This is a genomic window from Campylobacter showae, assembly GCF_004803815.1.
GTDB classification, from domain to species: domain Bacteria; phylum Campylobacterota; class Campylobacteria; order Campylobacterales; family Campylobacteraceae; genus Campylobacter_A; species Campylobacter_A showae.
Genome location: NZ_CP012544.1, coordinates 974678 through 1897423, shown reverse-complemented (window position 1 = coordinate 1897423; position 922746 = coordinate 974678). Strand labels below are relative to the sequence as shown.

Here is a 922746-nt window from a genome sequence, read left to right as displayed (position 1 = left end):
TGTTGGCGAAGTCTAGCGATGCGTCTGAGTCGTACTTGGCGATAGAATTTGACTCCGCGGCAGCGCCTCCGGTGTATAGCTTGTCGCCTTTGCTAAAGTCCGTTATGGAGCTTAGCTTGTCCGTGCCAAAAGGCGAATTCGCCTCCGCTCCTAGCTTGCCGACCTTAAAGACGTCGTTGCCCGCTCCGCCCGTTATTTTAAGACCTGCCACCGAGCCGAAGCTTAGCGTATCATCACCGCTACCGCCTTTTACGACGCCGCCTCTTTCGACGTGATTTCCCGCGTCAAAGGTAAATTTGCCTGTTAGCGAGCTTGCGTCAACGCCTTTTATTTTTACGATATTCTCGCCTAGTTTTAGCTCGGTATTGCCGTCGCCGCTCACGTAGACGCCCGATAGCGCGCATTTAGTCGCGTCGCTAGCGTTTAGGTTTATTACGTTTTTGGCTGCGGCGGTTTTTGCCGTATCGGCGTTTGAGACTATGCGGACGTTTTCTATGCCGTCTATGACGAAATTTCCGGTGTTGTCCAGTCCTGTCGTATTTGCTTTAGGATTTATCTTTAAGATTAGCGTATCGTCTGCGCCGCTCGCCGCGTCTTTGATATTTACGGCTATATCGTTTGCGATCGCGACGTTTTCGACGACTATCGTAGAGTTATTCGCTAGATTATCTATCTTTGCTCCCGCTCCCGCTCCGCCGGCTAGCGTTATGGAGCTCAAATTTGCCCATTTAGTCATATCTACGGCCCCGCTTAAGGCGTCGGTTATCTTTAAATTTTCAAAATTTAAAAGAGAAAGCTTATTTGTCGTCGCGGTAGCTACGGCGGAGGTTACGACCATAGTGTCTTCGCCCGCGCCGCCATCGATCCTATGGACATTTGCCGCGCTATCTATCTCTACGAAATCGTCCCCGCCGCCTAGTTTTGCGGTAGCGTTTTGGACGTTTTTGAGTTTTAGGTTTGAGAAATTACCCTCGTAAGCGCTAGAGTCGAAATTCGTAAGATTTGTTTGAGCGGACAAGTCCATAGCAAATTCTCTCATGCCGCCGTCTACCGCAACCTTGGTTAGCGACGTGATATTGCCCAGGTCTAGCTGGCCTTTTTTACCCGCTTTAGCGTGTAAATTTAACGTTTTTACTTTATCGGCCGCACTTGAAGATAGTTTAGCTAGGCCTTCGTCCGCGTAAGACATCGTAAAATCCACGTCCCGTTCGTCGGTTCGGATGGAGTTGGCGCCAAAATCGACGTCCGTCACGCTGATCTTTTTGGCGCCGTATGCGATGAGTACGTTATTCCCCGACGTATCGTTTATCTTTAAATTTGCAAGCGTTAAATCGGCGGCTTGGGTCGTGAAGTTTTTAAGAGCGTTGGTTTTGCTTTTTAGATCGATATTTACGGTTTTTGCGCTCGTTGCGACTTCGGTTTCGCCGTTAGCTTTCAAATTTAACGTCTGAGCGGCGGTTGCGGCGATATTTGCCTTGCCTTCGCTGTTTACGTTTACGGTTTTAGCGTCTTGCGCGATCAAGGTTACGTCCGATTTTGCCGAGATATCGATGCTTTGCGCATTTTTTGCGTTTAGCGAAACTTTGCCGGTCGTATTTACGGAGACTTTGTTCGTCGCGTCGGTCTCGGATATGCTCACGTCGCCTATGGTAGAGATGTTTAAATTTTCCAGCCCGAAGTTAAATTTGACTCCGCCGGCGTCAAACTCAGTCTCCGAGATCAAATTTAGATTTTCGACGTTGCTTACGCCTTTAAAGATATTTTGAAGCTCGGTCGTAGTCAAATTTTGCGGAGCGTCGTTTTTAAACACGGTCAAATTTAACGTGTCTTTGCCGGCGCCGCCGTCGATTTTATCAAGCGGCGACAAAGTAGATTTTTGCGTGCCGTTGCCTGTGTAGTAAACGCCGTTAAATACGTCGTTGCCCGCGGTGCCCGTTATGTTGTCCAGACCGTCGGTTAGGCTCTTTTCGACGCCTTTGCTGGCTAGCTCGTCTATTTTGGCTTTTTGCGCTTCTAAATTTGACTCGTTCGTCGTCCTGATAATCTCCTGAAACGGCGCGTAGTCGAAATTTCCGCTGCCGTCTTTGCCGATATCGCCTATTTTTTCCGCCATATAGGCCGCGACTGCGGATTTATTTTCGAAAATTTTAGCAGCCCTAGGATCGGCCGCCTTAGCCTCCGCCGACGCCGCTACCTCGAAAAGCTTCGTTAGCGTCTCGCCTCTGGTATGGCCGGCTTGTAGATGCCTTACCCACGCATCTATGCCTGCCGGATCTTGCGAGTAGTCCTTGCCGAGGATGTTTTTATAGATATTTTCGATATAGCCTTTATCGGTATCTATACTGCCGTTAAAATACGACTGTACGGCCGGCGCCTTGAGCATATCGTCGGCTATTTGCGCTTGGGTTTTAGCGGCTCCGGCGCTTACCCACGCGTTTAATCCGGCTCCCTCTGGCGCTCTGTTAAACAATGCCACATAAAGCTGGGCGACTTGTGCTTGCGTTACTGCCATATTGGCTCCTTAGAAGTGAATTTTAGTACTACGTACTAATGATAGTAAATGACAAACATCGTATATTACGATATCTAGGCTAAAAAATCATAAAATACAACAAGCATTTACCGCTGAATTATAAGCAATAACTATTCCATAGAATTTGTAGCTTAAAAAATAAAATTAGTTACTCTGGCACTTTTTAATATTTATTTAAGCATAAAAGGATTACAATCACATTCTTGATGTTTTAGTTACTGGTTAAGGTAAATTTTGGGTAGAGCGGTTAGAGAAATAAAATCAGAAATGGTTTTGATAAAACAAAAGGGCAACTTTTTTGCCGATCAAAGCGAAAAAGACCTTTATGTTGAAATTTTAAGTTCTCTAACCCAAAAATACGATATGGAAATTTTAGGCTACATTTTGGAGCCTAATTCCATATCGCTATTTTTGAAATCCTTAAATATACCTAAGATCATGCAAGAGCTAAATAGCACCTTTATAAGAAATAGGAATAAAGCGCGGGGTTATATCCAAGAAAGCGATATCAAAAGATACGAAATCCGAGACGTTTTTATAAACGAATTTGAGGATGTTTTGGCATTTTTGCAGCAAAACGGCGGATATACCTTCAGAAGCATCGACAAAAACTTAAGTTTAGCAAAAAAAATAGAGATTCAAAATTTTAAAAAAAGGACTGAAATGAAAATAGTTGCTTTAAATTCAGAAGTACATAACGGAGTGTCTTATCACCAAGATGCGTTACCAAATTTCCCGTTTGCGGAGATAGTGGCGAGTGAGGCGTTTTTCTGCGAGAAAGATTTACCTATAGTTTTCACGAACGACGTAGTGCCTAAACTGCTAGTACTACTAGGTAGAAATGAAAATTTAATAATAGATAAAAACTACAAAGGCTACGTACCTGCGATCTTGCAAAACTATCCTTTTACTCTTGCTAAAGTCGAGGATAAAAATATCCTTTGTATAGACGAGGATGCGCCTCAGCTAAAAGGTAAAGGCGAAAAATTATTCAAGAAAAACGAAGAGCCGAGCGAATTTTTGCAAAACACCATAAATGCTATGCAAAACTACAATGCCCAGCTAGAAGCTACGCAAAAAGCGTTAGAAGAGATCAAAAAGGCTGGAATTTTGATAAACAAAGAGCTTACAGTATCCGATAATGACAAGAAAATCACTTTAATCAAAGGCTTTTCTGTCGTGAGCAGAAAAAAGCTAAACGAGCTTGACGACGCTACTTTGGCTGATTTTGTTAGAAAGGGCTATGTTAGCCTTATAGATGCGCACATTAGAAGCTTAACGAATTTGGAAAATTTGGCGGGTAGAATTTTAGAAAACGAAAGTAAAAAAGAAAATGAAAGTAAATGAACTAAAGGAGAGTATTAAAAAATCCAAACACGCTATGATATATGCTGGAATTTTCAGCATGTTCATAAACGTTTTGATGCTAACTTCTCCTCTATATATGTTACAACTTTACGGTAGGGTCGTAACGTCAAGAAGCCTTGATACGTTATTTTTCCTTACGCTGATAGTTATATTTTTATATCTATGTATGATGTTTTTCGAAATTTTACGTTCGAGAATTTTGGTAGTTTTTTCAAACCAGATAGACTTAAGGCTGTCCGAGAGAGTGTATGACGCGATCTTTAAACTCTCGGCCAGACAGCCCGGCAGGGTATCTTCTCAGCCGATGAGAGATCTAAATACCATAAAACAATATCTCAGCACCAACGGCGTGTTTGCATTTCTTGACGCGCCGTGGCTACCTTTTTATATATTGATACTGTTTTTCTTCCACCCGTATTTTGGATATTTTAGTATCGCGGCCGCGATCGTTTTGTTTATTTTGGCTCTTTTAAACGAAGGTGCGACTAAAGACGGACTAAAAAGATCAAATGACGCTTTTGGCGCCGAAACACGCTTTGTCGATCTAAATTTGAGAAATTCCGAAGTCATCCAAGCTATGGGCATGAACGGAAATTTAAAGAAAATTTGGCACAAAAAGCATAATGAATTTCTAGAAGCTCACTCCGAGTCTAGCGTAAAAGCCGGAATGTATGCAAATATCAGTAAGGTATTTCGCGTCGTTTCACAGTCGCTAATGCTTGGTCTTGGCGCGTATCTGGTCGTCTTGCAGGAGGTAAATCCGGGCATGATGATCGCGGGCTCTATTATCATGGGTCGCGCGTTAGCTCCGCTTGATATATTGATCTCAAGCTGGAAAAGCTATAAGAACACCAAAGAGAGCTATGCTAGACTTTCGCAGTTTTTGGAAGATTTCCCTGCCGACAACGAAAAGCTTAAGCTTCCGGATCCAAAAGGCGATATTTTCCTAGAAACCATAAGCCTAGTACCGCCTCATGGCAAAGCGCCTACTTTGATGGGCATAAATTTCGAGCTTAAAAGCGGAGATATGTGTGCCATAATCGGTCCGAGCGCTGCTGGTAAAAGCTCACTAGCTAGAGCGATGCTGGGAGTATGGCCGGTATTTCACGGCGTAGTGCGCGTGGACGGAGCCGATATTACTCAGTACAACAGCGACCATTTGGGTCAGTTTGTGGGGTATTTGCCGCAAGACGTCGAGCTTTTCGAAGGAAATATTGCGGAAAATATCGCGAGATTCGGCGAACTGGATAGCGAGGCGATCGTGCGGGCTGCAAAGCTAGCTAACGTTCATGATATGATATTAAATTTGCCGGACGGCTATGAAACTAAAATAGGCATAGGCGGAGCCAGCCTAAGCGGTGGTCAACGTCAAAGAGTCGCTCTTGCCAGAGCGCTTTATAAGGAGCCTAAAATAATCGTACTGGACGAACCTAACGCTAGTCTAGACGAAGAGGGCGAAAGAGCGCTATTTGCGGCGCTTGCATCGATGAAAGGTAAAGCGACTATAGTGTTAATAACGCACAAGCTAAATATCTTAAATTTAGTTGATAAAATCGCCGTTTTAAATGCGGGAAGATTGATGTACTTTGGCGCCAGAGATGCGGTATTGGCTGAGCTAGGCAAAGCAAATGCGCAACAACCGCAGGTCGCAGAACAACAAAAAAGGCGTAGCATAAGCCTAGAAGATGCGGAGGGCTAAGATGATACTTAAAAATGAAAAAGGCACCGTAAATTTTGGGTTGTTCGTTATATTTTTGCTAGTCGGAGTTTTTGGAATTTGGCTCGGCATGGCGCCTCTTAATAGCGCTGCCGTAGCCGTCGGTAAAATAGGCGTAGTTAGCAATAAAAAAATCATCCAGCACCTCGAGGGTGGCGTCGTAGATAAAATTTTCGTTAAAGACGGAGATATGGTCAAAGAGGGCGCTCCGCTCGTCGAGATCAAAAATGTTGCTTTGCAAAGCGAGATGAGCGTAGTTAGAGCAGAATTTTTAAGAACCAGCGTCATAGTTTCTAGATTGGAAGCCCAAAAAGACGATGCGACGGAAGTCAAATTTAGCGACGAAATAAAGCAAATCGAAGGTTATAAAGAGGCTATAGACGGGCAGTTGAGTATATTTAATGCGCAAAAAAAGCTTTTGGATGAAGAAAAATCTATCCTAAAGCAACGAATAAAACAGCTTGAAAATCAAATCAAAGGCGCAAATGCGATAGTAAGCGCCAAACAAGACCGCATAAAGTCTTTGAACGAAGAGATTAAGGAGTGGGAAAGGCTATTTAAGGAACAGTTGGCAGACAAAGTCAGGCTACGCGACCTAAATAGAGAAAAAACGGCGGTCGAGGGTGAAATAGCTGCGGGCAAGGCCGAGATAGCAAGACTAAACGTCCAAGTTACCGAGACGCAAGCTCAAATTATATTAAGAGATAGAACGTTTAAAGAGGATGTATTAAAAAAGCTTGAAGACGCTAAAACTCGTCTTGTGGATCTTCAACAACGCTATAATGCTTTAAAAGATCAATCCGAGCGTACTATCGTAAAATCTCCGGTTGAGGGTAGCGTAGTAGAACTAGCCTTCCATACTATCGGAGGCGTAATAAGGCCGGGCGAGAGAATAATGAGCATAGTGCCGGACGAGACCGACTATGTCGTAGAGGCTAGACTAAACGTAGTAGATATAGATACGGTGCATGTGGGACAGCTTGCCGATATTAGATTTAGCGCATTTCAGCACAGGCCGAGCTTCGTCATGGAAGGTAAAGTAACGTACGTATCGGCCGATAGTATTCAGGATAATGCAGGTCACTCGTTTTACGATATTAAAGCCGAGCTTACCGAAGAGGGCATGAAAGAGTTTAAAAGAAACGACTTTTTTATAGTTCCCGGAATGCCAGTCGAAGTAATGATCAAAACCGGCGATAGGACGATGCTTGAGTATGTCTTAAAGCCGTTTATAGATATGTTTAAAAGGGCGTTCAATGAAGACTAAAATTTTACTTTCGGCCTTGTTGGCTTCAAATTTAGCTTTTGCTCAAAGCGTTAGCCTTTCTCAGGCATACGAAATGGCGCTTGAAAACAATAATGAACTCAAAATGACCATGTATAATAGTATAGCCTCTCAAGAGAGGCTATCTCAAGCTACGGCCATGTTTTTGCCGACCATTAACGCCGAAGCTGCATATGTTGGCGAAAAATACGACAGAATGGACAGGCGAAGAGTATCAAAAATAAATGAAAGCTATAAAAAGGTAGGCGTTAGCCTTAGTCAGAGCGTATTTAGGCCGGCAATCTGGTATCAAAGAAATCAAGAAGAGATCAGGGTACGCGGCAACGAGCTGATGTATGAAAATACCAAACAAGAACTGGCAAAAAGGGTCGTGGAGGCATATTTTAACTATACTTTCGCATCAGAGACGCTAGCTCTTGCTCAGAGCTACGAGGAAGCCAACCGAGCCAAATACAACCAAATGCAGAAGTCTTTGGAATTCGGGCTGGTAAATAAAATGGATATGCTTGAATCTAAGGTTAGATTAGACGAGGCGTTGCTGGGCGTAAACAAAGCTAAGCTAAATATCGAAGTAGCAAAGCTAGAGCTAGTAAAGCTAGTCGGGCAAGAGATCGAGGTGAAGGATAGCTTTTCAAACATCGATACCGAATTTTTCAAAAAAGTAAATTTGTCGAATTTTAGCGACGTAGCAAGAAATTTTAAATTTCAAGACAGCGTTTTGGCCGTCGAAATCTCAGAACAAGAATACAAAAAGAGAAAAAGCGAGCATCTCCCTACGCTTGATTTTAGCATCAGCTATGCAAATTTGTATTACATAGACAATAATTATTCGGGCGACAGAAGAAGAAAGCTGGATACTATGTTGCGATTTACTCTGCCTTTATATACGGGCGGTGCGACCAGCTCAAGAGTAGAGGAGGGTAAACTACTAAGACTAGCTAGCATCGAACAACAAAAAGATATTCAAAAAGAGATAGAGATCAGCCAAAAAAGAGCGATAAATAACTATCTTAATTATATCGACGAATGCGAGTTAATGAAGCGCTCTTTGGAAAATGCGGAGCTTTATGTAAAATCAATAGAAAGAGGCTACGAAGAGGGCTTGAAAGATGCGGTAAATTTGTTTGATGCTCGCGCTAGAGTTTTTAAAACCAGAAACGAAGCACTAACGGCATCTTATAATTTGGTCCTCGCATATTTGGAAATCCAGTGGCTTAATTCCAATATATCGGTTGATATGATGCGGGACTTGCAAAGAGCGTTTAGGTAAAATTTATTTTTTAAATTTTTACGTTTTAAGTGATTTTTTATGCTATAATTAGCAACAGTATTCTGTAAAGATACCCAAAAACTCAAGAAACACACTAAAAAGGAGTCCTTAATGGCAGTAACACAAGCACAAGTTGCACAGCTTTACGTAGCGTTATTTAATCGTGCCCCTGAAGGCGCGGGCTTTAACGCATGGGTGGCGGCGGGAGCCAATAAAACCCAAGCTCAGCTAGCCCAGCTAATGCTAGAGTCCCCTGCGGCTTTGGCATACTATGGAAATACGATAGATAGCGATAGAGGCTACATCGAAACAATATATAAAAACATCCTGGGCAAAGACTATACTCAAGATCCAAACGGTATCGATTCGTGGGTTTTGCACCTTCAGCTAGGTCACAGTAGAGGTGAAACTCTAGTTAAATTATTTGAAGTTGCAACTTCCGACATCGCAAAAGCGGCAGATCCTGTGGCGGCTAAGATTTTTGAAAACAAGACTGCTATATCTGCTTACATGGCTGAAAAAATACCAAACATTCAAACCGATAGTTCAGGCAACTATGATTATGGAATATTCCAAGAAATTATTAGAACGACTACGGCTACAAATTTGGATGAACAGAAGGCCAAAATCGATGCCTTGGCAAATGCCACCGTGCATACGCTAAACAACACGACTGAAACACTAACCGGAAGTGCAGGCGTGGATATATATAGCGCGGTCGTTAGCTCATTTGCTGATAAAAATACCCTTGGCGTTGAAGACAAGATAGACGGCGGGGCCGGCAATGATATGTTGAATGTTAAAATCGACGATAGTTTCACTGGCTTTACAACCGGATATGCTAAAAATATTGAGGGACTAAATTTAGTCAATACTTCAAATAGCCAAAGAGTATTTAATGCAGATAAGGTAGAGGGCTTGCAGTCCGTGTCTACTCATGGTGCAAACGGCGTTAGAGTAACAAATCTATCTAATATAGTCGATCTAACGGTAATAGATCAAAAAGATTCAACCGAAGTTGGTATCGCCTATAACACTGATCTAGTAAAAGGCAATAATGACGCGCAAAATTTAATCCTAAACAATGTGGGCAGAGTTACTCCGGATACGGAAGCCGACAGCCACAAAAACTCTCTTAAGGTCAAATTTAACGGTATCGAGACCTTAAACATTACGACTAGAGAAAACGCTAGTTATATAAAAGAGGTGGAAAATAAATTTATCACGGTAAAAGGCGAGGCGGATTTAACTATATCCACCAAAGATAAAAACCCAGACGCTCCATTTAAAGACTTTGTGAATAGCCTTGATGCATCAGCGCTTATTGGAAATTTGACGGCTGATTTAACCGAGTCTGCTTACTACACTAGCATCAAAAGCGGCAACGGCAATGACACGATAAAAGTAGGAAAACTTGAGTCCAACTCTGTTTCTATAGACATGGGCGCTGGCAATGATACTCTTCAGATAGAAAAAGTGGACGCATTAAAGCAAATTAAATTAAAAGGCGTTGATAATATCGAAATCTTTGATAAAAATGATAACGTGAGCGCTCTAGACTTGACTGGACAAACTGATGTTAAGAGCCTAAAAGTGGGCCAGCTTGATCAAACGTTAGTTGTTACAAGTTCTAGTATAACGACTGTAAATTTAACAGACAAAGTGGATGCAAAAGCGGCCAGTGCAGGAAACGGCCACGGTATACTGCATATAAACGACAAATTTGTTGACACTATAAATTATGCGATAGATAACGTGACTACGCCTCAAGATTTAATCGGTAAAGTAAGAGTTTCTGAGTCCAAAAATCTTACTGTAAATTTAGATAAATCGGTTAAAACTGTAAATGGCGAACTTACTGACAACGCAGCTAGCGTTATCGAGGCGCCAAAGGCTACTACAATCAATGTGAATGTAAATATGGTTGAAAATTCAGGCCTTGCTCTAAGAAATATTCACGAGCTTAAGACTATAAATCTAACCAACAATAATCCTAAGAAATTTACTTTCGATATCCACGAGGATGCGAGAGTGAAAACGCTAAACATAGCTACCTTGGGTGCTCTTGACGTTTTAAATAATGGTCTCAAATATATATCTGAGATAAACGTAAAAGGCCTGGCTAATATGCCTGTAGCAAGCCTAGTCGAGCTTCACAATCTTGGCTCGATAGATTCTGAAAACGGCGTAAAACTAAACGTAAATGATCTTGTTACCGTTTATCAAGGCTCAAGCCACGTAACGGCTTTAAAGGTAGGAGACGTAACTACGAAAAAGACGACAAATGCCGGTGCAAATTTTAACTTTAAAAATGTCACAAACGATATCGAAGTAAATAAATTTGATGTAGGCGGCGAGATAACTTTCGTAGCTAATAAGATCGGTAACGTCAAAATAGCAGACGAAATCAAGTCTAAGAATAGTGGCGCTACATTTGATATTAGTGATTCTAGGTTTAATGTCGAAATAAGTAGTGGTAACGGCATAGACGTTAAAAATGACGTAAACTTTACAGCTAAAGACGTAACAGGCAAAGTATCTATCGCGAATATAAAAGCAGAGAACGTAAATATCAGCTTGACTAATATTAAGGGTCAAAACGAGACTAGCGCGGTCGGGGTAGGAGATATAAACGGCAACTACGTCAAAAACGTAAATATTACGCTAAAAGACGTATTAAAAGACGTTAAAGTCGGTACTCTAGATCTAAAAAGCGCTGCCGTTATAGATGGCAAGATAAAAGTAAAAGAAAGCACGAGTATAAACATCGACGCTGGAAACACAAAGGGCATCGTTGATCTTGGCAACACAGGACCTGTAAGTGCTGATAGTGTAACGGTAGACCTCAGTAAAACTATAGGTGCAAATAAGTTTGCCAGTATCGTGGCAGATACTGTAGTCTATAAGGGCTCTACTCAAACTCCACTTTCAACAGATGTTAACATCACCATGAAGCAAGATATCAATTCAAAAGATTTCGTTGCCAATATTACTACGTCTGCTCAGGCTGATAAGTTGGTTGTAACTGCTGCTACAAAATTCTCGCTTGTTAATGGTTCTGAAAGAGTTGACGGTAATGATCTAAAAACAGCTACTATCTCGGGCGATATGGGTACAGACGCTACCGACGAGTACACGTTTGACGATACCAATGCTGAAAAGCTAACAAAAATTGACTTTAGCGGATTAAAAAACGTAGAGAAAGGCACTATAACAAATACCGCAAGTAAAGTTATTGAGAACATTAAGGCTACCGACGGAGACGATACTATTACTCTAGCGGGCGATCAAAAAGCTGCAAAAATTTCAATCGATGCAGGTGAAGGCGAGAATACCATTAAGACAGGAACTTTCCTAACCCCAGGTCATGCCGACGCAGATCCAAAAGGTCAAAATATAACCATCAAAAGCGGTTCAGGCAACGATACATTCGATGTTAGTGCTTCGCTTATAGGCGCAGGCTTTGATAGCGCCAACGAGTCTCATACTAGACTTGTAACCATAGATAAGATAAATGTAGGCGATAAAATCAAATTTGCCGGCGGTACCACTGCTATAGAAAAAGTAACTCTAAATGCCAACGGAAACGCGCAAGATAACTTCGCTCTTGCGGCTAAACTTGGCGGATTCTTTGATGGCACCAATAACCAAGCCGGTAAGATATATGCTTATTCATATCTAAATGATACATACTTGGTATACAACGCTGCTGCAGGTGATACTGACTTTGGCGCAGGCGACACTATCGTCAAACTATCGGGCGTAAATATTGCCAACCTTAACACAACAGTTAATGCTGGTGAAGTTACTATTAACGCATTCTGATTTCTCCTTCTTTTCGGCAGGTTTTTTACCTGCCGAACTCCTTTTTTCGTAAAATTATTTTATATAAAAATCATTTTTAGCGATATATAAAGTTTGCGATTGCGTATTGCCTTATTTTGTGCTAAAAGCCTCAAATAAAGTCAGTAGAAAAAGTAGTCAAAATGGGTGCTCCGGCCGCCTATGCGTGAATTCTGGCCTTGGTGATTAAGATGTGGGCTTGCTTTAGCTATATAAAAATTTAGGCTCAAGATAAGCTAAGCATATTCTCTCTTATCATCTTTAGTAAAATATGATAGAAAGTTTTCGTATCTTTACTGTTATTAAATCTAAATTCACATTCCTTTAGGTGCAACAGAAAATTCTCTTTCTTAATGCCTTTAAATTTAGATAATCTATGTTTAGCATAACCCCTTCTGCTTGCAGTAGCAAGACGAAGTCGCAGCTAAAAGTTTTCTATGCCATTTATATGTTTTTTACCATTAGCGAATTTATTTTTTAGAGTGCTTCATTCTGTAGTGCGCTTTAGCTCCATAATCTACTAATCCATCATAAGCCTTCCAATAATCAGAATATATGACACTATCATCTAGATCGCTAAACTCCGATAATATGGGTATTTCTTTTTCCTCTTGCTCTCTTGGCTCCGAAGTAGCTTTCGTCTATTTCTTTTTCACCTGAAAACTTAGATATTTTTTCACACTCTTTAGACATCAAAACTCTAATGCTTTTTAGAATCTTATTAATAGAAATTCTAGAAATCCCGGTTAAATTTGCTATTTTAGTAGCCTCTATATCCTCTGCAAAATACTTGAGAATTTCTCTAAATTTCTTCTCTGAAATTCGGGAACGGATTATATACTTGTTTTTCATCGGCAGGATCATAGTTAAAAACTCCTTTGAAAGTTTTTAACTTATCTTGAGCCAAAATTTAATGTTATATTTTGGTAAAGGTATTGCAAGAAGTATAAGATCTAAAGCATAGAGCGGAGTAGCTTCTCGATCTCCGCGTTGCAAGGAACTATGCCATAGTTTTGTAGTTTCGTCGTATCGCAGACGAGTAGGGCGGGGTCGTTTGCTCTGATAAATCGGGGATCGCTTTGCACGGCTATATCATGTCCGCTTAGGCAGCGTAAAATTTGTAAAATTTGCTCAATACTATAGGCCTTACCAGAGCCAATGTTAAAAATTTCATCGTTAGCTTCGAGTTTTAGTAGTTGCTCGTATATTCTCACGACGTCGTTTATGTCGTTATATTCGCGTTTTGGCGTTAAATTCCCGAGCTTTATTACGGAAGCTTTGTTCTTAAAATGTCGCACGATTTTTGGAATGAGGAAATTTTCGCTTTGTCCAGTACCTGTGTAGTTAAATGGGCGCGCGATGATAAAAGGCAGTCCGCTTTTAGCTATTTGCTCCTCCATGAAAATTTTACTTTCGGCGTATATGCTTTGCGGATTTAGCGTAGAGTTTTCGCACATGGGCATATCTCCTCCGCCGTAGACGCTAGCTGAGCTTGCAAAGATCGCCTTTTCAAATTTAACGGAACCTAGAGCCTCTAGCAAATTTATGGTACCGATTTCGTTTGCATTTTTGATTTCGGTAGGATCGGCCATGGCAAAAGATACTGCTGCCAGGTGGATGATGTAGTCAAATTTTGCGCCAAAGGCGGCTTTTATGCTGTCTTTATCAAGCAGATCAAGGCGCGTATGATTAGGCGCGCTAGGTTTCAGAGCGCCGCCTGAGACCTCGTAGCCGAGCGCACAAAGGTATCGCTCCAGATAGCGACCCGTAAAGCCCTCAATCCCCGTGATAAAAACTCGCTTAGAACTCAAATCCCGCCTCGATGCGCCTTAGATCGGCTTTTATCATCATATCGCAAAGTCCCTTTAAATCAGTCTTTGCGCTCCAACCGAGCTTTTGCTTGGCTTTTGAGGCATCGCCTATTAGTAGATCGACCTCCGCCGGCCTAAAAAACGCCGGATTTATCTTTACGATCACGTCGCCTTTTTCGTTTAGCCCGACTTCGTTTATGCCTTCGCCCTCAAATTTTATCCCGATATCTAGCGCTTCAAAGCTAAGCTTTACAAAATCTCTAACCGTGGTCGTTACGCCGGTAGAGAGCACGAAGGTATCCGGAGTTGGCGCTTGTAGCATCGCGTGCATGCCTTCGACGTATTCTTTAGCGTAGCCCCAGTCACGCTTTGCGTCTAGGTTGCCTAGTTCCAAAGTTTTAGCCTTTTTTAGGGCGATTTTTGCGGCCGTATTCGTGATTTTTCTCGTGACGAACTCAAGTCCTCTTAGCGGACTTTCGTGGTTAAATAAAATGCCGCTTGAGGCGAAAATATCGTAGCTTTCTTGATAGTTTACCGTGATAAAGTGTGCATAAAGCTTTGCCACTCCGTAAGGCGAACGCGGATAAAACGGCGTCGTTTCGCTTTGCGGGACAGCTTGGACTTTGCCGAACATCTCTGATGTGCTAGCTTGGTAAAATTTGATACTTTTATCTACCGTTTTGATTGCTTCTAGTATATTTAGCGTGCCGATACCCGTAGCGTTTGCAGTGTGAAAAGGCTCTTTAAAACTAACGCCTACGAAGCTTTGGGCAGCTAGGTTGTAGATTTCCTCGGGTCTTATTTCATTGACGACGCTTAGGATATTAAACGGGTCGGTTAGCTCAAACTCGACTAGATGAAAATTTGGCTCGTTTAAAAGACTTAGCTCGTTTAATCTCCAAAAATTTGGGCTCACCGCTCGTCTGTAACCGCCGTAGATCTCATATCCCAGATCGATCAGATATCTAGCCAGATACGCGCCGTCTTGGCCTCCGACGCCTGTGATTATAGCTTTTTTCATTATTCTTCTCCGTTTTTTAAATGTCGCATAAAATTATGATCAGTATTTATGGCTTTAAAGATTCTTAAATAAAGACCGGCGATATTTTGCCAGCTGTTTTCTTCTAGCCATTTTATGCGCTTATCATAAATTTTACCATCTATTTCATTATTTTTTACTTTTTCTAGTTGTTCTAGGATATCCTCGTCACTAAAACCGTCCGCCGCTATCGTGATATTTTGCATCTCGCTAAAGATTCTTGACGGCGTAACTATAACGTTTTTACAAAGACTTAGAGAGACTCTGGCTGCTGCGCTACTACCCTCGTCGGTCTGTCCGTACGGCAATACTATCGCATCGCAACAACTTAGTTTTTCGTTTACAGTTTCTATCGGTAAAAAGCTCGTATGCCACTCTATTTTTTCGCTCAAATTTAGCTTGTCGCAAATCTTGCGGCATCTTTGTAGCTCCGCCTCGCCGTCCGCGCTTGCGACCGGACTGATTATGACTAGTTTTGCGTCTATATTTTGACTGAATTTCGCAAAAGCTTCTAGTAGCACAGGTAGGTTTTTATGCGCAAATAGCAGTCCTAAAAATCCTACCATAAATTTGCCGTCCGTTTCCTTATGTTTGTTTTGCTCGGGCGCTAAATTTTGCGTTCCGTGCGGTACTAGCGTGACATTATCGATAAGTCCAAGCAGCCTAAGCGTATTTAGATCGTCGATACTATGGACGAATACTCGGTCGAATTCGTAAAGCGTGTCGTGCCAGTTTTGCTGAGTTTGGCGTGGGTAGTTTAGGATTTGCTTCGTACTATGAAGCGTGATAAAGCAAATTTTCCCCTGAGATTTTAGCGCGGCGATGTCTGATTTTAGCTTTTCGTCTATCTCGAAAAATGTAAAATGGTGTTGTAGCCAGATGATATTCGCATCCGTTTTAAGCCCCGATAGTAGTTTTTCGCGCTCTATTTCATAGACTTTTATATTGTCGTTTTCTTGAGTTAAATTTGACCCATCGGCGCGCTTTTGCTCGCTCCAAGTGTAAATTTGCAAATCTGCGCCCGCCCGCACAAGCTCGTCCGTTAGGTATTTTGAGTATTCGGCTATGCCGCAAACGGCGTTATATGTCGAAAAGTAGGCTATTTTTAGCTCGCTCGGCTTGTTTTTAAAGGATTTTAGATGCGAGATGCTCGAGATGAAATTTAGCGCATTTTTCTCGCCGAACATCATTTCATCGACCTTGTGCTTTAGTGGTTTTATGTCCGGAGCACGGTTCTGTAAAATTTGCTCTGATGCTTTGATAATCTTTTCGCCTAGATCCTTTACGCTAGGCTCCGCCCAAAACGAATAATTTAGATTAAAATGCGTAACCGCGGGCGCGAATTTATACCCAATAAACTCGCAGCTGTCGTCCAAAAACTCGCACTGACCGCTATAGTCGGTGGAGATAACGGGCTTTTCGTAATGTACGCCTTCGATTGCCGGCATATTTAGTCCCTCGCCGCGCGTCGGTAGCACGACGATATCGCACTGCTCGTATAGATTTGCCACGTCAAGCGCGGTTAGATCTTCGTTTAGTATGACGCGGATTTTATCGCGGTACTTTTTATCGACTAAAAGCTCGATTTGCTCGGTTACGCTGTTGTGCGGATTAGGGAAGCTTTTTATCGTTAGGCTCAGCTCAAATTTAGCTTTTTTGCAAGCTTCGTTAAAGGCTCGCAGCAGCACGTCGGCACCCTTTCTAGGTAGGCACGACGAGATGTGAAAGAGCTTTATCTCGCTCTTTTGTTCGCTGTTTTCTTGCGAAACGCTTGGCGCAGGCGGCGTTTTTAGCGGTATATCGGCTACTTTTACGGGCGTATAGCAGCCGTTATCTATGAGGATTTTTTTGATAAAAAACGTCGAAACCAAAATGCCTTTATACTTGGCGTTTAAAATTTCTATCGTCCGCGGCGGGATACGCGACTCCTCCCAGAAAAATACCGCGATCTCAAAGCCGTAGCCCTCCCTAACGTCTTCTATCAGCGGGTAGTGGTGGTAGATCGCGACCTTGTCGTCGGTTCTGATTGCGGGTGCGTTTTTATCGGGCACTATGCTTCTTAGCGTTTCGTACTCGTCTTTGGTTATCGCGATGTCTTCGATTTTATCGAAATAGTTTGCGTGATAGCAGATAACAAAGACGTTTTTTACCTTGTTTAGTAGCCTAAATACTATGTTTCTATTTATCGCGGCCAAACTATAATGTCCGCTGATGTTGCCGATTACCGTTAGCTCGCTAAAGTTTTCGTTAAATTTGAGATTTTTCAGCTCTAAATTTTGCTCGTACTCTTTTGAGTGCTTTAATTCAAAAACGTTCGGCTCGAAAATGCCCTCTTGCGAGACGTAGATATCGTCTCTTATTTGCCCTTTGAGGCTAAAAATTTTTGCTCTGAGAGCCGGGAATTTATTTAAAAATATCTTGAGATTCTTTTTAAATTTAGGGTTGTTATTTGCCGTCTTTTCGGTTAAATTTATACCGAATTTGAGCGGTTTTTTGAGATTTTCTTTAGCTAAATTTTTGCAAAATCTCAAAAATTTATAGACCCAAATAAGCGGCTTTGCAACTTTTTTAAATTTGGCGACGAAAATTTTAAGATGTTCGATATCGTTTTTGATAACGGGAGCTTCGTTTTCTAGGACGTAGACTTTGTGGTTTAGCGCGAGATATTTGCCGAGTAGATTTTCTAGATCTTCGTGCAGGCGCGCATTTTCGTTTTGCAAATTTGTGATTTGATTTTTGCTTTCCAACAGCTCGAGCGAGCTTTTCCAAAGAGCCTCTTTTGTCTCCAAGGACTCCTTCCAAACGTCGTTTTTTAGCTCGAGCATCTGCGTTTTATTTTCAAACGCCCCTACGTCGAATCTATCGGCTAACTCTTCAAAACTATAACCGCTTTTAGCCGCGTTTAAAAACGCTTCGCGCGTTTTCTCGTCGCCGTTTTTAAGCCCCAAAACCGCGTAATCAAGCCCGACGCTGCTTAAAACGTCTCTTAGCGTGACGTTTTGGTTCTCTAAATCCTCGCTAAAGCTCAAATTTGAGTTCAGCCTCATCATAAACGTATTATTAAAGCCTTCAAATTCGCACAGATACTCAAGCAGCATCGGTGGGATAGGCTTTACGTGCGTAACGTCTAGATAGAAATTTAGCGTAGCGACGCGTAAATTTTCAGGATTTGGCGTTTCTAGTAGCAAGATACCGCCGTCTTTGAGAACTCGGCGCGCTTGCTTTATTAGCTCGCAAAGCTCGTTAAACTCCAAGTGCTCTGCAAGCTGAAAGGCGCTAACGAGCGATAGGCTCGAATCCTGCAACTGGCCTAAAAATTCTATCGCTCCTTGTTTTTTGGCTTCAAGATCGTTTTTCTCGCACTCTTTTATCATCTCGTCGCTAACGTCGCAACCGCGCGCGGCAAAGCCGTTTTGTTTTAGAATTTCAAGCCACTCGCCTCTGCCGCAGCCTAGATCGACCGCCGCCGGCTTTTCGTCTTGTTGCTTTAAAATTTGCAAAAACGGCTCGTAAGCAAGCAAGCGTTTTTTGATCTCGCTCCTCTGGCCTCTAAATTTATCTTCGAAACTTTTATAAAATTTATCCATTTATTCTCTTTATTTCCAAACTCGGTTCAAGATACGCAAGGCCGACGAAATCGGGCTTGCTAAAATTTACGACGTTAAAAATGATTGCGTTGTCGCGCCATTCGTAGTTATTTTGCAGATGGTTGTCGCTATCGTGCAGCGCTAATGTGACTGAAAACGATCCGACGCCCAAATTTGCGTCAAATTCAAAACTAAAGTCGTACTCCTCGCCTTTTTTGAGATTTTTTAAAGCTTGCTTTAGATGGTAAGTGTTGGTGCCGTAGACGACCTGCGAGAAGCGATTTTTGATTTGATAGCCCAGTACCAGCGAGAGTAAATTTTCGTTTGCTTGCACCGTTACTTTTAGCTTGATTTTTTTGCCGACTTCTAAATTTTGTATCTTTTTGCCTGCGGCGTCTAAAATTTCCACGTTTTTTATGCAGGCTTTTTTGTTGCCCGATATAGTTGCGATTTTGCCGTTTTCTAGGGCTACTTGTGAGATTTGTACGTCTTGTTTTTTTGAGATTAGGGCGTTGTAATAATCAAGTACGGCTTCAGGCTCGCCGTCTTTTAAAATTTGTCCTTTTTCTAGCAGGATTACTCGGTCGCAGATCGATTTTATCGCACCGCTATCGTGCGAAACGATGATGAGCGTCGTGCCTAGGCTTTTAAATTCTTTTATCTTGTCAAAGCTTTTGTGCTGAAAGTACACGTCGCCTACCGATAGCGCTTCGTCGATGATGAGTATATCGGGGCGGTTTGCCGTGACGACCGAAAAAGCAAGGCGCATCTGCATGCCGCTGCTGTAAATTCGCACGGGATAATCAAAATACTCGCCTATCTCGGCAAAGTCTTCGATGTAGGCTATTATTTCGTCGATCTGCTCTTTTGAGTAGCCCATGAGAGAGCAGGACTGATAGGCGTTTTGTCTACCCGTTAGGTCGCCGTGAAAGCCCATGCCTAGCTCTAAGATGGACGAAATTTTAGCCCCGCTCGTTACGCGGCCGCTTGAGGGCTTTAGCGTGTGCGATATGATTTTTAAAAGGGTGCTCTTGCCCGCTCCGTTTTGACCGATTAGCCCGACTACCTCGCCGGCTCCCACGTCAAAGCTTACGTCTTTTAGTACGGTTTTTACGTTTTTTTCTTCTTTATTTTTGCTAAACCACGAGGCAAATCGCTTAAAGTTACTCTCGTAATCCAAGTAAGTTTTACAGATATTTTGAACCGATAAAATCATAAAACGTCCGCCATCTCTTCTTCGGCTCGTTTGTAAACGAAAAATGCGGCCCCAAGGCTTGCCGCGCCGATAAAGGCCGGATAAATCAAAAGCGAAAAATCGGGCATCTTGTCGTAAATCAAAATATCGTGATAGCCGCTAACGACGCCCACAAGCGGATTTATGTAGATTAGCTCTTGCAAATTTGACGGCAAAATGCCCGTCATATAAACGATCGGCGTTAGCCAAAATAAAAACTGCAATACGATGGCGATGATCTGGCCTACGTCGCGCATAAAGACGTTTATCACGCCGAAAAACAGCCCAAATCCGACGGCTAGCATCACCGTAACGAGGGAAAAGATCGGCAAAAAGATCAAATTTACGCCCGCAAAATGCCCCAAAAACGCAAACACTACCGCAATAGAGACGAATAAAATGAGATTGTTTATCGCCGAGCTTAAAACTACGGTAGCCGGAAGGACGATTTTAGGGAATGACATTTTTTTGATTATGTTGGCATTGTCGGTAAAAATGCCGATACAGCGCGAAAAAATCTCGCTAAAAAGCATCCAGCAAAGCATCCCGCTCATTAGGTAGATCGCGTATGCGTATTTGCTATCGATGCCAGGCAGCTTGGCCGAGAGTACGGAGGAGAGTATGGTCGCGTAGATGAGTACCTGGGCTAGCGGGTGGAGTATAGCCCACGCTACGCCCAGCTTGCTTTTTGCAAATTTGGTTATAAACTCGTTTTTGACCGAATTTACGATAAAAAACCTATACGTATAAATATTTGAAAACAATCTTTCGTCCGATTTAGCTAAATTTGCGTGATTTTACCAAATAAAGGCTAAAAATAAAGAAAAATCGAAATTTAAATGCTTAGCTTAAATTCCTCTTTCACCTCTCCGATTTCGCTTGTTTCTATTAGTCCTCGCTTCTTTAGCTCTTTGACTAAATTTTCGGACGCTTTTTTGGTTACCTCCATATCTGCATTTATGCCGCCTGCAGCCGAAAACATCCAGTATTTGTGCATCTCGGCCCATTCGAGCAGCTTGTTTACTTTTTCCATTTTAGTATCGCTAGGCGCGACCGAAATTTTAGCTAGCTCTAGTTCTTGATGATATACGGCGATTTGCAAGACATTTTCTATATATTTTTTTAGATTTTGTCCGCTAATGTAATTTTTTAACTTATCTATTTTGTCGATAATTTTTACTAGCGGATCAAATAGGCTTTCGTCCACTTTTCCTTCATCTTTGATCTTCATTATCTTATCGATCTTGGGAACTAGCTCTAGGAATGTTTTTTCTATTCTTTGTTTTACTTTATTTTGAGTTTGTACTTTTTTTACGATAAATTTGTAGGCTTTGAGCAAGTCTTTGTTTGCCGTTTTTTCGCCGGTTTTTTCTATGTGCGGTAGCTTTTTGATCTTTTTATCTTTGCTAAGCTCTTCTGCGGTTTCCAAAAACGGTCTTTCGGTGCTTCCTTGTATTCTGGCGCCGCCTTCCGTGCAGTTATATGTCGTGATTTGCTCGTTTTTAGCCTGCTCTATATCTTTTTCAAACTGATTTTTAAATTTGTCCCATATATAGGTCGTTCTTACTTCGCCTTCTCCGCCGTAAGCTTCTACGTATAGATATTCATCAGCCTGAGCAAATGCATGCCCGCTGGCGTGAGATTTGCCGTCCGGAGCAAAGGCTAGATCTTGACCTATTAAAATAATATTTTTATGTCCGAGGGCGTAAGCTAACTGATAGGCCTGATTTGCCGTAGAGTGGCCGATACCGAGATAGCCGTATTTTGGCATATTAAACGCCATTTCGCTTTGTTGCGGCCTCATCGTAAGAGTTAGGCGGCGCGGTAAAATATTATCTACCGTTTGTTTATGCGTTAGCGACGCTACTATAAAATAAATATCTTCGTCTATTTTTTTGTTTTTGTTTTTAAAAAAGCTGGACGTAGCCTCTACGCGCTCGATTGAGGTTACGTAGTCCGGCTTTATACCGTGCTTTAATAAAATAGGATACGACGCGTCAAGGCTGATAACGGTAAAATACGGCGCGAATTTTTTAAGAGTTTCTAGTTGTTTATCTAGGCTCGGTCCGGTAGATACGATGATTGCCGTATCCATGAGTCCCTGTCTTTTTTTGATCAGATCCGTATAGCAATAGTTTGTAACCATCTCGGGGATGTGCTCTATGTGGTGTTTTATGCCTATTAGAGTATCGTCTATGCTATTGCCGTGAGCGACGACCATTTGAGATATAGCCTTGGTGAAGTCTTTGTTTATTCTCACGATATCTTCATGGAAATTTTCATAAAACGGCGTGTGAATGTGCAGGTTATAAGTTTTTGCGTATGAAGAGAAAAGTTGGCTAGAAACCGCAAAATAAAACTGCGAGTATGTCGCAAATTCTGAGAAAAATAAAACTAGCCTTTCGCTAATCAGTTCATCCGATAAGTCGATTAAATTTAATGCTATATAAATAATCTCTATCTCGGGCTCTACGACTATGACTTTTTGATGCGTTTCGTTTTTTAGCAAGGCTTTATAAAAAATACCGTTGCCAAGACCGTAAAAGTACATAATAGGATATCTTTTATACTCTTTTTCGGTCGACTCTAGGATGCGTAGAACATCTTTAGCCGGACTTTCGTAGACATATTTTAGGGTTTTATTGTCGATGATGTTTATATCTATCGGATCTTTTCCTATAAAAACATCGTATTTTTCGGTCTCTTTCATGCCCCAAAGGCGCGCGGCTAAAATTTCGTCCTGTTGAAAAAGCGCTTGAAGATTTTTTTTGAAAATAGGATTTGCAATATTTGTGACGGTTTCGTCGATATTTTTATCGTCTTTGTCGCTTGTTTGATTTTCGCGAGCGCCCTTTTTTTGCAAGCTATTTAGTTTTAGATACTCGTCCTCTTTTTTCTTAGCCATTATATATCCTCCTTTGTGATTCTCTCGCTAAATTTTATCTCTCTTTTTGATTTTTTACCCAGTAGCCCCGGTAAAAATTTAGGGTGCAAGCCGTATCCGGGGCGTACGCTTTTTACGTTTTTTTCGCTAAAGATTTCACCCTCTTTGATATCCGCGCAAGCGTAAAGCGAGCGGGAAAAGCGGCGATTTTGCACCGCCTTGTCGTCTAGCTCGTAGGTTACTTTGCCAAGTAGCGCTTCGGTATCTCGCACGGCTTTTACCATTTCGCTAAATTCCCGCTCGTCCAGGCTAAAGGCCTCATCGACGCTGCGAACGCTTTTATCTAGGATAAAGTGCTTTTCTACGATACGAGCGCCCAGACTCACGGCGACCACGGGCGCCACGATACCTAGTGTGTGGTCTGAAAAGCCGACCTCGACGCCAAATTTTCGTTTCATATCGGCGATCGTGCGTAGATTCATCCCGTCAAGCGGAGCAGGGTAGCTAGACGTGCATTTTAAAAGCGCGATTTGTTCATTTCCCGCATCTTTACAAATTTGCACAACGTCGGCGATCTCTTGCTCGGTCGCGATGCCCGTGGAGATTATGATCGGTTTGCCCTTAAGCGCGACATACCGCACGAAATCATAGTCTGTGACCTCAAAGCTTGCTATCTTGTAAGCGGGCGGGTTAAATTTATCTAAAAAGTCCGCGTCGTCTCTGCAAAATGGGCTTGAAAAGCAGACTAGCCCTTCGTCCCGAGCCGCCGCAAAAAGCTGCTCGTGCCACTCTCGCGGCGTCAGAGCTTGCTGGTAGAGCTCGTATAAATTTGCCCCGTCCCACAGCCCGCCTTTTATCATGAAGTCCTCGCCGCGCGAATCTAGCGTGAGGCTATCAGGCGTGTATGTTTGCAGTTTTATGGCGTCCGCGCCAGCGCGTTTAGCGGCTTTGATCGTGTCAAGCGCCGTTTGCAGGCTGCCCGAGTGATTTGCCGAGAGCTCGGCGATGATAAATACCTTTTCGTTCGTGTCGAAATTTGCTATTTTCATAAATTTTCCTAACTTTTAGCCATTATATCAAGTTTGCGTAAAGATAACGACATATAGCTCATTTGCTCGTCGCGCCCGTAAATTTCAAAGCCGAATTTGCGGTATAGCGCGATCGCTTTTTCGTTTTCGTTGTAGGCGCATGATTTTAGCTCGCCGACCTTAAGCGTTTTGGCGGCGTATTCTACGATTGTTTGCATTAGGACTTTGCCTTTGCCTTTTAGCTGGGGATTTGCGTAAATGCCAAATTCGCAAGAATTTGCCTCGATATCCACGAAATCGATAACGCCGATGTAGTCGCTATCCTCTTTTACCAAAAAATACCTTTTCGTTTCGTCATTTTTCAAATTTGCGATAAATTTTCTGTGTTCTTGCTCGCTCACGCTTTTGTTTTTCATATACTTCGCGACTCGCTCGTCGTTTCGCCAGCGCAAAATCATCAAAATTTGCTCGTCCGTTAGATCGGTGAAATTTATAAGCTCAAGCATATCTCATCCGCCTCGTAGATCTCGCGCCCATTTGCGGCTAGCCACTGCGCCATCTCGTTTTGATTGTCCGCGACGCGCACGGCTTTAAATTTAGCGCCCAAAACCAGCGCTTCGTTTACGAGCGAGCTAGCTGAAATCACTAAAATTTCGCTCTCGTTCATCAGTCGCGCCACCTCGTTTGGGTTTATAAAAAGGCTAAAATTTGGCTCGCTATCCGCTAAAATTTGCAAATTTGATAAATTTACGTTCGCGCTCGTCGTAATGACGGCCACTTTTTTGTTTTTAGCGAGCAAATTTGAGGCGATTTTAGCCGTTAAATTTAGCGCGTCAGTGCCACCTAGCACGATGAGGTAATTAAATTTTTTCTCGCGTTTGATTTTTGCTTCGCCATAAAACTCGCTCCTAACTAGCGGCGAAAATATTAGCTCGCAGCCTTTCGGCACTAGATTTGCGTATTTTTGGGGCTGGGCGTAGATATTTACGTTTAGCAAGTAGTCGCAAAAATGCTCTTTATAGTTGTCGTCAAAGCTTAAAATTTGGACGCTCGTTTGCTCTTTGATTAGCTTTTCGTCCGCCGCGCTAATGCCGTAATGATCGATCACCAGAAGCTCAAATTTATGCTCTTTTATCAAATTTACCAGCTCATTTACATCCGCGCTTTTTAGCGTAAAAACGGGGTAGGGTATCTCGCTCGCTAGGCTACCCGGCAGATCAATACAAGCAAAGCTAACGTCTTTAAAATTTTGCGCCAAGATAAGGTCGCGTCTAACGTGTCCGTGCCCGATTTTCGAGCCACTATCGGCGCGGATGAGGGTTTTTAGGTTTGAGATTTTGTCAAAATTCATCGAGTTTTTCCGCTAAATTTAAAATCCTAAGCGTCAAACATACGGCAGCGATGAGGTAAACGGCACCGGCCGCGGCGAAAAACAGGATCTGAACCTCGTTTAGCCCGCGATAGCTGGCCGCCAGATAAAAGATGTGCAAGATCCCCGCAACCGCAAAGATCTGCATGAGCGTTCTAGTTACCGATATTTTGGCTTTTATGTAATCTTTTTGCATTTTTCCTCAGCGGTAATTTATCTCGTAAAGCTTCTGCGCAAACTCGAAATCCTCGGGCGTGTCGATGTCGCAGACCAAATTTCGCGGCAGCAAAAACGCCCTAGAATGCGCCGCAAAGATCGGTTTTTTCTCTAGCCACGCCTCACGCGTGCCGAAATAAAACGCGCCTGCGTCGTGATAGGCTCGCTCTAAATCCTGCGAGCGAGTGAGCGCAAACTGCGGGTAAAACATATTTACGGCGCCGTCATCGCCAAGCCTAATCGCGCGCTGGATAGGGAAGCTAAACTCGGTCGAGGAAAATAAAAACTCGCACTCCGCTTCCTCAAATTTGCCGTATGCCTCGCGTAAAATTTCTCCCGTGATGAGGGGCGCGGTCGCGTAAAGGCAACAGACATGAGAGTATCCGCCGCCTAGCCTTCTCGCCGCGTCCGCTACGGCGTCGCTGCTCGTGGCGTAGTCGTCGCTCAGCGCAGCGTCCCTCATAAACGGAACTTGCGCGCCAAATTTGACGGCGACGTACGCTATCTCAGCATCGTCGGTGCTCACTATGACGCGCTCGAAAACGCCCGAATTTAGCGCCGCTTCAATGCTGTAGGCTATCAGCGGCTTGCCTAGAAAATCTTTAACGTTTTTGCGCGGTATGCGCTTGCTGCCGCCGCGAGCCGGGATGACGCAAAGGGCGCGGTTTTGATTATCTCTCATCAAATTTACCGCCCTAAACCCTACAGCCTTGCGGCGTATCAAAGCTCTTTAAAACCTCAAAAAGCGCGTCCGCGACGAAATTTGCGTCCTCTAAACTCATGCACTGATGGCACGGGATGCTAAGCTCTGCCGCGTAAAAATCCTCGGCGCTAGGCACCGAGATATCGCCGTAGCGCTCGCGGTAAAAGCTAAATTTATAAGTCGGCTTATAGTGCACCTGTACGCCGATACCGCGCTCGTGAAGGGCGGCAAATATGTCCTCTTTGGCGCACCAAAACTGGCGAAAGAGCAAGATAGGGTATAGGTGGCGCGAGCTAACGACGTCGCTAGGTAGCTTAACGGTGCTAAAATACGGGTTTTTCTCAAATTTTTCGTCGTAAAATTTGGCGATTTTCTCGCGCGCCGCGATGGTTTCGTCTAGCCTTTTTAGCTGATTTAGCCCTAGTGCGCAGGCGACGTCGGGTAGGCGGTAGTTGTAGCCAAGCAAGCTCTGGTCGCTATCCCAGAGGCGTTTTTTAGCTATGCCGTGCGAGCGGTAGAGGCGTGCTAGGCGTGCGATCTCGTCGTCGTTTGTCGCTAGCGCGCCGCCCTCAAAGGTCGTTAGTGGCTTAACGGGGTGAAAGCTAAAAATACTAACGTCCGCTTTTGCGCCGACTTTTACGCCGCCTTGCGAGCTGCCCAGCGCGTGCGATGCGTCGTCAAGTACCTTTATACCGCGCTCCTTGGCTAGTTTTAAGATAGCGTCTAAATTTACGGGATTGCCGCCGAAATCAACCGCCGTTACGACTTTGGTTTTAGGCGTGATTAGGCTTGCTAGCGCGTTTTCGTCGATGTTTCCGTCAAATTTAACGGGCGCAAATTTAACCTCCGCTCCAGCCATCAATGCCGCATTTGCCGTTGCTGCAAACGTGATGGGCGTCGTTACGACCTCGTCGCCCTCTCTCACGCCTAGCGCCAGATACGCGACGTGAAGTGCGCTCGTCGCCGAGTTCATCGCTACGACGTGCTTTACGCCGACGTATTTTGCGATCGCCTGCTCAAATTCGCCAACCTTGTCGCCGCCCGTTAGGATATCGTCTTTTAGGGCGCTCACGACGACGGCGATGTCGGAGTCGGTGATTTGTTGTCTGCTGTAAGGTATCATTTTTATCCTTTTTCGACTTGTCTTTTTGGCGGCTCGTCTTTTTCCGCTATACGTCGTTAAATTTAAAATTTTCTCGGTCACGTATTTTATATACGCTCCCTCGCAAATTTTAAATTTGCCTCGTCTAGCGAAAAAAATACTTCGCCTTGTTTTTCTAAATTTAAAGGCTTAGGCTCAAATTTTATAAATTTCGGCCAAACTATTTACTGGCCTCGATCATCTCCAAAAGCCCATCTTTATCTAGCCAAATTTTATTTTTATCTGAGCTATACTCGAAATTTTCTTCCACGAGATGCCCTTTTTCGCCCAGCGCGTTTGTGCTAAAGTCGTCGTCTTTGCTCGTAAATTTGATCGACGGGCTGATCACGTAGTGGTCGTCAAACTCGTACGTTAGGTGCGCGTCGTCCTTGCCGACCATTACTTCGTGCATCTTTTCGCCAGGGCGGATGCCGATTATTTTTACGCCAAGTTGCGGCGCCATGGAGCGAGCAAGCTCGATCATCGTCATCGACGGGATTTTTGGGATGAAAATTTCGCCGCCTTTCATGCGCTCGAAATTTTTAAGTACGAAATTTACGCCTTGCTCAAGCGTGATCCAAAACCGCGTCATATCCGCGTGCGTGATCGGCAGCTCCTTCGCGCCTTCTGCGATCAGCCTTTTAAACAGCGGCACTACTGAGCCGCGCGAGCCCACGACGTTGCCGTATCTAACGACGCTAAATCGCGTTTTTTTGCTACCCGCGATGTTGTTTGCCGCGACGAAAAGTTTATCGCTGGCAAGCTTGGTCGCGCCATATAAATTTACCGGGTTGCACGCCTTGTCTGTCGAGAGCGCGATAACCTTGCTCACGCCGCACTCAAGCGCCGCGTCTATGACGTTTTGCGCGCCGTTGATGTTGGTTTTTATGCACTCCATCGGGTTGTATTCTGCGATTGGTACGTGCTTCATGGCTGCTGCGTGGATGACGTAGTCTATGCCGTTCATCGCGGTCATCAGGCGCTTTTCGTCGCGCACGTCGCCGATGAAAAATCGCATCGCCGGGTCTTTAAAAACCTGCGCCATCTCGTACTGTTTTAGCTCGTCGCGAGAGTAGATGACTAGCCTTTTTGGCTTAAATTTGGAGAGTAAAATTTCGGTGTATTTCTTGCCGAATGACCCGGTGCCGCCGGTGATGAGGATGGATTTTCCGTTAAACATTTATTTTTGCCTTTCGCGGCTCGTTTTTGCCGTACGTCGCAAACTAAATTCGTTCGATCGCGCATTTCATATACGCTCCTTCGCAAATTTTTAGATTTGTCTCGTCTGACGAAAACGATTCGCCGTTTATTTAAATTTTATTCAGCCGGAGCAAAAACCGTGCCTTAAATTTGATTCAAAATTTAGCTCGTTAAATTTGTTTAGGTGTGGTATTTTTGCTTTTACTTCAAAATCCTAGGCAGGGTTATCCCCTCCTGCGCCTGATATTTGCCCTTTTTATCCGCATACGTCACTTCGCACGGCTCGTCGCCCTCGATAAATAGCACCTGCGCGATGCCTTCGTTCGCGTAAATTTTAGCCGGCAGCGGCGTCGTATTTGATATCTCGATCGTGATGTGTCCCTTAAATCCAGGCTCAAAAGGCGTGACGTTTACGATGATACCGCAACGAGCGTAGGTGCTTTTGCCCAGGCAGATGGCTAGCACGTTATCTGGCATGTTAAAATACTCGATTGTGCGCGCTAGAGCGAATGAATTTGGCGGGACGATGCACACGTCGCCTTTAAAATCTACCACGTTTTTCTCGTCGAAATTTTTTGGATCAACGACGGTGCCGCCGATATTCGTAAAGATTTTAAACTCGTCGCCCACGCGGATATCGTAGCCGTAGCTGGACACTCCGTAGCTAACCACGCCGCGTCCGACTTGCTCCTCGGCAAACGGCACTATCATCGCCTTTTCGTGCGACATTTTGCGTATCCAGGCGTCAGATTTTAGCCCCATTTTTTACCTTTATTTTAAATTTAAGCGATTATAACATAATTTAAATTTACGTAAAATTCGAGTGCCGTTTTACACCAAAATTTATCAAATTTGAATACGTTATCAGCAAATTTTCTTATTTTTTATAATTAATTTTTAAATTAAAGCAAAGTATAATAACATATTTTAAATTCTCTTAAATGAAAGGAAAATAATGCATTCAAACACGTCGCGTAAATTTGCAAATTTACGCAGTAACAAGGGCTCAAATTTGCCTCTTTCGGCGCTCGCCTGCCTGCTACTAGCCGCAAGCGGAGCTTATGCTTACACCGAGGCCGGCGTTTCCGGAAATACTTCTAGCTGGGAGAGTGCGGAGTATAAAAGCGACTGGGGCTTAGTCTCCATGAACGCCTCTACGGCTTACGCGCTAGGCTTTAACGGTAGCGGAACGAAGATCGGCGTCATGGACTCTGGCGTACTTTTGAGCCACCCGGAGTTTCAAGGCGGTAGGATTCATATCGTAAAAACAATCGGAAACTATGGAAAAAACGGCATGAGATATCCCGATGCCGCGTTAGGAAACGGTCCGATAGATAAAAATCAACCCGTAAAAGACGGCAAGCGAAACTATGATAAAAACGATAACGGCGTATTTAAAAAAGGCGAAGCCTTTAATACGGACGGTAGTTGGATAAGGGGCGTAAACGACGCTCACGGCACCCACGTGGGCGGTACGATGGCGGCTAGTAGAGACGGTAGCGGCATGCACGGCGTGGCGTTTGGCGCACAACTATACTCCGCAAATACCGGCGGCAACGATAATATGACGTACGGGCCAAACCAAGACTACAACTATTTCTTAAAAGGCTACACTGCCTTGGCTGACGCGGGCGCAAAGGTGATAAACAATAGCTGGGGTTCTAATAGGCGCGTAAATTCCTCTTTTGCGGGCGCGCTGGGATATAAGCCTACTTATGGCTGGCGAGCCGTACCCGAATACGATGTGGAATTTTACGACGTGACGGTAGCCAATCAAACTACCGCAGCAAAAGACCATATAAATTTAAAAGATATGAACGAGGCTAAAAAGGCTTATTATCAGTTCGTAACTAGCGGCGAAAAAAGCTTTTTAGATGCAGCTTACGAAGTAGCGGTAAAAAGAGGGGTTATCCAGGTATTTACGGCCGGAAACAGAAGCTTGATGGCCGAATCTTTCACTCGCGCGGCATTGCCTTATTTTAGGCCGGATGCTGAGGACTACTGGATCAATGTCACAGGTCAAACCGGCGCGGATGGCTATCCTAATGATTCTAACGAATACATAAGAGGACATAAGGCTTCCTCGGATATTCAGGAATTTAACCTCGCCGGACACTCGAAGTGGTGGACGATCGCCGGACCGGCCGAAGAGATTTATTCCGCATACGTCGAGCTTACCGACAATGCGACATACGGCAAGGCTATATATAAATCATCCGGCGGTACTTCTATGGCCGCTCCTCACGTTAGCGGAGCCTTGGGCGTCATAATGCAGCGCTATCCGTATATGAGTATGCCTCAGATTAGAGAAACGATGCTGACTACGGCCAGACAAAGGACGCTAAGAGCCGGTCACGGTGCAGGCGGCATGCTAGAGCGTTGGGGTAGCGACGGCGAGGGCGTACCTAGCAACGTCTGGGGTTGGGGCATACTCGATCTTGGCAAGGCGATGTTTGGTCCTGGGCAGTTCTTAGGAAACTTCGACGTTACTATGAATCAAAACGATATCTGGACAAATAACATCTCAGACGTCGCCATCAAATTTAGAAAAACCGAGGACGATAGCGACGCTGCGGCTTGGGCGGCTAGAAAAGCGGCTCTTAATGCCAAGTCAAATTTGAGCGCAGAAGAAAAAGCCGAGATGACCTTTGAAGCTGCAAGAGAGCAGGCTAGAGCTGCAAGAGCGGCGGAAGGCTATGAGGGCTCGCTAACTAAAAGAGGAGACGGCGCTTTGACTCTTGCCGGAGATAATAGCTTTACCGGAGCGGTAAATATATACGGCGGTAAAATTTCAGCCTTAAATCAATCAATCTCTTCTTCAAGAAGCATAAACGTCCACAAAGGCGGTGAGTTTGAAGTTTTAAACGCTCTTACTTACCAAACTCCAAGTGCGGGCGGTTTTGTAAGCACGACCAAGGCAAGCGACGCTACGCAAGTTAACGCCGTTATAAACGCGGGCGGCGCATTTGTAGTTAACGACGGCGCTCATAATCTAAATTTAACCTTTAAAGAGGGCTCTTTATTGAAAGCGGCTATGCTATCAAACGCCGAGCTTGCAAATTTGGCCGCAAATCCGACTCTAAAGAAAACCGTAAGCGCAAGCGGAAACTTCGCGGGAGTAAATTTAGCTAACGTCGAGGATAGCTATGCGTTCTTTAAAACCACTAAAGAAACTGTTAGCGGCTCAAATTTAGCTCTTTCTTTGCAAAAAGGCAAAAGCATGGAGGAGGTAGCCTCTACTAGCGCCGAGAAGTCGTTTGCTAGATTGGTCGAGGCAAATCCTAGCAGCGCTATTTATTCGTCTATGCTAGGAGCCACTCATAGCGTAGCGGCGGCATACTTTGGCGCGTTTTCAAACGATCTAGACTTTAAAGCGCAAAATAACTCCGCCGTAGACTCGTTTGTGTTAGCAAATTCGGTTAAAAACAAAAACGGCGCTAAAAGAGCCGATATCGACACGGGAGTCGAGCTTTGGTTACTTAGCAGCGCAAGCAGGGTAACTTCTGACAATAACGCCGGCGGCAGACTAGGCACGAACGCATTTACAAATCTAGTGGGCGTTGATTTTCTGGTAGGCGATAGCTCAAAAGCAGGCGTATTCGTAGGCCTTGGCAAAACAAACCACAAGCTAGGCGATAGCAAAGCTGTAAAAAGCAAAGACGCGCATGCGGGTATCTACGGCGATATAGGACTTGATCCTATCAAAATCAGCCTAGGCGCTATCTACTCGAAATTTGATCAAGAAAAAAGAGTCGTTAACTCATACACTCCTTTGGCTTACGAGTATAAAGACGCCGATGCGTCCGCTATCAGCGCATTTACCCAGGTCGCCTATACGGGGTTAAGCTATGAAAACGGCTTTAGCCTAGAACCTTATGCAGGGCTAACCTATATCCGCTTTAAAAACGACGATGTGGCAAATTCTTTGGTGCAGATTAGAAACGAGGATAGAGATTTACAAGTCGCAAGCGTGGGCGTAAAACCTAGTATCGCATTTACCATGGACGGCGTAGGCCTAGTGGCAAAAGCCGATGTAGCCTACAACCGCTTCCTAGGCGATAAAACCCCGAGCGCTCATATGAACGTTACAGGCCTTGGCGCAACTAAACTAGAGGGCGAAAAGCTAAAAGATCTAGCCACTACCGAGCTTGGTATAGAGGCTGCATTTACCAGAAATTTTAGAGTCGGCCTTAGCTATGTTGGAGCATACGGCAGCAACGTAAAATCAAACGGCGTAAACGCCAAATTTAGTTGGGCGTTTTAATCTTTTGGATTAAAAGCTTAAATTTGCCTAGAGCGAGCTAAATTTACTTAGCTCGCTACGGGTTTAAATTTGACTTTGTAAATTTGCCGCATTTTGGAGATAGAAATTTGTCTTGAAAATGCGGCTTAGAAAATTAAGCGGATAGATACGACCTGCGCCGCTGCTTGTAAGATCTCTTAACGTCTACTTCGATATTTTAGTAATTGCGCCTTAAAAAACTACAAATGCAGTTTGGTAAAGCAGCGGAAATCGTGATTAGCGTCCCCGTTAATCGGCAAGAAACCGACCGCGGATCTAACGCTAGTAGCCTTTTTCATTTAGCTCTCTATAATTATCACACCCTAGTTGAAGCCCTAGATCGCAGGCTTTGCCGTAGTACTCTTTTGCGGTAGGGAAATTTTGTCTTACACCTTGACCGTATTCGTATAAAACACCTAAACTGGCGCAACCCAAAGCCTCTCCCCCATCGCAAGCTTTTTGATATAGCTCAGCAGCTTTTTGGTAATTTTGTTTTACACCTTGACCGTTTTTGTATAAAATCCCTAAGTTAAAGCAACCCCTAAGCTCTCCCCCTTCACAAACTTTTTGATATAGCTGGGCAGCTTTTTGGTAATCTTGTTTTACACCTTGACCGTTTTTGTATAAAATCCCTAAGTTAAAGCAACCCCTAAGCTCTCCCCCTTCACAAACTTTTTGATATAGCTGGGCAGCTTTTTGGTAATCTTGTTTTACACCTTGACCGTTTTTGTATAAAATCCCTAAGTTAAAGCAACCCCTAAGCTCTCCCCCTTCACAAACTTTTTGATATAGCTGGGCAGCTTTTTGGTAATCTTGTTTTACACCTTGACCTTTTTGGTATAAAACCCCTAAGTTAAAGCAACCCCCAGCCTCTCCACTATCACAAACTTTTTGATATAGCTGGGCAGCTTTTTGGTAATTTTGTTTTACACCTTGACCGTCTTCGTATAAAATTCCTAAGTTAAAGCAACCCCCAGCCTCTCCACTATCACAAACTTTTTGATATAGCTCAGCAGCTTTTTGGTAGTCACCTTTATAGTAAGCTTCGTTTCCCAATTCAGTAAGATCTTTGGAAAATCCAACAGAAAACAAAATGACGAGTAAAACAAAAACTCTTTTCATCTATACTCCTTTATATATAAAATATTTAAATTGTATTTTGTCTTTTTTGGGCTTAGATTGTTATTAATTATTTTGGCTCGAGGTAAACTGAGCGGATTTTGTCTGCGACGTTATCACATCTAAATGCTTCTTTGCTATATTTTGCCTACAAGAACGCGATTTTCATCGAAACCTACCGGCGCTTATATCAGCATTAAATTCTGCCGAATAAATTTAAAAACCCTGTTTATTATTTTGTGCAGTTATAAATAATACCAAAATTTTTTTCTCATACTTTAAATATGATTTATCTAAAAAATTTAATAAATAATAAGCATTGCGGGGGTACAATTTCGTTTAACAAATACCTTCAAAAGGAGCAAAAATGAAAATCAAGTCTTTGGCGCTTATGCTTTTAGGCGTTAGCGCTTATGCGCATTTTGGTATGGTCGTACCGTCAAATTCGACCGTGGACGACGAAAAAGAGGCGAATTTGCAGATTACTTACAAATTTAGCCATCCTTTTGAGGGCGATATGATGAATCTAGCCCTTCCAAACGAGGCGGGCGTTTTCGTAAACGGCAAAAAAGAGGCGATAAAAGGCCTAAAAGAGCTAAAAGAGGATAAATTTAGCTACTTTACGGCTAGCTACGACGTAAAGGAGCCGGGCATTTATCAGTTTTATATGGATCCAAAGCCCTATTTCGAGCCTGCGGAGGATAAATTTATAAGGCATATAACAAAAACCGTCGTCGATGCCTACGGCTACGGAGAGGGCTGGGATAAACCGGTCGGGCTAAAAGCCGAGATAGTGCCGCTAACACGTCCGTATGGGCTTTATAAGGGAAATTTGTTTTCAGGCGTGGTTTATTATAAAGGAAAGCCCGCTAAAAACGTAACCGTCGAGGTAGAGTACTATAATACCAAAGGGCTAAAAGCACCGTCCGATGCGCACGTAACACAGGTCGTAAACACGAACGAGCAGGGCGAATTTAGCTTTGCGATGCCGCTTGAGGGCTGGTGGGGATTTGCAGCGCTGATAGACGACGACCAAAAGATAAAACACGAGGGCAAAGAGTATCCAGTGGAGCTTGGAGCCGTCATCTGGGTGCAAACTAAAGAGTATAAATAAATGCACATTAGCGAAGGCGTTTTAAAACCCGAAATCATCGTGCCTTGCTCGGCTCTTTGCGTTGTTTTGGCCTCAAGCTTGATTTACAAGCTAAAAACGAGCGAGATACCCAAGGTAGCGGCCGTCAGCGCGATGTTTTTTATGGCGTCTTTTATCCACGTGCCCATCGGCGTCACGTCGATACATCTCGTGCTAAGCGGCCTTGCGGGGGCGTTTTTGGGCGCAAACGCGGTCTTGGCTATTTTTATCGCGCTGTTTTTTCAGGCCTTGCTGTTTGGTTACGGCGGGCTAAGCGCGCTTGGCGTAAATTTGCTCATAATCGCCTCTCCCGCGCTTCTTAGCCCCTATCTTTTAAAGCTTTCTTTTAAGCGTTATAGGCCCTTTTTTTGGTTTTTGATCGGGTTTTTGCCTATACTTTGCTCCTCGGTTTTGCTATCATTGACGCTTGTTTTAAACGGCAAAGAGTTTGCGCCCGTAGCTGTGCTTGTTTTTACTTCAAATTTAGCCCTTATGGCGCTTGAGGGGATCATCTCGCTTTTTGCGCTTTCTTTTATTTATAGGGTCAAAAAGGATCTTTTGATTTGCTAAAAATATTTTTGATCGTGCTTTTAGCAAGCATCCTAAATGCGCACTCGCTAAAAGGCTTTGCAAAGCAAGATGGCGAATTTATCGAGATAAAAAGCTATTTTTACGGGAATTCCCCTTGTAAAAACTGCCCCGTAGCTTTTATAAAAGACGGCGCCAAGATCGGAAGCGCACAAACCGATGAAAAGGGCTTTGCCAGAGCTAAAATCCCCGCAGATGAATTTGAAATCCTGATCGACGGCGGACTAGCGCACGAAAAAAGGATAAAATTTACCGCAAACAAAGACGAGCTAAAAAGCGCCGAAAGTAACGCGTCAAGCGATGCTTCAAAGACCAAATTTGACGAAAGTGAGGAGGATTTTGGGGCTTACGCGCTTAAATTTATCCTTGCGTTTGCCGGAATCGGGCTGTTTTTTGGCGGAATTTATCTGGTAAAAAGAGGCAAATGAACCTATCCGTTTTACTTGTTTGCTTTACCTTTTTTAGTTTCAAAGTCTCGCTTTCAAGCGCTACGGACGCCGTTTTCATCGCGCCCGTGCTTTTTTTGGCGATTTTAAATTTTAAAAATCTTTTTGAAATTTTAAAATCCGTTTTAAAACTAAATATTTTTATAATCTTAGTCGTCTTAAGCCTCGTTCTTTACGGAGAATACGCGCTTGCAAAGCTGATATTTATAAGGTCAAATTTGATCATACTTTTTGGACGGCTGGCTTTTTACGGAAGCGATTATTTTAGTATCGCGCTTGCCGTTTCGTCGCTAAATTTGGGCGACAAGCTAACGGCGATTTTTTATTTTAGCGCCAAATTTACGGCTGATCTTAAAACGATATTTACAAGGCTAAAAAAGACTCTAAAAGTTCGAGGGTTTGAGCCTAAAGCCTCGCTTTTTACCTATAAAATTTACGCAAATTTAGTCGCTATGCTTTTTTTGGAGGCGTTTTATAAGGCGAGCGTTCTTGAAAAAACCTTTGTTTGCAGGGGATTTGACGGCAAACTTTACGGAGACAAAAGCCTTAAAATAGGCGTTAAAGACGCCGCTATAATCGCTTTAACGGCGTGCTGTTATATTTTTAGTTTAGGAGTCACGATATGAGCTGCACGATAAGCCTAAAAAACGTCTGCGCAAAAATAGGCGAAAGAACGCTATTTGAAAATCTAAATTTAAACGCGACGCACAAGGACAAAATCGCGCTCATAGGCCCAAACGGCTGCGGTAAAAGCACGTTGCTTGAGATAATGGCCGGGCTTAAAGCGCCCCCTTTGGGCTATATCGAGCTTTTTCACCATAAAATTTCAAATTTAGACGAGTACAAGCCGTTTCGCCGCGACGTAGGCTACCTTTTTCAAGAAAGCAATGATTGCTTCATCTGCCCTAGCGTACTTGATGACGTGATGTTTTCGCTACTTAGCCGCGGCGAGGACAAAGAGCCGGCCGGGGCAAAAGCCGAGAAAATTTTACGCGAGCTTGAAATTTGGCATCTAAAAGACGAGATAGTGTTTAACCTCTCCGGAGGCGAGAAAAAGCTCGTCGCACTAGCTGGGATACTGGTGGCCGAGCCTAAAATTTTGCTACTTGACGAGCCTACGACCGCGCTTGATGCGGATATGCAAAGAAGGATAGCCGCTATCTTAAAATCCCTCGACGTCACGCAGATAATCGTCTCTCACGACAAAGAATTTATAAGCGACGTAGCGAGCATAATGTACCGCCTAACAAAAAACGGACTAGAGTCGATATAAAATATCCTTATCTATATTTTTTTAAAAAACCTCCGAAAATAGCAAAATTTATCAATGTATAATGATATATTTCATAAAATTGATAAATTTTATTTCAAAGGAGAATTTTATGAAAAAATTATTACTTATTTCTATCGCGGCCGCGGTTGCCTTTGGCAGCGAAAATTTGCTCGTAGGAGCTGGCGGCGGATACAAAAAACCGGTCACTGAAGTGATAGAAAATCTCAAAAAAGACGGCGTGCAGATTGAGGGCGCGTTTGCAAATTTGGGCCAGATAACCATCCAGGCAAAAGAGGGCAAGATGGCCGCGATCGTGGGCGACGAGGCATTTTTGAAAAAAACCGACCTTGACATAAAGGCCTATGAGCGCATCGGCAAGGGCGCTTTGGTGCTGGTAACTCCAAAAGGCAAGCAGATAAAAGACGTCTCTGAGCTAAAAAATCTATCTAAAATCGCGATGCCAGACGCCAAAAAAGCGATCTATGGCGTTAGAACTACCGAGTTTTTGAAAAACTCGGGGCTTGAGGCCGATCTAGCGCCTAAGATGCTACCGGTCGCGGGCGTACCGCAAGTAGTCGCCTACGTCACGAACGGCGAAGTGGACGCTGGCTTTATCAACTCAACCGAGGCTGTGGCTAGAGAGGGCGAGTTTGGTAGCGTGATATATATCGACGAGGCGCTTTATAGCCCGGTTTTCATCTCGGCGGCCAAACTTCCGGCGTGCGAAGGTAGCGAGGCGTGCGCTAAATTTATAGACGAGATAAAAACTTCTCGCTCAAAGGAAATTTTCGCTAAATTTGGGCTAAAATAATTTAAATTGAGGACTTTTAGTTTGGTTAAATTTACCGTCAAATTTCTGCTTTACGGGAGCGAAATTTGGCGATTTTTACCGCTCAAATTTGATGTCAAATTTAATAAAAATGCTAAAATTTACTCGCTAAATTTAACTCAAACGAAAAGTAAAATTTAACGAAAAAAGGAAAAATTTGCACGAACTCGCCTGGCTCGTCCATCCGCTACTTTTAAGCGCCAAAACGCTTGCCGTTACTTTTGTACTGCTTCTATTTTTAGGGCTTGGCGCGGCTTATTTTTTGGCGTTTTACCGCGGCAGATTTAAGGCTGTTTTGGAAGCGGCCGTGATGTTTCCGCTCATTTTTCCGCCGATTGCTACGGGATTTTTGCTGCTTTACGTCTTGGGGCGAAACGGCGTGATCGGCAAGGCGTTAAATTTACAGATTGTTTTTAGCTTTTCGGCGCTTGTTATCGCTTCGTTTTTAGCGGGCTTGCCGCTGTTTGTAAAGCCCGTTCAAAGCGCGCTTGAAAGCCTACCCAAAAGCCTAATCGAAGCGGGTCAAAGCCTAGGCAAAAATCGCTTTGAGATAGCTGCTTTTATCCTTATCCCAAACGTCTTTAAAAGCGTCGTTTCGGCGCTCGTTTTGGCTCTAGCTCGCGGTCTTGGCGAGGTTGGCATCACGCTGATGCTAGGCGGCAACATCGTAGGCAAAACCGACACCGTTTCGCTAGCGATTTATAACGCAGTTTACGACGGCGAAAACGGTCGCGCGCTCGTTTTAAGCGTGATTTTGGTCGTGCTTAGCTTGGTGCTTTTTGGGTTTATAAATTTTCTCGAGCGTGCTAAAAAATAGACTAACATCGCAAATTCGCTATTTTAAACGCGTAAAGCCGAGAGCGCCCTAAATTTACCCCGAGTGTAAAACAAAATACGGCTTTGCGAGTATAAATTCATTATTTTTTTGCTACAATAAGAAGTTTTGAACTTTAACTATTTAGGAGAAATTTCTATGAAAAAAGAAGACATAAAAGAGCTGATCGAGTTTTTTAACGACATGGATATGAACCGCATAAAGATAAAAAGCGGGGATTTTGAGGTCGAGCTTGAAAAATTCGCCGACTGCTGCGAGCTGCCAAAGCCCGTCATCCAGGCTCCCGTCCCGACTCCGACTCCGGTAAACGTCGTGGTAAGCTCGGAGGTCAAAGCTCCTGCTAATTCTCCAAAAGACAGCATAAAATCGCCTATGGTCGGTACTTTCTACGCTGCTCCAAGCCCTGGCGCGGCGCCGTTTGTCAAAGTAGGTCAACGCGTGAGAAAAGGCGACGTCGTGGGCATCATAGAAGCTATGAAGATAATGAACGAGATCGAGGCCGAATTTGACTGTCAGATCACCGAGCTACTCGTTTCCGACGGCCAGCCGGTCGAGTTTGGCTTGCCGCTATTTGGCGTGGAGAAAATTTGATGGAAATAAAAAGAATTTTAATCGCAAATCGCGGCGAAATCGCGCTGCGAGCCTTGCGAACGATAAAGGAAATGGGCAAAGAAGCCGTCGTGGTCTACTCCACGGCCGATAAAGACGCGCTCTACGTCAAATACGCCGACGTGGCGATCTGCATCGGCAAGGAGCGCTCAAGCGACAGCTACCTAAATATCCCGGCCATAATCAGCGCGGCCGAGATCAGCGAAGCCGACGCGATATTTCCGGGCTACGGATTTTTAAGCGAAAATCAAAATTTCGTCGAAATTTGCTCGCACCACAAGCTAAAATTTATCGGTCCTAGCGTGGCCGCGATGGCGCTGATGAGCGATAAAAGCAAAGCAAAGCAAGTGATGCAGCGCGCGGGCGTTCCCGTGATCCCTGGCTCTGACGGCGCGGTAGCCGACACCAAAGCGGCCAAAGAGCTAGCTAAAAAAATCGGCTATCCGGTCATCCTAAAAGCAGCAGCCGGCGGCGGCGGACGCGGCATGCGCGTGGTCGAGCGCGAAGAGGATATCGAAAAGGCGTTTTGGTCGGCCGAGAGCGAGGCGATGAGCGCGTTTGGCGACGGAACGATGTACATGGAAAAATACATCCTAAACCCGCGCCACATCGAGGTTCAGATCATCGGCGACAGCCACGGCAACGTCCTGCATATCGGCGAGCGCGACTGCTCTATGCAGCGTCGCCACCAAAAACTGATCGAAGAAAGCCCTGCAATACTACTAGACGAAGCGACGCGAGAGAGGCTACACGAAACCGCGATAAAAGCGGCAAAAGCTATCGGTTACGAGGGTGCGGGAACGTTTGAGTTTTTAGTCGATAAAAATTTGGATTTTTACTTCATCGAGATGAACACGCGCCTGCAAGTCGAGCACTGCGTGAGCGAGATGGTGAGCGGCCTAGACATCATCGAGCTAATGATAAAAGTAGCCCAGGGCGAGGCGCTACCGCCGCAAGAGAGCATCACGCTAAAAGGCCACGCCATCGAGTGCCGCATCACGGCCGAGGATCCAAATACGTTTACGCCAAGTCCAGGCAAGATAACAAAATACGTCTGCCCCGGCGGCCGAAACGTGCGCATGGATAGCCACATCTATCAGGACTACTCGATCCCGCCGTACTACGACAGTATGATCGGCAAACTCATCGTCTGGGACACCGATAGAAATAGAGCCATCCACAAGATGAAGGTGACGCTCGAGCAGCTCATCATCGGCGGCATCAAGACCACGCGCGATTTTCACATCGCGATGATGGAGAATCAAGACTTTATCGACAACAACTACGATACTAACTACCTATCCCGCCGCTAAATTTGCGGCGCGGCGTTTTTGCCTTGCTTGCAGCTTTTAATCGGCCGTAAGCAAGGCGATCTAACTTTAAATTTATTACTATGGCGATAAAATTTTACTCAAAGCTTTTTGACAAGTGATTTTATTAGTAGCCGCGGTATTTGTCTTTTGTGTCATTTTAAAACTTGTCCGTAAGTTTTATTTGCCGCGCTTGCGGTAGTATCTTTTAAATTGGCGCACCTAAACCGCAAATCTTGCGTCTTTGCTTGCGATATTTAAATTTACATAAATGGTCGATTTTTGAAATGTATTTTGGATTTTAGGCGAGTAAGGAATTTGGCAAGAAAATAATGCGGATAAGTTTTTCGTGGTTGAAAATAATGTAAATTTAAAATCGAATTCGTCGGATATATATATTTTAAAATTCGCTACGCTATGATGTTATGCGGGCTTGGGTTACCAAGTGTAAATTTCGCTCCCAAAAAGCCCTTGCACTTTGCTTGTTGCTCGACGAAAACAGTGCCGGCTTTCTATTTTGGTCTATAAAAATTAGCGACTTTTTGTCTAAACCAAGGCGCATTTTTAAATTTAGCCTCGCGTTTTGATTTTCTCTGTACTTTGTCACGCTTTTTTGCATCATGGTCATTTGCGCGCCTGCTATGCCAATATAGTCAGCTGAAATACCGATTTCTTAACTGTTAAACCGTGTAGCGTCACGCGCTTGCCTAAAGAGCTTTCTGTATGCACGCAGTATTTCTGCGCACACAAGGTGCGACGAAGTTCGCGCTAGATGATTTTATCAGCATTAGGCGACGGTTTTCTCTCTTTGGCTATTTTTATCGCACCGCGTAACGGTTTGGTATTGGCTGCGGGTCGGCTCAGCAGAGCATCCGAGCATAAGATCCACGCAGCCCTTCGTGGCAAAATCTCCTCATCAAACGGATAAGGTAATGTGTGCGGTGGCGTTAGATATGGCTTTTAAAGTCGCGTTAGTTATCAAAAATTTAGCTCTAATTTTTGGGTTTGAAGCCGAATTTTAGACGATAAAATTCGGATTAATTTTTTGGTGATTTTACTTGAGGGACAAAAACGAGTTTAAAATCAAATTTTATCCACAGCTGCGGTATCACGAGCGGCAACCAAATCAAGACAAAATCTCAAATTGTACGCGCTCGTTTTCCTCCGCTAGATCGGTAAAAACGGCGATTAGATCGTCTGCATAGTCGCCAAGTGCGCTAAGAGCGGCGCGGTTTTTTAGATTTATCTGCGTTGGTTTGTTTATCTCGCCAAGAGCGTCGTAGAGCGCGTCGAGGTTTTTCACATCTAAGTCAAGGCCGAATTTTCGCACTAGATACTCAAAGGCCGCTGTTTTCTCGCGCATTTTAGTGCCGTTTAGAGTTATGGTTTTCACTGCTGTCTCCGATCAAAAAGTAGATAAAAGTTCTCATAATGATCGGGCGTGTAGTAGATCAGCCCGTCGCTAGAAAACACGATACGCTCGGCTCCACGTCGTCCTCCGCGGTATCCGATATCGCACTCAAACCACTTGCGCCCGCTAGCCTCGGGCAGTTTTTTTTCTCTGTTTGAAAAGCGGTCGCCGCCGATGCTTTTTTTGTCTGTGACCTGCCATAGATTGCCGCTTTTAGCGTCCCATCCGAGCGCGATCGCATCTTTTTTGGTGATGAAATTTCGCGGCAGCTCGCCGAATTTATAAATATACGCCGCAACCTCGTCTTTTGAGGTGTAGATGCCGTCTTTTACGACGTTTGCGGAAGGCGCGGTAGCTACGTTTTTACTTGCGTCGTTTCCTCTAAACTCGCTTTGCGGCTGATTTTGCTTTGGTGGGGTTGAGCTGCTATCTGGGATAATAAATTTAAACAACGCCGCGAGCAGCAAAACAGCTAGCGGTAAGATGACGTTTCTAAGTAGTTGTTTGTTCAAAAAAGACCTTTGGAATAAATTTGAAGCGCTTGCTTCGGCGTTAAATTTGCCGTCAAATTTTACGGACTAAATCCAAATTTGATAATGTCGCGCCGTAAAGACTAGAGTAAATTTACGCTAAATTTGACTAGACAAAAACCGAATTTAACCGCATAGATCGCAGTCAAATTCGGTCAAATTTACGGTAAAAAGCTAAATTTGCCGTCCTAGTTCGTCAAATTTAAAGCGTATTAAACACCCTATCGCCAGCGTCGCCAAGCCCCGGCACGATATAGTTTTTCTCGTTTAGTCGCTCGTCGATCGCAGCCGTATAGACCTCGACGTCCGGGTAAACCTCGCTAAAGCGCTTTAGCCCCTCGGGGGCGGCGATGATGGAGATAAATTTGATCTGCTTTATACCGTTTTCGCGTAAAAATTTAACCGCGTCGATAGCCGTACCGCCGGTAGCAAACATCGGATCGATGATGATGGCTAGGCGGTTTTTGGCGTCGCGAGGCAGTTTAGCGTAGAAAAACTCCGCCTCCGCAGTTTTTTCGTTTCGCTGAAAGCCCAAAAAGCCGACGCTTGCGTCTGGAATAATCGTAAATACGCTATCAAGCATACCCAGTGCCGCTCGCAAAATAGGGCAAATCATCACCTTTGTCGCGAGCTTTTTGGCCTGAGCCTGGGCGACCGGAGTCTGCACGCTCACGTCGCGCAGCGCCAGATCCCTAGTCGCCTCAAATATCATCAGGTGGCTGATCTCGTCCACGAGCATCCTAAACTGAAACGGCTCGGTGTTTTTATCCCTTAAAATCGCTAGTTTGTGCTCGATGAGCGGGTGTGAGATGAGCCTGACGTTTTTCATTTACAGACCTTTCGCTAGCTTTTCGGTATAGGCTTTTACGTCAAAATCCTTCACTCTAGCTACGCCGTCGTCGACCGCAGCCTGCGCTACGGCAGGAGCCACGGCTAAAAGCACGCGATTGTCAAACGGTTTTGGTATGATGTAGTCTTTGCCGAATTTTAGCTCTTTTACGCCAAACGCCGCGCAAACCTCCGCAGGCACGGGCTCTTTAGCTAAATTTGCAAGCGCGCGCGCCGCAGCCATTTTCATATTTTCGGTGATTTTTTTAGCTCTGACGTCAAGCGCTCCGCGGAATATAAACGGAAAGCCAAGAACGTTATTTACCTGGTTTGGATAGTCGCTGCGGCCGGTTCCCATCATCACGTCGTTTCGCACGCTAGCGACGTCTTCGGGGAAGATTTCCGGAGTCGGGTTAGCAAGAGCAAAGATGATCGGCTCGTCGTTCATAGACGCGACCATTTCCTTAGTCACGACGCCGGGTTTTGATAGGCCTAGGAACATATCCGCGCCCTTCATCGCGTCAGCTAGCGTTCTATCTGCGGTTTCTAGGGCAAATTCTAGCTTTTCCGGGGTTAGATCGGTGCGGCCTTTGTGGATCACGCCTTTACTGTCTACCATCACGATGTGTTTTGCGCCAAGCGCTTTATACATCTTCGCGCATGCGATGCCTGCCGCGCCCGCGCCGCTAACTACGATTTTGATTTTAGAGATATCTTTGCCTGAAATCTCCATCGCGTTTATTATGCCCGCGCTTGTTATCATCGCCGTGCCGTGCTGGTCGTCGTGCATGACCGGGATATCGACTGCTTCTTGTAGTTTGCGCTCGATCTCAAAACACTTTGGAGCGCGGATATCTTCTAAATTTATACCGCCGAAAGTTGGAGAGAGCGCTTTGCAGATCTCTACGATCTTATCAGGATCGTGCTCGTCTAGCTCGATGTCAAAGGCGTCTACGTTTGCAAATTTTTTAAACAAAACAGCCTTGCCCTCCATCACGGGTTTGCCCGCTACCGCACCGATGTCGCCTAGACCAAGCACGGCCGTACCGTCGGTGATGACGGCTACTAAATTTGCCTTGTTGGTGTATTTGTAGGCTAGCTCGTTGTCGGCCTCGATCTCTTTACAAGGTACCGCAACGCCCGGCGTGTAGGCCATAGATAGGTCTCTAGCCGTCGCGCATGGGGTTTTTACTTTTATCTCTATCTTGCCGCCCTCGTGATACGCGAGCGCCTCTTCGTTAGTTACGTGTGTCATTTGTTCTCCTTTAAAATATTTCTTATTCGTTTTTTCGTCTCGTCCGCGCCCAAAACTTCGAGCACCTCAAATATCCCCGGGCTTACGCTATTTCCAGTTAGCGCGACGCGAAGCGCCTGAGCTAGGTCTTTTAGCTTTAAGCCGTTTGCTTCTAAAAATTTACCCGTCATCTCCTCGTAGCCTTTGGCGTCTAAATTTTCGCCTAAAATTTCGGCAAATTTAGCCAAATTTTCCTTACTTTCGGGCGTGATAAATTTAGCGTAGGCTTTCTCGTCGTATGCGCTTGGAGCGTTTATTATCGTTCTTGCGCTCTGGCTCATTTCAACTAGCGTTTTTGAGCGCTCGCGCAATGAATTTAACAGCACCTCGCCCTTTGGCATCGCTTTAAAATCTATCTCAAATTCAAGCATCTCTTTTGCCAGCCTGTCGTACGGCAGAGTCTTGATATAGTGGGCATTTAGCCACTCTAGCTTGCTTGCGTTATAGGTGCTTGAGCTTTTGTTTATATCGTGCGGATCAAAGTACTTTAGCATATCGTCCATGCAGAAAATTTCGTCGTTTCCGTGGCTCCAGCCTAGGCGCACGAGGAAATTTAAAAGAGCCTCAGGCAGATAACCCATTCGTTTATACTCCATCACGTCGGTCGCGCCGTGGCGTTTGCTTAGTTTGCTACCGTCCTCGCCGTTTATCATCGCGACGTGATAAAATTTCGGCGCCTTAAAGCCCAGTGCATCGTAGAGTACGATTTGTTTTGGGGTATTTGATAGATGATCGTCGCCGCGGATGACGTCGGTTACGCCCATTAGCGCATCGTCTATCACGACTGTGAAGTTATACGTCGGAGTACCGTCGGAGCGCGCGATGATGAAATCATCCAGGATATCCTCGACTCTAAATTTGACCTCGCCTTTGATGCCGTCGTCGATCACGATCTCGCCGCTTAGAGGCGCTTTGATGCGGATGACGGGCTCGACTCCCGCAGGCGGAGTACCGGTAAATTCGCGGTAGCGATTATCGTATTTGGGCCTCTCTTTTCTCGCTTCTTGCTCGGCGCGCAAAGCGTCTAGCTCGTCTTTGCTCATGTAGCATTTATAGGCTTTGCCCTCGGCTAGCAGCTTTTGTACATACTCTTTATATACGTCGAATCTACGCGACTGATACGTCACCTCGCCGTCGTGATCTAGCCCGCACCAGGCAAAGGCTTCTTTTATCGCTTGCGTGGCTTCCTCGGAGTTGCGTTTTAGGTCGGTATCTTCGATGCGTAGCAGAAATTTGCCGCCGTTTGCTCTAGCATATAAGTAGTTATAAAGCGCCGTCCTAAGACCGCCGATGTGTAGATATCCGGTCGGAGAGGGGGCAAATCTAGTTACTATTTGTGAATTTTGCATTAAATTTTACCTTTATAGCTTGCGCTTAAATTTAAAATGTTATAATGCTCAAATTATATTTACTTTAGACTTAAACAAAGGTTTTATATGTTAAAAAAGATCTCATTCGCCGCGTTTTTTCTCAGTTTTTGTATGGCTAACGCGAGCCAGATCTCAAACGGCATAGCCGTCATCATCGAAAACGAACCCATCACCGTAAACGAAGTACGCAAAGCCGCCGCGCAGCTACAAACAAGCGAAGCAAACGCGCTAAATTTACTGATCCGCGATAGACTCGAAACCGCGCAGATCAAAAACCTAAAAATCGAAGCCAGCGACTACGAGCTAAATCAAAGGCTGCAAAAGATCGCAAGCGAGAGCGGTATGAGCGCCTCCGATCTGCGCTCGGCCGTACTATCAAAGGGCGGAGACTACGCGCAGTTTAAAGACGACGTCGCAAAAACCATAAAACAAGAAAAGCTATATCAAAGCATATTTGCCGAGGCTAAAATCAACATTTCAGAAAACGCCGCGAGAGCGTATTTCGAGCAAAATCGCGACCTTTTCGCGCACTTTACCGACGTGAGCGTGACTAGATACGTGGCGCCTTCGATGCAGCTTTTGGAGGCCGCCAGACACAGCTCCCCGATGAACACCAACCACAGCGTGCACATGGACGTGCTGGATCTAAAAAGCGAGCAGATCCCGCCTCAACTACGAACGATATTTCAGCAGACCGCGGACGGCACTTTCACGCAAATTTTCCAGACTCCCCAGGGCTTTGAGATGTTTTACGTAGCGTCTAAAAAGGGGCAAACGATGCCTGAATTTGACGAGGTCAGAGACGAGGCGATGAACGCGCTTTATAAACTCGAGCAAGACCGCGTCATCGGCGAATACTTCAACAAACTCCGCGCCAAAGCTAACGTCAAATATCTACGCTAAACTCAAATTTTAAGCCGATTTTACTCGGCTTAAATTCTTTTATTTTCGGTCAAATTTGACCGATTTTTTAAATTTAGTTGCTTACTCGCCAAGACCCGCACCTTTACGGCATAAATTTATCTCCAAACGATATCAAATTTAATCTCACGAAGTCATGGATACCATAAGCTACGATAGGCTTTCACTTTCTGAGTGATAGTTTTATGTGGGAAGCAATGAAATACACACAACCTTTTAGCGGCTCGGTCTTGGTCTGTGAGTTTTACAAGAAATTTAACGGTCAAACGATAGTGGCGAGCCGTACGCTAAATACTAAATTTTTAGGCGAAAAAGAGCAGATGGACGATACTCTTTTTAACGATGAATTTAGAGTTTTTACGGATGACAAAGTAGGGGCGAGATATCTTTTGACGCCTACGTTTATGAGACGTTTGTACGAGCTAAAGGAAAAATTTGCGGGAGATATGGGGGTGAGCGCGGCATTTATGGACGACAAATTTTACCTATTTTTAAACGGAGCGGAAAATAGATTTGAAACAACTCTCTTTTCGCTACCGCCTAGCCTTTATGAGGTAAAGCAGATAAAAAAGGAAATTTCAGAGCTTTTATCTATCATAGACGAATTAAATTTGAACCTTGATATTTTTAAGTGAGGGCAAATTTGACGGCTTAGATGATTGGGGATTTTGCAGATAAATTTGAGCGAGAATTTACGGCCGTACCATCTAGTGTCTTACTAGTTAAAATTTAGCCGCTCGCCTTAACCCGTTTTTAGGCTTTTGATGATATAATTTCTCAAAAATAAGACTTTTGCGGTTTGAGGAGAGTTTAAAAATCAGCAAATTTAATCAGCTTAAATTTAACGTCCCAAAAGCGCAAATGCTCTAAAATTTATCAAAAAAGGAGCCAAAATGAAAACGCTAGTAGTTTTATCTCACCCAAATTTCGCCGCCTCTCGCCTAAACAAGGCACTGGCAAACGCCGCAAAAAGCGCAGGTGCCGAGGTTCGCCACCTAGAGGGACTTTATGGCACCGACGCCCTAAAAATCGACGTCGCAGCCGAGCAGGAGGCGTTTTTGCGCGCGGATCGCATCGTGTTTTTATTCCCAATGATGGGCTTTAACGTGCCCTCCATGCTAAAGGCATACATCGACTACGTGCTTAGCCGCGGCTTTGCCTACGGCGAGGGCGCGAAGATCGCGGGCAAACAGCTGCAAATCGCCGTGAGCGCGGGCGGCGGGCTAGGCGAATACTCCAAGCACGGCGCGATCAAATTTAGCCTAAACGAGATTTTGCTGCCGCTTCAGTGCTGCGCGGACTTTTGCGAGCTCGTTTACGGACGGATTTTCGCTAGCTGCGGCGTGGAGCCGGGTGTGCCTGATAGCGCGATAGAGGCGCATGCGGCGAGATTTACGAAGCTCTTAAACGACGAGCTTGAAGAGCACGAATATCAAATTTAACGAAGCAAAATAGCTCGGCCCTGGGCTAAAATTTGCACTGCTAGCGGCGATTTCCCGTGCGGAGTCGCCGCTTTTTCAAATTTAACCGCACAAAATGTCAGCTTAGGCGCCCAAACAATGTGAGCGACTCGGCGTATCGCGGAGATTTTGCTGGTTTTGCGCCATAGTCCTTTGCGGGGCGAGCTAGTTTTTTGTTTTTCCTGACGGCCCAGACCCGCACCTTTATCGTACTTTGCTTTGGTGCGGGCGTATTTTACGGCGAGATTTGGTCAAATTTGCGTTATCGCAGCAAAGCTCACGACCGTATCTTTTGCCGTGGGCGACGATTTTGGTTTTATGAAATTTTTACGCATTAGGATTTGGCTTTAAATTTGGCTCGTTTTAAAACGGCGCAAATCCTTATAAATTCGGAGTTTTTATGATTTTTGGCAAGATTGATTATCTAAATTTGCTTCCTTTTCACGTATTTTTAAAGCGCTCGCGCCTAAGCTCGCAGGATAAAAAAATCATCGAATTTAAAAAGGGCGTGCCAAGCAAACTAAACCGCGATCTGTGCTGCCGCAGGATCGACGCCGCCGTGGTCTCAAGCATCGAAAGCCGCAAAAAACGCTATAAAAAAGTGAGCCTGGGCATCGTCGCAAAAGGTGACGTCAAAAGCGTGCTCGTGCGAAAGGGCACCTCCGCGCGTCCCGACCCCGCGTCTGCGAGCTCAAACGCGTTAGCCGAATTACTGGGGCTTGAGGGCGAGGTGCTCATCGGCGACCGCGCGCTAAAGGCGTATCTGCGGGATGGTGAGGAGGCGTTTTACGACCTTGGGCGGGCGTGGCGCGAGCGGACGGGCTTGCCGTTTGTTTTCGGGCGATTTTCCTGCGTGAAGGGGCGTGGCGCGTATGAGCGGCTGGCGCGCGAGTTTTTGCGAGCAAATGTCAAAATCCCAAACTATATCCTCGCCAAATACGCCCAAACTAGGGGCATCAGCGCAGACGATATCAAATGGTATCTCAAATTTATCAGCTACGAAATCGGCGCAAAGGAGCAAAAGGCGCTGCGGATATTTTTCAAAGAAGTGCGAAAAAACGGACGCACGGCAAAGCTTTTGGCACGAGGCGAGCGTTAGGCGCAAATTTACTCTAACGCGCCGTTTTAAATTTGCCTTTATCTCGGGCGGTTTTCGCGGTCGCTTTAAATGCGGTAGTTTAAAGCCTAACCGCCGCGCAACGCTAAATTTTAATCACTTTAAGCGACGCATTTTTTAGAAGCTAACAAGATTCAGTCAAATTTGAAATTTAGCGGGCAAATTTACGTCGGTTCTCATCAAATTTGCCCGCTTAAATTTACGCCGCCGCGAGCTCAAATTTCATTCGACCGAATTTATATTTTGGCTTCGTCTTTGCGGCTAGATTATTTTACTTCAAATTTGAGCTTGAGCTGGATTTACTTCGGTTACTATCTACGTAAATCACCTTGGTTGGGTCATTTTCGTATTTATCTATAAATGCTTCTATTTTATATTGCCTTCTCTCTTCATTTGCCCATTTTATAAAAGCTCTAGCGTCTTTAAACGTTGCATTTTCGTCGGGGCAGTGTTTAAAGTAAGAATTTATCGTCTTATCAAATGTTTCTATCATTTTTGTATCTATCGGCTTTGGTTTGTATTGCAAAAGACCGTCTTGATATATATGTTGATAGGGGGCGTATTTGTATTTTTTATTCGTTCTTTGTATCTTTTCCTCAGCCTCTTTGTCTCTACCTTGATTCATTCCATAGATGTATTTTTCTTTTGCTTCCGTAAAAGATTTTAAGTTATCATAGCACGCTTTATACGCCTCCTTTAGCTGATCCTTAGTAGGAGCATTAGGGAGGTCGTATTTTATAAATACCTCAAGCATAGGTTCGTAGTTTTCGTAGTTACCTAGATATGCCCAGCCGCTTAGTTTTAACGGTCTATTTTTCTCTTCATCTTTTATGCCTTGTAGTCCGCTTCCCATTTTAAACTCTCTAGGTTTATACCCCGTGCTTAGCATTAGTTCTGCCATCTGAGGCAGATTTCTATTTACTACGTAGAAAAACGGGTCTGATTTATATCTAGTGCTCGACTCTACGCATTGCGGATTATTTAGATCCGTCTCTGGACGCCCCTGATCGTATTTGTAGCGTATTGTTATGTTATTCTCGCCGTTTATGATTATGGATTCAAATCTGGAAGAATCATAGTATCTGTTTGTATAAATATGCGGCGATAAATACTCCACCTCTTCAAATTTAACCCCTTTTTCTAGTAGTATTTTGGCGGTATCAAGGGAGTTTAACATAATGGCGTAAGCCATAGGAGATAAGCCGAATCTATCCTTAGCCCTTATGTCAGCTCCTAAATTTATTAGAGCACTAGAGGTATTTACGTCGTTTCTAAAAGAGCTGTACATCAGCGGGGTTCTTTTATCTCTCATCTCTACGTCTACGCTTAGGTTGTTGTCTTTTATAAATTTAACTACGAAATCGGTATCTTTTCTATCAAGAGCGGCCCTTAAAGGCACGAGCGTAGCGTTTTTCTCTTTATCGCAAACTATATCGGACGAACCGAATCCAAACGCCTCTATCTCCTCTTGCGTTACGTATTTAGCTAGCTCGGAGTTTGGGTCTATTTTAGTATCGGGAGTGACGGTAAAACCTGTCGGCATAGAGCCTGATCCAAATTTATCAAATTTAACTCCCAAAAACGAAAGATAAAAGAGGATAGCGGCAAAGGCTGCGAGTGTGAATATAAATTTAAAAAAGCTTTGCAAATTTGATCCTTTTGCTCATGACTAAATTTGCGAAATCTTAGCCAAAGGGCGGTTAAATTTGAGTGAAATTGGAAGGGAAATTTGGAAAATGCGGGAGTAAATTTGGGCGGGTTAAAGATGCTAAAAAATCGCACCGAAAACGGACGGGTTTATCTCGTCAAATTTAAAGCGCAAATTTGACGAGAGACGGCCGCGCGGGCGACTCGGGCAAGTTAAATTTGCCTGCCGGCACGAGCCTAGCAAGCAAATTTAAGCGCGTAGTCCTCAGTCGTCAAACTCTTGCGAGATGACGGGCGAGAACTCCTCCCAGCGGAGTTTTGTTTTGGCCGTAGGCATCTTGCTTTGAAACGGCTCTTTTTTCATCGAGGCTACCGCCGCGCTGTCACCGATCGGCGCAGGAGGGGCTTCTACGCCTAGCACCGCGCGCTCAAGATCGATAAAATCGCGCAAGATAACCGCGTAAGAGGCGAAAAAGTCTGCATTTTTGTGAGCGGATAAAAATTTGATAAATTCATCTATAAATTTATTCGTAACGTCCGTAAATAGCTTGCTGCTGATATTTGCCGCGCCCGCTACTTCGTCGCGCAAAAAGGTCGCCGTGGCTAAAAATATAAATCCGACGTAGTCCTCGCTGTCCTTGCAGACGTCTTTGTCTCTGCGGTACGGGCTTAGCTTCAGGCACTCGATCACGCGTAGCCTAGCCGCGCCGTCGTCGCGTCCGTCCTCGTAAAACGAGGCGTTTAGCGGGATATTTGAGTAAGAAAAGTCAAAAAGTACGTCGTTTTGCTCCCTGGCGAATTTCTCAAAGTCAAATTTGGCCAAATTTGCAAACGCAGCCTCGCTCGCAGGCGTAACTGGACTAGTAGCCAGGTAGGCTAGCTGCTCGCGCCAGCGGTCAAATTTGCCGCCGTGCTCGTGAAAAAACAGCGGATAGGCCAAAAACTCGTAAAAATACGCGCGCGCCTTGGTTAAGTTATTGTCCATTTAAAACCTCTTCTTTCATTTGATCCATTTGCGCTTTTACCATCACTTTGGCTTTGCAGTCCGAGCAGCAATAAAGCGTCTTTAGTTTGGCTTTGTCGCCGTTAAATTTAGGCGCCATGATCGCGGCGATCTTTTCGACGGCCTTTTTGGTCGCAAACTCCTTGCCGCACTCGATACAGGCGAAAAGCTCGTCTCTGGCTAGCTCGCTAAAGGTAAAGAAACTAGGCTCCAGGTCAATCTTGCCGGGGCGTAAAAATATCGTGTCTTTTTCCGCGCAGCTAAGCTCGCAGTATCCGCACGCGGTGCAGACGCTCGGGTTAAAGACGATGGAGTTTGTTTCCTTGTCCGCGACTAGGGCGGCGACGTTACACGCTCCCACGCAGCTTAGGCACAGCGTGCAGGTGTCGCGGTTTATCTCGACGCGGCCGTATCTGATGAGCTCGGTAGTGCTAACGGAGCCTAAATTTTGATCTCCGACTAGCCACTCTAGGCGTCTGGCGAAAATTTCGCGCTTTGGCAGAGCGTACTCGGTGACGGAGTGCTGCGAGCCTTCGATAAATTTGGCCTGAGATAGGGCGCTTTTTAGCTTGTCTTCGTTTTCTGCTACGAGGACGGCTTTTTCATGAAATTTAAGCTCATAAATTTGGTTTAAAATATCCACCGCGTCTTTGGTGCCTTTGCCGATATTTTGCTCGTAGATCACGACCTGCGCGCCGCTTTCTTGAAGCAATGTAAGCAGATGCGTCTCGCTCAAAAATCTCTCACCGCTCACGGCAAAAGGCAACACGTTTGCGGGTAAATTTACGCTTAAGTTTTCTAAATTTGCCTTTGCGGGTACGACTAGAGCGATCCGGCCGCGGTAGAGTTTGGCTATCTCGGCAAAAGAGTTTCGCGGCATATCCGAGTAATCAAGCGCGCCGCTAGGGCAGACGCTCACGCAGCCGCCGCAGTTTACACAGTCGATGTGAGAGAAAACTAGGTGCTTGGTCTCGTCCTCTTTTAGGATCGCTACCGTAGGGCAGGCCTCGACGCATCTGCCGCAGATTTCGTGTCTGCGCTCGTGATACTGGCAGATCGTGGAGTCGTAGTGGACGTGGCTTTTAAATTTAAATTTCGGGCTTTGCGCCTCTAGCTGCGCGGCGATTTCCTCGTCGCTTTTGCCTGCGATCTCGTAGCAGCCGCTTTGTTTTAGCATGTATTCGCGCGCGTTTTCTACGAGGAAAAAGTCGCAGTCTACCTCAAACTCGCCGTCCGGGCGCAGCACTAGCACGCTTAGTTCGCCTGCGGCTCCGTAGATAAATTTGATCTCAAAATGCGTCAGCTCGATAGTTTTAAAGCCTTTTTCCTTAAGCAAATTTGCCAAATTTTCGCGGCCGCCGTTGCTAACGATCACGACGTTTTTGCCGACTGGTTTTTCGTAGTCGATGTCGCGCGCTAGGTCAAAGGCGCTGGCTCTAGCCTCATAAAGCAAAAGCGTGTTTTTAGCCTTATCCAGCACCGAGTCTGCGGTGTTTTTTAGATAAAAATTTATCTCCGGCGCTACGACGCTTGCCTTTAGTTTGGGCGAATTTGAGACGATGTAGTCGCCTTCGCCGTTTATCTCGATCTGCTCGTTTAGCATCAAATTTTCGTCAAAATCGTTGTAAAAACCGAATTCTTTCATGATTTTCTCCCCGCGCTACGCGTTATCAAAATTGAGCGCATTTTAATACTAAAGGCATTAATAGGCTCTGAAATTTTACATTTATTTTTTTTAATAAGATTAGATTTATCCAAATTTATGCTAAAATCGCGCTCGGTAACACAAATTTACTAGGAGCGAATTTGAACGAACTACGAAAACTCCCGCAGATAGATAAATTTATAAAAAACGAGCGATTTTTCGGGCTTGACACGAGCTTGCTGACTAAGGTCGCCAGGGCCGAGCTAGAGAGCCTGCGCGCTCAAATTTTAGGAGGCAAAAACTGCCCTGAGCCAGGCGAAATCGTCCAAAACACGCTCGCGCGCTACGAAAAGGCGTCAAATTTGAGCCTGCGCAGCCTAATAAACGCAACCGGCGTCATCATCCACACGAATCTCGGCCGCAGCGCGATCGATCCTGAAATTTTACGCCGAGCCGAGCCCGTGATCACGGGGTATTCAAATTTAGAGTACAGCGTCGAAAAGGGCGGCCGCTCAAACCGCTACGACTACGTGGGCGGGCTGCTGGCGGAGCTTTTTGGCTTTGAGGACGCCGTCATAGTAAATAACAACGCAAGCGCCGTATTTTTGGTGCTAAATACCTTCTCAAAAGGCGGCGAAGCTATCATCAGCAGAGGCGAGCTAGTCGAGATCGGCGGGAGCTTTCGCGTGCCCGAAGTCATGGCAAACTCGGGCGCGATCCTGCGCGAAGTGGGCACGACGAATAAAACCAACCTGCGCGACTATGAGGACGCGATAAACGAAAACTCGAAGCTGATCTTAAAGGTGCATAGGTCAAATTTCGATATCGTAGGCTTTAGCGAGGAAGCGGCGATGCCGGATCTTAGCGCGCTGGCAAGAGAGCGAAATCTCATTGATTATTTTGATCTTGGCGGCGGATTTTACGGCGAGCTGCCCTACGGTCTAGAGCGCAACGAGCCGAATCTAAAAAATCTAAAAGACGCCTCGCTCGTTAGCTTTAGCGGCGATAAGCTCTTTGGCTCCGTGCAGTGCGGCATAATCCTAGGCAAAAAGGGGCTCATCGCAAAGCTAAAGAAAAATCAGCTGCTAAGAATGCTGCGCGTGGATAAGGTGATCATCTCGCTACTGGCCGAGAGCGTCAAAGCCTACGCAAACCGAGAATTTGAGCTTATCACGACGGTAAAGCAGCTCTATAAAAGCGTAGAGGAGCTAGAAAACACGGCAAATTTCATAAACTCGCAGCTAAAAACTCCGCTTGAAGTCGTGCGCACGACGACATTCGTAGGCGGCGGCACTATGCCAAATAAACGCATACCTAGCCTCGCGCTAGCCGTCAAAGGAAACGCGAACGAAAACGAGGCTAAATTTAGGAAAAATCTCGTGATCGGCCGCATCGAGGATGGCAAATTTTTGCTCGATCTTCGCAGCGTGCTGGACGCGGACGTGCAAAATTTGATAGAAAAAATCAACGAAACGGATGAAAAATGAGCTTAATAATAGGAACGGCCGGGCACATCGACCACGGCAAAACGGCGCTGATAAAGGAGCTAAACGGCTTTGAGGGCGACAGGCTAGAGGAGGAGCAAAAGCGCGGGATCACGATCGATCTTAGCTTTTCAAATTTGAGCAAAAACGGCGAAAATATCGCATTTATCGACGTGCCTGGGCATGAAAATTTGATCAAGACTATGATCAGCGGTGCGTATGGATTTGACGCGTGCCTTTTCGTCGTGGCGGCAAACGACGGACTTATGCCACAGTCTTTGGAGCATTTGGAGGTTTTAAATATCCTTGGCGTTCGTTCGCTCGTAGTAGCTCTTACCAAGTGCGACCTGGCTAGCGCAGAGCTAATAGAGCAGCGAAAAGGCGAAATTTATGCCGCCGCACAAAACTACAAAAATCTGCAAATTTTAGAGATTTTCCCGGTTAGTATCAAGGATAGCGCGAGCATCGACGAGCTGCGAAATTATCTTTTCACGCTAAAGGCGGCTAAGCGCGAGCAAGAGGGCGTTTTTAGGTATTACATCGACCGCGTTTTTAGCCTAAAAGGTATCGGAAACGTAGTTACGGGCACCGTGATAGAAGGCAGCGTGACGAAAAACGAAAAGCTGTTTAACTATGACGCAGGCAAAGAAGTGCAGGTGCGAAGCGTGCAGAGCCATGACACTTTCGTTGACCGTGCCGGAGTTAGTAGCCGCGTGGCGCTAAATTTGACGGGGATTGAGCTAAACGATCTAAAAAAGGGCCAATTGCTTAGTAAAAAGGGCTTTTTTAGAGGATTTCGTGAGATAGACGCGATAGTTTTCGCTCGCGAGCTAACGCACGGGCAGAGCGTTACTTTTTGCGTCGGCGCAAAGGCTGCGCCCGCAAAAGCACTGGTTCTTAGCGAAAAAGAGGGCGGGATATTTGCGACGTTTAAATTTGAAAGGGATATGTTTTTAAAATTTGACGAGCCGTTCGTGCTCATCGCAAACGGTCGCGTCATAGGCGGTGGCAGGGTACTAAACGCCGTGAGCGAACCGATGAAAAAATCAAGCAAAATTTCGTTTTTAAACTCGCTTCTCAAAAAAGATTTCGTAAGCGCCTTTGCGATGCTAAAAGATACGCATAAAAACGGCTTTGGCATCATCTCGGCCTATCAGCGCTTCGGGCTAAATCACGAGGAGGCCGTCGCTATAGCAAAACAAACGCCAAATGTATTCGTCGATGAAAAGGCGCTAAATATCTACGATCTAAGCGCGGTCGATCGGATAAAAAGCGCGGTCAAATTTATGATAGAAAAGAACGAATTTGCGGTATTTTCGGCTACGAGCATCAGCCTAAAGCTCTCATGGGCTAGCGAAAATATCGCCCAAAAGGCGCTTGACGAGCTAGAAAGCGCGGGCGCGATCGCTAAAAACGACGGCGTCTATACTAAAACGGGCGTCGATATGAGCAAGCTAAAAATCAGGCTCGAGGAGAAAATTTACGAGATTTTGCAAAGCGGAAATTTAGCTCCCCTGGCGCCTTATAACATCTACGACGAGCTTGAGATCGACCGAGTTAGCGGCGATAACGCACTAAAAAAGCTAACGGGAATCGGGCGCGTGGTGAGGCTCGCGCATAATCTTTTCGTAACGTCAAAGGCCCTAAACGAGGCGCTTGCGAAGCTAAAAGCCGTCATCGCCGCGCAAGGATTCGTAAACGTAACAAACGCGAAAGAGGCGTTAAATTTGAGTAGAAAATACATAATCGCCTACCTCGAGCAGCTCGATCTAGATCCTAATATCGTAAAAAACGGCACAGATAGAGTTTTAAAAGCGTGATTTTTTATCTATTTATAAAAAGCTAATATAATCCGCGCAAATTTTTATAAAGGAATGAAATGAAAAAAATAGTTTTGTCGCTAATGGCGGCCTCTGCGATGTTTGCGGCGTCAAACGAGCAAGTAGTCGGTTTTTACTCGCAGATGGTCGGCGAGGGCGTGAAAGTAAATGTAACTGAGCGCAAACCGTTAACCGACGGAATCGAAGCGGTCGTGGTAAATTTGAGCAACGGTCAAGTCAGCCAAGACGAGGTTATCTTTACTAAAGGCGACCTACTTTTCCCGGACATCATCGACCTAAAGGCGCAAAAAGCCTACCTGCAAGAGATAAAAAAGGAAATAGCGGCGAAAAACATCTCAAAAGTCTATAAAAACGAGCAAAAAGAAAATATCATCACTCTAGGAAACGACTCTAAAAAGCCGACTATCGTGATGTTTTCGGATCCTGAGTGCCCATACTGCCGCCTAGAGCTTGAAAAGATCGAAGCGACGCTAAAAGAAAGCAACGTAAAGCTAATCTTAACTCCGGTTCACGACGTTTCGTCTTTGCAAAAAAGCTTTTTGATCTATAAAGACGCCGCAAGTGCGAAAACCGATAGCGATAAGATCAAAATTTTACGAAAATATTTCGCGGACGACTATAAGGTTGCAGACGGTGCCGTTAGCGATGCTGACGTAAAAGCGATGGATAACTTGAGACAAAAATACTCCGCCGCCGGCGTTCGCTCAGTGCCTTTCATAGTAAATTTAAGCGACCTTCAAAAATAACATCTAACGCGAATTTGAGCTAAATTTGATAAATTTAGCTCAAAACCCCCAGAGTTACATAAAATATACATTTTTAACTTGATATGTAGTATTGAAATTTAAGCTAAATTTTAGATTTCCTTAACTATTTATTAAGTTTCATAATTAATCTAATATTTTTACTTCATTTATTCTCAAAATATGCTAAATTTGCACAGTGATATTTTAAAATATGCAAGTGCCCTAAAATACGCGCCTGTAAGGCGCACTACGCCTAGGAAATATGCAAAATTTGAACAATATCTTTCTAAAAACGTCTCAAAAATTTCAAATTTGAGATTAATAAGGAGAAAACATGCAAGGATCAAGACGAGATTTTCTCAAAAAATCTCTGAAGGTCGGCGCGGTAGGCGGAACCGTATTGGCCGCTGCAGCTATCGCAAAACCGACTAGCGACGAGCTTGCTCCTGACGACAACGGCGTAGTTGTCGGCAAGTCGAGCAAAAAAGAGGTGCTTTACAAAAAAAGCAAAGAGTGGGAATACTACTATAAGATCGCTTACTAAGGGAGAAAACCATGAGTGATTCACGCATAGGAAGACGCTCGTTTTTGAAGCTTGCCGCTCTTGGTGCCGGTAGCACGATGGCATTTGGCGAAAACGAGACGTTTAGAAAGGCAACCAACGAGGAGATAAAAAATCCTTATGAAGGTTCAAAAAAGGTTAGAACGATTTGTTCTATTTGTTCTGCAGGCTGTGGTATCGAAGCCGAGGTAAAAGACGGAGTATGGGTACGCCAAGATATGGCTATGTATCACCCGATCTCTCAGGGGTCGCACTGCTCTAAGGGAATCGATCAGATCGACCTTACGAAATCAAAACAGCGTATCAAATTTCCGATGAAAAAAGTAAACGGAAAATGGGAGCGCATCAGCTGGGAACAGGCCGTAAACGAAATCGGCGATAAGATGCTACAAATCCGTAAAGAAGACGGTCCTGATAGCGTAGTTTTCTTGGGTTCGGCTAAATTTAACAACGAGCAAAGTTATTATTTTCGCAAATTTGCGGCGTTTTGGGGTACAAACAGCAACGATCACGTAGCACGCATTTGACATAGCGCAACAGTCGCCGGTGTGGCGAATACTTGGGGTTATGGCGCGATGACGAATCACTTCGGAGATATGACGGCAAATTCAAAAGCGATCTTTTGTATCGGTGCGAATTCGGCTGTAGCAAATCCCGTCGGCGGCATGAAGCATATGTTGCAAGCCAAAGATAGAAACAACGCAAAATTAATCGTAGCGGATCCGAATTTTACTAAAACGGCTGCGCACGCGGATCTTTATTTGCGTCAGCGTTCAGGAACGGACGTAGCTCTTATTTACGGACTTATTCACATTATCCTTAAAAACGGCTGGGAAGATAAAGAATTTTTAGAAAACAGAACCTATGGTATCGAAGAGGTTAGAAAAGAGGCCGAACACTGGACTCCTGAGCTTACTTCGGACGTTACCGGCGTACCGGTAGATAGACTCATAGAGGCTGCTAATATAATGGCGCATACGAAACCGGGAACGGTTATCTGGGCTCTAGGCATCACTCAGCACTCGGTAGGAACGTCAAATACCAGAATTTTACCTATCCTTCAACTAATCCTAGGCAATATGGGTAAACCTGGCGGCGGCTGTAATATCATCCGCGGTCACGATAACGTTCAGGGCTCTACCGATATGGGTAACCTTTCAGACACTCTTCCTATGTATTACGGGCTAGGAGACGCATCGTGGAAATACTACTGCAAAGGCTGGGGCGTTGATTATGACGAGTTTATCAAACGATTTGCGGTTTCGACAAAAGAGCCGAAACAGGGCGGCGCTCCGGTAAAAAATACCGTATTTGAAGAGTATTTTTATCACGATCCGCAAAATCCGGAAGATAGAAACTGGAGAAACGAAAAAGGCTGGTCGCTATCAAAATGGTGGCAAGGCGTTCTAAAAGAGGAAAAGACTTTTACTAGCGGCAAACTTCGCGTTCTTTGGGTGCAAGGAACCGGTATCACCTCTATGGCGCACCTGGCTAAAATTCAAGAAGCCGTAGATAAACTAGATATGTTAGTTGTTGCCGAGCCGTTCGTAAACGAGGTTGCTATCCTTTCAGATAGAAAAGACGGAATTTACGTATTGCCAGTAGCTACGGCATTTGAAAATGAAGGCCACATCAGCTCGACTAACCGCTCTGGTCAATGGAGAACGAAAGTCGTTGAGCCACTTTACGAGAGCAAGGCTGACCAAGACGTTATGTTCTTATTTGCTAAAAAATTCGGCTTTTACGACGAGTACGTAAAAGGCATGAAGATGGCGACCGTGAATCACGAGCCAAAACAAGTTAAAGACGACTTTGTATGGCCTGACGACGCTACAAACGAGATAGCTCGTATGGGCAAATCTATCGGCTACACCGGTAGAACGGCCGAGATGTTTAGAAGACATCAGGCTAACTGGCAAAATTTCGACCCTGATACGCTAATGGGTATCGGCGGCGACGTAAAAGGCGAATACTACGGTAAGCCTTGGCCGGCATGGGACGAAAAACACCCTGGTACACCGATACTTTATGATATGAGCAAGTCTTACGCAGAGGGCGGTTGCGGATTTAGAAATCGTTTCGGCTTAGAGCATAACGGCGTTAGTCAGCTAGCTAGCGAGGATACGACCCTGGTAGGATCGGACGTAAAAGGCGGCTATCCGCAAATTACCAAAGAAAATATCGAAAAAGTCCTAGGTATAACCTTAACCGAAGAAGAAAAAAGACTGATGGGAGCTACTTGGAGTACGGATCACAGCGGATTTATCTTAGAAAAATGCCGCGAAAAAGGCGTAGTGCCGTTTGGTAATGCAAGGGCAAGAATGATCGTTTGGGAATTCCTAGATCCGATCCCTAAACACCGCGAGCCTATCCACTCTCCGCGCTGGGATTTGGTACAAAAATACCCGACTTTCGACGATCAGGCTAGAAACTTCCGCGTTGAGACGAAATATAAATCCGAGCAGCAAGCAAAAGACTGGAGTAAGGAATTCCCTATCGTATTTAGCACATTGCGCCTAGTAAACCTAAGCGGTGCAGGTATGATAGAGCGAACGAGCAAGTATCTAGCGGCAATCACGCCTGAGATGTTTGCTAACGTCCACCCTGAGCTTGCGCTAAAATACGGTATCCAAGACCGCGATATGATGTGGATCCACTCTCCGCAAGGCACTAAGATTAAGGTTCGTTGCTATCATACTCAGATGGTTACGCCGGATAGAATTTGTATGCCGTATAACTTCGCGGGCGTTATGCAAGGCGTGAGCCTAGAAGACCGCTATCCTGAGGGCACTAAGCCTTATACGATCGGCGAGAGCTTTAATACCGTAACAAACTACGGCTTTGACCCTGTTACTCAAATTTCGGAATTTAACGCCGGACTTTGCAGGATAGAAAAAGCTGACGGAGAGGGCTTTAACACCTTCTTCCACGAATATGGCGAAAATAGAGTCTAAGGAGTAAGAGATGGCAAGAATGAAATTTTTCGTAGATACCAACAGATGTATCAGCTGCTTTGGATGCCAGGTCGCTTGCTCTTCGGCTCACGAGCTCCCGGTGGGGCTCTACCGCCGCAAGGTCATCACGCTAAACGACGGTATAGAGGGCAAGGAAGTATCGACCACTATAGCCTGCCAACACTGCACCGACGCTCCTTGCGAGCAGGTGTGTCCGGTTGATTGTTTTTACATCAGAGCCGACGGTATCGTGCTTCACGATAAAAACAAATGCATCGGTTGCGGTTACTGCCTATACGCATGTCCTTTCGGCGCGCCGCAGTTCCCTAGAGACGGGGCATTTGGCATAAAAGGCGCTATGGATAAATGCACTATGTGTGCCGGAGGCCCTGAGGAGACGAACTCTCACGAGGAGCTTCATATGTACGGCCAAAATCGCATCTCAGAGGGCAAAGTCCCTATGTGCGCCGCCGTTTGCGCCACCAACGCGCTACTAGTAGGCGATGCCGCAGACGTGTCAAACGTATACCGCAAACGCGTTATGCTAAGACAAGCGGGCACCACTATCTAACTCAAATTCGGGGGCGGCTCGCTCCCGAATTTTCTTTCAAATTTTACCCATTAAATTTACTCAAATTTCAAAGTCGGATAAATCTGATAATCAAAAAATATAGCTTGTTGATAAGACTTATACTTGATAGCCGTTTTTATTTTCGCTAAAGTTTTTTAATGATAGAATGCGCGCATAAAACATATTTTATTGGAGTTTTTATGAGTAAATTTTTGAAATTTATACTTGCTTTGTTTATCCCCTTTATGCTAAATGCGCAGGACGCCGACTACGGTCCTGAGATACAGAGCATAAAAGATTCATTCGTAAGTATCATGCAACAGTACAAGGACGGCAAGATCGACGAAGCCAAAACCACCACGCAAAATGCGTATTTCGGGCATTTCGAAAATATCGAAGCCGCGATTAGGGTAAATTTGGGACAGAAAAAAGCCTACTCGATGGAGTCTAAATTCGGTAAGATCCGTAAAGCCATCATCGCTAAAAAATCCGTAGAAGAGATACAAGCGATAATGGACGAGCTAAACAAAGAGATGGATGAGGTTTTGCCCGTCATCAACGCCGGTCATAAGCTAGTGGGCGAGTACTCAGACCCTAAAAACGCGGACGCCGCGCAGACAGCCAAGACTACCGAGGCTAGCCAAACTACGGCACAGCCCGCAAGTAGCGCCGCTATCGAGCCGCACTGGCAGGTGGTTTATAACGACATAAAAACAGCCCTTAGCGCTGCCGCAGCAGCCTACGAAAAGGGCGACAAAGACGCCGCAAAGCAGCAGATAAGCAATAAAGCCAAATTTGAGCTTTACCGCAACACGAAGCTGGAAGAGGCTATTCGTAGATTTATAACCGGCGGTCAGGGCATCGACGGCGATATCCAAAAACGAATGGGTTCGGCGATAATCGCGATAAACAACGATGTAGCCGCCGACGTACTAAAGTCAAATTTGGAGGAGCTTGACGCGCTGATATACGAAAACGTAGCCAAGCTGCCTATGGACTCGGGTTCGCTAGCTACTAACGTGGTTTTACCTGATAACGCCGAGGATGACGCGGCTACTGATTTTGCGCCCGTCGTTGCGAGCATAAAGGCAAAAATCGCCGACGCGATCAAACTTTACGCCGCAAAAGACGTAGCTAAAGCTATGAGCGATGCGCAGGATATTTACTTCGACGAGTTCGAAGGTAGCGGCATGGAAAACAAAGTAGGGGCGATAGACGTAGGCCTAAAAACCAAGATAGAAGGAAATTTCGGCGAGGTAGTCGCACTGATGAAGGCGGGCGTGAGCGTCGAGAGACTCCAGCAAGCAGCCGATAATCTGGGCGCAAATTTAGACGCTGCGCTAGAAAAAACAAGCGGCAGCAGCTCCCCTTGGGCGCTATTTGTTTACGCGCTTACTATCATACTTCGCGAGGGATTTGAGGCGCTCATCATCGTAGCGGCCGTCGTGGCGTATCTACTAAAAACCGGCAACGAAAAGCGCATGAGTATCGTTTACAGCTCGCTTGTCGTAGCGGTCGTGTTAAGCTTTGTTATGGCGTGGATTATGAATTTGATTTTTGCCGGCGCTGCAGGTCAAAAAAGAGAGGTGATGGAGGGCGCGGTGATGCTTATTGCCGTAGGACTGCTCTTTTACGTCGGTTTTTGGTTGCTCTCAAACGCAGGCGCAAAAAAATGGAGCAAATATATCCAAAGCCACGTCAGCGAGTCGATATCTGCAGGATCTGCTAAGGCGCTTTGGTGGACGGTGTTTTTAGCTGTTTTTAGAGAGGGTGCGGAGACCGTGCTTTTCTATCAGGCGCTGATTTTTGACGCTAAAGATAGCGCGGGCTACTCGATGATCGCGCTGGGATTTATAGTGGGGCTAGTCATCTTGCTCGTCACTTACTACGTGTTTAAAATTTTTGCTATAAAAATCCCGATCAAGCCGTTTTTCTTGTTCACTTCGGCGATCATTTTTTATATGTCGATCGTGTTTGTGGGCAAGGGGCTTATGGAGTTTGTCGAGGGTAAAATTTTCGTTCCGACCAAGATCGAAGGCTTCCCAACTATCGAGTGGCTGGGTATTTATCCGTATTACGAGAGCTTAGTACCGCAGACTATCATGGTAGCGGCGCTAATCATCGGCGTGATCATAATGAAAAAAAAGCAAGCCAAAGAGGCTTAAATTTGACGTTTCTAGCTTTCGCGGGTTGCCGCGAAGCTTAAAAATAAATTTACAAACCAATTTAAAGGAGAGAACATGAACAAATTTGTTAAAACAGCTTTGGCATTTAGCCTTGCTGCTTCAGTAGCCGTAGCAGGCGAGTTTCCTATCGGCGATCCGGTAGAGATCAACGGCATGGAGATAGCTGCCGTTTATCTAGAGCCGATCGACATGGAGCCAAAAGGCATCGACCTAGCTCCTAGTAAAGCAGACATCCACCTAGAGGCCGACATCCACGCTATCGAGGGAAATAAAAACGGCTTTGCAGCCGGTGAGTGGATCCCTTATCTAAAAGTTAATTACGAGCTAAAAAACCTAGATAACGGCAAAGTTAAAAAAGGCACATTTATGCCTATGGTTGCTCAAGACGGCCCTCACTACGGCGCTAACCTAAAAATGGATACGGGCGTTGGCAACTACGAGCTAAAATTTCATATAGAAAATCCTGAAAAACAAGGCTTCGGTCGTCACGCAGACAAAGAAACGGGCGTAGGTAAATGGTTCGAGCCGTTTACCACGACCTATAAATTCCAATATACCGGAGCGCCTGCTAAATAATTCGGGCTTAGAGCGGCTAAGTCCGCTCTAAATTTTATTCAAATTCTCAAATTACAGGGCTGATCATGTCTATATATTTCGTCCAAGTTATCTCATCGTTACTGGGATTTGTCCTTTTTGCAGCGTTAAACAACGACAAAAAGAGCCTAAAAGCGCTGTTTCTACCCTCGGTTTTGGGTATCGCAGTAGGCATAGTCGTTTTTAAGATCGCTAGACTCACGCTTCACGACGCGGGCGTTAAAATGGTATTTGACGCGGCTACTTTGGTATTTTTGCTAGTTAGCGCGCTTTGGATTTTTATCAAATTTAACCCTGCAAAGATGATAATGTTTTTCGCTCTCGGTGCGGGCTACGGCCTAACCTACGCTCACGCGGGCGCGAATTTTCCGGTATTTGCCGGCGAGCTACTCGATACGCAGTCTATCATCAGCCTATTTTTGATGATATTTGCGTTTTTGCTTTTGCTGATTTTGTTTTTCGTAGTTTCAAATTTAAAAGAGTGTCTCTGCAAGCACGTCTTATGGACGTTTTCGCTTCTTTCGCTTGCGGTTTTGATAGTGCAGGCTATTTCAAACACGGGGCTTGAGTTTATGCGAGCGGGCATGATACCTACGTATCCGTGGGCGCTCTCGCTCGTGGCTAAGGGCATTTATTATACGACGTTTGCGCAGTATTTTTTCATCTTTTTAGTTTTGGTTTTGGCGGTTATAAATTTCAAAAAACGCCCGGCTCCGCTGGTAAAATCAGTCGTGGGCTCAAATAAATTTAGATTTAACAACGCGGCTAGAAATTTCATGGCGGCAAACTCCAAAAGCAGCATAACTATTGTCGTCACGGCTCTGATTTTTGGGCTTTACTACGACCTGCACGCATCTAAACCGCCCGAGATCTCTGATCCTATCATCGTAGAACCAGTAAATAACGAGTTTAAATTTGACGTGGCAGAGCTAGCCGACAACGAACTTCACCGCTACGCCTATATAAACGACGAGGGCAGGGAGATAAGGTTTTTTCTTTTAAACCGCTTTTCAGACCGCGCTTCGCCGATCATCGTCTTTGACGCGTGCGCGATATGTGGCGATATGGGCTACGTCAAAAAGGGCGGCGATCTCATCTGCATCTCGTGCAATGTACGCATTTTCTTGCCATCAGTTGGCAAAGAGGGCGGCTGCAACCCGATACCTATGCCTTTTGAATTTGACGGCAAATTCGTAACCGTAACGCTTGATACCATCCAAAGCGGCGCGAACTATTTCTCAAAAGTCGTCGAAAAAATGGTGCTAGATCCGGTAAGCCGCAAAAAAGTAAGCAACATCGGCTCGAAATCTTATTTATACTACAACAGGACGTATTTCTTTGAAAACGAAAATACTCAGGCGGAATTTGAAGCCAACCCTGAAAAATACGTCGATATAAACGGGACTTTAAAATGAAAAATATGCAACTAAGGCTTATAAAAAGCTCGATCACCGGCTCTAAGGTGCAAAAAGGTATGGCTTTTATCACCATACTTTTGGCGACGGTTTTGATCGCTTGTATGCTAAATATCACGCTAAAAATCGGCGATCAGATCGCTAGCGAGCTGCGCGGATACGGCTCAAACATCGTCGTCTTGCCAAAGGGCGAAGCGCTAGCCATCGAGATCGAGGGTAAAAACTTCACTCCGCTAAAATCGCAAAACTACCTAAACGAAGAGGATTTGCATAAGATCAAGGAAATTTTCTGGCGAAACAACATCGTGGCGTTTGCGCCGTTTTTAAATGGCGAGGTAAAAGACGCTAGCGGCGAAAAATACCAAATTACGGGCACTTGGTTTGACAAATTTGCAAACGTTGCCGACGAGCCCGAGTTTAAAACGGGTGTAAAAACGCTGTTTGGCTTTTGGGCGGTTGAGGGTAAATGGATAGAAGACGACGATACGCAAAACGTGCTCGTGGGCGAAAATTTAGCCGCAAAGCGAAATTTGAGCGTCGGCGGCGAGCTAAATTTAAACGGACATAACGTAAAAATCGCGGGCATCCTAAAAGGAGCGGGCGAAGAGAGCTATAAGATCGTAACCTCGCTAAAGCTAGCTCAGGAGCTTCTAAATAAGCCCGGACAGTACTCAAAAGCCGAGGTTTCGGCGATGACAATCCCGGAAAACGACCTCTCCGTCAAGGCCAGGCGAAATTTAGACAACCTAGACAGCGCCGAATACGATATGTGGTACTGCTCGGCCTATGTTAGCTCCATAGCCTATCAGATCGAGGAGAATTACGCGGGCGTAGCGGCAAAAGCGATGATGCAGGTAAGCGACGCCGAGAGTAATATCGTAAAAAAAATCCAAAGCCTAATGGGTATCGTTAGTGTTATCGCGCTTGCGGTCTCCTCTATCGGCATTACATCGCTGATGACTAGCGAAATTTACAGGCGTAAAAAAGAGATCGGCCTGCTAAAAGCCATAGGTGCGAGCAACTTTGAAATTTACGCTCTTTTTGCGAGCGAAAGCCTAGTCGTGGCGTTTTTCGCGGGCATTTTGGGAGCGTTTTTGGGTTACGCGCTAAGCTACATAATCGCTTACAGTATCTTTGGTTACGGCATCGGCATAGCGTGGATCGTGCTTCCGCTTAGTATCGCTTTTGCGCTTCTTATCTCGATCGCGGGCTCGCTCGTGCCGATGAGAAGCGTAGTTAAACTCTTGCCTGCGGAGGTGCTATATGATCGCAAATAAGGGCTTTTTTTATAACGTTATCTTTAAAAGCCTGCGCTTTGGCGCGGCTAGAGTGGGCGTCATCATCGTCTCTATCCTGCTTGGCGCGTGCGTGACGGCGGCCTTTGTAAACGTATATCTTGATATCGACTCAAAAGTAACGAAGGAGCTAAAAAGCTACGGCGCAAACGTGGTTTTTGCTCCCGCAGACCCGGTTAGCGACGAGGTAAACGAGGCTAAATTTAACGAAAAGATCGCCAAAATCCCAAGCGACAAGCTAATCGGACAGAGCGGATATCTTTTCACGCAGGTAAACATAGGTCCAACGACCGCGATCGCTATGGGCGTCAAATTTAGCGATTTAACGCGGGTTAAGCCGTTTTTGGAGGTTAAAGAGGGGCAGGGCATAACGCTTGATTTTGACGAGAGAAACGCGCTAATCGGCACCGATCTAGCCAAACAAAGCGGCTTTAAGGTCGGCGACGTGATCGAAGTAAGACAAATCGGCGCGAACGCGGGCGAAAAAGTAAAGATCCGTGGCATCGTGCAAGACGGCGACAAAGAGGACTCGCTACTCATCATCTCGCTGCCTCTAGCGCAAAAGATAGCAAACGAGCCAAACACGCTAAACTACGCCGAAGCCGTAGTAACGGGCAAATTTGACTACATCAGCGAGCTTGGCAAGAGCCTTAGCGACGAGCAAATTTCGGTTAAACCCGTGGCTAAAATTTCAAAATCAGAGGGCCTAATTTTGGATAAGATTAAGCTTTTGATGGCGCTAGTTAGCTTTGTTATCTTGCTTATCACTTCAATGTGCGTAAACACGACGCTAAGCGCGATTTTGTTCTCGCGCTCAAAGGAGATTGCGTTGCTTAGGGCGCTGGGGGCCAGCAAGAAAAACGTGCTAAATTTGTTCGGCGTCGAGACCTTCGTCACTGCGTTTGCGGCGGCTTTGGCGGGTGCTATTTTAGGCTACGGTTTGGCGCAAATTTTAGGCTACGCGATTTTTGATTCGAGCATAGATTTTAGATTTATGAGCATACCGATAGCGATGGTTATCTCGCTCGTTTTTGCTGGCGTGGCCTCGATCTATCCGATCAAACGGGCGCTGGAAAACAAGATGGCCGATATTTTAAGAGGAGAATGATATGCAATACGCGATAAGATTAAACGGGATAGAAAAAAGATTTGGCGAAGTAAGGGCGCTGGAGGGCATTACCTTTGACGTAAACGCCGGCGAGTGGGTCAGCATAATGGGGCCAAGCGGTAGCGGTAAAAGTACGCTGGTAAATATCCTCTCGCTGATGGACGAGCCAACAGCTGGCACGTACACGCTAGGCGGAGACGACGCTAGCAGACTTAGCGACGAGGAGACGCTCAAATTTCGCCGCGAAAAGATCGGGCTGATATTTCAGCAGTTTCACCTCATCCCCTACCTAAACTGCGTCGAAAACGTGATGATAGCGCAGTACTATCACAGCAGCGTGGACGAAGAGGACGCTAAAAAGGCGCTCGAGCGAGTGGGGTTAGGGCACAGGCTAGATCACCGTCCGAGTCAGCTTAGCGGCGGCGAGCAGCAGCGTCTGTGCATCGCGCGCGCCCTCATCAACGATCCTGATATTTTGATAGCCGACGAGCCGACTGGTAACCTAGACGAAGCCAACGAACGCGTGGTTTTGGAGCTATTTCAAAAGCTGCGAAGCGAAGGCAAAACCATCCTGCTCATCACGCACAACCCCGATCTTGGGCAGTTTGGCGACAAGATCGTCTATCTAAGGCACGGCAAGATGGAAAATATCCACTACGTGAGCGACGGCGAGCGTGCGGAGGCATGCGAGAGGCTAGCAAGCGAACCAAAAGGTCAAACCGCCTTTGCTACGGTTTAAATTTGGGAGAGTTATGATAAAAAAATATATACTTTTAGTTTTTGCGGCGGCGATGATAGCTGGCTGCGGAAATAGCGGCTTTGATAAACACCACATTAGCCTAAACTCGCCAAAGGGCGTCGATACGCACTATTTTCCCGAGGGCAGACGACTCAAAACGGACGGCAAGCCATACATGCTATTTTTCTTCGGCACTTCTTGCGGCGCCTGCGTAGCGCAAGCTCCGATCGTAAATGAAATTTACTACGAATTTAAGGACAAATTCGGCGTTTACGGGATATTTGGACCCAGCCTCGGATTTGATAAAGATATCGACATGGTTAGGCAGCACCATATTGCCTACGACGTGATTAGCGATAAGGTTTCGGTTGATTATTTTAGCAAGGCCGTAGGCGGCGTGATGGGCGTGCCCGCGATATTCGTCTTTGACGGCGAGGGCAATCTCAAAAAGCGCTTCATTGGACTCACGCCAAAAGCAACCCTTGAAAACGAGATCAAGCTCGTGTTATAAATTTACTCAAACGTAAAGATTTAGTAGTAAAATACGCTTAAATTTGATCCTAAATTTGACCCGTCCGCGTTAAATTTGCGGCGGTCAAATTTGAATAAGGAGACGCGAAATGAAACCAAAAATTTTCTCTATTTTGCTATTTGCGATTTTTTTCGTAGGCTGCGGCGAGCCCCGCACGCCAGAGCTTTATGCTAGAAGCACGGTGCCGATTTTCATCACTAACGGCGACGTGAAAAAAGCCTCGCGCAGCGTCTACGTTTACTTTAAAAACTCCTGCGGCTACGCAAACACGCTAGAAAATACCGTGCGAAACAAGCTACTGCAAAACGGCTTTACGCAAAGCATGGACCAAAAGAGCGCCGATATAGTGATAATGGGCGATTTTGCGAGCTTGCAGCGCTTTGAGCGACGCGAACGCCCGCGCGCGTATATGAGCATGGGTTACGGCTGGGGCGGCTACGGATACAGGCGTAACATGGGCTTTGGCATGCTTTTTGGCGACCCGTTTGACGATGATTTTTACGACAGGACGGATTATTATCTTTATAGAGCCTTTATCAGCGTGATGATCCGCGCAAACGGCAGCGAACAAAGAACCAATCTCGAGATCGAAAGCGGCCAAAATCTTTATTCGCCAAGTTATATAATCCCATACATAGAAGAAAAAGCGGCGACGCAGATACTTAGTTTCTTTTATCCTTAGCGGCTTGTCTTTTTCCTTTATACTTCGCTTTGCTTCGTTGCACTCGCAACTGCAAGCAGAAGGAAATTTCGCCGAAGCTCGGTTACGTATTTTATATACGCGCCCTCGCTCGGCTCATTTCCGCCTCGTCTAAAGAAAAAATACTTCACCTTATCGTTTTACGCTCAAATTTAAAGTCAAATTTGTCAATTTCGGCTTCAAATTTTACCCACCGAGACCCGCACCTTGAAAATGTAAATTTGAGTTTTTAAATTTTACACATCGATTCAGACTATTCACTCTTTGCCTAAAATTTACGTTTATCAAATTTAACTTCTCTAGCGTCAAAAACGAAAATCAAGATTTTTTCAAATATTTTTCTATATAATTATGATACAAAAAATTAAAATTATCATAAAGGATACTAAATGAGATTAGCTATCAGTCTGGCTGCGGCTGCGACGGCGCTATTTGCAAACGGCGCAAATCCCGACGTCATAAAGCCGATAAAGGATTTTACGCCTCCGCCGCCTTATACGCCAAACATCGCCCAAAGCGCGTTTCCCGAAAACCAATTCGACCGCGCGCCTAGGGATGATTATTTTTTCGTGACGGATTTGCTTGATAATTCTATGAATAAATTTCACGTCGCGGGCGGATTTTACGGCAGGACGTTTTACGGTTCGGGACTTTTTAAATACCGCGGCGCAAATTTCTACACGATTTTAAACGCGAACTTTTCTAAAGCCAACCGCTACAAAGACGGCGGCGGCAGAGAGTGGAACTACGGCTACGCCAGGCAGGGGCAAAGCGCAGTCGTGGGTTTCGTGCCTAGCGAGCTAAGCGAGTTTAGATTTACGCTCGTACACGACAACATCGACGACGACAAGCAGCCTCACCATCTAATGGATGCCGTTAAAACCGAGCGATACGTCGGTAAATTTAACGCTCGTATCGGCGCGGAGGATCTATCAAATACGCTAAATTTCGAGCTGATGCTACGCGACGTGAGCAGAAACGCCGACAACTATCATCTAAGGAGCGCGGCGCAGACGGTCAAGGTCGAACTGGATAGAAAAATCGTGGACGCCGAGCTAAAATACGACGCGGATTTTGGCGATTTTCATAATCTTGCGGGCATCAGCTATCAGCACGATAATCACGAGGGCAAAAGATATCAGAGGCAACCGAGCGGATGGGTTTTTAACGGATATAGATTTGCCGACGTGACAAATAAACGAACGAGGATTTTTGATACGCTAAGCTATAAATTTAACGACGCTCACAAGCTTAGTTTAGCTCTAAACTACGACTGGATGAGATCAAATTTAAAGGGGCTAAACGAGCCCTATTTTGCGCCCGCCGCACCGCTTAGAACGGTAAAAGGGCTTATCCGCAGCGTTTATGGATATGATTTTGACAGTAGCGTCAAGCAAGATGGCCTAAGCGCTAGCCTAAAATACGATTTCACGCCAAACGAGCTGGATAGCTACTACGCGGCGCTTGAGAGCTTGCAGCGCATACCCGGCAACATGGAGCGATTTAACACGCTTTACGGTCCGATGAATAACGGCTGGGTGAGCAACCCGCTGCTAAAACCGGAGCGTCACAACCGCGTAAATTTGGGCTTTACTTACAAGAGCGAATTTTATAAAGATTACTTAAGTTCGCGCCAGGGCGAGGATAGCTTTAGCGTGGGCGGGCACTTTATCGCAGACGACGTGCAGGATCTGGTTATCTACGATCGCCGTCATGCCGCTTCATCCACGCCGCCAATAAACAGAAACGCCGTCATCACGCGTAACGTCGACGCTAGAATTTACAGCGTAAATTTGCGCGGCGAGTATAACTTCGCGCGAAATTTCGGGCTAAAAACTTCGTTATTTTACAACTACGGACAAAACAAAACTGACGGCAGACCGCTCTATCAGATCCGCCCGTTTGAGGCAAATTTGGCCTTTGATTACAAAGACTACGCGAGCTTTGGCAGCTACAATATCGGCACTGCGGTGCGCTACGTAGCAAAGCAAAATAGGGGAGATTTTGATAAAACCACCGGCTTTGGCATCGATAAGCGCGAAGCGGCTAGGAGCTTTACGACGATGGACGTTTACGGCGGATTTGAGTTTAAAAACAGCTGGGGCGTGAGGCTGGGCGTGACAAATATCTTTGATAAAGATTACGCCGAGTTTATCAGCGGCGAGCACGTAGGGGCGCTAGATCCTGCGGTGGTGCATGCGCCGGGGAGGGCGGTGTTTGTCAGCTTTCACTCTAGTTTTTAAAACTTAAGCGGCGGCTTGTCTTTTTGCCCTATACTTCGTTACTTTTAAATTTGGCTCGGTCATTACCTATATGGTAACTCCCGTCGCCAAATTTAAAAGCGCCTCGTCTAGAGCAAAAATACTTCGCCTTATTTTTTTGATTCAAATTTGAAGTCAAATTTGCAAATTTGGGTTGCCAAGACCCGCACCTTGAAAATGCAAATTTAAATTTGCGACGCTTTGCGTCAGCAAAGCAATGTCGCCACTTCTAACGTGCAGTGGGGCTGGAGAGGGTTTGGGAGAGGAAGGGGCGACGCTTCGTAAGTAGAACCCCTTCCTCTCCCAAAGTAAAGAGAAAGGTGAACACCAAAGGGAGCTATTTTGCTAGCTTCGCTCGCAACTGCTAGCAGGGCGTAATTCAAGCCCCTTCCCCCATAACAAGAAAGTAAAAGTTGAAAGTCGTTTTATTAAATTTTAAATTTACCGTCCAAATTTAATGAATCAAATCAACTAAAAACCAAGATTTAAATCAAGGTTTTATATTTAAATCTTGGATATAATTATCAAAAATAAGTTGAGGTAAGCTCAAATTTACCTCGAGTAAATTTAGTATTTTCGCGGTGCGGGTCTGGACGGGTCAAATTTAGCTATTAAATTTTACGATCAAATTTGATGCCCGGGGCGAGCCGCGAAGCGAAACGAAATAAAATTTAAAATCTTAATACAAGGAGAAAGTTATGAACAGACGAGGATTTTTAGGACTCGGAGCGGCGCTGGGCGCGACGACGATGGCTCCTAGCCTTTTTGCGAAGGAAAACTTTACGATGTGGGGCGCGCCGGCGATCCCTAGCGTGATAATGGCCGTGGCAAGCATGCAAGGCGAGCTAGCAAAGACGCACGACGTGAAGCTGCGCATCTGGAACACTCCGGACGTCCTGCGCGCGGGAGTGGCTAGCGGCGATATCAAGGTCACTATGTCGCCCTCAAACGTTGCTGCAAACCTGCGAAACCAGGGGTTAAATTTCGCGATGTTAAATTTACTCACGCTAGGCGTTATGAACGCGATGATAAAGGACGAAAGCATCAAGACGCTCGAGGACTTCGTCGGCAAAAAAATCATAATGCCGTTTAAAAACGATATGCCCGACCTCGTGCTACGCGCGCTTTGCAAGAAACGCGGCATAGACGCGAGCAAACTTGACATCACGTACACCCAGACTCCGCCTGAAGCGGTGGGGCTGTTTATCCAAAAGGACTACGACGTGCTTATCGTGCCGCAGCCTCTTAGCGAGGCGACGATTTTGCGCGGTAAAAAAGCGGGCGTAGCTGTGCATTACGGGCTTGATTTTCCTAAAATTTGGGGCGAGAGCTTTGGTGCTAAACCATACATCCCGATGGCGGGTATCATCGTAAACGTGGACTACTACGAGGCAAATCGCGCGCTTTTTGAGACGCTGCACTCTGATCTAACGAGCGCGCTAAAATGGATACTAGAGAACAAACAAAGCGCGGCTAAAATCGGCGCCGAGTATCTGCCGGCTCCAGAGCCTGCGCTAGCAGGGGCTTTTGATAAGGCAAATTTAACGGTAACAAAAGCGCATGAGTTGCAAGATGACGTGATGGCGTTTTTTGAGCAAATTTTCGAGTTTAATCCAAAGCTTCTCGGCGGCAAAATGCCTGATAAGAGCCTATTTTTATGATACTTATCGATAACGTCAAAAAAGACCGCGGCGCGTTTTTAAAGGTCGCGGACTACCTTTGGGGCGGATTTAGCGGGTTTGCCACGATAGCGCTTATCATCGCGCTTTGGCAGATCGGCAGCGAGCTGGGAGGAGAGTTTTTGCTCCCGGCTCCGCAGGCTGTTTTCGTGCGGGCTTACGAGCTTTTGGCGGATTATAAAAATAGCGAGATAAACATCACTCTCGTGCGCTCGCTAGTCGGAGTCGGTACGGCCTGTGCCATCGGTATCACGCTGGGGCTGGTTGCTGGAGCATATAAAAGCTTTGCCGCATTTTTAAAGCCCGTGATCACTACGCTGCTTTCTATGCCGCCTATTATTTGGATCGTTTTAGCTATATTTTGGTTCGGGTTTGGAAACGCGAGCACTATTTTTACGATCATTATCACGGTTTTGCCGCTAACATTTGCTAGCTCGATGGTCGGCATGATGAGCGTTAGCGAGGAGCTAAAGGAGATGTTTGACGCCTATAAACTAGGTGTTTGCAAAAAGATTCGCCACCTATACGTTCCGCATCTAACTAGCCACATCATCAGCTCTCTAAGCGTCGCCGTAGGTATGGGCGTAAAGATCGTCATCATGGGCGAGCTGCTAGGCGCGAACGACGGTATGGGCGCAAAGATCGCAAGTGCGCGCGTGATGCTAGATACCACCGAAGTGATGGCCTACGTCGTGCTCACTATCGCTATCATTATGCTTTTTGAGTATCTGGTTATCGAGCCGCTCAAGATCACGCTAATGCCGTGGAAAAGGTAGTTTGCTATGCTGGAACTTCAAAATTTAGAATACGAAATTTTACGCGACAAGGTCGTACGCGACTTTAGCTTAAAGGTCGGCGCGGGCGAAGTGGTGACGCTCTTTGGTGCGAGCGGCTGCGGTAAAACCACGATCCTACGCCTGATCTCGGGCCTCATAGATCCGCGCAAGGGAAAAATAATCAATAAATTTAATAAAACGACCTATCTGTTTCAAGAAAATCGCCTGCTCGAGTGGAAAAATGCGCTCGAAAACGTATTGCTCGTGATGGATGAGCCCGATGAAAAGACCGTGCTAGAGCTCTTTGCCAGGCTTGGGCTAACGGAAAAAGACGCGCTAAAGTACCCTGACGAGCTAAGCGGCGGTATGCGTCAAAGGGTTGCTTTCGTGCGGGCGATCGTGACAAGGCCTGATTTACTGCTGATGGACGAGCCGTTTTCGGGGCTTGATTACGATATGAAAGAAATCCTGATAGACATCGTCACGCGCCGCGTAGAGGATGGTATGAGCGTCGTGTTGGTGACTCACGATAGGATGGAGGCCGCGCGCATGTCTAGTAAAATTTGCTTTTTAGCGAGCAAGGGCGCAGTAATCGAGCGCGAGCTGGAGCTTCGCCGTGCCTTTTCGCAGCGAGATTTTGCCTACGCTAGCGGCGTGGTAGAGGAAAATTTTAAAGGAAAAATTTATTATGATTAACGACTTTTTCACTCATCCGATGAGAATTTTTTTCCTTACGAGCGCGGTTTGCGCGGTGCTAGGCGGAGCGATATTTTTTACGCCCGTGGATTTTGTTAGCTGGCACAAATTTATCTTTTTGCACCTTGTCGCGGCCCTTGCGTATGCGGGATTTTTGCTAACGGGGCTAACTGATTGGACGAATTTTAGCGGAGGGCTAAAAAAGCACGCCTGCGCGATGTTTGCGTTTTTTGCGGCGAGTTTTGTTAGCGCATTTTTTAGCCTATTTGCGGCGCACTTTTTTATGGCGCTTTTTTGGGTGTATCTGGCCGGGCTTTGCGTTTATATGATCTGGCTTGACCGCAACGACGATCAGCTGGGCGTTTTAGCATTTTTACTAGGCATTCTTGGCTTTGAGATTTACTATCTGCTTAGCGGCGAGGAGAGATTTCTAAATTTACAAATTCACCTACATGTTATCGCGATTTTGCTTATATCTTTTCGCGTTAGCGTGGTGCTTGGCAAAGAGGCGCTAAACCGCGAGCCGGGTATGCAAGACGCGGCTTTCGTGCCAAATTTCGTCTATAAAAACATCGCGATCGTTAGCGTTTGCGCGTTTTTGTTAGTTAGCGTGTTTTTTGAAGGCAGCAAGGCGGTAAATTTTGCCGCGATAGCCTGCGGTAGCGCGATTTTAGCCAAGCTAAAAGAGTGGCATTACAAGGAGCTTTTGCGCCATAGTTTCGTGATTTATTACTACTTGATGCAGCTTTTGCTAGCCGCGGGCTACATCGTTTACGGCGCGAGCGGGATTTTGGGACTGGGGCTGGAGACAAACATGCTGCACGTCATCGCGCTAAACGGCATTATTTTTAGCATTATGCTTATCTTTAACATCGCAGGCCTGCGTCACAGCGGGCAGGAGCTTGAGTTTTTACGCCTGAGCAAGATCGCCTTTGTGCTCGTTATTGTTGCCGGCATTTGCAGAGGCTTTTTGGCTTACGTTTGGAGCGGATTTTACATCCATCTGCCCGCAACCCTCATCGCCGTAGCCTTCGCGCTTTGGTTTATTGATTTTTATAAAATTTTCAGAGATAACGAGTTTAGCGACGATCCTGGGTAGGCTAATCTAGCGTCCTTTTATACCTAGCGAGCGATATGGCCGTGCTAACGCATAAAAACGCCAAAATCGCGGCTAGGTCGTAGTAAAAATCGCTAAGCTGGGCGCTTTTTAGCCATACGCCTCTAATGATACGCAAAAAATGCGTCAGCGGAAAGCACTCGCCGATAAACCGCGCCCACGCCGGCATCCCGTAGAAAGGAAACATAAATCCCGATAGCAGCATCGAAGGCAAAAAGAAAAAATAAGTCATCTGCATCGCCTGCAGCTGGTTGCGAGCTAGCGTGCTAAAGGTAAAACCCACGCCCAAATTTGCAAGCATCAGCAAGGTGCAAGCCGTAAAAAGCGCTACCCAGTCGCCGATAGCGGGTAGCCCGAAAAGAAGCCTGGCTATCAACAAAAGCGCGCCTACTTGCAGGTAGGCTATGAGCAAGTAGGGTAAAATTTTGCCTATCATCACTTCGGCCGGGCGCAGAGGAGCGGCGAGGAGATTTTCCATCGTGCCACGCTCAAACTCCCTCGTCACCGAGATGCTAGTTAGCAGGATCGTCGTTAGCGTGAGCAAGATACCCATAAGTCCCGGGATGATCTGATAGCGTGTGAGTAGCTCCGGGTTGTAGCGAGAGTGCGCGCGCAGCTCAAATTCCATTCTAGGCTGCGCGTAGCCGGGCTTATCTCTAGCTAGAGCTTGCTCGAATGCCGTTTGCAGCGCGCCCGCGGCACCCGAGTTTGCCGAGGGGTCGGTGGCGTCAGTAGCGATTAAAATTTTAGGCGTTTGGCCTCGCATAAGGTCGCGTTCTAAATTTGGCGGAAAATAGATAATAAACTGCGCCTCGCCGCTTTGCATCATGGCTTCGGCTCTATCCGCGTCCGTGCCGACGTGTTTGACGTCGAAAAACTCCGTATTTTTCATCGCGCTAACTAGCGAGCGGGTGAGCTTGCCGCCGCCCTCTGCTATCACTACGGCTGAGGGCAGGTGGCGCGGGTTGTTATTTATCGCGTAACCAAAAAGTAGCATCAGCATCAGCGGCATCGCGATGATCATCGCTAGCGTCGCGCGGTCTCTTAAAATTTGACGAAACTCTTTTACAATCATCGCCGCGGTTCTAGAAAACGAGATAAATTTCATCGTCACTCCTAAAACCGCTCGTCTTTATAAAGCTCTAGCAGATGGATGAAAACATCCTCCAGGCTCGCTTTTATCGGCATTAGGCTTAGCTCGCCTTGCGGTATCGCAAGGCCTCTAACTGCCTCTTGCAGCATGGCCTCGTCCTTTGCGGTTACGTGATAGCCGTTACCGAACGCAGAAACGCTAAGCGCGGCGTTTGAGGCTAGCAGCGACGCCGCTTCGCCCGCCTTATCTCCGCTTAGCTGCCAGACGTTTAGATTATAGCCGGCTATGATGTCTGATTGCGTGCCGCGGGCTAGGATCTTGCCGTAGGCGATGTATATGAGCTCGTGGCAACGCTCGGCCTCGTCCATGTAGTGCGTGGAGACTAGCACTGTGATGCCGTCCTGGGCTAGTTCGTGGATGATATCCCAAAACTCGCGTCTAGCCTTTGGATCTACGCCCGCCGTGGGCTCGTCGAGTAAAAGCAGCTCCGGGCCATGCACGAGGCACATCGCAAGCGCTAGCCGCTGTTTCCAGCCGCCCGATAAACTGCCCGCTAGGTGGTTTTGACGCGGGGCTAGGTCTAGGCGGTCTAGGATTTGATTTACGGCGGCTTTGTGGTTTTTGACTGCAAAAAGCCTAGCGATAAATTCCAAATTTTCCCTCACGCTAAGGTCGTCGTACCAGCCGAATTTCTGCGTCATATAGCCCGTTTTTAGGCGTATGGCTTCGCTTTGGCTGCGGAAATCATACCCCAGACAGTTGCCGCTACCGCCGTCTGGCTTTAAAAGGCCGCAAAGCATGCGTATCGCGGTCGTCTTGCCGCTACCGTTTGGTCCTAAAAATCCGCACACGCTGCCCTTTTTGACCCTGATATCTACGCCGTCCGTGATGATCTTTTTGCCGAATTTTTTGGTGAGACCTCTAACGTCGAGGGCGTAGTCGCCGCTCCGTGGTTTCGGGCTCAAATTTGACTCCAAATTTGAGCTTTGGTTTGCGGTTAAATTTGAGGCGTTTGTCAAATTTGAGGGCAAATTTGCGCTGCTAAAATTTACGCGAGAATTTTTATGAAGGCTAAATTTGGCCTTGATCTCGTTTGCTAAATTTAACCCGCTCAAATTTGAAATTTTCCCAGCCGATGGCGGGGCCTTGTCTGCGCCGTAAATTTTACCGCCGCGAGCGTTTAAATTTTGCCCCGGCGAAATTTTGTCTAAATTTAAACGCCGAATTTGAGCAGCGATATTTTTCGCGTTCACGGCTCTAGCCTCGCTTTTATCGGTAGTGACGGGTGCAGGGCGGTTGCGTTGTTTTCGGGCACGGCTTCTACTAGATAGACCAGCGTGCTTTGCGAGGTTTGGTTGTAGATGACGGGCGGGGCGTACTCGGGGGCGGACGCGATTTTTACGATACGAGCGGTAAAGTCCGTGCACCCTTCGCAGCTAATGCGCGCTTTTTGCCCCTCGCGCAGGCTAGGCAGCGCGCCTGCGGGCACGAAAAACCTGATCTTTACCTCGCTAGGCGGCAGCAGCGATAGCACGGGCTGCGAGCTTTGGACGAACTCGCCCGTCTTATAAAATATATCCTCGACGAGTCCGGATTTCGGTGCTAGGACGGCGGTTTGCTCTAGCCTCCACCGCGCGGCGCGCTCGTTAGCTTTGGCCGCTTGTATTTTTGCTTTTAGGCTTGTTATTTGTTCGCTTCTAGCTGGCAAATTTGCGATCTTTAGTGCAGCGTTTAGCTCGCTAGCCAGAGCGTTTGCGCGGTCAAATTCCGCCTTTGCGGCGTCAAATTCTTTTTGCGAAACGGCGTTTTTAGCTAGCAGAGACTTTGCGCGTTCATAGTTAGCCTCCGCGATCCAAAGCGCGGCCTTGGCTTGTTTTAGCTCGGCACCTATCCGCTCGATCTCCTCTGGACGCTTGCCCGTGCTAAGGTCGGCTAGCTCGGCTTCCAGAGCGCTCACGTTAGCCTTTGCGGCGTCTAAATTTGCTAGAGCTTCGGCGCTCTCAAGCGCAAAAAGTGGCTCACTCTCTTGAACGACGGCGCCCTCTTTGACGCTTAAATTTACGATCCGTCCGCTAACGCTAGGCGCGACGCAAAGATAATCTCCCTCGACGTAGCCGTTAAAAAACGCGCTCCCCTTCTCATCCGCGCAGCCTGCAAAAATCAGGATAAAAAAGGCAAAAAACGCGTAAAATTTGCTTAAATTTAAACCCATTTCGCCTCCTTAAAGCCGCTATTTCATTAGCATTATACTCCGCTTTGGTTAAATTTGGCTACATTTTAGGATGCTGCGCGGCACTCGAGAAGGAAATATTTTCGGCGTGTAGGCTTTGGATAGTGCGGTAGAAGAGGCGGTTTTTTATCTCTTTTTAGGAAAGAGCAATTTAAATTTGGAGCAAATTATTGCGGCGATTATAGTATTATTTGCGCTTTAAATTTCTTAGATGTGTTTTATAAGTACTGCAAAAACGGTATTACTAATAAAAAAGGATAAAAAAATATCCAATTTAAGCATTCTTTGAAGATAGAGGTTATATAATTCCCGTTCTAATGATATTAGTTATTAATATTAAATATTGAGGAGAGTGTATGAAAAAAATTATTTCAGGTGCGCTTGTCACATCTATTTTGGCTGCTTCGGCATTTGCTTTTAGTGTAGATGGCAACCCTAGCGTCAAATTCGTTGGTTATAAGTTAGCTAACAAAACAGCCGTCGAGGGTACGTTTAAAGATCTTGGCTTTAAAAGCGCGGAAAACGCAAATTTTGCTGATTTTCTAAAAACCTTTGAGTTTAACATCGATCCTAAAAATATCGATACAAAGTTGCCCGATCGCGACAAACGTATCGGTATGATCTTTGACGGCAACGCAATAACAGCTAAAATCGTATCCGTAAGCGGCGACGAGAAAGCGGGCGAAGCTGAAGTCGAAGTTAGCGTAAAAGGAAACTCAAAGTCTTACAAAACGCAGTATACGGTGGAAGATGGTAAACTAAAGGCTAAAATCGGCATTGATTTGTTGGCTGATTTGAAACTCAATGAGACATTTGAAAAATACGCAGCTTCAGCCAAGCCTTTTCATGGTGGCAAAAGCTATCCCGACGTAGAAATCTCTCTGGAAGCTAAAATAAAATAACTTTCAAATTCGGCGCGAACGAGTTAGCTTGCGCCGAATTTGCCTCTTTATCCTCGTTTTTTATTCTATAATGCCGAAAAATCGATAACTTAAGATATAATGAGCTTTAAAATTTAATTTAAGGCGAAAAATGACGACGAAAGAAAATAAAAAAGGGGCGGTAAGCGCGCTATTTTTGGCTATTGCGCTGTTTGCGGCGGGGTGCGCAGGGTATTTTTATTACGGCATAGGCGGGACTGGCATTTTTACCGTGGTCGTCGCCGTGATCTGCGCCGTTTTTTGCGTGAAAAAGATATTTCAAGTTAGCTTTCTAAGCATCGATGACGACGGATTTTTAGTGCAAAAGGGCGGCAAAAACGCTAAATTTTACTTTAAAGATATCGAAGATATCGGCGTTCGCATGGTCGACGCTAAACGCAAAATCGACGTTTTAAACGTTAGATTTAAAAGAGGCAAACTAGACCGCGACGCGGCTGATGGCCTTATGCAGCCTATCGGCGACGACGATGTCGTGATATACGACAAATACGAGCTCTCAAAGCACGAAGTTTTTAAAATTTTAAAGCAGAAATTTGAGGCGTTAGACACGCAAAAAAGTGAAAATAAGAAAAAGTAAAATTTGGCTTTGGCGACTGAATTTGAATCAAATTTTTAAACGGTAAGTTGTTTGTTAAAATATACTATGAATATTACTAAAGACAATATATTGTTACCGTATATTGTAGCGATCTAATTAGTACAGTGAGCTAATTATAAAGGTGTAGGTAGCTACATAGCAAAATATCGCACTAAGCATGTAACGCATAATTGGCATCTAATAATCTTAGATGGTTTTTAAACGACGATGCGATCGGCTTTGTGGAGTGCTTTTGCGACGGTGGGTCTTGGGTATAGAAAAAATCATCGCAAACACAATCGCGCTAAGACATTACATATGAAGACCAAAATTCTATTATTACAGAGCATCTGATAACAGTACTGCAACCAAGCTATTGCCGTGATAATAACTAGCGCATAGAGCATCTGTGCAGCCTGCAAACTACAGAAAAGATGGCTTCGCATTTTTACGACTTTGGTTTGGCTTAACATTGTTCCTACTCGCACGCCCATAACCTGACATGTATATCAAAACACTAGGCTAGCCATTGCCGGCATCATGCAGTCTGCTTAAACCGATTTCAAAGATCACTATGTTGATAAAAAACGAAATTTTATATCCTATCCCGCCTTCAATAGCCATCATGTTAGTTGTATGGTATCAAAGCGATGAAAATTAGGACAATGAGTTATCGTCTTTTAATATATAAAATTATAAAAATTCTATCTATATTACTCATAATGCGAGTTTTTCATTATGTAACAAATGATTACATTGTGTAAATATCATTTACATATTAAAATTTTATTGACTTAAATACTAATATTGTGTATAATTCACTTACAATTTTACTAAGGAGAAAGAATGAATTTAAATACGATAGCCAAAAATATAAAAGACGCAAGAGAGGGTATAAATATGTTACAACAAGAATTAGCAGACAAATTAAATATAACAAGACCTGTTATCTCAAACTGGGAAAACGCAAAGAGTGAGCCGTCATCTACCCAGCTGTTAAAATTAGCCGATATATTCGGTGTATCGGCGGATAGACTGCTTGGTAGAAATTTAGATAGTAAAAAAATTATTGTTGTAGATACTTCGGCACTTATAAAAAAGCCGTTTTTACCAAAAGAATTAGTTGGGAGATTTGACGAGGTCATTATTCCAGATGTTGTTATATCTGAGCTTAATAACATAAAAGATAAAAAAGATAAAAACAGCCAAGCTGCGTGGCTTATAATGACTACAATAAAAAATTTAGGCGAAAAAATCATCAGCTCAAAAAGCGATACGAGCATTAAAAATAACGATGAAAAAATAGCTAATGTCGCTAAAGTAAAAGCTAAGCAAAATCCTAGCGATAAGGTTTATATGCTAAGCGATGATATATATTTTCAGTTTTTGATTAAAGATATAAATAATATAAAAGCCATAACTCCAAACGAGTATTTTAAAGATTTTAGCAAGGATGATAAATTTGATAGAAATAAGTCTTTGGAATTTTTGTCACTTGTAAAAAACAATAAATTTACAAAGTTAGAAAGGCTTAATCTAGATGACATTAATGTAAATATACACGATCCTATGAATGGACTTACTCCACTGATGACGGCAATAAGAAATAAAAAATCACAAATAATAGATTATCTGTTAAATTTACCCAGCCTTGATATCAATGCTCTTGATGAGCATAAATATGGCTTTTCAGCGCTTCATCACGCAGCGCAATTAAAAAATATCGAACTGATGAAGCTTTTAGTGAGTAGGGGCGCTGATGTAGAGCTAGGTAGTAAAGGAGAAAATTTTGGAAATACGCCGCTTATGGTCTGTGCTTGGGGCGGATTTGAAAGCGGCGTTGATTTTTTATTACGGCAAGGAGCTTGCGTAAATCAACAAGACAACAACGGCTTTACTGCGCTCATAAAAGCATGTATAAAAGAGCATAAAAATATAATTTTTATGTTAGCAAAGATAACCGACATCAAAATAAGAGATAGGAAAAACAAAACAGCTTTTGAACATCTAAGGCTTGCTTTATTTAGTCAAAGTGAAGCAATGGAGTTAAAAAAGCTTTTAAAAGGAGAAAGAGATGATAGATAGAGCTTGTATATCGCTTGGCGAACGTTGTAATTTAAAATGCAAATATTGTCATTTTCACGGAGAATATACACAAAAGCTAAGCGGACAAAAACAGGAATTTAACGAAGACGAGCTAGGTGAAATAATAGACAATATAAATTTATACCACGATATAAAAAACGGAAAATTTAAACTTGGTATAGTTGGTTCAGGAGAGCCGTTAATGGAATTTGATAAAATAAAATACATTATCGACTATGCTAAGAAAGCATCCGCAAATATCGACTTTTACACAATCACAAATGCTATTTTATTAGATAACGAGAAACTTAAATTTTTCTATGATCATAGAGATATTATTAAACTTTGCGTTTCACTAGACGGATACGAGGAACTTCATAATATAGGGCGCGAAAAATTTCAAAAGGTTTATGAGGAGATAAAAAAGTATGAAAGTTTATTTGGTGTAAAGCCTGCCATAAACTGCACCGTGCATGCACTTAGTATAAAAAATAAAGAGAAGTTGGAAAAATTTTTAGTAGATGAGAAATTTAGCGATATTACGTTTTCTAGGTTATTTGACTGTCATGATCGAAAACTAGTTATAACGGCAGACGAATATAACGCTTTTTTGTCTTCATTTACAAATTCAAAGCTAAAAATAAGACAACTGGACCCACAAAAAGCCCAAAAATATGATTGCACTATGTATGGTACGCTTTGTGGAGTTGGCAGAACTAATATTTTTATAACGAGGCGAGGAATTTATCCGTGTGGTAGATTTTATGGTAAAGAAGAATATAACGAAGGTAGCTTTAATACTCCTTTGATTGAAATAGAAAGGCGCATAAAGCGATTAACTCCGCTTGATGCTAGAAAATGTTGTTACGATGAAATTTTAGGATAAGAAATGAAAATAGCAATTTACGGCATAACAGGAGCTGGTAAGGATTATTTGATAGATAAACTTGTAAACTCATTAAATTTAAAAGCTTTACATATTAAGGGTTCGACCGAACTTTATAGACTTGCAAAAGAGAAATTTGGTAAAAATTTTAAAGAGTTAAATGGCTGCCAAAAAGATGAGTTAAGGAAAAATGATTTTATAAAACTCGTAAAAGCTTGTGAGCTCGAAAATGATATAGTTTTTGTTGATGGACACTATGCATTTAAAAAAGATGATGGTTTTGAAGTCGTTTTTACAGATGCGGATAAAGAGTGCTACGATCACTTTTTTTATCTAAATACAAGCTCTAAAAATATCATAAAATGGTCGCACAAAAACATTCTGGACAAGCATGGCATAAATGCTGATGAAAATTTTATAAACAAATGGAAAAAATTTGAGATATCTCAAATGTCTAAAATTTGTAGCACTATGCAAAAAGAGCTTGTTATACTTGATGAGGATAGTGTTACGGCGATAGAATTTATGCGAGATTGGATATGGCAGTTTTATGATAAATTTGATTATCCAAATATTGCCGAAAGATTTGTAGAAAAGCTTTTATGCGAACAAAATATATCAAAAGTAATAATAAGCGACTGCGATAAAACCTTATCTGTGAATGACCCTACTTATGCTTATTGCGATTTTTTAGGCATAAAAAAAGAGGAACTTAAAAGATTATTTGAAGGTGATATATACACTAGCTATCAATTTTTCAAAGCTCGAAAAATGCTTTTAAATTTCAATACAAGCGATATCAAAAAAGCCAAAGCTTATGCATTGAGTAAGGTGCAAATAAGTAAGGAAGTGGACGAATTTATCAAAAGTAAATTTAAAGAAAGACATTTTATAGCAATTACTTGTGGGATATTTGACATCTGGAATGAGCTTTTAAAAGACAATACTATTCTGCTTGGCAACTATCAAAAAGAAGAAAATTTTTTTATAACTCCGTTGCTTAAAAAATATATAACAAAAGAGCTTAGAAAAAATAATATAAGTGTAGTTGCACTAGGCGACTCTATGACTGATATATTTATGCTAAACGAGGCAGATAATGCTTACGTAGTAGCGCACCAAAAGCCAAACGATTCTTTAGAAAAATACCTTGCCGAGCATCAAGACGGCAATATAGTTCAAATCTTTGCAGGAGAAAAGCAGTATAGAACTATGCAATATATTAAAAATGAGCAACTAAAAATTTATGATTTGCAAAGCAAGTCAAAAGACGACGAACTTGACTCTCTTATTGCAAAATGCAAAAGCAATTCTAGAGTTGGTGGAGCAAAACTAAGAAAGGCTCATCAAAGATTAGGTGAGTTAATGGCTAGAAGGCTTTGTGACGAGGATGATAGATTTGCTGTTTTGGCTCTTATGAGAGCTGGGATGCCGTATGCTATGGGTATAGCCGATGGACTAGAGGCTGCCGGTAAAAAAGTAGCTATCTTTTTTATAGAGAAAGATATTGATGAGATTTTGATCGAAAGTATTAAGGATAGACGAGTATTAATTGTGGATGCCGTAGTAAATAGTGGGGAGACATTATATAAAATTCTAAATAAACTACCGCTTGATAGCATAATAACTGCTACTGTTGTACCTGAAAATATACCACTTAAAGTGTTTGAAATTTTAAAACGCAATAGACTTTTTACGGTGCGAATCTCGCCCAATAGATATAAGGGCGAAAAGGTTATGCGCATAGAGAATGGAAAAGGCCCAGATACCGGAGATAGATTATTTGGCACCATGGAATTATAGTGTTGGATTGGGACGTATTGATATTTTACATACTTTTCGATAATTTTATTTAGGTTTAATGCAAACTTCAATTTAAAATTTGAATGCAAATTAAACTAAAATGATAAATTTAAGTTTTTATTCTATCGTGATAGGCAATAGAAACGATGTAATTTTTGCCGTACGGGCTAAATTTAATAAAATCAGGTATAGGATTTTTCGCTTAGGCGAGGCGAAATTTCTACTTCGCTTCGCTCATAGCTGCAAGCAGAAGATTTTTAAGCGGAGCTTGTATATTAAAACAAAAAATCAGGCAAAGTATCGTGAGATGATTTTAAATGTTTTCTACGTCGCTGCGCTCGTAGCTAAACAGAAGAAGTAAATTTCGTCCCAAGACTAGACATATAGTCTGTCGCAGGACGAAAATTTCAAATCTATTTAAATATACCCACCAAATAAGGCGTAATATTTTTGCCTTAATCAAGGCGGATTTAAATTTTACGACGGGAGCGCATATGAAATACGTGACCGAGTAAAATTTAAATATAACGCAGAGTAAGACAAAAAGACAAGCCTAAAAACTAAACTTCATACCTCTCGCCCGGTTTCATCTCGATCATCTCCCACGACAAGCCCTGCTTATTTAGCTCGTCCATGAAAGGCTTAGCGTCGAAATTTTCCATATTAAAGACGCCTTTTCCGCTCCAGATACCTTTTGCGACCATCATCGAGCCGATCATCGCAGGTACGCCCGTCGTGTAGCTCACTGCCTGCGCGCCCGTCTCGGCGTAGCAAGCCTCGTGGTCGCAGACGTTGTAGATATAGACCTGGCGCTCTTTGCCGTCTTTTAGACCGCGGATTACGCAGCCGATGTTTGTTTTACCTTTCGTACGAGGACCAAGGCTTGCAGGATCAGGCAAAAGCGTCTTTAAAAACTGGATCGGCACGATCTTTACGCCGTTATGCTCGACCTCGTCGATGCGTAGCATGCCGACATTTTCTAGGCATTTCATATGCGTGAGGTAGCTCTGCCCGAATGTCATAAAAAAGCGGATTCGCTTTAGTCCTTTGATGTTTTTTACTAAGCTTTCTAGCTCCTCGTGGTAGAGCAGGTAGCTATCTTTGACGCCTACTTTCGGGTAGTCCCATTTGAACATTATTTCCATCGGCTCGGTCTCTTTCCATTCGCCGCGCTCCCAGTAGCGGCCTTTTGCGCTCACTTCTCGCAGGTTGATTTCCGGGTTAAAATTCGTCGCAAACGGATATCCGTGATCGCCCGCGTTGCAGTCTAGGATGTCGATCTCGTGGATCTCGTCAAATAAATTTTGCTGCGCGTAGGCGCAAAATACGTTTGTCACGCCCGGATCAAAGCCGCTTCCCAGCAGTGCCATGGTGTTTGCGGCTTTAAACTCGCCGTCCTTCGCCCACTGTAGCTTATACTCAAATTTCGCGGTGTCGGGGTGTTCGTAGTTTGCGGTGTCGATGTATGGGATGCCGGCGCGAGAGCACGCGTCCATGAGGGTTAGGTCTTGATAAGGCAGCGCCACATTTAAAAGCAAATCGGCACCCGTTTTTTTAATGAGAGCGACTACGGCATCGGTATCGTCCGCGTCGATCTGGGCGGTGTCAATTTGCACACCTAGGCGGTCTTTGATAAATTTAGCGATCGCGTCGCACTTGCTTTTGGTGCGGCTAGCAAGGGTGATTTTTGTAAAAACGTCCGCGTTCATCGCGCATTTTACGGTCGCGACTTGGCTCACGCCGCCCGCGCCTATGATTAAGATATTTGACATTTTGGCTCCTTTAAATTTTAAATTTAGCCGCAATTTTAGCAAATTTAAGATGAATTTTAAGAGGTGAGTGCGATTAATCATAGAGTTTGGTTGTGGTGGGCGCGGAGCGCAAGCCCGCTCTAGCAAGAGCGCCTAAAGCGGCACGATGTTAAAATTTACGCAGATAGCGGCATGCCGATTGACGGCGGCACGAGATTAAATTTACCGCCTGGCATCGCGCGATAAATTTTATCTCAAATTCCATTTTTTAGTTTGAGGTAGATTGCATAAAAAATAAGCTTAAATTTTTAGGTTTAATTTTGTCGCTAAAATTTGAGCGCCTAAATTTATCCTAAAGCATATCAACGATGTATTATCAAGTTAGCTTGTTTTGGGTATAATCAGCATATTTAAATCTAAGAAGCTACCGCAACCGAGTTAAAAAACTTGGGTGGATTAGCGCCTGGCAAGAAAACGCAAAAAGAGCAACAATGATTGAAAATGGCAAGCAAATACCGAATGAAAAAGAGATAGAAGCCTTAACTCTTTTTTATAATAGATTTTATTTTTTATATGATGAAATTTCTAATGAAAATTTCAAAACTCAAGAACCATACTTTAGGTTTTATAGGCTCAGAGAAGCATTTTCGGTATTTAAAGAGATTTCTAATTATGAACCAATTAAAGAATATTTAAAGTGGATGAAAAGAGGAGGACGACCTTTTTTTGAAGGAGTGATTGCCGATGATCTATTTAGTTTTATTAGAAACCTCTTATTGCACTTTCCTATTTTTGACACATGGGATGAAGTCTATATAAACAAAAGTCTTGCCACTTGGGATAAGGCTGGGCAAATAAATAAATTTCTCACTAAGGCAAAAGAATATAAAATTGATGATAAATCAGAGGTCAAATATAGAATATGGGAGACAAAAAAGAAGAAAATGACTTATTTTTCTGTTAAATTTCCCAGTAAATATAATGAAATAACAAATATTTATCTAAAAGATATAATCACAGAAGAGATGGGTATGAAATTTTGCATGGCGCTAATGAGGCAGATAATTGATACTCAAATCGAGAATCCAGAAGAAGAAGACATAAAAATAATGTCACAAGTTTATTTGCCAAGAAATAATATTGATTTATGAGGAAATACGGGATAAAATTTGCTTTCAATCGTTACAATAGCGCGGAATTTCAAAGGAATTCTATGCGTAAAATTTTAATTTTTTTGCTTCCGATTTGGCTACTTGGGACCAGCTGCGAGGAGGCGATAGAGCTTAGTGCCGAAGAGTTTATTAAGCGCGAGCACAACGCCACGGCTACTGCGCTAGTGAGTGAAAAGGCGGTGTAAATTTGCCTGGCTGAATACGGCGAAGAGCATGAGAGCACGATCATAGCGTTAAACAACTCGGGCAGCTTTTTTATGTTTGCAGGCGAGCCGCAAAAGGCGCTCGCAGCCTACGAACGCTCGCTAAAAATTTTACAAAAAGGGCTCGGCAAAGAGCACAAGGCGCTTGCAAAGCCCTATCACGACGTAGCTATCGCACAGTCGGCATTAGGGAGATACGATGAAGCGATAGCGAATTTCGGCGCGGCGATTAGATGCTACGAGCTTGGCGGCGCGAAGATGCAAAAAGATCTGATGAGCTGCTACGCGGGGCTCGGCGATACGCTCTATAAAACGGGCGATTTTACCAGGGCATACGCAAGACACGCCGCCGCGCTTAAAATTTACGAAGAGGTTTTCGGCGCAGATAGCGTAAATTTGCTACGCGCGAAGTATTGTGCGCTGATGGCGGGCGATCTGGCGGGGCTTGGCAACAAGACTGAGGCGCTGCAAAACTACGAAAAAGCCCTTAAAGTCGCGAATAAAATTTTAGAAAAAAGCAACGATAAACACGCAAAAAGCCTAAAAGCAGAGGTGGAAGCAAAGATAAAAGAGTTGTAAATTTAGCGATTGGGTTTCAAGAGAAGCCAAATTTGCTGCTCAAATTTGACTAAGTCGTCGCTACTCGGCGTTTAACCGCTTTGCCAAATTTGCCGCGCACGCAAACGCAAAATGCAGGTTGTACCCGCCGAGCATCCCCGTCACGTTTAAAACCTCGCCGATAAAGTAAAGCCCGCGAGTGTCGCCACGGCCGCAGTTTGCGTCTAGCTCGTCCGTGTCTATGCCGCCTTTTGTTACTTCGGCTCGCTCGAAGCCAAACGTGCCCGCAGGCGCAAATTTATAATCAAATAGCTGCAAAATTTTCGCCATTTCATCCGCCTTGTACTCGCCGTAAGGTTTGTCGTTAAGCCCCGCTGCGCGTAAAAACTCGAGCGTAAATCGCCTAGGTAGCGGCAGGATAGTGCTGAGCTGCTTTTTGCTTTTTTGCGCGGTTTCGATGCTAAAATTCGGGCAAAAATTTATGGCCATCAAGCCCTTTTGCCAAAAAAGCGAAGCATTTAGCACGGCCGGGCCGCTTATGCCTTTGTGGGTGAAAAGTATGTCGCCCGCGAATTCTCGCGGCATTTTTGACTCGCGGTTTGCGGCGTCTTTGCCTGCGCAACCTACGCGGATGCGGGCTGGGAAGCAAACTCCGCTTAGATTTTTAAACCAAAACTCGTCTTTTTGTACGGTAAATCCCACGAGCGCGGGCGCGGGCGGGACGACTTTGACACCGAAGCTTTGCGCTATTTCGTAGCCGATACCGCTTGCGCCTAGGCTTTTGTAGCTCAGTCCGCCATTAGCTACGACGAGATTTTTAGCGTAAAATTTATCGCCGTTTTCGGCGAGCACTTCAAAAACTTCAGTCTGTTTGGATTTAAAATCTTGCAAATTTTTGCTATCAAATTTTGCCTCTTCAGCAAGAGAGGCGTCCAAAATTCCGCCGTTTTCATCGGTCGAAATTTTCCTCGCGCTTTTTACGCAAACGCCGCAAAATATTTGCGCTCCGCTTTGTCTAGCGCACTTTAAAAGCACGCCCAAAACGTCTTTTGCGCCGCTTTCGCAGAAAAATTGATTTTGCTTTTGCTCGTTAAATTTCAGCTCGCCAAAAAATTTTAAAACGTTTTTGAAGTCTAGATTTTTTAGGATATTTTTGACGAAATTTGCGTCGCCGAGGTAGTTTGACGCGTCGATACGGCGGTTTGTGACATTGCACCTGCCTCCGCCGCTAGCTAGGATTTTCTTGCCTGGAGTTGCGTTTTTTTCGAGTATGGCGACGCTTTTACCGCGTAAATTCGCCGCCAAAAATAGCCCTGCCGCGCCCGCTCCGATTATCAAAACGTCGTAAATTTTGGAAATTTTAGCCATCATAAAACCTCAAAATTTATGCGCGGCAAAGCCATCTAAAATCAAAAACTATTTTTTAGCGCTAGGAATTTTTGCTCTTGCGCTTCGTCTAGTTTCATTTTTTCGTTGCGATTTACAAAAAGCTTAAAGATCACGTTGTGATCCGCGTCGTAAAAGTGCAGGCTGTGCCCGAGAAATCCCATAAATTTAGTGCTCACAAAGCCGATGCTGGCGATTGATTCTTCTTTTAGGTGGCCGCCCAAAAAGCCGCTTTTATCGGTGAAATTTAAAAACCCTTTCGCTTTTTTAGGCATAGGCACGCTAACCTTGATCTCGATGATAAACTCAGGCGTATTTTTGATGAAAAGCATCTCGCCCCAAGTGCTGACTTCTTCAAAAATTTTCATCAAATTTTCTGCGCTGACTTCCTTAAATTCGTCATCGCCGCGGTATTGCAAGATATCGTATTCGCGTACGTTTAGCTGTTTGGCCGCATCGTAAACGGACATCTTTTTGTCCTCGAAAAGCTCGTCGATTTGTTTTTTTAGATCGCTCATTTTTATCCTTTTTTGAAATTAGATTTTGATAATAGTATTTAAAAATAGCTAAAAATCGGCTAAATTTACATGACAGGCGTCGTTGCGTTATCAAACGGCGTGCGAGCCGAAGTTTCGGCGTTTTAGAGGGACGGACTCGGTAAATTTGCCGTCCGTAAAAGTCCGCTAAACGCCTAAAATTTGCTTTATCTCCGCCTCGTTAGTGAGCTTGGAGTTGTATTTCACAACGAGATTTTGAGCGTTTTTGTAGCACTCCACGACGCCTTTTTGCTTTTCGATCTCGGCTAGATCGGCATCTGTATCTGACGGCAGATAGATATTTTTAAAGATATTTGGGTTATCTAGCCATTTTAGCGCGATCAGCCACACGACGCAAAGCACCGTCACGACGGCGGAAAGCGCGCTAAGACCGTAAAATTTAAGCAAAGTACCGCCGCCGATACCGCCGATAAAGCTTCCCATGTAGCCAAAGGCGTTAAAGATGCCTAAAACCGCGCCCTTTTGGCTTACTTTACTAAATTTGGACGCCATTGATTGCAAGATCGGTTCGTGCAGGTTAAAGCCTATAAAAAATATAATCACGCCGGCGTAAAACAGCGGCTTGTGTCCGAGCGAGAGCGCGAAAAGTCCGTAGCAAACGACGAAAAGCGAGACCCCGATGACTAAAATTTGCTTTGTTATGCGCTTTGTTTCGCCGATCGCGCCGCCGATACCCATCGCGATAAAGCCAAACACCGTCGCGACCGAGTAGATGCCGCTGAGGTCTTTTTTGTCCATGCCAAAATACTTCACGATAGCGATCGGGATCACGATAAAGGCCGCCGACATCAGCATTTTTTGCATGAAGTTGCTTATGTTCATGAGTAGTAAATTTCTGTTTGAGAGTAGCTTTACGGCTGGCGTTTTGGCCTGCGAATGCGTAAATTTAGGCTCCTCGCCCACGGCTGTGTATAAAAGCACGATACAAACGACCGTAACCGCGATCGAGAGGTAAAAGAGGCTTGAAAGGCCGTATTTGGCGCTAAGTATCGGCGAAAGTATCATAGAAAGCGTAAAGCTAATGCCGATAAACGCGCCCATCATCGCCATCGCGTGCCCGCGCACTTCCTCTTTAGTCATATCGCTCATCAGCGCGATCGCCACGGCTCCTATCGCGCCCGCTCCCTGGATAAATCTACCAAAAATCATCGTGTAGATATCAGTCGCCACGGCGCAGATCGCAGCTCCCGCGATGAAAACTAGCAGGCCTATTAGCATCGAGTTTTTGCGCCCGAAGCGATCCGAGACGTAGCCAAAAACCACCTGAAACGTGATCTGTGACATCGCATAAACGCCGATAAGAACGCCGACTAAAAACTCGGTCGCCCCCTCAAGCTCGAGTGCGTAGACGCTGATAACTGGCAAAATGATAAAGAGTCCAAAAAACCTGCTGCCGATGATAAAAGATAAAGGTAATGCGCTTTTTACTATCATAAATTTTCCTTTTTAAAGGAGTGATTTTACCCGAATTTTGATAATACGTAAATTAAAGCCGAATTTGATAAAATGTGAGCGGTAAATTTAAAAAATCGGCAAAGTTGTCTTGCTATGAATTTAAATGTTGCGACGAAATTTTCGACCGAAGATAGAACATATAGTTCATCGAGGGAGAAAATTTCTAGCCCATTTAAAGGCGCGCAAGAGAAGCCGAAAAAGGAAAAATTTTGAAAATAGTTTTAGCAACATCCAACTCCGACAAAGTACGCGAAATAAAAGATTTTTTAAAAGATTACGAAATTTACGCATTGCGCGAAATTTGCGAGCCCTTTGAGATCGTCGAGGACGGCGCGACATTTGCCACAAACGCGCTAATCAAAGCTCGCGCGGTGCATGCTAAACTGCGTGAGCTAAATTTGGCGGACGAGTTTATCGCGCTAAGCGACGATAGCGGCATCAGCGTGGAGGCTCTTGGCGGCAGGCCCGGGATTTACTCTGCGAGATTTAGCGATATGAACGAGCGCGGGCAGATAACGGGCAAAAGCGCGACCGATGCTAGCAACCGCGCAAAGCTGATAGCCGAGCTAAATGCGCTAAATTTAACCAGCTCGCCCGCGTTTTATACTGCCTGTATCGCGGTTGGCTCAAATTTGGGCGACTTTACGGCGCACGGCTTTATGCACGGCACTGCGATTTCCAAGGAACGCGGCAGCAACGGCTTTGGCTACGATAGCCTCTTTATCCCCAAAGGCTTTACGCGCACGCTTGGCGAGCTAGACGACGCCACAAAGCTAAAAATCTCGCACCGCTCAAAGGGGCTAGAGCTCATAAAGTACGTGTTAAAAAGCCTTGAGAGGAAATTTGAGCGGTAAATTTAAAGCGCAAATGAAAAGGCAAATCTGCGGGGTAAAAACTGAGTTAAATTTGCCGTCCCTTAACGCTAGCGCTGTATAATCGCGCAAATTTAAAATTTGAGACGAAGATGAATCTGGTTTTATTCGACTTTGACGGGACGATCACGCGCGACGACTCGCTGCTGGAGTTTATCGCCTACGTTGTGGGATTTAAGAAATTTTTTAGAGGGATTTTTTGGCTTTCGCCGGTTTTGATCGGCTATAAGCTAAAAATTTGCAGCAACAACTACGCTCGTAGGCGGTTGATGACGTACTTTTTTGCGGGTATGAGCGCGGATAAATTTGCTCAAATTTGCAAAAAATACTCAAATACGCACATCGAAGATATCGTGAAATTTTCTGCGATGGCAAAGATCGCCGAGTATAAGGCAAACGGCGACAAGGTCGTGATCGTGACGGCGTCGCTCGAGGACTGGCTAGCTCCGTGGTGCCAGGCGCAGGGCATTGAACTACTAGGCACTCGTATCAAGAAAAAAGGCGGCGTGATAACGGGCGAGATAGACGGCGCCAACTGCTACGGCGCGGAGAAGGTACGCCGCGTGCGCGAGGCGTATGACACGGACGCCTTTGAGCGTGTGATCGCATACGGCGACAGCAGGGGCGACAAGGAGATGCTGGAGTTTGCCGACGAGGCGCATTATAGGGTGTTTGAGTGAGCGGGGTCGCGACTGCGGAAACTGCAAACTAGCCGTAAATTTAAAAGCTTTAAATTTGAGCATTTTTACGGCAAAATTTATCTCTAGCGCCTTTTGCGGAGCGGCAAATCGGCGCGCACGGGCTGAAATTTGGCGCCGGAATGTTTGAGCCAAATTTGCTAGGTGCTTTTTTAGTTAAGCTTAAATTTGTTCGTCCTTGCCATAACGGCTCCAAATTTAATATGGCCCATATAAATTTGACCCGGCGCGCGTTTAAACCGGGTCAGCGTAAATAAAAATAGCAAACTCGGCGCTAATTGTTTTAGCTTAAATTTAAGCCGATTTACGGCCTTTTCTTTGTGTAAATGCGCCACTCTTGCGGCTCAAATTTAACCCCAAATTTAAACCATTTTCAGCACTTCGACTATCTCGCCCTTTGCGATAAATTCGGTTTCTTTTGGAATGATTAAAAGCGCGGCGTCATTTGTGAGATTGTTTACGATCGCCGAGCTGCCCAGCTTCTTGCCGTCTAAATTTACGTAAATTTTGCCGTCTCGATTGACCAAATTTACCGCCGTAAACTCCAAAAACGGTGAGCGCTTTTTGTAGTCCTCGTCCATGATCGCCGTGATTTTAGGCTCGCTAGCGCCAAACCACGCGTTTAGCAGCACGCGCACGTAGAGCACGCACATCACCATCGCCGAGTACGGAAAGCCCGGCAGCGCAAAAATGTATTTTTCGCCCGCTTTTGCGACCTTGATGTGGCGGCCCGGTTTGATCGCGGCGCCGTCTATTATGATGTCGAAATTTTCGCCCAGCGCGCCCTTGACGAAGTCGTAGTCGCCCATGCTGATGCCGCCCGTGGTGACGAGCACGTCGGCTGATTTTAGCGCGCGGACGATAGCGTCTTTTACGAGCTCGGCGCGGTCGCGCACTATCTCGCACAGTACGGGTTCGCCGCCCATTTTGCGCACCATGGCCGCGATGCCTACGTGATTTGAGCTGTGGATCTGCGCAGCGTTTTCTAGCGGCTCTCCGAGATCTTTTATCTCGCTTCCCGTCGCTAGAACCGCGACTCGCGGCCGCACGAATACGCTTACGTTAAAGATCCCAAGCTCTGCTAGCAGCGCGGTCTCGGCGTAGCCTATCGTCGCGCCTTTTTTGATTAGGATTTCGCCTTTTTTGTAGCTTTCGCCGACTTCGCGCACGGCAAAGCCCTTTGGCACAGGCTTTTTGATGAGGATCTTGCCGCCTGACACCTCGACGTTTTCGACCGGGATTAGCGTGTCGGTACCTTCGCTCATCAGCGAACCGGTGAAGGTTTTGACGCATTTTACGCCCTCTACCTTTAGCCCCTTATCGCTGCCTGCTGGTAGGTCGGTGACGAGCTCAAGCTCGCTTAGGCCCTCTTGCCACGCAAAAGCGTAGCCATCCATCGCCGAGACGGGCCGGGCGGGATAGTTATCCTGTGCCGCGATATCTACGGCGATACGGCGATCGAGTGCTTGCGTGAGAGTGACCTTTTCTACGCGGTCCCAGGGGGCCAGCGTAGAGCGCAAAATTTCAAGAGAGGCCTCGTAACTCATAAATTCTTTCATTTTTTATCCTTTTTTGATTCCCCATAAATGACGGATTTCAAGCTTTAAAATTTTAAACCCGTTTCGGTTACGGACGACGAGTCCGCGCCCTCACGGATTAAAATTTTAAAGTTAAACTACGCCTATTCTGTCTGGAATATTTCTGCCGATTTTACTAAATTTAATCGTAAATTATGCTAATAAAGCACAGAAGTTAAAAAAATGTGCCAAATTTAAATATGTAAGTACGAGCCAAGCTAAACGTCCTTCCGCGAGTAAATTTTAAAATTTGACCGAAATTTAAAGCTCGCGATTAATCTCCCGTCAAATTTTATTAATTTTTTATTTTAACATCAGTAAAATAACGCCTAAGAAATCGGGTCGATTTTACCTTTTTAAAGGACACTTCATGAATTTTTCAAACTCAAAATGGTTTATCGTTTCAGGTGCGGCGCTCGGCGCTTTAGGTGCGCTACTTGTGTATTTCGGCAACCCCGGCAACATGGGCGTTTGCGCAGCTTGCTTTTTACGCGATACGGCGGGAGCGCTCGGCTTTCACCGCGCAGGAGTCGTGCAGTACGTGCGCCCGGAGATCATCGGGCTTATTTTGGGCGGCTTCTTAGCTAGCGTGCTTTGGACGAAGGAGTTTAGCGCGACCACTGGCTCGTCGCCTTTCGTGCGCTTTTTTCTAGGATTTTTCGCGATGATCGGTTGCCTCGTGTTTTTAGGCTGCCCGTGGAGAGCGTTTTTGCGTCTTGGTGGCGGCGATATGACGGCGATTGCGGGAGTCATCGGTATTTTTGCGGGCGTGTGCGCGGGCGTGTTTTTCAAAAAGCTCGGCTACGGACTCACGCACGAGACCAAAACTCAGGCCGCGATAGGCGTTTTGCCGACGGTTATGGGTATTTTGCTGCTTGCTGCGCTTGCGTTTGGACTAAATCTCGGCGAAAACGGCGCTCTTTTTAGCTCCGCAAAAGGCCCGGGCTCCATGCACGCTCCTATCCTGATCTCGCTTGGTTTTAGCATCGTCGTGGGCGCGCTAATGCACAAAAGTAAATTTTGCAGCGTCGGGGCGTTTGGTAGACTTTTCAAAAAGGATTTCTCGATGTTTACGGGGATCATCAGCATCGTGGTCTTTGCTAGCATCGTAAATTTAGCGCTCGGGCAGTATAAATTCGGCTTTGAAGGCCAGCCTATCGCGCACAACGATGTGCTTTGGAACTTCCTTAGCATGACGCTAGCAGGGCTTTGCTTTAGCCTGAGCGAAGGCTGCCCGGGCAAACATCTCGTGCAAATGGGCACGGGAAATCTAAGCTCCGTTATATTTGTCATCGGTATGGCGGCGGGCGCGGCCGTAGCGCATAACTTCTTGCTCGCCAGCTCTCCGAGCGCCATAACGGCGGCGGCTCCGTGGGCGGTAGCGATAGGGTTTGTTTTTGCGGTTTATGTGGGATTTTTTCACAAAAAGGCCGCTTGATTCCTCATAAATGAACGGATTTTTAACTTCGCGCAAAGCGCTCGTTACGAGACTTTGCTACGAGGAGGCTTTAAAATTTTAAACCCGTTTCGGTTACGTATTTCATATACGCGCCCTCACGGGTTAAAATTTTAAAGTTAAACTACGCCTATTCTGTCTGGAATATTTGTCACATATCTTACTAAATTTATAAATTTGACATTTTCGTGGCGCGGGTCTCGGTGAGTAAGAGATGTAAATTTAACTTATATAAAAAGTGAGCTTGAATTTGACAAATTTGATGGCGGTTAAGAGTAAAAAGCAGGCTAAAACATAGCCTAGCCCGCAAGAAATAAATCTTTTATCTAAAAAGTAGTCAAATTTGCTCGGCTCGTATACCAAAGCCGAGTCAAGTAAATTTAGCCTAAAAGTCCGGCCCCTTTTATCGCCTGGCTACGCTCTTTTGCGTAGATGCGCTCGCCTCCCACGACGTCGTATTTCCAGATCGGCGCGTTAGCCTTGAAATCCTCGACGAACTCGTTTATCAGCCGCAAGGCGACTTTTCTTTGCGGACTCACGACGCCTGCGACGTAGGAGCTCTCGTGCACCGGTACGTCTCCGCGAGAATGCGCAAAAAGCACGTATGCGCCCAGATCCTTCGCCTTTTGCTCCCAGCCCGCTAGCCATTTGCGCAGGATCGGCTCGTAGATATCAAAGCTAAGCGCGCTTATGCCGCCTTCTTCGCGCACGATGCCCGTAAACGTGATGAGCGCGCCGCAGTTTTTGTCCTTAAACTCGTCGTACCAAGCGTTTGTGATCGCTTTGGCGTCGAGACTTCCATCAAATATCTGCATATTAACCTCCGCAAACCGGCGGTAAAATGGAAATTTTATCCCCGTCTTTTAGCGGCGCCTCAAGAGAGCTTGCGATCTCGTCGTTTACGGCGACGGCGCAGATTTTTAGCCACTCGCCGAGCTGCGCGTATTCGCCTAGTTTTTCTTTTACTTCGCTTAAATTTGCCGCTTCCAGCTTTAAATTATTCATCTTTATCGGGCCCAAAAACTCGATTTCTATCATAAATTTGCCTTTGAAATTAAATTTTTTTCTTGATTTTACTTAAAAAAATATTTAGATATACTTACGCCAAATTTTAAACGAAAGAGCCCTAATGAACGAAATCTTAAGCAAAATAAAAATGCCCGCCTACGTCTGCGAAGAGGCTAAGGTGCGCGCAAATCTCGAAATTTTAAAACGCGTCAAGGATGAAAGCGGCGCAAAGGTGCTAGTCGCCCTAAAAGGCTTTGCATTTAGCGGCGTGATGGGGCTTGTGGGCGAGTACTTAGACGGCGCGACATGCAGCGGCCTGCACGAGGCTAAATTTGCCCAAAAACACGTTCGCGGCGAGATCCATACGTATTCGCCTGCATTTAAAGACGAGGACATAGATGAGGTGCTAGCGCTCTCAAAGCACGTGGTTTTTAACTCCTTTGCGCAGTGGGCGAAATTTAAGCAAAAAGCCCTAGCTGCGGGCGTTACTTGTGGACTTCGCGTAAATCCAGAGCTATCCGTCGCACCGACTGACGCTTATAATCCGTGCGGTCGCTACAGCCGCCTAGGCATCACTCGCGCAAATTTTGACGCTGACGCGCTTGATGGCATTACGGGGCTGCATTTTCATGCACTTTGCGAAGAGAGCGCACAGAGCCTGGAGACCGTGCTGATGGCGTTTGAGGAGAAATTCGGCGAGTTTATCCCGCGTATGAAGTGGGTAAATTTTGGCGGCGGACATCACGTCACCAAAGAAGGCTACGACGTGGATCTGCTCATAAATTTGATCAAAAACTTCCGCGAAAAATACGGCGTCGAGGTCTACATAGAGCCTGGCGAAGCGGTGGGCTGGCAGACGGGATTTTTAGCCGCTTCAGTGCTTGATTTCGTGCAAAACGAAAAAACCATAGCGATCCTAGACGTCTCAGCTGAGGCGCATATGCCAGACACCGTGCTGATGCCGTACCGACCGGCCGTGCGAGGCGAGAGTAAGGGCGGTAAATTTAGCTACCGTTTCGGCGGAAACACCTGTCTAGCTGGCGATATCGTGGGGCTTGACGCGGGCGAGCCGGAGTATAAATTTGACGCGCCGCTAAGCGTGGGCGACAAAGTGATCTTTGAGGATCAGATCCACTATACGATCGTAAAAAACACGACCTTTAACGGTATAAAGCTGCCCGATTTACTCCTTTTAAAAGAAAACGGCGAGCTTGTAACCGTGCGAGAATTTGGCTTTGAAGAGTATGAGAGGCGCAACTAGATTTGCCTCCTGAAACTGTGCCCTTTAGGGTGTAAATTCGACGTTTGGGGGACGCCGTTTGTGGCTGTAAATTTAAATCAAATTTTACCTCAGGTTTCTGCCTGATATGCGCCTGCGCTAAACCCGTAGCTTTTCGGATTTAAATTTTGAAATTTGGTTTATCGCCCGCCAAATTTGCCGCAAATTTAATCTCAAACGAAGTTAAATTTAAGATAAATAAAATCTAGCTTATATAAATGAATTAATATAGCGGGTTATAAATTTGACCCCGATTTTGATAAAAAAGCGCCGTAACCGCCTAAAAATGCGTTGTTTTGACGCTAAGCTTGCATTACGTTATTTTTTGATATAATTTCATAAAAATCCGCAAAATTTAGCCTTTGGCTGGATGCCGACCACGACGAGCTTTTTAAGGCGGAAAACAAAACCAAAGGGAGATAGCATGACGAGAATTTTTAGTTTGCTTTCGGTTTTCGCCTGTTGGGCCTTCGCTATCGAGGCGAGTCCTAGCACGAACCAGTACCAGAGCAATATCTGGGCTGCGGGTAGAATCGAGAACATTAAGCCTTACGAAGACGGTTTGGGGCCGATTTTCACGTTCATTCAGGGCAACGACTACTTCGCGATAGCGGCCTTGTCGCTTATTTTGGCTGTTATCGGCGCGTTCGTTCTGCACTTTTTGATCATCGGACCGAAACACTTCAGCCACGACGGCAAAAAAGTCTATGCGTTTAATATGATAGAGCGCGTATCTCACGGCGCTGCGGCGATCGCATGGATAGTGCTTATACCGACGGGCGTCATTATGATGTGGGGCGCAGAGCTTGGCGGAGGCGCGTTTGTTAGATTTTGTAAGGACATCCACGGACTAGCGACGATTTTATTTGCCGTTTCAGTGCCTCCGATGCTGATAGCTTGGACCGTGAGGATGCTACCTGTGGTTTATGATATCAGATGGATGATGATCATCGGCGGATATCTATCAAAGGTTAAACGTCCAGTACCTGCGGGCAAATTTAACGCCGGCCAAAAGGCGTGGTACTGGGTAGCTATTCCTGGCGGTATCGTGATGATACTAACCGGCGCAGCGATGTTCTTCCTTGACTTTAGAACCCCGGACGTTGCAACCTGGCTAGGCGTATCTCAGATCGAAGTTTTAAGAGCTTCTGCGCTAGTTCATAATGTTCTTGGTATCGTTTGCGCGGTATTTTTCCTAGTACACATCTATATGGCGGCTATCGCGATACACGGCGCTATCTGGTCGATGATAACGGGCTATAAAGAAGAAGAAGAGGTTTACGTACTTCACCACTACTGGTACCAAGAGCTCATCTCTAAAAACAAAATCCCGGTATCTGAATACGAAAAAACTTATCCAAAATTAAAATAATAAAAAAGGAGAAATTTTTCTCCTTTTTGCCTCAGAGGTGAGCTTGCAAGCCGCCTTTTATACGAAATTTAAAATCTTTTAGATAAAATTCCCCTCAGACTTCAGGTTGAAGAGTAATAAATTTAAGGAAAAATCATGCAAATCGATTGTAGAAATTTAGCTTGTCCGGAACCCGTCATCAGGACGAAAAATACGCTTGAGAGCCTAAAAGTCGGCGAAAAGCTTGAGATTTTAGTAAATTCTATCGCTCCCAAAGAAAATATCAGCCGTTTTTTAAAAAATCAAAACGTCGAATTTAGCGTAGAACAAAACGGCGCCGAGACGAAAATCACTGCCGTTAAGGGCGAATCTAAGTTGGAGCTAGCTAATTTTGACGAATTCGTCTGCGAAATTACGCCAAAAGCCAAAAAAACGGTCGTTTATCTAAATGAAGAATACGCCGGAAGCGGCGATGTGGGCGTTAGCTTACTATCTAAATTTTTAGGCGCGCTTTTGCAGGTGGAAAAACCGGAGTACGTCATTTGCGTAAATAACGCCGTTAAAATGACTACGAACCGCGCGCATGCGGGCTTTAAACCGCTTAAGGATTTAGAGGCTGCGGGCGTTAAAATTTTAAGCTGCGGCAGCTGCTTGGAGGCGTATAAACTCGTCGGCGATTTAAGCGTCGGAGAGATATCAAATGCCTACGAAATCATGCAAATTTTAACTTCTCACGAGCAAATCAAACTATGATTTACAACGACAAACGTCTAACCAAATTCGTCAAAGCGGCGGGTTGAGCGGCCAAGCTTGACCCGTCGGGTCTACACAAAACTATCGGCGATTTAAATTTAGCTCACCCAAATTTGCTCTCAAACATCGGCACGAACGAAGACGCGAGCGTCTTTAAGATTACGGACGACATCGCGCTCGTTCAGACGCTGGACTTTATCACGCCGGTGGCGGACGATCCGTTTATATTCGGCCAGATCGCAGCCGCAAACAGCCTAAGCGACGTGTTTGCTATGGGCGGCAAGGTGCTAAACGCGCTAAATATCGTCGGTTTTGACAGTTGCAACCTAAGTGGCGAAATTTTGGGCGAAATTCTGCGCGGTGGACAGGACAAAGTCGCCGAGTGCGGCGGCGTGATCGTCGGCGGACACACGATAGAGACGCAGCAGATGTATTACGGACTTAGCGTCACGGGTGTTGTTTCGCCAGGCTCCTTTTGGTCTAATAACTCCGCGCGCGAGGGCGACGCGCTCATACTCACAAAGCCGCTGGGAACGGGCATTTTAAGCACGGCGATCAAGGCCGATCTGCTAAATTTGACTCAAATCGAGCAGGCCGTCGAGACGATGCGGCAGCTAAATTTCTATGCCGTGACCGCGCTAAAAGGCATCAGCGTAACGGCGGCGACCGACGTCACGGGATTTGGCCTTTTGGGGCATTTAAGCGAAATGCTAAACGACAAAATCAGCTTTGAAATTTACGCGAGTAACGTGCCAGTGATAGCTGCGGCACGCGAGTTTGCCGATATGGGCATCATCCCCGAGGGCAGCTATAAAAACCGCGAATTTGCGAGTAAATTCGTCCGTGGCGAGGCCGACATCTTGCTTTACGACGCGCAGACTTCAGGCGGATTACTGCTAGCAGTACCGCAAAGCGAGGCAAATTTGGCTCTGTCTCGTCTAAAAGAGGCTGGATACGAAAGTAGTGCGGTCGTGGGCATAGCTAAAAAGCGCGGCGAATACGGTATAAATTTAAGGTAACGGAGCTTTAAATTTAAACGGGCAAATTTAATCAAATTTGACGGGTTTAAATTCGGTCAAATTTGAAATATTAGTTTAAAACGGCAAGCTCGCCAAATTTATTTATAGAGACCAGCAAAGCTTCCTAGCTTATAAATTTAGTCAAATTTGTGCCGTCTAAAATGCGAAAAAAGCTAAAATACTTAAAAATAAAATTTAACTAAAATAAAAAATCATAGCAAAATAAAACAGCAAATTTGCGCGTAATCCCGTGTTCAAATATCCCTAAATTTAGCTATTTGTTCGCAAACCAAATCCGTCAAATTTCTAAAATATTTACCCAAATTTTAAAGTAATCTGCAATGTATTATCAAAAATATTCCGTGTTTTAAGCGAAAATATAAAAGAATTAAATTAAAATGACAAACTAATATTAATGACACAAAGGAGATAAAATGGAATTTTTGTCGTTTCTCTTTCTGGCTATAGCCGTTTTTATAGCTTGGAAAAAGCCTGAAAAAGAGGGTTTAGCGTTTGGCGCATTTGCCGTGGGGACGGCGATTTGCTTTATTATGTTTTTCATCGCCAGCTGGACGTCCCTGCTGCCTTACGCGGCGTATTAGGAGGCCTAGATGAGCTTTTTTAACGAGAAAAATTTCGACTTCGTCATGGCCACCGCGGTCTTGCTCGTGCTTGCTATCCCAGTCGGTATCGCGAACATTTATCTTGGCTACTTCATCGGCGAGGGGCCTTGCACGCTTTGCTGGTGGGAGCGTATCGGCATGGTCGTGGTCGGCGTCGCTGGCATCTTGATACTGCGCTACGGGCTAAAGGCGCGCTACATAGCCGCCGTTCTTTTTGGCGCTGCATACGGCATTTTTATGACGCTTAGGCAGGCTAGCTTTAGCTTGTATAGAGACGTGGGTATGGGCTTTGGCGGCGATATATTCGGCGCACACACCTATACATGGGGCATTTTGGTGTACTGGGTCGTGGTCGTAGCGATGGGGCTTATGATGCTCTTTGCCAAAGACAAGGTCGTCTCGGGCGATATCGCGCGCTCGGACACTAGGATCAAGCCTCTTAACGCATATTCAAAATTCGTGATCGCTTTGAGCCTATTTGTCATCCTATCAAACGCCGTTCAGGCGCTCATCTCGGCAGGCATCCCTCCGTATAGCGGCAAGGGCGATCCTGAGCGTATCAGCCTAAATAACACTTGGACCTCAGGCGTTTGGAAAAGGTTTGAACAGCCGTTTTCATTTGTCGGTGCAAACGTCGTCGAGGATCCGTTTATAGCGGGCGAGCCTAAAGACATAAGCGTCAAATTTAACTCCGATCCAAGCGCCGGCGCGTTTACGGACGTGAAGCCCGCGCTTAGCGTGAAAAACAGCTTCCCGCTTCCTTTTGAAACAAAAGGGATTTTTGGCAAAGGCGTAACGAGCGGTCTAGCGTATAACGCTAAAAACGATACTTTCGGCATCTCAAACACCGAAGGCGGAGTTTATTTTACGGATGCGAATTTTAAAGAGATAGCTCACGCCATCATCGACAAGCCAAACGGCCGAAATATCAAAAAAGCCGTCGCATCGACCTTTGTCGGCGATATGCTGGTAACTACGGGCTTTAACAAAACCACCTTCGCCGTTAAACCTGCCCAAAATGTGGACGCGTATCACGAGTGGAGATATTTTAGAGAGAGTACCGGCGGGCTCGAGTCTGCATGGAAGTTCGACCGCCCAGCGATTTTAACCATAAGGGCAAAAAAACAATACGTCCTAACGCTCGCAAAAGACCCGCAAAGCACCTACATGTACATGATCACGGTGCCAAACGAGCGCTCTAAGAACTTGATCCTCATCAAAGTCGATAGCAAAGACAAGATGCTAAGCGGCGAAACTATCGTGACATCGGGCCTCGCGCTAAAAGAAAAACGCGATCTAAAGGACTACTACGTCACGGCTGGCGACATCGTGGGCGGTAAATTTTTGGCCTACTCTAAAAACTACAACACCTTGCTCGTGATCGACCTTGCGGACGCGAAGGTGGTTGACGCATACGCTATGCCGCAAATTGGCGACATCTCAGGAATGGCGATAAAGGGCGGCAGCATCTACGCTCTAGCGCATAAGGACAGCAAAGTAAACGTCGTAGAGCTAAATAACCCTTTGGCTCAGTAAATTTAGCCCAAAATAATAAATTCGTCCGCTTTGCGCGGGCGAATTTTGATTGTTTGTATTTAAAGTCAGCCTTTTGTGCTGGCTACTAAATTTCTTTTAATTTACCTAACCGCTCTATAATTTCAAAAATTTAACAAAGGAGATATGATGAACTATCTTGAAATTTTAAAATTTCGTCACGCTTGCAAAATTTTTGACGAGAGCAAAAAGATAAGTGCGGGTGAATTTGACTTTATCCTAGAGGCTGGCAGACTAAGCCCAAGCTCGACTGGCCTTGAGCAGTGGGACTTTTTAGTCGTGCAAAACAAGGAGCTTAGAGAAAAAATCAAAGCCGTTTCGTGGAACCAAGTGCAGATCACATCTTGCTCGCATTTGGTGGTCGTTTTAGCAAAGGTCAAAGAGATAAAATTTGGCAGCAGCTATGTTGATAAAATGATCGCTAGACGCGCAGATAAAGAGCCTGAGATGATCGCTGCAAGGCAGAAATTTTATCACGACTTTTTGCTATCAAATTTCAAAAACGACGATGAGCTAACATTTCAGTGGTCGCACGAGCAGTGCATGATAGCTGCGACAAATATGATGAACGCAGCCGCGAGCCTTGGGATTGACAGCTGCCCGATCGAAGGCTTTGACAGGCATGCTTTAAATGAAATTTTAGAGCTCGATGAGAGCGAGCAAAGAGTGGCTATAGTAGTGCCATTTGGCTACCGCTTAAACCCACAGCCTGAAAAATACCGCCGCGAAATAAGCGACGTCGTGAAGTGGGTTTATTAAATTTAGTGGTTACGTAAATTTAAAATTTAACTCAGTCGGCGCGAGCTCAATGCGATTTTGACGCCGGCCGGTTTTTAAATTCGAGTTTTGCTACTCAAATTTGAGGCAAATTTAAATTTGCTGAGGCGACGAAAATAAAAAAACGAACCAATAAAATCTACATAGGTAGAGAAAGCGTGCGCACCGCAGACGACGTAAAGGCGCCAAGCGCAGTTTGTGTATACGTTCTAGCGATTTTGACGATTTTGTGGCAAAGCTTTACGGCAAACTGCCGTTTGGCAAGCGGTCGCGCCATCTAGACCGGCCGCAGCAAAATAGAGATGGCGCCAGGGGGGGGATATAGGGTAAAGACGGCCGCGCGCTTATTTCGCGCGATATTTTATTTTATACGAGCGAGCATTTGGCCGCGTTGCACGGCAAAAGTCGGTGTAAGCTAGTTGGGGCGCGCCCGTATTTATTTTGCGAACGGCTCGGCAGATCGGCGAGATTTCAAATTTGCCGATTCTATCAATTCCAAATTTTAAGAATTTCCGACCGAGCAAATTTAGCCAAACTCAAATTCGGCTAAAAATTATCGCTCTGCCCGTTTAGCAGCTTGTCCACGACGTAGACGGCAATCTTTTTAGCGCCGTTCATGCTGATATGCATGCCATCGTCCTTGCGTAGCGGTTTTTTGTCCGCGCCTTCTTTTAGATACTTGCCGTTATCGCAGATCGCACCGCTGATATCGATGTAGCGCGCACCGTATTTTTGCGCCGAGTCCTTGTAGATCAGGTTTAGCGCCTTCATTTTTTTGTCGAATTTCTCGCTCTTCATGCACGGCACCCCCAGCCACACGACCTGCGCGCCGTGCTGCCCTGCGATCTCGTAGATCTCGGCGATCCTGCCTTCATACGCCTCGCGCCATGCGTCGGTGCCAAAGTCCAGCGCCTGCTCGTCAAATGTGTAGCTATAAGCGTCGTTTGCGCCAAAAAGCGCGAATATTAGCAGATTTTGCGGGCGATTTTCTAAGCTTGCTAGCGCCGCTTTTAGCTCCTCGCTCCAGTCGTAAAATTTCTTATTTGTTAGCCCCGTGCTTGCTTTTGCCATATTTTTGATTGAGATTTTGCTCGTTTTTAGCGCGTTTTCAAAGCCCCAGCCAAAGCCTTGCATTATGGAGTCGCCTATCAAAATGATGCCTAAATTTTCATTTAGCTCGATATCAAAAGTCGCGGATTTATTTGTTTTGTTTGGAGCGCTCGGCGTTAAATTTGAGGCTAGTGAGCCGTTTTTATCTAAATTTGAAACGGTTTTAGCGGGAGAAATTTGAGCGGTTTGCGCCGTCAAATTTGCCTCTTTTACCGTGCCGATACTAGGCGTTAAATTTTGCGTATTTTGAGCGTTTAAAATTACCGGCTCGGTTTTGGTGGCAGTTAGATTTTGCTCCGTTTTAGCGCTAGTTGCGACCTGTTTTTTATCGCCTGAAAAAATACCCGTAAGTTTATCGATGGCCGATTTTGCGCTCTGCAAGCCATCCTCGGCCGCGCTTATAAATTTATCGCTCAGCGCCATCGCGCGCTCGTCCGTGATGAAAAAATCCTTTTGATATTTGGCTTCGTAGTAGTTTGACAGCGGTCGCAAAAATAGCGCAATCAGCGTAAAAAACGCGAGAAATACCCCAAAAAACGCTCTCATTAAAATCCTTGATATATAAAGTTAGGCATGCCTGACGGCATCAAAAAGTAAATAATTATCCCAAAAATCGCCAAAAAAACGGCTGAAAAAAGGGCGTTTATATTTTCAAAAAATTTAACCAAAAGCGGATAAACGTCAAGTGCGGCGTACAAAAATACGAACACGAAAACGCCAGCAAATAGCGCACAAATCGCAAGAAGCTCGCCGTCCGAGTTTCTAAAAATAGCTCCGATGTAGCGCACCGCCCCCTCAAAATCCATCGTGAAAAATACCCAAACCATGCTCACGAAAATAAACGTAAAGTATCGCCCCAGCATAGCCGAATTTAGCCATTTGTGCTCGCTTGTTAAATTTAAGAACACTACGCCAAGGCCGTGGATGAGCCCCCAGAGCAAAAAGCCAAGCCCAGCGCCGTGCCAGATGCCCGAAATCGCAAAGACTAGCATCACGTTTAGCTGCGTCTGTGCCGCCGTACCGCGACTGCCTCCGAGCGGAAAATAGACGCACTCTTTAAAAAAATTCATAAGGCTGATGTGCCAATCTTGCCAGAAAATTTTTAAATTTCGCGCCGTAAAAGGGCGGTTGAAGTTTTGCGGCAAAACAAAGCCGCACATGAGTCCTAGCGCCGTCACGAAGTCCACGTAGCCGCTAAAATCGGCGTAAAGCAGCACGCTGTAGCCAAAAAGCGCGCCTAAAAGCTGCGAGGCGGGTAGGGTGGGCGCGGCAAAAACGGGACTTACTATCTCGAAAAGATGGTTTGCGACGATGAGCTTTTTAAAAAGCGCGGAGCATAAAAGTGCAAATATGGCGGGGCTAGCGCGAAAAACTTTGGGAGAGTTTAATGACTCGAAAAAGGGCTTAGGCCGTAAAATCGGACCCGAAATAATCGCGGCAAAAAAGCTAAGAAAAATCAGCGTATCAAGATAGCTAGGCGCCTCTAGTTCGCCATCTCGCACGGATTTTAGCAGTAAAATGCTCATAAACGAATAAAACGAAATGCCAAGCGGAAGCGCGATGGTTTCGAGCCTCATGACGCCAAATTTGATCGTGAAATAGCCGCCGTATTTAAAAAACGCAAGAGCGCAAAGCACGAAAATAACGCCCGCGGCAAACGGGAGCGCTGAGTCCTTGTTCTCGCTCGCCCTGGCAAAAAGAAAAATCGCGGTGCTAAAGATAAAATTTATGATTAAAAACTTAAGCCCGAACGAGGCCAAAAACAGGTAAGAAAAGGCGAGTAAAACGATTTTTTGTAGGTGCGGGCGCATGTTTAAAAAATAATAAATCGGCCAAAAAATAAAAAAGCACAAGCCAAATTCTATGGAAAAAAGATTCATATCCCGCCTAAATTTTTGCGTAATTATATAAAAAAATTATTTTGGGTTAGGTTAAATTTGCGTTTGACGGGAATTTAAAATTTGACTTGCGCTTTTACTTGTGCGTGTTTTAAATTCGGCGTCAAATTTGGAGCCTAAATTTGAGTTCAAAACGGCTCAAATTCGCGTCCAAATTTGAGCCCTAAATCTCTCTCCCTCTTGCGAAATTGGCCAAAATTTAAAGCCTCTCTATCGCAGCCAGCACGTTTGCCGCGTCATTTGCTGGCTCTGCCACGTCGTTAAATCTTTTTACGACTTCGCCGTTTTTCATAATCAGCGTTTGGCGGTGGTAAAATTTCTTGCCGTCGTTTGTCGTAAAGGTTTGCAAATTTAGCGGGGATTCTAGCTCGAAGTTTTCGTCGCTTAAAAATATAAAATTTGCGCCTACGCTTTGTTTAAACTCGTTCATCTTTTCTACGCTTTGAGAGCCGACGGCAATTAGCGTAAAGCCAGCAGATTCTAGCTTTGCGAGGTTTTCTTGATAGGCTTTGCACTGAAGCGTGCAACCGGTTAGCCCCTTTAAATCCTTTAAATTTTCAGGCAAAAACTTCCCGCTCTCGCCCATTTTGGGATAGGTAAAAACGATGCAGTTTTTGCCACCTGTTAGCTCGTTAAATTTTACCGGATTTGCGTTTATATCTTTCATTGCGTCCTCTTTGCGTGTGAATTGTTGAAAAAATAAACTAAAAATAGCACCGCAAAGCTTATAAACAGCATAATCGCCGAATAAACGTGCGCCTTTGTATAGTCCATGAGCTCGACAGCCTCGTAGATGGCGATGCTGGCGACCTTGGTCTTGTCCGGGGCGCTGCCGCCTATCATCAGCACGACGCCAAATTCGCCCAAAGTGTGCGCGAAACTCACTATGAGAGCGGTTAGAAGCGATGGTTTGATATTTGGCAGAGCGACTCTAAAAAGCGTCTCCCATTTGCCCTTGCCTAGCGAGTAGCTCGCCTCAAAAAGGCTCTTTGGCAGACTTGCGAAGCCCGCCTGAAGCGGCTGAAACATAAACGGCAGAGAGTAAATACAGCTAGCGATGATGAGGCCTGAGAAGTTAAAAACCAAGCGGATATCAAAGGTTTCCTCAAAAAATTTACCCAAAAAATTATAGGGCGAGAGAAAAACCAGCAGGTAAAATCCAAGCACCGAAGGCGGCAGCACCAGAGGCAGCGAGATCACGGCCTCGAGTACGGGTTTAAATTTAAAACTCGCGCGGCTAAGCCAAAATGCGACGGGCAACACGAGAAAAAATAGGATTGCAGTCGAGATAAAAGCAAGCTTTAGCGAGAGGTAAAAGGGCGTAAAATCAATACTCATTTTGGCTCGCTTTGCGCGTAAATTTGATCGTTTCGCTCGTCAAATTTGCCTAATTTCGTACCGTAAAATTCGTCGTTTTCGCCACCGTTTTTTCGCAAATTTAGCCCAAACGCCTTGGCGCTTATCACCGCTTCGTCGCCGGCTTTTAAATTTGCCGCTTCCGCGGCGCTTAGAGCCACTTCGCAAAGCTGCTGACCGACGGAGACTACGGCTACGTAGATGGCGTCGCGCTTTGAGATCTCTAAAATTTTTGCCGGCAGGCTAAATTTCTGCGAGCCGCTGTGGCGCAAAAATATCTCGCCCGGGCTGCCTTCTTGCGCGATTTTACCGCCCTCTAGCACGAAAACTTTTGACGCGAGTTTGTAGATCTCCGCGACGTCGTGACTAACCAAAATCGTCGTCATACTAAACTCGGCGTGCACCTTAGCTAGGTAGTCTTGCAGCTTTTCTCGCATGGCGTTATCAAGGGCCGAGAGCGGCTCGTCGAGTAGTAAAATTTCAGGCTTTCGCATTAGGGCGCGGGCCAGGGCGGCGCGCTGCTTTTGACCGCCCGAGAGCTGCGAGATGGCGGCGTTTTCTAGCGAGCTCATCTCGACAAGACCCAGCAGCTTGCGGGCTAAATTTACGTCGTCGTTTGCAAAAAGCAGGTTTTTCATCACGTTCATATTTGGAAAAAGCGCGTAGTCTTGAAATAAAAACCCGATATTTCGGTTTTGGGGCGGAGTGAAGTTTTTACCGTCAAATAGCGTCCGTCCGCCTGCTTTTATCGTTCCGCTATCAGGCGTTTCAAAGCCTGCGATCAGTCGCAAAAGCGTCGTTTTGCCGCTGCCGCTTTTGCCGTATAGAGCGACGAATTCGCCCTTTTTTACGTTCAAATTTATGTCTAGATCAAATTTCCCGTTTGCGCCGTTTAGGCTTTTTATGCAGTTTAGTTCTATCATGCGATGTAGAGGGATGTTGCCTTGACGTAGGCGTAAATTTGATCGCCGAGCGCTAAATTTAGCCGCTTTAGCGATGCCGTAGAGATGATGCTTTCAAACTCAAATTCGCCCGCGTTTAGATGCAGCGAGCTTGTGATCTTGCCTTTTTGGATGTTTGAAATCTCGGCTTTTATCTCGTTTGAGACCGAGCAGTTTAAAAGCGGGGAAGTAGCGACGAATACGTCCGAGCTTTTAAAGCCTAGCCGAACTTCGTCGCCGATTCTTAAATTTTGCAGATTTTCCAAGGATAGCATTTTTAGGCTCAAATTTTCGGCGCTAAACTCAAAAACGCTAACGCCGTCGTTTTGCTCTATCGCCGAAATTTTAGCCTTTATCACGGGACGACGTATCCGAATTTTCTAAAGATTTCCTTCGCACGGTCGCTTCTGATGAAGTCGTAGAAAGCCTTGGCTTCAGGATTGTTTTCGCCGTGTTTTAGGATAACCATGCCTTGATCGATCGGAGTGTAGAGCGCAGGATCGATGAGGATAAAGTTTTTACCCTCTTTGTACTCGGCCATTTTTTTATCGTACATAGCAGAAGCCGCGATAAATCCGACGTCAGCAGCGCTTAGAGCTTGGCTTAGAGCCTCGCCGATAGATTTTGCTAGGATGACGTCTTTCTCGACTTTATCGTAGATGCCCGCTTTTTTTAGAGCTTCGATGCTAGCCTTGCCGTACGGAGCGGTCTCAGGATTTGCGATCGCGATGGCTTTTAGGCCTTCTACCGCGTTTATGCCCTTAGCTAGATCGATATCTCTGATCGTAAATAGCGCAAGCGCGCCCTGAGCATATACTACGGGCTGGGTTACGGCAAATTTAGTGTCGTATAGATCCTGGACGAATTTCATATTCGCCGCCATGAAAACGTCGGCAGGAGCGCCGTTTTTGACCTGAGTAGACAGAGCGCCGCTAGCTCCTAGAGTGACGGTTACATTGGTGTCGGGATTTAATTTAGCAAACTCAGCCTTTAGCTCGTCAAACGCGTAAGTGACGTTTGCTGCGGCAAATACGTTGATCTTGCCTGCGTTTAGGTTAAAAGCGGCGATGGCCGCGAAGACTAACGAAAAAAATGTTTTTTTCATTTTTTATACTCCTACTATGATTTGACTTGCTTTGATTATAGCTACCAGCTCGTCGCCCACGCCTATGCGCATTTGCATCGCGCTTTCTTTGGTGATGATAGAGGTTATCGTCTGATGATTGCTTATTTCTAGTACGATTTCGGCGTTTACCGAGCCGATTTTGGCCTCGATAACGCGTCCTTTTAATAAATTTGCCGCGCTTAGTTTTAGATTTTCCTCTTTTGCGAGCATTACGCTTGGAGCTTTAAAGATAAATACGACCTTTTTGCCGACCTTTAAATTTAGATTTTTTTCAGACTCGACCGTGACGTTGGCGCGTAAAATTTCGCCGTTTGAGAGCTTTGCGCTGATTTGCGAATTTACCGCGCCCGTTTTTACCTCGGTTATCTCGCAGCTTAGTTGGTTTCTGGCGCTTAGACTCATGCTCATGCGCTGTAAATTTAAAATTTCGTTCGTATCGACGTTTATATTTGAACAAACTTTTTCTAAAAATATCTTTTGGCTTTCCAGCATCGCATCGTATAGCGCGATCATCTTTTTGCCGTAGGGCGTGAGCTCCGAGCCGCTGTTTTTCTTGTTGCCCTCGGCTCTTGCGATTAGCGGTTCGTCCGAGCGGTTATTTAGCGCGTCTAGGCTATCCCATGCGTTTTTGTACGAGATGCCGACATACTCGGCCGCTTTTGTTATGCTTTTGGTGTGCTCTACGGCCTTTAAAAGCTCTATGTGCTTGGCTAACACCGATACCCCGCTATCTAAAAATAGCTCTAAACTAACGTCTGCTTTCATGAAAATCCCCCAAATTCTATCAATATAAAAAAATAATTTGCTAGGAAGTATATTTAAATATATATGAAAAATAACTTAAATAAACTTCGTAATACCGGGCATTTTGAAATTTATAAATTTAAAAGCTACATTGAGATAAAATCTCAGGTTACTGCCTTTGCAGACTTGAAATTCGGAGATTTGATGAGAAAATTTTTACTCTCTTTTTTGCTTTTTTTTAGTTGCGTTTTTGCCGAACAAACGCAGGAAAAGAGCGAATTTGACGACGAATTTACCCAGCCTAGCGAGATTTTCGATCCGCTTAGCGGTTATAATAGAATGATGACGGGATTTAATGATTTTATGTACGTAAACGCCATCCATCCCGCGATAAAAGGCTACAACTACGTAGTGCCAGAGGCTGCCAGAACTGCGGTGGGGAACTTTTTTGACAACCTTTTATATCCCGTTCGCTTCGTAAACAACCTCTTGCAGTTTAAATTTAGCGAGGCGGGCGAAGAGACGCTGAGATTTTTAGCAAACACGATTATCGGCTTTGGCGGGCTAACCGACGGAGCGAAATACTACAATCTGCAGCGCCATGACGAGGATTTTGGACAGACGCTTGGATACTGGGGCGTGGGTAGCGGATTTCACGTGGTTTTACCGTTTATCGGCCCGTCAAATTTACGCGATATCGCGGGCCTGGTCGGCGATTATTACCTCGATCCAATCAGTTACGTAAAGCCGGCGCTAGACTCCTTTGCGATAAAAACTTTCCGCCAGGGTAACCTTTTGTCTTTACATCCAGACGCTTACGACAATCTTAAAAAAGACGCGATCGACCTGTATCCGTTTCTACGCGACGCCTACGAACAGCGCCGCAACCACTTAATAAAGGAATAAAATGAAATTTTTAAAAATCATCCTGCTTGCGCTTTTTAGTGCGGTTAGCCTCTTTGCGATTAGCGAGGAGCAGATAAAACCTACTATGCAAAAAACGACGCAAGACGCCATCGAGGTGCTAAAAAACGCAAATTTGAGCAAAGACGAGAAAATAAATAAAATTTTTGCCGTTTTTGATCCATATTTCGACTACGAGCAGATGTCAAAGATCGCTCTAAGCAAGCGCTACAACAACCTAAATGCCGAGCAAAAGGCTAAATTTAATAAGGCTTTTGAAGAGAGATTAAAATCAAGTTACGTCGATAAGCTCTTAAGCTACAAAAACCAAACTATAAATTTTAAAGACGCGACCAAACCGAACGAAAATCGCTACTTTCTAAATGCCGATTTGGTTGGCGAGGACGGTAAAAACTATGGCTTTACATATAAATTTTACAACGCCAAAGAGCGCGGCTGGCTCATCTACGATGTCGAAATTTTAGGCGTTAGCATCATCCAGACCTACCGCAGCCAGTTTGATAGCCTGATGGAAAACGAGAGCTTTGAAAATTTGCTTAGCAAGCTAAACTCAGTCCAAGCTCCGCAATAAGGCGCTGATGAAGCGGATTTTTAAATTTATCGTCAACTTTCCAAAAAGCGTTATCGCTGGCGTACTAGCCGCGACGCTGATTTTTGGATACTTTAGCGGCAAGCTCGAGGTGGACGCGTCTACCGAGACGCTGCTACTTGAAAACGATAAAGATCTAGCCGTCTTTAGAGACGTTTCTAAACGCTACGTTAGCCCAAACTACCTAGTCATCGCCTACACGCCAAAAGACGATCTGCTCGCGCCTTCTACGCTTGAAAAGATAGAAAATTTAAGCCGCGAACTAGAAAAAAACGAGCTTGTTTCAAACGTCATTTCTATATTAAACATCCCGCTGCTTCAAAGCGGAACTAACGATCTTAGCGAGCTGGTTAAGCATGTACCTAGCCTTGCCGATACCGATATAAACAAAACCTTGGTGCGCCGCGAGTTTGCTGATAGTCCGCTATATACGAACAACCTCGTTAGCCGCGATCTAAAAACTACGGCGATCGTGCTAAATTTAAAGACCGATGAGAAATATCAAAGCATACTAAACGAGCGAAACGCTCTGCTAAACGTCAAGATTGATGGCAACATCACCAGCGAGCAAAAACAGCGTCTAAGCACCGTAAATGCGCAGTTTAAGACTCACCGCGACGAAGCGCGTATAAAAGAGCACGCCGCGATCGAGCAGATCCGCGATACGATAGCGAAATTTGGCGGCGGTGAGAGTTTGTTTCTAGGCGGGGCAAATATGATCGCCGATGATATGGTGAGCTTCGTGCGCTCGGATCTTGCGACCTACGGCATCAGCGTAACTCTACTTTTGGTCTTTTGCCTTTGGCTCTTTTTTAGGCAGATTCGCTACATCGTTATGCCGATTTTTATCTGCGTGATTAGCGTTATTTGGGCGAGCGGGCTGTTTGGGTTTTTTGGCTGGGAGATTACCGTCATCAGCTCAAACTACATCGCCCTTCAGCTCATCATCACGATCTCGGTCGTCATTCACCTGATCGTGAGCTACCGCGAGTTTTGCCTTACCAAGCCGCATCTTAGCAACCGTCAGCTAGTCTATCTCACGCTGCGCGATAAGGCCAGTCCGTCGTTTTTTGCGATATTTACGACCGTTATCGGCTTTTTGTCGCTTGCGCTTTCTGATATCAAACCGATCATAATGCTTGGCATCATGATGAGCGCGTCGATCTCTATCTCGCTGGCGCTTGCGTTTTTGCTATTTGGCTCCGCGATGGCGCTGATGCCAAAGCTCGCTCCCGTTAGGACGTTTGAGGATAAATTTAGCTTTACCAAGCACTGCGCCGCATTTGCGCTAAATCATAGCCGCGCCGTTTATGCTATTAGCCTTGCTGTGCTTATTTTCGGGCTTTATGGCATCTCAAAGCTAAAGGTCGAAAACAGCTTTATAAGCTATTTTAAAGATACGACCGAAATCCACAAAGGTATGCAGGTGATCGATACGAAGCTAGGCGGCACCGTGCCGGTTGATATATTGATCAAATTTAACAAGCCCAAATTTGACGAAAAAGCGGCCAAAAACGAGCCTAAAGACGAATTTGACGACGAATTTGCCGCTAGCGCGAATGAGGATAAATACTGGTTTAATCAGCATAAAATCGACGTCGCGAAAAAGGTACATAACTATCTAGAAAATAAGCGCTTTATCGGGCACGCTAGCAGCCTAAACACAGTCGTAAAGATCGTCGAGCGCATCACGCAAAAGCCCGCTGACGGCCTCATGCTCTCGATCCTATACGAACAGATTCCGCAAAAGTACAAAGACATCATCCTAAGCCCATACGTAAGCATAAAGGATAACGAGCTGCGCTTTACCGCGCGTACTCTTGATAGCGACGATGCGCTACGCAGAGACGAGTTTTTGCACGAGCTTAAAACCGATATCGCAAATTTGATCGCAAACGACAACGCAAGCGTGCAAGTTAGCGGTGCGATGGTGCTTTATAACAACCTCCTTCAAAGCCTCATCGCCTCGCAGGTGGATTCTTTTGGTTTCGTGATCTTGTCGCTTTTTATCGTTTTTTGCATTATTTTTAAAAGCATAAAGCTAGCCGCTATCGCTATCGCGTCAAATTTGATCCCGCTTTGCGCGGTGTTTGGCGTCATGGGCGTGATGGGCATTCCGCTTGATATCATGAGCATTACGATAGCGGCTATCAGCATAGGCATAGGCGTGGACGACATCATCCACTACATCCATCGCCTAAAAATCGAGCTTCGCAGCAAAAACGTCGCCGAGTCGATCAAGGCCTCGCACGCTAGCATCGGCTACGCGATGTACTACACCTCGTTTGCGATCATCCTTGGCTTTAGTATAATGGTAACTAGCAACTTTATCCCGACGATATATTTCGGACTTTTGACCGATCTTGTTATGATAATGATGTTGTTGGGGGCGTTGGTGTTGCTGCCAACACTAATCAAAACCTTTTACCGGGCTAGGATCCCCCGCTGATTCCCCATAAACGACGGATTTCAAAAGTAGTTTTTGATTAAGGCGCTCGGTCACATACTACATGTATGCTCCCGTCACGCCCAATCAAAAACTATTTAAACTACGCCTATTCTGTCTGGAATATTTGTCTAGCGTTTTGCTAAATTTGTAAATTTGACTGCATAAATTTAAAACGTACCGTATAGGCCTGGGTGATTCAAATTTGACTCAAATTTGGAGGAAAAACTACTCTTTCATAACCTTAAGGAAAGAGTAAATGTCCCGCACTCCGTCGATGTGTTTGGCATACCAGATCGCGTGTTTTTCCTGCTCGATATCGGTGATGATGCCGGTAAATACGACATTGCATTGCACTACGCTTACTCTCACGCTTGTGCCACTGATTATGCTGTCTTTAAAAAAATTATTTTTTAGTTTTAGCATTATGGCGAGGTTGCTTTCGCATTCGCCGCCGTCGCTAGGAAGGCGAATATAGGTGTAAATTTTACTCACGCCGTCGGTGTTTTTGGCTAGCTCTACTAGTTTGGTTTTGTGCTCGGAGTCAGGCACCACGCCGATGAGATACACGTCACCGTAAAAGCTCTCGACATCCACGTTTAGGTTGCTAAGCCCGCTTGAGGCTAAAATTTTAGTCTGGATTTTTGTTTTTATAAATTTATCTTTCGTTATCGCATATATGCCGCGTTCGTCTTTGCTGATCTGGTAGGCGTCGTAGACGTTTATGCCCGTTAGCGGCGTCACGGTCGTAAAGAGCTCAAGACAACCGCCGAGGAAAAAAATCGGCGAAAAAATGAGGATGTTTTTTAAAAAAAATCGCGCAAATAGCTTTTTCATCGCCGACCCATAAAATTTTCTCCAAATACTATAGAAATCAAACTAAAATTTATATAAATTTAGTTATAATCGCGCTCATCATCTAAAGACGCGGAGGATAAAGCGATCTGGTGGCGCTCGCGGACTTCAAATCCGATGGCGGGGCGGTTGACCGCTTCGCGGGGAGTTCGATTCTCTCATCCTCTCGCCAAACTTCTAAATTTATTATCTTAAAACAAGCAAAATTCAGCTACAATAAGCCGTTTATATTAAATTAATTTAAGGTTTTTCTTTTGGCTAGTTCATCCGCCTCCAAATTTCCTCTCGCACGCGCCGTTTTGGGCAGAATATATGCGGTGTTTTTGGCTACCGCCGTATTTCTGATATGCGCTGCTAGCTTTGGGTTAAATTTAAAATTTGAAGGCGTAAAAGAGGATATTTACGCTGCAAATTCTAACTTTAAAACTTTCATCAAAGAACGCGCCGTAAATATAGATAACGAACTTAAACTTATCGAAAGATATATTGAAGCACCCGATTTTGACCAAAAAGCGATCTTTGACTTTGCCGTAAAAAATAATAACGAATATATGGCCTTTTTTATCGTAAACGAACGCGGCGAGATAGAGTTTATCAGCGATGAAAAATTACGCGATACGTACTCTGAGTTTTTTCTCTCAAAGCCTTGGGAAAACGAGCCTGAGGATAAAATTTTAAGATCTGAGTTTATGTTTGATAAAAGCGACGTACCGACAAGACTCGCCGCAAAAAAGATGAAAAACGGCAAAATCTTAGCAACGCTCATACGCTTTACGGCGATTTACGAGGAGTTTGCGCGCGGATACGAGAGGATAGGCGTAAATTCGTTTGCGATAGATAAAAGCGGTAGGATCGTATTTCACCAAGACCCCGAGCTGGTTTTAGAGCGCAAAACCATCTTTGATCTTTACGACGTGAGTGCGGACTACCTAAACAGCGACGAAGTAAAATTTGCAAATTTAGGCTCTCTAAACAGCGAAATTTATTATATTCAAAGTATCCCAAGGATCGGTTTGGCCGTGGTTTCAAGCTATCCTGTGGATAAATTTATAAAAGAAAATTTACTATTTTTACTAATCTGCGTCGCATTTTTAGCCGCAGGCGGATTTTTTACCTTTTCTTACACCAAATTTGTCAAAAACTCGGTCATAAAGCCCGTTTTATCTATCAAAAATTTAGTCGCAAAAGCCGGCGACGGCGAGGAGATCAAAGCATACGCGAAATTTGGCTCGGTAGAAGAATTTGATCAAATCTCGGACGAGATCGTCAAATTTTACGGAGATTTCGGCGAGAAAAAGGCGAAATTTGAGGAGTATTCGCGTAAATTCGGATTTTTGTTTGAAAAAGGACCTTTTATCTTGCTGTTAATCGACGCAAAAAGCGGTAGGATCGTCGAGGCGAGCGCGAGAGCGTGCGAGTTTTACGGATTTAGCGAGGAAGCGATAAAAAGCAAAAATTTAGCCGAGCTAAACGCGTCAAATTTGACCGATATGAAAACGCAGCAAGAAGGCGAAGGAGAAATTTACGAAACGAACCATTTTGCCGCGGGCGGCGAGATAAGGCAGGTGCGCATCTACAAACAAAACTACGAGTTACCCGGCGGCGAAAAGATTGGCTTTTGCGTCGTAAAGGATGTTACGAAGAGCAACATTTTAAAGAAAAACGCGCAAAAGCAAAGCGAGATAGACGCGCACTCGCCGCTATTTAGCGTGGTTTGGAAGGACCGTTTTATAGGCGATATATCAAGCGTTTCTGACAATATCGAGCGCGCGCTGGGATACAAAAAAAGCGAAATACTATCAAACGAATTCGAGTTTAAAAACATCATCCATCCAGATGACCGAGATATGCTCGCGAACGAATTTAACATCAAATTTAGCCTATTTAACGCGGCTTCGCTCAAAAAAGAGAACGAGTCGCTGCAGTCTTGCAGACTGATAAGGAAAAATCTAGAGGTCATAAACTGCAGCGTATTTATCAAATTTATCTCAAAAGACGGCAGAATCGTGGACGAGGTGATCGGGTATTTTATCGAGAGCAAGCTGGCGGCAAATTTGACCGCAAAAACCGGCATGGAGATAGCGCGACTAAACGACGACAAAGAGGGCGCATATAAAAATACGATTTTAAGCCTATTTGCAAACGCGCAAGAAGCCGTCGCCGTAGTCGGGTTAGACGGCGTATTTTTAGACGCTAACGAAACCTTTTGCAAGATAAGCGGCTATTCCAAAGAAGAAGCCATCGGCAAGCCGTCGAATTTACTAAAATCAGGCGTGCATGATGATAATTTTTACGAACACATGTGGAAGAGGTTGTTGAAAAAAGGCTTTTATAGTGGCGAAATTTATAATAAGCGTAAAAGTGGCGAAATTTATCTCGAGCAGCTTAGTATCGCGACCGTTTATAGCGGCTCAAAGCCTAGCTACTTCGTAGCTGCGTTTCACGAGTTGCCGTGGGTAGAGCCTGAGATAAAACAGAATGAATCAAAAGCAAAGGAGCAAGAGTGAGCGAATTTGACGCGAGCGTTTACGAGCACGAAATACCAAGCGGCACGAGGCTGTATTTCGGACAAAGCGCGAAACTAAAAAGAAAGATCGAGCGCGCGGCGAGCGAAATTTTGGAGAAAAACGGATTTCACGAGATCGTGACGCCATTTTTCTCGTATCATCAGCACCTAAGCGTGCAGCCGACGGCTCTGGTGCGCTTTAGCGATCACGAAAACCACCAAATTAGCCTGCGCGCCGATAGCACCGTGGACGTCGTGCGTATCGTGCTTAGACGCCTAAAAGACACCGAGCCTAAACGCTGGTTTTATATCCAGCCCGTTTTTAAGTACCCGAGCGCCGAAATTTATCAAATCGGCGCCGAGTTAATCGGCGAAAGCGATCTGGCTACCAGCGTCAAGATCGCAAAGAAGCTTTTTGAGTCGTTTGATCTCGCGCCCGTGCTGCAAATCAGCCACATCGCTATCCCGCAGATCGTGTGCAGGCTATTAAATTTGCCTATTTCGATATTTGAGTACGGCGAGATCGAAAAAATCCTAAATCAAAACGAGGAGTGGCTAAAAAGGCTAGCCTTCGTAAATACTGTCACCGATATCGACGAGATTTTGTCGATAGTACCTGACGAGATAAAAACCGCGCTGCTTGAGATAAAAGAGCTGGCACAGGCGGTAAAATATGAAAATTTAAGAATTGTTCCGTTATATTATTCAAAGATGAGGTATTATGACAAGCTGTTTTTTAGATTTTTGGGCGGCAATGCCGTGCTAAGCGGCGGCGGCAACTACGAGATAGAAGGCATCAAAAGCAGCGGATTTGGCGTATATACCGACGCGTTAATCGAAAATTTAGATCAAAAGGAGAGAGTATGAGCAAGGCTGACGTGATAGTGGGCGTGCAGTGGGGAGACGAAGGCAAGGGCAAGATCGTAGATCTGCTAAGCGGCGGCTACGATATGGTGTGCAGGTGTCAAGGCGGGCACAACGCGGGCCACACGATCGTCGTAGAGGGCAAGAAAATCGCACTGCATCAGGTCCCCTCAGGCATACTTCATAAAAATATAATAAACATCATCGGCAACGGCGTCGTGCTCTGCCCGGCCGAGATAATCGAAGAACTAAAGCAGTTTGGAGATGTTTCGGGACGACTATTTATCAGCGACAAGGCGCATTTAAATTTGCCTTATCACGCGCAAATCGACCAAGCCAAAGAAAAGGCCAAAGGCGCACACGCTATCGGCACGACGGGCAAGGGCATAGGGCCTGCGTATAGCGATAAAATCAGCCGTAGCGGACACCGCGTAGGGGAGCTGAAAAATCCCGAAAAGCTTTGCGACGCGATTATGGCCGATTTTGAGGCAAATAAAGCGTTTTTAGACGTTTTGGGCGTCAAAGCGCCTGCTCGCGAGGAGCTTTTGGGCGAGCTAAAGAGCTACGAAGCGGCGCTGGGTAAATTTATAGTAGATACCACGCACATGGTTTGGGAAGCCATAGACGCAGATAAGAAAATTTTACTCGAAGGAGCGCAGGGCACGCTGCTAGACATCGATCACGGCACGTATCCTTTCGTAACTAGCTCAAACACCGTAACCGCAGGCAGCTGCAGCGGTATCGGACTAAGCCCTAAAAACGTCGGCGAGGTGATCGGTATCATCAAAGCCTATACCACGCGCGTTGGCAACGGCGCCTTCCCGACTGAGGACATGGGTGAGGACGGCGAAAAGATACGCGATATTGGACGCGAATACGGCGCTACGACGGGCAGGCCGCGCCGCACGGGCTGGTTTGACGCAGTAGGTGTGAGATATGCGGCGAGGCTTGACGGCGTGGATAAATTTGCGCTGATGAAGCTTGACGTTTTAGACGGTTTTAAAAAGGTAAAAATCTGCAAAGCCTACGAGAAAAACGGCAAGATAATCGAGTATTTCCCAAGCGATTTGGAGGGCGTAAAGCCGGTCTATGAGGAGCTTGAGGGCTGGGATAAGGTAGAAGGAGCGCGTAAATTTGAGGATTTACCCGCAAATGCAAAGGCCTTTATCAAGCGCATCGAGGAGATCACGGGCGTAAAAGTCGGCATAGTATCTACTAGCCCGGAGCGTGAAGACACGATAGTTCGCTAAGATGAAAAGCAAATTTACGCAAATCGTAAATATAAAAAAGCGAAATTTAGACAAAATCGAGCTAAATTTAGCAAGAACCAGAAACGAAGCGGCGATGATAGAGGGCTTCATAGCGCAGGCTGCCGAGCAAATTTCAAAATTTGAAATGCCCTCTAGCGGCTCTGCGGCCGATCTGCGCGGATCGCTGGAGCTTCTGGGCGCGATGCGGCGAGAAAAAAGTCTGCTAACCGAGCGGCTCGAGCTAATGAAAAAAAACATCGCGCACCTCGAGCGGCAGTACAAGGCGGCAAATTTGGAGTACGAAAAGATGAAATACCTGCAAACGCAGGACTTTAGCGCGCAAATAGAAAAGATAAAAAAGGCCGAAGCTACGGCTCTGGACGAGTTTGCGACGATGAATTTTACTAGGAAAAAAGAGGCGAAAGCTTGAAAAAAATTTTGATTTTACTAACTTTAAATTTATGCGTTTGGGGTGCAAACGACGTAAACGCTCAAAGCGCGAGCCAAAGCGGCTTTAAGATCCCGGTGGACTGCGTTTCGATATTTGAAACTAGAAAAGACGAGCTAAAAAGAGAGCTTGCCAAAATAGACGAAGCAAGGCAGAGTTTGGAGGCTTTTCGGGCGAGTTCGGCGGCGCTTTTTGAGGAGCGAAACGCCAAGCTAGCCGTCAAAGAGGCCGAGATAAACGCAACTCTAGCTCGCGCGCAAGAGGAAAAAAAGCAGACCGAGCAGCTGATAAAGAAAAACGAGGAAATCGTAAAAGAGCTAAGAACGATGACTAGCGACAAGGTCGGCGAGGCTTACGGCAAGATGAAGGATCAAGCTGCCGCCGACGTGCTAAGCGCGATGGATAGGACGGACGCGGCTAGCATTATGTACTCGTTAAGCCCTAAAAAAATCTCCGCGATAATGGCAAAAATGGAGCCTACCGCGGCGTCTGAAATCACGCTTTTAATCAAGCAAGGCCCGCCGTTTATAAAGGCTGAGAAAAACGTAACGCAAGAAATCTCTCCGACATCTCCGGACGGCCCGGCGGGAAATCTGCTAAATTTGTAAATTTGGCGCTATAACGCTTTAAATTTAGCTTGGCTCGCGTCTAAATTTGGGCTCAAATTTGCGCAGATAATGCGAAAGCCAAATTTGCCTTTGGCGGTCAAATTTGACTCCAAAGGTTAAATTTTACCGCCGTCAAATTTAAGGCTAAAGCCTAAATTTAACTAGCGCCCAGTCTCAAAAGTATTTTTATCCGCGCGTCAAATTTTGCTTCAAATTTTACTTAAAACAAACGCCCGTCAAAACAAAAACTCCGTGAGATTTTAGGTATTTCTTACCAAATTTTGGTTAAAATCAAGCCCAAAAAGAGAGGTAAAAATGCGTATAAAACTCCCACACACACCCTACATCGCGCACAAAATCGCTATTGATTTATTAAAGTCCGGATTCGTAAATTTAACGCGCGGAGTAGAGCCCGTAGCGGCATGCGCGAAAGAAATTTTAGATAACGATTTACAAAAAGAAAAAGCGCTTGAAGAGCGCGTAAATGAGGTGCTCGCCGAGAACGAAGACGACATGGAGAGCATGCAAGTCGATAGAAAAAATATGTTTTGGCTCGTAAAAAAGAAGCTCGCCAAAGAGTATGGCGTGATTCTCACGTACGAAGACCGCTTTAGCAACGTCGCCCACCTCGTGCTAGAAAGCGCTTGGAAAAAGGGGCTCATCGACTACACGGTCTCCGAAAACCGTATCAAAAACATCATCTACGGCTCGATCGAAGAGTATCTAAAAACGTATGAAATTTTACAAGACGTGGTCATCGACAAGATCGACGGCTACAAGCGCAAGCTAATCCCTGGTACCGAGGAGTACGACATCGTATTTGAGCGGCTCTACGAGGACGAACTAAGAAAACGAGGCATGCTGTGAGAGCTTATATCTACCTTGAAAACGGCGTTTTTTTGCAGGCTAAGGCTTTTGGCACGAGCGGTACGGCTAGCGGCGAAATGGTCTTTAATACAAGCCTAACTGGCTATCAAGAGATCATGAGTGATCCTAGCTACGCGGGTCAGTTTATCGTCTTTACGATGCCTGAGATCGGCATAGTGGGCGTAAACGAAGACGATATGGAGAGCGCGAAAATCCACGCTAGTGGCGTTTTGATGAGGGATTTTAATCCTACCGCGTCAAATTTCCGCTCACAAAAAAGCTTGGAAGAATTTTTCAAAGAGCAAGGTAAATTCGGCGTTTACGATATCGATACGAGATTTTTAACCAAGATGTTGCGCGATAACGGCGCGCTTCACGCTGTGATCTCGACTGAAATTTCAGACGAAAAAGAGCTAAAAAAACTGCTCGAAAACTCGCCTAGAATCTCGGAGATAAACTACGTCGCAAAGGTAAGCACCGAGCAAATTTACGCTCACGAAAACGGCGCTTGGGATCCCGCGAGCAAAGCCTACTCTGCGCTAAAATCAAACGGCAAAAAGATCGCCGTCATCGACTACGGCGTAAAGCGAAACATCCTAAACGAGCTTTGCGAAATGGGTCTTGAGACGCAAATTTATCCGCACGACGTGCAGGCGGATGAACTCATCGCTAAATTTAACAAAGGCGAGATAAACGGCGTGTTTCTCTCAAACGGTCCAGGCGAGCCAAAGGCCCTAAAAAACGAGATCGCGCAGATAAAAAAGCTGATCGAAGCGCGAGTGCCGATTTTTGGCATTTGCCTAGGCCATCAGCTACTTAGCAATGCATTCGGCTTTGAGACGTACAAGCTAAAATTCGGTCAGCACGGCGCAAATCACCCGGTTTTAAATTTGCAAACCAAAGCAGTCGAGATAACGGCGCAAAACCACAACTACAACGTTCCCGAGGAGATCTCACAGGTCGCCGAGATCACGCATAGAAATCTTTTCGACGGCACGATCGAAGGCGTGAAATACAAGGATTATCCGGTATTTTCGGTGCAGCATCACCCCGAGGCTAGCGGCGGGCCGAGCGAGAGCAAATATATCTTTAAACAATTTTTAGAAATTTTATAGTTGCTAGCCGCGGTCAAATTTGAGTTAAATTTAGGGTTAAATTTGCGGGCCGAATTTAAGGCGTGCGCGGCTAAAACTCGCAAATGAAATTTTACGGTCAAATTTGATGAGTGGCGCGGAGTTTTTTTCGATTTTGAGCGTCGCGGCGCTTAGCTCGGTTGGCCACTGCATAGGTATGTGCAGCGGTTTTGCTATCGTGCTGGCACGGTTTTTGAGCGGAAAAGGTAAAATTTTTAGCGCAGCGATGATAGCGGGGTACAACCTAGCTCGAATTTGCGCTTATATGCTACTTGGCTTTATTTTCGGGTCGCTTGGCGGCGTTTTTACGCTATCTCTTGTGGCGCGAGGCTACCTGTTTTTTGCTATCGGCGTTTTTATGGCGGTTTTGGGCGTCGCGCTCATCAGGCGCGGAGCTGTGTTAAATTTCATCGAGAAAAACGCATTTTTATCCAAAATTTTAAACGAAAAAATGAAAGCCGCAATCTCTAAAAATAGTGTGCTCGGGTTTTTGACGCTCGGGTTTTTAAACGGGCTACTGCCGTGCGGAGTGGTTTATTATTTTTTAGCTTTAGCAGTAGCTAGCGGCAGTGGGGCAAAGGGCGCGGCGATCGCGGCTACGTTTGGCGTAGTTAGCTTTTTTGCGATGAGTTTTTACGCGCTGGTTTTAAAGGCCGTGAGCGAAAAATTTAAAAAACACGCGCTAAATTTAAGCGGCGCGGCGATAATAATTTACGGAATTTATCTATCTTTTATAGGATTTACGGCGAGCAATGGATAACATCAAAGCAAGATTTAGGCAGTATCAAGAGGCTATCGAGACCAGCAATATAGTCTCAAAGACCGACACGAACGGCACTATCACCTTCGTAAACGACGAGTTTTGCAAGATGTCTGGCTTTACGCGCGAGGAGCTAATCGGCGCAAATCACAACATCGTGCGCCATCCCGAGGTGCCAAAGGAGGTTTTTTCGCGGCTTTGGGATACGATTTTAGCTAAAAAAGTGCACAAAGGCACGATAAGAAACCGCACCAAAGACGGCCGCGACGTCTATCTAAACACGACTATCATTCCGATTTTGGATTTAAGCGGGCAGATCGAGGAATTTCTTGCGATCAGATACGACGTGACGGACGTGATAAATTTAAACAACGAGCTTGAAAAGACGAAAAAAGAGCTGTTAAATTTAAACGAAAATCTCGAAAGCAGGGTCGCCGAGCAGACGGCGGAGCTCGTAAATTTAAACCAAAATCTAGAAAATTTGGTGAAAGCCGAGATCAAAAAAAACGAGGAAAAGACCAAAATGCTCTTTTTGCAGTCGCGTCTAGCCTCGATGGGTGAGATGATTGCAAACATCGCTCATCAGTGGCGCCAACCGCTAAACGAGCTTAGCATCACGCTTTTTAAACTAAAAGAGAGCGTGAAGTCAAACGAGAAATTTGAAGCCGGCTACGAGCACGCAAAACGCGTGATAAAGGGTATGTCGCAGACGATCGAGGATTTTAGAAACTTTTTTAGCGTCGAGCGCGAGAGGGAGCTTTTCTTGCCCTCGTCTGCGGTAGAAAACGCGCTAAAGATGGTACAAGGAACCTACGAAAAAGAGGGCATAGACGTAAATTTGGAGCTAAAAAGCGAAGGTCAAATTTACGGCTTTGAGTCGCAGCTTTGCCAGGCTGTGATTATCCTGCTTTCTAACGCCAAAGATGCGCTGGCAAATAAAAAAAGCGATAAAAAAGTAACGCTAAGCTTAGAAACAAAGGATAAATTTGTTATCATAAGAGTAACGGATAACGCAGGCGGCATAAAAGAGGAGATAATGGATAAGATTTTTGAGCCGTATTTCACCACGAAGCACCCGAGCGCGGGTACGGGTATCGGTCTATATATGCTAAAAAGCATAGCCAAAAATCACGGCGGAAGCGCCGGCGCTAAAAACGTAAAATTTGGAGCGGAATTTGAGATAAAGCTGCCGCTAAAGGATGAAAAATGAAAAATTTTAAAGAGCTAACGCTACTGCTAGTCGAGGACGAGGATGGCATAAGGGAGTCGATGCAAGAGGTTTTTGGCGGCGTATTTCAAAAGGTCATCTCGGCCTCAAACGGCGACGAAGGGCTTAAGAAATTTAAAAAATTTAGCCCCGACATCGTGATAGCCGACATCATGATGCCTATCATGGACGGGCTTGAGATGTCAAGGCAGATAAAAGAGTTCTCAAAAAACACTCCCGTGGTGATCCTAAGCGCGTATAGCGAAAAGGAAAAACTACTAAAAGCTATCGACGTAGGCATCGATAAATACGTCATCAAGCCTATCGATATGGACGAGCTTTTCGTCGTGCTGGAGCAGATCGTAAAAACCAAAATCATAGGCGCCGATATCATCGAGATTTCGGGCGGATATTCGTTTAATCAAACCAAAAAAGTGCTCGTAAAAAACGGCGTCGAGATCGCGCTAACCAAAAAAGAGCTGGCCTTTATCTCGCTTTTAGTTAAACGTATCGGTACGCTCGTTCTAACCGAAGAGATCAGAAACGTGGTGTGGTTTGGTGAAAAGGTAAACGATCCGGCCGTTAGGACATTTATCAAGCGAATACGCGATAAAGTGGGCGCCGGACTCATCAAAAACTCGCCCGGCCTAGGCTATAAAATAGAACTAAAAAAGTAAAATTTAAAGTAGCGTAAATTTAAAACGATTAAGCGATTTTGCGCTTAAATTTTAGTAAAATAACATTTTCGTAATAAAATAAACAAAGGAGGATATCGATGCGACTAGACAGGGCGCTAAGCTACGACTACACGGTCGCCAAGTATTTTATGTTCGCGACGATACTGTTTGGGATAGTCGGCATGGGCATAGGCGTGCTGATAGCCTTTCAGATGGCATATCCCGATCTAAACTATCTCGCGGGCGAATACGGCACCTTTAGCCGCCTAAGACCGCTGCACACGGCGGGCGTGATATTCGGATTTATGCTCTCGGGCGTATTTGCGACGTGGTACTACATCGGACAGAGGGTTTTAAAGGTCTCGATGAGCGAGTCGCCGTTTTTGATGGCGGTGGGCAAACTGCACTTTTGGATATATATGCTAGTTATGGCAGGCGGCGTGTTTAGTCTCTTTGCCGGCGTTAGTACGTCAAAAGAGTACGCAGAGCTAGAGTGGCCGCTAGATATCGGCGTGGTCGTGCTTTGGGTGCTTTGGGGCGTTAGTATATTCGGCCTTATTGGTATCCGCCGCGAGAGGACGCTTTATATCTCGGTTTGGTATTTTATCGCGACGTTTCTGGGTATCGCGATGCTTTATCTGTTTAATAACATGGCCGTGCCAACCAAGCTAGTTTCAGGATATGGCAACTGGTGGCACTCGGTCTCGATGTATGCGGGCGCAAACGACGCGCTAGTGCAGTGGTGGTACGGGCATAACGCCGTGGCGTTTGTGTTTACCGTGCCGATAATCGCTCAAATTTACTATTTCCTCCCTAAAGAGAGCGGTCAGCCGATATTTTCTTACAAGCTTTCGATTTTCTCATTTTGGAGCCTGATGTTTCTTTATCTTTGGGCGGGCGGACACCATCTGATCTACTCTGCGGTGCCTGACTGGATGCAGACGATGGGCTCGGTGTTCTCGGTGGTTTTGATACTGCCGTCTTGGGGTTCAGCTATAAATATGCTTCTAACGATGCGCGGCGAGTGGCAGCAGCTTAGAGAAAATCCTCTTATCAAATTTATGATTTTAGGCTCGACGTTTTATATGTTTTCGACTCTTGAAGGACCGATTTTGGCGATCAAATCAGTAAATGCTCTCGCGCACTTTACCGACTGGGTACCAGGCCACGTGCATGACGGTACGCTAGGCTGGGTTGGATTTATGACGATGGCAGCGCTTTATCACATGACGCCGCGCGTGTTTAAACGCGAAATTTACTCAAAATCCTTGATGGAAATTCAGTTTTGGATACAGACTATCGGCATAGTGCTTTACTTTTCATCGATGTGGATAGCTGGCATCACTCAGGGTATGATGTGGCGCGCGACCGACGAGTACGGAAATTTGGCCTATTCGTTTATCGATACGGTGATAAACATAGTGCCGTACTACTGGATCAGAGCCGTGGGCGGACTGCTATATCTGCTTGGATTTTTTATATTTGTTTACAATATTTACAAGAGTTTTGGCGCCAAATCGCTCGAAAAAGAGCCGCTAAGCGCGAGTCCTGCGGGCGTAAAGGAGGTTGCTAATGTTTAGTTGGTTAGAAAAAAATCCCTTCTTTTTCGCGGTTATGGTTTTTATATTTATCGCCTATGCGGGCGTGATCGAGATTTTGCCTGATTTTGCCAACAGAGCTAGGCCGCTTGAGGGAACCAAGCCGCCGACGGTTTTACAACTTGCGGGCAAACACGTGTATATGAAAGATAGCTGTAACGCCTGCCATACGCAGCAAATTCGCCCTTTTAAGGCTGAGACCGACAGATACGGCATGTATTCGCTTAGCGGCGAGTATGCGTTTGATCGTCCGCATCTTTGGGGATCAAAGAGAACCGGCCCCGACCTTTGGCGCGTGGGTAACTACCGCACTACCGACTGGCACGAAAATCACATGAAAGAGCCGACCTCTGTGGTGCCCGGTTCTATAATGCCTGCTTATAAGCATCACTTTAGCAACAACGCCGACATCGAGACGGCATACGGCGAAGCGGTAACGACGAAAAAGGTATTTGGCGTACCGTACGACGTAGAGGGCATGCCAAAACTCGGCACCTACGAGCAGGCACAAGCAGCCGCCAAAGAAGAAGCCGCCGTTATAGTTGAAGAGATGAAAGATGAAGAGGTCAAAAAGGCCTTTGAGCGCGGAGAGATCCGCGAGATAGTGGCGCTCATCGCCTATCTAAATAGCTTAAAATAGGCAAATTTATGGATGCGCAGACTCTAAGAGATATCCAAGGATACGGAGCTTTTATCTTTCTAGCCGTGTGCGCCGCGCTTCTTTACGGATACTATTTTCATCTGTATAGATCCGAAAAGAGCGGCAGGCGAAACTACGAAAGATACTCCGACCTCGCCCTAAAAGACGGTATCGACGAGGAAATTTTAGAGTCTGCGTCCATAGAGCAAAACGCTAAAAAGGAAAAATAATGCAATGGTTTAATTTAGAAGATAACGTAAATTTACTGGGGCTTATCGGAGCTATTGCTATCGTTTTAGCCACGGTTTTCGTCGTAAGTCGCTTGGTTGGGCAGATGAAGGTAGCAAAACCGGATGCCGAGCTAAGCGAGCATAGTTGGGACGGCATAGGCGAGTACAAAAATCCCGTACCGCTGGGCTGGGCGATAGTTTATGCGATATGCATCGTCTGGGCCTTGTGGTATATGATCGCCGGCTATCCGGTAAACTCCTACTCGCAAATCGGCGAATACAACGAAGAAGTCGCCGCCGCAAACGCTAAATTTGAAAAGAGTTTCGCAAATCCAGACGCCAAGACACTTCACGCGATGGGCGAGAGCGTGTTTTTGGTGCAGTGTTCCTCCTGCCACGGCATAACGGGCGACGGTATAAACGGCAAGGCCGCAGACCTTTCCAAATGGGGTAGCGAAGAGGGGATATTTGATACGATAATGAACGGCTCAAAAGGCCTTGAGTACCCGATGGGCGAGATGCCTGCCGGTATGGCGGACGAAGAGGGCGCAAAGGCGATCGCGGCCTACATCGCTAAGGAAATTTCCGGTATAAAAAAGACCAAAAACGAAAATTTGGTAGCTAGCGGCAAGGAGCTTTTTGCGACCTGCGCGGCGTGCCACGGCGAGGACGGCAAAGGCATGGAGGGCAACTCTCCTGATCTATCTAAATACGGCACGGCCGAGTTTGTCGAGGACGTGTTGCAGCGCGGTAAAAAGGGCGCTATCGGTACGATGCCTAAATTTAGCGACGGCAGATTAAACGCTTTACAGCAAAAAGCCGTCGGCGAGTACGTCATCTCGCTTTCTAAAGGAGAATAAATGGAAAACACGAATCGAAACGTCTTCGGTCTACACGGCGTGACCGGGCTACTCATTGCAACCGGGCTTCTGCTAGCGATCCTGGCGGCACTCACGTACTACGCGATCAAGCTCCAGCAAGAAGTCGCGCAAAAGCCATACACGCTAAACGCCTCCGAGCTAAAGATGAAAAGCGCGGATAACGCCAAGCAAGTGCGCGTAAAGGAGTAAATATGCAAGCGATTTTGGAGAAATTTATCGTCGCGGGACTTATTGCGGCGGCGGCATTTACGGCGTGGGCGGTGCTAACGCCAAATCACCTTTTTGTGGGATGAAATTTGATAAATCAAAGAGCGCAGACCTTGCCGCTCTTTTTCAAATTTTACGTTTAAATCCTAGCGGCTCGCTTTGCATTTTGTGAGAAAACGCTTGATTATACCGATGAAATTTATAAATTTTATTAGCTTAAATTTAACTATCCTTTTTCGCTTTCTCGCGCTCAAATTTGCAAATTTGACTCGCGCATTTTTTATCTTTTTGCTTTTTATTTTTTACGGCGCGGCGACTTTGCATGGTTCAAATTTGCCTCGCGAGATAGTTTTAGTAAATCAAAACATCCTAAGCCAGGCCGTGAGCGAGAAAATCGCGGTTTTAGGCGAGGAGCTAGCAAGTAAAAGCGGCGTATTTGCGGGGGTCGCGGTTTATGAGAGCTTAGAGGGCAAAACGCTAAAAGAAGCGGCCGCGCAGCTAAATTTGACCCCGCCTTACGCGCTTTTGATGCTTGCTAAAACAGAGCATAAGGTGGAAATCTTCGCCGACTCCGAGACGCTTAAGCTTTTTGATAAAGAGAAAATTTTAAGCCCGTATCCAAGCTCCGGCTCGATTTTGCCGATTTTAGCGTCCAAAAACGGCAAAGATATCTTTAACGCCGCCGTTTTAAACGGCTACGCGGATCTTGCCGAACAGATCGCCGCGAGCAAGGTCGTGAGCTTGCAAAACGCTATCGGCAGCCAAAACCGCCTGACGCTTGATACGTTTAGGATTTTTATCTACGGCTCCATCGCTCTGGTTATTTTCGCTGCTGCGTTTAGAAAATTTAGGAGGGAAAATGGCTAAAAACTACTGGCCTCACGCTATCGTCGGCTCGCTTATTTTGATAGTCGCCTCCTGCGTAGCGACCATTATTCTGGCCGTCAAAAACCCCGTGGAGATGGACGGCTTTTACTTTGAGCGATACCAAAACGTCGATGAAAACATAAACGAGATCGAGGCTAGTCTGCGTAGATTTGACGCCAAATACGCTCTTAAATTTGAGGCTAAATTTGACGGGCTAAGCGGGCATTTTGCGATCGCCGTTGCGCCTAAAAACGGCTCGGTAGCGCCAAATTTTACTCACGAGATTTTACTAACCAGGCCCGCAACGAACGAGCAAAATCAAAATTTAGACGCCAAATTTGAGGGGCAAATTTTAAAAACGCAGTCCGTGACGCTCCCAAAAAAAGGCAGATGGCAAATTTTGCTAAAAATATCCGACGCAAACGACACGGGCTTTTATAAATTTAACTTCGAGGCGCGCTAGTTTTCTTTGATTTTCAGCCGCTCTGGGCTATCATTTCGCCAAAAAACAAAGAGCTTTTATGCAAAATTTAGACAAACTTTACATCTTTACCAACTCGCGAAAGATTCGCGAATTTAACGCGGAATTTCAAAACGAACTCGTGCCAAAGGCCATGACGATAGCGCAGTTTGAGCAAAAGGCCGTGCTGGTGCCGGGGCGCTTTGAGGCGGACGAGGCGTACGCGCTGGTGCTGATGCAGCGAGCCTGCGCGAGCGTGAGAGAGGCCTCCGAGCGGCTGCGCATCCCGCCCGATTTTTTCGCGTTTTTGAAAAACAACGACTATCTTTTTAGCTTTTTTAAGGAGCTTGCTATCAGCAAAAAGAGCGTGGCGGATCTGAAATTTAGCGATATTTACGCCGATTACGAGGAGCATCTGGGTATCCTCGAGGCGGTGCTTGCGCGATATAAGGAGCTGCTCGCGGCCGAAAATCTATACGACGGTATCGTGCTGCCTGAAATTTACGAGCTAAACGGCGGGTTTGTGAGGGAATTCCGTGAGATAAATCTCGAAGTGGACGGCTTTTTGAGCGAATTTGAGTGGGAGCTGTTTGGCGAGATAGCCAAGCTAACGACGCTAAAAATCATCTTTCAAACCAGCAAATTTAACAAAAAACTGATCTCAAAACTGGCTGAAATCTCTGGGCTAGATGCAAGCGAGTTTGGTCTATACGGCGAATTTGAGCTAAATTTGAGCTCGCGCGAGCTAAAAAAAACGGGCTCCGTGCGCAAAAATCCGCTCATTTTAAAAAGGAGCTTTAGCGCTAGGAGCTTGCAGGCGGCCTACGCGATGGCAAAGGCTAGCGAGTTCGTGGCTGATGGCATCAAGCCCGAAAACATCGCCGTTATCTTGCCCGACGAGAGTTTTGCCGAGATCTTGCGCCTGCACGACCGTGGCAAGATGTTTAACTTCGCGATGGGCGAGAGCTTTACGCGCACGCGGTTTTTTCAAATTTTAAAGTGCATGGTAACCGCTATAAATGACAAAATCCGCGTAAATTTGAGCGAGGATAACTATAAAAATTTCAACGAATTCGAGTTTAATCTGCACGAATTTAGCGTTAGCGGCGAGCTGTTTGAGAAATTTAAAAACAGCTTTGAGGCGCCTTGCTCGTTTGAGGATTTTAGGGCGCTGATGGAGGAGATTTTGGCGCTTGAGAGCGACCACCCCGCCGCACAAAAAACGCGCGAGGAGCTATTTTACGCGCAGAGTTTGGCGCGGTATTTTAGCTTTACGCTGCGTCAAATTTGCGAGATATTTTTGATAAAGCTAGCCAGGCTTAGGCTTGATCACGTAGGCGGCGGTAAGATCGGCGTCATGGGCGTTTTGGAGAGTCGCGGGCTTAAATTTGAGGGCGTCATAGTGCTTGATTTTAATGATGATCTGGTGCCAAAACGCAGCGTAAACGAGATGTTTTTGAGCTCGCGCGTACGTCAAAAAGCGGGCCTCATCGGCTACGTGGACCGCGAAAATTTGCAGAGATTTTACTACGAGAGCCTAATCGGAGGCGCGAAAAAGGCGGCGATATGCTACGCGGCAAACGAGGAGAAAATCGCATCAAGATTTCTCGGCGAATTTAATGCTGTGGAGGACGCGAGATTTAGCGACGAGAGCTATGCGGCGCTGTTTAACGGCGAATTTGACGCAAAGGCCGATTTTGCGGATGAGCAAAATTTCGAGGGCGAGATTAACCCGAGTCTTGACGAAAAGAACGAGGCTAAGCCAGGTCAAATGAAAATCGCCAAAGAGCGAAGTTTGTTTGAATTTGGCGAAGCGGAGAGCGAGCTAAATTTAGCCGACAAATTTGACGAAAAAGCGGCGCAAAACAAAACGCTGAGCGAAAAACAGCAAGCCGTAAATTTGATAAATTTCACGCGAAAAATGCCCGCAAAGCCTAAAATTTTCGAGCAGGACATCATCGTCAAGCACGATTTTTTCGCTATCCCGCTCTCTTTTAGCAGGTTAAACACCTATTTGCAGTGCCCGCGGCGGTATTATTACAGATATATCCTAGGCGTAAAGCCGCCCGTGATGCCGCAAACGGCGTCTGCAGCGGACTTTGGCAACTCGCTACATAGGGCGCTTTTTGAGTATTATTCTAAATTCGATCGATTTGACCTCGCTAAATTTGAAACGGTGCTAAGAGAGTTAAACACGCCGCCGCTAGAGCGCGAGATAACGATGATAAAGATGGAAAAATTTAAGGCCGTAGAGGACGCGAGATATGAGTCGGGATGGCGCGTGAAGGGGCTCGAAAAAGAGCTTGATAGCGTGTTCGCGGGCGTGCGCATAACCGGCAAAATCGACCGCATAGACGTGTGCGGCGGCGAGCTAGCGGTGATTGATTATAAAAGCGGAAAATTTGATGCTAAATCCTTGCAACTACCATTTTACGAAGCGCTCGTGGGTAGGCCTTGCGAGGGGTATTTTTATGATCTAAAAGATAATATGAATTTGGTGGCGGGCGAGGCTAGCACGGATGCGCTTGCAGAGGCGATCGAGCAGCTAAAATCCATCAACGACACGCCGATAAATTTCGGGGAGGCGAAGGGCGCGATGAGCGAATACGAAGACTATAAAATTTTAGTGAAAGGCGAGCTATGAAGCCGTTTTTGGCCCTCGAGGCGAGTGCGGGCAGCGGCAAGACCTTTGCGCTTAGCGTGCGTTTTATCGCGATTTTGCTATCAGGCGCCGACGCGCGCGAGATCACGGCGCTGACCTTCACCAAAAAGGCCGCTAATGAGATGAAAGAGCGCATCGTGCAGACCTTTTTGCGGCTCGAGGAAAAGGGCGCGGAGCTAGCCGAGCTGGAGCAAATTTTGGGCGCGGGCAGGGATAAGATTTTAGCCATGCGCGATGCGCGGGCGACGCATTTTTTAGAAAGCGATCTAAAAATCGGCACGTTTGATTCGTTTTTCGTCGGTATCTTGCGCAGCTTTTGCTTAAATTTGGGGCTAAGCGCGGATTTTGAAGTGAGCGAAAATTTAAACGAGCTGCAGCGGGGCGAGTTCGTCGCGAGCGTGAGCAAGGATATGCGGCTGCTAAAAGCGCTTGCGAATTTGATAGCGACGGCCGAGCGCAGCCAAAGTAGCTTTTTTGAGAGCTTGGAGATGTTTTACGAAAATTTCGGCGAGCTTAAAAGTAGCGAAAATGCGGCGTTTCCAAACGAAAGCGGCGTAGAAGAAGCGCTAAGAAATATGCGCGAATACGTCCTAGCTAGAGGCGGGGGCAAAGACGCGCAAAGCGCCGTGAAAGAGGGGAGTCCCGGCGAAATCTTAGCTCGATCTTTTATGTCGCGCGCGAGCCTTGATTATCGTACGTTTTCTAAAATTTATACGCCGGAGCTCGACGAGATGTTTTTTACGCTAAAAGCGCGATTAAAACAGTATTTTGATGCGCTTGAGGAGTATAAAATCGCCGAGCTGGCTAGATTTTTAAAAATCTACAAAGAGTGCAAAATCTCGCTAAACAAAAGGCTAAATTCTCTCGCATTTAGCGATGTGACGCGCCTGGTTTACGAGCTTTTGCGAGGCGGCGAGACGGACGCGCAGATGCTTTATTTTAGGCTCGACGGGCGGATAAACCACCTTCTCATCGACGAGTTTCAAGACACCAACGTCGCGCAGTACGAGATCATGCGTCCGCTCATCGAGGAAATCGTCGCCGGATACGGACAAAACGGGCTTGGCAGCTTTTTTTACGTGGGCGACGTAAAGCAGAGCATTTACCGCTTTCGCGGCGGCAAAAAGGAGCTTTTCGGCAAGCTAATGCGAGATTTTCCGCAGATCAAAGCGCAAAATTTGGAGGTAAATTACCGCAGCAAAAAGGCGCTGGTTAGATTTACGAACGCCGTATTTGCGGGCAAGATCGAAAATTTTAAACCGCAAAGAACGCCACAAAAAGAGGGCGAGCGGGTAAATTTGGTAGGGCAGATGCCGTATTTTGAGGCGGAGGCGGACGATCTTGGATTCGTGCGGGTAAGCAGCGGCGATGACGTGGCGGCAGAGGCGGCGCAGCAGGTTAAATTTCTCCTGCAAAAAGGGGTCTGCGAGGACGATATCACCGTGCTTTGCTGGAAAAACGACGATATAAATAAAATCTCAAATTTGCTGAGCGAGGCGGGCGTAAAAAGCGTGAGCGAGGGCGTGATGCCTCTGCTAGCTAGCAAAAATGCGCGCGCAGTAGCGGAATATGCTAAATTTTGCCTATTTGACGAGCGAATTTACAAGCTAAATACCGAAGCGATCCTAGACGTAAACGCCGTAAAGTTAAGCGTAAATCCGCAAAAATCGGCGCTTGAGAGCCTGCACTATCTAGCGGGCAGGCTCGGCGTAGATATGAGCGACGCGGACGTTTTGCGACTACTTGAGCTAGCGCAGCCGTATTCAAATTTGACCGAGTTTGTCTATAATCTTGATAGATTTGAAGCCAAAGCGAGCGCAAAAAGCGGCGAGGGCGTGAAAATAATGACCGTGCACAAGTCAAAGGGGCTGGAGTTTGAAAACGTGATCGTATGCGATAAAATGGGCGTCGGACGGCACGACGGGTCAAATTTCATCGCTGAGTACGACGCGGGTACGGGCTCCTGGCAGGTGCGGCACAACGTCAAAAAACAGTGCATCGACGAGGATTTTGCAAGGCTAAAAGAAAAGGCGGCGCGGCTCGAGCGTGAAGAGGATATGAACAAGCTCTACGTCGCGCTAACGCGGGCGATTGGCGGACTAATCATCGTCAAAAAAACGGGTGCAAACGGCAGAAATCCGAGCTTTTTTGGAGCGTATGAGAGTAGCGGCGAGGTTATAGAGTATCTTGATTTGGTTGATTTTAGCTTCGGCGAACCGACTCCTAGCAAGGCGCGAAATTTGAGTGTAGTAGGCAAATTTGAGCCTATTAAACTAGCTCAAATTTCAAAGCAAATCGTAGACGAAACGCCCAAAACCGAGGGCAAAAATCAAAAGGCGATTTATTTTGGTTTGGCGCTACACTATCTGCTAGAAATGGCGGAAAAATTTGACGAGAGCTCGCTAAAAACGGCGCAAATTTCGATGCGAAACGCGTTTCATAAATTTTTAGACGAGGGCGAGCTGGATGAAATTTACGCTCGCGGGCTAAATTTGACAAACGAGCCTAAATTTAAGCAAATGACGCAGGCAAAGAGGGTGTTTAAAGAGCAGCCTTTGCGATATGAGAGTGCGTTAAAACAGCTTGATTTGCTCTGTATTGGCGAATCTGAAATCTGCGTGATCGACTATAAAACGAGCGATAAAAATATAGATGAAAACATCGCGCAAGTGGCGGAATACAAAAGAATATTGGCTCAAATTTACCCGAATTTGAGCGTGAGAGCGGCGATATTTTACGCTTTACGGGATGAAATTCGAAGCATTGATATTTAAATATAGCTTAAATTAAGCTATTTGTAAGATGCATTTGAATACAATCACGACTTAAAATTATCTAAAGGGTAAGAAAATGACGAAAATAACAAAACCAAACGAAGTGGAGCGCGAGTGGATCGTGCTTGACGCGGCAGGCAAGCGTTTTGGTAGATTGCTAACCGAGGTGGCTACGCTGCTTCGCGGTAAGCATAAGCCAAATTTCACTCCGAATGTCGATTGCGGCGATTACGTTATCATAATCAACGCTTCTAAAGCCGAATTTACGGGCAATAATAAAGCCGAGCAAAAGCTTTATCACCGCCATTCAGGATATTTCGGTAGCACAAAAAGCGAGAAATTCGGCGAGCTTTTGGCTGACAAACCTGAAAAACTGTTCAAGCTAGCCGTTCGCGGAATGCTTCCAAAAACAAAACTCGGCAGAGAGATGATAAAAAAACTAAAAGTTTACGCCGGCAGCGAGCATCCGCACACGGCTCAAATAGCTAAAAAAGAAGGAAAATAATCATGGCGAAAGTTTATGCAACCGGTAAAAGAAAAACTGCCGTAGCAAAAGTCTGGCTAAAACCGGGCAGCGGTAAAATTTTAGTAAACGGACTTGATCTAAACACTTGGCTCGGCGGACACGAGGCTATCAAGCTAAAAGTGGTTCAACCTCTACTTTTAACAAAACAAGAGGGTTCTATAGACGTAACCGCAACGACTCTAGGCGGCGGATACTCTGCTCAGGCTGAGGCGCTAAGACATGGCATTTCAAGAGCATTAGCTCTATTTGATACCGACTTTAGAGCGACTCTAAAACCAAAAGGCTTACTAACTCGTGACTCACGCGTCGTTGAGCGTAAGAAATTCGGTAGAAGAAAAGCTAGAAGAAGCCCGCAATTCTCTAAACGCTAATAGTTTGTTAAAGTCGTTTCGTCGGCTTTTAAATTTCGGAGATGAGGCATACGGTTTGATAAGACCGATATGTCTCAAATTGCGTGTTAAATTTAGATTTATAAATTAGTGATAAAATCAAAAAATAGTCTCGTGAAAAAACGGGGCAAAAGAAAGGATAACTTATGAAAAAGATTGCTCTTGCTTTAGTTGCTGCTACTGCGCTTTTTGCCGCTGATTCAGCTTACAATTACGAACTAACTCCGACAATAGGCGGTGTTCATCCTGAAGGAAATTTGGGAACAAATGAGCAGTCGGCTATCGGTTTAAGAATCGGAAGAAACCTTGAGAATTTCTTTATAGACCACGTAGAACTCGGTCTTAGCCACACTAACAAGATAAGAGAGTATGGCGTAGACGGAAAGGCTACTAGATATTTCGTTAATGCTATTAAAGATTTCGGCCTAACTGAAAAACTATCTCTTTATGGCTTGCTTGGTGCAGGTTATGAAGATGTCTCAAAAAAATTCGTCAAAAACGATGACGGCGGCTTTGGTCAATACGGCCTTGGTTTGAGATATCAAATTACCGATAACTTTGCTCTACGCGCTGAAGCGGTAGATGCTATTAAATTTGAGCATGCGGATCACAACCTATTCTATACGCTAGGTTTTGCAGTCGGCTTTGGTGCTAAAAATGCTCCTGTAGTAGCTGAAGTGGTTGAGGTTAAAGAGCAAGCCGTCGTAGTGCTTGACGACGATAACGACGGCGTTTTAAACGATGTTGATCAATGCCCAAATACACCGGCTGGGGTAGTAGTTGACGAGACTGGATGCGAGAAAGTTATCGTTCTCAGAGATATCGGCGTAAATTTTGCATTTGATAGCTACAAAATAACTCCAAAATATCTTGAGGAGATCAGAAAAGTAGCTAATTTTATGGGCGAAAACCCAGGCTACCGCGTAGTTCTAAGCGGACATACAGACAGCGTTGGTGCTGAGGCTTACAACCAAAAACTATCTGAAAAAAGAGCAAACGCAGTTGCTAAAGCTCTTGAAGAACTTGGCGTAAGCGCAGACAAGATCACTACTGTAGGATACGGCGAGCTTAAACCTGTCGCTTCAAATAAAACAAAAGAAGGACGTGCTGAGAATAGACGCGTTGAAGCTAGATTTAACAAATAATTAGCCTAGCTTAATAATGCATGGACGAGATTAAATTTGAACTTATTTGGTCGTTAATCTCGTCCTATTCTTTAAAAATCTTAGGCTCTATCGCTATCTTGCTTATCGGCAAATGGCTAGTAGCTAAAATCTCAAATCTTATATCAAAATTAATCATTTCCTCTAGACTTGACGAAACTCTTTCGAGTTTTTTACTAAATATCATCAAAACGCTTCTCATGGCTTTTGTAATTATAGCTGCGATCGCAAATTTGGGCGTAGAGACATCTATGTTTGTTGCTGCGCTAGGTGCCATCGGTCTTGCTATCGGTATGGCGTTTAAGGATACTTTTTCAAACATTGGCGCAGGATTTTTGATAATATTTTTTAGGCCGTTTAAGCTCAAGGACCATATCGAAGTCGCAGGCGTACAAGGCGCAGTCAAAGAGATCAATATGTTCAGTACTGTTTTACGCACGACCGATCATAAAACCATTATCATCCCAAACGGACGCATCATAAGTAGCAATATAATCAACTTCTCAAAAGAGGGCACTAGACGCGTCGAGCTCGTGTTTTGCATAGATTATAAAGACGATCTAAAGCTTGCAAAAGAGATTATTTTAAGTCTGGCTGCCGAAAATAAAAAGATCTTAAAAGAGCCAAAGCCGTTTGTCGGCGTCGGAAGCCTGGGCGAAAATAGCGTAAATTTGACCGCTAGATTTTGGTGTGCGAGCGATGATTTTTCCGACGTGCAGTTTGCTATGCTAGAGAGCGTTAAGCTTGCATTCGACGCCCAAGGCATCTCTATACCATCGCCGCAGCTTAGCATCCGCTATCAGGATAAAAAACAAGACAATCAAATTTGATTTGCCAGGCTGTGTAATTCTTTCTTCTATATTTTTGCTCTTTGTTGTGCGGCATGTTGTAGATTGAACTTATGCTTATGTCCTATTTGGTTCTGTGGGGTAAATAGATTAAATTTGGTCCAAAATAAATACCGCACAAGCCCTTTAAAAATGTACAAATTTTGACGTAGTCCTTATCTGCCGCATTGCAAAAATTAAATTTCACCGCTTTCGCTAAATTTAAAATCTAATTCATATTTTAAAGTCAAATTTGACAGCATAAACATTTTAAAAAATCTTTAATTTCAGCGTCTTAGAGTGCAGTCGTATAAAATTTAGTCCAAAGCCAAAAAGCATAAATTTAAAAATCAAAAATTTACAAAAGCTATCTTAAGACAAATTTTAAAATACAAAAAGTAAAATCAAAGTTTATTAAAACGTAAATTTTGGCTTGAAAATGCCGTCAAATTTGCAACATTAAAATAAAAAACGAAAGAAGTAAAATGAAAAAAACCATACTTTTTGACCTCGACGGTACACTCATCGACTCGACGCCTGCGATCCTTGACGGATTTGGTGCGGCGTTTCTCGCTCACGGCGAACCCACGCCAAACCCTGAAGCCGTCAAGGCTCTAGTCGGCCATCCGCTTGATTTTATGTTTGCCGGGCTTGGCGCTCCGTCGCATCTCGTGCCTGATTATATCGCCGTGTACAAGGCACGATACGAGCAGATTTTTTTAGAACAAACATCGCTACTTGGGGGCGCGGCGGGTGCGTTAGCGCTTGCTAGCGAGGTTGCGGACGTTGGCGTCGTGACGACGAAAACGTCGAAATTTTCAGTCATTTTACTTGAGCACTTGGGCGTTATGAAATTTATCAAAACAGTGATCGGCAGAGACGACGTAGTAAATCCAAAACCGGACCCCGAGCCCATAAATAGGGCTCTTGAGCGCCTAGGCAAAACGAGCTCGCAAGATAAGGCGAGCGCCTTTATGGTTGGCGATACGACGATGGATCTGGAATCGGCGAAGCGTTCTGGTATCGCGGGCGTCGGGCTAGTTTGCGGCTACGGCAAGGAGGCAGATTTGCGCGAGCATTCAAATTTGATCTTTCAAAATGCATTTGAAGCGGTTAAATTTATAGCCGGCAGATGAGCTTAGCCTGCTACCGTGCCAGTTAAATTTAGCAACCAAAGCCTATATCTGGCTTACTAAACTACTGTTTTGGCATTTCGCTACGGTTAAAATTTAGCCGCTCGTGGGATAAAAATTAAGTCAAATTTGCGGCAAGCTCGCAAGCAAAAAGGCAAATTTGACTTATGTGCGTGTGCTTTCTTTTTTAAAGTACTCGAATTTATCGATTATATCGAGATAAACACTGTCAAAATCAGCGTCTAAGATCTTTTTTGATGTAATTCGTTGTTTCCCATATTATTTTTTTGCCAATCCGCATCCCAATATTTGACGACGTAATTTCCTTTCCAGTGCGGGTTTTCCTCTGCTAGCCAGGCAGGCTTGTCCGTTTTCCAGGCACCATTCCAATAATACCGGTAATCCTCCGCCTCCCCTATGCTCATATAGCAGATCACGAGCCGCTTCCCGCCGTTGTGTTTTGTTTTAAGCTCCCGTATTTTGGACGCGGTGTAGGCTTTTTCGAAGTGAAATAGATCCGTTATCATGATATCGTAATCCATATTTTTGAGCGTATCGATAAGCTGGAGTTTTGTAGAAAATTTTTCGCTGTTAATCAGATACAAAAAGTTTTTGGCATCTGCAACCGTGTTTATATCTTTGGCGTTTGCGTTATACTGGGCGCTTGGATACTTTGGAACGGCGGCTAGGTTGCTTTTATCCTCCGCAAAAGAAAGAAAACCGTTTTTTTATTGCGCCAATACGAGGCGTTTACGTCGCTCGCGGCCAAACAATAATCGGTAACTAACACCGCAAGCCGTTTTGCGAGTAGAGGCGGCAGAGCTTAAGCTGTCGGCGGGAGCGGGTTTGTCGTCGCCTGAATATCCGTAAAACTGCGACTCGGCACCCACAGCTGAGATCGCGCCTAGGTAGTCCTGCTGCAGCTCGCCGCTAGCCGAGCCGTTATTGGTAGTGAGCTCAAGCCCGTTTTGCGGGATGACGATAAAGTTTTTATCAAATTTTTGCCGTATTGCGAGATGGTGATGACGAAGCGGCGCATATCCTCGCGGTAGTCTGTCGCGGGTTTTGCTTCGCCTGCATGATTTTTATTCGTGCTATTTTCAATCGCTGCAGCGCAAAGGCATAAGACGAAAAACGCGGCTAGCGGATAAAATTTACGCGTAGCTTCTTTGTTTTAAAATTTAGCGGCTAAATTTTAGCAAATTTATAAAAATCGGCCGTCAAATATTTTTTGATTGTAGCTCAAATTTGGGGCTTTGGATTATTAAATTTAATCATTTTTGAAAATGTAAAGCGGCGGATTAATGATAGATTTTGGAATTTAGCTCTATAATAAAAGATTTTTAAAAAACATAAGAAAATTTAAGGCGGAAAATGGCTAAAATAATGAAAACTATGGACGGAAACGAGGCTGCGGCGCATGCGGCTTACGCATTTACGGAGGTTGCGGGCATCTACCCGATCACTCCTAGCTCGCCGATGGCCGATTACACCGATATGTGGGCGGCTCAGGGCAAGAAAAATTTATTCGGTATGCCGGTTAAAGTCGTCGAAATGCAAAGCGAGGGCGGGGCTGCGGGTACCGTACACGGCTCGCTGCAAGTTGGCGCGCTAACTACGACATACACGGCTTCGCAAGGTCTTTTGCTAAAAATCCCAAACATGTACAAGATCGCCGGCCAGCTGCTACCCGGCGTCATCCACGTGAGCGCGCGCTCTATCGCGGCTCAGGCGCTTTCTATCTTTGGCGATCATCAGGACATCTACGCCTGTCGCCAAACGGGTTTTGCGATGCTGGCAAGCGGCTCGGTGCAAGAGGTCATGGATATCGCCGGCGTCGCGCACTTAGCGGCGATCAAGGGTCGCGTGCCGTTTTTGCACTTTTTCGACGGATTTCGCACGAGCCACGAGATACAAAAGATCGAGGTGCTTGACTACGCGCACTTTGATAGGCTTCTTGACCGCGAGGCGCTGCAAAAATTTAGGGACGAGGCGCTAAGTCCCGAGAGCCCTAAAACTCGCGGTACGGCTCAAAACGACGATATTTACTTTCAGACGCGCGAGCTAGCTAACCGCTACTACGATGCGGTGCCTGATATCGTGGCCGAGTATCTAAAAGAAATTTCAAAAATCACGGGACGCGACTATAAGCCGTTTAATTATTACGGCGATCCGCATGCTACGCGCGTCGTGGTCGCGATGGGCTCTGTCACGCAAACTCTAGAAGAAGTGGTCGATCACCTACGCGCAAAGGGCGAAAAAGTAGGCGTGCTAAAGGTGCATCTATACCGTCCGTTTAGCCTAAAATACCTCTTTGACGTGATGCCTGAGACGGTAGAAAAGATCGCCGTGCTAGACCGCACGAAAGAGCCAGGAAGCCTCGGCGAGCCGCTATATCTGGACGTCAAGGCGGCATTTTACGGACGTAAAAATCAGCCCGTGATCGTGGGCGGTCGCTACGGCCTAAGCTCAAAAGACGTCGATCCTGCTCAGATGCTAGCAGTCTTTGAAAACCTAAATTTAGAGGGGCCTAAAAACGGCTTTACCGTCGGCATCGAGGACGACGTGACCTTCACCTCGCTAAAAGTCGGCGAGAAAATTTCTCTAAGCGATGCAAGCGTGAAAGAGTGCCTATTCTACGGCCTTGGTGCGGACGGTACCGTGGGAGCGAATAAAAACTCAATCAAAATCATCGGCGATAAAACCGATCTTTACGCGCAGGCGTATTTTGCCTACGACAGCAAAAAATCGGGCGGCTACACGCGCTCGCACCTGCGTTTTGGTAAAAACCCGATCCGCTCGACCTATCTCGTCTCAAATCCGCACTTCGTAGCTTGCTCGGTCGCGGCGTATCTTGAAATTTACGACGTCATAGACGGCATCCGCGAGGGCGGGACGTTCCTGCTAAACTCGATCTGGGACGCCGAGCAGACGGTTGCCAAACTGCCGAATAAAGTAAAGAAAATTTTGGCCGCTAAGAAGGTAAATTTCTACATCATCAACGCCACGAAGCTAGCTCGCGAGATCGGGCTCAAAAATCGCACGAATACCATCATGCAGTCGGCTTTTTTTAAACTCGCAGACATCATCCCGTTTGCCGACGCGCAAAAATACATGAAAGAGTACGCGCACAAAGCCTATGCTAAAAAGGGAGAAGCGATCGTAGAGATGAACTACAAGGCCATCGATATGGGCGCGGACGGGCTAGTTAAGGTCGCGGTCGACCCTAACTGGGCAAATTTAACCGATGACGCCGCTAGCGAGGAAAAATACGTAGGCGATGAATTTATAGAAAAAATCGTTAAACCTATCAATGCCGCCAGGGGCGATAGCTTGCCTGTTTCGGCGTTTGTGGGCTATGAGGACGGACACTTTAAATCAGGCACCACAGCCTACGAAAAACGCGGCATCGGCGTGATGGTGCCTAAGTGGATCGAGGAAAACTGTATCCAGTGCAATCAGTGCGCCTTCGTCTGCCCGCACGCGGTCATCAGACCGTTTCTAATCGATGAAAACGAGCTCGCCGCTGCGCCGCAAACCGTGCAAGATCACGTCCTAGACGCCAAAGGCAAAGAGGTAAAAGGGCTAAAATACAAAATCCAGGTTAGCCCGCTTGACTGCACGGGCTGCGAGCTGTGCGCTCAAATTTGCCCGAGCAAGGAAAAATCGCTCGTAATGGTACCTCTAGCCGAGGAAATGGAGAAAAACGAGCAGGAAAACGCCGATTATTTATTTAAAAAAGTAACCTACAAAGACGACCTGATGAGCAAAGATAGCGTCAAGGGCGTGGGTTTTGCGCAGCCGTTGTTTGAGTTTCACGGCGCGTGCCCCGGATGCGGCGAGACGCCTTATATCGGGCTTGTGACGAGACTATTTGGCGACCGTATGATAGTGGCAAACGCGACCGGTTGTAGCTCGATCTACGGCGGTAGCGCGCCTTCGACGCCTTATACGACGAACAAAGACGGCAAGGGCGTAGCGTGGGCGAACTCGCTATTTGAGGATAATGCGGAGTTTGGCATGGGTATGAATGTCGCAGTAGAGACGCTTCGCCACCGTATCGAGGATGTGATGCTACGCACAAAAGACGCCGCACCAAACGCTCTAGCCGCGCTATACTCCGACTGGATCGCGCACAAAAACGACGGCGAGAAAACGACGCAAATCGCTAAAATTTTAACGCCGATTTTGGAGCAAAATTTAGACGTAGAGGGCGTGAAAGAAATTTTAGAGCTAAAAAGATACCTCGTCAAAAAATCCCAGTGGATCATCGGCGGCGACGGCTGGGCGTACGATATCGGCTTTGGCGGTCTTGATCACGTGCTAGCTAGCGGCGAGAACGTAAACGTACTCGTACTTGACACCGAGGTCTACTCAAACACCGGCGGCCAAAGTTCAAAATCAAGCCGCGCAGGCTCGATAGCGCAGTTTACCGCTAGCGGCAAGCCGATGCAGAAAAAAGATCTAGGCTACATCGCGATGACCTACGGAAATATCTTTGTCGCGCAGATCAACTCAAACGCGAGCCAAGCAAATACGATAAAAGCCATCGCCGCAGCCGAGGCCTACGACGGTCCGAGCCTCGTGATCGCGTATTCGCCGTGTATCGCGCACGGTATAAAAGGCGGCATGGCACTCTCGGGTGATCAAGGCGAGCTAGCGACTAAGTGCGGCTACTGGCCGACCTACGTCTACGATCCGCGCCTAATCAAAGAGGGCAAGAATCCGCTAAAAATGACTTCAAAAGAGCCTGATTGGTCGCTTTACGAGGAGTTTTTGCTAAACGAGGTTCGCTACAACTCGCTTAAGAAAACCAACCCTGAGCACGCAGACGAGCTGCTGGCTAAAAACAAGGCCGACGCGCAAAGACGCTACCGCCAGCTAAAACGCCTAAGTCTAGCCGACTTTAGCGATGAGGTCGAGTCTAGCGCGGAAGCTCAGGCTAACGAAAACGCCGAGTAAGGCGAAAATTTCTCTCGCCTAAATTTGACGGGCGAGGGAAAATATCTGTAAATTTAGCCGCTCGTTTGGGCGGTTAAATTTACTTTCAAATTTGAAAAATGCCGAAAGCATGGCAAATTTAAAAGGTGCAATATGAGCCAAACCCATCCTTTTAAACCGATTTTTGATGAAAATTCTAAAATTTTAATCCTCGGCTCGTTTCCTTCCGTCGTTTCTCGTAAATTTGGCTTTTACTATGCAAATCCGCAAAATCGCTTCTGGCAAGTATTGGCCGGGATTTTAAACGCACCGCTACCTGAAAGTATAGACGAAAAGATAAAATTCCTGCTCGCTTACCGCATCGCTATCTACGACGCTGCGATATCCTGCGAGATAAAGGGCTCGAGCGACGCCAAAATGACCGCTGTCGAGCCCGCAAATTTAGAGCCGATCTTTAGCGGAGCGCGCGTCGTGCAGGTATTCGCAAACGGCGGCAAGGCACACGAAATTTGTGAAAAATACTTAAAAAATCAAATTTTAAACGCAACCGGCAAAGAGCCAATCAAACTACCCTCGACTAGCCCGGCAAATGCAAATTTTAGCCTTGAAAGGCTCGTGCAAGAGTGGCTGAGTGTGGTGGATATGTTAAAAGATGGCGAATTGGTTTAGTAATTGGTATTTTGCACAAATAAGGTCATATGTTATTTGTATATATCATTTATAATAAATGAATTTATAATTTGAAAGTATGTATCTTGCATTTTAATAAAATCGTTTTCGTTATTGGAAGCAAACATAATTGAAATCTCATAATTTTTATAATATGTAATATATGCATTGTTGATAGATGCCAATTGCTTATTTAATCTTTTGCCAGTAGAAACATAAATCATATTGGTAGCTGGTAAATTTTCTATATATGTTAATTCACACTTAAAAAGTTTTGATGGCATATTGTTTGAATTTAAGTTATTTATCACTAAATCGCAGTAACTAAGTATATTGCTTTCATCTAATACAAATTCCTCAAACACGTCTCTAACTATTACCATTATAATGTCTGATGGGTTTTGGGGGTTAAGAAATTTCAATGCTACATTTGGGCGATAAGTTTCTTTTGAAACGTAATTATTTGGTATTTGAATACTTAAATCAAGCCCTTTTGCTTTTGGATTATTTTTGGTATTGTAGGTGGTAAAGCCTTCCATAGAAAACAATATATTGGTTAAGAAGAATAATAAAAAACAGCATCTAAACATGGATAACTCCCTAAATTTATTTTAGTATTACATAATAAAACTTATTTAAGAATTAAATTCTATAAATTTTATTTTGCAATAAATTTATACTTAAATACTATATTGTTATCTTAATTTTTATTTAGTAGATTTTTACGTTCATTAAAACTAAAAATACAAGGCTAATTTTTATGCAGGCTTCATCTTAAATTTAGTTTCAAATTTTAAAATTACCTAATTTAAACAAAATAGGAAAACCATGAGAATCCTAAAATTTCTATTTTTACTTCCGCTTCTAGCCATCGGTGCGCAAGCTCTAGAGCCAAAAGTCGTAATAAAGCCCGAAGCGATCCTAAAAAACGGGGTTTACTACGTAAACGGCAAGCTCTACGACGGCACGCTAAAGATGCTTCGCTACAGCGTCGAGGACCTATATGACGTAAATGCGATGGGCATGGTCTATCCGAGGCTAAAACCTCTGCCGCCCACGCTCATACGCGAGATAGACGTAGAGGGCGGCACGGCGGTGCGATATAGAGACTATTTTGACGGTAGAGACAAACCCTCAAACGAATACCCCCTAAAAAACGGCGTCCGCGAGGGTACGGCTAAGCACTACCACGCAGATAGCGGCGCTCTGATGGGCGAGAGCGAGTACAAAAATGACGTCCGCGACGGGCGCTACCGCCGCTACTATTTTGACGAGGGCGGCGCGTTAAAGCAGGAGGGCGTTTTCAAGGCGGACAGGCGAGAGGGCGTGTTTACCGACTATTACGCTAGCGGCGAGGTTAGCGCACGCAGCCCCTATGTGGGCGGGCTACGAAACGGCGAGGACATCGACTACTACAAAAGCGGTAAAATCCGCGGTGTGCGAACCTACAAAGAGGGCAAGCGAGAAGGCGCGGAGACGTGGTACTACGAAAGCGGCGCCGTGGAGGAGACGGGCGAATACAAAAACGACCACAAAAGCGGCGTTTGGAAGCGATTTTACAAAAACGGCAAAACGCGCGTGGTAGAAACCTATAAAGACGGCGAAAAGGACGGCGTCGCGCGCGAATACTACGGGGGCGGCAAGCTACGAGGCGAATACGAGTACAAAGACGGTCGCCAAACGGGCGCGGGGCTGGACTACTACGAGAGCGGGGCGCTGGCTGCAAAGGTAATGTTTAAAAACGGGCGCTATCACGGACTGTACGAGGAGTATCACGAAAACGGCAAGCTAAAAGCCAGGGTGATGTTTGAGGACGGGTTGGAGGTCGGCGAGGCGCGCCACTACTACGCAAACGGCAAACTAGAGGCCGAGGGGGAGTTTGAGCGCGGCAGGCTCATCCGCGCCAAAAAATACGACGAAGCAGGTAAGCTAATCAGCGATAAGTCAGATAAAAACGGACTGCTGAGGGAGTAAATTTAGCTAAATTCGCGTGGCTGATTCGCGTCGTTTAAATTTGGTTTTGAGGCCATGATTTTTGGCTTTGTGCCGCTTTGGCGGGAAATCTGGTGCGCAAAGCTCAAAAAAGCGGCGAAGCGATAAAAATCCGCGAAATCTTATAAATTTTGCCGTGCTTTCGGGTAAATTTCGCCCGCGCAACGTGCAAATTTCTAGGTAAGCAAGACGAGGCGCTTATGGGGCAAGTGAACAGTGATGTTTACAATAGTGGACGGCGCAATATGTATGAAATTTTACGGTAAAACGCAGTTTTAGGCACTTGCGGGCGTAAAACGGAGGTGGCTTAGGTGCCAAGCTCGCATAAAAAAACGCCGAAGCGGCTCTGGCAAAGCGCGCCAAAAACGTAGGCGCGAGACTTGCGGACGCGAACGGGTAAAATTTGCAAACGTTTTTTCTTGCAAAAGGATAAAGCTCTGCTAAACCGCAAAGGCCGTAAATTTAATCCGCCCGCGCGAAGTAATCAAAACGCCGCTTTGAGCCGATAAAATTTACGCGCCAAAGAGAAATTTTACTCGTAAATTCGGATCGCAAGCGCCGAATTTAAGCTCTCTTCATTTAAGCTATCTTCCTAGCCGAACGTTTAAATTTCCTTTGTAAATTCGGCCTCATCGGCTCGTTAAATTTAGCGCATTTATTTCGTTAAATTTGCCCTTTCGCGGCGGACTAAATTAAATTTAGAGCAAATTTAATTTAAAACCGTAAAATCGCCGAAATTTAAGGAGCAAATATGAAAAAAATCGGCCTAATCGGCGGGATGAGTTTTGAGTCTACGATAACGTATTACGAGCAAATAAATCGCAAAATAAACGAGCGTCTAGGCGGGCTAAGCAGCGCGGAGATACTGCTAAGCAGCGTAAATTTCGAGGAGATCGAGGTCTGCCAACGCGAAAACAGATGGGAGGACACGGGCGAAATTTTGGCGCGGCACGCGATGATTTTGCAAGGCGGCGGGGCTGATTTTATCTTCATCTGCACAAACACGATGCACAGGTGCTTTGACGCCGTACAAAGCGCCGTTGGCGTGCCTGTGGCGCACATCGCGGATGCTACGCTAAAAGCGCTAAAAAACGCAGGCGTCGCCAAAGCGGGGTTGCTCGGCACCGTCTATACGATGACGCAGGATTTTTATAAAAGTCGGTTGATAGAGGGCGGCGCGGAGGTGCTTTTGCCAAGCGCGGTGGATATGGCGGAAGTAAATCGCGTCATCTTTGAGGAGCTTTGCTACGGCAAAATCGCGCCTAGCTCAAAGGCGAATTTCTTGCGCATCATCGAAGATTTTAAGTCGCGCGGCGCGCAAGGAGCGATACTTGGCTGCACCGAGATAGGCATGCTGGTATCGCAGGCGGATACGGATGTGCGGCTTTTTGATACGACGCAGATACACATAGATGCGGCGGTAGAGGCGGCGCTGTCGTAGTTTTTAGACGCAAAGGGGTTAAATTTACTCCGCGTCTTTAGATAAATTTGCGTAAATTTACGGTTTGCGGGGCATTTTACTTTTGGCACTACGATTTTTAATCGTATTTTTAGACCCGCAAACGATAAATCTTATAAAAGGTAAAAGCAAGAATGGGTAAAATGTGGAGCAAACAGCGTTAAAAACGCTGTTTTAGCAGATAGAAACATAAGGAAAAATAAGAACTAAAAACGCAAAATTTGCAAAATTTAGGTTTTTTGCATTTTAAAAGCCAAAGCTTCAATTTGCCTCAAAAGCTTCAAAAACAGCTTCAAAATCCCTTTAAATCACGCCTTTTTTGACATGCGCCGTACCCTATGATAGCGCAATTTTCTAAATTTTCGCCGTCTATCAAGGTAGGCTCGTATTTTTCATTATCCTAAAATAGAGCTATAGCCTTCGTTATCAGGTTTTTCTAAACGCTTGACGAATGCGTTGCCGCCGTAGTTTATGACGTGTGCATTGCCGCTTTTGCCGTGCTTATAAAAAGAAGTTTGTCGTTAGAGATATCGCAACTCTTAAATTTGCGCGCCTTAATTTCGCCGATATTTAACGAGATTTGGGCGGTTTTATGCGCTGATTTCTTGGACCTGATCAAGTAAATTTAATAAACGTTACGAATTTCTACTTAAATGATAACAACTCTCATAACTAAGCTGTTTTTTAGCTAATCTATTTTATAATAATCACAATCAAATAAACAGGAGCCCAAAATGTCAGTTTTAGTTATCGGAGCCGACGAGATAACGCCTATAAAAGCAGTCCTCAAAGACCTCGGCGCAGAAGCGATCGAACACTGGGACGCGCGCAACGAAAACCGCGTAAATCGCAAACCGATCCCGCAAGATACCGAGTGCGTCGTGATGCTAACCAGTTTTCTAAACCACAACACGATGAAAACGATAAAAAACCAAGCCAAAAAGCGCAATATCCCGATCGTCTGCGCCAAAAGAAGCGTCAGCTGCGTCTTTAGCGAGTATTGTAAAGTCTTTGGGCTAGATAAGGAATTTGGATGTTGCAAGGTAAAAGACTAATAGATGAAATTTGGCTTTTTATCAGGTATTGGAGAAATAACTCCAAGTATTTTTTCAGGGCTTGACGCGGTAAATAAAGCCCGAATTTTTATAAATTTATACAACTGTTGTGCCGGACGCGAGCTAAAAATCCCTCTAGTTTATGCGTATTCGGGCTTAAATTTGGAGAAAATTTTTCTAAAACGCATCGATGATCTGTGCGCTTTTAAAAATCCTAGCCGAAGTAAAATTTCAAGCTTTTGTATCGCCTCAAACGCCGTTATCTGCGCCTATAAATCAGGCAAATTTGACGCCGTCCCGCCGCTAGCCGTCTCTCCCAAGCACCCGGCCGCCAAGCTAATCGTTATGCTAAAATCCCAAAACGGAATATGTTTTGACGCAGACATAATGTTTTCTCAGTTTGTTTATGATAAAATACGCGCCAAACATTTTGATAAAAACGTTTATTTTCAAGACGGGATTATCTTTGCGGAGCAGGGCGGGCGCAAGCTTTTCGGCGTTATGCCGTGCTTTAAAGAGATAACAAAAGAGCGGTTTCATCTGGCTAACTGCGAGATCGCTAGAGGCTTTGAGGCGCTTAGCGGCGGAGAGTTTGACAGGATGTTTATCGTAGCTCCGAGAAATGCGAATTTCTCGCGCTACATCGAGGTCAGACGGGAGTGCGGATGCGGCGGATCGCTGCGACTGGTGCCCTACACGATAAGTCATCATATTTTTTAAAGGAAATTTAAATGATAGGTATCATTTTTGGAAGCAGTATGGGAAATACTGAGGAGGCGGCGAGCTTTTTAGCCGAGAATTTGGGGCTAGAAAACGAGCTTTTAAACGTAGCAAACTGCGACGCGGCTAAGCTAAACGGCTTTGACAAGCTGATTTTGGGCGTTTCTACCTGGGGTACGGGCGACTTGCAAGACGACTGGGACGCGTTTGATTTTGGCGGACTAAAGCTTAGCGGCAAGACTGTTGCGATATTTGGCATGGGCGATGCCGAGAGCTATGCGGATAGCTTTTGCGGCGCGATGGGCAAGCTTTACGATGAGGTCGTAAAAGCCGGCGCAAACGTCGTGGGCGCAGTGTCCGTGGACGGATATAAATTTGACGAATCAGAAGCCGTAAGAGGCGGTAAATTTGTTGGTCTGCCGCTTGATGCCGATAACGAAAGCGAAAAAACCGAGCCTAGAATCAGCGCTTGGATAGAGCAGATCAAACCTCATTTTGCTTAAAATTTAATACTTCTAGTCGGGCTTTTTGCCCGATTTTTCAATCCTAACAAAAACCATTCCAGCTACTAAAATCCAATCTTTTAAATTTCAGTTTTCTTTAAAATCTTAAAGGTAGAATTAAATTTATTTTTTAAATTTAGGAGAAAGTATGGCGTATCAAGAGGAGTATTGGCAAAACTTTTATGAAAAAGCATGGGCGACAAGGGCTAAATTTATGGATGAGTGCCTAAAAAACGGACTCAATAGCTATCAAGCCGTAAAAATGCTAGAGAAAAAGGAGCGGCTACACGAGTTAAGTTTGGATAACGTTACAAACGAGATGGTTTGGGAGAAGCGAAAGCTTTTTAGTACGAATGTTTTAAGATTCGTCGAAATCCCGGTTGCTAGACTCACCACTAGACAAGGAGCTGAGCTAATCGTACCTTTTCACTCGTCGTTTAACTTCTATGATATGCTGATAGATATCATCGACGAGACGGGGCCATATGATAGTATCGTGGAGCTTGGCTGCGGATACGGTCGAAATTTGATTGAAATTTTTTATAGGGGCGGACCGACGGATGTGCGGTATTTTGGCGGAGAATTTACCCAAAGCGGCGTAGAAATCGCTAGCAAACTAGCCGCCGCAACGCCTAAAATGAATGCTAAGTTTTTCCATTTTAATCACCTAGAGCCTAGTCTTGAAGGGTTAGATTTAGGTAAAAAGGCCCTTGTTTTTACATGCCACTCTATCGAGCAGGTTAAGGAGATCCCGCCGCATTGGTTTGACGTAGTGGCAAACGCTGCGGATTTCGTGCGCTGCGCTCATCTAGAGCCGTTTGGATTCCAGATAGAAGGAGCAAACGACGCCGTTAGCGAAAGACAAAGAGGGTTTTTTAAAACTCAAGGTTGGAACGTAAATTTTGCCGAGACTTTCTTTAATGCTGCAAGACGAAACGTTATCGCTATAGACGATGCCATCGCCGATATCGGACTTTCTCAAGATCCTATGAATCCAGGCTCGCTAGCATTTTGGCATACAAATAAGTAGATGATCGGCTAAAAATTAACCAAAGCTGCCGCTCTTATGGTTGCGTTTCTTTGGCCATCGGCTTAGTAAATTTACGTAAATACAAATTTAGATCAAGCCGTGGCTAATAAAAATTTAGCTAAAATCACGCCGAATTTATGTTAAAAATAAGGAGAAAGTATGCCTCTACTAGATAGTTTTTGCGTCGATCACGTGAGGATGAACGCACCCGGCGTGCGTCTGGCAAAGACGATGAAAACGCCAAAAGGCGACGATATAAGCGTGTTTGATTTGCGTTTTTGCAAGCCAAACGAGGAAATCTTGCCAGAAAAAGGCACGCACACGCTAGAGCACCTGTTTGCGGGTTTTATGCGCGATCATCTAAACGGCGAAGGCACCGAGATCATAGACATCTCACCGATGGGCTGCAGGACGGGCTTTTATATGAGCGTGATCGGCGTGCCGAGCGAGGAGGCGGTCAAGGCCGCGTGGACGGCGTCTATGAAGGATATCCTAGGCGTTAAAAACCAAGAAGATATCCCCGAGCTAAACAAGTACCAGTGCGGTACGTACAAGATGCATTCGCTTGATGAGGCGCACGCGATCGCAAGTAAAATTTTAGAGCGCGGGCTAATTACGATAAATAACGAAGAGATCGCGCTAGACGTCGCTGCGATGGGGCTTAAAAACACTAATTGATCTTTAAATTTAGCCGCCGTTCGTGCGGCTTTTGCTCTAGCGGCAAATTTGAGCAAATTTCAAATTTGACCCAGTTTGCCGCACTCTTGCTTCAAATTTTACCATTTTTAATATACAAAATCCGCTTCGTAATAAAATATAGTGATGTAATTTTAAGCCACAAATTTATAAAATTACATTAATAATTTTTCTTAAGGAAGTGCGATGAAAAGTTTTAAATTCGTTTTGGTCGCGGCCTGTGCGGCGGCGATAAGCTTAAACGCCGAGATTTTAACAAAGACTACCGAGATATCGCTAGACGGTAAAAAAGTCGGCAAGATCGAGGTTTTAACGCCGGTTGAGGTCGTCTCTAAAGACGGTGCAAAGGCCAAAATAAAGGTAAAAGGCGCGGTTTCGGCAAACTACCTAGCTCAGATACAGCGAAGCGTCAAAAACGCCGAGATTTTCACGGTTTTTGATGCCGAGAGCGAGGCGAATTTTAAGAAAATAAAAGAGGTCGAGGACGACTACGGTGAGCTTTGGTATGAGGTCGAGGGCACGTACGAGGTCGCCGCAGACGCGCTATATAAACAAGCTCAGCAAAAGTACGAGGAGACCTGCTCTGCGTGTCACCGTTTGCACGAGCCAAACAGTTTTACGGCGGCTCAGTGGCCGGCAAATTTGCAGTCGATGATCGATACAAACTACGTCGCGCTGGAGGAGACGGAGCTAAATTTGATAGTAAAATACCTGCAGCATAACGCAAAAGCGGTAGAATAGGGCTTTGTGCGGTTAGCGCCGAGATCAAATTTGCTCGCCGCTTAAAATGTAAAATTTAGCGACGTTTGTTCTTTAAATTTAGATTTTTGGGATTTTATACTTTTACGGTGGCAAATTTAACGCTACTAGCTTAAATTTGCCTGCATTTTGCTTGCCGCGCAACCACGTTATTAAGAGATTGGCGAGCGTGACTAAACAAAATACGGTTTTAAAAAGCAAATAAGGGAAAAAGTTGCCCGACCATGCAGATGTCACAAACATAGGCGCGCTTTGGGCGAGTATAGGGAGTGTATACTTCCGCTCACGGCAGGGGTCTTGCTCCTGCGATCAGTAAATAAGGGAGAAACCGATGAAAAGACGAGATTTCATCAAATTTTCGGCCTTGGCGGCTACGGCTGCGCAGGCTAGTAGGATAGAGGGCGTCAAACAGACGATTTTTGATAACAAAAAGGTGTTCGGCGCAAACAGATTCGGCCCGTTTTGGGCAAATTTAAACTCATCGCAGATCGTTTCTGTTAGCGATTTTGAGGGCGATAAATTTCCAAATACGATGAACTACAGCCTGCCTGATTCCGTGCAGAACGAAAACCGCGTGCTCTATCCGATGGTGCGCAAAAGCTATCTAAAAGCAAAAGGCGCGGCAAAGAGCGAACTGCGCGGCAAAGAGGAGTTCGTGCGCGTTAGCTGGGATACGGCGCTTGATCTAGCCGCCAAAGCCTTAAAAGAAAACTTCGATAAATACGGCGCCGAGGCGATATACGGCGAGTGCTACTGGTGGGGCGGCAGCGGTAAGGTCAGCTGGGGTCGTACTGTCGCGCACAGGATGCTAAAAGTGCTAGGCGGTTACGTGGAAGAAAGCGGCGATTATTCGACCGGAGCGGGTCTAGTCATCATGCCTCACGTGCTAGGCGGTAGCGCGGTTTACGACGCGCCGACGAAGTGGAAAGCCATCGTCAAAAACGCTAAAAACGTAGTATTTTGGGGTACCGATCCTATCGTAACCAACCAAATCTCATCAGTCCCTCCGACTCACGACGGCTACTTAGGCATGCAGGAGCTCAAAAAATCGGACATCAAAACCTATAGCGTAAACGTCATGATAAACGACACCGCGCGCTACTACGGCAGCGAAAACATCATCGTACGCCCAAATACCGACACCGCGCTCATCATCGGCATGTGTCATTATCTGTTTACGAACAACCTATACGACGAGGAATTTATCAAAAAATACACGGTCGGATTTAATAAATTTAAAGACTACTTCCTCGGCACGCAGGACAAAGTCGTAAAAGACATCGAGTGGGCGAGCAAAATTTGCGGCGTACCTGCTGGCACGATAGCGCAGTTTGCTACGCGTCTAGCCAAAGAGCCTACGACCGTACTGATCGGTCGCGCGTTACAAAGAGCCGATCACGGCGAGCAGCCTTTCTGGGCGCTAGTGGTGCTAAACGCGATGCTAGGACACGTGGGTAAAGAGGGGCTTGGATTTGAGTTTAGCCTAGGATACGGCTCTGCAGGCGCTACGGACAAGATCGCTCCGGTGCTAAAAGGACTAAGCACGCGTATCGACGAGAAATACGAAAACATCGATGGCGCGCCGTGGAAAACGACTAAAAACATCACTATCCCGTCCTCTCGCAGCATCGAGGCGTTAGAGCATCCCGGCAAAGAGATCGACTACGACGGCACCAAGATCAAGCTACCTCACATGAGAGTGGCATATATGGCCTCAGGCTCGATGTTTACGCGCCATCAGGACGTAAACAACATCGTAAAACAGTGGCGTAAATTTGACACCGTTATCACCGCCGAGCCATACTGGACTAGCACCGCAAAATTTAGCGACATTGTGCTGCCGGTAGCTATCGAGGTCGAGAGAAACGACATCAACCAAACGGGCTCAACAGGCGAATACATCGTAGCCTATAAGCCTGCGATAGAGCCGATGGGCGAGAGCAAGAGCGACTTTTGGATCTGCGAGCAAATTTGCAAACGCTGGGGTAGAGGCGAGGTATTTAGCGAGGGCAAGGACGAGCTAGGCTGGATGAAGGAATTTTACGCCGACGCGGCCGAGCAGGCTAAGGGGTTAAATTTAACCATGCCTAGCTTTGAGGAATTTTACGAAAAAGGCTACGTGAGATTTGAAAAAGACAACACTGAAACCGAGCTATATACGCGCTTAGCGGCATTCCGCGAAAATCCGGCCAAAAACCGCCTAGGCACTCCGTCTGGCAAGATAGAGATCTACTCGCCGACGATAGCGAAGATGAACTACGCCGACTGCCCGCCGATGCCTACGTGGATCGAGCCAAAAGAGTGGCTAGGCAACGCGACGAAAAAATACCCGCTACACGTCGTTAGCCCGCACTCTCGCTACCGCTTGCACAGCCAGCTAAACAACTCTATCATTAGAAATTTCGCCGAAGTTAGCGGCAGAGAGCCGGTTTTAATAAATCCAAAAGACGCCAAAGAGCGCGGTCTAGCTACGGGCGACGTTGCTCGCGTATTTAACGACCGCGGCGAGATACTAGCTGGCGTACTAATCACCGATATCGTGCCTGAGCGCGTCGTAGCTATCTGCGAGGGCGCGTGGTACGACCCGGAAATTTGGGGCGAAAAGAGCCTCTGCCAACACGGCTGCGTAAACGTGCTAACCTTTGACAAAGGTACGTCCAAACTCGCGCAAAGCAACTCGGCTCACACCGTGCTTGCCCAAATCGAGAAATTTAAAGGGGAGATTAAACCTATAACAGCGTTTTCAAAACCTAAAATCTTACAAAGCATTTAATGCGTCGTCTCGCGAGTGCTTTTGAGAGAGATTTGAAATTTTAAGTCTGCGGCAGACTATTTGTCTAGCCTTGACTTAAAATTTCTGCACAACTCTCAAAATCATCTCGCGATACTTCCGCTTGTCTTTTTATGCTCAAATTTGCAGTTTGTTGAATTTGAGCGTAAATTTGCTTCTTTCGTATCCGTCAAATTTGAACTTAAATTTTGCACGGATTAAAAACTCTGCTAAAATTCGCTCAAATTTAACACAAAGGCCGCGCTGTGCAAATCCCGAATTTGATCCAAAATTTTATCCGCAAACGCATCGTTTCAGAGTCCGTTTTGCTGCCGTTTTTCTATCCTAATGAGGGCGAGTTTGAGAGCTTTCAGGAGGGATATAGGCTCGCTAGCCGCAAAACTGGCGAGGAGCTAGCAGACGATACGCCAGGACAGTGGCGCAAGAGCTGGCGGGTCATCGCGCGTAACGGCATGGACGATCCGTTTTTCGTGGATTTTGCCCTCGGGGGCGCCTCGCCCGTGTATTTTGCCTATCACGGCGTGGGTTCGTGGGAGCCGATAAAGGTCGCGGACGACATCGTTAAATTTGAAGAAATTTTAACCGCACTTGCCGCACTTGAGGCGCCTTGCTCGCTTGAAGCGATTGCGCCGCTTACTGATTTAAACAACGAATTTTACCGCGAGCTGGCGGACGATTACGGGCGGAAAGATGAAGCGCGCGCGGAGCCCGAATATAAATATTTCAGCGTTTTTATCGAGGATCTGGGTTCGGATAAGGTAAAAACGCTCGTGTTTTTAAAGAAATTTTTTGACGACGAGAGCTTTGCGGCGACCAAGGAGAGGGCGCAAAATTTGCCGCTTTGCGTATTTAGCGGCATAGAGGAGCTGGCGATATCGATACAAGATGAGCTCGCCTCGCTTGGGGTTAAATTTAACTCCCGCGAGATATCTTTTAGCGAACTTATCGCCCGTCATGGCTAATTTATCCAAATTTCGCTATCATACGCGGCATTTTTTAAAAAGGATAAATATGAAAAAATCACTGCTTTTCGTCGCGCTTTGCGCTTTTGCCGGACAACTTGCGGCTGCTGAGATGCCTGCTGCTTGCGAGGAGTACAAAAAGGTTTCTTACGACTTTATCGATTCGATGGCAAAACAAGCCCAGGCTCAGGGTAAAAAGGACTTTGACGTCGCTGCGACGAAAAAAGAGTTTGAGGCCGACTACGCGAGCATAAAAAAGATGAGCAAAGAGGAGCAAGAATCTACGTGCAACCAAGGCATAGCCGAGGTAAAAGAGCTTGAAAATATGCTAAAAATGATGGGAGCGATAAAGTAAATTTAAGCGGCTTCGGCTTATTTACGCCCCCAAAATCCGCGTTTAAATATCAAATTTGAGCGCGGATTTAAAAACTATCTAAATTTCACAAAACTATCACTCAGGCACGCAAATTTCGCCGCGCCGCATTGCCTTTACCGTATAAAAGCCCACGATACCTATAAAAATACACAAGATGGCAAAACCGGCCGCTCCCGCAAACAAGAAAAACTTAATCCCGTTAAACTCAAACGCTCGCAAAAACGCGATGCTAGCCGCAGCCGTCGGGAATGTAAACGCCCACCACGAGAGGAAAAATTTAAGCCGCAAAAAGCTTTTAAACATAAAAAGGATGAGAAGCGCGAAAAATAGCGTGATGTAGAGCATGATCTTTGCCGTCACGTCAAAGCCGCCGGTGAGCTTGACGTAGTCTAAAAACGCCATCGCAGGCGGCGCGATCACGATAAAAAGCGTCGGGATAAATTTCTGCGGCATCTGATCGTGAAAGATGATGCGGTAAAACAAAACCGCAAAAAGCACGGGCCAAAAAAATATCCCGATCGCAAAGTAATACCACGCAAGCTCGCTTGCGGCGGGCGCTGCTAGCGGGACGAAGAGGTTGCCTACGATCGGGATGAACCACGCGGGGTTTGAGTGCGCGATCTGGACGTTATTTTTGATCCAAAAGGAGACGACATGTAGCGTGATAAAGGTCTGAAACGTTACGCCCATGCAAAAAAGCGCGTCGTAAACGGGCGCGAAGTCCCGCCAGAGTGAGGCGACTAACAGCGTGCCGATCGAAAATGCGGCGAAAAAATTTACGCGCACCGGGTGGAAAAACTCCGCCTTGCAAGCCTGCGGGTATTTTATCAGCTTTGCCGCGTAACAAGCGCAGATGAGAGCGTAGGCTAGGCTCGCCGCGGCGCGCAAAATCTCAAAAACCGCGCCTGAAATATCAAAGATCAAATTTAGCCGCTCGTACGCGAGAGCTAGTCCGCCAAGCCCCATAACTACTGTGTAAAACATTATGGGGAAGTGCTGCAGCCAGCTTGGTTTTTCGTCCTGCGTTTTCATAATTTTTCCTTGTTTTTTCTAAATTTTACCCCAATTTTAGCGCAATTTCGGTGAGTTAGTCACAAAATAAATCAATGCTTAAAATATTTTGTAGCTAAATTTTATCACCGCGCTTTTACATAAAAGAAAATATAATTAAGAAAAGCCAAATTTAACCAAGGAGCGCGTATGTCGGGAGACGAGCTAAAAGATACGCTAAAGCAGCGGTTTACCTCTAAATTCACGCTTAGTGCGCAGGATGAGGCGGCTGTGCTAAAGAGTGCGATGCTAAAAAGCTTTAAAAAGGGTGAAAGGATATACCCAAAAGATGGCTGCCTTGGCTACGCGATCATCATAAGCGGGCGTGCGCGCGGGCTGGTTAGCACGAGTAATTTTAAAGAGATCACCGTCTTTAACCTTCAAGACGGCGATAGCTGTATGCTGTGCGGCTTTTGTTCGCTAGGAGCGCTACAAGCGGAGATAAATTTACAAATCGAAGAGGACGTGCGGATGATTTTGATACCAAGAGAGATATTTAAGAGGCTACGCGAAAACTATCCGCAGGTGGCAAATCACGCGCTAGAGCTTATGGCGACGAGGTTTAGCTCGGCGATAACGGCGATGGATCAGACGCTGTTTTTGCCTCTAGCTCGGAGAATAATAAATTTCCTCGAGCAAAACGGCGCGAAAAACGGGCTAAAGATCACGCACGAACAGATCGCAAACGACATCGCTAGCGCGAGAGAGGCGGTATCAAGAGCACTAAAAGAGATGCAGAAAAAGGGGCTCGTCGAGCTAAAACGCGGAGTCGTGACGTTAAGGTGACTTTGTTACATATTTAAATTTTAAAATGCGCTATGATTTGACAATAACTTCTAAAAGGAGCTTTTATGCAAAGCATCGACAGAAGAGGCGTCTTGAAAATTTTAGGCGCGGCGGGGCTAGCGGCGGCGGGAGTCGCAGGGGCTAGCAAGCTAAATGCGGGAGAAAATGCGGACATCCGCGCAAATATCCTAATAATCGGCGGCGGTCTAGGCGGCATCAGCCTAGCGGCGAAACTACGACGAGATATGCCAAACGCCGAACTAACGGTCCTTGATAAGGACGAGTACTTCTACTATCAGCCCGGCTTTACGCTCATCGCAGCCGGTCACTATCTGCCCGAAGACATAACCTACGAAAAATCAAATTTGATCCCAGACGGCGTAAAATGGATAAAGCAAAATGCCGCATCCATCGATCCAGGGGCAAATTCCGCCAAGCTAGAGGACGGGTCAAATTTGAACTACGACTACCTCGTGATAGCTAGCGGAGCGGAGTATGAGTTTGAGAGCGTAAAAGGACTTAGCGCCGACGATATCGGTAGCGACAACGTGACTTCTATCTACACGATCCCTGGCGCCGTTGCTATGTCCGGCATAATGAAAAAAGTCGGCAAAGAAGGTGGCAAGATAGTCTTTAGCGACAACAAAACACCGATGAAGTGTTCGGGCGCAAATAAAAAAGTAACGCTGCTAACCGAAGATATGGCGCGAAATTTGGGCAACAGAGACAAGCTTGATATCTCGATATACTCGGGCGCGCGGACGATATTTTCCGCTCCGGTTTATGCTAAAATGATAGAAGGGATGCTGGAGGAGCGAGACGTGAAGTATTTTACCTCGCATCAGCTGGTTGAGGTGGATAAAAGTGCCAATATAGCGGTATTTGAGCACGCTATGCCGTACCGCGAAAACGGCGAAAATAAACTCGCTAAAGAGCTAGTCGAAGTAAAATTTGACTACCTACACCTAGTGCCTCGCATGAAGGCTTCTAAAATCTACGCCGATGCAGGGCTAAGCGTAGAAAAGGGCGATGTGGCAGGCAACTGGATTAGCCTCACGCGCGAGACGCTGCAACACTCGAAATTTAAAAATATATTTGCTATCGGCGACGTTTGCGGATTTCCCGCCGGTAAAACAGGAGCTAGTATACGCAAGATGTATCCAGTGCTGGCGCAAAATCTCGCCGACGTTATAAAAGGACGCGAACCGAGTGCAAAATACGGCGGCTACACCGCGTGCCCGCTGCTAACGAAATTTGGCAAGGCAGTGATGGTGGAGTTTAACTGGACGGGCAAGCCCGAGCCTACGATAGCATGCATGGGCGCGACTCGCGAGAGCTACCTAAACTGGGCGATGAAGCTATATATGATGAAGCCGATGGTCATGCAAGGCATGATAAGAGGTCTAGCATAAAGGAGAGAAAATGCAAAACGTCGGGATTTTAGATAAAACTATCCGCCTAGTAATCGCTGCGGTTTGGATATACGCATTTGGGTTCGTCTGCGAGTGCTGGCTGTGGCTGGTCGGACTCGTGCCGCTACTGACGGCTGTTTACGGTTATTGTCCTCTTTATAAATTTTTTGGTATAAATACGTGTAAAAAATGCAAAAACAAAGAAAGGAAAACGCAATGCTAAGTAAAAAAACTAGGATAATAAGAGCGCTGATCGGGCTAGCGATAATGATCGCTGGAGCGGTGTTTGACAGCTGGTGGGGGCTGGTCGGGCTCGTGCCGTTTGTCGTGGGCGTTACGGGATTTTGCCCGGCTTGCTACTTTTTAAACCGCTGTTCGCTAAAGCGCTAAATTTAGCCGAATTTACTCGCGCGGGTTAAATTTGACCTCCAAATTTTACCCCGTGCCCCGTTTTTATATAAATGCAAATTTGAGCTTTATAAACCAATCTCTTTACGGCGCAAATTTAGCCGTCCGAACTTTCAAATTTAACTCCCGCTTACTCATTTTTAACGCGATATGCATCAAATTTAAGCTAAAATACGCCAAATTTTTAAAAGGATAAACGTGAACGATTTTAAAAGATTAAACGAGCTAGTAGCGGCCGGTAAAGATGAGCTAAACGCGATGTATAGGCAGCTGGATAATCCTAGCGATGTCGTGCAAAATATGCTAAAAATCGCGGGTTTTAAGGGGCAAAAGAGCGAAAAAGTCGCAGTTTTGCGCCGCATAGTCGATCTAAAGGTTGAGCCGCTAGAAAACGAGCTAAAAAAACAAAGGCGCGAGGAAGCCGAGATAGGGCGCATAAAAGATGAAGCTTTTGAGCTCGTGCGCGAGTTTTACGAGGCGCGCTTCGAAAAGCTGTTGGCGCGGGTAAAAGAGGAGAAAATTTTAGACGATTTCTACTCGGCGCTACTTAGCGGCATGCACGGCGCGGGACTAGCGATGAACGCGTGGCAAAGCGCGTGGGATAGGCAAATCCTGCAAACGACGAATAAAGAATTCGAAGCTAAATTTGCAAGCATGGCAGAGGCGATCAAATTTATCGACGAAAACCGCCTATATCAAACGGACGGCGGGCAAAAGGGCGAGCGAAGCTACGGCGCAGTTATGAAAAACGGTGAAAAATACTCCTTTGCGCCGTATGCAGCGGCTTTTGAAAAAGAAGTAAAACGCGTGGCAGACGCGCTAGAGGAGCTAATCAAAAATCTAAAATCGCTAGCCGCAAACGACGAGCAAAGAGCCTACGTAACGTACTTTGAAAAGCTAAAGGCGGCGTTTTGCGAGCGAGAAAATGACAAAGCGATCCCCGCGTGGCAGGACGCCGAGCGCGCATGGATGGAGGTAAAGGGCCCGCTGCAGCCCGGCCATCCGCTCGAGTACTACGAGGATGCCTACACGCATGCCGTCGCGCTCGAGTGGGACGTGAGGCTAGCGGGTGCGAGCGACTTTGACGAGGCGAAATTTAAAGCTAGCGTCATCCGCGCCTACGAGCAAATTTGCGAGCAGTGCGGTATCAAGGACGCCCAGCTCGCGCGCCAAGTCACGCAAAACGTCGCTAGAACGCAAACCTACATCAGCGTGCCGATGATCTACTACGGAGCCGAGCTAAACGGACTTTTCTCCGCGCAGGTCGTGCCAAACGACGAGACCGTGAGCAAGGAGCGGGGCAAAAAGATATTCGCCTTCGTCGAGCACGTTTACGAGAGCGCCAAGGCACGGCCGTTTATGAAGCTTAGCGGGGAGATTTTTTCGCGTGAGTTTTTGGATTACGGACGCGAAATTTTGTTTAAAAAGCCGCAAATTTGGAAGAAAACCTACGAAATCTCCACGATCGGCCACGAGTTTGGACATATACTTTTCGTCGGCACCGACACGGAAAAGACGATGAACGCGGACGGCGAGTTTAAATTTATCGAGGAGTACAAGGCGACTACGGGCGGGCTGATAAATTTCTTTATCGGCAGCGACGCGAGCTATGAGATGAGCGTGTTTCACGAGCTGATCGCCCGCGCGGTCGGACTCATCGCGTGGCGCGAGGTCGATGAGGTGCGCGCGTACTACTGCGAGGGGCTCATACACCTGAGCTTGCTGTTTGACTCTGGTGTGCTTAGCTTTGAGGACGGCGCTTTGGTCGTCAAATTTGACCGCGAGCATTACGCTAAATTTAAAGAAATCTGCCTCGCAAACTACAAAAATTTGGCGCTTCACTACGCAAGGCGCGCTCCTGCGGGCGAGTTTTTGGCGAGATTTTGCGACAAAGAGGGCAAAAGCTACCTGCCTAAACACGCGCAGGCAAGGGCCTTTGTAGAGCATTACTACGCCCGCTACAAGGCTATCGGAAACGAGCTTGACGAGAGCGGCGAATGGGAAAAGTGGCAAGCGGGAAAGAAATAGGGTCGCCCCCTTAGCGTCAAATTTGACATTAGCTCGCGGCTGATTGGGCTGTAAATTTGCCTTTTTGAGCGGCCGAGACCCGTACCTTTTGGGCGCTAAATTTGGGTTATAAAGACGCGGGTTTTTCGAGTCAAATTTAACCCCAGCTTGACGCAAAATAAGCCAAATGCGGCGGATTGTCGCTAAATTTGCAAAATTAAATAAAAATAGAAAGGATAAAAATGGAAAAAACTTTAGAAGGCATGGGCGAGCCGCGCATGAAGCAAGTCGCCTTGCCAAAAGACACCAACTCTGCGGGAAACATTTTTGGCGGCTGGATACTAAGCCAGATCGACCTTGCGGGCGCTCAGGCTGCGCGCGAAGTGGCTCCCGAGCGCGTCGTGACGATCTCAATGCAAGAGATTATATTTAAACAGCCCGTTTTCGTCGGCGACGTCGTGAGCTGCTACGCCAAGATAACGGAAGTGGGCAACACTTCGATCAAAACCAAGATCGAAGTTACGGCGCAGCGGCTAAATACGGCGGGCTTTCGCGAGTGCATACACGTGACATCCGCGATCGCGACCTACGTGAGCGTGACAAAAGACGGCGCGAAAAAACCGATCGATCTGGAGCTAAAAAAGGCGCACGGGTTTTGATCCGCTCGGCTTAAGGGCTTGGAGTAAGCTGGCTCGCTAGGCTCTTTAATGCGTCAAATTTGACTCGGTTTTGCGGACGGCTAGCAAACGAGTCAAATTTGACTAAATTTACGCGGCTTGCTCGCGAAATAAAATTTTGTTTTGCCGAGTCGGCGGTCAAATTTGGCTCGCCAAAACCCACACTAAATTTACCGCACTCCAAAATAATTCAAAATAAATTTAACGCCAAAACTCTCGCGCTATCAAATTTAAGCTTACAAATTTAACCGCACTATGCTCGTTTGACGCCTCACAAACGGATCAAATTTGATTAAGCATGGAAGTAGAATTTTAAGTTACATTAATACAATAACTAATTCTAATCTTAATAAAATCTCTCAATACGCCTTTATAAGTAACTAAAATGATACGCCAGAAGGTACGATTCTGCGGCTATTTCGGCTTTGTTTACAGATATAAAATATAAATTAAATCTTAAATTTAGAAACTGATTTACGACATTAAGAGAATTTATTATCTTTTAAGGACAAATATGCGAATATTTCATATCTAATAAATGTGCAAATTTTGCACATCGGAAAAGGAGAAAAAATGGCAAAGACCGGTAAAGTCATATGCCCGTATTGCGGCACGGGCTGTCAGGTCGAGCTTCACGTCGAAAACAACGTGATAAGAAGCGCGCTTGGAGTGCAGGATAACCCCGTAAATCAGGGCAATCTGTGCTTAAAGGGCTTTTACGGCTGGGACTACGTGGGGGCGCCCGACAGACTAACAAAACCGCTAATTCGCAAAAAAGACGGCGTATTTAGCAAGGACGGAGATTTTGAAGAGGCTAGCTGGGACGAAGCGCTCGATCTAGTCGTCTCAAAGATGAAAGAAGTAAAGGAAAAATACGGCCCCGACGCGCTAGTAGGCAACTACTCGGCTCGCTGTACGTTAGAGGACAACTACGTCGCGCAAAAGATAATGCGCGCCGTAATCGGTACGAATAACGTCGATCACTGCGCTAGAATTTGACACGCTCCGACTGTGGCAGGTCTTGCCAAAACAATCGGTAACGGAGCGGCGACAAACAGCTTCACGGAGATTGGACCTTATAGTAATTGTATCTTGATGATCGGCTCAAACCCCGAAAACGGCCACCCGATCGCGGCGATGCACATACAGCGCGCGCTAAACCGCGGCGCTAAGCTCATCGTGGTAGACCCGATAAAAACGGAATTTGCCAGCCGAGCGGATGTGCATTTACAGCTAGCGCCCGAGCATAACATTGCGGTTATAAACTCGCTGATTTACGTTATTTTTGAGGAAAATTTGGTTAACTGGGACTTCGTAAACGAATGCACCAAAGGCGTGGAATACGTACGCGAAGCGGTTAAGGACTATTCGCCTGAAGCTATCGCTAGCTACACCAACCTAAATCCCGAGGACGTGAGAAAAGCGGCCCGCATGTACGCGACTATCAGACCTGCCGTCATCACGCACGGTATGGGCGTTACGCACTTTAACCACGGCGTGGGCGCGGTTTGCGATATCTCAAATTTATTCCTTTTAACGGGAAATATCTGCGAGCTAGGAAGCGGCGACTTGCCGATACGCGGTCAAGAAAACGTCCAAGGCTGCTGCGATATGGGCGTGTTGCCGAATATTTTTCCAAATTTAGGCTCGGTAACTGATCCTAAACAGCGCGAGTGGTTTGAGCAGGTTTGGCATCTAGAGCCAGGCTTCCTAAACGGTAAAATCGGCATCCATAAAACCGAAGTGCCAAACGCCATCCTTGACGGTAGAGTGCACTTTTTCTGGACGATGGGCGAAAACCCGGTTATGACCGATCCAAACACCAACCACTTCCTAAAAGCGATCTCTAAAGTAGATATGTACGTGGTTCAGGATATATTTTTAACCGAAACGTCGCGTAAAGCCGACGTCGTGCTACCCGGCGTGGCAAGTAGCGAAAAAGAAGGCCTCTATGCCAACGCAGAGCGCCGCGTACAGCACAACGAGCACGTCATCACGCCTCCGGGAGACGCCAGACAAGATTGGTGGATCATCTGCGAGATCGCGCGAAGGCTCGGAGCGACGGAAGGGTTTAACTTTAACTCGCCCGAAGAAATTTGGGAAGAGGTCCGTAAGTGCGACCCTAGAAGATACGGCGGCATGAGCTACTACCGCATCAAAAAGTATCATGGATTACACTGGCCGTGCCCGGATGAAAATAGCATGGGCGGACAGAGCCTATATCTAGATAAAAAATTCTTTACGCCTGACGGCAAAGGTAAATTTATCCCTTGCTTGCACGTAAAGAGCGTAGCGGATATCGAGCCTGCTAAAGCCGAGTTTGCTAAACGCGTAAATTTACCGCCCGAATACGAAGTGATGGCCGGTAGCGTGGATGAGCCGACCGACGCCGAGTACCCGATACAGCTACTAACTACGCGTAAAGTCTATCAGTACGCCGGCGGAGTCATGACTAGACGCTCAAAAGCTATCGAAGAGGGCGGCGACAGCATCGGACCGATCGCAGAGATGAACCCTGCGCTGGCCCAGCGCTACGGTATAAAGCAAGGAGACTTCATCAAAGCGTGGAGTAGATACGGCTACATAGTCATCAAAGCAGACGTCACTGGTATCGTCCCGGACGGCGTCATCCAGATGACCTATCACTACTGGGAGAGCTGCTGCAACGAGCTAACGAGCAACGGCTGGGACTTCATCAGTAAGACCCCGACCTTTAAGGCTGCCATCCAGATCCAAAGGATAGAGGAGGAGGAGTTTTTGCGTATTCGCGAGCTAAAACGCATCAAATTCCAAACCAACAAGGTCATCTACGACGACTATCACCACGAGTGATTTTTGGCCCCGCTTGCTAAACCGCGGGCGGGGCTTTTTAAATTTGCCTTTCAAATTTAGCTCCTTTCTTAAAATTTAAAAATATATCTTATTTTAATATGCTTTTCTGTAATATTCCACAAATTTTAATATGCAATTTTGTAATATTATAAATTTACATTTCACAAGGAGCAAAAGATGAAAAAATTTCTCACGACGTTGCTTTTAAGCGCTATCGTCGCGCTAGGAGCCGAGGTCAAAACTATCACCGATATGACCGGCAACGAGGTCAAAATCCCGGCCAAAACGCAAAAGATAGCCGCGCTCTGGCACGCAAACAACCAAGTGATTTTGGTGCTGGGCGGCGCGGATAAGATCGTAACTACGACCGATCTCATCAAGAAAAATAAGTGGTTTGCCGCGATTTACCCTCGCATAGCAGAGGTGCCGGCCGCGCTAAACGGCAACGATATCCAGATCGAGGAGCTCGTTAAACTAGCCCCGGACGTAGTCGTCGTGTCAAATAAAAACTTCCAAGAAAATCTTACTAAAAACGGCTTTAGCGCGGCGAATTTGATATTTCGCGACTACGACGATATGAAAAAAAGCGTGCTGCTAACGGCCCAGATCATCGGCGGCGACGCGGCTAGCAAAGCAAAAGAGCTAAACGAAAATCTAGATGCCAATATCGCGCTAGTTACCGAGCGCACGAACAAGCTAAAGGACGCCGCGCGCCCTAAAGTGCTACACATCGTAGGCGGCGCGAATCTGCTAAAAATCGACGGCACTAAAACAATCATCGACACGTGGGTGAGATACGCAGGCGGTAAAAACGCGGTGCAAAAAGAGGGCAGCATGATAGAAATCACGGCCGAAGAGATCGTGGCGGCAGACCCTGATATCATCATCGTAGGCGGCGCGGACAATCAAAAAGCGGTTGAGAAAATTTACGCTGATCCCGTATTTGCAGGGCTAAAAGCGGTCAAAAACAAAAAAGTCTACGGCAACCCAAAAGGCGTGTTTAGCTGGGATAGATACGGCGCGGAGTCTGCGCTGCAAATTTTATGGGCGGCTAAGACCATCCAGCCAGAGCTCTTTAAAGACGTCGACGTAAAAGCCAAAACTAAGGCGTTTTATAAGAAATTTATGAACTATAACCTTAGCGACGCGGAGTTTGACTACATCCTAAAAGGACTAAATCCGGACGGTAGCAAATAATCAAATTTGAGCGATTTTGCCGGTAAACGGGCAAAATCAAAAGGAAGCAAAGATGAAAAAAAGGACGCTTACATTAAGTGCGGCGGCTTGCCTTTGCGCGGCGTTTAGCGCGCAGGCGGCGGATCTGAAATTTAACCCCGATAAATTTGAAACTCGCTCTATAAAAGCGGGCGAAAAAGAGGTCAAATTTAGAGCCTACGAGGGGATAGTTTACGTAGCAAATCCCGTGGATAGCGAGTATCAGAGGTTAAATTTTTACGTTCCGTCGCGGTATTTTGAAGGCAGCAAAAGCGAGACAGGAAAATTTGACGCGGCAAGCGCTCCGATCTTTTTGCCAAACTCTATCGGTGGGTATATGCCGGGCAAGCCTTTTACGCCGGCGCTTGATAAAAACGGTAAGCCAAACGCGGTGCTAGCGGCTCTTGAGCGCGGTTACGTAGTCGCAGCGCCTGGAGCTAGAGGCAGGACGCTCAAGGACGCAAACGGTAAATTTAGCGGCAAAGCGCCCGCCGCCATCGTCGATCTAAAGGCCGCCGTGCGGTATCTCAAATTTAACGACGCCGCGATGGCCGGCGACGCGAACAAAATCATATCAAACGGCACGAGCGCGGGCGGAGCGATGTCGGCGCTGCTTGGCGTCTCGGCGGACGCGAGCGAGTTTGAGCCGTATCTGGCAGCACTCGGAGCCGCAAAGGCTAGCGACGAGATCTACGCCGTCTCCGCCTACTGCCCGGTTACGAACCTAGAAAACGCCGACGCAGCCTACGAGTGGATGTTTGGCGCTCAGACGAAATACGAGAAAATGGACTTTAGCGCGTTTGATGCGGCTGGGTTTAACGACCGAAGCGGCAAGCCAAAAACCGTCTCAGGCGAACTAAACGCAGAGCAAAAAGAGCTCTCCGCAGCGCTAAAATCGGCCTTCCCCGCCTACGTAAATTCCCTAAATTTAAAGGACGCCAAAGGCCGCGCGCTCATGCTTGAGCCTAGCGGCGAGGGAAGCTTTAAAGAGTACGTCAAAAAGATGCTAGCAGACTCTTTCGCGGCTGCGAAAAGTCGGGAGAAAAGCCTGCTAAAGCCCGAGTTTTTCACGCTTGAAACGCAGGGCTGCACGCTCGGCTATGATTTTAAATTTGAAGACTTTGTTCTATCTATGCCGCGAGCTAAGGCTGCGCCCGCATTTGACGGACTAGAGCTACAAAATCCCGAAAACGACTTTTTCGGCGATGCGGACGCGGCGGCGAAGCACTTTACCGAATTTAGCGCAAAACGCGGCACGGGCGAGAGTGCAGACGCTAAAATCATAAAAATGGTAAACGCGATGAGCTATCTGGGTAATAAAAACGCGGCCAAATTTTACCGTATCAGACACGGCGCGGCCGACTCCGATACGGCTTTAGCGGTGCCGCTTATCTTGACGCTGGGGCTACAAAATGCGGGCAAAGCGGTTGATTTTGCGGTGCCTTGGGGGCAAGGTCACGGTGGCGACTACGATCTGGACGAGCTTTTTAGATGGGTAGATCGCGTCGTAAAATAGCCGAAATTTGGCGCAGCTGAAGCTTGCGCTCAAATTTGACATGAGTGGCTGAAATTTACAAAATTAAATTTGATAGCGCGGTAACGCGTTGCTTGGCTTAAATTTGACGCTAGCGACTAAATCGTAAAAGTAAAAGCAGCGGGTAAATTTGACCCAAACACCTTAAATTCGGCGCTTGGTGCGTATTATCTAGGCCGCAAACAAAACCGCCTTTTCGCTCGCTGCTTTGCGTGGCGATCGCAAACTAAGAAACAAAAACTTCGCTCGCCAAATTAGCAACAAGGAAAATTTAGCCCTTTTTCGAGCGATTTTTCACGCGGCGCTGCCGCGGACGTAGATTTTATTTTAGGAGAAAGATGAAAAATATTAGTTTTAAATTTACGCTGATTTTGCTAGCCGTGCTGACCGTAATTTGCGGCGTAGTCGCGCTTGGAGTCGGCAGGTTTTACGTGGCGCCGGGCGACGTGCTTAGCGTGATCGGCGGCTTTTTTGGAGTACCGACGGACGCCGCGGCAAATATCCAAAACGTCGTCGAAAACATCCGCATACCGCGCATCATCGCAGCTATCCTCGTCGGAGCCGCGCTTAGCATTAGCGGAGCGGCGTATCAGGGCGTCTTTCGCAACCAACTAGTTAGCCCCGATCTGCTGGGCGTTTCGGCGGGCGCTTGCGTGGGAGCCGCAGTTGCGATCATGTTTGATTTATCGCTTTTTTGGGTGCAGGCGTTAGCCTTTGTTAGCGGGCTCGCAGCCGTGGGCATGACGCTATCCATACCGCGTCTGATGGGGCGCTCTAGCACGCTGATGTTGGTGCTCTCGGGTATCATCGTTAGCGGTCTGATGGCTTCTGTTATCGGCTTTTTAAAATACGTCGCCGACCCCGAGACCAAGCTGCCCGACATCGTTTACTGGCAGCTAGGCAGTCTAGCCAAGATCGACGCCGGCAATCTTAAATTTATCGCCCCCGTGATGATAGCCTGCGCGGTGCTACTCGTGGCTATGAGCTGGAGGATAAACCTGCTATCTCTAGGCGACGAGAGTGCGGCTAGACTAGGCGTAAACGTAACGCTCGAGCGCGGCGTCATCATCGTTTGCGCGACGCTGCTAACGGCATGCAGCGTGTGCGTGAGCGGTATCGTGGCGTGGGTAGGGCTACTGATGCCCCACCTGGCGCGCATGCTAGTTGGCGCGAACAACGCCCGCAGCCTGCCTGCTAGTATATTTATGGGCGCTATATTTTTGCTATTTGTAGACACTCTAGCGCGCACGATCAGCGTGAGCGAGGTGCCTCTGGGCGTACTTACGGGCTTTATCGGCACGATATTTTTCGTCTGGGTACTCTGGCGAAACAAAAAGGTCGCGTGATGCTTGAGGTTAAAAATCTAAATTTCGCCTACCCAAACGGCGCGGGTAGGCTAGAAAACGTAAATTTACGCGTCGGCAAAGGCGAGATACTAACGATACTGGGTCGAAACGGCGCGGGCAAATCGACCATGCTAAGCCTAATCAGCGGCACGCAGGCGCCGCACTCGGGCGAAGTTTGGCTGGGCGGTAAAAATAGCGCCCAGCTTAGCAACAAAGAGCGCGCCAAAATCATGGCCTACGTCGCCCAGAGCGAGATCTGCGAGTACGACTACACGGGGCTTGAGTTTATCACGATGGGGCGAGCGGCGCATCTGGGTATCTTCGCGCGGCCTAGCGAGGAGGATACGGCGATAGCGAAGGAATTTACCGCAAAGCTTGAAATCACGCATCTTGAGGATAAATTTATCACTCAGATGAGTGGCGGGCAAAAGCAGATGTGTTCGATCGCGCGCGCGATGGCTGCAAAGCCCGAGATCATAGTGTTTGACGAGCCGACCTCGGCGCTGGACTTTGGCAATCAGTATAAATTCCTGCGCACCGTTAAGCAGCTAAAAGAGCAAGGCTACACCATCGTGCTAACGACTCACAATCCCGATTTTGCCGTGCTTTTGGGTGGCTACGTGGCGTTAGTTAAAGGCGGGGGCGAGGTGGCTTTCGGCACGGTGGACGAGATAATAGAAAGCGAGCATCTAAGCAAGCTTTACGGGCTAAATTTGAGCGTAGAGTATATCGAGCAAGTAGCTAGAAAGTGCTGCCTGACGCATCCGCTGTGAGTTGCGGCGCGCGAGAAGCGGCGTAAATTTGCGCTAGGCAAAATCAAAAAGAATGAGCAACGGGCGCACGCGGCGGGGCGGATAAATTTATGCGACTAAGGCGTAAGGCGTACTTATCTGGCTTAAATTTGACGGCTCCCGCTCGCCTCGTCGTTTGGCTATTTTGCCATCAAATTTGGCTTAAATTTGAGGCTTATAAAATTTGGCCGAGCCTTGGCTGGTTTTAGTCGGCTCGGCTCTGTAAATTCGACGGCTCCGGGTTTGCACCGCCTGTAAATTCGGCGTTAAATTTAAAGCTAGCGAATTTAGGTGGTTTTTATTTTTCTCCCGCATTTTGCACTCGGGACGGTAAAACAGACCTGCCGCAGCGAAGCAAAACCATGCAAAAAAGGCTCGCTCGCCACACTCTAAGCCCAACAAAAACGAGCCCCAAAGCCAAATTTACACATATCCCTGATCTATCATCGCATCGGCCACCTTGCGAAAGCCCGCGATATTTGAGCCAAGCACCAGATTTCCCTCGTCGCCAAACTCCTTGCTCGTCTCGTAACTAAGCTCAAAGATATGATTCATTATGCCGTGCAGTCTATGATCGACCTTTTCAAAGCTCCACGCGGTCATGCCGGCATTTTGCATCATCTCAAGGCCTGACGTGCCCACGCCGCCCGCGTTTGCCGCCTTTGCCGGAGCGAAGTAAAAATCCTTTTGCGCTAGCATAAAATTTATCGCATCAAGCGTGCTTGGCATATTTGCTCCCTCAGCCACGAAGCGACAGCCGTTAGCGTAGAGCGTCTTTATGTCGGCTAGGTGAAGCTCGTTTTGCGTCGCGCACGGAAACGCACCGTCGCACGGCACGTCCCAGACGCCGTTTCTGCCCTCTTTGTATTCGCTTACGCTTACGTATTTTGCATTTGGTCTAAATTTGACGTACTCGCTAAGGCGCGCGCGTTTGACTTCTTTTAGCTCTTTAAGCACCGCTAGATCGATGCCCCCTGCGTCGTAAACGTATCCGTTTGAATCAGAAACCGTGATAGGCAGCGCGCCTACTTGATAGAGCTTTTCTACTGTGTAGATGGCGACGTTTCCGCTACCGCTTATGCTGCACTTTTTGCCCTCTAGCCCAAGGCCCGCTTTTTGCAGCATATTTTGCGTAAAATAAACCAGTCCGTATCCGGTCGCCTCCGTGCGCGCTAGGCTGCCGCCCCAGTTTAGGCCTTTGCCCGTTAGTATGCCGTCAAACCTGCCCGTGAGCTTTTTATACTGCCCAAACATATAGCCGATCTCGCGCGCGCCCACGCCGATGTCGCCTGCGGGCACGTCTACGGTGTTGCCGATGTGGCGGTAAAGCTCGGTCATAAACGCTTGGCAAAAGCGCATTATCTCGCCCTCGCTCTTGCCTTTTGGATCAAAGGTGCTACCGCCTTTTGCGCCGCCAATATTTACGCCTGTTAGTGAGTTTTTAAAAATTTGCTCAAACCCTAAAAATTTTAGCACGCCAAGATCCACGCTAGGATGGAGTCTGATGCCGCCTTTATAGGGGCCCACGGCTGAGTTAAACTGCACGCGGTAGCCATTATTTACCTGCGGTCTGCCGTCGTCATCCGTGTAGGTAACGCGAAATATCACCGTGCGCTCAGGTATCACGATACGCTCTAAGATAGCGTGTTTTTGGTATTTGCTCTCTTTTTTTATAAGTGGCTCGAGGCTGTTTAGCACCTCGGTCGCAGCCTGCACGAACACGCCTTGGCCCGGATTGGTTCTTTTTATCCACTCCATCGTTTTTTCGATGTACTCGCTCATCTTCACTCCTATTCGTCAAATTTTTGTAGTTGAATATTAACTCTCCTAGAAAAAATTTTTATTTAAATTTATTTTTATATTTTTATTTTAGGCGATAAGTGTTACGTATCGAAACTAAATTTATCAAACGTAACTTTTTGATAAATTTGTTGTAGTTTTGTTTGGGCTTTTGACGGAAATTTTGGTCGGCTTTGGCGGGACTATGCTAAATTTAGGATATTTAAATTTGCGGCGGCGCGTTTTTGCCGTTTTAGTTTTTGCGTATTTGACGAGAATTCGTCAAATTTGAAATTTAGCGGGCAAATTTGCGGCTATTCTCGTAAAATTTATTTTTTGGCTAAATTTGAGCTTGTTGCAAATACGGATTAACTTTATAGGAGTATTTCAATCTACGTAAAGCGGTAAATTTGAAAATGCTGGAGTAAATTTGGGCGGGTTAAAATAGTAAAAAATCAAATTTTAGCCCAAAGCGGGCTAAAATCGGTTACATATCCTCTTTGATTTCGTCGTTGCTGCGAACGACTAGGCCAGAGCCATGGATGACGCTAGGGATGCATGCCGTGCAGATGTCGACCTCTTCGCCGTTTTTGTGGGCGCGGATAAATACGGCATTTTCGTTTTCCGTGCTTTTTTGTCCGCAGACGTTGCAAACTACGATATTTTCAGTTCTCATTTGTTTTCCTTTTTTAAAAATTTCGGCTTATTTTATTTAGTTTTTCACTGATTTAAAATGATTTACGTCAAGCGCGAAGTCTCGCGTAAAAAGAAAAAATGCGAAAAATAAATAACGAAAAAAACCTGCAAGAAAAGCCCGAAAATAGGCACCAAGCAAAGCAGGTAAAAGCACAGCGCGGCGGCTTTAAATTTATATCCGCCGTAATCAAGCAAATAAAGCTCAAATTTGTGCCGCGAGAGGGCGTTTGGCGCAACGTCGATGAAAAGTAGCGAATAATAAAGGTAAAAAAACGCGGGGTGCAGGGCAAGGAAATTTAGCGCGGGCACTGCTAAAATCGGCAAACAAATGAGCGCGATCAGAAAAAATTTGAGCAAAATTTGACCCATGAGAGCCGTTTGGCGAGCTAGGCTGACGTTTGCTAGCTGCGCCTCGTCCACGCGGTAGTGCCTGCGGTTTATCTCGCGGGCGACCACTGGAGTGAGAAAGCCTGCAACCGCTAGCGCGCAAAAAATCGAAAGCATAACGACTAGATATACGCCGACCGCGTAAAATATCGCGCCGATGAGCCATTTTGCGATGCCTAGGCTAAGGATTTTAGCCGCCATCGGATACTCGGCCAGTGCGCCGGCCTCACCAGATACGGCCGCGTTTAGCGCCTCGTACAGCTCACGTCCGCCAAACATCGCAATAGCCGCGATAATAAGCGCGGAAAAAACGAGCGGCAGGATAGAGAGCGCGATAAATTTGGGCGTGAAAAGGTCCTTTATCGAAAGGCGTAAAATATCAGCGAACAACGAATCTCCATTTGTTTAAATTTACAGCCGTCATGCGGCAAAAGGGCACCTAGGCTCAGCTTGGGTCAAATTTGACGATTTTAAATTTGTCGGCAAGCCTGGCTAAATTTACTCAAATTTGACCCATTTTTACTCGAAGCGGCTAACAATGCTAGAGCTTGCAAGCAGCGCAAATTTTACCGATTAAAGGGCGGCGCTTTAGTTAGCGGAGCCAAACCGCGCTCAAATTTAAAACACCCGTCCGCGTAAACCGCGTCAAGCCAAATCGCAAAAACTTTGCGGCTAAGCTTTTGGCTAAATTTGCCAAATTTAGCGAGCCGCGCCGCAAATTTTATTTTACCGCCTTGTACTCGGCCTCTAGCGCGGCGTAGATATCATCCACGCTTTTTAGCCCGCGAGCTAGAATCTCGTTCATCACGGCGTTATCTTCTTTGCCGTTCCAGACCTTTTTATACGCACCCTCTTTGTAGCCGTGATCTTGGCGGAAGCGATTTAGCACGTTTTTACCTACGTAGCACTCGTAAAGCGAGCTAAGATTTACGCCGCATTTTAGGCTCATCGAGAAGTAAATTTTAAGCAGGTCAAAGAGCGAATACTCAAAGCCGGAGCACTTGTTTATGAGCATTTCGACGTCGTTTATGATCTCGTAGATGTTTTCATCAGCGACGTTAAACGGCTCGCGGCAAAACGCATCAAAGCCGCTGCTAGCGCAGATGTCGCTTGAGAGCTTTGCGATATCGCCGAGGTTATTTAGCTTGTACTGCTCGAGCATCAAGCTCATCAAAAAGTGCCAGATATCCACGACCTCGACGCACAGATTTTCTTCATTTGTCGGTGCGTTTATGCTTTTCCAGTGCTTCCAGGCAAAGCTATCTATGAGCTCGGCGCACTCCATATATATGCAGCGTTTCCAGTTGATGAGTTTGCCGTTTTTGTTGACGCCGTTTTCCCAGCCGATGCCGTTAGTATCGTCGTTTAGGCTCTGCTGGAGATTTAGCATTTGGGTGATTTTTTCATTCGCGTTCATAAATTTTCCTATTTTTAAAATTTATGAATTATAGCGAAAATTTTAAACCGCGAACTAAACGTAAAATTTAAAGCTATCCAGCTGAGAAATGAGCTCGTCAAAGAGCTTTTTGGAGTTTTGAAGTAGTCTGTTATCCGCTTTGTTTTGCTCCATCAGCCTATCAAAAAGCTTTAGCATGCCGTCTGCGATAAAATTTTTATGATTTGCGTCTTTTATCTCGGGAAGCTCCTTGCGAAGGGAGTTTGCGAGATTTGTCACGCGTGAAAATATCGGATCCTCGCCATCTTTGACGTTTTTCATAAATTTATCTATGCTGGGCACTATTTTTTCTAGAGCGATTGCTAGTTCCTCTTTATCGCGCGCGTCCAGACCGTCGCCTTTATACGAAAAGCTATAGCCGTACTCGTGCGTGAGAGTGAGCGCAGATGCCGATGCGCCCGCTGTTTTAGCGCTAGCGTAGTCTACTGTTTTGTTATCGTACATTTTTAGATTTATTTCGTCGCCGCTACTGGTTTTAAAGCTAAAATCAAAGCTGTTTAGGCTCGCGCTTTGGTAGTTTTGTAGTTTCATAATTTGCCGTCCTTTTGGCTTTATATCGGCTAAATTTCTTTTTTCTTAATACCCCTTGCGCTAAAATCACTCAAAAAAAGGATGAAAATGTGCTGTTTTGCAACGCGCGTATTTTTGCTCATTAGCGCGACCGTTTTGAGCTTTGTTTTGCACGGATTTTTCCCGCAAATTCCCGTCGTCGCGTTTTATTTTTTACTGGCAAATTTGATCTCGCTTACGATATTTTCGCTATTTTTCGCGGGCAAACTCCCAAGCTTCGTTAAGCCCGCGGCAGTGCACTATTTTAGCTTTATCGGCGGCTTTGCGGCTGGGCTTGGGGTGGCTTTATTTAAACGCGAAAAAGCGGGAGCTAAATTTGTCAAAATCGAGCTTTTTATCTTTGTTTTTTGGCTGATTTTAGCTTGCTTTTTGGCGCTAAATTTTAGCTGGGTTTCGGCAAATTTGACTCAAATTTTTAGCGCTTAAGGCGGACGAAATGGATGAGAAAATTTTAAAATTTATCCGCAAAATGCACCTGCTTAGCCTTGCTGTTTTAGATGATGGCAGACCATACTGCGCGAGCTGCTTTTACGCTTTTGACGAGGAAAATTTGGCTTTTATCGTAGCTGGCGGAGAGCAGAGCGCTCACGTGAGGGCGTTTTTAGCAGAGCCTGGCGTAGCCGGCACGGTAGCGCTTGATACGAAGGTGGTGGGCAAGATAGAGGGCGTGCAGTTTCGCGCCCTAGCCGCCCCCGCAACCGCGCAGCAGATGAAAATCTACTTCGCGCGCTTTCCTTATGCTTTGGCGATGAACCCGAGCCTTTATGCTTTGAGCCTAGGCTGGGTTAAATTTACGCATAATGCGTTGGGGTTTGGGAGGAAAATGATCTGGCAAAGAGATTGATCTTTGCTATTTGCGGCTTGTCTCGCGAGCGCTTTTGAGAGAGATTTGAAATTTTAAGTCTGCGGCAGACTATTTGTCTAGCCTTGACTTAAAATTTCTGCACAACTCTCAAAATCATCTCGCGATACTTCGCCTTGACTTTTTCTATTCAAATTTGAGTTGCCCAGGCCCGCACCTTGAAAATGTTAAATTTAAATTTTGCGGCGCGATAGCGTTAAATTTAACCTGCACGTAGTGCAGCAACCTCTCACGTGCAGTGGGGTTAGAGAGGGCTTGGGAGAGGAAGGGGCGACGCTTCGTAAGTAGAACCCCCCTCCTCTCCCGAAAAAAAGAAAAAGGGAGCTCTTTTGCTTCGGCTTTGCCTCGCAACTGCTAGCAGAGCGTAATTCAAGCCCCTTCCCCTTTAACAAGAAAGATTGATTCGCTCAAAAATTCTAATTTATAACGCCAAATTTGATCAAAACCAAATTTAGCATCTTAAAGGCGCGGGTCTCGGTGAGTAAAATTTACATTCAAATTTGCAAATTTGACTCAAAATTTGAGTGTAAAGAATCAAGGCAAAGTGTCTTGCGATGAATTTAAATGTTGCGAAGAAATTTTCGACCGAAGATAGAACACGTGGTTCATCGAGGGAGGAAATTTCTAGCTCATTTAAAGGCGCGCAAGAGACGAGCCGCCAAAAAGCAAAATTTACTCGCCAAATACATCAAGTTTTTTATCATATTCCTTTGTCTCTACCCCAAAAAACCCCAGCAACGAGCTAAAAACATTATCATGCGAGACGGCGTCGTCTTTTTGTGCGCGCAGGCGAGCTAGCGTGGCTTCGTCGCTTGCGTACGCCATCATCGGGATGCGTTTTTGCGTCTCGGGCGCGATGGCGTAGGGCATGCCATGTAGATAGATGCCGTTTTCGCCCAGGCTCTCGCCGTGATCGGAGAAGTACCAAACCGCGCTTTTATCGCTGCCAGCAGCCTTGACCGCCTTTATCACCTCGTCAATGAAAAAATCGGTAAAAAGCAGCGTGTTGTCGTAGGTATTTACGATGCTTTCACTATCGCAGGAGCTAAGCTCGCTCGTGTCGCAAGTCGGGATAAATTTGCGAAATTCGCTCGGATAGCGGGCGTAGTAGGCTGGGCCGTGCGAGCCTTGCAAATGTAGGACGATGATCTCGTTTTGCGCGAGATTTTCGAGGCGTTTTTTGAGGGAGGGCAGCATATTCGTATCGTATCCGGCGTCAAAATACTCGACGTCGCCCGCGTCCAAGCGGTCGCAAACGCCCTTACATTTGCCCGAGTTGTTGCCCAGCCACACGACCTTGACGCCCACGCGTTTTAGGATATCAAGCGCGTTTTCGCTAAATTCTTTACTGCTGTATTCGCTCCTTGTCGATTTTGAAAACAAGCACGGCAGCGAGACGGCTGTCGCAGTTCCGCACGAGCGAGCGTCGCCGAAATAGACCAAATTGGGCTCCTTTTTCGTGTAAAAATTCGTGTCGTTTTTAGCGTATCCGCCGAGCGAATAGTTTTTCGCGCGCGCCGTTTCGCCGACAATCAGCACCATCAGCCGTCGCTCGCGGCTCGGCTTCATCGTAGCGTCCATGCCGATTTGTTTAAATTCGGGCTTGAAAAACTCCATTTTTATATACTTTTGCGTCGCGTAAATCGGATAAAACGGCAGGTTGTAGGCTCTGATGAAGCTATTTTCGCGAAAAAACGGGATAATAGACTTAGTCTGCGAAAAAAATAACCCCGCCGCTAGCGCAAAAAAGCCTATAAACGTTAAAAATTTGATCTTTATATGCCGCTTGGCGCCGCCGTACTCGATCCTCGCAAATGCGACCAGAAGGCAGGGCAAAACGCCCAAAAATAGCATATAGCAAACGAGTTTTGGATTTAAAAAGCTTAATACCTCGCCCGCGTCCGTTTGCGCGACGTTTCTTATCATTTCGCTATCGATTATGATACCGTAGCTTTGCATGAAGTAGCTGCTAGCGCACGTAATAGCGATCGCAGCGATACTAACGGGCTTAGCAAGATAGGGCAAAAAAACGAGTGAAAAGAGCGAGCAAAGCAGCGAAAAATAGATGATCGGCAGGCTTGCGGCCATTAGCGGATGAGCTTCAAAGCTAAGCCTTGAATAAATAAAATTAAACAGCCCGAAATTTAGCGCGGCGATAAAAACGGCGTTTAAAAGCGTAAATTTAAACCAAGAAATACGTAGCTTCATAGCTTTCCTAATATTGATAATAAGAGCGAAACTTTATCTAAAAAAAGCTTAAAGCTTTAATCATTCGGCGCGATTTTGGTGCCAGACGGGTTAAATTTTCGCAGCTTGCTCTCTTACCGGTTTTGCAAACGGCGGCGTTTGCGTGGTTTTGCGGTTAAATTTAGCCGTATTTTTATAAATTTTACGCGCCCGGCTAGCCAAACGACGGATTCTTGGGATTTGGCGGCGTAGCCTGCTTTTTAAAGTGGGCGGTTAAACTCGGCGTAAATTTAAGACCCGACTAGCGCAAAGTCACTACTGTTTTTGCCGTCAAATTTCACTCCGCTCTTAAAAAATTAGCGAAAAAATAGCCCACGCCCAAGTTATCGCAGCCGTGCAGATAGAGAGGCAAACGGCGGCGGAGGCGCAGTCTTTGGCGATTTTAGCTAGCGGATGAAAGTCTGGCGAAACGAGATCCACTACTGCTTCGATCGCGGTATTTAGGCACTCGCAGACTAAAACGAGGCCAAAAACGGCGATCAGTAGGGCGTGCTGTGCCGCAGAAACTGGTAAAAATAGCGAAACTAGCGCGAGTGGGAGGATAACGCAAAGCTCAAAGCGAAACGCCGCCTCGTTTTTTAGCATCGCGGCAAGCCCCTCGAATGCAAATTTGGAGTTTTTGAAAAAGTCGTATTTTGGTTTCATATTTTGCCTTTAAATTTGCGCAATGATAGCGTAAATTTGCTTTATAAGGCTCTTTTGCGGACGGCGCGGTTATTTAAGCGTAGCCAAATTTACCGCTCAAATTTGATAAAATCCGGCCTGCGTAAATTTACTCCTCGGAAATCCTTGAAGTCCTATAAAGCAGCGCAAACGCCGCCGCTCCGATAAGCGCAAAGCTCGCGACCATAGGCGTCAGCGTGCCACGAAACATCTGCCCGATCGCGACGCCGATAGGAAGCGAGATAAAGGTCGAAGCCGAGCCGATCAGCGCGGCCGCCATGCCAGCGATCTTGCCCATGGGCTCCATCGCCATCGCGTTTAGGTTGCCAAAAAGTATGCTCACGCAAAAAAAGCTACTCATGCAAAACGCCATAAAAGCCCACAGCGGCGGCACTCCGTCATACGCGATGACGACTGGCAAAAACGCGACCGCGATAACGCAAAACGCTCCCATGGCGCGCATGCTAAGGTAGCGCATGCCGTAGATCATCACGAGCTTTGCGTTTATCATCGATGCGGCGCCTAGAGCTAGGGCGTTTATAGCAAAATAGATAGGAAACTCGTCGCCCAGCTTGTAACTCACCTCGAAAATCTGCTGAGCGGTGCTGATATAGCTCAAAAACATCCCAAAAATCAGCCCCAAAACGATCGTATAGCCTGCGGTGCGCCTGTTTTTCACTACCTGCGCGGCGTCGCGTTTTATCAAATTTAGGCTAAATTTATTGCGATTTTGCGCAGGCAGAGTCTCGCTCTGACGCAGTCCAAACCACGCTAGGCACGCAAGTCCCATAAAAGTAAGCATCAAAAATATGCTGCGCCAATTATAAATTTTAAAGATAAAGCCGCCGATAATGGGAGCGAGTGCCGGCACGATGATGAAGACGGCCGCGATAAAACTCATCACGCGAGCCATCGCGCGCCCCCCGTAAAGATCGCGGATAAGCGCCATCGCGATGATCCTAGGGCCCGCAGCGCCTAATCCCTGGAAAAATCTGCTCGCTAAAAGCGCGGTAAAATCGCTCGTTACGACCGAAATAAAGGAGCTAGCCGTAAATATCGCAAGTGCTAGCAGCACGGCGTTTCGTCGCCCGATAAAGTCGCTAAGCGGCCCGTAAAATATCTGCCCGACGGCAAATCCCGCAAACATCGAGGATATGACGAGCTGGGTTTGGTTTATCTGCGTCACGCCAAGATCCAGGCCCATTTGCATGAGTGCCGGCAACATCGCGTCTGTACTCATAGCTCCAAGCGAGGTTAGAAGCGCCATGAGAGCGATAAATTCTACGAAAGGCAAGGTTTTGGGGATAAATTTCATATTAAATTTCCGCTTTTTGGATTTAGGGGCGATTGTATAAAAAATAAGCTTAAATTTTGAGCTCGGTTTGGGTAGAAATTGGCGCCAAATTAAATTTGATCTATCTAAAAAACTCGGGATCAAATTTGGAGATCAAATTTAAGTCCGCGCGAGTAAATTTCGCTAAATTTAACGCTTTAGTGAGCAGCAATTTAAGAAATTCGAGATTTGCTGCGAAGTATTTAAAAGTAAAAGATGATGAGCTGGTTGTTTTTGGATTTTATTGAAATGCTTTAGATTGCAAAAATAGAGGATGGTGGTTAGAGGTGACTTGCAGAAGTGTATTAAAGCACGTATACATCGCTGTTTGATAGGTAAATTTGGGATAAAAATGTCAAAATATGAACTCAATGTTCCTAAGTTTCACGAAATCTGAAAAATGGTTATGGAAATTCCAGTTTTCAAACTATTATTTCTGTAATGCCGTATTCTAGGGATTTTGTAAGCGATGAGGTTTATTTTTTAAGTTTAGAGGGCTTAAAGTATCTCAATATTAACTTTTTTGCTTAAGATTTTGTATTTTTGTGGCGGTTTTTGGCTCGAGGCTTAATTAAGCTTCGTTGTCTTAAAATTGGCTGATGTTTCATGCTTGCCACTCGTTGGCTTTGTAAATGCCTAAAAGTTCAATGGCGTCTTTGTCGATCAAGTAGGGTATTACATAACCTTTGGCGATTAGCTCTCTTTTGTCGTCCGCTATCGCTCGTCCTAGGCGTGGATTATCCTCCAAAAGCTCCACGGCGTCCAGTAGCTTACCGACAAAATCTCGCGCCCTGCTCGGGCTATCTTTTGCGATGAAGTCAAATACAGCCCTTAACTCGCGGTTAAAGCGAGCCGTGCGCTTAATTACCATTTGGCTATCTCGTCGCGTATTCCCTCTAGCGGATAGGTTTCAAGCTCTCCGCGCCTGATCGCTTCAATGTCGGCTTCATATTCGCTAAAGCGCGATTGATATTTAGCCTCATCGCTTAGGCTTAGCTTCACGCCGTCAAATTTGGCTAGCGTGATTAATATCTCTCTCGCCTTTTCTATGAAATCGGCGTTATCCGTTCGTATGGTTAGAGTTTGCATATCCTAGCCTTTGTTTTAAAATCCGGTCTTATTTTAACCGCTCGGGGCTTAGGGTTTGTTAAAGCGGTCATTATCGCGGTCATTTCCGTAGCCGTTAAACCGTTTTGTGCTGATGGTAGCGATATTTACTTATCGGCTAGGCGGTCATTTTTTGCGCTCAAAAACGCGCTCAATTTTTCCGCCTAGTTTGGGGCTACTTTGATGAAATCGGGCTTTACTTGTCCGCCCTGCGCTCATTTTTCGCCGTTAAATTTTAGGTTTCATTATCGCGGGTTAATCTCGCCCTTAACGACGATTAGGGTTTCACTTATCTTGTCGCTTGACTTACCGTTTATCACTAATCCGATCTATCGCTTAACATATCTTTTTTATCAAAAATATGGCGCGCAAAAAATGAAATGCACCCGACCGATGTTTCGCCGTCTCGGTCGTAGAGATTTGGCCTGCCCCTACGGCTTGACTACTTTACGGGCTACGGACAAATAGGGCGGGGGTGTCCTGCCCTAAGCTCCATAAAATTACTGTGCCTTAGCGTTCATTTTAGCGTTCATTTTGTTTCTGTCGTATCGTCTTGGGCTTGATATTGTCGCGCTTTGCTTTGCTTATGGCTGTTCGTTTTAGCGTTCATTTCATCGGCGCATTTTGAGCGGATAAAATAGACTTATTCAAGGGGGTTAAAAATAGCCCCCTTTGATAAACCTAAGCGCCTTTTAGATCGCTATGCCAAACGTATTGGCCTTTTGGCTCGTCTTTGGCTTGTAAGGCGTCTATTTGCCCGCAAAGATACTTTACGCGCTCCTCTAGCTTTTCGCACTCTTTGGCGTAATAATTAAAGAGGCGGTATGCTTGCAAGCCCGTTTCAAATAAAGCGTCTGACATTCCCTTTGCCTCTCTCTTTGCTACCTCTGCTTGAAACGCTTCGCGCGCCTTATCGCCTCTTGCTCTGCTTAGATTACTCATTGCTCGCCCTTTTCGTTTAGCTCGTCTTGGAGTTCGTCGTTAATCTCGATTAGCTCTTTTATCCTGCTATGTAGCCTTTCGTTCTCGCTTTTTAGTATCATCTTATCGGCTAGCAAATTTTGGATTTTATCCTGATAGCTTTTTAGCTGTCTTAGCGCGTAAATGTTACTGCAATAGACCAGATAACCCACGTTGTAGATTATTTGCTCGCTTACCTCATCGCTGCCGCCGTTATTTTGCCTAACAAGGGCGTTAAAGCCCTCTTTGGTCGTCGGTCTGTCTGAATTAGTTAAAATGGTCATTTCTTTACCTCCTCTTTTTGTTCGGATATTTTCTTGTCTGCGTAATCTCGCACGGCTTGGGCTACGTCGTCGATCGCCACGCTTAGGAAATAAGACGCGTTCGCCATTGCGGCGGCATTGGTTCCTACGCCTTTTTGCAGATACGGCAAAGCATAAACTAGTGTGCTAATAGCGTTTAGCGCGCTTGGTATCTCGTTTGTTAGGTCTAGCTCGTCGGCTATGTCGAATGTTAATTGCATTGGGTCTCCTTTGTGGTAAGTTACTTATTTAAGTATTAATAAGGCATATTATACAATTAAATAAATATCTTGTCAAGTCTTTAGATACTTATTTAAATAGTTTTTGGTATAATTGCATAATCAAATAAGTATGAAAGGCTACATTATGGATAAAAAAGAGTTTAATAACCTGCTTAAGCGCGCTAAGCTCTCTAAAAAAGAGTTTGCCGAATTGGTCGGAGTTTTGCCAAGCTCGGTTAATAATTGGGGCGGTTCTCAAAATGTACCGTATTGGGTCGAGAGCTGGCTTATTAACTACATTAAGGCTGGTAATTTCGACAAAATAGGCGAAATGTTTAAAAGTCTTGATACCGACACCTAAAAATCCCACCGCTTTAAATCTCTCTCCGATAGCTACCTATGTTAAATATACCTAGCTTTTAGGCTTGATTGTCTCTCGTCTAGCTCTATGAATTAAACTCACCCAGCTTTTAGGTTTTCCCTTTTTTTGTGGATAACCTCTCACGCCTAGCTTTAACGGGTCAAATATTCGGCCGGTTGGGTTTCCCCTTTTTTGCGGATAACCTTTTTTTTCAGGATTTTTTGAATAAGTCCGTTTTCATTTTTTCGTGAAATCCAAAAAGGGCGGGTTGAATACCACCCCCTTTAAACTCAGGGGGGTGTCGGTAACGCCCTTTTACTTTGCGCCTATGGGCTAAATTTGACTTAGGGCATAATGCGCCTATGACCTAGATTAAATCTACCTCATCGCTTTGGTTATGCGTTCCATTTTTTTGTGGAATGACGATTTTAGAGGCTCGGCTCGTTGCCTTATTTTTAAGGAGACGGACAAAGCTCGCATTTAAGGGCATTGTTACGTAAGCCGAAAATTAAGCGCACGCGCTAGGCTAAAAAGCTTTTGATCGTGCATGTTGCCGCCTTCGCCCTTCGAGGAGGGAGGCGTATGCTCTACTCAAAAATAACCTTACCCTATTTAAACGCAAAATAAAGCCCGCTGCTTGATTTTAACTCTTTTTGATGTTTTTGTATGTCTTTTTATTCAGTATTCAAAATCAAGCCGTTTGAGTTTGACTACGGAGCATTATTTGGACTGGGCTAAATTTTCTTTGTCCGACTGATTTATTTTGATTTATTCTCGCTTTGAAAATCGAGGCGTGTTTTTTGCCTTTAAAGGTAGGGATGAGGTCTTAATCTTGTTTTTTTCTTAAAGCTCAGTTTTTTTCAGTTTTTTAAAAAGGTTAAAAAACTCAGAGGCACGTATTTTAGGGGTTTAGAGCGTTATTTTTTTTAGTTTTTTAACGTATGCGAAACTCTGCCTAAAAAACTGAAATAAACCGATAAAAATGATAAAAATACAAAAAAGACTAAAATTTAAAAAACTGAAATAAAAAGCCTTGAAAAGCCCGTAATAGCAAGGGGTTTTAGTTTTTTAAGTTCGCTAAAAAACTAAAAAAAACTGAAAAAAACTAAAAAACTGAAATATGGAGATAAATACATATAAAAATATAAATAGATATAAATTTATTTATGTATTTATGTATTTATTTTTATGAGGGCAGGGCTTCACCTTTTTACAGGTCTAGCCCTTTATCGGTTATTCTTTGAATTCGTATGCTTTCACAGCATTGTAAGGTATGGGGTTTATCGTATTGTCGTTCTCGTCTATGAGCTTGTAGATATTTGAGTTTCTAGCTCCTTTGATGATGATGTATTCTTTTTCGTCATATCGTTTTAGAAACTCCCATAGGGCATTATTCGACAATACCTCTACGGCTTGCGCTTTGGCTAGGCTTTTTATCTCTCTAGCCAGATCGCTTTGGATTATTCCTATACGATTATCTTTGATGATTTGCAGAGTAAGCTCAAGCGTGTATCTCTCTTTATCGGTTAGAGCGTATTTGTAATAATCAGCCTGCACTAGTTTAAAATCAGCTCCGTTTATAATAAAGGCTTTATGTTCAGCCCCGTTTCTTGCTTTGGTGGGCTTTAGTGTTACTGCCAGCTTGCCCTCGCTTTTGTCCTGGTCGTTGGTTTTGTTGGATAGAAAATATGCAGTATCTACGCTATCGATAAAGGCTGTCGCCCCCTTGTAGGCTTCGTTGTTCTCGTCGGGATTTTTACTTTGTTTGGGTTGATGGTGCAAAAATATTACGGTAGCCCCATTGTCTCTAAACGCCTTTAGGCTGTTGAGGTATGGCATTACTACGCTGTCGCTTCCTAAGTCGCCTTTGATGAAGTCTCTTATGCTATCAATGATAACTAGCGTTCCTTTTAGTTCATTTGGTGCAAGGTTCTCGGCTAGGTCGCTTAATACGCTGTATCGGTCTATCGACTGCCCCTCGCTGTTTTGTTTAAAGAGCGGGTAGTATTCTATCTTTGAATAGGTTTTTAGTATTTCATCGACACGCCTGCGTTTTAGCGTGGTGTAGCCGTTGTCGCCGTCTAAATAGATAAGTCTGTTTATCTTTTGTGCGTCTAAGAGCCACACGCCTAAAATTAGAGCCAAAAAGCTCTTACCGCTTCCGCCGGTAGCGTATATCGTCGTTATACTTTGCTCCATCAAAAAATCGTCTATGAGCCAAACGGGGTTAAAGTTCGCTATCTCATCGGGATAAATCCTAAATTCCGATAAGGAATTAAAATTTAGATTTACTTTGCCTTTCTTTTTTACCTCATCGCTTTTTCTCATATCCGGCTTTGTCGGAGTATTCTCATATACCGGCAGCGCTTTGGGTGCGTTGATAAAATCGTCGTCTGAAAAATTTAATAATCCGCCGTTCATTTTTAAACCCTCTCTTGTCTTGCTTTGATTTCGGTTTGCAACGCTTTTAAAAGCTCTTTGTGGTTATACTTGCCTGAGAGCTCCGCGATTAAATCCCTTAGATCATACCCTTTTGGCTTGTCTTTAAACCTGACCTGGTAAAGATCGCCCCCTATGACCGGATAAAGAGCATTAAAGCCGTTTTGACTAGGCTCGTCATTATCTACGAAGCAAATCACGCGCTTGCCTTTCAACCCCTCTAATATTTCGTCTTTTAAAGGGTTATACTCGAATTTGGATATTTCGCCCGCATTCTGGAAACAAACGTAAGAGGCTTTTAGTATCTCAAATAGTCTGACCTCGCCTATACCCTCGGCTATGAATACCACGTCATCGGACTTATTAAAGCGATGAGGTATGAAGCCATTATTTGACCCTTTGGCTCTTATCCACTTTTTGCCCTCGATAATATTACCGGCTTCGTTTCTTAGTCGTCTTGTGGCTATGGCTTGCGTTTTATCGCCGCTTTTTAAAATGATCGCCAGGCTTTGGTGTTTCGTGTTGTAGCCTAGACATTCAATATCTCTTAGCTTCGCGCTACACGCTCTTAGAAAATTGCACGGATAAAGATCGTAAAGCTCGTCGGTTTGTTCCTGCGCGCATAAACTAACGCCCGTATATGCATTTAAATACGCCTCCCTTAGCTTCGTGGCATATTGACTAAGGTCTATGCTATCTATTGCACTGCTCGCTTCTTGGTATCCCTCACACGGCGCTAAATTTGGCTTACTCAAAGATACGTTTTTAAAATCCTCGATTGATTTCATTTCTCAGCCTTTAGTCTTTTGTAAAGCGGTTCGTAATGAGCTCCCAAAAAATTATTTAGCATTGTTTGCGCTAGCTTCAAATTTCCGGTTAATAGCTCTCTGTTGCTCTCTATGTTTTTTAGTTCATCTTGCGTTAATGGTTGGTAGCCGCTCACGCCTTTTAGCCGGCTATTTTCATCTATGGTCGCGTCGGTTACCATATCCACTAACTGCTTTTGAGTTTCTAGCTCTTGTAAAAACTCGATACTCTTAAAAATGAAATCTCTAAATATGCCCTCTTTGTCGTTCGTAAAAATAAATTTTGCCGTCTCTTTGGCTTTGGCCACGTCTATTTTCACAAGCTCGCTTAATCCGTATTTATTAGCTCCGGTATCTATTATCTTTTGTATATCTTTTGTCATCACTCTGCTCCTAAAGCATATTTGACTATTTGTAGGGCCTCTGCTTTCGAGTAGCCTACAATCTCGTTTAAAAAGGCGAATACATCGCCGCCGAATGTTCCGCCAAAGTCTTTAATGTAGCCGTCTTTATCTATCGACGCACTAGGCGTTCTCTCATCTCTAATCTTAAATTTGTAAGCCCTGTCTATGCTGTAACCGCAATTTATGATTATGCTTGCTACGGCGTCGCGGTTTAGATAAGGTTTTAGCTCCTCATATTTTGACATCTTGCACCTCATCGACATACTCGGCTATCGCTTCGGCTACTTTGTAGGCGTTTAAATACGCCTGCGCCTTTTTGCGATCTTTGATAAACCTCATCTTGCAGTTAGTGCCGTTTGCTCTTGTGTGCCATCTGCTGCCGCTTATGCCTAGCTTCTCGAGTTCTACGAAGTATTGATTAGAGTTGCTTATATGAGCTACGTCTGAGGCTGTTACCTCGCCCCGGTCCAGCATTATCCTTACCAGGATTTGTTTATTTGTGCGTGCCTGTCTCATTGTCTAGCTCCGCATTCTTGCCGTTAAAGAATTGATCGCACTCTAAAGCGTCAAATAGGGTTACTCTCTCACCCACCTTTACAGGCTTTAGGTATCCTTTTTTAGTGTAATTCCAGATTGTGCTTTGGCTTACCCCGTAAATCTTTGCCACCTCATAAGCTCTTAGCTTTTTTCTTTAGTGTGTAGTTTGTTGCATTGTATTGACCTTTATTTGTTTTTATTCAAGCTTGATGAGGGTATTGTTGCATAAATTGATCTTTTAATCTAGTGCGAAAATAGCGTTAAAATCGATGTTAAAAATAAATTTTTAGCAGTGAAACAAATTTAAAAAATAATAAATTTCACAGATTTTAATGTAGATTTTTAAAAACTTGCTTTAGTTGAGATGTAAAAAATAAATTTTTGCGTCGATTTTGATGTAAAAAATTTATTTTTTACCTGAGAATATGGCTATTTTAAAAAACAAAATTCTTTTTTATTGATATTCTAAAAGCTTGAATATCTTTTAGTAGTTGTGTTTTGCTTATTTTGTTTTTTGTATATTTTAAAATAAAATCAAAGACTTTGTCATCAAATTCCCTATTTATCTGTGATAGGGTTTCTTTTTCTGTTAGAGTTTTTAGGTCTCTTTCAAGAACTTTTAAAAGTTTGTTTATGTTGGCCAATGTTCCTTTTTTGCTAAAATCATTTTTCTCATCAACTAATAAAATTTTAACATCTGACATCGTCTCAATCTTAGACATAACGTCATTAAATGATGCTTCTGGTGGGTATTCAGATAAATCGATTACTGATTTTTGATAAAAATCCATCAAGAGCGTAGTTATTTCGAGCCCTTTTTTAAGGGAGTTGATGAGACGTAGTCAATGGGCTCTTTTAACTGTCTTAGCTTCCACAAATAAAGCTCGGTTGCTGACAAAATATTTGTTTTTAACTCTCTTTCGTTTATTGCTTTAATTCCTAAGGCGTCTAAAAAATACAGATTTAGTAAAACCTCATCGGGATTTTTTAATTTTCCTATCGCATTATCTCCACACATATTTTCTTGCAGTTCTAATAAAATCTCCTCTGATATTTTTTTAACCTTTGCCATTGCTATTGCCTTTCATCTCTCAAATTTAGTATAAATCCGCTCCACCACTCAAAAAGCCCCCTAAGCTAGTTTAAAAAGGTCGCTTTTTCGCTGTATGATAGCTCTACCCTATCGCCGTGCAGGTGGTCTAACGCCTTGTTGATTGCTTCCGTGCTGGTGTTGTGTTGCTCTAGGTAGTTGTAAACGGCTGTTTTAAATATGCCTCTAAAGCTATGAGCCGTTATTATCCGTCCGGTATCTCTATCGTAAAATTCAAACTCTTTAATGGTTTTTGTAGGAGTATCTTTGTGGATCGGGTTTTTGTAGCTCGTATTCATAAAAACATACGGGTAGGCTTTAAATTCTCGCTCCTGCTCCCTTAATATGCTAATAACCTCATCGCTTAGAGGCAAGATAAAAGCCCCTAGCGATTTATTCTTATTCTTTTGCAGCTCTCTTGGTATCGTTAAAAGCTTCTTGTCAAAATCCACGTATTCCCACTTTAAAAGCGTAAGCGGTGCGACCCTTAAAGGAATATGTAAGGCGAATTTTAAAATATTGCGCGTGCTAAGAAAAAACGGATAATCGTAAATTTTATTGACAAACGCCCTTAAGTCCTCTATCTCGGTAAGCTTGCCGTAATGCTCTGCCTCTTTATTTATGATGATCGCTTTTGCTTGGATATTTGAGATGATATTAAAAGGCGTGTAGCCTTTCGTAGTGGCATAATGAAATATGTTATTTAATAGCTGGTGCAGTATTTGCGCCGTTTGGGGTGTATCCTTGCCTATCTGTTCTAATATTTGTGCTATCTCGCCGTGATTTATGCTTTTGATAGCTCTATCCCCTATAAGAGGCGTAATATGATTATTTATGCGGTTTGCTTTGGTTTGTAGCGTTTTTGGCAGCACTCGCATTTTTTCAAGCTCCAGCCACTCGTTAAACACTTTGCTAAACGTCTGCTTATGGTCGCTTTGTCTTTGCTCTCTTGCCTGCTTTTTATGCTCTTTCGGGCTTATGCCTTGCGATATTAGACTTTTGTACTCGGCTCTTAGCTCCCTTGCTCTTGCTAGGGTAATGTCCGGATAAAGTCCAAAGCCTGCGCTACATTTTTTACCGCTTACCGGGTCTATGTAATAAAATACCCACCCTTTCACGCCTTTAGAGGTAATAAGTATCGCTAAGCCTCCACCATCTGTCAATGAGTAGTCTTTTTCTTTCTTGATTGCTTTGCGTATTTGCGTATCTTTTAAAATATCTATTGCCATTTTAGCCCCTAAAATACGATATTTAAAAGCGTTTTGGAACATTTAGGGTTTTTAAAAAACGGCACATTTTGGAACATTGGGATTTTTTAGCTCATAAAAATGCTCTCAATGTTCCGTGAGTGTTCCAAAAATCTTTGGATTGCATTATATTTCATTGTAGCTTATTGGATTATAAATAGCTTAGAAACGCCGTATTTTAGGGCTTTTTTCGGTGTTGTTTGGATTGTATTATAGGGGGTTAAATAATAGAATGGTGGTTAGGGGCAGAATCGAACTACTAAGCATTTCTTAAGATTTATTTTGATTTATAAATCCCTAGAATACGGTACTCTAAGTTTTATATAAGTTTATTATAATTGCTAAAAATGTCTAAATAGATGGCACCCAATATGGTACCCATTTAAAATTAAAGATCTGCGTGTTTTATTTCGACATGCAGATTTTAAATCTGTATGTTTATCTTTTTGGATTAATATATTTTAAGTTATATATTGTTTGTTTTTATAAATTTATGACAATTAAAATAAAGGTTGTATCTAGTAGCGTGGTAATAGTGTAAACTTTAAGGTGCCGACTTATGTCCTGCAATAACTTGATATTAATCATAAAGCAAAACAAAATCGGCTGGATAGCAAAAGTAGGAATTTGCGCAACGAATTTGATGCCGATATCTCAATGATCAAAAAGATAGTATAAGTCAAAAGGGTTTAGATTGCCATTGTGGATATAGTATTGGATGTAAATGTATATAGTCATTTACAATAATACACACTTTTATTTAAAAAATGACCTTGTATGTATTTTATTCCATGTATTTTTATGCTATAATTGTATTGTATTACATAATTTAGGAGTAAGCCATGTTAGATCAACTTTTTTTAAAAAGCAATGACCTTATAAGGTTAAACAACCATAAATTTAAAAGATATTTTATAGATTCCAAGGATTTATCTCATAGGCTTATTGTTATCCTTGGGCAAAGAGGTATAGGAAAGACTACTACTCTAGCCCAGCTAGCTAGCAAAAACAAAGATAGCCTTTATTTGAGCTTAGACGATATAGAGATATCAAACGATATAACTTCTATCATAAGAGAATTCGCACTAAACGGCGGTAAATACCTATATCTTGACGAAATTCATAAAAACAAGGATATATCGGCGATCTTAAAATTCGCTTACGATAACTTTAAGGAGCTAAACATAGTAGCTACGGGTTCATCCGCCCTCGAAGTACTAAAGAGCTCTCACGATCTAAGCAGAAGAGCCATCGTTTATAAGATGAACGGAATGAGTTTTAGAGAGTATATAGGATTAAGATACGGCGTAAATTTGGATGCGATAGAGCTAAAAAACCTGCCGCTAAATCACGAAGACGCAGCCATAAATATAATAACCGCATTAAAGCAAAAAGATCTAGCCGTCATCAAGTTTTTTAGAGAATATCTAAAAGTCGGCTACTATCCGTACTACAACGATATGTCAAATGATACTGCCTTTTATCAGACTCTAAGGCAAAGCATAGAAGCTACGATAGATAGTGATCTTTTAAGTATATATCCAAATTTAAACGGCAATACGGCAAGAAAGCTAAAGATCTTAACTCATGCTATAAGCACGAACGTCCCATATCAGCCAAACTACTCAAGCCTAAAATCGCTTGTTGATATAAGGGATGATAGGACGCTAAAAGAATACCTTGCTATGCTTGATAGTGCTGGACTTATAAGGCTTTTAATGAAAAACGAGCTTGCCATAAAAAATATGGATAAGGCAGACAAAATTTACCTTGAAAATACAAATTTAATGTATATAAACAGCCCTGATATAGGAAATGTGAGAGAGACATTTTTTGCCAATCAGCTTGGAAATATCACTGAAATTTACTCGGGCAAAGGTGGTGATTTTATGGTTGGTAATAAATTTACATTTGAAATAGGTGGAGCAAAAAAGAGCTTTGAGCAGATAAAAGATATGCCAAATTCTTTTATAGCGGCAGATGATATTGAAGTTGGGGTCGGTAATAAGATCCCATTATGGTTGTTTGGGTTTTTGTATTAATAATTTAAAACTAGGAGTATGTCGTGTTTGAATATAAAGTACCAAAAAAAGAAGATGGTGGGTTTGATCTAAAATCAACAGAAAGTAATAGTGTAATAATTATAGGTGCCAATGGTTCTGGCAAAAGCAGACTTGGAGCATGGATGGAGCAGCAGGATCTAGATAAAATTCACAGAATAGGCGGTCAAAGAAAATTAAATTTTCATGAGGAGATCCCTTTAAAAAGCGAAAAGGCTTCGGTTAATGGTTTCATGTATGCAAATGAAGATGCATCCAATAGCTACTCCTTGAATAAAAATTATCGTTGGTCGGATGGTAAAGAATATGTGACAAAGCTTATTGATGATTTTGATTATGTATTATCTGCTTTATTGGCTAATAAAAATACTACCAATTCAAAGTTTGTCGAAAACTGTAAAAAGGCTGAATGCGAAGGCAAAGAAAAACCAAATGTTCCACTTAATTCGCTAGATAAACTAAAGTCTATTTGGAGTGTCATTTTTCCGCATAGAGCCATTATAGAAGAGGATAGTAAATTTTATGCTATTTGCAACTGCAATGGCGAAAAATATTCTGCAACACAAATGAGTGACGGTGAGCGTTCAGTGCTTTATTTGGCAGCACAGGTTTTATGCATGCCAGAAAATAAAACTATAATAATAGATGAACCAGAGTTACACTTGCATGGTTCAATAATGAATAAGCTATGGAGTGGATTAGAAAAAATCAGAAGTGATTGTTTGTTTATTTATATAACTCACGATACAAAATTTGCTGCCAATCACTCAGGTTCAGATATTATCTGGGTAAAAGAATATAATAGTGGTATGTGGAAATATGAGTACATAAATGATGATATATTTCCCGAGGATATGCTTTTTGATATATTAGGAAGCAGAAAAAGAATAATTTTTGTAGAAGGGAATGGCGATAGTCTAGACGTGCGTTTGTATTCGTTGATCTACAATAACTATAAAATAGTACCTTGCGGAAGTTGCGAAAAGGTTATCGAATACACAAAAGCTTTTAATGGTATGAAAAATATACACGATAATGAGGCGTTTGGTTTGATAGATATGGATTTTAGATCAGAATATGAGATTAAAAAATACAAAGAAAATAATGTGTTTTCAATAGGGGTCGCAGAAGTAGAAAATTTATTTATAGTTAAGGAAGTTATAGAATTTATGTCAAACAAAATGGCATGCGATAAATTTGACCTTACAGATATAGAAAAACAAATTGAAGATAGATTTTTAAAACAAAAACAGCAACAGATCAATAATGCGGTGATTTCGGAATTAAAATATCAACTATCAACGCTAGAAATATGTGATTCGCAAACAATATACGAAGACATACAGATAAAAATTAAAATAGATGATATACAAAACGAAAAATTAATAATATATGATAGTGCTAAAGAATATGTAGAAATATTAAAAATTTTCAATGAAAAAGGAATTGTAGAAAGCGTAGGGCATTATTTCAACTTAAAAAATAAAGAATACTGTAATCAAGTGTTGCGCTTCCTGGAGAGGGAAGACAAAAATACGGTAGTTGAAATTTTTTCTAACTATTTACCCGAAGATATTGATTTAAGCTGATTTTTCATTACGGTCTTTTTAGCATCTCGCAAGCAAGATGGCTTTATTGTAGAAAAGTAAGACCAAATAAGATCTTACTTTTTATTAGCACCAATCAGCATATCAAATAAATTCACAAATATAAGATTATTCTATTATAATCCTAAATATTCAAGGATTATAATACAAGTATTTAAAATAAACTCGTAGATAATGACAGAGAAAGAAGTATATTTAAAGTTTCATAGTGACTTTAATAAGCTGACAGACAAAACAATTGTCGTTTAAACTCACGTTTACCAAGCTGCATAAATTTCGAAGATACTATATGCAAGCCTATTAAGAACGACTCAAGGAATTTTATAGAGTATTCAAAGACTTGTTGTTATAGAAAAATACGTATGCTTTATAGTGACCTGGCTAGCTGCAAAGACTGTTTAAATAAGCATGAGATACGCCACAAACGACCTTGGTAAAACAAAAATTACGAGGATGAAATTTAAATAAAATGCTACATGACAGTATAATCGTTCATAGACGTTGACAATTTAAAATTTTCATGCTATCATGTCTTAATATCGTCTACGTTTATAGACAATTACATAAAGGGATAAAAATGTTAAATTTAATAGAACAGTATCAAGAAAGATTTCTTAAAAACTTTTACACGACATACAAGCGTTATTTATACGATGAAATAAATTTTAGCGAGAAGCTTATCGGTATAGTAGGGGCCCGTGGTACCGGTAAGACCACAATGTTATTTCAAAAGCTGATTGAATTAAAAGTTCAAAACAAAAAGGCTCTATACATAAGTCTTGATTATCCGTTTTTGGGCTCTACTAGCCTTAGCGAACTTGCCTTTGAATTTGTAGATAACGGCGGCGAATATCTGTTGCTAGACGAAGTGCATAAATACGAAGATTTTGCCGCACACTTAAAAACTATATACGATATGAGTCCTTTAAATGTAATTTTTACCGGTTCATCGGCGGTAAGTATACTAAACGCAAAAAGCGATTTATCGCGTAGGGTTAGCGTATTTAGCCTAGAAGGGCTTAGTTTTAGAGAGTTTTTAGAGCTTGAAAACGGTATGACGATAGATAAATTTAGCCTAGAGACGATACTAAAAAACCATCAGGCAATAGCAAATGACTTAAAAATAAAGCTAAGTCAATTTAAAAAATACCTCAAATTTGGCTATTATCCGTTTTACTTTAATAAGCAAAGCTCATACTACGAAAGCTTGCTAAATACGATTAACCTAAGCATAGACGTAGATCTAACGTCTCTCGGGTTAGTTGAGCAAAAGTACACATATAAGCTTAAAAAACTGCTTGAAGTAGTTTGCCAAAGTGAGCCGTTTGAGGTGAATTATACTAAAATTGCAGTTCTTGCCGAGATAAGTAGAGCCAAACTATATGATTATATCGCCTATTTAAACGATGCAAGACTAGTAAACATGATAGATGAGCAAAGTAGGGGACTTAGCAAACTAGTAAAGCCGGCAAAAATATATATGAATAATACAAATTTAATTTACGCTTACGGCGATGATTGTAAGGCGGGCACAATAAGAGAGACTTTTTTTGCTAATCAACTAAAGGTAAAACATAGGCTAAATATCCCAAAACAAGGTGACTTTATAGTAGATGATAAATTTATATTTGAAGTGGGCGGTAAAAATAAGGGCTTTGAGCAGATAAAGGATATCTCAAACTCATATATAGCTGCTGATGAAATAGAGGTCGGAAGCGGCAATAAGATACCGCTTTGGCTGTTTGGATTGTTGTATTAGGCGTTAAAATGGCGATTAATAAACTCAATTATAAAAAGGTCGAAACTTGCTTATTTATGCATAAAGAAAAACCAAATGTTTTTTTGCTAAGAAAGGTTATCGGCAGCAAATACTTCACAAAAGTGCTTACGCTTGAAATTCGTAGCGGATGGAGCAAGAGAGAATATAAAAATGAAGCCAAAAAAAGAACTCGTCAAGTGGCTAGATGGCGTAACTAAGCAGGTAAAGGGGCTGAAGTTTAAAGATACCACTAAGGTTAATGATTTGTTTGAGATGTGGAAAGGCAAAAAAGATATCAACAAAAAGTCCGTCGCTAGCGACATCGCTTTTTATGAGACATATTTGCAAGACGGTATCGGCAAAGAGATCGTAGTAGACGTCATAGCTGCCCAAATAGACAATGTTATCCATAATCTAATGCACGATGGAAAATTTAATAAAACAATAGGAAAAGTGCAGGTATTATCAAAGCGCACAGCATATGATAATACAAGGCGAATTTTAGGCGAGATGTTTGACATAGCGCTTCGCAATCGGCTGATAGCGGTAAATCCTTGCACTCTGCTAACTAAAATAGCTAAAACGACTAGAAAAACGATAGTAAAAGATGCGGTCGGTAAATTTTATAAGCTAAAAACGGCTATTTTGGAGCTCTATAAGGACGATCCGTTTTGGAGAGGATTTTTCTTGTTTTGTTTGTATGGTAGACGAAAAGGAGAAGTAGCCAGCCTAAAATGGGAAAATGTCGATTTGGAAAACAACGTATATTACCTAATAGATACAAAAAACGGAAACGACTACAAAAAGCCGCTTCCTTTGTTCGTAAAAGAAGCCATAATGCAAATACCGGCCGATAGATACGGCTTAGTATTTGCAAGCCCAAAAACGGGCGAGTCTATTAAAAATACGGATAGACAAAAGATGAAACTCGATAAATTTGTAGGTTTTGATGATTTTAAACTGCATGGTACTAGGCATATAAGCGGTTCGGCACTCGAAGAGCTTGGCGCAAATAGTGATATTATTAAAGATCATTTAACTCACAAAAGAGATGGTGTTACATATAAAAATTACGTAACTTACGATACCTATATAAATAGCTGTAAGGCTCTTGAGATTTTGGAGGGTATAGATGGATAAAAAGATTATAATAGATGGAGCTGTTTTTACCAGTAATCGGCATAGGGCTATTGACCTTATAAGAATTAATATGACCATGGAAATTTGTGAAGCAAGTTTTGACGGAATGAAATTCTTAAATGCTGCTTTTTATACAAGAGAGGTAATAGAATGTTCTAGGCCTACGCTTATTAATTTCTTTGAGAATTACTACTTTATAGACGATAGTAACTATGTTGAAAATAAAGCATTGGTCGTGATGACGGAGTATTTTAAGGATTTTGATGGCGACATAATAGAATATAGCAAGAAACTAAAAAGAGAAAAGGAGCTTATGGGCAAAAAGGGATTCTTTGCCGACACGATACGCAATACTATTGCAATGAAAAATTATTATGAAGATGATTTGGAAGAACTATCTAAAAATCTATTCTTTTATATTTTAACAAAAACCAATGATATTTTATATGATACCAACAAAGACTATAAAAAATTTGTAGATTCTATATTAAATTTGCAGGAATACGGAATTTGTACAGAAATAGACAAAATGTATTTGAGTAGGACATATAATAAATACAAGAAACTCGTAAATAAAAATTTATCACAAATAAATAGCTTTCGAAACATGAAGCTGGACACAAAAATTTCTAGAAATACTTTTCTCGTAAGTATAGATGAGGGTATAAAGCATACATTGGATAGTTATGAAAAATTTAATCCTATAATAGCTTTTTAAAAAATTACAAATTTTCTATTTTTATTAATCGTTTTTGTAACTTTTCTACCGATATTTTTTATATTATCATCCCAAAAATATAAGGAGTATTTTATGAATGATAATATTATAAAACGTTGGTTGAGCCCAAAAGATGTTGCGGAAGAATATGGGATAGCCGTAAATACCCAGGCGCAATATCGTATGAGGGGGATAATCCCGCATGTGAAGATAAATAGAATAATAAGATATGATAGATACAAGCTGGATCAGTGGTTTGAAAAACATACCGTTGAAAGCAAGGAGGCGCTATTGTGAATCATAGAAAGTTTCCCCATAAAGTATCTGTTCGCCTTAGTGACAGCGAAAAAGAAAAACTTGAGCTTAATGCATCTTTGGCTGGCATTAAGGCATCTGCCTATATTAGACATGTTATATCAAACGCCAAGCCTCTTGTCCATAAATTCGATAAAACAATGGTGATTCAGGTAGCAAAAATAGGCAACAACCTAAATCAAATCGCGAAGCATGTAAATACGCATAAAACCATAGACGGCATCGTTTTAAAACAGATGCTCGACGTTAATAAAAAATTAGACGACCTAATATCGCAAAAGCTAATCCGAGAAGTTAAACATGTTAGTAAAATTCTTTAAAACTAAAAACGGTGGTAGTGTCGCTGGCATCAACTATCTTTTAAATCATAGGGTAAAAGATAAAACGGCGTTTGTTTTAAAAGGTAGCGAAGCGGTTACTAGGCGGATAGTATCCAATATGACTAAAAAACAAAAACTCTGTATAGGTTGCTTGAGTTTTGAGGAATCTGACATTGATTTAGATACCAAACGAAAGATCATAGACGAATTTGAAACGCTATTGCTTGGAGGATACAAAGAGAGATTCAATGTCCTTTGGGTGCAGCATGTAGACAAAGGAAGATTAGAATTAAATTTTGCTGTTCCTAAAATTGATTTAGAAAACAACATGGCTTTTAATCCTTACTACCATAAGGTAGATAGGCCGCTAATCGATACCTGGCAAAACTACGTAAATTTAAAATTCGGGTTTACCGATCCAAAAGACCCCGCCAAAGCTCATATGCTTCAAGGATCTAAAAAAGAATTAAAGCTAATTAAAGACTACATAGAGCTAGAAAAAATACTGACCGATAAATTTATAAATCAAGAATTTACTTGCAGAGACGACATCTTGAACGCTTTTAAAAGTAGCGGCATAGATATAACTAGAATCGGCAAAGACTATATATCGGTCAAATTACCAAATAGCAAAAAAGCAAAAAGATTCAAGGGGGATATATTTAGTGAGGAATTTAGAGGCTTTGAGAGCTTGGAGCAACTCCGAGGTAAAACTGAAACAAGAGCAACGGAATTTGGAAATAGAGCAGATGAGCAAACAAATATCGACGCTTCAGGACGAAGTTTTATATCTGCAGACTATCTTAAATCAAAAGAATCAAGAGAATTTAGAATTATCAAATTCAAACAAAGCTTATCAAAACGAGATCAAGAGCTTGCAAGACTCAAAAGAGAGCTTGACAAACAAATACAAAAACGCACTCAATGGCTTGAAACACAGGTTAGTAGAGTGCCGAAGCGAAGCAGATACATTCAAAATACTATCGGTGATCTTGACGATAGCAGCGATTTTGGTATCGATATACGCATGGAGGCTATATCTACAAAAGAACGATTTAATCCAAGAAAATCAGACTATGAAGATGTATATAAAGCAGAATATAGATGGCGAGCAATAAATCATAAACATAATATTTTTAACGAAAGGATATTTGACAATGACTTTACTAGAGCAAACATTGTTAGTGCAATTAGAAGAAAAAGAGAAGCAAGAGCAAGATCGGATGGCATTATTAAAGCAGCTATCGACGGAATACGACTTGTTAAACAACGAATTAGTCAAATTGCAAATGCAATTAACAAACAATACAAACTCTTTATCTCAAGAATTAGAGAATGTACAAATTTTGTTAACAAACTTGCAGAAGGAATCCGAAAACCGGACGTTTTTACAAGAGAAATACCTGACGCAGCTAGAGAATTTGAAGAAGTCGCTAGAAAGTATGTATTAAGCCGTATACCCGAAGATACGAAGATAGACGTAAATAAGATAAAAAGGAGAGAGATTAAAGATATCGGAGTTGGTGGAGATATGGGAATGGGTTAATTGCCTCAATAGCGCCTATACGACACAACCTGTCACTCCTCTATGCTAAATTTTCATCATAATTTAAATCAAAGGAGCAAAAATGCTAAAGTACATCATAGGAGGAGTGGCGTTGGCGGCTACTGGATACGGACTCAAAAAATATCTTGACAAATTTGAAATGCGCACATCGCCAAGCAGCAAAACGCAAAACAATATCAAAATGGACAACCTTGATACAAATGAAACAGACATAGCCAACTTGGTGTGCCTTGAGGGTGATGATTTTTTAGAAGCTAGAGTAGTGGAAAAAAGTCATAAATTTAACGAAATGATTCATCGTCTTTTTGTGTCATTGGGAAGTTTACAAGAAAAACTATCAAACGTAGAAAATTTGCCGGATCTAAAATCCGCTTACTCGTCTATCAGCGGCGAAAAGATCTTGAGATTTAAAGACTCCGATGCCAAAAATTTTAGCAAATTTTTCTATATATTTATAGACTCCAAAGAGGATCTGCAGATTTTGTGCGATCTAAATTTAATGATAGATTATGCATTGGAGCGCATGATAGAAAACAACATTTCCAAGCTTGATACTACAGAACAAAAGGTAAGAGATTACTGTAAATTTGATACAGAACAACAGGAGATAATCATCAAGCTAGTTGAACTAAACAATGTTTTAGTTAAGGCGTTAAGAGAGCTAAGGTCTGCCACGCGAATGAAAGAAATAGCAACTGTTTTTAAAGACGCGGCGGGAGTATATAAAAGATATTACGATAAAAAATTTTTTAAGGAGAAAATTTATGAATAAAATTATATTTGTAGCTGCTCTAGGGGCAGGAGTTTACGGCGCTAAAAAATACTTGCAAAGCTATACGAATAGGCAAAGATTTTTTGATATATTAGACGATACGGTAAGTTTTGTCAAAAAAAGCGTAAAAAGAGGCTTTGAACAAGATATCGGGGCTGATTTTTCGTGTGAGATTAGAGAGGTATTTTATACGTTTGAATCCATGAAAAGCAAAAGTTTTGAGATATTTTTTGAGTTTCAAAAAGCGCTTACCGAGACAAGAAATATAAAGCCTAATATATCTCTGCTTAGAATGACACCGATAAAAGATGATTACTCAAATTTTAATACAACCGATGAAAATTTGCAGCTTCTGAGGGAATTTGCTTGTCTTTTATCGCAGGCGAACGAGCTTGTAAATTTTACCGTTATTAACGAGATAGCGACGTTAAACGACGATTTTAGCTCGTTAAACGATACTCAAATGCAGTTTTTATCGGAGCTTATAAATTTAAATAATCTAGTAGTAAACGCCATCTCTTGCGCTTCTTTAACAAGTGATGGCAAAGAGGTAAATGAGCAAACAAAAAGAGCCTTTCAAAGACTCAAAATAAAGCTGGGTTAATTGAGTTAAAATATAGATGGTTTAGGTTTATTGCTTTATTAAAACACGTATAAAGCATTAAATTTCTAACATTAAATTTTTATTTGTCGCTATAAAAGAGGCCGCGAAACTAGCTCACAAAAAATTGGAAGGTTAAATTTAAATTAGTTTTTGTTTAAAATATACTAAAATAAAAAGTTTAAAAAAAGGGGCAGAAGTGGAACATCGAGAAAATAAAGAACAAGCAATAATCGAAGATAAAAAGATAATAGATACTGAAAATATATCTACTGTTCAAGTTAGACTTGATAAAAGCATAAGTGCTTTTTTGGAGAGACAAGGGTATGAAACTATAGTCTAGATAAATTTGAGACAGAAAATCCACAGCAGCTTGGCTTTGTAAAAATCTCAAATATTACGTATGATAGAAAAAAAGACGAGACTGACATTAATTTAATAGACTTTGAACAAATTTTAAGTGCAGTATCGTCAAAAACATCCAAATTTGCCTATATTATAGATGGGGACAAAAATGGAGTAAGCCTATATATAGGGACGGCCAAGGATTCAGTCGATTTTTTAAACGATACGTTTAATGGTATATACTCTGGTTCTCAAACGCAGATTTGTGAAAATTTTTTACTTGACGATATTAAAAATACGAAAGCGATGCTTGGAATTCCATCCTTAAAAAGAGATTCTAAAAAAAACTATAAACAAAATTTAGAAAAAATCATTTTCCCTATGCAGGGTAAAAAATTTAGGATTATACTTGTTGCCGATAGTTACAGTAATGAGGTGATAAGAGACATAATATCAAGCTATCAAAATTTGCGAGACGATGTACACAAAATAACAAAAATAAGCAAAAGCGTAAATCAGAGCTTGGCTCATGCTAAAGGGTTTACATTTACCAAAGGAAGTAGTCATGCTCAAGGCATAAACTTGACTGAAAATGAAAGCCATACCGAAGGATATAGTGATAAAAGCAAAATAGGCAAGGCGGTTAGCGTCGCAACTACAGTTTTGGCTGGAGTTATGACTTTTGGAGGAGCTATGGCAGGAGCTACAGGTATGGCTATCGGTGGCTTGCTTGGTGGTGGAATAAAAGGTGTGGTAGATGCTGTATTTGCAAGCAAAATAGTAAATGAAAATGATACTACTGGCATTTCATTGGGCGGATCAATAAATAATGCCACGAATAAAAGCGTATCGAATAACTCTAGCGATGCCATCACAAAGGGCGTATTTATAAGCTATGATGAGATAAACAAAAGCGCCATTTATGTCGAAGAAATGATAGATAAATTTATAGAGAGGTTTCAAAAAGGTCTAAGCTACGGCATGTGGAAAGTATCTTTATATATCCAAGCCAATGATGAAATCGTTTTAAGTGAGCTAGAACATACGTTAAAAAGCGTATATAGCGGAGATGATACACACTTTGAGGCTATAAGGTTTACAAGAAATTTAAATGACATAGATTTTAATCCTTTAAATTTTAATAGCCTATATTTTGATAAAACCATTATGCCGCACCCTATTCATCAAAGCTTTGCAGGGTTTAACAGCATAGTCAATACTCAAGAGCTAGCCATTTTATCCGCACTGCCAAAAAACGACATAGATGGTGTAAGCGTCAGTAGGATATCAGACTTTGGTCTTACGCAAGATAGCGAACTTGATAAATATAACTGTATTAAAATAGGAAATATAGCTAATAAGAAAAAATTGACTTCACAAAGATTTAAACTAAGTTTTGATGCTATTAACTCGCATGTTTTTGTTTCTGGAGCCACAGGTAGCGGAAAGTCTAATACTACTAAAGGTATATTAAAAAATATAAATGAGCAAAAAATACCGTTTTTAGTAATAGAGCCGGCAAAATCGGAATATAAAAATCTTTTAAACGATATAAAAGGCTTGCAAATTTTTAGACCCGGTGCTAAAAATGATATTTTTAGGTTTAATCCGTTTATTTTCGAATATTCAAAAGAAAATTTATCTACAACTCTAACTAAACACATAGATATGCTAAAGACAACATTTATCTCGGCTTTTGGCATGTATGGTCCGATGCCTTATATATTAGAGGAAGCCATTTACAAAATATACGAAGATAGAGGATGGAATTTGCAAAATGAAAGCAATCCGTACATTACCGATATGCTGGGGGCAGATGCCAACAGGAGAAGCTTGCTCTTTCCCACTATGGATGATTTAAAGCAAAAGGTTGTAGAGGTTGCGGAGTCGGCCGGGTATTATCAGGATATGGGTAGTAACATAAAGGCTGCTCTTAAGACCAGGATAAGCAACTTAACGCTTGGCGTTAAAGGTAAAATTTTTAATTCTAGACATTGTTTTGGTTCTAGCATACTATTTACCAAGCCTACGATAATAGAGCTTTCAAATATCGTTAATGATGACGAAAAAGCTTTCCTAATGGGACTTTTGCTTAGCAAGCTGTACCAATATCGAGAAGAAAACGGTAGTAGTGACACATTAAGACATATAACCGTCATAGAAGAAGCACATAGACTTCTGCCGAATATGTCGACAAACACAAATCAAGAAAATGCAAATCCAAGAGGCAAGGTAGTAGAAACTTTTACTAATATTTTAGCTGAAATTAGGTCTTATGGCGAGGGCATAATAGTAGCGGATCAAATAGCATCCAAGTTACATGCAGACGTAATAAAAAATACAAATGTTAAAATAATACATAGAACTATGGATTCAGAAGATAGAAATATAGTTGGAAAATCTGTCAACTTAAATGAAGATCAGATACTAGATATTGCTGAGCTTAAAAAAGGAGAAGCTATAGTCCATAATAGGGATGTTCATCAGGCTTTTTTAGTAAAAATAGACGAATTCAAAGAAAAGCCGACAACTTTAGAGCATATAAACAATTTTTATAAAAATTTTGAGGATGACAATAAGAAATTTAAATATGAGTTTTTGTTGGAAAAACACTATTATCTTGAAGATAAGCCAAATTTTAAAGATTTAAATTTAAATACTTTAAAGCCAAAACTTATGAAATTTATAAATTCTATTATATTTGACGAGAACAATGCTATAAAAACTTATGAAATTTTAAAATCGGAATTTCCGGCATACAGAACAGAAAATGAGTATATCTACTCTATTTTGTATGTTTTTTTAAATCTAAATTATATCTCAAATTACCAATACTACAGAAATATTGATGCTTATATGCAAGCTTATGAATACTTTGTCTATACTATTTTACATACTTCTAATAAAAGCGATAAAATCATAGAAAGTATTGATATTTTTAAAAAAGCATTCATGCATAAAAATATAAAAAGTATATTTGAGGATATGAAAAAATACCCGACCAATGAGATTGACTACACTTTGCTAGTACTTGACAATATAACCACAAGTAGTAGCTTGTATAAATTTTGGACCGATATAGCGACAGACGACGCTCTTGATAAGAATTTAGAAATTTTTTCATTAAAAGTTTTTGGAGTTGTAAATAACCAATTAAAATTTGCGCTAAAAAGTATTAAAATTATAAAGGAAACTATATAATGAATTTGGCTTTACAAGAAATCGCATTAAAACTAAACGAGTTAAAACAACTCAATTTTGAAGATATTAATAAAAAAATATCTCCTAATGATTTGCAAGAAAAACTAAAAAATTTTGGCATTTCAAATGTTGCCGAAACTAACCAACAAGAAGTTGCTAAAGATACGTTAAAAGAAAAAATAAAAGAGCAAGTGCCAGATGCCAATGATGCCAATATAAATAAAATAAAAGGAAATATCTCGGAAAAGTTAATGGACTGGTATTTTCAAAATACCGGATGGGAAAAGCTTGAAGGTGAAGTGGGTTGTAACGGTATAGACGGACTATATGTTAAACGTGACAAAGATGGCAATATTAAACAGGTTTTAATTTGCGAAAGCAAATATAACACTTCGCAGCTTGGCGAAACAAGCAACGGAACACAGATGTCAAAAGAGTGGATACAAGCTAAACTTGATGCTTTGCAAAAGGCTAATCCCGACAATAAAGACTATGCTACCATAAAAGAAATGGTAAATGAAGATAGATATCGTGCAAGAATTTTTAGGCTTAAAGAGATAGACGGCGAGCTAAAAATAGAGATTGCAAAAGTAGATTCAAATGGTAGCGAGGTAGCCGTAACCGAGTTAAGTGGTAAGGAAAATTACAAGATTAATAAGATTCCATCAATAGATCTACAAAATCCAGAGGGTAAATTTCAGTCTAAAGTAGCAGATGCTTACGAAAATATCGTAGATCAACAAATCCAAATAGCAAGGAGTAAATATGAAAATAAAACAAATGCTGCAGCATGATATTGAGCAACTGGAGGAATATTTTAAAGAATATCCAGATCAAGATAGTACGCAAAAGCTCGACAAGATCAAATCAGAACTAAAATCTCAACAGTATAAAATAGCGGTAGTTGCAAATATGAGTGCCGGTAAATCGACTTTTATAAACGCTCTTTTTGGGGTCGATATTTTGCCGACTTCAACCAAGGCAACGACTGATTGCGCTACATATATATTTTCTAAAGAAGGTATTCAAAAAAGAGCGGTTATATATTTTTCAGACGGTAAGGAAACAATAGAGATAAAAGAGAATTTAGCCGACGAAATAAAGCAATATGCCAAAAAAGATGAAGATTGCGAGGATGATAAGTATAAAAACGTCGAGAAGATAGAGCTTTACTATCCTTTCAAATGTATAAAAGCGGATGCGAACGATGAACTTGAGATTATCTTTATAGATACGCCTGGACCAAATTCAAATGGGACCGATTACTCACAAAAACACAAAGACCAAACCAGAAACGTTTTAAGAGAAGCAAATTTGGCTCTATTTTTATTTGATTATGGGCAAGCTCAAGCAAATTTAACTAGCGATGAGCAAGGGCTTTGGCACACCGTAAAGGCAAAGTGTGAAAATGACAAAAATTTTAAAGTACTATTCATTCTAAATAAAATAGATGAGGCATTTGACGATAATTTTATGGAGCTTAAAAAAGTAAAAGATGAAAGTGAGCTTCGTAGGTTAAAAAAAGAGGTATGGTTTAAAAATGAAGAGCAGAGGATGCAAGAAATTAAGAAAGCCGCAAGTAATCACGGTATAAACGATGCCGATGTATATCCTGTTTCATCAATATATGGGCTTTTGTATAGAGATGAAAGCAAAGGCTATGACGATAAAAAGAAATTACGGCGATTCAAAGAAGATTACTTTGAAGAGATATTTGATGAAAGCGAGTGGGAAAGTAGGCTTATAACTTATCTTGGTTTTAATAAGCTTGAAAAAGATATCAATGAACTCATAATGACAAAGTTTTTAAATAGCTTTTTGCAAGCCATAGATAATGAAGTACAAAGTATTTACTTTGAGCAAAGAGAAAAACTACAAAGAAACATAGCTGTTTTACAAAAGCCAAAGGAAGAAGCGGAGCAAAAAGTAAAGGAAGCGCAAAATTTTTTGGAGCATGATGCTAAAAAGTTACAAAGCGACTTAAATGAACATCTTAAAACAAATAAAGAGAATACTATTTTAAAGCTAGAAGAAGCAGTACATGGCCAAATGCAAAAAACAATGCTGGATAAAACCGATGAGATAGCGAGAAAGGCGATGGCTTTTGTAATGGAACTAATGCGTGGCTCGGATTTCGAATCTGCAAAAAAGATAGCTAAAGATCCGCTAATATATGGCAATGTTAATTTGGATGAAGAAGAGAGATACGAAAGCGACAAAAATGAAGACGATAAATTTTCAAAAGCTATACAAGATTATACAGGTGAGCTTTTAGAGGAATGCAAAGCCAACTATCTTGATATTAAATCCGAAGTAGAGGAAATATGTTTTGACTTTAGGCGATTTGCTGTAGATAAATTTGCACAAACGAAAGATATATTCAATCAACAACTCTCAAAAGCTCTTGATATTAAACTAGATACTGCAAACCTATCGAAGTTAAATTTAGCTTCTATTACTGAAACAAAAATGAGCGTTCCTCGGTCTGTTTTATCTAGTGAGTACATTCCAGAAAGAACAAAAACTATAGCAAAGACTAGATTTAAATTTATGCAAGATTGGGACATAGCAAAAAAGCTATTTGGTGAAAAAGAAAAAATAATAGAAAATGAAAAGCACGTTATAAAACTAAAAGGTAAAGAGCTTAAAAATATACTTGATAAAACTATCAATAATAGTATAGATAATTTTTTGGGGCAAGAAGTTTTACAATACGAATGTAGCATAAAAAAATACGCAGAAGATATAAACTCTTTTTTTATTAATTTTAGGCAAAACAAGATTTTAGAGATCGATGAGCTTAAACGAGACATAAAAGAAAGTGTTAAAAAGCTAGAAGAAAATCAAAGAAAGCTAACAAAACTACCAAATCTAGATAAGGAGACAAAATGACAGAGGTTGGGCTATCGCTTGGAGCTAAATTTTTACTTAGCGGAATAGTTTTGGTGATAATTGGTGGAGTCGTTTATTTTGCCGTAAAAAAAAGTAGAAGCAAGGCATCGCAATCCAGCCGCGGCTTTGTAGATAATAAGTATAGGCATAAAGCTTATGAAAAACTGATAGATGAAGCAATCGCAAAGTCCGATATAGCTGAGCTAGAACAATTTTTAAAAAATCCTGCTTTAAATTCTTTTCCTGATTTGATTAAAAAGATCAAAAATTTTCTAAAATAATGGAGCTAGAGTGTTTAACATCCTCATACTCTACAACCCATACTACCAAAGCGACGTCATCGAGCAGCATCTTAAGATCCTAATTTCCAAAGGCAAAGTAGCCTTTGGCAAGATAAAAAGCAAGCGGCGAGATATGATAAACTCTCACGAAACCGAACTTGAGCAAATTTACGAGAGCTTAAATTTAAGAAATCAAAGCCCTAAAGCACCAAATCTGGCTCCTTGGAGCCTTGAGGGCGACAAATATCTACAACTATTCTTGACCGATTATTCAAATTTGTTCGTAGCAAAAGTTGTTGCCGTAACCGATGAAGATATGAGTGAGATAGCGCCTGAGTATTATAAAGAAAAAAGACTCGATGTAGAAAAGTGGTTTATCATAAGCGATATTAGAGAGCTAGTTAGAAACGACTTTGAGTGCGTTAGAGACGATTACTTGGCAAATTTTACCGTAAGCGGTCATACCTACGCAGTCTACGGCAACGCTTACGTTTATCCGCTAATCATAAAGATAAAGCAAGAGACGCTCTATTTTGAAGATGAGGGCAAATTTTATCCCGACGTGTATAAAAGCGCCGAGTTTTTAGAGATAAAACGAAATTTGATCCGTTACTGCTTCGGGCGAAGTTTAATAAATCTAATGCACCCGGATAGCATAGAAAATATCATCTCCGCCGAGATAGAATACCTTGATAATATAGCCAATCCGCTCTATGACTTTAGCTCCGTCGTGGTCAAATACTCAAAAACTATGGAGCAAGAGATTTACGCCTTCGTTAAAGTTCTCATGGAGCGACTCGCAAAGATAAAGCCGTCTATATTAAATATCCCATACGAAGTGCAAGGCACGAGCTTTACCGTAAGCGATATATTTGAAAATAAACCAAATTTAGGAACCTATAAATTTCTTTTCAAAAACCGACTTATCCAAGATGCACTTGAGGGGAATTTACTGCAAAACTACGTAACCAGAACTCTACCAAAGGTCATAACCGAGCTTCAGGACTTGCGAAACGAAACCGTCCATGCCAAGGCTCCTAGCCATGCTGACGTAACCAAGCTAAGGGTAAAGATAATAGGCGTGGCTAGCGAGAGCATACTAGCCAAAGTAGTCAAGGCTAGGGCAGAAGCAGGGAGGGCTAGATACTCATCTTGAGATGTCGCTATGATGATAACCTTGGCTCCACTCATGGTTTCATCATATACGTATTCTATACTTACGGCTGTTTCATAACTAAAAGCCCTTGCCATGATGCCTAATATTTCTTGCATATCTTCTAAAGATATGCCGGGCGCAGCATCTGTTTTAACATACACTGACGCCTCTTTGGCATTAAAATAGCCATAAAGCGCTGCCGATTTTACGGCTTTTTTGGTAGCATTTAGCGCAGCTTTTTTACCTTTTGCTTGCGCTTGCGCTACTGCTACGGTGCCTCGGCGGGCAATAAACTGCTGGATCTCGTGCGTCAAATTTTCGCTTTGATTATTTCCTTTGAGCGACGCCGCTACCAACTCGCAAACTATCTTGCCTAGAGCGCGATTGAGCGTTTTTAAAACACGACGCAAGGAGCTAAAATCAAATGATTTTTTGGATTTTAGCCCTTCTATTCTTTTTTGCCTTTTTGCCAGCCATTCGTTTATTTTGCCGTATTTGTTAAATTTAATATCATCATCCGCGCCTAGCTCGGGATTATTTATCACGTTTTCAAAACTCTCAAACCTGTCTTTATAGTACCCCAGCACTTCATCGGCGTCCTTGCATGAAGCTTTATTATCGGCGATTTGTTTTAAAGTATCGCTTATTTTCGCAAAAGACCTACTCGTGTTCATTTTTCCTCCTTGACTTTATCGCAAAATTCCACTCCGCCTACCTCCCAATCATACTCCGCGGCAATACTCGCCAGGTTTTGCGCCATAGCCTGCAGCTGCCTTAGCGCATCTTTCATCGCACTTACCTTACTGCTTCCGTTCATGCCGGCTTGTAGGTTTTGAACGCTTATGGCCATTTGGAGCCGAGTTAGCGTCCAGTAAAATTTAATCAAAGCCGTATCCAGACCTATTTGGGCTAGGGGGTTTATGGCTAAATTTATAGCATTATTTTCCTGCTCGCCGTAGTCTTTGCCGATTTTTAAAAGTAGATCCGGCAAATAGTTTTCGTGAAATTTACTCTCCATCCTAGATAGTCCTTTTAGGATATTCTCGTCTATTTCATTATACTCATCTAAACCCATAGCCGTTTTAGCAGCGTATCCGATAGTTTTTGCTACGCCTCCAAAGGGACCAAAGGTATCTTTATAGTACATATCGTCTATTTCTTGTTCATCTTCGTCGATCGGTTTTTTAGTTAGCTTTATGCTTTGGGTTAAATTTAATAACTGATCCGCTAGCTCGCTCATCTTAAAGCCTTTTGCCTTGACTACCGCCTCATTAGCCTTTTGGATAAAATCTACGTTTAAACTCATTTGATCTCCTTTGATTTAAGTTACGACATAAATTTAACATTGCATAGCGACAGGTTGCGTCGCAAGGAAAAAATTAGCTAAAATACATCAAATTTAAATAGGAAGGATTAAAATGCGCTCTCACGATAAAATCGCCGTCAGGCTTGCTCAAATCATAGTAAAACTAAACAGCGGTGAAAGGCTAAGTATAGACGAGCTTGTAGAGGAGTTTAGCGTAAATAAAAGGACTATTTTAAGAGACTTTGAGCGGCTTAGTATCCTGCCTATCCAAAAAGAAAACGGCAAATATTTTTTAGAGGAGTATGCTCTTGGTAAACTAAGCTTTAAAGACATAAAAGCCTTTGCCTCGCTAATTGGCGCAAGATCGCTGTTTCCCGAGCTAGACGATAGACTTATCAGCGACGTTTTAAACGAGAAGCTAAACAAAGCCTATCTAATCAAAAACCAAGGGTTTGAAAGTATACAAATTTCAAGAGACGACTTTGAAGCCGTAAGCGCCGCAGTCATCAAAAACCGTATAGTAGATTGCGAATATAACGACAAAGAGCGCAAACTAAAGCCGTATAAACTAATAAATAATAGCGGCATATGGTATCTGCTAGCAGACGACGAGGGTAAACTAAAAAATTTCACACCCTCTAAAATAAAACGCATAAAGATAAAGGGCGATACCTTCTCCGCAAACGCCGAGTTTTTAAAACGTATCGAGAAAAACGACACGAACTGGTTTTCGGACGCTAAATTTAAGGTTACGCTTGAAATCAAAAACGAAGCTATGGAGTATTTTAAGAGAAAAGAGTTTTTGCCAAACTACGAAGTAGTGCAAGAAGAAGAGGATAAAATCATCATAAGCACGGAAGTAGCTTACGATGATGAGATATTGCGGGTCGTAAAATACTGGCTACCGTTTATAAAGATAGTCGAACCTTTAAATTTAAAGAAGAAATTTGAAAATTTGCTCAGGGGTTATTTGAAATGACATAACTTGTCGCAGATATTTTATAAAATCTCCTAAAATAGTTTTAATTTAGGAGATAAACTATGAAAGAAAATCTGACGAGTAAAAATTCGAAAAACGCTAGCGAACTCGAAAATACCGGCGAAGATCTAAATTTAAATCTGCCTATCACTAAATACGAAATGGCTAGAAGCGATCTTTTTAATCTAGTTTATTCCTTGGGACGTAAATTGAACGAAGCCGACGTTTCGGTAGTATCTCTGGATGCAAACGCCAAACAATACATGCAAGATATTTGTCTTTTGTTAGATAAGCAAGCGGAGGATTGGAGAAAGGTTTATTATGCCCAATGGATAGAAGATTTTACGGGCGTAATCAAAGATGCCAATAAAATTTTACGTATATACGTTAAATATTTTAACGAACGCGACCTTCAAGAGGCTGCCGCGGCGCACGACGTATGCAAAAGATTAGTATCGATAAATATGTTAAGCGATAATAAATTCGATAGAAATGCTAAACTAGATTTGATGATCTGTTTTAGGCGACTAAGCCATATTTTAAATTTGGATATCGTTTAGCGACTATATTTATAAGATTTTCACATTCTGCAATGGGCTTTAAAAGGGTTTTAGGGATAAATCCCTAACGAGATACTTTTTGTCGGACTTGTCAGACAAAAAGTATCCTCGCCCAGATAAGAAAATTTTTAATTGCTACCATTTTACTAGCCATATCCCTGGAATAAAAACTTAAGATTTATATAAGAATTACCCATTTGTCTAATTTGGATTAAGTGGCTGCCGTTAAAAATATTAAGGGTTTTAGGTTGTTCGATTTTTGTAAAAATATTTTTTATATATTCTAGACCATATCATCTACTTTGACTGTATGCCCATGGTTTTAAAAATAGAAAAATTACTAACACATGGCACCCAAGATGGTACCTAGATAAACCTTAAAGCTTTAGAACATCGATAAAATCGGGATTTATAAAGGAATGGTGGTTAGAGGCAGAATCGAACTGCCGACACGCAGATTTTCAGTCTGCTGCTCTACCGACTGAGCTATCCAACCACGCTGCTAAAAAGAAATGTGATTTTAGCCACTTGATACTTAAATTTTGGTTAAAGGTGCAAAATTCGGCGCATTTTTAAAACATGAAATTTATTTTTAAAGGCAGTCGCTCAAATTTAGCGGCTTTTACGGCGCATATATCGCGTCAAATTTGCAAATTTAAAATCGCTTTTTTAAATTCATCCCCGCGCTCTACGTAGCTGCTAAACTGATCTAGACTCGCTGCAGCGGGACTTAAGAGCGCTATCTCGTCCAAATTTTCACTGTTTGCGCCGACCTTTGCAATACCGTCAAATTTGAATTTTTTATCTATCTGGCCGACTGCGACGCTTAAAAACTCGCATTTTACTGCCGGGATTTTAAACTCGTTGGCAAGCTTCATCAGCTTGTCCGTATTTGAGCCGATAGCGTAAATTTGTGTCTTAGCGCCGCGCAAAGCTTCAAAAAGCGGCCGCATATCTACGCCCTTATCGTCGCCGCCTAAAATCAAATGCAAAAATTTGCCCTCATATCGCTTGACGGCTTGGATGCTCGCATCGATATTGGTCGCCTTCGTGTCGTTGACCCACGTCCTGCCGCGCGCATCGTGAAACTCCTCGAGCTTGTTGCCTTCGATGACAAAGCCGTTTAGTAGCCGTGCGTCGCATCTGTCGAGCAAAATTTTTTGGATAGCAAGCGCCAAAAGAGCGTCCGTTAAAAACGGCGTTTTAAAGGCGATATCGCTTAAATTTACCCCGCAAAACTCGGCCAAATCCGCCTCGTTTTCGTAGCTTATCACCTTTGCTTTAGTCGGCGTATTGGCGTAAATTTTAGGCAGGATCGCGACCGTGTTTTCGCCCATCATCGCTAGCGGTTTTAGCTTGGCGCACTCATACTCGGCAAAGTTGCCGTGCCAGCTGAGGTGATCGGGCGTGATAGGCAAAAGCGCGTAGATGCCGGGCGTCGCGGCGTTCGTGTAGTGCATCGTAAAGGAGCTGGTCTCTAGCACCCAAATTTTGGCGTTTGGGTCAAGGTCTGCGAGCGGAACTCCGACGTTGCCGCCCATTACCGAGCCGTAGCGCGCCAGCAGGTGCTGCGTCATCTTCGTCGTCGTGGTTTTGCCGTTCGTACCGCTGATCCAGACGGTAAAGGGCATTTTGGCGCCGTAAATTTTATAAAAATAGTCGTACTCGCTGATGAGATTTTGCGCGTTTTTAACCAGCTCGTGGCTCGGCGGGAAGCCGGGACTCGGGATCTCTAGACTGCTTTTTTCGGGCACGAAAAGGTTTGGCGGTAGCAGGGTGTTGCCCCATTCGTCGCTTGAGATATCGCTAAATTTATCGTCATAGATGTCCCAGCCGCCGTCTTTTGCGAAGTTTTTCGCGATCGCGCGCGTCGTGCCGCCGTAGCCAAATAGCGATTTTCTCATTTTCTCCCCTTTGCCCCTAAAATTTGTGTTTCTCATCTGTGCCCGGATCAGCTTTTCGCCGTTTTGCTCGCGCTAAATTTACCTGATTTTTAGGGCGGTCATGGCGATCAAATTTGCCAAAACGGCGATCAGCCAAAATCTCACGATGATCTTATTTTCTACCCAGCCTTTTATCTCAAAATGATGATGTATCGGCGCCATGAGAAAAATTCTCTTTTTAAAAATTTTAAAGCTTCCCACCTGCAAAATCACGCTCAAAGTCTCCATAACAAAGACGAAACCGATGATGATGAGCAGGATTTCGTTTTTCGTCATCACGCCCATGAGCCCGATATATGCGCCTACGCTCAGGCTTCCGCTATCGCCCATGAAAACCTCGGCCGGATGGCAGTTAAACCACAAAAATCCCATCAGCGAGCCGATCAGCGCAGCGGCCACTACGACCGTCTCGCCCACGCCCGCGATCTTTGGTAAAAGTAAATACGAACTAAAGACCGCGTGTCCGCAGATGTAGGCAAACACGCCAAGCGTCAGCAGCGAAAACACCGCAGGCACCGTAGCTAGACCGTCTAGGCCGTCGGTTAAATTTACCGCATTTGAGGCGGCGACGATAACGAGCGTCCAAAAAGCAACCGCAAAAACGCCTAGATCAAGCACTGGAAATTTGTAAAACGGTAGGTAAAATTTACTGCCCAGCTCGCCGTGTAAATACAGCATCGCCGAAACGGCAAAGGCTATCAAAATTTGCGCGGCAAGCTTGGCTCTGGGACTTAGTCCGTCGTGGTTTTTGCCGCCTGAAATTTTGCGGTAGTCGTCTTTAAATCCAAGCGCCGTAAAGCCTGCAAGACAGATAAGCGAGGCGAAGACGAAAACGTTATCTAACCTCGCGCAAATCACGCTCGCCGCAAGTGCCGCTCCGATAAAAACCAGCCCACCCATTGTCGGAGTTTTGGCTTTTTTTTGGTGCGTTTGCGGAGCTAGCTCGTAGATGGGCTGGGCGGCGTTTTTGGCCTTTGCCCACGCGATAAATTTAGGCAGCGCCCAAACGGTCAAGCAAAATGCGATGAAAAACGAAAAGCCTGCGCGAACGGTGATGTATTGAAAGATATTAAAATTTAACAGTTCATAAATATAGTAAAACATAAAAGCCTTTATTTTAAAAAAGGCTAATTTTAGTATAATGCCGTTAAAAAATATCTAAATTTAAGGCAAAAATTTAAAAATGGCGCAAAAAACTATTTTGGTGATCACAGACGGCATCGGATATAATGAAAGTAGCGAATTTAACGCATTTGCGGCGGCAAAAAAGCCCACATACGACTGGCTGTTTAAAAACGTCCCAAACGCGCTCATAAAAACCTCGGGCCTAGCAGTGGGCCTACCCGACGGACAGATGGGAAACAGCGAGGTCGGACACATGTGCATCGGCAGCGGGCGGGTTTTGTATCAAAATTTGGTAAAAATTTCGCTCGGTTTTGAAAACGGCTCGCTAGCTAAAAGCGAAAAGCTTTTAAATTTGTTTAAAGCTAGCAAACGCGTCCACGTCGTCGGGCTTTACAGCGATGGAGGCGTGCACTCGCACTTAAGCCACTTTGACGCAATGTGCTTTCTTGCGGTCGCAAACGGCTGCGAGGTGTTCGCTCATGCGATAACCGACGGTCGCGACGTAGGCCCGAAAAGCGGGCTGGCGTTCATAAAATCGCTTCAAGAAAAGGCGCAATATAAAGGCTTTAAGCTAGCTACCGTTAGTGGTAGGTTTTACGCGATGGACCGCGACAAGCGCTGGGAGCGCGTCAAAACGGCCTACGACGCGATGGCGTGCGGGGAAAACGGGCAAACTATATCGCCGCTAGAATACGTCATGCAAAGCTACGAGGCGGGCGTGACGGACGAGTTTATCGTGCCGGCTAGCTTTGGGGATTTCGGCGGTATCGGCGAAGACGACGGCGTGATATTTATAAACTTTAGAAACGACCGCGTGCGCGAGATTGCAGCGGCTTTGGGCGATGAAAATTTTAGCGAATTTGCGCGCCCTTTTGTCGTTAAAAATCTACTCACGATGACCGAATACGACGCAAATTTCGCTTTTCCAGTATTATTTGAAAACGAAAAGCTAAAAAATACCCTCGCCGAGGTCGTCGCAAACGCGGGCCTAACGCAGCTGCACACGGCCGAGACCGAGAAGTACGCGCATGTGACCTTTTTCTTTAACGGCGGCGTCGAGGAGCTCGCCCAAAACGAAACGAGGGTGCTGGTGCCAAGCCCTAAAGTCAAAACCTACGACGAAAAGCCTGAAATGAGCGCGCAGGCCGTGTGCGAAGCAGTGCTAAAAGGGATGGAAGACGGACAGGATCTGATTGTGGTAAATTTTGCAAACGGCGATATGGTCGGGCATACGGGCGAATTTGACGCGGCGGTAAAAGCCGTCGAGGCCGTGGATGCGGCGCTGGGACGCATCGTAGCAAAAGCAAAAGAGAAAAACTACGCGCTAATCATCACGAGCGACCACGGCAACTGCGAGCAGATGAAGGATGCGCAGGGTAATCTACTAACCAACCACACGACTTTTGACGTATTTTGCTTCGTGATGGGCGAGGGCGTAAAGGCGGTAAAAGCGGGCGGTCTAAATAATATCGCCGCGAGCGTTTTGGCGCTAATGGGTATCGAAAAACCGGCCGAGATGGACGAGGCACTATTTTAATACTATATAAATTTTAGGTAAAAGGCTTTTTAGCTTTCGTCTGATAAAATGCGAGTAAAATTTGAAATCAAGGAGAAAAAATGAAATTTAGCGGAAAAAACGTGCTAATCACCGGCGCAAGCCGCGGTATCGGCGCGCAGATAGCCAAAACCCTAGCGCAAATGGGGTTAAAAGTGTGGATAAACTACCGCTCAAAGCCCGAAATAGCCGATGCTCTGCAAGCTGAAATCATAGCAAACGGCGGACAGGCTGCGGTGGTAAAATTTGACGCGACGGACGAGGATGAGTTTGTAAAAGCGATAAATTTGATCACGGACGCCGACGGCGAGCTGGGCTACCTCGTAAATAATGCGGGCATCACAAACGACAAGCTCGCACTTCGCATGAAGACGGAGGATTTTACTAGCTTGATAGGCGCAAATTTGACCTCGGCCTTTATCGGATGCCGCGAGGCGTTAAAAGTGATGAGCAAAAAACGCTTCGGCGCCGTCGTAAACGTGGCTTCGATCGTGGGCGAGATGGGTAATGCGGGGCAAGCTAACTACGCTGCTAGCAAGGGCGGAATGATAGCGATGAACAAAAGCTTCGCCAAAGAGGGCGCGGCGAGAAATATTCGCTTTAACTGCGTAACGCCGGGCTTTATCGAGACTGATATGACGAGCGAGCTAAGCGACGAGATCAAAAAAACATACAGCGACAACATCCCGCTAAAGCGCTTCGGAAGCGCTAGCGAAGTGGCCGAAGCTGTGGCGTTTTTGCTAAGCGATCACGCCAGCTACGTGACGGGCGAGACGTTAAAGATCAACGGCGGACTATATATGTAAGCGCGTAAATTTACGTTTTTGCGAAAGTTTAAGCTAAAATATATTAAAATCACGAAATTTTTATTTTTAGGAGAAGAAAATGGCAATATTTGATGACGTAAGAGACGTAGTGGTCGAGCAACTAAGCGTGGCTCCAGATGCGGTAAAGCTTGAGTCTAAGATTATCGAGGATCTAGGTGCAGACTCGCTTGACGTAGTCGAGCTAGTTATGGCTCTTGAGGAGAAATTTGAAGTAGAGATACCTGATAGCGACGCCGAGAAACTAATCACTATAAACGACGTCGTAACCTACATCGAGAACCTAAATAAATAAGTTTTTGTAAGGAGAGATCTTGAAAAGAGTCGTAGTAACCGGGATTGGGATGATCAACGCTTTAGGGCTCGACAAGGATAGTTCATTTAAGGCTATCTGCGAAGGTAAAACCGGCGTAAAAAAGATAACCTCTTTTGACGCAAGCGATTTTCCAGTTCAGATTGCTGCCGAGATAACGGACTTTGACCCGCTTAGCGTGATGGACGCTAAAGAGGTTAAAAAGGTCGATAGATTTATTCAGCTTGGATTAAAAGCTGCTAAAGAGGCTATGGCTGATGCAAATTTCGGCGAATTTGATGCTGAAAATTTCGGCGTTAGCTCTGCTGCCGGCATAGGCGGTTTGCCTAATATCGAAAAAAACTCCAATATCTTGCTTGAAAAAGGCTCGAGACGTATTTCTCCGTTTTTTATACCTTCTGCGCTAGTAAATATGCTAGGCGGCATAGTTTCGATAGAGCACGGCCTAAAAGGGCCCAATATCTCTAGCGTAACTGCATGTGCTGCGTCTACTCACGCCATCATCGAAGCGGCTAAAACCATCATGATCGGCGAAGCGCAAAAAATGCTAGTCGTAGGCTCCGAGTCTACGGTTTGCGGCGTAGGTATCGGGGGATTTGCGGCTATGAAAGCGCTTTCTACTAGAAACGACGATCCGCAAACGGCATCAAGACCTTTTGATAAAGACAGAGATGGCTTTGTTATGGGCGAAGGTAGCGGTGCACTCGTGCTCGAAGAGTATGAAAGCGCTAAGGCTAGAGGGGCTAAAATTTATGCCGAGGTGGTCGGTTTTGGCGAGAGTGGCGACGCGTATCATATAACTTCGCCTTCACTCGAAGGGCCGCTTTCTGCGATGAAAAAGGCCTTAAAAATGGCTGGAAATTTGCAGATCGATTACATCAACGCGCACGGCACTTCGACGCCGACGAACGACAAAAACGAAACTGCGGCTCTAAAAGCTCTTTTTGGTAGTAATGTACCGCCGGTTAGCTCTACCAAGGGGCAAACTGGACACTGCCTTGGCGCGGCTGGCGCGATAGAGGCTGTCGTGTCTATAATGGCTATGCAAGAAGGCCTTATACCACCTACGATAAACTACGCAACCAAAGACGAGGAATGCGATCTAGACTATGTGCCAAACGTGGCTAGAAAAGCTGAGCTAAACGCCGTTATGAGTAACTCTTTTGGATTTGGTGGCACGAACGGCTCTATTATATTTAAGAAGATATAATGGCAAGTTATCTAGACTTTGAACAAGGTATCAAGCAAATAGATGATGACATAGCAAACGCGAGGATTCGCGGCGATGAACACGCGGTAGAAATTCTAAACAAAAATTTAGAAAAAGAGACCGCTAAAATTTACAAAAATCTCAACGAGTTTCAGCGCCTTGCTTTAGCTCGTCATCCGGATCGTCCTTATGCTATCGACTATATCAAAGGTATGATGAGGGATTACTATGAGCTTCACGGCGATAGAGCGTATCGCGACGATGGAGCGATAGTTTGCTTTATTGGCTATATAGGCTCTAAAAAAGTCGTCGTGATAGGCGAGCAAAAGGGCAGAGGAACTAAAAATAAACTAAAAAGAAATTTCGGCATGCCTCATCCAGAGGGTTACCGCAAAGCCTTGCGAATAGCCAAGATGGCTGAGAAATTTGAACTTCCTATACTATTTTTGATCGATACTCCAGGCGCATATCCGGGCGTTGCAGCTGAGGAGCGTGGTCAAAGCGAGGCGATCGCTAGAAATTTATTTGAATTCGCAAATTTAAAAACCCCGATGATAGCTGTCGTCATAGGCGAGGGCGGAAGCGGCGGAGCTCTAGCTATAGGCGTTGCCGACAAACTTGCTATGATGAGAAATTCGGTTTTTTCAGTCATCTCTCCAGAGGGCTGCGCAGCTATACTTTGGAACGACCCGTCAAAACAAGAGCAGGCTACGAAGGCGCTAAAAATAACCGCTGACGATCTAAAAAGCTTAAATTTAATAGACGACGTTATTGAAGAGCCGATAAACGGTGCTCATAGAGATAAAGAGACTGCCGTAAAAGCGCTTGCGAGCTATTTTATAACCGAGCTAGATAAACTTGAAAAGCTAAAAGTAGATGAGCTTTTAAATGCTAGAATAGCTAAAATCTTATCTGCAGGCGCATTTGAAGAGGGCAAATAGCGCTAAAAAATAGTACTCTTACAAAAAGTTGCTTGAACTTTTTGTAAGTTGCTTATTTATTTTTGAATTATTTAAATTTATACGAGTCTTACACAAAATATCCGTAAAACCAAAAATAATCTTACTAAATTTAGTTTAACGACTTCCTAGCGCCAAAATACCTGTTTTATGGTTTTATGTTGTGTAGAAAAGTTATAAAAATAGTATTTAGAAAATGCGTTTATGTCAAAAGACAGTTTGAAAAATAAATTTGACTACATAAATTATAAATTTGTAAATTTAAAATTTACCCGCCCACTGCTTTTTGGTTTATTCCGAAATATCCCTTATCAAAATACTTCATCGATATTTCTTTTAGTTTGCCTTCTACGCGTAGCTCCTATAGTGCCTTATTTGCGACGTTTAGCAGCTCGACGTTGCCTTTATGCACGACTGCGGCCGTGTACATCGGATATTCGACCGCTTTTATCAGCTTTATCGGGGCTTTTGAGTACTGTTTTTGTAGTCGTAGAACATCACAGCGTCGTCTATCATGTCGTCGGCACGCTTCGTGATTTGAGATTTATCTGGTCGCTTAGGTTATCGGCTGCGACGAGTTTTGCGCCGTACTTTTTGACGGTCGCTATCCACATGCTATTTACCGAGTGCGTGTAGCGCTTACCCTTTAGATCGTCAAAGCCCTTAATATCGTCGTTGTACTCGCGTACGATAATTGCCGAGTATGAGGTTCTGTGGGCATGAAGTAGTCATGCTTTTTCTTGCGCCCTTCGGTGATGCTTGCCTGGTTAAACACGGTGTCTGCTTTGCCTGCGTCAAACACTGCTAACATAGCATCCCGCGAGGCTTCGATAAATTTAGGCTTTAGTCCTAGTTTGTTTGCGACGGCTTTTACTATCTCGGCGTTGTAGCCCATTAGCTCGTCTTTTCATTATGAAACGAAAACGGCTAATACACACCCTCGGCCAGGGTAGTGATCACGTCGCCCCTTTTGATCTGCTCGAGCGATTCTGCGCTTGCTAAATTTAAACAAACGGCAATCGCCGACCTAGTTTTAAAATCTGTTTTAGCTCCATGCTAACTCCTTTTATAAAATTTGAAAATAAAATCGTAAAAATCGCGACCGCGATATAAATTTAAATTTGCCGCACCGATAAAAAGCCGACAAAACCCGCCCAACCCAAAGCCCTTAACCTTCGCAAAGCTTGCCGCATGCGTCGGCGCGACATCTGCTGCAGTGAGTCATCTGCGCCATTGAGCCGCCGATGAGCTTTCGCATGCTGCGAATTTCTTCGTTTAAGGGTGACTTGATATTTGCAAAAGGGGTGCCATGCACCGGGATCATCGCCATGCAGTTCATAATATCGGCCTGCCACTCTTTGGCCTTTTTCGCGATACGTGGGACGTGATCCATATTGACGCCGGGGATTACGACCGTATTGATCTTAACGATCATACGGGCTTCTTTTAGCTTGCGGATCCCTTCCTCTTGGCGCTCCCCAAGAATTCTAGCGCCATCTTCGCCGCGATAAATTTTGTTTTTGTGGCGCACCCACGCATAAATTTTGCCGCCCACGTCAGGCGTTACGGCATTAACGGTCACCGTCACGTGGCTTACGCCGATTCGCACGATATCATCCACGTGCTCGGGCAGGGATAGGCCGTTTGTGGATAGGCAAAGTAGGGCGTGAGGGAAGCGGGCTTTGCATTTTTCAAAGGTCGCTAGGGTCTTGTCGGCATCGCACATAGGATCCCCAGGTCCTGCGATACCGATGACAGAGATATCTTGTCTAAATTTAAATAGATTTTCCACGTATAGCGCGGCCTCATCCGGGCTTTGCACCCTCCCCGTTACGCCGGGGCGATTTTCGTTGGCGCAGTCGTAGATGCGGTTGCAAAAATTGCATTGGATATTGCAATTCGGCGCTACGGGAAGGTGCACACGCCCGTAGGCGGCGGACGCTTTTTTATTAAAACAAGGGTGATTATTTAAAAATGCCCGAGTATAAAAATTCATCAATCTTTTTTCCTTCCGAATTTGATGGCGTCCGCGTGGCAAACGTCCATACAATCGCCGCAGTTCGTGCAGTTCATCTCGTCCGGTCTAGTGCCCATTTCGCATTTGCGCAAACAGGCGTTGCAGTTGTCGCAGGCATCCGTTTTATAAACGCGAAATATTGAAATTTTACGCAGCAGCTCCATTATCCCGCCGCTAGGACAGGCGAAGCGGCACCATAAATTTGCGATGATCAAGGATGCGGCGATGAGGGCCACGACGACGGCAGTGCGAACCGCCCAGTACCAGTCGGAAAATTTAAAAGACATGATAACGGCGTTTAGGTACTCGTCGCTGGTGCGGATAGGGATCATAACGCGAGGGTTGCCGTAGATAAAATATACGCCCGCGCTAAGCAAAACGGCTAGAACCATGCCTATTTGCGCATATCGTAGCTTCCTATTATTTTTTAGCTTAAGCTTAAAGGCGGCAAATTTGCCCAGCATTTGATTTACGAATCCGCCTGGGCAAAGCCAGCCGCAAAACGCGCGCCCGAGGAAAATAACCAGCACGGGTATAAACAGCCAAAAGCCGAAAAACACGGTCGCGATCCGCCCCCAGCACGTAACGATCGGACAGGATTGGCAGTTTACGAAAGGCACGATAAATGGGCATCTAAAAATCCCGTAATACGCCCATTGCCCGATCGCGCCGATAAAAATCAGCTGCACCAAGCGACGAATTTTAGTTAGCCTAGAGACTTTTTTCATCTTTGCCATATTTACGATACTAAACATCTTTTACACCAAACCTTTCTATGAGTTCAAGCCCGCGCGCCGAATGGATAGAGGTAAAGCCGTGTCGCTCGAAAATTTCCTGCCCGTCCGAGCAGACGAAGTCCGCAAAGTCATCGGCAAGCTTCTCGTCTTTTACGTATTTCATGATATTTAGCGTAAAGGTAAGCGGCCCCGGCGGGATGAGTTTCTCATCGATAGGCATGTATTCGATCCTGTCTTTAAACCTATCGTGCGTCGTTAGACGCTTTTCGATGATGGACGCATCGCCCTTGCCATCTACGAGATCGCACATCATGGTAATTACGCACGCTCCGTTGGCGACCATATTTTTCATGACCGGCTCAGTAAGGCCGGAATTTTTCAAAATTCCCTTTACCGGTCCGCTACCAGGAGGCGAAGCCCTTAGCGGCAGCATCACCCGCACGCCGGGTTCCGCTAGATCCTTCAGATCGCGAATGCCCGCGGGATTTCCCTTCGGCACTACTAAAACGTAGTCGGTAAAACACAGCGGTCTAAAGCGAAGGCTAAGGCCAGCCTTGCGTAGTTTTTGAGAGAGCTCCAAAACGCGGGCGCCGAAAACCTCCGTCTTGCCCTGCAAGGCCAGTAGCGACTTCCCGAGCGCACCCGCAAAGGCGCCGGTGTACTGGATGTTATGCCCCGTTTTGGACTCGTACGCCTGATTTATCTGCGCAAAAGCCTCAGATAAACCTCCGCACGACCAAACTTGCAGCGAATCGGGCTTAAACGGCGTGAAGCCAGCGAGTATCGATTCGGGTCCGGCGATGGCTGCCGCTGCCAAAGCTCCTTTTAAAAAGCCGCGACGAGATTCGTCTATCTCTTTAAATTTCATGCAATCTCTCCTTTCTTTGGTTTGTTTTTAAATTTAGAAAATTCTTCATTTTAAAATTTCGAGCTACCCGCTTAAAGCAGTTCTATAAACGCCTCTAGGAGCGTTCGGATTTGCCCTACGTCCTGTTTGGAGTAGTCGGTCTCCAAGCTCATATAGTTCGCTCCGGCTTCGTGGCTTGCCTCTTTGATCCTGTTCGTCTCTATTGCGTAGGTGTGGCAGCCCACGACGTCGACGACGCCGTGGGCTTGATACTCGTGGATAAATTCCTTTATAATATCGCCTCTGGCGTCGTTTTGATACATCACCGAACATGGAATTTTAAGGTAACGCTCGGCGATATTTGCGACCGGATCGCCTTCATGTCTTGCCCGCCCATGCCCTCTACGGGCAATTAGGCTCAAACAAAAAGTGAACCCCAAGCCCGTGGCATAAAATTTCGCTCATACTAAGCCGCACGTATTCCACGCTAACGCATCCGTAGCCAGTAGCCGTCACGAAGCCCTCAGTGTAGCCTTTTTGCTCCAAATTTTGCTTGATCTGCCGTGCGACTTTGACCGCGCTAAAGCCGCTCGGTAGCAAAAACAGCTCGCAAAATTTGCCGCACTCGTCCATAACGGCGACCTTTGATGACGCCCCGCCGGTGTCGATACCGATGAAATGCATACTCTAATCCGTAGTAAATTTTCCGACACGCGGAACTTCGTCAAATTTGAGCGCAAATTTGAGCTCAGGTTTGTGTAAATTTGCAGAAACTGTAATGAAGATAAATTTATGCAAATGTAAATCGCGACCGCGATCTGCTTTGGTTGAAATTATAGCCAAAATCAGACGTAAAAAGCGAGGGAAATTTGAAAAAATATTATTTAGCGCATTAAATTTGAGATTTTCTATGCGGGAATGAGGGTAAATTTGACGACGGAATTTTAACGTACGGCGTCAAATTTAAGGTAGGTTTTGAGCTGAGCGACAAGCAAATTTGATGGTCGTGAGAGGCGAGAGCAGACTATCAAATTTGGCTGGCGCAGTATGTAAGTTTAGCCCGATCAAAAACGGGCTAAAATGCTAAATCCTACTAACCAAAAAGAGCCAGCCTACCGATAAACCTCGCCGTCGATGATCGCCATAGTTTTGTTATCTTTACTGCGCGGCAGAGTGTAGAAAAAGCTGTGGCGAACGACCATGCCGTCGTCGTATTTTAGCGTTAGCTCGCCTTGATCGAGCGTGTATGAGCCCTCGTCGCTACGTGATTTCGAGCTGCCCCCGTCTATGCTGCCGCCTGGGGTACCCGAGGTTGCCATAGCATACGACGATCCGCCCGAGCTAAAGCGCCCTTTGCCGTCAAAGCAGTAGTATCCGCTCACGCCTACGCTTACGGTATCGCTGCCGCCCGACCAGCCGTACAGGGACGACGAGCTGTCCTTGCGAAACGAGAAGCACTCTTTTGGCATTTGGCTTGGGATTTGTGCCTGAAACATATAGTACCCCGTGCCGATTGAGTTCCACAAAAAGGTGCAGTCGTCGTTCTCGCAGTAGTAGCTCGTATCGTAGCCGTCGTTGCTGGTTATCGTTAGGATGCCATCTTTGACCTTATACGTGCCGTCGATGCGCGTGCGCCAGTCGGGCTTTTCTAGGCGGCTCGCGTAGGTGCCGTCGTCGCGTAGGTAAAAGGAATAATCCTCGCTCGTGTTTAAAAGCATGTTAAATTTCGTACCGCCAAATACCCCCGAGCCTTTTTTGCTCGCCCCGGCGCTACTGTGTTTGACGCTAGAGTCCTTTACGGGTTTTGCGGACTCGACCGAATTTGAGCTTGATTTGCTTACTTTTGCTTGCGCGCTATTTGCGCTTTTTTTAAAGACGAACAAGACCTCTTGCCCGTCCGCGACTTGTTTGTATTCGAGCATGCCGTCCTTTAGCCAAAACTCGCCCAGCCCTTTAGCGCTAAGCGCGTATTTGCCGCCGCCTAGACTTTCGTAGCCGCTTTTGCCCGCACTATTGTTGCACGAGCCGTCCGGATTTACGCCCACGATGCCTACCGTCGCTTCATTGCCTCCGATCTCAAAAAACGAGTCGCCGAAGCACTTTTGCCCCGCGACTTTAAAGCTCTGCCCCTGCGCCTTTAGCGAGACTAGCTCCCATCTGCCCTCAATCTCGCTTAAATTTGACCCGCCGAGGCCGGCTTGATTTAGAGCGCCGTTTACGATGCTGGCTAAATTTACCTCGTCTTTTTTAAAGGTAAATACGATCTCGCCGCTGTCCGTACCTTGTTTGTATTCGAGCGAGCCGTTATTTAGCCGTAGCTCGCCGCCGCCAAGCGAGTATCTACCACCGCCTAGGTTTTTTAGAGCGAAGTTTTGTTCGGCTTTTTCGCAGGATTTACCGTCCGCGCTACTTAGGCTTAGGCGCGCGCTATCGCCGCTAGCCTCGATAAAAGAGTCTTCGAGGCACTTTTGTCCGGCCGTTTTAAACGTCTGTCCCTGCGCCGTAACCGAGACGATACTCCACCTGCCGTCCAGCTCGCTGGCGCTTAAATTTAACCCGAGGCAAAGCACCGCGAGGATTGCAAAAAATTTAAATTTAGCCATGTTTTTCCTTTCGTAAATTTTTAAGCCGTCTGCGGCGGTTTTGCCTTCGGCTTTTTGTTCTCAAATTTGCCCTGGTTTTACGCCGATGGGTTGCTATTCGTCCAAAAAATGTATCACGCCGTCGACGACCGCTCCGCCTGCCTTGCCTTCGCTAGTAGGCGGGATATAAAAAAAGCTATGTCGCTGCGTCCGTCCGTCGTCGTATCTGAGCGTGAGCTCGCCCGCGTCTAGCGTATATGAGCCCGCGCTACTGCTAGATCTTGTTCCGCCGCCGCCCACATTGCTCATGGCGGCGGAGGAGTAGGACAAACTGCCGTCCTTGAAGCGGCCTTTGCCGTCGAAGTCATAGTACCCGCTCACGCCTCCGCCAACGACGTCCAAATCGCCCGAGGCGTTGTAAAGGGACATGGAGCCAACGGAGGTGAATGAGTAGCTGCCCTTTGGCACCTCATTTAAGATTTGAGCGTTAAAGAGATGGTATCCGCCGTCGCTCAACAAAAACGTGCAATCCGCATTCTCGCAGCTATATGTGCTTTGCTCGCCGTCGTTGGCGGTTCGTACGATTTTTTTGCCGTCTTTTTTATACGTGCCGTCGATGCGCGTGCGCCAGTCGGGCTTTCCTAAACGGCTCGCGTAAGTGCCGTCGTCGCGCAGATAAAAGGATATGTCGGTATTGGTGTTTATGAAGAACCACTTGCCTGCAAACACGCCCGTGCCTTTTTTGCTCGCTCCCGCGTCGCTGTGTTTTACGCTAGGGTCTTTTTGGGGTTCTAAATTTGAGCTTGATTTGGCTTGCGCCTGATTTGAGCTAGCCTGCGCCGCGCGGCTTTTTTTAAAGGTAAACACGATGCCGCCCGCGCTTTGTTCGTATTCGAGCAAGCCGTTTTTTAGCCTAAATTCGCCAGCGTCGTTATCTAGCGCGTACCTACCTGCGCCAAGGCTCTTATAGCCGCTTTCTCCTGCGCCGGTTTTGCACGTGCCGTCCGGATTTGCCGCTACGATACTGACTATGGCTTTGCCGCCTGCTATCTGGAAAAACGAATCTTCAAAGCACTTTTGGCCAGCCGTTTTAAACGTCTGCCCCTGTGCTGAGACCGAGTCGATCTCCCATCTGCCCTCTAGCTCGTCTGTGTTCAAATTTGAGCCGGTTGCCGTTGTCACGGCTTTGTTTGCGGCCGCGTCTTTTTTGAAAGAAAAGACGATAAAATTGCCGCCGTCTAAGGACTGCTTTACTTTTAGCGCGTCTTTATCTAGCCAAAACTCGCCGATAGGACCCAGCGCGTATTTGCCAGCACCCATGCTTTTAAAGGCGTAGCTTGCCGCGCCGCTTTTGCACGCGCCGTCCTCGCCTACGGAGCTAAGGCCTAGCTTTGCCTCGCGGCCGCTAACCTCGAAAAACGAATCTTCAAAGCACTTTTGCCCCGCCGTTTGCACCTCCTGCCCGTCTATGTTTGCCGAGACGATGCTCCATCTGCCTTCGATCTGGCTAGCGCTTAAATTTAACCCGAGGCAAAGCGCCGCGATGGTCGCGAAAAACTTGACTGTAAATTTGAGACCGTTCATATTTACCCTTTTTTTGAAATTTGCAAATCAAAATTGATAGCCGATTTTAACATCGGGAAATAAATTTAAAGACGACCTAAATCAAGAAAAATTATGAAAAAACTAAAACAAGCTAAGCTCTAACTTAAAAATGCATCTATAAATCACGCTACTTAGCTCACCGCCGCCAAGAAAATCCAAATGATCTTACCGTATTACTTTGTTCATGGCGTAAAAAGTAGGATTAGTAACACGCTCTTAAAAATGCTGTAAAATGTATATTTATAGTTTCTATTGCGCTCAAAGCGTATCCAAATTTAAACTATAGGCACGTAAAGTTGGTATTTGTTTGCGGTCAAATTTGAGCCCAGACAAAGCATCGCGAGTGCTGAGTAAATTTTACGACGGCTTCTAAATCGGTAGATAAATTTTAGAAATTAAGGAGTAAATTTAAAGAGAAATTTGAGCCCAAGCGGGCTCAAATTTTAGTGTAGGTCAGACCAAACTTTGCGTTTCCAAAGCCATCCAAATATACCGAAAATCAAGAAGTAGATCATCACATTTATGCCTAGGCTTTCGCGCTCGGCTTTTTTAGCGTCGCCGGCTTTTTGCATATAGGCTACGATCTGATCCTCGCTAGCCTTGCTTAGCCCCACGCGAGGCATCGAGGTGCCTGGTAGCATTTTTTGCGTATCGTTTATAAATTTATGCAGATAATCATCGCCTTTTGAGCGGATCATCATCGATAAATCAGGCGGGTTTGAGCCCATATATGCGGCTAAATTTACGCGGTTGGTTAGCGCGTATTTGTTTTCGTACTTCATGTCGTGGCATCTTTGGCATGCGTCGCGAAATACCTGTTCGTCGCTAACTTCTTTAGGCGCGATAGACTTTAGATACGCGACTATATCAGCGATCTCGGCATTTGGATCCTCTCCGCCGGCTCCGAAAAACGGAGGCATCGGATAAGGCTTTTCGTCGTTAAATTTATGCGTTAGTTTTAGCGCCTTGGTCGGATCTTTGATAAGGGCTGCCAAGAAATGCTCGTCGTATATCGCTCCCGCGCTGCTAAGATCAGGCGGCACTACGCCGTACGCTTCGCTAAGTTCAGCAGCGCTCATAGCTGTAGGCATACCCGCAGCCTCGACTCCGTGACAGCCGGCACAGCCCGCGTTTGCAAAGGTTTCTGCGCCTTTAGTCGCGTCGCCTTTGGCTAAATTTATAGCCTTTATGTCGTTCCAAAACGCAGTGTAGTCTTCGAGAGTTTTTTGTGCCTCTTCGAGATCTTTTTGTGCTCCGGCGACTTTTTTCTCGTCATTCAGAGTTTTTGTCGCATCAAGGGCTTTTTGTCTAGCTTCTACTACGGATTTGGCTTGATTTATATCCTCGGCGCCAAAGTCGTAATCGGCCGCGCCGACGTGCGGATGCATGACATTATGCGCGTAAGGCTCGATACCCCAGTATGTTACGCCGGTTAAAATAACTACGATTATGAAAATTTTTAACTCTCTCATTTTACCGCTCCTTTTTTCTCAAGAGTCGTTATGATAGGTAAAACGACAAAAAGCAGAACGAAAAACGTAATGGTCGAGTAAAATCCTATCCATGAGTTTGAAATACCAAGCGTCACGCCGTCGGCAGGTAGCTTACCGAAGATCGTAAGCACGATCATATCGACCACTAGCAACCAGAACCATACGAAAAAGCCTTTTCTCTCGTGAGCCGGAGCCACGACGTCGCTTCTGTCGTAAAGCGGCATGAAAAATAGAGCTACGCCTGCGATCGCAAACGCGATAAGGCCGATGTTGTAAGCTTTAAATCCGAAAATATCGAAGAAAAATCCACGTAAAATCTCGTACTGCCACAAGAAGTACCACTCGGGATAGATGTGCGGAGGCGTTTTTAGTGGGTTGCCCGGCTCGAAATTTATCGGATCCATCGCGAAGTTGAAATGGAAACAGACTAAATAGAAAAAGAAAATCATAAAAAAGCCGATGTACATAAAGTCTTTTGCCAAAAATCCCGGCCAAAACGGAATTACTTTCGCGTTTTTCGTATCGCCGCTTAGGTATTTTTCGGCTTCTACTTCAAAGTCTATCTCCTCGCCCGTTTCATTGTTTACGTGTGGGACGCGAAGGGTATAAAAGTGTATCGCGACGACTGCGATCAGCACGATCGGTAGCAAGCATACGTGAAGCATGAAAAATCTCGTCAAAGTCGGATCGCTAACGGCATAGTCGCCTCTGATCCACTCGACTACCGCGTCCCCGATAACCGGGATGCCGCCGAATAAATTCGTGATAACCATCGCCGCCCAGTAGCTCATCTGACCCCAAGGTAGCATATATCCGCTAAAAGCCTCGGCTGAAAACAGGATGAAGAGCAACATGCCGCTCACCCAAATCATCTCGCGACCTTTTTTATAAGAGCCGTAGTAGATCGCCGTAAAGGTGTGTATGTAGATGATTAAAAACACGACCGAAGCCGCAACCGCATGTATGTGACGCCATAGCCAGCCGTACTCGACCTCTTTCATTATGGTCAAATTTACGCTGTCAAAGGCTAAATTTATATCCGGTTTATAGTACATAACTAGCATAAATCCGGTAAAAATAAGCAACGCAAAAAGCGTCGTGAGTATAACGCCCATCGCCCAGAGGAAATTTATATTTTTCGGTATCCAGTATTCGCTGACGAGGACTTTCATTAGTTTGTTTAGGGCGATCCTTTGATCCAGCCAGTCTAAAACGCCCGTTGATTTTCTGATGTGCATTTTCCCCTCCTTACGCTTGAGCCGTTAGTTTTTCGTATTCGGGGCTGGTCTCGCCCAAAACGAGTTTCGTACCGTCTATCTTAAACGGCGGTATGTCTAGCGGTCGCGGAGGAGGGCCGAAGGTATTTACGCCGTCTGCGTCAAATTCGCCTCCGTGACAGGCGCAAACGAAAAGTTGCTTGCCTGGTTTCCACTCCGGGATACAGCCAAGATGCGTACAAAGCCCGATCGCGACCATATATCTAGCGCCCTCTACTACGATATCGCGCTTGTCGTTAGGTGCCATCGAAGCGTCCTTTTTTAGAACGAATATCGGCTTTTTACGCCACTCGATCTGGCGCATCTCGCCGTCTTTCATTGGGCTAAGATCTACGGTCGTAAATCCAGCCGCCTTTACGCTAGGAAGCGGGTCCCAGGTCTTTTTAACGGCTACGAGGGTCGCTGCGCCGCCGACTGCGGCTACCGCGCCAAACGCTAGACCGATAAAATCTCGTCTTTCTTGTTTTACGGACATTACTTTCCTTTCAACGGTTTTTGAAGAATAATCGAGATTATACTCTTATGAAAATTAAACTTTTATTTTTCTAGCAAATAGTTTAAATGTTTAAATTATTTTTAAATCATCATTTACTATTTCGTTTTTTAAGGCTTTCGGGAGTAAAATTTGAGTGTAAATTTGGCCTAGTCAGTTAAATTTGACGGCCTATAAGCAGATGTAAATTTAAATTATATTTTAGTTTGCGCGTTTTACCCGCACCGCAAAATTTGACGCCGAGCGACTTTAAATTTACGCCGTCAAATTTGCCGTTTTTAGCGGGCAATGCTTGGTTAAATTTGATTAAAAGGAGAATATATGCGTATCGCTTCGATCGATCACATCGTTTTAACCGTCGCTGATTTGCAACGGACGCTTGATTTTTACGTGCGCGTGCTGGGTATGCGCGAGGTTGATTTCGCAAACGGACGCAAGGCTCTGGCCTTTGGCTCGCAAAAGATAAATTTGCACGTAAAAGGCGAGGAGATTTTGCCAAATGCCATGAATGCAAACGTGGGAACGGCAGATATTTGCTTGCTTGCCGATACGCCGCTTGAGCTAGTTTTAGAGGAGCTAGAGGTTGCCGGTATCACCGTAGAGCAGGGCATCGTGCCGCGAACCGGCGCACTTGGAGCGATAAGCTCAATCTACGTGCGCGACCCGGACGGAAATTTGATAGAGATTAGCAGATACGTTTAAATTTGACGGGTTCGTAAAATTAAAACGCAAAAAAGGCGGAGCGTTAAATTTGACCTCAAATTTAACGCCCGTCCTTTTAAATAGCCTTATTTTCGCTTACTGCGACTCCCTCGCATTCATCTTTATATAGATGTGCAAGATATCTATCGCAGCAGGCGTCACGCCGCTGATCTCGCTAGCCGCAAAGAGCGTCGGCGGGGCAAATCTCTCGAGCTTTTCGACCACCTCGTTGCTAAGCCCGCTGATACCACGGAAGCTAAAGCCTTCTGGGATTTTCACGCTCATCATATCTTTCATGCGGTCGATCTGCTTTTTTTGTTCGGCGATGTAGTGTTGGTATTTGGCTTCGGTTAAAATTTGCTCCAAGCTAGCTTCGTCGAGCGCCTCGAAAAACGGATCTAGCTTGCGCAGTTTTTCGCCCGTAAAGCTCTTTCTAGCGACGATTTTTTGCAGGGTCAAATTTTGGCTGATTATCTCCTCATCTAAGCTAGCTAAAAGCTCTAAATTTCGCTTTGTCGGCGTGATCTCGGTGCCGTTTAGCAGCTCTAGCCCGCGAGTCAAATTTGACCTTATGGCTTCTATTTTCTCAAACGTCGCTTCGTCTAGCAGTCCAAGCTCGCGGCCGTATCCTCCCAGGCGCAGCACGGCGTTATCCTCGCGCAGCAGCAGTCTATACTCGGCGCGGGAGGTAAACATGCGGTAGGGCTCCTTCGTACCTTTGGTCACTAGATCGTCGATGAGAACGCCGATGTAGGCCTCGTCGCGGCGCAGGACGAACGGCTCTTTGCCATCAAGCGCAAGCGCTGCGTTTATGCCCGCCATCAGCCCCTGAGCGCCAGCTTCCTCGTAGCCCGTGGTGCCGTTGATCTGGCCTGCGAGATAGAGTCCGCGCGCCTTTTTGGTCTCTAGCGTGTGTTTTAGCTCGGTCGGCTGGACGTAGTCGTACTCGATTGCGTAGCCGTGGCGCACGATACGAGCGTTTTCAAAGCCCTTGACCGAGCGTAGCATCGCGACCTGCACTTCATACGGCAAGCTCGTAGAAAAGCCGTTGATATAGTACTCCGTGGCCTCTAGCGTCTGCGGCTCGACGAAAAGATGATGCCTGTCGCGGTCGCCGAATCTATTTATCTTATCCTCGATACTCGGGCAGTAGCGCGGACCCACGCCCTCTATCTGGCCCGTAAATAGCGGCGCTTTGTCGAAATTTGAACGGATGATGTCGTGCGTGGTAACGTTGGTGTAGGCGATGTAGCAGGGCAGCTGCGTAGGCGCAAAGTCTCGCGTGCGGAAGCTAAACGGGCTTGGATCCTCGTCGCCGCCTTGGATCTCAAGCACGCTAAAGTCGATGCTTTTAGCATCCACTCGCGGGCAGGTGCCGGTCTTTAGCCGTCCGACTTCTAGGCCTAGTTCGCGCAGGCTATCGCTTAGATTTTTGGCGCTTAGCTCGCCCACGCGGCCGGCTTCTAGTTTGTTAAATCCGACGTGTATCAGCCCGTTTAAAAACGTGCCCGTCGTGATGATGAGCTTGCTGGTTTTATACTCGTTTCCTAGGTGGGTTTTAACGCCCGTGATTTCGCCGTTTTGGCTTAAAATTTGCGTCGCGATCTCTTGGCTGATTTCGAGATTTGGCGTATTTAGCAGTAAATTTCGCATATAGACGCGGTAGCGGTCCATGTCGATCTGAGCGCGGCTGCCTCGCACGGCCGGGCCCTTGCTCTCGTTTAGCACGCGAAACTGTATGCCCACGGCATCGGTCGTTAGCCCCATTTGCCCGCCTAGAGCGTCGATCTCTTTTACGAGGTGGCCTTTTGCCAGGCCTCCTATTGCGGGGTTGCAGCTGGCTGCACCGATTTGCTCGGCTAGGATGGTGATTAGTAGCGTTTTTTTGCCCATTCTTGCGGCGGCGAGGCTGGCTTCGATACCTGCGTGACCGCCTCCGACGACGATAATATCATAATTCATATTCAAATTTTCCTTGTCCTTAAAATTCGCGATTTTATCAAAAAACAGATAAAATATACAAAAATTTAAGGAAAGACGGCTGAGAAATTTACCTTAAATTTGACTCTCTATGAGCCGGTGTGCGCAGTTTGGCGATTTGGTTTAAATTTATTTATAGCAATCTTTACAGAGTATTTTTTGAGAGATCGGGCGGAAATTTAACCCCGCGTTAAAGTCAAATTTCCTTTGCGATTTTGTTCATTTTAGCAAAGATTTGCGCTCGTTCAGCGTCTTTTAGATTACCCATCTCTAGCTTCGTCATCATCTGCATAAAATCAAATTTCTTAAACATTTTCGCGACTTCTTTGGCTTCGCGTTCTAGTTTGGCATAGATTTGCGCTTCGTTTTCGTCGCGGGCTAAATTTCGTAAAAACGAGCTCGCCTCGCCGCCGCGAAATTTATCCGCATCAAATTTATCCGCCGCACTGCTTGAACTTGCTTTTTCGTTAAATTTATCTACCATATTTGCAAAATCCGTCAAATTTGCCGCCGCAAGCGTGGAGGCGTCTAAAAATTTATCGCCTTTTTGACCTTGAGCTACGCGGTTTGCCAAGGTCTTTAAAATCTCGTTTGAAGCGCCGTTTTTGATCTGCATTTTTATCCTTTTTATATTACTAACGGTGAGTTCTAGCAAAAAGCATTCCGTCAAATTTTAAAGGCTACGGTTAAATTTTGGCTTAAGCTTTTTGAAGTTTTATAGGACTAAAATACTCTTTTTAGTGCATTTGATAGCCTATGCGTAATATTTTTATATTCGCATAAGTTTAAAAGAGTGCCTATTTTACAGTAAATTTAAAAATAAACTTAAAAATAAATAATTCATAAAAATTAATCTAAAAAATACAAAATTCGTTAGGCAAATGACGGAAATAAATTTCTAAAAGTAATACAATTAGCTCAAGATTTAAGAGAAATCAAGAATCGTAAAACAAGTAGAAAGGAGAATTTATGAAACAACATAAATTTGTGATCGCCGATTACAAACGTTGTATCGGTTGCGCTACTTGCATGGCGGCCTGTTTTCGTAGCGCTTACGAGCGCGGTAAGCTTTCAAAAGCTAGACTAACAGTGCTCCGTCAAGCAAAAGGCGTCATGCCGACGCAGTGTCGCCAGTGCGATGACGGTCCTTGCGCGAACGTATGTCCTACCGGGGCACTCAGGTTTGACGATAACTGCATCGAGCTTCACGAAGAGATTTGTATAGGCTGCAAACTCTGCACGATCGCTTGCCCTTACGGCGCGATAAGCTCGAGCGCGGAGCTCATGCCGTCCGTTAACTACGCGGTAGAGCCGAAGTACTACCTCGAGATCGAGAGCCAGGCGGGCGCGAAAAATACCGCTATCAAATGCGATATGTGTTTCGGTCGCGAAAACGGCCCTGCATGCGTCGAGGTTTGTCCGACCAGCGCGATAATCATGGTCGATCCTTTGCACAGCCAGCACAAGCTTGGCAACAGGATCGAGCAGGAGGCGGCGCAGGATTTCGTAAATAAAATTTTACGCGGAAGCGGAAATTTAAAAGAGCCTCACGTTTTAGCCGATATCGGCGCTCAGGACGTGGACGGCGAGGCTGACGTTATCGTTATCAACGAGCTTGACAAAACTCCTAGCGAGCAAGCAAGAGAGCAAGCGGCGTCAAATTCGCGCGCTATGAACGACGAAAATAGCGGCGCACAAGGGGGTGCGAGATGGTAGGCGTGTATCTACTTTTCTTAGTTAGCGCCGCCGTTAGCATCCTGCTCTACGGCGCTCAAAAATCAGCCGTCAAAATCGGCTTTGGATTAAGCGCGATCAGCTGTTTTTACGCGCTTTACTACTTTGTGGCCAATATGGGCGTGACCCAAGGCTTCGCTCTAGGCGGAGACTTTTTATACGCGCCTAAATTTGAGCTAACTCCGCTTGGAAATTTCTTTAGCTTCGTAGTCGTCTTTATCGGCTTTGCCAGCAGCGTCTACGGTATGAGCTACGCGGAGGAATACATCAAAAAAGCAAACGTCGGCGTTTTCGCCTGTTTGTTTAACCTTTTCATCCTTTCGATGCTTCTAGTCATCAGCGCAAATAACGTATTTTGCTTCGTCGTTTTGTGGGAGCTTATGACGCTTATTTCGTCTTTCCTCATCCTTATAAACGACGGCAAAGGCACGCTAAAAGCGGTGATGGTATATCTAGGTATCGCTCAGGTTGGTGCGTTTTGTATCACGTGCGGACTGCTAATAATGGCTCACTACGCCGGCAGCGCCGAGTTTAGCAAATTTGCCCACCTAAATATGCCTGCTGCGGTTAGCGTCGTGGTGTTTATATTATTCCTAGTAGGATTTGGTAGTAAAGCCGGTATGTGGCCTTTCCACGTATGGCTACCGATGGCTCACCCTGCGGCTCCTTCAAATGTTTCCGCGCTAATGAGCGGCGTTATGATAAAGGTTGCGCTATTTACACTAGTTAAATTTACGCTTTTCTTGCCGCTAAGCATATATTTTGGTCTAGCGGTTTTGATCCTGGGTGCTGCTAGCTCACTGTTTGGTGTTCTTTACGCTCTTTGTCAGCACGACTACAAAGCGCTTCTTGCCTATCACTCAGTTGAAAATATCGGCATCATCTTGCTTGGTCTTGGTACCGGTCTATACGGCCTAGCTGCGGGGAATAACACTCTTGCTGCGATCGGATTTTTAGCAGGATGCTACCACGTAGTTAACCACGCGATATTTAAAGGCTTATTGTTCCTTTGCGCGGGTTCGGTCTTACACGCTACGCACACTCGCGATATGGACGTACTAGGCGGCCTAGCTAAAAAGATGCCTTGGACGTCTGTTGGTATGTTTATCGGTATCATGGGTATCGCAGCGCTTCCTCCTGTTAACGGCTTCGTATCAGAGTGGTTTACCTATCAAGGTATGCTTCAAGGCGCGCTAGAGCAGGGCATCTTTACTAGATACGCATTTACGCTTTCAGTCGTCGCGCTAGCGCTTACGGGCGTGTTAGTCGGCATGCACCTTAAGCTTTACGCAGTAATCTTTGCGGGAACTCCAAGAGATAAGAAAATTTGGGAAAACGCAAAAGAAAGCCCGATATTTATGGTGCTTGGCATGATCGTGCTAATGATCGGCTGTATAGGCTTTGGCGTCGGAGCGAACGTTGTCGTCGGCTACATCCAAACGGCCGTAAATTCCATAGGCGGCGCAGGCGGTTACGTAGCTAGCCAGGGCATAAATTTGACATCAAATTTAGGCAGTATCGTCTCAACTCCGCTTATAGCCATCATCTTATGTTCTACTATGGTTTTACCTTTTGCGATTTTAGCATTTATGAAAGCAAACCGCGAGAAACCTCGCGAGACCGATCCTTGGGCTTGCGGATTTAAATACAGCTCTCGCATGCAAATGACGGGCGGTCCTTTTACGGGCGATCTAAGACGCATAATGAACTGGCTGTTTAAAGGCGAGAGAAAAGTCGTGACTAAAGGCTATTTTAACCCGGTCGAGTATCACAACCATCCAAAAGATATCTGGTGGGGGCTATTTTACGAGCCGGTGATTAAATTTACCGAAAAGGTCGCCGATAAAATAGGCATAATGCAAAGCGGCTACACCAACGTTTACGCGCTATATATCCTCGTATATCTTTGCGCGATACTAGCGGTTAGCTACTTTTTGATATAGGGGGCGTGAGATGGAAATTTTACAGACTATACTTTTGATGATATTTCAAGTAGTCGTCATCGTCTTGGTTGCGCCCTTGTTTGACGGTATGGCTAGGAAACTAAGAGCCAAACTGCAATCAAAACAAGGTAGCGATTTCTTCCAGACGTATCGCGACATCATAAAGCTATTTAGACGCGGTAGAACCGTGCCTGCTTGCTCTCACTGGGTATTTAGGCAGGCTCCGTTTTTCTTGTTTGCTACTTCGGCGGCGATACTGGCGGCTATTCCTATTACTTATAGTAAAAGCACGATTTTCGGAGCATATTCGGATATCTTCGTTATCTTATATCTCGGCGCGCTTTTGAGATTCGTATTCGGCGCAGCCTCTTTAGATAGCGGTAACCCGTTTGCGGCTACCGGCGGCGGCAGAGAGCAAACCATAGCAGTTTACGTCGAGCCCGTCATGATAATGTGCCTAATCGTAGTTATGCTAGCGGCCGGAACGTCAAATTTGGTTGAAATTCAATCAATGGTAAAAAGCGGCCAAATCGGATATCAGATCCCAAGCTTTGCGGTTGCTTCGATCGCATTTTTGTGGTGCATATACGTTGAGACGGGCAGAAAGCCTTTTGACCTAGCAGAGGCGGAGCAAGAGTTGCAAGAAGGCCTACTAGGCGAATACGCAGGTAGCGATCTTGGCTTAGTTCAAGCGGCGCTTATCTTAAAACAATTTGCAATGATAGGACTTTTCCTCGCGATTTTTGAGCCGTGGAATTTTAGCAATCCTTTCCTAGCCGTTATAATTTTCGTTTTAAAGGCGGGAGTGTTTTACGTAGCGGCCGTGTTTATAGACAACTTTGGACCGAGGTTTAGGATGACTTCGTCTTTGCGTAAAAACGCGGTAGCCGCTCTAGCCATATCTTTCGTGGCTTTGACGCTTTACGTCGTGGGGGTGTGAGATGAATGCAGATATGACTATGTTAGACGCATTAGCTATCGGCATGATAGTAACGTCTTTGGCGGTATTTGGGTTACGTAACCTAAAGCTATCCGTCATCGTTTACGCGATCGAGACATTACTTTTAGTCGGTATATTTGCTATGTTGGCGTCTAAATTTAACGCGCATCAGCTATCCATGTGGGCGGTTGTGGCGTTTTTTACGAAGGTTTTATTCGTGCCGGCGATTTTGCTTTGGTTGATTAAAAAGCTTAACGTCGTTAGCGAGGATGAGCCGGTGGGCGGCTTTTTCGTGAGCCCGGTTATAGCGATGGGATTTTCTCTAGCTTTAGCGATGAGTATCAACCCGATATTCCTTAAATTTTCGCTAATCCAAGAGAAAATAATGCTACTAGCTGCAGTTTGCGTGTTTATGATGGGAGTTTTCGGCTTTATGCTTAGAAACTCTTTTATCAAGCAAATTTTAGCCTACTGCCTTTTTGAAAACGGCATACATCTAAGCCTAGCGCTCATGGCTTACAACTCAAACGAGCTTGTCGAGCTTGGCATCTTAACGGACGCGATTTTCGCCGTTATCATCATGAGCGTTCTAGCTATCAGATTTTATAAAGCATACGGCAGCCTTGACACGTCTAAGGCTACGAATTTAAGGGGATAGAGATGGATAGTTTAACTTTGATATTAATTTTACCGCTTCTTGGAGCGATATTGCTATTTTTCTCTCCGAAAAATTACGCGACTTTGAGTTTGCTTCACGTTGCGGTTAGCGCGGTTACGTCTTTGGCGTTGCTATTTAACGTAAGCAAGGTTTTAACCGGCGGTACGTTTTACGCGCACGATAAATTCTTGTTTCTAGACAGCCTTGGCTGCGTATTTTTGATACTTATAGCGGTTACCGGCCTACTCGTAAATTTATACGCGACCCACTATATGAGATGGGAGCTTGAAGAGGGACATATAAATTTAAGCGCGCTTAAGAAATACTACGCGCTTAGCCACGTGTTTATATTTACGATGAGCTTAAGCGTCATCTGTAACAACGTCGCGTTTATGTGGGCTGCGATTGAGGCTACTACGCTTTCATCAGTGTTTCTAGTAGCGATCCTAAAAGATCAAAAATCAACCGAGAGCGGCTATAAATACATAGTCCTTTGCTCTATCGGCCTAGCGTTTGCGCTTTATGCGACCGTGCTTCTTTACTCTGCGACCTTTGCAGAGATAAAAGACGGCGAGGCTGCGATGCTATGGACCGGCATAATGGCAAACGCTAAAAATTTAAACCCCGACGTTGCAAAGCTAATCTTTGTCTTTGCGCTTACCGGATTTGGCACCAAAGCCGGTCTTGCTCCTACGCATACATGGCTTCCGGACGTTCACGCCCAAGGTCCTGCGCCGATTTCGGCTCTACTTTCAGGCGTTTTGCTAAAGTGCGCGATGCTAGCTTTGTTTAGATATTACGCTATCGCGGCTCAAGCTACTGGCATGGAGTTCGTTCAAAGCGTGATGATAATTTCAGGCCTTATTACGTTGTTCGTCGGCGGTATATTCCTGATTAGACAACACGACGTAAAAAGAATGTTTGCCTACCACTCTATCGTGCATATGGGCGTTATCGCCTTTGCTCTTGGCGTGGGCGGACCTTTCGGGCTATTTGCGGCGATTTTTCACTGCCTAGCTCACAGCTTTACAAAAGCTCTTGCGTTTTGCTCAACGGGCAATATCGCTAGAATTTACGGTCACAAAGATATGACTAAAATGGGCGGTATGGTAAAGATTGCACCGATAACCACTATGATGTTCGGCGCTGCGGTTTGTTCGCTAGTAGGCGTCCCTGCGTTTGCGATATTCGTCAGCGAATATAACGTATTCGTCGGCGCTATAAACAGCGGTCAATATTTTAGCGTTGCGCTATTTGCGATAGCTCTTGCGATCATCTTTATCGCGGACTTCTCGCACTTTAACATGGCGAGTTTTGGCGAGCCTAAAGCTGCGGTCGTTCACAATAAAGAGATGAGCATAGTAGAAAATTTACCGCTTATCCTGCTTTGCGCGCTAATCATAATATTTGGCGTTTGGCACGTAGAAAACTTTTACGCTCTAGTCAATGAGGGCGTCAAAATAATGATGGGAGTTTGAAGATGAGAGGCGATAAATTTGTAGAAATTTTAAAAACGAAGGTAAAGGTTTTAGAAGTAACCCGCCAAGCCGACGACCAAATCACGGTTTTAGTCGATAGAAACGACCTTCCGCTTGCGGTTAAGACCCTTTACTACGATATCGGCGGCTTTTTAAGCACGATGATACCAAACGACGAGAGGGCGATAAACGGCTGTTTCGCGCTTTACTACGCGATATCTATGGAAGGCAGCAAGATGACCGAGGCGGATGATTTTGCCGCAGAGGATAAGTGCTTTATCACCGTTAAAACATTGATCCCGGGCGTCGATCCGACGTTTCCGTCTGTTACGCCGCTAGTGCCTGCTTGCGTGTGGTACGAAAGAGAAGCTTTTGATATGTTTGGCCTAGTCGCCGAGGGGTTACCTGATAAACGCCGCTTAGTTTTAGCGGACGATTGGCCAGACGGCCTTCATCCGCTTAGAAAAGACGCGATGGACTACCGCTATAGACCAGATCCGGTCGCTCATCAAGACGAGCCTGATGCTGAGTTTTTGTTTCCTAGCGGCGATAGCGTAGTCGACGTACCGCTCGGACCTTTACACGTTACATCTGACGAGCCTGGACACTTTAGGTTATTTTGCGACGGCGACGAGATCATAGACGCGGACTACCGTTTGTTCTATCAACACCGCGGTATGGAAAAGCTAGCCGAAAATCGTATGAACTACGATCAGATGGGTTACCTTGCAGAGCGCGTCTGCGGAATTTGCGGTTACGCTCACGCGATTGCGTGTATAGAAGCGGCGGAAAGGGCTATAAAGCTAGAAATCCCGCTAAGAGCGCAAGCTATCCGCGTGATTTGCCTTGAGATCGAGCGCCTTCACAGCCACCTTTTAAATATCGGTCTAGCCTGCGAGGTAACTGGTAACTATAACGCCTTCATGCATATCTTTAGGGTGCGCGAGTACTCCATGGAGCTAGCCCAACTCGTAACCGGCGGTCGCAAGACATACGGTAACGTCATCATGGGCGGACTTCGCCGAGATATGACCGACAACGAAATTAGGCAAGGCCTTGCGATCATAAACAAACTCGACGTTCAAATTACGGAAATTTGGGATGCCGTGATGGAGGATAAACGCCAACTAGGACGCTGGAAGGGCGTAGGCGTGCTTGATAAACAAGTTGCTCGCGACTTTAGCCCGGTCGGTCCAAATATGAGAGGTTCGGGCTTTAAGCGCGATAACCGCTACGACCACCCTTACGACTTCTTTAAACATATCGAATTTGAGGTCGCGGTCGAGCACGGCGGAGACGTATTTAGTCGCGAAGTCGTGAGATATAAGGAGTTAAAACAGTCTATTCATATCATCAGACAGTGCTTTGAGCTAATGCCTCAAACGCCGATTATGATAGATCCTGTGACTATGATCAAGCCTGAAAATTTCGCGCTCGGACACGACGAAGCTCCTCGCGGAGAAAACGTCCACTGGATCATGCAAGGCAGCGCGCAAAAGGTTTTCCGATGGAGATGCCGCGCGGCTACGTATAACAACTGGCCGAGCCTCCGCTATCAGTTCCGCGGAAATAACATATCAGACGCGGCACTTATCGTCTGCTCGCTTGACCCGTGCTATTCATGCACCGAGCGTGTTACGATTGTGGACGTAAATACTAAAAAGAGTAAAATTTTAACCGAGAAAGACCTTAAGAGATTTTGCCAAACAGGTAAGATTAGCAAAAAGGATTTAAGATGATGAAGTTATTTGACATAACCGAAAAATACGGAAAGGCTACCTACGCCTATCCGTTTGAGCCCTACAAAGTGCCCGAGAATTTCCGCGGGCAGCCGTTTTATACCTACGAGCTTTGCGTAGGTTGCGCGGCATGCGGCGTAGCGTGCCCTAGTAACGCCATAGAGCTAAAAATGAACGAAAAGCAAGATAAGCTCGTGTGGCAGTTTGATTGCGGACGCTGCATATTTTGCGGACGCTGCGACGAGGTTTGTCCGACCGGCGGCGTGCGCTTAAGCCAGGGTTTTGAACTTGCGGTTAAATTTGACAAAAGTGCGTTAATTCAACGCGGCGAGCTAGAGATGCAAAAGTGCAAATGCTGCGGCAAACCCTATACGCCGGTTCGCCTTATAAACTATACTTTTTCAAAGCTTAGTACGGCAAATTTACTCCCGGGCAGACTAGAGGAAGCTAAAAACTATCTCTATATTTGCCCTGAGTGCAAAAAAGCGCAATCCGTAGAGCGCTTAACTAAAGATGTAGAGGAGGGGATAAAATGAGCCTTTATCAAGTTCCCGAAAATATAAAAACGGCAAACGACCTAACCGCAAAGTTAGAACATCTAAAAAATATCAAACGAAGCTTTAGCGTCTACCGCATCGACTGCGGCAGCTGCAACGGCTGCGAGATAGAAATTTTCGCCGCTATTACGCCGATGTGGGACCCTGAGCGCTTCGGGTTTAAGCTAGTAGCCAACCCTCGCCACGCAGACATTCTGGTTTGCAGCGGCCCAGTTACGCGCCAGATGTACTATCCGCTACTTCGCGCTTACGAGGCCGCTCCTGATCCAAAGATCGTGGTTGCATTTGGCGCATGCGGAAGTACGGGCGGTATCTTTTACGACGCATATAGCGTTTGGGGCGGTATAGATAAGATCATCCCTGTAGACGTCTATATCCCGGGCTGTCCTCCGCATCCGGCTAGCGTCATCTACGGCCTTGGCATGGCTCTTGGTATCATAGATCAAAAGCTGCAAAAAAGAAGCTTCGAGCAGGACGACTGTAAAGTTCCGGCCGTTAAAGAGTCCATCATGGGCGACATACTTTTCGAGCGAGATTTGGAAGCCGAGTCAAAGAGACTGATGAGCTATATATTTGGTAGGACGCTGTTTGCTAAGTATATGGACGCTGCCAAAACATCGCCAGATATCCACGACGTAGCGGCTACTAAAAAAGTAATGCTAGAGGCTATCCATAAAGAAGAAGATCCTAGATATGCCGAGTGCATGGGGCTTTTATATAACGACGTCTATCTAAAATACGCCAAAGCAAAACGCGATACGCAAAACGCCATCGACGTCAAAAAAGAAATTTGGGATAAACGATGATAAGAGTCTATAAACTCGCCCGCCGCCACATGGACGAAAACGAAAAGATGCCAAAAGAGCTAAAAGATATCAAGCTATTTTCCGTCTGCGTCGGACACGGCGTGGGGACGGTGGACTTTAGCGAAAAATCGCTCGAAATACCGGACGAAGAGTTTGAGCGCATCGTCGCTAGCGGCGGCGAATACGTCAAATTTAAGCTGGGAAATTTAAGCAAGTATTTTGAAGTGGAGATATTTAGGGAGCATGCGGCAAGGCTCATCCCCGAGCTTTGCGAATGCGAGCTAAAAAAAGAGCTTGAAAATCTGCGCGAGGGATATCTGGTGCTTAGGAAGGATTTTTGATGAAAAAGGCTTTGCTTTGCATCGGTAATCCCATGCGCGGCGACGACGACGTAGGCAACGAAACGGGGCGGATCGTCGAGGCAAATTTGAAAGATTGGCGGGTATTTTATGGACAGGACGTGCCTGAAAACGAGTTTGGTGCGCTTAGAGAATTTGAGCCCGATATCATCGTCGTGGTAGACGCGATGAGCGGCTTTAAAGACGGCGCGATCGAGTTTTTCGATCTTAGCAACGAGCGCGACTATATCTACTCGACGCACAACCTACCCACGCCCGTACTTTTAAGCTACCTGCGTAAAATTTGCCCCAAAACGCTATTTTTAGGCATTAGCGTTTTGCTTGAAAACGTGCTTGATTTTAAAGAGGGCTTAAGCGAAAATGCGAAAAAAAGCGCGCAAAAAGCTTACGAGCGTATTTTGGAGATAGATAAAAATTTAAAATAGGAGAAGGACATGTTAAATCCTGCAGAAACCGCGCAAGCGGTGTCAAATTCGATGGAGCATAAGGCGCATACTCCGTTAGTAAGCATTATTTTTCTAGCCATCATGGCGGGCGCAGCGATCGCGATGGGCGATATTTTCTGGGCGCACTCGACCGTGGGCATGGCTGAAAAGCAGTCTATCGGTCTAGCAAATTTTATCGGCGGCATCACATTTAGTTGTGGTCTCATGATGGTCGTTTTCTACGGCGGGCATCTATTTACTAGCTCGGTTTTAAGCGGCGTTAGCGCGTATGAAGGCAAGCTAAATTTAGGCAAAACCATTAACTACTGGGCGATCGTTTGGTTTTTTAACTTCGTCGGCGGCGCGCTAATTGCCTATATGTACTACTACTCTGGCTTACCGCTAAAGTACGACGGCTACATCTTGCAGCACTTCGTACCGGCCGGTATCGGCAAGATCACGGCGCCGTTTCACGAGCTATTTATCCGCGGTATCTTTTGTAACGTGTTTGTTTGCATGTCTATCTGGACTGCGACCAGCGAGAGCAACTTAGCGGGCAAATTTTTTGCCATTATGTGGATGATCGGTGCGTTTGTCGCATGCTCGATGGAGCACTGCGTGGCAAATATGTTTATCATAACAGAAGCCATCATCGCTAAAGCTCACTATATCGCGGCAAACGGCGGAGATATCGCCGCTGCGGCTACGGCTCTAGGACACGGCATCACGGCTGAAAAGCTAGACGTGCTAAACTGGGGAAATTTCATCGTTAAAAACCTAGTTCCGGTTACGCTGGGTAATATCTGCGGCGGTCTTTTCTTTGTGGGACTAGTTGGATTTATGGCGAATAAATTTGATATGAAAAAGAAGTAATTCCCCATAAATGAACGGATTTCAAGCTTTAAAATTTTAAACCCGTTTTGGTTACGGACGACGAGTCCGCTCCCTCACGGGTTAAAATTTTAAAGTTAAACTACACCTATTCTGTCTGGAATATTTATTACATAGCTTACTAAATTTACAAATTTAACTACATTAGATTTAAAAACTCAAATTTAGCGTTTTTGCCGTGCGGTTTTTGGTGTGCAAATTTAAATTTTAGTTCGTATAGCTTTGCAGCTTTTCATAATCCACTATCAAAAACTCATGCGGCGTTATGCGCCTGATGATATCGTCTTTTATGAGTTCGTTAAACGCGGTGCTTGCGCTTTGGCGTTTGAGTCCGACGAAGCTTGAAAGCACCTTTAGCGAAAATGGTAAAAAGACGTAGTGATAGCCGTTTTGCGTCAAATTTTGCTCGGCGGCGAGCTCGACGAGAAAGTTTGCTATGCGCCCCTTCGCGCTTTCAAAAAGTATCGATTTTATGATCTGGCGCTGCAGTAGCGAGATATTTACGAGTGTGTCGGCGTATGCTTTGGCAAATCGCTCGTTTTTTAGCAGCTCGCCCATATCGCCCGCGTCGATCGAGTAGACCTCGCTGTCCTCTAGGATCTCTAGCACGCACACGTCGTCCACGATCGAGATGTTGTCTTTTTGGAGGTGATAGACGATAAACTCCTCGCCGTCCTCAAAAAACGAGAGCTTGCCCGAGCCGCTTTTAATTATCACGACTTTGATTGATTCTGCGTAGATTGTGGCGCCTTTGGCTAGGAGCTCGCGGTTAAATTTAGCAAGCTCGTTTTGGTTCAAAACGTCTAAAATATCGGTCTCAAGTAGGCCTAGTCGTGATTTTTTCAAGTTTATCGTTTCTTATGATTATTATTCGGCGATTATTTTATCTTAAATATTTTTAAAGTGTATTAAATTTATCGAGGCCGAGCGCGATTATTCCGCTAGTTTTATATATTCAAGCCGCGGCAAAAATCGGGCGGCTAAAATTTAGACGGCAAATTTAGCCCGTTCTGAGGCTAAATTTTATAAAATAGCTCAAAATTTAAGGACGAAAAATGTTTAACGGACTGATTAGAGAGATCGCGCAGGTTGCGAGCTATTCGCAAAATACCCTGCGACTAAAAGCCTCATACCGCCCAAATTTAGGCGATAGCGTCGCGGTAAACGGCGCTTGTCTTAGCGTGACGCAGCTGCACTCAGACGGCTTTAGCGTGGAGCTTAGCGCCGAGACTAGAGCGCACATCGCGACGGAAAATTTGCGCGGACGCGTGCATATCGAGCCTGCGATGCGCTTAGCCGACCGCGTAGACGGGCATCTGCTGCAAGGCCACGTAGACGCTATCGGCGAGGTTGCACGTATAGAGCGCCGCGAAAACGGGGTTGATTTTTATATAAATTTGCCCTCCGACGTCATGCCTTTGATGGCAAACAAAGGCAGCATCGCGGTCGAGGGCGTGAGTCTCACGATCAACGAAGTTTTGCCGACCGGCGTGCGCCTCACAATCATCCCGATCACCTTTCGCGAGAGCTTGTTTGGCGAGTTTGAGCCGGGACGCCGTGTAAACGTGGAGAGCGATCTGCTAGCGCGCTACGTGGCTAGGCAGCTGGAGTTTGGTTGCAGTGCCCAAAACGGCGACAAAAGCGAGATCAGCTGGGACGAGTCGCAGCATATCGCGAGTCTTTATTAGGCTTGAGGGGTTAAATTTGACGAAAACGAAGCGGGAAATTTTAGACGTAGTTTTTGAAAGCGAGCGCTTGAAGCTTGGCTTTACGACGCGTTTTGGTGGAGTAAGCGAGGGCGCGTACGAGGGGTTAAATTTAGCGGGTCACGTCGGCGACCAGCCTGCAAACGTCGCTAAAAATCGCGAAATCCTAGCCGAGCAAATCGGCGTCGCGCCCGACAATCTAAAATTTATGCGTCAAATTCACTCAAATCGCGTGGAAATTTTGCGAGATATTGATGATGAGCTACCGCCCTGCGACGGCGTGATAACCGCGCTTAGAGGCGTAGCGCTTTGCGTTTTGGTTGCCGACTGTTCGCCTGTTTTGATCGCGGACGAGAGACGCGGCGTGGTTGCTGCCGTGCATGCGGGCAGGGCGGGCGTAACGGGTAAAATTTGCACGAATGCGGTAAATTTGATGGCGAGCGAGTTTGGCTGCGAGGCGGGCGATTTGCGCGTGTTTGTCGGCGCAAATATCAAGGCGCGAAACTACGAGGTGGGCGAGCTTGATTTGGCCGAGTTTAACCGCTATAAAAATGGCGGCAAATTTGACATGGAGGCAGCCTTGCGGGACGAATTTACCGCGCTTGGCGTTGAGCGAGTGGAGTTTGATTCGCGCTGTACGTTTGAGACGAGGGAGCTATTTTCATATCGCAGAGATGGCGTCACGGGGCGATTTTGCGGTTTTGCGATGAATAAAATCTCGTCAAAATAGCTGTATATGGCCTAAATTGGGTGTAGGCGAACGCGCGGCCAGGCGAGTTTAGTTAAAATTTCATTTATGTTTATTAAAAAGGGCTAAAATTTAAACCGTAATCTCATAAAATAAGGAGCCAAAATGAGAAAAATTTTAGTTTGTTTGATTGTTGCCGCGAGCGCGCTTTTTGCGGCGCAAACGAGATCCTCAAACGAGATGACTAGCGTCCTTGCGAGCGTGCCTGCAAATTCGGCAAATAAGCAGTTTGAAGACGCGCTGGCGATGTACCGAGTGTCGGATTTTAGCGAGGCAGCGAGACTCTTTAATCTAGCGTGTGAGGGCGGACACGCACGGGCATGCTATGATATCGGCGCGATGATCGCTAGCGGAAAAGTCGCGGCTAGGCAGCCTGAGACGGCGGCTAAATTTTACGAGCGAGCTTGCAAAATGGGCGATAAGCTGGGCTGCTACGCATTAGCGTACGCCCACCAGACTGGCGTCGGCGCAGTAAAAGACGAAGCGCGAGCGTACGAGCTCTATAAAAACGCATGCGAGCTGGGCCTAGCTAAAGGCTGCAACGAGGCGGGCTTTATGAGCGAGCGCGGCATGGGCGTAAACTCGGACGTCAAAGCCGCGGTTAAATTTTACGAAAAAGCGTGCAAGATGGGGCTAGAGGTCGGCTGCGAAAACGCTAAAATCTTAAAGCGTTAAGCCAGGCTAGAGCCTTAAATTTAACTCGGTCGCGCGTTTTGCGCTTTGCAAGGTGCGCGCCAAGTTTAAATTTGAGCCAAAATTTTACTAAAAATCGAGAAAAATGCCATACGAAAATTTTAAATCAAAAAATCCTCTCGCGGCAAAAATCGCCGCAAACGCGAGAAAATTTGACGTCCAGACGCTGCAAAACGAGCAGCTCGTAAATTTGCTTTTAAACGAGAAAAAAATCGAGATCTCGGATGAGCAAAAAGAGGCCGCCAGGCGCGTATTTACGGGACTAATGAAGATAGAAGAAAGCGTGCAGCTAAGCGGATAGTCGGATAAATTTTACCTCTTGCTAAACCTACAAAAATAAACCTTAAGCATCGCCCAAGCTGTAGCCTCTCCGACCAAAGCCGAAATATCTGCTTTTTATCAAATTTGATGTAAAATGACGGCGTGACATCGCAGTTAAGAAAGCCAAAAAACGTAAAATTTACAATCAAAAATCTAAAGCAAAGGAGAAAATATGCTGTTGCTTAAAAATGCCGATCTATATGCGCCAGAGCACATCGGTAGGAGCGACGTTTTAGTGGGCGGAGGTAAAATTTTAGCCGTTTCTAAGGGGCTTGATTTTCGAGTCGAAGGGCTTGAAATTTACGATCTGGAGGGTAAAATTTTAGCGCCCGGACTCATCGATCAGCACGTGCACATCACGGGCGGCGGCGGCGAAGCGGGTTATCACTCGCGCACGCCCGAAATAACGCTATCGCAAATCATCCGCTACGGCACGACGACGGTCGTAGGCACGCTGGGCACCGACGGGTGCACGAGGAGTCTGGAAAACCTCTACTCAAAGGCTAAGGCGCTTGAATACGAGGGCATCTCGACCTTCATCCACACGGGCTCTTACGCTCTGCCTAGCGTCACATTTACGGGCTCCGTCACGCGCGACCTGGTGCTCATCGACAAGGTCATCGGCTGTAAGATCGCAATGAGCGACAACCGCGGCAGCTACCCGACCTCTCAGGAGCTCATCAAGACCCTGACGCAGATCCGCATCGGCGGCATGATCTCGAAAAAAGGCGGCGTGCTACACATGCATATGGGCGGGCTCGCGGATAAATTCGACCTCATTTTTAGCGTGATTAAGGACTATTCGTTCCCGGTTAATTACTTTTCGCCGACGCACTGCGCGCGGACGAAGGAGCTTTTTGACGAGGCGATCAAATTTCAAAAAATGGGCGGCTACATCGACATCACGAGCGGCGGAAGTAAATTTGCCCCGCTTCATGAAGCCATCGCGTACGGGCTTGCTAATGGGCTAAATTTAGAGCGCCTAACGATGAGCTCGGACGGCAATGGCAGCGTGCCTAGATTTGACGAAAACGGCGCGTTGGTGGGCTACGGCTGCGCTTCGTGCGAGACGAATTTAGAGGTCTTGCAGGCCTGCGTGAAAAATAAAATTTTAACCATCCCGCAAGCGCTAAGCATGATTGGCAAAAACGTCGCAAAATATTTAAATCTAGCCGGTAAAGGCGAGATAAGAGTAGGTTTTGACGCTGATTTTGCAGTATTTGACGAAGCTCTAAATTTAGATAGCGTGATCGCGAAAGGGGGGTTTTGCGTGAGAGAGGGTAAGCTCGTGAAAAAGGGATTTTTTGAGTGAAAATCATTAGTGCGTAAATTTCGCCGACACGCTGAAATATGCAGTAGGTTTTGTACCGCTGTGGCCTATTTGGCTTTTACATGTCGAAGCTTGTTGCGTTTATGTAAAATTTGATCCAAAAACGGCAACTATATCCGGAGCGGAAAAACTCCGCTCCACTTAAGATTACGCGTTAGTTATCTGGATATAGTTTACTCCGCCTTCGGTTACCGAGTTAGCGTTTAACAAGTCAAAATTTGAGATACCTGCTAGTTTAACTAAGTTATCGTTAGCGTCTAAGGCCTTATTGCTGTTAGCGTCTCTTACTAGATACGTATCGTTACCGTAGTATACCGCATAGATAGTATTTGCCGCTGTAGAGCTTAGACTACCTAGCGCATCGTTTATAGCCGTTTTTAGATCGGCTCTGCCGTCTACGTTTAGAGCTATTTTTTGTAACGTAGCTGCACCGGCGCTACCTAAGCTTATCTTATCGCCTCTGTTTGCATCGGTTATCGTTACGTATTTGCTAGCGCTAGCGTCTGTCGTAGAAGCTCCTAGGTTAAACGTATCGTTACCCGCTCCGCCGCTGATTTGGAATTTTTTATTAGCGGTTAATGCCGCAGTAGTGACAGTATCGTTTCCTTCGCCTAGGTTGACGGTTATATCGTGGGTTTGAGTAGTATTTCCGCCAAAGGTTACCTCGTCGTCGCCCGTACCGGTATCTACGGTCTTTAGTTTGGTGTTTGTAGCATAGGCTATACTCAAAACATCTTTAGTGGCTGAACCTTTTATGGACGCAATATCGATATTGGTAGCCGCAACAGTCGCAATAGTCTTACCGCTTGCGTTTACATAGTTGCTAAGATCCAAAGTTTGTAGTTTGCTTAGCCCGCCGGTCATTACGGTAAAATCTGTATTATTTCCTGCTGCTTCTATACTTGCCGGATTCGTTACCCCTCCTTTTAGGATTAATGTTTTGATGGTGCTATTTGCTGGATTGCCGTTTAAGTGTCCTTTTGCATTTATAATATTTGCGGTAAAATCAGTAGCTGTACTATTGAAGATAATCGAACGTAGCGTCGATACTTCATCGCCGGCATACCCTTTAAAGCTTAAGCTATCTTGCGCAGTAACGTTATAAAAGTAAATAGGCGCTATAACGTTAGAGAAATCTAAATCGACATTCTTGCCCGACAATCCTTCCGAGGTACTAAAGGTTATGCTCTGCAAGTAATTGTTTGTTCCTGATTTTATCGTTAAATTTTCGTTGGCGGTAATTCCATATGCAAACGATGCATTCGATAAATCGTTTAAATTTATATTGACATTTTTACCGATTATGCTTCCTCTAAATTCTGCCGTAGAATGCAAGCCGCTACCCTTAATATTAACATCTACGTCGCCTACGGCACCGATGTCTTTTATCTTAAATGTTTTTTGTCCCGTTGCGTTTAGCTTTACATTTTTTGCCATTTCATCAGGCGTAGTATCGATACGGTGACCTATACCGTAAGATAGACCGGTATCCCTTATACCTATACTGACGGTTGCGTCTGATATATTGGTGCTTAGATTTATATCTACATCCATCTTTTTACTATCGTCCGCAGAGTTAAATCCCCTTAGCCATCCGATATCCACGCTCTTTTGATTTACAGCCTTTATGGTAGCTTTACCGCTCGCTTTATATCCATAGAAGTTACCGTAGCTAACTTCGGAGTCAGTTATGCCGTTTGCTGCAGTAGCATTGATATTTAGATTTTTGGCTCTTAGCTGGACGCCCCCGCCAGTAGAGTGGTCTCCAAATTTCGCCGTTGAACCTGCTACTGTCGCATTGGTGTTTAAAACTATAGAGCCATTATCGCCATAGCTAGTTATAGACATACCTGACTCACTAAAGCCGTTTAAAGTTTTATAGCCGCTTGCATTTATAGTAAAGTCCCCTTGATTAGCCCAACCCCATCCTCTTAAATTTAACACTCCGTCATCTATACCGTCCGCTGCGGTATGGTTTATCGTTACGCTTTTGCCTGCTATATGCAGAGGTACTTTTTTGTTTAAGCTGGCCCAGTAAGAGCTAGGATGTGGGGCATTATGTATACCGGTACCGAAAGTAGTCGCAGACTCCGCCTGAGTAATGTGTGCAGTTAAATTTACGTCGCCTACGGCGTTTATTTTACCTACGTTTAGTATCTTTTGACCCGTCGCCGAGATAGTAACGTCGTTTGGCTGATATCGAGGTAAATAGTAGTTATTCCCTGGAGTAAGGGGCCACGTGTTGTACTCATTTTGAGGATCGTAGGCTCCTAATGCACCGTACGTTACTGTAGAGTCCTCTTTATCCGTAGTAGATATTAGGCTTACGTTTCTGGTAGTCATTATATATTCGCCGTTAGCTACGCTTAAATTCTTTAATCCTTCGGCTTTTAAAGAAATATCTTGAACGCCTTGAAGAGGAACCGGAAGATAGGTCTTATCGCCTACTGCTCTAAGAGTTACGCTAGTGTCGTCGCCTGTACCTTTTAGATTGATTTTACTGATGCCGCTTAGCTTATTGTTTATAGTATAGTCTCCCTTTGTCTCCACGTTTAGAGTCTTTAGGTTGTAGGCATTCGTATCGTGGCTTCCCGAAGCGTTTAACGCCGTAATACTAGCCGTTATATCTTTATCGGTCTTATTTACTACGTTTAGCGTTTCAAGAGCAAATACGCTGTTTATATCTTGATAAAAAGTACTACTGTTAGCCGTAGTATTTTCTAGGGTAAAGTCTAGCTCTTTTACGGTATTTGAGACTACGCTTGCACTAGTGGTGCCTTGGCTTGCAGGTACGTCGCTAGCGTTGGCTACTTTGACGTTTAGCTTTTCTGTTCCGTTTGCGGTTATGCTGCCGTTACCTTTTTCTATAACGAAATCTCTTATATCGGTACTATTGTTTATAGTTACGTTTGTAGAGTTGGTAGCTTTTGCGTTTACTTTTGCTATCTTAGAGTTAAGTATATTTACGGTGGCGCTAGTTCCGTTTATGCCAAGCTCGGTTATCTCTTGCGCTCTGGTAAAGTCTAGCACTGAAGCGTTGGTGTTGATATTTAGTACTTCCACTCCCGTCATCTCTACGTGTTGGTTTCCGTTTATAGCGTCTATGAAGTTTACCGTATCCTTGCCGGCTCCTCCGTCGATAGGTATGATTCTTCCGCTGGCTCCGGTTACGTTAAATACGTCGTCTTGTCCGCTGCCTTTTATGCTTTGAACGTATCCGTTGGCTTTTACGTTTGCGATTAGTTTGTTGCCTTTATATTCGGTAGCGTCAAAGCTATATAGCCCGCTCGTAGTATCTACCGTTAGATCAGCCGTTCCTTTTATATGCATAGTCTTTATGCTTGCAACTTGGTCTGGTTGTCTAATCGTATTTGATGTAAAATTAGTTAGCTTGCTAGCTCCTCCTACGGCGTTAATGGTTAGAGCTTCTATATGGTCTCCGTTAACGGTAGTTATGTTTATTCTAGCGTCTTTATCCATGTTTACATTATTTACGACGATTTCCTGGTTATCGTTGCTTCCGGCTAATACGTCGGTATTATAGATTAGATTTAATCTTCCCGTATCGCCGTTTCCGCTTAGTTTTAGATCGTTGACTAAAAGTTTTACTTTGTTCTCCGGGTTAATAACGTCTACCTTATTCTCGCCGTTTAAGGTGATGGTTTCTAGGTTATGGATATATTTAGTGTCAAATCTTAAATCGCCGTTGGTCTTGTTGGTCAAATTTAGATTCTCTATATTTTTAACCTCTCCGGTTCCGTTAGTCATTCCGTAGAAGTTAGTGTATAGGTCTAAATTTAAAGTATCGTTTCCGCCCTTGCCGTCTAGCTTATCGGTAGCTTTAAACGTAGTTTGTCCTACGGTAGCAGATACTGCTCCGTTAAATACGTCTGATTTGCCTGTTCCGCTTACGTCGTTAGCGTCTGCTGAAAGATTGTGGATAGTAGGAGCTATAAGAGCGTCTATTTTTGCTTTTTGCTCGTCTAGGTTGGTATTATTCGTAGTCGCTATTATCTCTTGGAATAAAGAGTAGTCGTAAGCTCCGGTTTGATCGGCCGGAATATCTGCTATCTTCTCGGCCATATACTGAGAGATGGCCGTTTTATTTTCAAATACCTTAGCGGCTACAGGGTCGGCTGCTTTTGCTATAGCAGAAGTAGCTACTTCAAATAGTTTAGCTACGGTATCTCCTCTTGAGTTACCTAGTTGAATGTGTTTTACCCATGCGTTAATACCGTCCGGGTCTTGAGAATAGTCTTTGCCTAAGATATTTTTATAGAGCATCTCTACGAAATCTCTATCGTGATCTATGCTGCCGTTAAAATAGGCTAGGGCCGCCGGAGAAGATAGCATATCGTTAGCCATCTTAGCTATCGTACTGTTTGCTCCCGCGTTTACCCATGCGTTAAAGCCTGCTCCTTCGGGTGCGCGGTTAAATAACGCTACGTAAAGCTGTGCTACTTGCGCTTGAGTTACTGCCATTGAGGACTCCTTTTGGTCTATATGTTTTATTTTGATTTATTTAATAAAATTTTGAATCAAGTGGTTTGGTTTGTAATCGACATTATATTAAACGTTCGTATTATAGCAAAAAATCGTTATATTTGATTAAAAATATATAAAAAAATTATTTTTTGATTTTTTATATTGAAGCTTTATTTGATCTTGATCAATATATTAAATTTAGCTTTAATTCAGTTATTTTTAAATATAATCCAAGCTTCAATTCACACACACCAGTCCTAAAATTTGGTTGCGTTTGTTAAAAACAAATGTTAATGGGTGTGGAGGAGAAACCTAAATTTCGGGGAAACCCACAAGGAGAAAACTCATGGTAACAATGAGAGATTTGCTAGAGTGCGGCGTTCATTTCGGACACCAAACACGCAGATGGAATCCGAAGATGAAAAAATTCATTTTCGGCGAGAGAAAAGGTATCTATATCATAGATCTACAAAAAACTATCCGCTACTTCCGCTACACTTATAACGTCGTTCGCGACGCGGCTGCAGAGGGCAAGACTATACTTTTCGTAGGCACTAAAAAGCAAGCCGGCGCAACTTTAAAAGAGTACGCTGAAAAATGCGGCATGCCGTACGTAAATCACCGCTGGCTAGGCGGCATGATGACGAACTTCGGCACTATCCGCCAATCTATCCGCAAACTCGAAGTAATCGAGGCTATGGAAGAAGACGGTTCTATAAATTTATTAACTAAAAAAGAAGCTCTAATGCTTCGCCGCAAAAAAGAGAAGCTTCTAGCGTCTCTAGGCGGTATTAGAAACCTAAAAACCGTGCCTGATATGATTTTCGTCATCGACACCGTAAAAGAAAAAATCGCCGTTCAAGAGGCTAACCGCCTAAAAATCCCTGTCGTAGCTCCGATCGATACAAACTGCGATCCTGACGTTATCGACTTCCCGATCCCTGGCAACGACGACGCGATTCGCTCTGTTCAGCTTTTCTGCCAAGAGATGGCCGAGGCTATCATCGAGGGACGCTCTCAGCTTGAAAAAGACGGCGGCGAGCAAGAAGAAGGCAAAGAGGCTGTAAGTCAAGCCGAAAAAGACGCAGTCGTAAACGAGGCTGTAAACGAAGACTTCTCTGAGGACTTCAGCGAGGACGAAGAGTAATGGAAATCAGCGCACAAATGGTAAAAGAGCTCCGTGAATCAACCGGAGCCGGAATGATGGACTGCAAAAAGGCGCTAGCCGAAGCTAACGGCGACATGGAAAAAGCCGTTGATATATTGCGCGAAAAAGGTCTAGGTCAGGCCGCTAAAAAGGCTGACCGCCTAGCTAGCGAGGGTCTTGTGAGCGTTGTTGTTTGCGATCACTGCAAAACCGCGACTATCAGCGAGATAAACTCTGAGACTGATTTCGTCGCTAAAAACGCTCAGTTTCAAAATTTGACAAAAGACACTACGGCGCACATCCAAACAAATTTGATAAAAGACGTCGAGAGCCTAAACGCAAGCGTTATCAACGGCGTTAAATTTGAGGATTATTTTAAAACCCAGATCGCTACTATCGGCGAAAATTTGGTCGTTCGCCGCTTTGAGACTATAAAAGCGGACGACAAAGGCGTAGTAAACGGCTATGTGCACTCAAACGGCCGCGTAGGCGTACTGATCGGCCTAGCTTGCGAAAGCGCTGAAATCGCAAACAAAGCGGCTGAATTTGCAAGAAATTTGTGCATGCACGCAGCTGCTATGAAACCAAGCGTAATCAGCTATAAAGACCTTGATAAAGATTTTGTCGAGAAGGAATTTATCGCACTTCGTGCTGAGCTCGAAAAAGACAATGAAGAGCTAAAACGCCTAGGCAAGCCGCTTCATCACATCCCAGAGTATGCTAGCCGCTGCCAAATAGGCGATGCAGAGCTTGCTAAAGCTACGAAAGCCATCGAAGAAGAGCTAAAAGCTGAAGGTAAACCCGAGAAAATTTGGGATAAAATCATCCCTGGCAAGATCGAGAGATTTTACGCCGACAACACCGTTTTAGATCAGCGCCTTACGCTGCTTGGACAGTTTTACGTAATGGACGATAAAAAAACTATTGAGCAAGTCATTGAAGAAAAAAGCAAAGAGCTAGGCGGCAAGATCGAGGTGGTAAAATACGTTCGCTTCGAACTTGGCGAAGGCCTAGAGAAGAAAAACGAGGACTTTGCGGCCGAGGTTGCGGCGCAAATAGGCTAAAATTTAATGGAAATCTTAAAGGGCGTAAATCTAGGCTTTGCGTATGATTATACGCTCTTTGAGGATGTAAATTTAAGTGTCAATGCCGGCGGTAGCTGCGCTATAACGGGCGTCAGCGGCTGCGGCAAATCAACTATACTCCACATACTTTCTACTCTTTTGCGACCAAAAAACGGCGAAGTTATCTACGGCGGTAAGTCGCTTTACGAACTACCTGCAAACGAGCTCTTGCGTATTCGCAGATTTGATTTCGGTATCATTTTTCAGGCGCACTATCTTTTTAAAGGCTTTAGCGCGCACGAAAATATCGAACTAGCCTCCGTTTTATCCGCACAAAAGATCGATGATGAAATTTTGTCAAATTTAAAAATAGACGGCGTAATGAATCAAAAAGTAGGCGAGCTAAGCGGCGGCCAGCAGCAGCGCGTCTCGATTGCTAGAGTACTTTGCAAAAAGCCGCGCGTGATATTTGCCGACGAGCCGACTGGAAATCTGGACAAACAGACCGCAAACGAAGTGATGCAAACGCTGTTTAACTACATCAAAGCAAACGATGCGGCGCTGGTTTTAGTCACGCACGACAATGAGCTCGCGCAAAGATGCGACGAGGTTTACCGCCTCGAGGATAAAAAATTCTCTTTAATTTACCCTGAAGTTATTTAAATATTTTTAAGGGCAACGAGTTTTAAATTTACTGCTTAAAATTTAAGCGTCAAATTTACGAGCTATTTTTTAAGTCAAATTTATCGTAAGATATTTTGAATCCGCAAGGCGTAGCAACTTGTTAAATTTGCTGTGGCAGGCCTAGTTTCAACTTCGTCAACCGACAAAACATAAAAACGAACGCCTACATCTCGCCGCCCCGCAAAACTAAAATTTAACCCAAAAACAAAAATTCAAAGCGGTCGATAAATTTAAACCGCCTGAATTTTAAAATGGGCAACTGCGTGCATAAATTTAGCGCTCAAAGCAGCATTTACCGCGCCTGATCACGCCTAAATTTCCGCACATTTTCATCTGTCTTTCAAATTTACCGAATTTTCAAGGATTTAACCCTAAAATAACGGCATTTAAATTTAAAACGAAAGTGTCAGGTGGAGTTAGTCGAGTTTTTTGCGCCCGAGCGCGTCATCACCTTTATGCTGCTGTTTGCGCGTATCGGCGGGCTGATGTTGTTTTTCCCGTTTTACGGGCACGAGCAGATACCTATGAGCGTCAAGACCGCGTTTTCGTTTCTGCTAACGCTATTTTTGTTTCCGCTTGCTAGCATTAAAAACGGCGAGATTTACTATCTAGCCGTCGAGATCGTGAGCGAGGCGGCGCTGGGAGTTTGCGCAGGACTGCTGCTTCACATCGTTTTTGCCAGTTTGCAGTTAGCTGGCGAGCAGATATCGATGATCATGGGCTTTTCGATGGCTTCGGTACTTGACCCGCAGACTGGCCTTAGCTCGCCCGTGATCTCAAATATAATAAATTTCCTCGCGCTCATGACCTTTTTGGCTTTTGATGGGCACCATTTGATCTTGCTTTTTATCTCAAATTCGCTTACGCACGTGCCGCTGGGCGGCTTTTACCCGAGCCCAGACATCGTGCAGTACGCCTCAAAATCTATGATAAATTTGTTTACTTTTGGATTTATCATTTCCTTCCCGATTTTGGCACTCTCGCTGCTTTCAGATCTGATTTTTGGTATGCTGATGAAGACGATGCCGCAGTTTAACCTACTGGTCGTTGGCTATCCGATCAAGATCACGATCGGCTTTGCTGTGCTGATCGCGATACTAGCGGGTATGATGGAGCTTTTTAGGCAGCTTGTGCTTCGCGTTATCAACGACCTTCCGTCGCTATTTTTCTAAAACTAAGCTTGAAGTAATGGAAAATGTTTTAAAATACGTTTTTTAGGTATAAAAAGGAGAATTCGTGAAAATCGTTCTTGTAAACGCCAACCCCGCGGTATCGCGCTTGGCGACGCTGGCTCTTAGCAAAATGGGTTACGAATACGTTGAGATCGGCGACGCCAGCGAGCTTAGCGGCGTTTTTGACGTGCTTATCATCGACAGCGATATCGACGCAAAAGAGATGAACCTAAAAGAATTTGCAAATAAAATTTTATACCTTTCCTCTAAAAATTCTCCGACCTTTGAAAATGCCGACAGGATACTGCCAAAGCCGTTTTTGCCGACGGAATTTATCACTATCGTAGAGGATCTGGCGAACAAGAGCAAAGAGGCCGCTAGCGAGGCTAAGACCGAGGCTCAAGACGATGAAGTATCGGTAAAGGGATTTGAGTTTATGGATGATTTGGGCGATGAAATATTTAAAGAAGAGCCTACTCCTATCGATGCCGAAGAGTTTGATTTAGAGGGTATTTTGGACGACGATCCGGTTTTATCCGGTGACGAAGCAGCCGGTTTTGAGGAGCCTAGCGATACGGTTAATAAATCTACGGACGATGCGAGCCAAGAGCCTGAGAGCAAGGCGGATGAGCCAAATTTCGACGAATCGGAGGCGGATAACGATAAATTTGAAGATATAAACGAGCAAGAAGCGCTAGGTGAACTCGATGATTTTGAAATAGCCGTAAAAGAAGAGGATTTTAGCGGGCTTGATTTGGATGACGAGTCTGGAGAAGAGATAGCCGAGCAAAACGAGTCTCAAGAGGCTAAATTTGAGGCATTTGGCGACAGCATAGAAGATATAAAGAACCAAATCGACGAGATAGACGCCATGGACGAAGAGGCATTTGAAGCTACTAGCGGCGAGCCGGAGGCTAAAGACGCCGAGGATGCGGACGAGAGATTTGTAGAACTAGACGCCAAGCCTAACGATACCGGTTTTAAAAACTCTCAGGAACCAAGCGTAGAGCTTGCGTCAGAGGACGATAAAGAGTCGCAAATGTCCATAAGCGACGAAGCGGCGCAAGAGTATCCAAAAGACACCGCTACGGACGATGAGATAAAATTTGAAGAAAACAAAGAGCAAGAGATAAAAGACGATATTTTAGACGATGCGGACTTTTTGGTCGATGATACGGACGGCGAAGCGCTTGACGTAAAAAACGAAGAGCCTAAAAATGATGAAAATTTAACCCAAGAAATTCTAGATGACGAGGTTACGGGCGAGGATTTTGCGGCGGACGAACAAGCGCAAGCGCTAACGTCTGGCGATCAAGCCGGACCAAATGAAGACAAAGAGGCTCAAAACGAGCCTGCCGGTACTGTCGAATTTGATGTAGAGAAATACAGCCAAATCGAACAGATTAGCGAAAAAGATATGGCTTTAGCGTTAAATGAGAATGGATTTGACGTAAGCGAAGTAGCGGAGCCGCAAGATAAAAGCGTAAAAATAGACGAAATAAAGGCTCAAATTTCAGATGCGGTGACTAAAAATTTGGAAGCTTCCTTACAAGACGGCGAGCTACGAGAAGCCCTAAAAAACCTCAATATTAAAATCAGTATTAGCTTTGAGGAAAAGTAGTTGAAGGGGCAAATTTTAATTATCTCCGGCCCCAGCGGTAGCGGTAAAAGCACGCTTTTAAACCGTCTTTTAAAAGAGGAAAACGATCTTTATTTTTCGATATCAAGCACAACAAGAGCGCCGAGGCAGGGCGAGACCGATGGCGTGAATTATTATTTTACAAGCGAAGACGAGTTTAAAAAAGGCATAGACACGGATGAGTTTTTGGAGTGGGCGTGCGTGCACGGCAACTACTACGGCACCTCGCTAAAGCCCGTTTTAAAGGCGCTTGAAGATGGTAAAATAGCGATTTTTGATATCGACGTGCAGGGTTTTAATATCGCAAAATCAAAATTTGCCCAAAATATCACCTCCGTTTTTATCACGACTGCTAGCAAAAATGAGCTAAAATCAAGGTTGCAAAATCGCGGCAGCGATAGTGCGGAAACTATCGAAAAGCGGCTGATAAATGCGGTCGGCGAGATGGAGCATATCTTAGAGTACGATTATTTTTTGATAAACGACGACTTGCAAAACTGCTATGAAAATTTGCGCGGGATTTTGCGCTCGATGCGCCTAAAAACGTCAAATTTAGACGCAAAAGAGATTATTAACAAATGGAATAATTGATAAAATTATGCTAATATAACGAAAATCAAAAGGAGAAAAAATGGGTCCAAGCGTCCAACAATTGCTTATTATTTTACTTATCGTGGTCTTGCTTTTTGGAGCGAAAAAGATCCCCGAGCTCGCAAAAGGCCTAGGTAAGGGCATAAAAAGCTTTAAATCAGAAATGGAAGATGATAAAAAAGCCGAGAACGTAGAAAAAGTAGAAGAGAAAAAAGAAGAAACCGTAACTACTGCAAAGACCGAAGATACGGCTAAAAACGCGTAAGGAAAGGCGTTGAAAAAAAGCGTAATAAACGAGATAAAAGGCGCCGTAGACTTTGACTTTGCGCTGGAAAAGCCAAAAGATAAGGGCTTGGCGCACTATGCGATGCCTGCTTTTAGCCTAGCAAAACAGCTCAAAAAATCCCCCGTAGCCATAGCCGCCGAGCTAGCGTCTAAATTTGAAAATAGCGAAGTTTTCGAGGCTACGGCGCTAAACGGATATATAAATTTTAAACTAAAGCCTGCATTTTTGGATAAATTCGCCTCGGCTAGCCTTGCAAATCCGAGCGAGTTCGCAAAAGGCGGCGCAACTAGCGGCGAGAAAATTTTGCTCGAATACGTCAGCGCAAACCCGACCGGTCCGCTTCACATCGGGCACGTTAGGGGCGCGGTTTTCGGCGATACGTTAGCTCGCGTCGGACTTCACATCGGCGAAAATATCGCGACTGAATACTACATCAACGACGCAGGCAATCAAATCGAGCTTCTAGGCACGTCTATTTCGCTTTGGGCGCGCGAAAATTTATTTGGGCAGAGCGTGGCGTATCCGGAGAAATTTTACCGCGGCGACTACATCGAGCCTATCGCAAAAGAGGCGCTTGAAAAATTCGGCAAAGAGATATTTTACGACGAGAGTCGAAATCTCGAGCTAGCCGAGTTTGGCAAGGATAGGGTGCTGGTTTTGATCAAGCAAAATTTGGCCGATGCGCAAATTTTCATCGAGAACTGGGCTAGCGAAAAGAGCTACTACGACAAGCTCCCCCTCACGCTAGAACGCCTAAAAAGCGAGAACGGCATCTACGAGAGCGAGGGTAAAATCTGGCTAAAATCAAGCGAGGTCGGCGACGAAAAAGACCGCGTTATCGTGCGCGAAGACGGCCGAGGTACATATCTAGCCGGCGACGTGGTGTATCACGACGATAAATTTAGGCGCGGGTTTGATCGCTGCATCAACATCTGGGGCGCCGATCACCACGGCTACATCGCACGCATGAAGGCGGCGCTACATCTGCTAGGATACGACGAAAACCGCCTTGAGATCATACTTTCACAGATGGTGAGCCTGCTAAAAGACGGCGAAGCCTACAAGATGAGCAAGCGCGCGGGCAACGTCGTGCTGATGAGCGACGTAGTCGAGGAGATCGGCTACGAGGCGCTTAGATTTATATTTCTTAGCAAGCGCTGCGACACGCACCTGGAGTTTGACGTGGACGAACTAAAGCGCGAGGATAGCTCAAACCCGATATTTTATATCAACTACGCGCACGCAAGGATCAATCAAATTTTCGCAAAAGCGGGCAAGAGCGTCGTCGATGTCGCGGGCGTGAAATTTGAAAATCTAAGCGAGGACGGCAAAAATCTGCTATTTGAGGCGCTTACGCTAAACGATATCCTGGTCGATAGTTTTAACACGCGCGCGGTAAATAAAATTTGCGACTACCTAAAGAGCTTGGCGGCGAATTTTCATAAATTTTACAACGAAAATCGCGTCGTAGGTAGCGAAAACGAAGACGAGCTTTTAAAGCTTTTCGCCGTCGTCGCGCTCTCGATAAAAACAGCTCTAGGGCTAATGGGTATCGCCGCAAAAGATAAGATGTAGAGTCGAATTTGAGTAAATTTAGAAGCGCTTAAAACGGCGCTTCTTGTTTAAAGCAACCACTTAAAATCCATGAATCTTTCTAAAATTTCAGCCGCATTTTTCTTTATATTTTTGATAGCGATAGAGTATCTCGCCCTCACGCCCGCGCAGATAAAACTCATCGAAAACAGCTGGGATAAAGCAAATCACTTCATTGCATTCGCCGCACTTTACGTTACTTTGCATTTTGGCTTTTCTAGGTTAAATTTGGGCGCAAAGGTTGCTATTTTGCTAGCTTACGGCATCCAGATAGAAGTAGCGCAGTCGTTTGTGCCGGGCCGCTATTTTAGTCTGCTAGATATCGTAGCAGACGGCATCGGCATAGTTTTTGGGATCTTGCTAGCGAGAATTTTAGGGCTAACTTTGGATCGGCTTAGAGCTAGATTTTAAATTTAAAACTTCAAATTTGACGGCTCGGCTGTGCGAGCTTATTTTGTGCCGCGCCGTTTTGCTTTGCTTAAACTCAACTTTTACCATCAAATTTACCGCGTCAAATTTGAGCGAAATGGCGGGCTAAAGCGATAAATTTATAAATAGTCGCTAAAATATGCCCTAAATTTAGCACCAAGTGACAAGAAAACAGCGCAACCCGCGGCTAAATTTAAAAGAAAAATCCAAAACGAAAGAGTAAAAAATGAGATGGCAAGACAGCAGACGAAGCGACAACGTCGAGGATAGACGGCAAAACAGCGTAAACAGCATGGGGTCGCTGGGCGCACTCATACCGATTATTAGATTTTTGCTGGGCTCAAACATTGGCCGCGTGGTGCTAGTTATCGGCGCGGTCGCGTATTTTATGGGCTTTAACCCTCTCGCGCTACTTGATGGCGGTGGCGCGGGCACTCAAAGGGCGGCGCTAGATAGCCCGCAGGAGAAAGAAAAGGTCGCCTTCGTTTCAGCCGTGCTGGCGCAGACCGAGGACGTGTGGAGTAAGGTGTTTAAGGCGGGCGGCGCGCAGTACAAGGAACCTAGCTTGGTGCTTTTTAGAGACGGCGTTTCTAGCGCGTGCGGCACGGCTAGCTCGCAGATGGGGCCTTTTTACTGCCCCGCGGATAAAAAAGTCTATCTGGATCTTAGCTTTTTTGATGAGCTGGAGGCTAAATACAAGGCCGCAGGCGACTTCGCGCAGGCGTACGTGATCGCCCACGAGGTCGGGCATCACGTGCAAAATTTACTAGGCACGCTCGGTAAAGTAAACGAGCTAAAATCGCGCACGAAAAGCCCGGTAGAGCAAAATGCGCTGCAAGTCAAGGTCGAGCTGCAGGCCGACTGCTATGCGGGCGTCTGGGCGCACTACATGGGGCGCTACAAGGTGCTAGAAGACGGCGACATCGAGGAGGCGCTAAACGCTGCGAGCGCGATAGGCGACGACGCGCTACAGAAAAAATACCAAGGCCGCGTGACGCCAGACTCGTTCACGCACGGCTCGTCAAAGCAGCGCATGACGTGGTTTAAAAAGGGATTTGAGGGCGGACAGCCAAGCTCGTGCGCGTTTGAGATCTAAATTTGACTTTTTAGCTCTGGACCCAGTTTGGCGAGCGTAAATTTCTACTCGGCCGCATTTAGATAAATTTAAATGCGGCTTTTTCAGACCTTGTTTTTGTGGAATCAAATTTAAATTTTCGTGATTTTAAGCAAATTTTGGCGCGACGGCGCCGTTTGGTTTGCAAATTTAATTTTAGCCAAGCAATCGATAAAATCAAAAATGGAGCGAAAATGCAAAGAAGGGACTTCATAAAGGGCGCGGCGACCTGCGCGGCAGGGCTTGCTACGGGGCTAAATTTATTTGCCCAGCAGACTTGCAAGACTAATGCGGCAAATTTGACGGACGGCGTAGATCTAAGCGGCGCGAAAAATCTCGGCGAGAAGCTTGCCGCGATGAATCCATATTCCACGCTAAATAATGGAATTTTGATACCGATTACCTGGCTTAGCGCAGATAAATTTGACGGCTCAAAAGATAAAAACGGTCTGGAGACGGCTCTAGGACTAGGTTACCGCCTGATCGATACTGACGGGGGGGCGAGGAGAGAGCGGCTGCTGCATTTGCGGCTAGCGGCCCAGAAGCGGGTAGCCGAGGCTTTAGCAAAAACTAGGCTAAATCCTGATTTGCGCTCTAAATTTAGCGAGTTTTAAGTCTTAGTGGATGAGCTTTGGCTGGGAGTGCACGTTTTGGCGGTATAAATTTAAGCTTTTTAAACTCGCTAAATTTTGCCGTCTTAATTTACCGCCTCATTGTGCAAATTCACGAGGCCTTTTTGCCGAGCTTTTTTAAATTTTCCGCTTTTAAATTGGCTTTGTCAAAAAGAGCGCTTTTGTGTAAATTTTATCCCCCCCCCCCCAAAAAAAAGCGTTTGAGGATAGTAAATTTAGCCTTAAATTTAAACCGACCTGATAAAATCTCCAAGCGACGCGCGGTAGCCGCGGCAAACAAAATCCAAAGGAAATCAATGCAAAATAAAGAACGCGAAGCTCTCAAAAAAGAGCAGCAAAAGGAGTGGCAAAAAGAGTGGAATGAAAAGGGCGAGAAATACGCCAAGGCCGTAAACGATATGGTGGCCTTTGCCGAGGCGCACGGCTGGGACGCGTATAAAGGCGAGGAGCCCGTAGATGAGCGCGCGCATCTGGGCGAGGCGGTTTTTGCGCTGTTAAAAGAAGCCAACGAGCGGGGCGAAACGGCTAAATTTAGAGCCGATTTTCCGCCATCAAACGTTATCTTTGAGGACGAAGCGGACGACGCTGACGATAAGGATAAAATAGGAGACAAGCTAGGCAATGTCGATCAAATTTGCCCTCTTGGCAGCGAGAACATACTTTTTATCGTCTCACAGAGCAAGCCTGAAGGCTGGCACAAAATGCTGTATCTGCTAGAAGGCGAGCGCGTGATTGGGGTGGCAAAGGGCGTCATCGCCGTGGGCAAGTCCAAGCGAAACGAAATTTACGCCCTGCTTAGGAGAGGCGAGATAGAGCTCGTAAAAGGCTACGACGGCAAGGGCGGCGGCGAGCCTATCGCGAAATTTAGCCACGACGTGGAGCTAACATACTACGAGGCTGAAATTTTACCTTTTAACGACGGTAGCAAGGTGCTTTTGAGCTGCCACGACGGGATATTTTTGATCTCGCAAAGCGGCGCGAAGCTTATCCATCCGATCTACGAGGATGAGGACGATGACGGCAATGCTGCACTCTATATCGATATGGCCAACGCGACCCTCTCAAACGACAACGCTCTCATCGTAGCCGGCGAGCAGTGCGACGACCACATCCTGATGGATAGCGAGGGCGAGCGACTGGGCGATATCGGCGCGCAGAGCTCCTATCCGCACTTTTGCCTCTTTAGCGCGGACGATACGCAGCTCATCACAAACTCCTGCCACTTCTACAACGGAGTTACGATCGGCGTGGATAGGACAGCTCTAAAGCACGGAGCGCAGATATATCGCGATAGGGATTTTACGCTAGTAGACGACGAGATGCGCGTGTATGCGGGCGTAGCGACGCGAGACCTTTACATCCTCGGCGATGCATACGGCTACATCAGAGCAGTCGGCAAGGACGGACGTAAAATTTGGCACCACTATCTGGGCGGCACGATAAAGTCTATTGCGATAAGCGAGGACGGGGGCGTGCTATTTGTGGGTACATACGGCGGCAGGCTGCATAAACTGCGTCTCGGCGCGGGCCAAGACAGCCACACGATCGGTAACGGCAACCACAAAGAGGAATTTAGGCTGATCGCTTACGAAGATAAAATTTATCGGTGGTAAATTTCGCGGCGCAAGGTATGACGGCTAAAATTCTATCGTTTTTAAAATGCCTGTCTCGACAAGTAAAATGCGGAGCTAAGATTTAACAAATTTATCAAAAGCGAAGTATTTTTGCCGCGAGACCACTAAAATTCGGCTCAAATTTACGAGTCGGTAAAAAGCGCGCGAACAAAAACTATGCAAACGTCAAAAATATAGGCGGCGAAATCAAACATAAAGGCGTAAAACGAGCCTCTAAAACAAAGACGTAGTACAAAAAAGTAGCGCGGCGACAAAATTTATGAATCTCATCGCCGCAAATTTATCGGTCGTTACTCGCCGACCGTATCGGCGTCAAACGTGCCTTCAAGTATGCTTTTGATAAAAGAAGCGGTCGCAAAGCGCGCGGCGGGCAAATTTATGAGCGTGTGCGGAGCATTAGGCAAGAGTAAAACTATCGCGTTTTTCTTGTCGCCGTATGTTGCGGCGCAGTTTCCGGCGGCGTTTTCGTTGCCTAGATAGCTATTTTTTTGAGAGAAATATTTATCCTGATCGCTTATTAAATTTAAAACCGGCGTATCGTTAAGCGCCGTTTTATGCTCTTTTACAAAGTAATTCTCCTCGCACGACCAAGAGTTTATAATCTTGCCCAAAAAGTACTTGCCATCGTATCTGGCTACAGCCACTGCGCCTTCGCTGGTGCCGGCTAAAAACAGCTTGCTCGTATCCGCCCACTCCGTGCTTCTTAGTGCATTCAGGGCGACTTTGATTTCGCTAGAGCGTAGCGAATGGACCTTTTCATAAATTTCCTTATCCGCCGGAGATTTATATGTTATCCTGTTTTCCAGAGCCATACTATCAAACATAAAGCTTGCTATACCCTCTTTTGCGAGCCACTCTTGCCATTTGTCAAGGCCTATTTTGTTGTTGATACCGGACGAGCCGTGTAGGAAAACTACGACCGGCGCTTTGGCCTGCGTCTTTGGGGCGTCTTTAAAAAGTCCGACGTAAATATCGCCGCCCGTGACATTTTTTGGAAGCGCGATTTGAGCCTGCTCTACGCCTTTTTGGGCTGACTCGCTCGTATGCAAGTACGCGTCGCCCGCAAACAAATGCGCCGCAAAGAGCGCAACAAATAAAACAAAAGTTTTTCTAAACATAAGCATCCTTTATCTTGACTTTGGTTGATTATATAAAAAATAGATTTAAGGTGGCCTTTTGATTTATAAAATAATCGCTAAAAAAGTAGGGAAAACTCGCGGTAGTCGGCTTTTAAATTTCGGCGCTAAAATCGCTTTGCCGCCAAATGCGTCTAATTCGTGTTTTGTATCCCGCTCACCATCGGCTCTGTGCTAAATCTTCGGGCGAAATTCAAGGTTGCAAAACCCCACGTTGCCGGCTTTAGAGCCAAATTTGACCGCAAACTTTCCTTTTTGCTCGTCCTCTTAAAAGTCAAATTTCGCAAGATAATTTTTAATTTTATTTAGCTTTTGGATTTTTGTCGCGGGAGATTTTGCGGCGAAGAAAAATTTAGTGTAAGTTTTTGGTTTCATTTTTGCTACGCCAGTTAAATTTGCGGTACGGGTTTGAGCAGTCGCTAAATTTGACGACGTCCGCTTTAAATTTGACTTTTTTAAATAAAAGCAAAAGCCTGTGATGTCGACTTTTGACTCAAATAATCAAGCACGCCGCTTGCAAGATCAGGCAAATCTCAGCAGTTTATAGTGGCGGCTTTAGTCAAATTTGCCGTCCGTTTCATGCTTTAGACAAATTTTGACGCTACAGGCAAAGCGAGCTAAATTTAGACTAGGCTTTTGCCTCTTTTAGCTTGCTTAAAAACTCTTCGATATTGTATTTGGCGCGGTACTGCGCGCTCATGAGGTGGATGAGGATGTCGCCTAGATCAATCACGACCCAGTCGCCGGAGCTTTCGATGCCTAAAAACTGCTCGCCCTCGTCCTTTAGCCCCTCTTTTAGGTCATCGGTTAGCGAGTAGGCGTGGCGCTCGCCCATCGTGGTGGCGATGATGACGTATTTTGCGATGTATTCGCGCCCGCCCATATCGATAGCTTCGATGGCTTCGGCCTTTTTGGCGTCTAGGATTTTGATGATTCGTTCGATTCTTTCTTGCATGTTTTTCCTTGATAAAATTTCGCCGCCTCGTCCGCTATACACGGTATCATCAGGCTTTTGTCCAAATTTTGCCTGATTTGCGAGGACGAAACGGGCGCATTTATGTTTAAAATTTTAAAATTTTCAGGCACGGCTACGTTACCGCGGCTAGCTACGACGAAGGTTGCTAGCTTAAAGAGCTCCTCTATCTCGTGCCATTTATCCAGGCTGGCTAGGTGATCGGCGCCGATGATGAGATAAAGCTCGCTCACGGCGTAAATTTGCCGCATGTGCCGCACGCTCTCTATCGTCGGTACGGGGCGGTTTTGCGCGATCTCGTAGTCGCTCACGCAGACTTTAGGCAGCGCGCCCCAAGCCTCGTTCGCCCACTTTAGCCGAAGCAGCGGTGGAGCGGAAAACTCGCTCTTAAACGGGCTGATAAAGGTCGGCATGATGATGAGCTTGTCCGCGTCTAGCTGCTCTAGCGCGGCTTTAACGACGGCGTCGTGCCCGAGATGAGGCGGATCGAAACTACCGCCAAAAAGCGCGATTTTCATAAATTTGCCTTTAAAATTTCGGTGCAGTTTAGCGAATTTGAAGTGAAAATTGGTTGAAAATCAAAAAATTCGCCGATAAAGCGCAAATTAAATGGAGATTTTGTAAAATTTGGGGATTTTTGGGCTCGCAAGGCTCGTTTTTCGGCGAGCAAGCGAGGGTCAAATTTGCAAAGGTGGGCTTTAGAGAGGCTTAAATTTACGCGCTTGGCATCGGTTGAGGCCGGTAAATTTAACGCACAAAAGCTAAAAGTATGAAAATAACCTTTCCGCGCGCTTGAAAGCGACCGGAAAATCTAGCACAAGGAGCTAAACATGGTAAAAATCGCGATCAACGGTTTTGGACGTATCGGTAGGTGCGCTGCTCGTATTATTTTAGAGCGAGACGACGTTGAGCTTGTCGCTATCAATGACACGGCGACGCGCGACATGACGCGCTATCTGCTCAAATACGACAGCGTGCACGGCGAATTTAAGCAAGACGTTAAGGTGATAAGCGACGATTTTATAGAAGTAAACGGCAAAAAGATAAGAGTTTTTTCAACAAGAGATCTAAACGAGCTTAGCTACGCAGACTACGGCGCGGACGTGGTTTTGGAGTGCACGGGTAAATTTTTAACCACCGAAAAATGCGAACCGTATCTAGCTCGCGGCGTCAAAAAAGTCGTCATGAGTGCTCCTGCAAAAGATGACACGGCGACCTTTGTAGTCGGCGTAAACGACGATAAATACGCAGGCGAAGCGATCGTCTCAAACGCTAGCTGCACCACAAACGGCCTAGCTCCCGTCGCAAAAGTACTAAACGATAAATTTGGCATCGTAAAAGGGCTCATGACTACCATCCACGCCTACACCAACGGACAGAGCCTAGTAGACGTAAAAGCTAAAGACTTCCGCCGTTCGCGCGCTGCAGCCCTAAATATCGGGCCTACGACCACCGGAGCTGCAAAAGCTATCGCAAAAGTACTTCCCGAGCTAAACGGCAAGATGCACGGCCAAGCCGTCCGCGTGCCGGTCGCTAACGTCTCGATGGTCGATCTAACGGCGGTTTTAAAAAGACCGGCTAGCAAAGAGGAGATAAACGAGGCGTTTAGAGCGGCTGCGGAGTCAAATTTAAAGGGAATTTTATTTGTCGATGACGATTATAGAGTTAGCAGCGACTTTTGCACGAGCGCATACAGCAGCATCGTAGCCAGCGACACTACGCAGGTCATCGCTGATGATATGGTAAAGGTATTTGCGTGGTACGACAACGAGTGGGGATACTCGACAAGGCTCGTCGATCTAGCTAAGATCGTCGCTACGAAGTAAATTTAAAGGGTGAAAAATGAGTGAAATTTTATCGATCAACGACCTTGAGCTTAGCGGCGCGAAGGTATTTGTCAGGTGCGATTTTAACGTGCCTATGGACGAGTTTTTAAATATCACCGACGACCGCAGGATCCGCTCGGCAATACCTACTATCCGCTACTGCCTAGATAACGGCTGCAGCGTGGTTTTGGCGAGCCACCTAGGGCGACCTAAAAACGGCTTTGAGGAGAAATTTTCGCTACGAGGCGTCGCAAAGAGGCTTTCAAGGCTGCTTGATAGAGACGTAATATTTGCCGAGGACGTCATCGGCGCGGATGCTAAAGCCAAAGTCGCCGCGCTAAAACCCGGCGAAATTTTACTTCTTGAAAATCTGCGCTTTGAAAAGGGCGAGACCAAAAACGACGAGGCGCTAGCCGGCGAGTTAGCAAAATACGGCGAATTTTATATAAACGACGCATTCGGCGTCTGCCACAGGGCGCACAGCTCGGTCGAGGCGATCACTAAATTTTACGACGAGAAGCACAAGGCGGCGGGATTTTTGCTGCAAAAGGAGATAAATTTCGCCCAAAATCTCATCAAGCACCCTGCGCGCCCGTTTGTGGCGGTCGTTGGCGGCAGCAAGGTAAGCGGTAAGCTGCAGGCTCTGCATAACCTGCTTCCGCGCGTGGATAAGCTGATAATCGGCGGCGGCATGGCATTTACGTTTCTAAAATCGCTCGGCGAAAATATCGGAAACTCGCTGCTCGAAGAAGATCTCATCGACGATGCGCGCGAAATTTTGCGTAAGGGCAGGGAACTTGGCGTTAAAATTTACCTGCCGGTGGACGTCGTCGCGGCTCAGACCTTTTCGGCTGAAAGCGCCGTAAAATTCGTCCCCGCTCAAGAGATCCCTAGCGGCTGGATGGGGCTAGATATCGGGCCGGCGTCCATTAGGCTCTTTAAAGAGGTTATCGCCGACGCGCAAACCATCTGGTGGAACGGGCCGATGGGCGTTTTTGAGATGGATAAATTTAGCAAAGGCAGCATCAAAATGAGCCACGCCATCATCGACACACACGCGACTACGGTCGTGGGCGGCGGCGATACGGCCGACGTCGTAGAGCGCGCGGGAGACGCCGACGAGATGACATTTATCTCAACTGGCGGCGGCGCGAGTTTAGAGCTTATCGAGGGCAAGGAGCTACCCGGCATAAAACCGCTTAGAAAGGCTGCGGAGTGAGGTTTTTAGCAAATTTAAAGTGCAATCACACGAGAGCGAGCTTTGCGTGCTACGCCGAAATTTTAGACGCAAATTTGAGCTCAAACGACGATGTGACGGTATTTCCTCCGTTTAGCGCGCTTGATCTTGCGGTTCATAAATTTAAACTCGGCGCTCAAAATTTCTACCCGTGCGAAAGCGGCGCTTATACAGGCGAGATCGGCAAGGCGATGCTGGACGAGTTTGGTATAAAAAGCGTGCTGATCGGGCACTCCGAACGGCGCGAGCTGGGCGAGGGCGAGGAGCTTTTGCGCGCTAAATTTGACTTCGCCGCAAAGGCGGGCTGGCAGATCGTTTATTGCATTGGCGAAAATTTGAGCGTGAATGAAGCTGGCGGCACGAAGGAATTTTTGGCTGAGCAGCTAAAAAATATCGAGCTTGGCTACGAGCGGCTGCTGATCGCCTATGAGCCAATCTGGGCGATAGGCACGGGCAGGAGCGCGAGTGCGGAGCAGATAGAGGAGATATTAAATTTCATCCGCGAGCAGACGAGTGCGCCGCTACTTTACGGAGGCAGCGTAAATGCCGCAAATATCGGCGCGATCGCGGGGATCAAAAACTGCGATGGGGTGTTGGTAGGGACGGCGAGCTGGGACGCTTCGAAGTTTTTGGAGCTTATACGCGTTGTCTCGCATCGCTATACTTCGTTGTCTTAAAATTTTGCTCGGTCATTACCTATATGGTAACTCCCATCGCAAAATTTTAAGTCGCCTAGTCTAGCTTTGCGATACTGCCGCTATCAAATTTGGTTTCAAATTTGGCGTTTCGCGAGATTTTGCAAATTTTAATTTATAGAATTTTAAGTCAAATCGCTCAAAAGCCAAGCAAAATTTTAAAGGAGAAATAATGATTTTAAAAGGCAAAAAAGGCCTCATCGTCGGCGTCGCTAACGCCAAATCTATCGCTTACGGCATCGCCGAAGCTTGTCACGCGCAGGGTGCGCAGATGGCGTTTACCTACCTAAATGACGCGCTAAAAAAACGCGTAGAGCCGATCGCAGAGGAGTTTGGCAGTAAATTCGTCTATGAGCTTGACGTAAACAACCAAGCTCATTTAGACGGCCTTGCGGATCGCATTAAAGCGGATCTTGGCGAGATAGATTTCGTCGTGCACGCAGTGGCCTATGCGCCAAAAGAAGCACTAGAGGGCGAGTTTGTAAACACGAGCAAAGAAGCCTTTGATATCGCGATGGGTACGAGCGTGTATTCGCTACTGAGCCTCACGCGCGCGGTGCTGCCGGTGCTAAAAGAGGGCGGCTCTGTGCTAACTCTTACATATCTTGGCGGACCAAAGTTCGTGCCTCACTACAACGTCATGGGCGTCGCAAAAGCAGCACTTGAGAGCTCAGTCCGCTACCTAGCACACGACCTTGGCGCCAGAAATATACGCGTAAATGCGATCAGCGCAGGCCCAATCAAAACGCTTGCGGCAAGCGGAATAGGCGACTTTAGGATGATTTTACGTTACAACGAAGTAAATAGCCCGCTAAAACGTAACGTCACGACGCATGACGTCGGTAATAGCGCTATGTATCTGCTTAGCGACCTAGCTAGCGGCGTGACCGGCGAGGTGCACTACGTCGACTGCGGCTACAACATCATGGGCATGGGCGACGTGGCCACCGACGCCGAGGGTAACACGATCCTAGCTTGGGACGCAAAATAATCTACTAATATAAATTTGGCGGGGCGACTCGCCAAATTCTTCTTTTAAATTTCATCAAATTTAAGCAAAAAGACGCACGATGAGAGCTTTAGGCGAGCTTATAAACACAAATGAGCCGGGCTGGGCACTAATAGAAGAGTGGCTAAAAGAGGCCAAAAATGGCTATGAGATTTTACCGCGTGACGAGGATAGGGCGCAAAGCGAGCTTTTGGGGCTTTAGGTCACTACACGCTCGCCGATGGGAGCGCTTGTTTATGACTGCAGCAGCATCGTGATTGAGGGCGGTTGACTGCACGTGCTTGGTTCTGGCTGCGAGCGGATGAATCGCGGGATTTACAGCTTTAGCCTTGGCAAAAGCTAGTGAGGCAGGCCAGATGCCTAGCTATTTGCTCGTGGCGGATGATGTTTTGGGTGGATTTTTCGCGATAAACGGCGGCACATTTTGTGGCAAAGCCGGCAACATTTTTTACTATGCGCCAGATAGCGGCGAATGAGAGGATACGCAGCTTGACTACTCGCAGTTTTTGTACTGGACGCTTTGCGGCGATGTATCTAAATTTTACGAGCTTTACCGCTGGGATGGCTGGCGCGAGGATGTGAGTAAATTTAGCCTTGATAAGGTGATGTTTGCCTTGCCGCCGATACTTTGGCAAGATGCTGACGTAAAACTAAGGCTAAAACAGATGAAAAAACGGCATGGACATAGACGAGTACTTTGCTTCTATTTTTAACGGCGGCAAGTAAATTCAAATTTGACGGGAACTAACATAATAGTTGATTTACGCTTTTGCTTTTACAATCTCATCCGCTTGCGGGTGGTCGCTAAAATTTGCCGCTCAACTAAATAAATTTAAACAAATATCCTAAAATAACCGCAAATAATCTTTAAAGGATTTCTCATGCAAAGCTTGCTTTTTACGCCGCTAAAAATCGGCGATCTGCAGATCAAAAACCGCGTCGTCATGCCGCCGATGTGTATGTATAAGGCCAAAAACGAAAACGGCCAACCTAGGTGCTTTCACCGCTTGCACTACGCCGCTCGCGCGCTGGGAGGCGTCGGGCTCATCATCGTCGAAGCTACGGCGGTCGAGCCTAGGGGCAGGATCACGAGCTGCGATCTGGGGCTGTGGAACGACGAGCAGCTAGAGGCGCACGCCAGGCTCGTCAAGGAGTGCGTCAAATACGGCGCCGCCATGGTCGTCCAGCTCGCGCATGCCGGCAGAAAAAGCGAGTGTGATGATCTGATCGCGCCTAGTGCGGTAAAATTTAGCGAGAGTTACAAAACGCCGAGGCAGATGAGCGCGGACGACATTGTTGCGGTCAAGCAAGCTTTCGTTCAGGCTGCGATCAGAGCCCAGAGCGCAGGATACGCCGCGATCGAGATCCACGCCGCGCACGGCTATCTCATCAGCGAATTTCTCTCGCCCGGGATTAACCTGCGAGACGACGAATACGGCGGAAGCTTTGAAAATCGCACGAGATTTTTAAAAGAAATTTTAAGCGAGATAAAAGCCGCGGTAAAAATCCCTGCCGGCGTGCGCATAAGCGCGGATAGCTGGGTGAAGGGCGACTGGAGTTTAGAAGATAGCGTGCGGCTGGCAAGGGAGCTCGAGGCTTTGGGCGCGGCGTTTATCCACGTCTCGGCGGGCGGACTTTTTGAGCGCACGGATAGCGCACCGGCGTTTACGCCTCTGTATCAAGCGAGCTACGCTAAGGCCGTAAAACAGGCGGTTAGCATACCCGTGATCGCGGTCGGGCTCATAACAAAGGCGTCCGAGGGCGAGGCGCTGCTGCTAAGCGGCGTTTGCGACGCGGTGGCCTACGGCAGAGAGCTGCTGCGAAATCCAAATTTCGCGCAGGCTGCGATGAGTGAGCTAGGGTGCGCTGAACTGATAGAAAACTCATACAAAAGGGCGTTTAAGTAAAATTTGGCGAGATCGCTCGGCGTAAATTTGAACTAGTTGCGTCGGCTAAATTTTGAGTAAATTTGATTGGTTGCTTGGGCAAACCGTTTGGCAAATTTAGCCTAGCTATTAGGACTGTAAATTTGGCAAATTTACGTCCCTGCTACGGCGTCAAATTTGATTTGATTGCGACCTATTTTAGTAAAGCTAATTATTTTTTGATTTACTCTGTCAAATTTGTAGAATAAAAGATAAAATTTAAGCCGCAAAAACGGCTTAAATTTAGGTGAGTTTGTAGCTAACCGGGATTTTGATGACGTAGTCGCGATCAAGCGTCGGAAAATCAGGCGCAGCACGGTTTATGAGCTCGACCGCGGCCTCGTCTAGCGTCTCAAAGCCTGAGCTTTTTATCACTTTTACGTCGCGGACGGTGCCATCTTTTTTGTATAAAAAGCTAACCTCTACGACGCCTTGATGTCGCATTTTTTGCGCGCGTTTAGGGTATTTGTGGTGCTTTTGTATTGCCTTTTGGATTTTAGAAAATCTCTCGTCGCCAGCTGATGTCGCGAAGTTAAATTCCCCGACCGTTTCAGCTCCGCTAGGCGGTAAATTTGATTTTACGTTCGAGCTTGGAGCGCTGCTAGGCTGCGCTGCCGGCGGCGTAGGAGTAGGCGGCGACGGCTGTGCGGGCGGCGTTGCTTGCGCGACTTGCGGTTCCGGCTCAGGCTTTTTAACCGGTTTTGGCGTAGGTTTAGGCTTTGGCTTTTCAACTGGCTTTTCTATCGGTTTTGGCTTTTCCACAGGTTTTGGTTTTTCTATCGGCTTAGGCGGCTCGACCGGTTTTGGCGGCTCCGGCGGCGTGACGACAGGTTCTGGCGGAGGAGGCGCAGGCGGGGCTGGAGGCGGCGGCGCTGGTGGGGTGGGTGCCGGCGGGAGCGGAGCTGCTGCTGGCGTAAAGGTATTTAGCGCTATCTTGACGCTTTTTTCTTCCGGCATCGGTTTTAGTTCTTCGTAAAATTTGATAAAAGATCCGATGAGGATAGAGTGCAACAGGATAGAAACGCCAAGCCCCGTAAAGCTGGCGCGTCTATTCAGTTGTTGTTGTGATAGCGAAATTTTCATGATTTTTTTCTTTTAGTATGTCGATAACCTTGATAAACGAGTCGAATTTACTCTCTTTATCGCTTTTGAGTTCTATTAATGTTTCGTTTTTTATCTCGTTTAGCTTTTCTTTTAAATTTTCCTCGGCGATTTTCTCTTCGCCTATAAAAAATTCATTATCTTTATTAATTAAAACGGCTATTTTATCGTTTTCGTCTTGCTTTTTTTCCGCGCTCTCGCTGTTTGGCAGGTCGATTTTGATATTGCCCTGAGCGATAAAGGTAGAGATGCTAAGCACGATAGCTAGCAAAACGAGCATAATATCTATGAGTGGGATTACGTTTAATCCCTCTTTTTTAGGCATTCTCACGTGAAGCCTTGTAGCGGTTTACGAGTACGTCCACTTTTCTCATAAACGCGTTGTAGATCATTAGCGTCGGTATCGCGACGATGAGGCCTAGCGCGGTTGCTTTTAGCGCGAGAGACAGGCCGACCATGATGCTTTTAGTATCGATGCCGCCGCTCATACCCATGTCGTAAAAGGTTACCATGATGCCCGCAACCGTACCCAAAAGCCCGATATACGGCGCATTTGAATAAACGATATAAAGCGTTGTTAAATTTCTAGTTACGCTCTCTTCAAAGTCGTCTTGGTTCTTGTAGTTTTCAAATTTAACGTTTGCGTAAAAGATCAAGCGCTCTATCGTAAGCCACACTACCGTAAAACTCATAAGCCCTAAGATACCGATGATAACGTAATCGACGTTGTGTTTGAGAAATTCCATTTAATGCCTTCTTGTAAAATTTGCGCGCCAATTATATCAGATTATGGTATTTATTGTCAATAACGAATAAGCAAGTAATATTTTAAATAATTTTATCTAAAATTTAGTCTTAGAATTGTAATATTCGTTTTCAAAATCTGAGCGGATTAAAGAAAACAGAATTTAAATATTTTTCTAAATCGGCGCAAAATTTAATAAATTTAAAGAGGAGAAAAAATGAGTTTTAACAATGTTGCGAAGATTTCTTTCGTCGCGGCTCTAGCTATCGGCGCAAATGCCGCCGAAAACGTAACGCTAAGCGGCGTAGAGGTAAGCAGCACTAGCGGCGGCTACGGCGTGGACGACGTAAAAATAAGCACGAGAAACGCAGGCATACTAAAAGACGTCATGCGCGATATCCCAGGCGTTTACGTAGGCGGCACAAACGGTATGAACCAAAAAATCTACATGAGAGGCGTGAGCGACCGCGGCCTAAATATCACGATCGACGGCGCGAAACAAAACGGAAATACCTTTCACCACAACGCAGACCTCCTGATCGACCCCGATCTAATCAAGGCCATCGACGTTGAGGTCGGTGCGCGCTCTGTGGTAAACGGCGCTGGGGCTCTGGGCGGTTCGGTAGCCTTTAGGACGGTGGACGCTAGAGATCTGCTAGAAGAGGGCGAAATCATCGGCGCGAAAATCAAAACGGGCTACGCCTCAAACAACGACGAATTTTCGCAAGGACTCATGGTTTTTACCGCGCCAGTCGAGGGGCTTGACTTTTTAGCCGCAATAAATCACAAAGGTTACGACTACGGTAAAAGCGGCAATGGCAAAAAAATCGGCGGCGATGGCAACGACCTTAGCTATCTTTTTAAGCTCGGATATAGCTTTTTAGACGCGCACAGGATATCGCTCTCTCACGAACACAACCACTACAAGGGACTTTATCCTTTAAGAGCAGAATTTGGTAGTTGGCATACAAATGATGACTACCGCAAATACGAGCGCGACACGACGACGTTAAAGTACGAATTTACGCCGAGCGAACTGCTAAATCTAGACGTAACGGCGTATCATACGAAGCATCAGAGGATCGACGGTAGCAAATGGGGCGTAAAAACTAGAGGCCTAAGCGCGAAAGCAAAAACCGCGATAGAGACGGGCGACGTGACGCAGACGCTAAGATACGGCGCGGAGTACTACCACAGCGAGAACTTTAACAAACCGCAAAACAACCGTCCCGAAAAAGTAAACAACTACTCGTTTTACTTAGAGGACGCGATCAAATTTGCAGGCCTAACTGTGACTCCTGGCATCAGATACGAGCGCCACGAGCTAAAGACATATAACGGCACGGGCACAAATATCGGCGGGTACAAATACAAATTTGACGAATTTACGCCAGCTCTCGCGCTTGATTACGAGTTTATGAAAGGGCTTGGAGTATTTGCTAGCTATGCTAAAGTCTTTAGAGGACCTGACGTTATGGAGTCTATGCTAGCTAGCGGCGCTAGTAGGGGTACGGCGCTAGGATACAGAGCAAACCCTGATCTAAAGGCCACTACGGGCGATAGCTACGAGATCGGCGGACGCTACAAGGGCGAGTTTAGCGAAACGGGACACGTTAGCTTTGTAGCTAAATACTTTAAAACCAAATACAAAAACCTAATCGTAGATAATAACGCAGCAGGCGGGCGTATAAATCCGGTGCTTTATAGGATCAACGCAGGCGGCGCGGATATCGACGGCGTCGAGCTTTTGGCGAGGTTAAACCTCGACGCGCTAAGCTTAGGCGCTAGCTATACTCATCAAAAAGTAAGATATAAAGACCGCGTAAGAAACGGCAGCGGCGGCTACTACACGTCAAATATTATCGGCTACCGCGACCAAGGCGACAAATACACCTTTAACGCCGAGTATTCGATAAACGCTATCGACACGCTTGTGGGTTATAATCTTATTTATTTTGCCTCGAAAGACACGACGAGTGCTGGCAACGACGCTGCTGTACATATCCCGAGCTATGCCGTGAGCGACGTCTATCTCACTTATGCGCCAAGCAGCGGTAAATTTAAGGGACTTGAGATAAACGCGGGCGTTTATAACGTATTTAACAAAGCCTACGTCTCGCAATCTCAAAGAATGGCTGAATACACCGGCGATGCGAACGCAATCGACTGGGAGCCGGGCAGAAACTTTAAGGTTAACGTCTCTTATAAATTTTAATTTTTATTCTAAACCTGCACTTCTGGGGGCTTAAATTTGAGCCCCTTTTTTTCTATCTTTTATAAAATTTACTCAAATTTAGCGTTGTTTATTTTTGCTATTTGCGAGTAAAATCGGCTCAAATTTAACCTGTTTTTTGGCGGAGCGAATAAAATTTTGCTACGGAACGCCAAGAATAAAACCTAAATTTGAGCAGTTAAATTTGCGAGCATTCGGCGTCAAATTTGACGGATGGTTTTTGGTTTTTATATTTTCAAAGATGTGGGTTTTGGGAGGTAAATTTTGGGGCAAATTTGAAGTTAAATTTGCTACGGTCAAATTTAAAAAGGCGAGCCGAATTTGACTCGCCGTAGTAAATTTAACGCCGAATTTAAATGCGTTAAATTTACTGTTTTTATTATCGCTTTCTGCCCATTCTTTTTAGATTGTCGCATGCGGACGTGTCGCCGCTAAAGCACGCCGAGCGGTAGATGCTTCTAGCTTTTGTTTCATCCTGCGCTACGCCTAGGCCGTGCTCGTAAAGTACGGCCGTGTTCGTGCAGCACGGTACGTCGCCTAGTTTGCAGCCTCTATCGTAGGCCGACATAGCGTTTGCGTAGTCTGGCTCTTTGCCGTCGGCGTTTGAGCGATAAAACTCGCCTAGGTAGTAGCAAGAGTACGCGCCGCCGTTCGTGCATGAGGCGCTATAGATTTCAAGTGCTTTGTTCGCGTCTTTGCTTACGCCAAGGCCGGTTTGGTACATGTTGGCGAGGTTTGTGCAGGCGGCTTGATAGTTGTTTTTGCATGCTCTTTCATAGTATTTTAGAGCGGTTTTGTGATCTTGTAAATTTTGATAGCTGATGGCAAGATCGTTGCACGCGGAGTAGTTGCCGCTTTCGCATTTTGGCTTTAGAACTTCGATGGCGCGTTTGTTAAAATCGTAGTCGGGGTTGTCGTTGGGTCCGCCGCTTGAAGCTGCGCATCCTACAAACAAAAGCCCGATAAAGGTAAGAAGTAAATTCCTCATTTTTTATCCTTTCCGTCGTTTTTAAAATTGTCCAAAGAGGTCATTTAGCGCTTCGCTGATGCTAGGATGGGTGAAAATCTGATTTTTAAAGAAATCAGCGCCCGCGCCTAGAGCCATTGCGATGGCGATTTCGTTGATAAGCTCGTTTGCGTAAACGCAGTGAAATGCCGCGCCTAAAATTTTGCCGCTTTTTGCGTCTACGATCGCTTTTAAAAAGCCGGTTTCGTTGCCGACTACCTTTGCGCCGGGGACTGCGGCTAGTGCTAGTTTTAGGACTTTAAAGTCCAAATTTTGCGCCGTCGCTCGTTTTTCGCTTAGTCCGATGCTAGCTAGTGGAGTCTCGGTAAAAAGCGTGCTAGCGTGAGGAGAGCGGTTTAGCGTGCTGCGTTTGCCTGCGCCAAAAAGCTTGTCAAAGACGATGCGAAAATCATCTAGGCTCGTATAGGTAAAAAGCTCGCCGCCGCGAACGTCGCCTACTGCATAGATATGCGGCTGGGCGGTTTGCAAAAACTCGTTTACCGACACGTTTCCTTTGGCGTCCGTTTGTACGCCGGCTGCGCTTAAATTTAGCTCCGCAGTCGCCGCTACGCGCCCCGTCGCTAGTAAAAATGCGTCCGCGTCAAGGCTTTTTGGCTCGCCGTTTTGGGTGAAATTTAGCGTGCCGTCTTTTAAATTTTTAACTTCGCAGCCTTCTAAAATCTCGACGCCTTGCGTTTGTAGTAGCGCTTTTACGCTCTGCTTTACGTCCTCGTCCTCGTTTTTTAGTACGCCCGAGCGAGCTACGATGGTAACTTTTGAGCCAAATTCGGCAAACATCGAGGCAAACTCAAGCCCGATATATCCGCCGCCTACGACTACTAGGTGCTTTGGAAGCGTTTTTAGATTTAAAACCCCCGTGCTATCAAAGGCTAAATTTGAACTAACCTCAAAGCTTGGTTTTTCATTAACCGAACCCGTATTTATAACGATAGTCGGCGCGGTAAGCGTGCTTTTTGAGCCGTCTGCGGCAGTTACTTCGACGCTATTTTTATCTATAAATTTAGCCGTGCCGTTTATTACATCGACATTTGCGTTGCCGTCAAGCATCGCGAAATTTTTGGCTCTCAGAGCAGAGATTAGCTTGTCTTTCTTTTCGACGCTAAGCGTGAAATACTCGCCTGCGACGTTATTATTGACGTATTTTGCCTCTTTGCTTAAATTTACTAGCTTTTTTGTCGGGATGCAGCCGACGTTTATGCACGTTCCGCCGTACATCTGCGCTGATTTTTCAATCACGGCGACTTTTTTGCCTAAATTTGCGGCTTTTACGGCGAGAGTTTTGCCGGCCTTGCCAAAGCCGATGACGATGATATCGTAGTTTGTCATATGGTTTTACCTAGTATGTAGTGAGTATTTTCATTTACTTTTTTTATGCTTATTTTGTTTTTTTCAGCCCAGTTTTCGATCACGTTTAGCGCGTCGCTTTGCGCGTCAGACGTTTTGCCCGCGTTTTTTATCTTAAACACATCCTCGCTACCGCTCATCGCGACGAAGCTACCAAGCGGCTTTAGGTGATCGTTTAGCGTGATTATGCTGCTTAAATTTAACCCGTCGCAGTTGTTTAGTATGCGCTTAACTTGCGCGGTGGTCGCGTCGTTTTCGTTGTAGCCTAGCTGGTTTAAAAGAGCTGAAATTTCCATATTTTTCCTTTCTAGTTTATGCTTTTTTGACTTACCAAAACGCCCTCGATGAGCTTTTTTATGTCGCCGTCTAGTATCGCGTCGGTTTGGCTATACGCCTCGCCGCTGCGGTTGTCTTTAACCTGCTGATACGGGAAAAGCACGTAGGAGCGGATTTGATGCCCCCAGCCGATCTCGCTTTTTTCGATACTGCCGGCGGCTTCTTGCTGTTTCATTAGCTCTAGTTCGTAAAGGCGCGATTTTAGCATTTTCATCGCTGTGGCTTTGTTTTTGTGCTGGCTGCGGTCGTTTTGACACTGCACGACGATGCCAGTAGGCGCGTGAGTGATGCGTACGGCAGACTCGGTTTTGTTTACGTGCTGACCGCCTGCTCCGCCCGCGCGGTAGGTGTCGATTTTTAGATCTTTTTCGTCGATTTCTATCTCGATGTCGTCGTCGATCTCGGGGCTTACCATCACGCTAGTAAAGCTCGTATGGCGGCGTCCGGCGCTATCAAACGGGCTGGTTCGCACGAGGCGGTGGATACCGTTTTCAGCCTTTAGATAGCCGTAAGCGTTTACGCCTTTAACGATAAAGCTCACGTCTTTTAACCCCGCTTCTTCGCCCTCTTGGAAGTCCAGAGTCTCGACCTTAAAGCCCTCGCGCTCGCAAAAGCGCAGATACATGCGGTATAGCATACTCGCCCAGTCGTTACTCTCAGTGCCGCCAGCGCCCGGATGGATGGTGACGATGGCGTTTTTGCCGTCGTCCTCGCCGCTAAGCAGCATAGAAATCTCTAAATTTACGATCTTGTCCTCTAGCTCGTCCGCCTCGGCAAAGAGCGAATTTATCGTCTCTTCGTCGTTTTCAGAGTTTGCCAGCTCATATAGCTCCTTTGCATCGTCTACGGCGCTTTTAGCGTTTAGGAAGTTATTTAAGATGTTTGAAATTTTAGTTTTTTCCTTGCCGATGGCGCCCGCTTTTGCGATATCTTGCCAGAAATTTTGATCGTTTTCCATCTCTTCGATCTCTTTTAGGCGAGCTTTGATACTCTCAGGCTTTACGACGCCAGCGATATTTTCTACTTTTGTGTTTAGGGTTTTTAGGAGTTCTGTGTATTCGTAATTATCCAAAATTTAAGACCTTTTTTGTGCTTTTTGGCGTGATTATAACATATTTGTAAGAGTAAAGATAAAATTTGATATAATCGCGCGTTAAAATTAAACATAAAGAAGAGAAAATGCAAATTTTAAGAACAGCAGAACAGCTGCGAGATTTCGTCGCGGCAAATCCCGAAGATATCGGCTTCGTACCCACAATGGGCGCACTTCACGACGGACACGCTAGCCTCATAGAAAAGTGCGTAGCGGAAAACAAAACCGCGATCGTTTCGACTTTTGTAAACCCGGTGCAGTTTTTAGCAGGCGAGGACTTTGAGAGCTATCCAAAAAACGAACAAAACGACGCTAAAATTTGCGAGGAGCTGGGCGTGCATGCGATGTTTGCGCCTGAGGCTAGGGAGCTATATTTTGATACCGAGCCACTAATCAGTGCGCCTGAAAATTTAGCAAGCGTACTCGAGGGCAAGACTCGCCCCGGACACTTTGACGGCGTACTTCGCGTGCTAAACAAGCTCTTTAATCTAACAAACGCAAAGCGCGTCTATATGGGCAAAAAGGACGCGCAGCAGCTACTCATCGTGCGTAATTTCGTCAAGACCTGTTTTTTAAATTTAGAGATCGTGCCTTGCGAGATCGTTCGCGCGCGCGACGGACTGGCGCTTAGCTCGCGAAACGCCTACCTAGACGAAGGGCAAAAGCTTGAAGCGCTTAAGCTTTCGCATTCGCTTAAAAAAGCCTCAAATTTGATCGCAGCCGGCGAACTAAACGCACAAACGATAAAAGGCGAGATGCTACAAACCCTAGAGCCGCTAAACGTCGACTACGTCGCGATCGCGGATAGAAATTTAAACGAAATCTCGCTAATAGAACCGGACAACACCATCATCCTAGTCGCCGCGTACGTTGGCAAAACGCGTCTGATCGACAATCTGTGGGTATAAGATGGGCAAGCTTCACTTAGTATCCTTAGGCTGTAACAAAAATCTGGTGGATTCTGAAATCATGCTCGGACGCCTCTCAAACTACGAGATCACGTCCGACGTCGCTAGCGCCGACGTCATCATCGTAAATACCTGCGGCTTTATAAACTCGGCCAAAGAGGAGAGTATCCGCGCGATCCTTGATATGCACGAAGCTCGTAAAAAAGGCTCTTTGCTCGTAGTCACCGGCTGTCTCATGCAGCGATACCGCGAGGAGCTGATGAAGGAGCTGCCCGAGGTTGATCTATTTACCGGCGTCGGAGACTACGACAAGATCGATGAAATCATCCTAAAAAAGCAAAATTTATTTAGCCCTGACACCTACCTACAAGCAAGCGAAGAGCGCGTGATAACGGGCTCAAACTACCACGCCTACATCAAAATTTCAGAAGGCTGTAATCAAAAATGCAGCTTCTGCGCGATCCCGACCTTTAAAGGTAAGCTAAAATCCCGCGCGCTCGAAAACATCGTAGACGAGGTGCAAAAGCTCGTAAAAAAGGGCTACTACGACTTTAGCTTCCTCTCGCAGGATAGCAGCTCGTATATGCGCGATCACGCGGTTAGCGACGGGCTCATCTCTCTCATCGACGCGGTCGAAAAGATCGAGGGCGTCAAAACCGCGCGCATACTCTATCTCTATCCGAGCACGACCTCAAACGCGCTAATTGAGCGCATCATCGCCTCGCGGGTATTTGTAAACTACTTTGATATGCCGATCCAGCACTCAAGCGAGAAAATGCTAAAAATCATGAGGCGCGGAAGCGGCGCGGTGCGAATCAAAGAGCTTTTAAATTTGATGAAAAAGGCACCAGGTGCGTTTTTACGAACTGGCGTCATCGTCGGACATCCGGGCGAGAGTGAAGCCGAATTTGACGAGCTTTGCGCGTTTTTGCAGGAGTTTAAATTTGACCGCGTTTCGGCGTTTGCTTATTCGAAAGAGGAGGACACGCTCTCGTACGAGATGGAGCAGTTGCCCGCCAAAATAATCTCAAAGCGCCTAAGCAAGATCGAAAAGATCACTCGCGCCGCGATCGAGGCGAGCTTCGCGCGGGAGCTGGGGCAAAAATTTATCGTCTCGCTTGAGGGCGAAAGCAGCGAGGGAGAGATGTTTTACGCCGCAAAAAAAGCGCTCTGGGACAAGGATATCGACGGCGAAATTTTAATCAACGAAAGCGACGTGGAGCAGCTAGAAACCGGCGGTCGCTACTGGTGCGAGATCACGCAGGTAGCGGGTGCTCAGGCACTGGGTAAGATCACGGCAAAGGCCTAAAATGCTAAGCGCGCCCGTTTTACATAAGCTAAAATCGGGGCGAAATCTGCTTGCCTTTTCGCACGGCGTCGATAGCACGGCGCTTTTTTACCTTTTAGACGAGGCGGGCGTGAAATTTGACCTTGCGATCGTGGATTATAATGTCCGAGCGCAGAGCAAGGACGAGGTCGCCTCGGCACGAGATCTGGCGGCTAAATTTAACAAACAAATCTACGTAAAAAGCGTGCGTCTTGGCGAGTCAAATTTCGAACACGAGGCGCGCGCGGCTAGATACGAGTTTTTTGGCCAAATTTGCCGCGAGCAGGGATATGAAAATTTGATCTTAGCGCATCAGTTTGACGATAAATTCGAGTGGTTTTTGATGCAACTTGGGCGCGGCGCAGGACTTAGCGAGCTGCTAGGCATGCAAGAGCTAGAAACTCGCGAGGACTACGTGATCGCTCGACCGCTTTTAGGCGTGCGAAAGTGCGAGCTGGAGCGGTTTTTGCGTGAGCGAAACCTAAAATACTTCACCGATGAGACAAATTTAACGGACCAGTTTAAACGCGGATTTGTTCGCGCGAAATTTAGCGAGCCATTTTTAAACGAGTACTTTGGCGGCGTGAAAAAAAGCTTTAAGTTTTTGGCGACCGATGCGTTAAATTTAACTCCCGAAATTTCTAATCCCGCACCTAAAATTTATCTCGTAAAACGCGGTGCAAACGAGCTTCGCGGCGTCGATCAGGCATGCAAGCGGCTAGGGTTTGTGCTAAGCGCCGCACAGCGAAACGAATGCGCTCGCTGCCTAGAAAGCGGCGCTGACTGCGTGCTAGGCGGCAAGGTAGCCGTGGGCGCGAGCGTAAATTTTATACTTGTAACGCCATATATCAAAGCGGCTATGGAAAAGAAATTTAAAGAAGCATGCAGACGGCTCGCCATCCCGCCGATAAACCGCGGATTTTTGTTTGCTTCGGGCGCGAATCTTGCGCTATTTGAGGAGCTTTTTTAGACGTCTACGTTTTGGGTGAGAGCCTGCGATAAAAGATAGTTAAAATTTAGAAATACGCTAACGCTTTCTTTGCGGTGGCTTTAGATTTAACGGCGCTAGACGAGCCGGCTAAGCATCCTACGAAATGAGATATCGCTGCTTTATATTAAAAAGGCGGCTTAAAACTCGGTTTGGTACTAAATATGTCGCGCTAATATCCTTAAATACTGCTTACGAAAATATCGCGTATCCGCAAACATAGCTTGAATTATCGTGCAAAAGGCGTAGGCGTAAATACACGAAAAGGCAAGCGCCCCAAATCTTCGATAAATTTACGCCCGAAATTAGAATTCGGCGATAATGGCCGAGCGGTATTAATCAAATTTTGCAAGCAGGTATCATCACTCCCCGTATTTTTTCTTTAGATCGTCCCACGTCACTAGCGTGCGTTTGCCCTCTAGGCTGCGGATGCGTGTGACGTCTTGCATCATCTCTAGCACCCCCTTAAATACGCCATTTTCATCGCGCACGGCCACGTAGTAGATGTAGATAAATTTGCCGTGAAGCTCCAGCCAAAAGTCGATCTTGTCGCGCTCGCCTTTGCGAAAGGCGTCGATGATCTCCAGCACGCTAGCTACGCTCTCGCGCGGATGGCAGTTCTTCACGTCGCGCCCGATGACGCCCGCACTTCGCGGAAATACGCGGTGCTTCGTGTCGGTGTAAAATTTCACGATCTCGTTTTCATCGACGAAGGAGAGGTCGACTGGCATGTGTCTATAAATGAGGTTGATTTGCTCTAGCGTGAGCTTGCCCGTGGCTACGTCAAAAACAGCGTTTTTATCGTGGTTTGCGTTTGGATTTAGTCCGTATTTACTCATCAAATTTGACAGCTCTTTTAGGAAATTCGGATTTAAAACCGCTTCGTTTAAGTTGCTGTTTTGTAAATTTGCCGCGCTTAAATTTGACTCGCTTTGCAAATTTTCGTCTTTTAAATTTGACTTCGAGCCGCCGCCGGAGTCTAAATTTAACGGATAAAATTCGCTCGGCCTTTCGATGAGAAAATATCCGATCTCATCATCGCCGTGTCTCATCGCGCGAAACTCCTCCTCGCTGATCATCTCCAGCGACGTCGGATAGAGCACCGCCTCCTCGCGTGCGAGCAGATCGAGTAGATTTTCGTAGATCTCGTGCTGAGCCGCGATAAACTCATCAGTCTTGCCGCCATCTAGCAGCTCGCGCGCTGCGGCGATACCGTCGCGGACCTTGTTATCAAAGCTCCACATGAAGCGCGACGGGCGGTCAAATCCCTTGTTTTCGAGCATCGAGTAGAGTTGGTGCTGCTTTCTGGCAAAGTGCGTCCTGTTAAAGCCGCCAAGTTTGTCGTAAATTTCAAGCCATTCATTTTTGATAAATTTCTTTTTTAGCAGCTCTTTTGCCTTTGCGATTAGTTCGCGTGCGGCATCGTTTTCGTCGATGTAGGTGGCGATGGGGTGGTCTTTTGGCAGCTTGGGGCGCTCGGCTGTTAGGATACCGCGCAGGATTTCTGATAGCTCGGCGGCGTTTTCGTCGATAAACTCGCTCTTAAAGCCTAGATTTAGCAAATTTGCGCGCACGTTTCTAAAATCGGCCGGCGTGAGTTTCGTTAGCTCCGATTTTGCAGCTTTTCTAGAGGCGAAAAAATTTGCCATTCCGTTAAGATAGTCCCTTAAAATCGCAGTCGCCAAGGCAACGGCGGCGTTGTTAAATTTTATCATTTTGTGTCCTTAACTTAAATTTTAAGGATTATACAAAAAGCGGAGATTAAAAACTTTGATTTATCTTAAGCTGTAAATTTTGACGCCAAAGGTCGTGTCGATCTTCTCAGCATCCTTGCGCATTTTGATCGGAAAGTCGATTTTGACGATATTTTCGTAGCTTTGTAGCGCGTCCATAAACTCGTAAAATTTAGCAGGCGTTTTCATAGAGCCAGTTACCGTTAGCTCATAGACCGAGATCTCACCGTTTTTTGCGGCCTCTTTTGGCTCGCTTAGATTTACGTTCATAAAGTACTTTGAGGCAAATTGAGTAAAATTCTCTACGTCAAATTTGTTTTCAAGAGCGTCTAACACGGCCTTATCGTTTTGCTTTATCTCGTTTAGGGCTTTTGATTTGGCTTCGTAGAGCCTTTGCGTTTGCGCACTTGCGGCGATTTGCATGCGACTTTCGTATTTGACCTGCTTGTATTCTTTGATACTCGGTACTAAAAAGCCAAATATCATCACAAGGCAAGCGACTATAAAAATGAGAATATAGATGAGTAGTTTGGTAACGTCGATATTTTGTAGGCTTCTATCTTTACTCATTTTTACCCTCTAAGCTGTCGGTTTTATTTGTGCTGATGAAATTTAGCCAGCCGTTATCTAACTGATAAAAAGAGGTATTTGACGTGTTAAAAATCGACTTTAGCGGCGTGGCGAGTAACATATTGTAAATATCTCGGCTAGGCGTAGTGCCCTTTACGATAAGCGAGCTTTTATCCATCGTGATCTCGTGTAGCGTGATGCTTGAGGGGACAAGATCGAGTAGATTACGCAGGCTTTGTTTTAAGACGGCATTTGAGGCCGCTATCTCGTTTGCGCTATCTCTTCTTTGCTTTAAAAGCGCTGTGAGCTCGTCGGCTTGCTTGATTTGCTCTTGCGTCTGCTCTTGTTTTTGTTTTGAAATTTGCGTTTCGTTTCGTAGCGATTTGCTTTTAAACTCAACAAAGAAATTTGCCGCAGCAAAAAGCAATACTATCGTAACGATAAAAAACAGCCAAATTTTGCTAAAAAGGTTAAAAATCGGTTTTCTCTGAGGTTTTATAAAGCTATAACTAGTCATTTTCCAACTCTTTTTTCATTAGCTCGGTCATCGTTTTTAGCGTATCGACGGGATAAACGGCGGTCTTTACTAAGAGTTCGTTTTCTAGATAGTGTAAAAACGTAGCGCTCGTCCTCTCCGTAGCGTCAAATATCACGACGTTTTCGATAAAATCGCCCTCATAAAGCGGATTTGAATAAAATTCTTTAAGCGCCAGCGATATATACCGGTACATACTCATATCGCGTCCAAATATCGATACCGAAGCGGTTACATCGGTGGATTCTGGCATATTTATATCGTAGTCTAGGTCGGCAAACTCCTCTTGGCTATCGCCGGTCTTTAACATGTCGTCTAAATTTTCTAGACCGTCCATGTTGTTAAAGCTTTCGTCTACATTTGTGATAAAATCATCTATCTCGTCGCTGTTTTCTTTATCAAATTCGACGTTCTCGTCGCCGTCGTCCTCATCTAGCTTACAAACCGTGGCGTATTTTGCGCCGTTACCCGATGTAATGCAGATGGCGAAAATTTCTTTGCAGGCATAAATAAAAAGCGTCTTTGCCGTAGATAATTTTTGTTTTTCGATCTCTTTTTGCATAAGTACTATGGGCGAATAAAGTACGTCTATGTCCGTATCGCCAAATTTACTCTCGGCGGCTTTAACGTCTGAAAGTTTTGCATAGATCAGCCAATTTTTAGCAGGATTTATGCAGGTTATCTCTTTTGTCTTTATGCCTAATTTTTCGAGATTTTCGGCATTTTTTGCCTCAAATGCGCCTTGTTCGAGCGCGTCAAAAAACAGCGAGAGATAAACCCATTTATACTCTTTTTGTAGATTTTTTAGATACTCTTTTATTCTGTCTGAGATTTTGCTGGACTCTTCTAGGTCAAATTCATTTTTTATCGTTTTGATCAGAGTTGTACCCTTGTATGCTTCGCCGTAAAATATGCACTTTTTAGACTGGATAACGGCGCTAAGATATAAGACGCTAAAAAAACGACGTATCAGCAAAGATTTCTCCTAAAAATTACGATGCGTTATCATACCCAAAAAGCCATAAAATAGAGTTAAAACAGTTCTTTTTGTAGGGTTAAAAATTTATCTTTTATTCGTTTTGCTTCTTCTTGTAGGTCTGAATCGGTCAAATTTGACGGCTTAAGCTCTGCATAGTCGCTCACGGCGATGTCGCACATCATGCGAATTTTGTCTAAATTTACTTTGCTTACTTTGCCTGATTTGCTGATTTTTTGGATATTTTCTAGGTAGCCGTTTGAGCGAGCGATGTAGAGGGCGTATTTTTGCGAGATCTCGCTTTGCACCATCACGGTGTGAGCGAGTTTGTTGTAGATATCTTTATGGTATGCTGATTTTGAGAGCTTATAGGCGGTTTCGTAATCACCCATTTCGTAGTAAAATTTGGCTCCAAGTGCGTTTTTGTAAGACGGACTAAGCGTAACAAATGAGACAAAAATAGCCGCCAAAAGTGCTCCGATAATTAAAATAACGGTCTTTGAGCTCATTTTTCCATCTCCTTTTTTATCTGCTCTCTTGCGACTTCTAGCTCCATGCCTGTCACGCTAAAAGGGGGCGAGAGTGTATAAGAAATCTCGCTAAACGGCTTTGGGATTATCATCTTATCCCAGCTTTTTAGCTGCCAAAATTTACTCGCTTCGTAGTTTAAAATTTGTATTTGCGCATTTTGCTTTTGCGCGATGACGACGGCTCCGTCGGCGACGCTGTGATAGGGGCCGCGCGGGCCGTCCGGGGTGATGATGACGTCGGTGCCGCTTTTTAGCTCTCTAAAGCTTTGCGCGAGGGCCTTCACTGCGCCTTTTGAGCTACTGCCCCTGATCGCACCGATACCGAAAAACGAAATCACGCGCGCGATGATCTCGCCGTCTTTGTGATCGCTTATTATGACTTTGGCACGTCTTTGCGGATTTTGGCCGTTTTCCCACCAGTGCACGTAGGCAAAGCTCATCAGTGCAAGCCTGCCGTGCCAAAATAGCACGACGCAGGGCTCGTTCGTCAAATTTGTCTTAGAAAAGCTTTTTTTGCAGGTTAAAAATATAATCCAAATAAAAAAATAGATAATGCGCGGGGCTAAATTTATAAAAACGCTTCGTTTAAATTTAGCCCACAAGCTCACCGTAAAGCACCATTCTCTTTGGGTCGTTCACGCGCACTTTTAGCGTCTTGCCTAGCAGCTCTTCGCTGCCTGCGACTTGAACTAGGAAGTTATTAAAGCTCCTGCCGGCGACGCCGCCGTTTGCGCGAAGCTCCTCAAAATATACGTCGAAAATTTTGCCTTTTTGCGCCGCGACGATTTCGTCTAAAATCTCGTTGTGGCGGCTTTGTAGGCGGGTTAGACGAGCGCTTGCGACGGCCTCGGGGATTTGATTGGTAAATTCCGCCGCCTTAGTCATCGGGCGAGGCGAATACTTAAAGCTAAAAATTTGCTCGAAGCGCACCTTTTCTAGCACGTCCATCGTATCCTCAAACTCCTCGTCCGTTTCGCTGGGAAACGCCACGATAATGTCGGTTGAAATGCTAACCTCAGGGCACATCGCGCGCAGCCTGCCGGCTCTGTCTAAAAACCACTCTTTGGTATAACCGCGCTTCATCTCGCGTAGGACTTTGGTGCTTCCGCTTTGAAGCGGCATGTGCATGGATTTGCAAATTTTGGGATTTTGACTAAAGATTTCTAAAAATTTATCGTCCATATGGAGCGGATGCGGGCTGGTAAATCGTATGCGCTCGACGCCCTCTATCTCGCTGATTTTTACTAGCAAGTCGCTAAAATCTATCTTCTCGTGCGTGCCTGAAAATCTCTTGCCGTAGTTGTTTACGTTTTGCCCGAGCAAGAAAATTTCCTTCGCTCCGCCCTCGGCGGCTTTTTTTACTTCGCGTAGGATCAAATTTGCAGGGATCGAGATCTCGTCGCCTCTGGTGTGCGGAACGATGCAGTAGGTGCATTTTTTATCGCAGCCGATCGAGATATTTATGTAGCTTTTATACGGCGAGCCGCGAAATTCGCCGAATGCATACTCGCTCTCGTCGTGATTTATGTCGGTGCTGATAAATTTAGGCGTCTTAACGGCGGCTGAAATTTTACTGACGTTTCTCGCACCGAGTATGAAATCCACGTAAGGCGCTCGTTTAAAAATTTCACTTCCCAAATGGCTTGCCGTGCAACCGCAAACGCCTATTTTGGCGCCCGCTTTTTTTACTTTTTCAAAACCGCCAACCTCGCTAAAAAGCTTATGCACGGGCTTTTCGCGCACCGAGCAGGTGTTGATGAGGATAAGGTCGGCTTCGGAGATGTCCTGAGTGAGCTCGTAGTCCTCTTTTTGTTTGAGTTCGGCGATGATGTGCTCGCTGTCGCGGACGTTCATCGCGCAGCCTAAAGTCTGGATAAAGAGCTTTTTTTGCGCTGCGCTCAAAGGATGTGCACCTCGTACATGTAGTCGTTTTCGTCGAGACCGTATTTTACGGTGCGGTGATAGACGCTAAGGCCTTTTTCCTCAAAAAATTCAACCAAAGCGATGAGTTGTTTGTGGCTGTTTTCTCTGTCGAAATAGAAAATTTGTTGCGGATCTTTTGCAAATGCCGCTTCGATTTTTTCAAGAGAGATCGTTTTTGGTTTGGCGTCAAGTTGCGTTCTAGCGAGTTTTAGCTCCATTTTTAATCCTTTGAAATCTTTAATTTAATCTGTGAATATAGCAAATTCATCATAAAAAACGCATTAAACTTCTTAAAAGTATAAAGCTTGTATAATACCCCTCTAACTCAAAAATTCCCCCAAATTTAAATAACGGAGCAAAAATAATATGGAAAAAATAGCGGATATCATAGAATCTATCGCAAATGAAAAAGGGCTCGAAATCGAGGACGTAAAAGAGCGCGTCATAAGAGCTATTATCAATACCGCAAAGAAAATTTACGGCGAAAACTACGAATACGACGCGGTTATAGATAATGCGACCAAGACCCTTCATCTATATCAAAAAATCACCGTCGTAGAAGACGGCGACGAGCGCTTGGCTGAGGACAACGAGCACTTTTTAAGCATAAGCGAAGCCAAAAAAGTGGACTCTGGCGTAGAGATCGGTGATGAGCTAACCTATGAGCTATCTACCGACAACCTAGGCCGCACCGCTGCACAAACGCTTCACAAGGAGCTTGAGTATCACATCCAGCGTCTGATGGAGGAAAAAATATTCCAAAAGTATCAAGACATGGTAGGGCACATGGTTTTCGGCTCTGTCACGCGCGTGGATAGCGATGAAAATACATTCATCGAGATAGACGAGCTGCGAGCCGTGATGCCGCGCAAAAACCGCATAAAAGGCGAGAAATTTAAACCGGGTGACGTCGTAAAAGCCGTCATAAAAAGCGTCTATATCGATAAATCCATGGGTATCAAGGTCGAGCTAAGCCGCACGTCGCCAAAATTCCTAGAAGCCCTACTAAAAGCCGAAGTGCCCGAGATCAAAGACGGCCTCGTACTGATCGCCGCTAGCGCTAGAATCCCGGGCGAACGCGCTAAAGTAGCCCTCGTGGCAACTTCGCCTAACGTTGATCCCGTGGGCGCGACAGTGGGCACCAAAGGCGTGCGCATAAACGCCGTCACAAAGGAGCTAAACGGCGAAAATATCGACGCGATCGAGTATTCGGCCGAGCCTGCGATCCTCATCACTCGTGCGATGGCGCCGGCGATCATCAGCTCCGTAAAAATCGGCGAGGACAACAAGGCCGTCGTGAGCCTAGTAACCGAGCAAAAGAGCAAAGCTATCGGCAAAAGCGGCATAAATATCAGGCTAGCTAGCATGCTAACGGGTCACGAGATCGAGCTAAACGAGCTAGGCGCTAGAGGTGAGAGCAAAGACGAAAACGCGAAGGATCTAAAAGCGCTGTTTGGCGATCTGTAGCCGATTTGAGCCCTTTGGTCGCATTTGTTTAGAGCGGTAAATTTGAGGCGCAGCGTCTGGGTCAAATTTGACCTGTTTCGTTTGCTAAAATTTGCCGCTTTTGCTTACTATTTTTATACAGTAAATTTTATCCGAATCTATACCTTATAAAATAAAAAAAGATAGTAAAGATGTGAAAATTTATAAAACGTCAATGAGATAAATTTAAGATTAAGGCGGCGGATAAACCGCCAAATTTTAGGTTATTTATTTTTAGTAGAGCGGTACATCGGGTGCTGATAGTCGTTCCTCTCGCAACCAGCAGCTAATAATCCAAATACCAAAACAACCGCGCATAATATAACTTTTCTCATTTTCTTCCTTTTTTGAATTTCATTTCCGCGCGATTATAGCAAAATTCGCGAAATTGCCAAAATCTTCGCAGCTAAATTTGGCGGAATTTGGGCAGTGCAATTTGGCTTCAAATTTGTCGCCGTCCAGCGATAGTAAAAAGGCGGAAGCGTCAAATATGCTGGCCCGATTTTCGCTCTTGCTCGTCTAGCGCCCGCACACGATAAATTCGTGCTTGTAGGCAAATTTCCTCGCCGAAATTTATCCCGTCCCGCGATGCGCCGAGCCGTAATATATTAAATTTTTATCCAAAAAAAAGTAGAATATCACATCTTAAATTTAAGGAAAAATCCGTGTTGCAAGCATTAGCGCTTAGATATAGACCGCGAAATTTTAGCGAGCTCGTAGGCCAGGAGGCCGTCAGCACCAGCCTCACGCACGCTCTGGACGAGAACCGCCTAACCCACGCCTACCTTTTTTCGGGACTTCGCGGCAGCGGCAAGACCTCGAGCGCTAGGATATTTTCAAAGGCGCTTGTTTGCGATCACGGCCCGACCAGCCAGCCCTGCGAGCAGTGTGCCAACTGTATCGCCGCAAACGAAGGCCGACACATCGACATCATCGAGATGGACGCGGCTAGCCACCGCGGTATCGACGATATAAAGGGGCTCATCGAGCAGACCAAGTACGCTCCTGCGATCGCGCGCTTTAAGATTTTTATCATCGACGAGGTGCATATGCTCTCCACGCCCGCGTTTAACGCGCTACTAAAGACGCTCGAGGAGCCGCCGCCCTACGTCAAATTTATCCTAGCCACGACCGATCCGCTCAAGCTCCCCGCCACGGTGCTATCGCGTACACAGCATTTTAGATTTCGTCAGATCTCGCGCCCGGACGTCGTCGCGCACCTTGATTTTATCCTAAACCGCGAAAACGTCCCGCACGAAAAAGAGGCCCTCGAGATCCTCGCTCGTAGCGGCGCAGGCTCGCTGCGCGATACTCTCACGCTGCTAGATCAGGCCATCATCTACGCCAAGGGCGAGCTCACGCAAAGTGCCGTCGCGCAGATGCTTGGCCTACTTGATCCGCAGCGCATAGAGGAGATCTTGGCGCTTGTTATGAGCGGCGATAAACCTGCCGTGAGCGCGGCGATAGCGCAGCTGGAGAGCTATGACGCCGAGATGGTGATAGATGAGATAACGGCCAATCTCAAGGCGAATTTCCTCGCGCAAAGTCCGAAATACTCGCTACTTTTGTACGAGAGATTTTTTAGGATCCTCTCGCAGGCGCGCTCGATGCTAAGCGTCAGCAGCGACGGCGGATTCGTGCTTGGAGTGATGCTTTTTATGATGATCGAGGCGATAAATCTAAAATCGATCGACGAGATGATAGCCGTGGACGCGAGGGAAAAATTTACGGATTCGCAGGCGCGCACAGCTGATTTTGGCGGCTCCCGCGCGGCGTCAAACGCGGTTAAGTCTGCTGTGCAAAACGGCGCGGCTCAGGGGCGAAATTTGAGCGCTCAGACTCTAGCCGGCTCGGCAAATTTAAATGCCAAGACGCCGCAGGAGCCGGGCGACCAAACCAGCGCCGCGAAAACCCCAAATCCCGCTTACGAGGCGTTTTTGGTCAAAATTTACGACCGCAGCTTTGATCTTGGCGAGTGTTTTAAAAACTGCATAGAGTTTTTGGAGTTTTCGGACGGCTGTATGAGTCTGGCTTCAAGCGCGGCGGGCGAGGATCAGAAGCGGCTTCGCGAGGGTTCGAAGGTGATTTTGCAGATCTTGCGAAGTCTTTTTGGCGAGAGCGCAAAGATAAAGATAACTCCCAAGCAAAGCCCCGAAGTAGGGGCGCAAGAGCAAAAGGGCTCGGCAAATTTGGATGACGAGCGCGGTGGTGCGGCAAAATCTGAGAGCAATGAGGTGGCGCCAAACCAGGCTGGCTCCAAATTTGACTCGGACGTCGCGCCGGAAAATTTAAGCCAAAACGACCAAGCGCAAGAGCTCTCAAATTTGACGGGGAATTTATTTTCGGACGGTAGTGAGGAGAGGACGGCTACGCCCTCGGAGCAAAATTTAGACGCCAAATTTGAAAGCAGCGAGCAGGGTGAGCAAACACAAAATTTGACGCCGCAAACGCAGGTGGGTACTTTTCAAACGGCTAACGACTCGGCGCCTAGCGCGCAGACCAATAGCGACTCGCCCCGCGACGAAACCGCATCCTTAAATTTAAACGAAAACGAGTCAAATTTCACGCAAAACTCGCAGACGGATTTAAATCAACCGGCCGAGCCTAAATTTGCGCCTGATTTTGAGAGTATGCGCGACGATACGCACGATTTTCATGAGGCGTATTCACTAAAATTTAAGACCGACGACGGAATCGCAGCCAGGGCGGATCTGGCGTTTTTAGATGATGAACTAAGGCAACTCGAGAGTCAAAACGCCGCAAAAACGGAGCAAAAATCAAGTAGCGCCACAGCTAAATTTAACCAAAACCACGCGCCGCAGACGGCTACATTTGGCGAGCCACCCTTTGATCCTGATGATGTGAGCGAGATGTTTAGCGAAGCGGCGGACTATGGCTACGGCCTTTTTGAGCAAGACGCAAGCGAGCCTGCAAACGCCGACGTAAGACAAGATTTAGATATGTCAAATTTAAGCGGCGACGAGTTTCAAAGCGAAGAAAATTTTGACGACTCGTCCTTAAGCGAGGCAAATTTGAACGCCCAAACTCATACGTCAAATTTGGCTGCAAAAACCCAAACCGATCCTAAAGCCGCAAAAAATCAAGCGGTTTTAAAAGAAGCCAAGCGGCTGTTTGGAGAGCCTGAAGTTTTAGAAATTTAAGGCGTTTGATTTAGCTCTAAATTCGTGGGCAAGTTTTATTGCCTTTATTGTGGCGCGACCGTCAGAGCGTGGAACAACGGGCTAAACGCCGATCAGAAAAAGAGACTAGAGCGCGAGCTAAAGATAGGCGTGAGTTTGGGCGAGACTACGCCGATGTTAGCCCAAAGGATAGCGCAGGTTTTAGAAAAAAATAAACGCGACGCTACCGCTATCGCTCTAACCGGAGCGGGCGCGATAGTAAGCGAAATTCGCCAAGCCTTTTTTGAAGCAAACGACGACGTCATAAAATGTTACAAATACCAAGCCACGCTAGATACTCGCACGTCAGAACTATGCAGAGCCTACGATGGCCTAATCTGGGATAAAGATTACAAACCCATCGGGCATAATTTCCCGTTTCGCAAACCGCGCGTAAATACTCATTTTAATTGTCGTAGCACCATAATACCCGTAACTAAAAGCTGGGACGAGCTAGGCATCGAGGGAATGGACGAAGCAAGCGGTCGCACTAGGTCAAGTATGAACGGCTACGTGCCGCAGGATATGACGTTTAACGACTGGCTAAAAACTCAAAGCCCCGAAACGATAGAAAAGACGCTAGGCAAAGGCAGAGCCGAGCTATTTATGCAAGGCAAGATCACTATGCGGGATTTGATAACGCAGCAGGGGCGAGTGTTGGATTTGGGCGAACTTGCCAAGAAAAAGAAGATTTGGGAATATTCAAAGGAAAATATTAAGCATTTTGATATACCAAAAGGCATTAAGAGTCGAATAGGGCTTAAGACGGACAAAATACGAGGTAGCTTGGAATATCTATTTAATAAGCACCCTGAAATGTTTGACGGTAAAGCGGATATTGTAAATATAATAAAAGATGTTTTTAGCGCGCCCGATATTATCAAGCCCGCAACGCGTCGTAGTGGCGGTTTCATAATAGCAAAGTCGATAGATGATAAGAAAAAGAAAATGATTGACATCGGCATTTACCCTAATAATGGTGTAATTTTTCACATAAACAAAAGAAAATGGGATGCTGATATGAGAGAATTTAAAAAAGGCAAGCAGTGAGACCGCCCAACCCTCACACGAACGGATACCGCAGAATAACTACGTACCGCACGGGGCGATAATGCGCTTGCTAAGAGCGCTAGGGCATTTCGTTTTCACTCATCCCTTTTGCTTGCCACTGTTGTAATTATACCATATTTTTACCAAACCAACCCCATTTAAAATTTAAGTTACTATTCTATCAAAGGCAGTGCCTTAAATTTAACTCTTGTGGAGGACGAAATGGATATTGAGGAGCTAAAAAAGCAAGTCAGTGATTTGCAAGCAGAAAAAGAAGCAATGAGCGCTAAAAACAAAGAGCTTTTAAGCGAGGTAAAAAAGCTAAAAGCTAAAAAACGCTAATGATTGCTCATGCCCGCAAAGCGGCGGACAGCAAAAGCTAAAGGTAAATTTGAAAGGCCGCGTTAAATTTTGGTGTTCAAATAGCCGTCGCTGGCATAAATTTAAGCGGCGACGGTTTGTAAATTTATAAAATTTAGAGTATTTTAAAGTAGGTCGGCGAGCCGAAACGACTCGCGCAAGGGTTAAATTTACCTAAAAACACAACTTCACTATTCGTTTAATATCGAAAGCAACTCTTTGTTATCCTTGGTTTTTAGCATCTTGGCGTATAAAAACTTAAGCGCCTCTACGTCGTCCATTGTCGCGATCGCCGAGCGGATAGCCCAGATCTTTTGCAGTTCGTCCGGTTTTTGTAGTAGCTCCTCTTTTCTGGTGCCTGATTTTAGTACGTTGATGGCCGGGTAAATTCGGCGGTCGGATATGTTGCGATCTAGTACGATCTCGCTGTTGCCCGTACCTTTAAATTCCTCGAAAATCACCTCGTCCATACGAGAGCCCGTGTCTATGAGTGCGGTAGCGATGATGGTGAGGCTACCGCCATGCTCGATGTTTCGCGCCGCGCCGAAAAAGCGCTTAGGTTTATGCAGGGCGTTTGCGTCCACGCCGCCGGTTAGCACCTTGCCGCTTGGCGGAGTTACCGTGTTATATGCGCGCGCTAGGCGGGTGATGCTATCAAGCAGGATGATGACGTCCTTGCCCATTTCTACGAGGCGTTTTGCCTTTTCGATGACGAGTTCGGCGACGCGCACGTGGTTCATCGCAGGCAGGTCAAACGTCGAGCTAAATACCTCGCCCTTTACGCAGCGCTGCATGTCTGTGACCTCTTCTGGACGCTCGTCTACGAGCAAGACCATGAGATGCGACTCCGGGTGGTTGCGCGCGATGCCGTGGGCTAGCTCTTTCATAAGCTCGGTTTTACCGCTTCTAGGTGGAGCGACGATTAGGCCGCGCTGACCCTTGCCAAGAGGGGTAAAGAGATCGAGTACGCGGCCCGTTAGCTTCATCGGGTCGTATTCTAGGCGGAGTTTTTCCGTCGGGAAAAGTGGGGTTAGGTTGTCAAATAGCGGACGCTCCTTGGCCTCGATTAGCGGCATATAGTTTAGCGCTTCGATTTTTAGCAGGGCGTAGTATTTTTCCTGATCTTTTGGTTCGCGTACTTGACCCGTCACGATGTCGCCCACGCGCAGGGCAAATTTACGAATTTGAGAGTTTGATACATAGGCGTCGTTTGAGCTGTCGCTGAGGTTTGCGTCTACCGAGCGCAAAAAGCCGTAGCCCTCGCTCGTGATCTCTAAAATGCCCGTGAAAAGTATAAATCCGCCTTGTTTTGTTTGGGTTTTTAGGATCTCAAATATCAAATCTTGTCTGCGAAATTCGCGCGGATTCTCGACGCCTACGCTATTTGCGATAGCGATAAGCTCCTCTAGGCTAAGGGTTCTTAGCTCTTCAATTTTGTGTCCATCGACAGGGATGTGAGTGCGCGAGTTTTGGTGTTTTTTCGTGGTTTTTTGACTTTCCTGCGTGGAATTTGCAGGCTGGGTCGCGTTATTTTCCATTGTGTCCTCTTTAAAATTACGGAATAATTTTGTAGATAAATTTAAGTTTCAAAAGAAGTTTTTGAAAGTCGCATTTTATAAAATTTTGGCTTTGATGTCAAGAAGTGATATAATCTCGCCAAAAATGAAAAGGAATCTCAAAATGATGGATTTTAAAGACGGCAAGCGCGAAAAAACGATCATAAAAACCGCGCTTATCGGCATAGTTACGAATTTTTTCTTAGCTGGAGCGAAAATCTTTATCGCTATGGTCTCAAACTCGGTCGCGCTGATATCAGACGCCGTAAATAACCTTAGCGATGCAGGCTCAAGTATTATCACGATATTTGGCTCAAAACTAGCTAGCAAGATGCCCGACGAAGACCACCCCTACGGCTACGGCAGGACCGAGTATATCGGCGGTCTTATAGTCTCGGTTATCGTGCTGATGCTTGGATTTCAGTTCCTAAAAACTTCTATCGAAAACATCTTTGCACCTGAGCCCACCAGCTTTACGATGCCGTTTTTAGCGTTTTTGTTCTGCGCGATATTCGTCAAATTTGCGCTCGGCTTTTACTATAAAAAGATCGGCAAACAAACCAAATCTATCTCGCTTATAGCCGTCGGACAGGAAGCTTTGGGTGATGCGATCATATCGTGCGTGATCTTGGTTTCGGCCGCGCTTTCCTACTTCGTCGATATCCAGATAGACGGCTATGCGGGCGCTCTGGCGTCGCTTGTTATTATCATAAACGGCGTACTTTTGATAAAAGAAACCTTTGATAAAATCATCGGCCAGCGCGTCGAAAAAGAGATCAGCGACGAAATTTACGCCGCCGTAAATCGCTGCGAGATCGTGCGCGGCGCATACGACCTGATCCTGCACAACTACGGCGCTCAGCGATACGTGGGCTCGGTAAACGTCGAAATAGACGAGCATTTGCCCCTTAGCGAGGTTTCGCAGAGGCTAAACGAGCTTCAGATTAAGATTTATAAAATTTACAGGATTTATCTGGTTTTTGGCGTTTATAGCGTAAATTTGGGGCAGGACGAGAGCCGCGCCTGTGTGGCAAATTTACTCTCGGAGTTTAGCAGCGTGCGCGGATTTCACGCGTTTTTTATAGATACTAAGAAAAAGAGCGTGAGGTTTGACGTAGTGGTCGATTTTGCCGAGAAAAACCTAAGCCGGCTGCGCGCCCAAATCGAGCGTAAAGTCGCGCTAAGCTTTCCGGGGTATAAAATTTTCATCGTGATAGATAGGGAGTTTGCGTGAAAATTATTTTTAAGGTGATATAATTGAAGTTCGTAAACTTTTTTAGTGAGGTAATTTTAAGATGAATGGTGTTTCTATGAAAGAAATTTTTGTAGTTCTTTTTTGTGGTGTATTTTTGGCAGTTGGAATAATTATTAACTATTATGAAATTCGCCCGAAAAAGATTATTAAAGAATTGACTCAAAGAATTATAAATGGCAGAATCGGTATCGAATCTGGCTTTATAGATAGTAAGTATGGTATTGTAAAAGACGATGTTTATAATTTAATATGGCAAGATAATCAAGATATATATAAAGCTTCACTTAGTCAAGCTATTAAATATTGTGACGAGCTTGACTATGCAGGTTATAATGATTGGAGGCTTCCAACCGTAAATGAGCTTTTAAGCATAACTGATGATGATAGACATAGTCCTGCTGTAAATAGCATATTTAATCATACAGGATATGAAGAAATAGGTAATGGAAAGTTATTATATGGACTATATTGGAGTTCTACAAAGTATAAACACTCCTTTGGTCGTGCATGGCTTATAAATTTTGATAATGGTGAAAATGTTGAGCAAGAAATGTCTTATTACGCCTTTGTTAGATGCGTTAGACAATATTAATTATAAAACTAGTGAGCACTGTAATGAAAAAATATATTATATTAACTTTATTTGTTTGCGAATTTTTTGCTGCAAGTGAGGTACTAAACCCTACTTGCTACAGAGATAATATAAAAAATGTAGTTATATGTAGCGACAAAAAGCTTGGTAAATTGATGTGGCAAGATGAAATACAAGATTTTGAAGGCACATACGGACAAGCGGAAGAATATTGCAAGTTAGTTAATTTGGGAGGATATGCCAACTGGAGATTACCGACTAGAATTGAGCTTTTAAGTATAACAAATAAGACGAATATAAATTTTAATGCAAATATGGCGTTTAAAAAGAGGAAGCACGGGTCTAATAAAGATAAGCTTGATTGGTTGCTTGATTTTATGAATTATTATTGGAGTTCTACCAAGTATACTGCCAAAGAGGATTTGCAAAAAATATGGGTTGTAAATTTTTATGATGGTAAAAGTAGCCCAATGGAGCCATCTAGTTATGCGTTTGTCCGGTGTGTCAGGCAGGATTGATTCGACGGGTTATTTGCCTAAATTTACTTTTTTGTAATTAAATTTATGGCTGAAATTTAACGAGCCAAATTTTATTTAAACTTGCGACTCATAAAATTTGCGCAGCTCAAATTTTCGAGCGTTAAAAAAATCGTCCGTAAATTTGTTAGCACTCTAAAGGTGCGGGTTTTGGGCTGAAAATTACTAAAAAAACCACTAAATTTAGCAAATTTATCGCGTAAATTTAAAACAAAGTTTGGTGTGCTAGCAAAAACTCTTTAAATTTTACCGTCAAATTCGGACGCAAGCGAAATCCGCGCCAAAGCCTGCAAAATCAAGCGAGGCTTTAGAAATTTTGCGTATAATCTAAAATCTTAAAACGAAAGAAAAAAGTAACCGATGGGCAAATTTAAGTGCGCGCATTGCAGGGGCGAATTTGAGCGCAAGGCGCTGATAGAGCGCGGCGGGGAGCTGTTTTGCTGCGAGGGATGCGCGGGAGTTTACGAGATACTTAACTCAAGCGGGCTTGGCGAGTTTTACGAAAGGCTTGGCAAAACTACGCTAAATCCCGCTCGGGGCGCAAAAAACGCGGCGCAAAAGTCGCAAGAAGACCTCGCGGCTATTTATCAAAATTATGTCAAAAACGAGAACGGATTTAGTAAAATCTCGCTCATCATCGAGGGCATCCACTGCTCGGCTTGCGTCTGGCTAAACGAGAAGATTTTATTTGCGCAGAAGGGAATTTTAGAAGTAAATATAAACTCTGTTAACAATAAAGCCCTCATCGTCTGGGACGAAAACGAGGTAAATTTGGCCCAAATTTTCGCCCTCATCCACTCTGTCGGCTACGAGCCCTACCCATACGACGCGCAGGCACAGGAGCAAAGACTCGCGGGGCAGAGGCGCGAATTTTACGCTAGGCTGCTTGTCGGGATATTTTGCACGATGAACATCATGTGGCTGGCTGTCGCGCAGTACGGCGGCTACTTCACGGGTATGCGCGCCGACGTGCGCTCTATCATAAATTTCGCCGAATTTATCCTCGCTACGCCGGTGCTTTTTTACACGGGAAGCGGGTTTTTTAGGGGTGCTTGGGGCGCGCTAAAAAACAAAACGCAAAACATGGATAGCCTCATCGTTACTGGTACGCTCGCTGCCTATATCTTCTCGATATACGCGATGTTTTCTAGGCGCGGCGAGACGTATTTCGACTCGGTTGCGATGATAATCACTTTCGTATTTATCGGCAAATATCTGGAAATTTTAAGCAAGAAAAAAGCCGCCGATACGCTCGATAACCTAAACTCGTTAAATTTAAACTCCGTTAGCGTCAAAAACGGCGACGAAATAACCCTAAAAAGCGCGCAGGAGGTGCGAGTGGGCGAACTCGTAGTCGTGAGAGCGGGCGAGCGCGTGCTGCTAGACGGCATCGTCATAAGCGGTGCGGCGAGCTTTGATCTCTCTAGCCTTAGCGGCGAGAGCGCGCCAGCGTATCTGAGCGCAAAAGAGGGCGAAAACGAGATAAAAAGCGGCTCCGTGTGCGTGGACGGCACGCTGGTTTATAAGGTCGGCGCCGTCTTTAGCGAGTCGGTGCTAGCCCGTATCATAAACCTGCTCGAAACCGCCGCAGCCAAAAAGCCGCGTATTCAGGCGCTCGCAGACGCTATCGCGGCGAGGTTTTCGGCCGCTATCACGGCGCTGGCGCTAGCGACATTTGCGTTTTGGTTCTGGCGCACGGGCGAGCTATCCGCCGCGCTCATCGTCGCGATCTCGGTCGTGGTGATCTCGTGTCCCTGCGCGCTAGGACTTGCCACGCCGGTTAGCACGCTCGTCGCGCTTGGGGCGGGTTTTAGGCGCGGGATACTTTTTAAAGAAGCTCGCATCATCGAAAGTCTAGCTAAGTGCGATACGGCCGTGTTTGACAAGACCGGCACGCTCACGTCGGGGCGGCTTAAAGTGAGTAAATTTACGCACGCGGGCAAATTTGACGCAAACGCGCTTTTTTCGCTGGTTAGCGGCTCGGATCATCCAGTTAGCCGCGCCGTTGGCAAGTATCTGCGCGCAAATTTTAGGGATTTAAAACTTTTAGAGTTAAGCGGCTTTGAAAACATCGCAGCACGCGGCACGCAGGCTAAACTTGACGGCATAAATCTAGCGGGCGGTAGCGAGAAATTTATGCGAGAGCTAGGGCTTTATGACGGCGAAGCGGCGCGCGGGACTTGTTATTTTTTCGCCGAGGACGGTCAGATCGCGGCGGTATTTGAGCTAGAAGAGAGCCTAAAAGAGGGCGCCAAAGAGTGCGTAGACGCGCTAAAAAACGCCGGTATGCGCGTAGCGATGCTAACGGGCGATAACGAATACGCCGCAAAGCGCGTGGCAGAGGGGCTTGGCGTGGGCGAAACGGTCGCAAACGCGCTGCCTACGGACAAGGCCGCCTACGTGGAGAGACTGGCGCAGCAGGGGCGAAACGTGCTGATGGTAGGCGACGGGATAAACGACGCCGCCGCGCTTGCGCTATCAAGCGTGGCCGTGTGTATGGGCAGCGGAGCAGCCGTGAGTATCGCAAAAAGCGACGTCGTGCTGATGAGAGACGACCCCGCCTCGCTCGCGGCTGCCGTAGCGCTCGCGCGCAGGACCTACTGCATCGTGCGGCAAAATTTGGCCTTTTCGCTCGTTTATAACGCCGTGACGATACCGCTGGCGATGGCCGGCTACGTCGCGCCCGCCGTGGCTGCGCTATCGATGTCGCTAAGCTCGGTTGCGGTCGTGCTAAACGCGATGCGGGCTAGGAGCGAGCGATGAGCGGGGCGGTCGTGGCGATGATGATAGGGGTTTCTACGCTACTGGGCGCGTGTGGGCTGGCTGCGCTGCTGTGGGGGCTAAAGACCAGGCAGTTTGACGACGAGCGAAAGTTTTTGGACGGGACGAAATTTGACGACGAAGATGCGCTAAACGACGCCTATGAGCTGGAGCTTCGCCGTAAAGAAAAGGGCTATAAGCCGCCAGAGTGAGGCGAATTTACGCACTTGTTTGACTCGTCTTTGCCGCTAAAATTTGGTTATTTTGGGTCGTAAAATTTGCCGCGAAATTTGATTTCGAGCGTGGGCGGCATTTGCGTTTTAAATTTGGCGACGAGTATTTGAAGTCAAATTTGGACCGTAAATTTACTGTGCAAAATAGTAAAAGTGCGCAAGTGTAATCTGGCAGAGTAAAAATTGGTTGTCCTTTGCTAGCAAGCGGGTTGTCGGCAAATTTAGCCTCTTGTCGGCCAAATTTACTCAGTCTAGCGATGCCCCGCAATCAAATCAAGATCGCCGCTTGACGCACCCGTTAGGTATGCCGCCTGCTTGGAGTTTAGGCGGCTTGGAGCCGTTTAAATTAAATCGCTGCAATCACCGAGCGGACGTGGCTTAGTCCTAATAATTTTTTGCTTTCTTGCTTGTAAAAGCTTCGCTCTCGCAAGCCTCCTTAATCTATTTTTAGCTTTTTAACGATATGATTTCGCAAAATTTAACAAAGGAAACAACATGAAAACGCTAGTTATCTTATCGCACCCAAATCTTGCCGCCTCGCGCATAAACAAAGCCTTATCTCAGGTAGCAAAGGCCGCAGCGGACGTCGAAGTGCGCCATTTGGAGGGGCTTTACGGCCTAGATATCGCACGCATAGACGCCAGCTCAGAGCAAGACGCGCTAGCGAGTGCCGAACGCATCGTATTTTTGTACCCGATGTACTGGCTAAACGTGCCGCCTATGCTAAAAGCCTATATCGACATCGTCTTTTCGCACGAGCTGGTGGGTTCCGGCGCGCTTAAAGGCAAGGTCTTGCAGCTTGCGCTAAGCGTCAGTACTCCGCTTAGTGAATACTCTAAACAGGGCGCGATCGGCTTTAGCTTGGATGAAATTTTAACGCCGCTTAAGATCGCGGCAAACTGCTGCGGGATGGACTTTGCCGTGCCGTTTATCAGCAGCGGGTTTGAGCCCGGCGAGTTTGGCGACGATGCCGTAGATGCCGCAGCCGCGCGCTTTGGCAAGCTTTTACGAGGAGAGCTAAGTCCTAACGAGTATCAAATTTAGTTTCGCCGCCTATAGTTACAAGCTCGTGATTTTAAGTGAAGCCGCTAGCCCGGTTTTTAGCGAGTCGGCGCTGGCGTATATAATAATTTTGCTCGAAATCGCCGCGCTCAAAGTATGATTTAAGTATTGCGAACGAGTAAAGTCTATGTGCAAGATTGACGCGGTCGCTTCGTAGTTCATCTCGTCGACCGCCGATATTTTTTATGTTAAAATCGCAGGTATTATTTCAAGCTATCGATATACTCGCTAACAGCCGCCATATCCTCGTCGCTTAGGTTTTTAGCGTGTAGATGCATGACCTTGCCCATACCAAAGGCGTTGTTTGAGCCGTCTTTGTAGCTTTGTAGCGCTTTTATGCGGTCTTCTTTGCTGATGCTAGTTAGCGCAGGCACTTTGTTTGCGTATTTTACGTCCGCTTTTTCGCCGTGACAGGCTGAGCATTTTTTGTAAATAGCTGCGCCGTCGGCCGCAAGTAGAGATAAATTTAGCGCCAAAACGGCGGTTGCAATGTGATAGATTTTCATCTTTCATCCTTTTTGATAGAAATTTAGACGAGATTATAGCCCTAAAAGCTTAAAAGAAAAGAAATTTTATAAAAAAGTTACTAAAATGAAGCGCGAAATAAAAAGCAGAGAAAAATCGGCGGAAAACTCCGCCGAAAAGGGTTATTTTAGAGTAGGGATGTACTCTGATAGAGCTGCGATGTCGTCGTCGCTAAGAGGTTTTGCGATAGGTTTCATCATAGCTGCGCTTTTAAATTTATCTAGAGTGCCAGCTTTATAGCCTTTTAGGCTCTCGGCGATCTCTTCTTTTGAAAGCGTGCTAAGTGCAGGAACTTTGTTTAGATACACTTTTTCGGCTTTCGGTCCGTGACAGGCTGCGCATTTTTTGTAAAGTGTTGCGCCGTCAGCGGCAAATAGGCTACCCGCTAGCAATGCGGCTGCACCTGAAACAATGATAAGCTTTTTCATTTTCAATCCTTTTTGATAAAATTGCAGGTGTATTATAGTCTTAAAAGCTAAATTTTACATTATTTTTTTATATTAGTTTATACTGCGGTGCCGGCGGCGATTTTCATTTAAATTTAGCTTTTTTTTGTATAATTTTCGCCATGGATAAAACAAAGCTTAAAACGCAGCCGCAAAAGGCGCTATTTCTCGATCGCGACGGCGTGATAAACGAGGATGCGGGCTATGTTTATAGGCGCGAGGATTTCGTTTTTAAAGATGGTATTTTCGCAGCTTTGAGAGAGTTTGCCAAGGCTGGCTACGCGCTAGTTGTGGTGACGAATCAATCAGGCATCGGGCGAGGCTACTACACGCTAGAGCAGTTTGACGAGCTTTGCGGGTTTATGCTGGGCGAGTTTGAAAAAGAGGGCGTAAAGATAGAAAAAATTTACTTTTGCCCGCACGCGCCGGAGGCTGATTGCCTTTGCCGTAAACCAAAGCCAGGCATGCTGCTAAATGCCGCAAACGAGCTAAACATCAACCTTGCGCGCTCAATCATGATAGGCGATAAGGATAGCGACGTGCAGGCGGGGCAGAGTGCCGGCGTCGGGATAAATTTAAAGCTGGACGACCGGCTAAAAAGCGTGGCTGAGGCGCTAGAGTTTTTAAAAAAAGAAGGAAAAATATGAAAGATATAAAAAGGGTCGTGATAACGGGCGCGGCGGGCTTTATCGGCTCAAATTTGGCGCATTATTTTGACGAAAATTTAAAAGACGTAGAAGTGCTCGCCGTGGATAAATTTAGAAGCGACGAGAAATTTAGCAACGGCAATTTAAAAAGCTTCGGGCATTTTAAAAATTTGCTCGGCTTTTCGGGCGAAATTTACGAGGGCGACATAAACTGCACTAAAACGCTAGCCATGATCGAGAAATTCGCTCCCGAAGCTATCTTTCACGAGGCGGCGATCTCGGATACCACGGTAACCGAGCAAGGCGAGCTAGTAAGGACGAATCTAAATAGCTTTAAAGATCTGCTAGATATCTGCGAAAAAACGGGCACGCGCATGATATACGCAAGCTCCGGCGCCACGTACGGCAACGCAAAAAGCCCGCAAAGAGTCGGCGAATGTGAAGCACCAAATAACGTTTACGGCTTTTCAAAGCTAAAAATGGACGATCTAGGACGAAAATACGCCAAAAAAGGCGTAGCGGTCGTGGGGCTTAGATACTTTAACGTCTACGGCGCTAGGGAGTTTTATAAAAACAAAACCGCCTCGATGGTGCTGCAGTTCGGTCTGCAAATTTTAAGCGGGAAAAATCCGCGCCTCTTTGAGGGTAGCGACAAAATCAAGCGCGACTTCGTCTATATAAAAGACATCGTGCAGGCAAATTTGCTCGCTCTAAACGCGCCAAGCGGCGTGTATAACGCGGCTACCGGCACGGCAAGAAGCTTCCAAGAGATCGTGGATATACTGCAGCGCGAGCTGAGGTCGAATTTGCCTTGCGAATACATCCCAAACCCGTATGCGCGCTCCTATCAGTTCCATACGCAAGCAGACATCGAGCCGACCAAAAAGGCGCTGGGATACGAGCCTAAATTTAGCCTAGAAGATGGCATAAAAGACTACGCGGCCGAGATAAAAAGGATATATGAGGAAGAGATAAATGCGTGAAGTACGTGCTTTAGTCGCGGGCGATCTGATGCTCGATCACTACATCTGGGGCAGTTGCGAGCGTATCTCGCCCGAAGCTCCCGTGCAGGTGGTAAAGATAAAAAACGAAACCAAACGCCTAGGCGGAGCTGGCAACGTGGTGCTAAATTTGCTTTCATTAGGCGCGAAAGTGGGCGTCATGAGCGTGCTAGGCGACGACGAGACGGGCGACGAGATAGAGCGGATCTTACGGGAGCAGGGTGCTAAGCCTGAGTTTATCAAGCGCGAGATCGGCCGCACGAGCTCGATAAAAAGCCGCGTGATGGCGACGCATCAGCAAGTCGTGCGTATCGATAAAGAAAGCGTCGAAGCCGTAACGTGCGAGGACGAGCTGGCGGCAAATTTCGCCCGCGCGCTGGAGGGCTACGACGTCGCGCTGCTATCTGACTACGGCAAGGGCGTGCTGACGTCTGCGCTGTGCCAAAAGCTCATAAAAGCCTGCGCGGATGCGGGCAAACCGGTGCTAATCGATCCAAAAGGCGCGGACTACTCGAAATATAAGGGCGCTACTCTACTAACGCCCAATAAAAAAGAAGCGGGCGAGGCCGTGGGGTTTAAGATAGAAAACGACGAGCAGCTTTTTACGGCGCTAAATTTGCTAAAAAACGAGCTAAATTTGACCCATTCGCTAATCACGATCTCGGAGGAGGGCATCGCGCTTTTGGAGGACGCTCAGGCGGTTAAATTCCCGGCTCTGGCAAAAGAGGTCTTTGATGTAACTGGCGCGGGAGATACGGTGCTAGCGACGCTGGGCGTGATGCTGGGTGCTGGCGAAGGTATCAAAAAGGCGATCGAGACGGCAAATTTAGCCGCCGCGGTCGTCGTGGCTAAGGTCGGCTCGGCCACGGCTAGCTTTGAGGAGATAAACGAACTCGTGCGCCGTAAAAACGCTGCAGGCTTTGAGGAGAAAATCAAAAGCGCGGACGAACTAGCCGCGACGCTGGCAAACCGCGGCGAAAAGCGGCTGGTTTTTACAAACGGTTGCTTTGATATCCTGCACGCGGGGCACGTGAGCTATCTAGCGAAGGCGCGGGAATTTGGCGATATACTAGTCGTCGGGCTAAACTCCGACGCCTCGGTGCGCGCGCTAAAGGGCGACGCTCGCCCCGTAAATTCGCAGACCGACCGCGCTACCGTGCTGGCGGCGCTTGGGGCTGTTGATTACGTGACGATATTTGACGAGTTAACGCCTCTAAATTTGATCGAAAAACTGCGCCCCGACGTGCTCGTAAAGGGTGCGGACTACGAAGGTAAAGAAGTCGTCGGCAGTAGCGTCGTAAAAGACGTGCGGCTAGTGGAGTTCGTAGCGGGCAAAAGCACGAGCGCGACGATAAAAAGGATAAAAAATGAAGACTCTTGAGATGATAAAAAGCGAGCTAGAGGGCCATCTAGCCACTATTAAGGCGACGTTTGCGCTGGAAGCGGACATCAAAAAAGCCTGCGAAACGGCGGTAGCGACGCTAAAGGCGGGCGGTAAAATTTTACTTTGCGGAAACGGCGGAAGTGCTGCAGACGCGCAGCACATTGCAGCCGAGCTAACGGGCCGCTATAAAACCGAGCGCGGCGCGCTAGCTGGCATAGCTCTGACGACCGATACGTCTGCGCTCACGGCGATCGGCAACGACTACGGATATGAGTTCGTTTTCTCGCGTCAGCTAGAGGCTCTAGGCCGAGAGGGCGATCTGCTCATCGCGATCTCTACTAGCGGAAATAGCGGCAACGTCGTAAAAGCGCTCGAGCTCGCGCGAAAAATCGGTATCAAAACCATCGGTCTAAGCGGCCGCACGGGAGGCGCGATGAACGAGCTTTGCGAGCTAAATTTGGTAGTGCCGTCAAATGACACTCCGCGTATCCAAGAGATGCACATAATGATAGGGCATATCATCTGCCAAGCTATCGACGATGCATTTTAGGCTAAATTTGAAAGCATTTGCGGCAGCGGAGTCAAATTTGGCCCGCCTAGCCGCTCTCTAACTCCGCCTAGCGCGCAAGCAAATTTAACTACCCATGAAAACCCAAACTCCCGCCTACGCCGTCATCGATCTAAAGTCCTTCTACGCCTCGGTCGAGTGCGTGGAGCGAGGGCTTGATCCTTTTGAGGCAAATTTAGTCGTCGCAGACTCTAGTAGGGGCGAAGGCAGCGTCTGTCTAGCCGTTAGTCCCGCGCTAAAGGCGCTTGGCGTAAAAAACAGATGCAGGCTGTTTGAAATACCTAAAAATATAAAATATATAATCGCTCCGCCCAGGATGCAGTTTTACATCGACTACGCGGCTAAAATTTACGGCATCTACCTAAAATATGTCGCCAAAGAGGACATCTACGTCTACTCCATCGACGAGGCCTTTATCGATCTCACCTCGTATCTAAAATTTTATAAACTAGAAGCTAGAGCCATGGCAAAGATGATAATGGACGACATCCTAAAAACAACGGGCGTAACGCCCACCTGCGGCATGGGGACGAATTTGTATCTAGCTAAAATAGCCCTTGACATCCTAGCTAAACACAGCGAGGATAATATCGCCTTTTTAGACGAAACGCTCTATAAAGAAAAGCTCTGGACGCATCAGCCGCTAAATGATTTTTGGCGCATAGGCAAGCAAACTAGGGCCAAGCTTGAGCGATACGGGATATTTTGTATGAAAGATATGGCAAATGCTCCTTTTAGCCTGCTAGAAAAGGTGTTTGGTATCGACGCCTATATCGCGCAAGATCACGCAAACGGCATAGAGCCCACCACTATAGCGGGTATCAAAGCCTATAAGCCATCTACCAAATCATACTTTAGCTCGGAAATTTTACCCAGAGACTACGAGAGACTGGAGGCTCTAATCGTGCTAAAAGAGATGACCGATAGGCTAGCTCTAAAGATGATAAACGAGGAAGTGCGAGCTAGCGGGCTCACGATAAATATCAAATTCGCGGGCAAAAACGAACCCGCGCAAAGAGCCACGGTAAGGTTTAAAACCCCTAGCAATATCGCTAGCGTGTTCATGAGCGCGGCGCAGGAGCTATATCTAAAAAAGATAAAAAACGCAGGCCTCATCAGGCAAATCGGCATATCGGCAAACGACGTCGTAAAGGAAAGCAAAACCGAAAAAAGCCTCTTTGAAGAAGAAAACGCAAAAGAAAAAACGGTGCTAAAAACCCTAAACAAGATAAAAGAAAAATACGGCAAAAACTCTATCTTAAGGGCCATAGACCTGCTGCCCGAAGCCACCGGACGAGATAGAAACAAAAAGATAGGAGGGCACAAAAGCGGTGAATAAGGACAGAGCCAAAATCTTTAGCTCGTTTAATCCCCTCTCTACTCTAGAAAAAGCTCTAAAAGCGCAGGAGCGAGAAAAGAGCGAAAAGCTGGATCTTGACGAATCAAAAATAGAAGTAATCCTAAATAAAATAAGCAAACTAAAGCCCGCCGACAAGGTAAAAAAAATATACCACGACGGGCAGGGTTACGTGAGCATAGAGGGACTGGTCTCAAACGTAAATTTGATGGATAAAAGCCTAACTGTGGTAAAGACGAGAGTTAAATTTGACGATATTTACGCGGTTGAGGTTGTTTTGTGACGGTGGCTTTTGTGGCGCGCGAGACACAACGGACGGTACAAAAAACGCTTAAATTTTACTTTGCCGCACATTTTTCTTGAGAGCTAAAAATGCAGCGAAATCCTAAGTGCGCCAAAAATCGGTTTAGTAAAATTTGCCTTGATTGATCGGCCTTGCGCTATCCCAAATGCTAGCTTTGCGTGCGTTAAATTTGGTCGTGCGCCGTTTGTAAAAGCCATTATGCGTAGCGGGCTTTTTGCTGATTTGCGGCCGTTTGAGAAAAAACCACGCACTAAAATTTCTAGTTTTTTGCCGCTTTGCCAAAAAATTCTCGCTCGATCGTTTCTATGACGGCTTGCGGTGAGAGATCTTTCATGCAAGCGTGGGTTTTTAGCGGGCAGACGCGCTTCATGCACGGCATGCACTCTAGATTTAGGTGTAGGATACGGGCGTTTTTATTGCGCCACGGACAGGTCTGCGCAAATCTCGTCGGTCCAAAAAGCGCTATTGTAGGCGTCTTGTAGGCCGCGGCGATATGCATCGGGCCGCTGTCGTTCGTGACGAATATCCCGCCGCTTTGCCCTATGCCGCCGATATTTTCGCACAGATCGCGCACGCTCGTTTTGCCCGCTAGATTTTCGCACTCCGCGCCGTTTTCGCGTAAAATTTGCTCGATCTGCTCGCACATATCGCGCTCGCCCGTGCCGCCAAAAATCATAATCTTAAATTTATCTTTAAAATGCAGCGCCACCTGCGCGAAGTAGGCGGGATACCAGCGTTTGGCGCTTCCGTAGCTAGCGCCCGGATTTAGCCCGAGTACTGGTGTGTCAAAATTACGCGGCTCAAAGTAAAGCTTTAGCCCGTCGTCCGCCCGTTTCAAATTTAACGCGGATTTGACGAATTTTAGGTATTTTTGTACCTGATGCGCGCCGTCTTTGCTCTTTTGGAAAATAAATTTTTGCCCAGCCCGCGCCCCGTAAAGCAAAATTTTACTCGCAAACGAGCTTCTAAAGCTAAACGCCGCATCAAATTTGCCAAGCTCTCTTGCCTGCCAAAACAGCCGCCAGAGCCTAAATTTAGCCTTTTTGCTGCTGTCAACGATGACACGCTCGCAGTTTGGGTGGGCCTTAAAAAGCTCGCACGCCGCAAACGAGCCGAAAAGTACGATTTGAACGGACCCATCGGCTAATTTTTCTAGATTTTGATTTTCTCTCGCGCTTGCCGTCAAATTTGCGCTGCAGTCCGCGTCAAATTTAGCGCTCAAGTTTGCCGTGTCGTTTTTAAAAATTTGAATTTCTTGCATTACCGAGCCGAAATTTTGCGACGAAAAGCTAAAGTCTCGCTCGCCCGAGCTCTCAAATTTGCCCGTCAAATTTCCCATATCAAATGCCCCGGCGTACTTTGCGATGGCCTCTATCGCGGCGCTTGCCATCACGGCGTCTCCCAGCCAGGTCGGCAGCTCAATCAAGATTCGCACGTATGATCTCCAGCGTCGCGGTCGCGTTTTTTTCGATGCTAAACTCGCTAGCAAGCGCCAAATTTCGCTCTTGCAGCGCTGCTAGCCGCTCGTCGTCGTTTAGGATCTCGTCGATCAGAGCGCAGATGCCGTAATCTTGCGGCGAGCTCATCACAAACTCCTCAGGCAGTATCTCCGCGGCGCCGTTTTGAGCGGTCGTGATAGCGACGCAGCCGTAGCTAAGCGCCTCCAAAACGACGTTTGAAAACGGCTCGTACGCCGTCGGAAATAAAAACAGCTCGCTGCCTTCGTAAAATCTCGCCGCGCTTTTTTGAGCGCCCGTAAATACGGCGTTTAGGCCTAGCTCCTTGGCTAGATTTTTGTAGCGGGCGGCGTTTTTGTCGCGGCCGACGATTAGGCAGTTTACGCGGGTTTTTAGGCGAGCCGCGATGCGTAAAAACTCCTCCGCGCCCTTGCGTTTAAAGCCGCTTCCCACAAACAGCAGGGTCGGGAGGTGAAAGTCAAGCCCGAATTCCTCGCAAAGAGCGAGCTTTGCTGAGCCTTTTTGCACGCGTATAGGCAAATTTACGCCGTTATAGACGACTGCGATCTTTTCCTCGGCGATGCCGTAGGTCTCGCAAATTTGACGCTTTATAAAATTTGAGTTGGCGATGATTTTTTTAGCATTTTTAAAAGTGCGCTTTTCAAGGTATGGAATGACGAAATTTAGGGGGTTTATAAACCAAAACGGCTTGGTTTTCATATAGACTTTGTGCACACCGTCGCCCGCGCGGTAGATGTCGGCGCAGGTGATGCGCTCAAGGCTAAAATAAATCTCGTCCGCACCCTTTTGCTGCCTCGCTTGCGAGTTAAAACGCAGGGCTTTGATCCACGAGCTTAGCTTTTTGCTACCGTTAAATCCGCGCGTTTCGCACGCAACGCCCGAGTCTTTTAGCGCTTTAACGAGCCTTGAGAGATACCTCTGCGCCCCGCCGATAGCGTCCAGATCGAGCCTTAAAAATACTATTTTTTTCATGTTCGCCTTTTAAAATTTAGCGGTATTTTATAAGTTTTTTGATGAATTTTAGGTTATGCTAGACGTGCGACGGATGCGGGCGTAAATAAGTATAAGCGTAAAATAGGTATAATCGCGCAAAAAAGGAAAATCGTGAAAATTTTGCTCGTTAGAAACGATAACATCGGCGATCTCATCTGCACGACGCCGGCGATTGAAGCGCTGCGAAAAGCTCATCTGCACGCACAGATCGACATCGTAGTAAACAGCTTAAACGCATGCGTCGTTTGCGGCAATCCATTTTTAAATAAAATCTATATCTACACCAAACCAAAGCACGTAAAAGGAGCGGCGGCAAAGGTGCGGGCGTTTTGGGGAAAATGTAAAATTTTGCTTCAAATTCGCCGCGAAAAATACGATGCGACCGTGATTTTTAGGAGCGCCTATTCTCCATCGGCCGCGATATTTGCCAGAGCAGCCGCAGCTAAAACGACGATAGGCGCGGCAAAGCAAAACGAGGGCGGATCGTTGATAACGCATAAACTAAGCTTTAATCCGCCTCCTCACGAGGTGCTGCTTTGCTGCGAGCTAGTAGCGCCGCTGGGAGCGAAATTTGACGGGGAAAAGACGTTTTACGTACCGAGCTTTAAAAGCGAGAAATTTAAGGATTTTGTATTTTTTCACGTATCCTCGAGGGTAGAGCAAAACCGCATGGACGAGGCTAAAATTTTGCTGATTTTGGCGTTTTTAAAACAAAATTTCGGACGCGTCGCCGTTAGCGCTGAGGACGTAAAATTTGGCGAAAAAGTAGCGCGAGAGGCGGGCGTGGAGTTTGCCGCGACTGCGAGCCTAGATGAGCTTGCAGGCTACATCCAGGCAGCTAAATTTGTCCTAACGCTTGACGGCGGAGTGGCGCACCTAGCTCCCGCACTTGGCGTAAAAACGGTGCTGGTGCTTGGCAAAACAGACGCCGCTCGCTGGGCTCCGGTTTACGGCGGAGCACCGTGCACCGTGCTACAAAGCGCTAGCAAAAGGGCGCAGGACGTAGTGGACGAGGAAATCTACGAGGCGGTCAAAAATATATGAAAAAAGCAGATAAAATCAATATCTTAGAGCTTGAAAGCTCGCTAGGATTCGGCGGTCAGGAGCACCGCACGCAGCGGGTCATAAACGGGCTAAATAAGGATAAATTTAAGGTATTTTACGCGCTAAATCCAGGATCAAAAAGCTTTGAAAAGCCGATTGATTGCGAGTTTGTAGAATTTAACCTAAGCAAGGTCTATAATATTTTTGAAATTTTTAAAATTTGCCGTTTCGTGCGCGAAAAAAATATCTTGATCATCGCCACGCACTCGGGCAAAGACGGCAACATCGGCGCGATCGTAGCAAAGCTAACGGGCGCTAAAGTAGTGCGCACTAGACACCTGCAAACGCCGATCAGGTCGGCATTTAGCTACAACGTAAACGATAAAATCGTAGCCGTCTCAAACGCCGTAAAAGCCCAGCTAGTCTCGCAGGGCGTGCGGGAAAATTTGATAGACGTTATCTATACGGGCGTGGATACGGCAAGGTTTAATCCAAATTTTACTAAAAATATAAAAACGGAGCTAAATTTGAGCTCGGGCTGCGTCGTAGTCGGTATCGTGGCGGTCTTGCGCGCAGCGAAAAATCATCAGCTCTTATTTGAAGCTTTTAGCGAGCTAGATCTACCAAATACCGCTCTAGTCGTGGTCGGCGACGGCCCACAGGAGGAAAATCTAAAAAAAATAAAGACGCCAAACATCTATATGCTAGGCTCGCGCACCGATGTGAGCGAGTTTTTGGGTAGTTTTGATATTTTCGTGCTACCTTCAAAGATGGAGGCGCTGGGCACGGCGCTGCTCGAGGCGCAGTCGTGCGGGGTGCCTTGCATCGGTAGCGACGCTGGCGGCATCGGAGAAGCGATAAGTAGCGGCGAAACGGGGCTTTTGTTTAAAAACGGCGACAAAGAATCGCTCAAAGCGGCCTTAAAAACGCTGATAGAAGACTCGGCGCTTCGGGCTAAATTTAGCGCGAACGCGAGGGAGTTTATCGTGCAAAACTTCTCGATAGAGACGATGGTTGCGCAGACGGAAGCGATGTATGAGGCTCTTTGAGAGCGCGGCGCGGCTCATTTTGCTATTTAAAAGCGTGCGCAAAACGCAGCTGGTTACGCAGCCCATCCAAACGGTCTGTTTTTTTAGCAACACCGCGCTTGGCGATACGATTTTTAACACGCCCGTTTTTCGCGTTTTTCGGCAAAATTTCCCGCACGTACGCACCGTCGCGCTACTAAACCCATCTACAGCATCGCTTTTTAAAACCGATCCAAATATCGACGAAATTTTGCTTTATGACGGCAAAAAGGGCGGCTTTTTGCGCGCTTTATCGCAGCTAAAAAAGATAAAACCGGACGTCATCTTTATCCTGCACTCAAACGAGCCGCAGGCTACGCCCTTAGCCGTTTTAAGCGGAGCCAAATACGTATTTAAACTACCAAATGTCGGCAATAAATTTAGCTCCTTTCACTCAAACGCTCCAGAGTCTTACGGAGATGAGCGATATGTCGTGCTAAACCGACTCGAGCAGCTTAAATTCGTGGGTATTGAGAGCCGCGACACGAGGCTAAATTTGTATTTGCGCGATGAGGACTTTACCCGCGTCGATGAGATGCTAAAAGGCTGCGGCGCGCGTAAATTTATCGGCTTTCAGATGGGGGCTAGCACGGTTTCCAGACAGTGGTTTTGGCAGCGTTGGCGGGAGCTGGCGGAGATGATTTTGGAGCGCACGGACGCCGTTATCGTACTAACGGGCAGTCCCGCCGAGCGAGCGATGACCGCGCAGTTAGACGAGGAGTTAAGAAGCGCGCACGTGATAGATGCGGCGGGTAAATTTAGTCTGCGAGAGGCTGCCGCGCTGATAGCTAGGCTTGATGTGCTTGTGACGCCAGATACCGGTCCGCTGCATGTCGCAGCCGCGCTAAAAACGCCCACGATCGGGCTTTTTGCCGTCGCCTCGCCCGTAAATTCAAATCCCGATTTTGATAAAAATATCCATAAATTTATCAAAAAGCCGCGCACTTGTTCGCCTTGCGTCGGCAAAAACTGCAAATTTCAGGAGTGCATGCTGCAAATAGGCGCGGATGAGGTCTGGGAGATGTTAAAGGAAATGATTTGAAAAAAATTTTATTCGTCGATAAGGGGCGCGAATACGGCGGCGGGACGAAGAGTTTTTTGTATCTTTTGCGGGGACTTGCCGCGCAGCAAAAATACGAGCTTTGCGCTTTTTTTGAGACTGATTACGAGGCGGGCGGGCGCAATATCTCGCAAATCATAGAAGAAGCCGGGGCGAAATTTATAAAATTTAAGCCCAAAAAACAGCCCTCAAAGCTAAAAAAAGAGCTTTTGCGCGCGCTGGGCGGGCAAATGTTGGCAAAATACCTATACAAAAAAGACTACGACTACGCGCTTTGTTTGCTGCGGCAGGCGCGGCCAGATATCCTTCATCTAAATAATCACTTTTCAACTAATCTCGCCTACATCGCCGCCGCAAACGCCCTAAATATCGCGGTAGTCCAACATCTGCGTAAAAATTCGGCCGTCGAGCCCTTTAAGCTTGAAATTTTAAAGCGGCTAAAATTTACGCCCGTTTGCGTTTCAAACGCGACTTACGATTTTTACGCCGCGCAGATAAATATGCCTAAAAACGTGGTTTACAATCCCGTCAAGGCGCCTGTTTTAAGGCGGGAAAAGTTTGAGACGGATGAAAATTTGAGCCGTTCTTGGTCAAATTTAAAAAACAGCAGCGACGATAAAAGCGCCGCCCTAAAAGCCGAATTTGACGCCGAAAAAATAAATATCGTAATGCCTGCAAATTTCTTGACGCTAAAGGGGCACGAGCTAGTTTTTGACGCGCTTGCGGGCTTAAAAAGAAGCGATGTAAAGGTTTATTTCGCGGGCGGAGGCGAGCTAAAAGCTGGCGCGAAAGCCAAATTTGACGCGCTGATAAAATTGGGCAAGGCCGAGTATCTAGGCTTTGTTTCAAAGATGGACGAGATTTATACCGCGTGCGACTACGTGCTTGGATTTTCCAGCGACGAGGGGCTACCTAGGGTCGTCATCGAGGCGCTTGGCTGCGGGCTTGGCGTGGTGTACTCTGATATCGCCGTCATAAGGGAGATTTATGAAATCTCCTCTAAAAAGCAAGACTTTTTTATAGTTCAAAGAAGCTCGGACGCGCTTTTAGCCTGCTTTGACGGCTTACAAAAACCTGGCTCAAAAAGCCCCGACGATGCCGTTATAAAGGCATTTAGCATAGAAAATTATCTTCGCGGGATAGATAGGATATATAGCGAACTTTGATGAAGGCCTCGATGTCTGCGAGGTTTTGCTCGCTAAGCTCGAAAAATGCGCTCGCGTCGATACCCCGCACGGTTTTAAACACGGAGCTAACGGGCGGCAGATGTGAGCTGATCACGAGCGAGTCGGCGACTCCTCTTTGCTCGCTTGCAAAACAAGGCCCCATCAGGCAGATCGTGGGCGTTCGCACGCTATCTGCGACGTAGTAGTTGCCCGTATCCGAGCTCGCGTAAAGCTGCATCTGCGAGAGATAAAACGGCAACTCCTCAAGCTTGATTTTACCTATCAAAGAGATGATTTTTAGCTCATTTTCGCCGATTTTTTTCACGTAAGTATCGCAAATCCGCGAGCTTAAATTTGACCCGCCGCTAGTGCTGTTTTTGCTGCAAATTTGAGCCTTTGCGCTTTCGCCGTTTGCATTTTCAAGGCCGCCGTAAATTTCTCTCGTATCGCTATCAGCCAAATCCGCACAAAATTGCCTATCGCTAGGATTTTTCGCCCGTTTTTCGTCCGCATTTTCCGCGAGCAGGTTTTTTAGAAGAGCCGCCTCCTCGCCGACGCCGAAAATATAAACCTCGCAGTCAAATTTGGCAAAAATCTCAAAGATTTTCTCCCAAGTATGATTTGGCGGCGTTTTCATTTTATTGCCCGCGCTTAGGCTCACGCCGATTTTAAATTTGCTACTTTTTATTAGATTTTCTTGCGGGATAAAAAGCGGTTTTTGCAAGCATTTTTCATATTTTAGCTCGCTCTCGTTCAGCGTTTTTAGGTAGGTTAGCAGCGTGAGATCGTGCAGGGTATGCGGCACTTTTTTCATACCGAGCGCGAGCAGGCCAAAGTCGCTGGAGGCTGCGTAGTGATACACGGCGACGATATTTTTAGCCAGCGTACAGCGCGCCAAAAAGAGATTTAGGCTGTTTGGCATCAGTACGTAGACGCTATCGTAGTTGCGCGAAAAAAGCTCGAGCGCGAGTCCTATTTTTGAGGCTTTTTTGCGTTTTGCGCCGTTTATCGTAAATATTTTTTCTATTCGGCTGTCGTGTTTTGCGAAGGCTAGGTTTATCTCGTCGATTAGCACGTCAAATTTGCCAAGCCTGTCAAAGATCACGGTCGAGTTTGCGTAGTCGCCGATTTTAGCGGTTTGGATGAGTAAAGTTTTGCCTTTTTCGCCTTTAAATTTTAGCTTTTTCATCGCGAAAAGATATGGGTAAATCAGCAAATATATGAGAAAATATATCAAAATTTGGACCTTTATTATTTATAGAATTTAGCCTAAATTTAGCATAAATTTATAAATTTACGGCCGGTTTTTGAGCGATTGCGAGTAAAATTTAGCCAAAAACCGCTTACTGGATTTTAATGATTTTATCGTTATAATGGGCGTTTTAAAATTAAGGGAGAAAATGACGAAGCTACAAAACCGCTTGCAAAACGCCGCCTTATATCTTGTTTGCGTTTTTATCGCCTGCGAGCATATCCCGCGCATGACGGCGGCGAAAAATATCTCGCTTTACCTCGCGCTTGTTTGCGCGATCTGTCTTTATTTCACGGATAGGACGCGATTTGCCGCAAGAGTCGGGGTAAATTTCAGTCTTTCTCGCGCGCCAGCGTTTTGTCTTATCGCATTTACCTTTTACGCGTTTTTGATCTCGGCCTTTCCCTACGCGCCGCAGTTTGATTCGCTGGGCAACGCTGCGGGCGAGTTTGGGCGCGGATTTGCTTTTTTGCTCATCGTCTACGTCGTGGCAAACGGCGAGACCGATCAAGCAAAATCATTTTTTTACGCGCTGATAGCGGCCTTTGCGGTTATTAGCATTTACTACGCCGCGCCGCTTTTTAGCGAGTTTGAGAGGCTTGGTAGCGCGAGCGAATTTGACGCGCGGGTCGTGCGCCGAGCGTATGCGGACTACGTGGATAGATTTTTGCCTTTTGCGCTAGCGGGAGCTTTTATTTTTAGGCGGCTTTGGGCGCGAGTTGCGTGCGGCACGCTTTGTCTAGCAGCCGTAGGGCTTGATGTTTTGAGCGGCGTTAGGGGCAGCTGGGGAGCGATGCTGGTTTGTTTTGTTTTGTTTGGTTTTTGTTTGTATATCTTAGGCGGCGAAGCGAAGCGTAAATTTAAACTCTTTGCCGTTATTTTTGCCGTTTGCGTCGCGGGCGCGTCGGTGGCGGTTTTGAGTTCGCCCACGGCGATGTATAAATTTTTGCAGATCGGTATAGTGAGCGAGGCAAGTCTCGAAAACGAGAGTATGAGGGAGCGTATCGCGGGTGCGGGCTTTAGCTCGGGGCGCGATTTGATTTTAAAGGAGCGCTTGCCGCTGCTTTTTGCTAGTCCGCGCGCGATAACTGGGCTTGGATACGGCAAGGAGCAGTACGACGCCTTTTTGCGGGGCGAGGCGGACAAGGGCGCGCAGATCTCGATGATGCAGACGAGGCCAAACGGCGAGCGGTATTGGTTTAACGACGAGCCTTTTTTTATCGGACACTACTACTACTACGGCGCGGTCGGCACTGCGCTGATGTTTGGAGGCTTTGTCTCGCTTTTAGCATATTCGTTTAGGCATTTTTTACGCTCGCGCGAGCTGCTTTTTGCGGCGATTTTTATCTCGTTAGCGTGTTATTTCGGCGTGCGCGGGCTGTTTGAAGCGATAAATTTACGCATACTTTATATGTTTTATATGCTAGGATTTTTCGTCTTGCTAGCCACGCGGACAGAAGCTAAAGGAGGCGGCGTTGAGCGTTAGCGTTTTGATGTATCATCACGTTTTAAAAAAGGGCGGATTTATCGCCTCTAGCGTAGAGGATTTTGCCTCGCAGATGCGGTTTTTAGCGGAGGCGGGATATAAAACTTTAAGCGCGGCGGAGTTTACCCTGTACAAAAAAGGCGAGCTAGCCGTGCCTAAAAAAAGCGTCCTCATCACCTTTGACGACGGTTGGAAGGACAACTACGTTTACGCCTACCCGGTCTTGCGCGAGTTTGGGCTGCGGGCGACGATATTTTTAGTGACGCAGTGGATAGAGCGCGCGAGCATGCGGCGGGGCGAGTTTATCGAGCTAACTCACTCCGAATACAAAAAAGCAGCGCCCCAGCGCCCGCAGGACGTATTTTTGAGTCTTAACGAGATAGCTGCGATGCGGGACGTTTTTGACTTTCACTCGCATACGCACACGCATTTTGACGAGTATTTCGGCGCGCTCCCGCCTGAGGAAAATTTCGCTCGGTGCCGCGAGTTTATGCGCGCAAATTTGGGCATCGAGGATAAAATTTTGTGCTGGCCGCGCGGCAAATACGACGAAAATTTGATCCGTCTAGCTAGGCAGGCGGGCTACGAGGCGTTTTTCACGACGCAGCGAGGTATAAATAGACCAGGCGGCGACCTATCTGCTATCAAGCGCATCGCCGCTAAAAAGGACGCTGCGTGGCTAAAGCGCACGCTTTTTATCTATCAAAACGACATTTTGGGCGGTATATACTCGAAGATAAAGAAGTAAAATTTTGCTCTAAATTTTGAGTAAACTTTGGGCATTTTGACGAGTCTAGCTAAAATTTGGCCCAAATTTGAGAGGCGCGAAATAATGGACGTAATTTCGCGCGGCGAGGTTTTTGCTCGCTTTGGCGTCTAAAGGATCGTGATGAAATTTCGCAAATATAAATTTAAAATCATAGCCACGGCGCTACTTTTCTGCGCCCTGTTTATCCGCATCGTGCCGGATTACTCCACTTCGCAAGGCTCCTGCATAGTTAATATTTTTAGCTATTACAAATATCAAAAGGGATATTGTCTAAAAGAGAATAGAATTCTGAGTAACAAAGAGCTACTTCAAAATGCCGCTATAAATTATTTTAAAAGATATCACGACTATGAGGTTCTGCGAAATACCATTATCGATGAGCACGATATAAAAATTTTCGGCCATAGTTTTTATACGGCGCACATCTCCAAGCTCTATCTAATCGGCGATTTTAATGAAGAAAACTGGTTTGATTTTTTGGTTGAAAATACCGACAGAAAGAGTTTTGATTATGAGATAAAAGACAAGATGCAAATAGATATCTCCGATCTATCAAAATATTTTGTATATAAGGATGAAATTTTAGGCTTTAAAAAGCCTATCATCTTGTCCGAAGAGAAAAATCCGCTTCATGGTGGAAAAATGTTTTTAGAAAAATCATTTTTAATAAAAGAGAATAAATTTTTTGTGAATTATGCCAGACCTGGTTATATAAGTTGGTATATCGAGCTTAACAATAAGGAAGATTTAACAAAAATCAAAAGCAAAGAAAATTTAATGCGAATAAAAAACGGATATGAGAACTTAGAAAGCCTTAATGAAGTCTTAGCTTATACTCATATGAAGCATTTGCGACGTAAATTCTCATACGATAATTGCGGAAATATAAATTTTGATATCAAAGCTCCGGCAGAACAGGAGCTGGATATGTGGATTCACGGCGGATAAGATTGGTTGAAATTTTATCTTAACGAAATTAGCCGAAAAAGGATAAAACCAGAACAAAGGTATAAATTTCACAGGGCAGCGAGATATCTGCTCGCTTTGCCGATAGTTTTCTTGCTTGTTTGGTGGGCAGCGGCATTGATTTTGGCGGTTTTGCCTTTTGAGGGCGCGCTAAGGATTGCCGTTTTTGCGGCGATATTTGCGATTTTGGCTTGCGCGCTGCTTTGGTATTTGTTCAAAAAGTATAAAAATTTTAAGCCAAGCAGGCTGTTTATAAAAAATCCAAATCTTAGTTTGCTACTTTTTACGGTAAAAATTTATCGCTCGGTGCTTTTTACGGCGGGTTTTTGGTATGCCTCGCGGCGGGGTATTTTTTGGGCGAGCGTGCGGCAGTCTTGAGTATAGCGTTTGTTATCGTTGCGCCCATTTGTTTGCTCGTTTTCGTGATTTCTTATATGTTTAACAAAAAGAAGGCCTAGGCGTCAAATTTAAGCGCCCAAATTTATAAAATCAAGAAGGTCAAATTTGACGGCCAGCGTTCAAATCAAATTTGACTTTACAAAATTTGAGCCGATAAATTTAATCGCCAAATTTGACCAAAGATACCAAATTTACCGCTCGCGGCTCAAATTTGCTCGTAAAATTTAGCCAAAACGGCCGTATGTTACAAAGCGCGCTTAGTTTCGGCTCAAATTTTCCCTGATTTTGCTCTTTATCGCCTCTAGCTCCTCGCCCTCAAATCTCATCAGCGTCCGCTCCACGCCGTGCTTTATCATCCCCTCTTTGTCGCACGGTACGAAGTCCCAGTCTTTTTGAAATACCGCGTGCTTGCCCATAGTTTGGTTGCCGTTGCGCTGCGTGTAGCCGTTTTCGTTTAGATCATTATCCCACGGCCCCCACTCAAACGCCCCGCTAGGCCCAAACAGCGCGATCACGGGCACGTCGTTGGCCGCGGCTAGGTGCATGATCGCCGTATCTACGCCGATAAACATCGCAGAGCGCTTCGAGAGCGCGGCGGTTTGCTTTAGGGTGAGTTTGCCGCCCAGATTTACGGGGCTAGAGGAGCATAGCGCCAGCACGGCGTCTAGCTTTTTAAGCTCGGCGTCGTTGTTGTCGGCCGTTAGCACGACCCGCACGCCAAGCCCCTCGCAAAAGTCGATTATCGCGGCCATAGTTTCGTCGTCCGCGCACTTAAACATCCAGCGGCTAGTTAGGTGCACGTGGATAAATTTAGGCGGTAAATTTAGATGGTTGATGCACTCTGGATCAAAATACACGCTAACTCGTTTGCCGTTAGGCTCAAATCCTAGCGCGGCCAGGGCGTCTAGATTACGATCCACTGTGTGGCGCAGGCCGCCTATTTTAGGGGCTTTGTGCGTTATAATTTTATTTACGGCTTTATTTTTGCCCTCAAAGCCCACGATGGTTTTTATCTTGGCGTATTTGGCGACGATGATGCCGCGGTCGCCAGTCGTGGTCTGCACCGCGATGTCGTATTTTTGCTTTTTGATAGCGCGGATAAACTTTAGCTCGCGCCAAAGTCGCTTGAAAAAGCCGACCTCTTTTATATTTGCGCGGTCGTAGATGTGGATGTTTTGGATGTTCGGGTTGCCCTCGATCATCGCCTCGGTGCCCTTGTTTAGCGCGAAATCTATCTGCGCGTCAGGGTAGATGCGGCGCAGGTTTTCGATGAGCGGAGTCGTGAGCAGCACGTCGCCGATGTTTCTAAATTTCATAACTAGGATTTTGATTTTTTTATCTTTCATTTTACGTACTTCCAAAATGTATATTGCGCGTAAAGCCTTGCTATCACGTAGCCGCGCCAGCCCTCGCGCCAGCCGCCTTTTAGGAAAAATAGCTTAAAAAACGTCCATGCGGGATTTAAAACGGCCTTAAATTTACTTGATTTTGCGCCCTTTGCGCCAAGGCTCGAATAGCGATTTTGCTTAGCGATAAACTGCTCGATGCTATCATATGCGTAGTGTTTGAAGTGGTTTTTTAGTCTGCCGATTTCATTTTTGGCGGCGGTTAAATTTGCGTCTTTTGCGGTGTCTGCACGGATTTGATCGCTCATTTTCGCCGCGCTTTTTAAAACGACCTTTTCATGTATCTCGCGCCCGTCAAATTCCGCCCGCGTCTTGTCAAAAAGCCTGACTGTGTAGTCTGGATAAAGCCCCATATTACGCACTTCTTTGCCGAAAAATATATTTGCGCGCGCCACCTCGTATGCGTAAAACTCGGGACGCTGCAAAACCTGCAAAATTTCCTCCCTCAGCGGCTCTAAAATCACCTCGTCGCTATCTAGTACGAAAACCCAGCGATTACGCGCTAGATCCACGCCCAGCTGCTTTTGCGCGCTAAATCCTCGCCATTTTTCTTTGTGAAATTTGACGTTTTTAAACCCAGAGCAAATTTGCTCCGTCGCGTCGCTAGAGCCGCTATCGACCACGACAACTTCATCTGCAAATTCGCAGCTTTTTAGCACCTCGTCGAGGTATTTTTCGCTGTTAAGCGTGAGGATCACGACGCTTAGCATTTATAAATTTCCTCGTTAAAATGCTTAAAGCGTTTATGAAACCAAAAATACTCGCCCGGTTTCTCGCGTACGGCGGCCTCGGTGGCGTCTGATTGCGCTTGCGTGGCCTTTAGTACAGCGTCTTCTTTATCAAAATCCCTAACGTCAATCGGCGTAAAAAAGCAAATTTCGCTGAGGTTGCGCCCTTTTTCGCGGATAAATGCCGGCACGATGAGCGCGTCCGTTTTTTGCGCAAAAATGCTAACCGCAGGCGTATGCAGGACTTTTCGCCCGAAAAACTTAACCTCTACGCCCTCGTCTTTGGCGGTGTTTTGATCGACTAGGATGCCCACTAATCGGCGCGCCTTGACCGCTTTTAGGATTTGCTTGGCGCCGCCCATTTTGTCGATGAGCTCGATATCAAAGCGGGTGCGATTTGCCGCCAAAATGCGCTGCATGACCGCGCTATCAAGCGCGCGTCCGACGATGCTAACGCCGCCGAATTTCGCCGCCATCGCCAGCGAAAACAGCTCCCACTGCCCGTAGTGCGCCGTTTGCACGATGATCGGGCGACCCGAGGCAAGCGCGTTTTTCAGGATTTGCTCGTTTTTAAATTCGACTTTTTCTAAGATTTTTTCCTTGCTCGCGTTTTGATTTTTTATAAAATTTACCGCAAATTTGGCGTAGTTGCGGTAGGTGTCTTTTATGATCTGCTCTTTTTGCGCGGCCGTTAGCTCGCCGGCATAAGCGAAATTTAGATTTGCTCTGATGATTTTTGTGTGCTTGGCATCAAATTTATAAAACAAAAACGCGATGAAATTTAAAAATGGATCAAGCAAAAACGCGGGCGTAACCGTAAAGATAAATTTAAAAAATCTATAAAGCCAAAGGTAAAATAAATCACGCATCAAGTAGCCTTTTTGCCGCGTTTGCGATAGCTTGCGGCGTGATATCTCGCACGCAAAAGTCGCTTTTGTCTATCTTTTTTGCGTCTATTTTTTTGCCCGCATCTAGCGTTAAATTTACGGGGCTAGCAAAGGCGTTTCGCTCGGCCGGCCGGTTGCCAAAAAGCGTGATAGAGGGGCGATTTTGCGCCCAGGCGATATGTGTCACGCCGCTATCGTTGCCGATAACAAGATCACAGCTTGAGATGAAGCTTGCAAGCTCTTTTAGGCTCAAATTTAGAGTTTTCGCGTTTGAGTTTTTTATCAAATTTAGAGCCTCTTTTTCCTCTTTTTCGCCGTTAAAGCAGACGAAAATTTCATTTTTCGGATCGTCTAGCAGCGCGATAACGTCGCTAAATTTATCGTAAATTTTACTGGGCTCGCTAGCAAAGGGTGCGATCAAAATTTTCTTTTTTTGGCTTTCAAATTTACTTTGAGAAGCACTAAAGCAAGGCTGCTTGGCTAAAATCTCATCCTCGCTAAAGTTAAATCCCAAAGCAAAAGCCGTAAGGCTCAAATTTCGCAAGATGATGTTTTGGGCGTAGTCGCAGCTAAATTTATGCCCGTAAAACAGCGCCGCGAGTGGCTCTTTCACGCTAAATTTATCAAATCCGTAGCTATTTTTTCCAAGAAGCTTTGCAACTGCGGCGGATTTGAGAAGTCCTTGCAGGTCGATGACGTAGTCAAATTTGCCCTCTTGCTTGGCAGACGCGATCAGCTCCAAGCTTTTTTTGTATTCGCCGTTTTTTAACGGTAGCGATACGACGCGCGAAATTTGCGGGCAAAGAAACAAAATCTCGCTAAATTTGGCGTCGGCAAACCACGTTATTTTGGCTTGCGGCAAGTGCTTTTTGATAAACTGCAAGATAACTACCGCGTGGACGATGTCGCCCAGGGCGGAGAGCTTGATAACGGCGATGTTTGGGCTTAAATTTTTACTCATTTACCGCTTTTATAAAGATTTTTAGCTATCATTTTAGGCAAAAATAGCTAAAAAAGGTTTGAAATGGCTAAAAATTATATCTGCGTTTTTGACTGCGAAACGGTGCCCGACACCGCGCTTTTGCGTAAAATTTATGGCTTTGAGGGAAGCGACGCGGAGGTAGCGAGGCAGGCGTTTGCCGCGCAAAAGGCAGCAAGCGGAAGCGAGTTTTTACCCGTGATGTTTCACCGCGTCGTGGCGATTTCAGCTGTGATGGCGGACGAGTACGGTAAATTTTTGCGCGTAAGCACGATGAAAGGCGCAAACGAGCGCGAAATTCTAAATAAATTTATCGGTTTCGTAAATTCGCACAATCCGCGCCTCGTGAGCTTTAACGGACGGGGCTTTGACCTGCCGATGATTTTAACTCGCGCGATGAGGTACAACGTCTCGTTTCCGAGTTTTTACGAGGTCGAAAACAAGGAGCTCGGTAAAGGCAAATGGGATGGCAACTACCGCGACAGGTACAGCGGCAAATTTCACTTTGATCTGCTCGATCACGTGAGCGAGTTTGGCTCCGTGCGCGGGCTAAAGCTCGATACGCTCTGCGCTAGCTTAAATTTACCAGGCAAATACGACGTGCACGGCGATCAGGTGATGGAGCTGTTTTTTGACGGCAAGATCGACAAGATCAACGAATACTGCGAAAGCGACGTGCTAAACACCTACTGGCTTTTCCTAAAATACGAGCTTTTGCGCGGAAATTTGACGCTTGATGATTACGCGGACGATATCTCGGTGATGAGCGAGTGGCTCGGAGCAAACTGCGCCCAGATGGGCTATACGCCGGTTTTTTGCGAGGCGGTCGATCGCGAACTGGTGCGCCTTGAGACGCAAAACTACGAGGATGAGCCCGAACTCGGAGATGACGACGAGCAGGCAGGGGTAGAGGAGTACTACACCGAAGAAAATATGCCCGAGATAAATTTGGATGAGCAGTGAGAGGTTAGCGAAATTTGGCAGGCCAAAACGGCTCGAAACGGCACGGGCTTGGTAAATTTGACGCGTATGTTTTTAGGGTGCGGTCAAATTTGACTCGGTTTGGCGAGCGATTAGTAAATTTGGCTTTTACTGGGCAAATTTTATTTCGCTTTAGCGGCTACGGTATAAAATTTGACGAAAAAGACACGCAACCTAACGCCGCAAAAAATAGCTGCAAATTTGCAAATTTGACCGCGACTAAATCAAATTTGACGAAAGACGGCACGAAAACAAACCGCCAAAATAGCTAAAACCGATCTCACAAACGTCAAATTTCTAGACAAAACGCCTAGTAAATCAGTACTTTATCTCCTGCGCGCCGTAGCCCTCTACCGCGCCAAAGAGCCTAACCGCGTCTTTTAGCGGATATTTGTTGGCAAACATCGATACTTCGCTTTGTCCGGTCGCGATTTGATTTATCCCGAGCACCCTTCTTAGCTCGTTTGTAAACGAGTTTGGATCGTAATCCACGCTCTCTTTGTAGGAGGCGTCCAAAAATCCCTCTAGATACGCCTTGTTTATGGCTTTTCTTAGCGATCTGTCGTCCTTTAGCTCCTCGTTACCGACCGCCTCGTCAAAGAGATCCACATCTGCAAAATCCTTTGCAAATATGGTCTCGAAAAGTCCGAGCCCCGGCAGGATGACGTCGGCTTTTTTGTTGAGGAAAAAGCGGTTGTCGTTGACGCGTACTTTTCGCCCTTTTTCCATGGCTACGGGACTATCGATGCGGGCGCGTTCTATTGCCGCAAAGGCCGAGAGACCGATGATGTTGCGGTGGATGATGACGTCTGCTTTGGTCATGATCTTAAAGCCTTGGCCGCCGTCGCCAAAGCTAGCCGTTCGCGGCCAGGTAAAAAGCATGGTGTTGTAGCTAAAGTCGATTTTGACGGCGTCAGCTTGATTTTTCGCGCCCCAGATTTCGCAGGTGCTGATGGCGTTTGCGACAAAGACGTTGTTTGTGATATTTACCTCGCCGTGAGCGCCTAGTCTAATCGCCGAGTTGTTGCCGTTGCCAAAGACGCTGTTTCGTATCGTAAGCTCGCCGCCGCCCAAAAATTTACCGCCCAAAAGCGGTTTTGCCGCAGTGATGACGTTTGCGTTCTTGCCGTTTTGACCGACTCCTGGCGGCAGAACTAGCATGCCTGTTTCAACGCCTCTTGGCTTGCCTCTGCTTGCGTCATAGGCGTTTGAGTCGCCTTTGTCAAATATAATGCCGTCAAAAATGAGCCTCTCTCCGGGCGCTGCGACGACGTCTAGCTCGACTAGCGGATTTGACGAGCCCGTGCCGTTAACGGACGCGGGCGGCATGATGCGGGTTTGGTGCTTTAAAACATCGCGCTCGGCGAAGTCCTTAGAGTATCCGCCGTAGATCTCGACGGACTTTTTGACGATGATAAAGCCTTTGTCTCTTAGCCCGTAGTAGCTGCCCTCGGCGACGTAAATTTTATCTCCGTCTTGGGCTATCTGGGCGGCTTTTTCTATATTTTTTAACGGCGCTTCTTTGGTACCCGCGTTTGCGTTGTCGCCCAGATCTTTTGAGACGTAGAGCTCGGCTGCGTGTCCGAGCAGGGCAAATGCGCTAAACAGGCAAGGCAGAGCGGCTTTTTTGAAACTAGGCATCGTCGTCTCCTCGTGTAAATTTGGCTAGTTGATTATAGCAGTAAAATAGTAAAATTTTTAAAAGTTCGTTTAAGAATCACTGCTTAAATTTGCAAATTTAAACGTCAAATTTGACCCCAGAGCCGCGCAAATTTGCTCAAATTTTACCTCGAGGCGCGCAGGCTAACGGCGAAATAAATGAGATTGTGCTAAAATAACGTCAAATCACAAAGGAAAAATATGAAGATTTTAGTAACTGGAACAGCTGGATTTATAGGATTTCACCTTGCAAATGCTCTTGTAGCACGTGGAGATGAGGTCGTTGGATATGATGTTATAAATGACTATTACGACGTAAATTTAAAGCTTGCTCGCCTAAAAACGGCTGGTTTTGACGTGAGCGAGATAGACTACGGCAAGCTTATCACATCAAAAACGCATCCAAATTTAAAATTTATAAAAGCAGACCTTGCTGATGAAAAGACGATGAAAGAGCTTTTTGCTAAAGAGAAATTTGACGTAGTGGTAAATTTAGCCGCACAAGCTGGCGTTCGCTACTCGCTTATAAACCCAAAAGCCTACATCGATAGCAACATCACAGGTTTTATGAATATCCTAGAGTGCTGCCGTCACAATGAGATAAAAAACCTAGTCTATGCAAGCTCTAGCTCGGTTTACGGCCTAAATGAAAACATGCCATTTTCTACGCACGAAGCGGTCAATCACCCAATAAGTCTCTACGCAGCGACTAAAAAGAGTAACGAGATGATGGCGCACACGTACTCGCATCTATTTAACGTGCCAACGACTGGACTTCGCTTTTTTACAGTTTACGGACCATGGGGACGCCCTGATATGGCGCTGTTTTTATTTGTCGACGCCGCGCTAAAAGGCAAGAAAATCGACGTCTTTAACTACGGCAAGATGAAGCGCGACTTTACCTACGTGGACGACATCGTAAAGGGCGTAATCAAATGCATCGATAACCCCGCCAAGCCAAATCCGGCGTGGGACGCGAAGCGCCCGGATCCTGCCACGTCAAGCGCGCCGTTTAAGGTCTATAATATCGGCAACAACAGTCCCGTAGAACTTATGGACTACATCAAGGCCGTCGAGCTAAAAATCGGCCGCGAGATAGAGAAAAACTTCCTCCCGCTTCAAGCCGGCGACGTACCTGCGACCTATGCGGACGTGGGCGATCTGGTAGCGGACTTTGACTACAAGCCAAACACTAGCGTAAATGACGGGGTGGCTAGGTTTATCGAGTGGTACTGCGAGTTTTACGGGGTTAAAATTTGAGATTTTTCGCGCTCTTGATCGCCGTCTTTTTAAATTTTGCTTTGGCGGCGCAGAGCGAAAATCTAAACAATGCAGCGGGTGCAGATACTGCTAAAAAAGCTAAATTTGAGCTTTTAAAACTTAGCGAATACAAAGGCCAAAATGTCGGCGGCTGGCTAGCTAGCGAGAAGCTTGACGGCGTGCGCGCCTACTGGGACGGGCGAAATTTGCTATCCAGAAACGGCAAAATTTTAGCCGCGCCAGGGGGCTGGAGCGCGCATTTTCCGCCGTTTGCACTTGACGGCGAGCTTTACACTGCGCGGGGCGAATTTGAAAAAATCCAATCAACCGTGATGGATAAAACGCCAAATGTTACAGCGTGGAGCGAGATCAAATTTTACGTTTTTGACGTGCCTGAGGCTAACGGCGGGCTTTTAGAGCGGCTTAGCGAGCTTGAAAAATTTATCTTGCAAAATCCGCAAGCCGGGCAAAATTTAAAGATAATCAAGCAAGTAAAAGTAAAAGATAACGCCGAATTTGAGGCGTTTGCGGAGGCCGTCATCGCAAAAGGTGGAGAGGGCGCCGTCGTGCGCGAACCAAACGCGCCATACGAGCGAAAACGAAGCAAAAATGCGCTGAAATATAAAAAATTTAAAGACGCCGAGTGCGAGGTAACGGAGGTAAATGCGGGCACGGGCAAATACGCCGGACTCATGGGTTCGGTAACATGCAAATCGATCGGCGTGGCCGGCTCAAACCCAGACGAGCAAATTGCTAGCGGGGTTAAATTTAAGGTGGGCTCTGGCTTTAGCGACGAAGATCGCGCAAACCCGCCTAAAATCGGCTCTATAATAACCTACAAATATCAAAATTTAACCGCAAAAGGGTTGCCTAGGTTTCCGGTATTTTTGCGGGTTAGAGAGGATTAAATGCGGCCGTTTCGGTCAAATTTGCCCGATTGTTTGCTTTGTAAAGGATGCCGTAAATTTACGCTAAGCGTGTGATAGGACGGCTAAATTTGGCGTGCGGGCTTGACGGCGCCGCATTTTTTATTTTACCTTTTTATCTTTTATGATAAAATCGGAAAATCTAAATTTTAAAAGGTAAATTTATGAAAATTTTAATAACAGGCGGGGCGGGCTATATCGGCTCTCACGTGCTAAAGGCTCTTTTAAAGCAAGGCGGGTACGAGATAACGGTCGTGGATAATCTCTGCAAAGGTACTACAAAGGCGCTTGACGCGCTTGAGAAAATCGGTAAATTTAGGTTTGTAAAGGCAAATTTGGAAGATGATTTAAGCGGGATTTTTGCGGAGGGTAAATTTGACGCGATTATCCATTTTGCCGCATTTATCGAGGTTTTTGAAAGCACTCAAGATCCGCTAAAATACTACCTAAACAACACCGCAAACGTCGCTAAAATTTTGACCTATTGCAAGCAGTATGGCGTAAATAAATTTATTTTTAGCTCCACGGCGGCGGTTTACGGCGAGCCCGAGATCGGAGAGGTCGATGAGCAAACCGCGGCAAATCCGATAAATCCGTACGGCCGAAGCAAGCTAATGAGCGAGTGGATCATCAAAGACTACGCCGCTTCAAATGAAAATTTCAAATTTGCGATTTTGCGTTACTTTAACGTCGCGGGCGCCGACGAGGAGGGGCTCATCGGACAAAACTATCCAAACGCCACGCATCTAATCAAAGTCGCGACACAGACGGCTCTGGGCAAGCGCGAGAGTATGGGGATTTTTGGTAGCGACTACCAGACCGCGGATGGCACCTGCGTGAGAGACTATATCCACGTTAGCGACCTAGCTGACGCGCATCTAAGCGCGCTAGAGTATCTAAGCGAGCACGAAAAAAGCGAAATCTTTAACGTCGGCTACGGCCGCGGCTTTAGCGTAAAGGAAGTTATAGAAACGGCTAAAAAAGTAAGCGGAGTTGATTTTAAGGTTATTAACTCGCCTCGCAGGCAGGGCGATCCAGCGCGCCTCATCGCAAAGCCCGAAAAGATAAGAAATTTAACTAACTGGCAGCCTAAGAGAGAGGATCTAGCGCTCATCATAAAAACTGCGCTTGAGTGGGAGAAGAGGCTGTGAGGATCGCAGTCGTAGGCACTGGCTACGTGGGGCTCGTTAGCGGCGCGTGCCTAGCTAAAATGGGCAACGACGTCATATGCGTAGACGTAGACGAAGCCAAGATAAACGCCCTAAATAACGGCGTCATACCGATCTATGAGCCCGGACTTTCTGAGATCGTCGCGGAGTGCAGGGTAAACGGCGCACTCAAATTTAGCGTCGATATAAAAGAGGCCTTGGCGCACGCTAGCGTGCTATTTATCGCAGTTGGCACGCCTATGGGCGCGGACGGGCAGGCCGATCTGCGCTACGTACTAGAAGTCGCAAAAAGCATCGGGCAAAATTTAACCTCGCCGCTAATCGTCGTAGATAAATCAACCGTCCCCGTAGGCACTGCAGAGAAGGTAACCGAAGTGATCGCAGGCGAGCTAAAAAAGAGGAACCTGGACGTCAAATTTGAGGTCGTCTCAAACCCCGAGTTTTTAAAGGAGGGCGCGGCAGTCGAGGACTTTTTAAAGCCAGACCGCGTCGTAGTGGGCGCTAGCAGCGAGTGGGGGCAAAGCGTTATGCGCGAGCTTTATGCGCCCTTTATGAAAAATCACGACCGCTTTATCGCTATGGACGTAAAGTCCGCCGAGATGACCAAATACGCCGCAAATGCGATGCTAGCGACTAAAATAAGCTTCATAAACGAGATCGCAGGTATCTGCGAGCGCGTGGGAGCGGACGTAAATTTGGTACGAAAAGGCATCGGTAGCGACTCTCGCATTGGTTATAGCTTTATATATCCTGGCTGCGGATACGGCGGTAGCTGCTTTCCAAAGGACGTCGAGGCGCTCATCTACACCGCCAGGCAAAACGGCTTTGAGCCGAAGGTTTTAAGCGCGGTGGAGGCTAGAAACGCGGCACAAAAAACGGTGCTTTTTGAAAAAATTTCAGCATTTTTCGGCGGAAATCTGAGCGGCAAAACCGTGGCGCTTTGGGGGCTTGCTTTTAAACCAAACACCGACGATATGCGCGAAGCTAGCTCGCTAGTGCTCATAAAATCGCTAGAAAACGCGGGCGCAAACGTCGTCGCCTACGATCCAAAGGCCGCAAACGAAGCCAAAAAATATCTACCTAACTCAAATTTAAAATTCGCCCCAAACAAATACGACGCGCTAAACGGCGCCGACGCGCTCGCACTGGTTACCGAGTGGAGCGAGTTTAGATCGCCTGATTTTATGGAGATGAAACAACGGCTAAAAAACGCCGTGATCTTTGACGGGCGCAATCAATACGACGCGAAAAATCTAGCAAATTTAGGCTTTAAGTATTTCCAAATAGGAGTGAAATCATGAGGAAAATTTTACTTTTTATCGCGGCTTGCGCGTTGCCGTTTGCGCTTTTAGCGGGCGAAAGTACGACAAAAACCGAGGAAAATATTTTCGAGCTACCTATTTCAAAGATGCCGCCTGATTATTTTAAATACGAAGTCGCGTTTTTTAAAGAAATAGAAATCGACTGCAACTTTGCCTTTTTACTCGGCGGAAAACTCGAGGAAAAAGAGGACGCGCGCGGGATTTATTATGAATTTAGCGTCGGTGACGAGCTGGCGCAAACGATGATGCTTTGCAAGGACGGAAAGAAAAAGAGGCGGGTTTATTACGAATTCACTCAAATTTTACCTGGCGTTAGCCCCGTTAAAATCATAACTCCGCAAGGAGTAGGCGCGGAAATAAGAATGTATGAACGCGTAAAAACGATAGAACCAAAAAAATTAAAAAGGAAAAATAAATGAAAATAGCCGTTATTGGACTAGGATACGTTGGGCTGCCTTTGGCGGCTGCATTTAGCGAGAAATACGAAGTTACGGGCTTTGACGTCAATGCCGCTCGCATCGAGGAGCTTAAAAGCGGGTATGACCGCACGCTAGAGCTAAGCAGCGAACAGATGAAAAAAGCGATAGAAAACGGTATGAAATTTAGCCTAAATTTGGACGATATAAAGGATTGTAATTTCTTTATCGTTACCGTTCCGACGCCGATAGACAAAAACAAGCGCCCTGATTTGACGCCCGTCGTAAAAGCTACGCAAAGCGTCGCAAAGGTGCTAAAAAAGGGCGATATCGTCGTGTATGAAAGCACCGTGTATCCTGGCGTCACGGAGGAGATTTGCGTGCCGCTACTTGAAGAGAGCGGGCTTAAATTTAACGAGGACTTTTTCTGCGGATATTCGCCGGAGCGCATAAACCCGGGCGACAAAGAGCACACCGTAACTAAAATCAAAAAAATCACTAGCGGCTCGACGCCCGAGGTAGCCGACAAGGTCGATGAGGTCTATCGCTCGATCATCACAGCCGGCACGCATAAAGCGCCTACTATCAAGGTCGCCGAGGCCGCCAAGGTCATCGAAAACACGCAGCGCGATATCAACATCGCCTTTATGAACGAGCTTGCTATGATATTTAACAAGATGAACATCGACACGAACGCCGTTTTGCAGGCTGCGGGCACGAAGTGGAATTTCTTAAATTTTCGCCCTGGGCTAGTAGGCGGCCACTGCATCGGCGTAGATCCATACTACCTCACGCACAAGGCGCAGGAGCTTGGCTTTCATCCGGAAATGATCCTAGCCGGACGCCGCATCAACGACAATATGGGCAAATACGCCGCAGATCAGGTCGTAAAACTGATGATAAAAAGGGGCGTTTTGATAAATTCGGCTCGCGTTTTGGTGCTTGGCCTTACGTTTAAAGAAAACTGCCCGGATATCCGTAACTCGCGCGTGATAGACGTGATCGAGGAGCTTAAGGATTTTGGTTGCCGCGTGGACGTCTACGATCCGTGGGCGGACGAGGCCGAGGTAAAGCACGAATACGGTATCGTGCCGCTAAAAAGCTTTGACGAGGAGGACTACGACTGCGTCGTGATCGCCGTCGCTCACGATAAATTTAAAGGGTTAAAATTTAGCAAAGCTCTCGTTTACGATATCAAAAACGTTTACGAAAACGCCGACGCAAGGCTGTAATGCTCGTAAATTTGATCAGCTCCATCGTCGTTTTTATCGTCTCGATGGGGATAAATTTTTTCCTCACGCCTTACATTCTAAAAAGCCTAGGCAACGAAGCCTACGGCTTTGTCGGGCTGTCTAACGCTATCGTGGCTTATGCTCTAGTCGTAACCGCTGCGATAAACTCGGTTAGCGGCCGTTTCGTCGCGTACGAGTGGCACAGAGGGGGCACCCGCGCGGCTAACGCCTACTACTCGTCGGTTCTAGTCGTAAATATCTTTTTTTGCGTTCTGATTTTGCTGGGTGTCGGCATTTTTATCTTAAATTTACAAAGCGTGCTAAACGTCAGCGACGCGCTGCTTAGCGACGTGCGGCTTACTTTTGCGTTTTATTTTATAAATTTTTGCGTCGGACTTTTTAACGGTGTCATCAGCGTCTCGATGTTTATCAAAAACAAGCTCTACATCATCTCCGTTCGCAACGCCGCGTCTAGCGCCATTTTGGCCGTTCTCATCGTCGCGCTTTTTTATTTTTTCAGACCGATGATCGCTTATATCGCGATCTCCGCTCTAGTCGCGTCGCTCTTTGTGTTTTTTACGAGCGTTTGGGTTTCGCGCCGTATCACTCCGGAGCTTAAATTTAACCCGCGCGAATTTGACTTTGCGCGGATAAAAGAGCTGCTAAAATCGGGCGTCTATAATAGCTTTAACGCCCTAAACCGCGTGCTTATGAGCGGTATGGATCTATTTATCTGCAACATATTTTTAAGCGCGAACGCGACGGGAATTTTAGCCGTTTCAAAGGCGGCTCCGATCATTTTGGAAAGCTTTGTGGCGCAGCTTAGCGCGATATTTGCGCCAAAATTCGTCGAGCACTACTCTAAATCAAATTTGACCGCGCTCGTAGCTGAGGCTAAATTTTCGATGAGAGTTACGGCTTTTGTTATGAGTGTGCCAGCGGCTATTTTCGTGGCTTTTGGACGCGAATTTTACACGCTTTGGCTACCGTTTAAAAGCGCGGACGAGATAAGTCTAATCTATAATCTCTCGATGATAACCCTGGTGCCGATTATATTTATCAGCTACGTTTTTTCGCTTTTTAATCTCGACAGCGCGACCAATAAACTAAAGCGCCCCGCGATAGCAAACACCATTTTGGGTGCCGGCACGATTTTGGCGCAGATTGCCGTGCTTAAATTTACGGACTACGGCATCTACGGTATGGTTGCTATCGGCGCCGCGCTTTATTCGGTGCGGATTTTGGGGTTTGACCTCATAAATGCTGCCTTAAATTTGAGCCTGCCGCTTACCACTTTTTACGGCGTTTATTTTAAAAATTTAGCCGTTTTTGCGGCCGTTTGCGGGCTGTTTTTTTGGCTGCGAAATTTTGTGCAAATTTCAAGCTGGGGCGAATTTGCCGCGTATTCGGCGGTTTTGCTTGCAGTGGGATACGCCGCGAGCTTGTTTTTGATATTTGACAAAAGAGAGCAGCTGATCGTGATAAATAAAATCAAATCGAAGTTTAAAAGATGAAAAAATTAGTATTCGTTATCTCGCTAAAAAGCGATGAGGCGCGCCGAGAAAAGCTAAAAGAGCGGTTTAAAAACTACGGCGAATTTAAGCTCGTTGAGGCGACCGACGGCAGGACAATGAGCGCAAAGGAGTACTACGGCTACGCGCTACCTAGCCTTGAGGCTTACGACAGGCTGCTAAGCCCGTCCGAGATCGGTTGCTCGCTCTCTCATGTGTGCGCTTACGAGGAGTTTTTAAAAAGCGACGCCAAATTTGCGCTCATTTTAGAAGACGACGTTATCGGAGACGAGGATGGCGTGAAAAAGGCGTTTGAAACGGCTGCCAAGATGGACGAGGGTTCGGCTCTCATCTGCGGTGCGCAGGACGGGCTGGAGGGGCGATTTAGCGCATTTGGTAAAAAGCTGGAGGATGATTTTTGGCTAGTCTCAAAGCGCTCTTACGGCACGATTTACCGAGCGGCTGCTTACGTGCTTGATAGGCGCGCGGCGGAAAAGATCTTGCAAACGCATAAAAGGGCGCTTTGCGTGGCTGATTTTTGGCGGATTTTGCTTTTGCAAAACGGCTTAAAGATGTATTTTAGCGATATCTTCGCACATCCGACCGATCTAACAGACTCAAATATCCAAGCCGAGCGAGTGCAAAGAACGCAGGTAAAAGTCTCGCCGCTAGCTCGTTTAAATAGCTTAAAATATGTCGCCGCAACGCGCTTTGAAGCGGCAATTTTAGGCTATGAGCGAATATTTAAAAGATAGGAAACTAAGCGATTATAAAGCTCAAAATTTATAAAATCAATAATTTTGAAGATTTATTAAATTTTCGCGTACCGATTAAAATTTGGAGAGAGAATGAAGGTTTTATTTATAATTTCGACCCTGCAAGCAGGCGGCGCCGAGCGCGTGATGAGCTTGTTAGCGAGCTATTTTGCGAAATTTCACGACGTAACGCTTTTAAAATTTGACACCAAACCGCCGTTTTACGAGCTGGACGAGAGGATAAAGCTGATCGATCTGCCTTTCCCGATGGTAAAAAAGGGCTTTTTCGCAAATTTAATCAGGCGCGTGAAAAAGTTTTTTTATCAGCGAAATTTGATCAAAAACGGCGGCTTTGACGTCGTTATCTCTTCGATGGATAGCACGAATATCAACGTGATTTTGTCGAATTTATTTATAAACAAGCCGCTTTTTATCAGCGAGCATTCAAGCGCCGATTTTTTCAAAGGGCGCGGCTGGCTGTTTTTACGCCGTATGCTCTATCCGTTAGCTAGCGGACTCACGGTGCTAACAAAAGAGGACTACGAATACTATAGCTTCGTAAAAAATAAAACCGTGATGTACAATCCGATGTTTGAAGCCAAAAAGCAGGGCTTGCCGAAGGAAAATATCATCCTTTTCGTCGGCCGTCTCATCTCGCTTAAAGGTTGCGACGTATTTTTAAAGGCTATGAGCCTAGTCGATAAAGAGCTTTTAAAAGAGTGGAAAATTGTGATAGCGGGCGCTGGCGAGGAGAGGCAAAGGCTAGAGCTCATCGCGCACGAGCAGCTACATCTGGATGCCGAATTTATCGGGCAAACGAGCGATGTCGCTTCGCTTTACGAAAGGGCTAAAATCCTCGTCTCAAGCTCTAAAACTGAGGGCTTGCCAAACGTTTTAATCGAGAGCGTATTTTTTAGCTGCGCCAGGGTGGCGACTGCTACAAGCGGCGCAAAAGAGCTCATCGAGGACGGCAAGGACGGATTTTTGGTACCGATAGACGACGTAAAAGCGCTCGGAAGTAAAATCGAACTCTTGATGCGCGACGAGGAGCTTAGGCAAGAGCTGGTAAAAAACGCCAACGAGCGCAAAAACGCCTTTAAAACCGATCAAATTTATCAAAAGTGGATGGATTTTATCACGCAAAATATAAAGAACTAAAATGCTAAAAGTAAGCATAATAATCCCGACCTACAACCGCAAAGAGCTTTTTGAGGCCGCTCTAAAAAGCGCGCTGGCTCAGGACTACGAAAACAAAGAAATCATAATCAGCGACGATAACTCAAACGACGGTACGCGCGAGCTCGCGCAGAGTTACGTCGCTAAATTTGACAACGTAAAATACGTCCTAAATCAAACCTACGACCGCGGCCCAAACGGAAATAAAAACAACGGCTTTGACCACGCTAGCGGTGATGCTTTCGTGATACTAGACGACGATGACTTGCTGATAGAAGGCGCCATAAGCAAGATGGCGGCCGTGCTAGAGCAGGGGTATGCTAGCGTCTGGGCGAACTGTTACTTTGAGATTGACGGCGAGCCGACGACGAAATTTTCGGGATTTGGACTGAGTAAAAGCGGGGAAATTTCGCCGCAGGACTACTACGACGGCAAGATAACGGGCGAGTTTTTGATAATGTTTCGCCGCGGCGCCATCGGTCAGAGGCGCTTTGAAAAGGGGCTTTACGGTAGCGAAAATACGCTTTGGATCTATCTTTTTGATCTTCCTGCTTACTATCTGCACGACGCAGTGCGTATTTACCGCTTTCACCGCAGCGACAGCGTCACGATAAACTCGTTTAAACGCCCGCTTTGCATAATGAAAGGCTACGCGATGACTGCGGAGCTTATTTTGCAAAAGATCGCCGAGAAAAACGCTCAAGCTAGCGCAAACGGAGCAAATTCGGCCGATCCGAAATTCCGCGTAAATGACTCTCACATCGCGATCCTATACAAAATGGCGGCGTATTATGCCAAATTCGGCGGAGAATACAAAAAAATGTACGAATATCTTTTTAAAAGCCTCAAATTTAAATTTACAAAAGAAGCGCTTGCGATGCTGATCTTAAGCCCGTTTCCAAAGTCGATGATTTTATTTTTAACTAAAATTCGCGTTTGGATATATAAAAAAACGCACGGCAAATGAAAAAATTAGCCGTTTTTCTCTACTCGATGGGGCCGGGCGGCGCGGAGCGCGTGGTTTCAAATTTGCTCCCGGCTCTGTGCGAAAAATACGAAGTTCATCTCGTTTTGATGAGCGAGGTCGTAGCCTACGAGATACCAAGCGCGGTAAAAGTCCACTTCCTCGAGCGCTCAGATCCGTATGAGAGCGGCGTAAAAAAGCTTTTCCGTTTGGGACTTTTGTTTCCGTTTCTAGCCTTAAACTATAAAAAACTTTGCGACGATTTGGCTATTGATCTGCATTTTGTCTTAATGAACCGTCCTTGCTACATCGCGCTTTTAGCAAGGATCGCCGGAGTAAAAGGACGGATGGTTATAAGCGAGCGTAGCTGTCCGTCGGTCATCTATAAAAGCGGACTTAGCGGGCTTGCTAATAGAATTTTAGTTAAGGCGCTCTACCCTAGAGCCGATCTGATTTTGGCCAACGCGCAGGGAAACGCCGATGATCTCGTGCGAAATTTCGGCTGCGACGCCGCAAAAACTAAGGTGCTATATAATGCGGTCGATTTGGCGGCGATAAAAACTCTTGCAAACAAGCCGCTAGAGGATAAATTTAAGCCGTTTTTTCTAAATATCGGGCGGCTTGATAGCGGTAAAAATCAAGCGATGTTAATAAGAATAATCGCAAATTTAAACGATGAGCGCGCGACGCTTGGGATTTTAGGCAAGGGGCCTTTGCAAGGCAAGCTTCAAAATTTGATCGACGAGCTTGGCGTGAGCGAGCGAGTAAAGCTGCTAGGCACAGATAAAAATCCGTTTAAATTTATCAAAAACGCGCAGTGTTTCCTTTGTGCTTCGAGGTTTGAGGGCTTTTCAAACGTGCTTTTAGAGGCGCTTGCTTGCGAGAGATTTATCATCTCTACCGATCATAAAAGCGGCGCTAGAGAGCTTCTGGGCGATGATAAATACGGCATCCTCGTGCCTGTTGACGACAAAAAAGCGATGCAAAAATCAATGGAAGAAGCGATGAGGCGTGCGCTTGAAGATGAAAATTTGAGACGAGATTATGAAAAAAGAGCTTATGGCCGCGTAGCAAAATTTGATAAAAATGCCGTCGCGGCGCAGCTCATAGGATACTTAGAGGGTAAAAATGTCGAGTAAAATTTCTGGACTCTTGGATAAATTTAAATTTTCAAAACAGACTTGTTTTTTGATGCTTGCGGCGTTTGTTTTTAGCGTGGTTTGCAGGTTGTACTGGGTGTACTGGGCGGGCGAATATCAGCACTTTTTCTGGAACGATCAGCTCATGATCAGCACGAACGACGGCTATGCCTTCGCCGAGGGCGCGCGCGATATGATAGCGGGCTTTCATCAGCCAAACGATCTTAGCTACTACGGCCGCTCGATGCCGACACTTACGTATTTTTTGTATCAAATTTTGCCTTTTAGTTTCGAGAGTATTTTGCTTTATATGAGCGTGTTTTTTAGCTCGCTTATCGTTATTCCCGTGATTTTGATAGGCAAAGAGTACGAGATGCCCGGCATGGGCTTTGCGGCGGCGCTGCTAGCTAGTATCGCAAACAGCTACTACAACCGCACGATGGCGGGCTACTACGACACCGATATGCTCACGATCGTGCTTCCTGCGTTTAGCGTCTGGGCGATGATACGCCTCGCGCAGAAAAAAAACGTAAACGATCTCATTTTTATCCCGATTTTTATCCTGATAAACGACTGGTGGTATCCGAGCTCGTACTCGCTAAATTTCGCCATGCTGGGCGCATTTTTGCTCTATACTTTGGTTTTTGATAGGAAAAACGCGCTAAATTACGAAGCGGCTATTTTGATGATAGTTGCACTTACGTATATCGATTTTTACGCTAAAAGCGCGCTTGCGGTCGCGCTTTATCTAGCGATGAGATTTCGTCCGCAGATCTGGGACAAGCGCGTAGTAGCCGCGTGCCTAGCTCTGGCCGTAGGTTTACTTGGCTTTAGCGGCGGGCTAAATCAAATTTTATTTCAGCTTAAATTTTACATATTTCGCGGGGTTTCCGAGAGTAGCGAGCCGGTTTTTCATTTTTATAACGTAAATAAAACGATAATGGAAATGAGCGATTATTCGTTTGAGTTTGAGTCGATAAATGCCTTTGCTAAGCGTATCAGCGGTCATATCGTTACTTTTGTTTTATCGCTCGTTGGAGTCGCGGCGCTTTGTCTTAAATTTCGCTCCTTTTTGCTTGCGCTTCCGATGCTGCTACTTGGGTTTTTGGCGCTAAAAGGCGGGCTTAGATTTACGATCTACTCGGTGCCCGTGATGGCGATAGGATTTGGATATTTTGCGGTGCTTTGCGTGAGTCTTTTTAAAAAAGATAAAATTTTAGACAAATTTTGCACCGTTTGCCTAGCGGCGTTTTTTGCGTTTTTCTTTTTATATTTTGATAAATACTACAGCCTTTTGCACGGCAAATCTCCAGTTTTTGCGCCAAATTTTGACGACGATGTGAGCCTTGGCGTATATCTAGCCACGTTTGCGGCGGCGACGCTTATTTGCGGGGCGGCTTATTTTATGGTCTCAGGCCTAAGCTCGCTCAAAAAGCACGCGCTTTTAGAAAAAATTTGCGTCTTTTGTATCGCCGCGCTTTCTTTGATACCTTGCTTAGAGCACATTTATGGCTACAAAGTCGGCACGGTATTTGCCAAAAGCGAGGTCGAGAGTCTGGATAAACTGCACAAAATCGCGGGGCGCGAGGACTATGTGCTGGCGTGGTGGGACTACGGCTATCCGATCCGCTACTACGCAGACGTCAAGACTCTCATCGACGGCGGTAAGCACCTAGGCAGGGATAACTTTGCCGTGAGCTTTGCGTTAGCTAGCAATCAGCGCATGTCGGCAAATATGGCCCGCCTAGAGGTCGAATACACCGAGCGAAATTTTAGCGAGAGATTCGGGTTAAATTTAAACCAGATGATGAAGGACTACAACGCCACTAGCGTAAATTCGTTTTTGTATTCGCTAAATAGCAAGGATTTTCGCCCGCCGCAAAAAACGCGCGAGATTTATTATTATCTGCCTGACTCCATGATCGATATCTTTAGCGCCGTTTTGCGCTTTTCAAACCTCGATCTAAACAGTGGCGAGGAGTACGGAGCGATATTTTATCCGGGCAAACCTTACTCGGTGGACGGCGATACGATAAATATCGGCGGAGGGTTTAGCGTATCGGGCGACGCGTCAAAAGTCTATATCGGCGAGCGCGAAATATCCGTAAATACGTACTTTGAAACAAGCTACGACGAGAAAGACAAACTAGTCGTCAAAAAGCACGAGATGAACGCGGACGGCAAAATTTATCTCATTTTTATGAAGGACTACAGACGGTTTTTGGTGCTTGACGAAGCGGTGCTAAACTCGGCCTACATACAGCTTTTCGTACTCGAAAACTACGACGAAGAGCTGTTTGAGCCGGTCGTTTTAAACGGCGCGGTTAAAATTTATAGGTTGCTAAGATGATGGCGCAAAATTTAAAGGAAAATTTTAAAAATGGCTAAATTTGGATTTTTATCTCACGCCGATATGAGCATTTACTTCTTCCGCGCCCCGATCATGCGCGAGCTAAAGCGGCTCGGTCACGAGGTTTTTGCTATCGCGCCAAAGGGTGACTACACGGATAGGCTAAAAAGCGAATTTAACTGCGTGACGTACGAGCTTGACCGCGCGAGCTTAAACCCTTTAACCGTGCTTGAAAACTCAAAAAAACTAGCCGAGATTTTACGCGGACTAAATTTAGACCTACTGCAAACCTCGGCGCACAAGTCAAACGTGTTTGGCACTTTTGCGGCTAAAAAAGCAGGCATAAAGCGCGTGATAAATTTGGTCGAGGGGCTGGGTAGCTTTTATATCGATAACGACTTAAAAACCCGTCTAGTACGCGCTGCGATCGAGACGCTTTATAAAAAAGCGCTAAATATGAGCGACGGCTGCGTATTCGTAAACGAGGCCGATCCGGCGTATTTTCTAGCTCGCGGACTGATTACCGAAGAGAAAATTTTTAAGATAAAAAGCGTGGGCGTGGATACGCTCAAATTTGACGAAAGCAGCGTGTCGGCCGCAAATTTAGGCGAGGATCTGCGCGGTAAAAAGATCGTGCTGATGATAGCGCGCGCGATGTGGCACAAGGGCGTGCGCGAGTTTTACGAGGCGGCAGAGCTTTTACGCGGGCGCGAGGACTGCGCGTTCGTCTTTGCGGGCGAAGGGTTTGAGGGCAACAAAAGCACGGCCGACGAGAAGTTTCTAAAAGGCGGCGCCGTGCGATATCTGGGCGCTAGAGACGACGTGCCGCAGCTTTTAAAGGCTAGCTATCTACTTGCGCTTCCAAGCTACAAAGAGGGCTTTCCTCGCACGGTTTTAGAGGCGATGAGTATGAGCCGCGCGGTCGTGGCTAGCGACGTGGCCGGCTGCAACGAGGCCGTAACGAACGGCTTTAACGGCCTGCTTTGCGAGGTAAAAAGCTCTGCGGATCTAGCCGCAAAGATAGAAATTTTGTTAAACGACGAAAATTTGGCCGCGCAAATGGGGCGAAACGGGCGGGAGCTTGCCGTGCGTGAGTTTGACGAGCGAGCGGTCGCTAGGAAATATATAGAAATTTATAGGAAATTTATCGATGTATAGGGTGTTTTTTAAGAGATTACTGGATATTTGCGGCGCGATTTTTTTGATCGTGCTAACGTTGCCGATCATGGCGGTCGTCGCGGTTTTGATATATTTTAAGGTTAGCCGTAACGTCATTTTTACGCAGGCGCGCCCGGGCTTACACGCTAAAATTTTTAAAATTTACAAATTTAAAACGATGAGCGACGAGCGCGGCGCGGACGGCGAGCTGCTGTCCGACGAGATGCGCCTAAGCGGCATCGGCAAGACTATCCGAAGCCTCAGCCTTGATGAGCTGCCGCAGCTTTTTAACGTGCTAAAGGGCGATATGAGCTTCATCGGGCCGCGTCCGCTTCTGGTCGAGTATCTGCCTCTTTACGACGCAGAGCAGGCGACCCGCCACGACGTGAGACCCGGCATCACGGGGCTAGCGCAGGTAAACGGTCGCAATGCGATCAGCTGGGCGGAGAAGTTTAAATTTGACGCGAGATACGTCCGCGAGCTTAGCTTTGCGCTGGATGTTAAAATCGCGATTTTAACGGTGCAAAAGGTGCTAAAGCGAAGCGGCGTGAGTAAAGAAGGTATGGCTACGACGGAGAAATTTAATGGCCGCAACTAAAATTTACGTTTACGGCTTTAGCGGACACGGAGCAGTCGTAGCAGACGTGGCAAGAGCCTGCGGATACGGCAAGGTCGTGTTTTTGGATGACTCCAAATTTGACGGTAAAAACGTGCTCAAATTTGACCCGAGCCTCGAAAAAGCGGACGTGATTGTGGCTATCGGAGATAATAAAATCAGACGCATCCTGCAAGAAAGAGTAAAAAACGCCGGCTTTCGCGTAGTAAATTTAATCCATTCAAGCTCGGTAGTAAGTAGTAGCGCAAAAATAGGCGAGGGCGCGGTCGTGATGCCAAATGCCGTCATAAACGCGCGCTCTGTAATAGGCGAGGGCGCGATAATAAACACTGGCGCGATCATCGAGCATGACTGCGAGATCGGAGATTTTGCCCATGTTAGCCCAAACGCGGCGCTAGCAGGCGGCGTGATCGTGGGTGCATATACCCACGTAGGCATAGGATCTTGCGTAGTGCAGTGCATAAAAATCGGCGCAAACTGTATCATCGGAGCGGGTAGCGTCGTAGTAAGAGACGTGCCTGATAACGTCGTCGCCTACGGCAATCCTGCTAAAGTTAGGCGAAATTTAAGCTAAATTTGAGAGCTAAAATATCGCTCGTCAAATTTGCGCCCGTAGCTACAAAGGACGGCGCAGGCAAAATAGATAAAGTATCCCGCAAGGCGTCAAATTTACCTTTTTAAAATATATTTTGACGCAAAATTTAACAAAATCCCATTTTCTACGGCCTAAAAGCAAATTTAAACGAGTTTTTATAAAAATATTTAGATTTTAAGTGCTACAATGCGTAAATTTCTTTAAGGAATAATAATGCAAAGAATTTTCCTAAGCCCGCCACACATGAGCGGCAAAGAGCAAGAGTATATAAACGAGGTTTTTAAGAGCAACTATATCGCGCCGCTTGGCGAATATGTGAATAAATTTGAAGCGAGCGTCTCAAGCTACGCGGGAGCGTCCGATGCATTAGCGCTAAATTCCGGCACGTCGGCGATCCACCTGGCGCTAAGAGTGCTTGGTATCGGCGCGGGAGACGCGGTGCTAGCCTCTACGTTTACCTTCATGGCGTCCGTTAGCCCGGTACTTTATCAAGGCGCTACGCCCGTTTTCGTAGATAGCGACGAAAGCTGGAATCTAAGCCCAGAGCTACTAAAAAAGGCGATCGCAAATTCGCCTAAAAAGCCAAAAGCGCTCGTCGTCACGCACCTTTACGGCCAGGCCGCAAAGATGAAAGAGATCTGCGAGATTTGCGAACAAGAAAACATCGCCGTAGTCGAAGACGCGGCCGAGGCGCTGGGCGGCTTTTATAACGGCAAGGCTCTAGGCACGTTCGGACGACTTGGCGCATATAGCTTTAACGGCAACAAAATCATCACCACAAGCGGCGGCGGCATGCTAGTGGGCGAAAGAGATCTCGTGGAAAAGGCGAGATTTTACAGCACGCAAGCTAGGGAGCCCTTTTTACACTACGAGCACAAAGATTACGGCTACAACTACCGCCTGAGCAACGTCTTAGGCGCGATCGGAACGGCGCAGATGGAGGTGCTCGAGCAGCGCGTGATAAAAAAGCGCGAAATTTTTGAAAAATACAAAAAAGAGCTTCCCGAGCTTGAGTTTATGCCCGAGATAGCAAATTCTCGCGGCAACCGCTGGCTAACGACCGCGCTATTTAAAGAAAAAGGCGCGCATCTACGCGTGATAGAGGCGCTTGCTAAGGAAAATATAGAAAGCCGTCCGCTTTGGAAACCGATGCACATGCAGCCTGTGTTTGAGGGGGCTCTAGCGTTTGCGGACGGGACTAGCGAGGAGATGTTTGCGCGCGGTATCTGCCTGCCTAGCGGTACGGCGATGGGGGACGAGGAGTTCGCGCGAGTAGTAAAAATCGTAAAGGAAAATTTATAAATGTTTAAGGCGACGAAGCTAAAGCGGCTTGCGTTTTTTCTAACCTTTGACATCGTGATATTTGTCGCGTCGTTTTATCTGGCGTATCTGCTTAGATTTAGCGGCGTGCTGCCTGATTATTTTAGAGGCGGACTGGTCGCGGGCTGCGCTACGATGGTGGTTTTAAAGCTATTTTTCATGTGGCTTTTTAAAATTTACAAGGTGCCGTGGAGATTTTTCGGACTAAACGAAGCGAGGAAAATTTTCCTCGTTCATCTTTGCTCGATAGTTTGCTTTTGGATCGTTTATTTTGCGATGCCCGCGGTTTTTAACCCGTTTCCTCGAAGCGTGGTTTTTATAGACTTTATCATCTCGTGCCTGCTAATCGGAAATTTAAGGATCGCCAAGCGTATGTTTTTAGACTTTTCTAAAAAGCCGCACACGGGCGAGCCTTGCGTCGTTATCGGCGCTACGTCAAAGGCGCTTCACGTTTTAAAAGGGCTTAGGCAGGGCTATATCGATCTATATGCGGTAGGCGTCGTGGACGGCAGGAGCGATCTAGTCGGCACTTACTGCGACGGATTTTTAGTGCAGCCAAAGAGCGAAATCGCAAATTTGATTAAAGAATACAACGTAAAAACCGCCATCATCGCGCTAGCTCTGGGTCAAGACGAGCTGGCGGAGCTTTTTGACGAGCTTACGACTTATGGCATCCGTGATATCAAGATTTTTTCTATGTTTGGCACCGGCAAGGACGCGATCAAAGATATCTCGATCGAGGATCTGCTAGCTAGAAAGCCAAAAGACCTAGATAGTAGCGCGGTGGAGAAGTTTTTAGGCGGTAAGGTCGTTTTGGTTACGGGTGCTGGCGGCAGTATCGGTAGCGAAATTTGCAAGCAGTGCCTCAAATTTGGCGTTAGTAAGCTAATCATGATCGATCACAGCGAGTTTAATCTCTATAAAATCGGCGAGATAACCCATAGCGACAAAACCGTGAGTAAGATGATAAATATCGTAAACGAAGCTGATCTGCGCGCGGTTTTTGAGGAGTTTAAACCGCAGATCGCGATCCATGCCGCAGCCTATAAGCACGTGCCGCTTTGCGAAGCAAACCCGAAAGCAGCAGTCGTAAATAATATAATCGGCACTAAAATTTTGATCGATTTATCTATCGAATACGGCGTTAGCAAGGTAGTGATGATCTCATCCGATAAAGCCGTGCGCCCGACAAACATCATGGGTGCGACCAAGCGCGTGTGCGAGCTTTACGCGCTAAACTCGAATTTACCTGCTAAAACTGAGATCGTCGCGGTGCGCTTTGGCAACGTGCTAGGCTCAAGCGGCAGCGTAATACCGAAATTTAAAGAACAAATCGAAAACAACAAGCCGCTAACCGTCACGCATCCTGATATCACGAGGTACTTTATGCTAGTCTCCGAGGCCTGTCAGCTTGTACTTCAGGCTGCTTCGATCGCAAAGGGCGGCGAGCTTTTCGTGCTTGATATGGGCGAGCCGATAAAGATCGCCGATCTAGCTAAAAAGATGCTGATTTTATCAAACAAAGAGCACCTTGGCGTCGAATTCGTCGGCCTTCGTCCTGGAGAGAAGCTTTACGAGGAGCTTTTAATAAACAAAGACGACGTAAAAACCGAGTTTCAGTCTATTTTCGTGACACACTCGGGCGAATACGACGTAGCTAAACTAAACGAACAAATTAAAAATTTAACGCACGCGGACGATGTCGCGGCGGCGCTCAAAGAGATCGTGCCGGAGTTTAATCACGCGCTAAATAAGGAATAAATTTGACGTTACAAGATATACATAGGTTTTCGGAGTTAAGATACAAGGCTAGAGCCTATATATGCTATCTTTTTAGTAAAAATTTGCCAAACAGGCTGCCGGGGGTAAACGCCGAGTCGATAAAAAGCGGCTTTGATAAAATGGCGCACGAGATAGAGGGCTTTGACGCGTTTTACGTGCTTGACGCAAACGGCGTGCAAATAGGCGACGCCGTGAGCTTAAATGAAAAATACAAAGCCGGCGGCGGCGAAAACTGTAGCAATAAGTCTTATTATTACACCGCGGTTCGCGAGAAGCGCTGCGTACTAAGCGACCCGTACCCGTCCTCGCTCACGGGCGAGCTGTGCGTAACGGCGTCCACTCCGATATATGACGACAAAGGCGAGCTAAAATTCGTCGCGTGTATCGACGTTTCGCTAGAAAATATCCTAACCATCGTCTCCCACGGCAAGCTAGAGAGCTACTTCGGTAAATTTCTTAAGGTCGTTTACGCCGCATTTTCGGTCGCGCTTTTTACCATAGCCTTGTTTTTGTTCGCCGACGCGCTCAAGGGGCTTTTGGCTAATGATCTTTTAAATATCGAAGTAGAAAAGATGTTTGAGCACACGATCGTGCTGACGCTGGCGCTTGCGATCTTTGATCTGGTTAAAGCGATATTTGAAGAAGAGGTGCTGGGTAAAAGCAAGCGCAATGAAGATATGGAAAACAAAACGATGATTAGATTTATCGGGTCGATCATCATCGCGCTTGCTATCGAGGCGCTGATGCTCGTGTTTAAATTTGCCATCACGGCGCCCGATCACATCATAAACGCGATCTATCTCATCGGCGGCGTTGCGATATTGATGATCGCGCTTAGCATCTATCTTTTTGCTACCAAGCAAAGGAGCTCGCATTGATCGGCATCATCGACTACGGCGCGGGAAATTTAAGAAGCGTTTTAAACGCGTTTGAGAGTTTAAATTTAAAGGCGAAACTCGTCGGTCGCGGCGAGGAACTGGGTAAATTTGACAAGATTATTTTGCCTGGCGTCGGAGCTTTTGGCGAAGCGATGGATAAGCTAAAAGATAGAAATTTTATCCCCGCGATAAAAGAAGCCGTAGCCTGCGGAAAGCCGTTTTTGGGCATTTGTCTTGGTATGCAGCTACTTTTTGAGCAAAGCGAGGAGTTTGGCGTAAATGAGGGCCTTGGACTCGTAAAAGGACGAGTTGTTAAATTTGACCCGTCTAAATTTGACGCTCCGCTAAAGGTGCCTCACACGGGGTGGAATACGATAAATTTTACCAAACAAACGCCGATAAATAAGGATCTGGCGGCTAGCGAGTATTTATACTTCGTGCACTCTTATCACGTAGTTTGCGGGGACGATGCGGCGCTTGGCTTTAGCGAATACGGCTATAAATTCGTAAGCGCGGTGTGCAAAGATAACATTTTCGGTTTTCAGCCGCACCCCGAAAAGAGCCATGAAACGGGGCTAAAAATTTTACGAAATTTCGGAGAGATGTGATGGAAATTTTCCCTGCGATAGATTTGAAAGAGGGCAAGGCTGTTCGGCTTTTTAAAGGCGAGATGAGTAGCGCCAAAATCTACTCGGACGCACCGTGGGAGCTAGCCAAAAGGTTTGAATATATGGGCGCAAAGTGGCTTCATGTCGTCGATCTTGACGGGGCGTTTGCGGGTGAAGCGGTAAATCTAAAAACTGTAGAAAAGATCGCAAAAGCCGCAAATTTGCAAATCCAAATCGGCGGCGGGATACGCGACGAAGCGCGCATCAAAAGCTACCTTGATAGCGGTATAACGCGCGTTATCTTGGGTTCGGTAGCGCTAAAAGATCCCAATTTTACTAAAGAAATGGCACAAAAATACCGCGTCGCCGTCGGCATAGATGCCAAAGACGGCTTCGTCGCCGTGCAGGGCTGGGCGGAGGTGTCGCAGATGAGGGCAACCGAGCTAGCGACTAAATTTGCCGGAGCCGGAGTCGAAGCGGTAATCTGCACCGACATCTCAAAAGACGGCACTCTTAGCGGCGTGAATGTGGAATTTACATCGCAAATCGCAAAGGCAAGCGGTATAAATACGATCGCAAGCGGCGGCGTAAAAGATATCTCCGATATTGAGGCGCTTATGCGCGCGGGAGACGTCTACGGAGCTATCGTAGGCAAGGCGTACTACGAGGGGACGCTTGATCTAAAAGAGGCCTTTAAACTGGGTCGCTAAAATTTTAAAGTAAATTTAAATATAAAATTTGCTAGAATTGGATATTTTTTAAAAAAGGATACGATTGTGAAAATACTAGTAGTCGACGACAGCTCTACTATGAGAAGAATCATAAAAAACACCCTACAAAGGCTCGGGCATCAGGAAATTTTAGAGGCCGAGCACGGAGCCGAAGCGTGGCAAATTTTAGGCCAACATAGCGATATAAACGTGCTTATCACCGACTGGAATATGCCTGAGATGAACGGCCTTGAACTCGTAAAAAAAGTCCGCGCCGAGGCAAAATACGTCGATATGCCTATCATCATGGTAACGACCGAGGGCGGTAAGGCCGAAGTCATAACCGCGCTAAAAGCAGGCGTCAATAACTACATCGTAAAGCCGTTTACGCCGCAAGTTTTAAAAGAAAAACTTGAAGACGTTTTGGGCTAAAAGAGCGTAAATTTTGAAAGATAAATTTTACGAGCTTGAAGTTCTTTGCTCGCAGGAGCTTCGCGAGCTTTTCGAAGATCTAGTTTTTTCTTTGGGCGTTACTTGCACGCAGGAGACTACGGGCGGGTTTATCATCCGAGACGAAGACGAGCTAGACGAAGTGGAATTTGGCCTGCAAGAATACGCAAAATCTCTACAAAATGCGCTCGGCCGCGAGATCGAATTTAAGATAACAAAAAGCCAAAAAGAAAATAAAGACTGGCTAAACGAATACAAAAAAAACGTAAGACCGATAGAGATCGGTAAATTTTACATTCACCCAAGCTGGGAAGAGTCTAAAGACGGGTTTGAAAATATCATCATCGACCCCGCTCTTGCCTTTGGTTCGGGTCACCACGAGAGTACGAGCGCTTGCATAGAGTATCTGCAAAAATATGCCGCAAACGGTATGAGTGCGCTTGATGTAGGCTGCGGAAGCGGAATACTAAGCATCGCCCTAGCAAAGCTAGGATGCGTCACGGATGCCTGCGATACGGACGAGCAAGCAGTGCAAAGCTCGCATAAAAACGCCGAGCTAAACGGAGTTAAATTTAATCAAATTTGGACCGGTTCGGTGGCGAATTTGGATAAAAAATACGACGTCGTCGTCGCAAACATAATCGCCGACGTGATACTAATGCTAAAAAATGATCTGATAAATTTGCTAAAAGAGAGATCATATCTTGTTTTAGCAGGCGTTTTGGATAAATACGAAACGCGAATTTTAGAGGCTTTTTCGTCGCTCAAACTGGTAGAAAATCAAACCAAAAACGAGTGGAAAAGCTTCGTATTTCAAAAAGCGTAAAATAATTTAAGGAAGATAATGGATAATAGAAAAAACGATGATAAAAATTTAAATAATGGTGGAAATAATTTTTTTAATAAAAATCCGATTTTGATTTTCGCCATTTTTGCTATCATAATAGTGGTGGCATTTCGCGGGCTCGGAGGCGGCGAGATGGACGGTACGCTACTAGGACAGAGCGCGGCCGGCTCAAAAAGTACCTCGTACTCCGAGATAAAAGAGATGATAAAAAACAAGCAAGTAGCGCAGGTGGGCATCTCCGAAACCTCGATAAAAGCCGTGGATAACGGCGGCAGAACATACTTTGCCAAAAGAGTAAACGACCCAACGCTAGTGCCGATTTTGGAGGAGCAAAAGATCCCTTATGGAGCGTATAGCGAGACGAACTGGTTTACCGAAATGCTCTTTTCGTGGGTGCTTCCTATTTTTATTTTCTTTGGAATTTGGATGTTTTTGGCTAGCCGCATGCAGCGAAACATGGGCGGCGGTATCCTTGGAATGGGAAGCTCTAAAAAGCTAGTAAACTCGGAAAAACCGAAGGTTAAATTTGCCGACGTAGCAGGCGTACAGGAAGCAAAAGAAGAAGTTAAAGAGATTGTGGATTTTCTAAAGCATCCGGATAGATATATAAATTTGGGCGCCAAAATCCCAAAAGGCGTGCTTTTAGTTGGACCTCCGGGTACGGGTAAAACCCTACTTGCAAAGGCCGTCGCGGGCGAAGCGGACGTGCCGTTTTTCTCGGTTTCGGGATCAAGCTTTATCGAGATGTTCGTCGGCGTGGGCGCTAGTCGCGTGAGAGATCTTTTTGAAAATGCGAAAAAAGAAGCCCCGGCGATCGTCTTTATAGACGAGATCGACGCTATCGGCAAAAGTCGCGCAGCTAGCGGAATGATCGGCGGAAACGACGAGCGCGAGCAAACGCTAAACCAGCTTCTAGCCGAGATGGACGGCTTTAGCTCGGATGCGTCGCCGGTTATCGTACTTGCCGCGACGAACCGTCCAGAGGTGCTTGACGCCGCGCTTTTAAGGCCGGGTAGATTTGACAGGCAGGTGCTCGTCGATAAGCCTGATTTTAAAGGCAGGATCGAAATTTTACGCGTACATATAAAAGATATTAAGCTAGATCATAGCGTTAGTATCGAGGATATCGCGCGCATGACGGCGGGCCTTGCGGGAGCGGATCTAGCCAACATCATAAACGAAGCCGCGCTACTAGCGGGCAGAAAAGAAAAAGGCAAAGTCGAGCAGGCTGATTTGCTCGAGGCCGTTGAGAGAGCGATCGCTGGTCTTGAGAAAAAATCTCGCCGCATAAATCCGAAAGAAAAGCGCATCGTGGCCTATCACGAGAGCGGACACGCACTCATAGCAGAGACCACCAAAGGCGCAAACAGAGTCACCAAAGTATCGATAATACCGCGCGGGCTTGCGGCACTGGGATACACGCTCCATACGCCTGAAGAGAATAAATTTATGATGCAGCGTCACGAGCTTATGGCCGAAGTAGACGTGCTTCTAGCCGGACGCGCGGCGGAAGAGGTCTTTATAAAAGAGATTTCAACCGGTGCGGGCAACGACCTAGAGCGCGCGACCGATATACTTCGCTCGATGATCTCGATATACGGCATGAGTGATATCGCTGGACTTATGGTGCTTGAAAAGCGCCGCAGTACTTTCCTGGCCGGCGGTCAGGCCGATAGAGACTATAGTGACAGGACGGCGGAAAAGGTAGATGAATTTATTAAAACCACGCTTGATGAGCGCTATAAACACGTGCTTGAGACGCTGCGAACCTACGGCGATGCGATAGAAAAGATGGTTGAGGCGCTTTACGAAGAGGAAACTATCGAGGGAGCGAAGGTTAGAGAGATTATCGCAAACTATGAAAAAGAGCGCGGGATGCCTAGCAGGCTCGTAAATTTAGAAGAAAACAAAGAGGAACAAGCGTAAAGATATGCAAAACATCGGGCTAATCGCAAAACAGGGCTACAAATACGTCTTCGTTTTAGGGCTTTTGCTTTTGCTTGCGCTGGTTTTGGGCGTATGTCAAATTTTATTTTTCGCGCTTTTTGCGCTTTGCGTATTTTGGTTTAGAAACCCGGAGCGAGCGCTAGGTAGCGACGATGCGTACGCCGTGCTTAGCCCGATCGACGGTAAGATAAAAAGCATAGATAAAATTTACTATTTTGATACTCAGTGTGTAGCCATAACTATCCGTAAGGGCGTGTTTGACGCAGGTGCGCTCAGGGCTCCTTGCGATATGGAGCTTTTGGAATTCAGGCGGAGGCACGGCCTGTTTTTGTGCAACGCTATGGAGCCTTCTAAAAATTTAAACGAACGAGCCTTGTTCGTATGTAAAAATTTAGATAATAAATTTGCGATCCGCGTCATCGCCGGATCTCTTAGTAAGGGTATTTCTTTTGAAAATTTTAGCCGTCTAAAGACGGGCAGGAGATTTGGCTTTTTAGGTAGCGGCGAGGTGGTTCTGATACTACCCGCAAATACGAGAATAAGCGTTAGCGTTGGCGAAAAAGTGGCAAGCGCGGGCATTTTAGGGTTTTTTAGCTACGAGGAAAAAGATGCAAGACAATCAGCATAAACTTCAGTTAATGTATATTTTGCCGAATTTATTCACGGCGGCTTCGGCCTTTTTGGGTATCATCAGTATCATCGCTTCCGTCCGCGGCTACATCGCGGCCAGCGCAGGACTAGTCGAGGAGGCTAACGGCTACTTTTTTAAGGCTATTATTTACATCGTTTTGTCTCTTTTTCTGGACGGACTTGATGGGCGAGTAGCGAGGCTAACCAAAACTACGTCAAAATTCGGCGTGGAGTTTGACAGTCTTGCCGATATTATAGCTTTCGGCGTCGCGCCCGCGATGCTTTTTTACTTTACGGTCGGACACAGCTTTGGGCGTTTGGGTTCGCTAGTCGCTGCACTGTTTGTAGTTTTTGGTGCTATTAGACTTGCTCGGTTTAACGTAATGACCGGCACCTACGAGCCGTCTGTTTTTATCGGCCTTCCGATACCAACGGCGGCCATTGTGTCTGCATTTTGGGTTGGGCTGAGCTTGGAGTATGATTTTACTAGAAGTGCCGAGTGGTTTTTGCTGTTTTTGCAAATTTTGCTTTCCGTTTTGATGGTAAGCAACATCCGCTACCCTAGCTTTAAAAAAATCGATCTAAAAAAAGCCCATTTTTTACGCATATTAGTCGGCCTTACGGTCGCGTTTTCGGTTATTTATATCTACCCGATCGAGGCGGTTACGGCTTTAATGAGCGTTTATGTTTCTTACGGTATAATCCGCTATGTTTTTATGAGATGTAAAAACAAAAAAAACCAAAAGGAGAGCGAATGAACGGCAACGTCAAATTTAACGCATTTTTCTCTCTACTTCTGCTGCTGCGCTAAGCAGCGACTCTTTCACACCCTAATAATAAAAATTTAACCACACAAACAAAAACCCCAAAAAGGATAAAAAATGAACAATGATAAAATAATAATATTTGATACGACTTTACGAGACGGCGAGCAAAGCCCCGGCGCATCAATGAATACCGAGGAGAAAATCCGTATCGCGCGCCAGCTAGAGCGCCTAAACGTAGACGTTATGGAGGTTGGTTTTGCTGCGGCTAGTAGGGGCGATTTCGATGCGATACATCAGATCGCCAAGCAAGCCTCAAACGCCTCTATCTGTTCGCTCGCCCGTGCCGTGGACGGCGATATAAAGGCTGCGGGCGAAGCTATAGCTCCGGCAAAAAATAGGCGCATCCACACCTTTATCGCTACGAGCCCGATCCATATGGAGTTTAAGCTAAAAATGTCTCCAGATGAAGTGATTAGGCGTGCCGTGCGAGCCGTGGAATACGCTAAAACCTTCTGCGATGACGTCGAGTTTAGCTGCGAGGACGCGTGCAGGAGCGAGATGAGCTTTTTAAAAGAAATTTGCGACGCCGCTATAAACGCCGGAGCAAAAACGATCAACATCCCAGACACCGTGGGGTATCTATATCCCGAGGAGATTACCGCTCGCATAGGAGAAATGGTTAAATTTATAAACGGTCGCGCAGTCGTTTCCGTGCATAATCACAACGACCTAGGCCTAGCTACGGCAAACTCGCTAGCTGCGATAAAAGCGGGCGCCAGGCAGGTAGAGTGCACGCTAAACGGCATCGGCGAGCGTGCCGGAAATGCCGCGCTTGAAGAGATTGTGATGGCGATAAAGACGCGCAGCGACGTATTCGCGCCGCTTTACACGGACATAGTTTATAAAGAAATTTATCCCAGCTCGCGCCTACTAGCGGGTATCATCGGCATCGAGCCGCAGCCAAACAAAGCCATCGTCGGCAAAAACGCCTTCGCTCACGAAAGCGGCATCCACCAAGACGGCGTGTTAAAACATAAAGAAACCTACGAAATCATCAGCGCCGAGAGCATCGGACTGGATAAAAACTCGCTGATACTAGGCAAACACTCGGGTCGCCACGCCTTTAAAGATAAGCTAGTAAGCCTTGGTTTTGAGCTCGAAGATAGCGCGCTAAACGAGGCGTTTGAGAAATTTAAGGCGCTAGCGGATAAGAAAAAAGAGGTCTTTGACGACGACTTGCGCGCGCTAGTTACGAGCGAGATCATCAAGATCCCCGAAGTTTTCGAGTTCTTGACGCTCACGCAAAGCAGCTGCAACAAAGGCCTAAGCAGCGCGGCGATCACGCTTCGTCACGCAGACGAGATCAAGAGCGATGCGGCGCTTGGCAACGGTACGGCAGACGCGATATTTAAAGTCATCGACCGTCTAAGCGGCATAAACGGCGTACTAAAAGACTATAAGGTAAACGCCGTTTCGCAAGGCAAAGACGCGCTGGCAAACGTAGTAGTAAAGGTCGAATTTAACGGCAAAACCGTCATCGGACACGGACTTGATATCGACACGATGACGGCGAGCGCCAAAGCGTATGTAGGCGCGCTAAACAGCTACGTTAAAATAAGCGCTACAAAGTAAAATTTAAGCGATTTGACCGCGTCACTTAGCAAATTTAAGGCTCGGATTCGGGCCTTAAATTTCTAAATTTAGCCTTTAAATTCGGCCGTAAATTTTGAAGTAAATTTGACCGGGTTTTGGGTAAACAAAAATACAAAACTCAAATTTAAGCTCCCTCGCATTTACCGTCACGCCTTTAAAATTTGCTATAATCAAGCCAAATTTTTCAAAGGAGAAAATATGAAAAAAATCGCGTTTTTGTTGATGATTATCGGGGCGTTTGCGTTTGCTAAAAGCGAGGAAGCGCCGCAAAAATCAGAACCAAAACAGCTTGAGATGGTGCTTATCTTAGATAAATCAGGCTCGATGAGCGGGCTTGAAAGCGATACTATCGGCGGCTTTAACTCGATGATCGACAAGCAAAAAGAAGCAGGCGTGGACGCCAAGGTGACGACGGTGCTTTTTGATACGAATTTTAAAACTCTGCACGATAGAGCCGATATCAAAAAGGTCGAGAAGCTAACAAACAAAGACTATGTCGCGGGCGGCAATACCGCGCTACTAGACGCGGTCGGCGATACGATAAACAAAATCTCAAAAGTCGAGGACATCTACGCCAAAAACAGAGCCGTGCTTTTCGTGATCGTAACCGACGGACAGGAAAACTCGAGCAAGGAGTACTCAAAGGCGCAGATAAAAAAGATGATAAGCGATAAGCAGGAAAAATACGACTGGGAGTTTATATTTTTGGGAGCGAATATCGATGCGGTTAGCGAGGCGCAGAGCTTAGGTATAAAGGGCACGAACGCGGTGAAATACAAAAACAGCAGTGAGGGCGTGCAGAAAAACTTCGAGGCTGCGGCCGAGATGTCTAAAGATATGGCGATGGATAAAAAATCAAGCTCAAAATGGCGCGAAAAGGTGCTTAAGGATAAGTAAAATTTGGCTTTAGGCGCGGCTTAGTGCCGTGCTTAAATTTGCGGTTGTTTTTTAAATAGCTAGTCATAGCGCAAAGCGTATCAGGGCGATCAAATTTGACGAGGTGAGTTATTTTTGCTTCTCGTCAAATTTAACAAAACCGCTTCGCTTCGGTGCTATTAATCTATAAAAATTATTCGGGCGACTTTGCGACGAGTTTATCGCCGTATCGCCCAAATAAACTACTTTTTCAGCTTCTCGTAATCAATCATAAAATCAACGAATTTGCTTTTAAAATTTGGATCTTTTATCAGTCCGTATTGTATCGTCGCAGCTTCGATATTATCGATCTCTTGGTATAGGTGTCCAAGCGCCACGCGGCTTTCCATCGCATTTGGATCGGTAAGCTTAGATAGCTCCAAAAGCGCGGTTGCGTTTTGCGGGTGGTTTGAGCCGATGGCGGCTACGGCAGCTAGAAATAGCGTGCCCGCGTCGTTTATCTTAAATTCGTCGATTATGCGGTTGTAGATCTGATAGCTCTCTTCAAAATCATTCGTGAAAATGTCGATATAAGCTAGCGTCTGGAGCAAATCGGTGTTATTGGCGCCTTGTTTTAGTAGCGCTTTTATTTTCTCGCGTTCGTAGTTTAGTAGACCCGAGATTTGCAAAAGCTTTATGTATTGCTCTTTGATGATGTTTGCGCCGTGGTAAAACGCCGCGTCGTTTAGCCGTTTGTCGTGGAAGTAAATTTGGATTTGCTCGACGTATTTTTTGATGCCTTCATCCTTATAGTTTGCGATAAAATCAAGGATATTCGCCACGATATCTTCAGGCAGCTTGGCCTTTAAAATTTGCGTTTTTTTAGCAAACTCCTCGCCCTTGTCGGTCATCTTTGCGATTATCGCGTCAAAGGCTAAATTTAGCGCGCTCTCTTCCTTATCTTCTTCTAGCCAGCGCATTAAAGCGCCGCTGTTATTTGCTATGAGCGCCATTAGAGCTTGGCTAACCGGTGCGTCTTTCGAGCTTGAGTCGTGGTCGAGATTTTCAGAGATCTCTTGTAGTAGCTTAGTATTATCCACTGCGTTTATGTCGTTTGCGATAGCGCCCAGTACGCCTGCTAGGTGATTTGTCGGGTCTAGGTGATAGCTCGTGATAAAGTGTTTCGCCGCCATGCTAAAGTTGCCCAGCTGCGCGTAGCTAAGTGCCAGATCGTAGTGTAAAACCGAGTGTTCGGGATATAGCGAGATGAGCGAGGCGAACTGCGCGTTAGCCTGCTTTAGCTTGTAGTTTAGGGCGTTTGCGATGGCTGATGAGAGCTCTAAATTTACCTTTGAGAGAGCGCCGCTAGCGTTTAGGTAGTTTCCCGCTGCGCTTGCATCGTCCAAAAATAGGCTAACTCCGCCTTTTCTTATGTAGTTTATCGTTTGGTTCGGGTCAAAAACTTTATAAGGCGCGAAGTAAAATAGCGTCTCGTAGCGTTTGGTTTTGTCGAAAAACAGGTCGTTTCTAAAGTGCGCCTGAGCTAAATTTACGTCGAAAAGCTCTGGTTTTAGGATCGTTTTGATCGGGAAATTCGCATTTAAAAATAGCGGATCCTCGTGAAAAACAGCTTTTATTTCATTGGTCGCAGCTTCAAAATTGCCGTCTTTTAGGTTGATGATGGCTATCATCGAGTTTATTTTATTTGAGTCGCCGCCTTTGTTGAGTGCTAAATTTAGTCTGTTTCTGGCCTTTTCATATTGCCCGAGCCTTGCGTAGAGCATACCCAGAGCTAGATCTGCGTCAAATTCTTTTTGGGCTTCGAGCTTTTTTATCGCTTCGGCATCGTCGCCGATAAAGCTTAAAATTTTAGCCGCTAGGTAGTCGTAGCGATCTTTATAGTAGCCGTTTTCGGCGTGCGAGAGGGCCGCTAGGGCCTCGACGTATTGGCCTTTATAGTAGTTTATGAGCGCGTAGTAGTAGTTGTATAGCGGAGAGTCTGCTTCTTTATATAAAAACGAGCTTGCGAGATTTATGTAGTAGTTAAAATTTTGCTCGTTTTTTAGCTCCAGTGAGCTGACTGCGGCATTTATGGCGCTAACGGCGACGTTTTCATTATTGTCGATAGCTTTTTTAAAGCTTTTTAGCGCGTCTTCAAATTTGCCCTGCCTCATCTGCGAAACGCCGAGATTATAGTTTGAGAGGCTTTGGTTATAAACTGCGATGTTTTCGTAGATTTTCAGCGCCTCAAATTTATTGCCCTTTTCGTAGAGTAAATTTGCCTTAGCGATCATGTCGTCGATCTTTGAGCTGCCGAATTTTTGCGACTCGTAGTGCTCCTCGATATCTTTTACGATCTGTTTTTCGTCTATCGGCGGCTTTTTCTCGCCTCTAAAAACGAAAAACAAAACTACGGCCAAGATGATGACGAGCGCGCCCGCCGATCCTCCGATGATAAAAAGCTTTTTCTTGCTTTTTTTAGCCTCTTCTTGCGCGTCTGCGGTTTGTTCGGGAACTACTGGTTCTAGCTCGTCGAGCGAAACCAGCTCGTCGCTTTCGCCACCTTCTTGTTCTTCCGGTCGGGGCTCTTTGTCGCTTAGCTGGGTTTCGGCCTCTTCGAGGATTACTACGTTTTCATCGTTGTTTTGCGCCACTACATGTACCTTTTAAGAACTTCCGGGATCTCGATGCTGCCGTCTGCTTTTTGGTAGTTTTCCATTATTGCTATGAGAGTCCTACCTACGGCTAGGCTCGAGCCGTTTAGGGTGTTTACCAGAGCGTTTTTCTTGCCGTCTTTGTAGCGGATTTTAGCCCTGCGCGCTTGGAAGTCGCGGGTATTTGACACCGAGCTTATCTCGCGGTATTTGTTTTGCCCCGGTAGCCAGACCTCGAGGTCTATCGTCTTTGCCGCGCTAAAGCCAAGGTCTCCGCTGCAAAGCAACATGTGGCGGTGCGGCAATCCAAGGCTCGTTAGTAAGTCGCTGGCGCACGCTACCATCTCGTCTAGCATCTGTGCGCTAAGCTCTGGAGTCGTGATGGCTACGAGCTCGACCTTTTCAAACTGATGTTGGCGTATCATGCCGCGCGTGTCGCGTCCGGCGGAGCCCGCTTCTTTACGGAAGCACGCCGAGTAGCAAGTCATCTTTATCGGTAAGCTCTCTACGGGTAAAATTTCGTCATTATAAAGATTCGTCACCGGCACCTCACTAGTAGGGATTAGATACAGGTCCTCGCCCTGAGCCTTATATAGATCGTCTTCAAATTTAGGCAACTGTCCGGTGCCGTAAAGCGTGTTTGCATTTACCAAAAACGGTACGTTAACCAGTTCAAAGCCGCGCGCGTTGTTAAAGTCGATCATGTAGTTAACTAGCGCTCTTGATAGGCGCGCTCCCATGCCCTTTAGCACGCAAAAGCGCGAGCCTGATAGCTTAACGCCGCGCTCGAAATCAAGCCAGCCTAAGCTCTCGCCAAGCTCCCAGTGCTCCTTTGGCGCGAAGTCAAATTTGGTAGGCTCAAGCACCGTTTTTACGCAGACGTTATCGTCCTCGTCCTTGCCAAACGGCACGTCGTCATCGGTAATATTAGGCACGCAGCTTGCGATGTTTTCTAGCTTTTCCTCGTATGCGCGCACGATTTCTGCGGCATCTCCCATCGCTGCTTTGTTTAAATTTAGCTCGTTTTTTAGCTCGTCGGTGTTCTCGCCGTTTCTAGCCTTTATGCCTAGCTCTTTGCTCTTAGCATTTTGGATCGCTTGGAAATTTTCTAGGGCTTGACGTTTGGCTTTTAGCTCGTTAAATGTTGTCAAAAGCTCGTTTAAAACCTCGGGCTTTACGTTTTTGCCTTGTAATTTTTTTACGAACTCGTCGTAGCGAGTGTCGAGTAGTTTTAAATTTATCATGTCCTCTCCTTAAACCATAAACATAACTTTAGCAAGTATCACGATGATCGCCGCAGCCACAAACGCAAACGGATGAATGTTGCCCAGCGGGCTAGGGCGCTTTAGTATAAATTTGCACGCGAGATTGGTCGCTACCGCCGCAAATATCAGCATCGCTAAAATAACCTTTATCATCAACACGGTTTGTAAATTTGACGCGAAATATCCGCCCGCCTTCGAGCCAACCCAGCTGCTCATCATCATGCCGCCCGTTAAAATCAAAATCAGCACGCAAAGCGACATAATCTTTATCGCGACGCTTGAGATAGCCTGCTGCGCTTTTTGCGCTATATCTGCGGGCAGTTTCTTTTTGGCTCTTGAAAAAATAATCACGTCGAAAAATAAAAATCCGACGAAAATGATAGCGCAGATAAGATGAATAAGATGCGCGTAAGGGTAGATTGCTTGCACTTTTTTCCTTTAAATTTATTTATAGATGCCGGTTGCGGCGCGTATTTTTTCCATTATCGGAGCCGCTACGGCTCGCGCTCTTTTCGCGCCTTCGTTTAAAATTTCATCCACTTCGCCAGCGTGATTTAGATAATAATCAAATTTCTCTCTCGCATCCGCAAAATAGCCCCAAACCAGCTCGTTTAGATACATCTTAAAGTGTCCGTGTCCCTCGCCGCCGCGCTCATATCTAGCCTGCAAGTCGCGCTGTCCGTCCTCGTCTAGGAATAATTTAGCGATATTATAGACGTTGCAGTTTTGCCACTGCTTAGGCGCTTCAAGCGGCTCGGAGGTCGTCACGATGCTTGAAATTTGCTTTTTTAGCTCTTTAGTGCTGGCGAAAATATCTATCGTGTTGCCGTAGCTTTTGCTCATTTTCGCGCCGTCGGTGCCCGGCACGGTAGCTACGTTTTCATCGACTTTGTACTCCGGCAGGACGAAGATATCGCCGTGCTCGTTGTTAAATTTGATCGCGATGTCGCGTGCGATCTCGACGTGCTGGATCTGATCCTTGCCCACTGGTACGACCTGCGCGCCGTATAGCAGGATATCTGCCGCCATCAAAACGGGATAACTAAAAAGCCCGTGATGCGAGGTAAGACCCTTTGCGACCTTGTCCTTGTAGCTGTGAGCGCGCTCTAGCAGGCCCATCGGGGTGTATTGGCTCAGTATCCAGTAGAGCTCTAAAACCTCTTTTACGTCGCTTTGTACCCAAAATACGCTCTTTTGCGGATCGATACCCAGCGACAAAAACGCGCTCGCCGCCTCATAAGTGTTTTGTTTTAGCTTCCCCGCGTCGGCGACCGAGGTCATCGCGTGGTAGTTTGCGATAAACATAAACATCTCGCTTTGCCCCTGCGCCTCAACCATTTGTTTGATCGAGGCGAAGTAGTTGCCTAGGTGTAGTTTGCCACTTGGTTGCAAACCCGTTAGTACTCTCAAATTTTATCCTTTTTTGCGGCTTATCTTTTTTCGCTTTACTTTGTTAGATTTTGCTTTGCTTCACTGCGACGCACGACAAGTGCGCCTCATTCGCAAAGCAAAATCTGCCGCGTCTAGCGAAAAAATATCGCGCCTTATTTTTTGTTTTTATAAAATTTGCACGGCTATTTGACGATATTGCCGCTTATTTTTGTTGTATTAAACTTTTGAAATCCATCAAATTTGAACTTAAATTTTAGCTCACTTAAGATTTGACATTCGCTACTCAAATTTCAGCGATACAAACCACTCCGAATTTTCACGCCGATACAGCCAAACGCTTTCGCATTAAATTTAAACCGCTCAAATTTAAAAAAGAAATTTAAAACCACAAATTTTAAAATTTACGCTTAAATTTTAACCAAAATTTTACTTAGTCCTTTTTCTTGATTTTAGTTGCGCCTCGATCTCTTTCGCGACTTGCTCCAGCTCTTTGCCCTCGACGTCGATTATGAGATCGGCGACGCTTTTATACATCTTTTTTCTCTCGTCAAAAAGCTTTTTTGCTGCGTTTAGATCGCGCAAAAGCGGGCGCTTGGCATAGTGCATCTGCGCTTCGCCGCTCTCGTCTATGCGCTTTAAAATCGCCTCGAAACTTGATTTTAGATAGATGATTTTACCGATTTTTTTAAGGCCTTTAACCTTTGCAAAGCCGCCGCCTGCCGCTATCACCGAGGATTTTACGTTTTTAGCCAGCTTTTTAGCGAGTTTTGCCTCGCATTTTCTAAAATACTCCTCGCCTTTTTTCTCGAAAATTTCTCGTACTTTTAAATTTTGCTCGCTTTCGATCAGCTCGTCGGTATCCAAAAACAGTTTGCCCATTTTTTTTGCGATGTGCCTTGCCACCGTGCCTTTGCCCACGCCCATAAAGCCGATAAAAACTAAATTTTTACTCACTTCTTCCCTCGTTTTCCTCGTCCGAGCCGCTACGATTTTTCGGTATCAGCACGATAGGAGTGCCGGATAGATCAAATTTTTCGCGCAGTTTGTTTGTCAGGTAGCGCTTGTAGCTAAAGTGCAGGGCGCGCGGACGGTTCATCACGAGTGCGATTTTTGGCGGCGCGAAACCAAACTGCACTGCGTAGTAAATTTTCACGCTCTTACCCTTTTCGCGCGGTATAGGATGCGCTTTTACCGCCTCTTCGATAGCTTCGTTTAGCCTTGCGGTTTGGATTTTTTGCGTGTAGTTTTTATAAACTTCTAATATCAGCGGGTAAATTTTATGCACCCTTTTGCCGCCGAGCGCGCTCACGCTGATGATAGGCGCGTAGGCGAGAAATTTAAATTTATCCCTGATCTCGCGGCTAAATTTATCAAAATCTTCCTCGCTTTTGTCCCATTTGTTTAGCACGATGATGACGCCCAGCTCAAATTTAGCCGCAAGGCCCGCGATACGCTCGTCAAGCTCGGTTAGCGGCTCGGAGCTATCAAGCACCAAAAGCGCGATGTCGGCTAGCTCTAGCGCGGACTCTGTGCGGTTTAGCGCGTATCTTTCGATGCCTTCTATCTTGCCGCGTTTTCTGATACCCGCGGTATCGACGAACTCAAAAACTCTATCCTCATAGACGAAAGTCTCGTTTACCGGGTCTATCGTCGTGCCGGCTATGTCGCTCACGACCGCGCGGGACTCTTTTACTAGCGCGTTTAGAAGCGAGCTTTTGCCGACGTTTACGCGTCCTATGATGCCTACTTGGATATTTTTGCGTTCATAATCCTCGCGAGCCGACATCTCCCTAACCACCTCGCCGTCGTCGCCGAAATTTTCTAAAAACTCGTCCAGATCTTCACCTACGTCGGGGCGAATCTCGTCTTTTAGCTGTTTATAGATCCAGTCCGCTAGCTCGTCTATGCCTGCGTTATGGCTAACCGAGATGGCAAAGCTCGTTTTTGCGCCGAAATTTGCAAACTCGTAGCTTCGCAGCTCGTCTTTTTTGCTGTCTATTTTGTTGATTACGAGCGCGGTCGGTAAATTTAGCTTTAAAAGCGCGTAGTATAGGGCTTTGTCCTCGTCACTAGGCATCATTTTGCCATCGACCATAAAGATGATCGCATCCGAGCTTCTAGCTTCGGCTAGGGTTTTTGCCTTGACGTTTTTAAAGAGCTCGCTACTATCGTCGAGTCCGCCGCTGTCGATCAAAACGCAGCTTCTATCGTAAATTTCTATAATCGTTTTGTTCGTATCTCGCGTCGTACCGCTAACGTCGCTGGTGATGGCTATACGTCTGCCGGCTAGGCGGTTAAAGAGCGAGCTTTTGCCGACGTTTGGCTTGCCGACTAAAATTATCTTTTGCAAAATTTTCCCTTAAAAATCCCGTTATATTTACGGCGAAGTTCGCCGCGTTAAATCCCAATTATACAAATTTTTTGCTTACATTGTTTATAAATTTAAGCCGTTTTGCATTACAATACGCCTAAATTTAAAGGAAAAATTTTGTTTCGTAGATACGTTTTGCACCATTTGGGCGCTTATTATATGATCATCGCGTGTATGTTTTTTGCTGCCGTCGGAGGCTTTGCGAAAGTTTTGAGCGAGCAGATGTCAAGCATCGAGGTTGTGTTTTTTAGAAACGCCGTCGGCCTTGCTATCGTGCTTTACGCCATTTACAAAAGGCCGCCGACGCATCAAAAAGGCGGGCAGTTTTGGGTGCTGATGTTTCGCGGTTTTATCGGCACGGTCGCGCTTTTTGCTCTTTTTTACAACATCGCTCACATAAATTTAGGCGCTGCCTATACTTTTCAAAAAACCAGCCCCATTTTCACGGCGATTTTTGCGGCGATTTTCTTAAAAGAAGCGCTTAGCAAAAAGGGTTGGGGCGCGATATTTCTGGGCTTTATCGGGATACTTTTTATCATCCAGCCAAATTTAGGTATCAGTAAAACTGACTGGCTGGGTCTTTGGAGCGGCGTAGGGGCTGCGCTGGCGATGCTTAGCGTGCGTTCGCTGCGCAAAAGCTACGACACGAGTGTTATCGTGCTTAGCTTTATGGCGTGGGGAACGGCGCTGCCGATGCTGCTGATGGGCGCTGCCGAGTGGGTCAAATTTGAGCCTTTAGATTTTTTACTAGCGCCCTTTACCGTGCCCGATTTTAAAGGCATAATTTTAATCGCGCTAATGGGGCTTGCGGGTTATTTTTTCCAGTTTTATATGACGAAGGCGTATGCGGCGAGCAAAAAGGCGGGCTCGGTAGCCGCGATAAGCTATATGGATGTCGTATTTTCGCTCGTCATCGGCTTTTTTATGGGCGATACGCTGCCTAATGCGGCGGCGTTTTTTGGTATAATGCTGGTCGTTATCAGCGGAATAATCGTAGCAAGGGAGAGATGATGATACTAATAGCGGGGCCTTGCGTCATCGAGAGCGAGCAGCTCGTTTTTGACGTGGCAAAAAGGCTAGTTAAATTTAACGAAGATAAGCGGATAGATTTTTATTTCAAATCAAGCTTTGACAAGGCAAATCGCACGAGTATAAGCTCGTTTCGCGGGCCTGGACTTGAAAAAGGGTGCGAAATTTTAGCTAAGGTAAAAAAGGAATTTGGTTTTAAAATTTTAACCGATATCCACGAGAGCTACCAGGCCGCACCCGTAGGCGAAGTAGCCGACGTGCTGCAAATCCCCGCGTTTTTATGTCGCCAGACAGATTTGCTCGTGGCTGCGGCTAAGACAAAAGCGGTGGTAAATATCAAAAAGGGGCAGTTTTTAGCAGCATCTGCGATGAAGCACTCGGTCAAAAAAGTGCTAGAAACGCGCGGCGTAAAGGGCGACGGATACGAGATTGCTAAACAAAACGGCGTGTGGCTAACCGAGCGAGGTAGTACCTTTGGCTATGGAAATTTAGTCGTAGATATGCGAAATTTGGTGCTGATGAGAGAATTTGCGCCCGTGATTTTCGACGCTACTCATAGCGTGCAGATGCCGTCGGCTTTGGGTGAGAAAAGCGGCGGAGACGCGAAATTTGTGCCTTATCTAGCGCGAGCTGCGGCAGCTGCCGGCGTGGACGGATTTTTCTACGAGACGCACGTAAATCCTTGCGAGGCGCTTTGCGACGGGCCGAATATGCTAAATTTGGACGAACTGGACGCAAATATCGCTCAAATTTTTAAGATAAAAGAAGCCCTAGGCGATGCAAACTAAGGGCTTTTTGTGGGTGCTAGGCGGCGCGGTCGCCGAGTGCGGCTGGGCGTACGGGCTAAAACATGCATCAAGCGCGCCAGAGATCGCGCTCACTGCGATGCTCGTTTGCGTTAGCTTTACGTCCTTTATCATGGCGATGAAATACTTGCCCATTAGTATCACATACACCGTGTTTGTGGGGCTTGGGGCGTTTTTCGTCGTGATCGCCGAGATTGTGAGCGAATTTCGCGCAAGCGGCCAGACGCCGGATTTATTGCGGCTATTTTTCATAGCGACGCTGATCGTGGGCGTGCTGGGGCTAAAAAGGCTAAAATCTTGACGCATGTTTTGGCTCTTTTGGCGGCTGGGTTCTGCGAGGTCTCGGGCGTATTTTTTCTAACCAAATTTCAAAAAAGCTTCGGCGTGAAAAAGGCGGCGAATTTTTTGATTTTAGTCGCAAATTTTGCCATTTCGCTTTGGCTTTTGAGCTACGCGATGCAGGCGATGCCGATGTCGGTGGCGTACGCGATCTGGACGGGCATCGGAGCGGTCGGAGCCGTGGGTATCGGGATAGTGTTTGATAAAGAAAAAATGAGCGTGCAAAAGGCGTTTTATCTATCGCTAATAACGCTAAGCGCGGTAATGTTAAAAATAATCTAAAAGGAGAAACCATGAAAATAATCGAAGGAAATTTGGCTTTAAGAGGCGGCGAGAAGATTGCCATAGTGGGCGCTAGGTTTAACCACATTATCACCGATAGGCTGGTCGAGGGCGCGAGGGACGCATTTTTGCGCCACGGCGGAGACGAGAAAAATTTGAGCTTGATTTTAGTGCCGGGCGCGTTTGAGATACCTATGGCGCTTGAAAAGGCTCTAGCTAGCGGTAAATTTGACGCTATTTGCTGCGTGGGAGCGGTGATACGCGGCTCTACACCACACTTTGACTACGTGAGCGCCGAGACGACCAAAGGCATCGCAAACGTGACGCTAAAATACGGCAAGCCGGTGACATTTGGCGTACTAACGGTAGATAGCATCGAGCAAGCCATCGAGCGAGCAGGCTCAAAGGCTGGAAATAAGGGCTTTGAGGCGATGACGGGCGTGATCGAGATGCTAAGCTTATATAAAAATTTGGAGGCGTAAAATGGCGACTCGTCATCAGGTCAGGCAGGCCGTCGTTTCGCTACTCTACGCGCGCGAAATGGGTAGCTGCAGCGAGGAGTTCGTCGAGGAGTTTTTAGAAGAAAAAAAGATCCGAAACGACCAGCGAAGCCTTGCGCTCTCGCTTTTTCACGGTATTTTGGAGCACGAAGATGAGCTTGACGCACTACTAAACGCGCGCCTAAAAGAGTGGAAGATAAACGAGATCGGCAGCATCGAGCGCGCCGTGCTTAGGCTGGGGGCGTACGAGATGAAATTTACCCCGACCGATAAAGCCGTCATCATAAACGAGGGCATCGAGCTCGGCAAAGAGCTGGGCGGCGACTCGGCGCCGAAATTTATAAATGGCGTGCTAGACGCGCTAAAGGCTGATCTGTGAAGCTCTGCGTCGCGCTTGATATGAGCTCAAAACAGCAGTGCTTGCAGCTAGCGGAGGGACTTGCGGACTTTTCGGATAAAATTTGGCTTAAAGTGGGCTTGCGAGCCTATTTGCGCGATGGAGCGGGCTTTATCGAGGAGCTAAAAAAGCTCGGGGATTTTAAAATTTTCCTCGATCTAAAGCTCTACGACATCCCAAACACGATGGCCGATGCTGCCGAGGAGATCGCTAAGCTCGGCGTCGATATGATAAATGTGCACGCAAGTAGCGGCAAGCGCGCGATGGCTACGGTGATGGAGCGGCTGAATAAGCTAGCTTCGCGTCCGTTGGTGCTAGCGGTTTCTGCGCTAACTAGCTTTGACGAGACCGAATTTAGCGCGGTTTACGATCAAAATTTAAGCGATGCCGTGCGAAAATTTAGCGTGATGAGCTACGAAGCGGGGCTTGACGGCATGGTCTGCTCGGCATTCGAGAGCCGCCTGATAAAGGACGCTACGAGCGCAAATTTCATCACTCTCTGCCCTGGCGTAAGGCCGTTTGGCGAGAGTGCGGTAGATCAAAAGCGAGTGGCGGATCTGGACGTCGCGCGCAAGGCGGGGGCTGATTTTATCGTTGTAGGTCGGCCAATATATCAGGCACAAAACCCGCGCGAAATTTGCGAGCGGATTTTAGGGCAAATTTAACGCTTGGTTTGCCTAAAATTTGACGCGAAATTATTTTAAACAGTGTTCCTGCGCGCGAGAATTTTAATTAACTCATCGCGCAAGGACAGCTCGGGCGGCGACTGAGCGCAGTAGCGAGATAAAATTTAGCAAGCTTCGCGGCGCAGGAATGAAATTTAAAATTTCATTCAAAGCGGCGAATTTGGCGGAGCTCAAAAGAAATTTGAGGTAAATTTGAGCGATTTTAGGAAAATACCCTATGTCGGCGAGGCGACCGAGGCGGATCTACTGGCGCTCGGCTACGAGGATATCGCTTCGTTAAAGGGCGCGGATCCAGACGAGATGTTTGAACGCACAAAGGCGCTCGGGCGCGGCAGCGACAGGTGCATCCTCTACGTTTATCGCATGGTTTGCTACTACGCCAGCACGCCGCACCCAAACAAAGCCAAGCTAAAATGGTGGCTTTGGAAGGATTAAATTTTAAAATTTGACCCGCGGCGAGTCTTTAAAATTGAGTAGTTTTGCGCGGCTACTTTTTCTGCGCGAGAGCGGCAGGCTCAAAAACGCAAATTTAAGCAAGATATCAGCGGTATTTAATTATAATGCGGTTTCTTTTTTGTGGACAGATGGGTGAGTGGCCGAAACCACACCCCTGCTAAGGGTGCAGCTTCTAACCGGGGCTCGAGGGTTCAAATCCCTCTCTGTCCGCCACTACTTCAAGCAGTATACAGAAAACCCCAGTGAGCTACGGCAACAAAAAGAAACTACCAGCAGTGTTTTTGTTGATATTTTCTCTGACTATCCAATAAAAACAGTCAAAATTTACACATCCAATCAGCCAAAATGATATACAATGCCCAAAATATTAGCACGGATCAGTAATCCAAGTTAAAGATAAACCGTATTTTGTAAGCGGTAGTGACAATCTACCATTAAAATAATGTCTAATGGCAGTAAATTTTATCTACGAGTTTTGCAGTAAAGTAGTGAATAAGCCCAAAGGAATTATTATAGCAAGTAGGCGAAATAAGCCTAGCCAAAGCTACGGAGAGGCGCGACGAGCTAAAGCGATACTTTGAATTTCAGACGGTGGATCTTGTAATATGTATAAAGTATTGCAAGCTATTTAAGTCTGTAAAATCAAGCTAAATTTAAACTTGCAGATACTTTTTATTCTATGCCATTTTGGGCGGTTTTGCGCGTAAATTTGGATTTTAAAAATATTAAAAAATAAAATTTGCACTAGAAGCGAAATCAAAATAAGCTAATTTTTTTATCCAAATTTAGCTTTGCAAGGGTATTGCAAGTTAAATTTCTAAAATCGGACCGCATTTCAAATAAATAGATTGATATTAAAAAAGCGAAAACCGTTATTTTGCTACTTTTGTTTTTGTCGATATGAAAATTTAATGAGCGGCTTAGTCTCTGGCATCTATAAACTTGTGTTTGCGCGATAAAATTTACCGCAAAAGTAAGCCGCCCGTTTTTTTATTTATTTTTTGTGCTACGTAAAAGCTCCATCTTCATCTCGTAGTAGTCCACGCTCATATCGACGTAGTGTTTGTGCGGGTTTTCGAAGCGCTGCTCCTCCTGCCAAATTTCATTTTCTAGCTGCTCTTTTACGTACTCTCTGATTTGCGCTAAATTCGGCTTTTCGCCCACGCGTTTGCCGTCTTTTACGACTAGATTTTGCAGCTGTCGCGCCGTGCAGCCTTCAAAATACAGCTCCTTCCACGGCCTATCGGGATCTATGTAGCGGTAGGGTTTTGAGAGATCGGGCGTTTCGTCCGCGTTCGTGATTAGATCGGCGACGGCTTGACCGCCTTTATATATGCGCCAGACCTTTTTTAGACCCGGGTTAGTCATCTTTTCTACGGCCTCCGAGACCTTTATGCGAGGGCTAAAAATGCCTTTATTCTCGACTGCGACTAGTTTATAGACTCCGCCGAAAACCGGATCGCTTTTTGACGTTATCAGGCGCTCGCCCACGCCAAAGCCGTCTATGCGTCCGCCTTGGGTTAAAATCGAGGCGATGGTGTATTCATCCAGGCTGTTTGAGACGATGATTTTGCAGTCTTGTAGCCCCGCCGCATCTAGCATCGCGCGCGTTTTTTTAGATAGATACGCTAGGTCGCCCGAGTCTAGCCTAACGGCTTTTAGGCGCTTACCCATGGGTTCAAGTACTTCTTTTGCCGTTTTTATCGCATTTGGCACGCCGCTATGCAGCACGTCGTAGGTATCTACGAGCAGCGAAGCGGAGTCCGGATAGAGCAGGGCGTAGCGCTTAAAAGCTTCAAATTCGTCGCCGAAATACATCACCCAGCTGTGCGCCATCGTGCCAGTCGTCGGTATGCCAAAAGCCTTGGCCGCTAGTACCGTTGCCGTGCCGTCCGCTCCGCCGATGTAGGCTGCTCTGGCGCCGTAGATCGCAGCGTCTAGGTTGTGCGCGCGTCTAGCGCCGAAGTCAAACACGCTCCTGCCGTCCGCGGCCTTTATGATGCGCCTAGCCTTGGTCGCGATGAGGCTTTGATGGTTTATCTGCGATAGGATCGCAGTTTCTATGAGCTGTGCGTCGATAGGCGAGGCCACGACAGTCATAAACGGCTCTTGCGGATAGATGATCGTACCCTCGGCAAATGCGTATATATCGCCTTTAAAGCGAAATTTGCGCAGATAGTCCAAAAAATCCTCGCTAAATAAATTTAACGAGCGCAGATACGCCACGTCGCTATCGTCAAAGTGTAAATTTTCCACATACTCAATGATTTGCTCAAGTCCCGCAAATATCGCAAAACCGCCGCCGTCTGGCACCTTGCGGTAAAAAACATCGAACGCCACGCGCGGCTGATCTCCGCTTTTCAAATACCCCTCCGCCATCGTAAGTTCGTAAAGATCCATCACCATGCTGACATTTCTCGCGTCAAACTGCGTCATTTTTGCCCTTTCTCGTTAAAATTTGATAATGATATAACCCCGCGGCTTGCGAGACGCTGAAATTTAGCGGAATGATTTTAAACAAATATATTATTTAATCTCATAATATTATCACTTTTTATCGGTTTTTAAGCTCGTTTAGCATATAGTTTTAAATATTTTATTTAAAGAAAATTTTTTATATTATCTTTATATTTTAAATTACGTTTTTTGATTTTGGGGTAAATAAAATTTGAAAATTTAGGAGGATTTTATGAAGCAAGCCTTGCTTTTAAGCAGCTCAAGTTACAAGGACACGGGCTATCTTAAGCACTGCAAAAACTGGATATACGACTTTTTAAAAGAGTGCGAGGTTTGGGACGAGCAGGTGCTTTTCATCCCGTACGCCGGAGTTCGCCGCACGAACGACGAGTATGAGCAAAAGGTCATCGACTGCCTGGAGTACAAAAATATCGCGTCCATCCATAAATTTAGCGATCCAAAACGCGCCGTAGCCGAGGCTAAAGCCATCTGCATCGGCGGCGGAAACACCTTTGCGCTACTTTACTATCTTTATAAATTTGATTTAGTCGAAGCTATCAGGCAAAGAGTGGAGGCGGGATTGCCGTATTTTGGCTGGAGTGCGGGCGCAAACGTCGCGGGAAGCACGATGATGACCACAAACGATATGCCTATCATAATGCCAAAGAGCTTTGATTCGCTAAATATCTTCCCGCATCAGATAAATCCGCATTTTATCAGCGGCAAGATCGCCGGACATAACGGCGAAAGCAGGGAGGAGAGGCTGGAGGAGTTTTTGATAGTAAATCAAAAAAGCCTGATCTACGCGCTGCCTGAAGGCACGGCTCTAAGGATAAAAGGCGAAAATGCGACCGTGATGGGCATGGAAAACAGCCCGGTTTTAAAAATGGCGTACCAAAAAGAAACCGAGCTCATAAAGGTCGGAGATAGCTTTAAATTTTAGTTGTTTTCGGTTCGCGGCTCAAATTTCAAATTTGAAACGGTTTTAGAAAAGCTTTCAAATTTGGATTTGGCATCGATCGGCGACAAAAATAAAAAGATTAAATTTGACTCAAATTTAGCGTGCAAAACCCAAGCGGCGCAAATTTGATCTAAATTTGAAATAAGTATAAAACACAAAACGAAAGGGGACAAAATGGCTACTGCTAAGCTAATCTGTGCGGTCATAGGCTTGATCGCTGTCGTGTTTTTATTGGTCAAAAAAAGAGAGACCAAAACCGTGCTCATCGGCGTGGGACTCGTACTCTGCGTCATCTGTCTAAATCCGCTCGGAGCGCTTGAGAGCTTTACGAAGTCGATGACCTCTGCGGGGCTTATCAAGGCAATTTGCGCCAGCATGGGCTTTGCTTACGTCATGAAGGTGACTAAGTGCGACCAGCACCTGGTTTTGCTACTTACGAAGCCGATGAAAAATATCGGATTTTTGCTGATTCCGGCTACTTTCGTACTGACTTATTTTATCAATATCGCGATACCGTCGGCTGCGGGCTGCTCGGCTGCGGTGGGAGCTACGATGATACCGCTTTTGATGGCTTCTGGCGTACGTCCTGCGATGGCGGGAGCTGCTGTGTTTGCGGGTACGTTTGGCGGCGTGCTAAGCCCTGGCTCTGCGCACAACATTTTCGTAACCGACATGGTAAAAAAGACCAATGAAGCCTACACCGTCCAAGACGTCATCGGCGTGCAGTTTCCAAACGCCGTCGCCGCTGGTATCGTCGTTTTGATCGTGATTAGTTTGACGGCGATTATCTTTAAAGATTATCAAAAAGGACAAGATTTCTCGCCTAAATCTACAAGCAACGCCGGCGAAGCGACGCAGACGAAGGTAAATTTGCTGTTTGCTCTAGCGCCTCTCATCCCGCTAGTTATCCTCGTCGTCGGCGGCACCGGCCTAAATAAAATCTCATGGCTAGCATGGACGAAGATGGGCGTGGCCGAGGCTATGATCCTTGGCGCTATCATCGCGGTTTTTATCACGTGGACGAGCCCGGAAAAGATCACCAAAGAGTTTTTTAACGGTATGGGTAGTGCCTACGCCGAGGTTATGGGTATCATCATCGCTGCCGGCGTTTTCGTCGCAGGTCTAAAGGCGTGCGGAGCGATCGATGCGGTCACTGAGTGGTTGAAACACTCTCAGGAGTTTGTGCGCTACGGCGGTACTTTCGTGCCGTATCTCATGGGTACGGTTACGGGCTCTGGCGACGCGGCTACTATGGCGTTTAACCAAGCTATCACCGTTCACGCCGCGGATCTGGGCTTTGCGCAGGATAAACTAGGCATGGCCGCTGCGATCTCAGGCGCTCTAGGTCGCTCGTCGTCTCCTATCGCGGGTGCAGCGATCGTGTGCGCGGGTCTAGCTATGGTTAGCCCGGTCGAGATAGCCAAGCGAACGGCTCCTGCGATGGCGATAGCCGTGTGCGTTATAGCGTTTTTTATGCTCTAAATTTAGAGTTAAATTTGATAAAGTCGGCGCTTTGCCGACTTTGCGTTTACCAGGGCGATGCTTGTCGTCCTGGCTCATGATTTGGTTTTTGCGAGAGATTTTTTACATGCAGCTTGCCGCTAAAATTTAAGGCTAAAACGGCAAATTTTCCCATTAAATTTACCGAGTCAAATTTACCGCACAAAGGCCGTAAAATTATCTTTGGATAAATTCTTTATATCGGTTGCAGGCTAGCTCCGGCTCCATATCGCACGCTTTTTTGAGGTAATTTTCGGCCGCGTTTTTATCCTCTTTGACGCCTTGTCCTTGCGCATATAGGTTGCCTAGGTTGTAGCATCCGCCGCCGTTACCCATATCGCAGGCTTTGGCGTAAAATTCGCTAGCTTTTGCGTAGTCTTGCTCGACGCCGCGCCCGTTTGCGTAGGCGAAGCCTAAATTTGAGCAGCCCGCCTCATCGCCCATATCGCAGGCCTTTGCGTAAAGCTGGGCGGCTTTTCTACCGTCCTGCGCTACGCCGTTGCCGTTGCCATATAAAAAGCCCAAATTTGAGCAGCCAGCACCGCTACCTAGCTCGCACGCCTTTGAGTAGAGCTCTGCCGCCTTTTGATAGTCCTGCGCGGCTCCTTCCCTAGCGTTATCTTATAAAACTCCAAGCTCGTAGCAGCTTGCACTGTTTCCATCGTCGCACCCCTTTTGCAGTGCGTTTATATCGGCGCCGACAGCCAAAACCAAAGCGGCGATTAGCGGTAAAAATATCTTTTTCATCAAATTTGCTCCTATTTAAATTTGCTTTCGCATTTTACGCAAAGCGAGCTTAAATTCGGGCGAGAGGGTTAAATTTGACGTAAATTTGGGCTAGCGCCGTAAAGGGACGGGTCTCGGTAGCGTAAACCGGCGATAAAGGGATGGCGGCGACTTGCAAATTTGAGAGCGAAGGCGCCCTCAAATTTGACCCGGTTTATTTCTCTGCTATGATTTTTACGATCTCGCAGATGACGTTGCTGGCCGCTCGTAGCGATTTTACCGGCAGGTACTCGTAGATGGAGTGAAAGTTGTGCGCGCCGGTAAAGAGATTCGGACACGGTACGCCTTTTTCCGAGATGACCGCGCCGTCGTATCCGCCTCGCATTGGGATCACTTTTGGCTCGATATTTAGGCGTGCGTAGGCTTGCTTTGCCGCGACGACTGGTAGGCTGTTTTCGCCGTCCTCGAGGTAATTAAATACGTTTTTGTAGCGGTCTTTTAGGCTGATTTGAATTCTGTGTGCGCCGTAAATTTTAGCAAACGAGTCGGCTAGATCTTGTAAAAACGCCATGCGCTGCGCATATTTCGCCTCGTTAAATTCGCGAACATCGAGCTTTAGCACGGTCTTTGCGCTGTTGCCAGATAGCTCCTTGACCCAGTAGTAGCCCTCGACGCCGCCCGTATACTCGGGCGCTTCGCCGCCCGGCAGCATCGAGATAAATTTGTGCACAAGCAGCAATGAGTTTACGAGCTTGCCCTTGGCGTTCATCGGGTGCGCGGACTGTCCGATAAAGGTCACGACCGCGTCGCCGGCGTTCCAGTTTTGGTAAATCAGCTCGCCTATTCCGCAGCAATCAAGGCAGTAGGCAAAGTCGGCCTTGATCTCCGAGACGTCAAGCGCCTTGGCTCCGCGCAGGCCTTGTTCCTCGTCGGGCAAAAAGCCAAACGTTACGTCGCCGTGCTCGATTTGCGGGTTTTGTATGAAAAACTGCGCTGCGTTTACGATGGCGGCGATCGCGGCCTTGTCGTCCGCGCCTAGCAGGCTGGTGCCGTCGGTCACGACGAGGTCGTCTCCGACGTAATTAGCAAGCTCCGGGAATTCGCTAAGTTTCAGCGCTATGCCTAGCCCTTTATTTAGTATGACGTCGCCGCCCTCGTAGCGCACGATTTGCACTTTTGTGTCGTTTTTTTGCTCCGCACTAGTATCAAGGTGTGCGAAAAACGCCACGGACGGCAGTTTTTTAGAGGAATTTGACGGCAAAACGGCCGTAGTTATGGCGTTTTCTCGTCTTTTTATATTTTGCAAGCCAAGCTCCTTTAGCTCGCTTTCTATCAGCTTTGCCAGATCGTGCTCGGTTGGATTAGATGGCATGATGCCCGCTGCGCCCGCTTCGCGGTTTGTGGTGGTGTTGATCTTCGTATAGCGTAAAAATCTCTCGACTATGTCCATGTTCGCTCCTAAATTTGAGATAAAATTTATGAAATTATACTATCTTTTAATTAAGCTTAAAATAAAGTTTTAATATTTTTCAGCAAGTTTAAAATTTAATCGGTATAATTCGCAAACTAAATTTAAAGGAGCAAAAATGCGAAATTTACGTTACGTAAGCGATTTTTCGGACTTTCACCAGGTTTTTTCGGCGACGCTGGGCAAGATGGCTGCGGTGCAAGGTAGATTTGCTGATATCGTCGGCAACCTTGAGTGGAACGTGGATTTTGACAGCTGCGAGATAGCTTTCGGCGATCAAATTTACAAGATACAGTTTATCGGCAGCGAGTCAAACGTGAGCGACACGTGGCTGTGGGGACACGCGAACGTAAATAACTTCGGCGAGGAGGCGACGCGGTTTTCGGCGGAGGTGCTGCGCGCAGGGCTGGAGTGGGGCTTGCAGGCTTTTAGCGAGCCTAGCTTTGAGCTTGATGAGGCATTTAACGGCCATACGCTTTGCATCGCCGCGTGCGGCGCGGTGGGCGAAAATTTATGCTACTACGGCTGCAGGCACGATAAGGGCTGCGCGTTTGTAGCGATCACCGATGCACCGGCATCGTTTTTTGAGCCTCTTGGCGCGCACGAGTTTGTTAAAACCGCAAGCGGTTGCATACAAAATCACGACGTAGATCATAAAATTTTTATCAAAAGCTTTTTGGAATTTAACGGAGTAAAATTTGATGAAAATATCGAAAAAGGCGGATTTTTTAAAAAAGCCAAAGACGAAATCGTAGCCAAATTTGACAAAGAGCTTTTGATCAAATTTGACGATAAGGGTAGGATTTCGGGATTTAAGTACGAATTTTAAATTTGAGTAGTTTGAAAAAAGAGGCGATGAGCTAAAAGCCCACCGCCTTAGATTTACGAATGGAAGTGAAACTCGTCCGGGTGATCGAGCGCGTAGCGGAATTTCTCCATATCTACTTTTTTATCCCAGATCGAGATGATTAGGCAGCCTACGGCGTTGCCGCAGAGGTTTCCGACCGCGCGCATCTCGGACATAAATTTATCCACGCCAAGCAGCACCGCAACTGTAACCACCGGAATACCGGCGCTTGGAAGCGCGGCAAGCGTACCGGCAAGTATGATAAATCCGGAGCCCGTGACGCCGACCGCACCCTTGCTCGTTACCATCAAGATGACGAGAATTTGTATCAAATGCTCGACCGTTAGTGGGATACCGAAGGCTTGAGCGAGGAAAATAACGCTAAGCGATAGGTAGATGTTCGTGCAGTCGAGGTTAAACGAGTATCCAGTCGGTATGATGAGCCCTACTGCACCCCTGTGGATGCCTGCTGCTTCGAGCTTTTGCATGAGCGGAGCTAGCGCGGTCTCTGAGGAGCTCGTCGCAAATACGATCAGGACTTCTTTTGCGATGAAGCGCATAAATTTAAAGATATTGACCTTCGCAAAATAGCAAATTATACCCAGAACGACGAATATAAAAAATAAGCTTGCAATCGCCATAACAAAAAGTAGCTCAAGCATACCCAAAAGCGAGTTAATGCCGAATTTACCGATCAAAAATGCCATCGCGGAAAACACCGCAACCGGGCTAAATAGCATCAAAATCGTAAGCAGTTTTAGCACCCAGTGCTGAACGATTTCAAGCGGTTTTAGGATCTTCTTTTTATAGTCGTGCTTTAAAAACGAGATCGCAACAGCCGTAACGATTGCCAAAAATAGCACTTGAAGCGTGTTTGATTTGATAAACGGATCAAGTAGATGCACGTAAGGGAAGATACCGTCAACCGGTACAGCGCCGCGTAAAATATGAAGCGTATGCGCTAAAATTCCGCTATTTGCGTCTATATTTGAGGCTTGGCTCGTAAATTTTTCTACGCTAGAGGCATCAAGCTGTGTATAGTCAAGGTGCATATCGTGACCCGGTTTTAGCGTTTCGCCAAAGATTATTCCCACGGCAAGAGCTATGGTGCTAACGACCTCAAAGTAAATAAATCCTTTAAGTCCGATAGAGCCCAGTTCCTTCATACTCTCAAGTCCGATTATACCTGAGACGATCGTGAGGAAAATGATCGGTCCAATGAGCGCTTTTAAGGCTTTGATAAAGTAGTCAATGCCCGGCTTGCTCGCGATGCCTAGATCCGGGAAGATCATGCCGACCGCGATGCCCGCGACGATGCCGAAAACCACCCAAAACGCTAGGTTGGTAAACATTCTAATAAGAAAAGGTTTTTGCGGTTTTGCCGCGTTTGAAACGCTTGGGTTCAAGAGGTGTCCTTTAAAAATTATTAAAAAGCTATTTTAACAAATAAATTTATATAAAAAGATAAAATCGCGGCGATTTTTGGTCAAATTTTACCCGCCGGCGCAAATTTCATCAAATTTTACAAACTCTCTAAAATTTCGATCGAGTTTATCTTGTCGCCTTGTCTGACGCTATCTAGCGTCTTTAGGCTCTGCTCATCCACGATCTGGCCAAACACCGTATGTACGCCGTCAAGGTGCGGCTGCGCGCTGTGGCAGACGAAAAACTGACTGCCGCCCGTATCGCGACCTGCATGCGCCATGGATAGGGCTCCTCGTTTATGCTTGTGTTTTTGGCCTACGCACTCGCATTTTATGCGCCAGCCCGGCCCTCCTATACCCGTACCGTGCGGGCAGCCGCCCTGGATCACGAAATTTGGGATCACGCGGTGGAAATTTAATCCGTCGTAAAAGCCGCTTTTAGCTAGCTGGGCAAAATTCGTCACCGCTTGCGGCGCTTCGTCGCCGTAAAGCTCGAGCTTCATATCGCCTTTTTCGGTGTGGATTACGGCAAATTTGAGCTTAGCAAGCTCGGCTGCGTCGATGTCGTAGATTTTTAGTTCGTCGTTTCTCATTTTATTCCTTAAATTTATTCGATATTTGTATAAACCGCTTGCACGTCGTCGTCGTCTTCGAGCTTGTCGAGCAGCTTTTCTACCTCGCTCATTTGCTCTTCATTTAGACTTATCGGCGAGTTTGCGATGTATTGTAGGCTTGCTTTTTTAGCCTCTAGGCCCAGTTTTTCGATGCCTTCGCTAAGAGTTCCGAAGCTCGCGTAATCGCCGTAGATATAGAGCACGCCGTCTTCTTCCTCGATTTCGGTTAGACCAAAGTCGATGAGCTCTAGCTCGATCTCGTCAAGCTCTTTTGCCGGCATATCAAGCTCAAAAACGCTCTTTCTCGTAAACATGAAATTTAAGCTTCCGCTAGGTAAAATTTCGCCGCCGTTTTTGCTAAATATCGCCTTGACGTTAGCGACCGTTCGAGTCGGGTTATCGGTGGCACACTCGACGATGATCTGCACGCCGTGAGCGCCCTTGCCGTCGTAAAAGATGGTCTTGATATCCGCGCTATCTTTGCCGTTAGCGCGTTTTATCGCCGCGTCGATGTTGTCTTTTGGCATATTTTGCGCCTTGGCTGCGGCTATCGCGGCGCGAAGTTTCGGGTTCATATCAGGTTCGGTGCCGCCCTCTTTAGCCGCCACGGTTATGGCTTTGGCGAGTTTTGGAAAAACCTTGCTCATCTTGTCCCAGCGCGCTTCCTTCGCGGCGCGCCTATATTCAAACGCTCGTCCCATTTCGTTCCTTTAAAAATTTTTGCCCAATTATATCTAAAAAAATTTTGCATTTTTTTAAAAACGAGAGGTTTTGAGCGTATTAGCAAAAAATTTAGCTTTAAGTCCTATAATCCTCGTATGATTTTAAATGCCCAAAAAGACGACGCCGCGCGCTGCATAGAGCTGTTAAATTTAGCCATGGAGGACATCGCTTTTACGCTTAGCGGCGTGAGCGATCCCGCTAAGAGCGATAAAATTTTGCATAAATTTTTTAGAAGCGAGATAAACCGCCTAAGCTACAACAACGTTTTTGTTTGCAAATTTGACGGCGAGATCGCGGGGGCGATTTGCGCTTACGACGGAGGCGAGATCGATGCGCTAGATGGGCCCATCAGGGCGCATTTACAGATGCTTGGGTGCGGTAAATTTCCGCAGACAGAGTGCTTTGCGGATGAGCTATATATCGATAGTCTCGCAGTGGACGAGAGGTTTCGCGGACGAGGTATCGCAAAAGAGCTGATCAAATTTATCTTTGCTCTCGCGCCTAAACGAAATATCAAAAAAGTAGCCCTCATCGTTGATGAAAAAAAGCCAAAAACTATGGCTTTTTACGAGCGCTTGGGCTTTAAAGCCGACTGCGAAATGATCATAAATTCTCACAAATACTACCATATGATAAAGGAGATAGGATGACTAAATTTAAGGTTGCTAATATCCACTGCGAAAACTGCGCAAACACCATAAAAAACGCTCTTGAGGACGAATACGGCGAGATAAAGGTCGATCTTGGCGTAGAACCAAGGGTCGTGAGCGTAAATTTAGACGGCAAGGACGAGGCGAAATTTAAAGAGGAGCTCGATGATTTGGGATTTAGCGTCATAGAGAAAATTTGATGCAAAATATCAAACTAAACATCGCGGGCATGACCTGCGTAAACTGCTCAAACGCCATCGAGCGCGTAACCAAAAAGATCGCGGGCGTACTAGACGCGAAGGTCAGCTTCGCAAACGGCTCGGGCGAATTTATCGTCGAAAACGCCGAAGTACAAGCCGCGATAGAGGAAAAGATAAAAAAACTAGGCTATGGCGTGGCAAAGGATTTGGCGGAATTTGAAGCCAAGCGCGAGAAACATATCTTAAATTTACGCCGAAATTTCCTAGCCGCCGCAGCCTTTAGCGCGGTGATCATGGCACTTGAGATGAGCGAGCAGCCAAGCGCGGCAAAATCAGCCATCATGCTAGCGCTTGCCTTTATCACGATAGCTACGTGCGGGCGGGACTTTTTTATCCACGCTTACGGCGCGCTGAAAAATAAAAATTTCGACATGAATGTACTCGTCGCGCTGGGAACAAGCACGGCGTTTGCGTATTCGCTGGGCGTTTTTATCGCGGGCGAGCGCCTGCCTGAAAACATGCGCCACCTCTACGTCTCGGGCGCAGCCATGATAACGGCTTTCGTGCTGCTTGGTAAATTTTTAGAAGAGCGCTCAAAAGCTCGCGCAGGCGATTATATAAAATCGCTCATGGATATGTCGCCAAAGACCGCTCTCGTACTACAAAAAGACGGTAGCGCGCTAGAAGTCGACGCCGCGAGCCTAAAAATAGGCGATATCGCGGTCGTAAAGAGCGGCTACGCGGTACCTTGCGACGGGGTCGTGATAAACGGCGGCGCGGAGATCGACACCTCGATGCTAACGGGTGAGAGCCTGCCCGTCTATAAAAGGCAAGGCGACGAGGTTAACGCGGGAACTATAAACGTCAACGGCTACATAAACGTAAAGGTTACAAAGCTTGCTAGCCAGACGCTTTTGTCGCAAATTTTAGAGCTTTTAAGCGATGCGTCGAGCAAAAAGATGCCTATTAGCCGCTTTGCCGACCGCGTGGCAAATATCTTCGTGCCTAGCGTGATAGCTATCGCCGTCGTTACGTTTTTTGCGTGGTTTGCGATTACGGGAAATGCGCTGCAAGGCGTGCTAAGTGCGGTTTGCGTGCTGATTATCTCGTGTCCTTGCGCGCTAGGGCTTGCTACTCCGATAGCTATCGTCTCCTCGCTATCTCTGGGCGCTAAAAACGGAATCCTCATCAAAAATCCCGAGGTTTTAGAGGTGCTTGGCAACGTAAAATACGCGGTATTTGATAAAACGGGCACGCTAACCAAGGGCGAAATTTCAGTAAATTTTACCGATATAAACGATGAAAATTTAGCCATAATCGCCGCTCTAGAAGCCAAAAGCTCGCATCCGATATCGGCTGCGATCGTTAGATACGCAAGCGAGCTGGGGCTTAAAATTTTAGGCGACGAAAAGGGCTTTGAAAATATCGCGGGACGCGGCGTAAAGAGCGACGATGATAGCGTGATAGCAGGCAACGAGGCTCTTTTAAACGAGCTTGGCGTAGAAATAAGCGCGCAGGCTAAAGAGCAAATCGCCAAAGCGCAAAACGAAGGAAACGGCGTGGTACTCGCGGCCGTGGATAAAATTTACGTTGGATTTATTGCGCTTAGCGACACTATAAAAGAGGATGCCGCGCAGGCTATGCAAAGCCTAAAAGATGCCGGCGTAACGCCCGTAATGCTAACCGGAGATAACGCCTTCACCGCTAAAAACGTGGCTGGCAAGTTGGGCATCGAAAAGGTCTTTGCTGGCATGCTGCCTAATGAAAAATTTGAAACCATAAAACGTCTGCAAGAAGAGGGTGCGGTGCTGTTTGTGGGCGACGGTATCAACGACGCCGCCCCGCTAAAACAAGCAAATGCGGGTATCGCGATGAGTAGCGGCGCAGACATCGCAAAAGAGGCCGGCGACGTAGTGCTAGTAAAAAATGACCTAAAAAGCGCGGTTTCTACGATAAATTTAGCCAAAGAAACGATGAAAACGATAAAGCAAAATTTATTTTGGGCGTTTGTTTATAACGCCGTTTGCATCCCGGTTGCAGCGGGAGTTTTGGCACCTTTGGGGCTCATGCTAACGCCTGTTTATGGGGCTGCGGCGATGTGTTTTAGCTCGGTCACGGTCGTGTTAAATTCGATCAGATTACGATTTAAGCAAATCTAAAATTTAGCCTAAATTTTGTAAAATCCCGCAAAAAACATAAAGGAAAACGATGAATTTGGGTAAATTTTACGCCGTGATCGCAAGGATATTTGCGTTAAATTTCGCTCTGCCGCCGAGCGCGAAGCTTTTTAGCGAGCTAAATAAAAATCCGAAATGGATAATAACAAACGATAGCGAAGCAAACGCCAAAGGGCGCGCGCTATACGAGGAGTCGATAAAAACTGAAAGCACCCTAGAGATCGCAAAGGACTTCGCAAATTTGAAAAAATATTTTAACGCGGAGTTTTTTTTCGAGGGCGATAAAGCGCGGCTAGAGGGCTTTTATAAAAAGTGCAAATTTAGCCCAAATTTAAACGTCAGCGCGCTTGATAGCCTAACGAACGAGCTTTCGTTTTTCTCCTCCGTCGTCGAGCTAAAACAAGACGAACAGACGAAGGAAATTTTGGGCGTTTTGCTAAGCTCGTATCTGCTACCGTACGCAAAAAAGCTGGCCCCCGTCCTGCAAAACGAAGCAAAAAGTAAATTTTACCGCGCTATGGGTTATCTTTTCGAGGATTTTGCGAGCGGTATCGAAAATACGCTAAAAGTCAAAGTCGTACCTAGATGAGTTGGTGGAACGACTTTTATATAAATTTTGATCCCGTTGCGTTTGAGCTGTTTGGCATCAAGGTGCACTGGTATGGGATAATGTACGTCCTGGCGCTACTCGTGGCGCTCGGGGTGGCTAAATTTATCGTCAAGCGCGATAATATGCAAATCTCAAATTCGCTGCTTGATAACTATTTCTTTTGGGTGGAAATCGGCGTGATACTGGGCGCGAGGCTTGGCTACATCGTCATTTACGATCCAAATACCGCTTATTATCTCACTCACCCTTGGCAGATTTTTAACCCCTTTCACAACGGCGAATTCGTCGGTATCCGCGGCATGAGCTATCACGGCGCTGTGGTCGGGTTTTTGATAGCGACATGGGCCTTTTGCCGTAAATTTAAGCAAAATTTGTGGCAACTTTTGGACCTCGTCGCGCTTAGTATTCCGCTTGGATATTTTTTCGGTCGCATAGGAAATTTTTTAAATCAAGAGCTTTTCGGTCGTATCACGGACGTCTCATGGGCGATCAACGTCGCGGGACAGATGCGCCATCCATCGCAAATTTATGAAGCCATTTTAGAAGGGCTTGCGGTTTTTGCTATCCTTTTTGTTTATAGAAAATTTAAAAAATTTGACGGCGAACTCATCGCTCTTTATGCCATACTTTATACCTTTGCAAGATTTGTCTGCGAGTTCTTTAGGGAGCCTGATTTCGGTATCGGCTTTGTATTTTTAAATTTATCTATGGGGCAGATACTATCCTTTTTAATGTTTGCGTGCGGCATTTTCCTTTATATTATCTTAAATAAAAAATATACAAAATTTTAAAAGGTTTTTAAAGTAATTTACGATACTATTACGCCGTTTTTATAGTGTCGTAATTTAATTTTCTTTTAAGTTATGATAATTTATTTCAATTTTATAGGAGGGCTCATGAGTGGGCTAATCGAGGGCTTCTTAGGTAGGCAAGCGGATACGAAAAAAAGTCGTACTCCTGCCGTTTGGGACAGATGGCAAAGTATAACGGGACTGATTTTGGCCTGTTTTATTTTGTGTCACATGGTATTTACCTCTACCATTTTATTCGGCAAGGGCGCATTTAACGCCGTTGTAGGTTTTGCGGAGGCTAAATTTTTATTCGGCGAGGCTACGTGGTGGATCACTAACGTTATCGCTGCGGTAATATTTGCCGTTTTTATCGCTCACGCGTTTTTAGCGATGAGGAAATTCCCTGCAAACTACAGACAATACATTATGTTTAAAGGTCATAAAGACCGTATGAAACACCTTGATACTACGCTTTGGTGGTTTCAGTTTTTAACCGGTTTTGCTCTATTTTTCGCAGCCAGCGCGCACCTAGTCGATATAATATTTGGCGGACACATCACTGCCGATAAATCAGCGGCTGCATTTCATCAACTAGAAATTTTCTACTTCGCTTTACTTGTATTTATGGTTGTTCACGCCGGCGTGGGAATGTACCGCCTATACGTAAAATGGATAAGCATCGACGGAGTAAACAAACAAGAGATGTTCGCAAAAAGAAATAAAGCCAAAACTGCGATATTTGCGGTTTTTGGAGTGCTCGCGGTCATCGCGCTGATCGCTGATTTCGTGTGGATCAGTCTTTAGAAAAAGGAGCTTTAAAAAATGAACGTAAAATATTATGACGCATTAGTTATCGGAGGCGGTCTAGCGGGGCTTCGAGCTGCCGTTGCCGCTGGAGAAAGGGGGCTAAGTACGGTAGTTTTAAGCCTAATCCCAGTTAAGCGCTCGCACTCTGCAGCTGCGCAAGGCGGCATGCAAGCCTCTTTGGGAAATTCAAAAATGAGCGAAGGCGACAACGAGGATGTGCATTTTGCCGACACGGTAAAAGGTAGCGACTGGGGCTGTGATCAGCAAGTTGCACGTATGTTTTGTCAAACCGCGCCTAAGGCGATCCGCGAGCTAGCCGCTTGGGGCGTGCCTTGGACTCGTATAACAAAAGGCGAAAGAAGCGCTATCATCAACGCTCAAAAAACGACTATCGTAGAAAAAGAAGAGGTCCATGGACTTATTCACAGCCGTGACTTTGGCGGTACAAAAAAATGGAGAACCTGCTTTACGGCGGATGCTACGGGTCACACGATGCTTTTTGCCGTAGCAAACGAAGCTCTAAAACATAACGTCGAAATCCACGATAGAAAAGAAGCTATCGCATTAATCCACGCAAATAACCGCTGTTACGGTGCGATCGTTCGCGATCTGGTTAACGGCGAGATCACGGCGTACGTCGCAAAAGGCACGCTAATCGCTACGGGCGGCTACGGAAGGGTTTATAAACACACTACAAACGCCGTAGTTTGCGAGGGTATCGGCGCTGCTATTGCTCTTGAGACGGGCGTTGCACAACTGGGAAATATGGAAGCGGTGCAGTTTCACCCGACTCCGATCGTTCCATCTGGCATTCTTTTAACAGAAGGCTGCCGCGGCGACGGCGGAATTTTACGCGACGTGGACGGATATCGCTTTATGCCTGACTACGAACCTGAGAAAAAAGAACTAGCTAGCCGCGACGTCGTAAGCCGCCGCATCATGGAGCACATCCGCGCAGGTAAAGGTGTGCCTAGCCCATACGGATATCACGTTTGGCTAGATATCTCAATCCTAGGACGCGAGCACATCGAGAAAAACTTGCGCGACGTTCAAGAAATTTGCGAAATCTTTAACGGCATCGATCCTGCCGATACCGAAGTATATACCGACGAGAACGGACGTCAGCGCGGTAAAGGCTGGGCGCCGATCCTACCTATGCAGCACTACTCTATGGGCGGCATCAAAACTAAGCCTACAGGCGAGAGTCCGACGCTAGCGGGTTTATTTAGTGCTGGCGAGGCTGCATGCTGGGATATGCACGGATTTAACCGTCTAGGCGGCAACTCCGTTTCAGAAACTGTCGTCGCGGGCATGATCGTGGGAGATTATTTTGCCGACTACTGCGGTAAACACGAGATCGAGATAAATACTAACGACATCGAAAAATTCGTTAAAAAAGAGGAAGACTATCTAAAGAGCCTTGTCGAAAAAGAAGGCAAATTTAACGTATTTGAGATCAAAAACAAGATGAAAGACATCATGTGGGAGCACGTAGCGATCTTTAGAACCGGCGAAGGTCTAGCCGTAGCGGTAAAAGAGCTAGAAGAGCTTTATAAACAATCTTTAGACGTTAAAGTCGCAAACAAGGCGCCATTTGGCAACCCTGAGCTTGAGGAAGCCTACCGCGTACCGAAGATGCTAAAACTAGCACTTTGTATCGCAAAAGGCGCGCTTGATCGCACCGAGAGCCGCGGAGCGCACTGCCGCGAGGACTATCCGAAACGCGACGACCTAAACTGGCTAAACAGAACTCTAACTAGCTGGAAAGAGGGCGATACGCTACCGACTATCGTGTATGAGCCGCTTGATATTATGAAAATGGAAATTCCGCCGGCATTCCGCGGATACGGAGCTAAGGGTAACATCATAGAGCACCCGGACAGCGCCGTACGTCAAGCGCAGGTCGATGAGATCCGCGCCAAAATGGAAGCCGAAGGCAAAGGCAGATACGAGATCCAAGAAGCGCTAATGCACTATGATCTTCAGCCTAAATATAAAGCACCAAACGAAAGAGCAGGAATAGGATATGAGTAGAAAAATAACCATAAAAGCATTTAAATATAATCCGTTGAGCAAAATTTCAAAGCCGCATTTTGCGAGCTACGAGCTAGAGGAAACAGACGGTATGACGCTTTTTATAGCGTTAAATCAAATTCGCGAGAAATTTGACCCGGATCTTAGCTTTGACTTCGTTTGCCGCGCCGGTATCTGCGGAAGCTGCGGTATGCTAGTTAACGGTACGCCAAAGCTAGCTTGCCGTACGCTAACCAAAGACTATCCAGGCGGCGTGATCGAGCTTATGCCTTTGCCGGTGTTTAAGCTACTAAAAGACCTAAGCGTAGACACGGGCAACTGGATGAACGCGATGAGTAAGCGCGTGGAGAGCTGGATACACACCGACCACGAGACCGATATCTCTAAGCTTGAGGAAAAAGTCGAGCCTGAAGTCGCACAAGAGGTGTTCGAGCTTGATCGCTGCATCGAGTGCGGTATCTGTGTAGCTGCGTGCGGTACGGCTATTATGAGGCCTGATTTCATCGGTGCTGTTGGACTTAACCGCGTAGCTAGATTTAAAATCGACGCACTAGATAAACGAACCGACGAGGACTTTTATGAGCTTATCGGCGATGATGACGGCGTGTTTGGCTGTATGACTTTGTTAGGTTGCGAGGATAACTGCCCTAAACACCTCCCGTTACAAAGCAGGATAGCGTATATGCGCAGAAAGATGGCTGTAATAAAGTAGACAAGGGGTCGTAAGACCCCTTTTTAAATTTAACTTCAAATTTTACTCTACTTTTTCTCAAATTTGATCGTCGAATTTACCTTTTTTAACTAGGTTAAATTTATCCAAATTTTTATGATACTTAATTTGTTAAATTTTTCAAAATATGCGGATATACGAAAATATCCAATTTTGCATTAATCTAAATTTGATTACGGCATCTTTGATTTCTTGTTTAAATTTAAAAGATGGGTTGCTTGCAGTAAATTCAGCAATAGCTTTGTTTTTATGTTATTTTGAGTTAGTCATGCATGCTTAAGTGCGCGTCAAATATTATAATGAAAACAAGAGAGGTTTTAAGGCTCATATTTTTTGGAATATTGTGACAGTAATTGATGGTGCATAAAAATGATAGATGGTGGAAGCGAGGTTGTTCGATATTTGGCTTTAAATATCGTATTTACGGCATTTCTCTAGAAAATAAAGCCCATTTTTACACACTTAAAAACACATTCACGGCACTTTATGAGGCTACTAAAAAGTTTAAGCTAATCGGCGGTAAAAAATCGGTAATGAAAAGTTTAGTTTTCAATACAAAAACGCAGATATGCCCTAAAATAGGCACTTCGTGATTTAAGCATTTTCCACTTTTAAGTTTCAAACGCTTAAACGGCTAAATTTTCTTAAGAATAGGGTATGTTTCACGGCTTTTTAGCTCGAAACTTAATTAAGCTTCGTTTGTGAAACTTTTAGCCTTTTTATTAGTTTCACGCTTCGCTACCATAGGCTCTATTTTTTGCCTTTAGCAATTATTCGTTTTACTTCGTCTTTAAAACTATCATCTTGCTTTAGTTCTTTAAATTTCGTATATTCTAATTCTGCCTTAGCTTTTGCATTGTCAGCGCTAAATTTGCCAAAGCCTTTTAGAATTTCATAGCCGTTAAAGATTAAAAAATCATCTACTTTAATATCCCAATCTTTCATCTGAATTACTATGCCTTGTTCCGCTTGGTTTTCCGCATAGTCAAGTAGCATACCCGTTAATCTATTAAGCTTGTTTAGCTCGTCCTCGTATAAATAATTTTTAGCTACAGCGACATCTAACTTTATCGGCTCTTTGCCTCTATCGCTTCCGCTCCAAGTCGTTAAACCCATATTTGGCTTTGTATGGTCTGCACGCTCTTTGATAATCTCCGCCGATGTCTTTTTGGTTACTGCATATTCTAGTTTATTTTGGATATCGGCAAAGAAATTTTTAGCCGTCTGCGATGTCTTATCATAATCCACGCTTAGCGCAAATAACTCCCTAACTTTTTCATAAAATAACTTTTCACTAGCCCTTATGGCTCGTATGCGTTCTAGTAATTCTTTGAAGTAGTCTTTATTAAATACGTTATTGCCTTGTTTTAGCCTCTCATCATCAAGCACAAAGCCTTTAATGATGTATTCTTTTAGCGTGCTAGTAGCCCATTGTCTAAACTGTGTTGCTTTTACGCTGTTTATACGATAACCTACCGCGATTATCATATCAAGATTGTAAAATGTGGTTAGATATTTTTTGCCATCATCTGCAGTATGTGAAATTTTTGCACTAACTGAAATCTCTTTCAATTCGCCATCTTTAAGAATATTTTTAATGTGCTTTGTTATGTTGGTTCTATCAACTTCAAAAATATCGGCTATTTGTTTTTGATTTAGCCATATTGTTTCGTTCTCTTTATCGGCTAATATTTGAATATTAACTTTATTGTCGCCAGTTGAATAAATAATAAAATTTTGCTCTTTAGTGTCTATCATTGCATTTCCCACTCATTAGCCTTGTAAATGCCTAGCACATAAATAACCTCATCCTCTATCGCAAACGGTATCACGTAGCTTTTAAAAATCAAGTCTCGTATACTCTCATCGTCAAAATTAATAGACTTACGGCAAATAAAAGGCGTTTGCGCCGTGCGTTCTATCTTTGCGATAAGTTTGTTCCTAAACTCTCGCGCCCTGTTTAGGCTGTCTTTGGCTATGAAGTCGAATATCGTCTTTAACTCGCGCTCAAATTTAGGCTTGTATTTTATTACCATTGCATAACCCGCGCTTTTAGCTCGTCGTGGCTTATCGTTTCAAACTCTCCGCGCCTGATCGCTTCAATGTCTGATAATATCTCGGTTTTGATAGCCTCTAGCTTTTTGCGCGCCTGAGCTTCATCTATTAGCCCTTTGCCTTGTAGAGCTTCATCGGCTCGAGCGTTTAGCTCTTTAGTGTAATCATCGCTTAGGCTTAGCTTCACGCCGTCAAATTTAGCTAGCGTGATTAATATCTCTCTCGCCTTTTTTATGAAATCGGCGTTATCTGCTCGTATGGTTAGAGTTTGCATATCCTAGCCTTTGTTTTAAAATCCGGTCTTATTTTAACCGCTCGGGGCTTAGGATTTTATTAGCGTTCGTTTTTTCGTTCGTCCGTATGCGCTAAATACGGCTTAATCGCGCTAAATTTAAACGTTCTTGCTATGTTGTAGCGTTCGGTTTTTACTTCGCCACCCCGATTAGCTGATGTAGCACCACATCCTCGCCGCCCCATACCGCGTCATTGTATTTGATAGTATAGGCGCAGTGAGGAAACTCTATCACGTCGTTGTTTTGCGGCATAAAAGGCAGAGATTTGGCGGCTATTAAGATCACGACGTTACCCTCGTTTATTAATCCGAGCTCTATTGGTGCTAAATAGCTTTTTATGCTATCGATATACGCCTTTACTTTGTATTCGCTTGTCTGTTCGGTCATTCCGCCCGTTTCGGGGTCGTAAATTTGACCGCCCTTGCGCTTATACGTGCCTACTTTGCCAAATTTATCGAGCAATTTAAACGCCGTCTGTTGCGCCTTGTCATTTAGCATTATTTATCCTTTTGAAATAGATTTTAGTATGATAGCTTTTTTTACGCCTTTGGTAAAATTTGGTAAAAATATGGCATAATCTGCCCGTGAATAGGCGAAAGGTCTGACCGCAAGGAAAATGACCCAGCTTCCTAGCAAAGCATTACCGCCCCGTTTAGCACGCAGTGTTCCTGCGGAGGTCTATCCGTGTGAGGGTGTGGGTGGTCTCACCGCCTATTTAGTAAAGGGTAGATGTGCCATAGGGTTACGCTACACGGCTTAATCGCCGTGCTATTGCAGGTTCAACTCCTGCCGCCCTTTACTTCTTTTTGTATTCCCTATTAAACACGCTGTAGGCTTCTGCGTTTGCGAAGTCGTCGCGGTCGAATATCGGGCTTTTATCTCTAAACTTCATAAGTAAATTTAAATAAGCCTCTTTCGGGTTATGGCTCACGTCTAGCAAAGCCTTTAAATACTCGTCCTTGTATCGCCCGAATGAAAAATCCTTGTAAACAGTCTTAGCGTTTAGATTTAGCGCATAAGCCACGGCGTGAGCCATAAGACGTAAGTCGTCTTTGAAAAATAGCGATAACTCGTAAAATAGGGCTATGTCGTACGTTTTCAATCGTCGCGCTTTATTATGATTTGAGTAGGGGCAAATAGCGCGCCGCCTTGCTCTTGTAGCTCGTAATTTTTACCCAGTATCGTCTCTTTGTTTCTAGCCGTTATTCTGCTATGTAGTTCAATGTCGCCCAGGTCCCCGGCTTCTTGTAGTAGCCTATTAGCCATTATTTGGTTTTTGATCGCAGTTTGCTTAAAAAAAGTTACCGCCCTGGAGTTGTCGCTTACTGCCTGCGTTACGGCTTCGCGTTCGTATTCGTTTAGATCGGATAATTCGGTTAGATACTGCGTGCCTTTAGCTATCGTACCTTTTAGGCTTTGGCTTATACCCTTAGTGATGTTATTTATCGCGCCTGCGCTGAGGTTAAAAAGCTTTTGTAGTGCTCTTTGGCTCATTCCTGCTTTATGCTTGGCTAATATCTGCGCTCTTACTTCGGGCGTTATTTTCATTTTATCGCCTTTAGCTCGCTTACGGCTTGATTTACCGCTTCGCGTTCGTATCTTACGGCGCGTCCTATCTTGACAAAAGGCAAAACGAAGTTAAAACGGTCTTTGTATTTGTCGCTTCTCATCTTAGTAAGCGTGCTTTGCGATAAGTTTAAAATTTGCCCTACCTGCTTTGCGGTAAGTAGCTCCATTGTTTGCCTTTTTTAGTGTTTAGAGGTATTTTAACGCGTATTAGGGTGTTTGTTGGTTTGTGATGAGGTTGTGGCTCGTCCTGGTTGTATGACGTGCTGCGGACAAATAGGGCGGGGGTGTCCTGCTCTAAGCCCCATGAAAAAATGGAGCTTCATCTGTCAAAAACTCTGACACACAAGAGCACATACTAAATTTTAAGGCGGTTAAATTTACTGGTCCGATAAAATAAGCTTATTCAAGGGGGCGATTAAGCCCCCTTTGATAAACCTAAGCGCCTTTTAGATCGCTATGCCAAACGTATTGGCCTTTTGGCTCGTCTTTGGCTTGTAAGGCGTCTATTTGCCCGCAAAGATACTTTACGCGCTCCTCTAGCTTTTCGCACTCTTTGGCGTAATAATTAAAGAGGCGGTATGCTTGCAAGCCCGTTTCAAATAAAGCGTCTGACATTCCCTTTGCCTCTCTCTTTGCTACCTCTGCTTGAAACGCTTCGCGCGCCTTATCGCCTCTTGCTCTGCTTAGATTACTCATTGCTCGCCCTTTTCGTTTAGCTCGTCTTGGAGTTCGTCGTTAATCTCGATTAGCTCTTTTATCCTGCTATGTAGCCTTTCGTTCTCGCTTTTTAGTATCATCTTATCGGCTAGCAAATTTTGGATTTTATCCTGATAGCTTTTTAGCTGTCTTAGCGCGTAAATGTTACTGCAATAGACCAGATAACCCACGTTGTAGATTATTTGCTCGCTTACCTCATCGCTGCCGCCGTTATTTTGCCTAACAAGGGCGTTAAAGCCCTCTTTGGTCGTCGGTCTGTCTGAATTAGTTAAAATGGTCATTTCTTTACCTCCTCTTTTTGTTCGGATATTTTCTTGTCTGCGTAATCTCGCACGGCTTGGGCTACGTCGTCGATCGCCACGCTTAGGAAATAAGACGCGTTCGCCATTGCGGCGGCATTGGTTCCTACGCCTTTTTGCAGATACGGCAAAGCATAAACTAGTGTGCTAATAGCGTTTAGCGCGCTTGGTATCTCGTTTGTTAGGTCTAGCTCGTCGGCTATGTCGAATGTTAATTGCATTGGGTCTCCTTTCTAAAAACTCGGTCTTGCTTTTATCAATAGCTCTTTTTTGCTTAGCCTATCTATGCCGTAAAGCCTGATCGCTCTTTGCAAATCCTCGCGCTTTTCTTGCTCGGCTTTGTATTTAGCCTCTAGTATCTTATGATTGTTTGCTAACGCCTCTAAAGCGCAGAATAGATCATAAGCGCAGTCAAGTACCTTGTAGCTCACTTCCTCGTCGGTATCGTTTTGCTTAAATTGGTAGCTGGCTAGATACTCGGTAAATTTCTGTTTGGTTGGTTGCATGGGGTCTCCTTTAAAGTATTAGTTTCAATATCTTTTCTAGTAGAATTATATTATTGATAATATTAAGCCTAGCTTAATCTAGTATTGTTTTTAATACTAATATTGTATTTTTGTATTAAAAATAATATAATACGTCAAATAATTCAAATAAGGGCTTCAAAAAATGGATTTACAAACTTTTAAAGCGCAGTTAAAAAGCATTGGTATTACAAAAAAAGAATTTGCCGAAAAATTAGGGCTTAGCTACACAACTGTGAATGCGTGGGGGTCGGTTCAAGATTTTCCAAAGTATGTTGATGTTATCCTAGAAAAGTGGGTTAAAGCTGATAACTTTGATAAAATCGTCGAGGTTGTCAAGCCTTACGTCGATAAAGACCTTTAACCTCATCGCCCCTAATTCCATTTTTCAACCGCTTTAAATCTCTCTTTGATAACTGTCTACGTTAAATGTAGGTAGCTAGCGGTATTTAATTCCCCTAGCTTACTCAGCGCAAAAATACGTTTAGCTCTATGACTTTAATTCACCTAGCTTTAACGGACGTAAAATTGCGTTCGTTAAGAAATCTAAAAACGCCTTGTCATTTACGTAAATAAGCTCCCTATGTTAAATTTACCTAGCTTTTAGGGTTTTTGAATAAGTCCGTTTTTATTTTTTGTGAAATCCAAAAAGGGTGTGAATCGAATACACCCCCCCCTTAAACTCAGGGGAGGTGTCGGTAGCGGCTACGCCCTTTTACTTTGCGCCTATGGGCTAAATTTGACTTAGGGCATTGTTACGTAAACGCAAAATTGTGCTGACACACTAGGCTAAAAGCTTTTGATCGCGTATGCCGCCTCCGCCCTCGGGCGGGGCGTATTCATCAAAAGGTTAAAATTCTCTCACTTTTTTAACATATCGCCTTTTATTTGTTAGGAAATACGCCAAAAATTAACAATACGCATTTAAACGCAAAATAAAGCCCGCTGTTTGATTTTAACTCCTTTTGATGCTTTGTATGGGTCAAGCTCTTTTCGTTGATTGTGGGCTGTGATTTTTACACTATCAGCTACTATGATAATAAATTACCGCTCGCTTGTTTCACTCGCTCGCTAGACCCCGCGTGAGGTTTAAGGAAAGTGTGGTAAAAATGGTTAATGAAAAGAGAATGCGGGTAAATGATACCCTACCTACTAAGGGGGTCTGAAACTTAAAACGCGTTTTTCGCTCTCTGTGCAAGTGTGAGCTAGCTCCGTATGTGTGCTAGTTTGCGCTTTGTTTGACTTGTGGAAATTTTATTTTAGCCGTCTTGCATTTTGATAACGAGTGACAACGAAAAGCGATACACGTTTTAGCGTTTCTTAAAGTAAATAAAACGGGCAAAAAACGGCTTAAGGTTCGGGCGGTTTTTGTGTCAAAAATAGGCGGAATAATATGCGATGAGGTTCAGGCGTTACAATGTAACGTTACGGTGCGTTACGTGCGCATAAGTTGTTATTAGATAGCAGATAGAATTATTTTGCTTGACTTGTTTAAAAATGAGCTGTATAATACGTCTTACATTCAAGGGGCTCCTTGTGCCCCACCTTCTAAATATTCAATCAAGCCTTCATCAAAACATTTTAAAATATCGTTTAAAAATATTTCTATCTTTGACGGTTCTATGCCGATTATTATCTCTTGGTGCTTAGTTGATAGCCTAGGCGTGCCGTTTGCGTTGAGTTTGTAAAGATTTTCAAAATGAAAGGCGCGGTTTCTTATCGTGCGGATAATGCTGTAAATTATTTTTACTTTTTGATAATTACGCCACTCAAATTTTATGTTCGTCCTAGCATAAGCCCTAAAATCTATCTCGCTAAAATTTGCTACATCATTATGAATTCTCGCCTCATCCATCGCAGTAACCCAATAGCCTAAAGTTTGCCGCGAAATAAAGACGCTATCGCTCAATCCTAGCGCGCTTGCCGTCTTGTTGCGCGTAATAATCTCGATCGCGCCTAGTTTGTCGCTTATGTTTTTGATGAGTTTAAAATTTGCTCTGTGTTCGTCGTCGCTTGTGTAGCTCGCTAGCCTATCGGCTGAAAATAGCTCTATCAAGTCCATATTAGCCCTTTTGAAATTTACCGCGCTATTTTACGTAAAACGGGCTTAATAATAGTTTCATAAGCTATCAGCGGTTATCACGCCCTTAGCTCTCTTTTGTTATTCTTTGCCTTGTATGCGAGCTTTGCCGGCTGCGCTTTGGTAGCAATGTCGATTATTTGCGAAAAATCGCGCACGGCTTGGCGTAATTGTAGCTCCAAGCGTTCGGCTCTAGGCAGTAACGCAGGCTTGTTTAAATCAATTATCGGGGCGGTCGCCTCTGCGCGATACAAGGGCAAATTTAGATTATTCTTTTTGGCTTTGTCGTAAAAATAAACGCGCTCCAGTGCCGTCATCTCGGTTTTTATGTAGGCGGTATTTCCCGCCCCGACTATCTCGAATGCGTCCAGGTTAAAGGGCTTTGCTCTATCAAAACACAAATCAATACTAGAGACGTTATTAACCGCGCCTAAAAGCTCCGCTACGAGGTCAAAGGGCGGGGCGGGCTTATGATATTGCTTTAGCCCATAAAACTCAATCACGGCGCGCTGTCGGCACTCGTTGGGGGCTTTTGTAGTGGCGTAGAATATGCTTAGATTTTCGAGTTCGTAAAGATCGGTTATTTTTAGCCCTTGAAACTCGTAACGATTGGATATTTTTATTTCTTTGGTATCTTGCATTTTTCGCCATTTCAAGCCGTGATTTTTGGCTATGCTTTTAAGTAGCTCTATTTTGGTGTAGTGCTTGCGCGTTACTCTGTTTTTTAGGAAACTCGCGCGTACGGTGTCTATGGCTATGCTAGGCGTTTCAGCTAGTATTTGGGTAATTTGAGGTAATATTTCCACGTTTTAACATCCAAAGAGGGCGGATCGCTTGACACTAACCGCCCCTAAAATTCTTTGATTTACGCTACTTTAACGCCGTGCGCTTTTAGCCATTTAATAGCCTTTTTTCTTTGCTCGTCGTCTTTAAAATAGGCTATTTTGTAGCCTTGCCCGTCGTGCCATTTACGGCTAATAATACCTGCGCGCTCTAGCTGTATCAAATAAACGTTTTGGTTGCTAGCCGTGATATTGCACGCCCTTATCGGTTCATCTCTTGCTATCATCTTTTGTAAAATTTGCTTTTTTACCGTCTGCGCTCTCATCGGTTATTCTCCTCTCTTATGCCTGCTTTTATTTCTAGCTCTTTTATGCTCTTACTTTTTGCTTCGCTACCGCTCGCAACTGCAAGCAGACGCGTCTGCACGATATGAAATAAATCATAAGCGCAATCTAACAAAGGTTGGGCTACGCCGTCCAGGCTCGCCACTTTGTAGGTATGCAAATGCTTTTTAAAAGCCTTTAACATAACCTCATCGCCCGCGCTAAAGCAAAGTTTGCTAGGCGTAAATACTAGCTTACTCATTGTTTGCGCTCCTTTGAAAAAATCGCTCTCTTAGCCGTTGGTTTTCGGCTTGGAGGGCTTGGAGTTGATCGCGCTGTTCGTCCAGGACTTGAAATAAATTAAAGGCTACTGCCAGCCCTTGATTTAAACCCTCTTTGTAGTCGCTAGGCTCATCGCTTGTCGCAGATTTTAAGACGCCCGGATAAACTTCGCCTAGCATTCGCGCAAAGTCTGAATAAAGCCCTTTTTCGGCTTCGTTTTCAAAGGCTTTCATCTTACGCGCTCCTATCTTGTAAATATGTGTCAAGGTCACTTTTTAAAAAGCGGATCGTGCGCTCTGTTAAGCGTTTTGGCTTCGGGAAATCGTCGCGCTTCATAAAACGCCATAACGTAGCGGTCGAAATACCTAAATACTGCGCCGTTTCTTTCGGGCTTAGCGTGTTGTTCTTTACGATTAATGGGTTCATAATAAAAACTCCTTACGAGTGATATTATTTATCCGCGTGCGCACTTGAATAAATATGAGTGAAATTATCGCGGGTTTTTAAAACGAGCGCAAAGGTATTTTTTCCCTAAAGTATCGGGTATTTCTGAGATTTTGGAGTAAAATTGTTAAAAAAGTGAATACATTAAAATGGAGTAAAGCCCCTAAAATAAGGGCGTGTAGTGTCTTAGGAAAATTTTCCCTAATCGTTTGTTTTGGTCTCTTTTATACCAAAATGTCTGACTATTTTGCCTGCCAATACATTGTCTTTTAATTCTGTTTTATCAAAATCTAGCTGATAATTTCTCGCTAATCTTTCTATCTTATCTTTAAATCTCTCTTTAATTATGACTATTTTCGCGCCGTTTTCGTATCTTTCTATTGTCTCTTGATGTTTTGAAAAATACATTTTTACATAAGCTTCAAAATTAGCTAATGAGTTCATCGCGTTTTGTTCGGGGGTAAGCTTTGCGTCTCTGTAAATTTGATTATGCTCGTGGTCATAATGCGAAAATTCCCTAATTGGATACCTTTTAATATTTCGCTCGCCTAATGCTGTTAATAATAACTCTATGCCATCCAAATAGGCTTGATACTTAATTATTTCTATCGGCTTTACTTGGTTGGCTTTATGAATGCAATCAATAATAAACTGGTAAAATATGTCATAAAAGCGACATTTTGCATCATTGTGAAATAAAAAAATATGGTAAGGGGCAAAATCGGCTAAAGTAAAATAATTTGCGTCCGTATTCTGTTGCTCCATATCGGACATAAAACTATCAAATCTTTCTTCAATATCGTTTAAGCCCTGCCAATAATTAATATCATTTCCCCTAAAAATCTCACAAAGTGATTGTATTACCTCGCACCCCTTATCTATTTTTTCTTGTTCTGCCTCGCCGTCGTTGTTTATTCTTGGGCTACTAGCTGACTTGTTTTTTCTTGGTTGTGTAGTTTTCCTTGCTGTCTTATTTGCCATTTATTCCCCTTTCGCTTCGTCTAGATAATCGCTCCACCATTGCATAAGCTCGGCGCGCTCCTCTAGTCTTTGGCTTCTATCGTAGATTGATTTTATTTTGTTTCGCTCTCTGTGGTCTAGGCAAAGATCTATTATTTCCGCGTCTTTGCCGTGTCGTTTGATATTTTCGTTTAGTAGCGTCGAGGCGGTCGCCCTTAGTCCGTGAAAAACCGTCTCGTCGCCGAAACCTAGCCGCTTAAGCGCGTAGTTAAGCGTATTCTCGCTTAGCGGTTTTAGGCTCGTTATGTCGCTAGGAAATACGAAATCGCCCCGCCTTATCTCGTATTGAGCTTTTAAAAGCTCTTTTACTTGCTTGCTTATCGGCACGGCGAAGTCTGCGCGCATTTTCATTGCGTCCGCTGGAAATACGATGAGGTTTTTATCAAAGCTAACGTATTGCCATTTTAGTTCTCTGACGTTTGCGCTACGTAAAAAGGTATGTGCGCCGAATACTAACGCCTGCTTAGTGCTATTTGAGCCTCTAAAGCCGTCAAACGCCCTTAAAAGCTCGCCTAGCCTCTCGGGGGCGGTGATCGCCCTGTAGTTCTCGCATTTTGAGGTTTTAAAGGTGTCGGCAAAAATAATATCCCTCGTCGGGTTATGGTCTATGTAGCCTTTATTGACGGCTAGGTCTAAAATCTTACGAAGTAGCCTAAACGTGCGCTTGCTCGTGTCGTGGCTTATGCCTTTTTTGGTCTCGGCTTCTTGTATGCGCTCGATGACCTGCGCGTAGTCTCTGCGCGCTAGCGTTTTAACGTCGCCGTCTTTTAGATAGGGCATAAGATAATTATTTATCCGCCCCGTTTCTCTGCTTAGCGATGAGGTGCTTTTTGTCTGCTCTTTTTCTACCCACTCGCGCGCCACGTCCGCAAATTTAACCGCCTTTTGAGCTATCACGGCTTTTTTAACGTCCTCGCCTCTCTCTTTTAGTCTTTTTAGCTCGGTAGCTTTGGCTCTTGCTTCGGCTAGCGTGATACTCGGATATTTGCCTATGATGATTTGATTAGTTTTGCGGTTCTCGCCTGCGTATCTAAAAATAAACGTTTTGCTTACGCCGTTTTTGGTCTGCGTCGCATAAACGTAGAGATACGGAGTAGAAATATCTTTAATCCATTCTCTAGCTTTTGCCGTCTTTGAGCGTATAGGTTTTTAGTTGGCTATCTTTCGCAAACGTCGCCATTTTTTCGCCTTTTTGTATGTGCGTAAGTGTGCTTTTGGGTGTGTTATTTTAATTCGCTCGTTTTTAGACACACTCAAAATCTAGTTTTTGCGTTTATGATTTTACGCAAAGCCCGTTCTTGTCGGTTATCCTTTTTTTGAGTGTGTAAAAATTTAGCGTTTTAGTCGCGCACACTCAAAAACACACTTATTTTCTTGAAAATGTATGATAATCAATGAAATCTTATGAAATGCTAAAAGGGGTTTAAAGCTCGTATTTTAGGGACTTTTGAAAGCTTTTGAAATCTCGTGAAAATGATAATTGGTGGAAGCGAGGGGGATCGAACCCCTGTCCAAAAACAAACCGATCACAGCCTCTACACGCTTAGCAAAAGTGAAAATTTCATCTAAAAAGGCTCACTTTCCAAAACCTTATTTTAGACTAAGACAAGATTTCGGCTAACAGCTCGTCAGGCCGCCAACCTACGCTAGCTGGGGTTACTCGCCGCCGTCTTAGCTAGTATCTGACTAGGCGAGGCTCAACTGAACTTACGCAGCTTTAGCGTAAGCAGGAGCGTAGTTAACGTTGTTTGCGTTTAAATTTATTTGAGCTTTTTACGCTTTGCTCAAAGCGACGTGCCACCGTGACCGCTCTGCTCCTGTCGAAGCCAAGTCGCTCCCGTAAGAATTAGACTAAATTTAGCCTCTTTTTAAAGGTTGTGGATTATATTATTTTTTGTATTTTTTGTCAAACGTCTAGTTTTTGGGGAATTTTTACGATATTGGCGTCCAGCGGACTGAAAAACTCGGTATCGTTTTCTATATCGTTTTTGTATCTGTTAAACTGGTCGCTCAATAAAAGCAGCCAGTCTACGAAGTCATCGTTTGCGGGTCCTTGTAGATCCCTTGCTTCGCCGCAAATTTCCTCGGCTAAAGTAGTTAATTTTAATATAGGATCAAGCTTCATAAAGCCTGCGGCAGACTTAATATTATGAAAAATTCTAAAAAGCTCGCCGATATAGCCGCTATACCTATCCGGCCTGGTGAGCCCTATGATGAGCGGTTCCATCAGATCGCACATCAAGGAGTAATGCGACAAAAACTCCTCCACGATGTCGTAAGAGTAGTCTATCTCGAGGCTTCTTAGTATTCCCATTTATTTTCCTTAAAACTATTATCGTGATTGTAACATTTTTTTGATAAAATTAAAAATAAAATACCTAAATTTAAGGAGGAATTTATGTTAAAAAATGACAAAAAAGTTACAATTTATGATATAATTAATAAAAAGGGCGTTGAGCCCATCGTTATGATCACGGCTTATGACGCTCTTTTTGCGCGGCTTTTTGATGATTACGTCGATATTATCTTGGTCGGCGATAGTCTAAACATGAGCTTTAACGGCAAAAAAGACACGCTAAGCCTAAAAATGGACGACGCGCTTTATCATGTTAAGGCTGTTTTGCAGGGCGCAAAGCATGCTTTTGTCGTTGTTGATATGCCATTTGGTAGCTATCAGGACGAAAAATCAGCGCTAAAAAACGCGACTAAATTTATCAAAGCGGGCGCGGATGCAGTCAAATTTGAAGGCGGTTTAAAAGCCGCTCCTATCGTAAAAAGGCTAGTGGGCGAGGGCATAAACGTGATGGCCCACATCGGACTCATGCCTCAGTTTGTGCGAAAAGAGGGCGGCTACAAGATAAAGGGACGCAGCGAGGCTGACGAAGCACGCTTGATCGAGGAGGCGAAGGCGCTTGAGCGCGCTGGAGCGTTTTCGGCCGTGGTCGAGGGCACGCTAAGTGCGGTTGCGGCAAAGGTCGCAAAGAGCGTGCAGATGCCTATCATCGGTATCGGCGCGGGTGCCGACGTGGACGGGCAGGTGCTCGTGTGGAGCGATATGCTCGGCTTTTTTGACGAGTTTAAGCCAAAATTCGTAAAACGATACCTTGACGGCGCAAATTTGGTGCGAACGGCGGTAGAAGCCTACGCTCGCGAAGTTAGAGAAAAGACCTTTCCGAGCGAGGAGTTCGAGTATAAAATTTAGCTTGTTTTGGGCAAATCTAGTCGACGGGGCAAATTTGATCACCCGGCAAACGGCGGCAAATTTGAGCCTTAGGCGTTAAATTTGACGAACAGAGTTTGGGTTAAATTTGAACGCTTGCATTTACCCGCCCCTCGTCAAATTTGACGGGTAAAATTTGGCTATCAAAACAAGGCTAGTTAAAAACAAGGAGCGTGTTTTGAAAATTTTATTGATTTTAGCGACGTTTTTTAGTGCGCTAACGGCTTCAAATCCGAATTTTGGGCTAGGCATCGATAGTCTTGGCGAGCAAAACGAGCAAACGCAGAAAGAGAAGCGATTTTCTAAGCGCGAGGCGGCCGCGAGACAGGCTATCGAAAATGCCGATTATGACGCGGCTTTTAAGATCTTATCGCCGCTTTGCGAGGAGGGCGACGCGATGAGCTGCGCGGCACTGGGTAGCATGCATTTTAGCGGGCTAGGAGCCCAGAAAAGTAACGAAAAAGCCGAGCTTTTCTTTGTAAAATCGTGCGAGCTGGGAAACGGCACGGGCTGCTTTGACCTAGCGCTTTTAAACGTCAAGGAAATTTTCGGCCCCAAAGATGAAAATAAAATATTTCGCCTCTACGAAAAAGGCTGCGAGCTAGGCTCTGGAGCGGCTTGCAACAACCTCGGCCTCATCTATGAATCACAAAACGATCTCAAAAAATCCGTAAATTTATACGCCAAAGCGTGCAGGAAATTTGACGGCGCGGGCTGCTATAACTACGGCAGGATGATGCATGAGGGGCTGGGCGCAGAGCGCGATCTAGCAAGCGCGCACAAGGCCTTTGACACCTCGTGCTACATGAAAAATGCGCTTGGCTGCTATGCTCTTGGCTACGTTTACGAGCACGCGCAGGGCGTGGAGTTTGCAGTTTACGACGCCTACGACGGGTATTCGCGCGCTTGCAAGCTTGGCAACGACGACGGCTGCAGGGCTCTGGGCTTTGAAAACTACGAGAAAAATATCGAAATTTACGAAAAATTCGAATCTATCGCGGAGGGTTGTAAATTTGGCAACGATAGCGACTGCAAGCTTTTAAAGGCAAGGATAGCGGAGTTTTAAGCTCTGACCGATTTAGTCGGCCGCGATCTGTGTTTTTCGTCAAATTTAAGCTGATTTTTGAGATTTATCCGCTTCGGCGAGGCGGATAAATTTGAGCTTTGTTTGGTTTAAAAACCTTAGCCTTTACGGCGCCAAATTTGACTCTACCAACCTAAACTCGCCGTTTTTTACTCAAATTTAATCACCTTTTCTTTCAAATTTACCGCCGAACGCCGAGTCAAATTTGAACAAAGGCGAAAGCCAAAACTTACCCAAAATTTTGTAAAATGCGGCAAATTTACGAAAAACAGAGCCGAAAAAATGGATAGAATAGTCGAAATAGAAAAAATAAGCTTCGAGAACGATTTTGAGGTGTCGCTACGCCCCACGCGCTTTGAGGACTACATCGGACAGGGAAAGATCAAGCAAAATTTAGGCGTCTTTATAAAGGCCGCTAAAAAGCGCGGCGAGTGCCTAGATCACGTGCTTTTCTACGGACCGCCGGGCCTTGGCAAGACGACGCTGGCGCACATCATTGCAAACGAAATGGGCGTGAGCATCAAGATGACGGCTGCGCCCATGATAGAAAAAAGCGGCGATCTGGCAGCGGTGCTGACAAATTTGCAAGAGGGTGACGTGCTCTTTATCGACGAGATACATCGCCTAAGCCCCGCGATCGAGGAGGTGCTGTATCCTGCGATGGAGGACTTTCGCCTAGATATCATTATAGGCTCGGGACCTGCGGCGCAGACTATCAAGATCGACCTACCTAAATTTACGCTGATCGGCGCTACGACGCGCGCAGGAATGATCTCGGCACCCCTGCGAGATAGATTTGGGATGGATTTTAGGCTGCAGTTTTATACCAGAGAGGAGCTGGCTCGTATCGTGCAGATCGCCTCGGTAAAGCTTGGCAAAGAGTGCGAAAAAGCCGCCGCTCTCGAGGTCGCCGCTCGCTCGCGCGCCACGCCTAGGATCGCACTACGGCTGCTAAAACGCATAAGAGACTTTGCCGAGGTAAACGACGAAGCGATCATCTCGCAACCTCGCGCCAAAGAGGCTCTAGACGCGCTTGGCGTAAACGACATAGGATTTGACGAGATGGATATCAAGTACCTAGAAATCCTGCTCGCCGCCAAACGCCGCCCGATGGGTCTAAGCACGATCGCGGCAGCTCTAAGCGAGGACGAGGGCACGGTCGAGGACGTGATCGAGCCCTATCTGCTCGCTAACGGCTACATCGAGCGCACGGCAAAAGGCAGGCTAGCTAGCGCCAAAGCCTACGAGGTGTTTAAGCTCAAATTTGACGGCGATACGCAAAAGGGATTGTTTGAGGAGTAGGGCAAATTTGGCTCTACTTAGATGGTTATTTTTTCTAAATTTGTCTAAAGCCGTCGGTAAGTAAAATTTGAGCTTTCAAATTTGTTGCCGTCTGGTTAGTCGGCCGTCAAATTTGACCGCATTCGTTATATGCTCGATTTAAAAGTACACAGAAAATTTAACACGCTCAAATTTTGCGCTAAATTTATCAACCTTGCCAAAGCTATCCCCCCAAAGCCCCGCCCGCCCGCAAAACACCGCAAAATCTGATATAATAAGCCCCTCAAAGGAAAAAAATGAATAATCGAGTGTTTTTTGGCGTCTTCGCTCTTTGTGCGTTGGCGCTGGTCGTGTACCTTTTTAAGCCGTTTTTGCTAAATATCTTTATCGCCGCCTTGCTAGCCGTCGCCACCTCAAACGTCAACGTCAAATTTTTACAGCTAACGAAGGGCAAAAGGACGCTCTCGGCGGCTCTTACCACGCTTGCGCTATTTTCGCTATTTATCGCGCCGCTTTTGTACGCCGTGATCGAGATCGCTAAACACGCCGCAAACTTTAACACCGGCTACATAACAAACACGCTAAATTATTTTCAAAGCGGGAATTTTCAGCTGCCAGAGCCGATCAAATTTCTAGAACCAAAAATCAAAGAGATGATCGCCGATATCGACGTCAAGGCTATCTCGGCAAATCTCATCGCAAATTTAGCCGGTATTGGAAAATCAAGCGTAAATTTTCTCGTAGATATGATTTTTATCCTCGTGTTTTTCTTTTTTGCGGTGCTTTACGGCAGCGAGCTCGTGGGCTACCTAAAAAGCGCGCTTCCGATGAAGGAGAGCGAGAGCGAGTTTATCCTCAGCGAAGTGGCCAACGTCATGAGCGTCGTGCTTTATTCTATCGTGATAAACGCGATTTTGCAGGGTTGCCTCTTTGCTATCATTACGATTTCCTACGGCTATAACGGCTTTTTGATGGGCATACTCTTTGCCTTTACTTCGCTCGTGCCAGTCGTTGGCGGATTGCTTGCTTGGGGGCCTATTAGCCTTTACGAGTTTGCTAACGGCAACACCGCGGCCGCGATCGTCATCGCCGTCTATACCATCATCGTGATATCTGTCGTCGCAGATACGTTTTTAAAGCCGATCGTGATTAAATTTATCAACGATAAGCTCGTAAAAATCCCGACCAAGATCAACGAGCTGTTGCTGTTTTTCTCGATGATAGCGGGTATCTCGACGTTTGGCTTTTGGGGACTTATCCTGGGGCCTGCGATCGTGACATTTTTTATCTCGACGATTAAGCTTTATACATTGCTTAAAGAGCGCGCTGTTGTGTAAATTTGCCTAAAATCGGCGATATTTTTAGCAAATATCACAAATCTAACGCGAATTTTATTATTTTCTGTGCTATAATCCTTAAATATAAAAATTAATGTTCCGCATTAAATTTACGGAACGTAAATTTGCTAAATTTAACCAAGGAGTTTTTATGAAACTAGCAAAACTAAGTTTGGCCGCCGTTTTGGCGCTTGGCTTTTTAGGCGCAGCAAACGCAGCCGATACCTTTGGGGAGGCGTTTACCAAAGGAAAACTAGCGGGCAAGATCCAGGCTACCTATGTCGATCAAAAAGACGAGCGCGCGCCGATACACGACGAGCAGCTGACGTCTATACAGCTTGAGCTTGGATACGTGACCGATCCGTTTTACGGCTTTAGGCTCGGCATTACTGGGCAGGGCAACTTCTTGCCGTTTAACAGCATGAGAAAAAGCGGCACTCTATACGACAAAGAATGGAGAACGCAGGGCGCGGTAATGTCCGAAGCGTATCTAGGCTACGGCATAGGGCAGACTGATATAAAATTTGGCCGTCAGTACGTAAACACTCCGCTAGTAGCGGGCAACCCGACGCGCGCGTTTAAAGAGGCGTTTGAGGGTCTAACGATCGTAAATAAAGACATACCAAACACCACCCTGATCGGCGGCTGGTATTATAAATTTCAAGGCAGAAGCGCCGTCGTAACGGGCGGCAAAGAGGGGCGCGCTCCGCACTTTAAAGACAGAGTAATCGTCGGCGGTATGGGGCCTGTGGCGTATGAGTTTGATAATATCTTTACCGGCGCGGTCATCAACCAAGGCATACCGAATCTAAAACTAACCGGCGCATACGCTAGAGTGACCGATCTTAGACGTGGCGCTTTGCAGGGCGACATCAACTTTTACCTGGCCGAAGCAAACTACAAAGTACCCGTCGGCGACTTTAAGCTCGGATTTGACGCGATGTATAAGGGCTCTCGCACTACAAGAGGCTTAGAAGATCTAAACTACGACGGAAATATGATCGGTCTAAGAGCGGGGATTTATGATTTTGTGGGATTTAGCGCCTCTTATGCCTATACGACCATCGGCGACAACGACGCTTTGGCGTTTGGTCTAGGTAACGGCCCTGGCTCATACACGCTGCTTCCTATCCGCGGACCTTTCGTGTTTACAGGATATGCGGGCATGAATACGCATAAACTTTTGTTTGAATACGACTTTAAAGAAGTGGGCGCCGAGGGCCTAAAAGCAAAACTACATCTAGTAAAAGGCAAACAAGACGCCCCTCACCGCAATGCAGGTCCGACCGCGGCTAATACGCACATGAACGTCAAGGGCTGGGCGGCTCAGGCTAGCTACGATATACCGTGGGTCAAGGGGCTAAGCGCAAGCATCACCTACACGGCTCTTGAGAGAAAGAACTTTGATGCTATGGGTGCAGTCAAAAAGACCGATAACAACGAGCTTTGGCTGCAAGTCGGATATAAATTTAACCTTCTAAACTAGCTACTCTAATGCGGACGCAAATTTGACGCGTCCGCGACTTCTTTTTTTGTGTTATCGTCGCAAATTTAGCTTCGTAAAACCGGCATAAATTTGATCTTGTTGAGCAAATTTGCACCTAAATTTAAAAGATAAAATCAAGAACAGTTAAATTTGATAAAACGAGATTTGAAAAAATAGCGTGGATTTAAAGGCTGAAATTTGTCCGTAGCGATCTAAATTTACTTTCGCGCTTTGTGTGGATCTGTCGAAAATAAAAGCAAATTTAAGCTTGCAAGGACAAATCGTTCGCCCGAGCAAGCTATAAATGAAGGCCTATCTTTCGTAAAATTTACCGAGTACGCCGCTGCCGATCTCCTTGCGTTCTCCGTCCTCTATCATCACGGCTTTGCGGTCGATATCGACGGTTTTATCGGTGTTGATGATAAATTTGAGCTCGTACGAGCGCGAGTTTATCTGTTTTGGCATATCTCCGAAAAATATCGGTTTTGGCGGGCGTTGCGAATCAAGCGCGGCCCATTGAAACCGGCTTACGAAGGTGCTAAATAAAAAGGCATTGCCGTTTAGCTTGTATTTGTTTGCGAGCTCGTCCGCGATCGCATCGTTATCGCAGTTTACGGGCGCGCTGAAGCTACTTTTCTTTGCTTTTTCTTCGTCGTATTTGCAGAATTTATTTGCCAGCGCCAGCATCTCCTCTTTGTTTGCGTCGCTGCTACCTTCGGTTTTTAGTTCGTTGTAGTTATTCATTATCCGCTCTAGCGTCTTTTCTAGGCTTTTTTGCGCGTCGTCTTTGGCTTTTTGCACGGCCTCTTCGTAGCGAGCGTTTTGTTTGTCAAATTCCGCCTTAAGCACGTCGCTACTAACCTCGCAAGTTACCTTGACTAGCTTTAGATCGTTTCCGCTAACGTCTTCCCATTTTACCTTTTGGCAGCCCTTGTAGCCGTCAACGGCGGCGCCTATCGTCATTGATTTTTTATCGGTAGCGTGTAGTTTTTGACGATATCGATGTTGTTATCGCCGCATCCCGTTAGCGTCAAAACGGCAGCTATGAGAGAAAATTTTATTTTCATTCATTCTCCTGAAATTTAAAAGTCTAAATCTAGCTAAATTTAGCTTAATGTTAAGACGCATTTAAAGCGATGGGCGACCGAATTTGGCGAATTTGCCTGCCTAAATTTGACTAGTAAAGCGGCAGATCACAAGCTAGTTTTTAGACTTCTTTTGTGCTTTCTTATCTTTTTTATCGCCCAGTCGTAGTGTGATGAGGTGCTGCCGGTGACGTAGGCGGCGAGGTTTAGATTGCCCGTGAAGTTAAAATGTCCGCGCGCAAAAAGCTCCTCGTCGCTAAAATTTGCCGTAAGCTGCATTGCTTTTTCGTGTGTTTGCGTTAGTAGCGCTTTAGCCTCGCAAAGCGGTGTATCTTGGTGCTTGCGCCAAATTTGCACGTTCATCTGCGGGTATGTTTTCCAGTTATACGGCTGCGGTAAAAACGCAGTCCGCTCACCGCTTATGTTCTTTTGGATAAAATTTATCAAAAGCAAGTGCCACTCGTAAAGGTGCGCAAGTACGTCTCGGACGCATTTATCTCTATCCTCGAAGTCAAATTTGGCCTCTTGCTCTGCCTCATTCATGCTTTCAACTAGTGATAAAAGCTTTTTAAAATTTGCCTCTGAAGCACTTAGTAAGTCTATTTTATTCGTAGGTCGCGGCATTTTTATCCCTTGGCTAAATTTGAGCAAATTATACAGCACATTTTCAAATTTGCACTTTAAAGATACGGGTATTACCAAAAGCTACAAAATATAAAAGGTAAAATTTAATTTATATTTGTATTTTAAAAATTAAAAATAAAACTTAAATATATAGCTCAAATTTGATCAAATTTCAATTTTGTGAGTTTTATGGTCTTGAATTTTAATCAATTTTATACCTATGATAATTTAGCCTAAAATTAGCGCTTTTAAAAGGTTAAATTTAAAAATAGACCACTGTTTTTATACTTAATATATAGCTTTATATTTACAATGCAAAAATGTTACGATTTTACACGTTAAATTTATATTTTAAAAATAGTTTCTAAAATATTATGGGTTTTGTTATCAAAAAGCATATTGATTTTTGTAAATATAAAATTTTATATTTATACATAATTTTAAGCATTAGCCCTAAAATATGCAAAATAAAGATAATTTTGGTCTTAATTTAAACCCCAAATACTGCCAAAGAATTAATTATTTTTAATCAACTTAAATTTAGGTTGTAACGGTTAATATCTGCCTGATTTTTAAGAACTATCTTAAAAAATAAACGAGGAGAGAAAATGGATCGACGAGATTTTATAAAAAGCGCCGCCGCTTCGGCTGCTTGCGCGAGTGCCGGTATAGCGCTGCCTAGCTCTATGGCAGCTGCGCAAAACGCAGCTGAAAAGGGCTGGCGCTGGGATAAGGCTGCATGTAGGTTCTGTGGAACTGGCTGCGGCGTAATGATCGCAACCAAAGAGGGTAAAATCGTAGCCGTCAAGGGCGACCCTGAAGCACCCGTAAACCGCGGCCTAAACTGCATCAAAGGCTACTTTAACGCCAAGATCATGTACGGCGCGGACCGCATCACTCAGCCGCTTTTACGCGTGAACGAAAAGGGCGAATTTGATAAAAAAGGCAAATTTAAGCCTATTAGCTGGGAAAAAGCCTTTGACATCATGGCGGAAAAATATAAAGAGACCATGAAGAAAAACGGCGTTCATTCAGCCTGCGTTTTCGGCTCGGGTCAATACACTATTTTAGAGGGTTATGCAGCCGTCAAACTATGGAAAGCGGGTATTAGAAGCAACTCTATTGACCCGAATGCTCGCCACTGTATGGCGTCCGCGGTCGTCGGATTTATGCAGACGTTCGGTATCGACGAGCCTGCGGGCTGCTACGACGACATAGAGCTAACCGATACTATCGTGGCTTGGGGCGCTAATATGGCCGAGATGCACCCGATACTTTGGGCGCGCGTAAGCGATAAAAAGCTAAGCAATCCCGAGCGCGTAAAGGTCGTAAATTTAAGTACGTATTCGACTAGAACCTCAAATATCGCCGATTCCGAGATTATTTTCGCTCCTTCAAGCGACGTTGCTATCTGGAACTACATCGCTCACGAGATCGTTTATAATCATCCTGAAGCCATTGATTGGGACTACGTAAATAGCCACTGCGTATTTGCGACGGGACCTGCCGATATCGGCTATGGGCTTAGAAATAATCCAAATCACCCTAACTACAATACCGAAAAAGACGTCATCGAGACCGAACTTAAAAAGACTTTAAGCAAAAACGAAGGCGTGACTCTGGGCTATCTAGGCTATAAAGAGGGCGACGTGATGGAAAATAAAAATACGGCTACCGCGGGCAAACACTGGCAAATCACGTTTGAGGAATTTAAAGAAGCTCTTAAACCTTATACGCTTGATTTCTCCGCTCCGCTAATAAAAGGCGATCCGAACGAGGATTTGGAAGAATTTAAGAAAAAACTAAAGCAACTAGCCGACTGGTACATCGAAAAAGGTAGAAAAGTAGTTAGCTTTTGGACGATGGGCTTTAACCAGCACCAACGCGGCACTTGGGTAAACGAGCAAGCCTATATGGTGCATATGCTACTTGGTAAACAAGCAAAACCGGGCGAGGGTGCTTTCTCGCTAACCGGACAACCAAGCGCATGCGGAACGGCACGTGAGGTCGGTACTTTCGTTCACCGCTTGCCTGCGGATATGGTCGTAGATAACGCCGAACACCGCGAAATAAGCGAGAAAATTTGGAAACTGCCTAAAAATACGCTAAATCCGAAAGTCGCCTCCCACTACGTAAAAATGATGCGCGATATGGAAGATGGAAAGATGAAATGGGCGTGGGTGCAGGTAAATAACCCGTGGCAAAACACCGCAAACGCAAACCACTGGATCAAAGCCGCTCGCGAGATGGATAACTTTATCATCGTCTCAGACCCGTATCCGGGCATCTCGGCAAAAGTTGCCGATCTAATCTTGCCTACCGCGATGATTTACGAAAAATGGGGTGCGTACGGTAATGCCGAGCGCCGAACGCAGCACTGGCGTCAGCAAGTCCTTCCGGTAGGCGAAGCGATGAGCGACACGTGGCAAATGCTGGAATTTGCTAAGCGCTTTAAGCTAAAAGAGGTTTGGGGCGAACAAAAAGTAGACGATAAGCTAACGCTCCCAAGCGTGCTAGACGAGGCAAAAGCCATGGGTTATAGCGAAGAAGATACGCTATTTGACGTGCTTTTCGCAAACGAAGAGGCTAAGAGTTATCCTGCAAAAGACGCTATAATGGAAGATTTCGATAACTCTGAAGTTTTCGGCGATAGCAGAAAAGTTGTCGGCTCGGACGGCAAGGTATTTGAGGGATACGGATTTTTCGTTCAAAAATATCTTTGGGAAGACTACCGCAAATTTGGCTCCGGTCACGGACACGATCTGGCGGACTTTGATACCTATCACAAAGTGCGCGGACTAAGGTGGCCCGTCGTAGACGGTAAAGAAACTCAGTGGAGATTTAACGCCAAATATGATCCGTACGCGAAGAAATTTGCCGAAGACGGCAAGCAGTTTGCATTCTACGGCAATAAAAAAGCCAAGTTGCAAAAAGGCGATTTGACCAAAGTAACTAGCGGAGACGAGAAATTTTCTATCGCTAATAAAGCCAAAATTTTCTTCCGTCCTTATATGGATCCTTGCGAGATGCCCGACGATACCTATCCGCTATGGCTATGCACGGGCCGCGTGTTAGAACACTGGCACTCAGGCACTATGACGATGCGCGTTCCTGAGCTTTACCGCGCCGTACCTGAAGCGCTTTGCTACATGCACGAGGGCGATGCGCAAAAGCTAAATTTACAGCATAACGACGTCATTTGGATCGAGTCTCGCCGCGGTAAGGTAAAAGCAAGAATCGATCTGCGCGGACGAAATAAACCGCCGATGGGTCTAGTTTACGTGCCGTGGTTTGACGAAAACGTATTTATTAACAAAGTTACTCTTGACGCGACTTGTCCGCTATCAAAAGAGACCGACTATAAAAAATGCGCGGTTAAAATTTACAAGGCTTAATAATGCAAAATAGAAGAGAGGCTTTAAAATTTGGGTTAAAAGCGATTAGTTTGGTTCTCGCAGGCGGCTTTATCTGGAGTACGCAAACGACGGCTAAAGCCCAAACTCTACTCATCAGGCCGCCGGGTGCTTTGAAGGAGAAAAATTTCCTTAGCGAGTGCATACGCTGCGGGCTTTGCGTAGAAGCCTGTCCTTGGGATACGCTTAAGCTTGCGGATTTAGACGACGGATTGCCTTACGGCACTCCGTTTTTTACCCCGCGAAATATCCCTTGTTATATGTGCCCGGATATCCCGTGCACGGTCGCCTGTCCGACCGGAGCTCTAGATACGAAGCTGGTGAGCGAGGATAACGGCAAGCTAAATATAAACAAAGCGCAGATGGGTATCGCGGTGCTGGATCCAAATTTCTGCATCGCTTACGAGGGGCTTCGCTGTGACGCTTGTTACCGCGCCTGCCCTTTGATAGATAAAGCGTTAAGGCTTGAATATGTCCGCAACGAACGCACGCAAAAGCACGCGTTTTTTAAACCGGTCGTGGACGCCGACTACTGCACGGGTTGCGGTATGTGCGAGCAAGTTTGCGTGACGCCAAAAGCTTCCATTTTTGTGCTTCCGCGCGAGATAGGGCTAGGCTCTAGCAACGAACAGTACGTAAAAGGCTGGGTCGAGGGCGCGGATAAAAAGCTAAAAGACGCTGAGCCAAAAGAGTTTAAAACCGACGAGAAAAAGCTAAACGACTATCTAAATAGCGGAGATTTGCTATGAAATATTTGATTTTAAGAAGGATAAGTCAAATTTTAATCCTAGGGCTGTTTTTTGCGAGCAACTACTACGGAGTTAAAATTTTACAAGGCAATCTCAGCTCGTCTTTGCTTTTCGGAGTCGTTCCTCTTAGCGATCCGTTTGCCGTTTTGCAGTTATATTTAGCTAGTTTTAGTATCGCTTCGGGTGCACTTGTGGGGGCCGCTATCGTGTTTGCTTTTTACGCGATCGTCGCTCCGCGCGCTTTTTGCAGCTGGGTTTGTCCGGTAAATATCATCACCGAAACCGCTCGCTGGGTCAGAGTAAAGCTTGGCTACGACAAAGATAAAAAATTCGTAAATTTCACGCGAAGCGCTAGATATTACGTTTTAGGATTTACGCTTTTTATCTCGCTAGTCACTTCAGCTCCGGCGTTTGAGGGCGTTAGCTTTATCGGCATTATTCAGCGCGGCGTCATCTACGGCGGAACACTGTGGTTGTTCGTGGCGTTTGGGGTGTTTGCGATAGACGCGTTTATCGGCGATAGATTAGTCTGCTCAAAGCTTTGCCCGCTGGGCGCTTTTTACGCGATAGCCGGCAAATTCGCCCTTATCAGAGTAAAACACGATGCGGCTAGCTGTACTAACTGCATGAAGTGTAAGCTGATCTGCCCGGAAAACCAAGTGCTCGGCATTATCGGCAAGCAAAGCGGGTTTATAACATCGAGCGAGTGCATCAGCTGCGGACGCTGTATCGACGTCTGCGATGACGACGCGCTCAAATTTAACATTAGAAATTTACTAAAGGAGAAAAATCAATGAAGGCGAGAATTTTGGCGGGATTGGCGTGCGCCGTCCTCGTATTTTCGGGATATGCCGAAGCTAAAGAAGAACAAAAAACCTCTAGCTCCGTACAAACTCAAAAAGTAGAGCAAAAAAATAAATCAAAATTAGCCGATGGCAAAGAAGCTAAGGATCTAAATATCTTGCGTTCGGCTAGTGATGTTATGGATGAAGAAGAGGTAAAGTTGGTCGATATAAACTGGACGAAACCTGCCGCGGGCGAAGCGCAAAGATACGAGCGTTCTTTTGAAAACGCACCGCCGATGATACCCCATGATTTAGAGGGTTTGATACCGATAACTGCGGATAATAATATGTGCGTTACATGTCATATGCCTGAAGTCGCAAAAGACGTCGGCGCGACCGCGATCCCTAAATCGCACCTTTATAGCATAAGGAACAAAAAAGACCTCGACGGTAAGCTTAGCGACGACCGCTTTAACTGTACCGTTTGCCACGTACCGCAGGCGAACGTAGAGGCTAAGTTTAAAAATAACTTTAAGCCGGAGTACCGCGACGCTAACTTGTCTCAGCATTCCAATCTGTTAGACGTACTAAACGAAGGCGTTAGGTGAGCGTATCCAGACGCGAGCTATTTACTAAATTTTTGGGCGGCAAAACCGCTCAAAAATTTATCGCTCCGCCTTATTTTTGTGGAGAATTTAACTGTGCTGATTGCGAAGCGCCTTGCGTTAGTGCTTGCGATAGAGAGCTTTTAAGCTTTGAAAATGAAAGAATAAATTTTAAATTTAAGTCCTTGGGTTGTAACTTTTGTAAAGAGTGTGCGCTCGCTTGCGAAGAGGCGGGACGAGAGGTTTTAAATTTAAAATTCGCAGCTACTATAGAAGCTAAAATTTTTATCGACGTGCATAGTTGTCTTGCTTGGAACGGCACAATTTGCTGTAGCTGTCAGGATATTTGCAAATTTAGAGCGATCGATTTTTTAGGCGTTTTTCGTCCGAGCGTAAATCAAAAATGCACGGGCTGCGCGCAGTGTATGGAAGTTTGCTTCGCGAATAGTATCAAAATGGAGGCGTTATGAGAAAATTTATTTTATTTTTTACGGCGATTTTTTGCTTAAATTTGACCGCAAATTTGGCGGCCGCACCGCTTGAGATATCACAACCTGATAAGGTCATAAAAGCTGGCGCAAACGTGATAAGTTCAAATTTGATAGATGAAATTTTATATCTAGGTACGGACGGCGGCGAGCTTGATATCTACGACATAAAGGCGGATAAATTTTTAGAACCGATCAAATTTCGCACGGTCAAAACGCACTTTAGCGACAAAGAGCCAGCAAAAATTTTTAGCATCGACCGGCTGGGCGACATGCTTTTGGTTTTAACCGAGATGGATTACAACGAGCGATATTTGTACGTTTTTAAAAAAGAAAATGATAACTGGAGCGAGGTTGGCAATATGCACCTAGCTAACAAATCCGCCAAAAAAGCCTTTTTCATAGATGAAAAAACTGCGGTTGTGTCGGACTTTGGGAATGAAATTTACTACATCGACCTAGAGAGCAAAAAGGCGGTCTTTAAACACAAATTTTCCATCGCGCTTTACGTTGATTTTGAGATCAACAAAACCCGCGACAAAATCGCTATCGGGGCTGAAAGCGGCGTGATTTATATCTATAATCTAAAAACTCGCCAAACCGAGCAAACTCTAAATTTCTTTAAAGACAATATGTACGACATCGACTATAAAAACGATGTCGTGGCCGTGGGCTGCATCGACAAACAAGCAGGCGTTTTTAACGGTTCGATGAGCTATTTTAAGTCTGATTTTATCGTTTATGCGACGGGGCTTAGCGACGACGCCAAAACGCTAGCGTATATGAACGGCGAAGAGAGCGATATCTTGGTCTACGACATCGCAAGCAAAACAAAACTCGCGACCGTAAAAACCGGACAGCAAATTTTAAATGAAATTTACCTCTCCGATAGCGGCAGGCTAATCAGCGTCGCGTACGAAAAAGAGGTTAAATTTTGGAGCGTAAAATGAACATATCAAGTGCGATAGTATATACCAAAGACGGAAACGAAGCCGCCGAGGTAGCCAAAAGAATCGAGCAAGTAAAAGGCTGCGAGGTCATCGCCGCGCAAGACGGTAAGATCGTAGTCGTGATGAGCGCTGAAAATTTAGACGGCGAGATAGAGCTCTTTAAGGCGCTAGAGGGCGTAGAGGGCGTAGCTGGGGCTGCGATGATATACAGCTATCAAGAGGATTTGCAACAAGATATCGAAAGCATTAAAAAAAGCGGCAAGATAAGCGAAATTTTACTCGACGAAAACGTCGATGCTAAGAACATCGTATACAACGGCCACGTCGGCGATAGGGTAAAATAAATTTTTACCCGTTAACTTTATCCTAAATTTGACGATATATAATATGGATAAAAATTTAAAGGATAAGACATGCAAAGCATCAACGGTTTAAGCCAAAATCCATACATCCCACAACCTCGCTATGACGTGCAAAACGTCCAAAACACGGCAAGCGTAGATCAAAACGAAAATATAAAAAGGATGCAAGAAGCCTACGCAAATATCGACGTAAAACAGCTAACAAATAGCTATTTGTCGCATTTTCAGGCTAGAGCGGACTCAAATTCGAGTTCAAATTTCTTATCTCAAGTTTCGGCCTTTAACGGCTCTGCAAAATTTAGCGACATTTTCGGCGCTCAAAACAAAAGCATAAATTCTCTAAACGATATCTTGTCTGGCGTCGATTTTAAATCTATCGGCTACGAGGGCAAGCCTATAACACAACTAAGCCAAAGCGAAGCCAGCGATCTAGTGAGCGAGAATGGATTTTTCGGTATCGCAAACACCGCGGATAGGATTTCAAATTTTATTATTAGCGCCGCAGGAGACGACCTGCAAAAGCTCGAAGCCGGAAAAGAAGGCATGCTAAGGGGCTTTAAAGAGGCTGAGAAAATTTGGGGCGGTAAACTGCCTGAAATTTCGCAAAAAACGATAGAAAAAGCGACGCAAGCCGTAGATAAAAGAATAGCCGAACTTGGTGGGAACGTGCTCAGTGTTCAGGCTTAAGTTTTTAAATTTAGCCGCCGTTTTGCTGGTTTTTAGTGGTTGCGCATTTTTTGAGCAAAAACCGCCACCAAAAGTCGTCCAAAAACCAGTTGTTCAAAAACCTGCGTCCGTTAGAGGCTCATTGCGTGGCGTGATATCAAGCGTAACCTACGACGGTGGCAAATACTGCTACGATATAAAATCAATCGACACTTCAAACGGCAAACTGCCTAGCGGTAAGTACTGTGCGGATAAATTTTACTTTTCTAGCGGAGATACCGTTTATGCCGGCGTTTCGGGCGGACTCGTCACTGAAATGCTGCTCATAAAAAGCGGAACGCACCACGTTACGCATAAAGTAAATAAAACGCCGAAATTTAAAAGTACAAGTCCTGCAAAAAGCCCACAACAGCAAGAAAACAACAAGAAAATCCTAATCGAAGTTCCGAAAAGTGAAAATATCAGCTTTGATTAGCCGTTGATTTACCGAAATGTTTTATAATTCTTACAAGCAATCAAAGTTAGAACTCCTTTTAAGAAGGGGATGTGCGTCCCCTTTTTTATCTTTTTATTTCGCAAAAATCCTTGAAATTAAGCTTTCATATTTAAGCTTTGTTGGTAGTATTCTTATTTTAATAATATTAAGTATCAAAAATAGCCTTGTAATAGCTTGATATATTCGTGTTTTATGATTATTTATGTTAAATTTTTGCATTAAGCTTACCACGATCGATTTTGTGCTAAAATTATGCCTATAAAACTTTTATAAAGGAGAACTTATGAAACTCGCTAAAATTTCTTTAGCTGCTTTGGTTGCGCTAGGCGCTTTCTCTACTTTAAATGCTACTCCACTTGAAGAAGCTATTAAAGATGTAGATTTTTCAGGATTTGCAAGATATAGATATACTCACAATAAAGTCCGCTGGAATGGTATGCCAGGCGCATTCAATAAAAATAATGCAAATCATAACTTCAGATTCGTAGGTACTTTTAAGGCTGCTCTTGACGATAACTTCTTTGGTGTTTTGGGTCTAAGATATGCAGCAAATGACGGTTCTGGATTTAATGGCGATACCACCAATACTACAAGCTCATTTGGTGTAAGAGAATTTTATCTTGGCTACAATATAAACAATACTACAATAACAGCTGGCAAGCAATTTGTTAAAACATATTTTGACGATGATTTGGTAGGAACTGGTTTAAGAGTACAAAACACTGATATATCAGGTCTTACTTTGGTTGGTGTTGCTTTTGACGCACTTGAAACAGATAGCATTGACTATGACGGTCGACTACTATCAGGCCTAGCAGGGTCAAAAAGCCTTAACTACTATGGCGTGGGTGCAATGGGAAGCTATGATCCTGTAAACTTTAAAGCTTGGTGGGCATATCTTGAGGATACCGCAAATTTATTTGCAGCTGATGCGGCTTTGAAATTTGACCTAGATGCAGTAAAACTAGGCTTACAAGCACAATATGTTCACAATGAGTCAGACGACAATAACTTTGGTGATGCAAATTTCTTTGCAGCTAAAGGTGATGTAGGATTTGCCGGAGTCGGTTTAAATGCAGGTTATATCTACTATAAGGCTAAAGACGATAAAACATCTTTCGTAACTGTTGAAGATAACGGCAAACTAATCAACCCAGGCAAACTACTTAACTCGGTCATGAACGGTAGCGCTCAATACTATAATAACATTAAAGACAAAAACGACTATTGGTTTGTCGGAGCGTCATATAAATTTAACGAGTTTGGCTTGTATGCTAACTATATAGACGGTAAGGGCTATAGCTATAGATATAATAAGAGAGTTGATAGAGACGAGTGGAACGTCGGCGGTAGCTATGCTTACAGCAAAAAACTTAATTTCTCTACATTCTATGCAGCAGCTAAAGAAAAAGACGGAGATCATAAAAATAAACACGACCGCATAAGATTTGAAGCCAAATACAGCTTCTAATCAAAAAAGCTAGTTTTATGCTATAATCCCAAGCAAAATTTCCCTTGCTTGGGATTTTTAAATTTATCAAAAAGGTTTTTCATGAAATTTATGCATTATTCGCTTTTAGCATGTCTTTTGACTTTTTCTTTAAATGCTGCAGACGAGCCGAGTTATATATTTGAGGCAAAGGGTGAATTTGCAAAAGAGCTAAAAAGTTTGGTAGAAAAATATTCTAAAGACGAAAATATAAGTATAAATGTTTATGAAAAAGCTCCTGAGACTGATGGTGGCGGCAAGTTTTTAAATATCGGCGTAGATACCAAAAGAAGGTATAGTGTGGAAAAAGGTCGCGAACTGTATGCTAAAAATTGCGCTTCTTGTCACGGCGAAGATGGGAATAAAAGAGCTTATGGCACATCCAAAAAGTTAACTAAAGTAAGTGCAGAGGATATAGAGGCTGCTTTTTCTGGTTATCTAAACGATTCTGACTATGGCGGAGATATGAGAAATCTAATGAAAACCGTTGCCGCCAAAACAAAATATAGCGACCTTGGGGCAATTATTGCCTTTTTAAAGGGCAAAGATGCTTTGCAGTACAGGGGAAGCGAACAGGAAAACTCTGACGTCTCTACTACTCCTACTCAAGGAAGCTACTTAAAATAATCCAATTTGCCGAGTCGATTTGGCTCGGCATGTTAAAAATATTTCAAATTTTAAATCCCTATAGTATATTTTAGTAAACGCTCGGTAATATTCCAAAGAAATATAAAATTTTTAAGCTTATTAAAGGCTAGATTATGTTAAGATTCTAAAATATTAAATCTTATTTGAGGAGAAAATAATGGAAATTGCTAAAATTTCATTGGCTGCTTTGGTTGCACTAGGTGCTTTTTCAACTGTAGCGAGTGCTACGCCGCTTGAAGAGGCGATCAAAAATGTAGATCTTTCTGGATATGCAAGATATAGATATAATAACGTTACAGTTAAGAAAGCTAACGGTGTAAAAGATAATACGACTGCACATCACCAATTTAAATCAGAATTTTCTTTTAAAGCTGCTTTAGATGATAATTTCTTTGGTGTTTTAACACTTAGATATAATTCCAACGACAGCTCTGCTTTTAATGCAGATGGACGCAGCGATAGAACAGATACAACAAGTCCATTTAACGTAAAAGAATTTTACCTTGGATATAACGTAGGTAACACTACAATAACTGCAGGTAAGCAAACCATAGGTTCATTCTTTACTGATGATGCTGTAGGCACTGGCGTCAGAGTTGAAAATAGAGATATTACAGGCTTGACTCTAACTGCATTTGCTTTTGATGCATTAGAAAATAACGGCGAGAGCGATGGCGCTATTTACACTAATGCCCCTGGTATCTTTAATAACAACCTATATGCGGTAGCTGCTATCGGCTCTTATGATCCGGTAAGCTTCCAACTATGGTATGCATCTTTGGTTGATTCTGTTAACCTCATTATAGGTGACGTAAACTTTAGTCTTAATATTACTGATGATGTAAATATCGGTGCTCAAGTTCAGTATGCACATGCTGATATAGACAATAATGTTGGCGTAAACTTTAAAGATACGGATTTCTATGCAGGTGAACTTGGTACAAAAGTATTTGGCGCTGATGTAGCTGCTGGTTATATCGGATATAAAGTTCATGACAAAGAAAAAGGTTTTGTAAGCCTAGAGGATCAAGGTTCATTTATAGATGTAGGTGAGATAAAATCTGCTCTTGATTATACTGCTCTTGAAGGTAAAGCTAACTTCTGGTTCTTGAAAGCAGGATACACTTTTGCTGAGAAATTTAGAGTCGGTGGCGATTATTCTAATGGTAAAGTTAAACTTGCTTCAGGCGATAAAGAGAAATATCAAGAGTATGTAGCAAGACTAACTTATGACTATAGTGCTAAACTTCAGTTCTCAAGCTTCTATGCGTATGAGATTAACAAGCACCAAGATGACTCAAAAGATAAAACTAAACAGCTAAGATTCCAAGCTAAATACACATTCTAATTTTAAATATCTCGGGTTTATCCCGAGATATCTCCTTTCTATAGGTCTTTATGTTATACTTTTCAAAAAATAAGGCACAAATCCTTACTTGACTTTTAAAGTTATCTAAAAAGTATTTGATAAAATTTGCAAGCAAAAACACCCAAATAAAACATCCAAATCACTACATTATATGATAAAGTAATTTTAGGCTCAAGATAAGGAGGATTCTCTCTTGTCATCTTTGGTAAAATATGATAGAAAGTTTTTGTATTTTTACTGTTATTGAGCCCAAATTCACGCTCTTTTAATGAGGCAAAAACTCTCTTTCTCTTAGCCTTTCTGTAGTCGCTATGGTATTGCTACGCTTTAGAGAAGATTCTTTTAATTTAGACAATCCTAACATAATCCCAAAAATTTTCTCGACCTTTTATGTGGTTTTACTGTTAGCTTCTTGCAAAATAGTAGGCTAGTTCATTCTTTGAATATTTTACTCTACAACGAGTCTTTGCTCGCTAATCAACCTAACCATCATAGGCTTTTCCAATGGTCTCAATAAATTATAGTATCGGTATTAGTTCATTTGTAGAGTAGTTTTTAATTATTTGGTATAGATCTTGCCGTCATGCTTTGGCATTCCGAATACATGTGTTTTTTACCCCTACCTTTCTTGCTTTTAAATGGCTATAGTAAATCTCTATCTTGTCGCTAAAATTACTTATTTTAGCTTCGCTACGCTCGTTACTCTTCAAGAGCTCGCACTTTTTTAATAATAAAAATTCTGATGTTTTTAGTTATTTTATCGATTCTTTTTTCTAAGATTTTAGTAAATTCTGCTATTTTAGTATCTTCTGTACTAAATGAAAAATATTATAAAATTCTCTAAATTTCGTCTCTGAAATTCTGGAACGAACCATATGCTTATTTTTAACTTCGCTACGCTCGTTACTTTTTAAAAATATAGTTCTCATTGCAACTCAATGCTATTTATGTTTATATTAAGTTTCTGCTTGTTTTGAAAATGTTAAAGATAACTAAGTTGATATTTTGTAGAAATTAAAATTTGAAAGAAAAAAGAATAGAAAAAGGGGCTTGCGCCCCAAAAATTAAGCCAAAGTAGCCTTTAGCATCCAGATAGCTTTTTCATATTTTGCGATTTGATCTTGCGCCATAGTTACGGTCGTGCTGTCTTTTGCTTCTTCAGCGACTTCTTCTAGCTTTTTAAATTCGCCCAGCAAGTGCTCGTACTCAGCCAAAACGCCTTTTAAAACCTCGGTCGGAGTGTAACTATCTTTGTTATCTGTTTTTGGATGAGCTAGCTTGTTTAGCTCTTCTATTTTGGTGATAGCTCTACCGCCTAGTTGTATAGCACGCTCAGCGACGTCGTCGAATATCTCTGCCATATCTTCGTACGCTTTTTCGGTGTATTCGTGTACGCTAAAGAACTGAATACCTTTTACATACCAGTGGTAGTCGTGAAATTTAACGAATAACGCATGAGCGTCAGCTTGGATTTGATTTAACTGGGTAACAACTTTTGACATTTTGTCTCCTTTGATTTGATTTGTGATGAAATTATAGCATATAAAACTTAAAGAAAAATAATTTGCAAATAATAAAAATTATTGTTTGTGAAGAGTTTTTGATAATTTAGAATACATTACTTTGTCAAGTGTTGATAAAGATTACTACGGGGTATAAAAATTTTTTTGATCGAATAGGTCCACGTTCTTTGGTAGGCCTTTAAATTTCACTAAATATGCCAAAAATACCCAAAAAGAAAGTTTTGGTAATGAGAGGACAAAAGACTAGAAGTTTATATTGCAAATTATAGGATGATATATAGTGGAAGCTGTTAAATTCGTCTATAAGCGCGTTTGCTAAATAATATTTATGATCAAATCAGCGGTATCAGAAAAGTAAAATCTAGCAAATTTACCGATAAATTTTATTCGCACGACTTTAGTAAAGGCTAAAGATCACACAATATTGCGCCAAATTTACGTCTCGAGTTATCAACACTACAAAAATGAATAAAAAGTCGCGTCACAAAGAAGTAGCTTGTTGTTTATTTGCCGGCATTGATGTATGGGCATTAAATTTCCGCCTAAAATTTGCCAAAATAAAGCCAGGGCAAATTTAAACTCAAATTTACCAAAAATACCGCAAATTTGAGCCGTCAGCTCAAAAAATTACGAGACTAACGGCTTATTTGCCGCAGCTTCATAAAGCAAAATCCGCATAAATTTACGCTGCGGCTCTTTATTTTCCGGCCGTTAGCATCGTCTTTAGTATGCGCTTACCGACCTCGACGCCCGGCTGATCGTAAGTGTTTATGCCTAGCATTATGCCCGTAGCAGATGTGAGAAGCTCGAAATAATAAATCAAAAATCCCGCACTCGCCTCATCTAGCCGCTCAAGCTCGATGACGTCCACGCTGATGCCTTCTTGCACGAGCGCATGCATGGTGGCGCTGCACTGAGCATTGATTAGCTCGCCCAAATTTAGCCCGTTTACAAAGTCGCAGCCCTCAAGACCGTTTAGGCTTATGCTCGGCACTGCTACGTCAGCGTCCGCGCTCGCTACTTTGATGAATGTTACCGTCTTATCCTTCACGCCGTCCATGATGAGCTGCAAAAAGCTGTGCTGATCGCGCGAGCCGATGAGTCCGACGGGTGTGAGTCCGTATCGTTTGTAGCCTTTTTTCTTGCCCAGGCTCTCCGCCCACAGTTGCACATACCAGTCGTTAAACTCCAAAAACCTATCGCCGTAGCTAAATATCACGTTGATCTTGGCGTTTTTATGCGTCGCGTAGTGGTAGGCTTTTTGCAGTAGCGTATCGTCGCCGTCCTCTAAAAATCGTTTTTTACACGCCCGCGCGCCCTCTAGTAGAGCCGCCGCGTCGTATCCGCATAGCATTAGCGGCACGAGTCCGATCGCGCTAAGCACGCTAAATCTGCCGCCGACGTTTTTAGGGATATTAAAAAATTTGATGCCGTTTTGCTTGGCGTAGGCCTCTAGCGGCGAGGCGGGGTCTGTTATGACGATGAAATTTTGGCTCAAATTTGAGGGCTTAAAGCGCTCCAAAATGCACTTAAATAGCGTGATCGTCTCGATCGTGGTGCCCGATTTTGACGAGATGATAAAAAGCGTCTCGTTAAATTTGATGCTCTCGCAAACGCTCTCAAAGCTAAAGGCGTCGACGTTATCGAGAAAATAAAGCTCTCGCTCGCGGCTCCTTTTAGCGCCCCCAAGCATCGTTTTTAGCGCCTTGACGCCCAGACTGCTACCGCCGATGCCTACTAGCACGACGCTTTTTACGTGCGCGAGCGTCGTTTCAAACTCGGCTATTTCGCTGAGTAAATTTGCGCCGATTTCGGGCAGGTGATAGTAGCCGATCTCGCCGCCTTTTAGTTCGTCGTTCATTCGTTTGGCGTAGGAGCCGATCGCGCTTAGCGGCGTTTTTTCGAAAAATAACTCATTTTTTAGCATTTTTGCCTAGCTCGTAAAAGAAATTAGTCGCCTGCACGAAGCCATCGACGCTGCCGCAGTCAAAGCGCTTACCTTTAAATTTATATGCTAACACCATGCCGTCTTTGGCTTGCTCTTTTAGCGCGTCGGTGATTTGAACTTCGCCGTTCTTGCCGGGTTTGGTGCGCTCTAGGATCGTGAAAATATCGGGCGTCAGGATATAGCGGCCGATGACGGCTAGGTTGCTCGGAGCTTCTTTGGGATCGGGTTTTTCGACCATGTCGCTAACCATGAGCAGATCGTCCTCGATCGCGCGACCCGTGACGATGCCGTAGTTTTTGCTTTGCTCGATCGGCACTTCCATCACGGCGACGATGCTGCAGCGGTATTTCTCGTAAATTTTTACCATTTGAGATAGCACGCCTTCGCCATCTTCGTTGATGCACAGATCATCGGCCAGCACTACGCCAAACGGCTCGTCTCGCACGAGGACTTTGCCTGTGTGGATGGCGTTTCCTAGGCCTCTCATGCTTTCTTGACGCGTGAACGAAAACGTGCAGCGCGCCATTAGCTCTCTGATCTCGGTTAGCAGGTGTTCTTTATTGGTGCCCGATATCTGATGCTCTAGCTCGTAGCTAATATCAAAATAATCCTCCAGCGCGCGTTTGCCGCGACCGGTTATAAACGCCATGTTTTTCATGCCCGCCTCTAGCGCCTCGTCCACGCCGTAATGGATCAGCGGTTTTGTGAGGATCGGCAACATCTCTTTTGGTAGCGATTTGGTCGCAGGCAAAAATCTCGTGCCGTAGCCCGCAGCCGGAAATAAACAAGTTTGTATCATAATTTTCCTTTTGATTTTTTACGAAATTATAGCGAGTTTTGTCTTATATGGAGTATTAAGGAGGATTTGGCGGATAAATTTACGGTTTGCCTTGCGAGGGCAACGAAGCGAAATCGCTAAAAGCCACCTCACGATACGTTGCCTTAATTTTTGATGTTCAAATTTGAAGTTAAAATTGCAAATTTTACTTGCCGAGATTTGCATCTTTATGGCGCTATTTATTTTTGCCAAATTTAACGTTACGTATTTGTAGCTTCTATAAAATTAAAGCTTTCCTCTTTTATTGGGAGTGGAAGGGGATTCTACTTACGGTCTGCTTGCAACTGCTAGCGCAGCGACTCAGATTTTGGAAATTTTGTTGGAATTAAATTTGCAAATTTATAGTTTTCAAGATGCGGGTCTGGGTGAGTAAAATTTAAAGTAAAGCCAAAAATAGAGCGCAAATTTACAAATTTAAAATGCACCGAATTTGACTAGCAAATTTGACCGCCAAGCGGCGGCAAATTTATATCCCTTTAAACACTGCTTTTGCGTTTTCTAGGTCGTTTGCGTCTGGGTGAGTTGCGGCTCTAGCCCATCTGGCTTCGCGCTCCGGAGTTACGGCGTAGCGCGGGTCGTTTGGCGCTGCTTCGCCCATTTTGCGTAGTTGCTCGATGACTTTTGGATCGATGGCGCCTTGACAGTAAAACTCGCGTAAAATTTCATTTTCGCCCTCGCGTAGCACGACTTTTGCCTTTTCTAGGCAGTTCATCGCGTGCTCGTGCTCGGGATCCATACCTAGCGTCATAAACAGGCCGACTTTTTTGCCCTTTATCTCGCGCAAAAAGCGTTTAAATTTAGGCTCCGCGTCGCCCTTATCGACGTAAAATCCAAGCGCGATAAAGTCGTAGCGATCCAAATCTAGATGCAGATCCTCGCTAAATTTGACCGCCTCGCAGCCAAGCTCGTTTGCGATAGCAAGACCGACTTTCTCGGTATTTCCGGTCGCGCTCGTGTAGATAACTATTTTTTTCATTCAAAGTCCTTTTGTGAGATATTTGCTACTTCGGTGCCGATCGACATGCCCCAAAATACGCCGTCCGTCGTGTAGTTTAAAAAGCCGTTTTCTATGCGCATATAGCCTTTGCTTTCGCATTTTTTGAAAAACTCCATTAGCGCGCTAAAGGTCTCATCGCTAACTAGGCTTTTAACCTGCGCTAGGTCGATTTTTGGGTACATAAAGAGGCTTTTTAGCCGTCCTTCGGCACGCTGTTTGTCGTCTACTTTATTTATCATACGCATTTTTTCTTTTGCGTTGTAGATGTCGTAGTAGCCTAGCTTTCCGCCAGAGCCCCTACCTAATGGCAGGATATCGGCGCCCTCGTGGCTTAGGCGGATATACTGATAGCGGTCGCGGCCGATACGGTTAAATTTAGTATGCTCTAGCACCTCGTAGTTGCCAGTGCCTAGCAGCTTTTCAAAGAAAGCGTTGTGCAGCTTGTGCTCGTAATTTACGTCGTAATAATCCTGCGATACGGTCTTTGCAAGTTCTGATTTTTCAAAAAGCTGAAGCGAATAAAAGCTCGTGCTGTCGATGTTTAGCTCATCGACTAGGCGGGCGTCTTCTAGCACCTCGTCTATCGTTTGCTCGGGGTAGTTAAATATAATATCCGTGCAAACCATGCCGCTAAAATTTTGCCTGATCATTTTTAGGTGCTCTATCGCGCCTTTTTTGTCGTGGACGCGGTTTAGTAGCTTGCGGCCTTTGTCCGAAAATGTCTGCACGCCGATGCTAAAGCGGTTTACGCCTAGACTTTCTAGTAGGCGCACTTTGCTCAAATTTAGATTGTGTAGCGTGGTTTCTAGACTAAATTCGCAGTCCTCGGCGATATTAAAGCTCGAGCGCAGAGCCGTGATGATCGGTTCTAAGTGCTTTTCTTTTAGTATCGTAGGAGTTCCGCCGCCAAAATAGACGCTGCGGATATTTTTAGCTTGCAGATACGGAAATTTGCCGTATTTCTTGATCTCGCCCAGCAGATACTGCGTGTAGCTGTCTAGCTCGTCTTCCAGCTTTGTGCGGTTCATCGAGCAAAACGAGCAGATATTATCGCAAAAAGGCACGTGAATGTATATCACGCCGTCCTTTTGCGCAGGTAGCTCCTTGTTTAGAAATTTCTCCACCTCGGCGTTAGTCGCCATTTTTATTTTTTTGGGGCGCGTCGGTCCAGCGTGCCCTTTTTGCCTGGTTTCAAACATCTATTCCTCCGTTTTGAATTCGTAAGGTTTGGTAATTATACAATTCGAAATATTTTTTAACGCTTTAATTTCTAACTCCTTTGTTATTTTTACGGCTTCGTCGTTAAAAATTTTATTTTTCCCGCGAACGGCTATTATCTTTATCTCTCCGTCAAATTTAAAATCTACTTCGACTCTAAACATCCCGCTTAGCCGCAGCATGAGCGCTTTTTTGGGATATTTGGCCTCCGGCTCGCGCGCCACGGTAAAGCCGACGCCCTCTTTGCACGCGTTTTGCTCTTTTGCTTCGCCGCTATCTTGCGCGGCGGGCTGCTTTGCGGGGGCTAAATTTGAGCTAGGCTGCGCGCTTTGCTCGGCGGGTAAAATTTGAGTCGGTGCGGGTGCCGGTTCAAATTTAGGCTCCTCTTTTACCGCTTGCGCCGGCTTTGGCGAGATTTGCTTTTTTATTTTTGGCTTTGGCGGTTGCTTTTTCTCCTCCTTTGGCTTTTTGGGTTCCGGCTCTACCGGCTTTGGCTCGGGCTGTAAAATTTCGGGCTCGGGCTCAAATTTGACCGGTTCGGGTTGCGTTTCTTGCGGCCTTTCAAATGGCTCTGCGCTTTGAGGCGGGATTTGCTCTCTAGTCTCTTTACTAGGCTCCTCTTGCGTCAAATTTAGCTTTATCTTTATCGTTTCTTGCGGCTTTGCGCTCTCTATTGGGCGCGAGTTTAACGGCAAAAAAAGTAGAGCTAAATTTAAGACGAGCGAGACTAGAAAGTAGCGCATTATTTGCTTAGCATCTCGTAAAATTTATCTACGGCTTCGCCTATGCGAGGCGTTCCTCTAAGTAGTAGCGAGGAGGGCACGGTGAGTACTTTGCCGTTTTTTGCGGCGGTCGTTTTTTTAAGCACCGGATTTTGTTTTAGGAAATTTTCGCCGTCGCCGCCCATGCCGCCGATAACGACGATGAAGTCCGGATTTTGCGACAAGATAAACTCGGTCGAGACGATCGGAGTCGAGCCTTCTACGTTATCGGCGATGTTTTTTAGTCCGAGTTTGGTAAAGATATCGCCCGGCAGCGTCTTTGAGCTAAAGCCAGTAAGCGGCGTCGAGGAAAATACCGCTAGTATCTTTTTGCCCTTTATCTCGCTGTTTGCGAAAGAGTCGATTTTGGATTTTATCTCGCTTACGACTTCGCTCGCTTTTTGTTCCTTGCCCGTTACTTTGCCGATTTCTTCGATATTTTTGTAGATATCGCCGACGCTATCTGCTTTTAGCGTGAGGGTTTTTAGGTTAAATTTAGCAAGGCTCTCGTTTACGTTTGCCGAGTGAAAGCTGGTGATAACAAGATCAGGCTTTAGCTCGACGATCTGCTCGATATTTGGCTTTGTGTATGTGCCTACGCTTTTTAGCTTTACGGTTTGATCCTCCGGCCAAATTTTAGAAAACTGAAGCGTAGCGATGGCCGCTAACTGATCCTGCGCGCCTAGCATATAGACTATCTCGACGACTGATGGGTCTAGTACGACTAGTTTTTTGGGCGAATTTGCGGTTAAATTTGCCAAAAGACAACTGGCTGCAAGCAAAAGTGCGGCTATTTTTTTCATAGAAAATCCTTTCAAATTTGATTTGTAAATTTATCGCTTTACGGGCACGACGAACGGCATGCCGTCGTGTTCTAAAATTTCGCAGTTTAGCCCGTAAATTTCATGTAAAATTTCTTTCGTATAAAGCTGCTTTGCCGTGCCTGCGTAGCGTATCTCGCCGTCTTTTAACATCACGATCTTGTCGCAAAACATAGCGGCTAAATTTAGATCGTGTAGCACGGCTACGGAGAGTAAATTTAGCTCTCTAGTTAAATTTTCGCAGATCTTTAGCATCTGAACCCCGTAGTTTAGATCTAGCGCGCTCGTAGGCTCGTCAAGAAGTAAAATTTTTGGTTCGCTAACTAGCGCTCTAGCTAGCAGCACCCGCTGAAATTCTCCGCCGCTTAAGTAGTGGGCGCTGCGTTTAGCAAACCGCTCTACGTCAAGCAGGCGCATGATCTCGTAGGTTTTGGCTACGTCGTTTGCGTCGTATCCGCTAAACTGGCTTTTTAGATGACAAAAGCGCCCCGTTAGTACGATATCCTCGACCGTTAGCGGCATACTTAGAACCGTTTTTTGCGGCACGAAGCCTAAAATTTTAGCCAACTCTTTTAGCGAATAATCCTCCAGCTTTTTGTTTTTTAGCGTGATCACGCCGCTATTTGGCGATAAAATTCTTAGGATATTTTTTAAAAGAGTGGATTTGCCGCAGCCGTTTGGACCCAAAATCCCTACGAACCTACCGTTTTCAAGGCTCAAATTTACGTTTTTTAGTATCTCTTTTTTGCCGTAGCTAAAGCATAGTTTTTCTACTTTCACTTTATATGCTCCTGCTTGAGCGGATAGCTAAAAATAGAAAAAACGGAGCGCCGAAAAACGCCGTAACCACGCCGATAGGTACCTCGGTCGGGCTTAGAACGCTTTTGCCTATCGTGTCGCAGGCCAGCAGGAAAAACCCGCCCGCAAAGGCGCTAATAGGTATCAAAACGATGTTGCTCGAGGTTTTTAGTATCATGCGTAGCGTGTGCGGGATGATGAGCCCCACAAAGCCTATCATGCCCGTAAACGCGACCGAAAACGCCACGGCTAAGGATGAAACGATAAGTAGGCGTTTTTTCATCTTTTCTACGTCCACGCCTAGGCTTTGAGCCTCCTCGTCGCCGCTTAAGATGACGTTTAGCTCAAATCGCTTAAAGTAAAAATACGCCATAGATAGCACGAGAGGAACGCTGATGTAGGCGATCTTTTCCCAGTTTGCCGAGCCCACGTAGCCCATCATCCACGCTACTATCTTAAAGCTATCCTCGCCGATGAGGTAGGTCGCAAAGCTCGTAAACGCACCCAAAAACGACGAAAACGCGATACCGATGATAAGAAGCGTGGCGATGGATTTGCCTTTTTTGGAGAGTTTAAAGATCAGCACCGAAAGTATCGCCGCGCTAAAAAAAGCAAATACGCCGTAGTAAAAATCGGGAAGCTTTAAAAGATAAGCCGCCACGGCGCCAAAGGTCGCAGCAGAGGCGATGCCGATGATGTAGGGGTCTGCTAGTGGGTTTAAAAATACGCTTTGCACGACGACGCCAGAGCTTGCTAGCAGCATACCGATCAAAAATGCCATGATGACGCGCGGCAAGCGGATTTCTAGCAGGATAGTTTCCTTTATCTCGTCTATCTCGCTGCCGCTTGCAAATTTGATGATATCTTGCCACGAGATATCGGCCCCGCCTAGGCTAAGCGAAAATATAAAAAGCAGCGCCGTAAGCGCCGCCAAAACCGCCGTAACTCCGTTTTTAGTAGGCATACTTAAACTCTACGTAGTAGTTTCTCTCGTCTGCGGGCTCGTATATATCCTCTAGCTCGCTTTGATAGGAGTTGTATTTTTTGTTGAATAAATTTTTAACTCCTGCAGAGACCGAAAATCCGCCTTTAAATTTATACTTTGCGCCAAGATCCACTAGCGTTCTAGATACGGTTTGCGTCTCGTAGCCGGATATGTCTGTCACGCCCGAGTAGATCGCTCTTTTTAGCTTTGATAGGTATTTGACGTCAAGGAGTAAATTTAGATCTTTGATCGGCTCGTAGTCGATGCTGGCGACAAATTTGCTCTTTTGTACGGTCGGCACCTCCATGCCCTTGTTGCTACCTTTTTTAAATTCGGCTTTTACGTAGGAGAAGGTCTGGCTGGTTTTTAGATTGTCTAAAATTTGCTGTTCGGCGTAGAGCTCGGCTCCGTATCTCCTGACGTCGTCTAAATTTATAAAAAACCAGCCGTCGGTTATGTTATTTGTGAGCGTTCTGGTGTAGATTTCGTTTTTCGTATCGGTTAAAAACACGGTCGCGCTTATGAAATTATCATAGATCATATCTCTCACGCCAAGCTCGTAGGTTTGGTAGGTTTCTGATTTTAGATTGTTTACTACGTAGTCGGTTCTGTTTGGCTTATCCACAAACTGAACGGGCGAGGGCGAGACGAATCCGCGCTCAAATTTAAAATAAACGTTGCCGGTGTCTGAGTATTTAAAGCTAGGCGTTATCTCAAAGGCGTGGTTGTCCGAGTTTTTCTTGCCTTTAAAGGACGAAGCGCTAGTTATCGTCCGGCCAGGCGTCATCTTTACTACGGAGTTTGAGCGCCTATCCATATCGTTTCTAGCTAGCTCGAACCTATACCCCGCGCTCAAAGAAAACTGATCGGTGAAGTCGTGCTTTTCTAACACGTAAAACGAATGCGTTTTCTTTTCTACGTCAAATTTGGTCGTGACGTCGGCGCTTACCGTGATAGGGCCGCGTCTGCTCGTAGATTTCGAGAGTATAGATCTTTTGGCCTCTTGTCTTAAAAAGTCGTAACCGAATATAAAATCTCCGCTGCCGTAGCCGTATTTGCCCTTAAATTTAGCTCCGGCTTGTTTATCGGTTAGCCCTAGCGCTCCGCTGCCGCCGTCTTTGTAGGCGCTATAGGAGTCCATGGTTAGTTTTTGATAATAAGGCGATAGATTAAACGTCAGCGCATCATTTAAATTTATAGAGTAGTCGGCGTTTACGCTAACTCTTTTGTTTAGATAGTCGGTTTTACTTGATCCTGCTTGTCTTCTGTCTTGCTCTAGCTGAGCTTTGCTTAGAGCACCCGTGGTGCGGCTTTTGTCTTTAAAATAGCTTGAGTTTATAGATAGCGCCTGATCGTCCGTTATCTGATAGGTTAGGCCGCCCGAGACGTAGTCTTCTTTGGTTTTATCTCCGCGTCTATATCCGTTTGAGTCAGATTTTTTCGCGTTTAGTTTTAAAGATAGCGCGTCGGTTACTCCGCCGCCGACGTTTAGGGCTACGTCTTTATACGAGTAGGAGGCGAGCTTGCTAGAGACGCCTGCGTAAAATTTCTTTTTGCTTTTTTTGGTGATGATATTTATCACGCCTCCCATCGTGCCGCTGCCGTATAGAACGGTGCCGCCTCCCGGGACTATCTCTATCCTATCTACATCCTCGATAGGTATCATATCTACGGGGATCCTAGTAGGCGTAGTGTCGATCATGTTTAGCACGACGCCGTCCACCATCACCTTTACGGTCGTGGTCGATCTAGCCGACGAGCTCCTTCTGGAACCTTGCCCGCGCATATCTACGTTGTTGCCGTTTAGGCTGACGCCCGGAGCTTTTTCGAGAGCTTCTTTGATATCGCGGTATCCCCTGTCCTCTATCTCTTTTGCGGTTATAACGGTTACGTTTCTAACCTCGTCTTTTAGCGCGCTCTCAAAGCCAGTCGTAGTTATGACGGTGGCGTCTAGTCTAGTGGAGCTATCCTCCGCGGCGTATAAATTTATACTTGCTATCAGCGAAAGCGCGATAGCTCCTTGGCTTGATTTAGCAATCATAGTTGTTCTCCTTGGTTAAATTTACAGGGAGATAAAACCGGGTTCATTTTCTATCCTTTCGGCTTTTTCTTGATATTTAGCTCGACGTTTTGCGTGCCGCTATCTTTTAAAATAGAGATCAAATTTACGACCTCGCCGTAGTTTATAGCTCCATCTGCGTTTAGTTTGACGCTCTCTTTTTGCTTTGGGGTTAAATTTGCGATTTGAGCGGCTAGATCTGCTAAATTTAAGCTTTTTTGCTCGCCGTTTATACTCAAAAGCACTTCGCCGTTAAGCAAATAAAAAACCTCGACGTTTTTGGTGTCTTTTTCGTCTAAATTTGACGTGCTTTGGGGTAGGGCGATGTCGATGTGGGCAAATTTATTAAAAGAGGTCGTAACCATGAAAAATAGCAAAAGTACGAATATCACGTCGATCAAATTTAACATAGAGATGCCGGCGTATCTGGCCTTATCTCTGCGGACATACTTCACAGCTTCTCCTTTCAAAACTGCGTCCAAACAGGCTCATAATGCGGTTTAGATCGTTTAGGATGAAATCTATTTTCTTGCTAATCATGAGAAAAAATATCACGCAAGGAATCGCCACTATAAGCCCAAAAGCCGTCGTATAAAGCGCCTCGGAGATACCGACTGCAACGAGCGGAGCGTCTACTCCGCCACTAAGTCCGCTAAAGGCCTTTATCATACCAACTATCGTGCCAAGCAGCCCTAACTGCGGGCTCGCGCTCGCGCAAAGTCCGAGTATCCACGTGCGCCGTTCAAGCGAGGTTAGCTGCATGGATACGGCCTCCTCGGCGATGTAGTCGATCTGCGTTTTACTCGCGCCTTCGCCTAAATTTTCCGCGACGAAAAGCGCGGTTTTAGCAAGCGAGTTTTTGTAGCCTTTGCAAAATTCTTTGATTTTTGCGTAGTCGCCTTCTAAAATGAGATTGCAAAGCTTGATCTTAAACGAACTCGTCGCGTCTATCTCGGTAAATAAAAAATACGCTCCCTTTTCAAGAAGCACCGCGATACCGAGCACCGAAAGGCAAAATATCGGCCACATAAATATACCGCCGACTTCTATATACTCAAACATTTTAATCCTAATATTAATTATCAAAAGCAGTTTATTATACCACCGCTATCATTAATCGGTAATAAAATTTGACGAGATTTCATAGCGTTAGATAATAAAATCCTAATAACGTTTCGCAGAAAAACGTAGCGTCCAAAAAGGCAAATTTAGGGCATAAAGCCCTAAATTTAACGGTTTAGTAAGCGTATTTAAACTCTACGTAGTAGTTTCGCTCGTTTGCCGGGCTATACTCGTAAATGCAGGTTTGGCTGTTTTTGCCTTGGTAGTCGTAGTATTTTTTGTTAAAGAGATTTTTTATGCCTCCCGTTATGCCAAACCCGCTTTTAAATTTATACGAAACGCCTGCGTCCACGATGCTGCGAGATGAGATATTGTCGTAGTTTACGCCCTTTTTCTTTGAGTAAAATTTATAGTCCGCAAACAAGTGCAAGTCGCTCACGATCTCGTAGTCCGCGCCGAATATAAATTTGTGTTTTGAAACGTAGGGCACCTCTTTGCCGGCGTTATCGCCTTTTTTGATCGTGGCGTTTACGTAGGCGTAGGACTGGCTCAAAATCAGTCTATCAAAGACGTTTTGCCTGCTAAAAAACTCAAATCCGTAGCGTCTGGTTTTTGCGATGTTGTAGTATTTCCAAGCGTCTCCGTGATTGGCCTCGAGCTCTGCGTAGGCTATCTCGTCGCTAGTATCGGTTAAAAACACGGTAGCGTTTACCGGCATGCTTGCGACGTGATCTTTTAGTCCGATCTCGTAGGTGTTAAATTTCTCGGATTTTAGGTCGTTAAATTTGTATTGCTTGGTTACCTGATCTTTGTCGGTTACCTGAGAAGGCGAGGGTGAGATGTAGCCGCGCTCAAATTTAAAATATACGTTTCCGGTGTCGGAGTATCTGAAATTCGGCGTAAACTCAAACGCGTGGTTGTCGATATCTCCGCCGTCGCTTATGGCGTTGTAGCTAGTCATCGGAGGAAAAGGTATGCCGTTTCTAAAGCCCTTCATATCAGAAACCCTGCTGGCCTCGTACTGCGCGCGCTCAAATCTATACCCGAAGCTCAGGTCAAAAACCTGCGTAAATTTATGCTTTTCCATAAAATAAAGCGCGTGCGTGGTCTTTTGTAGATCTAGCGTCGTATCGTGTTTTAGGCTTATCACGGGCGACGTTTTTACCTCGTAGTGCGACTCTCTATCGCCTTTGTTTTGCTCGTAGTCGTAGCCGAAGATAAACTCGCCGCTGCCGTAGTCAAGCTTGTTTTTAAAATTTACGCCGTATTTTTTATCGCCGAAAAGTCCCTGCGACGGATAGCGCACGCCGCGAGCCGACTCGGTCGAGGAGGTTTTGATTTTGATTTTTTGATAATACGGCATCAAATTTACCGAGTAAAAGTCGTTAAATTTGCCCTCGTAAACGGCGCTAACGTCGATTTTCTCGTTTTCAAAAAGCTTTGTTAGGCCGTTATTGGCGTTTTGTCTGCGGTCTTGCGAAACTTGATCTTGGGTTAGGGTGCCCGGATCGTTTCTTTTTGATTTAAATACGCTAGGCGTCAAATTTAGCGAGTGGGAGTCGTTAAATTTGTAGTTTAGCCCGCCGCTTACGTAGTATCCGCGCTCCTTGTAGTCGTGTCTGTAGCCTTTTTGACCGAACGCTTTGCCGCTAAATTTTAAAAACAGATCCTCGCTCACGTTTCCGCCGACGGTGGCTGCGGCGTCGCGGTAGCTATACTAACCTATCTTGGAGCTCACGTTTGCGAAAAAATCTCGCGGCTTTTGCTTGGTGATGATATTTACCACGCCGCCTCTAGTGCCGCTGCCGTAGAGCACGGCTCCGCCTCCCGGCATTACTTCGACCTGCTCGATGTCCTCGATCGCGATCATCTCAAGCGGTATTATGCCATGCGCCGCATCGACCATATTTATCGGTACTCCGTTTAGCATGATTTTTACGGCCATAGTCGGCGTCGCGCCGTCTCCGCGCATGCCTTGTCCGCGCATGTCTATGTTTTCGCCTAGGCTTGATGTGCTGACGAAATCGACGCTAGGGGTCTTTTCTACGAGTTCTTTTACCGAGCGGTAGCCGTAGGCCTCGACGTCTGCTTTGGTTACGACGAATATATTTCTAGTCTCTTCTTTTAGCGCGCTTTCAAAACCCATCGCCGTTACTATGGCGGCGTCTAACGTGACGTTTTGGGTTTGCGCGTTTAGGCTCGCGGCTGCTACTAGCGACAAAAGTATAAATTTGCCGCCTTGCGCGCCTAATCTTTTTTTGCTCATTTTAACTCCCTTCGATTTTATCATAATTAATAATAAAAATCAATTTATGTAAGTTTAATTTATAAAATAGAAATTCGAGTGGGATTTCGGGTTTAAATTTGCAGACGATTTTGAGCGTTTAAATCGTAAAATTTAAAGAACAAATTTTAAAGGCTTTAAAAATAAATTTGATGCGAGGTAAAGCTTGGAAGGGTTTAAATTTGAGGGTTAAATTTGGCGTAAAAACAAGCGAGCGCGCTAAATTTACGCTCCGGCTAAAGAGGCGCAAGGGGAGGATTCAGCCCTCCATGCTGTTTACGATGTTTATGACCTCGTCGCGTAGACTCTCGACCGTTAGTTCGGCTTTTTTCTCAAACGGCACGAAGACTTCGCCCTCGTCGCAGGCGATGTGCATGCCGTCCTCGGTGATATCGGTCATTTTGACGTTTTGCGGGTTGGTAAAGCCGCCAAATTTTGCGCACATATCCTCTGTAAGGCCGATGAAATTATCATTCATCATGCCTAGCGCCATCTCTTTGGCTTCTCTTGCTTCCTCGCTTAGCTGCATTATGTCTCCTTGATTTAAAAATGATATCCGTTATTTTAACCGTTTTTAGCTGAATTTTAGCCCTTAACGAGCGCGATCTGCCCGTTTCGTATCTCGTAAATTTTATCCGCCGCGTCAAAATACGCATCGTCGTGGCTGATCGCAAAAACAGTGTAGCCTTGCGCCTTTAGCTCAGGCAAAAACTCAGTATAAAAATGCCGCCTAAACTCGGGGTCTTGATCAGCCGCCCACTCGTCAAGGATTAAAAATTTGCGATTTTCAAGCAGCGTTGCGACCATGGCGAGACGCTTTTTCTGGCCTTGAGATAGATTTAGTGTGCTAAAATTCCCGTCTTTTACGCTTACTTTATTTTCTATCGACATCTTTTTTAGTAGCCCCTCTATCAGCGCCCCATCGTCGCTCATCACTTCGTCAAAGAGATAAAAGTCGCTAAACACCGCGCTGATCGTGTTTGCGTAGCTTTTTAAATTTGACTCGGTGATTTTGACGTCATCTGCGAACATCTCGCCGCTTTTAGGCGCTAAAAGCCCCGCTAAAATCATAAATAGCGTACTTTTGCCGCTACCGTTTTTACCGATCAAAAATACCGTCTCGCCGCGTCTAATCTCTAAATTTATATCTTTTAGCGCAAATTCGCTCCCCTCGTCGTAGGCGAAATTTATATCTTTTAGGCGTAGTTTTTGCCAAATTTGCGGAGCCGTCTCGCCTAGCTCAAATTCCGGCTCAAATGGTGCTAGGTCTAGCTTTTTTAGCCGCTCGTAGGCGATGCGCGCGCGAAAGACGCTAGGCACCGAGTAAAGCAGCATCATGAGAGGCGCTCGCAAAAAAAGTATCGCTAGCGCAACCGTGATTGCATCTTGCAGGCTAGCAGCCTCATAGGCTAGGCAAAAATATATCTCGATGCCAACGGCGCCTAGCATCACGGTGTTTAGCCAGTTGCTCATAAAGGACTGATGGATCTCGGCTTTTACGATATTTGTGCGCAGGCTTTTTGCGTTTGGTATAAAGCGCTCCAGAAAAAGTCGCTTCGCGCGGGCTAAATTTAAGCTAAGCTCCCTATGCCCCTCGATGCAGGTTTGATAGTCGCGGTATAGCGCGTCCTCGCACTTGCGGTATTGCTCGAAGTATTTGTGGATGTTTTTGATCGAGCGGCGGCAGATCCACGTCGCCACGCTCGTCCACAGCACCAAAAATACGAAAATCTCGGCCGAGATATACAGTACGTAAGCGCCCGTCGCGCCGATGATGAGCACGCCTTGGATGATGCTTGGCACTTGCATAAAGCCGTCTGTTAGGCTGCGCACGTCGCTTGAGAGCGAGGCGATCAAATTTGATTTGCCGGCGGCTACGATTTTTTGATTTGCGGTATCTAGGATCCGTTTTATCGTTTTGGTGCGCAGCTCGTAGACAAAATCGTTGCCGATCACGCTAAGAGCGATGCGCGAGAGCACCGAAAAGCCCAAAAACAAAATCAAAATCGCGAAAAACGCGAGCAAAATTTGAGCGTCTTTTTCTTTTAAATTTAAGAGGTATTTGTTGATAAAGGCTAGTATCAGGATCCCAGAACCGCTAAAAACGGCGCTGGAAACGATCATGGCGATGATTTGCCAAAGCGTTTTTTTTGAGATTTTTTTAAACATTTTCATTCTTTTTTGAGAGCTTATTTCATTTTAGCCGCCATTTTATAAGAATATTTTTAAAATTTCGCTAAAATCGGGCTTTATTTAAAGGAGAAAATTGCAAACGGTTTTGCGGGTCGTATCGACCAAAACTGAAGCCAAAAAATCGACGTTTTTGTGTTTTTTGTGTCCTATCTGCGAGTTTAAAGCCTTGCACGAACAGCTAAAAGCGGAGCATCCAAAGGCCGCGCACGTCGTGTGGGCGCTGCGCGAGCGAAACGGCTACGGCCAGATAGTAGAAAATCAAAGCGACGACGGCGAGCCAAAGGGCACGAGCGGGCAACCCTCGCTAAACGCGCTTAGAGGCGCCCAGCTCGTAAACGCAGGCGCGCTAATAGTTCGGTATTTTGGCGGGATAAAGCTAGGCACGGGTGGACTCGTGCGAGCGTATGGCGCAGCGGTAAATGCGGCTATAGAGGAGGCTGAGGGCTGCGGGGCGCTGGCTAAATTTGAGATAAAATCGCTTTGCGTGTTTTTTACGCCATACGCGCTGGGCTCGCGCTTTGAGCACTATTTTGAAAAGCGAAATTTGAGTTTTGAGCGCGAATTTAACGAGGAGGGTACCATCTGGCGAGCGGAGTTTAACAGCGCCGAATTTGAGGAATTTCAGGCATTTGCGAGCGGGTTTGAGCAGGAGGGGTTTAAATTTTACGCCTTGCCGTTGGCCGCGAGAGAGTAAATTAAGAGGTGAAATTCACGTTGGGTTTATGCTAGACGGTTATAATTTCGCTGATTTTGGCTAAGGCTTGTCTCGCGAGTGCTTTTCCGAGATTTTGCAAAATTTTCGCTCCGCAGGCTATATGCCTAGCGCACGCTCAATTTTGCTTCAAAACTCGAAAAATCATCTCGCGATACTTCGCCTTATCGTTTTATGTTCAAATTTGAGTCACCGAGACCTGCATCTTAAAAATGCTAAATTGAAACCTGCGCATAGCGCAGCAACTTATAACGTGCAGTGGGGTTGGTGGGGGTTTGGGGGCGGAAGGGGCGACGCTTCGTAAGTAGAAACCCCTTCCGTCTCCCAAAAAAAGAATTTGAAAATCTAACGCCTGATGACAAATTTTGGAGTTTAAAGGCGCGGGTCTCGGTGCGTAAAATGCAAAACCGTCAAATTTGAAGTCAAATTTGCCCGAATCAAATTTAATCAAAAATTTAAGCCATAAGGAGCGAAAATGCTTGGCAAAACGTTAAAAACAGCAGGAATAGTCGGCGCTTTGGCGCTATTTTTAGGTATATTTTTAAATTTACAAGGAGAACAGATGAATCATAAAACAAAAGAGTCTGCGGCCGCGAACAAAACGATCGTGCTAGCCGGCGGTTGTTTTTGGGGCACGGAGGCCTATCTCAAGCAGCTTCCCGGCGTGGTTAGCACTTACACTGGCTACGCAAACTCAAAGGTGCCAAACCCTAGCTACGAGCAGGTCTGCACGGGCGACACGAACGCCGCTGAGGCCGTCTGGGTCGAATACGACGAGTACGTGATCGATCTGCCGCATTTGCTGAAATTTTACTTTAACACCATCGATCCCACCAGCCTAAACAAGCAAGGCGGCGACCGCGGCACGCAGTACCGTACGGGCATCTACTACACCGATGCGGCGGACGAGCCGGCGATCAAAGCCTTTATCGCCGAGCAGCAAAAAAACTACAAAGCACCCATCGTAACGGAGGTTGCGCCGCTAGAAAATATCTACAAAGCCGAGGAGTATCACCAGGACTATCTAGACAAAAATCCGCACGGCTACTGCCACGTGACCTTTGAGAGCCTGCCTAAAAAGGGCGAAATTTTGAGCGATAAAAAGCGCGATATGAAGCAAAATTTGCAAAACTACAAAAACAAAGACGACGCAACGCTAAAAAATGAACTAAGCGCCATCTCATACGACGTCGTAAAGCACGCCGCGACCGAGCGCCCACACAGCAGCGAGCTAAACGACGAGGAGCGTATCGGCATCTACGTCGATATCACTAACGGTCAGCCGCTTTTTAGCTCGTACGATAAATTTGACGCGGGCTGCGGGTGGCCGAGCTTTACGAAGCCGATAGATGCTAGCCTGATCGCCGAAAAGTCCGATCTATCGTACGGTATGGTGCGCACCGAGGTCAAAACCGCGATGTCGGATTCGCATTTGGGGCATGTATTTGACGATGGTCCGCGCGATAAAGGAGGGCTAAGATACTGCATCAACGGCGCCGCGCTGAGGTTTGTGCCAAAGGAGGAGATGCAGAAGCAGGGGTATGGGTACTTGATACCGTACCTCGACGCGCAGTATTCTAAAAAGTAGCGGCTTGTCTCGCGAGTACTTTTAAATGATTTCGTAAATTTCGCCCTGCGACAGACTATATGTCTAGCCTTGGGACGAAATTTACTTCAAAACATTTAAAATCATCTCACGATACTTCGCCTTATTGTTTTGGGTTCAAATTTGAAGTCAAATTTGTAAATTTCGGCTTCAAATTTTACCCACCGAGACCCGCACCGCAAAAACGTTAGATTTTGTTTTTTATGCCTTATTGCGAGTAAAACCTTCCTCGTCCCTAAAGAAAGAATTTAAGAGATTTAAATTAGGCGGAAGTTTATCCTTTATACTCTTTTAGCGCCTTTATCCCTTCACACTCTTTTAGTTCCGCAAAATCGGCGTGTAGTTTTTCGTGGATTTTAAAAATTTGCACGCCGACGTCGGTAAAATCGCGGTAATAATCCTTAAAATTGGGGTCGCTTTTTGATAGCTCAATAAAATTTTTAACCAGCTCGCCAGCTTCTTTTACCATATTTACTATCAGTTCATCGATTTTTTGCAGTAAATTATTTACGCCTTCATTCATTAGCATTCTCTCCTTATGCTGCTACACTCGCATCTATTTGCTTTTATATTTAGCTGGTTTTTCGCAGTAGTAAATGATATGGATAAATGTTATCATAGAAATATTTATCTCATTCTTAAGAAACAATACGCGGCAGTAAAATTGAAAAATATGTCGGCGTTTTCGTAGCGCAAGCTTTAGCGAGTAAATTTAAAAATAGTCGCTAAAAAGATAAGCGGTAAAATTTAAATCCAAGCAGTAAAACGGAGCTAAATTTGCTGCTTGGATTTGCTTTCAAATTTAGCGAGCATCAAATTTCCCGCCAAATCAAAAGCAAAAATCAAAATTTAAGCCGTCGTTCCCTCGTTCATCGCGGCGTATTCTTCAAAAGTTCCCTTAAAATCGACAACCTCGCCGTTGCCTTTGAGGTGGATGATGCGGTTGGCAAATGCATCGATGAGCTCGCGGTCGTGGCTCACGCAGATGACGTTGCCGCCGAATTTATACAGCGCCTCGCCTAGAGCGATGATGGCTTCGAGGTCTAGGTGGTTGTTCGGCTCGTCTAGCACGAGCAGGTTGCCGCGCTCTAGCATCAGGCGGCTTAGCATCAGGCGGTGTTTCTCGCCTCCGCTTAGGCTGCCGACCGATTTTTCCTGCTCGGCGCCGCTAAATAGCATGCGGCCTAGGCACTTACGGATCTCGTCTAGGTCTTTGTTGTTTTCGTCTTGCAGCCACTCGTAGAGCTTTAGCTCGCCCGTGATTTTATTTGTCGTGTCCTGCGCAAAATAGCTAGGCTCTATCGTCGCGCCCACGTGCACGTCGCCGCTATCTGGAGCGACCTCGCCGATGATGATTTTAGCTAGCGTGCTTTTGCCTACGCCGTTTGCGCCGATGATGGCGACCTTGTCGTTCTTTTCGAGCTTGAAGCTAAAATTTTCAAACAAAACCTTGTCGTATTTTTTGCTGACGCCGCGCACCTCCAGGATCTCGTTACCGATGTCGCGTTTGATGCGGAAAAGTATGCTAGGATCGCGTCTGCTTGATACCTTGATCTCCTCGATGTCGAGTTTGTTTAGCTGCTTTTGGCGGCTGGTTGCTTGGCGGGCTTTGCTCGCGTTTGCGGAGAAGCGCGCGATAAATTTCTCCAGCTCCTCTTTTTCTTTTAGCTTTTTGTCGCGCTCCATCTCGTGCTGTTTGGCTACGAGCGTCGAGGCGATGTACCAGTCGTCGTAGTTGCCCGCAAACTGCCTGATTTTCTTAAAATCCACGTCTAGGATGTGCGTGCAAACCGCGTTTAAGAAGTGGCGGTCGTGGCTGATTAGCACCATCGTGCCTTCGTGGCGGTTTAGCTCGTTTTCCAGCCACTTTATACTCTCGATATCAAGGTTGTTGGTCGGCTCGTCGAGGAAAAGGATGTCGGGCTTTGGAAATAGCACTTGAGCGAGCAGGACTTTAAATTTATCCGAGTTTTCGACCTCGCTCATCGGCTTTTCAAAGTCGCTAAAACCAAGCGAACTTAGGATTTTCTCGATCCTGACTTCGTACTCGTAGCTAGGATCCTCCTCGGCGCTTATCATCTCAAGCTGCGCTAGGCGGTCGTTTATAGCGTCGGTAAACTCCTCGCTCATGTAGAGCTGCTCTTTTTCTTTGACGGCGTCGTATAGGCGTTTGTTGCCGTATAGTACGGCGTCTTTGACGCTAAAGTTTTCAAACGCGAACTGATCTTGGCCTAGCACGCCTACTTTTAGTCCGTTTTCGATCACGATCTCGCCGCTGTTTGCCTCGATCTCGCCTGAGAGGATCTTGAGAAACGTCGATTTTCCCGCGCCGTTTGCGCCGATGAGACCGTAGCGGTTGCCGCGCGTGAGTTTTAGATTTACGTCCTCAAATAGCAGCTGTGCGTTAAATCTCATTAATAAATTTTTGACTTCAAGCATATTTTTCCTTAAATTTGACTTTTTAAACCGTAGATTTTGCCAAAAAGTCGTTTAAAATCAGTATAAACTTCGGCAAAACGGCGTAGTGTGCTATTTGGGCCGGTTATAAAACGAGCTTAGATTTGATAAATTTATCTTTTTATCGGTAAAACTGCGTCGTTTTAGCTTAAAGTCTAAATTTTCGCTAAAATCTCCACTAAAATCCGAGCAACTAAAAGGCAAAAGTCAAAATGCAAGTCGCAAAAGTCCATGCCAAAAATATCCTCTCACGCTCCGAAATCGGTAGCGGCGGCTACGCGATCAACCCGTACGTAGGCTGCCCGCACGGTTGTATCTACTGCTACGCCGAGTTTATGCGCGGCGTCACGGGGCACAAGGAGGCGTGGGGCGAGTTTTTGGACGCGAAGGATTTTGACGCGGCGAGCCTAGTTAAATTTGCGGCTTCGCACGGCGGCGAGCGCGTATTCATGAGCTCGGTCACCGACTGCTATAATCCGTACGAGGCGCGCTTTGGAGCTACGCGAAAAGTCCTTGAAACGCTTGCTGGCTCGGATGTAAACCTGCAAATTTTAACCAAATCAAGCCTCGTGACGCGCGACATAGACCTGCTGCAAACCATGCCAAACGTCCGCGTAGGCGTGAGTTTGAGTGTGATAGACGAAAGCTTACGCCGCATGCTCGAGCCTAATGCAAGTTCCGTCGCAGCAAGGATCGCAGCGATAAAAAAACTGCGCGCCGCGGGAGTGAAAACATATATCTTCGTCGCGCCGATTTTCCCGCAGATCACGCCCGTTTTTGATATCATATCCCGCTACGGCGACGCGGCGGATGAAATTTGGTTTGATAGGCTAAATCTCTATCCGAATTTTCGAGATAAAATTCTAGCCTTTGTCGGGCGAAATTTCCCGGCGCTTTTGCCGCTTTATAAGCAAATTTATCTATTTGGAGATGACGGCTATTTCGAGCGGTTAGCTGGCGAGATCAGGCTGGCGGCGCAGGAGAAATTTGGAAGCGAGAGCGGCGAGAGGGTTAGGATATTTTTTGAGCGGAGAAAATCCGGCGCAGGTAAATTTGAAAGGTAAAAATGAACGTAATTTTACGGCTCGGCATTATGGTTTTGATCCTATATATGGCGCTTTTGGCGCTGCTTTATTTTTTTCAAGAGAGGCTGATATTTTTCCCGAGCAAGCTTGAGCCAAACCATGAGTTTAGCTTTGATCAGCCGTTTGAGGAGATAAGACTGGACGCAAACGGCACGCGGATAAGCGGGCTTAAGTTTTTAGCGCAGAATAGGGACGGCGGGCAAATTTACGGCGACGCGCGCGATGCGAACGGCGAACGAAAGTCAAAAAACGGCGCGGCGATATTTTTCCACGGCAATGCGTGCAATCTGCAAGGCTGGGGCAAGTATGCGCGGTATTTTACGGATTTGGGCTATGATTTTTATCTGTTTGACTATCGAGGCTACGGTAAGAGCGGCGGCGAGATAGGCTCGCAGGAGCAGCTTTACGCGGATGCGGACGCGATGATGCAGCTGGTTTTAGGGGAGTATGACGCGGGCGAGGTCACGGCGGTCGGGTACTCGGTAGGCAGCGGACTGGCGGCTCGCGCGGCGCAAAAATACGGCGCTAAGCGGCTGATTTTGATTGCGCCTTATTTTAGCCTAGAGGAGCTGGCGCGCAAGAAAATACCATTCGTGCCGAAATTTTTAATCAAATACAAAATCCCTACGTTTGAGTTTGTCGGCGGTTTTGGCGGGCCGGTGACGATATTTCACGGCGAGCATGACGAGCTAATCGGCGTGGATAACTCGCGCAGGCTATTTAAATTTCTAAAACCCGGAGATCAAATTTACGAGCTAAACGCCGGACACAACGATATCCTAGGCCTAAGCGAGCTTTGGGGAAAATTAGCGCAGAAGCTGGGCGAGTAGGGCGGGGCTACGGCGGTAAATTTGATAAATTAGGCTGGAGTTTGGCCGTTTAACGGTGAATTTGCTCGCTTGGGCTATCCTTGTCCTTGCAGCGCAACGGCTAAATATTGGCGAACAAGGAAACAAATAAAAAATCCTAAATATATTTGGAAGCTTAAAAGACGAGGCTAAACTCGCCGCGTGGGTGATGGCGGCAAAGATTTTCGTTAAATTTAGACAAGCCGTGCGGCGTGGTGAATTTAACCAAATCGCAATAGCGACCTAAAATCAAGACGATAAATATTAAATTTTACCGCATAAGGCGTCCAAAATAATTTTAAACCAATGTTTAGTCTAAGGCTATTTTGTATAGATAAAAAGGCGAGCTAGAGTATTTTGGCTCGCCCGCAAGCCTTTAGGCGTAAATTTAGCTTTTAAACTACTTAAAAGCGTCGTTTATTTTACCACTTTTTCGGCATTTTTCGCGCTCGGCTTCGATTAACTTTTTTGACTCTGCACCCTTAGCTAATACGCTTTCATCTATCAAAACGCTCGGTAAATTTAGCATAATAGCGTTATAGGAACCGCTAAAACCGCCTAAATTTTGTCCGAAATCTTTTCTGACGCGATCGTTTTTGCTATTTATGTCTCCGCCTTCGCAGTGAAAGTGCGCTCCGCCGTTTGAACAATGGCATTTTATCTCCATATCTTCGTCGTATATGCGTTCATCCATAAAGTAAACATTTTTATTTAAATTTATGCTACTGATTGGATTATAAACTAGTGCGGCCAAAATTTTATTGCCGTGCGGATTTGACACCTCCCAGCGCACGGCGCGATAGGAGCTTAACATCACCACGAGCGGTTTTTGCGATTTGTTTAGCGTTACGACTACCTTATTATCCTGTGCGTCGCTGTCGTAAACGGCAGCGAGCCAGATATCAAATTTTTGACCTTTTAGTTGCGCGACTACTTCGCTTTGTTTGTAAAATTTCGGTTCATCTTTAAAATCTACTAAAAGGCTAGTCGTGTGCCAGTTGTTGACGAACCAAACTTCTATCTTGTGGCGTCCCTTGTTAAATTTATGCACAAGCGCTTTGCTTCCGGCGTTTTCGGAGTCAAATATCTGCTTGCCGTCTACCGCGATGCGTAAATTTGCCCAGCTAAAATCGGCTAAAATCATCTTTTGCACGTCTTGTTTGAAATCGAAATTTCCAACCCAGTAGGCGATAAATTTTTCGGAAGGTATCTTATGAAACTCGTCGTAAGCAAAATTTAAATTTATATTTTCGACCGTTTCAGAAAAAACTACATTTTTTGAATCGTCTTTATTGAGATAAAAGGCTAAAAATTTACCCGTAGGTATCTGTTTGCCCGCCGTGATCTCGCTCGCCCATTTTTGTGCGTCGTTAGCGTTTACATAGGCAAGAAATACGCAAAAAGCCAGAAAAAGCATCCGTAAAATTTTCATTTTTTCTCCTTTTAATTTCATTTTGCGTAGTTTATCAAAACGTCGTTTAATGTTAAATTTTTACGTACGGCTCGGTTGTGAATCTTATAGATTTATTTTAGTGCATTTAAATTTGCGCCCAGTCGTAAATTTATCGTTTGGTTATGTTTGCGACGCGTATAGTAAAGCTAACTTAGGGAGTGATCTCGGGCTGGACGGATGCAGAATCGTATAAAATAAAAATCTTGATAATTAATATTCATCAAAGCAAAAAAGAATGCTATACGCCTTGTTTTTTAGAAAGGTGTAATTATGAATTCGCAAACTAAAGAACGCTTTGGTTTAGCCGCTCTAATCGGCCTAATCGCAGGCGTGGTTTCAGCCTTTGTTAAGTGGGGAGCAGAATTTCCACTTCCGCCAAGAAGTCCTATGGATATGTTTGACGCCGCTTGCGGGCCAGAAAGCACGATCAGATCGGCCGACACGATCGACTGCTCGAGGAATTTCCTAAATCCGCCTTATGTCTTTTTAAGAGATTACATAGGCATCGCCGATCCAAATGCCGCGATCTACGAATTTGCAGGGCATGCGTTTAACTACGTGATGTTTACGCATATCATTTTTTCGATCGTTTTTGCCGTCGGATACTGCATTGTAGCTGAGAAATTTCCAAAGATCACGATGTGGCAAGGCGTACTAGCCGGTATCCTAGCAAACATCGCCGTTCACGTGATATCACTGCCTATTTTGGGCCTTACGCTGCCTCTTTGGACGCTACCTTGGTATGAGCATGTGTCTGAATTTATGGGCCATATGATATTGTTTTGGCGGGTCTAGATCATCCGCCACGACCTAAGAGCTAGGATCACGAAAGAAAAAGACCCGAGCGATTGCTGCTGCAACGCATAGCTTGCAAATTTACGCCGTTTTAGTAAAATCTAAAACGGCTTTTTGGGTTTTTAAAAACAAAATCTCTCGTCGGCTTTGTTTTGCTTGCGCATAGCTTTAAATTTGGCTAAATTTTCCTCGTTTAAAAAATAATCTTTTTCTTTTTGCGCGCGTGTTTCTAGAGCTTCTATTGCTTTTGCAAGAGCCGCTTTTCTATCTGCGTGAGGCGACGCAAACTCCGGTAAAAACATAGCTTCGTAAACGTTTGCCTTACTCCACTCAAGTGATTTGGCGGCGATATCTTGCTGCTTTTTGATATCGCAAAATGCGTATGGATTTACCACGTCGCCCACTAGCTTTATAAATGCTCCTATCGCGCTTTTAACCTCAAAAAATTTATCGTCATCCAAATTTATAACCTCCCTTAGCAAGATCGCGCGATTTTTGGCGTTGTAAAACCAAAATACCGCTTCGTCGCGCAGACCAAGGTCGTAAGCGCGGGCCGAAAGCACGAAAAGAGTCATTGGCGTGACCGTCTGCGGAGCGTCCTGCACGATCTTTTCCGCGCTCCTAAAGTCCTCTAGCGTGCCGCTTTTTAGCAGCCCGTCTATCTTGTCGTAAACCTTTACATGTTCAGCCTTGCCGGCATTTGCCGAGTAGTACGGCGTCACGTAAATATCGATGCTCGTTACCTTGCCGTCACCAGCCGCCGATGCTACCGCCGTGCCAAAACAAAGCGCCGCTAAAAAACGTAAAATTTTCATTTTTTCTCCTTTTAATTTTATTTTGCGTAGTTTATCAAAAAGTCGTTTAATGTTTAAATTCGTGAGTGCGGCGCGGACGCGGATCATATAGATTTGTTTGCTGGTATCTAAAATTTGATACCTAGCGGCTTTCTTGTTTTGTCATCTCTAGATATAGACAAATGGAATCGGCGTGCGCGGTAATACATTTGATTTTAGACTGATCACGGCAAGCCTAAATTTAATTTTTTATGGATTGCTCTTATTGATATACTTTATCGGCTCGGATTTAGGTTTGCTAAGTAAATTTAGGTCCAAGCTTGGTATTTTATTTATAAAAATCCGCTTTTGGTATTTGCTTTTATTTTTTGTAAATTTTAAGCCCATCGTTAAATTTGACGTTGGCCTTTTTTTGTCGCCGCATACTAAATTTCCTTAAATAAATCTATCTTCATTTTTAGATAAATTCCGCCGCTTACAGCCGTTAAGTTGTTTGGTTTTATTGGAATGTTAGTTGAATTGGAGCTAAATTTAACCCTGAAGTTTTCGCTTCAGGGTTAAAAATCATCGGTCCGATCTGCTTCGGATTTGGTTTAGCCGTATGTTGTGCATATGTTACATATGGGTTATTTGCAGATACGTATCGCCGCCTTCGGTTATTATGTTGCCGTTTAGCAGGTCGAAATTTGACAATCCCGCAAGCTTTACGAGATTGTCTCCGTTGCTTACGGTTTTATTGGCATCGACATCTCTTACTAGATATGTTTCGTTATTGTAGTAGACTGCATACATAGTATTTGCGTCGGTAGAGCCTAGAGAGTCTAGGGCTGCATTTATGGCTTCTTTTAGATTGGTCTTGCCGTTTGCGGCATTTTGATCTATCTTGACGAAATTTGCAACTGCACTACCTAAGCTTATCTTATCGCCTCTATTTGCGTCGGTTATGGTTATGTATTTACTAGCGTTAGCATCGGTAGTAGAAGCTCCTAGATTAAACGTATCGTTACCCGCTCCGCCGCTGATTTCAAATTTCTTATTAGCGGTTAATGCCGCAGTAGTGACGGTATCGTTGCCTTCGCCGAGGTTTACGGTTATATCTTTGGTTTGGGTTATCGTAAAGGTTACTTTATCGTCGCCCTTGCCGCTATCGACTAGTTTTAGGTTTTTAGAGCCGATCTCTATCTCGTCTTTGGTTTTTGAGCCTTTTACCGTGGTTACGTTATCGTTATAGGCAGCTCCGTCCATGGTGGTTATTCTTGTAGTTCCGCTTGCGTTGTCGTATTCGCTTAGGTCGATGCTTTTTAGATTGCTAGCACTTAGCCCGTCTACCCAAAAATCCGTAATCGTGCCTAGCGCTAGTAGGCTATCTGGATTTGTTATTCCACCTTTTACGGTGATAGTTTCTACTTGATCGTTGGAATAGGCCGTTATGCCGGTTATTACGTTTGTTAGATTTGCTACGAAGTCCTTGGCACTGTCCTCCATACCCCAACCTACATCTATCATATCAAAAGTGATCGGAGCGCTACTGCCCGAACGGATTGTTATGCTTTCTCCTACTTTCCAGCTACTAACGCCTCCAAATGTCATAGGCGCCGTCAAATTTGACATCTCAAGCGTTATATTTTTAGCAATTATATAGCCGTCAAGAGTAACACTTTGTAGATAGTTGTGCGTTCCAGTATTTATCGTAACGTTGCCAAATTTAGTATGGCCTTCTATGTCAGCTGCGAGAGTTTTTAAATTTAGTTCCTTAATGTTGCTTGCGTTAATCGTAATATTGCGACCCGTTATAAACTTGAAATCGGCTGTCGAGTCTGGCCCGTTACCCTTGATATCGATATTTACGTCGCCTACGCTATCGATACTGTTTGTTTCTATGGTTTTTTGTCCGTAAGCTTTTATGTTTATATTTTTAACTTCCACTTTATCTGTCGTACCGGTGGCGGAGCCTATGCCAAAATCGTGAGTTAGGTCTTGCGTCCCTATCTTTACTCTAGCATCAGCTACGTTTGTATTTAGGTTTATGTTTACATCGCTTTTCTTGCTGTTATCATTGGTATTAAATCCTCTTAGCCAGCCTATATCGATGTTTTTTTGATTATTTGCCGTTATGTCGATGTTTCCGCCTAAAGACTCGTAGTTGGCTAGCTTTAGAGTAGAATCGGTTATGCCTGAAGCTGCGTTAGCGTTTATACTTAGGCTCTTTGCTTTTACGGCCACTGCGTCAGGGGTTATTACAGTAGGACTAGGTTGATAGCCTATCTCTGTGGAGGCGCCAGCTACGGTTGCAGTCGTATTAAATTTAGCATCTCCACCTACGTTAATCTTTTCCCAATCGGTTATCGGGCTAAAGGCCGTTATCGGCGTTACGCTCATTTTGAGCGTTTTATAGCCGCTAGCGTTTACGTTTAGATTGCCAGTGATATCTAAATTTCCGTTAGTTCGTATAATGCCGTCTGTTATATCGGAATTTGCGCTATGGTTTAAAGAGAAATTCCTAGCCTTTATGCCACCTGTTACGCTAGTATCGGTCGATACGGTCTCTTTGGCGTAGATTGCGCTTGACCCCTCCTGCGTAAATTTACTCGTCAGACTTACATCTCCCACTGCGGTTATATTTCCTACGGTTAACGTTTTTTGTCCTACGGCGCTTACGGTTACGTTGTTTACCTTTTTATCGTTATCTCTATCTCCTATCTCTCCGTACGCTACCGTAGAGTCCTCTTTATCGGTAGTAGAGGTTAGGCTTACGTTTCTGGTGGTATATATTTTATCGTTTGCGGCTACGCTTAAATTCTTTAATCCTTCGGCTTTTAAAGAAATATCTTGAACGCCTTGAAGAGGAACCGGAAGATAGGTCTTATCGCCTACTGCTCTAAGAGTTACGCTAGTGTCGTCGCCTGTACCTTTTAGATTGATTTTACTGATGCCGCTTAGCTTATTGTTTATAGTATAGTCTCCCTTTGTCTCCACGTTTAGAGTCTTTAGGTTGTAGGCATTCGTATCGTGGCTTCCCGAAGCGTTTAACGCCGTAATACTAGCCGTTATATCTTTATCGGTCTTATTTACTACGTTTAGCGTTTCAAGAGCAAATACGCTGTTTATATCTTGATAAAAAGTACTACTGTTAGCCGTAGTATTTTCTAGGGTAAAGTCTAGCTCTTTTACGGTATTTGAGACTACGCTTGCACTAGTGGTGCCTTGGCTTGCAGGTACGTCGCTAGCGTTGGCTACTTTGACGTTTAGCTTTTCTGTTCCGTTTGCGGTTATGCTGCCGTTACCTTTTTCTATAACGAAATCTCTTATATCGGTACTATTGTTTATAGTTACGTTTGTAGAGTTGGTAGCTTTTGCGTTTACTTTTGCTATCTTAGAGTTAAGTATATTTACGGTGGCGCTAGTTCCGTTTATGCCAAGCTCGGTTATCTCTTGCGCTCTGGTAAAGTCTAGCACTGAAGCGTTGGTGTTGATATTTAGTACTTCCACTCCCGTCATCTCTACGTGTTGGTTTCCGTTTATAGCGTCTATGAAGTTTACCGTATCCTTGCCGGCTCCTCCGTCGATAGGTATGATTCTTCCGCTGGCTCCGGTTACGTTAAATACGTCGTCTTGTCCGCTGCCTTTTATGCTTTGAACGTATCCGTTGGCTTTTACGTTTGCGATTAGTTTGTTGCCTTTATATTCGGTAGCGTCAAAGCTATATAGCCCGCTCGTAGTATCTACCGTTAGATCAGCCGTTCCTTTTATATGCATAGTCTTTATGCTTGCAACTTGGTCTGGTTGTCTAATCGTATTTGATGTAAAATTAGTTAGCTTGCTAGCTCCTCCTACGGCGTTAATGGTTAGAGCTTCTATATGGTCTCCGTTAACGGTAGTTATGTTTATTCTAGCGTCTTTATCCATGTTTACATTATTTACGACGATTTCCTGGTTATCGTTGCTTCCGGCTAATACGTCGGTATTATAGATTAGATTTAATCTTCCCGTATCGCCGTTTCCGCTTAGTTTTAGATCGTTGACTAAAAGTTTTACTTTGTTCTCCGGGTTAATAACGTCTACCTTATTCTCGCCGTTTAAGGTGATGGTTTCTAGGTTATGGATATATTTAGTGTCAAATCTTAAATCGCCGTTGGTCTTGTTGGTCAAATTTAGATTCTCTATATTTTTAACCTCTCCGGTTCCGTTAGTCATTCCGTAGAAGTTAGTGTATAGGTCTAAATTTAAAGTATCGTTTCCGCCCTTGCCGTCTAGCTTATCGGTAGCTTTAAACGTAGTTTGTCCTACGGTAGCAGATACTGCTCCGTTAAATACGTCTGATTTGCCTGTTCCGCTTACGTCGTTAGCGTCTGCTGAAAGATTGTGGATAGTAGGAGCTATAAGAGCGTCTATTTTTGCTTTTTGCTCGTCTAGGTTGGTATTATTCGTAGTCGCTATTATCTCTTGGAATAAAGAGTAGTCGTAAGCTCCGGTTTGATCGGCCGGAATATCTGCTATCTTCTCGGCCATATACTGAGAGATGGCCGTTTTATTTTCAAATACCTTAGCGGCTACAGGGTCGGCTGCTTTTGCTATAGCAGAAGTAGCTACTTCAAATAGTTTAGCTACGGTATCTCCTCTTGAGTTACCTAGTTGAATGTGTTTTACCCATGCGTTAATACCGTCCGGGTCTTGAGAATAGTCTTTGCCTAAGATATTTTTATAGAGCATCTCTACGAAATCTCTATCGTGATCTATGCTGCCGTTAAAATAGGCTAGGGCCGCCGGAGAAGATAGCATATCGTTAGCCATCTTAGCTATCGTACTGTTTGCTCCCGCGTTTACCCATGCGTTAAAGCCTGCTCCTTCGGGTGCGCGGTTAAATAACGCTACGTAAAGCTGTGCTACTTGCGCTTGAGTTACTGCCATTGAGGACTCCTTGTTTAGTTACGGTTATAGGTTTAACGTTTTAAATACGATTTACGAGTTTAAAAAGTAAGCCCGACTAGGCTTAATTCGCGGGTAGATTGCGGCGCCTAATCGGGTCTAGTTTTAGGATAAAATTTACTGCACCGAAATTATGATCGCTCAAATCTAAACGCAGAAAAAGGTACACTTATCTTTAGGCTTTAGCGATTAAATCGCAAATCTTAATTTTAATGATATTTATAAATTTAACTAGATGCTATAAACTTAAAAATCGATTTAAAAAGTCGGGGGATTATAGCGAAAAAATATGAAAAATAGAAGGTATGGATAAATAAAAAGCCACATGCGGAATCTTAATTAAAAACAATTATGCTCTATTTTACTATAAAGTCCGCAAATTTGAGCGGACTTTATAAATTTAGTTTTTAAAACTATGAATAGGCGCGGGGATCTGGCCGCCGCGGGCGATGAAGCCCGCTGATGAGTTTTTATTTACGCTCATTACGGGCGCGCTGCCGAGTAACCCGCCAAACTCCAGCGTGTCGCCCTCTTTGCCCTTTGGGATGATGCGCACGGCGGTCGTTTTTTGATTTATCACGCCGATCGCGGCCTCGTCGGCTATGATCGCGGCGATCGTCTGCTCGGGCGTATCCTGCGGGATCGCGATCATATCGAGCCCCACCGAGCAGATCGCGGTCATCGCTTCGAGCTTTTCTAAATTTAACGAGCCTGCGCGCACTGCGGCGATCATGCCCTCGTCTTCGGAGACGGGGATAAACGCGCCGCTAAGCCCGCCTACTTGGTTGCACGCCATCACTCCGCCCTTTTTGACAGCGTCGTTTAGTAGCGCTAGCGCAGCCGTAGTGCCATGCGTGCCTACGCGCTCTAGTCCCATCTCCTCAAGCACGCGCGCGACCGAATCGCCCACCGCCGGAGTCGGAGCTAGCGAGAGATCGACGATACCAAATTTTACGCCCAGCCGCTCGGACGCCATTTGACCGACGAGCTGTCCGATACGCGTGATCTTAAACGCCGTCTTTTTAACGGTCTCTGCGACCACGTCAAAGCTCGCTCCTCGCACCTTCTCAAGCGCGCGCTTAACGACGCCCGGGCCTGATACGCCCACGTTTATGACGACCTCGGCCTCTCCCACGCCGTGAAATGCGCCCGCCATGAAGGGGTTATCCTCGACGGCGTTGGCAAACACGACTAGCTTTGCAGCGCCAAGGTCCGAAAGCTGCGCGGTTTCTTTTATCACGCGTCCCATGTCGGCGACCGCGCTCATATTTATGCCTGTTTTGGTCGAGCCGATATTTACCGACGAGCAGACCTTTTGCGTCGCGGCGAGCGCGGCGGGGATGGAGTCGATTAAAATTTTATCGCCCTTTGCGTAGCCCTTTTGTACTAGCGCCGAAAAGCCGCCGATAAAGTCGATACCGACCTTTTTGGCAGCCTCGTCCATCGCCCTAGCAAGCGGCACGTAGTCAGTAGCATCCGTCGCCGCGCCGATGATGGCGATAGGCGTTACGCAGACGCGCTTATTTACGATCGGGATGCCGAGTTCTGCTGAAATTTCATTGCCGACATTTACCAGATCGCGCGCTTTGTCTGTGATCTTGGCGTAAATTTTCTCCGCCGCTTTGTCGATATCTGGATCGATGCAGTCAAGCAGGCTGATGCCCATCGTGATCGTGCGGATGTCGAAATTTTGCTCCTCGATCATCGCGATCGTTTCGGTTACGTTTTTGATGTCCATATCGGCGCCTTAGATATTGTGCATGGCGTCAAATATCGCCGAGCTTTGGATGTTTATCTTTACTTTTAGCTTTTCGCCTAGCTCGTTTAGCTCCCCCTTTAGAGCCGTGAAGTCCTGCTTTTCCTCGCTGGAAACCACCGCCATCATCGTAAAAAACTCGTCCAAAACCGTCTGGCTGATGTCGTCTATGTTTAGCCCAAGCTGCGCGAGCTTAGCCGAAACGCCCGCCACAATGCCGACCTTGTCCTTACCGATCACCGTTACGATCGCTTTCATTTGTCGTTCTCCTAAATTTGTAAATTTGCGAGAGTTAAAGCCCAAATTTGAGTAAATTCGGGCTTTAGATTTTAAATTTTACTTCGAGCAAGCGCTCCTGCCGTCCATCACGGGCTGGATAGACGAGTTGTCCGCGCCGCCGCCGTCGTTTATATTTTCGATTATCTCCCACAGCCTAGCCGCCGCTTTTTCGTAGCGTTTAGCCGTGACGGAGTTTGGCTCGTAAAAGCTCACCGGCTTGCCGCTGTCGCCGCCGACTCTAACGGCAGGCTCGATAGGTATCTCGGCTAGCACTTCAGTACCGTAGGCTTTTGCCACTTCCTCGGTCGTGCCTTTGCCAAATATATCATACTCCTTGCCGCTTTCAGGGCAGATAAATCCGCTCATATTTTCTATCACGCCGGCGATTGGGATGTGAAGCTTTTCAAACATATCAAGTGCTCTTTTGCTATCATCAAGCGCTACTACTTGCGGCGTCGTGACGCACACGCCCGCAGTCACCGGTACGCTTTGGGCTAGGGTTAGCTGCGCGTCGCCCGTTCCCGGAGGCATATCGAGGAACAACACGTCCAGCTCGCTCCAAAATACGTCTTTTAGCAGCTGCTCGATAGCTTTCATTATCATCGAGCCGCGCCAGATGAGACTCATGCCTTCTTCCATCAGCACGCCCATACTCATCATCTCGACGCCGTGAGTTAGGATCGGTTTTAGCTTGTTGCCGACGACTTGAGGCTGCGTGCCTACTTCGCCGAGCATTCTTGGGATGTTTGGACCGTAGATGTCGGCGTCTAGGATGCCTACTTTTTTACCTAGCTTTGCCATCGAGATAGCCAAATTTAGCGTCGTAGTGCTCTTACCCACGCCGCCTTTGCCAGAGCTTACCATTACGAAATTTTTGATCTGCGGAGCGATGTTTTTACCGCTTTGGCTGTTGCTTTTTTCCTCGGGGATTTTTGGCTGGATGATGTTGATGACGCATTCGTTTGAGCCCATCACGCGCTTTATATCGGTTCGCAGCTCGTTTGCTACGTCGGGATTTGAGCTTACGATCTCGACCTCGATTAAAATTTTCTCGCCGATTTCGACGTTTTTTACGAATCCAAAGCTCACGATATCTTTCTCAAAGCCGGGATATATCACGCCTTTTAGTCTGTTTAAGACATCCTCTTTACTTAACATTTTTCTCCTTCATTAGATTTTTTGAAATTTTATACGCGCAAAATTTAGGCCCGCACATCGAGCAAAATTCCGCCTTTTTAAACGACTCTTGCGGCAAGCTTTCATCATGCAGCTCGCGCGCTCTTTCGGGATCTAGGCTTAGCTCAAACTGCCTGTTCCAGTCAAAAGCGTATCTAGCGTCGCTCATCGCGTGATCGCGCTCTATGGCTCCAGCCTTGCCTAGCGCGACGTCGGCTGCGTGAGCGGCGATTTTATGCGCTACGATGCCCTCTCTGACGTCGTTTGCGTTAGGTAGGCCTAGGTGCTCTTTGGGCGTCACGTAGCACAGCATCGAGGCTCCGTAAAAGGCCGCTATCGTCCCGCCGATAGCCGAAGTGATGTGATCGTACCCCGCGCCGATGTCCGTAGGTAGCGGCCCTAGCACGTAGAATGGCGCGCCGTGACACAGCTCGCGCTCGATTTTCATATTATACTCTATTTGGTTTAAAGGAATATGACCCGGCCCCTCGATCATAACCTGTACGTTTTTCTCCCATGCGCGCAGCGTCAGCTCGCCCAAAACCCGCAGCTCGCTAAGCTGAGCTTCATCAGTCGCGTCGTATAAGCAGCCAGGACGCAACCCGTCGCCAAGAGATAGCGCGACGTCGTGAGCGGCGCAAATTTCTAAAATGTCATCAAAGGCCTCATAAAACGGGTTTTCTTTATGATGATGCATCATCCAGCTAGCAGTTAGGCTGCCACCGCGGCTAACGATACCCATCTTTCGCTTTGCGACCAGCGGCATAAATTTGAGCAAAAAGCCCGCGTGTATAGTAAAGTAGCTAACGCCCTGGTGTGCCTGCTTTTCAAGCGTTTTTAGGATGTCATCCGTCGTTAAATTTTCGACCTCTTTTATATCGTGGATGATCTGATACATCGGCACGGTGCCTATGGGAACGGTCGAGTTTGCGATTATAGCGCTTCTAATGGCATCTAGATCGCCGCCCGTGCTTAGATCCATGACCGTATCGGCGCCGTATTTTAGGCAAATTTGTAGCTTTTCGAGCTCGGCGCAGATATCGCTGCTTAGGCTTGAGTTGCCGATATTTGCGTTGATTTTGGTTTTGGCCTCCCTGCCGATCGCCATCGGGAGCAAATTTGCGTGATGGATGTTAGCTGGGATTATCATCTTGCCCGCGGCGACCTCGCTCCTAACGAGCTCGGGATCTAGCATTTCAGCTTGCGCTACGTAGTTCATCTCGGGCGTTATGACGCCTTTTTTAGCGTAGTACATCTGCGTCGGAGTTTTGTCGGTGGAGTCAAATTTGACCCGAAATTCTTTCATGTTTCGCTCCTTAAAATTTTGGTTCTAATCTTACTCAAAAAAGATAAAAACAAGCTTTTGGGATGTATAATATCGTAACACTTCGCCAAAGGAGAAATTTTGCTAGACGTTACGCTGATAATGCTCGGAGCCGGAAGCTCCAGCCGTTTTGAAATGCCCGTTAAAAAGCAGTGGTTGCGCGTCGGGAGCGATCCGTTATGGCTCTTTGCGGCTAAAAATTTAAGCTCGCACTATGCTTTTAAAGAGATAATCATCGCCTCAAACGAGGAAAAATATATGAGCAAATTTGCCCCGTCTTATCGCTTCGTAAAAGGCGGAGCGACGCGTCAAGAGAGCCTAAAAAACGCTCTTAAACTCGTTCAAAGCGAATTCGTTTTAGTTAGCGACATAGCTCGTCCTATGATTAGCGCCGAGCTTTTTTCTCGCATAATAGGCGGCATCCAAAACGCCGACTGCGTCGTGCCTGCGCTAAAAGTACCCGATACCGTTTATCTGGGCTCCCAGGCCGTCGATAGAGAGCAGATCAAGCTCATCCAGACTCCGCAGCTCTCGCGCACGGCAATGCTAAAAAGCGCGCTTGAATCAGGTCAAATTTACACCGACGATAGCTCGGCGATAGCGGCTGCGGGCGGTAAAATTTGGTACGTGCAGGGCGATGAAAACGCGAGAAAAATCACATTTAAAGACGACCTTTCTAAAATTTGCGGCCTTGGTGCGCCGTCAAGTGAAATTTACGTGGGAAACGGCTTTGACGTGCATGCCTTTGAAGAAGAGAAAAAAGAGGGAAGTTTCGTAACAATCGGCGGCGAGAAAATTCCTTTCGAGCGAAATTTAAAGGCTCACTCCGACGGCGACGTAGCTATCCACGCGCTCATAGACGCCATACTTGGAGCAGCTGGACTTGGCGATATAGGCGAGCATTTCCCAGATACGGACGATAAATTTAAGGGGGCAGACTCTGCTATGTTACTAAAAGAAGCATATAGGCTCGTTCAAAGCGTCGGATTTGAGCTTATAAACGCCGATGTCACCGTCATAGCTGAGAGGCCAAAGCTTAGTAAATTTAAATCAGCGATGGAAATAAACATCGCAAATGCGCTAAGTTTAACCCCGAGCCGCATAAACGTAAAGGCCACGACGACCGAAAAGCTGGGCTTTACGGGGCGAGGCGAGGGCATAGCTGCCACGGCGTCAGCGAGTCTAAAAATTTACGACTGGACGCAAAAATAAAACGACGAAAGTAAAAAAATGAGAGTTTTGATAATAGAAAACGAAATCTACCTAGCCCAAAGCATCGCCTCGAAGCTGGAAAATCTAGGCTATGAGTGCGAGATCGCAAGAAGCGCGGCGGAGGCGATGAAAAGCGAGCCTGGGCAGAGGGTAAAGGAGGGCGGCAAGGACGTGCACTTTGACGTGGTGTTGCTCTCTAGCGCGTTTGCGGGCGACGAGACGCTAAAAATCATACAAAAATTTAAAGACTCCGTCGTTATCCTGCTCATCACCTATATCAGCAACGACACCGTCTCGATCCCGCTAAAAGCTGGTGCAAGCGATTACATACAAAAGCCGTTTATGATCGAGGAGCTGGTGCGAAAGATCAAGCATTTTGAGGAGTTTAGGCGGCTGCAAACATTTATAAAGACCTATCAGGACTACTTAAACTATCATTTTAAGGCCGTTTCGGCGCTAAATTTCGACTTTAAGCGCATAAAGCTGCCGCTTCTCATCAAATGCAATAAAATGATAAACGCCGATAATTTTGTTTTCGAATACGCAAAGGCGCTAAATTTGAGCTTCAAATACGTCCCGCTAGAACCCGGCATCGACGTGGAGGCAATAGCCGCGGCAAATCCGCGCACGCTTTTGTACTTTTCAAATTTTCAAATTTTACGCCAAGAGGCCAAAAATCAGATCGTCTCTCTCGCGGCCAAACGCAAGATCATCGCAAGCTCGACCAATCCGAACGAAGAGACGCCGATGGAGACGCTAAATATCACAAGCGATGAGAAAAATTTCCAAATCGACGAAATTTTGACGATCGACGACTACATCAAGCACATCATCGTAAACTATCAGGACAAATACCCCGACACCGAGCTTAGCAAAAAGCTAGGCATCTCGCGAAAATCGCTTTGGGAAAAGAGGAAAAAATATGACGTCGTCAAGAAAAAATAACGCCGTTTGGATAAACGACGAGGCTTTCGGCGCGCTTGATCTCATAGAAAATCAAATTTTTAGCAAATTTAACCGCTTGATGAACGAAAATGAGGCGAACGAGATCTACGAGACGGGCTTTTTAGCCGGCGAGCCGATGCCATATACTTTCGTATTTGCGCCACACGGCAAGTGTAATCAAGAAACGATAAAAAACGCCTCAAAGGGCGATCATATCGAGCTTATCAACGGCGGCAAGGTCGTGGGGTATATTGAGGTCGGCGAGGTTTTTAAATTTAACGCTGAGAAAAGCTCGCAAAATATCTTTCGCGCTAACGAAGCCGCGCCCGCACAGCAAAGCCAAAGCGGCGAACTAGCCGTAAGCGGCGAGATAAAAATCTACGACGACAAGCTAGCTGAAGTAAGAAAGCTGATCGAAGAGGTCAAAAGGGAGCAAAATGTCCGAAAAATCTCGGCGATCATGCTAACCGCGGAGCCATTTAACCGCGCGCACGAGCGCCTGATCAGGATGACGATAGACAGCTCCGATCTGGTGCTTTTGTTTTTACTAAAAAGCCACGGCGCGGACGAGATGATGAGCTTTTCTCTCAAAAAAAGCGTGCTGGAATACTTCATCCAAAACTACGTCCCCAAAAACCGCCTGATCATCGTGCCTTTTGAGAACTCAAATCTCTTTAGTTCGCACCTAAATCCGACGCTCGAGTGTATCGCGGCGCATAGGCTAGGCGCCCATAAGCTCATAGTCGGGCAAAATCACGCGGGCATCGGTATGTTTTACGATCACAACGTCGCTCACACGGTGCTGGAGCGATACAAAAACGATCTAAATTTAGATATCGTAGTGCTGCCCGAGCTCGTCTACTGCGACGAGTGCAAGACGCTAGTTAGCACCAAGACCTGCCCGCACGGCCAACATCACCATATCAAATACCACGCCCAGACGCTAAAAACCTTGCTACTAGCGGGTATCCTGCCCCCTGCGATCCTCATGCGGCGCGATATCTCGGCGATGATACTGAGCGAGCTTTTTCCTAACCGATTTGAAAATATCCAAAAGCTTTGCGACGATCTTTTTCCTAGCAACGGACTGCTCGAAAAGCAGACGGAGAGGGAGTTTTACGAAAATTTGATGAAGCTTTATCAGACGACGTCGCTGACTTAAATTTGCTTTCGGCTTTTGCTGCGTCGAAATATCGTTTATTGCTGTATGCATGCGTTGTTTGTTTGGCACTTTTTGCCTATTTGGCACAGACGTATGGTTCTTTTCTATTATGGCTCGTTTTGTGGGGAGTGTGCTTTGCAGCTTTGTCGCGCTTGCAGTTGCTTCCCAAGAGCCACAAATTTGCAGTGCGAAGCAGGGGAAGAGTTAAATTTAGCTTGGGAAACTTCGCGTTTTATCGCCGCTAAAATTTACTGAGTGACTACTTTGCATTAGCGTTGCGAGCTTATCGTTTTGCGGTATCTTATCTTTGCTTTTGCGTTCAAATTTGCAAATTTTACTTGCCAAGACCCGCACCGCAAAAACTCTAAAATTTGGCACTTGGTATTTATGGCGCGAGGCGTTACGTTACTGCAGCTTGTTTGGTACAAGGCATAGTGCTCGGCTTTGGCGTCAAATTTAACGTTTTTAGGTATACGTCTTAACGAGTGATATGCTTGCTATCAAAATTTGAGAACCAAAAAAGCCTGGGTAAAATTTGCGGTTTTAGTTCAAATTTAGCGGCCCATGCGTCCAAATTTGAAAATATCCGAAATCCGCGAAAATTTGACGTCCGAATTTTGAAATTTGCGCGTTAAATTTGCTAAAATCGCACTAAAAATCGGCGAGTAAAAATGCGCCGATTATGATTTAAATTTGATTTCAAGGAAAAATATGCAAAGGTTATTTTTAACGTTTTTTGGCGCAGGTCTTAGCCCTAAGGCTCCCGGTACGGTGGGCTCTATTGCGGGTGCGGTAGCGGCGTACGAATTTTTGATATTTTTGCCCGCTTCCACGCTGTTTTTAGTTTCGATTTGCCTTTTTTTATATAGCATTAAGATTATCGACGACTATGAGGCAAAAACTGGCATACACGATCACGGCAGCATCGTGATAGATGAGGTTGCTGGCGTTTGGCTGGCGATTTCTATCAGCGGCGCTACGGCGGTGCAGTTTGCGCTCTCGGTCCTGTTTTTTAGGGCGTTTGATATCCTAAAGCCATCCGTGATCGGCCGCATCGACAAAAACGTAAAAGGCGGGCTGGGCGTGATGGGTGATGATATGCTAGCAGGGCTTTTTGCGGGGCTTCTTAGCGCGATTTGCTACGAGGCTGTGACGAAAATCGGACTAGACTACGAGTGGATTAAATTTGAGTTGCCGTTTGTGAAGTAAGTTTATTTGGCGATTTTTAGGCGGTTATTAAAATCAAATCCCGTTAAAATTTATCGCCTAAGTACTCTATATTAGTTTGTGTGTTTTTAGGAGGGGGCTATTTACGGGAGTCTTTGGTTATCTAAAATCAGAACTCAATAGTAAATTTAAAACAAAATAAATTAGCTAGAGTTTATTTTTTTGTTTGCGACATACCTTTTTGCTCGTAGGCATCGATCTCTCTTGCGTATTCAGGATTTTTCTTTTTTAGTTCGTTAGTCATAAAAGCTATTAGTTTGGCGTCGGCATTTTTATGTGAAGCTATAGCTAGAATAAAATTTAAATACTCTTTTGCATCCTCGGGCGCTACGCCGTCTTTTTTGGGCGGTAACCTAAAATTTGAAGAAAATGTCCTCAAAATAGAAAATAACTTATTTTTGCTAGTGCCTGGATCGTTTGCTACGGCGAGTAAATCATCTAGTGTGATGCCTCGATTGGCGACTTCTTTTGCCGCATTGTTGGCTGCAATTTTGTCGCTACCTAGCTTAACCGCCATAAAAATAAGGGAAGCGACGAGCATCAAAAGAATCGTCGCTAGAATTATTACTATAGTAGTTTGATTCATTATAGTTTCACCGTTTTATCTGGTTTTCTAAAATACGCCAAAACAGCTATCAAGACCATCAAAAGCGCGCCCACCCACACAAAAGTCGGCACCGGTATCGGCTCGCCAGCAGCATACGAATGCATACCGCTTAGGTAGAAGTTTACGCCAAAATAGGTCATTATGATCGACCAATAAGCAAACATCGAAGTCACGGCAAATGCGTACTGGCTGTTTAGCTTAGGAATAAATCTGATGTGTAAAACCGCCGCGTAAACGAGAATAGAAACCAGCGCCCACGTCTCCTTACTATCCCAGCCCCAGTAGCGACCCCAGCTCTCGTTCGCCCAAACGCCGCCCAGGAAGTTTCCCATCGTAAGCAGACTAAGACCCAGTATCATCGCCATCTCGTTTATACGCGTGGCCTCTAGGATATTTCGCGAAATTTCCTTATGCTCTTTGCCGCCTTGCAGGGCAAAAAGTACGAGTGTAAACATACCCAGTAGTGAGCAAAGTCCCAAAAATCCGTAACTAGCGGTGATGACTGAAACGTGGATCGTTAGCCAGTAGCTCTGAAGCACAGGCACTAGAGTAGTGATCTGCGGATCCATCCAGCTAAGGTGCGCGACAAATAGCGTAACGCCGGCTAAAATCGAGGTTAGCGCCATAGCTATCGGGCTTTGGCGTGAGAACACTAGACCTGATAAGCTAAGCGCCCAAGCGATGTAGATCATCGACTCGTAGGCGTTGCTCCACGGCGCGTGCTCGGCGATATACCAGCGTATGCTGATACCAAAAGTATGCAGTAAAAACGCTAAGATATTTACGCCGTAAACGATACCAAATAGCCATTTGATATTTAGTTTAGGCTTTGCCATCTTAGCAAACACGAAGCATAAAAGGCCAAACCCTGCCAAAAGATATATCGGCGTTAGCGACTCGAAAATTTTATATTCATTAAAAAATAGCTCCATCTCGATGCGTTTTTCGCCCGGGATGACCGCTTTGCCGTGTTCTTGCTGATAGGTTTTGATCTCGGCTAGAGCTTGATTTGCTCGGCGCCAGTTGTTGTTTTCTGTAGCTTCGGCAACGCTAGTGAAATAGCTTCTTAGCATTCTGCCGATCGGCTCGCTCTCGTTTTTAGGAAGATACATCATGGCTGAGGCTATACCGTACCATTTGTTATTCGGGTCGTCCATTTTTGGGAACATCGTAAAGACTTCGCCTATAAACACCATGTAAAGGATATTTAAGCGCTCGTCCACTTTTTGCAAGTCTTTATCAAACGTGCCTCGCTCGCCCGGAGTTTTGCGGTTTGCGGCTTCGGCAAATTTGTTTAGTTTGTAGATGATTTTACCGTCTTTATCACTTGCAAAAAAGTCGTTATAGCTCGCGTATTTAGCCTTTTCGTCTATGCCGATTAGCTTTTTTAGCTCTTTATTTCCGACGTAGATTATCGGCACGTCGCGCCAGTACGGGGCGTTTATCATCATAGAAAGTATGGCTTGGTTTGCATTTAGGCCGTCTAGCGTATCGCTGCGGTGGATCTTGTTTAAAATTTCTCTTGCTACGGTGTCAAAAGGCTTCATTCTGCCGTCGGCGCTTTGGATGATTAGCGTAGAAAGCTCTTTGGCGTGGTTTGCATCGATGTTTCTAGCGTTATCGGCCGCGTAGGTTTTGCTTGGGGCAAATGCTGCAAAGCAGGCTACCAGAACAAAGCTCGCGACTTTTTTAACGGCATCCTCGTTTATCATTTTAGCTAGTTTTCTAAAGCGCGAGCGAGGATTTACGACGTTGAAAAATAGTCCCAGTCCCAGCAAAAAGTAGCCGATGTAGGTCGGAATCTTACCCGGATCGCGGTTTACCGATAGTACGGTGCCAAGCTCGTCTTGGTCGTAGCTGCTTTGAAAAAATCTATATCCGTCGTGATCTAGTACGTGGTTCATATAAATTTTATACGGATAGTTTCCGCTCCTAGAGTCCTCGACGATGACGTCGCTAGAGTAGCTCATCGGCGAATTTGAGCCCGGATAGCGCTTAAGCTCGAAGTCTTCAAGTTTTAAAGAAAATGGAAGCTCGACCATCTTTGAACCCCAGTAAACGTTAAAAAGTACGCCGTCAATCTTAGCTTTAGCCGGTATGTAGCTGTTTTCGTAGAGCATGAGCTGCTGCGTCTGGCCGTCAAACGTCAAATTTGCCACCAATGCGTCATACTCGCCGTTTTTGCTCACGACTCGTTTGGCAGCTTTTGTTAGCAATGATTTTGGTACGAAATTTACATCCGTGACCGTATAGAGCTGCATCGGTAAAAACTCGGTCGCTTTGTCTTTTTCGTACTCGCCTTTTTCATTCGTCGCCATCGTAAAGTAGCCGATATTTTGGTTTGAAGTTAGATAAAATTTGCCATTTTTTAGCTCGATTTTGACGAAATTTTCAAGTAGCGGCTGCGCGTCGAATGCAAAGCTAACGCCGCCCACCTCGCGAGTTTCGCCCGCTTGCAGGCTTATTTCTTCTTTTGAGTCGAGGCTTGATACTGCAAGCCTAACGAGCGGCTCGCCTTTGTCTGCTTCGTAGTACTCGGTTTCGGCCTTTTTGTAGTATCCGTCAAAGGTTAAATTTGCTTTTTTGCCCGCGATTTCAAGCGGCAAGTTAAAATCGTTTGAACCGATGGAAGTGATTTGTTTCGGGATTGAGTTTGAGTAAATTTGACCGTCTTTTTCGGCGGCGATTTCTATCCTGGATATGGATCCGAATACCGCGTTTGAGGTTTCGTTTTCTCTGATGTGGATGTTGCCCTCAAAGCCTAGATATCGCGTCATCGCCGCGCCTAAAAGCATAAACAAAAAACTAACGTGAAATATCAAAACGGGTAGTTTTTCTTTTCTTAAAAGGTTGTATCTAAAAATATTGTAAGCTAAATTTATGCCTAAAAGCACCTGCACCAAAGCAAACCAACTCGCTCCGTAAACCGCTGCCCACGCGCTTTTTGTGTCGTAGTAGCTTTCTATTATCGTTGCCGCGCCGCTACCGATAGCAAATATAATAAGTAGCACGACGGCCGACGTCATACTGAAAAATAGGGATTTTAACTCGCTCAAAACATATCCTTGAACATAAATTTAGTAAATCAAAATGCACATTATAGTAATTTTTTTTAAATAATCTTACTTTTTAGTTATTATTTTATGATAATTTTTCGTCTTTAAATTTAAATAAATTTAATATAAACTCAAATTCGTTAAAGCCGTCCGCGCCCAAAAAGTGTCCGCCTTTTTCAAAGATATCGGGCGTTACGCCTAAATTTCGTGCGACCTTTAGGCTAAGCTCGCAAGGCACGATATAATCGTCTTTTGCGGCTATTACTTTTATAAAATTCGCTGCGGGTTTTATCTTTTCGTAGTCGATTTGCGGCTCGCAAAACTCATCCAAAATCGCAAATTCCTTAATCGGCTCGTCAAACGGCGAGATGAGGACTAGACCGCCAAATTTTGGTAAATTTGCAAAACTGCTAAGAAAATTTAGGCTAGTTATCGTGCCTAGGCTATGGGCGATGATAAATGAATTTTCGCCTAAATTTACGTTTTGCTTCATCGTTTCTAGCCACTGGTTTAGCTTTGGCGTTTGCGGATTTGGCATCTTTAAAATTTCCACCTCGGCAAGGCCGCGCATCTTTTCTTTAAACCAAGAAAACCAGTGGCTTTGCGGCGAGGCGTCGTAGCCGTGAATGATGTAAATTTGCTTTTTCATTAATTTTGCCTTTTTGAAAAAATACGCGAATTATATACAAATAAAATTAAAATAATTTTTGACGGAAATCGCAAGAATACTTTTTAAGTTATAAATTTAAGCAAACGGCGGATCAAATATCATCATCCGTTAAAATTTGATATTTGTAAATTTGACAAATTTAAAATTAAATTTAAGCTTCTCCCCTAAAAAACGAAATAATCGTTATCAATTAAAATTTATATTGATACGAAAAATTTACGTATAATTTACATTGATTATTTAAGATTTCATCAAATTTATTTCAAAAAGGGAGAAAAAATGGATACTTCAAGGCGAAATTTCTTAAAAGCATCCACCGCCACGGGCTTGCTTGCGATGACTTACGCGCCCGGTACTTTAGGCGCCGTCGGCGCCAAAGCGCTAGAAGGCGGCGATAAGACCGTTTATAGCTTTTGCGAGATGTGCTCTTCTCGCTGTCCTATCGAGGCCAAGGTCGTAGACGGCAAAACCGTCTTCATCCAAGGCAACGGCAAAGTAGGCGGCACGGCGACTTCCGTGTGCGCTAGAGGCGGCAGCGGGCACAATCAGCTCTACGATCCGCAGCGTCTTGTTAAGCCCCTCATCAGAGTAGGCGAGCGCGGCGAAAATAAATGGCGCGAGGCGAGCTGGGACGAGGCGCTTGATCTTGTGGCTAAGAAAATGCTAGAAATCAAGGAAAAATACGGTCCCGAGAGCTTCGTGTTTACGGCAAAATCGAGCCAAACGCACAAGCTAATGACGACCTTTGCCAGCGCATACGGCTCGCCTAATTGCTTCTCGCACCTGTCCTGTTGTCCCGTGACCTATCAGATGGTTTGTACGCATATGTACGGAGATGCGAAGCTAAAAAGGGACTTCGCTAACGCAAAATACGTTGTAAATTTCGGGCACAATCTCTTTGAAGGCATCGTCATCGCCGACGCTAAAAAGCTGGCTAAGATGGCTGCTAAAGAAGATACGAAGCTGCTGGTTTTAGATCCACGCTTTAGCGTCGTGGCCTCAAAAGCCGACGAGTGGCTACCGGTAAAACCCGGCACCGATCTGGCCTTCGTTTTGGCGCTCATTCACACGTGGATCAAAAACGACGCGTACGATAAAGAATTTATAGAGAAATTTACGATTGGATTTGATAAAGTCGTAGAAGCGACCAAAGACACAACTCCGCAGTGGCAAGAAAAGATCACGGGAATACCTGCAAAAACGGTTGAGCGAATCGCTGGCGAAATCTGGAAAGCGGCTCCTAAAGTCATCATAGACTTCGGTCACAACACGACTACGACTAGAGCCGAATACATCCGCACTAGAGCCATAATGACGGCAAACGCGATGATGGGTAACTGGGAGAAAAAGGGCGGAATTTTCGGCGGCAAAAAGGCTAAGCTATATAATACTTTAGCAGGCGAAGAGCTAATCCCAGAGATCACGAACCCGGACGCCGCGATAAAAGTGCCTAAAACTCCTAGGATAGACGGCGCCGGCGAGGACGGGGTAAATAAATTCGTCGGCAGGAGTCATGGCGTTTTGATGCAAATTCCGCAAGCTATACTAAGCGAAAAGCCTTATCCCGTAAAAGGCTGGTTTAGCATAAGATTTAATCACCCTATAAACGTCGCAGGTACGCAAACTACGATAGAAAGCCTTAAAAAACTTGATTTTATCGTTTGTTCGGATATTTATATGAGCGATTTTGCGATATGGGCGGACGTGATACTGCCTGAGAGCACCTATCTGGAGCGCGACGAAGGCATCGAGGATAAATCAGGACTAAAACCCGCGTATATGATAAGAAATAAGGTCGTAGATCCTATAGGCGACACCAAAAACGGCTACGATATCTTTAGAGGGCTAGCTCGCAGGATGAAGATAGACGAGCAGTACTCCGCAAATACTATGGACGAGTGGAGAATCAAACAAGTAAAAGGAAACGCCGAGCTGTTAGCGGAGCTAGTTAAAAAAGGCTACGTCACGTGGAAGGTACCGGGGATTTTGTTTAGAGAAAAAGATAGCGTAAAAGAATTTACTAAAAAATTTCCTAGCGCGGCACAGTTCGTGGGCGAAGACGGGCTGATGGAGTCGCAGGTCAAATTTAAAACCGATAGCGGCAAAATAGAGCTTTTTAGCGAAAAAGTGGAAAAACAGTTTCCCGGATACGGCTGCTTAAACGCCGAGGGCATGGACGTATTTTTCGGCGAGGAGCTTTGTCTAATGAGCGGCAAAACGCCGATACACACCAACGGCCACACGCAAAACGTCGAATTTTTAAACGACCTGATGAGTAGCGCGCCCGTCTGGATACATCCTAATACCGCGAAAAAATACGGGCTAAAAGACGGCGATAAGATAACCCTTCAAAGCAAAACCGCGAAGGAAAAGGCAAACGTGATGCTGACTGAAGGCATCAGGGAGGATACGCTTTTCGTCTATCACGGTTTTGGTCACGAAAGCGCCGGACTAAAGCGCACGAACGGCGCGGGAACTAATCAAAGCAAGCTGCTAGATCCTACCGTGATCGGCCCCGTCGCCTCTACGATGGTGCGAAACGTCGGCGTCAAGATAATAAAAGCGTAAAGGAAAAAAGATGAAAAAAGCGTATAGAATGATACATGACGAAAACCTCTGCATAGGCTGCCAAGCGTGCTCGGTGGCTTGCAGGAGCGAAAACGAAGTGCCTAGAGGCGTTTTTAGGCTCCAAGTTCATTCGCAGATAAAGGGTAAATTTCCAAATTTAAAAACCGATTTTAGTAGACACAGCTGCGTGATGTGCGAGGACGCTCCGTGCGTGACCGTTTGCCCTACGGGAGCTAGCTTTCAGACGGCTGAGGGTATCGTGCTGCTAGATCACTCTACCTGTGTATCTTGCAAATACTGCATCCTAGCCTGTCCTTACGACGCTCGCTACGTCGAGCCAAAAACCGGCGAGATAGGCAAATGTACGTTTTGCTTTGAAACTAGAGTGAGCGTAGGCGAGCAGCCTGCGTGCGTAACCGTTTGTCCGACCGATGCTTTGGCATTTGGCGATATAAACGATCCAAACAGCGAAGTAAGTAAAATTTTAAATACCAAAGCTCACTACTATCCTAAAGCCGAGCTTAAAACCAAACCCAAGCTTGCTATGATAGCTAACCGCAAAGGAGGAAGCCATGAATAATATGTGGGGAAGCGTAGCGCAATATAATGAAATTTACTGGCCGTGGCCGATAGCGGTTTATCTATTTTTGGCGGGTTTGTCCGCAGGCGCGATGATGGTTGCCTTGCTGGTTAAGTGGAACTACCACAAAAAACAAGACGGTAGCATCTGGGACGCTATGGTAAAGGCGGGCGCTCTAGTGGCTCCTATAACGATCACCGTGGGCCTTGCGCTTTTGGTGCTTGACCTTGGCAAGCCGCTTAGTTTTTACTGGATTTTGATTAAGTACAACTTCGGTTCGGTTATGTCTATCGGCGTTGCGCTACTGCTACTTTATACGCCGCTAGCTTATCTTTTTGCGGTAATTATTTTCGAAGAAGAGATAGAAAAGTATAAAATTCTAGCGATTTTACGTCCTATTTCTAGACTGATTCGCTCTTTTGCGCCTCTTTCAAAGATAGTCGAGATGGCGCTTTTCGGCCTTGCGATCGGCGTAGGCATATATACGGGCTTTTTGCTTAGCGCGATTACTAAGCTTCCGCTTTGGAACACGCCGATTTTGCCGATCTTGTTCCTAACATCAGGCTTTAGCTCAGGCGTAGCGACAAACATCCTAGTTGGACTTTTGTGCTTCAAACACCTTCTTAACGAAGACAACGTGAAGTACCTTTTGGTTATGGACTTGCGCGCCGTACTTTTTGAGATACCGCTTATCGCGATACTATTTTTGGGACTATATTTCGAGGGCGGAGCGAGTGCGGTCGCAGCTAAACAAGCTCTAAGCACCGGACAATACGCGCTAATCTTTTGGATAGGCGTCGTGGGTATCGGACTTTTGACTCCTATCACCATAGCGCTAACGGCTCTTAAAAATCACGCTTATAGAGTTGGCTACATCATAGCAAACTCTCTTGTAGTTATCTGCGGCGTCGTAATGCTAAGATACTACATCGTTTATGCGGGTCAAGTTTTCACGGGTGCGTGAAATTTAGGTTAAATTTGACCATATTGGGCTCGGTAAACTCGCCGAGCCTTTTTAAATTCAGACGATCCAAAATCATTTTTAGCTATCATCTCCCTTAAAATATTGCGATAAAATTCGGAGAATTTATGAAAATTTTACTGCTTGAAGACGACTTCGTATATCGTGAGAGCGTTAGCGAATACCTAGAAAGCCTAGGCTACGAGGTCGATGAGGCGCCAGACGGCAAGATCGCCTGCGATAAGATAGCGGCGGGCTTTTATCACCTGCTGATCCTTGACATCAAGGTCCCGCATATAAGCGGACACGAGGTGATAAAATATGCCAAAGATATCGGCTGTGAAACGCCCATAATGATAATGACCTCGCTCGTGGATATAGACGATATGGCGGTCGGATACGAGCTAGGCTGTAACGAATACCTAAAAAAGCCCTTTGAGCTAGCCGAGCTAAAATTTAGAGTAAACGAGCTAATGCGAAAATATCACGGCAGAGACGATAAAAACTTAATCGCGATCGATGAAAACTTTAGCCTAGATACCGCTAAAAAGCGGCTCAAATTTAAAGGCGAGCCGGTTGAGCTAAGTACGAGAGAATTTGCGATCATCGAGTGCTTGCTGTTTCATAAAAACAGCTTCGTAGGTATCGAAAGGCTACGCGCCGAGGTGTGGAACGACAAGGAAATCGACCCCGCCGACGTGCGCATGCATATACTAAAAATCCGTCAAAAAACGACTCCAGAGTTTATAAAATCAGCGCGCGGACTAGGCTACAAAATAGATGTTTCAAAATCTTAAAATCCCTATCTTAGCCACTTTTATCATCATGGCTTTGTTTATATTTCAAAGCTACGAGATCATAAATTTAAGCTCCAAAGACGAATACTCAAAAAATATGTTCGAGCTGCTGGAGTACGAGGGTAAAATCCGCAAAGCGCTCGATAAAAACGAGACTTTGCCTATTTCGCTTACCTATAGATACGGCGTTTTTGATCTCAAAGAAAAGCAGATCGTCTCAAATTTGGACGCGCGACCGAGCGATTTAAAATTTATCACCCGCCAAGAAAACGGCCATCTTTTTTACAAGACCTATTTTAGTGCGGACGGCGAGTTTTATTATCTCGTGCTAGCCAAAAAGCAAAACGCGGCTAGGATTTTATTCGTCACGGCTCTAACTCTAGCATTTGCACTCGTGGTCGTATTTTTCGCGCTTTATCTGTCGTTTATTAGCGGTATAAAGCCGTATAAAGACGCTAAAAAATATATGAATAACTTTTTTAACGACGCGATGCACGAGCTAAAAACGCCGCTGGGAGTCATCGGCATAAACCTCGAGATGCTGGGTCTTGATAACAAATACGTCACCCGCATGCGCTCGGCCCTAAAACAGATGCAAGTCACCTACGAGGACACCGAGTACTACATCAAGCGCGGATATATTTTATTTCCGCCGGAGATTTTAAATTTGAGCGAATTTAGCCTCGAGCGAGCGCGGTATCGCGATGGCGAAAAATATCAAAATTTACGACTTCGTCGAGCCTGATTTGCAAATTTTTATGAGCAAGATAGAGGCGGGCAGACTGATCGATAACAACCTAAGCAATGCCGTAAAATACAGCCGCGAAGGAGGAATAATAAATTTACGTCTTTTTGAAAAAAGCGGCAAAATCGTGCTCGTAGTCGAGGACGAGGGCGAAGGCATAAAAGATACGAGTAAAATTTGGAAACGCTACGTTAGAGACGAAGGCGTGCAGGGCGGCTTTGGACTAGGGCTAAATATCGTGCAAAGTATCTGCGTGAAAAACGGCGTAGAGTACGGCGTGAAAAGCGAACTGGGCAAAGGCAGCGTCTTTACCTACAAATTTTCGCCGTACTCAAAAAGCCTGCTTGACTAATCAAACCAAACGCCCAGCTTTGCTAAATTTCGCTCCTTTGAGTCGGAGTTAAAATAAATCACGAAATACCCCACGCGCTCGCCCTTTGCGTCGTTCATCGGCTGGACGGTAAAGGCGTGCGAATCCGTCTGATAAAATCCTCCGCTTTTAAATTTTATATCCTTTAGCATCGGCAAGACGTTTAAATTTGCGTAACTCTTGTTTACGAAATGAAAGCCGTCGATAATGCCCTCGTCGCTGCTGTTTTGATACGGCGAGTCGCCGCCGGCGTCGAGTAATACGAAAAGATCAAGCCCTTGCTGCGCGAAAAAGTCGCTCAAATGCTTAAAATCAAGCAGCACTTCGATACTGCCGAGCATCTTTTTATCATCAAATATCGGCGCGACCGACCTAATGAAAACTCCAGCGCGACCGACCTCGATGCCTGCGGCTACGCCGTTTTTAGCCTCGGCTAGCAAGTGGCGAAAGTTCGTTAGATCGTCGTTATACATCGGTATCCAGCTCCTAGCAAAGCTCCTCATCTCAGGCGTATGGATGTGAAATTTGGCATTTTCGTAAATCGGCACCTTGCTTAGCGTTTTGGTAAATTCGCTAAGCGTCTCTAGGCACATTTGGCGGTTATTTTGGCCCATGCACTTTTTTACGTGTTCGTTTTGCGCTAACAGCGTAGCAACCGTCATCGCGGAGAGTTTTTCTTCTTCGATATTTTTATTTAAAATTTGCGTTTGAAAGTCGAGAAATTTTTTGATATTTTCCGTCTGCGTCTGCTCGTCCCAGCGCGCCTTATAAACCGCCAAAACGCCTGCTACTACGATGATCGCGAGCGTTAGAAGTATTTTTTTATTCACGTGTTTTGCCTAGCTCGCGCGCTAAAATTTGAGAAAATTCGGCAAAATCAGGCAAATTTAGCTCGCCCTCGCGCTGTTTTTTGCCCCACATTGACTCCGGGAAAAAGCTATCGCTCTCAAACCTCGCCATCACGTGAAAATGCACTCGCGGCACGTAGTTGGCAAAGCTTGCGATGTTTATTTTTGTTGGATTATAAAATTTTCTCATTACTTTTTCGGTCGTTAAAACCGCTTCAAATACCCTTTTTTGCGTCGCTTCGTCGCAGTCTGTTAGCTCCTTAAACGGCGTTTTGGTAAAAATTTTTACCCACGGGATTTCGCTCGTCTCTCGCTCGACGAAAATCAGCTCGTCTTCAAAAATCATTTTAAGCTCCTTTTTGATAGCGATTTTAGCCAAATTTGAATTTTAATCTTTTTAAATTTATACTTCGGACATTTTGGCTTCGGCGCTTTACGGCGGTAAATTTATAAAATTTGAAAGGAAATTTGAGCTTATGAGACGTTTTATTTTACTTGCGTTTTTTGCGGCGCTGGCTTTTTGCGGCGAGCTAGCCGATTTTAGCAAGGAGTGCAAAAAGGGAAACGACGAGATTTGTAAAAGGCTCTCGCTCGCGATTAAAAACTTAGAGCTTGCCTGCGATGAAGGCGGCGAGAAAAACGCGATGTATTGTGCGGGGCTGGGGTATTTTTACGAATTTGATAAGGTATTTACAAAAGCCGTGCGATACTACGACAAGGCTTGTGAGTTGGGCGCGGATAAAGCCTGCGTGTATTTGGGGCTTCTTTATCAAAGCGGGCAGGGCACAGCGCAAGATCATAAAAAGGCAAACGAGCTTTTTGCTAAAGCTTGCGAAAAAGGCGTAGGCGAGGGGTGCGCGAGCCTAGCGTATAGCTACGGCAAGGGGCTTGGCGTCTATCCTGACGGCAAAAAAACGAACGAGTTGTTTGCTAAAGCCTGCAAGCTAGGCGAGGAAACGGCGTGCTATAATCTCGCTCTAAGCTACGCGCTAGGTGGCGGCGTAGAAAAGGACGCGGCAAAGGCGGCGCAGATGTATGCGGCCTCTTGCGAGCGCGGGCACGTGGAGTCTTGCGCCGATCTTGGGGTTTGCTATTTTAAGGGCGAGGGTGTAGAAAAAGACTACGAAAGAGCCGTTGTGCTCTTTACTAACGCTTGTTCGGGTGCTAGCGCGCTAGCCTGTGCAAATTTGGGCTTTGCCTACGAAAAAGGCATGGGCGTAGAAAAGAATAAAAACGCAGCCAAAGAACTTTACGACAGGGGCTGCAAGCTCGGGGAATTTAGCGCGTGCCAGTATCTAAAAAATTTGCGTTGAGATGAGCTGACAAATAAGCCTTGTTGCTATAAATTTTAAAATACAGCTAGCACAGAGAGATCTAGAGCTACATGCGCTGTGATGTTTGTTAAATTTTGCTTTTGAGCTAGCAGAAATGGGCGGAATAATCCGCCACAACCAATATCAAAAAGTAAAATTTAGCGCCAAAATTAAAATAGTGCGGGCGTGCAAAAGCTAAATTTAACGCCCGCGGTTAAATTTACCGCTTAAAGTCGTGAATTTCGATACTTGCGCCATATTTTTTGCAAAGCTCGCTTACTTTTTCTTTTAGTCTTTCCTCGTCATAGCAGATGAGATCGATGTATGCGTGTCTCTGTCCCGTGGCGCCGCCGATTATCTCTAAAAACGAGCCGCAGCTCTCTAGCTCCTCGTCCTCGATTTTATTTCGCAGATCAAAGCCTGCCTGCATATCGCCGCCGTTACCTATGCTAAGAAAGCAAAATTTGATACCAAGTTCGTAAGCTTCATTGTAGATGTCACGCTCGCCGTTTAGATATTGATTTACGATGTTAGTCAGGCAGGTGGTGCCTACGATCACGTCCTCGCGCACCTCGCTTCCGCGCGGCTCCATCTCGTAGCTGAAAAAATTCTTTAGTGGTTCGCGCGCGGCTTTTTCACCGAATTTCTCATCGATCAGATCGGCAAATTCGCTTAGCGGCACGCCGCTTTCCTCGGGCCCGGCCAGCACCTCAAGCTCGCCTAGCGTATTTATGATCGCCGTTTCGCCGATCATATTGTCAAGCAGGATAAAGCTAAGATTGTAGGCCTTGCCCTCGTCCTGCGCGAGCAGAGTGGCTAAATTTGCATTGTAAATTTTGATATCCACGTCGCTTTCGTTAAACTGCGCATAGATCATCGACTCCTCGGCGCTTACGCTCGTATCGTACATCTCGATCCCGCCGATACCTCTCGGCGCACGCGGCTTGCCGAGCGTGCAGAGCATTCTCTCCTCGAGCTGCTTTGGCATAGCGTTTTTGATGAAGCTTAGCCAAAATAGGCGATGCCTCATACCCTCGGGAGTTAGCACCAGATCGAGCTTATCGCCCACGAGCCCCGTCATAAAGTATGGCTCGGCAAGGCAGATGCGAAGCTTTTCGTCCGTCTTTTGCATCGCCTTTTCAAACTCTTTTGCCGCCAGATCAGCCTTGATCTCATCTATCACGCCGCTAAATTCCGCCCAAAATGTATCCACCCTGCCCGCGAACGTGCTTGGAATTTGCGCTTTTTCAGCCTTTTTACCAAAACTAAATAACCCCATATTTTCTCCTTAAATCAAATTTTACTCGCATTATAGCTAATTGGTCCGCCTCACGTGCACTGAAAGCAGCCGCCCAAAATCTCGCATTTCTCGCAAATTTGCACGTATATGACTCCCTCGCCTTGTATCATCTCGCCAAATGGGATTTGCGCTAGGTGTTTCATCGTCCCGCCGCAACTAGGGCAGGTCAGATACTCGGCGTCCTGCACCCACTGCGGATAGCCGCCCACGGTCGTATCAAGCTCGCTAAAGCAGCCGTAAAACGGCGACACTTCGCCGCCTAGCTTAAATTTCATACCGCATAGCCGCGTCATATCCTGCTGCGAAAAGTAGCTTTCGTCAAAGCCTTCGCCCTCATAGCTTAGCTCTATCTCGCCGTCTGGGCCGCGTTTGCAAAAATATCTGACCGAGCCGATGCAGGTCGGGCAACAGCGAAATATCGCGTCGTGCTTTAAATTTAAAAACGCAAGCCGCGGCTCAGTGGCCTTTAGGCGCAGCATATCAAGTATCTCGCAGCCGCAAAACTCGCACTTTTGGCCTGTAGGTTCGCCGATTTGTACGGGCTCATCCGTGTTTTGGTTTGAGTTTAAATTTGCGCTTTGGCTCGCGCGCTTGCCATCTTTTATGCGCACCGCGGTAAGACATTTATCAAAAACGAGCGATTTTCGCTCGCCCGTCTCGTCAAACGCCCAGCCGCCGATTTTTGCGTAAAATTCGGTACCCACGTAGAGTTTTTTGCGCCACGGCCACGGGTTTTTATACAGCTCGTAAAAAAGCTCAGCCGTCTGCTCGCCGCCCTGCCAGGCAAGCGCGCAAAGTAGGTGGTTTAGCACGTTTTTGGAGTTGTCCTCTAGCGAGTTTAGTTTTGTTATGAGTGCGTCTTTTACGTCGTCCGGCGCGCCGAAGTAGAGCTCTGGCGGATAGTAAATTTCCTTTGCCGCCGCAGCTCGCGCGATCCTTGGATCGTGGATGCTCAGCAGGCTAAAAAGCGCCCAAAAATCATTGCAAATCTCATTCCATTTTTCGATCTCATCGATTCGCTCCGCGATTTTTAGGATCATCGCTTCTACTTCGTCCGCGCTTAGGTTTAAAATTTCATCCCGCCTCTGCTTTTGGCGGCACGAGTGGCAGATGCCGTCGAAATAGATCGTATTTTCGCCGCATTTTGGGCATAGATGAGCGCTCATTTTTGCTCCTTTTGGTTAAATTTCGTCAAATTTTATCAAATTTCGCCGCATTTGGCGAGCAAGCGCGCTTTAAATTTGACTTCGTTTGCCTGTGCCAAATTTATCTATATCCGTAAATTTTTAGCCCGCTTTCGTCTATTTCGTAGTCAAATTTACCCGCCTTTGTTATGGCGTCTAGCACCGTTTCAAGCGGATTTGGGATAAATTTAGAGGCGAGCTTTTCGGTTCTGTTCATACGCGTTTGCTCGTAAAATTTAGGCATGAAAATCTAGCGCAGATTTTTAAATAAAATAACTCCGTTGGCGCAGTCAAAATACCCGTCCTGTAAACACCCAAAGCCGCAGACGAGCGCGATCTCCTCGTCGCTTGATAGCAGCTTTACGCGTATACCCTTGCACTCCGAGGCATCTAAAATTTCGCAGAGCTTAAGCCATTTTGCATCGTTCATCAGCGACGCGAGGCGGCGCACTTTTTTATCAACTCTTTTTTGATAAATTTCGTATTTTTCGTTTAAATTTTGCATGATACTCCGGGGTGCCGATAAATTTGTATTTAAATCGAGAATAAAGTTTGAGAGAAATTCAGGCGAGTGGCTTCTAGCCTAAATTTACAGATTAGGATTAAAAGCGAAATTTAGCGTCATCCGTCAAATTTCGCCTATTAATTTACTCTACAGTTACGCTTTTAGCGAGATTTCGCGGCATATCTACGTCGTTGCCCAGCCTCACGGCGATTTCCAGCGCAAAAAGCTGCAAGATAATCATCATCTCGAAAAACTCGCTCATCGGGTGAGCTTGCTTGCTCGTTTTGATAAAATCGTCGCTAAGCTCGAACTCCTCGGGGCTAATCGCAAGTATGTAGGCGTCGCGAGCGGCTAGCTCCTCGACGTTGCTTTTGGTTTTGTCGTAAAGGACGGTTTGCGGCATCAGCGCGATCGTAAATAGCCTCTCGTCGGCAAGCGCGATAGGACCGTGCTTCATCTCGCCCGCAGGGTAGCCCTCGGCGTGCAGATAGGAGATCTCTTTGAGCTTTAGCGCGCCCTCGAGCGCAAGCGGATAAAATATATCGCGCCCGATAAAAAAGAATCCGTGGCCGTGCAAATAGTGCTTGGCTAGGCGGCGGATGCGCTCTTGCGGCTCTTTGCTGATGTTTAAAATTTGCGGAACGTGCAGGAGTGCTGCGATCTCGTTTTTTAGCTCTTCTTTGCTTATGGAGGCTTTAGCTTGCGCGATTTGCAGCGCTAGCATCCACAGCGTTACTACTTGCGTGGCGAAGGCTTTGGTGCTGGCTACGCCCTTTTCGATGCCCGCGCGAGTTAGCAGGGTGTCGTCCGCTAGGCGCACGATCGAGGAGTTATCGACGTTGCAGATAGCTAGCGTCTTTAGCCCCGCTTGCTTGGCGATTTTTAGCGCCTCTAGGGTATCGGCGGTTTCGCCGCTTTGCGAGATGACGATAAAAAGAGCGTTTTTGTTTAGTTTCGGGCGTCTATAGCGAAATTCGCTCGCGATCTCGACCTTGGCTCTCGTGTCTGCTAGCCTCTCAAAAAGATAGCTAGCGGTAAGGGCTGCGTGGTAGCTCGTGCCGCATGCGCAAATCACGATATCGTCGATATTTCGTAGATACTCGTCGGTTAAATTTTCAAGCCCTACCGCATCCTCTTTGACGCGTCCCATTAGAGTTTCTGAGACTACCGCGCTTTGTTCGTAGATCTCTTTTTCCATGAAAAAGCGGTAGCCTTCTTTTTGCGCGTAGCTTTTATCCGCAGGCAGCGCGGCAAAGCTCGGGCTTAGTTTTTTTGCGTCTTTAAAAACCGCGATCTCGTCAATGCTAACAAATCCGTAGCTTTTGTCGTCAAGGTAGCATACCTCTTTGGCTAGGCCGATCAGCGGGGCGTCAGAGGAGGCGAAAAATACCTCTTTGCCCTCGCTTTTGCCGATGGCTAGCGGCGCGGCGTCCTTAGCGAAAAATATTTTCCCAGGAGCCGTTTTGGTGATAAGCAGCGTCGCGTATGCACCGTGTAGGCGCGCGACCGTGGCTTCGTATGCCTTAAAAGGTTCGCCGATAGCTTTTAAATTTTCTTCAAAAAGATGCACGATGACTTCGGTATCGGTTTGGCTAAGGAAGCTAACGCCCTTTGCCTCGAGCTCCTCTTTTAGCTCTTTGTAGTTTTCGATGATGCCGTTATGAACGACGAAAGAGTGCTCGCCTAGATGCGGGTGGGCGTTGATCTCGGTAGGTTTGCCGTGCGTAGCCCAGCGCGTGTGTCCGATCGCGACGCCTTCGCCGCTAGAGCTAAAGCCCTCTGATTTTTTGGCTAAATTTTCAAGCTTGCCGGTGGCTTTAAAAAAGGCGATCTCCTGCGTGCATTTGTCGCAACCGCCATCCAGGCTCATCACCGCCATGCCTGCGCTATCGTAGCCGCGGTACTCAAGCTCTTTTAATCCGTTTAAAATAAACTCCCTTTTTTCTCTATTGCCGACGTAACCGACGATTCCGCACATGTTTACTCGCTTTCTAATAATTTTAAAATTTCGCCCAAATCCACGCCCTCGCGCTTTTCGATAAGCAGCAAATTTCGCGTCCTGTTTTTTACGGTTTGGATTCTGGCGTTGGCTATTTTTACATCAAATTCCTTAAAAACTCCCAATACGTAAGCCATCAGCCCGCGCTGATCTTTTGCGTTTATGCCCAGTTTTGCGTACTCTTGCGAGTGGTTTGGGTCAAAATTTAGCTCGCCTTTTAGTATTGTCGGGCGATTTATCTGCGCTGAGGCGCCGCTTTTTAGCGAGATCTCGATGAGGTTTTTTAAAGTTTCTAGCTCGCTTGATTTTACGTTTTTGTTAAACTCTAGCTTGACGTAAAATTTACCGTCAAACAGCTCAAAAATCTCCATAAATCCAAGATCAAGGTGCGCCAGAGCCGAGAGCAAAACGGCTAAATTTGGATAGTTTTGCGCGTAAATTTCGATGCTCAGGCTTTGGTGATTTTGCACCTGCACGCTTAGTTTATCAGCGTTTTGCGCGGCCCAGGCGATGCCGATGATATCTGCTGGTTGGTATTTAGCAAAGAGCAAATTTGACCTGATAGCGAAAATTTTTTCTCTCAAATTTTCGTTTAAAGCCGCAAATTTAGCGTTTCTCCTGATACTAAGCTCCTTTTTTACGCGCCTTGAAGCTTCATCAAGCAGATTTTCATCCTCAAAGCTTTGTAAGCAAATGCCGTAAAGCTCGCGCAAAAGTCGCGCCAGATAGGGCGTATAGAGCTTTTCGTCGGTCGCGTTTATCACGCAATAAGCGACGATATAGGAGAGTTTTAGCGTTTGCGGATCGCCTAGTTTTGAGATAAAGCTAAAAATCGTGCGCTGATCGTAGATGTCCTCGCGGTTTGCCACGTCGTTCATCAGCGTGTGGTAGCGCACGAGCGTAACGCCGATATTTACGGCTTTTGCGCTCAAATTTAGCTTTGCGGCGTAGGCGCGAAAGATATTTGAACCCACGACCGAGTGATCGCCGCCTAGACCTTTGCCCGCGTCATGCAGGAGCAATGCTAGCTTTAGCAGCGTGCGCCCCTCGATGCAAAGCTCGTCGTAGAGCGATTTTACGAATTTATCTTTGATATTTTCGGCAAATTTGACGCTTAAAACGCAGTGCTCGCCGACGCTAAATTTATGGTAGCCGTCAAATTCGGCCAAATTTACGGCGTGCTCGAGCGGTTTAACCAAAACGGGCAAAATCTCCGCGTCCAAAAGCGCCTTGATGATGCAGTGAGCGTGGTTTCGCATCAAAATTTTTCTAAAAAGCGCGAGCGAATCCTCGGCATCCTCTTTGCTGATTTGCGCGCGTTTTAGGTAAAAGATCGTACCGACGTCAAATTTATACTCCGCATCGCCAAGAGTCAAAAGCTGCTTTAATACGGCGTTTAAAGGGCGAGGGCGGACGTGCAGCGGGACGTAAATCGTATTTTCAAATCTATAAAATCCGTTTTTTAGCCGCGCGGCTCGTAGCTCGCTAAATTTCGCCCCGCTTTTAAATTTGCTCCTGTAAAAGCTAGCGACCAGATAGCGCGAGAAAACCGCGACTGAGTGCATGCAGAAAAAGAGTTTTTGCGAGATGACGCTGCTGTTTTCTTGCGTCTTTTTGGACTTGGTTTGCATGAGCGCGGTGATCTCGTTTAGCTTGGCAGGGGCGAAAACGTCCGAGCCCAGGGTTAAATTTTGAGCCGATTTTACGCAGAGAATAAAATCAGTCGCCAAATTTAGCGCGCTAAGCTCCTTTTCGTCGATAAATTTTAGAGCCTGCGAGCGCATGCTGATCTCGTTTTCAAAGCCGTTTAGAGCGCAGTTTAGATAGTAGATGTCGTTCGTGCCGCCAAGGTCGTTTTTTAGATCGGGCTCTTGCTTGATGTTTGGGATCTCGTTAAAGGCGCCTAGATTTTTGGCGTAAAATTTGAGATTTTCTTGCGCGTTAAACTCGCGAGTTTTATAAATCTGTGAGCGAGCGGCTTTGTAGAGCGTACGCGAGCCGCAGATGTAGCGGATACGGCTAAATGCGGCCTTTGCTTTATGGTCGTTTTTGTGCGCTTCGTAAATTTCGCCCAGCTCGCAAATTTTAATATTTAGCTTTAAATTTGAGCCTTCCAGCGCGGCGACTAGCTTTTTTAGGATAAATTTGACGTTAAAGCCCGCGTTTTCTTTAAAGACGATTAAAATTTCTAAAACCGAGCTTGTGGAGATGAGGTTGTCGGCGTATTTTTCGGTAGCGATGACGCAAAACGGGATAAAATCGACATCTGGGTTAAAGTCCGCAAAAATCTCGTCCAAAACCCGTGCGCACAGAGCTTTTATCAGCTCGTCGCTTTGCTTTGCGATGAAATTTGCAAAGCCCTTGCCCTGAAGCTTTTTTAGCTGCGAGGCTAAATTTGCGCATCCTAAAACGCCGTTTAAATTTCCTTTTAAAGCCATTTTTTTACCGCCGTCTTTTTGTGTAAATTTTATCCGATGATACTAAAATTTTGCAAAAACAAAGCTTTTTTAACATATAATCGCCGTTTAATATCTATTTTCGGAATAAAATTTGACAAATTTAATAGACAAACTCCAAAGCGGCGAACGTCTGGACGCGGACGAATGCGCCGGCTTGTACGACCTAGACCTTTTTACGCTGGGCAAATTCGCAAACGCCAAACGGCAAAAACTGCACGGCAAAAAGGTATTTTTTAACGTAAATCGCCACATAAACCCGACTAATATCTGCGCGGACGTGTGTAAATTTTGCGCATTTTCCGCAAACCGCAAAAATCCAAACCCATACACGATGAGCCACGATGAAATACTAAAAATCGTCGAAAAAAGCGTTGCCGGCGGCGCAAAAGAGATACACATCGTCTCGGCGCACAACCCTGAGACGCCATGGCAGTGGTATTTGGAAATTTTTAAAAAAATTAAGGAAAAATATCCTCAAATCCACGTCAAGGCGCTAACTGCGGCGGAGGTTGATTTCCTCTCGCGAAAACACGGCCTTAGCTACGAAGAAGTCGTGGAAAAAATGCTCGAATACGGCGTGGACTCTATGCCAGGCGGCGGAGCGGAGATCTTTGACGAAGAGGTTAGACGTAAGATCTGTAAAGGCAAGGTGAGCTCGGAAAACTGGCTCAAAATCCACCGCCTGTGGCACGAAAAAGGCAGAGAAAGTAACGCTACGATGCTGTTTGGCCACGTAGAAAGCAGGCAAAACCGCATCGATCATATACTAAGGATTCGAGGTTTACAGGATACAACGGGCGGATTTAACGCCTTTATCCCGCTGGTTTATCAGCGCGATAACAACTATCTAAAAGTGGAAAACTATCCCGGCTCGGCCGAAATTTTAAAGACCTTTGCTATCTCGCGTCTGGTGCTTGATAATGTCGCGCACATCAAGGCATACTGGGCGACCTCGACTATAAATTTAGCGATGGTCGCGCAGGAATTTGGCGCTGATGATTTAGACGGCACGATAGAAAAAGAGAGTATCCAAAGCGCGGCCGGAGCGAAGTCGGCAAGCGGTATGAGTCTTAGAAATTTTACCGATCTCATTCAGACGTCGGGCTTTGTCCCCGTAGAGCGAGATAGCTTATATAACGAACTAAAAATTTACGATAACTAAGGAGGCGGAATTGGATTTTTTTAAACTCAAGCAAAACGGCACTAGCGTAAAGACCGAGTTTAGCGCGGGACTCACGACCTTTTTAACGATGATGTATATCGTGCCGGTAAACGCGATAATCATGAGCAAAACCGGCATGCCTATGGATGCGCTCATCACGGCTACGGCGCTCATCACCGTGATCGCTACCGTGCTAAACGGCGTATGGGCGAACACGCCGGTGGCCATGAGCGTGGGAATGGGACTAAACGCGTATTTTACATTTGGCCTCGTGCTTGGTATGCAGATACCGTGGCAGACGGCTCTGGGTGTAGTTTTCATCTCGGGTATAATTTTCGTCGTGCTATCTTTTACAAATTTTAGAATCTGGGTCTTAAAATCAATTCCCGATGACGTCAGACGCTCGATAAGCGCGGGCATAGGCGCCTTTATCGCCTTTGTGGGGCTTCAGCAAATGGGCGTAGTCGTAAATAACGACGCCGTGCTGGTCGGACTTGGAAATTTAAAAGATCCAAACGTTATTTTGGGCTTTGTGGGACTATTTTTCGTTATACTTTTTTGGGCGTGGAAGGTTAAGGGCGCCTTTATCATCGCTGTATTTACGACCTCGGTGGTCGCTTGGATTTTTGGTATCGCGCCGTATCCGAAAGAATTTATCTCGCTACCGGCTTCGATCTCGCCGATATTCTTAGAGCTTGACATCATGGGCGCGCTATCTTTCGCGCTGCTTCCGGTGATCGTTACATTTTTCGTAACCGATCTTTTCGACTCTATCGGCACGCTAGCTGGCGTGGGAAATAGGGCGGGAATCTTTGACGAGAGCAACCAAAAAGGCGTCGAAAAACTAGAAAAAACCCTCGAAGCCGATGCGGTAGCTACGGTAGCCGGCTCGTTAGTAGGCGTTAGCACTACGACGTCGTTTGCCGAGAGCGCTAGCGGCGTAGAAGAGGGCGGCAAGACGGGACTAACGGCGGTATTTTGCGGACTATTTTTCGTGCTTACGATTTTTATGCTGCCGCTTTTTAAAGCTATCCCTTCAAACGCGATATATCCGATACTCGTGATGGTGGGCGTGCTGATGTTTAGCGAGCTTGGAAATATAAATTTTAAAGATCCGGCCATCGCTATCTCGACGTTTTTGATAGTTATTTTGATGCCGCTTACGTACTCGATCACGACGGGGCTTTCGTTTGGATTTATGGCGTATTTGCTGGTTCGCATCATGAGGCGCGAGTGGGAATACGTAAATATCGGCGTCATAGTGCTTGCGCTCATTAGTTTTATTGTATTTTTAGTGCATTAAGGAGAAAATATGCTAAAGTATCCGTTTGAGGAATTTCACAAAGACGTAAAAATAATGGTGCGGGATATCAAAGCAAATTTCGAGCCCGAGGTGATTTTGGCGATCGCCCGCGGCGGGCTTACTTTGGGGCACTTTTTAGCGAGCTTGCTAAATAACCGCAATCTTTTTACGCTAAACTCAATCCACTACGAAGAGACGCAAAAGCTCGATACCATCGATATCTTTAACATCCCTGACCTATCTAAATTTAATAAAATTTTGATAGTGGACGACATGATCGACACGGGAGAGAGCATGGTAGCTATCAAACAAGAGCTTTTAAGGCGCTTCCCGCATATCGAGCTAAAGATCGCGACTATATTTTATAAACGAAAAGCGCTTTTGTTGCCTGATTTTACGGTAAGAGAGGCACACGAGTGGATAGAGTTTTTCTGGGAAGAGCAAATTTAAGCCCAAATTTTAGCCATGTTGCGCTCGGAAACGTTTTTACTTTTTATCATCTGCCTTATAGATTTTTGCTTTTTGTCGTACGCGATTAGCACGCTTAGCATTAGCTACTACGAGGCGGATGCGTTTTATAACTCGCCTAAAATTTCAGCCGTTTTGGCTAGAGCTTCGGTTGAGATTTTCGGACAAAACGACTATGCCTTGCGCCTTCCTTTTGTTATTTGCCACATTTTTAGCGTCGCGCTGCTATACAAGGTCTCAAAGCAAATTTTAAAACGCAAATTTGACCGAGTAGTAAGCGCGGTCGTGTTTATACTGCTTCCTGCGACGATGGCGTCGGCGATCTTGGTAAACGACGCCGGCATCATAATTGCGCTTTCGCTTTTAAGTATTTATCTTTATCAGCTGCGCAAAATGCTAGCTTTTTACGCGCTTTTATGCGTGTTGCCTTTTGTTAGCGGCGCGTTTTTGGTTTATTTTTCGGCGATTTTTATTTTCGGAGTTTATAGACGCGACGCTAGGATGGCGTGGACCTCGGCGCTGCTTTTCGCGCTTTGTTTCTATCTTTACGGATTTAACTCCGGCGGCAAGCCTAGCGGCCATTTGCTTGATACCGTAAGCATCTTTGCAGCCGCATTTTCGCCTTTTATTTTTGTCTATTTCGTATATGCTATGTATAGAATTTGGATAAAAGAGGCTAAAAATTTACTCTGGTTCGTCTGCATAACTGCATTTTTGTTTTGCTTGTTTTTGTCGATCAGACAGCGCCTGGAACTCGAAAACTACTTGCCTTTTTGCGTTATTTCGGTGCCGATTTTGGTTCGGGTATTTTTTAGCTCGTACCGCGTGAGACTACCGATGTTTAGACGTGGGTATAAAATTTTAGCTTCATTTGCCGTGGTTTCTTTGCTCGTTGGGTTTTTGTTTGTACTTTTTAACGAAATGCTTTACGGCGTGCTAAAAGATCCGACCAAGCATTTTGTTTACAGATATCACGTAGCAAAAGAGCTTGCAAGGGAGTTAGAAAACGAAGGTGTGGAAAAAATTTTCACAGACGATAAAAAGCTAGCCTTGAGACTTAAATTTTACGGCATAGATACACAGCCGGACTCAAATTTGCGATTAGTAATTTTGGACCAGAAAGATAATTATGGTAATATAGCGGTCTATAAATTTGGCGTAAAAATCGCAAATTTTAAAATTATAAAAGATGATTAGGGGATAAATTTAATGAAAAAAGCCTTTACTATGCTAGAGCTTGTTGTTGTGATTGTAGTAATAGGAATAATAGCCGCCGCTGCGCTACCAAGAATCAACGATGATCATATCGCCGAAGCTGCCGATCAAGTGGTGTCTCATATCCGCTATACTCAGCACCTAGCTATGCAGGATAGCAAATTTGACCCTACTGATGCCAACTGGTTTAGAAAGAGATGGAGTATAACTTTTACTCAGGCTGCATTTTGCGGGGGTGCAAACGAATGGAGATATAGCGTATATCATGATGATGGAGCTACAACGGGTAATTTAAATTCGGCAAACGAAGTTGCAAGAGACCCATTGGATCCGAATAAATTTATGAGCTCAGGATGGGCTGGTATCCCGAATGCTGATTGCGCAAATGTCAGCAATAAATATAATTTGACGACAAATTTTGGAATAACTAATGTTCAGTTTCGCGGTGTATGTGGACAGGCTGGCTTGCAGACTTTATCTTTTGATGAATTTGGAAGACCTATGAGAAGTGTAAGTACTCCTAATGGCGGTGGTGCAACTAGGGGTTATAATAGGTTGGTTTACAATGGACAAAACTGTCAAATAGTTTTGAGTACGGCACGAAGAACCGCAACTATAACTATAACACCTGAAACTGGTTTTGTACAGGTTACTTTTCCAAACCGTCCACAAAATTAAAAATTATACAATTTTGGTTCATTCCTTCAGCTTCTTTTAAGCATATTGCTTGTATAATTCCAGCTCACGAATTGAGAAACCACCTTTAACTTTCACGTTAATAAAGCCTTTTCTTTTAATATCGTAAGTTTTAATTTTGAGTTAAATAAACAACTCTCTAATTTTTGAGAGTTTTTGAAACTAGCTCTTAAATTATGTTTTTTAAATTAACACTGTTAAACTAATTAGTCAATCTTTGAAATCTAAACAAGTGATCGATTGAGCCAATCTTTTATCAGGCTTTCCTTGGAAAGTAGATAAGAGATAAAACTAATTAATAAAATTAAAGTTTTTTGATTAAAACTTCATAATAAAATCCTAATATCTTTAATGATTTAGGTAATTTAATATGGAGAGTTTGATCCTGGCTCAGAGTGAACGCTGGCGGCGTGCCTAATACATGCAAGTCGAACGGAGATTAAGTAGCTTGCTATTTAATCTTAGTGGCGCACGGGTGAGTAATATATAGCTAACTTGCCCATTACTAAGGGACAACAGTTGGAAACGACTGCTAATACCTTATACTCCGTATCTATATAAGTAGATACGGGAAAGTTTTTCGGTAATGGATAGGGCTATATCGTATCAGCTAGTTGGTAAGGTAATGGCTTACCAAGGCTATGACGCGTAACTGGTCTGAGAGGATGATCAGTCACACTGGAACTGAGACACGGTCCAGACTCCTACGGGAGGCAGCAGTAGGGAATATTGCTCAATGGGGGAAACCCTGAAGCAGCAACGCCGCGTGGAGGATGACACTTTTCGGAGCGTAAACTCCTTTTCTTGGGAAAGAATTATGACGGTACCCAAGGAATAAGCACCGGCTAACTCCGTGCCAGCAGCCGCGGTAATACGGAGGGTGCAAGCGTTACTCGGAATCACTGGGCGTAAAGGACGCGTAGGCGGATTATCAAGTCTCTTGTGAAATCTAACGGCTTAACCGTTAAACTGCTTGGGAAACTGATAATCTAGAGTAAGGGAGAGGCAGATGGAATTCTTGGTGTAGGGGTAAAATCCGTAGAGATCAAGAAGAATACCCATTGCGAAAGCGATCTGCTGGAACTTAACTGACGCTAATGCGTGAAAGCGTGGGGAGCAAACAGGATTAGATACCCTGGTAGTCCACGCCCTAAACGATGTATACTAGTTGTTGCTTCGCTAGTCGAGGCAGTAATGCACCTAACGGATTAAGTATACCGCCTGGGGAGTACGGTCGCAAGATTAAAACTCAAAGGAATAGACGGGGACCCGCACAAGCGGTGGAGCATGTGGTTTAATTCGAAGATACGCGAAGAACCTTACCCGGACTTGATATCTAACAAATCATCCAGAGATGGAAGAGTGTCTGCTTGCAGAAATGTTAAGACAGGTGCTGCACGGCTGTCGTCAGCTCGTGTCGTGAGATGTTGGGTTAAGTCCCGCAACGAGCGCAACCCACGTCATTAGTTGCTAACGGTTCGGCCGAGCACTCTAATGAGACTGCCTTCGCAAGGAGGAGGAAGGTGTGGACGACGTCAAGTCATCATGGCCCTTATGTCCGGGGCGACACACGTGCTACAATGGCATATACAATGAGACGCAATATCGCGAGATGGAGCAAATCTATAAAATATGTCCCAGTTCGGATTGGAGTCTGCAACTCGACTCCATGAAGCCGGAATCGCTAGTAATCGTAGATCAGCCATGCTACGGTGAATACGTTCCCGGGTCTTGTACTCACCGCCCGTCACACCATGGGAGTTGATTTCACTCGAAGCCCAAATACCAAACCGGTTATGGTCCACAGTGGAATCAGCGACTGGGGTGAAGTCGTAACAAGGTAACCGTAGGAGAACCTGCGGTTGGATCACCTCCTTTCTAGAGTACAACGAATATTCTCTCACAAGATATTCGTCAAAGGAAAATTTAGGTTATCGCTATAGATAATCTACTCAATCGACCTTGTTTAGTTTTGAAAGATTGACACAAACCTTTAGGGGCCTATAGCTCAGCTGGTTAGAGTGCACCCCTGATAAGGGTGAGGTCACAAGTTCAAGTCTTGTTAGGCCCACCAGAGAATTTAATTGGGGAATTAGCTCAGCTGGGAGAGCGCCTGCTTTGCACGCAGGAGGTCAGCGGTTCGATCCCGCTATTCTCCACCATGATTAGTTTAACATAATAGATAAAGTTTAATTAGAGGACTTTTTACTCAAGCTTTCTAATTAGACTTTAGGAAACGACTATTCTTCTAAATTTACGAAATTGCGTAAGCAATTTTGTGCTTTAGGTGGGTCAAGGGAGCGAAGCTCCTTGTCGCAAGCTTGGCTTTACCAAGCTGAGAAGTCTAAACGTTATTTAGTTTATCATTGTTAAAAGTCACAATCAAGTTTTAATAAATAAAACAATTTTACAGGACTTGTTAAAGATTTAAAGATCTTGCTTATTTGCTTAATGCAGAAGTTTGACGTCACAAGATATCATAGGATTTAAAACTTACCTAGGTATTAGTCAATGCTTTCCGTCTTAAAAGCCAGAGATTTAAATTTCGTAATAGATATTGGGTTTGAGACTTCGTTTTTGAAATCTTAAATTTACAAGTTACCTTTAACAAGGAAGTGATGCGAATTAGAATATATTATATACTAATAAAAGGTAAGCTACTAAGAGTAAGTGGTGGATGCCTTGGCTAGTAGAGGCGATGAAAGACGTGCCAGGCTGCGATAAGTCTCGGGGAGCCGTCAAGGGGCTTTGATCCGGGAATTTCTGAATGGGGCAACCCAGTTAAGCGCGAGCTTAACTACCTATTATGGAGCGAACGAGGGGAATTGAAACATCTTAGTACCCTCAGGAAAAGAAATCAAAAGAGATTACGCTAGTAGCGGCGAGCGAACGCGTAAGAGGGCAAACCGTTAGTTTACTAACGGGGTTGTAGGACTGCGATATAGACTAAACTTAGCTAATAGAATAATCTGGAAAGATTAAGCACAGAGGGTGATACTCCCGTATATGAAAGCTTTGTTTTGCTTAGCAGTATCCTGAGTAGGGCGGAACACGTGATATTCTGTCTGAAGCTGGGTCGACCACGATCCAACCCTAAATACTACTACTAGACCGATAGTGCACAAGTACCGTGAGGGAAAGGTGAAAAGAACTGAGGTGATCAGAGTGAAATAGAACCTGAAACCATTTACTTACAATCATTCAGAGCACGATTCTTTATGACGTGTGATGGACTGCCTTTTGCATAATGAGCCTGCGAGTTGTGGTGTCTGGCGAGGTTAAGGAAACCCGGAGCCGTAGCGAAAGCGAGTCTTAATAGGGCGTTTAGTCAGATGCTGCAGACCCGAAACGATGTGATCTATCCATGAGCAGGTTGAAGCCGGTGTAAGAGCCGGTGGAGGACCCAACCCGCTGGCGTTGAAAAGCCATGGGATGACTTGTGGATAGGGGTGAAAGGTCAATCAAACATCGTGATAGCTGGTTCTCTCCGAAATATATTTAGGTATAGCGTCATGTAGTAACACTGGGGGGTAGAGCACTGAATGGGCTAGGGCATACACCAATGTACCAAACCCTATCAAACTCCGAATACCTAGTGTGTAATCATGGCAGTCAGGCGGCGAGTGATAAAATCCGTCGTCGAGAGGGGAACAACCCAGACTAACAGCTAAGGTCCCTAAATCTCATTTAAGTGGAAAACGATGTGGAGTTACTTAAACAACCAGGAGGTTGGCTTAGAAGCAGCCATCCTTTAAAGAAAGCGTAATAGCTCACTGGTCTAGTGATTCTGCGCGGAAAATATAACGGGGCTAAAATGAGTACCGAAGCTTTAGACTTAGTTTTACTAAGTGGTAGGAGAGCGTTGCATTCAGCGTCGAAGGTGTACCGGTAAGGAGCGCTGGAGCGAATGCAAGTGAGCATGCAGGCATGAGTAGCGATAATTGGGGTGAGAATCCCCAACGCCGTAAACCCAAGGTTTCCTACGCGATGCTCGTCATCGTAGGGTTAGCCGGGTCCTAAGCAAAGTCCGAAAGGGGTATGCGATGGAAAATTGGTTAATATTCCAATGCCAACTATAATGTGCGATGGAAGGACGCTTAGAGTTAAGCAAGCTAGCGGATGGTAGTGCTAGTCGAAAGGTGTAGGTTAAGATCCAGGCAAATCCGGATCTTTTTAAGCCGAGACCCCACAGGCGTTTGAAGTTCTTCGGAATGGATAGCGAATTGCTGATACTGTCGAGCCAAGAAAAGTTTCTAAGTTTAGTTATAGTTGCCCGTACCGTAAACCGACACAGGTGGGTGGGATGAGTATTCTAAGGCGCGTGGAAGAACTCTCTTCAAGGAACTCTGCAAAATAGCACCGTATCTTCGGTATAAGGTGTGCCTAACTTTGTGAAGGATTTACTCCGTAAGCATTGAAGGTTACAACAAAGAGTCCCTCCCGACTGTTTACCAAAAACACAGCACTCTGCTAACTCGTAAGAGGATGTATAGGGTGTGACGCCTGCCCGGTGCTCGAAGGTTAATTGATGACGTTAGCTCTGCGAAGCGTTTGATCGAAGCCCGAGTAAACGGCGGCCGTAACTATAACGGTCCTAAGGTAGCGAAATTCCTTGTCGATTAAATATCGACCTGCATGAATGGCGTAACGAGATGGGAGCTGTCTCGAAGAGGGATCCAGTGAAATTGTAGTGGAGGTGAAAATTCCTCCTACCCGCGGCAAGACGGAAAGACCCCGTGGACCTTTACTACAGCTTGACACTGCTATTGGGATAAAAATGTGCAGGATAGGTGGGAGGCTTTGATCCATAGACGCCAGTTTATGGTGAGCCGTTGTTGAGATACCACTCTTTTTTATTCTGATAGCTAACTAGCTTGAGTTATCCTCAAGTAGGACAATGTCTGGTGGGTAGTTTGACTGGGGCGGTCGCCTCCCAAAATGTAACGGAGGCTTACAAAGGTTGGCTCAGAACGGTTGGAAATCGTTCGCAGAGTATAAAGGCAAAAGCCAGCTTAACTGCAAGACATACACGTCAAGCAGGGACGAAAGTCGGTCTTAGTGATCCGGTGGTTCTGTGTGGAAGGGCCATCGCTCAAAGGATAAAAGGTACCCCGGGGATAACAGGCTGATCTCCCCCAAGAGCTCACATCGACGGGGAGGTTTGGCACCTCGATGTCGGCTCATCGCATCCTGGGGCTGGAGCAGGTCCCAAGGGTATGGCTGTTCGCCATTTAAAGCGGTACGCGAGCTGGGTTCAGAACGTCGTGAGACAGTTCGGTCCCTATCTGCCGTGGGCGCAAGAAGATTGAGGAGAGTTGACCCTAGTACGAGAGGACCGGGTTGAACCGACCACTGGTGTACCAGTTATCCTGCCAAGGGTAGCGCTGGGTAGCTATGTCGGGATGTGATAACCGCTGAAAGCATCTAAGCAGGAAGCCAACTCCAAGATGAATCTTCTTTTAAGAGCTCTTATAGACTATAAGTTTGATAGGCTGGGTGTGTAATGGATGAAAGTCCTTTAGCTGACCAGTACTAATAGCTCGTCTGCTTATCTTTTAATAAGCATCACTTCCTTGTTAAGGGTAATTTTATTTCCAAAATTAGAAATAAAATATCTAATCTATACCTTATCAAGATCTTGTTTTAGTTAAAATGAAATTTGACTTTTAACAATTAAATAGCAGTGTTAAAGAAGTAAATTAATATAGTTTATTTCTTTAACACTGCCCGTGACTATACAGACGAGGAAACGCCTTGCTCCATCTCGAACCAAGAAGCTAAGCTCGTCCTGGCTGATGATACTCTCCCTTACTGGGATGTCGGGAAAGTAGGTCGTTGCGGGCTTTGTTTTTTATGCTTTTATACTATTTACTCTCTTATTTTATATTCTGTATTCTAAAGTGTATTTATCTAGTGCCTAAGGAGTGATGCTTTTAAAATTTTACATGAGGATGATGCGGGTGGTTATGTGTGCTGTGGATTTACATGGGATTGATTTGTGCAAGTCGAAGCTGTATGGCTACCATTAGTGTGTTATATTTTAAGGGTGTCAGGTAAAGATCATAGCGTGAAAGTAGTTTGTGATAGGATGAGCTGAACCCAAAGAGGAAGGTTATCTAACGAATAGAAGCTCTAAAGTTGGCCATAGTACAATGGAAGTCTTTTGTGGTGTATGATATTTTTTGAAGGTAAATCATAACATAAAGCAAAAATCATTTTAGTCAGTAAATAACATCGCTTTATGATAAAATAATTTATGCAAAAATCTCGCAATCAATGTGCTATATTTTATTTACATACGATAAAAGGGTGTCAGATTAAAACTAAAGTAAGGAAAAATTTGAGCCAAGTACTTTAAAGTGTACTCGAGCTATAATTAAACTCTATTCAAGTATTTTTAGGGGAAAGGGGAAAATAGTGAGATTAAAATGTGTTTTGCTCACGCTACGTTTTTTATGGCCCTTAGTTATACTAATATTAAGCTTTTTTAGATTTTCATTTAGAAGTTGATTTGCTTAAATACATTTGCAGCACTGGTTTATATTAATAATATTTTTTAATAATCTTATAATTATTTTTTGGTAGAATATGAAATAATTTTTTAAAAAGGAAAAACTATGAACAAATTTGTGTTATTAATGTTGGCATGCGCTTCGATGGTATTTGCCGCTATAAATTTAAATACCGCTACAAAAGAGGAGCTTATGAGTTTAAACGGCATTGGTTCAGCAAAAGCAGATGCTATTATTGAATATAGAAAAACAAATAAATTTGAAAGTATAGAGGATATTAAAAACGTAAACGGTATCGGCGATAAGACTTTTGAAAATTTAAAAGGCGATATTTCTACGAGCGGTACGAGCGTAATGCCTACAAGCGATAAACTATCCAAAAAGGCAAAAGAAGTCAATGATGTGACCGACAAAGTAAAACAGGGCAAAAAAGAAGTCGCTAAAAAAACAAAAGATGTAGAAGACAAAGTAGCTGCGCCTGTAAAAGATATGGATAAATCTAAAACTGACATAGAAGAAAAGGCTTCTAAAAACATCACAAATAAAGTAAAATCCGGCGAAGATAAAATAGAAAAAGATATTGATGACGTTAAGACTAAGGCAAAATCTTCAAAGAAAAAAGTTGAAGAAAGTGGAGTTAAGGGAGTCGAAGCTAAAAAACCTACAAAGAAAAAATCAGAATAATTCTATGTTATTGCGGCTCAAATTTGAGCCCAAAATTAAGCTGAGTAAACCCTTTTTGATAAATGATCAGAAAGGGTTTACTCAAAATACTCTTGCTAATTACATCAACATCTTACAATTAACCAAATCGGCTCAAGCTGTGGTATCTATACTGCGACAAAATCCAAAATTAATTCTATATCAAAATAACTTAAGATATTAGTAGCTAATTGCTATTGGCAAATGCTATTTAGCAATAATGAACAAAATTTTACAAGCGCTATTTACTTGTAGGTAGTCGTAAAGGTAATATATTAAAATACCAATATGGCGTCATGGCTGGCAATGCAAACCAGCGCTTTGCGCGCGGGTTTATGTGTTTAATCAAAATATCTAAATTTTCAAAACATCGCCATCAAATTTAGATTTCCACTTTTTTAACTAAAATTTTGCCAGGTAAATTTATAAACAAAAAATCAGCAAATTTTGTTAAAAACATATCTTGTGCGCCAAATTTTGCGTCAAGCATTGTTTTTAAAGGTTAAAAAGATATAATCTGTTCATTATTCTAAAACAAACAAAATTTAATAAGGCAACCAAAGAGTGCGGTTTAAAAAAGTTTTAAATTTTTTATCTGTTTTTATGGCGGCGTTTGTGCTGTATGGATGCGCGGCGAAGGCTAAATTTGATGTTCCGCAGATCGTAAATTTTGATAAACGTGAGTTTGAAGTGATTTCCCAAAGCGGCTCAAATTTACTCTATATTTCGCACGAAAAAGAGGACTATTATTTTACGATGATAAACTCCATGGGCACTCCGCTAGCTAGGCGAGTTTTGAGACCAAACGGCGAATTTGAGGCTGTCGGTTTTTTACCTCCAAATAGCGCCTACAACGAGCTTTTTGTAAAGATTCTGGGCGCCATAAAATCAAATCAAAAAGAGGCCGTCATAGCAGTAAATAACGAAAATTTTAAGGTAAGAGCTCTTGATATACGTTAGCAAGCCCGCCATCATCAGCGCAGCCGGAGCCGATGCAGAGGAAAATTTTGCAAATTTATGCGGAGAAAAGAGGTTTTTGAGCGTCTGCGAAGGCTTTAGGGCGGATAAAAGCTTTATCCTCGGCAAGGTCGGCGCGCCTTTGGCTACATTTAGCCAAAATACGCCAAAACACCTGCAAACGCGCACCAACGTTCTAGTTTTAAGCGCGCTTTTACAAATAGATAAAGATGTACGAGAGGCTATCAAAAAATACGGCAAAAACCGCGTCGGCGTAGTCGTAGGTACTACTACTAGCGGCGTGGAGGAAAACTACGAAACGTTTAAGGATTTTGCCGCGACCGGTTTTTTCGACGCTTCCAAATTTGGCATAAACCGAAATTCTCTAGCCAATCCGTCCGAATTTATCGCCGATTTTTATGGGCTTAGCTCGGTTGCGTTTTCTGTCTCGACCGCCTGTACCTCGGGCGTCAAGGCGATAATAACGGCAAAAAGGCTGCTGGAGTCGGATATCTGCGACGCCGTGATCTGCGGCGGTGTGGATAGCTTAAACACGCTCACGATTAACGGTTTTGATAGTCTGGGCATCCTAAGCGCGCGCGAGACCAATCCGTTTTCTAAAAATCGCGACGGTATAAATATTGGCGAAGGCGCGGCCTTTTTCGTGGCGAGCAGGGATGAAATCTCAAACGTCGTTATCGCGGGCGAGCACTCAAACTGCGACGCGTTTCATATGACGCAGCCTGATTTTAGCGGACAGATGCAAACGCAGTGCGTGCAAAAGGCGCTGCAGGCGGCAAATTTAAGCAGCGTAGATTATGTAAATTTACACGGTACCGGCACGCAGGCAAACGATAAAATCGAGGCAAAGATCGTGCATTCGCTCATGCCGCGCGTTTTTACGAGCTCCGTTAAGCCCCTGATCGGCCACACGTTAGGAGCCGCGGGAGCCATCGAGAGTGCGCTTTGCGCCATGCTTTGCGCTAGAGGCGAAACCGCACTGCCGCCGCATGTTTACGATGGCGTTTACGATGATGAGATAGAGGGGATAAATTTGGTAAAATTCGGCCAAAGAGCGGTCGTAAATTCGGCCATGTCGCTGTCGTTTGCATTTGGCGGAGACAATGCAGCGATCGTGTTTGGGAGGGCAAAATGAGCCTTGGAGATTATCTCCCGCACGGTACGGCGATCGTTTTTATCGACGAGGTGCTTAAATTTGAAGAGGGTCGCATAAAAACCAAAAGCTTGATAAAAGAGGATAATAAATTTCTTTCAAACGGCAAATTCGCCATGCACAAAACCGTCGAGATGATGGCGCAGTCGCTGGGTATCTACGACTCAAAGATGCGTGAGCTAAAAGGTATGAAATTTGGCCTGGGTTTTTTGCTAGGCAGTAGAAAATTTGAGATATTTAAGCCTTTTTTGGTGGCGGGAGACGAAGTCGTCATCGAGGCGGCTTGCTCGATACAGGACGCAAACGGTTTTGGAGTTTACGACTGCGAGCTTTACGTAAACGGCGAGCTTGGAGCGCGCGCGACGCTAAATGTGCTAAGCCCGGACGAGGAATACGTAAAAAGGATACTAGATGAGTAAAAGAGTGCTGATAACGGGCTCGAGTCGCGGCATCGGCGAAGCGGTGGCTAGACGGCTAGCGGCGGCGGGATACGAGGTCGTGCTACACGGCAAAAGCGCGAGCGAGCGGCTATTAAAACTACAAAACGAGTTAAATTTGAGCGCATTAAAATTTGACGTAGCGGATACGCAGGCGGCAAGGGCGGCGATCGAAGCCGATATCGAGGCTAACGGCGCTTACTACGCCGTCGTGCTAAACGCCGGCATCACGCGTGATAATACATTCGTAGCGATCGAGGACGAGGATTGGTTTGGCGTCGTGGATACGAATTTAAACGGCTTTTATAACGTCCTAAAGCCCGCTCTCATGCCTATGATCCGCGCTAAAAAGCCCGCTCGTATCGTCGTCATGAGCTCGGTCTCAGGCGTCATCGGCAACCGCGGCCAGAGTAACTACGCGGCTAGCAAAGCAGGTCTCATCGGTGCGGCAAAATCCCTAGCCGTCGAACTCGCCTCCAGGAACATCACCGTAAACTGCATCGCGCCGGGACTCATCGAGACGGATATGACGGACGGCGGTTTGCCGATGGATGAGATATTAAAGGCAATCCCCGCTAAAAGAGCGGGCAGAGCAGACGAGGTCGCGCCTTTGGTGGAGTTTTTGCTAAGCGAGGGCGCAGCCTACATAACCAGGCAGGTGATCGGCGTAAACGGAGGGCTTTGCTGATGCGAGTTTTTGTAACCGGTATGGGTATGGTGAGCGCGTTTGGCAAGAGCTGGGAGGAGATAAGGGCTAAATTTGAACTCGGCCGAAACGCCGTGAGATATATGCGGCAGTGGGATAGATATGAGGATCTAAATACCCGCCTAGCTGCACCCATAGATGGCTACGAGTGCCCTAGCTCGTGGGACCGTAAGCAGCTAAGAAGCCTGGGCACCGTTTCGATGTACAGCGTCGAGGCGGCGGGACTGGCGCTAAGAGACGCGGGGCTCATGCGAGGCGAAAATTTAGACGCCGCGAGCCTCGATCCTAGCGTGCAGGACGGCAGACTAGGCGTCGCCTGCGGCTCGTCCACGGGTAGCACTGAGTCGATACTAGCGATGGCAAAGCTGCTAGAGCGCGGCGAAAACGAGTGCAACGCCAACACCTACATCAAGATGATGCCTCACACCACGGCGGCAAATATCGCGCTTTTTTACTCGCTAAAAGGGCGCATCATCCCAACCTCCTCGGCATGTACGAGCGGATCGCATGCGATCGGATACGCCTACGAGAGTATCAAAAGCGGTAAGATCGATATGATGCTAGCGGGCGGCGCAGAGGAGCTGTGCCCGAGCGAGGCGTACGTGTTTGACATGCTCTACGCCACTAGCGTGAAAAATGGCTCGCCCGAGATTTCGCCTACCCCTTTTGACGAGGAGCGCGACGGGCTGGTGCTGGGCGAGGGTGCAGGGATACTTTTGCTAGAGAGCGAAGAGAGCGCCGTAAAGCGCGGGGCTAAAATTTACGCCGAGGTTGTAGGCTTTGGCTCAAACTGCGACGGTTCGCACGTCACGCGCCCTCAAAGCGCGACGATGAAAGGCGCGATGGCTTTAGCTTTAAAAGACGCAAATTTAACGCCTGAAAAGATCGGCTACGTAAACGCACACGCTACGGCGACTAAGCACGGCGATATCGCTGAGAGTATCGCTACAAACGAGCTTTTCGGCGATAAGATCGCTATCAGCTCGCTAAAAAGCTACCTCGGTCATACGCTGGGGGCTTGCGGCGGTTTGGAGGCGATATTTAGCGTGATGATGATGCGCGAGAAAAGATTTTTCCCTACGATAAATTTGACCCGCGTCGATCCTAGCTGCGCGCCGCTTTTTTACCTGACCGAGCAAACCGCGATAGATACGGACTTTGTTATGAGCAATAACTTTGCTTTTGGCGGAGTAAATACGTCGCTGATATTTAAAAGAATTTAAAATTTGAAGGTAAAATATGAAACGAATTTTAGCCGTTTTGCTTTTGATTTGCTCTTTTTCGGCGGCAAAGGACGAGTTTTACGAGCACGATATCGCAAGCGCGCTGGAGTCTAAATTTGCAAAGAAATATCTACTAAAAGATATAAGCTTGCAGTTTTCTAAGCAGACGGACGAAGAGCTAGAGCCGGTAAAATCGCAAAGGCGTAGCAACAAATACCGCGCGGTCGAGGAGGATAGTTTCGGCGACGCAGTAAAAGATCCGCGCGAGAATAACTACAAGGAATCTTGCGAATACGTTTTCGTTAAGGTTTTGGTCGATCTGCAAACGGCGGCTAAAAACGCGGGCAAAAACAGCGTCGTGAACATACAAGGAAATTTTAAAGACAAGCTGCTAGACAGCAAGGATAAATTTCAATGCGTAGTCGGAAATATGGCGACTGCGGTGGCGTTGAAAGCAAATTTAAAATAAGGAGAAAAAATGAAAAAATTATTAGTTTTAGCGGGCGTTTGCGCCTTGGCTTTAAATTTGAGCGCGCGCGACGACGTGCTTAGCTTTTCGATCGAGGAGGCGCTAAGCTCGCCAAAGGCAAAAGAGGTACTAAATCCAAACATCAAGCTAAGCTTCGGCTCTGGTACGAAAGGCGGCATCATCAAAAGCGGCCTAATGGCAAACAAAAAAACCAACGCCTTTAACAAAAGCGACAAAGAGGCGTGCCAGTGGGCGTTTTTGTCGGCGATAAAGACTTTCCAAGAGCGCGCGGTGCAAGAGGGTGGCGCGAGGGTGGTAAATTTAACCGGCTACTACAAAAAACAGCCTTTTGACTCCAAAACGCAGTTTCAGTGCGGAGCCGGTGCTTTGATGGCCGGCGTAACGCTAAAAGGCGATATCGCGAAATAACAGCGAGATGGGCGAATGAGGCTAAATTTTAAACTCGATTTTTTCGACGCAGTTGTTTTTAACGGCGCGCAGGACGCGAAGCTGGCGGCATACGAGAGGGAGCTTGACGTCTCGCACGTGCCTCCGCTTGAGCGCCGCAGACTTAGCCGCGCGGCAAAATGCGCCTTTGATCTAACCAAAAACATTGCGCCGCTTGATATGCCTATCGTGTTTAGTTCGTATGAAGGGGAGATAAATCGCTGTTTTGAGCTGCAAAACACGCTAGCTCACGGCGAACTTATCTCGCCGACCTCGTTTTCGCTCTCGGTTCACAACGCACTTTCCTCGCTTTTAGCGATAAATTTCAAAAATCGTAGCGAAATCTCCGCCGTTTCGGCATACGCGCCGCTAGAGTACGCTTTGGTGCAGGCACATCTGATGCTAAAAAGCGGAGCCAAAAACGCTCTGGTTTTAGCCTATCACGAGAGCATTTCGCAGGAGTATTTTGACGAGTCTGCGCCCTCTTGTATGGTTTGTTTGCTAGTTAGCGAGGGCGAAAATTTGAGCCTATCGCAAAGCGAAATTAGCGGCAAAACGGATGAAAATTTGCTTGTTAAATTCCTGCAAAATTTTGATCCGAAGCAAAAATGCTCCTGGCAAAGCGCGGATAAAAACTCCGCTTGGCGGTGGGATTATGAGCCCTCGTCACGGGTTTAAAATTTTCATCGTCGGGGCGAATTTCGCGCTATTTGGACTCATTTGCGCGCTTGGAAATTTGATCTTTGTTCCGGTTGCGCTTCTTGGGCTTTATAAATTTAAATTTATCCGAAATTTTTGCCGCGATCTGGTGCGTCTGGCTTGGAGATTTTTTATATTTTCTACGCAAATTTGCGGCTATCAGCGCACTAAAATCAACCTTCCTTCAGAGCTTGGCACCGCCTCGCAGATAATCATCGCAAACCACCCGTCGCTTTTAGACGTCGTATTTTTGATAGCTCTCATCCGCCGCGCGAACTGCGTGGTAAAGGCAGGCCTTGGTAAAAATATCTTCTTAGCTCCCGCGATAAAATCATGCGGATATATCTTAAATACCGCAAACGAGGAGCTCTTGCAAAAAAGCGCGGACGCCCTAAAGAGCGGCGAAAGTTTGATAATATTTCCAGAAGGCACGCGCACGGCGGGCGAGATAGTCTTTCACAAAGCAGCCGCCTACATCGCGGTAAATGCGGCAAAGCAGCTAGTCGCCGTCGCTATCAAAATGGATCCGCCCAGCCTCAAAAAAAACGAGCCTTGGTACAAAACCCCGAGCGTTATGATAAAATACGAGTTCAAAGAGCTTTTTAGGCTAAATTTGGACGGGTTTTGCGCGGATAGACCAAACCCGATCAGAGCCAGAGAGCTGCACGCTTTTATCAGCGAAAATTATACAAAGGAGTTTAAACAATGAACGAACTAATAGATGAGATAAAAGAGCTCATCATAAAGAGCTTAAATTTAGAGGATATGAAACCAAGCGATATCGACGAGAACGCGCCGCTTTTTAACGAGGGGCTAGGTCTTGATAGCGTCGATGCGCTCGAGCTTGGCCTTGCGGTACAAAAAAGCTACGGTTTGGTACTTGACTCTAAAACGGCAAATTTAAAAGAGATTTTTTACAGCGTAAAAAGCCTCGCGCAATATATCTTTGAAAACAGGAAATAACGATGAAGCAGGAAGAAATTTTTGAGATTTTAAAGTCCGCGCTCGTGCAGCTTTTTGAGATCGACGAGGCTAAAATCACGCCGCAAACGCGCATTTACGAGGATCTTCAGATAGATAGCATCGACGCGATCGACCTAATAGACCACATCAAGCGCAAAACGGGCCACCGATTGATGCCTGAAGACTTTAAAAACGTAAAAACGCTCGAAGACATCGTAAACGCGGTGGCTAAAAAATTTGACGAGCAAGCTTAAAATCGCCCTAAGCGTAGTTAGCGTCCTTTATCCGTTTGCGCTATTTTTCGCGGGTGATTTTGCCTTTTGGGTCGTTTGGGCGCTTGCTATGCTGTGGATAGCGCGCGGGGCGTATTCAAGCGGTTTTGAGAGGAAGCTTAGTATCGCGGCGGCCGTTTTTTTCATAGTTTGTATGATTTTTAGAGGCGGATTTTTAGCGTATCTTTACCCTGTTTTGGTGAGTTTGGCGTTTTTGGTTTTTTTTGCTTTTAGCTTAAAAAACGAAGCCGTCATCACCAAAATAGCAAAACTAAAAGAGCCAAATTTGGACGAAAAAGGCGTGGCTTATACGCGAAATTTGACCAAAATTTGGTGCGCTTTTTTTGTTTTTAACGCCGCCCTCTCGCTTGCACTAGCCTTGATGGAGAATAAATTTTACTGGAGCGTTTATAGCGGCGCGGTCTCTTACGCGCTGATGGGGGCGCTATTTTTCGGGGAAATTTTGTTTAGAAAGAGATTTATAAAAAATAATGAGCTTTGAGGAAAATTTAAAAAATTTTAGATTTACGGACGACTCTCGCGACGTCTTTGACGCGTGCCTTAGATTTGCCGCGTTTTTAGAAAAAGGGGGCGTAAAAGAGCTACAAATTTACATTGACGACGCGTTTAAATTTTACGCTGCTTTTTTCGGCTCGCTTTTGGTTGGGTCTGCGCCCTGCGTGCTGGCAAAGCCGGTTTATGAGCCAAATTTGACCGCCGTAAACGACGAAAATTTTTTAAATTTTCTTGCAAAGGAGCCCGCAAAGGGGCTTAAATTTGATCCGCAGGCTAAATTTTACCTGCAAACTTCAGGCTCAAGCGGCAAAAGCAAGATGATAGAAAAAACGCTCGCGCAGATGATAAAAGAGAGCGAGTATCTAGCGGGCGAGCTAAATTTTAGTAGCCAAAATACCTTTTTTTCGAGCGTTTCGCACAGGCACATGTTCGGACTTACGTTTAAGGTCTTTTTGCCGCTAGTGCTGGGCGCTCGCGTCATCGCGGACGAGCTAAACTACCCCGAGGCGATTTTGGGTTTAGACCTTGTAAATCACGTATTTATCGCTAGTCCGGTGCTACTTAGAACTCTCGCTCAAAGCCCCGCTGCAAGCGCGCTAAAAGGCTTAAGCGGGATCGTAAGCGCGGGTTCGCCGTTAAAAAAAGAGCTAAGAGACGAGCTGGGCCGAATCTGCGATGCGCGGATCATCGAAATCTACGGCAGTACGGAAACGGGCATAGTGGCTAGGGACGAGGGGTGCGAGCTTAGGCTGTTTGGTGCGGTGGACGCGGGACTGGACGATAGAGGCGCGCTAAACGTGAGCTCGCCTTGGTGCGAGTTTTTTCAGACTAACGACGCGGCGAGTATCGACGAGGGACGCCTCGCGCTACAAGGCAGGATAGACCGCATCGTGAAGCTAAACGACAAGCGCGTGAGCCTGGAGAGTATCGAAGCAAAGCTGCTAGAAAGCGGCTTGCTCGCGGACTGCTACTGCGCGCCGCATCCGAAATTTAAACGCATCGCCGCGCTTTTGGAGTTTAACGGCGAGGGGCTAAAAAAATTTAGAAAAATCGGCAAAAAAGGCGTGGTAGCCGAGCTAAAAGAGCTTTTGAGGCTTGAGTTTAAAAACAGCGTCCGATACTTTAAAATAGTAGAAAAAATGCCGCGAAATCAGCAGGGCAAATTTGAAAAAAGCGAATTTGAAAACGCGCTGTTTGCTAGTCCCAAACCCGTCTGGAGCGGCGGGGCGGTAAACAAAGCGAGCGAAATTTGCGGCGGTCAAATTTGCCAAAACGGCCAAAATTTAGAGAGCGGTTTAAACTGCGGCACAAATGCTGGCTGCGTTAAATTTGACACAAGCGGTGAGCGGCTCGAAAACCACGCGCAAAAGTACAAATTTAGCGCTATCATGCACGCGGGGCTTGAGATTTTCGAGAGCCATTTTCCAAATTTACCGCTGCTACCTGGCTTTATGCAGCTTGACTACGTCTTTGAGCTAGCTAGTGGCGTAGGTATCGACGTTAGCGGCCTTAATACGGTGGAAAATCTAAAATTTATGAAATTTGTTAGACCTGGAGACGCACTTCGCGTTTGTTTTGAAAAACGCGGCGGCAAGCTTTACTTCGAGTTGTTTTGCAACGGCGAAAAATGCTCGACGGGAAGGGCCGCACTTTGAATAAATTTGCGTTTTTGGTGCCGTTTTACAACCATCCGCAAAATATCAAAGCCCTGATCGCCGCGCTAAAAACATACGAGCTGCCCGTTATCGTCGTGGACGACGGCTCGGATGAGGTGAGTAAGCAAATTTTAGCGGAGCTTGAGCGAACGGAGGGTATCTTGCTACTAACGCGCGCGCAAAACGGCGGCAAGGGCATCGCGATGAAGGACGGGTTTAAATTTGCATCCGAGCGCGGATTTAGCCACGTTTTGCAAATCGACGCCGATTTTCAGCACGACGCGGCGCTCATCGGCGAGTTTTTGCGCGAGAGCGAGGCGTATCCGCAAAGTATCGTCTGTGCAAATCCCATTTACGGCGAGGACGCGCCAAAATCCCGCGTTTACGGCAGAAAGATCACGAATTTTTGGGTCGCGATAAATACGCTAAGTCTTGGCGTCAAAGACGCTATGTGCGGCTTTCGCGTCTATCCTTTAGAGCAGCTTAAAAAAGCGGCAGCAAAAAGCAAAACAAATAGGATGGAATTTGACATCGAGATCCTCGTAAATGCCGTAAGACAGGGCATCGACGTGCGCTGGATAGATACGTACGTGCGCTACGAAAAGGGCGGCGTTTCGCACTTTAAGATGTTACGCGATAACGCGCTAATCAGCCTCATGCACGCAAAATGCTTCTTTTCTCTGCCTAAATTTGCGCTGGGTAAAATTTGGCGAGCGTGCGGGTTAAATTCGAGCGAAAAAAATGGGACAAACGCTCAAATTTCCGTAGAACCTCAGGAAAACGCCGAGCAAAATCTCTGGTGGGAAAAGCAGGAAAAAGGAGGGGCGTTTTTTTTAAGACTTAGCCTATTTTTGTCGCAAATTTTGCCCGAGTTTGCGCTAAAGCTTATCATTAAAATCGTAGTTTGGTTTTATTATATATTTTCAAAAAACGAGCGCAAAAATATCGCCGAGTTTAGACGAAATTTAAGCGTTTTTGCGGGCGCGCAGACGCTAAAAGACACGAGCGTTTTTAGCCATTTTGAGGCGTTTGGCGGAGCCATTTGCGATAAATTTAGAGTCTGGAAAGGCAAGATCAAGGATAGCGAGCTAGAAATCATTGACCTAGAGCGTATAAAAAGCGAACTAATCGGCGCGCAAAAGGGGCAAATTTTGCTCACGGCGCACCTTGGAAACGTCGAAATTTGTAAGACTTTGGGCGCGCGCGTCGATGGCTTTAGGATGGTGATTTTGGTTTACGACAAAAACTCGCGCGAGTTTAACGAAGTGCTAAAGCGCATCAGCCAAAACGACGGCAGCGTGCGCATGATGCTGGTCAATGAGCTCGACGTTGCCGCAATGCTGGAGCTAAAAAATATCGTCGAAAACGGCCAGCACATCGGCATAATGGGCGATAGAACGCCTCTTGGCGGCGATAAGGCCGCGCGGGTGAAATTTCTGGGCAAGGAAGCGAGCTTTAACTACGGTCCGTACCTGATCGCGGGGATTTTAGGCGTAAAGATAAGCTCGCTGTGGTGTCAAAAGATAGACGGTAAATTTAGGATCGAGCTCGTGCCGCTAGCAAGTGCCGTAAAGCTAGGGCGAGATAGGGTCGCCGCAGCTCGCGAATATCTGCAAATTTACGTCCGCGAGCTAGAAAATCGCTGCAAGCAAACGCCCGCGCAGTGGTTTAATTTTTTTGATTTTTGGAGATGAGATGATATCAAAATCAGTCGCGCTAAAGGCGCAGTTTTACGACGTGGACAGCATGAACGTCGTGTGGCACGGCAACTACGTGAAGTATTTTGAGACGGCTAGATGCGCGCTGCTGGAGGAGATAGGCTACGACTACGAGGCGATGAGGGCGGACGGCTATGCCTACCCGATCGTAAAAATCGAGGCGAAATACATAAAACCCGTGTTTTTCGGCGACGAGATCGAGGTGGAGGCGACGCTAAAGGAGTGCGAGTGCTTTCTAAAGATCAGCTACGTCGTAAAAAGTGCAAAAACAGGCGAGACGCTGTGTACGGGCACGAGCTCGCAGGCAGCCGTGGATATGCGCGCGATGCAGACGTGCTTTGAGATCCCGCAAGAGTTACAAAATGCAATAAAAAGGTATATAAATGAAAAAAATAGCGATAATTTTTAGTTTGGCGGCGAGCCTGATGGGGCTTGATTTTAACGAGATAAAATCTCAAATCAAAACGCAAAATATCAGCGGCGATTTCGCGCAGACGAAGTTTTTGAGCGGATTTAACGTGGAGTTTAAAAGCTACGGTAAATTTGAACTGAGCCAAAGCGAGCTGCTCTACGACACGCTAAGCCCGATAGCGGTGAGCATCGTCATAAACGAGCGCGGTATCTTTCAAAAAAGCGGCAATCAGCTCATAAAAATCGATCAAAATTTTGATAAAAAGCTATTTTTATCCATCATAAAGCTCGATAAAGCCGAGCTTGAGAAGGAATTTATCTTTAAAATCTCGGGCGACAAAAACAACTGGAAAATCGAACTCACGCCTAAAAACGTGCTGCTAAAACAAATCTTTACGCGTATCTTGGTAGGAGGCGATAAATTCGTCCGTAAGATCGTGCTAAACGAGGTTAGCGGCGATAAAACGGTAAATGATTTTTACAACGTAAAATGAAAAAATCCGCGCGTTTTTTTATCTTTTTAGCGGCGTTTTTGGCCGCGCTCGCCGTTTGTTTTGCAAACGCGAAAAAGATAAATGCGGACATCTTTTCTCTCGTAAAATTTGAAAACTCTGCCGAGAAAACAGCGCTAAAATCGATGCTTGATAGCGCTTCTAGCGAGTTTTTGCTAGCTTCAGATTCACCCGAGTTTTTAGAAAAGAGCGAAATTTTAGCCGAGCAAAGCGGGATTTTTGAGGAGTACCGCGCAAAGCAGGACGTAAATTTAACCTCCTATCTAACTCAGCTAAACACCCTAAAAATCGCGCTTTTAAACGAGCAAACCTTTGAACTTTTAGTAAAAGACAAAAACGAGTTTTTCAAGCAAAGCGCGCAAAATTTATTTAATCAATTCGCCTTTAAGCCGCTTAACGCGAAAGATGATTTTTTCGCCTTAAGCTCGCACATGAGCCTGGATGGCTCTAAAATCAGCCTAAATTTGTCAAATTTGATGCTAGAAGCCGCACACGAGGGCAGGAAATTTTACCTCGTCAAAGCGCGCCTAAAGCCCGGCTACGATCCGCGAAATTTGATCAAATTTTATGAAAGCGTACGCGAGCTTGCGGCACAAGACGGAGCGCAGGCTTACGCTAGCTGCGGCGCGCTATACGGAGCCTACGGAAAAGCGGGCGGCGACAAAGAAAGCGCGGTCATGAGTGCGGTTTCGCTTAGCCTTTGCGCGATTTTTTTGCTACTCGCGTTTAAAAATTTGCGCATTTTTTGTGTCGCTTTCGTCGCGATTTTCGGCTTTGCGTGCGGGCTTGCGGCTTCGCTTTTGATTTACGAGAGCCTTAGCGTCATCGTCGTGGTTATCGGCACTAGCCTCGTGGGTCTTATGTTTGATTTTGCGCTACACTGGCTGGGTAAAAATCAAAACGTGCCCGTCGCAGCCGCGAGCGTACGCCCGATGATTAAGATTTTCTTCCTCGGGCTTTGCATCACGATGAGCGGATACGGCGTTTTTGCCTTTTCTTCGCTTGAGCTGTTGCGCCAAACTGCCGTATTTTCGCTATTTACGCTGCTTGGGGCGTTTTTGTTTACATATTTTTGCCTGCCTTTTGTCTTTGAGGGCGCGACGTTTTCGCAAAGTGCCGTGTTTTCAAGGTTTTTTGATAAATTTGCGAGAGTTTGCGAGCGCACGGCAGGAGTGATAAATTTAAAAATTTTACTCGCAGTATTTGCGCTTTGCGGCCTCATTTTAGCGTTAAATTTTAAAAGCTTAAGCGCGCCAGAGCAGATCAAAGACTATGCAAACTCGCCGCAAGAACTACTGGAACAGTCTAAAAAGATCAGCGAGATAACGGGCGCCGCGCCGCAAAGCTCCGTCATCGTGATAAAGGGCGACAGTGATCTGGTCGGAGACGAAAAGCGGCTGATGCGCGAGCTAAAGCAGGCAAATCTCGTAAAAGACTACGCGTCGATTTCTAAATTTATCCTAAGCCGCGCCGAGCAGGAAAGTGTAAAAAATATCTTTAAAGAGGCAGCTCAGGACGAGGAGATCTTTAAAATTTACGCACAGTTTGGCTTGCCTAGCGAGCTAGTAAAATCCGAGCTAGAAAAGATCGCAAACGCTCAAACTATCGGCGTTAGCGAGATTTTAAAATTTGACGCGGCAAAAAATTTGACGCGGTTTTTGCCTAGCCCAAACAGCACTGCGGTATACGCCGAGGGGCTTGCAAGCGGCGCTAAAACGGATGAAATTTTAAAGGCAAACGGCGCTTTTAGCGTCGATTTCGTCGGCGCGCTAAATCAAAATTTGACCGAAGCCAAGGCCTGGGCCGCGGCGCTAAAGGGCGGTGCGTTTTTGGTTGCGTTTGTGCTTTTGTGGGCGTTTTTCGGGGCGGCGCGCTCGCTTTTGGTTATGAGTATCATCGCGCTTGGCGTGCTAGCCGTACTTTGCGCTTTTGCGGCGCTTGGCGTTCGCGTAAATATTTTTGCGATTTTCGGGCTCATTTTGGCGAGCGCGGTCGGGATAGATTATCTTATCTTTGCATTAAACGACGACTTGTCGCGGCGGGAGCGCGTTTTTGGGATATTTGCCGCTTTTATCACGAGCTTTATCTCGTTTTTTGCGCTTAGTTTTAGTCAGACGCCGGCAGTTAGCGTTTTTGGGCTAGCCGTTAGCCTTTGCGTCGCGTTTTACGGGCTTGCCGCCTGCACGCTCGCGATGAAAAATTTGGATTAAATTTAGCAAAAAGCGCTATAATCGGCGGCTCTAGACGCGAATTTGACCCGTACAGGCGCGCTAAATTTAATAAAACGGAAAGAAAATGCTAAAAATAAACGGCAAAGATGGGGGCGAATTTATCGGTAAAACGGTAGCGCAGCTGCTCGCTGCAAAGGGGCTAAGGCCCGAGCGCATCGCGGTCGAGCTAAACGGTGAAATCTTGCCGAAAGATAAATTTGATACGGCGCTAAGAGACGGCGACTCGGCCGAGATAGTGCATTTTGTAGGCGGAGGTTGAGATGAAATTTGACGAAAATAACGATATTTTAGAGCTTGGCGGGCATAAATTTAGCTCGCGCTTTATCCTGGGATCGGGTAAATTTTCATTGCCTCTTTTGGAGGCTGCGGTGCACGAGGCGGGCGCGCAGATCGTGACGCTGGCGCTTCGCCGCGTAAACGAGGGCGGACTGGAAAATATCTTAGACTTTATCCCAAAGGGCGTGACGCTACTGCCAAACACCTCAGGTGCCAGGAACGCCGATGAGTGCGTGCGTATCGCAAAGCTCGCGCGCGAGGCTGGCTGCGGCGACCTCGTGAAGGTTGAGGTCATCAGAGACAGTAAATACCTGCTGCCAGATAACTATGAGACGATAAAAGCGACTGAAAAGCTCGCAAATATGAGCTTTGTCGTAATGCCCTATATGTATCCAGATCTAAACGTAGCGCGCGATCTGGCCTCGGCGGGAGCTGCGTGCGTGATGCCGCTTGGCGCTCCGATCGGGACGAACAAAGGCCTTTGTACGCGCGAATTTATTAAAATCTTGCTCGCCGAGATAGACCTGCCCGTGATCGTGGATGCTGGTATCGGCAGTCCCGCGCAGGCGTGCGAGGCGATGCAGATGGGTTGCGCAGCCGTGATGGCAAACACCGCTATCGCGACTGCGGGCGACGTAAAAACGATGGCGCGAGCCTTTGCGCTGGCGATAGAGGCGGGCAGGCTGGCGTATCTATCCGGGCTTGGCAATGTGAGCGAAAGCGCGCGCGCGTCGAGTCCGCTGACGGGATTTTTGGAGTAAATTTGGCTTTAAATTTGACGGCATGAAAAAACGGCGTCAAATTTGAGTCGTGCGAGGATGAAAATTGCCTCGTTAAATCCTGCGAATTTTAAATTTGACGATTTCGTGCGGTTTTAAATTTAGCGCCGAAAAGGCGCGGGTTTGTGCGCGTAAAATTTACGGCTCCTAGCCTTTAAAAACGATCAAATTTAACGCCCGAAATTTAGACGAAAAACGGAGAAATATTTGAAAAATATAGACGTGATGGAGTATGCCGACGGTGCGCAGCGCATAGACGAAACGCTGATGCAGCGGGTGCTAGCGGCGCGCGAAAGCTACGACTACGCGAAATTTGACGCCGGCGACGTTATGCGCGCTCTAAACGAAGAAAATCTAAGCGTAGAGGGGTTAAAAGCGCTTCTAAGCCCGGCTGCCGGCGCATTTTTAGACGAGATGGCACAGGCGGCGCGAGATAGGACGCGCAGGCAGTTTGGCAACTCGGTACAGTTTTTTACGCCGCTTTATATCTCAAATTTTTGCGACAGCGACTGTGTTTACTGCGGCTTTAGCTCGCGAAACAAGATCTCGCGCGTGCGGCTAAAGGCGGACGAGGTGGCGACGGAGCTGGCAAATATCGCAAAAAGCGGGCTAAAAGACGTGCTCATCCTAACCGGCGAAAGCGCGAAAAAAAGCGACCTGGGCTATATCGGCGAGGTTTGCAAGGAGGCGTCTAGGCTTTTTAGCAACGTCGGCGTCGAGATCTATCCGTTAAATGCCGACGAATACGTGTTTTTGCACGGTTGCGGCGCGGACTACGTCGTGGTTTTTCAGGAGACTTACGACCCGGTGGCCTACGCAAAATTTCATCTAGGCGGCGTCAAGCGCTCGTTTGCCTACCGCTTCCACGCTCAGGAGCGCGCTCTCATGGGCGGTATGCGTAGCGTCGGATTTGCCGCGCTTTTGGGGCTTGACGACTTTAGAAAGGACGCTCTAGCCACCGCGCTGCACGCGCATTTTATACAGCAAAAGTACCCGCACGCCGAGATCGCGTTATCTTGCCCGCGCCTACGCCCTGCGATAAACAAGGCTCACGTCGGCCCGCGGGACGTCGATGAGAGGGCGCTGTTTCAGGTCATCTGCGCGTACCGCCTCTTTTTGCCGTACGCAAATATCACGATCTCCACGCGCGAGTCGGCGCGCTTTCGAGACGGCGTCATAGCAGTCGCCGCAAATAAAATCTCGGCCGGCGTTAGCACGGGCGTGGGGACGCACTCGGATAAGGCCAAAAAGGGCGACGAGCAGTTTGAGATCAGTGACGCGCGCTCGGTCGATGAGATGCTGCTCGCCGTGCGTGGGCTAAATTTACAGCCCGTGATGAGCGAGCATATTTACGTTTAGGGCGGCGGTTTTTGCGGGCGTAAAATTTAGCTTTTGGAGTAGGGGCGATGAAATTTGACAAATTTGAGCTCGTTTGGGTGACGAACCGCCGCTTGAGCGAAGATTTTTTCGCGGACGTTAGGCGAGTAGCGCAAAGCGGCAAAGCGGACAAAATTTTGCTCAGGGAGAGCGATCTGCCTGAGCACGAGTACGAAAAGTTAGCTAGTAAAACGCTTGAGATCATCGCTGAGTGCGATTCCGGCGCGCGGCTCGTTTTGCATACTCACGCAAGCGTCGCAAGCAAGCTAGGTGTGGGCGAACTGCACTTGCCGTTTGCTAAATTTAGGGCGTTAAGCAGCGAGTCGGCTACAAATTTGAGAGATTTGGCTAAATTTGACGGCGTCCGCACGGATAAAGAGAGAGGCGGCGGCATTTGCGCGTCAAATTTGACGCAAAAGCTCAAAATCGGCGTTTCGGTGCACTCTTTACAGGAGGCTCTAACGGCGCAGGATTTCGGTGCCGATTATGTCGTGGCTGGGCATATTTTTGATACGCCTTCTCACGCGCTAGAGCGGGGCAGAGGACTTAAATTTTTACGGGAAATTTGCGAAAATTTAAGCATAAAAACCTACGCTATCGGCGGGATAAATTTTGAAAATTTAGACAAGATCAAGGATGCGGGCGCGGCCGGGGCGTATATGATGCGGGGATTTTTGAGCTAAATTTTAGTCGGCACAGTTTGGCGACTGTTCCTTTAAATTTGGATTTGGCAAAAGAAAGCCATAGCTACAAGTAAAATTTAATGCACAAAAATACAAATCGCCGCGCTAAAATTTCTCAAATTTACATTGGGTAAAATTCTCAAACCGCTGTCGCAAAATCCGTCAAATTTAAGCCTATTTTGCTACTATTTCAGACGAAATTTAACTCAAATGGAGAATGCGTGAAAAAATTGATCTTTGTTACGGTGCTTTGGGCGTTTAGCTTTAGCCTCATCGGCGAGTTTTTGGCGGGGCGAGTGGATAGCTACTTTGCCGCGTTTTCGCGCGTCGTGCTTGCGCTTGGCGTGTTTTTGCCATTTATGATTAAGGATTTTGTCGCGCAAAATCTCGCTCTATACGCCAAAGTAGCCGCGATCGGCGCGGTGCAGATCGGCGCGATGTATATTTTTTACTACAACTCGTTTGCCTACCTTAGCGTCGCCGAGGTCGCACTCTTTACGATATTTACGCCGTTTTACGTGAGCGTGGTTTACGACGTACTCGCGGGCAGGCTTAGGCTGCTGTATCTCTTTAGCGTAGGCACGGCGGTTTTGGGCGCGCTCATCATCAAGTACGGCAACGTAAATAGCGGCTTTTGGCACGGATTTTTGCTCGTACAGGGGGCGAATTTATGCTTTGGCGTCGGGCAGAGCGCGTATAAATTTTTACTAGAAAAGCGTGATTTTAACGAGCAAAGAGGGGTTTTTGGCTACTTTTTCGTCGGAGCCGCGGCGGTTACGGGCATAGCATTTGCCATGTTTGGCAATCCGGAAAAAATCAATCTCGACCTAACCCAAGGTGCAGTACTGCTGTGGCTTGGCATCGGAGCTAGCGGTCTAGGATACTTTTTATGGAACAAAGGCGCATGCGAGGTAGATAGCGGAACCCTAGCCATCATGAATAACGCCCTCATACCTGCTGCTATCATCGTAAATTTAGTATTTTGGCATAAAGACGCGGACATACTAAGACTCTGCCTAGGCGGTGCGGTGATTTATATCTCGCTACTCATTCACAATAAAATCATCGCACACTACGAGCGAGCAAGCGTGGTGGCAAAATAGTCAAATTTGATGTAAAATTTAGCTAAAATTTAAAACTAGCGGCGAGACCAAATATCGCCGCTTTACTTGACGGCAGTAGGTATTTTAAAATTTGAGTTTTAAAGAGGATCAGATATGCACGACGCCGCAGCACTTCTAATCGCACTCGTTTTTCTAATCGTAAGCTTTTTCGTTGCTTTAATCGCCCCCAAAGGCAAACGCAAACTACTTTGGCTTTTTGTTTGGTTTTTGGTTTTTTTTGCAGACGTGTTTATAACCTCGGCCATATTTCATTACTATGGAAATTTATACGGCAAGATAAACGTCTACGAAAACCCAGCTAGCAGAGGATATTATGCAGGAGAAAGAGAAATAGTCGAATGGAATAGAAGCGCTTTTCCTTTGATAGATCACACTAATTGGCTAAATTTCCCTGTAAATACGACTGATGCGAATTTCATATCTTTGATAAACGGCTACGTAAATTTTATAGACTACAAAGAAAAAAGCGAAAACCCTGTCACAAACGGTAAATATTTTAGAATTTATCTGGATGACTATACTGCAAAAGAGTGCTTTTTATCAGCCAAGTTAAGTACAAGAGGCTTTTTAAAGAGTATCCCGATAACGTATGAAGAATTAAATATATTTTTTAATCAACTGCAATCAAATCATGAAAGCGAGGATAAAATAATCAGAGAGATAAAATCGTTACTCGATGATAGAAACGCCTCGACGATAGATATAAAACCGTCTAAAATATTAAGCTACATAAAATACAATATGAAAGATCTCAAGCAAATTTACAAAGACGAATGCGTAGCTCGCAAAGAAATCAATGAAGATGAGATAGCTTGTATAGAGTTGGTATTTGAAAAAGAAAATAGGATGACGGACTGGCGCATAGAGCCGGCACCGAATATCAAAACCTTTCTTGACGACCTGATCGGTCTAAGCTTTAACTACGGCGGAATCATAAAAGATAGAAAAACGGGCAAGATACTAGCCGACAATATATACGAAAACGTAAGATACCAAGGAGCGTTAGACGAAAGCTTTATAAAGGCTTTTGGAAGCGAGTCGAGAGGATATGGGATATCTTGTGATAGCGGTAGGGAGAAGTATTTAGACGTATGTAATCAAAAAATGATACAGGAATTCTTTAAAAAGGATAGAAAATGAGAAAATTTGAGATAGCTATACGTTAAACTCAAGCGCAAATTTGACTCGCCAAGCGGTCCGTCAAATTTGCAAATTATACTATCTCTAAAATCGCCGTGATGTCGGCCATGCCTTGCGTGTACATAGCTGACGTAACGAGTGCGTCCGCGCCGGCGCTAGCGAATTCCCTGACGTTTTTTAGATTTATCCCGCCGCTTGCGACTAGGGCCGCGTTTGGGGCGATTTTATCTCGTAGGTCTACCGCTCGCTTTACGGCCTCCGGCGTAAATTTATCGCACTGCACGACGTCGGCGCCCACCTTTAAAAGCGCTTCGCAATCATCTAAATTTTCGCACTCGATGGCGATTTTGCGCTCGGGGGCTTTTGCTTTAAAGGTCGGAATTTGAGCCAAAAACTCCTCATACGAGCCGTAAGCCTTGATGTGATTTTTAAAAAACAGCACGCTATCGCTCAAATTTAGCCTATGTATGCCGCAGCCGCCCTCAAGCACGGCTTTGAGACAAAATTTCTTAGCAAACGGGAAGCTCTTGCGCGTGGCTAGGATTTCGCATTTTGGATTTACGCTTTTTGCGGCCTCGTTCATGGCTCTTGCGTATGTGGCGATCTTGCAGGCGTACTCTAGGCAAATTTGCGCTAGTTTCCAGGCTTTGTGCACATTATCGTAGCTACCGCTGATTTTTACGATCGGCTCTTTTGCGGCGGCGACGGCGGAGTTTGGGACGCAAATTTGAGCCTCGCAGTCTAGCAAACGAGCGATACCGGCCGCTACGTCTACGCAGCTAACCGTCACGTCCTCGCGCGGCAGTATGGTTAAGACAGCGTTTTTGTGGATGCCTTGAAGCGAGGTTGTAAGATCAAAGTAGGGCAGATCCTCGCCGATGTAGGCTAAAATTTCTGGATTACTTATCTTGATCATAGCTTGCTAGCCTTTTTGCCTCGGCGTTTTTCTTATTTGCGTTTACGATCATGTTTCTAAAAATGCCGTTTTCGTAAAGTCCGGCGTGGTAGAGCGAAAAGCCCACGAATGCGATACCTGCGATCGTATGCAGCTTCTCGCAGCGGCTTTTGTTTCTGCCCTTAAGTCCGAGTGCCGTTAGGCAAACTGTGGCTAGAGTGACGCTCATGCCTATTTTTGCGACTTTTCTATGTGTTTGTAAATTTAAAAGTTGTCCGTTTATGTTCATTTTTTTCTCCAGCAAGTTGTGTTTGCGATGCATATGCTCTCGGGGTCAAATTCCGGATTTAGCCCCGCTTTTCTTTGCGATTCGTAGTCTTTTAGGGCTTTTATCATGACTTTTGATAGCATAAAGATCGCAGCGATATTTATCGTGGCCATCGCCGCCATCGTGATATCAGCGATGTTCCAAGCGATCGTTAGATTCATCTGCGCTCCGACGAATATCATCGCGACCGCCGTTAGCTTAAAGGCTATGGCGATTTTGTGGTTTTTGGTGAGGTATTTGATATTTGCCTGCGCGTAGTAGTAGTTGCCGATCAGCGACGTGATGGCAAAAAGCACCACCGCAAGCGTCGTAAAGTGAAGGCCGATCTCGCCGTAGTACTCGCGCATCGCGGCCTGCACTAAAGGAAGCGCGGTGAGCAGTTCGCCGCTGGCACCCGTTTGCTTTGTGATATAGGCCTGCGAGAAAAGCACTATCATGCCAGAAGCCACGCAGATCGTCATATCTATAAAAACCGCCATCGCCTGCACGAGTCCTTGCTTCACGGGGTGGCTCGTGTGAGCAGCGGCGGCCGCGTTTGGCGCAGAACCCATGCCGGCTTCGTTTGAAAACAGTCCGCGCTTGATACCGTAGACGATCACGCTACCGGCAAATCCGCCGAATATCGCTTTAAAATCAAAGGTGCTTTTCATGATCATAACAAAGACGGCCGGAAGCTTGTCTAAATTTAAGCAGATCGCGATAAAGGCTAGCAGGATATAGGCAAGCGCCATAAAAGGCACGATGTAGGAGCTAACCTTGCCGATGACGTGGCTCTTGCTAAAAAACATCACCGCCGCAAATGCGGTAAGGATGATACCGATACCCACGGGCAAGCCGCTATCGCTAAAGCTCGTAGCGCCAGCGCTTTGGTCGTAGTAAATTTGAAAGGCGGAGGTCATGGTGTAGCTTTGTAAGCCGTTAAATCCGTACGCGTACGTGATGATAAGAATGACGGCAAAAAGGCTCGCCATCCACTTGATGCCTAGGCCGTTTTTGATGTAATATGCCGGGCCGCCTTTAAAGCCGAATACGTCTTTGGTTTTGTAAATTTGAGCTAGCGTACTCTCGGCAAATGCCGAAGCCGCACCCAAAAATGCCATCAAACACATCCAAAATAGCGCGCCTGGTCCACCTGCTACGATAGCGGCGGAGATGCCCGCGATATTTCCGATGCCCACGCGCGAGGCGGTGGAGATCATAAGCGCTTGAAAGGGCGTGAGGTGGTGCTTGTTGTATTTATCCTTTTTCTCGACTAGCACTTTGCACGCCTCGAAAAACATCCTAAACTGCACGAATCTAGTAATATAGCTAAAATAAATACCCGTAAGAACGAGCACGATAACCAAAAAATAGCCGTATAAAAAGTCGTTGGCTAGCGACATCTCGTCATTCATAAATTTTAAAATTTTATCTATCAACCGTCATTCCTTCAAATTTACTTCGCGCCTATCTTGACGCCTTTCATCGAATTTGCCAGCAGTCCGATCGTCGTACCGTTGTGCAAAACGGCCGTGGCTATAGGGTTAAAGAGTCCAAATGTCGCGCCTGCTAGGATGAGCGAGTTTATACCGACGGTAGCGTTAAAATTCGTATTTATCAGCCTCATAGTTTTATTTGCGACGTCTTTTGCGACGGCGACTGAGCCGATGTCGTCTTTTAATAGGCTGATGTCGGCGGTGGCTTTTGCGATGTCCGCGCCTTTTTGCATGCTGATGCCTACGTGCGCCTTGGTGAGGCTTGGCGCGTCGTTGATACCGTCTCCGACGAAGGCTACTTTTTTACCTTCGGCTTTTAGCTGCTCGATGATGCCTGCTTTATCGGTAGGTAGGCAGTTTGCATAGACTCTATCGATACCTAGTTCGCTTGCTACCTGATCGGCTTTAGACTGCACGTCGCCCGTTAGCATTATCAGCTCTTTTACGCCTAGTTTTCGTAGCTTTGCTAGCGTCTGCGCGGCGTTTTCTCGCATGGTATCGCGCATGGCGATGACGCCCAAGAGCTCTTTGTCGTAGCCTACGTAAAGTAGCGTGAGTCCGCTGTCTACTTCGCTTTTTATGATTTCTTCGTGTTTGCTAAATGAAATTTGCTCGTCGTCCTCTAAAAAATGCCGAGAGCCGATTACGACCTCTTTGCCGCCTACGTATGTTTTCACGCCGTGAGCGACAATAAACTCGACCTCGTCGTGGTGGATGTGGTGAAAGCCTATCTCGCGCGCGGCCTTTACGATGGCCTCGGCTACGGGGTGGAAGTAGTGTTCCTCAGCGCTTGCGGTCAAATTTAAGAGCTGCGCTTCGGTAAATTCCTTTTTAAACGAGTGAACCTTGACGACGCTTAGGCTGCCGTGCGTTAGCGTGCCGGTTTTATCAAAGACGAAAGTATCGGCGCTCGCTAGCGCCTCGATAGCTTTGGCGCCCTTTATCAGTACGCCGTTGCGGCCGGCTTTTGAGATGCTTGATTTAAATGCGACGGGCGTGGCTAGCTTTAGCGCGCAGGAGTAGTCCGCCTGCAAGACGCTAGCCACGCGAGTCATATCTCGGCTAAGTAGATACGAAACGCCGGCTAGACTTAGCGTCACGGGCACTAGCTTGTCGGCTAGCTTCGTAGCTTTTAGTCCGACGGCGGATTTTTCGTTTAGTGAGCTTTGGATGTAGGATTTTATCCTAGCAGTCGCGCTCTCGGCTGCTATGCTCTCGGCCCAGATTTTTATGCGCCCGTCCTCGACGACGGTTCCGCTCATCACGCGGTCGCCGCGCTCTTTTTTGACGGGTTCGGCTTCACCCGTCATCGAGACTTGATTTACGCTTGCGGTGCCCTCTACGATGTAGCCGTCGATGCCGATGCTCTCGCCCGCGCCGACGACTACGATGTCACCTATTTTGACGTCTACGGTCGCGATTTTTTTGAGGGATTTTTTGCCGTGATCATTTATCTCGATCCAGACCTCTTCTATGTTCGGGCGAGCTAGCTCTTTGATGAGGTCGTCGCTGCGGTGTACGGCGCTTTCTTCCATGTATTCGCCGATAGTTAGCATGAGATTTGTGCTATTTGCCGCCAAAAAGTCGCGTCTAGCCAGGCTCACACCTACTGCTGTAGCTTCGAGTACCTTTGAGGTTATGCCCTCGTTTACGGCTTCGCTTGCGCCTTCTTTTAGTAGTGGCGCGGCCGCTATCAGGCTAGCCATAGCCTTTACGCCGTTGTTGTTTATAAGAGGCGTGATGGCTAGAGCCGTTGCCGCCTTATAAATTTCAGCCTTGCTCGGGCTGTTTTTATGCTTGTTTAAATTTGCGATCGGCAAATTTTCGATGAACTCTTTGATTTCGTTTAAATTTGACTCAAAGCCGACGACTATGCTCTTTGCTTTTTTGTTTACCCTGACGCTTTTTGCATACCTAAACTCCGAAATTTGAGCCTCCAAGCGACTCTCGTCGCAGTCCTCGCCGATGCGTTCGCAAACGAAGCGCACGCGGTTTTTAGTCAGGTGCGCGATGCGAACATTATTTTTGGGAGTCAATTTCGGCCTTTACATCTTCAAATCGCTCTTTTAGTTCTTCAAATCCTGCTTGAAGCAAATTTGATCCCTTCGCGATAGCTGAAAATAGCGCTTTTTGCGCGTTTTCGTTTGTTAGCACGTATGCCACGACGCCGCCTATGAGCGCACCTTTTATAAAGCCTGCCGCGTTAAAATTTGCCGGGACAAAGTCTTTTAGCGCGTCGTTTATACCGCGGTCAAACGCGCTTGGCGCGCCGGTAGTCTTTACGGTCGTAGTCGTAGTCGTCGTGCTACCGTCGTCGTTTAGTTGATTTACTGTTTGAGTTTGATTGATGTATGGGTTTTTCATTTACTTTCCTCTAAATTTTTGATTAGTTTCTCCGTCGCAACCACGCCTGCGATACCGACGGCAACGGTTGCCGCAGCCGCAAGATAGCGCGCCGAGACTAGTTTGTTTGATGCGCTGATAGCGCACGCCGTGACGATACCGCCTTGGATAGCGATTTTAGTCGTTTTAGCTACGGCCTGCGTCTTGCTGACCTTGCCTTTTTTATAGTTTAGTATTTCTACGCCGCCCGCTGCCATCGCGCCGATTAGCGCGCCGCTTATCATATGATCTACTGGGAGTCTGGTTGTTGATGTTAAATTCATTCTATACCTTTATTATTTTTCTAAATTCGGTTCAAGCGCGTTTGCGATATCTTCGGCTAAAATTTCGGTTTGTGTAGCCGCTTTTGCCGGAGCTTTTTTAGCTCTTGGAGCTCTTTTTTTCTTAGCTTTTGTTTTCTCGGCTTCTTTTTCAGATTTCTCTGTGGCTACTTCGGCGCTAGTGCGTCTTGTGCGTTTTTTTGTTTCGGTCGCCTCTTCGCTTGTTTTAGCAAATTTTTTCTCGGCGTACTCTTTTGCTTCGCCTATTTTTTTCTCGGCAAATTCTTTTGCGTTTTCGGCAAACTCTTTGCCTTTATCTAGTCCGCTTTCAAGGGTTGATTTGATTTTATCTTTGTTGTTAAAAGCCGCGACGGCTAAACCTCCTAAGATTGCTCCTGCGATAAACGGTAATGCCATTTTTTATCCTTTATGTTGAATTTTATTCTTTATCTTTATTTTTATCTAAATTTTTACTGAGCATCATGCTAGCTAGTCCGCCAAGCGCCAAACCGCCGAAAAATGAAAAATTCGGATTGTTTAAAAGCGCGATAGCGTCCTCTTTGCTGCCTTGCCCAGAGCCTATGCGCTCTAGCGTTTGACTGATTTGTTTAAAGCTATCCGAATCAAAAGCGTTTAAGATATTGTCGCTCGGATTTTGAGCCGTTTGCGCCTGCTCCTCTTGGCTTGCGTTACCCGCACCTTGAAACTGTGCGGCTAAAATTTGAGCCAGTTTTGCTTTGAGAGCTGGGATGTATTCGTTATTTGACGTAGCCCAGAGCCTAAAGCAGACGTCTTTAAAGTTTTCATCGCTCAGGCTGTCGGTCAAATTTTCATAAAACGCGTTTAGCTCAAGCTCGTAGTTTAGGGCTTTTATAAAGCAAGCGTCAAGATCCTCGCACGCTAAAGCGCAAAAAACTTGCGGGTCGGCGGGGTCTGCGTAGGACTTTAAAAGCTCCAGTCCGCTTCGTCTAACTACTAAAATTTGATCAAAAATTTCATCTTTTTTGCAGACGTTTTCGTAAAATTTAATGCCCTGCGACTCTAGTAAAAACACCGCATTTGCGGCTTGCTTTAGCTCCTCATTCATCTTGCGCCGCCGGTAGCTTTTTGAGCTAGATTGTTGATGAGGGCTGAGATTTCGTGTAAATTTTGGCCTTTTAGCAGATCGTCCCACATCTTTTTCGGGAAAATTTCGTGGTCGTATTCGATCGTTGCGGAGCCGATTAGCTTGTTAAATTTAACGTTTTTTATGCCGTCTATTTGCTTGATCGTTTGATCTATTTTTTCTAACGGTAAGCTGTCCGCTTCTTTTTTGATGTCGCTGCTGACGCGGACTCTTAGGCGGCCTGCGACGTGATGGATCGGCGTAAAATACGAAGCTATGCGTAAGACTAACTCCGATGGTATATGTGGCGCTGCGCTCATGTTTCTCCTTTATTTTTTGGCGTATTATCTATTTGCTACGCTTAAATTTAACTGAAACTTTTTTGCATATCGTTATCAAATCATTTTTGATAAATAGGCGCAAAATAGGCTATTTGTTTTGGCACTTTGGACAAATTCCGTATAAAATCATCGCATGACCTTCGAGTTTAAAGCCTGAGCTTTTACAAATTTGCTCTTGTTTTTCTTCTATATATTTATCGAAAAAACTCTCCGCCGCGCCGCATTTTATGCAGATTAGATGGTCGTGATGCGACTTTAAATTTAGCTCGAATTTATTTATCCCGTTCTCTTCAAAACTCAAAACCAGCCCGAAATCCTGCAAAAAATTTAAAAACTGATAAATCGCCGTGAGGCTAACGTTACGTTTAAATTCGCTTTTGATCTTGGCTTGTATCTCGCTTGCGCTAAGATGCTCGTCGCTAGAAAATAAAATTTTTAAAATTTGCTCTTTTGCGGCGGAATTTTTATATCCGTAATCCCGTAAAAGCTCTAAAAATTTCATATAAAATTTATCAAAAGTGTGCATTTTGCCGCCGTTTCAGCCGATTAAAATTACTTCTTATTATAGTAAAAAAAGCTGATAATGCGATAAATTTAAGACCAATTCTCAAAAAATAGGGATTTTGACTAAGCGGTTATAAAGGTTATTTTGGCATAATTCCGCAAAAATTTTAAAAGGGAAGCCATGACGTACGACGAACTAGAGCTTGAGGCGGTTTTGCTAGAGGTTTTGGAAAACCGAGGCAATTTTGAATCGCTTGATGATGAAGAGCTTTTCGAACTTATCGAAGAGGTCGCAAAATATACCGACGGAGATTATGAAGAGGCGTTTGAGTATATGACTCAGTTTTCGCCGATTAATAAAAAAAGATTCGTCTCTCTTTATACGGTTTAGCCGCTAGGCCAAACCGTTTTTCTGCTTAATCATTTAAAATATTTATTCAATACTTCTTTTAGCGTTTTTGTATATCTTGAGTCTTTCGGAGAGTTGTTGTAGATGTCCTCCATATCGTACATTCTATCGTAATAATCATATGTAGCCTCTTTGTCGACCACGATTAAAGATGTATTTATGCTAACGCCTGCAAAAAGGCCTCTGCTTTTACCTCTTAGCGTAGCCCAAGCCGAAATTTCAGGTAGGTCGCTCATTACGCCGGCTTTTTCGCCGGCGGCTAGCACTACGGCATCGGCGCTAAGATCAATTTGGCCTTTACCGTTTATTAGCCCGGCATATGACCTTCTTGATTTAAACAGTACAACAAGGTCGGTTGATTTATAGCCGCCCTGCAGGCCTATACCGCCGCCTTTAAAATTTATAAATATCGGGCTGCTCCATTCATTTTCATCGTTTCTGCCGACGAATATACCATCTCCAGTATGCGTCGTCACCACTAGCCCGCCGCTAACCACATCAGGGATAACCATGATGCCTCTTATTTCGCTAGTATCTTTTAAATTTAGCAGTTTTCTAGAGCCCAAATCGTTTAAGATATCAAATGAAGTTCGTACTTTTTGATTTTGCGTAAAATCCGCGTAAGCAAGCTGGCCTAGCAAAAGCGCACAAGCTGCAAGCTTTAAAAATCTTTTCATTTTCGTTTCCTTTTTCGTAAAATTTACCCGCTATTATAGTATTTTTTTATTAAATTTAAAAATTATTCGTTAAATTTACGTAAAGGATATAAATGAAAAAGATTTTTTTGGCTGTTTTGATATGTTTAAATTTGAGCGCAAAAGGACAGGGCGGTACGCCTAGCGAGACTCAGACGATCGTAAACGGCGACGTCGAGATAGTACAGGTGGAGGCTAAATTTGCAGGAAATTTAAGCATTGACGGTAAGAAAAAGCGCTGGCTTAGCGTGCCGGGGGATGAAAATCTAAAATTTGCCGTCGTTACCGCTAGCTACCGTCAAAAAGGCGAAATAAAGCTAGTAAACGGGCTTAAAAGCGGCGATGAGAAGATAGTTTTTAAGATCGTAGAGGGCGAATACAAAAAAGAAAAAATAACCGTCGAAGGCAGCAAGGTAACGCCGCCAAAAGACGTGCTAAAGCGTATCGAGGAGGAACGCGAGGAGGCGAATAAAATCTACGCCACGGCTAACGTAGGGCTAAAATTTAACTCCAAATTTATCCTACCGATGAGCTCGGCGGTCACGAGTGCGTTTGGTACCGCGCGCGTATTTAACGGCACCTTAAAGAGCTATCACGGCGGCACGGACTTTAGAGCGGCGGTCGGTACGTCCGTTATCGCGGCAAATGACGGCGTAGTCGTCATCGCAAAAGATCGCTACTATGCTGGCGGATCCGTGGTGATAGATCACGGCGAGGGCATTTACACGCAGTACTATCATCTAAGCGCGCTAAACGTAAAAGTCGGACAAAGCGTCAAAAAAGGCGATACCATCGCGCTTAGCGGCTCTAGCGGACGAGTGAGCGGACCGCACCTGCACTTTGGCGTGATCGCCGGCGGCGTGCAGGTAAATCCGCTAAATTTCGTCAAAAAAATCAACGAAATTTTAAATTAACATTTTTTTCACGACTTTTCTTTAAACTTCGCTCATCTTTTTAGAGGAGAGAAAATGAAAAAAGTAGTTTTGATTAGTATGTTGGTTGCGGGCGGGCTTTTTGCCGCTTCGCTTGAAAATAGCACGAACGACGAGCTTTATAAAATGGTCGCAAACGCCGATGCTAAGACGCTTAGCGAGGTAGCGTTTGAGATAGACAAACGCGCGGGCAAGCTAAAATTTGAAGCCAAAGAGGCCAAACGCGGGCTAAAGACCGAAATCAGAAAGAAGTTTGAGGCTATGAGTATTGCCGATAGAGAGCGGTTTATGCGCGAGTTTAGAAACGGCTATAATGCCCAAGTGGGCGCGCTAAGCGTGGCGGAGGCAAAAAAGCTTGATATCGAGCTAAAAGACGGCGATGACGACGATGATTTTCACAAGAAATTTAAGCACGATTTTAAGGGCGGATTTAAACACGGCGGTAAAGGCATGATGGCGCAGGACTGTGCAAATGCCAGAGATTGTAATCAAACCGACGGCTACAAAGGCCCAAAACAGCCGATGAAATAATAAAATTCGAGCTTCCTTTTATGGAGGCTCGAATTTATAAATTTATGAAATTTTACCTTCAAATTTAGATGAAATTTGATAAATTTACGCAGGATCTGTTTGCGGCTAAATTTGAGCGCATGCGGGCAAATTTAGCCGCAAACTTGAGATGTTTGGCGAAAAATTTAGCGCAAAGCTGCGCCGACAGACGGCAAAATCAAGCGGGTAAAACGCCGTAAAACGAGGTAAAAAATAAACCAAAACGGAGCGAAAATGAGTAAAATTTTGATCGTCGAGGACGAAAATATGCTGCTTGAGATGATGTGTGCGTATTTGCGGGCTCAGGGCTACGAGACGGCGGGCGCAAAAAGCTACGACGATGCGTTAAATTTAGCCTACGAGAGCAACTTCGATCTTTGGATATTTGACGTCAAGATCATCGGCGGCAGCGGCTTTGCGCTACTTGGGGAGCTACGAAACGCGGGCAAAAACACGCCTTGTATATTTACGACCTCGCTAAATACGCTTGACGACGTGCAAACCAGCTTTACTAGCGGCTGCGACGACTACATCAAAAAGCCGTTTGAGTTAAAAGAGCTGCATCTGCGCGTGCAAAATTTGCTAAAACGCACCTTCGTGCATAATAAAAACGAGCTGATAAATCTGGGCGAAAATTTGGGCTTTGATATGAATCAGGGCTTGCTGTTTTGTGGCGGCAAGGCTGTCTCGATGCCTAAAAAACAGTCTAGGCTGCTGGCACTCTTACTCAAAAATCAGGATAAATTTTTAAGTAGGGAGGAGATCTACTCTCAAATTTGGGACTACGACGAGAGTCCTAGCGAGCTTAGTTTGCGCGTTTATATCGCGGAGCTGCGTAAAATTTTAGGCAAAGAGCGTATCGTTAGCGCCTCAAAGCTAGGCTATAAATATGTTTAAGCTTTTTACGGCCGCCAGGAGGCAAAGAGTAGGGTGTCGGTCTAAAATTTCATCCAAATTTACGCAAGATTTTTGCCGCTTTAAGCTTCAAATTTTATATCCGCAAGATAGCCGCAAATTTAACCCAAAAGGCGGCAAGTGGCATTTCTAAAATCTCTTAAAAAAGCTTTTGCAGCACTTTCAGACCGTCAAATTTTACCTATATTTTTGCTTTATTTCATCACGAGCGCCGCATTTTTGGTCTTTTTTGCGCAGATGTTTTACGAGCGCGAGAAGCATTTTATACTCGATCGCGACGTCTTTATCGTGCGAGATTTGCAGCATCATCTGCAAAATAAACTACAAAAAAACGGCGAGATAGACGACGATGATTTCGACGACGTCGAGGCTTTTGCCGTAAATTTAAAAACGAGCGAGGAGATCGAGGACGACTTTGAGCCGCGCGAGGGCATGCCGCAAAGATACAAGGATGGAACGAACTCGGTGGTGCAGTTTTATCTAAAAAATCGGCTCGGCGAGGAGGAGTACTATGTCGCAGTCAAGGTCGCGGATCCCGAGTTTGCGATTCTCACGCTAAAACTCAAGATAATATTTTTCTCGTTTATGATACTGCTTGCTATTTTAGTCATAGCTTATTTTATCATCCGTCTTTCGCTGCGCCCACTTTACCGTCGTATCGATTTTTTAAACGGCTTTATCAGGGACACGACGCACGAGATAAACACGCCTCTTAGCGTCATTTTGATGAGTATAGAGATGTTTGAAACCGATCCGAAAAAGTATCTAAACAACATAAAAACCGCCTCCAAAACTATCTCGACGCTATACGAGGATCTCACACTAGTAAAGCTTAGCGGCAAAGAGGACGTAGCGGCGACGAGCTTTAGCCTAAGCGAGTTGGTGCGCGAGAGGATTGGGTACTTTGGGCTAAATTTGGAGCAAAAAAATATAAATTTAAGCACGCAAATCGCCGAAGTGCAGCTGCGCTCATCCTATAAAAAAACGCGAAAAATCATCGACAACCTACTAAGTAACGCCATAAAATACTGCGACGAAAACGGCCGCGTAAGCGTAAATTTAACCCCTGGTGCGCTCGCGATCTCAAACAGCGGTGCAGGCATCGCGAAGGAAAATTTGCCGCGGATTTTTAATCTTTACACGCGGTTTGACGAGCGAAACGGCGGTTTTGGTATCGGGCTTCATATCGTTAAAACCTTTTGCAAGGAGCTTGGGTTTAAAATCTCGTGTAAAAGCGGCGGAGGGCTAACAGAGTTTCGCGTGGAGTTTGGCGGGAGCGCGACGAAAATTTAAGGGGGCGGCGCAAGGTCGGTTTTTGAACCGTAAATTTAAACCTGCTTTTATGGCGTCGAATTTAAGCAGGTTTGATTTGCGGTTTTGCGAGATGAAATTTGGTTTTCGTATCGCCTAATCCGCATGATTCTTGAATTATCTTAATGCTTAATCTTTCCGCAACCGATGGCTTTAAATTTGGCGCAAAAGCAAGATAAATCCTGGTAAAATTTGCGATAAAACTATAAAGGAAAATAAGTATGGGCAAGCGGGACGAGGCACTAAATTTAGCGCGAGATTTCGAATGCGACGGCTTTAGAGTGCCAGATTTATACGAGCGATTTTGGCAGCTGCAAGGTGATGCGGCGGCGTATTTTACGCTAGCGGACAGCCTGCTGCGTGGGCAGCAAGAGGGCGGCACGCTGCTAAAGGACGCTATGGGTTACGTAGGTGAGGAGGATTTTAAAGCTCTGATCGCTACGGCGGTTGAAATTTTGCGCGAGGAGGCGGCAGAGAGGTGCGAAACGAAGCAGAGCGAAAGCGCGGCACAGACGGGCGAGAATGCACGCTCGGTGCGGGCAGACGAAAGTGCAAGCAAAAACGCACGGCAACGCGGAAGAGATGAAAAGAGCGCGCGCTGGAAAAACGCCGAAGAAGTCATCGCTGCGGCGAGTCTTGAGTTCGCACCGTTTTTGCACCCGTATCTGGGCGAGCTTTTTAAATTGCAGCCGAGCGAGAGCGCGTATTATGCGGAGTATCCGTGGCGCGGGCTTAGCTATGAGGGCTCACAAATCTGGTGTGAGAAGCTTGCGGATCCACAGACGAGCAGGGATGAGCGGCAAAAAATTTTTAGCTGCCTGCTGCAAACCCGCGATCCGCGAAACGTAAAATTTGCCTGCGAGTTCGCGCTTGCAGAGGATTTTTTCGACCGTCCGTGCGACCTGTTTGAGTATATCGACTACTGGCTGGAGGCCGTGGGATTTACTTTTGAGCGGGTTAAATTTGGCGCGGACGGCGCGGCTCAAACGGCGGCGGATGAAATTTTAAAAATGGATGTGCTCAAACACGGTGACACAAAGCAAGCTCAAGCGAGCGAAAATTTTAAAGCGTGCGCGGCCGAACACGGCTCTAAATTTAACTCAAACGAATCCGACTCCGATAAATCACAAAAAGCGCCGAACGATGAAATTTGCTTTGACGGCGAGAAATTTAGGCTCAAAAGATACTGCAGACAGCGCGTGTATCACATAAGCTTTCCGCGCGGCTATTTCGGCGCACCATATGCAACGCATCTGGCGAAGCACCATCCGACCTGGCGGTTTGAGAGTGGCGAGGCAGGATATAAGCTCGGCGGGGTCTTGGACGAGGTGGACGGCGATGTGCAAAATCCGCTATTTCATCTTATCACGCTTGATCCGCTGCCCCGCGACTTGCCCGTGCGATCGCTGCCGCGCCTAATCCTCGCCGCTCACGTTAGAGAGGTAAACGAAGGCGAGATAGTCTTTTACGAGCACGACGCGCAGGGTATGCCGTGGCGTATCGGAAATAGGACGCAGGTCGAATACGCCTTTGACGAACCGATAAAGGAGTGCGAAGTAGCACTGGCGCCTACGCCGGCGCGCTGGGCGGCTCAGGACTGGGGGATGTCAAACAGCAGGCAAAACCTCGCGCGCATCGGCGGCGAGCCTTCGTGGATACAGGGCGCCTTGGTGCCGACGTGCCCGATATGCGGCGAAAAGATGGAGTTTTTGATGCAGCTTGATAGCGAGCTTCCAAGCTGCGAGCAAGGCGGCGAGGTGATGTTCGGTAGCGGCGGGATTTTATACGTGTTTTGGTGTGAGCAGACGCGGGTGAGCGGGTTTTTTATGCAGTGTACGTGAGTAAATTTGCTTTTTATAAATTAACCAATAAAATTTGAGCGTATTTGTGTATAACCAAAAATCAGCTAAATATGTTGCTGCAAATCCAATCATTTCGTGTTTGTGTAAGATGAGATTTTAGGCAAAGCCAAACCAGTTAAATTTTACTGATTTTTATGAGAAATCGGATATATAAATTAGAAATTAATAGCAAAAGAGATAAAAATAGCCGGCAAGGGCTAGCAAATTTCCGGCCATTACTTACTGCCAAGGCTAAATTTGCCTTGCCGATCTAATTGCTATTAAATCAAACGTATTCTTTCGTGCGCTTTAGGTCGGTGATTAGCAGAGGATTGTCCTTACGCATCATATCTATGAGCCGCTCTACGCGCTGCGTAGTCGGATCCTCGCGTAGCCACTCTAGCTCGCGCTGCGTAATGCCGACCATTTGTAAAAACTCGACTCTGCCGTTTGGCGTATCTATGCCTCCTAGCACTGGATCTGGCGCGAAGGCGACGCCTGCGAGTTTAGTGTCCGTATTAAGGCGTAGAGGGGAGTTGGTCGGGATAAAATGATAAGCCTCGAACCATTTTTTGCTGCTATAGACGTATTTGGCGAAATTTTGCATAAGAGATATCGCCCAAAAAGGCTCATGCGGGACTACTGAGCCATCACTGGACTTTGAGCCCGGATCGTCCGTAAACGGCACGACACGCATACTAAACTCAAATCCCCAGCCGCTAAATTCCTCCTGAGAGCTTTGGGGATCACAGTAAAGCTCGCTCATGCCAAAGCTTATGAGATGACGGTGCGGAGCGCCTTTGATGGAGTCAAATATACTAACGCCCTCTAGATAATCCTCACCGCCCAGGCTCGCATGTAGCCGAGATGCATAGTGACGCTCGTTTGCGGGATCGTAGATATTTTCTAGCGCGCGTGCTATCGCGTCCCAGCCGGGCACATCGTCTTCGCTAAAATTAGCCTCGTACTCTTGCGTCGTCATTTTAGTAGATTGCGTTAAGCGCGGGTACTATATATAAAATTTGCAAATTTAAGGGAATGGGGATAAATTTAAAAAGCTAAAATTTACGCCCGATATTTAGGCGTAAATTTCATCCACGATAGTATCTACGAAATCGTGCGGGTCAAATTTGACTAGATCGTTCATCGTCTCTCCGGTGCCGATGTAGAGTATCGGTAGCTCTAGCTCGCGCGCGACGCCAAAAAGCGCTCCGCCCTTTGGCGTGCCGTCAAGCTTGGTGATGATGACGCCGTCAAGGCTCACGATGTCGTTAAAGGCTTTTGCTTGAGCGAGGCCTGCGTTGCCCTGCGTGCCGTCGAGGATGAGAATCTTGCGGTGCGGTGCGCCTGCGTATGCTCTGTCTGCGATGCGGACGATCTTGCTTAGCTCATTGGCTAAATTAGTTTGATTTTGCAGGCGACCTGCGGTGTCTAGGATGACGTTGTCTAGGTTTTTAGCCACGGCCGAGCTGATCGTGTCAAAGGCGACCGCAGACGGATCGTGACCCTGCTGCGTAGCGACGATAGTAACGTCAGTTCTGATAGCCCACTGACGTAGCTGCTCGATGGCGCCAGCTCTAAACGTATCACAGGCGCCTAAAATAACGCTTTTGCCTTCATTTTTATATAAATTTGCAAGCTTTGCGATCGTGGTCGTTTTGCCAGCTCCGTTGACGCCCAAAATCAGCTCCACGAAAGGCTTTCCGACTTTTGCCTCGCGCTCGTTTTCGTATATGAAGTAGGTATTTAAAAGCCGCTTTAGGTCGTCTTTTTTTACTTCGTTTTGCGGCGGCAGGTAGTAGAGGACCTCCTCGACGATCTCGTAGGCGATGTCGGCTTCAAGTAGGATCTCTTCTAAAATTTCCTTTGAGATTTTTTTGTCGGCTGGTTTTGACGAGCGGATCGCCGCGAGCGTCTTATCAAGCCCCTTTTTTAAAAAGCCAAACATTAGTTGATTACCTTATTTATATCGCTTTCTAGCATCTCTTCTGGCACGAGCCCGACGTAGTGCGTGGCGTATTCGCCGTTTGGTTTATAAAGCACCATGTACGGGATGCCTACGACGCCGCCTAGAGCCTTTGCGAAGAGGAAGTTGTTTTCGCCGTAGCTAATGCCGAAATTTATCTTAAATTTCTTCATAAACGCGTCTATCTCGTCTTTTGATTTGTCTTCCATCAGTACGCTTACGATTTTTAGCTTACCTTTAAATTTATCGTTTAGATTATTTAGGTGCGGTATTTCGGCCTTACAAGGCGGACACCAGGTGGCGAAAAAATTAAACAAAATCGCCTCGTCGTTACCCTCGACTTTAAAGCCTTTGTCGAATTTTTGCAGTGTCATCTTGCTCTCGTCCATGAGAGTTAGATCAAAAGGCGCTTCTAGGCTTGCACTTTGGCTTTGGCTAGGAGCAGACGTAGTTGTTGTTGGAGTCGCGTCGCTAGTTTTGTTTGCGTCGCTTTTATTTTCATTGTCGCAGCCGCCTAAAAATAGAGCTAAAAATGGTATAATCAGAAGAGTTTTTTTCATATTTTTCCTATTTTGAAATTTGGAAGAAATTATACATAAAATTTATGAAACGAGCGTTAAATTTGACAAAAGAATATTTTAGGCGCGACGCCAAACGGATTTTAAAAAAAGAGGTTCAAATTTCGGCGCGAGCGAAACACTATAAGATGTTTAAGCCGCTTTTAAATTTACTAACCGAGCTTAAAGCCAAACGGATTTTGATTTTTAACCCCCTTTCTTATGAGCCAAATTTTTATATTTTAAAGCGCGAACTAGCCAAAAAGTATGAAATTTTCGCTCCGTTTATGCTTGGTATTAGTTTAGAAATGGTAAAATCCAGGCTACCGCTTGTATCTCGGACGAAATTTGGCGTAAAAGAGCCGTTAAGCACCAAGATATTTAAAAAGCGTATAGACGTAGCCGTAGTTCCGGCTCTCGGGGTGGACGGAAATATGGCGCGAATAGGACACGGTAAAGGTTTTTATGATAGATTTTTTGCAAATTTGCCTTACCGACCTACCTTGATATTCGTTGAAATTTTAGACAATTTTACAAATGAAATCATATCTGAAGATCACGACGCTACTTGTGATTTTTACCTGACCCCGAGCAAAATTTACGTAAAAAGAGGAATCTATGATAGAAATTTTAATCGGCTTAGGAACAGGTGCGGCGGGCGCTGGTGTAGGCTATCTCATCGCTAAAAAAATCAACGACGCAAACTACAATATATTTTTAGAACAAGCAAAAGCAAAGGCTAAAGCGATAGAATTTGAGGCCGAGCGCACGCTAAAAGACGCTAAAATCCAAGTCCAAGAGGCTGAATTTGAAGCTAAGAAAAAATACGACGACAAAACCGTAAAACTACAAAAAGAGTACACGCAAAAATTTGAAGAAATCGGTAAAAAAGAGCAAACTCTGCTAAATGAGCAAGAAATTTTAAACGAAAGCAGGGCCGAGCTAGAAAAATCCCGAAATGAAGCAAAAAACATGTACGAGGAAGGGCTTGGGCTAAAAGCAAGCTATCAAGCCAAACTACAAGAGGCGCTAAAGGTACTCGAACACGCCGCCGGCCTAACGCAAGAAGAGGCGCGCGAAGAGGTGCTAAAAAAAGTAGAGGAAAAAAGCCGCGCCGAGATCGCTCACATCGTGCGAAAACACGAGGAAGAGGCTAAGCGCGAGGCTAAAAAGCGGGTTAACTACATCCTGGCGCAGGCTACGTCGAGGTTTGCGGGAGAGTTTGCTGCCGAGCGCCTGATAAACGTTGTAGATATCAAAAATGACGAGCTAAAAGGCCGTATAATCGGCAAAGAAGGCCGCAATATCAAGACTCTGGAAATGGTGCTCGGCGTAGATATCATCATCGACGATATGCCGCACGCTATCACGCTAAGCAGCTTTAACCTCTACCGAAGAGCGATTGCTACGCGCGTGATAGAGCTTTTGGTGCAAGACGGCCGCATACAGCCGGCAAGGATAGAAGATCTGCACAAAAAAGTATGCGAAGAATTTGAAGCATCAATCCTAGAGGAGGGCGAAAATATCGTCATCGACCTGGGCCTTAGCAAAATCCATCCCGAGATAATGAAGCTAATCGGCAAGCTAAAATTTAGAGCCAGCTACGGACAAAACGCCCTAGCGCACAGCCTCGAGGTAGCGCATCTTGCCGGCATCATAGCGGCTGAAACGGGCGGGGACGAAAAATTAGCCAAAAGAGCGGGCTTGCTACACGATATCGGCAAGGCCTTGACGCATGAATTTGAGGGTAGCCACGTGGATCTAGGCGCTGAAATTTGCAAACGCTACAAAGAACATCCTGTCGTCATAAACGCTATCTATGCTCACCACGGACACGAGGAGGCCACTAGCGTAGAAAGCGCCGCCGTTTGCGCTGCGGACGCTCTAAGTGCGGCTCGTCCGGGAGCTCGTAGAGAGGTGTTGGAGAGCTTCCTGAAACGCGTCGAAGAGATAGAAAACATCGCAAAAAGCAAAGAGGGTATCAAGCAGGCATACGCGATAAACGCCGGTCGCGAGATCCGCGTCATCGCAAACGCCAAGCTCATAAACGACGATGAAGCGGTACTAGTAGCTAAAGAAATCGCCGCAGAGATCGAGAGCAAGGTGCAATATCCGGGCGAGATCAAGGTAAACGTGATCCGCGAAACTAGAGCCATAGAAATGGCGAAATAGGTCAAATTTAGGTAGAAAATGAGAAAAATTTTACTAGCGATTTTTTGCGTTTTAGCGCTCGCGGCAAACGACGAACTCGTGCTAAACGCATCAAATTCTTTTACGACGACGATGCGTAAAAACTCTGATGCGCCGGTTAAGGCTTTGCTTCAAAACGCAAAAGCGGTCGTCGTTTTTCCGAGCATTACTAAAGTCGGCTTCGTGCTGGGCGGTATGCACGGCAAGGGCGTGATGCTTGTTGGAAACCCGTATGCGCCAAGCGAAATGATGGTCGTGGATATCAGCGGCGGCAGTATCGGGTTGCAAGTAGGCTACGAAAATAGCTCGCTCGTGCTATTTATCCTAAAAGATAGCCTGGTGGCCGACATAAAAGACGCCAAAATCACGATAAACGCCGACGCATCGTTTGCATTTGCCGATACGGGCAAATTTTACGGCAGAGTGAGCGATTTTAGCTTTACTAGCGACATTTATGCGTATACGGACAACGACGGGTTTTTCGCGGGGGCGAGCTTTGGCGGAGCGGTGCTGGCTAAAACTAGCGACGCACCTCTAAGGATGGATAGCTACGGATACAACGCGCTAATGAGCGCTATCTCAAAATACTAAAGGCCAAATTTGCAAGAGATGCTAACCTCGCTATCGACCTACGGGTACGTGATAGTGTTTTTATATTCGCTTGGGGGCGGCATGGTGGCTATTATAGCAGCCGGTGTGCTGGCTCACCTTGGCAAGATGGACATAACCGTGAGTATCGTGCTGGCAGCCGCAGCCAACGCTATCGGCGATACGCTGCTTTTTTACGTCAGCAGGTATAACCGTGCCGCCGTGATGCCGTATTTGGCTAGACATAAACGCAAGCTTGCCTTCTCTCAAATTTTATTCAAGCAGCACGGAAATAAAATAATATTTTTCAAAAAATTTATCTACGGACTAAAAACCCTCATTCCGCTTGCTATCGGGCTTACAAAGTATTCGTTTGCTAAATTTAGCGTCATAAACGTTGTTAGCGCGGTAGCTTGGGCGATTTTGCTCGGGCTAGGCAGCTTTTGGGCGGGCGAGGCATTTGAGCGGGCGTGGAATTTTATGGGCGAAAACGGCTGGCTGATGCCGGTTGCGATGTTTTCGCTACTGACGCTCATCTGGGTATATCTACAAAAAGCAACAAAAAAGAAAGGAAGGTCGGAATGAAAAAGTTACTCATTGTATTGGTGATTATAGCCGGCGTGGTTTTTGGCGGGCTAAAATTTAACGCAAACAAGGTGGAGGAAAAATATAACGAGGCTTTGAACCTAATCAAAGCAAACGGTATGGAGGTCAAAAACAGCGTATTTGAGGGCGGTCTGCTAAAATCGCACGCAAACTACGACGTGGTTTTGTCTAAAAACTACATAAACGAGCTCGTCTCTCTTGGCGAAGAGTACGGCGCGCCCGAGGATCTGGCGATAAAAATCGATATGAATATCTCGCATGGATTTGACAGCTTGCTGGGTAAATTTGAGGTTGCGGGCGATGCCGAGTTTTTAAACGACCCGTATAAAAATTTCATCAAAGAGATATTTGATACGACTAGACCTATTAAATTTCATGCCGACGGCGCTTCTGGAGGAGATAAAAAATTCGTCTTTGAGCTGGTTGGAGTGCAAAAAGAACAAGACGGCAATAAGCTAAATCTCGCCAAATCGTTTTTAAATTTTGATATAAACGGCGAAAAGAAAATAACCGGAGCTACTTTTGTAAACGACTTTATCGATTTTGCTAGCAAACAAGGCGTCGCTATAAAGATAAAAAATATCGACTACGACGTGAAGTACGAAACTCCGATCGAGCCGAAAATGATCTCTAAAGCGCTTGTAAATAGTGCTTATAAATTTGAACTTGGCGGTATAGACGTCATTTCGGGTGCCGAGGCGCTACAAATCGGAAAGATAGCGAGCGACTCAAAACTAACCGTGCTAAGCGATACTTTAACGCAGGATGATACGAGCACTATAGAGAAAATAAAATATGGAAAATATGAATTTAAAGACTTTTTGATCAAAACGAAATTTTCAAATTTAGACAAAGGCGCGTTTGAAGATATTATTAACGCAAAGGGAGAGCCTGAAGCTCAGCTTGCGGCCATAATGCAAGCACTTGATAAATTTATAAAAAGAGCGCCGAAACTTACATTTGACAATTTAAATTTTAAAAATGCGGCAGGCAAGAGCTATGTCTCAAATTTTGAGATTTCTATCGATCCGGACGGCATAGATACTCAAAATCTGCTCGAAAATATCCCGACTGCTATAAATTTTAGCGGTAAAATCGAGCTTGATACGACGCCTGGTGGGTTTGTATTCGGTAGTGGTGAGGAAAAAGAGGGGATAGATGCTATGCTCGTAAACGGCGGACTATTTATAGAAAACGGCGGCAAATACGTAACTATCTTTAAATACAATAAAAGAACGCAAGATTTAATCTTTAACGAAAATTTATCCCTAAAATCTCTTCTTCAATAAAATTTAGCATGCTTAGACAAATTTTATGTTTGTTTAAGCATGTTTTCTATATAATTCACTTTCCGCTTCACAGAAAGCGAGTTTTTTAAATTAACACTGTTAAACTAATTAGTCAATCTTTGAAATCTAAACAAGTGATCGATTGAGCCAATCTTTTATCAGGCTTTCCTTGGAAAGTAGATAAGAGATAAAACTAATTAATAAAATTAAAGTTTTTTGATTAAAACTTCATAATAAAATCCTAATATCTTTAATGATTTAGGTAATTTAATATGGAGAGTTTGATCCTGGCTCAGAGTGAACGCTGGCGGCGTGCCTAATACATGCAAGTCGAACGGAGATTAAGTAGCTTGCTATTTAATCTTAGTGGCGCACGGGTGAGTAATATATAGCTAACTTGCCCATTACTAAGGGACAACAGTTGGAAACGACTGCTAATACCTTATACTCCGTATCTATATAAGTAGATACGGGAAAGTTTTTCGGTAATGGATAGGGCTATATCGTATCAGCTAGTTGGTAAGGTAATGGCTTACCAAGGCTATGACGCGTAACTGGTCTGAGAGGATGATCAGTCACACTGGAACTGAGACACGGTCCAGACTCCTACGGGAGGCAGCAGTAGGGAATATTGCTCAATGGGGGAAACCCTGAAGCAGCAACGCCGCGTGGAGGATGACACTTTTCGGAGCGTAAACTCCTTTTCTTGGGAAAGAATTATGACGGTACCCAAGGAATAAGCACCGGCTAACTCCGTGCCAGCAGCCGCGGTAATACGGAGGGTGCAAGCGTTACTCGGAATCACTGGGCGTAAAGGACGCGTAGGCGGATTATCAAGTCTCTTGTGAAATCTAACGGCTTAACCGTTAAACTGCTTGGGAAACTGATAATCTAGAGTAAGGGAGAGGCAGATGGAATTCTTGGTGTAGGGGTAAAATCCGTAGAGATCAAGAAGAATACCCATTGCGAAAGCGATCTGCTGGAACTTAACTGACGCTAATGCGTGAAAGCGTGGGGAGCAAACAGGATTAGATACCCTGGTAGTCCACGCCCTAAACGATGTATACTAGTTGTTGCTTCGCTAGTCGAGGCAGTAATGCACCTAACGGATTAAGTATACCGCCTGGGGAGTACGGTCGCAAGATTAAAACTCAAAGGAATAGACGGGGACCCGCACAAGCGGTGGAGCATGTGGTTTAATTCGAAGATACGCGAAGAACCTTACCCGGACTTGATATCTAACAAATCATCCAGAGATGGAAGAGTGTCTGCTTGCAGAAATGTTAAGACAGGTGCTGCACGGCTGTCGTCAGCTCGTGTCGTGAGATGTTGGGTTAAGTCCCGCAACGAGCGCAACCCACGTCATTAGTTGCTAACGGTTCGGCCGAGCACTCTAATGAGACTGCCTTCGCAAGGAGGAGGAAGGTGTGGACGACGTCAAGTCATCATGGCCCTTATGTCCGGGGCGACACACGTGCTACAATGGCATATACAATGAGACGCAATATCGCGAGATGGAGCAAATCTATAAAATATGTCCCAGTTCGGATTGGAGTCTGCAACTCGACTCCATGAAGCCGGAATCGCTAGTAATCGTAGATCAGCCATGCTACGGTGAATACGTTCCCGGGTCTTGTACTCACCGCCCGTCACACCATGGGAGTTGATTTCACTCGAAGCCCAAATACCAAACCGGTTATGGTCCACAGTGGAATCAGCGACTGGGGTGAAGTCGTAACAAGGTAACCGTAGGAGAACCTGCGGTTGGATCACCTCCTTTCTAGAGTACAACGAATATTCTCTCACAAGATATTCGTCAAAGGAAAATTTAGGTTATCGCTATAGATAATCTACTCAATCGACCTTGTTTAGTTTTGAAAGATTGACACAAACCTTTAGGGGCCTATAGCTCAGCTGGTTAGAGTGCACCCCTGATAAGGGTGAGGTCACAAGTTCAAGTCTTGTTAGGCCCACCAGAGAATTTAATTGGGGAATTAGCTCAGCTGGGAGAGCGCCTGCTTTGCACGCAGGAGGTCAGCGGTTCGATCCCGCTATTCTCCACCATGATTAGTTTAACATAATAGATAAAGTTTAATTAGAGGACTTTTTACTCAAGCTTTCTAATTAGACTTTAGGAAACGACTATTCTTCTAAATTTACGAAATTGCGTAAGCAATTTTGTGCTTTAGGTGGGTCAAGGGAGCGAAGCTCCTTGTCGCAAGCTTGGCTTTACCAAGCTGAGAAGTCTAAACGTTATTTAGTTTATCATTGTTAAAAGTCACAATCAAGTTTTAATAAATAAAACAATTTTACAGGACTTGTTAAAGATTTAAAGATCTTGCTTATTTGCTTAATGCAGAAGTTTGACGTCACAAGATATCATAGGATTTAAAACTTACCTAGGTATTAGTCAATGCTTTCCGTCTTAAAAGCCAGAGATTTAAATTTCGTAATAGATATTGGGTTTGAGACTTCGTTTTTGAAATCTTAAATTTACAAGTTACCTTTAACAAGGAAGTGATGCGAATTAGAATATATTATATACTAATAAAAGGTAAGCTACTAAGAGTAAGTGGTGGATGCCTTGGCTAGTAGAGGCGATGAAAGACGTGCCAGGCTGCGATAAGTCTCGGGGAGCCGTCAAGGGGCTTTGATCCGGGAATTTCTGAATGGGGCAACCCAGTTAAGCGCGAGCTTAACTACCTATTATGGAGCGAACGAGGGGAATTGAAACATCTTAGTACCCTCAGGAAAAGAAATCAAAAGAGATTACGCTAGTAGCGGCGAGCGAACGCGTAAGAGGGCAAACCGTTAGTTTACTAACGGGGTTGTAGGACTGCGATATAGACTAAACTTAGCTAATAGAATAATCTGGAAAGATTAAGCACAGAGGGTGATACTCCCGTATATGAAAGCTTTGTTTTGCTTAGCAGTATCCTGAGTAGGGCGGAACACGTGATATTCTGTCTGAAGCTGGGTCGACCACGATCCAACCCTAAATACTACTACTAGACCGATAGTGCACAAGTACCGTGAGGGAAAGGTGAAAAGAACTGAGGTGATCAGAGTGAAATAGAACCTGAAACCATTTACTTACAATCATTCAGAGCACGATTCTTTATGACGTGTGATGGACTGCCTTTTGCATAATGAGCCTGCGAGTTGTGGTGTCTGGCGAGGTTAAGGAAACCCGGAGCCGTAGCGAAAGCGAGTCTTAATAGGGCGTTTAGTCAGATGCTGCAGACCCGAAACGATGTGATCTATCCATGAGCAGGTTGAAGCCGGTGTAAGAGCCGGTGGAGGACCCAACCCGCTGGCGTTGAAAAGCCATGGGATGACTTGTGGATAGGGGTGAAAGGTCAATCAAACATCGTGATAGCTGGTTCTCTCCGAAATATATTTAGGTATAGCGTCATGTAGTAACACTGGGGGGTAGAGCACTGAATGGGCTAGGGCATACACCAATGTACCAAACCCTATCAAACTCCGAATACCTAGTGTGTAATCATGGCAGTCAGGCGGCGAGTGATAAAATCCGTCGTCGAGAGGGGAACAACCCAGACTAACAGCTAAGGTCCCTAAATCTCATTTAAGTGGAAAACGATGTGGAGTTACTTAAACAACCAGGAGGTTGGCTTAGAAGCAGCCATCCTTTAAAGAAAGCGTAATAGCTCACTGGTCTAGTGATTCTGCGCGGAAAATATAACGGGGCTAAAATGAGTACCGAAGCTTTAGACTTAGTTTTACTAAGTGGTAGGAGAGCGTTGCATTCAGCGTCGAAGGTGTACCGGTAAGGAGCGCTGGAGCGAATGCAAGTGAGCATGCAGGCATGAGTAGCGATAATTGGGGTGAGAATCCCCAACGCCGTAAACCCAAGGTTTCCTACGCGATGCTCGTCATCGTAGGGTTAGCCGGGTCCTAAGCAAAGTCCGAAAGGGGTATGCGATGGAAAATTGGTTAATATTCCAATGCCAACTATAATGTGCGATGGAAGGACGCTTAGAGTTAAGCAAGCTAGCGGATGGTAGTGCTAGTCGAAAGGTGTAGGTTAAGATCCAGGCAAATCCGGATCTTTTTAAGCCGAGACCCCACAGGCGTTTGAAGTTCTTCGGAATGGATAGCGAATTGCTGATACTGTCGAGCCAAGAAAAGTTTCTAAGTTTAGTTATAGTTGCCCGTACCGTAAACCGACACAGGTGGGTGGGATGAGTATTCTAAGGCGCGTGGAAGAACTCTCTTCAAGGAACTCTGCAAAATAGCACCGTATCTTCGGTATAAGGTGTGCCTAACTTTGTGAAGGATTTACTCCGTAAGCATTGAAGGTTACAACAAAGAGTCCCTCCCGACTGTTTACCAAAAACACAGCACTCTGCTAACTCGTAAGAGGATGTATAGGGTGTGACGCCTGCCCGGTGCTCGAAGGTTAATTGATGACGTTAGCTCTGCGAAGCGTTTGATCGAAGCCCGAGTAAACGGCGGCCGTAACTATAACGGTCCTAAGGTAGCGAAATTCCTTGTCGATTAAATATCGACCTGCATGAATGGCGTAACGAGATGGGAGCTGTCTCGAAGAGGGATCCAGTGAAATTGTAGTGGAGGTGAAAATTCCTCCTACCCGCGGCAAGACGGAAAGACCCCGTGGACCTTTACTACAGCTTGACACTGCTATTGGGATAAAAATGTGCAGGATAGGTGGGAGGCTTTGATCCATAGACGCCAGTTTATGGTGAGCCGTTGTTGAGATACCACTCTTTTTTATTCTGATAGCTAACTAGCTTGAGTTATCCTCAAGTAGGACAATGTCTGGTGGGTAGTTTGACTGGGGCGGTCGCCTCCCAAAATGTAACGGAGGCTTACAAAGGTTGGCTCAGAACGGTTGGAAATCGTTCGCAGAGTATAAAGGCAAAAGCCAGCTTAACTGCAAGACATACACGTCAAGCAGGGACGAAAGTCGGTCTTAGTGATCCGGTGGTTCTGTGTGGAAGGGCCATCGCTCAAAGGATAAAAGGTACCCCGGGGATAACAGGCTGATCTCCCCCAAGAGCTCACATCGACGGGGAGGTTTGGCACCTCGATGTCGGCTCATCGCATCCTGGGGCTGGAGCAGGTCCCAAGGGTATGGCTGTTCGCCATTTAAAGCGGTACGCGAGCTGGGTTCAGAACGTCGTGAGACAGTTCGGTCCCTATCTGCCGTGGGCGCAAGAAGATTGAGGAGAGTTGACCCTAGTACGAGAGGACCGGGTTGAACCGACCACTGGTGTACCAGTTATCCTGCCAAGGGTAGCGCTGGGTAGCTATGTCGGGATGTGATAACCGCTGAAAGCATCTAAGCAGGAAGCCAACTCCAAGATGAATCTTCTTTTAAGAGCTCTTATAGACTATAAGTTTGATAGGCTGGGTGTGTAATGGATGAAAGTCCTTTAGCTGACCAGTACTAATAGCTCGTCTGCTTATCTTTTAATAAGCATCACTTCCTTGTTAAGGGTAATTTTATTTCCAAAATTAGAAATAAAATATCTAATCTATACCTTATCAAGATCTTGTTTTAGTTAAAATGAAATTTGACTTTTAACAATTAAATAGCAGTGTTAAAGAAGTAAATTAATATAGTTTATTTCTTTAACACTGCCCGTGACTATACAGACGAGGAAACGCCTTGCTCCATCTCGAACCAAGAAGCTAAGCTCGTCCTGGCTGATGATACTCTCCCTTACTGGGATGTCGGGAAAGTAGGTCGTTGCGGGCTTTGTTTTTTATGCTTTTATACTATTTACTCTCTTATTTTATATTCTGTATTCTTTGCTTTAGTTCTCTTGTAATCTGTTGTATATTTTTATAAATTTGTTTTTAGTTTTTTTGTTTTAACTGGTTTTTTGTATCTCTATCTTGGCTTTATAATTTGTTTTTGGATATTTGTTTTTGACTTTTTAAATTTATATCTTATTCCTTACGTTATGTCTTTCGAATTGCTTTAATCATATTCTTTTTTGAATTGTTTTAGGGTATGTATCACATTAGTCTGTTTTTAGTTTGATATCTTGTGGTATATAGTTGTGTTTGGTGAGTTTGCATTGTCTGGGATAAACTATAATTAATAGCTCAAACCGTTATCTTATTTTTGTTTAGCATTTTTGCCTTTATTCCATAGAGAGTTTTTAGTGTAGTTGGCTGAGTATCCAACTTGGGTGTGTTAAGCTAGGTTTTATGCTTTTTAGACTCAAGATAAGTTAAAAACTTTTAAAGGAGTTTTTCTCAAAGAGTGTGCAAGCACAAGAACTATGATTTTGTAGATGAAAACAAGTATATCTACCGTTCGCGATTTTCTGAGAAGAAATTTAGATAAATTCTCAAGTATTTTGCCGAAGATATATAGAAGTAAAAAATAAGTAAATCTTGCGGTGAGATTTCCAAGCCCGCCTAGAAGCTTTGCTTTGAGATTGGGAAAGCCGCTTTTACTACTTCGCTTCACTCATTACTCCAATCGGAACGGTATGTTTAAAATGGACGGCAAAGTTTATACCAAATAGTCATGAGCTGCTCTGTTAGTGAACCAATGCCGATACTGCAGAAGTTTCTCAATTTGCTTATTTTATTGACTGTTTTTCTGAGACTTTGGAAAATTATGCTATTTTGGAGCTTCTATATCAGATAAAAATGCTATAAGATTTCTATAAATTTAGCTTAGAAATTCTTGAACGGATTATACACTTGGTTTTCATGTTTTTCATAGTAACTTAATACTTCTTATATTTAAATTAAGTTCCATTAAGTCTAATTTAATATTGTATATGGGTGATTGAGAGTTAATTCTTTTTTTGCTTGCTTTTAGAATTTGAGTTTGTGGTTTTTTTCTCTGTATTTTCGGTTGGCGGCGCAGCTTGCTCCGGTGCGGTCAAATTTTCATCGGGTTTTAAAAAACCCTCTTCGACCATCAGCTCCACAGCCGCTCTAAAAGTCGGTAGCGCGCTTTGAGCACCAAAATAATAATACGGTTTCTTCGGCTCTCTGGCTAAAACACCTATCGTATAGCTATTGCCCTGTGAGTCGTTGACGAATCCGAAAAACGAGCCGTTATAGGTATTTGCGTAGCCACCGGTCGTGGCGATGTGTGCGGTGCCTGTTTTGCCGCCGATTTCTAGGCCTTCCACCTTTGCTCTTTTGCCGGTGCCGATCTCGACGGTTTTTATCAGGATGCGCTTCATCCTCTCGGCCACTTCTTGGCTTATGGCTTCGACCGGTTTTGGGTCGTTTACGACGAAAAATTTACCGTCTTTATAGAGCGAGTCTACGACCTTTGGCGTCACCATCACGCCTTTATTATTAAATACGTTATACGCCTTTAAAAGCTGGATAAAAGTCGCTTGCAGGCCGTATCCGTAGCTGATCGTAGCTTTGTAAATTTGTGAATTTAGCTTGGCTACCGGCGGCATGTTTCCGACCTGCTCGTATGGCATATCGATGCCTGTTTTTTGCGTGAAACCGAAATTTAAAAGCCCTGAGTAAATTTGAGAACCGTCTAGTCGCTGGGCGATCTGTATCATGCCGATATTCGAGCTATATACGATGATGTCTTCGGCTGTGAGAAACGGCTCCGGGTGCGTGTCTTTTATCGTGCGTTTTCCTAGCTGATAGACGCCGTTGTAGGTGTTTATCCGCTCGAGCGGATTGATTTTGTCGTTTGCTAAAAGGAGGGCGAAAATAAACGGTTTAAATACCGAACCGACCTCGTATGCATACTCGGTTGCCGAGGAGTTTAGCGATTTGTAGTCTTGTTTTCTGATGTTTGAGGGGCTGTAGCGAGAGGTGCTGGCAAGCGCTAGTAGACCGCCCGTTTTTGAGTCCATGATGCCTACGATTATCTCTTTTGCGTTTAGAAATTCTTTCTTTTCATCGATGATTTGCTCTAGTCTGGTTTGTAGTTTAAGCGAGGCGTTTAGGATGATATCGTATCCATCCACGCGGTTAGCCAAATTTGAATCGCTTGTAAGGATGATGTTGTTTCCGATATCTTTTGGGCCTAGCAGTTTTGCGTCTTGTATCGAGGAGATGTAGTATTCGTAGGCTTTCTCTACGCCCTTTACCCCTTCTGTTTTAGTGATACCGTCTTTTTCGACCTTTTTTACGTAGCCTATCATCGGCGTGAGCGCGTCTGCTGCGACATATTGCCTGCTTTCGCCGCTTTCTATTATGCTCATATTGCGCAGTATCGCAGCCCCGGTATTCGGGTCTTCGTATGGGATAAAGATTTTCTTTTTATACAGCTTTTTTGATAGCTCCTGTAGATACGCTGCACCCTTGGCATCGATCTTATAGGAGAGCGTAACGGCGCCTTTTTGACTGTTGATGATTTTGGTTACGCGCTTTATATCATCACCGCTATATATGCAGTACAGTTTGATAAATAGATCTTTTTTATCGGGATCGATGTTTCTAGTGTCCACCATCACCTTGTAGAGCTTTTGGCTGCCGGTGATACTAAAGCCGTCTTTTGTTATTATGTTGCCGCGTAGAGCCGTGTTTATGTCGCTAGTTTCCAGTTTTGGCAGGCGTCTTTCGATATTTGCTCGGTAAAAGATAACTGCCAAAAATATGCAGATAAAAAAAAGAATAAACGCAAATAAAGCGATTGTTTTTGATTTTCGCTGATTCAAGGCTTAAATTTGCGTTCTTGAGATTTCTTTGTATGCGCTTAGGGCCTTATTTCGGATCTCTAGCATGAGTTTCATCGACGTGTCGGCCTTACCGATAGCGATAGCTGCTTGGTGCAGGTCTTTTACCTCGCCCGTTGCTAGATCGGCGATGGCTTTGTCTGCGTTGATTTGTATTTCGTTTAGCTCTTTTAGCGAGTTATCGAGCATGTCGCCGAAATTTAACTCCCCTTTTTGGTTTTGCAGAGTCTTTGCTTCTTTTTTTTCAAACGGCGAAGCGACCGAGCCGATTTTATCTATATTTGTCATAAAATTTAACCTTGTAATAATTCTAACGCGCTTTGAGCGATCGTTTTAGCCGACTGAAATGCCGAAACATTTGCCTGATAGGCGCGCGTGGCCTCGATCAAGTCCGCCATTTCGATGACTGGATTGATATTTGGGTACGCTACGTAGCCCCTCGCGTCGGCGTCGGGGTGAGACGGATCGTATTTTAGCTTAAAGTCCTTGTCGTCGCGCACTATCTTGTCAACTACGACGCTCATTATAGCAGGTTTTGCGTCTTTTGTATAGAATTTATCGTCTAGCGGATTTTCGTATTCGAGCAAGTTATGTTTTTTCGCCACTTCATCGTTTAGTACACTATCAAAATCAACCGCCTTAAATATCACCTCGCGGCGTCTATATGGGCCGCCTTCCGCCGTTCGTACGGTGTTTGCGTTGGCGATGTTGGAGCTAATGACGTTCATTCTAAAACGCTGGGCGCTTAGTCCGTATCCGCTAATATCAAAGTCGCTTAAATAATTGCTCATAATCTATCCTTAAATTTTACTGCTAGCGTCGATCACGCTTTTAAATATCTGGCCGCTTTGCCTCATAGCTCGGTCGAGTGCGGTTATCATTATCGCGTTTTTGCTAAGCTCGGTCGTTTCGACGTCTAGATCGACGGTGTTTGCGTCGTTTCGCGCCATGTGTCCGTCTCGTAAAAATATTGTCGCCCCGTTTGACGCCGGAAAATCCACGCGAGGAAAGTGCGCGTCGTCCGTTTGCGCGAGTTTTAAAATTTTATTTTCGTCTTTGCCGTAGATTTCTTGCGCCGTTTGCGATAAAGCCGCTTCAAACGCGATGTCGCGGGCTTTGTAAAAAGGCGTGTCGATGTTTGCTATGTTGCTAGAAATCATTTGCTGGCGTAAATTTCTGCTTGCCAGCGCGCTTTCTACGAGCGGTTTTGATTTTGAGGTTTGGATACCTGCGAACATTTTCTTGCCTTTTTTATCTAAATTTTACGAGATAATAAGCAAAAGACGTTCCAAATTTAGAGTAAATTTTTAAATTCGCCAAAGCCGCTAGGCTGATTTTTTAGTTCGTTAAATTTGGCTAAAAACTCGCTTCGTCTCATCGCCTTTGCGCCCATAAACTTTAGATGATCGTTCATAACCTGGCAGTCGATGAGAAAATTAAACGGCCCTAAAGCGCGGCAAAGCGCGATGAGAGCAACCTTTGACGCGCCTGTTTTTAGGCTGATCATACTTTCGCCGCAAAAGACTTTACCGAAAATTTGCCCGTAAAGTCCGCCTGCTAGTTCTCCGTCATCATACACCTCTACGCTATGCGAGATACCTAGACGGTGCAAATTTAGGTAGGCGCGTACGATGTTTTCCGATAGCCACGTTGGTTCGCGTTTTTCGCGCTCGCTTTTGCAGATTTTTAGAAAATTTTCAAAGTCGTAGTCAAACCGTACTTCAAATTTTTTAAGCGCGGATTTTATGCTTTGTTGTACGCGCACTTCGCTTGGAGCTAGCACTGCGCGCGGATCGGGCGACCACCAGTATATGGGCTCGCCGGGTAAAAACCACGGAAAAATGCCTTTGTTGTAAGCTTGCAAAAGCGCCTGCGCGCTTAGGTCGCCGCCGACGGCCAAAGGGGAGTTTGCGGGGGCTTTTGCGGGGTCTGGGAAGTTATAGTTTTTTTCCAAATTTGACCCCGCGCTCGCTTATTTTGTGGCTTCAAATTTAAACGCCAGCTCGCCGTTTTTTAGCGCGATATTTGCTACGCCGCCGTTTTTTAGTGCGCCGAAAAGTATCTCGTCACTAAGCTTGGTCGAGATCTCGTCTTGGACCAGGCGTTTTAGATTTCTGGCGCCGAATTCTTTACTATAGCCCTTTTGCCAGAGGTATTTTTTGGCTTCGGCTGAGGCTTTTATGACGACTTTTTTCTCGGCGAGGCTTGAGTTTATCTCGTTGATGATTTTTTGCGCTATGAGGCTTAGCGCGCCCTCGCTAAGATCGTTAAAATGCACGATTTTATCGATGCGGTTGCGAAACTCGGGGCTGAAAAATCCCTTTACCGCAGAGTCTGCTTTACCGCTTTCATCCTTGCTAAAGCCCAGCGTCGGAGCCTCTTTTGAGCCCAAATTTGAGCTCATTATGATGACGGCGTTGCGAAAATCGCTCTTTGCGCCCGTGTTATCGGTGAGGCTAGCGCCGTCAAAAATTTGCAAAAATACGTTTATCATCTCGTCGCTGGCCTTTTCAATCTCGTCAAACAAAATCACGCTATAAGGGTGTTTTTTAACGGCGTTTGTGAGTATGCCGCCCTCTTCAAACCCGACATATCCTGGAGGCGCGCCGATGAGTCGCGATACGCTATGTTTTTCCATGTATTCGCTCATGTCAAATCGCTCGAAGTGCACGCCCAAATTTCGCGCTAGAGCCGCGCTTAGCTCGCTTTTGCCCACGCCGCTTGATCCAGTAAATAAAAACACACCGACTGGCGCGTTTGGTTGCTTTAGCCCCGCATAAGAGCGTTTGATCGCCGCTACTAGCGTATCTACGGCCTCATCTTGGCCGAAAATTTCGGACTTCAGTCTTTGGGCTAGATTTTTCAAATTTGCCGCGGCGTCCGATTTTAGATTGGTATCGGGGATATTTGCCATCTTGCTCAAAACCGCGCTTAGATCGGAGATTTTTACGGTTTTGCTTCTGTTTTGTAGGGCTAAGGCCGCGCCGACCTCGTCGATGAGATCGATGGCGCTATCTGGCAAAAATCTATCGTTTAGGTATTTTTTGGCTAGCTCTACGCTTTTAGTTAAAATTTCGTCGCTAAATTTGACTCTGTGAAAGCTCTCGTATTTAGCGCGAAGCCCTTTTAGGATCTCGACGCTCTCGTCCGCGCTCGGCTCTACGACGTCGATTTTAGCAAATCGGCGCGAGAGGGCTTTTTCTTTTTCAAAAAAGCTGCGATACTCCGCGTACGTCGTTGCTCCGATGCAGCGAAGCGAGCCGTTAGCAAGCGCGGGCTTTAGTAAATTCGACATATCAAGCCCGCCGCCGTTCGTGGCTCCCGTGCCCACGATCGTGTGGATCTCGTCGATAAAAACTATCGCGTCTTCTTGCTCGGCCACCTCGTCCATCACGTCTTTTAGGCGCTTTTCAAAGTCGCCGCGGTATTTCGTACCGGCTATCATCGCGCCGATGTCTAGTGCGAAAATTTGCGCCTGTTTTAGCCGCTGCGGCACTTCGCCGCTTGCGATTTTTAGCGCGAGCCCTTCGACTACGGCGGTTTTGCCCACGCCCGCTTCGCCAACTAGGATCGGATTATTTTTCTTGCGGCGGCTTAGGGTTTGCATTAGCCTTGCTAGCTCGTTTTCTCGCCCGATGATCGGATCTATTTTACCCTCGGCGGCTAGTTTGGTTAAATTTGACGAGTATTTGGCTAGGTTTTGGAAGTTTTTAGCGCGAGTCTGCTTGTCGTCTTTTGTTGCTTGCTTGATCTTTTGCGGATCGACGTCGTAAAATTCTAAAATTTTAGCCCCGTACGTGTCGCCTCTGGCCGCGATTTTAAAGAGCAAATCCCTGATACCGACATTTTTGTCCTTTAGCTCGGCGTTTAGCTCTTTAAAAATTTGCTCCAAAAGCACCGTCATGCGCGGCTGTTTGTGGTGCGGCACCTGCTCGTTGGTTTGCAGTAGATAGTTTTTTAGATCGCTTTTTAGTCCCTCGACGTCGGTGAGCCCTGCGTCAGCCAGGATATCTCTAGTCTCTTCGTTTAAATTTACCAGCACGAAAAGCACGTGCTCGCTGGTTAGATACTCGTGAAAATTCGAGTAGGCAAACTGCCCGGCCTTTTCCAAAAGATAGCTTAAATCCGAGTCAAACATTATTTCCTCCTCTTTGCGCTTTTTGCGCGCCCGTTTTTACGGGCTACTCTTCCTCGACGACGGCCTTTAGCGGGTAGCCCGCGGCGGCTGCGGCTTTTAGCGTTTGGTTTTGTTTGGTTTGGGCGATCTCTTTATTGTATATACCCGCCACTCCGCTACCTTCGTTGTGTATTTTTAGCATCACGGCTACCGCGCTTTGGGCTGTGTGGTGAAAAATCTCGACCAGCACGCCCACGACGAAATCCATACTCGTAACGTCGTCGTTTAGCAAAATAACCTTAAATTTGCGCGGAAATTCGGGTTTTTCCTTTATCGCGACGTCTCGCTCCCGCTCGGTGGCGGTTTTAGCGGGCATTTTTTATTCTCTCGTAATCTTTCGTCATCGCGTCTAGATGGATGCCGCCTAGGTAGTATTTCACGCCGAATTTTCCGCTATCTACGTCGGTTAGCTCCTGATATACGCCGCCTTTTAGCACCATTTTTATCGGCACGCTCTCGAGTCGCTCGTATTTTATATCCTCTAAAATTTGCGCCGAAAGCCTGTCGTTGGTCTTTATGTCGTTTGAGATAAAGTAAAAGGCGTTGTATTTTTGCGCGAAATTTTCCACGACGTACTCGTTCGTGACGTTTTCAAAGTGCGTGAGCCCCACGATCGTAAAGTCGTTTAGATTGTCGATCTGAAATTTGGTGAGATCGGGCGCTTCTTTTTGACACGGTGGACAAAACGTGCCGAATATATCAAACATCAAAATTTTATCCTCATCGCCTTTGATAACAAAGCCGCCCTCGACGCGCTTTAGCGTGAGATCTTTGCCAAACACGCTCTTTAGCGCGATCTCCTCGCCCGTTTTATAGCCCTCTATCTTTGCAGGAGCCTTTGCCGTCTCGTCCTCGCCGCAACCTGCTAAAAATATCGCGCAGGCCAAAGCCGCAAAAATCGCCTTAATGGTTTTTTTCATATTATTTTCCTTGTTTTGATCTTAGTTCAGTTATGCTTTCGCCGCCAAATCCGTAGTCGTCGGTGCTGACTTCCTCTATCACGACGACGGTTCTGCTCGCGTCGCGCTTTAGCGTATCGCCCAGCAGCTTTGTCACGCCTGCTATGAGTGCGCGCTTTTGCTCTGCGCTTACGGCCTCTTTTTCTTTTGTGATTTTTATATTTACGTAGGGCATCGGTTTTCCTTAAGCGTATTTTTTCATAGCCGCACGCGCCTCTTTGTCGGCTTCTTTGCGTTTTATCGTCTCGCGCTTATCGTGCAAATTTTTACCTTTTGCCAGCGCGACCCGTGCCTTTACGATGTTTTTATCGTTTAGATAGAGCGCTAAAACGACTAGCGTGAGGCCCTCTTGCGTGACTTGACCGAAAATTTTATCTATCTGCTTGCGGTGCATCAGTAGCTTTCTCGGAGCCCGCTCGTCCGGGCGAAACGCCGAGTGCGTCGTGTTTAGGTGGCTGATGTGCGCGTTTAGCAAAAACAGCTCGCCCTTTATCACGCGTGCGAAGCTATCTTTTAGATTGGCTCGGCCTGCCCGTAGAGCCTTTACCTCGCTACCTTTTAGCACGATGCCCGCCTCGAAGGTTTCGATAATGCTAAAGTCAAACAGCGCCTTTTTATTTTTGGCTAAATCCTTACCCATTTTTTACCTTTTTATTTTAAGAAAAACACGCTCGCGCCGCTGCCGCTTAGGAAAAAATCTTTAAATTTATCCATCTGCGGGTAAATTTTAAAACACGGCGCAAAAAGATCGTTTAGTTTATGATTTTCGTATCGCTCCAGCAGCTGCGCCGTCGTCATTTCGCGCATTTTTGCCGCCAAATTTACGTCGATACTATCCATAAAATTTGCTCTAAATTCGCCGTAAACCGCAGGCGTCGAGCAAAAGACGCCGGGCGTTAAAATTTCTACCTCCGGCACTTCGTCGTTAAACTCGCTTATTATCTCGCCGATACCGCTAACGTTTGCCGCGTCAAATCCGCTAGCGAAAAACGCCACGTCCGCGCCGATATGTGCGCCTATTTTCATCAAATTTTCGCGAGTTAGTTTTAAATTTAACTCCTCGTTCGCCATCTTTAAAAACGTAGCCGCGTTTGAGCTGCCTCCGCCAAGGCCCGCGCCTAGCGGGATTTGCTTTTTTATCACGATTTTATGTGAGGCGAAAAACTCGTCCAACTCGTTTTTAAAGCCCGCTTTTTCAAGTTCAAATTTAGCCTTTAAAACGATATTATTTTCGATATTTTCGTTATCGCACTCAAGCGCGAAGCCGTCCGCTTTTTCAAAGAAAATTTCGTCATATATCTCGCGCCTCAAAACAAAGCGAGAGACGATCTCGTGGTAGTTGCCGCGAGTGCCGACGATCTTTAAAAAGGAGTTGATTTTCGCGTAGCTTTTCATTATTTTACGATTTTATCGCTCAGCTCTTTTAGGCTCGCTTCGCCCGCACCGTTTAGGGCTTGTTTATTTTCTGCCGCTACGTCTTCTACTAGCTCCGAGCGCAGGATCATCATATTTTTAGGCGCGTCGATGCCGATTTTTACGCCGCCTTTTGAGATGCCTACGACCGTGATTTTGATATCGTTTCCCAGCATTATGCTTTCGTCTTCTTTTCTTGCGAGTATTAGCATTTTTCGACCTTATTTAGTTTATATGTTACGGTTTCGTCTTTGATTTCAATGATACTAAAAAATTCATCAAAGTTTATTAAATATAGCCCTTCGGCGCCAAATTTTAGCTTTTCTGCGCTCAGTTTTTTGCCCAGCATTACGTCCGCGGGGTCGCCCAGATATTCGTTTCGCGGCAATAAGATAAAATCAAGCGGATTTAAAAATCGCTCGTTTTCGTAAACAAATTTACCCTCGCTCACGCGTTTTAGCGCGCTTAGAGTTGCTTTTACGCCAAGCTTTGCGGCTAAAATTTGAGCGTACGAGCGCACGTACGAGCCCTCGCTAACGCTAATGCGAAAGCTCAAAAACGGATGCATATACGCAGTCAAATTTACGTCAAAAACGCTCATCGTTTGGCTTTTTAGCTCAAACTCTTCGCCCGCTCTTGCTAGCTCGTACGCGCGCTTGCCGTCTACGTGCTTGGCGCTAAATTTAGGCGGTACGTATGTGATCTCGCCTTTTAGCTCGGCTAGCGCCGCTTTTACGTCCGCTAAATTTAATGGCTGGCAAAGCGCGATATCCTCGATATTTTCGTTATCTAGGCTAGCGCTCGTCGCACCCAGCCACATCGTCGCTTTGTAGATTTTGGGCGTTTTATCTATGTAGTTAAAAAGCCGCGTGTGATTGCCTAGAGCTACGATTAGGCAGCCGCTGGCAAAGGGATCTAGCGTGCCCGAAAAGCCAGCTTTTTTGACGCCGTATTTGCGCTTTAGCCTGCTTAAAAAATGATTCGAGCTTATGCCTGCCGGCTTATTTGCGACAAAAAGCGCGTTCATTTAAATTTGACCTTTGGAGGTTGCGTTAAATTTGATCCGCGAGCGTCAAAATTGAGCGCGTAAATTTGATCAAATTTGATGTCGCATTTGCTCAGTAGAGTCTCAAATTTACTCATTTTCATACCGCTTTTTCGACGAAGCTAGACATTATCTCGCGGCTAATTCCGCCGAAATTTATCGTTAGCTTTAGCTCTTTTTTGATCTTCGTTACCGCCGTCACGCGCCCGATACCGAAAATTTTGTGCTTGACGAGATCGCCCTTTTTGTATTCGCCTGCGGTCTGCGTTTGCGTTTGGATGATGAGGCTACCGCTGCAAACGCCAGCTTCGCTTAAAAATCTGCTCTTTTCCAGCCTCGTTCGCTGCCCTTTATAAAAACGCGAATTTACAAAGCTTAGCGTCAGGGTTTTTTTGGCGCGGGTGATGGCGACGTAGGCTAGGCGCCGCTCCTCCTCGATGTCGCTACCGTCGCCAAGAAGCGGGAAAAATCCCTCCTCAAGCCCGATCACGAAAAGATGCTCGAACTCAAGCCCCTTGCTAGCGTGGATACTCATGATCGAGATCGCCTCGCCGCCGATGTTATCCTGCTCGCTTTGTAGCGCGATCTCGTTTAAAAACTCCTCGATAGAAAAGCTTGGATTTTGCCTGATTTGATCCTTGATCGTAGCGTAAAACTCGTCGATGTTCGCCACGCGCTCGGAGCCGTCGGGCAAGCTCTCGTAGTATTTTTTGATGCCGAATTTCGCTTCTAGTTTATCTACTAGCTCGTACGGCGAGTCGCACTCTTTTAGCTCTCTTAAATTTGCCGCAAATTCGCCAAGGCTCGAGACGATCTTTTTGCTTAGATCTTTGTCGTTTTCGTCCAGGCTAGATATCGCTTCAAATAGCGAAAATTTATGCTCGAAGGCGATCTTTTCGATCTTTGCGAGGCTTACCTTGCCAAGGCCGCGTTTTGGGCGGTTGATGACGCGCTTTAGCGAGAAGTCGTCGTTCTCGTTTGCGACCAGCCTTAGGTAGCTGATGACGTCTTTGACCTCGGCGCGCTCGTAGAATTTAACTCCACCGACCATCTTATACGGGATTTTTTCTTTGGTTAGGCCTTCTTCGAGCGAGCGAGAGAGGGCGTTTATGCGGTACAAGATCGCGATATCGCTAGCCTGCGCGCCGCTATCAAGCAGCTTTTTGATGCGTTTGGCTACCTTTAGGCTCTCCATCGTTTCGTCGTCTGATTCCATCAGCGCGACGTCCTCGCCGCCTTCTTTGGTGCTTTTTAGCTCCTTGCCTAGGCGGTTTCTGTTATGGTCGATGAGTTCGTTTGCCGCGCGTAAAATTTGACTCGTCGAGCGGTAGTTTTGCTCTAGTCTTATGACTTTGGCGTCTTTAAACTGATCTTTAAAATTTAATATATTTTCGATTTTCGCGCCGCGCCAGCCGTAGATACTCTGGTCGTCGTCGCCCACGACCGCGATATTTTCGTGCGTTAGGCAGAGTTTGCGCAGGAGTCTGTACTGAAGGTCGTTGGTGTCTTGATACTCGTCCACCATCACGTAGGCATACCTGCGCGAGATCTCGCGCGCTAGAGCCTCGTCCTCGTCTAAAATTTTATAGCTAAGGCAGAGCAGGTCGTCAAAATCCACGAGGTTATTTGCCGCCAGATACTCCTCGTAAAGCTTGTAGATGTTTGCTAGCTTTGCGTGGTAGCCGTCTTTAAAATTATGCCCGTTTGCAAACATACCGCCGTGATTTAGCACCTCTTCTACGCTTAAAAGCGAGTTTTTGAAATTTGAGATCTCGCTAGCTAGCACCGAGGTCGGGATGTCGCCCTCAAAGCCTTTTAAGATACGCTTTTTATCGTCGGTATCGATGATGACGAAGTTGTTTTTGCGCTTTAGTCGGTCGATGTAAAATTTCAAAAACAAAAGCCCGAATTTGTGAAAAGTGCAAAGCAGCGGAGTAAAATTTTTACCTGCGTCGCCCAGCATTTTTAGCGCGCGGGCTCGCATTTCGCTTGCGGCTTTGTTGGTGAAGGTTAGCGTTAGGGTATTTGACGGCGGGATGCCTAGCTCGCTTATGAGATAGGCTAGGCGAGTAGTGATGGTTTTGGTTTTTCCGCTGCCGGCCCCGGCTAAAATCAGCATCGCTCCATCGGTATGCGAGGCCGCCTCGCGCTGGCTTTCGTTGAGTTCGTCTAGTAAATCGGGCATTAAATTTCCTGCTTTATTTATTAAAATGATTAAATTCTAACAAAATAAGCTTAAAAATGGCCGCTGATTTAAATTTGGGTCTGATTAAGAGCGTTTTCAGATATAAATCAATACAATATTAAAAAGATAATTTTATAAGCTGATATAATAATAAGGAGTCCGATATGATCAATGATTTTAGTAAATTTTATACCTTTATGGAGATAGTGAAAGAAAGAAGTTTCTCAAAAGCCTCAAGATCGCTGGGTATCTCGCAGCCCGCAGTTACTTTGCAGATGAAAAAGCTCGAGGAGATGCTGCAAACCACGCTAATAATGCGTAAGAAAAACGGCATCGTCCTAACTCACGAGGGCGAGAAATTTTACAAGCTCTGTACTCAGTTTGAAAGCGCGATGTTTCGCTTTAAAGACGAGCTGTCGCGCATAAAAACCGATAAAGTGCCGCTAGTCATCGCAACCACCCAGCTCATCGCCGAGGCGGTCATCTCGATACTGCTGGATAAAATCTCGCAAAGCGTAGGCAGCGAGCTAGACATCAGGATAAAGGAGCAAAACGAGCTCATAAACTACCTAAAAGACCGCCGCAGCGACATCGCCATCATCCTTGAGCAGTCGCTTGATAGCAGTTTGCTCGTTAAAAAGCTATTTGACTACGAGCTGATTTTGGTTTCAAATAAAAAAATCGCCGAGAGCGTGAAACCCGAGGAGCTTATCAAGTTTAAATTTATCAAAGATAGAACGCGAACCTACCTTGACGATATTTTGCATAAGCACGGCGTGGATGCGCATGCGCTTGACGTGGCGTATTCGCTAGACGGTTCGATAATGGTCTGCCGCGCGTTGGCGTCAAACCATGCCGATACGTACGTGGCGTTTTTACCGAGATTTTTGATCGAAAACGAGCTAAAAAACGGCAGGTTGTTTGAGATAAATATCGCTAAATTTAAGCTCACTCGCTCGGTCTATGCCGCCGCACTAAAAGAAAACGAGGAAGCGCTGCATAAATTTTTAAAGATTAAGACTAGTTTTAATTTTTAATCTGCTTTAGAGAAAGTGTCAAATTTGGCTAAATTTAGCCTTTTCGGCGCGTAAATTTAAATACTCTTGCGAAAATTTGGCGCAAAATATCCTTGCCGAACCTGGAGATGATCTTGGTTTGGCGATTTTATAACTTCCAAATTTACGGTCAAATTTGAATGGAAAGTATATAAGAATAAAAGCAAGGAGACGGGCGAGAGCCCGTCTGAATAAAATGCGGTTTAGAATGTAAATTCCCAGTTTAGCCTGAAATTTCTACCAGCCGAGTAGAAGCGGTTGATACCTAGACCCGTGGTTCTATCGATCATGTTCATAGTACCAAAAGGCCTGATAGAGCGCGCAGCGTCCCAAGTGATATATTTTTCGTTAGTTAGGTTATAAACGCCTAGCCTAAACGTCAAATTTTTAATCGGACGTACATAGGTTACGACGTCTACTAGGGTGTAGGCATTGCTTCGCCATTTTGAGTAGCTGTTTGTATTATACGGGTTGCCGTACGGGTCGGTATCTAGACGCCAGAACATATTATAGGTGTCTTTTTCTTTTTTAGATGCGACGCTAGTGACGTAGATGTCGGCGCCGAATTTATCCGCCGGGCTTGCGTATCCTAGACCATAGATCGCAGTGGTCGGCTGGATGGCATTCATCGGCACTTTACCGTCGTTATCGGTTTGTACTCTGCCTTTTTGCATCGTTAGCTTGTAGCTAGCGTGAAAGCCCTTTAACGAGTCTGAAATTTGACCGAAATGTAACATAGAGTTTATCTCAAAGCCGCGTACGGTTGCTTTGCTGCGGTTTACGTTGCCGTATAGTGCAAAAGGTATGGTGTTGCCGCCGCCGCCCGTGGCATAGCTTTTAGTACCTAGCGAGATTAGATCGATAAAGTTATCGTATTTGGTCTCAAAAAAGCTAGTGGTTATAAAGCTTTTATCCTCATGTAGCGTCAATGCAAGCTCTTTTGTTTTAGCTATCTCGGGTTTTAGATCCGGGTTTGGTTGGATGGTAAAATCAGGATGCTTAAACGCCAAATATAGCTCGTCCGAAGTCGGCGCTCTAAAGCCTTTGGAGTATTTTAGCTGTATCCTAAAGTAATCCAGCGGATCGATATCGGCTCCGATGGCATAAGAGCTATTCGTAAATTTTTTATCCCTAGCGATGTATTTTATATTTGCTAGCGCGTTATTAGGCGCTTCTTGCTTCCATGCATCATGGGCTATTTTCCACTCGTCTCTATCTGCGTAGTCCCACCATTTTGGCTCTGGGCTAGGATTATACGGCACGAAAAGACCTAGCACCATATCGTCCGGGATTTTAGGCGTAGAGCCTGGGACGTAGTTTGGTTTATATTTTATCTTGTCGTAGCGGTAGCCTAAATTTATCCCCAACCAGTCGTTTACGCGCATATCGTCGTTGAGGTATAGCGCGCCTTCTTTTGTTTTAACCGGGATGAGAAAAGACGTGAGAGGCTCGGTTCTAGGGCAAAGCGCGTAAAGTAGCGTTAGCGGCGCGTTTTCGCACGTATACGGCGTGCCGGTAAAATCCGTACCTAGAGTTTTAGGTGCCCACCATTGGTTATTTGTAGTGTCGTAGCCTTGCTTGTTTGTCATGGATTTTTCGGTTTTAGCAAAGCTTAGTCCGTATGCGATATCGTGCTCTACGTCGCCCGTTTTGGCGTATTTATTAAAGTCTAGATTAAATTGCTTAGTATTGGTATCTAGATCGCGCTCTTTCCAGTCGCGGCTTATGTAGCCTTTGCCGTACGGAGTGATTAGATATCCGCTCTGCGAGCTTTGTTTAAAGGTCTTGCCCGTGCTCGCGTCGGTGTAGCTTTTATCTAGCGGGACGGTTGATTTTATGTATTGCTCGGTGGCATAGTCGTATTTTAGCACGTCGATATTTGGCTGAGAGCAGTCAAATATCGAGCAGTCAAGCCAAGTGTTGCTTACGTTTTGATTGATGCTAAATTTATTCTGATCATGGACGGCTCCTTGGCTATCTACGAGTCTGTTTACCCACGTTAGTCCGCCGTACTGGGGGTCAATTTCCTGTGTTCGTTGCAAAGTTACTTCGCCGCCGTACTTATCGACTACTTTGTTGTTCTTAACCTGAAGTCCGATAGGATTTGAAATTTCAGCGCAGTTTTCTCCTGCTTGGCAGTGTTCCTCGGTTCTGGCGCGGGATTTGATTTTTTGGTTGGAGTATGTAAATTTCATCGTATCCCACAACGGAGTTTCGCTAAAATTTTCATAGGCAAAAGCGCGATTTTTCCTATCCATCATATCGTCGTTGTATCTTAGACCGGTATCTATGATCTCGTCCCTGTTGCTAGAAAGCGTAAGCGTGTATGATAGGTCTTTGCCTTGAGATCGGTTTTTGTAGGTATCTGACATAAAGGTAAATCTATGCTCCTCGTGAGGCTGGAAACCTAGCTTGATGAGGCTACTCGTTTTTTTGATATAGTACGGGTCGGCCTTTTCTCTGGTTCTACCTAGCACGCTATCGTCATAACCCTTGTAACCGTAGTTTTCCGTCTCGTGGTGTCTGCGCTTAGTTTGTACGGCTAGGATATCAAACCACTTAAACCTACCGGCTAAGGTATGCGAGTGCATGGTTTGATTATCGGCGGTATTGTAGCCGCCTTTGTAGCCGTAGAAGTAGTCCTTATCTAGCAAAAGATCCCTTGCGTCTTTTGTTTCAAACATCACGGAGCCGCCTAGAGAGCCAGAGCCCGTACGAACGGAGTCTGCGCCTTTTGAAATAGTGGCTTGTTTTAGCGTTTCAAACTCTACGCCGTTGCGGGTGTTGTTAAAGTTTCCGTATCCTTCAAATAGCTCCTTAAAGCCTTGCGAGCTTAGCGTTTGGGCTTGATGCAGGCCGTCTACCGTGATAGCTACTCGGTTTTCTTCCACGCCTCTTATCGCGTAGCCGCTCTGGCCGAAACGCCCAGCCTCTACGGTCGTTACGCCCGTTTCGTATCGCACTAGGTCTTTGTTATCAGAAACCTGCGTTTTGGTTAGTTCTTTGGCGCTTTTTACGCTTTGGCCGACTTTTTTTTGTAGCGGATCGTTCTCAGCGCTTGCTTCGCCGCTAACTGTTACTTCTTTTAGCTCGACTTCAGCCTCTTTTGCATTTAAATTCGACAAAATAAGCAAAGCGGCAAGAGAGAATTTAAGATGGTTCATTTCTGTCCTTATTAACGATAGTTTTGATATTCATTTGCTCTTAAATGCGAAATGATAATAAATATTTGTTTATAGTTTGATTAAAATATTGGAATTTAATTTAAAAATTATAAATCAATTTTTTATATTAAGAAATAAAAGGGTTGCTGTTGGTAAAACCGGCGTAAATAGGATAATATTTTGCTTAAGCAAATTTAGTAAATTTAAGATAAAGCCTGTATCTGATAAAAATCAAACGCAAAGCGCAGTAAGCGCTATAAAGCCGTCTGCTCCTGCAAAACTAATATCGCACGGCTCAAATCAAGGAAATGCGCATAAAATAAATCTATAAAAACAGCGTGAGCAAAACGGCGGGTAAAAGTTTGCTCACTTTTTAAATAAATCTTTATTGTTTGGGTTTGACATTAGCGCCGACATTGATTTTTCGAGCTGGCTTTTTTGAGTTTTGTATACGGAAAAATTTACTAAAATCGGGCTGTTTTCTACTAAAATTTGAACGATAGCTCCAAGCGGGAAACTAACGACGCTAGCAAAATTTTCCTTACCAAAACCCGCCTCGAAGCTCAGCTCCTCCGGCGTGAGTTTGGCGCTGCTAAAAGTATAGCCCGCAAGCGTAAAAACAATAACGGGAGCTGTAAAAGTGCTCTTAATGTACTCCGGCAGCTCGGGGTTAAATTTAACCAGATCAAGGTTGGCCATCGCCGAAAAGGAGCGGTCGTTTTTTAGCAGATACTCCACGCACTCAAAAACGTGCTCCTTCATTATCGCCGCAAATCTCTCGTCGTCTAAAATCTCATCAAGCATTTTGCCTCCTTTTGTGCCTTTTCTCAAATTTACTGTCCGCAGTCGTGCCGAATTTGGCTTCAAATAAACGCAAAATTTAGCTTCAAATTTATTGCTGTCCCTGACTCGGTTCGGCTCGTCAAATTTGCCCACGCTTTTAAATTTACTCCCCAAAACGCGTCAAATTTATGCCCGTTACGCCTCCTGGCAAAACTCCTCCACTAGCTTTCTAACCTCGTTTATACCGATCTGCCAAAACGCAGCGTCCTCGATATCAAAGCCAAACATCCCGACCAGCTCTTTTGGCGATCGCGAGCCGCCCGCGCTTAAAAACTTGGTGTAAATTTGCGTGAAATTTTCGCATTTGCCGCTTTTATAAAGCCCAAAAATCGCCAGCACCAAAAGCTGCGCGTAGGAGTAGGCGTAGCAGTAAAACGGCGTATGGATGAAGTGCGGGATGTAACTCCACCAAATTTTATAGTAGTCGTTTAGCGCGACGCTTTGCCCGAACATCTTAGCACTCTCCTCAAGCCAAATTTTATTTAGCTCCTCGGCGCTGATCTCGCCCTCATGCGCGTGAACTCGGCGCTCAAAGGTAGTGAAGTTTATCTGGCGGTAGAGCGTGGCGAAGATATCCTCGATCTTGCCGGCGAGTAGGGCGGTTTTTTCTCTGCCTTTTAGCGTGCTTTTGACGTGATCAAAAACCAGCATCTCGCAAAAGACCGATGCTGTTTCTGCCGTAGTTAGCGGCGTGTCGGCGTTTAGAAATCCGACGCTTTCATAGGCTAGATTTTGATGCGCGGCGTGACCTAGCTCGTGCGCTAGTGTAAAAAGATCCCGCCTCTCGTCGGTGTGGTTTAAAAGCACGTATGGATGGGCTTTTGCGACGCCTGATTGCGAAAAGGCGCCGCCTCGTTTATTTTCGGCCGGATAAACGTCGATCCAGCCCTCTTTAAACGCGCGAGCGGCTATCTCGCCGAATTTCGGGCTAAATTTAGAAAAAGTCTCAAGCACGATTTTTTTGCATTCGTCAAATTTATAAATGCTCTTGCTCTCGCCCAGCGGCGCGTATCTATCGTAGTCGTAGAGCTTTTTAAAGCCTAAAATTTTGCGCTTTTTTTCGTAAAATTTAATCGGCAGATCAAAGCTCGTCTCGGCGGCCTTTATGAGCGCGTCCACGCTAGCCTTGGTCGTTTGGTTTGAAAAATGCCGAGGACTTTCTGGCAGATCAAATTTCCGCAGTTCGCAGCTAGTTTTTAGGCTGGTTTTGATCATATTATAGATGTAGCTAAGTAGATGCTGCTGGGGCGCTAAGCCGCCAGAGAGGCTCTTTGCGGCTGCTTTTCGCTCGGCTCGGTCTGGGCTGTGAAGCTTGGATAAGATCTCCTCTTCGCCCAGCATTTTGCCTTTAAATTTAAACTTAAGCGCGCTTAGTGTCTCGTCAAAAAGCCGCGAAAAACCTTCCGCGCCCGTGTTTGCCGTGCGCAGTAAAATTTGCTCCTCTTTTAGGCTTAGCTGGTGGGCTTTTTCTTTTGCGATACTATCTAGATAGTAGCCAAGCCTAGCACTTTTGGCGATGATTTTGTTTTGTCTGGCTTCGTCAAATTCGTTAAATTTAAGCTCAAAAAATAACAGATGATTTTGCGCTTTTGAGCTAAGCTCGTCAAATTTGGCGTAAAACGCGCCCTTTGAGGTGTCTTTTGAGAAAACTAGGCTCACGTAAATTTGTACGCGAGCGATGTTTTCTAACAAATTTTCATACTCGTTAAGCGCGGAAAAAAACTCCTCGTCGCTTAAATTTAAGAACTTATCCGAGTATTTCGCCTCAAATTTTTCGCACTCTTTTTGTAACGAAAGAGCCGAAATCTCCAGCTCTTTTTCGTTTTTAAAAAGCGGGGTCAAGTCCCAAACGTTCATTTTGCGACCTTAAATTTACTCTACGGTTTCTGAGGCTACGGCGGTGAAAAGTACGTCAGACGCGCTGTTTACGGCTGTTTCTACCGAGTCTTGTATCACACCGATGATAAATCCTACGCCGACAACTTGCATCGCGATGTCGTTACCGATACCAAATAGCGCGCAAGCAAGCGGCACGAGTAGTAGCGAACCGCCCGCGACGCCTGAAGCTCCGCACGCGCCAAGGGCTGAGATAAAGCAAAGCAGTAGCGCGTCGCCAAAATCAACCGTGATAGACGGGATCGAGTTTACCGCCGCAAGCGCCAAGATACCGATAGTTACGGCTGCGCCGCCCATGTTTATAGTAGCTCCTAATGGGATAGAGATCGAGTAGAGCTCTTCTTTTAGCCCTAGTTTTTTGCAAAGCGCCATATTTACGGGGATATTTGCCGCCGACGAACGAGTGAAAAACGCCGTAACCGCGCTCTCTCTAACGCAAGTCATAACAAGCGGATAAGGGTTTTTCTTGGTGACTACAAACACCATCGCAGGGTAAACGACGAAGGAAACGAAAGCCATCGCGCCTACTAGAACTAGGATCAGTTTTAGGTAGCCCGCAAGCGCCTCAAAGCCCGTCTCGTGGATACTGATAGTAACTAGACCAAAGATACCAAACGGCGCAAGGCGGATGATAAATCTAACGATTTTAGTCACGCCGTCGCTAACGTCTTGGAATACTTTTTTAGTTTCTTGCGTGCAAAATCTCATCGCGATACCGCCGCCCACGGCCCAAGTGATGATGCCGATGTAGTTGCCCGTAGATAGCGCGGTGATAGGGTTTTGAACCATTTTAAAGATGAGGTCTTTTAAGACGTCCACGATGCCTTGCGGAGCGCTCATATTTGCGCTCTCGACGCCTTTTAGCACGAGCTCCATCGGGAAAAGAAAGCTAGCTACGACCGCTACCACGGCAGCCAAAAACGTGCCGACTAGGTAAAGCGTAACTACCTTTTGCATGCCTTTTGCGTGGCCGAATTCTTTTACGATGATAGATGTCGCAACTAGTACGAAAACAAGGATAGGCGCGATAGCTTTAAGCGCGCCGACAAATAGATTTCCCAAGACCGCGATAGAGTTTGCGACCGAATTTGCCACATCGGTTAGGTCTTTTTTTGCTGCGGCTAATTGCGCTGCGTCGCTCACGCCTTTTGCGATTAGTTCGTTATAGGGAGCCGCCTGATAGTGCGTCCAAAAGCCGATAACGGCGCCTAGAGCTATGCCGATCAAAATTTGAACGATCAAATTTCCGTCGGCGAACCTTTTTGCCAGTTTGCTAAACATTCTAGTGTCCTTGCCTTAAAATTTAATATTAGTTTAGGATTATAGCCGAATTTACGCGGAATTTACAAGCTTTGAGCGAGATTAATTTGAATTTTATTATGAAATGTTACAATTGCGAGATTAATTTTCATAAAGGAAAAGCATGTATTTATTTACTTCAGAGGTTGTGAGCCCGGGTCACCCGGATAAATGCGCCGACATCATCGCCGATAGTATCGTCGATACGATCTTGATGCAAGACCCAAACGGTCGCGTCGCCAGCGAAGTTTTTGTCGCTGGTAAAAACATTATAATAGGCGGCGAAATAAACTCAAAGGTTAAGTTAAGTTTCAAAGACTACGAAGGTATCGTTAAAAACGCACTGGCTAAAATCGGCTACGACGGCAAGTCTAAATTTACGAAAGAGCAGTGCCTACACCCAGACGACGTCGAGATAAAAGTCTGCATAAATCAGCAAAGTGCCGATATAAACCAAGGCGTCGATCAAGAAGGCGGCGAGATAGGCGCCGGGGATCAGGGCATAATGTTTGGCTTTGCTAGCTGCGAAGCGAACGAATATATGCCAGCAGCCATAACCTACGCCAGAATGCTTTGCGATAAGGTTTATAAATTTGCCAAGGCTAATCCCGATAAACTGGGCGTCGATATCAAAACTCAGGTCACCGTAGACTACGGTACCAAAGACAACTTTGAAAACTGCAAACCTCAAAGCATCCATACTATCGTTGTTTCGGCCCCTTGCGTCGAGACGATGAAGATAGAGGAGCTACGCGCTCTAGTGCAAACTCTCATAGACGATGCGGGCTTGCCAAAGGGGCTTTATGATAAAAGCAAAACTCTTATCTACATCAACCCGACCGGCCGATATGTAAATCACAGCTCGCTTCACGACAGCGGACTAACGGGCCGCAAGCTCATCGTAGATAGCTTTGGCGGATATAGCCCGATAGGCGGCGGCGCGCAAAGCAGTAAAGACTACACGAAAGTCGATCGCAGCGGTCTTTACGCGGCGCGCTGGATAGCTAAAAACATCGTAGCTGCAGGCCTTGCTAAAAAATGTATCGTCCAGCTAAGCTACGCTATCGGTATGGCAAAGCCAACCTCTGTGAGCGTCGATACGATGGGCACGCAGATCGTGGGCGTAAACGACGATATGCTGTCAAACTTCGTTAGCGAAAATTTCGCCCTCACTCCGCGCTGGATCACGAATAAATTCGGCCTGGATAAACCTGGCAAGGATACGTTTTTATACGCTAAAGTAGCGGCCAAAGGTCAAGTCGGAAACGCCAAATATCCGTGGGAAAAGCTTGACGCGGTTGATACTTTTAAAGCTTTGATTAAATAAATCCTCAAGCCCGCTAAATTTAACGCGGGCTTAAATTTGCCCTCAAATTTAAGGCTTCGTATGAAATTTCGTCCCGCTTTATGTCTTAAATTTGCTTCAAAAACGCGCGACAAAATTTAAAGAGAGTTAAAATGCAAACGGCGACAAACCAAAACGGCAAAAACAAGATGCTTGGACTCGTTTTGCTCGGGCTTTGCGCTTTTTATTTTCTTTGCGCGCTAGGCATTTTTGTATTGCCTTTTAACGTGCCGGCGCGCTCCTCTTTGGCAAGAGATTTCGTGGAAGCTATGCTTAAAATTTACCCCGCAGTAGAGAGAGCCTTTACTCACGCTGATTTTACGCAAAAGGCAGCATTTTATATCGCTTATATGGGGATTATCAAGGTCGTCACGCTTGTCGGTTTCGTCGCGGCTTGCTTGCTATGCGGCAGTAAAGAAAATAAAGCTTACGCCTTAAAGATGATAATAAAAGAAAATCCTGTAAAAAGATTTTTTCTTTCTATTTTTATCATTTTTGTGAGCAGCTTTTTTGTGTATTGGGATTTTAGCGGTTACCACATCGGCTATCGTCATCCAAGATACTCGCCTGAATACGAATGGGTGTTGAGGTCTACCAGCGAGCTGTTTTGGCAGATGTGTATTGATTTTATGTTTGTAGTTTTTGTTGCAGCTTGTATATTTTACGTATCATTGCAAATTCGGTTGCTATTTCACAAGCGCAAAAACGCCTAAATTTAGCAAATTTATCTGAAAAATTTATCGAGCAAGCCTTGCTTTGGCGTTATTATCTCAGACGGCGAGCCGTTTACGCTGTGATAGATTACTTTGCCGTATTTCGTAGCGTAGTATTTGAGCAAATTTCGCTGCAAATTGGGCTCGGTGCTAGGCACGAACCAGCCGTTATTGGTCACTGCGATCATAACGTCAAATTTGCCCTCAAATAGCTCGTCTCGCGTCGCTTCGTAGCAGATCGCGTTTCTGATTTTTACGCCGTCTATCTCGTAGTCGCTCGGAGCGCTCGCCGTCTCAAAATCCTTCGCGCCGCCAAAAAATATTTTATTTATCAAATCACGCGCAAACGCCGGTAGCGGAATCTCCTCGCCAAAGGGCACTAGGATAAATTTATCCAGCCGCCGCATCTTGCCGCGGTCAAAGAAAAACGCCGAGTTGTAGTTTGTTCCGTTTTCGCGAGCTAGCGCGCCAGCGACGATAGCGATCTTTTGCGATTTTTCCAGCAGCTCGGAGATGAGATTTCGCTCGTGCGTCATATAAACGGGAAAGGCGCTCTCGGGTAAAATAACCGCTCTAAATCCCGCGCTTATCGCCTCATCAATGATATCTAAATTTTGATTTATAAACTCGTTTTTTAGCTGCTTTTGCCACTTTAGCTCTTGTGCGACTTCGGTGTTTGCAAGCTTCACTTCAAAAGGTAGAGTTTTAAAATTTGGCGTATCGTACTGAACGGTGCATGCTAAAAGCGCAACAAAAGCGATAAATTTGAGGCGGTTTTTGACGTAAAACAGGCACAAAATCGCAGCGAAAATAAACGCAAGGGCGAGCAAATTCGGCGCAAAAATTCCCGGCACGAAAATAGCCTCCAAATTTAGCCAATTAAAGCCGAATGGATGGATGTTTGAAACCAAGATAAGCAGCAAAGCCTTTAGCCAAATTTGAGCCGGGATGCCCGCTATCAAAAAAAGCGCGCCGTAAATCAGCCCGATAGCTAAAATCTCAAGCGGGATGAGGTAGCTAAGCTCGTAATAAACGAGACTAAAGTTAATCCAGTAAAACCAAATGATCCCGATAAAAAATCCCGTCCAAAAAAAGCCGCGGCGGTCAAATTTTAGTAGCAAATAAAAGCCCGCGATCGCAAAAAACGGCGAGATGAAATTTAAAATTTCGCCGCCTAAAAGATCGGCTAGTATAAAATTTGAGATTAAAATCGCGCCGACAAAGGCTTTTATTATAATTTTAGTGCTAAAATAAGGGCTTAAAATTTTTTTTATCAAGGAACCCCATGCAAGAAGGAAATTTCGTAGCTTCATTACTGCCTCTAGTCGTGCTTTTCGCGATATTTTATTTTTTGGTTATCAGACCGCAGCAAAAACAGCAAAAAGCTCATGCCGCGATGATAGCCGCACTCGAAAAAGGCGACAAGATCATAACTAGCGGCGGACTAATCTGCGAGGTGATAAAACCGGAAGATGATTTTATCAGAGTTAAGCTTAACGACGACGTAATCGTGCGCGTTTCACGCGAATTTATCGCGAGAAAAATAGAAAAAACAGAGACGAAAGCAAATGCGTAACGGCAAAATAACGTATAGGCTGATTATCTTTGCTTTGGCTTTGATTTTGGGCATTATATTTTCCGCGCCGTCGTTTACGGACAAGCTAGGCGGCTCTAAAATCAGTCTAGGACTTGATTTGCAGGGCGGACTTCATATGCTCCTTGGCGTCGAGACCGAGGAGGCCGTGCACTCAAAGATCAAATCTATAGCCGCTAGCGTGAACTATTTTGCGAAAAAAGAGGACGTTTTGATCGATAGCTTTAAGATCCGCGAAGACAAGGTGGACTTTGAGCTGCTTGATGCGGACGAAGCCGCTAAAATCGACGGTATGCTAAAGGATATCAAGGGTCTTAACGTACAAAAAGACGGTCTAAAATACTCTATCGGTTTAACCGACGCCGAGAAGGCCGAAACTATCGAATACGCGATAAATCAAGCGGTCGAAACGATCAGAAACCGTCTCGATCAGTTCGGTCTAGCCGAGCCTACGGTAGCAAGGCAGGGCAAGGATAATATCCTAGTCGAGCTTCCCGGTATCAAAACGGCAGCCGATGAGCAGCGCGCTCGCGATCTCATCGCAAAAGCCGCACACCTCCAGCTAATGGCCGTCGATGAAAAGCGCCAGTCGCAGGCAAACTCGATGAGCGAAGCCGAGGCTGAGAGTTACGGCGACATCATCTATCCGGACGTCAAAAACGAGCAAATAAAATACGTCGTAAAAAACATCCCCGTCCTTGACGGCGCGATGCTAACGGACGCTAGGGTTGCCTTTGATCAGCGCACAAACTCGCCTATCATCAGCTTTACTCTAAACGCCGAGGGAGCTAGAATTTTTGGCGATTTTACGGGCGCAAATGTGGGAAAACGTCTAGCTATCGTGCTTGACGGTAGGGTTTACTCTGCGCCGTCGATAAATGAGCGAATCGGCGGCGGAAGCGGTCAGATAAGCGGCGGATTTAGCGTTGAGGAGGCTCACGACGTAGCTATCGCGCTTAGAAGCGGCGCTCTTTTGGCTCCGGTAAAAATGCTAGAAAAGCGAAGCGTAGGACCGAGCCTGGGTGCAGATAGCATAAGACAATCTATGATCGCGCTAGCCTCGGCTTCGGTTTTGGTTGTGCTATTTATGATAGCTTATTACGGTTTTAGCGGCATTTTGGCAAATATCGCGCTTGTCGCAAATATCTTGATACTAGTCGCTGTGATGGCGATGTTCGGTGCCGCTCTAACGCTACCTGGAATGGCCGGTATAGTGCTAACTATCGGTATGGCGGTCGATGCTAACGTCATCATAAACGAGCGTATCAGGGAGCTGCTGCGCGACGGAGCTAGTATCGCAACAAGCGTGAAAAAAGGTTATGAGAACGCGATGAGCGCGATTATAGACGCAAATTTGACCACGCTTATTACCTCGGTAGTGCTTTACGCCTACGGTACGGGACCTGTTAAGGGCTTTGCCGTTACTATGGGTATAGGCATCATCGCTTCGATGATAACGGCGATCTTGGGTACTCACGGTATGTTTGATACGATTATAAATAAAATAGAAAAAAGCGGCAACACGCGGTTTTGGTTCGGTTATAAAAGGGTATAAATGCAATTTTTCTCAAAGGCACATGTTTATGATTTTATGAGCAAGCGCTACATCGCGCTCGGCATATCTGCTGTACTATTTTTTGGTTCGCTTTTTTTGATGGCGACGAAGGGCTTTAACTACGGCATCGACTTTTCTGGCGGTACGCTCATCCAGGTGAAATACGATAGTGCAGTCTCTTTAGATAAAATTCGCGCAGCTTTGGCAAAAAACGAAGCCTATAAAAACGCGAGCGTTACGGAATTTGGCTCGGCGGAGGAAGTTACGATTAGATTTTCGGGAGCAAGCTCAAATTTAGGTAGCGACGTCGGAGCTAGCGTAGCTGAGCTTTTAAAAGATACGGGCAAATTTGAGATCCGCCGTACGGACGTGGTCGGGCCTAAAGTCGGCGACGAGCTACGCGAAAAGGGAGTGATGGCGCTTGCGATCTCGCTCGTGGGTATTTTGATCTACATCGCGTTTAGATTCGAGTGGAGATTTGCGATGGCGGCGGTTGCTTCGGAGATTCACGACGTCGTGATCACGATGGGCGCGATCAGTTTTTTTGCTATCGACGTAAATTTGGACACTCTCGCGGCGATCCTTACGGTCGTGGGCTACTCGCTAAACGATACGATTATCGTCTTTGACCGCATTAGAGAGAATATAAAAACCAGCAAGAGTACGCATCTTGATACGATAATAAACGAATCAGTCTCCGCGACGCTAACTAGAACGATACTCACATCGGGCACCACGCTCATCACGGTCGTCGTGCTATTTTTGTTCGGCGGAGATATGATACACGGATTTTCTTTGGCATTGATAGTGGGCATAGTCATCGGTACGCTTAGTTCGATATTCGTCGCTGCGCCTATGCTTTTGTGGTTTAAATTTAGCGTGGAGAAATACCGCGCGATGGAAGCGGAAAAGGCGCGCGTACAAAGAGAGAAAGACAAGCAACGCGCGATGTTTGAAAAAGGCACTATATAAGGAGATGCGATGAACTGGGGCAAGGTTGTTTATATATTTTTCGCGCTTATGAGCCTGACGACGACAGCGGGGTTTTTATACGATAAAAACGAGATTGCGCTATTTGTAGCGGCGAGCGTAAACGTGATCTCAACGCTGCTAAAAATCGGCGTCAAAAATGTCTTTGCCGCAGAGCTTTTTGCTAGCTCGCTGGTGGCCGACTTGCATCTTATTCCGGCTTTTGTGCTGCTTCAGGTAAACGGTAACGCGCATATGGCGTATTCGCTATCGATCGGCGCCGCGATAGCAAACGTCTTTTCTTTGGCGCTTGTTCTGGTCGAGTCCGGTAAGACGCAAGAAGAATTTTAGGAGTAAAAATGAGTGAAAATTTAAAATACGAGCCGGCGAAAATAGAAAAAAAATGGCAAGAAATTTGGAGTAAAAACGGCGAATTTGAGCCCAAAGACGACTATAGCCTGCCTAAAAAATATATCCTAAGCATGTTTCCGTATCCTAGCGGACGTATCCATATGGGGCACGTTAGAAACTACACCATCGGCGATGCCTTGGCTCGCTACTACCGCAAGCACGGCTACAACGTCCTTCATCCGATCGGCTTTGATAGCTTTGGTATGCCTGCAGAAAATGCAGCGATAAAGCACAAAATCCATCCTAAAATTTGGACTTACGAAAATATAGACTATATGCGCGGCGAGCTTGAGACGCTAGGACTTAGCTTTTCTAAAAAGCGCGAATTTGCGACTTCTGATCCGCTTTATACTAAATTTGAGCAAGAATTTTTCATCAAAATGTATGAAAAAGGGCTGGTTTACCGCAAAAGCGCGGTCGTAAACTGGTGCGAATACGACCAGACCGTGCTTGCCAACGAGCAGGTTGAAGACGGATGCTGCTGGAGATGCGGAAACGCCGTCATCCAGCGCGAGCTACCTGGCTACTACTTAAAGATCACCGATTATGCGCAGGAGCTACTGGACGACCTAAAGTGCCTTGAAGGCAAATGGCCGTCCCAAGTGCTCACGATGCAGGAAAACTGGATCGGCAAGAGCTTTGGCTTAGAGTTTAAATTTGAGCTTGACGAGGAGTCGAAGCAAATTTTAGAAGACGGCGAGCAGATAGAGGGGTTTGGGGTATTTACTACCCGCCCGGATACGATTTACGGCGTTAGCTATGCAGCTCTAGCGCCTGAGCATAAGATCGTAAAGAGGCTACTTGACGGCGGTAAGCTTGAGGTGGCCAAAGCCGAGAGAATCAGAAAAATTTTAAACCAAAGTCCGCGCGAACGCCAAGCTAGCGAAAAAGACGGCCTGTTTTTAGGTATAAACGTCGTGCACCCGCTAACCGGAGAAAAAGTTCCGGTTTGGGTGGCAAATTTCGTCCTAGCAGACTACGGTAGCGGCGCGGTTATGGCGGTGCCGGCTCACGACGAGAGAGACTACGAGTTTGCGAGTAAATTTGACCTGCCGATAAAGTGGGTGGTTAAGCCTGCGCAGGGCGAATTTGAGGGCGGCAAGGCGCTAACGGAATACGGAATATCTATAAATTCGCCGCTCATAAATGGTCTTAGCAGTGAAGAGGCAAAGCTAAAAATCATAGAAAAATTTGAAGCGGATAAGATCGGCAAACGGGTCGTAAATTTTAAAATCCGCGACTGGGGTATCTCTAGGCAGCGCTATTGGGGCGCGCCGATACCGATGGTGCACTGCAAGTGTTGCGGCGTCGTGCCTGAAAAGATCGAAAATCTGCCAGTGACGCTACCTGATGACGTGCAGATAACAGGCGAGGGAAATCCGCTCGATAAACACGAGAGCTGGAAACACGTCAAATGCCCAAAATGCGGCGGCGAGGCCGTTCGCGAGACCGATACGATGGATACGTTTTTTGAGAGCAGCTGGTATTTTGCTAGATACGCGAGCGACGAAAAAACGTGGCAGGAACGCGCATTTGACGCTAAAAGCGTGAATTATTGGATGAATGTGGATCAGTACATCGGTGGTATCGAGCACGCGATCTTGCACCTGCTTTACGCGAGATTTTTCCAAAAGGCCTTACGAGATCTAGGCTACCTCAGAGACGACGAGCCGTTTGAGCGCCTGCTCACTCAAGGCATGGTGCTAAAAGACGGCAAAAAAATGAGCAAAAGCAAGGGCAACGTGGTTGATCCAGATGACATCATACATAAATACGGCGCCGATACGGCGAGGCTTTTTATCCTATTTGCCGCGCCTCCGCAAAAAGAACTTGAGTGGAACGACAGCGCTGTCGAGGGTGCCTTTAGATTTTTAAACCGCTTGTACGAACGAAGCTCGGGCGTAAAAAGATGCATGCAAATCCCGCAGATAGCGCACGCAAATTTGAGTAAAGAAAAAAAATACGCACGTATGAAGGTTTACGAGGCGCTTAAAAAATCAAACGACGTTTATGAGGAAAATTTTACCTTTAATACCCTAATCGCTGCTTGCATGGAAGCTCTAAACGCCGTAAATGCGCAGGATAATCAGGATGTGACGACAGAAGCGTTTTTCATTATCTTAAATTTGCTCGAGCCTATCGTGCCGCACGTTGCAAACGAGCTTAGCGAGAGGTTATTTAGCAGGGCAAATTTTACGAAAATAGAAATTTTAGACGAGGTTTTCGAAAAAGATAGCTTAAATTTGGCTATCACAGTTAACGGCAAGAGACGCGGCGAATTTGAAGCGCCAAGCAGCGCGAGCGATGACGAGATTTTGGCTCTAGCTAGACAAAGCGCGGCTAAATGGCTAGAAAGAAAAGAAATAATCAAACAAATTTACGTGAACGGCAAACTCGTAAATTTCGTAATAAAAGGCTAAATCGTGAAGATAAAATTTTTACTACTTTTGGCGACTTTCATCTTGGTTGGATGCGGCTATAAGCCCGTCTCAAAGATCACGAACGACATAATGGGCGACCGTGTATACGTAAACGTGCTAATAAGCAAAGAAGAGCCTAAAAACAGCGTTTGGATCAAAGATAGCGTACTAGAGGGTATCGTAACAAGGCTAGGTAAACGCATAAGCTACGATAAAAACGAGCCAACCACCATAACCGTCTCGATCAAATCGCTTAACTATCAAGCGTTGTTATACGATGAAAATGGCTATGTAACTTCGTATAAAGCGATACTAGCGCTAAATTTCGACACTAAGTTAAAAGGCGGCAAAACGCTATCGGTGACGACTTCGGGCGAGCACGACTTTACAGTTTCCCAAAAAGTAAGGGATACTAGATTTGCCGACGGCGTTATCAGCGAGAGCGAAAAATATAACGCTATAAAAGAGGCTTCGCAGGAGGCTTTTGACGAATATATCGCCGTGCTTGCGGTAAAAGGGCTAAAAAATGGCGACTAGCGTCAGCCAAGTCATAAAAGAATCAATCCAGACCATGAAAGAGCGAGGGCTCATGTTAACTCCGGATAACTACGCCGAGGTTTTTTGCGAGATAGCGAAAAAAAACGGCGTAATAGTGCCTGATTGTCAGAAGCTTGAAAAATACTCGGCTCGCCTAAACGATGAGCTTAAAGCGCAGCTAAAACAAAAAAACGTAAGAAACTTGGACGAGCTTTTTGCTTTTATGGCGGCTAGGCTAAATTCGCCCGGCCTAGCCGAGTATCCAAAACTAATAAATGCACTCGTAGCTATGAATAAAAAGGTTTTTCAGGCCGTAGCTTCGTTGCACAATAAAAATGCTAAAAATTTAGCCGAAGCAAGCTCGGAAGCCCTAAATAGAAGACTAGATGCGCAAGCCATAGATAGAATAAAAGACAAATGGTTCGATTTTTTAACCGATTACGACGATAGTTTTTTGAAAAGGTTAGGCGTTTACGGCGTTAAAAATTTTAGTGACCTGAGAGATATCGTTAGCGAGCTTGAAGATGTTTTGACGAAAGAGCAGGCTTGCGAAAAACTAGTTCCGCTCGTATCGGATATGCTAAGACCTTCTATTACCGATAAAATCGACGGCGAAATAGAAAAAGTAAATAAAATTTTAAAAAGCGATCCAAAGCTTTTAGAAGATTTCTCGGTTAGAAAAAATATAGAAAATTTGACCAAAAAGCGTATCGAGCTTGATAGGGCCGAGGTTTCTACGAAAGTCGGATCGCTAGATAAGGTTTTGGATGGCATAAACGAGCAAATAGCAAGCCTAATCAGCAGTTCTTCTAAGAGCTCGAGCCAGATGCAGTTTATCAAAAACGATCTGAATTCGATAAATTTAAACGAAGATAGTTTTGAGGGGATCAGGGATAAGTTAAAAAATATCGCCGATACCTTGGACGTTGAGGTTAAGCAATTGGGCGAGCAGATGCTAAGCGATCAGCAAACTATAAAAGAGTTACAAGCAAAAGTGAGCAAGCTGGAAGTAGAGCTAGAAAGCGCGAAAGCCGAGAGTAAAGAGGATTTTTTAACTAAAACAGCGACTAAAAAAGCGTTAATGGAAGAGCTTGGGCGTTTAGAGATTGATTTTTTACAACAAAATGCCGACTATGCCGTGTGTTTTTTTGACATAGATCATTTTAAAAATATAAACGATATATACGGGCACGACGCCGGCGACGTAATAATAGCAAGCGTAGGAAAAACTCTTAGGGGTAACTCTAGGGAAGTCGATTTCGTAGCTAGATACGGCGGCGAGGAGTTTGTGGTTTTGTTGCCGGGGTTTGATATAGCACAGAGTATAGAGTTTGCGGACAAGGTGCGCGATGTGCTCAAAAACTCCAAATTTTTATACAAAGACGAGCGCATTAGCGTTACGGTGAGTTGCGGCGTTGCTATACGCAGCCAAAATCAAAGTCAAGCAGCCGTATTAGAAGCTTCGGATAAAATGCTATATCAGGCCAAGCAAAACGGCAGAGATCAGGTAATGCCTAAAATTTAATGAAACTAGAAGATTTTTTAGAAAACAAACCCCTTTTTTATAAGGAAATCAACCGCGCGCGCATGCCAAACACCTTTAAATTCGTACAAGGCGCATTTAAAATACCAAAAATCATCCATATTATCGGCACGAACGGCAAGGGCAGCACGGGGCGATTTTTAGCGCAGATGCTCGCTCGCAGCCATAGCGTCGGACACTATACTAGCCCGCATATTTTCGAGTTTCGCGAGAGATTTTGGATGAACGGCGCCGTAGCTAGCGCGGACGCGCTCGAGACGGCTCATGAGAAGCTGATTAAAATTTTGCCTGCCGAGGTCGCGCGCTCGCTTTCGTATTTTGAGTACGCGACGATGCTTTGCGCTACGCTTTTTGAGGGGTGCGACTTTTTCGTCTGCGAGGCTGGCGTAGGCGGCGAATTTGACGCTACGAACGTATTTGACAAGCACCTTAGCCTCTTTACTCCGATCGGCTTTGATCACACGGCGCTGCTTGGTGACACGCTAGAGCAGATCGCGACTACCAAATTTAACGCAATGGCGGACGTTGCTTTGATGAACGACGATATGAGCGAGCTTTGCGTCGGTATCGCGCGAAAAATCGCCGCTAAAAAAGGCGCGACGCTTAAATTTGCGTCTGAAAATTTAAGCGACGATGATAAAAACGAGATTAAAATTTATGCGGAAAAATTCGGCTTGCCCGAGTTTTTACGTTCAAATTTAACCCTTAGCTCTTCGGCGTTTAAGGAGCTTGGATTTAGCTTAAATTTATCAAATTTAGGTGCGCTAGATCTTAGCGGACGCTGCGAAAAGATCGCGCCAAACGTCACGATCGACGTCGGGCATAACGAGATGGCGGCGCAGGCTCTAGCTAAAAAATTTGAGGACAAAAAGCTAAATTTGATCTTTAACGCCTTTGCCGATAAGGACATAAAAGCCGTCCTAAAGGCGATCAAGCCGATCGTCAAAAAGACCTACATCATCGAGTACGAGACGCCGGGCCGCGAGCTTGCGACGGCGCAGGTGAAAGAGGCTTTGCGCCAGCTAGATATTGAGTTTGCGGACTTTACGGACGTGCGTGCGGACGAGGAGTATCTGGCGTTCGGGTCTTTTTACCTCGTGGAAGCCTTCCTAAAAAGGTACCGCGGTGCAAAGTGAGGTTTTTGAGTATTTTTTAAACGGAGGCGATGCGCAGCTACTCGTCTGCGAGGACGACAAGGAGGCCATCGCGGCTCTTAGCGCGGCGGAATTTGCCGGGCTTAAGGTATTTAGATTGCCTGATTTTAGAGCGCGCGAGGGCGATGATCTGCGCAGCTTTAGCGCCGAGCTTTTCGAGTTATCATCCGAGCTGGCCAAATTTTACGAATTTGAGGGCAAAAAGCTCCTCATCAGTCCCGTTTGCACGGTTCTAAACAAACTTCCCGGCAAAAAACACCTACAAAAACTTACTCTAAATTTCGGCGATAAAATCGATCCAAAAGAGCTAGCCCAAAAGCTACTGCGCTTTGGCTACGAGGCGGTGGGTATCGTGGAGAGCGAGGGCGAGTTTTGCGTTCGCGGCGAGATTATCGATATTTTTTGCGTCGGCGCGCAGGAGCCAAACCGTATTTTGCTTTTTGACGATGAGATAGAGAGCATCAGGCACTACAGCACGCAAACGCAAATTTCAAACAAAACCGAGCTAAAAAGCGTTGAAATTTCGCCTTTTATCGCGGCTCTGGGCGAAGCCGAATTTGAAAAAACCTTCGAAAAAATAAAAGAGATCGAGACCGACGCGCTAATCAGCGACCTAAAGACGCTCGGATTTTGGGCGATAGACGGCTTTATAGACTATACGCGCGAATTTAAAACGGTTTTGACGAAAAAATTTGACGGCTTTGAGCGGGGTCTAGGCGAGGTGGCAAATTTGCCCGTATTGCCCGCGGCTAAGGTTTATAAAGACCTAAGCGTAACTTTAAACGCCGATTTTTTCGAGCTTAATAAAAATAAAAAAATCAAGGTTTTAGCGCGTAACGAGGGGCTTTTTAACGCATTAAATTTAAGCGAATATAAAAACGTAGAGTTTGTGCAAACCCAGGCCGCGTTAAATTTGGTTTCACCGAGCGAGATCATCGTCTCGCTAAATAAATTTGAAAAGAAAAAGCGCGCCAAAAAACCGAGTCTAGCGATCGACGAACTAAAGGCGGGCGACTACGTCGTGCACGAGGAGTACGGCATCGGCAAATTTACGGGGCTTGAAAAGCTAACGGTGCTAGGCAGGACGCGCGAGTTTGTCGTCATCGTTTACCAAAACGAGGACAAGCTGCTTTTGCCCGTCGAGCATCTAAATTTGATCGACAGATACGTCGCGGGCAGTGGCAGTATCGCGGTTTTAGACCGCCTAGGCAAGGCAAATTTCGCCAAGATAAAAGAAAAAGTTAGAGCCAAGCTTTTCGTAATCGCGTCAAAGATTATTTCACTAGCCGCCCAGCGCGAGCTAATCCGCGGCGAAATCATCGAAAAAGAGGACGCAGAGTATCTAAATTTCTTGCAAAACGCGGGCTTTGCCTACACGAGAGATCAGGAGCGCGCATCAAGCGACATCGCAAACGACCTAAAAAGCGGCAAGGTGATGGACAGGTTGCTTAGCGGCGACGTGGGATTCGGTAAAACGGAAGTTGCGATGAACGCGATATTTAAGTGCGTAAAATCGGGCTTTCAGGCGCTATTTTTCGTGCCGACGACGCTTCTTAGCTCGCAGCATTTTAAGAGCCTAAAAGAGAGGCTGGGCAAATTTGACGTTAGCGTCTTTAAACTCGATCGCTTCACGAGCGCGAAGGAAAAAGCGGCCGCGGTAAAGGCGCTGGAGGCAGGGCAGCCTTGCGTTTGCGTGGGTACGCACTCGCTTTTATCGGTAAAGCCATCAAATTTAGGCCTCATCATCATTGATGAGGAGCATAAATTCGGCGTCAAGCAAAAAGAAAAACTAAAAGAAATTTCAAGCGCCTCGCACGTGCTATCTATGAGCGCGACCCCGATACCGCGTAGCCTAAACATGGCGCTTTCAAGCGTCAAGGGCTACTCGGTGCTACAAACTCCGCCAAGCTCGCGCCTAGACGTGCGAACCAGCGTGCGCGAGTGGGACGAAAAGGCGGTAAAAGAGGCAGTGATGCGCGAACTGCGCCGCGGCGGGCAAATTTTTTACATACACAACCACATCGCCACGATGCCTCAGGCAAAAAAGCAAATTTTAGACATCATGCCAAATTTACGCATCCTCACGCTGCACTCCAAGATCGACGCCAAGACGACCGAAGAGGAGATGATGAAGTTTGAAAACGGCGAATACGACGTGCTGCTAAGCACTAGTATCGTAGAAAGCGGCATACATCTGCCAAACGTAAACACCATCATCATCGAGGGCGCGAATAAATTCGGTATCGCAGACCTACATCAGCTACGCGGACGCGTTGGCAGGAGCGACAAGCAGGCGTATTGCTACTTCCTGGTCGAAGACAAAAACGCCCTAAGCGCAGACGCTCTAAAACGCCTAGTCGCGCTTGAGAGTAATTCGTTTTTGGGCTCGGGCAGCGTGCTAGCCTACCACGATCTAGAAATCAGAGGTGGCGGCAACCTAGTGGGCGAAGCTCAAAGCGGCCATATCGAGGCGATCGGCTACTCGCTCTATATAAAAATGCTTGAAGAAGAGATAAATAAACTACTAAATAAAGAGAGCTTTGAAAGTGCAAAAATCGATCTTAAACTCAGCATAAACGCGTTTTTAAACTCGGAGTTTATCGGCGAGGATAGGCTGCGCTTGGAGCTATATAGACGGCTTAGCAAGTGCAAAGAGGTTGCCGAGGTTTACGAGATAGAGGGCGAGATCGAGGATAGATTCGGCAAACCGGATATCTACACAAAGCAGTTTTTAAGCCTCATTATAATTAAAATTTTAGCGATAAAAGTAGGCTTTAAAGCCATCTCAAACGCCGAGCAAAATATCGTGCTAACCGCGCAAAACGGCGAACAAACCAGGCTAAAATCAAAGAGCAAAGACGATGATGACGTGATAGAGGAGATCTTGATCTATCTTAGAAAACTAAACAAAGGACGGGCGGAAAAATGATAGACTGGAATACGACTGCCGCAGCGATTTATAGGCGTAAATTTGGAGCATTAAAAGGTGTGATAGACGTTGATTTTACCCAGCTTGACGGGCTTATCGGGATCGAAAAGCAAAAAGAAGAGCTCGTGGAAAATACGCGCAAATTTTTAGAAGGCAAGGGTGCAAATCACGCGATACTGTGGGGCGCGCGAGGCTGCGGTAAAAGTAGCCTGGTTAAGGCCGTTTTTACTAAATTTTACCCGGAGGGCTTGCGGCTAATCGAGCTAAAAAACGACGAGCTGGAGATGATCCCCGAGATTATTTACGAGATTAGGGATAGCAGCTTTAAATTTATCATTTTTTGCGACGATCTTAGCTTTGAGGCGGGAGATATGAGCTACAAATTTTTAAAACCCGTGCTTGAGGGCTCGATCGAAAAAGCGCCTAAAAACGTGCTTGTTTATGCGACCTCAAACCGCCGCCACCTGATCAGCGAACTAAAAAGCGACAACGAGGGCGCGAAGGTCGGCGAGACGGAGCTGCACTATAGTGACGCGGTCGAGGAAAAGATCGCGCTTAGCGATAGATTCGGGCTTTGGCTCAGCTTTTATCAGGGCAGCTTTACGGACTATCTAAAGATCGTGGATTTTTATTTTAAAGATTTCGTTGGCGATAGAGCGATGCTTCACGAGCTAGCAAAGCAATACGCCCAGCTTCGCGCGAGCCGCTCGGGACGCACTGCGAGGCAGTTTTATCTAAGCTATAAAGATAAAATTTGATGGCAAATTTAACTAGAGTGGGCTTTGTGGGCGATATCGTCGGACGCGCGGGACGAAGCGCCGTGATGCAAAATTTGCCCAAATTTAAGCGCGAATTTGAGCTCGACTTTATCGTCGCAAATGCCGAAAACGCAAGCGGAGGCTTTGGTCTAACCGCCACAAACGCGCACGAGCTGCTAGGCTGCGGTATCGACGCGATCACGGGCGGAAACCATAGCTTTGATAAAAAAGACGTGGTTGCGCTGATGGACGCTCTGCCTATCATCCGCCCGTATAATCACTTCGCGGGAACTGCGGGGCGCGGAGCGATAAATTTTAGCAAAGATGGCAAGAGCCTAAGCGTGGTAAATTTGATGGGGCACTACGGCTTGCCGCATACGAACAACGCCTTTTTAGAAGCCGAGCGCGCGCTAGATGAGTGCGAGAGCGAAAATATCCTCATGGACTTTCACGCCGAGGCTACGAGCGAGAAAAATGCGTTTTTTAGGCTGTTTTGCGGGCGTGTGGGAGCCATAGCCGGCACCCACACGCACGTTGGCACCGATGATTTGCAAATAGTTAGCGGCACCGCATACGTGAGCGACGTCGGGCTTAGCGGGGCGTTTGACGGCGTCATCGGCATGGACGCGGAAGCGCCGGTGAAGAGCTTTTTAACGGGCCTTAAGCACTCGTTTAAGGTAAATGAAAAATGCAGACGGATTTTTCAAATGGTCGTGTTTGAATTTGACGGCGGGCGCTGCACGGACGCCTTTAAGATCCGCGTGATAGACGGCGTTGGCGAGCCTTTGGTACAGCGAGCGGTTAAATTTATATAAACGAGTTCAAATTTGAGCCACGCAAGGCTAGCGACGGCTTTTACTCAAATTTAAGCGCGGCGGCGTTTTGGACGATAAATTTGAGCAAGAGCCGGACGTAAAATTTGCTAATAAACAAAGAAAAAAGGAAAAACGATGGATAGCACGCAGCTTTTTTTGGCGCTAAAAAACGCGGGCGTAAAGGCTGACGCAGACGGCCCTCTTTGGTGGCCAAGTGCAGGCACCTTTGAGGTCGTGGTCGGCGCCGTTTTGATACAAAATACCAACTGGAAAAACGCCGATAAAGCGCTAAATAATCTAAAAAACGCAAATTTGATGAGCCTGGAAGGTATCGTAAAAACTCCCGCGGCCGAGCTTGCCTTACTCATAAAACCAAGCGGCTTTTACAACACCAAAGCAAAACGCCTAAAAACGCTTTGCGAGGCGATTTTTAAAAAATTCGGCGATTTTGAAAATTTCAAAGAAAACGTGAGCCGCGAGTGGTTGCTGGGCGTCAAAGGCATCGGCGCGGAGAGCTGCGACGCGGTGCTTTGCTACGCGTGCGGGCGCGAGGTGATGGTCGTAGATAGCTACGCTTTACGGATTTTGAGCTTTTTGGGATATGAGTTTGAAAACTACGAAGAGGCGCGCGAATGGCTAGAGGCCGTAAATAGCGAGCAAATTTGTAAAGCATACGGACGCGAGCTAGATATGAATGAAATTTACGCCAAATTTCACGGCAAGATAGTGGAGTTTTGCAAGGCGCACTTTAACGGAAAGAGGCTAGACGAAGCGGGTGAAGAGATACTAAAATCCATAAAATAGGAGTAAAGATGAAGATAAATTTTATAAATTTACAAGCTCAGTATCAAAAATACAAAAACGAAATCGACGAACAGATCAAAGAGGTGCTAGATAGCTCGGTCTATATCGGCGGCAAGGTCGGCGAGCTGGAGGAAAATCTGGCTAAATTTAGCGGCGCAAAGCATGCTATAGCTTGCAGTAGCGGCACGGACGCGCTGCTGTTAGCCTTTATGGCGCTTGATATAAAGCCCGGCGACGAGGTCATCACGACGCCTTTTACCTTTATCGCAACGGCCGAGATGATAGCGTTTTTGGGCGCAAAGCCCATGTTCGTCGATATCGACGAGAAGACGTATAACATCGATCCAAATTTGATCGAGGCAAAGATCACTCCAAGGACCAAGGCTATCGTGCCGGTGTCGCTTTTTGGGCAGGCGGCGGATATGACGGCGATAAATGCCATCGCGCAAAAGCGCGGCCTAACCGTCATCGAGGACGCCGCGCAAAGCTTTGGCGCGAGCCAAAACGGCGTAAAATCCTGCAACCTCTCGCGCATCGCTACGACCTCGTTTTTTCCGGCTAAGCCGCTTGGCTGCTATGGCGACGGCGGAGCGATATTTACGGACGACGACGCCCTAAACGAAAAAATACGCATCCTGCTAAACCACGGCCAGTCCGAGCGCTACATCCACAAATACGTCGGCATAAACGGCAGACTCGACGCCATCCAGGCGGGCATTTTAAACGTCAAGCTAAAGTACCTTGACGCGGAAATCACAAAACGCCAAGAGATCGCGGCGCGGTATTTTTGCGAGCTAAAGGGCGTCGTAGCGCCTTTTGTCGCGGAGGGTAACGTCTCGGCGTGGGCGCAGTACTGCATCCGCGTAAAAGATAGGGCAAAGATGCTAGAAATCTGCGCGCAAAAAGGCGTGCCGACGGGAGTTTATTACCCCGTGCCGCTGCATTTGCAAGAGGTGTTCAAAGGTCTTGGCTACAAGCTTGGGGATTTTGCCGTGAGCGAAGCGGTGGCGCAGGATATAATGGCGCTGCCGATGTCTGCGTTTGTGACCAAAGAGGAGCAAGACTACGTCATCGAGGTTATAAATAATGCTTAAATTTGCGCTCATAGGTCTTGGCGTCATGGGCAAAAACCACTACCGCGCGCTGCAAAACGTCGCTGGCGTGCAGATAGCAGCGCTTTGCGATCCGTTTTGCAAGGAGAATTTCGCGCAAAAAATTTATACTGAACTTGACGAGATGCTAGAGAACGAAAATTTAGACGCCGCCATCATCGCTACGCCAACCTCGCTACATAAAGAAGCGGCGCTAAAATGCATGCAAAAGGGGCTAAATTTACTCATCGAAAAGCCCGTTTGCGCAAATGCCGCGGACGCTCAAATTTTACTAGGGGAAGCGCAAAATAGAAATTTAAAAGTAGCCGTCGGGCACGTAGAGCGCTTTAACCCAGCGATCGCGGCGCTAAAAAAAGAGTTTGAAAACGAGGAAATTTACAGCGTGCAAATAACTAGAAACGCGCCATTTCCGCAGCGAATCACAGATGTTGGGATACTGGCCGATCTAGCCGTGCACGATATAGATCTGATTAGATTTTTAAGCGGCAAAGAGATAAAAATCGCGGATATAAAAAGCTCGCGCAAAATCCACGCTAAATTTGAAGACAACGCGGTTTTGTCGTTTGAGCTTGAGGGCGAGATAACGGCTCTCATCGCTACTAGCTGGCTAGCGCATAGACGCAAAAGAACGGTCGAGGTCGCGTGCAAAGGGGCGGTTTATGAGGCTGATTTACTAAATCAGAGTCTCGTTAAATTTAGCGAATTTGACGCAAGCGCGTACAAAATGCAAAATATATTCGTCAAAAGAACCGATCCGCTAACAAGCGAGCTAGAGGACTTCGTGCGTCTTTTAGGCGGCGAGCAAAGCGCGGGAGCTAGCATAGAAGACAGCCTAAAAACGCTAAAAATCATAGAGAATGCGAGCTAAATTTTAGGCTGAAATATAAAAGAAAATTTATTTTTTTATATTTTATTTATATTTATGGAAAAAGAAGTTATTATTACACGATTTTTTCAAAAGGAGTCTAAATGATATATGAAAACATCGTTCAAACCATCGGTCAAACCCCGATCGTAAGGATAAACAGCGTGCACGAAGAGGGCATGGCTGAAATTTACGCTAAGCTTGAGTTTTTTAACCCGGGTGGCTCGGTAAAAGATAGAATCGCCGCAAATATGATCCTAGGTATGCAAAAAGAGGGCATGCTAAAAAAAGGCGACGTCATCGTGGAGCCAACTAGCGGCAACACCGGCATAGGCGCGGCTATGGTCGGCGCAGCGCTGGGATACAAGGTCGTGCTAGTGATGCCTGAAACCATGAGTATAGAAAGACGCAAGCTACAAAAGGCGTACGGCGCTGAGCTAGTACTAACCGAGGGCGCAAAGGGTATGAAAGGCGCGATCGAAAAAGCGACCGAGCTCGTGCGAGAAAAAGGCTACGTGATGCTAAGCCAGTTTGAAAATAAATTTAACCCGCAGGCTCACGAGCTAACTACGGCAAAAGAGATCATGGATGATTTTAAAGAGCTTGACGCGTTTGTAGCCGGCGTAGGCACTGGCGGTACGCTAAGCGGTACGGCTAGAGCGCTAAAAGCAAACGGCTATAAGACTAAAATCGTAGCCGTCGAGCCAAACGACTCCGCCGTGATCTCTGGCGAAAAACCGGGTCCGCATAAGATCCAAGGCATAGGAGCGGGCTTTATCCCGGCTACGCTTGATACCGCCTATATCGACGAGATAGAGCGCGTGGATAACGATGAGGCCTTTGAGACGGCTAGAAAGCTGGCTAAAGAGGAAGGCATCCTGTTAGGTATCTCGGGCGGCGCGGCTCTGACGGCTGCAGTGAAGGTCGCAAAGAGGCTAGGTAAGGGCAAAAAGGTGCTTTTCATAGCTCCAGATAACGGCGAGAGATATCTCAGCACTCCGCTTTACGAGGCGTGATTTGGGACTGATAGCCGAACTAAACGAGCTGGTAGCGACCGTGCGAGAAAAGGACCCGTCGGTAGCCTCGTGCTGCTATGTGGCGATCCTCGTCAACACCCCAGGCATCCATGCCGTCTTTTTTCATAGATTCGCGCACTTTTTGCATGTTAAAAACTGGCGATTTACGGCGCGCTTCGTTTCGCAGATGTCGCGCTTTTTAACGGGCATCGAGATACATCCGGGCGCCAAGATCGGCAGGCGGCTTTTTATCGATCACGGCATGGGCGTGGTTATCGGCGAGACGGCCGAGGTGGGCGACGATGTGCTAATCTATCATCAAGTAACTCTGGGCGGCACGGGCAAAGAGTGCTGCAAGCGCCACCCGACCGTAAAAAACGGCGTCACGATAGCAGCCGGCGCAAAGGTGCTGGGAAATATCCTAATCGGCGAAAACGCCAAAATAGGCGCAAACTCGGTAGTGCTAAAAGACGTGCCCGATAACGCCACGGTTGTAGGCATCCCCGCTAGGATCGTGCGTATAAACGGCGAGCGAGTCGGCGAGTAGGTCAAATTTGCGCCGGCTCAAACTTTTTTATTTCATCAAATTTTAAAATTTAATAAACGGCGAGAGTTAAATTCAGCAAATTTAAAAGGCTAATTTTTTAGTTTTTGAGCAGTAGAATTTACGGCAAATTTGAGCTAAATTTACTCATCAAATATTGGGAGTTTAGGCTCTTTTACTTTTTGTGTTTTACTGCCGATGTTTAAATTTCGCGCAACATTCGCGGCGCTCAAATTTTTATTATCGTCAAATTTATCAGCCTGCACAGCGTCGTCAAATTTGACTGACTCGCCAGCTTCATTCGTCGTGGTCTTGAGTCGTTTCATCGTCTTGGCTGATTTGCTAAACTCTATCAGATCCTCAGTCGTTCTTACTTCGCTTGGGAGTTTTTGCAGTGAGTATTTAAAGATTTCAGCAGCCGCGATAGCGTCGCTTAGGGCTCTATGATGGGTATTGTCGATGCCTAAAATTTCTTTTAGTGTGCCTAAGCCGTATTTTGGCGAGGCTATGGTGCGGCGGGCTAGGTCTATGGTGCAGAGCTTACGGTTTAGTAGCTCGCCGTATCCTAGCGCTTCTAATGTCGCGCTGATAAATCCGTAGTCGAAACGAACGTTGTGTGCCACAAAAACGCTCTGGCCTAGAAAAACCTTAAACTGCTCCATGACGAAGGCTAGGCTAGGTGCGTTTTTTAGGTGCTCTGCTGTGATTCCCGTTAGCTCGCTGATATTTTCAGGAACGTATGGCGCGTACACGAAGGTTTCAAATTTGCCGATTATTTCGCCGTTTTGTAGCTTTAGCGCGCCGATTTCGATGATCTGGCCGCTATTTATACCGCCGCTAGTTTCTATATCCACGACGCAAAAAATTTGATCTTTTATCTCATTGCGCCGCGTTTTTAGCTCGATTTGGTTTTTTGCGGTGCGGGTTATGTCAAGCCCAAGTGCGCGCCACATCTGCACGTCGCGAACGTCGAAAAGCTCGGAGTATTCGTCCATTTGCTTGGTCGCGGCGACAAAGTCCGCGTAGGCTATGTTTCGTTTGGCGATGACGGCGAGTAGGGCTTCGAAATCTTGGTTCAAAACTCGAGCTTTAGCGAGCGGATAGAGTGCTCGTATGAATTTGACGAAAATATATAACTGCCCGCCACGACGATATCTACGCCCGCTTCGTCTAGCTGCGCGACGTTTAGTCCCGTCACGCCGCCGTCGACTTCGATCATACATTTGGCGTTTTTGCGCTCGATCATTTCGCGTAAGCTGAGGGCTTTTTCGAGCACCGAAGGGATAAATTTTTGCCCGCCGAATCCCGGATTTACGCTCATTAGCAGAACCATATCGACCTCGTTTACGATGTGTTCGATCGCCGATACCGGCGTGTGCGGGTTCAGTACTATCGCGGGTCCTACGCCGTGGCTACGGATGTGATCGATTAGGCGTAGCGGGTGCTTTTCCTCCTCGATGTGAAAGCTTAAAAATTTAGGCTTCAGAGGTAAAAAAAGATCGGCGAAAAAAGTGTTATTTTGCACCATTAGGTGTATATCTAGCGGCTTTGTAGCGGCTTTTGCGACGGCATTTACTACCACTGGTCCGATGGTTAAATTTGGCACGAAATGCCCGTCCATCACGTCAACATGCACTAGATCGGCTCCAGCCTCGCAGATGGCCTCGATCTCGGCTTTTAAATTTCCAAAATCAGCCGATAAAATACTCGGTGCTATATACATTTTATTGTCCTTTTATTTACTTAGAAAAAATATCGCGTCCATGCCGTCTATATCGAGTCGTACGAGGGCGCCTTTGTTTTTTTTGTCTTCCTCTTTGATCTCTTCAAAAACATGCGGCAAGGTGAAATTCGCCTCTATCTTTCGGCTCTTTAGCCATGCCTCGATGCGGTCTGAGATGACGCTAAGCAGGTCTGCATATGCTTCGGTTATGCTTGCTTCACCGCCTTCTTGGAGTAAAATTTTGCAGATACTACTAACGGCGTTTTTTTCGATGCAGAGGATAAATTTGGCGTTTATCTCGCCGTAAAACGCTACCGAGCCCATGCAAAATTTCTCCTCGTCGCAACTAAAATTTGTTATTTCGGTGCTATTACGAGAAATAGGTAAATTTGATAAAGAGGCTAGCGTGTCCATCACTACTTTTAAGATATCCGGTAAAAGATCTATTAATTCTTTTGTTATATTTTTAGGTTTTTCGTCTTCTATGCTACCGCCGCCTTCTATTGTCGCGTCGTCATTGAAAAAATCCTGGATCGTATCGTAAAGTAGTATCCCGCAGTCCTCTAAATCATGAAGTAGCGCTTTTGAGACGTTAGGCTTTTTTAGTCCGCACATAGCTATGGTTGCACCGCTATCGGCACACTCCATCGCAAGTTTAGCCAAAAAGGATACGCCGTGAATATTTATAAAACTTGATTTTTTCATATCAAAAACAAAAAATTTAAAGCCGATTTTTAGCGATTGCAGGAAACTTTTATAAGCGAATTTGTCTGCAAATTCCGAGTCTATAAAGCCGTTTATCTCGTAAACGACGACGTTTTCTTTAAGGGTAGTGGATAATTCTTTTTTGTTTGATTTGATGTCGGTCAGGCGGATGGCACATTCGAAATCTTTATGTAAACGGTTAAATTCATCCTCGTCTTTTGCGATAACCGGTTTGTATCCGCGCCCCGATAATGTTAGCGCAATCTGGCGTTTTTGCTCGGTATCGGCGTTAAAAACGATGATTTGTTTGTTTTCCGATTCAAACTTCCCCCAAAATAAAAGCGCAACGCTGAGCGTCTCAAAAAAAGATAAATTTAAAACGTCTTTAGACATTCTTTTTAGGGCTTTAAATTTTATCTCATTGTAGTCGCAAAAGCCTATGTCCGCATCGCTTTCCTTTGTTATTCTTGAGACGGATTCAAGGATTAGATTAAAGCCTACCTTATTAAAATAAACGGTATTTTTAAGCGATATTAGGATATGACGCGGAGCTTTTTGGCGTAGATATTTTATATTTGCGTCGCTGATTTCGTATTTATCGATATCGCCGTCTAAAAAGCCGGAAGGATAAAATATAGCTACGTCGTCTTTAAAATCTAATCTCATAAGATAAAAGAATTTCCTAAAAAAAATGATATTTTTTACGTAAATCGAGCCGGTAATTTTTTAAAATTTAACCGTGTTTAAATTTTGTTATTTTAGCTTTTTTATCCATAAATTCAGTTTAAAAACTAACGCGTTTGTAAAAGCGGCTTTAAGCTTTTATTTTGTTTATTTTGGATAAAATCAGCAGAAATTTTTATTTTTAAGGAAACAAATATGTCAAGAGTATGCGCAATAACAGGTAAAGGTCCGATGGTAGGCAACAACGTCAGCCACGCCAAAAACAGAACAAAAAGAAGGTTTTTACCAAACCTAAGAACCATCCGCGTTACGCTAGAGGACGGCACTACGAGAAAGATCAAAGTAGCTGCTTCTACGCTAAGAACAATGAGAAAACAGTCACGCTAAATTTACCGCAAATTTGAGGAGTTGTCTTTGTTTAGAAAGATTTTAAAATTCCTCAACTGGTCAAGTTCCGCCAAACCTCAAATTAGTCTTAATACCGAACTTTACGAACAACTTCGCCCGTTTCGCTTACCGCTCATCTTAGTCGTTTTGATGATGATGATCGGAGCGATGGGTTACGTCACGATCGATGGTTTTAGCCTGATAGACGCGATTTATCAGGCCGGTATGACTTTTACGACCGTCGGATTTACCGAGGTCGCTCCTATTTCTCCGGCCGGCCGGATTTTTACTATCACTTTTATTTTGCTAGGCTTTGCCGTTTTTACGTTTTCTACGGGTTTGATGCTCGAAGTTTTAAAAAAAGGCGCGCTCGTAGCGATCATAAAGGAAAGACGAATGCTATACAAGATCGCAAGACTAAAAAACCACTTTGTTATCTGCTATCACAACCAATACACAATGGAATTAAGCCGCGAATTTAGGGAAAATCATATTCCTTTCATCGTTATCGATCCGCGCGAGGATCTGCCGGAAATCGCGGAAAAATACAAGTATCCATACTATATCGTCTCTCAGCCGCACACGCAAACTGCGCTTTTAAAGACGCATTTTTCAAGCGCAAAAGGCATGATCACGCTAAGTTCAAACATCGCAGATAACATCGCCCTTATCGCCACCGTGAGGCTATATGAAAAAGAGATCGGGCGCAAAAAGCCTTATTTTATAATGACAAACTCCGACAACCAAGACGATACCGAGCGCCTAAAAAAGCTCGGCGCAAACAGCGTCGTGAGCCCATCAAAGCTCGTAGCTCAGCGCCTTAGCGCGATGAGCGTACGTCCGGATATGGAAAATTTGCTCGAACAGTTTTTGTATAAGCAAGACTCGCCGATCGACATAGAGGAGATATTGGTGCCTGATTATTCGTGGGTGCGCTTTAAACGCCTAAAAGAAACTAACCTGCGAAACATAACAAACGCCGATGTCGTTGGCATCAAAGACGTAAATAACAAATTTATTCCGATGCCAAAGGGCGATACGCTAATCGGCACTGGCACGAAGCTACTAGTTATCGGCACTGGCGAGTCGATACGCCTAACCAAACGCGTCATAAAAAGCAAGCATAAGCCAGAAGAGCTAAAGTACGTTTAAATTTGAGCTTTTTGTGTGACTTGTTCTGCTTAAATTTGTATCAAGCAATCACTTCAAATTTGACGCAAAATAATTCGTCGGCGCAATAAAATTTGATAAATTTAAGTTTGACGTAGGCTAGGTAAATTTTGCCAAATCACCCAGATACGGCGCCTTTTTAACCCGCTCTTAAAATAATATTCGCTAAAATTAAATTAAAATTTAATCTATCAAAGGAGCAAATATGTTTCATGAAGACAGAGAGCTTATAACTAAGCTAAAAGGCACGAATGCGAGATTTACGTCGCTTTTCGACAAACACAACGACTTAGACGAAAAGATCGCCGAGATGCAAAAAGGCAATGTCTATAACGATGCCGAAGTGGATGCTCTAAAACGCGAAAAACTCAGATTAAAAGACGAAATTTACGCCTTTTTAGCCGAATATAAAAAGGAAAATAATCTTTGACTTATCCGCGGCGGACGATTTGCGCCGCCGTTTTTACTTAAAATTTCATCTTTTTAATTAGTTAAAAATACTTCTAAAAACTTTGTCAAATTTTACTCAGAACCAAAATAAAAAATCACTGCAATAACATTAAATTTATTCGTCAAATTTAAAACGCGATCACATCGAAATTTTCTTTAAAACCCAAAAAACCGCCATTCCAACGCATAAAATAATAACCGCCCAAATATAATCCATCTTTTTTCCCTTGCCTATTTTTGCCGAAGTTTAATTTATTTGGCTCAAGATAAGTTAAGTGGATTTTTTCTTATCATCTTTAGTAAAATATGATAGAAGGTTTTTGTATCTTTACTGTTATTATATCTAAATTCGCATTCCTTTAGATGAAGCAAAAATTCTCTTTCTTTATCCCTTTAAATTTAGCTAGTCTATGTTTAGCGTATCCTCAGAAATTCTCAATGCCATTTATATGATTTTTACCGTTAGCGAATTCATTCTTAGAATTCTTTACTCTATAATGAGCTAAAGCTGCATAATCCACCAAACCGTCATAGGTCTTCCAACAATCAGAATAGATAGTAGAGCTATCAAGCTCGCTATATTGAGATAATATAGGGATCAACTCACTAGCAGAACAGTTTTTAACTATTTGGGTATAGACTTTACCGTCACGCTTTAGCATACCGAATACTGGAGTTTTATTTGCTGCGCCTCTACCTCTTTTCTCAAAGAGAGTGCAAGCACAAGACCTCTTACTCTTTTAGATCCAAAGTAACTTTCGTCTATTTCAAAGCGAAGCTTCTAGGCAGGCTTGGAAATCTCGCCGCTAAATTTGCTTATCTTTTCACACTCTTTAGCCATTAAAATTCTGATATTTTTTAGAATTTTATTAATGGAAATTCTAGAAATTCCGGTTAAATTTGCTATTTTAGTAGCCTCTATATCTTGTGCAAAATACTTTAAAATTTCTCTAAATTTCTTCTCTGAAATTCGGGAACGATAGATATACTTATTTTTCATTGACAAAATCATAGTTAAAAACTCCTTTGAAGGTTTTTAACTTATCTTGAGCTATTTATTTTTTGTTTATTATAACACAAACTTACGGCTTTTCGGAAAGACCGTGATTTAAGATAAAATTCGCTAAAATTTATGAAAGTTTAAAAAGGATGGAAAATGGATGAGAAAAAGAGCGTTTTTATCAACCGCGAGCTTAGCTGGCTACGCTTTAACTCGCGCGTTTTAGCCCAGTGCGAAAAGGCGTTACCGCCGCTTGAAAAGCTAAAATTTATCGCGATTTATATGACGAATTTGGACGAGTTTTACATGATCCGTATCGCGGGGCTTAAGCAGCTTTTTGCCGCCGGAGTCGCAGCTAGCGGTAGCGACGGCATGAGTCCGCTCGATCAGCTAAGAGAGATCAGAAAATACATCAAAGACGAGCTATCTATCGTAGAAAGGCACTACAAAGACGCGCTAAAAGAACTCGCGCAAAACGGGCTTTTTATGAAAAATTACGACGAAATCTCGCCCGAACTTCGCGCCAAATGCGACGAGTATTTTTTCTCAAATATCCTGCCCGTCATCGTGCCTATCGCGGTTGACGCCACGCACCCGTATCCTCATCTAAACAACCTTAGCTTTAGCCTAGCCGTCAAGCTTGCCGACGCGGATAGTCCTGAGATCATAAAATTTGGCATGATACGCATCTCGCGCGTTTTGCCGAGATTTTTTCAGGCTAGCGACAACGTCTACGTGCCGATAGAAACGATCGTGCACCGCCACGCAGAGGAGATTTTTCCTGGTTACAAGCTGCTTAGTTCGGCGGCGTTTAGAGTTACGCGAAACGCCGACATCGTCATCGAGGAGGAAGAGGCGGATGATTTCATGATGATCCTCGAGCAAGGGCTCAAGCTACGCCGAAAAGGCGCGTTTGTCCGCATGCAGATACAAAAGGACGCCGACGCCGAGATAGTCGAGTTTCTAAACTCGCATATGAAGATTTTTTACAAAGACATCTATGAGTACACCGTACCGCTGACGCTAAATTCGCTCTGGCAGATCGTGGGAAATAAAGAATTCTCGCACCTTTGCCTGCCGCCGTACGCGCCAAAGACTCTGCCGCCTTTTAGCAGCCACCTCTCGATGTTTGACGTCATCGACAAAGAAGACGTGCTAGTCGTGCATCCCTACGAGAGCTTTGATCCCGTCGTGCAGTTTATCAGGGAGGCGAGCAAGGATCCGCGCGTGATCTCGATCCGCATGACGCTCTACCGCGTCGATAAAAACTCGCCTATCATCCAGGCCCTCATCGACGCCGCAAACGACGGCAAGCAAGTAACCGTGATGGTCGAGTTAAAGGCGAGGTTCGACGAGGAAAACAACCTACACTGGGCAAAGGCTCTAGAGGATGCCGGCGCGCACGTGATATACGGCATCACGGGCTTTAAGGTGCACGCAAAAGTAAGTCAAGTCATCCGTCAAGAGGGCGGCAAGCTCAAATTTTACATGCACCTTTCTACCGGCAACTACAACGGCGGTTCGGCGAAAATTTACACCGACGTGAGCTATTTTACGAGTAGGGCGGAGTTTGCGAGCGATACGACGACGTTTTTTCATATACTTTCGGGTTTTTCTAAAAACCGCCGCCTGCAGACGCTTTCTATGTCGCCGATGCAGATAAAAGAGCGCGTGCTAGAGATGATAAAGACCGAGACCGCGCACGGAGAGCAGGGCAGGATCGTGGCCAAGATGAACGCGCTAGTAGATAGCGATATCGTGGATGCGCTGGTAAAGGCCAGTAGTGCGGGCGTAAAGATCGATCTCATCGTACGTGGCATCTGCTGCGTGCGCCCGGGCGTGAAGGGCCTCAGCGAAAATATCCGCGTGAGATCGCTCATCGGCAAATACCTTGAGCACGCGAGGATATTTTATTTCAGGCACGCCGAGCCTCAAATTTACATCGCTTCCGCCGACTGGATGCCGCGAAATCTCGAGCGCCGCCTAGAGCTCATGACGCCGATAATCGATAAAAATTTGCAAGAGCGCTTGCTTGAGTTTTTGCGATTGCAGCTTAGCGATAACGAGCTGGCGTTTGAGCTGCAAAATAGCGGCGAATACGCCAAAGTAAGGCCGAAAGATGGCGACGCGCGCATAAACTCGCAAGAGGTGCTCGAGGAGTACGTGAGCGGGATATATAAGGCGACGAAAAAGGATACCGATAAGGGGAAGAGCGAGCAGATGGTGGCGAAACTGCTAAAAGAAAGTTGAGCGGCTCGTCTTTTTGCTCTATACTTCGTTACTTGTAAATTCGGCTCGGTCATTACCTATATGGTAACTCCCGTCGCCAAATTTAAAAGCACCTCGTCTAGAACAAAAATATTTCACCTTGTCGTTTTATATTCAAATTTGAAGTCAATTTGTAAATTTCGGCTTCAAATTTTACTTGCCCAGACCCGCATCTTGAAACTTCTAAATTCGGCGAGCAAATTTGTAAAAATATACGCGTGCGGCAAATTTTACTTCGCCGAGTTTTTGGTTACACGCATTTCGGTCAAAAAATTAAAAAACAAAATATAAGTGATAAAATGATTTCTTTCAACGCCTTTTTCTCTGGTTTTTCGCTCGGGCTCTCGCTGATTTTACCCATCGGAGCTCAAAATGCCTTCGTGCTAAAACAAGGCATCAAAAAACAGTATGTTTTTCTAGTTTGCGCTATCTGCGCGCTTAGCGACGCCACGCTGATTTTTGCGGGAGTGTCGGGGTTTGGCTACGTGGTTGAGCGCTATCCCATCATCAAAACCGCCGCGCTTTGGGGCGGATTTGTATTTTTGAGCATTTACGGAATTCGTAGCCTTTATAGCGCGTTTAGCGCCTCTCATGCGCTAACGGCAGGCGGCGAGGAGGCGCGCAGTACGGTAAAAACGGCGCTTCTTACGCTAGCTTTTACGTGGCTAAACCCGCACGTTTATCTTGACACGGTCGTACTTTTGGGCTCGGTTTCTACGAAATTTAGCGAGAGTGCGGGACTCTTTGGCACGGGCGCGATGTGCGCGTCGTTTGTGTTTTTCTTTTCGCTCGGATACGGAGCTAGATTTTTAGCGCCGTTGTTTCAAAAGCCCGTCGCATGGAAAATTTTGGAGTTTTTCGTCGGCGTAATGATGATAGCGCTTGGTGTGATGTTAGTTGTCGGCAAGTGAGGGCGCTCAAATTTGATGCGAAATTTAGCTTGCGCGTATTTTGCAAGTAAAATTTAATGCTTGCGGTAGTAAAATTTCGCAAAATTATGTTAACAGGAGAAGCGATGAAAAAGCTGATTATTTTTATGATTGTGCTGATATTTTGCGGGTGCAGCATAGCATCAAAAGGCGACGGAAGCTCAACTAGCGAAAATTTATATATAGCTAGAAAGGTTGCGATAGATGTTGCAGGCGGGCAGATTAAATTTAGCCAGGAGGCTCACGAAAAATTTTGGCGAAATTTAAACGCGTCAAAAATGCGTTTGCCGAGCAAATTTAACCCATATATCAACGCTGATAAGGATGCGCTGGACTGGATAAAGGTCGATTCCTATGCTATGATAAATTTGAATATAGAGTTTTTAAAATCTGTCCTTGAAACTTCAAGAAATGGGACGGTAACTAAGACCGATAAATTTAAGGCCTATGAGAAAAGCATTGAAAAACTAGCTCCGAGCGTGGCTACTTATGCGACTGAGCAGCAGTATAAATCAAAAATGATTATAAAGGATATAATTGCTAAATATGCCGACGAGCTAATAAATTGCGTAGGTGTAGATAAATTTAGTCTTTCTCAATATGCTATGCGGATTATTAAAATCAGCGATAACGGGATGACGGTGTATTTTGATTTTGAGGGCGTCAAATTCCGCGATCTAACTAGAGATGGCGTGGAGGCGATCTTGAAGGGCTTGGAATACAGAAAAGACAGTCTAGATAAGCTTTTCGACAAAGATTATCGTCAGTAACCGCTAAAATTTAGTAAAATAAAGGATTAAATTTACTTCATTGGCGACGTTCACGGCTGCTGTAAAACCCTTTGCCTATGATAGATTGTTTTTCATATGATGCCGATTCTAAAATTTGCTTTATGGGTGATCTGATAAACCGCGGAGATAGTAACATTCAAAAACGGCGGAGCCTAAACCCCGCCTCAAATTTAAGCACCTATGATTTTTGGTTTAGAAAACGCTCTGATAGGTCTTATCGCGCCTTTATATTTTTCGACTTGGACTAAATTCGTATGCGCGATGTTGCTTTGCGCTAGCTTGCTCGTGCCTTTGTCTTTTGTGAGCACGTTTACGCATCCGTGCTGGCACAGGCTCTTTTTGCCGTAGACTTCAGGGTCGTACCATGCGCCCTCACATACGATTACGACGTCGTCTTGGGTTATATCGCTCACTATCGCCCCGCATAAAATTTCGCCCCTGTCGTTAAACACCCTAACCACGTCTCCCGTTGCGATGCCGCGTTTTTTGGCCGCGCTTTGGCTGATAAATATCGGCTCTCTACCGTTTACTTCGGCGTACTTTCTAACTATGGAGTTATCCAGCTGAGAGTGCAGCCTAAAGCGAGAGTGCGGAGTATTTAGCGCGAGTGGATATTTCTTGGTTTTTTCTTTATCGCCGAGCCACTCGGTAGGCTCAAACCACGCCGGATGCCCTAGGCAGTCGTCGTATTTCATTTTTGCGATGACTGGCGAATAAATCTCGATCTTTCCCGACGGCGTTCCGAGTCTAAATTTGTTTGGATTTTCTCTAAAATTCGCAAATCTAGTATAGTATTTTTTCTCTTCGTCTTTTTTGTCGAATTTTACGTATCCTTTTTCCCAAAACTCATCGAACGTAGGCAAATTATCGTATCCGAGCGCTTTGGCTTGATCCATGGCGTCGGCGAAAATTTCTTTTATCCACTCCATCTCGGTCTTGCCCTCGTTAAATACCTCTTCCATGCCCCATCTCTTGCAAATTCCTTTGCAAATTTCAAAATCGCTCCTGCTCTCGCCCATAGGCTGGACGGCTTGTTTTATGGCAAATATATACTCGCCCGTAGCGTTTGACTGCTCTATATCGTTTCTCTCAGGCTCGATAGCTGCAGGCAGGACTATGTCGCTAAGCTTAGCCCCGCTAGTCCAATAAGGCTCTATGGTTATCACGGTATCAAGCTTTTTCCATGCTTGTACCGCGCGGTTTATATCCTGATGTCTCGTAAATATCGATCCGCTAGCGCTTACGGAAACTCTCATATGCGGGAGTTTATAAATTTCGCCGTTTCTTTGCATCTCTTGGCCCGGATTTAGGAGTGCGTCTATTATTCTGCTGTTTGGCATGACGTAGCCTTTGTTTTTTACCCAAGGGCTATTTTCTGTGGTATATTTTTCGCTAGGAACCGAGCTTAGGCCTTTTAGAGCCGGTGCGATAAAGCTATCCGTGCTGGTTTTATGCCCCTGATCGCAAGTCATAAAGCCGCAGCCCTCCTTGCCTATGTGTCCTAGCATCGAGGCTAGCGTGATGAGAGCCCAATATGACTGCTCTCCGTGATCTTGCCTTTGGATGGCAAAACCGCTTATTATCAAAGACTCGTTTTTAACTAGCGACGCGCAAAGTTCCTCTAGCTTTTTGACGCTTACGCCGCAAATTTTGCTAGCCCAGTCTAAATTTTTAACCACATTGTCGTTAGTGCCTAGGAAATAATCTTTAAATTTATTAAATCCAACGGTGTATTTGCCTATAAAGGCTTCGTCGTATAGTTTATTTTCGTATAGATAGTGGCACATGCCTATCATCATGGCCGTATCTGTCCCCGGCACCACTCCTATAAAGTCCGAGTTTAGATACCTGATCGTATCGTTTTTATAGGTGTCTACGGCGTAAATTTTCTTTTCGCCTTTTGCGTTCATATCTTTTAGCTTGGCATACACTTCGTAGCCCTCGTGAGTAGGAGCGCCTACGCCTATTTCATTGGTTACTACTGGATTGCTTCCCCAAAAAACTATCGTTTTAGCAGACTTTAGTACCGCTTCCCATTTCGTAGGAACTTCGTTTGGCTCGATAGTTCCGATAACGTGAGGCATGATAACGTGACCAGCACCATAGGAGTAGTTGCCGTCCTCTGAGACGAAGCCGCCTAGTATCGTTAGCATCCTTCTGGCCGTAGCTCTACCCCAGCTGACTTTACCGCTGCCGCCCCACCAGTAGCACTCTCCGTAGATACTCTCGGAGCCGTATTTTTCAAAATTTTCTTTTAGAGCTTTTGCTGCTAGATCAAGCGCCGTATCCCAGCTAACTCTTACAAATTCCTCCTCACCTCTAAGTTCGGGTTTATTTGGTCCTTTTTTCTCCAAATAACTCTTTCTAACGCAAGGATACAGTACTCTGCTCTCGTTTTGGACGCAGTCTGCGACGGCGTTGTTTAAAGTGCTCGGGAATTTATCCGCCTCAAAAGGATCTATGCTGGTTATCTGTCCGCTGACTACGTTTGCGTAAAACGGACCGAATCTATTTACGCAAAAAACCTTTTTCTGATCAAAAAGCGTTTGAGTGACGCCCTCTATTCTATTGGCTTGCAGGCTGACGCCGGCTAATGCGCTAAGCTTTAAGAAATTTCGTCTTTTCATTTTTTCTCCCTTGAAATGAAATTTGGTTATCTCGTCTTTGGTGTTGGGTTAAATGTACTCTCGACTAAGCCTACGACTAAATTTAAGGTCGTCGGCGCTATTTATTAAACCCCCTTGAAGTATGAAAATTAATTTTATAGTTATATGATATTATAAGAGATAAAGAATAAAAACTGTATAAAAATATGATTTTAGGTAAAGATTATTTGGATTTAGGCGTATGCAGATGTGAAAGCGACTGTAATATTTATAAAAAACGGCTAAAATTTGAGCCAAATTTAAGATAGGCAATTAAAAATGTTAGATGATTATGGCGACCAAATTTACCTCATTGGCGACGTTCACGGCTGTTATAAAACCCTTTGCACCTTGATAGATCGCTTGCCGCGCGGTGCTGATTCTAAAATTTGCTTCGTGGGCGATCTGATAGACCGCGGCGAGGGGAGTTTTGAGGTCGTGCAGTTAGTGATGCAGCGCGGTTACGCGGCTGTGATGGGCAATCACGAATACCGCCTTTTGCAACACAAGGACGCATTTTTGCGTGGCGAAATGCCTAGCGATCCGCGCTGGTTTTTCCTCAACGGCGGCGCGCAGACTTTTGCATCCTACGCCAAAGCCAGCCGTACCCAGAAGCTCGCGCACATAGAGTTTTTATCAAATTTGCCGCTTTATTTGGAATTTGACGAGTTTAAAAACACGCAGGGCAGGCGGCTCGTGGTATCGCACTCGGCGGCCGGGCGGATGTGGCCGCTGCGTAACTCGGACGGCGATAGTGCGGCGGAGTTTAGGCGACACGTGCTTTGCGGTAGAGGCGATTTTAGCCAAAACGATGGCGTCTTTAACGTCTACGGCCATACGCCAATCGCTGAGCCTGATATCACGGAATTTGGCGCAAATATCGACACAGGCTGCGTCTATAAGCATAAATTTGGCCATCTTTGCGCGCTCGAGTTTCCGAGCATGCGAGTCTTTTTGCAGGAAAATATCGAAGAGGGCGGGTGATTTTAGTTAAATTTTGAGGCTAAATTTGACTAAAATTTAAAATTTACGCGCCGAGACCTATACCGCGAAAATGCTAAATTTGGGTTGATTAAATTTGACGCCATGCGTTAAAAACCCCCTTAGCAAAAAAGATTGTTTCAGGTCGTTTTGCTTCTTTGTTAAGGAGGAAGGGGCTTAAATGGCGAAGTCGCCCCCCCCCCCCTTTTTTTTTAATCCCCCTCTCCCCCCCCTACGACGCTTTTAATGTGGCGACACAGCTTTTCTGACGCAAAGCGTCGCAAATATGATTCAAATTTGACGTTTTAAAGATGCGGATCTCGGTGAGTAAAATTTGAAGCCAAATTTACAAATTTAGCCAAATTGGACCCCAAATTTGAACGCAAAACGATAAGGCGAAGCATTTTTCGTCAGATGAGGCAGCGGCGAGCGAGGCGAGGGAGCGGACTAGCCGTCCGTGACCGAAGCCGACTGAGCCGGTAACGAAGTATGGCGAAAAAAGACAAGCCGTTAAATTTAAAGCTTGCGTATCTTGGCGATCTCGTCGCGCAATGCCGCCGCCTTCTCAAACTCCAGCTGCTCCGCGGCTTCTAGCATCTGTTTTCTTAACTCTTTGATTATGCTCGCTCGCTCGCTGGCGGGCATTTTTTCCAGATTTGCGCCTTTTCTTAAGATCTCCGTGCCGTCCTCGACGTGCAGGCTCTCCTCGATATTTCGGCTGGCTGAGCGCGGCGTGATGCCGTGGGCGCGGTTGTACTCCTCTTGCATCTTGCGGCGTGCCAGCGTCGTATCCATCGCTTCTTGCATTGATTTGGTGATCTTTTTGGCAAACATCAGCACCCGGCCGTTTACGTTTCTAGCCGCACGCCCCATCGTTTGTATGAGGCTCGTCGTCGAGCGCAAAAAGCCCTCCTTGTCGGCGTCCATGATGGCAATGAGGCTAACCTCGGGCAGATCAAGCCCCTCTCGGAGCAAATTTATACCGATGAGCATATCAAACTCGCCGCTACGCAGTCCGCGGATGATCTCGTTTCGCTCGACGGCGTCGATATCTGAGTGCATGTATTTGACCTTGATGCCTAGCTCGGTGTAGTAGCGGCTAAGCTCCTCGGCCATCTTTTTGGTGAGCACGGTGACTAGCACGCGCTCGTTTCTCTCGATGGTTTTTTTAGCCTCGTCAAATAAAATCTCCACCTGATTTTCGCTGTCTTTTATCTCGATCAAGGGATCGAGCAGTCCCGTCGGACGTAAAATTTGCTCATAGACGTGGCCGCAGCTTAAATTTATCTCGTATTCATTTGGGGTTGCCGAGACGAAAAGAAATTTGGCGCGTTTGTTTATAAACTCGTCAAATTTGAGCGGACGGTTATCCAGTGCGGACGGCAGACGAAAGCCGTACTCCACCAGCACCTCTTTGCGGCTGCGGTCGCCTGCGTACATACCGCGAAACTGCGGCAGACTCACGTGACTCTCGTCCACGATGACTAGATAGTCCTTGCCGCCAAGCTCGAAGTAATCAAACATCGAGTATGGCGTCTCTCCGGGCTTTTGCCCGGTTAGGTGGCGCGCGTAGTTTTCGATACCCTTGCACATGCCTGTGCTGCTCATCATCTCTAGGTCAAATTCCACTCGCTGTTTTAGGCGCTGCGCCTCGACGAGCTTGCCTTGCTCGTTAAATTCTTTTAGCCGCTCTTCTAGCTCCTCTTCGATCTGTTTGATGGCGATTTTTAGGCGGTCTGCGCCCACGATAAACTGACTCGTGGCATAAAGCGTAAATTTACCCACGTCTTTTAGCTTTTTGTTTTCAAGCACGTCAAAGTGATACATCGCGTCTATCTCGTCGCCAAAAAACTCGATACGAAGAGCCTCGTCGCCCCAGTATGCGGGATAGACGTCCACGACGTCGCCGTTTACGCGAAAGTCGCCTCGGTCGAAGTAGTTATCGTTTCGCTTGTAGCCCATATCGACGAGCTTTTGCAGCAGCGCACGCTGATTGATATTTTCGCCAACGCCCAGATACGCGACCATGCCTTGGTATTCGCTAGGATTACCCAGGCCGTAGTTGGCCGACACCGACGCCACGCACACGACGTCGTCAAAGCTAAGTAAACTAGCCGTCGCAGAGAGGCGCAGGCGTTCGAGTTCTTCGTTTACGGAACTGTCCTTTTCGATGAAAAGGTCTTGACGCGGGATGTAGGCTTCGGGCTGATAGTAGTCGTAGTAGCTGATAAAGTACTCCACGTGATTTTTAGGAAAAAAGCCCTTAAATTCGCTATAAAGCTGCGCGGCGAGAGATTTGTTGTGCGTCATGATTAGCGTGGGCATATTTAGCTCTTTTATCACGTTTGCCATCGTAAAGGTCTTGCCCGAGCCCGTGACGCCTAGAAGCGTTTGATATTTGTTGCCAGATCTTACGGAGGCTACGATGTTAGCGACTGCGCGGGCCTGATCCTCGCTCGGGCTAAATTTGGACGAAATTTCAAAATTTTTCATTTTTTACCTTAAAAATCAGCTTTTTTTGTTACAATTACATAAAATTATACCAAAACTAAGGAAAAAGATGTTTGATAACGATAAAGTACTAAACACCCTAACCGACAAGGTAAACGACCTGCTGGCTAGATATAACGAAATCTGCGAAGAAAACGAGTCTCTACGCAACGAACTAATCAGCGTCAAAGCCCAAAACGAAGCAAAAACAAACCAAATCGCCCGCCTAGAAGAAGACCTAAGAACCAAAAATACCGAGAGCGACGACGTTATCCGCAAGATCGAAGCGGTACTGGGAAAATAAGTAAACGATGAAAAAAATAACGGTAAAAATAGCTTCCACATTCTACAACATCAGCCTCGAGGACGACTTTGCCCAAAATTTTGAAAAAGAGTGGGAGACCTTTACCGGAGGCAAAAAGTATCTCGACGTCAAAGAGCTACTAAGCGCCTTTGTCCAAAAATGCTATGAAAACTATCAGCAGGAGCGCGATCTGCGCTCTTTAGCCCAAAAAGTAAGTAAAGAAATAAGTTAAATTTTATCCTAGATTACTTTTCTACACGCGGCTATATAAAAATATTTCTTTTTAATATATTTTTAAGTTAATTATCTATATAATTCCGCCAACTGCATAAGTGTATGCAGAAATAAACACAAGGAGTCTCATATGAGAAAAGGTTTTACAATGATTGAGTTGATCTTCGTGATTGTTATTTTAGGTATTTTAGCTGCTGTAGCAGTACCAAGACTAACTGCAACTCGTGATGACGCTGAGATAGCAAAAGCTGCAACAAACGTAAGTACTTTAATAAGCGATATCGGAGCTTACTATACTTCACAAGGAAGATTTGGTACAAAGGCACAAATGAGTAACGTTGTTATTAGTGGCGGTACTGATCTTAATATAGCTGCAAATGGAACAGCGACTGGAACAGCGACTGGAAGCCTACAATCAGCCGGCAAAAACTGCCTAGCGTTCACGCTTAATCCAGAGGTAAATAACGCAACCACTAGAACACCTGCGTTTGTAACTATAGCGGCTGGTGCTGATGCTGCTGCGCCTATTTGTGTAAAAGTCATAGCTGATCCAGAGATTCAAAAATATATAAATGCACAATTTGTAGGTCAAACATTTAATACTGTTACAAACCAATGGGAAGCTGCTGCTCCTGCCGCTGGTGTACAGATTACAGGACTATCTGTAGTTAGATAATACCTTTGGTCTATTTGTTTAGAAATGTTGGGCTCGACTAGATCGAGCCCTTTTTAAATTTTACCTACCCATTTTTACTTATTTTTAATAATCCTTTATATCAAGAAAGGGCCTCAATGAGACGCGCTTTTACGTTAATTGAACTTGTTTTTGTAATAGTTATTATAGGTATCTTGGCTGGAGTTGCAGTGCCTAGACTGTTTGTTAATAGGGACGATGCGATAATCACGCGAGCAAAATCTGACATAGCATCTATAAGAAGCGCGATAATAAACTCATACAATACCAATATGTTATCCGGTAGATTCGCGTATCCAGCTCTTGAGGGTACAAATAATGATGTACTTTTTGAAGGGGTTTTACAAAACGGTATAGTTCCTAGTAGGCAAAGTGGTTGGACTAGCAGCGCGGCTAATGTCTATGTTTTTACATTGAGGAACAGAGCGGCTACTTTTACATACACTCAAAATACTGGAACTTTTGTGTGTGCCGATAACGAGGCCGGTCGATTTTGTCAAGAATTGGAGTAATGCTCTACTACCAAATAATTCCGAGCGGCTTAAATCTTAAGCCGCTTACATATTGTTCAGATTTTAAAATACCCAATTTTACCCAAGTCTTAATCAATATAAAAAATAAAAAAACTATCGGCTACGTCCTCCAAAGCGTAGCCGAGCCGAATTTTAAAACGCTTGAAATTTTAGAAATTTTACCCGCCACGCTTACACCGATACAAATTTCGCTTTTGAAATTTATCTCGCATTACTATGTCGTAAATTTATCTATCGCGGCCGGACTTTTTACTCCGCTTGAGATTGAAGCGCCTTGCTTGCAAAATTTGACGCAAGCGCAAATTCTGAGCGATAAAAACGAGACAAATGCAAAATTTGACGATAGCAAAGAGTTAAATTTGACTACGGAATTAAACGAAACATGGCAGTCAAATTTGCCTGAAAATTTAAATAGCGGCGACTATCAGGAAAATTTGAAATTAAATGAGAATGTTGGTGCCAAATTAAATTTTAATAATCCCACACAGTCGCCCAAAATAGGCACCAACCAATCAGTTGCAATCGAGTTTTTCCCAAAAATCCCAAGTTTAAACCAAGATCAACAAGTGGCGCTAAATTTTGCTAAAAGCCATAAAACGAGTTTGATTTTCGGCGATACGGGAAGCGGCAAAAGCGAGATTTATTTTTCCCTTATCCGCGAATATCTACTCGCGGGCAAACAGGTTTTGCTTTTGATGCCTGAAATCTCGCTAACGCCTCAGATGACGAAGCGGCTAAAGAGCTATTTTGGCGAGAAATTTGGTGTCTGGCACTCCAAAATAACTCCAAAAAAGCGCGGCGAAATCCTACAAAAATTTCAGAGTCGCGAGATAAATTTGATCGCTGGCGCGCGCTCGGCGCTATTTTTGCCTTTTAGCGAGCTTGGACTCATCATCGTCGACGAGGAGCACGACGACAGCTACAAATCCGCGCAAAATCCACACTATAACGCCCGCGATCTCGCGCTTTTTTTGGCAAGCAAATTTGACATCAAAGTCGTACTTGGCTCGGCGACCCCGAGCGTCGTGAGCTTCAAAAAGCAGCCTCATTTTAGGTTAAGGGGAACGTTTTTTAAAAGCGAGAAAAAATTTATCTACGACGAGAGCGAGACGGGGCTAAGCGATGTGATTTTAGGTGAGCTCGCGGCGAGTTTTGCGAGCGGTAAGCAGGCGGTCGTATTTTTGCCCACGCGCGCGAACTTCCGCTATCTGTCGTGCCGTGAGTGCGGCAGCACGATAAAGTGCCCATTTTGCAGCGTAGGAATGAGCTTTTACAAAAAGCGAAATCTGCTAAAGTGCCAGTATTGCGGCTTTACGACGGTTGCGACATGCTCGTGCGAGAAGTGCGGTAGCGAGATGATCGAGGCGAAAAAAATCGGCACCGACGAGCTGACGGACGCCCTGCACTTGGCGTTTCCAGCTGCTAGGATCGAGAAATTCGACCGAGATGAGATCACGACGCAAAACAAGCTCGAAAAAACGCTAAAAGCCTTTAATGCGGGCGAGATAGACGCGCTCGTCGGCACGCAGATGTTGAGCAAGGGGCACGACTACCACAATGTGGATCTTGCGGTCATCATGGGTGTAGATGAGCTACTAAATTTTCCTGATTTTCGCGCTCGCGAGCGAACGTTGGCGCTGGCGATGCAGGTGGCGGGCAGGGCAGGACGCTCGGGTGAGGGGCGCGTGGTCGTGCAGAGTAGGCAGCGGGAGTTTTTTGAAAATTTTATCTCGGATTACGATGCGTTTTTGGCTGAGGAGATTCTTGCTAGAGAGCCGATATATCCGCCGTTTGCTAGGCTTTTGCGGGTTGTCGTTTCTGAAAAAAGCGAGCATGCGGCAAAACAAAGGCTAGAAATTTGCGTAGCCGAGCTTGAAAATTTGCGCATGGCCGAATCTTCGCTAGAGATCGTCGGACACGGCAAGTGCGCGATCGAAATCATGGGCGGAAAATACCGTTTTGAGATTTTGCTGCGTTGCACCTCGCACGCTCCGCTCATAAAAGCCGCTCGTATCTGCGCCGTGCAAGGCTTTGACGTCGATATGGATCCGATAAATTTCTCGTAAATTTGATTTCTTTTCATTTGATTTTCGATGTTTAATTTAGGTGGCTAGAAAGCGTCTTAAATGTTTTGCAAGGTTTGTAAAATCAAATTTCACATTCGGCTTGGTATCAAAATTTAAGCTAAAACGAGCTTGTTTTGGTTTTGGTGGCTATAGATCAAGTCTTAAATTTAACGTAAGTTTTGCTATTAATCCGCTCACATATACCAGCCAAATCTACTAAATAGTCTTTAGTGTGTTTTGATTGCTATTTGCAGATAAAGATATTATGAATTTAAAATCTTACTTAAATCAAAACTAAAATGTAATTAAAGTTTCTATTTATGATAATGCTTATCTTTTTAAGCCGAATTTTATATGATTTATATATAATCCCGTTATAATTTTATCTAGCTTTAAATATGCAGTCTAATTAAAATTATAAAAATCACCCTAAAGGAACTTAATGCAAAAATTTTTACAAGCCCTAGCAGGCTCGCAAAAATATTTCGTAAACTACGTTAGCGTCGCGATTTTTATCGTGATGGCGTGGATAGGCGGACTCAAAGTCGTGCAATACGAGGCTGACGGTATTGTGCCGTTTGTAACCAACAGCCCGTTTTTTAGCTACATGTATAGCAAAAAAGATATCGTAGATAACGGTAAGGGCAAAATGGTAGCCGAGTACAACCTACACAAAAATCCGGAAGGCTTGGTCGTGCCTAAAAACATCGAGTGGCATAAACAAAACGGTACTTATGCGGTTTCGTACCTGATCGGCGCGATGATCTGCACTATCGGCACGCTCGTACTGCTTGGCATTTGGTTCCCTAAACTAGGGCTTATCGGCGGGCTGCTGACGTTTGGTATGTCTATCGTAACGCTTAGCTTTTTGATAACGACGCCTGAGACTTGGGTGCCAAATCTAGGCAACCCGGCACTCGGCATAACCGAAAGCCCTAATCACGGCTTCCCGTATCTATCGGGTGCGGGACGACTGGTGCTAAAAGATATAATAATGTCTGCTGCGGGACTAATCGTAGCCTCAAACGCGGCTCGCAGGATTTTGGAGTGCTGCAAAAGCTGCTCGGCTAAGTAAAATTTGCAGATTTTAGCGAGCGATACGCCTAAAATTATATTTTTGGGCGACTCGCCGCTCGCGGCCGTTTTTCTCATCTCTACTTTTTACTATTTCGTTACAAAATTACTTTGCTTTTTCAATATATACCAAATCAATTTTATCCGTTTGCTTGCTCGTTAAATTTAGCAAACCGTGTACGCGTAAAATGCTGCTATAAGCGGAGATTAGGTAAAATGCAGCCCTAAATTTAAAGGAGAAAATATGGCATTTTTCGATTTTTTCAAAAGAGGCGGCAAAAATAGCGCAAACGCCGCAAAGATCGGCAAGACCGCGCAGGAGCGCAAGGATATAAGCATCGAAATCTTAAAATCGCAAGGCGTGCCTTTTATAGACCATTTGCCGCTACGATACGAGACGAGCGAGGTCACTCCGCGCGAAAAGGACGAGGTTATCGCCCGTGCGATCTGCTCGTTTGCCGCAATAATGTGCGCTTGCACTATCAGAGATAACGGCGAGCTAACCGACGAAGACAAGCAGGGCACGAAGGACTTTCTAAACAACCGCTTTGGGTGCATAGATAAGCTCACGCGCATGGAGCGCCGCGTCATAGAGGGCGAAGCGAGCTACGACGAGGCCGTAAATATGGGCTGGAAATACGAGTCGCTGTGGGCGCTGATGTGGGCCATGGGTCTCGTAGATGAGCTAAATTTCCCAAACGAGATCTGCGACTGCAAATTTGTGATGGACACCTTTATCGGCGGTGATTTTTCGGAGCGCGTGAAAATGCGGGGTACTGATGAAATCCTGCAGGCGCTCGATCTCGTCTACCGCTACCACTGGGCGTGCGTCAATGCCCGCGTGCACGGCACCAAGAGCGCAGGCCTTGATGAAGAGGTCGCGATGGAGAGGCGCGGCGGGCTAGAGTGGCTATGCTGCAAGGGGGCTGAGAACGATAATCTGACAGATGAATATAACGCGTGGGATTATCCTGATCTGAACACTTAGCGGCTTGTCTTTTTCTACTTATACTTCGTTGAAATTTAATTTTCAAGCTCGGCAGGCTATCTGCCTGGCCTACGCTTAAAAATTAAATTTCGCCTCGTTTAAGCGAAAAATACTTCGCCTTAATTCCCGCGTTGTTTTTCTTTGCTATACGTCGTTGCGTTTAAAATTTGCTTTATTACATATCAAGCATACGCTCCGCCCGCAAATTTTATCCGCGCCCAGTCTAGATTCGCGATACCGCCACTTGCGTCATTTCGCTCAAATTTAAATTGTAACTTTGGCAGACTATTTTTACGTCCTTGCTTGAAATTTGACCGCTTGCGCGTTTAGTTTTTGCTCTGTAGCAATTAATTAATTTTTATTTTGTTTAAATATTAAATAATGTTTATTATAATTGCGTTAAAAATCAATGGATGGATAATGCTTTTTAACTCTTACGAATTTATATTTTTATTTTTGCCCATAACTTTTTTCGTATATTTTTTCTTAAATAAAAAGCGCCTTAGCGAAGCGGCGAAGGGCTTTTTGGTGCTATCGTCGCTATTGTTTTATAGCTGGTGGAATATCGCTTATCTGCCTTTGATAGTAGCTTCCATGATATTTAACTACTCTTTTGGGCTAGAGCTTTGTAAAAATAATCCCAAAATTTCCAAAAAGCTCCTTCTTGCTCTTGGTATCGCGGCAAATTTGGCCTTGCTCGGATATTTTAAATACTCCGATTTTTTAATCGGCAACCTAAATTTCGCCTTCGGTACGCAGATATCGCACCTAAATTTACTCCTGCCGCTTGCGATTTCGTTTTTTACATTTCAGCAGATCGCGTATCTGGTAGATAGCGTGGCAGAAGAGGGCACAAAGCGGTATGATTTTTTAAATTACTGCTTGTTTGTTACGTTTTTTCCGCAGCTAATCGCCGGCCCGATCGTGCATCACGAGGAGATGATGCCGCAGTTTGCAAAAGCTAAAAATAAAATAATCAACTACAAAAATATCGCTCTTGGGCTTTTTATATTTTCTATCGGGCTTTTTAAAAAGGTCGTTATCGCCGATACTTTCGCCGTTTGGGCGACCGAGGGCTTTGACATGGCCGCGAGCTTAAATTTGATCGAGGCTTGGGCGACTAGCCTTAGCTACACGTTTCAACTTTATTTTGATTTTAGCGGATACTGCGATATGGCGATCGGCTCGGCGCTATTTTTTAACATCAAACTCCCGATAAATTTTAACTCGCCCTACAAGGCTTTAAATATTCAGGATTTTTGGCGCAGGTGGCATATCACGCTAAGCCGTTTTTTAAGAGATTACGTCTATATCCCGCTAGGAGGCAACCGTAGCGGCAAGGGGAGAACGTACGTAAATTTGGCCGCAACCTTCGTGATAGGGGGCATCTGGCACGGTGCGGGCTGGACGTTTGTATTTTGGGGATTTTTACACGGCGCGGCTTTGATCGTCCAAAGGATTTGGAGCGAGCTGGGCTTTGGACTAAATAAATTCGTAGCTTGGTTTATAACCTTTAACTTCGTAAATATCGCCTGGGTGTTTTTTAGAGCCAAGGAGTGGGACGACGCGCTAAAGGTGCTAAAGGGGATGTTTGGGCTGGGCGGAGGACTAACTCTAAATTCGCGGCTAGAGAAAAAGGTCGGTTTTTTGAGGGAGTACGGCGTAAAATTTGGCGAGTGGAATCCAAATATACAAATAGACAGCACAAATACCTTGTTCTACTACCTTATCGCGGGTTTTGCGATCTCGTTACTGTTTAAAAACTCCGCGCAAAAACTACAAGGATTTAAGCTCGGCGGGCTAAATTTGGCCCTAGCCGTGCTTTGTTTTACGCTGGGCGTTTTAAATTTGCACAAAATGTCTCAATTTTTATATTTTAATTTTTAGGAAAGTCGTATGAAATTTAAAAAATGGACGTTTGGCTTTTTGGCCGCGGCGGCTTTGATTTTCGCGTTCGTAGCGGTTTTTAACTATCTGGTCGATCCATATAGGATTTACGATACGGATATCTTTAAAAATAAACCTAGAGAGGACTTGCAGTCGCGCTTTATGAAGGTTGTAAAGATCCAAAAAATCAGGCCTGCCTCGATATTTTTAGGCAACTCCCGCCCGCAAACCGCGCTAAACTCGGCGCATAGATACTTTACTCAGCCGGCCTTTAACGCGGCCGTATCAGGAGGCAATCTAAACGAAGCTAAAGCCTATCTAAAATGGGCTATAAAGCAGGGAAATTTAAAGCAGGCGTTGCTCATTTTTGACGATAAGACGATGCTAGGCGGCGGTAGCAAGGCGGATGATTTCGAGGAGTATTTTAAAAACCCTAGCGCGTATAAAATTTTATTTAGCTCTCAATCGTTTCGCGACTCGGTAGCGACCATCCTAAAATACGGCAAAACTCCGCTTTTTTTACCTGACGGCAGACGGACCGAGGCGTCGCTGTTAGAAGAGGTGCAAAGAAACGGCGGATTCCGCGAATACTCCGTAAAAAAGATAGAAAGCGGATATATGGCTGAACGAAAAAGAGACGAGGTATCAAGGCTATCTTATGAAAATTTTATCGAGATTTTAACGGACGCTCACGAAAATAACGTAACCCTAGATATCGCTATAAGTCCGTTACACGTAAGGTTGCTTGAAACTATGGACTACCGAGTCGGGCTTGACGCGGCGTGGTACGAGTGGAAAAAGCAGGTAACGGCCATAAATGAAGAGGTTGCCAAGCGTCTAGGGGAAAAGCCGTTTAGGATAGTGGATTTTGGCCTTTATAACGAGATAACGGCACAGGAGCTACCTAAAGACGCAGACCAAATCTCGCCGTACTACTGGGAGGCTAGCCACTATAACGCAAGGCTCGGCGATATGATGCTGGATTTCTTAACAAAGCAGGGCGAGCACGCAGGGCTAGGCGTAGAGATAACTAGCAAAAACATAGACGCACACATAGAAAAGCAAAAGAGCCTGAGAGCTAAATTTATAGATATGCGGGAGTACAGGCGCGAGGTTTTGGGCGAGTAGGTTTTGGAGCGGTAAATTTATTTAAAAGCCAAGATTTTATATAATCGCACAATAAAATTTAAAGGCCAAATTTGCAAAGATACCCCACAAAACAAATAAAAATCAGGGACGTAAAAATAGGCGGAGACGCGCCCATATCGGTGCAGTCGATGACGTTTAGCAAAACAAAAGACGTAAAAGGCACGCTAGAGCAGATACAGCGGCTCTATTTTGCCGGCTGCGATATCGTGCGCTGCGCCGTGTTTGACAAGGAGGACACCGCCGCATTGCGCGAAGTCGTCAAAGCTAGCCCGCTACCAGTCGTAGCCGATATCCACTTTAATCACAACTACGCCGTGATAGTTAGCGAGTTCGTCGACGCTATCCGCATAAATCCGGGCAACATCGGCTCAAAAAAGAACATCAAAGCCGTCGTGGACGCGTGCAAGCAGCGAAATCTGCCTATCCGCATCGGCGTAAACTCGGGCTCGCTCGAAAAGCAGTTTGAGGACAAATACGGCCGCAGCGTCGAAGCGATGGTGCAAAGCGCGCTTTATAACATAAATTTGCTCGAGGATTTTGACTTTACCGATATCAAAATCTCGCTAAAATCAAGCGACGTCGAGCGCACGATGGCCGCTTACCGCGCGCTTCGGCCGCTGGTAAATTATCCGTTTCATCTGGGCGTGACGGAGGCCGGCACTAGCTTTCACGCGACGATAAAGTCTGCGATCGCGCTAGGCGGACTGCTACTGGAGGGCATCGGCGATACGATGCGAGTTAGCATCACGGGCGAGCTTGAGGAGGAGATCAAGGTCGCAAAAGCGATCCTAAAAGACAGCGGCCGCCAAAAAGAGGGGCTAAATATCATCTCGTGCCCGACCTGCGGGCGTTTGCAGGCTGATCTCATGGCTGCGGTAAAGCTCGTCGAAGAAAAAACCAAACACATCAAAGAGCCTCTAAACGTCTCGGTGATGGGCTGCGTCGTAAATGCGATCGGCGAGGCTAAGGGTGCGGACGTAGCGATAGCATTTGGCAAAGGAAACGGCATGATAATGCGCAAAGGCGAGGTGGTCGCGAGGCTGCCCGAGAGCGAGCTAGTCGATAGATTTTTACTCGAGATCGACGACGAGATAAAGTCTCGCGAAGCGCATTAAACCAAAGGAAAAATATGCAAACTACTACGACATTTCACATTGAAATACCAAGCGACAGAAGCGATCTGATAGCGATCGCGACTACGCTGTCAAACGAAGTAAAAAAGCTAATTGCGGCCGATAAATTAAAAAGCAAAAAGAGCGTGCCAAGTCTTGAAATCATGCGATTTGCAGGCATAGTAAAGGGTAAGGCTGGTCAAAATTTAGACGATATAAAAGAGCTAAAAATCGCCGATAAAAAATATATGAAAAAAAGATACGGCATAGATGGCTAAAATTTTCCTTGATAGCAATATTTTGATTGATTTTTTAGTCGAAGAAAGAGGCGCTCTAAATTTGGCGGCCGTTAAACTTTTTGAAAATTTTAGTGCTAGTGACACTATTTGTTACTCATTCGGTAGTATAAGCGATGTGGCTTACGTGCTAAAAAAATGTTATAAAATTTCAGATGAAATTATTTTGGATTTTTTTAGCGCATTATCGTGGACGTCAAATTTTAAATGTCTACCGCTATCTAATGATGGGCTATCGCTGGCGTGCGAATACGCAAAGAGCGAGTTAAAATCTGGGCGCAAGATAGACTTTGAGGATGTTTTGCAGTATTTTTGCGCGCTAGAGGGCGGCTGTGAGGCGATCGTCACAAACGACAAAACCTTTCCAAAACTACAAATAGCCTTAAAGCGCACGGATGCTAATCTTGAAGATTACGCGCCGAAACAAAAAATTTAAACGGATAAAAAATGGCAAAAGAAAACATCGATATGCACAATCTCTATGATCTAGATATGGAGCGCGCGATCCTCGCGTCCATAATCTATAGCGCGGATAATCTAAGCGAGATTTTCGATATCCTAAGTCCGTTTGACTTTTATCTGCGCGCTCACGGCGACGTTTACGACGCGATGGTAAAGTGCCTCAATGAAAATTTGCCCGTCGAAACGGGATTTTTAAAAACCAAGCTGGGAAATAAATTTGACGAGAACGTGATGAACGAGATCATCGGCACGAACTCGATCCTGGATGTGAAAAAATACGCCAACGAAATCAAAGAAAAATCTATCAAGCGAAGCTTAGTAAAAATCGCGCACCAGATACCTAGCAAAGTGAGCGAGGATAAGCCTAGCCGTGATATGGTGGACGAGCTGAGCCAGAGTTTTTATTCGCTAGTGGACGGGCAGAGCGCGGGCGCCATCAAGGACGCTGCTGTCATCATCGCAGACGTCATCGCGCACCTAGAAAAGCAAAAACTGCTCGAAGATAAGGATATCGTGGGCATCGACACCGGCTTTCGCCAGCTAAACGAGATGACCAAGGGCTTTAAGCACGGCGATCTCATCATCATCGCGGCGCGCCCGGGCATGGGAAAAACGACGATTTGTCTAAATTTGATGAACCACGTGCTAATGCGCGGCGGCGGAGTCGTATTTTTCTCTCTTGAGATGCCAGCTGAGCAGATCATGCTGCGTATGCTAAGCGCCAAAACCTCGATCCCGCTGCAAAACATAATGACTGCTAAAATGGATGACGAGGAGTGGTCGCGTCTAAGCGACGCGTGCGACGATATGGCTAACCGCAAGCTTTTTGTCTATGATAGCGGCTACGTAAACATCCACCAGATCCGCACGCAGATGCGCAAGCTCAAGTCCTCGAACCCAGAGATCGCGCTGTGCGTCATCGACTACATCGGCCTCATGATGGCGACGTCAAATTTCTCCGACCGCCACTTACAGATCGCCGAAATCTCGCGCGGACTAAAGCTGTTAGCGCGCGAGCTAGACATGCCTATCATCGCGCTTAGCCAGCTAAACCGCAGCCTAGAATCTCGCGCCAACAAACGCCCGATGCTAAGCGACCTGCGCGAATCAGGCGCCATCGAGCAGGACGCCGACATGATACTTTTTGTCTACCGCGACGAGGTTTACCGCGAGCAGGAGGAGAAGGAGGCCGAGAAAAAGGCGCACGCCGAGGGCAAGGAGTACGTGCGTAAATTTGTTCCTAATAAGATCGAAGAAGACGCCGAAATCATCGTGGGCAAGAACCGAAACGGCCCGGTCGGCACGGTAGAAGTAATATTTCAGAAGGAATTTACGCGCTTTGTCGACAAGAGCTTTGGCGCCGCGCACGTGGCGGAGTTTAACCCAAACGCCTAAAATGCGCCCTTTAAGCTCAAATTTTGCAAAAGCCGCAACGTAAATCTATCTTTGAAAACGCGCGCGAGGTTTATATATTTTGCCTTGCCTGCGCGCTTGTTTTTGCACTAAATTTGGGCTTTGGCTACTATAAATTTCGCGAATTTAAAGCTCAAAACGGCGTCATCTTACAAGCTAAAATTTCACAAAACTACGAAAAAGCGAACGCAAAAGGTAAAATTTACCGCGTTTTAAAGCTAAAAACGCAGGATTTTAGCTTTTATACGACGACGCTGGCGGACTTTGACGCGGGAGCCAACGATCAAATTTTAATCGGCACCGAAAACAAAAACGTTAAATTTAAAGAGTATCTAAGCGGCTCTTTTTATATGCCTAGTTACGGCGTGACGCAGCTTAGGTACGCCGCGAGCGAGGAGCGAATTTACGATAAAATTTTCGAGTTTATCGCCGAGCAGCATGAAAGCGAAAAAATGACCGAGCTTTTTACCGCGCTGTTTTTGGCCGCGCCCGTAGGCAAGGAGCTGCGGCAAGACGTAAATTTCTACGGCGTAGCGCACCTCATCGCGATTTCTGGTTATCATTTGGGACTAATTTTTGGGGCGTTATATTTTATTTTTCGCCCGATCTACCGCTATTTTCAGGCGCGATATTTTCCGTATCGAAACGCCAAATTTGACCTCTCGGCCGCGATCTTTGCGGTTTTGTTTTGTTATCTTGCGCTGATCGGCTTCGTGCCGTCGTTTTTGCGGGCGTTTTTGATGAGCTTGCTGGCTCTGTTTTTACTCGCTAGAAACGTGCGCGTCGTGAGCTTTGAGCTTCTTTTTACAGTGATTTGCGCCGCCGTAGCGCTGATGCCGAGCCTGCTTTTTAGCGTCGGATTTTACTTCTCAAGCATGGGCGTGTTTTATATTTATCTGTATTTGCGGCATTTTGGCGAGCGGTTTTCAAATTTGACGCACGCTATCTTGCTAAATTTTTGGGTATTTTCGGCGATGATTTTGCCCGTGCTCTACTTTTTTCCGCTCGTTAGCGCCCAGCAGCTAGCCGTCTTGCCGCTCACGCCGCTTTTTAGCTTGTTTTATCCGATAAGTGCGCTTTTGCACGCATTTGGCGCAGGCGGCGCGCTTGATGAGTATTTGCTAGAATTTCTCTCGTGGCGCGCAAAGGGGGTAAATTTGAGCGTCCCGTTTTGGCTGTTTTTGCTCTATAACGCTCTGAGCTTAGCAAGCGTCAAAAGTAAAATTTTAGCCGCCGTTATCGTGCCGCTAAATTTACTCTGCTTTGCCGCGCTTGTTTAAGCTTCTTTGTCGCTCTCGCCCGCTTTTTCCAGATACGCGCACAGCTTCACACCGTAGAGAAATATGATCCACGACACGTAAATCCACACGAAAAAGAGCAGCACCACCGAAAACGAGCCGTAGATGCTGAGGTAGGTTTTGTTATTTGCGGCGTAAAAGACGAAGATGTTTTTGCCCAGATACCAGATGAGCGAGGCCACAAACGAGCTAAAAAGCGCGTTTTTTAGGGTGATTTGGCGGTTTATCGAGATGAGATAGGTCACGCAAAATATCGCCCAAATGATGAGGTACGGGAATATGCTGAGAAAATTTATCCACTTCGTGTAGGCGCTGGAGTTTAGCATATCTTGAAATAAATTTGAGAGATAAAAACTAAGCCCAAGCCCCAAGGGAGCCAGCGTAATGAGCGTCCAATATGCGCTTAGCGAGTTCCAAAATTTGCGGCTTTGCGTGTGCATGATGCGGTTGATGACGTACTCGTAATCGGCAAAAAACATGATCGAAGTAAAGATAATCGCGCCAAGGCCTAGGATGCCAAGGCTCGAGCTGTTTTGTAAAAAGGTCTCGATGTAGTTTGAGATCGCGTCTTGGTTTGAGGGTAGCAGCTGGGCGAATATAAATTCCTTAATCTTGGCGTAATAGACGCTAAAGCTAGGCATCTGCGTAAAGAGCGAGAGTGAGATGAGTAGCACGGGGATGATGGAAAGCATCGTGTGAAAGCTCAGGCTAGATGCGTAGTGCAGTAGCTGCTTGTCCTTGATCTTTAGCATCGCCGTGAGCCAAATTTTAAGCGTTTGTTTTATCTTTTCAAATTTTTGCGGGTTCATCTTAAATCCTTAAATTTGAGGTATTTTACTTTAAAATTTTTGAAATTTCGGTTAGATAAAATTTTATTTATTTTGCGTTTTGCGATACGGCGGCTTTTGATACGGTAGGATTAAATTTGATGACAGTAATGGTGTCAAATTTGACGTGGTCGGCGTTTTTAAAATTTGGATTTAAGGCAACGAAGTTAAATTTGGCTAAATTTGGCGTGATAATTTCGTCAAATTCGAGGTGATAAGGGTTAAATTTAGCTTTGCGGCAAGGCTTCTTTTATCATCTTTCTTATCTCAGAGAGGCTTTGTTCTTCGTCAGCCACGAGTTCACGCATTTTAAAACCGGCTTCAATGATGGCGTAGAGCTCGGGCTTTGTGGTCTTCCATCTTTGTAGCGTTCTGGTCGTTATCTTTAAAATTCTAGCTTTGTCTTGTTGGCTGTATTTCATAGCGCAAGTTTAGCTTTTATAAATTTAATAGCAAATTGCGACATATATTCGTAAATTTATAATAAATTTAGAAATAATGTCGTAAAATCATAAAATTTAATTTTTTAAAATAACACAAAAAGGGACTTAGGTTGAATTACTCGGAGATTGGTTTTAGTTTTATAGCATCTGTTTTTGGCGGCGGAGTTGTTTGGTTTTTAGCCGGTGTTTTTGGAGTTGAGGGCGAGACAATAAAATGGATAGTAGCGACTGTTGGATTTATAGTCGCTTTTTGCATTTTTGCTCTCGGTTCAAAGTGCGAATCTTGCGGAAAGCTATTTTCAACATTTGAGATCGGTAGGGAAATTTTAGATCAAAAGATTATGCAAGGCACCAAAAAAGGTAAATACAAAAACGGCAATACAAGAACGCTAAAGGCTATATACGAGGTGACAAAAGTTAAGGTGTTTAAAGAATGCGCCAATTGCGGATTTAAAAGCACTGAAATACAAACAGATAAAAAAGAAATTTAACTAAAAGGAGAAAAAATGAGTAAAATAAAAATGTGCGCTGTTTTGGCTGTTGGATTATTTGTCGTCGGATGCGGCGATGATAGCTATAACTGTGATAATGATGCGGCTACCATTGAAGCCATAAAGCTTGAATCTTACGATAAAATGTATAATAAATTTGATCCTAGACTGGATAAAATTTTAGATGACTCTATTTCCTTAATCAAAATTAATTCAAGAGAAATTGTGAGCATTAATGACAGAGCTAAACGCTCCACTTGCAAGGCTAAATATACTATAGAAAATCCAAAAAATGAAAACGAATTTAAAATTATGGCTAGAGTCGTGCTCGTAATGGAAAAACTCTTTAAGACAAACGGAATGTTTTTATCCATAAAAGATCAAAATATGAAAAATGATATTTTTAAAGAAATAGAAAGCGATCTGCAAAGACGCAAAGCCGAGCTTAGTAAGAGTATCTATGATAATCCCGATACCGGACAAGAAACGATAATCTATGATGTGTATGATAATGGGCGAGGTGATAGCTTTGTTGAGGTGGCGCAGTGAAGGCAATAGCGATAGTGATGTCTATCCATGAGCCAAGCTCCGGGATGCTGGTGTCGGGCGAGAAAAATATCATACATCGAAAGCATAAATTTTCAAAGGAATTTAAGAAAATATATGTGTATTGTCCAAATACGGCCAAAATAGTCGGAGAGCTTGAAGTGGGTGGAATTCTATACTCCGATAGGGATAGTATATGGGAAGCCACAAGTGATGGCTCTTGTATAAGTAAAAGCCGGTTTTATGACTATTATGATAACGAAATGGTATATGCTATAAAGATTAAAAGAGCAATCAAATACGAACCGCCAAAAGAACCGCTTGAAATCGATCCAAATTTTAGAGCACCGCGGCAATTTTATTATATAAATTAAAAAGTAAATTTAAGCGGCAGTATCATGAGATGGTTTTAAATGTTCTACTTAGCTTCCCTGCAGTCGCTACTGTCGCTACGCTTGAGACCGCTCTGCTCGTAGTTGCAAAGCAGGAGTTGAAGTTTTTGCGACCGAGGCTAACCAAACAAGTTGCCTCGGAAGCAAAAACGAAACTTATTTCTCAAAGAGAGCGCCTAGTGTAAGAAAAACGCTCACGAGATAACGCTTTTTACAGCCCCATTTTAAACGGGTTTAGGATGTTATTCGGATCAAATGCCTTTTTGATACTTCTAAAAAGCTCCATCTCGGCATCCGTAAAGGCGAGCGGCATAAACTCGGCCTTGCTGATGCCGATGCCGTGCTCGCCGCTGAGCGTACCGCCAAGCTCCACTGCGATCTTAAAAATTTCCTCGATCGCCTTGTGTCCGCTCTCCACCTGCGCAGGATCGGCTCTATCTACGACCATGACGTTGGTGTGCACGTTGCCATCGCCCGTGTGGCCAAAGCACGGCACCTGCACGCCGTATTTTTCAGCGATACCGCCGATGCGTTCGAGCAGTTCGGGCAGCTTTGAGCGCGGCACCGTGATGTCCTCGTTTAGTTTTAAATTTCCGTAGATATTTATCGCCTGCGAGCAGTTGCGCCTGGCAAACCAGATGTCGTTTCGCTCGCTCTCATCTTTGGCGCGTCTAAATTCGCTAGCACCGTTTTCTCTAAACACTCGCTCTATCGTGGCTAGATCCTGCTCTAGCCCGTCTAAAACGTCGCCGTCTACGTCGGTGATGAGCAGCGCGCCCGCATCTTGCGGCAGGCCTTTGTTAAATTTAGTCTCGACCGCGCGTATGCAAAGCGCGTCCAAAAACTCCATGGCCACCGGCGTCACGCCTGCTGCCATCGTCTTATAAACGGCGTTCATCGCGGCGTTTACGCTAGGGAAAATTCCCATCGCCGTTTTTCTAAATTTAGGCTTTGCGATGAGTTTTAGCGTGATCTCGGTTATTACTGCTAGCGTGCCCTCGCTGGCGATGAGGATGCCTGCGATATTGTATCCCGCGACGTCTTTTATCGTGCGTTTGCCGGCGCGGATCACCTCGCCGTTAGGCAGCACGGCTCGCAGCGCCATGACGTAGTCTTTGGTGATGCCGTATTTTGCCGCGCGCATGCCGCCCGCGTTTTCGCTCACGTTGCCGCCTAGCGTCGAGTACTCCTGGCTGGCGGGATCTGGCGGGTAGAAAAGGCCTGGCTTCTCGGCTTCGCGCTGTAAATTTATATTTATACAGCCCGGTTGCACGACGGCGACCATGTTCTGCATGTCGATTTCTAGGATTTTGTTCATGTGCTTTTCAAAAGCAAGCACCACGCCGCCCTCGTGCGCTAGCGCCCCGCCTGTAAAGCCGCTGCCCGCACCCCTAGGCACGATGATGATTTTATTTTCGTTGCAGTATTTTAAAATCTCGCTAATGTCGCTCTCGTCTCTAGGGAAAAGCACGCCGTCAGGCAAATGGCGCTTTCTAGTAGCGTCGTAGCAGTAGGCTATCCTGTGCGCGTCGTCGAAGTAGGCGTTATCGGCGCCTAGTAAATTTGCAAAAAATTTAGCGTGTTTTTCGTGCATCATTTCTCTTTCAAAAGAGCTTTGTAGTGGCGGTCAAAGTCGCTGATCTGCTCCGAGCCCCATTTCCAAAATACCGTATCAATGTCCTTGACGCGAGTGTAGAAAGGCAGCTGGTAGTATTTGACCGCGCCGCTTTGGAAGCGTTTTAACGGCTCGAAACTCTGGCAGTCGGCAAAAAGCGCTTCGTTGTTCATAGCGATGAAAATAAGCCCGGCAGCGCTTTGAGAGCACATTTTGCGAAAGTCGTCGCGGCTAGGGTTTGGTTTATACTCGTAGCTTAGATATGAGCCCACGATATCGGGGTGGATAAAGGTGATGTCTTTAAACGCGTTCGTTACTTCGGCGTAAATTTCTTTGTTCGGTACGACGATGAGCGAGCGGTTGTAGAGGTAGTTTAGGATGATCTCGTCGCCGCTTTTAGGCAAAATTCCCGGTATTGGTAGGGCTTTTTGCGCTAACGTGTCAAATACCTCAAATCGTACCTTTGCAAAGCCGCCGCCTTTTTGCGTGACGACCGCGCGAGCGATGATTGAGCTTTGAGCGCCGTCAAATTTGTGCATCACGACGCCGCTACTACCTACGACGATATCTGAGTTGTCTATGATTGTGCCTACGCCCTCATCCACGCTTATTAGCGGGGCCTTGTACTCTCTCATCGAAAACTCCGCCGCAAAGCTAAGGCAAGCCGCCGCTAAAAATAAAAGAAATTTTTTCAAAATTTATCTCCTGAAAGTTTGAAATTTTAGCGCTCATTATATCTGAAACTGGCTTAGTTTTGCAAAATGTAAGTAATTTTCGAGTAAAATACGGCTTTTAAATCAAGGGATTTTATGAAGAAATTTTCATTAGCTTTACTGCTGGCGGTAAATTTATTCGCCGCCTCGCCTATACAATCTACCGTCCAGGAGCTTAGCTGGCCTAGCGGAGATACTTTTTTAACTTTTTTGGAGAAAAATTCCATCCCCCTTTCTCTTTATTATGATATGGATTCGGACGATAAGGAGTTTGTAAGCGAGATAAAAGCGGGCATATCGTATCAAATTTTAAGAGACGAAAAAGGCGGGATAAGCCAGGTGCTAATCCCCGTAAACGAAGAGCTCCAAGCGCAAATTTATAAAGATAACGACGGAAAGTATAATTTTCAGCTTTCCTCGATCTCGTATCAGACGCATAGGCGCGTGCTTAGTATGCCGATCGTATCGAATCCTTCGCAAGATATACTAGAAGCTACGGGTAGCGCGGCGCTAGCGCATGGATTTTATCTAGCTATGAGGAGCGAAGTGGGCGCTAAAGAGTTTACGAAGCTAAAAAAAGGCGACAGGCTCGCGATGGAGTATACGCAAAAGATGAGGCTCGGACGCACGTTCGGCGCTCCCGAGATATACTGGGCGACGATCGAAATCGGTGGCAAAAAATACACGGTTTATAAATACGAAAACAAATACTACGACAAAAGCGGCAAGAAAAACGATAAATTTTTGCTAACTAGACCGATCGCAAACGCTCGTATTACCTCGCCTTTTACGCCCAAGCGCTATCATCCGATACTAAAGCGCTATAAGGCCCATCTAGGCGTGGACTACGGCGCTCCTAAAGGCACTCCGATAAAGGCCGCAGGCGAGGGTACGGTAAAATTCGTCGGTACTAAAAGCGGCTACGGCAAGGTAGTAATACTAGGTCACACTAGCGGTTACGAGACGCTATATGCGCACACTAGCGGCTTTGCTAAAGGTATAAAAAGTGGAGTAAAAGTTAAGCAAGGTCAGCTCATCGCATATGTCGGAAACACGGGTATGAGTACGGGTTCGCACCTGCATTTCGGCGTTTATAAAAACGGTAACGCTATAAACCCGGAGACCGAGATAAAGGTAGCTAAAAGCGTATTTGCCTTAAATGAAAGCGCTAAATTTCAAAAATATATAAAACAGTTTGAAAACAAGATAAAAGAGTATGCCAACAAGGATGAAATCCCTGAAAAAGAGCAGAAATTTGACGCGGCGATGGACTGGGAGCATCCTATAACCGAGCCAAAAGCAGACGTAAATTTGACGATGACGGATGCAAATTCTACCTTTTCTAGCGGAGATTTAAATTTAACTACGGAGACGAAAAGGGCAGAGGAAAATTTAACTAACATCGGCTCTTTAAAAACCGATATAAATTTGACAAAAGAGACAAAGGGTGACAACAAGGAAGACAATGCGACCAAAACCGAAGCAAATTTGACGAGCGAGCTTACAAGCAGCGCCGATGATGTAAATTTGACGGACTCAAATTTAACTACGCCCGAGTCAAATTTGACCGTGCAGCCTAAAGCCGAAAACAACTCCTCTGGGACCAAAACGGACGCAAACGAAACGGCAAATTTAGCCGCAGCAAAATCAGCAAAACCGGAGTCAAATTTAACCTCCGCAAAAGCGTCAAACAAGGCGGCGAGTAAGACTGAGCCAAAAAAATCAAGCAAAGAGGCGAAAAAGTCAGAGTCAAATTCGTCCGCTAAAAATAAAGACAAAACAAAACAGACCGATAAGAAAAAGGACAAAAAAAATCAAGAAACCAAAACCGAGTCCAAAAAGAAAAAAGACGTAAACGCCAGCAAAGATAAGTCTAAAAAGCAAAAAGATGCCGCCGATAAAAAGGCAAAATCAAAAGGCAAAACCGCCGAGTCAAGCGACAAAAAGAAGTAAATGATGGAAGAAAACGAGCAATTAAACGAAGCCAAAGAGCTGCTAGACTCGCACCTAAACGAGACGATCGATAAGGAACTAAGCCCCGCCGACCTCGCCCAGCACCTAAAAACGCTTAAAAAGCACGATGAGGAGCTATTTGGCGAATACCTCGAAAAGCTCGACCCAGAGATCCTGGGCGACGTAGCGATGGAGATGCCAGATCACATGCTAAAGGACGTGATCGAGCAGATACCTAGCGACAAGATCATCGAGGCGATCGAGGAGCTAGAGAGTGACGACGCGGCCGAGCTTTTGGAGTATATCGAGGAGATCGACGAGCAAAAGGCTAAAGAGCTCTTTGACGGCCTGGACAAGGACGATCAGGAGGAGATTTTACGTATCCGCAGCTACGACGAGGGCCAAGCGGGCGCGTTCATGCAGACGGAGCTTTTTAGTGCGCATATCGACGAGCAGCTAAAAACGGCGGTCGAGCGGCTAAGGCGCGAGAAGGAAGAGGGCAAACTAGAAAACGTCTCGCAGCTTTTTATCACCGATAAAAAAGGCGTTTTGCTCCATGCGGTGCCGCTTGAGGATCTGATACTATTTGATTTTAACCAAACCTTAAGAGAGATCATCGCAAAGAGCGAAGAGGATAAATATAAACCCAACGTGGCCGTTGATAACGAGCCTATCGAGACGGTCGTAGAAACGGTCGAAAACTACGATATGAACTCGATCGCGGTCGTCGATAGCAAGGGCTATTTGCTAGGTCGTATCACCACTGACGACATCCACGACTTTATAAAAGAAAGCGCCACGGAGCAAATTTATAACCTAGCCGGCGTCGACGACGAGGCCGAGGAAGAGGATACGAGCCTGGTTAAGGCCACTCGCGCGCGCGCCGTTTGGCTGCTTATAAATTTATTTACCGCGCTTATTAGCTCCTCGATCATCGGGCTTTTTGACGAGACGATAGCTAGCTACGTAGCGCTTGCGGTACTGATGCCAATCGTAGCATCCATGGGCGGAAACACCGGCACCCAGGCGCTTACGGTTACCGTGCGCCGACTAACTTTGGGAGAAATAGAGTTTAAAAACGCCGCAAACGCGCTAAAACGCGAGGTCGGCATCGCGCTTATAAACGGACTAACCTTTGCATTTTTGATGGGCATTATCGCTGCGCTATGGTTTAACCGCCCGATGCTAGGCGTAGTTATCGGCGCTTCGATGTTGATAAATTTGTTTTTCGCCGGATTTTTCGGTACTTTGATACCGCTAAGCTTAAAGAAATTTGACATCGATCCTGCCGTCGGCTCTGCTGTACTGCTTACCACAGTTACCGATACGGTCGGCTTTTTTAGCTTTTTAGGACTGGCAAAATGGATACTTCTGTAAAAAATATCAAGATAGAAAATTTAACCGCCCCGCGCTACGTAAAGCCGTATCAAATTTCCTTTGATCTGTGCGAAAAGTCCGTCAGATGGGAGTGTATCAAGGCCCACGACAGCGTCTCGGCACTGCTTTATCACGAGGATAAGGACGCGTTTTTGCTGGTTAAGCAGTTTCGTCCCGCCGTTTGGTTTAATCTGCAAGAAGGACGCGAGCTAAATTTGACGCAAAAGGGCGACGAGGGCTACACATACGAGCTTTGCGCGGGTCTGATGGATAAAGGCAAGAGCGAGGAGCAGACCGTCATCGAGGAGATCGCCGAGGAAACGGGCTTTGCCGTGAGCAAGGTTGAGCGCATAACATCCACCCGTGGCGCGCTGGGGTTTGGCGGAGCGAAGCAGACGATGTTTTTTGCCGTGATAAACGACGCGATGAAGATCGGCGAGGGCGGCGGCATAGACGGCGAAAATATCGAGCCTGTTTACGTGCCGCTTGAGCGAGCGCGGGAGTTTATGTTTGACGAAACCAAAACCAAGGCCACGGGGCTGATGTTTGCTTTTATGTGGTTTTTTGCCAAATTTAACCGTTAGTTCGTGTCAAATTTCACGAAAAATAATCAAATTTAAGGAAAACAAATGCTAAAGAAAATCGTTTGCGCCGCTTTTTTGGCGTCCGCGGCTTTTGCCGCCGTGCCTACTTTCGAGGAGGCGAGCGCGGAGCTAGCTCAAAACAACTACGACAACGCCTTAAAGCTTTTTGAAAAGTCTTGCTACGAGGAGAAAAATATCGCAGGTTGCTATGCTGCGGGCTTTATAAACATTAACGCCTATTCGCAAAACTCTAGCGAGGCAAAAGGCTTCGAGCAGTTTTCAAAGGCTTGCGATGCTGGAGATATGGACGGATGCAAATCTCTGGGCGACATCTACGAAAACGGACTGGCCGGGCAGGAAACCGACTATAAAAAAGCGATGAAATTTCACGAAAAAGCTTGCGAGGGCAAAGTAGGCGCCGCGTGCGCGAGAGTGGCCGGATACTACGACGAGGGCAGGGGCACCGAGCAAAATTTAGCCAAAGCGTCTAAATTTTACGAAACGGCTTGCAAGTACGAGGACGCGAGCGGCTGCCACGCGATAGCTGATATGTACGAAAGGGGCGAGGGCGTAAAAAAAGACGCGACAAAGGCGATGGATTTTTACGGGTTAGCTTGCGACTATGGTTCTACGGGAGCTTGCGCCGATTTTAGAAAACTTTATAAAAACAAAAAATAAGGAGCCGCTATGTTTAGGAAAATTTATCTTGTTTTGATTTTAGCCGGATTGGCGGCCGCGCAGACGAATTTTGAAATCGCTACTAAAAAATACCTGCAAGATATGGGCGATAAAAACGTGCCCAAACTCTACGAAAAGTCGTGCCGCGAGGATAAAAACGCCGTAGGTTGCTACATAGCCGCGCAGCTAAAAGCCTATCAAACATACGACCTAAAAGACGATGAGGAGCATATGCGAATAAACAGCGAAGTTTTTGAGCTTTATAAAAGCGCTTGTGATATTGGCTACGCTAAAGCTTGCTTGGCGGCGGGCGATTTTTACGACTCTACGCCGTCAAATGATAATTTTGTCGTAGAGCAGGACGATACGGAAAAATCAGCCGAATTTTACGAAAAAGCATGCGAGAGCAAAGACGGGGAGGCTTGCCTAATGATAGCTAAGAAGCACGATAGCGGCTCAAAATTCGCCGATGCGCTAAAATATTATAAACTAGCCTGCGAGGCTGGAGAGAGCGAGGGCTGCTACAACGCGGCGGACATCTACGAGTCAGGCGACGGAACGCCTAAAAATAGCGTCGAAGCGGCTAAATATTACGGCCTTGCTTGTGAAAACGGTCTTGGTCGCGGCTGCGCCAAATCTAAAAAATTTAGCAAATAGGAGGGTGTGTTGAGAAAGATTATTTTAGCTGCGATCTTAGCGGCGGCGGCTTTTGGCGGGAACTTTGAACAAGCCACGAAAATTTATCTAAAAAAATCGGACTTCGAAAACGGCGCGCGACTGTTTGAAAAATCTTGCAACGACGATAAAAATGCCGCCGGTTGCTATATGGCGGCGTTTTTGGGCGAGCAGGGGCTCTCATACAACGACGATGACGGCGGCGAAAAGACCTTTGCGCTATATAAAAAGGCGTGCGATATGGGCGACATGGACGGCTGCACGGCTGTAGCTGCGGTGTACGAGGGCACCATACTGTGGCAAATCTCTCAGATAGACTACGAAAAGGCGGCGGCACTTTATGAAAAGGCCTGCGAGGGCGGAGTCGGCGAGGCATGCTATAGAGCGGCTGCTCATCATAGCGGCGAATACGGCGGTACTAAAGACCCGCAAAAAGTCCGCAAATACTACTCGCTAGCCTGCGACCACAAAGACTCGCAAGGCTGCTATATGCTCGCACAAGGATACGAAAAGGGCGAGCAGGATATAAAAAAAGCGATGGATATTTACGGGACCTCTTGCGACTACGGATATACGGAAGGCTGCGTTAAATTTAGAGAGCTCGTTAAAAAAACGAAATAAAATTTCGCGCCTCGCTAGATTTTGATTGTCTGGCGGGGTGTAGATGCGGAGAGCGAGCTCTGTTCGCCGTTGTTTTTGATTTATGGGCGAGCTTGATTTGGCTCCAGGCTTTGCGGAGCGCCCGCTTCTAAAACTTCTATCATTTAAAATTTACTATTTTGGCTTTGCTCGGGCGCCTTTTTAAGCACACCGCGTATCTGCCGCCAAAAATATCTCCCTTGAATCTGTCTTGGTTAAATTTGCCGCCGTTTCGCTCGGTAAAATCAAATTTGACCAAATTTAACTCTCCGCAGTTTAAATTTAACGGCGAAATAGCGTGTAAAATTTGACGTTAAGCTAAATTTTTCAGCCTCTAAATCCAAGCCGTAAATTTAAGCAACAAAGTCCAAAATCAAATCAGGCAACGTTGTCGTCAAAATTTGGCGACCGCAAATCAGCTTCCAAATTTACCGCCCGGCAAATCGTAAATTTAACCGTAGAGCCGAGCGGTCAAATTTGCCTAAAATAGCCCCTTTATAAGCCCTTTTATCGCGTCTTTTTTAGCGTCACTCGTGGTGCCGTTTTCGTCGTCCTTGCCGAATTTCTTATCCAAAAATCTATCGAGCTCCTTAACCGCCTTGCCCTTTAGGTAGTCCGAGCCGATCGTGTATTTCGGTTTGTCGCTGGTGCCCGTGACGGTGATGTCGATGTCGGTTTTTTCGTAGTTCATCTTGATCGGCACGTTTACGGCCTTGGTTGCCATGTCGTATTTGCCGCCGATTACCGAGACGTGGCTTCTAGTCGCGTTCATATCGGCGTTAAAGTCGATGAGGTTTTTGTTTATCGTACCTTTTATTTTGCTGTTTTTATAGATTTCGCTCGTGATGTCGCGTCCGGTGAAGGTCCTTACCTGCTCGGTAAAATCGGTCTTTGCAAGCTTGCCGTCATTTACGGTGACATCAAATTTACCTTTTTGCGAGGCGAGATTATAATCCATCGTCATATCACCGGTGCCGTCGTAGACGTGCGAGAGACCCAAAAAGTCTGTGAGGCCTTTGGCGGTGAAGCTTTTTAAATTTGCGTTTAGGATATCGTCTTTTAAGACCGCCTTAAGATCGCCGTTAAAGAGCCGCGAATTTACGTTCGCGCTTAGCTTTTCGCCCGTTTTCTTCGCGTCGCCGATAACTAGCAAAGGCCCGTAAAGAGGTCGTCCGACCAAAAACTCGATCTCTTTTAGTTCTCTTATGCTAAGCTCAAAATCCGCCTTCGCCGAGCCGCTTTCAAGCTCGTAGTCGCCTTTTAGATTTTTTAGCGCGATTAGGTTCTTGTTTGAGTTTGAGACGAGGTTTGCTACCGCGTCAAATTTAGCCTTGCCGCCGTTTATAGCGACGTCCGCATTCGCGTCAAATTTGGTGCCGTTTGGGAAGCGCTTATCCAGCTCTTTTGCTACGGCGGCGCTGTTTACGATACCGTTTTTGACGTTAAATTTAGCCGTACCGCTGAGATTTTTGGGATCCAGTCCGCTTAGATTGACGGATCCGTCGATCACGGCGTCGGCGTAGTTTGGCAGCGCAGCCAGCGTAAATGCGTCTTTAAGCGAAAGCGCGCTTAAATTTGCCGCGAGTTTTTCGTTTTTGAGGTTCGCATCTATCTTGCCGCCTAGAGCGTTTGCGTTTAGAACTAGCTCGCTAAGTGCGTTATTTACGAGTTTTGCCGCGCCTTTGACGTCCACTTTGCCGGATAGTTTTTTGCCGATCAGCTCTTCAAATTTACCCAGATCATCGATGCCCGCGTCAAATTTGACGTCCGCGTTTTTGTCGTCTAGTCCGTAAACGCCGCTTAGGCTTTTTAGCTTTAAAAGCTCGGAGTTTAGAGCGGCATCAAATTTGGCTTTCGAGCTTACCACGTCGGCGTTTGCGTTTAGTTCAAAGGATAGAGGTTTGCTTAAATTTATCTCTTTTGCGACCTGTTTTAGCTCGGCCGGATTTAGCCGCGCGTTTTTGGTGGCGAGCTTAACCGAGCCCGAGATATTTTGCGTATTATGCACGTCGTTTAGCACCGCTTCGCCGCTAATCGTTCCGCCGACAAACGCCGGGAAAGCGGCGATTTTAACTAGCTCGTCAAGCTTTAGCGAGCTGATTTTGGCTATGAGTTTGCCGCCGTTTAGCACCGCATCGACGTTACCGCCAAATCCCTCGATCTTGACGTCGAAGTTTTTTAGCTCGCCGGCGGTGGCGATGACGTTGCCGTTTGCTTTAAACGCGCCGCTAAGCTTTTGCTTGATGACGGGCTCAAATTTGGCTAGATCGTCCACGATGAGTTTTACGTCGCTGCTTAGGGTGTTTGAGTTTGGATCGTAGATCGTCTTGTCGCTGCCGATCGTCGCTAGCGGCGTGATCACCGCGCTTTTGGCGTTTACGATGCCGTCTTTGACGTCGGCTACGATTTTGCCGTTTGCGGCGAAATTTGACGGCAGAGTGACGTTAAAATCCTTTGCGATGAGCGCGTTGTCTGTTTTGACGTCCAAGATATCGATGTTTGCGGTGCCGTTTGGCTTGCCGCCGCTTTCTACGATATTTGCGACGGCGGAGATTTTACCGTGCGCATAGATAGGCTGACCTGCTAGCGCTAGAGCTTTTTCGACCTGTAAATTTTTAGCGTCGAGCTTTAAAGAAAGCGGCTTGTAGTCCTTTAAATTTGCGTCGAAGCTGACGTTTGAGCCTAGTATTTGTCCTACTCCGCTAGCGGCGAAATCGCTAAATTTGCCCTTTGCGATGCCTGAGATTTTCATAGCTTCGCTTAGCTTGACGCCCAGGCTTTTTAGATCGCTAACGGCGACGTCGTATTTTAGATCGAGGCTTTGCGAGAAAATCGAAAGCTCGCCGTTTACGTTCGCTACGATCTCTCCGTTTACGTTAGCTACGATATCTACGCTCGTCGGACGGATCTGAAATTTGTCAAATTTCACATCAAATCCGCTTTTTTCTTTGATCAAATTTTGGGCATACGGCTTAACCAAGCCGTTGCCAAAATCCGTAAAGGCCGCAACGTAAGCCGCGATAAGCAAAGCAAAAACCAGTCCGAGCAGGGCGCCTAATATTTTCATCGTCTATCCTTTAGATTTAGTTTAATTTTATTATGAAACTTGAGCCGATTATACTAAGACTTGTTAAGAATTTTAGCTAAATTATTGACAAATTCTAAAAATTTGACTATAATTTCATCACTCAAAACAAAAGAGTGCTAAAAAAGTAAAAATCAAACCATAAAGGATGAATCATGAATTTTCAACCGTTAGGCAAACGAGTCTTAGTCGAGCGTCTTGAAGACGTCAAAACGACCGCTTCGGGCATCATTATACCCGATAATGCAAAAGAAAAACCTTTAAGCGGCAAGGTTTTGGCGGTATCAAGCGAGGTAGAAGGCGTGAGCGTGGGCGATAGCGTGGTTTTCGCTAAATACGGCGGCACCGAGGTCGTGCTTGATGGTAAAACATATTTGGTTCTAAAAATCGAAGATGTTTTAGGCGTTTTAAAATAATCTAAATTTAAAGGAAAAAAAGATGGCAAAAGAGATATTTTTTTCAGACGAGGCTAGAAATAGACTATACGAAGGCGTTAGAAAACTAAACGACGCGGTAAAAGTAACGATGGGGCCTCGCGGTAGAAACGTACTAGTGCAAAAGAGTTTCGGCGCTCCTGCGATCACCAAAGACGGCGTGAGCGTAGCTAAAGAGGTCGAGCTAAAAGATGCTCTAGAAAACATGGGCGCAGGCCTAGTAAAAGAAGTCGCTAGCAAAACAAACGACGAGGCTGGCGACGGTACGACTACAGCTACGGTTTTGGCGCACTCTATCTTTAAAGAGGGCTTAAGAAACATTACCGCAGGAGCAAATCCGGTCGAAGTAAAACGCGGTATGGATAAAGAGGCCGCAGCTATAATCGCTGAGCTAAAAAATTTATCGCGCAAAGTAACCGATAAAAAAGAGATCGCGCAAGTAGCCACTATCTCGGCAAATTCAGACTCTGCTATCGGCGGACTGATCGCTGACGCGATGGAAAAAGTCGGCAAAGACGGCGTCATCACCGTCGAGGAAGCAAAATCTATCCACGACGAGCTAAACGTGGTCGAGGGCATGCAGTTTGACCGAGGATATCTAAGCCCGTACTTCATCACGAACGCCGAAAAGATGCAGGTCGAGCTAAGCAATCCGTTTATCTTACTATTTGACAAGAAGATTACAAATTTAAAAGACCTACTACCTGTACTTGAGCAGATTCAAAAAACAGGCAAACCGCTGCTAATCATCGCTGAAGATATCGAGGGTGAGGCGCTTGCGACACTAGTAGTAAACAAGCTTCGCGGCGTACTAAACATCTCTGCGGTTAAGGCTCCTGGCTTTGGCGATCGCAGAAAAGCGATGCTTGAAGATATCGCGATATTAACAGGCGGCGAAGTAGTGAGCGAAGAGCTAGGCAGAACCCTAGAAAGCGCCACTCTAAGCGACCTAGGTCAAGCTTCAAGCGTCATCATCGACAAGGATAACACGACTATCGTAAACGGTGCAGGCGAGAAATCGGCAATCGACGCTAGAATCATCCAAATAAAAGCTCAAATCGCAGAAACCACAAGCGACTACGACAAAGAAAAACTACAAGAGCGCCTAGCTAAGCTGAGCGGCGGCGTAGCAGTTATCAAGGTCGGCGCTGCTACCGAGACTGAAATGAAAGAGAAAAAAGACCGCGTGGACGATGCTCTAAGCGCGACTAAAGCGGCCGTAGAAGAGGGTATAGTTATCGGCGGCGGCGCTGCGTTTATCAAAGCAAGCGCGAAAGTAGATCTAAAACTAAGCGGCGACGAAGCTATAGGTGCTGATATCGTAAGACGCGCGCTAACTGCTCCACTGCGCCAGATCGCTGAAAACGCGGGCTTTGACGCTGGCGTAGTGGCAAACTCCGTAAGCGTAAGCAAAGACGATAACTACGGCTTTAACGCAGCTACGGGCGAGTACGTGGATATGTTTAAAGCCGGTATCATCGACCCGGTTAAGGTTGAGCGCGTGGCTCTACAAAACGCGGTTAGCGTGGCGAGCTTGCTCTTAACCACTGAAGCTACCATAAGCGAGCTAAAAGAGGACAAACCGATGCCTGCGATGCCTGATATGAGCGGAATGGGCGGCATGGGCGGAATGATGTAATACGCCTTTATCTGCGGAAGGCTTCGGCTTTCCGCAGGTTTTATTTTAAACTTTCTTTGTAATTTTTACAAAAAATCCACAAAATTATCCTTTCTAATAATTAAAAAAAATCCTTGAACTCTATAGCGATTAAAATTTACAAACTTTGATATGTGAGCTTAAATTTGACGGTTCATTTATTGTATTTTTCGGATCAAATTTGCTTTAATAATAAGCAAGCGTAAAATTTTAGTCGTATTTAAAATATCGCAACGGTGGGTTGTGTGCGGGTGGTAAATTTACCTAATGCTTTAAATTCTAAAATGTATAGAATTAAAAAGTCGGAATTTCTTCCGACTTTGGGCTTTACAGTTTCCCACCTTCGACGACGAGAGATTCTGGATTTACGCTATCGCCGTAGATCGGTTTTAGAGTAGCGTCGTAGTTTTTGTGGAAGAAATTTTCCTTGCCAAGCTCAGTGATTTCGTTATTTAGCCATTCAAGCAGCGCTTTGTTGCCTTTTTTTACAGCAGGCGCGATGACGTCGACCTCGCCTAGAGCCTCGATACCGACGGTAAAGCCAGGATTTTCTTTAGCCCATGCAAAAAGCAGCGCGTTATCGTGCGCTAGCGCCACACCTCTTTTATCGACCAGAGCGGCGAAGGTTTCGGTATTTTGGTCGTATTTTATAAGCTCGATGTCAGGGTGATTTTTCGTGAAATACGCATCCGCAGTCGTGCCTTTATTGACGATTAGTTTTTTGCCTTTTAGCTCGTCCACGCTTTTTATGACCGCACCGTCCGGGCTAACTACGCCTAAGGATACTTTCATATACGGAAGCGCGAAATCAACGACTCTAGCACGCTCAGGGGTTTTGGTGAAATTTGCCAAAGTGATATCGACCTTATCGGCTACTAGCACTTCTACGCGGCCTGCCGCTTCTACGAGCTCAAATTTTACCTTGCTCTCGTCGCCCAGCAGATCCTTTGCGATGCGTTTGGCGAAGTATATGTCGTAGCCTTGGTTTTTGCCCTCTTTATCGACGTAGCCAAACGGCGGTTTGTCGCTAAAGACGCCCACGCGCACGTATCCGCGCTCTTTTATTTTAGCCAAAGCGTCCGCTTCGGCAGCCTGCAAATTAGCCTGACCCGTTAGAAAGACGGCGGCGAATGTTGCCAAAAATGAAAACAGAAGTTTCCTCATTCTTTCTCCTTTAAAATAAAGTGCGCAAAATATACAAAAGCTTGACTAAAATGCGACTAAATTTGTATTTTTTCGGACGACGAGCACAGAGAATAATCAAATTTTGTATAAAAATGTAACGCTAGATTTAAAATAGAGTGTAAAATTTACTCAATATAAATTTACAAATTTAATTTTAAATTTAAGAAATGGCTAGCGGATTAAATTTGAGCGTGTTATTTTGAGTAAATTTGAGTTAAAGCGGGGCGGTAAATTTAAGTTATTTAAATTTGACGAAAAGCTTTCAAATTTAGCCCCAAAAGGTCAAATTTAAAACCCCTAAAACGAAAATAAATTTAAAAACTTCTTCGCGCGTTCGCTTTTTGGATGCGTAAAAAATGCCTCGGGCTCGCTCTCTTCGACGATTTTGCCCTCATCCATAAAGACGATATGATTCGCTACCGAGCGAGCAAAGCCCATCTCGTGAGTCACGATTAGCATCGTCATACCGTCTTTTGCGAGGTTTATGACGACGTCTAGCACCTCGCGCACGATCTCTGGATCCAGAGAGGCCGTTATCTCGTCAAATAGCATGATCTCGGGCCTCATGCAAAGCGCGCGCACGATGGCGATACGCTGCTTTTGCCCGCCGCTAAGCTCTTTTGGATAGGCGTATTTTTTATGTTTTAGGCCAACTTTTTCCAGCCACGCCTCGGCCTCTTTTTCGACCTCTTCGCGGCTTCTTTTTTGCGCTTTTACCGGGCCTAGCACGATATTTTCGATGACGTTCATATGGTCAAACAGCTCATAGTTTTGAAAAACCATGCCAACTTTTTGGCGGATTTTGATCCAGTCTTTGTAGTTTTTATCTATCTTTTCGCCGGCTATCTCTATCTGTCCGCCGTCAAAGGGCTCAAGGCCGTTTATGCAGCGCAGAGTCGTGCTTTTGCCGCAGCCCGAGGGCCCTAGGATCACGACTACTTCGCCGTTTTTGACGCTAAGGTCGATGCCTTTTAACACCTGCAAGTCGCCGTAAGATTTGCTTAAATTTGAGAGTTTTAAAATTTCGCTCATTTGATTCCTTATGCCCATCTGTTTTCAAGTATCTTGGATAGTTTTGAGATAGGATAGCAGACGAGAAAATATAATAAAAATATAAAGCCGTATATCCAAAACGGCACGGTTGGGTTGGCGGTTAGGCTGACTGCCTCGATCGTTTGCTGGCCGACTTTTAGCAGGTCGGGTACGCCGATGAGGGCGACGATCGGAGTGGTTTTGATGATACGGCTTAGCAAATTTACGCCCGCGGGCACTAGGCGGCGCGTGGCTAGCGGGATCACGACGTAAAGATAAATTTGAGCCTTGCTAAGCGCTAGAGCCGCCGCGCTTTCAAACTGATGCCTCGGTATCGAGACGATCGCGCCGCGGACGATATCCATCATCTCAAACACGCCCCACAGGCTAAAGACGATGAGCGAGGCGTTAAATTTGGAGATATCAAGCCCAAAAGCCTTGCTCGCGCCGTAGTAAAACAAAAATAGCCAGACGATTTGAGGCATGATACGAACGATTTCTAGGCAAATTTTTAGCGTGAAAAAGATAAATTTGTTTTTTGAGCTCATAGCCACGCCCAAAAACGTGCCTAAAACAAGAGAGATGGCGATCGATATGGCTGAGATCTGCACGCTCATCCACAGCCCCTCGAAAATCAGCCGCTTTAAGACCAGCGGGTCGAATAAAATACTAACTCCGTCCAACTCTCATCCTTTTTTCTAGCCAAAATAAGACCAAAGATATCGGCAAAATGATAATCAAATAGCTAACTACCAGCATAAAAAGCGCCTCGTCGGTCATGTAGTAAAGCCCGATGATATCCTTGGTCGCATAGACCAGGTCGGGTAGGGCGATGATGCTGATAACCGAGGTTTCTTTGATGAGAAAGATGACGTTAGCGGCAATCGAGGGAATCGAAACGCTAAAGGCCTGAGGCAAGATAACGTAGCGTAAAATTTGCCCCTGCGTGAGAGCGACGCTAAGCGCGGCCTCTATCTGCGTCTTTTTTACCGCTTCAAATCCGAGCCTAAAACTCTCAGCCATATAGCTGCCGCCTAGAAACGCAAGTCCCGCGACCGCGCAGGTAAAAGCGCTCAAATTTAGCCCGAATTTACTAAGTCCGTAGTAGAGGAAAAAAAGCTGTATAAGTAGCGGCGTGTTTCTAGAAACCTCGATGTAGCCGTTTACGATAGGCATCAGGATCTTGACCTTGTAAAATTTAACCAGCGTGCAAAATATGCCGATAACAAGCGATAGCAAGATGCCATAAAGCGAGAGCTTGACTGTGAAAATGCCCGCTTTTACGAACATCGGCGTAAATTCTTTTATAAACTCAAAATCCATAAATTTTTTAGCTTCTTTTTGATAATTTCGCGAGATTGTAGCGAAAGCAAACTAAATTTAAAACTAATTTTGTATGATTTATTTTAAAATTTAAGCTTGCAAAAGGTATCATAACCCCTAAATTCTGATAGAAATTATTTAAATAAAGGACGAATTTGAGAGCGTTTGCAGAGTGGGAAAAACAGGAGCTGATATTTTTATCGCTACCGCACGAAAACACCGACTGGAAGCCGTATCTGGACGAAATTTTGGACGCCTACGAGAGGCTGGTTGCAGCTATCGTGCCGTTTCAAAAGGTCGTTTTGATCTGCCCCGATGAGAGGATTTTTCGGGAGCGATTTGCTAAATTTGATAACGTGGAGTTCGTAAAAATCGACACTGATGATACGTGGATACGCGACTACGGCATGATAGACGTGCAGGACGGCGCTAAAATCGTCAGCTATGATTTCAAATTTAACGCTTGGGGCGGTAAATTTGAAAGCTCGAAGGATAATGCCGTAAATTTAGAGCTTGCCAAGCGCTTTAAAAGCGATTTGCGAAGTATCGATCTCGTGCTTGAGGGCGGTAGTATCGATTTTAACGGCCACGGCACGCTGCTAACAACCGAAAAGTGCCTGCTAAACGACAACCGCAACTCTCATCTAAACAAAGAGCAGATCGAGGCGCGGCTTAAGGAGCTTTTTGGCCTTCGGCGCGTGATATGGCTAAAAAACGGCTTTATAAAGGGTGACGACACCGACAGCCACGTCGATACTCTGGCGCGTTTTATCGCTCCTGATACCATCGCATACGCCTCCTGCGACGATCCAACCGACGAGCATTTTGAGGAGCTCGTTGCAATGAAAAAGGAGCTTGAAAATACGGGCTTTAAGCTCGTGCCGTTGCCGCTTCCGAAGGCCAAATTTTATGGCGGCAAAAGGCTTGGCTGCACGTATGCGAATTTTATCTTTATAAACGGTGCCGTCATCGTGCCGACGTATGGCGACGATAACGATAAAATCGTGCTTGAGCGACTGGCGCAGGAGCTACCGAACCATAAGATAATCGGCGTGGATTCGCTAGTTTTCGTACGTCAAAACGGCTCGCTACACTGTTCTAGTCAAAACAAGTATAGCGGTGTGAGCGAAGCCGAAAGCGAAATCTAAATGCAATTAAACAATGCCGACATAAAAAGGGAAAATGAAATTTTAGGTCGCAGAGCCGTGATAGTCGCGGGCGCGACGGCGTTTGCACTAGCTGTGGTTAAATTTGCCGCGGGTTTGATCGGCGGTTCGGTGGCGGTGCTTAGTTCGGCGATCGATTCGATGCTTGACCTGCTAGTTTCCGCGCTAAATTTCTTCGCCATCCGTAAATCTCAAGCTGCGCCTAATGCTAAATTTAACTTCGGCTACGCCAAGCTAGAAGCGCTTGCGGCGATGTTTGAGGGTGTTTTGATCGTGGGTGCCGGCGCGTTTATATTTTACGAGAGCGTGCGTAAGCTACAAACGGAGCAAGCGCCCGTAGATACGGCTTTTTCGCTCTATGCGATGGCGCTATCGGTAGCGGTTACGGGGCTGCTGGTCGCCTACCTCTCTCGCGTCGCTCGCCGCACGAGAAATTTGATCGTTAGAGCCGACGCGCTACACTATAAAAGCGACCTTTTTAGCAACCTAGCCGTTATCGCCTCGCTTATCTTGGTCGAATTTACGGGATTTGCCGCGATAGACGCCGTTTTTGGCATAGTGATTAGCGGCTACATCGCCGTTAGCGCGATAAATTTGATGAAAGAAAGCGTAGGCGTGCTGCTAGACCGAGCGCTAGATCCCGAGATAACGGCGCAAATCGAAGAGATAATCCGCTCGCGCCCTCAGATAGCAAGCTATCACGGCCTAGCTACCAGAAAGAGCGCAAACATCTGCTACGTCGCGGTTCATCTAGTCTTTAACCGCGAAATTTCGCTTTATGACGCGCACAAAATTTCAGACGAGATAGAGGCCGCTATCAGGGCTAAATACGGCGAGTTTGAATGGCAGATCACGACGCACCTTGATCCGTGCGACGATCAAAACGGCTCGTGCGAATGCTAAATCAAAGGAAAAATATGAAAATTTTATTCGTCTGCCACGGAAATATCTGCCGCTCGACTATGGCGCAGTCGGTTATGCAAAATTTAGCCGAGAATGCCGGTCTAGCCGGGCGCCTCAGTATCGACTCGCGCGCCACGCACGAGGACGAGATAGGCGAGCCGCCGTACTACGAAACCGTGCGGGTTTTGAAACAAAACGGTGTGCCCGTAGCGCCACATAAAGCCACTTTGATAACGCAAAAGGATTTTGATAGCAGCGAGCTTATTTTGATAATGGACGATGAAAATTTAAAGACATTGAGGCGAAAATTCGGCGCTGAGGCAAAATTTGACGAAAAAGTAAAATTCCTACTCGAATTTAGCGAGGTCTCAAGCGGTAAAATAATCGCCGATCCATACTATACCCGCGATTTTGAGCGTTGCTACGACGACGTTTCACGCTCTTGTGTGGGCCTACTTGAGAGGCTAAAGCAAATTTTATAAGCTGGCTGGAGCGGCAAAATTTATCTTGCCGGCCAGCCGTTCAAGTCCTAATTTATCCCCGCTTTGATATAATTTTGAAATTTTAAATCGTAAGGAAAAATATGAAAGTAGCGCTAATCCAACAAAAATTTCACGGCACCAAAGACGCGACCGTGCAAAGGACGCTCGAGCTCGTGCGCGAGGCTAGCGGCGGCGGAGCCCAGCTTGTCGTGCTGCAGGAGCTGCACCAGACGCAGTATTTTTGCCAGAGCGAGGAGACGAGGTTTTTTGATCTTGCCGAGGGCTGGGAAAACGACGTAAAATTTTGGGGCGAGGTAGCGCGTCAAAACGGCGTCGTGCTCGTTACTTCGCTATTTGAGAAGCGCGCGGACGGACTGTATCACAACACCGCGTTCGTTTTCGAAAAAGACGGCAGCGTCGCGGGCAAATACCGCAAAATGCACATCCCCGACGACCCGGGCTTTTACGAGAAATTTTACTTCACTCAGGGCGACATCGGTTTTGAGCCCATCGATACGAGCGTGGGTAGGCTCGGACTTTTAGTATGCTGGGATCAGTGGTATCCCGAGGCTGCGCGTCTCATGGCTCTGCGCGGCGCGAAGCTGCTCATCTATCCGACCGCGATCGGCTGGTTCGAGGGCGATGAGGAGGCCGAGAAATCGCGCCAACTAGAGGCCTGGGTCGCCGTGCAGCGCGGACATGCGGTCGCAAACGGCCTACCCGTGATAGCCGTAAACCGCGTGGGCTTTGAAGCTGACGAAAGCGGCGTGATGGAGGGGATCAAATTTTGGGGCAACAGTTTTGTTTTCGGCGCGCAGGGCGAGGAGCTTTTCCGCGCCGATAGCCAGAGCGAGCTGTGCCGCATCGTCGAGATCGATATGACCAGGAGCGAGGAAGTGCGCAGGATTTGGCCGTTTTTGAGAGACCGAAGGATAGATGCGTACGCAAATTTAACAAAAAGATTTGTCGACTAAGGCTTGTCTTTTTGCCCTATACTTCGTTGGAATCAAATTTTACTCAGTCACTACCGAGGAGGTAGCTCCTGTCGTAAAATTTAATTCCGCCTCGTCTAGAACAAAAATCCTACGCCTTATCTTTTTCTATTCAAATTTGAAGTCAAATTTGCAAATGTGAGTCGCCGGGACCCGCATCTTGAAAACATAAATTTAAAACCCAGCGACGCTTCGTAAGTAGACCCCTCCCCTTCCTCTCCCGAAGAAAAGAGAAAAGCAGCTCTTTAGTTTTGCTTGTAATTGCAAATATGGCGCAACCTAAATATCCTCATAACACTAAATTTAACCAAACCAAATTTAGCACTTTTGAGGTGCAGGTCTCGGCCCGTAAAATTTAAGCAACTATCCAAATTTGACCACGCCCAAACGGTACGCGAAACACCCCTATTTAAAGCCAAATTTAGCCTTTCTTAGTAAAATACCGCCCAAGAGTTGCGGGGCAACTATTATTTATACAAGGCATTTCATGCAAAGACGCGATTTTTTAAGAAACACTGCGATTTTAGGCGCTGTTATGGCAACTCCGAGCACCGTTTTGGGCGAGGGCAAGGCTATGGGCAACAAGAGAGTTTTTGACCTAACTTTAAATCACGAAATTTTAGAGGTGGGCAAGAAAACCAGGCTGTGGATACCGCTGCCGTTTGTTAGAGAGTATCAGAGCGTGAGCGACATCAAATTTGACGGCAATTTCGCCAATCCGTCGGTAAACTACGACGCGATCCCGACGCTTTACGTCGACTACTCAGAGGTTGCAAAGCCGACGCTTAGCGTTAAATTTAGAGTCGAGACCTTCGAGCGAAACACCGACTTTAGCAAGGTTAAATTTAACCCGAACGAAAAGCTAAGCCCTGAGACGGAATTTTATCTAAAACCTACTCAGCACATCCCAAATGACGGCATCGTAAAGCAAAAAGCAGGGGAGATCACTAAGGGAATCAAAGGCGATCTGGAGCGCGCCAAGGCGATCTACACGTGGGTGGCAAACACCATGCAGCGCGACAACAGCATCCTGGGCTGCGGCACGGGCGACGTAAAAGCGATACTTGAAAGCGGCAAGCTAGTGGGCAAATGCACCGACATAAACTCCGTGTTTGTGGGGCTTTGCAGAGCCGTAGGCATCCCTGCGCGCGAGATTTTTGGTATCAGAGTAGGGCAGAGCAGATTTTCAAACGAGATGGGAAAGGCCGATGAAAAGGGCCTTGCGGCGATCTCTGGCGGTCAGCACTGCAGAGCGGAATTTTACCTAAAAGGTTACGGCTGGATACCGGTCGATCCCGCAGACGTCGCGAAGGTGCGCCTAGGCGAGAAGCTAAGCAACGACGACGGCAAGCTCGCCAAAGTACGCGAGTTTTTATTCGGCAACTGGGAGATGTGCTGGATCGGCTTTAACGATGCGCGCGACTTTGTCCTATCGCCAAAACCTGCAGAATTTCCGCTAAATAACTTCGGCTATCCTTACGGCGAAGTGGATGACAACGTGCTAAATTACTATTCGCCAAAAGATTTTAGCTACGACTACAAGTCGCAAGAGATCAAATGAAGGGCTTTTGGCTAGCTCTGGCGTCGGTTGCGAGCGCGCTGGCGGCGACTCTTTGCTGCCTGCCCGCGCTTTTGTTTTTGATTTTCGGCGCCTCGTTTAGCCTGCTTAGCTCGGAGGCGATAGAGAGCTTAACCGAGCTAAGGCCCTATTTTACTGCACTTGCCGCGATCTGTTTTGCGGCGAGCGCGTTTTATTTTTTCAAAAAGCCAAAATCCTGCGACCTCGCAAATCGCCGCAAAAAGTGGATATTCATCTACGTTTTTTTAGCTGTTTTTGTTATTATTCTGCTATCATATCCCGAAGTTTTAGGAAAAATTTATGAATAAAATTCTATCTATTTTACTGCTTGCAAGCATGGCGTTTGCAAATCAAAATTTCATCATCAAAGTCGAGGGGATGCACTGTCCGCTGTGTACGGCGATGGTGCGAAAAGCCCTGCTGAAGGTGGACGGCGTCATCAGCGCCAAGGCTAGCCTGCACGATAAAACCGCCCGCGTCGAGACGAAAGACGGCGTGAGCGAGAAGCAGCTGCTAGATGCGGTGGCGACGACGGGCTACACGGGCGAGATAGTTAAGTAAATTTAAGGAGCAAACATGCAAAAAAACGAGGTTATGAACGATTTTAAGAAGCTGTGTGAAATTCCTCACTGTAGCTGCGAAACGGAGCAGATGAGGGAGTTTTTGGCGGATTTTGCGCTCTCTCAGGGCTTTAGCGTAAACATCGACGAGGCGGGTAACATCCACGCCGTAAAGGGCGAGCCTAAAATATGCCTACAAAGCCACTACGACATGGTTTGCGTGGGTGCGGCGCCGAATTTGCAGCTCATTGAAGAGGACGGCATACTAAGGGCGAAAAACTCTACTCTAGGCGCTGACGACGGTATCGGTGTGGCGATGATGATGGGCGCGATGCGGGAGTTTGCAAATTTAGAGTGCCTATTTACCAACGACGAAGAGGTCGGGCTCGTGGGCGCAAACGCCTTTAAGGGTAAAATTCTATCGCCGAATCTTCTAAATTTAGACAGCGAAGAGGATGACCGCGTAACGCTGGGATGCGCCGGCGGTATAAACGTAAGCGCAAAAATCGGCGCGCAGACCGTCAAAAAGAGCGGTAAAATTTACGAGATCGGCGTCACGGGGCTTAGCGGCGGACACTCGGGCAACGAGATACATAAAAATATCCCAAATGCAACGAAGCTGCTAGCGAAATTCCTCGCCGAGGAGGGCTGTGAGCTCATTGGCCTGGATTTTGGCGAGAGGAGCAACTCGATCCCCGCAAACGCCGTGTGTAAGGCGCTGTGCGCGCATGAGCCAAAGCAGCGCGGCCTCGCGTGGGTAAAGAGCCTGGGCGATGGTGAAGCGGACGTGCTGGTAAACAGCGGCAAAATTTTAGCGCTCATCAACTCATTCGCCCAGGGCGTGCGCAGCTACGACACGCAGCTTGGCATGGTAAATGAAAGCATAAATCTCTCGACCGTCAAGCAGAAGGGTGAAGTGATCGAGTTTGACTTTTTTGGACGCGCGATGAAGCGAGAGGGGCTCGAAAATCTGGGTTTTGAAACCGCTACGCTGGCTAGCGTGCTGGGCTTTGATGTGAGAGTAGCCGACCGCTCGGCGAACTGGGCGCCGTGCATCAGCGACTTCGCGCATCTGGTGCTTGAGGAGCTGCAAAAACAAAAGCCGCAAGCGAAATTTGCCGCCGTGCATGCTGGCCTTGAGTGTGGCGTACTGGTCGCAAAACAGCCCGAGCTGCAAGCCTGCTCCATAGGCCCAAACATCCACTCGCCTCACTCCGTGAACGAGCACTGCGAGATAGCGTCGGTGGAGATGATGGCGGAAGTGGTAAGAAACATAATCGCTAGACTTCAGTAGCTTGGAAAGGCTTGTCTTTTGAGCGTCTTTGAATGAGTTTGAAATTTTAAGTCTGCGACAGACTACCTGTCTAGCCTTGACTTAAAATTTCTGCACAGCATTCAAATCCATCTCAAAAATACTTCGCCTTAAAATTTTTGCGGTGGTTTGTCTTTTTCCTTTATACGTCGTTGGAAACTCGGTCGGCTTCGGTCACGTATTGCGTATATACGCTCCCTCGCCTCCGTCGTTTCCGCCTAGTCTGAAGAAAAAATACTTTGTCTTTAAATTTACGGTGATTTGCCTCGAGAGTGATTTTAAATGAATTTTTGCTTCACTTTGCTCGCAACTGCTTCTTGAAAAGTTACGAATGCAAAGAATGAAGCGGAGCGGACGCTAAAATTTGCTCAGCGGGATTACTTACCGAAATAGAAATTTAAAAGGATATAAAAATGGAAAACCAGGTCAGAAATTTTCTAGAAAAATGCGAGCAAATTACCAAATCGCAGGTAAAGCAATACGAAAATCGTAGCTCTTTTGCGACGAAAATTCCACCCGTTTTTATACTGCCTTATGATGAATTTGAGCAAAAATTCGGCTCAAATTTACATTTGGATAGTAGTTCCTGCGTGCTGGTGTTTGACGGCGATCTTAGCCTGTCTGAAGGCGCGATAAATTCCGCTTGGCTTAAGGATAAATTTAGCGAAGCGGGCGGCAAAAATAACGCACGAGCGATGTTTGTTAATGGAAATTTATTCATCAGCGGCGATATCGTCGATGATGATTATCTGTTTTTACAGGTCGCCAAAGATACGGCGTGCGATTATCTGCATTCACAGGACGGCGTTATCGCGATCGGCGGCAATCTAACGGCGCTTTGGGGCATAAGCGGCGAATACAACGACGGAATGTTGTAGGTTTTTGGAGAAACGCAAGCACCGTATATCGTCTCAAACGACCACGCGATGCCTGATCATAGCGCTAGCGAATGCGTCTATATCCTAGACGGACGGATCGGTCAAAGCTACCCGGGCGCGCTTGATGGTTGGGAATTTTTTGAAAATAGCGAGCTAATGTTTAAGGATGGAATTTGCGTAGATGAGTATCAGATCGATATTTCTGCCTTTTTTAAATTTGTAAAAAAGGGCGTTAATCCGCTGGTGGATTTTAAAACTTTTGAAGCTAGAAAAGCCGCCTGGGACGAAGAAAATGAAGAGCAGGAGCCCGAATACGCGGGCGATCTGCCCAAAAATTCCGAGACTATCACCGAGACGATATATTTAGAAAATTTCAGCGGCAGCGATGAGGAGCTATACGAGTACATAGTGAGCGAATTCGGGGCTATAGAAAAAATCGGCGACGAAAGCGAAAAATACGCTTATGGCGGCAGAGCTTTCAAGCTGTCTATCATTGCGGCGAGGATGGCGGAAAATTGGCAGCTGATTACCCAGCGTTACTCTGCGCAGCAGATAGATGACCTACGCAAAATCATCATTAAGAGTGCGACTAATTTGGCTGATTATTTTTTAAAAATCGGCGATAAAAAACAGCTTGCGTTCATCTATGAATTTTTAAACGACGATGCGGTGAGCATCGAAAAGGACGAGCCGTTTTTATACGAAACGCTGGTGCGCGCGGGCTTGGAGCTGCAAGATTACGATAGCACTTACGCGCTAGTGTCCGTCATCGATAAAAAGTCCGAATTTTTGCCGCAGGAGATGGCAAAAAGCATCGCGGACGTGATTAAAAGCGAAGGATACCGGGCTTGGCTGGCAAAACAGTAAGCTCCGAAAGCAAAATTTTAAATTTTTCTAAAAGATAAAAATCAAAAGAGGCGTTTATAAAATTTCAATCTAAATTTTTCGCGCCATAAAGCCGAACGTCTGCCGTAAAGCGGCTTTAAGCAAGGCGTCAAAATTTTAAAATTCCGTCAAATTTAAGTGCGTAAATTTAAACCCGCATTTGCAGGCTAAAATTTTACGGAAAATTCTTATCCTTGCTGTGGCACAGCTCGTTTAAAAAGCACTCTTTGCAGTTTGGCTTTATCGCTTTACAGGTGTAGCGGCCGAAAAGCACCATCGCTTGATGAAGCGTATTTAGCTCGGTTTTAAAGGCTTTAGTTAGATCAAGTTCGACGGCTTCGGGCGTCTTGCCCTTACTAAGACCAAGCCTGTGAGCCACGCGAAAGACGTGCGTATCCACTGCCATCAAATTTGATCCGAAATGCTCGATCAGCACGACGTGAGCGGTCTTTTGGCCTACACCGGCTAGACTCATCAGCTCTTTTTCGGTCGTAGGTATTTCGCCGTCAAATTCGCTCATCACGCTCTTTGCCATTTTGATCAAATTTTCTGCTTTGTTATTAAAAAAGCTACAGGAATTTATGAGCGTTTTGACGCTTCCGAGATTTGCCTGTGCTAGGCTCGCGACGTCCGGGTAAGCCTCAAAAAGCGATGGCGTGATCAAATTTACGCGCTTATCGGTACACTGAGCGCTTAGCATCACGCACACGAGCAGCTCGTAGAGGCTGCGAAATTTAAGCTCGCTGCCCGCGTCTTTGAAATTTTCCAAAAATAAATTTTTGATAGCGTTTATATCTTTTTTCGTTCTCATAGCGCCGATTTTAGCCGTTTTTATTTAAATTTTCGATGAATTATAACTTATATTTAATGACTTTCCTGCTATAATCACCCTCGCAAAAATCTAAATTTAAGGAACAAAGATGAATAAAATTTTATTCGCATCTCTTAGTTTGGCTGCGGCTCTAAGCCTAAACGCGGCGGAGTACGCCACTGTAAACGGAACTGCTATAACCGATAAGGACGTAGCTTTCACGCTTGCTGCTATGCCTGGCGTAACACTAGAGCAACTACCTAAAGACACTCAAAAAAAGGTGATCGACGAAACTATCAACAGAAAACTACTTCTAGACGAGGCTAAAAAGAGCGGACTAGATAAGAGCGACGAATACAAAGCTGCGCTTGAAGAGCTAAAAAACAACCTCGCGCTTGATCTTTGGATGAAGAGAATTTTCGATAATATCAAAGTTAGCGAAGGCGAAATCAGCGACTTTTATAACAAAAATAAAGCCGAATTTGCCGTGCCTGCACAAGTAAGAGCCAAACATATCCTAGTGGCTACTGAAAAAGACGCAAACGACATAATAGCCGCGCTAAAAGGTCTGAAAGGAGACGAGTTGGTTAAAAAATTCGAAGAGCTAGCAAAATCTAAATCTACCGATCAAGGCTCTGCGGCTAACGGCGGCGAACTAGGATGGTTTGGTCAATCTCAAATGGTAAAACCTTTCGCGGACGCTGCATTCGCGCTTAAAAAAGGCGAAGTAACTCAAAAACCCGTTAAATCAAATTTCGGCTACCACGTAATCCTAAAAGAGGATAGCAAGGCTGCCGGCACCGTAGGTCTAAACGAGGTTAAACCTCAAATCGAGGGCAACATAAAGATGGAGAAATTTAGAAACGATATCAGAAAAAGAGGCGACGAGCTTCGCTCAAAAGCTAAAGTAGAATATAAATAAGGTCGATAAAATGGGTGTTTTAGACGTAGTAAAAGCCGGCGTTTTAAGCGGCGATGACGTAACTAGGCTGTATAAATACGCAAAGGAGCAGGGCTTTGCCATACCTGCGGTAAACGTGGTCGGAAGCGACTCGGTAAATGCCGTTTTAGAGGCGGCGAAGACGGCTAACTCACCCGTTATCATCCAGTTTAGTAACGGCGGAGCCGGCTTTTATGCCGGCAAAGCTTGCGGGAATGCCGATGTGCTAGGCGCAGTAGCAGGCGCGCAGCACGTTCATCTGCTGGCCAAAGCTTACGGCGTACCGGTGATCCTACACACCGATCATGCGGCTAGAAAGCTACTGCCGTGGATCGACGAGCTGGTTAAATTTAGCCGCGAATACAAAAAGGCTCACGGAGTGCCGCTTTTTAGCTCGCATATGCTTGATCTTAGCGAAGAGAGCTTGGAGGAAAATTTAAGCACTTGCGAGAAGTATCTAAAAGAGCTTAGCGAGCTTGGCATCAGCCTAGAAATCGAGCTTGGCGTAACCGGCGGCGAAGAGGACGGCGTGGATAACACGGGTGTTGATAATGCGCTTCTTTATACGCAGCCTGAAGACGTCGCGCGGGCATATGAGCGACTAAGTAAAATCAGCGATAGATTTAGCATAGCGGCCAGCTTTGGTAACGTTCACGGCGTGTATAAGCCTGGCAACGTCGTGCTTCGACCGGAAATTTTGAAAAACTCGCAAGCATACGTTGCGGATAAATTTCAAACCCTAACCGATAAACCCGTAAATTTCGTCTTTCACGGCGGTAGCGGTAGCGAGCTAAAGGATATCAAAGATGCCGTCAGCTACGGCGTAGTAAAGATGAACATCGACACCGATACGCAGTGGGCGTTTTGGGACGGCGTGAGAGCGTACGAGCTAAAAAACAGAGCCTACTTGCAAGGTCAAATCGGCAACCCTGAAGACGACGACAAACCGAACAAAAAGTACTACGATCCGCGCAAATGGCTACGAAGCGGCGAGGAGTCGATGGTAAAACGCCTGCTAACTGCATTTGAAGATTTAAACTGCTTAAATAGAAATTAAGGCTTACAATGGAACCCAAAAAAGAAGCGAGAAACGATAATTTCACCGATTTGGCGTTGCCTGAGGTAAAAGGCAGGCAATCTTTTTTCGTATATACGAAAATTATATTTTTGCCGACGGCGATATATCTCGTCGCGCTTCTTGGGTTTTTTGGGTATATAGATTTTCAAATCGGCCTACACACGGTTATTATGATGGGTATTATTTGGGTGATTTCGCTAATCTTTGCTAAAAATAGCGCCGAACTTGCTTGCTGCTATTTTGAGCAAAGCGGGGCTGATTTTAAGCGAAATCTAAAAGAATACATCATCAAACATCTTTTAGTTATAGGCAAAGATACGAAGTCAAACGCAGGATTTGACGAATTTGTCGCCTATTACACCAGGAATTTACGTAACGAAAATTTTGCTTCCGTGGGTGCTGGCATCTTTCCAATGCTGGGTATCTTGGGAACGTTTATCAGTATCGCGGTTTCTATGCCGGAGTTTAACTCATCAAATACTACCGAACTTGAAACCGAAATTTCAACCCTTCTTAGCGGTGTAGCGACTGCGTTTTACGTCTCTATTTATGGTATTTTTCTAGCGCTTTGGTGGATATTTTTTGAAAAATACGGAACGAGTAAATTTGAAACGCTGGTGCGAAGACAAAAAAATGCTACTAGCGGCTTTTTCTGGACGAAAGAGGAGCTTGATAGAAGGTATTTGCAAGAGAATTTAAGGCACTTTGAGAAGATCGGAGTGATATTTGAGCACGTTAGTAACGCCGAGTTCTTTGAGGAGCTGGATAAGACTATCGAGGCTAAATTTAAAACTTTTACAAATATCTTGAAAAACGAAGAAGAGGCCGTCAAACTAAGCGGCGAGCACATCAAACAAACGATGAATACGCTGCTAAAATCCTCAAAAGATCAAAAAGATCTAATCAAAGTTCACGCTGAAATCTTAAACGTTATCAATAAATTTAACGGCAACATCAAAGATATGCAACTAAAATTTGCCGAGCAGTACAACCGTCTCTATGATGTGGGCGGCGAGCGTATCTCAAGGCTCGAAAAGAGCGTGGGCGAGCTAGAGTATAATGTTAAAAATTTCAGTGAGTCTCTTTCTAAATTTAGTAGTGAAATCTTAGAAAAACAAAAACTTGCAATGGATGGCTTTAAAGAGAGCTTGATTGACGGCGTACAGGCATTTAAAAAGGCTTTTGACGACGAAGCAATCGAGGCTTATGATGATAATAGCGCGCTCATTGAAGGGCTAAAGCAAGACATCGACGAGCTTGATAAAGAGGCGAATGAGATCTTGCAAACCATCGAAAAGGCGAGTATGCTAGATGAAAACGCGTAACGAGAACAAAAGCGGAGACCAGACCTTTTGGATATCGTATGCGGACCTGATGGCCGGGCTGATGTTTGTTTTTATGCTCATCATCGGTGCCGTCGTCGTAAAATACGTCCTTAGCCAAAGCGATCTGGCAAAACTACAAAAAGACTTAAGCGAGCGTGAAAAGCAAATCGCCTCATCACAAAGCGAGCTCGTTCGTAAAGAAAATGTCATAAAAGAAATTTTTTCAAATTTGGACCGCGCAAAGAGCGAAAATAAAGAGCTTGCTGACATAAACAGGCTTGTAAACGAGATGCTTGAAGGCGTCAAAAAAGAGAAAAACGAACTCACGAATCTAACCCAAACCTACGAGATAAATCTAAACGATGCGAATAAAACTATCGCGGATTTGCAGGATAGAGTGCTACAGCTGGGGCAAATTTTAGCGCAAAAAGACGAGGCGCTAAATGAACTAAGCGCAAAATACGGCGATGAAGTCTCAAGATATGCCGCGCTGGAAGAGGATTTTAACAAAACAAAAGACAAGATCAAAGACATCAGCTCGCTTCGCTCAAATGTCATATCAAATTTACGCGCCAAGCTCGGAAACAAGGTCAGCATAGACCCAAGCTCGGGCGTCGTGTCGCTACCCGAGTCTATACTTTTTGACACGGGTTCATACGAGCTAAGAGACGAGGCGAAGGCGCGTCTAAAGGAAATTTTGCAGACTTATTTCGAGGCGATTTTAAATAACGAAGAGATCGCAAAACACATCGATAGGATCGTGATCGAGGGGCATACGAACTCTATTGGTAGCTACATGTACAACCTTGATCTGTCGCAAAAGCGCGCGTATTCGGTGCTAGACTTTATCTACTCGTGGAACAAAGACAAGCGCCTAGAGCACTATCTCATCGCTAGCGGGCGCAGTTTTAGCGATCTGGTGATGAAAAACGGCAAAGAAGACCCCGACGCCTCCAAGCGTATTGAGATCAAATTTTCGATCTCAGACAAAGAGTCGATGAAAGAGATGCAAGATCTCTTGGAGCGGCAAAATCAAAAGTATTCAAAAGACTAAATTTAACAGACTCGAGTTTTACGTACTTCGCGACGACCTGATGGATGGCGAATTTAACGGCAATAAAGCTAGAAAGCTAGAGTATTTCCTGCATGCTGGTCTAGGCGGTATAAAGCGTGTCGTTAGCTACGGCTCTAGCCAGTCAAACGCTATGTATAGCCTAAGCGTCTTTGCCAAGATGAAGGGCTTAGAGTTTCACTACGTAGTTTCAAATTTAAGCTCAAATTTGGCAGAAAATCCGATCGGAAATTTTAAATTTGCCCTTGAAAACGGGATGAAAATCTATATAGATAAAGATAGACGGGCGCGGGCTAGGGCTCTAGCTTACGAACTAGCCGGCTTAAAAGAGGGCGAGATTTACGGCGGCGAGGCAGTAAATTTGACGGACGGTTCTGATAGAAGCGGGTTAAATTTAAGTAAATTTAATGAACGACTAGGTTTTACGGATACGAATTTAAGCGCGAAAAATATGCCGAATTCGCAAGCCGAGATCGCGCCGAATTTACAAAATCAAGACAGAGAAAATTTGATCAAATTTGACGGATCGGCAAAGCTCTCAAGCACAAATTCTGGCGAATTCGTAAGTCATAAAAACTCAAATTTAAAAAAATCCGCGAACCCACCGAGCTCAAATTTGCCCGACGAGCAGGATTGCTTCATCGGCGATTCGCTTTTTATAAACGAGGGTGTTTGGCAGCCGCAGGCTGAGGCGGGCTTTATCTTGCAGGCTAGGCAGATAGAGCGCTGGGCAGAGGCGGAGGGCAAGACCGTTGATATATTTTTGCCCTCGGGTACGGGCACGTCGGCGGCGTTTTTGGCTAAGCATATCAAATTTGACGTTTTTACCTGTCCTTGTGTGGGCGACGCAAACTACCTAAAAAGAGAGATCGAGGCGCTGACGCCAAACTCAAGGGCGCGCATTTTGCCACCGCCTAAGAAATATCATTTCGGCGATTTAAAACCTGAGCTTTATCAAATTTGGCGCGAAGTATGCGAGCAAACGGGGATAGAATTTGAACTCATTTACGATCCGGTGGGCTTTTTAACGATGATGGCAAACCTGGGCGCGTTTAAAAACGAGATTTTATACATCCACCAAGGCGGCGCGCTCGGAAATATCAGTCAAAAACTAAGATACGAAAGAAAATTTAAGGAGACGAGATGAAGTTTTTACTCACTAGCAATGAAAATTTTAAGGACTATTTTGCGGCTTTGGTAAACCGCTCAAACGGCGATATGAGCGCGGTTATGCCCACCGTTTCGCAGATACTGGACGACGTGCGTGCTAGAGGCGACGAGGCGCTTTTTGAGCAGATAGAGAAATTTGACCGCTGGAAACCCGACGCAAATAGCCTAAAAATAGGCACCGACGAGATGCAAAAGGCCTACGACGGTATAGATAGCTGCCTGCGAAACGCTCTAAATTTAGCCTTTGATCGCATCAAAAGCTACCACGAAAAAAGCCTACCAAAAACCTGGATGGAGCACGACGAGCACGGCGTTTTGCTAGGTGCGAAATACACTCCGCTAGACCGCGCGGGACTATATATCCCAGGAGGTAAAGCCGCCTATCCTAGCTCGCTTCTCATGAACGCCGTGCCGGCTCTGGTCGCGGGAGTTGGGGAGATAGTAGTCTGCACGCCTGCCGTCGGAGGCAAGGTAAACGCGCTGCTTCTAGCCGCCATGCATGTCTGCGGTATCAAGGAGGCCTATAAAGTTGGCGGCGCGTCTGCGGTAGCGGCGATGGCCTACGGCACGCAAACGATCAAAAAAACCGACGTCATCACTGGTCCTGGCAACATATACGTCGCGACGGCTAAAAAGCTCGTCTACGGCGAGGTAAATATCGATATGATCGCCGGTCCTAGCGAGATCTGCGTCATAGCAGACGAGAGCGCCGACCCTCGCCACATCGCCGTGGATCTGCTCTCGCAGGCCGAGCACGACGAGATGGCTAGCGCCGTACTCATCACGCCAAATCAAGCTTTCGGCGCAGCGGTACAAAGGCATATCAACGAGGAGATCAAGACTCTAGCTAGGCAGCCGATCGCGCAGGTTAGTATCGATAAAAAGGGTGCTATCATCGTAGCTAGCGACCTTGATGAGTGCGTGAGGCTGGCTAACGAGCTAGCGCCCGAGCACCTAGAAATCGCGACAAACGACGCGATGGAGCTGGCCAGGCAGATCAGGCATGCCGGAGCGATATTTATCGGACACTTTACGCCTGAAGCGATGGGCGACTATCTAGCCGGACCGAATCATACGCTCCCGACGGGCGGTAGCGCGAGATTTTACTCGCCTTTAGGGGTCGAAAATTTTATGAAGCGCACTTCGCTCATCTCGCTAAATGCAAAAGGCATAAGTGAGCTAGGAAATGCGTGCATGAAGCTAGCCGATGCCGAGGGACTGGGGGCACATAGAAGGTCTGTCGCGGTTAGACTTGAGGCTTTGAAATAGATATCATCTCTTGGGAGCTTTTAACGGAACTCGCGAAAAATCGGCTTGACGGACCGGCTCGTCCAGTCTGCGCCTATTTTTTGCTTCGTAACCCTTAAAATCTCTCCAAGATATAATGTCTCTTGCATTTTTTAGATAAATTTTAAATTCGCCGTGACTTTTGAGTAGTTTTTGAGCGCTTTTTGAAGGGCTAGTAAAAATAAATACTTACGGACGACCGATCCGCTCCGTTTTATTTTTACGTCGTAACTTCAAAAATCATCTCAAGATATAACGCCTTTTTGTTTAAATTTACGGTTTTTGCGAATTCTTTGCCGCAAGCTTTGCACTTGAAATTTACAAAATAAACATACGAGTGGCTTGCTAAAATTTACGTTTTTATAAAATTTACGGCAATCTCGCAAAAGGAGACAAATGAGTCCGAAAAATCCCGTTTCAAATTTTATTTCAGTGGGTGATGAGATGCTCGCTTTTTTGTCAAATTTGGGCCAAAAGTGGCGTATTAGCGACGACGGAGCGGAGTTTATAGAGCGAAATTTTACTTTTATCGGCTCAAAGCCGGTTTTGCAAAATTTAAAAGACTACAAAACGGCTGATTACAAAAATTTTACCGATATCAAAAATTTTATAAGCTCAAATCCAAACATCCAAAGTAAAATTTTAAGCGCAGATATAAGCTACATCGGCGACAATCTGACTAATGCCGAAGTCAAATTTGCGCCCGAGTATTTTTACGATTTTTTAAAATTTATGGTAGAAAATATCCCCGAACATCACTATTTTTACGCTTCCGAGGCGGGCTGGATTTTACTCGTCGCGATGGAGGGATACGTAGAATTTGGCGTTTTGGACTAACGGAGCCGCTAAATTTACCCTTTACAAGCTTGCGTAATCGCCGCAAGCCAGCCTTGCTCGGGGTGCTTAAATTGTGCAAATTTGCAAAATACGCTACCGTTTCCTATCTTTAGTTGCCTGTGTTAAAGTTTCTAAACCCTGCCTCAAATCAGGCGGAGTTTAGAAGGTTGTAAATAAGTCAAATTTAGGCGATTTTTGCACTCTTGTTGCTAAAAATTTCTAAAAACTTAACCGCTAGTTTTTGAAATATATTTTCTTTTTTACGTTTGCTAAGTAAAAATTTTGCGGTCTCGCTTCTACCAAACATCACCGCAAAGGTGCATGGCGTCATGCCTAGTCCATTATTTGCTTCGATATCGGCTCCGGCGTTAGCTAACGCTTTTACTACATCTAAGTGCCCCTTAAACGCAGCGCCCGCAAGCGGAGTTTGCCCGCGATCGTTGCGTTCATCTACTCTAGCGCCGTTTGAGAGCAGCATATTTACGGTATTTAGAGCATTGTTATAACTAGCCAGCATCAAAAGCGTATCGCCTTTGGCTGATTTTAAATTTACGCTAAGCCCCGCCTTTATCATCTTTTCTAGCTCGTCTGCTTCGTCTTGTCTGGCAAAATCAAGCGCCATGGCGCAAAGTTCGCTATATCTTTGCTCTTCAGCCTGCGTTAAATTTGTCAAATTTTAGCCTTTAGCGCTGCTTTGACGCCGTTTGCGTACTCTGGCGAGATTTGCTCAAAATGCCCTATCGCGCGCTCTTTTATCGCTTCGCTCACACCAGCCATGCTCTCTGCGATATTGCTAAAAAGCTGTGATTTTTGGCTATCGTTCATTAGTGCAAAAAGCGCTCTAGGTTGCGAGTAATAATCCTGATCCTCGGCTCTATGGTCGTATCTTTGCATTGCGCCTTCTAAATTTATATCAGGCTCTAGCAGGCTTCTATCTTCTTTGCCGCCGCCAAAGCTGTTTGGCTCATAGTAGGCCTTGTCGTCGAGTTCATACATTCCGTTATTCATCGCACCGCCCACGACGTAGGTGTTTATTTCGCTTATCGGACGATTTACGCTTAGCTGCGCGTAGTGCGTGCCTATGCGGTATCTTTGAGCGTCTGGATAGCTAAAGATTCTGGCTTGAAGCATTTTATCGGGGCTAAAGCTGATACCAGGGACTATATTTGACGGACTAAATGCGGCTTGCTCTACTTCGTTAAAGTAATTTTTAGGGTTTTCATTTAGCGTCATGACGCCAACGTCGATAAGCGGAAATTCCTTATGCGACCATGTTTTGGTTAGATCAAACGGGTTAAATTTGACGCTTTTTGCTTGATCTTGGGTCATTATTTGGATTTTAAAATCCCAACTTGGAAAATCTCCTTTTTCTATGCTTTCAAAGAGGTCTCTTTGGTTGCTCTCCCTGTCTTTTGCGATTATTTGCGCGGCTTCATCGTTGGTTAAATTTTTAATGCCTTGACGAGTTTTGAAGTGAAATTTGACCCAAAATCTCTCATTTTTGTCATTTATAAAGCTATAGGTGTGGCTGCCAAATCCATGCATATGGCGGTAGCTAGCAGGTATGCCGCGGTCGCTCATTAAAATCGTAACTTGGTGCATAGTTTCAGGGCTTAAGCTCCAAAAATCCCAAGCGGCTTCGTTTGAGCGTAGATGCGTGCGCGGGTCGCGTTTTTGAGTATGGATGAAATCTGGGAATTTATACGGGTCTTTGATGAAAAAAATCGGAGTGTTGTTTCCGACTAAGTCCCAGTTGCCCTCTTTTGTGTAAAATTTAATCGCAAAGCCCCTTACATCGCGCTCGGCATCGGCCGCTCCGGCCTCTCCGGCTACGGTAGAAAATCTCAGAAACAGTCTTGTTTTCTCGCCTTTTTGCAAGACACTTGCTTTCGTATAGCGCGAGATATCGTGCGTGATCTCTAGCGTACCGTACGCAGCGCTACCTTTTGCATGGACAGCTCTTTCCGGGATGCGTTCTCTGTTTTGGTGGGCTAGTTTTTCAAGTAGTTGATAATCTTGCAGCATTATGCCGCCGCGGCTGCCCGCAGTAAGCGAGTTTTGATTGTCGGCTATCGGATTGCCTGAAGTGGTGGTTAGTTTTTTCATATTTTCCCTTTCTAATAAAAATTATTATTTCGGAATTATACTTATTTAGAATAAAATTTTTCTTAAATAATAAAAATTATTAGTAGAAAAATTTATAAAATTACGGATATTGAAAAATTAACTGCATTTTGGCGATAAATTTGCTATTCAATATTTTAAAATTTGACTTATTCGCTTTTTTGGATAGGTTGAGAGAGGCTTATAGATATCGGCAAAAAAGAAATATGATAAAATCACAAAAGTCTAAATTTAATCCTAGTGATTTTAAAAGTATACATAGCAGCGCTATTGTGCAGGTTGATGGCTAGCCCGTAGCGAAGGCAATTAGCTGTTTTGGGTGATCTTGCTAGCTATCGGGCTTATCGCCTCTTGTTGGGAGGGTAAAGAGATATGAGAAATATTATGGTAAAAAATAAAAAAATATGGATCATAGCGATCATTTTGGCCTTGATAATACCAGAGTTGATACTCGCTTTTTTCTACTACGCGGCTGCAACTCAAGACAAATTTAAAAATATCGACAAGAGCAACTTTTACCGCTCGCCTGATGGCGAAATTTACGCTGCTATCGCACACAGCGGCAGGTATTTGCTAAAGGGCGCGGATAAAGATAGCTTTCGCGTCTTAAATTTACCCCATCATTACTACTACTCAAACGTGGCGGCCGATAAAAACAACGTCTACTGCTCAACAAAGATCTTGCAAGGGCTCGATCCTAAAAGCACTCACCTACTTGGCAACGGCTATCTAACCGATGGCAAAACAAGCTACTTTTGTAGCCCAAAAGGCGAGAAACAGCCGGGATTTAACGAGTTTGTCGCCGTTATGAAAAGCGTTGCTAATCTTTTTATAAAAAGCTACGAGGATAGCTCTTATTTTTATAAAAACGTACGAGTCGGTAGCGTAAATTTAGAGCCTATTTTTGACACGGGCTTTGCAAAAGACGGTAGTACGCTCTACTACATGGGCGAAAAGCTAGATGCCGACCCTAAGGGGTTACAATTTATCAAGACTCTAAACGGTCAAAAAAGCGATTATTTCACAGACGGTAGGAGCGTCTTTTTAGACGGGGTAAAGCTTGACGTGAGCTACACGGAGGAGATGAGAGAGATAGCGACCGATCCTTATCAAGAAACGCGCTATCTTTTTGAGCCAAAGACGGGCGCGATTTTTGCCAATGGGCATAAATTTAGCGAGCAGGCGATGCCGTTTACGCCTATTTTTAACGAGGGCGACTCGTATATCTTTTGGCCTATTTTTGTTGGTAAAGATGGAGTTTATTTTTGGGACAAGAGTAAACCGGGGCTTGAAAAGATCTCAAATTTTAAGCCCAAAGGCAAAATTTACAGATTTTACTCCGATCTCTTTGCTGATGATGAGAGCATCTACTTCTTGCAAAATAGTGAGGAGTGGCAGCACTCTAGACACGGTAGGCAAGTTAGCGCGCGTTTGGTCGGGCTTTATAGGCTAACTAGCAAAGCCGCACTTCGTCAAGTCGGCCTCGTAAAGGGCGGCGAGTATGGCACGGTCTTTGCGGACGATAAAAAGAGCTATTTTGTTAGCAGCTACTATGACAGATTTTACGCAAAAGATGGCATTTACGAGATAGCTGATCTTAGAGCGGTTGAAATTTTAACCAGACCGCCGCACTTTCAGGGCAAAGAGTTGGAGGCAAAGGATATCTACGAGATGATAAAAACCGGCGCGCTCGTGCCTGCTAGCGGCGAGGAGGTGGCGATATCTCGCATCGAGGTAGAAAAGCCGACCATCATACTTTATATCACATTTGGCATCGCTTTTATCGTTGCGGTCATTTTTGGAGTGACAAAAGCTAGAAGCGCAAAAAGAGACTACATATAAATTTGATGTAAATTTTTTCAAAACGCCTTTTTGCAGTGGTTTACTCCTTAAATTTAGCCAAAAACTTAAGGAGTAAATTTGACCTATTTACTCTTTTTTGTTATTTTAAAAGGAAGATGAAATTTACAAAAAAGGAGAAAAATGATCAAATTTCAAAAGTCGAAATTTAACAATTCGGTATTTATCCCATCGCTTGTTGTTATATTTTTAATAACGGCATTTGCAGCAATATTTCCAAATTTCTCAAATGAGTTTTTTAAAGGTATGCAAAACTACATCGCGGCCAAATTTGGCTGGTTTTACATCCTGACCGTCGCCGTCATACTTCTAAGCATCATTATCCTTGGCTTTAGCAAGCTTGGCGAGATCAAACTAGGAGCCGATCACGTAAAGCCGGAGCACAAAAATATCTCGTGGTTTTCTATGCTTTTTGCCGCCGGCATGGGCATTGGACTTGTGTTTTTTGGCGTGGCCGAGCCGCTCATGCACTATCTAAATCCGCCGCTCGGCGACGCGCAAACTATCGCAGCGCAAAAGCTTGCGATGAATATCACCTTCTTTCACTGGGGTATGGGCGCATGGTCGGTCTATGCTATCGTGGCGTTAATTCTCGCCTTTTTCTCGTATAGACACGGCTTGCCGCTCACGCTTAGATCGGCGTTTTATCCGATAATCGGCGATAAAATTTACGGCAAGATCGGCAACGCCATCGACACATTTGCCGTCGTAGCGACGCTTTTTGGCGTAGCGACCTCGCTAGGATACGGCGTACTTCAGGTAAATGCCGGCCTTACGCACGTTTTTGGCCTGCCGACCATGCATATTACGCTTCTAATAGTGCTTTGTTTTGCAGCGACCATCTCGGCGGCAAGCGGCGTTGATAAGGGGATTAAAATTTTATCAAACTCAAATATCGCGCTAGCTATATGTTTTATGTTTTTGATACTATTTTTGGGCGATACGACACAGCTTTTAAAGTCGTTTGTGCAAAACAGCGGCGACTACGTATCGACGCTTATTTCAAACACCTTTAACCTCTACGCCTACGAGAGGCAAAACGAGAGCTGGCTTGGCGGTTGGACGCTGCTATACTGGGCTTGGTGGCTATCTTGGTCGCCGTTTGTGGGGCTGTTTATCGCCAAAATTTCAAAGGGCAGGACGATAAGAGAATTTGTGATCGGCGTGCTTTTAGTGCCGACGGGTTTTACCTTTGCTTGGATGAGCTTTTTTGGCAACTCGGCGATTGCGCTTGTTCAAAATGGCTTTAGCGAGCTAGCGACCACGGTAAATTCTGACTCGGCTTCGGCGCTTTTTATGTTTTTAGAAAAATTTAGCTTTTCAGGCGTGCTAAGCACGATCGCGGTCTTTATGATCGTCATATTTTTCGTCACTTCGGCCGACTCAGCGGCGATAGTTATGAACATGCTTTGCTCAAATGGTAAGGACGATACGCCGGTTTGGCAAAAGGTCTTTTGGGGCGTTACAGTGGGCGTCGTAGCGGCATTTTTGATGCTAGCCGGCGGTCTTGGCTCGCTTCAAGCTCTCACGATCACTACGGCGTTACCGTTTGCTATCGTGCTACTTGGCGCCATTTACGGGCTATTTAAGGCGCTGCGCGTGGATGTAACCAAAAAAGAGACAAATAACTTTAATAACATGCCTATTAGTGATCTTTCAAAGCCGTGGCAAGAGCGCCTAAGTGCGATCATTACGCTGCCAGGCAAGAAAGATGGCAAGAAATTTTTAAACGAGGTTGTACTAAAAGCGTTTAACGAGCTAAAAGAGGAATTTGCCAAAAACGGCCTTGAAGCAAAGGTCACAAATGGTGAAAATTTTGTAAATTTAAATGTCGGACTTGGCGACGAGATGGACTTTAGATATGGCGTCTATCTCACCAAAAGCCAGAGCCCAGACTACACTAGAGAGCTTGAGGGCGACGATCTTTATTACAGAGCCGAGGTATATCTAAAAGAGGGCGGTCAAGACTACGACGTGCTTGGTTGGAGCGAGGCCACGCTGATAAATGACGTAATCGAGCAATACCGCAAACATATGCAGTTTTTACATGTCGTTAGAAAATAATAATTTGGCGTAAATTTGCATAAATTTACGCCTTTAAATTTATGCCAAGCAGCCTTTTTCTAATAATATTTACCGATTTTAATCCAGATTTGTTTTAAATTTCAAAGATGCTTCTAAAAACTTTAAATAAAATTTTTATATAATCTCTCTTTTTCACAAAGGTATACAGATGGATAGAAAAACTTGGAGTTCGAAGGTAACGTATATTTTGGCGGTTGCGGGTGCTACCGTGGGCTTTGGCGCGACGTGGCGTTTCCCGTATCTAGTCGGGCAAAACGGCGGCGGAGCCTACGTACTCGTGTTTTGTATCGCGATGATCGTGATCGGTATACCGATGATTTTGGCTGAAAATGCGATCGGTAGACGCCTAAAATGCAACGCCGTGGATGCATTCGGCGGTAAAAATATAAATCCCGCGTGGAAAATCGTGGGCTGGATGGGGCTGCTTGGCGCATTTGGCATCATGGCTTATTACATGGTCATCGGCGGCTGGGTGCTAAACTATATCGCGCAGATCGCATTTGGCATGCTTGATCTCTCGCAGGTGCTTAGTTTTGAGGTTACGAGCGCGTTTTATGAGCAAAATATCGTGAGCGATCCGCTAGCTATCAGCTTTGCGACGCTCGTGTTCGTACTCGTAAACTACGCGATCTTGGTGCAGGGCGCGGTCGGCGGCATCGAGCGCTCGGCGAAGTATCTCATGCCGCTACTTTTCGTGCTGATGATCGTTATGATCGTAAAAAACTTGACCTTAGATGGCGTGGCGCAGGGGGTTAAATTTTATCTCACGCCCGATTTTTCAAAGATAAGTATCAAGCTTTTCGTCGATGTTTTGGGACAGGTATTTTTCGCGCTTTCGCTTGGTTTTGGCGTGATGATCACGCTTTCAAGCTTTGTTAAAAAAGATGAAGGGCTGGTTAAAATCTCGATCATCACGGGCATTCTAAATACTGTCATCGCCGTGCTTGCGGGCTTTATGATATTTCCGTCGCTCTTTAGCTATGGCGTCTCGCCGGATAGCGGCCCAAGCCTCGTGTTTAAGAGCTTGCCGATCGTTTTTTCGCATATGCCTTTTGGCGGATTCTTTGCGGTGGCGTTTTTTGCACTACTGATGATTGCCGCGCTCACGACCTCGTTACCGATCTACGAGGTTATCATCACGACCCTTCAGGAGAAATTTAAAATAAAACGCAAAAGCGCGATCTTACTTGTGCTTGGCACGATATTTATATTTGGAAATTTGCCGTCCTTGATGGCTACGAACCTGCTTGCGGACGTTAAAATTTTTGGTAAAAATATATTTGACGCATACGACGCCATCAGCGCTACGATATTTTTCGTGCTGACCTCGCTAGGATGCGCGATATTTGTGGGCTGGGTGCTAAAAGACGAAGCCAAACGCGAGATAATGCAGGGCAGCGAAAAATACGCAAAACTCGTAAATATCTGGTTTTGGTATATCAAATTTGTCGTTCCGTTTATCATTTTGGTGCTTTTTATTAGCTCATTTTACGATAACTTTTTAAAGTAAATTTGATGGCAAATCTCGTAAATTTAGCTAACGGCGATCGCTTAAATTTGCGCGTAGAGGATCAAATTTTACTCAGTGAGAGCGTCAAAAACGGCAAAACCAGGCAGACGCAAAAGGAGTTTGCTAGCATAGACGAGGCGCAAAAAGCCTGCGCGAAAAAGGAGTGGGAAAGTCTGAAAAAAGGCTATGTCCTACAAAACGCGGGCGCGAAAGCGGGCGAAGCGAGTTTGCACGTCTACATCGGCGGCGGATACACGGGCGCGCTCGCCTTTGCGGGCGCGAAAGGTGAGCTTTTCGTCTATAAATGCGGCGGCTACAAAGAGGACGGCGCGCTGGATGATTTTCTCATCAGGCTGGACGTAAGCGGCGCCGTAAAGCAGCAGATCGTCCTGCCAAAGCCGCTTGCATGGCAGGCGGAGCGCACGGGCGAAATTTTGCTTTTGGATCTGGATCACTTTATCTTTAAATTTGACCCGGCGAGCGGCGAATTTAGCGATCTCTCTCAATGGTTAAGCTTTAAAAATAGCAAAGAATTTACGAGTTTTGTTTGCTCTGCGAAAGATACGGCGGCGTTTGCGATGTTCGGTCAAATTTTTACTCTGCGCGGCGGCGAGATTTCGCCTCTGGCCGAATACAAATCCGAAATGAAAAGCTACATGCCGATCTTGTGCGCCGCTCTTAACAATGATGGCATGCGGCTAGCGCTTCATTGCAAGCAAAACGAGATTAAAATTTTAAGCACGCTAAACGGAGAAGTTTTAAGCGAGATCAGAGGCGATTTTGGCATTTTTGATAAAATTTGCTTTTTGGCGGACGGTTCGGTGTTAGGCAAGGAGCGCTACGCAGGCAAGTTAGTTTGCCTCGATGCTACAAGCGGCGAACGACTTAAGCCCGCGTGGTTGCAGGGCGAATACGCCGAGGCAGACGAGCTTTGCATTAGCGCGGACGGTTTGCGGCTTGCGCTAGTTGGCTACGACAAAGCCCGCATCATCGATCTAAAAAGCGGAAATTTGCGTCTTAGCTTTGAGCTCTCGCACGTCGTGAAGCGCTGCGAAGCGAAATTTGAGCGCATAAACGGCGAGGAATTTTTAGCCGTGCGCACCGACTACGGCTGCTTTAGCCTTTATAAAATTTAAGGAAAGATATGTTTTATTTTTTGCTTGGGGTTTACTTTTTTTACGTTGCTGTAAAGGCGGCTTTGGCGATTTTACAGATAAACTTCATCCGCGCAGAGGCTAAAAAGCCTGCCGTCGTGCTAGAGCAGAATGAATACGAAACCGCCGCCGCCGCAGCGATAACGAATCAAAAATTTGAGATAGCAAGCCTTTTTTATCACGCCGCGATATTTGTGATGTGGACGTGTTGGGGGCTTGGCGAGATGTATGAAAGCGCCTATAAAACGGGAGAACTGAGAGATCATATCATCTTTGTGATGAGCTTTTTGATCATATCGTCGCTACTGGAGCTACCGCTAAATATCTATGAAACCTTCGTCAAAGATAAAAAGCTCGGCTTTTCAAACGTAACGCCCAAAATTTTCGCGCTTGATCTACTTAAAACGCTCGCGCTAACGCTAGTGTTTGGCACGCTGTTTGTATGGCTGGTGCTGCTTTGCATTAGATTTTTGGGCGATTTTTGGTGGTTTTGGGCGTTTTTGCTGAGCTTTGGCGTCGCGCTCGTGATAAATCTCATCTATCCGACGCTCATCGCGCCTATCTTTAACAAAATGCAGCCGCTAGAAGAGGGCGAGCTAAAAAGCCGTATAGAAGGGCTTTTAGCGCAGTGCGGGTTTAAAAGTAGCGGCGTTTTTACGATAGACGCCAGTAAGCGCGATAACCGTCTAAACGCCTATTTTGGCGGCCTTGGCGCGACTAAGCGCGTGGTGCTTTTCGACACGCTAGTTAAAAAACTAAGTCTTGCCGAGATAATCGCCGTTTTGGGGCATGAACTCGGGCACTTTAAGCACAAAGATATCCTAAAAATGATCGCCCTAAGCGCGATTATGCTTTTTGCGATGTTTTTTATATTCGGCAACATCCCCGACGCGGCGTATCAAGCGCTTGGGCTTCATAGCGGAGGCGGCGGAACGATCGTATTTTTGCTGCTTTTTTCGCCGATTTTCGGATTTTTATTTTCGCCGGTGAGCTCGTATTTTAGCCGCGCGAACGAATTTGGCGCCGATAGATTCGCTGGCGAGGTCTCAAACAAAGCCGACATGATAAGCGCGCTAAAAAAGCTAGGCAGCGAAAACAAGGCCTTCCCGAAGGCTCATCAGCTCTATGCGTTCGTCTATCATTCGCACCCAAGCCTCTTTGAGCGTATAAACGAGCTAGAAAATGAAAATTGAAGAGGCTCTTAAAGAGGCTAGTTTAAGACTAAGCTCACTTTGCCAAAATCCAAGCAGAGTGGCTAAAATTTTGCTTATGAACTATCTTGATGTAAGCATTGAATGGATATTTTTAAATCAAAAAAAAGAATTTGATGAGAGCGGCTATTTTGCCCTAGTTAAAAGGTATGAAAACTACGAGCCGCTAGAATATATCACGGGCGAGGCGGGCTTTTACGGACTTACATTTAACGTAAAAAAGGGCGTCTTGATCCCGCGCCCGGAGACTGAAATTTTAGTCGAAAAATCGCTCGAGATCTTATCAAATTTACCAGCGAGAAACGAACCGCCCCTAGTAGCCGAGATCGGAACCGGAAGCGGGATAATCAGCATCTGCCTCGCTCTAAACTCAAACGCCAAAATCATAGCCTCAGATATCAGCGACGATGCGTTAAATTTAGCTCGCGAGAACGCCGCGAAATTTGGCGTAGAGGGTAGGATTAAGTTCGTAAAATGCGCGTATCTGGATCAAATTTACGGACGGTTTGATCTGCTAGTTTCAAACCCGCCTTATATCGCGCGGGACTACGAGCTTGATAAATTCGTGCTAAACGAGCCGCACGAGGCGCTGTTTGGCGGCGCGGCTGGCGACGAGATCTTAAAAAACATAGTCCTCGTCGCTAAAAATCGCGGCGTAAAATACCTAGCCTGCGAGATGGGCTACGATCAGCGAGAAAGCATGCAAAACGCGCTTAAATTTAATGGCTTTGAGGCGGAGTTTTATAGGGATTTAGCCGGATTTGACCGCGGATTCGTCGCTAAAAATATATTTGTGAATTTTTAAATTTACGCGCGGTTTGGGCTTTTGCGATAAACCAAATTTGACCGAGCTTGCGTCAAATTTTGGGCTAGCAAATTTACGTCCCTCTAACTCAAATTTAGCCAAATTTAAACGCCCTAACCCTAAAATGCGTGCAGTAAATCAAAAAAAGGAAAATCATGAAAAGCGTTTATTTTTTACTTCTTGGCGCGCTCATCGGCGCGGAGCTAACCCTGGGCGCTCTGGTTGCGCCGACGATTTTTTATCCGCAGAGCATACTTGGCGAGGGCGTACTCACGCAGTTTCAAAGCGGCAAACTGATGGCTACGATATTTGTTAAATTTAACTACGCCTTGCTAGCCGTTAGCGTCCTGATCGGGCTTTTTGAGCTTGTTTCGTTTAGATCCAGCGTCAAATTCGCTGCTAAATTTAGCATGGGTATGCTCTGCGCGATAAATTTAGCCCTCGCGCTCTCGTTTGTGTTTTACTTCACGCCTTTCGTCATGGACGCGCAGGCTGCGGGCGAGGCGGCGACGCAGACGGCCGAGTTTGCTCAGATGCACGCGGCTAGCGAGTGGACGATGAAGCTGATGCTGTTTGCGCAGCTTGCTTTGTTTTTTATCAAATTTAAAACCGCCCAAAAATGAGCGCGAAGCCAGACATCCAAATTTTAACTGATTTTCTCTCTGACTACACGAGCGCGATGGTGAGTGCTGGCACCTATACCGCGCGCGTCGAAAAGTGCGTAGACCGCGTGGCTAGGCGCTACGGCTACGACGTTAGCGTGACGATTTTCGTGAAGTATTTTACCATTAGCGTCATGGACTCGGCCGACAACTCCCTGCGCCGAACCTACGTGAAAAAGATCCCGCTAGGGCAGGTGAGCTTTAACCGCATTTCCGAGCTTTCGTCGCTTAGCTGGCGGATCTTGGATGAAAATTTGAGCCTAGACGAGGCCAAAGAGCAGTTTGATGGCGTCATGCGCATAGGCGCAAATAAATTTGCTAGCTCGCTTATTTTGATCAGCCTTGCAAATGCGGCTTTTTGCAAGCTTTTTGGCGGCGATATGGGCTCGGTCGTATGCGTATTTTTCGCGACGCTCGTTGGCTATAGCCTCAAATTTGCGCTTGCTAAAATGGGCGTAAATTTAAAAATCCAGTACGTTTTGGTCTCGTTCGTGGTCTCTTTTATCGCCTATCTTGGCGTATTTTACGGCTTTACGCACACTAGCGACGTCGCGATCGGCTCGTCGATACTCTTTTTGATGCCGGGCGTTTTTCTCATAAACTCGGTCTTTGATATCATAAATGACAACACGCTAGTGGGCATCAGCAGAGCCGTGAGTACGGGCATCTTGATACTTTGCATCGCAGTGGGTGTCTATATCACGCTCTCGCTTAGCAGCGCGGAGATTTTACATGTTTGAGCTTTTGACCGATACGCTCATAGACGGCGCTTTTGCGGCGGTGGCGGGGCTTGGCTTTGCCTATGCTAGCTCTCCGCCTAAAAGGACTCTCGCATTTTGCGCGCTACTTGCGGCATTTGCGCACGCCAGCCGCTTTTGGATCATGCAGATGGGATTTTTTAACATCAGCGTCGCCACTCTCATAGTCTCTTTTTTAAGCGGAATTTTAGGTATGCTCTTTGCCAAACGGCTCAAAGTGCCGGCCGAGATCATCGCGTTTCCCGCGCTTTTGCCGATGGTGCCCGGAGTTTACGCGTATAAAGGCATTTTGGCGCTATTTTCATTTTTAAACGAGCCTGATATCGCTAAGAAAAATGAATACCTAATCATATTTTTCGATAACGCGATCACGACTACGACGGTCTCGCTAGCTCTTGGCGTGGGTGTTTCTGTGGTGCTTATTTTATTTTACGATCAGTCCTTGATGATTACTCGCGGCGCCAAATGCGATCTGGCGACAAAAAAGTCCAGCGAAAAGTAAAATTTGTGCGATATCTTTTAAGCGTCTTTAAATGAGCTAGAAAATTTTGCCCTGTGATAGACTACATGCCAGTCTTGGGATAAAATTTTCGTCGCAGCATTTAAATCTATCTTAAAATACTTCCGCTAATTATTTGTTAAAATTTAGCAATCCGTCAAATTTGGATAAAATTTAGCTCTTGAAACGGGGTTAAATTTGATAGCCTTTCTTATCTTTACCCTAAATTTTTTCTCAAATTTACCGATATAGTTTAAAACTCGTTTTAAAGGATTAATATGATAAACGCTCTTAACAACTATTCCGCTTTTTCTAGACAAAGTTTTTCCCTAAACGTAAATGTTAAGCATGGCTCAAAAACTGAGATTTTAAAACAAAATGAAATCTCGCAGCCGGATACGGTCGAGCACAAATTTAACGAAGTTTTAGGCTATAAAGTCGATGAGAACGGATATTTTACGTCCGAATTTAACGAAGCCGCAGGTATCCCAAAGGATTACAAAATCCACTCAGATACCTTAAAATCGCTCGTGAACGTAAATACTAACTCGGGCATTTTAAAAGCCGATTTTAAAAACATAGATATAGCCAAAACAGTCGGCAATGCATATAAAATTCTCTCCCAAGTAGTCGGTGAGGACGTTTTAAATTCCAAAGAAAGTTTTAACAAAGAAGACCTTGCCAAATTGCCTCAAGGATACGAATACGATAATAAAACGCTCAAGGTATTAAAGCTTCATAGCAAAATATCAGACTATATGGGAGCCGATAGTAGCTTTCAAAGAAATGAACGAACTAGCATAACGACTACTTTTTATAATAGCTCCACTATAGGTTACTACTCAGAGCATAAGAGCTTAAAACCATCTACCGACATATTAAACAGCAACAGTGGCGGCAAAGAGGATATAAACAGTGGTATGTATTTTGATACTACAAAAGACAAATATACCGATAAAGACGGCAATATAACCAAAGGCGGGCTTTTGGTCGGCATTTTAAACAAAAATAGTCACGCCATAGAAGGTGAAACCACCTATCACGGCAAGATTAACGGGCTAGATAAAAACATATCCTCACAAGAGTACCAAGCAAAAATTAAAGCCTTTACCGACTTGCATGGACATAAATACGATAAATACTCGCAATCTTTAGTGGATTCATTGCCTCAAGATTTAAAAGATTTCGTAGATTTTGCAAGGAGTTTAAAATTTGTCGGTGAGATAAACGTCAGTGACGACGGCAAAGAATCAAAAAGCCTCTTTGAGATAATGCAAGAGGATATGAAAGAGGCGCAAAAACGCCTAGAAAAGCTAATCGAGCAAGAAAAGCGAACGCAAAAGATGCTGGGTAAAAACAGAAAATACAACAAAGAGCTAAAGCAAAATACTAGAAAAAATTTAGAAGAACTTGAGACGATGATGAAATTTAGCGCTAAGAGCGTGGATATAAAGGCTTAAAAGGATTAATATGATAAGCGGCGTAAACGGACTTAACGCAAACGTAAATTATGATTTTAGTAGCTCTCATGGGCAAAATTTAAAGACGCATGAGGAAAAAGAGACGGCAAATCAAGCTTTAAATTTGACGATCGCACAGCCGAATTTAACAGCACATATTGATTATGACGCTCTTGATCCAGAAAAACTAGACCGAGATCAGCTCAAAATTTGGGCGGAAAATGTCGATCCAGGGAAGCTAACGGGTAAAAACTTAAGCAAATGGCTGGGAATAAAAATGGGGTTTGAAAAGTTTGAAGATAGCTGGCGTAAAGAGCTTGGTCTAAATCCAAACGAGCCGGTAGCCATAAGGAGGATATTTTCGCTAAGCGGCTACACTAAGGACGATAAAATCAGCGTCTGGGGCAAAATAAACGGACTTGATCCCAGTATCGACAAAGAAAAAGCTACCGAGCTAAAAAAATTTATAGACAGTACTAAAGCTTTAGCGGCGAACGAGGGGCTAGCTGGATATAAAAACTTAAACGTTGACGATGTTCGCACGGATTTGGGTGGCGTAGGAACCGGATTTATGCCGGGATTTGTTATGCTGCGAGAGGTCACCGACTTGCTCGACTCCGATATGGACATAGATAAATTTAAAGATAAATGGCTCGAATTTGCCGCCGAAAAGATACTGGGAGATCACGCAAGCGTCAAGATCTCACTCAAGGATGGAAAGCTAAATTTTGATCAAACGCCCGAAAAAGTCAGACTAAGGTCTCTTAATCAGTCGCTTGAAAAAAGAGTAAGTTACGCAGACGAAGCAACTAAAAAAGAGTTTTTAAATTTCTTAAAAGATGCGTTTAACAAAGGCGAGAGTATCGGAGATGTGCTGCAAAATATAGCTCTAAAAGAAAGTGCAGTAAGCGATCAAACTCCTAAAGAAACGCCCGAAGAGAATAAATTTAAACCTATCCAAGCCGTTAGCAAAAGCCAAACCTATGTTTATAAGGATATAAAGCGCGAGTTTTTCGAGAATTTCTTGACAGCTGAACGAGAAAAGGGGACGGATATAACTGAAATTTTAAATCAACTAGCAAAGCTAGGTAAATTTGATGTAAAAGCATAAAAGGAATTTAAATGGATATTCTGTTAAGAAACGGCTATGACGTAAATTTATCATTATTAAGACAAGGCCAAATGCAAGCTTCTGCATCTAGACTCGCCGGACAAGAGCTAGTCAAGGTGGGCAATGAGGCAATAAGTAAGGATGAATATATCAGTAGGCAATACGATCTTTTAGAAACGGCCAACGATATACTAATGCAAAATTCGCAAGCCTATCTATATAAAGGCGGAACTGATAATGTAAATGGATATTCTACCGGGTTTGGAGGATCAAGCGCTCATAGGGCAAGTCTGCCTATGTGGTCCAATATGGACAACTCGGATAGGGTTACTCAAGACGGATATAATGGATTTCAAGGACCGCAGGTGAATAACGGATATTGTTTTTCTATCGGTTTGCCAGATTCCGGGGCGCCCGTAATAGAAGAATTTGCCGGCGGCGGATATTTTAAAGGCAGCAAATCAAATACCATCCTAAGTCAAGACAGAAGCAATCTAAACGACTATGCAAGCGAAAATATACTAAAAACTAAATACGGCGACGTAGAGGTATTTTTAGATCTATACGGCGATAACGACAAGCTAGGTATCGGCAAATTTAGCTCAAATGCAATACTTTTTAACTTTGATAGCAACGGCGACGGAATTTTAAATAGCTCCGACAAGCTATTCTCAAAGCTCAAGGTCAGAGGATACGATAAGGACGGCAACGAAAAGATAGCAAATTTAAGCGACGTAACCAGCGGTATAGATCTGACGCAGTTTATTAAAAAAGATATAGATATAAACCATAGGCGGAAGCAAATAGAGGATCTAAATGCTAAACTGAAAGAAAAAGGCAAGACTCAAATCGACATCTCAAAGATCGATAATCGCATTTTTTACTACAAGGAAAACCCATACACCGTATTTGCACCAGAAAGCAGATACAAAAAGGCGGAAACTGATAGTATTAAGAACTTCTTTGATGCATACGCCGATAAAGACGGCTGGGTAGACCTAAGAAACAATAACGTATTTAATAAAAATAGCCTATTTAACAACTTTGCTTACGCTAAGGCTGGATTTGACGGCAACCTTAAGCTTAGTGAATTTAATCCGATCATATCAAGCAAAAAGACGAGCGACGACTTCTCGTATGAAAACTATCAAAGAGATAGTTTTATGAAATTTTATAGAGACTACGAAAAAGAATCCACCGCCCATGCAAAAGACGTAGAGTGGCTATCAAAAAATCTAAAAGAGTATAACGTAGAAAATGCGGACGAATATATAAGCAGGCTAAACGGTAGCAAGTCGTCATACATGATCGCCATGGAAAATGAATTCCAAAAGGCTACAAGGCTAGAATTTAGCCCAGAAAACTTAGAGAAAGTAAAAAGAGCCTTTGAGGCTAACCCGAATAAAGCGGCCTTAATGATGAGCGACAGCGATAGCGTAATAGCTATGAAGCTAAACGATAACGGATCTATAACCTTAAAATTTGATAGCGGTAGAGAGATAGAGGTAACAGAGCTATACTCAGATACTGGTAAGCTTTTAGGAGATAAAACCAGAAGGGCAAGCCTAAATTTAGAAACTAAAGCCATGAGCGACATCGAGCTTGGCTCTATAAGCTTTAATAATATAGGCATCCTAGATACCGACGGTAAATATAAGACGCTCCAGGAAATAGGAGCTAGCGCTATAAAATCCTTTTCTACTAAGCATGGAAAACAGTTTTTGATATATCTGGGGGATAATAAAACCTTAACGGCGAAGGATCTATACAATATTTCGTTTTTAAATAACGAGCTTGGCGATGGTATAGAAGTAAGCAAGAGGGGTAAATTTTACAGAAAGCTTGACTTAAGAGCGTGATTAAATTTTGACGGCGACGCTTTTATAATCAATCTTTTAAGAAAAACGGGTAAAATTCGTGAGACTTTAAGCATAAAGGCAAGCGATGAAAATACGAATCTACTACGAAGATACCGACGCGGGTGGTATAGTCTATCACGCAAACTATATAAAATACTGCGAAAGGGCGCGCAGTGAGATGTTTTTCGGCTCAAATGTTAAGCCTTTTAGCAAGGACGGGCATTTCGTCGTGAGCGAGATTCGGGCGAAATTTAAAAAACCGGCCGTTCTTGGCGATCTGCTCGAGGTAAAAACGAGCGTGACGAACCTAAAAAAAGCCTCCGCACTCATAAATCAGAAAATTTATAAAATCGCAAATTTAAGCGGCGAATGCCAGCCTGAGCTCGTCTTTGAAGCGGACGTCGAGGTTGCGTTTGTTAGCAACATGAAGCCCGCTAAGATGAGCGAGGAGATAGTGGATTTTCTCTCCTCTTATTGCTCGTAAAAGCCGTATTCGCCGGCTTTTAAAACCTTTGTATCGTATATGACCTGCGAGTCCTCGACGCTCTCGCTAAAAAGCCTCTGCGCGCCGCGGTTTAGGTAGGTCGCGTAGATGTAGTCAAGCCCGGCGCTAGCGGAGTAACCAACCCAGTTAAAGTTTAAATTTTGCCCCAAAATTTCGTTGTTTGAGTCCAGCGCGCCGTCAGTTTTGGAGATCGAGTTTGCTATGTAGAGCTTTTCTCTATCTTGCGGTTGCATGAGTTTAAAGATGCTCGGCGCATAGTTGATCTGCGTGCTTAAAAGGGCGTTAAATTTGACGTCGTAAAGGCGCATTTGGGAGCTCACCATCGAAGCTTTTACTAGCGGAACGTTTAGGAAAACGGTCGCGCCGCTTAGCCTTGAGTTGCCAGATAGCATCGGCTTTAGATCGGTCGCGCCGCTTTCGATCTCGTTTTCGTAGGCTAGCCCGCCGCTAAGCTCGTCCGCATAGCGATTTAGCGCCGCTCCTAGCGCGCTGCCGTCAGAAAACGCCGCGACTTGGCCGTTTGAGAAATTTAGCAGCTTTTCAACCTGCCCTTTGTAGTCTATACCGCCAAATATCAGATTCTCCTGCGGCGAATCAACGCTAGAGATGTGCAGAGTCGGCACAAAAGCCGTCATGGACGGATCTAAAACCTCGTTTAGATATTTTGCGCCCACAGGCGTAAACGGCGCGATGATATATGCGATGTTTTCGCCTCTAGCGCGAGATATAGCGCCGTCGATAGCGCTTGGGGCTTCGTTGCCGATGTTGTAAAATTTAACGTCGATGGCGGCATTTTGCCTTATGGCGTAGGCGATAACCGCGTTTGAAACGACGCCGGCGTAGCTTTTTATGCTATCTTGCGGGATGATGACGGCGATCTTAAATTCGGCGTTTGAGCTTGGCGTCAGGCTCTCGGTGCCGGCGTTTACGTATGAGCCGTTTAGTGCGTTAAAGGCTTGTAAAATTTCTTGATTGGAGCTACCTTCATAGCGAGCTAAAAAACTGTGCAAAAGACCTTCTCTAACGAGTTCTAGTAAACATGCGTCGCTGCATTTAACGGGTTCTAAATTTATATAAATTTCGCTCGCAGGTGGGATATCGGAGGGTTTGTCGCTCCTGGCAAATAGCGCTGAACAGATCAATAAAACGGTTAAAATTTTTCTCATAGGTACTCTTTTATCTTTTTTAGATCGCTGAAAAACAGCTCTTTTTTACTTGGATTTTTCGCTACGACGGTCGGCGAATAGGTCGCCAGCAAGGCCGAGTGCTTAAATTTCATTATGTTTCCCCTTATGGTTTCAAAGCTTTGCGCGCTTTGTTTTATCATTTTGTAAAAAACCTCTTCGCCAAGCGCTACGATGAGCTTTGGCGCGACTAGGCGGGCTTCCGCGCTAAAATACGGCTCGCAAAGCTCGTAAGCGTTTGTCGGAACTTTGGCGGCGGGTTTGCATTTTAGCAGGCTCGTGACGTAAATTTCGTCCTTTTTAAGCCCCGCTAGCTCGTTTAAATTTTGCAAAAATTTATCGTCGCCGGCTAGAAACTCTCCGCTCGCATCCTCGGCGGTGTTTGGCGCGTCAAATACGAAAACTACTTTGGCGCTTTTATCGCCAAGGCCCGTTAGAGCGTGATTTGCGCTCTTGCAAAGGTCGCATAGATTGCACTCTTTGATGCTTGCGTTTAGCTCAGCAAGACTTCTCGGCAAGGCCGCGAGCGAAGGCGAAAAATCGGCAAACTTATATCCGAACGCCCTAAGATAGTAAAGTTCTCTTAAAATTTCGTTTGCGTAACTCATCGCGCGATAATATCCAAAAGGGCGTTAAAAACAGATAAATCAAAGCGCGAGTTTGCTTAAATTTTCGCCGTTCAGGCGGTAGTTTCGCCACTGCTCGGACTGGTTTTTCGCGCCCATTTTTTCGTAAAATTTGATGCCGGGCTCGTTCCAGTGCAGGCACGCCCACTCGAGGCGTTGCAGATTTTCATCCTTGCAAATTTGAGCTAGATGCCTAAAAAACTCTTTTCCTATGCCTTTGTTGCGATACTCTTTTTGGACGTACAAATCCTCCAAATACATCCCGCCAAGTCCCAAAAACGTGGAAAAGGTGTAAAAATATATCGCGTAGGCGACGATTTTGCCCTCGCTTTCGCAGACTAAAATCCTGGCATAGTCTTTCTCAAAAACAGACTCCGCAAAAATTTCGGGCGTAAATTTTACTTCATCGCACATTTTTTCGTACGCGGCCAGCTCTTTAACCAGCTCGCAAACGGCCGGGACGTCGGCTCTGGATGCTTTTCTAATAACGTAAGGCAAATTTGCTCCTAAATTTTAATAAGCGATTATATTTTTATTATTTTAAAACGAAGTTTAAAAATTTATTAAAAGGATTTTAAGCGATTTGTTGATAAAATCACCGACTTATATCAAAATCACCATAAGGAAAAATTTATGAAAAGAACATACCAACCTCATAAAACCCCTAGAAAACGCACTCATGGGTTTCGCGTCCGCATGAAAACTAAAAACGGCCGCAAAGTGCTAAACGCAAGACGCGCAAAAGGCAGAGCAAGATTGGCCGTTTAAGCAAATTTAGCCCTATAAGCAGCCAAAAGGAGTTTTCAAGCGTCTACAAAGAGGCCATCAAATGGCACTGCGAGGAGGCGATAGTCTTTTTTAAGCCTTGCAATGAAAACAAATTAGCCGTCGTAGCTAGCAAAAAGGTAGGCAAAGCCGTCGTTCGCAACCGATGTAAAAGACTTTTGCGAGCGGTCGTCGTCGAGATTTCAAATGAGCTTGCGGACGGCATTTACGTGATAGTCGTTAAAAACGGGCTAGAGAAAAGCTCGTTTTTAAAGCTCAAAAAAAATATCTCTTGGGCTATGAAAAAACTCGGATGTATAAAATCAGGCATATGAAAATGATAAAACAAGCTATTTTATTTTTGATAAAAGCATATCAAGATTATATCTCCAAATTTACTCCGAAGTCTTGCAGATACTATCCCTCATGCTCGGAATTTGCCGTTTGGCAGTTCAAATTTAACGGCTTTTTCTCGGCGCTCTTTGCGGTTATTTTTAGAATTCTACGCTGTAATCAACTCTTTAAGGGCGGCATCGACTACCCCGTCATCAGTAAAAATTTCAACTCTTTTTTTATATCCAATCAAAATTTAAAATCACATATCGCATTTTGGTTCGTCCCGTATAAAAAAAATAAATTCTATGTTATTAAAAATTTAGACTTTCAAAAGGAAAAATAGTGTTAGACAATATGTCAGTTCAAAAACGCGTGTTATTAGCGACCGTTTTATCTTTTATCTTTTTTATCGCTTACGATTATTTTTTTATTCCTAAAAATTTGCCGACAGATCAAAACCAAACCGTAGCTGTGCAGCAATCAAGCCAAGCAAACGCCGCTCCGAGCGCAAATACCGCATCGGCTACTGGCGCTCCGCAGGCTGTAACTACGCAAAGTCGCGAGATCGCCGTGATAAAGGGCGAGCACTTTGAGGCGCGTATCGACGAGCTAGGCAGAATTTCTAAATTTTATCTAAACGACGAAAAATATAAAAACGCTGAAGGCAATCGCATCGAGCTAGCAGGCGCTCAGCCGCTACCGCTTGAAGTACGCTTTAGCGACAAAGCTTTAAATGAGCAAGCTTTTAAAGTGGCTTACACGAGCGACGTTGGCGAGATAAATTTGGCCAGCGAGCCAAAAAGCATAGTTTTAACGCAAAATTTGGAAGGCTCTAGCGTAACCAAGAAAATCACGTTTTATCCAAACGGAAGCTATGATCTAGACCTTAGCGTGAGCGCGGGCGAATACTACGTGACTCCAGGCTTTCGTCCAAGCGTCGCTATCGACAGCTACACCGTCCACGGTGCGCTACTTAAGCATAATGATGGCAAGCTAACTATCATCGAGGACGGCGACGTAGACGCGACCGAGAGCTTTAATAACGTAAACATAGCCGCGGCTAGCGACAGATACTACACGGCTTTATTTTTTAAATTTGACGGACTTTTAAATCCCGTAGTTTCAAAAGACGGCGCGGGCAATGCGGTGATATTCGTAAAAGGCGAGCAAAATTTTAAAGCCAAAGGCTACATTGGCGCTAAAGACCACGCGACTTTAAGCCAGATAAACGAGGAGCTCGTGGACGTCATAGAGTACGGCTGGTTTACCTTTATCGCAAAACCGATGTTTGCGTTTTTAAATTGGCTTTACGGTTACATCGGTAACTGGGGCTGGGCGATCGTCGTACTAACGCTGACTGTTAGGATTGCGCTTTCCTGGTTCACTTACAAGGGTATGTTATCAATGAATAAGCTCAAAGATCTAGCGCCGAAGGTAAAAGAGCTGCAAGCCAAATACAAAGGCGATCCGCAAAAGCTAAATATGCACATGATGGAGCTATATAAGAAAAACGGCGCGAATCCTATGGGCGGCTGCTTGCCGATACTTATGCAGATTCCGATTTTCTTTGCGATTTACCGCGTACTACTAAACGCGATCGAGCTAAAAGCGGCGCCGTGGATACTCTGGATACACGACCTTTCGGTGATGGATCCGTATTTTGTACTGCCTATTTTGATGGGTGCGACAATGTTTCTTCAGCAAAAGCTCACGCCGACCACGTTTAGCGACCCGATGCAAGAAAAGATAATGAAATTTTTACCGCTTATCTTTACGTTTTTCTTCGTGACTTTCCCTGCGGGACTTACGCTTTACTGGTTTGTAAACAACGTTTGTTCGGTCATCCAGCAAGTTTTCGTAAACAAGCTCTTTGAAAAGCATAAAAAAGCGGAGGTAAAGGCCTAATGCGAATAGAAGCCGAAAATTTACAAGAGGCTTTTCAAAAGGCCGCCGAGGAGCTAAACTGCTCTGTCACGGAGCTTGATATCAAAATTTTACAAAATCCGAACTCCGGTTTTTTGGGTTTTTTCAAAAAAACGGCGATCATCGAGGCAGTAAAAGAGGGCGCGCACAAGGAAGCAAAAAAAGCCCCTCAAGCCGCTCGCGAAAACGGTCATAAAGAAAACGGCGGCGAGAAAAAGAAGGAATTTAAGAAAAAAGAGAGCTCCGGCGAAGAGCAAAATCACAAAAGCGAAAAGAAAAAAAATCATAAAAATCGCCACGAACATCACAAAAATCATGCGTCAAAGCAAAACGAAATGTGTGCGACAAACGAGCCTAAAGTCGAAGAAGCACAACCGCAAAAAGAGCCCCAGGTAAAAGAAAAAGAGCAGCACAAAAAAGAACAATCTAAAAAAGATAGCGGCAAAAGTATCCTCGATCACTCGATCATCGATACCTTTAACAAAAACGACTTTTACGAAGGCGATGAAAAAACCGCAGCTAGCGAAAATTTGGGCTCGCAAGTTTCCACTGGCGAGGCAAATTTGACGCAAGCCGCGCCAAATTTAGCTAAAAAAGAAAAACAAGACTCCCGAGCCGATCGAGCGCAGGCTCAAAAACAAAAAGATCAAAAACCAAAAGCCGACATCGATAAAGTATTGCCTGAGATAAAGCAGGGCGTAGAGAAGCTTTTTGGCGGAAATTTCTTTACTATAAACAAGATAGACGTGCGTAAATTTGACGACGAGACCGTGATAGTCGAGCTTGACGGCGAGGATGCGGCGCTACTCATCGGCAAGGAGGGCTATCGCTACAAGGCGATCTCATATCTGCTCTATAACTGGATCAGCTCGAAATACGGCCTTGCGGTGCGCCTTGAGATCGCTCAGTTTTTGCAAAATCAAGAAGCCGCGATCGATCAGTATCTAAAGGGAATAATCGAGCGCGTGGAGGAAACGGGCAAGGCTAAAACCAAGTCTTTAGACGGCGTTTTGGTTAAGATCGCTCTTGAAAAGCTGCGCGAAAAATTCCCCGACAAATATGTAAGCGTAAAGTCAAATAGCGACGGGCAGTTCGTAGTCGTGAACGACTTTATCAAAAAATGAACGAGACCATAGCCGCCGTCGCCACCGCACACGGCGTAGGCTCGATCTCCATCATCAGGCTAAGTGGCTCAGGCGCCCTTGGCCTGGCCCTAAAACTCACCAAAATCACCTCTCTTATCCCGCGTTATGCTACTCTAACTAAAATTTACGCCGAAGGCGAGCTCATCGACGAAGCCTTGCTTATTTACTTTAAGGCCCCACACAGCTTCACGGGCGAGGACGTGGTGGAGTTTCAGCTCCACGGCGGACTAGTGGTGGCAAATTTGATCTTGGGCGAGCTTATAAAAAACGGCGCTAGACTCGCGCGCGCAGGAGAGTTTAGCAAGCGAGCACTCATAAACGGCAAGATGGATTTTAGCAAGATCGAGGCGATAAACTCGCTCATAAACGCAAAAAGCGAGGATAGCGTCAAAATCATCGCTCGCACGATGAGAGGCGATCTGGCTAAATTTGCGAATGAAATCCGCTCCGAACTCGTAAAAACTCTGGCATTTGTGGAGACTAGCATCGACTACGCCGACGATGATCTGCCCGCCGACTTGCTAGAGAGCATTAGCCAAATGCTAAAGCAAAACAGCGCCAAACTAGATAAAATCGTCGCCATAAGTCAGAGTAGAAAAGGGCTGCTCGAGGGCTTTAAAATAGCTATAGTAGGCAAGCCAAACGTCGGCAAAAGCTCGATCTTAAACTCGCTTTTATCCTACGAGCGTGCGATCATCAGCGACGAAGCGGGCACGACTAGAGACAGTATCGAAGAAGCCCTAAAAATCGGCACTCACCTCGTGCGCATCATCGACACGGCAGGCATCCGCAAAAACGCGGGCAAGATCGAGCAGATCGGCATTTCGTATTCGCTACGAGCTATCAAGGAGGCCGACGTCATCCTGGCTATTTTTGACGCATCGCAGGAGGCCGACGAGCAGGATAACGAGATCCTGGAGCTTTTAAAAAGGTCGCAAAAAAAGATTTTTTACGTTCTAAATAAATGCGACCTCGGCGTTAAATTTATAAGCCCCGAAAATCCGATAAAAATCTGCGCAAAGCAAGGAACGGACGAGATAATAAGCAATCTAAAAACCTATCTCGACGCGCAGGAGACGAGCGAGATACTACTAAATTCCACTCGTCAAATTTCAAGCTGCGAGGCAGCGAGCGAGGCGATAAAAAGAGCGTTAAATTTGCTAGCGGGGTCCGAGCTTGAGCTTTTTGCTTATGAGCTAAACACGGCAATAGAGCAAATCTCGTCAATCACGAAGCCGTTTGAGAGAAGTGAAATTTTAGACGAAATGTTTAGCAACTTTTGCCTCGGCAAATAACGAAATTTACTCCGTAAAAAAGGAAAAAAATAGTGAAAAAATCTTATCTATAGCTGCTCTAGCTGCGTTGTTAGGCGGTTGCATGCCTTCGCAGGATCATCTAACTGCTAGCGTAGTATCGCCTGAACCGGACTGGATCAAATATCTAGAAAATGACGGCACCGTCGGCGATGTCGCATTTTTCTCAGAAAATTTGAGCGCAATTTACGCGCAAAAAAACGGCGATATCATCGGTATGGCACCCATAAAAAAAGACGGTCAAAACCTGAAGCTTGGCGATATGTACGCGCAAAACGGGGTTTCGTTTATAGTCTTGGAGCTTAACGATAAGGAAAAATTTGGCTACCAGTACATAAATATGCGCGATAAAAACGAGCTTGCGACTCTAAGAAATGCTAAAAAGGTCAAGTTTTATCAGTTTGGCGGCGGCATATTGGAGAGCGTAGTTTTTAGCGCGGACTCGGGCGCCGTGTGTGAGAGTTTTGCGGCGGGCAAGACGGTAAAAGCTCATGCCATTACTAATTATTACGATAAAGAAAACCCCGACAATAGCGAATTTTTCGCGACCCTGATGGATATCGGAGTGAAAAAAGGCAAAAGCGCCGAGATCAAAAATCTAGACTTTAAATTTTTCGTTAGCGACGGCAAGCTAGCCAGCACGCAAACGCGGGCTCGATCTGCGGAATTTAGGAGTAAAGTCATAGACGCCGACGCTAAAAAACAGGAGCGAATCCTATCAAACATCGTTTGTGCTGCGCCTAAAAACTGATCACTTTTATCAAATTTAAACGCGAGCGCGAGATGAAAAACTTATTTCTAGCGGCTATTGCGGCCCTGGCTTTTTATGGTTGCGCCGGCATCACTAGCAGCGCGAACAAAGCAGAGCGCGACATCTCAAATATCGGCGTTCCGGAGGATAACTGGACGAGATATCTGGGTACTGACGGCATCGTTAGAGAGGTCGCCTTTTTGACGGCGTTTTTCTCGCGTGATTTTCGCACTCAGCCTGAGGACGGCGAGGCTGCAGGCTTTGCACTCACTAAAACAGACGGCGCCAGGCTGCCTTTTAGACTCGGAGCCGTCTATAAAAGCGGCGATAGTGCGTTTATGCTAAAAGACGCCGATACTGAGGCGGAGTTTGATCTAAAAGATGAAGCGAGTGCGACCCGGCTTCGTGGTGCTCGGCGGATCAAATTTTACGAATTTAGCTCAAATTTGACGACTGTAGCGGTTTTTGAGGCGCCGATTTTGGTTTGCGAGGCGTTTCAAAAAGGCGGTAATGTGAGCGTGAAATCAGCATCTAGCTACTATGATACGCAAAATTTAGAAAAACGGTATTTTACGGCCGTAATAACGCAGGCAAAAATTTCCTCCAAAAGCGGCACGCTACTTTTAAAATCTCAGATAAAAAATTTTACAAATTTGAACGGTCTGCAAGAAGCCGCCGAAAAAACGCATAAATTTGAGGAAAAAATCCAAAACGAGTTGCGAGGGTATGAGCTGAGGCTGAATCAAATTTGCGCTTTTGGCGCGAAAGAAAGAGAGCAAAAATGAAAAACACGATGATTTTTAAGGCGGCGACAGCGGCCGCTATGGCATTAGCGTTTTGCGGTTGCGCGGCCATCACAGGCGAGATGGGCGGCGAGAGAGCGCGGCGTACGTATATGGAAAACGACGCTAGTATACAGCAGATCGGGTTTATAACCGAGACTACGGTCTATGAGGCGAGCGGCGGCAAAACCGTGGAAAAATTTGGTGACTACATGGGTAGGGCCGAGGTGAAATCGCCGGGCGAGAGCGACTCGGCGAGCCAAAATCTAGGCTGGGTTTACGCAAGCGGCAACGGCGTAAAAACTCTAATAGTGATTGATCTTGATAGTGGTAAAAATGTAGATTTGAGCGATAAAGATGAGATAAAAAAGCTGCAAAACTCAAAGAAATTTAAGTTTTACGAATTTGGCGGCGGGATCCTTGAGAGCGTGATTTATAGCGCGCAAAAATCTCCCGTTTGTAAGGCGTTTTTTAGCGGCGAACCTATAAACGCTAGAAGCGTGACGAACTACTACGTGGGCGCGTCTGACGAGTTTTTCGCTACCGTGATCGACGCGAAAATAGTCGGTAATAAGGGCTTTAAGATAAAAAATTTGGACTTTAAATTTAACCTGCTGAGTAGCAAACTAGCCGAAGCTAAAGAGCAGGCAACCTCTGCTAAATTTAGACAAGACGTCATCGAGCAAGACGTCAAAAAGCAAGGACGTATCCTGCTAAACATACTTTGCTACGATAGCATGCCGAGCAAGTAGGCGTTTGCGGCGGGTAGTCGCCCGCTAAATTTTACGTAGTATCGGACGCTCTTGCGTCGAACTGACGATATAAAAGGAAAAATATGAATCCGTTTAAAATTTTGATTTTTGCGGTTGTCGTAAATTCTGTTTTTGCCGGCGACGCGTCAGAGGATGTAAATTTGACCGCAGATGCCGCTCGCAACCAAAAAGAGGTAAAAATGCTAGAGGCGTTTTGCGAATCGATTTTGCCATTTAGTATGGCTTCATGCATGCAGCTAGTAGACAAGCGTTTGGACGAAAACAGCGCATTTTACGACAGACAAAAGGGGCTAGCGGCGCTACAAAAAGTCTGCGACTCGAAGGACGAGCGCGGAGGGACGGACTGCTTGTATGCTAAGTTTTTTGATAAAGCTCGGGACGGGATGACGGACGAGTATGTGCGAAAGATGAAAAAGTATCTCAAAAAGGTGTGCGATGCGGACGAAAAAGAGGGCTACAAGGAGTTTGAAAAACTGCGCAAGCTTTGAGTTGCCGAAAAGCGGCTTGCCTTGCGAGCGCTTTTGAGAGATTTGAAATTTTCACCCTGCGTCAGACTATTTGTCTTAACCTTGAGATAAAAATTTCTGCACAACTCTCAAATTCATCTCGCGATATTTCTCCTTATTTTTTTACGTTCAAATTTGAAGTCAAATTTAGCTAAATTTGTAAACTTTGACTTCAAATTTTACGCACCGAGACCCGCATCTTTAAGGCGCTAAATTCGGCTCGGTCGAATTTTAGTAAAATCAAGTTGCTCCACATTTAACCTTTTATGCAAACAACAACCTTTTGCACAATAAATTTAAATTTTTATCCAAATTTGACTAAAATCGTATTTAAAATTTTTAAGGTGCGGGTTAGGAGGGTAAAATTTGAATACGAAAGACAAACAAAACTTAAATTTGACAAATTCGGGTTCGGGCAAATTTGCGAGAGACTACGACAAAGAACCACTAGTTTTGCGGGATTATTCCGGTTTTCCTTTAATTTTACACTATTTGATTATTTTAATATTTTGGATTACTGCTTCTGAGTTTTGCATTAGTTGCTTAGACGATTTTGAAAGCGGTATTTTAGATTTTGACAACACAACACAAACGATAATAAAATTTGGCTTTGCAATAGTTGTATTTTTGATATTTAATTGTTTTAATATTATAAATTCAAAGAAAAAATATACCTATTTTTATAATTCAAAAGTTGCATATTATGATCAAAATTTTAAAGAAACCAGCAGTGAAGATATAATATTTAACAACGACACAACTTTTAAGGCAATCTGGTTTTTAGATATGATATTTTCAAGTATTTTTGGTAAGGTATTTTTGGTTAGTTTTTTCATAATTAGCTTTATTAAAGGAGCTTTTGGCATATCTTTAATATGTGTATTACTTTTAATATTTATATTATTGTTTGCGGAATTTTTAGAAATTATAGTTTTTTTGGTAATTTATAGATATGAAAATAAAAGTTTTAAAAATTTTTGGAAAATATTTCCAAAATTTCAAATAAATCTTGAATATATAGAAGAAATACACTGGTATGATTATAGGTGGGAGAATCAAGGACTTTATTCTATACATATATTTTCTTTCAATGAAGAAAATTACAATAAGGTAAGGGATTATATTTTTACGGTCTTTAATATAGATATAAATAAAAATTTAAGTAAATAATAATTTTTTGAAATGATAAAAAATGAGTAATTCAAGCAGAATTAACAAGATAGTAAGTGGGTTGAATAAGGCAAAAGAAAAACTATTGAATTCTCTTAGATTAAGTTATAAGAAGGATAAAATGTGAATAATGATGTTTTTAATAAAAGCAAGGATTTAAGGGATTAGGTAAAGATATAGATAAAATTAAACCAGAGATTTTTGTATGAATATTACTGGCTTTCTTTCGCCGTTGCCCCTTTGGTTTATCAAGTTTTTATGCGAATTTAAGTAAAATCAACCAAAATTTTTTAAAGGCTAAAAATGGACAAAGCTACCGTAAAAGCGCACAAAATCAGCGATCAAGAGTACGAGGAGATCCTAAAGATCCTAGGCAGAGAGCCCAATTTGCTCGAGCTTGGGATATTTTCCGCGATGTGGAGCGAGCACTGCAGCTACAAGTCGAGTAAAAAGTACCTAAACGGCTTCCCGACCAAGGCGCCGTGGGTGATCCAGGGTCCGGGCGAGAACGCGGGCGTCATCGACGTCGGAGGCGGCGTCGCGGCGGTGTTTAAGATGGAGAGCCACAATCACCCAAGCTTCATCGAGCCATTTCAGGGCGCGGCGACGGGCGTGGGCGGGATACTGCGCGACGTATTTACGATGGGCGCGCGGGTCGTGGCGAATATGAACTCGCTGCGATTCGGCGAGGTGAGAGGTGAGAGCGAAAACGCGAAAAAACAGCGCTATCTACTAAAAGGCGCGGTCGCGGGCATCGCTCACTACGGCAACTGCATGGGCATCCCTACCATCGGCGGCGAGACGACGTTTGATCCTAGTTTTAACGGCAATATCCTAGTAAACGCATTTGCGCTTGGGCTTTGCAAGAGCGACGAGATATTTTACGGAAGGGCCGAAGGTATCGGCAATCCAGTGATCTACGTGGGCTCAAAGACCGGTCGCGACGGGCTTGGGGGCGCTGTGATGGCTAGCGATAGCTTTAACGACGCGAACAAATCTCTGCGTCCGACCGTGCAGGTGGGTGATCCGTTTGCCGAAAAGCTGCTGATGGAGGCGTGCTTGGAGCTGTTTAAAACCGACTACGTCGTGGGTATCCAGGATATGGGCGCAGCGGGGCTAACATCTAGCAGCTTTGAGATGGCAGGACGCAGCGGCAGCGGCATGAAGATATATCTAGACCGCGTGCCTATGCGCGAAACAGGCATGACGCCGTACGAGCTAATGCTCAGCGAATCTCAGGAGCGCATGCTCATCTGCGCCAAAAAAGGCTGCGAGCAAAAGATACTTGAGATATTTAAAAAATGGGATCTGGACGCCGAGATCATCGGCGAGGTAACCGATAGCGGCGTGATGGAGCTTTATTGGCACGGCGAGCTAGCGGGCGAGATACCCATAGCGCCGCTTAGCGAAGCCTCTCCGGTACTTGACCGGCCGACTGCGCGCCCAAAATACCTAGACGAAATCAAAAATTTACAAATCCCTGAAAACGCGGATAACAAAACGGCGTTTTGGAAGCTACTTGGCGAGCCTGAGGTGCTAAACAAGTCGCTAATCTACGATCAATACGACGCAAATATCCAAACAAACACGATCAAACAACCGGGACTCCTCGGAGCTGCGGTTATACGCGTGAAAGAAACGGGCAGGGCGATCGCGATGGCGGCGCAGTGCGACCCGCGGGCGAATTTCGTTGGTCCCAAAATCGGCGCGGCTAGAGCGGTCGCGGCGGCAGGACGAAAGGTCGCGATGAGCGGAGCGACGCCACTAGCCATCACCGACTGCCTAAACTACGGCAATCCGCAAAATCCCGAAGTTATGTGGCAGTTCGCGCAGGGCTGCGAGGGCATCAAAGAGGCTTGCCGCGAGCTAAATACGCCAGTCGTCAGCGGCAACGTGAGCCTGTATAACGACACCGAGGGCGTGAGTGTATATCCGACGCCGGCGATCGTGACGGTGGGCGTGAACGAGGACGCAAACGCGAGCCTTCCGAGCGTCTTTGCTCGCGCTGGCACGGCGATATACGTGCTTGGCGAGACGAAGGGCGAATTTGCCGCATCGCTTTACGCTAAGGCGCTATTTGACGCGGTGGGCGGCGAGCTATCCGCAGTGGACTATAAAAAAGAGCGCGCGCTGTGGGATCTGGTTATCGAGGCAAATAAATCGGGCGCGCTAGAGTTTGCAAACAGCGTAGGCGTAGGCGGAGTAGCCATAACGCTAGTAAAAATGGCGTGCCTAAGCGGGCTTGGCGCGGAGTGTAAATTTGACGTTAAAAAGCCGAATTTCATCTTTGACGAGAGCTTTTCGCGCGCGATCGTCGGCGTAAAAGACGAGGCCAAATTTGAATCCCTAGCCGCTAAGCACGGCGTCAAATTTGAAAAAATCGGCAGCGTGGGCGGAGATAAATTTAAGCTAAACGATATCGATGAAAAGCTAAGCGACGTGAGCGAGGTTTATTTTAATAAATTTGCCGCAATCATCCGCCAAGAGGACTAAAATTTAACGCCCAATTTTGGCGAGGCGGGTTTGAGCTGGCTAAATTTGAGCGGCGCAAATTTGATGCTTGCTAAATTTGGCTCGTCTCGGCGGCGTTTGGTCAAGCATTTTAGCGCCAAATTTTGCAAGCGATATTAAAAGATCGTAAAAATTTGAATCAAAATTTGAAAGGAAAGTAGATGTCTTGGAAAGACTTTTTAAACAACAAAGAAGAAGAACAGCCGCAAAAGGAGGGCAGAGGAATGGATCAAAAAAGCGTAGCTAAGCCGCCGGTGCTATTTAGCGAGACGCAGCAGGTATTAAAAGAAGTCGAAGCTAAACTAGGCGGCACGCTCATCACCTACTACAACTCAAACGCGGGCAGCGTCTGCGGCAACGACGCGAGCGCGATGTATGAAATTTTAAAGGGTAAAAAGATAGAAAACGCGTTTTTGTTTATCAAAAGCGACGGCGGCAGCGGTATAGCTGCGCTTCGCATCATCAGTACTCTTAGAAACTACTGCAAAAACATCACCGCGCTTATCCCCGCTAACTGCGCGTCGGCAGCGACGATGATGGCGCTTGGCGCAAACGAGATCGTGATGGGGCCGCTAGCGTATCTAACCGCCGTCGATACCTCGCTAAAACACGCGATGAGCCCGATAGATAACGGCAACGAGCGCGTTAGCGTGTCGATGGACGAGCTAAACCGCGTGATAAAACTCTGGAAAATGCACGAAAAAGACAATGACGAAAACCCGTATAAATCGCTATATAACTACATCCATCCGCTAGTTTTTGGCGCAGTAGACCGCGCTAGCTCGCTATCGCTAAAGATTTGCTGCGAACTTTTGCGCTATCACATGAACGACGAGGCAAAGATCCAAAATATCTCCGAGCGCCTAAATAGCGACTATCCGGCGCATGATTATCCGATACTTTTCCGCGAGGCCGAGGAGATCGGACTGCACGTGCAAAAGATGGACAACGAGCTAAACGAGATGCTCCAAGAGCTAACGCTTCTTTACTCCGAGATGGGACAGCGCGCCTTTACCGACTACGACGAGAACAGCTACCACGACAACAACATCGCAAACATCATCGAGGCAAACGGCAAGCAGATTTATTATCAGATCGACAAAGACTGGTTTTATCGCCCCGACGAGCGCCGCTGGAACGTGATGAACGACGAGAGTTCGTGGCGTAAAAACGAGCTAGTAGGCGGCAAACTCAAAAATACGATTTATCATTTATGGTGATATTTTGAGTTTTATTTTTTGGTTTTTGATATTTTACGGGATTTACTATCTGGTTTCAAATTTTAGTCAAAATCCCGTAAATTTAGGCGGCTCGCAAAAAAAGGCGATGTTTGAAGAGGCTAAATTTCTAGTTAGCCTGCTTGCTAAAGTCGCCAAAAGCGACGGCAGGGTAAATGAGCTAGAGGCTCGCCTCATCAGCGAGACGCTAGACGATATCACTCTAAGGCTCGGCAACGACGCTGCGATGAGGGCGGAGCTAAAGCAGATCTATAACCGCGAAAAAGAGACGGTGCATAATGCTTATTTTATCGCGCGGCAGTACAAAGATCGCTTCCGCCTTAGTCAAGACGCCGCGGCCGCGAAGCTATCTTTTTTACTAAATTTGGCCTATATAGACGGCGAATTTAGTAAAAGCGAGCATAATGTCATCGAGCAGATTGCTTTGGGATTTGGGCTTGACGAGGGCATTTTTGAAGCGATACTGGCGAGGTTTGAGGCATTTTACGATCAAAGGCAGACGCGGCGAAATCCGTATGAAATGCGCACGAAAAGCCCGTACGCAGTGCTCGGGCTAAAAGAGGGCGCGCCGTTTGACGAGGTAAAGAAACGCTACCGCGAACTCGTGAAAAAGTATCATCCAGATATCCTTATGGGGCGCGGCGAGAGCGAGGAGATGATAGAAAAGAGTACTCGAAAACTGCAAGAGATAAATGAGGCGTATGAGACTATAAAACAAAGTGCGGCTTAGAGGCTTGTCTTTTTGATTTATACTTTGTTGGTTTTAAATTTTACTCGGTCATTACCCACTCGGTAACTCCCGTCGTAAAATTGAAAACCGCCGCGTCTAAATCAAAAATACTTCGCCTTTAGGTTTTTAAAATTTAGTCAAATTTCTGTAAAAATCAGCCAAATTTCGGTGCGGTATCTTGCGCGCCTTTAAATGAGCTAGAAATTTCCAACCAAAGATAGAACATGTAGTTCATCGAGGGAGGAAATTTCTAGCTCATTTAAAGGCGCGCAAGAGACAAACCAACAAAGAAAGGAATATAAATGAGAGCATTAATCAGCGTCAGCGACAAAGAAGGCATCGTAGAGTTTGCCAAAGGACTCGAGCGACTCGGTTTTGAGATATTAAGTACGGGCGGCACGCACAAACTGCTAAAAGAGCAGGGCGTAAAGGCGGTCGAAGTGAGCGAATACACAGGCTCGCCCGAGATGTTTGAGGGGCGCGTAAAAACCCTGCACCCAAAGATTCACGGCGGGATATTGCACAAGCGAAACGACGCAAATCACGTGAGCCAAGCCGCGCGGCACGGCATCGGCGGCATCGATCTGGTCTGCGTAAATTTATATCCGTTTAAACAAACCACTATCCGCACAGATGATTTTGACGAGATCATCGAAAACATCGACATAGGCGGCCCTGCGATGGTGCGATCGGCGGCTAAAAACTTCGCTAGCGTTTATATCGTCACTAGCCCGCTTGATTACGACGAGGTTTTACGCGTCATAGGTGGCGCGGACGAGAGCAAGAAGGCTATTTTTAGGCGAAATTTGATGATAAAAGCCTACGAGCATACCGCAGCCTACGACTCGATGATCGCAAACTACATGAACGAGCGCTTTAACGACGGTTTTGGCGAGATGAAATTTATCGCCGGCAGCAAGATTTTTGACGCGCGTTACGGCGAAAACCCGCACCAAAAGGGCGCGCTATACGAGTTTGATTACTTTTTCAGCAACAACTTCACCGCGCTAAAAGGCGAAGCTAGCTTTAACAACATCACCGATATAAACGCCGCATTAGCGTTAGCGAGCAGCTTTGACGCCGCGCCTGCGGTCGCCATCGTCAAGCATGCCAACGCTTGCGGCTTTGCCGTAAAATCAAATCTGCTAGAAAGCTACGTCGAAGCGCTAAAATGCGATCCCGTCTCGGCATACGGCGGAGTCGTGGCGATAAACGGCACGCTAGACCGCGCCTTGGCCGAGAAAATCAACGAAATCTACGTCGAGGTCATCATCGCCGCAAACGTGGACGAGGACGCGCTTGCGGTATTTGAATCCAAAAAGCGCATCAAAATTTTCACCCAGGGCAATAAATTTTTACAGCGAGCAAACGACAAATACGACTTCAAGCACGTTGACGGCGGCTTTGTCTATCAGCAAAGCGACGAGGTGAAAGCTAGCGAGCTAGAAAATATGAAACTGCAAACCGCGCGCGCAGCTAGCGAGGCTGAGCTAAAAGACTTAGAAATCGCGTGGAAGGTCGCGGCGCTTACGAAAAGCAACTGCGTCGTCTATGTAAAAAATAGCGCCGTAGTCGCCATCGGTATGGGTATGACGAGCCGCGTAGATGCCGCACGCGCAGCAGTGGCTAAGGCGCGCGATATGGGGCTTGATTTACGCGGTTGCGCGCTTGCCAGCGAGGCGTTTTTCCCGTTCCGCGACAGCATCGATATCGCAAGCGAGGCAGGCGTGAAGGCTGTGATACAGCCTGGCGGCAGCATCCGCGACGACGAGGTCGTGCAGGCGGCAAACGAGCATGGCATGGCGATGTATTTTACGGGCGTGCGCCACTTTTTACACTAAAATTTGATCGTTTAACGGCGAGGCGGCGTAAATTTTACTTCGTCGTTTTGCCACTTTTATTTACTCAGCAGGGCGGACGGCGCTTTTGCCACGCCTTGCTTGTAATCTGCTAAAATTTCTCAAATTTGACTTACCGGCCTTTAAATTTGGACTGCGATTTGCTTGAGTTTTGTAGATTAAATTTAATTGAAAGGTATATATGAAGCAAATTTTGATTTTCTTGGTATTTCTGGCTGGGCTTTATGCGGCTAATATCTACGTAAACGGCGAAAAGGTCGGCGGCAGCGATCAAAACGCTACCTATAACGGCGAGAGTAAAAACGAAATCCTAAAACAAGAGGGCAAAAAACAGCTCTGCAAAAAAGGCTACAAGCAGTACTGCTAGGCGGCTACTTTATGTTTTAATCGGCGGTCAAATTTACGCCGCCAAATTTTATCCCATCTCAAATTTCACATCATCAACGCTCGGGTTTTGTCGCTCAAATTTGATGCCGCGGCCGTCAAATTCAAATTTAATCCCTTAAGCAAGGTCAAGACGCCCGCGCGCAAAATAAGAGTATAATTCTCCAAATTTAAAACAAGGATAAAAAAATGAGCGATTTTTTCAAAAACGCCGAGCAGTTTAACGCCGAGGGTGCGACGGTGCCGTTTTATAGATATAGCGAAGGCGGCGTGGATTTCGTCGGCTTTGACAGCCGTCCGTGCGTGCCGCCCGAGCCTATGGTAAATGCGCTGGTGGCGATCAAATTTGCAAATCAAAACACCAAAATCGTGATGGTAAATCATAAATTTCCAGCCGGACTGATACCTAAAATCCAGGAGCAGTTTGACGTAGAGCGCGAGGATCTGGAGGGCGGGGAGGTTAAGATGACCTTTAGCCTAAAGCAGGGCGCGGACGTCAAGAACGTAGATACAAGCCTTTGCCACTGAGATAAGCTATGCTTTTAAACACCTTTGCGCCGCCTTTTAAACTAGTGGGCGGTTATTTTATCGCGGGCATTTGCTTCTTGATCGCGAGCATTCCCGCCTTTTTTGCGGCAGATTTTGAGACGATCGCGGGGCTTGAGACGGCGGGTTTTTTACACGTGTTTTTCGTCGGATTTGTTATGAGCATCATCATCGGCGCGCTTTATCAGCTCACTTCGGTGATTTTAGAAAAGCCGTTTTCAACGATCAAGGGCGCAGTGGTAAATTTAGCCCTTTACTGCGCGGGCGTAGCGTCGATGAGCTACGGGATGATCAGCGGCAAAACGGGCTTTATACACGGCGGCGGCATGGCGCTTTTTCTGGCGCTACTATTTTTCGGCACGACCTATATCGTTAGCTTTATGGATAATGAAAAAAAGAGCTTCGCAGCGTTTATGCTCTTTGTTTCGGCGATATTTTTGCTTGCGGGCATCTCGCTTGGATTTTGTCTTTTGATGATACTTTCGGGCACTTTGCCGATGGATTTTATGTTCGCGCTTAAATTTCACGTCTATTTCGTGCTCGGGTTTATTTTTTTCATCATCGTCGGCGTAGCAACCGTGCTGCTGCCGATGTTTGCTCTCGCGCACGATCTAAAATTTACTCTTAGCAAATTTGCCTTCGGATTTTATATTTTGGCTGGCGTTTTGCTCTTTTTTAGCGAAATTTACGCGTACTTTGCCTTTGGGGCGGCGATCGTTTGCTTTGTCGCTGAGGCGCTGCACATCCTAAAAAAGCGCGTTCGCAAGGCGTATGATTACTGGAATGTCAATATCGCTCTTTCGCTCGCGGCCTTCGTGCTGTTTTGTGTTTTTATCGCGGCGGATAGATATGATATGGCGGTGTTTATGCTGATTTACGGCTTTTTATTTGCATTTATCGCGGCTCATCTTTATAAGATTGCGCCGTTTCTCATTTGGTACCACTATGTAGCGCCCTTTGTGGGCAAGACAAAAGTGCCGCTGTTAGATCAGATGATCCTCAAAAAGCCCGCATATATCGGCATCGGTTTTAATGCTCTTGGACTCGCGCTCTACGAGCTTGGAGTCTGGCTGGAGATAAAATCGCTCGCGCACTGCGGCGTGGCTAGCCTGCTCGTTAGCATCGTTTTGGTCGCGATAAATATGATAAATGTTTTTAAATTTACGAAATTTGGAATAAAGGAAGAAAAATGAAAGAAAAAATCTACGCCGCGCTCTCAAACATCGTCGATCCCGAGGTGGGCTTTGATATCGTATCCTTGGGGCTCATTTACGACGCGGCTTGCGACGAGAACGGCAAGGCAAAGGTCACGATGACGCTATCTACGCGCTCATGCCCGCTGCACGAGATGATACTAAGCTGGGTCGAGACGGCGGTGCTGAATGTCGACGGCGTAAAAGAGTGCGAGATAGACCTCGTGTGGGAGCCTGCATGGAGTATCGAGATGGCGAGCGACGAGGTGAGGGCGGCGCTAGGAGCGTGATTTTGGCGTTAGGCGAGGTCAAATTTAGCCGACAGCTCGGCAAAATTTGACCTCGGTTTTAATCTGTTTATAAGCTTGTTCGGGGCGCGATTGTCTTGTCTAGACAAGCTCGCCCCAGTGCCTAAATACGAATGATGAGTTAGATGGTGTTGCCTTTGCCTCCGATCCTAATTTTTACCCCAAATGGATAGTGGTATCATGTAGCGCAAATTTGACCGGCTGCGTAAGAATCAGACTTATAATGTATGGAATATTATGCGAGCGAAAAACTCGTTATAGTCGTTAGTCTAAACTTACGCAAATTCTATCGCAGTTGAGATCGATTTTAAAATATGTCGCTAGTGCTTATTCAAATCATCTGCTTTTCTTGTCTTTGCTAGCGCGACGACAACCCTAGCCACTTCTAAAGATATCCTTTAATGACAAATTTCTATTGCCGCACGGATATCTTAAATAGTTCTGTTATTTTACTAAATTTGCTCTCACTTGATGATTGTATATAGGCGTAATCTTTTGTTGTGATCGCTTTGAATCGTCCTTATTGCGAGTGATTTAAGCTTCTCGTTGCCGTCATAGCTTAGCCAAAATTTAGCTCGCTTAATAGCGTGTAAAATGTTCAATATTTTTTGACTCATAATATATTTGCAAAGGTTTGCCTATGTCATTTTTATTTGCTTAAGCACTCGTTAGATCTCAAATTTTAAAACCGTTGTCCACTCGCAAACCTATGCTTTAGCGAAAATTGATGAACTATCAGATCTTTATTTTTAAAGCTCTTGTCGTCCGTTTTGAAGCGGACGGCTAGGGCGTTTTTGAAAACAAATTTAAAATTTCTATCTTGATATGGCGATAAAAATTTCATCGTCAGTCTATCTTCATTTTTTAAAATGCCAAATTAAATTCAGTCAAAACGGCGTCGTGAAGAGTTTCTTTCGTATTAAACAGATACCTTTTTCGGATCCAAGACAAACCTCCTAATAGGCTTTCTATTTCGTTTTCATTCTTGTGAAGCGACTTAAAATAATCGTCAAAATACCAGATATTGCCCCTTCTTTTTATTTTCGCCGTGATCATCCGTCCGTCCATTTGCGCATTTTTCTTAAATTTTACTCACGTACACTGCATAAAAAACCCGCTCACCCGCGTCTGCTCACACCAAAACACGTATAAAATCCCGCCGCTACCGAACATCACCTCGCCGCCTTGCTCGCAGCTTGGAAGCTCGCTATCAAGCTGCATCAAAAACTCCATCTTTTCGCCGCATATCGGGCACGTCGGCACCAAGGCGCCCTGTATCCACGAAGGCTCGCCGCCGATGCGCGCGAGGTTTTGCCTGCTGTTTGACATCCCCCAGTCCTGAGCCGCCCAGCGCGCCGGCGTAGGCGCCAGTGCTACTTCGCACTCCTTTATCGGTTCGTCAAAGGCGTATTCGACCTGCGTCCTATTTCCGATACGCCACGGCATACCCTGCGCGTCGTGCTCGTAAAAGACTATCTCGCCTTCGTTTACCTCTCTAACGTGAGCGGCGAGGATTAGGCGCGGCAGCGATCGCACGGGCAAGTCGCGGGGCAGCGGATCAAGCGTGATAAGATGAAATAGCGGATTTTGCACATCGCCGTCCACCTCGTCCAAGACCCCGCCGAGCTTATATCCTGCCTCGCCACTCTCAAACCGCCAGGTCGGATGGTGCTTCGCCAGATGCGTTGCATATGGTGCGCCGAAATAGCCGCGCGGAAAGCTTATGTGATACACGCGCTGTCTGCAGTATCTTTTGAGCCTAAATTTCTCGCCGTCAAAGCAAATTTCATCGTTCGGCGCTTTTTGTGATTTATCGGAGTCGGATTCGTTTGAGTTAAATTTAGAGCCGTGTTCGGCCGCGCACGCTTTAAAATTTTCGCTCGCTTCTGGCTTGAATACGCCTGCATTAAATTCGGCGCCGCTTGCGGTATCGCATGCTTTATTTAAATTTACGTTAGATAGTGATACATCACACTCATACGTTTGCGGCGACACCGAAGCGAGGCTGCCGAGTACGTTTGGCATACGCGATACGTCGCACTCGCTAGGTTGAGTTTGCTTTTGGTATAGTGTTTTTGAGACAGTATAAAATCTAAAAACTATGTTTTTGAAATTATTTTTAGTGGAATAATTTTATTGTAAAATAAGAATACCCTGAATATATTGTGACTAACGAAATATAGTATAATTTGTTAAAAAATCAATTTATTACTTGCAACTTAATTTTTAGCCAAATTTAGAATAATATAAAATTTAACTTACCACCTGATTATTGTGCTTTAAATTTTAAAGGATTGGAAGACCAATCCTTATTCATTAATCCATTTGGTTTCTGATATACGATGGCGTTTCTAGCATATTAGTTACTTCTTCGCTATTGTATCCGCCACTAACCTTTAGTCTGCTGATTCTTTCATCTAAAATCGGATTTCTTGACTTTTTAAATGCAGCATCTGGTGTAGAGGCTACAGGTGTAGGCCTTTCTTCCTCTTTATCTCTAAAGCCGGTGGCTATTATAGTAACTTGAATTTTGTTATTTTCAAAACTTTCGTCGCTTGTGGTACCGAATATAATATCTGCATCATCATCGACAGCATTTTGTACTAAGCACATAGCTTCCTCTATATCATTGAAAGGAGAGTCTGGGTGATATTTGAAGTGTACCAGAACGCCCACTGCGCCGTTTATGGTAATGTCGCTTAGCAATGGAGATTGTATTGCATTTTTTATTGCTTCCTGGGCTGCGCCTTCACCTTCTGATTCGCCTATACCAAGTAGCGCCATACCACGGTGTTCCATGACTTTTTTGACGTCGGCAAAGTCAGAATTTATATCGCTATTTCCCGAATCAAGAACTATGGTACACATACCGCTGACGGCTCGAGCTAAAACGTTATCAACTATTTTAAAACTTTCTTTTATACCAGCTTTTTTGTCTATCAGGGATTTTAGTCTTTGGTTTGGTATCACAACTATAGAGTCGGACTCTTTTTTTAGCTCGTTAAGACCTTTTAGGGCTAGATTGTAGCGCTTTTTACCCTCAAAATCAAACGGCATCGTAACAACTGAGATAGTTAAAGCACCAATTTCTTTAGCTGCCTGTGCTACTACCGGAGCTGCGCCTGTACCGGTACCGCCTCCTAGACCTGATGCTATAAATACGATATCTGAGTACTCAAGTGTAGATTTGATCTCTTCGTAACTTTCCTGGGCGGCTTTAGTTCCTACGTCCGGATTCATACCAGCACCAAGACCTTTTGTGATCTTTTCTCCAAGCTGCAGTTTTGTAAAGGCCAAAGAGCTATCAAGTGCTTTTACATCGGTATTGGCAACTATTAGATCGATATCCATTTCATCGCCTTTTTCTCTAATAATATGATTTATCATATTTCCACCACCACCGCCTACGCCTACTACTTTTATCTTTGCGCCGTATGAAGGCTTTTTCTCTTCTACCATAAAGTTACCCATAGTTGATCCAATCTCCTTTTAAAATAGTTGTGTTATTTTATTCCAAATCACAGAAAAAATATTTGGTTTTTTTTCTTTTTTATTTAAATCTTCATTTAGTTCGTCTTGTAAAGTTCTGTCGTCATCGATTCTTAAATCATCTATATAGTTATCATCTAGAGTACTTCCTCTAAAGATTTTATTATCGACTTCTTCGATATTTTTTTTATCTTCGATTTTTACTCCATTGTCGTAGACTATATCTTTTAAAATCTTATTTTTTACTACAATCTCGTCTTTATATCGCATTTTCTTTTCAGAGTCGATTTCATAAGGCGTAAAGTAGCCTGCACCGTACATACAAAGTCCGATCGCACAAGAATTTGCCGGATCTCTTAAAATTTCATATAGCCCTTCCATTTCCTTTGGTCTTGCTATTCGCACCGGCATATTATCAAATACTGCTATAGCAAGCTCTCTGATGCCTTCAAGTTTAGTCATGCCGCCGGTAAGAACTACGCCTGCGGCTATTGAATTTTTATATCCGCTATCTTCGAGCATTTTTGCAAGTATCATTAGCGTCTCTTCGGCTCTTGCATATATGACGTTTGAAATAACGTCAAGAGATACTTCCTGAACCTTGCCATCTTCGTTAATAGGCGGGATCTCAACTAGTTCGTTGGCATTATTTAGCAAAATTCCGTAATTTAATTTTATATCTTCAGCTTTTAAAATAGGCGTATGAAGCGCTGCTGATAGATCATTGGTTATATTTGACGAACCTATGCCTAAAAATTCGTTATATCTTATCGAATTTCCAGAGTGAATTATCATATTGCAAGTTGCGCCACCCATATCTATAAATGCTACACCCAAATCTTTTTCATCTTGATTTAGCGTCGCGATAGCCGAAGCGTAGCTGGAAAGTACGATATTATCAGGCTCGACTCCAGCCAAATTTAACGCTTTTCTTAGGTTACTAAGAGATGATTTTTGCGCCATTATGATGTGCGTTTGCACCTCAAGCCTGCTACCGTTCATACCCAAAGGATCTTCTATATGCTCTTGATCGTCTACTTTAAAATTATAAGGAAGTATATGTAGCTTCTCGTAGTCGCTATGTATCTGCGCTCTTCGCTCAGACTCAGACATCGAGCGTTGTATCTCTTTTATGCCTATTTCATACGTGGGAACGTTTACCACGCCGTTACTGTCAACGCTTTTTGTATAGGCTCCCGAGATTGAAACCACTACTTTTTCGTATCTTGTGCCCGCCACTCTTTGAGCGTCTATTAAAGCGCTTTTTATTGATTTTGATGCGAGCTCGATATTTGTTATTACGCCCTTTTTTATACCCTGAGTTTTTGCAGTTCCTATTCCGATTATTTTAAGTCCTGTTTCATCGTGCTGGCCTATCACAGCGCAAATTTGAACAGAGCCTACGTCAATACCTAAAATTTTAGTACTCAAAACAGATGCCTTCTTATTTTTTTGTATAATAATTTGTTACTTGGTAACGCTTGGACAACATGGCTGTTAAATCCCTAATGAGCTCGTTATTTTTCAAGAAGCCTACATTTTGCGTTATTATCTCTTTATACTCTTTCTCTTTTTCGCTATTTGTTAGTTTCTGTTCCGTTATCTCGTAAACTACGGCTTTATCGCCGAGTACAACATAGCCTTTTTTGCCACCCTTTTCAAAAAGGCGATTGACGAAGATATTAAACTCACCCTCGCTTAACCCACCTTCGGCCTTCACGGTATCTCTACTAACAAATCCTATATCGGTACCTTGAAATCCTTTTTCAAGCAACTCTTTTGCTTTTGCTTCTACGATTTCTTTCGTTTTTTGCTCTTTGTAAAGTTCTAAAATTTGCTCTTTCGCCTCGTCAAAACTCATTACTCTAGGCGCTACGATCTCTTTTACCTTCACTATCATATAGCCGTCTTCGTATTCAAACGGCTTTAGGGTATCGCCCTTTTTTGCTAGTTTTAGCTCATCCATCGGCAAGCTCGCATTATCTTCAAATGTAGATACCGAGACATCTGCTTGCTTCTCGTCTTTCTTGATTTTTAGATACTCTTCAAGGGCGACTTTTTTAGTTTGTTTGAGATTGTAGTCTTTTAGTACTTCATCTTTAACAGCTTCAAATTCTTTTATCTTATCGTCGCTACCTTTATATTCGTTTTTGTTTTCGTTGTAAAATTCTGTTAGCTCGTTAGTATTTGCATCGCTTGATATAGCTGGGATAAATTTGGTATCAAGCTTAAATTCGGTCATGGTTTTATATTCGTTCTTATGCTCTTCCCAGAGTTTTTTTAGCGCATCTTCATCTATTTTTATTTCGTCTGCGTTAGCCTCTACGACCTTAATGGAGATTTTATCCTGCATCAAAAAGCTAGCCGTTAGCATATCTATATCTTGAGCATTTGCGGGTAAATTTAGAGCATGTCTTAGCTTATCTAAAAGTATTACGTTTTTTAGGCTTTCTTCGTATTCGCTTTCGGTAGTTCTAGCTCTTTTTAAAGTATTTTTGTAAAGCTCTTTATCAAATTTGCCGTTTGAGTGGAAATTTTGGTCTGCAATAATGTATTTGACTATATCTTCGTCATTTACGCCAAGCCCCAAGTCATCTGCGAAATTTAAAAGCATAGCATCGTTTACTAACGCCTCTAAAGCTAAATTTTCAATGCCTAGCTCGCTTGCATTTTCGTCACTTAGCTGTCCGTCAAAAAGCTGACTATAGTATGCGTGAAGCTGACCGTATCTGTTTTGAAACTCTTGGATACTTATATTTCGATGTCCGACCTTAGCTACCGAGCTAGCTCTACTCGCATTTAGATCGTATGCTCCCCATCCGACGAAGCCTGCTCCGACGAAGGCTATCGTGCTTACCCAGATCGTTACGACGAGGTATTTTCTATGCTTTTGCATCCAAGTTATCATCTAATTCCTTCAAATTTATAAAAATTTTATGCATTATTTTACTGAAATATCGTAAATATCACCTTAAAAACGCGCTTTTTATCGATAAAATTTCAAAAAAATTAACATTTTTAAAGACGTTAGTTTCGTTCAGATTCGTAAAGGCGAGCTACGCTTAGCAATTTGCACGTATTTTCAAGGATCGCGACGTCTTTTGCCAGCTGATACGGAGTCCTGCTATGCACGTATACTCCGTATCCTTTGATGACCATTATGTTAGTTTTATTCTCTAACATATAGCGATAAATTTCCGTATCCGCGCGCTCATACCAATCGTCAAACTGTTTTGGATCATAGATCGGGATCTCGTGGTGTTTGATATAACCAAAATAATCCCTCGGACGGATAAAAGAATGCCCCAAAGTATAAGCTGTTAGATAAGGTGGCATGGCATAACAGATATATTTGGCTTCGTTTATATTTTTGTATATATTTAGGTGGATGTCCGCGTCTATGCTCGCATCGTTCCAGCGATAATCCCTTTTTGAGTTTAGCATTATGAGATCTTCTTCTTTAAGATTGTCGAAAATCGTCGTTCTTTTATTTATCAAAAAAGAGTCGTGCTGAATTCTAGCTGAAATAGAGCCGTGAAAGACGCCGAAAAAGTTTTTTCTAAACATCGAAAGAGCGATGTTGCTGATCTCGCTTGCGCAGTATTTTAAGTCCATTTTAACCTTTTATAAACTTTTTTTGTTATTATACACAAAAAATAAAGGCTAAATTTGAACTCCCCACACGTTCCCGTGCTACTTAATGAAGTTTTGCAAGCTTTTGAGGATATAAAAAGCGGCGTGATTGTCGATTGTACGCTCGGATACGGCGGGCATTCTAGCGCGATTTTAGAGCAAAATCAAAACGTAAATTTGATAGCCTGCGATCAAGATGAAGAAGCAATCAAATTTAGCTCCGAAAGACTTAAAAAATTTGGCCAAAGAGCGCAAATTTTTAAGAGCAAATTTTCAGAAATTTTGGGCAAAGTAGAACAATCTCAAATCCGCGGTATCCTAGCCGACATCGGCGTTTCGTCGTTGCAGCTCGATAAAAACGAGCGCGGCTTTGGACTAAAGAGCGAAAATTTAGATATGCGGATGGATGCGCAGGCTAAATTTTCAGCTTACGACATTGTAAATTTTTATAGCGCAAAAGAGCTGGAGCGTATCTTTGCCGATTACGGCGAGCTACCTAGTCCTGCCAAATTTGCCGCCAAAATCATAGAAGCCAGGCAAAGCGGCGAGATAAAAAGCGCCGAACGTCTCGCGCAAATAATCGGGCTAAAGGGCGTAAACGGGCGCAGCGTTAGCGCGGCGACGTTAGCTTTTCAAGCGATCAGAATAGAAGTCAACAACGAGCTAGGTGAACTGCAAAATTTGCTACAAAGCATTGAGGATTCGCAGATCGACGAGTGTATCGTGGCGATAATCAGCTTTCATTCGCTAGAAGATCGTATCGTAAAAAATAAATTTAGGCAGTGGGCGCAAAGCTGCATTTGTCCGCCGCAAGCCCTTAGATGCACGTGCGGAGGAGATAATGCGCTAGGTAAAATAGTCAGTAAAAAGGCAATAACGCCAAGCGCTGCCGAGATCAAGGCAAATCCGCGTTCAAGCTGCGCTAAAATGAGGATTTTTAAAATTTCAAGAGGTAAAAATGCAAGATAAAAACGAGGTTTTAGAGTTTAGCGGCGAGCAGAAAAAGGAGCGAAATTTAGACTACAAAACGTTAGCGACGGCGTATCTGGGGCTTTTTATCGCGCTTGCTTTGTTTTTGCCTAAAATTTACATCACGAATCAAATTTATTACATCAGTCGCGAAATCGGCGATCTAAGCAGCAAACGCGACGTCTTATTGGAAGAAAATAGAGAGCTTCGCCTAAAGCTTGAAAGAATGAAATACAAAAATCAAATTTTAGACCCGCTCACCCTGCAGTAGCTAAATCCCGGCCTCAGACTGCGCGACTAAGCGCTCTAGGACGTACTGCTCCAAATCCTTGCGCGGGATTTCGTTTTTTACCGCTTCGTTGTAGATCATCTCGACTTTCGTGGAGTATTTTTCGTAGCTAAAATACGGAAAATGCACGCTCCAGGCCTTTTTTATGAGCTCCTTGCTCACGGCTTTTCTCGCCCAAATTTTAAACATATCAAAACCGATAAAAACAGCTGAAGTGCCCAACACTGCGCTAACGATCGAGAGGTGAAAATCAAGCTTGGTAAAAATATGATGCGTCAAAATCAGCAAAATAAAAAATACGACGAAGCACAAAAGCCCGTAAACAAGGTAAGTTCTTGCGTAGCGAAATTTAAAATTTAGCTTGGCAGGATCAATCAACATGCCTTCGTTAAAAAGGCAGTTCGCCTCGAGCAGATCGCGAAACAGCACGGGTTGCTTCGAGATAACGAAGATATTTTCTAGGATCAAATTTTTTAACGCGTTATTTTTCATTTTTCTGATTATCCTTAAATTTAGCCCCAATTATATCAAAAACTTCGTAATCCAAACTAAAATTTGGACTTAAGGCAACGCTTTTTAAGAGTATTTGAGCTAAAATTACTTAAATTTTAAGGAGAAAAAATGAACGGAATAGTATATCTAAACGGCGAATTTATAGACGCGGCGGCGGCTAAAGTTAGTGCATTTGACCGCGGATTTATCTTTGGCGACGGCATATACGAGGTCGTGCCGGTGCTAAACGGACGGCTCGTGGATAGAGAGGATTTTTGGGAGAGATTTGAGAGGAGCCTGGCTGCGATCGAGCTGGGCTTGCCGCTTTCAAAGAGCGATTTTCAGGGAGTTTTAGAGGAAGTAGTCTGGCGAAATAACCTAAAAGAAGGTGGTGTTTATATGCAGATCACCCGCGGCGTCGCCGACAGGGATTTTAAATTTATAAAAGGCTTAAAGCCGACTTGTTTCGTCTTTTGTTATGAAAAAGATATCGTCGCAAACCCTGACGCGGCGACCGGTATCGAGGTCGTTAGCGTCGAGGATATCCGCTGGAAGCGCCGCGATATCAAGTCCATCTCGCTTTTGGCGCAGTGCTACGCCAAAGAACAGGCCGTAAAAGCCGGCGCCTACGAGGGCTTTATGGTCGAAAACGGCTTTGTAACCGAGGCGACTAGCTCATCTGCTTTTATCATAAAAGATAACGTCCTGATAACTAAGCCGCTTTCAAATGAGATTTTGCCGGGCATCCGTCGCAAGGTGATTTTAGGTTTTGCCGAAAAGGCGGGGCTTGAGATCAGGCAGCGACCGTTTACGATGCAAGACGTTTACGATGCCGACGAGGTGTTTATCTCGGCTGCGACGCTACCGATACTGCCCGTCGTCAAGGCCGACGGCAAGCCGATAAGCGGCGGTAAAGTCGGCAAATACGTGCTTATGCTAAGGCAGATGTATATAGATAAGATCAAAAAAGAGGCTGGACTTTAGGCTAAATTTGGCGATTAAGCCTGCCTTGTATTTTGCGTGAGGTGGCTTAAATTCGGCTAAATTTGACGGCAAATTTGACGAACGTTTTAAATTTGCCGTCCGAAGCGTTAGTAGATTTAAGCCGAAATAACGATTGCCGGACTATCAAATTTGGAACTAACGATGAAAAATAAACCCAAAATTTTAATCAGCGCCTGTTTGCTCGGCGAAAATTGCAAATATAACGGCAGCAATAACGCAGATGCTATCCCTGCGGACGCGCTCGATAAACTAGATCAAATTTACGAGCTCATCGCCGTTTGTCCGGAGTGCATGGGCGGGCTAACGACTCCGCGTGAGCCTGCCGAAATTTGCGCAAATGGGCGAGTAATAACTAAATTTAGCGGTTGCGACGTGACGGATGAGTTTATTTTAGGCGCTCAAATTTGCGCCGATATCGCCCGTAAAAACGACTGCGAAATCGCGGTTTTAAAAGAGCGAAGCCCAAGCTGCGGAAGCGGCGAAATTTATGACGGAAGCTTTACCGGACGGCTCGTTAGCGGTGACGGCCTAACCGCTGCGGCGCTAAAAAAACTTGGCGTTCGGGTAGTTGGCGAAAGCGCGCTTGCGAAGCTAAATTTAGAAGAAGAAGCGTAAAATGGCCAATTGGATAAACATTAAAGATATAGCGGACAGTGCGAAATTTTATGCTGGAGCGGCGATAAAAATAATGTCCACGGCGCGCGGGCTAGAGGAGGGAAATTTTATCCCCGAAAACGGGCTTGTTTACCTTATATCGGACAACGCTTTGGACAAGATCTATTTTAACTGCGTCTACCTAAGCGCAGGCAAAGAAGGCAACGTGATCTGCCGCCCCTGGCGAAAGGGTAACTGTGTGCTTGGAAGCGAGATCAAGCGGATGTTTGAGAGCGAGCTGCAAGAGGCGTTTATAAGTAAAAGCATCAAGATCGCAGTAATATAAGGCTGGAAAATTAAGCAGCTAGAATCAGGCTGATGGCGAGCGGCGCAAATATCCTTATAAATTTGAATATACAAAATTTCTAGCGCGACTTTGGAAAATTTGCCGCTTGAAATTTTATCTAAATTTTTCGGTAAGATTTTCGGAGCCTTTAGGCTTGGTATAATCAAATCGTAGCCAAATTTGGCAAGCAAAACGTAGCCATAAAACAAACGACAAGAATGGAAGCAAATTTGCAAGCGGCGTAAAATTTGTAAAAACGGTAAAAATATCGACGACGGCAAAACGGCAAATCGCCGCCCTAAATTTAAAAAACGGCAGGTCAAATTTTATCGTCGTCCGTCTGGCTTGCGCAAAATTTACGAACTATAAAACGTAGGCTAAACCAATACCGCGTCGTTTCGGCGTCAAATTTAACCGCCCAGCCCATACCAAAGCTAAATTTAACAAACCGCAAAAAGGGTGGCGAGCCTCTCGCAATCGCTTGCAAATTTTTGCCAAATATCAAAAACACGGAAACGCAGAAATGCCATGCTTACCGAAATCAAACCGCCAAATTTAATCCAGCTTTTACTAAAAATTTAGCCGAACTTGACGGCAAATTTAAGTCCGGTTTAGCTCAAATTTGCCACAGAGGTGATAGATTTTTCATGTCGTCTGCCTTAAATTTTACGCCAAAAAGCGGCAAAGCAAAATTTATTCGCGCCTTCTTGATTGTAGCTTAAATTTACGGTCTGCGACGCCTCTCTACCAGCCAAAAAATAACGATAAATTCAAGCCGAATTTGACCAAATTTATCGTCAAAACCGCATCAAATTTATCTTAGATGCCCAAATTCCGGTCTATACTCGAAGTGCATCGTGTCAAAGCTAACCCAGCGCCCACCCCAGATGAAGCCGTGCTTTTCAAAGACGCGCACGATCTCCTCGGGGATTTGATTGCTGTAGCGGCCGTCTTTACTCCAGCGCCAGTAGTCGCTCTTGTCGGTATTTATATCGATCGCGATGCCGTAGGAGTGGGAGCTCTTGCGCTTTGTACCTTCGATCACTCGCCAGTTAAAGGTGCCAGACGGGTTATCGAGAAATTTTAGCAGCTCCGGTTTTTGCACGACCAGCGCGTCAAGCTCGTTTGAAACAGCTTGCAGAGCAGCTGCCGCACCGTTTTTGGAGTTAAATTTAAGCGTTTTGCCGCCGTGATTTTTTAGCCAAACGACATCGGTTAAATTTGCCTTCACTTCCGCCTCGCTTGCGCCATAAATTTTGTCCAAAAGCTCGTAGTTTCGGTATCTGCCCGCGTCATTGTTAGGTAGCGCCAAAGGCTTAAAGAGCGGATAAGGCTGCGCAAAAGTATCCTCGACGTCGGCAAGATTTAGCAGATGCGCCGTGTCTTTTACCTCACCGTCGTCAAATATAACCTTACTGCCGTCAGCGAAAATCACCTCGTTGCCCACTATTTTCACGCCGTAAGCTTTTTCGATCGCTGATTTTTTCACGCGCGACGCCTCCTCGCCGCTGGCCACTTCAAAGGTATTCATGGAGTTTATCCGCGAAACCAGCAAACGTTTTGGATCGATATCGGAAACGTCCGAGCCGATTTTTAGCGTCGTGATCGCCACTCCGCCGATCATGGCTCTGCCGTTATCTTTCGTGCGGATGCCCCAGACATCGTGCACAGCGAGCGGTTCGTCGCCGCGCATACCCGCATAAAGCATGATATGCCCGTTCATGTGAAACAGCGTTCTATACGGCACTGCCTGCGTTTTGATGACATTTAGTTTTTCTTCCGCGCTTAGATTTGCCAGGCTTACGACCTTGCCGATTTGGCCTTGAGCCTTTGAGTTTCGCGGTAGCCACACGCCAAAGCTGCCTAGAAAATCCTGCAAAAATAGCGAGCAGTCGCGCTTACCGCCAAATCCTCCCCAGCCGTAGCTTTGCCCGAGCAACGATGATGCCAGCGTTCTTACGTTTTCGTCGCTAAATTTAAGCGGAAAGCGGCTCGCGCTTTGCTTTGAGACCTCGTAGTTTCTTAGCCCGCTTTGGGTCTGGATTTTGCCGTAAAATTTAAACTGATCCTCGCTTTGAAACGGCAAAATCGCCCCTATGCGTCCGTAAAATAAAAAGTTGCCGTTTTTGTCGTAGACGGGCTCTTCGTCTTTGACTATGCTTAAAAATTTAGAATTTTTTAGCTCCCTCACGGCGTCTGCGTTTAAAATTTTGATTTCGGTCGATTTCACCCAGGCCCATGCAGCGTCGCTACCCACAAACGCCCACGCGCCGTCGGCCGAAAAGTGCGAAACGTAAAGCGGATAACCGATAGAGATGAAAGATAGCTGGGCATAATCAAACGGCAGCCCCTCGCCCGCGCGCACGGGATTATAAAGCACGGCCTCGTCGGTCGGTATATTTCGTAGGCTAGTATTTGCGGTCGTTACTGCGGGCAAAGAAACCTTGCCGAAGCTCTCTACGCTTGCGTTTTTGCGCACTTTTTCAAACCATTCGTTTGGTATTTTGCGCATATTTGAGAAATAATACTGCCTTTTTGATGTGTTTTTATAGTAATCTAGCGCCCAAAAAGCGTCTTTTGCAGTGGTTGAGGGTGCTTTTAGATCAAGCGAGTTAAAGCGTTTTTGTAGCAGAGCTTCGCCGCTACTTTGCGCTTCAAAAGGCAGTATCGGCAGCGCATTCGCATTTTGATCGACGTCAAATTTTAGATAACTGATGTGGCCTAAATTTTCGTCCGCGCTCTCCTCGGGCATATCGTATGCGGGCGCGGCGTTAGCGCCTTGATCCGGTAAATTTACCGCGCTTGGCACATCTTTTGGCGATGCGCAACCGCCCAGCATCGCTAGCGCCGTCGCTACGGAAAATATAAATTTGTAAAATTTCAATCTCACTCCTTAAAAATAAGCTATAATTTTACAAAAAATTAGGGAAATTTGTGCTAAATCAGCTCTTAGAAATATTAGAAAGATCAAACGTTTTTCTCACTGGGCGCGGCGGCGTGGGCAAAAGCCACCTCACGCAAGCAGTCATTAAGCACTATAAAAGCGAGCTAAAAAATGTCGTCGTACTCGGCAGTACCGGCATCGCGGCGGTAAACGTCGGCGGAGTGAGCGTGCATAGTTTTTTTAAATTCGGTATTTGCTCAAACCTCGAGGAGCTGCGCGGCTACGACCGCAAACAGCGCGGAAAGCTTGGCGAACTAAAAAAGATGCTAGACGTCTGCGATCTCATCGTGATAGACGAAATTTCGATGATCAGCGCGGGGCTCATGGATATGATTTATTACCGCCTGATGAGCTCGCGATTCGTCGGGCGCGTGATGCTCGTAGGCGATTTTTATCAGCTGCCGCCCGTGCGAAAAAACGGCGAAGACGGCAACTCGCTATTTAAATTTCTCTATGCTTTTAACTCTAGCTCGTGGCATGAATTTGAGTTTAAAAATATCGAACTGGTCGTCTCAAAGCGGACAAAAGACAAGAAATTCTACGATATATTGTCTATGCTTCGCGTCGGGCGACTTAGCGAAGAGGTGTTTGGCTACATCGAAAATTTACGCGTGCCAAGCGTGCAGGTAGATGACGGCACTAGCGTGCTTTTTGGGCGAAACTACGAAGCTGACGAGCTAAATAACAAGATGCTCTCTAAACTACCCGCGCCGCTTGAAAGAGCCGAGGCGCTAGTAGAAATTTATGATGAAAATTTAAATGAAAACGTGCTGGATCGCTGGATCGCAAACCTCTACGCGCCTGAAATTTTAAATATAAAAATCGGCGCGAAAGTTATATTTACCGTAAATAAATGGGGCGAGTACTATAACGGCGAGCGCGGGCAGATAATGCAAATTTTAAAAGAAGGCAACGATATAAAAAGCGTCATCGTGCAAAAAGCTAACGGCGAGATCGTCGATGTTGAGCGCGCGAGATTTGATATGAGCGAGTTTGTGATGGCGGGCGAACATCTCGAGGAGCGCGCTAGGGCGTCTTTGACGCAGTTTCCGCTAAAGCTAGCCTACGCGATCACGATCCACAAATCCCAAGGCATGAGTATCGAAAATTTAGTGTGCGACCTAAATCATATCTTTGCCAACGGACAGCTCTACGTCGCGCTCTCGCGGGCGATTGATCCAAAAAAACTGAGGATATTTTACGGCAAAAGTCGGCCGTTTAGAGAGTATTTGCAAAGCGTCGTTAAAATAGACGAAGATGTCGAGAAATTCTATCTTGAAAACAAATTTGAAAACATTAAGGAAGACGTATGAAAAAGATTTTTGCGCTGGCTTTTGCCGCGGTTATGGCCTTTGCCGAGACGTTAAATATCGATAACTTTGAAACCGATCTGTACTCCAGAGACGCCAAAAGCTCGATCAAAAAAGTAAGCGTGAGCCTGCGTCTGGAGGGGCGCGACGTCGTAGATAACGAAGCCTACGTGCTTGACGCGCTAAACGTCGTTATCGGCAGCTTTTACGTCGAGGATCTGCTAACCTCGCTGGGCAAGGAAAAATTTAAAGACACGCTGGTTAAATACACTGCCAAAAAGCACTCGGTCGATATCGACGAGGTGCTCATCATCTCGCTAAAAACCGTGCGCGAACCAAATATCGAAGAGCTACTTGAAGCGCTAAAAAACGTCAAAACTACAGGCTCAAAAAGATCGCAAAAAGAGCAGGTCGAGGATATACTAAGAGGAAATAAAAATCAGCTAAAACCGATGGATTTAAACCAGATAGATGATTTTGGCAAAGACTTCGGAGAGCGGTAAATTTAATAACGGCTTGTCTTTTTCTGCCATACTTCGTTACCGGCTCAGTCGGCTTCGGTTACGGACGACTAGTCCGCTCCCTCGCCTGACAAAAAAACAGTTCGCCTTATCATTTTACGTTCAAATTTAAAGTCAAATTTGTAAATTTTACGCGCCTAGACCCGAGTCTCGGCGGTGCCAAATTTTAGCTTATCTAAAATTTAAGTTTTTTCTTTTTTTGGGAGAAAAAGGGGCTCTACTTACGGTCTGCTTGCAACTACGAGTGCAGCGGTCTCAAGCCCGTAGGGCGACGGTAGCGAACGTAGTGAAGCTAAAGTAGAGGAGCGTCGCCTTCCTTTGCTTCGGCTTTGCCTCGCAACTGCCAAGACCAGCCCCCGTCTTGCTTGCAGCTGCTAGCGTAGCGACGCAGAAGCCCTCTCTAACCCCACTGCATGTGAGAAGTTGCTGCGCTAGGCGCAGGTTAAATTTAACTCTTTCGCGCCTCGCGTTTTCAAATTTACGTTTTCAAGATTCAGGTCTAGGTATATAAAAGGTAAAATTTGAAGTCGAAATTTGAGAATTTAGTCAAATTTGGCTTCAAATTTGAACGTAGCAATGATAAGGCGAAGTATCGTGAGATGATTTTTCGAGTTTTGAAGCAAAATTGAGCGTGCGCTAGGCATATAGCCTGCGGAGCGAAAATTTTGCGAAATCTCGAAAAAGCGCTCACGAGACAAGCCGCTTTTACTAAAAATTTATTGGTTTATGACATCATAATACGACGGTATCACCGGCGTCAGCAAATCATCGCTTATCTTAAAATCCTTTTTCGTGTTGCTTAGCGTGATTTTGATTTTATTGCCGAGTTTATCCTCGTAGTCGATCCTTGTCGGGATGTAGTTTTTGACGGTTATTAGATACTCCACGCCGTCGTATTTGGCTTTGTAGAGAGTGTCGGTGATCTTAACCGCGTTTCTAACGACGTCGATCAAATTCGGCGCCTTTTCAAATTTGGAGATGATCGCTTGTTCGAGCGCATCCTCGATCACGACCACGCGGTTTTTATCAAAGTAGATTTTTTTAGGCGTCGGACGCTCGTAGATCCAGTAGGCGCGGTTGTTACTTTTTGCGTAAAATTTACCAAAATAATCAACCGTTTCGTTCTCGCTCGTGATGGTTTGTACGAAGTCGCTTTGAAGCGTGACGAAATTTAACGTAACTCCGAAAGCCGAGGCGCAAAAGAGCAAAAATGCTAAAATTTTTTTCATATATTTTCCTTTATCGGGCGAAATTCTAGCTAAGTTTAAATAATAAAATGTTAAAATCCAAGCTTTAACAAAATTTAAAAAGGCTAAAAATGATAACGGCGTTTATGCAAAAGATATTCGGTACGAAAAATGACAGGGAAGTAAAAAAATATTTCAAGCGCGTGGCCTACATAAACTCGCTCGAGAGCAAATATCAAGCGATGAGCGACGATGAGCTAAAGGCAAAATTTAACGAATTTAAATCGCAGGTGCAAAACGGCGAAAAGAGCCAGGACGAGCTGCTGGACGATGTATTTGCCATCGTGCGCGAGGTGGGTAAAAGGACGCTAAATATGCGCCATTTCGACGTTCAGCTAATCGGCGGCATGGTGCTAAACGACGGCAAGATCGCCGAGATGAAAACGGGCGAAGGTAAAACCCTCGTGGCAAGCTTGCCCGTCGTGCTAAACGCGATGAGCGGCAAGGGCGTGCACGTCGTGACCGTAAACGACTACCTCGCCAAACGCGACGCGACGCAAATGGGCGAAATTTATAAATTTCTAGGTCTTAGCGTCGGCGTGATACTAGGCGGCGAATACGACGACGCAGCGCGCAAAGCCGCATACGACAGCGACATCACGTATGGCACGAATAACGAATTCGGCTTTGACTACCTGCGCGACAATATGAAAATGGATTTCAAAGATAAGGTGCAAAGAGAGCATAACTTCGTCATCGTGGACGAGGTCGATAGTATCCTCATCGACGAGGCCAGGACTCCGCTCATCATCTCAGGTCCTACAAACCGCACGCTAGACGGCTACATCAAAGCAAACGAGGTCGCGCGCCAGATGAAGCGAGGCGAACCGCCTGCGACTCCGCAAGAAAAGGCAACGGACGACTTTACCGTAGATGAAAAAAACCGCACGATAGCGATCACCGAAGAAGGCATCTCAAAAGCCGAAAAGCTCTTTGGCGTAGCAAATCTCTACGACATGGAAAACGCGATTTTGAGCCATCACCTAGACCAAGCTCTAAAAGCACACAATCTCTTTGAAAAGGACGTACACTACGTCGTTCGCGACGGACAAGTCGTCATCGTCGACGAATTTACTGGGCGTCTGAGCGAAGGTCGAAGATTTAGCGAGGGCTTGCACCAAGCGCTCGAGGCTAAAGAGGGCGTAAAGATCCAAGAAGAGAGCCAAACGCTAGCAGATATTACATTTCAAAACTACTTTAGGCTTTACAAGAAATTATCGGGCATGACGGGTACGGCGCAGACGGAGGCGACTGAGTTTTCGCAAATTTACAAGCTTGACGTCGTATCGATCCCGACAAATGTGCCTGTTATCAGAAAAGACAACAACGATCTCATCTACAAAACAGAAAACGAGAAATTTAAAGCCGTGATCGACGAGATCAAAAAGGCTCACGACCGCGGTCAGCCCGTACTTGTGGGTACCGCCTCGATCGAAAAGAGCGAAAAACTGCATAACCTGCTTGTAAAAGAGAAAATCCCGCACTCCGTGCTAAACGCCAAAAACCACGAAAAAGAGGCCGAGATCATCGCTCAGGCCGGCGCTCGCGGCGCGGTTACGATCGCGACGAATATGGCCGGACGCGGCGTAGATATCCGTATCGACGACGAGGTCCGAAACCTAGGCGGCCTATACATCATCGGTACTGAAAGGCACGAAAGCCGCCGTATCGACAACCAGCTGCGAGGCCGCTCTGGACGTCAGGGCGATCCGGGAGTGAGCCGCTTTTACCTAAGTCTTGAGGATAACTTACTTCGGATATTCGGTAGCGACCGCATAAAAGCGATAATGACGCGCCTTGGTATCGAAGAGGGCGAAAGCATCGACTCAAAAATGGTCACAAGAGCCGTCGAAAACGCGCAAAAAAAGGTCGAGAGCCTTCACTTTGAAGCGCGAAAACATATCCTCGAGTACGACGACGTCGCAAACGAGCAGCGAAAAACGGTATATAAATTTAGAAACGAGCTACTTGATCCAAATTTTGAAGTCGGCGAAAAGATTAAGCAAAATCGCGCCGAATTTGTCGAGCACCTACTAGCTCAAGCTGAAATTTACGCAGGCGAGCCAAAGAGCGAATATAACCTCGAAAAACTAAGCTCCGTGATAATCTCAAATGGCGCGTTTATGCAGCCAGATGAGCTAAAAGATCTCGACTACGCCGAGCTTGCCGAGAAGATAACGGCTAAATTTGAAGCCGACTACGAAGAAAAAATGGGCGTCATAGGCGAGGGTCAGCGCAGATACCTAGAAAAGGTGCTTTGCCTGCAGGTATTAGATACCGCGTGGCGCGAGCATCTATATCAGATGGACATCCTAAAAACCGGCATCGGACTGCGTGGCTACAACCAAAAAGATCCGCTCACCGAGTATAAAAAAGAGAGCTTTAACCTCTTTATGGAGCTCGTTAGCCGCATCAAATTTGAGAGTATCAAGATACTAACGGCCGTGCGCCTAAGCTTCTCCGAGCCTAGTGAGTCTGCGCCGCAAGAAGCGCAAGATAGCGAGACTACCCGCGCATCCGATGGCGAAGAAAAGCCCGGTAAAAAAGTATCGCGAAACGACCCGTGCCCGTGCGGAAGCGGCAAAAAGTACAAAGACTGCCACGGCAAGAGCGGCCCTAAAAAAGGAGCTTTTGCGGAGGATTGGGATAAAATTTAGCTTTGGCGTTTTGGCGGCGACTTGCTAAATTTTGTATTTAAGTTAGCCGCCGTTTTTATAGCGGCGCGAAGTCGTAAATTTAACACCTAGCTTTTGCAAGCGGTTTAAAAATTTGACGTCAAATTTACACGGATGGACAAATTTAACGCACTTGACACAAATTTAAATAAGATCAAGCGACGCAAAAGTAGCGAGCAAGCCAAAGCCCAAATTTAAACAACGGAAAATCAAATGAACCTAACCAAATATCTGCTTTTCAAATATCTACGGTTTGACAAAACCCAGCCCTTTATCATGCTTTCGGCACTTTTGGCGTTTCTAGGTGTGGGCGTCGGACTCATGGTGCTCATCGTCGCGATGGCGATCATGAACGGCTTTGATAAGGAGTTTGAGCGCAAACTTTTTACCATGAACTACCCGATCACGATCCTCTCCGCCATACGCGGCAATATCGACGAGAGCGACGTTAGCGAGCTCAAGCAGAAGTTTCCGAATCTCAAATTTAGCCCATATATCATGAGTCAAGTTATCATAAAGGGGGCAAATAGCTTTGAGGGCGGACTGCTTTTTGGCGTAAATTCAGCCGACGAAAAGCAGATAAACTCGGTCGTGGCGGCAGGCCTTGAGGACCGCGAGCTAGACGGATACAGCCTGCTCGTAGGGCAAGGCGTCAAAAACGAAATTATGATAAACGAAAACGACAAACTCACGCTCATTTTTACTAAAAACGACCCGAGCGGCTTTGCGCTAACGCCAAAAATGAAGCGCTTTGACGTCGTGAGCTCGTTTAGCTCGGGGCTTGTCGCCTACGATAAAAGCTATCTATACACGAGCGTGGAGGCGCTGCGCAAGATACTCGAGTACGACGAGGGTAAATTTGACGGTATACACGTGTTTTCAAACGATCCGTTCGCCGACATCGAAAAGATCTCGCGCGAGCTACGTCTAGGGCAAAAAGCTATCGGCTGGTGGCAACAAAATGGCAACTTTTTCTCCGCCTTGGCGCTCGAAAAGCGCGCGCTTTTCATCGTTTTGATGCTCATCATCCTGGTTGCCTCGCTAAATATCGTAAGCTCGCTACTCATGACCGTCATGAACCGCCGCCAAGAGATCGCGCTACTACTCTCGCTGGGTGCTAGCAAAGCTGAGATAAAAAAGAGCTTTTTTGCTCTCGGGGCCACGATAGGCGGAGGCGGGATAGTGTTTGGGCTCTTGCTCGGGCTCTTTGGCGTGTGGTTGCTCGGTAGCTTTGATATCGTAAATTTGCCGGCTGACGTCTACGGCAGCGCAAAGCTTCCTATGGAGCTATCCTTACTTGATCTTGCCATGATCTTGGTCGGAGCAGTCGTCATCGTGGCGTTTTCGTCGTTTTATCCGGCTAAAAAAGCCGCGCAGATAAACGTGCTTGAGACGCTTAGGAATGAATAAAATTAGGACTTTAACCGATTGCTTAGCGGCGGGAGTTGATTTTAGATAGAGTTGCGGACGATTTAATTGAAAATAAACACGGTCAATTAAAAAGGAGTGTCCAAATGCGCTTTATAGAAGGCATCATTTATTTCGGTATTTATGCTGTTTTTGTCTTGATTTTAACTTCGATATGCGTAGTCTTCTTTGAAAAGATAGTAAAAGCAAAAATGCATAAAAGTGAAAATTTAGAGCGAGAAAAAGTGCGAAATGTTCTCAAAAGGAATACCATTAGAAATTACGACAAAAAGCCGATTGTCGTCAAAAATGACTATAAAATCAAAATCGCTTTTATAACTACGACTGTTTTTGTCGTGCTATCTTTGTTTTTGATTTGCAACAACCTTGAGCCAAAACCCGACTCTTTTGACGAACATATCAGAAAAGCGGCTTTGGCTACCGGTATTATCGGGATGCTCGGGAGTGCGTATTTTTCTGCGGTGCTGTTTTTGAAAACAGAAAAAAGATTTACACGAGGATATACGGCGACTATTTACTCCACGACTCTTACGGGTTAGATTCTAAATTTTTTAAAGCTCAGGCGGATCAAATTCGGCTTGAGTTTAATGATGATTTACAAATCGGCTATGGTTTTTACCCTATCGAAGGCGAGGCAAAAGACTATGTATCAGGCGGTAAAAATTTTAATGAAAAGTATGAAAACGCTCTAGCTTTTCCGATAGTTTTTTGCGCTAAAGCTTGCGTTTACGGCGATGTTTTTCGTGCTGAGCGCATTTAAATTTAAGAAATACTATATCTTTAAAAACGATAAATTCGTAGTTTCGGTTTTGGCAAATAACGAGCTAGAAGATAGGTTTGGTAAGGTTAAATTTGAGATTTTAACCTTAACGCATATTGTATGATTTTATTATGGATTGTTAAATTTAAGGCAATAAAAACTTAATACCAGCAAATTTAAAAACTGAATTTTAAAAAATCTTTTTCCACCTTTTGAAGCTATTTAGGGCATAATGCCTCAAATTTAATCCAAATTTGGGGAGAAAAATGACGATTTTCGAGTACGCGCGCCGCATTGACGAGGCTGCAGGGCTGGATCTTGATTTAGATTGCAAAGAGATAGATCTGCAGGATAAGTTTTACGGACTTTTTCAGTGCTTTATGCCCGATGGCATCGGTATAGAAACGGTGTTTGCGCCGCTGCAAAACGGCACCGAGCTGCAAGCGCGCATAATGCCGATCTACTCAGTCGCGGCGCAGCAAACGCGAGAGGCGTTCGATCAGGACGTGGCGCCGGGGTATTTTTGCCCGCCGCAGGATCCGAAATTTGATGACGAAGGACTTAAGAGCCTAGCTTTAGCGCACGTTCGAAATTTAAAAATTTTTGCCGAGTTTCTCGGTGATGACGAGTTTTTAAAAATGCTTAACGAAATAAAATCCGTGCGCGTGCAGGAGAGCTCTGATCTCGCAGATCACGAAGGTGGGCTTGCGGACGCCGTTTACGGGGCGAGTGGATGATAGATTCGCCTAAGCTTGATGTGAAGCTATGGGTGCTCAGCGAGGCGTACTATTCGATCGACTGCGACTACCTTCTGTCGGCGTATTTGCAGTATCCAAACTACGCGCAAAGGCCACAAGAGGACTTTTTAAAGCCCTATTTTGAGCTGTATCTAGCGGGACGGCAGATCGCGTTTGAGCGCGGCGAGGTTGTCGTTTTTGCGCGTTAAATTTACGCTGGTAAGGAACTAAATGTTTTGGCTGGCTAAAATTTGAGCTCTACGAGTATCTAAAACTATACGATGTGGGCTTAAAAAAGTGGGCAAACGAGCATCTAAAGGGCACTGTAAGTAAATTTAAAAGCGAATTTAGCCAGACGCAGCAGGACCATGCTCTAGGCGAACTTTGCCGCGAAATTTTAGACTAAGACCAAAGCGAGCTCAAAAATCTAAAAAACCGCGGCAACGGCGAGCTGCCGTTTCGGCTAGGCGAGCTAGTCGGCGAGTATCTAAAAGGGCGCTGCGACACAGGTGAGATGCCGCATCTGCGCTGGGCGTACCAGATCTGCACGCGCGGCTTGCGGGAGCTTGATAGGGATGAGCTTTTGCGCCACGCATACCGCCATGAGCATTGCGACGCACGAACCGTGGAGTTATACTTTTGTACGCTATTAGATGCGCTAGACTGGGGCGCACACCACTTTCCAGATGGCTGCCTGATAGAGCGCACATACTATGAGCAACTAACCAGCGAAGCTCGAGACTCAAGAGAAAAACACGAGATAAGCGAGCGGTTAAATTTAGAATTTGAAAACTTAGTAAAGCTTTACGAATGTTATTTTGAGTTTAAATCTAGCGGCGGCGAGGTTGATTTTTACGCGCTGTGCAAAGAGGCCGGGCTAAATTTCGTGCCTGTAAAGTCTTTTTATTATGAGTAGCGAGCGTTCACTAAATTTGACTATAAATTTGAAACGAGCGCCAAATTTGTAGCTCAAAATTTGGCGTTTAGTTGGCCACAAACGATACGCCGAATTTTAAAATTTAAGCAAATACGGCTCTTAAATTTTCTCTGTGTGTCGCAAACTCGACAAAACGCTCAAATTCACGCCTACGCCGCAATATTTTGCAGATTTTCAAAGCTAAACACGTTTAGCCCGTTTTTGTACTCGTAGCTTAGAGTTAGCTTATGGGCTTTGATTATATTTTCGACGATGTAGAGCCCCAGACCAAAGCTCTTTTGCGCGCTTTCGCCCTTGGTAAAAGGCTCGACGTAGTGGCACAGTTCCTTTGACAGCCGCTCGCCTTCGTTGATAAATTTGATCGACTCGCGCGTGATAGTTATATTTACGTGCTTGTTTGGAGAGTATTTTAGAGCGTTATCGATCATATTTTTTGCGGCGATAGCTAGCAGTTTAAAGTCCGCATTTAGGTTCACGTCCTCTAGCTTGCTGATCGTGACTTGCCCCGGATCTACCATCGCGATATCCAGAGCCTCGTCGATGACGTCGTCGATACGGCAAATTTTAGTGTTATTTAGTGCGATGTTTGACGTGACTTGCTCGACGGCGGCAAATTCGTTTATGAGATTTTCGAGTTTTATAAACACAGATACTAGCCGCTCCTGGTTTTTGCTTTTTTCGATCATTTCGGCAGCTAGGCGACCTTTGGTGATCGGGGTTTTTAGTTCGTGCATTATGTTTCTTAAAAACAGCTTGCGCGATGCGTTTAAGCTTTTGATCTGGGACACTGCGTCATAAAACGCCTCCGCAACTTCGGAAATTTCGTCGTTACCGCTACTTACGTTTTGCACTTCTTCGATCTCGCCCGCGGCAAATTTAGCTATCTGGCGCTTTAGTTTTCTTAGCGGTTTTAGCTTTCTGATAACAAAAACGTAAGCGGCAAGAAGTATGATTGCGACTAGCAAAAAGATAATCTTGATGATGTCGTAGCGGTATGGCTGGTAGTCGTTATCCTTTAAAAGCAGGATTTTATCTACGTGCTGGACTTTTAGATAGTGGTGATTTTGATAGATCATGATGGCGCTAGAACCGATGTCTGCGGATATCTCCTCAAGCACGGTTGCGTTTGCTAGGATCTCTTCTTTTTGCTGTTCGTTTGTGATCTCAGGTATCTTAAAGTCGCCCGTTTGACGCTCGTACTCTTTTTCGTTTATGATACCGCTCATCAAAAAGAGCTGGTTTCTAGCGATCGTGGAGTACTTGGCGTTTAGCTCGCGCGCGTAGTTTTGCTTGTCGTAGTCCATCAGCCACAAAAACGCGAGAAAGATGCTCGTAAGCGCAAGCGCGAAGATAAAAGTGATAGTGTAAAAAACCGATGAGCGTTTCATTTGCGGGCTTTATGTTAAATTTACTGCATGAGCTTATAGCCGATGCCGCGGATGGCGTGGATGTATTTTGGCTCTTTGGGGTCGTCGCCTAGCTTGCCTCTGATGCGGCCGATAATGACGTCTATGCTCTTGTTTGTTGAGTCCTCGCTGATGCTCGCGCAGTTGTAGATGAACTCCTCGCGCGTGATGGCGCCGCCTTCTTTTTGCAGCATATATTTTAGGATGTCGTACTCGGCTGCGGTCAAATTTAACGGCTCGCCTTTTAGAGTGATGACGTGTTTAAAATCATCTACTGCGATATCTTTCTCGCGCGCAGGTTCTTTTACGCCGCTTAAATTTGTGCCCGCTACAGTGCTTTGGCGGCGCAGATGGCTTTTGATACGAGCAAGTAGTTCCTGCGGGTCGTAAGGCTTTGGCAGATAGTCGTCTGCGCCGTTATCTAGGGCGTTTACTTTGTCGGTGATGTCGTGGCGCGCGCTTGAGATGATGATGGGCACGTCGTGGCGCTTGCGGATCTCTTTGCATACTTCTAGGCCGTCAAGTCCCGGCAGCGTGAGATCTAAGATCACGAGGTCAAATTTTTCTACGTTTAGCGTCGAGAGCCCGATATACGGCTCCTCCGCCGTCGTTACGCTCATATCGCTTTTTGCTAAAAACTCGGTCAAAATTTCCGCCAGCTCCAGGTCATCTTCTATCATCAGAATTTTTATCATTTTATGTCCTTTTGGGGATTATAGCGAGTTTTGACTAAATTTTTAATGGCGGCCGCGGCTTGTTTTTTGTTGCGCTGCGCTTGCAACCTACATACGAGCGCTTTTGTTAAGCTTGGTAAAATTTGACCAAACTAAGACGCTCAAATTTGAAACTAGAAATTTATTCAGGTCAAATTTAAAATAATAGAGCGTCAAATTTGACTGGTAAAATTTGGAAAATTTAAAAGAAAAGGCGCAGTTGCCCGCGCCTTAAATGTAGAAATTATTTTATAACAAGACCCTGGAAAAGTCCGCCGCGATTAACCCAAACGAGGGTCTTTTTGCCCTTCGTGCTTGCTAGGGCCTTGTTAAAGTCATCCATGTTTTTGATATTTTCCTCGGCAATCTGGATGATGATATCGCCTTTTTCAAAACCGATTTTTTCGGCATTTGAGCCAGTTTTTACATCCGTTACCAGTATACCGGCAGCATCTGGAGCTAGGCGGTATTTGTATCTTGCGTTATCGTCGATAGCCGTAACGCTAAGACCATCGATTGCCGTACCGCCTTTTGTCACAGGGGTGCTTGATTTTGCGTTGGCATTAGCTAGTTTTATCTTGGCGGTTTCGATTTTGCCGGAGCGTTCGTAGGTTAGCGTGATCTCTTTATTTGGAGCTAGCGAGCCGATGATGTTTTTGAGATCATTTGCGTTTTTGATCTCTTTATCGTCGATTTTGATGACCAGATCGCCTCGTTTTAGTCCCGCGACATCCGCAGGAAGGCCACTTTCTACGCTACTAATGAGCGCGCCTTCTTTGTTTTTGTATATCTCTTTTTGCTCTTCGTTTAGATTTGCTATCATCACGCCGATATATCCGCGCTCGATTTTGCCGTCTTCGATGAGTTTTTTGGCGATATCTTTAGTCATATTTGACGGGATGGCAAAGCCGATGCCGTTGTTTCCGCCGCTGCGGCTAAGTATGGCTGAGTTTATGCCTACTAAATAGCCGCGGCTATCTACTAGCGCGCCACCCGAGTTGCCTGGGTTTATCGAGGCGTCTGTCTGGATGAAATTTTCGTATTGATTTAGACCGATATTGTCTTTATTTAGGCCTGAAACTATGCCCTGAGTGATGCTGCCGCCTACGCCGAACGGATTTCCGATGGCAAATACTATATCGCCCTCCATCAGTTTAGCCGAGTCGGCAAACGGTATGGCTTTTAGCTCTTTGGCGTCTATTTTGATGATGGCTAGGTCTGTTTTAGGGTCGGTGCCGATGATTTTAGCCTTGTACTCTTTGTCGCTATCTAGCAGCGTAACTACGATCTCGTCGCTATCTTCTACGACGTGGTTATTTGTCACGATATAGCCGTCGCTAGATATGACGACGCCAGATCCTAGCGAGCTACTTTTTTGTTTTTCTTGAGGGATGTTAAACTGAAATCCGAAAAAGTCCTTAAAAAACGGATCGCTAAACATATCGTTCATATCTGCTACGTTGCTGCTGACGGTTTTTGTGGTGGAGATATTTACGACCGATTTTTTAGCGTCGGCGATAGAGCTGTTGTAGGACAGGACGACGTTTTTGTTAAATTCCGGATTTACTCTAGTAAAATCCTCTGCGGGTTCGTTAAAGTTTATGCTTGCGGCAAAGATCGCGCAAGAAGTAGCCAAAGATAATATCATTATCTTTTTCATTGCTTTTCCTTTTGATAAAATTTTTTCAAAGCGCGATTATAAGGCGTTAAGCTCAACGTAAAGTTAATTATTCTTTAAGTCGTTTAAAATCGTTTCGTTTACTATACTTGATTGACATACGCTAAACCTTTGTGCTATAATCGCTATAAAATTAATTGACCAGAAGGACATAACATGAGCAATAGTCTTTACGAAACGTTAGGGGTGTCGGAAAAAGCCACCGGCGACGAGATCAAAAAGGCCTATCGCAGGCTGGCTCGCAAGTATCATCCAGATATCAACAAAGACCCGGGTGCGGAGGATAAATTTAAAGAGATAAATGCCGCGTATGAAATTTTAAGCGACGAAAAAAAGCGTGCGCAGTACGACAGGCACGGTGACGCGATGTTCGGTGGGCAAAATTTCCATGACTTTGCGAGCAGCTCAGGCATGGGAAATTTGGACGAAATTTTAAAAAATATCTTCGGCGGAGGCGGCTTTAGCGGATTTTCTAGCAGGAGCGGCTTTAGCGGTTTTAGACAGACTGGCGGATTTAGCGGCTTTGAGGACGATGAGGATCTGGACTCGCGAGCGAAGGTAACTATACCGTTTGACGTAGCCGTAAAGGGCGGCGAGCACTCGATAAATTTTAACGGCGAAAACATCAAAATAAAAATCCCAAACGGAATCAATGACGGCGAAAAGCTACGCATAAAAGGCAAAGGTAGCGGCGGTCGCGGAGATCTGATACTAACCGTAAATATCGCGCCTAGCGACGAGTACGAAAGAGACGGAGACGATCTATATAAAGACGTGCTAATCCCGCTAAAAACGATGATGTTTGGCGGTAAGATAGACGTAAAAACGCCTAAAAAAGACGTAACGATAAAAATCGCCGAAAACTCAAAATCGGGGCAAAAAATCAGGCTCAAAGGGTACGGCGTGCAAAATAGAAAAAGCGGGATATTCGGCGATCTGTACTTGAGGGCGCGCGTGTCTTTGCCGGACGTAAATGCCCTAGACGGCGAGCTAGCCGAACTCATGAAGCAAAAACTCCCGGAGGCATAAAATGAAACAATACGAAGAACCGGTCTACCTAATAAGCGTCGTAGCCAAGGTGCTCTCCATACATCCGCAGACGCTTCGCCAATACGAGCGCGAGGGGCTGCTAGAGCCATCAAGAACCGAGGGCAAGATGCGCCTTTATTCCGAAAAAGACATGGACCGTATCAAGATGATACTGCGTCTAACGCGCGATCTGGGCGTAAATTTAGCGGGCGTGGACATAATCTTGCAGTTAAAAGAGCAGATCGAGCAGTCTGAAGTCATGATAAGGCAGATGAAAGAGGATCTAGCCAAAATGGAGCAGGGCGGCGTGCCGTCTAAAAAGGCTCTGGTAAAGCGCAAAAATAGCTTTGATCTCATCTTTTACGATGATAAAAATTAATCCTTTTTATCCGTTAAAAAGGTAAAATCGGGTAAAATTTATTTACAAAACGCGCCAAATTTGAGGCTATTAGGGCACTAAATTTAGCCTTAAATTTGTCCGCTTTGAACCCAAATGAGGGACAATGTTAGAAACTTTTTTACTATTTTTCTCTATCCTGCTTATCGCTTGTATCGTCTCCAGCAAGGTTTCAGATAGATTCGGCGTTCCGTCCTTAGTCGTTTTTTTAGCAGTCGGTATGCTTGCAGGCTCGGACGGGCTGCTCGGACTTGCTTTTGATAATCGCCAAATCGCCCAAGACGTGGGCACTATCGCGCTTATTTTTATACTTTACGCAGGCGGGCTTGATACGAATCTAAAATCTATCCGCCCCGTGATGGTAAACGGCATCATCCTAGCGACTCTTGGCGTCGTGCTTACTGCCGGTATGATAGCCGTGCTGGTAAAATACCTGCTAGGCCTTGACTGGCTGGAGGCTTTGCTTTTTGGCTCTATCATATCCTCGACCGACGCTGCGGCGGTGTTTGCGATACTCGGGGCGAAGGAAATTTCGCTGCGAAACAACATCCGTCCGCTTTTGGAGCTAGAGTCCGGATCAAACGACCCGATGGCGATCTTTTTAACCGTCACGATGCTACAAATCATCTCCATAGCCACGATCCCTAGCGTTCCCGATATTGCGCTAACGCTGGTGAAGCAGTTTTTGCTAGGCGGGCTGATGGGTTATGTATTTGGCGTCGCGCTACCGGGGCTTTTTAACCGCCTAAGGCTTGAGTATTGGGGACTATATCCGGTGTTTTCGATGGCTTGGGTGATGCTTTTATACGTGCTAGCGGGCAAAGTCGGCGGTAACGGCTTTTTGGCCGTTTATATCGCTGGCATGTTTATAAATAAAAAAGAGTTTGCGCATAAGAAAAATTTGATCGGTTTTCACGACGGTATTGCGTGGACGATGCAGATCGTCATATTTTTGACGCTGGGACTTTTGGTAAATCCATCTCAGCTACCAGCCGTCGCGCTTGCGGGCACAGTGATCGCGTTTTGGATCATGTTTATCGCGCGTCCGATGGGTGTTTTTCTCTCGCTTTTGCTCTCTAGATACAATGTCAAAGAAAAGATATTTATCTCGTGGGTCGGGCTTCGAGGCGTCGTTCCTATCGTACTTGCGACCTATCCGTTCGGCGCAAATTTGCCAAATTCCGAGCTTATTTTTAACACGATATTTTTCGTCGTGTTCGTCTCTATCATCATTCAAGGCATGACGCTAGAAAAAGCCGCGCAAAAATGCGGCGTCAAAGAAGAGGTCGTCGTAGAAGAGGTCGAGATGTCGAACTTGCCGATCTTTTACCACACTTTACGCCAGCACACCATACGCTTTGACTCCGAAGTCGTGGGCAAAAACCTAGCCGAGCTCGAGCTTCCTAGCGACTTTTTGGTGCTACTCATCAAGCGCAAGGGCGAATACATCAAACCTACCGGTTCGTCGGTATTTGAAGAGGGCGACTTGCTGCTGATCCAGTGCGAGGACGAAAACAAATACAACGAAACCTTAAAGACGTTTACGGCGTAAATTTGCCGCCGTTTGCGTAAAATTTAAAGAAAGGAAATAGAAATGAAATTTGAGGAAATGACTTTATCTACATTTTCAAGCGCGTTTCGTAGGATAAGAAATAAAAAAGGACTTAAGAAAGATAAAAATGTTAAAGAGGAAAAATAAAAATGAAGTTTGTTAATTTATTTTTAATAGCCGCTTTAAGTGTTACGTTTAGTTATGCAAAAGAAAAAGTAGATTGTAGCGACCCAAAAAATAGACCTAATTATATTGGGGGGGGTAATGATAAGCGGTAAAAAAGAGTGTATGATGAATAGAGGCGGAAAAGAACTTGACGGCACTATTGGCAGAAACCCAGTAACTGGCAAAGTAACTTCAAAGGCGGAGCTAGCCGGGGCGGATAATCCTACAATGAATTTAGAAACCGCGCAGATGAATTTCGGTAAAGCTAAAACCGAGTTAGAGGAAGCCCAAAAGGTTTATACCGATGACGCCAGCGTTAAGAATTCCCGCCGCGTCGATAAGGCGCGTAAGAGCTTTGAAAAAGCGCAGCGCGATCTCGAAGCGGCGGAGGAGATAAAGGAAAAAGCCGATAGGAAAAAGGACAAGTAGCCTGCTCAAATTTGAGTTTGAACGAGCTAAGGATCAAGAGGGAAGCCCTCTTGATCAAATTTAACAATCTGGCGCTTAACCCCAAGGCGGTGAAACCGCCAAAGGGGTATATTTAAATTTAGCTTAAATTTAGCCGAATTTATCTTTCAAATTTAGCCTTATTCTACTCCAAAGCCTGCGCCAGATCGGCGATGAGGTCGTCCGCGTTTTCTAGGCCGACGCTTATTCTGATTAGTTCTTTTGTTATGCCCGCTTTTATTAGCTCTTCGCTCGAGAGCTGCTGGTGCGTGGTGGATGCCGGGTGCGTGATGAGCGACTTGGAGTCGCCGATATTTACGACGATTTTAAAGAGTTTTACTTTGCCCAGCATCTTTACGGCACGTTCATAGCTATCGGTTTCAAAGCACATTAGCCCACTAGCCATGCCGCCAGCAAAGTATTTTTGCGCCTTTTCGTGCTCGGGATCGCTTTTTAGCGCAGGGTAGGTCACGCGCTTGACGTGTTTATGCGAGTTTAAAAACTCGGCGATTTTGCGAGCATTTTGCGAGTGTCTCTCGATACGCACGCTCAAAGTCTCAAGCCCCTGTATGAGCTGCCAGGAGTTAAAAGGCGAGATCGTAGCGCCTATATCGCGCACTAAAGCCACTCTCATGCGCAGCGTATAGATGTCAAATTTATCCGCCATTTGCGCATAAACTAGCCCGTGATAGCTCTCATCAGGCTCGTTAAAATGCGCGTATCTGGCGTTACCGACTAGCTTAGCGTTTAAATTTTTACTAGCTACGACTGCGCCCGCTAGGCTTAGGCCTTGGCCGCAGATATATTTGCTAGCGCTATGTACGACGACGTCGATGCCGTGATTTAGCGGTTGGAAAATGATCGGCGTAGGCACGGTGTTATCTGCGATCGTTACGACGCCGTGCTTGTCCGCGATCTCGACGATTTTTTTAAAATTCGGGATTGCGATTTGCGGATTTGATAGCGTCTCGAAAAATATCGCGCGAGTTTTGTCGTCTATCAAATTTTCAAGATCGTCCGCGCTGTCGCTGTCAAACACTCGCGCCTCGATGCCAAAACGCTTAAGCGTATGTATAAAAAGAACCATCGTGCCGCCGTAAATTTTCTTTGCCACGACGATGTTGTCGCCGACTGCGGCTAAATTTGCGATCGAGTAGAAAATCGCCGACTGACCGCTAGCTGTCACGATAGAGGCCGAGCCCTCCTCGAGCGCGGCTATACGGCTCTCTAGTACGTCCGTAGTCGGGTTGCCCAGCCTCGTGTAGATGTGGCCCGGGTCTTCTAGCGCAAATCTCGCTGCAGCCGCCTCGGCGCTACCGAAATCATAAGCCGTAGTCTGGTAAATCGGCACCGCCATGGCGCCGGGCCCCGTCTTGGTGTCGTAGCCGTAGTGCGTGGCTATCGTCTCTTTTTGCATGTGTCTCTCCTTGTAAAATTTGCGCGCATTATAACCGCTAAAAGTTTAAATTGGTATAATTGGGCTTTTGAAAGGAAAAAATGGCTGAACAAAACGATAAATTTAAGCGCGTAAAGTACCTGCGCGGCCTGGAAAAATTCGCTAAAGCGGCGATTAGCACGCTAAAAAGAGAGGATTTTAACGAGGACGAATTTCGCGCTAGGGTCGGCAAAAATGCCGAAATTTTACGCAAGATCGAGCCGGTTTTTTTAGATAACGCCTACTCGAAGTCTCTTGAAAATTTCGTAAATTTAGTCGTAAAAGGCGGCGAGAGAGGCGAACTAATATCCTGCGCCAACGCTCTAGAAAAGCTAAAAAATCAAAAAACCTATAAAAAAGAAAAACATAGAAAAAAATATAAGGACGAAGAGTGAAATGCGTGATATTTGACATGGACGGCACGCTCATAGATAGCGCAAAAGCGATCTGTGAGACGGTAAACGAGGTGCGGCGCGAGCTGGGGCTCGAGGGCGATCTGGCGGCGGAGTTTATCGTAAAGGCCATAAACGAGCCGGGGCGAAATTTGGGGCTTGACTTTTACGGTATCGATAAACCTGATATGAAGCTGCGGGATAACTTTGAAGCTAAATTTAAGAAAAACTACCGCGAATACGCCGCGGCATACGAGGGCGTCGATGGACTGCTAGCCGGGCTAAAAGAGGCCGGGCATTTCGTCGCTCTAGCTAGCAATGCGCCGCGATATACTTTGGATGAGATTTTGCAAAGAAGCGGAATATTTAAATTTTTCGATCTCATCGTCGGAGCGGATGAAAACATACCTCAAAAACCAGATCCCGCGATGTTAAATTTGATATTAAAATCAGGCGAATTCGATAAAGCGATATTTGTCGGAGATAGTAAAAAAGACGAGCTTGCCGCACGCAATGCAGGTATGAGATATCTAAACGTTTGCTGGGGTTTTGGTAGCAAAAGTCCGAGCTGCGACAATGTCTTTACGGTGGCTGAAGCAGCCCTATATATCGAGAAGTTATAAAAATTTAGCGTATTATAGTGCGTATGATTTTAGGTAGGATTTTACAAAAAATAGTATGTATTTTAAGATTTGCGAAAGGTTTTAAAATTTATGGATTATGATATATTTTCTCAAAGTCCGAGAGAAAAATTCTTTGAAATTTTATTTAACGCGAACAAAAATTTAGTCGAAAACGAGCTTGAAAAAACTTTTGAAAAATTTATCGCAATGAGCGAATTTTGTGAAAAAAACGGCTTTGACGAAACGGCGCAAAATTCGTTCATCTCTCAAAATCAAACCCTGATAAATGAGCGTCTAAACGACATTTACATCGGGCTTAGTGGGGATATTTTAAGTCAAAATGAGTAAAATAGCCGTTATATTTTCGTTGTTTTTATCGTTGGCTTTCGGCGCGGTAAATTTCGAGGAAGAGCACCTTTTTGAGCTCAAAAAAGACGAGTGGGCGCGGGTTTTCGTGACCAAAAAAGGCACGGACGAGCGCGAGAGCTTTGATTTTCGTTGGACGCTTTTTGATAACACGAACATCATCGTGCATTCGCGCTACCGAAACTATCCTCGTCAGCTTGTTATGTCGCTAAGGCGCGGCCTTGAGACTTACAAGCAGACTTTGATACCTGATCTCAAGTATCCGCCTAGCGACCGCGTCGCGCTTTATCTCGTTTTTGAGGATTTTAAGCAAGGCGTAGCGAAATTTCGCGTGCTGATAAACGACGACGAACAGCGCGTAGACGTGGAGTTTTTGAACCCGCCAAGAAAGCAGAGCGGCGCTCAAAATAGCGCGCAAAACGCCAGATAAAAGCAAAATTTAAGTGAGCCTAAATGGAAAAAATAGATCTGATAATGAAAAATTTTATCGCGGAGCTTGGCTACGAGCCTGCAAACGCGATGTTTGCACGGATAAATTCGGGCAAAAAGCTGCGCTCTAAGCTACTTTTAAAAATAGCGGGCGAGAGCGAGCAAAGTCTAAAAATTTGCGCGATTATCGAGCTTATTCACCTGGCTAGTTTGCTTCACGACGACGTGATAGACGACGCCGACACCAGGCGCGGAAGCCCTAGTATAAACGCGAGCTTCGGCACCAAAAACGCCGTGATGCTAGGTGATATCCTCTATTCGAAGGGCTTTTACGAGCTGTCGAAATTCCCGTACGAGATCGCTGGCGAGATATCGGGCGCGGTTAGTAAGCTAAGCGTGGGCGAGATGATGGACGTAGATCTCTCGGCTAAATTTAACGACGATAAGTCTGCGTACGAAACGATGATCTACTATAAAACCGCCGTTTTGATCGAGGCCGCCGCCGCGGTTGGAGCGATGTTGGCTGGACTTGACGCGTCTAATTTTAAAATTTACGGCAAAAACTTAGGCCTAGCCTTTCAGATAATCGACGACATCCTAGACGTCACGCAAGACGCAGCGACGCTTGGAAAGCCAAATTTTAGCGACTTTAAAGAGGGCAAAACGACGCTACCTTACATTTATCTTTACGAAAGCTTAAACGAAACGGACAAAGAGCAGCTAAAAGGCCTGTTTAAAAAAGATCTGAGCGAGGCTGAACGCGGCTGGGTGAGGGCAAATATGAACGAAACGGGCGCGATAAAAAAAAGCATAGAAGCGGCGAAAAATTTAGGCGAGCAGGCGATAAAATCGGTAGAAAAATTTAACGTAGACGGCCTAGAAAGTATTGTAAAATCAATGATAGATAGGGAATTTTGATGCATTACGCAAGCGTGAGCTTTACGCACAAAAACACCGATATATCCGTGCGCGAAAAGCTCTCTTTTTCTAACATCGAGCGCAAAAACGAAATTTTACGCCTCATTAGCTCCAGCCAAAACATCAACGAGTGCATGGTGCTAAGCACCTGCAACCGCGTCGAGATCATCGCTAGCGTAAAGACGGTCGAAGGCGCTAGCAAGCACATCATAGCCTGCATGTCGCTCATCTGCGGCATCCCTTTTGAGGAGCTGCAAAGCAGAGCCGACATCTACGAGGATAACGGCGCCGTGCACCATCTCTTTGCCGTTGCTAGCTCGCTAGATAGCCTTGTTATCGGCGAAACGCAGATCGCGGGGCAGTTAAAAGAGGCGTATAAATTTGCACGCGCTAACGGCAAATGCGGCGCGAAGCTCGGCAGGGCGATGGAGTTTGCCTTTAAGTGCGCGGCGGAGGTACGAAACAAAACCGAAATCTCCAAAAATCCGATCTCCGTTTCAAGCGTCGCGGTGGCGAAGGCAAAGGAGATTTTTGGCACGCTAAACGGCATGGTCGCCGTGATAGTAGGCGCTGGCGAGATGGCGGAGCTAGCCGCAAAGCATCTAATCGCAAGCGGCGCGCGAACGATAATCATCAGCCGAAACAAAGAGCGCGCTAAAAATTTAGCTCTGACGCTGGGGGATAATAACGAATACGACTCGCTTTCAAACGTAGCGCAGTACATAAATAAATATCAAATAATATTTTCCGCGACCGCCGCGCCGCATCCGGTTTTGATCGACGCGATGGTAGAGCCAAAGGAGTTTAAGCGTTACTTTTTTGATATAGCCGTACCGCGCGATATCGCGATCACGGAGAGCGAAAATATCAAAATTTACGCTGTGGACGACTTGCAAGAGATTGTAAATAAAAACCTAGCCCTGCGCGAAGAGCAAGCGCAGATCGCATACGGCATCGTCGGGCGAAATACGGCGGCGTTTTTCCAAATGCTGCGCGAGCTAGCCGTCACGCCGCTAATAAAAGGTATAAGAGAGCAGGCTAAGGAGTGTGCCGAGAGAGAGCTCGCAAAAGCCCTAAAAAAGGGCTATCTAAAACATAGCGACAAAGAGGAAGCGTACCGCCTCATACATCAGGTTTTTAAGGCGTTTTTGCACGCGCCGACGATAAATTTAAAAAACCTCGCGGGCGCTACCGGAAGCGAAGCGCAGCTAAGAGCCGTCGGGGAAATCTTTAACGTCGCGGAGCAAACGCCGCAAGAAGAAAATAATGAATTTGAATGGGAGAACGAATGAAATTTAGCAAACTTTACGCGCCCACGGCAAAAGAAGCGCCAAAAGACGCGAGTCTGGCAAGCCATAAATTTTTGCTCCGAGCGGGCTACGCCGAGCAGGTAGGTAGCGGACTTTATAACTTTTTGCCGCTTGGCAAACGGGTTCTTGAAAATATAAAAAATATCGTCAAAGAGGAGCTTGACGAAGCGGGCGCGCAGGAGATCTCGATGAGCTTCGTCACGTCTGCGGATCTTTGGCGCGAGAGCGGACGCTTTGACGTCTACGGCAAGGAGCTTTTGCGCTTTAAGGACCGCAAGGAAAACGACTTTGTGCTAAGCCCTACCAACGAAGAGAGCGTCGTCGCGCTCGTGCGAGGCAAGGTAACGTCCTATAAGCAACTGCCGCTAAATTTGTATCAGATCAATACCAAATTTAGAGACGAGGCAAGGCCGAGATTTGGGCTACTTAGAGGGCGTGAGTTTTTGATGAAGGACGGATATAGCTTCCACGCAAACGCCGAGGATTTGGACCGCGAATTTGACCTGATGGAAAAAACTTATAGCAAAATTTTTACTCGCCTCGGGTTAAATTTCCGCGCGGTTAGAGCCGATAGCGGCGCGATAGGCGGCAGCGGAAGCAAAGAGTTTATGGTGCTAGCAAATAGCGGCGAGGACGATATCATCGTCTGCGAGAACTGCGACTACGCCGCAAACATAGAGGCCGCAACCCGCGCAAAACGAACGACGCAGGCTGAGCGGCCGGAGGCTGACGCGGCTAAATTTTTAACTCCAAACGCCAAAACCATCAAAGACGTGGCGGAGTTTTTTAGAGTCGATGAGTTTTACTGCATAAAAGCGGTGATAAAAAAGGCGATTTTTATTGACGCCAAAGGCGAAAAGAGCGAGAAAATCGTAGTATTTTTCGTGCGCGGCGAGGACGAACTACAAGAGGTCAAGGCCCAAAACGCATGCGCGGCGCTCGAGCTAGCGGACGCGACCGAAGCCGAGATCGCGGCGGCCGGGTTAGTAGGCGGATTTTGCGGGCCGGTTGGGCTAAGGGGCGTGGAGTTTTATATCGATAAGGAGCTTCGCGGCGAGTCGCAGATGATCTGCGGCGCAAACGAGCGGGATTATCACTTCGTCGGCGTTAGCGTTAGCAGCTTTAACGCCGAGCGCTTCAAAGACCTAACCGCGGTCAAAGCCGGCGATAAATGCCCTTGCTGCGGCGGAAATTTAAGCGTTAGTAAAGGTATCGAGGTCGGGCATATATTTAAGCTAGGCACCAAGTACTCAGAGCCGATGGGTGCTACGTTTTTGGATGAAAACGGCAAGGCAAAACCGTTTATCATGGGATGCTACGGTATCGGCGTTAGCCGCCTGGTCGCCGTCGCCGTCGAGGCTAGCCACGATGAAAAAGGCATAATCTGGAACGAAACCCTAGCTCCGTTTAAATTTGAAATCATCGTCTCAAATTTAAAAGACGAAGAGGGCGTTAAATTTGCGCAGGGGCTTTACGAAGACCTACGTGGGGCGGGCGTTTCGGTACTACTTGACGATAGAAACGAGCGTTTCGGCGTTAAAATGAGCGAATTTGAGCTGATGGGATTTCCTTATGCCGTGATCGTAGGAAAGGGGCTGGCAGAAGGCACGGTCGAGCTCGTTACGCGTGACGGACTGGCCAAAGAAACCGTCAAAGCGAGCGAAATTTTAGCGCGACTAAAGAGCCTATGATAAAGCATTTTTTTACGCCCTACGTCGTTTTGGAGATCGCGGCGGCGTATTTTTTTATCCACGCGTACGGATTTTTAAATTTAGTCCTAGAGGTTATCGCGACGGCTGTTTTGGGGCTGTTTTTTATGTTTCGCGTCGGATTTTTTCAGCTAACTAGCAATATCGCGTTTTTTAAGCCCTCAGACGTCTTTAGTAGCGTAGGTATGGCGATCGGGGGCTTTTTTATGTTTATCCCGGGGCTTATCACCGACGTTTTGGGTGCGGCGATCGTAACGGTCGCGTTTTTTGCAAATTTAAAAAACGGTGGCGAACGTAAGAGTGGGAGCGAATATTATTACGAAAAATTTGAAAGCGGGCAGAGCAAACCGCGCGACGACGGCGAGATCATCGACGTCGAAGTCGTAGAAGAAAAGAGGCAAATATGGAAAAACTAAAAATCGCAACGAGAAAAAGTGTGCTGGCGATGTGGCAAAGCGAGCATATCAGGGATAAAATTTTATCACGCTATCCACAAATCGCGGTCGAGCTAACGGGCATGAAAACCAAAGGCGACGTGATACTCGACACGCCGCTGGCTAAAATCGGAGGCAAGGGGCTATTTACAAAAGAGCTGGAAGATAGCATGCTAAGCGGCGAAACGCACATCGCCGTGCATAGTCTAAAAGACGTGCCCGTCGTTTTCCCAGAGGGGCTGGTGCTAGCCGCGATCTGCTCGCGCGAGGACGTGAGGGACGCGATGCTAAGCGAAAAATACGCTAAATTTGAGGATCTGCCCGAGGGCGCGCGCGTTGGTACGACGAGCCTGCGCCGCAAAATGCAGCTTTTAGCGATGCGTCCCGATCTTGAGATAATCTCGCTGCGAGGCAACGTCCAAACCCGCCTGCGCAAGCTAAAAGAGGGCGAATTTGACGCGATTATCCTAGCGATGGCGGGCGTGAACCGCTTAAATTTACGCTCCGAAGTCGCACATATCGTGCCGTTTGAGCTAGATCAGATGGTGCCTGCGATGGGACAGGGCGCGCTAGGTATCGAGGCTAGAGAGGACTCTGAAATTTTAAATTTGATAGAGTTTTTAAAAGACGAAAAAGCTGTGATAGAGACGACCGTGGAGCGTGATTTCGTCGCGATGCTAGAGGGCGGTTGCCAGGTACCTATCGGCGTAAATGCAAATTTAAACGGCGACAAGATCGAGATACGCGCGGTCGTGGGACTACCGGACGGTAGCGAGAGTATACGCGAAAATATCGTCGCGCAAAAAAGCGAGTGGAAGAGCGTGGGCGCCGAACTTGGACGGATATTTATCGGTAAAGGCGCAAAAGAGCTGCTAAAACGCGCCGAGGAGATGGCGAATATATGAAAAAAGCGCTTATTTTGGCGCTCTTGGCATCCGCGCTTTTTGCACAGGTAGATTTAGAGCTTATTTATTCGCTCTTTACCGATAAAAATTTCGATAAAAACGCCTATTTTAAAGGCGAGATGCGAGATCGTCTAAAAAATAATTTTTACTCGCCCGACAAATTTGACGAAATCAAAGTCGCCAAACTCGGCCACAGCAGCGAATTTAGCGGGATATTTCGCGTTTGGCTCGCTTCTAAAAACGGCGCATCCCTTGATCTATACATTTTTGCTAAAGAAGACGGCATTTATGCGCTTAGATCGCTCGCTCAAACCGGCATCATAGAGGCGATGATAAGGGGCTATGGGGCTGCGAGCGAGGCGGAAAAGGCGCAACTTAGAGCAATGGGCGGGGATATAGAAAATTTAAGGCTGATTTTGGCAAGCGATAATGCATTGCTAAAATTCGGACGCGAAAACGAGGCGAAATTTGAAGAGCTGTTTGCGCTATATCAAAAGGACGAAGCGGCGGCAAACGAAGCCGTAAAGCGATTACACCTATCTCATGCGGCGTACGACGGCGGGGTTTTTGAGCTTATTATCGGCGGCGTAACGGATAACGTAGTGGGTTTTATGCGCGTGGAAAACGAACCCGATCTGCCGCAGATGAGTCCGAGCGAGTTTATAATGCTAGAACAGCTCTCTCTAAACTCAAAATGGTATCTTTTTAAGACGACTTAGACCGATGGAGGCAACCCTAGCCGATTTTCGCTTTTTGCTTGCCTTAACGCTGCAAATTTAGCGCCATGTGCTTTTGGTTAGAGGTTGTAAGAGATCAAATTTTTGCTAAGTCGGTGTTAAATTAGCGTATCCGCCAAAACCGATAATTTTTACGATTTTACTAATTTTTCGGCAGTTAAAGTCGTGTTTTTGGCTCAAAATGTTTACAAATTTGACTCAAACGCAGCCAAAATTTTAGCTTCAAAAACGGCTTGTTCGGATATAAATTATTAAGGAAAAATATGGACTACATCAAGCTTCTAAAAGATAACGGCCTGCTGCGCGTCATAGATAAGCCCGCGGATATCGATCTAGAGATCGCTCACGCAAGCTACATCGAGGTCAAGCGCGAAAACTCGCAGGCGCTGCTTTTTACAAAACCTATCTGCAAAAAAATGGGGCGCAAATTTGCCCCCGTACTAACAAATATCTACGGCTCAAAGCGCGCTTTAGAGCTTATCTTCGGACGAGATCCGGACGAGATCGCGGGCGAGATCGAGCGGCTTTTAAAACCAAAAAAGTCTAAAAGCTTTGGCGAAAAGCTAAATTTTGCCGCGTATTTGTTTGAGATGAGAAAAATTTTCACGAAAAGATCAAAAGGCGAGGGTGAGTGCCAGCAGGTCAAATTTACTGGCGAGGATGTCGATCTTTTGAGCCTTCCAGCGCTAAAAACATGGCCTCTTGACGGCGGCGCCTTTATCACGATGGGGCAGGTCTATACGCAGAGCTTAGACGGCGAACTGCAAAACGTCGGCATGTACCGACTGCAAATTTACGATAAAAATCGCCTCGGCATGCACTGGCAGATCCACAAAGACGGCGCGAATTTCTTTAACGAATACAAGCGCGCAGGTAAAAAAATGCCAGTTTCGGTAGCAATCGGCGGCGATCCGCTCTACATCTGGTGCGGTCAGGCGCCGCTGCCAAAGGGCGTGTTTGAGCTGCTGCTTTACGGCTTCATCCGTAAAGAGCCGGCCAAGCTCGTAAAGTCGCTGACGAATGAAATTTACGTCCCACACGACGCGGACTACGTGATCGAGGGTTTTGTCGATACGGATAAATTTGAGCTTGAGGGGCCGTTTGGCGATCACACCGGCTTTTATACGCCGATCGAGCCGTTTCCGGTGATGGAGGTTACGGCGATCACGAGCAAGCGTGAGCCCGTATTTCACGCGACCGTAGTCGGCAAGCCGCCGCTTGAAGATAAGTATATGGGCTGGGCGACCGAGCGCATTTTCTTGCCGCTTTTGCGCACGACGGTGCCTGAGCTTCTAGACTACAACATGCCTGAAAACGGCGTCTTTCACAACCTGATTTTAGCTAAGATAAATGCCCTTTATCCCGCGCACGCCAAGCAGGCGATGCACGCGTTTTGGGGCGTGGGGCAGATGAGCTTTGTAAAGCACGCGGTTTTTGTCGGCGAGGATGCGCCAAATTTGAGTGATTATGACGCGCTTACGGAGCATATTTTAAACCGCTTCGGCGAAAAAAGCCTGCTAATCAGCGAGGGCGTGTGCGATCAGCTCGATCATGCTAGCCCGAACTCGTACTTCGGCGGTAAGCTTGGAATCGACGCGACGCAGGATTTTTCGGTGTCTGCGCCAGCACTCTTAGACGATGCCGCGCTACTTGCTAAATTTAAAGAAATAGAGCCAAATTTAACGCAGCTCGTGCAGTTTAAAACAAATACCAAAACTCCGATTTGCGTCGTCAAATTTGATAAAAACCGCCTCGTAAAAGATGTTTTTGAAGAGCTTTTAAAATTTAAAGAGTACTTTAAACTACTCGTTTTCGTCGGTCCTGAAAACCGCCTAGAAAACCCGTATATGCTGCTTTGGCGCGTGACAAATAACATCGACGCCTTGCGCGATATCTACGTGCGCGAGGGCGCGGTCTGTATCGATGCCACCGCAAAAGGCGAGGCCGAGGGCTATACGCGCGGCTGGCCGCTACAAACCGACTGCGACCGCGAAGTCGCGGCTGATCTCGTTAAGCGCGGCATAGTAAAAGAGGAGCCCGAGCTTTTTAGCAAATTTGAGATTTTCGGATAAATTTTTAAACTCGGTAAATTTAAAAGCGGCTAAATTTGCCGAGCCGCTTAAATAAATTCGTTTTTCAAGCGCCTTTTTAGCCCGAATTTTATAAAATCGCAAAATGGATAAAGAACGCCTAATAATCGATAAATTCAGCAACTCCTTCATCGGCGATGACGGCGCCGTCGTGGCGCATGAGCGCGGCCGGTGGGTGTATAGTAAGGACCTTTTTTGCGAGAGGACGCACTTTCTAGCAGGCTGGCTTAGCATGGAGGAGATCGCGCGCAAGGCGATGCTCGTAAATCTCTCCGACGCCGTCGCGATGAACGCCGAGCCTAAATTTGCGCTTATAGGACTTGGGCTACCCAAAAACACGAGCGCGGCGCAGATCTCGGCGCTACGCAAAGGATTTGCGGACGTTTGCGACGAGTACGGCGTGACTATCATCGGCGGCGACACGATCGGCAGCGATAAAATTTTGCTTAGCGTTACGATTATTTCACGCCTCCGAGGCAAGGCGGTTTTACGAAGCGGCGCGAAAAATGGCGATCTAGTCGCTTTTACGGGCGAGCTTGGAGGCAGTCTAAAGGGACTTAGGACGCTTCTAAACGGCGGACGGATCTCGTCAAATTCTCGCTTTAAAAAGCCTGTTTTAAAAGATAAATTTTTCTACGCCGCAGCAAGCAAGATAAACGCCGCCATGGACGTTTCAGACGGGCTTGGCGCAGATCTGGCCAAACTTTGCGCGCAGAGTCGTTGCGGGGCGAAATTTAGCAAGCGGCTAAGCAAACGCGAGCTAAATAGCGGCGAGGAATACGAGATTTTATTTACGTTTAGTCCGAAAAACCGCGCCAAAATCTTAAGCCTAGCTCGCAAAACCCGCACGAAAATCACGATCTTTGCCAAAATCACGAAAGGAAAATTTAAAAGCAATGCAAGAAACCACCATTTTTAAGCCTCTTTACGCGCTCACTCACGCGCCCATTAACGCGTATTTTAGTAAAAACTCGGATGATTTTGTAGTGCGCGAGATCCCGCTTTACGCATTTAGCGGGCAGGGCGAGCACTTGATAATCGAAATTTGCAAAAAAGATATGACGACGCAGGAGGCCTTGCAAGCGCTTAGCGAAATAAGCGGCGTAAAGATGCGGGATTTTGGCTACGCGGGCCTAAAAGACAAGCAAGGTATGACGACGCAATTTATCTCGATGCCGCGTAAATTTGAGGCTATGCTAGCAAATTTTAGCCACGAAAAGATGAAAATTTTAAGCCTCGCTGCACATGATAATAAGCTTCGAATCGGGCATCTAAAAGGCAACAGCTTTTTTATCCGCCTAAAAAAAGTGATGCCTAGCGAAGCGGCTAAACTGGAACAAGCCGTGCGAAATGTGGGCGAGTCTGGATATCCAAACTACTTTGGTTATCAGCGTTTCGGCAAATACGGTGACAACGCGCAAAGCGGGCTGGAACTGCTAAAATCGGGCACCGTAAACGGCAAAAAGAGTAAAAATCCAAAGCTAAACGACTTTTTGATCTCGGCATATCAAAGCGATCTTTTTAACCGCTGGCTTAGCAAACGCGTGGAGATTTCGAGATTTGCACAGGATTTTAGCCTCGCTGAGCTAGCTCAAATTTACCCGTATCTTGACGGCGCGATTTTGAAAAATTTAAAATCGCAAAAGAGATTTTTTAAGCTGATAGAGGGCGAAGTTTTGGGGCATTATCCGCACGGCAAGTGCTTTTTATGCGAGGATTTGGACGCGGAGGGCGCGCGCTTTGACGTGAGAGATATCACTAGCTGCGGGCTGATCGCAGGCGCTAAGGCGTATGAAGCGCAGGGCGCGGCGAAGGCAGTAGAGGATCAAATTTTTGCGCAGGCAAATGAATTTAAAGCTAAAATGACGGGATCTAGGCGCTTTGCGTGGTGTTATTTGGAGGATGCGAGCTACAAATACAACGAGGAAAAAGCGCACTTTACGATAAATTTTACGCTACAAAAAGGAAGCTACGCGACAGTGGTGCTGGAGGAAATCTTGCACAAAAATATCTTTGAGTAGGGCGGCGGCTCGTCTTGCGAGCGCTTTTAAATGCTTTTTACTTCGCTTTGCTCGCAACTGCAAGCAGAACGTAAATTTCGCCCTGCGACAAACTATATGTCTAGTCTTGGGGTGAAATTTACTTCGCTTCGCCTTGATTTTTTAGTTCAAATTTGAAGTCAAATTTCATAAATTTCGGCTTTAAATTTTAGCAACTGCAAGCAGAGTCTTAAATTTGACTATATGAGCGCTTGCCTTGTTTTTGTCAAATTTTAACTCTATCGCTGTTTTAGATAGCTTATTTCGCGCCTTGCGGCTATATTATTAAAGTTGCAAATTTACGGTTATTTTTATTAAATTTGAATGTTTTAAAATCAAAGTATCTAAAAGTAACATTAACTAAAAGAACTAAATATTATTCATTATCTTAATCTGCTTTTTACTCATTCCTAAGGTTCGCGACTGTATATTACCTATGTATTTACTTTATTTTTAAGGAGGCTTTATGCAAGAGGCAAACGACGGCAAAAAGCTAGCGATCGGCACCGTTGCCTTAATCCTAGCTATCGTCTTTTTCGGCGGTTTCTTAAAGGATGTCGCGGGCGGAATTTTTGATTTCGGTAAGCTAACCGGACAGTTTCCGGAGTGGCTTAAGACTGCAGGCGGCACTAGCGCAAAGGGCGGTTTTATATTTGCGCTTAGTCTGGTTCCTGCGATCATGCTAGCTCTAGGTTTCGTCGCGATATTTGAGAGATATTACGCGCTTTATGCGGCTTCGCGCTGGCTAACTCCCGTGTTAAAGCCTCTCATCGGCATCCCGGGCTGCTGCTCGATCTCGCTCATAGCTAGCACGCAAAGCACCGACGCGGGCAGCTCTACGGCGAAGTTTTTACGTCAAGACGGCAAGATCACGCACAAAGAGCTTTTGATATTTGCCGCGTTTCAGTTTAGCGCGGGCGCGATGATCACGAATTTCCTAGCGTCTTTTGCGCCGCTACTTTTGGTTGCGGACAAAAACGGAGCCCTAGCGCCTATGTCTATCGCGGCGGGCCTAGGAATTATTTTGGTGTTTAAGGTATTTGGAGCAAATTTGATGAGACTTTACGTTAAAAAATTCGTAAAAGACGGGGAGACTGAGGTATGAGCGAGCAAGCTAATAATAAATTATTAACCGACGTTTTCGTAGAAGGCGCCAGGAAGGGCTGGGATATCGCCGTTCACAACACTATCCCAAACGTCCTTATGGCTTTTGTTATCATCCACATCTTAAAAGTCTCTGGCGCGCTTGACATCATAGGCAAGTATCTTGGTTTTGTTATGTTGCCGCTTGGACTTCCGGGCGAGTCGATAGCTGTGATCATGGCGGCGTTTCTTAGCTGGGGCGGGTCTGCCGGCGTGCTTGTGGCGCTGGTTCAGGGCGGCACTCTAACGGCTCCCGATATCGCCGTACTGATCCCCGGCATGGCGCTAGTAGGCTCTACGGTGCAGTATATGGGACGCGTACTGGGCGTGCTGGGAATTCCTGGCAAGCACTATTTGGTGCTATTTGGCATATGTATCCTAAACGCCTATCTAGCGATGTTTGTAATGAGTCTCATCGTATAAAGGATGATCCATGAAACAAGAGGAGCTAAAACAATACCTAGCCGAGCTAAAGGAGCTAACTAATATCGAGAGCCCGACGGCTAGCATAGAGGGTGTAAATAGCGTCGCAAAGTGGTTTATGAATAAGGCGGAGACGCTCGGTCTAAAACACGAAACGGTAGCGCTTGGCACCGATAAAGTCGCTGACTGCCTGCTCATCTCAAACAACCCGAACGCGGCTAAATTTGACGTACTTTTCGTCGCGCACATGGATACGGTTTTCCCCGTTGGTTCGGTGCAAAATACCCCTTTTACTCAGAACGAGGGTAGGGTAAACGCGCTAGGTGTCATCGACGACAAGGGCGGCGCACTGCTGTCGCTCTACGTCATCAAGGAGCTTGATCTGAGTAAAATCAACGTCGCTTTGTTTCTAAACTCGCACGAGGAGACGGGGTCAAATTTTGCCAAAGAAAAGATCCGCGAATACGCTAGAAAGTCTAAATTTTGCCTCGTGATGGAGCCTGCTCGCGAGGACGGCTCGATGGTGGCTACTAGAAAGGGCGTGATGTCTTACGTGATCGAGTTTTACGGCGTGGGCGCGCATGCTGGCAATCATCCCGAGCTCGGCCGTTCGGCGCTCGTAGAGGCGGCAAATTTCGTAGTCGAGCTATCAAAGCTGACCGATTTTGCGGCAGGACATACCTTTAACTCCATCATCACAAACGGCGGCACCGCGCAAAACGTCGTGCCCGAGTTTGCCAGCGTGACCTGCGAGATGAGGTATAAATTCGCCTCATCGGTCGAGTTTTTTAACAAAAAGCTGGACGAGATACTAAGCAAAGGCATCGTAAACGGCGTAACGCATAAAAAGATACTAATCAACGAAGAAGCGCCGATGATAGACGAGCAAAATTTGCCGAGGATCAAAGCGATCTTTGACGAAGTCGCCAAAGAAACGGGCGCGAAGTTGAGCTGGGTGGACGCTGGCGGTCTAAGCGACGGTAACATCACGGCCTCGGCAGGTTGCCCTACGATCGACGGACTGGGGCCTACGGGCGGAAATATGCACACTAAAAACGAATACATGGAAGTTGACTCTGTCGTGCCAAAATGCAATCTCGTGCTAGACGTCATCAAAAAGCTTGTTTAAATTTAACGGCAAAAGGGTCAAATTTTGGCTCTTTTGCCTTATAATTTTAAAATTTGAAAGCCTTGTTTTGTAGCTAAATTCGGTTCAAATTTAGCTATAAATTTCACCATAAAATTTAAAAATCAAACTACTGATTTTTAATGCTCCTATGCTATTTCGTACTATAATTTCATTATAAATCTATTTAAGAAAGGCACTACGAAAAAGCTACTTTTGAGTGCTGCAACGATCGGCATTCTGGCTGCTTTTGCTCAGGCAAATCCGTCTGCTGACTACGGCGAAGTGCTAAAAAGCTAAGGCGCAAGGCAATTATGCAAGCGCGGCGGCACTTTTTAAATCTGCTTGCTACGAGAGCGGCAACGACTCGGCTTGCAAAGAGCTGGGTGAAATCTACGAGAGCGGTCGCGGCTCGCAAATGAGTAAAAATACAACTTTGGCCAATGAAGCCTATAATAAGTGCTGCGACCTAGACCCGTCCAGAAGCGACTGCTACTCGGCAGTAGGCAGGGAGGCAAAACCTAGAAGGGGGTGCTAAAAGCGCCTGAAAGACCAAAGGATAGCTAGGAGCTGGTAACTGCCGCAAAAGAGTGCCAGGAGGGTAGCGCCGAGTAGTGTAAAAAGGCTTTTGGTCTTTATCAGGAGGACCGCCACAGCGAGAAATTTAAAGCATCGTCAACGGGCTGCGAACTAGGCAGTGCCGTGCTTTGCGAGGAGGCGGGTCTGGCATACGTGAGAGGTTACGGCGTTCAGCAGGATCAGGGTACTGCCGCCCAGTTTTTCTTAAAAGCTTGTAATGCCAATAACGTATCCGCGTGCGCACGAATAGGCGTCATGGCTAGAGATATGGGTAATGTCGATGCTGCGCGGAGATACTAGAACAGGCGTGTCAGACGCTCCCGCGAGCTTGCAGGGATCTAGCGATGATATATCAAAACGATTCTTATGACCGCAAAGACGAAGAAAAGGCGCGCGCTTTATATAAAAAGGCGTGCGACGGCGGGGATAATATCGGCTGCGCCGAACTGCAGTGGATGGGCCAGTAAGCTAATCTAAAGCAAAAGACTGCGCAGAGGAATAAATTTGAGGCTGAATTTTATTGGCGCAGTCTTTGATTTCGTCGCGTTTACGGCGAATTTTGGCGGACTTGGTTTCGTCAAATTTGACGGCAGTAAATTTGACATGTATCGTTTGTATTTTTCAATTTAGCGGCTTTGACTTTATTTTTTGTTCATTTTTTAGTAAAATGGACGCTAAATTTAAAGGAGAAAATATGCCAAAAGACGCAAACGGTACCGAACTAAACGCCGGAGATAACGTAACTCTAATCAAAGACCTAAAAGTAAAAGGCGCGGGCGCTACGCTAAAGCGCGGAACTATGGTGAAAAATATAAAAATCACGGATAACGACAAAGAGATCGAAGGCAGAATCGATAAAATGGGCGTCATCGTGCTAAAAACGGAGTTTTTAAAGAAGGCTTAGTTTAAATTTGCGCGGTGATTATGCGCTGGCGGCGTGCAAGTCGTTTATTAAAGACGGATATGTATATATTAAAAATATTAAGCAGAGTTGTTAAGATTGCGGCGTTTTTTATAGTTGTTGTACTGTTTTTCTTATTGATAGTGTATTTAGCTATTCAAATTTCGCCGTTTTTTAAATTTCCGTACGTAAAAGATCGAGATTTGATTAAATTTAAAGCATTGACGGGCTTAGAAGGCGAAACTCTACTGATATATCGCAAGAAGGTTCCTGATGGTGTTTGTTTTAATAAATGGCAGACTTGTATCTGTTATACGCATTTTATAAAAGCGGATAAGCCTTTTACTGCAACGCAACAAACGATGACGCTAGATGGCTATGATCTTGTTCCCAAGTCCGACTGTGTAGCGCAAACTAAAAATTTACATGAATTGAAATTATCGTGGGCGGCCCCGTTTTATCACTATGCCGGCAGTCGGGAGTATTTGATTTACGGTTCGACTGAAAATTTAAACCTAACCGTGTTAATGAACGATAAAAGACAGATATGGCACAAAAAGGATCATATACCGTTGGGACAGCCGATAAAATATGATCATGAGGTGATTTTATATCCCGAGTTTAATATGATTCAAATAAATACTTTAGGGCATTATAGCGTGCGTTAAAAAGCTATCCTTAAACCCGAAAAAGCTATAATCGCGCCCAAGGTATGGCAAGTGATTGCTTTTGCGTAGGCAAAAGAGGAAAGTCCGAGCTGCAATAAGACGGAGTTCCATCTAACGGATGGCTGGGGCGACCCAAGGGACAGTGTAACAGAAAGCAAACTACCGCTTCGGCGGTAAAGGTGAAACGGCGGGGTAAGAGCCCACCAGCGCGGCGTGCAAGCGCGGCGGCTATATAAACCCAACTCGCAGCAAGAAGGGATGGTTTTGAGTCTTATGTCAAACCCTTCGCTAGAGCCAAATTGTAAAATTTGGAGTAGATAAATAATCACTCACGACAGAACTCGGCTTATCGCCATGCCTTTTTTACTACTTTTATTTCATCAAGTTTTTAAATTTATGTGTTTTTACTGCGACAAACCGCTATCTTAACGGCGCGTTTTGCAAATTTAAGCTAAGGTTTGCGGCGACCGTGCGGCAAAGTAAAATTTGATCAAATTTGGCGAGGCGGAATTGGGTTTAAATTTGACGGCTACGGATAGGGTTTAAGTTTGAAACGGCGCAAGGCGCGTTTTTGGAGCCTAAATATCCCAAATTTCTAAAATTTGCGGACACGCAGCACTAACAGCTAGCTTAAATTTAGATTTTTGCTCGTCGCTTGGTTCGTCTATGGTCTCAAATTTTCCAAACATCTCGGCGATCTCAAGCCAGCCTGCTATATCCAGATCAAATTTAACTAAATTTGACGCGCAAAGATATCCCGCGTCGTGATCGTAAAAAGCAACCTTGCCATCATCTAAACAGACAAGCCAAAGATCGCCCGTGCCCGTATCTGCAAAGATATAAAACTCGCGCACTATCTCACTCTCGCCTTCAAAGACAAACCTCGCTTCATCGTTAAATTTAACTAGCTCGTACTCCTTTAGCACTCTAAAGTCGCCCGCTATCTCCGCGCCGAGTCTGCTTTTTAAAGCGTCCTTTATAGCGTTTTTCGTCATATCTTTGCCTTTGCGGGATAAAATTTAGAAGGAAATTTGAGATAAAAAGCGCCGTAAATTTGAGAAATTATCTACGACGCTATGTATTTTTTTACGTTTTTTAGTTTTTCTAGCTCTTTGCCGAGCTCGGTTCTGTTTTTTTGTATCAAATTTATCGCTGCGCCCAGAAGCTCCTGAGCTTGCAGGGCGTCCTCTAGGCTGTCAAATTTACTAGGAGTCTGGCCCGCTAGTGCCGCGATAGCCTCCGCGTCATTGCTAGCGACGGCTATTTTTAGCTCATCCAGCCACATCGGCTTGCCCCGCGCCAGTCGTCTCTTTCCATGCTTCAAGTAGCTGTTTGGTTACGCTCACGACCTCGTTTAGGCTCTGCTCGTCGTTGTTTATATTTGCCATCGACAGCAGTTGGATCTGCCTCGTATAAAGTCCGCTTAGATAGTGCGCGACGCTACCTTGGTTGTAGTCTAATGAGTTTAGAAGCTCGATAAAGATGGCGTTCGTGCGGTTTATAAAATATACTTTTTTCTCCACGTCGTTATCTTGCATCGCTTTTCTAGCTCTAAAAATAAATCTCAAAACGCCCTCGTAAAGCATCTCGATGAGCTTAGTAGGCGACTCGATGCCGCCTACCGCGTTTTGCGAATACGCCGCGTGTGCAGTGTTGTATTGCATAAATTTACCTTTTATTTCTTGTTATATTCGGCTTCGATCATCGATTTTAGCGACGAAAATTCGCTATTTAACTTGCTGATGATCTTGTCGTATGCCAAAAATCGCTCTTCCATCGTGGCGTACTTTGCGTCTAGTGACTTTTGCGTCTTTTCTTTTTCGGCATCGAGCGTTTTTTTCTCCTCGATCAGGCTTTGTCCGTATTTGGTTAAAGAGCCGTTTTTTGAGTTGATTAGCCCGTCTATAGTCTTTTTCGCCGAGGAAAAGATGCCGTTTACGGTCGTATTTTTCGGTGTTACGGTTGATTCGCTAAAGCCCACGGCGTTTAGCGCCGCTCCAGAACCCTTTATACTTATCGCCGTACCGTTTGTAGTTTTTAGCGATATGCCGTCTTCGTTTGCGGTTAGAGTCGCTTGTATGCCCGATATCCCGGCGTCGTTTATAGCTTTTAGTAGCGCTAGAGCGTTTTCTTTTGCCGAATTTGACGCAGGCGTAGCGGCTAAATTTATCTTTTTCCCGTTTATCACGAGATCGTCGCCGCCGATAGTGAGCGCTCCGCTGTCTACCGGTTTTGAGCTAAGAACTTGAGCCGTGCCATAGGTGGTGCCACCGGCAAATATCTTTTGGACGCTTTGCAAATCCTCATCTAGTTTTTTGCCGAGTTTTGAGCTATCTAGCTCTAGCAGGCCTTCTTTATTTAGACTTAGACCGTAGTCGGCTAAATTTGCCGTCTTTGTTACGTTATCTTTCGTGTAGGTCTGATTGCCGAATAAAATTTTATTTAGCGTCGATTTTATCGTATTTATCTCGCTTACGCCCTGGAAAGTGCCCGATTTTTTAGTGTCCGAATCATAATCGGTAGCGACTTTTAGGTTGTTTACGAGATTATTATACGCCGTTACCATGCTTTGCATGCTTTCTTTTATCGCGCTCGTGTCCTCTTTGACGCTAAAAGTCGTCTTACCAGTATCTTTTAGTTTTATCGTCATTCCTAAATTTAGATCTTTTACCTCGTTGCCGCTTCGTTTTATCGTAATGCCGTTGTAGACGAACTCGGCGTCTTGTGCCGTTGAGATTTTGTTGTTTGCGATATTTGCGCTATCCCAGCCTAATTTTTGCAAAACGTCGTCCGCACCGGTTAGGGCCGTGCCGTCACTATCGACATTTGTTATCTCTACTTTATTTTCTGCGCCGGTTTCTTTGGACTGCAATATAAGCTGATATGGATCTTCGCCGCCGACCTTCATCGCTTTTGCCGAGACGGCGCCGTTTGTGACCTCGTTGATCTTATCGGCTAGCTCTTCTAGCGTAGTGGAGTTTTTAGCCTCGATTTTATAGGTTTGGTCTCCGACTTTTATACCAAAGGTTCCGTTTTTGCCGATAAACGAGCTTGAGGTGGCAAATTTAGTGCTTTGATAAACGTCTTTTTTGGCTAGTTGCTTAACATCTATGTCGATATCTTGTACCGCGACGCCCGCACTCACGCTTATATCTGCGCTCTTTCCATCTGAGCTAGTGGTTCTTTTTTGATATGAGCTATCGTCTGCTAGGGTTGAAACCGAGGATCGAAAGGTGCCGATCAGCGTTTTTAGAGCCGTTAGATCTTTTTGTTTTGTCGCGTTTGCCGTGATTTTAGCGGTTACGGGTTTTATCTGACCCGCTTCGTCGGCGGCTTTTAGCTTATCTATAACGTCTTGCGTTAAAACTTGGCTACCAAAGCCAAGCGAAGAAACTTTACCTAGTGCCATTTTTAGCTCTCCTTGTCAAATAAAACTCCGACCGCCTCTCTAAAATATTCGCTTAGCTTCATTGCCTGTTCGGTCGGGATTTTGCGGATTACTTCGCCGGTTTTCATCTCCATGACGTTTACGTACATCGCGCCTATTTTGTCGTTGTAACCAAAACGTATGCTAGTGCCTAGATCTTCCATTTGTTTATTTAGCTTTTCCGTGGCTTCTTTTACTTCTTTGCTTAGCGTTTCGTTATTTTGCTCGGTTAAATTTTGGGTTGCGTCTTGCTGGATCTGCGTCCTTTCGACCTCTCTGGTTTGCGTAGAGCTTTGTGCGTGCGAGCTTGTAGCTACATTTGCCATCGGCTGGCTTGCTACTTTGAAAATTTCCATATTTTCTCCTTTAAATGTTTGCTAGCTTCTATATCGTCAAATTTGCAAATTTTTTTAGCCCCGTTCGGGAAAATTTTTGCTTAATTTAAATTTTCGCATAAATTTGTTAAAATCCAGCCTAAATTAAGGCGAGAAAAAGGAGAATTCGTGAAAGTTTCGTTTGAATGCGACTGCATTTTGCTGGGGGAGTCGCTAAGGCTATTTTTGAGGGATTTTATCTCGCCTAGAAAAGATTGCGACTTTATCGTGGCGGACAAAAAGGTAGAGGCTAAAAAGCCTGTTTTTGTGATCGCCGAGCACTCGCCTCATCTAAAAATCCCTTTTAGCAAAGAGGCCCTTGTCTCCGCACTTGAGGAGTTTTACTCGGCGATTCAGTTTTCAGAGCCCATTGCGCCCTCTCGCACAACCTCGCCTGCATTTGTTATAAAAGAAGAAGCCGCGCCGCAAAACGGTTCAAATTTGGAGCTTGAGGTTTCAAATTTGATAGATAAATTTAAAGAAGATCTACTCGCGATTCTAAGGAAAAATCGTTGAAAAATCTCTACGCGACTATCTCAAGCGGTAAATTTAAAGGTAAAAAGCTGCTTTTGCCCTCGCTTCAAACCACAAGGAGCACGAAAAACATTGTAAAAGGTTCGTTTTTCGACTCGTTTCGCTATGAGCTAGCGGGTAAAATTTTTATCGAGGCTTTTGGCGGTAGCGCGCTGATGGCCGCAGAAGCGCTAAGCAACGGCGCACAAAAGGCGTACGCGATAGAAATCGACAAAAACGCCTATAAGATCGCACTGCAAAACGCCAAGCTTATCGGCGACGAGCTTGAGGTCGTAAACGGAGATACTTTTGAGATAACGCCAGCTATCGTCGCGAAGCAAAATTTACCCGTTATCTTGTATCTTGATCCGCCTTTTGATATCAGAGACGGATTTGCGGACGTTTATGAAAAGTGCGTAAATTTGGCGCTAAATTTGCCTAAAGATAAAATTTACCTGATCGCTTTCGAGCATGCTAGCCACCTAAATTTACCAGAAAACATCGGCGCATTTACTCTTTTAAAATCTAAAAAATTCGGAAACACCTCGCTTAGTTACTATTCTTAAATTCTTGCATCAAATTTGGAATACTAATTGCTTTTAGTCCTTGAAAATACAAATTTAAGGACGAAAATGAAACTAGCGGCATGCTTGCTGAGCCTTGCCATATCGACTTTTGCGGCGCAGATAAAAGACATCGCAAACGTCGTTGGCGTGAGGGAAAATCAGCTGATCGGATACGGTCTGGTCGTCGGTCTAAACGGCTCTGGCGACGGCAGTAGCTCTGAGTTTACGATCCAGTCTCTTTCAAATATGCTTCAAAGCGTGAACGTAAAAATCAAGCCAGACGACATCAAATCAAAAAATACCGCCGCGGTAATGGTTATCGCAAAGCTGCCGCCGTTTGCTAGGCAGGGCGATAAGCTCGACGTCGTGATATCATCTATCGGCGATGCAAAGAGCCTTCAGGGCGGAACGCTTTTGATGACTCCGCTTAAGGGCGTGGACGGCGACATTTACGCTCTAGCTCAGGGCTCGCTAACTATAGGCGGCAAAACCGCATCTCGCGGAGGCGGAAGTAAAGGCGGCAACCACGTAACCGCGGGCACGATCCCAAGCGGCGCAATCGTGGAGCGCGAGATCGCGTACGATATCTATAATCAAGAAGCGATATTTTTAAGCTTAAAAGAGTCGAATTTCGACACCGCTTCAAATATACAAAGAGCGGTAAATTTAAATATAGGCGGCGATAGCGCCGTAGCGGTTGACTCCAGAACGATCAGGATCGCTAAGCCAAACGGAGTAAATATGGTTGATTTCGTAGCTAGGGTGTTAAATTTGGACGTGGATTATAAAGCGCTAGATAAGATCGTAATCGACGAGCGCACCGGCACGATAGTAAGCGGCATAAATATCACGGTCGATCCCGTCGTCATCACGCACGGCGACATCACGATAAAGATAGAACCTAGCTCGTATGGCGATATGGCTGCAAACGGGCAAACAATCGACTTGCAAGACGGCGCAGCGGTCGATCCGCTAACCAATATGCTAAAAATCAGCGGCGAAAAAACAACCGTAGCTAGCGTAGCAAGGGCGCTAAGTAAGATGGGCGCGACTCCTAGCGACATCATAGCGATCATGGAAAATCTAAAGCGTGTGGGCGCCATACATGTAAATTTGGAGATAATATAATGTTAAACGTAGATACTTCGGCGGCTTTAAGCTCCTACAATAAATTTGCCACGAGCTCTATCGAAAATAGACGCACGGATAAGCCTCAGAGCGAGCAAGACGCGCTTTTAAAAGAGCAAACCGATGCTTTTGAGGCGTTTTTGGTTAAAAGCGTGCTAGATATCGCGCTAAAGGACGAAAATCCGTTATTTGGCAAAGATGCCGGAGACGAGATCTATCACTCGATGTATAACGACACGATGAGTAAGGCTCTGAGCGGAAATTTAGGCTTTAGCGAACTTTTATTTAATTATTTGAAAGAAAGGGCTTAAGAAATTTCAAAATTTGCCGATTTAGTTTCTAACAAATCTAAAAAGGCTTGAAAATGATAGGAACTTTGGGAGCTAAACTGGGCATGAGCCCGCAGCAAATCACTCGCTCAAACGACGTAAAAAAGAGCGAAAACATGGAAAAAACACAAGGCAAAGAAGAAAGCAAGGTTGCAAAGATAGCTGAGCAGATCGCAAACGGGACATATAAACTAGATATGTCCAAGACTGCAAAAGCCATTGCCGATACGCTTTTATAAGATTTTTTGTCCTTGCGTAAAAAGAAAGGACAAAAATGCTTAAAAAATATTTAGATGAGGCGATGGGCGTGCTAGACGAGCTCATCGCCCAAACTACGGAAGATATAGAAAAGATAAAACTAGCTGATCACACTAAGGTCGATGATAGCGTCAAACGCAAAAACGAGCTGGTTAAAAAATTCGAATCTATAAAATCGCTGCTAGATAAAGAGCTTTTAAGAGTCTCAAAGGAAAACGGCGGGGCAAATTTAAGCTCTATCCTTGACGATGAGGTAAAATCATCTCTCGCGCTTATGCGCTCAAAGCTTGAAGAGCTCTACTCAAAAAACAAAGAATACGCAAAATACGTCGTCGGAGTAAAAGAATTTTTCGATAGCTTGCTAAAAAACATGTTTAAAAGCGAGTCTGGCAGCTACGATAAAGAAGGCTTGACGCCTGAAAGTTTATTTAAAACAAGGGTTTAAAAAATGGCTAATATATTTTCGTCTTTACATATTGGAGTTAGCGGCCTAGATGCCGCGCAGACGCAGATCACTACGACAGGACACAACATCACAAACGCCGACAGCGAGCACTACACTAGACAGCGCGTCGTGCAGTCTGCCAGAGAGCCTTTTCACGATATGCCGGGCGACATCGGTACTGGCACCAAGGTCGATACGGTCGTACGCGTGCATGACGAGTTTACGTTTGCTAGACTTCGAACTTCAAATATAAATTTAGAATCAAGCGAATATAAAAAGCAAATTTTAGAGGAGATTTCGCAGCGCTTCCCTGATCTACAAAGCGTAGGCATAGGTAGGGATTTGCAAAATTATTTTAATGCATGGAACAACCTCGCTTCTAACCCAACCGAGGGTTCTCAGAAGGTAAATCTACTAAATTCGGCCGCAACGCTATCAAACAGTATCAACAAAGCCCACGATATGCTAACCAAGATCCAAAAGGACGTGGACTCGCAGATAGAAGTCGCCGTAAATGAAATCAACAAATACGCCAAGCAAATCGCGCAGATAAATAAAGAGATCGTGCGCGTCGAATCAGTCGGCACTACTAGAGCAAACGATCTGCGCGACAAACGCGATCAGCTCGAACTAGCGATGTCGAAAATTGCCGGCATAAGCGTATTTAAGGGGCAACTACAAAGCAACAATATCGATCCGACCGTAACCGATATGGGTACCAAGCATCAGATAAATATTTCAGGATTTAATATCGTAGATGGCACGACGTATCATCCGCTAACAGTCGATAGGATAAGCGACAAGAGCGATTTTAAAGGTGTATTTTTCGAAAGAGACGATAGCAAGAAAGTCGATCTAAACGGACGAATCTCGGGCGGTAAACTAGGCGCCGCGCTGGATCTACGCGGACGAAGAGTGGATGATAACGGAGAATTTCAAGACGGAACGATACAAAAATACATCGACAACCTAAATACCTTCGCCAAAGGCATCATAAACGAGACGAACAATATCTACGCAAGATCGGCCGTAGAAAACGCCGTAACTGACGAGCTAGACGGTCTAAGCGACTCTAGGACGCTGATGAATTTTAACGACGACATTAAACACGGTAGCTTTGACGTCGTAGTTTATAACAATCAAGGCCAAGAGGTCGCTCGAAAAACGATAAACATAAACGCCTCTACTACTATAAACGACAATACTCGCGGCAACTCTATCGTGCGGGACTTTAACTCCGACACTGACGACAACGGCGACAATAACTCGCTAAACGACGTGGACGATTATTTTCAGGCAAACTATCAGTACGACGCGACGACGGGCAAAGGCACGTTTGGCGTAACAGCTAAAAGAAATGCCGGCGAATACAGCGTCGCTTTCGTCGATAAAGGTACCAATTTCCCGGGTATTATCGGGGTAAATAGAGTTTTTGAGGGCGGAAACGCGAAAAATATGAGCGTAAAAAGCGAGCTGATGGAAAATCCGCACAAGCTAAAAGCCTACTCAAACCCGACTCCTGGCAACAACGAAGTCGCAAACGATATGGTGCAAATGCAGTATAAAAAAATCATATTTTACTCCGACAAGCATGCGGACAAGGAAGAGAGCGTCGAGGGATATTACCGCTATATCACCACCGATCTAGCTAGCCAAACTCAGACAAATAACGATCTAAACGACGCAAATACAGCTATCCATAAAGTTGCTATGTCTGAGTACCAGTCGGTTAGCGGCGTAAATTTAAACGAGGAGCTGACAAACCTTATACGCTTTCAAAGCAGTTACGGTGCGGCGGCTAAAATCATCACGACCGTAGAAAAGATGCTCGATACCTTGCTCACGCTAAAGCAATAAATTTAAATTTCTTTTAGCCTTTTTGGTTTAAAATCTCGTCCAAAAAGGCTAAAAATGGACTTAAAAACCCTCCTGGATCAAAACGTAATCTCTAAAAACACCCATGCGGACCTGTTTGCCGCCGCCGATCCGCTGCAAGTCGCTAGTAAATTTAAAACGCCTGAGATTACCCTCATCTGCGCGCTTTTTGCTTACGGCAACGCAAAACTCATCGTAAATTTCCTAAATTCGCTCGACTTCTCGTTGCTGGATAAAAGCGAGGAGGAAATCGCCTCAAATTTGACGCAGCACAAATACCGCTTTCAAAGCTGCGAGGACGTGCGGCAGATTTTCATCACCCTTTCACGCCTGAAAAAGCACGGCGATATCGAAAGCGTGGTGAGATCGGGCTTTGAAAAAAACGGCTCGATGGTAGACGGCATAAACGAGCTTATTAAATTTATCTATTCGCTAAATCCTTACCGCTCGGAGGGGTATGAGTTTTTCTTTGGTAAGCCATACGAAAAAGCGCCGCAAAGCCCGTATAAACGCTACAATATGTTTCTACGCTGGATGGTGCGCGATAGCGACATCGACCTTGGGCTCTTTAAAAGCCTGCCAAAAAGCAAGCTCCTCATACCTCTTGACGTGCATACGCACCGAGTTTCGCTAAATTTGGGCTTAATCTCTCGCAAAAGCTATGATTTTAAGGCCGTGCGCGAGCTTACGGACATGCTTTGCGAATTTGACCCCGCAGATCCGATCAAATACGATTTCGCGCTCTACCGCATCGGGCAAAGCGGCGAACTGGCGCAAATTTTAAGCGAGATAAAGTAAATTTGACGGGTTTTGCTTTATGCGAAACGGCGGCAAATTTGAGGCATCGCGGCGCATTAAATTTAAGAAAATTTAAAGCCGAAATTAATCAAATTTAGGCTATAGTTACACCGCAATTACATTTTAAGGAGAAAAAATGAAAAAAATCGTTTTAGCTAGCGCGGCTCTAGGCTGCCTACTCGCTACTAGCGCCCTTGCGCACGAGGAAAAAGTCTTTGATCCAAAGGCTGGCAAACACCTAGTCGTAACTATGGAGCAACTAAGCGAAAAAGGCAATACCGTCGTGGGCGAGGTTGTAGCGGTCGAGACTAACTACGGTGTGGCGTTATTCCCGAATCTTAAAGGCCTTGAGGGCGGCGCGCACGGATTTCACGTGCATCAAAACGCTGACTGCGGCGCTAATGAAAAGGGTCTAGGCATGAAAGCGGGCGGTCACTGGGATCCAAGCGACACCAAAAAACACTCTTTTGCATGGGACGACAACGGCCACAAGGGCGATTTACCTGCGCTTTTCGTTGATGCAGAGGGTAACGCGGTTTATCCGGTGCTAGCTCCGAAAATCAAAACTATCGACGAGCTAAAAGGTCACTCGCTAATGATCCACGTTGGCGGCGATAACCACAGCGACCATCCAAAGCCTCTTGGCGGCGGCGGCGCTAGAATGGTTTGCGGCGTTATAAAATAATCCCGCATTCGCCGATTTGCCGCGCTCGGCGGTCGGCGAACATCTTTTTTATTTCCTTTTTCAGTCAAATTTAACCCAGCTTTAAATTTGGCGTCTCGTATGTTTTTAAACCCGCATCTCAAAAAAGCAAAATCTCAATCAATCTTCTAAAATATCCAAATTTTGTCCGCGCGGTTTTCGCAAACTAAATTTTAAAAACTATATCAAATTTGCCGCTATTAAATAGAGCTCAAATTTGCAAAATTTATCTAAAACTTCAAAAAATCGCCGAGCGCGCCCGCAAAATTTACAAAATGCGCCGCAACCTTAAACCGCTAAATTTAACCCAGCTCGGCAAAATTTACTCGCCGCTTTATTAAATTTTAACCGCAGTAAAACAAAAGGCCGAGTTTTATAAATTTTTTAAATTTTTCGTAGTATGATTTTATTTTTTGAAGGGGCAAAAATGGACTTTGACTTCGGCGTTACGGCGTATTTGATATTTTTTGCGGCGGCGTTTGCGGCCGGCTTCGTCGATGCGATCGCGGGCGGAGGCGGACTGATCGCGCTACCCACGATCATGGCGATGGGCGTACCGCCTCACGTGGCGCTAGCGACGAACAAGCTCCAAGGTACTTTCGGTAGCTTCACCGCGGCGCTAAATTTCGCCCGAAAAGGCATGATAAATTTCCGCGAAGTTTTTATCGGGATCGTTTTTACCTTTATCGGCGCGTGCGTCGGCACGGTGCTTATTTTGTTTTTGAGCGCCGAATTTTTGCGCGTTATTATCCCGTTTTGTTTGATGGCGATTTTCATTTATACGCTTTTGATGCCAAAAGTCGGCGATGAGGACAGAGCCGCCCGCATGAACGCGCGAGCTTTTTACGTGATATTCGGGCTTATTTTGGGCTTTTACGACGGATTTTTCGGACCTGGTGCGGGCAGTTTTTGGACGTTTGCGATGGTTGCGCTCATCGGACTAAATATGAAAAAAGCCGTCGCGCACACGAAAATCCTAAATTTTACCAGCAACATCGTCTCTCTAGCCGTTTTTATCGCTGGCGGGCAGATACTTTGGGCGGTCGGGCTTTTGATGGGCGTCGGGCAGGTTTTGGGCGCGTATTTTGGCTCAAATATGGTCATAAAAAAGGACGTTAAATTTGTTAGAGTCGTGTTTTTAGCCGTCGTGGGTGCTACGATACTAAAGCTCGTTTACGATAGATTTTTTGCGTGAGCGGGAGTTTTAAAAAACGGCGACTAAATTTGAGCCAAATTTTACAAAAAAGCTAAAATTCGGGCGAAATTTGAGGTAAGCTTAAAAAACTTTTAACGTTTATTTGGATAAAATTGCCGTTAAATTTCATAAATCTAAGGTTAATCCATGCAAGAAAATTTGTTTTTGTTTACAGGTTGGATCGCTTCTTTGTTTACCGACAACGAGCACGTTATCCACGCGGTAAATTACGCGGGACATCTCGTTTTAGTCGCGATTATCGTGCTTATCGTGGCAAAATTTGCAACTAAAAATTTGCAACTCGTACCTCGCGGAACGCAAAACATCCTCGAAGCGTATTTAGAAGGCGTCGTATCCATGGGCAAGGACGTGCTAGGCAGCGAAGCGTTATCTAGAAAATACCTGCCGCTAGTCGCCACCATTGGTTTGATCGTATTCGTAAGTAACATAATAGGCATAATACCTGGATTTGAGGCTCCGACCTCGAGCTTAAATTTGACCCTTACACTAGCGCTCGTGGTTTTCGTGTTTTACCACTACGAAGGTATCCGCGTAAATGGCGTGGTTAAGTATTTTGCTCACTTCATGGGACCAAACAAATGGCTAGCTCCGATAATGTTTATCGTCGAGATCGTTTCGCATCTGTCTCGCGTCGTATCGCTTTCTTTCCGACTTTTCGGTAACATCAAGGGCGATGATTTGTTCCTTTTGGTCGTACTTGCTCTTGCGTCATACGCTGCGCTTCCGGCGTTTGTTTTACTTACGTTTATGGCGTGCTTGCAAACATTTATCTTTATGATTCTTACTTACGTGTATCTTGCCGGCGCGATCTTGATCAGCCACGACGAGCACTAAAATTTAAATTTACGCGTCCGCCAGCTAAAATACGCTAAAAATCGGCGGGCGCAAAACCCTTCTTTTTATCTAACTTAAATAAAAATCCTGCTAAAATAAGCCCTAAATTTTAAATAAAAGGCAAATTATGTTTGAAGTCGTTATCGGGCTTGAGGTTCACACCCAGCTTAATACAAAAACTAAAATTTTCTGCTCTTGCTCTACGAGCTTCGGCGATGAGGCAAATACGCACGTTTGTCCGACTTGCCTAGCGTTACCTGGATCTTTGCCGGTGCTAAACAAAGAAGCCGTGAGAAAGGCGATAAGCTTTGGCGCGGCGGTAAATGCGACTATAAATAAACGCTCGGTTTTTAACCGTAAAAATTACTTTTACCCAGACCTTCCAAAAGCTTATCAAATTTCGCAGTTTGAGATACCGATAGTGGAAAAAGGCGAGCTTTTTATCGACGTAAACGGCGAGAAAAAACGCATCGGTATCACTCGCGCGCACCTTGAGGAGGACGCGGGCAAAAACATTCACGAGAGCGGACAGAGTCTAGTCGATCTAAACCGTGCTGGCACACCGCTGCTTGAGATCGTGAGCGAGCCTGATCTGCGCAGCTCCGACGAGGCGGTCGCGTATCTAAAAAAACTACACTCGATTTTGCGATTTTTAAACATTAGCGACGCTAATATGCAAGAGGGAAGCTTTCGCTGCGACGCCAACGTCAGTATCCGCCCAAAAGGCGACAGCAAGCTTTATACGCGCGTCGAGATTAAAAATTTAAACTCGTTTAGATTTATCCAAAAAGCGATCGACTACGAGGTCGAGCGTCAAAGCGCGGCATGGGAAGACGGCAAATACGATGAGGAAGTTTATCAAGAGACTCGCCTTTTTGATACCGTAAATTTGGTCACGCGCTCTATGCGAGGCAAAGAAGATAGCGCCGAATATAGATATTTTCCAGATCCTGACTTGCTGCCCGTCGAGATCCCGGAGGAGATGTATAACGAAGCGATCAAGATCCCTGAGCTTGCCGAACAAAAGGTCGCTAGATACGAGCGTGAGCTGGGCGTCAAAGAGGATGACGCGCTGATTTTAACTAGCAGCGTGGAGACGGCGAAGTATTTCGAGGAGCTTGTAGAGGCTAAAATATCGCCAAAACTTGCCGTTACATGGCTCATAGTCGAGCTTTTGGGACGCCTAAAAAACGGCGCTACGATCGAGACATCGCCCGTAAATTCGGCTAAGATGATAGAGCTCTTACGCCGCATAGAAGACGGTACGATAAGCGCTAAGGCGGCAAAAGAGGTGCTTGACTATCTTATGGAAAATGAGGGTAGCGTGGACGCCGTCATCGAAAAATTGGGATTAAAACAGGTCAGCGACGACTCGGCCATCATAGCGATAATAGATCAAATTTTAAGCGCGAACGCCGACAAGGTCGCCGAGTATAAAAGCGGCAAGGACAAGCTTTTCGGATTTTTCGTCGGACAAACGATGAAAGAGGGCAAGGGCGCGTTTAATCCCGCAAAAGTAAATGAGCTTTTAAAAGAAAAACTAGGATAAATTTGACTTGCGTCGCCTTTTAGTGTTATTTGGCGACGCGTGTTTTCGGGTCAAATTTGGCCCAGAAATTAAATTTATAGCGCCATTTTTTTGTTTTATAGAGATGGCCAGCGCGGTTAAATTTAATCCGTTTAATTTTCACAAAAGTAAGGTTTGGACTTGCGAGTGGGTCGGTCAAATTTAGCTAAAGCAAACGTAAATCACAAAAAAGAGAAAAAATGAAAATAGCCATCATCGGAGCGGGGAAGTGGGGTAGCGCGCTTTTTCATGCGCTTTCGCAAAGAAACGACTGCGTTATCAGCTCGCGCAGGCAGCTTGAGGGTTCGCATTTCGTGAGCCTAGACGAGGCGCTAAAGCGCGATCTGCTAGTCGTTGCCATACCTTCGCAGTCTGTTAGCGGCTGGCTAAAAGAGAATTTTAAAAACTTTGGACAGAAAATTTTAGTCGCCTCAAAAGGTATCGAAACCTCGAGTTTGCGATTTTTAGATGAGATTTACGAACAGCACGTAGATGCGGCAAATTTGGCCTTTTTATCGGGACCGAGCTTTGCTAAAGAGATACAAAACGACCTTCCGTGCGCGCTCGTGATCAACTCCAAAAACGAAGTCCTAGCGCGCGAGATCTCAGGGCTTTTCCCGCAAAATATCAAAGCCTACGCTAGCAGCGACGTTATTGGTGCGGAAATCGCGGGCGCGTATAAAAACGTCATCGCTATCGCGGGCGGTATCTGCGACGGGCTCGGGCTTGGTAACAGCGCTCGCGCCAGTCTCATCTCGCGCGGACTTGTCGAGATGGCGAGGTTTGGCGAGTATTTCGGCGCGCAGCATCAGACGTTTTTGGGTCTTAGCGGCGCGGGCGATCTATTTCTTACGGCTTCATCGGTGCTCTCGCGCAACTACCGCGTAGGCTTGGGGCTTGCTAAAAACGAGAGCCTTAATAAAATCCTAAACGATCTAGGCGAGGTCGCAGAGGGCGTGGACACCTCCTACGCGATAGAAAAGATCGCTGCTAGCAAAGGCATCTATACGCCGATAGTAAACGAGGTTGCGGCGATGCTACGCGGCAAAGATGTGCAGGAAAGCTTGAGGGATCTACTAAGTAAAAAATAAAATTTGGCTAAAAAGCGCATTTTGCGGTGCAGGTAAATTTGGTTTGTATGACCGTTATTTGTCTGCTTTGGGCTTAAATTTTAAAAACTCCAATCCTGAACGAATTTTGTTCGCAAATTTTAAAAAAGTTAAATTTGGTACGATGTTTGCCCACTCTGTTTATATCGTTTTTGCTAGCAAAGAAAAATAAAAACAACAATATCCATACCGCCCAAACATAAATATCAATCAAGTAAGAGTATTGCCAAAGCCTCCAAGATCAAGTTTGCATTATTTTTTATTAGTGTTTGTTTGTCCTTAAGCTTTATCCCGCTTGCAACCTTACAAGAAATTTATAGATTTCAAATTTTGTTGCTTTAGTCTGCCCGCGCGTCCAAATCGCGCCAAGAGTCCTTAAATTTATCTAAAATAGTGTAAAATCCACAAAAACAAAAAGGAAAGATATGAAAAAATTTATCGCCGCGCTTTTTTCGGCTCTGTTTTTGGCGAGTTTGCCGACCGCGCTAAACGCCGCCGATGCGCAAACGCAAGAAAAGCCGACTCTTCGCAAAATGATAACCCAAATGATAATGGTGGGTTTCAACGGCTCTGATCCCAAAACCGCCAAAGAAGCCGTCTCGGAGGCTAAATATCAGCGTTTTGGCGGCGTGATGCTGCTGGGTAAAAATATCTCTGACAAAAAGAACCTCAAGGCGCTAACAAGCGCATTTAAAGAGGCGCAAAAAGGCATTTTTATCGCTATCGACGAGGAGGGCGGACAGATCACGAGATTTAAAGATAAGAGCGGATTTGAGACCTTTATCTCGGCGCAAAAAGTGGCAAAAACGCTTGATCTAGGCGCTGCTGGCGAGCTTTACGGCAAGATGGCACAGCAGCTAAAAGACGTCGGCGTAAACGTAAATTTCGCTCCAGTGGCCGACGTGCTAAATCCAAAATCCACCATCATAGGCTCGCGCGGCAGGGCGTTTAGTACCGATATAGACGAGGTTTCGCTGTACGCAAGCGAGTTTATGAGAGCCTCGCAGGCTCGCGGCGTGATAGCTGCGATGAAGCACTTCCCCGGCCACGGTAACGTCGAGGCCGACAGCCACACGGCAAAGGTCGTGATAGAAAATTTCGACTACGGCGAGCTTAAGCCGTATTTTGACGCGGTTTGCAAAAACGAAGCCAAGATGATAATGGTCGGGCACATCTACCTCATGCAGCGCGACTCCGAGTTGCCTGCCTCGCTCTCGCCAGCGATCATCGACGGCTTGCTGCGCGGCGAACTAAAATTTGACGGCGTAGTCATCAGCGACGATATGCTAATGGGCGGACTAAAGGACTTTACGCTGCAAGAAAAGGTGATAAACTTTATCAACGCAGGCGGCGACGTGATGCTCTTTAGTGACTACAAGATAGATGGGCGCAGGACCGCGGAGCTCGTCACTCAGCTAGTCGTGGATGCGGTGGGCGCCAAACAGATACCAAAAGAGCGTATCGAGGAATCCTACGAGCGGATAATGAAACTAAAAAATAGCTTACAATAGGCCGATTGCTGGGCAAATTTGAGTTTTTAGCACGGTGACTGAAGTCAAATTTGTCTCTTTGTCTCGTTTTGTAAATTTAAGTTCAAATTTGACGTGCATTTTAAATTTGAACTCAAATTTTAACGCCCAAATTTTACTGCCTAGCTCGCCAAACCCGTACCGCTTTGGCGCAAATCATGGTTTTAAAACCGACCGAAATATCCACGGCAAGAAAAGTAAATTTAATCAAATTTACGCCAAGCAAGGTAGCCTTACAAAAATAAGAGTCAAATTTATCATTTTAGAGCCTAAATTTAAGCTTTTAAAATTAATCTTGATGTATAATATATCTTTAAGTAAAATAATAAAAATTTCAAATTTAAGGAGCAAAAATGGACGCGATAGGAGCAAAGGTTGAAGCGCTAAAAGACGAAATGGTGAAAAACAGGCGGTTTTTTCACTCACATCCCGAGACGGGATTTTTTACGTTTTTTACGACGGCAAAGATCGCTAGCGAGCTAAAAAAGCTCGGCTACAGCCTAAAAATGGGACGCGAGATAATGAAACCGGAAGCCAGAGCAGGTCTTGGCAGCGAGAAAGATAAAGAGAGGTATCTAGAACGCGCAAAAAGCCTGCTAAGCGCCGATGAGCGAGAGTTTTTACCCGTGATGGAGGATGGGTTAACGGGCGTAGTGGCCGAGCTTGATACGGGTAGGCCGGGCAAGACGCTTGCGTTTAGATTCGACATCGACGGCGTGGACGTGACCGAGAGCAAGGATGAGGCGCATAGGCCGTTTAAAGAGGGCTTTAGAGCCGATATAGACGGCATCACTCACGCCTGCGGGCATGACGGACACATCACGATCGGCCTTGCGATGGCTAAACTCATCGCGCAAAATTTGGACGACTTTAAAGGCAAATTTAGATTTATATTTCAAACCGCCGAGGAGGGCACCAGAGGCGCCGTGCCGATGGAGCAAGCAGGCGTGCTAGAGGGCGTGGACTACCTGCTAGGCGGTCATATCGGCTTTCAGGCAAAGACTAGCGGCGGCATCATCTGCGGTACGAACAAGCTTCTTGCGACATCGAAATTTGACGTAAATTTCACGGGTAGATCGGCTCACGCGGCGGGCGCTCCGCAGGAAGGGGCAAACGCCCTACTGGCCGCAGCGCAGGCTGCTCTAGCCATGCACGGTATCACGCGACATGCTGACGGCGTCACGCGTATAAACGTGGGCGTTTTGCGAGCGGGCGAGGGGCGAAACGTCATTGCGCCAAACGGCTACATCGCCTGCGAAACGCGCGGCGAAACGACCGAGCTAAATGAATTTATGTTTAAAAAATGTATGGACATCGTCGCGGGCGTCGCGCAGATGTACGGCGTGCAGTACGACGTGAAGCTAACCGGCGGCACGAGCGGGGGCGATAGCAGCGAGGAGATCACGGATATCTACGAGCGCGCCGCGCGCCAGTCACCTTTTATCAAAGATGAGCTCATCGTGCGGGATCTAAATTTCGGCGCTTGCGAGGACTTCGCGCACTTTATGCACGCCGTGCAAAAAGCAGGCGGCAAAAGCGGCTACCTGATGATCGGCACCAAGCTCGCCGCAGGCCATCACAACGGCGCGTTTGATTTTGACGAGAGCGCGCTACTATCTGGCACGGACGTGTTTTTACGCTCGGCGTATGCGATAAGCGGCAAGGACGCGTGAGGCTAAATTTGAGTCAAATTTGACGAATTTACGTCGCTTGCGGTCGGCTTGATCGGTTTTTTATCATCGATCGAGCTGACGCCGGCGGCGTGAATTTACTCGCGTCGTTTTGGGGCGGCTTAGAGGACGGCACGGGGTTTAATTCATGCTATTTTTGGAGTAATCGCGCCGCTTTTATTTAGGCTTGGCGGTTTGGCTATAGGAGTGGCTTGCAACGGCGTAAATTTGCTCCGTTTAGCTTTTAAATTTGACTCGGCGACGATTGCAAATTTGAGCTGACAAAAATGCGTAAGCGCAAATTTACGGCTTAGTCGGGCGGCAAATTTGACAAATTTAAATTTGGGCTTGGCTTGGAGGCTAAAAATAGCCGCCAAAAGGATAGCTTTAGCGAGCCGGCAAGGCGTCAAAATAGGCGGATTGAGCGAGCGGCGTAAAATTTGAATAAAACACATGGCTAAATTACGGGTCAAATTTAGCTTTAGCAAAAAATTGGCTTGATAAATCTAGGCCGATTTTCTCATAATCAAAACGCGCGGCGCAACCTGCATTTTTCAATTCGCCGATATCAAAACCGCAAATTTTAAACGGATTTAAATTTATTTGCTCTCTTTTTCTCTGTAGAAAATCTTAAAAAATAAATCTCGCAACAAGACGACCGATAAAAACAGTCCAAGTAAAGAGAAAAAAAGTTGAAAAACCGTTATGGCGGCAAATATTTCAAATTTTGTATCAAAGGTTATCTGGGTGCGAGTTCCGTCGCGTAAAACTATGCCGTCTACGCCTACGCAACCAAAGAAATAATCATATATAATAAATGTGCTAAGTATAAGACCAAGCATCGATATCGGCCAGCTTATGTTCGGAGCTTTGCGTTTACCGGACATAATGAATAATGCACTCAAAATTATCGCCAGTAGCAGCCCAAGCACCCACATATAGCTTGTGTAAAATTGTATCTCTTGCTTAAACGGACTTATATCGCTAAAAATTTGGATATTTGGAAGGATGTGCTTCATAGCCGCTACGAAATCGCGGCAAATTTTGCAACTAGATAATATATCCTCGGGGATGATAAAAATCCCGAAAGAGGCAACAAAATAAGCGATAAAAATGTTTTTAAGAAACTGCTCTTTTGTATTTTTGACAATTTTGGTCGCGGGTTTATTTTGCGATACTCGCCTTATGGTTTTAAATTTTATTTTAGTCGTTGTTAAAATTTGACCTCGCGGCAGCCTCAACCGCCGCAAAGTCAAATTTCAAATTTATGCTAAATTTGATCGGATCACGCCACTACGTTTGGAAACTCAAACACCGTTTTGCCGCTTTTTATCGTGATTACCGCCGCGCCTTTTAGCATTTTGCCTAGCAGCGGGGAGTTTTGGGATTTTGATTTATTTAGGCTTTTGTCGTATAGATACTCGAAATTTGGATCGATTATCGCGATGTCGGCGAGGTAGCCCTCCGCGATCACGCCTTTGTCTTTTAGTTTTAAAATTTTTGCTGCATTATAGGACGTCAGAGCCGCCATCTGCTCGATACTTATCACGCCGTCGTTTACCAACTCTAGCGTCATAGGCACGAGGGTTTGCAGGCCGAGTATTCCAAACGGTGCCTTGTCGAATTCTAAAAATTTCTCGTCGTTATGGTGCGGGGCGTGGTCGGTCACGATGACGTCGATTAGGCCGCTTTTTAACCCCTCTCTGATTGCCTCTACGTCTGATTTGGTGCGAAGCGGCGGCGACATTTTAAAGTTCGTATCGTAGCCTAGCAGCTCGTCCTCGGTGTAGGTAAAGTGGTGCGGAGTCGCCTCGCAGGTCACGTTTATGCCGGCTGCGCGCGCCTGTGCGATGAGCTTTAGCGACCACTCGGAGCTAACGTGCGCGATGTGGATGTGGCCGCCCGTGAGCTTGGCTAGCAGTAGATCGCGCGAAACCATGATCTCTTCTTGCTCGCGCGGCATGCCCTTGATGCCTAGTATTGCCGAGACGCGGCCCTCGTTCATGTGGCCGCCGCGGCATAGCGAGCAGTCCTGAGAGTGGTTGATGACGAAGCTACCGAAGTGCTTTGAGTATTCAAGCGCGTATCTCATCACGTCGCTGCTAGCTACTGGTAGACCGTCGTCGCTAAACGCCACTGCGCCCGCCTCGGTCATATCGCCCATCTCTACGCACTTTTTGCCATCCATCTTGCTAGTTATCGCACCGATAGGAAGCAGGTCGATGAGGCCGCGAGCTTTTGCCTTAGCTACCATATCGCGCGTGACGACGGCGTTGTCGTTTACGGGATTTGTATTTGCCATCGGGCAGCAGGTTGTTACGCCGCCCGCGACAGCAGTCTCTGAGCCCGTGTTTATGTCGTCTTTATACTCAAGGCCGGGGTCGCGAAAATGCACGTGCATATCGATTAGGCCAGGCATTACTAGCTTGCCGCTAGCGTCTATTATCTTATCGGCCGCAGGTTCGTCCGCGGTGATGAGAGCTATCTTGTCGCCATCTATCAGAACGTTTGCTTTTTGTGAGCCGTTATGATTTACGATCGTGCCGTTTTTGATGAGAGTTTTCATTTTGCGCCTTTATTTTTGATGAGAGTTTCTAGGATCGCCATCCTGACGGCGACGCCGTTTTCGACCTGATTTAGCACGTGCGAGTAGCGCGGATCGTCGGCTACGTCGGAGTTTATCTCGACGCCGCGGTTTATCGGGCCTGGGTGTAGGATCATGACGCCATCTTTGGCGTATTTCATTTTGGCTTGGGTTAGGCCAAAAAATTTGGAGTATTCACGTACGGACGGAAATGCGATCTCATCGTCCTGGCGCTCGAGTTGGATACGCAGCATGATGATGACGTCCGAGTCCTCGATGGCCCCACGCATATCGGAGCAAATTTGACAGCCAAAAGCCTCCATGCCCGTTAAAAACATCGGCGGGCCAAAGAGCTTAACCTTGGCTCCGAGCGTTTTTAGGACGTAGATATTTGATCGCGCTACGCGGCTGTGAAAGACATCGCCGATGATGGCGACCGTGAGATTTTCTAGGCTGCCGCGATTTTCCAGTATAGTAAAAAGATCAAGCAGCGCTTGGCTAGGGTGTTCGTTTAGTCCGTCGCCGGCATTTACGACGTGAGCATCGGTATTTTCAGCTATAAATTTAGCCGCACCCGAGCTGTAGTGGCGCACTACTACGATGTCCGTTTTCATCGCGACGATGTTACGGACGGTGTCGATGAGCGTCTCGCCCTTTTTGGTGCTGGAGCTTGAGGCGGTGAAATTTATAGCGTCGGCTCCTAGGCGCTTAGCCGCGATTTCAAAGCTCGTTCGCGTCCTAGTCGAGTTTTCGAAAAAGGCGTTTACGGTCGTTTTGCCGTAGAGCGACTTGGCTTTTTTGGTCTCGGAGTTGTTTAGCGCCTTAAACTCCTTGGCTAAATTTAGGAAATGGTAAATTTCGTCTTTGGTTAAATTTGCAGCGGTTACGAGGTCTTTTTTGGTATAGCTCATCCGTTTTTTTCCTTAGAAAGATAGAGTTAAATCAAAAAAGCGATATTACCCCGTTTTTACTTAAGATTTAATTTTGCAGCTTGCTAAACTCCGCGCCCAGACGCTCCCTAATCTCGTCGCCCGCGCGCTCGCCGTCTTTGAAATTTTCGGTAACGAGATCGTCTAGGCGGCTAAGCACCTCAAAGAGCTCGCTTTCCCATTTGTTGGGATTTCTAGCGGTGTTCATCGTCTCGATAAACGTCAGCTTTTTGCTCATCTCGCTTAGGCTTTCTAAAAATTTTTCTTTTAGATCCTCGTTTTTTAGGGCGTCGTCGTAGAGCGCTTTCATCTTTAGCTCTCTTAGCTCGCCGTTTATTATCTCGCAAAAATCCTTGTACTTTTGCACTGAAATTTGACGTACGGCCTCTGGGGAGTTGTTTGCTAGAGTGCCGTTCTCGTCGATCTTTCTCGTTATTTTTTGTATCTGCGTGTAGAGCACGAGCGCGACTACGACGCAGATGACAGCGTAAAATGCGATAGATGACATTGTTTTTCCTTTTTAGATTTAAATTTGCGGTTATACTGAAATTTTGCTTTTTTTGCTATAAATCGCGCTAAAGCTAACCGCCGCCAGCGCACTCCAGATCAGCAAAAACGATAGCGCTTTGAGTGCGCTAACCTGCTCGCCGTAGTAAAAAACGGCAAGCAAAAGTTGCATCGAAGGCGAGATATACTGCAAATAGCCGATCGTGCTTAAATTTAGCCTCGTGGCCGCCGAGTTAAAAAGTAAAAGCGGCACGACGGTCGCAGGCCCGCAAAGAGCGATCAAGAGCCCAAACCACGAAAAACTAAAGTGATTTTGCCCGCTAGCGGCGACGAAAAATAGTGCGACGAGCGCGATAGGAGCGATGAGCGCGGTCTCGACGAAAAGCCCCTCTAAAGATGGCACACTAAGGCGCTTTCTGATAAGCGAATAAAATCCAAACGTGATAGGCAAAATGATAGATATGATAGGTAGGCCACCCGCGTCGTAAATTTGCACGCCGATAGCGACGAAGACGATAGCGATGGCAAATTTGCCCGCGCGCGATAGCTTTTCTTTTAAAATCAGCACGCCAAGGAGCATATTTATGAGCGGATTTATGAAGTATCCTAGGCTAGTTTCCACGATCTTACCGATATTTACGGCGTAGACGTAGATCCACCAGTTAGCGGCGATGAGAACTCCCGTGACAAATAGCCAAAACGTGGTTTTCTTGTTGCTTAGAATTTTCTCCGCGGCGCCTAGTTTGCGGCCAAATTTGAGCAGCAAAAACAAAAGCAGCACCGACCAGACGATGCGGTGAGCGACGATCTCGGTAGCCGAAAGCGCGCTGAGTTGTTTAAAATAAATAGGAAAAACGCCCCAGATCATAAAGACCGACAGGCCGTAGATGAAGCCGATTTTGGTTTGATTTTTGTCTTGCATTTTTACGCTTTTTTGGCGAAATTATATTTATTTGTCGTTAATCAAAGCTTATGTGGCTCAAAAATGCGCAGCAAGGGCAAATTTGAGGGTAAAATTTGAAATTTTATCTGTAATAAAAGTTCTTTTAGTTAAAATCGGGGTTATTTTTAAAAAAGGTTTAAAGATGTGGAGTAGAGATTCGTGGAGAAAATTTAATATCTTACAGCAGCCTAGCTACCCCGACGAAGTCTTGCTAAAAAAGGCCGAGGATAAGCTAAAAACGATGCCGCCACTAGTTTTTGCCGGCGAGGCTAGAAACCTAAAACAAGACCTAGCCAAGGTTTGTAACGGCGAGGCGTTTTTGCTCCAAGGCGGCGACTGCGCGGAGAGTTTTTTAAATTTTAACGCCGTAAATATCCGCGATATGTTTAAAGTGATGCTGCAAATGGCGATCGTTTTAACCTTTGCCGGACGCTGCCCCGTCGTAAAAGTAGGACGCGTGGCGGGTCAGTTTGCTAAGCCTAGAAGCTCGGACTACGAGGAGCAAGGCGGCGTAAAGCTACCCAGCTACCGCGGCGACATCATAAACGGTTTTGAATTTAGTGCCGAGGCTCGCGTGCCCGATCCAAATCGCATGATCGAAGCGTATTATCAAAGCGCATCCACAATGAACCTTCTTCGCGCCTTTTCTCGCGGCGGTCTAGCCGATCTGCACGAGGTAAATCGCTGGAATCTTGGCTTTATCAAAAAGCCCGAGCTTGACGCTAAATACGGCGAGTTAGCTAGGCAGCTGAGCCAAACTCTAGCGTTTATGGGGGCTTGCGGTATAAATGCCTCAAATACTCCTGCGCTTAGCGAAACTAAGGTCTACACCTCGCACGAGGCGCTTTTGCTGCCGTACGAGGAGGCGCTCACTAGAGAGGATAGCCTTACCGGCGACTGGTACGACTGTTCGGCGCATATGCTCTGGATCGGCGAGCGTACGCGCGGCGTAAACGACGCTCACGTGCATTTTCTAAGCGGCGTACACAATCCTTTAGGCGTCAAAATCGGACCAAACGCAACCGCGCAGGAGGTCGTCGCGCTCGCAAATGCGCTAAATCCTAAAAACGAAGCTGGCAGACTAAACGTAATCATCAGAATGGGCGCTGATAAAATCGGCGAGCGGTTACCGAAAATCCTACGCGAAGTAAAACGCGAAGGCCTAAATATCGTCTATAGCATCGATCCGATGCACGGCAACACGATAAAGGCGGCAAACGGCTACAAGACGCGCGAATTTGATAAAATTCTAGCCGAAGTGCAGAGCTTTTTTGAGATACATAGAGCAGAAGGCACGCATGCCGGCGGCGTGCACCTAGAGATGACGGGGCAGGACGTGACCGAGTGCACCGGAGGGTCGTTTAAACTAAACGAGGATGATCTAGCTCACAGATACGAGACGCAGTGCGACCCGCGCCTAAACGCCGATCAGTCGCTAGAACTTGCGTTTTTAATCGCAGAGTTTTTAAAGAAAATTTAGCTTTAGCGGGCGTAAATTTGATGAAATTTGCGCCCTTTTGTAAATTTGTAAATTTATCAAGGCTCAAATTTGGCTCGTAAATTTACGGAATCTAAACGAGTCAAATTTGCTCCCGCCAGCCTTTTTCTTTTAAATTTAGCCGCTTTTTGCACTTTTAAATTAAATTTGCCCCAAATTTCGCGAATTTCTTAAAATTTAATCCAATTTTCGCTACATTAATGAAAAATTATCAAAATCGGAGAAAATTAATGAGCGATGTTTACGATATTATCGTTATCGGCGGCGGTCCTTGCGGTATCGCGACCGTCGTAGAGGCTAGGGCGAACGGATTAAAAAAAGTCTTGCTTCTCGAAAAGGGCGACAACCACAGCCAAACTATAAGAAAATTTTACAAAGACAATAAGCGCGTGGATAAGGAGTATAAAGGCCAGGATAGCACCATCCACGGCATCGTGTCTTTCGAGGACGGCACGAAAGAGAGCACGCTTGATTATTTTGATAAGCTGCTAGACGAGGAAAAGATCGAGGCCGTGTTTAACTCCGAGGTCGAAAGCGTCAAGAAAAAGGATGGTTTGTTTTTCGTGCACACCGCAAAAGGCGACTATCAGGCTAAAAACGTGATGATAAGTATCGGTAAAATGGGGCGTCCTAACAAACCCGACTACAAAATCCCGCCTTCGCTAAATAATGTTATAAATTTTAACCTAAACTCCTGTTCTAGCGGCGAAAAAGTCCTCGTAGTAGGCGGCGGTAACTCGGCCGTAGAGTACGCCATCGAGCTATGCCAATACAACAAAACTACGCTGGCGTACCGTAAGGATAAATTTAGCCGCGTAAACGACGTAAACGTAACGGCGCTGTGGGAACTAGAAAAAGCAAATAAGCTAAAAGTGCGACTAAACCACGACATCACCGAGATCGAAAACGAATCCGGACGCGTGAGGGTGCACTTTTTAAATGGAAAAATCAGAGTCTACGACAGGGTCGTCTACGCTATCGGCGGCTCGACTCCGGTGGATTTTTTACAAAAATGCGGAGTTGAGCTCGACGCGGATAAAGATCCGGTCGTAAACGAGCACTATGAAAGCAGCGTGCCCGGCCTATATATCGGCGGCGACATCGTGCTAAAAAACGGCGGCTCGATCGTGCTCGCGTTAAATCATGCGCATAAGGTAATCCAAGACATCAAGGAAAAATAGAGTTGAGAGCGTTAAATTTAGTTTTATTTTTTATCTGCGGTTGCTTGCTCACGCTGGGCGGATATTATTTGTATTTCGAGTTTGCAAAACCGTCTGCAAAGTCTACGGAGCTTGCCGTACAGATAATGAACGTCGAAGAAGCATCTAAAAATGAAAGCGCAAGTACTACGAATGAGACAAATTCGGCTATCCCAAGTCAAGCTTTGCCGCAGGAAAAATATGCTAAAAATTTAGACGCGAACTATACGGACGCGCCTATTTTAGGCGACGAAGACGAGCTAAAAGAGCAAATCCGCGTCCTGCGCGCTCAAAATAAGCTACTCTATGACGATAACGTCGATCTAGTGAGCAAAAATCTAGAAATCTCAAATATCTTAAGCGATCAAAAAGCCGAGCTGGAAACCAGGCGAAAACAAGCCGCCAGCGCTAACGACAAACAGCGTATAAGCGCGATCGACGAGCTAAATAAAAAACTAGCCAAAGCGCAAGAAGAAAATGAGAAAAATAAAAATTTAGAGCAAAATTTGACTTCTCTTCGCAGCGAGATCAAAACCTTAAAAGCCGAGCTTGAAAAAAAGCAGAGCGAATTTGACAAATCAAGCACTAAAACGCAAAACGAAAGCCAAAATGCTCTAAAAAGACTCGAAGCTCAAAACGACGAGCTAAAAAATGAAGCGACTTCTACTAAAGCCAAATTTGAAAGCGAACTAAGAACGGCAAACGAAGAGACCGCAAAACTAAAGAGCGAAAATGCTAGGCTCGCAAACGAGCTAGGCCTAAAAGATAGCGAGATAAAAAGGATCGCTAGTGAATACAACGCTCAGGCTCTAAATGCTCAAAATTTATCTAAAAATAGGATCGCCGCCCTAGAAAAAGAACGAGACGCGGACAAGAAAAAAATAAGCGAGCTTGAAGCGAGCCTTGAAAACGCAAATAAAAAAGCCGAGTCAAAAGCTAAGCTAAAAGCGATAAATGATGAGCTAAACGCGACTAATAAAGAGTTAGCCGCAAAGCTCGAGAAAGAAAAACAAGGATTTGAAAAAGAGATTGAACAAAACGAGGCTATATATAAAACCGAGCTTGAAAAGCTAAAAAATCAGATTGAAAACGAGCGCCAAGAAACCGAGCAAAGCGTGGCGGAACTAAAGAGTAAAATTTATGAACTAGAAAATCAAATTTCGCAAAAAGATAGCTCACTGCAAAGTGCGGAAGCCAAGGTTGCAGAGCTAAATGAGTCGCTAAATATCCAAAAAGAACTGCTAGAGGACGAGATCGCCGCTGGTAAAAAAAACATCCAAAACTATAAAATTTTAAATAACAAAATCACGACTTTAGTTGAAAACGACATCAAAACGGCCAAGGAAAATAAAGAGCAACTAGACGCTTTAAATGAGCTTTTGACGCAAAAAGACGCAGAGCTCGCGACTCTAAGAAAACAGATACAAGACGGAGCTAAAGATCTAAGCGATACGAAGGAAAATTTAGCTAAAACAAGTACTCAAAAAAACATCGCAAAGGGCGAAGTGGCGCAGATACTAACCAAAAATGAAGAGCTAATGAGCGAAAATGAAAATCTAAAAAAGATCATCCAGCTAAATTTTAGAGCCGAAGTGCCTAAAAAGGTTGTTTTCATCGCCTCGGTCGAGTGCTCGGATATGAGCGCAGGCTCAGACAGACCGACGCAAGTTTGCAAAAATAAAGTAAGCGACTTTTTGCAGAATTATAATTCAAATTATTATTTTGAAATTACGCCGATAGTTAGCCGCGGTAACTTTATCGCAACGTCAAAAGCGGCAAAAGTGATCCCGCAAGACGAACTTGAAAAAATCGACTCATACGCAAATTTCGGTATCGGCAAGGAGCGCGCCAAGGTTGCCGGCGAGATGATAAAAGATGAATTCGGCGACTTTTCGCGCATATCGTACAGCAATGACATCATCACCTCTCAGGATAAGCAAGGATTTATCATCAAGGTATATAGATGATAATCACTCAGCCCAAAAATGGCTACCGCTACAACAGCGATACGATGTTTTTGTATGACTTTATCCGTGAGGGCGGAGTGCGCGGCGAGGTGCTAGAGGTTGGCTGCGGTAGCGGGGTTTTGGGACTGCTTTTAAAGCGTGATTTTCCTAAAATTTCGCTTAGCTTGCTCGATATTTTGGAAGCTAACGTAAATTTAGCCGCCGCAAACGCTAGCCAAAACGGGCTTGAAGCCGAGTTCATAACGGCTGATTTTGCTAAATTTAAGAGCGAAAAAAGATACGATCTCATCGTCTCAAACCCGCCTTTTTATCACGACGGCACGAAAAAAAGCGAGAACGAACATCTGCGCACCGCCAGATACAGCGAAAATTTGCCCCTTAGAGAGCTTGTGGGTAGCGCAAATTCGCTGCTAAAGCCGCGCGGAGTTTTTAGTTTTTGCTACGACGCTAAGCGTATATCTGAAATTTTGCTTTGTTTGAGCGAGTTTAAATTTACGCTTACTAGGCTTTGTTTCGTGTATCCAAAATCGGGCGGTGCGGCAAATTTGGTACTAATCGAGGCTAAAAAAAGCTCAAAATCCTTAGCTCAAATTTTACCGCCGATTTTTGTTTTTGAAGGCGGCGTTTATAGTAAAAAGGCAGCCGAAATTTTCGCTACGGCAAACACGCAAAGTAAGGACGCCGCGGAGTGAGTTTGCTAAGACAAAGCGGCTTTGATTATGAATTTGACGCTAGCAAGTGCGAGCTGTGCGGCGGTAAATGCTGCACCGGCGAGAGCGGCTATATATGGATAAGCTCCGCGGAAATCTCGGCGCTAGCGGAGCATCTAAAAATAAGCGAGGACGAGTTTAGATCGCGATTTTTGGATAAATTCGGATATAAATTTAGCCTCAAAGAAAAGCCCTATGAGGGCGGATTTGCGTGCGTGTTTTTTGACGAAACGGCAAAAAACTGTTCGGTTTACGACTTTCGCCCGAGCCAGTGCCGCACCTTTCCGTTTTGGGACTATTTTAAAGATAAAATCAATGAATTGGAGAAAGAATGCGCGGGAATAAGGCGATTTTAAAATTTATATTGGCGGCCTTGCTTGTTTGTTTTGCTACCGCCAAAGACGGTTTTGACGAGAATTTATACGTTATCAAGGCGCTTTTGGCGGTGGAAAATGCTAGGCATGACGAGGCGACCGAGCTTTACGAGCAGCTTTACGAAAAAACTAAAAACACTGACTATCTAAAAGAAGCTCTCAGACTTGCGTTTTTTTCTAAAAACGTAAATTTTAAAAGCATTTTAGCGCTCAGCCAAAAGGTGCTAAAAGACGACGTGGACGTGCTTCGCATACAGGGCGCAAATTTGATGAGCGAAAACAAACTAGACGAAGCTGCAAAGATAATGCAAGAGCTAGTCAAAAAAGAGGACATCTCTAAAAATCACGTCATGCTCTCTGCCGTCTACTCGATGCAAAACGATAACAAAGCCGCTCTGGGCGAGCTCGAGCGCGCATACGAGCTGGATAGAAGCGTGGAAAATTTGCTGCGAATAGTCGATCTTTTATACAATAAAATGAACGACAAAAAAGAGGCGATCAGGCAGCTAGAGAGCTCGCGCCGTATCGACGGCTGCGAGGTCGAGACTTGCACGGCGCTAGTAGATATCTACGCACAGGACAGCCGCTACTCCGATATGATCGATGTTTACGAGGGGCTTTTTGAAGCGACGAAAGAAAAAATCTATCTCGAAAAAGCGCTTGGCGTCTACGTCTATCAAAAAAACTACGACGCGGCGATCAAATTTTTACAAAAATACTCATATAACGACGATGCTTTGATAGATCTTTATGCTGCGACTGGAGATTTTGCCAAGGCATACAAAAAGGCGCAGGAGGCTTTCGATAAGAGCTTTAATCTCGAATATCAAGCCAAAATGGCGATATATCAGTACGAAAGAGATACGGATAAACAAACCAAAAAGATAGATAAAGATAGCCTCAAACAAGTGATCGCCAACTTTGAAAAATCGGCCGTAAAGCTAAATAATGCACTATATCTAAACTACTACGGCTACCTACTCATCGACCACGATATAGACGCGAAAAAGGGGATAGATCTGGTAAATAAAGCCCTCGAGCTAGAGCCGGGATCTGTGTTTTATCTAGACTCGCTAGCGTGGGGATACTATAAGCTGGGCGAGTGCAAAAAGGCTGACGAGATAATGCAGCAAGTCCTGCACGACGAGGAATTTGTAAATTCGTCCGAGGGTAAAGAGCACATAAACGCTATCAAAGAGTGCCTAAAAAAGGTAAAAAATGATACTAGATCAGATAATTGAACGAACTAAAGAGGACTTGGCGCTGCGAAAAGCGCAAACGCCTTTTGAAAAGCTGCAAGAGCTCGCGGCGAAAAATACGCGCGAGATAAAAGACGCGGTAAAGGCGCTAAAAAGTAGTGCAAAAGAGCCGTATCGCATCATCGCCGAGGTTAAAAAAGCGAGCCCTAGCAAAGGGCTGATAAGGCCAAATTTTGCGCCCGTAGAGATAGCCAAAGAGTATGAAAAAGGCGGCGCAAACGCTATCTCGGTTCTAACCGAGCCGCATTTTTTTAAAGGAAATTTGGAGTATCTGGCGGCCATCAGACGCGAAAGCTCGCTGCCGCTACTTCGCAAGGATTTTATCGTAGACGAGTATCAAATTTTAGAAGCGCTCGTTTACGGGGCCGATTTTATCCTGCTTATCGCAAAGGCTCTTGGCGCCGATGAGTTAAAGAGGCTGCTTGATTACGCGCGCACTTTGGGACTTGAGGCCTTGGTTGAGACGCACGATGAAGAGGATGTGGAAAAGTCAAATTTTGCGTGCGCAAAGATAGTCGGAGTAAATCACCGAAATTTAAGCACGTTTGAGATGGATATGGGCCTTTGCGAGAGGCTATTTTCTAAAATCAAAAACGCAAGCGTCATCGTCGCAGAAAGCGGTATCTACGAGCATTCGCAGCTAAAAGAGCTTCACGCTCAAGGAGCCGACGCGTTTTTAATAGGCGAGCATTTTATGAGGCAAGAGGACTTGACAAAAGCCGTAAAAACTGTAAAGGAGGGCTAGAATGGATCACATTTGCGCACCGTGGAGAAGCGAATATTTCGGCAAAAAGGAGCAGGGCTGCGTCTTTTGCAATGTCGTAAATCATCCCGAAAAAGACGCGCAGACGGGCGTTTTGTTCCGCGCAAAGCGGTGTTTTGGGATCATGAATCTCTACCCGTATACGCCGGGGCACTTTATGGTGATACCTTACGTGCATACCGATAATATCGAAAGCCTAGACGAGCAGACGTGGTCGCAGATGAGCGCCTACGTGCGCGAGGGCGTAAAAATTTTAAAACGCGAGCTAAACGCGGCGGGCGTAAATATCGGGATGAATCTGGGCAAAGCAGGCGGTGCGGGTATCGCAGAGCACGTGCACTATCACCTAGTGCCGCGCTGGAGCGGAGATACGAACTTCATAACATCTATCGCCGAGGTGCGCGTAAACGGCGTGCCTTTTACTCCGCTTTACGAGAAGCTAAAAGCCGCATTTGCGGACGTTTGCTTTAATGAGCGGTAAATTTATTTTTACCAAATTATTTTTTGGTAGAATTATCAAAATTAAAAGATATTGAGGCATACGATGAGATTTATTTTGCCGATATTTTTATCGTTTTCTTTTGTTTTTGCTAGCTTTAGCTGCGATGACGCTTTGGCTGAGAAGCAGCGATTTTTCTCGCAAAATTTAACATTTTCGGGAGAATTTGAGCCAAACTGCAACGACTCTATCCTGGGGATAAAAGAGGTTCAAATTTTACTCTCGGCCGCTCAAAAGATCCGCGCCGAAAGCCTTGCTTGCGTCGGAAATTTAGCGACTAAAAATTTAAACGAGTTTAAATTTAAGATCCTAAAAGCCTCCTATGCGCCCGAAATTTACGCCAAAGAGCTAGAGAGTCCTGATGAATACGAAAAACTAGTAGCGCAAAATAGAGCCAGGCTTCGCTACTGGGGACATCAAAGCCTAAGTAATTTCACGGTTTTTAAGGACTTTAACAAAGATTACAATGCCGTCTTGGGGCTGCTGGTAAACTACTACAAATCAAATTTCAAAATAGACGAAGGCAGCGCGATTTATTACGCTTCAAAGGTTGCAAACGAGTTTTTAAAATTTGCCGCCGCGACTCTGCAAAACGGCGATATGGACGAGTTTGCGAGAAAGGTTAGCGACCCGACCTTTACAAAATACGGCATAAATGAGGCGATATATTCGGGCGCTGTCTCGCAAAGCTCGCTGCAAAACGCCTTTAACGCCGCGCTTCTTTACGAAAAAAGCGAGGACGTGATAAAAGAGTTTTTACGCGCGGGAGTAAATTTAAACTATGGCTTTGAGAATTCGCTGTTTTTCGCTCTTAAAAATTTAAACAACGTAAAGCTCCTGGTTTCTAGCGGCGCGGACGTAAACTACGAAAATCTGCTCGGCGTCACCCCGCTTTTTAAGGCTGTACAACTAAACGATATAAATTTAGTCAAATTTCTACTAGGAAACGGAGCGTTAGTAAACAAAAGGCTGATAGACGTGAGCACTAAGCTTGCATATAGTGCAAATTTGAGCGTCCAGCTACCTAGCTTTGTGAAGCTCTGCGACTTTGACGCGGCGTCAAAAAGCGTGCTGATGAGCGCGGCAGGGGCGGCTGACGTGGAGATTTTGCAGCTTTTGATAGATAACGGCGCGGACGTGCAGGCAGTGGATGATAACGGACTAAACGCCCTAGACTACGCGATCATCGGCAAAAAAGAGATCAACGCGCAGTATCTAAGGGCGATGGGGCTTGAGTCAAATTTGATCACCGAATAAGGAGAAAATATGAAAGGAACGGCTTTTATCACGGGAGCTACGTCGGGATTCGGCGAGGCGATAGCTAGGACGCTCAGCCGCGAAGGGTACAAGATCGTAGCGCTCGCTCGCCGCAAGGAAAGGCTCGAAACTCTAGTAAAGGAGCTTGGAAATACGCACATCATCGTCGCAGATATCCGCGATAAAAAGGCGGTTTTTGACGGCGTGGCAAATTTGCCGCAGGAGTTTCGCGATATCGAAGTACTCGTAAATAACGCAGGTTTGGCGCTCGGGCTTGAAGGAGTGGCGGAGACTAGCATCGAGGATTTTGAGGCGATGGTCGATACTAACATCAAAGGCTTTTTATACTCTACCAAGGCCGTTTTGCCCCTCATGATCGCGCGAAAGAGCGGCTATATCTTTAATCTAGGTTCGACTGCGGGCGCATGGCCGTATCCGGGCAGTCACGTTTACGGTGCCAGTAAGGCCTTTGTAAAGCAGTTTAGCAGAAATCTGCGCAACGACATCCGCGGCACCGGTATCCGCGTGACCGAGATAGCTCCCGGTATCTGCAAGACTGAGTTTAGCGAGGTTCGCTTTGGCGGCGATAAGGCTAAAGCCGACGCGGTTTACGAAGGCGTAGAGTACATCACCGCCGAGGATATCGCGCAGATCGTGCTAAACTGCCTAAATATGCCTCACCGCGTCAATATCAACGTCGTCGAGGCGATGGCGACGCAGCAGACTTGGGCCGGGCTTTTTATCGAGAAAAAGTAGACTTTTAGCGTTAAATTTGTGGATTTTTGGGTTAAATTTGACTCTTTTATCAAATTTAACCCGGAATTTGACGCCAAGTATTAAATTTCGAGCGGCAAACTTAATAGCGTTTTAAACCCGTGCGGTTTGAAGCAGATATCATAAATTTACCTTTTTATGCAAATGACGCTCTGCGCTTTAAATACCAAATTTGACCAACAAGCCAGAGTTTCAAAATTCCCTGCAAAATTTAAGTCATGACCAAATTTAAAATTTGCCACCGAGTACAGTTTTAAACAAAATTTCCACAAAAGCCTCATTTTTAACATAAATTTTTTAATAAAGAGCTAAAAAAATTTGAATTCTAAGCGAATTTAAAACAAAAATTTAAGCCGCATTTAGCTAAATTTATGCCTTAAATACCGACCGATGGCACGCGGGGCGGAAAATTTGATTAAACCGACGAAAAACAAAAAGGAGTTTTTGATGAAAAAGATTTTATTTTTGTCGCTTTTGCCGATCTTGGCGCTGGCCGTAGATCCCGAAGTAGCGAAAAAAAATGCCGAAATATTCGGCTTTTGGACGCTCATACCGCCCGTGGTGGCGATAGTTTTGGCGTTTATCACCAAAGACGTCGTTTTGTCGCTTTTTATCGGCGTTTTTAGCGGAACGTTTCTCATAAACGTCATCGATTCTAGCATCCCGATGACCTTCGTAAAGGGCTTTACTGACATCGTAAAAAGGGTCGTGGGCTCGCTGGCCGATAGCTGGAACGCGGGCATCGTGCTTCAGGTGCTTTGTATCGGCGGCGTGGTCGCGCTCATCACCAAAATGGGCGGAACCAAAGCCGTGGCGATATGGCTGAGCAAAAAGGCTAAAACAGGCGTTTCGGCTCAAATTTCAACTTGGGTGATGGGACTTTTCGTCTTTTTCGACGACTACGCGAACTCCCTCATCGTGGGCCCGATCATGCGCCCGATAACGGACAAATTTAAAGTCTCTCGCGAAAAACTAGCCTTTATCATCGACGCAACCGCCGCTCCGATCGCGGGTCTAGCCGTCATCTCGACTTGGGTCGGGCTTGAGATCTCGCTGATCAAACAAGGCTACGAGCTCATCGGAATAACGAACGTAAACGCCTTTAGTATCTTCGTCGAGACGATGCCTTATAGATTTTACAACCTTTTCATGCTATTTTTCATCGTTTGCACCGCATTTATGGGGCGCGAATTTGCAGGCATGCTAAAAGCCGAGCGCAGAGCTAGAGCGGGCGAACTGCACCCAAGACGGGGCGGAGCTATGATAGAGGACGTCGAGGACAAGACGCTAGAGCCTAAAGAAAATATCAAACTACAAAGCTCAAACGCCGTTATTCCGCTTTTGGTGCTTATTTTGGGCGCGTTCGTTAGCTTTTATTTTAGCGGTTTGGGCTCGCTTGAGGGCGAGGCTCTTGAGAGCGCGAAGGCTCATCCGCTTACGTTCCACACTTTCCAGGCTACGTTCGGCGCGGCTGATGCGTCCGTGGCGCTATTTCAGTCTGCTTTATTAGCTACGGTGGTGGCGATATTTATGGCTGTTTATAGAAAAATTTTGACCGTTCGCGAGGCGATAGAGACATGGGGCAAAGGCTGGAAAACCATGATAACCACGATCATCATCCTGCTTCTTGCGTGGTCGCTTAGCTCGGTGATCAAGGAACTTGGCACGTCTCGCTATCTAGTCGATCTGCTTTCGCAGTCTACGCCAAAGATCGTCCTTCCGGCGGCGATTTTTATGCTGGGTTCGTTTATCAGCTTTTCTACCGGCACCAGCTACGGCACGATGGGCATTTTGATGCCGCTTGCGATACCGCTAGCTAGCGCGGTCGGTATACACAGCGGACTAGAGGGCGACGCCTTGCACGCGTATATGATAGTAAATATCTCAGCCGTTTTAACGGGTGCGATATTTGGCGATCACTGCTCGCCGATCTCGGATACAACGATACTCTCGTCTATGGGTGCTGGGTGTAACCACATCGATCACGTCCAGACTCAGATGCCTTATGCGCTTGCCGTTTGCGCGATCAGTATTTTTGCGGGATATTTCCCTACTGCGCTTGGCCTAAGCATCTGGATAGTGCTTCCTTTAGGGCTTTTGGTGACGGCTTTGGTTGTTAGATTCGTCGGGCAAAGGGTTTAAATTTGCCCGATAAGTTTTGCAAATTTTTAGGAGAATGCGGTAGTTGCACTCTTGATATGCCTTACGAGGAACAGGTTAAATTTAAAACTGATTTTATAAGGCGCGAATTTGAGCCATTTTATAGCGGCGAATTTGAGTTTTTCGCCTCGCAGAGTGCTGCTTACCGCACTAGGGCGGAGTTTGGAATTTGGCACGATATTTGGCATAGCGCGGTCGATCTAGCATACACGATGCACGGTGCCAAAACTAAGCGGATTATGATAGACGAATGCCCAAAAGTAGCCGCTCCTATCGCAAATTTGATGCCGCGTTTGCTTGAGGCGCTTGCGAAAAATCAAATTTTAAAAGAGAGGCTCTTTGGCGCTGAGTTTATCTCGTGCGCGAGCGGGATACTAGCGACGCTACTCTATCATAAGCGTCTGGGTGAAGCCGAGCAGAGTGAGATAGAAAGCCTAGCGCTCAAATTTGCCGATCTGAGAGTAACGATAGCCGCGAGAGCAAAGGGGCAAAAGCTACTAAGCGGCGAGCTAAATTTACAGGATAGCCTAAACATCGGCGGTAAAATTTACAAATTTACATTCGGCGACGGAGCTTTTATCCAGCCAAACACCGCCGTAAACGAAAAAATGATCGCATGGGCGAAGAGATGCGTAGAGCGCGGCGCGGATCTGCTTGAGCTTTACTGCGGGCACGGCAACTTCACCGTTCCGATGTCGGAAAAGTTTAAACGCGTTTTGGCAACCGAAATATCCAAAAGCTCAATCGCAAATGCGCTCAAAAACTGCGAGCTAAACGGCGTAAATAATATCGAATTTTTACGAATGAGCGCCGAGGAGCTGATGAGCGCGTTTAGGCGCGAGCGTGAGTTTAACCGTCTAAGAGAGCTTGATATCTTTAGCTACGATTTCTCGCACGTTTTGGTTGATCCGCCGCGCGCGGGGCTTGATGAGAGCGTGATAAATTTCATTAAAAACTACGAAAATATCATCTATATCTCCTGTTCGCCGCAGAGCCTAAAGCGCGATCTAACGCAGCTTGCCGCGACGCACGAGGCGGTCAAATTTGCCGTGTTTGATCAGTTTGCAAATACTACTCATATCGAGTGCGGCGTGCTTTTAAAGGGTAAAAATGCCTAGCGATCTAGGGCAAATTTTATCCGACGCTAAAAATATCGCGGTCGTGGGCCTTAGTCCAGACGAGAGCAAGCCTAGCAACGAGGTTGCGAAATTTCTCATCAAGCGCGGATTTAACGTATTTCCTGTTTATCCAAAATTTGATGAAATTTTAGGACGCAAGGTCTATAGAAATTTGATGGAAATAGACCAAGATATAGACGTCGCAGTGATGTTTAGAAAAGGCGAATTTGCTAGCGAGCTAGTAAAGGACACCGTCAAAAAATGCGTAAAAACGCTGTGGTTGCAGCTTGGTATAACAAACGATGCGGCGGGAGCGATCGCGCGCGAAAACGGGATAAATTTCGTGCAGGATAGGTGCATAAAAATCGAGCTAAAAAGGCTTGACTAGGCTAAATTTGACGTCTCTAAACGCCAAATAAAAAACGCAAATGCGGTAATGCGCGATAAAAAAATAAAGAAAACGTAAGCAAAAATACGGTAAATAAACGCGCAAGCAAAAGCGACGAAAAGTAAAATTTAAACAAAAACGAAAGGCTAAAATGATCTCTCTAAATAAAATAATCCAAGCCAAGCGCACGATAAGCGGCTTTGTGTACAAGACGCCGTTTGCCTACAGCGCAAAACTAAGCCTCGCCAGCGGCGCGCTCATCTACCTAAAAGAAGAAAACCTCCAGCGCACCGGCGCATACAAGATCCGCGGCGCGTATAATAAAATCGCAAATTTAAGCGCGCAGGAGCGTAAAAAAGGCGTCGTCGCGGCAAGTGCGGGCAATCACGCCCAGGGTGTGGCTATTTCAGCGCGCGAGTTTAAGACGCCAGCCACCATCGTGATGCCCGAGTCCACGCCGCTTTTAAAGGTGCTAGGCACTAAAGATCTAGGCGCCGAGGTTATCCTAAAGGGCGATAACTTCGACGAGGCCTACGCCTACGCCGTCGAGTATGCCAAGCAGCAGGGCATGAGCTTTATTCATCCATTTGACGACGAGTACGTGATGGCCGGGCAGGGCACGGTCGGGCTAGAGATGCTTGATGATCTGGCTGAGCTTGAAACCATCATCGTGCCGGTTGGCGGCGGCGGGCTAATCAGCGGCATATCAAGCTGCGTAAAACAGGTGAATCCCGACATCCGCGTGGTTGCCGTGAGCGCAAAGGGCGCGCCTGCGATGTTTAACAGCTTTAGCGCTAAAAAAAGCATAAACTCAAAAACCGTGCGCACTATCGCCGACGGTATCGCGGTTCGCGACGCGAGCGAGACGACTCTGGCAAATATCCTAGAGTGCGTGGATGAGTTCGTGCAGGTCGATGACGAGGAGATCGCAAATGCGATTTTGTTCCTACTCGAGACGCAAAAGATCGTGGTCGAGGGCGCGGGCGCGGTCGGCGTCGCTAGTATCTTGCACAACAAGGTCAAATTTAAGGCCGGCGAGCGCATCGGCATCGTGCTAAGCGGCGGAAATATCGACGTGCAGATGCTAAACGTCATCATCGAAAAAGGTCTTATAAAATCGCACCGCAAGATGGCGCTGCAAATCACGCTTATCGACAAACCGGGCGCGCTCATGAGCCTAACCGATAGCTTAAAGATCGCTAGCGCCAATATCGTAAAGATCGACTACGACCGCTTCTCTACGAGCCTAGAGTACGGCGACGCTAATATCACTATCACTTTAGAAACCAAGGGTAAAGACCACCAAGAGCTCATCAAAAAAGTGCTCAGAGAGCATGATTTTAAATTTATTCAGGTGTTTTAGGCGGTTAAATTTGAGTTCAAATTTGCTTGCTAAATTTGGAGTAAATTTGAGTTAAATTTAAACCCGTATCTTAAAGGTACGGGTTTTCCCAAACTACACCGACTCTAAAATCTCGCTAAATTTAAATTTACAATCCAAATTTATACCAATATAAAACAACCAAAAGCTCAAATTTAACGATTATTTTAACGAATTTCGCTAAAATCGCCTTTTAAAGGAGCAAAGATGATAGATGTTACGAGCTTTATTTTAGCGATTTTACTGGCGGTTTGCGTATTTATGATTTTTAGATTTAACAAAGCCTTAAAAACCGCGCAAAAGCCTGCGACAACGCAGATTGGCACCGAGATATCGCAGCTAAAATCCATCGGCGAGCTATCTGTTTTTCAGGTCTATAGCAAAGAGATCGTGACTAAGACCGACCACGCGTTCGGTAGCTTTGGCAAGGAGTATCTGCGCTGGCTGGTGAGCGAGAAAAAGCTCTCGATGATATTTGAGTTTGAGATAAATTTCATCTACGACCTAACGAGCCCGCGCCTAGAGATTGTAAACGTCGCGAACGAGGAGTATCTTATCAAGATGCCGCCTTGCAAATACAAATTTTCAATCGCGAATATGAAATTTTACGACGAGAAAAACGGTAAATTTATCCCGTTTTTGCTGCCTGATTCGCTAAACGGATTTTTCGGTAGCAGCTTTAGCGAGGAGGATAAAAACAGGCTCATCGAGGAGGCGCGCGCCGAGGTCGAAAAGATGTCCGTGCGCCTGATAAATCAGCTACAGTCCAAGATCCACAAATCCGCGCGCGATACGCTAGAGGCGATCGCAAAGAGCTTCGGGGCTAGGGCGGTGAGATTTGAGTTTAACGACGAGGGCGAGCAGGTCAGGCTAAATCTGCAAAACGTGGCGTGAGGGTAAGATGGCATTCGTAAAAGCGCTTTTGATAGGTAAAGCAAGGCAGTACGGCAGCGTGGCGGCTACGGACGAGCTGGGCAAGGCGTGGCGCTCGGCAATATTTAAAAATGCGCAAACGGACGAAATCTACGCGAACGAGCTTGGCTTTGAAGGTGACGAGGTGGCCGATACCAAGCATCACGGCGGCGTAAATAAAGCCGTGTTTGCAAATTCGCTAGAAAACTATCCCGCGTGGGAAACTTATCTTGGGCTTAAAAATTTGCCGTTAGGCGCGATGGGCGAAAATTTGACCGTTAGCGGACTAGATGAAACTAGCGTAAACGTGGGCGACGTGCATAAAATCGGCTCGCTGGTGCTACAAGTAACCCAGCCTAGAAAACCGTGCTTTAAGCTTGCAAAACGCTGGGGAAATGCAAATTTGGCTAAAGAAATTTTTGCCACGGGATTAACCGGCTGGTACTACAAGGTGCTTGAAAACGGGTCGTGCAAGGCCGGCTACGAGGTGGAAATCCTGCAAAAAAACGAAAATGCTCTAAGCGTAATGCAGATAAATAAACTGTTTTTAAATCCGAGCGAAAATTTGGATTTGTTGCCTAAATTTAGAGCGTTAGAAGCGCTGCCTGCTAGCTGGCAGGACGATATAAACAGACGCTTAAACGGCTCATATAGCACGGCTTTTATGGAAAAACTTTGAAAAAACGGCGAAAATTTGCCAAAAAGCTTGACAAATAAGGTAAAAATATATATAATCACCTTTCTTTTTACAGGCTGGGGTATCGCCAAGCGGTAAGGCAATTGGTTTTGGTCCAATCATCCAGAGGTTCGAATCCTCTTACCCCATCCACTCAAATTTCATCGCGGAGTAGAGCAGTGGTAGCTCGTCGGGCTCATAACCCGAAGGTCGGCGGTTCAAATCCGTCCTCCGCAACCAAATCTAAAATTTATCCTTCACTTACTCCAAAAAATCAAAATTTAGAATTAAAGAAAATTTTTTATGAACTTTGACGTATCTCAAATTTTAATCGTTTTGCTGCTGATCGTAATTATTTTGCTGGCTTTAAAGCTATTTAAAAAGCAAAAAATCAAGCAAACTAGATATAAAAGCGATAGCGGTGATACGGTAAAAAGCCGTGCCGAGCTCATCGTGGCAAATTGGCTATTTTACCGCGGCATAGAGTTTATTTACGAGAAAAAGGCGCCGACCAAAGAGCGCGTCATTAGTGATTTTTATTTGACGCAAAGCGAAATTTATATCGAATTTTGGGGACTTGAGACGCCACAATATCTAAAAAGAAAAAGTAAAAAAATCAAAATTTACAAGAAAAACCGCCTAAAACTTATCCAAATGAACGACGACAGCTTGCGCGATCTAAACACGTTTTTTGCCAAAGAATTTGCAAGACTCGGCGCAAAATATCAAATCAAGCCAAAGCCGTAAAATCGTCAAATTTCGTAAACGCTATCGCATATGTAGCAAATTTGTATGCCGATACGGCTGTTAAATTTTGCCGATACAAAATTTATTAAATTAAAACAACCAACTATGTTAAAGGCGTTTGCAGTCGTTTGAAAAATAGATATTAGTAAGGTATAAGAGCTGAAGTCGCCGATCGCAGTGCGCGTGCGATAAAAACCGTTTGAACAAGAGCGCGGATGTGGTCGTTAAAAAGATTTACCACTCGCGTAACGCTAAGCGAGCATTTATGCTTTTAAGGTCGGCAAATTTGCTCCAAAACAGTTCCAATCAGCGGCGAGTTTGATCAAATTTAGTCGCCGCGATGAAAAACAACCCAAATCGTATCGCGCTCCATTTTAAGGTTTGACAAATTTAATCAAAATAACAATTCTTGTAAATTTGCCTCACGCATATTATTATCGCCAAATTTAACCTTTAACATTTTCAAGGTGCGGGTTATGCCCAAAATCGGTCAAATTTAATAAATCCGTAAAAATTAAACAAAAACTTACAAGCCTGGTCGCTTCGTTTAAATTTAACTAAAGCCCGTTCGCGCCGCGTTTGGCTACATCTAAAAGTCCGTAAAATCTCAAGCCAAGCCCGCGCAAAAGCCTAAATTCAAAGCTAAAAATGTATAATTACCCCAAATTTTTAAACAAGGAATAACAATGGATAGAGTAGAGCAGGCCATAAACGACATCAAAAACGGTAAAATGGTCGTAATGGTCGACGATGAGGATCGCGAAAACGAGGGTGATCTGGTATTTGCGGCGACCTTTAGCGACACGCAAAAGGTAAATTTCGCCATAACTCACGCAAAAGGCGTGCTGTGCCTCGCGCTAAACGAGGAGATCGCGCGTCGCCTCGATCTAAATTTGATGGTAGATAAAAACACATCCTGCCACGAGACGGCGTTTACAGTAACGATCGACGCTAGAAACACGACGACGGGCGTGAGCGCATACGAGCGCGACGTCACGATCCGCCTAGCCGCCGATCCGATGTCAAAGCCCGAGGATTTCGTGCGCCCGGGACATATCTTCCCGCTCATCGCTAAAAAAGGCGGCGTGCTAAGCCGCACCGGGCACACCGAAGGGTCGGTCGATCTATGTAAATACGCAGGCCTAACGCAAGCAGCCGCCATCTGCGAGATCGTAAAAGAGGACGGAAATATGGCTCGTAGACCCGATTTAGAGGCATTTTGCGAGAAATTTGGACTAAATATGGTCTCTGTCTCAGAGCTAGTGCAGTACCGTCTAAAACACGAAAGCCTAATCGAGATAAAAGAAAAAACCGCGGCTAAGATAGCAGGCTTTGACGCGCTAAAATGCGAGATCCTAGATCACAAGGGCGAGCGTCACTACGCCTTTGTTTTTGGCGAGATAAAAGACAAAACCGCAGTCAAATTTCATCAAATTTCAAGCGACGTGGAGCTGCTTTGCTCGGATAAATTTGACGACTTGCGCGGCTCGCTTGAGTATCTAGCTAAAAACGGCGGAGTCGCGGTGTTTTTACAAGGCGAAGAGAAGTGCGGCGGACAGGTCAAGGACTACGGCATCGGGGCGCAAATTTTACACAAACTAGGCGTCAGCCGTATCGAGCTTTTAAGCGCAAATAAAAACAAAGATTTCGTTGCATTAAAGGGCTTTGGGCTTGACATCGCGGGCTACAAAGAGTAACGCAAGCGGGCCTAGCGAGGTAGCGCGGGCATTTGCCAAGACGCTAAATTTGGGGCTTTTGTACGCGGATAAAAAGGGCGTCATAAAATTTATAAATAAAAAATTCGAGCGTATTTTTGCTCTAGCGCCAAAAATTTTTTACGGAGCGAAATTTGACGATATGATCGCTGCGGCGCAGGGACTTGACGAGCTAAAGAGCTTTAAAAATCTCAAAAATAGCCCGCTAAACTCGAGCGATTTTATCGTAAAAAAAGGCGAAAAAAGTTTCAGGCTAAACGTCTCGAACGTACTTGAGGGCGGGGTGAAATTTGACGGATTTATCCTCGCGGTCACCGACGTCACGCACGAAAAAGAGCTCGAAAAAAAGGAGCTTGAGCAAAGGCGCTCGGTGCTGGTGCACGCTAAAACCGCGCTGGTAGGCGAGATGATAAACTCCATCTCGCATCAGCAGCGCCAACCTCTAAGCGCGCTGGGGCTATATCTAGATAACATCGAGGAGTGCGCGAGCGAGGGCGAATTTGAGCGCATATCGGCTCAAATCGCAGCCTGCAAAAAGAGCCTAAGGCTCATGGATGAAACGATAAAGGCGTTTAGAAATTTTTACGCCAGCGGCGAAGGAGCGGCGAAATTTGATCTCGTTAATATCATAAACGAGCTTATTTTGATAGTGCGGCCCGAGCTAAACTCTCACGGTATCGAGCTAAAATTTGCTCACGAGAGCGGAAAATACGAGCTAAAAAGCGTCGCTAGCTACGTGAGGCAGATCTTGCTATCCTTACTCTCAAACGCCAAGGACGCGCTAGTTGAAAGCGGACGTGATACGCCGCAAATTTTAATCGAGCTAAAGAGAGAGGGCGGGCTATTTTGCGTGAGCGTGAGCGATAACGGCGGCGGGGTTAAGGCGGATAGAGATGAGATTTTCGAACCGTTTTTTACGACGAAAAATATAGGTACGGGCACGGGGCTAAACGTAGCTAGGGAACTCGCCGTAAAAAAGCTAGGCGGCTCGCTGGAGCTTGAAAGTGCCGTAAATCCGACTAAATTTACGCTATTTTTAGGCGAAATTTAGACGAGGCGGTAAATTTAAAAATTAGTTTGCAAACTTAAGAAAGACAAGCAAGAAACGAGGCTAGCGTGTATAGCAAAATAAAAAATATCTTAAACGGCGTAAATTTGCTCATCGTCGAGGACGACGAGAGCCTGCGCGAAAGCATCAAAATATCGGTCGAAAGCTACGTGAGCGAGGTTTACGCCTGCGCAAACGCAAAAGAGGCGCTGGAAGTTTTTGAAGCAAAGGACGTAAATTTGGTGCTTTCTGATATCAACATGCCGCACATGAACGGTCTTGAGATGGCGGCTCGTATAAGGGGGCTGGATAAAGACGTGCCTATTATATTTCTTACTGCATACGGTAACGACGAGAACGTGCTTAGCGCGATAGAGCTGGGTAGCTTTGGCGTGCTAAAAAAGCCGTTTGAAAAGCGCGATCTAATCATGCAAATGAGCTTTGCGGCGAATAAATTTAAAAACGATTTTGCGGAGGTTGATCTAAAAAACGGCTTTAAATTTAACGCCTTTAGCAGGCAGCTAACAAAGGACGGCCGGCCCGTGGCGCTAACGAAAAAAGAGCAAAATTTACTACATCTTTTCCTAAAAAATCAAGGCCGCGTCGTGAGCTTTGAGATGATCGAGTCGTACGTCTGGCAGGAGGGTAGTTGCACGGCCGACGCGATACGAAGCTTTGTGTATAAACTACGCAAAAAACTCTACCCCGAACTCATCCAAAACGCGCAAGGTAGCGGATATGCGCTTATCTTGGGCGAACAAAATCAACGAACCGTGAGTCAAACGAGCTATATCTGAGGCAAGATGGCTTAATCAAAAAATCATAGTTTAATACAAAACTCGGCGATTATAATCCGTTTAAAATTTACGTTTTCTTAAAAGTGTAAATTAAGCATAAATTAAAATTTAAGTCGTAAAATGCGAATTGCTAATTTTAAAATCAACTTTAAGGAGAAAAAATGCAAATAAATTCGCAAGAAGTAACGCAGGCGCCGGGCAATAACACCGTCTTTCAAACTTGGCTGTTAAGCGGCGACGAAAACGCCTGTAAAAAAGGCTTTGAGAGGCTTTGCGCTTTGGTCGTAAATTTAAACAAAACGGCCAAAGTAAGGTTTGGTGCGGAGGCGAACGTAAACTGCGTTATCGCCGTCGGACGCGACGCGTGGCTAAAACTAGGACTCCCGCAACCGCTACCAAAAGAGCTTGTAAATTTTAAAGCGATAAAAGGCGACAAGCACGAAGCCGTGAGCACCGCGGGCGATATCCACGTGCATATTAGGGCGCTTGATGCTGCCGACTGCTTTGATATGGCGCAAAATGTAAAGGCCGAACTTTTTAAATTTGCCAAGCTCGCAGACGAAACTCAGGGATTTAAGTATCACGACGGCAGGGCTATCATCGGCTTTGTAGACGGTACGGAAAATCCAAACGGCGAAGATAGGGACTTTTTTGCCAAAGTCGGCGACGAGGACGTGAAATTTAGGGGCGGAAGCTATGTGTTTGTACAAAAATATAAACACAAAATGAGAGAGTGGAATGCAACTAGCGTGAGCGAGCAAGAAAAGGTCATCGGCCGCACGAAAGCAGACGACATCGAGATGAGCGAGGATGAAAAGCCTAGCAACTCGCACTCCGCCGCGGCAAACGTAGGAGATGATAAAAAAGTCGTTCGCGGAAATATGCCTTTTGTCGAGGGAAGCATGACGGGAACGTACTTTATCGCATACGCTAGCACGTTTTCGACGGTTGAAGCGATGTTAAATAAGATGTTTATCGGCGAGCCGCGCGGTAACTCTGATAGGTTGCTTGATTTTAGTACGCCGGTCACCGGAGCGCTCTTTTTCGCGCCTACTTTTGATATACTCTCAAGCTATAGCGCGGAGTAGGATTTTTCGGCTCGCAAACCCTCCTAAATTTCGGGCGTTTTGCGGGCTACCGCTTTAAATTTTGCTTTCAATAACCTTGCCCAATCCGCTTTTAAAATTTAAAACCGAGATTAGTATTTTTTCGTAAGCTTTTACTGCTAAATTTACAAATTTAGCTCGTAAATTTACGGCATGAACCGCGCAAATATAAAATTATATTTTCATAAAATCATACTTTCATCATACTTTTCTTATATAATCCTTTTACATCTTAAATTTAAGGGAGCAAAATGAAAAAAATCCTACTATCAAGCTTGCTAGCCTGTTCGCTCTTTGCAGCGGGCGAGGTGTATAGCCCATCGGTAAAAGACGTTTACGCCGATGCGACGTCGCAAAAAAGCATAGGCAGGCTCTTGCCGACGAACGGGGTTAAAATTTTAGCCACGCAGGGCGACCGCGTGAAAATCTCCGTTAAAGGCTACCAAAATCCCGCCGTTAGCAACGTCGTTTACTTTAGCGACTCCGAGCGCGTCATCGCCGTTGCGTTTGCCAAAACTGCAACGCCCGATATAAAGGTCGTAAAAAAGGGCGCTAACGGCAAATGGGACGAGGTCCAGACCGTGGTCTATGCGCAAAAAGACGGCTTTACGAGCGATCTAGGCGGGCTTTTTGCTAAGGGCGGCGAGCTTTACAAAGAGAGCTGCGGAGCGTGCCATTCGCTACATCAAACCACGCACTACAAGGCAAATCAGTGGCCTAACCTGCTAAAATCGATGATCGCGCGAACGGCGATCGGCAAAGACGACGAGTGGCTGGTGACACAGTACTTGCAAAAGCACTCTGCCGACGTGAACGTAGATAAAAAGTAAAAAGCGGCGCGTAAATTTGACGAGGATTTACGCCTGGCGCGCCCGCAAACGGACGAGATTTGCGGGAGCTAAGCTTATAAAAGTCGCAGCGAAGCGGCTGTTTTTAAAACGCCGAATTTGAAGGTTCGGCGGATGGTAAATTTAGCGTACAAAACGAGATATACGCTAAATTTGAGCGACTACTTTGCGGGCTAGGCTGCGCGAACGAGGCTTTTAGCCTTCAAATTTGACTCGCTGGACGAGAGAGCGGTCAAATTTGAGCGTAAAAGCTTAAATTTGAGTCCGTGCAAAAGACCGGCTTTGCCAGTTTGTGAAGTAAATTTTAACAGGGTACCCTACGCAGTAGGGACTTTAGGTGGGTGCAGGGAGTATTTATACTCCCGCTCGGAGGTCGGACTTCGTTCGACCGAGAAGTAAAAACGGAAAAATGTGCCGAATTTACGCCGCTTTCGTAAGAAGCGGTGTGCTTTAGGTGGGTCGAGGGAGCGTAGCTCCCCGTCGTAAAGACTGGCTTTGCCAGTCTGCGAAGTAAAAATAGGAGAGAAAAATGAACCTACAAAGACGAAATGTATTAAAGGGCGGAGCGGCGCTTGCGGCGGCTCCTTTGTTTTCTAGCGTAACGGCGTCAAATTTGCTCGGCGCCGAGCTAAATACGGCAAACGTGCGTAACGGCGAGGTGCTAACGGCCGCTCACTGGGGTATGCTAAAAGTTAGCGTCAAAGACGGCAAGATCGTAAAATCAGAGCCATTTCAAAAAACGAGCGAAGTGTATAATCCGTTGCAACACTACACCGCCGATATGGTCTATAAATCACGCATAAAATACCCTATGGTGCGCAAAAGCTACCTAGAAAATCCGGACTCGCCAAAACCTGAGCTAAGAGGTAAAGACGGATGGGTGCGCGTACGCTACGAAGATGCGATAAAACTAGTGGCTAGAGAGCTAAAAAAGACTAGAAAGCAAAAGGGGCTAGAGGGCGTGTTTGCGGGTAGCTACGGCTGGAAATCAAGCGGCAACGTGCACAACTCGCGAATTTTACTTCATAGATTTATGAACCTTAGCGGCGGATTCGTCGGGTCGCTAGGTGACTACTCGACGGGCGCTAGCCAGATCATCATGCCTCACGTCGTGGGTAGCATCGAGGTTTACGAGCAGCAAACCAGCTGGCCTGTGGTACTAGAAAACTCAAAAGTAGTCGTCATCTGGGGCGCAAATCCTATGGCAACCCTTCGTATAGCGTGGACTAGCACCGACGAACAGGGCTTTAAGTACTTTGAAGAACTAAAAAAACGCAGCGACATAAAGGTCATAATAATCGACCCTATAAGAAGCGAAACGGCGCAGTACTTTGATAAGGCCGAGTGGATCGCTCCGGTGCCAAACACCGACACTGCGATGATGCTAGGCATGATGCACTACCTATACGAGAGCGGTAAATACGATAAAAACTTCATCGAGACCTATACGAGCGGCTTTGATAAGTTCTTGCCGTATCTGCTCGGTAAAACCGACGGCACGCCTAAAAATTTAGAGTGGGCGAGCAAAATTTGCGGCCTAAAAGCAAGCCTCATAAAAGAGCTAGCAGATACCTTCGCCGCTAACCGTACGATGATAATGAGCGGTTGGGGTATGCAGCGCGCGCATCACGGCGAGCAGCCGCACTGGGCGATGGTGACATTGGCGGCGATGCTAGGACAGATCGGACTTCCCGGCGGAGGTTTTGGCCTTAGCTACCACTACTCAAACGGCGGCGCTCCGACTTGCAAAGGCGCGGTAATCGGCGGCGTAAATAGCGCAAGCGTGGGTAAATTTAACGACGAGGGCGAGTTTATCGGTACCGATAGCGGAGAATTTGACGCAAACGGCCGCTTCGTAGCTAAAGCCGCGGCGGTTGCGGGTACTGGTCAAAGCTGGCTACAAAAGGCGACAAACTATGCATTCCCGGTCGCTCGTATAGCAGACGCTCTGCTAAATCCTGGCAAAGTGATCGATCACAACGGCAAGAAAATCACGTATCCTGATATCGACTTTATCTACTGGGTCGGCGGCAATCCTTTAGCCCACCATCAAGAAACCAACCGCCTACTAGAAGCGTGGCGCAAACCTCGCACGGTAGTCGTAAACGAGGCCTACTGGACGCCGACTGCTAAGATGGCTGATATCGTATTTCCAACCACTACCGCATACGAGCGCAACGACGTCACGATGACGGGCGACTACTCAAACATGAACATCGTGCCGATGAAGCAAGTCGTGGAAAAATACGGCGAAGCACGCGATGATTATCAAATTTTTACCGATCTTTGCAAGGCGTACGCTAAAAATTTAGTCGTAGCCTACACCGATAACGGCAAGGATGAATTTGACTGGATCAAGGAGTACTACGGCGCGGCGTACGAGCAGGTCAAGGCTATACCTGATTTTGAAACCGATATGAAGCCGTTTGAGGAGTTTTGGAACGAAAATAAGCCGGTAACTTTTGCCTCGACGCCTGAGAGCGATACGTGGGTAAGATTTGGCGAGTTTAGAGAGGATCCGGTGCTAAATCCGCTAGGAACGCCAAGCGGCCTAATCGAAATTTACTCCGAAACCATCGAGAAAATGGGCTATGACGACTGCGGCGCGCATCCGATGTGGTATGAGCCGATCGAGTGGCTAGGTATGAAAGATAAACCAGCCGAGCTACACATGCTAAGCCCGCATCCGACCGATCGCCTCCACTCGCAGCTAAACCAAACCTCTCTACGCGAAAACTACGCGATAGCAAACCGCGAGCCGATCTGGATACACCCTAAAGACGCCGCGAAAAAAGGTATCAAAACGGGCGATTTGGTTAGGGTATTTAACGCACGCGGCGAAGTGCTAGCGGGCGCATACGTGACGCAAGATATCAAAGAGGGCGTAGTTAAGCTTGCTGAGGGCGTATGGTACGACGGATTTGACGCGGGTCTTTGCAAAAACGGCTCGCCAAACGTGCTAACTATAGATATCCCGACTAGTAAGCTAGCTAACGGCAACATCAGCCACACCGCGCTCGTAAATATCGAGAAATTTACAGGTAAGGTGCCTGAGCTAACGGCGTTTAGCGATCCGAAATTCGTCTAAATTTAAACCGCGAACTAAATTTGCGGCTTAAATTTAATAAAGCCTCGCTGGGTTAAATTTGACTCGGCGAGGCGTTTAAAATTTAGCTTTTAAATTTAACTTGAAGCAGTTAAATTTGGATTAAATTTATCGTTTTTGCTACGCTGATTTTGCTTTCATACCGCTTTATATTTTATTCTCATAAAAATTACTTCTTATTTTTAATAAATTTGGACTGGATTTTGCTTTAAAACATAGTTAATGTAAAGTTTTAATTTTATTTAATTTTTAACGTAGTAAAATAGAAATTTTAATCAAAATCTAAGGAGAGAAAATGCGTTCTATCACGAACAAGATCGCGCTAATGCTCATCGTCGCGCTGATCGTTTCGTTTGCCGCTATTTCGGCGGTTAGTTATTATACGGCTGAGAATAAGGTCGTTCAGCTCGTTAGCCAAAATCAGGCTCAAATTTTAAAAGACGTCAATACTGTTGCTAATTCGTTTTTTGAAGATTATTTGGCTATGGTCAAAAAAATAGCTGTAAACATCGAGAAAATTTCAGACGACGGCGATGATATAATGCGTCATTTGGTGCTAGAAAAAGAGCTTGCAAATTCACTGGTTACCTATGTTTACTATGGACGCGAGGATGGTTATTTTTTCCAATCGGACGGTAAAAGAACAACCTTGGCCGATAACTATGATCCGCGAACTAGGGGTTGGTACGGAGCGGCTAAAAATGAAAATAAAGCTATTTATATGCAGCCTCGCTTAACTTCGACTAACGATTTGGTCGTAACTTTCGTAGCACCTGCGGTAAAAAACGGTAAATTTGTCGGTATAGTAGGTATAGATATCGATATAAAAACTCTAAGCAAAAAAATCCTCGATATGGGCAAGACCGAATACGGCTATGTTTATCTAATGAATCAAGACGGCGTCATGCTAATGCACTCAAATCCTGAGAACGTCGGTAAATCAGTCGACTCTACTACATATCTCTCCAAGCAATATACAGAAAAGAAATTTGATAAAAACGGACTTATTCCTTATACTAACTATAAGGGCGAGAACGTAACGGCTAAACTTTTGCCTATCAACGATAAAGGCTGGCTAGCTGTCGCAGCTATCGGAGCGGATACTTTTTCTAGCAATACCCTTCCTCTACTTAAGGCTCAGCTTGCGCTAGCGGCGTTATTTATAGTCGCTCTTTCGATTTTTGTTTATGTATTGCTTAAAAAATCTCTCAGTCCGATAAAAACTATCCAAGAAAAGCTTGAGGATACGTTTAAATTCGTTACACATGAGGTATCTAAGGCTCCTGAAAAGTTAACCGTAAATACGCAGGATGAATTCGGCGTTATGAGTAGGGCTATCAACGAAAATATAGATAAAGTAGTCTACGGCATCAAAAAAGATAGCGCTCTGATCGAGGAGATGAACGGCATCGCAAATCTCATGATAAAAGGCCATATGGGCGCGACTATAAAGGCGGATCCGAACAATCCGGCTCTCGTGCAACTAAAAGATTTGCTAAATAAATTCTTTAGCTCAATATCTTCAAATTTAAAAGATATCGCGCGAGTGCTAAACTCATATAACAAAAACGATTATACCGCTAAAATCGAGCTCAAAGATGAGCTAGAAAGCGATCTAAAAGATATGATCATGGGCATAGAGAGCGCCGGTGTAGCTGTTAGCAATATGCTAAAAGAAAATCTAAACGAGGCCGAAAGCCTAGAAGCAAAAGCTAAAATCCTAGCCGAATCTATGAAAAATCTGACCGACGGCGCTCATAGACAAGCCGACTCCATCCAAGAAAGCGCTGCTGCAATCGAGCAGATGAGTAGCTCGATGAACGCAATCAGCCAAAAGGCGCAGGATGTAACTCGACAAAGCGAGGAGATCAAAAACATCATCGTGATCATCCGCGACATCGCCGATCAGACAAACTTGCTAGCGCTTAACGCTGCCATCGAAGCAGCGCGCGCTGGAGAGCACGGACGAGGCTTTGCCGTCGTGGCCGATGAGGTAAGAAAACTAGCCGAGCGAACGCAAAAATCCCTAAGCGAAATCGAAGCTAACGCAAACGTGCTAGCTCAAAGTATCAATGAGATGAGTGAAAGCATCAAGGAGCAAAGCGACGGCATAAATATGATAAATCAGTCGGTCACGCAAATCGACTCCATCACTCACCAAAATATCTCGATCGTAAATACCACAAACGAGGTTACGGCCGAGATAGACGATATGGCTAAAAATATCGTCGCGGATGTTAGAAAAAATAAATTTTAAATCAAACTTTAAAGGCGAATGTCAAAAATCAGGCATTCGCTTTTTTAAATTTAAACGCTACTTAATCCATTTACGACGCTGCCAAATTTAATCGCTTTGCAGCTTTCTCTTATTTTTTTATTTTAAATTTGCACCCTTTTGAGCTAAATTTGCCGTAAAATTTGACTATAATTTTGCAAAGGATAAATCATGCAAGAGTGGGCTTTATGGGCGCTAGCTTCGGCGGTTTTTGCCGCGCTTACGGCGATTTTCGCCAAGGTCGGGCTTGAGGGCGTGGACTCAAATTTCGCGACCTTTATCAGGACGCTCGTTATCGCTGCGGCGCTGATTTTGTTTCTCACATATGCTAAAAAGTGGCAGCCGCTTAGTGAGCTTGGCGCGCGAAACTGGGTGTTTTTGACGCTCAGCGGACTGGCCACCGGCGCGTCATGGCTGGCGTATTTTAAGGCGCTTCAGATGGGCTCCGCGTCGCAGATAGCGCCCATAGATAAGCTTAGCGTCGTTTTGGTCGTTGTTTTTGCGGTTATATTTTTAGGCGAGCGTCCGAGCGCGCGAGAGTGGATCGGTATCGCGCTGATCGCTAGCGGCGTGTTTACGCTGGTATTTGCAAATAAATAACCGCACGTAATTAATCCGCTGGTTTAAAATTTAGGGTAGCCTATTCGTCTGATTTATGCTTTTTTGACGGTATTTGAAATTTACTATTAGACGAAACGGCGCAAAAAGCCAAAAGTATATTCGGCATGTAAATTTTGGTGCATAAATGAGCTTATTTTTTACTTGCAAGGTTTGCTTTTTGATAAATTTACTAGGCCTATACGGCAAATTTGCATCAAGTTTTTATGTATCTACTAATGGCGTTGGTTGAAAATTTACATAGTTTGGCTTTAAATTTCGCGCCGTAAAAAATGCAAAATCAGTTCAATTTTTTTGCAAAGTCGCATACCACTTGAATTTTGCGATTATTTTTCTTAGTCTGGCTGCGTTTTTTACGCCCTCAAAATTACCATCGCAGTATTGCCGTGCGCTTAGCTTGGCGTCGTTTAGCGCGTCCAAGTCGGCGCCCTCCGAGAGTAATAGCTCAAAAATCGTCTCACTACCACAAAAGCATGCGCGCTGTATCGGCGTGAAGCCCTCATAGCCAGCTATATTTACGTCAGCTCCTTTGTTTAACAGCATTTCTACGGCGTATTTGTCTGCGTCCGCAACCGCTAGGTTTAAAATCGTTTCACCGCTTGCGTCTTTTTGATTCGGCGATACGATTTTACTCTCAAATTTACTCTTGCGCGCGAATTTATCGTAAATCTCGTCCGCCAAGTCGCAAACTATCGCGTCGCTTAGCCGCACCAGATATGCGCCGAACGTAAAACCTTCAAATTCCGGCTCGAAACCGTGACTACACGATATCTCTTTGGTTTTGTATTTGACCGGTCGCAGTACGCGTCCGTGCAGTTCGTCGCATGATTCGTAGCGAAAATATATCGCCCAAATTTCCGTCACGACGCCTGTTATATTGTACTCCTCTCCGCCGTGCGCCTCATATGAGTAGTCGGCGTCCCTGAAGATAAAATCCGTGTCCGTCTTAAATTTTGCCACGTACCAACTAATCTCGTCGCTGAGCTTAAACGCGTCGCCGCAGCATTCCATCTGCCAGTCGTCGTAGTATATTTTTAGATCCATTTTTTTCCTTTTAAATTTCACCGCAATTTTTGCCGAGTAGGCTAAATTATCATAAATTTTATCAAAACGGTATGGTTAAAAATATAAATTTGCCTCTCGTTTTACTTATGAAAACAGCGCGCGTTTCGCGAGTATGTGCTTAAACACGGCTAAAATCAGGCGATCAAATTTGTCATTTCGTATCAAATTTGTGCTTGTTTGGACAAATTTATACCGTCAAATTTTAAAGACACTAAGCTTTGTCTTTAAATTTCGTTTCATGCTCCAAAAGCCAAATTTTAGTCGCCAGCCCCTCGCCGCCGCTGTATCCGCCAAGGCCGTTTGAGGCGATCACTCTGTGGCAAGGCACGATGATTGGGATTTTGTTTTTTGCGTTTGCCGAGCCTGCCGCACGAAACGCCTTCGGTCGCCCAGCCATCTCTGCGAGCTTGGCGTACGTGATGCGCTGCCCGTAAGCGATCTTTTGCAGATTTTCGTAAACGCACCTCTGAAACGCCGTACCGCCGATATTTAGCCGCGTTTTAAAGGTTTTTAGCTCGCCTTTAAAATAGCTTTCAAGCTCGCTTAAGCAGAGCTTTAAATTTGCGTCCGTTACGTCAGTGCGGACAAAATCTCGCACGAAATTTATCTCGCAAACTCCGCTCTCGTCGCCGCAAATCTCCAAAACGCCCACAGGCGAGTTAAAATACGCTTTTTGCAAAATTTACTCCTCGGGTATCAAGTAACGCAAATTTAGCGAAATTTAGTTTATATTATTATCTGTTTTTCGCTAAAATCATATCGTTTAAAAAATGGATTAAGGAAAAAGGATGGATTTTTTCACCGAATACGAAAAACACGTAAAAGAGCGCGAGGCACTAGGCGTGCCGCCGCTACCGCTAAACGAGGAGCAGACGAGAGAGGTTTGCGAGCTTTTAAAGCTCGAAAGCGTGCACGAGAGGGAGTATTTAGGTTTACTTTCAAGACGTATGCCGCCGATGGAGCCGGGCGGTGAAGGCGAAGCGATTATCGCCGCAAGGCTAGACGAAAATCAAGAGAGGGTAAAGCGGCTCGTAAATTTACTTGCAAATCGCGTAAATCCGGGCGTAGACGATGCGGCAAAGGTAAAAGCGGAGTTTTTAAACGAGATTATAAATCACGGGCTTGAAATAGGCGGCCTTGACAAAATCGCCGCCGTAAATTTGCTGCGACCGATGCTGGGCGGATATAGCGTCATCGTGCTGCTTGAGAGCCTAAAAAACGCCGACGAAGCCGTAGCGCAGGCCGCCTGTAACGTGCTAAAAGAGACGATTTTTGTGCATGATTATTTTAACGACGTAGCAGAGCTTGCAAAAGCCAATAAATTTGCGCTAGAAGTGCTACGCTCGTGGGCGGAAGCGGAGTGGTTTAGGGCGCGCGCGAGCCTGCCTAGGCGTATCAGGGCGGTGATCTTTAAGGTCGCCGGCGAAACCAACACCGACGATCTAAGCCCCGCTAGCGAGGCCTATACGCGCTCGGATATCCCGCTGCACGCAAATGCAATGCTAGTTAAGCGTCAGCCCGGCAGCCTAGAAACGATCAATGAGCTCAAAAAAAGCGGGCTCGAGATCGTCTACGCGGGCGACGTCGTGGGCACGGGCAGTAGCCGAAAGAGCGGCATAAACTCCATCCAGTGGCACCTCGGGCGCGAGATAGAGGGCGTGCCGAACAAAAAAACGGGCGGCATCGTGATAGGCACGGCGATCGCACCGATATTTTTCAACACCGCCGAGGATAGCGGCGCACTACCGATCGTAGCCGACGCGAGCGCGCTAGAAACGGGCGATGTGGTGGATATCTACCCGTATGCGGGCGAGATATTGCGCGTCGGGCGGGTAAATTTGAATGCCGAGGGCAAATTTGACGGAGTTCAAATTTACGGCGAAGCTAAATTTGAAAATTTAAACGAAAATGCCAAGCCTCAAGGCGAGCCAGTCGCTCGTTTTACGCTTGCGCCAAATACGATATTTGATGAGATCAGAGCGGGCGGGCGTATACCGCTCATCATCGGCCGCTCGCTTTGCGCTAAGGCTAGAGCCGCGCTAAATTTAGGCGCAGAGGATATCTTTGCGAGGCCCGCGCAGCCGCAAACAAACGAGAGCGAGGGCCACACGCTAGCTCAAAAGATCGTGGGCAAGGCCTGCGGCGTGCCGGGCGTTAGAGCAGGGCAGTACTGCGAACCCGCAACTCTAACCGTAGGCTCGCAGGACACCACGGGGCCGATGACGCGCGACGAGATCAAGGAGCTGGCAAGCCTCGGATTTTCAGCTGATTTCGTATTGCAGAGCTTTTGCCACACGGCGGCCTATCCAAAGCCTAGCGACCTTGAAACGCAAAGGACGCTGCCTAAATTTATGAGCTCGCGCGGCGGAGTGAGCCTGAGGCCGGGCGACGGCGTCATACACTCGTGGCTAAACCGCATGGTGCTGCCAGATACCGTGGGCACGGGCGGCGACTCTCATACGCGCTTTCCTATCGGCGTGAGCTTCCCTGCGGGCAGCGGACTGGTGGCGTTTGCGGCGGTGTCCGGGGCTATGCCACTAAATATGCCTGAGTCCGTGCTCGTGCGATTTAGCGGGCGGCTACAAAAGGGCGTGACGCTACGCGACCTGGTAAATGCGATCCCATACTACGCAATCAAGCGAGGGCTGCTCACGGTCGAAAAGAAAGGCAAGAAAAACGTATTTGCGGGTAAAATTTTAGAAATCGAGGGGTTGGAAAATCTAAAAGTCGAGCAGGCCTTTGAGCTAAGCGACGCTTCTGCCGAGCGCTCTGCGGCGGCCTGTGCTGTAAATTTGAGTATCGAGAGCGTCGCCGAATACGTCCGCTCAAACGTCGCTCTCATCGAGGCGATGATAGAGGCTGGGTATGAGAGCAGGGCTAGCCTGGAGCGCCGCGCGGCGAAAATGCGCGAGTGGCTAGCGGCGCCAGAGCTGCTGCGAGCCGACAAAAACGCGCGCTACGCCGAGGTGATCGAGATAAATTTGGACGAGATAACAGAACCTATCCTGGCCTGCCCAAATGACCCCGACGACGTCGCGACTCTGAGCGAAGTGCTAGCCGATAGCTCGCGCCCGCATAAGATCGACGAGGTATTTGTGGGTAGCTGCATGACAAATATCGGCCACTACCGAGCGCTCGGCGAAGCTCTGCGTGGGCTCGGCATGCTACCGACTAGACTCTGGATAGCGCCGCCAACCAAGATGGATCAGGCTCTGCTCGAAAAGGAGGGCTACTACGATATCTTTCGCGCTGTGGGCGCTCGCACGGAGGTGCCTGGCTGCTCACTTTGTATGGGTAATCAAGCCCGCGTAAATGACGGTGCGACGGTGTTTTCGACCTCGACGCGAAACTTTGATAACCGCATGGGTATGGGTGCGCGCGTGTATCTTGGTAGCGCCGAGCTGGCGGCCGTTTGCGCCGTGCTAGGTAGACTACCGAGCGCCTCAGAATACATGAGTATAGTGCCCCAAAAGCTTGCGGGCAAAGAGGCGCAGATATACCGCTATCTAAATTTTAACGAGATAGAAAATTTTAAAATTTAATTTTTTGGCGCGGCGGCGTATTTTGCACCGGCGTATATACTACTTTAGATAGTTTAGACGGCGGATGTGTTATATTTTGATGTTTACGCGTCTAAGTTCTCCTTGTGGCGATGATTTTACTCACGGCGACCATGTCGAGTTCGTCGGTATGGCCAAATTTTGCTTCGCTCTAAATAAATACGTAAGTCTCTAGACTGGGTAAAAGCGGTAAAATTCGTACTTGTATATTTCGAAAATACACTTCAATTTTACTCTTTTTTCGCATATTTCGCCCTCTCTTTTGTACGCTAAATTTCATTTAAATTCAACTGCTTTTTTATTTTAAAAATGTAAAATCTCGTTTAAAAACTTAAGGCTAAAAATGACTGCGCTCCTCGTAGCCGAATACATCGGCATCGCCTCCGCAGCCACGAGCGGATTTATCTTCGCGGTTAAGCGCGACTGCGACTGGCTGGGTATCTTTATCGCTGCGCTTCTGACTGCACTTGGAGGCGGATTTATGCGCGATGCTATCGTCTCGCGCCCGCCGTATTCGTTCACGCACTACGCTCCGTGCATCATCGTGATGGCGATGCTCTTTCTCTCGGCTTTTTTGCGCCTGCACAAGCGAAGCGACATCGAGAAAAAATTCCTTTTCGTTACCACCGACGCCGTGGATCTAGTGAGCTTTTCTATCGTCGGAGCGATCGTGGCGCTACAGTTTGGCTACAACGTCTTTGGCGTCGTACTGCTCGCACTTTGCAACGGCGTGGGTGGGGGCATGATACGCGACGTGTTGTTTAATGAGATCCCATGGTGCCTAAAAACGGGGCTTTATGCGACGGTTAGCATTGTCGTGGGGCTTATATATTTTGCGATGGATTATGCGGGATTTACGAGCATGTTTTGGGTTATGGGGCTTTTTGCGTTTGGCGTCGTGTTTAGACTTGCGGCGTATTATCTAGGTTGGCATCTGCCGACTTTACAGAAGTGAAATCGCTTTATTTTAACGAGGTGTTATTGGATTTATATTTTGCTTGCACGAAAGCGAGCCGTGGCGCTAAATTTAATGCGTCTGCGCCCAGAGTCGCCGCGCAAAATTCTACAATTTTGCTTTCGGAAATGCTGGTACGTCTATGAAGTTAGTCGTGTGGTAGCCAGGAGGAGTTACTTCCGTAGGAAATGCTTTTTTTAAGAGGCTTCTTAAAATATCGCATCTTCTATCCTCTCCGTCATTCATCATGCCGCCTATGTGCCCTACGTTTCCAGCCGCTATGGTTATACCGGGTCTTGCCGGATGTTCGGGCGTAAAAGGAATGTTGTCTATATTGGAGGATGCTATATATACGCACAGATTGCCGCTACCCATGCTTGCTTTTTTTGAATATATAGGTACTGCACCGCCATCCGCCCACGAAGCCAGAACACTACTTGAATTTGTAAGCCAACCTCTCGGAAACATCTGATACGTATCCTCTACGATTTTTATACCGATACTTGACGTCATATCTACGGGGCCGTAGAAATTAGAAATGGCAGGATGGGTTTTTAAATTTAATGTTAGTATTACCTGTAGCGTTTACGTGATTTATTACGTCGTTTATAGTGGATTTGATCTGCGTAGCCATCGCGACCGCCCACGCATCGTCCCTGCTGGCTTGCAGTCTAGGTATGGCTACGGCGGCTATGATACCTATTATGACGATGACGAATATTAGCTAAATCATCGTAAATGCACGAGTAAAATTCATTGTCTCCGATCTTGCGCAATTCATTCTAATCTTTCTCAAAAAGCCGTTTTGTTTCATGTTTCTCCTTTTTTAGTCTAAAATTTTCGGGATTATATCTAAAAGTAAAGTTAATTACAAGTAAAAATATTAGAAATAGATATATAATAACTATTTTTTAACGATTAAGATTAAAAAAGTGATTTAAAAAACAGGATAACTTATGCAAATCGGTATTCAATTTTAAAATTTAAATTTTGTAACTAAGCAGTGTTGTAGATTTGGTCGGTGACACCTAGATGATCGATGACGAAATCGACGCATATTGGCAGATGGCGGATGATTTTTGCGAGCAGCGCAGTGAAAATAAAATTTTAAGACATTCGGACAATATCCAAGGCGGTATGGAGCTAGAGTGCGAGCTTGTGACAAACAGCTTTTATTGCGGCGACGACGAGGATTATAGCGGGCCGGAGTTTGAAAAATTGCGGCAAAATATCGGCGAGCGGGCGCTACTACTACAGATCAGCAGCAACGACAAAAAGAGATGATGTGGTGTGGTTGCGGTAAAATTTATTCGTGAATCATAAAAAGCGATCTGCGCGAGAGGAAATTTGATAAAAGTCGGTTAGTGCTGTAGTGCGATTAAATTTGCAGCTACGGTTTGGTTTGCTAGCTTTAAATTTGAGTAATGTAAAAAGGCTTGGACAAAAACAGTATCAAATTTGGCTTGCGTTTGTCGAGCAAAACAGGGTTTATAGAGGTTGTTAAATTTGGCTAAACATGATTTGATTTAGCGGTAAATTTCAGCCCATATCCGAGCTAAATTTAAAAGTCTAATCCGCTCTTTGCAGTATCGCAGCGGCGATAGCAAAGCCTCCGTCGTGACTGATGGTGATTTGCGCGTCTTTTAGGTTAAAGTTTTTGATGATTTTTTCTGAAAGCTTTACTTTGGGGGCGTTTTTGTCGTCTTTGTAAATTTGAGCGTCAAAGAATGAAAACTCGGCCGAGATCCCGCAGCCAAGAGCTTTGCTGATAGCCTCTTTAGCTGCGAAAAATCCCGCTATCGTAGCGTCCGTTTTTGCGATATTTATCTCGTCGTCGCTTAAAAAATATCTCAAAAAATCCTCGCCTCGTCGCTCTTTAAGCCTTGAGATTCGCGAGATCGCTACGATATCTATGCCGATCATTGCACCACAAAGTCGGTAAAGTAGATGTTTTTTATGTGACCGTCGGCCAAAACCTCGTTTAGGCGGTCGACTATCTCGTCTTTTAGGCGATTTTTGCCTTTTTGAGTGCTTACCTCTTCGTACGTTTTAGATGATAGTGTAGAAACGACGATATCCCTTATTAGCGGCTTTTTCTTGTCGATTTCCGGTGTTAACGTATCGGCGCTAAGCTCTAGATCAACTTTTGTTTTTAGGTATCTCGAACCGCTTTCGCTAAGCAAATTTACGATAAACTGATCGAGCGGATAAACCGGGCCCATATTTACATAGTCGTTTGAGCGCTTGCCTGCCGTATTTTTAGGTGCTGCGGCTTGGACTTGCTCGGTTTGAACCTGTGCCGTTTGCGCTTGCGCATTCTCTTCATTGCCGCCCATTAGTAAGAACGCCAAAAGTCCGCCGACCACCAAAAGAAGCAGTAAAATAACAATGATGATGATGAGAACCAGCCCGTTTCCCTTTTTGCCTTGATTTTCTGAAATTTCTTCAGCCATATATTCTCCTTAAATTTTTAAATATAATTATATCTTAAATTTTCTTTTTCCCAAAACAATGCATTTTGGAGCCTTGAAATGCTTAATTTTTTGAGGCATTTTATTTTTTAAATTGTTAAATAGCAACCATTATTAGCATACTATTCCTAGCATTTTCTGTGCCAAAGTATATTTAGCTTTTAAAGTAATGGCTAGAAACCGTATAGTAAATAAGTTAAAATCCCGCATACCTTATCTAGGCAACAACCAAGCCCTAAAAAACCACATAGCAAATGCGCTAAGAAATGTGGGCGATCTAAGCGTAGTGATTAGAAATATCGACGCTATCCCTAAAGAGAATATGGATAGCCTAACAAAAACAGGTCTTGAAAAATTCAAAACCGAAATAATTCCCGAAATAAGGCAAATCATAAAAGAAACGCAAGGTGAAACGGCCGAGCAAGGAAGTAAGCTAGAGCAAGCAGAAGCAAAACAAGAAGTCGTAAAGGGCGAAGGCTGGACGATGAGAGACGGCGGCTCGGCAAAACAATACGCGCGGCATAAATTTGAAGTCGAGAAATGGATAAACGATTTAAGCGGCGTATTAAGCGACGAATGGATAGCAAATTTAAAGAGCCTAGCGTTAAAGCATCCCGAAATGTTTAAAAGCGAGGCGGACGTATTTCGCGTGATCAAAGAGATAAAAGACAACCCGACGCATTTTTTTAAGAATAACATAGACGAAAACGCTTTGATGGTAAAACACCTAGACGATAAAAAAGTAGGCGAGATAGGCGTCAGAAAAAGCGATGGTCAAATAGTTCACGTCACAAAAAACAATAAAGATAAGAGAATAAAAGAGCTTGAAAGAAGGTAAGATAAGCTTTTAGGGAACACCGAGCTAGAAAAAGCGACCGGTCGGCGCGCCTCAACCGACACTCCGGTCGAAAGCCGGACGATGGCTACCGCAAATAAAGCGGGGTCGGTCGCTAATGTAAAACGGCAGACGGCTGGGACATCCACGCTCCCAACACCTTTAAGCGCCGCCGATAAAACTGCGCTAAAGCAGGACGCAAATTCCGCTGGCGAGGCGTATTCGTCTGCCACTGATAGTATTATATCACAAAATCCCGCCGATCGTCTAGTAGAAAAGATAATAGAACTAGACGATGCCGAAAAAATCGGCAATATACTACAAAAAACCATCATCAGCAAAGACATCTCTACAAAAACGAAGCTTGCGGCGATCAATGCGGCAAAAAGGCGACTAGTCGCTATAACTGCCAAGAATACGCAAAAAGACGATAAGAAGCAAAAATAAAAGGGCGGATAAATCGCCCCTACTCTGCTAGATTTAATAAAATTTTTCCGATTTTCCCCAAATTGTGTATATTTTGACACTATTTGTCTCCAATATGCCCCAAAACTAGGTAGATTTGACACTGCACCTTGAGCAATAATTGCCCTAAACCATACAAAAGGAGCAATTATGGCAATCACAAGTACGGGCTATCAAGCCCCTGCAACATCTAGACAAGGCTTAAAACCTTCGGTCTACGACAAAATCATTTTAATATACTTGTTCACGGCTGGCAATACCTTGTGTGCTTTTAAATGTTATTTTTTGTTTATTGGTTTATCACTTATACTGTTTTTTAAGAACTTATGTTATATTTATGCCATAAATTTTTTAAAAATAGGAAAGCAATGGTACATAAAACAAATGCCGCGAGGTTTCTGGACGGCAAACATATCCCATACGAGCTAGTTGAATACGAAGTGGACGAAAGCGATCTGAGCGCCGTTCACGTAGCTGCCGTTTGCGGCGAGCAAATAGAAAAAATATATAAAACTATCGTCTGCGAATGCGAGCCTAGAGGCTACGTCGTAGCGTGCATACAGGGCGATTTGAGCTTAAATTTAAAGGCTCTGGCTAGACTTAGCGGGCATAAAAAATGCGAGCTTTTAAACTTAAGAGAACTTGAAAAAGTGACGGGCTACATCAGGGGCGGCTGCTCGCCCATAGCGATGAAAAAGGCGTTCGAGACGTTTTTTGATGAGAGGATTTTAAAGCAAGACTACGTCTATGTAAGCGCCGGCGTGCGAGGAAAACAGATCAAAATTGCGCCTCAAAGCTTGATAGAAGCTATCCAAGCAAAGCTCGGAGACGTCGCCGTTTAGTAAAATTTAACCCAAAAATGCTAAAATACACCGTCTTAAAATAAAATAAATTTATAAAGGTAAAATTTTGATAGACGAAATTTTTAGAGAATACGATATACGCGGTATTTACGAGCGCGATCTAAATGAAATCAGCGTCAAAGCGATCGGGTTAAATTTGGGTCGAGGGATGCTACGCCGAGGCGCAAAAAACGTTAGCGTAGGATATGACGCTAGACTAAGCGCGAATGAGATTTTCGGCTGGCTGGTTAGTGGGCTAAATTTGGCCGGTATGAAAGTCTACGATATTGGCTTGCTACCGACTCCGGTTGGGTATTTTAGCGTGTTTTCAGACAAATTTGACGCAAATATAATGATAACCGGTTCTCATAATCCAAAAGAGTACAATGGCTTTAAAATCACGATTTTTAAAGATAGCTATTTTGGTGAGGATTTGCAAAAGTTAAAAATCGCCGTACTGGCTGATATCACGGCAAAAACGAAAATACCGGATGATCCGAGGGCTGAAAAATTCGATATCGCGACGCCTTATAAAAATTTTCTTATAGAGCAGTTTGGGCATCTAAAAGCCTTACCGCTTAAAATCGTCATCGACTGTGCAAACGGCGCAGTTGGAGCAGTGCTACCCGAAATTTGTGAGGCGTTAAATTTGGATGCGAAAATTTTATACCCCGAGCCCGACGGAAACTTCCCAAACCATCATCCAGACCCTAGCGAGGAGAAAAATTTAAGCGATCTAAAGGCCGTGCTCAAGGGCGAATTTGACATAGGATTTGGCTTTGACGGCGACGGAGACCGCATCGCGGTTCTGACCAAAAAACGCAACATAAAAGGCGACGAACTAGCCTATCTATATAGCCTTGCGATGAAAAATCCGCGAGTTCTCGGCGAGGTCAAATGCTCGCAAAATATGTACGACGAGATCGACGCTCACGGCGGTAAAAGCTTCATGGGTAAGACCGGTCACAGCAATATCAAAAAGGCGATGAAAGAGCTAAATATCGACATGGCGGCCGAGGTGAGCGGGCATATTTTCTTTAAGGAGAGATATTTTGGCTTTGACGATGCGACATATGCGATGTTTCGCGCGCTAGAGCTGGTTGCAAAGGGCTTTAACCTAGATGGCGAGCTAGATAAACTGCCAAAAGTTTTCAGTACCGACGAGATAAAGATAAAAACGACCGACGCACAGAAATTTAAACTAGTTACAAAGCTAAAAGAGGTTTTGGTTGGAATTTACGAAAATGGCGACGCGCAAAATTTGCTAGCAGGCCTAGGTAAAATAGCCGAAATCATCGACATAGACGGAGTTAGGGTGAGATTTGAGGACGGTAGCTGGGCGCTAGTACGAGCCTCAAATACGACGCCTGTTATCGTTACGAGATTTGAGACCAAGGATCAAAATTTACTGGCGCGGCTTCAAGAAACATTTTTAAATTTGGTCGAAAATTTAAAGCAAAAGGCGTAAAAAATGACAAACGTTATACTTTGCGGAGGTTCGGGCACGAGGCTTTGGCCGTTGTCGCGAACGCTAATGCCAAAGCAATTCATTAGGCTTTTTAACGGAAAATCGCTCTTTGACCTTACGCTTAGACGCAACGTGCACGCGCAAAAAACGATCATCGTTTGCAACGAGGCGCACTACTTTTTGGCGCTTGACGAATGCGGTAGTAAAAAAATAGATAAATTTATTCTTGAGCCATTTGGTAAAAACACCGCCGCGGCGATTACGTTTGCGGCGCTTTGCTGCGATGGGGACGAAATTTTGCTCGTTACACCGAGCGATCATTTAATTGAGGATGAGACTGAATACAAAAAGGCTCTTTTGATCGCGCAAAGCTATGCAAACCAGGGCTTTTTGGTGACGTTTGGCATAAAACCTAACGAACCAAACACGGGCTACGGCTACATCAAGGCCGATAAAAACGGCGACGTAGAGCGATTTATCGAAAAGCCAAATTTTGAAACCGCGACGAAATTTATAAAAGAGGGCGGGTATTATTTTAACAGCGGTATGTTTTGCTTTAAGGCGGGCGTGTTTTTGGGCGAGATGAAAAAATATGCGCCAAGTATCGTAAAGGACGTTGCGGCGGCGATAGAGGGCTCGGCAAACGAGCCTTGCCTGCTAAAAATAAGTCCGAATTTTATGGATAAGATCGAGGATATCAGTATCGACTACGCCCTAATGCAAAAAAGCTTAAATATCAAAATGGTGCCGCTGGATGCGGGCTGGAGCGATATGGGCAGCTTTGACGAGCTGAGTAAAAAGATAAAAAACGAGGGCGAGTCGCTACAAATCGGCGCGAGCGAAAATTTCATTCTAACTAAAAAACCGACCGCGCTCGTGGATGTGCAAAATTTGCTCGTAGTAGACACCAAAGACGCGCTTTTGATCGCTAAAAAAGGCAGTTCGCAAAAGGTAAAAGAGGTTTATAAGCACTTTTCAAATTCATTGCCTGAAATTTGCGAAACGCACACGAGCGTGTACCGTCCGTGGGGTAGCTACGAGGTGCTAGGCGAGGGTAGCGGCTACAAAATGAAAAAGATAGTCGTTAAGCCTGGTAAAAGACTGAGCTTGCAAAAGCATTTTAAAAGAAACGAGCACTGGGTCGTCGTAGAGGGCGAGGCGCTAGTAACCATAGATGATAATGAGATGCAAATAAAACGAAACGAGTCTATATATATAAAAAAAGGACAGACTCACCGTCTGGAAAACGCCACAAACTCAGACCTCATCGTCATAGAAGTACAAACGGGCGAGTATCTGGGTGAGGACGATATCGTGCGCATCAGCGACGACTACGATAGAAAGTAGCGGCGGAGCGGATGAAAAAAGCTCTGGTTTGCGACTGGCTGGAAACCTATGCTGGAGCTGAGCGTTGCGTGCAGAGTTTTACGGATATTTGGGACGATTTTGAGATTTTTAGCCTTGTTGATTACCTTAAATTCGACGATAGGCAAAAGATTTTAAATGGCAAATTCGCTCGAACCAGTTTTATTCAAAATTTACCGTTTGCAAAGAGCAAATTTAGGAGCTATTTGCTGCTTTTTCCGCTAGCGATAGAGCAGTTTGATCTGAGCGAATTCGACGTCGTGCTGTCTAGTTCGCACGCCGTAGCAAAGGGCGCTCTGACGCACTCAAACCAGCTTCATATAAGCTACATACACACTCCGATGCGATATGCTTGGGATATGTATTTTGACTATTTGCGTCAAAACGGACTAGAACGCGGACTAAAAGCGGCGCTAGCTAGATATTTTTTACATAAAATTCGCCTGTGGGATATCGCCGCGGCAAACAGGGCCGACGTTTACGTCGCAAATTCAAATTTTATCGCTCGCCGCATACGTAAAATTTACGGCAAAGATGCCGCCGTGATCTACCCGCCTGTCGATACTGCAAATTTTAAATTAAACGAAAATAAAGAGGACTTTTACGTCACGGTTTCAAGGATGGTGCCTTATAAAAAGATCGATTTAATCGTGCGCGCCTTTAACGAAAGCGGCAAAAAGCTAGTCGTCGTGGGTGACGGCGAGCAGATGAATGAAATCAGAAATATCGCCAAAAGTAATATTGAAATTTTAGGCTTCAGGGGTGCGCGCGAGACTGCGGAGCTGATGGGTAAGGCAAAAGCCTTCGTATTTGCTGCCGTAGAGGATTTTGGTATAGCGCCCGTGGAAGCTCAGGCCTGCGGTACGCCAGTCATCTGCCTGGGTAAGGGTGGCGCGAAAGAGAGCGTGATAGACGGCATCACGGGTGTTTATTTTAGCGAGCAAAACGAAGCTAGCCTAAACGAAGCAGTGGTAAAATTTGAAAAAATAAGAGACGAATTTGATCCGCAAGCGATCAGGCAAAATGCGCTAAAATTTTCAAAAGAGCGCTTTGAGCGAGAGATAAAGCGGCTCGTAGAGGATAGCTACGAGAGATTTTTAGAGGGCGAGCTATGAGTCTGCGCTCTAAAATTTTGCTAAAAGCTGTGATTGATTATGCTATTGTTATCGCTAGTGCGCCGATTTGGCTTGCGGTCGTCACCGTTATAGCAGCAGTCATAAAGATAAACGAGCCCGGCGAGAGCGTATTTTTCAAGCAAAAGCGAATAGGGCGCTTCGGCAAGCCGTTTAGCTGCTATAAATTTAGATCTATGCATAAAAATTGGCGTAAAATTTTAGACGATTATCTTGCACAAAATCCCGCAGAGGCCGAGCATTTTGCCAAATTTCACAAATACGAATTTGATCCGCGCATAACAAAAGTCGGCGGATTTATCAGGCGTACTTCGCTTGATGAGTTGCCGCAGCTTTTTAACGTTCTTAGGCTTGAGATGAGCCTGGTCGGACCGCGTCCGTATATGTTTTACGAAAAAAAACAAATCGGTAAAAATTTAGGCAAGATAACAAGGGTCAGGCCGGGGCTTACGGGGCTTTGGCAGGTGAGCGGCAGGAATGAAATTCCATTTGACGAGCGAGTAAAAATGGAGTGCGCATATGTCGATAATCTTTCGATTTTTAGGGATTTTTTGATACTTGTTCGTACGATTTTCGTGGTTTTAAAATAAATTTAATTCGCGATATTTTCGTACTTTTCTTAAAAATTTCGATACAAATTTTATTGCTTTTTAAATCTTATTTTATTTATTTTTTTCTCTATGAAATAAAAATTTACGAATCCAAACATGACCGAACCGACCGTTACAAATGCCAAATTTACATTACCCAGCAAAAGCTGGCTGAGCCAAATAAAAAGAAAATGGCTGATAAAAATCGCATATGAAAGCGAGCCCGCGATCTCGTTAAATTTGAGCTTAAATTTAAACTTCTCATGCGCTAGAACGATGGCCGCACCGATCAAGTATCCAAGCATCGTCTCTGCGCCAAAAGCGCTAAATTCGTGCGAGTAAAAAAGATAGCCCGCCAGTGCTACTACTGCTGCATAAAAAACGGCGAGCTTACCAAGCTCTTTTTGATAGATCAAAAATCCCGTATAAAACATAAAAAATACGCCGCAAACAAGCCTGTATCCGTAAATGTCGGCGTTTATAAAGCCTAAATTTGCCGCTGCGTAAACGCCTAGTGAACCAAGGGCTAACGCGTAGCCCAGCCGTCTAAATTTGATCGCTAGCACGAGCAGGGCATATGCCTGAAGCTCGGCTCCTAGCGACCAAGCCGGAGGTATGATGAAATTTAGCCCCACGGGCGCGTCTATGACGGAGACGTCGAGCCAAAAAAAGTAGTTTAGAGGTACGATAAGCGCATTTAGAAGCAAGTTTTTTGCATTAAAATGCGGCTGCAGATACGACGTCGCGCAAAAAAATAGCACCGTCAGCGCAAACGCAAAGAAAAATGCGGGATAAATGCGTAAAAATCTATCTTTTATGAAGTAGCTTATTTGTGCGTTTTTCGGTGCGATTTTAATAAAGACTTTTGATGTGACGAGTCCTGCTAGGATATAAAAAATCACGACTGCAAAGACGCCGATGTTTTTGCCCGCCAGTCCTATACCAACGTGTGATAGTAGCACGAAATACGCTAAGATAAACCTAATATAACCAAACATTTTTTTCCTAGTTTTTGTTTTTTACGGCATTTTGCGGCTATGCCTAGCTGGATTTTTCGGCGCGATTTTTTCGCAAATTTCGCCGCTTTGCTCTTTTGGGCCGCGACCGTCGTAATCTGCTAAAAACGGCGCCTTTTGCCGAGCTTTATTGCGCAAAGGCGATTGTTGCCTTTTTTAGCCGGATAGCTATGTAAAATTCGCCGCCCGTATTTATATTTTGCCCAAGTATGAATAAAATTTAAACATCTTAAGTTTTGCCGTTTTTGCGTTTACTTTGGTTTTGATTTTACCGTAAATTTAAGCGTTTTGGGCTTTTGTGCCGGATTTAAATTTTGAAGCAATTTAAAGTAGTGGTGAATTTAAAAATCTCCGTCGTCGCCGAATTTAACGCTAGAGCCTAAAATTTGGCAAACCAAGTCTAAAATTTCTAAATTTACCTCGCTCGCGTATTCGTCGATAACCTTAAAAACTTCTTGCCTTACGTCTAAATCGCCGTCCGCATGAGCCGCTGCATAGGTCTCCTCGGCGATTTTAGCTAGTGTAAAAGTATCGATATCTCTTTGTCTCATCGCTGTTTTTAGCGTTTTTGATAGCTTCCATTTTAGATTTTCCATGTTTTTTCCTTTTGCGTTTTTGCGGAGCGGGTTTTGGCGGCAAAATTTTACATCCACTCCAAAACCTGCGTGATGTCGCCTGCGACGAAGCATTTTAGCCCTTGTGCGTCAAGCGGCTTGCTTGGTACGATCGCGTTTTTAAATTTCTGCGTTTTGGCCTCTTTTAGGCGCTGATCGAGGTTAAATATCTCGCGAATCTCGCCGTTTAAGCTAAGCTCGCCCATAAATACGCTCTCTTTGCTGATCGGACGATTTTTAAAGCTGGAAATGATCGCCGCGACCACGGCTAGATCGGCCGCAGTTTCGCTGATCTTGACGCCGCCGCTCACGTTTATAAAGACGTCGTAGTGACCCAGCGGTATTTCGAGCTTGCGCTCAAGTAGCGCTAGTAGCATATCTAGGCGGTTTTTTTCGTAGCCAGTGGAGCTGCGTTTAGGATACGCGCTCTCGCACACGAGCGCCTGGATCTCGACGCTAAGCGCGCGCGAACCCTCCATCGTGATCGTGATCGCCGAGCCGCTAGTAGCCTTGCCTCGCGTGAAAAATTTGCCCGCGACATCGTTGGCGCTGATTAGTCCGTTTTCGCTCATCTCAAAAATCCCCACTTCGCTAGTCGAGCCGAATCGATTTTTAAACCCTCGTAGCATACGCAGCTCTCGGCTGGAGTCTCCCTCGAAATAAAGCACCACGTCCACCATGTGCTCCAAGATACGCGGCCCTGCAATCGAGCCGTCTTTTGTGATATGCCCGATGATAAAGACGCATATGTTTTCATTTTTGGCTAGGCGCATGAGCTCGAAAGTGATCTCGCGCACCTGCGATACGGAGCCTGGTGCGGAGGCGATTTTTTCGCTGTAAAGCGTCTGTATAGAGTCGATGACGAGGATTTTGTACTCGTTTTTGCGCACTTCGGCGAGGATGTTTTCTAGTAAAATTTCCGTGAGCAGAAACAACCCGTCTTTGACCGCGTCAAGGCGCTGGGCGCGCATTTTGATCTGGCTTGCGCTCTCTTCGCCGCTCACGTAGAGCGTCTTTTTGCCTTGGGCGGCGAAATTTGACGCGATTTTTAGTAGCAAGGTGCTCTTGCCGATGCCGGGACTTCCGCCGATTAGCACTAGCGAGCCCTCCACGACGCCGCCGCCAAGAACCAGGTCAAGTTCACTATTTTCCGTGCTGATACGCGTGACTTTTTCGATCTCGACCTCGCTGATTTGCTTTGCGAGACTCGGTTTTGCAGAGCTTTTTGATATCTCTTTTAGCGTTTCTATTTGCTGCGCATTTAGCTCTAAAAAGCTATCCCAAGCCCCGCATTGAGGGCATTTGCCGACCCATTTGCTCTGCTGATTACCGCAGGCTTGACACTCAAATACGGTTTTAGTTTTCGCCATTTTTTTCCTTTTCGCGATTATACTTTAAAATGTTTAAATTTTACTCCCGCCGCGCGGTTAAATTTCAAATCGAAACACGCGCGAGCGAAAAATAAGTAAATTTAACTCAAATCAACGAAAATTCAACTTTATCTAAATACAATTTGCCAAATTTAAAACTAAAATGGAGCGAAAATGAAACAAAAGCTTAGCAAAAATCAGTTTTTAGTCATCTCGCTCACGCTTTTTGCCATGTTTTTCGGCGCAGGGAACTTCATATTTCCGCCGAATTTGGGGCGAGAGGCTGGGCAGAATTTTTACGTCGCGATCATGTTTTTTTGCGCTACGGCGGTGCTTTTGCCGGTGCTTGGCGTCGCAGCGATCGCTAGAGCAAAAGGGCTTCAGAGCCTAGTGCGCCGCATAGATCCCGTGTTTGCAGTGGTTTTTACTGCGCTTTTATACCTCACGATCGGGCCGCTTTTTGCCATACCTCGCGCGGCAAATATGCCTTTTGATATCGCTGTTAAGCCGTTTATTTCGGCTGAAAATTTGCAAATTTGGCTATTTTTCTACTCGGCGGCGTATTTTGCGTTAAATTATTACGTCTGTATGAATCCGTCAAAACTAGTCGATCTACTCGGCAAATACCTCACTCCGCTGCTTTTGGCGCTTATTTTGCTGCTTTTTGGAGCGGGATTTTTGTTCCCGATCGGCGAGTTCGTCGCTCCTAGCGGAGACTATGCACAGCATGCTGCGGCTAAGGGCTTTGTAGAGGGCTATCAGACGATGGATGCGCTAGCTTCGCTGGCGTTTGGTATCATCGTGATAAACGCTATCAGAACCGTGGGCGTAAAAGATGAGCGCCACCTGGTTTCATCGACGATAAAGGCAGGCATGACGGCGGGCGTGATTTTGATGTCGATTTACTTGATGCTGGGCTACTTGGGTGCGACGTCGGCGGAGCTGTTTAAAGACGCGCCGGAGATCAACGGAGCCGAGCTGCTATCTCGCATCAGCGGTCATTATTTCGGCAAGGCAGGCGTTTTGGTGCTGGGTTCTGCGTTTTTCCTAGCTTGCATCACGACGACGCTGGGGCTCATCAGTTCTGCTAGCGAGTACTTCGAGGAGCTAACGGGCGGACGCGTCAAATACAAAATTTGGGTCGCGGCGTGGTGCTTGATCGGCTTTGGCGTGGCGAATTTTGGCCTCACGACCATTATCAAGGGCTCGATCCCGGTGCTCATCGCCATCTATCCGATCGCCATCATGCTCATCATCCTTTCGCTCATCAATCCGCTGATCGACTCGAGCAAGCTCGTCTACCGCACCTGCGTCTACGTCTGCGTGGTCGTCGGCACGATAAACGGACTTGATATCGCGGGCGTTTCCGTGCCGCTATTGACGGATCTCGTCAAAGAAATGCCGTTTTACGACTCGATGCTGGGCTGGATCGTGCCTAGTGCGGTCGCATTTGCGGTGACTTATATACTGCATCTCGTGCTAGAAAAAAGAGAAAATACTTTTTAACCGCTTGCGACAAAGCGCCGAGCTCGTAAGAGTTCGGCGCTTTGTCAAATTTACCCAGCCGTCAAATTTACCCAGCCGTCAAATTTACCCAGCCGTCAAATTTACCCAGCCGTCAAATTTACCCAGCCGTCAAATTTACCCAGCCGTCAAATTTACCCAGCCGTCAAATTTACCCAGCCGTCAAATTTACCCAGCCGTCAAATTTACCCAGCTTATTGATTTAACTAGTAAAAATTTGACTACTCTATTATGTTTACTGAATTTAATTTGCGAATACATAAATAAAAAAATAGCTTGCTAAATTTTATAAAATTTAGTTGCAAGAGCCTTTATTTGATTGTTTGAGTTTGTTGTGAAAAATCATTTGTCGTTTTTTTGGCAAGGCGGGCATTATCGTCAAGACATTAAATTTAAGCAGTCAGCCCAAAGGCTTAGATTATATAAAACTATAGTTTTAAATAGTACCTGAACGAAACTAGCTTAAATTTGCCGAGCACTGCTGTGACTTTATGGTAAAAACCAAGACTAACTTTATAAGTTTTGGCAAAACAAATCGGCCAGTTACGGCTCGCGAATAGTCGAATTTACAAGCCTAACATAGTCTTTAGAAGCATGTAAATAAGTGCTGCCGAGCCGCCTGCGATCGGTAGAGTGATAACCCAAGCAAGCACGATAGGTTTGACCATTTTCCAGTTGGCGTCGCGGTTTAGGATACCGATGCCAAGCACCGCGCCGATGAGGATGTGCGTCGAGGAGACGGGTATACCGAGCTTTGTCGCTAGCAGGATAACCGTACTAGCGGCTAGCTCGGCGCTAAAACCGGTCGTGGGTAGGATCTCGGCTAGCTTGCTACCGATCGTGGTAATGACCTCCTTGCCCAAAAACCAAAGCCCCACCACGAGCGAGATGCCAAACGTCACCATCGCGATACCAGGTACGGGTGCTGTGGCGTTTATCGAGCCTGTCTTTAGCACGTCTAGGATCGCGGCAAATGGGCCCACGGCGTTTGCGATGTCGTTTGCGCCGTGAGAGAAGGCGAACGAGGAGGCCGTAAATATCTGAAACCACGAGAAAATGCGGTTCGTGCTCTTTTCGGCATTGTCTTTTTTCATCACGTTTATCATCGCAAGCGTGGCGAGATAGGTGACGATACCGATGACGCAGATGATCCAGATCGTGCCGATAAAACCTAGGTCTAAATTTAGATGCTCAAGCCCTTTAAAAAGCATCATCGATGAGATGATGATCGCGCCGATGCCCGCTACCATCGGGATATGTTTGCGCATAGCTTTTGACGTATCGATCTCTTTTTCGCGCTCTTTCATGGCTTTGATAGTGAGCTTATATTCGCTGCGTTCGCCGCTTTCGACGTCATCCTCGTCAAGGACCGCGATCTTGCTTAGTATCCTTATCTGTTCGCTTTCGGGTTTTGTTTTTAGCTCTTGCAAATAGCGCTCTTTGTAGGCTTTACGCTCGCGTTTTAGCACCTTTAGCTCTAGGGTAAATTTACGAGTCGGGATCAAAATTTTAGATTTTATGTAGCCGTAAATAAAATAAGAAAGGATGCCTCCTAGCAGCGGCGAGATAACCCAGCTAACGGCAATCCTGCCTATCTCGCCCCAGGAGACCATAGCTAGAGCCTTATCTCCGCTCATCGTCGTAAAGCCCATCGTAAGCCCGGCGCCAACGATGCCGCCTACAATCGAGTGCGTCGTGGAGATGGGCAGACCCTTTTTAGACGCGATAAATAGCCAAATACCCGAGCTTAAAAGCGCCGACATCATAATCAGCACGAAAAGCATCGGCTCCGTGCCCTCCTGCGGGAAGCTCACTATACCTTCGCGAATGGTTTTTGTTACCTCGCCGCCGGCAAATATCGCGCCGCTAAGCTCGAAAATAGCGGCGATAACTAGGGCTTGCTTTATCGTGACGGTCTTGGCGCCCACGCTCGTGCCAAAGGAGTTTGCAACGTCGTTGCCGCCGATGTTAAACGCCATAAAGATACCGAAAATACTAGCGATACTGAAAAGCAAAAAGTGATGAGTCGGGATGTACTGATAGCCCCAAACGAAAAATCCAAACGCGGTGATTATAAAGATCGCAAATGCAAAGAGATTGTCGCTTCTCAAGCAAGTCCTTTTAAAAATTAATGGCTAATTATAACTATATTTTTCTTAAGCAAGCCAAATTTAGGCGGTTTTATTAGCTTTAAATTTTAGCTTCGTTATAATTTGCCTACTTAAATTTAAAGGAGAAAAAATGACGATTAGAGAGCAAATTTTAGAGGACATCAAGACTGCGATGAAAGAAAAAGATAACTTTCGCCGCGACACGCTAAGGCTCATAAACTCGGTCATCAAGCAAGTCGAAGTCGATGAGCGCGCCGAAATGACCGACGAAAAGGTGCTACCGATCCTACAAACCCAGATCAAACGCCGCATGGACTCTATCGAGCAGTATAAAAACGGCGGCAGGGACGATCTAGCGCAAAACGAGCAAAAAGAGATCGATATCATAAACGGCTATTTGCCAAAGCAACTAAGCGCAGACGAGCTAGAAACCCAGATAAAAGCGATCATCGCTAGCCTTGGCGAGGGCGCAAATATCGGTGCGGTGATGAAAGCAGCCAAAGAAAAAATCGGCGCTAGAAGCGACGGCAAGAGTATAAGCGAGTGTGCAAAAAGGCTGCTGGGCTAAATTTGCATTTAAATTTGACCGAATTTGCTTTGGGATTTGGTCAAATTTGAGGTGAGGGCAGGCTGGCTTTAAGTTGGTTTGACTTTATGAAATTTGAAGCAATACGGCAAATGATTGCTGTGTTTCAGTCAAATTTGGAGAGCTTGCAACATGCGTCTTGTGATTGGCGCGAAGTAAATTTGCTAAGTTTGCAATACCTAGTATAAATTTTGCTGAAGCTAATTGTGTTTATAGAGGGTTCAAATTTGCTCTAGAGTTTTTGACGATGTAAAGCTTTCAAAAATGGGTTTTGGCAAAATTTTATAGAATGGATTTTTTGGTTTAAAGTAATGCAAAAGAGCAAAATTTGAGCCAAATGTTTTTAGCTCAAATTTCGTATAACATTACTTTACACTTTCTTCTATCGTCGTGTCTATTATCTTAAAGATCTCGCCGCTTGCTTGTTTGGCTTTGGCGAATCTATCGACGAATTTTTGGATATCGTTCATATTGTAACCATTTTTTGAGTCGTCTAGGTTAGCTTTTACTAGATCGCTTATTTGTTTTGCGGGAGCGCTTGCCTTCTCGAAGCTTTTTGAATTTGCAAAATATGCCGCCGCGCTCTCGTACCATGCATTTAAATTTTGCGTTTGTTTTTGCATATTTTCGTCATCGCCTCTTTCGTTAATAACGTTTCCGTATGCGGTCTGTAGATATGTCACTCGGTTGATCTTGCCGATGATGCCGATGGTTTTGTGTTCGACGTATTTTGAGATTTTTGCGCTTTGCATCGCGCCTTGGCTAAATACATTCACAGCATCTCTAAATTTGGACACGCTCACGTTTGCTACTTGCGCTATTTGCGTGATTTTGTTGGAATTGTCGTTTAGGTCGTTTGTTTGTTGTTGCAGAGTTTGGATGTTTATGCCGATTTCGCTTGTAGCTTTTTGCGTATTTTCGGCAAGCTTTCGCACTTCGTCGGCGACTACGGCAAAGCCTCGCCCATGCTCGCCGGCACGCGCCGCTTCGATAGCAGCGTTAAGGGCGAGTAGGTTTGTTTGCTCGGCGATATCTTTGATCAAATTTACGACCGATGAGATTTCCTCGGTTCTGTGGGTTAAATTTTTAATAGCTTCGGTAGACTCTGTGATAAGGTGCTCTAGGTTGCCCATATTTTGGCTAAGTTCACTTACGGCCGACATGCTTTCGTTGGCCTTTACCGAAGTATCTTGCGCCATGGTTGAAATTTGGGTTAAATTTTTAATGCTTTGATTGAGGTCGTTTTGTACTTCTAAAATACCGTCGTTTCCGTTGCCGAGCTCGCTAAATTTTTCGGAGAGTATGCCTCTGGTTTTACCTTTTTGCCCGGCTTTTATACCCTCGACGCCCTCGCTCATGGATATGGCGTTGGTTCTAAAAAGGCCGCGAAAACCCTCTGTGAAGATATTTCTATAAGTTATCCCGCTTTCGGCCGATTTGACGCAAGTACCCATCTCTCTTTGCAGGGCTTCGATTTGATCGAGCAAATCGTTTATACCAAGTGCTATTTTGCCGATTTGAGAGTTTGGATCTATTTGTAAAATTCTAGGTTCCAAAAAGCCGTTTCTAGCTTGTTCGACCACATTTAAAATTTCATCGTAATTTACTTTTTCTTTTTTAAAAAACATGATTTTCCTTTTATAATCTTTGTAAGTCGTTCATTAGCTCGTCATAGCTCTTGTTTTTTTCTTTTAAAATATTATCAAGAAGCTTAGATGAGGCTTCCATGCCGCCGCTCTTTTCAGCTTCCAAGAGCTGCCTGTAAAGCGGGATAATGATTTCTAAGGCTTTTGGATTTGGCTTTCGTCTAACCGAATAATAACCGATAATGTTGCCGTTTTGATCAAGAGAAGCGGTAACGTTTGCAAATACCCAGTAAAATGAACCGTCAAAGCTCTTGTTTTTAACATAGGCAAAAACCTCTTTTTTATTTTTTACGTACTCCCATAAAATTTTAAAAACAACGCGCGGCATATCTGGATGCCTCACGATATTATGCGGTTTCCCGATCAACTCATTGCCTTTTGCGCCGACTATTTGAGCAAAAGGGATATTGCAATAAGTTATTTTTCCCTTTGTATCGGTTTTTGAAACTAAAAACGCATCTGCACTAACTTGACGTTCATGTAAATTATTTTGCATTTCTTTCCTTAATTGTTGTTTTAATTATCGTCCTTGAACTGCATTTCCAAGATCCCACATAGGCATAAAAATACCAAGCGCCAAAAGTATAACCATACCCGCCATAAATAAAAGCATAATTGGTTCCACATAGCTTGAAATATTATCAACCAGGTCGCTAAATTTAGCTTTGTAATAATCGGTTACTTTTTCAAGCATCGTATCTATTGCACCGCCTTTTTCGCCTGCGCTTAGCATCTGAATAAGCATACTCTCGTAAAGCTGAGTATCTCGAAAAGCTTCTGTCAAGGATACGCCTCTTTGAACAGCAATCTTGATTGTGGCAAGCTTATCGTGTATGTCTTGGTTTTCTACCGTTAAAGTTGCCGTCTCAAGGGCATCGGCAATTGGAATACCTGCTCTTACAAGCTCGGTAAAAATAAGATTAAATCTGTTCATTGTTGAGTAGAATATAATTTTATTGATTAGATAAACTTTTAGCATAAATTTATCAAATTTATATTTAAAATCATCATTTCTTTTGTATAAATATCTGATGGCGTATATTGTGGCTATAAAGCCGACTAATATATATAAACCGTAATTGCTTAATGCACTCTCAATAGAAAGAAGAATAATTGTAGGAAGAGGCAGTTTGGCGCCAAGTTGTTCAAATATCTCCCTAAATTGAGGAACCACAAATATCATCAGTATAATAAAAGCTATCGCCATAGCAGACATTACTATAATCGGATATCTGAGAGCTTTTTTAAATTTCCTCTGATTTTCCCAAACTTCCTGTAGAATATCTGATAGTTTATGTAGCGACTCGGACATATTACCTGTGCTTTCGCCAAGCTTTACCATAGCAATAACTACGTCACCAAGCTCGCCTTTAAATTTGGTTATGGCATCGGTTAGACTTTGACCTTGGTTGAGATCATCGTTTAGGGTTGCAAATATGGCCTTAAGCCTTTTGTCTTCTGTTGATTTAGATACTTCCTTGATGCTGTCGTGGATTGAAATTCCGGCATTTGTCATAACGCTTAATTGCCTAAAAGCTGCAATTAAATTATTTATTTTTATTTTTGAACCGCCTAAAAGGACCGACACCTTGCTTATCATGTCAGCAAATTGTTCTTCTAGCGGGGTACTTTTTGTTTCTCCTACTTTTACTATTACGCCGGCCTTTTTTGTTTTTGCTAAGGCCTGCGCCTCGCTTCTGTTGTTTGCTTTTAGGGTCATCTTCTGGCGACGACCGTTGGCCATATACTCAACTTCAAAAAATTTCATACCTTAGCTACCCTAAATACTTCATCTATCGTTGTTACGCCCCTTGCGGCTCTAATAATACCATCTTTAAACATATCTATAAAATGCTCTTCGTATGCTACTTTTTTTATTTCCTCTTTTGTAGTACCATTTGCTATCATCGCTGAAATTCTATCGCTTATCGGTAAAACTTCGCTTATCATCTCTCGCCCTACATAGCCCGTTTGAGAACATTGATCGCAACCGACATGTTTATAAAACTGATAATCTTGCGGCAAGAAGTCTTGAAATTGTTCATGTAAATTTGGCGGCAAAACGGTTTTTTGTTTGCAGTTTGGACATAGTTTTCTAACAAGCCTTTGGGCCTCTATCGCCACCAATGCACCGCTAATTAAATACGGCTCTATTCCCATATCGGCGATTCTGGTGACGGCGCTTATTGCATCATTTGTGTGAAGCGTCGAAAATACCAAGTGACCGGTAAGTGCAGCTTGGATAGCTATACGAAGAGTCTCTTGATCTCTGATCTCGCCTATCATTATGATGTCTGGGTCTTGCCTTAAAATGGATCGAAGAGCTGAAGCAAAGGTAAGTCCGACTTTTTCATTTACATGGACTTGCTGGATCATATTTAGCTGATACTCTACTGGATCTTCGACGGTTATTATTTTTGTCTCTACACTTTTTATATCATTTAATGCAGCATAAAGAGTTGTCGTTTTACCGGACCCAGTTGGCCCCGTCACTAATATAATGCCGTAAGGTGCTTTCATTGCTTTGTTAAATTTATCAAAAGTACTTGGATGCATACCTAAATTTTCAAGACTAATTAGAACTTTTGATTTATCCAAAATACGCAAAACTATGCTTTCACCGTGTAGTATAGGCAATGTTGAAATACGAAAATCATACTCTTTGCCGGCTACCTGAGCCGAAAAACGACCGTCCTGCGGCTTTCTTCGCTCTGCTATATCCATATTCGACAGTAGCTTCATGCGCGATACCAGGGGTGGAAAAAGGTCTTTGTCAAAAATAAAAAGCTCAGCCAACATGCCGTCGATCCTGCCTCGCACGACACAGTTTGTTGTAGTAGCTTCGATATGTATATCGCTTGCGCGACTTACTATTGAAGTTCTTAAAATCACTTCAATTAACTTAAGTATACCTGAGCTATTTTCATTTGCATTCCCGCCTACTACCGCAGTAGAGGATAGCTCCTTTCTGATCTCAGTAACTATGCCTTTTACACTATCATTTAGTTCTATTTTACTTAAATATTTATCTATTTTGGATGGATCGGTTATAACTATTTTTAAGAGCTTTCTATTAAAAATAGATTGCAGTCTATCTTGCGCAGACATGTCAAATGGGTTTTTAAAAGCAACATAAACGGCAATTTCATCTTCCTTAATAGGTAGAGCACTATAGGTTTTTAAATGATTTAAAGGAGCTTTTTCACAAAGTTTATAGTCTATATCAATATCATCTAAATCAACATATTCAAGCTTAAATTTATTTGCAATGTATTCTAAAAAATTTCTTAAATTTATTACAAAATTTTCAGTTATTTCATTAATTGTAATACGCTGTCTTCTGTATAGTTCACTAAGAACATCATATATATATTTTGTTGAAAAATTTGGTACTTCCTGTTGTAGCGCATGTTCAAAATCCGTGTTTGCCTTTAATAAAGACAATATATTTTGATGTTGGATATCAGTTATTAAATTATTTTTTAAGATGGTCGCCATAAAAAGTTCATAAAATTTATTCATTAAATACCTTTACTCTTTATTAAATAATAATGCTTTTATTCTATAAAGCTGTATCGTCTTCTATTTGTCTCATTAGATCCTCGATATTTGCAGAATTTGCCTTATCGTTATATATCTTAAGAACACTTATAGCATCATCTTTTTGCTTTAGGTTATATTTTGACTTTGCAAATATTATCCAGCTCTCTTCATTATTGCTATCAAGCTCATTTGCTATCAACGCCCATTTTTCACTATTTTTATAGTCCTTAACATCATAGTATCTTCTTGCAATAAGTAGTGCAATGTCAGAGCTATTTGATTTTTCAAATTTTGCTGTTAATTCATCTACCGAAACTTCAGAACCAGAAGATTGTATTTGGAATTTGTTTATATTTTGCAAGCCACCAATACTCTTTGCGGGTATGTGTTTTTCAGAATCAAAATTTATTACTTCTTCCGTTGGCGTTTTTACCGCAACTTGTCTGCCGCCAATATTTTTTTGGGCATTACTAATCTGCTGTATATCGCTTGCATTAACCCAGCCGTGTTGCTGAATTTCTGTATTTATATTATCTGAGATATCTTCGTTTGCAATGCTATTATTTTGCGTGTTTTGCGTGTTTTCTGTTCCGCCAAAATTGTCAGAATTTAGCAAGGTATTATTACTTGGATCGATTTTCTGCTCAGGCTCAACATTTTCAGAATGTTTTATAATCTTTTGACTATTTTCCCTGGTATCATTACTAATTGTTGTATTATTTGTATTATTTATTAGTGAATCTTTTAATAAATAAAAAGTAAGCGATGACACAGAAACAGATATAGCTAAAACAGCTGAAATAGCATATATATAGTTTTTTTTATCCGAAAACTTAAACTCTTTTCTCTTTTTGTCGTAGGCTCTCCATCGCCTTTCTAGCTCCAATATCTCATATGTTTCAAGCATCTATAAGCTCCGATTTGATGGCTGCCATCTCTAAAATTTTTGTTACCATTTTGTCACCGCCTATTATAGTTGGTTGATTTGCATCAAAATATTCGTAAAGTTCAAAAATATTAAACATTAATTTATTTAGCATTCTTAAATTTCCCTGGCTTAATTCATTTAGAAGACGAAATTGTTCTTCGGTAAATTTTAAAAAAATATAGAAAAACTGACTATTTTGTAACTTATTTTCCAAATAAACTTTCATCTCCTCTGTATCAATAGAGCCCATCTCTATACTTTCCCAAACTCTTGACTTAAAGTAATCTCTCGATAGTACATCTTTATCAATCGTTTCGTGCGTGGCAAAAACAAATTTAAATAGACCGCTATCTGACATTATACGAATTTTTTCTAGTAAAATCTCAGGATAAAGCTGTGACTCGTCAAGAATAACTATTACTGGTTTTTTATCTTGACTATCTTCGATTTTAGCTTCGTATATTTTAATAAACTGCTCATAGCTTTCAATTTTTTCCTGAGATTCTTTTCTAAAAATACCTTCATACAATGATTTTACAAATTCTGATTCATTGAAAAAGGGATATGGAAAAAAAATAATGTCACTACGATCTTTAAGATCGCTGACAATTTTTTTTAGCAAGAATGTTTTTCCACACCCAGGCTTGCCGTAAAATAAAATTAACTTGGCAGGCTTTTGCAACAAATCTAAAATTTTTTTATATGCAATAATAGACTTATCTAAATTTATGTAGTTATTTTCTTGTGCTACATCAATAAATATATTTTTTAAAGTAGTATATTTATTGCTCATACGTTGACCTCGAAAAACCTAAATCTTTAAGAGACTGATTGATTGGTGTAGCATTTGATGTGTCAACTATTCTTGGGGTTATGATAAATACAAGTTCTGTTGTCCTAAGATTATCTTTTGTGCTTTTAAATGCATGTCCAAGCACAGGGATGTCTCCCAAGAATGGTACCTTTGTATTTTCCTTGCCTTTAGACTGAGCTATAAGCCCACCTAAAACGATTGTATCACCGCTATTTACCTGCACAACAGTAGAAAGCTTTTTTTGTATAGTATCTGGTGCGATTTCTCTTATGGTTGTGCTTTGTCTAACATCATCTTCATTGTATTTGAAGCTGCTAAGAGATGGATTAATACGGAGCATAATCTTATTATCGTCTGAAACCTCTGGTAAAATGTTAAGCAAAATTCCTATAAAAACAGAATATTGCTTATAGGTTATAGTGGTTTTACCATTTAAAGCGTTATTGTTTTGGCTTTCTTCCTGAACTCTATAGTTTACATTATCTCCCACGGAAATTAGGGCCTGTTGATTATTTAAAGTTGTAATTTTTGGGCTTGAAACAACTTTTGTTCTCCCATTTGTTTCTAGAAAATTTAAAACGCCGTCTAAATTAAAATTAAAACCTGCAATCAAATTCATGCTTTGAGAAAAACCACCGCCAAGACCGTTTCCTCTATTTGACCAAAATAGGTCGTTTGCCGGAATTAGTCCATATGTTCTACTTAAAGTGGTCGTAGGATTTCCAGCAGCGTCTTGTCCTACTGTTTCAGTTACGCCAGTTACGACCGTACGATTGTATAATCCGGTTTTAAAACCTATATTAAATTTACTCCAGTCAACACCTTTTGTGTAACTATTGGCAAGCTCTACGGATATTATAGATACGTCTATGACTACTTGTTTTTTAAGTCTTTCTTGAATATCTTTAATGTATTCAGAAACTCTTCTAAGCTGTGCTGCTGTGCCGGTTACAGTGACTAAACCCGCATTGGCATTGATGATAGGATCCGGCGCAACGATACTTTCTGTAGTATTGTTTAGTATCGCTTTAATTTCAGTATCTAATTTTTCCCAAAAATCAAACTTTTCAACTGTCCTTATAATATTATCAAGCTTGCCGCCGCCTTTAGTAATATCTGTAGATCCACTATCTTCTTCTCTCTCTCCTACTTCTATTGGGGCAGAATCAACAGAAGCTTTTGTTATAGCGGTTCCTTCCCTTACAGATGTTATATAATCAATCTTAAATGTTTTAGTCTGGAGAGACGAAATTTTTAGTATATCCTGAGAAAAGGTATAGCTCATATCTTTTTCGGAGAGCAAAAGGCTAAAAATTTCATTCAATGTTTTATCTTTTATATTGATTCCAAAAAGAGGTTCGCTTATGGCGTCTTTAGCAAATTGATCTTTTGTAACAACACTAAAATGACACATATCGGATAGTTGCGTCAACACCTCTTGAACTGAAACTTGTTCATTAATTTTAAGATTAAAAACCCTTTTTCACAACCATTGCCATATGCTGATGTTAACGATATTGCGGCTATCATAGATATTTTAAATAATTTATTTAATTTTGATAATGACATTTTTATTTGCCCCTTTTGTTAAATTTAAGTCAATCTTTTCATCTTTATTTGCTAAAGTAATACTTTTGGATCCAATGTTTACCAGTTCATATTCACCTATTTTATCTTTTACCCGATACCAATGTCCGCTAATTTTAGCTTTATTGCTAAATATTGCCTGCAAATCAAAAGTTTGATTATCCGAAACATTATTGTTATTTTCAATGCTAACGGCTTTTGTTTTTAAAAAAGGATCAGATATGGTTTTTAGTTCGGATTCATTTAAGCCTTTACGTTGCTCATTTATCGCGCCGAATAACTGATTATAATGCTCTATCTCTTCTTGAGAATTATTCGCCACGGATATTGAGCAAAATATCGCTAAAAAAAACAAAGTATAAGATCTCATTGATATTTCATCCCCCATATGTAAATTCCCATATTTCCTCTTAGTTTGCCATTTGTAGAATTTATATCTATATTATTCACATCTACTACCAATTTAGATTCTTCAATGGCATTTATGTAACTTATGATATCTCTATAATCACCGTCAACAGATATGTTTATATCAAGTACTTGTTCTATTTTCTGAGCATTAGGTTCTTTAAATGTATTTATTATTTTTGTTATTTTTACATTATTCTTATTTGCTAAGAATGCTAAATTATCTAAAAAATCAGCCCAACTCTGTTCATTAAAAATTAGATATGATAGTTCTTTTAATTTATTATCAAAGTACTGATTCATATTTTGGGCATCAACGAGCTTATTTTGCTGTTGCATTAACTCATTTTGTTTTTGATTAATCATAAAATTTCTATCGCTACCTTGACTAACAGTGCTCAAATAAGAATTTACTTTATTAAGATCTTTAGTTATTTGATCATTTTCCCTTATTGAGTCATCATAATAATTTTGCGCATATGGTATTACCGCATAGTATGCTATTGTAGCAGATAAGAAAAAAGCAACAATTAACATCATTGTTACTTCGCTAGGTTTTTTTTCGTCAAAGTAATTATCTATTTTCGTAAGTGTATTATCTTTTCTCATTATTTAATCTTTATAGTAACATTTGTTTCATATGAAGGTACTCCATATTTTTTATCTAATAAAATTTCCTTTGTTAATATAGAGTATTTCTCTGAAGTATTTACATTTTGCATCAATTCCGTTAACTTTTTTTCATCTTTGCTTACTAACGTAACTTTCATGTCTCTATTTGAGTTATTTATTCTTGCGGTTTGTATATCTTTGTTGTTTATTAGATTGCTGAGCTCAAATAACACAACGCCCTTCATCGGATAACTAACTTTTTTATCATAAATTTCTTTAATAGTGTTTTTTCTAAAATCAATTACAACTTGCTCTTCCTCGATAGATTTTGATACACCTGAAATTTGTTGTTCAAGGGCTGCTATTGCCCCTTCTATCCTTATTTTATCTGCATTATTGATTTCATATTCGCTTTTTTTATCAGCAGTGTCTACGTCGGTAATAATTCCTGACACATAAAGATACAATGGATATAGTAATCCAATTAGTAGTCCAAGCAGTGTATATAGTATTAATTTACCGCTATTGCGTTGAAATAGCGGTAGTGGTCGCAGAAAATTGGAAAAGTTAAAATCGTTTTCTTGTGTTTCTTTGTAATATTGTGAATTGATTGCCATAATATTGTGAATATTATCAACTTCAACTTCTTTTGAATTTATGGCAATATTTAGATCAAGGTAATTAGTGGGTATACTTACTTTTTCTTGTATAAATTCTGCAAAATTACCCATTTTTACGTCAGTTACTAAATTTATATTTGAAACATTTGATCCCACAAAGCGACTTAAGCTATTTATTAAATCTCCTATGTAATAGGAAATCTCATCAAATATTTCAACTATAAAATCCCTACTTCTATCATCTTGAGTATTTGTTCCATTTTTTATGATATTTAAAAAAACATTATCATTTAGCTTATCGCCGCTTAAAGTAGCAAATTTCTCGCTAATATTTTTTATTGAATACCTAAGCGGTCTTGATTGAACATACTCTCCACTTTGATAAATAGCTATAAAAGCATCATCATCCTGCAACACCACGAAAGCATCGGTATTTTGGGCTGAAAGCATATTTTTTTTATAAAGCGCATGAAACATTAGCGGGGCAGCCACCACATAGTCTATATATGGAATTTTTTTAAGAGCCAAAGAGAATAATTGATCGGTTGATAAAATGTCAGATATAAATACGTTAAAAATTTTAGTTTCAGACGATATGCCTAAAGTTTCGTTATACACAATTTTATACTCAGAAGACGGATCTAGACCAAACTGCTCATAAACCTTGATTGTTATTAAATTTGATATATCATCCTCGTCTGTTGATAGCGGTATTTCTACACTACCTGTCATCATGTCTTTATATTTGATGTATGACGTAAAAAAGCTATTTTTATTTGCTTTGCTTAGGTCTATTTGGGAAACTTTATTACCTGAAAAGGCATATGAAGTTTGCAAATACGGATCATGCGTTATTATGTTTGCTACTTCATTTTTATTTTTTGCCATTTTTAAGCATCCTTCAATATAAACTTCAAATTCTAAGTTAGTTTTGCCCTATACTGGGCAACTTGCCGCATCTATTATACCATAAAAATATATGACTTAATATTTATTTATAAAATATTCAAGCTTTTTATAGTTTTTTCGTCTTTACGCCAGTCTTTTTTAACCACTACAACGAGCTTTACGAAGATTTTTTGTCCCGTAAAATTTGATATTAACTTTCTTGAATTTATCCCGATTCTTTTGATGGTTTGTCCGCTTTTGCCGATAATCATAGATTTATGTATCTCGCGTTCGGTGATTATGGTGGCATAAATTTCAGTTATTTCCGGTTTTTCTTTGACTTTGTCTATGAGCACGTCGGTAGAGTAGGGGATCTCGTCGCTTAGATTATCGTAGAGCGCCTCAAGGATAAATTCGCGGAAAATTTCCCTTTCGTTTGTCGGCGTTAAAAACTCGGGGTCGTAAAAATACTCGTGCTCTGGCAAAAGCTTGCAAATTTCATCCAAAAGCGGCTTTTTGTATGTTTGCTTTTTGACGCTAAAAGGCAAAAGCGCTGTAAATTTATCTTGAAATTTTTGATATTGCGCGATTTTTTCAAGCACTTTGGCGTTTGAGACTTCGTCAACCTTGGTGAGCACCAAGATATGTGGTTTTTGCGGATTTAAATTTAGAAATTTGACGTAGTCGTCTATGCCGTCGTGAATGGGCGCCAAAAACACGATCGCGTCACAGTCGCCCATGGATTTTATCGCTTCGTTTATCATGAGCTTGTTTAGCGTTTTGTTGCTCTCGTGAAGCCCCGGCGTATCTGTAAAAACGATCTGATCTTCGTCATTCATCACGATGCCGCTGATCTTGCGCCTCGTGGCGTTTTGCTTGTGCGAGACGATGGTGATCTTCGCATCAAGCAAAAAATTTAAAAGCGAGCTTTTGCCTGCATTCGTACGGCCTATGATGCTTGCAAAGCCTGATTTCATAAGATATATCTCGCCAGATCTTGATCCTCGACGACGTCTGAAAGGCGCTTTCCTACGAGGGCTTTGTCTACCTCTATCGTTTCGCCGCCGTGCTCGTTAGCCTCAAAGCTGATATCCTCTATCACGCGCTCGATCACGGTGTGTAGGCGTCTAGCGCCGATATCTTCCATTTTTTCGTTGGCGTTTTGAGCGATTTTTGCGATAGCCTTTATAGCGTCATCCGTAAATTTAAGCTCAACGTTTTCGGTTTTTAAAAGCGCTTCGTATTGTTTGAGTAGCGAATTTTTAGGCTGAGTTAAAATTTGATAAAGCGCATTTTCATCTAGACTATCAAGCTCAACCCGCAACGGAAAACGTCCTTGAAGCTCCGGGATTAGATCGCTTGGCTTGCTGATGTGAAAGGCGCCCGCGGCGATAAAAAGTATGTGGTCGGTCTTTATGGCGCCAAATTTAGTCGTCACCGTCGAGCCCTCCACGATAGGTAGTAAGTCGCGCTGTACGCCTTCTTTGCTCGGATCTTGCCTGCCTGAGTTTCCGGAGCTCACCGCGACTTTGTCGATCTCGTCGATAAAGATTATACCCTCGTTTTCGGCTCTTCTCACGGCTTCGGTTTTGATGCTCTCCATATCTAAAATTTTATCGCTAGCTTCGTTTTTGAGCGCCTCTTTTGCGTCTTTTACCTTCATCTCTTTTTTGACGGTTTTGTTGCTTAGGCCGATGATTTTGACGAAGCTCTCTTGCATTTGTGCCATATCGGGCGGTACGTTCGCACCCGCGTCAAAGCTATTTTGCACGATCTCTATCTCGATGCTTAGATCATCTAGATCGCCGTTTTCTAGCCTGCTCATCATCTTTTCGTAGCTTTTTTCGTAGTCTGCTTTTTTCTCTTCGCTTGCACCCGTCGGCAGAGGCGGCAGGAGTTTTTTTATTATCTTATCTTTTACGTATTCGTCGATTTTCTCGCGATTTTTCTCGCGCTGTTCGGCTTTGACCAAATTTACCGACGCAGCCGCCAGGTCGCGCACCATGCTTTCTACGTCGCGTCCGACGAAGCCCACTTCGGTGTATTTGCTAGCTTCTACTTTGATAAACGGCAAACCCATCATCTTTGACAAGCGCCTTGCGATCTCGGTTTTGCCCACGCCAGTCGAGCCTATCATCAGGATGTTTTTTGGCATGATATCGTCTTGCATCGTTTTATCTAGTTTCATCCTGCGGTAGCGGTTTCGTAGCGCGATGGCGATGATCTTTTTTGCGTCTTTTTGCCCGATGACGTAATCGTCTAAAAATTTCACTATCTCTTTTGGGGTTAAATTCATCTTTTCTCTATTCTAAAACGTAGGTTTTTATGTTCGTGTTCGTATAAATGCAAATTTCGCCAGCGATCTTTAGGCTCTCTTTTACGAGCTCTTCTTCGTCGATCTGGGCAAATTTATCCAGCGCTCTTGCGGCGGAGAGAGCATAGTTTCCGCCGCTTCCTATAGCGGCTATTTTGCCGTCTTCGGGCTCTACAACGTCGCCTGTTCCGCTCAAAAGAAAAATTTTCTCTCTATCAAGCACCAGCATCATGGCTTCTAGTTTGCGCAGGTATTTATCCTTGCGCCACTCTTTGCTAAACTCGATCACCGCCTTTAGCAGGTCGCCTTTGGCGTGCTCGAGGTTGTTTTCAAACATATCAAAGAGATTAAACGCATCTGCGGTACTGCCGGCAAAGCCCGCTAGGACCTTGCCGCCGTGGATTTTGCGTATTTTTACCGCATTGCCTTTTAGCACCGTGTTGCCAAAGCTCACTTGTCCGTCGCCGCCGATGACCGATTTATTCTTGCCTTTGTAGGCTAAAATGGTAGTCGCGTGAAACACTTATTCGCCCTCGACGTCTAGTTTTAGCGTAGCTCGCACGGCGTGGCCGAGCTTGACGTCCACTTCGTAGATACCGGTCACTTTTATAGTGTGCGCAAAATCAAACGCCTTTTTATCTACGACTAGATGATGATTTTTTTCTAGCGCTTCTGAAATTTCATCCTTCGTTACCGCGCCAAATAGCGCGCCGTTTGCTCCGAGCGGCTTTTTAACTTTGAGCGTGATTTTTTCGATCTCGGATTTTAGTTTTTCTATATTTGCGATCTCGTATTTTAGCTCCTCGGCCTTGCGTTTTTGTTCGGCTTCGTACTGGCGCAAAACATCGGGAGTCGCGGCTTTAGCAAAGCCTTTGCCGATTAGGAAGTTATTTCCGTAGCCTTCCTTTACCTCTTTGATTTCGCCGGCTTTTCCGAGCGATTTTACGTCTTTTATTAGTAGTACTTTCATTTTTATCCTTTATTTAGTTAAATTTGCGTCCGTTTTTGCGTCCGATGATAAATCTTAGCGCATTTAGCTTGATAAATCCGTTCGCGTCTTTTTGGTCAAACACGCTGTCTTCTTCAAACGTGCAAAATGCTTCGCTAAAGAGATTGTCCGTCTTGCTGTCGCGTCCTAGCACGATGACGTTGCCTTTGTAGAGCTCGACTTTGACCGTGCCGTTTACGCTCTCTTGGCTCTTGTCGATGAGCGCTTGTAGCATGATACGCTCAGGCGACCACCAGTAGCCGTTATAGATGAGTTCTGCGTAGCGAGGCATTAGCTCGTCTTTTAGGTGCGCCGCGCCGCGGTCTAGCGTGATGCTCTCGATCGCACGGTGAGCTTTTAGCATTATCGTACCGCCAGGAGTTTCGTAGCAGCCGCGGCTTTTCATGCCGACCGAGCGGTTTTCTACTAGGTCTAGTCTGCCGATGCCGTGTTTTGCGCCTAGGCGGTTTAGCTCGGCTAGCAGTGCGGCAGGGCTCATTTTTTTACCGTTTATGCTAACCGGATCGCCTTTTTCGTAGCCGATTTCTATTATTTCGCTTTCGTTTGGCGCGTCTTTCGGGCTTACCGTCCAGCGCCACATATCGGCTTCCGGAGCGTGAGCAGGGTTTTCAAGCACTAGACCCTCGTAGCTGATATGAAGTAAATTTGCGTCCATAGAGTAGGGGCTTTTGCCCGGTTTCTTTTCTATTTTGATGCCGTTTTTTTCGGCGTATTTTAGTAGCTTTTCGCGGCTGTTTAGATCCCACTCGCGCCAAGGAGCGATGATGGTTAGGTTGTCTCCCAGCGCGTAGTAGCCTAGCTCGAAGCGCACTTGGTCGTTGCCTTTGCCGGTCGCTCCGTGGCTCACGCCGTCGGCGCCTACTTTGGCAGCGATTTCGGCTTGCTTTTTAGCTATTAGCGGGCGAGCTATCGAGGTGCCTAGCAGATACTCACCCTCGTAAACGGCGTTTGCTCTAAACATCGGAAACACGAAATCTCGCGCAAATTCTTCTTTTAAATCCTCTATAAATATATTTTCGGGTTTTATACCGAGCTCCAGCGCTTTTTGGCGTGCGGGCTCTAGCTCCTCGCCCTGACCGATATCGGCGGTAAAGGTCACCACTTCGCATTTATACTCGTCTTGCAGCCATTTTAAAATAATGCTCGTATCAAGTCCGCCCGAATAGGCGAGAACGACTTTTTTCACGTCTTCTTTCATTCTCTATCCTTTATATTGAGATGACGCGTATTTTAGCCAAATTTGATTAATTTGGAATAAATATTTCCGCTAAAATCGCGTGCGCCAAACGTCAAATTTACATTAAATTTAATATGTAGCTGCGAGGAATTAAAAATTTAAGCCAAATTTGGCTAAAATCGCCGCCATGAGAGTAGATAAGTTTTTAAATACCGTAAATATCACAAAAAGGCGCGCGGTCAGCGAAGATATGTGCAAAAGCGGCGTCGTGAGCGTAAACGGCGTCGTCGCCAAACCGGCCAAAGAGGTCAAGATCGGCGACGTGATAACGATCAAATTTCTAGCCAAAGAGGCGCGCTACGAGGTGCTAGCGATCCCAGAGACCAAAAGTATCCCAAAATCAGCCCAAGCGCTATACGTAAAAGAGCTATGATAGAGCTAAATTTGGGACTTGGCGAGCTTAGCGAGGTGGTAAAAATTTTACCCCAAAGCGGTGTCGTTATCTTGCAGGGAAATTTAGCCAGTGGCAAAACGACGTTAGTAAAAGCCATCGTAAAGGCTCGCGGCATCGATACGGAGGTTACTTCGCCCACGTTTTCGGTCATGCAAAACTACGGAGATAAAATTTATCACTACGATATCTATCAAAACGGACTTGACGCGATTTTACAAAACGGACTTTTTGAAAATTTGCTAGAAGATGGACTTCATCTAGTAGAGTGGGGCGACGAGCGACTGGAAAAGGCGCTAGAAAATTTGGGCGAAAAATGCGTCAAGGTAGTCATCTCACCTAGCCAAAAAGGGCGAAAATACGAGGTTTACGGTGCATAAATTAGAAGTTAAAGATTTACAAAAAACGATCAAAAAAACAAACATCATAAAAGGCATCTCGCTAGAGGTCAAAAGCGGCGAGGTAGTAGGGCTGCTGGGGCCAAACGGCGCGGGTAAAACGACGACGTTTTATATGATATGCGGGCTTATCTCGCCATCTAGTGGCAGCGTGTTTTTAGACGGCGCGGACGTGACGAAGGTGCCGCTACACAAGCGCGCGCATATGGGGATCGGCTATCTGCCGCAAGAATCAAGTATATTTAAAGACCTCTCCGTCGAGGAAAATTTACTACTCGGCGCCGAGATATTATATAAAGACGAAGCCGTCCGCGAGAAAAAAGTAAACGAAATGCTAAATTTGCTAAATATCGAACCCATACGCTTGCGAAAGGGCGTGAGTCTAAGCGGCGGCGAACGCAGACGCTGCGAGATCGCTAGAAGCCTCATCATTACGCCTAAATTTTTATTACTTGATGAGCCCTTTGCCGGCGTCGATCCGATCGCCGTTAGCGATATACAAAGCATCGTTCGCGACCTAAAAAAACTCGGCATCGGCGTGCTCATCACTGACCACAACGTCCGCGAGACGCTAGCCATCTGCGACCGCGCCTACGTGATCAAGGACGGTAGCCTGCTAGCTAGCGGCAGCGCGAACGAAGTCGCGAACAACAAACTCGTGCGCACCCACTATCTGGGCGAAGAGTTTAAATTTGTAGAATAATGCTAAAGCAAACTCAAGCTCCCAAAAATAAGCTCTCGCACACGTTGCGTTCGTGGCTGCCGATACTAAGCAGCAGCGTCGAGGAGCTAAAGGAGACGCTTGAGCCGTTTTTGGCGGATAACCCGTTTGCTAGCGTGCAGCAGCGAAATTTAAGCGAGCTGCCAAGCGCCGCGCCCTCCAAAAAAGACAAAAACTTCTTCAAAGAAATATCAAAAAACAGCGTAACCGACAATATCGAAAGCTTTAGCGTGGCTAAAATCGGGCTTTACGACAAGCTAATGGGGCAGATAGATAAGCCCCTTTTCCCGACCGAAAAATCCCAAAAAATCGCGATGAAAATCATCGAGTGCATAAACGAGGAGGGCTACTACGAGCCTGAAGTCTTTGACGAATTTAGTGAGGCGGAGATCGAGTCGGTGCGAAAGCGCTTTGCCTACCTAGAGCCCGCAGGCATCGGCGCAAAGGACTATAAGGAGAGCTTTTTATTTCAGCTTGAGGAGCTAAATTTGGATGAGAAGCTCTTTGAAAGCGCTAAAAAGCTTGCGTTAAATTTCGAAAATCTCTCCCAAATGCGCAAAATCCCGCTCTACAACGAAGCTCTCGCCGTCATCAAGAGGCTAAAAAATCCGCCCGCGATCGAGTATATGAGCGAGGCTGCGGCGATCATCCCGGATATCGTCATTGACACGAGCTCGGGCGGTATCGAGGTGCGGATTAACGACGACTTTTACCCAGAGATCGTCATCGACGTCGAGGGGCTGGACGAAAAAGAGAGCTTCGTCGCCTCGCGCGTAAAAGAGGCAAAAGACCTCATAGACGCGCTTGATATGCGAAAAGCTACGCTGCGAAAGATCGCCCTTATGCTGGTGGAGTATCAGTATGATTACTTTTTTGGCGGCGACATCAAACCTATGCGCCTAAAAGACATCGCCGAGGATCTGGGGCGAAACCCGTCAACTATCTCGCGCGGCATATCAAACAAATACCTCGAGTGTTCGCGCGGACTGGTACCTATAAAGAGCTTTTTCTCCGCCGCGATCGACGAGGACGTCTCAAATAAGGCTATCAAGGATTTCGTGGCAAATCTCGTTCGCAACGAAAATCCTGCCAAGCCACTTAGCGACCTGAAAATTTTGGAATTTATAAAGAAGGAATTTAACGTCGAGGTCGTCCGCCGCACGATAACAAAATACCGTCTCGCGCTAAATATCGGCAGCTCCAGCGAGCGCAAAAAGACCTACCTGCTGCAATCGGGGAAGTAAATTTAACCAAATGAGTGCAAATTTGTGAGTAATGTTAAATTTGAGCAGGTTTTGGATGCGGCTCGCGCTTTTAAATTTTGCAATAATAATGTATAGATTAGCGATGCCTTCTATGCTCAAATTTGGTTGCAAAATCCGTCTAAATATCTCGCGCCATAAAATCAGCACCGCCCGTAAAGATGCAGTGCGTGTGCCGCACGCAAATTTAAGCATGGTTTAGCGTCAAATTTGCTCAAATTTAAAAAAGCAAATTTACTCCGCCCCCGCCTCAAGCTCCTTAAAATATGGCTTCAAACTCTCATAGGCGTTTTGGATACGCTGAAACTGCGTTTTGCACTCGTCCAAAAGCTCCGGGCTAAGCGCGGCGTGAAAGTCTGGGTGATGGGCCTTGACGAGCTCCAGATATCGGTTTCGCACCTCCTCAAAGCTATCGTTTTTATCGCACCCAAGCACCGCAAAATGGTCCTCGAAAAGGCTAGCCAGCGCGGCAAATTTGGCTTCGTTTTTCTTGGCGCAGATTTTGATCTGTTTTTTAAATTTTTCAAATTCCTCTTCGTTATAGTTAAAGATGATTGAAAATTTCATATATTCGCTCTTGTTAAACAGCTCCTCTAGTCGCGCGCACTCGCCCAAATTTGCGATATTTAGGGCGATTTGACCTTCGGCGGATAAAATTTGCTTTGACTCAAAGCCCTTGATGATGTGCGAGATAAAGGACTCGTTTGAGCGATCAAAGCTAAATATCGCGCCGCCCCGCACAAATGCGACATCGACGAAAACCATAGCTTTTAGCGAGTTTGGTTGGATGTAGTGCAGTTTGATAGTTTTATACTCGGCGAAGTTTAAATTTACGTTTTTTAGCTCGTATCTTTGGCAGAGTTTTTTTAGAAATTTGACGAAATATTTGCGCTGAACCTTCTCGTTTTCGTCGTAAAACGACATCACCTTGCCTTTTTGCCCCAGCGTTTTGGCGAAATTTCGCTTTATGAGCGCTTGCAGCTCGAAAAACAGATCGGCGTCTGATGTTTCTATGCTTAGAGATTCTAGATTTTGACTTACTTTTATCAAATTTTGCCTTTATAAAACGCACTTGAAAGCATTTTTTATTCCGCTTTTTCCCACACGGGCGTTTCATCTAGCTGGACGTATTCGCACAGGCGCTCATATGGCTTGTAGTCTGCTTTGTAGGCTAGGCTAGGGCAGTCTTTGACGTAGTAGCCTAGATATATCCAGCGTAAATTTAACTGCCTAGCTAGTAAAATTTGCTGATAGAGCGAGTATCTGCCGATGCTAAGATCTGCAAAATCAGGATCGTAATAGCAATAAACCGCCGAGATACCGTCGCTAAGGATATCGACGAGATCGACGCCGATGAGCCGGCCGCCGGCAAAATACGCTATCTCCTTGCCAAACTCTGCGTGCCCCGCGACGTAGAGCTCGTAGTAGCGGCGAAAGTCCAGCTCGTAGTACTTCCACTCGCGCTTTTCTTGCATAAATTTATGGTATTTTTTGTATAGCGCCACGTGCGCGTCGTCTATGAGCGGCTTTGTTAGGATGATTTTGGTATTTTCGTTTTTACGCATCGTGCGGCGGGCTGATTTGCTAAATTTAAAATTTAGCGCATCAACCCTGATATTTACGCACTCGTGGCAACCCGCGCAGTTTGGCTTGGAAAAATACTTGCCAAAACGCCTAAAGCCGCGCCTGGCAAGAGCGTCGTTTACGGCAAAGTCGCAGCCGTCCACGTAGCGATACTCCATGCGCGAGTCCCTGTCCTTTAGGTAGGGGCAGGGGCTGGGCAGGGTGGAAAACGGCACGACTAGCACTTTTTGATATCCGCGTCCTTGACGTAGGCTAGAAACTCGTCGCGCAAAATTTGCTCTTTGTGCGCGATGGCTTCTTCTTTGCTGAAGGTTTTTGGTTCAGGCTTTAAATTTTGCTTCGCGGCGTTTTTGGCGGCTGAATTTGAGCTCAAATTTGCATTTTGCTCTTTTTGAAGCTCTTTTTTTATATCCTTTAAACTATCGAAAAAATCATTCATCCGCGTGCTCCTCTTTAAATTTTCTAGCGTCTTTTACCCTTTGTATCGCGGCAGCGATTGCAGCGATCACCTCTTCATTATCCTCGTTGTCTTTGGTTTTCATCTTTTCTAGCAGGGTAGGCATCTTGTTTTCGACGTATGACGTATCGAAAAATCCTCGCCTAAAGTCGCGCTCCTTGCTAATGCTGAGCAAAAACGGGATCGTGGTTTTGACGCTGCCCTCGATCGTAAACTCATCTAGAGCGCGTTTTAGTTTATTTACGGCTAGGTCGTAGCTAGGCGCACGCACGATGAGTTTAGCTAGCAAGCTATCGTAAAACGGTGGTATCTGATAGTCTTTATATAGGTGGCTATCGACGCGCACGGAAGGGCCCAGAGCAGGGTAGTAGCCGGTGATCTCGCCAGGGCTTGGGATGAAGTTTTGCCACGCGTCCTCGGCGGTGATACGAGCCTCGATCGCAAAGCCCTGCGTGATGACGTCGCTTTGCTCCATGTCTAGGATCTCGCCCGCTGCGATACGAATTTGACGCACGATGAGATCCACGCCCGTGATCTCCTCGGTCACGCCGTGCTCGACCTGGATACGAGTGTTCATCTCCATAAAGTAAAAGTTGTTATAGTCGTCGAGCAAAAACTCGATCGTGCCGGCGTTGGTATAGTTTACGGCCTTTGCCGCGGCGACTGCGGTCACGCCCATGCTTTTTCGCAGGCTTTCGCTCATCGTCGGACTAGGTGCGATCTCGAGGATCTTTTGGTGGCGGCGCTGGATCGAGCAGTCTCGCTCTGCTAAGTGGATGATGTTGCCGTATTTGTCGCCTAAAATTTGAAACTCAATGTGGCGCGGATTTACGACGTATTTTTCCATGAAAACTTCGTCGTTGTTAAAAAACGCCTTAGCCTCGCGCGTGCAGCTTTCAAAGCTAGATTCTAGCTCTTCTTCTTTCCACACTACGCGGATACCGCGTCCGCCGCCGCCGCCGCTAGCTTTTAGGATGACGGGATAGCCGATACGTTCGGCGTAGAGTTTGATATTTTCTATCGTTTCGTTGTTTAGCTTTTCGGTGCCGGGCACGATAGGGATGCCGTTTTTATTCATCAGATAGCGTGCGATGTTTTTGTTGCCCATTTTGCGGATGACGTCGGCGGTAGGCCCGATGAAAACCAGCCCAGCGTCCTCGACCTCTTTGGCAAATTCGTAGTTTTCGCTCAAAAATCCGTAGCCCGGGTGTATGGCGTCCGCGCCGCAAGCTTTTGCTACCTCGACGATGCGCTTGGCGTCTAGGTAGCCCTTGATTGGGTCGATGCCGATCTGGTAGGCCTCGTCGGCTATCTTGACGTGCAGGCAGTCTTGATCGGGCTTGGTGTAGATAGCGACGTTTTTGATGTGTAGGTCTTTGCAGGCTCGGATCACGCGAACGGCGATCTCTCCGCGGTTTGCGATCAAAATTTTATGTATCACTTGGCTTTCCTTTCTTATCGTTTTTTGAATTTTACTCTTTTTTGCTTGCTGATGCTTGAATTTTGCTTTTTTAGAACATGATCTTTGCATGCAGTCTTTAAATTCGCTATTTTTGCTATTAAATTTTTAGCTTGTACTGCCTTTATCTATATATTTTAATGCTCGGTAGCCAGGCGCGCTTATTTTTAATTAAATTTGCTACATAAGATAACATAAAGATTTTTATAGATGGTTAAATGTGGCAAATTTAGTACATAAATTTGAAATTTGATGGCCTTACGGCAAATTTTGATGTAGTAGGGTGGGTAAAAAACGAAATTTTTGCAAATATATCAAAAATTAGAAAGATTTAAGAAACCTTTGGCTATACTTCACATTTCTTTTAAAGTGCGCTCGTAGCTCAGCTGGATAGAGCATTTGATTGCGGTTCAAAAGGTCAGGGATTCGAATTCCTTCGAGCGCACCATTTATTCATTTATAATTAACCCTTTTTCACAAATCTTTTTTATTTATCCTTGCTTTTCTTTTGGTTATATTTTCTTGCTTTAAGTGGTTTTGCATATAAATTATATGAGCAAAAACTTTTAGAGATAAAATTTAAATCGTTAGATCTTGAGTAAATTATTGCTTTGTCTTTTAAATTTTCTTGCGGCTTACTAAAAACAATCATTTAATTCTTATCTTGGATAAAAAATATAAAAACTACTCAATTTTTATGATACATAGTTTAATGCTTATAATAATAGGTCAAAAAGTAAAATGCAGACTATTTTTGCTATTTTGTATTGAAAACTATAATTTTCAAATAAATATTTATATCTCTTTTGTATTACCTCAATATCTTCAGCAAATGCCGAAAACATGGTTTTTCTTAACGTTTTACCTTTTGAATTAAAACAATTTATCCATCAAATTTCATGCTAAATTTAACTGATAATTTTTATGCTTATTTTACTAAATATTTTGCACTCTATTGTGTGTTTTTTTTGAGGCAAATTTTATGAAGTAAATTGGATTAACAAAATGAAGGAGAAAATAGAGCTTTTAATGGCCCTATTTTTTATGTTTTTTTGGGTAGTCAAAAAAAAGAGCCTTTGCGCCGTGTTCTTTGATCTCTTTGAAGCTGCCGTCAAATTCGACGCAAAAGATACCGCATGTAGGTATATTTCCGATCGCAGCGTCGCTTAAAAGCTCGCAAATTTCAGTTATAGCGTCGTTGTGAGCTATGACAAATACGCTTTGAAATTTGTCGTCAAACTCTCTTATAAAGGCTAAAAGCTCGTGCGTCTGCGCTCCGTATAGCTCGTCTTTAAATTTGATTTTCTTCTTAAATTTGACTGCTTCGGCTAGCTTTTGGGCCGTTTTGGCGCAGCGTTTGGCGGGACTGGCAAATATCGTATCCGCCCTAACCTCGTGCTTTTTTATCCGATCGCACATCAGCGCCAGATCCTTTTTGCCTCGCTCGCTTATATCACGCTCAAAGTCGCTACCCTCACCCTCATCTACGGCTTTTGCGTGCCTGATAAAGTAGATTTTTTTCATTTATACCACCTTTCTAGCCTTTGATAGATTTTTTATGTGCTCGATCTCTGCCTCGCTAAAGCCTGATTTTAGTCGCGCACTCACGTTTAGCTCGCGGGACTGCAAAAAGGCTTTAGGGTAGATTTTTTGTACGATTTGTGCGTAGATTTCGGGGCTTACGCCTTCTTTTTTGCAGGCAAATTTAAACCAACGATCGCCCTTTGAGACGTGCGAGATCTCCTCGTCTAAGATAACTTGCAAAATTTTGCAAAGCCGCGTCTTGCTCTCGTCTTTTTCACGCTCGGTTTCCAGCTTTTTTAGCATAAAAGCATTTGCGTCAAGGCCGTTTGCCTCCATGTATCTAGGTAGTACGGCCATACGTTCAAGTAGCGACGCGGAGGTGTTTTGCAAGGCGATAAAAAGCCCGTCGTGCACGGCAAAATCGCCGTATTTCACGCCAAATTTAGCCATGTGCTCCTCGATCATCTTAAAGTGCCTGATCTCATCCTCTGCGACCTCGAGCCAGTCGTCATAGTAGGCTTTTGGCAGCGCGCGGAAGCGATACGCCGCATCTAGCGCTATATCTACGGCGCTGTATTCGATGTGCGCGATCGAGTGCAGGAAGGCTTTTTGTTTGTCCGCTTGCTTTTTGCCGCCGATTTCTCTCATCGCTACGACCTCGCAAAATGCCGCATAGCTTGGACGTTCGAGCTGTTTTATCTCGTCAAATTTACCGCCCTCTTCTATTTGCGCGTCAAATTTACCGGCCTTGTATTCGGCGTAAAATCGTTTAAATTTGTCAAATTTAAGCTCCTTGTCGCCGCACTCTAAAATTTCCCAAATTTGATCGAAGAATCTCATTTTATCACCTTAAATTTTACCCCGAAATATCCTAAAGCAAAGCCGATAATATGCGCGTACCAGGCGACGTTTACGCCCATGGCTACGGGGGCGAAGCTCATTAGCAAGATAGCGATTATTAGCCCTTTTCTGCTACTTGCGTCCAAAAACGACAAAACTCCCAGCAGCAGACTGATCGCGCCGCTAGCTCCTACTAAATTTATAAAAGTTCCGTTAGTTTTAAACATAATATAAATATAAACAAAACTAAGCAGCGAGGTCAAAACGCCTCCGACGCAGTAGATGACGGCGAATTTTTCGCTGCCGTAGTACCGCTCAAGAAGCGATCCAAACTGATACAAAACCGCCATATTCATCAGCAGGTGGGCTAAATTTGCATGCATAAACATCGAAGTCACCGGCTGCCAGACGAAAAGCCCGTCTATAAAAAACATATTTAACCCAAGCGTCGCGTTACTACCGCAAATGCCGCAGTAAACGGCAAAATATACTAGACAATTTAACGCGATGAGCGATATCGTGGCTTTCAAAAACGGCTCCTTTTTAAAGGCTTTATCATATAAAATTTAGACATAAATTTAGCTAAAAATTAACCTTGCCAAAGCCGGCGAATCTGTTTGACGTTAGGCAGTTAGCGTCGCCGCCCTTGCACGCCACGATGTAGGAATTCACCTCTTTGCCGCCTATTTTATGGCTATTTTTTTGAAATAGATTTATAAATCCGCTTTTGTTTTTGCCTCTGGTATTATGCATAAATCTTATAGTTCCGTCATCTTCTATGCGGTCTATGATACCTAGATGCGTTATGGTTTGTTTATTTTTGCCTTTGGTTTGGCTCGTGGTGTTGTTAAAAAATACCAAATCTCCGAGCTTCGGGCTTGTTTGCGAGATCAAATTTCGCTTTTTGTAAAAATTATAAATAGCTTGCGATTTTGATCCTTGTTCGCCGTAAAATTTGAGTAAATTCGTCTCGGAAAAGTAAACGTTATTTATGTTTTTATTTACAAGCGAGACGAAACCAGAGCAGTCTCCGCCGTCTTTTTTGCCCAAAAAATCTTGCATAAAATTTGAAAGCGCTTTGCCGCCCAGATCGTTAAATACGTCTTGCTGCGAGTTTAAAAATCTCGCGTTTAAAATCTGTCCGCTTTGATCGATCGGATAAATTTTGGGCGCATCGTTCGCGCATCCGCTAAAAATCAAAGCAGCAATTGGCGCAAGCGGTAAAAAAATCGTAAATTTCATTTAAATCATCCTATTTTATATTTAAATTTCAAGGCGAAGTATCTTGTGATAAATTTAAATGTTTCGACGAAATTTTTGACCGAAGATAGAACATAATAGTTCATCGAGGGAGAAAATTTCTAGATCATTTAAATTTACCCAAGAGACAAGCCGTAGAGACGAACTGCCTAAAAGCAGGATTATATAAATAAATCGGTAAATATCGGCATAAATTTAAATTTATAAGCTAAATTTCACTATACTTTGGATTTTATTTAAGGATTTAAAATGATGCATTATTTAGAAATCGAAGGAAACGCGAAACTAGGCGGCGAAGTCGCCATAAGCGGTGCGAAAAATGCCGCCCTGCCCCTAATAGCCGCGGCTCTAATCATAAAAAACGACGTGACGCTAAAAAATATACCAAACGTCGCAGATATAAAAACATTGGCTACTCTGCTGGTAAATTTGGGTGCAAAGTGCGAATTTACGGACGATCACACGTTAAAAATCAACTCAAATTACGTCAGCTCCACAAAGGCCAACTACGACATCGTGCGTAAAATGCGCGCCTCCATCCTGGTTCTTGGTCCGCTGCTAGCGAGGTTTGGCCACTGCGAGGTGAGCCTGCCGGGTGGCTGCGCGATCGGACAAAGACCGATCGATCTACATCTAAGCGCGCTAGAAAAAATGGGCGCAAACATCGAGATAAAGCAAGGCTATGTCGTAGCCACGGCGCCTGATGGGCTAAAGGGCGCGCAGATCGTGTTTGACAAGATCACGGTAACGGGGAGCGAAAACATCATCATGGCTGCCGCGCTCGCTCACGGCACGACGCATCTAATCAACGTCGCTAAAGAGCCTGAGGTGGTACAGCTTTGCGAGGTTTTGGCCGCTGGAGGCGTGAAGATCGAGGGTATCGGCACGGACGAGCTCGTGATCGAAGGTACGGATAGACGCCTACTGGATGTCGGCGAGATAACGGTCATCCCCGATAGGATCGAGGCGGGCACGTATCTTTGCACCGGGGCGATCACGAACTCGCAGGTTACTATCACAAACGCTAATGCCGCGCATTTGCGAGCCGTGCTTACTAAATTTAACCAAATGGGCTTTGAAACCGTCGTGGACGGCGATAAAATAACCATAATGCCGGCTAAAAACGTTAATCCCGTCGAGATCGTAACGACGGAGTTTCCGGGCTTTCCGACCGATATGCAGGCGCAGTTTATGGCGCTCTCGCTCGTAGCAAACGGCGTCAGCACGATCGACGAGAGGCTTTTTGAGAACCGATTTATGCACGTTAGCGAGCTCACGCGTATGGGCGCGGACATCCGCCTAAACGGCCACATCGCGACGATCTACGGCGGAGGCGAGATAAACGCTGCAGACATGATGGCTACCGATCTGCGCGCAAGCTCTGCCCTAGTGCTAGCGGCCCTTGCCGCAAACGGAACTAGCCGCGTGCACAGAATTTATCACCTAGATAGAGGCTACGAGGGGCTAGAGCGCAAGCTGGCGGCTCTGGGCGCAAAAATACGCAGGCTGGAGGAGTAAAATGACGCTAGAGCTTGCTCAAAATTTGATCCTAGAAAAAGCTAAATTTGACGGCTGCGGCGAGTTTGCGAGCCTTGAGCGCGCGACGGGCAAAATTTTAGCACAGGGCGTCGTTGCCGTTAAAAATTTGCCTTCCTTCGATAATGCCGCGATGGACGGCTACGCGCTTAATTTTGATGATTTTAACGAGCCGTTAAGCGTCGCGGCAACCGTCTTGGCAGGCGATGAGGCTGAAATCACGCTAAAAAAAGGCGAATGCGTAAAGATAATGACGGGCGCAAAAATGCCGACGAATGCCGACACCGTCGTGCCTTTTGAAGACGCTATTTTGCAGGACAGCAAGCTCTCGCCGCAAAGCAAAGTCAAAAAATTTAACGCCCTAAGATATAAGGGCGAAGAGGTCAAAGCTGGTGAAATTTTGCTAAAAAAAGGCGAAATTTTAATGCCCGCAAGAGTAATGATGCTAGCTGCTCAGGGCATTTATTGCGTCTGTGTAGAGCGCGAGCTAAAGATCGGTATATTTTCAAGCGGCGATGAAGTGGTTGAGCCGTGGCAAAACGCTAGCGAGGAGCAAATATATAACGCAAACGGCGCAGGCATCGCGTCTTTGCTTCAAAGCTTCGGCTTTGCTAGCTCGTACGCAGGCATTATTAAGGACGATCTAGAAAGTACGACGCATGCGCTAGAGACGGCTAAATTTGACGTCATCATAACAAGCGGCGGAGCGAGCAAGGGCGAGGCTGATTTTATGAAAACGGCGCTTTTAAATTTAGGCTTTAGCGAGCTTTTCGACGGCGTAAATATCCGCCCCGGACGACCGAGCAAAGCTTTTATAAAAGATAAAAAAATTGTCTTTATCCTGCCCGGAAATCCGATGGCTGCGTTTTTGATGTGCTTTTTGCTGGTCGTTCCTTTTTTAAAAGGCACACAGCTTGAAAAATTTGACGCCGCCCTAAATCAAGACGTAAAAATAAAATCGGGACGCCAAAATATCGTGCTCGGTAGCTTTTTGGGGGGCAAATTTAGCGTGACGGATAATAATAAATTCGGTTCTGGCATGATAACTCCGCTTATCAAAAGTAACGCCGTTTTGGTAACAAGCGAAAGCCTCGGCGAGCTAAAAGCGGGCGAAATCGTAAAAATTTTGAAATTTTCTTGACAAATGAAAACGTTTTTGCTAAAATTGCAACTTCTCAAACGGTGCGGGAATAGCTCAGGGGTAGAGCACAACCTTGCCAAGGTTGGGGTCGCGAGTTCGAATCTCGTTTCCCGCTCCATTTTTTTCTTACTATTTTTTCCCATTTTTTTATTTTCTTCAGATTTAGCGCTTTGGCCGATGTATTGCGTTTCAAACGGCAAAATCACGCTTGCGGACTTGGGCTTTACGGACAAAAGCGACGAGATTTTAAATTTAGGCGAGAACAAAGCCGCAAAAATAAATTCGCGAGATTTGGCTGAAATTTTAAAAAAACACGGACTAGAGCTTGAGGATAAAAGCGGCGGAGAGACGATATTTGTCAAAAACTGCGACGCATTGGCTCTCGTGCAGCGCGCCTTTTTGCAAGAGGTTGCAAACGAGTTTAAGGAGTTACAATTCGTCAAATTTCCGCTCATCGAACCTCAAAATGAACTTCCTAAAAACTTCCACGAATACAAATTTGACAAAATTTACGTAAATAAAATCAATCCAAAAGGTAGCTTTAGAGCTAGTTTTATCACGCCAAACGGCTCGCAGCCAAGCGTATTTTTTAGATACGAAGTTAGCGCAAAAATGCCTGTTTTGCGGGCTACTAAGCCACTAACGACGCGCCAGATGCTAGGTATAGACGACTTTGCAAAAGACTGGGTCGAGCTTGACGAGTTTAGCCCCGACATGATGAGCGAAGCGCCAAACGCGAGGCTAGCGACGAAGCAAAACATAAAAAGCGGCGAAGTATTGCGGCTACGGCAATTTACCCCGCTACCGCTCATAAAAAAAGGCGAGCGCGTTAACGCCGTGCTTAGCGACGGTGCGCTCAGTATCATAGTCGAAGTCACCGCGCTAGAAAACGGCAATCTAGGCGAGACGATCAAGGTCAAAAATAACGATAAAAAGGTCTTTAGCGCTCAAATCGTCTCAAAAAAACAGGTGATGATAAGATGAAAATTTTTCTAGGCATTAGCGGCGCAAGCGGCGTAAATTTGGGGCTAAAGCTTGCCTGCGAGATAGCAAAAAGAAGCGAACTCCATCTGTGCGTGAGCAAAAACGCGATGAACGTACTGGAAAAAGAGCTAAATTTTACAGATATTTTTTATAAAAACGGCGTAGCGGCTAAATTTGAAAAAAATCACGGCGACAAAAACGCTGCGGACGTAAATTTTAAAATTTCGGCGCAAAATTTGACGTCTTGCGACAAAAACGACTCGCAGTCGCGCCGCGACGAAGACGAAAAAAGCGTAAATTTTAGCTCCGCACAAGGCGAGCTGGACTTTGGAGGTGGAGACGAAAGATCGAAAAATCAAAGCGATAAAATTTCTGATAAAGCGCAAGATTTAGGCGGTAATGTTTTAAATTTTGACGCTTTGGAAAACTACGCCCTTAGCGACGCAAACGTGCAAATTTGCAAATTTGACGGCGGCGAGAAAAACGAGCGACAAGATGCTCAAATTTCAGGTAAATTTGGAGGCAGTAAATTTCAAAACAAAAGCGAATTTGATAAAAACTGTACTCAAAAAGACGAAATTTATCAAATTTGGCAAGATTTGCAAAATCGCACCGCCATCCACGATGACTCCGATCTCGCCGCAGCTCCGAGCTCGGGTTCGTTTGGCATAGACGCTACTATCGTCGCGCCCTGCTCTATTAGCACCCTAGCTAAAATCCACGCCGGCTTTGCCGACACACTGATAACTCGCGCCGCCGCAGTCGCGCTAAAAGAGCGAAAAAGGCTGGTTTTGGGCGTTAGAGAGATGCCGTTTTCTACGCTGGCGCTCGAGCACGCGGCGAAGCTCTCCGCTCTTGGCGCCGTTATCGCGCCGCCGGTTTTTGGATATTATTCCGGTCAAAATAGCCTTGAGGATATGGAAAATTTTATCATCGGCAAGTGGCTAGACCTGCTCGGGTTAGAGCATCAAATTTACAAAAGATGGGGCTAAAAACAGCTGTGCCAGTCGCAAGATAAAGTCCTGTTTTAGGCATAAAATAGTAAAATCATCCTTTAAAATTTAAAGGCGGAAAATGAAAGCTTGTATCTATCCTGGCACCTTTGATCCCGTCACAAACGGCCATCTGGACGTCATAAAGCGTGCGGCTAAAATTTTCGATAAAGTTATCGTTGCAGTTGCGGCTAGCGAGAGCAAGCAGCCATATTTTAGTTTGGCTAGACGCGTAGAAATGGTTAAAATCTCAACGACGGACCTAAAAAACGTCGAGGTCGTGGGCTTTGATAACTTGCTCGTTGATTTCGCCAAAAGCTGCGGCGTAAACATCGTGATCCGCGGACTTCGCGCGGTCAGCGACTTTGAGTACGAGCTACAAATCGGCTACGCAAACGCCGTGCTTTGGGATGAGCTTGAGACTGTTTATCTGATGCCGAGTCTGCAAAACGCCTTTATCTCGAGCTCGATCGTGCGCTCCGTTCTTAGCCATAACGGCGACGTCAGCAAGCTGGTTCCGAGCGAAATTTTAGAAACTTTGAAAGGCTAAATTTGTATATTTTATTCGAAGGTATCGACGGCGCGGGCAAAAGTACGCAGATAGCGCGGCTGGCGGCGGCTTACACGCAAGCGATCGTGACTAAAGAACCGGGCGGCACGAAGCTTGGCGAAAATTTGCGCGAGATTTTACTAAAGGAAAACGATCTGGATAAAAGGGCCGAAATTTTGCTATTTTTGGCCGATAGAGCCGAGCATTTCGGTAAAATAATAAAACCGAACTTAGATAAAATGATTTTGAGCGACAGAGGTTTTGTCTCCGGTATGGCTTACGCGCTGGCGGGTGGAAATTTTAGCTTTGAAGAGCTTTTAAATTTAAACAAATTCGCCCTGCAAGGAAATTTTCCGCAAAAAATAGTATTTTTTAAAGCGGACGAAAGCACGTTAAGATCGCGCCTAGGCTTGCGCGCGCAGATGGACGGCATAGAGGCTAGAGGTTTTGAGTATCTACTAAGAGTGCAGGACGCGATGGAGGAAATTTTACAAAAACTGGGCGTCTGCTACGTCACAATAGGCGCCGCCTGGGACGAAGAAAAAATAACGAATTTGATAAAGGAGTTTATAAATGATTAGCGCATTAAGGGGGATGAAGGATGTTTTGCCGCCCCAGTCGGGACTTTACGAGAGGATAATCAAAATCTGCGAAGAGGTCGCGAAAAACTACGGATACGAGTTCGTGCTGGCTCCGCACCTAGAGCAAACGGCGCTTTTTCGTCGCAGCGTCGGGGAGAGTAGCGACATCGTGGGCAAGGAGATGTATCAGTTTGAGGACAAAGGCGGCAACGACGTTTGCCTGCGTCCGGAGGGGACTGCCGGCGTCGTGCGTGCCTTTATCGAGGCTAAATTTGACCGCGCCGGCGGCGTGAGACGGTACTTTTATCACGGTTCGATGTTTCGCTATGAGCGTCCGCAAAAAGGGCGTTTGCGTGAGTTTCATCAGTTTGGCTGCGAGTGCTTTGGCGAGCCTAGCGTTTATGAGGATGCGAGCGTTATTTTGATGATAAACGAGATTTTTTCGCGGCTAGGTATCAAAACTAAGCTACTTATAAATTCGCTCGGAGACGCTGCCAGTATGGGCACATACCGCGAAAAGCTAGTTAAATTTTTAGACGAGCACGAGGGTCAAATTTGCGAGGACTGTAAGCGCAGAAAGCTCACAAATCCTATCCGCGTACTAGACTGCAAGGTCGAAAGCTGTCAAAAAATCTACGAAAACGCACCGCTGATAATCGGTAGCCTAAACGACGAATGCGCGGGCGAGTTTAAAAAGCTGCAAGAAATTTTAAGCGGCAACGGCGTGGAGTTTGAGATAGATCCAAAACTCGTGCGCGGGCTTGATTATTACTGTAAAACGGCGTTTGAGTTCGTTTCAAACGAGATCGGCGCACAAAGCGCGGTCGCGGGTGGCGGACGCTACGACAGGCTGGTTGAGTACCTAGGCGGCAAGGCTAGCTACGGCGTGGGCTTTGCGATGGGTATCGAGCGCATAATGGAAATCCTAGGCGGCCGCGAGAGCGAGAGTAAAAGAAACGGAGTGTATATCGGCGCGATGGACGCCGATGGCGTGGACGCGGTCTATAAAATAGCGATAAATTTAAGAAAAAACCTTCCAGTTCTCGTTAGCTATGAGCCTAAAAAGCTACAAAAACACCTAAATGCCGCGGATAATGCAAACGCTAGGGTTTGCCTTTGCGTCGGTGAGGACGAACTAAAATCGGGCAAAATTTGGCTAAAAGATCTGAGCGAAAAAGCCGAAAAAACGATTGATTTGGCAGATCTGGAGAGTGAGCTTAAAAGGATTTTAAATGTATGATTACGGTTTAAATTTATGGGGAAACAATAACTTCATCGTCGAAAACGGTAAAATTTGCGTCAATACCGGCTCAAAACCCGCCATCATCGACATCGTAAAAAGCATCAGGAGCGAAGGCTACCGAGGCCCGCTATTGCTGCGTTTCCCTCACCTCATACACAAGCAGATTTCGCAAATTTACAAAAGCTTTGAGAGCGCGAAAAACGAATTCGGCTACAAAGGCAGCTTTAACGCCGTCTATCCGCTAAAAGTAAATCAATATCCCGGCTTTGTAAAAAACCTAGTCCGTCACGGCCAAAAATACGGCTACGGGCTGGAGGCGGGCTCAAAGGCCGAGCTGCTGCTGGTGATGGCGTATAATAATGAAGGCGCGCCGATCACCGTAAACGGCTTTAAGGATAAAGAGATGATAAACATCGGCTTTATCGCGGCTGAAATGGGGCACAACATCACGCTAACGATCGAGGGACTAAACGAGCTTGAGGCTATCATCGCCATCGCAAAAGAGCGTTTCACGCCAAAGCCAAACATCGGCCTGCGCATCAGGCTGCACAGCAGCGGATCTGGTATCTGGGCTAAAAGCGGCGGCATAAACTCCAAATTCGGGCTAACTGCTACCGAGCTAATCGAAGCGGTAAATTTGCTAAAAGAGGCAAATTTGCTCGATCGATTTAATATGATCCACTTTCACATCGGTTCGCAAATCACAGAAATCCACCCGCTAAAAAAGGCCCTAATCGAAGCAGGAAATATCTACGCCGAGCTGCGAAAAATGGGCGCAAAAAACCTAAAAGCCATAAATTTAGGCGGCGGCCTAGCCATAGAGTACTCGCAGTTTAAGGAAAACTCAAGCCGAAACTACACACTTAGCGAATACGCCAACGACGTGGTCTATCTGCTAAAGACGATGGCGACGCAGCGAAACGAGGTGGAGCCCGATATCTTTATCGAGAGCGGCCGCTTCGTCTCGGCTTCGCACGCGGTACTAGTCGCGCCGGTTTTGGAGCTCTTTAGCCAGGACTACACCGAGGAAAAGCTCGTGCTGAAAAAGAAAAATCCTCAGCTAATCACCGAGCTAAACGACCTGCTAAGCACGATAAAACCGTCAAATGCGATAGAATATCTGCACGATAGCATCGATCATATGGAGAGCATTTTGACGCTATTTGATCTGGGATACGTCGATCTGCAAGACCGCTCGAACGCTGAAATTTTAACCCACCTAATCATCAAAAAAGCGGCTAAAATCCTAGGCACCAAACAGCACAACGCCGAGCTTTTAAAGCTGCAAGAAGAGGCGCAGGAGCGCTACCTAGTAAACTTCTCGCTATTTCAGTCGTTGCCTGATTTTTGGGGGTTAAAGCAAAATTTCCCTATCATGCCGCTTGACCGCCTAGACGTGCGCCCTACCCGCTCGGCGTCGCTGTGGGACATCACCTGCGATAGCGACGGCGAGATAGGCTTTGACGACGAGGAAAATCCTCTGTTTTTGCACGACGTAGACGTGGAAAAGGAAGAGTACTTTTTGGGATTTTTCCTAGTCGGAGCGTATCAGGAGGTGCTAGGCATGAAACACAACCTCTTTACTCACCCGACCGAAGCTACTATCGAGATAGACGCAGAAGGATTTAAAGTGTCGCACCTGCTAGAAAGCCAGTCTATCCTTGATATCATGGAGGATCTGGACTACGACATCTACGAGATCCAGGACATCCTAAACGAGCGCATCGAAAAGTCAAAACTCGTAACCGACTCGCAGCGCAAGCAAATTTTAGGCGAAATGTATCTGTTTTTAAACGATAACGGCTATCTAAAAACCATATCTTAAATTTATAAAAAGGAGTAAAAATGCTATCAAAAAGAGTTCAGGTGCTAGGCGAAAGCCTAACTATCGAGATCAGCACCAAGGCAAAAGAGATGAAAGCCCGCGGCGAGGACGTGATCAGTTTTGGCGCGGGCGAACCGGACTTTGACACGCCCGAGATCATCAAAAACGAGGTAAAAGCCGCTCTGGATAAAGGCTGCGGCAAATACACCGCCGTCGCCGGCACGCCCGAAGTAAGAGAAGCGGTTGCCGCAAAGCTAAAGCGCGACAACGGCCTAAACTACGCGCCTAATCAAATCATCACCAACGTCGGCGCCAAGCACTCGCTTTTTAACGTATTTCAGGCGCTAATCGACGAGGGCGACGAGGTTATCGTGCCAAGCCCCTACTGGGTGAGCTACCCCGAGATGGTCAAATTTAGCGGCGGCAACCCCGTCTTTATCGAAACTAGCGAAAAGACCGGCTTTAAAATCACTCCCGAGCAGCTAAAGGCGGCGATCACTCCTAGAACTAAAATTTTAGTATTAAACAGCCCTTGCAATCCGACGGGCGCGATATATAGCCGCAAAGAGCTCGAAGCGCTGGGCAAAGTGCTAAAAGGCACGAAAATCATCGTAGCTAGCGACGAAATGTACGAAAAGCTAAACTACGAGGGCGAATTCGTCGCGACCGCGGCGGTGAGCGAGGATATGTTTAACCGCACGATCACGATAAACGGCCTAAGCAAATGCGGCGCGATGCCGGGTTGGAGATTTGGCTACATGGCTAGCCCGTTTAAAGAGCTAAACGCCGCGGTAAACAAGCTGCAAAGCCAAAGCACGAGCAACATAAACTCCCTAACGCAAGCCGGCGCCATCCCTGCGCTGCTCGGCAAAGCCGACGAGGACATCGCGTATATGAAGGGCGAGTTTAAAAAGCGCCGCGACCTAGGCGTCGAGATGATAAATGCTATACCGGGACTTAGCGTGCTTAAGCCCGACGGCGCGTTTTATCTTTTTATAAACTGCTCCGAGGTCGAGCCTGATAGTATGAAATTTTGCAAAGAGCTGCTAGAAAAGGCGAAGGTTGCCGTGGTGCCGGGCGTGGGATTTGGTATGGACGGATACTTTAGGCTATCTTTTGCAACCGATTTAGAAAGTATCAAAAAAGGTATCGAGAGGATCGGCGAATTTGTAAAAAGCTATAAAAGATAATTAAAATTTGACTCAAATTTGACGCGGCTTAAATTTGCGGCGTCAAATTTATGCTGTGCTGATGGATTAAAATCGGCTTTTTTACAAACAAATTCACAGTAGACTTTTTGCAAATAGATACATATCCAAAATTTTTGCTTTTGTATATTTCAACTTTGAATCTTTTTCGCTACCGAATTCCTTTGTGCGAATACTAACTGTATCAAAATCGACCTTGTTTGCATTGTAGAATTTGTTTAAAAATTCTAAGGACTCCTTGTATTTTTTGTTAAAACTCTTGGTTGTGTTAAGGGTATTAATATTAAACTTATCTCCATTGTATATATTTTTTATACTCTGAGATACATATCTGTCGTATGCAGGCACTATTCCTAGCGTGCCTAGCATTATTTTACTAACTAGCACAAGGTGATTATTATCGGCTTTAGGTGGCATAATGCAATCTTTTATACCATTATAAATATCAACAATTCTATCTAAATTATTTCCGTAGTTATCTATGTTCTATATCCCAGTCTTTTTCGTATAGGTTATTTATAAATTCAATAACTTTTTTATAGTGCGCAAGATTAGTCTGAAGCAAAAATGAACTACCGCGGAGCATACCCCAGCTGGCTAGGTAGTATCCCAACTGTAAACAATCTTTTTCTAAATCTATGCCAGAATTTTGCTTTTTATAAAAATAGTTATAGCAAAAATCAAATGAATAATATCGGTGATACGAGCTAGTTTTATTTTTTTCAAATTTATATATTTGAATTTCTATATCGTTTTGTTTCATGTCTGCAACTTTTCTTATGTTGATTTTTCCTCTAAATACTCAAATTTCTGCTCAACGTTCATCATTACTTCGCAGTCGCAGTATCCGCCCTGCTCTTCAAGCCACGCAAGCACGCTCAAAACGTCTTTTACTTCCAAATTTGAGAGGATTTGCTCGGTGAGTTTTAGGCTGTGATCGCAGCCGTGCGCGTGAAGCTGGGCGTCCAAAAGATCAAAAAGCCGTATAAATTTATCTTCGGGCATAGGCAAATTTTGTCTAAACCCGGCTAGTTCTTTTTCTTTTATAGCTTTTAAAATTTCTTTTCTTTTGCTTTTTTCCATGGATTTTTCATTCAAATTTATGCCATCAAATTTGACGGCTATTACGTAAAAGCCGTCAAATTTTAGTTTTTCTTAAAAAATCTCGCGATCTTAGCTTGCAGTTTGAAAAAGTCGGCTAGCTCCATTATCGGATATGCGCCCGCGTATTTTTTACCGCCCGCGATATCCTTTGACACGCCGCCGCGCGCCGCTATCTGGGCAAAGTCGCCGACTTTTAAATGCCCCGCAGAGCCGCTTTGTCCGCCCATCACGACGTTGCGGCCTAGCTTTGTGGAGCCTGCGAGCCCTACCTGAGAGACCAGTATCGAGCCGTAGCCTATCTCGCAGTTGTGGCCGATTTGCACGAGGTTATCGATCTTGGCGTATGCTTTTACGACCGTGCTTTCAAACACGCCGCGGTCTATCGTCGTGCATGCGCCGATCTCAACGAAATCCTCTAAAACGACGTTGCCGTTGTGGTAAATTTTCACGTGCTCGCCCGTTTTCGTGTGCGCGTAGCCAAAGCCGTCGCTACCGATGACGGCGTTTGCGTTGATGCGGCAACCGTTGCCGATAACGGTGTCGTTATAGATGACGACGTTTGGGTGGATGACGCAGTTTGCGCCGATTTTTACGTTATCGCCGACGTAAGCGCCCGCCATCACGAGCGTATTATCGCCGATCACGGCGCCTGAGCCCACATAGACGTTTGGCATTATCTTTGCGCTTGGCGAAATTTGCGCCGGCTGCGGCTTGGAGGCTAGAAGCTCTTTGGCAAAATACTCGCTCAAAATGGCAAAGGCAAGATGCGGGTTTTCCACCACTACCGCCCTACTTTGCGCACCGACGAGCTCTTTTAAATTTGACGCGACTAAAATCGCGCCCGCCTTTGAACCTTCGATAAATTTAGCATTTTTCTCGCTATCGCAGTAGCCTAGCTCGCTAGCACCTGCGTTTGAGAGTGAATTTAGAGCCGTGATCTCTAGCTCCTCGCCGCTAAATTCCAGTCCTAAAATTTTATAAATTTCGCTTAGTTTCATCATAGATCCATTAGCACCGAGCCGCCGCGTACGACGTCTGTGGGGTTAAATTTTTTGATAGCTTTGAGGAAATTTTCTATCCTGCTCGCGTCGTCGCTAACCATGACGACGATGTAGTTTTCGTTGGTGTTTGCTACGATGCCGTTGTAGGCCTTTAATATCGCGTCTAGTCCGCCGAAATTTTCGCTTAGCGGGATTTTAACGAGCGCCATTTCTTTTTCGACGAATTCGCCGCTTTCGATGACTTTGTAGGTCGGTATTAGCTTGTGTAGCTGCTTTACGATCTGCTCTAGCACGCGCTCGTCGCCGCTAGTAACGATACTGATACGCGAAAGCTCGGTGCCTGGGATCGGCGCTACCGTGAGCGTGTCGATGTTGTATCCGCGCCCTGCAAAAAGCCCGGAAATGCGCGATAAAACGCCGTGCTCGTTTAGCACGATGACTGAAATCACTCTTCTTATGCTCATTTTTATTCCTTGCTTTTTAAGATCATGTTGTATATCGCCGCGCCCGCAGGAACCATCGGCAGTACGTCCTCAAATCTATCCACGCGCACGTCTAGTACCGCTGTTTTACCGCAGGCCATCGCCTCTTTTAGCGCGGAGCGAAACTCGTCCTTCGTGCGGCACACGAAGCCCGCTCCGCCAAAGCCCTCTGCGATCTTCACAAAATCAGGTTGCAGGCTAAGGTCGGTCGAGGAGTAGCGCTCGCCGTAGAAAAAGGTCTGCCACTGGCGCACCATGCCTAGGAAATTGTTATTTAAGATGATGTTGATGACGGGCTTATCTATCTCGGTGGCGGTCATCAGCTCTTGGATATTCATGAGGATCGAGCCGTCGCCGGTGAAATTTACGACGGTGCTTTCCGGCATCGCGTTTTTAGCTCCGAGGGCTGCGGGCAAACCAAAGCCCATAGTTCCCTGGCCTCCGCTAGTTATCAGCTGGCGCGGCCTATCAAACGGATAAAACTGCGCGACCCACATCTGGTGCTGGCCGACGTCGGTGGCGATCACCGCGTCTTTGCCCGATTCTTTTAAAATTTTAGCCGTTTCACGCACGACCCATTGCGGTTTTATGATCTCGTCGCTGTCTTTGTAATCCAGCGGATTTAGCGCGTCGTAGCGAGCCAATATCTCGCGCCACGCGGTCAAATTTTGCTCGTTTACGCTTACTTTTTCCACCATCTCTTCTAGGACGCAGTTTAGATCGCCTACGATTGGAAAGTGCGCGTTTACGATCTTTGAGATCGAGCTAGGATCGATATCGACGTGGATGATTTTGGCGTTTTTGGCAAATTCGCTGAGCTTGCCAGTCACGCGGTCGTCAAACCGCACGCCAAGCGCGATGATGAGATCGGTTTCGCTCATCGCCATATTTGCCGCGTAGCTGCCGTGCATGCCGACCATCGAGAGTAGATTTTTATCCTCGTGCGCTAGGACGCCAAGGCCCATCAGTGTTTCGACTGCGGGGATGCCCGTCTTTGCGCTAAATTTACGCACGAGCTCGCTAGCGTTTGCCGCCACGACGCCGCCTCCTAGATAAAGTAGCGGGCGTTTGGCCTCGGCGATGACTTCGAGTGCCTTTTTGATCTGTTTTGCGTTGCCTTTGTAGGTCGGTTTATATGTAGGCATCTTTATCTCGGTCGGGTAATCAAAATCCCCAACGGCTGCGGTTATGTCCTTTGGGATATCGACGTGAACGGGGCCGGGACGTCCAGAGCGAGCGATATAAAAGGCCTCTTTTAGGATGCGCGGCAGCTCCTCGATACTGCGCACGAGGTAGTTGTGCTTCACGCACGGGCGAGAGATACCTACGGCATCAATCTCCTGAAAGGCGTCCGTGCCGATAAGCGAGGTTGGAACCTGGCCGCTGATTAATATAAGCGGAATGCTATCTGAGTATGCGGTAGCTAGGCCCGTGACCGCGTTTGTAAAGCCGGGGCCACTGGTGACAAACGCTACCCCAACCTTGCCGCTAGCACGTGCGTAGCCGTCTGCTGCGTGCACGGCAGCTTGCTCGTGACGCGTCAAAACGTGCTTGAAATAACTCTGCTTATACGTCTCGTCGTAGATGTTTAGCGCTGCGCCGCCCGGGTAACCGAAGACCGTCTCTACGCCCTCCTCGCGCAAGGCTTCCATCACCATGCGCGAACCAGAAATGCCTTTTATCATCTGTATCGCCTTTTGATAAATTTGACCCCGATTATACAGCTTTAAGGTTTAAAAACGCGTAAAATCGGGCTTAGAATTTGGGCCGTGCTTTGAAAAGGCTTAAATTTGAGTAAATTTGCCAGCGAAATTTAGAAGGATTCAAATTTGGATATGTTTTTAAATTTGACACACCGAGACCTGCACCTTTAAGATGCTAAATTTGGTTTTCAAATTTAATGATACACGTTCTTTAGTTTTCTAAAATTTAAGCTTTTTCTTTTTCTTGGGTGGCGGAAGGGGTTTCTACTTACGAAGCGTCGCCACTTCCGCCCCCAAACCCCCACCATCCCCACTGCACGTGATATGTTGCTGCACTGCGTACAGGTTAAATTTGACGCTATCGCGTCGTGTGTTTAAATTTATATTTTCAGGGTGCGGGTCTCGGCGGGTAAAATTTGTAAATTTGAGCGTAAAACGATAAGGTGCAGCATTTTTGTTCTAGACGAGGCGCTTTTAAATTTGGCGACGGGAGTTACCTTGTCGGTAATGACCGAGTCAAATTTAAAAGCAACGACGTATAGGACAAAAAGACAAGCCGCCAAAAAGCAAAAGAGACTAAAAAGGCCAGATCGCCTCCATAAGCTTCGTCCCCCACGGCTTCCTCGTCGCCCTATCCACGTCGCCTTCGGTTTTATATAAGATCTTAGCGTCGGCGATGTAGCGCGAGTCGATCTCGTTGGCGTTTGAGATGTCGTACGGACGGATCACGCCGCTAAGCTGCATGATCTGTTTTTCGCCGTTTATGAGCAGCTCGCGCGAACCCTCGATAAAGTAGTTGCCGTTTTCTAACACCTTGATGATGCGCGCTGAAATCGTAGTCGTAAAGGCCTCTGCGCGCACGCTAGATCCAGCTCCCGTAAATTCGTTTTTATTGCCCGCGCTAAAGCCGATGTCGCCGGCCTTGTTTAGCTGAGTAGCTAGCGTCGATAGCGGTGCTGAGCCTGCGGTAAATATCCCTCCGCCAAGGCTTATCGTGCTGTTTTTACTCGTATCGTGCTTGCCGCTGGAGCTTTGGTTGGCGCGCTCGCTGATGACGACGGTTACTATATCATTTACGTTCATCGCCTTGCGGTCGGCAAAAAGCGGGTTATCGCCGCGACCAAAAAGGCTGCCCGCGTTTGGCTGGTTGTTGACCTGTTTAGCGGGAAGCTGCTCGACGTAAACGGGCGGCTTCATATCTATGCGAGGGTCGGCGCTAGGTAAACACCCGCTCAAAAACGCTGCTGCAAGGGCGCAAAAGTAAATATTTTTTCTCACGTTTTACCTTAAAGTGAAAATTTTACGATAAAATAAGCAAATCAAGTTCCAAAAGGAAAATTATGGCTAATTCCATCCTTGCGCTTGGCGCGAATTTTCAAGAAATTTACGAAATTATATCAACAAAATTTAAAAATGTAGCCGTTTTTGACCCCGTCAATGATTTTTACGGGCTCGAAAATGCCAAAAAAGCCTTTGAAAATGGCAGCGAGCGCGAGTTTTTTAAAAGCGCGATAAATGAATTTGACCGCCTGGCTGGGAGCGCTGATTTCGTACTCGTTAAGCCTGCAAAAAGCATCGCAAATATCGGCGAAATAGAGCTAAATTTACAAATCGCTAGAAATTTAAACATTCCCATTTTTTGCCGTGAAAATTTGAGCTTTTTTACACGAAACTCAAAGCTGATCGTAAGCGGAAATTTAGATGAAATTTTAAACGCAAAGCAAGATATCATCACGCCTTTACGCTTTGAAAATTCGCTATTTAAACTCGCCGCAAAAGATAAAAAAACCGTCGTTTTGCCAGAAAGCGAAGACGAGCGGATACTAAGAGCGAGCGAAATTTTACTAAAAAGCGGTGCGGTAAATTTAATCCTTTTGAGCGACGAAAACGAGATCAAATTTGAAGCGGAAAAACTGGGCATAAATTTAAACGGTGCGCGATTTATAAATTTAGAAAAAAACGAGTATGCAGATCGCCTAACCGCCGCGCTTTTTGAAGCTCGAAAAAGCAAGGGCGTAAGCCTAGAGCAAGCCCGCGAGCTCGTGCGAGATAGGACGTATTTTGCCACGATGCTGGTGCAAGAAGGGCTGGCAGATGCCATGGTGAGCGGTGCAAACACGACTACGGCGCACACTATCCGACCCGCACTTCAGATCATCAAAACGCGCCCGGATAGCCCGCTAGTTTCAAGCTCGTTTATAATGTGCTTTGACGAGGAGATCCTGATCTACGCCGACTGCGCTATAAATCCAAACCCGGATGCCCGGCAACTAGCGCAAATCGCGCTAGCATCGGCCAATACGGCACGCGCTTTTGGACTAGAACCGCTAGTAGCGATGCTAAGCTACTCTAGCGGAGATAGCGGCAGCGGCGCTGATATCGATCTGGTTAGGAGTGCCGGCGAGATAGCGCGAGGGCTGGATCCTGCCCTAAAAATCGAAGCACCCGTGCAGTACGACGCAGCCATAGATATAGCCGTAGCGCGCAAAAAGCTACCAAACAGCGACGTAGCAGGTCGCGCGAACGTTTTTGTATTTCCAAATTTAAACGCGGGCAACATCGGCTATAAAATCGCGCAAAGAAGCGCAAACTGCGTCGCCGTCGGACCGATCTTGCAAGGTCTAAAAAAACCGGTAAACGACCTAAGCCGCGGATGCGGCGTGGGAGACGTCGTAAATACGGTCCTAATCAGCGCGATACAAGCCGCAAATGAAGGAGAAAAATAGTGAAAATTTTGGTTTTAAACTCGGGCAGCTCGTCGGTTAAATTTCAGCTTTTTGATATGGGCGATAACCGCGTCATCGCTAGCGGCCTAGTCGAAAAGATCGGCGAAGCAAGCTCCTATGCCAAGCTAAAAGACGTCGGCGCTGATAAAATTTACGAGGAGCGCGCGCCGCTAAAAGATCACCATGAGGGGCTTGAGGCGATGAGGCGGCTGTTTGTTAGCTCAAATATCCTGCATGATTTTAGCGAGCTAGACGGTATCGGGCACCGCATCGTGCACGGCGGCGAGAGCTTTAGCGACTCGGCTCTAGTTACCCCCGACGTTATCGCCAAAATCGAGCAAAACTCCGTGCTGGCACCCCTTCACAACCCGGGCCACCTAGCCGGTATAAAAAATGCGATGCATGAGAGTGGCAAAAAGGTACCTCACGTCGTCGTTTTTGATACCGTATTTCATCAAACTATCCCCGAGTACGCCTACCGCTACGCCCTACCATTTGATCTTTGCAAAAGGCTACACATCCGCAGATACGGCTTTCACGGTACTTCGCACCACTACGTGACCAAAAAAGCCGCCGAATATCTAGGCGTGCCGTACGAGAAATTTAACGCCGTCTCGCTGCATCTAGGCAACGGAGCCTCCGCCTGTGCTGTGCAAGGGGGCAAAAGCGTCGATACCTCGATGGGCTTAAGCCCGCTAGAAGGCCTGATAATGGGCACTAGAAGCGGCGATATGGACCCCGCGGTGCTTACATATCTTTTAAATTTAGGCGAGCTCACGGCTGAGGGCATAGACGCGTTTTTAAACAAAAAAAGTGGGCTACTAGGCATCTGCGGCTCAAACGATATGCGCGAAGTGGTCGCCAAAATGCACGAAGGCGACGAGCGCGCGCATCTAGCCTTTGAGATGTTTTGCTACCGTATCAAAAAGTATATCGGCGCGTATTACGCGGTTTTGGGTCGCGTGGATGCAGTCGTTTTTACTGGCGGTATCGGCGAAAACGCTCCGTATAGCCGCGAGAAAATCTGCAACGACCTAACGCACATGGGCATCAAGATCGATCACGAGCTAAATTTTGCCGCAAGCGGCGGTATACGAGATCTCAGCGTCCCTGACGCGGCGGTAAAAACTCTCGTCGTGCCTACTAACGAGGAGCTAGAAATCGCGCTAGAAACAAAACGGGTGATAGAAAATCTCTAAATTTGAGCTTTTGTCTGTGTGGCCTGCAAATTTGACGAGTCGCTTCTGGGGCTCTGTCAAATTTGATCTCAAATTTACGCTCAAAAAATGGCGGCAAATTTCAAAATTTGCGCCGAGTCAAATTTGACTCCAAAAACCTCAAATTTAAAAAATCCTCACTCAAATTTACTCGCCTGATTCACTTTATTTTAAGCCGTGCTCGGTCAAAATTTACGTAAAATTTAATCAAAAGCGAGCAAATGACCTTTTCGCAAGCATTTATATTAACCAAAAACAAACAAAAAGAGTGCCGAGCTGCAGTGGCGGGATCGCCCGGTTTTATCGCCTTTTGCATCGGCGTTTTTGCACTATTTTTCGCGGCGCTTAAGGTTTTTGATCTGGCCAGCGGGGCGGCTTTGGTTTTGCTTGTGCTGTTTTTTGGCTTGCTATTTTGGGTGCCCGCAAAGCTAAAAAACATAGGCAAAGCACAGGACGAGTACAACGAATTTTATAAAGAAGTTTTCGTCCGCGCGCTCATCGGTGAGATCGACGAGAGCTTTGCGTATAGCGCCTACAGCGGTATCTCACAGAGCGAATTTGACGAGGCGGGGATTTATAGGCCCAGCACGTTTTACAGCGAAGATAGCGTGCGCGGCGTCTATAAAGGCGTCAAATTTAGCCTGTGCGAGGTGATCAGTCATGAGCGCGAATATCCGCGGATAAATAACAAATACGTCGCCGCGTTCGTCCTGCTAAAGTATGCGTTTGACAAGTATTCGGACTTTAAAGGCAGCGTGCTAGTTTGCGAGTTTAATAAGAAATTTCGCGACAAAACAGTCGCCGTTAGCAAGGATTTTAATACTAAATTTTTAGGTGACAAAGAGCTGCTCGACGATGTCAAATTTAATAAAAATTTTAGAGTTTTTACGACGGATAAGGTGGAGGCGAGATACCTTCTAACGCCTGCGTTTATGGGCAAGCTAAATATACTAAAAGCTTACAAAAACACGCTAAAATCGACCAGCGTAGCCTTTATGGATAACAAATTTTACCTTTTTTGCTTTAGCAGGAGAAATTTTTTCGAGGGGCGACTATTTGAGAGGCCTGATATCAACGAAGCTCGCCGCGAGCAAAGATACGTGAGGCAGATGCTTAGCGTCATCGACGAGCTAAATTTGAGCTTATATATTTATCGGTAAATTTAAATTTGCCTCAAATTTAACGGCGACCCAGCTAAGCCGGGGCCGCCGCGTTAAATTTAGCCGATTTTACGGATATTTGCAGGTAGCGCCTGTCTAGCGCAGGTGCCCACTAACCAGTCGTTTAGGCTAAATTTGCCCTTTCGCTTCGGATCTAGTAGGCCTAGTTTGTTGTGATTTACGCCCTTTTCCGCGCTTTCTAGCCAAAAGGCCGGTTTGCCGTCGATAAAATGCACTCTAGCGCCGAACTCATCGTGTCCAAAACCGTGCTCGAGGCTGATGACGCCGCTAGCAACGCCGTTTGTTACGAAGGCCTCGCCCGTTTGCGAACCGTACGGCGTCGTGATCTTGACCTTGTCGCCAGTCTTGATGCCCTGCTCGCTCGCGATATCCTCGGCGATCCTTACGAAATTTTTTGGATGTATCGCGCGTAGCTTTGGACTAACGATCGTGTAGTAGTGCTGGATGTTTGATTTTCTCGAGCTTACGAGGTATTTCCACTCTGATTTTGGGAAAAACTTTTCTAGCGGAGTACCGTCGCTAGCGACTGCAAGGGCTAGAGTCGGCGTGCCTGGCATATACTCGCCCGTGATAGAGTGCCTGTGTCCGCCAAGCGGCTCGTAGTAGATCGCAGCAGGCGTAGCAGCCGGGACTTTTACCGTGGTTTTATCGCCCTTGTACGCACTCTCGTAGCTGTCAAACCTACCGCCCTTTGCCAGCACGTGCGCGACTTTTGGCTTTTCCTCGTCTTTTAAAAACGGCTCTAGCTTTTTCATGGTTTTTGAAATTTTACTTAGCTTTAGATCCTCTTTGCTGATATCCTTTACGCCCTCTCCGTCAAAGGCTAAATTTGCCAGCGCCGCGGCGTAATACTGCTCTTTAGTATCCAGATCCATCGGCTTTCCGTCTTTGTCCTTAAAGGCGCCCTTGCCAAATCCTTTTAGCCCGAGCCTCTTTGCCACCGCGATATAAAAGGCCTCTACGTCGATTAGCGTGCCGTCTGCGGCGCGGTCTTGTTTAGCGGCGACGGCCGGGTAGCGCACGACCGAGGTTTTAGCTATCGTACCCCAAAGCGAGTTTGGCAGCGCCCAGTTTTCTAGATTTACCCCGTCCGGTACAATGTAGTCGGCGTAGGCGTTGGTCTCGTTCATAAAGGCGTCGATACCGATGAAAAGCGGTAAATTTTTGCTATCTTTTAGTGCGTCAAGCACCGCGACCTCGAGTCCCGCCTGCCCGTAGACGACGTTCGTCATGTAGTTTATAAACGCTTTTACTTTGTACGGATAGCCCGCGGCGTGGCTGGTGAGAGTCTCGTTTACTAACGGCATCGAGATAGGATACCACGGCTGCTGCGCAGGATAGCCGCTGCCCCCGGCTGCTACTTTGCGTTTAAACTCCGAGCTCGTTTCGTAATACTTGCCCGAGCGGGATAAATTTAGCCCGTTTGGCTTGTATGCGCCCTCGAAACTCTCCAGATCGTATCTACCCTTTAAAAACTCGTGCGTGCCCGCGCTTGCGTTTACGTTGCCGCCCTTGTAGCCGTATGTGCCCATTAGCGTATTTAGGCAAAATATCGCGTACGTGCTCATCGCCGCTTGCGTGTGCATCATGCCGCCGTGGACGTTGGTGCTGACCTGCCTGCCGTTTTTGGTGAAATTTTCGCACAGCCAGAGGATATCCTCCACGCTCACGCCGCAAATTTTAGAGTACTCTTTGAGGCTGTGTTTGTAGGCGGACTCTTTTAGCAGCTGCATCGAGCTTTTGACCTCGACTTTTTTGCCGTTAAGTAAAATTTTGCCTTTATAGTAGAGCTTGGCCGGCTCGTTTATCTTGTAGCTTTGGATTTTGCCGCTTTGAGAACAGACCTGCCACTCGTCGCCAACAAGCGCAAATTTACCGTAGTCTAGGTGGCCTTTTTGCGTGATGACTAGGTGGGTGGCGTTGCACCAGTGTATCTCGCCGGCTAGCTTTGCTTGTTCTAAATTTGGCTGCATGAGGTAGTTTGCTGCGTACTTTTCATTTTCGATGATCCAGCGTATCATCGCCATAGCAAGCGCAGTGTCGGTGCCCGGTTTGATGCCGATCCAGCGGCCTTTATCGGAGGCGGCAAATTTGACGGCGTTTGTTAGAGTAGGATCTACTACCGCATAGCTGAAGTCATTGTTTGTACTTCTTGCATGGGCGACCATTTTGGCTTGTTTTTGAAACGGATTTCCGCCGTTTGCGGGCGAGGTGCCCCAGTAGATGGTAAATTTGGAGTTTTCGTAGTCGGGCTTAGTATGAGCAAAGCCCTTTGCGTTGTGCGCGATCTTGCCGCCGACTCTAAAGCCGCCGCCGCAGATACCGCCGTGCGAGTAGTGATTTATAGTGCCGAAAGATTTTTTGATAAAGCGATCGACGATATCCGAGCGCCCGTCGTAGAGATAAAAGCTCAAAAGCTGGTTGCGCTTGGTGCCGTATTCCGGATTTGCCTCGTCGATGAGCTCGTCTGAGAGTATGGCCCTAAGCCCGTCCACGTGCCCCTCGCCGAAAAGATCCCCGCCCTCGACGACCTCCTCGATGAGCTGCTCGAAGCTGATCTTTTTCCACTTGCCCTCGCCTCTTTTGCCCACTCGCTTTAGCGGAGATAAAATCCTAATAGGCGAAGCTATCATCTCCGGTAACGCCGCGCCTCTAGCGCATACCGTGGCGCGCCGATCGTCCTCGCCGCTAGCCGTGGTCGCTAACAAAGCGTCGTTTATCGAGGTATCAAAGCTCGCCCAGTGCACGTTTGATAGCGGATGGTATGGGTTGCCCGTGCATCTTAGCACGCGGCCTGCTTTTTCGTCCACGTGTAACCGCAGTCCGCACTTTGCCACGCAGCCGTGACACATAGAAAATACCACGCTATGGCCGTCGTTCATCGAAATTTTGCCGTCTTTTACGCTAAATTCAGGCTGAAGCGAGCTACCTTGCGGTTTATAGTCGTCTTTTATTTTTCCCGCGTCGTCCGCTACCGCAGCGGTCGCGCCCACGGCCGAGATCATCGCCGCGTTTTTTAGAAATTCTCGTCTTTGCATTATTTTCTCCTTACAGCGCGATCTCTTCGCTCCAGCTGATCGCTTGTTTGTAGCCTTTTTTAGCCGCCAGTTCTTTATCGTTCTTAGCCAAAATTTCACTCACGCCGTAGTAAAAAACCTGCGGATGCGTATTTTTCGGACTATCTAGTACCATCGTCTCGTGAGCGGCTAAAAATTTTCTGATATTTGAGTTTTCGTCGTTTAGATCGCCTATTATGCGGCTTCCGCCGACGCAGGTCTCCACGCACGCAGGTAGCAATCCCTCGCGCAGTCTGTGATCGCAGAAGGTGCATTTATCGACTTTGTAGGTCTGCATGCTTAGGTATCTGGCGTGATATGGACAGGCCTCGGCGCATAGAGCGCAGCCGATGCACTCGGCGCTATTTACTTTGACGATGCCGTTGCTTCTTTGGTAGCTCGCGCCCGTCGGACAAACGTCGATACAGGCTGGATTTTCGCAGTGATTACAAAGGCGCGGCAGCGAGGCGATAACGGCGCGGTTGCCGTCTTTGTCGCTAGCTTCGTACTCCGAAACGATAGTCCTAAAGGCGCCTGCTTGGACGTTGTTTTCCATAGCGCAGTTCATCGTGCACGACTGACAGCCGACGCAGCGCGTGAGGTCGATGACCATGCCGTAGCGCGGACCTTTGGTTTTTTCAAAAGTATTCGGAGCGGCCCTGAGCGCGGTCGCCGCGATAAAAACACCCGTCACAGCGATAAAGCTACGACGCGAACCTAGCGTTGATTGCATTTTTTCTCCTTTGAATCAAAATGGTTTCGTAACTTTATCATAACTTAACTTAAATAATAATATTAATATTTTGATTAAAAGTATTTTTCAGATTACCCCAAAATTTATTTTTTAGAAGCGTTTGGTTATAATGCTTTTCAAATTTTTATAAATTTAAGGAAAATATCTTGAAATACGCGCTTGATTGCAAGGATAGTTTTGAAAACTCGTTTATATTTTGGCTCACTAGATACGTCAAATTTAAGCTTAGCTCGCTCTCAAACAAAGAGCTTCGCGACCCAAAGGCGCTAGCAAGCGTAAATTTCGCCCTTAGCCGCGAGATAAAAAACATCGACCAACTAGACGGCCTCGTAAAATCAGCTAGAAACGCTGGGCTAACGGGCATAAATACCTACTTTAATCCACTTAAAAAGATATTCGAGACGCTCAAATTTTACGAGCTAGAAAGCCTAAAACAGATCGATGAAGAGCTGTTAAGCGAGGTGCTAGCTAGCGTCACGGGCGGACTAAGCGACGCGAGCAAGAAAAACTACCGTATAAGCGCGATAAATTTTTTCGCATTTTTGGATAAGCAAAACGAAGAGGACGGCAAGGCGCACGTCTTTGACATAGGGCTAAAAAACTGGGGCGGCGTGGGCGGAGCGCGCGGGCAAAAACTGCCTGAGTTTATGAGCGAGGATGAGGTTAAAAGATTTTTGGAAGCGATCGAAAATGCGGAGTTTAAAAGCAACGCCAACCGTAATAAGCTCATCATTAAAATTATCATTTTCACCGGTATCCGCGTGAGTGAGGCGCTAAATCTAAAGCGCAAAGATATCGCAGAAGACGGCGAGCTCTACGTCATAAGAATCCGCGGCAAAGGCAACAAATACCGCGTCGTCATGATAAAGCGCCGCCTCATCGAGGCCCACCTAGACGCGATCGCGATAAACTATATAAATAAAGAAGGCTATCTTTTTATCAACAAAAAAGGCACGCGCCTAACACAAGCATACGTGAGCCGCATCGTCGAGCAGATCCTCTTTAAAGCAGGCATCCGAAAGGAAAAAAACGGCGCTCACATGCTGCGCCATACCTTTGCCACGATGCTTTATAAAAAGCAAAAAGACCTAGTTTTGGTACAAGAAGCGCTCGGACACGCGAGCTTAAACACCTCGCGCATTTATACGCATTTTGATAGCGAAAAGCTAAAGCTCGCTGCTCAGGTAGCCGAGGAGCTAAGCGAGGAGTAGCCGCTAAATTTGAGCGGTTTTGGTAAATTTGACCCGGGCGACTAACGTACGCGAGCTTGCTAAATTTGGAATTTAGCTAAATTTACAAGTCAATATGCTGTTTTCAAATTTGAGCAGTCTATATAATATAAGATAATTGCGCGGTTAAATTTAAAGGATTTGACGGGAGAATAAAAACGGCCGCGCTAAAAACGCGACCGTAAATTTGGGTTAAATTTTAGAGATCGTTATTTTTTCTTTATCGCTACCAACTACGATCTCGTCGCCGCTTTCAAGCTCGTCGCGTAGGATCATATCGGCTAGCGGATCTTCGACTAGCTCATAAAGCGCGCGGCGCAAAGGTCTAGCGCCGTAAACGATATCAAAGCCCGCGCCCGCGATAAATTTCTTCGCCTCTTCGCTTAGGCTCGCCTTGATACCGCGATTTTGCAATGTTTTTTCAAGCTCTTTAAACATTATATCTACGATTTTTATAAGCCCGTCTTCATCAAGCGGATTAAAGATTATCGTGTCATCTAGTCGGTTTAAAAACTCGGGTTTAAAGTAGTTTTTAAGCTCGTTTTTGACCGCTTGCTCGCGCTCCTCGCCTTTTAGATCCATGATGAAATTTGACGCGATGTTGGACGTGAGGATGATGATCGTGTTTTTAAAATCGACCGTCACGCCCTTGTTATCAGTCGCCCGCCCGTCGTCTAGGATACCTAGAAGCACGTTAAACACGTCCTTGTGAGCCTTTTCAATCTCGTCAAAAAGTATAACGCTATACGGACGTCTGCGCACGGCTTCGGTCAGCTGTCCGCCCTCGTCGTAACCCACGTATCCAGGAGGCGCTCCGAGCAGGCGAGAGACGCTGTGCTTTTCCATGTATTCGCTCATATCAAAGCGTATGAGCGCGCGCTCGTCGTCAAATAAAAATTTAGCCAAAGCCTTCGCCGACTGCGTTTTACCCACGCCAGTAGGCCCTAAAAACAAAAACGAACCGATCGGACGCGCGCCCTCGTTTAGACCCGCTTTGTTTCGTTTGATAGCTCTTGCTAGCGCGTGCAGAGCTGCATCCTGGCCGACGACGCTTTCGCGCAAATGCTCCTCGATCATTAGGTATTTTTGCTTTTCGCTAGTTAGCATTTTGCTGACTGAAATTCCCGTCCATTTGCTTAGTATTTCGGCCACCAGCTCCTCATCAACCTGATTTTTTAGTAGCACGCCGCCCTTTTTCATCTCGTCCCATTTTTTTTCGAGCTCTTTTTGGCGGTTGGCGGCTTCTAAAATTTTGCCGTATTCGATCTCGGCCGCGCGCTGCAAATCGCCGTTTCTGCGCGCTATCTCAGCCTCGCTTTTTAGGCTATCTATCTCTTTTTTAGCTTTTGAGATGCCGCCAAAAACCGCCTTTTCGTTTTCAAATTTACCGTCAAGGGCGTGCTTTTGTTCGTTTAGATCGGCGATTTGCTTTTCTATTTCGCTTAGGCGAGCGGCGTTTTTAGCCTCGTCTTCCATTTTTAGCGCCTCTTTTTCGACCTGTAATGTTACGATCTCGCGTTTGATGCGGGCTAGCTCGTACGGCTCGCTTTCTATCTGCATTTTTAGCTCGGCTGCGGCCTCGTCGATGAGATCGATCGCTTTATCCGGCAAGAATCGGTTTGAGATATAGCGGTCGCTCAGCTTTGCCGCCGCAACCAGCGCGCTATCGGTGATAGTTACGCCGTGGTGCACCTCGAGGCGCTCTTTTATACCGCGTAAAATTTGAAGCGCTTCGTTTACGCTAGGCTCTTTGACGTCGATGGGCTGAAAGCGGCGTTGCAACGCGGCGTCCTTTTCAAAATACTTGCGGTACTCTTTTAGCGTCGTTGCGCCCACGGCGTGTAGCTCGCCTCTAGCAAGCGCGGGTTTTAGGATATTTGCCGCGTCCATGCTGCCTTCGCTAGCTCCAGCGCCCACGATGGTGTGGATCTCGTCGATAAAGAGGATGATATTTCCGGCGCTTTTTACCTCGTTTATGACGGCTTTTAGCCTGTCTTCAAACTCGCCGCGGTACTTCGCGCCCGCGATCAGCGCACTCATATCAAGCGCGATCACTCGTTTGTTTGCTAGGCTAGTAGGCACGTCTTTTGCCACGATTTTTTGCGCTAGACCCTCGACGATAGCGGTTTTACCCACGCCAGGCTCGCCTAATAAAATAGGATTATTCTTGCTCTTTCTTATTAAAATTTGCATCATGCGCGTGATCTCTTCATCGCGCCCGATGACAGGATCGAGCTCCTTATTTAGCGCCTTTGCAGTTAGATCGATGCCGTATTTCTCCAAACTATCTAGCGTCTCGTCGCCGGTTTGGCTGTCTATCTTGCGCCCCGCTCTAATGCTTTCCAAATTTTTGCGGATTTCTAAAACATCTGTAAATTTGCCTAAAATTTGTTTAATTTCAGGCAGCTCGAGCGCCGAGATAATCCACGTATCTACCGCGATATAGCTATCTCCCAGGCTCACCATCAGAGCTTTTGCGCTTTCAAGAGAGTTTATGAGCTCCTTTGAAATTTGCACGTTTTCCTTGCTGACGTTTGAGCTTGTAGGTAGCTGTGCGGCTTTGCTTTTTACTTCAAGTTCGACTGCGTCCCTACTGACGTTCATTTTGTTAAAGACTTGGTTTAGTAGCGAGCCGCTATCTGCGACCAGCGCCCAAAGCAAGTGAAGCGGAAAGGTTTGCGGATTTTTCGCATGTATCGCTAGCGCGACGCCCTTTTCTACCAGCTCTTGCATTTGTGCGGTTAAATTTTCGCCTAAATTCGCCATTTTTTCTCCTTTAGTTTATAATGGGCGTATTATATAACTTTAGTCGATTATTGTCAAGTTATCTAAGTGATATAATATAAATACTTACGAAATAAAATTAAATTTTATTAAATCTTTTATCCTATTTTTAGGCAAATTTAACTAAAATACCCCCACTTAAAAAGGCAGGAGATTAACTTTGAATAAAAAAAAGATGTTTTTGTTTTCAAGCGTTGCGAGCGCGATGATTTTCGGAGCCGTTTTTAGCACAAATTTAAACGCTAAAGCGACCGAGGACGGCTCAAATTCTAAACTACAATCGCTCTCAAAACTTACAAAAACCATTTCTACTATCGAAAAATATTATGTTGATGATTTGCAGTTTAAAGAGATCGTGGATAAAGCCATAGAGGGGCTTTTAAACAACCTTGACGCGCATTCTGGATTTTTAAACGAAAAGGCGTTTAAAGATATGCAGGTGCAGACAAACGGGGAATTTGGCGGACTTGGTATAACCGTTGGTATGAAAGACGGCGCGCTAACCGTCATCTCGCCTATCGAAAACACGCCTGCAGATAAAGCCGGCATAAAAAGCGGCGACATCATCCTTCGCATCGACGGAAACGCGACTCTAGGCACCACCATAGACGAAGCTGTCAATAAAATGCGCGGCAAACCAAAGACGCCTATTACGATAACCATCGTGCGAAAAGGCGAGCAAAAGCCGTTTGACGTGAAACTCGTGCGCGACATCATCTCGGTCGAGTCCGTTTACGCAAAGATGATCGAAAAAGACAATATCCTCTATCTTCGCGTGACAAATTTTGACAAGCACGTAACCGAAAAGGCCGAGGAATTTATCAAAAAATATCCAAAAGCGGAAGGCATCATCCTTGATCTTCGAAACAACCCGGGCGGACTTTTAAACCAAGCGGTCGGACTGACGAATTTGTTTATAGATAGCGGCGTGATCGTATCTCAAAAGGGTAGAAACGAGAGCGAAAATAGCGAATTTAAAGCCGCAAGAGCAAACAAAATCACAAATTTACCGCTTGCGGTGCTAGTTAACGGCGGAAGCGCGAGCGCGAGCGAGATCGTGAGCGGATCGCTACAAGACCACAAACGCGCCGTCGTTATCGGTGAAAAGACGTTTGGTAAAGGCAGCGTGCAGATCATCCTGCCTGTGGACGACAAAGAGGCTATCCGCCTAACTATCGCGCGCTACTACCTGCCTAGCGGCCGCACTATACAAGCAACGGGTGTGGAACCTGATATCGTCGTATTTCCGGGTAAAGTGCCTCAGCATGACGAAAATGCCTTTTCTATAAAAGAGAGCGAACTAAAAAAACACCTAACCAACGAACTGAGTAAAATAGACACAAATAGCGACAAAAACGCTACTAAAATCACGGACAATAAGACTATAATAACCGAGGCTAACGTAAACGACGATATACAACTAAAATCGGCGATTGACGCGATCAAAATTTTACAGCTAAAATAAGGAGTGCAAAAATGCAAAAAAAAGAGCTGATCTACGAAGGCAAGGGAAAAAAGATGTTCGCAACGGACGATGCGAACTTACTAATAGCGGAATTTAAAGACGATCTAACCGCCTTTGATGCGCAAAAAAGAGGTAACGAAGCCGGCAAAGGCGCGTTAAATAATAAAATTTCGACGCAGCTTTTTCATCTTTTAAAAGAAAAAGGCATCCCGACTCACCTGGTCGAAACCCTAAGCGACACCGAACAGCTCGTGAAGAAATGTGAAATCATCCCGCTTGAAGTGGTCGTAAGAAATATCGCAACCGGCTCGCTAACAAAACGCCTTGCGATAAAAGAAGGCACGGTTTTGTCGTTTCCATTGGTAGAGTTTTACTACAAAAACGACGATCTGCACGATCCGCTCGTAAACGACGAGCACTGCCTAATTATGGGCTTAGTTAAGAGCGAAAACGACCTTGATAGGCTAAAACATATGGGTCGCGAGATAAACGCTATCCTATTTAAATTTTTCGCAGACAGAAACTTAAAATTAGTCGATTTTAAAGTCGAATTTGGCGTCGATAAGGACGGAAATATCCTGCTAGCAGACGAAATTAGCCCCGATAGCTGCCGCTTTTGGGATGCTACTACGAACGAAAAGCTTGATAAAGACAGATTCCGTCAGGATCTTGGCAGCGTAAAAGTCGCCTACGAAGAAGTTTTAAAAAGAATTTTATCTAAGGTTTAAAATGAAAGCTATCATCAACGTACCCCTAAAAAACGGCGTTTTAGACCCGCAAGGAAAGGCTGTCGAGCACGCGCTCGGCTCGCTTGGATTTAACAACGTAAGCGGCGTGCGCATAGGTAAACAAATCGTGCTTGACATAGACGCCGCAAGCAAAGACGAAGCGCGCAAGGAGCTCACCAAAATGTGCGAGGAATTACTCGCAAACACCGTCATCGAGGACTACGAGATAAATTTGAACGACAAATGCGAGAGCGCAAAATGAAAGTCGCCATCGTTTTGTTTCCAGGCACAAACTGCGAGCAAGATACAAAGTACGCCTTTGAGCTTTTGGGTTGCCAAACGCAGATAATCTGGCACAAAGAAAGCGAGATAAATGCCGATCTTATCGTGCTTCCGGGCGGATTTAGCTACGGCGACTACCTACGCACGGCAGCTATCGCTAAATTTAGCCCCGCGATGAGCGCGGTCGTAAAACACGCCCAAAAAGGCGGATACGTGCTTGGTATTTGCAACGGCTTTCAGATGCTGTGCGAGCTAAAACTGCTTGCAGGTGCGATGAGACGAAACGAAAATTTAAGCTTCATCTCAAAATATCACCACCTAAAAGTGGTCTCAAACGCAAATAAATTTCTCTCAAATTTGAGCGTCGGCGAGGTCGTAAACATCCCGATCGCTCACGGCGAGGGTAACTTTTACGCCGATGAGGCGACGTTAAAAGGCCTCTACGACAACGATCAGGTACTACTAAAATACTGCGACGCAAACGGCGCAGAGCTAAATCCAAACGGCTCGGTCGATGCTATAGCGGGAATTTGCGATAAAAATAAAAAGATATTTGGCCTCATGCCTCACCCAGAGCGCGCCTGCGAGAAGTTTTTGGGCACGGATGATGGACTAAAGATGCTAAAAGGGCTAGTTTGCTAAAGCCCTTTTTAGCCTTTTTTACTATATTTGTTTTAGCTTGCGGGGCAACCGAGCCTAGCGTGTTTGACATGATGGGCGACGAGCAAAGTCAAAAAGTAATCAAGCCCGCTCCGCAAGCGCCGGTACAAAAGCCAAATTTACAAAACAGAGCGCCAAGCGCGCAAAATAAAACTCCAAGCCAGACGCAAAGTACGGCTACGCAAAATAGAACTCCCGTAGCCCAAAGCCAAGCCCCAAGCAACCAAGGCGGAACGCATCTGCGCCAGCCTATCCCGCAAAATATCGCGCCAACCAACGAGCCAGAGTTAAATTTAAAAGACAGCCAGCTCTACGAGCGCGTGCAGCCAAACGACATCATAATCAAGGCCTTAAACGCGCCGAAGCAAGTCTACGTCGGGCAAATTTTTAGCTTTACGCTATCGGTCGATATCCAGGATAACATCGCAGTAGATCTGCAAACTATCTTGCCAGAAACCGAAAACCTAAAATGGCTAAGCTCAAATTTGCGCTGGGATAACGACGGTAAAGGGGTTTATAAGGCTCAAATTTACGCCGAGGCCTCCGCCCAAGCCGTGCAAAATCCAAAAATCACGGTAAATTTAAAGCGTAACGGCGAGTTTTTCCAAACGGCAAATTTGACACTTTCGCTACCTAAAATCGTAGCGCTAAAAAGCGGCGAGAAATACAACCACGTCGTCGCCCAAAATCTCGAAGTCAAAAAATACAAAACCAATAAATTCGACGATAAAAATCTCATCATGATCGTCGAAGTAAACGCGCAAAAAGGCAATATCGCGGACTTTTTCATCGAAGATAAGGACATCATCAAGCAAGGCGTGGACTCCACGAGCGGCGAATTTGACGCGCAAAGCGGATATTATTTCGCGATATTTTCGTCTGAAAAAACCTCGATAGATTTTAACTATTTTAGCCTGGCTAAAAAAGATTTCGTGAGCTTTTCGCTCCCGGTAGTCGTAGAAGACGACGAGATCAGCACGCAAATCGGGCTAAATCCAAAGCAAAGCAAATTTGAAATTTACAAAAATATCGGAGTTTACGCGCTTTTCGGTATTTTCTTGATCACGTTTTTGTTTAAGCGCGACGCGATATTTCTCGTCGTCGTGGTCGGCCTTGGAGCCTATATCCTTTATAGCTACAACCCGTTTGGCGGCGCGACGCTAAGGCAAAACATAAATGTAAAAATTTTGCCTACGCAAAACTCAAGCGTATTTTATACCTCAAAAGCGGAGGAAAAGATCGAGATCCTCGGCGAGCGCGAGGACTACGTCAAAATTTTACTAGACGACGGCAAGATAGGTTGGGTGAAAAAAGATGATATTTTCTAGGATAAAGGCCGCGTATTTCGCGGTCGAGTTTCTCATCAGTATACTTTTGGTCGTATTTTTTATGTGGCTTTTTAAAAAGCACATTCACGGCGTGAGAAAAATTTGGGGTAGGAGCCAGCGGCTTTTTGGCTTTTATTCGCTCGAAGTCGTCGGCAAATTTGACGAGTGCGCGAATATGATCATCATGAACCACCAAAGCATGCTAGATATCGTCGTTTTAGAGGAAGTCTATCCTAAAAATCTTTGCTGGATTGCTAAAAAAGAGATCGCCGACCTGCCCGTCATCGGTCAGATCATCCACGTGCCGCAAATGATCTCGGTCGAGCGCGAGAATAAACGCTCTCTCATCAAGCTCGTAAAAGACGCGCAGGACCGCGTCGAAAAGGGGCGCGTGCTAGCGATTTTCCCAGAAGGAACGCGCTCGCACTCAAAGGAGCTTTTGCCGTTTAAAGGCGGTGCGAAAATCATCGCCGACAAGCTAAATCTAAAAATCCAGCCCATCGTGATCACGGGTTCGGACATCTTGGATGTGAAAAATTTTAGCTTTAAAAACGGCAAAATCAAAATCATCTGCCTAGATCTCATCGACACTGCCGCCCCTGAGTGGCTAGAAAGCGCAAGGGCAAAAATGCAAGAAACGCTTGATAACGAGAGGCAAAAAGCGGCGATTTAAAGCACTGCTTTATCGTAAAATTGCCGCGTGCGTAAATTTGACGAACTTTTCAGCTAAAATTTGAGCTAAATTTACCGCGAGCAAATTTAGCCCTTAAATCCGCTAGCCAAATTTGACCGCCTCGTAAAAGCCGTAAATTTAGGAGGATTTATGAAAAAGCTCACCGTTATCTTTATAGTTTTAATTCAAATTTTATTCGCTTCAAATTTGCTTGAGCCAGACCTTGATATCTTTTTTGACGAAAACGCTACGAGCAAGCAAATAGACGCAGGCCTCGATAAAATTTTAGATTTTTTATCGCAAAACCCGCACCGCGTAAATGACAAATACGGCGAATTTGATGACCGCATTTTTTCGCCGTTTATCTACAACGTAAAAATCATAAAAACTGGCAAATTCGACTTTGAACGCATAGAAAAAGTACTCAAATTTAAGCCGGGTCTCAACTATAAATTTATGATTTTCACCCCTCTTGACGCAGTTATCGCGCTTGGCATAAATCCTAACAGCAAATACAAATTCGATCAAAAAGAAGCAATACGCCTCATCGACCTACTTATGGCAAACGGCGCGGATATCGGCTCGCCTGAGCTTTTGCGCACGGCTTGCAATGCCGAAGCGTTTGAGATTTTTAGCCACCTTCTTAGTAAAGGCGCGCGCGGCGACAAAGAAACGATACTTTGCGTGGCCGGCGGGATAGCTATTTTTATGGGTCAAAACGGCGCTCCGCCGATCGCAAACGCTCCGCTTGATCCAAAAATAAGGCAGTTTACGAAAACCGCAAAATTTGCCGAGTTTTACCGCGATAAAATGCGCTACCTCGAGGAGCTTTTAAAATTTAAACCGCTTAGCGAATTTGAGGCCAAAGAGCTGGAAATTTTTACAAAACTAGCCGCGATCCTAGATAGCGAGGATATGGTTAAATTTCTGCTAAAAAACGGCATTTGCAAGCAAGAAAATTTACAAACCTCGTGCGAAAATCTCAAAAAGTACACAACTCACTATGACGCAAAAGAGAGTCTAAAGCTAATAAACGAAGTTAAATAGCATAACGCGGCGAGCAAGTGGCATGAAGCTAAATTTAACGGTAAATTTAAACAAGACGGCCTGAGTTGAATTTGCCCTTTCAAATTTAGCCCGCTAGACTTAGGCTCAAATTTTACCGCGGCGTATCTAAATTTAAGGATGGATGATAAAAATTTCTTTACGATTTTTGCCGCTCTTTTGATTATGCCGCTTTTTTGCGCTAGAGTAAGATGAAGTGGTCGAGGTTTGCGAGCAGCTAAAATCCGTACCTGATTTTAGGATTTTCTACGACAAAAACGCTACGAGCGAGCAGATAGACGCGGAGCTTGATCAAATTTTAGATTTTTTACGGCAAAACCCGCTCCGCGTAAACGACGAGCTGGGCGAGTATTGCGACCGCCTTTTTACGCCTTTTATATTTGACGCTAAAATATATAACACGGGCAAAATCGACTTTGAGCGGATAGAAAAAGCGCTCAAATTTGAGAAACAAATTTTAGATTAGTTGATAGTAGTTGTATCAAGTTTAAAGATATTCTTAGCACCTTGTGCTATAATCTGCTAAAAATTTTAAAAACAAAGGACGAAAAAATGAGCGAAAAATTTGAATTTCAGACCGAGGTAAACGAGCTGTTAAATTTGATGATACACTCGCTTTACTCGAACAAAGAGATATTTTTGCGTGAGCTAATCTCAAATGCAAGCGACGCGCTAGATAAGCTAAACTATCTCTGCCTCACGGACGACGCGTACAAAAGTCTAAGCTACTCTCCGCGAATCGATATCAAAATAAACAAGGACAAAAAGACGCTAATGATCAGCGATAACGGCATCGGTATGGACAAAAACGAGCTGATAAACAACCTCGGCACCATCGCTAGGAGCGGCACGAAGGGCTTTTTGGATAAACTAAGCGGCCAAGCTAAAAAAGATAGCGCCCTCATCGGACAGTTTGGCGTCGGGTTTTATTCGGCGTTTATGGTCGCGGATAAGATCGAAGTCGTGAGCAAAAAGGCACTTGGCGAAGAGGCCTTTATGTGGAGTTCGGATGCCAAAACCTACGAGATCTCGCCTGCGAAAAAAGATAACCACGGCACCTCTATCACGCTTTATCTAAAAGATGACGAGTTTGCCGAGTCCTACCGCATCGAAAATATCGTCAAAAAATACTCCAACCACATCCCGTATCCGATATTTGCGGATAAAGAAGAGTATGTAGCGCCTAAAGATGGCGAAAAAGAGGGCTCGTACGAGACCAAAAACGTGCAAATTAACAAGGCCTCGGCGCTTTGGAAAATGAGTAAAAGCGCGCTAAAAGAGGCCGACTATAACGACTTTTATAAGCAAATCTCGCATGATAGCGAAGATCCGCTACTCTGCGTACATACAAAAGCCGAGGGCAAGATCGAGTACACTACCCTATTTTTCGTGCCGGCGTCAGAGCCCTTTGATCTATTTCGCGTGGATTATCAAAGCGGCGTAAAACTCTACGTCAAAAGCGTATTTATCAGCGACGACGCCAAAGAGATGCTGCCGCCGTATCTTAGATTTGTCCGCGGCATAATCGACGTGGAGGATCTGCCGCTAAACGTCAGCCGCGAGATCCTACAAGAAAATAGCATAATGCGCAGCGTCAAGGAGCAAAGCGTCAAGAAAATCCTGGGCGAACTAGCCAAGCTAAAAGAAAAAGATAGAGAAAAATACATCAAATTTTATAAAATATTCGGCAAAGTTATCAAAGAGGGACTTTACGGATTTAGTAGCGAAAAGGAGCAAATTTTAGACCTTTGCCTCTTTAAATCAAGCAAACGCGAGGGGCTAGTCAGCCTAAAAGAATACAAAGACGCGATGAAAGACGGTCAAAAATCAATCTACTACATCAGCGGAAACAACGAAACGATGCTAAGAAATTCGCCGCTTTTAGAGAGCTTTAAGGCTGAAGGAATCGAAGTGCTCATCATGGACGAGGAGATAGACTCTATTGTCATGCCGATGGTCCAAGACTACGACAAAACGCCGATAAAAGCGGTAAATCACACCGATATCGACGCCGAGATCAAGCCTGAAAAAGACGAAGCCGACGAGGGTAAATTTGCTGCGCTACTAGCTAAGATGAAAGAGATCCTAAAAGACGAGGTCAAGGACGTGAAGCTAAGCTCGCGTCTAAGCGAAAGTGCCGCCGTCATCGTTTATGATAAAAACGATCCCGACTACGCTACGCAGATGATGCTAAAGCAGATGGGGCATAGCGCCGGTAAAATTTTGCCGATACTAGAGATAAATCCAAAGCACGAGCTCTTTGAAAAGCTATCTCAAAACGAGGCGATGATCTACGACGCGGCGGAGCTGCTTTTGGATATGGCTAAGCTAAACGAAGGCGTCGCCATCGACGATCCGTCGGCGTTTAGTAAAAAGCTAACTAAAATCTTGCTAAAAGCGATCTAAATTTAAGCACTTTTTTGGGGCTTAAATTTTTGGCTCGGCGGCGGAGTTAAATTTGCCGCCGAGTTTTTTAAATTTGAGCTCAAATTTGCACTACAAAATCCACTTGCCCTACCCTTTAAATTTACGGCGTCAAATTTGATTTAATAGGCGTTTGCTATCTGGATTGAAAAAATGAGTAAGCTACATTTGCGTAATATTTGGTTATAATTACCGAAAAATTTAAGGTATGAAGTGAACGAGAATAAAGAATATTTCGTAAAAGAAGAAGATTTTATCGTATCAAAAACCGATGTAAAGGGCAAGATAACCTACTGTAATCAGCCTTTTTTAAAGATCGTCGGCGCAACGCAAGAGCAGCTTTTGCACAAGCCGCACAACATCATCAGGCATCCTGATATGCCGCGCATCGTGTTTAAGCTGCTGTGGGAGCGCATAAAGGCAAAGCAGGAGATTTTTGCGTTCGTTAAAAACAAGAGCTTTGACGGCGGCTTTTACTGGGTATTTGCCAATATTACGGCCTCGCTAGATGCTAACGGCGAGATCATCGGTTACTACTCCGTCCGCCGCAAGCCAAACCCGGATGGGGTCAAATTTATCGAGGGCGTATATAGACGGTTGCTTGAGGCCGAAAAAAGCGGCGGCATGGAGGCCTCAAGCAAGTTACTGGGGCAAATTTTAGCCGGCGCCGGCGTCAGCTACGACGAGTTGGTACATAAACTTCAGCGAGGACAGATATGAGGCAGCATCCCATCTCGGGCGATATAATTAAGCTAAAAAACGAGCTTAACGAGCTTGAAAAAATGGACATCAAACCGCAAGAAGCGATCATGAGCGCCGCGCAGTTTAGCACTATAGCTAATTCGATTAAGGTGCAAGGAGCAAAAGGTAGCGGATATTTTTCGGCCGTTTTTGATGATGAGGAGTATTATGCTAACATTAGCGCCTATCTGTCGCAAATACTCTCGGCGATATCGCTAAAAAGCTAGAAAAACAGCATAAGCATAATGGCAAATTACAAACTCCAAGTCGCCGCAAAAAAATATCAAAGATATAACCGAGCTCCTGCAAGCTCAAAGTGCTATCATGCAAAAATACAAAAGGCGAAGCTTCTTTGACAAAGACGCGGCTCGTATGCGCGCCGTAAAAGCGCAACTTGCCGAGCTGATCAAAGCGCAATCAAGACTAGATAAGATACTAAAAATGCAGGCTAGCATCATCTCAAACGTGATTTTGGGCGAGTTTAAGATGGCGTATAAATTTTTTACTTTATTCTGTTTTTTAGCAAAAAGCAGAGGCGATCAGCTACTTTTAGCCGAGATAATAAGCGTTTGCGACAAGATCGCTGCGATGATAGAGCCCGTTTTTAGCGGCCAAAGCCTGCAAACCGGCAAGCTCGTGTATCACTATCTGGTTTACGAGCTGCGAGAGCTGAAAGTGAATTTTATAAACTAATCTTTTTGCTTTTTTATATTGTTTTAGCGCGCTTAAAATGCGGCAAATTTAATCATGTTTTCAAATTTGCATTAATCCAAAGATATTTAAATTTAACGCTCTGCCGTAAATTTAAATATCTTTTAAAATTTCATCCGCTATTTTCCCCGCGCCGCCGTTATCTATCTGCCCAGAAAGCTGGCTTGAAATTTGCGCTATTTTCATATCATTTATCAAATTTAGCATCTCATCCGCATCGATCTCGCCGCCTTTTTGAAAGCAAAATTTGGCCAAATTTTGATCCACGAGAAATTTCGCATTAAATACCTGATGGTTGTTTGCGGCATAAGGATAAGGCACGAATACGCTAGGCAGTGCATTTGCCGTGAGCTCCCACAGCGTGCCCGCCCCTGCGCGGCTTATCGCCAGATCTGCGCGGCTCATCTTAAGCTCTATTTTAGGATCAAAGTCAAAAAGCTCAAGCTCATCGCTGCCAAGAGCAAGCTTTTTATACTCCTCTTGCAAGCTCTCAAGCGCGTTTTTACCGCATTGATGGATGATTTTTACGCCTTTTTGTTTAAAAATCGGAGCCAGCTTTAAGGCTAGCGAATTTATCGCCGCAGCACCTTGCGAGCCGCCTAAAAACATCACCGTTTTTAACTCGCTGCGAAGCCTAGCCGAGCTAAAAAATCTCTCCGCAACGGGGTAGCTAAAGACAGGCTTAAAATACGAGCTAAAAAAGCCCTTTGCAAGCGGTTTTAAGAGCTTGTTTAGGTTGCCTATCACTGCGTTTTGCTCGTGGATAAAAAGCGGCGTGCGCGAGATGATGGCCGCAAATGCCGCAGGCGCCGCGCTGTATCCGCCCACGCTAACAACGGCTTTTACGGCGTGTGCCTTGAAAATTTTGCGGCATTTAAAAGCTAAATTTAGGATATTAAAAAGCGAAAAAAACTTGCCTAGTCCTTTTTTATTTACAACTCCGCTACTGGGCAGGAAAAATTTCTCGCTAAATCCGGCGTCGTTTTCAAACCACATTTTATCCTGTCCGCTGCTTGAGCCTACAAATATCGTCCTGCATCCGCGCGAAATCAGCTCCTCGTTTAGAGCTTTTGCGACGGCTAGGTGTCCGCCAGTGCCACCGCCACAGATTACGATAGTGCCGCTTTCTATTTTGTTTCGAGGTTCGCCACTGGTTAAATTCGACGGCAAAATTTCAGCCGAAATTTGTTCTTTATCTTTTAAATTTTCGGGCGTCAAATTTTACTCCTTGTCGTCTAATTTCGGACGTTCAAATTTGACCTTAAATTTGCGTCGTAAGTCAAATTTGAGCTCAATCTTTTACTTTTTTGCTCACCATCAGCACCATGCCGACTCCTATGCAAAGCGCTAGGATCGAGCTGCCGCCGTAGCTTAGAAACGGTACGGCGATGCCTTTGATAGGCGTGATCGATGTGATGCCGTATGAGTTCATGATAAACGAAAACGAGATGAGAAGCCCGACGCCGAGCGTAAAGAGGTGATAGACTTTGTTTTCACTCCTTGACGAGACGCGAAAGATGCGGAAAAGCAAAATCAAAAGAAGCGACGTGATGATAAGTATCCCCAGCACCCCGACCTCCTCGGCGATACCGGCAAGTACGAAGTCCGTGTGCACTTCGCTCAAAAATCCGAGCTTAAACACGCCCGCCCCCAGCCCCTCGCCGAAAAATCCGCCGTGCTTTATCGCATTAAGCGAGTGCGAGATCTGATATGGCTCAGGCACACCCTCGACGCGAAACATATTTGCCATATTTTCGGGCATAAGCGAAAGGACCATATTTTGCACCGTGCCCCACCATGATTTTATACGTAAAATTCGGTGCTCAGACGTAAAAATAGCCACGATGGCAAGCACTGAAGCTCCCGCCATACCGATGACAAAAAGCCGCTTGCTAGTGCCGGCAAAAAGCATCATAACGATAAGCGTAAGTGCTAAAACTACGACTTGGCCGAGGTCGTTTTGAAGGATGGCGATGAGATAAACGGCGATCAAAAACAAAAATATATAAGGCAAAATGAGCTTAAATTCTTGCTTTAAGCTTTTTTTTCTCTCATCTATCTTGCGCGCAAAGCTCCATGCCAAAAAGTAAACGAAACCGATCTTAAAAAACTCAACGGGTGCCAGAGAAAAGCCCGGCAAACGTATCCAGCGCTTGGCTCCGCCCGCATCGGTTACTAGCGAGCTAGGCAGCGCGTGCATAGCTCCCATCGCGATAGCGCAAAAGCCGAATAGACAAAAGCCGATCCAGACCATCGACTTATCGGGATCTAGGCGAGAGATGGCCCACATCAAAAATATCCCGATCGCCCCCACGACAAGCTGCCTGATGAAAAAATGATAAGGCTCGTAGTTAAAAAAAAGCACGGTAAAAACGGGCAAGGATAGCGAAAAAACGATACCGATAGTAATGAGCGCGACGCAAGAGTAAAATATCCACTTATCCGCCTGCATTTTTCCCTTTCCCGAGTTAAATTTAAGGGGTGATTCTACTTAAATATGACTTACAAAGATGTTAATCGGATATTTAAAAATTTTAATTTTATCTCAAAAAACAGTCCTGAAAAAATTAAAAATATACTAATATAAATTATACAGATATAAAATTTTAATTTTGTATTAAGTAAACAATTTGTAACATACGCGCATTATGCAAATTTAGCATAAAACCAATAAGGAGTCTAAATGAGGGTGAAATTTTCAGTTGCCGCATGTGCGGTTTTGGCGCTATTTGCAGCGCAAGCAAATGCCGCAGATACGGTTAAGCTAGAAGGCGTCGAGATAAATAGCGTCGGCGATAACATCAGCGAGAGCGGTATCAGCGAGGGCATCCTAGCTAAAAACGTGCAAAACGGTATCCTAGCCGGCAAAAAGGTACTAGACACCCCGTATCAGATAAGCACGATCACAAAAGAAACGATGAATCACCAAGGCGTGACCGGTTTTGAGGAGGCAGTGAAATACTTCCCGTCCGCGCAGGTTCAGATGAGAGGCGGCACCACGGTAGGTCGTCCGCAAACTCGCGGCTTTGAGGGTAGCGTCGTGGGTAACGTTTTTTGGGACGGCTTTTACGCTATCTCGACTACGGCGATTCCTATGGCGATGTTTGAGAGTTTGCAGATACAAAACGGTCTTGCCGGCTCGCTCTACGGCCCGCAAAATCCAGTCGGCGTCTTTAACTATACTAGAAAACGCCCGGTAGATAATGAGCACAGTATTTGGGCGGACTACGCTTCGCGAGAGCACTTTGGCGTGGGCGTAGATAGCTCGATGAAATTTGACAAGGTAGGCTACCGCGCGGTCGTATACGGCTCAGATGGCGCAAAACAAGTAAAAGACAGCAACTATCAGCGCCGCTTAGCCAGCATCACGCTCGAGTTTTATCCGACCGAGTCGCTTACGTTTGAGACTGCGGCTAGCTACTACGAGCACAACACTCACGGCTTTGCTGGACTTTTTGCGCTTTACGTAAAAGACGGCATGATCAGAAACGACCTAAAGCTGCCAGATCCGGTCGATAACAAAACTCCGGGCCTTGGTCAGCCATACGGCGGTATGAATCTAAAAACGACGACAGCTAGCGCTAAATTTAAATACGCTCCGAGCGAGGATTGGTATTTCGAGGGCGGATATCAGTTTCAGCGAGCCGATCGCCACATACACAGCGTCGTAAATAGAATCACCGATAAAAACGGCAACTACGATACCTATCACAGCGGCGGAGCGACGGCGGCGTATAGATTTGACCTACCTAGCGGCTATTTAAAGGCAGTCACGGACTTTGATACCTGGGGGCTAAATCACAACTTTAGCGTGCAGGCAAACGGATATAGATATGTGCAATATCGCTACTCAAATTTAAGCACGACGACGAAAGCTGGCTCGGCAAATATCAACGATCCTAAAATTTTCCCGCATCCAAACTCTAAAAAAGGCTCAAATTTATATAAACTCAGTACGACCGATATGAAAAATATCTCCGTGCTAGACGATATCACGATAAATGATAACTTTAGCTTGCTACTAAGCCTCTCAAACAGCTGGATAAAAGAGCGCACTCGCCCGGCTATAACCGCTACGCAAAGACAGCTAAAACCTATCGTGACCAAATACGACGAATCAGGCCTTAGCTACGGCGCGAGCCTGGTTTATAAACCGGTTGAAAACGTGAGCACCTATATTACCTTTGCCGATAGCTTGCAACAAGGCGGCAGTGGCACGAACACCGACGGTACGACCAGCGTGCTAAAACCGTATCGCTCGAAACAATACGAAATAGGCGCTAAAGCTCGCATAAACGAAATCGACTTTAGCACGGCGGTATTTAGGATACAGCGCCCTATCGCCTATGTCGGCAGCAACGGCAGATATGACGTCCAAGGCGAGCAGATAAATACGGGCTTTGAGTTTATGAGCGGCGGCAAAATCACGTCAAATTTAAGCGTTCTAGGCGGATTTACGCTAATAAATTCTAAATTTAAAGATCCGCTACTAAAAGGCGCAAACGGCAAAGTCGTAAACGGCGTGCCTAAACTAAACTCGAATTTGCTGTTTGACTACGTAGTGCCAAATACCGAAAAACTTGCATTTAGCGCAAATTTCCACTACACGAGCAAGATGTATATAGACGATCTAAACACTCAGGCTACGCCTAGCTTTTTCGTCACGGATCTTGGCGTGAGATACGTTAGCCGTGCGATGCTGGGCAAGCAAACCACCTTGCGCTTTAACGTAAATAACGTATTTAACAAAAAATACTGGGCTGGCATGTATCCTGCAAGCGCTGATGGTGCAGGCACCAGCGCTAGCGTTCTTGGCGTAGCTAACGGGCTAAGCCTGGGCGAGAGCAGGATGTTTATGCTTTCTGCTGAAGTCAAATTTTAATTTGATTTAGAGCTTGCCTCGCGAGCGTCTTTAGCGGAGCCAGGAATTTTCATCCTCGATGAACTGCGCGTTCTATCTTTGGTGGAAATTTCTTCACAACCCTTCAAGCCGTCTCGCGATACTTTATCTTATCTTTATTGCGTTCAAATTTAATTCAAATTTGAACGCTTCTTGATATAAAATTTATCTTACAACACTACTTTCAAACGCACGTCCTTATTTTCTCAAATTTCACAAAAAACAAATTTAACCAAATGCATCTATAAAAGTAAACATAAATTCATTAAATTTAAAAAATATATTACAGATAAATTGCGGATTAAGGTAATAAAATGTAACATCGGCTTATTTAAATATAAAAATAAATATTTTAATATTTTACAAAGGAGTATAAATGAAAATTAAAATTTCAGTCGCCACGTGTGCGGTTTTAGTGCTATTTGCAGCGCAAGCAAACGCAGCCGAGACGGTCAAACTTCAAGGCGTCGAAGTAAACAGCGTCGGCGATAATATCAGCGAGAGCGGTATCAGCGAAGGCATACTAAACAAAGGCGTCGCCAGCGGTCCGCTAGTGGGCAAAAAGGTGCTTGATATGCCGTATCAAGTAAATACGATGTCGATCGAGGCGATGAATCACCAAGGCGTAGCCGGTTTTGAGGATGCGGTGAAGTATTTTCCTTCAGCGCAAATTCAAACTAGAGGCGGCATCGAGGTCGGCCGTCCGCAGACTCGCGGCTTTCAGGGCTCAGTCGTCGGTAACGTACCTTGGGACAGCTTTTACTCTGTTTCTACTACGGCTATACCTATGTATATGTTTGAGGGGCTTCAGATACAAAACGGTCTTGCAGGCTCGCTTTACGGCGGACAGGAGCCTGCCGGCATCTTTAACTATACCAGAAAGCGTCCGATACCATTTTCAAATACGTTTTGGGCCGACTATACGAGCCGCTCAAATTTCGGTATAGGTTGGGATACTTCAGATAGATTTCAGTACGTCGGATACCGCGGCGTATTTTATAAATCAGACGGCGCTAAACAAGCTAAAAATAGCGACTACGAAAGAAATTTAGCTAGCCTAGGGCTTGACTTTTATCTAACCGAAAATTTTACCATCGAGACGAATTTTAGTTACTACAAACACAAAATGCTAGGAATACCCGGCGGCTTTTCAGTGCCGGGCAGAAACGGCGTTTTAAACTTTGCTATACCGGATGCTACAAAAAATACGAAAGCCGGCCTAGAGCAAGAGTGGGCGGGAAGCGACCTAAAAACAACGACCGCTAGCGTTAAATTTAAATACGCGCCGACTGAGAGTTGGTATTTTGAGGGCGGCTATCAGTGGCAAAAAGCCATCCGAGATATGTACGGTACAAGCAAAACCTTTATCAAACAAAACGGCGATTTTAGCGTAGCGGCTAGCGGCGGAAACGGCGCGGCAAGCAGGTTTGACGTACAAAGCTGGTTTGCTAAAGCTACGACAGAGTTTGAAACATTTGGCGTAGAGCACGACTTTGGCGTGCAGGCAAACGGATATATATGGACGATATACGGCGCAAAAACCGTAGGTGGAAGAGCAAATTTGGGCAACTCAAATTTGTATAATCCAAAAACCTTTTCAAATCCGCACGTAACAAAAGGCGGCGGAGCTTATAAAAATAGCCAAGGCTCTATGAAAAACCTAACTATCGCTGACGATATCAAGCTAAACGACTACTTTAGCGTGATTTTAAGCGCGGCTAGAAGCAACTTTGAAAACAAAAACAAGCAAACAGGCGTAAAAACGTACGACGAGAGCGGCACTAGCTACGCGGCGAGCTTTATTTATCACCCTATCGAAAACGTAAGCTTATACTTCACGTATGCAGATAGCTTGCAAGCAGGCTCAAGCTATACCTACGAAAGAACCAATCCAAGATACGGTGAGACGGTCGTCTAAAGCCGTTTAGAAGCAAGCAATACGAGATCGGCGCAAAAGCCAGGATAGAGGATATCGACCTATCTACGGCGCTTTTTGAGATAAAACGCCCGATAGCCTATCTAGGCGACAACAACGAGTATAGCATCCAAGGCGAGCAGGTAAATAGAGGCCTAGAGTTTACCGCAGGAGGCAAGATAACAAACGATCTTAGCGTAATGGGCGGCGTCGCGCTAATACAGCCGAAGCTAAAAAAGGCAAAACAAGCCTGCGCGCAGGGCAAGATCGTAGTGGGCGAACCCAAAGTTCAGTCAAATTTACTCTTTGACTACGTCGTGCCAAATACAAACAAGCTAGCCCTAAGCGCAAATTTACACTACACGGGCAAGCGCTACGCCGATCAGTGCAACGTAAATGCTGTACCTGCGTACTTTACGACCGATCTTGGCATCCGCTACGTGACCAAAGAGTGGCTAGGCAAGCAAACTACGTTAAGATTTAACGTAAATAACGTCTTTGATAAAAAGTACTGGGTCGGAATGTTCCCGTCAAATATCGACAGAACTACGACGGGTGCGGGCACAAGTATCTTTTTGGGACAGAGCAGGACGTTTATGCTCTCGGCCGAAGTCAAATTTTAAAATTTGCCCTTCTAGGACGCCTTGGATAGTTTAGGCGTCCTGTCTTAAATTTTAAGGAGCAAACATGCAAGGATTACTAAACTGGCAGGCGATTAGGGAGCTTAAATTTACGCCTATGACTAGAGACGGAGCCGGCAGAAGTGCCGTTAATTGGGACGAAATAGCCCAGATGTACAACGGCATGGCCGAGCTTGAAAAACGTAGCGCACAAATTTTAGCGGATACTTTACCGATAACGTCCGAAGATAGTGTACTAGACGTTGGTTGCGGACCGGGGCGCCTTAGCGTACCGATGGCAAGACGAGCCAAAAGCCTAACTGCGCTTGACGCATTTGGCGGGATGCTTAAATTTTGCGAGCAAAACGCTAAAAACGCTGGCGTAAAAAATATAAAATTTATGAAAAAAAGCTGGCTAGATGGCGATGCGCTAGACGCGATCGGCAAACACGATATCGTCGTAGCCTCTCGCTCAGTCGGTCTTGGCGATATAAAAAAACTAAACGACGCAGCAAAAAAATACGTATGCATAACTAGCTTTTTAGAGGACTATCCAAGTCTTAGAGAAATTTGGATGGATTTACTTGCGGGCATCGACGAAAGAGCCAAAAAACGTCCGCCTTTTATAAACGAAAATCCTAGAATGTTTGGCTACAACGTCACCTTTAATATGCTTTACGATCTGGGCGCAAACGTAAACGTACGGATTTTCGATACCGTTTACGAAAAGAGTTTTATGAGCAAGGACGAGGCTTACGAATTTTTAAAATTCGTCGGCAAGATCCCAAAAGAAAAAGAGAAAACTTTTATAAAAAACGTGGATAAGTGGCTAGTAAAAGATGAGGGCGGAGTTAAATTTTACCGTACGACGAAAAGCTACACGATGTGGTATGACGTAAACGAGGTAAAATTTGAATAACAAAGCCCTTTTTATCGTTTTAACGGTAGTGCTTATAGTTTGCGCTTTTATCTCTCTTACTCTTGGTAGATATAGCCTTAGCGCGTCTGAAATTTTTGCTAGTTTGCACTCCTTGCTAACTGGCTCCAGCGTGCAAAACGAACAAGCAAACGCCGTAATAACGCAAATCAGGCTTCCTCGCATCGCCTTTGCGGTGCTTGTAGGTGCCGCTCTTTCTGCAGCCGGCGCCGTGTATCAGGGGCTTTTTAAAAATCCCCTAGTCTCCCCCGATATCCTAGGCGTATCTAGCGGCGCGGCGGTCGGAGCTAGCATCGCTATCATCCTTTCATTGCCGGTATTTTACGTCTCGCTAATGGCTTTTGGCTTTGGACTAGCCGCCGTTTTTGCGGTAGTTTTTTTAAGCCAACTCATAGCTAGAGGCAAGCTAAACGTCATCATAATGGTTCTCTCAGGCGTCGTCATATCTTCGCTTTTCGGCGCTTTTAGCTCGCTTTTAAAATTTATCGCAGATAGCGAAAACAAACTACCCGAGATTACATTTTGGCTGATGGGTAGCCTAGCTCGCACCGGAGGATATCAAAACGTCTTTTATATGCTAAGCGTCACAGCATTTTGCTCGGTACCGCTGTTTTTGCTTAGATCTAGGCTAAATATCTTGGCATTCGGCGAAGAAGAAGCTAAGGCCATGGGCGTAAATGTCAAATTTTATAGCTTTATCATCATCTGCGCTTCTACCTTGCTGACGGCTTCTAGCGTTGCTTTTTGCGGTATAGTAGGCTGGGTCGGACTCATCGTGCCGCACATAGCTCGCTCTATCGTGGGAGCAAATTTTAACGCCCTCTTGCCGGCTTCAATGCTAATTGGCGCGCTATTTTTACTGACAGTAGATACGATAGCAAGGTGCGCGATGGCTAGCGAGATACCCCTTGGTATAATCACCTCGCTCATCGGCGCGCCCGTGTTTATCTATCTGCTTTATCAGAGCAAAAAGGGCTGGCTGTGAAATTCGAAATAAAAAATTTAAGCTGCGGATACGGCAAAAAGCTAGTCGTGAAAGAATTTAGCGCCGAGCTAAAAGACGGAGAAATTTTATGCTTGCTCGGACCAAACGGCGTAGGCAAGACGACCGTTTTTAAGATGATTTTGGGATTTTTAAAGCCATTTGGTGGAGAAATTTTAGCAGACGAGCGAGATTTTTTCGCTTTAAGTGATAAAGAGCGCGCAAAGCTCGTTAACTACGTGCCTCAAGCTCACACTCCGCCATTTGCTTTTAAGGTTTTAGACGTCGTTTTGATGGGGCGCTCACCCTTTATCGGAACCTTTGAAAGCCCTAGCGCAAATGACGTAAAGATAGCCCTTCAAAAGCTTGAAATACTAGGGATAAGCGAATTTGCAGATAAAATTTACACCGATATCAGCGGCGGCGAGAGGCAAATGGTCTTAATAGCAAGAGCTTTAGCGCAAGAAGCAAATGCCGTGATGCTAGATGAGCCCGCCTCAAATTTGGACTTTGGAAACCAAGTAAAAATCCTAAAAGCCGTAAAGGAGCTAGCGACAAACGGGCATAAGATCATCATGACTTCGCACTTTGCCGAGCATGCTTTTTACATAGACGCCAAGGTTGCGCTTTTAAAAAGAGATCAAAGCATAATCTACGGCAGCGCGAGCAAAGCGATAACGGATGAAAATTTAAGGCTCGCATATGGCGCGGATATCAGAGTGGTAAAAAACGAGATCGAGGGCAGGAGCGTTTATTCCTGCGTTCCGATCATTTAAGGAGAAAAAATGAGAAAGATTTTGGCGATTTTATTTTTGGCGGTTTGTATCTTGCAGGCACGTATCGTCGTGGACGACGGCGGCAAAGAGGTGCAAATCCCTGATAACGTAGAGCGCGTAACGCCGATGATAGGGGCTTTTACGCAGATGAGCGCGATGCTAACGGGTGAAGATAAAATCATCTCGGGCGCAGTGCGGCTACCAAAAATGATGAGTAAAATTTTTCCTAAAATAAAAACCATGAATAACGTAAGCGGCTCGCTAACAAGCAGTGTTGAAAACATCATCGCCTCAAATACTCAGGTGGTTTTTGGACCCCTTGGCATGATATTTGACGAGAATCAAAAGGCACAGCTAGAAGCCGCCGGTATCGCGGCCGTAAATATCAATAAATTTAGTAATGCTAGCGAGATAAAAGGATCAGTTAGTAAAATCGCTGAAATTTTGGGCGGTGATGCTATAAAAAGAGCTAGCGAATTTAACGCATATTTTGACAAAAATATAAAATTTGTAAGCGAGAAAGTACAAAATATCAAGGATAAAAAGAGGGTTTTGGCCTTAAATTTTAACTCTGGAAATTTTAGCACGATCAGCAGCAAAGATATCGGCGCAGAGTACATAAAAATTGCCGGCGGAATAAATTTAAGCTCTCAAGATAACGAAGCGGACTTTAAAATCTCAAAGACGATAAACGAGGAGCAGGTTATTATCTTTAATCCCGATATAATCATAACCAATTCGCGCGAAGGCAAGGAAAAAATCCTAAATAATCCCCCGTTTGAAAAACTAAAAGCCGTTAAAGACGGCGCCATTTTCGTCGTACCTAGCGGAGTGTATCTATGGTCGGTTAGAAGTGCTGAAGGTGCTTTGCAGCCGCTTTGGCTAGCCAAAATCTTTTATCCCGAAATTTTTACCGAGTTAAATTTAGAAGACGAAGTCAAAAAATTTTACCTCGAATTTTACCGCTACGAGCTAAGTGACGAGGAGCTAAAAGAAATACTAAATCCAAAATAAAACCACTAAATTTTCGCCTCGCTTTGTAAACGCGGGGCGAATAAATTTAGCCCTCGTCGCTTTTGCATTTTTAAAAATTTAAGCCCGTTTGGGTATAATCTGCCCTTTTAAACGCGAGGAAAATATGCCCCTTTCAAAACTAAATCAAGAACAATACGCCGCCGCGACAGCCCCCGCCGGACACAATCTAGTTATCGCCTCGGCTGGCACCGGTAAAACTAGCACCATCGTCGCACGCATCGCTCATCTGCTAAATTTAGGCGTAAAGCCCGAGAAAATTTTACTACTAACCTTCACCAACAAGGCCGCGGCCGAAATGATCGAGCGCCTAAATAGGCATTTTGATAAAAAAATCACCTCGCGTATCACGGCGGGCACCTTTCACTCGGTTTCTTATTCGCTGCTTAAATTTCTAGAAAAACCGGTTACGCTAAAGCAGCCAAGCGAGCTAAAAACGCTACTAAAATCGCTCGTAGAAAGGCGCAAATTTAACCATCTAAGCGACGTTAAACCATACGGCGGCGCCTATCTTTACGACGCGTATTCGCTGTTTCAAAATTTAGCCCTAAAGCAGACTTTTGGCGAGTGGCTAAAGGAGCGAAGTGACGAACAAGGCGTTTACGCCGAGATTTACGAGGACGTTTTGCGCGAATTTGAAGAGGAAAAGAGCAAATTCGGCTACGCGGATTTTAACGACTTGCTTATCAAAATGCGCAACGAACTAAGAAAAGGCGCACCGCTAAAATTTGAGGAAATTTTAGTCGACGAGTATCAGGACACAAACTCGTTGCAAGGCTCGCTAATCAGCGCTTTTGAGACGAAAAGCCTTTTTTGCGTCGGGGATTTTGACCAGAGCATTTATGCTTTTAACGGCGCAAACATCAAGATCATCGGCTCGTTTAAGGACCGATTCGCAGACGCCAAAATCTACGCGCTAAACATCAACTACCGTAGTAGCTCTGCGATCCTAGCTCTAGCCAACAAAGTCATCGCAAACAACCCGCGCCTTTACGAAAAAAAGCTAGTCGTCGGCCGCGAGGGTAAATTTACCTCGCCAAAGCTGCTGGTTTATAACGAGCTTTTTGACCAATACTCAAACATCGCGCAGGTTATCGCCGTCAGCAAATACAAAAAAGAAAACATCGCTATCATCTTTCGCAACAACTCGAGCGCCGACGGCCTAGAAGTCGCGCTGCGGGAGCTAGGCATCGGCTCCAAGCGCAAGGGCGGAGTGAGCTTTTTTGAGAGCCGCGAGGTGCGCGCCGCGATGGATCTGCTTGGCATCCTCATCAACCCAAAAGACATCATGGCCTTTATCCACGTGTGCGAATACGCAAAAGGCGTCGGTGCGGCGCTTAGCAAGGAGATTTTCGAGGTACTAAGCAAGGTCGGACACGGCGACGTCGTGCGCGGATTTTTACAACCTGACGATAGTGTGGAGGCCTTTGCTAAAAAGACCAAAAACTACCAGCTGGGGCTTTTTGACGAGCTTGACGAGGTCGGGGAGAAGTCGCGCTTTGCTAAATTTAACTTTAGCGAGAAATTTTTCGCGCATCCGATTTTAAAAATGCAAAAACTAAGCGAGAGTGGCGGGCAGTTTTTGTATGAAATTTATAATTTTTTAAACGCCGCCAAACGCCACTCGCGCCCGACCTCTTTGATAGAGGATCTTAAAAACAGCAAAATTTACGCCCTCATCGCCGACAATCTCGCAACCAAGCGCGCCACGCAAAAAAACGGCAACGTCGACGAAACGCTAAAAAAAGAGGCTCTAGAGCGGATTGCCGGCAAGCTGGAGGTGCTGGGCGAACTAGCCAAAAACTACTCGGAGGCGGAGAAATTTTATAACTTTATCACTTTGGGCAGCAGCGAGATGAGCAGCGGCGAAGGGGTAAATCTGCTAAGCGTGCACGCCTCAAAGGGGCTTGAGTTTGACCTCGTTTTCGTAGTCGATCTCGCACAAAATCGCTTCCCGAACCTCAAACTCATGAGCATGGGCGGCTCGCTCGAGGAGGAGCGGCGGCTCTTTTACGTCGCGGTCACTCGCGCGCGCGACGAGCTGATTTTAAGCTACGCTAAATACGACAAAATCAAAAAGATAAACTACCAGCCCAGCCAGTTTTTGATCGAGGCCGGGATGGCTAGCGCCGGGATTTAAATTTGACGGCAAATTTGACCGATGTGAAATTTAAAGTCGTTGAAATTTAGCCGCCCTATTTTATCTTTCGTCTGCGGAAATCGGCGCTTGGCAAAACCCGCACCTTGAAAAGGCATTTTTTTAAATCAATCTCCGCCGATGTGAGCAAAGTAAATTTCAAATCAAATTTGAGCAGCTAGAAGCGGCACCGCTAAATTTGACTGCGCCGCCCAAACCAAATTTACGCCTACATAAAGCTTGGCGCGTCGTTTGAAAAAAGGATCAGATCGCCAGCTTTGGTGTTTTGCGCCAAGGCTTCTTGAAGCTTGGATTTGTCCTTAATGACGATGACTTTTGGCTTACTTAGGTGCTTTAGTAGCGCAACTGCGTTTAGCGAGCTTGTTAACATGACGATGTCAAAGGTCTTGTTGATGATCTTACTTAGCTTTTCGTTCTCTTCGTCGCTGCTCTCCATGATACCGGGCGTCACGAGCACCTTGCGCCCCTCGTAGCTGGCAACCAGTTCGTAGCTCGCGCTCATACCGTTAAAGTTACCGTTAAAGCCGTCGTCGATGATGATTTTGCCGCCCGCATCGATGCGCTCGAGTCTATGCTCGACGTTTTTTAGACGCGCTAGAGCTGCGGCGATCCTAGCTTCGTCCAGTCCCAGATATAGCGCGGTTTTGACGCAGACAGCTAGGTTTGCGGCGTTAAATTTACCAAGCAGCGGCGAAGCAAATTCCCTCTCGCCAAGCTTAAATTTGATTCCGTCTAAGCTCGCCTCCACGCCGCTTAAATTGCTATCGTAAATTTCTATCTTTTCGCTCTCGTTTGCCTGCGTACTACTGTGTACGAAAGCCTTTTCTAGACGCTTTGAGCCTAGAGCCTCGAGTTTTGTGGCGCGGATATTTTCAAGCGTTTTAAAGTACTCGATATGCTGTGCGCCGATCTCGCCGACGATAGCGATCTGCGGGCTCAAAAACTCCGTGATCTGCGCGATGTCGCCTTTTAGGCGTGCGCCCGCCTCGGCGATATATATCTGCGTACCGACAGCAAGCTCGTTGTTTACGTCTTGGATTAGGCCTGCTAGCGTGTTTACGCTGCGAGGTGTTTTGCGGCAAACGAAATCGTTTTTAAGCAGCTCAAATAGGAAATTTTTTATACTGGTTTTGCCAAAACTCGCAGTTATCATGATGATTTTGAGCTCCGGCATCGAGGCTAGCTTTTTGCGCGCGCTGTTTTCGTAGGCTTTAAATTTAGCCTTTTCCAGCAAAAAGCTAATCGCAAAAGAGAGCACGAGCGGCAGGACGACGCCTAAATTTACGCGGTACTGCGTTGCTATATAAACGGCGTAGCTAGCGATAACGGCGAGCGCTAAGATAACAAAAAATCGCTTGACTCGCGGAGTAAAAACCAGCTTTTTATCGAGTTTTTTATGCCAAAGAGCGAGGCTTGGCACCAGTGCAAAGTAAAAATAAATCCAGAAAAATCGCTCCGCCCCGTAAAAAAGCACGATCGGCACAATAAGGAAAAACACGTGCCACAGCGGCCTAGTGAAGTGAAACAGCACGCGCTCAAACTTGTAGGAAAACCACTGAAGGCAGGTGATGAGATAAAATCCCAGCGCAAACGTAAATAAAATCTGCGTCGCGGCAAGGCCGATATTTATGAGGGTTTCGTTCATTTTTTCTCCTAGGTTCGTTTGGGCTGGCTTTCCCTGCCGCTTTTGCCAAATTTGATATTTTGCAGTTTATTTTTGCAGGCTTGACGTAAATTTTGATAGTTTTTTCTGTTAAATTTGAGAGCCAAATTTAGCCGCCCTGCTTTATTTTTGTGCCGTAAAATGCAAATATTTATCAGCCGAGATTTTACAGATTTTGGGCTTAAATTTAGCTCGTAAATTTGATGTAGGCCTGCCAAGCCTGCATAAATTTAATACTGATATCGTAATCCAAGGCGCTAGCTCAAATCAAACGTTTGTTGCACAGGCTTTTTGGGGCTTTTTTGATCGCCCGGCTCATCTTTTGGTAAAATTTGATTTTGCTCGTCGCTGATTAAAGCGTCGATTTTAGGCTCAGGCTTGTCTTGCGCGATTTCTTGCTCGTCAAACAAATTTTCTTTAAAAACATTTTTTGCAGAAATTTGACCGTTTTCGTCACTCACATCGTCAAGTTGCGGGTTTTTATCGGCCAAATTACCGCTTTGCGATTGCTTGTCAAAAAGGCTGTTTTGAGAGATGGTTTTTATGCTCGTCTCTAAATACGCACGATCGGATTCGGCCAAATTTTGCTCGGTATCATTTTTAGGATCGCCGTTTTCGTTGGCGCTCTCGATTTCTACGTTCAAATTTTTACGGTTTTTCGGGCTTAAAATTTTTACGCTCTCGATCCCGCTTTCATCGCCCAAGTCCGTCAAATTTAGCCCAGCATTCACGACACCGTCGATGTAGCGCGCGTGGAGCAAAAAGAAAAAATGATCACCTTTTAGCGCGTGAAATTCGCTGTTTTTAATGAGGCGACTCACGCGTTCGCCGCTTTTTAGGGGTGTGGCTTTGTCCTCTTCGCCCCAAAATATAAACGCCTTACCGCCAAAGTCTGCAAATTTAGAGCTAAAGTCCTCGTCGACGACGTTTTTTAGGGTCTCATACATCGTTTTGCTCATACCTTTTACATCTTTCGTGGCGAAAAATTTGTATAAAAATCCAAGGCCAAACAGTTTTAAAAACTTAAACAAAGCGATCTTAAAACGCACCCAAGGCGGCTTTTTGGCTACGATGCCTGCTGAACTTAAAAGAGCGAGATATTCAGGATTTAGCAGGGTTGCGACCTTACCGCCGAAGCTGTGTCCAAAGATGATTTTAGGGCTCGCGCCAAGCTCGTCTAAAAAGGTTTTCATGATTTTTGCGTAGTCTTTCGTCGCTAGCGCGCCGTGCATACTGCTCGCGCCAAAGCCCGGCATATCGACGTAAATGTGCCGCAAGTCCTTAAAATATGCGCCGAAAGCCTTTTTCATAATCTCTTTGTTTGCACCCCAGCCGTGCAAAAATAGCGCGACGTCCTTGTTTGCGGGATTTACGGTTTCGTAGCTGATGCGGTAAATTTTGCCGCCGTATTTTACCTCTTTGACCGCCATTATTCGCCGCTTCCGGCTCGTTTTTTAGCCTCATATATGCTTTGCAGTACCTCGACAGCCTCGCATAGGCGCTCGTATTCGCCCATATTTAGCAGTACAGCTTCAAATTTATTGTTTTTGACGATCACCGCGCGCTTCATCTGCGCCTTGCCGACCTTTCCTAAGACGGCGCTAAAATTTCGCACCACTTCAGTCGCCGTGTAAATTTCATCTTTGCTAAAAGTAGTCATTTCTGCTCTTTACGTAAAATTCTGTGTAAAATATAGCATATTATCTTTAAATTCAAATTAAAATATAATGGCGTATTATGTTCGTTAAAATTTATTTTAGAGTGTTTTATATTTTTAGAGTGAAATTTGCGAGTATATAAAAGATGAGGTAGTAAAATTTGATGAAAATAGCCGCTTCATCAAATTTGTAAAAAGAAATAAAAGCGAGTTAAATTTGACCCAAATCGGCGCTTTTGCGATATAAAATGTTGAAAAATAAGCCGCTATTTTACCCGGCAAGCGCCATAAACGCTAAATTTCAAAACTACCGACCAAATTTATTAGCGATAAGATAAAGCGTAAAAATTTAAAAAGCCGCCCAAAACAATCCGTTTAAGGCGGCAATCAAACGTCAAATTTAGCAAAAGGCAAGCAAAATTTTACAGTTTGCCCTTTGCCGACGTTATGGAGTTGATAAATTTATAGTCGATATTTATCTCGCGTTCTTTGGGCAAGCTTGCGGCGAGTCGCTCCAGAGTCCCCTCAAAATCGTCAAATAGATAATTCGCCATACTGCCCGGGTTTGGATTAATCTCGTTTAGATAGACTTCGCCGTTTACCTCGAAAAAGTCGCAGCGTATCAGCGCCCCGTTAAAGCCGCAGTCGTAGATGCGCTCAAAGCTTTGTTTTAGCTTGGCGGCTAACTCTGCGCTTATATTGGCCTCGCGCGCCCTACTCTCGTTTGAAAAGCTCATATATTTTTGCTCGTAGTCTAAAAATTCCTTCTTTTTAGGCTCTTCGATGATAGAAAATTTGATCTCGCCGTCCGCCTTGCAGCCTGCTAGATTGTACTCCTTTACGCCCTCGATAAATGGCTCGACCAAGATCTCTTTGTCAAACTCATACGCCACGTCTAGGCCGTATTCTAGCTCGCCGGCATCTTTTATCACGCTCACACCGATCGAGCTTCCTAGTCGGAGCGGCTTTAGGATCACGGGTAGCGGCAGACTAGGTGCCTTTTCTCTGCTTACAACCTCATAGTTTAGCGTTTTTACGCCGGCTTTTTGCGCGAGTAGTTTGGTTAGCTCCTTGTTGTAGCTTAGCGCGCTAGCCTCCACGCGAGGACCGATGTAGCTAAGACCGTAAAACTCGAGCAGTGCCGCGATCTTGCCATCCTCGCCGTCCATACCGTGGACTAAATTTATAAACACATCCGCCTCAATCTTTTTCTCGCCGAGCAACCCGCCCGCGAAAAATCCGCCCTGCTTTAGAGTAAGCTTTTTGGCGTTTTTATACTTGCCCGAGCTAAAGAAATTCGCCTTCATATCGGCGCCGTTTATCAAGTAAAATTCTCTAAATTTATCGCAAAATATAAACAAAGGCTCATTTTTTAGCACCTTTTTTAGGGCTATGGCGCTCACGATACTGATCTCGTGTTCGTAGCTTTTAGCGCCAAATATCACAGCAAATTTCATATCTTTTCCTTTTTTATGCTAGTTTTTTTAGGGCTTGTTTGATTAGTTCGCCCGTATTTTGCGCGTCGCACTCGCTAAGCGCCTTGGTTATCTTTTCTCTTTTAAAGCCGAGGCTCTCAAGCGCCAAGATCGCTTCGTGCTGATGGCTAGGCAGATTTTCATCCATCGTCATCTTTGCGTCGCTAAGCTCGGCGATGATGCGTCTAGCAGTCTTTGCGCCGATGCCGGGCACTGTTTGTAGCGCCGCCGCGTCTCCGCTTTTAACCGCGTTTAAAAATGCGTTGGGATTTAGGCTCGAGCACACCGCCATCGCCGTCGCCGCGCCGATACCGCTTAGTTTTATCAGCGTCTCAAACATCTTTTGTTCGTTGCTATCTAAAAATCCGTAAAGCAAGTCCGCATCCTCGCGGATGATCTGCGTGATGTTTAGCTCCACGCTCTGGCCTCGCTCGAGTTTCGCCGAGCAAAAAAGCGAGATCGCCACACCGTAGCTCACGCCGCCGGCTGTTTTTAAGATGAGATTTGCGGGTTCTTTTTTGGTTATGATGCCCTCGATCGCTTTTATCATCGTTTTCCTTTAAAATTTGCGATTATCTCTAAAATTTGATTAATTCTTGCAAAAATTTATCCGTCACTTCGCTAAAGGCGGCATTTAGCGCCTTCATCGCGATTTCGCCCTCGTCCGCGCCTGCGTCTTTTTGCGAGCTTAGCACGACGCTTTTTAGCTCTTTGCCCTCTTTAAAAAAGCTAAACATCATGGAAATTTGCGCCTTTTGATCTTTGATTTGAAGCGTGAGTAAATTTGACTTTACGCTAATGTCCGCGTTTTTAAAAGAGGGCTTAAACGCGCACTGATCGCTCGCGGCTATGATCAAATTTCGCCTCGTCATCTCACTTGGGAGCGCTAAAAATTTGACGTTTTTTAGCGGGCGGATCTCGCCGTTTGCGTCTATCTTTAGGACTTCGCGGCTCTCATACGCGCCAAAAACCCGCACCTCCTCGATGAAAACCGTTTTTTCCGGCTTGTTTGCACACTCTTTAAATTTATCCTCCGCGCTACCTAGCATAAAATAATTCGTCCTGGGTGCAGGCTTTGCCAAAACGCTGCAACCGCTAAAAAACAGCGCCGCCAGAACTAAAACCGTGCTTAAAATTTTCATTTTTCGTCCTTTTTCTGCGTGTCTTTAAAGAAAAAATCGTACGGGTCGTCCTCGAGTCTAAAAAGGGTATTTCTAAAATCCGAAATGAGCTTTTGGAAGCTAAGCAGCGTCCTCTCCGTCTCGTCGCCAATCGTATTTAGCGCGTCTTTCACGTCGTATTCGCCGCTTTTTATTTTTTCCGAGATCGCGGTTTGTAGATTTTTTAGCGCCTGCGCGGCGTCTGTGGCTTTAGTCGTAAACGAATTTACGAACTCAAGCGTGCCCGAGGCGTTTTTTAGCGCTTTTTTTAGCTCGTTTAGCGTCAAATTTGCATTTGCCAAAACCTCGTTGGCGTTTGCGATAGTCGCGTTTATATCGAGATTTCCAGCGTTTATTTTTTTCATCGCTTCATCGGCAGAAACTAGGATAGATGAAAATTTAGCCGCGTTTTCGTCGCTTAAAAATTTATTGATATTTTTAAAAGTAGACTCTAAATTTTGCGTTAAATACTCTGCCCTATTGCCTATTTTGTCAAAAAAACTCGCCTCAAGTCCGATGTAGGCCTTTTCGTTTTTATCAAAGAGCGGGCTATCCATGCTGCCGCGAGAGATATTTAGGTAGCCGATGCCCGTGATACCTTGTATCTCCGCAGACGCCGTGCTATCGGTTCTTATCGGTATGTCTTTCCTTACGGAGAGCTCAAGCTCGATGAGAGCTTCTTTTTCGTCGGCAAAGCGGATATCCTTGACCGTACCAGCGTCTACGCCGATAAATTTGACCGTGGAGTCCTTTTTGATGCCGCTTGGCAGGCTTGTTGTTTTGATGAAATACGACCTGTAGTCATCGGCCCTTTTCCCATATCCGCCCATCCACCATGCCGTGACGCCAAGAGCGCTCACTACGAGCACGAAAAAGAGCCCTATCAAAGTATAATTTATTTTATTTCCCACCGTTTTTCCTTGTTTTTAAAAGCTCTTCGAGCGGATTTTCGGGCATTTGCATCAGCTGCTCAAACGTCCCCTCGAAGGCTATCTTTTTATCCTGAAGTATCAAAAATCTATCCAAAATCGTGCAAATACTATCTATATCGTGCGTCACCATCACGACCGTGACGCCTAGCGTATCTCGCAGCTCGACCACTAGTTCGTCAAAGGCGCGCGCGCTGCTTGGATCAAGACCGGAGTTTGGCTCGTCCAAAAACAAAATTTTAGGACTTAGCACTAGAGCCCTAGCCATCGCCACGCGTTTTTTCATACCGCCGCTTAGCTCGCTTGGGTATTGCAGCGCGACGTTTTCGCTAAGGCCTACTTTTTGTAGCCAAAACATCGCTATCTCGCGCATAGAGCGCTCGCTCATACCGCTATATTCTTTTAGCAGGATGTAGATGTTTTCCAGCACGTTCATCGAGGTATAAAGCGCGCCAAACTGAAACATCACGCTGCAAGCGAGCTTCATCTCTTGCCTAGCCGCTTCGTCTAGCGACCACAGATCGCACCCCAGCATCTCGACCTTGCCGACGCTTGGTTCCTTTAGATATATCATCGTTTTCATCAGCGTCGATTTGCCCGTGCCGCTACCGCCGAGCAACCCGTAAATTTCAGCCTCATTTACATGGAAATTTAGCCCGTCATGGATCACTCTGTCGCCAAATTTCGTCGTTAAATCAGTCGCTTTTATTATCATTTATATGCCTAGCTGCGTGAAAATAATCGAAAACAGCGCGTCCACCATGATCACGCCAAATATCGCGTTTACAACGCTTACGGTCGTATAAGTGCCCACGCTTTGGGTATTTCCGCCGATCTGAAAGCCCCTCATGCAGCCGATAAACGCAATCACGATGCCAAAAAACGGCGCCTTAAAAAGCCCGACGTAAAGATGCTTTATATCTACCTCTTGGCTAAATCTCGCCAGATAGCTATCAAAGCTGATATTTAAGTAGTTTTCCATCACGACCATCTCGCCAAAAATCCCCGCCACATCGGCTAAAAATACGATAAGCGGCATAGCGACGATAAGAGCGATCACGCGAGGCAGGACGAGAAATTTAAACGGATCAAATCCCATCGTTTTCATTGCGTCGATCTCTTCGGTGATTTTCATGACGCCGATTTGCGCGGTAAAGCTTGACGCCAGGCGCCCGGCAACGATGATGGCGGCGATGAGCGGAGCTATCTCGCGCAGAGTCAAAAGCCCCATCATCTCGACGATTATTATCGTGGCGCCAAAACTCTCGAGCAAATTTGAACCCTGATATGCCAGCACGATGCCGATGAGAAAAGAGGTGAGGCACACGATAAAAACCGACTTTATACCCGCATCTTCAAAATAAGCCAAAATTTCCTTCACGCGGATATTTTTTAGCATAAAAATCTTGCTAAATTTGACCAAAAACTCGCCCGTAAAATTTAAAAACGCGCAAAATCCCGCAAAAAACGCGGTCAAATTTTTGCCGATTTGAGAGAATGGATTTTCGTGAGGTTTGGCGTCTATGATCTGCTTTATTTTGGGATTTATTTCGCTATTTATCGAGGCAAAAATCTTTTGCGCATGCGGAGTTAAATTTACGAGCTCGTAGTTCTTGCACGCGTTTAAAAAGGTGTTTTTAAAAAACAGTGCCGCCGCGTAATCAAGCTCTTTTATCTCTTTAAAATTTAAAACGATTTTATTAAATTTCTTTGAGCCGATGAGCGCGGCCGTCTGGGTCCAAATTTGAGCCGGCAGCTTATAATTCCAGTTGTTTTTTAGATTTATCGTTAGCTTACCGCCGCTTTGCTCGCACTTGTAAAATTCGCTTTCAAATTTTAAAAAAAGAGGCAAATTTAGGCCTTTCTGACGTTATTGTTTTTCTTAACTACGTAGTCTATGTCGCCATCCTCGGTCTCGACCTTGGCTATCGTTATGACTCGGGCGATCTCGTTTTCGCGGGTGCTGTACGTGATGTCGCGAGCAGGATCGACGAGCCTAAATTTTATCTCGTTAAACTCGCGCCAGTTGCTGTGATTTATCACCTTTGAGTTAAATATTCCGTCTTGAATATTGGCTATCTCGCTTTTTAGCTCGGCTATCACGGCTTTTTTCTCGCGAAATTCCTTTAAAAGCGCATTATACTCGTGCACTAGCTGCTGATATTCTTTTAGTTTTTTCATAAATGTCACTGGCGGAGTGTTGTTTGTGCTTTTTAGCTCCTCGATTTTAGCTTTTATGACGTTTATCGGACCTTTGTTTTCCTCGATGACACATCTTTTAGACTCTAGCGTGCGCGGCATTTTTACGATCTGTTCCCTGATAGCTTTTATCTTTGCCATGCGCTCGTTAATCTGCTCGCCCGTGTTTTTTATCATGCTAAAATCGACTAAAATTTTATTATTCACGCCTTTTAACTTTTTTATTTCCAAAGTATCGGCGATTATGATATTTGAGTTTGACACGAGCGTATCGATGCTTACGCTTTCGGCGATTATCTCGCCGCCGATGACCGATTTTATCACGGCTTTTTTAGCTTTTACTTTGCCACCTTCTAACCTATCTATCTCGACGTATTCGCCGTCAAAGCTACCGATATGTACGGCGATTTTTGCATCTTTTGCCTCTATGAGGGCTTTGGCGTGAGTTTGTCCGCCGATTACAACCTTGTTTGCTTTTACTACGGCGTTTGCAGCGACATTTCCCTCGACGTTTACTTCGTTTGCCTCAACCGTCATGCCCGTACCTATGGCGTCTTTTGTTAGGTCTTTTTCCTTTACGTTTAGCGTTACGTTGGTGTCAAGACCCGTATCGACCGAGCCTGTGGTTTTAAACGAAATTTCATTTACGTCAAGCTCGTCTTTGATATCAAAAACGCCTTTTTCCTCTTGGACGTAACCGGCCTTTTTGGCGTAAAATTTTATCCCCTCCTCGCCTTCTTTCGAGTAGATATTTTCGGTATGTTCGGGCATTTTCGTTATCGTTACTTTAGGCTTTTGCGTCGGCAGTAGATTTCCTCGCACGTCGCGACCGTTTGCGCCTTCTCTTAGTTTTACGTATTCAAATATCAATTCATTTTCTGTTACGCCAAGCAAATAGCCTCTGTTTGCGTAATCCACCTTGTCGTTTTCATCGGTAGATTTGTTTTTGTTTTTATAGTAAAACACCAGCGCGTCGTCTGCCGACGGATTTACGTTTACGCCGGCGGTCACGATAAAGGTGTAGTCCTTGTCGATAAATTCTTTTACTCTTAAAACCGAAGATATTTTAGCGACCTCTTCTAGCATCGTTTTGTTTCTGATACCCACCAGGATGCCTACTTTTATCAGCTTTTTGTAGATAAAATTTATCAACTTTTTATCAAATTCTTTAAAATAAACCGTGTCAGCGTTTTGCGAAACGGTGGCTAAAATTTTGGTCAAATTTTTATTTGCACTTATGGTGACATTAGGCAAAGGCGTTGGTTTTACCTGCCTCGTGTCGTAAAATTTAACCAGATAGTTTTGTTTTATGCTTTCTACTTTTTCTACGAAAAAATTATCGTCGTCAAAGATGTTTAGTTTTTCCGCCGGAATTTGGCGAGGCTGGCTCTCGCCCGCCACCTTACACTCGGTTTTGATTTCTATGATATCAAAATCTATAAATTTGCTATCGACGCCGAAGTGCTTTGCTAAATTTAATATCTCGCCGTACGGATTGGCCGTCTCAGACTCTATCTCGGCTAGGAAGTTTTGCTGCGCGTTTTGGTTTTCTGGCACGTGATACTCTCGCAATTTTTTGATTTTTAGTCGATTATCTCTAAAATTTCATTAAAAACTCTTGATTTTACGTCTTTTAAAACTAAATTTGCCTATCATTGCGCTAAAAATTTACTAGGATTTTCGTGTTTATCAAAGGCTTTTTTTCAAACAGTATCGGTATCATGGTTTCGCGAGTTTTAGGGCTCGTGCGCGACCTGCTCACGGCTTCTACTTTGGGTGCGGGCATTTATAGCGACATATTTTTCATCGCGTTTAAGATACCAAATTTACTGCGCCGTATCTTTGGTGAGGGGGCCTTTGCCAACGCTTTTTTGCCAAATTTTACGAAATCAAATAAAAAATCGCTCTTTAGCGCCGAGATTTTTCTTAAATTTCTAGCCTTTATCGGCATTCTCACGCTTTTAGTAAATTTATTCGCTCCGTTTTTTACCTCCGTTATCGCCACGGGCCTAGCGGAGAGCGACATAAACGAAGCCGTCCCGCTCGTAAAAATCAACTTCTACTACCTAGCGCTCATCTTTGCCGTTACTTTTTTAGCTTCGCTTTTGCAGTATCGCGGGCACTTTGCGACGACGGCATTTTCGACCGCTCTGCTAAATTTAGCCATGATCGGCTCCTTAGTTTTAGCTCGCGGACAGGAGCCTAAAGTCGTGGCTTATTATCTTAGCTTTGGCGTCGTTGTAGGCGGCGTTTTACAGCTCATAGCGCACCTTATCGCGCTTAAATTTAACGGCATCTCAAAGCTCTTTTTCGGCGGCTTAGTTAAATTTACCCGCGGCAAAAGAGCCGATACGAAGGGCTTTTTTAGCAACTTTTTCCACGGTCTGGTTGGATCGTCCGCCATGCAGCTAAGCTCGTTTATGGATACGTGGCTGGCGTCGTTTTTGGCGGCTGGCTCGATCAGCTATCTTTTCTACGCTAACCGCATTTTTCAGCTGCCTTTAGCGATATTTGCGATCGCGCTTTCTACCGCGCTTTTTCCTAAAATCACGCGTCAGATCAAGGCCGGCAACGAAGCCGAAGCTCTAAAATGGATGCGAAAAAGCTTTGAAATTTTATATTTTCTGCTCTTTGCAGCGGCCATCGGCGGTATCATTTTAGCCCAGCCTATCATCAAGCTGCTTTTTGAGCGCGGAAGCTTTACGGCATCCGATACGGCAGCGACTGCGAGCGTTTTGGCGGCATATATGATCGGGCTTTTACCCTTTGGACTCGCCAAGCTTTTTTCGCTTTGGCTTTATGCGCATTTGCAACAAAAACTGGCCTCCAAAATCGCCGTTATAACGCTCGTTTTTAACCTCGTTTTAGCAGTTGCCTTGATGCAAATTTATGGCGCGTTTGGACTAGCGCTTGCTAGCTCGCTAGGCGGGTTTTTGACGCTAGCTTTAAACGTCAAATTTTTTGGGATAAGGAAATTTTTAGCTATAATTGAGCCTAAAAAAATAACGCTTTTAAGCGCAGTTTTGGTTTTAGAAGTAGTGATTTTGATATTTTTAAGGAAATTTTTAGATGCAAATTTTTGATAGCGTAAAGAGAAAAAAAGTAGAATTTGAGCCCGTAAAAAGCGACTTCGTTCGCATTTACGTTTGCGGGCCGACGGTTTATGACGATGCGCATTTGGGACACGCTAAAAGCGCGATTAGCTTTGATTTGCTTAGGCGCACGCTAAGCGAGCTTGGATACAAGGTCAAATTCGTGCGAAACTACACCGACATCGACGATAAAATTTTAAAGAAAATGAGCGAGAGCGGCGAAAGTTTAGAAGCGATCACGGATAGATACATCGCAAGCTACGAGCGCGATATGAGTGCGCTTAACGTGCTTGAGCCGGATGTAAAGCCAAAAGCGACGCAGACGCTAAAAGAGATGATAGGCTACATCGAAATTTTGCTAAAAAACGGCTTTGCTTACGAGATCGCGGACGACGGCATATACTTTGACACCGCAAAAGACGCGGAGTATCTGAGCTTGAGCGGCAAATTTGACACCGAAGCAAACGTCGCTCGCGTCGAGTCAAATTTGCAAAAAGAGGACAAAAAAGACTTCGTGCTGTGGAAATTTGACGAGAAATGGTACGAAAGTCCGTTTGGCCGCGGACGCCCAGGCTGGCATACCGAGTGCGTCGCGATGATAAAAAAGCACCTAAGTAGCGGCGAAAAATTTGAGATCGATATCCACGCGGGCGGGCTTGATTTGCTATTTCCTCACCACGAAAACGAGGCCGCGCAGTGCCGCTGCGCCGAGCATAAAAACCTGGCTAAATACTGGCTACACAACGGCTTTATCCAAGTAAATAACGAAAAAATGAGTAAGAGCCTGGGAAATAGCTTTTTCGTTAAAGACGCGCTGGAGCGAAATTTGGGCGAGGCGGTGAGATTTTATCTGATCTCGAGTCACTACAGAGCGAATTTTAACTTTAGCGAAGACGATCTAAACGCGGCAAAAAAGCGCCTAGATAAAATTTACCGCCTAAAAAAACGGGTTCTTGGCGCGGCGGCAAATTTGAGCGCAAACGATAAATTTAAGAGCGATTTTATGTCCGCGATGGGGGACGATCTAAACACCTCAAAAGCCCTTGCGAGCGTAGATGAGTTTGTCCGCAGCGCAAACGACGAGCTAGACGCAAATCCTAAAGATAAAGCCAAAAAAAGCGAAATCGCGGCAAATTTGGAGCTGATAGCGCGGGTGCTAGGCATCTTGCAAGTAGACGTGTTTGAGTATTTTCAGTTTGGCGTGAGCGACGAAAAGCGAGCATATATCGAGGATCTGATAAATCAAAGAAACGAGGCCAAAGCGGCCAAAAACTATGAGCTATCCGATAAAATCCGCGATATGCTAGCCGCAAACGGCATCAGCCTCATGGATACGCTAAGCGGCTGCATGTGGGAAAAGATATGAAGCAGATGAGCCTAAAAGAGGTTTTGCGGCGGTTTGCGCCCTATTTTAGGGATTATATTTCGTATTTTATCATCGCGATCGCCGGCATGCTGATGGCTAGCGGCGGCACTGCGGCGTCGGCGTGGGTGATCGAACCCGTGCTAAATAAGATTTTTATCGAAAAAAACAAAGACCTGCTTTATCTTTTGCCTTACGCCATCATCGCGATTTACTTTTTAAAGGGGCTTGGCACGTTTTTACAGGCCTATTTTACGGCGTACATCGGGCAGGATATCGTGAGGAGATTTCGCGAAAAGCTACTAAAAAACCTGCTAAATTTGGATATGAAGTTTTTTAACGACTACCGCACGGGTGAGCTAATCAGCCGAAATATCAACGACATCGACCGCATCAGAAGCATCGTTAGCTCCATGATCCCAGAGCTAATCCGTGAGGCTATCACGATCGTCGGGCTACTTTGCGTAGTGCTTTATCAGAGCCTTCAGCTTGCGTTTTTTGCGCTAGTTATCATGCCTGCAGCCGTCTATCCGCTCTCAAGACTCGCAAAAAAGATGAAAAAAATCTCCCGCGCCTCACAGGAAAAGACCTCCGACATCAGCTCTAAGCTGAGCGAAATTTTTACCAACATCGAAATCATCAAAGCAAACAACGCACAGGAGTTTGAGCACGCCAAATTTACCGCCGAAAACGCTAAATTTTTCAAGCTAAATTTAAAAAGCGTAAAAGTAAACGAGATGGTGAGTCCGATGATGGAAATTTTCGGCTCCGTGGGCGTAGCGGCAGTCGTCATCATCGGCGGCAAAGAGGTCATAGACGGAAATTTGACGATGGGAAGCTTCTTTTCGTTTCTAACCGCGCTTTTCATGCTTTACACGCCTATTAAACGCATTTCAGGCCTTTATAACAAGATGCAAGACGCCGTGGTCGCGGCCGAGAGAACCTTTGAGCTACTTGATAAAGAGCCTCAAATTTTAAGCGGCGACAAGCCCGTGCCGGCTGAAATAAATTTGATAAATTTTAAAGACGTCAGACTAAACTACGACGATAAAGAGGTGCTAAAAGGCGTAAATCTAAGCGCGAGCAAGTCTCAAACCGTCGCACTAGTGGGCAGTAGCGGCGGCGGAAAAAGCTCGATCGTAAATCTACTCATGAGATTTTACGACGTAAACGGCGGAGCGATCGAGATAAACGGCGAAAATATCAAAAATTTCGATCTAGGTTCGCTTAGACAAAATATCGGCCTAGTTACCCAGCGCGTCTATATCTTTAACGACACGGTCGCAAACAACGTCGCCTACGGCCGCGAATACGACGAAGCCAAAGTCGAGCTCGCGCTAAAAACGGCAAATGCGTATGATTTCGTGTCAAATTTACCCGAGGGCGCGCAGACCGTTTTAAATGAATTCGGTACCAATCTCTCAGGCGGCCAGCGCCAGCGTATCGCCATCGCCCGCGCGCTTTACGACGACCCGCAGATTTTGATATTTGACGAGGCTACGAGCGCTCTGGATAACGAAAGCGAGCAGCAGATAACCAAAGCCATCGCGAATTTACAAAAAGAAAAGATAATATTTATCATCGCGCACCGCCTAAGCACGGTGCAAAACGCGGATAAGATCGCCGTTATCAGCGACGGAAAAGTGGTCGGTTTTGATACCGACGAGGCGCTTAGCAAGAGCTGCGAAATTTACGCGAAACTAAAAGGCGAAGCCCTTGTTTAAGCCTAAATTTGATAAAATCGCTCAAAATTTAAGGATAAAATTTGAATTACGAAACGCTAAAATCCATATTTTTTAAATTTGACCCCGAAACCGCTCACAAAATCGTCGAAAAAACGCTAAGTATCTCAGACTGCGTGTTCCCGGGCCTTTATAGCATCGTCGCTAAAAACTGCGTCGTTACGGACGCGGCTCTTTCGCAAAATTTGCTAGGAACCAGCTTTTTAAATCCGGTAGGAATCGCCGGTGGCTTTGATAAAAACGCCACCATGCTGCGTCCGCTGGCAGCGCTCGGGTTTGGGCACGTGGAGTTTGGCACCGTGACGCCAAAACCGCAAGAGGGCAACGCAAAACCGCGCCTTTTTCGCTTAATCGAAGAAGAGAGTATACAAAACGCGATGGGCTTTAACAACGAGGGCGCAGACGCTCTGAGCGCGCGCGTCGGTAAGCTCTATCCGTTTGCGATACCGCTTTTTGCAAACATCGGCAAAAACAAAATCACGCCAAACGAAGAAGCGATCAAAGACTATGAAGTTTTAGTCGCTAAATTTAACGAAATTTGCGACTGCTTCGTCATCAACGTCTCCTCGCCAAACACCCCAAACCTACGCGAATTGCAAGAAGATAGCTTTATAAAAGACCTCTTTGCGCGCCTTACGCCGATCGCAAAAAAACCGATAATCTTTAAAATCGCGCCCGATATGGACGACGACAAAGCCGTGCGGATCTGCAAAACGGCCGTAGAAAGCGGCGCAAAAGGCGTCATCGTAAATAATACGAGCGTTGATTATTCGCTATCAAAGTCGCCAAATTTGCAAAATTTCGGCGGACTAAGCGGCAAGGTCATCGCCAAACGCTCTCGTGAGCTTTTTAGCGCGGTAGCTAGCGAGCTTTACGGCAAGACGGTTTTGATCGCAAGCGGCGGTATAGACAGCGCCGAGGAGGCATACGCGCGCATAAAATCAGGCGCAAATTTGGTTCAAATTTACACTTCCTTTATATTTAAAGGCCCAAGCATCGCAAAACAGATAAACGAAGGTATTTTAAAGCTTTTAAAAGAGGATAATTTCGCCTCGATTAGCGAAGCGGTGGGCTGCGATATAAAAAACAAAATTTAAGGAAATTTATGCTTATAAAATACTCCAAAACAAAGCTCAAAAACGGCTTTGAAATCTATCACATCCCCGCTAGTAAGGGCTCTAGCGTCATCAGCGTGGACGTGTTTTACCGCGTGGGCTCGCGAAACGAAACGATGGGCAAAAGCGGCATCGCACACATGCTAGAGCACCTAAATTTTAAATCCACGAAAAATATGAAAGCGGGCGAATTTGACGAGATCGTAAAGGGATTTGGCGGCGTAAATAACGCTAGCACGGGCTTTGATTATACGCATTATTTCGTCAAATGCTCAAAAGGCAACCTAGATGAGGCTCTTAGGCTTTACGCCGATATAATGGAAAATTTGAGCCTAAAAGATAAAGAATTTCAGCCCGAGCGCGACGTCGTGACCGAGGAGCGCAGATGGCGCACGGACAACTCTCCGATCGGCTTTTTGTACTTTACGCTCTTTAACGTCGCTTTTAGTTATCACCCGTACCACTGGACTCCGATCGGCTTTATCGGCGATATCAGAAACTGGAGCATAGAGGATATAAAAGAATTTCACGAGACGTACTATCAGCCGCAAAACGCGATCCTGCTAATCAGCGGCGACATCGACAAAAAAAGCGCGTTTGAACTAGGTAAAAAGCACTTTGAAAATATAAAAAACAAAAAACCGCTACCTAAGTTGCACTGTATCGAGCCTGAGCAAAACGGCGCAAAAAGAGCTGAAATTTACAAAGATAGCGAAGTAGAGATGCTAGCGCTCGCCTTTAAAATCCCGTCGTTTAATCACAAGGATCAGACGCGTCTGGGCGCGCTAGCCGAGTATCTAGGTAACGGACAAAGCTCGGTTTTACAGCGCGTTTTGATAGATGAAAAATGTCTCGTAAACAGCGTGGACGTCTATAATATGAGCAACATCGACGAGAGCTTGCTCATCGTGCTAGCCGTTTGTAATCCTGGCGTCAAGGCCGAGGCCGTAGAGGATGAGATCTGGCGAGTGCTCGAAAACGCAAAAACGCAAAAAATAGACGAGGACGAGATAACTAAGATAAAAAATAGCTTAAAAAGCGATCTCATTTACTCGCTAGATAGCGCGTCGAAGGTAGCAAATTTATACGGTAGTTATCTTGTTAGAGGCGATATAAAGCCGCTTTTTGAGCTACCCGAAAAAACAGCCGCGCTAAAACCTGCCGATCTAAACGAAATCTGCAAAAAATATGTAAGAAAAGAAAAATCCACGACGATCATCCTAAGAAAGGAAAAAAGTGAATAAAAAAGTAATAACGGGCGCTATGACGGCGCTGATTACGCCTTTTAAAGACGGTAAACTAGACGAAATCGGTTATGAAAAATTAATCAAAAGACAAATAGCAAACGGCATCGACGCAGTCGTACCAGTCGGCACCACAGGCGAGAGTGCGACGCTAACGCACGACGAGCATAGGATCTGTATCGAGATCGCCGTAAATACCTGCAAAAACACGGGTGTAAAAGTACTTGCCGGTGCCGGCAGTAACGCCACTCACGAGGCGGTAGGTTTAGCAAAATTTGCTCAAGATCACGGCGCAGACGGTATCCTATCGGTAGCGCCATACTACAACAAACCGACGCAAGAAGGCCTCTATCGCCACTATAAAGCAATCGCCTCAAGCGTCGAAATCCCGGTACTACTCTATAACGTCCCGGGCCGCGTGGGTGTAGATATCCAGCCGTGCACGGTTTTTAGGCTATTTAAAGAGTGCGAGAATGTTTACGGCGTAAAAGAGGCCACGGGTAGTATCGAGCGCTGCGTCGATCTACTCGCGCACGAGCCTGGTCTGTCCGTCATCAGCGGCGAGGACGCGATAAACTATCCGATCCTCTCAAACGGCGGCAAGGGCGTGATCTCGGTCACGGCAAATTTGCTCCCGGATGAGATCTCAAATTTGACTCACTTTGCGCTAAAAGGCGAGTTTGCGCGCGCAAAAGCCATAAACGATGATCTGTATGCGGTAAATAAAATAATGTTTTGCGAGAGCAATCCTATCCCGGTCAAAGCCGCGATGTATATCGCCGGGCTCATATCAAGCCTCGAGTACCGCTTGCCGCTTTGTGAGCCGAGTGCCGAAAATCTCAAAAAAATCGAACAAACCATAAAGCAATATAACATAAAAGGATTTTAATGAACTGCGAAAACGAATTTAAAGGCAAAACTCTAGTAATCAGCGGCGGAACGCGCGGTATCGGACGCGCCATCGTTGAGGAATTCGCCGCAAAGGGCGTAAATATCGCCTTTACATATAACTCAAACGAAGAGCTAGCCAAGACCCAAGCCGCCGAGCTCGAGGCGACATACGACATAAAAGCCAGAGCCTACGCGCTAAATATACTAGAACCCGAGACCTACAAAGATCTATTTTTAGAGATCGACGCCGACTTTGACCGCGTAGATTTTTTTGTCTCAAACGCCATCATCTCGGGTCGCCCGGTAGCAGGCGGATATACGAAATTTATGAAACTTCGCCCTCGCGGTATCAATAATATTTTCACCGCGACAGTAAATGCATTCGTCGTAGGCGCGCAAGAAGCGGCAAAACGCATGGAAAAAACGGGCGGCGGCAGCATCATCTCGCTATCATCGACTGGCAATCTCGTCTATATCGAAAACTACGCAGGCCACGGCACCGCAAAAGCCGCGGTAGAAGCTATGGCGCGCTACGCGGCGACCGAGCTTGGCGAAAAAAATATCCGCGTAAACGTCGTTAGCGGCGGCCCGATCGAGACGGACGCGCTTAGGGCTTTTACGAACTACGAGGAAGTACGCGACAAAACGGCCGAGCTAAGCCCGCTAAACCGCATGGGTCAGCCTACGGATATCGCCGGCGCATGTTTGTTTCTGTGCAGCTCGAAAGCTAGCTGGGTGACGGGCCACACCTTCATCATCGACGGCGGTACAACATTTAAATGAAAAAAGCAAATTTAGCCTGCGCACCTTTGCCGGTTGCTTGCATTTTGGGCAAATTCGGCGCTATAAATTTAACGCGCTTGCAGGCTAAATTTGATGAAAATTTAAAATTTACAAGCAAATTTTGCGGTGCGGACGGTTTTCTTAAACCTAATCTAAATTTGCTCAAATTTGACAAAGCTACGAGCAAATTTAACCAAAGCGCAAATAAGAAACGGGCAAAGTCAAGCCAAAACAAGGCCAGCGCTTTTTCCGCCGCCTCAAGTACCGCGATGTCAAATTTTAAACTCCAAAATCCAAAAGAAAGAAAAAATAAATGAGCCTAAATTTACCAAACGCCCTAGCGTTCCTGCGCGTATTTCTAGCACCCTTGATGTTTTGGCTTCTACTTAGCGTAAATTCCTTCTCAGGCGTGCATGTTAGCTGGATGAACTACTTTGCCGCTCTTGTGTTCGTGATCGCTAGCGTCACGGACTTTTTCGACGGATTTATCGCGCGCGCATGGGATCAAAAGACCAAGCTTGGAGCCGTCATCGACCCGCTTGCGGATAAAATGCTAACGCTTGGCGCATTTTTAGGGCTCATGATGATAGACCGCGCGAGCCCTTGGGCCGTGTATCTCATCCTCGTTCGCGAGTTTTTTATCACGGGATTTCGCGTCGTGATGGCGGGCGAAGGCGTAGAGGTCGCCGCGTCGATGGCGGGCAAGGTCAAAACCGTCTGCCAGATGGTAGCGATCGGCTTTTTAACCATGCAGTGGCCTTTTGGCGAGTTTTTGCTCTGGCTTAGCGTCGCACTGACGCTGTATTCGGGCTTTGAGTACGTAAACGCTTATGTAAATCACGTTAAAAATCAAGCCAAAAAGGCGTAAATTTGAGAACAGGAAACGCCATAATCTATCTAGCGAGCTTCGTCGTGGTAGCAGCCGGACTAAAGGCCGCTAGCGTCGTCGTGCTGCCCTTTTTGATGGCGGTTTTTATCGCTATCGTGGCGACGCCTGCGATAAATGCGCTTGAAAAGCTCAAATTTCCCCGCGTTTTAGCCTTTGCGCTCGTTACCGCGGTCGTGTTTTTATCGCTTGGTTTTATCGCAAACACCGTGCTAAAGACCATCAACGGATTGGTTAGCTATATGCCCGAGCTTCAGAGCAAATTTAAAGCCCTAGCCGACCACTATCACCATATCTTAGCTAGCCGCGGCCTCATCGATCCAAACAGCGTCGCGGCGCCCGCAGACTTTGATATCAATAAACTTTTTGCCGTACTGGGCGGATTTTTAAGGAGCGGCACGGAACTTGCCTCAAAGAGCTTTTTTGTCTTTTTGCTTGTTACTTTTATGCTTTTTGAGGTACAGGTATTTTCTCAAAAAGTCGAGTATTTTGCGAGTAAAAATCCGCAAACAAATCAGATCGTAGATACGTTTATATCAAATCTCAAACGCTATCTCGCGATCAAGTCCGCAGCATCGTTTGCGACGGGCGTTTTTATATTTATCGGGCTAAATTTCATCGGCGTGCCTTACGCGCCGCTTTGGGGGATTTTAGCTTTCGTGCTAAATTTTGTCCCGACGATCGGCTCTATCATCGCGGCCGTTCCAGCACTTTTGGTGGCGCTTTTGTTAAACGACGCGGCGGCCTGCGCTTGGACTGCAGCGCTGTATGCGGTCGTAAATGTCGTCATCGGCAACTTTATCGAGCCTAAATTTCTTGGCAAAGGCCTTGGTATTAGCACGCTTGTTGTGCTTTTGAGTCTACTTTTTTGGGGATTTTTGTTCGGCATCGGCGGTATGTTTTTAGCCGTACCGCTTACGATGAGCCTAAAGATCGCGCTTGACGCGAACCCGAGCACGAAATTTATCGCCGTTTTACTCAGTGATAAACTCGAGCGGTAAAATCAAATTTAAAGGTAAATTTTGAAAAGCATTATCTTTGTGGCGGTATTGCTAGCCGTCGGCATTTATGCGTATTCTTGGCACTTTTTGATCACGGTTTTGGTGATTAGCTTTCTTATATTTTTCCACGAGCTTGGCCACTTTCTCGCCGCTCGCATGCTAAAAGTGGGCGTTTTAAAATTTAGCGTGGGCTTTGGCCAGAGCGTCTACTCAAAAACCATCGGTGGCACCGAGTACGCTATCGGCGCGATACCGCTTGGCGGCTACGTGAGCCTAAAAGGGCAAGAGGACGCCAAGCCGGGGCTAAAAAACGAGGACGCCGACAGCTACACTATACTTAGCCCGCTAGGACGCATTTTCATCCTTTTTGCCGGGCCGTTTTTTAACTTCGCTTTGGCGTTTTTTATCTTTATCGCGCTCGGACATATCGGCGTAGAAAGGCTAGCGCCTACTGTGGGCAAAGTACTGGAAAACTCCGCTGCGGCAAGCGCCGGACTACAAAAAGGCGATAAAATTTTAAACATAAACGGCATCAAAATCAGCGAATGGGACGAGATAAGTAAAAACGTAAATTTAACCTCCACCGCGATCACGCTCGAGCGCGCGGGCGAAATAAAAACGATAAATTTGACGCCTAAAATCGGGCAAAGCATGACGATATTTGGCGAAAAGATAGAAAAACCGCTCATCGGCATTTCGCCATCAGGCGAGGCCGTCACGATACGAAACACCGGCTTTAGCTCGCTCAAATTTGCGCTCGTTGAGACCGTAAACGCCTCAAAGCTCATATTTACGGGACTTGAAAAGCTCATCGTTGGCGTCGTGCCGCTAAAAGAGATGGGCGGCATCATCCAGATCACCGACATCACCTCAAAGGCCGCAGGCATCGGCGTCTCGACCCTACTCATCATCGCCGCGCTGATCTCCGTAAATTTAGGCGTTCTAAACCTGCTGCCTATCCCGGCGCTTGACGGCGGACACATATTTTTCAACCTTTACGAGCTCATTTTCCGCCGCGAGATGAACGAAAAAGTCTATATCGGCCTCACCTACTGCGGCTGGGCGTTTTTGCTCTGCCTGATGGCGTTTGCGGCCTTTAACGACGTGATGCGCCTAAGCGGAGCGGGACAATGAAGCTCGCGCAAATTTTAGAACGCATCGAAAATGCACGCACGGGCGAAGCGGTGAAGCTAATTGCCGTGAGCAAAAACGTAACGACCAAAGAGGTTTTGGAGCTTCTTGAACAGGGGCAAACGAGCTTTGGCGAAAACCGCGTGCAAGAGCTCAAAAACAAGAGCGAAATTTTATCAAATTTGCCGATCGAGTGGCACTTCATCGGGCGACTTCAAAGCAACAAAATAAACCACCTGCTAGCGCTCAAACCCGCTCTTTGGCAAAGCTGCGAGAGCGTAGAGGCCGCGCTTGCGGTAGATAAGAGGCTTGTTTGCGAGCTACCATGCCTGCTGCAAATAAACTCGGCCCACGAAGATAGCAAACAAGGCATCTCGCCAGAAGCCGCGCAGGATGCGTTTTTACAAATCGCGCAAGAGTGTAAATTTTTAAAACCTATCGGCGTTATGAGTATCGGCGCGCACGTTGATGACGAGAAAGTCGTCAAAAAAAGCTTTGAGACGACGCGTAAAATTTATGAAAATTTGCAATCAAAGGGCGCGCAAATTTGCTCGATGGGCATGAGCGGGGATTTTGAGCTCGCGATAAAATGCGGCTCTAATATGATTCGTTTGGGGTCGATTTTGTATAGTTAAAAGGCTAAAATATGGAAAAACGAAGAGATGAACTTGAGCTGCTATTTTTAAAAAATAAGCAGAGTAACAAAAACACTAATCCCCTTCCGATAATAGTTGATATAATCGGACTTATTGCCGGCTTTTTAACTCTATCTTTTGTTGCTCCTTATGATGATAGGGATGCGGTTGGATTTAAAATTTTAATACTTACCAATATCATTATATGTCTCATCTACGGCTTGATACCAAGACTACGAAACTGTAAATATTTTGTGCTTTTGGGTATTTTATTATTTATAAATTTTTTACTTTTATGCAATGTTGAAGGCTGGAATGAAGGCAGCATGGCTGGAAGTTACTACTACATAGATTTTTTTAAGCCAGCTAGCGATATATTATGGAGTTTATTACTAATATCTGCATTTTTATTTTCTATACCGATAGCCTTATACGTTTCGTTTTTACACTTCTTGTCCAGGACGACTTATTATCTATTAAATCGGGACAAATTTAAGACAAAAAACCAAGAAAACACAAAGGAGCGATAAATGGGCTACGACGTGAGTTATCATCCGATCAACGAAAGCGAGATCAAGCAGTGGTATTTTGATGCGTTAAAAAGCGCGCGAGAGGGCGACTGGTCGGTCGCGCAAAGGCTCGCAAAAGAGTACGGCATAGAGGATTTTTACGCGCAAAAATACATCGATACTCTTAAAATCGCGCTTGAAACCAAAGATGACGAGAGCTTTTCGACGGGACACGGCTACATACTCGCCGCCGTGCAGGGATTTTTTAGAAAATACTTCTACACGCGCGGCACGGCGTTTTGCTTTTTGGCGGAGGAGCATGGCGAATTTAAGCAGTATCTAAGCGACATAAGCGGTGTCATACCGCCCGAGATAAAAGCAAAATTTACAGGCGAATTTGACGGAAACTACTCGTCTGGCGCATTTATAAGCGCATCAAATTTGGCTAAATTTTGGCAGGACTACAATGCCGATGAAAATATCAAGCAAAAAACGGATAATTTTTACGCGCAAAATTTGCCTGCGTTTTTGAGCGCAGTTAAATTTAGCGTAGAAAACGGCTACGGGCTGCTTGAGGCGACAGACGTGATTATACCCAACCCGATTGATTTAAATGATTCTGAGTGCTACTCAAATCTTTTTAATTGCGACCCGGAAGGCGCGTTTATCTACGCCGATACGGCAGCTCAGCAACTAAGCGAAGCGATGAAGCTGGGTGAAAAGAAAAATGAAAGCGATAAAAACGAGAGCTCGGGCGGCTTTTTCGGCGCTATAAAGAGGCTTTTTGGCAAGTAAATTTGCTACGAGCCAGGATAAACTAGCAACCTAAATTTCGTATATCAAGAGCTTAGATTGGCCTTTTTTTGGTCAAACATAACTTTGCTGTTATTTGCAAAATTATCGCAGCAATTATTCAAATTTGATAGGTTTGTCACTTTATCTAAACGTTTTAGCGGTAAAATACGGGCGAGTTTATTGCTGCAAATCAAATTTTGCACTAGTTTTAAAAACCGCGGTGAGTAAGTTAAATTTAATGCGATAAATTTACGCTCGAAAACTCGCAATGTCTAAAATGAAATTTACTCCAGCCAAACATGCAAGCGGATACTATCGACTACTATTTGACATAATAATTTAACGAATCGTATTTGTGAAATTTTATTTACAAAAAAAGAAGTAAAACCGCCTTGTCCGTTTTTGGCAAGGCGGCAAGAAAATCAAAATAAATTTAAGATAGTAGGCTTATTTTCCTCGACCCATTTGTCGATGCGTTTTGCGTAGTTTTCATCGCCCTTAACGTCAAGCGCGAGGCCGATAAATTTGCCGTTTACTAAAAATGCAGAGTGGTTAAATTTATATCCATCCACGTCGCTAGCGCCAAAGATTTGCGCATCTTTTAGATACGGCAGAAAATCCACCGCGCCGCTAAAGAGCGTCTGGGGGTGATTGGCTTGATTGCCGATGGCTACGATGGCTACTTTTTTGCCTTTGCTTCCCGCTTTTAAAAGCGGCAGTTTCTCCGCCCAGTCAGACTGTATCTCGCCGTCGCCGTAGCTAGGTGCCGCCACGATGATAACGTCAAATTTAGCAAAATCCTCCGCCCCAGCGCTCTTTACATCAACTAGCTGTGCTCCTATTTTGCCCGCTAGATACTCGCACGCGCTCTTTGTGTGCCCCTTTGTCGTCGTGTAAAAAATACCAACGCTCATTTCGTTCTCCTTAAAATCAAATAAATTAATACCTGAATTATAACGAAATGATACTTAATTTATCTTATTTCAAATCACGCTTTTATTTGTCGTTTTCTATGCAAATTTTGGTGTATTTAATTCCCAGCTCATATGCTTTTTCATTTTCGGCATAGACTTTTTTAGGCACTTTTGAGAGCATTACGCGTTTAACTAGCTCGGTATCCAGGCAACCGCTCATCTGCACGGCCACTGCGAGCGCGACTACGCTTTGGGTTATTACATTGCCGACCTCGTCTTTGGCGATGGAGATGATCGGTATTTCGTAGATTTTCCAGCGCCTTTTGTCCTCGTCGCTAGCGCGAACCAAATTTGGCTCCACGACGATGATGCCGCCCTCTTTTACTCCGTCTTTAAACTGCTCAAAGCTAACCTGCGCAGTAGCGAGCATAAACTCGATCTCGCCCTCGTTTGCGTACGGATAAAATATCTCGCGCTCGCTTAAGATGATATCGACCTTCGTCGGCCCGCCGCGTACCTGCGAGGTGTAGGTCGAGGCTTTGACGCCGTATCCGCCCTCCTCGATTTTAGCCGCGGCTAAGATCTCACCAGCCAAAATCACACCCTGACCGCCCACTCCGACAAATCTTAATTGCCTTTTCATTTTAGCGCTCCAAAGTCGATTTTCTCGCCGTCTCTAGCGGCCTTTATCACCATGTCGTAGGCCTTAGTGTACTCCATGCGCGACTCGTTTTTGTGCAGCACTCCGAGCGGAAATTTACCCTCCCGCTCATCCTCGCTCATCGCGTCAAATTTAGCCTTGCTCACCGTGCGACCGTCGATCCACTCGAGCATTTGCGTTGCTTGACCCATTTTGTTTTTACGGCCTAGATTTATGTGGCAGTTTGAAAATACGTCAAAAAAGCTGTATCCGTCGTGCTCGAAGCCATCGGCAAATATCTTTTCCAGCTTTGAGGGCTCTATCACGCTACTGCGCGCTACAAAGGTCGCTCCTGCGGCGGCTGCGAGCTTGCACGCGTCAAAATTTGGATCGATGTTGCCGTACTGTGCCGTCACCGTCCAAAAGCCCGTCGGCGTGGTCGGGCTGGTTTGGGAGTTTGTTAGTCCGTAGATGAAATTATTTATCAAAACGTGGTTTAAATTTATATTTCTGCGGCATCCGTGGATCGTGTGATTGCCGCCTATTGCTAGTCCGTCGCCGTCGCCGGTTACCACGATGACGTGTTTGTCCGGGTTTGCTAGCTTGATACCCGTGGCGTAGGCGATCGCGCGCCCGTGCGTAGTGTGGACGGTATTGCAGTTGATATAGGAGCTAAAGCGCCCAGAGCAGCCGATGCCAGAGACCACGCACACGTCGTTCATGTCCCAGCCGAGTTTGTCGATTGCGCGGATTAGCGCCTTTAGTATCACGCCGTCGCCGCAGCCCCAGCACCACAGAGTCGGCATTTTGTCCGTGCGTAGGTAGTTATCGTAGTTAAATGCCATCAAATTCTCCTATTTTTTGCGCGATTTCTTGCGGGCTGATCGGACGACCGTTGGCTTTTAGCAGCGTTTTAAAGTCGTCTCTTAGAGTAGCTTTTATTATCTCTCCAGCGTACTGACCCAAATTTAACTCGCAGATCAAAATTTTGCTAAATTTAGCCGAGATCTCGCGCAACTTTGCGCTTGGCGTCGGAAATAGCGTGATAGGCTTAAAAAGCCCTACTTTTACGCCTTTTTCGCGTAAATTTAGCACTGCCTCTTTTGCCGAGCGGGCTACGGAGCCAAACGCGATAATGCAAATATCTGCGTCATCTAGCATAAACTCCTCCCAGAGCTCAAGCTCGTGCGCGTGCGCGTTTATTTTGTTAAAAAGACGTTTGATGTTGTAGTCCACGACCGCGCCGTCCTCTGTCGGAAAACCCGTCTCGCCGTGATGCAGACCCGTAACGTGATAGCGGTAACCGCCGAAAAATTTATTTAGTGTAGCGGGCTCGTCGGGCGCGGCTTTATACGGACGGTAGTCCGCGGGATCGCCGCCAAACTGCTTGCGCGAGTATATCTCTAGCTCGCTAATCTGCGGCAATACGGCCTTTGCATGCATGTGTCCGATCGTTTCATCTAGTAGCAAAAACACAGGCGTCATGAACCGCTCGGCGAGATTAAACGCGCGAACGGTCTGCGTATAGCACTCCTCTAGGCTTGAAGGCGCGATAACGATGCTGTTTACGTCGCCGTGAGTCGGGTTTTTCGCCTGTAGGAGATCGCCCTGCGCCACGCGGGTAGGTAGCCCCGTGCTAGGGCCTCCGCGCATGACGTTTACGATCACCAGCGGCACCTCCGCGATAAAGCCAAGCCCGATCTGCTCGGCCTTTAGCGAGATGCCGGGGCCCGAGCTTGCAGTCATCGCCTTTGCGCCGCTCATCGAGGCTCCAAGCGCCACCGAGATGCCTGCGATCTCGTCCTCCATCTGGATAAATTTGCCGCCGTGCTTTGGCAGCAGCACGCTTAGTTCGTGTGCGATCTCGCTGCTTGGCGTGATCGGATAACCGCCGAAAAAGTTGCACCCGCACTCAACCGCCGCAAGCGCGACTAACTCGTTGCCGCTAGCGATGATTTCTCTTTTGCCGCCGTTATTATTTAAAAATTCGCTCATTGCTCCGCCTCTAATTTTTCAAATTTATTCTCTTTTACGGCGGTCGCGCGCTCTTTACTTTCGGCGGTTAGTTTGGCGAATTTAAATCCCTTCTCCGCCACGTAAATAGCAAAATCGGGGCAGTGCAGCTCGCACTCTCTGCACCCGATACAGGCCTCCGGATGCACCACTTCGATCGTTTTGCCTAGCACCGCGCGCGGCTCGACGGCCATCGCCAGCACGCCCGCAGGACAGCGACTCACGCAGATATCGCACGCCTTACAGCGCGAGATATCGACCCAGACGGGGGCGTCAGTTTTTATCAGCATATTTTTCCTTATCAAATTTAACTCATAACGATAATTTTATAGCATTTAAGTTAAATTTGGTATTTAAATCGGATAGTAAAATAAAATTTGGAGATTTTTTGTATGAAAACGAGCAAATTTGAAACGCCCGTGCGGATGTTTTTGTGCTTATTGACTCAAATTTAACGACCATTGCGGCAAAATTTGGCATAGAGTAATTTTAGAAGTCAAATTTATCGCCGCTGATCCGTAAATTTGATGACGAATTTATACGGATACGGCGGTAAATTTGAAGCGATAAGCAAAAATCGGTTAAACTTAGTTTCTCCTTACGCTGGCTTTGCCAAATCCCGCAAATCTATTTGACGCAAGACACGACGTATTGTTATTTTTGCAAGATACGACATAGGAGTTTAGCTCTTTGTTGCCTTTTTTACGCGTGTTTTTATTTTTTAGATTCATAAAATCCAC

At 45.4% G+C, this 922746-nt stretch carries 891 protein-coding genes, 11 tRNA genes, 6 rRNA genes, 2 other RNA genes and 9 pseudogenes (2 of these 919 only partly in view); 588 read left to right on the top strand and 331 right to left on the bottom strand.

Features of this window, described 5'->3' with window-relative positions; translation table 11 throughout:
• Window positions 1-2512, bottom strand: the 5' portion of a protein-coding gene (locus CSHOW_RS09275) for a DUF4214 domain-containing protein (protein ID WP_004321449.1). Its footprint begins 194 nt before the window's first position; 2512 of the gene's 2706 nt are visible here — the first part of the coding sequence; it begins with the start codon at window positions 2510-2512; its stop codon lies off the left edge, out of view.
• A 255-nt stretch (window positions 2513-2767) separates the two neighbouring features.
• On the opposite strand from CSHOW_RS09275, the gene CSHOW_RS09270 reads away from it, so the two are divergent.
• The 5 genes from CSHOW_RS09270 to CSHOW_RS09250 all read left to right on the top strand — a co-directional run bounded on the left by CSHOW_RS09270 (window position 2768) and on the right by CSHOW_RS09250 (window position 11998).
• Window positions 2768-3880 (top strand): SapC family protein, encoded by a 1113-nt coding sequence (locus CSHOW_RS09270; protein WP_004321447.1) that lies wholly within the window; start codon window positions 2768-2770, stop codon window positions 3878-3880.
• Window positions 3867-5600 carry a type I secretion system permease/ATPase gene (locus CSHOW_RS09265; protein ID WP_004321446.1) on the top strand — a complete coding sequence of 578 codons (1734 nt, stop codon included), beginning with the start codon at window positions 3867-3869 and terminating at the stop codon, window positions 5598-5600. Before CSHOW_RS09270 ends, CSHOW_RS09265 begins: the two co-directional genes overlap by 14 nt.
• A 1-nt stretch (window position 5601) precedes the next feature.
• On the top strand, window positions 5602-6885 hold the full coding sequence (locus tag CSHOW_RS09260; protein WP_002948840.1) for an HlyD family type I secretion periplasmic adaptor subunit: 1284 nt from the start codon (window positions 5602-5604) through the stop codon (window positions 6883-6885).
• Window positions 6875-8173, top strand: coding sequence for a TolC family protein (locus tag CSHOW_RS09255; protein ID WP_002948839.1), 1299 nt, complete (start codon window positions 6875-6877; stop codon window positions 8171-8173). The genes CSHOW_RS09260 and CSHOW_RS09255 overlap by 11 nt, the downstream gene beginning before the upstream one ends.
• 111 nt (window positions 8174-8284) lie before the next feature.
• Complete coding sequence (locus tag CSHOW_RS09250; RefSeq protein ID WP_002948838.1) at window positions 8285-11998, top strand: hypothetical protein; 3714 nt, start codon at window positions 8285-8287, stop codon at window positions 11996-11998.
• 244 nt (window positions 11999-12242) lie between these two features.
• Here the strand turns inward: CSHOW_RS09250 and CSHOW_RS09245 are convergent.
• From CSHOW_RS09245 to dcd, 15 genes and pseudogenes are all read right to left on the bottom strand, one after another.
• Window positions 12243-12880: pseudogene (locus CSHOW_RS09245) on the bottom strand (IS1595 family transposase).
• A gap of 89 nt (window positions 12881-12969) precedes the next feature.
• Entirely contained in the window at window positions 12970-13827 is an 858-nt protein-coding gene (locus CSHOW_RS09240) for an NAD-dependent epimerase/dehydratase family protein (RefSeq protein WP_002948836.1), read from the bottom strand.
• Complete coding sequence (gene gmd, locus CSHOW_RS09235) at window positions 13817-14848, bottom strand: GDP-mannose 4,6-dehydratase (protein ID WP_002948833.1); 1032 nt, start codon at window positions 14846-14848, stop codon at window positions 13817-13819. The genes CSHOW_RS09240 and gmd overlap by 11 nt, the downstream gene beginning before the upstream one ends.
• Window positions 14848-18453, bottom strand: coding sequence for a glycosyltransferase (locus CSHOW_RS09230; RefSeq protein ID WP_002948830.1), 3606 nt, complete (start codon window positions 18451-18453; stop codon window positions 14848-14850). Before CSHOW_RS09230 ends, gmd begins: the two co-directional genes overlap by 1 nt.
• On the bottom strand, window positions 18446-19669 hold the full coding sequence (locus tag CSHOW_RS09225) for an ABC transporter ATP-binding protein (protein ID WP_002948828.1): 1224 nt from the start codon (window positions 19667-19669) through the stop codon (window positions 18446-18448). Before CSHOW_RS09225 ends, CSHOW_RS09230 begins: the two co-directional genes overlap by 8 nt.
• Complete coding sequence (locus tag CSHOW_RS09220; protein WP_002948826.1) at window positions 19666-20451, bottom strand: ABC transporter permease; 786 nt, start codon at window positions 20449-20451, stop codon at window positions 19666-19668. Before CSHOW_RS09220 ends, CSHOW_RS09225 begins: the two co-directional genes overlap by 4 nt.
• A gap of 71 nt (window positions 20452-20522) precedes the next feature.
• Window positions 20523-22592 (bottom strand): motility associated factor glycosyltransferase family protein, encoded by a 2070-nt coding sequence (locus CSHOW_RS09215; protein WP_002948824.1) that lies wholly within the window; start codon window positions 22590-22592, stop codon window positions 20523-20525.
• Window positions 22592-23620 (bottom strand): pseudaminic acid synthase, encoded by a 1029-nt coding sequence (gene pseI, locus CSHOW_RS09210; protein ID WP_002948821.1) that lies wholly within the window; start codon window positions 23618-23620, stop codon window positions 22592-22594. The genes CSHOW_RS09215 and pseI overlap by 1 nt, the downstream gene beginning before the upstream one ends.
• Window positions 23621-23628: 8 nt before the next feature.
• The gene (gene pseH, locus CSHOW_RS09205; RefSeq protein WP_002948819.1) at window positions 23629-24105 is read right to left on the bottom strand and encodes a UDP-4-amino-4,6-dideoxy-N-acetyl-beta-L-altrosamine N-acetyltransferase; all 477 of its coding nucleotides are present in this window, start codon (window positions 24103-24105) and stop codon (window positions 23629-23631) included.
• The gene (pseG, locus tag CSHOW_RS09200; protein WP_002948818.1) at window positions 24090-24950 is read right to left on the bottom strand and encodes a UDP-2,4-diacetamido-2,4,6-trideoxy-beta-L-altropyranose hydrolase; all 861 of its coding nucleotides are present in this window, start codon (window positions 24948-24950) and stop codon (window positions 24090-24092) included. The genes pseH and pseG overlap by 16 nt, the downstream gene beginning before the upstream one ends.
• Window positions 24940-25164 carry a hypothetical protein gene (locus CSHOW_RS09195; RefSeq protein ID WP_002948817.1) on the bottom strand — a complete coding sequence of 75 codons (225 nt, stop codon included), beginning with the start codon at window positions 25162-25164 and terminating at the stop codon, window positions 24940-24942. Before CSHOW_RS09195 ends, pseG begins: the two co-directional genes overlap by 11 nt.
• Window positions 25165-25170: 6 nt before the next feature.
• Window positions 25171-25866 (bottom strand): pseudaminic acid cytidylyltransferase, encoded by a 696-nt coding sequence (pseF, locus tag CSHOW_RS09190; protein ID WP_039895297.1) that lies wholly within the window; start codon window positions 25864-25866, stop codon window positions 25171-25173.
• Window positions 25867-25879: 13 nt separating this feature from the next.
• Window positions 25880-27010 (bottom strand): UDP-4-amino-4,6-dideoxy-N-acetyl-beta-L-altrosamine transaminase, encoded by a 1131-nt coding sequence (gene pseC / locus CSHOW_RS09185; RefSeq protein ID WP_039895296.1) that lies wholly within the window; start codon window positions 27008-27010, stop codon window positions 25880-25882.
• A gap of 199 nt (window positions 27011-27209) precedes the next feature.
• A complete protein-coding gene (pseB, locus tag CSHOW_RS09180) occupies window positions 27210-28208 on the bottom strand; it encodes a UDP-N-acetylglucosamine 4,6-dehydratase (inverting) (RefSeq protein WP_002948814.1) in 999 nt (332 codons plus the stop codon).
• A 221-nt stretch (window positions 28209-28429) separates the two neighbouring features.
• Window positions 28430-28990 (bottom strand): dCTP deaminase, encoded by a 561-nt coding sequence (dcd, locus tag CSHOW_RS09175; RefSeq protein WP_002948812.1) that lies wholly within the window; start codon window positions 28988-28990, stop codon window positions 28430-28432.
• Window positions 28991-29183: 193 nt separating this feature from the next.
• On the opposite strand from dcd, the gene CSHOW_RS09170 reads away from it, so the two are divergent.
• Window positions 29184-32492 carry a S8 family serine peptidase gene (locus tag CSHOW_RS09170; RefSeq protein WP_002948807.1) on the top strand — a complete coding sequence of 1103 codons (3309 nt, stop codon included), beginning with the start codon at window positions 29184-29186 and terminating at the stop codon, window positions 32490-32492.
• 300 nt (window positions 32493-32792) lie between these two features.
• On the opposite strand, the gene CSHOW_RS09165 is transcribed toward CSHOW_RS09170, so the two are convergent.
• Entirely contained in the window at window positions 32793-33632 is an 840-nt protein-coding gene (locus CSHOW_RS09165) for an SEL1-like repeat protein (protein WP_171992821.1), read from the bottom strand.
• Window positions 33633-33996: 364 nt separating this feature from the next.
• Here CSHOW_RS09165 and CSHOW_RS09160 point away from each other — a divergent pair, with 364 nt between their 5' ends.
• The 9 genes from CSHOW_RS09160 (at window position 33997) to CSHOW_RS09120 (ending at window position 40654) form a co-directional block, all read left to right on the top strand.
• Window positions 33997-34743: a DUF4198 domain-containing protein gene (locus CSHOW_RS09160; protein ID WP_002948905.1), complete on the top strand. Its 747-nt coding sequence runs from the start codon at window positions 33997-33999 to the stop codon at window positions 34741-34743.
• Complete coding sequence (cbiM, locus tag CSHOW_RS09155; protein ID WP_002948911.1) at window positions 34744-35331, top strand: cobalt transporter CbiM; 588 nt, start codon at window positions 34744-34746, stop codon at window positions 35329-35331.
• Window positions 35325-35777 carry a hypothetical protein gene (locus CSHOW_RS09150; protein WP_002948912.1) on the top strand — a complete coding sequence of 151 codons (453 nt, stop codon included), beginning with the start codon at window positions 35325-35327 and terminating at the stop codon, window positions 35775-35777. Before cbiM ends, CSHOW_RS09150 begins: the two co-directional genes overlap by 7 nt.
• Window positions 35774-36421: an energy-coupling factor transporter transmembrane component T family protein gene (locus CSHOW_RS09145; RefSeq protein ID WP_002948913.1), complete on the top strand. Its 648-nt coding sequence runs from the start codon at window positions 35774-35776 to the stop codon at window positions 36419-36421. Before CSHOW_RS09150 ends, CSHOW_RS09145 begins: the two co-directional genes overlap by 4 nt.
• On the top strand, window positions 36418-37068 hold the full coding sequence (locus tag CSHOW_RS09140; protein ID WP_002948914.1) for an energy-coupling factor ABC transporter ATP-binding protein: 651 nt from the start codon (window positions 36418-36420) through the stop codon (window positions 37066-37068). Before CSHOW_RS09145 ends, CSHOW_RS09140 begins: the two co-directional genes overlap by 4 nt.
• A gap of 109 nt (window positions 37069-37177) precedes the next feature.
• On the top strand, window positions 37178-37879 hold the full coding sequence (modA, locus tag CSHOW_RS09135) for a molybdate ABC transporter substrate-binding protein (protein WP_039895352.1): 702 nt from the start codon (window positions 37178-37180) through the stop codon (window positions 37877-37879).
• Window positions 37880-38054: 175 nt separating this feature from the next.
• On the top strand, window positions 38055-38714 hold the full coding sequence (locus CSHOW_RS09130; protein WP_002948917.1) for a molybdate ABC transporter permease subunit: 660 nt from the start codon (window positions 38055-38057) through the stop codon (window positions 38712-38714).
• 156 nt (window positions 38715-38870) lie between these two features.
• Complete coding sequence (gene accB, locus CSHOW_RS09125) at window positions 38871-39323, top strand: acetyl-CoA carboxylase biotin carboxyl carrier protein (protein ID WP_002948918.1); 453 nt, start codon at window positions 38871-38873, stop codon at window positions 39321-39323.
• A complete protein-coding gene (locus CSHOW_RS09120) occupies window positions 39323-40654 on the top strand; it encodes an acetyl-CoA carboxylase biotin carboxylase subunit (protein WP_002948919.1) in 1332 nt (443 codons plus the stop codon). The genes accB and CSHOW_RS09120 overlap by 1 nt, the downstream gene beginning before the upstream one ends.
• Before the next feature lie 1123 nt (window positions 40655-41777).
• Here the strand turns inward: CSHOW_RS09120 and CSHOW_RS09115 are convergent.
• From CSHOW_RS09115 to gltX, 5 genes are all read right to left on the bottom strand, one after another.
• Window positions 41778-42044 (bottom strand): barstar family protein, encoded by a 267-nt coding sequence (locus CSHOW_RS09115; protein WP_002948922.1) that lies wholly within the window; start codon window positions 42042-42044, stop codon window positions 41778-41780.
• A complete protein-coding gene (locus CSHOW_RS09110) occupies window positions 42041-42574 on the bottom strand; it encodes a ribonuclease domain-containing protein (RefSeq protein WP_002948923.1) in 534 nt (177 codons plus the stop codon). The genes CSHOW_RS09115 and CSHOW_RS09110 overlap by 4 nt, the downstream gene beginning before the upstream one ends.
• A gap of 220 nt (window positions 42575-42794) precedes the next feature.
• The gene (upp, locus tag CSHOW_RS09105; protein WP_002948924.1) at window positions 42795-43421 is read right to left on the bottom strand and encodes a uracil phosphoribosyltransferase; all 627 of its coding nucleotides are present in this window, start codon (window positions 43419-43421) and stop codon (window positions 42795-42797) included.
• The gene (locus CSHOW_RS09100) at window positions 43422-44675 is read right to left on the bottom strand and encodes a malic enzyme-like NAD(P)-binding protein (RefSeq protein ID WP_002948925.1); all 1254 of its coding nucleotides are present in this window, start codon (window positions 44673-44675) and stop codon (window positions 43422-43424) included. It lies immediately after the preceding gene.
• Complete coding sequence (gltX, locus tag CSHOW_RS09095) at window positions 44672-46063, bottom strand: glutamate--tRNA ligase (protein WP_002948926.1); 1392 nt, start codon at window positions 46061-46063, stop codon at window positions 44672-44674. The genes CSHOW_RS09100 and gltX overlap by 4 nt, the downstream gene beginning before the upstream one ends.
• An 87-nt stretch (window positions 46064-46150) precedes the next feature.
• Here gltX and CSHOW_RS09090 point away from each other — a divergent pair, with 87 nt between their 5' ends.
• From CSHOW_RS09090 to CSHOW_RS09075, 4 genes are all read left to right on the top strand, one after another.
• Entirely contained in the window at window positions 46151-46987 is an 837-nt protein-coding gene (locus CSHOW_RS09090; RefSeq protein WP_002948927.1) for a peptidylprolyl isomerase, read from the top strand.
• A 215-nt stretch (window positions 46988-47202) separates the two neighbouring features.
• Window positions 47203-47640, top strand: coding sequence for a DUF3137 domain-containing protein (locus tag CSHOW_RS09085; RefSeq protein WP_002948928.1), 438 nt, complete (start codon window positions 47203-47205; stop codon window positions 47638-47640).
• Window positions 47641-47898: 258 nt separating this feature from the next.
• On the top strand, window positions 47899-48447 hold the full coding sequence (locus tag CSHOW_RS09080) for an NAD(P)H-dependent oxidoreductase (protein WP_002948929.1): 549 nt from the start codon (window positions 47899-47901) through the stop codon (window positions 48445-48447).
• Between the two features lie 418 nt (window positions 48448-48865).
• Window positions 48866-49564 carry an MqnA/MqnD/SBP family protein gene (locus tag CSHOW_RS09075; protein WP_002948936.1) on the top strand — a complete coding sequence of 233 codons (699 nt, stop codon included), beginning with the start codon at window positions 48866-48868 and terminating at the stop codon, window positions 49562-49564.
• A 289-nt stretch (window positions 49565-49853) separates the two neighbouring features.
• Here CSHOW_RS09075 and CSHOW_RS09070 read toward each other — a convergent pair whose 3' ends face one another.
• The 3 genes from CSHOW_RS09070 to CSHOW_RS09060 all read right to left on the bottom strand — a co-directional run bounded on the left by CSHOW_RS09070 (window position 49854) and on the right by CSHOW_RS09060 (window position 53877).
• Window positions 49854-51230 (bottom strand): ankyrin repeat domain-containing protein, encoded by a 1377-nt coding sequence (locus CSHOW_RS09070; RefSeq protein WP_002948938.1) that lies wholly within the window; start codon window positions 51228-51230, stop codon window positions 49854-49856.
• A gap of 264 nt (window positions 51231-51494) precedes the next feature.
• Complete coding sequence (locus tag CSHOW_RS09065; protein ID WP_002948941.1) at window positions 51495-52214, bottom strand: hypothetical protein; 720 nt, start codon at window positions 52212-52214, stop codon at window positions 51495-51497.
• Window positions 52204-53877, bottom strand: coding sequence for a 4Fe-4S binding protein (locus tag CSHOW_RS09060; protein ID WP_002948943.1), 1674 nt, complete (start codon window positions 53875-53877; stop codon window positions 52204-52206). Before CSHOW_RS09060 ends, CSHOW_RS09065 begins: the two co-directional genes overlap by 11 nt.
• Before the next feature lie 161 nt (window positions 53878-54038).
• On the opposite strand from CSHOW_RS09060, the gene selA reads away from it, so the two are divergent.
• From selA to CSHOW_RS08990, 14 genes are all read left to right on the top strand, one after another.
• Window positions 54039-55364, top strand: coding sequence for an L-seryl-tRNA(Sec) selenium transferase (selA, locus tag CSHOW_RS09055; RefSeq protein ID WP_002948945.1), 1326 nt, complete (start codon window positions 54039-54041; stop codon window positions 55362-55364).
• Entirely contained in the window at window positions 55361-57181 is a 1821-nt protein-coding gene (gene selB, locus CSHOW_RS09050) for a selenocysteine-specific translation elongation factor (protein WP_002948948.1), read from the top strand. Before selA ends, selB begins: the two co-directional genes overlap by 4 nt.
• 59 nt (window positions 57182-57240) lie before the next feature.
• Window positions 57241-57948 carry a thioredoxin domain-containing protein gene (locus tag CSHOW_RS09045; protein WP_002948950.1) on the top strand — a complete coding sequence of 236 codons (708 nt, stop codon included), beginning with the start codon at window positions 57241-57243 and terminating at the stop codon, window positions 57946-57948.
• A gap of 334 nt (window positions 57949-58282) precedes the next feature.
• Window positions 58283-58492, top strand: a complete 210-nt coding sequence (locus CSHOW_RS09040; RefSeq protein ID WP_002948952.1) for a twin-arginine translocation signal domain-containing protein — start codon at window positions 58283-58285, stop codon at window positions 58490-58492.
• Between the two features lie 11 nt (window positions 58493-58503).
• Window positions 58504-61464 carry a formate dehydrogenase subunit alpha gene (locus CSHOW_RS09035; RefSeq protein ID WP_171992820.1) on the top strand — a complete coding sequence of 987 codons (2961 nt, stop codon included), beginning with the start codon at window positions 58504-58506 and terminating at the stop codon, window positions 61462-61464.
• Window positions 61465-61474: 10 nt separating this feature from the next.
• Window positions 61475-62035 carry a formate dehydrogenase FDH3 subunit beta gene (gene fdh3B, locus CSHOW_RS09030; protein WP_002948963.1) on the top strand — a complete coding sequence of 187 codons (561 nt, stop codon included), beginning with the start codon at window positions 61475-61477 and terminating at the stop codon, window positions 62033-62035.
• 200 nt (window positions 62036-62235) lie between these two features.
• Window positions 62236-64200: an FTR1 family iron permease gene (locus CSHOW_RS09025; RefSeq protein ID WP_002948964.1), complete on the top strand. Its 1965-nt coding sequence runs from the start codon at window positions 62236-62238 to the stop codon at window positions 64198-64200.
• A gap of 75 nt (window positions 64201-64275) precedes the next feature.
• A complete protein-coding gene (locus CSHOW_RS09020; RefSeq protein WP_002948966.1) occupies window positions 64276-64797 on the top strand; it encodes an iron transporter in 522 nt (173 codons plus the stop codon).
• A 65-nt stretch (window positions 64798-64862) separates the two neighbouring features.
• Entirely contained in the window at window positions 64863-66230 is a 1368-nt protein-coding gene (locus CSHOW_RS09015) for a Fe-S-containing protein (RefSeq protein WP_002948968.1), read from the top strand.
• Window positions 66227-67507: an ABC transporter permease gene (locus tag CSHOW_RS09010; RefSeq protein WP_002948970.1), complete on the top strand. Its 1281-nt coding sequence runs from the start codon at window positions 66227-66229 to the stop codon at window positions 67505-67507. Before CSHOW_RS09015 ends, CSHOW_RS09010 begins: the two co-directional genes overlap by 4 nt.
• On the top strand, window positions 67494-68633 hold the full coding sequence (locus tag CSHOW_RS09005) for an ABC transporter permease (protein ID WP_002948972.1): 1140 nt from the start codon (window positions 67494-67496) through the stop codon (window positions 68631-68633). The genes CSHOW_RS09010 and CSHOW_RS09005 overlap by 14 nt, the downstream gene beginning before the upstream one ends.
• 1 nt (window position 68634) lies before the next feature.
• Window positions 68635-69372: an ABC transporter ATP-binding protein gene (locus tag CSHOW_RS09000; protein WP_002948973.1), complete on the top strand. Its 738-nt coding sequence runs from the start codon at window positions 68635-68637 to the stop codon at window positions 69370-69372.
• A gap of 13 nt (window positions 69373-69385) precedes the next feature.
• Window positions 69386-69883, top strand: coding sequence for a TlpA family protein disulfide reductase (locus CSHOW_RS08995; protein WP_002948974.1), 498 nt, complete (start codon window positions 69386-69388; stop codon window positions 69881-69883).
• A gap of 109 nt (window positions 69884-69992) precedes the next feature.
• Window positions 69993-70586, top strand: coding sequence for a hypothetical protein (locus CSHOW_RS08990; RefSeq protein ID WP_002948976.1), 594 nt, complete (start codon window positions 69993-69995; stop codon window positions 70584-70586).
• A 17-nt stretch (window positions 70587-70603) separates the two neighbouring features.
• Here CSHOW_RS08990 and CSHOW_RS10570 read toward each other — a convergent pair whose 3' ends face one another.
• The gene (locus CSHOW_RS10570; RefSeq protein WP_002948977.1) at window positions 70604-70735 is read right to left on the bottom strand and encodes a hypothetical protein; all 132 of its coding nucleotides are present in this window, start codon (window positions 70733-70735) and stop codon (window positions 70604-70606) included.
• Between the two features lie 258 nt (window positions 70736-70993).
• Between CSHOW_RS10570 and CSHOW_RS08985 the strand changes: the two genes are divergently transcribed.
• The 5 genes from CSHOW_RS08985 to CSHOW_RS08965 all read left to right on the top strand — a co-directional run bounded on the left by CSHOW_RS08985 (window position 70994) and on the right by CSHOW_RS08965 (window position 77115).
• A complete protein-coding gene (locus tag CSHOW_RS08985) occupies window positions 70994-72847 on the top strand; it encodes a TonB-dependent receptor domain-containing protein (protein WP_002948986.1) in 1854 nt (617 codons plus the stop codon).
• Window positions 72848-73563: 716 nt separating this feature from the next.
• Window positions 73564-74526 carry an ABC transporter substrate-binding protein gene (locus tag CSHOW_RS08980; protein ID WP_002948988.1) on the top strand — a complete coding sequence of 321 codons (963 nt, stop codon included), beginning with the start codon at window positions 73564-73566 and terminating at the stop codon, window positions 74524-74526.
• The gene (locus tag CSHOW_RS08975) at window positions 74523-75320 is read left to right on the top strand and encodes an ABC transporter permease (RefSeq protein ID WP_002948989.1); all 798 of its coding nucleotides are present in this window, start codon (window positions 74523-74525) and stop codon (window positions 75318-75320) included. The genes CSHOW_RS08980 and CSHOW_RS08975 overlap by 4 nt, the downstream gene beginning before the upstream one ends.
• Window positions 75321-75326: 6 nt before the next feature.
• Window positions 75327-76016, top strand: coding sequence for an ABC transporter ATP-binding protein (locus tag CSHOW_RS08970; RefSeq protein WP_002948990.1), 690 nt, complete (start codon window positions 75327-75329; stop codon window positions 76014-76016).
• Window positions 76009-77115: an NnrS family protein gene (locus tag CSHOW_RS08965; protein ID WP_002948991.1), complete on the top strand. Its 1107-nt coding sequence runs from the start codon at window positions 76009-76011 to the stop codon at window positions 77113-77115. Before CSHOW_RS08970 ends, CSHOW_RS08965 begins: the two co-directional genes overlap by 8 nt.
• Before the next feature lies 1 nt (window position 77116).
• Here CSHOW_RS08965 and CSHOW_RS08960 read toward each other — a convergent pair whose 3' ends face one another.
• Genes CSHOW_RS08960 through CSHOW_RS08950 form a run of 3 tightly spaced genes read right to left on the bottom strand, consistent with a single transcriptional unit; the run spans window position 77117 to window position 80438 of the window.
• Window positions 77117-78241 (bottom strand): ABC transporter permease, encoded by a 1125-nt coding sequence (locus CSHOW_RS08960; RefSeq protein ID WP_002948992.1) that lies wholly within the window; start codon window positions 78239-78241, stop codon window positions 77117-77119.
• Between the two features lie 8 nt (window positions 78242-78249).
• Window positions 78250-79479 carry an ABC transporter ATP-binding protein gene (locus CSHOW_RS08955; protein ID WP_002948995.1) on the bottom strand — a complete coding sequence of 410 codons (1230 nt, stop codon included), beginning with the start codon at window positions 79477-79479 and terminating at the stop codon, window positions 78250-78252.
• The gene (locus CSHOW_RS08950; protein ID WP_002948998.1) at window positions 79476-80438 is read right to left on the bottom strand and encodes an HlyD family secretion protein; all 963 of its coding nucleotides are present in this window, start codon (window positions 80436-80438) and stop codon (window positions 79476-79478) included. The genes CSHOW_RS08955 and CSHOW_RS08950 overlap by 4 nt, the downstream gene beginning before the upstream one ends.
• A gap of 374 nt (window positions 80439-80812) precedes the next feature.
• Between CSHOW_RS08950 and CSHOW_RS08945 the strand changes: the two genes are divergently transcribed.
• The 7 genes and pseudogenes from CSHOW_RS08945 (at window position 80813) to CSHOW_RS10675 (ending at window position 86748) form a co-directional block, all read left to right on the top strand.
• Entirely contained in the window at window positions 80813-81358 is a 546-nt protein-coding gene (locus CSHOW_RS08945; protein WP_002949000.1) for a YceI family protein, read from the top strand.
• Between the two features lie 130 nt (window positions 81359-81488).
• Entirely contained in the window at window positions 81489-81974 is a 486-nt protein-coding gene (locus tag CSHOW_RS08940; RefSeq protein ID WP_002949001.1) for a hypothetical protein, read from the top strand.
• An 846-nt stretch (window positions 81975-82820) separates the two neighbouring features.
• A complete protein-coding gene (locus tag CSHOW_RS08935) occupies window positions 82821-84059 on the top strand; it encodes an ankyrin repeat domain-containing protein (protein ID WP_002949002.1) in 1239 nt (412 codons plus the stop codon).
• A complete protein-coding gene (locus tag CSHOW_RS08930; protein WP_002949003.1) occupies window positions 84049-84945 on the top strand; it encodes a radical SAM protein in 897 nt (298 codons plus the stop codon). Before CSHOW_RS08935 ends, CSHOW_RS08930 begins: the two co-directional genes overlap by 11 nt.
• Window positions 84946-84948: 3 nt before the next feature.
• A pseudogene (locus CSHOW_RS10685) lies at window positions 84949-85305 on the top strand (AAA family ATPase); the annotation flags it as partial.
• Window positions 85306-85560: 255 nt separating this feature from the next.
• Window positions 85561-85653 (top strand): annotated as a pseudogene (locus tag CSHOW_RS10680) (hypothetical protein); the annotation flags it as partial.
• Window positions 85654-85716: 63 nt separating this feature from the next.
• Complete coding sequence (locus CSHOW_RS10675; protein ID WP_418656675.1) at window positions 85717-86748, top strand: phosphoribosyltransferase; 1032 nt, start codon at window positions 85717-85719, stop codon at window positions 86746-86748.
• Window positions 86749-87308: 560 nt separating this feature from the next.
• On the opposite strand, the gene CSHOW_RS08920 is transcribed toward CSHOW_RS10675, so the two are convergent.
• Entirely contained in the window at window positions 87309-88520 is a 1212-nt protein-coding gene (locus CSHOW_RS08920; protein WP_039895354.1) for a saccharopine dehydrogenase family protein, read from the bottom strand.
• Window positions 88521-88990: 470 nt separating this feature from the next.
• Here CSHOW_RS08920 and CSHOW_RS08915 point away from each other — a divergent pair, with 470 nt between their 5' ends.
• The 3 genes from CSHOW_RS08915 to CSHOW_RS08905 all read left to right on the top strand — a co-directional run bounded on the left by CSHOW_RS08915 (window position 88991) and on the right by CSHOW_RS08905 (window position 90453).
• A complete protein-coding gene (locus tag CSHOW_RS08915; RefSeq protein WP_002949013.1) occupies window positions 88991-89650 on the top strand; it encodes a hypothetical protein in 660 nt (219 codons plus the stop codon).
• 62 nt (window positions 89651-89712) lie between these two features.
• Complete coding sequence (locus tag CSHOW_RS08910; RefSeq protein WP_002949019.1) at window positions 89713-89856, top strand: hypothetical protein; 144 nt, start codon at window positions 89713-89715, stop codon at window positions 89854-89856.
• Window positions 89857-90453, top strand: a complete 597-nt coding sequence (locus CSHOW_RS08905) for a tetratricopeptide repeat protein (protein ID WP_335890765.1) — start codon at window positions 89857-89859, stop codon at window positions 90451-90453. It begins immediately after the preceding gene.
• A 60-nt stretch (window positions 90454-90513) separates the two neighbouring features.
• Here CSHOW_RS08905 and CSHOW_RS08900 read toward each other — a convergent pair whose 3' ends face one another.
• The 3 genes from CSHOW_RS08900 to CSHOW_RS08890 all read right to left on the bottom strand — a co-directional run bounded on the left by CSHOW_RS08900 (window position 90514) and on the right by CSHOW_RS08890 (window position 93806).
• Window positions 90514-91800 carry a BaiN/RdsA family NAD(P)/FAD-dependent oxidoreductase gene (locus CSHOW_RS08900; protein ID WP_002949021.1) on the bottom strand — a complete coding sequence of 429 codons (1287 nt, stop codon included), beginning with the start codon at window positions 91798-91800 and terminating at the stop codon, window positions 90514-90516.
• A 41-nt stretch (window positions 91801-91841) separates the two neighbouring features.
• Entirely contained in the window at window positions 91842-92336 is a 495-nt protein-coding gene (gene hutX / locus CSHOW_RS08895) for a heme utilization cystosolic carrier protein HutX (RefSeq protein WP_002949024.1), read from the bottom strand.
• Window positions 92337-92501: 165 nt separating this feature from the next.
• Complete coding sequence (locus CSHOW_RS08890) at window positions 92502-93806, bottom strand: MFS transporter (protein ID WP_039895372.1); 1305 nt, start codon at window positions 93804-93806, stop codon at window positions 92502-92504.
• Window positions 93807-94039: 233 nt separating this feature from the next.
• On the opposite strand from CSHOW_RS08890, the gene CSHOW_RS08885 reads away from it, so the two are divergent.
• Entirely contained in the window at window positions 94040-94684 is a 645-nt protein-coding gene (locus CSHOW_RS08885) for a non-canonical purine NTP pyrophosphatase (RefSeq protein ID WP_002949030.1), read from the top strand.
• A gap of 110 nt (window positions 94685-94794) precedes the next feature.
• Window positions 94795-95382 carry an HAD-IB family hydrolase gene (locus CSHOW_RS08880; protein ID WP_002949031.1) on the top strand — a complete coding sequence of 196 codons (588 nt, stop codon included), beginning with the start codon at window positions 94795-94797 and terminating at the stop codon, window positions 95380-95382.
• Between the two features lie 380 nt (window positions 95383-95762).
• Here the strand turns inward: CSHOW_RS08880 and CSHOW_RS08875 are convergent, their stop codons facing one another.
• Entirely contained in the window at window positions 95763-96959 is a 1197-nt protein-coding gene (locus CSHOW_RS08875; RefSeq protein WP_002949034.1) for a molybdopterin molybdotransferase MoeA, read from the bottom strand.
• 388 nt (window positions 96960-97347) lie between these two features.
• Here CSHOW_RS08875 and yedE point away from each other — a divergent pair, with 388 nt between their 5' ends.
• Complete coding sequence (yedE, locus tag CSHOW_RS08870; RefSeq protein ID WP_002949036.1) at window positions 97348-98415, top strand: YedE family putative selenium transporter; 1068 nt, start codon at window positions 97348-97350, stop codon at window positions 98413-98415.
• A 398-nt stretch (window positions 98416-98813) separates the two neighbouring features.
• On the opposite strand, the gene CSHOW_RS08865 is transcribed toward yedE, so the two are convergent.
• A complete protein-coding gene (locus tag CSHOW_RS08865) occupies window positions 98814-99248 on the bottom strand; it encodes a molybdopterin synthase catalytic subunit (protein ID WP_002949038.1) in 435 nt (144 codons plus the stop codon).
• A gap of 1 nt (window position 99249) precedes the next feature.
• The gene (locus tag CSHOW_RS08860; RefSeq protein WP_002949039.1) at window positions 99250-99471 is read right to left on the bottom strand and encodes a MoaD/ThiS family protein; all 222 of its coding nucleotides are present in this window, start codon (window positions 99469-99471) and stop codon (window positions 99250-99252) included.
• A 91-nt stretch (window positions 99472-99562) separates the two neighbouring features.
• Here CSHOW_RS08860 and nspC point away from each other — a divergent pair, with 91 nt between their 5' ends.
• The 7 genes from nspC to CSHOW_RS08825 all read left to right on the top strand — a co-directional run bounded on the left by nspC (window position 99563) and on the right by CSHOW_RS08825 (window position 106779).
• Window positions 99563-100702: a carboxynorspermidine decarboxylase gene (gene nspC, locus CSHOW_RS08855; RefSeq protein ID WP_002949040.1), complete on the top strand. Its 1140-nt coding sequence runs from the start codon at window positions 99563-99565 to the stop codon at window positions 100700-100702.
• A gap of 442 nt (window positions 100703-101144) precedes the next feature.
• Window positions 101145-102092, top strand: a complete 948-nt coding sequence (locus CSHOW_RS08850; RefSeq protein WP_039895355.1) for a formate dehydrogenase subunit gamma — start codon at window positions 101145-101147, stop codon at window positions 102090-102092.
• Between the two features lie 135 nt (window positions 102093-102227).
• Window positions 102228-102824 (top strand): sulfurtransferase-like selenium metabolism protein YedF, encoded by a 597-nt coding sequence (gene yedF, locus CSHOW_RS08845; RefSeq protein WP_002949043.1) that lies wholly within the window; start codon window positions 102228-102230, stop codon window positions 102822-102824.
• Window positions 102821-103843 carry a selenide, water dikinase SelD gene (selD, locus tag CSHOW_RS08840; RefSeq protein WP_415874029.1) on the top strand — a complete coding sequence of 341 codons (1023 nt, stop codon included), beginning with the start codon at window positions 102821-102823 and terminating at the stop codon, window positions 103841-103843. The genes yedF and selD overlap by 4 nt, the downstream gene beginning before the upstream one ends.
• A 434-nt stretch (window positions 103844-104277) precedes the next feature.
• Window positions 104278-104445, top strand: coding sequence for a hypothetical protein (locus tag CSHOW_RS10600; protein WP_002949057.1), 168 nt, complete (start codon window positions 104278-104280; stop codon window positions 104443-104445).
• Window positions 104446-104454: 9 nt separating this feature from the next.
• Window positions 104455-106002: a disulfide bond formation protein B gene (locus CSHOW_RS08830; protein ID WP_002949059.1), complete on the top strand. Its 1548-nt coding sequence runs from the start codon at window positions 104455-104457 to the stop codon at window positions 106000-106002.
• A gap of 147 nt (window positions 106003-106149) precedes the next feature.
• The gene (locus CSHOW_RS08825) at window positions 106150-106779 is read left to right on the top strand and encodes an NAD(P)H-dependent oxidoreductase (protein WP_002949060.1); all 630 of its coding nucleotides are present in this window, start codon (window positions 106150-106152) and stop codon (window positions 106777-106779) included.
• Window positions 106780-107343: 564 nt separating this feature from the next.
• Here CSHOW_RS08825 and CSHOW_RS08820 read toward each other — a convergent pair.
• From CSHOW_RS08820 to CSHOW_RS08785, 8 genes are all read right to left on the bottom strand, one after another.
• Entirely contained in the window at window positions 107344-108453 is a 1110-nt protein-coding gene (locus CSHOW_RS08820) for an SGNH/GDSL hydrolase family protein (RefSeq protein ID WP_002949063.1), read from the bottom strand.
• Window positions 108453-109787 carry an MBOAT family O-acyltransferase gene (locus CSHOW_RS08815; RefSeq protein WP_002949064.1) on the bottom strand — a complete coding sequence of 445 codons (1335 nt, stop codon included), beginning with the start codon at window positions 109785-109787 and terminating at the stop codon, window positions 108453-108455. Before CSHOW_RS08815 ends, CSHOW_RS08820 begins: the two co-directional genes overlap by 1 nt.
• A 217-nt stretch (window positions 109788-110004) precedes the next feature.
• Entirely contained in the window at window positions 110005-110472 is a 468-nt protein-coding gene (locus CSHOW_RS08810) for a redoxin family protein (protein ID WP_002949065.1), read from the bottom strand.
• Window positions 110469-111143, bottom strand: a complete 675-nt coding sequence (gene modB / locus CSHOW_RS08805) for a molybdate ABC transporter permease subunit (RefSeq protein ID WP_002949066.1) — start codon at window positions 111141-111143, stop codon at window positions 110469-110471. Before modB ends, CSHOW_RS08810 begins: the two co-directional genes overlap by 4 nt.
• Complete coding sequence (locus CSHOW_RS08800; RefSeq protein ID WP_002949067.1) at window positions 111140-112084, bottom strand: ABC transporter ATP-binding protein; 945 nt, start codon at window positions 112082-112084, stop codon at window positions 111140-111142. Before CSHOW_RS08800 ends, modB begins: the two co-directional genes overlap by 4 nt.
• Window positions 112081-112461: a TOBE domain-containing protein gene (locus CSHOW_RS08795; protein WP_002949068.1), complete on the bottom strand. Its 381-nt coding sequence runs from the start codon at window positions 112459-112461 to the stop codon at window positions 112081-112083. Before CSHOW_RS08795 ends, CSHOW_RS08800 begins: the two co-directional genes overlap by 4 nt.
• Window positions 112458-113207, bottom strand: coding sequence for a molybdate ABC transporter substrate-binding protein (gene modA, locus CSHOW_RS08790; RefSeq protein ID WP_002949069.1), 750 nt, complete (start codon window positions 113205-113207; stop codon window positions 112458-112460). Before modA (CSHOW_RS08790) ends, CSHOW_RS08795 begins: the two co-directional genes overlap by 4 nt.
• Window positions 113208-113210: 3 nt before the next feature.
• Window positions 113211-113993, bottom strand: coding sequence for a TOBE domain-containing protein (locus CSHOW_RS08785; protein ID WP_002949070.1), 783 nt, complete (start codon window positions 113991-113993; stop codon window positions 113211-113213).
• A 63-nt stretch (window positions 113994-114056) separates the two neighbouring features.
• Here CSHOW_RS08785 and CSHOW_RS08780 point away from each other — a divergent pair, with 63 nt between their 5' ends.
• Genes CSHOW_RS08780 through CSHOW_RS08770 form a run of 3 tightly spaced genes read left to right on the top strand, consistent with a single transcriptional unit; the run spans window position 114057 to window position 117934 of the window.
• A complete protein-coding gene (locus CSHOW_RS08780; RefSeq protein ID WP_002949072.1) occupies window positions 114057-114878 on the top strand; it encodes an MlaA family lipoprotein in 822 nt (273 codons plus the stop codon).
• 1 nt (window position 114879) lies between these two features.
• Window positions 114880-115467 carry a Tgt2/MlaC family protein gene (locus CSHOW_RS08775; RefSeq protein WP_002949079.1) on the top strand — a complete coding sequence of 196 codons (588 nt, stop codon included), beginning with the start codon at window positions 114880-114882 and terminating at the stop codon, window positions 115465-115467.
• Window positions 115468-115474: 7 nt separating this feature from the next.
• Window positions 115475-117934, top strand: a complete 2460-nt coding sequence (locus CSHOW_RS08770; RefSeq protein WP_002949080.1) for an efflux RND transporter permease subunit — start codon at window positions 115475-115477, stop codon at window positions 117932-117934.
• A gap of 225 nt (window positions 117935-118159) precedes the next feature.
• Here the strand turns inward: CSHOW_RS08770 and CSHOW_RS08765 are convergent, their stop codons facing one another.
• Window positions 118160-118768, bottom strand: a complete 609-nt coding sequence (locus CSHOW_RS08765; RefSeq protein ID WP_002949081.1) for a BON domain-containing protein — start codon at window positions 118766-118768, stop codon at window positions 118160-118162.
• A 92-nt stretch (window positions 118769-118860) separates the two neighbouring features.
• On the opposite strand from CSHOW_RS08765, the gene CSHOW_RS08760 reads away from it, so the two are divergent.
• The 25 genes from CSHOW_RS08760 (at window position 118861) to CSHOW_RS08640 (ending at window position 143466) form a co-directional block, all read left to right on the top strand.
• Window positions 118861-118958 (top strand) — tRNA-Sec (locus CSHOW_RS08760).
• A gap of 82 nt (window positions 118959-119040) precedes the next feature.
• Window positions 119041-121293: a PAS domain S-box protein gene (locus CSHOW_RS08755; protein WP_002949083.1), complete on the top strand. Its 2253-nt coding sequence runs from the start codon at window positions 119041-119043 to the stop codon at window positions 121291-121293.
• Window positions 121290-122159, top strand: coding sequence for an ATP phosphoribosyltransferase regulatory subunit (locus CSHOW_RS08750; protein ID WP_002949084.1), 870 nt, complete (start codon window positions 121290-121292; stop codon window positions 122157-122159). The genes CSHOW_RS08755 and CSHOW_RS08750 overlap by 4 nt, the downstream gene beginning before the upstream one ends.
• A complete protein-coding gene (locus tag CSHOW_RS08745; RefSeq protein ID WP_002949086.1) occupies window positions 122156-123406 on the top strand; it encodes an adenylosuccinate synthase in 1251 nt (416 codons plus the stop codon). The genes CSHOW_RS08750 and CSHOW_RS08745 overlap by 4 nt, the downstream gene beginning before the upstream one ends.
• A 1-nt stretch (window position 123407) precedes the next feature.
• The gene (locus CSHOW_RS08740; protein WP_002949088.1) at window positions 123408-123836 is read left to right on the top strand and encodes a flagellar export protein FliJ; all 429 of its coding nucleotides are present in this window, start codon (window positions 123408-123410) and stop codon (window positions 123834-123836) included.
• Entirely contained in the window at window positions 123833-124462 is a 630-nt protein-coding gene (locus CSHOW_RS08735) for a MotE family protein (protein WP_002949090.1), read from the top strand. The genes CSHOW_RS08740 and CSHOW_RS08735 overlap by 4 nt, the downstream gene beginning before the upstream one ends.
• Window positions 124463-124777: 315 nt before the next feature.
• On the top strand, window positions 124778-125329 hold the full coding sequence (locus CSHOW_RS08730) for a DUF507 family protein (RefSeq protein WP_002949092.1): 552 nt from the start codon (window positions 124778-124780) through the stop codon (window positions 125327-125329).
• Complete coding sequence (carA, locus tag CSHOW_RS08725) at window positions 125326-126444, top strand: glutamine-hydrolyzing carbamoyl-phosphate synthase small subunit (protein ID WP_002949094.1); 1119 nt, start codon at window positions 125326-125328, stop codon at window positions 126442-126444. The genes CSHOW_RS08730 and carA overlap by 4 nt, the downstream gene beginning before the upstream one ends.
• Before the next feature lie 106 nt (window positions 126445-126550).
• The gene (locus CSHOW_RS08720; protein ID WP_002949095.1) at window positions 126551-127222 is read left to right on the top strand and encodes a sulfite exporter TauE/SafE family protein; all 672 of its coding nucleotides are present in this window, start codon (window positions 126551-126553) and stop codon (window positions 127220-127222) included.
• Window positions 127215-128432, top strand: a complete 1218-nt coding sequence (locus CSHOW_RS08715; RefSeq protein ID WP_002949098.1) for a PAS domain-containing sensor histidine kinase — start codon at window positions 127215-127217, stop codon at window positions 128430-128432. The genes CSHOW_RS08720 and CSHOW_RS08715 overlap by 8 nt, the downstream gene beginning before the upstream one ends.
• Window positions 128429-129106, top strand: coding sequence for a response regulator transcription factor (locus CSHOW_RS08710; RefSeq protein WP_002949100.1), 678 nt, complete (start codon window positions 128429-128431; stop codon window positions 129104-129106). Before CSHOW_RS08715 ends, CSHOW_RS08710 begins: the two co-directional genes overlap by 4 nt.
• A gap of 98 nt (window positions 129107-129204) precedes the next feature.
• A complete protein-coding gene (gene ccoN / locus CSHOW_RS08705) occupies window positions 129205-130686 on the top strand; it encodes a cytochrome-c oxidase, cbb3-type subunit I (protein WP_002949104.1) in 1482 nt (493 codons plus the stop codon).
• A complete protein-coding gene (ccoO, locus tag CSHOW_RS08700) occupies window positions 130679-131344 on the top strand; it encodes a cytochrome-c oxidase, cbb3-type subunit II (protein ID WP_002949108.1) in 666 nt (221 codons plus the stop codon). The genes ccoN and ccoO overlap by 8 nt, the downstream gene beginning before the upstream one ends.
• Window positions 131345-131352: 8 nt before the next feature.
• A complete protein-coding gene (locus CSHOW_RS08695; RefSeq protein WP_002949110.1) occupies window positions 131353-131574 on the top strand; it encodes a cytochrome c oxidase, cbb3-type, CcoQ subunit in 222 nt (73 codons plus the stop codon).
• Complete coding sequence (locus tag CSHOW_RS08690) at window positions 131574-132434, top strand: cbb3-type cytochrome c oxidase N-terminal domain-containing protein (RefSeq protein ID WP_002949112.1); 861 nt, start codon at window positions 131574-131576, stop codon at window positions 132432-132434. The genes CSHOW_RS08695 and CSHOW_RS08690 overlap by 1 nt, the downstream gene beginning before the upstream one ends.
• Entirely contained in the window at window positions 132435-132644 is a 210-nt protein-coding gene (locus CSHOW_RS08685; RefSeq protein ID WP_002949114.1) for a DUF4006 family protein, read from the top strand.
• A gap of 210 nt (window positions 132645-132854) precedes the next feature.
• Window positions 132855-133529 (top strand): hypothetical protein, encoded by a 675-nt coding sequence (locus CSHOW_RS08680; protein WP_002949118.1) that lies wholly within the window; start codon window positions 132855-132857, stop codon window positions 133527-133529.
• Window positions 133522-133992, top strand: coding sequence for a FixH family protein (locus tag CSHOW_RS08675; protein ID WP_002949122.1), 471 nt, complete (start codon window positions 133522-133524; stop codon window positions 133990-133992). Before CSHOW_RS08680 ends, CSHOW_RS08675 begins: the two co-directional genes overlap by 8 nt.
• A 58-nt stretch (window positions 133993-134050) precedes the next feature.
• Window positions 134051-136633 (top strand): PD-(D/E)XK nuclease family protein, encoded by a 2583-nt coding sequence (locus CSHOW_RS08670; RefSeq protein ID WP_002949133.1) that lies wholly within the window; start codon window positions 134051-134053, stop codon window positions 136631-136633.
• On the top strand, window positions 136630-139425 hold the full coding sequence (locus CSHOW_RS08665) for a RecB-like helicase (RefSeq protein WP_002949134.1): 2796 nt from the start codon (window positions 136630-136632) through the stop codon (window positions 139423-139425). The genes CSHOW_RS08670 and CSHOW_RS08665 overlap by 4 nt, the downstream gene beginning before the upstream one ends.
• Window positions 139426-139501: 76 nt before the next feature.
• Window positions 139502-139930: a 50S ribosomal protein L13 gene (gene rplM / locus CSHOW_RS08660; RefSeq protein WP_002949135.1), complete on the top strand. Its 429-nt coding sequence runs from the start codon at window positions 139502-139504 to the stop codon at window positions 139928-139930.
• A 2-nt stretch (window positions 139931-139932) separates the two neighbouring features.
• Window positions 139933-140322, top strand: coding sequence for a 30S ribosomal protein S9 (rpsI, locus tag CSHOW_RS08655; RefSeq protein WP_002949136.1), 390 nt, complete (start codon window positions 139933-139935; stop codon window positions 140320-140322).
• 164 nt (window positions 140323-140486) lie between these two features.
• Window positions 140487-141485 carry an OmpA family protein gene (locus tag CSHOW_RS08650; RefSeq protein WP_002949138.1) on the top strand — a complete coding sequence of 333 codons (999 nt, stop codon included), beginning with the start codon at window positions 140487-140489 and terminating at the stop codon, window positions 141483-141485.
• A 20-nt stretch (window positions 141486-141505) separates the two neighbouring features.
• Window positions 141506-142333: a mechanosensitive ion channel family protein gene (locus tag CSHOW_RS08645; RefSeq protein ID WP_002949139.1), complete on the top strand. Its 828-nt coding sequence runs from the start codon at window positions 141506-141508 to the stop codon at window positions 142331-142333.
• Window positions 142334-142815: 482 nt separating this feature from the next.
• Entirely contained in the window at window positions 142816-143466 is a 651-nt protein-coding gene (locus tag CSHOW_RS08640; protein ID WP_002949145.1) for an HAD family hydrolase, read from the top strand.
• Window positions 143467-143705: 239 nt separating this feature from the next.
• Here CSHOW_RS08640 and CSHOW_RS08635 read toward each other — a convergent pair whose 3' ends face one another.
• Window positions 143706-144005 (bottom strand): endo alpha-1,4 polygalactosaminidase, encoded by a 300-nt coding sequence (locus tag CSHOW_RS08635; RefSeq protein ID WP_157753475.1) that lies wholly within the window; start codon window positions 144003-144005, stop codon window positions 143706-143708.
• An 832-nt stretch (window positions 144006-144837) separates the two neighbouring features.
• Between CSHOW_RS08635 and nifJ the strand changes: the two genes are divergently transcribed.
• On the top strand, window positions 144838-148425 hold the full coding sequence (nifJ, locus tag CSHOW_RS08630; protein ID WP_002949153.1) for a pyruvate:ferredoxin (flavodoxin) oxidoreductase: 3588 nt from the start codon (window positions 144838-144840) through the stop codon (window positions 148423-148425).
• Window positions 148426-148443: 18 nt separating this feature from the next.
• Here nifJ and CSHOW_RS10565 read toward each other — a convergent pair whose 3' ends face one another.
• Window positions 148444-148566: a hypothetical protein gene (locus CSHOW_RS10565; RefSeq protein ID WP_002949156.1), complete on the bottom strand. Its 123-nt coding sequence runs from the start codon at window positions 148564-148566 to the stop codon at window positions 148444-148446.
• Here CSHOW_RS10565 and CSHOW_RS08625 point away from each other — a divergent pair.
• Complete coding sequence (locus tag CSHOW_RS08625; protein ID WP_002949159.1) at window positions 148558-149073, top strand: DNA-deoxyinosine glycosylase; 516 nt, start codon at window positions 148558-148560, stop codon at window positions 149071-149073. The genes CSHOW_RS10565 and CSHOW_RS08625 overlap by 9 nt on opposite strands.
• A gap of 32 nt (window positions 149074-149105) precedes the next feature.
• Here the strand turns inward: CSHOW_RS08625 and CSHOW_RS08620 are convergent, their stop codons facing one another.
• Entirely contained in the window at window positions 149106-149663 is a 558-nt protein-coding gene (locus CSHOW_RS08620; RefSeq protein WP_039895360.1) for a hypothetical protein, read from the bottom strand.
• A 238-nt stretch (window positions 149664-149901) separates the two neighbouring features.
• On the opposite strand from CSHOW_RS08620, the gene CSHOW_RS08615 reads away from it, so the two are divergent.
• From CSHOW_RS08615 to CSHOW_RS08565, 11 genes are all read left to right on the top strand, one after another.
• Entirely contained in the window at window positions 149902-151047 is a 1146-nt protein-coding gene (locus tag CSHOW_RS08615; protein WP_002949163.1) for a toxin-antitoxin system YwqK family antitoxin, read from the top strand.
• A gap of 769 nt (window positions 151048-151816) precedes the next feature.
• Window positions 151817-152506, top strand: a complete 690-nt coding sequence (locus CSHOW_RS08610; RefSeq protein WP_002949169.1) for an aspartate/glutamate racemase family protein — start codon at window positions 151817-151819, stop codon at window positions 152504-152506.
• Between the two features lie 752 nt (window positions 152507-153258).
• Entirely contained in the window at window positions 153259-153579 is a 321-nt protein-coding gene (locus tag CSHOW_RS08605) for a DUF2325 domain-containing protein (RefSeq protein WP_002949171.1), read from the top strand.
• A 3-nt stretch (window positions 153580-153582) separates the two neighbouring features.
• Entirely contained in the window at window positions 153583-154299 is a 717-nt protein-coding gene (locus CSHOW_RS08600) for a hypothetical protein (protein ID WP_002949172.1), read from the top strand.
• 11 nt (window positions 154300-154310) lie between these two features.
• Complete coding sequence (fldA, locus tag CSHOW_RS08595; RefSeq protein ID WP_002949173.1) at window positions 154311-154802, top strand: flavodoxin FldA; 492 nt, start codon at window positions 154311-154313, stop codon at window positions 154800-154802.
• A gap of 148 nt (window positions 154803-154950) precedes the next feature.
• On the top strand, window positions 154951-155832 hold the full coding sequence (locus CSHOW_RS08590; RefSeq protein WP_002949180.1) for a class I SAM-dependent methyltransferase: 882 nt from the start codon (window positions 154951-154953) through the stop codon (window positions 155830-155832).
• Window positions 155833-155991: 159 nt separating this feature from the next.
• Complete coding sequence (gene luxS / locus CSHOW_RS08585) at window positions 155992-156510, top strand: S-ribosylhomocysteine lyase (RefSeq protein ID WP_002949181.1); 519 nt, start codon at window positions 155992-155994, stop codon at window positions 156508-156510.
• 204 nt (window positions 156511-156714) lie between these two features.
• The gene (locus CSHOW_RS08580) at window positions 156715-157269 is read left to right on the top strand and encodes a hypothetical protein (protein ID WP_002949183.1); all 555 of its coding nucleotides are present in this window, start codon (window positions 156715-156717) and stop codon (window positions 157267-157269) included.
• Between the two features lie 349 nt (window positions 157270-157618).
• Window positions 157619-160060, top strand: a complete 2442-nt coding sequence (locus CSHOW_RS08575) for a molybdopterin-dependent oxidoreductase (RefSeq protein ID WP_002949185.1) — start codon at window positions 157619-157621, stop codon at window positions 160058-160060.
• 263 nt (window positions 160061-160323) lie between these two features.
• On the top strand, window positions 160324-161040 hold the full coding sequence (locus CSHOW_RS08570; RefSeq protein WP_002949187.1) for a hypothetical protein: 717 nt from the start codon (window positions 160324-160326) through the stop codon (window positions 161038-161040).
• Window positions 161041-161089: 49 nt separating this feature from the next.
• Complete coding sequence (locus CSHOW_RS08565) at window positions 161090-161395, top strand: DUF5339 family protein (RefSeq protein ID WP_002949188.1); 306 nt, start codon at window positions 161090-161092, stop codon at window positions 161393-161395.
• Window positions 161396-161491: 96 nt separating this feature from the next.
• Here the strand turns inward: CSHOW_RS08565 and CSHOW_RS08560 are convergent, their stop codons facing one another.
• Window positions 161492-162448 (bottom strand): SLAC1 anion channel family protein, encoded by a 957-nt coding sequence (locus CSHOW_RS08560; RefSeq protein ID WP_002949189.1) that lies wholly within the window; start codon window positions 162446-162448, stop codon window positions 161492-161494.
• A gap of 168 nt (window positions 162449-162616) precedes the next feature.
• On the opposite strand from CSHOW_RS08560, the gene CSHOW_RS08555 reads away from it, so the two are divergent.
• From CSHOW_RS08555 to CSHOW_RS08500, 11 genes are all read left to right on the top strand, one after another.
• On the top strand, window positions 162617-163252 hold the full coding sequence (locus CSHOW_RS08555) for a Crp/Fnr family transcriptional regulator (protein WP_002949190.1): 636 nt from the start codon (window positions 162617-162619) through the stop codon (window positions 163250-163252).
• Between the two features lie 65 nt (window positions 163253-163317).
• Window positions 163318-164664 carry an NAD(P)/FAD-dependent oxidoreductase gene (locus tag CSHOW_RS08550; RefSeq protein WP_002949191.1) on the top strand — a complete coding sequence of 449 codons (1347 nt, stop codon included), beginning with the start codon at window positions 163318-163320 and terminating at the stop codon, window positions 164662-164664.
• A gap of 10 nt (window positions 164665-164674) precedes the next feature.
• Complete coding sequence (locus tag CSHOW_RS08545) at window positions 164675-164887, top strand: YgaP family membrane protein (RefSeq protein ID WP_002949192.1); 213 nt, start codon at window positions 164675-164677, stop codon at window positions 164885-164887.
• Window positions 164881-165054 (top strand): YgaP family membrane protein, encoded by a 174-nt coding sequence (locus tag CSHOW_RS08540; protein WP_002949193.1) that lies wholly within the window; start codon window positions 164881-164883, stop codon window positions 165052-165054. The genes CSHOW_RS08545 and CSHOW_RS08540 overlap by 7 nt, the downstream gene beginning before the upstream one ends.
• A 216-nt stretch (window positions 165055-165270) precedes the next feature.
• Window positions 165271-167100 (top strand): invasion protein CiaB, encoded by a 1830-nt coding sequence (ciaB, locus tag CSHOW_RS08535; RefSeq protein WP_002949195.1) that lies wholly within the window; start codon window positions 165271-165273, stop codon window positions 167098-167100.
• Between the two features lie 221 nt (window positions 167101-167321).
• Window positions 167322-167738 carry an acyl-CoA thioesterase gene (locus tag CSHOW_RS08530; protein WP_002949196.1) on the top strand — a complete coding sequence of 139 codons (417 nt, stop codon included), beginning with the start codon at window positions 167322-167324 and terminating at the stop codon, window positions 167736-167738.
• A gap of 591 nt (window positions 167739-168329) precedes the next feature.
• Window positions 168330-170588 (top strand): molybdopterin oxidoreductase family protein, encoded by a 2259-nt coding sequence (locus tag CSHOW_RS08520; RefSeq protein WP_236844697.1) that lies wholly within the window; start codon window positions 168330-168332, stop codon window positions 170586-170588.
• Between the two features lie 177 nt (window positions 170589-170765).
• Window positions 170766-171785, top strand: a complete 1020-nt coding sequence (locus CSHOW_RS08515; RefSeq protein ID WP_002949200.1) for an ABC transporter substrate-binding protein — start codon at window positions 170766-170768, stop codon at window positions 171783-171785.
• A gap of 52 nt (window positions 171786-171837) precedes the next feature.
• Complete coding sequence (locus tag CSHOW_RS08510) at window positions 171838-173319, top strand: subtype B tannase (RefSeq protein WP_039895363.1); 1482 nt, start codon at window positions 171838-171840, stop codon at window positions 173317-173319.
• Window positions 173320-173675: 356 nt separating this feature from the next.
• On the top strand, window positions 173676-174683 hold the full coding sequence (locus CSHOW_RS08505) for a FecCD family ABC transporter permease (protein WP_002949202.1): 1008 nt from the start codon (window positions 173676-173678) through the stop codon (window positions 174681-174683).
• On the top strand, window positions 174683-175456 hold the full coding sequence (locus tag CSHOW_RS08500) for an ABC transporter ATP-binding protein (RefSeq protein ID WP_002949203.1): 774 nt from the start codon (window positions 174683-174685) through the stop codon (window positions 175454-175456). The genes CSHOW_RS08505 and CSHOW_RS08500 overlap by 1 nt, the downstream gene beginning before the upstream one ends.
• Window positions 175457-175897: 441 nt before the next feature.
• Here the strand turns inward: CSHOW_RS08500 and gdhA are convergent, their stop codons facing one another.
• The 5 genes from gdhA to CSHOW_RS08475 form a co-directional block, all read right to left on the bottom strand.
• Window positions 175898-177256 carry an NADP-specific glutamate dehydrogenase gene (gene gdhA, locus CSHOW_RS08495; RefSeq protein ID WP_002949206.1) on the bottom strand — a complete coding sequence of 453 codons (1359 nt, stop codon included), beginning with the start codon at window positions 177254-177256 and terminating at the stop codon, window positions 175898-175900.
• A gap of 484 nt (window positions 177257-177740) precedes the next feature.
• Complete coding sequence (locus tag CSHOW_RS08490) at window positions 177741-177929, bottom strand: hypothetical protein (RefSeq protein WP_002949209.1); 189 nt, start codon at window positions 177927-177929, stop codon at window positions 177741-177743.
• 62 nt (window positions 177930-177991) lie between these two features.
• Complete coding sequence (locus CSHOW_RS08485) at window positions 177992-178726, bottom strand: EI24 domain-containing protein (protein WP_002949210.1); 735 nt, start codon at window positions 178724-178726, stop codon at window positions 177992-177994.
• 331 nt (window positions 178727-179057) lie between these two features.
• Window positions 179058-179753 (bottom strand): dUTPase, encoded by a 696-nt coding sequence (gene dut, locus CSHOW_RS08480; RefSeq protein WP_002949211.1) that lies wholly within the window; start codon window positions 179751-179753, stop codon window positions 179058-179060.
• 54 nt (window positions 179754-179807) lie between these two features.
• Complete coding sequence (locus CSHOW_RS08475) at window positions 179808-180323, bottom strand: hypothetical protein (RefSeq protein ID WP_002949212.1); 516 nt, start codon at window positions 180321-180323, stop codon at window positions 179808-179810.
• An 87-nt stretch (window positions 180324-180410) separates the two neighbouring features.
• Here CSHOW_RS08475 and CSHOW_RS08470 point away from each other — a divergent pair, with 87 nt between their 5' ends.
• The gene (locus tag CSHOW_RS08470; protein WP_002949214.1) at window positions 180411-180788 is read left to right on the top strand and encodes a hypothetical protein; all 378 of its coding nucleotides are present in this window, start codon (window positions 180411-180413) and stop codon (window positions 180786-180788) included.
• A gap of 10 nt (window positions 180789-180798) precedes the next feature.
• Window positions 180799-181206 carry a pyridoxamine 5'-phosphate oxidase family protein gene (locus CSHOW_RS08465; RefSeq protein ID WP_002949217.1) on the top strand — a complete coding sequence of 136 codons (408 nt, stop codon included), beginning with the start codon at window positions 180799-180801 and terminating at the stop codon, window positions 181204-181206.
• A gap of 690 nt (window positions 181207-181896) precedes the next feature.
• Here the strand turns inward: CSHOW_RS08465 and CSHOW_RS08460 are convergent.
• The 8 genes from CSHOW_RS08460 to CSHOW_RS08425 form a co-directional block, all read right to left on the bottom strand.
• The gene (locus CSHOW_RS08460; protein WP_002949223.1) at window positions 181897-183432 is read right to left on the bottom strand and encodes a phosphoethanolamine transferase; all 1536 of its coding nucleotides are present in this window, start codon (window positions 183430-183432) and stop codon (window positions 181897-181899) included.
• 327 nt (window positions 183433-183759) lie between these two features.
• On the bottom strand, window positions 183760-184116 hold the full coding sequence (locus CSHOW_RS08455; RefSeq protein ID WP_002949226.1) for a diacylglycerol kinase: 357 nt from the start codon (window positions 184114-184116) through the stop codon (window positions 183760-183762).
• Window positions 184117-184243: 127 nt separating this feature from the next.
• Window positions 184244-185449, bottom strand: coding sequence for a multidrug effflux MFS transporter (locus CSHOW_RS08450; protein WP_002949227.1), 1206 nt, complete (start codon window positions 185447-185449; stop codon window positions 184244-184246).
• Between the two features lie 622 nt (window positions 185450-186071).
• Window positions 186072-186338 carry a type II toxin-antitoxin system RelE/ParE family toxin gene (locus CSHOW_RS08445; protein ID WP_002949231.1) on the bottom strand — a complete coding sequence of 89 codons (267 nt, stop codon included), beginning with the start codon at window positions 186336-186338 and terminating at the stop codon, window positions 186072-186074.
• Window positions 186332-186556, bottom strand: a complete 225-nt coding sequence (locus CSHOW_RS08440; RefSeq protein WP_002949233.1) for a hypothetical protein — start codon at window positions 186554-186556, stop codon at window positions 186332-186334. Before CSHOW_RS08440 ends, CSHOW_RS08445 begins: the two co-directional genes overlap by 7 nt.
• 699 nt (window positions 186557-187255) lie before the next feature.
• Window positions 187256-187516: a hypothetical protein gene (locus tag CSHOW_RS08435; RefSeq protein WP_002948898.1), complete on the bottom strand. Its 261-nt coding sequence runs from the start codon at window positions 187514-187516 to the stop codon at window positions 187256-187258.
• Complete coding sequence (locus tag CSHOW_RS08430; protein WP_002948899.1) at window positions 187513-187818, bottom strand: hypothetical protein; 306 nt, start codon at window positions 187816-187818, stop codon at window positions 187513-187515. Before CSHOW_RS08430 ends, CSHOW_RS08435 begins: the two co-directional genes overlap by 4 nt.
• On the bottom strand, window positions 187815-188057 hold the full coding sequence (locus tag CSHOW_RS08425) for a hypothetical protein (protein WP_002948900.1): 243 nt from the start codon (window positions 188055-188057) through the stop codon (window positions 187815-187817). Before CSHOW_RS08425 ends, CSHOW_RS08430 begins: the two co-directional genes overlap by 4 nt.
• A gap of 145 nt (window positions 188058-188202) precedes the next feature.
• Here CSHOW_RS08425 and CSHOW_RS08420 point away from each other — a divergent pair, with 145 nt between their 5' ends.
• Window positions 188203-188418, top strand: coding sequence for a helix-turn-helix domain-containing protein (locus CSHOW_RS08420; RefSeq protein WP_002948796.1), 216 nt, complete (start codon window positions 188203-188205; stop codon window positions 188416-188418).
• Window positions 188419-189651: 1233 nt separating this feature from the next.
• Here the strand turns inward: CSHOW_RS08420 and CSHOW_RS08415 are convergent.
• From CSHOW_RS08415 to CSHOW_RS08375, 9 genes are all read right to left on the bottom strand, one after another.
• Window positions 189652-190839: an AAA family ATPase gene (locus CSHOW_RS08415; RefSeq protein ID WP_002948795.1), complete on the bottom strand. Its 1188-nt coding sequence runs from the start codon at window positions 190837-190839 to the stop codon at window positions 189652-189654.
• 2 nt (window positions 190840-190841) lie between these two features.
• Window positions 190842-191645: a hypothetical protein gene (locus CSHOW_RS08410; protein WP_002948794.1), complete on the bottom strand. Its 804-nt coding sequence runs from the start codon at window positions 191643-191645 to the stop codon at window positions 190842-190844.
• Window positions 191642-192046: a hypothetical protein gene (locus CSHOW_RS08405; protein WP_002948793.1), complete on the bottom strand. Its 405-nt coding sequence runs from the start codon at window positions 192044-192046 to the stop codon at window positions 191642-191644. The genes CSHOW_RS08410 and CSHOW_RS08405 overlap by 4 nt, the downstream gene beginning before the upstream one ends.
• Window positions 192046-192312 (bottom strand): hypothetical protein, encoded by a 267-nt coding sequence (locus CSHOW_RS08400; protein WP_002948792.1) that lies wholly within the window; start codon window positions 192310-192312, stop codon window positions 192046-192048. The genes CSHOW_RS08405 and CSHOW_RS08400 overlap by 1 nt, the downstream gene beginning before the upstream one ends.
• The gene (locus CSHOW_RS08395) at window positions 192299-192583 is read right to left on the bottom strand and encodes a hypothetical protein (RefSeq protein WP_171992819.1); all 285 of its coding nucleotides are present in this window, start codon (window positions 192581-192583) and stop codon (window positions 192299-192301) included. The genes CSHOW_RS08400 and CSHOW_RS08395 overlap by 14 nt, the downstream gene beginning before the upstream one ends.
• A complete protein-coding gene (locus CSHOW_RS08390) occupies window positions 192561-192734 on the bottom strand; it encodes a helix-turn-helix transcriptional regulator (protein WP_157753473.1) in 174 nt (57 codons plus the stop codon). The genes CSHOW_RS08395 and CSHOW_RS08390 overlap by 23 nt, the downstream gene beginning before the upstream one ends.
• A gap of 304 nt (window positions 192735-193038) precedes the next feature.
• Window positions 193039-193395, bottom strand: coding sequence for a hypothetical protein (locus CSHOW_RS08385; RefSeq protein WP_157753472.1), 357 nt, complete (start codon window positions 193393-193395; stop codon window positions 193039-193041).
• A gap of 11 nt (window positions 193396-193406) precedes the next feature.
• Entirely contained in the window at window positions 193407-193676 is a 270-nt protein-coding gene (locus CSHOW_RS08380) for a hypothetical protein (RefSeq protein WP_002948780.1), read from the bottom strand.
• A 65-nt stretch (window positions 193677-193741) separates the two neighbouring features.
• Window positions 193742-194923, bottom strand: coding sequence for a tyrosine-type recombinase/integrase (locus CSHOW_RS08375; protein WP_157753471.1), 1182 nt, complete (start codon window positions 194921-194923; stop codon window positions 193742-193744).
• An 860-nt stretch (window positions 194924-195783) separates the two neighbouring features.
• Here CSHOW_RS08375 and CSHOW_RS08370 point away from each other — a divergent pair.
• The 17 genes from CSHOW_RS08370 to CSHOW_RS08290 all read left to right on the top strand — a co-directional run bounded on the left by CSHOW_RS08370 (window position 195784) and on the right by CSHOW_RS08290 (window position 213675).
• Window positions 195784-196983: an ATP-binding protein gene (locus tag CSHOW_RS08370; protein ID WP_002948776.1), complete on the top strand. Its 1200-nt coding sequence runs from the start codon at window positions 195784-195786 to the stop codon at window positions 196981-196983.
• Window positions 196984-197006: 23 nt separating this feature from the next.
• Entirely contained in the window at window positions 197007-198590 is a 1584-nt protein-coding gene (locus CSHOW_RS08365) for a DUF4435 domain-containing protein (RefSeq protein WP_002948773.1), read from the top strand.
• A gap of 595 nt (window positions 198591-199185) precedes the next feature.
• The gene (locus CSHOW_RS08360) at window positions 199186-200367 is read left to right on the top strand and encodes an ATP-binding protein (RefSeq protein ID WP_002948771.1); all 1182 of its coding nucleotides are present in this window, start codon (window positions 199186-199188) and stop codon (window positions 200365-200367) included.
• A gap of 8 nt (window positions 200368-200375) precedes the next feature.
• The gene (locus CSHOW_RS08355; RefSeq protein ID WP_039895279.1) at window positions 200376-200585 is read left to right on the top strand and encodes a hypothetical protein; all 210 of its coding nucleotides are present in this window, start codon (window positions 200376-200378) and stop codon (window positions 200583-200585) included.
• A complete protein-coding gene (locus tag CSHOW_RS08350) occupies window positions 200539-201507 on the top strand; it encodes a tyrosine-type recombinase/integrase (protein WP_081451807.1) in 969 nt (322 codons plus the stop codon). Before CSHOW_RS08355 ends, CSHOW_RS08350 begins: the two co-directional genes overlap by 47 nt.
• Window positions 201500-202225, top strand: a complete 726-nt coding sequence (locus CSHOW_RS08345) for a hypothetical protein (protein WP_039895276.1) — start codon at window positions 201500-201502, stop codon at window positions 202223-202225. Before CSHOW_RS08350 ends, CSHOW_RS08345 begins: the two co-directional genes overlap by 8 nt.
• A gap of 93 nt (window positions 202226-202318) precedes the next feature.
• Complete coding sequence (locus CSHOW_RS08340) at window positions 202319-202522, top strand: helix-turn-helix domain-containing protein (RefSeq protein WP_039895274.1); 204 nt, start codon at window positions 202319-202321, stop codon at window positions 202520-202522.
• Window positions 202519-202860, top strand: coding sequence for a plasmid mobilization protein (locus CSHOW_RS08335; RefSeq protein WP_171992818.1), 342 nt, complete (start codon window positions 202519-202521; stop codon window positions 202858-202860). Before CSHOW_RS08340 ends, CSHOW_RS08335 begins: the two co-directional genes overlap by 4 nt.
• Window positions 202841-204406: a relaxase family protein gene (locus CSHOW_RS08330; RefSeq protein WP_002948754.1), complete on the top strand. Its 1566-nt coding sequence runs from the start codon at window positions 202841-202843 to the stop codon at window positions 204404-204406. The genes CSHOW_RS08335 and CSHOW_RS08330 overlap by 20 nt, the downstream gene beginning before the upstream one ends.
• Window positions 204407-204488: 82 nt before the next feature.
• Window positions 204489-205199 carry a hypothetical protein gene (locus CSHOW_RS08325; protein WP_002948751.1) on the top strand — a complete coding sequence of 237 codons (711 nt, stop codon included), beginning with the start codon at window positions 204489-204491 and terminating at the stop codon, window positions 205197-205199.
• Window positions 205192-205803, top strand: a complete 612-nt coding sequence (locus CSHOW_RS08320) for a hypothetical protein (protein WP_002948749.1) — start codon at window positions 205192-205194, stop codon at window positions 205801-205803. The genes CSHOW_RS08325 and CSHOW_RS08320 overlap by 8 nt, the downstream gene beginning before the upstream one ends.
• A gap of 196 nt (window positions 205804-205999) precedes the next feature.
• Window positions 206000-206143 (top strand): hypothetical protein, encoded by a 144-nt coding sequence (locus CSHOW_RS08315; RefSeq protein WP_157753470.1) that lies wholly within the window; start codon window positions 206000-206002, stop codon window positions 206141-206143.
• A 308-nt stretch (window positions 206144-206451) separates the two neighbouring features.
• Entirely contained in the window at window positions 206452-209346 is a 2895-nt protein-coding gene (locus tag CSHOW_RS08310; protein WP_002948747.1) for an ATP-binding protein, read from the top strand.
• Complete coding sequence (locus CSHOW_RS08305; RefSeq protein WP_002948743.1) at window positions 209346-210140, top strand: hypothetical protein; 795 nt, start codon at window positions 209346-209348, stop codon at window positions 210138-210140. The genes CSHOW_RS08310 and CSHOW_RS08305 overlap by 1 nt, the downstream gene beginning before the upstream one ends.
• Complete coding sequence (locus tag CSHOW_RS08300; RefSeq protein ID WP_002948740.1) at window positions 210112-212238, top strand: dynamin family protein; 2127 nt, start codon at window positions 210112-210114, stop codon at window positions 212236-212238. Before CSHOW_RS08305 ends, CSHOW_RS08300 begins: the two co-directional genes overlap by 29 nt.
• Window positions 212235-212519, top strand: coding sequence for a hypothetical protein (locus CSHOW_RS08295; RefSeq protein ID WP_002948739.1), 285 nt, complete (start codon window positions 212235-212237; stop codon window positions 212517-212519). Before CSHOW_RS08300 ends, CSHOW_RS08295 begins: the two co-directional genes overlap by 4 nt.
• A gap of 10 nt (window positions 212520-212529) precedes the next feature.
• Window positions 212530-213675, top strand: coding sequence for an HP0729 family protein (locus CSHOW_RS08290; protein ID WP_002948737.1), 1146 nt, complete (start codon window positions 212530-212532; stop codon window positions 213673-213675).
• Between the two features lie 670 nt (window positions 213676-214345).
• Here the strand turns inward: CSHOW_RS08290 and CSHOW_RS08285 are convergent.
• Window positions 214346-214981 (bottom strand): hypothetical protein, encoded by a 636-nt coding sequence (locus CSHOW_RS08285; protein WP_002948736.1) that lies wholly within the window; start codon window positions 214979-214981, stop codon window positions 214346-214348.
• A 112-nt stretch (window positions 214982-215093) separates the two neighbouring features.
• Between CSHOW_RS08285 and CSHOW_RS08280 the strand changes: the two genes are divergently transcribed.
• Together CSHOW_RS08280 and CSHOW_RS08275 are read left to right on the top strand one after the other, a co-directional pair.
• On the top strand, window positions 215094-215960 hold the full coding sequence (locus CSHOW_RS08280; RefSeq protein WP_002948734.1) for a helix-turn-helix transcriptional regulator: 867 nt from the start codon (window positions 215094-215096) through the stop codon (window positions 215958-215960).
• 62 nt (window positions 215961-216022) lie between these two features.
• Entirely contained in the window at window positions 216023-216520 is a 498-nt protein-coding gene (locus CSHOW_RS08275; RefSeq protein ID WP_002948728.1) for a hypothetical protein, read from the top strand.
• A 420-nt stretch (window positions 216521-216940) separates the two neighbouring features.
• On the opposite strand, the gene CSHOW_RS08270 is transcribed toward CSHOW_RS08275, so the two are convergent.
• From CSHOW_RS08270 to mraY, 3 genes are all read right to left on the bottom strand, one after another.
• A tRNA-Phe gene (locus CSHOW_RS08270) sits at window positions 216941-217016 on the bottom strand.
• 145 nt (window positions 217017-217161) lie between these two features.
• A complete protein-coding gene (gene murD, locus CSHOW_RS08265) occupies window positions 217162-218424 on the bottom strand; it encodes a UDP-N-acetylmuramoyl-L-alanine--D-glutamate ligase (RefSeq protein WP_002948727.1) in 1263 nt (420 codons plus the stop codon).
• A gap of 78 nt (window positions 218425-218502) precedes the next feature.
• Window positions 218503-219567, bottom strand: a complete 1065-nt coding sequence (gene mraY, locus CSHOW_RS08260) for a phospho-N-acetylmuramoyl-pentapeptide-transferase (RefSeq protein ID WP_002948726.1) — start codon at window positions 219565-219567, stop codon at window positions 218503-218505.
• Window positions 219568-219646: 79 nt separating this feature from the next.
• On the opposite strand from mraY, the gene gpmI reads away from it, so the two are divergent.
• The 6 genes from gpmI (at window position 219647) to CSHOW_RS10465 (ending at window position 225085) form a co-directional block, all read left to right on the top strand.
• Window positions 219647-221125, top strand: coding sequence for a 2,3-bisphosphoglycerate-independent phosphoglycerate mutase (gpmI, locus tag CSHOW_RS08255; protein WP_002948725.1), 1479 nt, complete (start codon window positions 219647-219649; stop codon window positions 221123-221125).
• Between the two features lie 80 nt (window positions 221126-221205).
• Window positions 221206-221949 (top strand): 3-oxoacyl-ACP reductase FabG, encoded by a 744-nt coding sequence (gene fabG / locus CSHOW_RS08250; protein ID WP_002948724.1) that lies wholly within the window; start codon window positions 221206-221208, stop codon window positions 221947-221949.
• A gap of 79 nt (window positions 221950-222028) precedes the next feature.
• Window positions 222029-222262 (top strand): acyl carrier protein, encoded by a 234-nt coding sequence (gene acpP / locus CSHOW_RS08245; protein WP_002948723.1) that lies wholly within the window; start codon window positions 222029-222031, stop codon window positions 222260-222262.
• A gap of 19 nt (window positions 222263-222281) precedes the next feature.
• A complete protein-coding gene (locus CSHOW_RS08240) occupies window positions 222282-223490 on the top strand; it encodes a beta-ketoacyl-ACP synthase II (RefSeq protein WP_002948722.1) in 1209 nt (402 codons plus the stop codon).
• Complete coding sequence (accA, locus tag CSHOW_RS08235; RefSeq protein WP_002948721.1) at window positions 223490-224431, top strand: acetyl-CoA carboxylase carboxyl transferase subunit alpha; 942 nt, start codon at window positions 223490-223492, stop codon at window positions 224429-224431. The genes CSHOW_RS08240 and accA overlap by 1 nt, the downstream gene beginning before the upstream one ends.
• A 486-nt stretch (window positions 224432-224917) precedes the next feature.
• Window positions 224918-225085, top strand: a complete 168-nt coding sequence (locus tag CSHOW_RS10465) for a hypothetical protein (protein ID WP_002948720.1) — start codon at window positions 224918-224920, stop codon at window positions 225083-225085.
• A 10-nt stretch (window positions 225086-225095) separates the two neighbouring features.
• Here CSHOW_RS10465 and CSHOW_RS10460 read toward each other — a convergent pair whose 3' ends face one another.
• From CSHOW_RS10460 to CSHOW_RS08180, 11 genes are all read right to left on the bottom strand, one after another.
• Window positions 225096-225344 (bottom strand): transporter substrate-binding domain-containing protein, encoded by a 249-nt coding sequence (locus CSHOW_RS10460; RefSeq protein WP_002948719.1) that lies wholly within the window; start codon window positions 225342-225344, stop codon window positions 225096-225098.
• 273 nt (window positions 225345-225617) lie between these two features.
• Window positions 225618-226445 carry a radical SAM protein gene (locus tag CSHOW_RS08225; RefSeq protein WP_002948718.1) on the bottom strand — a complete coding sequence of 276 codons (828 nt, stop codon included), beginning with the start codon at window positions 226443-226445 and terminating at the stop codon, window positions 225618-225620.
• Window positions 226445-227221, bottom strand: coding sequence for a 4Fe-4S binding protein (locus CSHOW_RS08220; protein WP_002948717.1), 777 nt, complete (start codon window positions 227219-227221; stop codon window positions 226445-226447). The genes CSHOW_RS08225 and CSHOW_RS08220 overlap by 1 nt, the downstream gene beginning before the upstream one ends.
• Window positions 227214-228071, bottom strand: a complete 858-nt coding sequence (locus CSHOW_RS08215) for a substrate-binding domain-containing protein (protein WP_002948716.1) — start codon at window positions 228069-228071, stop codon at window positions 227214-227216. The genes CSHOW_RS08220 and CSHOW_RS08215 overlap by 8 nt, the downstream gene beginning before the upstream one ends.
• A gap of 71 nt (window positions 228072-228142) precedes the next feature.
• Window positions 228143-228472 (bottom strand): 2-hydroxyacyl-CoA dehydratase family protein, encoded by a 330-nt coding sequence (locus tag CSHOW_RS08210; protein ID WP_232502005.1) that lies wholly within the window; start codon window positions 228470-228472, stop codon window positions 228143-228145.
• A complete protein-coding gene (locus CSHOW_RS08205; protein WP_002948712.1) occupies window positions 228453-228734 on the bottom strand; it encodes a BadF/BadG/BcrA/BcrD ATPase family protein in 282 nt (93 codons plus the stop codon). The genes CSHOW_RS08210 and CSHOW_RS08205 overlap by 20 nt, the downstream gene beginning before the upstream one ends.
• 428 nt (window positions 228735-229162) lie before the next feature.
• Window positions 229163-230653, bottom strand: coding sequence for a hypothetical protein (locus tag CSHOW_RS08200; RefSeq protein WP_002948708.1), 1491 nt, complete (start codon window positions 230651-230653; stop codon window positions 229163-229165).
• Between the two features lie 93 nt (window positions 230654-230746).
• Window positions 230747-232216, bottom strand: coding sequence for a hypothetical protein (locus tag CSHOW_RS08195; protein ID WP_002948707.1), 1470 nt, complete (start codon window positions 232214-232216; stop codon window positions 230747-230749).
• Between the two features lie 464 nt (window positions 232217-232680).
• Window positions 232681-233709, bottom strand: coding sequence for a c-type cytochrome (locus CSHOW_RS08190; RefSeq protein ID WP_002948705.1), 1029 nt, complete (start codon window positions 233707-233709; stop codon window positions 232681-232683).
• Window positions 233706-234968 carry a cytochrome b gene (locus tag CSHOW_RS08185; protein ID WP_002948703.1) on the bottom strand — a complete coding sequence of 421 codons (1263 nt, stop codon included), beginning with the start codon at window positions 234966-234968 and terminating at the stop codon, window positions 233706-233708. The genes CSHOW_RS08190 and CSHOW_RS08185 overlap by 4 nt, the downstream gene beginning before the upstream one ends.
• Before the next feature lie 10 nt (window positions 234969-234978).
• A complete protein-coding gene (locus CSHOW_RS08180) occupies window positions 234979-235482 on the bottom strand; it encodes a Rieske 2Fe-2S domain-containing protein (RefSeq protein ID WP_002948700.1) in 504 nt (167 codons plus the stop codon).
• Window positions 235483-235821: 339 nt separating this feature from the next.
• On the opposite strand from CSHOW_RS08180, the gene CSHOW_RS08175 reads away from it, so the two are divergent.
• A complete protein-coding gene (locus CSHOW_RS08175; RefSeq protein WP_002948695.1) occupies window positions 235822-236202 on the top strand; it encodes a VOC family protein in 381 nt (126 codons plus the stop codon).
• A gap of 96 nt (window positions 236203-236298) precedes the next feature.
• On the opposite strand, the gene mnmG is transcribed toward CSHOW_RS08175, so the two are convergent.
• Together mnmG and CSHOW_RS08165 are read right to left on the bottom strand one after the other, a co-directional pair.
• Entirely contained in the window at window positions 236299-238164 is a 1866-nt protein-coding gene (gene mnmG / locus CSHOW_RS08170) for a tRNA uridine-5-carboxymethylaminomethyl(34) synthesis enzyme MnmG (protein WP_002948692.1), read from the bottom strand.
• A 214-nt stretch (window positions 238165-238378) separates the two neighbouring features.
• Window positions 238379-238798 (bottom strand): hypothetical protein, encoded by a 420-nt coding sequence (locus CSHOW_RS08165; protein ID WP_232502004.1) that lies wholly within the window; start codon window positions 238796-238798, stop codon window positions 238379-238381.
• Window positions 238799-239151: 353 nt separating this feature from the next.
• Here CSHOW_RS08165 and CSHOW_RS08160 point away from each other — a divergent pair, with 353 nt between their 5' ends.
• The 11 genes from CSHOW_RS08160 to CSHOW_RS08110 are packed head-to-tail and all read left to right on the top strand — an operon-like array spanning window position 239152 to window position 249694.
• Window positions 239152-239898, top strand: a complete 747-nt coding sequence (locus CSHOW_RS08160) for a 4Fe-4S dicluster domain-containing protein (protein WP_002948688.1) — start codon at window positions 239152-239154, stop codon at window positions 239896-239898.
• A complete protein-coding gene (locus CSHOW_RS08155; RefSeq protein ID WP_002948686.1) occupies window positions 239892-241859 on the top strand; it encodes a proton-conducting transporter transmembrane domain-containing protein in 1968 nt (655 codons plus the stop codon). The genes CSHOW_RS08160 and CSHOW_RS08155 overlap by 7 nt, the downstream gene beginning before the upstream one ends.
• Before the next feature lie 10 nt (window positions 241860-241869).
• Window positions 241870-242799 carry a respiratory chain complex I subunit 1 family protein gene (locus CSHOW_RS08150; protein WP_002948685.1) on the top strand — a complete coding sequence of 310 codons (930 nt, stop codon included), beginning with the start codon at window positions 241870-241872 and terminating at the stop codon, window positions 242797-242799.
• A gap of 13 nt (window positions 242800-242812) precedes the next feature.
• Window positions 242813-243457, top strand: coding sequence for a hydrogenase 4 membrane subunit (hyfE, locus tag CSHOW_RS08145; protein ID WP_039895285.1), 645 nt, complete (start codon window positions 242813-242815; stop codon window positions 243455-243457).
• A gap of 2 nt (window positions 243458-243459) precedes the next feature.
• On the top strand, window positions 243460-244935 hold the full coding sequence (locus tag CSHOW_RS08140; RefSeq protein WP_002948676.1) for a hydrogenase 4 subunit F: 1476 nt from the start codon (window positions 243460-243462) through the stop codon (window positions 244933-244935).
• 2 nt (window positions 244936-244937) lie between these two features.
• Complete coding sequence (locus tag CSHOW_RS08135) at window positions 244938-246674, top strand: hydrogenase large subunit (RefSeq protein WP_002948674.1); 1737 nt, start codon at window positions 244938-244940, stop codon at window positions 246672-246674.
• Window positions 246671-247210, top strand: coding sequence for a formate hydrogenlyase complex iron-sulfur subunit (locus CSHOW_RS08130; RefSeq protein ID WP_002948673.1), 540 nt, complete (start codon window positions 246671-246673; stop codon window positions 247208-247210). Before CSHOW_RS08135 ends, CSHOW_RS08130 begins: the two co-directional genes overlap by 4 nt.
• Window positions 247207-248037 (top strand): NADH-quinone oxidoreductase subunit B family protein, encoded by an 831-nt coding sequence (locus CSHOW_RS08125; RefSeq protein ID WP_002948671.1) that lies wholly within the window; start codon window positions 247207-247209, stop codon window positions 248035-248037. The genes CSHOW_RS08130 and CSHOW_RS08125 overlap by 4 nt, the downstream gene beginning before the upstream one ends.
• A complete protein-coding gene (locus CSHOW_RS08120) occupies window positions 248034-248378 on the top strand; it encodes a formate hydrogenlyase maturation HycH family protein (RefSeq protein ID WP_002948669.1) in 345 nt (114 codons plus the stop codon). The genes CSHOW_RS08125 and CSHOW_RS08120 overlap by 4 nt, the downstream gene beginning before the upstream one ends.
• Window positions 248378-248821 carry a hydrogenase 3 maturation endopeptidase HyCI gene (locus CSHOW_RS08115; protein ID WP_002948666.1) on the top strand — a complete coding sequence of 148 codons (444 nt, stop codon included), beginning with the start codon at window positions 248378-248380 and terminating at the stop codon, window positions 248819-248821. Before CSHOW_RS08120 ends, CSHOW_RS08115 begins: the two co-directional genes overlap by 1 nt.
• Window positions 248822-248830: 9 nt before the next feature.
• Entirely contained in the window at window positions 248831-249694 is an 864-nt protein-coding gene (locus CSHOW_RS08110) for a formate/nitrite transporter family protein (RefSeq protein ID WP_002948663.1), read from the top strand.
• Between the two features lie 225 nt (window positions 249695-249919).
• Here the strand turns inward: CSHOW_RS08110 and CSHOW_RS08105 are convergent, their stop codons facing one another.
• A complete protein-coding gene (locus CSHOW_RS08105) occupies window positions 249920-250558 on the bottom strand; it encodes a Crp/Fnr family transcriptional regulator (RefSeq protein WP_002948661.1) in 639 nt (212 codons plus the stop codon).
• Window positions 250559-250767: 209 nt separating this feature from the next.
• Here CSHOW_RS08105 and CSHOW_RS08100 point away from each other — a divergent pair, with 209 nt between their 5' ends.
• The 5 genes from CSHOW_RS08100 to iadA all read left to right on the top strand — a co-directional run bounded on the left by CSHOW_RS08100 (window position 250768) and on the right by iadA (window position 254492).
• Window positions 250768-251400 (top strand): riboflavin synthase, encoded by a 633-nt coding sequence (locus tag CSHOW_RS08100; RefSeq protein ID WP_002948659.1) that lies wholly within the window; start codon window positions 250768-250770, stop codon window positions 251398-251400.
• 16 nt (window positions 251401-251416) lie between these two features.
• Entirely contained in the window at window positions 251417-252148 is a 732-nt protein-coding gene (locus CSHOW_RS08095) for a purine nucleoside phosphorylase YfiH/LACC1 family protein (protein ID WP_002948657.1), read from the top strand.
• Between the two features lie 123 nt (window positions 252149-252271).
• Window positions 252272-252841: a tetratricopeptide repeat protein gene (locus CSHOW_RS08090; RefSeq protein ID WP_002948656.1), complete on the top strand. Its 570-nt coding sequence runs from the start codon at window positions 252272-252274 to the stop codon at window positions 252839-252841.
• A gap of 103 nt (window positions 252842-252944) precedes the next feature.
• Window positions 252945-253160: a hypothetical protein gene (locus tag CSHOW_RS08085; protein ID WP_002948654.1), complete on the top strand. Its 216-nt coding sequence runs from the start codon at window positions 252945-252947 to the stop codon at window positions 253158-253160.
• 192 nt (window positions 253161-253352) lie between these two features.
• On the top strand, window positions 253353-254492 hold the full coding sequence (iadA, locus tag CSHOW_RS08080; protein ID WP_002948653.1) for a beta-aspartyl-peptidase: 1140 nt from the start codon (window positions 253353-253355) through the stop codon (window positions 254490-254492).
• Between the two features lie 165 nt (window positions 254493-254657).
• On the opposite strand, the gene CSHOW_RS08075 is transcribed toward iadA, so the two are convergent.
• Entirely contained in the window at window positions 254658-258992 is a 4335-nt protein-coding gene (locus CSHOW_RS08075; RefSeq protein ID WP_171992817.1) for a beta strand repeat-containing protein, read from the bottom strand.
• 349 nt (window positions 258993-259341) lie between these two features.
• Here CSHOW_RS08075 and rpsB point away from each other — a divergent pair, with 349 nt between their 5' ends.
• From rpsB to CSHOW_RS08015, 12 genes are all read left to right on the top strand, one after another.
• Window positions 259342-260142 carry a 30S ribosomal protein S2 gene (gene rpsB / locus CSHOW_RS08070; protein WP_002950079.1) on the top strand — a complete coding sequence of 267 codons (801 nt, stop codon included), beginning with the start codon at window positions 259342-259344 and terminating at the stop codon, window positions 260140-260142.
• The gene (gene tsf / locus CSHOW_RS08065) at window positions 260142-261206 is read left to right on the top strand and encodes a translation elongation factor Ts (protein ID WP_002950078.1); all 1065 of its coding nucleotides are present in this window, start codon (window positions 260142-260144) and stop codon (window positions 261204-261206) included. The genes rpsB and tsf overlap by 1 nt, the downstream gene beginning before the upstream one ends.
• 6 nt (window positions 261207-261212) lie before the next feature.
• Complete coding sequence (locus CSHOW_RS08060) at window positions 261213-261869, top strand: ABC transporter ATP-binding protein (RefSeq protein WP_002950076.1); 657 nt, start codon at window positions 261213-261215, stop codon at window positions 261867-261869.
• 431 nt (window positions 261870-262300) lie between these two features.
• Window positions 262301-263062, top strand: a complete 762-nt coding sequence (gene fliR, locus CSHOW_RS08055) for a flagellar biosynthetic protein FliR (protein WP_002950075.1) — start codon at window positions 262301-262303, stop codon at window positions 263060-263062.
• A gap of 64 nt (window positions 263063-263126) precedes the next feature.
• Complete coding sequence (locus tag CSHOW_RS08050; RefSeq protein ID WP_002950074.1) at window positions 263127-264683, top strand: response regulator; 1557 nt, start codon at window positions 263127-263129, stop codon at window positions 264681-264683.
• Window positions 264684-265292, top strand: a complete 609-nt coding sequence (gene gmk, locus CSHOW_RS08045; protein WP_002950072.1) for a guanylate kinase — start codon at window positions 264684-264686, stop codon at window positions 265290-265292.
• A 40-nt stretch (window positions 265293-265332) separates the two neighbouring features.
• Entirely contained in the window at window positions 265333-265557 is a 225-nt protein-coding gene (locus CSHOW_RS08040) for a twin-arginine translocase TatA/TatE family subunit (RefSeq protein ID WP_002950069.1), read from the top strand.
• Between the two features lie 9 nt (window positions 265558-265566).
• Window positions 265567-267153, top strand: coding sequence for an arginine--tRNA ligase (argS, locus tag CSHOW_RS08035; RefSeq protein ID WP_002950067.1), 1587 nt, complete (start codon window positions 265567-265569; stop codon window positions 267151-267153).
• 69 nt (window positions 267154-267222) lie between these two features.
• On the top strand, window positions 267223-267582 hold the full coding sequence (locus tag CSHOW_RS08030; RefSeq protein ID WP_002950065.1) for a VanZ family protein: 360 nt from the start codon (window positions 267223-267225) through the stop codon (window positions 267580-267582).
• Window positions 267583-267826: 244 nt separating this feature from the next.
• A complete protein-coding gene (gene ypfJ, locus CSHOW_RS08025; RefSeq protein WP_002950063.1) occupies window positions 267827-268696 on the top strand; it encodes a KPN_02809 family neutral zinc metallopeptidase in 870 nt (289 codons plus the stop codon).
• Window positions 268697-268908: 212 nt separating this feature from the next.
• A complete protein-coding gene (locus CSHOW_RS08020; protein WP_002950061.1) occupies window positions 268909-269328 on the top strand; it encodes a twin-arginine translocation signal domain-containing protein in 420 nt (139 codons plus the stop codon).
• Between the two features lie 314 nt (window positions 269329-269642).
• A complete protein-coding gene (locus tag CSHOW_RS08015; RefSeq protein WP_002950059.1) occupies window positions 269643-270959 on the top strand; it encodes a hypothetical protein in 1317 nt (438 codons plus the stop codon).
• A gap of 311 nt (window positions 270960-271270) precedes the next feature.
• On the opposite strand, the gene CSHOW_RS08010 is transcribed toward CSHOW_RS08015, so the two are convergent.
• From CSHOW_RS08010 to nadD, 3 genes are all read right to left on the bottom strand, one after another.
• A complete protein-coding gene (locus CSHOW_RS08010; protein ID WP_002950057.1) occupies window positions 271271-272098 on the bottom strand; it encodes a dienelactone hydrolase family protein in 828 nt (275 codons plus the stop codon).
• A 646-nt stretch (window positions 272099-272744) separates the two neighbouring features.
• On the bottom strand, window positions 272745-273071 hold the full coding sequence (rsfS, locus tag CSHOW_RS08005; RefSeq protein WP_002950050.1) for a ribosome silencing factor: 327 nt from the start codon (window positions 273069-273071) through the stop codon (window positions 272745-272747).
• The gene (nadD, locus tag CSHOW_RS08000; protein ID WP_002950048.1) at window positions 273035-273607 is read right to left on the bottom strand and encodes a nicotinate (nicotinamide) nucleotide adenylyltransferase; all 573 of its coding nucleotides are present in this window, start codon (window positions 273605-273607) and stop codon (window positions 273035-273037) included. Before nadD ends, rsfS begins: the two co-directional genes overlap by 37 nt.
• A gap of 53 nt (window positions 273608-273660) precedes the next feature.
• Between nadD and CSHOW_RS07995 the strand changes: the two genes are divergently transcribed.
• The 8 genes and pseudogenes from CSHOW_RS07995 to CSHOW_RS07965 all read left to right on the top strand — a co-directional run bounded on the left by CSHOW_RS07995 (window position 273661) and on the right by CSHOW_RS07965 (window position 279763).
• Window positions 273661-273801 (top strand): hypothetical protein, encoded by a 141-nt coding sequence (locus tag CSHOW_RS07995; RefSeq protein ID WP_002950042.1) that lies wholly within the window; start codon window positions 273661-273663, stop codon window positions 273799-273801.
• 118 nt (window positions 273802-273919) lie between these two features.
• On the top strand, window positions 273920-274915 hold the full coding sequence (gene gap, locus CSHOW_RS07990) for a type I glyceraldehyde-3-phosphate dehydrogenase (protein ID WP_002950040.1): 996 nt from the start codon (window positions 273920-273922) through the stop codon (window positions 274913-274915).
• Between the two features lie 16 nt (window positions 274916-274931).
• Window positions 274932-276134, top strand: coding sequence for a phosphoglycerate kinase (locus CSHOW_RS07985; RefSeq protein ID WP_002950037.1), 1203 nt, complete (start codon window positions 274932-274934; stop codon window positions 276132-276134).
• A complete protein-coding gene (locus CSHOW_RS07980) occupies window positions 276131-276829 on the top strand; it encodes a triose-phosphate isomerase (protein WP_002950035.1) in 699 nt (232 codons plus the stop codon). Before CSHOW_RS07985 ends, CSHOW_RS07980 begins: the two co-directional genes overlap by 4 nt.
• Before the next feature lie 190 nt (window positions 276830-277019).
• Window positions 277020-277838 (top strand): enoyl-ACP reductase FabI, encoded by an 819-nt coding sequence (fabI, locus tag CSHOW_RS07975; RefSeq protein WP_002950030.1) that lies wholly within the window; start codon window positions 277020-277022, stop codon window positions 277836-277838.
• A 79-nt stretch (window positions 277839-277917) separates the two neighbouring features.
• Window positions 277918-278058 carry a DUF2625 family protein gene (locus tag CSHOW_RS10495; RefSeq protein WP_002950029.1) on the top strand — a complete coding sequence of 47 codons (141 nt, stop codon included), beginning with the start codon at window positions 277918-277920 and terminating at the stop codon, window positions 278056-278058.
• A 154-nt stretch (window positions 278059-278212) separates the two neighbouring features.
• Window positions 278213-278569 (top strand): annotated as a pseudogene (locus CSHOW_RS10490) (DUF2625 family protein).
• Between the two features lie 168 nt (window positions 278570-278737).
• Window positions 278738-279763, top strand: coding sequence for an NADH:flavin oxidoreductase/NADH oxidase (locus CSHOW_RS07965; protein ID WP_002950022.1), 1026 nt, complete (start codon window positions 278738-278740; stop codon window positions 279761-279763).
• Between the two features lie 261 nt (window positions 279764-280024).
• Here CSHOW_RS07965 and CSHOW_RS07960 read toward each other — a convergent pair whose 3' ends face one another.
• Genes CSHOW_RS07960 through exbB form a run of 3 tightly spaced genes read right to left on the bottom strand, consistent with a single transcriptional unit; the run spans window position 280025 to window position 281628 of the window.
• A complete protein-coding gene (locus CSHOW_RS07960) occupies window positions 280025-280864 on the bottom strand; it encodes an energy transducer TonB (RefSeq protein ID WP_039895476.1) in 840 nt (279 codons plus the stop codon).
• A complete protein-coding gene (gene exbD, locus CSHOW_RS07955) occupies window positions 280830-281207 on the bottom strand; it encodes a TonB system transport protein ExbD (protein ID WP_002950018.1) in 378 nt (125 codons plus the stop codon). The genes CSHOW_RS07960 and exbD overlap by 35 nt, the downstream gene beginning before the upstream one ends.
• Window positions 281200-281628: a TonB-system energizer ExbB gene (exbB, locus tag CSHOW_RS07950; protein WP_002950017.1), complete on the bottom strand. Its 429-nt coding sequence runs from the start codon at window positions 281626-281628 to the stop codon at window positions 281200-281202. Before exbB ends, exbD begins: the two co-directional genes overlap by 8 nt.
• 216 nt (window positions 281629-281844) lie before the next feature.
• Here exbB and CSHOW_RS07945 point away from each other — a divergent pair, with 216 nt between their 5' ends.
• On the top strand, window positions 281845-283842 hold the full coding sequence (locus tag CSHOW_RS07945) for a TonB-dependent receptor domain-containing protein (protein WP_002950015.1): 1998 nt from the start codon (window positions 281845-281847) through the stop codon (window positions 283840-283842).
• A gap of 136 nt (window positions 283843-283978) precedes the next feature.
• Window positions 283979-284185, top strand: coding sequence for a hypothetical protein (locus tag CSHOW_RS07940; RefSeq protein ID WP_157753478.1), 207 nt, complete (start codon window positions 283979-283981; stop codon window positions 284183-284185).
• Window positions 284186-284239: 54 nt separating this feature from the next.
• Here the strand turns inward: CSHOW_RS07940 and CSHOW_RS07935 are convergent, their stop codons facing one another.
• The 4 genes from CSHOW_RS07935 to prfB are packed head-to-tail and all read right to left on the bottom strand — an operon-like array spanning window position 284240 to window position 287639.
• The gene (locus tag CSHOW_RS07935; RefSeq protein ID WP_002950011.1) at window positions 284240-284848 is read right to left on the bottom strand and encodes a tetratricopeptide repeat protein; all 609 of its coding nucleotides are present in this window, start codon (window positions 284846-284848) and stop codon (window positions 284240-284242) included.
• A gap of 21 nt (window positions 284849-284869) precedes the next feature.
• Entirely contained in the window at window positions 284870-286213 is a 1344-nt protein-coding gene (locus tag CSHOW_RS07930) for an FAD-dependent oxidoreductase (protein ID WP_002950010.1), read from the bottom strand.
• A complete protein-coding gene (locus CSHOW_RS07925; RefSeq protein WP_002950008.1) occupies window positions 286210-286527 on the bottom strand; it encodes a hypothetical protein in 318 nt (105 codons plus the stop codon). Before CSHOW_RS07925 ends, CSHOW_RS07930 begins: the two co-directional genes overlap by 4 nt.
• Window positions 286528-286538: 11 nt before the next feature.
• Window positions 286539-287639, bottom strand: coding sequence for a peptide chain release factor 2 (gene prfB / locus CSHOW_RS07920; RefSeq protein ID WP_002950004.1), 1101 nt, complete (start codon window positions 287637-287639; stop codon window positions 286539-286541).
• 107 nt (window positions 287640-287746) lie between these two features.
• On the opposite strand from prfB, the gene panC reads away from it, so the two are divergent.
• From panC to tilS, 3 genes are read left to right on the top strand one after another with little or no spacing between them, the layout of a single operon-like run.
• The gene (panC, locus tag CSHOW_RS07915; protein ID WP_002950001.1) at window positions 287747-288568 is read left to right on the top strand and encodes a pantoate--beta-alanine ligase; all 822 of its coding nucleotides are present in this window, start codon (window positions 287747-287749) and stop codon (window positions 288566-288568) included.
• 1 nt (window position 288569) lies between these two features.
• Window positions 288570-289877 (top strand): 30S ribosomal protein S12 methylthiotransferase RimO, encoded by a 1308-nt coding sequence (gene rimO, locus CSHOW_RS07910; RefSeq protein ID WP_039895475.1) that lies wholly within the window; start codon window positions 288570-288572, stop codon window positions 289875-289877.
• 1 nt (window position 289878) lies between these two features.
• Window positions 289879-290865, top strand: a complete 987-nt coding sequence (tilS, locus tag CSHOW_RS07905) for a tRNA lysidine(34) synthetase TilS (RefSeq protein WP_002949997.1) — start codon at window positions 289879-289881, stop codon at window positions 290863-290865.
• A gap of 380 nt (window positions 290866-291245) precedes the next feature.
• Here tilS and CSHOW_RS07900 read toward each other — a convergent pair whose 3' ends face one another.
• The 8 genes from CSHOW_RS07900 to CSHOW_RS07865 are packed head-to-tail and all read right to left on the bottom strand — an operon-like array spanning window position 291246 to window position 297368.
• Window positions 291246-292598 (bottom strand): DUF438 domain-containing protein, encoded by a 1353-nt coding sequence (locus CSHOW_RS07900; RefSeq protein WP_002949993.1) that lies wholly within the window; start codon window positions 292596-292598, stop codon window positions 291246-291248.
• A gap of 60 nt (window positions 292599-292658) precedes the next feature.
• On the bottom strand, window positions 292659-293186 hold the full coding sequence (locus CSHOW_RS07895; protein WP_002949989.1) for a hypothetical protein: 528 nt from the start codon (window positions 293184-293186) through the stop codon (window positions 292659-292661).
• Window positions 293179-293703: a hypothetical protein gene (locus tag CSHOW_RS07890; RefSeq protein ID WP_002949987.1), complete on the bottom strand. Its 525-nt coding sequence runs from the start codon at window positions 293701-293703 to the stop codon at window positions 293179-293181. The genes CSHOW_RS07895 and CSHOW_RS07890 overlap by 8 nt, the downstream gene beginning before the upstream one ends.
• Window positions 293696-294697, bottom strand: coding sequence for a hypothetical protein (locus CSHOW_RS07885; RefSeq protein ID WP_002949985.1), 1002 nt, complete (start codon window positions 294695-294697; stop codon window positions 293696-293698). The genes CSHOW_RS07890 and CSHOW_RS07885 overlap by 8 nt, the downstream gene beginning before the upstream one ends.
• Before the next feature lie 56 nt (window positions 294698-294753).
• Entirely contained in the window at window positions 294754-295206 is a 453-nt protein-coding gene (locus CSHOW_RS07880) for a hypothetical protein (RefSeq protein WP_002949984.1), read from the bottom strand.
• Window positions 295203-295829 carry a lysophospholipid acyltransferase family protein gene (locus tag CSHOW_RS07875; RefSeq protein WP_002949982.1) on the bottom strand — a complete coding sequence of 209 codons (627 nt, stop codon included), beginning with the start codon at window positions 295827-295829 and terminating at the stop codon, window positions 295203-295205. The genes CSHOW_RS07880 and CSHOW_RS07875 overlap by 4 nt, the downstream gene beginning before the upstream one ends.
• A complete protein-coding gene (gene miaB / locus CSHOW_RS07870; RefSeq protein WP_002949980.1) occupies window positions 295819-297129 on the bottom strand; it encodes a tRNA (N6-isopentenyl adenosine(37)-C2)-methylthiotransferase MiaB in 1311 nt (436 codons plus the stop codon). The genes CSHOW_RS07875 and miaB overlap by 11 nt, the downstream gene beginning before the upstream one ends.
• The gene (locus CSHOW_RS07865; RefSeq protein WP_002949978.1) at window positions 297126-297368 is read right to left on the bottom strand and encodes an HP0268 family nuclease; all 243 of its coding nucleotides are present in this window, start codon (window positions 297366-297368) and stop codon (window positions 297126-297128) included. The genes miaB and CSHOW_RS07865 overlap by 4 nt, the downstream gene beginning before the upstream one ends.
• A gap of 148 nt (window positions 297369-297516) precedes the next feature.
• Between CSHOW_RS07865 and nusA the strand changes: the two genes are divergently transcribed.
• From nusA to CSHOW_RS07850, 3 genes are all read left to right on the top strand, one after another.
• Window positions 297517-298617: a transcription termination factor NusA gene (gene nusA / locus CSHOW_RS07860; protein ID WP_002949976.1), complete on the top strand. Its 1101-nt coding sequence runs from the start codon at window positions 297517-297519 to the stop codon at window positions 298615-298617.
• Window positions 298618-299303: 686 nt separating this feature from the next.
• Window positions 299304-301796: a DNA polymerase III subunit gamma/tau gene (locus CSHOW_RS07855; RefSeq protein WP_232502019.1), complete on the top strand. Its 2493-nt coding sequence runs from the start codon at window positions 299304-299306 to the stop codon at window positions 301794-301796.
• 24 nt (window positions 301797-301820) lie between these two features.
• On the top strand, window positions 301821-302864 hold the full coding sequence (locus CSHOW_RS07850; RefSeq protein WP_002949967.1) for a minor capsid protein: 1044 nt from the start codon (window positions 301821-301823) through the stop codon (window positions 302862-302864).
• A 551-nt stretch (window positions 302865-303415) separates the two neighbouring features.
• On the opposite strand, the gene rho is transcribed toward CSHOW_RS07850, so the two are convergent.
• Window positions 303416-304762 (bottom strand): transcription termination factor Rho, encoded by a 1347-nt coding sequence (gene rho, locus CSHOW_RS07845; RefSeq protein WP_002949963.1) that lies wholly within the window; start codon window positions 304760-304762, stop codon window positions 303416-303418.
• 142 nt (window positions 304763-304904) lie between these two features.
• Here rho and CSHOW_RS07840 point away from each other — a divergent pair, with 142 nt between their 5' ends.
• The 6 genes from CSHOW_RS07840 to CSHOW_RS07815 all read left to right on the top strand — a co-directional run bounded on the left by CSHOW_RS07840 (window position 304905) and on the right by CSHOW_RS07815 (window position 311200).
• Window positions 304905-306014: a cation diffusion facilitator family transporter gene (locus CSHOW_RS07840; protein WP_232502017.1), complete on the top strand. Its 1110-nt coding sequence runs from the start codon at window positions 304905-304907 to the stop codon at window positions 306012-306014.
• A 76-nt stretch (window positions 306015-306090) separates the two neighbouring features.
• Window positions 306091-306627, top strand: coding sequence for an Lcl C-terminal domain-containing protein (locus tag CSHOW_RS07835; protein WP_039895472.1), 537 nt, complete (start codon window positions 306091-306093; stop codon window positions 306625-306627).
• Window positions 306628-306650: 23 nt separating this feature from the next.
• Window positions 306651-307145 (top strand): Lcl C-terminal domain-containing protein, encoded by a 495-nt coding sequence (locus tag CSHOW_RS07830; protein WP_039895471.1) that lies wholly within the window; start codon window positions 306651-306653, stop codon window positions 307143-307145.
• Window positions 307146-307523: 378 nt separating this feature from the next.
• Window positions 307524-309926, top strand: a complete 2403-nt coding sequence (locus CSHOW_RS07825; RefSeq protein WP_002949955.1) for a heavy metal translocating P-type ATPase — start codon at window positions 307524-307526, stop codon at window positions 309924-309926.
• Window positions 309923-310135 carry a cbb3-type cytochrome oxidase assembly protein CcoS gene (ccoS, locus tag CSHOW_RS07820; protein WP_002949952.1) on the top strand — a complete coding sequence of 71 codons (213 nt, stop codon included), beginning with the start codon at window positions 309923-309925 and terminating at the stop codon, window positions 310133-310135. The genes CSHOW_RS07825 and ccoS overlap by 4 nt, the downstream gene beginning before the upstream one ends.
• Window positions 310136-310651: 516 nt before the next feature.
• Window positions 310652-311200, top strand: a complete 549-nt coding sequence (locus tag CSHOW_RS07815) for an NAD(P)H-dependent oxidoreductase (RefSeq protein ID WP_002949949.1) — start codon at window positions 310652-310654, stop codon at window positions 311198-311200.
• A gap of 221 nt (window positions 311201-311421) precedes the next feature.
• On the opposite strand, the gene CSHOW_RS07810 is transcribed toward CSHOW_RS07815, so the two are convergent.
• Both CSHOW_RS07810 and CSHOW_RS07805 read right to left on the bottom strand, forming a co-directional pair.
• Window positions 311422-311724 carry a c-type cytochrome gene (locus CSHOW_RS07810; protein ID WP_002949945.1) on the bottom strand — a complete coding sequence of 101 codons (303 nt, stop codon included), beginning with the start codon at window positions 311722-311724 and terminating at the stop codon, window positions 311422-311424.
• Window positions 311725-311865: 141 nt separating this feature from the next.
• Window positions 311866-312171 carry a c-type cytochrome gene (locus CSHOW_RS07805; protein WP_002949944.1) on the bottom strand — a complete coding sequence of 102 codons (306 nt, stop codon included), beginning with the start codon at window positions 312169-312171 and terminating at the stop codon, window positions 311866-311868.
• Window positions 312172-312311: 140 nt separating this feature from the next.
• Between CSHOW_RS07805 and gmhB the strand changes: the two genes are divergently transcribed.
• From gmhB to CSHOW_RS07775, 6 genes are all read left to right on the top strand, one after another.
• Window positions 312312-312836 carry a D-glycero-beta-D-manno-heptose 1,7-bisphosphate 7-phosphatase gene (gene gmhB / locus CSHOW_RS07800; RefSeq protein ID WP_002949942.1) on the top strand — a complete coding sequence of 175 codons (525 nt, stop codon included), beginning with the start codon at window positions 312312-312314 and terminating at the stop codon, window positions 312834-312836.
• Complete coding sequence (gene rfaD / locus CSHOW_RS07795) at window positions 312833-313819, top strand: ADP-glyceromanno-heptose 6-epimerase (RefSeq protein ID WP_002949941.1); 987 nt, start codon at window positions 312833-312835, stop codon at window positions 313817-313819. The genes gmhB and rfaD overlap by 4 nt, the downstream gene beginning before the upstream one ends.
• On the top strand, window positions 313812-315218 hold the full coding sequence (gene rfaE1 / locus CSHOW_RS07790; protein ID WP_002949940.1) for a D-glycero-beta-D-manno-heptose-7-phosphate kinase: 1407 nt from the start codon (window positions 313812-313814) through the stop codon (window positions 315216-315218). Before rfaD ends, rfaE1 begins: the two co-directional genes overlap by 8 nt.
• Window positions 315205-315771 carry a D-sedoheptulose 7-phosphate isomerase gene (gmhA, locus tag CSHOW_RS07785; protein WP_002949937.1) on the top strand — a complete coding sequence of 189 codons (567 nt, stop codon included), beginning with the start codon at window positions 315205-315207 and terminating at the stop codon, window positions 315769-315771. Before rfaE1 ends, gmhA begins: the two co-directional genes overlap by 14 nt.
• A gap of 94 nt (window positions 315772-315865) precedes the next feature.
• Complete coding sequence (locus CSHOW_RS07780) at window positions 315866-317128, top strand: Y-family DNA polymerase (RefSeq protein ID WP_002949934.1); 1263 nt, start codon at window positions 315866-315868, stop codon at window positions 317126-317128.
• On the top strand, window positions 317121-317429 hold the full coding sequence (locus CSHOW_RS07775) for a YolD-like family protein (RefSeq protein WP_002949933.1): 309 nt from the start codon (window positions 317121-317123) through the stop codon (window positions 317427-317429). The genes CSHOW_RS07780 and CSHOW_RS07775 overlap by 8 nt, the downstream gene beginning before the upstream one ends.
• 280 nt (window positions 317430-317709) lie before the next feature.
• On the opposite strand, the gene CSHOW_RS07770 is transcribed toward CSHOW_RS07775, so the two are convergent.
• Both CSHOW_RS07770 and CSHOW_RS07765 read right to left on the bottom strand, forming a co-directional pair.
• Complete coding sequence (locus CSHOW_RS07770; RefSeq protein WP_232502016.1) at window positions 317710-318885, bottom strand: glycosyltransferase family 9 protein; 1176 nt, start codon at window positions 318883-318885, stop codon at window positions 317710-317712.
• The gene (locus CSHOW_RS07765; protein ID WP_002949927.1) at window positions 318869-319900 is read right to left on the bottom strand and encodes a glycosyltransferase family 4 protein; all 1032 of its coding nucleotides are present in this window, start codon (window positions 319898-319900) and stop codon (window positions 318869-318871) included. Before CSHOW_RS07765 ends, CSHOW_RS07770 begins: the two co-directional genes overlap by 17 nt.
• Window positions 319901-320032: 132 nt before the next feature.
• Between CSHOW_RS07765 and CSHOW_RS07760 the strand changes: the two genes are divergently transcribed.
• The 4 genes from CSHOW_RS07760 to CSHOW_RS07745 are packed head-to-tail and all read left to right on the top strand — an operon-like array spanning window position 320033 to window position 324258.
• Window positions 320033-320965, top strand: a complete 933-nt coding sequence (locus CSHOW_RS07760; protein ID WP_002949924.1) for a glycosyltransferase family 9 protein — start codon at window positions 320033-320035, stop codon at window positions 320963-320965.
• On the top strand, window positions 320962-322014 hold the full coding sequence (locus CSHOW_RS07755; protein ID WP_002949922.1) for a glycosyltransferase family 4 protein: 1053 nt from the start codon (window positions 320962-320964) through the stop codon (window positions 322012-322014). The genes CSHOW_RS07760 and CSHOW_RS07755 overlap by 4 nt, the downstream gene beginning before the upstream one ends.
• Window positions 322001-323074: a glycosyltransferase family 9 protein gene (locus CSHOW_RS07750; RefSeq protein WP_002949920.1), complete on the top strand. Its 1074-nt coding sequence runs from the start codon at window positions 322001-322003 to the stop codon at window positions 323072-323074. Before CSHOW_RS07755 ends, CSHOW_RS07750 begins: the two co-directional genes overlap by 14 nt.
• Window positions 323071-324258, top strand: a complete 1188-nt coding sequence (locus CSHOW_RS07745; protein ID WP_039895470.1) for a glycosyltransferase family 4 protein — start codon at window positions 323071-323073, stop codon at window positions 324256-324258. The genes CSHOW_RS07750 and CSHOW_RS07745 overlap by 4 nt, the downstream gene beginning before the upstream one ends.
• Here CSHOW_RS07745 and CSHOW_RS07740 read toward each other — a convergent pair.
• Complete coding sequence (locus tag CSHOW_RS07740) at window positions 324206-325495, bottom strand: glycosyltransferase family 9 protein (protein ID WP_002949919.1); 1290 nt, start codon at window positions 325493-325495, stop codon at window positions 324206-324208. The genes CSHOW_RS07745 and CSHOW_RS07740 overlap by 53 nt on opposite strands.
• 163 nt (window positions 325496-325658) lie before the next feature.
• Between CSHOW_RS07740 and CSHOW_RS07735 the strand changes: the two genes are divergently transcribed.
• From CSHOW_RS07735 to CSHOW_RS07720, 4 genes are all read left to right on the top strand, one after another.
• Window positions 325659-326996 (top strand): hypothetical protein, encoded by a 1338-nt coding sequence (locus CSHOW_RS07735; protein WP_050770758.1) that lies wholly within the window; start codon window positions 325659-325661, stop codon window positions 326994-326996.
• On the top strand, window positions 326986-327744 hold the full coding sequence (locus CSHOW_RS07730; protein WP_002949917.1) for a polysaccharide deacetylase family protein: 759 nt from the start codon (window positions 326986-326988) through the stop codon (window positions 327742-327744). The genes CSHOW_RS07735 and CSHOW_RS07730 overlap by 11 nt, the downstream gene beginning before the upstream one ends.
• Window positions 327745-327885: 141 nt before the next feature.
• Entirely contained in the window at window positions 327886-328713 is an 828-nt protein-coding gene (locus tag CSHOW_RS07725) for a hypothetical protein (protein WP_002949916.1), read from the top strand.
• 6 nt (window positions 328714-328719) lie between these two features.
• Entirely contained in the window at window positions 328720-329109 is a 390-nt protein-coding gene (locus CSHOW_RS07720) for a hypothetical protein (protein ID WP_002949915.1), read from the top strand.
• A 278-nt stretch (window positions 329110-329387) separates the two neighbouring features.
• Here the strand turns inward: CSHOW_RS07720 and rfaQ are convergent, their stop codons facing one another.
• Genes rfaQ through waaC form a run of 4 tightly spaced genes read right to left on the bottom strand, consistent with a single transcriptional unit; the run spans window position 329388 to window position 333112 of the window.
• Complete coding sequence (gene rfaQ / locus CSHOW_RS07715) at window positions 329388-330476, bottom strand: putative lipopolysaccharide heptosyltransferase III (RefSeq protein WP_002949906.1); 1089 nt, start codon at window positions 330474-330476, stop codon at window positions 329388-329390.
• Window positions 330473-331246: a glycosyltransferase family 2 protein gene (locus CSHOW_RS07710; protein WP_002949904.1), complete on the bottom strand. Its 774-nt coding sequence runs from the start codon at window positions 331244-331246 to the stop codon at window positions 330473-330475. The genes rfaQ and CSHOW_RS07710 overlap by 4 nt, the downstream gene beginning before the upstream one ends.
• Window positions 331240-332133: a lipid A biosynthesis lauroyl acyltransferase gene (locus CSHOW_RS07705; protein WP_002949902.1), complete on the bottom strand. Its 894-nt coding sequence runs from the start codon at window positions 332131-332133 to the stop codon at window positions 331240-331242. The genes CSHOW_RS07710 and CSHOW_RS07705 overlap by 7 nt, the downstream gene beginning before the upstream one ends.
• Window positions 332126-333112 carry a lipopolysaccharide heptosyltransferase I gene (waaC, locus tag CSHOW_RS07700; RefSeq protein ID WP_002949900.1) on the bottom strand — a complete coding sequence of 329 codons (987 nt, stop codon included), beginning with the start codon at window positions 333110-333112 and terminating at the stop codon, window positions 332126-332128. The genes CSHOW_RS07705 and waaC overlap by 8 nt, the downstream gene beginning before the upstream one ends.
• Window positions 333113-333175: 63 nt before the next feature.
• On the opposite strand from waaC, the gene CSHOW_RS07695 reads away from it, so the two are divergent.
• Both CSHOW_RS07695 and CSHOW_RS07690 read left to right on the top strand, forming a co-directional pair.
• Entirely contained in the window at window positions 333176-334093 is a 918-nt protein-coding gene (locus CSHOW_RS07695; protein WP_002949887.1) for a 3'-5' exonuclease, read from the top strand.
• Window positions 334094-334107: 14 nt separating this feature from the next.
• Window positions 334108-334383: a hypothetical protein gene (locus CSHOW_RS07690; protein ID WP_002949885.1), complete on the top strand. Its 276-nt coding sequence runs from the start codon at window positions 334108-334110 to the stop codon at window positions 334381-334383.
• Between the two features lie 46 nt (window positions 334384-334429).
• Here the strand turns inward: CSHOW_RS07690 and CSHOW_RS07685 are convergent, their stop codons facing one another.
• Window positions 334430-335752: a DUF1565 domain-containing protein gene (locus CSHOW_RS07685; protein ID WP_002949883.1), complete on the bottom strand. Its 1323-nt coding sequence runs from the start codon at window positions 335750-335752 to the stop codon at window positions 334430-334432.
• A gap of 219 nt (window positions 335753-335971) precedes the next feature.
• Here CSHOW_RS07685 and CSHOW_RS07680 point away from each other — a divergent pair, with 219 nt between their 5' ends.
• From CSHOW_RS07680 to CSHOW_RS07550, 27 genes are all read left to right on the top strand, one after another.
• Window positions 335972-337030, top strand: coding sequence for an NAD-dependent epimerase (locus CSHOW_RS07680; RefSeq protein WP_002949882.1), 1059 nt, complete (start codon window positions 335972-335974; stop codon window positions 337028-337030).
• On the top strand, window positions 337027-337938 hold the full coding sequence (locus tag CSHOW_RS07675) for a DNA ligase (RefSeq protein WP_002949880.1): 912 nt from the start codon (window positions 337027-337029) through the stop codon (window positions 337936-337938). Before CSHOW_RS07680 ends, CSHOW_RS07675 begins: the two co-directional genes overlap by 4 nt.
• A gap of 182 nt (window positions 337939-338120) precedes the next feature.
• Complete coding sequence (gene galE, locus CSHOW_RS07670; RefSeq protein ID WP_002949879.1) at window positions 338121-339107, top strand: UDP-glucose 4-epimerase GalE; 987 nt, start codon at window positions 338121-338123, stop codon at window positions 339105-339107.
• Window positions 339104-340426 carry a UDP-glucose dehydrogenase family protein gene (locus tag CSHOW_RS07665; RefSeq protein WP_002949878.1) on the top strand — a complete coding sequence of 441 codons (1323 nt, stop codon included), beginning with the start codon at window positions 339104-339106 and terminating at the stop codon, window positions 340424-340426. The genes galE and CSHOW_RS07665 overlap by 4 nt, the downstream gene beginning before the upstream one ends.
• The gene (locus tag CSHOW_RS07660; protein ID WP_002949877.1) at window positions 340423-340866 is read left to right on the top strand and encodes an ecotin family protein; all 444 of its coding nucleotides are present in this window, start codon (window positions 340423-340425) and stop codon (window positions 340864-340866) included. Before CSHOW_RS07665 ends, CSHOW_RS07660 begins: the two co-directional genes overlap by 4 nt.
• Window positions 340863-342095, top strand: coding sequence for a Vi polysaccharide biosynthesis UDP-N-acetylglucosamine C-6 dehydrogenase TviB (gene tviB, locus CSHOW_RS07655; RefSeq protein ID WP_002949876.1), 1233 nt, complete (start codon window positions 340863-340865; stop codon window positions 342093-342095). Before CSHOW_RS07660 ends, tviB begins: the two co-directional genes overlap by 4 nt.
• Window positions 342095-343609, top strand: coding sequence for an MATE family efflux transporter (locus tag CSHOW_RS07650; protein WP_002949875.1), 1515 nt, complete (start codon window positions 342095-342097; stop codon window positions 343607-343609). The genes tviB and CSHOW_RS07650 overlap by 1 nt, the downstream gene beginning before the upstream one ends.
• Complete coding sequence (locus CSHOW_RS07645) at window positions 343606-344361, top strand: glycosyltransferase family 25 protein (protein WP_002949874.1); 756 nt, start codon at window positions 343606-343608, stop codon at window positions 344359-344361. The genes CSHOW_RS07650 and CSHOW_RS07645 overlap by 4 nt, the downstream gene beginning before the upstream one ends.
• Before the next feature lie 93 nt (window positions 344362-344454).
• Window positions 344455-345519: a glycosyltransferase gene (locus CSHOW_RS07640; RefSeq protein WP_002949873.1), complete on the top strand. Its 1065-nt coding sequence runs from the start codon at window positions 344455-344457 to the stop codon at window positions 345517-345519.
• A gap of 1 nt (window position 345520) precedes the next feature.
• Window positions 345521-346504 (top strand): glycosyltransferase family 2 protein, encoded by a 984-nt coding sequence (locus tag CSHOW_RS07635; RefSeq protein ID WP_002949871.1) that lies wholly within the window; start codon window positions 345521-345523, stop codon window positions 346502-346504.
• Window positions 346501-347640 (top strand): N-acetylgalactosamine-N,N'-diacetylbacillosaminyl-diphospho-undecaprenol 4-alpha-N-acetylgalactosaminyltransferase, encoded by a 1140-nt coding sequence (gene pglJ / locus CSHOW_RS07630; protein ID WP_002949869.1) that lies wholly within the window; start codon window positions 346501-346503, stop codon window positions 347638-347640. The genes CSHOW_RS07635 and pglJ overlap by 4 nt, the downstream gene beginning before the upstream one ends.
• Window positions 347630-349990 carry an STT3 domain-containing protein gene (locus CSHOW_RS07625; protein ID WP_002949861.1) on the top strand — a complete coding sequence of 787 codons (2361 nt, stop codon included), beginning with the start codon at window positions 347630-347632 and terminating at the stop codon, window positions 349988-349990. The genes pglJ and CSHOW_RS07625 overlap by 11 nt, the downstream gene beginning before the upstream one ends.
• Window positions 349991-350020: 30 nt before the next feature.
• Window positions 350021-351148 (top strand): N,N'-diacetylbacillosaminyl-diphospho-undecaprenol alpha-1,3-N-acetylgalactosaminyltransferase, encoded by a 1128-nt coding sequence (gene pglA, locus CSHOW_RS07620; RefSeq protein ID WP_002949858.1) that lies wholly within the window; start codon window positions 350021-350023, stop codon window positions 351146-351148.
• Window positions 351141-351746 carry an undecaprenyl phosphate N,N'-diacetylbacillosamine 1-phosphate transferase gene (pglC, locus tag CSHOW_RS07615; RefSeq protein WP_002949855.1) on the top strand — a complete coding sequence of 202 codons (606 nt, stop codon included), beginning with the start codon at window positions 351141-351143 and terminating at the stop codon, window positions 351744-351746. The genes pglA and pglC overlap by 8 nt, the downstream gene beginning before the upstream one ends.
• Window positions 351733-352338 carry a UDP-N-acetylbacillosamine N-acetyltransferase gene (gene pglD / locus CSHOW_RS07610; protein ID WP_002949853.1) on the top strand — a complete coding sequence of 202 codons (606 nt, stop codon included), beginning with the start codon at window positions 351733-351735 and terminating at the stop codon, window positions 352336-352338. The genes pglC and pglD overlap by 14 nt, the downstream gene beginning before the upstream one ends.
• 234 nt (window positions 352339-352572) lie before the next feature.
• Window positions 352573-353661 carry a UDP-N-acetylbacillosamine transaminase gene (gene pglE, locus CSHOW_RS07605; protein WP_002949848.1) on the top strand — a complete coding sequence of 363 codons (1089 nt, stop codon included), beginning with the start codon at window positions 352573-352575 and terminating at the stop codon, window positions 353659-353661.
• Window positions 353662-355440 carry a UDP-N-acetylglucosamine 4,6-dehydratase (configuration-retaining) gene (gene pglF / locus CSHOW_RS07600; protein ID WP_002949845.1) on the top strand — a complete coding sequence of 593 codons (1779 nt, stop codon included), beginning with the start codon at window positions 353662-353664 and terminating at the stop codon, window positions 355438-355440.
• Window positions 355441-355442: 2 nt separating this feature from the next.
• Window positions 355443-356339 (top strand): PDC sensor domain-containing protein, encoded by an 897-nt coding sequence (locus CSHOW_RS07595; RefSeq protein ID WP_002949843.1) that lies wholly within the window; start codon window positions 355443-355445, stop codon window positions 356337-356339.
• Window positions 356336-356947 (top strand): imidazole glycerol phosphate synthase subunit HisH, encoded by a 612-nt coding sequence (gene hisH / locus CSHOW_RS07590; RefSeq protein WP_002949842.1) that lies wholly within the window; start codon window positions 356336-356338, stop codon window positions 356945-356947. The genes CSHOW_RS07595 and hisH overlap by 4 nt, the downstream gene beginning before the upstream one ends.
• On the top strand, window positions 356947-357657 hold the full coding sequence (gene hisA, locus CSHOW_RS07585; protein WP_002949841.1) for a 1-(5-phosphoribosyl)-5-[(5-phosphoribosylamino)methylideneamino]imidazole-4-carboxamide isomerase: 711 nt from the start codon (window positions 356947-356949) through the stop codon (window positions 357655-357657). Before hisH ends, hisA begins: the two co-directional genes overlap by 1 nt.
• A 66-nt stretch (window positions 357658-357723) precedes the next feature.
• Window positions 357724-358089: a chemotaxis response regulator CheY gene (locus tag CSHOW_RS07580; protein ID WP_002949840.1), complete on the top strand. Its 366-nt coding sequence runs from the start codon at window positions 357724-357726 to the stop codon at window positions 358087-358089.
• 13 nt (window positions 358090-358102) lie between these two features.
• Window positions 358103-358933, top strand: a complete 831-nt coding sequence (locus CSHOW_RS07575; protein ID WP_002949838.1) for a 50S ribosomal protein L11 methyltransferase — start codon at window positions 358103-358105, stop codon at window positions 358931-358933.
• 18 nt (window positions 358934-358951) lie between these two features.
• Window positions 358952-360880, top strand: coding sequence for an ATP-dependent zinc metalloprotease FtsH (gene ftsH, locus CSHOW_RS07570; RefSeq protein WP_002949836.1), 1929 nt, complete (start codon window positions 358952-358954; stop codon window positions 360878-360880).
• A gap of 4 nt (window positions 360881-360884) precedes the next feature.
• The gene (locus tag CSHOW_RS07565; protein ID WP_002949835.1) at window positions 360885-361529 is read left to right on the top strand and encodes a phosphatidylserine decarboxylase; all 645 of its coding nucleotides are present in this window, start codon (window positions 360885-360887) and stop codon (window positions 361527-361529) included.
• A complete protein-coding gene (pssA, locus tag CSHOW_RS07560; RefSeq protein WP_002949832.1) occupies window positions 361510-362289 on the top strand; it encodes a CDP-diacylglycerol--serine O-phosphatidyltransferase in 780 nt (259 codons plus the stop codon). Before CSHOW_RS07565 ends, pssA begins: the two co-directional genes overlap by 20 nt.
• A 123-nt stretch (window positions 362290-362412) precedes the next feature.
• Window positions 362413-363930 (top strand): 2-isopropylmalate synthase, encoded by a 1518-nt coding sequence (locus tag CSHOW_RS07555; RefSeq protein ID WP_002949830.1) that lies wholly within the window; start codon window positions 362413-362415, stop codon window positions 363928-363930.
• 219 nt (window positions 363931-364149) lie between these two features.
• Complete coding sequence (locus tag CSHOW_RS07550; protein ID WP_039895467.1) at window positions 364150-364848, top strand: vWA domain-containing protein; 699 nt, start codon at window positions 364150-364152, stop codon at window positions 364846-364848.
• Window positions 364849-365069: 221 nt separating this feature from the next.
• Here CSHOW_RS07550 and CSHOW_RS07545 read toward each other — a convergent pair whose 3' ends face one another.
• The 6 genes from CSHOW_RS07545 to der all read right to left on the bottom strand — a co-directional run bounded on the left by CSHOW_RS07545 (window position 365070) and on the right by der (window position 372467).
• On the bottom strand, window positions 365070-367460 hold the full coding sequence (locus CSHOW_RS07545; protein WP_002949828.1) for a tetratricopeptide repeat protein: 2391 nt from the start codon (window positions 367458-367460) through the stop codon (window positions 365070-365072).
• A complete protein-coding gene (gene serS, locus CSHOW_RS07540) occupies window positions 367460-368704 on the bottom strand; it encodes a serine--tRNA ligase (RefSeq protein ID WP_002949827.1) in 1245 nt (414 codons plus the stop codon). The genes CSHOW_RS07545 and serS overlap by 1 nt, the downstream gene beginning before the upstream one ends.
• 9 nt (window positions 368705-368713) lie before the next feature.
• Complete coding sequence (locus CSHOW_RS07535) at window positions 368714-369154, bottom strand: hypothetical protein (RefSeq protein ID WP_002949826.1); 441 nt, start codon at window positions 369152-369154, stop codon at window positions 368714-368716.
• A 15-nt stretch (window positions 369155-369169) separates the two neighbouring features.
• Window positions 369170-370135, bottom strand: a complete 966-nt coding sequence (trpS, locus tag CSHOW_RS07530) for a tryptophan--tRNA ligase (protein ID WP_002949825.1) — start codon at window positions 370133-370135, stop codon at window positions 369170-369172.
• A 408-nt stretch (window positions 370136-370543) separates the two neighbouring features.
• Window positions 370544-371071, bottom strand: coding sequence for a shikimate kinase (locus CSHOW_RS07525; protein WP_002949822.1), 528 nt, complete (start codon window positions 371069-371071; stop codon window positions 370544-370546).
• Window positions 371064-372467, bottom strand: coding sequence for a ribosome biogenesis GTPase Der (der, locus tag CSHOW_RS07520; RefSeq protein ID WP_002949821.1), 1404 nt, complete (start codon window positions 372465-372467; stop codon window positions 371064-371066). The genes CSHOW_RS07525 and der overlap by 8 nt, the downstream gene beginning before the upstream one ends.
• Window positions 372468-372569: 102 nt before the next feature.
• On the opposite strand from der, the gene CSHOW_RS07515 reads away from it, so the two are divergent.
• The 9 genes from CSHOW_RS07515 to CSHOW_RS07475 all read left to right on the top strand — a co-directional run bounded on the left by CSHOW_RS07515 (window position 372570) and on the right by CSHOW_RS07475 (window position 377196).
• The gene (locus CSHOW_RS07515; protein ID WP_002949820.1) at window positions 372570-373499 is read left to right on the top strand and encodes a DMT family transporter; all 930 of its coding nucleotides are present in this window, start codon (window positions 372570-372572) and stop codon (window positions 373497-373499) included.
• Window positions 373499-374305 (top strand): 3-deoxy-8-phosphooctulonate synthase, encoded by an 807-nt coding sequence (gene kdsA, locus CSHOW_RS07510; RefSeq protein ID WP_002949809.1) that lies wholly within the window; start codon window positions 373499-373501, stop codon window positions 374303-374305. The genes CSHOW_RS07515 and kdsA overlap by 1 nt, the downstream gene beginning before the upstream one ends.
• Entirely contained in the window at window positions 374295-374624 is a 330-nt protein-coding gene (locus tag CSHOW_RS07505; protein WP_002949808.1) for a DMT family transporter, read from the top strand. Before kdsA ends, CSHOW_RS07505 begins: the two co-directional genes overlap by 11 nt.
• A complete protein-coding gene (locus tag CSHOW_RS07500; protein WP_002949807.1) occupies window positions 374621-374944 on the top strand; it encodes a DMT family transporter in 324 nt (107 codons plus the stop codon). Before CSHOW_RS07505 ends, CSHOW_RS07500 begins: the two co-directional genes overlap by 4 nt.
• 11 nt (window positions 374945-374955) lie before the next feature.
• Complete coding sequence (gene ribH / locus CSHOW_RS07495) at window positions 374956-375426, top strand: 6,7-dimethyl-8-ribityllumazine synthase (RefSeq protein WP_002949806.1); 471 nt, start codon at window positions 374956-374958, stop codon at window positions 375424-375426.
• 1 nt (window position 375427) lies between these two features.
• On the top strand, window positions 375428-375823 hold the full coding sequence (gene nusB, locus CSHOW_RS07490) for a transcription antitermination factor NusB (RefSeq protein WP_002949804.1): 396 nt from the start codon (window positions 375428-375430) through the stop codon (window positions 375821-375823).
• A complete protein-coding gene (pyrF, locus tag CSHOW_RS07485) occupies window positions 375820-376506 on the top strand; it encodes an orotidine-5'-phosphate decarboxylase (RefSeq protein ID WP_002949802.1) in 687 nt (228 codons plus the stop codon). The genes nusB and pyrF overlap by 4 nt, the downstream gene beginning before the upstream one ends.
• A gap of 213 nt (window positions 376507-376719) precedes the next feature.
• Window positions 376720-376962, top strand: coding sequence for a helix-hairpin-helix domain-containing protein (locus CSHOW_RS07480; protein ID WP_002949799.1), 243 nt, complete (start codon window positions 376720-376722; stop codon window positions 376960-376962).
• 143 nt (window positions 376963-377105) lie between these two features.
• A tRNA-Ser gene (locus CSHOW_RS07475) sits at window positions 377106-377196 on the top strand.
• A 777-nt stretch (window positions 377197-377973) separates the two neighbouring features.
• Here the strand turns inward: CSHOW_RS07475 and CSHOW_RS07470 are convergent.
• Window positions 377974-379419: a nicotinate phosphoribosyltransferase gene (locus tag CSHOW_RS07470; RefSeq protein WP_002949796.1), complete on the bottom strand. Its 1446-nt coding sequence runs from the start codon at window positions 379417-379419 to the stop codon at window positions 377974-377976.
• Window positions 379420-379672: 253 nt separating this feature from the next.
• Here CSHOW_RS07470 and pepE point away from each other — a divergent pair, with 253 nt between their 5' ends.
• Window positions 379673-380383 carry a dipeptidase PepE gene (gene pepE, locus CSHOW_RS07465; protein ID WP_002949794.1) on the top strand — a complete coding sequence of 237 codons (711 nt, stop codon included), beginning with the start codon at window positions 379673-379675 and terminating at the stop codon, window positions 380381-380383.
• Here pepE and CSHOW_RS07460 read toward each other — a convergent pair.
• Entirely contained in the window at window positions 380380-380574 is a 195-nt protein-coding gene (locus CSHOW_RS07460) for a hypothetical protein (protein ID WP_002949792.1), read from the bottom strand. The two genes, pepE and CSHOW_RS07460, sit on opposite strands and share 4 nt — an antisense overlap.
• A gap of 1 nt (window position 380575) precedes the next feature.
• Between CSHOW_RS07460 and dcuC the strand changes: the two genes are divergently transcribed.
• On the top strand, window positions 380576-381883 hold the full coding sequence (gene dcuC / locus CSHOW_RS07455) for a C4-dicarboxylate transporter DcuC (protein WP_002949790.1): 1308 nt from the start codon (window positions 380576-380578) through the stop codon (window positions 381881-381883).
• 195 nt (window positions 381884-382078) lie between these two features.
• On the opposite strand, the gene CSHOW_RS07450 is transcribed toward dcuC, so the two are convergent.
• The 4 genes and pseudogenes from CSHOW_RS07450 to pepT all read right to left on the bottom strand — a co-directional run bounded on the left by CSHOW_RS07450 (window position 382079) and on the right by pepT (window position 384077).
• Window positions 382079-382426, bottom strand: coding sequence for a tetratricopeptide repeat protein (locus CSHOW_RS07450; protein ID WP_002949787.1), 348 nt, complete (start codon window positions 382424-382426; stop codon window positions 382079-382081).
• 21 nt (window positions 382427-382447) lie between these two features.
• Window positions 382448-382504, bottom strand: a pseudogene (locus tag CSHOW_RS10670) (tetratricopeptide repeat protein); the annotation flags it as partial.
• 18 nt (window positions 382505-382522) lie between these two features.
• Entirely contained in the window at window positions 382523-382648 is a 126-nt protein-coding gene (locus CSHOW_RS10560) for a hypothetical protein (protein WP_002949786.1), read from the bottom strand.
• 193 nt (window positions 382649-382841) lie between these two features.
• Entirely contained in the window at window positions 382842-384077 is a 1236-nt protein-coding gene (pepT, locus tag CSHOW_RS07445) for a peptidase T (protein ID WP_002949783.1), read from the bottom strand.
• A 136-nt stretch (window positions 384078-384213) separates the two neighbouring features.
• Here pepT and CSHOW_RS07440 point away from each other — a divergent pair, with 136 nt between their 5' ends.
• Window positions 384214-384924: a DUF6882 domain-containing protein gene (locus tag CSHOW_RS07440; RefSeq protein ID WP_002949781.1), complete on the top strand. Its 711-nt coding sequence runs from the start codon at window positions 384214-384216 to the stop codon at window positions 384922-384924.
• A gap of 53 nt (window positions 384925-384977) precedes the next feature.
• Here CSHOW_RS07440 and CSHOW_RS07435 read toward each other — a convergent pair whose 3' ends face one another.
• The 3 genes from CSHOW_RS07435 to CSHOW_RS07425 all read right to left on the bottom strand — a co-directional run bounded on the left by CSHOW_RS07435 (window position 384978) and on the right by CSHOW_RS07425 (window position 387681).
• The gene (locus tag CSHOW_RS07435; protein WP_002949779.1) at window positions 384978-386348 is read right to left on the bottom strand and encodes a cation:dicarboxylate symporter family transporter; all 1371 of its coding nucleotides are present in this window, start codon (window positions 386346-386348) and stop codon (window positions 384978-384980) included.
• Between the two features lie 116 nt (window positions 386349-386464).
• Window positions 386465-386959 (bottom strand): peptidylprolyl isomerase, encoded by a 495-nt coding sequence (locus tag CSHOW_RS07430; RefSeq protein WP_002949776.1) that lies wholly within the window; start codon window positions 386957-386959, stop codon window positions 386465-386467.
• Between the two features lie 14 nt (window positions 386960-386973).
• Window positions 386974-387681 (bottom strand): YebC/PmpR family DNA-binding transcriptional regulator, encoded by a 708-nt coding sequence (locus CSHOW_RS07425; protein ID WP_002949774.1) that lies wholly within the window; start codon window positions 387679-387681, stop codon window positions 386974-386976.
• A gap of 117 nt (window positions 387682-387798) precedes the next feature.
• On the opposite strand from CSHOW_RS07425, the gene CSHOW_RS07420 reads away from it, so the two are divergent.
• From CSHOW_RS07420 to CSHOW_RS07385, 8 genes are all read left to right on the top strand, one after another.
• A complete protein-coding gene (locus CSHOW_RS07420; protein ID WP_002949772.1) occupies window positions 387799-388353 on the top strand; it encodes a GNAT family N-acetyltransferase in 555 nt (184 codons plus the stop codon).
• Entirely contained in the window at window positions 388350-388553 is a 204-nt protein-coding gene (locus CSHOW_RS07415) for a heavy-metal-associated domain-containing protein (RefSeq protein WP_002949769.1), read from the top strand. Before CSHOW_RS07420 ends, CSHOW_RS07415 begins: the two co-directional genes overlap by 4 nt.
• The gene (locus tag CSHOW_RS07410; RefSeq protein WP_002949768.1) at window positions 388553-390712 is read left to right on the top strand and encodes a heavy metal translocating P-type ATPase; all 2160 of its coding nucleotides are present in this window, start codon (window positions 388553-388555) and stop codon (window positions 390710-390712) included. Before CSHOW_RS07415 ends, CSHOW_RS07410 begins: the two co-directional genes overlap by 1 nt.
• 49 nt (window positions 390713-390761) lie before the next feature.
• A complete protein-coding gene (locus CSHOW_RS07405; protein ID WP_002949759.1) occupies window positions 390762-391319 on the top strand; it encodes a hypothetical protein in 558 nt (185 codons plus the stop codon).
• On the top strand, window positions 391316-392131 hold the full coding sequence (lgt, locus tag CSHOW_RS07400; RefSeq protein ID WP_002949758.1) for a prolipoprotein diacylglyceryl transferase: 816 nt from the start codon (window positions 391316-391318) through the stop codon (window positions 392129-392131). Before CSHOW_RS07405 ends, lgt begins: the two co-directional genes overlap by 4 nt.
• Window positions 392132-392236: 105 nt before the next feature.
• Complete coding sequence (locus CSHOW_RS07395; RefSeq protein WP_002949757.1) at window positions 392237-392935, top strand: fumarate reductase cytochrome b subunit; 699 nt, start codon at window positions 392237-392239, stop codon at window positions 392933-392935.
• An 18-nt stretch (window positions 392936-392953) separates the two neighbouring features.
• The gene (locus CSHOW_RS07390; RefSeq protein WP_002949756.1) at window positions 392954-394972 is read left to right on the top strand and encodes a fumarate reductase flavoprotein subunit; all 2019 of its coding nucleotides are present in this window, start codon (window positions 392954-392956) and stop codon (window positions 394970-394972) included.
• Window positions 394965-395684: a fumarate reductase iron-sulfur subunit gene (locus tag CSHOW_RS07385; protein ID WP_002949755.1), complete on the top strand. Its 720-nt coding sequence runs from the start codon at window positions 394965-394967 to the stop codon at window positions 395682-395684. Before CSHOW_RS07390 ends, CSHOW_RS07385 begins: the two co-directional genes overlap by 8 nt.
• A 768-nt stretch (window positions 395685-396452) precedes the next feature.
• Here the strand turns inward: CSHOW_RS07385 and CSHOW_RS07380 are convergent.
• From CSHOW_RS07380 to CSHOW_RS07330, 11 genes are all read right to left on the bottom strand, one after another.
• Window positions 396453-397460, bottom strand: a complete 1008-nt coding sequence (locus tag CSHOW_RS07380) for a virulence RhuM family protein (protein ID WP_002949753.1) — start codon at window positions 397458-397460, stop codon at window positions 396453-396455.
• Window positions 397457-397738 (bottom strand): type II toxin-antitoxin system RelE/ParE family toxin, encoded by a 282-nt coding sequence (locus tag CSHOW_RS07375; RefSeq protein WP_002949752.1) that lies wholly within the window; start codon window positions 397736-397738, stop codon window positions 397457-397459. The genes CSHOW_RS07380 and CSHOW_RS07375 overlap by 4 nt, the downstream gene beginning before the upstream one ends.
• Window positions 397732-398031, bottom strand: a complete 300-nt coding sequence (locus CSHOW_RS07370) for a hypothetical protein (protein WP_002949751.1) — start codon at window positions 398029-398031, stop codon at window positions 397732-397734. Before CSHOW_RS07370 ends, CSHOW_RS07375 begins: the two co-directional genes overlap by 7 nt.
• A 151-nt stretch (window positions 398032-398182) precedes the next feature.
• On the bottom strand, window positions 398183-398548 hold the full coding sequence (locus tag CSHOW_RS07365) for a hypothetical protein (RefSeq protein WP_002949750.1): 366 nt from the start codon (window positions 398546-398548) through the stop codon (window positions 398183-398185).
• Between the two features lie 298 nt (window positions 398549-398846).
• Window positions 398847-399152: a hypothetical protein gene (locus CSHOW_RS07360; RefSeq protein ID WP_002949735.1), complete on the bottom strand. Its 306-nt coding sequence runs from the start codon at window positions 399150-399152 to the stop codon at window positions 398847-398849.
• Window positions 399149-399598, bottom strand: a complete 450-nt coding sequence (locus CSHOW_RS07355; protein ID WP_002949733.1) for a hypothetical protein — start codon at window positions 399596-399598, stop codon at window positions 399149-399151. Before CSHOW_RS07355 ends, CSHOW_RS07360 begins: the two co-directional genes overlap by 4 nt.
• Window positions 399595-399786 carry a helix-turn-helix domain-containing protein gene (locus tag CSHOW_RS07350; protein WP_002949731.1) on the bottom strand — a complete coding sequence of 64 codons (192 nt, stop codon included), beginning with the start codon at window positions 399784-399786 and terminating at the stop codon, window positions 399595-399597. The genes CSHOW_RS07355 and CSHOW_RS07350 overlap by 4 nt, the downstream gene beginning before the upstream one ends.
• A gap of 268 nt (window positions 399787-400054) precedes the next feature.
• Window positions 400055-400315 carry a hypothetical protein gene (locus CSHOW_RS07345; RefSeq protein ID WP_002948898.1) on the bottom strand — a complete coding sequence of 87 codons (261 nt, stop codon included), beginning with the start codon at window positions 400313-400315 and terminating at the stop codon, window positions 400055-400057.
• The gene (locus CSHOW_RS07340; protein WP_002948899.1) at window positions 400312-400617 is read right to left on the bottom strand and encodes a hypothetical protein; all 306 of its coding nucleotides are present in this window, start codon (window positions 400615-400617) and stop codon (window positions 400312-400314) included. Before CSHOW_RS07340 ends, CSHOW_RS07345 begins: the two co-directional genes overlap by 4 nt.
• Complete coding sequence (locus CSHOW_RS07335; RefSeq protein WP_002948900.1) at window positions 400614-400856, bottom strand: hypothetical protein; 243 nt, start codon at window positions 400854-400856, stop codon at window positions 400614-400616. Before CSHOW_RS07335 ends, CSHOW_RS07340 begins: the two co-directional genes overlap by 4 nt.
• A 12-nt stretch (window positions 400857-400868) precedes the next feature.
• The gene (locus tag CSHOW_RS07330) at window positions 400869-401141 is read right to left on the bottom strand and encodes a hypothetical protein (RefSeq protein WP_002949713.1); all 273 of its coding nucleotides are present in this window, start codon (window positions 401139-401141) and stop codon (window positions 400869-400871) included.
• A 163-nt stretch (window positions 401142-401304) separates the two neighbouring features.
• Here CSHOW_RS07330 and CSHOW_RS07325 point away from each other — a divergent pair, with 163 nt between their 5' ends.
• Window positions 401305-401523: a helix-turn-helix domain-containing protein gene (locus tag CSHOW_RS07325; protein WP_002949711.1), complete on the top strand. Its 219-nt coding sequence runs from the start codon at window positions 401305-401307 to the stop codon at window positions 401521-401523.
• Between the two features lie 1158 nt (window positions 401524-402681).
• On the opposite strand, the gene CSHOW_RS07320 is transcribed toward CSHOW_RS07325, so the two are convergent.
• The 11 genes and pseudogenes from CSHOW_RS07320 to CSHOW_RS07275 form a co-directional block, all read right to left on the bottom strand.
• The gene (locus CSHOW_RS07320; RefSeq protein ID WP_002949708.1) at window positions 402682-403221 is read right to left on the bottom strand and encodes a hypothetical protein; all 540 of its coding nucleotides are present in this window, start codon (window positions 403219-403221) and stop codon (window positions 402682-402684) included.
• A gap of 77 nt (window positions 403222-403298) precedes the next feature.
• Window positions 403299-403880, bottom strand: coding sequence for an aspartate carbamoyltransferase (locus CSHOW_RS07315; RefSeq protein ID WP_236844696.1), 582 nt, complete (start codon window positions 403878-403880; stop codon window positions 403299-403301).
• A 224-nt stretch (window positions 403881-404104) separates the two neighbouring features.
• Window positions 404105-404347 (bottom strand): hypothetical protein, encoded by a 243-nt coding sequence (locus CSHOW_RS07310; RefSeq protein WP_002949706.1) that lies wholly within the window; start codon window positions 404345-404347, stop codon window positions 404105-404107.
• Window positions 404344-404607 carry a hypothetical protein gene (locus tag CSHOW_RS07305; RefSeq protein ID WP_002949705.1) on the bottom strand — a complete coding sequence of 88 codons (264 nt, stop codon included), beginning with the start codon at window positions 404605-404607 and terminating at the stop codon, window positions 404344-404346. Before CSHOW_RS07305 ends, CSHOW_RS07310 begins: the two co-directional genes overlap by 4 nt.
• A complete protein-coding gene (locus tag CSHOW_RS07300) occupies window positions 404600-404860 on the bottom strand; it encodes a hypothetical protein (protein WP_002949704.1) in 261 nt (86 codons plus the stop codon). Before CSHOW_RS07300 ends, CSHOW_RS07305 begins: the two co-directional genes overlap by 8 nt.
• A 1-nt stretch (window position 404861) precedes the next feature.
• Window positions 404862-405053, bottom strand: a complete 192-nt coding sequence (locus tag CSHOW_RS07295; protein WP_002949703.1) for a helix-turn-helix transcriptional regulator — start codon at window positions 405051-405053, stop codon at window positions 404862-404864.
• A gap of 219 nt (window positions 405054-405272) precedes the next feature.
• Entirely contained in the window at window positions 405273-406052 is a 780-nt protein-coding gene (locus CSHOW_RS07290; protein ID WP_002949702.1) for a hypothetical protein, read from the bottom strand.
• Entirely contained in the window at window positions 406053-406988 is a 936-nt protein-coding gene (locus tag CSHOW_RS07285; RefSeq protein WP_002949701.1) for a tyrosine-type recombinase/integrase, read from the bottom strand.
• Between the two features lie 60 nt (window positions 406989-407048).
• A pseudogene (locus CSHOW_RS10610) lies at window positions 407049-407129 on the bottom strand (hypothetical protein); the annotation flags it as partial.
• 443 nt (window positions 407130-407572) lie between these two features.
• Window positions 407573-407930: a transfer-messenger RNA gene (gene ssrA, locus CSHOW_RS07280) on the bottom strand.
• Window positions 407931-407997: 67 nt separating this feature from the next.
• A complete protein-coding gene (locus tag CSHOW_RS07275) occupies window positions 407998-408405 on the bottom strand; it encodes an Hpt domain-containing protein (RefSeq protein WP_002949700.1) in 408 nt (135 codons plus the stop codon).
• Window positions 408406-408489: 84 nt separating this feature from the next.
• Between CSHOW_RS07275 and panB the strand changes: the two genes are divergently transcribed.
• From panB to CSHOW_RS07250, 5 genes are all read left to right on the top strand, one after another.
• The gene (gene panB, locus CSHOW_RS07270; protein ID WP_002949699.1) at window positions 408490-409293 is read left to right on the top strand and encodes a 3-methyl-2-oxobutanoate hydroxymethyltransferase; all 804 of its coding nucleotides are present in this window, start codon (window positions 408490-408492) and stop codon (window positions 409291-409293) included.
• A 196-nt stretch (window positions 409294-409489) separates the two neighbouring features.
• Window positions 409490-410377 (top strand): tetratricopeptide repeat protein, encoded by an 888-nt coding sequence (locus CSHOW_RS07265; RefSeq protein WP_002949697.1) that lies wholly within the window; start codon window positions 409490-409492, stop codon window positions 410375-410377.
• Window positions 410378-410677: 300 nt separating this feature from the next.
• A complete protein-coding gene (ruvB, locus tag CSHOW_RS07260; RefSeq protein WP_002949695.1) occupies window positions 410678-411697 on the top strand; it encodes a Holliday junction branch migration DNA helicase RuvB in 1020 nt (339 codons plus the stop codon).
• 275 nt (window positions 411698-411972) lie between these two features.
• Window positions 411973-413013: an AI-2E family transporter gene (locus CSHOW_RS07255; protein ID WP_002949690.1), complete on the top strand. Its 1041-nt coding sequence runs from the start codon at window positions 411973-411975 to the stop codon at window positions 413011-413013.
• A gap of 151 nt (window positions 413014-413164) precedes the next feature.
• The gene (locus CSHOW_RS07250; RefSeq protein ID WP_039895446.1) at window positions 413165-414499 is read left to right on the top strand and encodes an OprD family outer membrane porin; all 1335 of its coding nucleotides are present in this window, start codon (window positions 413165-413167) and stop codon (window positions 414497-414499) included.
• A 312-nt stretch (window positions 414500-414811) separates the two neighbouring features.
• On the opposite strand, the gene CSHOW_RS07245 is transcribed toward CSHOW_RS07250, so the two are convergent.
• Window positions 414812-415462: a hypothetical protein gene (locus tag CSHOW_RS07245; RefSeq protein ID WP_002949670.1), complete on the bottom strand. Its 651-nt coding sequence runs from the start codon at window positions 415460-415462 to the stop codon at window positions 414812-414814.
• Window positions 415463-415692: 230 nt separating this feature from the next.
• A complete protein-coding gene (locus tag CSHOW_RS07240) occupies window positions 415693-416208 on the bottom strand; it encodes a ClbS/DfsB family four-helix bundle protein (RefSeq protein WP_039895444.1) in 516 nt (171 codons plus the stop codon).
• Between the two features lie 608 nt (window positions 416209-416816).
• On the opposite strand from CSHOW_RS07240, the gene napA reads away from it, so the two are divergent.
• The 12 genes from napA (at window position 416817) to CSHOW_RS07180 (ending at window position 428207) form a co-directional block, all read left to right on the top strand.
• Window positions 416817-419603, top strand: coding sequence for a nitrate reductase catalytic subunit NapA (gene napA, locus CSHOW_RS07235; protein WP_002949660.1), 2787 nt, complete (start codon window positions 416817-416819; stop codon window positions 419601-419603).
• Between the two features lie 2 nt (window positions 419604-419605).
• On the top strand, window positions 419606-420370 hold the full coding sequence (gene napG / locus CSHOW_RS07230; protein ID WP_002949659.1) for a ferredoxin-type protein NapG: 765 nt from the start codon (window positions 419606-419608) through the stop codon (window positions 420368-420370).
• On the top strand, window positions 420367-421167 hold the full coding sequence (gene napH, locus CSHOW_RS07225; protein WP_002949655.1) for a quinol dehydrogenase ferredoxin subunit NapH: 801 nt from the start codon (window positions 420367-420369) through the stop codon (window positions 421165-421167). The genes napG and napH overlap by 4 nt, the downstream gene beginning before the upstream one ends.
• Window positions 421164-421763, top strand: coding sequence for a nitrate reductase cytochrome c-type subunit (locus CSHOW_RS07220; RefSeq protein WP_002949653.1), 600 nt, complete (start codon window positions 421164-421166; stop codon window positions 421761-421763). Before napH ends, CSHOW_RS07220 begins: the two co-directional genes overlap by 4 nt.
• Complete coding sequence (locus tag CSHOW_RS07215) at window positions 421760-422230, top strand: 4Fe-4S dicluster domain-containing protein (protein ID WP_002949651.1); 471 nt, start codon at window positions 421760-421762, stop codon at window positions 422228-422230. Before CSHOW_RS07220 ends, CSHOW_RS07215 begins: the two co-directional genes overlap by 4 nt.
• A complete protein-coding gene (locus CSHOW_RS07210; RefSeq protein ID WP_002949650.1) occupies window positions 422227-423198 on the top strand; it encodes a WD40 repeat domain-containing protein in 972 nt (323 codons plus the stop codon). The genes CSHOW_RS07215 and CSHOW_RS07210 overlap by 4 nt, the downstream gene beginning before the upstream one ends.
• Window positions 423195-423542, top strand: a complete 348-nt coding sequence (locus tag CSHOW_RS07205; RefSeq protein WP_002949649.1) for a chaperone NapD — start codon at window positions 423195-423197, stop codon at window positions 423540-423542. The genes CSHOW_RS07210 and CSHOW_RS07205 overlap by 4 nt, the downstream gene beginning before the upstream one ends.
• A gap of 69 nt (window positions 423543-423611) precedes the next feature.
• Window positions 423612-424247, top strand: a complete 636-nt coding sequence (locus CSHOW_RS07200) for a hypothetical protein (RefSeq protein WP_002949647.1) — start codon at window positions 423612-423614, stop codon at window positions 424245-424247.
• Window positions 424234-424701 carry a hypothetical protein gene (locus tag CSHOW_RS07195; RefSeq protein WP_002949641.1) on the top strand — a complete coding sequence of 156 codons (468 nt, stop codon included), beginning with the start codon at window positions 424234-424236 and terminating at the stop codon, window positions 424699-424701. The genes CSHOW_RS07200 and CSHOW_RS07195 overlap by 14 nt, the downstream gene beginning before the upstream one ends.
• Before the next feature lie 304 nt (window positions 424702-425005).
• Window positions 425006-426193, top strand: coding sequence for a porin (locus tag CSHOW_RS07190; protein ID WP_002949637.1), 1188 nt, complete (start codon window positions 425006-425008; stop codon window positions 426191-426193).
• 81 nt (window positions 426194-426274) lie between these two features.
• Entirely contained in the window at window positions 426275-426838 is a 564-nt protein-coding gene (locus tag CSHOW_RS07185; protein WP_039895440.1) for a c-type cytochrome, read from the top strand.
• A 178-nt stretch (window positions 426839-427016) separates the two neighbouring features.
• Window positions 427017-428207, top strand: coding sequence for a major outer membrane protein (locus CSHOW_RS07180; protein ID WP_002949632.1), 1191 nt, complete (start codon window positions 427017-427019; stop codon window positions 428205-428207).
• A gap of 1085 nt (window positions 428208-429292) precedes the next feature.
• Here CSHOW_RS07180 and CSHOW_RS07175 read toward each other — a convergent pair.
• From CSHOW_RS07175 to CSHOW_RS07100, 16 genes are all read right to left on the bottom strand, one after another.
• Complete coding sequence (locus CSHOW_RS07175) at window positions 429293-429730, bottom strand: Dps family protein (RefSeq protein WP_002949626.1); 438 nt, start codon at window positions 429728-429730, stop codon at window positions 429293-429295.
• A 718-nt stretch (window positions 429731-430448) separates the two neighbouring features.
• Window positions 430449-431678, bottom strand: coding sequence for a glucose-6-phosphate isomerase (locus tag CSHOW_RS07170; RefSeq protein ID WP_002949624.1), 1230 nt, complete (start codon window positions 431676-431678; stop codon window positions 430449-430451).
• Window positions 431665-432498 (bottom strand): UTP--glucose-1-phosphate uridylyltransferase GalU, encoded by an 834-nt coding sequence (gene galU, locus CSHOW_RS07165; RefSeq protein ID WP_002949623.1) that lies wholly within the window; start codon window positions 432496-432498, stop codon window positions 431665-431667. Before galU ends, CSHOW_RS07170 begins: the two co-directional genes overlap by 14 nt.
• Window positions 432499-433003: 505 nt before the next feature.
• Complete coding sequence (locus tag CSHOW_RS07160; protein WP_002949620.1) at window positions 433004-433513, bottom strand: flavodoxin family protein; 510 nt, start codon at window positions 433511-433513, stop codon at window positions 433004-433006.
• The gene (locus tag CSHOW_RS07155; protein WP_002949618.1) at window positions 433510-434733 is read right to left on the bottom strand and encodes a radical SAM protein; all 1224 of its coding nucleotides are present in this window, start codon (window positions 434731-434733) and stop codon (window positions 433510-433512) included. Before CSHOW_RS07155 ends, CSHOW_RS07160 begins: the two co-directional genes overlap by 4 nt.
• Entirely contained in the window at window positions 434734-435495 is a 762-nt protein-coding gene (locus tag CSHOW_RS07150) for a protein TonB (protein WP_002949617.1), read from the bottom strand.
• The gene (locus CSHOW_RS07145) at window positions 435495-436316 is read right to left on the bottom strand and encodes an ABC transporter substrate-binding protein (protein WP_002949616.1); all 822 of its coding nucleotides are present in this window, start codon (window positions 436314-436316) and stop codon (window positions 435495-435497) included. The genes CSHOW_RS07150 and CSHOW_RS07145 overlap by 1 nt, the downstream gene beginning before the upstream one ends.
• A 30-nt stretch (window positions 436317-436346) precedes the next feature.
• Complete coding sequence (locus tag CSHOW_RS07140; RefSeq protein WP_002949614.1) at window positions 436347-437114, bottom strand: ABC transporter ATP-binding protein; 768 nt, start codon at window positions 437112-437114, stop codon at window positions 436347-436349.
• Window position 437115: 1 nt separating this feature from the next.
• The gene (locus CSHOW_RS07135; protein ID WP_002949611.1) at window positions 437116-438096 is read right to left on the bottom strand and encodes a FecCD family ABC transporter permease; all 981 of its coding nucleotides are present in this window, start codon (window positions 438094-438096) and stop codon (window positions 437116-437118) included.
• Window positions 438086-440158: a TonB-dependent receptor gene (locus CSHOW_RS07130; RefSeq protein WP_002949603.1), complete on the bottom strand. Its 2073-nt coding sequence runs from the start codon at window positions 440156-440158 to the stop codon at window positions 438086-438088. Before CSHOW_RS07130 ends, CSHOW_RS07135 begins: the two co-directional genes overlap by 11 nt.
• A gap of 50 nt (window positions 440159-440208) precedes the next feature.
• Window positions 440209-440631, bottom strand: coding sequence for an ExbD/TolR family protein (locus CSHOW_RS07125; RefSeq protein WP_002949600.1), 423 nt, complete (start codon window positions 440629-440631; stop codon window positions 440209-440211).
• Entirely contained in the window at window positions 440609-441238 is a 630-nt protein-coding gene (locus tag CSHOW_RS07120; RefSeq protein WP_002949594.1) for a MotA/TolQ/ExbB proton channel family protein, read from the bottom strand. The genes CSHOW_RS07125 and CSHOW_RS07120 overlap by 23 nt, the downstream gene beginning before the upstream one ends.
• A 175-nt stretch (window positions 441239-441413) precedes the next feature.
• Entirely contained in the window at window positions 441414-442916 is a 1503-nt protein-coding gene (locus CSHOW_RS07115; protein ID WP_002949593.1) for a TonB-dependent receptor, read from the bottom strand.
• A 39-nt stretch (window positions 442917-442955) separates the two neighbouring features.
• Entirely contained in the window at window positions 442956-443504 is a 549-nt protein-coding gene (locus CSHOW_RS07110; RefSeq protein ID WP_002949592.1) for a TonB-dependent receptor plug domain-containing protein, read from the bottom strand.
• Window positions 443505-443781: 277 nt separating this feature from the next.
• A complete protein-coding gene (locus CSHOW_RS07105) occupies window positions 443782-444051 on the bottom strand; it encodes a DUF2470 domain-containing protein (protein ID WP_002949591.1) in 270 nt (89 codons plus the stop codon).
• Between the two features lie 56 nt (window positions 444052-444107).
• Window positions 444108-445691 (bottom strand): cyclic peptide export ABC transporter, encoded by a 1584-nt coding sequence (locus CSHOW_RS07100; RefSeq protein WP_002949590.1) that lies wholly within the window; start codon window positions 445689-445691, stop codon window positions 444108-444110.
• Between the two features lie 97 nt (window positions 445692-445788).
• Here CSHOW_RS07100 and CSHOW_RS07095 point away from each other — a divergent pair, with 97 nt between their 5' ends.
• Together CSHOW_RS07095 and msrA are read left to right on the top strand one after the other, a co-directional pair.
• Window positions 445789-446409, top strand: a complete 621-nt coding sequence (locus CSHOW_RS07095; RefSeq protein WP_002949587.1) for an IMPACT family protein — start codon at window positions 445789-445791, stop codon at window positions 446407-446409.
• 493 nt (window positions 446410-446902) lie between these two features.
• Entirely contained in the window at window positions 446903-448015 is a 1113-nt protein-coding gene (gene msrA / locus CSHOW_RS07090) for a peptide-methionine (S)-S-oxide reductase MsrA (protein ID WP_002949581.1), read from the top strand.
• Window positions 448016-448307: 292 nt separating this feature from the next.
• Here msrA and CSHOW_RS07085 read toward each other — a convergent pair whose 3' ends face one another.
• Window positions 448308-448556 (bottom strand): hypothetical protein, encoded by a 249-nt coding sequence (locus tag CSHOW_RS07085; protein WP_002949573.1) that lies wholly within the window; start codon window positions 448554-448556, stop codon window positions 448308-448310.
• 326 nt (window positions 448557-448882) lie between these two features.
• Window positions 448883-450472: an ABC-F family ATP-binding cassette domain-containing protein gene (locus CSHOW_RS07080; RefSeq protein ID WP_002949570.1), complete on the bottom strand. Its 1590-nt coding sequence runs from the start codon at window positions 450470-450472 to the stop codon at window positions 448883-448885.
• Window positions 450473-450702: 230 nt separating this feature from the next.
• On the opposite strand from CSHOW_RS07080, the gene CSHOW_RS07075 reads away from it, so the two are divergent.
• Together CSHOW_RS07075 and CSHOW_RS07070 are read left to right on the top strand one after the other, a co-directional pair.
• Window positions 450703-451554: a radical SAM protein gene (locus CSHOW_RS07075; protein ID WP_002949568.1), complete on the top strand. Its 852-nt coding sequence runs from the start codon at window positions 450703-450705 to the stop codon at window positions 451552-451554.
• Between the two features lie 2 nt (window positions 451555-451556).
• Complete coding sequence (locus CSHOW_RS07070) at window positions 451557-452405, top strand: alpha/beta hydrolase (protein ID WP_002949567.1); 849 nt, start codon at window positions 451557-451559, stop codon at window positions 452403-452405.
• A 418-nt stretch (window positions 452406-452823) separates the two neighbouring features.
• Here CSHOW_RS07070 and CSHOW_RS07065 read toward each other — a convergent pair whose 3' ends face one another.
• Window positions 452824-453855 (bottom strand): hypothetical protein, encoded by a 1032-nt coding sequence (locus CSHOW_RS07065; RefSeq protein ID WP_002949562.1) that lies wholly within the window; start codon window positions 453853-453855, stop codon window positions 452824-452826.
• Between the two features lie 291 nt (window positions 453856-454146).
• Here CSHOW_RS07065 and CSHOW_RS07060 point away from each other — a divergent pair, with 291 nt between their 5' ends.
• Window positions 454147-454671, top strand: coding sequence for a YagU family protein (locus CSHOW_RS07060; RefSeq protein WP_002949559.1), 525 nt, complete (start codon window positions 454147-454149; stop codon window positions 454669-454671).
• Between the two features lie 122 nt (window positions 454672-454793).
• Here the strand turns inward: CSHOW_RS07060 and CSHOW_RS07055 are convergent, their stop codons facing one another.
• From CSHOW_RS07055 to thiC, 6 genes are all read right to left on the bottom strand, one after another.
• Window positions 454794-455486: a hypothetical protein gene (locus CSHOW_RS07055; RefSeq protein WP_039895451.1), complete on the bottom strand. Its 693-nt coding sequence runs from the start codon at window positions 455484-455486 to the stop codon at window positions 454794-454796.
• A 594-nt stretch (window positions 455487-456080) separates the two neighbouring features.
• Complete coding sequence (locus tag CSHOW_RS07050; RefSeq protein WP_171992816.1) at window positions 456081-460373, bottom strand: beta strand repeat-containing protein; 4293 nt, start codon at window positions 460371-460373, stop codon at window positions 456081-456083.
• Between the two features lie 418 nt (window positions 460374-460791).
• Complete coding sequence (locus CSHOW_RS07045; RefSeq protein WP_004321569.1) at window positions 460792-462129, bottom strand: PFL family protein; 1338 nt, start codon at window positions 462127-462129, stop codon at window positions 460792-460794.
• A 9-nt stretch (window positions 462130-462138) separates the two neighbouring features.
• A complete protein-coding gene (locus CSHOW_RS07040; protein ID WP_004321567.1) occupies window positions 462139-462405 on the bottom strand; it encodes an ACT domain-containing protein in 267 nt (88 codons plus the stop codon).
• Between the two features lie 78 nt (window positions 462406-462483).
• Window positions 462484-463584, bottom strand: coding sequence for an Mrp/NBP35 family ATP-binding protein (locus CSHOW_RS07035; RefSeq protein ID WP_004321565.1), 1101 nt, complete (start codon window positions 463582-463584; stop codon window positions 462484-462486).
• Window positions 463574-464908 carry a phosphomethylpyrimidine synthase ThiC gene (gene thiC / locus CSHOW_RS07030; RefSeq protein WP_004321563.1) on the bottom strand — a complete coding sequence of 445 codons (1335 nt, stop codon included), beginning with the start codon at window positions 464906-464908 and terminating at the stop codon, window positions 463574-463576. The genes CSHOW_RS07035 and thiC overlap by 11 nt, the downstream gene beginning before the upstream one ends.
• Window positions 464909-465007: 99 nt before the next feature.
• Here thiC and CSHOW_RS07025 point away from each other — a divergent pair, with 99 nt between their 5' ends.
• The 4 genes from CSHOW_RS07025 (at window position 465008) to CSHOW_RS07010 (ending at window position 469454) form a co-directional block, all read left to right on the top strand.
• The gene (locus CSHOW_RS07025; RefSeq protein WP_004321561.1) at window positions 465008-466138 is read left to right on the top strand and encodes a bifunctional 2-C-methyl-D-erythritol 4-phosphate cytidylyltransferase/2-C-methyl-D-erythritol 2,4-cyclodiphosphate synthase; all 1131 of its coding nucleotides are present in this window, start codon (window positions 465008-465010) and stop codon (window positions 466136-466138) included.
• Window positions 466139-466156: 18 nt separating this feature from the next.
• Entirely contained in the window at window positions 466157-467083 is a 927-nt protein-coding gene (locus CSHOW_RS07020; RefSeq protein WP_004321559.1) for a response regulator, read from the top strand.
• Complete coding sequence (locus tag CSHOW_RS07015; protein ID WP_004321556.1) at window positions 467061-468245, top strand: sulfate adenylyltransferase; 1185 nt, start codon at window positions 467061-467063, stop codon at window positions 468243-468245. Before CSHOW_RS07020 ends, CSHOW_RS07015 begins: the two co-directional genes overlap by 23 nt.
• 711 nt (window positions 468246-468956) lie before the next feature.
• A complete protein-coding gene (locus CSHOW_RS07010; protein ID WP_004321550.1) occupies window positions 468957-469454 on the top strand; it encodes a phosphatidylglycerophosphatase A family protein in 498 nt (165 codons plus the stop codon).
• A gap of 172 nt (window positions 469455-469626) precedes the next feature.
• On the opposite strand, the gene CSHOW_RS07005 is transcribed toward CSHOW_RS07010, so the two are convergent.
• The 3 genes from CSHOW_RS07005 to CSHOW_RS06995 form a co-directional block, all read right to left on the bottom strand.
• Window positions 469627-470058, bottom strand: a complete 432-nt coding sequence (locus CSHOW_RS07005) for a hypothetical protein (protein WP_039895329.1) — start codon at window positions 470056-470058, stop codon at window positions 469627-469629.
• Complete coding sequence (locus CSHOW_RS07000; RefSeq protein WP_004321546.1) at window positions 470058-473135, bottom strand: cytochrome c biogenesis protein CcsA; 3078 nt, start codon at window positions 473133-473135, stop codon at window positions 470058-470060. Before CSHOW_RS07000 ends, CSHOW_RS07005 begins: the two co-directional genes overlap by 1 nt.
• 85 nt (window positions 473136-473220) lie before the next feature.
• Complete coding sequence (locus CSHOW_RS06995; protein ID WP_004321545.1) at window positions 473221-473784, bottom strand: RBBP9/YdeN family alpha/beta hydrolase; 564 nt, start codon at window positions 473782-473784, stop codon at window positions 473221-473223.
• A gap of 300 nt (window positions 473785-474084) precedes the next feature.
• Here CSHOW_RS06995 and phsA point away from each other — a divergent pair, with 300 nt between their 5' ends.
• The 6 genes from phsA (at window position 474085) to CSHOW_RS10450 (ending at window position 479808) form a co-directional block, all read left to right on the top strand.
• A complete protein-coding gene (gene phsA / locus CSHOW_RS06990) occupies window positions 474085-476373 on the top strand; it encodes a thiosulfate reductase PhsA (protein ID WP_171992815.1) in 2289 nt (762 codons plus the stop codon).
• A gap of 10 nt (window positions 476374-476383) precedes the next feature.
• Window positions 476384-476953, top strand: a complete 570-nt coding sequence (locus CSHOW_RS06985; RefSeq protein ID WP_004321540.1) for a 4Fe-4S dicluster domain-containing protein — start codon at window positions 476384-476386, stop codon at window positions 476951-476953.
• A complete protein-coding gene (gene nrfD / locus CSHOW_RS06980) occupies window positions 476946-477917 on the top strand; it encodes an NrfD/PsrC family molybdoenzyme membrane anchor subunit (protein WP_004321539.1) in 972 nt (323 codons plus the stop codon). The genes CSHOW_RS06985 and nrfD overlap by 8 nt, the downstream gene beginning before the upstream one ends.
• A 125-nt stretch (window positions 477918-478042) precedes the next feature.
• Entirely contained in the window at window positions 478043-478711 is a 669-nt protein-coding gene (locus CSHOW_RS06975; RefSeq protein ID WP_004321537.1) for a response regulator transcription factor, read from the top strand.
• On the top strand, window positions 478695-479456 hold the full coding sequence (locus CSHOW_RS06970) for a histidine kinase dimerization/phospho-acceptor domain-containing protein (RefSeq protein ID WP_004321535.1): 762 nt from the start codon (window positions 478695-478697) through the stop codon (window positions 479454-479456). Before CSHOW_RS06975 ends, CSHOW_RS06970 begins: the two co-directional genes overlap by 17 nt.
• The gene (locus CSHOW_RS10450; protein ID WP_004321533.1) at window positions 479416-479808 is read left to right on the top strand and encodes an ATP-binding protein; all 393 of its coding nucleotides are present in this window, start codon (window positions 479416-479418) and stop codon (window positions 479806-479808) included. Before CSHOW_RS06970 ends, CSHOW_RS10450 begins: the two co-directional genes overlap by 41 nt.
• On the opposite strand, the gene CSHOW_RS06965 is transcribed toward CSHOW_RS10450, so the two are convergent.
• Window positions 479805-480656, bottom strand: coding sequence for a cache domain-containing protein (locus tag CSHOW_RS06965; protein WP_004321531.1), 852 nt, complete (start codon window positions 480654-480656; stop codon window positions 479805-479807). The genes CSHOW_RS10450 and CSHOW_RS06965 overlap by 4 nt on opposite strands.
• A complete protein-coding gene (locus CSHOW_RS06960; protein ID WP_039895326.1) occupies window positions 480649-481020 on the bottom strand; it encodes an HIT family protein in 372 nt (123 codons plus the stop codon). The genes CSHOW_RS06965 and CSHOW_RS06960 overlap by 8 nt, the downstream gene beginning before the upstream one ends.
• Window positions 481021-481150: 130 nt before the next feature.
• On the opposite strand from CSHOW_RS06960, the gene CSHOW_RS06955 reads away from it, so the two are divergent.
• Window positions 481151-481987, top strand: a complete 837-nt coding sequence (locus tag CSHOW_RS06955) for a tetratricopeptide repeat protein (RefSeq protein ID WP_232502008.1) — start codon at window positions 481151-481153, stop codon at window positions 481985-481987.
• A 220-nt stretch (window positions 481988-482207) separates the two neighbouring features.
• Here the strand turns inward: CSHOW_RS06955 and CSHOW_RS06950 are convergent, their stop codons facing one another.
• The 6 genes from CSHOW_RS06950 to CSHOW_RS06930 all read right to left on the bottom strand — a co-directional run bounded on the left by CSHOW_RS06950 (window position 482208) and on the right by CSHOW_RS06930 (window position 489413).
• A complete protein-coding gene (locus CSHOW_RS06950; protein ID WP_002948871.1) occupies window positions 482208-483266 on the bottom strand; it encodes a hypothetical protein in 1059 nt (352 codons plus the stop codon).
• Window positions 483267-483316: 50 nt separating this feature from the next.
• The gene (locus CSHOW_RS06945) at window positions 483317-484453 is read right to left on the bottom strand and encodes a hypothetical protein (RefSeq protein ID WP_002948867.1); all 1137 of its coding nucleotides are present in this window, start codon (window positions 484451-484453) and stop codon (window positions 483317-483319) included.
• A gap of 100 nt (window positions 484454-484553) precedes the next feature.
• Window positions 484554-484688 carry a hypothetical protein gene (locus CSHOW_RS10555; protein ID WP_257792036.1) on the bottom strand — a complete coding sequence of 45 codons (135 nt, stop codon included), beginning with the start codon at window positions 484686-484688 and terminating at the stop codon, window positions 484554-484556.
• A 33-nt stretch (window positions 484689-484721) separates the two neighbouring features.
• Window positions 484722-484976 (bottom strand): hypothetical protein, encoded by a 255-nt coding sequence (locus CSHOW_RS10445; protein ID WP_002948861.1) that lies wholly within the window; start codon window positions 484974-484976, stop codon window positions 484722-484724.
• 142 nt (window positions 484977-485118) lie between these two features.
• Window positions 485119-486954: a glutamine--fructose-6-phosphate transaminase (isomerizing) gene (gene glmS, locus CSHOW_RS06935; protein WP_002948859.1), complete on the bottom strand. Its 1836-nt coding sequence runs from the start codon at window positions 486952-486954 to the stop codon at window positions 485119-485121.
• Between the two features lie 2 nt (window positions 486955-486956).
• Complete coding sequence (locus tag CSHOW_RS06930) at window positions 486957-489413, bottom strand: HD domain-containing protein (protein ID WP_002948856.1); 2457 nt, start codon at window positions 489411-489413, stop codon at window positions 486957-486959.
• Between the two features lie 112 nt (window positions 489414-489525).
• Here CSHOW_RS06930 and mqnE point away from each other — a divergent pair, with 112 nt between their 5' ends.
• From mqnE to CSHOW_RS06760, 34 genes are all read left to right on the top strand, one after another.
• The gene (gene mqnE / locus CSHOW_RS06925; RefSeq protein WP_002948854.1) at window positions 489526-490596 is read left to right on the top strand and encodes an aminofutalosine synthase MqnE; all 1071 of its coding nucleotides are present in this window, start codon (window positions 489526-489528) and stop codon (window positions 490594-490596) included.
• 10 nt (window positions 490597-490606) lie between these two features.
• Window positions 490607-491899 (top strand): NCS2 family permease, encoded by a 1293-nt coding sequence (locus tag CSHOW_RS06920; RefSeq protein ID WP_002948850.1) that lies wholly within the window; start codon window positions 490607-490609, stop codon window positions 491897-491899.
• A gap of 9 nt (window positions 491900-491908) precedes the next feature.
• Complete coding sequence (locus CSHOW_RS06915) at window positions 491909-492349, top strand: phosphoribosyltransferase (protein WP_002948847.1); 441 nt, start codon at window positions 491909-491911, stop codon at window positions 492347-492349.
• Window positions 492350-492364: 15 nt separating this feature from the next.
• On the top strand, window positions 492365-493564 hold the full coding sequence (locus CSHOW_RS06910) for a glycosyltransferase family 39 protein (RefSeq protein ID WP_002948846.1): 1200 nt from the start codon (window positions 492365-492367) through the stop codon (window positions 493562-493564).
• 12 nt (window positions 493565-493576) lie between these two features.
• Entirely contained in the window at window positions 493577-494260 is a 684-nt protein-coding gene (locus CSHOW_RS06905; protein ID WP_002948844.1) for a prepilin-type N-terminal cleavage/methylation domain-containing protein, read from the top strand.
• A gap of 385 nt (window positions 494261-494645) precedes the next feature.
• Window positions 494646-496156, top strand: a 16S ribosomal RNA gene (locus CSHOW_RS06900).
• Window positions 496157-496275: 119 nt separating this feature from the next.
• Window positions 496276-496352 (top strand) — tRNA-Ile (locus CSHOW_RS06895).
• A 12-nt stretch (window positions 496353-496364) separates the two neighbouring features.
• Window positions 496365-496440: transfer RNA gene (locus tag CSHOW_RS06890), tRNA-Ala, on the top strand.
• Between the two features lie 488 nt (window positions 496441-496928).
• Window positions 496929-499834: ribosomal RNA gene (locus CSHOW_RS06885) — 23S ribosomal RNA — on the top strand.
• Between the two features lie 169 nt (window positions 499835-500003).
• Window positions 500004-500122 (top strand): 5S ribosomal RNA (gene rrf, locus CSHOW_RS06880).
• Together the 16S, 23S and 5S rRNA genes with 2 tRNA genes alongside form the textbook arrangement of a ribosomal RNA operon.
• A gap of 773 nt (window positions 500123-500895) precedes the next feature.
• On the top strand, window positions 500896-501474 hold the full coding sequence (locus CSHOW_RS10665) for a ComEA family DNA-binding protein (protein WP_002946954.1): 579 nt from the start codon (window positions 500896-500898) through the stop codon (window positions 501472-501474).
• A gap of 582 nt (window positions 501475-502056) precedes the next feature.
• Window positions 502057-502452 (top strand): hypothetical protein, encoded by a 396-nt coding sequence (locus CSHOW_RS06870; protein ID WP_002946953.1) that lies wholly within the window; start codon window positions 502057-502059, stop codon window positions 502450-502452.
• Complete coding sequence (locus CSHOW_RS06865) at window positions 502439-503605, top strand: beta-ketoacyl synthase N-terminal-like domain-containing protein (RefSeq protein WP_002946952.1); 1167 nt, start codon at window positions 502439-502441, stop codon at window positions 503603-503605. Before CSHOW_RS06870 ends, CSHOW_RS06865 begins: the two co-directional genes overlap by 14 nt.
• Window positions 503602-504042, top strand: a complete 441-nt coding sequence (locus CSHOW_RS06860) for a hotdog family protein (RefSeq protein WP_002946951.1) — start codon at window positions 503602-503604, stop codon at window positions 504040-504042. The genes CSHOW_RS06865 and CSHOW_RS06860 overlap by 4 nt, the downstream gene beginning before the upstream one ends.
• Window positions 504035-504748, top strand: a complete 714-nt coding sequence (gene fabG, locus CSHOW_RS06855) for a 3-oxoacyl-ACP reductase FabG (RefSeq protein ID WP_002946950.1) — start codon at window positions 504035-504037, stop codon at window positions 504746-504748. Before CSHOW_RS06860 ends, fabG (CSHOW_RS06855) begins: the two co-directional genes overlap by 8 nt.
• On the top strand, window positions 504748-505989 hold the full coding sequence (locus tag CSHOW_RS06850; RefSeq protein WP_002946948.1) for a beta-ketoacyl-ACP synthase: 1242 nt from the start codon (window positions 504748-504750) through the stop codon (window positions 505987-505989). The genes fabG (CSHOW_RS06855) and CSHOW_RS06850 overlap by 1 nt, the downstream gene beginning before the upstream one ends.
• A 16-nt stretch (window positions 505990-506005) precedes the next feature.
• Window positions 506006-506458, top strand: coding sequence for a hypothetical protein (locus CSHOW_RS06845; RefSeq protein WP_002946947.1), 453 nt, complete (start codon window positions 506006-506008; stop codon window positions 506456-506458).
• 9 nt (window positions 506459-506467) lie between these two features.
• On the top strand, window positions 506468-506887 hold the full coding sequence (locus CSHOW_RS06840; RefSeq protein ID WP_002946946.1) for a hypothetical protein: 420 nt from the start codon (window positions 506468-506470) through the stop codon (window positions 506885-506887).
• A 15-nt stretch (window positions 506888-506902) separates the two neighbouring features.
• On the top strand, window positions 506903-507583 hold the full coding sequence (locus CSHOW_RS06835) for a beta-ketoacyl synthase chain length factor (protein ID WP_002946944.1): 681 nt from the start codon (window positions 506903-506905) through the stop codon (window positions 507581-507583).
• On the top strand, window positions 507561-508313 hold the full coding sequence (locus tag CSHOW_RS06830; RefSeq protein ID WP_002946942.1) for a lysophospholipid acyltransferase family protein: 753 nt from the start codon (window positions 507561-507563) through the stop codon (window positions 508311-508313). Before CSHOW_RS06835 ends, CSHOW_RS06830 begins: the two co-directional genes overlap by 23 nt.
• Entirely contained in the window at window positions 508310-508567 is a 258-nt protein-coding gene (locus CSHOW_RS06825; protein WP_002946940.1) for a phosphopantetheine-binding protein, read from the top strand. Before CSHOW_RS06830 ends, CSHOW_RS06825 begins: the two co-directional genes overlap by 4 nt.
• Before the next feature lie 2 nt (window positions 508568-508569).
• Window positions 508570-508821 carry an acyl carrier protein gene (locus tag CSHOW_RS06820; RefSeq protein WP_002946939.1) on the top strand — a complete coding sequence of 84 codons (252 nt, stop codon included), beginning with the start codon at window positions 508570-508572 and terminating at the stop codon, window positions 508819-508821.
• The gene (locus tag CSHOW_RS06815; RefSeq protein ID WP_002946938.1) at window positions 508805-509341 is read left to right on the top strand and encodes a COG4648 family protein; all 537 of its coding nucleotides are present in this window, start codon (window positions 508805-508807) and stop codon (window positions 509339-509341) included. The genes CSHOW_RS06820 and CSHOW_RS06815 overlap by 17 nt, the downstream gene beginning before the upstream one ends.
• Window positions 509331-511010, top strand: a complete 1680-nt coding sequence (locus CSHOW_RS06810; protein WP_002946933.1) for an AMP-binding protein — start codon at window positions 509331-509333, stop codon at window positions 511008-511010. Before CSHOW_RS06815 ends, CSHOW_RS06810 begins: the two co-directional genes overlap by 11 nt.
• Window positions 510983-512704, top strand: coding sequence for a glycosyltransferase family 2 protein (locus CSHOW_RS06805; protein ID WP_232501988.1), 1722 nt, complete (start codon window positions 510983-510985; stop codon window positions 512702-512704). Before CSHOW_RS06810 ends, CSHOW_RS06805 begins: the two co-directional genes overlap by 28 nt.
• Before the next feature lies 1 nt (window position 512705).
• Window positions 512706-513137: an acyl-CoA thioesterase gene (locus CSHOW_RS06800; RefSeq protein WP_002946931.1), complete on the top strand. Its 432-nt coding sequence runs from the start codon at window positions 512706-512708 to the stop codon at window positions 513135-513137.
• Entirely contained in the window at window positions 513112-513633 is a 522-nt protein-coding gene (locus CSHOW_RS06795; RefSeq protein WP_002946930.1) for a LolA family protein, read from the top strand. The genes CSHOW_RS06800 and CSHOW_RS06795 overlap by 26 nt, the downstream gene beginning before the upstream one ends.
• Window positions 513630-515861: an MMPL family transporter gene (locus CSHOW_RS06790; protein ID WP_002946929.1), complete on the top strand. Its 2232-nt coding sequence runs from the start codon at window positions 513630-513632 to the stop codon at window positions 515859-515861. Before CSHOW_RS06795 ends, CSHOW_RS06790 begins: the two co-directional genes overlap by 4 nt.
• Window positions 515862-515946: 85 nt before the next feature.
• A complete protein-coding gene (gene thiS / locus CSHOW_RS06785; RefSeq protein ID WP_002946928.1) occupies window positions 515947-516141 on the top strand; it encodes a sulfur carrier protein ThiS in 195 nt (64 codons plus the stop codon).
• 1 nt (window position 516142) lies between these two features.
• Complete coding sequence (locus CSHOW_RS06780) at window positions 516143-516919, top strand: thiazole synthase (protein ID WP_002946927.1); 777 nt, start codon at window positions 516143-516145, stop codon at window positions 516917-516919.
• A gap of 243 nt (window positions 516920-517162) precedes the next feature.
• Window positions 517163-518296: a 2-iminoacetate synthase ThiH gene (gene thiH, locus CSHOW_RS06775; RefSeq protein ID WP_039895101.1), complete on the top strand. Its 1134-nt coding sequence runs from the start codon at window positions 517163-517165 to the stop codon at window positions 518294-518296.
• A gap of 47 nt (window positions 518297-518343) precedes the next feature.
• The gene (locus CSHOW_RS06770; RefSeq protein ID WP_002946924.1) at window positions 518344-518997 is read left to right on the top strand and encodes a thiamine phosphate synthase; all 654 of its coding nucleotides are present in this window, start codon (window positions 518344-518346) and stop codon (window positions 518995-518997) included.
• Between the two features lie 221 nt (window positions 518998-519218).
• The gene (locus CSHOW_RS06765; RefSeq protein ID WP_039895097.1) at window positions 519219-520100 is read left to right on the top strand and encodes an EamA/DMT transporter family protein; all 882 of its coding nucleotides are present in this window, start codon (window positions 519219-519221) and stop codon (window positions 520098-520100) included.
• Between the two features lie 114 nt (window positions 520101-520214).
• Window positions 520215-521261 carry a hypothetical protein gene (locus CSHOW_RS06760; protein WP_002946920.1) on the top strand — a complete coding sequence of 349 codons (1047 nt, stop codon included), beginning with the start codon at window positions 520215-520217 and terminating at the stop codon, window positions 521259-521261.
• A gap of 73 nt (window positions 521262-521334) precedes the next feature.
• Here CSHOW_RS06760 and modD read toward each other — a convergent pair whose 3' ends face one another.
• The 10 genes from modD to CSHOW_RS06710 form a co-directional block, all read right to left on the bottom strand.
• Window positions 521335-522177 (bottom strand): ModD protein, encoded by an 843-nt coding sequence (modD, locus tag CSHOW_RS06755; protein WP_002946918.1) that lies wholly within the window; start codon window positions 522175-522177, stop codon window positions 521335-521337.
• Window positions 522161-522445: a hypothetical protein gene (locus CSHOW_RS06750; RefSeq protein ID WP_002946915.1), complete on the bottom strand. Its 285-nt coding sequence runs from the start codon at window positions 522443-522445 to the stop codon at window positions 522161-522163. Before CSHOW_RS06750 ends, modD begins: the two co-directional genes overlap by 17 nt.
• Window positions 522442-523878: an alanine/glycine:cation symporter family protein gene (locus tag CSHOW_RS06745; protein WP_232501989.1), complete on the bottom strand. Its 1437-nt coding sequence runs from the start codon at window positions 523876-523878 to the stop codon at window positions 522442-522444. Before CSHOW_RS06745 ends, CSHOW_RS06750 begins: the two co-directional genes overlap by 4 nt.
• A 41-nt stretch (window positions 523879-523919) precedes the next feature.
• Window positions 523920-525995 (bottom strand): heavy metal translocating P-type ATPase, encoded by a 2076-nt coding sequence (locus CSHOW_RS06740; RefSeq protein WP_002946912.1) that lies wholly within the window; start codon window positions 525993-525995, stop codon window positions 523920-523922.
• Window positions 525979-526323 (bottom strand): hypothetical protein, encoded by a 345-nt coding sequence (locus CSHOW_RS06735; protein WP_002946910.1) that lies wholly within the window; start codon window positions 526321-526323, stop codon window positions 525979-525981. The genes CSHOW_RS06740 and CSHOW_RS06735 overlap by 17 nt, the downstream gene beginning before the upstream one ends.
• On the bottom strand, window positions 526320-526625 hold the full coding sequence (locus CSHOW_RS06730; RefSeq protein WP_232501987.1) for a magnetosome protein MamC family protein: 306 nt from the start codon (window positions 526623-526625) through the stop codon (window positions 526320-526322). Before CSHOW_RS06730 ends, CSHOW_RS06735 begins: the two co-directional genes overlap by 4 nt.
• Window positions 526626-526637: 12 nt before the next feature.
• A complete protein-coding gene (locus tag CSHOW_RS06725; RefSeq protein ID WP_002946906.1) occupies window positions 526638-527039 on the bottom strand; it encodes a hypothetical protein in 402 nt (133 codons plus the stop codon).
• Window positions 527040-527061: 22 nt separating this feature from the next.
• Entirely contained in the window at window positions 527062-527709 is a 648-nt protein-coding gene (locus CSHOW_RS06720; RefSeq protein ID WP_002946903.1) for a hypothetical protein, read from the bottom strand.
• Complete coding sequence (locus CSHOW_RS06715) at window positions 527706-528047, bottom strand: HMA2 domain-containing protein (RefSeq protein ID WP_002946902.1); 342 nt, start codon at window positions 528045-528047, stop codon at window positions 527706-527708. The genes CSHOW_RS06720 and CSHOW_RS06715 overlap by 4 nt, the downstream gene beginning before the upstream one ends.
• A 109-nt stretch (window positions 528048-528156) precedes the next feature.
• Entirely contained in the window at window positions 528157-528594 is a 438-nt protein-coding gene (locus tag CSHOW_RS06710) for a Fur family transcriptional regulator (protein ID WP_002946901.1), read from the bottom strand.
• Window positions 528595-528753: 159 nt separating this feature from the next.
• Here CSHOW_RS06710 and CSHOW_RS06705 point away from each other — a divergent pair, with 159 nt between their 5' ends.
• Window positions 528754-528963 (top strand): hypothetical protein, encoded by a 210-nt coding sequence (locus tag CSHOW_RS06705; RefSeq protein ID WP_002945385.1) that lies wholly within the window; start codon window positions 528754-528756, stop codon window positions 528961-528963.
• Window positions 528964-528992: 29 nt separating this feature from the next.
• Here the strand turns inward: CSHOW_RS06705 and CSHOW_RS06700 are convergent, their stop codons facing one another.
• Window positions 528993-529658 carry a lipid-binding SYLF domain-containing protein gene (locus CSHOW_RS06700; RefSeq protein WP_002946900.1) on the bottom strand — a complete coding sequence of 222 codons (666 nt, stop codon included), beginning with the start codon at window positions 529656-529658 and terminating at the stop codon, window positions 528993-528995.
• 92 nt (window positions 529659-529750) lie between these two features.
• Here CSHOW_RS06700 and pgp3 point away from each other — a divergent pair, with 92 nt between their 5' ends.
• From pgp3 to CSHOW_RS06670, 6 genes are all read left to right on the top strand, one after another.
• On the top strand, window positions 529751-530590 hold the full coding sequence (pgp3, locus tag CSHOW_RS06695) for a peptidoglycan metallopeptidase Pgp3 (protein WP_002946899.1): 840 nt from the start codon (window positions 529751-529753) through the stop codon (window positions 530588-530590).
• Between the two features lie 54 nt (window positions 530591-530644).
• Complete coding sequence (locus CSHOW_RS06690) at window positions 530645-531139, top strand: DUF1104 domain-containing protein (RefSeq protein WP_002946898.1); 495 nt, start codon at window positions 530645-530647, stop codon at window positions 531137-531139.
• A 68-nt stretch (window positions 531140-531207) separates the two neighbouring features.
• A complete protein-coding gene (locus tag CSHOW_RS06685) occupies window positions 531208-531357 on the top strand; it encodes a hypothetical protein (RefSeq protein WP_002946896.1) in 150 nt (49 codons plus the stop codon).
• Window positions 531358-531391: 34 nt separating this feature from the next.
• Window positions 531392-532054, top strand: a complete 663-nt coding sequence (locus tag CSHOW_RS06680) for a response regulator transcription factor (protein WP_002946894.1) — start codon at window positions 531392-531394, stop codon at window positions 532052-532054.
• Between the two features lie 138 nt (window positions 532055-532192).
• A complete protein-coding gene (locus CSHOW_RS06675) occupies window positions 532193-533365 on the top strand; it encodes a sensor histidine kinase (RefSeq protein WP_002946891.1) in 1173 nt (390 codons plus the stop codon).
• Window positions 533366-533604: 239 nt separating this feature from the next.
• Entirely contained in the window at window positions 533605-535224 is a 1620-nt protein-coding gene (locus tag CSHOW_RS06670; protein WP_171992814.1) for a hypothetical protein, read from the top strand.
• 286 nt (window positions 535225-535510) lie between these two features.
• On the opposite strand, the gene CSHOW_RS06665 is transcribed toward CSHOW_RS06670, so the two are convergent.
• The 3 genes from CSHOW_RS06665 to CSHOW_RS06655 form a co-directional block, all read right to left on the bottom strand.
• Complete coding sequence (locus tag CSHOW_RS06665) at window positions 535511-536206, bottom strand: suppressor of fused domain protein (protein WP_002948889.1); 696 nt, start codon at window positions 536204-536206, stop codon at window positions 535511-535513.
• Between the two features lie 96 nt (window positions 536207-536302).
• A complete protein-coding gene (gene ftsY / locus CSHOW_RS06660; protein ID WP_002948891.1) occupies window positions 536303-537172 on the bottom strand; it encodes a signal recognition particle-docking protein FtsY in 870 nt (289 codons plus the stop codon).
• Entirely contained in the window at window positions 537172-537750 is a 579-nt protein-coding gene (locus tag CSHOW_RS06655) for a TlpA family protein disulfide reductase (protein WP_002948893.1), read from the bottom strand. The genes ftsY and CSHOW_RS06655 overlap by 1 nt, the downstream gene beginning before the upstream one ends.
• A gap of 44 nt (window positions 537751-537794) precedes the next feature.
• Here CSHOW_RS06655 and CSHOW_RS06650 point away from each other — a divergent pair, with 44 nt between their 5' ends.
• From CSHOW_RS06650 to rrf (CSHOW_RS06605), 10 genes are all read left to right on the top strand, one after another.
• A complete protein-coding gene (locus tag CSHOW_RS06650; RefSeq protein WP_039895340.1) occupies window positions 537795-538433 on the top strand; it encodes a 5-formyltetrahydrofolate cyclo-ligase in 639 nt (212 codons plus the stop codon).
• A complete protein-coding gene (rny, locus tag CSHOW_RS06645) occupies window positions 538366-539919 on the top strand; it encodes a ribonuclease Y (RefSeq protein WP_002948894.1) in 1554 nt (517 codons plus the stop codon). Before CSHOW_RS06650 ends, rny begins: the two co-directional genes overlap by 68 nt.
• 18 nt (window positions 539920-539937) lie before the next feature.
• A complete protein-coding gene (locus CSHOW_RS06640) occupies window positions 539938-540528 on the top strand; it encodes a lipid-binding SYLF domain-containing protein (protein ID WP_002948895.1) in 591 nt (196 codons plus the stop codon).
• Between the two features lie 9 nt (window positions 540529-540537).
• Complete coding sequence (locus CSHOW_RS06635; RefSeq protein ID WP_002948896.1) at window positions 540538-541110, top strand: DedA family protein; 573 nt, start codon at window positions 540538-540540, stop codon at window positions 541108-541110.
• Entirely contained in the window at window positions 541107-542420 is a 1314-nt protein-coding gene (locus tag CSHOW_RS06630) for a DUF945 family protein (RefSeq protein ID WP_002948897.1), read from the top strand. Before CSHOW_RS06635 ends, CSHOW_RS06630 begins: the two co-directional genes overlap by 4 nt.
• A 269-nt stretch (window positions 542421-542689) precedes the next feature.
• Window positions 542690-544200: ribosomal RNA gene (locus CSHOW_RS06625) — 16S ribosomal RNA — on the top strand.
• Window positions 544201-544319: 119 nt separating this feature from the next.
• Window positions 544320-544396, top strand: a tRNA-Ile gene (locus tag CSHOW_RS06620).
• A 12-nt stretch (window positions 544397-544408) separates the two neighbouring features.
• A tRNA-Ala gene (locus CSHOW_RS06615) sits at window positions 544409-544484 on the top strand.
• A gap of 488 nt (window positions 544485-544972) precedes the next feature.
• A 23S ribosomal RNA gene (locus CSHOW_RS06610) occupies window positions 544973-547878 on the top strand.
• Window positions 547879-548047: 169 nt separating this feature from the next.
• Window positions 548048-548166 (top strand): 5S ribosomal RNA (gene rrf / locus CSHOW_RS06605).
• A gap of 1057 nt (window positions 548167-549223) precedes the next feature.
• On the opposite strand, the gene CSHOW_RS06600 is transcribed toward rrf (CSHOW_RS06605), so the two are convergent.
• From CSHOW_RS06600 to CSHOW_RS06535, 14 genes are all read right to left on the bottom strand, one after another.
• Window positions 549224-551071: a peptidoglycan D,D-transpeptidase FtsI family protein gene (locus CSHOW_RS06600; protein ID WP_002946572.1), complete on the bottom strand. Its 1848-nt coding sequence runs from the start codon at window positions 551069-551071 to the stop codon at window positions 549224-549226.
• Window positions 551072-551074: 3 nt separating this feature from the next.
• Window positions 551075-551377 (bottom strand): flagellar hook-basal body complex protein FliE, encoded by a 303-nt coding sequence (gene fliE, locus CSHOW_RS06595; RefSeq protein ID WP_002946574.1) that lies wholly within the window; start codon window positions 551375-551377, stop codon window positions 551075-551077.
• A gap of 5 nt (window positions 551378-551382) precedes the next feature.
• A complete protein-coding gene (flgC, locus tag CSHOW_RS06590) occupies window positions 551383-551880 on the bottom strand; it encodes a flagellar basal body rod protein FlgC (RefSeq protein ID WP_002946576.1) in 498 nt (165 codons plus the stop codon).
• 9 nt (window positions 551881-551889) lie between these two features.
• Window positions 551890-552327 (bottom strand): flagellar basal body rod protein FlgB, encoded by a 438-nt coding sequence (gene flgB, locus CSHOW_RS06585; RefSeq protein WP_002946578.1) that lies wholly within the window; start codon window positions 552325-552327, stop codon window positions 551890-551892.
• 56 nt (window positions 552328-552383) lie between these two features.
• Window positions 552384-553043 carry a leucyl/phenylalanyl-tRNA--protein transferase gene (gene aat, locus CSHOW_RS06580; RefSeq protein ID WP_002946579.1) on the bottom strand — a complete coding sequence of 220 codons (660 nt, stop codon included), beginning with the start codon at window positions 553041-553043 and terminating at the stop codon, window positions 552384-552386.
• Between the two features lie 18 nt (window positions 553044-553061).
• Window positions 553062-555227 carry an AAA family ATPase gene (locus CSHOW_RS06575; RefSeq protein WP_002946580.1) on the bottom strand — a complete coding sequence of 722 codons (2166 nt, stop codon included), beginning with the start codon at window positions 555225-555227 and terminating at the stop codon, window positions 553062-553064.
• Window positions 555228-555270: 43 nt separating this feature from the next.
• Window positions 555271-555582, bottom strand: a complete 312-nt coding sequence (locus CSHOW_RS06570) for an ATP-dependent Clp protease adaptor ClpS (RefSeq protein ID WP_002946581.1) — start codon at window positions 555580-555582, stop codon at window positions 555271-555273.
• A complete protein-coding gene (locus CSHOW_RS06565; protein ID WP_002946583.1) occupies window positions 555572-556186 on the bottom strand; it encodes a TlpA family protein disulfide reductase in 615 nt (204 codons plus the stop codon). The genes CSHOW_RS06570 and CSHOW_RS06565 overlap by 11 nt, the downstream gene beginning before the upstream one ends.
• Before the next feature lies 1 nt (window position 556187).
• Complete coding sequence (locus CSHOW_RS06560; protein ID WP_002946585.1) at window positions 556188-556400, bottom strand: tautomerase family protein; 213 nt, start codon at window positions 556398-556400, stop codon at window positions 556188-556190.
• 9 nt (window positions 556401-556409) lie between these two features.
• Window positions 556410-556865: an SsrA-binding protein SmpB gene (gene smpB / locus CSHOW_RS06555; protein ID WP_002946587.1), complete on the bottom strand. Its 456-nt coding sequence runs from the start codon at window positions 556863-556865 to the stop codon at window positions 556410-556412.
• Between the two features lie 11 nt (window positions 556866-556876).
• Entirely contained in the window at window positions 556877-557620 is a 744-nt protein-coding gene (locus CSHOW_RS06550; RefSeq protein ID WP_002946590.1) for a 4-(cytidine 5'-diphospho)-2-C-methyl-D-erythritol kinase, read from the bottom strand.
• A complete protein-coding gene (gene csrA / locus CSHOW_RS06545) occupies window positions 557620-557850 on the bottom strand; it encodes a carbon storage regulator CsrA (protein WP_002946591.1) in 231 nt (76 codons plus the stop codon). Before csrA ends, CSHOW_RS06550 begins: the two co-directional genes overlap by 1 nt.
• Window positions 557844-558665: a tRNA pseudouridine(55) synthase TruB gene (gene truB, locus CSHOW_RS06540; RefSeq protein WP_002946592.1), complete on the bottom strand. Its 822-nt coding sequence runs from the start codon at window positions 558663-558665 to the stop codon at window positions 557844-557846. Before truB ends, csrA begins: the two co-directional genes overlap by 7 nt.
• A gap of 118 nt (window positions 558666-558783) precedes the next feature.
• The gene (locus CSHOW_RS06535) at window positions 558784-560868 is read right to left on the bottom strand and encodes an ATP-dependent helicase (protein ID WP_002946594.1); all 2085 of its coding nucleotides are present in this window, start codon (window positions 560866-560868) and stop codon (window positions 558784-558786) included.
• Window positions 560869-561032: 164 nt separating this feature from the next.
• Between CSHOW_RS06535 and CSHOW_RS06530 the strand changes: the two genes are divergently transcribed.
• On the top strand, window positions 561033-561905 hold the full coding sequence (locus CSHOW_RS06530) for a LysR family transcriptional regulator (RefSeq protein WP_002946595.1): 873 nt from the start codon (window positions 561033-561035) through the stop codon (window positions 561903-561905).
• A gap of 221 nt (window positions 561906-562126) precedes the next feature.
• Here the strand turns inward: CSHOW_RS06530 and CSHOW_RS06525 are convergent, their stop codons facing one another.
• The 4 genes from CSHOW_RS06525 to sstT form a co-directional block, all read right to left on the bottom strand.
• Window positions 562127-565087, bottom strand: a complete 2961-nt coding sequence (locus tag CSHOW_RS06525; RefSeq protein ID WP_002946598.1) for a TonB-dependent hemoglobin/transferrin/lactoferrin family receptor — start codon at window positions 565085-565087, stop codon at window positions 562127-562129.
• A gap of 366 nt (window positions 565088-565453) precedes the next feature.
• Complete coding sequence (locus tag CSHOW_RS06520; protein WP_039895089.1) at window positions 565454-565891, bottom strand: hypothetical protein; 438 nt, start codon at window positions 565889-565891, stop codon at window positions 565454-565456.
• 174 nt (window positions 565892-566065) lie between these two features.
• On the bottom strand, window positions 566066-567787 hold the full coding sequence (locus CSHOW_RS06515; protein WP_002946603.1) for a M3 family oligoendopeptidase: 1722 nt from the start codon (window positions 567785-567787) through the stop codon (window positions 566066-566068).
• Between the two features lie 15 nt (window positions 567788-567802).
• Window positions 567803-569107, bottom strand: coding sequence for a serine/threonine transporter SstT (sstT, locus tag CSHOW_RS06510; protein ID WP_002946604.1), 1305 nt, complete (start codon window positions 569105-569107; stop codon window positions 567803-567805).
• Window positions 569108-569249: 142 nt separating this feature from the next.
• On the opposite strand from sstT, the gene metK reads away from it, so the two are divergent.
• Both metK and CSHOW_RS06500 read left to right on the top strand, forming a co-directional pair.
• The gene (gene metK, locus CSHOW_RS06505) at window positions 569250-570452 is read left to right on the top strand and encodes a methionine adenosyltransferase (RefSeq protein ID WP_002946606.1); all 1203 of its coding nucleotides are present in this window, start codon (window positions 569250-569252) and stop codon (window positions 570450-570452) included.
• A 131-nt stretch (window positions 570453-570583) separates the two neighbouring features.
• Window positions 570584-571183, top strand: a complete 600-nt coding sequence (locus CSHOW_RS06500; RefSeq protein WP_002946607.1) for a hypothetical protein — start codon at window positions 570584-570586, stop codon at window positions 571181-571183.
• Window positions 571184-571194: 11 nt separating this feature from the next.
• On the opposite strand, the gene CSHOW_RS06495 is transcribed toward CSHOW_RS06500, so the two are convergent.
• Entirely contained in the window at window positions 571195-572496 is a 1302-nt protein-coding gene (locus CSHOW_RS06495; RefSeq protein ID WP_002946608.1) for an apolipoprotein N-acyltransferase, read from the bottom strand.
• Here CSHOW_RS06495 and yajC point away from each other — a divergent pair.
• From yajC to cysE, 16 genes are all read left to right on the top strand, one after another.
• A complete protein-coding gene (gene yajC, locus CSHOW_RS06490) occupies window positions 572469-572759 on the top strand; it encodes a preprotein translocase subunit YajC (protein ID WP_002946610.1) in 291 nt (96 codons plus the stop codon). The two genes, CSHOW_RS06495 and yajC, sit on opposite strands and share 28 nt — an antisense overlap.
• Entirely contained in the window at window positions 572752-574332 is a 1581-nt protein-coding gene (gene secD / locus CSHOW_RS06485) for a protein translocase subunit SecD (protein WP_002946612.1), read from the top strand. The genes yajC and secD overlap by 8 nt, the downstream gene beginning before the upstream one ends.
• Window positions 574333-575304: a protein translocase subunit SecF gene (gene secF / locus CSHOW_RS06480; protein ID WP_002946614.1), complete on the top strand. Its 972-nt coding sequence runs from the start codon at window positions 574333-574335 to the stop codon at window positions 575302-575304.
• A 9-nt stretch (window positions 575305-575313) separates the two neighbouring features.
• Window positions 575314-575652: a DUF6394 family protein gene (locus CSHOW_RS06475; protein WP_002946615.1), complete on the top strand. Its 339-nt coding sequence runs from the start codon at window positions 575314-575316 to the stop codon at window positions 575650-575652.
• An 8-nt stretch (window positions 575653-575660) separates the two neighbouring features.
• Window positions 575661-578132, top strand: coding sequence for a leucine--tRNA ligase (leuS, locus tag CSHOW_RS06470; protein ID WP_002946617.1), 2472 nt, complete (start codon window positions 575661-575663; stop codon window positions 578130-578132).
• Window positions 578133-578135: 3 nt separating this feature from the next.
• Window positions 578136-578669, top strand: coding sequence for a putative periplasmic lipoprotein (locus tag CSHOW_RS06465; RefSeq protein ID WP_002946618.1), 534 nt, complete (start codon window positions 578136-578138; stop codon window positions 578667-578669).
• A complete protein-coding gene (locus CSHOW_RS06460; protein ID WP_002946619.1) occupies window positions 578659-580194 on the top strand; it encodes a GGDEF domain-containing protein in 1536 nt (511 codons plus the stop codon). Before CSHOW_RS06465 ends, CSHOW_RS06460 begins: the two co-directional genes overlap by 11 nt.
• A complete protein-coding gene (locus tag CSHOW_RS06455; RefSeq protein WP_002946620.1) occupies window positions 580194-581348 on the top strand; it encodes a folylpolyglutamate synthase/dihydrofolate synthase family protein in 1155 nt (384 codons plus the stop codon). The genes CSHOW_RS06460 and CSHOW_RS06455 overlap by 1 nt, the downstream gene beginning before the upstream one ends.
• Window positions 581338-584295, top strand: coding sequence for a DEAD/DEAH box helicase (locus CSHOW_RS06450; protein ID WP_002946621.1), 2958 nt, complete (start codon window positions 581338-581340; stop codon window positions 584293-584295). Before CSHOW_RS06455 ends, CSHOW_RS06450 begins: the two co-directional genes overlap by 11 nt.
• Complete coding sequence (locus CSHOW_RS06445) at window positions 584292-585053, top strand: ATP-binding protein (RefSeq protein ID WP_002946623.1); 762 nt, start codon at window positions 584292-584294, stop codon at window positions 585051-585053. Before CSHOW_RS06450 ends, CSHOW_RS06445 begins: the two co-directional genes overlap by 4 nt.
• Window positions 585053-585868 carry a TIGR00282 family metallophosphoesterase gene (locus CSHOW_RS06440; protein WP_002946625.1) on the top strand — a complete coding sequence of 272 codons (816 nt, stop codon included), beginning with the start codon at window positions 585053-585055 and terminating at the stop codon, window positions 585866-585868. Before CSHOW_RS06445 ends, CSHOW_RS06440 begins: the two co-directional genes overlap by 1 nt.
• A gap of 135 nt (window positions 585869-586003) precedes the next feature.
• Entirely contained in the window at window positions 586004-586672 is a 669-nt protein-coding gene (locus CSHOW_RS06435) for a 3-methyladenine DNA glycosylase (RefSeq protein ID WP_002946626.1), read from the top strand.
• Window positions 586673-586680: 8 nt separating this feature from the next.
• Window positions 586681-587766, top strand: a complete 1086-nt coding sequence (locus CSHOW_RS06430) for a DegT/DnrJ/EryC1/StrS family aminotransferase (RefSeq protein WP_002946629.1) — start codon at window positions 586681-586683, stop codon at window positions 587764-587766.
• Window positions 587759-588652 (top strand): Gfo/Idh/MocA family protein, encoded by an 894-nt coding sequence (locus CSHOW_RS06425; RefSeq protein ID WP_002946631.1) that lies wholly within the window; start codon window positions 587759-587761, stop codon window positions 588650-588652. The genes CSHOW_RS06430 and CSHOW_RS06425 overlap by 8 nt, the downstream gene beginning before the upstream one ends.
• A gap of 101 nt (window positions 588653-588753) precedes the next feature.
• Window positions 588754-589665, top strand: coding sequence for a cysteine synthase A (cysK, locus tag CSHOW_RS06420; protein WP_002946633.1), 912 nt, complete (start codon window positions 588754-588756; stop codon window positions 589663-589665).
• A gap of 1 nt (window position 589666) precedes the next feature.
• On the top strand, window positions 589667-590212 hold the full coding sequence (cysE, locus tag CSHOW_RS06415; protein WP_002946635.1) for a serine O-acetyltransferase: 546 nt from the start codon (window positions 589667-589669) through the stop codon (window positions 590210-590212).
• Between the two features lie 140 nt (window positions 590213-590352).
• On the opposite strand, the gene CSHOW_RS06410 is transcribed toward cysE, so the two are convergent.
• From CSHOW_RS06410 to CSHOW_RS06400, 3 genes are read right to left on the bottom strand one after another with little or no spacing between them, the layout of a single operon-like run.
• On the bottom strand, window positions 590353-591288 hold the full coding sequence (locus CSHOW_RS06410; RefSeq protein WP_002946638.1) for a 3'-5' exonuclease: 936 nt from the start codon (window positions 591286-591288) through the stop codon (window positions 590353-590355).
• Entirely contained in the window at window positions 591285-591932 is a 648-nt protein-coding gene (gene rpe, locus CSHOW_RS06405) for a ribulose-phosphate 3-epimerase (protein ID WP_002946641.1), read from the bottom strand. Before rpe ends, CSHOW_RS06410 begins: the two co-directional genes overlap by 4 nt.
• Before the next feature lie 12 nt (window positions 591933-591944).
• Window positions 591945-593303 carry an STAS domain-containing protein gene (locus tag CSHOW_RS06400; protein WP_002946643.1) on the bottom strand — a complete coding sequence of 453 codons (1359 nt, stop codon included), beginning with the start codon at window positions 593301-593303 and terminating at the stop codon, window positions 591945-591947.
• A gap of 213 nt (window positions 593304-593516) precedes the next feature.
• Here CSHOW_RS06400 and rpmB point away from each other — a divergent pair, with 213 nt between their 5' ends.
• The 3 genes from rpmB to CSHOW_RS06385 all read left to right on the top strand — a co-directional run bounded on the left by rpmB (window position 593517) and on the right by CSHOW_RS06385 (window position 595308).
• Window positions 593517-593708 carry a 50S ribosomal protein L28 gene (gene rpmB, locus CSHOW_RS06395; RefSeq protein ID WP_002945979.1) on the top strand — a complete coding sequence of 64 codons (192 nt, stop codon included), beginning with the start codon at window positions 593517-593519 and terminating at the stop codon, window positions 593706-593708.
• A 27-nt stretch (window positions 593709-593735) separates the two neighbouring features.
• Window positions 593736-594860 carry a potassium channel family protein gene (locus CSHOW_RS06390; RefSeq protein WP_002946648.1) on the top strand — a complete coding sequence of 375 codons (1125 nt, stop codon included), beginning with the start codon at window positions 593736-593738 and terminating at the stop codon, window positions 594858-594860.
• Window positions 594861-595083: 223 nt separating this feature from the next.
• Window positions 595084-595308, top strand: coding sequence for a YdcH family protein (locus CSHOW_RS06385; RefSeq protein WP_002946649.1), 225 nt, complete (start codon window positions 595084-595086; stop codon window positions 595306-595308).
• A 281-nt stretch (window positions 595309-595589) separates the two neighbouring features.
• On the opposite strand, the pseudogene CSHOW_RS06380 reads toward CSHOW_RS06385, so the two are convergent.
• Window positions 595590-596340, bottom strand: a pseudogene (locus tag CSHOW_RS06380) (IS1595 family transposase).
• A gap of 144 nt (window positions 596341-596484) precedes the next feature.
• Here CSHOW_RS06380 and CSHOW_RS06375 point away from each other — a divergent pair.
• The 3 genes from CSHOW_RS06375 (at window position 596485) to CSHOW_RS06365 (ending at window position 600295) form a co-directional block, all read left to right on the top strand.
• Window positions 596485-598578, top strand: a complete 2094-nt coding sequence (locus tag CSHOW_RS06375) for an RNA degradosome polyphosphate kinase (protein WP_002946651.1) — start codon at window positions 596485-596487, stop codon at window positions 598576-598578.
• Between the two features lie 317 nt (window positions 598579-598895).
• Window positions 598896-599507, top strand: coding sequence for a LysE/ArgO family amino acid transporter (locus CSHOW_RS06370; RefSeq protein ID WP_002946655.1), 612 nt, complete (start codon window positions 598896-598898; stop codon window positions 599505-599507).
• Between the two features lie 104 nt (window positions 599508-599611).
• A complete protein-coding gene (locus CSHOW_RS06365) occupies window positions 599612-600295 on the top strand; it encodes a hypothetical protein (RefSeq protein ID WP_100066919.1) in 684 nt (227 codons plus the stop codon).
• A 191-nt stretch (window positions 600296-600486) separates the two neighbouring features.
• Here CSHOW_RS06365 and CSHOW_RS06360 read toward each other — a convergent pair whose 3' ends face one another.
• Entirely contained in the window at window positions 600487-602943 is a 2457-nt protein-coding gene (locus CSHOW_RS06360; RefSeq protein WP_002946657.1) for a molybdopterin-dependent oxidoreductase, read from the bottom strand.
• A 297-nt stretch (window positions 602944-603240) separates the two neighbouring features.
• Between CSHOW_RS06360 and CSHOW_RS06355 the strand changes: the two genes are divergently transcribed.
• Window positions 603241-603945: a metallophosphoesterase gene (locus tag CSHOW_RS06355; RefSeq protein ID WP_002946659.1), complete on the top strand. Its 705-nt coding sequence runs from the start codon at window positions 603241-603243 to the stop codon at window positions 603943-603945.
• Window positions 603946-604458: 513 nt separating this feature from the next.
• Here CSHOW_RS06355 and uvrB read toward each other — a convergent pair.
• Complete coding sequence (uvrB, locus tag CSHOW_RS06350; RefSeq protein ID WP_002946660.1) at window positions 604459-606435, bottom strand: excinuclease ABC subunit UvrB; 1977 nt, start codon at window positions 606433-606435, stop codon at window positions 604459-604461.
• A 67-nt stretch (window positions 606436-606502) separates the two neighbouring features.
• Between uvrB and CSHOW_RS06345 the strand changes: the two genes are divergently transcribed.
• The 14 genes from CSHOW_RS06345 (at window position 606503) to CSHOW_RS06280 (ending at window position 619924) form a co-directional block, all read left to right on the top strand.
• The gene (locus tag CSHOW_RS06345; RefSeq protein ID WP_002946661.1) at window positions 606503-606736 is read left to right on the top strand and encodes a hypothetical protein; all 234 of its coding nucleotides are present in this window, start codon (window positions 606503-606505) and stop codon (window positions 606734-606736) included.
• Between the two features lie 7 nt (window positions 606737-606743).
• Window positions 606744-606968: a hypothetical protein gene (locus CSHOW_RS06340; RefSeq protein ID WP_002946662.1), complete on the top strand. Its 225-nt coding sequence runs from the start codon at window positions 606744-606746 to the stop codon at window positions 606966-606968.
• A 132-nt stretch (window positions 606969-607100) separates the two neighbouring features.
• Window positions 607101-607646, top strand: a complete 546-nt coding sequence (locus tag CSHOW_RS10585; protein ID WP_261341945.1) for a type II secretion system protein — start codon at window positions 607101-607103, stop codon at window positions 607644-607646.
• A gap of 116 nt (window positions 607647-607762) precedes the next feature.
• Window positions 607763-608176 (top strand): prepilin-type N-terminal cleavage/methylation domain-containing protein, encoded by a 414-nt coding sequence (locus CSHOW_RS10595; RefSeq protein ID WP_039895078.1) that lies wholly within the window; start codon window positions 607763-607765, stop codon window positions 608174-608176.
• A complete protein-coding gene (locus tag CSHOW_RS06325; protein ID WP_002946664.1) occupies window positions 608176-610263 on the top strand; it encodes a primosomal protein N' in 2088 nt (695 codons plus the stop codon). Before CSHOW_RS10595 ends, CSHOW_RS06325 begins: the two co-directional genes overlap by 1 nt.
• A gap of 442 nt (window positions 610264-610705) precedes the next feature.
• Window positions 610706-611338, top strand: a complete 633-nt coding sequence (locus tag CSHOW_RS06320) for a DUF417 family protein (RefSeq protein ID WP_002946673.1) — start codon at window positions 610706-610708, stop codon at window positions 611336-611338.
• A gap of 243 nt (window positions 611339-611581) precedes the next feature.
• Entirely contained in the window at window positions 611582-612325 is a 744-nt protein-coding gene (locus tag CSHOW_RS06315) for a DUF4272 domain-containing protein (RefSeq protein ID WP_002946675.1), read from the top strand.
• A 420-nt stretch (window positions 612326-612745) separates the two neighbouring features.
• Window positions 612746-614212: an MBOAT family O-acyltransferase gene (locus CSHOW_RS06310; RefSeq protein ID WP_002946678.1), complete on the top strand. Its 1467-nt coding sequence runs from the start codon at window positions 612746-612748 to the stop codon at window positions 614210-614212.
• A 9-nt stretch (window positions 614213-614221) separates the two neighbouring features.
• Complete coding sequence (locus CSHOW_RS06305) at window positions 614222-615340, top strand: hypothetical protein (RefSeq protein WP_002946681.1); 1119 nt, start codon at window positions 614222-614224, stop codon at window positions 615338-615340.
• 71 nt (window positions 615341-615411) lie between these two features.
• The gene (gene ispG / locus CSHOW_RS06300; RefSeq protein ID WP_002946683.1) at window positions 615412-616476 is read left to right on the top strand and encodes a flavodoxin-dependent (E)-4-hydroxy-3-methylbut-2-enyl-diphosphate synthase; all 1065 of its coding nucleotides are present in this window, start codon (window positions 615412-615414) and stop codon (window positions 616474-616476) included.
• Window positions 616477-616490: 14 nt separating this feature from the next.
• Entirely contained in the window at window positions 616491-616751 is a 261-nt protein-coding gene (locus CSHOW_RS06295; protein WP_002946686.1) for a hypothetical protein, read from the top strand.
• On the top strand, window positions 616744-617205 hold the full coding sequence (locus tag CSHOW_RS06290; RefSeq protein WP_002946691.1) for a type II toxin-antitoxin system VapC family toxin: 462 nt from the start codon (window positions 616744-616746) through the stop codon (window positions 617203-617205). The genes CSHOW_RS06295 and CSHOW_RS06290 overlap by 8 nt, the downstream gene beginning before the upstream one ends.
• 11 nt (window positions 617206-617216) lie before the next feature.
• Window positions 617217-618626: a replicative DNA helicase gene (locus tag CSHOW_RS06285; protein WP_002946692.1), complete on the top strand. Its 1410-nt coding sequence runs from the start codon at window positions 617217-617219 to the stop codon at window positions 618624-618626.
• Between the two features lie 23 nt (window positions 618627-618649).
• Complete coding sequence (locus CSHOW_RS06280) at window positions 618650-619924, top strand: ComEC/Rec2 family competence protein (RefSeq protein WP_002946693.1); 1275 nt, start codon at window positions 618650-618652, stop codon at window positions 619922-619924.
• Here CSHOW_RS06280 and CSHOW_RS06275 read toward each other — a convergent pair.
• Window positions 619921-620751, bottom strand: a complete 831-nt coding sequence (locus CSHOW_RS06275) for a YihY/virulence factor BrkB family protein (protein ID WP_002946697.1) — start codon at window positions 620749-620751, stop codon at window positions 619921-619923. The genes CSHOW_RS06280 and CSHOW_RS06275 overlap by 4 nt on opposite strands.
• A gap of 245 nt (window positions 620752-620996) precedes the next feature.
• Window positions 620997-621191 carry a hypothetical protein gene (locus tag CSHOW_RS06270; protein ID WP_002946700.1) on the bottom strand — a complete coding sequence of 65 codons (195 nt, stop codon included), beginning with the start codon at window positions 621189-621191 and terminating at the stop codon, window positions 620997-620999.
• 131 nt (window positions 621192-621322) lie between these two features.
• Here CSHOW_RS06270 and CSHOW_RS06265 point away from each other — a divergent pair, with 131 nt between their 5' ends.
• From CSHOW_RS06265 to CSHOW_RS06255, 3 genes are read left to right on the top strand one after another with little or no spacing between them, the layout of a single operon-like run.
• A complete protein-coding gene (locus tag CSHOW_RS06265; RefSeq protein WP_002946702.1) occupies window positions 621323-621703 on the top strand; it encodes a hypothetical protein in 381 nt (126 codons plus the stop codon).
• A gap of 15 nt (window positions 621704-621718) precedes the next feature.
• Window positions 621719-622252, top strand: a complete 534-nt coding sequence (locus tag CSHOW_RS06260) for a hypothetical protein (RefSeq protein ID WP_002946704.1) — start codon at window positions 621719-621721, stop codon at window positions 622250-622252.
• The gene (locus CSHOW_RS06255) at window positions 622249-622623 is read left to right on the top strand and encodes a hypothetical protein (RefSeq protein ID WP_081451796.1); all 375 of its coding nucleotides are present in this window, start codon (window positions 622249-622251) and stop codon (window positions 622621-622623) included. The genes CSHOW_RS06260 and CSHOW_RS06255 overlap by 4 nt, the downstream gene beginning before the upstream one ends.
• Before the next feature lie 229 nt (window positions 622624-622852).
• Here the strand turns inward: CSHOW_RS06255 and CSHOW_RS06250 are convergent, their stop codons facing one another.
• Both CSHOW_RS06250 and CSHOW_RS06245 read right to left on the bottom strand, forming a co-directional pair.
• A complete protein-coding gene (locus tag CSHOW_RS06250) occupies window positions 622853-624235 on the bottom strand; it encodes an FAD-linked oxidase C-terminal domain-containing protein (RefSeq protein WP_002946719.1) in 1383 nt (460 codons plus the stop codon).
• Window positions 624235-624951 (bottom strand): plasminogen-binding N-terminal domain-containing protein, encoded by a 717-nt coding sequence (locus CSHOW_RS06245; protein ID WP_002946721.1) that lies wholly within the window; start codon window positions 624949-624951, stop codon window positions 624235-624237. The genes CSHOW_RS06250 and CSHOW_RS06245 overlap by 1 nt, the downstream gene beginning before the upstream one ends.
• Window positions 624952-625065: 114 nt before the next feature.
• On the opposite strand from CSHOW_RS06245, the gene CSHOW_RS10695 reads away from it, so the two are divergent.
• The 6 genes from CSHOW_RS10695 to CSHOW_RS06215 are packed head-to-tail and all read left to right on the top strand — an operon-like array spanning window position 625066 to window position 630857.
• On the top strand, window positions 625066-626922 hold the full coding sequence (locus tag CSHOW_RS10695) for a peptidoglycan DD-metalloendopeptidase family protein (RefSeq protein ID WP_039895081.1): 1857 nt from the start codon (window positions 625066-625068) through the stop codon (window positions 626920-626922).
• Window positions 626923-626925: 3 nt separating this feature from the next.
• On the top strand, window positions 626926-628299 hold the full coding sequence (gene mgtE / locus CSHOW_RS06235) for a magnesium transporter (RefSeq protein WP_002946726.1): 1374 nt from the start codon (window positions 626926-626928) through the stop codon (window positions 628297-628299).
• The gene (locus CSHOW_RS06230; RefSeq protein WP_002946727.1) at window positions 628284-628883 is read left to right on the top strand and encodes an NUDIX domain-containing protein; all 600 of its coding nucleotides are present in this window, start codon (window positions 628284-628286) and stop codon (window positions 628881-628883) included. The genes mgtE and CSHOW_RS06230 overlap by 16 nt, the downstream gene beginning before the upstream one ends.
• A gap of 45 nt (window positions 628884-628928) precedes the next feature.
• Window positions 628929-629561 carry a tetratricopeptide repeat protein gene (locus CSHOW_RS06225; protein ID WP_002946728.1) on the top strand — a complete coding sequence of 211 codons (633 nt, stop codon included), beginning with the start codon at window positions 628929-628931 and terminating at the stop codon, window positions 629559-629561.
• Between the two features lie 9 nt (window positions 629562-629570).
• Window positions 629571-630218 carry a tetratricopeptide repeat protein gene (locus CSHOW_RS06220; RefSeq protein WP_002946729.1) on the top strand — a complete coding sequence of 216 codons (648 nt, stop codon included), beginning with the start codon at window positions 629571-629573 and terminating at the stop codon, window positions 630216-630218.
• Between the two features lie 9 nt (window positions 630219-630227).
• Window positions 630228-630857, top strand: coding sequence for a tetratricopeptide repeat protein (locus tag CSHOW_RS06215; RefSeq protein ID WP_002946730.1), 630 nt, complete (start codon window positions 630228-630230; stop codon window positions 630855-630857).
• A gap of 499 nt (window positions 630858-631356) precedes the next feature.
• On the opposite strand, the gene CSHOW_RS06210 is transcribed toward CSHOW_RS06215, so the two are convergent.
• Complete coding sequence (locus CSHOW_RS06210) at window positions 631357-633942, bottom strand: hypothetical protein (protein WP_002946737.1); 2586 nt, start codon at window positions 633940-633942, stop codon at window positions 631357-631359.
• A gap of 173 nt (window positions 633943-634115) precedes the next feature.
• Here CSHOW_RS06210 and groES point away from each other — a divergent pair, with 173 nt between their 5' ends.
• Window positions 634116-634376, top strand: a complete 261-nt coding sequence (gene groES / locus CSHOW_RS06205; RefSeq protein WP_002946739.1) for a co-chaperone GroES — start codon at window positions 634116-634118, stop codon at window positions 634374-634376.
• Window positions 634377-634398: 22 nt separating this feature from the next.
• Window positions 634399-636033 (top strand): chaperonin GroEL, encoded by a 1635-nt coding sequence (gene groL, locus CSHOW_RS06200; RefSeq protein ID WP_002946741.1) that lies wholly within the window; start codon window positions 634399-634401, stop codon window positions 636031-636033.
• A 345-nt stretch (window positions 636034-636378) separates the two neighbouring features.
• Here groL and CSHOW_RS06195 read toward each other — a convergent pair whose 3' ends face one another.
• The 4 genes from CSHOW_RS06195 to CSHOW_RS06180 all read right to left on the bottom strand — a co-directional run bounded on the left by CSHOW_RS06195 (window position 636379) and on the right by CSHOW_RS06180 (window position 639591).
• The gene (locus tag CSHOW_RS06195; RefSeq protein ID WP_002946743.1) at window positions 636379-637215 is read right to left on the bottom strand and encodes a cysteine ABC transporter substrate-binding protein; all 837 of its coding nucleotides are present in this window, start codon (window positions 637213-637215) and stop codon (window positions 636379-636381) included.
• Window positions 637216-637533: 318 nt separating this feature from the next.
• On the bottom strand, window positions 637534-638268 hold the full coding sequence (locus CSHOW_RS06190) for an amino acid ABC transporter ATP-binding protein (RefSeq protein ID WP_002946744.1): 735 nt from the start codon (window positions 638266-638268) through the stop codon (window positions 637534-637536).
• A gap of 8 nt (window positions 638269-638276) precedes the next feature.
• Complete coding sequence (locus CSHOW_RS06185) at window positions 638277-638951, bottom strand: amino acid ABC transporter permease (protein WP_002946745.1); 675 nt, start codon at window positions 638949-638951, stop codon at window positions 638277-638279.
• Window positions 638938-639591, bottom strand: coding sequence for an amino acid ABC transporter permease (locus CSHOW_RS06180; RefSeq protein ID WP_002946746.1), 654 nt, complete (start codon window positions 639589-639591; stop codon window positions 638938-638940). The genes CSHOW_RS06185 and CSHOW_RS06180 overlap by 14 nt, the downstream gene beginning before the upstream one ends.
• Before the next feature lie 155 nt (window positions 639592-639746).
• On the opposite strand from CSHOW_RS06180, the gene CSHOW_RS06175 reads away from it, so the two are divergent.
• The 10 genes from CSHOW_RS06175 to CSHOW_RS06130 all read left to right on the top strand — a co-directional run bounded on the left by CSHOW_RS06175 (window position 639747) and on the right by CSHOW_RS06130 (window position 648330).
• A complete protein-coding gene (locus tag CSHOW_RS06175) occupies window positions 639747-640739 on the top strand; it encodes an agmatine deiminase family protein (RefSeq protein WP_002946747.1) in 993 nt (330 codons plus the stop codon).
• Window positions 640740-641660 (top strand): cation diffusion facilitator family transporter, encoded by a 921-nt coding sequence (locus CSHOW_RS06170; RefSeq protein ID WP_002946749.1) that lies wholly within the window; start codon window positions 640740-640742, stop codon window positions 641658-641660.
• 14 nt (window positions 641661-641674) lie between these two features.
• Window positions 641675-642142 (top strand): low molecular weight protein-tyrosine-phosphatase, encoded by a 468-nt coding sequence (locus CSHOW_RS06165; RefSeq protein WP_232501986.1) that lies wholly within the window; start codon window positions 641675-641677, stop codon window positions 642140-642142.
• 101 nt (window positions 642143-642243) lie between these two features.
• The gene (locus CSHOW_RS06160) at window positions 642244-643116 is read left to right on the top strand and encodes a carbon-nitrogen hydrolase (protein WP_002946757.1); all 873 of its coding nucleotides are present in this window, start codon (window positions 642244-642246) and stop codon (window positions 643114-643116) included.
• Between the two features lie 505 nt (window positions 643117-643621).
• Window positions 643622-644695: a transglutaminase-like domain-containing protein gene (locus CSHOW_RS06155; protein ID WP_002946761.1), complete on the top strand. Its 1074-nt coding sequence runs from the start codon at window positions 643622-643624 to the stop codon at window positions 644693-644695.
• Entirely contained in the window at window positions 644692-645021 is a 330-nt protein-coding gene (locus CSHOW_RS06150; RefSeq protein ID WP_002946762.1) for a hypothetical protein, read from the top strand. The genes CSHOW_RS06155 and CSHOW_RS06150 overlap by 4 nt, the downstream gene beginning before the upstream one ends.
• On the top strand, window positions 645014-645274 hold the full coding sequence (locus CSHOW_RS06145; protein ID WP_002946763.1) for a heavy-metal-associated domain-containing protein: 261 nt from the start codon (window positions 645014-645016) through the stop codon (window positions 645272-645274). Before CSHOW_RS06150 ends, CSHOW_RS06145 begins: the two co-directional genes overlap by 8 nt.
• A gap of 15 nt (window positions 645275-645289) precedes the next feature.
• Window positions 645290-646567, top strand: a complete 1278-nt coding sequence (locus tag CSHOW_RS06140; protein ID WP_002946764.1) for a M20/M25/M40 family metallo-hydrolase — start codon at window positions 645290-645292, stop codon at window positions 646565-646567.
• Between the two features lie 431 nt (window positions 646568-646998).
• Complete coding sequence (locus CSHOW_RS06135) at window positions 646999-647463, top strand: hypothetical protein (RefSeq protein ID WP_002946765.1); 465 nt, start codon at window positions 646999-647001, stop codon at window positions 647461-647463.
• A 48-nt stretch (window positions 647464-647511) separates the two neighbouring features.
• On the top strand, window positions 647512-648330 hold the full coding sequence (locus CSHOW_RS06130) for a hypothetical protein (protein WP_002946767.1): 819 nt from the start codon (window positions 647512-647514) through the stop codon (window positions 648328-648330).
• Between the two features lie 193 nt (window positions 648331-648523).
• On the opposite strand, the gene nth is transcribed toward CSHOW_RS06130, so the two are convergent.
• The gene (gene nth, locus CSHOW_RS06125; protein WP_002946768.1) at window positions 648524-649159 is read right to left on the bottom strand and encodes an endonuclease III; all 636 of its coding nucleotides are present in this window, start codon (window positions 649157-649159) and stop codon (window positions 648524-648526) included.
• Window positions 649160-649268: 109 nt separating this feature from the next.
• On the opposite strand from nth, the gene CSHOW_RS06120 reads away from it, so the two are divergent.
• The 7 genes from CSHOW_RS06120 to CSHOW_RS06090 all read left to right on the top strand — a co-directional run bounded on the left by CSHOW_RS06120 (window position 649269) and on the right by CSHOW_RS06090 (window position 656868).
• Entirely contained in the window at window positions 649269-650081 is an 813-nt protein-coding gene (locus CSHOW_RS06120) for a peptidylprolyl isomerase (protein WP_002946770.1), read from the top strand.
• 10 nt (window positions 650082-650091) lie between these two features.
• Complete coding sequence (fbaA, locus tag CSHOW_RS06115; protein ID WP_002946771.1) at window positions 650092-651156, top strand: class II fructose-bisphosphate aldolase; 1065 nt, start codon at window positions 650092-650094, stop codon at window positions 651154-651156.
• Between the two features lie 8 nt (window positions 651157-651164).
• Window positions 651165-652502: a MotA/TolQ/ExbB proton channel family protein gene (locus CSHOW_RS06110; protein ID WP_002946772.1), complete on the top strand. Its 1338-nt coding sequence runs from the start codon at window positions 651165-651167 to the stop codon at window positions 652500-652502.
• Entirely contained in the window at window positions 652489-653556 is a 1068-nt protein-coding gene (locus tag CSHOW_RS06105; protein ID WP_002946774.1) for an OmpA family protein, read from the top strand. The genes CSHOW_RS06110 and CSHOW_RS06105 overlap by 14 nt, the downstream gene beginning before the upstream one ends.
• Window positions 653557-653596: 40 nt before the next feature.
• Window positions 653597-654721: a hypothetical protein gene (locus tag CSHOW_RS06100; protein WP_002946785.1), complete on the top strand. Its 1125-nt coding sequence runs from the start codon at window positions 653597-653599 to the stop codon at window positions 654719-654721.
• Entirely contained in the window at window positions 654718-656013 is a 1296-nt protein-coding gene (gene hisD, locus CSHOW_RS06095; RefSeq protein ID WP_002946788.1) for a histidinol dehydrogenase, read from the top strand. The genes CSHOW_RS06100 and hisD overlap by 4 nt, the downstream gene beginning before the upstream one ends.
• A gap of 414 nt (window positions 656014-656427) precedes the next feature.
• Complete coding sequence (locus CSHOW_RS06090) at window positions 656428-656868, top strand: hypothetical protein (RefSeq protein WP_002946791.1); 441 nt, start codon at window positions 656428-656430, stop codon at window positions 656866-656868.
• 184 nt (window positions 656869-657052) lie between these two features.
• On the opposite strand, the gene CSHOW_RS06085 is transcribed toward CSHOW_RS06090, so the two are convergent.
• Window positions 657053-657541, bottom strand: coding sequence for an ankyrin repeat domain-containing protein (locus tag CSHOW_RS06085; RefSeq protein WP_002946792.1), 489 nt, complete (start codon window positions 657539-657541; stop codon window positions 657053-657055).
• Window positions 657538-658974 (bottom strand): catalase, encoded by a 1437-nt coding sequence (locus tag CSHOW_RS06080; RefSeq protein WP_002946793.1) that lies wholly within the window; start codon window positions 658972-658974, stop codon window positions 657538-657540. The genes CSHOW_RS06085 and CSHOW_RS06080 overlap by 4 nt, the downstream gene beginning before the upstream one ends.
• A 390-nt stretch (window positions 658975-659364) precedes the next feature.
• Between CSHOW_RS06080 and CSHOW_RS06075 the strand changes: the two genes are divergently transcribed.
• The 13 genes from CSHOW_RS06075 (at window position 659365) to CSHOW_RS06015 (ending at window position 674450) form a co-directional block, all read left to right on the top strand.
• On the top strand, window positions 659365-660834 hold the full coding sequence (locus CSHOW_RS06075; RefSeq protein WP_002946795.1) for a DKNYY domain-containing protein: 1470 nt from the start codon (window positions 659365-659367) through the stop codon (window positions 660832-660834).
• Between the two features lie 141 nt (window positions 660835-660975).
• Window positions 660976-662916 (top strand): BCCT family transporter, encoded by a 1941-nt coding sequence (locus CSHOW_RS06070; protein WP_002946801.1) that lies wholly within the window; start codon window positions 660976-660978, stop codon window positions 662914-662916.
• 169 nt (window positions 662917-663085) lie between these two features.
• The gene (locus CSHOW_RS06065; RefSeq protein ID WP_002946802.1) at window positions 663086-664447 is read left to right on the top strand and encodes a sodium-dependent transporter; all 1362 of its coding nucleotides are present in this window, start codon (window positions 663086-663088) and stop codon (window positions 664445-664447) included.
• A gap of 5 nt (window positions 664448-664452) precedes the next feature.
• Window positions 664453-665583, top strand: a complete 1131-nt coding sequence (locus tag CSHOW_RS06060) for a hypothetical protein (RefSeq protein WP_002946803.1) — start codon at window positions 664453-664455, stop codon at window positions 665581-665583.
• Between the two features lie 8 nt (window positions 665584-665591).
• The gene (locus CSHOW_RS06055) at window positions 665592-666794 is read left to right on the top strand and encodes a M48 family metallopeptidase (RefSeq protein WP_002946805.1); all 1203 of its coding nucleotides are present in this window, start codon (window positions 665592-665594) and stop codon (window positions 666792-666794) included.
• Entirely contained in the window at window positions 666784-667617 is an 834-nt protein-coding gene (prmC, locus tag CSHOW_RS06050; RefSeq protein WP_002946806.1) for a peptide chain release factor N(5)-glutamine methyltransferase, read from the top strand. Before CSHOW_RS06055 ends, prmC begins: the two co-directional genes overlap by 11 nt.
• Before the next feature lie 155 nt (window positions 667618-667772).
• Complete coding sequence (locus tag CSHOW_RS06045) at window positions 667773-668240, top strand: DUF4149 domain-containing protein (protein ID WP_002946809.1); 468 nt, start codon at window positions 667773-667775, stop codon at window positions 668238-668240.
• On the top strand, window positions 668237-669019 hold the full coding sequence (locus tag CSHOW_RS06040) for a threonine/serine exporter family protein (RefSeq protein ID WP_002946810.1): 783 nt from the start codon (window positions 668237-668239) through the stop codon (window positions 669017-669019). The genes CSHOW_RS06045 and CSHOW_RS06040 overlap by 4 nt, the downstream gene beginning before the upstream one ends.
• Window positions 669012-669539 carry a threonine/serine exporter family protein gene (locus CSHOW_RS06035; RefSeq protein ID WP_002946811.1) on the top strand — a complete coding sequence of 176 codons (528 nt, stop codon included), beginning with the start codon at window positions 669012-669014 and terminating at the stop codon, window positions 669537-669539. The genes CSHOW_RS06040 and CSHOW_RS06035 overlap by 8 nt, the downstream gene beginning before the upstream one ends.
• A gap of 275 nt (window positions 669540-669814) precedes the next feature.
• The gene (locus CSHOW_RS06030; protein WP_002946818.1) at window positions 669815-670996 is read left to right on the top strand and encodes a Cj0814 family flagellar-dependent secreted protein; all 1182 of its coding nucleotides are present in this window, start codon (window positions 669815-669817) and stop codon (window positions 670994-670996) included.
• 10 nt (window positions 670997-671006) lie between these two features.
• Window positions 671007-672107, top strand: a complete 1101-nt coding sequence (locus CSHOW_RS06025) for a hypothetical protein (RefSeq protein ID WP_002946819.1) — start codon at window positions 671007-671009, stop codon at window positions 672105-672107.
• Window positions 672108-672118: 11 nt separating this feature from the next.
• Window positions 672119-673966, top strand: coding sequence for a response regulator (locus tag CSHOW_RS06020; RefSeq protein ID WP_100066920.1), 1848 nt, complete (start codon window positions 672119-672121; stop codon window positions 673964-673966).
• 85 nt (window positions 673967-674051) lie between these two features.
• On the top strand, window positions 674052-674450 hold the full coding sequence (locus tag CSHOW_RS06015; protein WP_002946821.1) for a YbgC/FadM family acyl-CoA thioesterase: 399 nt from the start codon (window positions 674052-674054) through the stop codon (window positions 674448-674450).
• Here CSHOW_RS06015 and CSHOW_RS06010 read toward each other — a convergent pair.
• The 3 genes from CSHOW_RS06010 to CSHOW_RS06000 are packed head-to-tail and all read right to left on the bottom strand — an operon-like array spanning window position 674438 to window position 676779.
• Complete coding sequence (locus CSHOW_RS06010) at window positions 674438-675637, bottom strand: hypothetical protein (RefSeq protein ID WP_002946822.1); 1200 nt, start codon at window positions 675635-675637, stop codon at window positions 674438-674440. The two genes, CSHOW_RS06015 and CSHOW_RS06010, sit on opposite strands and share 13 nt — an antisense overlap.
• Window positions 675634-676263: a uracil-DNA glycosylase gene (locus CSHOW_RS06005; protein WP_002946824.1), complete on the bottom strand. Its 630-nt coding sequence runs from the start codon at window positions 676261-676263 to the stop codon at window positions 675634-675636. The genes CSHOW_RS06010 and CSHOW_RS06005 overlap by 4 nt, the downstream gene beginning before the upstream one ends.
• Before the next feature lie 39 nt (window positions 676264-676302).
• A complete protein-coding gene (locus tag CSHOW_RS06000; RefSeq protein WP_002946825.1) occupies window positions 676303-676779 on the bottom strand; it encodes a GNAT family N-acetyltransferase in 477 nt (158 codons plus the stop codon).
• A gap of 135 nt (window positions 676780-676914) precedes the next feature.
• Here CSHOW_RS06000 and rpmH point away from each other — a divergent pair, with 135 nt between their 5' ends.
• From rpmH to CSHOW_RS05905, 19 genes are all read left to right on the top strand, one after another.
• Window positions 676915-677049, top strand: coding sequence for a 50S ribosomal protein L34 (gene rpmH, locus CSHOW_RS05995; protein ID WP_002946826.1), 135 nt, complete (start codon window positions 676915-676917; stop codon window positions 677047-677049).
• On the top strand, window positions 677037-677381 hold the full coding sequence (gene rnpA / locus CSHOW_RS05990; RefSeq protein WP_415874023.1) for a ribonuclease P protein component: 345 nt from the start codon (window positions 677037-677039) through the stop codon (window positions 677379-677381). The genes rpmH and rnpA overlap by 13 nt, the downstream gene beginning before the upstream one ends.
• A gap of 2 nt (window positions 677382-677383) precedes the next feature.
• Window positions 677384-677725, top strand: coding sequence for a membrane protein insertion efficiency factor YidD (gene yidD, locus CSHOW_RS05985; RefSeq protein ID WP_002946838.1), 342 nt, complete (start codon window positions 677384-677386; stop codon window positions 677723-677725).
• Window positions 677726-677736: 11 nt separating this feature from the next.
• On the top strand, window positions 677737-679287 hold the full coding sequence (yidC, locus tag CSHOW_RS05980) for a membrane protein insertase YidC (RefSeq protein WP_039895096.1): 1551 nt from the start codon (window positions 677737-677739) through the stop codon (window positions 679285-679287).
• A complete protein-coding gene (locus CSHOW_RS05975) occupies window positions 679287-680429 on the top strand; it encodes a Jag N-terminal domain-containing protein (RefSeq protein WP_002946845.1) in 1143 nt (380 codons plus the stop codon). Before yidC ends, CSHOW_RS05975 begins: the two co-directional genes overlap by 1 nt.
• Window positions 680426-681745 (top strand): tRNA uridine-5-carboxymethylaminomethyl(34) synthesis GTPase MnmE, encoded by a 1320-nt coding sequence (gene mnmE / locus CSHOW_RS05970; RefSeq protein WP_002946846.1) that lies wholly within the window; start codon window positions 680426-680428, stop codon window positions 681743-681745. The genes CSHOW_RS05975 and mnmE overlap by 4 nt, the downstream gene beginning before the upstream one ends.
• Window positions 681746-681827: 82 nt before the next feature.
• Window positions 681828-682514 carry a DUF8095 domain-containing protein gene (locus CSHOW_RS05965; RefSeq protein ID WP_002946851.1) on the top strand — a complete coding sequence of 229 codons (687 nt, stop codon included), beginning with the start codon at window positions 681828-681830 and terminating at the stop codon, window positions 682512-682514.
• Window positions 682515-682546: 32 nt separating this feature from the next.
• On the top strand, window positions 682547-683299 hold the full coding sequence (locus CSHOW_RS05960) for a DUF8095 domain-containing protein (RefSeq protein ID WP_002946852.1): 753 nt from the start codon (window positions 682547-682549) through the stop codon (window positions 683297-683299).
• Complete coding sequence (locus CSHOW_RS05955) at window positions 683296-684048, top strand: DUF8095 domain-containing protein (RefSeq protein WP_002946854.1); 753 nt, start codon at window positions 683296-683298, stop codon at window positions 684046-684048. Before CSHOW_RS05960 ends, CSHOW_RS05955 begins: the two co-directional genes overlap by 4 nt.
• Before the next feature lie 83 nt (window positions 684049-684131).
• Window positions 684132-684557: a hypothetical protein gene (locus CSHOW_RS05950; protein ID WP_002946855.1), complete on the top strand. Its 426-nt coding sequence runs from the start codon at window positions 684132-684134 to the stop codon at window positions 684555-684557.
• A 384-nt stretch (window positions 684558-684941) separates the two neighbouring features.
• Window positions 684942-685745: a hypothetical protein gene (locus tag CSHOW_RS05945; protein WP_002946857.1), complete on the top strand. Its 804-nt coding sequence runs from the start codon at window positions 684942-684944 to the stop codon at window positions 685743-685745.
• Between the two features lie 303 nt (window positions 685746-686048).
• Window positions 686049-688238: a phosphoribosylformylglycinamidine synthase subunit PurL gene (gene purL, locus CSHOW_RS05940; RefSeq protein WP_002946858.1), complete on the top strand. Its 2190-nt coding sequence runs from the start codon at window positions 686049-686051 to the stop codon at window positions 688236-688238.
• Window positions 688239-688417: 179 nt separating this feature from the next.
• Entirely contained in the window at window positions 688418-689476 is a 1059-nt protein-coding gene (locus tag CSHOW_RS05935; protein WP_002946862.1) for an SDH family Clp fold serine proteinase, read from the top strand.
• Between the two features lie 4 nt (window positions 689477-689480).
• Window positions 689481-690224 carry a TerB family tellurite resistance protein gene (locus CSHOW_RS05930; protein ID WP_002946864.1) on the top strand — a complete coding sequence of 248 codons (744 nt, stop codon included), beginning with the start codon at window positions 689481-689483 and terminating at the stop codon, window positions 690222-690224.
• A gap of 302 nt (window positions 690225-690526) precedes the next feature.
• A complete protein-coding gene (purH, locus tag CSHOW_RS05925; protein ID WP_002946866.1) occupies window positions 690527-692065 on the top strand; it encodes a bifunctional phosphoribosylaminoimidazolecarboxamide formyltransferase/IMP cyclohydrolase in 1539 nt (512 codons plus the stop codon).
• Between the two features lie 199 nt (window positions 692066-692264).
• A complete protein-coding gene (locus tag CSHOW_RS05920; RefSeq protein WP_002946870.1) occupies window positions 692265-692450 on the top strand; it encodes a hypothetical protein in 186 nt (61 codons plus the stop codon).
• A 206-nt stretch (window positions 692451-692656) separates the two neighbouring features.
• Window positions 692657-692995 carry a hypothetical protein gene (locus tag CSHOW_RS05915; protein WP_002946872.1) on the top strand — a complete coding sequence of 113 codons (339 nt, stop codon included), beginning with the start codon at window positions 692657-692659 and terminating at the stop codon, window positions 692993-692995.
• An 8-nt stretch (window positions 692996-693003) separates the two neighbouring features.
• Entirely contained in the window at window positions 693004-694206 is a 1203-nt protein-coding gene (locus CSHOW_RS05910; RefSeq protein ID WP_002946873.1) for a hypothetical protein, read from the top strand.
• Window positions 694203-694496 carry a metal-sulfur cluster assembly factor gene (locus CSHOW_RS05905; RefSeq protein WP_002946874.1) on the top strand — a complete coding sequence of 98 codons (294 nt, stop codon included), beginning with the start codon at window positions 694203-694205 and terminating at the stop codon, window positions 694494-694496. Before CSHOW_RS05910 ends, CSHOW_RS05905 begins: the two co-directional genes overlap by 4 nt.
• 1110 nt (window positions 694497-695606) lie before the next feature.
• Here CSHOW_RS05905 and CSHOW_RS05900 read toward each other — a convergent pair.
• From CSHOW_RS05900 to CSHOW_RS05880, 5 genes are all read right to left on the bottom strand, one after another.
• The gene (locus CSHOW_RS05900) at window positions 695607-696539 is read right to left on the bottom strand and encodes a hypothetical protein (RefSeq protein ID WP_171992813.1); all 933 of its coding nucleotides are present in this window, start codon (window positions 696537-696539) and stop codon (window positions 695607-695609) included.
• 291 nt (window positions 696540-696830) lie between these two features.
• The gene (gene ftsZ, locus CSHOW_RS05895; protein ID WP_002948628.1) at window positions 696831-697985 is read right to left on the bottom strand and encodes a cell division protein FtsZ; all 1155 of its coding nucleotides are present in this window, start codon (window positions 697983-697985) and stop codon (window positions 696831-696833) included.
• An 18-nt stretch (window positions 697986-698003) separates the two neighbouring features.
• Window positions 698004-699434: a cell division protein FtsA gene (ftsA, locus tag CSHOW_RS05890; RefSeq protein WP_002948629.1), complete on the bottom strand. Its 1431-nt coding sequence runs from the start codon at window positions 699432-699434 to the stop codon at window positions 698004-698006.
• 13 nt (window positions 699435-699447) lie between these two features.
• The gene (locus CSHOW_RS05885) at window positions 699448-700911 is read right to left on the bottom strand and encodes a peptidylprolyl isomerase (protein ID WP_002948630.1); all 1464 of its coding nucleotides are present in this window, start codon (window positions 700909-700911) and stop codon (window positions 699448-699450) included.
• A gap of 119 nt (window positions 700912-701030) precedes the next feature.
• On the bottom strand, window positions 701031-701618 hold the full coding sequence (locus tag CSHOW_RS05880; RefSeq protein ID WP_002948631.1) for a class II aldolase and adducin N-terminal domain-containing protein: 588 nt from the start codon (window positions 701616-701618) through the stop codon (window positions 701031-701033).
• A 54-nt stretch (window positions 701619-701672) separates the two neighbouring features.
• On the opposite strand from CSHOW_RS05880, the gene rsmH reads away from it, so the two are divergent.
• Together rsmH and CSHOW_RS05870 are read left to right on the top strand one after the other, a co-directional pair.
• A complete protein-coding gene (gene rsmH / locus CSHOW_RS05875) occupies window positions 701673-702605 on the top strand; it encodes a 16S rRNA (cytosine(1402)-N(4))-methyltransferase RsmH (protein WP_002948632.1) in 933 nt (310 codons plus the stop codon).
• Entirely contained in the window at window positions 702595-702876 is a 282-nt protein-coding gene (locus tag CSHOW_RS05870; RefSeq protein WP_002948633.1) for a hypothetical protein, read from the top strand. Before rsmH ends, CSHOW_RS05870 begins: the two co-directional genes overlap by 11 nt.
• Here CSHOW_RS05870 and CSHOW_RS05865 read toward each other — a convergent pair whose 3' ends face one another.
• Complete coding sequence (locus tag CSHOW_RS05865) at window positions 702877-703386, bottom strand: hypothetical protein (protein ID WP_039895243.1); 510 nt, start codon at window positions 703384-703386, stop codon at window positions 702877-702879.
• A 129-nt stretch (window positions 703387-703515) separates the two neighbouring features.
• On the opposite strand from CSHOW_RS05865, the gene CSHOW_RS05860 reads away from it, so the two are divergent.
• The 3 genes from CSHOW_RS05860 to CSHOW_RS05850 all read left to right on the top strand — a co-directional run bounded on the left by CSHOW_RS05860 (window position 703516) and on the right by CSHOW_RS05850 (window position 705331).
• Window positions 703516-704370 (top strand): D-amino-acid transaminase, encoded by an 855-nt coding sequence (locus CSHOW_RS05860; protein ID WP_002948635.1) that lies wholly within the window; start codon window positions 703516-703518, stop codon window positions 704368-704370.
• 162 nt (window positions 704371-704532) lie between these two features.
• Window positions 704533-705006: a 2-thiouracil desulfurase family protein gene (locus CSHOW_RS05855; RefSeq protein ID WP_004321181.1), complete on the top strand. Its 474-nt coding sequence runs from the start codon at window positions 704533-704535 to the stop codon at window positions 705004-705006.
• Window position 705007: 1 nt separating this feature from the next.
• On the top strand, window positions 705008-705331 hold the full coding sequence (locus CSHOW_RS05850) for a hypothetical protein (protein WP_039895245.1): 324 nt from the start codon (window positions 705008-705010) through the stop codon (window positions 705329-705331).
• Window positions 705332-705650: 319 nt separating this feature from the next.
• On the opposite strand, the gene CSHOW_RS05845 is transcribed toward CSHOW_RS05850, so the two are convergent.
• Window positions 705651-705818 carry a hypothetical protein gene (locus CSHOW_RS05845; RefSeq protein ID WP_157753468.1) on the bottom strand — a complete coding sequence of 56 codons (168 nt, stop codon included), beginning with the start codon at window positions 705816-705818 and terminating at the stop codon, window positions 705651-705653.
• Between the two features lie 327 nt (window positions 705819-706145).
• Window positions 706146-708221 carry a bifunctional C40 family peptidase/M15 family metallopeptidase gene (locus tag CSHOW_RS05840; protein WP_236844695.1) on the bottom strand — a complete coding sequence of 692 codons (2076 nt, stop codon included), beginning with the start codon at window positions 708219-708221 and terminating at the stop codon, window positions 706146-706148.
• Between the two features lie 44 nt (window positions 708222-708265).
• Between CSHOW_RS05840 and CSHOW_RS05835 the strand changes: the two genes are divergently transcribed.
• Window positions 708266-709588: an ATP-dependent DNA helicase gene (locus CSHOW_RS05835; protein ID WP_004321186.1), complete on the top strand. Its 1323-nt coding sequence runs from the start codon at window positions 708266-708268 to the stop codon at window positions 709586-709588.
• The gene (locus CSHOW_RS05830; RefSeq protein WP_004321187.1) at window positions 709585-710088 is read left to right on the top strand and encodes a hypothetical protein; all 504 of its coding nucleotides are present in this window, start codon (window positions 709585-709587) and stop codon (window positions 710086-710088) included. The genes CSHOW_RS05835 and CSHOW_RS05830 overlap by 4 nt, the downstream gene beginning before the upstream one ends.
• A gap of 734 nt (window positions 710089-710822) precedes the next feature.
• Here the strand turns inward: CSHOW_RS05830 and lolA are convergent.
• A complete protein-coding gene (gene lolA, locus CSHOW_RS05825) occupies window positions 710823-711335 on the bottom strand; it encodes a LolA-like outer membrane lipoprotein chaperone (RefSeq protein ID WP_004321189.1) in 513 nt (170 codons plus the stop codon).
• Between the two features lie 89 nt (window positions 711336-711424).
• Here lolA and secA point away from each other — a divergent pair, with 89 nt between their 5' ends.
• The 8 genes from secA (at window position 711425) to CSHOW_RS10430 (ending at window position 717869) form a co-directional block, all read left to right on the top strand.
• A complete protein-coding gene (gene secA / locus CSHOW_RS05820) occupies window positions 711425-714010 on the top strand; it encodes a preprotein translocase subunit SecA (protein WP_004321190.1) in 2586 nt (861 codons plus the stop codon).
• Between the two features lie 231 nt (window positions 714011-714241).
• On the top strand, window positions 714242-715438 hold the full coding sequence (locus tag CSHOW_RS05815) for an ABC transporter permease (protein ID WP_004321192.1): 1197 nt from the start codon (window positions 714242-714244) through the stop codon (window positions 715436-715438).
• Between the two features lie 35 nt (window positions 715439-715473).
• Complete coding sequence (locus CSHOW_RS05810) at window positions 715474-715995, top strand: hypothetical protein (RefSeq protein WP_171992812.1); 522 nt, start codon at window positions 715474-715476, stop codon at window positions 715993-715995.
• Between the two features lie 195 nt (window positions 715996-716190).
• Entirely contained in the window at window positions 716191-716340 is a 150-nt protein-coding gene (locus CSHOW_RS05805) for a hypothetical protein (RefSeq protein WP_004321194.1), read from the top strand.
• A 142-nt stretch (window positions 716341-716482) separates the two neighbouring features.
• Entirely contained in the window at window positions 716483-716953 is a 471-nt protein-coding gene (locus CSHOW_RS05800; RefSeq protein ID WP_004321196.1) for a hypothetical protein, read from the top strand.
• Window positions 716950-717162: a hypothetical protein gene (locus tag CSHOW_RS05795; protein ID WP_004321198.1), complete on the top strand. Its 213-nt coding sequence runs from the start codon at window positions 716950-716952 to the stop codon at window positions 717160-717162. Before CSHOW_RS05800 ends, CSHOW_RS05795 begins: the two co-directional genes overlap by 4 nt.
• A gap of 74 nt (window positions 717163-717236) precedes the next feature.
• Window positions 717237-717359 carry a hypothetical protein gene (locus tag CSHOW_RS10550; RefSeq protein WP_004321200.1) on the top strand — a complete coding sequence of 41 codons (123 nt, stop codon included), beginning with the start codon at window positions 717237-717239 and terminating at the stop codon, window positions 717357-717359.
• Window positions 717360-717467: 108 nt separating this feature from the next.
• On the top strand, window positions 717468-717869 hold the full coding sequence (locus CSHOW_RS10430; RefSeq protein WP_004321201.1) for a hypothetical protein: 402 nt from the start codon (window positions 717468-717470) through the stop codon (window positions 717867-717869).
• A 170-nt stretch (window positions 717870-718039) separates the two neighbouring features.
• On the opposite strand, the gene CSHOW_RS05785 is transcribed toward CSHOW_RS10430, so the two are convergent.
• From CSHOW_RS05785 to CSHOW_RS05775, 3 genes are all read right to left on the bottom strand, one after another.
• Window positions 718040-719278 (bottom strand): ArsS family sensor histidine kinase, encoded by a 1239-nt coding sequence (locus CSHOW_RS05785; protein WP_004321204.1) that lies wholly within the window; start codon window positions 719276-719278, stop codon window positions 718040-718042.
• Window positions 719279-719298: 20 nt separating this feature from the next.
• The gene (locus tag CSHOW_RS05780; protein ID WP_004321206.1) at window positions 719299-719991 is read right to left on the bottom strand and encodes a response regulator transcription factor; all 693 of its coding nucleotides are present in this window, start codon (window positions 719989-719991) and stop codon (window positions 719299-719301) included.
• A gap of 262 nt (window positions 719992-720253) precedes the next feature.
• Complete coding sequence (locus CSHOW_RS05775) at window positions 720254-721669, bottom strand: Do family serine endopeptidase (protein WP_004321207.1); 1416 nt, start codon at window positions 721667-721669, stop codon at window positions 720254-720256.
• A 174-nt stretch (window positions 721670-721843) separates the two neighbouring features.
• Here CSHOW_RS05775 and CSHOW_RS05770 point away from each other — a divergent pair, with 174 nt between their 5' ends.
• From CSHOW_RS05770 to CSHOW_RS05755, 4 genes are all read left to right on the top strand, one after another.
• Complete coding sequence (locus CSHOW_RS05770; protein ID WP_004321209.1) at window positions 721844-722716, top strand: DnaJ family protein; 873 nt, start codon at window positions 721844-721846, stop codon at window positions 722714-722716.
• A 1-nt stretch (window position 722717) separates the two neighbouring features.
• Window positions 722718-723095: a heat shock protein transcriptional repressor HspR gene (locus CSHOW_RS05765; RefSeq protein WP_004321211.1), complete on the top strand. Its 378-nt coding sequence runs from the start codon at window positions 722718-722720 to the stop codon at window positions 723093-723095.
• A 124-nt stretch (window positions 723096-723219) separates the two neighbouring features.
• On the top strand, window positions 723220-724665 hold the full coding sequence (locus CSHOW_RS05760; RefSeq protein WP_004321212.1) for a potassium/proton antiporter: 1446 nt from the start codon (window positions 723220-723222) through the stop codon (window positions 724663-724665).
• A gap of 264 nt (window positions 724666-724929) precedes the next feature.
• A complete protein-coding gene (locus CSHOW_RS05755) occupies window positions 724930-725259 on the top strand; it encodes a hypothetical protein (RefSeq protein WP_004321213.1) in 330 nt (109 codons plus the stop codon).
• A gap of 163 nt (window positions 725260-725422) precedes the next feature.
• On the opposite strand, the gene CSHOW_RS05750 is transcribed toward CSHOW_RS05755, so the two are convergent.
• Window positions 725423-726694 (bottom strand): O-acetylhomoserine aminocarboxypropyltransferase/cysteine synthase family protein, encoded by a 1272-nt coding sequence (locus CSHOW_RS05750; protein ID WP_004321214.1) that lies wholly within the window; start codon window positions 726692-726694, stop codon window positions 725423-725425.
• An 80-nt stretch (window positions 726695-726774) separates the two neighbouring features.
• Here CSHOW_RS05750 and CSHOW_RS05745 point away from each other — a divergent pair, with 80 nt between their 5' ends.
• The 21 genes from CSHOW_RS05745 (at window position 726775) to rnpB (ending at window position 743869) form a co-directional block, all read left to right on the top strand.
• Entirely contained in the window at window positions 726775-727107 is a 333-nt protein-coding gene (locus CSHOW_RS05745) for a hypothetical protein (protein ID WP_004321215.1), read from the top strand.
• Window positions 727104-727727 carry an HAD family hydrolase gene (locus tag CSHOW_RS05740; RefSeq protein ID WP_004321216.1) on the top strand — a complete coding sequence of 208 codons (624 nt, stop codon included), beginning with the start codon at window positions 727104-727106 and terminating at the stop codon, window positions 727725-727727. The genes CSHOW_RS05745 and CSHOW_RS05740 overlap by 4 nt, the downstream gene beginning before the upstream one ends.
• Before the next feature lie 90 nt (window positions 727728-727817).
• Window positions 727818-728075: a DUF2018 family protein gene (locus CSHOW_RS05735; RefSeq protein WP_004321218.1), complete on the top strand. Its 258-nt coding sequence runs from the start codon at window positions 727818-727820 to the stop codon at window positions 728073-728075.
• Window positions 728068-728523 (top strand): hypothetical protein, encoded by a 456-nt coding sequence (locus CSHOW_RS05730; RefSeq protein ID WP_004321220.1) that lies wholly within the window; start codon window positions 728068-728070, stop codon window positions 728521-728523. Before CSHOW_RS05735 ends, CSHOW_RS05730 begins: the two co-directional genes overlap by 8 nt.
• A 23-nt stretch (window positions 728524-728546) precedes the next feature.
• On the top strand, window positions 728547-729440 hold the full coding sequence (locus CSHOW_RS05725; RefSeq protein WP_004321222.1) for a polyprenyl synthetase family protein: 894 nt from the start codon (window positions 728547-728549) through the stop codon (window positions 729438-729440).
• A complete protein-coding gene (gene hemA / locus CSHOW_RS05720) occupies window positions 729440-730732 on the top strand; it encodes a glutamyl-tRNA reductase (protein ID WP_004321224.1) in 1293 nt (430 codons plus the stop codon). Before CSHOW_RS05725 ends, hemA begins: the two co-directional genes overlap by 1 nt.
• The gene (locus tag CSHOW_RS05715; RefSeq protein WP_004321227.1) at window positions 730729-732441 is read left to right on the top strand and encodes a proline--tRNA ligase; all 1713 of its coding nucleotides are present in this window, start codon (window positions 730729-730731) and stop codon (window positions 732439-732441) included. The genes hemA and CSHOW_RS05715 overlap by 4 nt, the downstream gene beginning before the upstream one ends.
• Complete coding sequence (locus CSHOW_RS05710) at window positions 732438-732875, top strand: FxsA family protein (RefSeq protein ID WP_004321229.1); 438 nt, start codon at window positions 732438-732440, stop codon at window positions 732873-732875. The genes CSHOW_RS05715 and CSHOW_RS05710 overlap by 4 nt, the downstream gene beginning before the upstream one ends.
• Window positions 732863-733798 (top strand): hydroxymethylbilane synthase, encoded by a 936-nt coding sequence (hemC, locus tag CSHOW_RS05705; protein WP_004321231.1) that lies wholly within the window; start codon window positions 732863-732865, stop codon window positions 733796-733798. The genes CSHOW_RS05710 and hemC overlap by 13 nt, the downstream gene beginning before the upstream one ends.
• Window positions 733795-734517: a hypothetical protein gene (locus CSHOW_RS05700; protein ID WP_004321233.1), complete on the top strand. Its 723-nt coding sequence runs from the start codon at window positions 733795-733797 to the stop codon at window positions 734515-734517. Before hemC ends, CSHOW_RS05700 begins: the two co-directional genes overlap by 4 nt.
• A gap of 281 nt (window positions 734518-734798) precedes the next feature.
• Window positions 734799-736607 carry a menaquinone biosynthesis decarboxylase gene (locus CSHOW_RS05695; protein ID WP_004321235.1) on the top strand — a complete coding sequence of 603 codons (1809 nt, stop codon included), beginning with the start codon at window positions 734799-734801 and terminating at the stop codon, window positions 736605-736607.
• A gap of 103 nt (window positions 736608-736710) precedes the next feature.
• Complete coding sequence (locus CSHOW_RS05690) at window positions 736711-737544, top strand: thiamine-phosphate kinase (RefSeq protein ID WP_004321244.1); 834 nt, start codon at window positions 736711-736713, stop codon at window positions 737542-737544.
• Complete coding sequence (gene truD / locus CSHOW_RS05685; RefSeq protein WP_004321246.1) at window positions 737522-738646, top strand: tRNA pseudouridine(13) synthase TruD; 1125 nt, start codon at window positions 737522-737524, stop codon at window positions 738644-738646. Before CSHOW_RS05690 ends, truD begins: the two co-directional genes overlap by 23 nt.
• A gap of 484 nt (window positions 738647-739130) precedes the next feature.
• Window positions 739131-739769 carry a nucleoside recognition domain-containing protein gene (locus CSHOW_RS05680; protein WP_004321250.1) on the top strand — a complete coding sequence of 213 codons (639 nt, stop codon included), beginning with the start codon at window positions 739131-739133 and terminating at the stop codon, window positions 739767-739769.
• The gene (locus CSHOW_RS05675) at window positions 739766-740230 is read left to right on the top strand and encodes a YjiG family protein (protein ID WP_002950687.1); all 465 of its coding nucleotides are present in this window, start codon (window positions 739766-739768) and stop codon (window positions 740228-740230) included. Before CSHOW_RS05680 ends, CSHOW_RS05675 begins: the two co-directional genes overlap by 4 nt.
• A gap of 10 nt (window positions 740231-740240) precedes the next feature.
• The gene (locus CSHOW_RS05670; RefSeq protein ID WP_004321255.1) at window positions 740241-741359 is read left to right on the top strand and encodes a M20/M25/M40 family metallo-hydrolase; all 1119 of its coding nucleotides are present in this window, start codon (window positions 740241-740243) and stop codon (window positions 741357-741359) included.
• A gap of 699 nt (window positions 741360-742058) precedes the next feature.
• Window positions 742059-742235 (top strand): Sel1 repeat protein, encoded by a 177-nt coding sequence (locus CSHOW_RS05665; RefSeq protein WP_004321263.1) that lies wholly within the window; start codon window positions 742059-742061, stop codon window positions 742233-742235.
• A complete protein-coding gene (locus CSHOW_RS05660; protein WP_332370056.1) occupies window positions 742229-742402 on the top strand; it encodes an SEL1-like repeat protein in 174 nt (57 codons plus the stop codon). The genes CSHOW_RS05665 and CSHOW_RS05660 overlap by 7 nt, the downstream gene beginning before the upstream one ends.
• A 227-nt stretch (window positions 742403-742629) precedes the next feature.
• Window positions 742630-742839 carry an alkylphosphonate utilization protein gene (locus CSHOW_RS05655; RefSeq protein WP_034964775.1) on the top strand — a complete coding sequence of 70 codons (210 nt, stop codon included), beginning with the start codon at window positions 742630-742632 and terminating at the stop codon, window positions 742837-742839.
• A 59-nt stretch (window positions 742840-742898) separates the two neighbouring features.
• Window positions 742899-743504, top strand: a complete 606-nt coding sequence (locus CSHOW_RS05650; protein ID WP_171992811.1) for a hypothetical protein — start codon at window positions 742899-742901, stop codon at window positions 743502-743504.
• A 39-nt stretch (window positions 743505-743543) separates the two neighbouring features.
• An RNA gene (gene rnpB / locus CSHOW_RS05645) (RNase P RNA component class A) lies at window positions 743544-743869 on the top strand.
• A 213-nt stretch (window positions 743870-744082) separates the two neighbouring features.
• Here rnpB and CSHOW_RS05640 read toward each other — a convergent pair.
• From CSHOW_RS05640 to CSHOW_RS05620, 5 genes are all read right to left on the bottom strand, one after another.
• Window positions 744083-744499 carry a hypothetical protein gene (locus tag CSHOW_RS05640; protein ID WP_004321271.1) on the bottom strand — a complete coding sequence of 139 codons (417 nt, stop codon included), beginning with the start codon at window positions 744497-744499 and terminating at the stop codon, window positions 744083-744085.
• A gap of 71 nt (window positions 744500-744570) precedes the next feature.
• On the bottom strand, window positions 744571-744789 hold the full coding sequence (locus CSHOW_RS05635; protein ID WP_004321272.1) for a hypothetical protein: 219 nt from the start codon (window positions 744787-744789) through the stop codon (window positions 744571-744573).
• The gene (gene fliS, locus CSHOW_RS05630; protein ID WP_004321273.1) at window positions 744776-745168 is read right to left on the bottom strand and encodes a flagellar export chaperone FliS; all 393 of its coding nucleotides are present in this window, start codon (window positions 745166-745168) and stop codon (window positions 744776-744778) included. Before fliS ends, CSHOW_RS05635 begins: the two co-directional genes overlap by 14 nt.
• Before the next feature lie 11 nt (window positions 745169-745179).
• Window positions 745180-746913, bottom strand: coding sequence for a flagellar filament capping protein FliD (gene fliD / locus CSHOW_RS05625; protein WP_004321276.1), 1734 nt, complete (start codon window positions 746911-746913; stop codon window positions 745180-745182).
• Between the two features lie 2 nt (window positions 746914-746915).
• Window positions 746916-747287 (bottom strand): FlaG family protein, encoded by a 372-nt coding sequence (locus CSHOW_RS05620; RefSeq protein WP_004321278.1) that lies wholly within the window; start codon window positions 747285-747287, stop codon window positions 746916-746918.
• A 147-nt stretch (window positions 747288-747434) separates the two neighbouring features.
• Here CSHOW_RS05620 and CSHOW_RS05615 point away from each other — a divergent pair, with 147 nt between their 5' ends.
• The 16 genes from CSHOW_RS05615 (at window position 747435) to CSHOW_RS05540 (ending at window position 761848) form a co-directional block, all read left to right on the top strand.
• Window positions 747435-747821: a hypothetical protein gene (locus CSHOW_RS05615; protein WP_004321280.1), complete on the top strand. Its 387-nt coding sequence runs from the start codon at window positions 747435-747437 to the stop codon at window positions 747819-747821.
• Window positions 747818-748384 carry a 16S rRNA (guanine(966)-N(2))-methyltransferase RsmD gene (gene rsmD / locus CSHOW_RS05610; protein ID WP_004321282.1) on the top strand — a complete coding sequence of 189 codons (567 nt, stop codon included), beginning with the start codon at window positions 747818-747820 and terminating at the stop codon, window positions 748382-748384. The genes CSHOW_RS05615 and rsmD overlap by 4 nt, the downstream gene beginning before the upstream one ends.
• A gap of 66 nt (window positions 748385-748450) precedes the next feature.
• A complete protein-coding gene (locus CSHOW_RS05605) occupies window positions 748451-749512 on the top strand; it encodes a flagellar basal body P-ring protein FlgI (RefSeq protein ID WP_039895253.1) in 1062 nt (353 codons plus the stop codon).
• Window positions 749512-749823: a rod-binding protein gene (locus CSHOW_RS05600; protein ID WP_004321285.1), complete on the top strand. Its 312-nt coding sequence runs from the start codon at window positions 749512-749514 to the stop codon at window positions 749821-749823. The genes CSHOW_RS05605 and CSHOW_RS05600 overlap by 1 nt, the downstream gene beginning before the upstream one ends.
• A 53-nt stretch (window positions 749824-749876) precedes the next feature.
• The gene (locus tag CSHOW_RS05595; protein WP_002953309.1) at window positions 749877-750080 is read left to right on the top strand and encodes a flagellar biosynthesis anti-sigma factor FlgM; all 204 of its coding nucleotides are present in this window, start codon (window positions 749877-749879) and stop codon (window positions 750078-750080) included.
• A 35-nt stretch (window positions 750081-750115) separates the two neighbouring features.
• Complete coding sequence (flgN, locus tag CSHOW_RS05590) at window positions 750116-750544, top strand: flagellar export chaperone FlgN (RefSeq protein WP_004321287.1); 429 nt, start codon at window positions 750116-750118, stop codon at window positions 750542-750544.
• A gap of 3 nt (window positions 750545-750547) precedes the next feature.
• A complete protein-coding gene (flgK, locus tag CSHOW_RS05585) occupies window positions 750548-752401 on the top strand; it encodes a flagellar hook-associated protein FlgK (RefSeq protein WP_004321289.1) in 1854 nt (617 codons plus the stop codon).
• A 54-nt stretch (window positions 752402-752455) separates the two neighbouring features.
• Entirely contained in the window at window positions 752456-753217 is a 762-nt protein-coding gene (locus tag CSHOW_RS05580) for a TIGR02757 family protein (protein WP_004321290.1), read from the top strand.
• Between the two features lie 136 nt (window positions 753218-753353).
• On the top strand, window positions 753354-753902 hold the full coding sequence (locus CSHOW_RS05575) for a superoxide dismutase family protein (protein WP_004321292.1): 549 nt from the start codon (window positions 753354-753356) through the stop codon (window positions 753900-753902).
• 445 nt (window positions 753903-754347) lie between these two features.
• Window positions 754348-755115, top strand: a complete 768-nt coding sequence (locus CSHOW_RS05570; protein WP_039895254.1) for a TSUP family transporter — start codon at window positions 754348-754350, stop codon at window positions 755113-755115.
• Between the two features lie 147 nt (window positions 755116-755262).
• The gene (locus tag CSHOW_RS05565) at window positions 755263-755970 is read left to right on the top strand and encodes a F0F1 ATP synthase subunit A (RefSeq protein WP_002953298.1); all 708 of its coding nucleotides are present in this window, start codon (window positions 755263-755265) and stop codon (window positions 755968-755970) included.
• A gap of 127 nt (window positions 755971-756097) precedes the next feature.
• Window positions 756098-757519, top strand: coding sequence for an Asp-tRNA(Asn)/Glu-tRNA(Gln) amidotransferase subunit GatB (gatB, locus tag CSHOW_RS05560; protein WP_004321301.1), 1422 nt, complete (start codon window positions 756098-756100; stop codon window positions 757517-757519).
• 218 nt (window positions 757520-757737) lie between these two features.
• Window positions 757738-758628: an NAD(P)H-dependent glycerol-3-phosphate dehydrogenase gene (locus CSHOW_RS05555; RefSeq protein WP_004321307.1), complete on the top strand. Its 891-nt coding sequence runs from the start codon at window positions 757738-757740 to the stop codon at window positions 758626-758628.
• A gap of 443 nt (window positions 758629-759071) precedes the next feature.
• Complete coding sequence (locus CSHOW_RS05550; RefSeq protein ID WP_004321311.1) at window positions 759072-760157, top strand: glycoside hydrolase family 3 N-terminal domain-containing protein; 1086 nt, start codon at window positions 759072-759074, stop codon at window positions 760155-760157.
• A gap of 58 nt (window positions 760158-760215) precedes the next feature.
• Window positions 760216-760554, top strand: a complete 339-nt coding sequence (locus CSHOW_RS05545) for a hypothetical protein (RefSeq protein WP_004321313.1) — start codon at window positions 760216-760218, stop codon at window positions 760552-760554.
• Window positions 760529-761848: an amidohydrolase gene (locus CSHOW_RS05540; RefSeq protein WP_004321316.1), complete on the top strand. Its 1320-nt coding sequence runs from the start codon at window positions 760529-760531 to the stop codon at window positions 761846-761848. Before CSHOW_RS05545 ends, CSHOW_RS05540 begins: the two co-directional genes overlap by 26 nt.
• A gap of 596 nt (window positions 761849-762444) precedes the next feature.
• Here the strand turns inward: CSHOW_RS05540 and CSHOW_RS05535 are convergent.
• The 5 genes from CSHOW_RS05535 to rarD all read right to left on the bottom strand — a co-directional run bounded on the left by CSHOW_RS05535 (window position 762445) and on the right by rarD (window position 766787).
• Window positions 762445-762864, bottom strand: coding sequence for a hypothetical protein (locus tag CSHOW_RS05535; RefSeq protein WP_157753469.1), 420 nt, complete (start codon window positions 762862-762864; stop codon window positions 762445-762447).
• Between the two features lie 266 nt (window positions 762865-763130).
• Window positions 763131-764411, bottom strand: coding sequence for a dihydroorotase (locus CSHOW_RS05530; protein WP_004321326.1), 1281 nt, complete (start codon window positions 764409-764411; stop codon window positions 763131-763133).
• Window positions 764408-765340 carry an aspartate carbamoyltransferase catalytic subunit gene (locus tag CSHOW_RS05525; RefSeq protein ID WP_004321327.1) on the bottom strand — a complete coding sequence of 311 codons (933 nt, stop codon included), beginning with the start codon at window positions 765338-765340 and terminating at the stop codon, window positions 764408-764410. The genes CSHOW_RS05530 and CSHOW_RS05525 overlap by 4 nt, the downstream gene beginning before the upstream one ends.
• A gap of 67 nt (window positions 765341-765407) precedes the next feature.
• A complete protein-coding gene (locus tag CSHOW_RS05520; protein WP_004321328.1) occupies window positions 765408-765866 on the bottom strand; it encodes a hypothetical protein in 459 nt (152 codons plus the stop codon).
• Between the two features lie 30 nt (window positions 765867-765896).
• Window positions 765897-766787 (bottom strand): EamA family transporter RarD, encoded by an 891-nt coding sequence (gene rarD / locus CSHOW_RS05515; protein ID WP_004321330.1) that lies wholly within the window; start codon window positions 766785-766787, stop codon window positions 765897-765899.
• Between the two features lie 163 nt (window positions 766788-766950).
• Between rarD and CSHOW_RS05510 the strand changes: the two genes are divergently transcribed.
• The 28 genes and pseudogenes from CSHOW_RS05510 to CSHOW_RS05380 all read left to right on the top strand — a co-directional run bounded on the left by CSHOW_RS05510 (window position 766951) and on the right by CSHOW_RS05380 (window position 795985).
• Window positions 766951-768288, top strand: coding sequence for a class II 3-deoxy-7-phosphoheptulonate synthase (locus tag CSHOW_RS05510; RefSeq protein ID WP_039895260.1), 1338 nt, complete (start codon window positions 766951-766953; stop codon window positions 768286-768288).
• Window positions 768289-768536: 248 nt separating this feature from the next.
• Window positions 768537-769487: an NAD(P)-binding domain-containing protein gene (locus tag CSHOW_RS05505; protein ID WP_004321333.1), complete on the top strand. Its 951-nt coding sequence runs from the start codon at window positions 768537-768539 to the stop codon at window positions 769485-769487.
• Window positions 769488-769489: 2 nt separating this feature from the next.
• Complete coding sequence (locus CSHOW_RS05500) at window positions 769490-771472, top strand: hypothetical protein (RefSeq protein ID WP_004321334.1); 1983 nt, start codon at window positions 769490-769492, stop codon at window positions 771470-771472.
• The gene (locus CSHOW_RS05495) at window positions 771469-772164 is read left to right on the top strand and encodes a tRNA1(Val) (adenine(37)-N6)-methyltransferase (RefSeq protein WP_004321335.1); all 696 of its coding nucleotides are present in this window, start codon (window positions 771469-771471) and stop codon (window positions 772162-772164) included. The genes CSHOW_RS05500 and CSHOW_RS05495 overlap by 4 nt, the downstream gene beginning before the upstream one ends.
• Window positions 772161-772538 (top strand): YkgJ family cysteine cluster protein, encoded by a 378-nt coding sequence (locus tag CSHOW_RS05490; protein ID WP_004321337.1) that lies wholly within the window; start codon window positions 772161-772163, stop codon window positions 772536-772538. The genes CSHOW_RS05495 and CSHOW_RS05490 overlap by 4 nt, the downstream gene beginning before the upstream one ends.
• Window positions 772514-773797, top strand: a complete 1284-nt coding sequence (locus CSHOW_RS05485) for a tetratricopeptide repeat protein (protein WP_004321338.1) — start codon at window positions 772514-772516, stop codon at window positions 773795-773797. Before CSHOW_RS05490 ends, CSHOW_RS05485 begins: the two co-directional genes overlap by 25 nt.
• A complete protein-coding gene (trpC, locus tag CSHOW_RS05480) occupies window positions 773775-774560 on the top strand; it encodes an indole-3-glycerol phosphate synthase TrpC (protein ID WP_039895256.1) in 786 nt (261 codons plus the stop codon). The genes CSHOW_RS05485 and trpC overlap by 23 nt, the downstream gene beginning before the upstream one ends.
• A 1-nt stretch (window position 774561) precedes the next feature.
• On the top strand, window positions 774562-775059 hold the full coding sequence (locus CSHOW_RS05475) for an HIT family protein (protein WP_004321341.1): 498 nt from the start codon (window positions 774562-774564) through the stop codon (window positions 775057-775059).
• Between the two features lie 63 nt (window positions 775060-775122).
• Entirely contained in the window at window positions 775123-776334 is a 1212-nt protein-coding gene (locus CSHOW_RS05470; RefSeq protein WP_004321342.1) for an ankyrin repeat domain-containing protein, read from the top strand.
• Between the two features lie 9 nt (window positions 776335-776343).
• On the top strand, window positions 776344-777090 hold the full coding sequence (locus CSHOW_RS05465; protein WP_004321344.1) for an SDR family NAD(P)-dependent oxidoreductase: 747 nt from the start codon (window positions 776344-776346) through the stop codon (window positions 777088-777090).
• Between the two features lie 465 nt (window positions 777091-777555).
• A complete protein-coding gene (locus CSHOW_RS05460; protein ID WP_171992810.1) occupies window positions 777556-779250 on the top strand; it encodes a Na+/H+ antiporter NhaC family protein in 1695 nt (564 codons plus the stop codon).
• Window positions 779251-779252: 2 nt separating this feature from the next.
• Window positions 779253-780386, top strand: a complete 1134-nt coding sequence (gene trmA, locus CSHOW_RS05455) for a tRNA (uridine(54)-C5)-methyltransferase TrmA (protein ID WP_004321349.1) — start codon at window positions 779253-779255, stop codon at window positions 780384-780386.
• Window positions 780379-780774 (top strand): CoA-binding protein, encoded by a 396-nt coding sequence (locus tag CSHOW_RS05450; protein ID WP_004321351.1) that lies wholly within the window; start codon window positions 780379-780381, stop codon window positions 780772-780774. The genes trmA and CSHOW_RS05450 overlap by 8 nt, the downstream gene beginning before the upstream one ends.
• Before the next feature lie 151 nt (window positions 780775-780925).
• On the top strand, window positions 780926-782137 hold the full coding sequence (ilvA, locus tag CSHOW_RS05445; RefSeq protein ID WP_004321353.1) for a threonine ammonia-lyase: 1212 nt from the start codon (window positions 780926-780928) through the stop codon (window positions 782135-782137).
• A 225-nt stretch (window positions 782138-782362) separates the two neighbouring features.
• Window positions 782363-783049, top strand: a complete 687-nt coding sequence (locus CSHOW_RS05440) for a DUF4230 domain-containing protein (RefSeq protein WP_004321354.1) — start codon at window positions 782363-782365, stop codon at window positions 783047-783049.
• A gap of 7 nt (window positions 783050-783056) precedes the next feature.
• A complete protein-coding gene (locus CSHOW_RS05435) occupies window positions 783057-783746 on the top strand; it encodes an MOSC domain-containing protein (RefSeq protein ID WP_004321355.1) in 690 nt (229 codons plus the stop codon).
• Between the two features lie 75 nt (window positions 783747-783821).
• Window positions 783822-783896: transfer RNA gene (locus CSHOW_RS05430), tRNA-Gln, on the top strand.
• Between the two features lie 12 nt (window positions 783897-783908).
• A tRNA-Met gene (locus tag CSHOW_RS05425) sits at window positions 783909-783983 on the top strand.
• 63 nt (window positions 783984-784046) lie between these two features.
• The gene (locus CSHOW_RS05420; RefSeq protein ID WP_004321357.1) at window positions 784047-784490 is read left to right on the top strand and encodes a hypothetical protein; all 444 of its coding nucleotides are present in this window, start codon (window positions 784047-784049) and stop codon (window positions 784488-784490) included.
• A gap of 686 nt (window positions 784491-785176) precedes the next feature.
• Complete coding sequence (locus CSHOW_RS05415) at window positions 785177-786187, top strand: bifunctional 3,4-dihydroxy-2-butanone 4-phosphate synthase/GTP cyclohydrolase II (RefSeq protein ID WP_004321359.1); 1011 nt, start codon at window positions 785177-785179, stop codon at window positions 786185-786187.
• On the top strand, window positions 786162-787256 hold the full coding sequence (locus CSHOW_RS05410) for a PAS domain-containing sensor histidine kinase (protein WP_004321361.1): 1095 nt from the start codon (window positions 786162-786164) through the stop codon (window positions 787254-787256). Before CSHOW_RS05415 ends, CSHOW_RS05410 begins: the two co-directional genes overlap by 26 nt.
• Before the next feature lie 65 nt (window positions 787257-787321).
• Window positions 787322-788050, top strand: coding sequence for a response regulator transcription factor (locus CSHOW_RS05405; RefSeq protein ID WP_004321363.1), 729 nt, complete (start codon window positions 787322-787324; stop codon window positions 788048-788050).
• Window positions 788051-788211: 161 nt separating this feature from the next.
• Window positions 788212-789138 carry a Dyp-type peroxidase gene (locus CSHOW_RS05400; protein ID WP_004321365.1) on the top strand — a complete coding sequence of 309 codons (927 nt, stop codon included), beginning with the start codon at window positions 788212-788214 and terminating at the stop codon, window positions 789136-789138.
• 269 nt (window positions 789139-789407) lie between these two features.
• Window positions 789408-789986 carry a hypothetical protein gene (locus CSHOW_RS05395; protein ID WP_004321366.1) on the top strand — a complete coding sequence of 193 codons (579 nt, stop codon included), beginning with the start codon at window positions 789408-789410 and terminating at the stop codon, window positions 789984-789986.
• Window positions 789987-790533: 547 nt separating this feature from the next.
• Window positions 790534-793092, top strand: a complete 2559-nt coding sequence (locus CSHOW_RS05390; RefSeq protein WP_004321368.1) for a molybdopterin-dependent oxidoreductase — start codon at window positions 790534-790536, stop codon at window positions 793090-793092.
• A gap of 313 nt (window positions 793093-793405) precedes the next feature.
• A pseudogene (locus CSHOW_RS10655) lies at window positions 793406-794179 on the top strand (cache domain-containing protein); the annotation flags it as partial.
• Between the two features lie 255 nt (window positions 794180-794434).
• A complete protein-coding gene (locus CSHOW_RS10650; protein ID WP_418656674.1) occupies window positions 794435-795367 on the top strand; it encodes a methyl-accepting chemotaxis protein in 933 nt (310 codons plus the stop codon).
• Window positions 795368-795556: 189 nt separating this feature from the next.
• Window positions 795557-795985: an EamA family transporter gene (locus CSHOW_RS05380; RefSeq protein ID WP_004321372.1), complete on the top strand. Its 429-nt coding sequence runs from the start codon at window positions 795557-795559 to the stop codon at window positions 795983-795985.
• 303 nt (window positions 795986-796288) lie between these two features.
• On the opposite strand, the gene CSHOW_RS05375 is transcribed toward CSHOW_RS05380, so the two are convergent.
• Window positions 796289-797047 carry an ankyrin repeat domain-containing protein gene (locus CSHOW_RS05375; RefSeq protein WP_004321374.1) on the bottom strand — a complete coding sequence of 253 codons (759 nt, stop codon included), beginning with the start codon at window positions 797045-797047 and terminating at the stop codon, window positions 796289-796291.
• A 232-nt stretch (window positions 797048-797279) separates the two neighbouring features.
• The gene (locus CSHOW_RS05370) at window positions 797280-797747 is read right to left on the bottom strand and encodes a methylated-DNA--[protein]-cysteine S-methyltransferase (protein WP_004321376.1); all 468 of its coding nucleotides are present in this window, start codon (window positions 797745-797747) and stop codon (window positions 797280-797282) included.
• A 109-nt stretch (window positions 797748-797856) separates the two neighbouring features.
• Here CSHOW_RS05370 and CSHOW_RS05365 point away from each other — a divergent pair, with 109 nt between their 5' ends.
• Together CSHOW_RS05365 and CSHOW_RS05360 are read left to right on the top strand one after the other, a co-directional pair.
• The gene (locus CSHOW_RS05365; protein WP_004321377.1) at window positions 797857-800610 is read left to right on the top strand and encodes a bifunctional aconitate hydratase 2/2-methylisocitrate dehydratase; all 2754 of its coding nucleotides are present in this window, start codon (window positions 797857-797859) and stop codon (window positions 800608-800610) included.
• Between the two features lie 361 nt (window positions 800611-800971).
• Complete coding sequence (locus tag CSHOW_RS05360) at window positions 800972-801583, top strand: trimeric intracellular cation channel family protein (protein WP_004321380.1); 612 nt, start codon at window positions 800972-800974, stop codon at window positions 801581-801583.
• A gap of 108 nt (window positions 801584-801691) precedes the next feature.
• On the opposite strand, the gene CSHOW_RS05355 is transcribed toward CSHOW_RS05360, so the two are convergent.
• The gene (locus CSHOW_RS05355) at window positions 801692-802096 is read right to left on the bottom strand and encodes a hypothetical protein (protein WP_039895257.1); all 405 of its coding nucleotides are present in this window, start codon (window positions 802094-802096) and stop codon (window positions 801692-801694) included.
• Window positions 802097-802615: 519 nt separating this feature from the next.
• Here CSHOW_RS05355 and CSHOW_RS05350 point away from each other — a divergent pair.
• Window positions 802616-802867 carry a hypothetical protein gene (locus CSHOW_RS05350; protein ID WP_004321388.1) on the top strand — a complete coding sequence of 84 codons (252 nt, stop codon included), beginning with the start codon at window positions 802616-802618 and terminating at the stop codon, window positions 802865-802867.
• Window positions 802868-803152: 285 nt separating this feature from the next.
• Here CSHOW_RS05350 and acpS read toward each other — a convergent pair whose 3' ends face one another.
• The gene (gene acpS / locus CSHOW_RS05345) at window positions 803153-803506 is read right to left on the bottom strand and encodes a holo-ACP synthase (RefSeq protein WP_004321390.1); all 354 of its coding nucleotides are present in this window, start codon (window positions 803504-803506) and stop codon (window positions 803153-803155) included.
• Window positions 803503-804036 carry a flagellar basal body-associated protein FliL gene (gene fliL / locus CSHOW_RS05340; protein ID WP_004321393.1) on the bottom strand — a complete coding sequence of 178 codons (534 nt, stop codon included), beginning with the start codon at window positions 804034-804036 and terminating at the stop codon, window positions 803503-803505. The genes acpS and fliL overlap by 4 nt, the downstream gene beginning before the upstream one ends.
• A gap of 187 nt (window positions 804037-804223) precedes the next feature.
• On the opposite strand from fliL, the gene CSHOW_RS05335 reads away from it, so the two are divergent.
• From CSHOW_RS05335 to CSHOW_RS05305, 7 genes are all read left to right on the top strand, one after another.
• Window positions 804224-804892 (top strand): hypothetical protein, encoded by a 669-nt coding sequence (locus CSHOW_RS05335; RefSeq protein ID WP_004321397.1) that lies wholly within the window; start codon window positions 804224-804226, stop codon window positions 804890-804892.
• Window positions 804893-804973: 81 nt separating this feature from the next.
• The gene (locus CSHOW_RS05330) at window positions 804974-805336 is read left to right on the top strand and encodes a hypothetical protein (RefSeq protein WP_004321399.1); all 363 of its coding nucleotides are present in this window, start codon (window positions 804974-804976) and stop codon (window positions 805334-805336) included.
• 386 nt (window positions 805337-805722) lie between these two features.
• The gene (gene ybaK, locus CSHOW_RS05325) at window positions 805723-806196 is read left to right on the top strand and encodes a Cys-tRNA(Pro) deacylase (RefSeq protein ID WP_004321402.1); all 474 of its coding nucleotides are present in this window, start codon (window positions 805723-805725) and stop codon (window positions 806194-806196) included.
• 67 nt (window positions 806197-806263) lie between these two features.
• Window positions 806264-807664: a phosphomannomutase/phosphoglucomutase gene (locus CSHOW_RS05320; protein WP_004321405.1), complete on the top strand. Its 1401-nt coding sequence runs from the start codon at window positions 806264-806266 to the stop codon at window positions 807662-807664.
• A 3-nt stretch (window positions 807665-807667) separates the two neighbouring features.
• On the top strand, window positions 807668-809011 hold the full coding sequence (locus CSHOW_RS05315; RefSeq protein ID WP_004321407.1) for a mannose-1-phosphate guanylyltransferase/mannose-6-phosphate isomerase: 1344 nt from the start codon (window positions 807668-807670) through the stop codon (window positions 809009-809011).
• 11 nt (window positions 809012-809022) lie between these two features.
• On the top strand, window positions 809023-810144 hold the full coding sequence (locus tag CSHOW_RS05310; protein ID WP_004321410.1) for a glycosyltransferase family 4 protein: 1122 nt from the start codon (window positions 809023-809025) through the stop codon (window positions 810142-810144).
• Complete coding sequence (locus tag CSHOW_RS05305; RefSeq protein WP_004321413.1) at window positions 810141-810752, top strand: sugar transferase; 612 nt, start codon at window positions 810141-810143, stop codon at window positions 810750-810752. The genes CSHOW_RS05310 and CSHOW_RS05305 overlap by 4 nt, the downstream gene beginning before the upstream one ends.
• 50 nt (window positions 810753-810802) lie before the next feature.
• Here the strand turns inward: CSHOW_RS05305 and CSHOW_RS05300 are convergent, their stop codons facing one another.
• The 3 genes from CSHOW_RS05300 to radA all read right to left on the bottom strand — a co-directional run bounded on the left by CSHOW_RS05300 (window position 810803) and on the right by radA (window position 813752).
• Window positions 810803-811750 carry an acyltransferase family protein gene (locus tag CSHOW_RS05300; RefSeq protein WP_004321415.1) on the bottom strand — a complete coding sequence of 316 codons (948 nt, stop codon included), beginning with the start codon at window positions 811748-811750 and terminating at the stop codon, window positions 810803-810805.
• A 359-nt stretch (window positions 811751-812109) separates the two neighbouring features.
• Window positions 812110-812364, bottom strand: a complete 255-nt coding sequence (locus tag CSHOW_RS05295) for a hypothetical protein (protein WP_004321418.1) — start codon at window positions 812362-812364, stop codon at window positions 812110-812112.
• A gap of 47 nt (window positions 812365-812411) precedes the next feature.
• Window positions 812412-813752 (bottom strand): DNA repair protein RadA, encoded by a 1341-nt coding sequence (radA, locus tag CSHOW_RS05290; RefSeq protein ID WP_004321420.1) that lies wholly within the window; start codon window positions 813750-813752, stop codon window positions 812412-812414.
• 174 nt (window positions 813753-813926) lie between these two features.
• Between radA and brnQ the strand changes: the two genes are divergently transcribed.
• Both brnQ and CSHOW_RS05280 read left to right on the top strand, forming a co-directional pair.
• Complete coding sequence (gene brnQ, locus CSHOW_RS05285; protein ID WP_004321421.1) at window positions 813927-815258, top strand: branched-chain amino acid transport system II carrier protein; 1332 nt, start codon at window positions 813927-813929, stop codon at window positions 815256-815258.
• A 41-nt stretch (window positions 815259-815299) separates the two neighbouring features.
• Window positions 815300-815482, top strand: coding sequence for a hypothetical protein (locus tag CSHOW_RS05280; RefSeq protein ID WP_171992809.1), 183 nt, complete (start codon window positions 815300-815302; stop codon window positions 815480-815482).
• A 360-nt stretch (window positions 815483-815842) separates the two neighbouring features.
• Here CSHOW_RS05280 and CSHOW_RS05275 read toward each other — a convergent pair whose 3' ends face one another.
• Window positions 815843-817387: an inorganic phosphate transporter gene (locus CSHOW_RS05275; RefSeq protein WP_002947675.1), complete on the bottom strand. Its 1545-nt coding sequence runs from the start codon at window positions 817385-817387 to the stop codon at window positions 815843-815845.
• A gap of 130 nt (window positions 817388-817517) precedes the next feature.
• On the opposite strand from CSHOW_RS05275, the gene CSHOW_RS05270 reads away from it, so the two are divergent.
• The gene (locus CSHOW_RS05270) at window positions 817518-817955 is read left to right on the top strand and encodes a GatB/YqeY domain-containing protein (RefSeq protein WP_002947676.1); all 438 of its coding nucleotides are present in this window, start codon (window positions 817518-817520) and stop codon (window positions 817953-817955) included.
• Window positions 817956-818338: 383 nt separating this feature from the next.
• Here the strand turns inward: CSHOW_RS05270 and CSHOW_RS10645 are convergent, their stop codons facing one another.
• The 15 genes and pseudogenes from CSHOW_RS10645 to CSHOW_RS05195 form a co-directional block, all read right to left on the bottom strand.
• Entirely contained in the window at window positions 818339-819601 is a 1263-nt protein-coding gene (locus CSHOW_RS10645; protein ID WP_002947678.1) for a methyl-accepting chemotaxis protein, read from the bottom strand.
• Window positions 819602-819611: 10 nt separating this feature from the next.
• Window positions 819612-820115, bottom strand: coding sequence for a PAS domain-containing protein (locus tag CSHOW_RS05260; RefSeq protein ID WP_002947680.1), 504 nt, complete (start codon window positions 820113-820115; stop codon window positions 819612-819614).
• A 24-nt stretch (window positions 820116-820139) separates the two neighbouring features.
• A complete protein-coding gene (locus CSHOW_RS05255; RefSeq protein ID WP_002947682.1) occupies window positions 820140-821387 on the bottom strand; it encodes a type II secretion system F family protein in 1248 nt (415 codons plus the stop codon).
• Window positions 821384-823141: a GspE/PulE family protein gene (locus CSHOW_RS05250; RefSeq protein WP_002947684.1), complete on the bottom strand. Its 1758-nt coding sequence runs from the start codon at window positions 823139-823141 to the stop codon at window positions 821384-821386. The genes CSHOW_RS05255 and CSHOW_RS05250 overlap by 4 nt, the downstream gene beginning before the upstream one ends.
• A 40-nt stretch (window positions 823142-823181) precedes the next feature.
• Window positions 823182-824069: a hypothetical protein gene (locus CSHOW_RS05245; protein WP_002947686.1), complete on the bottom strand. Its 888-nt coding sequence runs from the start codon at window positions 824067-824069 to the stop codon at window positions 823182-823184.
• The gene (locus tag CSHOW_RS05240) at window positions 824062-824883 is read right to left on the bottom strand and encodes an ATP-binding protein (RefSeq protein WP_002947688.1); all 822 of its coding nucleotides are present in this window, start codon (window positions 824881-824883) and stop codon (window positions 824062-824064) included. The genes CSHOW_RS05245 and CSHOW_RS05240 overlap by 8 nt, the downstream gene beginning before the upstream one ends.
• Window positions 824873-826473, bottom strand: a pseudogene (mshL, locus tag CSHOW_RS05235) (pilus (MSHA type) biogenesis protein MshL). Before mshL ends, CSHOW_RS05240 begins: the two are co-directional and overlap by 11 nt.
• Window positions 826451-826879 (bottom strand): hypothetical protein, encoded by a 429-nt coding sequence (locus CSHOW_RS05230; protein WP_039895154.1) that lies wholly within the window; start codon window positions 826877-826879, stop codon window positions 826451-826453. The pseudogene mshL and the gene CSHOW_RS05230 overlap by 23 nt, the downstream one beginning before the upstream one ends.
• Entirely contained in the window at window positions 826858-827508 is a 651-nt protein-coding gene (gene pilO, locus CSHOW_RS05225) for a type 4a pilus biogenesis protein PilO (protein WP_002947695.1), read from the bottom strand. Before pilO ends, CSHOW_RS05230 begins: the two co-directional genes overlap by 22 nt.
• Window positions 827508-829019 carry a hypothetical protein gene (locus CSHOW_RS05220; protein WP_002947703.1) on the bottom strand — a complete coding sequence of 504 codons (1512 nt, stop codon included), beginning with the start codon at window positions 829017-829019 and terminating at the stop codon, window positions 827508-827510. Before CSHOW_RS05220 ends, pilO begins: the two co-directional genes overlap by 1 nt.
• A 107-nt stretch (window positions 829020-829126) precedes the next feature.
• Window positions 829127-829996, bottom strand: coding sequence for a GTPase Era (gene era / locus CSHOW_RS05215; protein ID WP_002947704.1), 870 nt, complete (start codon window positions 829994-829996; stop codon window positions 829127-829129).
• Entirely contained in the window at window positions 829993-831315 is a 1323-nt protein-coding gene (gene hslU / locus CSHOW_RS05210; protein ID WP_002947706.1) for an HslU--HslV peptidase ATPase subunit, read from the bottom strand. Before hslU ends, era begins: the two co-directional genes overlap by 4 nt.
• Before the next feature lie 7 nt (window positions 831316-831322).
• Window positions 831323-831856, bottom strand: a complete 534-nt coding sequence (gene hslV / locus CSHOW_RS05205; RefSeq protein ID WP_002947707.1) for an ATP-dependent protease subunit HslV — start codon at window positions 831854-831856, stop codon at window positions 831323-831325.
• Entirely contained in the window at window positions 831857-832303 is a 447-nt protein-coding gene (rplI, locus tag CSHOW_RS05200) for a 50S ribosomal protein L9 (protein WP_002947709.1), read from the bottom strand.
• 13 nt (window positions 832304-832316) lie between these two features.
• Window positions 832317-833540: an argininosuccinate synthase gene (locus tag CSHOW_RS05195; RefSeq protein ID WP_002947711.1), complete on the bottom strand. Its 1224-nt coding sequence runs from the start codon at window positions 833538-833540 to the stop codon at window positions 832317-832319.
• 166 nt (window positions 833541-833706) lie between these two features.
• Between CSHOW_RS05195 and CSHOW_RS05190 the strand changes: the two genes are divergently transcribed.
• From CSHOW_RS05190 to CSHOW_RS10545, 5 genes are all read left to right on the top strand, one after another.
• A complete protein-coding gene (locus tag CSHOW_RS05190; RefSeq protein ID WP_039895162.1) occupies window positions 833707-833952 on the top strand; it encodes a S4 domain-containing protein in 246 nt (81 codons plus the stop codon).
• Window positions 833949-834350, top strand: coding sequence for a tRNA (adenosine(37)-N6)-threonylcarbamoyltransferase complex ATPase subunit type 1 TsaE (gene tsaE / locus CSHOW_RS05185; protein WP_002947714.1), 402 nt, complete (start codon window positions 833949-833951; stop codon window positions 834348-834350). The genes CSHOW_RS05190 and tsaE overlap by 4 nt, the downstream gene beginning before the upstream one ends.
• The gene (lptB, locus tag CSHOW_RS05180) at window positions 834343-835071 is read left to right on the top strand and encodes an LPS export ABC transporter ATP-binding protein (protein WP_002947715.1); all 729 of its coding nucleotides are present in this window, start codon (window positions 834343-834345) and stop codon (window positions 835069-835071) included. The genes tsaE and lptB overlap by 8 nt, the downstream gene beginning before the upstream one ends.
• Window positions 835071-836333, top strand: coding sequence for an RNA polymerase factor sigma-54 (locus CSHOW_RS05175; protein ID WP_002947716.1), 1263 nt, complete (start codon window positions 835071-835073; stop codon window positions 836331-836333). Before lptB ends, CSHOW_RS05175 begins: the two co-directional genes overlap by 1 nt.
• A gap of 88 nt (window positions 836334-836421) precedes the next feature.
• Window positions 836422-836553, top strand: coding sequence for a hypothetical protein (locus CSHOW_RS10545; RefSeq protein ID WP_257792034.1), 132 nt, complete (start codon window positions 836422-836424; stop codon window positions 836551-836553).
• 32 nt (window positions 836554-836585) lie between these two features.
• Here CSHOW_RS10545 and CSHOW_RS05170 read toward each other — a convergent pair whose 3' ends face one another.
• The 4 genes from CSHOW_RS05170 to CSHOW_RS05155 are packed head-to-tail and all read right to left on the bottom strand — an operon-like array spanning window position 836586 to window position 839833.
• Entirely contained in the window at window positions 836586-837401 is an 816-nt protein-coding gene (locus CSHOW_RS05170; protein WP_002947717.1) for an adenylosuccinate lyase, read from the bottom strand.
• A 35-nt stretch (window positions 837402-837436) separates the two neighbouring features.
• Entirely contained in the window at window positions 837437-838159 is a 723-nt protein-coding gene (locus CSHOW_RS05165; protein WP_232501995.1) for an arginyltransferase, read from the bottom strand.
• Window positions 838153-838374, bottom strand: coding sequence for a hypothetical protein (locus CSHOW_RS05160; RefSeq protein WP_002947719.1), 222 nt, complete (start codon window positions 838372-838374; stop codon window positions 838153-838155). Before CSHOW_RS05160 ends, CSHOW_RS05165 begins: the two co-directional genes overlap by 7 nt.
• Window positions 838367-839833 carry an acetyl-CoA carboxylase subunit A gene (locus CSHOW_RS05155; RefSeq protein WP_002950241.1) on the bottom strand — a complete coding sequence of 489 codons (1467 nt, stop codon included), beginning with the start codon at window positions 839831-839833 and terminating at the stop codon, window positions 838367-838369. Before CSHOW_RS05155 ends, CSHOW_RS05160 begins: the two co-directional genes overlap by 8 nt.
• A 389-nt stretch (window positions 839834-840222) precedes the next feature.
• Between CSHOW_RS05155 and CSHOW_RS05150 the strand changes: the two genes are divergently transcribed.
• Window positions 840223-840299, top strand: a tRNA-Arg gene (locus CSHOW_RS05150).
• Between the two features lie 587 nt (window positions 840300-840886).
• Here CSHOW_RS05150 and CSHOW_RS05145 read toward each other — a convergent pair.
• Genes CSHOW_RS05145 through CSHOW_RS05130 form a run of 4 tightly spaced genes read right to left on the bottom strand, consistent with a single transcriptional unit; the run spans window position 840887 to window position 843457 of the window.
• On the bottom strand, window positions 840887-841375 hold the full coding sequence (locus CSHOW_RS05145) for a SixA phosphatase family protein (RefSeq protein ID WP_002947725.1): 489 nt from the start codon (window positions 841373-841375) through the stop codon (window positions 840887-840889).
• Window positions 841376-842215 (bottom strand): ferritin-like domain-containing protein, encoded by an 840-nt coding sequence (locus tag CSHOW_RS05140; protein WP_002947726.1) that lies wholly within the window; start codon window positions 842213-842215, stop codon window positions 841376-841378.
• Window positions 842212-842745, bottom strand: a complete 534-nt coding sequence (locus tag CSHOW_RS05135; RefSeq protein WP_002947727.1) for a rhomboid family intramembrane serine protease — start codon at window positions 842743-842745, stop codon at window positions 842212-842214. Before CSHOW_RS05135 ends, CSHOW_RS05140 begins: the two co-directional genes overlap by 4 nt.
• Window positions 842746-842797: 52 nt before the next feature.
• Window positions 842798-843457: an NlpC/P60 family protein gene (locus tag CSHOW_RS05130; protein WP_002947728.1), complete on the bottom strand. Its 660-nt coding sequence runs from the start codon at window positions 843455-843457 to the stop codon at window positions 842798-842800.
• 270 nt (window positions 843458-843727) lie between these two features.
• Between CSHOW_RS05130 and murA the strand changes: the two genes are divergently transcribed.
• From murA to CSHOW_RS05080, 10 genes are all read left to right on the top strand, one after another.
• Window positions 843728-844993, top strand: coding sequence for a UDP-N-acetylglucosamine 1-carboxyvinyltransferase (gene murA, locus CSHOW_RS05125; RefSeq protein WP_039895163.1), 1266 nt, complete (start codon window positions 843728-843730; stop codon window positions 844991-844993).
• Between the two features lies 1 nt (window position 844994).
• On the top strand, window positions 844995-846152 hold the full coding sequence (locus CSHOW_RS05120) for a molybdopterin molybdotransferase MoeA (RefSeq protein ID WP_002947731.1): 1158 nt from the start codon (window positions 844995-844997) through the stop codon (window positions 846150-846152).
• A 43-nt stretch (window positions 846153-846195) separates the two neighbouring features.
• Window positions 846196-846270: transfer RNA gene (locus CSHOW_RS05115), tRNA-Gly, on the top strand.
• Window positions 846271-846329: 59 nt separating this feature from the next.
• Window positions 846330-847136 (top strand): flagellar basal body P-ring formation chaperone FlgA, encoded by an 807-nt coding sequence (gene flgA, locus CSHOW_RS05110; RefSeq protein ID WP_002947733.1) that lies wholly within the window; start codon window positions 846330-846332, stop codon window positions 847134-847136.
• Window positions 847133-848128 (top strand): UbiX family flavin prenyltransferase, encoded by a 996-nt coding sequence (locus CSHOW_RS05105; RefSeq protein WP_002947734.1) that lies wholly within the window; start codon window positions 847133-847135, stop codon window positions 848126-848128. The genes flgA and CSHOW_RS05105 overlap by 4 nt, the downstream gene beginning before the upstream one ends.
• An 82-nt stretch (window positions 848129-848210) precedes the next feature.
• Complete coding sequence (gene coaD / locus CSHOW_RS05100) at window positions 848211-848678, top strand: pantetheine-phosphate adenylyltransferase (protein WP_002947735.1); 468 nt, start codon at window positions 848211-848213, stop codon at window positions 848676-848678.
• Between the two features lie 2 nt (window positions 848679-848680).
• Complete coding sequence (gene tmk, locus CSHOW_RS05095; RefSeq protein ID WP_002947742.1) at window positions 848681-849259, top strand: dTMP kinase; 579 nt, start codon at window positions 848681-848683, stop codon at window positions 849257-849259.
• Window positions 849252-850499, top strand: a complete 1248-nt coding sequence (hisS, locus tag CSHOW_RS05090; RefSeq protein ID WP_002947743.1) for a histidine--tRNA ligase — start codon at window positions 849252-849254, stop codon at window positions 850497-850499. Before tmk ends, hisS begins: the two co-directional genes overlap by 8 nt.
• A complete protein-coding gene (gene speA, locus CSHOW_RS05085; RefSeq protein ID WP_002947744.1) occupies window positions 850492-852327 on the top strand; it encodes a biosynthetic arginine decarboxylase in 1836 nt (611 codons plus the stop codon). Before hisS ends, speA begins: the two co-directional genes overlap by 8 nt.
• A 20-nt stretch (window positions 852328-852347) precedes the next feature.
• Window positions 852348-853517 (top strand): pyridoxal phosphate-dependent aminotransferase, encoded by a 1170-nt coding sequence (locus CSHOW_RS05080; protein WP_002947745.1) that lies wholly within the window; start codon window positions 852348-852350, stop codon window positions 853515-853517.
• Window positions 853518-853610: 93 nt separating this feature from the next.
• Here CSHOW_RS05080 and CSHOW_RS05075 read toward each other — a convergent pair whose 3' ends face one another.
• From CSHOW_RS05075 to flgH, 7 genes are all read right to left on the bottom strand, one after another.
• The gene (locus tag CSHOW_RS05075) at window positions 853611-853904 is read right to left on the bottom strand and encodes a hypothetical protein (RefSeq protein WP_002947747.1); all 294 of its coding nucleotides are present in this window, start codon (window positions 853902-853904) and stop codon (window positions 853611-853613) included.
• A gap of 106 nt (window positions 853905-854010) precedes the next feature.
• Window positions 854011-854298: a hypothetical protein gene (locus CSHOW_RS05070; protein WP_002947748.1), complete on the bottom strand. Its 288-nt coding sequence runs from the start codon at window positions 854296-854298 to the stop codon at window positions 854011-854013.
• 14 nt (window positions 854299-854312) lie between these two features.
• Window positions 854313-854633, bottom strand: coding sequence for a DUF2695 domain-containing protein (locus tag CSHOW_RS05065; protein WP_002947749.1), 321 nt, complete (start codon window positions 854631-854633; stop codon window positions 854313-854315).
• Between the two features lie 47 nt (window positions 854634-854680).
• Complete coding sequence (gene lpxD, locus CSHOW_RS05060; protein ID WP_002947750.1) at window positions 854681-855637, bottom strand: UDP-3-O-(3-hydroxymyristoyl)glucosamine N-acyltransferase; 957 nt, start codon at window positions 855635-855637, stop codon at window positions 854681-854683.
• Window positions 855637-856098 carry an acetolactate synthase small subunit gene (gene ilvN, locus CSHOW_RS05055; RefSeq protein WP_163026421.1) on the bottom strand — a complete coding sequence of 154 codons (462 nt, stop codon included), beginning with the start codon at window positions 856096-856098 and terminating at the stop codon, window positions 855637-855639. Before ilvN ends, lpxD begins: the two co-directional genes overlap by 1 nt.
• 8 nt (window positions 856099-856106) lie before the next feature.
• Window positions 856107-857807 carry an acetolactate synthase large subunit gene (locus CSHOW_RS05050; protein WP_002947752.1) on the bottom strand — a complete coding sequence of 567 codons (1701 nt, stop codon included), beginning with the start codon at window positions 857805-857807 and terminating at the stop codon, window positions 856107-856109.
• Window positions 857808-858401: 594 nt separating this feature from the next.
• On the bottom strand, window positions 858402-859103 hold the full coding sequence (flgH, locus tag CSHOW_RS05045; RefSeq protein WP_002947754.1) for a flagellar basal body L-ring protein FlgH: 702 nt from the start codon (window positions 859101-859103) through the stop codon (window positions 858402-858404).
• Window positions 859104-859165: 62 nt separating this feature from the next.
• Here flgH and pta point away from each other — a divergent pair, with 62 nt between their 5' ends.
• The 3 genes from pta (at window position 859166) to CSHOW_RS05030 (ending at window position 862928) form a co-directional block, all read left to right on the top strand.
• On the top strand, window positions 859166-860551 hold the full coding sequence (gene pta, locus CSHOW_RS05040) for a phosphate acetyltransferase (RefSeq protein WP_002947755.1): 1386 nt from the start codon (window positions 859166-859168) through the stop codon (window positions 860549-860551).
• Window positions 860551-861750 carry an acetate kinase gene (locus tag CSHOW_RS05035; protein WP_002947756.1) on the top strand — a complete coding sequence of 400 codons (1200 nt, stop codon included), beginning with the start codon at window positions 860551-860553 and terminating at the stop codon, window positions 861748-861750. Before pta ends, CSHOW_RS05035 begins: the two co-directional genes overlap by 1 nt.
• A 239-nt stretch (window positions 861751-861989) precedes the next feature.
• Entirely contained in the window at window positions 861990-862928 is a 939-nt protein-coding gene (locus tag CSHOW_RS05030; protein WP_002947764.1) for a DUF3137 domain-containing protein, read from the top strand.
• Between the two features lie 59 nt (window positions 862929-862987).
• Here the strand turns inward: CSHOW_RS05030 and CSHOW_RS05025 are convergent, their stop codons facing one another.
• Both CSHOW_RS05025 and CSHOW_RS05020 read right to left on the bottom strand, forming a co-directional pair.
• A complete protein-coding gene (locus tag CSHOW_RS05025; RefSeq protein ID WP_002947765.1) occupies window positions 862988-865987 on the bottom strand; it encodes a molybdopterin-dependent oxidoreductase in 3000 nt (999 codons plus the stop codon).
• A gap of 10 nt (window positions 865988-865997) precedes the next feature.
• Complete coding sequence (locus tag CSHOW_RS05020; RefSeq protein ID WP_002947771.1) at window positions 865998-866738, bottom strand: 4Fe-4S dicluster domain-containing protein; 741 nt, start codon at window positions 866736-866738, stop codon at window positions 865998-866000.
• A gap of 167 nt (window positions 866739-866905) precedes the next feature.
• Here CSHOW_RS05020 and CSHOW_RS05015 point away from each other — a divergent pair, with 167 nt between their 5' ends.
• Complete coding sequence (locus CSHOW_RS05015; RefSeq protein ID WP_002947772.1) at window positions 866906-867970, top strand: tyrosine-type recombinase/integrase; 1065 nt, start codon at window positions 866906-866908, stop codon at window positions 867968-867970.
• Window positions 867971-868180: 210 nt separating this feature from the next.
• On the opposite strand, the gene CSHOW_RS05010 is transcribed toward CSHOW_RS05015, so the two are convergent.
• Window positions 868181-870754: an ATP-dependent Clp protease ATP-binding subunit gene (locus CSHOW_RS05010; protein ID WP_002947773.1), complete on the bottom strand. Its 2574-nt coding sequence runs from the start codon at window positions 870752-870754 to the stop codon at window positions 868181-868183.
• 193 nt (window positions 870755-870947) lie between these two features.
• On the opposite strand from CSHOW_RS05010, the gene CSHOW_RS05005 reads away from it, so the two are divergent.
• The 12 genes from CSHOW_RS05005 (at window position 870948) to CSHOW_RS10415 (ending at window position 880831) form a co-directional block, all read left to right on the top strand.
• Window positions 870948-872237, top strand: a complete 1290-nt coding sequence (locus CSHOW_RS05005) for a S41 family peptidase (protein WP_039895166.1) — start codon at window positions 870948-870950, stop codon at window positions 872235-872237.
• Between the two features lie 11 nt (window positions 872238-872248).
• Complete coding sequence (gene purC / locus CSHOW_RS05000; RefSeq protein WP_002947778.1) at window positions 872249-872965, top strand: phosphoribosylaminoimidazolesuccinocarboxamide synthase; 717 nt, start codon at window positions 872249-872251, stop codon at window positions 872963-872965.
• Window position 872966: 1 nt separating this feature from the next.
• Window positions 872967-873227, top strand: a complete 261-nt coding sequence (gene purS, locus CSHOW_RS04995; protein ID WP_002947780.1) for a phosphoribosylformylglycinamidine synthase subunit PurS — start codon at window positions 872967-872969, stop codon at window positions 873225-873227.
• A complete protein-coding gene (gene purQ, locus CSHOW_RS04990) occupies window positions 873224-873889 on the top strand; it encodes a phosphoribosylformylglycinamidine synthase subunit PurQ (protein ID WP_002947781.1) in 666 nt (221 codons plus the stop codon). Before purS ends, purQ begins: the two co-directional genes overlap by 4 nt.
• Window positions 873883-875235, top strand: coding sequence for an SH3 domain-containing protein (locus CSHOW_RS04985; RefSeq protein ID WP_002947783.1), 1353 nt, complete (start codon window positions 873883-873885; stop codon window positions 875233-875235). Before purQ ends, CSHOW_RS04985 begins: the two co-directional genes overlap by 7 nt.
• The gene (locus CSHOW_RS04980; protein WP_002947789.1) at window positions 875222-875908 is read left to right on the top strand and encodes a lysophospholipid acyltransferase family protein; all 687 of its coding nucleotides are present in this window, start codon (window positions 875222-875224) and stop codon (window positions 875906-875908) included. The genes CSHOW_RS04985 and CSHOW_RS04980 overlap by 14 nt, the downstream gene beginning before the upstream one ends.
• 150 nt (window positions 875909-876058) lie before the next feature.
• The gene (locus CSHOW_RS04975) at window positions 876059-876955 is read left to right on the top strand and encodes a hypothetical protein (RefSeq protein ID WP_002947790.1); all 897 of its coding nucleotides are present in this window, start codon (window positions 876059-876061) and stop codon (window positions 876953-876955) included.
• A gap of 214 nt (window positions 876956-877169) precedes the next feature.
• Entirely contained in the window at window positions 877170-877439 is a 270-nt protein-coding gene (locus CSHOW_RS04970; protein WP_002947791.1) for a hypothetical protein, read from the top strand.
• 86 nt (window positions 877440-877525) lie between these two features.
• Entirely contained in the window at window positions 877526-879379 is a 1854-nt protein-coding gene (gene htpG / locus CSHOW_RS04965) for a molecular chaperone HtpG (protein WP_039895168.1), read from the top strand.
• Between the two features lie 231 nt (window positions 879380-879610).
• On the top strand, window positions 879611-880117 hold the full coding sequence (locus tag CSHOW_RS04960) for a PAS domain-containing protein (protein ID WP_002947793.1): 507 nt from the start codon (window positions 879611-879613) through the stop codon (window positions 880115-880117).
• Window positions 880114-880365 (top strand): hypothetical protein, encoded by a 252-nt coding sequence (locus tag CSHOW_RS10420; protein WP_002947794.1) that lies wholly within the window; start codon window positions 880114-880116, stop codon window positions 880363-880365. Before CSHOW_RS04960 ends, CSHOW_RS10420 begins: the two co-directional genes overlap by 4 nt.
• Window positions 880366-880462: 97 nt before the next feature.
• Window positions 880463-880831, top strand: coding sequence for a hypothetical protein (locus CSHOW_RS10415; RefSeq protein WP_002947797.1), 369 nt, complete (start codon window positions 880463-880465; stop codon window positions 880829-880831).
• 111 nt (window positions 880832-880942) lie between these two features.
• On the opposite strand, the gene CSHOW_RS04950 is transcribed toward CSHOW_RS10415, so the two are convergent.
• On the bottom strand, window positions 880943-881980 hold the full coding sequence (locus CSHOW_RS04950) for a UDP-N-acetylglucosamine--N-acetylmuramyl-(pentapeptide) pyrophosphoryl-undecaprenol N-acetylglucosamine transferase (protein WP_415874025.1): 1038 nt from the start codon (window positions 881978-881980) through the stop codon (window positions 880943-880945).
• Window positions 881981-882140: 160 nt separating this feature from the next.
• The gene (locus CSHOW_RS04945) at window positions 882141-883301 is read right to left on the bottom strand and encodes an FtsW/RodA/SpoVE family cell cycle protein (RefSeq protein ID WP_002947805.1); all 1161 of its coding nucleotides are present in this window, start codon (window positions 883299-883301) and stop codon (window positions 882141-882143) included.
• A gap of 231 nt (window positions 883302-883532) precedes the next feature.
• Between CSHOW_RS04945 and CSHOW_RS04940 the strand changes: the two genes are divergently transcribed.
• The 8 genes from CSHOW_RS04940 (at window position 883533) to CSHOW_RS04910 (ending at window position 894151) form a co-directional block, all read left to right on the top strand.
• Window positions 883533-885731 carry a TonB-dependent receptor gene (locus tag CSHOW_RS04940; protein ID WP_002947806.1) on the top strand — a complete coding sequence of 733 codons (2199 nt, stop codon included), beginning with the start codon at window positions 883533-883535 and terminating at the stop codon, window positions 885729-885731.
• Between the two features lie 394 nt (window positions 885732-886125).
• Complete coding sequence (locus CSHOW_RS04935) at window positions 886126-887667, top strand: TonB-dependent siderophore receptor (protein WP_002947808.1); 1542 nt, start codon at window positions 886126-886128, stop codon at window positions 887665-887667.
• Between the two features lie 26 nt (window positions 887668-887693).
• Window positions 887694-888287, top strand: a complete 594-nt coding sequence (locus CSHOW_RS10605) for a TonB-dependent receptor domain-containing protein (protein WP_335890764.1) — start codon at window positions 887694-887696, stop codon at window positions 888285-888287.
• Between the two features lie 64 nt (window positions 888288-888351).
• Entirely contained in the window at window positions 888352-889203 is an 852-nt protein-coding gene (locus CSHOW_RS04930; protein WP_002947812.1) for a class I SAM-dependent methyltransferase, read from the top strand.
• Window positions 889196-890206: a FecCD family ABC transporter permease gene (locus tag CSHOW_RS04925; RefSeq protein WP_002947814.1), complete on the top strand. Its 1011-nt coding sequence runs from the start codon at window positions 889196-889198 to the stop codon at window positions 890204-890206. The genes CSHOW_RS04930 and CSHOW_RS04925 overlap by 8 nt, the downstream gene beginning before the upstream one ends.
• A complete protein-coding gene (locus CSHOW_RS04920; protein ID WP_002947815.1) occupies window positions 890203-890979 on the top strand; it encodes an ABC transporter ATP-binding protein in 777 nt (258 codons plus the stop codon). Before CSHOW_RS04925 ends, CSHOW_RS04920 begins: the two co-directional genes overlap by 4 nt.
• 9 nt (window positions 890980-890988) lie before the next feature.
• Window positions 890989-891993 carry an ABC transporter substrate-binding protein gene (locus tag CSHOW_RS04915; protein ID WP_002947817.1) on the top strand — a complete coding sequence of 335 codons (1005 nt, stop codon included), beginning with the start codon at window positions 890989-890991 and terminating at the stop codon, window positions 891991-891993.
• A gap of 124 nt (window positions 891994-892117) precedes the next feature.
• Window positions 892118-894151, top strand: a complete 2034-nt coding sequence (locus CSHOW_RS04910; RefSeq protein ID WP_002947819.1) for an ATP-dependent helicase — start codon at window positions 892118-892120, stop codon at window positions 894149-894151.
• A 226-nt stretch (window positions 894152-894377) separates the two neighbouring features.
• Here the strand turns inward: CSHOW_RS04910 and CSHOW_RS04905 are convergent, their stop codons facing one another.
• From CSHOW_RS04905 to CSHOW_RS04860, 10 genes are all read right to left on the bottom strand, one after another.
• Complete coding sequence (locus tag CSHOW_RS04905) at window positions 894378-895814, bottom strand: Mur ligase family protein (RefSeq protein ID WP_002947822.1); 1437 nt, start codon at window positions 895812-895814, stop codon at window positions 894378-894380.
• A gap of 275 nt (window positions 895815-896089) precedes the next feature.
• Window positions 896090-897262: an alpha/beta fold hydrolase gene (locus CSHOW_RS04900; protein WP_002947826.1), complete on the bottom strand. Its 1173-nt coding sequence runs from the start codon at window positions 897260-897262 to the stop codon at window positions 896090-896092.
• Entirely contained in the window at window positions 897262-897492 is a 231-nt protein-coding gene (locus CSHOW_RS04895; protein WP_002947827.1) for a type II toxin-antitoxin system Phd/YefM family antitoxin, read from the bottom strand. The genes CSHOW_RS04900 and CSHOW_RS04895 overlap by 1 nt, the downstream gene beginning before the upstream one ends.
• A gap of 419 nt (window positions 897493-897911) precedes the next feature.
• Window positions 897912-898946: a D-alanine--D-alanine ligase gene (locus CSHOW_RS04890; protein ID WP_002947830.1), complete on the bottom strand. Its 1035-nt coding sequence runs from the start codon at window positions 898944-898946 to the stop codon at window positions 897912-897914.
• 13 nt (window positions 898947-898959) lie between these two features.
• Window positions 898960-899514, bottom strand: coding sequence for a Holliday junction branch migration protein RuvA (gene ruvA, locus CSHOW_RS04885; RefSeq protein ID WP_002947831.1), 555 nt, complete (start codon window positions 899512-899514; stop codon window positions 898960-898962).
• 28 nt (window positions 899515-899542) lie between these two features.
• The gene (locus CSHOW_RS04880; protein WP_002947844.1) at window positions 899543-900106 is read right to left on the bottom strand and encodes a hypothetical protein; all 564 of its coding nucleotides are present in this window, start codon (window positions 900104-900106) and stop codon (window positions 899543-899545) included.
• Window positions 900103-901035, bottom strand: a complete 933-nt coding sequence (locus CSHOW_RS04875; protein WP_002947846.1) for an MlaD family protein — start codon at window positions 901033-901035, stop codon at window positions 900103-900105. Before CSHOW_RS04875 ends, CSHOW_RS04880 begins: the two co-directional genes overlap by 4 nt.
• Window positions 901025-901768 carry an ABC transporter ATP-binding protein gene (locus CSHOW_RS04870; protein WP_002947847.1) on the bottom strand — a complete coding sequence of 248 codons (744 nt, stop codon included), beginning with the start codon at window positions 901766-901768 and terminating at the stop codon, window positions 901025-901027. The genes CSHOW_RS04875 and CSHOW_RS04870 overlap by 11 nt, the downstream gene beginning before the upstream one ends.
• On the bottom strand, window positions 901769-902905 hold the full coding sequence (locus CSHOW_RS04865; protein ID WP_002947848.1) for an MlaE family ABC transporter permease: 1137 nt from the start codon (window positions 902903-902905) through the stop codon (window positions 901769-901771).
• 2 nt (window positions 902906-902907) lie between these two features.
• Window positions 902908-904824, bottom strand: a complete 1917-nt coding sequence (locus CSHOW_RS04860; protein ID WP_232501996.1) for a flagellar assembly protein A — start codon at window positions 904822-904824, stop codon at window positions 902908-902910.
• Window positions 904825-904934: 110 nt separating this feature from the next.
• Between CSHOW_RS04860 and murJ the strand changes: the two genes are divergently transcribed.
• The 14 genes from murJ to CSHOW_RS04790 are packed head-to-tail and all read left to right on the top strand — an operon-like array spanning window position 904935 to window position 918439.
• Entirely contained in the window at window positions 904935-906335 is a 1401-nt protein-coding gene (murJ, locus tag CSHOW_RS04855; protein WP_002947851.1) for a murein biosynthesis integral membrane protein MurJ, read from the top strand.
• Window positions 906322-907710, top strand: a complete 1389-nt coding sequence (gene cysS / locus CSHOW_RS04850) for a cysteine--tRNA ligase (RefSeq protein WP_002947852.1) — start codon at window positions 906322-906324, stop codon at window positions 907708-907710. The genes murJ and cysS overlap by 14 nt, the downstream gene beginning before the upstream one ends.
• Window positions 907707-909431 carry an ABC transporter ATP-binding protein gene (locus tag CSHOW_RS04845; protein WP_002947856.1) on the top strand — a complete coding sequence of 575 codons (1725 nt, stop codon included), beginning with the start codon at window positions 907707-907709 and terminating at the stop codon, window positions 909429-909431. Before cysS ends, CSHOW_RS04845 begins: the two co-directional genes overlap by 4 nt.
• 41 nt (window positions 909432-909472) lie before the next feature.
• Entirely contained in the window at window positions 909473-910546 is a 1074-nt protein-coding gene (locus tag CSHOW_RS04840; protein ID WP_002947858.1) for a quinone-dependent dihydroorotate dehydrogenase, read from the top strand.
• A gap of 8 nt (window positions 910547-910554) precedes the next feature.
• On the top strand, window positions 910555-911808 hold the full coding sequence (locus CSHOW_RS04835; RefSeq protein ID WP_002947862.1) for a M16 family metallopeptidase: 1254 nt from the start codon (window positions 910555-910557) through the stop codon (window positions 911806-911808).
• A gap of 19 nt (window positions 911809-911827) precedes the next feature.
• Entirely contained in the window at window positions 911828-912697 is an 870-nt protein-coding gene (gene dapA, locus CSHOW_RS04830; RefSeq protein WP_390886827.1) for a 4-hydroxy-tetrahydrodipicolinate synthase, read from the top strand.
• Entirely contained in the window at window positions 912697-913482 is a 786-nt protein-coding gene (locus CSHOW_RS04825; RefSeq protein ID WP_002947869.1) for an enoyl-ACP reductase, read from the top strand. Before dapA ends, CSHOW_RS04825 begins: the two co-directional genes overlap by 1 nt.
• Window positions 913479-913799: a hypothetical protein gene (locus tag CSHOW_RS04820; protein WP_002947870.1), complete on the top strand. Its 321-nt coding sequence runs from the start codon at window positions 913479-913481 to the stop codon at window positions 913797-913799. The genes CSHOW_RS04825 and CSHOW_RS04820 overlap by 4 nt, the downstream gene beginning before the upstream one ends.
• Window positions 913796-914350, top strand: a complete 555-nt coding sequence (gene pgsA / locus CSHOW_RS04815) for a CDP-diacylglycerol--glycerol-3-phosphate 3-phosphatidyltransferase (protein WP_002947873.1) — start codon at window positions 913796-913798, stop codon at window positions 914348-914350. The genes CSHOW_RS04820 and pgsA overlap by 4 nt, the downstream gene beginning before the upstream one ends.
• Window positions 914351-914370: 20 nt before the next feature.
• Window positions 914371-915369, top strand: a complete 999-nt coding sequence (locus CSHOW_RS04810) for an AI-2E family transporter (RefSeq protein WP_414734171.1) — start codon at window positions 914371-914373, stop codon at window positions 915367-915369.
• 21 nt (window positions 915370-915390) lie between these two features.
• Window positions 915391-916503 (top strand): RIP metalloprotease RseP, encoded by a 1113-nt coding sequence (gene rseP / locus CSHOW_RS04805; protein ID WP_002947879.1) that lies wholly within the window; start codon window positions 915391-915393, stop codon window positions 916501-916503.
• Window positions 916500-917135, top strand: a complete 636-nt coding sequence (locus CSHOW_RS04800) for a YggS family pyridoxal phosphate-dependent enzyme (RefSeq protein WP_002947882.1) — start codon at window positions 916500-916502, stop codon at window positions 917133-917135. Before rseP ends, CSHOW_RS04800 begins: the two co-directional genes overlap by 4 nt.
• Before the next feature lie 11 nt (window positions 917136-917146).
• A complete protein-coding gene (locus CSHOW_RS04795) occupies window positions 917147-917665 on the top strand; it encodes a hypothetical protein (RefSeq protein WP_002947884.1) in 519 nt (172 codons plus the stop codon).
• On the top strand, window positions 917666-918439 hold the full coding sequence (locus CSHOW_RS04790; protein ID WP_002947885.1) for a hypothetical protein: 774 nt from the start codon (window positions 917666-917668) through the stop codon (window positions 918437-918439).
• 422 nt (window positions 918440-918861) lie between these two features.
• Here the strand turns inward: CSHOW_RS04790 and CSHOW_RS04785 are convergent, their stop codons facing one another.
• The 6 genes from CSHOW_RS04785 to CSHOW_RS04760 all read right to left on the bottom strand — a co-directional run.
• Window positions 918862-919353: a flavodoxin domain-containing protein gene (locus tag CSHOW_RS04785; protein WP_002947887.1), complete on the bottom strand. Its 492-nt coding sequence runs from the start codon at window positions 919351-919353 to the stop codon at window positions 918862-918864.
• A gap of 82 nt (window positions 919354-919435) precedes the next feature.
• Window positions 919436-919996: a 2-oxoacid:acceptor oxidoreductase family protein gene (locus CSHOW_RS04780; RefSeq protein ID WP_002947888.1), complete on the bottom strand. Its 561-nt coding sequence runs from the start codon at window positions 919994-919996 to the stop codon at window positions 919436-919438.
• On the bottom strand, window positions 919993-920838 hold the full coding sequence (locus CSHOW_RS04775) for a 2-oxoglutarate ferredoxin oxidoreductase subunit beta (protein ID WP_002947889.1): 846 nt from the start codon (window positions 920836-920838) through the stop codon (window positions 919993-919995). The genes CSHOW_RS04780 and CSHOW_RS04775 overlap by 4 nt, the downstream gene beginning before the upstream one ends.
• Window positions 920828-921988, bottom strand: a complete 1161-nt coding sequence (locus CSHOW_RS04770; protein WP_002947891.1) for a 2-oxoglutarate synthase subunit alpha — start codon at window positions 921986-921988, stop codon at window positions 920828-920830. The genes CSHOW_RS04775 and CSHOW_RS04770 overlap by 11 nt, the downstream gene beginning before the upstream one ends.
• A complete protein-coding gene (locus CSHOW_RS04765; protein WP_002947892.1) occupies window positions 921985-922296 on the bottom strand; it encodes a 4Fe-4S binding protein in 312 nt (103 codons plus the stop codon). Before CSHOW_RS04765 ends, CSHOW_RS04770 begins: the two co-directional genes overlap by 4 nt.
• A gap of 297 nt (window positions 922297-922593) precedes the next feature.
• Window positions 922594-922746, bottom strand: the 3' end of a protein-coding gene (locus tag CSHOW_RS04760) for a CHAP domain-containing protein (RefSeq protein ID WP_418656673.1). The gene runs 519 nt beyond the window's last position; 153 of the gene's 672 nt are visible here — the last part of the coding sequence; the start codon falls outside the window, past its right edge; it ends in the stop codon at window positions 922594-922596.

Coding starts and splice junctions, on each gene's coding strand:
- CSHOW_RS07505 (WP_002949808.1), top strand. CDS start 374,295: ATGCAAACTAAGGGCTTTTTGTGGGTGCTAGGCGGCGCGGTCGCCGAG.
- CSHOW_RS07625 (WP_002949861.1), top strand. CDS start 347,630: ATGTCGAGTAAAATTTCTGGACTCTTGGATAAATTTAAATTTTCAAAA.
- CSHOW_RS09075 (WP_002948936.1), top strand. CDS start 48,866: ATGATTTTTGGCAAGATTGATTATCTAAATTTGCTTCCTTTTCACGTA.
- CSHOW_RS06165 (WP_232501986.1), top strand. CDS start 641,675: ATGAAAATTTTATTCGTCTGCCACGGAAATATCTGCCGCTCGACTATG.
- CSHOW_RS08040 (WP_002950069.1), top strand. CDS start 265,333: ATGGGTCCAAGCGTCCAACAATTGCTTATTATTTTACTTATCGTGGTC.
- rarD (WP_004321330.1), bottom strand. CDS start 766,787: ATGCAAGACAAAAATCAAACCAAAATCGGCTTCATCTACGGCCTGTCG.
- CSHOW_RS05765 (WP_004321211.1), top strand. CDS start 722,718: ATGAAACAATACGAAGAACCGGTCTACCTAATAAGCGTCGTAGCCAAG.
- CSHOW_RS07100 (WP_002949590.1), bottom strand. CDS start 445,691: ATGTTTAAAAAAATCTCAAAAAAAACGCTTTGGCAAATCATCGCCATG.
- CSHOW_RS07680 (WP_002949882.1), top strand. CDS start 335,972: ATGAAGATTTTAGTAACTGGAACAGCTGGATTTATAGGATTTCACCTT.
- CSHOW_RS09020 (WP_002948966.1), top strand. CDS start 64,276: ATGAACAAATTTGTTAAAACAGCTTTGGCATTTAGCCTTGCTGCTTCA.
- CSHOW_RS06655 (WP_002948893.1), bottom strand. CDS start 537,750: ATGAAAAAAACTCTTCTGATTATACCATTTTTAGCTCTATTTTTAGGC.
- lgt (WP_002949758.1), top strand. CDS start 391,316: ATGAGTTGGTGGAACGACTTTTATATAAATTTTGATCCCGTTGCGTTT.
- yedF (WP_002949043.1), top strand. CDS start 102,228: ATGCAAATCGATTGTAGAAATTTAGCTTGTCCGGAACCCGTCATCAGG.
- CSHOW_RS08220 (WP_002948717.1), bottom strand. CDS start 227,221: ATGTTTAGTATCGTAAATATGGCAAAGATGAAAAAAGTCTCTAGGCTA.
- CSHOW_RS09195 (WP_002948817.1), bottom strand. CDS start 25,164: ATGCAAAAAGATTACATAAAAGCCAAAATATCGGTAACTAGAACGCTC.
- CSHOW_RS04780 (WP_002947888.1), bottom strand. CDS start 919,996: ATGAAAAGGCAATTAAGATTTGTCGGAGTGGGCGGTCAGGGTGTGATT.
- CSHOW_RS06735 (WP_002946910.1), bottom strand. CDS start 526,323: ATGAAAAACCCATACATCAATCAAACTCAAACAGTAAATCAACTAAAC.
- CSHOW_RS07175 (WP_002949626.1), bottom strand. CDS start 429,730: ATGTCAAAAGTTGTTACCCAGTTAAATCAAATCCAAGCTGACGCTCAT.
- CSHOW_RS04930 (WP_002947812.1), top strand. CDS start 888,352: ATGCAAGGATTACTAAACTGGCAGGCGATTAGGGAGCTTAAATTTACG.
- CSHOW_RS07150 (WP_002949617.1), bottom strand. CDS start 435,495: ATGCGCTACTTTCTAGTCTCGCTCGTCTTAAATTTAGCTCTACTTTTT.
- CSHOW_RS05745 (WP_004321215.1), top strand. CDS start 726,775: ATGGCTGAACAAAACGATAAATTTAAGCGCGTAAAGTACCTGCGCGGC.
- CSHOW_RS08505 (WP_002949202.1), top strand. CDS start 173,676: ATGAAAAATATTAGTTTTAAATTTACGCTGATTTTGCTAGCCGTGCTG.
- CSHOW_RS08990 (WP_002948976.1), top strand. CDS start 69,993: ATGAAACCAAAAATTTTCTCTATTTTGCTATTTGCGATTTTTTTCGTA.
- CSHOW_RS05315 (WP_004321407.1), top strand. CDS start 807,668: ATGACAAACGTTATACTTTGCGGAGGTTCGGGCACGAGGCTTTGGCCG.
- CSHOW_RS08665 (WP_002949134.1), top strand. CDS start 136,630: ATGAAGCCGTTTTTGGCCCTCGAGGCGAGTGCGGGCAGCGGCAAGACC.
- CSHOW_RS07405 (WP_002949759.1), top strand. CDS start 390,762: ATGAATTTGGGTAAATTTTACGCCGTGATCGCAAGGATATTTGCGTTA.
- CSHOW_RS05675 (WP_002950687.1), top strand. CDS start 739,766: ATGAGCGAGCAAGCTAATAATAAATTATTAACCGACGTTTTCGTAGAA.
- CSHOW_RS07375 (WP_002949752.1), bottom strand. CDS start 397,738: ATGGTAATAAAATACAAGCCTAAATTTGAGCGCGAGTTAAAGACGATA.
- CSHOW_RS04845 (WP_002947856.1), top strand. CDS start 907,707: ATGAAGCAGATGAGCCTAAAAGAGGTTTTGCGGCGGTTTGCGCCCTAT.
- CSHOW_RS06400 (WP_002946643.1), bottom strand. CDS start 593,303: ATGAGATTAGATTTTAAAGACGACGTAGCTATATTTTATCCTTCCGGC.
- CSHOW_RS06355 (WP_002946659.1), top strand. CDS start 603,241: ATGTTAGATGATTATGGCGACCAAATTTACCTCATTGGCGACGTTCAC.
- CSHOW_RS06070 (WP_002946801.1), top strand. CDS start 660,976: ATGATCAAATTTCAAAAGTCGAAATTTAACAATTCGGTATTTATCCCA.
- CSHOW_RS08310 (WP_002948747.1), top strand. CDS start 206,452: ATGCTTGGAATTCCATCCTTAAAAAGAGATTCTAAAAAAAACTATAAA.
- CSHOW_RS07315 (WP_236844696.1), bottom strand. CDS start 403,880: ATGCAAGATACCAAAGAAATAAAAATATCCAATCGTTACGAGTTTCAA.
- CSHOW_RS08435 (WP_002948898.1), bottom strand. CDS start 187,516: ATGAGTAATCTAAGCAGAGCAAGAGGCGATAAGGCGCGCGAAGCGTTT.
- CSHOW_RS08320 (WP_002948749.1), top strand. CDS start 205,192: ATGAATAAAATTATATTTGTAGCTGCTCTAGGGGCAGGAGTTTACGGC.
- CSHOW_RS08995 (WP_002948974.1), top strand. CDS start 69,386: ATGATAAAAAAATATATACTTTTAGTTTTTGCGGCGGCGATGATAGCT.
- CSHOW_RS05600 (WP_004321285.1), top strand. CDS start 749,512: ATGTTAAACGTAGATACTTCGGCGGCTTTAAGCTCCTACAATAAATTT.
- mgtE (WP_002946726.1), top strand. CDS start 626,926: ATGGAAGAAAACGAGCAATTAAACGAAGCCAAAGAGCTGCTAGACTCG.
- flgC (WP_002946576.1), bottom strand. CDS start 551,880: ATGAGCAATTATTTAAGCGACTTTGATATTAGCGGATACGGACTAAGC.
- CSHOW_RS05010 (WP_002947773.1), bottom strand. CDS start 870,754: ATGGCGAATTTAGGCGAAAATTTAACCGCACAAATGCAAGAGCTGGTA.
- CSHOW_RS06915 (WP_002948847.1), top strand. CDS start 491,909: ATGCTAAAGTATCCGTTTGAGGAATTTCACAAAGACGTAAAAATAATG.
- CSHOW_RS06425 (WP_002946631.1), top strand. CDS start 587,759: ATGCTTAAATTTGCGCTCATAGGTCTTGGCGTCATGGGCAAAAACCAC.
- CSHOW_RS08115 (WP_002948666.1), top strand. CDS start 248,378: ATGAAAAAGGCTTTGCTTTGCATCGGTAATCCCATGCGCGGCGACGAC.
- CSHOW_RS08130 (WP_002948673.1), top strand. CDS start 246,671: ATGATGAAGTTATTTGACATAACCGAAAAATACGGAAAGGCTACCTAC.
- CSHOW_RS06760 (WP_002946920.1), top strand. CDS start 520,215: ATGCACGACGCCGCAGCACTTCTAATCGCACTCGTTTTTCTAATCGTA.
- CSHOW_RS08970 (WP_002948990.1), top strand. CDS start 75,327: ATGCTGGAACTTCAAAATTTAGAATACGAAATTTTACGCGACAAGGTC.
- CSHOW_RS08165 (WP_232502004.1), bottom strand. CDS start 238,798: ATGCAGATCAAAAACGGCGCTTCAAACGAGATTTTAAAGACCTTGGCA.
- CSHOW_RS07085 (WP_002949573.1), bottom strand. CDS start 448,556: ATGAATGAAGGCGTAAATAATTTACTGCAAAAAATCGATGAACTGATA.
- CSHOW_RS06360 (WP_002946657.1), bottom strand. CDS start 602,943: ATGAAAAGACGAAATTTCTTAAAGCTTAGCGCATTAGCCGGCGTCAGC.
- CSHOW_RS09085 (WP_002948928.1), top strand. CDS start 47,203: ATGAAATACACACAACCTTTTAGCGGCTCGGTCTTGGTCTGTGAGTTT.
- CSHOW_RS07935 (WP_002950011.1), bottom strand. CDS start 284,848: ATGAGGAATTTACTTCTTACCTTTATCGGGCTTTTGTTTGTAGGATGC.
- CSHOW_RS05805 (WP_004321194.1), top strand. CDS start 716,191: ATGTTTTTCGTGCTGAGCGCATTTAAATTTAAGAAATACTATATCTTT.
- CSHOW_RS08410 (WP_002948794.1), bottom strand. CDS start 191,645: ATGAAATCAATCGAGGATTTTAAAAACGTATCTTTGAGTAAGCCAAAT.
- pgsA (WP_002947873.1), top strand. CDS start 913,796: ATGAGCCTAAATTTACCAAACGCCCTAGCGTTCCTGCGCGTATTTCTA.
- CSHOW_RS07835 (WP_039895472.1), top strand. CDS start 306,091: ATGAAAGAAATTTTTGTAGTTCTTTTTTGTGGTGTATTTTTGGCAGTT.
- CSHOW_RS06015 (WP_002946821.1), top strand. CDS start 674,052: ATGAAAATACGAATCTACTACGAAGATACCGACGCGGGTGGTATAGTC.
- CSHOW_RS06430 (WP_002946629.1), top strand. CDS start 586,681: ATGAAGATAAATTTTATAAATTTACAAGCTCAGTATCAAAAATACAAA.
- CSHOW_RS06170 (WP_002946749.1), top strand. CDS start 640,740: ATGCAATTAAACAATGCCGACATAAAAAGGGAAAATGAAATTTTAGGT.
- CSHOW_RS06840 (WP_002946946.1), top strand. CDS start 506,468: ATGAAAAAATTATTAGTTTTAGCGGGCGTTTGCGCCTTGGCTTTAAAT.
- CSHOW_RS05005 (WP_039895166.1), top strand. CDS start 870,948: ATGTTTTTGTTTTCAAGCGTTGCGAGCGCGATGATTTTCGGAGCCGTT.
- CSHOW_RS05525 (WP_004321327.1), bottom strand. CDS start 765,340: ATGAGCTATACCAAAAAAGACCTCGTAACCGCTGCAAATTTAACCAAA.
- CSHOW_RS07255 (WP_002949690.1), top strand. CDS start 411,973: ATGAATAATCGAGTGTTTTTTGGCGTCTTCGCTCTTTGTGCGTTGGCG.
- CSHOW_RS05415 (WP_004321359.1), top strand. CDS start 785,177: ATGGATAGAGTAGAGCAGGCCATAAACGACATCAAAAACGGTAAAATG.
- flgA (WP_002947733.1), top strand. CDS start 846,330: ATGTATTGCGTTTCAAACGGCAAAATCACGCTTGCGGACTTGGGCTTT.
- yedE (WP_002949036.1), top strand. CDS start 97,348: ATGAATTTTTCAAACTCAAAATGGTTTATCGTTTCAGGTGCGGCGCTC.
- metK (WP_002946606.1), top strand. CDS start 569,250: ATGTATTTATTTACTTCAGAGGTTGTGAGCCCGGGTCACCCGGATAAA.
- CSHOW_RS05250 (WP_002947684.1), bottom strand. CDS start 823,141: ATGAATAAATTTTATGAACTTTTTATGGCGACCATCTTAAAAAATAAT.
- CSHOW_RS10420 (WP_002947794.1), top strand. CDS start 880,114: ATGAGGCAGCATCCCATCTCGGGCGATATAATTAAGCTAAAAAACGAG.
- CSHOW_RS06250 (WP_002946719.1), bottom strand. CDS start 624,235: ATGCACGAAAAACACGCTAAATTTTTTGCAAATTTACTAGGCGCCGAT.
- CSHOW_RS08935 (WP_002949002.1), top strand. CDS start 82,821: ATGAATTTAAATACGATAGCCAAAAATATAAAAGACGCAAGAGAGGGT.
- ftsZ (WP_002948628.1), bottom strand. CDS start 697,985: ATGGGTAACTTTATGGTAGAAGAGAAAAAGCCTTCATACGGCGCAAAG.
- CSHOW_RS07925 (WP_002950008.1), bottom strand. CDS start 286,527: ATGGAAATTTCAGCTCTTTTAAACCAGCTAGGCTACAACGAAAACGAC.
- CSHOW_RS05075 (WP_002947747.1), bottom strand. CDS start 853,904: ATGCTAGGCACGCTAGGAATAGTGCCTGCATACGACAGATATGTATCT.
- cysK (WP_002946633.1), top strand. CDS start 588,754: ATGATATATGAAAACATCGTTCAAACCATCGGTCAAACCCCGATCGTA.
- CSHOW_RS08030 (WP_002950065.1), top strand. CDS start 267,223: ATGAATCTTTCTAAAATTTCAGCCGCATTTTTCTTTATATTTTTGATA.
- CSHOW_RS07755 (WP_002949922.1), top strand. CDS start 320,962: ATGAAAAAAGCAGATAAAATCAATATCTTAGAGCTTGAAAGCTCGCTA.
- purH (WP_002946866.1), top strand. CDS start 690,527: ATGAGAGCATTAATCAGCGTCAGCGACAAAGAAGGCATCGTAGAGTTT.
- CSHOW_RS07470 (WP_002949796.1), bottom strand. CDS start 379,419: ATGACGCAGTTTGACGCGAGAAATGTCAGCATGGTGATGGATCTTTAC.
- CSHOW_RS08670 (WP_002949133.1), top strand. CDS start 134,051: ATGCAAAATTTAGACAAACTTTACATCTTTACCAACTCGCGAAAGATT.
- CSHOW_RS08185 (WP_002948703.1), bottom strand. CDS start 234,968: ATGCACATCAGAAAATCAACGGGCGTTTTAGACTGGCTGGATCAAAGG.
- CSHOW_RS06035 (WP_002946811.1), top strand. CDS start 669,012: ATGTTTGAGCTTTTGACCGATACGCTCATAGACGGCGCTTTTGCGGCG.
- CSHOW_RS07960 (WP_039895476.1), bottom strand. CDS start 280,864: ATGAAAATTTCGCTATCACAACAACAACTGAATAGACGCGCCAGCTTT.
- csrA (WP_002946591.1), bottom strand. CDS start 557,850: ATGCTAATACTCGCAAGAAAAGAAGACGAAAGCATAATGCTGGGAAAC.
- CSHOW_RS05255 (WP_002947682.1), bottom strand. CDS start 821,387: ATGAAATTTTTTGAAGTTGAGTATATGGCCAACGGTCGTCGCCAGAAG.
- CSHOW_RS05245 (WP_002947686.1), bottom strand. CDS start 824,069: ATGCTTGAAACATATGAGATATTGGAGCTAGAAAGGCGATGGAGAGCC.
- CSHOW_RS08865 (WP_002949038.1), bottom strand. CDS start 99,248: ATGCAGATATTTGATGGAAGTCTCGACGCCAAAGCGATCACAAACGCT.
- pglJ (WP_002949869.1), top strand. CDS start 346,501: ATGAAAAAATTAGCCGTTTTTCTCTACTCGATGGGGCCGGGCGGCGCG.
- groL (WP_002946741.1), top strand. CDS start 634,399: ATGGCAAAAGAGATATTTTTTTCAGACGAGGCTAGAAATAGACTATAC.
- dcuC (WP_002949790.1), top strand. CDS start 380,576: ATGGCTACTGCTAAGCTAATCTGTGCGGTCATAGGCTTGATCGCTGTC.
- CSHOW_RS05335 (WP_004321397.1), top strand. CDS start 804,224: ATGGCTAGAAACCGTATAGTAAATAAGTTAAAATCCCGCATACCTTAT.
- CSHOW_RS04980 (WP_002947789.1), top strand. CDS start 875,222: ATGATATTTTCTAGGATAAAGGCCGCGTATTTCGCGGTCGAGTTTCTC.
- CSHOW_RS06270 (WP_002946700.1), bottom strand. CDS start 621,191: ATGAAATACAGCCAACAAGACAAAGCTAGAATTTTAAAGATAACGACC.
- CSHOW_RS09065 (WP_002948941.1), bottom strand. CDS start 52,214: ATGGACAATAACTTAACCAAGGCGCGCGCGTATTTTTACGAGTTTTTG.
- CSHOW_RS08385 (WP_157753472.1), bottom strand. CDS start 193,395: ATGGATTTTTATCAAAAATCAGTAATCGATTTATCTGAATACCCACCA.
- fdh3B (WP_002948963.1), top strand. CDS start 61,475: ATGGCAAGAATGAAATTTTTCGTAGATACCAACAGATGTATCAGCTGC.
- CSHOW_RS04770 (WP_002947891.1), bottom strand. CDS start 921,988: ATGAGCGAATTTTTAAATAATAACGGCGGCAAAAGAGAAATCATCGCT.
- CSHOW_RS04790 (WP_002947885.1), top strand. CDS start 917,666: ATGGGCTACGACGTGAGTTATCATCCGATCAACGAAAGCGAGATCAAG.
- CSHOW_RS06295 (WP_002946686.1), top strand. CDS start 616,491: ATGCAAACTACTACGACATTTCACATTGAAATACCAAGCGACAGAAGC.
- thiH (WP_039895101.1), top strand. CDS start 517,163: ATGGAGTATGCCGACGGTGCGCAGCGCATAGACGAAACGCTGATGCAG.
- CSHOW_RS08155 (WP_002948686.1), top strand. CDS start 239,892: ATGGTAGGCGTGTATCTACTTTTCTTAGTTAGCGCCGCCGTTAGCATC.
- CSHOW_RS06725 (WP_002946906.1), bottom strand. CDS start 527,039: ATGGCATTACCGTTTATCGCAGGAGCAATCTTAGGAGGTTTAGCCGTC.
- CSHOW_RS07340 (WP_002948899.1), bottom strand. CDS start 400,617: ATGACCATTTTAACTAATTCAGACAGACCGACGACCAAAGAGGGCTTT.
- CSHOW_RS07335 (WP_002948900.1), bottom strand. CDS start 400,856: ATGCAATTAACATTCGACATAGCCGACGAGCTAGACCTAACAAACGAG.
- CSHOW_RS07345 (WP_002948898.1), bottom strand. CDS start 400,315: ATGAGTAATCTAAGCAGAGCAAGAGGCGATAAGGCGCGCGAAGCGTTT.
- CSHOW_RS05485 (WP_004321338.1), top strand. CDS start 772,514: ATGCGCGGGAATAAGGCGATTTTAAAATTTATATTGGCGGCCTTGCTT.
- CSHOW_RS08190 (WP_002948705.1), bottom strand. CDS start 233,709: ATGAGAGAGTTAAAAATTTTCATAATCGTAGTTATTTTAACCGGCGTA.
- ccoO (WP_002949108.1), top strand. CDS start 130,679: ATGTTTAGTTGGTTAGAAAAAAATCCCTTCTTTTTCGCGGTTATGGTT.
- purS (WP_002947780.1), top strand. CDS start 872,967: ATGAAAGCTATCATCAACGTACCCCTAAAAAACGGCGTTTTAGACCCG.
- CSHOW_RS05495 (WP_004321335.1), top strand. CDS start 771,469: ATGATAATCACTCAGCCCAAAAATGGCTACCGCTACAACAGCGATACG.
- CSHOW_RS07320 (WP_002949708.1), bottom strand. CDS start 403,221: ATGGACTTGATAGAGCTATTTTCAGCCGATAGGCTAGCGAGCTACACA.
- CSHOW_RS04915 (WP_002947817.1), top strand. CDS start 890,989: ATGAGAAAGATTTTGGCGATTTTATTTTTGGCGGTTTGTATCTTGCAG.
- CSHOW_RS07145 (WP_002949616.1), bottom strand. CDS start 436,316: ATGAAAAAAATAGCCGCACTTTTGCTTGCAGCCAGTTGTCTTTTGGCA.
- CSHOW_RS09015 (WP_002948968.1), top strand. CDS start 64,863: ATGTCTATATATTTCGTCCAAGTTATCTCATCGTTACTGGGATTTGTC.
- CSHOW_RS07735 (WP_050770758.1), top strand. CDS start 325,659: ATGACGAAGCTACAAAACCGCTTGCAAAACGCCGCCTTATATCTTGTT.
- CSHOW_RS06455 (WP_002946620.1), top strand. CDS start 580,194: ATGAAACTAGAAGATTTTTTAGAAAACAAACCCCTTTTTTATAAGGAA.
- flgN (WP_004321287.1), top strand. CDS start 750,116: ATGCTTAAAAAATATTTAGATGAGGCGATGGGCGTGCTAGACGAGCTC.
- nusB (WP_002949804.1), top strand. CDS start 375,428: ATGGCGACTCGTCATCAGGTCAGGCAGGCCGTCGTTTCGCTACTCTAC.
- CSHOW_RS05785 (WP_004321204.1), bottom strand. CDS start 719,278: ATGAAACGCTCATCGGTTTTTTACACTATCACTTTTATCTTCGCGCTT.
- CSHOW_RS08640 (WP_002949145.1), top strand. CDS start 142,816: ATGAAAAAAACCATACTTTTTGACCTCGACGGTACACTCATCGACTCG.
- CSHOW_RS08580 (WP_002949183.1), top strand. CDS start 156,715: ATGAAAAGTTTTAAATTCGTTTTGGTCGCGGCCTGTGCGGCGGCGATA.
- CSHOW_RS07750 (WP_002949920.1), top strand. CDS start 322,001: ATGAGGCTCTTTGAGAGCGCGGCGCGGCTCATTTTGCTATTTAAAAGC.
- CSHOW_RS06570 (WP_002946581.1), bottom strand. CDS start 555,582: ATGCCCGCTAAAACCGCCACCGAGCGGGAGCGAGACGTCGCGATAAAG.
- CSHOW_RS05800 (WP_004321196.1), top strand. CDS start 716,483: ATGACGATTTTCGAGTACGCGCGCCGCATTGACGAGGCTGCAGGGCTG.
- CSHOW_RS07275 (WP_002949700.1), bottom strand. CDS start 408,405: ATGGGAATACTAAGAAGCCTCGAGATAGACTACTCTTACGACATCGTG.
- CSHOW_RS06930 (WP_002948856.1), bottom strand. CDS start 489,413: ATGGCTTTAAAAGGAAATTTAAACGGCGTTTTAGGATGCGCAAATTTA.
- CSHOW_RS08635 (WP_157753475.1), bottom strand. CDS start 144,005: ATGGATTACGATATCATGATAACGGATCTATTTCACTTCGAAAAAGCC.
- era (WP_002947704.1), bottom strand. CDS start 829,996: ATGAAATCAGGCTTTGCAAGCATCATAGGCCGTACGAATGCAGGCAAA.
- CSHOW_RS06190 (WP_002946744.1), bottom strand. CDS start 638,268: ATGAGCGAAATTTTAAAACTCTCAAATTTAAGCAAATCTTACGGCGAC.
- nspC (WP_002949040.1), top strand. CDS start 99,563: ATGAACGAAATCTTAAGCAAAATAAAAATGCCCGCCTACGTCTGCGAA.
- gap (WP_002950040.1), top strand. CDS start 273,920: ATGGTAAAAATCGCGATCAACGGTTTTGGACGTATCGGTAGGTGCGCT.
- CSHOW_RS06685 (WP_002946896.1), top strand. CDS start 531,208: ATGAAATTTGATAAATTTACGCAGGATCTGTTTGCGGCTAAATTTGAG.
- CSHOW_RS08475 (WP_002949212.1), bottom strand. CDS start 180,323: ATGAAACTACAAAACTACCAAAGCGCGAGCCTAAACAGCTTTGATTTT.
- hutX (WP_002949024.1), bottom strand. CDS start 92,336: ATGAGCGATCTAAAAAAACAAATCGACGAGCTTTTCGAGGACAAAAAG.
- CSHOW_RS10495 (WP_002950029.1), top strand. CDS start 277,918: ATGAGAGCTTTAGGCGAGCTTATAAACACAAATGAGCCGGGCTGGGCA.
- CSHOW_RS05635 (WP_004321272.1), bottom strand. CDS start 744,789: ATGTGGCTGGATGAGCTAAAAATAGCCGTCGCTAGCAATGACGCGGAG.
- CSHOW_RS05270 (WP_002947676.1), top strand. CDS start 817,518: ATGACGATTAGAGAGCAAATTTTAGAGGACATCAAGACTGCGATGAAA.
- CSHOW_RS06835 (WP_002946944.1), top strand. CDS start 506,903: ATGAGGCTAAATTTTAAACTCGATTTTTTCGACGCAGTTGTTTTTAAC.
- ypfJ (WP_002950063.1), top strand. CDS start 267,827: ATGAGATGGCAAGACAGCAGACGAAGCGACAACGTCGAGGATAGACGG.
- CSHOW_RS07135 (WP_002949611.1), bottom strand. CDS start 438,096: ATGCCTACTAAAAACGGAGTTACGGCGGTTTTGGCGGCGCTTACGGCG.
- rpsI (WP_002949136.1), top strand. CDS start 139,933: ATGGCGAAAGTTTATGCAACCGGTAAAAGAAAAACTGCCGTAGCAAAA.
- CSHOW_RS06565 (WP_002946583.1), bottom strand. CDS start 556,186: ATGAAAAAAACCATTAAGGCGATTTTTGCGGCTTTGGCCTGCGCGATA.
- CSHOW_RS06305 (WP_002946681.1), top strand. CDS start 614,222: ATGAAATTTAAAAAATGGACGTTTGGCTTTTTGGCCGCGGCGGCTTTG.
- CSHOW_RS08645 (WP_002949139.1), top strand. CDS start 141,506: ATGGACGAGATTAAATTTGAACTTATTTGGTCGTTAATCTCGTCCTAT.
- CSHOW_RS09080 (WP_002948929.1), top strand. CDS start 47,899: ATGAAAACGCTAGTAGTTTTATCTCACCCAAATTTCGCCGCCTCTCGC.
- ruvB (WP_002949695.1), top strand. CDS start 410,678: ATGGATAGAATAGTCGAAATAGAAAAAATAAGCTTCGAGAACGATTTT.
- CSHOW_RS09100 (WP_002948925.1), bottom strand. CDS start 44,675: ATGACACACGTAACTAACGAAGAGGCGCTCGCGTATCACGAGGGCGGC.
- CSHOW_RS06040 (WP_002946810.1), top strand. CDS start 668,237: ATGAGCGCGAAGCCAGACATCCAAATTTTAACTGATTTTCTCTCTGAC.
- hemC (WP_004321231.1), top strand. CDS start 732,863: ATGGAAAAACTAAAAATCGCAACGAGAAAAAGTGTGCTGGCGATGTGG.
- thiS (WP_002946928.1), top strand. CDS start 515,947: ATGCTAAAAATAAACGGCAAAGATGGGGGCGAATTTATCGGTAAAACG.
- CSHOW_RS08860 (WP_002949039.1), bottom strand. CDS start 99,471: ATGATAGAAATCGAGTTTTTGGGCCCGATAAAGATGAATAATTTAAAG.
- CSHOW_RS08085 (WP_002948654.1), top strand. CDS start 252,945: ATGCCATACGAAAATTTTAAATCAAAAAATCCTCTCGCGGCAAAAATC.
- CSHOW_RS07305 (WP_002949705.1), bottom strand. CDS start 404,607: ATGAGTAAGCTAGTATTTACGCCTAGCAAACTTTGCTTTAGCGCGGGC.
- CSHOW_RS05310 (WP_004321410.1), top strand. CDS start 809,023: ATGAAAAAAGCTCTGGTTTGCGACTGGCTGGAAACCTATGCTGGAGCT.
- CSHOW_RS08950 (WP_002948998.1), bottom strand. CDS start 80,438: ATGGGTTTAAATTTAAGCAAATTTTACGCGTTTTTTGCCTTTTTTATC.
- nifJ (WP_002949153.1), top strand. CDS start 144,838: ATGGCTAAAATAATGAAAACTATGGACGGAAACGAGGCTGCGGCGCAT.
- CSHOW_RS09230 (WP_002948830.1), bottom strand. CDS start 18,453: ATGGATAAATTTTATAAAAGTTTCGAAGATAAATTTAGAGGCCAGAGG.
- CSHOW_RS08430 (WP_002948899.1), bottom strand. CDS start 187,818: ATGACCATTTTAACTAATTCAGACAGACCGACGACCAAAGAGGGCTTT.
- CSHOW_RS08500 (WP_002949203.1), top strand. CDS start 174,683: ATGCTTGAGGTTAAAAATCTAAATTTCGCCTACCCAAACGGCGCGGGT.
- CSHOW_RS06530 (WP_002946595.1), top strand. CDS start 561,033: ATGATCAATGATTTTAGTAAATTTTATACCTTTATGGAGATAGTGAAA.
- CSHOW_RS06020 (WP_100066920.1), top strand. CDS start 672,119: ATGGATATTCTGTTAAGAAACGGCTATGACGTAAATTTATCATTATTA.
- CSHOW_RS08360 (WP_002948771.1), top strand. CDS start 199,186: ATGTTAAATTTAATAGAACAGTATCAAGAAAGATTTCTTAAAAACTTT.
- CSHOW_RS07420 (WP_002949772.1), top strand. CDS start 387,799: ATGATTTTAAATGCCCAAAAAGACGACGCCGCGCGCTGCATAGAGCTG.
- CSHOW_RS07985 (WP_002950037.1), top strand. CDS start 274,932: ATGAGTGAAATTTTATCGATCAACGACCTTGAGCTTAGCGGCGCGAAG.
- CSHOW_RS06665 (WP_002948889.1), bottom strand. CDS start 536,206: ATGACGACGCAAGAGTACGAGGCTAATTTTAGCGAAGACGATGTGCCC.
- CSHOW_RS08440 (WP_002949233.1), bottom strand. CDS start 186,556: ATGCAAACTCTAACCATACGAACGGATAACGCCGATTTCATAGAAAAG.
- rho (WP_002949963.1), bottom strand. CDS start 304,762: ATGGAAAATAACGCGACCCAGCCTGCAAATTCCACGCAGGAAAGTCAA.
- CSHOW_RS08200 (WP_002948708.1), bottom strand. CDS start 230,653: ATGGCTAAATTTAAATTTTTTGCAATCCTCGCGGTGCTTTGCCTCGGG.
- CSHOW_RS08510 (WP_039895363.1), top strand. CDS start 171,838: ATGAAAAAAAGGACGCTTACATTAAGTGCGGCGGCTTGCCTTTGCGCG.
- CSHOW_RS08515 (WP_002949200.1), top strand. CDS start 170,766: ATGAAAAAATTTCTCACGACGTTGCTTTTAAGCGCTATCGTCGCGCTA.
- CSHOW_RS06100 (WP_002946785.1), top strand. CDS start 653,597: ATGGATGGCGAATTTAACGGCAATAAAGCTAGAAAGCTAGAGTATTTC.
- CSHOW_RS08110 (WP_002948663.1), top strand. CDS start 248,831: ATGTTAAATCCTGCAGAAACCGCGCAAGCGGTGTCAAATTCGATGGAG.
- CSHOW_RS07240 (WP_039895444.1), bottom strand. CDS start 416,208: ATGCCGCGACCTACGAATAAAATAGACTTACTAAGTGCTTCAGAGGCA.
- CSHOW_RS05195 (WP_002947711.1), bottom strand. CDS start 833,540: ATGAAAGAAGACGTGAAAAAAGTCGTTCTCGCCTATTCGGGCGGACTT.
- CSHOW_RS08785 (WP_002949070.1), bottom strand. CDS start 113,993: ATGAAAGCAGACGTTAGTTTAGAGCTATTTTTAGATAGCGGGGTATCG.
- CSHOW_RS04910 (WP_002947819.1), top strand. CDS start 892,118: ATGCCCCTTTCAAAACTAAATCAAGAACAATACGCCGCCGCGACAGCC.
- pseG (WP_002948818.1), bottom strand. CDS start 24,950: ATGAATTTTGACAAAATCTCAAACCTAAAAACCCTCATCCGCGCCGAT.
- fldA (WP_002949173.1), top strand. CDS start 154,311: ATGATAGGTATCATTTTTGGAAGCAGTATGGGAAATACTGAGGAGGCG.
- CSHOW_RS06130 (WP_002946767.1), top strand. CDS start 647,512: ATGCCTGATCATAGCGCTAGCGAATGCGTCTATATCCTAGACGGACGG.
- dcd (WP_002948812.1), bottom strand. CDS start 28,990: ATGGGGCTAAAATCTGACGCCTGGATACGCAAAATGTCGCACGAAAAG.
- CSHOW_RS08490 (WP_002949209.1), bottom strand. CDS start 177,929: ATGAGAACTGAAAATATCGTAGTTTGCAACGTCTGCGGACAAAAAAGC.
- CSHOW_RS09255 (WP_002948839.1), top strand. CDS start 6,875: ATGAAGACTAAAATTTTACTTTCGGCCTTGTTGGCTTCAAATTTAGCT.
- CSHOW_RS06560 (WP_002946585.1), bottom strand. CDS start 556,400: ATGCCCTACGTAAATATAAAAATCACAAAAGAAAAAGAGGCCGTAAGC.
- CSHOW_RS08675 (WP_002949122.1), top strand. CDS start 133,522: ATGGCTAAAAACTACTGGCCTCACGCTATCGTCGGCTCGCTTATTTTG.
- CSHOW_RS08135 (WP_002948674.1), top strand. CDS start 244,938: ATGAGAGGCGATAAATTTGTAGAAATTTTAAAAACGAAGGTAAAGGTT.
- CSHOW_RS07390 (WP_002949756.1), top strand. CDS start 392,954: ATGAACGTAAAATATTATGACGCATTAGTTATCGGAGGCGGTCTAGCG.
- gmhB (WP_002949942.1), top strand. CDS start 312,312: ATGGATAAAACAAAGCTTAAAACGCAGCCGCAAAAGGCGCTATTTCTC.
- CSHOW_RS05390 (WP_004321368.1), top strand. CDS start 790,534: ATGAACCTACAAAGACGAAATGTATTAAAGGGCGGAGCGGCGCTTGCG.
- CSHOW_RS07895 (WP_002949989.1), bottom strand. CDS start 293,186: ATGAGTAAAGATAGAAGCCTACAAAATATCGACGTTACCAAACTACTC.
- modB (WP_002949066.1), bottom strand. CDS start 111,143: ATGAGTATTGATTTTACGCCCTTTTACCTCTCGCTAAAGCTTGCTTTT.
- CSHOW_RS09060 (WP_002948943.1), bottom strand. CDS start 53,877: ATGAAAGAATTCGGTTTTTACAACGATTTTGACGAAAATTTGATGCTA.
- CSHOW_RS05885 (WP_002948630.1), bottom strand. CDS start 700,911: ATGATAACTTGGATGCAAAAGCATAGAAAATACCTCGTCGTAACGATC.
- ybaK (WP_004321402.1), top strand. CDS start 805,723: ATGGTACATAAAACAAATGCCGCGAGGTTTCTGGACGGCAAACATATC.
- serS (WP_002949827.1), bottom strand. CDS start 368,704: ATGATAAATTTAAAACTACTCGACACTCGCTACGACGAGTTCGTAAAA.
- CSHOW_RS08140 (WP_002948676.1), top strand. CDS start 243,460: ATGGATAGTTTAACTTTGATATTAATTTTACCGCTTCTTGGAGCGATA.
- CSHOW_RS05900 (WP_171992813.1), bottom strand. CDS start 696,539: ATGCCAAACGTACTCGGCAGCCTCGCTTCGGTGTCGCCGCAAACGTAT.
- CSHOW_RS08020 (WP_002950061.1), top strand. CDS start 268,909: ATGCAAAGAAGGGACTTCATAAAGGGCGCGGCGACCTGCGCGGCAGGG.
- coaD (WP_002947735.1), top strand. CDS start 848,211: ATGAAAGCTTGTATCTATCCTGGCACCTTTGATCCCGTCACAAACGGC.
- CSHOW_RS06780 (WP_002946927.1), top strand. CDS start 516,143: ATGAAATTTGACGAAAATAACGATATTTTAGAGCTTGGCGGGCATAAA.
- CSHOW_RS08965 (WP_002948991.1), top strand. CDS start 76,009: ATGATTAACGACTTTTTCACTCATCCGATGAGAATTTTTTTCCTTACG.
- CSHOW_RS05710 (WP_004321229.1), top strand. CDS start 732,438: ATGATAAAGCATTTTTTTACGCCCTACGTCGTTTTGGAGATCGCGGCG.
- CSHOW_RS05300 (WP_004321415.1), bottom strand. CDS start 811,750: ATGTTTGGTTATATTAGGTTTATCTTAGCGTATTTCGTGCTACTATCA.
- CSHOW_RS06365 (WP_100066919.1), top strand. CDS start 599,612: ATGAAAAAGCTGATTATTTTTATGATTGTGCTGATATTTTGCGGGTGC.
- CSHOW_RS05190 (WP_039895162.1), top strand. CDS start 833,707: ATGAGAGTAGATAAGTTTTTAAATACCGTAAATATCACAAAAAGGCGC.
- CSHOW_RS08615 (WP_002949163.1), top strand. CDS start 149,902: ATGAGAATCCTAAAATTTCTATTTTTACTTCCGCTTCTAGCCATCGGT.
- CSHOW_RS07900 (WP_002949993.1), bottom strand. CDS start 292,598: ATGATAAAATTTAACAACGCCGCCGTTGCCTTGGCGACTGCGATTTTA.
- CSHOW_RS08400 (WP_002948792.1), bottom strand. CDS start 192,312: ATGTCAAAATATGAGGAGCTAAAACCTTATCTAAACCGCGACGCCGTA.
- CSHOW_RS04775 (WP_002947889.1), bottom strand. CDS start 920,838: ATGGCATTTAACTACGATAACTACCTACGCACGGACAAAATGCCGACT.
- fliL (WP_004321393.1), bottom strand. CDS start 804,036: ATGGCTGAAGAAATTTCAGAAAATCAAGGCAAAAAGGGAAACGGGCTG.
- CSHOW_RS05070 (WP_002947748.1), bottom strand. CDS start 854,298: ATGAAACAAAACGATATAGAAATTCAAATATATAAATTTGAAAAAAAT.
- CSHOW_RS08325 (WP_002948751.1), top strand. CDS start 204,489: ATGCTAAAGTACATCATAGGAGGAGTGGCGTTGGCGGCTACTGGATAC.
- CSHOW_RS06975 (WP_004321537.1), top strand. CDS start 478,043: ATGAAAATTTTACTGCTTGAAGACGACTTCGTATATCGTGAGAGCGTT.
- CSHOW_RS08405 (WP_002948793.1), bottom strand. CDS start 192,046: ATGACAAAAGATATACAAAAGATAATAGATACCGGAGCTAATAAATAC.
- CSHOW_RS06145 (WP_002946763.1), top strand. CDS start 645,014: ATGAATAAAATTCTATCTATTTTACTGCTTGCAAGCATGGCGTTTGCA.
- CSHOW_RS06550 (WP_002946590.1), bottom strand. CDS start 557,620: ATGAAAAGCTACGCGAAAATCAACTCCTTTTTAAAGATCGTCGGCACT.
- CSHOW_RS06575 (WP_002946580.1), bottom strand. CDS start 555,227: ATGTTTGACTCGGATTTAAGCTATCTTTTGGAAAAGGCCGGGCAGTTT.
- CSHOW_RS05670 (WP_004321255.1), top strand. CDS start 740,241: ATGAAACAAGAGGAGCTAAAACAATACCTAGCCGAGCTAAAGGAGCTA.
- CSHOW_RS08830 (WP_002949059.1), top strand. CDS start 104,455: ATGAGCTTTTTTAACGAGAAAAATTTCGACTTCGTCATGGCCACCGCG.
- CSHOW_RS05230 (WP_039895154.1), bottom strand. CDS start 826,879: ATGGGGGATGAAATATCAATGAGATCTTATACTTTGTTTTTTTTAGCG.
- CSHOW_RS06110 (WP_002946772.1), top strand. CDS start 651,165: ATGGAACCCAAAAAAGAAGCGAGAAACGATAATTTCACCGATTTGGCG.
- CSHOW_RS07415 (WP_002949769.1), top strand. CDS start 388,350: ATGACTAAATTTAAGGTTGCTAATATCCACTGCGAAAACTGCGCAAAC.
- CSHOW_RS07045 (WP_004321569.1), bottom strand. CDS start 462,129: ATGGACATCAAAAACGTAACCGAAACGATCGCGATGATCGAGGAGCAA.
- purC (WP_002947778.1), top strand. CDS start 872,249: ATGCAAAAAAAAGAGCTGATCTACGAAGGCAAGGGAAAAAAGATGTTC.
- CSHOW_RS09000 (WP_002948973.1), top strand. CDS start 68,635: ATGCAATACGCGATAAGATTAAACGGGATAGAAAAAAGATTTGGCGAA.
- CSHOW_RS06960 (WP_039895326.1), bottom strand. CDS start 481,020: ATGATTTTTGAAGACGAGCTGATTTTCGTCGAGCGAGAGACGAGCGAA.
- fliS (WP_004321273.1), bottom strand. CDS start 745,168: ATGCAATACAACACTGCACACGCGGCGTATTCGCAAAACGCGGTAGGC.
- pseB (WP_002948814.1), bottom strand. CDS start 28,208: ATGTTTAACGGAAAATCCATCCTCATCACCGGCGGCACCGGGTCATTC.
- CSHOW_RS10665 (WP_002946954.1), top strand. CDS start 500,896: ATGAACAAATTTGTGTTATTAATGTTGGCATGCGCTTCGATGGTATTT.
- fabG (WP_002948724.1), top strand. CDS start 221,206: ATGAAATTTAGCGGAAAAAACGTGCTAATCACCGGCGCAAGCCGCGGT.
- CSHOW_RS08780 (WP_002949072.1), top strand. CDS start 114,057: ATGAAAAATAACTTAAATAAACTTCGTAATACCGGGCATTTTGAAATT.
- gpmI (WP_002948725.1), top strand. CDS start 219,647: ATGGCGCAAAAAACTATTTTGGTGATCACAGACGGCATCGGATATAAT.
- CSHOW_RS05770 (WP_004321209.1), top strand. CDS start 721,844: ATGAGCAATAGTCTTTACGAAACGTTAGGGGTGTCGGAAAAAGCCACC.
- CSHOW_RS07110 (WP_002949592.1), bottom strand. CDS start 443,504: ATGAGCAAAAAAAGATTAGGCGCGCAAGGCGGCAAATTTATACTTTTG.
- CSHOW_RS04785 (WP_002947887.1), bottom strand. CDS start 919,353: ATGAGCGTTGGTATTTTTTACACGACGACAAAGGGGCACACAAAGAGC.
- leuS (WP_002946617.1), top strand. CDS start 575,661: ATGAGTGAAAATTTAAAATACGAGCCGGCGAAAATAGAAAAAAAATGG.
- CSHOW_RS07550 (WP_039895467.1), top strand. CDS start 364,150: ATGAAAAAAATCGCGTTTTTGTTGATGATTATCGGGGCGTTTGCGTTT.
- CSHOW_RS07160 (WP_002949620.1), bottom strand. CDS start 433,513: ATGAAAAAAATAGTTATCTACACGAGCGCGACCGGAAATACCGAGAAA.
- CSHOW_RS05695 (WP_004321235.1), top strand. CDS start 734,799: ATGGACTACATCAAGCTTCTAAAAGATAACGGCCTGCTGCGCGTCATA.
- CSHOW_RS05140 (WP_002947726.1), bottom strand. CDS start 842,215: ATGAGATTCTTCGATCAAATTTGGGAAATTTTAGAGTGCGGCGACAAG.
- CSHOW_RS09260 (WP_002948840.1), top strand. CDS start 5,602: ATGATACTTAAAAATGAAAAAGGCACCGTAAATTTTGGGTTGTTCGTT.
- ribH (WP_002949806.1), top strand. CDS start 374,956: ATGAAAATAATCGAAGGAAATTTGGCTTTAAGAGGCGGCGAGAAGATT.
- CSHOW_RS06290 (WP_002946691.1), top strand. CDS start 616,744: ATGGCTAAAATTTTCCTTGATAGCAATATTTTGATTGATTTTTTAGTC.
- CSHOW_RS05855 (WP_004321181.1), top strand. CDS start 704,533: ATGAAAAATAAACCCAAAATTTTAATCAGCGCCTGTTTGCTCGGCGAA.
- CSHOW_RS08930 (WP_002949003.1), top strand. CDS start 84,049: ATGATAGATAGAGCTTGTATATCGCTTGGCGAACGTTGTAATTTAAAA.
- CSHOW_RS06385 (WP_002946649.1), top strand. CDS start 595,084: ATGTTTCATGAAGACAGAGAGCTTATAACTAAGCTAAAAGGCACGAAT.
- rpmH (WP_002946826.1), top strand. CDS start 676,915: ATGAAAAGAACATACCAACCTCATAAAACCCCTAGAAAACGCACTCAT.
- CSHOW_RS06090 (WP_002946791.1), top strand. CDS start 656,428: ATGAGTCCGAAAAATCCCGTTTCAAATTTTATTTCAGTGGGTGATGAG.
- CSHOW_RS07190 (WP_002949637.1), top strand. CDS start 425,006: ATGAAACTCGCTAAAATTTCTTTAGCTGCTTTGGTTGCGCTAGGCGCT.
- CSHOW_RS05470 (WP_004321342.1), top strand. CDS start 775,123: ATGAGATTTATTTTGCCGATATTTTTATCGTTTTCTTTTGTTTTTGCT.
- CSHOW_RS08715 (WP_002949098.1), top strand. CDS start 127,215: ATGGATAACATCAAAGCAAGATTTAGGCAGTATCAAGAGGCTATCGAG.
- CSHOW_RS08765 (WP_002949081.1), bottom strand. CDS start 118,768: ATGAAAAAGCTATTTGCGCGATTTTTTTTAAAAAACATCCTCATTTTT.
- CSHOW_RS05540 (WP_004321316.1), top strand. CDS start 760,529: ATGGACGCGATAGGAGCAAAGGTTGAAGCGCTAAAAGACGAAATGGTG.
- CSHOW_RS06745 (WP_232501989.1), bottom strand. CDS start 523,878: ATGAATGACGAGATGTCGCTAGCCAACGACTTTTTATACGGCTATTTT.
- CSHOW_RS05555 (WP_004321307.1), top strand. CDS start 757,738: ATGAAAATAGCCATCATCGGAGCGGGGAAGTGGGGTAGCGCGCTTTTT.
- CSHOW_RS05240 (WP_002947688.1), bottom strand. CDS start 824,883: ATGAGCAATAAATATACTACTTTAAAAAATATATTTATTGATGTAGCA.
- accB (WP_002948918.1), top strand. CDS start 38,871: ATGAAAAAAGAAGACATAAAAGAGCTGATCGAGTTTTTTAACGACATG.
- secD (WP_002946612.1), top strand. CDS start 572,752: ATGCGTAACGGCAAAATAACGTATAGGCTGATTATCTTTGCTTTGGCT.
- nadD (WP_002950048.1), bottom strand. CDS start 273,607: ATGAAAATCGCGCTTTTTGGCGGTAGTTTCGATCCGCCTCATCTCGGG.
- CSHOW_RS08450 (WP_002949227.1), bottom strand. CDS start 185,449: ATGAAATTTATCCCCAAAACCTTGCCTTTCGTAGAATTTATCGCTCTC.
- CSHOW_RS09090 (WP_002948927.1), top strand. CDS start 46,151: ATGTTAAAAAAGATCTCATTCGCCGCGTTTTTTCTCAGTTTTTGTATG.
- CSHOW_RS06690 (WP_002946898.1), top strand. CDS start 530,645: ATGAAAAAAGTAGTTTTGATTAGTATGTTGGTTGCGGGCGGGCTTTTT.
- CSHOW_RS08915 (WP_002949013.1), top strand. CDS start 88,991: ATGATTGAAAATGGCAAGCAAATACCGAATGAAAAAGAGATAGAAGCC.
- CSHOW_RS08960 (WP_002948992.1), bottom strand. CDS start 78,241: ATGAAATTTATCTCGTTTTCTAGAACCGCGGCGATGATTGTAAAAGAG.
- CSHOW_RS06800 (WP_002946931.1), top strand. CDS start 512,706: ATGATATCAAAATCAGTCGCGCTAAAGGCGCAGTTTTACGACGTGGAC.
- yidC (WP_039895096.1), top strand. CDS start 677,737: ATGTCAGTTCAAAAACGCGTGTTATTAGCGACCGTTTTATCTTTTATC.
- nth (WP_002946768.1), bottom strand. CDS start 649,159: ATGAGAACGAAAAAAGATATAAACGCTATCAAAAATTTATTTTTGGAA.
- CSHOW_RS05175 (WP_002947716.1), top strand. CDS start 835,071: ATGCTAAAGCAAACTCAAGCTCCCAAAAATAAGCTCTCGCACACGTTG.
- CSHOW_RS06320 (WP_002946673.1), top strand. CDS start 610,706: ATGCAAAAATTTTTACAAGCCCTAGCAGGCTCGCAAAAATATTTCGTA.
- CSHOW_RS05735 (WP_004321218.1), top strand. CDS start 727,818: ATGGATTATGATATATTTTCTCAAAGTCCGAGAGAAAAATTCTTTGAA.
- ilvA (WP_004321353.1), top strand. CDS start 780,926: ATGATCTCTCTAAATAAAATAATCCAAGCCAAGCGCACGATAAGCGGC.
- pepT (WP_002949783.1), bottom strand. CDS start 384,077: ATGGACATAGTCGAGAGATTTTTACGCTATACGAAGATCAACACCACC.
- galE (WP_002949879.1), top strand. CDS start 338,121: ATGAAAATTTTAATAACAGGCGGGGCGGGCTATATCGGCTCTCACGTG.
- CSHOW_RS06010 (WP_002946822.1), bottom strand. CDS start 675,637: ATGAGAAAAATTTTAACCGTTTTATTGATCTGTTCAGCGCTATTTGCC.
- CSHOW_RS06910 (WP_002948846.1), top strand. CDS start 492,365: ATGTTGCGCTCGGAAACGTTTTTACTTTTTATCATCTGCCTTATAGAT.
- CSHOW_RS08180 (WP_002948700.1), bottom strand. CDS start 235,482: ATGTCCGTAAAACAAGAAAGACGAGATTTTATCGGTCTAGCGTTTGGC.
- CSHOW_RS04900 (WP_002947826.1), bottom strand. CDS start 897,262: ATGGCGGTCAAAGAGGTAAAATACGGCGGCAAAATTTACCGCATCAGC.
- rimO (WP_039895475.1), top strand. CDS start 288,570: ATGGGCAAGCTTCACTTAGTATCCTTAGGCTGTAACAAAAATCTGGTG.
- CSHOW_RS05860 (WP_002948635.1), top strand. CDS start 703,516: ATGAACGGAATAGTATATCTAAACGGCGAATTTATAGACGCGGCGGCG.
- CSHOW_RS06150 (WP_002946762.1), top strand. CDS start 644,692: ATGAAGGGCTTTTGGCTAGCTCTGGCGTCGGTTGCGAGCGCGCTGGCG.
- CSHOW_RS06285 (WP_002946692.1), top strand. CDS start 617,217: ATGGCAAAAGAAAACATCGATATGCACAATCTCTATGATCTAGATATG.
- CSHOW_RS06845 (WP_002946947.1), top strand. CDS start 506,006: ATGAAACGAATTTTAGCCGTTTTGCTTTTGATTTGCTCTTTTTCGGCG.
- CSHOW_RS06005 (WP_002946824.1), bottom strand. CDS start 676,263: ATGAGTTACGCAAACGAAATTTTAAGAGAACTTTACTATCTTAGGGCG.
- CSHOW_RS05330 (WP_004321399.1), top strand. CDS start 804,974: ATGGCTACCGCAAATAAAGCGGGGTCGGTCGCTAATGTAAAACGGCAG.
- brnQ (WP_004321421.1), top strand. CDS start 813,927: ATGAAACAAAAGCTTAGCAAAAATCAGTTTTTAGTCATCTCGCTCACG.
- CSHOW_RS10445 (WP_002948861.1), bottom strand. CDS start 484,976: ATGCAAAATTTAAACGAAAAATACGAAATTTATCAAAAAAGAGTTGAT.
- CSHOW_RS07210 (WP_002949650.1), top strand. CDS start 422,227: ATGAGAAAATTTATTTTATTTTTTACGGCGATTTTTTGCTTAAATTTG.
- CSHOW_RS08010 (WP_002950057.1), bottom strand. CDS start 272,098: ATGTTTAGAAAAACTTTTGTTTTATTTGTTGCGCTCTTTGCGGCGCAT.
- acpS (WP_004321390.1), bottom strand. CDS start 803,506: ATGATCGGCATAGATATCGTAGCGATCTCGCGAATCTCAAGGCTTAAA.
- CSHOW_RS08800 (WP_002949067.1), bottom strand. CDS start 112,084: ATGATAGAACTAAACTGCATAAAAAGCCTAAACGGCGCAAACGGGAAA.
- CSHOW_RS07350 (WP_002949731.1), bottom strand. CDS start 399,786: ATGGAGCTACTTACCGCAAAGCAGGTAGGGCAAATTTTAAACTTATCG.
- prmC (WP_002946806.1), top strand. CDS start 666,784: ATGAAAATTGAAGAGGCTCTTAAAGAGGCTAGTTTAAGACTAAGCTCA.
- CSHOW_RS05105 (WP_002947734.1), top strand. CDS start 847,133: ATGAAAATTTTTCTAGGCATTAGCGGCGCAAGCGGCGTAAATTTGGGG.
- CSHOW_RS05550 (WP_004321311.1), top strand. CDS start 759,072: ATGAAAAAATTTATCGCCGCGCTTTTTTCGGCTCTGTTTTTGGCGAGT.
- CSHOW_RS04890 (WP_002947830.1), bottom strand. CDS start 898,946: ATGAAATTTGCTGTGATATTTGGCGCTAAAAGCTACGAACACGAGATC.
- CSHOW_RS10545 (WP_257792034.1), top strand. CDS start 836,422: ATGTATAGATTAGCGATGCCTTCTATGCTCAAATTTGGTTGCAAAATC.
- CSHOW_RS08945 (WP_002949000.1), top strand. CDS start 80,813: ATGAAAAAAATTATTTCAGGTGCGCTTGTCACATCTATTTTGGCTGCT.
- lpxD (WP_002947750.1), bottom strand. CDS start 855,637: ATGAAACTAAGCGAAATTTATAAAATTTTAGGACTGGAATTTAGCGGC.
- CSHOW_RS06805 (WP_232501988.1), top strand. CDS start 510,983: ATGCTCGACGGGAAGGGCCGCACTTTGAATAAATTTGCGTTTTTGGTG.
- glmS (WP_002948859.1), bottom strand. CDS start 486,954: ATGTGCGGAATCGTCGGTTACGTCGGCAATAGAGAAAAAAGGGAGTTT.
- CSHOW_RS07555 (WP_002949830.1), top strand. CDS start 362,413: ATGAACAATGATAAAATAATAATATTTGATACGACTTTACGAGACGGC.
- CSHOW_RS07120 (WP_002949594.1), bottom strand. CDS start 441,238: ATGTTTGAGTATATAGAAGTCGGCGGTATATTTATGTGGCCGATATTT.
- gltX (WP_002948926.1), bottom strand. CDS start 46,063: ATGCAAAATTCACAAATAGTAACTAGATTTGCCCCCTCTCCGACCGGA.
- CSHOW_RS08565 (WP_002949188.1), top strand. CDS start 161,090: ATGAAAAAATCACTGCTTTTCGTCGCGCTTTGCGCTTTTGCCGGACAA.
- hemA (WP_004321224.1), top strand. CDS start 729,440: ATGCATTACGCAAGCGTGAGCTTTACGCACAAAAACACCGATATATCC.
- rpsB (WP_002950079.1), top strand. CDS start 259,342: ATGGTAACAATGAGAGATTTGCTAGAGTGCGGCGTTCATTTCGGACAC.
- CSHOW_RS07070 (WP_002949567.1), top strand. CDS start 451,557: ATGAACGTAATTTTACGGCTCGGCATTATGGTTTTGATCCTATATATG.
- pseC (WP_039895296.1), bottom strand. CDS start 27,010: ATGATACCTTACAGCAGACAACAAATCACCGACTCCGACATCGCCGTC.
- CSHOW_RS08395 (WP_171992819.1), bottom strand. CDS start 192,583: ATGAGACAGGCACGCACAAATAAACAAATCCTGGTAAGGATAATGCTG.
- CSHOW_RS05565 (WP_002953298.1), top strand. CDS start 755,263: ATGCAAGAAAATTTGTTTTTGTTTACAGGTTGGATCGCTTCTTTGTTT.
- hisS (WP_002947743.1), top strand. CDS start 849,252: ATGATTAGCGCATTAAGGGGGATGAAGGATGTTTTGCCGCCCCAGTCG.
- pglC (WP_002949855.1), top strand. CDS start 351,141: ATGTATAGGGTGTTTTTTAAGAGATTACTGGATATTTGCGGCGCGATT.
- CSHOW_RS06795 (WP_002946930.1), top strand. CDS start 513,112: ATGAAAAAAATAGCGATAATTTTTAGTTTGGCGGCGAGCCTGATGGGG.
- modA (WP_002949069.1), bottom strand. CDS start 113,207: ATGAAAAAAACATTTTTTTCGTTAGTCTTCGCGGCCATCGCCGCTTTT.
- CSHOW_RS05725 (WP_004321222.1), top strand. CDS start 728,547: ATGGAAAAAATAGATCTGATAATGAAAAATTTTATCGCGGAGCTTGGC.
- CSHOW_RS04905 (WP_002947822.1), bottom strand. CDS start 895,814: ATGAACGAAACCCTCATAAATATCGGCCTTGCCGCGACGCAGATTTTA.
- CSHOW_RS05020 (WP_002947771.1), bottom strand. CDS start 866,738: ATGCAATCAACGCTAGGTTCGCGTCGTAGCTTTATCGCTGTGACGGGT.
- CSHOW_RS05050 (WP_002947752.1), bottom strand. CDS start 857,807: ATGATAAAAGGCATTTCTGGTTCGCGCATGGTGATGGAAGCCTTGCGC.
- CSHOW_RS07205 (WP_002949649.1), top strand. CDS start 423,195: ATGAACATATCAAGTGCGATAGTATATACCAAAGACGGAAACGAAGCC.
- CSHOW_RS10600 (WP_002949057.1), top strand. CDS start 104,278: ATGGAATTTTTGTCGTTTCTCTTTCTGGCTATAGCCGTTTTTATAGCT.
- CSHOW_RS05420 (WP_004321357.1), top strand. CDS start 784,047: ATGAACTTTGACGTATCTCAAATTTTAATCGTTTTGCTGCTGATCGTA.
- CSHOW_RS08590 (WP_002949180.1), top strand. CDS start 154,951: ATGGCGTATCAAGAGGAGTATTGGCAAAACTTTTATGAAAAAGCATGG.
- CSHOW_RS08455 (WP_002949226.1), bottom strand. CDS start 184,116: ATGAAACCAAAATACGACTTTTTCAAAAACTCCAAATTTGCATTCGAG.
- CSHOW_RS06325 (WP_002946664.1), top strand. CDS start 608,176: ATGCTCTACTACCAAATAATTCCGAGCGGCTTAAATCTTAAGCCGCTT.
- CSHOW_RS08740 (WP_002949088.1), top strand. CDS start 123,408: ATGAAAAGCAAATTTACGCAAATCGTAAATATAAAAAAGCGAAATTTA.
- upp (WP_002948924.1), bottom strand. CDS start 43,421: ATGAAAAACGTCAGGCTCATCTCACACCCGCTCATCGAGCACAAACTA.
- CSHOW_RS07295 (WP_002949703.1), bottom strand. CDS start 405,053: ATGAACCCATTAATCGTAAAGAACAACACGCTAAGCCCGAAAGAAACG.
- CSHOW_RS10645 (WP_002947678.1), bottom strand. CDS start 819,601: ATGTTTTTTAAAAAAGAAAAAGTAAATTACGATGAAATTTTAAATGTG.
- CSHOW_RS05655 (WP_034964775.1), top strand. CDS start 742,630: ATGCCAAAAGACGCAAACGGTACCGAACTAAACGCCGGAGATAACGTA.
- CSHOW_RS06310 (WP_002946678.1), top strand. CDS start 612,746: ATGCTTTTTAACTCTTACGAATTTATATTTTTATTTTTGCCCATAACT.
- CSHOW_RS07355 (WP_002949733.1), bottom strand. CDS start 399,598: ATGAAAATAACGCCCGAAGTAAGAGCGCAGATATTAGCCAAGCATAAA.
- CSHOW_RS06435 (WP_002946626.1), top strand. CDS start 586,004: ATGGATAGCACGCAGCTTTTTTTGGCGCTAAAAAACGCGGGCGTAAAG.
- CSHOW_RS05305 (WP_004321413.1), top strand. CDS start 810,141: ATGAGTCTGCGCTCTAAAATTTTGCTAAAAGCTGTGATTGATTATGCT.
- mraY (WP_002948726.1), bottom strand. CDS start 219,567: ATGTTTTACTATATTTATGAACTGTTAAATTTTAATATCTTTCAATAC.
- CSHOW_RS06210 (WP_002946737.1), bottom strand. CDS start 633,942: ATGAAAATATTAGGCGCCCTGCTCGGACTGGTTTTTGCTTTGCTTATC.
- CSHOW_RS08550 (WP_002949191.1), top strand. CDS start 163,318: ATGCAAAGCATCGACAGAAGAGGCGTCTTGAAAATTTTAGGCGCGGCG.
- CSHOW_RS08625 (WP_002949159.1), top strand. CDS start 148,558: ATGAGCCAAACCCATCCTTTTAAACCGATTTTTGATGAAAATTCTAAA.
- CSHOW_RS06715 (WP_002946902.1), bottom strand. CDS start 528,047: ATGAGCGCAGCGCCACATATACCATCGGAGTTAGTCTTACGCATAGCT.
- CSHOW_RS04835 (WP_002947862.1), top strand. CDS start 910,555: ATGCTTATAAAATACTCCAAAACAAAGCTCAAAAACGGCTTTGAAATC.
- CSHOW_RS08770 (WP_002949080.1), top strand. CDS start 115,475: ATGAAGCGGATTTTTAAATTTATCGTCAACTTTCCAAAAAGCGTTATC.
- secF (WP_002946614.1), top strand. CDS start 574,333: ATGCAATTTTTCTCAAAGGCACATGTTTATGATTTTATGAGCAAGCGC.
- dut (WP_002949211.1), bottom strand. CDS start 179,753: ATGAACGCGAATGAAAAAATCACCCAAATGCTAAATCTCCAGCAGAGC.
- CSHOW_RS07300 (WP_002949704.1), bottom strand. CDS start 404,860: ATGAAAGCCTTTGAAAACGAAGCCGAAAAAGGGCTTTATTCAGACTTT.
- CSHOW_RS07660 (WP_002949877.1), top strand. CDS start 340,423: ATGAGGAAAATTTTACTTTTTATCGCGGCTTGCGCGTTGCCGTTTGCG.
- ftsY (WP_002948891.1), bottom strand. CDS start 537,172: ATGTTTGGCTTTTTAAAAAAGGGGCTTGATAAGACGCTCGCGGCGATC.
- CSHOW_RS08810 (WP_002949065.1), bottom strand. CDS start 110,472: ATGAAAGATATAAACGCAAATCCGGTAAAATTTAACGAGCTAACAGGT.
- hisA (WP_002949841.1), top strand. CDS start 356,947: ATGGAAATTTTCCCTGCGATAGATTTGAAAGAGGGCAAGGCTGTTCGG.
- fabI (WP_002950030.1), top strand. CDS start 277,020: ATGATTTTAAAAGGCAAAAAAGGCCTCATCGTCGGCGTCGCTAACGCC.
- CSHOW_RS08275 (WP_002948728.1), top strand. CDS start 216,023: ATGAAAGAAAATCTGACGAGTAAAAATTCGAAAAACGCTAGCGAACTC.
- CSHOW_RS07310 (WP_002949706.1), bottom strand. CDS start 404,347: ATGAGAGCGCAGACGGTAAAAAAGCAAATTTTACAAAAGATGATAGCA.
- CSHOW_RS07035 (WP_004321565.1), bottom strand. CDS start 463,584: ATGTTAAGTAAAGAGGATGTCTTAAACAGACTAAAAGGCGTGATATAT.
- CSHOW_RS05510 (WP_039895260.1), top strand. CDS start 766,951: ATGTGGAGTAGAGATTCGTGGAGAAAATTTAATATCTTACAGCAGCCT.
- CSHOW_RS05605 (WP_039895253.1), top strand. CDS start 748,451: ATGAAACTAGCGGCATGCTTGCTGAGCCTTGCCATATCGACTTTTGCG.
- CSHOW_RS07245 (WP_002949670.1), bottom strand. CDS start 415,462: ATGACGATAGGCGCCGCCGTTGACGGCTACAAGGGCTGCCAAAAGGTA.
- CSHOW_RS05220 (WP_002947703.1), bottom strand. CDS start 829,019: ATGGCAAAAAATAAAAATGAAGTAGCAAACATAATAACGCATGATCCG.
- CSHOW_RS07040 (WP_004321567.1), bottom strand. CDS start 462,405: ATGAAAGCGATCGTAACGGTGATCGGTAAGGACAAGGTCGGCATTGTG.
- CSHOW_RS08215 (WP_002948716.1), bottom strand. CDS start 228,071: ATGAAATTTAAAGAGATAGACGAATCTCGTCGCGGCTTTTTAAAAGGA.
- CSHOW_RS04870 (WP_002947847.1), bottom strand. CDS start 901,768: ATGATAATAAAAGCGACTGATTTAACGACGAAATTTGGCGACAGAGTG.
- CSHOW_RS05680 (WP_004321250.1), top strand. CDS start 739,131: ATGCAAGAGGCAAACGACGGCAAAAAGCTAGCGATCGGCACCGTTGCC.
- CSHOW_RS06720 (WP_002946903.1), bottom strand. CDS start 527,709: ATGAATGAGGAGCTAAAGCAAGCCGCAAATGCGGTGTTTTTACTAGAG.
- CSHOW_RS07185 (WP_039895440.1), top strand. CDS start 426,275: ATGAAATTTATGCATTATTCGCTTTTAGCATGTCTTTTGACTTTTTCT.
- CSHOW_RS08940 (WP_002949001.1), top strand. CDS start 81,489: ATGACGACGAAAGAAAATAAAAAAGGGGCGGTAAGCGCGCTATTTTTG.
- CSHOW_RS06750 (WP_002946915.1), bottom strand. CDS start 522,445: ATGAACATAAACGGACAACTTTTAAATTTACAAACACATAGAAAAGTC.
- CSHOW_RS07005 (WP_039895329.1), bottom strand. CDS start 470,058: ATGAATCAAACTACTATAGTAATAATTCTAGCGACGATTCTTTTGATG.
- dapA (WP_390886827.1), top strand. CDS start 911,828: ATGACGGCGCTGATTACGCCTTTTAAAGACGGTAAACTAGACGAAATC.
- CSHOW_RS05915 (WP_002946872.1), top strand. CDS start 692,657: ATGAGCGATTTTTTCAAAAACGCCGAGCAGTTTAACGCCGAGGGTGCG.
- CSHOW_RS05815 (WP_004321192.1), top strand. CDS start 714,242: ATGAACCTAACCAAATATCTGCTTTTCAAATATCTACGGTTTGACAAA.
- CSHOW_RS06370 (WP_002946655.1), top strand. CDS start 598,896: ATGATTTCTTTCAACGCCTTTTTCTCTGGTTTTTCGCTCGGGCTCTCG.
- modD (WP_002946918.1), bottom strand. CDS start 522,177: ATGATCAAGATAAGTAATCCAGAAATTTTAGCCTACATCGGCGAGGAT.
- truD (WP_004321246.1), top strand. CDS start 737,522: ATGCAAGAAACCACCATTTTTAAGCCTCTTTACGCGCTCACTCACGCG.
- pssA (WP_002949832.1), top strand. CDS start 361,510: ATGCAAGACAATCAGCATAAACTTCAGTTAATGTATATTTTGCCGAAT.
- CSHOW_RS09025 (WP_002948964.1), top strand. CDS start 62,236: ATGAGTAAATTTTTGAAATTTATACTTGCTTTGTTTATCCCCTTTATG.
- CSHOW_RS05975 (WP_002946845.1), top strand. CDS start 679,287: ATGCGAATAGAAGCCGAAAATTTACAAGAGGCTTTTCAAAAGGCCGCC.
- CSHOW_RS08090 (WP_002948656.1), top strand. CDS start 252,272: ATGAGAAAAATTTTAGTTTGTTTGATTGTTGCCGCGAGCGCGCTTTTT.
- CSHOW_RS06525 (WP_002946598.1), bottom strand. CDS start 565,087: ATGAACCATCTTAAATTCTCTCTTGCCGCTTTGCTTATTTTGTCGAAT.
- CSHOW_RS04945 (WP_002947805.1), bottom strand. CDS start 883,301: ATGCAGGCGGATAAGTGGATATTTTACTCTTGCGTCGCGCTCATTACT.
- pglA (WP_002949858.1), top strand. CDS start 350,021: ATGGCTAAATTTGGATTTTTATCTCACGCCGATATGAGCATTTACTTC.
- CSHOW_RS06970 (WP_004321535.1), top strand. CDS start 478,695: ATGTTTCAAAATCTTAAAATCCCTATCTTAGCCACTTTTATCATCATG.
- CSHOW_RS07780 (WP_002949934.1), top strand. CDS start 315,866: ATGAAAACCCAAACTCCCGCCTACGCCGTCATCGATCTAAAGTCCTTC.
- CSHOW_RS07640 (WP_002949873.1), top strand. CDS start 344,455: ATGAAGGTTTTATTTATAATTTCGACCCTGCAAGCAGGCGGCGCCGAG.
- CSHOW_RS06945 (WP_002948867.1), bottom strand. CDS start 484,453: ATGAGCGCTCATCTATGCCCAAAATGCGGCGAAAATACGATCTATTTC.
- CSHOW_RS08775 (WP_002949079.1), top strand. CDS start 114,880: ATGAAATTTTTAAAAATCATCCTGCTTGCGCTTTTTAGTGCGGTTAGC.
- CSHOW_RS08820 (WP_002949063.1), bottom strand. CDS start 108,453: ATGAGAGCGTTTTTTGGGGTATTTCTCGCGTTTTTTACGCTGATTGCG.
- CSHOW_RS09140 (WP_002948914.1), top strand. CDS start 36,418: ATGAGCTGCACGATAAGCCTAAAAAACGTCTGCGCAAAAATAGGCGAA.
- rplI (WP_002947709.1), bottom strand. CDS start 832,303: ATGAAAGTACTACTAATAAAAGACGTAAAATCGCTCGGAAAAGCCGGC.
- CSHOW_RS05920 (WP_002946870.1), top strand. CDS start 692,265: ATGAAGCAAATTTTGATTTTCTTGGTATTTCTGGCTGGGCTTTATGCG.
- CSHOW_RS05905 (WP_002946874.1), top strand. CDS start 694,203: ATGAAAGAAAAAATCTACGCCGCGCTCTCAAACATCGTCGATCCCGAG.
- CSHOW_RS07880 (WP_002949984.1), bottom strand. CDS start 295,206: ATGAGCTCAAAGACCGTTATTTTAATTATCGGAGCACTTTTGGCGGCT.
- CSHOW_RS06260 (WP_002946704.1), top strand. CDS start 621,719: ATGAGTAAAATAAAAATGTGCGCTGTTTTGGCTGTTGGATTATTTGTC.
- CSHOW_RS06710 (WP_002946901.1), bottom strand. CDS start 528,594: ATGCACACTTTTGATAAATTTTATATGAAATTTTTAGAGCTTTTACGG.
- CSHOW_RS10555 (WP_257792036.1), bottom strand. CDS start 484,688: ATGAACAGAACCGAAAAGCTCGCCTCTAAATTTATCCCAAATCCGCTT.
- CSHOW_RS05760 (WP_004321212.1), top strand. CDS start 723,220: ATGTTAGAAACTTTTTTACTATTTTTCTCTATCCTGCTTATCGCTTGT.
- CSHOW_RS05295 (WP_004321418.1), bottom strand. CDS start 812,364: ATGGAAAATCTAAAATGGAAGCTATCAAAAACGCTAAAAACAGCGATG.
- CSHOW_RS08375 (WP_157753471.1), bottom strand. CDS start 194,923: ATGGCAATAGATATTTTAAAAGATACGCAAATACGCAAAGCAATCAAG.
- CSHOW_RS08980 (WP_002948988.1), top strand. CDS start 73,564: ATGAACAGACGAGGATTTTTAGGACTCGGAGCGGCGCTGGGCGCGACG.
- gmd (WP_002948833.1), bottom strand. CDS start 14,848: ATGAAAAAAGCTATAATCACAGGCGTCGGAGGCCAAGACGGCGCGTAT.
- CSHOW_RS10695 (WP_039895081.1), top strand. CDS start 625,066: ATGAAGAAATTTTCATTAGCTTTACTGCTGGCGGTAAATTTATTCGCC.
- rpmB (WP_002945979.1), top strand. CDS start 593,517: ATGTCAAGAGTATGCGCAATAACAGGTAAAGGTCCGATGGTAGGCAAC.
- CSHOW_RS09120 (WP_002948919.1), top strand. CDS start 39,323: ATGGAAATAAAAAGAATTTTAATCGCAAATCGCGGCGAAATCGCGCTG.
- CSHOW_RS06860 (WP_002946951.1), top strand. CDS start 503,602: ATGAGCCTTGGAGATTATCTCCCGCACGGTACGGCGATCGTTTTTATC.
- pglE (WP_002949848.1), top strand. CDS start 352,573: ATGCAAAGAATTTTCCTAAGCCCGCCACACATGAGCGGCAAAGAGCAA.
- CSHOW_RS05950 (WP_002946855.1), top strand. CDS start 684,132: ATGAATCCGTTTAAAATTTTGATTTTTGCGGTTGTCGTAAATTCTGTT.
- pilO (WP_002947695.1), bottom strand. CDS start 827,508: ATGAGAAAAGATAATACACTTACGAAAATAGATAATTACTTTGACGAA.
- CSHOW_RS09160 (WP_002948905.1), top strand. CDS start 33,997: ATGAAAATCAAGTCTTTGGCGCTTATGCTTTTAGGCGTTAGCGCTTAT.
- CSHOW_RS08100 (WP_002948659.1), top strand. CDS start 250,768: ATGTTTAACGGACTGATTAGAGAGATCGCGCAGGTTGCGAGCTATTCG.
- CSHOW_RS08875 (WP_002949034.1), bottom strand. CDS start 96,959: ATGAAAGAATTTATGAGTTACGAGGCCTCTCTTGAAATTTTGCGCTCT.
- ccoN (WP_002949104.1), top strand. CDS start 129,205: ATGCGACTAGACAGGGCGCTAAGCTACGACTACACGGTCGCCAAGTAT.
- selB (WP_002948948.1), top strand. CDS start 55,361: ATGAGCTTAATAATAGGAACGGCCGGGCACATCGACCACGGCAAAACG.
- CSHOW_RS05780 (WP_004321206.1), bottom strand. CDS start 719,991: ATGATAAAAATTCTGATGATAGAAGATGACCTGGAGCTGGCGGAAATT.
- tilS (WP_002949997.1), top strand. CDS start 289,879: ATGCTAAGCGCGCCCGTTTTACATAAGCTAAAATCGGGGCGAAATCTG.
- CSHOW_RS10430 (WP_004321201.1), top strand. CDS start 717,468: ATGCCGCATCTGCGCTGGGCGTACCAGATCTGCACGCGCGGCTTGCGG.
- CSHOW_RS06790 (WP_002946929.1), top strand. CDS start 513,630: ATGAAAAAATCCGCGCGTTTTTTTATCTTTTTAGCGGCGTTTTTGGCC.
- CSHOW_RS09010 (WP_002948970.1), top strand. CDS start 66,227: ATGAAAAATATGCAACTAAGGCTTATAAAAAGCTCGATCACCGGCTCT.
- CSHOW_RS08730 (WP_002949092.1), top strand. CDS start 124,778: ATGCGTATAAAACTCCCACACACACCCTACATCGCGCACAAAATCGCT.
- CSHOW_RS07565 (WP_002949835.1), top strand. CDS start 360,885: ATGCAAAACATCGGGCTAATCGCAAAACAGGGCTACAAATACGTCTTC.
- CSHOW_RS05850 (WP_039895245.1), top strand. CDS start 705,008: ATGGCCAATTGGATAAACATTAAAGATATAGCGGACAGTGCGAAATTT.
- CSHOW_RS07635 (WP_002949871.1), top strand. CDS start 345,521: ATGCTAAAAGTAAGCATAATAATCCCGACCTACAACCGCAAAGAGCTT.
- CSHOW_RS06700 (WP_002946900.1), bottom strand. CDS start 529,658: ATGAAAAGATTTTTAAAGCTTGCAGCTTGTGCGCTTTTGCTAGGCCAG.
- CSHOW_RS07020 (WP_004321559.1), top strand. CDS start 466,157: ATGAGAGTTTTGATAATAGAAAACGAAATCTACCTAGCCCAAAGCATC.
- iadA (WP_002948653.1), top strand. CDS start 253,353: ATGCTGTTGCTTAAAAATGCCGATCTATATGCGCCAGAGCACATCGGT.
- CSHOW_RS05130 (WP_002947728.1), bottom strand. CDS start 843,457: ATGAAATTTACGATTTTTTTACCGCTTGCGCCAATTGCTGCTTTGATT.
- CSHOW_RS08545 (WP_002949192.1), top strand. CDS start 164,675: ATGCAAAACGTCGGGATTTTAGATAAAACTATCCGCCTAGTAATCGCT.
- CSHOW_RS07645 (WP_002949874.1), top strand. CDS start 343,606: ATGAAAAAATTAGTATTCGTTATCTCGCTAAAAAGCGATGAGGCGCGC.
- CSHOW_RS08280 (WP_002948734.1), top strand. CDS start 215,094: ATGCGCTCTCACGATAAAATCGCCGTCAGGCTTGCTCAAATCATAGTA.
- gdhA (WP_002949206.1), bottom strand. CDS start 177,256: ATGAGCGAGTACATCGAAAAAACGATGGAGTGGATAAAAAGAACCAAT.
- CSHOW_RS07075 (WP_002949568.1), top strand. CDS start 450,703: ATGCAAGTCGCAAAAGTCCATGCCAAAAATATCCTCTCACGCTCCGAA.
- CSHOW_RS08295 (WP_002948739.1), top strand. CDS start 212,235: ATGACAGAGGTTGGGCTATCGCTTGGAGCTAAATTTTTACTTAGCGGA.
- rny (WP_002948894.1), top strand. CDS start 538,366: ATGATAGAAATTTTAATCGGCTTAGGAACAGGTGCGGCGGGCGCTGGT.
- hyfE (WP_039895285.1), top strand. CDS start 242,813: ATGACTATGTTAGACGCATTAGCTATCGGCATGATAGTAACGTCTTTG.
- CSHOW_RS06060 (WP_002946803.1), top strand. CDS start 664,453: ATGGCAAATCTCGTAAATTTAGCTAACGGCGATCGCTTAAATTTGCGC.
- CSHOW_RS08345 (WP_039895276.1), top strand. CDS start 201,500: ATGGATAAAAAGATTATAATAGATGGAGCTGTTTTTACCAGTAATCGG.
- CSHOW_RS05910 (WP_002946873.1), top strand. CDS start 693,004: ATGCTTTTAAACACCTTTGCGCCGCCTTTTAAACTAGTGGGCGGTTAT.
- CSHOW_RS06650 (WP_039895340.1), top strand. CDS start 537,795: ATGAAACGAGCGTTAAATTTGACAAAAGAATATTTTAGGCGCGACGCC.
- CSHOW_RS05145 (WP_002947725.1), bottom strand. CDS start 841,375: ATGAAAAAAATCTACTTTATCAGGCACGCAAAAGCCGTAGATGAGGGT.
- secA (WP_004321190.1), top strand. CDS start 711,425: ATGATAACGGCGTTTATGCAAAAGATATTCGGTACGAAAAATGACAGG.
- CSHOW_RS06275 (WP_002946697.1), bottom strand. CDS start 620,751: ATGAACCCGCAAAAATTTGAAAAGATAAAACAAACGCTTAAAATTTGG.
- CSHOW_RS08015 (WP_002950059.1), top strand. CDS start 269,643: ATGCAAAATAAAGAACGCGAAGCTCTCAAAAAAGAGCAGCAAAAGGAG.
- pglF (WP_002949845.1), top strand. CDS start 353,662: ATGTTTAAGGCGACGAAGCTAAAGCGGCTTGCGTTTTTTCTAACCTTT.
- CSHOW_RS08975 (WP_002948989.1), top strand. CDS start 74,523: ATGATACTTATCGATAACGTCAAAAAAGACCGCGGCGCGTTTTTAAAG.
- CSHOW_RS08225 (WP_002948718.1), bottom strand. CDS start 226,445: ATGAATTTTTATACTCGGGCATTTTTAAATAATCACCCTTGTTTTAAT.
- CSHOW_RS08380 (WP_002948780.1), bottom strand. CDS start 193,676: ATGGCAAAGGTTAAAAAAATATCAGAGGAGATTTTATTAGAACTGCAA.
- CSHOW_RS07170 (WP_002949624.1), bottom strand. CDS start 431,678: ATGCTAAAAAATGAGTTATTTTTCGAAAAAACGCCGCTAAGCGCGATC.
- CSHOW_RS07650 (WP_002949875.1), top strand. CDS start 342,095: ATGCTCGTAAATTTGATCAGCTCCATCGTCGTTTTTATCGTCTCGATG.
- CSHOW_RS08125 (WP_002948671.1), top strand. CDS start 247,207: ATGAGCCTTTATCAAGTTCCCGAAAATATAAAAACGGCAAACGACCTA.
- CSHOW_RS05080 (WP_002947745.1), top strand. CDS start 852,348: ATGCTATCAAAAAGAGTTCAGGTGCTAGGCGAAAGCCTAACTATCGAG.
- sstT (WP_002946604.1), bottom strand. CDS start 569,107: ATGTTTAGCAAACTGGCAAAAAGGTTCGCCGACGGAAATTTGATCGTT.
- ruvA (WP_002947831.1), bottom strand. CDS start 899,514: ATGATAAAAGCGATCGAGGGCATCATAACCAAAAAAGAACCCGCAAAT.
- CSHOW_RS05715 (WP_004321227.1), top strand. CDS start 730,729: ATGAAATTTAGCAAACTTTACGCGCCCACGGCAAAAGAAGCGCCAAAA.
- CSHOW_RS06140 (WP_002946764.1), top strand. CDS start 645,290: ATGCAAAAAAACGAGGTTATGAACGATTTTAAGAAGCTGTGTGAAATT.
- pseF (WP_039895297.1), bottom strand. CDS start 25,866: ATGAGAGATAATCAAAACCGCGCCCTTTGCGTCATCCCGGCTCGCGGC.
- truB (WP_002946592.1), bottom strand. CDS start 558,665: ATGAACGCGCTTTTTGTCGCAAATAAGCCGGCAGGCATAAGCTCGAAT.
- CSHOW_RS07220 (WP_002949653.1), top strand. CDS start 421,164: ATGAAGGCGAGAATTTTGGCGGGATTGGCGTGCGCCGTCCTCGTATTT.
- CSHOW_RS08300 (WP_002948740.1), top strand. CDS start 210,112: ATGAAAATAAAACAAATGCTGCAGCATGATATTGAGCAACTGGAGGAA.
- yidD (WP_002946838.1), top strand. CDS start 677,384: ATGATAAAACAAGCTATTTTATTTTTGATAAAAGCATATCAAGATTAT.
- CSHOW_RS09250 (WP_002948838.1), top strand. CDS start 8,285: ATGGCAGTAACACAAGCACAAGTTGCACAGCTTTACGTAGCGTTATTT.
- CSHOW_RS08710 (WP_002949100.1), top strand. CDS start 128,429: ATGAAAAATTTTAAAGAGCTAACGCTACTGCTAGTCGAGGACGAGGAT.
- CSHOW_RS06080 (WP_002946793.1), bottom strand. CDS start 658,974: ATGAAAAAACTAACCACCACTTCAGGCAATCCGATAGCCGACAATCAA.
- CSHOW_RS07825 (WP_002949955.1), top strand. CDS start 307,524: ATGGGCAAATTTAAGTGCGCGCATTGCAGGGGCGAATTTGAGCGCAAG.
- CSHOW_RS05755 (WP_004321213.1), top strand. CDS start 724,930: ATGATAAGCGGTAAAAAAGAGTGTATGATGAATAGAGGCGGAAAAGAA.
- CSHOW_RS04975 (WP_002947790.1), top strand. CDS start 876,059: ATGAAAAAGCTCACCGTTATCTTTATAGTTTTAATTCAAATTTTATTC.
- gmhA (WP_002949937.1), top strand. CDS start 315,205: ATGAAGACTCTTGAGATGATAAAAAGCGAGCTAGAGGGCCATCTAGCC.
- CSHOW_RS10585 (WP_261341945.1), top strand. CDS start 607,101: ATGAGAAAAGGTTTTACAATGATTGAGTTGATCTTCGTGATTGTTATT.
- CSHOW_RS05575 (WP_004321292.1), top strand. CDS start 753,354: ATGAAAAAAATCGTTTTAGCTAGCGCGGCTCTAGGCTGCCTACTCGCT.
- panC (WP_002950001.1), top strand. CDS start 287,747: ATGCAAATTTTAAGAACAGCAGAACAGCTGCGAGATTTCGTCGCGGCA.
- CSHOW_RS07710 (WP_002949904.1), bottom strand. CDS start 331,246: ATGCTAAGCGTCGTGATCCTCACGCTTAACAGCGAAAAATACCTCGAC.
- CSHOW_RS08445 (WP_002949231.1), bottom strand. CDS start 186,338: ATGGTAATTAAGCGCACGGCTCGCTTTAACCGCGAGTTAAGGGCTGTA.
- thiC (WP_004321563.1), bottom strand. CDS start 464,908: ATGAAAGAATTTCGGGTCAAATTTGACTCCACCGACAAAACTCCGACG.
- CSHOW_RS04825 (WP_002947869.1), top strand. CDS start 912,697: ATGAACTGCGAAAACGAATTTAAAGGCAAAACTCTAGTAATCAGCGGC.
- ftsH (WP_002949836.1), top strand. CDS start 358,952: ATGGATAATAGAAAAAACGATGATAAAAATTTAAATAATGGTGGAAAT.
- CSHOW_RS07965 (WP_002950022.1), top strand. CDS start 278,738: ATGCAAAGCTTGCTTTTTACGCCGCTAAAAATCGGCGATCTGCAGATC.
- CSHOW_RS07015 (WP_004321556.1), top strand. CDS start 467,061: ATGACGTCGTCAAGAAAAAATAACGCCGTTTGGATAAACGACGAGGCT.
- CSHOW_RS08920 (WP_039895354.1), bottom strand. CDS start 88,520: ATGTCAAATATCTTAATCATAGGCGCGGGCGGCGTGAGCCAAGTCGCG.
- CSHOW_RS05965 (WP_002946851.1), top strand. CDS start 681,828: ATGCCTTCGCAGGATCATCTAACTGCTAGCGTAGTATCGCCTGAACCG.
- CSHOW_RS06515 (WP_002946603.1), bottom strand. CDS start 567,787: ATGAACGTTTGGGACTTGACCCCGCTTTTTAAAAACGAAAAAGAGCTG.
- CSHOW_RS07395 (WP_002949757.1), top strand. CDS start 392,237: ATGAGTGGGCTAATCGAGGGCTTCTTAGGTAGGCAAGCGGATACGAAA.
- CSHOW_RS05700 (WP_004321233.1), top strand. CDS start 733,795: ATGAAAAAAGCGCTTATTTTGGCGCTCTTGGCATCCGCGCTTTTTGCA.
- CSHOW_RS07325 (WP_002949711.1), top strand. CDS start 401,305: ATGGATTTACAAACTTTTAAAGCGCAGTTAAAAAGCATTGGTATTACA.
- panB (WP_002949699.1), top strand. CDS start 408,490: ATGTTAAAAAATGACAAAAAAGTTACAATTTATGATATAATTAATAAA.
- CSHOW_RS08340 (WP_039895274.1), top strand. CDS start 202,319: ATGAATGATAATATTATAAAACGTTGGTTGAGCCCAAAAGATGTTGCG.
- CSHOW_RS08195 (WP_002948707.1), bottom strand. CDS start 232,216: ATGAACGGTCTCAAATTTACAGTCAAGTTTTTCGCGACCATCGCGGCG.
- CSHOW_RS07065 (WP_002949562.1), bottom strand. CDS start 453,855: ATGAAAATTTTACGGATGCTTTTTCTGGCTTTTTGCGTATTTCTTGCC.
- CSHOW_RS05870 (WP_002948633.1), top strand. CDS start 702,595: ATGCAAGATAAAAACGAGGTTTTAGAGTTTAGCGGCGAGCAGAAAAAG.
- CSHOW_RS07765 (WP_002949927.1), bottom strand. CDS start 319,900: ATGAAAAAAATAGTATTTTTAAGGCTCGATCTGGACGCTATCGGCGGG.
- CSHOW_RS05640 (WP_004321271.1), bottom strand. CDS start 744,499: ATGACGAAAAACGCTATAAAGGACGCTTTAAAAAGCAGACTCGGCGCG.
- CSHOW_RS05435 (WP_004321355.1), top strand. CDS start 783,057: ATGGCATTCGTAAAAGCGCTTTTGATAGGTAAAGCAAGGCAGTACGGC.
- CSHOW_RS07130 (WP_002949603.1), bottom strand. CDS start 440,158: ATGATTGCTAAATCAAGCCAAGGAGCTATCGCGCTTTCGCTGATAGCA.
- CSHOW_RS08530 (WP_002949196.1), top strand. CDS start 167,322: ATGGAAAAAACTTTAGAAGGCATGGGCGAGCCGCGCATGAAGCAAGTC.
- CSHOW_RS07830 (WP_039895471.1), top strand. CDS start 306,651: ATGAAAAAATATATTATATTAACTTTATTTGTTTGCGAATTTTTTGCT.
- CSHOW_RS08420 (WP_002948796.1), top strand. CDS start 188,203: ATGGATAAAAAAGAGTTTAATAACCTGCTTAAGCGCGCTAAGCTCTCT.
- tviB (WP_002949876.1), top strand. CDS start 340,863: ATGAAAATAGCCGTTATTGGACTAGGATACGTTGGGCTGCCTTTGGCG.
- CSHOW_RS04765 (WP_002947892.1), bottom strand. CDS start 922,296: ATGCTGATAAAAACTGACGCCCCCGTCTGGGTCGATATCTCGCGCTGT.
- CSHOW_RS05380 (WP_004321372.1), top strand. CDS start 795,557: ATGCAAGAGTGGGCTTTATGGGCGCTAGCTTCGGCGGTTTTTGCCGCG.
- CSHOW_RS06850 (WP_002946948.1), top strand. CDS start 504,748: ATGCGAGTTTTTGTAACCGGTATGGGTATGGTGAGCGCGTTTGGCAAG.
- speA (WP_002947744.1), top strand. CDS start 850,492: ATGTATGATTACGGTTTAAATTTATGGGGAAACAATAACTTCATCGTC.
- CSHOW_RS10415 (WP_002947797.1), top strand. CDS start 880,463: ATGCAAAAATACAAAAGGCGAAGCTTCTTTGACAAAGACGCGGCTCGT.
- CSHOW_RS06495 (WP_002946608.1), bottom strand. CDS start 572,496: ATGAAGCTACGAAATTTCCTTCTTGCATGGGGTTCCTTGATAAAAAAA.
- CSHOW_RS09225 (WP_002948828.1), bottom strand. CDS start 19,669: ATGATTTTATCGGTTCAAAATATCTGTAAAACTTACTTGGATTACGAG.
- CSHOW_RS05505 (WP_004321333.1), top strand. CDS start 768,537: ATGAGCGATGTTTACGATATTATCGTTATCGGCGGCGGTCCTTGCGGT.
- CSHOW_RS04795 (WP_002947884.1), top strand. CDS start 917,147: ATGGAAAAACGAAGAGATGAACTTGAGCTGCTATTTTTAAAAAATAAG.
- nrfD (WP_004321539.1), top strand. CDS start 476,946: ATGAATAATATGTGGGGAAGCGTAGCGCAATATAATGAAATTTACTGG.
- CSHOW_RS07930 (WP_002950010.1), bottom strand. CDS start 286,213: ATGACAAACTACGATATCATCGTCATCGGCTTTGGCAAGGCCGGCAAA.
- CSHOW_RS06680 (WP_002946894.1), top strand. CDS start 531,392: ATGAGTAAAATTTTGATCGTCGAGGACGAAAATATGCTGCTTGAGATG.
- CSHOW_RS07810 (WP_002949945.1), bottom strand. CDS start 311,724: ATGAAAATCTATCACATTGCAACCGCCGTTTTGGCGCTAAATTTATCT.
- CSHOW_RS07290 (WP_002949702.1), bottom strand. CDS start 406,052: ATGGCAAATAAGACAGCAAGGAAAACTACACAACCAAGAAAAAACAAG.
- CSHOW_RS06475 (WP_002946615.1), top strand. CDS start 575,314: ATGAACTGGGGCAAGGTTGTTTATATATTTTTCGCGCTTATGAGCCTG.
- CSHOW_RS10675 (WP_418656675.1), top strand. CDS start 85,717: ATGCTTTTAAATTTCAATACAAGCGATATCAAAAAAGCCAAAGCTTAT.
- lolA (WP_004321189.1), bottom strand. CDS start 711,335: ATGAAAAAAATTTTAGCATTTTTGCTCTTTTGCGCCTCGGCTTTCGGA.
- CSHOW_RS08425 (WP_002948900.1), bottom strand. CDS start 188,057: ATGCAATTAACATTCGACATAGCCGACGAGCTAGACCTAACAAACGAG.
- trpC (WP_039895256.1), top strand. CDS start 773,775: ATGATACTAGATCAGATAATTGAACGAACTAAAGAGGACTTGGCGCTG.
- CSHOW_RS05025 (WP_002947765.1), bottom strand. CDS start 865,987: ATGCAAAGACGAGAATTTCTAAAAAACGCGGCGATGATCTCGGCCGTG.
- CSHOW_RS07050 (WP_171992816.1), bottom strand. CDS start 460,373: ATGGCAGTAACTCAAGCGCAAGTAGCACAGCTTTACGTAGCGTTATTT.
- CSHOW_RS08575 (WP_002949185.1), top strand. CDS start 157,619: ATGAAAAGACGAGATTTCATCAAATTTTCGGCCTTGGCGGCTACGGCT.
- CSHOW_RS08355 (WP_039895279.1), top strand. CDS start 200,376: ATGGCGATTAATAAACTCAATTATAAAAAGGTCGAAACTTGCTTATTT.
- CSHOW_RS06730 (WP_232501987.1), bottom strand. CDS start 526,625: ATGAATTTAACATCAACAACCAGACTCCCAGTAGATCATATGATAAGC.
- CSHOW_RS08075 (WP_171992817.1), bottom strand. CDS start 258,992: ATGGCAGTAACTCAAGCGCAAGTAGCACAGCTTTACGTAGCGTTATTT.
- CSHOW_RS07890 (WP_002949987.1), bottom strand. CDS start 293,703: ATGACTAGTTATAGCTTTATAAAACCTCAGAGAAAACCGATTTTTAAC.
- CSHOW_RS06345 (WP_002946661.1), top strand. CDS start 606,503: ATGTTTGATAACGATAAAGTACTAAACACCCTAACCGACAAGGTAAAC.
- murD (WP_002948727.1), bottom strand. CDS start 218,424: ATGAGAAAATCGCTATTTGGCTACGGCGGCACGACGCGCGCGATCGCG.
- CSHOW_RS05955 (WP_002946854.1), top strand. CDS start 683,296: ATGAAAAACACGATGATTTTTAAGGCGGCGACAGCGGCCGCTATGGCA.
- CSHOW_RS08695 (WP_002949110.1), top strand. CDS start 131,353: ATGGATGCGCAGACTCTAAGAGATATCCAAGGATACGGAGCTTTTATC.
- CSHOW_RS05465 (WP_004321344.1), top strand. CDS start 776,344: ATGAAAGGAACGGCTTTTATCACGGGAGCTACGTCGGGATTCGGCGAG.
- CSHOW_RS09005 (WP_002948972.1), top strand. CDS start 67,494: ATGATCGCAAATAAGGGCTTTTTTTATAACGTTATCTTTAAAAGCCTG.
- CSHOW_RS08330 (WP_002948754.1), top strand. CDS start 202,841: ATGTTAGTAAAATTCTTTAAAACTAAAAACGGTGGTAGTGTCGCTGGC.
- pglD (WP_002949853.1), top strand. CDS start 351,733: ATGGCCGCAACTAAAATTTACGTTTACGGCTTTAGCGGACACGGAGCA.
- CSHOW_RS05960 (WP_002946852.1), top strand. CDS start 682,547: ATGAAAAACTTATTTCTAGCGGCTATTGCGGCCCTGGCTTTTTATGGT.
- CSHOW_RS08910 (WP_002949019.1), top strand. CDS start 89,713: ATGCGTAAAATTTTAATTTTTTTGCTTCCGATTTGGCTACTTGGGACC.
- CSHOW_RS07410 (WP_002949768.1), top strand. CDS start 388,553: ATGCAAAATATCAAACTAAACATCGCGGGCATGACCTGCGTAAACTGC.
- CSHOW_RS06025 (WP_002946819.1), top strand. CDS start 671,007: ATGATAAGCGGCGTAAACGGACTTAACGCAAACGTAAATTATGATTTT.
- CSHOW_RS09215 (WP_002948824.1), bottom strand. CDS start 22,592: ATGGCTAAGAAAAAAGAGGACGAGTATCTAAAACTAAATAGCTTGCAA.
- CSHOW_RS06820 (WP_002946939.1), top strand. CDS start 508,570: ATGAAGCAGGAAGAAATTTTTGAGATTTTAAAGTCCGCGCTCGTGCAG.
- CSHOW_RS05935 (WP_002946862.1), top strand. CDS start 688,418: ATGTCTTGGAAAGACTTTTTAAACAACAAAGAAGAAGAACAGCCGCAA.
- rfaE1 (WP_002949940.1), top strand. CDS start 313,812: ATGCGTGAAGTACGTGCTTTAGTCGCGGGCGATCTGATGCTCGATCAC.
- CSHOW_RS05365 (WP_004321377.1), top strand. CDS start 797,857: ATGGATTTTTTCACCGAATACGAAAAACACGTAAAAGAGCGCGAGGCA.
- CSHOW_RS08600 (WP_002949172.1), top strand. CDS start 153,583: ATGAAATTTGGCTTTTTATCAGGTATTGGAGAAATAACTCCAAGTATT.
- CSHOW_RS05595 (WP_002953309.1), top strand. CDS start 749,877: ATGATAGGAACTTTGGGAGCTAAACTGGGCATGAGCCCGCAGCAAATC.
- CSHOW_RS04940 (WP_002947806.1), top strand. CDS start 883,533: ATGAGGGTGAAATTTTCAGTTGCCGCATGTGCGGTTTTGGCGCTATTT.
- CSHOW_RS06955 (WP_232502008.1), top strand. CDS start 481,151: ATGAGACGTTTTATTTTACTTGCGTTTTTTGCGGCGCTGGCTTTTTGC.
- CSHOW_RS05375 (WP_004321374.1), bottom strand. CDS start 797,047: ATGGATCTAAAAATATACTACGACGACTGGCAGATGGAATGCTGCGGC.
- CSHOW_RS04880 (WP_002947844.1), bottom strand. CDS start 900,106: ATGAAAATTTTAAGCACGGTTTTAGTTCTGGCGGCGCTGTTTTTTAGC.
- CSHOW_RS08415 (WP_002948795.1), bottom strand. CDS start 190,839: ATGAACGGCGGATTATTAAATTTTTCAGACGACGATTTTATCAACGCA.
- CSHOW_RS06640 (WP_002948895.1), top strand. CDS start 539,938: ATGAGAAAAATTTTACTAGCGATTTTTTGCGTTTTAGCGCTCGCGGCA.
- CSHOW_RS07200 (WP_002949647.1), top strand. CDS start 423,612: ATGCAAAGCATCAACGGTTTAAGCCAAAATCCATACATCCCACAACCT.
- CSHOW_RS07080 (WP_002949570.1), bottom strand. CDS start 450,472: ATGCTTGAAGTCAAAAATTTATTAATGAGATTTAACGCACAGCTGCTA.
- CSHOW_RS08720 (WP_002949095.1), top strand. CDS start 126,551: ATGAGTGGCGCGGAGTTTTTTTCGATTTTGAGCGTCGCGGCGCTTAGC.
- CSHOW_RS08060 (WP_002950076.1), top strand. CDS start 261,213: ATGGAAATCTTAAAGGGCGTAAATCTAGGCTTTGCGTATGATTATACG.
- mnmG (WP_002948692.1), bottom strand. CDS start 238,164: ATGAATTATGATATTATCGTCGTCGGAGGCGGTCACGCAGGTATCGAA.
- CSHOW_RS05830 (WP_004321187.1), top strand. CDS start 709,585: ATGAAAAAGATTTTTGCGCTGGCTTTTGCCGCGGTTATGGCCTTTGCC.
- CSHOW_RS04935 (WP_002947808.1), top strand. CDS start 886,126: ATGAAAATTAAAATTTCAGTCGCCACGTGTGCGGTTTTAGTGCTATTT.
- tsaE (WP_002947714.1), top strand. CDS start 833,949: ATGATAGAGCTAAATTTGGGACTTGGCGAGCTTAGCGAGGTGGTAAAA.
- CSHOW_RS05120 (WP_002947731.1), top strand. CDS start 844,995: ATGACGCTAGAGCTTGCTCAAAATTTGATCCTAGAAAAAGCTAAATTT.
- CSHOW_RS07010 (WP_004321550.1), top strand. CDS start 468,957: ATGCAAAGGTTATTTTTAACGTTTTTTGGCGCAGGTCTTAGCCCTAAG.
- CSHOW_RS08370 (WP_002948776.1), top strand. CDS start 195,784: ATGTTAGATCAACTTTTTTTAAAAAGCAATGACCTTATAAGGTTAAAC.
- CSHOW_RS05535 (WP_157753469.1), bottom strand. CDS start 762,864: ATGAAGCACATCCTTCCAAATATCCAAATTTTTAGCGATATAAGTCCG.
- CSHOW_RS06225 (WP_002946728.1), top strand. CDS start 628,929: ATGCTAAAGAAAATCGTTTGCGCCGCTTTTTTGGCGTCCGCGGCTTTT.
- smpB (WP_002946587.1), bottom strand. CDS start 556,865: ATGGGTAAGGATTTAGCCAAAAATAAAAAGGCGCTGTTTGACTTTAGC.
- rfaD (WP_002949941.1), top strand. CDS start 312,833: ATGAAAGATATAAAAAGGGTCGTGATAACGGGCGCGGCGGGCTTTATC.
- exbD (WP_002950018.1), bottom strand. CDS start 281,207: ATGCCTAAAAAAGAGGGATTAAACGTAATCCCACTCATAGATATTATG.
- CSHOW_RS06155 (WP_002946761.1), top strand. CDS start 643,622: ATGCAAAGACGCGATTTTTTAAGAAACACTGCGATTTTAGGCGCTGTT.
- CSHOW_RS05460 (WP_171992810.1), top strand. CDS start 777,556: ATGAAAAAGATTTTATTTTTGTCGCTTTTGCCGATCTTGGCGCTGGCC.
- CSHOW_RS07815 (WP_002949949.1), top strand. CDS start 310,652: ATGAAAACGCTAGTTATCTTATCGCACCCAAATCTTGCCGCCTCGCGC.
- flgB (WP_002946578.1), bottom strand. CDS start 552,327: ATGTTCGCAGGTATCCAAACCTCAAAATCAAAACCGCTCGTAGAAAGC.
- CSHOW_RS08465 (WP_002949217.1), top strand. CDS start 180,799: ATGGATGAGAAAATTTTAAAATTTATCCGCAAAATGCACCTGCTTAGC.
- pta (WP_002947755.1), top strand. CDS start 859,166: ATGGCTAATTCCATCCTTGCGCTTGGCGCGAATTTTCAAGAAATTTAC.
- CSHOW_RS06135 (WP_002946765.1), top strand. CDS start 646,999: ATGGAAAACCAGGTCAGAAATTTTCTAGAAAAATGCGAGCAAATTACC.
- CSHOW_RS06440 (WP_002946625.1), top strand. CDS start 585,053: ATGGCAAATTTAACTAGAGTGGGCTTTGTGGGCGATATCGTCGGACGC.
- CSHOW_RS07425 (WP_002949774.1), bottom strand. CDS start 387,681: ATGGGACGAGCGTTTGAATATAGGCGCGCCGCGAAGGAAGCGCGCTGG.
- CSHOW_RS05520 (WP_004321328.1), bottom strand. CDS start 765,866: ATGTCATCTATCGCATTTTACGCTGTCATCTGCGTCGTAGTCGCGCTC.
- CSHOW_RS08205 (WP_002948712.1), bottom strand. CDS start 228,734: ATGCATTTCATCGGTATCGACACCGGCGGGGCGTCATCAAAGGTCGCC.
- CSHOW_RS08825 (WP_002949060.1), top strand. CDS start 106,150: ATGAACTATCTTGAAATTTTAAAATTTCGTCACGCTTGCAAAATTTTT.
- rfaQ (WP_002949906.1), bottom strand. CDS start 330,476: ATGAAAGATAAAAAAATCAAAATCCTAGTTATGAAATTTAGAAACATC.
- CSHOW_RS06830 (WP_002946942.1), top strand. CDS start 507,561: ATGAGCCCTCGTCACGGGTTTAAAATTTTCATCGTCGGGGCGAATTTC.
- CSHOW_RS04820 (WP_002947870.1), top strand. CDS start 913,479: ATGAAAAAAGCAAATTTAGCCTGCGCACCTTTGCCGGTTGCTTGCATT.
- exbB (WP_002950017.1), bottom strand. CDS start 281,628: ATGGAATTTCTCAAACACAACGTCGATTACGTTATCATCGGTATCTTA.
- CSHOW_RS08650 (WP_002949138.1), top strand. CDS start 140,487: ATGAAAAAGATTGCTCTTGCTTTAGTTGCTGCTACTGCGCTTTTTGCC.
- CSHOW_RS05620 (WP_004321278.1), bottom strand. CDS start 747,287: ATGGAAATTTTCAAAGTAGCAAGCCAGCCGATGGCAAATGTAGCTACA.
- napG (WP_002949659.1), top strand. CDS start 419,606: ATGCAAAATAGAAGAGAGGCTTTAAAATTTGGGTTAAAAGCGATTAGT.
- CSHOW_RS08985 (WP_002948986.1), top strand. CDS start 70,994: ATGAGATTAGCTATCAGTCTGGCTGCGGCTGCGACGGCGCTATTTGCA.
- CSHOW_RS06220 (WP_002946729.1), top strand. CDS start 629,571: ATGTTTAGGAAAATTTATCTTGTTTTGATTTTAGCCGGATTGGCGGCC.
- CSHOW_RS06535 (WP_002946594.1), bottom strand. CDS start 560,868: ATGCCCGATTTACTAGACGAACTCAACGAAAGCCAGCGCGAGGCGGCC.
- CSHOW_RS06340 (WP_002946662.1), top strand. CDS start 606,744: ATGAAAAAAATAACGGTAAAAATAGCTTCCACATTCTACAACATCAGC.
- CSHOW_RS05440 (WP_004321354.1), top strand. CDS start 782,363: ATGATAGATGTTACGAGCTTTATTTTAGCGATTTTACTGGCGGTTTGC.
- CSHOW_RS07060 (WP_002949559.1), top strand. CDS start 454,147: ATGAATTCGCAAACTAAAGAACGCTTTGGTTTAGCCGCTCTAATCGGC.
- acpP (WP_002948723.1), top strand. CDS start 222,029: ATGGCAATATTTGATGACGTAAGAGACGTAGTGGTCGAGCAACTAAGC.
- CSHOW_RS05160 (WP_002947719.1), bottom strand. CDS start 838,374: ATGAATGATTTTTTCGATAGTTTAAAGGATATAAAAAAAGAGCTTCAA.
- CSHOW_RS06055 (WP_002946805.1), top strand. CDS start 665,592: ATGTTTTATTTTTTGCTTGGGGTTTACTTTTTTTACGTTGCTGTAAAG.
- msrA (WP_002949581.1), top strand. CDS start 446,903: ATGCTTGGCAAAACGTTAAAAACAGCAGGAATAGTCGGCGCTTTGGCG.
- CSHOW_RS08175 (WP_002948695.1), top strand. CDS start 235,822: ATGCGTATCGCTTCGATCGATCACATCGTTTTAACCGTCGCTGATTTG.
- mnmE (WP_002946846.1), top strand. CDS start 680,426: ATGAACGAGACCATAGCCGCCGTCGCCACCGCACACGGCGTAGGCTCG.
- rplM (WP_002949135.1), top strand. CDS start 139,502: ATGACGAAAATAACAAAACCAAACGAAGTGGAGCGCGAGTGGATCGTG.
- CSHOW_RS09040 (WP_002948952.1), top strand. CDS start 58,283: ATGCAAGGATCAAGACGAGATTTTCTCAAAAAATCTCTGAAGGTCGGC.
- flgK (WP_004321289.1), top strand. CDS start 750,548: ATGGCTAATATATTTTCGTCTTTACATATTGGAGTTAGCGGCCTAGAT.
- CSHOW_RS08120 (WP_002948669.1), top strand. CDS start 248,034: ATGATAAGAGTCTATAAACTCGCCCGCCGCCACATGGACGAAAACGAA.
- kdsA (WP_002949809.1), top strand. CDS start 373,499: ATGATACTAATAGCGGGGCCTTGCGTCATCGAGAGCGAGCAGCTCGTT.
- CSHOW_RS08305 (WP_002948743.1), top strand. CDS start 209,346: ATGAATTTGGCTTTACAAGAAATCGCATTAAAACTAAACGAGTTAAAA.
- CSHOW_RS08160 (WP_002948688.1), top strand. CDS start 239,152: ATGAAACAACATAAATTTGTGATCGCCGATTACAAACGTTGTATCGGT.
- CSHOW_RS06105 (WP_002946774.1), top strand. CDS start 652,489: ATGAAAACGCGTAACGAGAACAAAAGCGGAGACCAGACCTTTTGGATA.
- murA (WP_039895163.1), top strand. CDS start 843,728: ATGCATTATTTAGAAATCGAAGGAAACGCGAAACTAGGCGGCGAAGTC.
- CSHOW_RS08680 (WP_002949118.1), top strand. CDS start 132,855: ATGAAATTTATAAATTTTATTAGCTTAAATTTAACTATCCTTTTTCGC.
- CSHOW_RS07440 (WP_002949781.1), top strand. CDS start 384,214: ATGCGAAATTTACGTTACGTAAGCGATTTTTCGGACTTTCACCAGGTT.
- fbaA (WP_002946771.1), top strand. CDS start 650,092: ATGGGTGTTTTAGACGTAGTAAAAGCCGGCGTTTTAAGCGGCGATGAC.
- CSHOW_RS08685 (WP_002949114.1), top strand. CDS start 132,435: ATGGAAAACACGAATCGAAACGTCTTCGGTCTACACGGCGTGACCGGG.
- CSHOW_RS06180 (WP_002946746.1), bottom strand. CDS start 639,591: ATGGATTTTGAGTTTATAAAAGAATTTACGCCGATGTTCGTAAAAGCG.
- CSHOW_RS08460 (WP_002949223.1), bottom strand. CDS start 183,432: ATGAAGCTACGTATTTCTTGGTTTAAATTTACGCTTTTAAACGCCGTT.
- phsA (WP_171992815.1), top strand. CDS start 474,085: ATGGATACTTCAAGGCGAAATTTCTTAAAAGCATCCACCGCCACGGGC.
- CSHOW_RS06120 (WP_002946770.1), top strand. CDS start 649,269: ATGAATAAAATTTTATTCGCATCTCTTAGTTTGGCTGCGGCTCTAAGC.
- CSHOW_RS09265 (WP_004321446.1), top strand. CDS start 3,867: ATGAAAGTAAATGAACTAAAGGAGAGTATTAAAAAATCCAAACACGCT.
- CSHOW_RS07430 (WP_002949776.1), bottom strand. CDS start 386,959: ATGAGAAACGACGAACTAAAAATCTACGACATCGACGCAGCCGAGCTT.
- CSHOW_RS06500 (WP_002946607.1), top strand. CDS start 570,584: ATGCAAACGGCGACAAACCAAAACGGCAAAAACAAGATGCTTGGACTC.
- CSHOW_RS08850 (WP_039895355.1), top strand. CDS start 101,145: ATGACGAGAATTTTTAGTTTGCTTTCGGTTTTCGCCTGTTGGGCCTTC.
- CSHOW_RS06375 (WP_002946651.1), top strand. CDS start 596,485: ATGGATGAGAAAAAGAGCGTTTTTATCAACCGCGAGCTTAGCTGGCTA.
- fliD (WP_004321276.1), bottom strand. CDS start 746,913: ATGGCACTAGGTAAAGTTTCTTCGCTTGGCTTTGGTAGCCAAGTTTTA.
- CSHOW_RS04895 (WP_002947827.1), bottom strand. CDS start 897,492: ATGACTACTTTTAGCAAAGATGAAATTTACACGGCGACTGAAGTGGTG.
- CSHOW_RS10560 (WP_002949786.1), bottom strand. CDS start 382,648: ATGAAAAAGATATTTTTACCGCTAATCGCCGCTTTGGTTTTGGCTGTC.
- CSHOW_RS07055 (WP_039895451.1), bottom strand. CDS start 455,486: ATGAAAATTTTACGTTTTTTAGCGGCGCTTTGTTTTGGCACGGCGGTA.
- CSHOW_RS04800 (WP_002947882.1), top strand. CDS start 916,500: ATGAAGCTCGCGCAAATTTTAGAACGCATCGAAAATGCACGCACGGGC.
- CSHOW_RS06705 (WP_002945385.1), top strand. CDS start 528,754: ATGACGTACGACGAACTAGAGCTTGAGGCGGTTTTGCTAGAGGTTTTG.
- CSHOW_RS06770 (WP_002946924.1), top strand. CDS start 518,344: ATGAAATTTGACAAATTTGAGCTCGTTTGGGTGACGAACCGCCGCTTG.
- CSHOW_RS06460 (WP_002946619.1), top strand. CDS start 578,659: ATGGCGACTAGCGTCAGCCAAGTCATAAAAGAATCAATCCAGACCATG.
- CSHOW_RS06045 (WP_002946809.1), top strand. CDS start 667,773: ATGAAAAGCGTTTATTTTTTACTTCTTGGCGCGCTCATCGGCGCGGAG.
- CSHOW_RS09170 (WP_002948807.1), top strand. CDS start 29,184: ATGCATTCAAACACGTCGCGTAAATTTGCAAATTTACGCAGTAACAAG.
- purQ (WP_002947781.1), top strand. CDS start 873,224: ATGAAAGTCGCCATCGTTTTGTTTCCAGGCACAAACTGCGAGCAAGAT.
- CSHOW_RS08285 (WP_002948736.1), bottom strand. CDS start 214,981: ATGAGTTTAAACGTAGATTTTATCCAAAAGGCTAATGAGGCGGTAGTC.
- CSHOW_RS06230 (WP_002946727.1), top strand. CDS start 628,284: ATGGATACTTCTGTAAAAAATATCAAGATAGAAAATTTAACCGCCCCG.
- CSHOW_RS05395 (WP_004321366.1), top strand. CDS start 789,408: ATGAAAAAAATCCTACTATCAAGCTTGCTAGCCTGTTCGCTCTTTGCA.
- rpe (WP_002946641.1), bottom strand. CDS start 591,932: ATGTATATAGCACCGAGTATTTTATCGGCTGATTTTGGAAATTTAAAA.
- CSHOW_RS10460 (WP_002948719.1), bottom strand. CDS start 225,344: ATGGGCTACAACGCCGAGATAGTAAAAGCCGTCGCAAACAAACTAGGA.
- fliE (WP_002946574.1), bottom strand. CDS start 551,377: ATGACAAATATAGATAAAATCGGCTCGGTCGCTTCGCCGTTTGAAAAA.
- CSHOW_RS09165 (WP_171992821.1), bottom strand. CDS start 33,632: ATGAAAAGAGTTTTTGTTTTACTCGTCATTTTGTTTTCTGTTGGATTT.
- CSHOW_RS05030 (WP_002947764.1), top strand. CDS start 861,990: ATGACCTTTTCGCAAGCATTTATATTAACCAAAAACAAACAAAAAGAG.
- CSHOW_RS07805 (WP_002949944.1), bottom strand. CDS start 312,171: ATGAAAAAGCTTATCATTGTTTCAGGTGCAGCCGCATTGCTAGCGGGT.
- CSHOW_RS08610 (WP_002949169.1), top strand. CDS start 151,817: ATGAAAAAAATCGGCCTAATCGGCGGGATGAGTTTTGAGTCTACGATA.
- CSHOW_RS06520 (WP_039895089.1), bottom strand. CDS start 565,891: ATGCTTGATGAGATTTTAGACGACGAGAGATTTGCGGCGATAATGAAG.
- CSHOW_RS07105 (WP_002949591.1), bottom strand. CDS start 444,051: ATGCAGCTAAGCGAGGAAGCAAGAGAAGCCAAAGAGATGGCGCTAGGC.
- CSHOW_RS08470 (WP_002949214.1), top strand. CDS start 180,411: ATGTGCTGTTTTGCAACGCGCGTATTTTTGCTCATTAGCGCGACCGTT.
- pseI (WP_002948821.1), bottom strand. CDS start 23,620: ATGAAAATAGCAAATTTCGACACGAACGAAAAGGTATTTATCATCGCC.
- CSHOW_RS08555 (WP_002949190.1), top strand. CDS start 162,617: ATGTCGGGAGACGAGCTAAAAGATACGCTAAAGCAGCGGTTTACCTCT.
- CSHOW_RS05865 (WP_039895243.1), bottom strand. CDS start 703,386: ATGAAAAATAACGCGTTAAAAAATTTGATCCTAGAAAATATCTTCGTT.
- hisD (WP_002946788.1), top strand. CDS start 654,718: ATGAAGTTTTTACTCACTAGCAATGAAAATTTTAAGGACTATTTTGCG.
- CSHOW_RS05355 (WP_039895257.1), bottom strand. CDS start 802,096: ATGACGTCAAGTATCGGTATAAAAATCGTAGAGGATACGTATCAGATG.
- luxS (WP_002949181.1), top strand. CDS start 155,992: ATGCCTCTACTAGATAGTTTTTGCGTCGATCACGTGAGGATGAACGCA.
- CSHOW_RS08350 (WP_081451807.1), top strand. CDS start 200,539: ATGAAGCCAAAAAAAGAACTCGTCAAGTGGCTAGATGGCGTAACTAAG.
- CSHOW_RS06995 (WP_004321545.1), bottom strand. CDS start 473,784: ATGAAAAAGCAAATTTACATCATTCACGGCTACGACGCCTCGCCGCAA.
- CSHOW_RS06810 (WP_002946933.1), top strand. CDS start 509,331: ATGAGCTTTGAGGAAAATTTAAAAAATTTTAGATTTACGGACGACTCT.
- napA (WP_002949660.1), top strand. CDS start 416,817: ATGGATCGACGAGATTTTATAAAAAGCGCCGCCGCTTCGGCTGCTTGC.
- CSHOW_RS08745 (WP_002949086.1), top strand. CDS start 122,156: ATGAGCAAGGCTGACGTGATAGTGGGCGTGCAGTGGGGAGACGAAGGC.
- CSHOW_RS07155 (WP_002949618.1), bottom strand. CDS start 434,733: ATGTTTGAAACCAGGCAAAAAGGGCACGCTGGACCGACGCGCCCCAAA.
- CSHOW_RS06065 (WP_002946802.1), top strand. CDS start 663,086: ATGGATAGAAAAACTTGGAGTTCGAAGGTAACGTATATTTTGGCGGTT.
- CSHOW_RS07380 (WP_002949753.1), bottom strand. CDS start 397,460: ATGATAGACACTAAAGAGCAAAATTTTATTATTTATTCAACTGGCGAC.
- CSHOW_RS08560 (WP_002949189.1), bottom strand. CDS start 162,448: ATGAAAACGCAGGACGAAAAACCAAGCTGGCTGCAGCACTTCCCCATA.
- CSHOW_RS06195 (WP_002946743.1), bottom strand. CDS start 637,215: ATGAGGAAACTTCTGTTTTCATTTTTGGCAACATTCGCCGCCGTCTTT.
- napH (WP_002949655.1), top strand. CDS start 420,367: ATGAAATATTTGATTTTAAGAAGGATAAGTCAAATTTTAATCCTAGGG.
- CSHOW_RS05350 (WP_004321388.1), top strand. CDS start 802,616: ATGATCGATGACGAAATCGACGCATATTGGCAGATGGCGGATGATTTT.
- CSHOW_RS05750 (WP_004321214.1), bottom strand. CDS start 726,694: ATGCAAAAAGAGACGATAGCCACGCACTACGGCTACGACACCAAGACG.
- CSHOW_RS07370 (WP_002949751.1), bottom strand. CDS start 398,031: ATGCAAACTCTAACCATACGAGCAGATAACGCCGATTTCATAAAAAAG.
- CSHOW_RS07330 (WP_002949713.1), bottom strand. CDS start 401,141: ATGCAACCAACCAAACAGAAATTTACCGAGTATCTAGCCAGCTACCAA.
- CSHOW_RS09045 (WP_002948950.1), top strand. CDS start 57,241: ATGAAAAAAATAGTTTTGTCGCTAATGGCGGCCTCTGCGATGTTTGCG.
- CSHOW_RS05260 (WP_002947680.1), bottom strand. CDS start 820,115: ATGCAAAATAATTTACATGAACGTCAAGTTAGTGCAGATGCGTTTTTA.
- CSHOW_RS10450 (WP_004321533.1), top strand. CDS start 479,416: ATGGCGAAAAATATCAAAATTTACGACTTCGTCGAGCCTGATTTGCAA.
- CSHOW_RS10595 (WP_039895078.1), top strand. CDS start 607,763: ATGAGACGCGCTTTTACGTTAATTGAACTTGTTTTTGTAATAGTTATT.
- htpG (WP_039895168.1), top strand. CDS start 877,526: ATGAGCGAAAAATTTGAATTTCAGACCGAGGTAAACGAGCTGTTAAAT.
- CSHOW_RS08620 (WP_039895360.1), bottom strand. CDS start 149,663: ATGTTTAGATGCTGTTTTTTATTATTCTTCTTAACCAATATATTGTTT.
- CSHOW_RS05530 (WP_004321326.1), bottom strand. CDS start 764,411: ATGAAAACTCTCATCAAAAACGGCACGATCGTAAATCATAACGGCTCA.
- radA (WP_004321420.1), bottom strand. CDS start 813,752: ATGGCGAAAACTAAAACCGTATTTGAGTGTCAAGCCTGCGGTAATCAG.
- CSHOW_RS05690 (WP_004321244.1), top strand. CDS start 736,711: ATGGATAAAGAACGCCTAATAATCGATAAATTCAGCAACTCCTTCATC.
- CSHOW_RS07705 (WP_002949902.1), bottom strand. CDS start 332,133: ATGCGTGATTTATTTTACCTTTGGCTTTATAGATTTTTTAAATTTATC.
- cbiM (WP_002948911.1), top strand. CDS start 34,744: ATGCACATTAGCGAAGGCGTTTTAAAACCCGAAATCATCGTGCCTTGC.
- CSHOW_RS06905 (WP_002948844.1), top strand. CDS start 493,577: ATGAAAAAAGCCTTTACTATGCTAGAGCTTGTTGTTGTGATTGTAGTA.
- CSHOW_RS05730 (WP_004321220.1), top strand. CDS start 728,068: ATGAGTAAAATAGCCGTTATATTTTCGTTGTTTTTATCGTTGGCTTTC.
- CSHOW_RS05475 (WP_004321341.1), top strand. CDS start 774,562: ATGGATCACATTTGCGCACCGTGGAGAAGCGAATATTTCGGCAAAAAG.
- CSHOW_RS08605 (WP_002949171.1), top strand. CDS start 153,259: ATGTCAGTTTTAGTTATCGGAGCCGACGAGATAACGCCTATAAAAGCA.
- CSHOW_RS06985 (WP_004321540.1), top strand. CDS start 476,384: ATGAAAAAAGCGTATAGAATGATACATGACGAAAACCTCTGCATAGGC.
- CSHOW_RS05880 (WP_002948631.1), bottom strand. CDS start 701,618: ATGGACTTAAAATACTGCGCAAGCGAGATCAGCAACATCGCTCTTTCG.
- CSHOW_RS05650 (WP_171992811.1), top strand. CDS start 742,899: ATGTATATATTAAAAATATTAAGCAGAGTTGTTAAGATTGCGGCGTTT.
- groES (WP_002946739.1), top strand. CDS start 634,116: ATGAATTTTCAACCGTTAGGCAAACGAGTCTTAGTCGAGCGTCTTGAA.
- CSHOW_RS07385 (WP_002949755.1), top strand. CDS start 394,965: ATGAGTAGAAAAATAACCATAAAAGCATTTAAATATAATCCGTTGAGC.
- CSHOW_RS05775 (WP_004321207.1), bottom strand. CDS start 721,669: ATGAAAAAGATAATGATATTATCTTTGGCTACTTCTTGCGCGATCTTT.
- hslU (WP_002947706.1), bottom strand. CDS start 831,315: ATGAATTTAACCCCAAAAGAGATAGTGAAATTTTTAGACGATTACGTC.
- CSHOW_RS06630 (WP_002948897.1), top strand. CDS start 541,107: ATGAAAAAGTTACTCATTGTATTGGTGATTATAGCCGGCGTGGTTTTT.
- purL (WP_002946858.1), top strand. CDS start 686,049: ATGGACAAAGCTACCGTAAAAGCGCACAAAATCAGCGATCAAGAGTAC.
- pseH (WP_002948819.1), bottom strand. CDS start 24,105: ATGCTTGAGCTTATAAATTTCACCGATCTAACGGACGAGCAAATTTTG.
- CSHOW_RS05580 (WP_004321290.1), top strand. CDS start 752,456: ATGGACTTAAAAACCCTCCTGGATCAAAACGTAATCTCTAAAAACACC.
- fabG (WP_002946950.1), top strand. CDS start 504,035: ATGAGTAAAAGAGTGCTGATAACGGGCTCGAGTCGCGGCATCGGCGAA.
- CSHOW_RS08150 (WP_002948685.1), top strand. CDS start 241,870: ATGGAAATTTTACAGACTATACTTTTGATGATATTTCAAGTAGTCGTC.
- CSHOW_RS05400 (WP_004321365.1), top strand. CDS start 788,212: ATGCAAATAAATTCGCAAGAAGTAACGCAGGCGCCGGGCAATAACACC.
- CSHOW_RS08690 (WP_002949112.1), top strand. CDS start 131,574: ATGCAATGGTTTAATTTAGAAGATAACGTAAATTTACTGGGGCTTATC.
- yajC (WP_002946610.1), top strand. CDS start 572,469: ATGCAAGAAGGAAATTTCGTAGCTTCATTACTGCCTCTAGTCGTGCTT.
- modA (WP_039895352.1), top strand. CDS start 37,178: ATGAAAAAATTATTACTTATTTCTATCGCGGCCGCGGTTGCCTTTGGC.
- CSHOW_RS06030 (WP_002946818.1), top strand. CDS start 669,815: ATGATAAACGCTCTTAACAACTATTCCGCTTTTTCTAGACAAAGTTTT.
- CSHOW_RS09145 (WP_002948913.1), top strand. CDS start 35,774: ATGAACCTATCCGTTTTACTTGTTTGCTTTACCTTTTTTAGTTTCAAA.
- CSHOW_RS07685 (WP_002949883.1), bottom strand. CDS start 335,752: ATGCCTAGTTTCAAAAAAGCCGCTCTGCCTTGCCTGTTTAGCGCATTT.
- CSHOW_RS08900 (WP_002949021.1), bottom strand. CDS start 91,800: ATGGCTAAAATTTCCAAAATTTACGACGTTTTGATAATCGGAGCGGGC.
- pgp3 (WP_002946899.1), top strand. CDS start 529,751: ATGAAAAAGATTTTTTTGGCTGTTTTGATATGTTTAAATTTGAGCGCA.
- CSHOW_RS06950 (WP_002948871.1), bottom strand. CDS start 483,266: ATGGGGTTATTTAGTTTTGGTAAAAAGGCTGAAAAAGCGCAAATTCCA.
- CSHOW_RS05360 (WP_004321380.1), top strand. CDS start 800,972: ATGACTGCGCTCCTCGTAGCCGAATACATCGGCATCGCCTCCGCAGCC.
- CSHOW_RS08815 (WP_002949064.1), bottom strand. CDS start 109,787: ATGAATCTTTTTTCCATAGAATTTGGCTTGTGCTTTTTTATTTTTTGG.
- rsfS (WP_002950050.1), bottom strand. CDS start 273,071: ATGCAAGAAAGAATCGAACGAATCATCAAAATCCTAGACGCCAAAAAG.
- CSHOW_RS08880 (WP_002949031.1), top strand. CDS start 94,795: ATGAATCTGGTTTTATTCGACTTTGACGGGACGATCACGCGCGACGAC.
- CSHOW_RS07945 (WP_002950015.1), top strand. CDS start 281,845: ATGAGTTTTAACAATGTTGCGAAGATTTCTTTCGTCGCGGCTCTAGCT.
- CSHOW_RS05570 (WP_039895254.1), top strand. CDS start 754,348: ATGGACTTTGACTTCGGCGTTACGGCGTATTTGATATTTTTTGCGGCG.
- CSHOW_RS07250 (WP_039895446.1), top strand. CDS start 413,165: ATGAAACTAGCAAAACTAAGTTTGGCCGCCGTTTTGGCGCTTGGCTTT.
- CSHOW_RS07365 (WP_002949750.1), bottom strand. CDS start 398,548: ATGCTAAATGACAAGGCGCAACAGACGGCGTTTAAATTGCTCGATAAA.
- CSHOW_RS06445 (WP_002946623.1), top strand. CDS start 584,292: ATGATAGACTGGAATACGACTGCCGCAGCGATTTATAGGCGTAAATTT.
- galU (WP_002949623.1), bottom strand. CDS start 432,498: ATGATACAAACTTGTTTATTTCCGGCTGCGGGCTACGGCACGAGATTT.
- CSHOW_RS05450 (WP_004321351.1), top strand. CDS start 780,379: ATGCCTAGCGATCTAGGGCAAATTTTATCCGACGCTAAAAATATCGCG.
- CSHOW_RS05795 (WP_004321198.1), top strand. CDS start 716,950: ATGATAGATTCGCCTAAGCTTGATGTGAAGCTATGGGTGCTCAGCGAG.
- cysS (WP_002947852.1), top strand. CDS start 906,322: ATGCAAATTTTTGATAGCGTAAAGAGAAAAAAAGTAGAATTTGAGCCC.
- CSHOW_RS07725 (WP_002949916.1), top strand. CDS start 327,886: ATGAAATTTCGCAAATATAAATTTAAAATCATAGCCACGGCGCTACTT.
- CSHOW_RS08540 (WP_002949193.1), top strand. CDS start 164,881: ATGCTAAGTAAAAAAACTAGGATAATAAGAGCGCTGATCGGGCTAGCG.
- CSHOW_RS06825 (WP_002946940.1), top strand. CDS start 508,310: ATGAACGAACTAATAGATGAGATAAAAGAGCTCATCATAAAGAGCTTA.
- ccoS (WP_002949952.1), top strand. CDS start 309,923: ATGAGCGGGGCGGTCGTGGCGATGATGATAGGGGTTTCTACGCTACTG.
- accA (WP_002948721.1), top strand. CDS start 223,490: ATGGCAAGTTATCTAGACTTTGAACAAGGTATCAAGCAAATAGATGAT.
- CSHOW_RS06315 (WP_002946675.1), top strand. CDS start 611,582: ATGGCATTTTTCGATTTTTTCAAAAGAGGCGGCAAAAATAGCGCAAAC.
- CSHOW_RS10650 (WP_418656674.1), top strand. CDS start 794,435: ATGAGTAGGGCTATCAACGAAAATATAGATAAAGTAGTCTACGGCATC.
- uvrB (WP_002946660.1), bottom strand. CDS start 606,435: ATGAAAAATTTTGAAATTTCGTCCAAATTTAGCCCGAGCGAGGATCAG.
- CSHOW_RS07865 (WP_002949978.1), bottom strand. CDS start 297,368: ATGGAGCTAAAACTCGCTAGAACGCAACTTGACGCCAAACCAAAAACG.
- pepE (WP_002949794.1), top strand. CDS start 379,673: ATGAAGCAAGCCTTGCTTTTAAGCAGCTCAAGTTACAAGGACACGGGC.
- CSHOW_RS06670 (WP_171992814.1), top strand. CDS start 533,605: ATGGGCAAGCGGGACGAGGCACTAAATTTAGCGCGAGATTTCGAATGC.
- CSHOW_RS07840 (WP_232502017.1), top strand. CDS start 304,905: ATGATGGATTTTAAAGACGGCAAGCGCGAAAAAACGATCATAAAAACC.
- waaC (WP_002949900.1), bottom strand. CDS start 333,112: ATGAGTAAAAATTTAAGCCCAAACATCGCCGTTATCAAGCTCTCCGCC.
- CSHOW_RS06160 (WP_002946757.1), top strand. CDS start 642,244: ATGAAAGTAGCGCTAATCCAACAAAAATTTCACGGCACCAAAGACGCG.
- nusA (WP_002949976.1), top strand. CDS start 297,517: ATGGAAAAAATAGCGGATATCATAGAATCTATCGCAAATGAAAAAGGG.
- gatB (WP_004321301.1), top strand. CDS start 756,098: ATGTTTGAAGTCGTTATCGGGCTTGAGGTTCACACCCAGCTTAATACA.
- CSHOW_RS07180 (WP_002949632.1), top strand. CDS start 427,017: ATGGAAATTGCTAAAATTTCATTGGCTGCTTTGGTTGCACTAGGTGCT.
- CSHOW_RS07695 (WP_002949887.1), top strand. CDS start 333,176: ATGGCTAAAAATTATATCTGCGTTTTTGACTGCGAAACGGTGCCCGAC.
- CSHOW_RS06075 (WP_002946795.1), top strand. CDS start 659,365: ATGAGAAATATTATGGTAAAAAATAAAAAAATATGGATCATAGCGATC.
- tsf (WP_002950078.1), top strand. CDS start 260,142: ATGGAAATCAGCGCACAAATGGTAAAAGAGCTCCGTGAATCAACCGGA.